The organism is Kitasatospora fiedleri (assembly GCF_948472415.1).
GTDB lineage: Bacteria > Actinomycetota > Actinomycetes > Streptomycetales > Streptomycetaceae > Kitasatospora > Kitasatospora fiedleri.
The window spans coordinates 2,217,992-3,140,737 of record NZ_OX419519.1; the positions used below are offsets into that span (position 1 = coordinate 2,217,992).

722 protein-coding genes, 16 tRNA genes, 6 rRNA genes, 2 other RNA genes, 44 pseudogenes and 2 riboswitches (2 of these 792 only partly in view) are annotated in these 922,746 nt (G+C 73.6%); of the genes and pseudogenes, 329 read left to right on the forward strand and 461 right to left on the reverse strand.

What is annotated here, in order from left to right:
- The 5 genes from QMQ26_RS10440 to QMQ26_RS10460 form a co-directional block, all read left to right on the forward strand.
- Positions 1-365, forward strand: partial view of a helix-turn-helix domain-containing protein gene (locus QMQ26_RS10440; RefSeq protein ID WP_282205511.1) — the 3' portion only. The gene continues 1,711 nt to the left of window position 1, outside the view; 365 of the gene's 2,076 nt are visible here — the last part of the coding sequence; the start codon falls outside the window, past its left edge; its stop codon occupies positions 363-365.
- Between the two features lie 23 nt (positions 366-388).
- Complete coding sequence (gene lipB / locus QMQ26_RS10445; RefSeq protein WP_404814166.1) at positions 389-1,162, forward strand: lipoyl(octanoyl) transferase LipB; 774 nt, start codon at positions 389-391, stop codon at positions 1,160-1,162.
- Between the two features lie 161 nt (positions 1,163-1,323).
- Positions 1,324-2,280 carry a lipoyl synthase gene (locus QMQ26_RS10450; RefSeq protein ID WP_033254401.1) on the forward strand — a complete coding sequence of 319 codons (957 nt, stop codon included), beginning with the start codon at positions 1,324-1,326 and terminating at the stop codon, positions 2,278-2,280.
- Positions 2,281-2,564: 284 nt separating this feature from the next.
- Entirely contained in the window at positions 2,565-2,717 is a 153-nt protein-coding gene (locus QMQ26_RS10455) for a hypothetical protein (RefSeq protein ID WP_199528046.1), read from the forward strand.
- Positions 2,718-2,838: 121 nt separating this feature from the next.
- Positions 2,839-3,525, forward strand: a complete 687-nt coding sequence (locus tag QMQ26_RS10460) for a DUF4191 domain-containing protein (protein WP_100835886.1) — start codon at positions 2,839-2,841, stop codon at positions 3,523-3,525.
- A gap of 108 nt (positions 3,526-3,633) precedes the next feature.
- On the opposite strand, the gene QMQ26_RS10465 is transcribed toward QMQ26_RS10460, so the two are convergent.
- On the reverse strand, positions 3,634-4,101 hold the full coding sequence (locus QMQ26_RS10465; RefSeq protein ID WP_100835887.1) for an RDD family protein: 468 nt from the start codon (positions 4,099-4,101) through the stop codon (positions 3,634-3,636).
- Between the two features lie 321 nt (positions 4,102-4,422).
- On the opposite strand from QMQ26_RS10465, the pseudogene glnA (QMQ26_RS10470) reads away from it, so the two are divergent.
- A pseudogene (gene glnA / locus QMQ26_RS10470) lies at positions 4,423-5,834 on the forward strand (type I glutamate--ammonia ligase).
- Positions 5,835-6,201: 367 nt separating this feature from the next.
- Here the strand turns inward: glnA (QMQ26_RS10470) and QMQ26_RS10475 are convergent.
- The 7 genes from QMQ26_RS10475 to QMQ26_RS10500 all read right to left on the reverse strand — a co-directional run bounded on the left by QMQ26_RS10475 (position 6,202) and on the right by QMQ26_RS10500 (position 12,254).
- Complete coding sequence (locus QMQ26_RS10475; protein ID WP_282205513.1) at positions 6,202-6,702, reverse strand: hypothetical protein; 501 nt, start codon at positions 6,700-6,702, stop codon at positions 6,202-6,204.
- Between the two features lie 468 nt (positions 6,703-7,170).
- The gene (locus tag QMQ26_RS10480; protein ID WP_282205514.1) at positions 7,171-8,001 is read right to left on the reverse strand and encodes a hypothetical protein; all 831 of its coding nucleotides are present in this window, start codon (positions 7,999-8,001) and stop codon (positions 7,171-7,173) included.
- Positions 8,002-8,112: 111 nt separating this feature from the next.
- On the reverse strand, positions 8,113-8,484 hold the full coding sequence (locus QMQ26_RS38715; RefSeq protein WP_449768978.1) for a DUF255 domain-containing protein: 372 nt from the start codon (positions 8,482-8,484) through the stop codon (positions 8,113-8,115).
- A gap of 183 nt (positions 8,485-8,667) precedes the next feature.
- Positions 8,668-10,404: a diadenylate cyclase gene (locus tag QMQ26_RS10490; protein WP_282205515.1), complete on the reverse strand. Its 1,737-nt coding sequence runs from the start codon at positions 10,402-10,404 to the stop codon at positions 8,668-8,670.
- 9 nt (positions 10,405-10,413) lie between these two features.
- A complete protein-coding gene (locus QMQ26_RS38265; RefSeq protein WP_404814108.1) occupies positions 10,414-11,106 on the reverse strand; it encodes a Cap15 family cyclic dinucleotide receptor domain-containing protein in 693 nt (230 codons plus the stop codon).
- Positions 11,088-12,038, reverse strand: coding sequence for a hypothetical protein (locus tag QMQ26_RS10495; RefSeq protein WP_282205516.1), 951 nt, complete (start codon positions 12,036-12,038; stop codon positions 11,088-11,090). Before QMQ26_RS10495 ends, QMQ26_RS38265 begins: the two co-directional genes overlap by 19 nt.
- A 51-nt stretch (positions 12,039-12,089) precedes the next feature.
- The gene (locus tag QMQ26_RS10500; RefSeq protein ID WP_282205517.1) at positions 12,090-12,254 is read right to left on the reverse strand and encodes a hypothetical protein; all 165 of its coding nucleotides are present in this window, start codon (positions 12,252-12,254) and stop codon (positions 12,090-12,092) included.
- Positions 12,255-12,763: 509 nt separating this feature from the next.
- Between QMQ26_RS10500 and QMQ26_RS10505 the strand changes: the two genes are divergently transcribed.
- The 3 genes and pseudogenes from QMQ26_RS10505 to QMQ26_RS10515 all read left to right on the forward strand — a co-directional run bounded on the left by QMQ26_RS10505 (position 12,764) and on the right by QMQ26_RS10515 (position 18,775).
- Complete coding sequence (locus QMQ26_RS10505; protein WP_282205518.1) at positions 12,764-14,830, forward strand: Shedu anti-phage system protein SduA domain-containing protein; 2,067 nt, start codon at positions 12,764-12,766, stop codon at positions 14,828-14,830.
- Between the two features lie 475 nt (positions 14,831-15,305).
- Positions 15,306-15,620, forward strand: a pseudogene (locus QMQ26_RS10510) (IS630 family transposase); the annotation flags it as partial.
- A gap of 536 nt (positions 15,621-16,156) precedes the next feature.
- The gene (locus tag QMQ26_RS10515) at positions 16,157-18,775 is read left to right on the forward strand and encodes a CBM35 domain-containing protein (RefSeq protein ID WP_282205520.1); all 2,619 of its coding nucleotides are present in this window, start codon (positions 16,157-16,159) and stop codon (positions 18,773-18,775) included.
- A 107-nt stretch (positions 18,776-18,882) separates the two neighbouring features.
- On the opposite strand, the gene QMQ26_RS10520 is transcribed toward QMQ26_RS10515, so the two are convergent.
- The gene (locus QMQ26_RS10520) at positions 18,883-20,163 is read right to left on the reverse strand and encodes a glycoside hydrolase family 6 protein (RefSeq protein WP_282205521.1); all 1,281 of its coding nucleotides are present in this window, start codon (positions 20,161-20,163) and stop codon (positions 18,883-18,885) included.
- 749 nt (positions 20,164-20,912) lie between these two features.
- Between QMQ26_RS10520 and QMQ26_RS10525 the strand changes: the two are divergent.
- The 8 genes and pseudogenes from QMQ26_RS10525 to bglS all read left to right on the forward strand — a co-directional run.
- Positions 20,913-21,919 (forward strand): annotated as a pseudogene (locus tag QMQ26_RS10525) (LacI family DNA-binding transcriptional regulator); the annotation flags it as partial.
- 927 nt (positions 21,920-22,846) lie between these two features.
- Positions 22,847-24,352, forward strand: coding sequence for a GH1 family beta-glucosidase (locus QMQ26_RS10530; RefSeq protein WP_282205522.1), 1,506 nt, complete (start codon positions 22,847-22,849; stop codon positions 24,350-24,352).
- 14 nt (positions 24,353-24,366) lie between these two features.
- Positions 24,367-25,353, forward strand: coding sequence for an ABC transporter permease (locus QMQ26_RS10535; protein WP_100835893.1), 987 nt, complete (start codon positions 24,367-24,369; stop codon positions 25,351-25,353).
- Between the two features lie 3 nt (positions 25,354-25,356).
- Positions 25,357-26,370: an ABC transporter permease gene (locus QMQ26_RS10540; RefSeq protein WP_282205523.1), complete on the forward strand. Its 1,014-nt coding sequence runs from the start codon at positions 25,357-25,359 to the stop codon at positions 26,368-26,370.
- On the forward strand, positions 26,367-27,404 hold the full coding sequence (locus QMQ26_RS10545) for an ABC transporter ATP-binding protein (RefSeq protein ID WP_282205524.1): 1,038 nt from the start codon (positions 26,367-26,369) through the stop codon (positions 27,402-27,404). The genes QMQ26_RS10540 and QMQ26_RS10545 overlap by 4 nt, the downstream gene beginning before the upstream one ends.
- Before the next feature lie 29 nt (positions 27,405-27,433).
- Positions 27,434-28,540, forward strand: coding sequence for an ABC transporter ATP-binding protein (locus QMQ26_RS10550; protein WP_282206488.1), 1,107 nt, complete (start codon positions 27,434-27,436; stop codon positions 28,538-28,540).
- Positions 28,537-30,231: an ABC transporter substrate-binding protein gene (locus tag QMQ26_RS10555; protein ID WP_282205525.1), complete on the forward strand. Its 1,695-nt coding sequence runs from the start codon at positions 28,537-28,539 to the stop codon at positions 30,229-30,231. Before QMQ26_RS10550 ends, QMQ26_RS10555 begins: the two co-directional genes overlap by 4 nt.
- 190 nt (positions 30,232-30,421) lie before the next feature.
- Entirely contained in the window at positions 30,422-31,207 is a 786-nt protein-coding gene (gene bglS, locus QMQ26_RS10560) for a beta-glucanase (RefSeq protein ID WP_100835897.1), read from the forward strand.
- Positions 31,208-31,383: 176 nt separating this feature from the next.
- Here bglS and QMQ26_RS10565 read toward each other — a convergent pair whose 3' ends face one another.
- Entirely contained in the window at positions 31,384-31,857 is a 474-nt protein-coding gene (locus QMQ26_RS10565) for a DoxX family protein (RefSeq protein ID WP_282205526.1), read from the reverse strand.
- Positions 31,858-32,161: 304 nt separating this feature from the next.
- Here QMQ26_RS10565 and QMQ26_RS10570 point away from each other — a divergent pair, with 304 nt between their 5' ends.
- Positions 32,162-32,668 (forward strand): FBP domain-containing protein, encoded by a 507-nt coding sequence (locus QMQ26_RS10570; RefSeq protein ID WP_282205527.1) that lies wholly within the window; start codon positions 32,162-32,164, stop codon positions 32,666-32,668.
- Positions 32,669-32,885: 217 nt separating this feature from the next.
- Here the strand turns inward: QMQ26_RS10570 and QMQ26_RS10575 are convergent, their stop codons facing one another.
- Positions 32,886-33,461, reverse strand: a complete 576-nt coding sequence (locus QMQ26_RS10575; protein ID WP_100835900.1) for a TetR/AcrR family transcriptional regulator — start codon at positions 33,459-33,461, stop codon at positions 32,886-32,888.
- A 236-nt stretch (positions 33,462-33,697) separates the two neighbouring features.
- Between QMQ26_RS10575 and dacB the strand changes: the two genes are divergently transcribed.
- From dacB to QMQ26_RS10620, 9 genes are all read left to right on the forward strand, one after another.
- Positions 33,698-35,311, forward strand: a complete 1,614-nt coding sequence (gene dacB, locus QMQ26_RS10580; RefSeq protein ID WP_282205528.1) for a D-alanyl-D-alanine carboxypeptidase/D-alanyl-D-alanine endopeptidase — start codon at positions 33,698-33,700, stop codon at positions 35,309-35,311.
- Positions 35,312-35,452: 141 nt separating this feature from the next.
- Entirely contained in the window at positions 35,453-36,070 is a 618-nt protein-coding gene (locus tag QMQ26_RS10585; RefSeq protein WP_282205529.1) for a TetR/AcrR family transcriptional regulator, read from the forward strand.
- The gene (locus QMQ26_RS10590; protein WP_282205530.1) at positions 36,067-37,425 is read left to right on the forward strand and encodes an MFS transporter; all 1,359 of its coding nucleotides are present in this window, start codon (positions 36,067-36,069) and stop codon (positions 37,423-37,425) included. Before QMQ26_RS10585 ends, QMQ26_RS10590 begins: the two co-directional genes overlap by 4 nt.
- Positions 37,422-38,888, forward strand: a complete 1,467-nt coding sequence (locus QMQ26_RS10595) for a pyridoxal phosphate-dependent decarboxylase family protein (RefSeq protein ID WP_282205531.1) — start codon at positions 37,422-37,424, stop codon at positions 38,886-38,888. Before QMQ26_RS10590 ends, QMQ26_RS10595 begins: the two co-directional genes overlap by 4 nt.
- A gap of 253 nt (positions 38,889-39,141) precedes the next feature.
- A complete protein-coding gene (locus QMQ26_RS10600) occupies positions 39,142-39,483 on the forward strand; it encodes a WXG100 family type VII secretion target (RefSeq protein ID WP_282205532.1) in 342 nt (113 codons plus the stop codon).
- A 2-nt stretch (positions 39,484-39,485) separates the two neighbouring features.
- Positions 39,486-41,249 carry an alpha/beta hydrolase gene (locus QMQ26_RS10605; RefSeq protein ID WP_100835907.1) on the forward strand — a complete coding sequence of 588 codons (1,764 nt, stop codon included), beginning with the start codon at positions 39,486-39,488 and terminating at the stop codon, positions 41,247-41,249.
- Positions 41,246-41,743: a hypothetical protein gene (locus tag QMQ26_RS10610; RefSeq protein ID WP_100835908.1), complete on the forward strand. Its 498-nt coding sequence runs from the start codon at positions 41,246-41,248 to the stop codon at positions 41,741-41,743. Before QMQ26_RS10605 ends, QMQ26_RS10610 begins: the two co-directional genes overlap by 4 nt.
- A gap of 98 nt (positions 41,744-41,841) precedes the next feature.
- On the forward strand, positions 41,842-42,414 hold the full coding sequence (locus QMQ26_RS10615; RefSeq protein WP_282205533.1) for a hypothetical protein: 573 nt from the start codon (positions 41,842-41,844) through the stop codon (positions 42,412-42,414).
- Positions 42,415-42,733: 319 nt separating this feature from the next.
- A complete protein-coding gene (locus QMQ26_RS10620; protein WP_282205534.1) occupies positions 42,734-43,648 on the forward strand; it encodes an ABC transporter substrate-binding protein in 915 nt (304 codons plus the stop codon).
- A 24-nt stretch (positions 43,649-43,672) separates the two neighbouring features.
- Here QMQ26_RS10620 and QMQ26_RS10625 read toward each other — a convergent pair whose 3' ends face one another.
- Entirely contained in the window at positions 43,673-44,965 is a 1,293-nt protein-coding gene (locus tag QMQ26_RS10625) for a PP2C family protein-serine/threonine phosphatase (RefSeq protein WP_282205535.1), read from the reverse strand.
- Positions 44,966-45,314: 349 nt separating this feature from the next.
- Here QMQ26_RS10625 and QMQ26_RS10630 point away from each other — a divergent pair, with 349 nt between their 5' ends.
- From QMQ26_RS10630 to QMQ26_RS10650, 5 genes are all read left to right on the forward strand, one after another.
- Positions 45,315-45,674, forward strand: coding sequence for an arsenate reductase family protein (locus QMQ26_RS10630; RefSeq protein ID WP_282205536.1), 360 nt, complete (start codon positions 45,315-45,317; stop codon positions 45,672-45,674).
- A gap of 222 nt (positions 45,675-45,896) precedes the next feature.
- Complete coding sequence (locus QMQ26_RS10635; protein WP_282205537.1) at positions 45,897-46,814, forward strand: siderophore-interacting protein; 918 nt, start codon at positions 45,897-45,899, stop codon at positions 46,812-46,814.
- A 77-nt stretch (positions 46,815-46,891) separates the two neighbouring features.
- Positions 46,892-47,854 (forward strand): DUF1152 domain-containing protein, encoded by a 963-nt coding sequence (locus tag QMQ26_RS10640; protein WP_282205538.1) that lies wholly within the window; start codon positions 46,892-46,894, stop codon positions 47,852-47,854.
- 168 nt (positions 47,855-48,022) lie between these two features.
- A complete protein-coding gene (locus QMQ26_RS10645) occupies positions 48,023-48,769 on the forward strand; it encodes an SDR family oxidoreductase (protein ID WP_282205539.1) in 747 nt (248 codons plus the stop codon).
- 101 nt (positions 48,770-48,870) lie between these two features.
- Positions 48,871-49,608: a TetR/AcrR family transcriptional regulator gene (locus QMQ26_RS10650; RefSeq protein WP_282205540.1), complete on the forward strand. Its 738-nt coding sequence runs from the start codon at positions 48,871-48,873 to the stop codon at positions 49,606-49,608.
- A 7-nt stretch (positions 49,609-49,615) separates the two neighbouring features.
- Here the strand turns inward: QMQ26_RS10650 and QMQ26_RS10655 are convergent, their stop codons facing one another.
- Complete coding sequence (locus tag QMQ26_RS10655; protein WP_282205541.1) at positions 49,616-50,014, reverse strand: VOC family protein; 399 nt, start codon at positions 50,012-50,014, stop codon at positions 49,616-49,618.
- A 205-nt stretch (positions 50,015-50,219) separates the two neighbouring features.
- On the opposite strand from QMQ26_RS10655, the gene QMQ26_RS10660 reads away from it, so the two are divergent.
- Positions 50,220-51,299, forward strand: a complete 1,080-nt coding sequence (locus QMQ26_RS10660) for a helix-turn-helix transcriptional regulator (protein ID WP_282205542.1) — start codon at positions 50,220-50,222, stop codon at positions 51,297-51,299.
- Positions 51,300-51,322: 23 nt separating this feature from the next.
- Here the strand turns inward: QMQ26_RS10660 and QMQ26_RS10665 are convergent, their stop codons facing one another.
- Positions 51,323-51,874 carry a DUF1697 domain-containing protein gene (locus QMQ26_RS10665; RefSeq protein ID WP_282205543.1) on the reverse strand — a complete coding sequence of 184 codons (552 nt, stop codon included), beginning with the start codon at positions 51,872-51,874 and terminating at the stop codon, positions 51,323-51,325.
- A gap of 70 nt (positions 51,875-51,944) precedes the next feature.
- Here QMQ26_RS10665 and QMQ26_RS10670 point away from each other — a divergent pair, with 70 nt between their 5' ends.
- Positions 51,945-52,418 (forward strand): pyridoxamine 5'-phosphate oxidase family protein, encoded by a 474-nt coding sequence (locus QMQ26_RS10670; RefSeq protein WP_100835920.1) that lies wholly within the window; start codon positions 51,945-51,947, stop codon positions 52,416-52,418.
- Between the two features lie 79 nt (positions 52,419-52,497).
- Here the strand turns inward: QMQ26_RS10670 and QMQ26_RS10675 are convergent, their stop codons facing one another.
- From QMQ26_RS10675 to QMQ26_RS10695, 5 genes are all read right to left on the reverse strand, one after another.
- On the reverse strand, positions 52,498-53,538 hold the full coding sequence (locus QMQ26_RS10675) for an NAD(P)-dependent alcohol dehydrogenase (RefSeq protein WP_100835921.1): 1,041 nt from the start codon (positions 53,536-53,538) through the stop codon (positions 52,498-52,500).
- Between the two features lie 89 nt (positions 53,539-53,627).
- Positions 53,628-54,383, reverse strand: a complete 756-nt coding sequence (locus QMQ26_RS10680; RefSeq protein ID WP_282205544.1) for an SDR family NAD(P)-dependent oxidoreductase — start codon at positions 54,381-54,383, stop codon at positions 53,628-53,630.
- Positions 54,384-54,528: 145 nt separating this feature from the next.
- Complete coding sequence (locus QMQ26_RS10685) at positions 54,529-55,278, reverse strand: acyl-CoA-like ligand-binding transcription factor (protein WP_282205545.1); 750 nt, start codon at positions 55,276-55,278, stop codon at positions 54,529-54,531.
- Positions 55,279-55,453: 175 nt separating this feature from the next.
- The gene (locus QMQ26_RS10690) at positions 55,454-56,197 is read right to left on the reverse strand and encodes a hemerythrin domain-containing protein (RefSeq protein ID WP_100835923.1); all 744 of its coding nucleotides are present in this window, start codon (positions 56,195-56,197) and stop codon (positions 55,454-55,456) included.
- A 209-nt stretch (positions 56,198-56,406) separates the two neighbouring features.
- Positions 56,407-57,441, reverse strand: coding sequence for an alpha/beta hydrolase (locus tag QMQ26_RS10695; protein ID WP_282205546.1), 1,035 nt, complete (start codon positions 57,439-57,441; stop codon positions 56,407-56,409).
- Between the two features lie 330 nt (positions 57,442-57,771).
- Between QMQ26_RS10695 and QMQ26_RS10700 the strand changes: the two genes are divergently transcribed.
- Entirely contained in the window at positions 57,772-58,560 is a 789-nt protein-coding gene (locus QMQ26_RS10700; RefSeq protein WP_282205547.1) for an SDR family oxidoreductase, read from the forward strand.
- 136 nt (positions 58,561-58,696) lie between these two features.
- Here the strand turns inward: QMQ26_RS10700 and QMQ26_RS10710 are convergent, their stop codons facing one another.
- The 6 genes from QMQ26_RS10710 to pulA all read right to left on the reverse strand — a co-directional run bounded on the left by QMQ26_RS10710 (position 58,697) and on the right by pulA (position 72,756).
- Positions 58,697-60,823: a carbohydrate binding domain-containing protein gene (locus tag QMQ26_RS10710; protein WP_404814109.1), complete on the reverse strand. Its 2,127-nt coding sequence runs from the start codon at positions 60,821-60,823 to the stop codon at positions 58,697-58,699.
- A 322-nt stretch (positions 60,824-61,145) separates the two neighbouring features.
- Positions 61,146-62,318 (reverse strand): macrolide family glycosyltransferase, encoded by a 1,173-nt coding sequence (locus QMQ26_RS10715; protein WP_282205548.1) that lies wholly within the window; start codon positions 62,316-62,318, stop codon positions 61,146-61,148.
- A 256-nt stretch (positions 62,319-62,574) separates the two neighbouring features.
- A complete protein-coding gene (locus QMQ26_RS10720) occupies positions 62,575-62,913 on the reverse strand; it encodes a P-II family nitrogen regulator (protein ID WP_014135467.1) in 339 nt (112 codons plus the stop codon).
- Positions 62,910-64,238 (reverse strand): ammonium transporter, encoded by a 1,329-nt coding sequence (locus tag QMQ26_RS10725; protein ID WP_282205549.1) that lies wholly within the window; start codon positions 64,236-64,238, stop codon positions 62,910-62,912. Before QMQ26_RS10725 ends, QMQ26_RS10720 begins: the two co-directional genes overlap by 4 nt.
- Positions 64,239-64,421: 183 nt before the next feature.
- Positions 64,422-66,776, reverse strand: a complete 2,355-nt coding sequence (locus QMQ26_RS10730) for a M4 family metallopeptidase (protein ID WP_282205550.1) — start codon at positions 66,774-66,776, stop codon at positions 64,422-64,424.
- 439 nt (positions 66,777-67,215) lie between these two features.
- Complete coding sequence (pulA, locus tag QMQ26_RS10735) at positions 67,216-72,756, reverse strand: pullulanase-type alpha-1,6-glucosidase (RefSeq protein ID WP_282205551.1); 5,541 nt, start codon at positions 72,754-72,756, stop codon at positions 67,216-67,218.
- Positions 72,757-73,099: 343 nt separating this feature from the next.
- On the opposite strand from pulA, the gene QMQ26_RS10740 reads away from it, so the two are divergent.
- On the forward strand, positions 73,100-74,050 hold the full coding sequence (locus QMQ26_RS10740; protein ID WP_282205552.1) for a phosphatase PAP2 family protein: 951 nt from the start codon (positions 73,100-73,102) through the stop codon (positions 74,048-74,050).
- Between the two features lie 83 nt (positions 74,051-74,133).
- Here QMQ26_RS10740 and QMQ26_RS10745 read toward each other — a convergent pair whose 3' ends face one another.
- Positions 74,134-77,196, reverse strand: a complete 3,063-nt coding sequence (locus tag QMQ26_RS10745) for a bifunctional [glutamine synthetase] adenylyltransferase/[glutamine synthetase]-adenylyl-L-tyrosine phosphorylase (RefSeq protein WP_282205553.1) — start codon at positions 77,194-77,196, stop codon at positions 74,134-74,136.
- 165 nt (positions 77,197-77,361) lie between these two features.
- Here QMQ26_RS10745 and QMQ26_RS10750 point away from each other — a divergent pair, with 165 nt between their 5' ends.
- Positions 77,362-78,579 (forward strand): acyltransferase family protein, encoded by a 1,218-nt coding sequence (locus tag QMQ26_RS10750; protein ID WP_282205554.1) that lies wholly within the window; start codon positions 77,362-77,364, stop codon positions 78,577-78,579.
- A gap of 124 nt (positions 78,580-78,703) precedes the next feature.
- On the opposite strand, the gene QMQ26_RS10755 is transcribed toward QMQ26_RS10750, so the two are convergent.
- The 3 genes and pseudogenes from QMQ26_RS10755 to QMQ26_RS10765 form a co-directional block, all read right to left on the reverse strand.
- Positions 78,704-78,904 carry a hypothetical protein gene (locus QMQ26_RS10755; RefSeq protein WP_282205555.1) on the reverse strand — a complete coding sequence of 67 codons (201 nt, stop codon included), beginning with the start codon at positions 78,902-78,904 and terminating at the stop codon, positions 78,704-78,706.
- Positions 78,904-79,125 (reverse strand): hypothetical protein, encoded by a 222-nt coding sequence (locus tag QMQ26_RS10760; RefSeq protein ID WP_282205556.1) that lies wholly within the window; start codon positions 79,123-79,125, stop codon positions 78,904-78,906. The genes QMQ26_RS10755 and QMQ26_RS10760 overlap by 1 nt, the downstream gene beginning before the upstream one ends.
- 148 nt (positions 79,126-79,273) lie before the next feature.
- Positions 79,274-79,357: pseudogene (locus QMQ26_RS10765) on the reverse strand (glutamine synthetase); the annotation flags it as partial.
- A gap of 693 nt (positions 79,358-80,050) precedes the next feature.
- Between QMQ26_RS10765 and QMQ26_RS10770 the strand changes: the two are divergent.
- Together QMQ26_RS10770 and QMQ26_RS10775 are read left to right on the forward strand one after the other, a co-directional pair.
- A complete protein-coding gene (locus QMQ26_RS10770; protein WP_282205558.1) occupies positions 80,051-81,154 on the forward strand; it encodes a DUF262 domain-containing protein in 1,104 nt (367 codons plus the stop codon).
- 15 nt (positions 81,155-81,169) lie between these two features.
- A complete protein-coding gene (locus tag QMQ26_RS10775; protein WP_282205559.1) occupies positions 81,170-81,811 on the forward strand; it encodes an MAE_28990/MAE_18760 family HEPN-like nuclease in 642 nt (213 codons plus the stop codon).
- Between the two features lie 481 nt (positions 81,812-82,292).
- On the opposite strand, the gene QMQ26_RS10780 is transcribed toward QMQ26_RS10775, so the two are convergent.
- Complete coding sequence (locus tag QMQ26_RS10780; RefSeq protein WP_282206489.1) at positions 82,293-82,775, reverse strand: NUDIX hydrolase; 483 nt, start codon at positions 82,773-82,775, stop codon at positions 82,293-82,295.
- Between the two features lie 17 nt (positions 82,776-82,792).
- Here QMQ26_RS10780 and QMQ26_RS10785 point away from each other — a divergent pair, with 17 nt between their 5' ends.
- The 12 genes and pseudogenes from QMQ26_RS10785 to QMQ26_RS10840 all read left to right on the forward strand — a co-directional run.
- Complete coding sequence (locus QMQ26_RS10785; RefSeq protein WP_282205560.1) at positions 82,793-83,575, forward strand: GntR family transcriptional regulator; 783 nt, start codon at positions 82,793-82,795, stop codon at positions 83,573-83,575.
- A 137-nt stretch (positions 83,576-83,712) separates the two neighbouring features.
- Positions 83,713-84,054 carry an SCO3933 family regulatory protein gene (locus QMQ26_RS10790; RefSeq protein ID WP_282205561.1) on the forward strand — a complete coding sequence of 114 codons (342 nt, stop codon included), beginning with the start codon at positions 83,713-83,715 and terminating at the stop codon, positions 84,052-84,054.
- Positions 84,055-84,058: 4 nt separating this feature from the next.
- Positions 84,059-85,446: pseudogene (locus QMQ26_RS10795) on the forward strand (FtsK/SpoIIIE domain-containing protein).
- 97 nt (positions 85,447-85,543) lie between these two features.
- Complete coding sequence (locus QMQ26_RS10800) at positions 85,544-86,230, forward strand: DUF2637 domain-containing protein (protein WP_282205562.1); 687 nt, start codon at positions 85,544-85,546, stop codon at positions 86,228-86,230.
- A gap of 10 nt (positions 86,231-86,240) precedes the next feature.
- Positions 86,241-86,432 (forward strand): mobile element transfer protein, encoded by a 192-nt coding sequence (locus tag QMQ26_RS10805; RefSeq protein WP_282205563.1) that lies wholly within the window; start codon positions 86,241-86,243, stop codon positions 86,430-86,432.
- A 13-nt stretch (positions 86,433-86,445) separates the two neighbouring features.
- Entirely contained in the window at positions 86,446-86,643 is a 198-nt protein-coding gene (locus QMQ26_RS10810) for a hypothetical protein (protein WP_030919755.1), read from the forward strand.
- Between the two features lie 13 nt (positions 86,644-86,656).
- Positions 86,657-87,193: a DUF6197 family protein gene (locus tag QMQ26_RS10815; RefSeq protein ID WP_282205564.1), complete on the forward strand. Its 537-nt coding sequence runs from the start codon at positions 86,657-86,659 to the stop codon at positions 87,191-87,193.
- A gap of 77 nt (positions 87,194-87,270) precedes the next feature.
- Positions 87,271-87,810, forward strand: a complete 540-nt coding sequence (locus QMQ26_RS10820; protein ID WP_282205565.1) for a GGDEF domain-containing protein — start codon at positions 87,271-87,273, stop codon at positions 87,808-87,810.
- A 101-nt stretch (positions 87,811-87,911) separates the two neighbouring features.
- Positions 87,912-88,094 carry a hypothetical protein gene (locus tag QMQ26_RS10825; protein WP_282205566.1) on the forward strand — a complete coding sequence of 61 codons (183 nt, stop codon included), beginning with the start codon at positions 87,912-87,914 and terminating at the stop codon, positions 88,092-88,094.
- 74 nt (positions 88,095-88,168) lie between these two features.
- Positions 88,169-89,581, forward strand: coding sequence for a replication initiator protein RepSA (gene repSA, locus QMQ26_RS10830; RefSeq protein WP_282205567.1), 1,413 nt, complete (start codon positions 88,169-88,171; stop codon positions 89,579-89,581).
- The gene (locus tag QMQ26_RS10835; RefSeq protein ID WP_282205568.1) at positions 89,572-89,775 is read left to right on the forward strand and encodes a helix-turn-helix transcriptional regulator; all 204 of its coding nucleotides are present in this window, start codon (positions 89,572-89,574) and stop codon (positions 89,773-89,775) included. The genes repSA and QMQ26_RS10835 overlap by 10 nt, the downstream gene beginning before the upstream one ends.
- Positions 89,775-90,992 (forward strand): annotated as a pseudogene (locus QMQ26_RS10840) (tyrosine-type recombinase/integrase); the annotation flags it as partial. The gene QMQ26_RS10835 and the pseudogene QMQ26_RS10840, both read left to right, overlap by 1 nt.
- A gap of 500 nt (positions 90,993-91,492) precedes the next feature.
- On the opposite strand, the gene glnA (QMQ26_RS10845) reads toward QMQ26_RS10840, so the two are convergent.
- Complete coding sequence (glnA, locus tag QMQ26_RS10845; RefSeq protein ID WP_100835956.1) at positions 91,493-92,854, reverse strand: type I glutamate--ammonia ligase; 1,362 nt, start codon at positions 92,852-92,854, stop codon at positions 91,493-91,495.
- Positions 92,855-93,072: 218 nt separating this feature from the next.
- Here glnA (QMQ26_RS10845) and QMQ26_RS10850 point away from each other — a divergent pair, with 218 nt between their 5' ends.
- The 7 genes from QMQ26_RS10850 to QMQ26_RS10875 all read left to right on the forward strand — a co-directional run bounded on the left by QMQ26_RS10850 (position 93,073) and on the right by QMQ26_RS10875 (position 102,166).
- Entirely contained in the window at positions 93,073-94,818 is a 1,746-nt protein-coding gene (locus tag QMQ26_RS10850; protein ID WP_282205569.1) for an NAD+ synthase, read from the forward strand.
- Between the two features lie 285 nt (positions 94,819-95,103).
- Positions 95,104-95,895 (forward strand): putative protein N(5)-glutamine methyltransferase, encoded by a 792-nt coding sequence (locus tag QMQ26_RS10855; RefSeq protein ID WP_282205570.1) that lies wholly within the window; start codon positions 95,104-95,106, stop codon positions 95,893-95,895.
- Between the two features lie 435 nt (positions 95,896-96,330).
- Positions 96,331-96,942, forward strand: a complete 612-nt coding sequence (locus QMQ26_RS37435; protein WP_318552229.1) for an NAD(P)-binding domain-containing protein — start codon at positions 96,331-96,333, stop codon at positions 96,940-96,942.
- Positions 96,930-97,631, forward strand: coding sequence for a nucleotide sugar dehydrogenase (locus tag QMQ26_RS37440; protein WP_318552230.1), 702 nt, complete (start codon positions 96,930-96,932; stop codon positions 97,629-97,631). Before QMQ26_RS37435 ends, QMQ26_RS37440 begins: the two co-directional genes overlap by 13 nt.
- 131 nt (positions 97,632-97,762) lie before the next feature.
- The gene (locus tag QMQ26_RS10865; protein WP_282206490.1) at positions 97,763-99,148 is read left to right on the forward strand and encodes a glycosyltransferase family 2 protein; all 1,386 of its coding nucleotides are present in this window, start codon (positions 97,763-97,765) and stop codon (positions 99,146-99,148) included.
- Between the two features lie 97 nt (positions 99,149-99,245).
- Entirely contained in the window at positions 99,246-101,369 is a 2,124-nt protein-coding gene (locus QMQ26_RS10870) for a polysaccharide deacetylase family protein (RefSeq protein WP_282205571.1), read from the forward strand.
- Positions 101,366-102,166 carry a hypothetical protein gene (locus QMQ26_RS10875; protein ID WP_282205572.1) on the forward strand — a complete coding sequence of 267 codons (801 nt, stop codon included), beginning with the start codon at positions 101,366-101,368 and terminating at the stop codon, positions 102,164-102,166. Before QMQ26_RS10870 ends, QMQ26_RS10875 begins: the two co-directional genes overlap by 4 nt.
- 32 nt (positions 102,167-102,198) lie before the next feature.
- Here QMQ26_RS10875 and QMQ26_RS10880 read toward each other — a convergent pair whose 3' ends face one another.
- The 3 genes from QMQ26_RS10880 to QMQ26_RS10890 all read right to left on the reverse strand — a co-directional run bounded on the left by QMQ26_RS10880 (position 102,199) and on the right by QMQ26_RS10890 (position 105,687).
- Entirely contained in the window at positions 102,199-103,200 is a 1,002-nt protein-coding gene (locus tag QMQ26_RS10880; protein ID WP_282205573.1) for an endonuclease/exonuclease/phosphatase family protein, read from the reverse strand.
- Positions 103,201-103,384: 184 nt separating this feature from the next.
- Positions 103,385-104,047 (reverse strand): TetR/AcrR family transcriptional regulator, encoded by a 663-nt coding sequence (locus tag QMQ26_RS10885; RefSeq protein ID WP_100835961.1) that lies wholly within the window; start codon positions 104,045-104,047, stop codon positions 103,385-103,387.
- Between the two features lie 23 nt (positions 104,048-104,070).
- Positions 104,071-105,687: an MFS transporter gene (locus tag QMQ26_RS10890; RefSeq protein ID WP_282205574.1), complete on the reverse strand. Its 1,617-nt coding sequence runs from the start codon at positions 105,685-105,687 to the stop codon at positions 104,071-104,073.
- A 213-nt stretch (positions 105,688-105,900) separates the two neighbouring features.
- Here QMQ26_RS10890 and panB point away from each other — a divergent pair, with 213 nt between their 5' ends.
- The 3 genes from panB (at position 105,901) to QMQ26_RS10905 (ending at position 108,677) form a co-directional block, all read left to right on the forward strand.
- Positions 105,901-106,776 (forward strand): 3-methyl-2-oxobutanoate hydroxymethyltransferase, encoded by an 876-nt coding sequence (gene panB, locus QMQ26_RS10895; RefSeq protein WP_282205575.1) that lies wholly within the window; start codon positions 105,901-105,903, stop codon positions 106,774-106,776.
- Positions 106,777-106,872: 96 nt separating this feature from the next.
- Positions 106,873-107,853: an ATP-binding cassette domain-containing protein gene (locus QMQ26_RS10900; protein ID WP_100835964.1), complete on the forward strand. Its 981-nt coding sequence runs from the start codon at positions 106,873-106,875 to the stop codon at positions 107,851-107,853.
- Positions 107,850-108,677, forward strand: coding sequence for an ABC transporter permease (locus QMQ26_RS10905; RefSeq protein ID WP_282205576.1), 828 nt, complete (start codon positions 107,850-107,852; stop codon positions 108,675-108,677). The genes QMQ26_RS10900 and QMQ26_RS10905 overlap by 4 nt, the downstream gene beginning before the upstream one ends.
- Positions 108,678-108,684: 7 nt before the next feature.
- Here QMQ26_RS10905 and QMQ26_RS10910 read toward each other — a convergent pair whose 3' ends face one another.
- Entirely contained in the window at positions 108,685-112,020 is a 3,336-nt protein-coding gene (locus tag QMQ26_RS10910) for an ATP-binding protein (RefSeq protein WP_282205577.1), read from the reverse strand.
- 294 nt (positions 112,021-112,314) lie between these two features.
- On the opposite strand from QMQ26_RS10910, the gene QMQ26_RS10915 reads away from it, so the two are divergent.
- Positions 112,315-113,127 carry a site-2 protease family protein gene (locus QMQ26_RS10915; protein WP_100835966.1) on the forward strand — a complete coding sequence of 271 codons (813 nt, stop codon included), beginning with the start codon at positions 112,315-112,317 and terminating at the stop codon, positions 113,125-113,127.
- A gap of 22 nt (positions 113,128-113,149) precedes the next feature.
- Here QMQ26_RS10915 and QMQ26_RS10920 read toward each other — a convergent pair whose 3' ends face one another.
- Both QMQ26_RS10920 and npdG read right to left on the reverse strand, forming a co-directional pair.
- Positions 113,150-113,344, reverse strand: coding sequence for a hypothetical protein (locus QMQ26_RS10920; protein WP_100835967.1), 195 nt, complete (start codon positions 113,342-113,344; stop codon positions 113,150-113,152).
- A gap of 128 nt (positions 113,345-113,472) precedes the next feature.
- Entirely contained in the window at positions 113,473-114,249 is a 777-nt protein-coding gene (gene npdG, locus QMQ26_RS10925; protein ID WP_282205578.1) for an NADPH-dependent F420 reductase, read from the reverse strand.
- A 47-nt stretch (positions 114,250-114,296) separates the two neighbouring features.
- Between npdG and QMQ26_RS10930 the strand changes: the two genes are divergently transcribed.
- Together QMQ26_RS10930 and QMQ26_RS10935 are read left to right on the forward strand one after the other, a co-directional pair.
- A complete protein-coding gene (locus QMQ26_RS10930; RefSeq protein ID WP_100838444.1) occupies positions 114,297-114,875 on the forward strand; it encodes a hypothetical protein in 579 nt (192 codons plus the stop codon).
- Between the two features lie 138 nt (positions 114,876-115,013).
- Positions 115,014-116,309: an MFS transporter gene (locus tag QMQ26_RS10935; RefSeq protein ID WP_100835968.1), complete on the forward strand. Its 1,296-nt coding sequence runs from the start codon at positions 115,014-115,016 to the stop codon at positions 116,307-116,309.
- Between the two features lie 7 nt (positions 116,310-116,316).
- On the opposite strand, the gene QMQ26_RS10940 is transcribed toward QMQ26_RS10935, so the two are convergent.
- Positions 116,317-116,661 (reverse strand): hypothetical protein, encoded by a 345-nt coding sequence (locus QMQ26_RS10940; protein ID WP_282206729.1) that lies wholly within the window; start codon positions 116,659-116,661, stop codon positions 116,317-116,319.
- On the opposite strand from QMQ26_RS10940, the gene map reads away from it, so the two are divergent.
- Positions 116,660-117,505 carry a type I methionyl aminopeptidase gene (gene map / locus QMQ26_RS10945; RefSeq protein WP_282205579.1) on the forward strand — a complete coding sequence of 282 codons (846 nt, stop codon included), beginning with the start codon at positions 116,660-116,662 and terminating at the stop codon, positions 117,503-117,505. The genes QMQ26_RS10940 and map overlap by 2 nt on opposite strands.
- Before the next feature lie 117 nt (positions 117,506-117,622).
- Here map and QMQ26_RS10950 read toward each other — a convergent pair whose 3' ends face one another.
- Entirely contained in the window at positions 117,623-118,318 is a 696-nt protein-coding gene (locus tag QMQ26_RS10950; protein WP_100835971.1) for a bifunctional DNA primase/polymerase, read from the reverse strand.
- A 417-nt stretch (positions 118,319-118,735) separates the two neighbouring features.
- On the opposite strand from QMQ26_RS10950, the gene QMQ26_RS10955 reads away from it, so the two are divergent.
- On the forward strand, positions 118,736-118,951 hold the full coding sequence (locus tag QMQ26_RS10955; RefSeq protein WP_100835972.1) for a hypothetical protein: 216 nt from the start codon (positions 118,736-118,738) through the stop codon (positions 118,949-118,951).
- A gap of 25 nt (positions 118,952-118,976) precedes the next feature.
- On the opposite strand, the gene QMQ26_RS10960 is transcribed toward QMQ26_RS10955, so the two are convergent.
- Positions 118,977-119,657 (reverse strand): PadR family transcriptional regulator, encoded by a 681-nt coding sequence (locus tag QMQ26_RS10960; protein ID WP_100838445.1) that lies wholly within the window; start codon positions 119,655-119,657, stop codon positions 118,977-118,979.
- Between the two features lie 191 nt (positions 119,658-119,848).
- Here QMQ26_RS10960 and QMQ26_RS10965 point away from each other — a divergent pair, with 191 nt between their 5' ends.
- The 5 genes and pseudogenes from QMQ26_RS10965 to QMQ26_RS10985 all read left to right on the forward strand — a co-directional run bounded on the left by QMQ26_RS10965 (position 119,849) and on the right by QMQ26_RS10985 (position 123,677).
- Entirely contained in the window at positions 119,849-120,490 is a 642-nt protein-coding gene (locus QMQ26_RS10965; RefSeq protein ID WP_282205581.1) for a DUF4265 domain-containing protein, read from the forward strand.
- 524 nt (positions 120,491-121,014) lie between these two features.
- Positions 121,015-121,331 (forward strand): annotated as a pseudogene (locus QMQ26_RS10970) (aminoglycoside phosphotransferase); the annotation flags it as partial.
- Positions 121,332-121,511: 180 nt separating this feature from the next.
- On the forward strand, positions 121,512-121,910 hold the full coding sequence (locus QMQ26_RS10975) for an ACT domain-containing protein (protein WP_100835974.1): 399 nt from the start codon (positions 121,512-121,514) through the stop codon (positions 121,908-121,910).
- A 97-nt stretch (positions 121,911-122,007) separates the two neighbouring features.
- Positions 122,008-123,051, forward strand: a complete 1,044-nt coding sequence (locus tag QMQ26_RS10980; protein ID WP_282205582.1) for a serine hydrolase domain-containing protein — start codon at positions 122,008-122,010, stop codon at positions 123,049-123,051.
- Between the two features lie 170 nt (positions 123,052-123,221).
- Complete coding sequence (locus QMQ26_RS10985) at positions 123,222-123,677, forward strand: DUF7144 family membrane protein (protein WP_282205583.1); 456 nt, start codon at positions 123,222-123,224, stop codon at positions 123,675-123,677.
- Between the two features lie 124 nt (positions 123,678-123,801).
- Here QMQ26_RS10985 and QMQ26_RS10990 read toward each other — a convergent pair whose 3' ends face one another.
- The gene (locus QMQ26_RS10990) at positions 123,802-124,359 is read right to left on the reverse strand and encodes a GlcG/HbpS family heme-binding protein (RefSeq protein WP_100835977.1); all 558 of its coding nucleotides are present in this window, start codon (positions 124,357-124,359) and stop codon (positions 123,802-123,804) included.
- Positions 124,360-124,751: 392 nt separating this feature from the next.
- Between QMQ26_RS10990 and QMQ26_RS10995 the strand changes: the two genes are divergently transcribed.
- The 5 genes from QMQ26_RS10995 to QMQ26_RS11015 all read left to right on the forward strand — a co-directional run bounded on the left by QMQ26_RS10995 (position 124,752) and on the right by QMQ26_RS11015 (position 130,462).
- Positions 124,752-126,026, forward strand: a complete 1,275-nt coding sequence (locus tag QMQ26_RS10995) for a sensor histidine kinase (protein ID WP_282205584.1) — start codon at positions 124,752-124,754, stop codon at positions 126,024-126,026.
- Between the two features lie 228 nt (positions 126,027-126,254).
- A complete protein-coding gene (locus tag QMQ26_RS11000) occupies positions 126,255-126,884 on the forward strand; it encodes a response regulator (RefSeq protein WP_100835979.1) in 630 nt (209 codons plus the stop codon).
- A gap of 579 nt (positions 126,885-127,463) precedes the next feature.
- A complete protein-coding gene (locus tag QMQ26_RS11005) occupies positions 127,464-128,078 on the forward strand; it encodes a carbohydrate ABC transporter permease (protein WP_282205585.1) in 615 nt (204 codons plus the stop codon).
- Entirely contained in the window at positions 128,075-128,968 is an 894-nt protein-coding gene (locus QMQ26_RS11010; RefSeq protein WP_282205586.1) for a carbohydrate ABC transporter permease, read from the forward strand. The genes QMQ26_RS11005 and QMQ26_RS11010 overlap by 4 nt, the downstream gene beginning before the upstream one ends.
- Positions 128,969-129,070: 102 nt before the next feature.
- Positions 129,071-130,462, forward strand: coding sequence for an ABC transporter substrate-binding protein (locus QMQ26_RS11015; protein WP_282205587.1), 1,392 nt, complete (start codon positions 129,071-129,073; stop codon positions 130,460-130,462).
- A gap of 70 nt (positions 130,463-130,532) precedes the next feature.
- On the opposite strand, the gene rnpB is transcribed toward QMQ26_RS11015, so the two are convergent.
- The 3 genes from rnpB to QMQ26_RS11030 form a co-directional block, all read right to left on the reverse strand.
- An RNA gene (rnpB, locus tag QMQ26_RS11020) (RNase P RNA component class A) lies at positions 130,533-130,933 on the reverse strand.
- Between the two features lie 142 nt (positions 130,934-131,075).
- Positions 131,076-132,539 carry an MFS transporter gene (locus tag QMQ26_RS11025; RefSeq protein WP_282205588.1) on the reverse strand — a complete coding sequence of 488 codons (1,464 nt, stop codon included), beginning with the start codon at positions 132,537-132,539 and terminating at the stop codon, positions 131,076-131,078.
- Positions 132,540-132,607: 68 nt separating this feature from the next.
- A complete protein-coding gene (locus QMQ26_RS11030; RefSeq protein ID WP_282205589.1) occupies positions 132,608-134,062 on the reverse strand; it encodes an RNB domain-containing ribonuclease in 1,455 nt (484 codons plus the stop codon).
- Between the two features lie 219 nt (positions 134,063-134,281).
- Between QMQ26_RS11030 and yaaA the strand changes: the two genes are divergently transcribed.
- A complete protein-coding gene (gene yaaA / locus QMQ26_RS11035; protein WP_282205590.1) occupies positions 134,282-135,079 on the forward strand; it encodes a peroxide stress protein YaaA in 798 nt (265 codons plus the stop codon).
- Between the two features lie 72 nt (positions 135,080-135,151).
- On the opposite strand, the pseudogene QMQ26_RS11040 reads toward yaaA, so the two are convergent.
- The 3 genes and pseudogenes from QMQ26_RS11040 to QMQ26_RS11050 form a co-directional block, all read right to left on the reverse strand.
- Positions 135,152-136,335 (reverse strand): annotated as a pseudogene (locus QMQ26_RS11040) (bifunctional RNase H/acid phosphatase).
- Between the two features lie 4 nt (positions 136,336-136,339).
- Entirely contained in the window at positions 136,340-137,083 is a 744-nt protein-coding gene (locus QMQ26_RS11045; RefSeq protein WP_282205591.1) for a zinc ribbon domain-containing protein, read from the reverse strand.
- A 37-nt stretch (positions 137,084-137,120) separates the two neighbouring features.
- Complete coding sequence (locus QMQ26_RS11050; RefSeq protein ID WP_100835987.1) at positions 137,121-137,957, reverse strand: Nif3-like dinuclear metal center hexameric protein; 837 nt, start codon at positions 137,955-137,957, stop codon at positions 137,121-137,123.
- Positions 137,958-139,343: 1,386 nt separating this feature from the next.
- Between QMQ26_RS11050 and QMQ26_RS11055 the strand changes: the two genes are divergently transcribed.
- The 3 genes from QMQ26_RS11055 (at position 139,344) to QMQ26_RS11065 (ending at position 141,734) form a co-directional block, all read left to right on the forward strand.
- On the forward strand, positions 139,344-139,736 hold the full coding sequence (locus QMQ26_RS11055; RefSeq protein ID WP_282205592.1) for a hypothetical protein: 393 nt from the start codon (positions 139,344-139,346) through the stop codon (positions 139,734-139,736).
- Positions 139,733-141,322 (forward strand): alpha/beta hydrolase family protein, encoded by a 1,590-nt coding sequence (locus QMQ26_RS11060; RefSeq protein WP_282205593.1) that lies wholly within the window; start codon positions 139,733-139,735, stop codon positions 141,320-141,322. The genes QMQ26_RS11055 and QMQ26_RS11060 overlap by 4 nt, the downstream gene beginning before the upstream one ends.
- Positions 141,323-141,581: 259 nt before the next feature.
- The gene (locus QMQ26_RS11065; RefSeq protein ID WP_282205594.1) at positions 141,582-141,734 is read left to right on the forward strand and encodes a hypothetical protein; all 153 of its coding nucleotides are present in this window, start codon (positions 141,582-141,584) and stop codon (positions 141,732-141,734) included.
- Positions 141,735-141,851: 117 nt separating this feature from the next.
- Here the strand turns inward: QMQ26_RS11065 and QMQ26_RS11070 are convergent, their stop codons facing one another.
- Entirely contained in the window at positions 141,852-142,931 is a 1,080-nt protein-coding gene (locus tag QMQ26_RS11070) for an alcohol dehydrogenase catalytic domain-containing protein (RefSeq protein WP_100835989.1), read from the reverse strand.
- A 155-nt stretch (positions 142,932-143,086) separates the two neighbouring features.
- Here QMQ26_RS11070 and QMQ26_RS11075 point away from each other — a divergent pair, with 155 nt between their 5' ends.
- Together QMQ26_RS11075 and QMQ26_RS11080 are read left to right on the forward strand one after the other, a co-directional pair.
- Positions 143,087-144,478, forward strand: a complete 1,392-nt coding sequence (locus QMQ26_RS11075; RefSeq protein ID WP_282205595.1) for a M48 family metallopeptidase — start codon at positions 143,087-143,089, stop codon at positions 144,476-144,478.
- 83 nt (positions 144,479-144,561) lie between these two features.
- Positions 144,562-145,220: pseudogene (locus QMQ26_RS11080) on the forward strand (class I SAM-dependent methyltransferase).
- Between the two features lie 929 nt (positions 145,221-146,149).
- On the opposite strand, the gene QMQ26_RS11085 reads toward QMQ26_RS11080, so the two are convergent.
- Entirely contained in the window at positions 146,150-146,569 is a 420-nt protein-coding gene (locus QMQ26_RS11085) for a hypothetical protein (RefSeq protein WP_282205596.1), read from the reverse strand.
- Between QMQ26_RS11085 and QMQ26_RS11090 the strand changes: the two genes are divergently transcribed.
- From QMQ26_RS11090 to QMQ26_RS11100, 3 genes are all read left to right on the forward strand, one after another.
- Positions 146,559-146,888 carry a hypothetical protein gene (locus QMQ26_RS11090; protein ID WP_282205597.1) on the forward strand — a complete coding sequence of 110 codons (330 nt, stop codon included), beginning with the start codon at positions 146,559-146,561 and terminating at the stop codon, positions 146,886-146,888. The genes QMQ26_RS11085 and QMQ26_RS11090 overlap by 11 nt on opposite strands.
- Positions 146,889-146,895: 7 nt before the next feature.
- Positions 146,896-147,954, forward strand: coding sequence for an N-acetylmuramoyl-L-alanine amidase (locus tag QMQ26_RS11095; protein ID WP_282205598.1), 1,059 nt, complete (start codon positions 146,896-146,898; stop codon positions 147,952-147,954).
- Between the two features lie 204 nt (positions 147,955-148,158).
- Positions 148,159-149,133 carry a hypothetical protein gene (locus QMQ26_RS11100; RefSeq protein ID WP_282205599.1) on the forward strand — a complete coding sequence of 325 codons (975 nt, stop codon included), beginning with the start codon at positions 148,159-148,161 and terminating at the stop codon, positions 149,131-149,133.
- A gap of 256 nt (positions 149,134-149,389) precedes the next feature.
- On the opposite strand, the gene QMQ26_RS11105 is transcribed toward QMQ26_RS11100, so the two are convergent.
- The 3 genes from QMQ26_RS11105 to QMQ26_RS11115 form a co-directional block, all read right to left on the reverse strand.
- Entirely contained in the window at positions 149,390-150,469 is a 1,080-nt protein-coding gene (locus QMQ26_RS11105) for a prenyltransferase/squalene oxidase repeat-containing protein (RefSeq protein WP_282205600.1), read from the reverse strand.
- Positions 150,466-151,206 carry a class I SAM-dependent methyltransferase gene (locus QMQ26_RS11110; protein ID WP_404814110.1) on the reverse strand — a complete coding sequence of 247 codons (741 nt, stop codon included), beginning with the start codon at positions 151,204-151,206 and terminating at the stop codon, positions 150,466-150,468. Before QMQ26_RS11110 ends, QMQ26_RS11105 begins: the two co-directional genes overlap by 4 nt.
- Positions 151,207-151,280: 74 nt before the next feature.
- Positions 151,281-152,600: a glycosyltransferase family 4 protein gene (locus QMQ26_RS11115; protein ID WP_100835996.1), complete on the reverse strand. Its 1,320-nt coding sequence runs from the start codon at positions 152,598-152,600 to the stop codon at positions 151,281-151,283.
- 220 nt (positions 152,601-152,820) lie between these two features.
- On the opposite strand from QMQ26_RS11115, the gene QMQ26_RS11120 reads away from it, so the two are divergent.
- From QMQ26_RS11120 to QMQ26_RS11145, 6 genes and pseudogenes are all read left to right on the forward strand, one after another.
- Complete coding sequence (locus QMQ26_RS11120) at positions 152,821-153,498, forward strand: TetR family transcriptional regulator (protein ID WP_282205601.1); 678 nt, start codon at positions 152,821-152,823, stop codon at positions 153,496-153,498.
- Positions 153,499-153,741: 243 nt separating this feature from the next.
- On the forward strand, positions 153,742-155,274 hold the full coding sequence (locus QMQ26_RS11125; RefSeq protein WP_282205602.1) for a prenyltransferase/squalene oxidase repeat-containing protein: 1,533 nt from the start codon (positions 153,742-153,744) through the stop codon (positions 155,272-155,274).
- Positions 155,271-155,945 carry an SCO2322 family protein gene (locus QMQ26_RS11130; protein WP_282205603.1) on the forward strand — a complete coding sequence of 225 codons (675 nt, stop codon included), beginning with the start codon at positions 155,271-155,273 and terminating at the stop codon, positions 155,943-155,945. The genes QMQ26_RS11125 and QMQ26_RS11130 overlap by 4 nt, the downstream gene beginning before the upstream one ends.
- Before the next feature lie 2 nt (positions 155,946-155,947).
- A pseudogene (locus QMQ26_RS38270) lies at positions 155,948-156,619 on the forward strand (energy-coupling factor transporter transmembrane protein EcfT); the annotation flags it as partial.
- A 699-nt stretch (positions 156,620-157,318) separates the two neighbouring features.
- Positions 157,319-158,935: an ABC transporter ATP-binding protein gene (locus tag QMQ26_RS11140; protein WP_282206492.1), complete on the forward strand. Its 1,617-nt coding sequence runs from the start codon at positions 157,319-157,321 to the stop codon at positions 158,933-158,935.
- Positions 158,932-159,801: an ECF transporter S component gene (locus QMQ26_RS11145; RefSeq protein WP_282205604.1), complete on the forward strand. Its 870-nt coding sequence runs from the start codon at positions 158,932-158,934 to the stop codon at positions 159,799-159,801. Before QMQ26_RS11140 ends, QMQ26_RS11145 begins: the two co-directional genes overlap by 4 nt.
- Before the next feature lie 52 nt (positions 159,802-159,853).
- Here the strand turns inward: QMQ26_RS11145 and QMQ26_RS11150 are convergent.
- Positions 159,854-160,170 (reverse strand): annotated as a pseudogene (locus tag QMQ26_RS11150) (antibiotic biosynthesis monooxygenase family protein).
- Positions 160,171-160,538: 368 nt separating this feature from the next.
- Here QMQ26_RS11150 and QMQ26_RS11155 point away from each other — a divergent pair.
- Entirely contained in the window at positions 160,539-161,978 is a 1,440-nt protein-coding gene (locus QMQ26_RS11155) for a hypothetical protein (RefSeq protein ID WP_282205605.1), read from the forward strand.
- Positions 161,979-162,021: 43 nt separating this feature from the next.
- Here the strand turns inward: QMQ26_RS11155 and QMQ26_RS11160 are convergent, their stop codons facing one another.
- The gene (locus QMQ26_RS11160) at positions 162,022-163,566 is read right to left on the reverse strand and encodes a dolichyl-phosphate-mannose--protein mannosyltransferase (RefSeq protein WP_282205606.1); all 1,545 of its coding nucleotides are present in this window, start codon (positions 163,564-163,566) and stop codon (positions 162,022-162,024) included.
- 168 nt (positions 163,567-163,734) lie between these two features.
- On the opposite strand from QMQ26_RS11160, the gene QMQ26_RS11165 reads away from it, so the two are divergent.
- Entirely contained in the window at positions 163,735-164,754 is a 1,020-nt protein-coding gene (locus tag QMQ26_RS11165; RefSeq protein WP_282205607.1) for a DNA polymerase III subunit beta family protein, read from the forward strand.
- A 279-nt stretch (positions 164,755-165,033) separates the two neighbouring features.
- On the opposite strand, the pseudogene QMQ26_RS38275 reads toward QMQ26_RS11165, so the two are convergent.
- Positions 165,034-166,089 (reverse strand): annotated as a pseudogene (locus tag QMQ26_RS38275) (MFS transporter); the annotation flags it as partial.
- 223 nt (positions 166,090-166,312) lie between these two features.
- On the opposite strand from QMQ26_RS38275, the gene QMQ26_RS11175 reads away from it, so the two are divergent.
- Positions 166,313-166,876 (forward strand): MarR family winged helix-turn-helix transcriptional regulator, encoded by a 564-nt coding sequence (locus QMQ26_RS11175; protein ID WP_100836005.1) that lies wholly within the window; start codon positions 166,313-166,315, stop codon positions 166,874-166,876.
- Positions 166,877-167,029: 153 nt separating this feature from the next.
- On the opposite strand, the gene QMQ26_RS11180 is transcribed toward QMQ26_RS11175, so the two are convergent.
- The 3 genes from QMQ26_RS11180 to QMQ26_RS11190 form a co-directional block, all read right to left on the reverse strand.
- Entirely contained in the window at positions 167,030-168,856 is a 1,827-nt protein-coding gene (locus QMQ26_RS11180) for a glycosyl hydrolase family 18 protein (RefSeq protein ID WP_282205609.1), read from the reverse strand.
- Positions 168,857-169,122: 266 nt separating this feature from the next.
- Positions 169,123-169,641 (reverse strand): hypothetical protein, encoded by a 519-nt coding sequence (locus QMQ26_RS11185; RefSeq protein ID WP_111553575.1) that lies wholly within the window; start codon positions 169,639-169,641, stop codon positions 169,123-169,125.
- A gap of 38 nt (positions 169,642-169,679) precedes the next feature.
- Complete coding sequence (locus tag QMQ26_RS11190) at positions 169,680-170,243, reverse strand: DoxX family protein (RefSeq protein ID WP_282205610.1); 564 nt, start codon at positions 170,241-170,243, stop codon at positions 169,680-169,682.
- Between the two features lie 114 nt (positions 170,244-170,357).
- Here QMQ26_RS11190 and QMQ26_RS11195 point away from each other — a divergent pair, with 114 nt between their 5' ends.
- Positions 170,358-170,675 carry a barstar family protein gene (locus QMQ26_RS11195; RefSeq protein ID WP_100836009.1) on the forward strand — a complete coding sequence of 106 codons (318 nt, stop codon included), beginning with the start codon at positions 170,358-170,360 and terminating at the stop codon, positions 170,673-170,675.
- Between the two features lie 17 nt (positions 170,676-170,692).
- Positions 170,693-171,331 carry a MarC family protein gene (locus QMQ26_RS11200; RefSeq protein WP_100836010.1) on the forward strand — a complete coding sequence of 213 codons (639 nt, stop codon included), beginning with the start codon at positions 170,693-170,695 and terminating at the stop codon, positions 171,329-171,331.
- A 164-nt stretch (positions 171,332-171,495) separates the two neighbouring features.
- Here QMQ26_RS11200 and QMQ26_RS11205 read toward each other — a convergent pair whose 3' ends face one another.
- A complete protein-coding gene (locus tag QMQ26_RS11205; protein WP_404814111.1) occupies positions 171,496-172,896 on the reverse strand; it encodes an MDR family MFS transporter in 1,401 nt (466 codons plus the stop codon).
- A 120-nt stretch (positions 172,897-173,016) separates the two neighbouring features.
- Here QMQ26_RS11205 and QMQ26_RS11210 point away from each other — a divergent pair, with 120 nt between their 5' ends.
- Positions 173,017-173,586, forward strand: coding sequence for a TetR/AcrR family transcriptional regulator (locus tag QMQ26_RS11210; RefSeq protein WP_282205611.1), 570 nt, complete (start codon positions 173,017-173,019; stop codon positions 173,584-173,586).
- Here QMQ26_RS11210 and QMQ26_RS11215 read toward each other — a convergent pair.
- The gene (locus QMQ26_RS11215; protein WP_199846969.1) at positions 173,570-174,007 is read right to left on the reverse strand and encodes an Lrp/AsnC family transcriptional regulator; all 438 of its coding nucleotides are present in this window, start codon (positions 174,005-174,007) and stop codon (positions 173,570-173,572) included. The genes QMQ26_RS11210 and QMQ26_RS11215 overlap by 17 nt on opposite strands.
- Positions 174,008-174,172: 165 nt before the next feature.
- Here QMQ26_RS11215 and QMQ26_RS11220 point away from each other — a divergent pair, with 165 nt between their 5' ends.
- Together QMQ26_RS11220 and kynU are read left to right on the forward strand one after the other, a co-directional pair.
- Positions 174,173-175,000 (forward strand): tryptophan 2,3-dioxygenase, encoded by an 828-nt coding sequence (locus tag QMQ26_RS11220; RefSeq protein ID WP_282205612.1) that lies wholly within the window; start codon positions 174,173-174,175, stop codon positions 174,998-175,000.
- 74 nt (positions 175,001-175,074) lie between these two features.
- Positions 175,075-176,304 carry a kynureninase gene (gene kynU, locus QMQ26_RS11225; RefSeq protein ID WP_282205613.1) on the forward strand — a complete coding sequence of 410 codons (1,230 nt, stop codon included), beginning with the start codon at positions 175,075-175,077 and terminating at the stop codon, positions 176,302-176,304.
- 66 nt (positions 176,305-176,370) lie between these two features.
- Here kynU and QMQ26_RS11230 read toward each other — a convergent pair whose 3' ends face one another.
- Positions 176,371-177,792: a choice-of-anchor A family protein gene (locus QMQ26_RS11230; RefSeq protein WP_282205614.1), complete on the reverse strand. Its 1,422-nt coding sequence runs from the start codon at positions 177,790-177,792 to the stop codon at positions 176,371-176,373.
- Between the two features lie 189 nt (positions 177,793-177,981).
- Here QMQ26_RS11230 and QMQ26_RS11235 point away from each other — a divergent pair.
- Together QMQ26_RS11235 and QMQ26_RS11240 are read left to right on the forward strand one after the other, a co-directional pair.
- Positions 177,982-178,434, forward strand: a pseudogene (locus tag QMQ26_RS11235) (4'-phosphopantetheinyl transferase family protein); the annotation flags it as partial.
- A 324-nt stretch (positions 178,435-178,758) separates the two neighbouring features.
- Positions 178,759-178,995: a DUF2277 domain-containing protein gene (locus tag QMQ26_RS11240; RefSeq protein ID WP_100836016.1), complete on the forward strand. Its 237-nt coding sequence runs from the start codon at positions 178,759-178,761 to the stop codon at positions 178,993-178,995.
- Here the strand turns inward: QMQ26_RS11240 and QMQ26_RS11245 are convergent.
- The gene (locus QMQ26_RS11245) at positions 178,964-179,449 is read right to left on the reverse strand and encodes a hypothetical protein (protein ID WP_282205615.1); all 486 of its coding nucleotides are present in this window, start codon (positions 179,447-179,449) and stop codon (positions 178,964-178,966) included. The genes QMQ26_RS11240 and QMQ26_RS11245 overlap by 32 nt on opposite strands.
- 284 nt (positions 179,450-179,733) lie before the next feature.
- On the opposite strand from QMQ26_RS11245, the gene QMQ26_RS11250 reads away from it, so the two are divergent.
- The 5 genes from QMQ26_RS11250 to QMQ26_RS11270 all read left to right on the forward strand — a co-directional run bounded on the left by QMQ26_RS11250 (position 179,734) and on the right by QMQ26_RS11270 (position 183,827).
- Positions 179,734-180,123 (forward strand): hypothetical protein, encoded by a 390-nt coding sequence (locus QMQ26_RS11250; protein ID WP_159073059.1) that lies wholly within the window; start codon positions 179,734-179,736, stop codon positions 180,121-180,123.
- 31 nt (positions 180,124-180,154) lie between these two features.
- Entirely contained in the window at positions 180,155-180,781 is a 627-nt protein-coding gene (locus QMQ26_RS11255) for a class F sortase (protein ID WP_282205616.1), read from the forward strand.
- A 219-nt stretch (positions 180,782-181,000) separates the two neighbouring features.
- Positions 181,001-181,873 (forward strand): hypothetical protein, encoded by an 873-nt coding sequence (locus QMQ26_RS11260; protein ID WP_159073061.1) that lies wholly within the window; start codon positions 181,001-181,003, stop codon positions 181,871-181,873.
- Entirely contained in the window at positions 181,870-182,616 is a 747-nt protein-coding gene (gene cseB, locus QMQ26_RS11265; RefSeq protein ID WP_282205617.1) for a two-component system response regulator CseB, read from the forward strand. The genes QMQ26_RS11260 and cseB overlap by 4 nt, the downstream gene beginning before the upstream one ends.
- The gene (locus tag QMQ26_RS11270; protein WP_282205618.1) at positions 182,613-183,827 is read left to right on the forward strand and encodes a sensor histidine kinase; all 1,215 of its coding nucleotides are present in this window, start codon (positions 182,613-182,615) and stop codon (positions 183,825-183,827) included. Before cseB ends, QMQ26_RS11270 begins: the two co-directional genes overlap by 4 nt.
- 28 nt (positions 183,828-183,855) lie before the next feature.
- Here the strand turns inward: QMQ26_RS11270 and QMQ26_RS11275 are convergent, their stop codons facing one another.
- The 4 genes from QMQ26_RS11275 to QMQ26_RS11290 form a co-directional block, all read right to left on the reverse strand.
- Positions 183,856-185,487 (reverse strand): acyl-CoA dehydrogenase family protein, encoded by a 1,632-nt coding sequence (locus QMQ26_RS11275; RefSeq protein WP_100836022.1) that lies wholly within the window; start codon positions 185,485-185,487, stop codon positions 183,856-183,858.
- The gene (locus tag QMQ26_RS11280) at positions 185,487-186,083 is read right to left on the reverse strand and encodes a TetR/AcrR family transcriptional regulator (RefSeq protein WP_100836023.1); all 597 of its coding nucleotides are present in this window, start codon (positions 186,081-186,083) and stop codon (positions 185,487-185,489) included. The genes QMQ26_RS11275 and QMQ26_RS11280 overlap by 1 nt, the downstream gene beginning before the upstream one ends.
- Positions 186,084-186,229: 146 nt before the next feature.
- The gene (locus tag QMQ26_RS11285; RefSeq protein ID WP_282205619.1) at positions 186,230-187,048 is read right to left on the reverse strand and encodes a S1 family peptidase; all 819 of its coding nucleotides are present in this window, start codon (positions 187,046-187,048) and stop codon (positions 186,230-186,232) included.
- 99 nt (positions 187,049-187,147) lie between these two features.
- The gene (locus QMQ26_RS11290; protein WP_282205620.1) at positions 187,148-187,774 is read right to left on the reverse strand and encodes a TetR family transcriptional regulator; all 627 of its coding nucleotides are present in this window, start codon (positions 187,772-187,774) and stop codon (positions 187,148-187,150) included.
- Between the two features lie 99 nt (positions 187,775-187,873).
- On the opposite strand from QMQ26_RS11290, the gene QMQ26_RS11295 reads away from it, so the two are divergent.
- Positions 187,874-188,026 (forward strand): hypothetical protein, encoded by a 153-nt coding sequence (locus QMQ26_RS11295; protein ID WP_158585394.1) that lies wholly within the window; start codon positions 187,874-187,876, stop codon positions 188,024-188,026.
- 60 nt (positions 188,027-188,086) lie between these two features.
- On the opposite strand, the gene gcl is transcribed toward QMQ26_RS11295, so the two are convergent.
- Complete coding sequence (gcl, locus tag QMQ26_RS11300) at positions 188,087-189,868, reverse strand: glyoxylate carboligase (protein ID WP_282205621.1); 1,782 nt, start codon at positions 189,866-189,868, stop codon at positions 188,087-188,089.
- A 324-nt stretch (positions 189,869-190,192) separates the two neighbouring features.
- Between gcl and QMQ26_RS11305 the strand changes: the two genes are divergently transcribed.
- Complete coding sequence (locus QMQ26_RS11305; RefSeq protein ID WP_100836027.1) at positions 190,193-190,843, forward strand: NAD(P)-dependent oxidoreductase; 651 nt, start codon at positions 190,193-190,195, stop codon at positions 190,841-190,843.
- A 140-nt stretch (positions 190,844-190,983) separates the two neighbouring features.
- Here the strand turns inward: QMQ26_RS11305 and QMQ26_RS11310 are convergent, their stop codons facing one another.
- Positions 190,984-192,543: an APC family permease gene (locus QMQ26_RS11310; RefSeq protein WP_100836028.1), complete on the reverse strand. Its 1,560-nt coding sequence runs from the start codon at positions 192,541-192,543 to the stop codon at positions 190,984-190,986.
- A gap of 316 nt (positions 192,544-192,859) precedes the next feature.
- Between QMQ26_RS11310 and QMQ26_RS11315 the strand changes: the two genes are divergently transcribed.
- The 3 genes from QMQ26_RS11315 (at position 192,860) to QMQ26_RS11325 (ending at position 195,611) form a co-directional block, all read left to right on the forward strand.
- Positions 192,860-194,206, forward strand: a complete 1,347-nt coding sequence (locus QMQ26_RS11315) for an acyltransferase (RefSeq protein ID WP_159073062.1) — start codon at positions 192,860-192,862, stop codon at positions 194,204-194,206.
- A gap of 133 nt (positions 194,207-194,339) precedes the next feature.
- The gene (locus QMQ26_RS11320; protein ID WP_282205622.1) at positions 194,340-194,693 is read left to right on the forward strand and encodes a hypothetical protein; all 354 of its coding nucleotides are present in this window, start codon (positions 194,340-194,342) and stop codon (positions 194,691-194,693) included.
- Positions 194,694-194,981: 288 nt separating this feature from the next.
- Positions 194,982-195,611 (forward strand): ricin-type beta-trefoil lectin domain protein, encoded by a 630-nt coding sequence (locus QMQ26_RS11325; protein WP_404814112.1) that lies wholly within the window; start codon positions 194,982-194,984, stop codon positions 195,609-195,611.
- A 63-nt stretch (positions 195,612-195,674) separates the two neighbouring features.
- Here the strand turns inward: QMQ26_RS11325 and QMQ26_RS11330 are convergent, their stop codons facing one another.
- The 4 genes from QMQ26_RS11330 to QMQ26_RS11345 form a co-directional block, all read right to left on the reverse strand.
- A complete protein-coding gene (locus QMQ26_RS11330) occupies positions 195,675-198,509 on the reverse strand; it encodes a GH92 family glycosyl hydrolase (protein ID WP_282205624.1) in 2,835 nt (944 codons plus the stop codon).
- 180 nt (positions 198,510-198,689) lie between these two features.
- Positions 198,690-202,205 (reverse strand): ricin-type beta-trefoil lectin domain protein, encoded by a 3,516-nt coding sequence (locus QMQ26_RS11335; protein ID WP_282205625.1) that lies wholly within the window; start codon positions 202,203-202,205, stop codon positions 198,690-198,692.
- A 283-nt stretch (positions 202,206-202,488) separates the two neighbouring features.
- Positions 202,489-202,725, reverse strand: coding sequence for a hypothetical protein (locus QMQ26_RS11340; RefSeq protein ID WP_282205626.1), 237 nt, complete (start codon positions 202,723-202,725; stop codon positions 202,489-202,491).
- A gap of 45 nt (positions 202,726-202,770) precedes the next feature.
- Positions 202,771-202,908 (reverse strand): hypothetical protein, encoded by a 138-nt coding sequence (locus QMQ26_RS11345; RefSeq protein ID WP_282205627.1) that lies wholly within the window; start codon positions 202,906-202,908, stop codon positions 202,771-202,773.
- A 59-nt stretch (positions 202,909-202,967) separates the two neighbouring features.
- On the opposite strand from QMQ26_RS11345, the gene QMQ26_RS11350 reads away from it, so the two are divergent.
- Positions 202,968-203,633, forward strand: a complete 666-nt coding sequence (locus QMQ26_RS11350) for an HAD family hydrolase (RefSeq protein WP_282205628.1) — start codon at positions 202,968-202,970, stop codon at positions 203,631-203,633.
- Here the strand turns inward: QMQ26_RS11350 and QMQ26_RS11355 are convergent.
- From QMQ26_RS11355 to QMQ26_RS11365, 3 genes are all read right to left on the reverse strand, one after another.
- Positions 203,614-204,870 (reverse strand): transcriptional regulator, encoded by a 1,257-nt coding sequence (locus tag QMQ26_RS11355; protein ID WP_282205629.1) that lies wholly within the window; start codon positions 204,868-204,870, stop codon positions 203,614-203,616. The genes QMQ26_RS11350 and QMQ26_RS11355 overlap by 20 nt on opposite strands.
- Before the next feature lie 330 nt (positions 204,871-205,200).
- On the reverse strand, positions 205,201-205,677 hold the full coding sequence (locus tag QMQ26_RS11360) for a helix-turn-helix domain-containing protein (RefSeq protein WP_282205630.1): 477 nt from the start codon (positions 205,675-205,677) through the stop codon (positions 205,201-205,203).
- A 331-nt stretch (positions 205,678-206,008) separates the two neighbouring features.
- Positions 206,009-206,080 (reverse strand) — tRNA-Val (locus QMQ26_RS11365).
- 183 nt (positions 206,081-206,263) lie between these two features.
- On the opposite strand from QMQ26_RS11365, the gene QMQ26_RS11370 reads away from it, so the two are divergent.
- Both QMQ26_RS11370 and QMQ26_RS11375 read left to right on the forward strand, forming a co-directional pair.
- Entirely contained in the window at positions 206,264-207,517 is a 1,254-nt protein-coding gene (locus QMQ26_RS11370; protein WP_100838454.1) for a hypothetical protein, read from the forward strand.
- A gap of 40 nt (positions 207,518-207,557) precedes the next feature.
- Positions 207,558-207,773, forward strand: coding sequence for an FmdB family zinc ribbon protein (locus tag QMQ26_RS11375; RefSeq protein ID WP_282205631.1), 216 nt, complete (start codon positions 207,558-207,560; stop codon positions 207,771-207,773).
- Between the two features lie 39 nt (positions 207,774-207,812).
- On the opposite strand, the gene QMQ26_RS11380 is transcribed toward QMQ26_RS11375, so the two are convergent.
- The 3 genes and pseudogenes from QMQ26_RS11380 to QMQ26_RS11390 form a co-directional block, all read right to left on the reverse strand.
- Complete coding sequence (locus QMQ26_RS11380; protein WP_282205632.1) at positions 207,813-208,631, reverse strand: HAD family hydrolase; 819 nt, start codon at positions 208,629-208,631, stop codon at positions 207,813-207,815.
- 30 nt (positions 208,632-208,661) lie between these two features.
- A pseudogene (locus QMQ26_RS11385) lies at positions 208,662-211,183 on the reverse strand (phosphoribosyltransferase).
- A 359-nt stretch (positions 211,184-211,542) separates the two neighbouring features.
- Positions 211,543-212,715 (reverse strand): HpcH/HpaI aldolase/citrate lyase family protein, encoded by a 1,173-nt coding sequence (locus tag QMQ26_RS11390; RefSeq protein WP_282205633.1) that lies wholly within the window; start codon positions 212,713-212,715, stop codon positions 211,543-211,545.
- Between the two features lie 357 nt (positions 212,716-213,072).
- Here QMQ26_RS11390 and QMQ26_RS11395 point away from each other — a divergent pair, with 357 nt between their 5' ends.
- A complete protein-coding gene (locus tag QMQ26_RS11395) occupies positions 213,073-214,164 on the forward strand; it encodes a TerD family protein (RefSeq protein ID WP_282205634.1) in 1,092 nt (363 codons plus the stop codon).
- Between the two features lie 79 nt (positions 214,165-214,243).
- On the opposite strand, the gene QMQ26_RS11400 is transcribed toward QMQ26_RS11395, so the two are convergent.
- Positions 214,244-214,987, reverse strand: coding sequence for a TerD family protein (locus QMQ26_RS11400; RefSeq protein WP_404814168.1), 744 nt, complete (start codon positions 214,985-214,987; stop codon positions 214,244-214,246).
- Positions 214,988-215,203: 216 nt separating this feature from the next.
- On the opposite strand from QMQ26_RS11400, the pseudogene QMQ26_RS11405 reads away from it, so the two are divergent.
- Positions 215,204-216,333: pseudogene (locus QMQ26_RS11405) on the forward strand (DUF2637 domain-containing protein).
- 130 nt (positions 216,334-216,463) lie between these two features.
- Here the strand turns inward: QMQ26_RS11405 and QMQ26_RS11415 are convergent.
- Together QMQ26_RS11415 and QMQ26_RS11420 are read right to left on the reverse strand one after the other, a co-directional pair.
- Positions 216,464-217,567 (reverse strand): DUF475 domain-containing protein, encoded by a 1,104-nt coding sequence (locus tag QMQ26_RS11415; RefSeq protein ID WP_100836036.1) that lies wholly within the window; start codon positions 217,565-217,567, stop codon positions 216,464-216,466.
- 67 nt (positions 217,568-217,634) lie between these two features.
- Positions 217,635-218,210, reverse strand: a complete 576-nt coding sequence (locus QMQ26_RS11420; RefSeq protein ID WP_100836037.1) for a TerD family protein — start codon at positions 218,208-218,210, stop codon at positions 217,635-217,637.
- 469 nt (positions 218,211-218,679) lie between these two features.
- On the opposite strand from QMQ26_RS11420, the gene QMQ26_RS11425 reads away from it, so the two are divergent.
- A complete protein-coding gene (locus tag QMQ26_RS11425; RefSeq protein WP_282205638.1) occupies positions 218,680-221,073 on the forward strand; it encodes a protein kinase domain-containing protein in 2,394 nt (797 codons plus the stop codon).
- Positions 221,074-221,130: 57 nt separating this feature from the next.
- On the opposite strand, the gene QMQ26_RS11430 is transcribed toward QMQ26_RS11425, so the two are convergent.
- The 3 genes from QMQ26_RS11430 to QMQ26_RS11440 all read right to left on the reverse strand — a co-directional run bounded on the left by QMQ26_RS11430 (position 221,131) and on the right by QMQ26_RS11440 (position 222,951).
- Complete coding sequence (locus QMQ26_RS11430) at positions 221,131-221,706, reverse strand: TerD family protein (RefSeq protein WP_100838456.1); 576 nt, start codon at positions 221,704-221,706, stop codon at positions 221,131-221,133.
- A 135-nt stretch (positions 221,707-221,841) separates the two neighbouring features.
- Positions 221,842-222,300, reverse strand: a complete 459-nt coding sequence (locus QMQ26_RS11435; protein ID WP_282205639.1) for a peroxiredoxin — start codon at positions 222,298-222,300, stop codon at positions 221,842-221,844.
- Between the two features lie 213 nt (positions 222,301-222,513).
- The gene (locus tag QMQ26_RS11440; RefSeq protein WP_100836040.1) at positions 222,514-222,951 is read right to left on the reverse strand and encodes a DUF3052 domain-containing protein; all 438 of its coding nucleotides are present in this window, start codon (positions 222,949-222,951) and stop codon (positions 222,514-222,516) included.
- 469 nt (positions 222,952-223,420) lie between these two features.
- Here QMQ26_RS11440 and aceE point away from each other — a divergent pair, with 469 nt between their 5' ends.
- Positions 223,421-226,171: a pyruvate dehydrogenase (acetyl-transferring), homodimeric type gene (gene aceE, locus QMQ26_RS11445; RefSeq protein ID WP_282205640.1), complete on the forward strand. Its 2,751-nt coding sequence runs from the start codon at positions 223,421-223,423 to the stop codon at positions 226,169-226,171.
- 152 nt (positions 226,172-226,323) lie between these two features.
- Here aceE and QMQ26_RS11450 read toward each other — a convergent pair whose 3' ends face one another.
- Positions 226,324-227,892 carry an MFS transporter gene (locus tag QMQ26_RS11450; protein ID WP_100836042.1) on the reverse strand — a complete coding sequence of 523 codons (1,569 nt, stop codon included), beginning with the start codon at positions 227,890-227,892 and terminating at the stop codon, positions 226,324-226,326.
- Between the two features lie 205 nt (positions 227,893-228,097).
- Between QMQ26_RS11450 and QMQ26_RS11455 the strand changes: the two genes are divergently transcribed.
- From QMQ26_RS11455 to QMQ26_RS11465, 3 genes are all read left to right on the forward strand, one after another.
- The gene (locus tag QMQ26_RS11455; protein ID WP_282205641.1) at positions 228,098-228,751 is read left to right on the forward strand and encodes a TetR/AcrR family transcriptional regulator; all 654 of its coding nucleotides are present in this window, start codon (positions 228,098-228,100) and stop codon (positions 228,749-228,751) included.
- 342 nt (positions 228,752-229,093) lie between these two features.
- Positions 229,094-229,438, forward strand: coding sequence for an MmcQ/YjbR family DNA-binding protein (locus tag QMQ26_RS11460; RefSeq protein WP_282205642.1), 345 nt, complete (start codon positions 229,094-229,096; stop codon positions 229,436-229,438).
- Positions 229,439-229,581: 143 nt separating this feature from the next.
- Positions 229,582-230,772, forward strand: a complete 1,191-nt coding sequence (locus tag QMQ26_RS11465; protein ID WP_100836045.1) for an alpha/beta hydrolase — start codon at positions 229,582-229,584, stop codon at positions 230,770-230,772.
- Between the two features lie 49 nt (positions 230,773-230,821).
- Here the strand turns inward: QMQ26_RS11465 and QMQ26_RS11470 are convergent, their stop codons facing one another.
- Both QMQ26_RS11470 and QMQ26_RS11475 read right to left on the reverse strand, forming a co-directional pair.
- Complete coding sequence (locus QMQ26_RS11470) at positions 230,822-231,835, reverse strand: aldo/keto reductase (protein WP_100836046.1); 1,014 nt, start codon at positions 231,833-231,835, stop codon at positions 230,822-230,824.
- Complete coding sequence (locus QMQ26_RS11475) at positions 231,832-232,332, reverse strand: MerR family transcriptional regulator (protein WP_282205643.1); 501 nt, start codon at positions 232,330-232,332, stop codon at positions 231,832-231,834. Before QMQ26_RS11475 ends, QMQ26_RS11470 begins: the two co-directional genes overlap by 4 nt.
- A 115-nt stretch (positions 232,333-232,447) precedes the next feature.
- Here QMQ26_RS11475 and QMQ26_RS11480 point away from each other — a divergent pair, with 115 nt between their 5' ends.
- Entirely contained in the window at positions 232,448-233,278 is an 831-nt protein-coding gene (locus QMQ26_RS11480) for a serine hydrolase domain-containing protein (RefSeq protein ID WP_282205644.1), read from the forward strand.
- Between the two features lie 277 nt (positions 233,279-233,555).
- On the opposite strand, the gene QMQ26_RS11485 is transcribed toward QMQ26_RS11480, so the two are convergent.
- Complete coding sequence (locus QMQ26_RS11485; RefSeq protein WP_282205645.1) at positions 233,556-234,374, reverse strand: pirin family protein; 819 nt, start codon at positions 234,372-234,374, stop codon at positions 233,556-233,558.
- A gap of 253 nt (positions 234,375-234,627) precedes the next feature.
- Between QMQ26_RS11485 and QMQ26_RS11490 the strand changes: the two genes are divergently transcribed.
- The 5 genes from QMQ26_RS11490 to fabF all read left to right on the forward strand — a co-directional run bounded on the left by QMQ26_RS11490 (position 234,628) and on the right by fabF (position 239,573).
- Positions 234,628-235,824 (forward strand): PucR family transcriptional regulator, encoded by a 1,197-nt coding sequence (locus QMQ26_RS11490; RefSeq protein WP_051055798.1) that lies wholly within the window; start codon positions 234,628-234,630, stop codon positions 235,822-235,824.
- Between the two features lie 90 nt (positions 235,825-235,914).
- Entirely contained in the window at positions 235,915-236,853 is a 939-nt protein-coding gene (locus QMQ26_RS11495; RefSeq protein WP_100836050.1) for an ACP S-malonyltransferase, read from the forward strand.
- Positions 236,850-237,878, forward strand: a complete 1,029-nt coding sequence (locus QMQ26_RS11500) for a beta-ketoacyl-ACP synthase III (RefSeq protein ID WP_100836051.1) — start codon at positions 236,850-236,852, stop codon at positions 237,876-237,878. The genes QMQ26_RS11495 and QMQ26_RS11500 overlap by 4 nt, the downstream gene beginning before the upstream one ends.
- Positions 237,879-237,959: 81 nt before the next feature.
- Positions 237,960-238,202, forward strand: a complete 243-nt coding sequence (locus tag QMQ26_RS11505) for an acyl carrier protein (protein ID WP_033222346.1) — start codon at positions 237,960-237,962, stop codon at positions 238,200-238,202.
- A 102-nt stretch (positions 238,203-238,304) separates the two neighbouring features.
- Positions 238,305-239,573 (forward strand): beta-ketoacyl-ACP synthase II, encoded by a 1,269-nt coding sequence (gene fabF / locus QMQ26_RS11510; RefSeq protein WP_282205646.1) that lies wholly within the window; start codon positions 238,305-238,307, stop codon positions 239,571-239,573.
- Positions 239,574-239,639: 66 nt separating this feature from the next.
- Here fabF and QMQ26_RS11515 read toward each other — a convergent pair whose 3' ends face one another.
- Positions 239,640-240,134 carry a DUF3145 domain-containing protein gene (locus QMQ26_RS11515; protein ID WP_100836053.1) on the reverse strand — a complete coding sequence of 165 codons (495 nt, stop codon included), beginning with the start codon at positions 240,132-240,134 and terminating at the stop codon, positions 239,640-239,642.
- Between the two features lie 276 nt (positions 240,135-240,410).
- Positions 240,411-241,439 (reverse strand): NADP-dependent oxidoreductase, encoded by a 1,029-nt coding sequence (locus tag QMQ26_RS11520; protein ID WP_282205647.1) that lies wholly within the window; start codon positions 241,437-241,439, stop codon positions 240,411-240,413.
- A gap of 91 nt (positions 241,440-241,530) precedes the next feature.
- Here QMQ26_RS11520 and QMQ26_RS11525 point away from each other — a divergent pair, with 91 nt between their 5' ends.
- Both QMQ26_RS11525 and QMQ26_RS11530 read left to right on the forward strand, forming a co-directional pair.
- Positions 241,531-242,058, forward strand: coding sequence for a MarR family winged helix-turn-helix transcriptional regulator (locus tag QMQ26_RS11525; protein ID WP_100836055.1), 528 nt, complete (start codon positions 241,531-241,533; stop codon positions 242,056-242,058).
- Between the two features lie 249 nt (positions 242,059-242,307).
- A complete protein-coding gene (locus QMQ26_RS11530) occupies positions 242,308-243,918 on the forward strand; it encodes an LCP family protein (RefSeq protein WP_282205648.1) in 1,611 nt (536 codons plus the stop codon).
- A gap of 122 nt (positions 243,919-244,040) precedes the next feature.
- On the opposite strand, the gene QMQ26_RS11535 is transcribed toward QMQ26_RS11530, so the two are convergent.
- The 4 genes from QMQ26_RS11535 to QMQ26_RS11550 all read right to left on the reverse strand — a co-directional run bounded on the left by QMQ26_RS11535 (position 244,041) and on the right by QMQ26_RS11550 (position 247,711).
- Entirely contained in the window at positions 244,041-244,934 is an 894-nt protein-coding gene (locus QMQ26_RS11535) for a 1-aminocyclopropane-1-carboxylate deaminase/D-cysteine desulfhydrase (protein ID WP_282205649.1), read from the reverse strand.
- A gap of 200 nt (positions 244,935-245,134) precedes the next feature.
- The gene (locus QMQ26_RS11540) at positions 245,135-246,367 is read right to left on the reverse strand and encodes a YncE family protein (protein ID WP_282205650.1); all 1,233 of its coding nucleotides are present in this window, start codon (positions 246,365-246,367) and stop codon (positions 245,135-245,137) included.
- Positions 246,367-247,044, reverse strand: coding sequence for an ankyrin repeat domain-containing protein (locus QMQ26_RS11545; protein ID WP_282206494.1), 678 nt, complete (start codon positions 247,042-247,044; stop codon positions 246,367-246,369). Before QMQ26_RS11545 ends, QMQ26_RS11540 begins: the two co-directional genes overlap by 1 nt.
- A 593-nt stretch (positions 247,045-247,637) precedes the next feature.
- Positions 247,638-247,711 (reverse strand) — tRNA-Ile (locus QMQ26_RS11550).
- 813 nt (positions 247,712-248,524) lie between these two features.
- Between QMQ26_RS11550 and QMQ26_RS11555 the strand changes: the two genes are divergently transcribed.
- Positions 248,525-249,370 carry a trypsin-like serine peptidase gene (locus QMQ26_RS11555; RefSeq protein WP_282205651.1) on the forward strand — a complete coding sequence of 282 codons (846 nt, stop codon included), beginning with the start codon at positions 248,525-248,527 and terminating at the stop codon, positions 249,368-249,370.
- A 128-nt stretch (positions 249,371-249,498) separates the two neighbouring features.
- Here QMQ26_RS11555 and QMQ26_RS11560 read toward each other — a convergent pair.
- Together QMQ26_RS11560 and QMQ26_RS11565 are read right to left on the reverse strand one after the other, a co-directional pair.
- Positions 249,499-249,571, reverse strand: a tRNA-Asn gene (locus QMQ26_RS11560).
- 5 nt (positions 249,572-249,576) lie between these two features.
- Positions 249,577-249,649: transfer RNA gene (locus QMQ26_RS11565), tRNA-Asn, on the reverse strand.
- 334 nt (positions 249,650-249,983) lie between these two features.
- Here QMQ26_RS11565 and QMQ26_RS11570 point away from each other — a divergent pair.
- The 3 genes and pseudogenes from QMQ26_RS11570 to QMQ26_RS11580 all read left to right on the forward strand — a co-directional run bounded on the left by QMQ26_RS11570 (position 249,984) and on the right by QMQ26_RS11580 (position 253,374).
- Complete coding sequence (locus tag QMQ26_RS11570; RefSeq protein WP_100836058.1) at positions 249,984-250,277, forward strand: hypothetical protein; 294 nt, start codon at positions 249,984-249,986, stop codon at positions 250,275-250,277.
- A gap of 138 nt (positions 250,278-250,415) precedes the next feature.
- A pseudogene (locus QMQ26_RS11575) lies at positions 250,416-251,854 on the forward strand (FGGY family carbohydrate kinase).
- Between the two features lie 113 nt (positions 251,855-251,967).
- A complete protein-coding gene (locus QMQ26_RS11580) occupies positions 251,968-253,374 on the forward strand; it encodes a glutamate decarboxylase (protein WP_100838460.1) in 1,407 nt (468 codons plus the stop codon).
- Positions 253,375-253,476: 102 nt separating this feature from the next.
- Here the strand turns inward: QMQ26_RS11580 and QMQ26_RS11585 are convergent, their stop codons facing one another.
- The 3 genes from QMQ26_RS11585 to QMQ26_RS11595 form a co-directional block, all read right to left on the reverse strand.
- A complete protein-coding gene (locus QMQ26_RS11585) occupies positions 253,477-254,655 on the reverse strand; it encodes an RNA polymerase sigma factor (protein WP_282205652.1) in 1,179 nt (392 codons plus the stop codon).
- Positions 254,656-254,800: 145 nt separating this feature from the next.
- Positions 254,801-256,717 carry a DNA primase gene (gene dnaG / locus QMQ26_RS11590; protein ID WP_282205653.1) on the reverse strand — a complete coding sequence of 639 codons (1,917 nt, stop codon included), beginning with the start codon at positions 256,715-256,717 and terminating at the stop codon, positions 254,801-254,803.
- 140 nt (positions 256,718-256,857) lie between these two features.
- A complete protein-coding gene (locus QMQ26_RS11595) occupies positions 256,858-258,141 on the reverse strand; it encodes a deoxyguanosinetriphosphate triphosphohydrolase (RefSeq protein ID WP_100836062.1) in 1,284 nt (427 codons plus the stop codon).
- A 187-nt stretch (positions 258,142-258,328) separates the two neighbouring features.
- On the opposite strand from QMQ26_RS11595, the gene QMQ26_RS11600 reads away from it, so the two are divergent.
- Positions 258,329-258,955, forward strand: coding sequence for a winged helix-turn-helix domain-containing protein (locus QMQ26_RS11600; protein WP_282205654.1), 627 nt, complete (start codon positions 258,329-258,331; stop codon positions 258,953-258,955).
- 173 nt (positions 258,956-259,128) lie between these two features.
- Complete coding sequence (locus tag QMQ26_RS11605; protein ID WP_282206495.1) at positions 259,129-260,496, forward strand: MFS transporter; 1,368 nt, start codon at positions 259,129-259,131, stop codon at positions 260,494-260,496.
- Positions 260,497-260,579: 83 nt separating this feature from the next.
- Here QMQ26_RS11605 and QMQ26_RS11610 read toward each other — a convergent pair whose 3' ends face one another.
- Both QMQ26_RS11610 and QMQ26_RS11615 read right to left on the reverse strand, forming a co-directional pair.
- Positions 260,580-261,332 carry a sirohydrochlorin chelatase gene (locus QMQ26_RS11610; RefSeq protein ID WP_282205655.1) on the reverse strand — a complete coding sequence of 251 codons (753 nt, stop codon included), beginning with the start codon at positions 261,330-261,332 and terminating at the stop codon, positions 260,580-260,582.
- Between the two features lie 251 nt (positions 261,333-261,583).
- Entirely contained in the window at positions 261,584-264,256 is a 2,673-nt protein-coding gene (locus tag QMQ26_RS11615; protein WP_282205656.1) for a hypothetical protein, read from the reverse strand.
- Positions 264,257-264,716: 460 nt separating this feature from the next.
- Between QMQ26_RS11615 and nirB the strand changes: the two are divergent.
- A pseudogene (nirB, locus tag QMQ26_RS11620) lies at positions 264,717-267,343 on the forward strand (nitrite reductase large subunit NirB).
- A complete protein-coding gene (gene nirD, locus QMQ26_RS11625) occupies positions 267,340-267,687 on the forward strand; it encodes a nitrite reductase small subunit NirD (protein ID WP_282205657.1) in 348 nt (115 codons plus the stop codon). The pseudogene nirB and the gene nirD overlap by 4 nt, the downstream one beginning before the upstream one ends.
- A gap of 148 nt (positions 267,688-267,835) precedes the next feature.
- Here nirD and QMQ26_RS11630 read toward each other — a convergent pair whose 3' ends face one another.
- The gene (locus tag QMQ26_RS11630) at positions 267,836-268,831 is read right to left on the reverse strand and encodes an SGNH/GDSL hydrolase family protein (RefSeq protein ID WP_282205658.1); all 996 of its coding nucleotides are present in this window, start codon (positions 268,829-268,831) and stop codon (positions 267,836-267,838) included.
- Positions 268,832-269,773: a PAC2 family protein gene (locus QMQ26_RS11635; RefSeq protein WP_282205659.1), complete on the reverse strand. Its 942-nt coding sequence runs from the start codon at positions 269,771-269,773 to the stop codon at positions 268,832-268,834. It lies immediately after the preceding gene.
- A gap of 652 nt (positions 269,774-270,425) precedes the next feature.
- Between QMQ26_RS11635 and QMQ26_RS11640 the strand changes: the two genes are divergently transcribed.
- A complete protein-coding gene (locus QMQ26_RS11640; protein ID WP_111553502.1) occupies positions 270,426-271,151 on the forward strand; it encodes a GNAT family N-acetyltransferase in 726 nt (241 codons plus the stop codon).
- 261 nt (positions 271,152-271,412) lie between these two features.
- Here the strand turns inward: QMQ26_RS11640 and QMQ26_RS11645 are convergent, their stop codons facing one another.
- The 8 genes from QMQ26_RS11645 to QMQ26_RS11680 all read right to left on the reverse strand — a co-directional run bounded on the left by QMQ26_RS11645 (position 271,413) and on the right by QMQ26_RS11680 (position 280,543).
- On the reverse strand, positions 271,413-271,763 hold the full coding sequence (locus QMQ26_RS11645; protein ID WP_282205660.1) for a transcriptional regulator: 351 nt from the start codon (positions 271,761-271,763) through the stop codon (positions 271,413-271,415).
- Complete coding sequence (locus QMQ26_RS11650) at positions 271,760-272,257, reverse strand: hypothetical protein (protein WP_282205661.1); 498 nt, start codon at positions 272,255-272,257, stop codon at positions 271,760-271,762. The genes QMQ26_RS11645 and QMQ26_RS11650 overlap by 4 nt, the downstream gene beginning before the upstream one ends.
- Before the next feature lie 118 nt (positions 272,258-272,375).
- Positions 272,376-272,909, reverse strand: a complete 534-nt coding sequence (locus QMQ26_RS11655; RefSeq protein ID WP_282205662.1) for a ribonuclease — start codon at positions 272,907-272,909, stop codon at positions 272,376-272,378.
- 219 nt (positions 272,910-273,128) lie between these two features.
- Positions 273,129-275,837 (reverse strand): pyruvate, phosphate dikinase, encoded by a 2,709-nt coding sequence (gene ppdK / locus QMQ26_RS11660; protein WP_100836074.1) that lies wholly within the window; start codon positions 275,835-275,837, stop codon positions 273,129-273,131.
- A gap of 566 nt (positions 275,838-276,403) precedes the next feature.
- A complete protein-coding gene (gene dusB / locus QMQ26_RS11665; RefSeq protein ID WP_404814113.1) occupies positions 276,404-277,591 on the reverse strand; it encodes a tRNA dihydrouridine synthase DusB in 1,188 nt (395 codons plus the stop codon).
- 239 nt (positions 277,592-277,830) lie between these two features.
- Positions 277,831-278,718: a DUF4097 family beta strand repeat-containing protein gene (locus tag QMQ26_RS11670; protein WP_282205663.1), complete on the reverse strand. Its 888-nt coding sequence runs from the start codon at positions 278,716-278,718 to the stop codon at positions 277,831-277,833.
- On the reverse strand, positions 278,715-279,362 hold the full coding sequence (locus QMQ26_RS11675) for a response regulator (RefSeq protein WP_282205664.1): 648 nt from the start codon (positions 279,360-279,362) through the stop codon (positions 278,715-278,717). The genes QMQ26_RS11670 and QMQ26_RS11675 overlap by 4 nt, the downstream gene beginning before the upstream one ends.
- A complete protein-coding gene (locus QMQ26_RS11680; protein WP_282205665.1) occupies positions 279,350-280,543 on the reverse strand; it encodes a sensor histidine kinase in 1,194 nt (397 codons plus the stop codon). The genes QMQ26_RS11675 and QMQ26_RS11680 overlap by 13 nt, the downstream gene beginning before the upstream one ends.
- A gap of 2,182 nt (positions 280,544-282,725) precedes the next feature.
- On the opposite strand from QMQ26_RS11680, the gene QMQ26_RS11685 reads away from it, so the two are divergent.
- Together QMQ26_RS11685 and QMQ26_RS11690 are read left to right on the forward strand one after the other, a co-directional pair.
- Positions 282,726-283,304 carry an NADAR family protein gene (locus QMQ26_RS11685; RefSeq protein WP_282205666.1) on the forward strand — a complete coding sequence of 193 codons (579 nt, stop codon included), beginning with the start codon at positions 282,726-282,728 and terminating at the stop codon, positions 283,302-283,304.
- A 1,162-nt stretch (positions 283,305-284,466) separates the two neighbouring features.
- Entirely contained in the window at positions 284,467-285,228 is a 762-nt protein-coding gene (locus QMQ26_RS11690; protein ID WP_282205667.1) for a hypothetical protein, read from the forward strand.
- Between the two features lie 207 nt (positions 285,229-285,435).
- Here QMQ26_RS11690 and QMQ26_RS11695 read toward each other — a convergent pair whose 3' ends face one another.
- Positions 285,436-286,818, reverse strand: a complete 1,383-nt coding sequence (locus tag QMQ26_RS11695) for a glycine--tRNA ligase (RefSeq protein ID WP_100836081.1) — start codon at positions 286,816-286,818, stop codon at positions 285,436-285,438.
- A 331-nt stretch (positions 286,819-287,149) separates the two neighbouring features.
- On the opposite strand from QMQ26_RS11695, the gene QMQ26_RS11700 reads away from it, so the two are divergent.
- From QMQ26_RS11700 to QMQ26_RS11715, 4 genes are read left to right on the forward strand one after another with little or no spacing between them, the layout of a single operon-like run.
- Positions 287,150-288,118 carry a metal ABC transporter solute-binding protein, Zn/Mn family gene (locus QMQ26_RS11700; protein WP_282205668.1) on the forward strand — a complete coding sequence of 323 codons (969 nt, stop codon included), beginning with the start codon at positions 287,150-287,152 and terminating at the stop codon, positions 288,116-288,118.
- Positions 288,119-288,159: 41 nt separating this feature from the next.
- A complete protein-coding gene (locus tag QMQ26_RS11705) occupies positions 288,160-289,047 on the forward strand; it encodes a metal ABC transporter ATP-binding protein (RefSeq protein ID WP_282205669.1) in 888 nt (295 codons plus the stop codon).
- Positions 289,047-290,093: a metal ABC transporter permease gene (locus QMQ26_RS11710; RefSeq protein WP_404814169.1), complete on the forward strand. Its 1,047-nt coding sequence runs from the start codon at positions 289,047-289,049 to the stop codon at positions 290,091-290,093. The genes QMQ26_RS11705 and QMQ26_RS11710 overlap by 1 nt, the downstream gene beginning before the upstream one ends.
- A 35-nt stretch (positions 290,094-290,128) precedes the next feature.
- Positions 290,129-290,554: a Fur family transcriptional regulator gene (locus QMQ26_RS11715; protein WP_282205671.1), complete on the forward strand. Its 426-nt coding sequence runs from the start codon at positions 290,129-290,131 to the stop codon at positions 290,552-290,554.
- A 147-nt stretch (positions 290,555-290,701) separates the two neighbouring features.
- On the opposite strand, the gene QMQ26_RS11720 is transcribed toward QMQ26_RS11715, so the two are convergent.
- From QMQ26_RS11720 to leuA, 4 genes are all read right to left on the reverse strand, one after another.
- Positions 290,702-291,529, reverse strand: a complete 828-nt coding sequence (locus QMQ26_RS11720; protein WP_100836085.1) for an isoprenyl transferase — start codon at positions 291,527-291,529, stop codon at positions 290,702-290,704.
- Positions 291,530-291,531: 2 nt separating this feature from the next.
- Complete coding sequence (recO, locus tag QMQ26_RS11725; RefSeq protein ID WP_033250275.1) at positions 291,532-292,278, reverse strand: DNA repair protein RecO; 747 nt, start codon at positions 292,276-292,278, stop codon at positions 291,532-291,534.
- A gap of 239 nt (positions 292,279-292,517) precedes the next feature.
- Positions 292,518-293,063 carry a TerB family tellurite resistance protein gene (locus tag QMQ26_RS11730; RefSeq protein WP_318552233.1) on the reverse strand — a complete coding sequence of 182 codons (546 nt, stop codon included), beginning with the start codon at positions 293,061-293,063 and terminating at the stop codon, positions 292,518-292,520.
- A 487-nt stretch (positions 293,064-293,550) separates the two neighbouring features.
- Positions 293,551-295,335, reverse strand: coding sequence for a 2-isopropylmalate synthase (gene leuA / locus QMQ26_RS11735; RefSeq protein WP_282205673.1), 1,785 nt, complete (start codon positions 295,333-295,335; stop codon positions 293,551-293,553).
- A gap of 431 nt (positions 295,336-295,766) precedes the next feature.
- On the opposite strand from leuA, the gene QMQ26_RS11740 reads away from it, so the two are divergent.
- Complete coding sequence (locus tag QMQ26_RS11740; protein ID WP_030458622.1) at positions 295,767-296,033, forward strand: protealysin inhibitor emfourin; 267 nt, start codon at positions 295,767-295,769, stop codon at positions 296,031-296,033.
- 33 nt (positions 296,034-296,066) lie between these two features.
- Here QMQ26_RS11740 and QMQ26_RS11745 read toward each other — a convergent pair whose 3' ends face one another.
- From QMQ26_RS11745 to hrcA, 16 genes are all read right to left on the reverse strand, one after another.
- The gene (locus tag QMQ26_RS11745; RefSeq protein ID WP_282205674.1) at positions 296,067-296,780 is read right to left on the reverse strand and encodes an alpha/beta fold hydrolase; all 714 of its coding nucleotides are present in this window, start codon (positions 296,778-296,780) and stop codon (positions 296,067-296,069) included.
- A gap of 31 nt (positions 296,781-296,811) precedes the next feature.
- On the reverse strand, positions 296,812-297,741 hold the full coding sequence (gene era / locus QMQ26_RS11750; RefSeq protein WP_111553483.1) for a GTPase Era: 930 nt from the start codon (positions 297,739-297,741) through the stop codon (positions 296,812-296,814).
- Between the two features lie 47 nt (positions 297,742-297,788).
- A complete protein-coding gene (locus tag QMQ26_RS11755) occupies positions 297,789-297,944 on the reverse strand; it encodes a hypothetical protein (RefSeq protein WP_159073065.1) in 156 nt (51 codons plus the stop codon).
- 124 nt (positions 297,945-298,068) lie between these two features.
- On the reverse strand, positions 298,069-298,422 hold the full coding sequence (locus QMQ26_RS11760; RefSeq protein WP_100836089.1) for a cytidine/deoxycytidylate deaminase family protein: 354 nt from the start codon (positions 298,420-298,422) through the stop codon (positions 298,069-298,071).
- Positions 298,423-298,464: 42 nt separating this feature from the next.
- Positions 298,465-299,454 (reverse strand): aldo/keto reductase, encoded by a 990-nt coding sequence (locus QMQ26_RS11765; protein ID WP_282205675.1) that lies wholly within the window; start codon positions 299,452-299,454, stop codon positions 298,465-298,467.
- An 84-nt stretch (positions 299,455-299,538) separates the two neighbouring features.
- Positions 299,539-300,078: a DUF4383 domain-containing protein gene (locus QMQ26_RS11770; protein ID WP_100836091.1), complete on the reverse strand. Its 540-nt coding sequence runs from the start codon at positions 300,076-300,078 to the stop codon at positions 299,539-299,541.
- Positions 300,075-300,326 carry a hypothetical protein gene (locus tag QMQ26_RS11775; protein ID WP_100836092.1) on the reverse strand — a complete coding sequence of 84 codons (252 nt, stop codon included), beginning with the start codon at positions 300,324-300,326 and terminating at the stop codon, positions 300,075-300,077. The genes QMQ26_RS11770 and QMQ26_RS11775 overlap by 4 nt, the downstream gene beginning before the upstream one ends.
- Before the next feature lie 149 nt (positions 300,327-300,475).
- A complete protein-coding gene (locus tag QMQ26_RS11780; RefSeq protein WP_199846973.1) occupies positions 300,476-301,804 on the reverse strand; it encodes a hemolysin family protein in 1,329 nt (442 codons plus the stop codon).
- 13 nt (positions 301,805-301,817) lie between these two features.
- Positions 301,818-302,312 carry an rRNA maturation RNase YbeY gene (gene ybeY / locus QMQ26_RS11785; RefSeq protein WP_100836093.1) on the reverse strand — a complete coding sequence of 165 codons (495 nt, stop codon included), beginning with the start codon at positions 302,310-302,312 and terminating at the stop codon, positions 301,818-301,820.
- A gap of 14 nt (positions 302,313-302,326) precedes the next feature.
- Entirely contained in the window at positions 302,327-303,430 is a 1,104-nt protein-coding gene (locus QMQ26_RS11790) for a PhoH family protein (RefSeq protein ID WP_404814114.1), read from the reverse strand.
- A gap of 226 nt (positions 303,431-303,656) precedes the next feature.
- Entirely contained in the window at positions 303,657-304,574 is a 918-nt protein-coding gene (locus tag QMQ26_RS11795) for a ribonuclease Z (protein ID WP_282205676.1), read from the reverse strand.
- A gap of 3 nt (positions 304,575-304,577) precedes the next feature.
- The gene (locus QMQ26_RS11800) at positions 304,578-304,931 is read right to left on the reverse strand and encodes an HIT domain-containing protein (RefSeq protein WP_100836096.1); all 354 of its coding nucleotides are present in this window, start codon (positions 304,929-304,931) and stop codon (positions 304,578-304,580) included.
- 249 nt (positions 304,932-305,180) lie between these two features.
- Positions 305,181-308,378 carry a S41 family peptidase gene (locus QMQ26_RS11805; protein ID WP_282205677.1) on the reverse strand — a complete coding sequence of 1,066 codons (3,198 nt, stop codon included), beginning with the start codon at positions 308,376-308,378 and terminating at the stop codon, positions 305,181-305,183.
- Positions 308,379-308,489: 111 nt separating this feature from the next.
- A complete protein-coding gene (locus QMQ26_RS11810; protein ID WP_282205678.1) occupies positions 308,490-309,233 on the reverse strand; it encodes a 16S rRNA (uracil(1498)-N(3))-methyltransferase in 744 nt (247 codons plus the stop codon).
- Between the two features lie 116 nt (positions 309,234-309,349).
- Positions 309,350-310,489 (reverse strand): molecular chaperone DnaJ, encoded by a 1,140-nt coding sequence (dnaJ, locus tag QMQ26_RS11815; RefSeq protein ID WP_100836099.1) that lies wholly within the window; start codon positions 310,487-310,489, stop codon positions 309,350-309,352.
- An 81-nt stretch (positions 310,490-310,570) separates the two neighbouring features.
- Positions 310,571-311,644, reverse strand: coding sequence for a heat-inducible transcriptional repressor HrcA (hrcA, locus tag QMQ26_RS11820; protein ID WP_199846974.1), 1,074 nt, complete (start codon positions 311,642-311,644; stop codon positions 310,571-310,573).
- 302 nt (positions 311,645-311,946) lie between these two features.
- Between hrcA and htpX the strand changes: the two genes are divergently transcribed.
- Together htpX and pspAB are read left to right on the forward strand one after the other, a co-directional pair.
- On the forward strand, positions 311,947-312,867 hold the full coding sequence (gene htpX, locus QMQ26_RS11825; RefSeq protein WP_282205679.1) for a zinc metalloprotease HtpX: 921 nt from the start codon (positions 311,947-311,949) through the stop codon (positions 312,865-312,867).
- A gap of 100 nt (positions 312,868-312,967) precedes the next feature.
- Complete coding sequence (pspAB, locus tag QMQ26_RS11830) at positions 312,968-313,555, forward strand: PspA-associated protein PspAB (RefSeq protein ID WP_282205680.1); 588 nt, start codon at positions 312,968-312,970, stop codon at positions 313,553-313,555.
- A 6-nt stretch (positions 313,556-313,561) separates the two neighbouring features.
- Here the strand turns inward: pspAB and QMQ26_RS11835 are convergent, their stop codons facing one another.
- Complete coding sequence (locus tag QMQ26_RS11835; RefSeq protein ID WP_282205681.1) at positions 313,562-314,260, reverse strand: hypothetical protein; 699 nt, start codon at positions 314,258-314,260, stop codon at positions 313,562-313,564.
- A gap of 261 nt (positions 314,261-314,521) precedes the next feature.
- Here QMQ26_RS11835 and QMQ26_RS11840 point away from each other — a divergent pair, with 261 nt between their 5' ends.
- The gene (locus QMQ26_RS11840; protein WP_282205682.1) at positions 314,522-315,367 is read left to right on the forward strand and encodes a DUF3097 domain-containing protein; all 846 of its coding nucleotides are present in this window, start codon (positions 314,522-314,524) and stop codon (positions 315,365-315,367) included.
- A gap of 13 nt (positions 315,368-315,380) precedes the next feature.
- Here QMQ26_RS11840 and hemW read toward each other — a convergent pair.
- Positions 315,381-316,609, reverse strand: a pseudogene (gene hemW / locus QMQ26_RS11845) (radical SAM family heme chaperone HemW).
- Between the two features lie 69 nt (positions 316,610-316,678).
- A pseudogene (locus tag QMQ26_RS11850) lies at positions 316,679-318,443 on the reverse strand (AMP-dependent synthetase/ligase).
- Between the two features lie 152 nt (positions 318,444-318,595).
- Between QMQ26_RS11850 and QMQ26_RS11855 the strand changes: the two are divergent.
- The 5 genes and pseudogenes from QMQ26_RS11855 (at position 318,596) to QMQ26_RS11875 (ending at position 324,826) form a co-directional block, all read left to right on the forward strand.
- Positions 318,596-320,328, forward strand: a pseudogene (locus QMQ26_RS11855) (ABC transporter ATP-binding protein).
- A gap of 283 nt (positions 320,329-320,611) precedes the next feature.
- A complete protein-coding gene (locus tag QMQ26_RS11860; RefSeq protein ID WP_282206498.1) occupies positions 320,612-322,498 on the forward strand; it encodes an ABC transporter ATP-binding protein in 1,887 nt (628 codons plus the stop codon).
- A 130-nt stretch (positions 322,499-322,628) separates the two neighbouring features.
- Positions 322,629-323,042 carry a sigma factor gene (locus QMQ26_RS11865; RefSeq protein WP_282205683.1) on the forward strand — a complete coding sequence of 138 codons (414 nt, stop codon included), beginning with the start codon at positions 322,629-322,631 and terminating at the stop codon, positions 323,040-323,042.
- Positions 323,042-323,584: a sigma factor-like helix-turn-helix DNA-binding protein gene (locus QMQ26_RS11870; RefSeq protein WP_282205684.1), complete on the forward strand. Its 543-nt coding sequence runs from the start codon at positions 323,042-323,044 to the stop codon at positions 323,582-323,584. The genes QMQ26_RS11865 and QMQ26_RS11870 overlap by 1 nt, the downstream gene beginning before the upstream one ends.
- A gap of 171 nt (positions 323,585-323,755) precedes the next feature.
- Positions 323,756-324,826 carry an NAD(P)/FAD-dependent oxidoreductase gene (locus tag QMQ26_RS11875; RefSeq protein WP_282205685.1) on the forward strand — a complete coding sequence of 357 codons (1,071 nt, stop codon included), beginning with the start codon at positions 323,756-323,758 and terminating at the stop codon, positions 324,824-324,826.
- 141 nt (positions 324,827-324,967) lie between these two features.
- On the opposite strand, the gene lepA is transcribed toward QMQ26_RS11875, so the two are convergent.
- Positions 324,968-326,836 (reverse strand): translation elongation factor 4, encoded by a 1,869-nt coding sequence (gene lepA, locus QMQ26_RS11880; RefSeq protein WP_282205686.1) that lies wholly within the window; start codon positions 326,834-326,836, stop codon positions 324,968-324,970.
- Between the two features lie 104 nt (positions 326,837-326,940).
- Between lepA and QMQ26_RS11885 the strand changes: the two genes are divergently transcribed.
- Complete coding sequence (locus QMQ26_RS11885; RefSeq protein WP_100836108.1) at positions 326,941-327,246, forward strand: antibiotic biosynthesis monooxygenase family protein; 306 nt, start codon at positions 326,941-326,943, stop codon at positions 327,244-327,246.
- A 222-nt stretch (positions 327,247-327,468) separates the two neighbouring features.
- Positions 327,469-327,732 (forward strand): 30S ribosomal protein S20, encoded by a 264-nt coding sequence (gene rpsT, locus QMQ26_RS11890; protein ID WP_099899135.1) that lies wholly within the window; start codon positions 327,469-327,471, stop codon positions 327,730-327,732.
- Between the two features lie 414 nt (positions 327,733-328,146).
- On the opposite strand, the gene holA is transcribed toward rpsT, so the two are convergent.
- Positions 328,147-329,142 (reverse strand): DNA polymerase III subunit delta, encoded by a 996-nt coding sequence (gene holA / locus QMQ26_RS11895; protein ID WP_282205687.1) that lies wholly within the window; start codon positions 329,140-329,142, stop codon positions 328,147-328,149.
- A gap of 164 nt (positions 329,143-329,306) precedes the next feature.
- On the opposite strand from holA, the gene QMQ26_RS11900 reads away from it, so the two are divergent.
- Complete coding sequence (locus tag QMQ26_RS11900) at positions 329,307-329,570, forward strand: hypothetical protein (protein WP_100836110.1); 264 nt, start codon at positions 329,307-329,309, stop codon at positions 329,568-329,570.
- A 146-nt stretch (positions 329,571-329,716) separates the two neighbouring features.
- Here the strand turns inward: QMQ26_RS11900 and QMQ26_RS11905 are convergent, their stop codons facing one another.
- The 15 genes from QMQ26_RS11905 to QMQ26_RS11975 form a co-directional block, all read right to left on the reverse strand.
- On the reverse strand, positions 329,717-332,365 hold the full coding sequence (locus QMQ26_RS11905) for a ComEC/Rec2 family competence protein (protein ID WP_282205688.1): 2,649 nt from the start codon (positions 332,363-332,365) through the stop codon (positions 329,717-329,719).
- A gap of 721 nt (positions 332,366-333,086) precedes the next feature.
- Positions 333,087-334,196: a ComEA family DNA-binding protein gene (locus QMQ26_RS11910; protein WP_282205689.1), complete on the reverse strand. Its 1,110-nt coding sequence runs from the start codon at positions 334,194-334,196 to the stop codon at positions 333,087-333,089.
- A 112-nt stretch (positions 334,197-334,308) separates the two neighbouring features.
- Entirely contained in the window at positions 334,309-335,274 is a 966-nt protein-coding gene (locus QMQ26_RS11915) for a DegV family protein (RefSeq protein ID WP_282205690.1), read from the reverse strand.
- Positions 335,275-335,392: 118 nt separating this feature from the next.
- Positions 335,393-336,163 (reverse strand): hypothetical protein, encoded by a 771-nt coding sequence (locus QMQ26_RS11920; protein ID WP_282205691.1) that lies wholly within the window; start codon positions 336,161-336,163, stop codon positions 335,393-335,395.
- Between the two features lie 424 nt (positions 336,164-336,587).
- A complete protein-coding gene (leuS, locus tag QMQ26_RS11925) occupies positions 336,588-339,461 on the reverse strand; it encodes a leucine--tRNA ligase (RefSeq protein WP_282205692.1) in 2,874 nt (957 codons plus the stop codon).
- A gap of 282 nt (positions 339,462-339,743) precedes the next feature.
- Positions 339,744-341,036, reverse strand: coding sequence for a tetratricopeptide repeat protein (locus tag QMQ26_RS11930; RefSeq protein ID WP_282205693.1), 1,293 nt, complete (start codon positions 341,034-341,036; stop codon positions 339,744-339,746).
- Between the two features lie 92 nt (positions 341,037-341,128).
- Positions 341,129-341,201 (reverse strand) — tRNA-Ala (locus QMQ26_RS11935).
- Positions 341,202-341,485: 284 nt separating this feature from the next.
- A tRNA-Ala gene (locus QMQ26_RS11940) sits at positions 341,486-341,558 on the reverse strand.
- 38 nt (positions 341,559-341,596) lie between these two features.
- Positions 341,597-341,669: transfer RNA gene (locus QMQ26_RS11945), tRNA-Ala, on the reverse strand.
- Between the two features lie 108 nt (positions 341,670-341,777).
- Positions 341,778-342,425 (reverse strand): histidine phosphatase family protein, encoded by a 648-nt coding sequence (locus QMQ26_RS11950; RefSeq protein WP_282206499.1) that lies wholly within the window; start codon positions 342,423-342,425, stop codon positions 341,778-341,780.
- Entirely contained in the window at positions 342,422-342,859 is a 438-nt protein-coding gene (gene rsfS, locus QMQ26_RS11955; protein WP_100836116.1) for a ribosome silencing factor, read from the reverse strand. Before rsfS ends, QMQ26_RS11950 begins: the two co-directional genes overlap by 4 nt.
- 147 nt (positions 342,860-343,006) lie before the next feature.
- On the reverse strand, positions 343,007-345,175 hold the full coding sequence (locus QMQ26_RS11960) for a LytR C-terminal domain-containing protein (RefSeq protein WP_282205694.1): 2,169 nt from the start codon (positions 345,173-345,175) through the stop codon (positions 343,007-343,009).
- A gap of 19 nt (positions 345,176-345,194) precedes the next feature.
- Entirely contained in the window at positions 345,195-345,833 is a 639-nt protein-coding gene (gene nadD, locus QMQ26_RS11965) for a nicotinate-nucleotide adenylyltransferase (protein WP_404814170.1), read from the reverse strand.
- Positions 345,834-346,147: 314 nt separating this feature from the next.
- Positions 346,148-346,297 carry a hypothetical protein gene (locus QMQ26_RS11970; protein WP_162870004.1) on the reverse strand — a complete coding sequence of 50 codons (150 nt, stop codon included), beginning with the start codon at positions 346,295-346,297 and terminating at the stop codon, positions 346,148-346,150.
- Between the two features lie 379 nt (positions 346,298-346,676).
- Entirely contained in the window at positions 346,677-346,904 is a 228-nt protein-coding gene (locus QMQ26_RS11975; protein WP_100836119.1) for a hypothetical protein, read from the reverse strand.
- Positions 346,905-347,187: 283 nt separating this feature from the next.
- Between QMQ26_RS11975 and QMQ26_RS11980 the strand changes: the two genes are divergently transcribed.
- Entirely contained in the window at positions 347,188-348,267 is a 1,080-nt protein-coding gene (locus QMQ26_RS11980; RefSeq protein ID WP_282205696.1) for a M48 family metallopeptidase, read from the forward strand.
- A gap of 66 nt (positions 348,268-348,333) precedes the next feature.
- Here the strand turns inward: QMQ26_RS11980 and QMQ26_RS11985 are convergent, their stop codons facing one another.
- From QMQ26_RS11985 to folC, 20 genes are all read right to left on the reverse strand, one after another.
- A complete protein-coding gene (locus QMQ26_RS11985; protein WP_282205697.1) occupies positions 348,334-349,392 on the reverse strand; it encodes an SCO2583 family membrane protein in 1,059 nt (352 codons plus the stop codon).
- Between the two features lie 85 nt (positions 349,393-349,477).
- Positions 349,478-350,140 (reverse strand): SCO2584 family spore wall biosynthesis protein, encoded by a 663-nt coding sequence (locus QMQ26_RS11990; RefSeq protein WP_282205698.1) that lies wholly within the window; start codon positions 350,138-350,140, stop codon positions 349,478-349,480.
- Positions 350,141-350,258: 118 nt separating this feature from the next.
- Positions 350,259-351,566, reverse strand: coding sequence for a glutamate-5-semialdehyde dehydrogenase (locus QMQ26_RS11995; RefSeq protein WP_282205699.1), 1,308 nt, complete (start codon positions 351,564-351,566; stop codon positions 350,259-350,261).
- 160 nt (positions 351,567-351,726) lie between these two features.
- Positions 351,727-352,173 carry a hypothetical protein gene (locus QMQ26_RS12000; protein ID WP_404814115.1) on the reverse strand — a complete coding sequence of 149 codons (447 nt, stop codon included), beginning with the start codon at positions 352,171-352,173 and terminating at the stop codon, positions 351,727-351,729.
- 80 nt (positions 352,174-352,253) lie between these two features.
- The gene (proB, locus tag QMQ26_RS12005) at positions 352,254-353,390 is read right to left on the reverse strand and encodes a glutamate 5-kinase (RefSeq protein ID WP_100836125.1); all 1,137 of its coding nucleotides are present in this window, start codon (positions 353,388-353,390) and stop codon (positions 352,254-352,256) included.
- 178 nt (positions 353,391-353,568) lie between these two features.
- Entirely contained in the window at positions 353,569-355,029 is a 1,461-nt protein-coding gene (gene obgE, locus QMQ26_RS12010) for a GTPase ObgE (protein ID WP_100836126.1), read from the reverse strand.
- A 102-nt stretch (positions 355,030-355,131) separates the two neighbouring features.
- Positions 355,132-355,389, reverse strand: coding sequence for a 50S ribosomal protein L27 (gene rpmA, locus QMQ26_RS12015; RefSeq protein WP_030906548.1), 258 nt, complete (start codon positions 355,387-355,389; stop codon positions 355,132-355,134).
- A gap of 37 nt (positions 355,390-355,426) precedes the next feature.
- Entirely contained in the window at positions 355,427-355,744 is a 318-nt protein-coding gene (gene rplU / locus QMQ26_RS12020) for a 50S ribosomal protein L21 (protein ID WP_100836127.1), read from the reverse strand.
- Positions 355,745-355,888: 144 nt separating this feature from the next.
- Positions 355,889-359,662 (reverse strand): Rne/Rng family ribonuclease, encoded by a 3,774-nt coding sequence (locus QMQ26_RS12025; protein WP_449768972.1) that lies wholly within the window; start codon positions 359,660-359,662, stop codon positions 355,889-355,891.
- A gap of 363 nt (positions 359,663-360,025) precedes the next feature.
- A complete protein-coding gene (locus QMQ26_RS12030) occupies positions 360,026-360,799 on the reverse strand; it encodes a TIGR03936 family radical SAM-associated protein (protein ID WP_100836129.1) in 774 nt (257 codons plus the stop codon).
- A 133-nt stretch (positions 360,800-360,932) separates the two neighbouring features.
- Positions 360,933-361,577: a hypothetical protein gene (locus QMQ26_RS12035; RefSeq protein WP_282205700.1), complete on the reverse strand. Its 645-nt coding sequence runs from the start codon at positions 361,575-361,577 to the stop codon at positions 360,933-360,935.
- Positions 361,578-361,670: 93 nt separating this feature from the next.
- Entirely contained in the window at positions 361,671-363,599 is a 1,929-nt protein-coding gene (locus QMQ26_RS12040; RefSeq protein ID WP_282205701.1) for a TIGR03960 family B12-binding radical SAM protein, read from the reverse strand.
- A gap of 85 nt (positions 363,600-363,684) precedes the next feature.
- A complete protein-coding gene (gene rodA / locus QMQ26_RS12045; protein WP_282205702.1) occupies positions 363,685-364,884 on the reverse strand; it encodes a rod shape-determining protein RodA in 1,200 nt (399 codons plus the stop codon).
- Positions 364,881-367,115 (reverse strand): penicillin-binding protein 2, encoded by a 2,235-nt coding sequence (gene mrdA, locus QMQ26_RS12050; protein WP_282205703.1) that lies wholly within the window; start codon positions 367,113-367,115, stop codon positions 364,881-364,883. The genes rodA and mrdA overlap by 4 nt, the downstream gene beginning before the upstream one ends.
- A 21-nt stretch (positions 367,116-367,136) precedes the next feature.
- Complete coding sequence (mreD, locus tag QMQ26_RS12055) at positions 367,137-367,781, reverse strand: rod shape-determining protein MreD (protein WP_282205704.1); 645 nt, start codon at positions 367,779-367,781, stop codon at positions 367,137-367,139.
- Complete coding sequence (gene mreC / locus QMQ26_RS12060) at positions 367,781-368,716, reverse strand: rod shape-determining protein MreC (RefSeq protein WP_282205705.1); 936 nt, start codon at positions 368,714-368,716, stop codon at positions 367,781-367,783. Before mreC ends, mreD begins: the two co-directional genes overlap by 1 nt.
- Before the next feature lie 110 nt (positions 368,717-368,826).
- Positions 368,827-369,852 (reverse strand): rod shape-determining protein, encoded by a 1,026-nt coding sequence (locus QMQ26_RS12065; RefSeq protein WP_030458241.1) that lies wholly within the window; start codon positions 369,850-369,852, stop codon positions 368,827-368,829.
- A gap of 364 nt (positions 369,853-370,216) precedes the next feature.
- Entirely contained in the window at positions 370,217-370,630 is a 414-nt protein-coding gene (gene ndk, locus QMQ26_RS12070; protein WP_100836136.1) for a nucleoside-diphosphate kinase, read from the reverse strand.
- A gap of 96 nt (positions 370,631-370,726) precedes the next feature.
- Positions 370,727-371,104 carry a DUF4233 domain-containing protein gene (locus tag QMQ26_RS12075; RefSeq protein WP_282205706.1) on the reverse strand — a complete coding sequence of 126 codons (378 nt, stop codon included), beginning with the start codon at positions 371,102-371,104 and terminating at the stop codon, positions 370,727-370,729.
- A gap of 6 nt (positions 371,105-371,110) precedes the next feature.
- On the reverse strand, positions 371,111-372,502 hold the full coding sequence (gene folC / locus QMQ26_RS12080) for a bifunctional tetrahydrofolate synthase/dihydrofolate synthase (protein ID WP_282205707.1): 1,392 nt from the start codon (positions 372,500-372,502) through the stop codon (positions 371,111-371,113).
- Positions 372,503-372,671: 169 nt separating this feature from the next.
- Here folC and QMQ26_RS12085 point away from each other — a divergent pair, with 169 nt between their 5' ends.
- Positions 372,672-374,228 carry a chitinase gene (locus QMQ26_RS12085; protein WP_282205708.1) on the forward strand — a complete coding sequence of 519 codons (1,557 nt, stop codon included), beginning with the start codon at positions 372,672-372,674 and terminating at the stop codon, positions 374,226-374,228.
- Between the two features lie 63 nt (positions 374,229-374,291).
- Here the strand turns inward: QMQ26_RS12085 and QMQ26_RS12090 are convergent, their stop codons facing one another.
- Positions 374,292-374,822 carry a hypothetical protein gene (locus QMQ26_RS12090; RefSeq protein ID WP_282205709.1) on the reverse strand — a complete coding sequence of 177 codons (531 nt, stop codon included), beginning with the start codon at positions 374,820-374,822 and terminating at the stop codon, positions 374,292-374,294.
- Positions 374,823-375,095: 273 nt separating this feature from the next.
- Complete coding sequence (locus QMQ26_RS12095) at positions 375,096-377,735, reverse strand: valine--tRNA ligase (protein ID WP_100836141.1); 2,640 nt, start codon at positions 377,733-377,735, stop codon at positions 375,096-375,098.
- A gap of 162 nt (positions 377,736-377,897) precedes the next feature.
- Between QMQ26_RS12095 and QMQ26_RS12100 the strand changes: the two genes are divergently transcribed.
- The gene (locus tag QMQ26_RS12100; protein WP_282205710.1) at positions 377,898-378,848 is read left to right on the forward strand and encodes a hypothetical protein; all 951 of its coding nucleotides are present in this window, start codon (positions 377,898-377,900) and stop codon (positions 378,846-378,848) included.
- Positions 378,849-378,903: 55 nt separating this feature from the next.
- Positions 378,904-379,716 (forward strand): hypothetical protein, encoded by an 813-nt coding sequence (locus QMQ26_RS12105; protein WP_100836143.1) that lies wholly within the window; start codon positions 378,904-378,906, stop codon positions 379,714-379,716.
- Between the two features lie 139 nt (positions 379,717-379,855).
- On the opposite strand, the gene clpX is transcribed toward QMQ26_RS12105, so the two are convergent.
- The 5 genes from clpX to QMQ26_RS12130 all read right to left on the reverse strand — a co-directional run bounded on the left by clpX (position 379,856) and on the right by QMQ26_RS12130 (position 384,706).
- The gene (clpX, locus tag QMQ26_RS12110; protein ID WP_100836144.1) at positions 379,856-381,142 is read right to left on the reverse strand and encodes an ATP-dependent Clp protease ATP-binding subunit ClpX; all 1,287 of its coding nucleotides are present in this window, start codon (positions 381,140-381,142) and stop codon (positions 379,856-379,858) included.
- A 278-nt stretch (positions 381,143-381,420) separates the two neighbouring features.
- Positions 381,421-382,083 carry an ATP-dependent Clp protease proteolytic subunit gene (locus tag QMQ26_RS12115; RefSeq protein WP_100836145.1) on the reverse strand — a complete coding sequence of 221 codons (663 nt, stop codon included), beginning with the start codon at positions 382,081-382,083 and terminating at the stop codon, positions 381,421-381,423.
- A 44-nt stretch (positions 382,084-382,127) separates the two neighbouring features.
- Positions 382,128-382,757, reverse strand: coding sequence for an ATP-dependent Clp protease proteolytic subunit (locus QMQ26_RS12120; RefSeq protein ID WP_282206501.1), 630 nt, complete (start codon positions 382,755-382,757; stop codon positions 382,128-382,130).
- A 234-nt stretch (positions 382,758-382,991) separates the two neighbouring features.
- Positions 382,992-384,392, reverse strand: coding sequence for a trigger factor (tig, locus tag QMQ26_RS12125; protein ID WP_282205711.1), 1,401 nt, complete (start codon positions 384,390-384,392; stop codon positions 382,992-382,994).
- 240 nt (positions 384,393-384,632) lie between these two features.
- Positions 384,633-384,706 (reverse strand) — tRNA-Pro (locus tag QMQ26_RS12130).
- A 160-nt stretch (positions 384,707-384,866) separates the two neighbouring features.
- Here QMQ26_RS12130 and QMQ26_RS12135 point away from each other — a divergent pair.
- A tRNA-Gly gene (locus QMQ26_RS12135) sits at positions 384,867-384,940 on the forward strand.
- 146 nt (positions 384,941-385,086) lie between these two features.
- Here the strand turns inward: QMQ26_RS12135 and QMQ26_RS12140 are convergent.
- From QMQ26_RS12140 to QMQ26_RS12160, 5 genes are all read right to left on the reverse strand, one after another.
- Entirely contained in the window at positions 385,087-386,085 is a 999-nt protein-coding gene (locus QMQ26_RS12140; RefSeq protein WP_282205712.1) for a M23 family metallopeptidase, read from the reverse strand.
- Positions 386,086-386,090: 5 nt separating this feature from the next.
- Positions 386,091-386,208, reverse strand: a riboswitch (cyclic di-AMP (ydaO/yuaA leader).
- A gap of 405 nt (positions 386,209-386,613) precedes the next feature.
- Entirely contained in the window at positions 386,614-386,808 is a 195-nt protein-coding gene (locus QMQ26_RS12145; protein WP_100836148.1) for a hypothetical protein, read from the reverse strand.
- A 394-nt stretch (positions 386,809-387,202) separates the two neighbouring features.
- Positions 387,203-388,333: a PP2C family protein-serine/threonine phosphatase gene (locus QMQ26_RS12150; protein ID WP_100838471.1), complete on the reverse strand. Its 1,131-nt coding sequence runs from the start codon at positions 388,331-388,333 to the stop codon at positions 387,203-387,205.
- 323 nt (positions 388,334-388,656) lie between these two features.
- Positions 388,657-389,142: a ribose-5-phosphate isomerase gene (locus tag QMQ26_RS12155; RefSeq protein WP_100836149.1), complete on the reverse strand. Its 486-nt coding sequence runs from the start codon at positions 389,140-389,142 to the stop codon at positions 388,657-388,659.
- A gap of 71 nt (positions 389,143-389,213) precedes the next feature.
- On the reverse strand, positions 389,214-389,810 hold the full coding sequence (locus QMQ26_RS12160) for a biotin transporter BioY (protein WP_100836150.1): 597 nt from the start codon (positions 389,808-389,810) through the stop codon (positions 389,214-389,216).
- A gap of 276 nt (positions 389,811-390,086) precedes the next feature.
- Between QMQ26_RS12160 and QMQ26_RS12165 the strand changes: the two genes are divergently transcribed.
- Positions 390,087-391,574 (forward strand): amino acid permease, encoded by a 1,488-nt coding sequence (locus tag QMQ26_RS12165; protein ID WP_282205713.1) that lies wholly within the window; start codon positions 390,087-390,089, stop codon positions 391,572-391,574.
- Here the strand turns inward: QMQ26_RS12165 and QMQ26_RS12170 are convergent.
- Positions 391,529-392,098 (reverse strand): mycothiol-dependent nitroreductase Rv2466c family protein, encoded by a 570-nt coding sequence (locus QMQ26_RS12170; RefSeq protein WP_282206502.1) that lies wholly within the window; start codon positions 392,096-392,098, stop codon positions 391,529-391,531. The genes QMQ26_RS12165 and QMQ26_RS12170 overlap by 46 nt on opposite strands.
- A gap of 249 nt (positions 392,099-392,347) precedes the next feature.
- On the opposite strand from QMQ26_RS12170, the gene pepN reads away from it, so the two are divergent.
- Entirely contained in the window at positions 392,348-394,984 is a 2,637-nt protein-coding gene (gene pepN / locus QMQ26_RS12175) for an aminopeptidase N (RefSeq protein WP_282205714.1), read from the forward strand.
- Between the two features lie 97 nt (positions 394,985-395,081).
- Here pepN and QMQ26_RS12180 read toward each other — a convergent pair whose 3' ends face one another.
- The 5 genes from QMQ26_RS12180 to acnA form a co-directional block, all read right to left on the reverse strand.
- Positions 395,082-396,035, reverse strand: coding sequence for a carbohydrate ABC transporter permease (locus tag QMQ26_RS12180; protein ID WP_282205715.1), 954 nt, complete (start codon positions 396,033-396,035; stop codon positions 395,082-395,084).
- A 10-nt stretch (positions 396,036-396,045) separates the two neighbouring features.
- Positions 396,046-396,978 (reverse strand): carbohydrate ABC transporter permease, encoded by a 933-nt coding sequence (locus QMQ26_RS12185; protein WP_100836155.1) that lies wholly within the window; start codon positions 396,976-396,978, stop codon positions 396,046-396,048.
- Between the two features lie 127 nt (positions 396,979-397,105).
- Positions 397,106-398,503, reverse strand: a complete 1,398-nt coding sequence (gene ngcE / locus QMQ26_RS12190) for an N-acetylglucosamine/diacetylchitobiose ABC transporter substrate-binding protein (protein WP_100836156.1) — start codon at positions 398,501-398,503, stop codon at positions 397,106-397,108.
- A gap of 410 nt (positions 398,504-398,913) precedes the next feature.
- A complete protein-coding gene (locus QMQ26_RS12195) occupies positions 398,914-400,236 on the reverse strand; it encodes a glycoside hydrolase family 18 protein (RefSeq protein ID WP_282205716.1) in 1,323 nt (440 codons plus the stop codon).
- A gap of 136 nt (positions 400,237-400,372) precedes the next feature.
- Positions 400,373-403,033: an aconitate hydratase AcnA gene (gene acnA, locus QMQ26_RS12200; RefSeq protein WP_100836158.1), complete on the reverse strand. Its 2,661-nt coding sequence runs from the start codon at positions 403,031-403,033 to the stop codon at positions 400,373-400,375.
- A 319-nt stretch (positions 403,034-403,352) separates the two neighbouring features.
- On the opposite strand from acnA, the gene QMQ26_RS12205 reads away from it, so the two are divergent.
- Together QMQ26_RS12205 and QMQ26_RS12210 are read left to right on the forward strand one after the other, a co-directional pair.
- Complete coding sequence (locus tag QMQ26_RS12205) at positions 403,353-403,748, forward strand: type II toxin-antitoxin system VapC family toxin (RefSeq protein WP_282205717.1); 396 nt, start codon at positions 403,353-403,355, stop codon at positions 403,746-403,748.
- A gap of 156 nt (positions 403,749-403,904) precedes the next feature.
- Positions 403,905-404,504 (forward strand): superoxide dismutase, encoded by a 600-nt coding sequence (locus tag QMQ26_RS12210; RefSeq protein WP_282205718.1) that lies wholly within the window; start codon positions 403,905-403,907, stop codon positions 404,502-404,504.
- 40 nt (positions 404,505-404,544) lie between these two features.
- Here the strand turns inward: QMQ26_RS12210 and argF are convergent, their stop codons facing one another.
- From argF to QMQ26_RS12225, 3 genes are all read right to left on the reverse strand, one after another.
- A complete protein-coding gene (gene argF / locus QMQ26_RS12215; RefSeq protein WP_100836161.1) occupies positions 404,545-405,546 on the reverse strand; it encodes an ornithine carbamoyltransferase in 1,002 nt (333 codons plus the stop codon).
- Positions 405,547-405,782: 236 nt separating this feature from the next.
- On the reverse strand, positions 405,783-408,386 hold the full coding sequence (locus QMQ26_RS12220) for a polynucleotide kinase-phosphatase (protein ID WP_282205719.1): 2,604 nt from the start codon (positions 408,384-408,386) through the stop codon (positions 405,783-405,785).
- Positions 408,383-410,110 (reverse strand): 3' terminal RNA ribose 2'-O-methyltransferase Hen1, encoded by a 1,728-nt coding sequence (locus tag QMQ26_RS12225; protein ID WP_282205720.1) that lies wholly within the window; start codon positions 410,108-410,110, stop codon positions 408,383-408,385. The genes QMQ26_RS12220 and QMQ26_RS12225 overlap by 4 nt, the downstream gene beginning before the upstream one ends.
- A 101-nt stretch (positions 410,111-410,211) precedes the next feature.
- Between QMQ26_RS12225 and dapD the strand changes: the two genes are divergently transcribed.
- Complete coding sequence (gene dapD, locus QMQ26_RS12230) at positions 410,212-411,201, forward strand: 2,3,4,5-tetrahydropyridine-2,6-dicarboxylate N-succinyltransferase (protein WP_404814116.1); 990 nt, start codon at positions 410,212-410,214, stop codon at positions 411,199-411,201.
- Positions 411,202-411,479: 278 nt separating this feature from the next.
- On the opposite strand, the gene QMQ26_RS37445 is transcribed toward dapD, so the two are convergent.
- The 10 genes and pseudogenes from QMQ26_RS37445 to QMQ26_RS12285 all read right to left on the reverse strand — a co-directional run bounded on the left by QMQ26_RS37445 (position 411,480) and on the right by QMQ26_RS12285 (position 422,286).
- Positions 411,480-412,310, reverse strand: coding sequence for a DUF6099 family protein (locus QMQ26_RS37445; protein ID WP_318552234.1), 831 nt, complete (start codon positions 412,308-412,310; stop codon positions 411,480-411,482).
- 5 nt (positions 412,311-412,315) lie between these two features.
- Positions 412,316-412,390 (reverse strand): annotated as a pseudogene (locus tag QMQ26_RS12245) (hypothetical protein); the annotation flags it as partial.
- A gap of 182 nt (positions 412,391-412,572) precedes the next feature.
- Positions 412,573-412,887, reverse strand: coding sequence for a nucleotide pyrophosphohydrolase (locus QMQ26_RS12250; protein ID WP_282206503.1), 315 nt, complete (start codon positions 412,885-412,887; stop codon positions 412,573-412,575).
- Between the two features lie 149 nt (positions 412,888-413,036).
- The gene (locus tag QMQ26_RS12255) at positions 413,037-414,362 is read right to left on the reverse strand and encodes an AAA family ATPase (protein ID WP_282205722.1); all 1,326 of its coding nucleotides are present in this window, start codon (positions 414,360-414,362) and stop codon (positions 413,037-413,039) included.
- Positions 414,363-414,469: 107 nt separating this feature from the next.
- Positions 414,470-415,300: a putative RNA methyltransferase gene (locus QMQ26_RS12260; RefSeq protein WP_282205723.1), complete on the reverse strand. Its 831-nt coding sequence runs from the start codon at positions 415,298-415,300 to the stop codon at positions 414,470-414,472.
- Positions 415,301-415,476: 176 nt separating this feature from the next.
- Entirely contained in the window at positions 415,477-415,890 is a 414-nt protein-coding gene (locus tag QMQ26_RS12265; protein WP_030458279.1) for a hypothetical protein, read from the reverse strand.
- Positions 415,887-416,123 (reverse strand): toxin-antitoxin system HicB family antitoxin, encoded by a 237-nt coding sequence (locus QMQ26_RS12270; RefSeq protein ID WP_014135783.1) that lies wholly within the window; start codon positions 416,121-416,123, stop codon positions 415,887-415,889. Before QMQ26_RS12270 ends, QMQ26_RS12265 begins: the two co-directional genes overlap by 4 nt.
- A gap of 178 nt (positions 416,124-416,301) precedes the next feature.
- Complete coding sequence (locus QMQ26_RS12275; protein WP_282205724.1) at positions 416,302-418,164, reverse strand: TerD family protein; 1,863 nt, start codon at positions 418,162-418,164, stop codon at positions 416,302-416,304.
- A gap of 154 nt (positions 418,165-418,318) precedes the next feature.
- The gene (locus QMQ26_RS12280; protein ID WP_282206504.1) at positions 418,319-419,650 is read right to left on the reverse strand and encodes a class I SAM-dependent RNA methyltransferase; all 1,332 of its coding nucleotides are present in this window, start codon (positions 419,648-419,650) and stop codon (positions 418,319-418,321) included.
- Positions 419,651-420,048: 398 nt separating this feature from the next.
- Positions 420,049-422,286 (reverse strand): APC family permease, encoded by a 2,238-nt coding sequence (locus tag QMQ26_RS12285; protein ID WP_282205725.1) that lies wholly within the window; start codon positions 422,284-422,286, stop codon positions 420,049-420,051.
- 246 nt (positions 422,287-422,532) lie between these two features.
- On the opposite strand from QMQ26_RS12285, the gene QMQ26_RS12290 reads away from it, so the two are divergent.
- The gene (locus QMQ26_RS12290; protein ID WP_100836169.1) at positions 422,533-423,201 is read left to right on the forward strand and encodes a potassium channel family protein; all 669 of its coding nucleotides are present in this window, start codon (positions 422,533-422,535) and stop codon (positions 423,199-423,201) included.
- On the forward strand, positions 423,201-423,857 hold the full coding sequence (locus tag QMQ26_RS12295) for a potassium channel family protein (protein WP_100836170.1): 657 nt from the start codon (positions 423,201-423,203) through the stop codon (positions 423,855-423,857). The genes QMQ26_RS12290 and QMQ26_RS12295 overlap by 1 nt, the downstream gene beginning before the upstream one ends.
- A 50-nt stretch (positions 423,858-423,907) precedes the next feature.
- Here the strand turns inward: QMQ26_RS12295 and QMQ26_RS12300 are convergent, their stop codons facing one another.
- The 5 genes from QMQ26_RS12300 to QMQ26_RS12320 all read right to left on the reverse strand — a co-directional run bounded on the left by QMQ26_RS12300 (position 423,908) and on the right by QMQ26_RS12320 (position 428,467).
- Positions 423,908-424,078 carry a DUF3159 domain-containing protein gene (locus QMQ26_RS12300; protein ID WP_282205726.1) on the reverse strand — a complete coding sequence of 57 codons (171 nt, stop codon included), beginning with the start codon at positions 424,076-424,078 and terminating at the stop codon, positions 423,908-423,910.
- A gap of 5 nt (positions 424,079-424,083) precedes the next feature.
- Positions 424,084-424,677, reverse strand: a complete 594-nt coding sequence (locus tag QMQ26_RS12305; RefSeq protein WP_282205727.1) for a DUF3159 domain-containing protein — start codon at positions 424,675-424,677, stop codon at positions 424,084-424,086.
- Positions 424,674-425,084 carry an OB-fold nucleic acid binding domain-containing protein gene (locus QMQ26_RS12310; protein WP_282205728.1) on the reverse strand — a complete coding sequence of 137 codons (411 nt, stop codon included), beginning with the start codon at positions 425,082-425,084 and terminating at the stop codon, positions 424,674-424,676. The genes QMQ26_RS12305 and QMQ26_RS12310 overlap by 4 nt, the downstream gene beginning before the upstream one ends.
- A 63-nt stretch (positions 425,085-425,147) precedes the next feature.
- A complete protein-coding gene (locus QMQ26_RS12315; RefSeq protein WP_100836173.1) occupies positions 425,148-425,828 on the reverse strand; it encodes a response regulator in 681 nt (226 codons plus the stop codon).
- Positions 425,825-428,467 (reverse strand): sensor histidine kinase, encoded by a 2,643-nt coding sequence (locus QMQ26_RS12320; protein ID WP_282205729.1) that lies wholly within the window; start codon positions 428,465-428,467, stop codon positions 425,825-425,827. The genes QMQ26_RS12315 and QMQ26_RS12320 overlap by 4 nt, the downstream gene beginning before the upstream one ends.
- Before the next feature lie 138 nt (positions 428,468-428,605).
- On the opposite strand from QMQ26_RS12320, the gene QMQ26_RS12325 reads away from it, so the two are divergent.
- On the forward strand, positions 428,606-429,439 hold the full coding sequence (locus tag QMQ26_RS12325) for a patatin-like phospholipase family protein (RefSeq protein WP_282205730.1): 834 nt from the start codon (positions 428,606-428,608) through the stop codon (positions 429,437-429,439).
- Positions 429,440-429,476: 37 nt separating this feature from the next.
- Here QMQ26_RS12325 and QMQ26_RS12330 read toward each other — a convergent pair.
- The 10 genes and pseudogenes from QMQ26_RS12330 to trpS (QMQ26_RS12375) all read right to left on the reverse strand — a co-directional run bounded on the left by QMQ26_RS12330 (position 429,477) and on the right by trpS (QMQ26_RS12375) (position 441,250).
- Positions 429,477-430,159: pseudogene (locus QMQ26_RS12330) on the reverse strand (ABC transporter ATP-binding protein).
- Positions 430,156-430,581: a hypothetical protein gene (locus tag QMQ26_RS12335; protein ID WP_282205731.1), complete on the reverse strand. Its 426-nt coding sequence runs from the start codon at positions 430,579-430,581 to the stop codon at positions 430,156-430,158. Before QMQ26_RS12335 ends, QMQ26_RS12330 begins: the two are co-directional and overlap by 4 nt.
- 268 nt (positions 430,582-430,849) lie before the next feature.
- A complete protein-coding gene (locus QMQ26_RS12340; RefSeq protein WP_282205732.1) occupies positions 430,850-431,959 on the reverse strand; it encodes a hypothetical protein in 1,110 nt (369 codons plus the stop codon).
- Complete coding sequence (locus tag QMQ26_RS12345) at positions 431,952-432,644, reverse strand: SigE family RNA polymerase sigma factor (protein WP_282205733.1); 693 nt, start codon at positions 432,642-432,644, stop codon at positions 431,952-431,954. The genes QMQ26_RS12340 and QMQ26_RS12345 overlap by 8 nt, the downstream gene beginning before the upstream one ends.
- Before the next feature lie 131 nt (positions 432,645-432,775).
- A 5S ribosomal RNA gene (gene rrf / locus QMQ26_RS12350) occupies positions 432,776-432,892 on the reverse strand.
- Positions 432,893-432,972: 80 nt separating this feature from the next.
- Positions 432,973-436,081: ribosomal RNA gene (locus QMQ26_RS12355) — 23S ribosomal RNA — on the reverse strand.
- A gap of 280 nt (positions 436,082-436,361) precedes the next feature.
- Positions 436,362-437,878, reverse strand: a 16S ribosomal RNA gene (locus QMQ26_RS12360).
- Together the 16S, 23S and 5S rRNA genes form the textbook arrangement of a ribosomal RNA operon.
- A gap of 506 nt (positions 437,879-438,384) precedes the next feature.
- Complete coding sequence (locus QMQ26_RS12365) at positions 438,385-439,035, reverse strand: nucleoside/nucleotide kinase family protein (RefSeq protein WP_282205734.1); 651 nt, start codon at positions 439,033-439,035, stop codon at positions 438,385-438,387.
- Between the two features lie 69 nt (positions 439,036-439,104).
- Complete coding sequence (locus tag QMQ26_RS12370) at positions 439,105-440,034, reverse strand: S66 peptidase family protein (protein ID WP_282205735.1); 930 nt, start codon at positions 440,032-440,034, stop codon at positions 439,105-439,107.
- A gap of 169 nt (positions 440,035-440,203) precedes the next feature.
- Positions 440,204-441,250, reverse strand: a complete 1,047-nt coding sequence (trpS, locus tag QMQ26_RS12375) for a tryptophan--tRNA ligase (RefSeq protein ID WP_282205736.1) — start codon at positions 441,248-441,250, stop codon at positions 440,204-440,206.
- Between the two features lie 813 nt (positions 441,251-442,063).
- On the opposite strand from trpS (QMQ26_RS12375), the gene QMQ26_RS12380 reads away from it, so the two are divergent.
- A complete protein-coding gene (locus QMQ26_RS12380; RefSeq protein ID WP_282205737.1) occupies positions 442,064-442,312 on the forward strand; it encodes a hypothetical protein in 249 nt (82 codons plus the stop codon).
- A gap of 52 nt (positions 442,313-442,364) precedes the next feature.
- On the opposite strand, the gene QMQ26_RS12385 is transcribed toward QMQ26_RS12380, so the two are convergent.
- Positions 442,365-442,904 carry an NUDIX hydrolase gene (locus tag QMQ26_RS12385; RefSeq protein ID WP_100838192.1) on the reverse strand — a complete coding sequence of 180 codons (540 nt, stop codon included), beginning with the start codon at positions 442,902-442,904 and terminating at the stop codon, positions 442,365-442,367.
- 115 nt (positions 442,905-443,019) lie between these two features.
- On the opposite strand from QMQ26_RS12385, the gene QMQ26_RS12390 reads away from it, so the two are divergent.
- Complete coding sequence (locus QMQ26_RS12390) at positions 443,020-443,916, forward strand: ATP-grasp domain-containing protein (protein ID WP_282205738.1); 897 nt, start codon at positions 443,020-443,022, stop codon at positions 443,914-443,916.
- Between the two features lie 257 nt (positions 443,917-444,173).
- Here QMQ26_RS12390 and QMQ26_RS12395 read toward each other — a convergent pair.
- Together QMQ26_RS12395 and QMQ26_RS12400 are read right to left on the reverse strand one after the other, a co-directional pair.
- Positions 444,174-447,930 (reverse strand): annotated as a pseudogene (locus QMQ26_RS12395) (ABC transporter ATP-binding protein).
- Between the two features lie 453 nt (positions 447,931-448,383).
- Positions 448,384-448,842, reverse strand: a pseudogene (locus QMQ26_RS12400) (TetR/AcrR family transcriptional regulator); the annotation flags it as partial.
- A 225-nt stretch (positions 448,843-449,067) separates the two neighbouring features.
- On the opposite strand from QMQ26_RS12400, the gene QMQ26_RS12405 reads away from it, so the two are divergent.
- From QMQ26_RS12405 to QMQ26_RS12420, 4 genes are all read left to right on the forward strand, one after another.
- Positions 449,068-450,669, forward strand: a complete 1,602-nt coding sequence (locus tag QMQ26_RS12405) for a carboxyl transferase domain-containing protein (protein WP_282206505.1) — start codon at positions 449,068-449,070, stop codon at positions 450,667-450,669.
- 237 nt (positions 450,670-450,906) lie between these two features.
- Positions 450,907-453,087, forward strand: coding sequence for an ATP-binding protein (locus tag QMQ26_RS12410; RefSeq protein WP_282205739.1), 2,181 nt, complete (start codon positions 450,907-450,909; stop codon positions 453,085-453,087).
- Positions 453,084-454,118 carry a hydroxymethylglutaryl-CoA lyase gene (locus tag QMQ26_RS12415; protein WP_282205740.1) on the forward strand — a complete coding sequence of 345 codons (1,035 nt, stop codon included), beginning with the start codon at positions 453,084-453,086 and terminating at the stop codon, positions 454,116-454,118. Before QMQ26_RS12410 ends, QMQ26_RS12415 begins: the two co-directional genes overlap by 4 nt.
- Before the next feature lie 67 nt (positions 454,119-454,185).
- On the forward strand, positions 454,186-455,376 hold the full coding sequence (locus tag QMQ26_RS12420) for an acyl-CoA dehydrogenase family protein (RefSeq protein WP_282205741.1): 1,191 nt from the start codon (positions 454,186-454,188) through the stop codon (positions 455,374-455,376).
- A 10-nt stretch (positions 455,377-455,386) separates the two neighbouring features.
- Here the strand turns inward: QMQ26_RS12420 and QMQ26_RS12425 are convergent, their stop codons facing one another.
- From QMQ26_RS12425 to QMQ26_RS12435, 3 genes are all read right to left on the reverse strand, one after another.
- Positions 455,387-456,181 carry a bestrophin-like domain gene (locus QMQ26_RS12425; RefSeq protein ID WP_282205742.1) on the reverse strand — a complete coding sequence of 265 codons (795 nt, stop codon included), beginning with the start codon at positions 456,179-456,181 and terminating at the stop codon, positions 455,387-455,389.
- Between the two features lie 172 nt (positions 456,182-456,353).
- Positions 456,354-458,273 carry a hypothetical protein gene (locus QMQ26_RS12430; RefSeq protein WP_282205743.1) on the reverse strand — a complete coding sequence of 640 codons (1,920 nt, stop codon included), beginning with the start codon at positions 458,271-458,273 and terminating at the stop codon, positions 456,354-456,356.
- A 297-nt stretch (positions 458,274-458,570) separates the two neighbouring features.
- On the reverse strand, positions 458,571-459,080 hold the full coding sequence (locus tag QMQ26_RS12435) for a universal stress protein (protein WP_404814117.1): 510 nt from the start codon (positions 459,078-459,080) through the stop codon (positions 458,571-458,573).
- A gap of 1,157 nt (positions 459,081-460,237) precedes the next feature.
- Here QMQ26_RS12435 and QMQ26_RS12440 point away from each other — a divergent pair.
- The 5 genes and pseudogenes from QMQ26_RS12440 (at position 460,238) to QMQ26_RS12460 (ending at position 465,894) form a co-directional block, all read left to right on the forward strand.
- On the forward strand, positions 460,238-461,269 hold the full coding sequence (locus QMQ26_RS12440; RefSeq protein ID WP_282205744.1) for an HAD family hydrolase: 1,032 nt from the start codon (positions 460,238-460,240) through the stop codon (positions 461,267-461,269).
- Between the two features lie 1,404 nt (positions 461,270-462,673).
- Positions 462,674-463,893 (forward strand): annotated as a pseudogene (locus tag QMQ26_RS12445) (helix-turn-helix domain-containing protein); the annotation flags it as partial.
- 566 nt (positions 463,894-464,459) lie between these two features.
- Positions 464,460-465,062, forward strand: coding sequence for an oligoribonuclease (gene orn / locus QMQ26_RS12450; RefSeq protein WP_100838183.1), 603 nt, complete (start codon positions 464,460-464,462; stop codon positions 465,060-465,062).
- 114 nt (positions 465,063-465,176) lie between these two features.
- Positions 465,177-465,252: transfer RNA gene (locus QMQ26_RS12455), tRNA-His, on the forward strand.
- A gap of 195 nt (positions 465,253-465,447) precedes the next feature.
- The gene (locus QMQ26_RS12460) at positions 465,448-465,894 is read left to right on the forward strand and encodes a DUF4442 domain-containing protein (protein WP_100838182.1); all 447 of its coding nucleotides are present in this window, start codon (positions 465,448-465,450) and stop codon (positions 465,892-465,894) included.
- Positions 465,895-466,085: 191 nt separating this feature from the next.
- Here the strand turns inward: QMQ26_RS12460 and QMQ26_RS12465 are convergent, their stop codons facing one another.
- The gene (locus tag QMQ26_RS12465; protein ID WP_100838181.1) at positions 466,086-467,150 is read right to left on the reverse strand and encodes a LacI family DNA-binding transcriptional regulator; all 1,065 of its coding nucleotides are present in this window, start codon (positions 467,148-467,150) and stop codon (positions 466,086-466,088) included.
- Positions 467,151-467,609: 459 nt separating this feature from the next.
- Between QMQ26_RS12465 and QMQ26_RS12470 the strand changes: the two genes are divergently transcribed.
- The 5 genes and pseudogenes from QMQ26_RS12470 (at position 467,610) to QMQ26_RS12490 (ending at position 473,919) form a co-directional block, all read left to right on the forward strand.
- Positions 467,610-468,926: an ABC transporter substrate-binding protein gene (locus QMQ26_RS12470; protein WP_282205745.1), complete on the forward strand. Its 1,317-nt coding sequence runs from the start codon at positions 467,610-467,612 to the stop codon at positions 468,924-468,926.
- Between the two features lie 109 nt (positions 468,927-469,035).
- Positions 469,036-469,992, forward strand: coding sequence for a carbohydrate ABC transporter permease (locus QMQ26_RS12475; RefSeq protein WP_100838179.1), 957 nt, complete (start codon positions 469,036-469,038; stop codon positions 469,990-469,992).
- Position 469,993: 1 nt separating this feature from the next.
- Positions 469,994-470,908 (forward strand): carbohydrate ABC transporter permease, encoded by a 915-nt coding sequence (locus tag QMQ26_RS12480; protein WP_100838178.1) that lies wholly within the window; start codon positions 469,994-469,996, stop codon positions 470,906-470,908.
- 65 nt (positions 470,909-470,973) lie between these two features.
- Positions 470,974-472,424 (forward strand): annotated as a pseudogene (locus QMQ26_RS12485) (glycoside hydrolase family 1 protein).
- A 166-nt stretch (positions 472,425-472,590) separates the two neighbouring features.
- Positions 472,591-473,919, forward strand: a complete 1,329-nt coding sequence (locus QMQ26_RS12490) for a Uma2 family endonuclease (protein WP_282205746.1) — start codon at positions 472,591-472,593, stop codon at positions 473,917-473,919.
- 20 nt (positions 473,920-473,939) lie between these two features.
- On the opposite strand, the gene QMQ26_RS12495 is transcribed toward QMQ26_RS12490, so the two are convergent.
- Both QMQ26_RS12495 and QMQ26_RS12500 read right to left on the reverse strand, forming a co-directional pair.
- Positions 473,940-474,818 carry a spermidine synthase gene (locus tag QMQ26_RS12495; protein WP_282205747.1) on the reverse strand — a complete coding sequence of 293 codons (879 nt, stop codon included), beginning with the start codon at positions 474,816-474,818 and terminating at the stop codon, positions 473,940-473,942.
- Between the two features lie 226 nt (positions 474,819-475,044).
- Positions 475,045-475,476, reverse strand: coding sequence for a hypothetical protein (locus tag QMQ26_RS12500; protein WP_282205748.1), 432 nt, complete (start codon positions 475,474-475,476; stop codon positions 475,045-475,047).
- 336 nt (positions 475,477-475,812) lie between these two features.
- Here QMQ26_RS12500 and QMQ26_RS12505 point away from each other — a divergent pair, with 336 nt between their 5' ends.
- The gene (locus QMQ26_RS12505; protein ID WP_282205749.1) at positions 475,813-477,195 is read left to right on the forward strand and encodes a tetratricopeptide repeat protein; all 1,383 of its coding nucleotides are present in this window, start codon (positions 475,813-475,815) and stop codon (positions 477,193-477,195) included.
- A gap of 133 nt (positions 477,196-477,328) precedes the next feature.
- Here the strand turns inward: QMQ26_RS12505 and QMQ26_RS12510 are convergent, their stop codons facing one another.
- Entirely contained in the window at positions 477,329-477,979 is a 651-nt protein-coding gene (locus tag QMQ26_RS12510) for a histidine phosphatase family protein (protein WP_100838174.1), read from the reverse strand.
- Between the two features lie 138 nt (positions 477,980-478,117).
- Between QMQ26_RS12510 and QMQ26_RS12515 the strand changes: the two genes are divergently transcribed.
- From QMQ26_RS12515 to QMQ26_RS12545, 7 genes and pseudogenes are all read left to right on the forward strand, one after another.
- On the forward strand, positions 478,118-479,338 hold the full coding sequence (locus QMQ26_RS12515) for a hypothetical protein (protein ID WP_282205750.1): 1,221 nt from the start codon (positions 478,118-478,120) through the stop codon (positions 479,336-479,338).
- Complete coding sequence (locus QMQ26_RS12520) at positions 479,335-480,933, forward strand: hypothetical protein (RefSeq protein WP_282205751.1); 1,599 nt, start codon at positions 479,335-479,337, stop codon at positions 480,931-480,933. Before QMQ26_RS12515 ends, QMQ26_RS12520 begins: the two co-directional genes overlap by 4 nt.
- A 7-nt stretch (positions 480,934-480,940) precedes the next feature.
- A pseudogene (locus tag QMQ26_RS12525) lies at positions 480,941-482,334 on the forward strand (AAA family ATPase).
- A 204-nt stretch (positions 482,335-482,538) separates the two neighbouring features.
- Positions 482,539-482,937, forward strand: a complete 399-nt coding sequence (locus QMQ26_RS12530) for a hypothetical protein (RefSeq protein ID WP_282205752.1) — start codon at positions 482,539-482,541, stop codon at positions 482,935-482,937.
- A gap of 158 nt (positions 482,938-483,095) precedes the next feature.
- Positions 483,096-483,638 carry a bifunctional DNA primase/polymerase gene (locus QMQ26_RS12535; protein WP_282205753.1) on the forward strand — a complete coding sequence of 181 codons (543 nt, stop codon included), beginning with the start codon at positions 483,096-483,098 and terminating at the stop codon, positions 483,636-483,638.
- A 75-nt stretch (positions 483,639-483,713) separates the two neighbouring features.
- Positions 483,714-483,787 (forward strand) — tRNA-Lys (locus QMQ26_RS12540).
- An 89-nt stretch (positions 483,788-483,876) separates the two neighbouring features.
- On the forward strand, positions 483,877-484,119 hold the full coding sequence (locus tag QMQ26_RS12545; protein ID WP_100838169.1) for a hypothetical protein: 243 nt from the start codon (positions 483,877-483,879) through the stop codon (positions 484,117-484,119).
- Here QMQ26_RS12545 and QMQ26_RS12550 read toward each other — a convergent pair.
- From QMQ26_RS12550 to QMQ26_RS12560, 3 genes are read right to left on the reverse strand one after another with little or no spacing between them, the layout of a single operon-like run.
- The gene (locus QMQ26_RS12550; protein WP_282205754.1) at positions 484,116-484,808 is read right to left on the reverse strand and encodes a LutC/YkgG family protein; all 693 of its coding nucleotides are present in this window, start codon (positions 484,806-484,808) and stop codon (positions 484,116-484,118) included. The genes QMQ26_RS12545 and QMQ26_RS12550 overlap by 4 nt on opposite strands.
- A complete protein-coding gene (locus QMQ26_RS12555) occupies positions 484,805-486,394 on the reverse strand; it encodes a LutB/LldF family L-lactate oxidation iron-sulfur protein (RefSeq protein ID WP_282205755.1) in 1,590 nt (529 codons plus the stop codon). The genes QMQ26_RS12550 and QMQ26_RS12555 overlap by 4 nt, the downstream gene beginning before the upstream one ends.
- Positions 486,391-487,179 (reverse strand): (Fe-S)-binding protein, encoded by a 789-nt coding sequence (locus QMQ26_RS12560; RefSeq protein ID WP_282205756.1) that lies wholly within the window; start codon positions 487,177-487,179, stop codon positions 486,391-486,393. The genes QMQ26_RS12555 and QMQ26_RS12560 overlap by 4 nt, the downstream gene beginning before the upstream one ends.
- Before the next feature lie 179 nt (positions 487,180-487,358).
- Here QMQ26_RS12560 and QMQ26_RS38280 point away from each other — a divergent pair.
- Together QMQ26_RS38280 and QMQ26_RS12570 are read left to right on the forward strand one after the other, a co-directional pair.
- Positions 487,359-487,448, forward strand: a pseudogene (locus QMQ26_RS38280) (GntR family transcriptional regulator); the annotation flags it as partial.
- A 105-nt stretch (positions 487,449-487,553) separates the two neighbouring features.
- Positions 487,554-487,916 carry an FCD domain-containing protein gene (locus QMQ26_RS12570; protein WP_404814118.1) on the forward strand — a complete coding sequence of 121 codons (363 nt, stop codon included), beginning with the start codon at positions 487,554-487,556 and terminating at the stop codon, positions 487,914-487,916.
- Between the two features lie 97 nt (positions 487,917-488,013).
- On the opposite strand, the gene pgi is transcribed toward QMQ26_RS12570, so the two are convergent.
- Together pgi and QMQ26_RS12580 are read right to left on the reverse strand one after the other, a co-directional pair.
- Positions 488,014-489,678: a glucose-6-phosphate isomerase gene (gene pgi / locus QMQ26_RS12575; protein WP_282205757.1), complete on the reverse strand. Its 1,665-nt coding sequence runs from the start codon at positions 489,676-489,678 to the stop codon at positions 488,014-488,016.
- Positions 489,679-489,845: 167 nt separating this feature from the next.
- Positions 489,846-491,426: a Na+/H+ antiporter gene (locus QMQ26_RS12580; RefSeq protein ID WP_100838164.1), complete on the reverse strand. Its 1,581-nt coding sequence runs from the start codon at positions 491,424-491,426 to the stop codon at positions 489,846-489,848.
- A gap of 113 nt (positions 491,427-491,539) precedes the next feature.
- Between QMQ26_RS12580 and QMQ26_RS12585 the strand changes: the two genes are divergently transcribed.
- Positions 491,540-491,613 (forward strand) — tRNA-Lys (locus QMQ26_RS12585).
- A 53-nt stretch (positions 491,614-491,666) separates the two neighbouring features.
- Here the strand turns inward: QMQ26_RS12585 and QMQ26_RS12590 are convergent.
- Positions 491,667-492,047 (reverse strand): VOC family protein, encoded by a 381-nt coding sequence (locus QMQ26_RS12590; RefSeq protein WP_282205758.1) that lies wholly within the window; start codon positions 492,045-492,047, stop codon positions 491,667-491,669.
- Positions 492,048-492,503: 456 nt separating this feature from the next.
- On the reverse strand, positions 492,504-494,174 hold the full coding sequence (locus tag QMQ26_RS12595; protein WP_282205759.1) for a chitinase: 1,671 nt from the start codon (positions 494,172-494,174) through the stop codon (positions 492,504-492,506).
- A gap of 271 nt (positions 494,175-494,445) precedes the next feature.
- Here QMQ26_RS12595 and QMQ26_RS12600 point away from each other — a divergent pair, with 271 nt between their 5' ends.
- Complete coding sequence (locus QMQ26_RS12600; protein ID WP_282205760.1) at positions 494,446-497,667, forward strand: S41 family peptidase; 3,222 nt, start codon at positions 494,446-494,448, stop codon at positions 497,665-497,667.
- A gap of 39 nt (positions 497,668-497,706) precedes the next feature.
- Here the strand turns inward: QMQ26_RS12600 and QMQ26_RS12605 are convergent, their stop codons facing one another.
- On the reverse strand, positions 497,707-498,153 hold the full coding sequence (locus tag QMQ26_RS12605; protein WP_282205761.1) for an Lrp/AsnC family transcriptional regulator: 447 nt from the start codon (positions 498,151-498,153) through the stop codon (positions 497,707-497,709).
- A 93-nt stretch (positions 498,154-498,246) separates the two neighbouring features.
- Here QMQ26_RS12605 and QMQ26_RS12610 point away from each other — a divergent pair, with 93 nt between their 5' ends.
- Positions 498,247-499,071: an LLM class flavin-dependent oxidoreductase gene (locus tag QMQ26_RS12610; protein WP_282205762.1), complete on the forward strand. Its 825-nt coding sequence runs from the start codon at positions 498,247-498,249 to the stop codon at positions 499,069-499,071.
- Positions 499,068-499,508: a nucleoside deaminase gene (locus QMQ26_RS12615; protein ID WP_282205763.1), complete on the forward strand. Its 441-nt coding sequence runs from the start codon at positions 499,068-499,070 to the stop codon at positions 499,506-499,508. Before QMQ26_RS12610 ends, QMQ26_RS12615 begins: the two co-directional genes overlap by 4 nt.
- Positions 499,509-499,539: 31 nt before the next feature.
- Here QMQ26_RS12615 and QMQ26_RS12620 read toward each other — a convergent pair whose 3' ends face one another.
- The 3 genes from QMQ26_RS12620 to QMQ26_RS12630 form a co-directional block, all read right to left on the reverse strand.
- Positions 499,540-500,367: an LPXTG cell wall anchor domain-containing protein gene (locus QMQ26_RS12620; protein ID WP_282205764.1), complete on the reverse strand. Its 828-nt coding sequence runs from the start codon at positions 500,365-500,367 to the stop codon at positions 499,540-499,542.
- A gap of 282 nt (positions 500,368-500,649) precedes the next feature.
- Positions 500,650-500,862 carry a hypothetical protein gene (locus QMQ26_RS12625; RefSeq protein ID WP_282205765.1) on the reverse strand — a complete coding sequence of 71 codons (213 nt, stop codon included), beginning with the start codon at positions 500,860-500,862 and terminating at the stop codon, positions 500,650-500,652.
- An 86-nt stretch (positions 500,863-500,948) separates the two neighbouring features.
- A complete protein-coding gene (locus QMQ26_RS12630; protein WP_100838155.1) occupies positions 500,949-501,137 on the reverse strand; it encodes a hypothetical protein in 189 nt (62 codons plus the stop codon).
- A gap of 423 nt (positions 501,138-501,560) precedes the next feature.
- Here QMQ26_RS12630 and adhE point away from each other — a divergent pair.
- From adhE to pflA, 3 genes and pseudogenes are all read left to right on the forward strand, one after another.
- Positions 501,561-504,136 (forward strand): annotated as a pseudogene (gene adhE, locus QMQ26_RS12635) (bifunctional acetaldehyde-CoA/alcohol dehydrogenase).
- Positions 504,137-504,242: 106 nt separating this feature from the next.
- Positions 504,243-506,510, forward strand: a complete 2,268-nt coding sequence (pflB, locus tag QMQ26_RS12640; RefSeq protein ID WP_282205766.1) for a formate C-acetyltransferase — start codon at positions 504,243-504,245, stop codon at positions 506,508-506,510.
- Positions 506,511-506,545: 35 nt separating this feature from the next.
- Entirely contained in the window at positions 506,546-507,316 is a 771-nt protein-coding gene (gene pflA / locus QMQ26_RS12645; RefSeq protein ID WP_100838153.1) for a pyruvate formate-lyase-activating protein, read from the forward strand.
- A 40-nt stretch (positions 507,317-507,356) separates the two neighbouring features.
- Here the strand turns inward: pflA and QMQ26_RS12650 are convergent, their stop codons facing one another.
- The 3 genes from QMQ26_RS12650 to QMQ26_RS12660 all read right to left on the reverse strand — a co-directional run bounded on the left by QMQ26_RS12650 (position 507,357) and on the right by QMQ26_RS12660 (position 511,389).
- The gene (locus QMQ26_RS12650; RefSeq protein WP_282205767.1) at positions 507,357-509,408 is read right to left on the reverse strand and encodes a phosphocholine-specific phospholipase C; all 2,052 of its coding nucleotides are present in this window, start codon (positions 509,406-509,408) and stop codon (positions 507,357-507,359) included.
- Between the two features lie 175 nt (positions 509,409-509,583).
- Positions 509,584-510,219, reverse strand: coding sequence for a pentapeptide repeat-containing protein (locus tag QMQ26_RS12655; protein ID WP_282205768.1), 636 nt, complete (start codon positions 510,217-510,219; stop codon positions 509,584-509,586).
- Between the two features lie 3 nt (positions 510,220-510,222).
- The gene (locus tag QMQ26_RS12660; protein ID WP_282205769.1) at positions 510,223-511,389 is read right to left on the reverse strand and encodes a low temperature requirement protein A; all 1,167 of its coding nucleotides are present in this window, start codon (positions 511,387-511,389) and stop codon (positions 510,223-510,225) included.
- A gap of 529 nt (positions 511,390-511,918) precedes the next feature.
- On the opposite strand from QMQ26_RS12660, the gene QMQ26_RS12665 reads away from it, so the two are divergent.
- The 6 genes and pseudogenes from QMQ26_RS12665 (at position 511,919) to QMQ26_RS12690 (ending at position 517,131) form a co-directional block, all read left to right on the forward strand.
- The gene (locus tag QMQ26_RS12665; protein ID WP_282205770.1) at positions 511,919-512,275 is read left to right on the forward strand and encodes a nitrite reductase (NAD(P)H) small subunit; all 357 of its coding nucleotides are present in this window, start codon (positions 511,919-511,921) and stop codon (positions 512,273-512,275) included.
- 173 nt (positions 512,276-512,448) lie between these two features.
- Complete coding sequence (locus QMQ26_RS12670) at positions 512,449-513,207, forward strand: bestrophin-like domain (protein WP_282205771.1); 759 nt, start codon at positions 512,449-512,451, stop codon at positions 513,205-513,207.
- A gap of 73 nt (positions 513,208-513,280) precedes the next feature.
- Positions 513,281-513,354, forward strand: a tRNA-Lys gene (locus tag QMQ26_RS12675).
- Positions 513,355-513,484: 130 nt separating this feature from the next.
- Positions 513,485-513,558 (forward strand) — tRNA-Lys (locus QMQ26_RS12680).
- Between the two features lie 255 nt (positions 513,559-513,813).
- On the forward strand, positions 513,814-516,102 hold the full coding sequence (locus QMQ26_RS12685; protein WP_100838149.1) for a transglycosylase domain-containing protein: 2,289 nt from the start codon (positions 513,814-513,816) through the stop codon (positions 516,100-516,102).
- Between the two features lie 40 nt (positions 516,103-516,142).
- Positions 516,143-517,131 (forward strand): annotated as a pseudogene (locus QMQ26_RS12690) (EamA family transporter).
- A gap of 55 nt (positions 517,132-517,186) precedes the next feature.
- Here the strand turns inward: QMQ26_RS12690 and QMQ26_RS12695 are convergent.
- From QMQ26_RS12695 to QMQ26_RS12705, 3 genes are all read right to left on the reverse strand, one after another.
- Positions 517,187-517,486, reverse strand: coding sequence for a YciI family protein (locus QMQ26_RS12695; protein ID WP_100838147.1), 300 nt, complete (start codon positions 517,484-517,486; stop codon positions 517,187-517,189).
- Between the two features lie 94 nt (positions 517,487-517,580).
- A complete protein-coding gene (lepB, locus tag QMQ26_RS12700; RefSeq protein WP_159073198.1) occupies positions 517,581-518,267 on the reverse strand; it encodes a signal peptidase I in 687 nt (228 codons plus the stop codon).
- 104 nt (positions 518,268-518,371) lie between these two features.
- A complete protein-coding gene (locus QMQ26_RS12705) occupies positions 518,372-518,698 on the reverse strand; it encodes a chorismate mutase (RefSeq protein ID WP_100838145.1) in 327 nt (108 codons plus the stop codon).
- A 345-nt stretch (positions 518,699-519,043) separates the two neighbouring features.
- On the opposite strand from QMQ26_RS12705, the gene QMQ26_RS12710 reads away from it, so the two are divergent.
- The gene (locus QMQ26_RS12710; protein ID WP_282205772.1) at positions 519,044-519,469 is read left to right on the forward strand and encodes an OsmC family protein; all 426 of its coding nucleotides are present in this window, start codon (positions 519,044-519,046) and stop codon (positions 519,467-519,469) included.
- Between the two features lie 365 nt (positions 519,470-519,834).
- Positions 519,835-521,694 carry a putative bifunctional diguanylate cyclase/phosphodiesterase gene (locus QMQ26_RS12715; RefSeq protein ID WP_282205773.1) on the forward strand — a complete coding sequence of 620 codons (1,860 nt, stop codon included), beginning with the start codon at positions 519,835-519,837 and terminating at the stop codon, positions 521,692-521,694.
- A 67-nt stretch (positions 521,695-521,761) separates the two neighbouring features.
- Here the strand turns inward: QMQ26_RS12715 and QMQ26_RS12720 are convergent, their stop codons facing one another.
- Positions 521,762-522,892, reverse strand: coding sequence for an LLM class flavin-dependent oxidoreductase (locus QMQ26_RS12720; RefSeq protein ID WP_282205774.1), 1,131 nt, complete (start codon positions 522,890-522,892; stop codon positions 521,762-521,764).
- Between the two features lie 518 nt (positions 522,893-523,410).
- On the opposite strand from QMQ26_RS12720, the gene QMQ26_RS12725 reads away from it, so the two are divergent.
- Together QMQ26_RS12725 and QMQ26_RS12730 are read left to right on the forward strand one after the other, a co-directional pair.
- Positions 523,411-524,022, forward strand: a complete 612-nt coding sequence (locus tag QMQ26_RS12725; protein WP_100838141.1) for a hypothetical protein — start codon at positions 523,411-523,413, stop codon at positions 524,020-524,022.
- A gap of 266 nt (positions 524,023-524,288) precedes the next feature.
- Positions 524,289-525,548, forward strand: coding sequence for a polysaccharide deacetylase family protein (locus QMQ26_RS12730; RefSeq protein WP_282205775.1), 1,260 nt, complete (start codon positions 524,289-524,291; stop codon positions 525,546-525,548).
- 78 nt (positions 525,549-525,626) lie between these two features.
- Here the strand turns inward: QMQ26_RS12730 and QMQ26_RS12735 are convergent, their stop codons facing one another.
- The 6 genes and pseudogenes from QMQ26_RS12735 to QMQ26_RS12760 all read right to left on the reverse strand — a co-directional run bounded on the left by QMQ26_RS12735 (position 525,627) and on the right by QMQ26_RS12760 (position 531,137).
- Positions 525,627-526,481 (reverse strand): alpha/beta fold hydrolase, encoded by an 855-nt coding sequence (locus QMQ26_RS12735; protein ID WP_100838139.1) that lies wholly within the window; start codon positions 526,479-526,481, stop codon positions 525,627-525,629.
- On the reverse strand, positions 526,478-527,548 hold the full coding sequence (locus QMQ26_RS12740) for a branched-chain amino acid ABC transporter permease (protein WP_282205776.1): 1,071 nt from the start codon (positions 527,546-527,548) through the stop codon (positions 526,478-526,480). Before QMQ26_RS12740 ends, QMQ26_RS12735 begins: the two co-directional genes overlap by 4 nt.
- Positions 527,545-528,411: a branched-chain amino acid ABC transporter permease gene (locus tag QMQ26_RS12745; protein WP_100838138.1), complete on the reverse strand. Its 867-nt coding sequence runs from the start codon at positions 528,409-528,411 to the stop codon at positions 527,545-527,547. Before QMQ26_RS12745 ends, QMQ26_RS12740 begins: the two co-directional genes overlap by 4 nt.
- The gene (locus tag QMQ26_RS12750; protein WP_282205777.1) at positions 528,408-529,136 is read right to left on the reverse strand and encodes an ABC transporter ATP-binding protein; all 729 of its coding nucleotides are present in this window, start codon (positions 529,134-529,136) and stop codon (positions 528,408-528,410) included. The genes QMQ26_RS12745 and QMQ26_RS12750 overlap by 4 nt, the downstream gene beginning before the upstream one ends.
- Positions 529,133-529,891 carry an ABC transporter ATP-binding protein gene (locus QMQ26_RS12755; RefSeq protein ID WP_111553388.1) on the reverse strand — a complete coding sequence of 253 codons (759 nt, stop codon included), beginning with the start codon at positions 529,889-529,891 and terminating at the stop codon, positions 529,133-529,135. Before QMQ26_RS12755 ends, QMQ26_RS12750 begins: the two co-directional genes overlap by 4 nt.
- A gap of 5 nt (positions 529,892-529,896) precedes the next feature.
- A pseudogene (locus QMQ26_RS12760) lies at positions 529,897-531,137 on the reverse strand (substrate-binding domain-containing protein).
- A gap of 311 nt (positions 531,138-531,448) precedes the next feature.
- Here QMQ26_RS12760 and QMQ26_RS12765 point away from each other — a divergent pair.
- A complete protein-coding gene (locus tag QMQ26_RS12765; protein WP_100838134.1) occupies positions 531,449-532,222 on the forward strand; it encodes a CoA transferase subunit A in 774 nt (257 codons plus the stop codon).
- Positions 532,219-532,863: a 3-oxoacid CoA-transferase subunit B gene (locus tag QMQ26_RS12770; protein WP_282205778.1), complete on the forward strand. Its 645-nt coding sequence runs from the start codon at positions 532,219-532,221 to the stop codon at positions 532,861-532,863. The genes QMQ26_RS12765 and QMQ26_RS12770 overlap by 4 nt, the downstream gene beginning before the upstream one ends.
- 61 nt (positions 532,864-532,924) lie before the next feature.
- On the opposite strand, the gene QMQ26_RS12775 is transcribed toward QMQ26_RS12770, so the two are convergent.
- Positions 532,925-533,635 (reverse strand): uracil-DNA glycosylase, encoded by a 711-nt coding sequence (locus tag QMQ26_RS12775; RefSeq protein ID WP_199847038.1) that lies wholly within the window; start codon positions 533,633-533,635, stop codon positions 532,925-532,927.
- Positions 533,636-533,950: 315 nt separating this feature from the next.
- Here QMQ26_RS12775 and QMQ26_RS12780 point away from each other — a divergent pair, with 315 nt between their 5' ends.
- From QMQ26_RS12780 to yidC, 5 genes and pseudogenes are all read left to right on the forward strand, one after another.
- Positions 533,951-534,730, forward strand: coding sequence for an HAD-IIA family hydrolase (locus QMQ26_RS12780; RefSeq protein ID WP_100838132.1), 780 nt, complete (start codon positions 533,951-533,953; stop codon positions 534,728-534,730).
- A gap of 227 nt (positions 534,731-534,957) precedes the next feature.
- Positions 534,958-535,182, forward strand: a complete 225-nt coding sequence (locus QMQ26_RS12785; RefSeq protein WP_282205779.1) for a hypothetical protein — start codon at positions 534,958-534,960, stop codon at positions 535,180-535,182.
- 92 nt (positions 535,183-535,274) lie between these two features.
- Positions 535,275-536,347: pseudogene (locus tag QMQ26_RS12790) on the forward strand (Gfo/Idh/MocA family oxidoreductase).
- Between the two features lie 124 nt (positions 536,348-536,471).
- A complete protein-coding gene (locus tag QMQ26_RS12795) occupies positions 536,472-536,759 on the forward strand; it encodes a DUF6412 domain-containing protein (protein ID WP_282205780.1) in 288 nt (95 codons plus the stop codon).
- Between the two features lie 202 nt (positions 536,760-536,961).
- Complete coding sequence (yidC, locus tag QMQ26_RS12800; protein ID WP_282205781.1) at positions 536,962-537,600, forward strand: membrane protein insertase YidC; 639 nt, start codon at positions 536,962-536,964, stop codon at positions 537,598-537,600.
- A 69-nt stretch (positions 537,601-537,669) separates the two neighbouring features.
- On the opposite strand, the gene QMQ26_RS12805 is transcribed toward yidC, so the two are convergent.
- From QMQ26_RS12805 to QMQ26_RS12850, 10 genes are all read right to left on the reverse strand, one after another.
- Positions 537,670-540,450: a right-handed parallel beta-helix repeat-containing protein gene (locus tag QMQ26_RS12805; protein ID WP_282205782.1), complete on the reverse strand. Its 2,781-nt coding sequence runs from the start codon at positions 540,448-540,450 to the stop codon at positions 537,670-537,672.
- A 94-nt stretch (positions 540,451-540,544) separates the two neighbouring features.
- Positions 540,545-541,543, reverse strand: a complete 999-nt coding sequence (locus QMQ26_RS12810; protein ID WP_100838677.1) for an adenosine deaminase — start codon at positions 541,541-541,543, stop codon at positions 540,545-540,547.
- A 116-nt stretch (positions 541,544-541,659) separates the two neighbouring features.
- A complete protein-coding gene (locus QMQ26_RS12815) occupies positions 541,660-542,946 on the reverse strand; it encodes a DUF445 domain-containing protein (RefSeq protein ID WP_318552235.1) in 1,287 nt (428 codons plus the stop codon).
- Positions 542,947-543,031: 85 nt separating this feature from the next.
- The gene (locus tag QMQ26_RS12820; protein ID WP_282206507.1) at positions 543,032-544,321 is read right to left on the reverse strand and encodes a nucleotide sugar dehydrogenase; all 1,290 of its coding nucleotides are present in this window, start codon (positions 544,319-544,321) and stop codon (positions 543,032-543,034) included.
- Positions 544,322-544,463: 142 nt separating this feature from the next.
- Positions 544,464-545,681: a glycosyltransferase family 2 protein gene (locus tag QMQ26_RS12825; RefSeq protein ID WP_100838127.1), complete on the reverse strand. Its 1,218-nt coding sequence runs from the start codon at positions 545,679-545,681 to the stop codon at positions 544,464-544,466.
- Between the two features lie 61 nt (positions 545,682-545,742).
- Entirely contained in the window at positions 545,743-546,711 is a 969-nt protein-coding gene (locus tag QMQ26_RS12830; RefSeq protein WP_282205785.1) for an ABC transporter ATP-binding protein, read from the reverse strand.
- Positions 546,712-546,724: 13 nt separating this feature from the next.
- Positions 546,725-547,558 (reverse strand): ABC transporter permease, encoded by an 834-nt coding sequence (locus QMQ26_RS12835; RefSeq protein ID WP_282205786.1) that lies wholly within the window; start codon positions 547,556-547,558, stop codon positions 546,725-546,727.
- A complete protein-coding gene (locus tag QMQ26_RS12840; RefSeq protein ID WP_282205787.1) occupies positions 547,551-548,357 on the reverse strand; it encodes an ABC transporter permease in 807 nt (268 codons plus the stop codon). Before QMQ26_RS12840 ends, QMQ26_RS12835 begins: the two co-directional genes overlap by 8 nt.
- Positions 548,358-548,466: 109 nt before the next feature.
- Complete coding sequence (locus QMQ26_RS12845; protein ID WP_051732111.1) at positions 548,467-548,769, reverse strand: GroES family chaperonin; 303 nt, start codon at positions 548,767-548,769, stop codon at positions 548,467-548,469.
- Between the two features lie 174 nt (positions 548,770-548,943).
- Positions 548,944-549,285, reverse strand: a complete 342-nt coding sequence (locus QMQ26_RS12850; RefSeq protein WP_100838125.1) for a DUF3618 domain-containing protein — start codon at positions 549,283-549,285, stop codon at positions 548,944-548,946.
- A gap of 151 nt (positions 549,286-549,436) precedes the next feature.
- Between QMQ26_RS12850 and bcp the strand changes: the two genes are divergently transcribed.
- Entirely contained in the window at positions 549,437-549,910 is a 474-nt protein-coding gene (bcp, locus tag QMQ26_RS12855; protein WP_282205788.1) for a thioredoxin-dependent thiol peroxidase, read from the forward strand.
- Positions 549,911-549,990: 80 nt separating this feature from the next.
- Here the strand turns inward: bcp and QMQ26_RS12860 are convergent, their stop codons facing one another.
- Together QMQ26_RS12860 and QMQ26_RS12865 are read right to left on the reverse strand one after the other, a co-directional pair.
- A complete protein-coding gene (locus tag QMQ26_RS12860) occupies positions 549,991-552,384 on the reverse strand; it encodes a chitinase C-terminal domain-containing protein (protein WP_282206508.1) in 2,394 nt (797 codons plus the stop codon).
- A gap of 290 nt (positions 552,385-552,674) precedes the next feature.
- Complete coding sequence (locus tag QMQ26_RS12865; protein ID WP_282205789.1) at positions 552,675-555,011, reverse strand: glycosyl hydrolase family 18 protein; 2,337 nt, start codon at positions 555,009-555,011, stop codon at positions 552,675-552,677.
- Positions 555,012-555,264: 253 nt separating this feature from the next.
- Between QMQ26_RS12865 and QMQ26_RS12870 the strand changes: the two genes are divergently transcribed.
- Positions 555,265-555,348 (forward strand) — tRNA-Leu (locus QMQ26_RS12870).
- 69 nt (positions 555,349-555,417) lie between these two features.
- Here the strand turns inward: QMQ26_RS12870 and rdgB are convergent.
- From rdgB to QMQ26_RS12890, 4 genes are all read right to left on the reverse strand, one after another.
- Positions 555,418-556,023: an RdgB/HAM1 family non-canonical purine NTP pyrophosphatase gene (gene rdgB, locus QMQ26_RS12875; RefSeq protein WP_100838122.1), complete on the reverse strand. Its 606-nt coding sequence runs from the start codon at positions 556,021-556,023 to the stop codon at positions 555,418-555,420.
- Positions 556,024-556,051: 28 nt separating this feature from the next.
- Positions 556,052-556,480, reverse strand: coding sequence for a hypothetical protein (locus QMQ26_RS12880; RefSeq protein ID WP_282205790.1), 429 nt, complete (start codon positions 556,478-556,480; stop codon positions 556,052-556,054).
- A gap of 88 nt (positions 556,481-556,568) precedes the next feature.
- On the reverse strand, positions 556,569-557,294 hold the full coding sequence (gene rph, locus QMQ26_RS12885; protein WP_100838120.1) for a ribonuclease PH: 726 nt from the start codon (positions 557,292-557,294) through the stop codon (positions 556,569-556,571).
- 123 nt (positions 557,295-557,417) lie between these two features.
- On the reverse strand, positions 557,418-557,651 hold the full coding sequence (locus QMQ26_RS12890; protein ID WP_014135942.1) for a glucose PTS transporter subunit EIIB: 234 nt from the start codon (positions 557,649-557,651) through the stop codon (positions 557,418-557,420).
- Between the two features lie 370 nt (positions 557,652-558,021).
- On the opposite strand from QMQ26_RS12890, the gene QMQ26_RS12895 reads away from it, so the two are divergent.
- Together QMQ26_RS12895 and QMQ26_RS12900 are read left to right on the forward strand one after the other, a co-directional pair.
- Entirely contained in the window at positions 558,022-559,314 is a 1,293-nt protein-coding gene (locus QMQ26_RS12895) for a PTS transporter subunit EIIC (RefSeq protein ID WP_100838119.1), read from the forward strand.
- Positions 559,315-559,544: 230 nt separating this feature from the next.
- Positions 559,545-560,798 (forward strand): PTS transporter subunit EIIC, encoded by a 1,254-nt coding sequence (locus tag QMQ26_RS12900; RefSeq protein ID WP_100838118.1) that lies wholly within the window; start codon positions 559,545-559,547, stop codon positions 560,796-560,798.
- A 46-nt stretch (positions 560,799-560,844) separates the two neighbouring features.
- On the opposite strand, the gene QMQ26_RS12905 is transcribed toward QMQ26_RS12900, so the two are convergent.
- Entirely contained in the window at positions 560,845-561,792 is a 948-nt protein-coding gene (locus QMQ26_RS12905; RefSeq protein WP_100838117.1) for a helix-turn-helix transcriptional regulator, read from the reverse strand.
- A gap of 239 nt (positions 561,793-562,031) precedes the next feature.
- Between QMQ26_RS12905 and QMQ26_RS12910 the strand changes: the two genes are divergently transcribed.
- Positions 562,032-562,949 (forward strand): branched-chain amino acid transaminase, encoded by a 918-nt coding sequence (locus QMQ26_RS12910; RefSeq protein ID WP_100838116.1) that lies wholly within the window; start codon positions 562,032-562,034, stop codon positions 562,947-562,949.
- Here QMQ26_RS12910 and QMQ26_RS12915 read toward each other — a convergent pair.
- From QMQ26_RS12915 to clpS, 9 genes are all read right to left on the reverse strand, one after another.
- Positions 562,937-563,689 carry an MBL fold metallo-hydrolase gene (locus QMQ26_RS12915; protein WP_100838115.1) on the reverse strand — a complete coding sequence of 251 codons (753 nt, stop codon included), beginning with the start codon at positions 563,687-563,689 and terminating at the stop codon, positions 562,937-562,939. The genes QMQ26_RS12910 and QMQ26_RS12915 overlap by 13 nt on opposite strands.
- A 181-nt stretch (positions 563,690-563,870) precedes the next feature.
- Complete coding sequence (locus QMQ26_RS12920; RefSeq protein ID WP_100838114.1) at positions 563,871-564,059, reverse strand: MerR family transcriptional regulator; 189 nt, start codon at positions 564,057-564,059, stop codon at positions 563,871-563,873.
- Between the two features lie 216 nt (positions 564,060-564,275).
- Positions 564,276-565,244: a PLP-dependent cysteine synthase family protein gene (locus QMQ26_RS12925; RefSeq protein ID WP_100838113.1), complete on the reverse strand. Its 969-nt coding sequence runs from the start codon at positions 565,242-565,244 to the stop codon at positions 564,276-564,278.
- Positions 565,244-565,522, reverse strand: coding sequence for a MoaD/ThiS family protein (locus tag QMQ26_RS12930; protein WP_100838112.1), 279 nt, complete (start codon positions 565,520-565,522; stop codon positions 565,244-565,246). Before QMQ26_RS12930 ends, QMQ26_RS12925 begins: the two co-directional genes overlap by 1 nt.
- Positions 565,523-565,643: 121 nt before the next feature.
- Positions 565,644-565,757, reverse strand: a complete 114-nt coding sequence (locus QMQ26_RS37450; protein WP_318552237.1) for a putative leader peptide — start codon at positions 565,755-565,757, stop codon at positions 565,644-565,646.
- Between the two features lie 162 nt (positions 565,758-565,919).
- A complete protein-coding gene (locus QMQ26_RS12935; protein WP_030459885.1) occupies positions 565,920-566,351 on the reverse strand; it encodes a Mov34/MPN/PAD-1 family protein in 432 nt (143 codons plus the stop codon).
- A 20-nt stretch (positions 566,352-566,371) separates the two neighbouring features.
- Positions 566,372-567,814 (reverse strand): amino acid permease, encoded by a 1,443-nt coding sequence (locus tag QMQ26_RS12940; protein ID WP_282205791.1) that lies wholly within the window; start codon positions 567,812-567,814, stop codon positions 566,372-566,374.
- A 201-nt stretch (positions 567,815-568,015) separates the two neighbouring features.
- Positions 568,016-568,591, reverse strand: coding sequence for a DUF2017 domain-containing protein (locus QMQ26_RS12945; RefSeq protein WP_100838109.1), 576 nt, complete (start codon positions 568,589-568,591; stop codon positions 568,016-568,018).
- Between the two features lie 42 nt (positions 568,592-568,633).
- On the reverse strand, positions 568,634-568,927 hold the full coding sequence (clpS, locus tag QMQ26_RS12950; RefSeq protein WP_199528063.1) for an ATP-dependent Clp protease adapter ClpS: 294 nt from the start codon (positions 568,925-568,927) through the stop codon (positions 568,634-568,636).
- A 141-nt stretch (positions 568,928-569,068) separates the two neighbouring features.
- On the opposite strand from clpS, the gene QMQ26_RS12955 reads away from it, so the two are divergent.
- The gene (locus QMQ26_RS12955) at positions 569,069-570,382 is read left to right on the forward strand and encodes a nicotinate phosphoribosyltransferase (protein WP_100838107.1); all 1,314 of its coding nucleotides are present in this window, start codon (positions 569,069-569,071) and stop codon (positions 570,380-570,382) included.
- Between the two features lie 274 nt (positions 570,383-570,656).
- Positions 570,657-571,247 (forward strand): isochorismatase family protein, encoded by a 591-nt coding sequence (locus QMQ26_RS12960; RefSeq protein ID WP_282205792.1) that lies wholly within the window; start codon positions 570,657-570,659, stop codon positions 571,245-571,247.
- A 33-nt stretch (positions 571,248-571,280) separates the two neighbouring features.
- On the opposite strand, the gene QMQ26_RS12965 is transcribed toward QMQ26_RS12960, so the two are convergent.
- The gene (locus QMQ26_RS12965; RefSeq protein ID WP_282205793.1) at positions 571,281-572,312 is read right to left on the reverse strand and encodes a type IV toxin-antitoxin system AbiEi family antitoxin domain-containing protein; all 1,032 of its coding nucleotides are present in this window, start codon (positions 572,310-572,312) and stop codon (positions 571,281-571,283) included.
- Positions 572,313-572,629: 317 nt separating this feature from the next.
- Between QMQ26_RS12965 and QMQ26_RS12970 the strand changes: the two genes are divergently transcribed.
- Positions 572,630-573,253: a hypothetical protein gene (locus tag QMQ26_RS12970; RefSeq protein ID WP_282205794.1), complete on the forward strand. Its 624-nt coding sequence runs from the start codon at positions 572,630-572,632 to the stop codon at positions 573,251-573,253.
- Positions 573,254-573,488: 235 nt separating this feature from the next.
- On the opposite strand, the gene QMQ26_RS12975 is transcribed toward QMQ26_RS12970, so the two are convergent.
- The gene (locus QMQ26_RS12975) at positions 573,489-574,763 is read right to left on the reverse strand and encodes a cation diffusion facilitator family transporter (RefSeq protein ID WP_282205795.1); all 1,275 of its coding nucleotides are present in this window, start codon (positions 574,761-574,763) and stop codon (positions 573,489-573,491) included.
- A gap of 305 nt (positions 574,764-575,068) precedes the next feature.
- Here QMQ26_RS12975 and QMQ26_RS12980 point away from each other — a divergent pair, with 305 nt between their 5' ends.
- Positions 575,069-575,482: a hypothetical protein gene (locus QMQ26_RS12980; RefSeq protein WP_100838103.1), complete on the forward strand. Its 414-nt coding sequence runs from the start codon at positions 575,069-575,071 to the stop codon at positions 575,480-575,482.
- 374 nt (positions 575,483-575,856) lie between these two features.
- The gene (locus tag QMQ26_RS12985) at positions 575,857-576,993 is read left to right on the forward strand and encodes a DUF2332 domain-containing protein (RefSeq protein ID WP_282205796.1); all 1,137 of its coding nucleotides are present in this window, start codon (positions 575,857-575,859) and stop codon (positions 576,991-576,993) included.
- A 7-nt stretch (positions 576,994-577,000) separates the two neighbouring features.
- On the opposite strand, the gene QMQ26_RS12990 is transcribed toward QMQ26_RS12985, so the two are convergent.
- From QMQ26_RS12990 to QMQ26_RS13020, 7 genes are all read right to left on the reverse strand, one after another.
- Positions 577,001-577,561, reverse strand: coding sequence for a DinB family protein (locus tag QMQ26_RS12990; RefSeq protein ID WP_282205797.1), 561 nt, complete (start codon positions 577,559-577,561; stop codon positions 577,001-577,003).
- An 82-nt stretch (positions 577,562-577,643) separates the two neighbouring features.
- Entirely contained in the window at positions 577,644-578,042 is a 399-nt protein-coding gene (locus QMQ26_RS12995) for an HIT family protein (protein WP_282205798.1), read from the reverse strand.
- 70 nt (positions 578,043-578,112) lie between these two features.
- A complete protein-coding gene (locus QMQ26_RS13000) occupies positions 578,113-578,289 on the reverse strand; it encodes a hypothetical protein (protein WP_159073194.1) in 177 nt (58 codons plus the stop codon).
- Between the two features lie 206 nt (positions 578,290-578,495).
- Positions 578,496-579,950, reverse strand: coding sequence for a S8 family serine peptidase (locus QMQ26_RS13005; protein ID WP_282205799.1), 1,455 nt, complete (start codon positions 579,948-579,950; stop codon positions 578,496-578,498).
- 90 nt (positions 579,951-580,040) lie between these two features.
- Positions 580,041-581,564: a WXG100 family type VII secretion target gene (locus tag QMQ26_RS13010; RefSeq protein ID WP_282205800.1), complete on the reverse strand. Its 1,524-nt coding sequence runs from the start codon at positions 581,562-581,564 to the stop codon at positions 580,041-580,043.
- Between the two features lie 55 nt (positions 581,565-581,619).
- Entirely contained in the window at positions 581,620-582,048 is a 429-nt protein-coding gene (locus QMQ26_RS13015; protein WP_282205801.1) for a hypothetical protein, read from the reverse strand.
- A gap of 141 nt (positions 582,049-582,189) precedes the next feature.
- Positions 582,190-582,867, reverse strand: coding sequence for an endonuclease V (locus QMQ26_RS13020; protein WP_282205802.1), 678 nt, complete (start codon positions 582,865-582,867; stop codon positions 582,190-582,192).
- A 450-nt stretch (positions 582,868-583,317) separates the two neighbouring features.
- Here QMQ26_RS13020 and QMQ26_RS13025 point away from each other — a divergent pair, with 450 nt between their 5' ends.
- Positions 583,318-583,581, forward strand: coding sequence for a hypothetical protein (locus QMQ26_RS13025; protein ID WP_100838094.1), 264 nt, complete (start codon positions 583,318-583,320; stop codon positions 583,579-583,581).
- A 121-nt stretch (positions 583,582-583,702) separates the two neighbouring features.
- On the opposite strand, the gene QMQ26_RS13030 is transcribed toward QMQ26_RS13025, so the two are convergent.
- From QMQ26_RS13030 to QMQ26_RS13040, 3 genes are all read right to left on the reverse strand, one after another.
- Entirely contained in the window at positions 583,703-584,407 is a 705-nt protein-coding gene (locus QMQ26_RS13030; RefSeq protein WP_100838093.1) for an RDD family protein, read from the reverse strand.
- A 130-nt stretch (positions 584,408-584,537) separates the two neighbouring features.
- Entirely contained in the window at positions 584,538-584,990 is a 453-nt protein-coding gene (locus QMQ26_RS13035; protein WP_318552238.1) for an RDD family protein, read from the reverse strand.
- Positions 584,876-586,300: a DUF2510 domain-containing protein gene (locus QMQ26_RS13040; RefSeq protein ID WP_282205804.1), complete on the reverse strand. Its 1,425-nt coding sequence runs from the start codon at positions 586,298-586,300 to the stop codon at positions 584,876-584,878. Before QMQ26_RS13040 ends, QMQ26_RS13035 begins: the two co-directional genes overlap by 115 nt.
- Before the next feature lie 428 nt (positions 586,301-586,728).
- On the opposite strand from QMQ26_RS13040, the gene QMQ26_RS13045 reads away from it, so the two are divergent.
- Positions 586,729-587,148: an SsgA family sporulation/cell division regulator gene (locus QMQ26_RS13045; RefSeq protein ID WP_100838091.1), complete on the forward strand. Its 420-nt coding sequence runs from the start codon at positions 586,729-586,731 to the stop codon at positions 587,146-587,148.
- 214 nt (positions 587,149-587,362) lie between these two features.
- Here the strand turns inward: QMQ26_RS13045 and QMQ26_RS13050 are convergent, their stop codons facing one another.
- The 3 genes and pseudogenes from QMQ26_RS13050 to QMQ26_RS13060 form a co-directional block, all read right to left on the reverse strand.
- Positions 587,363-588,775: a glycosyltransferase 87 family protein gene (locus QMQ26_RS13050; protein ID WP_282205805.1), complete on the reverse strand. Its 1,413-nt coding sequence runs from the start codon at positions 588,773-588,775 to the stop codon at positions 587,363-587,365.
- Positions 588,776-589,064: 289 nt separating this feature from the next.
- A pseudogene (locus QMQ26_RS13055) lies at positions 589,065-590,452 on the reverse strand (ATP-binding protein).
- Between the two features lie 17 nt (positions 590,453-590,469).
- Positions 590,470-591,174, reverse strand: coding sequence for a response regulator transcription factor (locus QMQ26_RS13060; protein WP_100838089.1), 705 nt, complete (start codon positions 591,172-591,174; stop codon positions 590,470-590,472).
- 180 nt (positions 591,175-591,354) lie between these two features.
- On the opposite strand from QMQ26_RS13060, the gene QMQ26_RS13065 reads away from it, so the two are divergent.
- Together QMQ26_RS13065 and QMQ26_RS13070 are read left to right on the forward strand one after the other, a co-directional pair.
- On the forward strand, positions 591,355-591,906 hold the full coding sequence (locus QMQ26_RS13065) for a hypothetical protein (protein ID WP_282205806.1): 552 nt from the start codon (positions 591,355-591,357) through the stop codon (positions 591,904-591,906).
- A gap of 157 nt (positions 591,907-592,063) precedes the next feature.
- Positions 592,064-592,552 carry an Lrp/AsnC family transcriptional regulator gene (locus QMQ26_RS13070; protein WP_100838086.1) on the forward strand — a complete coding sequence of 163 codons (489 nt, stop codon included), beginning with the start codon at positions 592,064-592,066 and terminating at the stop codon, positions 592,550-592,552.
- Between the two features lie 46 nt (positions 592,553-592,598).
- Here QMQ26_RS13070 and QMQ26_RS13075 read toward each other — a convergent pair whose 3' ends face one another.
- From QMQ26_RS13075 to QMQ26_RS13090, 4 genes are all read right to left on the reverse strand, one after another.
- Positions 592,599-593,408 (reverse strand): hypothetical protein, encoded by an 810-nt coding sequence (locus QMQ26_RS13075; RefSeq protein WP_282205807.1) that lies wholly within the window; start codon positions 593,406-593,408, stop codon positions 592,599-592,601.
- 89 nt (positions 593,409-593,497) lie between these two features.
- Positions 593,498-594,148, reverse strand: coding sequence for an IclR family transcriptional regulator (locus tag QMQ26_RS13080; protein ID WP_014135981.1), 651 nt, complete (start codon positions 594,146-594,148; stop codon positions 593,498-593,500).
- Positions 594,149-594,820: 672 nt separating this feature from the next.
- Positions 594,821-596,644, reverse strand: coding sequence for a DEAD/DEAH box helicase (locus QMQ26_RS13085; protein ID WP_100838084.1), 1,824 nt, complete (start codon positions 596,642-596,644; stop codon positions 594,821-594,823).
- A gap of 249 nt (positions 596,645-596,893) precedes the next feature.
- The gene (locus QMQ26_RS13090) at positions 596,894-597,799 is read right to left on the reverse strand and encodes an RNA polymerase sigma factor (protein ID WP_282205808.1); all 906 of its coding nucleotides are present in this window, start codon (positions 597,797-597,799) and stop codon (positions 596,894-596,896) included.
- 261 nt (positions 597,800-598,060) lie between these two features.
- Between QMQ26_RS13090 and QMQ26_RS13095 the strand changes: the two genes are divergently transcribed.
- Positions 598,061-598,549, forward strand: coding sequence for an SsgA family sporulation/cell division regulator (locus QMQ26_RS13095; protein ID WP_282205809.1), 489 nt, complete (start codon positions 598,061-598,063; stop codon positions 598,547-598,549).
- A gap of 81 nt (positions 598,550-598,630) precedes the next feature.
- Here QMQ26_RS13095 and QMQ26_RS13100 read toward each other — a convergent pair whose 3' ends face one another.
- Together QMQ26_RS13100 and QMQ26_RS13110 are read right to left on the reverse strand one after the other, a co-directional pair.
- Entirely contained in the window at positions 598,631-599,251 is a 621-nt protein-coding gene (locus QMQ26_RS13100; RefSeq protein WP_100838081.1) for a class F sortase, read from the reverse strand.
- A gap of 118 nt (positions 599,252-599,369) precedes the next feature.
- Positions 599,370-601,897, reverse strand: a pseudogene (locus QMQ26_RS13110) (phosphatidylglycerol lysyltransferase domain-containing protein).
- A gap of 292 nt (positions 601,898-602,189) precedes the next feature.
- Between QMQ26_RS13110 and QMQ26_RS13115 the strand changes: the two are divergent.
- The gene (locus QMQ26_RS13115; protein ID WP_282205812.1) at positions 602,190-603,497 is read left to right on the forward strand and encodes a polysaccharide deacetylase family protein; all 1,308 of its coding nucleotides are present in this window, start codon (positions 602,190-602,192) and stop codon (positions 603,495-603,497) included.
- 95 nt (positions 603,498-603,592) lie between these two features.
- On the opposite strand, the gene QMQ26_RS13120 is transcribed toward QMQ26_RS13115, so the two are convergent.
- Together QMQ26_RS13120 and QMQ26_RS13125 are read right to left on the reverse strand one after the other, a co-directional pair.
- Entirely contained in the window at positions 603,593-605,041 is a 1,449-nt protein-coding gene (locus QMQ26_RS13120) for an MFS transporter (protein ID WP_404814119.1), read from the reverse strand.
- Between the two features lie 138 nt (positions 605,042-605,179).
- Positions 605,180-605,493: pseudogene (locus QMQ26_RS13125) on the reverse strand (DMT family transporter).
- 34 nt (positions 605,494-605,527) lie between these two features.
- Positions 605,528-605,595, reverse strand: a riboswitch (guanidine-III (ykkC-III) riboswitch).
- Between the two features lie 294 nt (positions 605,596-605,889).
- On the opposite strand from QMQ26_RS13125, the gene QMQ26_RS13130 reads away from it, so the two are divergent.
- Positions 605,890-605,964 (forward strand) — tRNA-Cys (locus QMQ26_RS13130).
- Positions 605,965-606,114: 150 nt separating this feature from the next.
- A complete protein-coding gene (locus tag QMQ26_RS13135) occupies positions 606,115-606,834 on the forward strand; it encodes a DUF427 domain-containing protein (protein WP_282205813.1) in 720 nt (239 codons plus the stop codon).
- 154 nt (positions 606,835-606,988) lie between these two features.
- Here QMQ26_RS13135 and QMQ26_RS13140 read toward each other — a convergent pair whose 3' ends face one another.
- The 3 genes from QMQ26_RS13140 to QMQ26_RS13150 form a co-directional block, all read right to left on the reverse strand.
- Positions 606,989-608,518 carry a WXG100 family type VII secretion target gene (locus QMQ26_RS13140; protein ID WP_282205814.1) on the reverse strand — a complete coding sequence of 510 codons (1,530 nt, stop codon included), beginning with the start codon at positions 608,516-608,518 and terminating at the stop codon, positions 606,989-606,991.
- Between the two features lie 7 nt (positions 608,519-608,525).
- Positions 608,526-608,849, reverse strand: a complete 324-nt coding sequence (locus QMQ26_RS13145; protein ID WP_282205815.1) for a hypothetical protein — start codon at positions 608,847-608,849, stop codon at positions 608,526-608,528.
- Positions 608,850-608,966: 117 nt separating this feature from the next.
- Positions 608,967-610,364 carry a S8 family serine peptidase gene (locus tag QMQ26_RS13150; protein ID WP_282205816.1) on the reverse strand — a complete coding sequence of 466 codons (1,398 nt, stop codon included), beginning with the start codon at positions 610,362-610,364 and terminating at the stop codon, positions 608,967-608,969.
- 493 nt (positions 610,365-610,857) lie between these two features.
- On the opposite strand from QMQ26_RS13150, the gene QMQ26_RS13155 reads away from it, so the two are divergent.
- Both QMQ26_RS13155 and QMQ26_RS13160 read left to right on the forward strand, forming a co-directional pair.
- Entirely contained in the window at positions 610,858-611,685 is an 828-nt protein-coding gene (locus tag QMQ26_RS13155) for a hypothetical protein (RefSeq protein ID WP_282205817.1), read from the forward strand.
- Positions 611,682-612,221 (forward strand): hypothetical protein, encoded by a 540-nt coding sequence (locus QMQ26_RS13160; RefSeq protein ID WP_282205818.1) that lies wholly within the window; start codon positions 611,682-611,684, stop codon positions 612,219-612,221. The genes QMQ26_RS13155 and QMQ26_RS13160 overlap by 4 nt, the downstream gene beginning before the upstream one ends.
- 7 nt (positions 612,222-612,228) lie before the next feature.
- Here the strand turns inward: QMQ26_RS13160 and QMQ26_RS13165 are convergent, their stop codons facing one another.
- The 6 genes and pseudogenes from QMQ26_RS13165 to QMQ26_RS13190 form a co-directional block, all read right to left on the reverse strand.
- Positions 612,229-614,550 (reverse strand): xanthine dehydrogenase family protein molybdopterin-binding subunit, encoded by a 2,322-nt coding sequence (locus tag QMQ26_RS13165; RefSeq protein WP_100838071.1) that lies wholly within the window; start codon positions 614,548-614,550, stop codon positions 612,229-612,231.
- 478 nt (positions 614,551-615,028) lie between these two features.
- A pseudogene (locus QMQ26_RS38720) lies at positions 615,029-615,485 on the reverse strand ((2Fe-2S)-binding protein); the annotation flags it as partial.
- A gap of 44 nt (positions 615,486-615,529) precedes the next feature.
- Positions 615,530-616,426: an FAD binding domain-containing protein gene (locus QMQ26_RS13175; RefSeq protein WP_282205819.1), complete on the reverse strand. Its 897-nt coding sequence runs from the start codon at positions 616,424-616,426 to the stop codon at positions 615,530-615,532.
- Between the two features lie 229 nt (positions 616,427-616,655).
- Positions 616,656-618,293, reverse strand: a complete 1,638-nt coding sequence (locus tag QMQ26_RS13180) for a beta-N-acetylhexosaminidase (protein ID WP_282205820.1) — start codon at positions 618,291-618,293, stop codon at positions 616,656-616,658.
- Positions 618,294-618,366: 73 nt separating this feature from the next.
- Positions 618,367-618,642 (reverse strand): DUF3039 domain-containing protein, encoded by a 276-nt coding sequence (locus QMQ26_RS13185; protein ID WP_030459614.1) that lies wholly within the window; start codon positions 618,640-618,642, stop codon positions 618,367-618,369.
- Positions 618,643-618,702: 60 nt separating this feature from the next.
- Entirely contained in the window at positions 618,703-619,272 is a 570-nt protein-coding gene (locus tag QMQ26_RS13190) for a YqgE/AlgH family protein (RefSeq protein WP_282205821.1), read from the reverse strand.
- Between the two features lie 226 nt (positions 619,273-619,498).
- On the opposite strand from QMQ26_RS13190, the gene murA reads away from it, so the two are divergent.
- On the forward strand, positions 619,499-620,854 hold the full coding sequence (gene murA / locus QMQ26_RS13195) for a UDP-N-acetylglucosamine 1-carboxyvinyltransferase (RefSeq protein ID WP_100838067.1): 1,356 nt from the start codon (positions 619,499-619,501) through the stop codon (positions 620,852-620,854).
- A 75-nt stretch (positions 620,855-620,929) separates the two neighbouring features.
- Here the strand turns inward: murA and QMQ26_RS13200 are convergent, their stop codons facing one another.
- From QMQ26_RS13200 to ftsE, 11 genes are all read right to left on the reverse strand, one after another.
- Positions 620,930-621,211: an HU family DNA-binding protein gene (locus QMQ26_RS13200; protein WP_030459611.1), complete on the reverse strand. Its 282-nt coding sequence runs from the start codon at positions 621,209-621,211 to the stop codon at positions 620,930-620,932.
- A 441-nt stretch (positions 621,212-621,652) separates the two neighbouring features.
- Positions 621,653-623,128, reverse strand: coding sequence for an NAD-dependent malic enzyme (locus tag QMQ26_RS13205; protein WP_100838066.1), 1,476 nt, complete (start codon positions 623,126-623,128; stop codon positions 621,653-621,655).
- A gap of 323 nt (positions 623,129-623,451) precedes the next feature.
- The gene (locus QMQ26_RS13210) at positions 623,452-625,746 is read right to left on the reverse strand and encodes a HelD family protein (protein ID WP_282205822.1); all 2,295 of its coding nucleotides are present in this window, start codon (positions 625,744-625,746) and stop codon (positions 623,452-623,454) included.
- 127 nt (positions 625,747-625,873) lie between these two features.
- Positions 625,874-627,037, reverse strand: coding sequence for a uroporphyrinogen-III synthase (locus tag QMQ26_RS13215; RefSeq protein ID WP_282205823.1), 1,164 nt, complete (start codon positions 627,035-627,037; stop codon positions 625,874-625,876).
- A 207-nt stretch (positions 627,038-627,244) separates the two neighbouring features.
- Positions 627,245-628,618, reverse strand: a complete 1,374-nt coding sequence (locus QMQ26_RS13220) for a nitrate/nitrite transporter (RefSeq protein WP_282205824.1) — start codon at positions 628,616-628,618, stop codon at positions 627,245-627,247.
- A 185-nt stretch (positions 628,619-628,803) separates the two neighbouring features.
- Positions 628,804-629,182: a transfer-messenger RNA gene (ssrA, locus tag QMQ26_RS13225) on the reverse strand.
- A gap of 148 nt (positions 629,183-629,330) precedes the next feature.
- On the reverse strand, positions 629,331-630,596 hold the full coding sequence (locus QMQ26_RS13230; RefSeq protein ID WP_282205825.1) for an alpha/beta hydrolase: 1,266 nt from the start codon (positions 630,594-630,596) through the stop codon (positions 629,331-629,333).
- Between the two features lie 67 nt (positions 630,597-630,663).
- Complete coding sequence (gene smpB / locus QMQ26_RS13235) at positions 630,664-631,146, reverse strand: SsrA-binding protein SmpB (RefSeq protein ID WP_123555373.1); 483 nt, start codon at positions 631,144-631,146, stop codon at positions 630,664-630,666.
- Positions 631,147-631,190: 44 nt separating this feature from the next.
- Positions 631,191-632,330 carry a S41 family peptidase gene (locus QMQ26_RS13240; protein WP_282205826.1) on the reverse strand — a complete coding sequence of 380 codons (1,140 nt, stop codon included), beginning with the start codon at positions 632,328-632,330 and terminating at the stop codon, positions 631,191-631,193.
- 54 nt (positions 632,331-632,384) lie between these two features.
- On the reverse strand, positions 632,385-633,290 hold the full coding sequence (gene ftsX, locus QMQ26_RS13245) for a permease-like cell division protein FtsX (RefSeq protein WP_100838059.1): 906 nt from the start codon (positions 633,288-633,290) through the stop codon (positions 632,385-632,387).
- A gap of 11 nt (positions 633,291-633,301) precedes the next feature.
- The gene (ftsE, locus tag QMQ26_RS13250) at positions 633,302-633,991 is read right to left on the reverse strand and encodes a cell division ATP-binding protein FtsE (protein WP_035863161.1); all 690 of its coding nucleotides are present in this window, start codon (positions 633,989-633,991) and stop codon (positions 633,302-633,304) included.
- 261 nt (positions 633,992-634,252) lie between these two features.
- On the opposite strand from ftsE, the gene QMQ26_RS13255 reads away from it, so the two are divergent.
- Positions 634,253-634,441, forward strand: a complete 189-nt coding sequence (locus QMQ26_RS13255) for a hypothetical protein (RefSeq protein WP_100838058.1) — start codon at positions 634,253-634,255, stop codon at positions 634,439-634,441.
- Between the two features lie 73 nt (positions 634,442-634,514).
- Here QMQ26_RS13255 and prfB read toward each other — a convergent pair whose 3' ends face one another.
- From prfB to QMQ26_RS13270, 3 genes are all read right to left on the reverse strand, one after another.
- Positions 634,515-635,618 (reverse strand): peptide chain release factor 2, encoded by a 1,104-nt coding sequence (gene prfB / locus QMQ26_RS13260; RefSeq protein WP_100838057.1) that lies wholly within the window; start codon positions 635,616-635,618, stop codon positions 634,515-634,517.
- 34 nt (positions 635,619-635,652) lie between these two features.
- Entirely contained in the window at positions 635,653-636,909 is a 1,257-nt protein-coding gene (locus QMQ26_RS13265; protein WP_100838056.1) for a serine/threonine-protein kinase, read from the reverse strand.
- Between the two features lie 140 nt (positions 636,910-637,049).
- On the reverse strand, positions 637,050-638,879 hold the full coding sequence (locus QMQ26_RS13270; RefSeq protein WP_282205827.1) for a serine/threonine-protein kinase: 1,830 nt from the start codon (positions 638,877-638,879) through the stop codon (positions 637,050-637,052).
- A gap of 341 nt (positions 638,880-639,220) precedes the next feature.
- Between QMQ26_RS13270 and QMQ26_RS13275 the strand changes: the two genes are divergently transcribed.
- Positions 639,221-641,938 (forward strand): FtsK/SpoIIIE domain-containing protein, encoded by a 2,718-nt coding sequence (locus QMQ26_RS13275; RefSeq protein ID WP_282205828.1) that lies wholly within the window; start codon positions 639,221-639,223, stop codon positions 641,936-641,938.
- A gap of 124 nt (positions 641,939-642,062) precedes the next feature.
- On the opposite strand, the gene QMQ26_RS13280 is transcribed toward QMQ26_RS13275, so the two are convergent.
- From QMQ26_RS13280 to sbnA, 7 genes are all read right to left on the reverse strand, one after another.
- Positions 642,063-647,000, reverse strand: a complete 4,938-nt coding sequence (locus tag QMQ26_RS13280; protein ID WP_282205829.1) for an NAD-glutamate dehydrogenase — start codon at positions 646,998-647,000, stop codon at positions 642,063-642,065.
- 293 nt (positions 647,001-647,293) lie between these two features.
- Positions 647,294-648,919, reverse strand: a complete 1,626-nt coding sequence (pruA, locus tag QMQ26_RS13285) for an L-glutamate gamma-semialdehyde dehydrogenase (protein ID WP_282206510.1) — start codon at positions 648,917-648,919, stop codon at positions 647,294-647,296.
- Positions 648,920-649,013: 94 nt separating this feature from the next.
- A complete protein-coding gene (locus QMQ26_RS13290) occupies positions 649,014-649,631 on the reverse strand; it encodes an HAD family hydrolase (protein ID WP_404814171.1) in 618 nt (205 codons plus the stop codon).
- A 67-nt stretch (positions 649,632-649,698) separates the two neighbouring features.
- Positions 649,699-650,523 (reverse strand): ABC transporter permease, encoded by an 825-nt coding sequence (locus QMQ26_RS13295; RefSeq protein ID WP_100838052.1) that lies wholly within the window; start codon positions 650,521-650,523, stop codon positions 649,699-649,701.
- Positions 650,520-657,770, reverse strand: a complete 7,251-nt coding sequence (locus QMQ26_RS13300; RefSeq protein ID WP_282205831.1) for a non-ribosomal peptide synthetase — start codon at positions 657,768-657,770, stop codon at positions 650,520-650,522. Before QMQ26_RS13300 ends, QMQ26_RS13295 begins: the two co-directional genes overlap by 4 nt.
- 11 nt (positions 657,771-657,781) lie before the next feature.
- Positions 657,782-665,737, reverse strand: a complete 7,956-nt coding sequence (locus QMQ26_RS13305) for a non-ribosomal peptide synthetase (RefSeq protein WP_282205832.1) — start codon at positions 665,735-665,737, stop codon at positions 657,782-657,784.
- 51 nt (positions 665,738-665,788) lie between these two features.
- Positions 665,789-666,769 (reverse strand): 2,3-diaminopropionate biosynthesis protein SbnA, encoded by a 981-nt coding sequence (sbnA, locus tag QMQ26_RS13310; RefSeq protein WP_100838049.1) that lies wholly within the window; start codon positions 666,767-666,769, stop codon positions 665,789-665,791.
- A gap of 263 nt (positions 666,770-667,032) precedes the next feature.
- On the opposite strand from sbnA, the gene QMQ26_RS13315 reads away from it, so the two are divergent.
- Positions 667,033-667,680 carry a response regulator transcription factor gene (locus QMQ26_RS13315; protein ID WP_100838048.1) on the forward strand — a complete coding sequence of 216 codons (648 nt, stop codon included), beginning with the start codon at positions 667,033-667,035 and terminating at the stop codon, positions 667,678-667,680.
- A 36-nt stretch (positions 667,681-667,716) separates the two neighbouring features.
- On the opposite strand, the gene QMQ26_RS13320 is transcribed toward QMQ26_RS13315, so the two are convergent.
- The 7 genes from QMQ26_RS13320 to QMQ26_RS13350 form a co-directional block, all read right to left on the reverse strand.
- Positions 667,717-668,868 (reverse strand): acyl-CoA dehydrogenase family protein, encoded by a 1,152-nt coding sequence (locus QMQ26_RS13320; protein ID WP_282205833.1) that lies wholly within the window; start codon positions 668,866-668,868, stop codon positions 667,717-667,719.
- Entirely contained in the window at positions 668,865-669,494 is a 630-nt protein-coding gene (locus QMQ26_RS13325; protein WP_282205834.1) for a hypothetical protein, read from the reverse strand. Before QMQ26_RS13325 ends, QMQ26_RS13320 begins: the two co-directional genes overlap by 4 nt.
- A complete protein-coding gene (locus QMQ26_RS13330; RefSeq protein ID WP_282205835.1) occupies positions 669,491-670,375 on the reverse strand; it encodes a hypothetical protein in 885 nt (294 codons plus the stop codon). The genes QMQ26_RS13325 and QMQ26_RS13330 overlap by 4 nt, the downstream gene beginning before the upstream one ends.
- Positions 670,376-670,377: 2 nt before the next feature.
- Positions 670,378-670,650: a phosphopantetheine-binding protein gene (locus QMQ26_RS13335; RefSeq protein ID WP_100838045.1), complete on the reverse strand. Its 273-nt coding sequence runs from the start codon at positions 670,648-670,650 to the stop codon at positions 670,378-670,380.
- Between the two features lie 108 nt (positions 670,651-670,758).
- Positions 670,759-672,027 carry a diaminopimelate decarboxylase gene (gene lysA / locus QMQ26_RS13340; protein ID WP_282205836.1) on the reverse strand — a complete coding sequence of 423 codons (1,269 nt, stop codon included), beginning with the start codon at positions 672,025-672,027 and terminating at the stop codon, positions 670,759-670,761.
- Positions 672,017-673,447, reverse strand: coding sequence for a preATP grasp domain-containing protein (locus QMQ26_RS13345; RefSeq protein WP_199847031.1), 1,431 nt, complete (start codon positions 673,445-673,447; stop codon positions 672,017-672,019). Before QMQ26_RS13345 ends, lysA begins: the two co-directional genes overlap by 11 nt.
- Before the next feature lie 26 nt (positions 673,448-673,473).
- Positions 673,474-674,403 carry a 3-oxoacyl-[acyl-carrier-protein] synthase III C-terminal domain-containing protein gene (locus QMQ26_RS13350; protein WP_282205837.1) on the reverse strand — a complete coding sequence of 310 codons (930 nt, stop codon included), beginning with the start codon at positions 674,401-674,403 and terminating at the stop codon, positions 673,474-673,476.
- A gap of 431 nt (positions 674,404-674,834) precedes the next feature.
- On the opposite strand from QMQ26_RS13350, the gene QMQ26_RS13355 reads away from it, so the two are divergent.
- Together QMQ26_RS13355 and QMQ26_RS13360 are read left to right on the forward strand one after the other, a co-directional pair.
- The gene (locus tag QMQ26_RS13355) at positions 674,835-675,878 is read left to right on the forward strand and encodes a hypothetical protein (protein ID WP_282205838.1); all 1,044 of its coding nucleotides are present in this window, start codon (positions 674,835-674,837) and stop codon (positions 675,876-675,878) included.
- Positions 675,879-676,492: 614 nt separating this feature from the next.
- The gene (locus QMQ26_RS13360) at positions 676,493-677,248 is read left to right on the forward strand and encodes an AfsR/SARP family transcriptional regulator (RefSeq protein ID WP_282205839.1); all 756 of its coding nucleotides are present in this window, start codon (positions 676,493-676,495) and stop codon (positions 677,246-677,248) included.
- 60 nt (positions 677,249-677,308) lie between these two features.
- Here the strand turns inward: QMQ26_RS13360 and QMQ26_RS13365 are convergent, their stop codons facing one another.
- The 8 genes from QMQ26_RS13365 to QMQ26_RS13400 form a co-directional block, all read right to left on the reverse strand.
- Positions 677,309-678,037: a 4'-phosphopantetheinyl transferase family protein gene (locus QMQ26_RS13365; protein ID WP_282205840.1), complete on the reverse strand. Its 729-nt coding sequence runs from the start codon at positions 678,035-678,037 to the stop codon at positions 677,309-677,311.
- A gap of 4 nt (positions 678,038-678,041) precedes the next feature.
- Positions 678,042-678,989, reverse strand: coding sequence for an ATP-binding cassette domain-containing protein (locus tag QMQ26_RS13370; protein WP_282205841.1), 948 nt, complete (start codon positions 678,987-678,989; stop codon positions 678,042-678,044).
- 3 nt (positions 678,990-678,992) lie between these two features.
- Positions 678,993-679,199 carry an MbtH family protein gene (locus QMQ26_RS13375; RefSeq protein WP_100838039.1) on the reverse strand — a complete coding sequence of 69 codons (207 nt, stop codon included), beginning with the start codon at positions 679,197-679,199 and terminating at the stop codon, positions 678,993-678,995.
- Positions 679,200-679,366: 167 nt separating this feature from the next.
- The gene (locus QMQ26_RS13380; protein ID WP_282205842.1) at positions 679,367-681,559 is read right to left on the reverse strand and encodes an MMPL family transporter; all 2,193 of its coding nucleotides are present in this window, start codon (positions 681,557-681,559) and stop codon (positions 679,367-679,369) included.
- Between the two features lie 255 nt (positions 681,560-681,814).
- Positions 681,815-683,137: a sensor histidine kinase gene (locus QMQ26_RS13385; RefSeq protein ID WP_282205843.1), complete on the reverse strand. Its 1,323-nt coding sequence runs from the start codon at positions 683,135-683,137 to the stop codon at positions 681,815-681,817.
- Between the two features lie 207 nt (positions 683,138-683,344).
- Complete coding sequence (locus QMQ26_RS13390) at positions 683,345-684,172, reverse strand: aldo/keto reductase (protein ID WP_100838036.1); 828 nt, start codon at positions 684,170-684,172, stop codon at positions 683,345-683,347.
- Positions 684,173-684,204: 32 nt separating this feature from the next.
- Entirely contained in the window at positions 684,205-685,389 is a 1,185-nt protein-coding gene (locus QMQ26_RS13395) for an MFS transporter (RefSeq protein WP_282205844.1), read from the reverse strand.
- 895 nt (positions 685,390-686,284) lie between these two features.
- Entirely contained in the window at positions 686,285-686,794 is a 510-nt protein-coding gene (locus QMQ26_RS13400; RefSeq protein ID WP_100838034.1) for a DUF6912 family protein, read from the reverse strand.
- Positions 686,795-687,128: 334 nt separating this feature from the next.
- Here QMQ26_RS13400 and QMQ26_RS13405 point away from each other — a divergent pair, with 334 nt between their 5' ends.
- A complete protein-coding gene (locus QMQ26_RS13405; RefSeq protein ID WP_282205845.1) occupies positions 687,129-687,719 on the forward strand; it encodes an Rv3235 family protein in 591 nt (196 codons plus the stop codon).
- Positions 687,720-687,790: 71 nt separating this feature from the next.
- On the opposite strand, the gene secA is transcribed toward QMQ26_RS13405, so the two are convergent.
- Positions 687,791-690,571, reverse strand: coding sequence for a preprotein translocase subunit SecA (gene secA, locus QMQ26_RS13410; RefSeq protein ID WP_100838032.1), 2,781 nt, complete (start codon positions 690,569-690,571; stop codon positions 687,791-687,793).
- Positions 690,572-690,790: 219 nt separating this feature from the next.
- On the opposite strand from secA, the gene QMQ26_RS13415 reads away from it, so the two are divergent.
- Positions 690,791-692,002, forward strand: a complete 1,212-nt coding sequence (locus QMQ26_RS13415) for a winged helix-turn-helix domain-containing protein (protein WP_282205846.1) — start codon at positions 690,791-690,793, stop codon at positions 692,000-692,002.
- 133 nt (positions 692,003-692,135) lie between these two features.
- Here the strand turns inward: QMQ26_RS13415 and QMQ26_RS13420 are convergent, their stop codons facing one another.
- A complete protein-coding gene (locus QMQ26_RS13420; RefSeq protein WP_100838030.1) occupies positions 692,136-692,861 on the reverse strand; it encodes a response regulator in 726 nt (241 codons plus the stop codon).
- 241 nt (positions 692,862-693,102) lie between these two features.
- A complete protein-coding gene (gene hpf / locus QMQ26_RS13425) occupies positions 693,103-693,795 on the reverse strand; it encodes a ribosome hibernation-promoting factor, HPF/YfiA family (RefSeq protein ID WP_100838029.1) in 693 nt (230 codons plus the stop codon).
- Positions 693,796-694,163: 368 nt separating this feature from the next.
- Here hpf and QMQ26_RS13430 point away from each other — a divergent pair, with 368 nt between their 5' ends.
- A complete protein-coding gene (locus QMQ26_RS13430) occupies positions 694,164-694,922 on the forward strand; it encodes a ComF family protein (RefSeq protein WP_282205847.1) in 759 nt (252 codons plus the stop codon).
- Here QMQ26_RS13430 and QMQ26_RS13435 read toward each other — a convergent pair.
- Genes QMQ26_RS13435 through mtrA form a run of 3 tightly spaced genes read right to left on the reverse strand, consistent with a single transcriptional unit; the run spans position 694,910 to position 699,547 of the window.
- Entirely contained in the window at positions 694,910-696,793 is a 1,884-nt protein-coding gene (locus tag QMQ26_RS13435; protein ID WP_282205848.1) for an LpqB family beta-propeller domain-containing protein, read from the reverse strand. The genes QMQ26_RS13430 and QMQ26_RS13435 overlap by 13 nt on opposite strands.
- Entirely contained in the window at positions 696,768-698,867 is a 2,100-nt protein-coding gene (gene mtrB, locus QMQ26_RS13440) for an MtrAB system histidine kinase MtrB (protein ID WP_100838026.1), read from the reverse strand. The genes QMQ26_RS13435 and mtrB overlap by 26 nt, the downstream gene beginning before the upstream one ends.
- A gap of 2 nt (positions 698,868-698,869) precedes the next feature.
- Positions 698,870-699,547 carry an MtrAB system response regulator MtrA gene (gene mtrA, locus QMQ26_RS13445; protein ID WP_030459579.1) on the reverse strand — a complete coding sequence of 226 codons (678 nt, stop codon included), beginning with the start codon at positions 699,545-699,547 and terminating at the stop codon, positions 698,870-698,872.
- A gap of 225 nt (positions 699,548-699,772) precedes the next feature.
- On the opposite strand from mtrA, the gene QMQ26_RS13450 reads away from it, so the two are divergent.
- The 6 genes from QMQ26_RS13450 to QMQ26_RS13475 all read left to right on the forward strand — a co-directional run bounded on the left by QMQ26_RS13450 (position 699,773) and on the right by QMQ26_RS13475 (position 706,015).
- Positions 699,773-700,837, forward strand: coding sequence for a glycerophosphoryl diester phosphodiesterase membrane domain-containing protein (locus QMQ26_RS13450; protein WP_282205849.1), 1,065 nt, complete (start codon positions 699,773-699,775; stop codon positions 700,835-700,837).
- Between the two features lie 4 nt (positions 700,838-700,841).
- Positions 700,842-701,519, forward strand: a complete 678-nt coding sequence (locus QMQ26_RS13455; protein ID WP_100838024.1) for a DUF4129 domain-containing protein — start codon at positions 700,842-700,844, stop codon at positions 701,517-701,519.
- Positions 701,516-702,757, forward strand: a complete 1,242-nt coding sequence (locus tag QMQ26_RS13460) for a DUF4350 domain-containing protein (RefSeq protein ID WP_282205850.1) — start codon at positions 701,516-701,518, stop codon at positions 702,755-702,757. The genes QMQ26_RS13455 and QMQ26_RS13460 overlap by 4 nt, the downstream gene beginning before the upstream one ends.
- Positions 702,736-703,752: an AAA family ATPase gene (locus tag QMQ26_RS13465; protein WP_282205851.1), complete on the forward strand. Its 1,017-nt coding sequence runs from the start codon at positions 702,736-702,738 to the stop codon at positions 703,750-703,752. Before QMQ26_RS13460 ends, QMQ26_RS13465 begins: the two co-directional genes overlap by 22 nt.
- Before the next feature lie 68 nt (positions 703,753-703,820).
- The gene (locus QMQ26_RS13470) at positions 703,821-705,134 is read left to right on the forward strand and encodes a DUF58 domain-containing protein (protein WP_282205852.1); all 1,314 of its coding nucleotides are present in this window, start codon (positions 703,821-703,823) and stop codon (positions 705,132-705,134) included.
- A 68-nt stretch (positions 705,135-705,202) separates the two neighbouring features.
- Positions 705,203-706,015, forward strand: a complete 813-nt coding sequence (locus QMQ26_RS13475; protein WP_282205853.1) for a nucleotidyltransferase domain-containing protein — start codon at positions 705,203-705,205, stop codon at positions 706,013-706,015.
- A 165-nt stretch (positions 706,016-706,180) separates the two neighbouring features.
- Here the strand turns inward: QMQ26_RS13475 and rrf (QMQ26_RS13480) are convergent.
- From rrf (QMQ26_RS13480) to QMQ26_RS13495, 4 genes are all read right to left on the reverse strand, one after another.
- Positions 706,181-706,297, reverse strand: a 5S ribosomal RNA gene (gene rrf, locus QMQ26_RS13480).
- Positions 706,298-706,373: 76 nt separating this feature from the next.
- Positions 706,374-709,483, reverse strand: a 23S ribosomal RNA gene (locus tag QMQ26_RS13485).
- A gap of 277 nt (positions 709,484-709,760) precedes the next feature.
- Positions 709,761-711,277: ribosomal RNA gene (locus QMQ26_RS13490) — 16S ribosomal RNA — on the reverse strand.
- Between the two features lie 547 nt (positions 711,278-711,824).
- On the reverse strand, positions 711,825-712,829 hold the full coding sequence (locus QMQ26_RS13495; protein WP_282205854.1) for a stage II sporulation protein M: 1,005 nt from the start codon (positions 712,827-712,829) through the stop codon (positions 711,825-711,827).
- Between the two features lie 239 nt (positions 712,830-713,068).
- Between QMQ26_RS13495 and QMQ26_RS13500 the strand changes: the two genes are divergently transcribed.
- Complete coding sequence (locus QMQ26_RS13500; protein ID WP_282205855.1) at positions 713,069-714,067, forward strand: RDD family protein; 999 nt, start codon at positions 713,069-713,071, stop codon at positions 714,065-714,067.
- 43 nt (positions 714,068-714,110) lie between these two features.
- On the opposite strand, the gene QMQ26_RS13505 is transcribed toward QMQ26_RS13500, so the two are convergent.
- Positions 714,111-714,743, reverse strand: a complete 633-nt coding sequence (locus QMQ26_RS13505; RefSeq protein ID WP_282205856.1) for a hypothetical protein — start codon at positions 714,741-714,743, stop codon at positions 714,111-714,113.
- A gap of 108 nt (positions 714,744-714,851) precedes the next feature.
- On the opposite strand from QMQ26_RS13505, the gene QMQ26_RS13510 reads away from it, so the two are divergent.
- A complete protein-coding gene (locus QMQ26_RS13510; protein WP_100838016.1) occupies positions 714,852-715,364 on the forward strand; it encodes a SigE family RNA polymerase sigma factor in 513 nt (170 codons plus the stop codon).
- Positions 715,361-716,485, forward strand: coding sequence for a hypothetical protein (locus QMQ26_RS13515; RefSeq protein ID WP_282205857.1), 1,125 nt, complete (start codon positions 715,361-715,363; stop codon positions 716,483-716,485). The genes QMQ26_RS13510 and QMQ26_RS13515 overlap by 4 nt, the downstream gene beginning before the upstream one ends.
- A 66-nt stretch (positions 716,486-716,551) precedes the next feature.
- Here QMQ26_RS13515 and ahcY read toward each other — a convergent pair whose 3' ends face one another.
- The 6 genes from ahcY to QMQ26_RS13545 all read right to left on the reverse strand — a co-directional run bounded on the left by ahcY (position 716,552) and on the right by QMQ26_RS13545 (position 722,714).
- The gene (ahcY, locus tag QMQ26_RS13520) at positions 716,552-718,000 is read right to left on the reverse strand and encodes an adenosylhomocysteinase (RefSeq protein ID WP_100838014.1); all 1,449 of its coding nucleotides are present in this window, start codon (positions 717,998-718,000) and stop codon (positions 716,552-716,554) included.
- A gap of 187 nt (positions 718,001-718,187) precedes the next feature.
- Positions 718,188-719,162, reverse strand: coding sequence for a cation diffusion facilitator family transporter (locus QMQ26_RS13525; RefSeq protein WP_100838013.1), 975 nt, complete (start codon positions 719,160-719,162; stop codon positions 718,188-718,190).
- Positions 719,163-719,229: 67 nt separating this feature from the next.
- Positions 719,230-720,396 carry an SIS domain-containing protein gene (locus QMQ26_RS13530; protein WP_100838012.1) on the reverse strand — a complete coding sequence of 389 codons (1,167 nt, stop codon included), beginning with the start codon at positions 720,394-720,396 and terminating at the stop codon, positions 719,230-719,232.
- Positions 720,397-720,430: 34 nt separating this feature from the next.
- Positions 720,431-720,613 (reverse strand): Trm112 family protein, encoded by a 183-nt coding sequence (locus QMQ26_RS13535; protein ID WP_030461914.1) that lies wholly within the window; start codon positions 720,611-720,613, stop codon positions 720,431-720,433.
- A 141-nt stretch (positions 720,614-720,754) separates the two neighbouring features.
- A complete protein-coding gene (locus tag QMQ26_RS13540; protein ID WP_100838011.1) occupies positions 720,755-722,143 on the reverse strand; it encodes a phosphomannomutase/phosphoglucomutase in 1,389 nt (462 codons plus the stop codon).
- Positions 722,144-722,255: 112 nt separating this feature from the next.
- Positions 722,256-722,714 carry a DUF3499 domain-containing protein gene (locus QMQ26_RS13545; RefSeq protein WP_100838010.1) on the reverse strand — a complete coding sequence of 153 codons (459 nt, stop codon included), beginning with the start codon at positions 722,712-722,714 and terminating at the stop codon, positions 722,256-722,258.
- Positions 722,715-722,748: 34 nt separating this feature from the next.
- Here QMQ26_RS13545 and QMQ26_RS13550 point away from each other — a divergent pair, with 34 nt between their 5' ends.
- Entirely contained in the window at positions 722,749-723,195 is a 447-nt protein-coding gene (locus QMQ26_RS13550) for a metallopeptidase family protein (protein ID WP_100838009.1), read from the forward strand.
- A gap of 27 nt (positions 723,196-723,222) precedes the next feature.
- On the opposite strand, the gene QMQ26_RS13555 is transcribed toward QMQ26_RS13550, so the two are convergent.
- From QMQ26_RS13555 to QMQ26_RS13565, 3 genes are all read right to left on the reverse strand, one after another.
- Positions 723,223-724,869, reverse strand: coding sequence for a DUF5719 family protein (locus tag QMQ26_RS13555; protein ID WP_282205858.1), 1,647 nt, complete (start codon positions 724,867-724,869; stop codon positions 723,223-723,225).
- 5 nt (positions 724,870-724,874) lie between these two features.
- Positions 724,875-728,717: a glycosyltransferase gene (locus QMQ26_RS13560; RefSeq protein ID WP_282205859.1), complete on the reverse strand. Its 3,843-nt coding sequence runs from the start codon at positions 728,715-728,717 to the stop codon at positions 724,875-724,877.
- Positions 728,718-728,942: 225 nt separating this feature from the next.
- Positions 728,943-729,215, reverse strand: coding sequence for a WhiB family transcriptional regulator (locus tag QMQ26_RS13565; protein WP_014136066.1), 273 nt, complete (start codon positions 729,213-729,215; stop codon positions 728,943-728,945).
- A gap of 562 nt (positions 729,216-729,777) precedes the next feature.
- Here QMQ26_RS13565 and QMQ26_RS13570 point away from each other — a divergent pair.
- Genes QMQ26_RS13570 through QMQ26_RS13580 form a run of 3 tightly spaced genes read left to right on the forward strand, consistent with a single transcriptional unit; the run spans position 729,778 to position 732,781 of the window.
- Entirely contained in the window at positions 729,778-730,461 is a 684-nt protein-coding gene (locus QMQ26_RS13570) for a cysteine dioxygenase (protein WP_404814121.1), read from the forward strand.
- A gap of 20 nt (positions 730,462-730,481) precedes the next feature.
- A complete protein-coding gene (gene cofD, locus QMQ26_RS13575; RefSeq protein WP_282205860.1) occupies positions 730,482-731,471 on the forward strand; it encodes a 2-phospho-L-lactate transferase in 990 nt (329 codons plus the stop codon).
- On the forward strand, positions 731,468-732,781 hold the full coding sequence (locus tag QMQ26_RS13580) for a coenzyme F420-0:L-glutamate ligase (protein ID WP_282205861.1): 1,314 nt from the start codon (positions 731,468-731,470) through the stop codon (positions 732,779-732,781). Before cofD ends, QMQ26_RS13580 begins: the two co-directional genes overlap by 4 nt.
- A 33-nt stretch (positions 732,782-732,814) precedes the next feature.
- On the opposite strand, the gene QMQ26_RS13585 is transcribed toward QMQ26_RS13580, so the two are convergent.
- The gene (locus tag QMQ26_RS13585; protein WP_100838002.1) at positions 732,815-733,729 is read right to left on the reverse strand and encodes a DNA-3-methyladenine glycosylase family protein; all 915 of its coding nucleotides are present in this window, start codon (positions 733,727-733,729) and stop codon (positions 732,815-732,817) included.
- Between the two features lie 115 nt (positions 733,730-733,844).
- Between QMQ26_RS13585 and QMQ26_RS13590 the strand changes: the two genes are divergently transcribed.
- From QMQ26_RS13590 to QMQ26_RS37460, 3 genes and pseudogenes are all read left to right on the forward strand, one after another.
- On the forward strand, positions 733,845-734,633 hold the full coding sequence (locus QMQ26_RS13590; protein ID WP_100838001.1) for a TIGR03089 family protein: 789 nt from the start codon (positions 733,845-733,847) through the stop codon (positions 734,631-734,633).
- Positions 734,634-734,814: 181 nt separating this feature from the next.
- Positions 734,815-735,693, forward strand: a pseudogene (locus QMQ26_RS37455) (LCP family protein); the annotation flags it as partial.
- Between the two features lie 89 nt (positions 735,694-735,782).
- On the forward strand, positions 735,783-736,463 hold the full coding sequence (locus tag QMQ26_RS37460; protein ID WP_318552275.1) for a LytR C-terminal domain-containing protein: 681 nt from the start codon (positions 735,783-735,785) through the stop codon (positions 736,461-736,463).
- A 180-nt stretch (positions 736,464-736,643) separates the two neighbouring features.
- Here the strand turns inward: QMQ26_RS37460 and QMQ26_RS13600 are convergent, their stop codons facing one another.
- Positions 736,644-737,249 (reverse strand): acyltransferase, encoded by a 606-nt coding sequence (locus QMQ26_RS13600; protein WP_100837999.1) that lies wholly within the window; start codon positions 737,247-737,249, stop codon positions 736,644-736,646.
- 65 nt (positions 737,250-737,314) lie between these two features.
- Positions 737,315-738,355: a glycosyltransferase family 2 protein gene (locus tag QMQ26_RS13605; protein ID WP_282205862.1), complete on the reverse strand. Its 1,041-nt coding sequence runs from the start codon at positions 738,353-738,355 to the stop codon at positions 737,315-737,317.
- A gap of 104 nt (positions 738,356-738,459) precedes the next feature.
- On the opposite strand from QMQ26_RS13605, the gene QMQ26_RS13610 reads away from it, so the two are divergent.
- Complete coding sequence (locus QMQ26_RS13610) at positions 738,460-740,025, forward strand: LCP family protein (RefSeq protein WP_282205863.1); 1,566 nt, start codon at positions 738,460-738,462, stop codon at positions 740,023-740,025.
- A 74-nt stretch (positions 740,026-740,099) separates the two neighbouring features.
- Here the strand turns inward: QMQ26_RS13610 and QMQ26_RS13615 are convergent, their stop codons facing one another.
- From QMQ26_RS13615 to ssuE, 3 genes are all read right to left on the reverse strand, one after another.
- Positions 740,100-742,658, reverse strand: a complete 2,559-nt coding sequence (locus QMQ26_RS13615) for an ABC transporter permease (protein ID WP_282205864.1) — start codon at positions 742,656-742,658, stop codon at positions 740,100-740,102.
- Between the two features lie 17 nt (positions 742,659-742,675).
- A complete protein-coding gene (locus QMQ26_RS13620) occupies positions 742,676-743,461 on the reverse strand; it encodes an ABC transporter ATP-binding protein (RefSeq protein WP_199847030.1) in 786 nt (261 codons plus the stop codon).
- 287 nt (positions 743,462-743,748) lie between these two features.
- Complete coding sequence (gene ssuE / locus QMQ26_RS13625) at positions 743,749-744,303, reverse strand: NADPH-dependent FMN reductase (RefSeq protein ID WP_100837995.1); 555 nt, start codon at positions 744,301-744,303, stop codon at positions 743,749-743,751.
- A gap of 344 nt (positions 744,304-744,647) precedes the next feature.
- On the opposite strand from ssuE, the gene QMQ26_RS13630 reads away from it, so the two are divergent.
- Positions 744,648-746,012, forward strand: a complete 1,365-nt coding sequence (locus tag QMQ26_RS13630; protein ID WP_282205865.1) for an LCP family protein — start codon at positions 744,648-744,650, stop codon at positions 746,010-746,012.
- A gap of 120 nt (positions 746,013-746,132) precedes the next feature.
- Positions 746,133-746,603, forward strand: a complete 471-nt coding sequence (locus QMQ26_RS13635) for a serine O-acetyltransferase (RefSeq protein ID WP_282205866.1) — start codon at positions 746,133-746,135, stop codon at positions 746,601-746,603.
- 33 nt (positions 746,604-746,636) lie between these two features.
- Here the strand turns inward: QMQ26_RS13635 and QMQ26_RS13640 are convergent.
- Both QMQ26_RS13640 and QMQ26_RS13645 read right to left on the reverse strand, forming a co-directional pair.
- Positions 746,637-747,798 (reverse strand): annotated as a pseudogene (locus tag QMQ26_RS13640) (acyl-CoA dehydrogenase family protein).
- Positions 747,799-747,895: 97 nt separating this feature from the next.
- A complete protein-coding gene (locus tag QMQ26_RS13645) occupies positions 747,896-749,071 on the reverse strand; it encodes an LCP family protein (RefSeq protein ID WP_282205867.1) in 1,176 nt (391 codons plus the stop codon).
- Between the two features lie 141 nt (positions 749,072-749,212).
- On the opposite strand from QMQ26_RS13645, the gene QMQ26_RS13650 reads away from it, so the two are divergent.
- Together QMQ26_RS13650 and QMQ26_RS13655 are read left to right on the forward strand one after the other, a co-directional pair.
- Positions 749,213-750,556: a UDP-glucose dehydrogenase family protein gene (locus tag QMQ26_RS13650; protein ID WP_282205868.1), complete on the forward strand. Its 1,344-nt coding sequence runs from the start codon at positions 749,213-749,215 to the stop codon at positions 750,554-750,556.
- Positions 750,557-750,619: 63 nt separating this feature from the next.
- Entirely contained in the window at positions 750,620-751,027 is a 408-nt protein-coding gene (locus QMQ26_RS13655; protein ID WP_282205869.1) for a CoA-binding protein, read from the forward strand.
- Between the two features lie 7 nt (positions 751,028-751,034).
- On the opposite strand, the gene QMQ26_RS13660 is transcribed toward QMQ26_RS13655, so the two are convergent.
- Together QMQ26_RS13660 and QMQ26_RS13665 are read right to left on the reverse strand one after the other, a co-directional pair.
- Entirely contained in the window at positions 751,035-751,910 is an 876-nt protein-coding gene (locus QMQ26_RS13660; protein ID WP_282205870.1) for a MerR family transcriptional regulator, read from the reverse strand.
- Complete coding sequence (locus QMQ26_RS13665; protein ID WP_282205871.1) at positions 751,907-753,100, reverse strand: dipeptidase; 1,194 nt, start codon at positions 753,098-753,100, stop codon at positions 751,907-751,909. The genes QMQ26_RS13660 and QMQ26_RS13665 overlap by 4 nt, the downstream gene beginning before the upstream one ends.
- A 248-nt stretch (positions 753,101-753,348) precedes the next feature.
- Between QMQ26_RS13665 and QMQ26_RS13670 the strand changes: the two genes are divergently transcribed.
- Both QMQ26_RS13670 and QMQ26_RS13675 read left to right on the forward strand, forming a co-directional pair.
- Complete coding sequence (locus QMQ26_RS13670; protein WP_282205872.1) at positions 753,349-754,179, forward strand: helix-turn-helix domain-containing protein; 831 nt, start codon at positions 753,349-753,351, stop codon at positions 754,177-754,179.
- A complete protein-coding gene (locus QMQ26_RS13675) occupies positions 754,169-754,384 on the forward strand; it encodes a DUF397 domain-containing protein (protein ID WP_282205873.1) in 216 nt (71 codons plus the stop codon). The genes QMQ26_RS13670 and QMQ26_RS13675 overlap by 11 nt, the downstream gene beginning before the upstream one ends.
- A 46-nt stretch (positions 754,385-754,430) precedes the next feature.
- Here the strand turns inward: QMQ26_RS13675 and purE are convergent, their stop codons facing one another.
- Positions 754,431-754,955 (reverse strand): 5-(carboxyamino)imidazole ribonucleotide mutase, encoded by a 525-nt coding sequence (gene purE / locus QMQ26_RS13680; protein ID WP_282205874.1) that lies wholly within the window; start codon positions 754,953-754,955, stop codon positions 754,431-754,433.
- Entirely contained in the window at positions 754,952-756,043 is a 1,092-nt protein-coding gene (locus QMQ26_RS13685) for a 5-(carboxyamino)imidazole ribonucleotide synthase (RefSeq protein WP_404814172.1), read from the reverse strand. The genes purE and QMQ26_RS13685 overlap by 4 nt, the downstream gene beginning before the upstream one ends.
- Before the next feature lie 294 nt (positions 756,044-756,337).
- On the opposite strand from QMQ26_RS13685, the gene QMQ26_RS13690 reads away from it, so the two are divergent.
- Positions 756,338-756,859, forward strand: a complete 522-nt coding sequence (locus QMQ26_RS13690) for a GtrA family protein (protein WP_282205875.1) — start codon at positions 756,338-756,340, stop codon at positions 756,857-756,859.
- Between the two features lie 24 nt (positions 756,860-756,883).
- On the opposite strand, the gene QMQ26_RS13695 is transcribed toward QMQ26_RS13690, so the two are convergent.
- Positions 756,884-758,122 (reverse strand): ATP-binding protein, encoded by a 1,239-nt coding sequence (locus QMQ26_RS13695; RefSeq protein ID WP_100837981.1) that lies wholly within the window; start codon positions 758,120-758,122, stop codon positions 756,884-756,886.
- Positions 758,123-758,171: 49 nt separating this feature from the next.
- Entirely contained in the window at positions 758,172-758,846 is a 675-nt protein-coding gene (locus QMQ26_RS13700; protein WP_014136090.1) for a response regulator transcription factor, read from the reverse strand.
- Between the two features lie 315 nt (positions 758,847-759,161).
- Here QMQ26_RS13700 and QMQ26_RS13705 point away from each other — a divergent pair, with 315 nt between their 5' ends.
- On the forward strand, positions 759,162-760,670 hold the full coding sequence (locus QMQ26_RS13705; protein WP_282205876.1) for a peptide MFS transporter: 1,509 nt from the start codon (positions 759,162-759,164) through the stop codon (positions 760,668-760,670).
- 6 nt (positions 760,671-760,676) lie between these two features.
- Here the strand turns inward: QMQ26_RS13705 and hutI are convergent, their stop codons facing one another.
- From hutI to hutH, 7 genes are all read right to left on the reverse strand, one after another.
- Positions 760,677-761,843, reverse strand: coding sequence for an imidazolonepropionase (gene hutI, locus QMQ26_RS13710; RefSeq protein ID WP_282205877.1), 1,167 nt, complete (start codon positions 761,841-761,843; stop codon positions 760,677-760,679).
- 43 nt (positions 761,844-761,886) lie between these two features.
- A complete protein-coding gene (locus QMQ26_RS13715) occupies positions 761,887-763,239 on the reverse strand; it encodes a formimidoylglutamate deiminase (RefSeq protein WP_282205878.1) in 1,353 nt (450 codons plus the stop codon).
- Entirely contained in the window at positions 763,224-764,411 is a 1,188-nt protein-coding gene (locus QMQ26_RS13720; protein ID WP_282206512.1) for an allantoate amidohydrolase, read from the reverse strand. The genes QMQ26_RS13715 and QMQ26_RS13720 overlap by 16 nt, the downstream gene beginning before the upstream one ends.
- Before the next feature lie 11 nt (positions 764,412-764,422).
- Positions 764,423-766,090 carry a urocanate hydratase gene (gene hutU, locus QMQ26_RS13725; RefSeq protein WP_282205879.1) on the reverse strand — a complete coding sequence of 556 codons (1,668 nt, stop codon included), beginning with the start codon at positions 766,088-766,090 and terminating at the stop codon, positions 764,423-764,425.
- Positions 766,091-766,250: 160 nt separating this feature from the next.
- The gene (locus QMQ26_RS13730) at positions 766,251-766,571 is read right to left on the reverse strand and encodes a hypothetical protein (RefSeq protein WP_282205880.1); all 321 of its coding nucleotides are present in this window, start codon (positions 766,569-766,571) and stop codon (positions 766,251-766,253) included.
- A gap of 125 nt (positions 766,572-766,696) precedes the next feature.
- The gene (locus tag QMQ26_RS13735) at positions 766,697-767,569 is read right to left on the reverse strand and encodes a MurR/RpiR family transcriptional regulator (protein WP_100837975.1); all 873 of its coding nucleotides are present in this window, start codon (positions 767,567-767,569) and stop codon (positions 766,697-766,699) included.
- A gap of 179 nt (positions 767,570-767,748) precedes the next feature.
- On the reverse strand, positions 767,749-769,311 hold the full coding sequence (hutH, locus tag QMQ26_RS13740; RefSeq protein WP_282205881.1) for a histidine ammonia-lyase: 1,563 nt from the start codon (positions 769,309-769,311) through the stop codon (positions 767,749-767,751).
- 104 nt (positions 769,312-769,415) lie between these two features.
- Here hutH and QMQ26_RS13745 point away from each other — a divergent pair, with 104 nt between their 5' ends.
- Entirely contained in the window at positions 769,416-769,811 is a 396-nt protein-coding gene (locus QMQ26_RS13745) for a hypothetical protein (RefSeq protein WP_282205882.1), read from the forward strand.
- A gap of 35 nt (positions 769,812-769,846) precedes the next feature.
- Positions 769,847-770,662: a formate dehydrogenase accessory sulfurtransferase FdhD gene (gene fdhD / locus QMQ26_RS13750; RefSeq protein ID WP_282205883.1), complete on the forward strand. Its 816-nt coding sequence runs from the start codon at positions 769,847-769,849 to the stop codon at positions 770,660-770,662.
- A 42-nt stretch (positions 770,663-770,704) separates the two neighbouring features.
- Here the strand turns inward: fdhD and QMQ26_RS13755 are convergent, their stop codons facing one another.
- The gene (locus QMQ26_RS13755) at positions 770,705-771,154 is read right to left on the reverse strand and encodes a DUF1772 domain-containing protein (protein ID WP_282205884.1); all 450 of its coding nucleotides are present in this window, start codon (positions 771,152-771,154) and stop codon (positions 770,705-770,707) included.
- 91 nt (positions 771,155-771,245) lie between these two features.
- Between QMQ26_RS13755 and QMQ26_RS13760 the strand changes: the two genes are divergently transcribed.
- Positions 771,246-771,836 carry a TetR/AcrR family transcriptional regulator gene (locus tag QMQ26_RS13760; protein ID WP_100837970.1) on the forward strand — a complete coding sequence of 197 codons (591 nt, stop codon included), beginning with the start codon at positions 771,246-771,248 and terminating at the stop codon, positions 771,834-771,836.
- 577 nt (positions 771,837-772,413) lie between these two features.
- Here QMQ26_RS13760 and QMQ26_RS13765 read toward each other — a convergent pair.
- From QMQ26_RS13765 to QMQ26_RS13775, 3 genes and pseudogenes are all read right to left on the reverse strand, one after another.
- A pseudogene (locus tag QMQ26_RS13765) lies at positions 772,414-773,634 on the reverse strand (diguanylate cyclase domain-containing protein); the annotation flags it as partial.
- Positions 773,635-773,727: 93 nt separating this feature from the next.
- Complete coding sequence (locus QMQ26_RS13770) at positions 773,728-774,792, reverse strand: adenylate/guanylate cyclase domain-containing protein (RefSeq protein ID WP_100837969.1); 1,065 nt, start codon at positions 774,790-774,792, stop codon at positions 773,728-773,730.
- 196 nt (positions 774,793-774,988) lie between these two features.
- Positions 774,989-775,845, reverse strand: a pseudogene (locus tag QMQ26_RS13775) (biotin--[acetyl-CoA-carboxylase] ligase).
- 241 nt (positions 775,846-776,086) lie between these two features.
- Here QMQ26_RS13775 and QMQ26_RS13780 point away from each other — a divergent pair.
- The 4 genes from QMQ26_RS13780 (at position 776,087) to QMQ26_RS13795 (ending at position 778,752) form a co-directional block, all read left to right on the forward strand.
- Positions 776,087-777,676, forward strand: coding sequence for an acyl-CoA carboxylase subunit beta (locus QMQ26_RS13780; RefSeq protein WP_100837967.1), 1,590 nt, complete (start codon positions 776,087-776,089; stop codon positions 777,674-777,676).
- A 22-nt stretch (positions 777,677-777,698) separates the two neighbouring features.
- Positions 777,699-777,899, forward strand: coding sequence for an acyl-CoA carboxylase subunit epsilon (locus QMQ26_RS13785; protein WP_282205885.1), 201 nt, complete (start codon positions 777,699-777,701; stop codon positions 777,897-777,899).
- Positions 777,900-777,974: 75 nt separating this feature from the next.
- Positions 777,975-778,100 carry a morphogenic membrane protein MmpB gene (mmpB, locus tag QMQ26_RS13790; protein WP_255410785.1) on the forward strand — a complete coding sequence of 42 codons (126 nt, stop codon included), beginning with the start codon at positions 777,975-777,977 and terminating at the stop codon, positions 778,098-778,100.
- Positions 778,101-778,140: 40 nt separating this feature from the next.
- The gene (locus QMQ26_RS13795; RefSeq protein WP_100837965.1) at positions 778,141-778,752 is read left to right on the forward strand and encodes a Maf family protein; all 612 of its coding nucleotides are present in this window, start codon (positions 778,141-778,143) and stop codon (positions 778,750-778,752) included.
- 31 nt (positions 778,753-778,783) lie between these two features.
- On the opposite strand, the gene QMQ26_RS13800 is transcribed toward QMQ26_RS13795, so the two are convergent.
- Complete coding sequence (locus QMQ26_RS13800) at positions 778,784-779,545, reverse strand: alpha/beta hydrolase family protein (RefSeq protein WP_282205886.1); 762 nt, start codon at positions 779,543-779,545, stop codon at positions 778,784-778,786.
- A gap of 245 nt (positions 779,546-779,790) precedes the next feature.
- Between QMQ26_RS13800 and QMQ26_RS13805 the strand changes: the two genes are divergently transcribed.
- Positions 779,791-780,543 (forward strand): hypothetical protein, encoded by a 753-nt coding sequence (locus tag QMQ26_RS13805; protein WP_100837963.1) that lies wholly within the window; start codon positions 779,791-779,793, stop codon positions 780,541-780,543.
- A 219-nt stretch (positions 780,544-780,762) separates the two neighbouring features.
- Positions 780,763-782,538, forward strand: coding sequence for an acetyl/propionyl/methylcrotonyl-CoA carboxylase subunit alpha (locus QMQ26_RS13810; RefSeq protein WP_100837962.1), 1,776 nt, complete (start codon positions 780,763-780,765; stop codon positions 782,536-782,538).
- Positions 782,539-782,674: 136 nt separating this feature from the next.
- On the opposite strand, the gene QMQ26_RS13815 is transcribed toward QMQ26_RS13810, so the two are convergent.
- From QMQ26_RS13815 to QMQ26_RS13825, 3 genes are all read right to left on the reverse strand, one after another.
- On the reverse strand, positions 782,675-784,027 hold the full coding sequence (locus tag QMQ26_RS13815; protein WP_282205887.1) for a condensation domain-containing protein: 1,353 nt from the start codon (positions 784,025-784,027) through the stop codon (positions 782,675-782,677).
- Between the two features lie 240 nt (positions 784,028-784,267).
- Complete coding sequence (locus QMQ26_RS13820; protein ID WP_404814173.1) at positions 784,268-785,185, reverse strand: DeoR/GlpR family DNA-binding transcription regulator; 918 nt, start codon at positions 785,183-785,185, stop codon at positions 784,268-784,270.
- A gap of 265 nt (positions 785,186-785,450) precedes the next feature.
- Positions 785,451-786,905, reverse strand: coding sequence for an NAD(P)H-quinone dehydrogenase (locus tag QMQ26_RS13825; RefSeq protein ID WP_282205889.1), 1,455 nt, complete (start codon positions 786,903-786,905; stop codon positions 785,451-785,453).
- A 231-nt stretch (positions 786,906-787,136) separates the two neighbouring features.
- On the opposite strand from QMQ26_RS13825, the gene QMQ26_RS13830 reads away from it, so the two are divergent.
- The 4 genes from QMQ26_RS13830 to QMQ26_RS13845 all read left to right on the forward strand — a co-directional run bounded on the left by QMQ26_RS13830 (position 787,137) and on the right by QMQ26_RS13845 (position 792,785).
- Complete coding sequence (locus QMQ26_RS13830) at positions 787,137-787,574, forward strand: gamma-glutamylcyclotransferase (RefSeq protein ID WP_014136114.1); 438 nt, start codon at positions 787,137-787,139, stop codon at positions 787,572-787,574.
- Between the two features lie 257 nt (positions 787,575-787,831).
- The gene (locus QMQ26_RS13835; RefSeq protein WP_111556946.1) at positions 787,832-788,662 is read left to right on the forward strand and encodes a purine-nucleoside phosphorylase; all 831 of its coding nucleotides are present in this window, start codon (positions 787,832-787,834) and stop codon (positions 788,660-788,662) included.
- Positions 788,663-788,888: 226 nt separating this feature from the next.
- Positions 788,889-790,586, forward strand: a complete 1,698-nt coding sequence (locus tag QMQ26_RS13840) for a phospho-sugar mutase (RefSeq protein WP_282205890.1) — start codon at positions 788,889-788,891, stop codon at positions 790,584-790,586.
- 156 nt (positions 790,587-790,742) lie between these two features.
- A complete protein-coding gene (locus tag QMQ26_RS13845) occupies positions 790,743-792,785 on the forward strand; it encodes a WD40 repeat domain-containing protein (RefSeq protein ID WP_282205891.1) in 2,043 nt (680 codons plus the stop codon).
- Between the two features lie 232 nt (positions 792,786-793,017).
- Here the strand turns inward: QMQ26_RS13845 and QMQ26_RS13850 are convergent, their stop codons facing one another.
- Both QMQ26_RS13850 and QMQ26_RS13855 read right to left on the reverse strand, forming a co-directional pair.
- A complete protein-coding gene (locus QMQ26_RS13850; protein WP_282205892.1) occupies positions 793,018-793,569 on the reverse strand; it encodes a DUF3710 domain-containing protein in 552 nt (183 codons plus the stop codon).
- Positions 793,570-793,814: 245 nt separating this feature from the next.
- Entirely contained in the window at positions 793,815-794,147 is a 333-nt protein-coding gene (locus QMQ26_RS13855) for an ArsR/SmtB family transcription factor (protein WP_282205893.1), read from the reverse strand.
- A 123-nt stretch (positions 794,148-794,270) separates the two neighbouring features.
- Here QMQ26_RS13855 and QMQ26_RS13860 point away from each other — a divergent pair, with 123 nt between their 5' ends.
- Entirely contained in the window at positions 794,271-795,242 is a 972-nt protein-coding gene (locus tag QMQ26_RS13860) for a quinone oxidoreductase family protein (protein WP_282205894.1), read from the forward strand.
- Between the two features lie 40 nt (positions 795,243-795,282).
- On the opposite strand, the gene QMQ26_RS13865 is transcribed toward QMQ26_RS13860, so the two are convergent.
- From QMQ26_RS13865 to QMQ26_RS13875, 3 genes are all read right to left on the reverse strand, one after another.
- Positions 795,283-795,948: a PH domain-containing protein gene (locus QMQ26_RS13865; protein WP_282205895.1), complete on the reverse strand. Its 666-nt coding sequence runs from the start codon at positions 795,946-795,948 to the stop codon at positions 795,283-795,285.
- 186 nt (positions 795,949-796,134) lie between these two features.
- Positions 796,135-796,878, reverse strand: coding sequence for an ABC transporter permease (locus QMQ26_RS13870; RefSeq protein ID WP_100837953.1), 744 nt, complete (start codon positions 796,876-796,878; stop codon positions 796,135-796,137).
- A complete protein-coding gene (locus QMQ26_RS13875) occupies positions 796,875-797,624 on the reverse strand; it encodes an ABC transporter ATP-binding protein (protein WP_282205896.1) in 750 nt (249 codons plus the stop codon). Before QMQ26_RS13875 ends, QMQ26_RS13870 begins: the two co-directional genes overlap by 4 nt.
- Before the next feature lie 341 nt (positions 797,625-797,965).
- On the opposite strand from QMQ26_RS13875, the gene metG reads away from it, so the two are divergent.
- Complete coding sequence (metG, locus tag QMQ26_RS13880; RefSeq protein WP_282205897.1) at positions 797,966-799,675, forward strand: methionine--tRNA ligase; 1,710 nt, start codon at positions 797,966-797,968, stop codon at positions 799,673-799,675.
- Between the two features lie 11 nt (positions 799,676-799,686).
- Here metG and QMQ26_RS13885 read toward each other — a convergent pair whose 3' ends face one another.
- Entirely contained in the window at positions 799,687-800,217 is a 531-nt protein-coding gene (locus tag QMQ26_RS13885; RefSeq protein WP_199847147.1) for a TetR/AcrR family transcriptional regulator, read from the reverse strand.
- A 192-nt stretch (positions 800,218-800,409) separates the two neighbouring features.
- Between QMQ26_RS13885 and deoC the strand changes: the two genes are divergently transcribed.
- From deoC to QMQ26_RS13905, 4 genes are all read left to right on the forward strand, one after another.
- A complete protein-coding gene (deoC, locus tag QMQ26_RS13890) occupies positions 800,410-801,396 on the forward strand; it encodes a deoxyribose-phosphate aldolase (RefSeq protein WP_199847028.1) in 987 nt (328 codons plus the stop codon).
- 5 nt (positions 801,397-801,401) lie between these two features.
- Positions 801,402-802,961, forward strand: coding sequence for an aldehyde dehydrogenase family protein (locus QMQ26_RS13895; RefSeq protein WP_282205898.1), 1,560 nt, complete (start codon positions 801,402-801,404; stop codon positions 802,959-802,961).
- Complete coding sequence (locus QMQ26_RS13900) at positions 802,954-803,856, forward strand: aldehyde dehydrogenase family protein (protein WP_282205899.1); 903 nt, start codon at positions 802,954-802,956, stop codon at positions 803,854-803,856. Before QMQ26_RS13895 ends, QMQ26_RS13900 begins: the two co-directional genes overlap by 8 nt.
- 193 nt (positions 803,857-804,049) lie before the next feature.
- Positions 804,050-804,685, forward strand: a complete 636-nt coding sequence (locus tag QMQ26_RS13905) for an ATP-binding protein (protein ID WP_100837947.1) — start codon at positions 804,050-804,052, stop codon at positions 804,683-804,685.
- Positions 804,686-804,930: 245 nt separating this feature from the next.
- Here QMQ26_RS13905 and QMQ26_RS13910 read toward each other — a convergent pair whose 3' ends face one another.
- Complete coding sequence (locus tag QMQ26_RS13910; protein ID WP_404814174.1) at positions 804,931-805,737, reverse strand: SigE family RNA polymerase sigma factor; 807 nt, start codon at positions 805,735-805,737, stop codon at positions 804,931-804,933.
- 282 nt (positions 805,738-806,019) lie between these two features.
- On the opposite strand from QMQ26_RS13910, the gene QMQ26_RS13915 reads away from it, so the two are divergent.
- From QMQ26_RS13915 to QMQ26_RS13925, 3 genes are read left to right on the forward strand one after another with little or no spacing between them, the layout of a single operon-like run.
- The gene (locus QMQ26_RS13915) at positions 806,020-806,730 is read left to right on the forward strand and encodes a response regulator transcription factor (protein WP_282205900.1); all 711 of its coding nucleotides are present in this window, start codon (positions 806,020-806,022) and stop codon (positions 806,728-806,730) included.
- The gene (locus tag QMQ26_RS13920; RefSeq protein ID WP_100837944.1) at positions 806,727-808,238 is read left to right on the forward strand and encodes a sensor histidine kinase; all 1,512 of its coding nucleotides are present in this window, start codon (positions 806,727-806,729) and stop codon (positions 808,236-808,238) included. Before QMQ26_RS13915 ends, QMQ26_RS13920 begins: the two co-directional genes overlap by 4 nt.
- Positions 808,235-808,546, forward strand: a complete 312-nt coding sequence (locus tag QMQ26_RS13925) for a hypothetical protein (RefSeq protein ID WP_282205901.1) — start codon at positions 808,235-808,237, stop codon at positions 808,544-808,546. The genes QMQ26_RS13920 and QMQ26_RS13925 overlap by 4 nt, the downstream gene beginning before the upstream one ends.
- A 142-nt stretch (positions 808,547-808,688) precedes the next feature.
- Here QMQ26_RS13925 and QMQ26_RS13930 read toward each other — a convergent pair whose 3' ends face one another.
- Positions 808,689-809,009 carry a hypothetical protein gene (locus QMQ26_RS13930; RefSeq protein WP_282205902.1) on the reverse strand — a complete coding sequence of 107 codons (321 nt, stop codon included), beginning with the start codon at positions 809,007-809,009 and terminating at the stop codon, positions 808,689-808,691.
- Positions 809,010-809,384: 375 nt separating this feature from the next.
- On the opposite strand from QMQ26_RS13930, the gene QMQ26_RS13935 reads away from it, so the two are divergent.
- Positions 809,385-810,587 carry an IS110 family RNA-guided transposase gene (locus QMQ26_RS13935; RefSeq protein WP_404814122.1) on the forward strand — a complete coding sequence of 401 codons (1,203 nt, stop codon included), beginning with the start codon at positions 809,385-809,387 and terminating at the stop codon, positions 810,585-810,587.
- 373 nt (positions 810,588-810,960) lie between these two features.
- Here QMQ26_RS13935 and QMQ26_RS13940 read toward each other — a convergent pair whose 3' ends face one another.
- The 4 genes from QMQ26_RS13940 to QMQ26_RS13955 all read right to left on the reverse strand — a co-directional run bounded on the left by QMQ26_RS13940 (position 810,961) and on the right by QMQ26_RS13955 (position 824,101).
- Complete coding sequence (locus tag QMQ26_RS13940; RefSeq protein ID WP_282205903.1) at positions 810,961-811,455, reverse strand: hypothetical protein; 495 nt, start codon at positions 811,453-811,455, stop codon at positions 810,961-810,963.
- A gap of 324 nt (positions 811,456-811,779) precedes the next feature.
- Positions 811,780-812,364 carry an Imm5 family immunity protein gene (locus tag QMQ26_RS13945; RefSeq protein ID WP_282205904.1) on the reverse strand — a complete coding sequence of 195 codons (585 nt, stop codon included), beginning with the start codon at positions 812,362-812,364 and terminating at the stop codon, positions 811,780-811,782.
- 9 nt (positions 812,365-812,373) lie between these two features.
- The gene (locus tag QMQ26_RS13950) at positions 812,374-823,449 is read right to left on the reverse strand and encodes a LamG-like jellyroll fold domain-containing protein (RefSeq protein ID WP_282205905.1); all 11,076 of its coding nucleotides are present in this window, start codon (positions 823,447-823,449) and stop codon (positions 812,374-812,376) included.
- Positions 823,450-823,615: 166 nt separating this feature from the next.
- Positions 823,616-824,101, reverse strand: coding sequence for a type 1 periplasmic-binding domain-containing protein (locus tag QMQ26_RS13955; protein WP_282205906.1), 486 nt, complete (start codon positions 824,099-824,101; stop codon positions 823,616-823,618).
- 205 nt (positions 824,102-824,306) lie between these two features.
- Between QMQ26_RS13955 and QMQ26_RS13960 the strand changes: the two genes are divergently transcribed.
- On the forward strand, positions 824,307-824,984 hold the full coding sequence (locus QMQ26_RS13960; protein WP_282205907.1) for a VanZ family protein: 678 nt from the start codon (positions 824,307-824,309) through the stop codon (positions 824,982-824,984).
- 13 nt (positions 824,985-824,997) lie between these two features.
- Here the strand turns inward: QMQ26_RS13960 and QMQ26_RS13965 are convergent, their stop codons facing one another.
- Complete coding sequence (locus QMQ26_RS13965; RefSeq protein WP_100837942.1) at positions 824,998-825,828, reverse strand: hypothetical protein; 831 nt, start codon at positions 825,826-825,828, stop codon at positions 824,998-825,000.
- A 309-nt stretch (positions 825,829-826,137) separates the two neighbouring features.
- On the opposite strand from QMQ26_RS13965, the gene QMQ26_RS13970 reads away from it, so the two are divergent.
- Entirely contained in the window at positions 826,138-826,320 is a 183-nt protein-coding gene (locus tag QMQ26_RS13970) for a PspC domain-containing protein (RefSeq protein WP_111556310.1), read from the forward strand.
- Positions 826,321-826,416: 96 nt separating this feature from the next.
- Here the strand turns inward: QMQ26_RS13970 and QMQ26_RS13975 are convergent, their stop codons facing one another.
- The 3 genes from QMQ26_RS13975 to QMQ26_RS13985 form a co-directional block, all read right to left on the reverse strand.
- The gene (locus QMQ26_RS13975) at positions 826,417-826,893 is read right to left on the reverse strand and encodes a hypothetical protein (protein ID WP_100837940.1); all 477 of its coding nucleotides are present in this window, start codon (positions 826,891-826,893) and stop codon (positions 826,417-826,419) included.
- Between the two features lie 213 nt (positions 826,894-827,106).
- A complete protein-coding gene (locus tag QMQ26_RS13980; protein WP_282205908.1) occupies positions 827,107-828,252 on the reverse strand; it encodes an adenosine deaminase in 1,146 nt (381 codons plus the stop codon).
- A 71-nt stretch (positions 828,253-828,323) separates the two neighbouring features.
- Positions 828,324-829,280 (reverse strand): LysR family transcriptional regulator, encoded by a 957-nt coding sequence (locus QMQ26_RS13985; RefSeq protein ID WP_282205909.1) that lies wholly within the window; start codon positions 829,278-829,280, stop codon positions 828,324-828,326.
- 195 nt (positions 829,281-829,475) lie between these two features.
- Between QMQ26_RS13985 and QMQ26_RS13990 the strand changes: the two genes are divergently transcribed.
- From QMQ26_RS13990 to QMQ26_RS14005, 4 genes are all read left to right on the forward strand, one after another.
- Complete coding sequence (locus QMQ26_RS13990) at positions 829,476-830,630, forward strand: MFS transporter (RefSeq protein ID WP_318552240.1); 1,155 nt, start codon at positions 829,476-829,478, stop codon at positions 830,628-830,630.
- On the forward strand, positions 830,627-831,184 hold the full coding sequence (locus tag QMQ26_RS13995; RefSeq protein WP_282205910.1) for a Uma2 family endonuclease: 558 nt from the start codon (positions 830,627-830,629) through the stop codon (positions 831,182-831,184). The genes QMQ26_RS13990 and QMQ26_RS13995 overlap by 4 nt, the downstream gene beginning before the upstream one ends.
- A 162-nt stretch (positions 831,185-831,346) precedes the next feature.
- Positions 831,347-833,173 carry a hypothetical protein gene (locus QMQ26_RS14000; RefSeq protein WP_282205911.1) on the forward strand — a complete coding sequence of 609 codons (1,827 nt, stop codon included), beginning with the start codon at positions 831,347-831,349 and terminating at the stop codon, positions 833,171-833,173.
- An 11-nt stretch (positions 833,174-833,184) separates the two neighbouring features.
- Complete coding sequence (locus QMQ26_RS14005; protein ID WP_282205912.1) at positions 833,185-834,081, forward strand: hypothetical protein; 897 nt, start codon at positions 833,185-833,187, stop codon at positions 834,079-834,081.
- Between the two features lie 73 nt (positions 834,082-834,154).
- Here the strand turns inward: QMQ26_RS14005 and QMQ26_RS14010 are convergent, their stop codons facing one another.
- The 7 genes from QMQ26_RS14010 to QMQ26_RS14040 all read right to left on the reverse strand — a co-directional run bounded on the left by QMQ26_RS14010 (position 834,155) and on the right by QMQ26_RS14040 (position 842,912).
- Positions 834,155-835,432, reverse strand: coding sequence for a thymidine phosphorylase (locus QMQ26_RS14010; protein ID WP_282205913.1), 1,278 nt, complete (start codon positions 835,430-835,432; stop codon positions 834,155-834,157).
- A gap of 93 nt (positions 835,433-835,525) precedes the next feature.
- Positions 835,526-835,864, reverse strand: a complete 339-nt coding sequence (locus QMQ26_RS14015) for a cytidine deaminase (protein WP_404814175.1) — start codon at positions 835,862-835,864, stop codon at positions 835,526-835,528.
- Between the two features lie 53 nt (positions 835,865-835,917).
- The gene (locus QMQ26_RS14020) at positions 835,918-837,183 is read right to left on the reverse strand and encodes an ABC transporter permease (RefSeq protein WP_100837931.1); all 1,266 of its coding nucleotides are present in this window, start codon (positions 837,181-837,183) and stop codon (positions 835,918-835,920) included.
- A complete protein-coding gene (locus tag QMQ26_RS14025) occupies positions 837,180-838,346 on the reverse strand; it encodes an ABC transporter permease (protein WP_100837930.1) in 1,167 nt (388 codons plus the stop codon). Before QMQ26_RS14025 ends, QMQ26_RS14020 begins: the two co-directional genes overlap by 4 nt.
- Before the next feature lie 4 nt (positions 838,347-838,350).
- Positions 838,351-839,970, reverse strand: coding sequence for an ABC transporter ATP-binding protein (locus QMQ26_RS14030; protein WP_282205914.1), 1,620 nt, complete (start codon positions 839,968-839,970; stop codon positions 838,351-838,353).
- A gap of 304 nt (positions 839,971-840,274) precedes the next feature.
- Complete coding sequence (locus tag QMQ26_RS14035) at positions 840,275-841,336, reverse strand: BMP family lipoprotein (RefSeq protein ID WP_282205915.1); 1,062 nt, start codon at positions 841,334-841,336, stop codon at positions 840,275-840,277.
- A 325-nt stretch (positions 841,337-841,661) separates the two neighbouring features.
- The gene (locus tag QMQ26_RS14040; protein ID WP_404814123.1) at positions 841,662-842,912 is read right to left on the reverse strand and encodes an amidohydrolase; all 1,251 of its coding nucleotides are present in this window, start codon (positions 842,910-842,912) and stop codon (positions 841,662-841,664) included.
- Positions 842,913-843,314: 402 nt separating this feature from the next.
- On the opposite strand from QMQ26_RS14040, the gene QMQ26_RS14045 reads away from it, so the two are divergent.
- Complete coding sequence (locus QMQ26_RS14045) at positions 843,315-845,375, forward strand: S53 family peptidase (RefSeq protein ID WP_282205916.1); 2,061 nt, start codon at positions 843,315-843,317, stop codon at positions 845,373-845,375.
- 90 nt (positions 845,376-845,465) lie between these two features.
- On the opposite strand, the gene QMQ26_RS14050 is transcribed toward QMQ26_RS14045, so the two are convergent.
- Positions 845,466-847,055, reverse strand: coding sequence for an acyl-CoA mutase large subunit family protein (locus tag QMQ26_RS14050; protein WP_100837927.1), 1,590 nt, complete (start codon positions 847,053-847,055; stop codon positions 845,466-845,468).
- A gap of 182 nt (positions 847,056-847,237) precedes the next feature.
- Here QMQ26_RS14050 and QMQ26_RS14055 point away from each other — a divergent pair, with 182 nt between their 5' ends.
- Together QMQ26_RS14055 and QMQ26_RS14060 are read left to right on the forward strand one after the other, a co-directional pair.
- The gene (locus QMQ26_RS14055) at positions 847,238-847,981 is read left to right on the forward strand and encodes an SDR family oxidoreductase (RefSeq protein WP_100837926.1); all 744 of its coding nucleotides are present in this window, start codon (positions 847,238-847,240) and stop codon (positions 847,979-847,981) included.
- Positions 847,982-848,246: 265 nt separating this feature from the next.
- Positions 848,247-848,744, forward strand: coding sequence for a 2-oxo-4-hydroxy-4-carboxy-5-ureidoimidazoline decarboxylase (locus QMQ26_RS14060; RefSeq protein ID WP_100837925.1), 498 nt, complete (start codon positions 848,247-848,249; stop codon positions 848,742-848,744).
- 82 nt (positions 848,745-848,826) lie between these two features.
- On the opposite strand, the gene QMQ26_RS14065 is transcribed toward QMQ26_RS14060, so the two are convergent.
- Positions 848,827-849,564, reverse strand: coding sequence for a hypothetical protein (locus QMQ26_RS14065; protein WP_282205917.1), 738 nt, complete (start codon positions 849,562-849,564; stop codon positions 848,827-848,829).
- Positions 849,565-849,802: 238 nt separating this feature from the next.
- On the opposite strand from QMQ26_RS14065, the gene sdhC reads away from it, so the two are divergent.
- From sdhC to QMQ26_RS14085, 4 genes are all read left to right on the forward strand, one after another.
- Positions 849,803-850,183 (forward strand): succinate dehydrogenase, cytochrome b556 subunit, encoded by a 381-nt coding sequence (sdhC, locus tag QMQ26_RS14070; RefSeq protein WP_100837923.1) that lies wholly within the window; start codon positions 849,803-849,805, stop codon positions 850,181-850,183.
- 65 nt (positions 850,184-850,248) lie between these two features.
- Positions 850,249-850,677: a succinate dehydrogenase, hydrophobic membrane anchor protein gene (gene sdhD / locus QMQ26_RS14075; RefSeq protein WP_282206516.1), complete on the forward strand. Its 429-nt coding sequence runs from the start codon at positions 850,249-850,251 to the stop codon at positions 850,675-850,677.
- Between the two features lie 26 nt (positions 850,678-850,703).
- Complete coding sequence (gene sdhA, locus QMQ26_RS14080) at positions 850,704-852,446, forward strand: succinate dehydrogenase flavoprotein subunit (RefSeq protein WP_282205918.1); 1,743 nt, start codon at positions 850,704-850,706, stop codon at positions 852,444-852,446.
- The gene (locus QMQ26_RS14085) at positions 852,446-853,219 is read left to right on the forward strand and encodes a succinate dehydrogenase iron-sulfur subunit (protein WP_282205919.1); all 774 of its coding nucleotides are present in this window, start codon (positions 852,446-852,448) and stop codon (positions 853,217-853,219) included. Before sdhA ends, QMQ26_RS14085 begins: the two co-directional genes overlap by 1 nt.
- A gap of 133 nt (positions 853,220-853,352) precedes the next feature.
- Here QMQ26_RS14085 and QMQ26_RS14090 read toward each other — a convergent pair whose 3' ends face one another.
- Complete coding sequence (locus QMQ26_RS14090; protein WP_282205920.1) at positions 853,353-854,696, reverse strand: hypothetical protein; 1,344 nt, start codon at positions 854,694-854,696, stop codon at positions 853,353-853,355.
- A gap of 175 nt (positions 854,697-854,871) precedes the next feature.
- On the reverse strand, positions 854,872-855,153 hold the full coding sequence (locus tag QMQ26_RS14095) for an SCO4848 family membrane protein (protein ID WP_282205921.1): 282 nt from the start codon (positions 855,151-855,153) through the stop codon (positions 854,872-854,874).
- A 139-nt stretch (positions 855,154-855,292) separates the two neighbouring features.
- Here QMQ26_RS14095 and QMQ26_RS14100 point away from each other — a divergent pair, with 139 nt between their 5' ends.
- Entirely contained in the window at positions 855,293-856,540 is a 1,248-nt protein-coding gene (locus tag QMQ26_RS14100) for a D-alanyl-D-alanine carboxypeptidase family protein (RefSeq protein WP_282205922.1), read from the forward strand.
- Positions 856,541-856,616: 76 nt separating this feature from the next.
- On the opposite strand, the gene QMQ26_RS14105 is transcribed toward QMQ26_RS14100, so the two are convergent.
- From QMQ26_RS14105 to QMQ26_RS14115, 3 genes are all read right to left on the reverse strand, one after another.
- Positions 856,617-857,507, reverse strand: a complete 891-nt coding sequence (locus QMQ26_RS14105; RefSeq protein ID WP_282205923.1) for a class I SAM-dependent methyltransferase — start codon at positions 857,505-857,507, stop codon at positions 856,617-856,619.
- 84 nt (positions 857,508-857,591) lie between these two features.
- Positions 857,592-858,536, reverse strand: a complete 945-nt coding sequence (locus QMQ26_RS14110) for a YihY/virulence factor BrkB family protein (protein ID WP_100837916.1) — start codon at positions 858,534-858,536, stop codon at positions 857,592-857,594.
- 151 nt (positions 858,537-858,687) lie between these two features.
- Complete coding sequence (locus QMQ26_RS14115; protein WP_100837915.1) at positions 858,688-859,686, reverse strand: glycosyltransferase family 2 protein; 999 nt, start codon at positions 859,684-859,686, stop codon at positions 858,688-858,690.
- Between the two features lie 140 nt (positions 859,687-859,826).
- On the opposite strand from QMQ26_RS14115, the gene QMQ26_RS14120 reads away from it, so the two are divergent.
- On the forward strand, positions 859,827-863,441 hold the full coding sequence (locus tag QMQ26_RS14120; protein WP_282205924.1) for a bifunctional glycosyltransferase/CDP-glycerol:glycerophosphate glycerophosphotransferase: 3,615 nt from the start codon (positions 859,827-859,829) through the stop codon (positions 863,439-863,441).
- Positions 863,442-863,527: 86 nt separating this feature from the next.
- Positions 863,528-865,872 (forward strand): annotated as a pseudogene (locus QMQ26_RS14125) (CDP-glycerol glycerophosphotransferase family protein); the annotation flags it as partial.
- Here QMQ26_RS14125 and QMQ26_RS14130 read toward each other — a convergent pair.
- Positions 865,825-867,144 carry a stealth family protein gene (locus QMQ26_RS14130; protein WP_318552241.1) on the reverse strand — a complete coding sequence of 440 codons (1,320 nt, stop codon included), beginning with the start codon at positions 867,142-867,144 and terminating at the stop codon, positions 865,825-865,827. The pseudogene QMQ26_RS14125 and the gene QMQ26_RS14130 overlap by 48 nt on opposite strands.
- Before the next feature lie 80 nt (positions 867,145-867,224).
- Between QMQ26_RS14130 and QMQ26_RS14135 the strand changes: the two genes are divergently transcribed.
- Positions 867,225-867,746 carry a hypothetical protein gene (locus QMQ26_RS14135; RefSeq protein WP_282205925.1) on the forward strand — a complete coding sequence of 174 codons (522 nt, stop codon included), beginning with the start codon at positions 867,225-867,227 and terminating at the stop codon, positions 867,744-867,746.
- 43 nt (positions 867,747-867,789) lie between these two features.
- Here QMQ26_RS14135 and QMQ26_RS14140 read toward each other — a convergent pair whose 3' ends face one another.
- The 6 genes from QMQ26_RS14140 to QMQ26_RS14165 all read right to left on the reverse strand — a co-directional run bounded on the left by QMQ26_RS14140 (position 867,790) and on the right by QMQ26_RS14165 (position 873,277).
- Entirely contained in the window at positions 867,790-868,347 is a 558-nt protein-coding gene (locus QMQ26_RS14140) for a 2'-5' RNA ligase family protein (RefSeq protein WP_100837911.1), read from the reverse strand.
- Entirely contained in the window at positions 868,347-869,384 is a 1,038-nt protein-coding gene (gene trpS, locus QMQ26_RS14145) for a tryptophan--tRNA ligase (RefSeq protein ID WP_111556281.1), read from the reverse strand. The genes QMQ26_RS14140 and trpS (QMQ26_RS14145) overlap by 1 nt, the downstream gene beginning before the upstream one ends.
- A gap of 29 nt (positions 869,385-869,413) precedes the next feature.
- Positions 869,414-870,727 (reverse strand): hemolysin family protein, encoded by a 1,314-nt coding sequence (locus QMQ26_RS14150; RefSeq protein WP_282205926.1) that lies wholly within the window; start codon positions 870,725-870,727, stop codon positions 869,414-869,416.
- A gap of 84 nt (positions 870,728-870,811) precedes the next feature.
- On the reverse strand, positions 870,812-871,804 hold the full coding sequence (locus tag QMQ26_RS14155) for a malate dehydrogenase (RefSeq protein ID WP_282205927.1): 993 nt from the start codon (positions 871,802-871,804) through the stop codon (positions 870,812-870,814).
- A 199-nt stretch (positions 871,805-872,003) separates the two neighbouring features.
- The gene (locus QMQ26_RS14160) at positions 872,004-872,417 is read right to left on the reverse strand and encodes a DUF3017 domain-containing protein (RefSeq protein WP_100837907.1); all 414 of its coding nucleotides are present in this window, start codon (positions 872,415-872,417) and stop codon (positions 872,004-872,006) included.
- A 5-nt stretch (positions 872,418-872,422) separates the two neighbouring features.
- A complete protein-coding gene (locus tag QMQ26_RS14165; protein ID WP_100837906.1) occupies positions 872,423-873,277 on the reverse strand; it encodes a bifunctional methylenetetrahydrofolate dehydrogenase/methenyltetrahydrofolate cyclohydrolase in 855 nt (284 codons plus the stop codon).
- 336 nt (positions 873,278-873,613) lie between these two features.
- Between QMQ26_RS14165 and QMQ26_RS14170 the strand changes: the two genes are divergently transcribed.
- Positions 873,614-874,105 carry a DUF2752 domain-containing protein gene (locus QMQ26_RS14170; protein ID WP_282205928.1) on the forward strand — a complete coding sequence of 164 codons (492 nt, stop codon included), beginning with the start codon at positions 873,614-873,616 and terminating at the stop codon, positions 874,103-874,105.
- A 137-nt stretch (positions 874,106-874,242) separates the two neighbouring features.
- On the forward strand, positions 874,243-875,004 hold the full coding sequence (locus tag QMQ26_RS14175; protein ID WP_282205929.1) for an RDD family protein: 762 nt from the start codon (positions 874,243-874,245) through the stop codon (positions 875,002-875,004).
- Positions 875,005-875,075: 71 nt separating this feature from the next.
- Here QMQ26_RS14175 and purH read toward each other — a convergent pair whose 3' ends face one another.
- Positions 875,076-876,683, reverse strand: a complete 1,608-nt coding sequence (gene purH / locus QMQ26_RS14180; protein ID WP_282205930.1) for a bifunctional phosphoribosylaminoimidazolecarboxamide formyltransferase/IMP cyclohydrolase — start codon at positions 876,681-876,683, stop codon at positions 875,076-875,078.
- A complete protein-coding gene (gene purN / locus QMQ26_RS14185) occupies positions 876,680-877,339 on the reverse strand; it encodes a phosphoribosylglycinamide formyltransferase (protein WP_233533699.1) in 660 nt (219 codons plus the stop codon). The genes purH and purN overlap by 4 nt, the downstream gene beginning before the upstream one ends.
- Before the next feature lie 628 nt (positions 877,340-877,967).
- On the opposite strand from purN, the gene QMQ26_RS14190 reads away from it, so the two are divergent.
- The gene (locus QMQ26_RS14190) at positions 877,968-878,297 is read left to right on the forward strand and encodes a hypothetical protein (protein ID WP_282205931.1); all 330 of its coding nucleotides are present in this window, start codon (positions 877,968-877,970) and stop codon (positions 878,295-878,297) included.
- 73 nt (positions 878,298-878,370) lie between these two features.
- Here the strand turns inward: QMQ26_RS14190 and QMQ26_RS14195 are convergent, their stop codons facing one another.
- Positions 878,371-879,417 (reverse strand): Scr1 family TA system antitoxin-like transcriptional regulator, encoded by a 1,047-nt coding sequence (locus tag QMQ26_RS14195; RefSeq protein ID WP_282205932.1) that lies wholly within the window; start codon positions 879,415-879,417, stop codon positions 878,371-878,373.
- A 106-nt stretch (positions 879,418-879,523) separates the two neighbouring features.
- Between QMQ26_RS14195 and QMQ26_RS14200 the strand changes: the two genes are divergently transcribed.
- The 3 genes from QMQ26_RS14200 to QMQ26_RS14210 are packed head-to-tail and all read left to right on the forward strand — an operon-like array spanning position 879,524 to position 880,509.
- On the forward strand, positions 879,524-879,805 hold the full coding sequence (locus tag QMQ26_RS14200; RefSeq protein WP_282205933.1) for a hypothetical protein: 282 nt from the start codon (positions 879,524-879,526) through the stop codon (positions 879,803-879,805).
- 21 nt (positions 879,806-879,826) lie between these two features.
- Positions 879,827-880,174, forward strand: coding sequence for a hypothetical protein (locus tag QMQ26_RS14205; protein ID WP_282205934.1), 348 nt, complete (start codon positions 879,827-879,829; stop codon positions 880,172-880,174).
- Positions 880,171-880,509: a hypothetical protein gene (locus QMQ26_RS14210; protein ID WP_282205935.1), complete on the forward strand. Its 339-nt coding sequence runs from the start codon at positions 880,171-880,173 to the stop codon at positions 880,507-880,509. Before QMQ26_RS14205 ends, QMQ26_RS14210 begins: the two co-directional genes overlap by 4 nt.
- Here the strand turns inward: QMQ26_RS14210 and QMQ26_RS14215 are convergent.
- The 4 genes from QMQ26_RS14215 to QMQ26_RS14230 form a co-directional block, all read right to left on the reverse strand.
- Positions 880,469-881,155, reverse strand: coding sequence for a response regulator transcription factor (locus QMQ26_RS14215; RefSeq protein ID WP_282205936.1), 687 nt, complete (start codon positions 881,153-881,155; stop codon positions 880,469-880,471). The genes QMQ26_RS14210 and QMQ26_RS14215 overlap by 41 nt on opposite strands.
- Positions 881,152-882,270, reverse strand: coding sequence for a sensor histidine kinase (locus QMQ26_RS14220; RefSeq protein WP_404814176.1), 1,119 nt, complete (start codon positions 882,268-882,270; stop codon positions 881,152-881,154). Before QMQ26_RS14220 ends, QMQ26_RS14215 begins: the two co-directional genes overlap by 4 nt.
- A 117-nt stretch (positions 882,271-882,387) precedes the next feature.
- Positions 882,388-882,918 carry an EF-hand domain-containing protein gene (locus tag QMQ26_RS14225; protein WP_282205938.1) on the reverse strand — a complete coding sequence of 177 codons (531 nt, stop codon included), beginning with the start codon at positions 882,916-882,918 and terminating at the stop codon, positions 882,388-882,390.
- Between the two features lie 261 nt (positions 882,919-883,179).
- Positions 883,180-883,986 (reverse strand): class I SAM-dependent methyltransferase, encoded by an 807-nt coding sequence (locus QMQ26_RS14230; RefSeq protein ID WP_318552276.1) that lies wholly within the window; start codon positions 883,984-883,986, stop codon positions 883,180-883,182.
- A 515-nt stretch (positions 883,987-884,501) separates the two neighbouring features.
- Between QMQ26_RS14230 and QMQ26_RS14235 the strand changes: the two genes are divergently transcribed.
- Positions 884,502-885,413 (forward strand): ATP-binding cassette domain-containing protein, encoded by a 912-nt coding sequence (locus QMQ26_RS14235; protein ID WP_282205939.1) that lies wholly within the window; start codon positions 884,502-884,504, stop codon positions 885,411-885,413.
- Entirely contained in the window at positions 885,410-886,150 is a 741-nt protein-coding gene (locus tag QMQ26_RS14240; RefSeq protein WP_282205940.1) for an ABC transporter permease, read from the forward strand. Before QMQ26_RS14235 ends, QMQ26_RS14240 begins: the two co-directional genes overlap by 4 nt.
- Positions 886,151-886,229: 79 nt before the next feature.
- Here QMQ26_RS14240 and QMQ26_RS14245 read toward each other — a convergent pair whose 3' ends face one another.
- Together QMQ26_RS14245 and QMQ26_RS14250 are read right to left on the reverse strand one after the other, a co-directional pair.
- Positions 886,230-886,457 carry a hypothetical protein gene (locus QMQ26_RS14245; RefSeq protein WP_282205941.1) on the reverse strand — a complete coding sequence of 76 codons (228 nt, stop codon included), beginning with the start codon at positions 886,455-886,457 and terminating at the stop codon, positions 886,230-886,232.
- Between the two features lie 39 nt (positions 886,458-886,496).
- Positions 886,497-887,797 (reverse strand): annotated as a pseudogene (locus tag QMQ26_RS14250) (cell division protein PerM).
- A 117-nt stretch (positions 887,798-887,914) separates the two neighbouring features.
- Here QMQ26_RS14250 and QMQ26_RS14255 point away from each other — a divergent pair.
- Positions 887,915-889,603, forward strand: a complete 1,689-nt coding sequence (locus QMQ26_RS14255; RefSeq protein ID WP_282205943.1) for a LuxR C-terminal-related transcriptional regulator — start codon at positions 887,915-887,917, stop codon at positions 889,601-889,603.
- Here the strand turns inward: QMQ26_RS14255 and sucD are convergent.
- From sucD to QMQ26_RS14285, 6 genes and pseudogenes are all read right to left on the reverse strand, one after another.
- Entirely contained in the window at positions 889,536-890,426 is an 891-nt protein-coding gene (sucD, locus tag QMQ26_RS14260; RefSeq protein WP_100837890.1) for a succinate--CoA ligase subunit alpha, read from the reverse strand. The two genes, QMQ26_RS14255 and sucD, sit on opposite strands and share 68 nt — an antisense overlap.
- A gap of 18 nt (positions 890,427-890,444) precedes the next feature.
- Positions 890,445-891,617 (reverse strand): ADP-forming succinate--CoA ligase subunit beta, encoded by a 1,173-nt coding sequence (gene sucC / locus QMQ26_RS14265; protein ID WP_100837889.1) that lies wholly within the window; start codon positions 891,615-891,617, stop codon positions 890,445-890,447.
- A gap of 344 nt (positions 891,618-891,961) precedes the next feature.
- On the reverse strand, positions 891,962-893,095 hold the full coding sequence (locus tag QMQ26_RS14270) for a VWA domain-containing protein (protein ID WP_282205944.1): 1,134 nt from the start codon (positions 893,093-893,095) through the stop codon (positions 891,962-891,964).
- Positions 893,096-893,248: 153 nt separating this feature from the next.
- Positions 893,249-895,686: pseudogene (locus QMQ26_RS14275) on the reverse strand (DUF5682 family protein).
- Positions 895,644-896,741 carry an ATP-binding protein gene (locus QMQ26_RS14280; RefSeq protein WP_100837886.1) on the reverse strand — a complete coding sequence of 366 codons (1,098 nt, stop codon included), beginning with the start codon at positions 896,739-896,741 and terminating at the stop codon, positions 895,644-895,646. Before QMQ26_RS14280 ends, QMQ26_RS14275 begins: the two are co-directional and overlap by 43 nt.
- 191 nt (positions 896,742-896,932) lie before the next feature.
- Positions 896,933-897,349: a hypothetical protein gene (locus QMQ26_RS14285; RefSeq protein WP_100837885.1), complete on the reverse strand. Its 417-nt coding sequence runs from the start codon at positions 897,347-897,349 to the stop codon at positions 896,933-896,935.
- A 102-nt stretch (positions 897,350-897,451) separates the two neighbouring features.
- Here QMQ26_RS14285 and QMQ26_RS14290 point away from each other — a divergent pair, with 102 nt between their 5' ends.
- The 4 genes from QMQ26_RS14290 to QMQ26_RS14305 all read left to right on the forward strand — a co-directional run bounded on the left by QMQ26_RS14290 (position 897,452) and on the right by QMQ26_RS14305 (position 901,233).
- On the forward strand, positions 897,452-897,805 hold the full coding sequence (locus QMQ26_RS14290; RefSeq protein ID WP_100837884.1) for a MerR family transcriptional regulator: 354 nt from the start codon (positions 897,452-897,454) through the stop codon (positions 897,803-897,805).
- A gap of 41 nt (positions 897,806-897,846) precedes the next feature.
- Positions 897,847-899,169 carry an SWIM zinc finger family protein gene (locus QMQ26_RS14295; RefSeq protein ID WP_282205945.1) on the forward strand — a complete coding sequence of 441 codons (1,323 nt, stop codon included), beginning with the start codon at positions 897,847-897,849 and terminating at the stop codon, positions 899,167-899,169.
- 370 nt (positions 899,170-899,539) lie between these two features.
- Complete coding sequence (locus tag QMQ26_RS14300; protein WP_255410744.1) at positions 899,540-899,674, forward strand: hypothetical protein; 135 nt, start codon at positions 899,540-899,542, stop codon at positions 899,672-899,674.
- Positions 899,671-901,233 (forward strand): DUF5691 domain-containing protein, encoded by a 1,563-nt coding sequence (locus QMQ26_RS14305; protein ID WP_282205946.1) that lies wholly within the window; start codon positions 899,671-899,673, stop codon positions 901,231-901,233. The genes QMQ26_RS14300 and QMQ26_RS14305 overlap by 4 nt, the downstream gene beginning before the upstream one ends.
- Positions 901,234-901,300: 67 nt before the next feature.
- Here the strand turns inward: QMQ26_RS14305 and QMQ26_RS14310 are convergent, their stop codons facing one another.
- The 3 genes from QMQ26_RS14310 to QMQ26_RS14320 form a co-directional block, all read right to left on the reverse strand.
- Positions 901,301-901,705: a cobalamin B12-binding domain-containing protein gene (locus QMQ26_RS14310; RefSeq protein WP_100837881.1), complete on the reverse strand. Its 405-nt coding sequence runs from the start codon at positions 901,703-901,705 to the stop codon at positions 901,301-901,303.
- Positions 901,706-901,872: 167 nt separating this feature from the next.
- Complete coding sequence (gene pcrA, locus QMQ26_RS14315; RefSeq protein ID WP_282205947.1) at positions 901,873-904,512, reverse strand: DNA helicase PcrA; 2,640 nt, start codon at positions 904,510-904,512, stop codon at positions 901,873-901,875.
- A gap of 122 nt (positions 904,513-904,634) precedes the next feature.
- Positions 904,635-905,852 carry a hypothetical protein gene (locus QMQ26_RS14320; protein ID WP_282205948.1) on the reverse strand — a complete coding sequence of 406 codons (1,218 nt, stop codon included), beginning with the start codon at positions 905,850-905,852 and terminating at the stop codon, positions 904,635-904,637.
- Between the two features lie 719 nt (positions 905,853-906,571).
- Here QMQ26_RS14320 and QMQ26_RS14325 point away from each other — a divergent pair.
- Entirely contained in the window at positions 906,572-907,066 is a 495-nt protein-coding gene (locus QMQ26_RS14325) for a hypothetical protein (RefSeq protein ID WP_282205949.1), read from the forward strand.
- Here QMQ26_RS14325 and QMQ26_RS38285 read toward each other — a convergent pair.
- The 3 genes and pseudogenes from QMQ26_RS38285 to QMQ26_RS14335 form a co-directional block, all read right to left on the reverse strand.
- Positions 906,961-907,680: pseudogene (locus QMQ26_RS38285) on the reverse strand (glycosyltransferase family 39 protein); the annotation flags it as partial. The gene QMQ26_RS14325 and the pseudogene QMQ26_RS38285 overlap by 106 nt on opposite strands.
- Positions 907,681-907,756: 76 nt before the next feature.
- On the reverse strand, positions 907,757-908,437 hold the full coding sequence (locus tag QMQ26_RS14330) for a LuxR C-terminal-related transcriptional regulator (protein ID WP_100837877.1): 681 nt from the start codon (positions 908,435-908,437) through the stop codon (positions 907,757-907,759).
- Positions 908,430-909,827: an ATP-binding protein gene (locus tag QMQ26_RS14335; RefSeq protein WP_100837876.1), complete on the reverse strand. Its 1,398-nt coding sequence runs from the start codon at positions 909,825-909,827 to the stop codon at positions 908,430-908,432. Before QMQ26_RS14335 ends, QMQ26_RS14330 begins: the two co-directional genes overlap by 8 nt.
- A gap of 229 nt (positions 909,828-910,056) precedes the next feature.
- Between QMQ26_RS14335 and QMQ26_RS14340 the strand changes: the two genes are divergently transcribed.
- A complete protein-coding gene (locus tag QMQ26_RS14340; RefSeq protein WP_404814124.1) occupies positions 910,057-911,505 on the forward strand; it encodes a PspC domain-containing protein in 1,449 nt (482 codons plus the stop codon).
- Complete coding sequence (locus QMQ26_RS14345) at positions 911,505-911,732, forward strand: hypothetical protein (RefSeq protein WP_100837874.1); 228 nt, start codon at positions 911,505-911,507, stop codon at positions 911,730-911,732. Before QMQ26_RS14340 ends, QMQ26_RS14345 begins: the two co-directional genes overlap by 1 nt.
- Position 911,733: 1 nt before the next feature.
- Here QMQ26_RS14345 and QMQ26_RS37465 read toward each other — a convergent pair whose 3' ends face one another.
- The 7 genes from QMQ26_RS37465 to QMQ26_RS14385 all read right to left on the reverse strand — a co-directional run.
- Positions 911,734-912,723 (reverse strand): Rieske 2Fe-2S domain-containing protein, encoded by a 990-nt coding sequence (locus tag QMQ26_RS37465; protein WP_159073180.1) that lies wholly within the window; start codon positions 912,721-912,723, stop codon positions 911,734-911,736.
- A gap of 139 nt (positions 912,724-912,862) precedes the next feature.
- Positions 912,863-914,449 carry a glutamine-hydrolyzing GMP synthase gene (gene guaA, locus QMQ26_RS14360; RefSeq protein WP_100837873.1) on the reverse strand — a complete coding sequence of 529 codons (1,587 nt, stop codon included), beginning with the start codon at positions 914,447-914,449 and terminating at the stop codon, positions 912,863-912,865.
- A gap of 804 nt (positions 914,450-915,253) precedes the next feature.
- A complete protein-coding gene (locus QMQ26_RS14365) occupies positions 915,254-916,855 on the reverse strand; it encodes a hypothetical protein (RefSeq protein WP_282205951.1) in 1,602 nt (533 codons plus the stop codon).
- 64 nt (positions 916,856-916,919) lie between these two features.
- The gene (locus QMQ26_RS14370; RefSeq protein WP_282205952.1) at positions 916,920-918,680 is read right to left on the reverse strand and encodes a GMC oxidoreductase; all 1,761 of its coding nucleotides are present in this window, start codon (positions 918,678-918,680) and stop codon (positions 916,920-916,922) included.
- 21 nt (positions 918,681-918,701) lie between these two features.
- The gene (locus QMQ26_RS14375; RefSeq protein WP_282205953.1) at positions 918,702-920,309 is read right to left on the reverse strand and encodes a succinic semialdehyde dehydrogenase; all 1,608 of its coding nucleotides are present in this window, start codon (positions 920,307-920,309) and stop codon (positions 918,702-918,704) included.
- Positions 920,310-920,383: 74 nt separating this feature from the next.
- Positions 920,384-922,024: a serine/threonine-protein kinase gene (locus QMQ26_RS14380; protein ID WP_282205954.1), complete on the reverse strand. Its 1,641-nt coding sequence runs from the start codon at positions 922,022-922,024 to the stop codon at positions 920,384-920,386.
- Between the two features lie 156 nt (positions 922,025-922,180).
- Positions 922,181-922,746, reverse strand: partial view of a protein kinase gene (locus QMQ26_RS14385; protein WP_282205955.1) — the 3' portion only. Its footprint extends 514 nt past the window's final position; only the last 566 of its 1,080 coding nucleotides appear in the window; its start codon lies off the right edge, out of view; the stop codon is at positions 922,181-922,183.

Below are 922,746 nucleotides of genomic sequence, written 5' to 3' on the forward strand. Positions count from 1 at the left end.
GCGCCTACTTCGACTGCGGCGGCGGCCTGACGAGGGCCAAGGACCTGCTGCACGTCCACGTGAACACGGTGGTGCAGCGGCTGGACCGGGTGGAGGTGCTGCTGGGCCGCGACTGGAACCAGCCGGAGCGGGCGCTGGAGCTCCAGCTGGCGCTGCGGCTGCAACTGCTCGCCGGGGCTGAGCGGGCCGGCCGGCAGGGGCGCCGGGCGTGCCCGGGCCGGGCGGGCAGCGGACCGGCCTGCGGCGAGCCGGGCGTGCCCGGGCCGGGCGGACAGCGGACGGGCCGGCAGGGGCGCCGGGCGTGCCCGGGCCGGGCGTACAGTGGCGAGGTTGGGCTGGTCGGCCGGCAGGGAGTGCTGTGGTGAGCGAGAACGTGCGGTTCGTGCGGATGGGGATAGGCGAGCGGACCGTCCCCTACCAGGAGGCGTGGGCGGAGCAGCAGCGGCTGCACGCGCTGCGGGTCGCGGACGAGATCCCGGACACCGTGCTGCTGCTGGAGCACGACCCGGTGTACACGATGGGCAAGCGCACCAACCCGGCCGACCTGCCGCTGGACGGGACGCCGGTGGTGGAGGTCAACCGCGGCGGGGAGATCACCTGGCACGGCCCCGGGCAGCTGGTCGGCTACCCGATCGTGAAGCTGCCGGACCCGATCGACGTGGTGGCGTACGTGCGGCGGCTGGAGGAGGCGCTGATCCGGGCCTGCGGCGGGTTCGGCGTGGAGACCACCCGGATCGAGGGCCGCAGCGGGGTGTGGAAGCTGGGCGCGGAGATCCCCGGCGCGGTGGTCGACCCCGCGCAGGTGGTGGAGATCGGCAAGCTGACCCTGCGGATGGGCCTGCCGCTGGGCATCGACCCGCGGCTGGCCGGACCCGAGTACGCGCCGTCCAACGCGGGCCAGCGCGGCGACGACCGCAAGCTGGCGGCGATCGGCGTGCGGGTGGCCCGCGGCGTGACCATGCACGGCTTCGCGCTGAACTGCGACCCGGACATGACGTACTTCGACAAGATCGTCCCGTGCGGCATCCGGGACGCCGGGGTGGCCTCGCTGAGCGGGGAGCTGGCCCGGCCGTTCGGGGTGTCCGACGCGGTGGGGGCGGTCGAGCGGAAGCTGGCCGAGGTGTTCGCCGAGCTGCCCGAGCCGGCGGCCGCCGTCCGGTAACGGCCCGCCAGCGGCCCGCCGGCGGGCTGGTGACCGTCCGGTAGCGGAATCGGCGCGGCGCGCCGAGCGTTGCCTTTCGAAGGCAAGCCCCCGGCCGGGTGCCGGCCGTTGAAGCGCAGGCGTACCCTGAGGGGTACCCCGTCTAGTTCTAGGAGTCGCACGTGTCCGCTGTCGCACCCGACGGCAGGAAGCTCCTCCGGCTGGAGGTCCGCAACAGCGAGACCCCCATCGAGCGGAAGCCCGAGTGGATCAAGACCAGGGCGAAGATGGGGCCGGAGTACAACGCCCTGCAGTCCCTGGTGAAGAAGGAGGGGCTGCACACGGTCTGCCAGGAGGCCGGCTGTCCCAACATCTTCGAGTGCTGGGAGGACCGCGAGGCGACCTTCCTGATCGGCGGCGACCAGTGCACCCGCCGCTGCGACTTCTGCCAGATCGACACCGGCAAGCCCGCCGAGTTCGACCGGGACGAGCCGCGCCGGGTCGCCGAGTCCATCGTCACGATGGACCTGAACTACGCCACCATCACCGGCGTCGCCCGCGACGACCTGGCGGACGGCGGCTCGTGGCTGTACGCCGAGACGGTCCGCCAGGTGCACGCGATGACCGCCGCCCGCGAGGCCGGCCGCACCGGCGTCGAACTGCTCATCCCGGACTTCAACGCCGTCCCCGAGCAGCTCGCCGAGGTCTTCTCCGCCCGCCCCGAGGTGCTGGCGCACAACGTCGAGACGGTGCCGCGGATCTTCAAGCGCATCCGCCCGGCCTTCCGCTACGAGCGCTCGCTGGACGTGATCACCCAGGCCCGGGCGGCCGGGCTGGTCACCAAGTCCAACCTGATCCTGGGCATGGGCGAGACCCGCGAGGAGGTCAGCGAGGCGCTGGCCGACCTGGTCGACGCCGGCTGCGAGCTGATCACCATCACCCAGTACCTGCGGCCCTCGCTGCGCCACCACCCGGTGGAGCGCTGGGTGAAGCCGCAGGAGTTCGTCGAGCTCCAGCAGGAGGCCGAGGAGCTGGGCTTCGCCGGGGTGATGTCCGGTCCGCTGGTGCGCTCCTCGTACCGGGCCGGGCGGCTGTACCGGCAGGCGCTGGAGCACCGGGAGCGGGCGGCGGCGGTCTGAGCCGCGCGCTGCGGTGCTTCTCGCTTCCGTCGGGTGCCGCGGTGCTTGGTCCGGGTGCCGCGGTGCCTGTCGGGTGCTGCCGTGCTTGGTCCGGGTGCCGCGGTGCCTGTCGGGTGCTGTGGTGCCGCGCCGTGCCGGTGAGGGGCGGGTCCGTTCGGGCCCGTCCCTCCGGCGCGTCCGGGCTAAGCGCCGATGTTTCACGTGGCATTGACGGGCGGGTCACCGTACGGTAACGGACGTCCGGGACGCTGGAGCGGTACCCGGGTCGAGGAGTTGGTGTGGTCATGCGTACCGGAATCCGGATCGCCCTCCGGCGGGCCGAGCAGATGCTGTTGATCCGCGGCGCGCGCCGCAACGCGTGGGCCGCGGTGTGCGAGAACCGGCGGCTGGCGGGCGAACGCGAGCAGTCCGGGCAGGTGTTCGGACGCGGTGCCTGAACCCCTGGTGGGGGCCGGGGCGGACGCCCGGCGGGAGTCGGGGCCGCTTCGGGGAAAGACCAGGGTCACGAACCGGCACCGCCTTGGATGATCGCGTGTGCCGCCACGTACCATGAGCGGTATGGCGAGGCAAAAATCCGATACTCCTGGGCGGCTCGCACAGATCCGCCAGGCATATGTCATGACCAAGCAGGTCGACACCAAGATCGGCCTGATCATCGCCGGCGTCGGCCTGCTGACCTTCGGCGTGTTCCTCGCCATCGGCTTCGCACTGGACCACCCGATCTACCTGGGCATCCTCGGTTTCGTGGTGGCGGTGCTGGCGGTCGCGATCGTGTTCGGCCGGCGGGCCGAGCGGGCCGCGTTCGGGCAGATGGAGGGCCAGCCGGGCGCGGTCGCGGCGGTGCTGGGCAACATCCGGCGCGGCTGGAGCGCGAACCAGACCCCGGTGGCGGTCACCCGCAGCCAGGACGCGGTCTACCGCGCGGTCGGCCGGGCCGGCATCGCGCTGATCGGCGAGGGCAACCCGAACCGGGTGCGGCCGCTGCTGGCGTCCGAGAAGAAGAAGATGGCCAGGGTCGTCGGCGACATCCCGGTGCACGACATCATGGTCGGCAACGACGAGGGCCAGATCCCGCTCAAGAAGCTGCAGGTCCACCTGATGCGCCTGCCCCGGTCGATCAGCGCCGCCCAGGTCACCGAGACCAACGACCGGCTGCGCGCCCTGGGCGACCTGCTCTCCAAGGCGCCGATCCCCAAGGGCCCGATGCCGAAGGGCGCCCGGATGCCCAAGGGCGGCATGCGCTAGGCGCGACTCCCCCGTTCCGCACCACGGCCCCGCCCGCGAGGTTCCCCTCCGCGAGCGGGGCCGTTCGATGTTCCGGTGCCCCTTCGGGGGTGCTTCCTCGGGGTCGGCTCAGATCCGGACCTCGACGGTGCCGACGGCCTTGTCGTGCAGGCCGCGGGTGTCGCGGTCCCAGACGGCGGCCGGGACGACCAGGCAGAGCAGCAGGGTGCGCAGCAGCACCTGCGGGATGGTGGCGCGGGTGCCGTCCAGCCGGACCACCCGCAGGCCGAACAGGCGCTTGCCGACGGTGGTGCCGGTGGTGGCCAGGAACAGCGCCGTCACCGCGTAGAAAAGCGGGGTGGTCCACAGGTTGGCGGTGCCCCGTTCGCCGCCCGCGAGCAGCCCGTACGCGACCAGGCTGACCAGCCAGCCGTCGACGAACAGCGCGCCGATCCGGCGGCCGGGGCCGGCCAGCGAACCGGGCCCGGTGCGCGGGAGGCCGAGGCGCTCGCCGCGGTAGCCGAATTCGGCGCCCATCTTCTCGGCGGCCGCCTTCGGGCCGTCGATCCACGATCCGAGTGCTTCTCTGGTGTCCACGAATCCACCCTAACCGGGCTTACGGCCGGGGCCGGTGGCGGCCCCGGGCGGCGGCGCGCCGCCGGGGTTTCCCGTCGGGGTGAACCCGGTGCGCCCGACTGCCACGAGTGGTCTGGACCAGTTGCGGATCTACGGCCCGGCAGGGCCGGGAATTTGCCCGGAACCGTACCGCTTTGCCGCCCGCCCGAATGGCCCGGTTAACATGTGGGAAACAAGCGAGTCACGAGCCGGAAACGGGCCGTTCCTATCGTGAGCCCCCTGCACCGGGGCTCCTGTCGCCCCTGACGGAGACTCAGACGTGCACGCCGAGGAGGAGTACGGATGTTCACCAACGCCGACGAGGTGAAGCAGTACATCGCGGACAACGACATCAAGTTCGTCGACGTGCGGTTCTGCGACCTGCCGGGCGTGCTGCAGCACTTCTCGGTCCCGGCCGCCACCTTCGACCCGTCCGAGACCCTGATGTTCGACGGCTCCTCGATCCGCGGCTTCCAGGCCATCCACGAGTCCGACATGGCCCTGGTGCCCGACCTGGCCACCGCCCGGCTGGACCCGTTCCGCGCCGAGAAGCACCTCAACATCAACTTCTTCATCCAGGACCCGATCACCGGCGAGGCGTACAGCCGCGACCCGCGCAACGTCGCCCGCAAGGCCGAGGCGTACCTGGCCTCCTCCGGCATCGCCGACACCGCCTACTTCGGGCCCGAGGCCGAGTTCTACGTCTTCGACTCGGTGCGGTTCGAGACCTCCGCCAACGCCTCCTACTACCACATCGACTCGGTCGCGGGCGCCTGGAACAGCGGCTCCGCCGAGGGCGACGCGCGCGGCTACAAGGTCAAGTACAAGGGCGGCTACTTCCCCGTCCCGCCGGTCGACCACTTCGCAGACCTGCGCGCCGAGATGTCCCTCGAACTCGCCAAGGCCGGGCTGGAGGTGGAGCGCCAGCACCACGAGGTCGGCACCGCCGGCCAGGCCGAGATCAACTACAAGTTCAACACCCTGCTGCACGCCGCCGACGACCTGATGCTGTTCAAGTACATCATCAAGAACGTCGCCTGGCGGGCCGGCAGGTCCGCCACCTTCATGCCCAAGCCGATCTTCGGCGACAACGGCTCCGGCATGCACGTCCACCAGTCGCTGTGGACCGGCGGCTCCCCGCTCTTCTACGACGAGCAGGGCTACGCGGGCCTGTCCGACACCGCCCGCTACTACATCGGCGGCATCCTCAAGCACGCCCCCTCGCTGCTCGCCTTCACCAACCCTCGGTGAACTCCTACCACCGCCTGGTGCCCGGCTTCGAGGCCCCGGTCAACCTGGTCTACTCGCAGCGCAACCGCTCCGCCGCGATCCGCATCCCGATCACCGGTTCCAACGCCAAGGCCAAGCGCATCGAGTTCCGCGCCCCCGACCCGTCCTCCAACCCCTACCTGGCCTTCTCCGCCATGCTGATGGCCGGCCTGGACGGCATCAAGAACAAGATCGAGCCGCTGGAGCCCGTCGACAAGGACCTCTACGAGCTCGCCCCCGACGAGCACGCCGCCGTCCCCCAGGTTCCCGCCTCCCTCGGCGCCGTCCTCGACGCCCTGGAGGCCGACCACGAGTACCTCCTCGCGGGCGGCGTCTTCACCACCGACCTGATCGAGACCTGGATCGACTACAAGCGCACCCACGAGATCGCCCCGATCGCGCTGCGGCCGCACCCGCACGAGTTCGAGCTGTACTACGACCTGTAGGACCCCCTCTGACCTGCGGAAACGCAGTTTGATCTCTCATCGTTTCCGCAGGTCAGGCAGGGTCCTGACTTGCGGAAACCTCTGAGAGGGATCGGCTCCAACGCCTCTCGGGCTTGCGATGTGAAATGAGTGTGAAATGAGCACGGGCAGATCGAACCCGCGATGATCACCTCATTGTCCTTGCCGCCCTTGCCAGCACTGGGCAGCACGCCATCCCGCTACTTTCAGTAGTCATTGCCCGCAGCTGCTGACTCAACGGATTCGATCTTTTACCCGCGCTCACCAAGTAGCGGAGCCTGCCGTCGTCGCCGCCTCGGGCCGCTCAGGTCCGGCAGGCGGCCGATGGGGCTTCCGGCCGGCTCGGAGGTCAGCAGCGCCGTCGAGAACGTTGCAGCGGTCGACTGGGCGAACCAGTCGACTGGGTGATGCGGGACAACAGCAAGGGGAACGTGACTGCGCCGGTAGCCGGGCTCGTGGCCATGCAGACGCGGCCCTCGCGGTCGTAGGTGCTGGTACGTGTGCGCAGTACCGCGCTGGCAGAGTCGGCCTCTGCGACCTGCATCGCGTTGCCGAGGCTGTCGTTCACCGTGCTGACGGACTCGCCCAGCCGCGCCGTGGTCTTGACGGGTCGTCCGAGGCCGTTCGTAGTGGTGTACTTCGCCGGGTCGGCGCCAGCCGCGTTGCCGTTGGGGCTGGTGGCGCTGACCACAAGCCCGCGCTGGTCATACGCGGTCGTCGTCACGGCGGTCGGGCCGCCGAGGCTGGAGGCGAGTTCGCTGCGGACCGGTCGGCCGACCTGGTCGTGGGTATCATTGCGTTGGCGTAGTCGGGTCCACGGGTCTGTCCACGGCCAGGACCCGGAGGTCATTGCTCCAGCTCTCGCAGCGGGCACTGCCTGATGGGAAGTGCAGCTCAAGCAGCACACGCCCTGTCACCGGCTCGCACTCCTGCCGGACGTCGAGCACAACCCCGCCGCGGTAGGCCGCGAACGGGGTCTCATCACTTACGGGCCGAACGTCGATCCGACCTCAGTTGCCCATGTCGAACCCGTCATCCGGCCCGGATGACTCAACCACGAGGCACCAGTCCGTGCCGCTAGCGATGTTGGTGGACCTGTCTCGATCGTTGATCATCCACACTTCGACCGAGCCGTCGCCGGGGTGCCCGTCCTGAATGTGCCACGACGCGAGCACCCCAACGAGCCGGCTGCCGACCAAGGACAAGGGGTCGATTCCGGGTCCGTGCGGTGGGCAGGCCACGTACAAGTGCCCCACCTGGGAACCGTACCGCGCCCGCCCGCACCGACTCTCCTGCCTAAACGGACAACCTTTAGGCGCTAGGCCGGAGCGAAGCGGTCGATCAGGTAACGCGCCGCGGCAGTGAGTGCCTGGAAGCGGAAGTGTGCCTCGCCTGCGGTGGAGGTGCCAGGGTGGGGCCCGTTGGTGTGGGTGATGGCCCAGAGGCCGTGGACGAACCAGCCTCCGTCCTTGTCCGCGAGGTGCCCCTGGGTCCGCAGGTAGTTGACGGCCGCTCCGCCGTCGCCCTGCTTGGTTGACGCGAAACCCGTGATGGTGGCGGTCTCCACGAGGGCGGCTTCGTACATGGCGCGGATGCCGCCGTTAGCATCTTCGTGGCGTCCCTCGGTGAGGGCCTTTGCAGCTCGCTGGTAGCAGTCCTTCGCGTCCGTCCACCCGAGGCGGTCGAAGTCGGCCTCCAGCGCGGTGATCTCCTGGCTAAGCGGTGCCGCCGGGTCGTCAAGAGGGAGAAGCCGAACTCCGGTACGGCGGGTTGTGGTGGCGCCCCATTCGTCGTCTGTCGTCTCGAAGTTGGCCCGGAGGTCGAGCCCGTCGGCGCGGGCGGCCTCACGTAGCTGCCAGAAGTACGTGCCGGGGCGAATGCCCTCAAGCGCAGCGGGTGCTACCTGCTCAGCGACCAGCCGCACGAAGTCGTGGAGCGCCTTGCGCTCGTCGTCCGCGCCGGACTCGGTGGCGGCGTACTTGGCGGTCATCACAGTCTTGGCCACCAGTTCGGCCTTGCCATAGTGCTTGGCTGGCGTGGCACTGTCCAGGTTGGCCTTCATGAACAGGAGCCGCAGCTTGCCTTCGGAGAAGGCTTCAACGGCGATCTCGGCGGCATGGCCGATCAGAGATGACGAGAGAAGTCGCACGCGTCCATCGTGGACCACCAGCGGGCTGGGCGTCCTCGAATTTCGGGCGCGTCGCTTCACGTCGGCAAGGCAAGCGAACTGCAAGGCGGACGTGGAGGACTGCGCAGTTCGTCATCCGGTGCTCCGGGGTGGCGTCCCACGGCCGGCTCGCACCGCCACGGCGCCAGCCCCGGGGACAGGAAGGGTGTGGATATGCCCCTCACCCTCGACCATGAGGCGCTGGACGCGGCGGGTGGCAGAGCCTTCGACCTTGGCGCCAAAGTCCACCATGCACCGATGCTGACAGATACTCAGCTGTCGAAGAGATTCGCGAAAATGGCGTCGAACTCGCAGCTCTCGGTGGGTGATCCATCGTTCAGTAGCGCCCGGACCGAGTCCCCGTCTGGATAAATGGCAGGATGCGTACCCCACCGAGAGGAGGATGGGTACGTCCCGCCTTGCCGCTTCTGACATCGGTCTCTCTCCCCATTCCCACCAGTCCACAGGATTGGTGGCGTGCCGCTGGAGATAGGGCGGCGTGAACCCCGGCAACAACGGCTCGGCAAGCTCCCAGAGACCATCAGGAACCAGCCGTTGCGACAGATCAACCCCTATGAGGGTCAATCATGCCGCAGGTCAGCTACCAGCCACATGAGACACACCTTGAGGGCGGGGCAGCGGGCACCTCTACAACCAATAAGCCGCATTCATTGCTGAATTTGGCTTCAGGGCAGGCTGCTCCATTCGAATGTCATTATTTTCCATTCGCCAGTCCTCTAGCCCATTAAGGGCATCATTCAGAGCATCGCATTGCGCCTGAGTGAGATAGAACTCGAATGACTTCACAATATCCCAGGCATTGTAAGCCTTTTCAAAGTTTGGCGGCCGACTGGTGGCTAGTGCAATAAAGGACTGCACCGCCTCAGTGACGTTAGCTTCACGTACTCGTGGCGACAAGCGAGGGAGGATATCAATTCCACCATCAGCGCTGTACACCACCACAATAGTTGGAGGTGGCTCGCTACCCAGATATCTCACGGCATTGTTGAGTCGACTACCTCGGGCTGGATCCCCTTCGCCACGGGCCGTACCATCGAGAATCACTCCAATTGCGTGGCATCGACCACTAGGGTCTACAAGCACAGCGCCATCCATGTCAGTGAGCTGTGTAATCAGCTCCGAAGCAAGGTGAGATGGCTCCACTGACCAAGATTGAGGAGAGAGACGCCGTGCCTCATTAGCGGCGTCAGCAGAGATCACCAACATAGCTCCATGTCTATGTTGACCGGCGGCCCGCGCTGCCGTCAGCAACGCCGGTTTGTCTAATTCAGGAAACAGTCGGTCGGCTAGGTCGATCAGATAATCCTCATCTAGCACATGTGTCGGCAGACTAGGGGTGCCGTCTTTGACGGCGAGGAGTACCACTCCCGCATGAGATAGCTCCCATACGCCACGAGATGTAAATGTCACGACGAAAATCGACTCAGTCTCTGGGTCGTAGTCGGAGCTAAGGAGTCCTAGGCCGTAGACCTTTTGCCCATCAGATAGAACATCCGCCCTCGGCCCGCTAGCTTCCAAAATTTTTCGCACGGCGAGCTTATTGCGCAGATGAACTGGACTTTGGAGTTTGACCGCAACATCGACTGCTGGATTGTCTGACTTAGCGAAAACCAAACGGCCTGAGCCTGCACGACCCTCATACGGCAACGCGGAAAGACTGTTCATCAACGAGTCGACATTACTGCCAGACCAGCACCCGGTACAGTACAGGATACCGCTCATTAGGGACTCTGTAGCCGTGCGGACCACTTCGCCAGAACCTGTGTCAAGGATTTCAAGACCAGTCCCTGGGTCAGGGAGATATAGGTGCCGAGTTGCGAGGTCAAGGATTCTCATCATGACGGCATGAAACAGGGAAGGCTGAATGGTGAGACGATCCCGAACGGTACTCTTGATCTGCGGTACAGCTGCGATGGCCAACTTTTCTACGCTGATGATTACGTGAACTTCGTAATCCCCAACTCGAACGGAGTTCGCGGCAAAGAACACCCTGCTCTCTTGGCCTGGTTTCGAGCCTAGCGTTTCCTCAAGTGCCTCAGCCCGCATGCGATTCAGCAGGCTTCTTTGGCGCATCTCATGAGTTCTTCGATCCGTGTTAAGGGCCTGGATTTCTGGATTGTCCCTGTACTTCTGTATGGCCAATTTTTTGACATCCGCTAGATCCGATGGCGCGAATAATTCATCCCCTTGTTCAATGCAAATGCTGAACTTATGCGGACCAGCTGCCTGAAAACCCACCAGTATAGTCTTCGGATTTCCCGTGAAGTCGATGGACTTGAGTACCAAATCGGACTCAATGTCCAGACCACTTCGAAAGATATCTTGAAATCCCCACATAAACTGCTCAATATATCGCTCAGCCATCGCCTGAACCTATTTTCCCTTCGCGTATGGTTGTGCGTCCTGGAATTCCCCACCCGCAAGTGCCGTGGCAGAACTGCCATACCGAACAGGCGACCACTCAGACAAATGCAGCGAACCTTGCGTGGGACGGTCTGTGAAGTAGGACCCCTGCAACCCCTCTCCAGTCTGCTGACCAATGGTGACTTCGGCAGCGCCCCTGTGCGGCTGACTCCTGTCTCGCACCTCAGGCCGTGGCGTATTGAGGTACTGCCAGCTAAGGCGCCAGCATCCGTCAGGATCCTTGATGAGTTTGGCGCGCTCGCTAACCGACTTCGATTCACCTGTAAAGAGAGTCACAGTGACATTAGAGGCGGTCTGAGAGATATATACGGCCGTTGGTATGGGAGGCAACTTCGTCTTGTCCGGCAAGACATACTGCGACACTGTCTCTCCGCGCCAAGTTCCTGCGATTAGCGGGACATCCGTGAAGTATCGAACGACCTTCCACTTCCAAATAAACCGCTCCCATAGTGCGAACACGAGGGTGGCTACTAGTCCGCCAATGGAGAAGATGCGGAAGGGGACTTGTGTCACGCCCTGACCGTCAAGAACTGCCAGCGCCAAACCCACGCCAGCGGCGATGGCGATGGATATACGAACTTTGAGGTTCATCGGTTGTCCGTCCTTGGGTGCGTTGAACGGGTTTAGCTGCCGGCATTCCATGCCTCGGAGTCAGCGTCGGAGTAGTTAATCGAATCTGGCGAACGCAATCGGGTCAGCTTTATAAAGAAGGGTGACGGTTGCTCGCCGGCTACTCGAACGATCTTGAAAATGGCCATGCTCACCAAAATCGGCGATATGCCACCACCAATGGGATGGCTATCGATGGCACCTGCATAGACGGCAAAGCCCTTGTCCTTGAGTTCGCCCAGGAGGCTAGTGATGCCTCGCTGGGCTTCTCGCATGGAAAATCGGGAGATCTCTATGTCTTCAGAAATCTCAAGGCAGTCCGTGAAGGTCTGGACTGCCGCATCGATGAGGTCTTCATCGTCCTCGGTGCAGCCATCCGGCTCGATCGTTGGCATCCAAGCATCAGAGATAGAGAGGATCGGCCAGAGGTCCCGACCTGTCTTCATGTGACTGAGTTGTACGACCTGTGGATTCTCCGGGGGCTTCGGCTTGGGCCCAGCAGGGGAGTTGACATCGATGATCTTGTCGATCTGCTTCTGGTTGAGCTTGCAGATCTCATCGGCGAGCGTCTTGAGCCCCCAGACCTCGATGGTGACGTCGAGGTACAGGGGGCGGAGGTCGTTGTCGATGTACTGGTCAACCTCGCCAGGCAGCGTGTCGTTGGTGAGGAAGCGCCATACCCTCACGTCACGGTGCTCTTTGAGGCAGCCCTCTAAGTCCCCACGGATCTTGGCCTTGGTCCTGTCGATCCGCTCCCCGCGCGTGGTGTGCGCTGCAAAGAACACCCGGGCCTTCGGGCAGTAGCCGTCGTTCTTGGTGTCGCCCTTCGGTCCGGCTGCCCGCACCGGCTGGTAGTCACCGGGGTACAGCTCCAGGCCGAGTCGGTCCATGCAGTCTTGGAAGGCGTTGCCTTCGAGGCGGAGGAGCTGGCCTTCAACGACCTTCCTCATCGAGTTGCGATCCACGGTAGCCATTACCTCATGCCAGGACATTGTGCGTCGTTGGATCGGAAGAATCTATCTCAGCGAGCCGAAACCGCGCTCGCGTGAGCCGTTCTGGCCCGGAGTGTGGACCCAGGTACGCACGTGCCGAAGTTCGGGGCGGGTGGCGATGAACGCCTCGAAGCGGAACGAGCGGAACGGTCCGCCGTTGTCGGTGACGATCGTGACCAGCGGCTGCACTGCGCCTTAGGTGTCGCGCGGAGCGAGGTCGACTGACCGGGAGCCGGCGAGCCGTTCGGCTTCGACGAGGGCGAGCTCGATGGCGGCGACGGCGTCGTGCTGGTTCGCGGTCGGGGCCGCGTGCCAACCGGGCTCGTACTTCGACCAGTAATCACGGCAGCCGGCCCGCCGCCAGGTGCCTCGGTCGGTGGTTTCGAACCCGGAGAAGCCAGTTGCCAGACTCGGTTCGGGCCGGTCGGCTCGGTAGCGAACACGGCCTTTCGACAGACTGCGAGCTGGCGCCGTTCCCGCTGGTAGTTCGCCTCCAGCAGCAGGCCCTCGTCCCGCAGCAGCCGCAGCATGGTCGCCTGGGGGACGCGGTGGCCGTCGTAGCGGCACATCGCCCTGGGCTGGCCCCAGCAGGACGCGGACCGACACTGGATGCACAGCCGCTGCGCCAGCTTGCAAGGAAGACCTCGAAGCCAGTTAATCTCCGGACGAGTTGGTGCGTGGGGGTCCATTCTGAACGCATGACCCCGCCCGATGCCTCTCCGGCCTCACCCACGACGAAGATCACCGCAGTGACGCGGCGTGACATCTTCGACTACCTGCGCGGCACCGACGCTCCGTGGTGGGGCCGGCTTGACGACGAGATCGCGTTCCTGGAACGGCTCTACAAGCTCGACCAGCTGCCGTCGACCGACAGCCGATTCGCCACTGCGCGCGGCGACATCCTCCAGCACCGGTTCAACAACGACGACTGGGACGACGACTGGATCTTCACAGATCCCCGCCTGGAACTCCGTTCCGGGCCGGACGAGGTGCTGCTCGCCTTCCTCGTGCAGACCCTGCACCCGGAGGTGCTCTCCGATGCCGACCAAGCCTCACAGCGCGTCGACCGACTGAACCGCCTTCTGGAACCGGACGGCTGGGCGCTTCGCGCCTTTCGGTTCCTGTCGGGTCGGCCGATCTACACACCGGTCCGGGTACAGGCCGTCGGCCCCCTGGTGTCGTTGCCCTTGAACGACGATGACGCGGGCAAGCTCGACCTCGTTCTCGGCCAGATCTACAGCCTCCTCGACTGCGACGGCCAGGAGGCCACCCGCGACCTCCTACGCAAGGCCACACTCACGTTGCGCCGTGACGGCGGCTTCTACCAACCCATGCCGGGCGACAACTGGACTGCCAGCACCTACGAGGCCGTCCTCACCGTCGACCGCCCGCTCCTCCCGGCGTTCACGCCAGTGGTGGTCGATGCAATCTGGCAGCAGCTGGGAGCGGTGCTCGCGCGGCTCGGACGCGAAGACGTGCAGTCGCTTGTGATCGAAGGCGACATGGGGCCGATGCCCTACATCCCGCACGACTGGAGAGGCCAGGCGGCCACACCGGTCTCCCCTGTGATCCGCGGCGCTCGCATTAACTTCGCCTCCACCGACTTCGACGTTGTGCGCCAGGACTTCTCAGACCTTGAGATCCGCTCCGCCGCGGACGGTGGCTTCCACTACTTCTACGACACTCGGGCGAACAGGCGGGTCACTGACTTCGTTCTCGACGACCGACCCCAGGTAGCGACCCTGTGCAACGTCACCATCATCAGGAAGGACGATACCTACTCCCCCCGCATCAAGCTGTGGAAGAAGGACAAGACCAAAGCCGAGAGGGCAGTGGCCATGGAGGTCATCCCCGGCACCGAGACCACCCAGATCATCAAGGCGGTGGTCGACACCAGTGACGCCCACGAAAACTTCTGGAAGGTCATCAACTTCCTCCAAGGGTGTACCGGGCTCCACACCCCTGGCAGTCGTGCCGGCCTCGCTGCCGGCGACGCTGATCAGCTCGCCGAGATGCTGAACGGCCAGGACCGGACCATGCTCCTGCACGCGCTCAAGACCGCAATCGGCGGCTCCCTCACCGAAGAAGACATCCGGCTCATCAGCAACCGCAAGGTCCAACTCCGACACTTCGACCAACTGCTGAACGACCCCGAGTACTTTCGGAAGGAAAAGGAGCGAACCACCAAGTCCAGCGAAGCGCTCTGGCAGGACTACTTCGAAGGAAACCCTTGGATCTTCGGCTACGGCCTCAACCTCGTCGCCTGCGAAGCCCTCGACGACGGCAAGCTGGAACGTATCACCACCGGAGCCAATATCTTCACCGGAGCCGGCAAGCGGATCGACGCGATCATGCGCTCCAAAGGCTTTATCAGCAGCATGCTGTTCTGCGAGATCAAGACCCATGAGACACCACTGCTCGCCAAGACCCTCTACCGCACCCCGGACATCTACCAGGTCTCGACGGAACTCGGAGGCGGAGTCGCCCAAGTCCAGAAGACCGTCCACAAAGCCCAACGGCTGATCTCCGAGGAACTGACCCGGCTCTACCAGGCCGACGGCACCCCGACCGGCACCGAACTCTCCACTACCAAGCCCCACCAGGTCCTCGTGATCGGCAGCCTGGCCGAATTCAAACACGACGGCGAGGTCAACCCGGAAAAGCTCAGCTCTTTCGAACTCTACCGATCCTCCGTCCAAGGCATCGAGGTCATTACGTTCGACGAACTCTACGACCGAGCATGCTTCATCGTGGCGGACCAGTAGGACTCTGTCGCCCACCTCACAGCCAGGGACGGGATCGTACTTCGGTAGCTCTCCGTAAGCCGCGCACCGAGCAGGCGGCGCGATCCCTCGGCATCGCCCGGCACTTTCCGGTGCCTCTCATCCGTTGAGGTCGCCGCGTGTGCACTGATTGTGAAATGATCTTCCTTGAGGGGCATGTTTCCGCAGGTCAGAGGCATGTTTGATCAGAACTACGACCTGTAGGACACCCTCTGACCTGCGGTAACGCGGTTCGATCTCTCGGCGTTTCCGCAGGTCGAGCAGGGCTCTGACCTGCTCGACCTGCGGGAACATCTGGAGAGGGATTGGCTGCAGCACGCCTTCTCGCTCCTTTCGGTACCGAACTTGATCGGGTGATGCCGGAGTCGTTCGCATGGCAGTGGTCGGCTGCCTTCGGCAGCTCTGTTGGCGTGAGGTACGCGCAAGGTGGGGGCTGACCGACGCCGAGGGGGCCGCGCGGGAGCGGATTCGGCTCGGCGGTCCGACCGTGCCGGTCCGGGACAACGTCTGCCCCCAGGTGGCCCCACCGTTACGGGAGTTCATCGAGGCGAGCCCCCGTTGGCTCACCGTGTTCCACCTGCACTCCCACGCGCCGGGCCTCAACTCGCAGGAGGGCATCTGGACGCTGGTCAAACGCGGCATGGGCAACCTCGCCGCCGCCGACCCGAGCCAGATCACCTGGGCCGTGAAGCACCGGCTCAAGCAGATCCAGCACCACCCCGACCTGGTCGGCGACTGCCTTGTCGGCACCGGCTTGATCATGAACGGCTGACCGACATCACCCGATCAAGTTCAGTATCGCCACGTAGAACAAGGTCTGAACGCGCGCCGACTCGCCGGCAGCGTGGCCGCCCCGGGACGCGCACGAGCTGGCCCTCAGTTCGGTTGAGGCCGCCGTATGTGCACCGGCCGTGAAGTGATCTTCCACGACACCCCCGCCTTCCCAGGTCAGAGGCATGGTGGAGCCGCACTGCCACCTCTGGGCCCCTCTCCGAGCTGCGGGGACGCAGGTCGGCCTCTCATCCGTTTCCGCAGGTCAGCACCCCGCCGGCCTGCGGAAACGGTGTTCTCGGGTGCGGCGACCGGGCGAGGGGCGTTCGTCCTGGTGACTGGAGTTGCGTGGTGATGATTGAAGCTGCTTGATACTGGCCAGTTTCATTGACATTCGAGCATCATGTTGCTGCTATTGCCGCACCGACCGCGTGGTGCGGCCCCGGCGATCGGCTCCGTCCGCGTCTCGGTGCGGGCCGGTTCGTGGCGGCGAGGGGCCTGGAGGTCGTTCCGTTCGTCCGTTGAAGGGGTACCGGCATGAAACGCTCTCTTCGGTTCCGGCCCGTCGCCGTGTGTGCGATCGTGCTGGCGGGCCTGGTGCTGGCCCCGCAGGCGGCGCGGGCCTCGTCCACGGCGACCAGTGCTTCGGGGAGTGCGCTGGCGGTCACTCCTCCGATGGGCTACAACAACTGGGCCCGGTTCGGGTGTTCGGCCGACAACCCGAACAGCGGTGACGTCGGGCCGTCCGAGGCGCTGATCCTGGGGCAGGCGGCGTCCCTGGTCGGTTCGGGGCTGGCCGCCAAGGGGTACCGGACCGTCACCATCGACGACTGCTGGATGACCCGCTCCCGCGACGCGAGCGGCAACCTGGTGGCGGACCCGGCCAGGTTCCCGAACGGGATGGCGTACCTCGGACAGCAACTGCACAGTCAGGGACTTGAGTTCGGCATCTACGAGGACATCGGCAACTCGACCTGCGGCGGCTACCCCGGCGACTACGGCCACTTCCAGCAGGACGCCGACCTGTTCGCGTCCTGGGGGGTGGACTACGTCAAGCTGGACGGCTGCAACATGCCCTCGGCCGACAACAACCTCGCCGGGTACACCAGGGACTACGCCGCCTTCGCCGCCGCGCTGAAGAAGAACGCCGGCCACCGCGACATGGTCTTCTCGAACTCGGCGCCCGCCTACTTCTCCATCGGCCCGACCGAACTGGGCAGTTGGTACTCGATCGTCGACGCCTCCGCCAGCAGCAGCCAGCTCTGGCGCAGCGGCTACGACGTGAAGATGGCGCACGCCGGCGGAAGCGCCTGGACCAAGCCGGGCAACCAGGCGGGCGTGCTGACCCAGTACGGCTACAACACCGAGCTGGCCCGCTACTCCGGTCCCGGGAACTGGAACGACCCGGACTTCCTGATCCCCGACCAGCTGACCGACGCCGAGACCCGCAGCCAGCTCGCGCTGTACGCGGTGACGTCGTCGCCGCTGATCCTGAGCACCGACGTCCCCCACCTGTCGGCGGCGGCGCTGGCCGCCCTGAACAACGCCGAGGTCATCGCCGTCGACCAGGACGCCCTGGGCGCCGGAGCCGTGCGGATGGGCGACGGGCCGGCCGGCTCCGGCAGCGGTGTCGAGCTCGTCGCCAAGCCGCTGTCCGACGGCAGCCTGGCCGCCGTCGTGCTGAACAAGGGCGCCGCCGTCCAGGCCGGCTACAGCCTGAGCCTGTCCGCGCTCGGCCTCGATCCGGCCGGCAGCGGCTGCGGCTACACCGTCAAGGACCTCTGGGGCAACCAGGGTTGGGCCGGGGACACCTCCGCCGCCTCCGCCGGATCGGTGGCGCTGGCGAACATCGGCAGCCACGACAACGCCATGCTGAGGATCACCCCGAACGCCGGCTGCGCCGGGTACACCCCCACCGGCCAGATATCGGCCAGTCCCCGCGGCATCAACAGCGCCCCGCTGTGCCTGGAGCGGTACGGGTCCGTCACCGCCGTGGACATCGCCACCTGCACCGGGGCGACCAGGCAGCAGTGGCAGCTGAGGGCCGACGGCACCGTCCGCCTGGTCGAGCCCGGAGCGGGCGGAACCGCCCAGTGCCTGACCGCGCCGTCCGGCACCACGGCCAGCGCCGTCAACGGCCAGTCCGGCCGGTGGCTGCGGGTCGACACCTGCGGCGCCGCCGCGGACGCCGGCTACCAGAACTGGTCCTACGGCCGCGACGGCAACCTGGTCCTGACCGGGTCTACCGCCGGCGCGGGCCTGTGCGCGGACGTCTACGGCGCGACCACCGGCACCTCCGGCACCCCGGTCGACCTCACCGCCTGCGCGGCGGCCCCGGACGCGCTGAAGGCGGCCCAGGTCTGGGCGGCGCCGGTCGGCGCCTCCACCTACCAGGCCGACCACGCCAGCACCCTCGGCGGCCAGGCGCAGGTCTCCGCCTGCGGCACCTGCCCCGACGGCAAGCTGGTCGGCTTCATCGGCGGCACCACCAACACCGGCACCCTGACCTTCGCCGACGTCGAGGTCGCCACCGCCGGCACCTACCAGCTGCAGATCGACTACATCAACGGCGACGCCGGCGCCCGCACCGGGAACATCACCGTCAACGGCGGCACCCCGACCCCCGTCGGTTTCCCCAGCAACGGCAACTGGACGACGGTCCAGTCGAAGCTGGTCACCGTCGGGCTGAAGGCCGGTGCCAACACCATCCGGTTCGGCAACCCGAACGGCTGGGCCGCCTCCATCGCCACCCTCAGCGTCCCCACCGTCCCCACCGGCCGGCTGTACTTCGCCGACACCGACGGCACCCTCGGCGGCCAGGCGCAGGTCACCGCCTGCCCGACCTGTCTCGACGGCAAGCTGGTCGGCTTCATCGGCGGCACCACCAACACCGGCACCCTGACCTTCACCGTCCCCGCCGAGACCGCCGGCACCTACCAGTTGCGGATCGACTACATCAACGGCGACGCCGGCGCCCGCACCGGGAACATCACCGTCAACGGCGGCACCCCGACCCCCGTCGACTTCCCCAGCAACGGCAGCTGGACCGTCCCGCAGGCCAGGACCGTCACCGTCACCCTCCGGGCCGGGGACAACACCATCCGGTTCGGCAACCCCGACGGGTGGGCCGCCTCCGTCTCCACCGTCACCCTCTGACGGCCGGGCCACCCGGAGCGGGCGGCACCGGGCCGCCGGATCGCCTCCCCCCGTGGGCGATCCGGCGGCCCGGTGGTCTTGTCGGCGGCGGGGGTCGAAGTCAGGTCCTAGCGGCCGAGGTTGAAGGTGAGGGCGGGGTTCGCGTTCCGGGCCAGGGTGTGGGCGAAGTCCGGCCACCAGGCGCCGGCGGCGGGGTCCTCGCTGCCGTACTCGGGGTCGGCGGGGCCCGCCGTGCCGCGGTGGCAGGTGCCGTCCGACTCGCCGATGGTCTTGACGTAGAGGTAGGCGTCGGCGAGGGGCCGGCCGGTGTCGGCGGTGGGGCGGACGCCGATGCCGCGGCCGGGGGCGTTGCACCAGGGTTCGGCGTCGGTGTACTTGCCCGCCGGGGGAATCCAGGCGCCCTGGCCGTTGCGGCTGTTGTCCAGGACGTAGTGCGTGAGGTCCTGGACGGGGGGCTTCCCGACGGTCCCGTCGAACCAGGCGTCGACCCACTTCCAGGTGGAGGGGTCGGAGAAGTCGACGGCGTTGCCGGGCTGCCCGTCGTTGGGGGCGGCGGGCGAGTAGTACTGGCTGGCGCAGGTGTCGGTCCGGCCGCGGGCCTCGGCCGGGCCCTCGGTGGCGTACCAGACGCAGGTGGAGACCCAGGTGGCGTACCGGTTGAGCTGGTCGGTGGGCTGGTAGTTGGAGACGTTCAGCGAGAAGCCCTGGGTCTTGGACAGGTTCGCCTTGATCAGCCGTCCGGCCAGCTCGCCGACCGGCTGCCAGTTGCTGCTGCCGCCGTCGAGGTAGACGGAGGTCTTCGGCTGGGCCTCCATGATGTCCGCCGCGGCGCGGATTTCGGCGTAGCGCTGCTCGGTGCGGGTGCCGTCCGGGTCGCCCTCCGGGCAGTCCTTAGGCAGCAGGGCCAGGCCGTCGGGTTCGACGATGACCGCGGCGCGGCCGGTGCCGATGCCGTCGGCGACGCCCTGGACCCAGGCCCGGTACGCCGCCGGGTCGGCAGCGCCGCCGGCCGAGTAGAAGCTGCAGTCCCGGCCGGTGACGTTGTAGAGGACGAAGACCGGGACGGTGCCGGTGGCCTTGGCCGCCAGCATGGTCTTCCGGACGACCTTCCCGATCTCGGCGGGGGTGCCGTAGTCGAGCCAGATCGCCTGCGGCCAGCTGGCCAACTGGGCCATCCGCAGGGCGTCCTGGACTTTGCCCGCCCTGAGGTCGGCGACCGCCTGCCGGGCCGCCCCGGCCTCGGGGTCGACGTAGAAGCGGGTGTTCGCGGGCAGGGTGTGGTCGACCGCCGGAGTACCGGACGCGGCAGCGGCCACTCCGCCGCCCAGGCCGCCGGAGGCGAGCGCCGCGCAGGCCACGGGGACGAGCAACCGTCGCACTCTGCTCATGGGGAAAGTCTCCTTCGTACGGGGGTGGCGGGGTGGGTGGGGGTGTGCCCGGCGGCGGGGTCCGGCGGATCGGCGGCACGCGGAGCCGGGCGGCGCGCCGTCGAGGGCGCGGGCCGGTGGTGCGGGCGGCCGTGCGTACGTGCGCGCGGACGGGCAGGTGGGCGGGCAGGCGGGAAGCACGGGGCGGGGCGGGGTGGTGCGGTCGGCAGTGCGCTGGAAGGCTAGCGGGGTGGAAGCGCTTCCAGTTTTGTCGTTGGCCCAGGCCGCCGTGGGCACTCATGGTGGGGGGTGCGCGACGGACGTGTCAATAGCCGTCCGGGCGGCCGGGCGGCGGGGGCATCGCCGTGAGCGGGCGGTCGGTGGTGCCCCGGGTGACGGCTGCCGGGTGCGGTCCGGAGGGGCCGTCGAGGGGCCTTCGAGAGGAGCCGGGGGTGGGGTGGGTCTTATTTTCGCAGCTCAGAGAGGGGTTAGGGCGGGTTGAGGCGGGTCCGGAGTGCCCGGGTGCCGCCCGTCGGGGCGTCGGGGCGTTGGGGCGGCCCGACGGTGGACGGCGGTGGACGGTGGTGGGTGGCGGCCGGGACGGTCGGCGCGTCCGGGGTGGGGCGGGCAGCGGGTCGGCGGCCGGAAGCGCTACCGGAAAAACCGGGCACGCGTGCGCGTCGGCTCCGGTGGGTCACGGTCCGGACGGCCGGGGGCGTGGGATCATCGCAGTGTCCGCCGCCACGTGAAGCCGAGGAGCAAGTGTTTCGATGGAGCCGTCGCCCAGGCGCATGCCGACCCTCGACGAAGTGGCGGAACGGGCCGGCGTCTCGCGTACCGCCGCCTCGCGCGTGATCAACAACGTGCCGCACGTCAGTCGGGCAAAGCGGGAGGCGGTGGAGCGGGCGGTCAAAGAGCTGGGCTACGTCCCCAACCCGACCGCGCGGGCCCTGGCCACCCGCAAGGTCGGCGCGGTCGTGCTGGCCGCCTCCAGCGACGAGGCCGGGCTGTTCGCCGATCCCTTCTTCGCCGAGGTCGTGGTGGGGGTGAGCGCCGCGCTGGAACAGTCCGACCTGGAGCTGATCCTGCTGCTGGCCAACACCCCGCGCGGCCGGGAGCGCCTGCGGCAGACGGTCCGCTCGCGGCGGGCGGACGGCATCATGCTGATGCCGCTGGACGGCGACGATCCGCTGGGCGGGCTGGGCGAACAACCCGGCGTCCCGGTGGTCTTCGGCGGCCTGCCGCTGACCGGCGAGCCGCGCTGGTACGTGGACGCCGACAACCGCGGCGGCGCCCGACTGGCGGCCGAGCACTTCGCCCGGACCGGTCGGCGGCGACCGGTGATGATCACCGGCCAGGCCGACCAGCGGGTCTCGTCGGTCCGCCAACAGGGCTTCACCGAGGGCCTGTTGCTGGCCGGGGTCCCCCTGCTGGACGCGGTCTCCGGCGACTTCCAGGAAGAGGGCGGCGTCCGGGCGATGGCCCGACTGCTGGACGCGCACCCGCAGTTGGACGCGGTCTTCGCCGCCTCGGACGGCATGGCGATCGGCGCGCTCCGGGAACTGCGCCGCCGCGGACGCCGGGTGCCGAGGACGTGGCGGTGATCGGGTTCGACGACCTGGCCAGCGCCCGGCTGACCAACCCGCCGCTGACCACGGTGCACCAGCCGGTGCGGGCCCTGGGCCACGAGATGGCCCGGATGCTGGTCGGCGCGATCGACGGCCAGGACCCGAGCCCGCTGATCCTCCCCACCCGACTGACCGTCCGCGAATCCGCCCCGTCCCCGCCCTCCCGGCCCCGACCGCCGCCCCGGCCGCGACCCGCGGGACCCACTGAGGGACGGGCGGGCGGCACCTGCGGGGACGGCCGGGAAGGAGCCCGTCGCCCGCCCCGGTGGCGGCGGACCGGTCGGGTGCGGCAGGCGTAGCAGGCAGGACTCCGGCAGACGGTGGGAGGCGGCGACAGGCGGACGGCGCTGACGTGTGCCGACGTGCGGCGGCGGCACGATCGACGGCCGGCCAGGACTCGAACCCGCCGAGAGCCGGACGGCACTCACAGGAGTGATCAGGAAAGGCCCACCGCCCCTGTGTCGCCAGGCAGTTCGGGGACGACGCGAACGCCGGGGCGGGGCTCGGCGAACGGCGCAGACGTACGGCGGCGGGCGGCGGGCGGCGGGCGGCGCGATCGACGGTCAGTCAGAGCTAGAACCCGCCGAGAGCCGGACGGCACTCACAGGAGTGATCAGGAAAGGCCCACCGCCTCTGTGTCGCCAGGCAGTTCGGGGACGACGCGAACGCCGGGACGGAGCTCGGCGAACGGCGCCGACGTGCGGCGACAGCCTGGGTCCGAACCTGCCGGGCCGGGTCGGGAGGAGCCCGTCACTCGCCCCGGCGGCGGTGATTCGTTCGGGTGCGGTGGGGGTGTCGGGGTGGTGCGCGGCAGGTGGCGAGGCAGGTGGTGTTGCGGTGGGACGTGGCGTGCGAGTACTGGAAGCGCTTCCAAATTGTTTCCGGTTCACCCGGGCAACACCCTTGACACCCCGACCTCACACGGCCGAAACTTCCGGCACGGCCGTGGAAGCGCTTCCAGTATCTCGCTTCCGGCTGAAGGACCGATGGAATCCCCCTCCGCATCAGCAGTCGTCCGGCCCGGCCGGCGACGCAGCGCAGCCTTGCGTCACGCCCACGAATGGGAGCGCTCCCACATGACTTCTGTCCAGGCCCGACCGGCCCCCACCCCTTCCACCGTCCGCGCGGACGCCGTGGACTCCGTGAACCCCCTGGAGGACGCGGAGGACGCGGAGGGCGCGGAGGACGTCCGCCGTTTCCCCGTCGGCTTCCTGTGGGGCAGCGCCACCTCCGCGTACCAGATCGAGGGCGCGGCGAACGAGGACGGGCGGGGCGCGTCGATCTGGGACACCTTCTGCCGCACGCCCGGCCGGGTGCACCGGGGCGACACCGGTGACGTGGCCGCCGACCACTACCACCGCTGGCGCGAGGACGTCGCGCTGATGAAGGAGCTGGGCCTCAACGCGTACCGGTTCTCGGTGTCCTGGCCGCGGGTGCAGCCGACCGGGCGGGGCCCGGCGGTGGAGCGCGGGCTGGACTTCTACCGGCGGCTGGTGGACGAACTGCTGGAGGCCGGCATCACGCCGGTCGCCACGCTCTACCACTGGGACCTGCCGCAGGAGTTGGAGGACACGGGCGGCTGGCCGCGGCGCGCCACCGCCGAGCGTTTCGCGGAGTACGCCCGGCTGGCGGGCGAGGCGCTGGGCGACCGGGTGCGGCACTGGACCACCCTGAACGAGCCCTGGTGCTCGGCCTTCCTGGGCTACGGCTCCGGGGTGCACGCCCCCGGCCGCACCGACGCCGGTGACGCGCTGCGCGCGGCGCACCACCTGAACCTGGCGCACGGCCTGGGTGCGGCGGCGCTGCGCTCCGTGCTGCCGCGCGGCGCCAAGCTCTCGGTGTCGCTCAACCTGCACCAGGTCCGGCCGCTCACCCAGAGCCCGGCGGACCTGGACGCCGCCCGGCGGATCGACGCGGTGGGCAACCGGGTCTTCCTCGGTCCGATGCTGCGCGGCGCCTACGACGAGGACCTGCTGGCGGACACCGCGCACCTGGTGGACTGGGACGGGCTGGTCCGGCCCGGCGACCTGGCCACCGCCGCCGCCCCGATCGACCAGCTGGGCCTGAACTACTACACCCCGGCGGTGGTCTCGGCGGGCGGCGGCGTCCGCAACGACGCGCACGGCCGCAGCGAGCACAGTCCGTGGTCGGGCGCCGAGGGGGTGGCGTTCCACCAGCCGCCCGGCGAGGTCAGCGCGATGAACTGGAGCATCGACCCGTCCGGTCTGCGCGACCTGCTGGACCGGGTGCACCGGGAGCGTCCGGGCCTGCCGATCGTGATCACCGAGAACGGGACGGCCTGCGAGGACTACGTCTCGCCCGAGGGCGTGGTGAACGACACCGAGCGGATCGCCTACCTGCACCAGCACCTGGGCGCGGTGCACGAGGCGATCGAGGCCGGGGTGCCGGTGGCCGGGTACTTCGCCTGGTCGCTGATGGACAACTTCGAGTGGGCGTACGGCTACGCGAAGCGCTTCGGCCTGGTCTACGTGGACTTCGCCTCGCAGCGGCGCACGCCGAAGAACAGCGCGCTCTGGTACGGCCGGACCAGCCGCCGCGGCGGCCTGACCCGGCGGCCCTGAAGGAGCGCCCGCAGATGCGAACGATCGTGCGCCGTCTCGGTTTCTACCTGCTGGCCGGCTTCGCGGCGGTGACCGCCAACTTCTTCCTGGCCCGGCTGCTGCCCGGCAGCGCGTTGCAGAACGTGCTGTCCAAGCTGCGCTCGGCCAACCTCGACCAGGAGGCGATCCGGGCCCTGGAGGCCCAGTACGGCGGGGGCCACGCGAGCCTGCTCTCGCAGTACCTCACGTACCTGGGCCACCTGCTCCGGGGCGACCTGGGCGTCTCCACCTCGCAGTCCTCGCCGGTGGCGACCATCCTGGGCGAGAGCCTGCCGTGGACGCTGGGCCTGGTGGGCACGGCGACCGTGCTGGCCTTCCTGGTCGGCACGGTGGGCGGGATCGTCATCGGCTGGCGCCGCAGCGGGCTGCTGGACGCCCTGCTGCCGGCCACCACCTTCTTCCAGGCGGTGCCGTACTTCATCCTGGCCTTCCTGGTGATGATGACGCTGGGCTTCTTCGGCGGCCTCTTCCCGTACCAGAACGGCTACGACATCGGCCGGGACGCCGACCTGACGCCGGGGTGGAACGGGCCGTTCGTGCTCAGCGTGGTCGGGCACGGCGCGCTGCCGGTGCTGACCGTGGTGCTGGCCTCGCTGGCCGGCTGGGTGGTCGGCATGCGCAACCTGATGGTCACCACGATGGACGAGGACTACGTCCTGGTCGCGGCGGCGAAGGGCCTGCCGGCGTGGAAGGTGGCGGCGGTGGCCGCGCGCAACGCGATCCTGCCGACCATCGCCAACTTCGCGCTGTCGATCAGCCTGGTGGTCACCGGCTCGCTGGTGACCGAGATCGTCTTCACCTACCCCGGCGTCGGCTGGCAGATCTACCAGGCGATCCTGACCGGCGACTTCCCGCTGCTCCAGGGAATCCTGCTGGTCGTCGTGTTCACCGTGCTGGCCGTGAACCTGATCGCGGACATCGCGTACGTCGCCCTCGACCCCCGCGCCCGCAAGGAGGCCTGAGCGATGCCCCGCGCGCTCCGTTCCCGCAAGGTGGCCACCGGCCTGGTGCTGCTGCTGGTCCTGTTGCTGCTGGCCCTGTTCGGGCCGCTGCTGGCCCCGCACGCGCCGGACTTCCAGGCCAACCGCAGCAGCGGCCTGCCGCTGGCGCCGTCCGCCGCGCACTGGCTGGGCACCGACCAGCAGCAGCACGACCTGTTCTCCCGGCTGCTGGCCGGCGGCCGCGACACCCTGCTGATCTCCTTCCTGGCCGGTGCGCTGGCCAACGTGCTCTCCGTCCTGGTCGGCGTCACCGCCGGGTACCTGGGCGGGTGGGCGGACGAGGTGCTGTCCGCGCTGACCAACATCTTCCTGGCGCTGCCCGGGCTGCTGATCCTGATGGTGATCATGAAGCCGCTGCCGCCGTCGGAGACCTCGAACCCGCTGCTGATCGGCACGGTGATCGCGGTCACCGCGTGGGCCTGGGGCGCCCGGGTGCTGCGGGCCCAGACCATGGCGCTGCGCGGACAGGACTACGTCGAGGCGTCCAAGGTCATCGGCGAGCGCACCTGGCGGATCATCGTCTTCGAGGTGGTGCCGAACCTGCTGCCGATCCTGGCCTCGGCGTTCATCTTCACGGTGATCTACGGCATCGGCACGTACACCGCGCTGGCCTGGCTGGGCGTGATCAGCCCGGCCTCGGTGACCTGGGGCACGGTGCTCAACGAGGCGCAGGCGTCCGGCGCGGCGATCAACGGCTACTGGTGGTGGTACCTGCCGCCGGCCCTGGCGGTGGCCCTGGTCGGCATCGCGCTGGCGCTGATCAACTTCGGCATCGACGAGATCACCAACCCGCGGCTCTCCTCGGCCCGCACCGGCCGGGCCGCGAAGGTCCGCTTCCGGCTGGGGCTGACCCCGGTGCTGCGGACGGCGGCGCCGACGCGGGACGAACCGCCTTCCCCGGAGGGCGAGTTCACGCCCACGGTGGTGCGCACCGCCGCGCGGAGCGAAGACCCGAAGACCCTGGAGGCCCAGCCGTGACCGGCGAACCGATCCTCGAAGTGCGCGACCTCTGCGTCGACTACGGCCTGGGCGACCGAGCGGTGCGCGCCATCACCGACGCCACCGTCACCCTGCACCGGGGCGAGGTGCTCGGCCTGGCCGGCGAGTCCGGCTCGGGCAAGTCCACCCTGGCGTACGCGGTCACCCGGCTGCTGCGCGCCCCCGGCGTGATCACCGGCGGCGAGGTCCGCTTCCACGGCCGGGACGGCTCGCTGGACCTGCTGGCGGCGGACGCCGCCGAGCTGCGCCGGGTGCGCTGGAACCAGATCTCGGTGGTCTTCCAGAGCGCGATGCACGCCCTGAACCCGGTGGCCCGGATCGACGCGCAGCTGACCGACGCGCTGCGGGCGCACCGCGCCGGGCTGACCGCCGCGCAGCGCACCGAGCGGGCGGTGGAGCTGCTGCGGCTGGTGGGCATCGGCGCGGACCGGCTGCGCAGCTACCCGCACGAGCTGTCGGGCGGCATGCGGCAGCGGGTGATGATCGCGATGGCGCTGGCGCTGGACCCGGAGATCGTCATCATGGACGAGCCGACCACCGCGCTGGACGTCGTCACCCAGCGCGAGTTCCTCGACGAACTGTTGCGGCTCAAGGACGAGTTGGGCTTCGCGATCGTCTTCATCACGCACGACCTGTCGCTGCTGGTCGAGCTGGCCGACACCATCGCGATCATGTACGCGGGGCGGCTGCTGGAGCGCGGCCCGGCCCGGGAGCTGTTCGAGGGCCCCGGGCACCCGTACACGGCGGGGCTGCTGGACTCCTTCCCCGCGCTGCACGGCGAGCGGGTGCGGATGGAGGGCATCCCCGGTGCGCCGCCGGCCCTGACCGCGCTGCCGACCGGCTGCGCGTTCCACCCGCGCTGCGCGTCCGCGCTGGAGCGCTGCGCGGTCGACGTCCCGCCCACCGTCCGGCTCGCGGGCGGCCGGGGCGAGCGGCTGGCCGCGTGCTGGCTGCACGAGGACGGCCGTGAACTGCCGGCGCCGCCGGCCCGATCCCTGGGGAGGAACCTGTGACCGGCACGGTCGACCCTGCCGCGCCGCGCGTGGTGCACGGCCCGAAGCGGCCGGGCGTCCCGGCCCTGGAGGCCCGCGGCCTGACCAAGCACTTCCCGGTGCACCGGGGCCTGGGCGGCCGCGCGGTGGTGCGCGCCGCCGAGGACGTCTCGCTGGCGCTGCCCGAGGCGACGGTGACCGCGGTGGTGGGCGAGTCGGGCTCGGGCAAGTCCACGCTGTCGCGGCTGCTGACCCGGCTGATCACCCCGACCTCGGGCGAACTGCTGCTGGACGGCAGGCCGGTGGGCACTTCGGCCCGGGAGCGCCGGGCGTACACCAGCCAGGTGCACCTGGTCCTCCAGGACCCGTTCTCCTCGCTGAACGGCGTGCACGGCGTCCGCTACCACCTGGAGCGTCCGCTGAAGCTGCACCGGAAGGCGCGCGGCGAGCAACTGGACGTGCTGGCCAAGGAGTTGCTGGAGCGGGTCAGCCTCACCCCGGCCGACCGCTACCTCGACGCGTTCCCGCACGAGCTGTCCGGCGGGCAGCGCCAGCGGGTCGCCATCGCGCGCGGCCTGGCGGTCCGGCCCCGGGTGCTGCTGGCGGACGAGCCGGTGTCGATGCTGGACGTGTCGATCCGGCTGGGCGTGCTCAACCTGCTGGACGAGCTGCGCGAGCGCGAGCGGCTGGCGATCCTCTACGTCACCCACGACATCGCCTCGGCCCGCTACCTGGCCGACACCGTGGTGGTGATGTACGCGGGGCAGGTGGTGGAGTCCGGCCCGGCGCGGCAGATCACCGACTCCCCCGCGCACCCGTACACCCGGCTGCTGCTGAGCGCGGCGCCGGACCCGCACCGGTCCGGGCCGGTGGTGCTGCACGGCCGCGGCGCCCCGCCGAGCCTGATCGACCCGCCGGGCGGCTGCCGCTTCCACCCGCGCTGCCCGTTCGCGATGCCGGTGTGCGCGCAGGCCGCGCCGCCGGCCCTGCCGGCCGGGCCCGAACAGGTGGCGTCCTGCTGGCTGTTGAGCCCGGACCGCGCGGCGGCGCCCACCGAGACCCACGCCGGCGCCCTCACCGAGACCCACGCCGACACCCCCACCGGCACCCAGGCCGGACCAGAGCAGTCGAACCACAGAAGGAGCACGTCGTCATGAGCCGTTCCACCGCTTGGAGAGCCGCCGCCCTGGTCGCGGCGATCGGTCTCGGTATCACCGCCTGTTCCGGCTCCGGCGCGGGCTCCGGCAAAGGCGCCAAGGACAGCACCCTGGTGGTGGAGTCCAACCCGGTGCCCTCCTTCACCGAGAACTACAACCCGTTCGACGGCAACTCCTTCGTGACCGTCGCCAACGCCCGCTCGCTGGTGTGGGAGCCGCTGTTCCAGTTCAACACCCTCACCGAGCAGGACCCGATCCCGTGGCTGGCCAAGGGCTACGAGTGGTCGAACGGGAACCGGACGCTGAAGCTGGCCCTGACCCCGGGCGTCAAGTGGAGCGACGGCCAGGCGTTCTCCTCGGCCGACGTCAAGTTCACCTTCGAGCTGCTGAAGGCCAACCCGGCGGCCAACGGCGGCGGCGCCCCGCTGCCGAGCGGCATCGAGACGCCCGACGCCGACACCGTGGTGATGACCTTCGACGGCCCGCAGAAGGCCAACTTCGTCGGCATCGCCAACCAGTTGATCGTGCCCGAGCACGTCTGGTCGGGGATCAAGGACCCGGCCACCGCCGTGGTCAAGGCCGACCAGCTGATCGGCACCGGCCCGTACCTGCTGGACAAGTTCACCAGCCAGAACGTCACCTTCAAGGTGAACCCGCTGTTCCGCGAGACCCCGAAGGTCAAGCGGATCTCCTTCCCCGCCTACGCCACCAACGACGCGGCCACCCTGGCGCTCAGCTCCGGCGAGATCGACCTCGCGGGCAACAACATCACCAACGTGCTGAGCACCTTCGTCGGGAAGGACCCGACCCACCACCACCTGTTCCAGCAGGACGCGCCGTACTTCCCGGCGTCCAACACCGTCTCGCTCTTCCTCAACACCAAGAGCGAGAGCGCCCCGGCGCTGGCCGACCCGGCGGTGCGGCGGGCGATCAGCGCCGGCATGAACCGCAAGGCGTACACCAGCCAGTGCGAGACCGACTACGCGCTGCCCGCCACCTCCTCCAGCGGCCTGCTGCTGCCCAACGACGCCAAGGCGCTGGACCCCGCGCTGAAGGACGACCTCAAGCCGGAGGCCGACACGGCCGCCGTGGACTCGCTGCTGAGCGGGGCCGGTTGGAGCCGGACCGGCGGCAAGTGGACCAAGGACGGCAGGACCATCAAGTTCACGATCATCGACCCCAACTCGTTCACCGACTACTGGTGCGCGGCGCAGGCGATGGCCAAGGACCTGAACGCGCTGGGCTTCGACGTCGACGCGAACGGCGCGTTCGACTTCAACAGCTGGAACACCGCGATCACCACCGGTAAGTACGATGCGGCGATCCACTGGGGCCAGGGCGGCACGCCGTACCAGCGCCTGCAGTACGTCCTGGACCCGCGGATGGGCGCGGAGACCGGCAAGGTCGCGGCGGGCGACTTCAGCAAGTACGACCCGGCGAAGTCGCTGGACGCGGTGAAGTCCTTCGAGGCGGCGGCCGACCCGGCGGCCGAGCAGGCCGCGCTGCACGGCCTGCAGCAGATCATGTCGCAGGACGTGCCCGCGGTGCCGGTCTTCTACGGCCCGGCCTGGTACGAGTACAACGACACCCACTTCACCGGCTGGCCGAACGCGGGCGACCCGTACATGAACCCGTCGCCGAACAGCCAGGCGTACGAGTACATCATCCTCAAGCTGACGCCGCGCGGCTGACGCACCCTCGGGCGGCGGAGCCGCACGCCCACGGGTGGAAGCGCTTCCGGACCCGCCGGACGGGAGCGCTTCCCCCACCACCCCAGAGTTCCGCGCACGCCGTGACAGCCCCCACCGTCGCCCGTGCGCGGCGCACCACCGGCACCACAAGGCACCACCCCCACCCATCCGTGCCCCGAGGAGGCCCACCATGCGACCCTCTGCACGCTCCCGTCGGTCCCGCGGCCGTCGCTGGCTGCTCGCTCCGCTCGCCGCGCTCGCGCTGACCGTCAGCCCGATCGCCAGCCCCGCCGCCAACGCCGCCATCGGCGGCAGCTTCACCGACAACTTCGACTCCTTCGACACCGGCCGCTGGCACAAGGCCGACGGCTGGACCAACGGCGGCATGTTCAACGCCGGTTGGCGCGCCGACCACGTCTGGTTCAACGGCGGCGTGATGGGCGAGAACCTCGACACCGCCACCTGCCCCAGTGGCTGCTCCGGCCGGCCCTACGCCTCCGGCGAGTTCCGCTCCAACGACCTGTTCTCGTACGGGCGTTTCGAGGCCCGGCTCCAGGCGGTGAAGAACCCGGGCACGGTCACCGGGTTCTTCACCTACACCGGGCCGAGCGACAACCAGCCCTGGGACGAGATCGACGTCGAGATCCTCGGCAAGAACCCGACCCAGCTCCAGACCAACTACTTCACCAACGGCGTCGGCGGCCACGAGACCGTCATCAACCTCGGCTTCGACGCCTCCGCCGGGTACCACGACTACGCCATCGAGTGGTGGAACCAGGGCACCGTCAACTGGTTCGTCGACGGCAAGCTCGTCCACCAGGAGAACGGCTCGCGCGGCGCCCTGCCCACCCACCCGATGCGGCTCATCGCCAACCTGTGGCCCGGCACCGGGGTCGACAGCTGGCTCAGCCCCTTCACCTACCCGGGCACGCCGCTCACCGCCCGCTACGACTGGATGAAGTACACCAAGTACTGAGCGCCGGTGCGGCATTGAAGCGGTAGGACGGTGAGCCGTCCGGCGCGGGGTCCCCCACCCCGCGCCGGACGGCGTTCGCGCGTTCGGGTGCCCGTGCGTCCGGGTGCCCGCGCGTTCGGGTGCCCGTGCGTCCGCGTGCCCGTGCGTCCGCGCGTTCGCGGCCGGGCGGGCCGGGGTCAGGCGGTGGCGGCGGCCGGGTCCGGGGCGGTGGCGGGCTCCGGGGTGCCGGTGCGGCGGCGGGTCGGGAGGAGGGCGTCGAGGGCGAGGGCGCCGGGGCCGGTGGCGGCGAGGAGCAGGAAGGCCCAGGCGAAGAGGGCGGCGCTCTCGCCGCCGTTCTGGATCGGGAGCAGGCCGTTCTCCTGGTGGACGGAGAAGTAGGCGTAGGCCATCGAGCCGGAGCAGACCACGGCGGCCGTCCGGGTGCCGAGGCCGAGCAGGACCAGGGTGCCGCCGACGAGTTGGATGACGGCCGCGTACCAGCCGGGCCAGGACAGCGCCTCCACCGTGCCGCCGCCCTTGGCGCCGCCCAGGACGCCGAACAGCGAGGCCGCGCCGTGGCAGGCGAAGAGCAGGCCGGTCACGGCGCGGGTCAGGCCGACGAGGTAGGGGCGGGCCGCTTCGACCGTGTGGTGGGGAGCGGACGGGGACATGGGGGCCTCCATGGGCGCATGCGACGCGTTCGGCGCGTTCACAACAGAAACTTAGGTTAGCCTCACCTATTTTTGATTGAAGGCGCAACCACCCTTGCGAATTCTCCACAAACGGACGGCCACGGGCCGCTCGCACACCGGAGCGGTCGGGCGGGGCCGACGGGCGCGCCGACGGGTGGGTGATGGGCGGGCGACGGACGGGCGACGGGGGGAATCGGCTTGGCGGGGCGGGCTCCCTAGGCTAACTTGGCTTCTGCCTAGGGCGTCTAGGCACGAGTGGGGGCGGGAGAGGGAGAGAGGCGTCATGAAAGCGCTGACCGAACCGGTGATCCGGGCGTCGTTCGTCAACTGCACCAAGGGCGAGGCGAGTCGGCTCGCGCTGCCCCGGGGCCTGGCCGAACTGCCTTGGGAGGAGCTGGACTTCCTGGGGTGGCGGGACCCCGGGGCCCCCGACCGGGGGTACCTGGTGGCCGAGTACGGCGGGCGACTGGTGGGCGTCACGCTGCGGCGGGCGCAGCGGGCGGGGGCCGGGGCCCGGCAGGGGGCCATGTGCTCGATCTGCCTGACGGTGCACGCGGCGTCCGGGGTGGCGCTGCTGACGGCGCGGAAGGCGGGGCGGCCGTCCGGGGAGGAGTACGCGTCGGCGGGCGAGTACTTCTGCGGCGACCTGGCGTGCTCGTTGTACGTGCGGGGGCGCCGGCGGGCGTCGGCGGGCGGGGCGCGGATGCGGGAGAGCCTGGGCACCGAGGAGCGGATCGCCCGGGTCCGGGTGAACCTGGCCGCGTTCCTGGCCCGGGTGGTGCGGCCGTGAGCGGCGGGGCGAGGGCGGGGGCGGAGGCGAGGGCGGGGACGGGCGCTCCGGCGGCGCGGACGCCCGTCGACGGCAGGTGGTGCGGCCTGCGCTGGTGCGGGCGGCGCTGGTGTTCGGGGTGGGGGCGCTCGCCCCGTTGATCGGCGCCGTGGCGGACGGTCCGGCGGCGAACGTCCGGGCGGAGGAAGGGAGTTGAGGCGGCGGCGGCGCGCAGGGGTCAGCGGGCCGGGGGCCAGTTCTCCAGGAGGTGGTGCAGGCCGGTGGTGATGCGCCGCCAGGAGTCGGCGGCGGCGCGCGGGTGGTTGAAGCCGCCGGCGCTCTCGATGCCGATGAAGCCGTGGAAGGTGCTGCGCAGGAGGCGGGCGGCGTCGGTCAGGTCGGGTTCGTCGAGGCGGTAGTGGCGCATCACCGCGTAGGTCAGTTCGATGCTCCGGGCGAACACTGCGGTATCGGTGAACTGCTCGGGATTCAGCGGCAGTTGGGTGGCGGCGTAGCGGCCGGGGTGGGCCAGCGCGTAGTGCCGGTAGGCGTCCGCGAAGGCGGTCAGCGCCTCGCCGCCGGAGCGGCCGGCGATGGCGGCGGCCAGGGCCTGGTTCAGCTCGTCGGAGGCCAGCAGGGCGACCCGGACCCGGATCTCCTGGAGGTTCTTGACGTGCGAGTAGAAGCTGGCGTCCTTCACCCCGAACCGGCGGGCCAGCGCGGAGACGGTGACCTTCTCGATGCCGACCTGGTCGGCGAGTTCGGCGGCGGCGCGGGTGATGCGTTCGACCGTCAGCCCAGCGTGCGCAGCCATGTTCCCCGTCCTGTGCGTGGCTCTTCGAGCGGGTGGCCAGTTTATCGGGATTCGGGTGCGACCTTTTCCGGCGCCGACGCGTCGGTACGGGGTGGGGACGTCGGCGCGGGCAGTACGGCCGGGGTTCCGCAGGGCCGGGGAGAGATCAACTGACGCCCCGGCAAATGGTAATGTTCATGCCAAAACGGGGGCGCGGGTGACGTGCGTCCCCGGCCGATCCGCACCCTGGAGCACCCTTGCCCGGACGCCCGCCCCGCCACCGCCGGTACCGCCGCGGCCTGCCGCTGGCCGCCGCGGTCCTCGCCGCCTCCCTGCTCGCCGGCTCCGCCCAGGCCGACGACCCGGCCCCGGCCGACGCCACCCTGACCGCCGACCTCGACGCCCTGCTGTCCGACTCCCGGCTGGCCAACGCCCAGACCGGCGTCGAGGTGCTGGACGCCGCCACCGGGCAGGTGCTGTACGCCCGGCAGCCGCAGGCGCTGCTCACCCCGGCGTCCACCCTGAAGACGGTGACCTCCACCGCCGCGCTCGACCTGCTCGGCGCGGACTACCGGTTCACCACCGAGGTGCGCACCACCGGCAGCCGGTACGGCTCCAAGGTGGTCGGCGACCTGGTGCTGCGCGGCGGCGGCGACCCCACCCTGCTGGTGCAGGACCTCGACGACCTGGCCACGCAGGTCGCGGCGTCCGGGATCACCACCGTCACCGGCCGGGTGCTGGCCGACGGCACCCGCTACGACAGCACGCCGCTCGGCCCCGGCTGGGCCTGGGACGACGAGCCGTACTCGTACAGCCCGCAGATATCCGGGCTGACGGTCGCCAACGACCCCGAGTACCTGATGGACACCGTGCAGGTGACGGTCGCGCCGGGCGCGGCCGCCGGGCAGGCGGCGAAGGTCACCCTGAACCCGGCCGAGGCGCCGATGGCGTTCGCCGGGTCGGTGGCCACCGGCGCGGCGGGCAGCGGCTCGTCCGTCGGGGTGGACCGCGGGCGCGGCAGCAACGAGCTGGCGCTGTCCGGCAGCATCGCGGCCGGGGCCGCGCCGGTCACCTCCTGGGTGACGGTCGAGGACCCGTCGACGTACGCGGGCCGGGTGTTCGCGGGCGCGCTGGCCCGGCACGGCGTGCGGGTGGCGCACGGCGGCGCGCAGGCGGCGACCGGGCAGGAGGGCTCGCAGCCGCTGGTCTCGCACCGGTCGCAGACCCTCGCCGAGCTGGTCGTCCCGATGCTGAAGGTCAGCAACAACGGCATGGCCGAGCACCTGACCAAGGAGATCGGCAAGGTCAAGGGCGGCCGCGGCGACTGGGCGACCGGCATCGCCCAGGTCCAGGCGTTCCTGAAGGCCAACGGGCTGGGCACCCCCGCCGGGCGGCAGGTCGACGGCTCCGGCCTGTCCCGCTACGACCTGATCACCCCGGCCAAGCTGGCCGACCTGCTCCGGCTGGTCCAGGACCGGCCCTGGTTCGGCGCCTGGTACGACGCCCTGCCGGTGGCCGGCAACCCGCAGCGGATGGTCGGCGGCACGCTGGCCACCCGGATGACCGGCACAAAGGCCGCGAACAACGTGCACGCCAAGAGCGGCTCGATGGGCGGCGTCGACAACCTGGTCGGCTACGCCACCGCCCCCGACGGCCGCCGCCTGGTCTTCGCCGTACTGATCAACGACTTCGCCGGCACCAGCCCCCGCCCGGTCCTGGACGCGATCGCCGTCCGCCTGGCCACCGGCCCCGCCACGACGCCCGCGGCCGGCGCCCCGCAGCAGAAGGCCAGGTCACTGAGCGCCCCGGCCACGGACGACGGCTACCCCGGCACCCGCTGGGAGGACTGCGAGGCCGTCGCCCACTGCTGAACCCCGCCGAGCCCTTCCCGCCCCGGACCCCGCCGCACCGCGCGGCGGGGTCCGGGGCGGTTTTCGGCGGCTGCGGATTTCATGCGACTGTCATCCATCAAACGGTTGATTGACGCAGGTGGCGCGCGTACGCTCCCCGCCATGACCGAGCCACCGGCGCCGAGCGCGCCGCAGAGCCAGGCCGACCTGAGTCGGGAGCGGATCGTCGCGGCGGCGACCGCGCTGTTCGCGGAGCGCGGGTACGACGGGACGACCACCCGGACGATCGCCGCCGCCGCCGGGTTGAACGTCGCCACCGTCGCGTACCACGTGGGCGGGAAGGGCGAGTTGTACCGCGAGGTGATGCGGCGGGCGCACGAGGCCGAGCGGGCGGCGGTGGCGGGGGCGCTGCGGGAGTTCGGGGCGCGGGCGGGGGCGGACCCGACGGGGGCGGCGGTCGCCTTCGCGGACCGGTACCTGGACTTCTGCCTGGAGCGGCCGGACGTGCCCGCGCTGTGGATGCGGCGCTGGCTGGCGGACGCCGCCGAGTTCGGCGGTCTGGAGGAGGAGTACACCCGGCCGCTGCTGGAGTCGGTGCGCGACGCGCTGGCCGCCGCGCTGCCCGGAGTGCCGCCGGAGCGCGCCGAGTTGGCGGTGTGGACGGTGCTGTGGACGGTGCACGGCTTCTGCCGGTCGATGATCCGCGGGCAGGTCCCCCGGTTCCGGGCCCACCTGCACGCGCTGGTGCTGCGCGAGCTGGGGATCGGGGGGACGCCGTGAGCGCCGGGGGCATAGGCCGGCGGGAGCTGGCCGGGTACGCGCTCGGCTCGGTCGGGACGGGCATCCACGCGACCGTCCCCGGCCTGCTGCTGCTCTACTTCATGACCGACGCGCTGGGCGTGCCCGCCGGGGTCGCGGGCCTGGTCGTCGCGCTGCCGAAGGCCTGGGACGCGCTGTTCAACCCGACCGTCGGCGCCGCCAGCGACCGGGAGGCGCTGCGCACCGGCCGCCGCGGCCGAATCCTGCTGGCCGGCGCGCTCGCGCTGCCCGTCGCCTTCGCCGCGATGTTCCTCTCCCCGCTGACCGGCGCCGGCGCCGCCGCCTGGGTGGCCGTCACCTTCGTGCTGGCCTCCAGCGCGTTCGCCCTGTTCCAGGTCCCGTACGTGGCGCTGCCCGCCGAGATGTCGGACCGCCCCGAGGTGCGCACCCGGATCACGGTGTGGCGGATCGTCTGCCTGACCGTCGGCATCCTGGTCGCGGGCGGCCTGGCCCCCGCCCTGGTGTCGCTGGCCGGGGGCGGGCGGCGCGGGTACGCGGCGATGGGCGCGGTGATCGCCGTCCTGCTGCTGGCGACGCTGCTGGTGCCCGCGCTGGGCGCCCGCCGGGTGGCCGCCCGGCCCGGCCCCGAGCCGCTCGGCCTGCGGGCCGCGCTGCGCACCGCGCGCGGCAACCGGGCGTTCTTCGCGCTGCTGGGCGCGTTCGTGCTGCAGGCCGCCGCGGTGGCGATCATGCTGGCCGCCGCCCCGTACACCGCCACCTACTGGCTGGGCGGCTACGGCCTGACCTCGGTGCTGTTCGTCTGCCTGGTCGCGCCGAGCGCCGTCGCCGTGCCGCTGTGGGGCCGGGCCGCGGCCCGCTGGGGCCGGCTGCGCTGCCTGGGCGCCGCGACCGCGCTGTTCGCGCTGGCCGCCGCCGCGCTGTGGCCCACCGCCGGGACGGGGGCGGCGCGGGTCACCGCCACCCTGGTGCTGTGCGCGCTGCTCGGCGTGGCGTACGCGGCGCTCCAGGTGCTGCCGCTGTCGCTGCTGCCGGACACCGTGCACGCGGACGCGGCGCGCACCGGGCGCCTGCAGTCCGGGGCGTTCACCGGCCTGTGGACGGCGGGCGAGACGGCCGGGCTGGCCGCCGGGCCCGGGCTGTTCTCGCTGGCGCTGGCCGCCGCCGGTTTCGCCTCCTCCACCACCGACCACCCCGTCGCGCAGACCGCCACCGCCCGGGCCGGCGTCCTGCTCGGCTTCAGCCTGGTCCCGGCCGTGCTGATGCTGGCCTCGTTGCCCGCCCTGCGGGCGTACGGGCGGCGGCGGGCCGCCTCCCCCGCCGTTGTCGTCGACTCGCCTGCTGGAGAACTCCCGTGACGGACCGTCAGAACGGGCTGCCGGCCGTCGGCCGCCCCGCCGAGGAGCTGCTCGCCGAGCTGCGCGCCCTCACCGCCGCCGACCTGCCCACCCGTGGCGGGCGCACCACCGCCTACACCTACGACGCCGGGCGGCCCGAGGTGCGGGCCGCCGCGGAGGGCGCGTACCTGGCCATGCTGGAGGTCAACGGCCTCGACCCGACCGCGTTCCCGAGCACCGTCGCCCTGGAGCGGCAGGTGGTCGGTGCGGTCGCCGCCCGGCTCGGCGGGGACGGGCGCACGCCCGGCATCTTCACCAGCGGCGGCACCGAGTCGATCCTGCTCGCCGTCAAGGCCGCCCGGGACGCCCGGCCCGAGGTCGCCGAGCCCGAGATCGTGGTGCCCGCGACGGCGCACGCCGCGTTCTTCAAGGCCGGGACGTACCTGCGGGTCAAGGTCGTCGCGGTACCGGTCGACCCGGCGACCTTCCGGGCGGTGCCGGAGGCGGTGGCGGCGGCCTGCACCGACCGGACGGTGCTGGTGGTCGCCTCCGCGCCCTCGTACGCGCACGGGGTGGTCGACCCGGTCGCCGCGATCGCCGCGGCGGCGGCCGAACGCGGCCTGCCCTGCCACGTGGACGCCTGCGTGGGCGGCTGGCTGCTGCCCTGGCTGGCCGAGGCCGGGGCCGAGGTCCCGCCGTTCGACCTGTCGGTGCCCGGCGTCACCTCGCTCTCCTGCGACCTGCACAAGTTCGGGTACGCGCCCAAGGGCGCCTCCGTGCTGCTCTTCCGCGACCAGGCGATGCGGCTGGCCGCGTACTTCGCCTGCGCGCAGTGGCCCGGCTACCCGGTGGTCAACTCCACCGTCCAGAGCAGCAAGGGGGCCGGACCGCTGGCCGGGGCCTGGGCCACCCTGCAGGCCCTCGGGGCGGACGGCTACCGGGAGTTGGGGCGTTCGGCGCTCGCCGCGACCCGGCGGCTGATCGCGGGCGTCGGGGAGATCGACGGGCTGCGGGTGCTCGGCTCGCCGGACGCCACGCTGGTCGCGATCGGCACCGAGGGCGAAGAGCCGCCGGACCTCTGGGAGTTGGCGGACGAGTCGCGCGAGCGCGGCTTCTTCCTGCAACCCCAGCTGAGCGTCGACGGCCTGCCCGCCAGCCTGCACCTCACCCTCACCGGCGTCAGCGGGGAGGGCGTCGAGGACCTGCTCGCGGCCCTGCGCGCGAGCGTCGCCGCCGTCCGGGCGCGCGGGCCGGTGGCACCGCCCACCGAGATCCTCGCCCTGCTCGACCAGCTCGACTTCACCACCCTGGACGACGCGACCTTCGCCGCCCTCCTCCCGGCCACCGGCCTCGACCTCTCCCCCGGCTCCACCACCCGGATGGCCGGCGTCAACCGCCTCCTCGACGGCCTCCCCCCGCACCTGCGCGACCGGCTCGCCACCCGGTTCCTCTCCGCGCTGTACAGCCCCTACCTGGACGCGTAGCGGTCGGGGCCCGGGCGCGCCAGGGGCAGGGGGCGGTGCACCGGACCGGGTGGTCGCGGCGGGGCGGTCGCGATTCGCCCGGTCCGGTACCCCGATCCGGCACCTCGATCCGGCAAAGGAAACCCCAAGGGGTGCCCAAGCGACGGATGGGCGAGCGGGGTGCGAATGTGGTGAACGCGTGCGGTTGCGGCGGGTCGGTTCGCTAGCATGGCGCGCTCAAGTGGTCGGACTGACACCGGTGGTGGGGGATGGCGTGCTGAGCGTGGGGCCGGACGGCAGCGGCGGCAGCGGCGGCAGCGGCGACGGGTTCCAGGTGGAGCCGGGCGAGTTGGACGGGGCGGGGCAGACCGCGGGGAGCGTCGCCGAGCAGGTGCCCGGCGGGACCTCGCGGGTGCTGGGGGCGTCGGACGACGCCGAGGCCGGGCTGCGCGGGTGGACGACCGGCGGGGAGCTGAACGCCTGCACCGACGAGTGGAAGCGGCTGCTGGACGGCCTCTCCGCCGAGATGGACCGGCAGGGCGGCAACCTGCGGCGGACCGCCGCCAACTACCGCCGGGCCGAGCAGGACGCGGCCGGCGGACTGACGGGGCGGTGAGCATGGACGTCCCCACGCTGCGCGACGCGGACCCGGACCGGCTGTTCACCGCCGCCGACGCGTACGCCTCGCTGGCCGCCGCGTTCGCCGGCCACACCGACACCTGGCGGGACGGGGTGGACGGCCGGGTGCGCGACTCCGGCTGGCGCGGCCGGGCCGCGGACGGCGCCCGGCAGTCGCTGGCCCGGACCACCGGCAAGCTGACCGCCGCGCACCTGGAGCTGGCCCGGATCGCGCCCGTGCTGCGGGAGGGCGCGGAGGCGTTCCTGCTGGCCCGCTCCAAGCTCCGGGCGGCGCTCGCCGAGGCGGACGCGGGCGGCTTCGCGGTCTCGGACGACGGCGGGGTCTCCTGGCCGCCGCCGAGCGCCGCCGAACGGCACGACCCCGACGCCCCCGACCGCTCCCGACGGGGCACCGAGCTGCGCGACCGGATCGCCGACGCGCTGTCCGAGGCCGCGCACGCCGACCAGGTCACCGCCCAGCGCCTGCGCCGGTACACCGACGACGCCCGGACCGGCGCCGGCCTGGACCCGGGCACCGCCGCGATGCGCCTGAACAGCGCGGTGCTGGGCGCGCTCAACCCGTTCGGCGGCCCCGAGGACCTGGTCCGCGCGGGCATGCCGGGCCAGGACGCCCCGCCGTCCGAGGTCAACGCCTGGTGGAAGTCGCTGCCGCCGGACGAGCAGCAGCGCCTGATCCGGGCGTACCCGGCCGAGCTCGGCAACCGCGACGGCCTGCCGACCCCGGCCCGCGACCAGGCCAACCGGATCACCCTGGACCGGATGGTCCAGGACCTGTCCTCCCGCACCGACCTGTCCGACGGGGACCGGAAGAAGCTGGAGGGCTTCCGGGCGATCCAGGACCGGCTCCGCGACGACACCGGCAAGCAGCCCCCCGCGTACCTGATGGTGATCGGCGACCAGGGCCAGGGCCGGGCGGCGATCGCCTACGGCAACCCGGACACCGCGGACGACGTGGTGGCGTACGTGCCGGGCCTGAACACCGAGGTCAAGAACATGGGCGGCGGCGACGCCAACCGGGCCCGCGACCTGTGGCAGTCCGCGCACGACCTCGACCCGAGCCGCTCCACCGCCTCGATCGCCTGGCTGGGGTACGACACCCCGCAGGTCAAGGGCCTCAGCCCGGACATGTTCGCGGTGGCCGGGAAGGAGCGCGCCGAACAGGGCGGCGCGGCCTACCAGGAGTTCCTGCAGGGCCTGCGCGCCTCGCACGAGGGGCAGCCCGCGCACCTGACCGCGCTCGGGCACAGCTACGGCTCGCTCACGGTCGGCCAGGCCGCGCAGCGCCCCGGCGGCATCCCCGCGGACGACATCATCCTGGTCGGCTCGCCCGGCACCGGCGCGCAGCAGGCCGGCCAGCTGGGCGTCGGCGCCGACCACGTCTGGGTGGGCGCGGCCGAGCACGACCCGGTCTCCCACCTGCCCAGCCACGACGACGCGAAGGGCATCGGCATCGGCGCGGGCATCGGCGGGGTGCTGGCCGGCCCGCTGGGCGCGGTGGCCGGCGGCTTCCTCGGCGACAAGATCGCCGGGCACGGCGACCCGCACGAGCTGTGGTTCGGCCAGGACCCGGCGAGCGGCGAGTTCGGGGCGCACCGCTTCGACGTCGCGGACGGCCCGCTGGGCTTCGAGTCGCACTCGGACTACTGGAACCAGGGCGACGGCCGGGACGGGCACTCGCTGCGCAACATGGGCTTGATCGTCTCCGGCCACGGCGACCGGGTGTCCGGACAGGAGTACCGATGAACGACGACCTGGCGCGCGACCTGCTCGCCGCACGGGCCGCGGTGGACGAACTGCTGGACTCCGCGCCCGCCGCGCTCACCCCGCCGGTGGTCTGGGCGGACGGCCCGTACGTCGCGGTCTCCCACGAGCACGCGTTCACCCGCGAGCCGGACGGCACCGCGCACCTGGAGAAGCGGCGCTACCTGCTGACCCGGGTGGCCGAACACCGCTACCCGGAGCTGCTCGCCCAGTTGGGCCGGGCCTGGCGGGAGCGCGGCTGGGCGGTGGACGGCGAGGACGACCCGGTGGTGCCGGTGCTGCGGGCGAAGTCCCCGTTCGGGACGGCCGAGTTCCGGATCGGCTTCGCGGGCAACGGGACGCTGCTGGCCCGGGTCGACGGGCTGGCCGCGCCGGACACCTCGTACCCGTTCGGCGGGGACAGCACGGTGCCGATCGGGCCGGACGGGTCGATGGACACCATGCCCCGGCGGCAGGACCCGTTCTGGTCGGTCTAGGGTCGGAAGCAGCGGCCGGCCGGGGGCGGTGCGGACGGGCGGGCGGTGCGGACGGGACCACCGGGCGGACCGGGAATCGGCGGGGAGCGGGAGGTCGGATGAGGCTGCGGGTGGCGGGCGCCGTCGCGGTGCTGGCGCTGGTGCTGGGCGCGGCGGGCTGCGGCCCGTCCGGGGACGACGGGACGGCGCGGCGCCCGGCGGTGGCGCTGGACGTCGCCCGGGGGCGGTTGCAGACGATGGTGGACGGCACCACCGGGGCGCTCACCCCGGCGGTGCGGTACGCCGACGACGCGTTCCGGGCCGTCCCGCACGAGAACGCGGCCCGCGACCCCGACGGCACCGCGCAGTTGACGCTCCGCCGGTACGTGCTGACCAGGATCTCCGCCGCCCACCAGCCGCGGCTGCTGGAGCAGCTCAGGACGTACTGGAAGGGCCTCGGCTACACCCTGCACGACACGGACTCCCCGTACGAGGCGAGCGCCGCCGCCCCCGACGGCACCGGCGTGACGGTCACCATCGGCGTCCCCGGCAACGTGACCGTGGTGGCCGACACCTGGATCGCCGACCCCGGCACCACCGCCCCGTTCGGCCCCGCCCCCAGCCCGCTGCCCACCGGCGCGGACGGCGGCCCCGACACCATGCCGACCTTCGACGACCCGGGCTGGTCCTGAGCCCGCGTCCGTCCGCGTCCGTCCGTGCCCGTTCGTGCCCGCACCGGGCGGGCCGGGGGCGGCGGCGGGGGCGGCGGCGGGACGAAACGGGACCGATGGGGGCTGATCGGGCGTCAACGCGGTTCTGACGGACGGTAGTTGGCGGGTGGCAGTGGGCTGTCGTGACCATGCTGGCTATCATCGGAACGATCTAGCCGGAACGGCGGCCGGCCGAGGGGTCTTCCTCGGTATCGCCATGCCGCGTTCCGCCGTCATGCCGCCGTGCCGTCCGTCGTCCCTGGGCTTGTCGTGTTCCGCGTCGACCACGGGGAGAGACGACATGGCTCAGTTGGACGGGCGGGGGCGCGCCGCGCTCGCCGCCGTGATGGGCGGGGTGCTGCTGTTGAGCGGCTGCGGCGTCCTCGGCATCGGCGGTGACTCGCGCCAGCCGACGGACCTGCGCGCGCTGCTGCCGGAACGGGTGCGCAAGTCCGGGGTGCTGACCGTCGGCGCCTCGTTCACCGCCGCGCCGGTGGTGTACCGCAACGACCGCAACGAACCGGACGGGCTGGACCCGCACCTGGCGCAGAAGCTGGGCTCGCTGCTCGGCATCCGGCTGGAGTTCCAGGACGCCGGGCCGTTCGCCAACGTGCTGCCCGGGCTGCTGGGGCGCAAGTACGACATCGCGATGTCCGGCATCACCGACACCCGGGAGCGCGAGCAGGGCGTCGACAAGGACGGCAAGCAGGTCAACGAGGGCGTGGACTTCGTCGACTACTTCATGGCGGGCATCGGCATCGCCGTCGACAAGGGCAACCCGCAGAACATCCACGAGATCGACGACCTGTGCGGGCACACCGTCACGGTCAAGAAGGGCACCACCCACGCCGACCTGGTGAGCCGGCAGAAGACGGTCTGCGACCACAACGGGAAGCCGCTGACCGTCATGGAGACCGACAGCGACAACGCCGCCATCGAGAACCTCAAGGGCCGCGCGGACGCCTACATGACCGACTACCCCAAGGCGACGTACGCCGTGCAGACCGTCGACAACGGCGGCACCCTGCAGATCGGCGGCCCGCAGCTCCAGCCCCGCCCGTTCGGCATCGCGCTGCGCAAGGACGACGAGCAGCTGCGCGACGTCCTGATGCGGGCGATGAACCGGCTGATCACCGACGGCACCTACGACCAGGTGCTGGCCGACCACCAGTTGCAGGTCGGCGCGATCCAGAACGCGGTCACCAACGGGCCGTGAGCCCGGCGCCCACGACACGCGGGCTCAGGCGGGGGTGAGGGCGAGCACCGCCACGTCGTCGGTCAGGGAGCCGGCGTGGCGGCGGACGTCCCGGTCGAGGAAGGCGACCACGGCGTCCGGGTCGGTGGCGGGCAGGGTGGCCAGGCGGGCGGCCAGCGGGTAGAACGCGCCGGTCCGGTCGCGGGCCTCGGTGACGCCGTCGGTGTGCAGCAGCAGGGTCCGGCCGGGCGGCAGCGGGACGGTGGCGGGCGGCTCGGGCGGACCGGCGGCGAGGTGGCCCAGGCCCAGCGGGAGGTCCTCCGCACAGCGGACGGTGCCGACGCTGCCCGGGGCCACCAGCAGCGGGGCGAGGTGGCCCCGGTTGACCAGGTCGATCTCGGCGGAGCCGGGACGGTGCTGGAGCAGCACCGCGGTGACGAACAGCTCGCGGTCGCCGCCCTGCTCGGCGTCGCGGCCGACCTGCCGGTCCAACTGGTCGGCCAGCTCGCCGAGTTCGGCGGTCTCGTGGGCGGCCACCCGGAACGCGCCGATCACGTCGGCGGCGGTGCGCACCGCGTCCAGCCCCTTGCCGCGGACGTCCCCGAGCAGGATTCGGGTCCCGTACCGGGTCTCGCACACCTCGTACAGGTCGCCGCCGATGCCGACGTCCGCCTGCGCGGGGTGGTAGAGCCCGGCGGTGCGCAGGCCCCCGGCGCGGGCCGGGACCGGGCGCAGCACGGCGTGCTGGAGGGTGTCGGTGACGACCTGCATCCGGACCAGGTCGCGGGCCTGGCGGCGGCGCTGCGCGGCGAGCCCGGCACCGATCGCGCCGGCCAGCACGGTGGCCAGGTAGGTCCACAGGTGGTGCTGCTCGGTCAGGTGCCCGGCCCGCAGGGCGAGCAGCGCCTGGAGGGCGACGGTGACGACGGCGGAACCGGCGACCAGCCCGGACCCGCCGCTGGACGCGACCACCACCGGGATCACCGTGAGCAGGAAGCCCGCCGCGACGGAACTGGGGATCGACCACTCCAGGACCAGGTCCGCGACCAGCAGCAGGACCGGCAGCAGCCGCACCCAGACGGGCACCCGCAGCGCCCGGGCCATCGCGGCCTCCCAGCGCGCCCCGGCCTGCCGGGGATCGCTCCCGCCACCGCTCCCGCCGCTGTCCTCGACGCCGTTCCCGGCCCCGCTCCCGGCGCCGTTCCGGATGCCGCTCCCGGCGCCGTCCTCGATGCCGCTCCCGAGACCGTGCCCGGCGGCGTTCTCCGGCGGCGGAGCGGCGGCCGGGCGCGGGATGGGGCCGGCGCTGCGGACTGCGGTGGCGGGCGACGCTGCCATGCTGACCTCCTGGACGACCGGTACGGGTGCGGACTTCCTTCCATCGTGGGGTGCGGCGGGTCCCGGCCACTGCCCGCCAAGGTCCCGACGGTTCGGGACCTTGGACCTGTTCCGGCCGGGCAGGGGGACGTGCTGTGAGCCGGTTCACCGGGAAAGCCGGTGGACACGGGAATGCGGGCCGGCCCCCGCAGCAGTCCGACGCGCTCCGGTCCGGCCCCGCCACGTGGCGGGGCCGCCACGTGGCGGGGCCGACGCCCACCCTGCCGGTGCATCGGCCGTGAGCGGCGGCGGTGGGTGTCGGTGGTGGGTGTCGGTGGCGGACGGGCCGGGCTCGGTAGGCTGGGCGGCCATGGAAATCTGGATCAACCCGCGGTGCGGCAAGTGCCGCACCGCCCTGGGCGAACTCGACGCGGCCGGGGCGGACTACACCGTGCGCCGCTACCTGGACGAGCCGCCGACGGCCGCCGAACTCACCGAGGTGCTGGGCCGGTTGGGCCTGGAGCCGTGGGACGTGGCCCGGCTGGACGAGGCCGTGGCCAAGGAACTGGGCCTGCGCTCCTGGGGCCGCGAGGACGCCGACCGGGCCCGCTGGACGGCGGCGATGGCCGCGCACCCGGCGCTGATCCAGCGCCCGATCATCACCGCGGACGACGGCTACACCGTGATCGGGCGCACCCCGGACGCGCTGAAGGACGTCCTCGCGCACTGACGCCCCTGCGGTGACGCCCGCACGCCGACGCCCGCACGCTGCCGCCCGCGCGCCGACGCCCCGCACGGCGACGCCCCGCACGGCGACGCCCGGCGCGCCGGAGTCCCGCGCGGGGCCCGCGGGCGGTCCCGTCCCGGGCGGTGACAGCGGGCTGACAGCGGTCTGTGAGCGGGCCCCGGCAGGCTGGGGCGGTCCATTCCCCGAGCCTGCCGGGAGCGCACCGTGTCCGACCTGCCGATCCGCCGTCTGACCGTCACCGGGGTGCACCGGCCCACGCCGCGGACCGCCCGGGTCACCTTCGCGCTGCCGCCCGGCGGGTTCGCCCTGGCCGGGCCCGACCAGCAGGTCAAGCTGTACTTCCCCCGCCCCGGCCAGGACGCCCCGGAACTCCCCGTCCCGGCCCCGGGCCAGGACCTGATGAGCTGGTACCACGCCTGCCACGCCGTCCCCGAGGACCGCCGCCCGTGGATGCGCTCCTTCACCCTGCGCGCCCACGACGCCGAACTCCACACCGTGGACGTCGACTTCGTCCTGCACGGCACGGCCGGGACGGCCGGAGCGCCCGGGACGGCCGGAGCGCCCGGGACGGCCGGAGCGCCCGGGGCGGGCGGACCGGCCGCCGCGTGGGCCGCGCAGGCCCGGCCCGGGCAGGTGCTGGCGATGTTCGGGCCCTCCCCCGAGTTCGCCCGCCCGTTCCCGCTGGGCGGCGGTCTGCCGCTGCTGTTCGCCTGCGACGAGTCCGCGCTGCCCGCCCTCGGCACCCTGGTCGAGGCCCTGCCGGCCGATGCCCGGGCCCATGCCTGGATCGAGGTGGCCAGCCCCGAGGAGGAGCAACCCCTGCTCGGCTTCGGCGAGTTGACCGCCCACTGGGTCCACCGCGGGGACGCCCCCCACGGCGCCCGCCTGCTCGCCGCCCTGCGCACCGCCGAGCTCCCGCCCGCCCCCGGTCCCGCCTGGCTGGCCGGCGAGGCCACCACCGTCCGCGCCCTGCGCCGCCACCTGATCGAGGACCGCCGCCTCCCCCGCCCCACCGTCCACTCCACCGGCTACTGGCGCACCCGCCTCACCCAGGACGACGCCCCCACCCCCGAGGACCTCGCCGACGCCCAGGAGACCCTCCGCCAGCTCCAGGGCAACTGAGCCCGGCCGCCCGCACCACCGTCACCCTCCTCCGCGCCCGCCCCTGGCGCGCACCGGCGGCTGCTACCTTCCCGCGGGTGACGAGTCTTCTCCAACCGCCGCTGCTCACCCGCCTGCTGACCGCCGAACGCGTCCTGATCGCCGGTGCCGGCGGCGGCCACGACGTGTACGCGGGGCTGCCGATCGCGCTCGCGCTGCGGGCCGCCGGGCGCGAGGTGCACCTGGCGAACCTGGCGTTCACCCACCACTACGGCCTGGACGGCGGGGCCTGGGTGGGCCCGCAACTGGCCCGGATCACGCCGGACACCCGTTCCGCCGAGCCGAAGTTCCCCGAGCGCTCGCTGGCCCGCTGGCTGCGCGCGCACCAACTGCCGGACACCGTCTGGGCGTTCGCCTCGGTCGGGGTGAAACCGCTGCGGGCGGCCTACCGCGCCCTGGTGCGGCGGCTCGGGATCGACGCGATCCTGCTGGTGGACGGCGGGACGGACATCCTGATGCGCGGCGACGAGGCCGGCCTCGGCACCCCGGAGGAGGACATGGCCTCGCTCGCCGCCGTCGCCGGGCTCCGGAACGTGCCGCAACGCCTGGTCGCCTGCCTCGGGTTCGGCATCGACGCCCACCACGGCGTCAGCCACGGCCTGGTGCTGGAGAACCTGGCCGCGCTGCAACGCGAGGGCGGCTACCTGGGCGCGTTCTCGGTCCCCGCCGACTCCCCCGAGGCCGCGCTCTACCTGGACGCCGTCGCCCACGCCCGCGACGAGTGCCCCGAACGCCCCAGCATCGTGCAGGGTTCGGTCGCCGCCGCGCTGCGCGGCGAGTTCGGCGACGCGGGGCCGGCCGAGCCCGTTCCCGGCAGCGAGCCGTTCGTCAACCCGCTGATGACGCTCTACTTCGGCGTCACGGTCGAGGCGCTCGCCGCCCGGAACCGCTACCTGGACCGGCTGGAGGGGACCACCACGACCCGGGAGATCGCCTCCGCGATCGCCGACTTCCGCGAGGAACTGCCCCGACTGCGCCCCGCCCGCGCCTTCCCGCACTGACCCGCCGCCGGGTCACCGCGGCGCCCCGCCCCTGCGGCACCGCGTGGCGGATCGGTGCTGCCACCACCTTCGTTTCATCGATAACAGCAGATCCGTAGCGTCGATACGAGTCCGTGTTATCGTTGACAACAGCAGAGCCAGATCATCGAAACGACGGAGGTTCGCGCCATGTCCAGCACCGAAGCACCGACCCGGGTCGCCCTGGTCACCGGCGGTTCCGGCGGCATCGGCCGGGCCGTGGTCCGGCGGCTGGCCGCCGCGGGGCACCCCGTCGCCGTCCACTACTCCGGGAACCGGGCCAAGGCCGAGGCGCTGGTCGCGGAGGTCGTCGGGGCCAGCGGGCGGGCGGTGGCGGTCGGCGGGGACGTCGCGGACGAGCACGCCATGGCCGCCGCGTTCGACCTGGTGGAGGCCGAGTTCGGCGGGCTGGACGTGGTCGTCCACACCGCGGGGGTGATGCGGCTGGCGCCGGTGGCCGAACTCGACCTGGCCGACTTCGACGAGGTGCAGCGGGTCAACGTCCGCGGCACCTTCGTGGTGGCCCAGCAGGCCGCCCGCCGGCTGCGCCGGGGCGGGGCACTGATCAACTTCTCCACCTCGGTGGTCGGGCTCCAGTTCCCCGCGTACGGCGCGTACGCGGCCAGCAAGGGCGCGGTCGAGGCGCTGACCCTGGTGCTCGCCCGCGAGCTGCGCGGCCGGGACATCACCGTGAACGCGGTCGCCCCCGGCCCCACCGCCACCCCGCTGTTCCTGGAGGGCAAGGACGAGGCCACCGTCGACCGGCTGGCCGCGCAGCCCCCGCTCGAACGGCTCGGCACCCCAGAGGACATCGCCGAACTGGCCGCCTTCCTGGCCGGCCCGGCCGGCCGCTGGGTCAACGGCCAGAACATCCGCAGCAACGGCGGGATCATCTGACCCGCCGCGCCGCCGCGCCCCGAGCCGCGCGGCAGCGGCCCCGGAGGGCCGCCGCGCCCTCCACTACGCTGGCCCGGCAGCGAGGAATCGAGGAACAGGCCATGCACGACGCCACCCGCACCGGCACCGCCCCCCGGGGGACCGGCGACCTCCGTTCCCGGATGCTCGAAGCCGCCGAGGACCTGCTCGACGAGTCCCCCGACAACGACGTGTCGACCCGCGCGGTGTGCGAGGCGGTCGGCGTCAAGCAGCCCGTCCTGTACCGCCTGTTCGGCGACAAGAACGGCCTGCTGACGGCACTGGTCGCGCACGGCTTCGAGCGCTACATCGACCGCAAGCGGGCCCTGGAGGTCACCGCCGACCCGGTCGCCGACCTGCGCGCGGGCTGGGACGACCACGTGGACTTCGCGCTCACCAACCGGGCGCTGTACCGGCTGATGTTCTCGCCCGTCCTGCCCGAGGTGCCCGAACCGGCCGCCCGGATCTTCGAGTTGCTCAAGCGGACCCTGGAGCGGTGCGCGGCGGCCGGCGCGCTGCGCGTCCCCGCCGAGCAGGCCGCGCAGGCCATCCTGGCGGCCAACGTCGGCGTCACCCTGAGCCTGCTCTCCCAGCCCGACCGCTTCCGCGACCCCGCGCTGTCCACCCGGGTCCGGGACGCGGTCTTCGCCTCCTGCCTGGACGAGTCGGCCGCCGCGCCCGCCCCCGAGGAGGACCAACTCGCCGCCGCCGCCCGCCGCCTGGAGGCCCAGTTGAAGCAGCGGACCGGCCCGCTGGGCGACGCGGAGACGGCCCTGCTGCTGGTGTGGCTGCGCACTCTCCAGCAGCCGCAGCTTCCCTGACGTCGCATCAGATCCACTGCCTGGAGCGGGCCTCCGCCGTCACCGGCGTGAAGAAGTTGACCAGCGTGCCGTCCGGGTCGCGGAGCAGCAGTGAGCGGTTGCCCCACGGCAGGGTGGTCGGCCCGCTGACGAACTCCGCTCCGCCGTCGGCCAGTCGGCGGTGCAGCAGGTCGACGTCCTCGACCAGGAACTCCACGATGGCGCTGCGGTTCGCGCCGGGCTCGGCCGAGCCCGGCGCGAACAGCGGCACGGTACGGGTGCTGCCGATCGCCAAAGTTCCGGCGGGCGTGCGGAGTTCGGCGAAGTCGGGGGTGGCCCGGACGGCGGTCAGGCCGGTGGCCCGCTCGTAGAACGCGACCAGGCGGTCGACGTCGGCGGTGATCAGTCGGACGGAGACGAGGTGCATGCGGGGGCTCCCGTGCGGTCGGTGCGGTGGTCCGGTGCGGCCGGTCCCGGTGCCGCTCCGCCCCGGGCCCGACAGGCGAGTAAGCGAGCAGGCGGGCGGAGCGGCGTCCGGGCCGGTGTTCCGGTGCGGTCGATACCGACGCTAACGGCAATACCGGACAGGAAACGCCCGGTATCGGGAAGGGATCGGGCGGAGAATCGTCGGCATGACCCGACCCGTGGCCCGCGTGCTCACCCTGCTGGAGCTGCTGCAGTCCGGCGGCATCCGCACCGTTGCCGAGCTGGCCGAACGCCTGGAGGTGGACGAGCGCACCGTCCGCCGGTACGTCGCGCACCTGGTCGACCTCGACCTGCCGGTGGAGTCGGTCCGCGGCCGGTACGGCGGCTACCGGCTCGCGCCCGGGCACCGGATGCCGCCGCTGATGCTGACCGACGAGGAGGCGCTGGCCGCCCTGTTCGGCCTGGTCGCCGCCGAGCGGGCGGGGCTGTCCGCCGCGTCCGCGACCGCGGGCGAGACGGCCGCCGCGAAGATCCGCCGGGTGCTGCCCCGCCCGCTCGCCCACCGGCTGGACGCCCTGCTGGAGGCGCTGGCCTTCACCCCCGCGCCCGCTCCCCCGGCCCCCGCAGCCACCACCGCCCCCGCCACCTCCGCCGCGCCCGATCCGGCGGCGCTGCTGACCGTCGCCGACGCGGTGCGCCACCGCCGTCCGCTGGCCTTCCGCTACACCGGCGCGGACGGCCGCACCGGCGAACGGGCCGTCGAGCCGCACGGGCTGGTGCTGCACGCGGGCCGCTGGTACCTGACCGGGCGGGACACCGGCGCCGACGCGGAGCGCCTGTTCCGTCTCGACCGGCTGGCCGCGCCCCGCCCGCTGCCGGGCACCTTCGACCCGCCCGCCGGGCCGGACCCGGCCGCGCGCGTCCTGCACGCACTGGCCACCGCCCCGCACCGGCACCGCGTCCGGCTGCGGATTCGGGCGGACGCCGACCGCATCCACCGGCACCTGCCGCCCGGCCTGGCCCTGATCGACGGGCCGGACCTCGACGGGCCGAACTCCGACGGGTCGGACCCAGGCGGGTCTGACCCGGGCGGGTCTGACCCGGGCGGACCGGGCGCCGAAGGCTGGTCGGACGTCGAACTGCGGGTCGCCGAACTCGACTGGCTCCCGGCCGCGTTGGCGGCCATCGACCGCCCGTTCACGATCGAGGAACCGGCCGAACTCCGCCGCCTGGTCGCCGCGTTGGCCGAACGGCTCGCCGCCGCGGCCCGGCCCCCCGGCGGCTGAATCGAACCGCTCCCCCGGGGCGCTCAGCCCTTGCGGGCCGCGGCGACGATCTTCGCGGTGGTGTGGAAGAACCGCGAAGTCGCCTGCCCGGCGTAGGACGCGGGGAAGGCGGTGGCCGGGTTGCCGTTCAGCCGGCCGTTGCGCACGTGCATCACCACGAACGCCGCGTCCGCCGTGGCGCCGATCAGCTCCCAGTCGCCCTTCGGCGAGGCGACCGGCAGCGCGGTCGCGACCTCGGGCGGCAGCGGCTCGGACAGGAACAGCACGCACAGCCGCTTGTCCTCGCCGGGCTCCACCCCGGCGAACGGGTCGAGCGCGAGCAGCGCCTCGACCTCCTCGACCGTCCGCAGCATCACCGGCACCGGGTACCCGAGCCCGGCCGCCAGGCCCGCCTCGATCCGGGCCGCCAGCGCCGCCCAGTCGGTCTCCGCGCTGCGGAAGAACACGTTCCCGCTCTGGATGTACGTCCGCACGCCCTCCAGGCCGAGCCCCGCGAACAGCTCCCGCAACCGGTCCATCTTCACGGTGCGTCCGCCGACGTTGACCGCCCGCAGGAAGGCGATGTAGGTCTCCATGCGGCCGAGTGTAGGCCGGGCCGCCGACACGTCCCGGGAACTGTCGGTCCCACCGCCTACACTGCGCGCCATGACGACCTGGCAGGAGTTCGAGCAGCAGGCCCCCGACCTCGCCCAGCGGGTCCGGGCCCGTTTCGAGGCGCACAAGCACCACGTCCTCGCCACCCTCACCCGGGACGGCTCGCCCCGGGTGAGCGGCACCGAGGTCGACTTCCAGGGGCCCGAGCTGTTCCTCGGCTCGATGGCCGGCGCGGTCAAGGCGGCCGACCTGCGCCGGGACGGCCGCTGCGCGCTGCACTCCAACCCCGGGCCCGGCACCGACATGGTCGGCGGCGACGCCAAACTCTCGCTGCGCGCCGTCGAGTTGACCGACCCGGCGGAGATCGCGGCGTACGAGGCGGCACTGCCCGGGCCGCCGCCCGGCCCGTACCACGCGTTCCGGCTGGAGCTCACCGGGGCGGTGCTGACCGAGGTCGCGGACGACCACCTGGTGATCAGCAGCTGGCGCCCGGGCGAGGCCGTCCGGGTCGTCGAACGCCGGTAGCGCACGGCGCGGCGGTGGCCCCCCGTCCAGGACGGGGGCCACCACCGCGGGACCGCGGGACCACGGGAGCACCCGGCCGTCAGCCGTTGGGGAGGATCACCGCCCGGCCGTTGATCTTGCCCGCGTGCAGCCGCTCGTAGGCGAGCGGCGCCTCGTCGATACCGTACGTCTCGACGTGCACGTCGACCGCGCCGGCCCGGGCCAGGTCGAGGACCTCGATCAGCTCGGCGCGGCTGCCCCAGTACGGGGAGGTGACGGAGACCTCGTACGGCAGCACGCCGAAGCCGACCGCCAGGCTGCCGCCGCCGATGCCCACCAGGGTGACGTCGCCCTCGACGGCGGCCAGCTGCCCGGCCAGGGCCGTGGTGGGCGGGGCGCCGACGAAGTCGAAGACGGCCTGCGCGCCCAGCCCGGCGGTGAGTTCGCGCACCTTGCCGGCCGCCGCGCCGTCCGAGAGCACCGCCTCGTGCGCGCCCACGGTGCGGGCCAGCGCGAGCTTCTCCTCGGTGACGTCGAGCGCGATCACCCGGGCCGCGGTCATCGCCCGCAGCAGCTGGATCGCCACGTGCCCGAGGCCGCCGGTGCCGATCACCACGGCCGTGGAGCCGGGCACCAGCTTCGGCAGCGAGCGCTTGATCGCGTGGTACGGCGTCAGCCCGGCGTCGGTGAGCGGGACGGTGCGGACCGGGTCGAGGTCGCCGAGCGGGACGAGGTGGCGCGGGTCGTCGACCACCAGGTACTCGGCCATCGCGCCGGGCGCGCCCAGCCCGGGCGGCCGGATGCCCAGTTCGGTGGCGCGCAGGCAGTAGTTCTCCTTGCCCTCCGCGCACTTGGCGCAGCTGCCGCAGCCCCACGGGCCGTACACGGCGACCGACTCGCCCTCGGTGAAGCCGGTGACGCCCGCGCCGAGCGCGGCGATCGTGCCGACGCCCTCGTGCCCGAGGGTCAGCGGCAGCGGGAACGGCAGCTGCTCGGCCGACCAGCTCATCACGGCGATGTCGGAGTGGCAGACCCCGGCGGCGGTGACCTTGAGCAGGACCTGCCCGGGGCCGGGCTCGGGATCGGGGACGGTGACCACCTCGGGGTGGCCGCCGACGGTGCGGTACTGGACTGCCTTCATGTTCGACGCTCCTCTGCGCGCGGACCCCCGGAACGGAACCCCCGTGGACGATCCCCCCGTGGACGATCGGACGATCCCCCGGCGGTGGCTCAGCGGGCGGCGTAACCGCCGTCGACCAGGTGGTAGCTGCCGGTGACGAAGGACGCCCGGTCGGACAGCAGGAAGGCGGTCAGCTCGGCGACCTCCTCGGCCCGGCCGAGGCGCCCGGCGGGGTGCAGCGAGATCAGCAGCTCGCGGCCCTCGGGGTCGGTGTCCTTGAGCAGCGGGGTGTCGATGAAGCCGGGGCCGACCGCGTTGACCCGCACGCCCTGCGGGGCGTACTCGATCGCGGCGGACTTGGTGAGGCCGACCACGCCGTGCTTGGCGGCGACGTACGCGGGCGAGCCGGCGAAGCCGTTGGTGCCGAGGATGGAGGCCATGTTGACGACCGAGCCGCCGCCGGCCGCCAGGATCTCCGGCAGTTCGTAGCGCAGCGAGTAGAAGACGCCGTCCAGGTTGGTGGCCAGCACCCGGCGCCACGCCTCGGGGTCGTACTCGCCGGTGGGGGCGACCGGGCCGCCGATGCCCGCGTTGTTGACGGCGAGGCTGAGCGGGCCGAGGCCGTCCACGGTGGCGCGGACGGCGGCCTCGACCGAGGCCGGGTCGGTGACGTCGAGCTGCACGGCCAGCGCCTTCGCGCCGGTGGCCTCCAGCGCGGTGACGGCCGCGCGGGCGCCGTCGAGGTTGTAGTCGGCGACGGCGACGTTGGCGCCGCGCTCGGCGAGCAGGGTGGCGGTGGCCAGGCCGATGCCGGAGGCGCCTCCGGTGACGAGGGCGGTGCGGCCGGCGAACTCCTGGGTGGTCATGGGTGGTTCCTCTCGTACGCCGCGCGCGGGTGGGCGCGGGTGGTGCTGTTCCCGTCCGGCGGGTGGTCGGCGGGTGGTCTGCGGGGGTCGGGCGGCCCGGGTCGGGCGGCCCGGGAGCGGCCCGGGGCGGCCGGTCCGGGGGCGGTCAGTCCGAGGGTTCGGCCGCGGCCAGGTCGAAGGCGCGGTCGAGCAGGGTGGGCAGGTCGCCCGCGGGGTCGCGCACCCAGGTGCGGGTGGCGGCGTGCAGGGCGGCCACCCCGAGGCCGACGGCGACGGCGGGCCGCAGGTCGGTCTCCGGGTGCAGGCCGAGCCGGGCGGCGACCAGCCGGATCGAGCGCTCCTCCTCGGCGACCGCGATCCGCCGGAACGCGGCGGTCAGGGCGGGCTCCTCGTCGATCAGGACGAACAGGTCGCGCATGCCGGGACGGCGGTGCCAGGCGGGGTGCTCGGGGTCGGGGTCGTGCAGCCAGGCGGCGACGGCGGCCCGGTAGGCGGTGACCGGCGGTTCGGCGGCGGGCCGGGCGGCGAGCGCCTCGTTGATCCGGGCGAAGTCGGCGCGCAGGCAGTCCAGGACGGCGTCCTCGCGGGAGCCGAAGTGGCGGCTGAAGGTGCGGCGGGAGACGTCGGCGGCGTCCGTGACGTCCTCCACAGCGAGGGCGGCGAAGCCGTGCGCCAGGGTGAGGCGCAGCGCGGCGGCGGCCATCGCCTCGCGGGTGCGGCGGGCCTTGCGGTCGCGCCGCCCGTGCTCCTCCCGGGACGGCCCCGCCCCGGACGGCCCCGCCCCGGGCGGGGCGGCGTCGTACGCAGCGGGTTCCTCGGTGCCGCGCGGCCCGGGGACGCCCACGGTGTCGGCGGGCGCGGACTCGGCGTGCGGCGCGGACCGGTCGGTGCTCATGGCCCCACCGTACTCCTGAAAATGTCCCGGCGGGACATCAGTCCCGCCGGGACATCACGGCTCGAACGACCGACCCGCGGCCCGGGCCCGGAGCCCGAAGGCAAGAGCCCGGAGCCCGGAGGCAAGAGCCCGGAGCCCGGAGGCAAGAGCCCGGAGGCCGGAGCCCGGAGGCCGGCTACTGCCCGGTCGGCCCCCACAGCCGGTCGGTGCAGCGGGCGTACGTGTCGCGCCAGTGCGGCCAGTGGCGGACCGTCTCGTCGTCGCAGTCGGCGAGCAGCCGGTCGACCTGCTCCGGGTGGACGCCCTCCAGCAGCCACACCAGGGCGTCGGACGCGGACGGGCCGTCGGCGATCCGCAGCAGGTCGAGCAGTTCGGGCAGGGTGCCGATCCGGGAGCCGGGCTGGAAGACGCCCGCCATCCGGGGCAGCAGCTGGCGCTCCTCGATCCGCAGGTGGGTCTCCACCCGGGCGGCCAGTTCCTCGACCGCGTAGGAGACCGGCCAGGCGCTGGCCGGGTCGCGGGTGGCGATGCCGACCAGGGTGGTGGTGCGGGTGAAGCACTGGTCGAGGTTGTGGTGGTCGGACTCCAGCCAGTTGAGCAGCAGCCGCAGCTCGGGCGCGAAGCGGCGCAGCACCGGCCAGAGCCGGGTGTCCTGCTGCTCGTGGTGGCAGGTGACCATGGCGGTGACGAAGTCCCAGTGCCGCTTGAGCGCGTCGGCCGACTCGCGGTCCTCGGGCTGGAGCAGGCGCAGCGCCTGCGGGATGCGGGCCAGGTCGCGCCGGACGGCGGCGTGCACCAGGCGCAGGCCGGCGAACGGGAGGGGCTCGACCACCCGGGCGGGTTCGACCGCCGCGGCGGGTGCCTGGTCCTGTCGGGCAGGGGCGGTCGCGGGGCCGACGGGCAGCAGGTGACGGGACATGGCGCTCTCTTCACGACGGTCTGGGGCTGGCCGGAGCGGGGGCCGCGGTGCGGCCGCCCCGGTCCAGTTCTCCGGTCCACGGCTCCAGGGTGACCACAGTCCATCAGGGTCGAATGAACGACCGATTGATGGGCAGGTCAGAGCGTTTTACGGGCCTCGGTGGACGGTTCTGACGGAGTGGCACCCCGTCCCTTCGTTCCGGCGGGCCGTCAGTCGGACTCCGGTCCGGCGGTGTTGGCGGTCAGCCACTCCAGCGTGGTGGGGATCATCTTCTTGAAGTCCGAGGTGAGGTGCTTGCCGCCGGGCTGCTCGTAGTACTCCACGGTGGTGGGGGCCTTGGCCTTGGCGACCCAGTTCTTCACCAGCTTGGTCTCGTACGGGTTGGCGCCGCCCGCGGTGGCCAGCATCCGCACGTCGGCGGCGCCGGCGGCGATCAGCTGGTCGGGGCTGTTGGCCAGGCGCTCCTGCTCGTGGCCCTTCCAGAGCGGCGAGTCGGGGTTCCAGTAGCCGTCGATCGGCACCGCGGCCTTGAACACGTCGGGGTGCTGGAGGGCGAGCTTCGCGCTGCAGAACGCGCCGGTGGAGGCGCCCATCACGGCCCAGCCGTCCCGGCCCTTGAGGGTGCGGAAGTTGGCGCGGACGAAGTCCGGGACGTCCTGGGACATCCAGGTGCCGATCTTCGGCTGGCCGGGGATGTCGGCGCACTCCAGCGCCTTGGCCTCGTCGGAGTCCAGGTTCTGCACCGGCATGATCATGATGAACGGGTGGGCCTTGCCCTGGGCGACCATCTCCTGGTCGACCTCCTGGATCGGCAGCTGGTTGTCGGTCCAGGTGTTGTACCCGGCGCTCTGCCCGCCGGCGTACAGGGTCAGCACCGGGAAGCCGGTCCTCGCGTACGCGGGGTCGTCGTACTGCGGCGGCAGCCAGACCCAGACCTTGCCGCTGACCCCGGACTTGGCGCCGGCCAGGGTGGTCATCAGGATCGGACCGGCCTTGGTGTCGCGGGCCGTGGAGAAGTGGGCGGCCGGACCGGTCGGCATCAGCACCTTGGTCGGCTTCGGCGGCGCGCTGCTGGGCGGCGCGGCGGCGGACGCGGCGGCGGAGTTCTGGCCGGTGGAGATCGCGGCCCGGGCGGAGTCGGCGCCGCTGCCGGAGCTGCCGCAGGCGGCGAGCGGGACGGCGAGGGCGAGCAGGGCGGCGGCCGCCAACGGGCGGCGGACGGCGGGGCGGGGCTGCGGCAGCACGGTGCTCTCTCCGGGCGGGGCCGGCCCGGCGGCCGGGTCCGGGCCCTGGTCAGTGAGGGTCGGGGACGGGCCGCGACGGTCACCGGCACACCCCGGGTACGGCCCCGGCCGCGCGTGCGGCGGCGGTCCGGGCCTCCCGTGATCCTATGACGTGCCGCTCTCGGGGCCGGTTGCGTCCGGGCCCACAATCCGCCGGTCGGCGGGGGTGGTTCCGGCCGGTCGGCGGGGGTGCGCGGGCCCGCCGGTCGGCGTGTCGCGGCGGTCGGCCGCGCCGGTCCGGGCCGGGCCTGGACGATCCTCCGGCTGACGCGGCGCCCCGGCCCGGCGATCATGGGGGTTCCGTGTCCCGGAACCGTCCCGAGGAGTGTGCGCGTGTCCCAGCAGGTTGCCGTGATCACCGGTGCGGGCAGCGGCGTCGGCCGCGCCGTGGCCCGCGAACTCGCCTCGGCCGGCTGGCGGGTGGTGCTGGCCGGCCGCCGGGCCGACCCGCTGACGGAGACCGCCGCCGGGCTCGGGCCGGACCGCGCGCTGGCGGTGCCCGCCGACGTCACCGACGAGCGGCAGGTGGAGGCGCTGTTCGACGCGGCGGCCGGGCACTTCGGCCGGATCGACCTGCTGTTCAACAACGCCGGGATGTTCGGCCCGTCCGCCCCGGTCGAGGAGGTCGCGGCGGCCGACTGGCGGGCCGTGGTCGACGTCAACCTGACCGGCGCGTTCCTCTGCGCGCAGGCCGCGTTCCGCCGGATGCGGGACCAGGACCCGCAGGGCGGCCGGATCGTCAACAACGGCTCGATCTCCGCCCACGTCCCCCGCCCGTACGCGATCGCCTACACCGCGACCAAGCACGCCGTCACCGGCCTGACCCGCGCCCTGTCGCTGGAGGGCCGCCCGTACCGGATCGCCTGCGGGCAGATCGACATCGGCAACGCGGCCACCGACATGACGGCGGGGATGGGCGCGGGGGTGCGGCAGGCGGACGGGCGGACCGCGCCGGAGCCGACCATGGACGTCGCGGACGTGGCCCGGACGGTGCGCCACATGGCGGAGCTGCCGCTGGAGGCGAACGTCCAGTTCGCCACGGTGATGGCCACCGCGATGCCGTACATCGGCCGCGGCTGAGCGGCGGGAGCGGCGCGCCGGGGCGGACTCGTTCGAGGTGTCCGTCCCAGCGGCCGCCGCGCAGTTCGACGTCCGGGACAGGGGTGGTGGTGCCCATCCGCCCGATGCTTCCAGCGGGTCGGGCGCCCGGCCCGGGTCAGCCGCGCCAGGTGTCGTTCAGCGTGATCCGGCCGGTGGCCGGGACGGTCGCGGTGCGGTTGGCGCCGCTCTCCCAGGTGACGTTCCCGGCGGCGTCCTTGCGGATGTACTTGTACTGGATCGCGGTGCCCGCGCCGAGCGCCACGTCCAGCTTCCACACCGGGTAGGCGGCGGCGGAGAGCGGCAGCGCCTTCGCGGTGTCCCAGCCGCCCAGCCCGGCCGCGTCGCCGACCAGGTAGACGTTCTGGCCGACCGCGGTGGTGGCGTTGACCGCGAAGGAGGCGCCGGAGCCGGTCGGCGGGGAGGCGGACGCCGAGGTCGACGGGGAGGCGGTGGCGGCGGCGCACGGGTCGCCGCTGCCGACCGCGCCGTCCTTGACGGTGATGCTGCCGGTGCCCAGGGCGTAGTTGCCGCCGCCGTTGTTGTCCCAGGTGCCGTTGCCGTTGTTGAAGGTGGTGGCGAGGCCGGTGGCACCGCCCAGGCCGACGGTCTTCTTCACCCAGCCGGTGCAGGCCGCGTCCATGGCCACGCCGGGGACGGTGGTCCAACTGCCGCCGTTGGGCGCGTAGTGCAGGTCGTAGGCCGACCAGTTCCGGTCCGTCGAGTAGAAGACGGTGGCGCTGTTGCCGCCGGTCGGCGAGGCCGACGCGGAGGCGGACGGCGAGGCGGAGGGGGTGGGGGCGGGCGTGGCGCCGTTGCCGCCGGCGCCGACGTACAGGGCGACCGCGTCGCCCGCGCCGACGGTGGCGGTGAACCTGCCGTCCGCGCCGACGGTGTAGGTCGGGCCGGTGCAGCCGCCGCCGTTCACCGGGTCGCCGTGCTGGACGTCGCAGTAGACGCCGGCCGGCAGCGAGGTCTGGAAGGTCCGGGTGAGCGCGCCGGACTCGCGGTTGATCGCCACGTAGCCCTTGTCGCCGCGGCCGAAGGCGATCGCGTTGTTGTCGTTGGACCACCAGTCGGTCATGCCGGTGCCGGAGACCGCGTTGCGGAAGCCGACCATGTTGGCGACCTGGCGCCAGGCGTGGGTGCAGTTCCAGCCGTCCTGGTAGCAGGCGTTGACGGTGCCGCCGTTGGGCGGGCCGTCGTCGTTGCCGCCGAAGGCGTAGCCGGAGTAGACGTTCGGCGAGCCGTAGGGGTCGGCCAGCAGGAAGACGTTGGCCAGCGTGTAGGCGGAGCCGTACGCGTAGGTCAGGGTCGAGCCGTTGCGCTCGGTGTCCCAGTTGTCGACGAAGGTGCGGGCCTGGGCGGAGCCGAGCAGGCCGCTGCCCCAGCTCTGCAGGTCGGAGATCCGCCCGCCGTTGAAGGCGCTCTTGAGCCAGGTCGCGGAGCGGAACTCGTCCACGTCGCCGTTGCCGGTGTACTCGCCGGGCTGGACGGCCTCGCCCGCGCCGTAGATGACCTCCTGCACCCAGTAGGCGTTCGGGTTGCTCACCTTGGACTTGATCGCGGCCAGGTCGCTCGCGGCGATGTGCTTGGCGGCGTCGATCCGGAAGCCGTCGACGCCCAGGGACAGCAGGTCGTTCAGGTAGTCGGCGATGGTCTGCTGAACGTAGCCGGAGCCGGTGTTCAGGTCGGCGAGGCCGACCAGCTCGCAGTTCTGCACGTTGGAGCGGTCGCCGTAGTTGCTGATCGACGTCCGGCAGGAGTGGAAGTCCTGGTCCTGGTAGTAGCCCGGGTAGGTGTACTTGCCGTACGCGGTGCCGCCGGTGCCGGTGCCGCTGCCCGCGCTCATGTGGTTGATCACCGCGTCGGCGATCACCTTGACGCCCGCGGCGTGGCAGGTGCCGACCATGCGCTGGAACGAGGCGCGGTCGCCGAGCCGGCCGGCGATCCGGTAGCTGACGGGCTGGTAGGAGGTCCACCACTGGGCGCCCTGGATGTGCTCCTCGGCCGGGGAGACCTCGACGGAGCCGTAGCCCTTGGGGCCGAGCGTGTCGGTGCACGCCTTGGCCACCGAGTCGAACTTCCACTCGAACAGGGTGGCGGTGACGTCCTTGCCGCCGGGCGGGGTGGCGGTGGCGGCGGGCGCGAGCGAGAGCCCGGCGCCGGCCGAGAGGCCGAGCGCCGCGAGCGCGGTGGCGGCGGCGGCGAGGCGCCGGCCGCCGAGGGGGGCGGAGAGGGGCAAGGGAGCACTCCTGGGGGAAGCCCGGGCCGCGGACGCGGGTCGCGGAACGGGGGGCGGCGGGGTGGGGGCCGCGACGGCGGGGGTGGTGCCGTCAGTGCGACGGGTGGAGGGTCGCTACTGCAAGTCCCTGCAAACTCGTTGAAACTTGCTGGAAATTTGCAGTGGCATGACCATAGGGTCCGCCCGGACGGCCGTCAAGGGAGGCTGCGGGCCCCTGCGGACGAGAAAGCCGGCGGGAGAACGGACGGGGAAAACGGATGCGTCGGTCCGCCGCTGACGGTTCGTCAGCGGCGGACCGGCGCGGGCCCGGAGCCCCGGGAGGTCAGCCCAGCTGCCGCTCGATCAGGTCACAGGCGCGGGCGGTGCCGCCCTCGGACTTCGCCCGCGCGCTCAGCTCGCGCGAGCGGGCCGCGACCGCCGGGTCCGCGACCAGCTCGGCCAGCGCCGAGCGGAGCGCCCGCGGCGTCGCGTCCGCGGTGTCGATCCGGCGGGCCACGCCGAGCTCGACCAGCCGGTCGGCGTTCATGAACTGCTCGGCGGCCTGCGGCACCGCGATCATCGGCACCCCGGCCAGCAGGCCCTCCCCGCAGCCGCCCATCCCGGCGTGCGTGACGAAGGCGTCGGCCTGCTCCAGCACCGCCCGCTGCGGCAGCCAGGGGTGCACCTCGACCCCGGCCGGGATCTCCCCCAGCTCCGCCGGGTCGGTGTGCCGGCCGATCTGCAGCACCAGGTGCCAGCCGGGCAGGTCGCCGAAGGCGGCCAGGCAGTTGCGGTAGAACTCCGGCTGCCGGGTGAACGCCGAGCCCAGCGACACCAGCAGCACCTTCTCGGCCCCGGCCGGGCGCTGCCAGCCGCCCTGCTCGGCCCGCAGGTCGAAGCACGGGCCGACGAAGTCCACCGCCTTCCGGTCGACCCGGTCGGCGTGCGGCTGCATCGCCTCGGTGATCATGGCGACGGCCCGGGCCGGGCGGCCGGAGAAGTCGTCCACGTCGGTCGTGGTGGCGCCGCTGCCGGCCAGCCACTCGGCGAAGCGGGCGAAGTAGGCGTCCGCCCCCGGGAGGCCGCGCAGGTGGGCGCCGACCTCCTCCCGGTACCCCTCCCAGCCGACCAGCGTCGGCGAGAGCTGGACGACCGGCCGGCCCTGCGCCTCGGCGAGCGCCCGGGCCGCGTAGGCGCCGATGTCGTACAGGTAGAGGTCGGCCGGGTCGGCGTCGTAGTGGGCGCGCAGCCGGGGCAGCACGGCGATCGCGTCCTCCAGGAAGACGCGCATGGCGCCGATCGCGTCCGCCGGCCAGTCGTGGTCGGCGACCGGGAGGGTGGAGGGGTAGGGGACGAGCTCGGCGCCGGTGGGGGCGATCAGCTCGGCGACGGCGGGGTCGTTGGCGTACGTCACCCGGTGGCCGCGGGCCACGAGTTCGCGGATCACTTCGAGGCTGGGGCGGACGTGGCTGACGGCCGGGATGCCGACCATGGCGATGTGGGCACGACGGCTCATGCGGAGAGCACCTGCTTCCGGTTCTACGGGGCGTGGACAGGACACCGCACCACCGGGGCGCCGCGGAGGGGCGCGCACGGGCGGGCGGGACGCGTGGGCTCGGGGCGCTGCCCCGGCCGCGTCAGCCGTAGATCTGGTGGAAGGAGGACATGCCGGGACACTAACCCGGAACCGGTCGGGCCGCACGCGAATTACCGCGCGCGCCCGACCTCGGGGCACCGCAACGCCCTTGAGAAGCAAGCGGATTGACCGATCGTCAGACCGCGTCCGGCCCGCGCTCGCCGGTGCGGACCCGGACGATGCCGTCCACCGGCACCACCCAGACCTTGCCGTCGCCGATCTTCCCGGTCCGGGCGGCGGCCACGATCGCGTCGGTGACCCGCTCGGCGTCCTCGTCCTCCACCACCACCTCGATCCGGACCTTCGGCACCAGGTCGATCCGGTACTCCGCGCCCCGGTACACCTCGGTGTGCCCGTGCTGCCGCCCGTAGCCGCTGGCCTCGGTGACGGTCAGCCCGTGCACGCCGAGCTCCTGCAACGCGGTCTTGACCTCGTCCAGCTTGAACGGCTTGACGACGGCGGTGATCAGCTTCATGCGGGGCGGGTCCTGTCGGAGGCGGGCGCACCGTGCGGGTGCATGCTGGCGTGGGCGGTGGCGGAGCCGTGGCCCAGGACGCCGTGATCGTACGCGGTCTCGGCGTGCACGGCGAGGTCCAGGCCGGTGAGTTCGTGCTCGGGCGCGGCCCGGAAGCCCATCAGCCGGTCGATCGCCCGGCCGATGCCGTACGTCATGCCGAAGGCGTACCCGGCGACCACCAGGACGGCGGTCAGCTGCTTGCCGAGCTGGCCGATCCCGCCGCCGTGCAGCAGTCCGGCGGGGCCGCCGGTCATGGTGGCGGTGGCGAACAGGCCGATCAGCAGGGTGCCGATGACGCCGGCCACGAAGTGCACGCCGACCACGTCCAGCGAGTCGTCGTAGTCGAGGCGGAACTTCCAGCTGACGGCGTAGCAGCAGACCAGCCCGGCGGCCAGGCCGACGACCAGCGCGCCGAGCAGGTCGACGCTGCCGCAGGAGGGGGTGATGGCGACCAGTCCGGCGACCGCGCCGGAGGCGGCGCCGAGGGTGGTGGCGTGGCCGTCGCGCTTCTTCTCCACCACCAGCCAGCCGAGCAGGCCCGCGCAGCCGGCCGCCTGGGTGTTGAGGACCGCGGCGGCGGCCAGGCCGTTGGCGCCCATCGCGGAGCCGCCGTTGAAGCCGAACCAGCCGAACCAGAGCAGGCCCGCGCCGAGCAGCACCAGCGGCAGGTTGTGCGGGCGCATGGCCTCCTTCTTGAAGCCCAGGCGCGGGCCGAGCAGCAGGGCCAGGGCCAGGCCGCTGGCGCCGCAGTTGACCTCGACGACGGTGCCGCCGGCGAAGTCGAGGGCGCCGAGGTCGCGCAGGACCCAGCCGTCGGGGGCGAACACCCAGTGCGCGACGGGCACGTAGACCAGCAGCGTCCACACCGCGGTGAAGGCCACCCAGGAGCCGAACTTGGCCCGGTCGGCGATGGCGCCGGAGATCAGCGCGGCGGTGATGATCGCGAAGGTCAGCTGGAAGGTGGCGAACAGCAGGGTGGGGACGTGCCCGGTGAGGCTGTCCGGGGTGATGCCGGCCATGCCGAGGTGGTCGAGGGAGCCGATCAGGCCCCAGCCGGCGTCCTTGCCGAAGGCCAGCGAGTAGCCGGCCAGCAGCCAGACCGCGGTGACCACGGCGATCGACACGAAGCTCATCATGATCATGTTGAGCACGCTCTTGGTGCGCACCATGCCGCCGTAGAACAGCGCCAGGGCCGGGGTCATCAGCAGCACGAGCGCGGTGCAGGCCAGCAGCCAGGCGGTGTCGCCGCTGTCCAGGGTGGGTGGGGAGTCAGCGAGGAGCATGCGGGGAGTGTCGCCGGGCCGGATTTCGGGCCGCCGTCACGGGTGTTTCGACGGTGTTTCGTGTTGCCCGGGGGTTTCCGGAATCTCACCGCCCGGACACCCGGCCGGGCCGCGCCGGGAGCGGGCGCGCCGGTGCCCGGCGGCCGCTGGTGCGGCCGCCGGGCAGCGGTGGGTGCGGGTGCGTCAGCTGGTCTGGATCGCGGTGTCGTCGATCACGAAGGAGGTCTGCAGCGAGGAGTCCTCGACCGCGTTGAACTTCACCGTGACGGTCTGGCCCGCGTAGGCCGACAGGTTGATGCTCTTCTGGGTGTAGCCGGTGGCCTTGTCGAGGTTGGAGTACGAGGCGACCGAGGTGCCGTTGACGGTGACGGTCAGCTTGTCGTACGCGGTGGAGGTGGTGGTCTCCGCGGTGTCGACGTGCAGCCAGTAGCTCAGCGTGGCGGAGCAGCCGGCCGGGATGGTGACGGTCTGGGTGATGCTGTCGGTGTGGGCGGAGCCGTAGCCGTCCAGCCAGGCCTTCCAGGAACCGCTGTGGGCGGCCTGCGAGGTGGAGTTGTTGACCACGCCGGAGGTGGCGGTCCAGGGGCTGGCGGTGCCGGTCTCGAAGCCGGGGTTGCCGAGCAGCTGGGCCGGGGTGCAGCCGGTGCCGCCGCCGGAGGTGACGGTCCAGGTGAAGGAGGCGGTGCCGGTCTTGTTGGCGGCGTCCTTGGCGGTGACGGTCACGTTGTAGGTGCCGGCCGCGGTGGCGGTGCCGGTGATCTTGCCGGTGGAGGCGTTGATCGACAGGCCGGTGGGCAGGCCGGTGGCCGAGTAGGTCAGCGGCGCGGTGCCGCCGGTGGCCGCGATCTGCAGGTTGACCGAGCCGTTCAGCGCGGTCGACTGGTTGCCGGGGCTGGTGACGGTCGGCCCGCCGGTGCTGGGCAGCGAGCCGACGTTGACGGCGGCCCAGGCGGTGGCGGTGGCGTTGTACTCGGCGGAGCCGGCGCCGTACAGGTCGGTGGCGGCGGAGAGCATGCCGGCCCGGGCGCTGGCGTAGTTGGTGGTGGAGGTCCAGTACGTGGTCAGTGCCCGGTACCAGATCGCCGCGGCCTTGTCCCGGCCGATGCCGGTGACGGTGATGCTGTTGACGGTGGGCGAGTTGTAGCTGACGCCGTTGATGGTCTTGGCGCCGCTGCCCTCGGCCAGCAGGTAGAAGGCGTGGTTGCCGACGCCGGACGAGTAGTGGACGTCCTTGTTGCCGACGGTGGAGGACCAGCTGTCGGCGGAGGAGCCGTCCTTGGAGGGCTTGTCCATGTAGCGCAGCGGCGTGCCGTCGCCGTTGATGTTGATCAGCTCGCCGATCAGGTAGTCCGGGTTGTCGGTGGGCAGGTTCGCGTAGAACTCGACCATCGTGCCGAACACGTCCGAGGTGGACTCGTTCAGGCCGCCGGACTCGCCCGAGTAGTTCAGGCCCGCGGTGTTGGAGGTGACGCCGTGCGTCATCTCGTGGCCCGCGACGTCGAGTTCGGTCAGCGGGTGGGTGTTGCCCGAGCCGTCGCCGTAGGTCATGCAGAAGCAGCTGTCGTCCCAGAACGCGTTGACGTAGTTGCTGCCGTAGTGGACCCGGCTGTACGCGCCGACGCCGTCGTTGCGGATGCCGTTGCGGCCGAAGGTGTTCTTGTAGTAGTCCCAGGTGGACGCGACGCCGTAGTGGGCGTCGACGGCCGCGGACTCCTTGTTGGAGACGGTGCCGTCGCCCCAGGTGTCGGTGGTCTTCGAGTACAGCGTGCCGGTGCCGCTGGTCCCGTTGTTCAGGTTGGTGGTGTACATGTTGCCGCGGGTCGGGTCCTTGAGCTGGTAGTTGGAGCCCGACTGCGAGGTGCCGAGGGTGACGTTGCCGACGAAGACGCCGTTGCCGGTGCCGGTCTCGATGCCCTCCCACTTCTGGATCACGTCGCCGGTGGTGGCGTCGGTGACCACGTGGAGCTTGCTCGGGGTGCCGTCCTCCTGGACGCCGGAGACCACGGTCTCCCAGGCCAGCCGCGGGCTGTTGTCGGCGGCCCAGACCACCAGGCGGGGCGCGGTCTCCAGGGCGGAGCCGGACTGGGCGGCCAGCGCGGTGGCCTGGCCCTTGGCGGCGGCGAGCTTGGGGGTGGTGGACAGGCCGGTCAGCGTGGCCGAGGAGGCCCGGTCGACGCTCTTGGTGGTGCCGTTGGCGGCCTGGTGGACGATCAGGTCGCCGCCGAGCACCGGGAGTCCGTTGTAGGTCCGCTCGTAGCGGAAGTGCTGGGTGCCGTCGGCGTCCTTGGACGCGTCCTTGACCACGAGCTTCTCGGCCGAGCCCAGGCCCAGGTCCTGGGCGAACGTCGCCGAGCGGCTGCTCGCGTCGGAGAGCAGCTGGGCGTGGCCGGCCACCGCCTGCTGGGAGGCGACCTGGCCGGTCTGGGAGGGGGCGGCGGGGGCGGCCTGGGCCACCGCCACCGGGATCGCGGTCACCAGTAGGGCGGTGGTGGCCGCGAGGGCGGCCATGCTCACGCGGGCATGCGTGCGGCGAGACATGCGGGACTCCTTTACCGACCGTCGCGGGGTCACGAGCGGTGGAGAGAATCTGGCCGCGGTTGCGGCGCAGCGGGGGCCCCTGCCGCCGGTTCGCGGCGCGGGGTGCGGTGCACGTACGCGGTACCGGGCACGTGGGGTACGCGTGCCGGGCTGCGGCCGCCGGAGTCCTGGGGAGGGTTCCACCGGCGGGGGTTGGGGCTACCTGTCGCTCCGCAGCCGGGGGAATCCTGGCAGCAAACACCTCGTGAATGACAGATGCATGCCACGGATTGACTGATTAATGACCGCGCCCCGGTCCGGTCAACGGCCGCCCATGGTCCGGTAGATGGGACGCATTCGAGAAGGTCCATGCCAAACATCGCCGTGCGGCGTCGATTTTCGGCCAACGCGGGACGGGGCCCCACCCGGAGGTGAGGCCCCTGTTACCGCTGGGAAACCATCAGTTCTGGACGAACACCGCCACCGTCCGGCCCGGCACCGTGAAGGTCCCCGAGGCCGGGTCGAAAGCTGCCCGCTTGACCACCGGGTCACTGCCCCCCGCCTGTACCCCGTGCAGCTGCTGCCGGCTGCCGCGCAGGCCCGCCACGGTCTGGGTCTGCGCGGTCGGGGTGGCGTTGAAGACCACCGTGAGGCCCTTCTCGGCGCCCTTCAGCCCGGTGCCGTCCAGGTGCATGGTGATCACGCCCGGGTTCTCCCCGGCGGTGCCGGACAGCGGGAAGGACAGCCGGCGCTGCACCTCCGCCGAGGTGGGCAGCGCGAACAGCGGCGAGGACCGGCGGATCTTCAGGAACTGCTGGTAGATCGCGGTGGAACCGGCCGTCGCGTTGCAGTCCGCCCGCAGCGCCGGATCGGCCAGCAGCTGCTTGGCGCGGTCCCACATCTCCTTGTTGTCGGCCGCCATCGGCAGGCCCCGGCCCCAGCCGTTGCCCTGCCGGCAGTCCCAGGAGATCGCGTTGAACCAGTCGCCGGAGTCGAAGGAGTTGGCGTCCAGCGACTTGGAGCGCAGCAGGTCGCTGCCGGCCTGGGCGAAGCCCGGGCCCTGGCTCAGCGCGGTCAGCGACAGGCCCAGCGCCTGCATCCGGGCCCGGTCGGCGGGCGAGGTGCCCTGCGGGAGCTTGAACGCCAGCGCGTCGTACAGGTCCGCGTTGTCGTGCGCGTCCAGGTACTCGACGGCCTCGCCGGGGTTGGCCGCGTAGCCGGTCGGCGCGCCGTTGTAGTCCACGCCGGCGCCGGTGACGGCCTTCCCGGCGGTGTCGGTGAACCGGTATCCGGCCAGGTTGCCGGTCAGGCCGACCTTGATCTGGTCCATCTGGTGCAGCAGCCGGGCCTGCTGCTCGGCCGGGGTGCCGTTGTCCGCCGAGCCGTTCGGGTCGGTGAACAGGCCGGAGGCGAAGCCCTGCTGCGCGGCCGAGGAGAGCTGGTAGTTGCCGCCGCGGCCGGCGTCCCGCATCCGGTCGTTGAAGGTGGCGATGCCGGTGCCGGCCATGTTGGCCTGGGTGGCCTGGACGAACCGGGCGTCGTTGGCGACGGTGCCGAAGTTCCAGCCCTCGCCGTACAGGAAGACGTTCTTCCCGTCGACGCCGTCCTTCTGCGGGGTCAGCCCGCGCAGCGCCGCCTGCACGTCCAGCATGGTCGACTTCGGGTCCAGGCCCATCAGGTCGAACCGGAAGCCGTCCACCCGGTACTGCTTGGCCCAGCCCACCACCGAGTCGACGACCAGCTTGTTCATCATGGCGTGCTCGGGCGCGGTGTCGGCGCAGCAGGAGTCGGTGGTGACCTTGCCGCTGTCGCTCAGCCGCTGGTAGTAGCCGGGGACGACCTTGTCCAGCACCGACCTGTCGTCCTGCCCGGCCGCCGCGGTGTGGTTGTAGACCACGTCCAGCACCACCCGCAGGCCCGCCTCGTGCATCGCCTGCACCATCTCGCGGAACTGCACGGTGCGCGCCGTCCCGTTCGGGTCGGTGGCGTAGGACCCCTCGGGCACGTTGTAGTGCAGCGGGTCGTAGCCCCAGTTGTAGGCGTCGTCGGCCTGCACCGCGGCCACGCACTCCTGCTGCTTGTCCGAGTCGGCGGGCAGCGCGGCCAGGTCGCAGGCCGGGAGCTTCTGCTCGGCCCGGTTCTCCCGGATGGTGGCGATGTCGAAGGTCGGCAGCAGGTGAACGGTCGTCACCCCGGCCGCGGCGAGCTCCTTCAGGTGCTGCATGCCCGCGGACGTCGACCGGGTGAACGCCAGGTAGGTGCCCCGCTCGTCGGCCGGCACGGTGGCGTCGGCGGCCGAGAAGTCCCGCACGTGCAGTTCCTGGATCTGCTGCTTCACCGCCGGGACGGGCTCCGGGCTGCGGTGCCGGTCCCAGCCCTCGGGCTTGGTGGCCGCCGAGGACAGGTCGGCGACCAGGCTGCGCTTCGAATCCGTCGACAGCGCGGTCGAGTACGGGTCGGTGACGGTGTTCACCACGTTCCGCCCGACGCTCGGCGCCCACACCTTCACCTGGTACAGGTAGTACGTGCCGTCCAGCTCGTCGGCGTCCCTGGTCAGCGACCAGACCCCCGACGCCGCGTCGCGCTTCAGCGGGACGGTCCTGGCCGTGCCGCCGGTGGCCTTGTCGAACAGCTGCACCGACACGTCGGTCGCGGTCGGCGCCCACAGCGAGAGCGTCACCTTGCGCTCGTCGCGGCCGAACCAGCCGTGGCCCTTCTGCACCGAGTACACCGGGCCGAGCTGGGCGGAGGCCGCCTTCGCCGCGTACAGGTCGTCCAGCACGCCGGGGGTCTGCACGCCGGTGGCGGCCAGCGCCGCGCCGTTCGGCAGGTGCTCGGTGAACAGCAGTTGGCCGCGCAGCGCGTCGGTGGTCCGGCCGGCGTCGCGCGGGTCGACGGTGAACGCCCGGTACCCGGCCAGGTGCGGGAACTTCGCCTTCTGGGCGTCGGTGAGGCCGGCGGCCGGGTTCAGCCTGATCCAGTGGCCGGGCCCGGAGAGCACGCCCCGGTCGACGCTCAGCCCGCCCGCCGGGTCGTAGACCAGCTGGGCGCTGGTGCCGCCCTTCAACTGGGCGTCCGCCGCACCGTAGTTCGCGGGCACCACCACGGTCCTCGCGTCGATCCACTGGGCCTTCGCCGAGCCCGGGTCGAGCTGCGAGGAGGTGCCGGCGCTCTGCGGCAGCAGGTGGCCCTCCTGCCCGCCGATGATCCAGACCTCCCGGCCGGAGGTGGCGAAGTCCAGCGACTGGTCCTGCGGCAGGTCCTTGTCGCCGCCGTTGTGGATGATGTAGCTGAGGCTGGTCGCGCCCTCGGCCAGCGGCACCTCGAAGACCGCGCCGAACGCGTCCTGCCGGGCCGGCACCAGCGGGCTGCCCCAGTCGGTCGGGGTGGCCGCGCCGGTCCAGTCGTGCAGGCCCCAGCCGGTGTAGTTCCCGTCGGCCCGCCGGTAGTGGATGACCGCCTTGCCCTCGGGCACCGGCTGCGCCCCGTCCGGGTTCGCGGTGCGGACGGTGGCGTCGCCCTGCTTGATCCACACCTCGCCGGTGGCGGAGACGTCGACGTGCCGGTCCTGGTCGACGTCCTTGGCGCCGTCCTTCTCCACCACGAACCCGACGTCGGACGCCCCGCCCTTGAGCTTCACGTACGCGAACGCCCCGTACGCGTCCCGCCCGACGAAGCCGTGCCCGGCCGGCCAGGTGGTCGCCTCGCCGTCGGCGAGGTCGCCCCAGGCGTACAGGTTCCAGCCGTCGTAGTCGCCGTCCTGGCGCTGGTAGTGCACCACCGCGTACTCGCGGGTCACCGCGCTGGGCACCGGCGCGGGCGGCTGCTGCCCGGTGGTGAACTGCCCGGTGGCGGAGGCCAGTCGGCCGGCCGAGTCCTGGACCACGGCCTTGAACCGGACCACGGTGCCGGGCGCGACGCCGGCCAGGTCCTGCGTCACCTTGTACACGCCGTTGTCGGCGGTGCCGAGCGTCTGCCAGGCACCGTTGCCGACCTGCGCGGCGAAGGTCACCCGGTCGAAACCGCCGCCGGGGACGCTCGCGCCCAGCGTGACGGTGCCGTACGCGCCGTCGGCCGGGGCGTTCACCGTGATCGACGGCCCGGCCGCCGGCCCGGCCAGCCTGTGCTTCGCCTTCAGCACCACCGAGGACATCGCCGGGACGGTGACCGTCACCCTGCGGTCCGCGCCGCTGGTGAGCTTCCCGCCGATGCCGTACAGGCCGGTGAAGTCCATGCCCGCCGAGAAGGTTTCCAGCGCGACGGTCTTCGGCTCGGCCGCGTTGTTCACCGCCGCCAGGTACTCGACCTGCTCCTTGGCGTCGATCCGGGAGAACGCGTACACGCCCGGCCCGTCCGCCGCGTACCGCTCGACCTGGGCGCCGTCCGCCAGCGCCGGGTTGTCCTTGCGCAGCTTCGCCAGGCCCGCGATGCCCCGGTAGAGCGCCCCGTCCTCGCCGTAGCGGTCCTTCGAGCCGGGGGCGCCGCCGATCACGGTGTCGGTGTTGTAGGAGGGGGTCTTCGAGGCGAACATGTCCTGCCGGGCGTCCTTGTCGCCGCCCGCGCCGGTGAAGCCCTGCTCGTCGCCGTAGTAGACCACCGGCTGGCCGCGGGTCAGGAACTGCAGCTCGTTGGCGAGCCGGTCCTTGGCCAGCAGCGCGTCGTTCGAGGCCCCGGGGTCGTCGCTCCGCAGGAAGGAGCCGAACCGGCCCATGTCGTGGTTGCCGAGGAAGGTCGGCAGTTCGTAGGCGTCGGTGTCGGCCGTGGTGTAGCGGTAGTCCTGCGCGTACAGCGCGCTGAGCGCCTTGGCCGAGCCGTTCTGCGAGACGTACGCGCGGGCCGCCTCCTGGAAGGCGAAGTCCAGGGTGGCCTGGAGCTTGCCCCGCGTGACGTACGGGGAGGTGACCGCCGGGTCGCCCGAGTACACCTCGCCGAACATGAAGAACTTCTTGTTGCCCTGCTTGGCCGCGAACTGCTTGAGCGCGGGCGCCCACTGCTCCCAGAACGCCAGGTTGACGTGCTTGACGGTGTCGATCCGGAAGCCGTCGACGCCGGTCTCGGCGACCCACTGCTGGTAGATCCTCTCCATCCCCGCGACGACCTTCGGGTTCTGGGTGTCCAGGTCGTCCAGGCCGGAGAAGTCGCCCTCGGTGGCGGACTCGCCGACGAAGGTCGAGTCGCCCCGGTTGTGGTAGAGCGAGGGGTCGTTCAGCCAGGACGGGGTCTTGGCGGTGGCGGCCGCCCCGGTCGGCAGCACCGGGGTGTAGGGGAAGGAGTCCTTGGTGGTGTTCGGCCACTGGGCCCGGGCGTCGGCGATCGCGGTCTCGTCGACCGGCCTGCCGTCCGCGTCGAGGGTCGGGTAGGCGCCCTCGGAGCGGTAGTCGTGGGTCTGCTCCGCGTAGTCGATGACGTCCGCGGTGTGGTTGGTGATGACGTCGAAGAAGACCTTGATGCCGCGCTTGTGCGCCTTGTCGATCAGCTCCTTGAGCTGGGCGTTGGTGCCGAAGTGCGGGTCGACCTGGGTGAAGTCGGTGATCCAGTAGCCGTGGTAGCCGGCCGAGGCGTCCGCGCCCTCGCCCTGCACCGGCCGGTTCTTGAAGATCGGCGCCATCCAGATCGCGGTGGTGCCCAGGTCCTGGATGTAGTCGAGCCGGTCGATCAGGCCCTTGAGGTCGCCGCCGTGGTAGAAGCCCTTGTCGGCGGGGTCGAGGCCGTTGTCCAGCCGGCCGCCGGTGATGCCGCCGGTGTCGTTGCCGGTGCTGCCGTTGGCGAAGCGGTCCGGCAGCACGAAGTAGAACTGCTCGCGGGTCAGGTTGTGCCGGGCGGCGGTGGCCGCCAGGTCCCGGTCGGACGGCGGGGCGGCGGGCTTGGCGGGCGCGGCCGCGGCCAGCGGGGCGGCGCCCAGGGTGGCGGCGATCAGCGAGGCCGCCAGCAGGACGGCGGTCCGGGCGGGGCGGCGGTGGGGGGTGGTGCGGCGCTGGGGGCGGTACGGGGCGTCGGCCACGGCAGGGCTCTCCCTCGGGGGCGCTCGGGCAAGGGGTGGGTGGCGTGGAACCTAGCGCCCTGCAAGATGTTTCAGCAAGATGCGAAAGCTGTTTCGTCCCGGAGTCGTACCGAGTCGTGACCTGAACCCCGCCCCCCGCCGCGCCCGGGCCGCACCGCCGCCCCCGGCTGCGTCCGTGCCCGAACCAGACCCCGGTTCGACCCCTCGTAACCCGCGCGTCACAATGGACGGCATGCGCCTCGACAACCGATCGACCCCTACCCCCGTAGGGGGACAGTCGGTGAAGAATCCCCGACCAGAGGATGAGCGAGCGGCTACAGCCGGTCTGGCAGACTTCTCGTCCATGGGGGAACCGACCGAGATCCACACAGCCGGCACCGAACGTGCCGACCGGACCACGCACGGCGGTTCCGACCCGGGCGCGGCCCACACCGCCCGTACGCCCGGCGGAGCCACCCGCGTCGCCCAGTCGCCGACCGCCGCCGTCCGCAACCGCCTGCGCGAGCAGCGCCGCACACCGCGCCGTCCGCGCCTGCTCTTCGAACTCGCCCTGATCGGCCTCAGTTACTGGCTGTACTCGCTGGTCCGCAACGCCGTCCCCGAGCAGGCCGAGATCGCCCAGAAGCACGCCACCTGGGTCTGGCACCTGGAGCACACCCTCGGCATCGCCGTCGAGCGCTCCGTCAACCACGGCGTGAACTCGGTGACCTGGCTCATCGTCGGGATGAACTACTACTACGCCACCCTGCACTTCATCGTCACCATCGGCGTGCTGGTCTGGCTCTACCGCTCCCACCCCGGCCGCTACGCGGCCTCCCGGACGGTGCTGTTCGTCACCACCGGCATCGCGCTGGTCGGCTTCTACTGCTTCCCGCTGGCCCCGCCCCGGCTGATGGCCGGCGGCGGCTTCGTCGACACCGTCAGCGTCCACCACACCTGGGGCTCGCTGGCCTCCGGCGCCGGGGCGACGGTCTCCAACCAGTTCGCCGCGATGCCCTCCATGCACATCGGCTGGTCCACCTGGTGCGGCCTGACCATCTTCTTCCTGGCCCGCCGCACCTGGGTCCGCGCCCTCGGCCTGGCCTACCCCGTGGTCACCCTCAGCGTGATCGTCTCCACCGCCAACCACTTCTGGCTGGACGCGGTCGGCGGCCTGGTCTGCCTGGCCGTCGGCTTCCTGGCGGCCCGCCTGGTCTACCACACCTGGGTCTACCGCCTCCCCCGCCGCACCGGCGGGCCGGCCGACCGGGAACTGACCGTCCCCGTCCAGTGGGACACCAAGGTCGACGCGTAGCACCGCGCCCCCGCCCGGGAGACCCGGGACCGGGGGCGCAGGCGCAGGCGCGGGCAACCGCGCGGGGCCCCGGACCGGGCGCCCTACTCCCCGCCGTAGAACAGCCGCTCCACCACCCGGCGGGCCCGCCGCGTCGTCCGCCGGTACTCGTCCACCAGCTCCCCCGAGTGCCCCACCCCGTAGCCGAGGTAGCGGGCCACGCCCGCCAGCTCCCGGGCGTCCCCGGGGAAGCTGTCCCCGGCCCGGCCGCGCACCAGCACGACCGCGGCCCGGACCCGGGAGGCCAGCACCCAGGCGGCGTCCAGCACCTGCGCGTCCTCCCGGTCGACCAGGCCCGCCCCGGCCGCGGCGGCAAGCGCCGCCCTAGTCCGGGTGGTGCGCAGCTCCGGCACCGCGTGGCCGTGCCGGAGCTGGAGCAGCTGCACCGTCCACTCGACGTCCGCCAGCCCGCCGCGGCCGATCTTGGTGTGGGTGGTGGGGTCGGCGCCGCGCGGCAGCCGCTCGGTCTCGATCCGGGCCTTGATCCGGCGGATCTCCACCACGTCCCGGTCCGGGACGCCCGCCGCGGGGTAGCGCAGCGGGTCGACCAGCTCCCGGAAGCGCTCGCCGAGCCCGGCGTCCCCGGCCATCGGCTCGGCCCGCAGCAGCGCCTGGCTCTCCCAGGCGTGCGACCAGCGCGCGTAGTACGCGGCGTAGGAGGCCAGGGTGCGGGTCAGCGGCCCGTTGCGGCCCTCGGGGCGCAGGTCGGCGTCGACCAGCAGCGGGGGTTCGACGGACGGGGCGGCCAGCAGGGTGCGCAGTTCGCCGATCACCTCGCGGGCGGCCCGGGCGGCCTCCTCGTCGCCGGCGCCGGCCCGTGGTTCGTGGACGAAGAGGACGTCCGCGTCCGAGCCGTAGCCGAGTTCGTGGCCGCCGAACCGGCCCATCGCGACGATCGCGATCCGGGTGGGCAGCTCGCCGTTGCGGGCCGCCCAGCCGTCGGCGGCGGCCCGCAGCGCGCCCTGGAGGGTGGCGGCGGTGATCGCGGTGAGCGCCTCGCCGGTGAGGTCCAGGGCGCGGGCCGGGTCCTCGTCGAGCCGGCCCAGCACGTCGGCGGCGGCGGTCCGGAACAGCTCGCGGCGCCGGACGGCCCGGACGGCGGAGACCGCGGCGGCCGGGGTCCCGGCCCGGCCGACGGCGGCCAGCACCTCCGCCTCCAGGGCGGCCCGGCCGCGCGGCAGCAGGCCGCCCGCGTCGCCCAGCATGGCGACCGCCTCGGGGGCGCGCAGCAGCAGGTCGGGGGCGAGCCGGCCGGCGGACAGCACCCGGGCGAGCTGTTCGGCGGCGGCGCCCTCGTCGCGCAGCAGCCGCAGGTACCAGGGGGTGCGGCCGAGCGCGTCGGAGACCTGGCGGAAGTTGAGCAGCCCGGCGTCGGGGTCGGCGGAGTCGGCGAACCAGCCGAGCAGCACCGGCAGCAGGGTGCGCTGGATGGCGGCCTTGCGGCTGACCCCGGAGGCCAGCGCGGAGATGTGCCGCAGCGCGGCGGCCGGGTCGGCGTAGCCCAGGGCGGCCAGCCGCTGCTTGGCGGCCTCGGTGCTGAGCCCGGCCGCGCCGGAGCCGGTGACCCGCAGTTCGGCCACCGGCAGCTCGGCGACGGCGTCCAGCAGCGGCCGGTAGAACAGCCGCTCGTGCAGCCGCCGCACCTCCACCGCGTGCCGCTTCCACTCCCGCTGGAGGGCGGCCACCGGGTCGCCCTTGGCGTCCCCGCCGAGCTGCGGGGCCATGGTGCGGGCCAGCCGGCGCAGGTCGGCCGGGTCGGTGGGCATCAGGTGGGTGCGGCGCAGCCGCTGCAACTGGATGCGGTGTTCGAGGGCGCGCAGGAAGCGGTAGGCGGCGTCCAGCGAGGCGGCGTCGGCCCGGCCGACGTAGCCGCCGTCGCTGAGCGCGGCCAGCGCCTCCAGGGTGTTGCCGCTGCGCAGCGACTCGTCGGTGCGGCCGTGCACGAGTTGCAGCAGCTGGACGGCGAACTCGACGTCGCGCAGGCCGCCGGGGCCGAGCTTCAGCTGCCGGTCGAGCTCGCCGGCCGGGATCGCGTCGACCACCCGGCGGCGCATCTGCTGCACGTCGGTGACGAAGTTCTCCCGGGCGGCGGCCTGCCACACCAGCGGGGCGACGGCCTCGGCGTAGGCCCGGCCGAGCTCGGCGTCGCCGGCGATCGGGCGGGCCTTCAGCAGGGCCTGGAACTCCCAGGTCTTGGCCCAGCGCTGGTAGTAGGCGAGGTGGCTGGCCAGGGTGCGCACCAGCGGGCCGTTGCGGCCCTCGGGGCGCAGGTTGGCGTCGACCGGCCAGATGGTGCCCTCGCCGGTGGTGTCGGAGCACAGCCGCATGGCGTGCGCGGCGAGCCGGGTGGCGGCCCGGGTCGCGGTCTGCTCCTCGACGCCCTCGCGGGCCTCGGCGACGAAGATCACGTCCACGTCGGAGACGTAGTTGAGTTCCCGGCCGCCGCACTTGCCCATGCCGATGACGGCGAGCCGGCAGGCGGCGGACGCGTCCGGGTCCTGCTCGGCGGCGAGGTCCAGGGCGGTCTGCAGGGTGGCGCCGGCCAGGTCGGCGAGTTCGGCGGCGGTCTGCGGCAGGTCGGTGGTGCCGGACAGGTCGCGGGCGGCGATCGCGAGCAGGCAGCGCCGGTAGGCGGCGCGCAGCGCGTCGGCCCGGTCGGCGTCCGGCTCGGAGCGGACCCGGCGGGTGAGCTCGCCGAGGAAGTCGCCGCGTCCGGGGTGGATGTCGCGCAGCTCGAAGGAGACCAGGGCGTGCCAGTCCCGGGGGTGCCGGGCCAGGTGGTCGGCGAGCGCGGTGGAGGCGCCCAGGACGCCGAGCAGCCGGTCGCGCAGCGGCTTGGAGGTGGTCAGGGTGTCGCGCAGGGTGTGCCGCTCGTGCGGGTCGAGCGCCTCCAGCAGCCGGGCCAGGCCGAACAGCGCCTGGTCCGGGTCGGCGGCGGCGCCCAGCGCGTCCAGCAGCACCGGGTCGGCGGCGAGGCCGTGCAGCGCCGGTTCGTCCAGCAGCCGCACCGCCTGGTCGGGGTCGGAGAACCCCCGCCGCACCAGTCGGGTCTCCAGCCGGCTGACCCGGCTCCCGGCCCGTTCCTCCACCGCGCTCCCGCCTCCCACGCCCGATCCCTGCCCGAAGGACCCGCACCCCGTCCGCGGGGCCCGCTCCCTGCCCGAAGGGTACGTTCCCACCCGCCCCGCACGCGCCCCGTGACGCACCGTCGGCCGGGCCCCGTCCCCTCGCCCGCCCGTGACACCCCCGCCACCCGGCTCGTTGGCCACGGGGTGACACCCTTCCTCCGCCCCTCCCCCGCTCCCTCCGCCCTCCCCTCCCTGCTCCCCTCCTCCTGCCCTTCCCCTCCCCCCTCCTCCTTCCCCACCCGGCTGCCCTCGCTCACCGGGCTGCGCTTCCTCGCCGCGCTGCTGGTGGTCTGCTACCACCTCTCCCGCCAGGTCGGCGCCCTCCCGGTGCTCAGCCCGCTGGCCTGGTACGGGCGTTCGGGCGTGACGTTCTTCTTCGTGCTCTCCGGTTTCGTGCTCGCCTGGACGTACGCCGACTCCCCCGTCCCCGCCCGCCGCTTCTACCGCCGCCGACTGGCCCGGATCTGGCCGCTGCACGCGCTCACCACCGGCGCCTCGCTGGCGGTCTTCGCCGCGGTCGGCGCGGCCGTGCCGGTGACCGCCGCCCTGTGGTCGCTCCCGCTGCTGCACCCGTGGGACCGCACCACCGTGATGGGCGGCAACCCGGCCGGCTGGTCACTCGGCGACGAGGGCTGGTTCTACCTGCTCCTCCCCCTCCTGCTGCGCCTGCGCCCCGGGCTGCGCACCGCCGCGCTGTGCTGCGCGAGCGGCCCACTGCTCTGGCTGGCCGGCTCCGCCGTCACCGACCCATCACTGCGCAGCTGGCTGCTGGACTACCTGCCGCTCAGCCGCACCCCGCAGTTCCTGCTCGGCGTCGCCCTCGCCCTGGCCCTGCGCCGCGGCCGCCTGCCCACCCTGCCGCTGCTCCCCGCCGCCCTCGCGGTCGCGGTTTTCCACCTCGCCCTGATCCCCTGGCACCACGCCGTCCCCGACCCGGCCTGGCACAGCCCCTACATCGCCTCCCAACTCCTCTCCGCCCCGCTGTTCGCCGCCCTGATCACCGCCGCCGCCCAAGCCGACCTCCGCCACCCCGGCGGCCCGCTCACCCGCCGCCCCTGGACCCTGCTCGGCGACTGGTCCTTCGCCTGGTACCTGATCCACGAAATCACCTTCCGCCCCTGGCTCCACCACTACGGCCACCCCGCCCCGGGCCTCCCCACCGCCACCACCTGGCTCCTCCTCCTCACCACCTCCCTCACCCTCGCGGCCGCCCTCCACCACTGGGTCGAACACCCCCTGGAACGCCTCCTCCGCGACCACCCGACCCCGCCCGCCTCCACCTACCTGCCGCACCCCCGCCCCACCGACGGATCGACCGGGCGTCAGGCCCCCGAAGCACCGTCCGCACCGCGACAGCGGTAGGCCGAGCCGTCGCGAGGCAACGCTCTTGTGCAGCACGGCAGTTCCGCAACCGCCACGACGTGACCGGCAGCGAAGTCCGCGGCCTTCCGGACAATGCGCTTCCGGCCACCGCCCGGGCTCCGCGCTACACCCGCCGCCACGGCTGCGCGAACACCGTGTAGAAGTACGGCAGGTTCTCCTCCGGCCCGTTGTCCATCCGCTTGAACACCTTCCCGATCGGGTTGCACACCTGCCCGCTCGGCAACTGCACCACCAGCGGGAACCCGAACATCGGCGCCTCCTCCCCGCCCACCTCCCGCCAGGCCGCCCCGCCCTGGCGGACCATCACCTCGCCGACGTAGCAGCCGAACGCGAACAGCGTCTCCCCGACCTGCCCGCTGCCGATGCCGCTCCCCGGAAGTCCTCGATGATCTCGTCGACCAGCGCGAGGCTCCCCACCGAGTAGTCCAACCGCACCCCGCTGACCTGCGCCGCCGACGCCACGATGTCCGCCGCGAACCGCCCGGCGTTCGCCGCCTCCGGCGCGTACCTCAGCCGCAGTTCCATCTGCCCTCCCACCTCTCGCCCACCGGTCCAGAGGACTGCTTTCCCCCCCCCCACCCCGTACACAACCCGGAACCGGCCGCCGGTGAAAAGCCGGGGCCCCGGCCGAGTACCCACCTCGGACCGGGGCCTGACGGAGCGTCAGTGGCTGCTACAGCACCTGGAGCACCTTGCGCAGCTCGAACGGCGTGACCTCCGAGCGGTACTCCTCCCACTCCTGGCGCTTGTTGCGCAGGTTCTGGCGATGCTCCATACCAAACTGCAGCTACACCTGGCCAACCTGCCCTGACCTGGCGGGGAGGCCGCGGCGCCTGTCGACGGTGGTCAGCCTCGGCCTACTTCGCACGGCCCACAGGCGGCCCGAGGCTGGACTCCTGCTTTACAAGGACAGGCGTTCGACACCCAGCGTGACCTGGGGAGCTCCCCGCCCTGCCGGCTCCCCGGCCCTCGCACCGCCAGCGCTCGCAACTGACCGCCACGTACCGCCCGTTCTGGCACGCCTGTGGCATGGTCGCAGCCACAGCACATTGGCGGACAATTACGATCAAGTTGCCGTGGGGACGACTCTGTTGTCGCCCCTGGGAGAGCGGGGCTTGTTGTCTTATATCCTCCGCCGCCTAGGCCGCTGGCCCACATCGGCCACCCGACTGAGCCATGGCCATCGGCGACTACGGGCCACCCAACGCAGCTTGGCCGCGGCAGAGCTTCAACAAGCTGCCGCCGAGCTGACTCAAGTGCTACTCAAGATGGCGCGTCCCGCATACAGCTTGTCAGGCGCCTGTCCATCAAACTGGTCAGACTGATTGCAACTCCTCCAATCCATACCAAGCAGCAGGCGACATGAGTACCTTTAGCCTGTACGGCATGGCATGACTGTCGAGCACGAGTCGATCAGCCAGGCCGCCCCAGGTGACCGAAGGGAAGACGCATGACCCTTGAGGATCAGATCAGCTCATATCGTCGACAGATCGCCACAGATTCTTACCCAATGTCGATCGGGGAAATTTCAAATCTGTATCGAGATGGCGAAATAGATATCCATCCTGAGTTTCAACGAATCTTTCGGTGGAGGGAAAGTCAGAAGAGCCGACTAATTGAAAGCATTTTGCTGGGAATCCCACTCCCCAGCGTATTTGTTGCTCAGAACGAAAATGGCGTATGGGATGTCGTTGATGGGGTTCAGCGCCTCTCGACCATCTTTCAGTTCATGGGGATTCTAAAGAACGAGGACGGAGGTCTTCACGAGCCATTGGTTTGCTCGGAGGCACCTTTCCTTACCCAGCTGGAGGGGTGCTCGTATTCACCGACACAAGGGGCACCCAGCTCACTTTCTCCGACTCAGCGCCTAGACTTCAAGAGGGCGCGAGTCGATATGAAAATTATCAAGCGGGAGAGCGACAACAGGGCGAAGTACGATCTATTCCAGCGACTGAACTCATTCGGCACAGTAGCCACCGAGCAAGAATTGCGCAACTGCTTGATTGTAAGCATGAGCAAGAAGCACTTTGAATGGCTTCTCGGAATTTCCGCAGACGAAAACTTCAAGAGTTCGATCGATCTAGCATCTCGGCTCATCGAAGAGCGCTACCACATGGAACTGGCACTCAGGTTTGTATTCTTGCGGACGATTGAACCCGAAGACCTGGCCTCTATTAGGAATATTGGCGACTTCCTGACCTCTCGACTGGTTGCCTTCGCAGATTTCTCCGATCAGCGACTCGAAGAGGAGAAAGAGGCGTTCACAAGGACATTTCAAGCCATCGCATCCGCAGGCGGCCCTGACATCCTGCGCAGGTGGAACCACACAAAGGCGAAGCCTGAAGGATCATTCTCGCTGACCGCCTTCGAGGCCATTGCGCTGGGAATTGGCCACCACTTCCCCGATCAATTTCCATCACCTTCTGAAATCACTACACGCCAGAGCGAACTCTGGTCCAACCCGCAATTCTCGGCTGGTCACGCTACCGGACTGCGCGGCGACCAGCGGATGAAGAAGGCCATCCCGTTTGGACGAATGCTCTTCTCGAAGTGAGGGTGGCCGGAAGCATTGGACCTCCAGGGCTTTACCGATAAGATCGACAAGGATCTCACCAGGCGAAAGCTAGAGCTTTCTCGACTTACCATTCTCGCCAAATCTCAGCATCCAGACACGGCCCAGGAGGCGCTCTCATTTCGGGCTTCAGTGGCATTTTCCTATGCTCACTGGGAAGGCTTCTCCAAGAACGCAAGTATGCTTTATGTGAAATTCATCAATAGCCAGAAGGTCCGAGTCACAGACCTGAAGCTGTGCCTCCAGGCCGCACATCTCCATTCTTCACTCAGGAGAGCTGGAGCTAGCCCGAAATTGGGATACCTCGGGGCAATCCTTGAGGAGCTAGACGTGAATAGGTCGGCGATATTCTCTGCGACTCCAGAGAAGTGCGTTGATACCGAGAGCAACCTTTCATCGGAAGTTTTTAAATCCCTAGTCCTGGGCCTTGGGCTGCCATATCTTGACGCCTACTCAACGCGACAAGCTTTCATCGATGAGAAGATAGTCCACAGCAGGAACCAGGTGGTCCACGGCGAGCTGATCCCATTCAGTCGCGACGAAGCGCTAGAACGCCTAGAGACCGTTCGCGAGCTAATCGATCTCTACGGGCAGCAACTTATAGATGCTGCAAGAGATCAGCTCTACCTCGCACCTTGATTCTGCGGCTCGAGATCTGTCAGCCAGCGGGTGGTGGAGCGGTTTTGGCCGGTGTCCTGCCCGGTCTGGGGTCGAGCATGATCGGGGGGCCGTAAGCTGTTGCGACTCGGTCAGGGCTTTTTGGGCCTGACCGCAATGTGGCCGAGTGGCCCCCCGTTCTTGCTCGACGCGGGGCCCGGTCCTGGCAGGTGGGTAAAACCGTGGAGCCGCCCGCCCCCAGCCCCGGCGGGTTTGGGGCCTCTGCCCTCGCTCTCGGACTTGCCGTGTGCGTGGCTGGGCCGCCGCCGGCGCGGGGCGAAGACAGGAGCGGAGGCGAGCGGCCAGGGCCGCGCGCTGGCGCGCTGTGCGCGCCTTGATGAAGTAGCGAAACTCGTAACACCCCCCATCCCTCCACCTCACTCACCCCGACGGAACTTGGCTCAGGGCATGGGCGTGCCGATGGGTGACCACCATTAGGTTCTAACGATGCCGGTGGGCCTGATCAGCTTGCTGCTGCATGCTCGGTGAGCCACTGTCGGCCGTCGTGGGTGCGGATGCTCGGGGCCACCTCGTCGTTGAGCGCGTCCAGGACGCGGACGGCGAACACCTCGGCCATGCGGTCGGAGACCTCGGCCGGGGTCAGCCACTCGATCGCGGTGGACTCGTCGGACAGCTGCTCGTTCCCGCCTTCGAGGTGGCACCGGAAGACCAGGGCGACCACGCCGCGGGTGACGTTCTTGTAGACGCCGGTGAGCCGTTCGACGCCGACCTTGAGGCCGGTCTCCTCGTAGATCTCGCGGCGCACGCCGTCCTCGACGGTCTCCGTCAGCTCCAGGACGCCGCCGGGGGGCTCCCAGGTGCCGTTGTCCGCGCGGCGGATCGCCAGCACCCGGCCGTCTTCGCGCACCACGGCTCCGGCAACGGACACGGAGTGGAGGGGCGTTGACTGCGGCTTCGGGGCGCTGTTACTCATGTACAGGAGAATAGGAGCCCTGAAGGACTATGGCGAGTAGTGAGCTGGCGGGGTCGGCGAAGGCGAAGAAGTACTTGCAGATCGCCGATGACCTGGCCGCAGAGATCAAGGCGGGCACCCTTCGTCCGGGTGACTCGGTGCCGAGTGAAGCCGACCTGATGGAGCGTTACGGGGTGGCCTCGGGCACCGTGCGCAACGCCATCGCCGAGCTGCGGACGGCGCAGCTCATCGAGACCCGGCACGGGAAGGGCTCCTTCGTCCGCTCCCGTCCCCCGGTGCAGCGCAAGTCGTCCGACCGCTTCCGGCGGGCCCACCGCAAGGCGGGCAAGGCGGCCTACATCGCCGAGACCGAGGCGTCCGGCAGCAAGCCCTCCGTCACGGTGCTGTTCATCGGGCCGACCGAAGCGCCGGCCGACATCGCCGAGCGGCTCCAGGTCCCCGCGGGCACCCAGGTCCTCGCCCGGCGGCGCCGGTACTTCCGGGACGGCGTGCCGACCGAGGAGGCGACCTCGTACCTGCCATGGGACGTGGCGAAGGACATCCCGGAGCTGTTCGCGGAGAACCCGGGCGGCGGTGGCATCTACCAGCGGCTGGAGGACCACGGCTTCACGCTTGCCGAGTACGGGGAGACCGTCCGGGCCCGGCTGGCGACCAAGGCTGAGGCGACCGCACTGGCACTGAGCCCTGGTGCGGCGGTGATCCACCTGGTGCGGGAGGCCGTCACCACCACCGGCCGCGTGGTGGAGGTCTGCGACACGCTCATGGCCGCTGACCAGTTCGTTCTGGACTACCGGTTCGCCGCCACCGACTGACGGAAGCTCAAGTTCCGTAACCCGTCGCGAGTTTCTTCTCGCGGCGGGTTTACTTATGTACAGGAGTCGGGCACTCTTCTACTCGTAACTCCTGTACATGAGTGCAGGAGGTCACCTCATATAGAGGAGATGCAGCCATGGCTGTGTTCAAGGTCGACACCTCCACCGCCTTCGTGTTCGTCGCCGTCCCGCCCGCCCCGAAGGTCGTGAACCGGCAGACCGGCGAGATCGCCGTCGACCGGGAGACCGGCGCGAAGATGATGACGGTCGGGCTGACCATCGCCGACGAGGGCGAGGCGAACCTCTACACCGTCTCGGTGCCGGAGGCCGGCCTGTCGGAGTCGCTGGCGGTCGGGATGCCAGTTGCCCTCACCGGTCTCAAGGCGCGGGACTGGGAGAACGAGTTCAACGGGCAGAAGCGGCACGGGATCTCGTTCCGCGCGGCGGCCGTCACCTCGCTCGTCCCGGTTCAGGGCTGACGTCGTGTCGGGAGCTCTGGCACTTGCTGAGGTGGGCGTCCCGCTCGCCGCTCTCGGGGCGGGGCCGCGTACGCCCGGGTCAAGGCTCCGGCGCTGTACTGGTCGGCCATCGGCCTCCCGATCGCCACGACGCGCTTCTCCGTGACGTACGGCAGCACCATGGACGCCTGTGGCCTGACCGTCGCCCCGTCCCCGCTGCGGATCGCCATCACCCGGGCGACCACCCGGCGGGAGATCCGGCCGGTGCCGCCCCGGATTCGCCGCATCCGGCCGACGACCACCGGTCTCAAGGTCAGGCTGCGGCTGGCTCCCGGCCAGGAACCGGCGGACCTGCTGGCTTCGGCCGAGCGGCTGCGGCACGCCTGGGGCGTCCACAGCGTTCACGTCGCGGTGGTCAAGCCCGGCGTCGTCGAACTGCGGATGACCGGGTACGACGTGCTCCGCAAGGTGCGGATGCCGCGCACCCCGCTGACCGGTGAGCTGGTCGTCCCCGTCGCCCTGCGCGAGGACGGCACGGCCTTCGTCCGCGACTACCGGGCGGTGCCGCACGCGCTGACGCTCGGGGCCACACTGTCCGGCAAGTCGATGTACCTGCGAAACCTGGTCGCCCAACTCGCCCGCACCGAAGCCGCGTTGGTCGGCATCGACTGCAAGCGCGGCGTCGAACAGGCCCCGTTCGCCTCCCGGCTGACGGCGCTGGCGACCGACCCAGTGCTGGCAAGTGACCTCCTGGACAACCTCGTTGAGCTGATGGAGCAGCGCTACGACCTGATCCGCGCCCATCAGAGCATCCCCTCTGCGATCCCGACCGAGGACATCACCTCGGACGTCTGGGGCCTGCCGGCCAAACTCCGGCCGGTACCGGTCGTCCTGCTGGTGGACGAGGTGGCCGAGCTGTTCCTGGTCGCCAGCCGCAAGGACGAGGAACGGCGGGACCGAATGGTCACCCAGCTGATCCGCCTCGCCCAGCTCGGCCGGGCCGCGCACATGTACGTCGAAGCCTGCGGCCAGCGCTTCGGGGCCGAGCTGGGCAAGGGGGCGACCATGCTCCGGGCCCAGCTCACCGGCCGGGTCGTGCACCGCGTCAACGACAAGGCCACCGCCGAGATGGGGCTCGGCGACGTCTCGCCGGACGCCGTCTTCGCCGCCACCCAGATCCCGCCGGACCTGCCCGGCGTCGCGGTGGCCGGTGACTCCTCCGGCGGCTGGTCTCGCATCCGGACCCCGCACCTGACGCTCGCCGAAGCAGCCGCCATCTGCCGGGCGAACGCCCACCGCGCACCCGTGATCGACCAGTTGGAACGGTTCCGCCCCTACGTTCCACCCACGGCTGTCGTCCCGCCGAAGCCGTCCTTCCCGCCGCGCTTCTCGGCTTCGCCGGTCACCGAGTAACACACCTGCATCCCACGGTCGGCGCGACCGCTCCGCGCCAGATCCCTACCCTCGCCATGCCCGAATCCGGGCCCAACTGCAAACGGAGGAAAGGACGATGCGTCTCCCGCGCCCGGACGCCGTACTCATCCAAGCCGCCATCGCCGGTGCGCTGTCCTTCGCCCATCTGCACGACGTCGCCGAAGCCGCCGGCCAGCACGACTGGAAGGCGTGGGCGTACCCCGTCTCCGTCGACCTGCTGCTGGTCGCGGCCTGGCGGCGGATGCGCCACCTCAAGTCCGCCGGGGAGCCGGTGGGTTCGGCCTGGACCTGGTTTGGGATCGCGCTCGCTGCCTCGCTCGGCGCGAACGTCGCCACCGCCGGACTGCTCGACCTCACCGACGTCCCGGCCTGGCTCCGCATCCTGGTCGCCGGTTGGCCCGCTCTCGCGTTCTTCGGCGGCACCCTGCTCGCCCACGGGAACAGCACGGCGACAGAGCCCGAACTCACCCCCGAAGAAGTCGACTTGCCGGTGTACGAGCCCGATCTGCCGACCGATCTTCCGGACGCCGAACCCGAGCCCGAAGCCGTCGAAGCACCTCCGGCCCCCGCCGCTCTGCCGGCCGCTCCCGCCCCGGCACCCACACCCGCCGTCGCCGTCCCGGCCGCGCTGGTCGACCACGCCCGCAAGGTCGCCGACGACCACCGGGCCCGGACCGGCGAGCCGATCGACACCGAGACCCTGCGCGTCCGGCTCGGCGTCCCACCGCACTTCGCCACCGCCATCGCCGCCCAGCTCACCTGAGAGGTCACCCATGCCCCGCCCGATCCGCCTGCGCAACGTGATGCGCATCGGCCCCGTCCAGGTCGGCACCTACTTCGACAACCGTGGCCGCGAGAAGCACACCGCCGCCTGCACCGCCCCGCGCTGCGGCTTCTCCGCCGACTACGACAGCCGCCCCGCCGCCGAGATCGCCGCCCGCACCCACCGCTGCACCGTCCGCTGACAGGAGAACCGCCATGAACGTCACCCTTCCGCTCGTGTTCGTCCTCGGCGTCGGTGCCTGGGCCGTCGTCCGCTTCCTCAACATCCGTATCTGGGTCGCCGTCGTGATCGGCCTGTTCGGCTTCTACCTGGCGAACACCTTCCTCGCTCCGGTCATCGACGGCACCACCCGCTCCGGCGTCGACGTCATCAACACCACCCAGCAGAAGTGACCGGGGGCCGACCGTGAACGCCACCCTCCTGCTGCCGGACTCGCTGTCGCTCACTCCCGAAGGCTCGGCCCTGGTCGCGGAGATTGAGGCGTACCTCGCCACGCTGCCTGTCCAGGCCCGCGCGGTCATGCCGTTGATCTGCAACTACGGCAGCACGGTCCAGCGGTGGAACGCGGGCTTCCCACAGCCGCGGCTGTCCGTACTGGACCGGCTCGCACACCGCCCGGCTCGCCCGGTCGCCGTCACCGTCGCGGACCACCTGCGGTTGACCTCCCGCTACCTCGCCGAAGTCGGCTGGGTACAGGGTGCCCTATGGGACTCCGCCGGCCGCGTCTGCCTCCTCGGCGCCCAAGCCGCCGTCCTGCTCAACGGCTACGGCACCCCGTACACCGTCCGCCGGGCCCGCACCCAGGTCATGGAAGTCCTGCACACCACCGGACGGCCCGTCGCCTCCCCGGACGCCTTCAACGACGCCTCCGGCACCCGCCAGGCCGACGTGCACCACCTGCTCGACCGGGCCTCCGCCCGCGCCCTCTCCCTCGGCATCTGAACCGGTCCCCGGGACGGCAGCAAGCCGCCAAGCATCCCGCCGCCCCGGAGACCTCGACCCGCTCCGGAAGGACCGCCATGGAACTCGCCCCGCTCCTCGCCGCCGGTGTGCCCCTGCTCGGCTGGACCACCCACAGCACCGTCCTCGCCCGCCGCCTGGCCACCGCCCGCCGCGACCCGCTGACCGGGCTACTCACCCGCGACGGCTTCACCACCCGCGCCGAACGCCTCATCCGCCGCCACCCCGAGCGCACCACCGTCCTGCTGATCGACCTGGACGACTTCAAGGCCGTCAACGACACCCACGGCCACGCCGCCGGAGACGCCGTACTCACCGCCACCGCCCACCGCCTCGCCACCTGGTGCGGCACCGACGGCATCGCCGCCCGCCTCGGCGGAGACGAGTTCGCCGCCGTCGTCCTGGATGCCGAACACCGCGTCCCCGACCTGCGCGGCCTGCTCCACCACCCGGTCCCGTACGGCACGCAGTTGCTGGCCGTCGGCGCGTCCGTCGGTACCTCGCACCCGGCCACGCTGCTGCTCACCGAAGCGCTCTCGGCGGCCGACCGCCAGATGTACGCCGCCAAGCCCGGCGCCCGTACCGCGCGCCGCCGCTGAAAACGAACCGGTCCCCGGCACGGCAGCAAGCCGCCAAGCATCCCGTCGTGCCGGGGACCTCAACCTTCCCCGAACCGAAGTCCGCGAAGGAGACCACCATCATGACCCAGCCCCGCCATGCCCAGGGCCGCATCTGCCCGAACTGCGACGGCTTCCCCCGCGTCGCCATCGCCACCGGCACCCGCCGCCCGGACGGCAGCCGCACCACCGCCCCGGTCACCTGCCCGGCCTGCCAGGGCAGCGGCACCGTCCGCCGCGCCGCGCTCACCGCCGTCCAGAGCTGACCAGCCCCACCGACCCGCGCCCGGGGCTGACACACTCCGCAGGCCCCGGGCCTTCCCCGTCAAGGGAGGTGCCCGTGAAGAACCAGCTCACCGAGCGACCCGACCTCGCTCTCCTCGACCTCGCCCGGCTCGCCGCCCGCGGCGACCTGCCCCGGCTCGAAGACCAGATCCGCCGGACCGGCGGGTGCGCCAACCCGATCCACCTCAAGGGCTTCCGCACCCTCCTGCACGCCCCCACGAAGGCGGTGTGGCACCGCTACTCGACCGACCAAGAGCCCGGCCACCGGCTCAAGGTCGCGTGCGGCAACCGCCGTGCCTCCCGCTGCCCCGCCTGCGCCCGCACCTACTCGGCCGACACCTACCACCTGATCCGCGCCGGGCTCGCGGGTGACGACACCAAGGGCGTCCCGGAGACGGTGCGCTCACACCCCCGCGTCTTCGCGACCCTCACCGCCCCCTCGTTCGGCCCCGTCCACAACCGGCCTGACCATGGTCACTGCCGCTGCGGCACCGCCCACCTGGCAAGCTCGCCCCTCCTCGGCAGCCCGCTCGACCCGGACACATACGACTACGCGCACGCCGTGCTCTGGAACAACCACGCCCCCGACCTGTGGCGGCGCTTCACCATCTACCTGCGCCGCGAAGTCGCCCGCCGCGCCGGCCTGACACTGCGTGAGTTCCGCGAGACGGCCAAGGTCTCGTTCGGAAAGGTTGCCGAGTACCAGCGCCGGGGCGCGGTCCACTTCCACGCCGTGATCCGCCTCGACGGGCCCGATGGCGCCGACACCGCCCCGCCCTCCTGGGCCACTGTCCCGCTGCTGGACGACGCCATCCGGGCCGCCGCCCGCCGCGTCGGCGTCCCCCTGGCCGCCGCCGGTGACCTGCCTGCCCGGGTGCTGCGCTGGGGCAAGCAACTCGACGTCCGGCCCATCGGCGCGTTCGGCTCCGGCGAGATCAGCGAACAGGCCGTCGCCTCGTACGTGGCCAAGTACGCCACCAAGAGCGCCGAGACCACCGAGACCATGGACCGCCGCGTCCTGGAGCGCCACGAACTCGACCGGCACGACCTGCCGGACCACACCCGCCGCCTGATCGAAGCCTGCTGGGACCTCGACTCGCTCTACCCGCAACGGCTGCTCGCGCACTGGTCGCACATGCTCGGCTTCCGCGGCCACTTCTCGTCCAAGTCGCCCGGCTACTCGACCACCCTCGGCGCGCTCCGCCAGGTCCGCGCAGACTTCCGCGCCGAGCAGGCCCGCGCCGACCTCCGCGCACGCCTCCTCGCCGCCGGCCTTCCGGACCTCGACGACCTGGCCGACGCCGAAACCCTGGTCGTCGCCCACTGGTCCTTCGCCGGAGCAGGCAACTCCCCCGGCGAATCCATGCTCGCCGCCTCGATCGCCGCCGAGCTGCACGAACGCCGCACCACCGACCGACAGGAACTGCACGCGCAACTCGCGTGGGAGGAGAACGACACATGGCTGTGAGGGGGGCACTGCCCGATCGCTACCTGACCCCCATCGACCTGGCCGGGCTTCTAGGCATTCCGGTGGAGACCGTCTACCAGTGGCGGCGCAAGCGCACCGGTCCGCCCGGCTTCCGCGTCGGCCGGCACCTGCGCTACGACCCGGCCAAGGTGCACGCCTGGATCGAGACCCTGAGCGAGGAGGTGGCTGCCTGATGGCCGGACACATCCAGGACCGCTGGTTCAAGACCGAGCCCGGCCCCGAGGGCAAGCCGCGGCGCGTCAAGTCCGATCGGCACGGCACCGGCCTGCGCTACCGGGCCCGCTACGTCGGCCCGGACGGCACCGAGAAGTCCAAGAGCTTCCCCGACCGCCAGAAGCGCAAGGCGGACGAGTGGCTGGTCCGGATCGAGGCGGACATGTCCCGGGGCCAGTACATCGACCCGAAGGCCGCCCGGACCACCTTCCGGCAGTACGCCGAGCGGTGGTTGGAGAACCAGCTCACCAGCGGCACCACGCAGGCGTCAGTGCGGAGCCAGATCAACCTGCACGCGATCCCGTACCTGGGCCCGCGGCCGATGGACTCCTTCCAGCCCTCGCACATCCGCGACTGGCTGTCCGCGCTGGAGAAGGCGGTGCCGGCGTCCTCCTACCGGCGCGTCATCTTCACCAGCGTCTCGGCCATCTTCACCGCCGCGGTCGAGGACCGGATTCTGACCACGAACCCGTGCCGCTCCCGTTCTGTCACCAAGCCCAGCGCGGCCCGGGGCAGGGTCCGCCCCTGGACGGAGGAGCGGGTGGGTGCGGTGCGCGCTGCCCTGCCCGGCCGGTACCAGGGGATGGTGGACGTGGGCGGCGGCTGCGGCCTGCGGCAGGGGGAGATCTTCGGCCTGCCGGTCGATGAGATTGACTTCGCCACCGGCTGGGTGCACGTCACCTGCCAGATCAAGGACATCGGCGGGCACCTGGTGTTCGCACCGCCAAAGCGGGAGAAGGAGCGGGACACCCCGATGGCACCGGCCACCGGCCGGGCCCTGCAGAGCCACCTGGCGGAGTACCCGCCCGTCGCGGTCACGCTGCCGTGGATGCGGCCCGACGGGCGCATGGTGACGAAGCTGCTGGCGTTCACCAAGGAGGACGGCTCGCCGGTCCGCCGCAGCGACTTCAACACCTACGCCTGGAAGCCCGCCCTGGTGGCCGCGGGCGTCATCCCCGCGCCCGAGCCCGGCAAGCGGGCGCAGGCGGCCCGGGAGCACGGCATGCACGCGCTGCGGCACTTCTTCGCGTCGGTGCTGCTGCACCGCGGCGAGAACCCGAAGGCGCTGAGCACCTACCTGGGCCACAGCGATCCGGGCTTCACCCTGCGCGTCTACACCCACCTGATCCAGGAGGCCGCGGACCGTTCACGCGACCGGCTGGACCAGGCGTTTCAGCCCGATCTGCTGGGCCTGTACGCGGGCCTGCTGCTCCAGCAGGTGGCGTCCACCACGCTCGACCTCCCGGAGCGGCTGTTCCGCGACGGGATCGCGGTGGTCCACCTGCACGGCGGCCGGTACGGCGACCGGTGGGTGGTGGGGGTTCAGGAGTCGGCCGGCGGACCGGTGCTCGGCCGGGTCGAGATCTCCCCCGCGCCCGACCAGCCCGGGGCGACGTGGTTCGCCCGGCAGTGGCTCACGATGCACTGCGAGCAGCAGGGCCTGGACGTGCTCAGCGTCGAGGACTTGAGCGACCGTTACGGCCCGGCCGAGCGTGAGCACTTCGTGCTGGGCCGGGTGGTGCTGGCGCGGCCGCAGCCCGAGCCGTGGGGAGCGCCCGCGCTGCCCCCGATCTGAGGAGCTGACGGCCCAGAAAGGGAGAGAGGCCCCGCCCTGGTGCGAATCCGCACTCGGGACGGGGCCTCTCTCATGTCCGCGTATGGGCCGCTGAGCAGGAACTACAGCACCTGGAGCACCTTGCGCAGCTCGAACGGCGTGACCTCGGAGCGGTACTCCTCCCACTCCTGGCGCTTGTTGCGCAGGAAGAAGTCGAAGACGTGCTCGCCCAGGGTCTCGGCGACGAGTTCGCTGCGCTGCATGAGGTCGATGGCCTCGCCGAGGTTCTGGGGCATGGGCTGGATGCCGAGGGCGCGGCGTTCGGCGTCGGTGAGGGCCCAGACGTCGTCGTCGGCGCCGGGGGGGAGTTCGAGGTTGTCCTCGATGCCCTTGAGGCCGGCGGCGAGGGTGACGGCGTAGGCGAGGTAGGGGTTGCAGCCGGTGTCGAGGGAGCGGACCTCGATGCGGGTGGAGCCCTGCTTGCCGGGCTTGTACATGGGGACGCGGATCAGGGCGGAGCGGTTGTTGTGGCCCCAGCAGATGTAGGAGGGGGCCTCGCCGCCGGCTCCGGCGGTGCGCTGGGAGCCGCCCCAGATGCGCTTGTAGGAGTTGACCCACTGGTTGGTGACGGCGGCGGTCTCGGCGGCGTACTTGAGCAGGCCGGCGATGAAGGAGCGGCCGACCTTGGAGAGCTGGTACTCGGCGCCGGACTCGTGGAAGGCGTTGCGGTCGCCCTCGAAGAGGGAGACGTGGGTGTGCATGCCGGAGCCGGGGTGGTGGGAGAACGGCTTGGGCATGAAGCTGGCGTGGACGCCCTGTTCGAGGGCGACCTCCTTCATGACCAGGCGGAAGGTCATGATGTTGTCGGCGGTGGAGAGCGCGTCGGCGTAGCGCAGGTCGATCTCCTGCTGGCCGGGGGCGCCCTCGTGGTGGCTGAACTCGACCGAGATGCCCATGGATTCGAGCATGGTGATGGCCTGGCGGCGGAAGTCGTGGCCGATGCCGCGCGGGGTGTGGTCGAAGTAGCCGGACTGGTCGGCGGGGGTCGGCGGGGTGCCGTCGCCGGGGAGGTCCTTGAGGAGGAAGAACTCGATCTCGGGGTGGGTGTAGAAGGTGAAGCCGAGGTTGGAGGCCTTCTCCAGGGTGCGCTTGAGGACGTAGCGCGGGTCGGCGTAGGAGGGGGAGCCGTCGGGCATCAGGATGTCGCAGAACATCCGGGCGGTGCCGGGGTTCTCGGAGCGCCACGGCAGTATCTGGAAGGTGGTCGGGTCCGGCTTGGCGATCATGTCGGACTCGTAGACCCGGGCGAAGCCCTCGATCGCCGAGCCGTCGAAGCCGATGCCCTCCTCGAAGGCCTGTTCCAGTTCCGCCGGGGCCACCGCCACCGACTTGAGGAACCCGAGCACGTCGGTGAACCACAGCCGGACGAACCGGATGTCACGCTCTTCGAGCGTGCGAAGCACGAACTCCTGCTGCTTGCCCATGGGGACAGTCTCACCTCTGCTCTTTACGCCCGTGTTACGCCGCCCGCACCGGCGGCCCGGACCGGCGAGGACCTCGCACGGACCGCGTCGCCCCCCATCATGGCGGATCTTCGCCGACTTGCCGACCCCGGGAGGGTCCGGAGGGGAACGGCGGCGTCCGCCGTGCCGGAGGGGGTCCCCCGCGACATAACGTCAGTTAGACGATTACACTCGGGGGCATGCCGAATCTGCGTCTCGCCCTGTGCCAGATCGACCCCTGGGTCGGTGACCTCGCCCGCAACAGCGAGGAGGTGCTGCGCTGGTCGAAGCGGGCCGCCGAGTCCGGCGCCGACCTGATCGCCTTCCCGGAGATGGTGCTGACCGGGTACCCGGTGGAGGACCTGGCCTTCCGGGGCTCCTTCGTCGAGGGCTCCCGCGCCGCCCTGGTGGACCTGGCCGAGAAGCTCCGGGCCGAGGGCCTGGGCGACACCCCGGTGGTGGTCGGCTACCTGGGCCGCGGCGAGCCGGGCACCCGGTACGCGGGCAAGCCGCAGAACTGCGCGGCGGTGCTGCGCGGCGGCGCGGTGGTGACCAGGTTCGCCAAGCACTTCCTGCCGAACTACGGCGTGTTCGACGAGTACCGGTACTTCGTGCCGGGCGACCAGCTGACGGTGCTGCGGCTGCACGGCGTGGACGTCGCGCTGGCGATCTGCGAGGACATCTGGCAGGAGGGCGGCCGGGTGGCGGCCACCGGCCAGGCCGGCGCGGGCCTGCTGCTGTCGATCAACGGCTCGCCGTACGAGCGCGACAAGGACGACGTCCGGCTGGAGCTGGTCCGGCGCCGGGCCGCCGAGGCGGGCTGCCCGCTGGTGTACCTGAACATGGTCGGCGCGCAGGACGAGCTGGTCTTCGACGGCGAGTCGATGGTCGTCACCGAGGGCGGCGAGCTGCTGGCCCGCGGCCCGCAGTTCGAGGAGGCGCTGCTGGTCGTCGACCTCGACCTGCCGGCCGCGACCGAGGACGGCCTGCCGGACGGCACGGTGCTGGCCGACGGCCTCCGGCTGACCAGGGTCGACCTGGGCGGCGCGCCGAAGGAGCGGCCCGCCGAGCCGGCCGCGCCGCGGGTCAGCGAGCGGCTGGACGACGAGGCCGAGGTGTACGCGGCCCTGGTCGAGGGCACCCGGGCGTACGTCCGCAAGAACGGCGCGCGCTCGGTGCTGATCGGCCTGTCCGGCGGCATCGACTCGGCGCTGGTGGCGGCGATCGCGGTGGACGCGATCGGCGCGGAGAACGTGTACGGCGTCTCGATGCCCTCGCGCTACTCCTCGCAGCACTCCCGGGACGACGCCGCCGAGCTGGCCCGCCGCACCGGCCTGCACTTCCGCACGGTCTCGATCGCGCCGATGTTCGACGCCTACCTGGGCGCCACCGAGCTGACCGGGCTGGCCGAGGAGAACCTGCAGTCCCGGCTGCGCGGCACGCTGCTGATGGCGATCTCCAACCAGGAGGGGCAGCTCGTCCTGGCCCCGGGCAACAAGAGCGAGCTGGCGGTCGGCTACTCGACGCTGTACGGCGACTCGGTGGGCGCGTACGGGCCGATCAAGGACGTGTACAAGACGCTGATCTTCCGGCTGGCGCGCTGGCGCAACGCGGCGGCCGAGGCGCGCGGCGAGGTGCCGCCGATCCCGGAGAACACCATCTCCAAGCCGCCGTCCGCCGAACTGCGCCCCGACCAGGTGGACACCGACTCGCTGCCCGACTACGACCTGCTGGACGCCGTCCTGACCCGGTACGTGGAGGGCGACGAGGGCCGGGACGCGATCGTCGCGGCCGGCTTCCCGGCCGAGGTGGTGGACCGGGTGGTGCGGCTGGTCGACACCGCCGAGTACAAGCGCCGGCAGTACCCGCCGGGCCCGAAGGTCTCGCCGAAGAACTTCGGCCGCGACCGCCGGCTGCCCATCACCAACCGCTGGCGGCAGGGCTGAGCGGGGCGGGGACCGGGCGGGGACCGGGCGGGGACCGGGCGGGGACCGGGCGGGGACCGGGCGGGGACCGGGCGGGGACCGGGCGGGGACCGGGCGGGCGGGAGCGAGCTGACAGCGGGGGCGCGAGGGGTTAGGGTGAGCGCCGCAGTGCGCGCCTGATCACGACCGGCGCGCCCGGACCGAGGAGGTGGGAGAGATCACCGTGCAGGTCATCGAGGTGCTCCCCCGCCGCCGGGTCGCGGCCTGACCGGACGGGGAGCCCGCCAGGCTCTTCGAGAGGTCCCCGTGTCACTCCCCCGCACCCTCGTCACCCACACCCTCGTCACCGACCGGCTGCGCGCGGCCGGGTGCGTCTTCGCCGAGGACGAGGCCCGGCTGCTGCTGGCCGCCGCCCCCGACCCCGGACAGCTCGACCGGATGCTCGAACTCCGGTGCGCCGGACACCCGTTGGAGCAGGTGGTGGGCTTCGCCGAGTTCGCCGGCCTGCGCGTGGCGCTCGCCCCCGGGGTGTTCGTGCCGCGCCGGCGCAGCGAGTTCCTGGTCGAGCGGGCCGCCGCGCTGGGCCGCCCCGGCGCGGTGCTGCTCGACCTGTGCTGCGGCTCCGGCGCGATCGGCGCGGCACTGGCCGCCCGGCTCGGCCCCGGCGTCGAACTGCACGCCGCGGACGTCGACCCGGCCGCGGTGGCCTGCGCCCGCCGCAACCTGGCCGCGTACGGCGGCCTGGTCCACCTGGGCGACCTGGACGAGCCGCTGCCGCCCGCCCTGCGCGGCCGGGTCGACCTGCTGCTGGCCAACGCCCCGTACGTGCCGACCGGCGAGATCCCGCTGCTGCCGCCCGAGGCCCGCGACCACGAGCCCGCGGTGGCGCTGGACGGCGGCGCCGACGGCCTGGCCGTCCAGCGCCGGGTCGCCGCGGCCGCGCCCCGCTGGCTGGCCCCCGGCGGCCGCCTGCTGATCGAGACCAGCGCCCGCCAGGCCCCGGCCACCGCCGCGCTGCTGGCCGCCCGGGGGCTGGCGGTCGACACCGCGCGGGACGCCGGGCGGGACGCCACCGTGGTGATCGGGAGCCGGCCCTGAGACCTCCTCCGGCCCCGGGCGCCGCCCTCAGCCGGCCCGGCGCGGCCCGACGCGGTTCGGCGCGGTTCGACGCGGTTCGGCGCGGTTCGACGCGGTTCGGCGCGGTTCGACGCGGTTCGGCGCGGTTCGGCGCGGTTCGGAGACGGAGGACTCTTGGCGTTCAAGGCGGCGCGGGGGTTGACGGCATTCGACGGGCCGACACAGTATGCACACGCCAACCATTTTCTCTGATCACTTTTCCGTCACACTTCCGCCGGATCTCCGGTCGGCACGGCTTCGCAGGCCGGGGAAAATCCCCACAAAAGCGGGCACTTCTCCGAACGGGTGAGCCATTTGTCGTCTGTTGAGCGATTTGCTGGCGCGGCCGAGTGAACTCCATTCTTCGGGGATTCCCCGGGTGCTAGTCGTTCTGGCCCACGAATCCTTGGAAGCGTCTTGTTCACAGCTGCACTGCCACGCCCGACTCACCCCACCCTGCCCACCGCCAGCGGAACCGTCGCCGTCGTCGGCCTCGGCTACGTCGGCCTGCCCACCGCCCTCGCCCTGCTCGCCGCCGGACGGCCGGTCATCGGCCTCGACGTCAGCTCCGCCCGCCTGGAGGCGATCCGCCGCCAGGACGTCGATCTGCTGCCGAGCGACCTGGCCCGGCTCGCCACCTCGGTCGAAGACCCCCGCTTCGTCCTCACCGACGACCCGTCGCTGCTCGCCGAGGCCGCCGCGGTCATCGTGTGCGTGCCGACCCCCGTCGACGCGCACCTCGTGCCGGACCTCGACGCGCTGGCCGCGGCCTGCGCCACCGCCGTGGCGCACGCCGTGCCGGGCCAGCTGCTGATGCTCACCTCCACCACCTACGTCGGGTGCACCCGCGACCTGGTGCTGAAGCCGCTGGCGGCCCGCGGCCTGACGGCGGGCGAGGACGTGCACGTCGCGTTCTCCCCCGAGCGGATCGACCCCGGCAACGCCCACCACGCTCAGGACACCACGCCCCGCGTGGTCGGCGGTGCGACCCCCGCTGCACCGAACTCGCCTCCGACGTGCTGCTGTTGACGGCCCCTTCGGTGCACCGCGTCAGCTCGCCCGAGACCGCCGAGATGAGCAAGCTCTACGAGAACACCTTCCGGGCGGTCAACATCGCCCTGGCCAACGAGTTCGCCGACAACTGCCGCGGCCTGGACCTCGACCCGCTGGAGGTCATCGAGGCGGCGGCCACCAAGCCCTACGGCTTCATGCCGTTCTACCCGGGCCCCGGCGTGGGCGGGCACTGCATCCCCTGCGACCCGCACTACCTGCTGTGGCAGCTGCGCCGCCTGCGGATCTCCTCCCCGCTGGTCGACACCGCGATGACCTCGATCGCCGCCCGCCCCCGCCAGGTGGTCCAGCGGGTGCGCGAGCTGCTGGGCGACCGGGGCCGGGCGCTGACCGGCGCCCGGGTGCTGCTGGTGGGCGTCAGCTACAAGCCGGGCGTCGCCGACCTGCGCGAGTCCCCGGCCCTGGAGGTCCTGGAGGAGCTCCACGACCTGGGCGCCTCGATCGCCTACCACGACCCGCTGGTGCCGACCGCCCGCCTGCACGGCACGACGGTGCACTCCGTCACCGACCCCGCCGCCCGGGCCTGGGACCTGGTGGTCGTCCACACCGTCCACCCCGGCAGCGACCTGGCCTGGCTGACCGACCAGGAGTGCGTCCTCGACGCCACCTACCGGCTCGGCGGCGTCCCCACGAAGGCGGTCCTGTGATCCTCGACCAGGCACCGCCCCTCCCGGACGCCGTCCCGGACACGTGGCCGCACGGCCCCGGGCGGGCCCTGCCCCCGCTGCCCGCCGGCGTCCGGGCCCCGGCCCGCCGCCCGGGCCCGCTCGGCCGCGCGATGGACAGGATGGACCCCGCGGTCCGCGCCGGGGTGCGCCGGGTGCTGACCCTGCTGTGCATCCTGCCGCTGCTGCTGATCCTCGCCCGCGAGGCACCGCGACTGCCGCAGAGCCCGCTCATCCTCGGCTACGGCTTCGTGGTGCTGGCCGGCACGATCGGGATGCTCTACATCGCCTACAGCAAGTACGACGACCCCGCCGTGCGCGAACTGCGCAAGCGCCCGCGCCGGCTGGACGACTTCCCGGCGCTGCCCGCCGTCCCGCGGGTCAGCTTCCTGCTCGCGGTCAAGGACGAGGAGGAGTGCATCGAGGCGTGCGTCCGCTCGATGGCCGCCTCCCGGTACCCGGACCTGCAGATCGTCGTCGTCGACGACCTCTCCGAGGACGGCACCCGGGACGTGCTGCGCCGCCTGGAGCGCGAACTCGGCATCACCGTGCTGTACCTGGAGAAGAACCTCGGCAAGAAGCACGCGCTGGTGCGGGCCTGCGAGATCGCCGACGGTGACGTCATCGCCTTCACCGACTCCGACTGCATCCTCGCCCCGGACGCCCTGCTGCGCTGCGTCGACGCCCTGGTGCACCACCCCGAGCTGGGCGCGGTCAGCGGGCACTGCCGGGCGCTGAACGCCCCCGTGAGCGTGTTCACCCGGGCCCAGGACGTCTGGTACGAGGGGCAGTTCCGGGTCGCCAAGGCCGCCGAGGCGGTCTTCGGCTCGGTGGCGTGCGTCTCCGGCCCGCTCGCGGTCTTCCGCCGCGACGCGATCTACAACTACCTGCCGGCCTGGGCCGGCGACCGGTTCATGGGCGCCCCGTTCCGCTTCGCCACCGACCGCCAGCTCACCGGCTACGTGCTCGGCCAGAAGTGGAAGGGCCGCGCCCTGAAGCGGCAGTACGCCGACTCGCCGTTCGTGACGGCCGAGGACTTCCCGGAGCGCAAGTGGCGCATCGGCTACGTGCAGTCCGCCCGGGTGTGGACCAACGTCCCGGCCCGGTTCCGGCCCTTCATGAAGCAGCAGATCCGCTGGAAGAAGAGCTTCATCCGCAACATGTGCTTCACCGGCACGTTCATGTGGCGCCGCGGCTTCGGCCCGGCCGCGCTCTACTACGGCCACGCCCTGTGGGTGGTCTCCGCCCCGTTCATGGCCTTCCGCCACCTGCTGTGGGCGCCGCTGCACGGCGCCGCGTTCCTGACCCTGCTCTACCTGAGCGGCGTGGTCCTCAAGGGCCTGGTGTGGGGGCTGGCGTTCAAGACCGACAACCCCGGGGACACCCGCTGGCGCTACCGCCCGGTGATGAGCCTGCTCTCCTCCGTGGTGCTGGCCTGGCTGCTGCCCTACTCGATCGCCACCATCCGCCGCGGCGTCTGGTCGAGGAGCGCGACGTGAGGGTCCTGCGCACCGCCGGGCGGCTCGTCGCCGCCGTCCTGTCCGCCGCCGTCGTCGTCGGCGTCTACGCCGTCGTGCTCTCCCGAGGGAGCCTGCTGTGACCGCCCGCCCCGCCGGCCGCCGCCGGGCCGCCCGCCGCGGCCCCCTGCACTGGGTCGCCCGGCTGTCCCTGGTCGTCATGGCGCTCTCGGTCCTGGCGCTGCCGTTCTACGCCAGCTGGAAGTACTACGTCTTCCGGCGCGACGTCACCCCGCAGAGCGCCGTCGGCCCGGTCCGCCTCGACCGGGCGACCCAGGCCGCCTGGCAGAGCGGCTCCGCCCAACTCCCGGACGCCGCGCCGCCGGTCGTCCTGACGTACCACGACATCAGCCCGACCAACCGCAGCGAGTACGTCGTCACGCCCGAGCGGTTCGACCAGCAGCTCACCGCGCTGGAGGCCGCCGGGTACCGGACGCTGACCACCGACGAGTTCGTCGACTACCTCAAGGGCGGGCCGGCCCCGCCGCGCTCGGTGTACATCACCTTCGACGACGGCACCAACGGCCTGTGGGTGTACGGCGACCGCATCCTCGCCAAGCACCACATGCACGCCGCCTCCTACCTGATCACCGGCAAGGTCGACCACAACCGGCCGTACTACCTCTCCTGGGCCGAGGTCTCCCGGATGGCCGCCTCCGGCCGGTGGGACTTCCAGGACCACACCCACGACCTGCACCAGCGGGGCCAGGTGGACGCCACCGGCACCCAGGCGTCGGCGCTGTCCAACCGGCTGTGGCTGGCCGCGCAGCAGCGGATCGAGACCGTGGAGGAGTACCAGACGCGCCTCGACACGGACATCGCGCAGAGCCTGGAGGACTTCCGCGCCCACGACCTGCCGCGCCCGCAGCTGTTCGCCTACCCGTTCTCGGAGATGAGCGAGCGGATCAACGTGCCGATCCCCGGCCCGTCGCTGCAGGGCATCCTGGAGCGGACGTTCACCGCCACCCTGACCGACCTGGCCCACCGGCCGCTGCCGGCCGGGCGCCGGGCGGCGGCCGCCAAGCAGGTCCAGCGGCTGGAGGTCTTCCAGACCACCACCGCCGAGGAGCTCCTCGGGCAGGTCAAGCAGTGGACGCTGGTGCCCCCGGCGCTCGACGCGCCGCTGCAGGACGCGGCGTCCTGGGTGCGCACCGACGCCAGCAACGCCAAGGACGTCGGCGCGCTGACCGGCGCGGGCCCCTACCCGGGGAAGACCGGCTACGTCTCGGCGGACCTGCTCCCGCTCGCCTCGGCCGACTGGACGGACTACACCGTCACCGCGGACGTCGCCGACCTCGCCGACAGCACCAACAACGTCAACCTGACCACCCGCAACGACAGCCTGGACCCGATCACCGTCGGCCTCAGCCGGTCCACCGTGACCCTGCTGCGCGGCAGCGGCGACAAGCGCGAGCAGATCGCCGCCAAGCCGCTGGTGGCCGCGGCCGCCCACCAGCTCCAGGTCACCGTGACCGGCAAGGTGGTCAAGGTGCTGGTCGACGGCCGCACCGAGCTCAGCACGGAGACCGCGCAGAGCGGCGGCAACGCCACCGGGGGCATCGGCCTGTCGGTGCGCAACGGCTCGGAGAAGACGCCCTGGCCGAAGTTCACCGCCCTGAAGGTCGCCCAGGCGCCGCCCGGCGCCGGGGTCGCCACCCCGACCACGCTGACCGTGGCCAAGGCGGTCCTGCTCGACCCCGGGGCCAGCTGGGTCACCGCGCCGGGCGTGCCGTCCGGCATGCGGGTCGGCGGCGACGGGCTGGCCCCCACCGGGCTGGCCCTGTCCGACTACGCCGCGTTCGAACCGGAGCGCACCGAGGGCTGGTCCCGCTACACGGTGCGCGGGACCGTCCGGCGCCTGAACACGCCGGGCGTCTCCGCGGCCGTCTGGGCCCGGGTCGGCAGCCCCTCCGCGGTCAGCGTCGAGGTGAGCCGCCGCGGCGTGCGCGTGCTGTCCGGTGCCGCCGACAGCCGCAAACTGGTCGCCAGCCGCGCCCTGCCCGACGCCGACCACCACGACGTGGCCATCACCGTCGGCACCGAGATGACCTGGGTCACCGTGGACGGCAACGTCAACTTCGCCCTGCCCGCCGCCCCCGGCGGCGGCACCGGCGGCGTCGCCTTCTCCGCCTACCGGGACGTCACCAAGAGCTCCTGGCCGACCGTGCGGCAGTTCAAGGTCTTCGAGGCGCAGGTCAAGTGAGCGGCCGTCCACCCCATCCGAGCCGCCGGGCGCTCCTGCTCGGCGGCACCGCCCTCGCCGCCCTCGGCACGGGCGCGCTGGCCTGGGAGCTGTGGCCGCACGGCGCCCCCGCCGGGACGGCCTTCCGGCCCGGCCTGGACGGCGAGGGGCTGCTGACCAACGAGTACGCCTTCCACAACGAGCAGGCTCCGGACGCCCGGACCAGCCCGGACTGGGTGGCGACCAGCGGTTCCCTGTTCGCCCACGGCGGCACCGGCTCGACCGGCGAACCGGACGGCGACTCCCCCGGCCCCGACTCCGCCCGGCACACCGGCTCGGCCGTCTTCCGCCTGGTCACCCGCCGCCGGGACTTCGCGGACTGCCGGGTCACCGCCGAGGTGTGCCTCCAGCCGCCGGTGACCACCGCGCGCACCCCGGCCCAGGACTGGGACGGCGCGCACCTGTGGCTGCGCTACCACAGCCCCCAGGAGCTGTACGCCCTCAGTTTCCGGCGCCGCGACGGGCACGTGGAGATCAAGCGCAAGACCCCCGGCCCGGACGGGGACGACGGCGACGGTGACTACCGGACCCTCGCCGAGGGACGGCACGCCCTCGGCTACGGGCAGTGGCACACCGTCTCCGGCACCGTGCGCGACACCGCCGGCGGAAAGGTGCACCTGGCCCTCGCCGTCGACGGCAGGACCGTCCTGGAGGCGGTGGACCCCGACCCGGGCCGGCTCTCGGGCCCGGGCGGGGCGGGACTGCGGGCCGACAACACCGCCCTGGAGTTCCGCGGGTTCGCCGTCGATCCGGTCTGAGGCCGGGGAGCGCCCGGCGGTCCGCCGGGCGCTCAGTACCGGTAGTCGGCGGCCACCGCGAGGTGGTCGCTGGCGTCGGCCGGGAGGGTGCGCGAGTCGGTGGGGACCAGGCCGCCCTTGCTGAGGATCTGGTCGATCCGGGCCAGCGGGAAGGCGGCCGGCCAGGAGAAGCCGAAGCCGTCGCCGGCCGCGCCCTGGGCGGAGCGCATCTGCGAGGTGATCGGGGCCAGGCTGCGGTCGTTCATGGTGCCGTTCAGGTCGCCGAGCAGCAGCACCTTGTCCAGCTGCTCGTGCTCGATCGCGTCCCCGAGGGCCTGGGCGCTGACGTCGCGCCGGCCGGCCGTGAAGCCGCTGTCGAACTTGACCCGCACCGAGGGCAGGTGGGCGACGTACACCGCGAGCGGGCCCTCGGGGGTGCTGACCCGGGCGCGGAAGGCCCTGGTCCAGCCCATCTTGATGTCGACCACGGCGACGCCGTCGATCGGGTAGCTGGACCACAGCCCGACGGTGCCCTCCACCACGTGGTAGGGGAAGGCCCCGGCCAGCCCGGCGGCGTAGACCGGGGCGGCGGAGGCGGACAGTTCCTCCAGCGCGACGATCTCGGCGCCGGAGCCGGTGAGCATCCGGATGGTGCCCTGCGGGTCGTCGTTGGCGGCGGCCACGTTGTGGGTGAGGACGGTGAAGTCGCCCGGCCCGCTGCTCTTGTCGACCAGCAGCGCGCCGAACAGGTTCAGCCACACCGCGCCGGGCAGCAGCGCGGCCACCAGCGCCACCCCGGCCCGCCGCCACAGCGCGAGCGCCAGCAGCACCGGGACGGCCAGCCCCAGCCAGGGCAGGAAGGTCTCCAGCAGGCTGCCCGTGTTGCCGACCGCGTTGGGCACCTGGGCGTGGCCCACCAGCAGCCCGGTGACCAGCAGGCCGAGCACGGTGAGCGGCCAGCCCCGGCGCCGGTCGAACCAGCGGCGCAGCCCCTCCCGCCGGGCCGCGCCCCGTTCGTCCCGCGCCGCCACCGCCGGGCCGTCCGCCCGCACCATCGTCCGCTCCTCGCCGCCGCACCCGGCCGGCTCTCCCGCCGACCCCGTCCCTGACCTGCTCCGATCCGATTCTCGGCTCAGCCTATGACGGGATGGACGCGGCGAAGCGCCCCGGGAGTTCCGAGGTGCGCCGAACAGAACGGAAGGGCCGGAGGAAGAACGGGCACGGGCGCGCCGGGACGGGTCAGTGCACGGGGGACGGGGCGGGCCGGGCGCCGATGCCCTGGAGGACGGCGTCGACCATCTGCCGGGGCAGGTCCGGGTCCTCCAGCGGGGCGTCGTCCCACAGGACGGTGCGCACCAGGATCGGGCCGATCAGCAGCTCGCAGAGCAGCTCGACGTCCAGGTCGGAGCGGAGTTCGCCCGCCTCGACGCCGCGCCGGACGATCTGCCGGACCAGCTCGCGCCGCGGCCGGACCACCCGTTCCTGGTAGGTGTGCTTGAGCTCCGGCCAGGTGTTCATCTGGCCGAGCGCGGACTTGACGATCCAGCGGGAGCGCTTGAGCAGGCCGCGCCGGCGCATGTAGTCGACGGCGTTGATCAGGTCGTCCCGGTAGGTCGGGCCGAGCAGCGGGGGCAGCGGCTCCTCCAGCCGGGCCACCACGTCCACCAGCAGGGCCTCCTTGTTGGGCCAGCGCCGGTAGATGGTGGCCTTGCCGACGCCCGCCTCGGCGGCGATCCGCTCGATGGACAGCTCGGCCAGGCCGGTGCCGTCCTCCATCAGCTTCTCGACGGCGCCGTAGATCGCCTGCTCGGCCGCCTCGCTGCGCGGGCGGCCCCGCCGGGGAGCGTCCTGCTCCCCGGCGGGGCCGTGGCACGGCTGGAGCGGAGTGTCGGCGCTCGTCATGGCCCTATTCTCCACCCTCGCGGTCACACCTTGGCGGTGCTCGCGCCGGAGCCGGTCCGGTCCTGCGGGCCGGCCGCCGGGGCGCCCGGGCCGCCGGGGCCGGCCACCTTGCCGGGCAGCAGGAGCAGGGCCAGCACCGCGCCCAGCACGGTGACGCCGGCCGAGACGCCGGAGACCACGTGCATGGCGTGGATGAAGGCGTCCTTCGCCGGGTCGACCAGGGCGGGCAGGTGGAGCCGCTCGGCCACCCCGAGGGTGGACTCGATCGACTCGCCGGCCCGGTCGCGGACCGGGGCCGGGACGGCGGACAGGTGGTCGTCCATGCCGTTGCGGTAGACCGTGGAGAGCAGCGCGCCGAGCACCGCGATGCCGAGCGAGCCGCCGACCTGGCGGAAGGTGTTGTTCAGCGCGGAGCCGGCGCCGGCCTTCTCGCGCGGCAGCGCGCCCATGATGGCGACCGTCACCGGCGGCATCACGTGCGCCATGCCGGCGCCCATCACGAAGCCGAGCACGATCAGCAGCCAGATCGGGCTGGTCGCGGTCAGGAAGGCGTAGCCGAGGAAGCCGAGGGTGACCAGCAGCATGCCGCCGGCGCAGGTCAGCCGGATGCCGAACCGGTCGACCACCAGCCGGGCCCGGGGCGCGAAGACCAGCTGGGCGACGGCCAGCGGCAGCATCAGCTCGCCGGCCTGCAGGGCGCTGTAGCCGCGCACGCTCTGGGTGTAGAAGACGCCGAAGAACGAGACGCCCATCAGCGCGAAGAACACGATGCCGACCACGGCGATCGAGGCCGAGAACACCTTGTTGCGGAACCAGGTGACGTCCAGCGCCGGGTGCCGGCTGTGCTTCTCGAACAGCACGAAGGCCACCAGGGCCAGCAGGCCGATCAGGGTCGGGACCCACGCCTTCGGGTCGGTGAAGTCGGCCAGCTCGCCGCCCTTGATGATGCCGTAGATCAGCGCCACCAGGCCGACGATGGAGAGCAGCACGCCGACCGGGTCGAGCTTGCCGGGGTTGGGGTCCTTGGAGTCCGGGACCAGCCAGCCCATCAGGCCGAGCGCCACGATCACGATCGGGACGTTCACCAGGAAGACCGAGCCCCACCAGAAGTGCTCGATCAGCAGGCCGCCGGTGATCGGGCCGATGGCGATGGCCAGGCCGACCGCGCCGGCCCAGATGCCGATCGCCTTGGGCTGCTCGTGCCGCTCGAAGACGTTCATGATGATGGCCAGCGTGGCGGGCATCACGAAGGCGCCGCCGAGGCCCATCACCGCGCGGTAGCCGATCAGTTCGCCCGGGCTGGCGGCCAGCGCGGAGAGCAGCGAGCCGAGGCCGAAGACCAGCATGCCGGCCAGCAGCGTCCACTTCCGGCCGAACCGGTCGCCGAGCAGGCCGGCGGTGAACAGCAGGCCCGCGAAGACCAGCGTGTAGGAGTTGATCGCCCATTCCAGGTCGCTCTGGCTCGCGCCGAGGCCCACCGGGGCGGGGGTGGCGATGGTCTTCATCGCCACGTTGAGGATCGAGTTGTCGAGGACGACGACGAGCAGGGCGAGCACCAGGGTGCCCAGGATCCACCAGCGTCGGCGGTGTATTGCTTCGGGCACCCGGGGTGCCTGGACAGCGGCGGTCGGCGAGGTCATACGAACAGCCTAGACGCCTTTTCAATACGAGACCGTCTCGTATCGAGGTTCCGGGGGCCAAGGAAAGGCAAAGACTTCCCCAAGGGCCCCCGGCCCCCCGCGCACGCCGGGGCCCCCCGACCCTTTGCGCACGGCCCGCGGCGTGCAAGCATGGAGCCAGATCCGGGGACGCCGTACGGCGCCACGAGACGACACACACCAGGAGTCTGTTCGATGAACGCTTCTCCGCTTCAGCCTGCCCAGACGCAGGACGCCCCCGCCGGCACCGCCCTCTACGGCGGCGTCACCAACCGCCGGGTGACCGTCCGGGACCTCGCCAGGGCCAAGCGCGACGGCGAACGCTGGGCGATGCTGACCGCCTACGACGCCCTCACCGCCGGGGTCTTCGACGAGGCCGGCATCCCGGTCCTGCTGGTCGGCGACTCGGCGGGCAACTGCCACCTCGGCTACGAGACCACCGTACCGGTGACCATGGACCAGATGGTGATGATGTCCGCCGCCGTGGTCCGCGGCACCAAGCGCGCCCTCATCGTCGCCGACCTGCCCTTCGGCTCCTACCAGGAGTCCCCGGCCCAGGCCCTGCACAACGCCGCCCGCCTGATGAAGGAGGCCGGCGTCCAGGCCGTCAAGCTGGAGGGCGGCGAGCGCAGCGCCCGCAGCATCGAGCTGCTCGTCGAGGCGGGCGTCCCGGTGATGGCCCACATCGGCCTCACCCCGCAGTCCGTGCACGCCTTCGGCGGCTACCCCGTCCAGGGCCGCGGCGACGAGGCGGCGCACCAGCTGCTGCGCGACGCGAAGGCCGTCCAGCAGGCCGGCGCCTTCGCCGTCGTCCTGGAGGCCGTCCCCGCGGAGCTCGCGGCGCAGGTCACCGAGCACTCCGCGATCCCCACCGTCGGCATCGGCGGCGGCCCCGGCACCGACGCGCAGGTCCTGGTCTGGACCGACTTCGCCGGCATGACGGCCGGCCGCGTCCCCAAGTTCGTCAAGCAGTACGCGAACCTCCGCGCGACGCTGGCCCAGGCCGCGACCGAGTTCGCCACCGACGTCCGCGAGGGCGCCTTCCCCGGCCCGGAGCACAGCTTCAGCTAGCCGGCCGGCACCCCGGCGCTCCCCGTCAGCCCGCTGTCAGCCCGCCTGACAGCGGGCTGACAGCGTCGTGACAGCCGGGCCCGGCACGGTGTTCCCATGACACGAATCGAGCGCAACGCCGTGGAGGTCCACGGCATCGTGAAGCACTACGGGGAGACGAAGGCCCTGGACGGGGTCGACCTGACGGTGCGCGAGGGGACGGTGCTGGGGCTGCTCGGGCCGAACGGGGCCGGGAAGACCACCCTGGTGCGGGTCCTGTCGACGCTGATCAAGCCGGACGCGGGCACCGCGTTCGTCGGCGGCTACGACGTGCTGCGCCAGCCCAAGCAGCTGCGCCGCACCATCGGCCTGACCGGCCAGTACGCCTCGGTGGACGAGCTGCTGTCGGGCTACGAGAACCTGTACCTGATCGGGCGCCTGCTGGACCTCTCCGCGAAGGACGCCAAGGCCCGCGCCGCCGAGCTGCTGGAGCGCTTCTCGCTCACCGAGGCGGCCAAGCGGCCCGCCAAGGGCTACTCGGGCGGCATGCGCCGCCGGCTGGACCTCGCGGCCTCGATGATCGGCCGCCCCCGGGTGCTGTACCTGGACGAGCCCACCACCGGCCTCGACCCGCGCACCCGCAACGAGGTCTGGGACGAGGTGCAGCGGATGGTCGGCGAGGGGTCGACGGTGCTGCTGACCACCCAGTACATGGAGGAGGCCGAGCAGCTCGCGCACGCCCTGACCGTGATCGACAAGGGCCGGGTGATCGCCAACGGCGGCGTCGAGGAGCTGAAGACGCAGGTCGGCGGGCAGAGCCTGCAGGTGCGGCCGGCCGACCCGGCGCAACTGCCGGAGATGGCCCGGGTGCTCCGGGAGGCCGGCGTCCCGGCCACCTTCTCGGCCGAGTCGGAGCTGCTGTCGGTGCACCTGACCGACGACCGGCAACTGACCACCGTGATCGGGGTGCTGGGCACCCGCGGCTACGGGGTGGCCGGCATCGACACCAAGCTGCCCAGCCTGGACGAGGTGTTCCTGTCCATCACCGGCAAGTCCGCCGTCCCCGCCCAGACCCGTGACAAGGAGCCCGTCGCATGAGCGCCGCCACCCTGAACCCCGCCCCGGCACCGGCCGCCGCCACCGAGGACGACACCCGGATCGGCCTGCGGGCCAACCTGCGCCACCTGGGCGCGCTGACCCGCCGGAACCTGATGCGGATCAAGGCCGACCCGGAGTCGATGCTGGACGCGCTGCTGGTCCCGGTCATCATGATCCTGCTGTTCGTCTACGTGTTCGGCGGCGCGATGGCCGGCGGACAGCACCAGTACATGCAGTACATGGTGCCCGGCCTGCTCGGCACCACCGGCCTCAACCTGGCGATGGCGCTGGGCACCGGCCTGAACACCGACTTCCAGACCGGTGTGATGGACCGCTTCCGCACCCTGCCGATCGGGCGCTCCGCGGTGCTGCTGTCGAAGATGATCGCGGAGACGCTGCGGGCGGTGGTCGCCTTCGCGGTGCTGATCGGCTTCGCGATGGCCCTCGGGATGGACATCGACGGCGGCCCGCTGAAGCTGCTGGCCGCGGTCGGCCTGTCGCTGGTGTTCGGCTCCTCGCTGATGTGGGTGTCGATGCTGCTGGGCATGTCGCTGCGCAGCGCCCAGGCGGTGCAGGGCATGTCGATGATCGTGATGATGCCGCTGCAGTTCGGCAGCTCGATCTTCGCCGACCCGACCACCATGCCGGGCTGGCTGCAGGCGTTCACCAAGCACAACCCGCTGTCCGCGCTGGCCGACGCCTGCCGCGCCCTGATCAACGACCAGCCGGTGGGGAACTCGGTGGTGACGGTGCTGCTCTGGGCGGCGGCGATCACCGTGGTGACCGCGCCGCTGGCGGTGGCCCGCTTCCGCAAGCGCACCTGACGGTGGGTCAGGAGGACCCGGCGCCGAACGGGCCGGGATCGTTCAACAGGGCGGACGCCTCACGCAGCGTGAGGCGTCCGCCCCGCTCGTACGCGGCCAGGTAGTCGTCCTCGCCCAGCAGTTCGCGGGCCGCGGCGACGCACCGGGCGTGCTCGCTGCGCTCCATGAACGAGCCGGGCATGCCGCTGATGCCGTCGTGGGCGCCGAGCAGTTCGGCGGCGCGGCGGGCGGCGGCGGGCTCGTCGAACGCGCGGGCGTACTCGACCAGGGCGCCCGCCACCGGGGTCATCAGCATCATCGCCATGTGCTCGACGAAGACGGTGGCGCCGGCCTCGACCTCGGTCATCGCGCGGCGCCCGGCCCGCATCAGCTCCAGCCCGGCCACCGGGTCGCCGGCCCGGGCCACCACCCAGCCGCGGATGCAGCCGACGATGCCGGTGAACACCGAGGGCACCGGGCCGCGCGCGCCGGGGTCGACCGGCAGTTCGTCGAGCACCGCGAGCGCCCCGGCGTAGTCGCCGCGCCGCGCGGACAGGTTGCACAGCACCAGCCGCCCGTACATCCGGGCGCCCTCGGCGTCGGTCCGGTCCTCGGACGCGGCGGCGACCGCCTCGCGGACCATCCGCTCGCCGGCCTCCGGGTCGCGCTCGGCCAGCACCTCGCCGAGCCGGGCCCGCAGCATCGGGACCTCCTGGTGCGCGCCGAGCTGGACGGAGAGCTCGATGGCCTGCCGGAAGGCCGCCTCGGCCTGGGCGACGTCGCCGTACTTGGTGGCGTTCTCGGCCTTGCCGGAGAGCGCGTCGGACATGCCCCAGCGGTCGCCCAGCGCGGTGTAGAGGGCGAGCGCCTCCTCGCTGTCGGCGATCGCCTGGTCCAGCGCGCCGGCCAGGTCGTTGAGCAGCCGGGCCCGCAGTTGCAGGGCGAAGGCCAGGTCGAGCGGGCCGCCGTGCACCCGGGCGCCGGCCACCGCGTCGTCCATCACCTCGCGGGTGCGCTCCATCTCGCCGGTGAGGAAGACGGTGAACACCCGGGCGAGCACCGGCTGCCGGTAGGACTGCGGCAGGTCGGGGGTGTAGGTGGCCAGGATGCGTTCGGCGGTGTCCAGCGCGCCCGAGCTGTCGAGCAGGCCCAGGTCGCCGGAGAACAGGCTGATCAGCCGGTGCAGGCCGAGCTGGCGGCGGGCCTCGTCGAGCAGTTCGGGCGGCATCGGCAGCGGCGCGTCCAGCGGCCCGACGGTGAGCGGGACGGCCGGCGGGGCGTCGTCGGCGTACGGGTCGGGGCCGAGCGCGGCGACCGCGTCGTACCAGGCGCGGGACTCGGCGCGGTAGTCGCGCAGCATCCAGTAGCCGGCCATCGACAGGACCAGGACGAGGCCCTCCTGCTCCCGGCCGGTGTCGACGGCGCGGCGCAGCGCGGCCCGGACGTTCTCCTGCTCGCGGTCGAGGCGGGCGAGTTCGTCGAGCTGACCGGGGCCGTGCAGGTTCAGGTAGGCGGTGCGGCTGAGTTCGCGGTAGTGGGCGGTGTGGCGGTGGCCGGTCCCGGGTTCGGCGGCCTCGGCGAGGCGTTCGGCGGCGTACTCGTGGATGGTCTCCAGCATCCAGTAGCGGGGCTGCTCGCCCAGCCCGGCCACCAGCAGGGACTTGTCGACCAGCGAGAGCAGCAGGTCGGCGACCTCCTCGCGGCGCACCAGCTCGCCGTCGGCGACGACCTGCTCGGCGGCCTCCAGGGTGCAGCCGCCGGCGAACACCGACAGCCGGCGCAGCGCGGCGCGCTCGCGGTCGCCGAGCAGGTCCCAGGACCAGTCGACGACGGCGCGCAGGGTCTGCTGCCGGGGCAGCAGGGTCCGGGAGCCCGCCGTGAGCAGGGCGAACCGGGAGTCGAGGCGGTCGGCGAGCTGGCGCGGGGTCATGCCGCGCAGCCGGGCGGCGGCCAGTTCGATGGCCAGCGGCAGGCCGTCCAGGCGGCGGCAGATCTCGGCGCAGGCGGCCGGGTCCTGGTCGGTGCGGAAGCCGGGGCGGGCGGCGGCGCCGCGCTCGGCGAGCAGGCGCAGCGCGGTCGGGTCCGGCAGCGGCTCGACCGGCAGCACGGACTCGCCGGGGACGCCGAGCGGTTCGCGGCTGGTGGCGAGCACGGTGACGCCGGGACAGTCGGCGAGCAGCCGGTCGGCGAGGTCGGCGGCGGCCTGGATGACGTGCTCGCAGTTGTCGAGCAGCAGCAGGACGCGGCGGCGGCCGAGGTGGTCGACCAGCCGGGAGACCGGGTCCTTGCGGCCGCCCTCGATGGCCTCGGCGACGGTGCCGCCGGTGTGCAGCACGGTCTCGCGCAGGCCGAGCGCGGAGGCGACGGCGTCGGGGACGGCGGCCGGGTCCTCCAGCGGGGCGAGTTCGACCTGCCAGACGCCGCCGGGCCAGCGGGCGGCGTCCTGCTCGCGGCGGCCGGCCTCGACCGACAGCCTGGTCTTGCCGGAACCGCCGGGGCCGGTCAGGGTGGTGAGCCGGCCGGCCGCCAGGGCGTCGGCCACGGTGGTGAGTTCGCCGTCCCGGCCGACGAAGCTGGTCCGGCCGGGGCGGAGGTTGCCGGCCGCCGGGGCGGTCGGCGGCGCGGCGGCGGGGGCCGGGGCGGGGGGCGCCTCGGCGCGCAGCAACTCCTGGTGCAGGGCGCGCAGTTCGGGGCCGGGGTCGGTGCCGAGCCGGTCGGCCAGGGTGCGCCGGACCTCCTCGTAGCGGTCGAGCGCCTCGGCGGTGCGGCCGGCGGCCCGCAGGGCGCGCAGCTGGAGGGCCTGGAGCTGCTCGTCGAAGGGGTGGTCACGGCAGAGTTCGGCGAGTTCGGCGGTGACCTCGGCGGTGCGGCCGAGGGCGAGCGCGGCGGTCAGCCGGTGCCGGCGGGCCTCCGCGCGCTGGTCCTCCAGGCGGGCGGCGGGGGCGGTGCGGTCGGGCAGGTCGGCCAGGGCCGGGCCGCGCCACAGCGCGAGCGCGGTGGTGAGCTGCTCGGCGGCGGCGGCCGGGTCGCCGTCCCGGAGGGCGCGGGCGCCGTCGGCGGCCCGGCGCTGGAACTCGGCGACGTCGGTGCGCGGGTCGGTCAGCCAGTACCCGGCGGGCCCGGAGCCGATCTCGGCCCGGCCCACCGTGCGGCGCAGCCGGCCGACCAGGGTCTGCAGCGCGGCGGCGGCGTCCTGCGGCGGCTCGTCGGCCCACACCTCGTCGGCGAGCAGCTCGGCGGGCACGGGACGGCCCTGGCGCAGGGCGAGCGCGGCCAGCAGGGCGCGCAGCCGGGCGCCGCCGAGCGCGACCGGGGTGCCGTCGTCGTGGTGGGCGGTGGTGGTGCCGAGGATGCCGTAGTGCACCCGCCCATTCTGGGGGACGCGCCGGGGGCCGGACGCACACCCGTACGGAACGCCCGTACCGAACGCCCGGCCGGGGGCCGGCCCGGGAGGCGGTCCGGGGGGCGGTCCGGGGGCGGTCCGGGAGCCTGTCCGGGGGCCCGGCCGGGTGGGACAGTCCGAGGTGGAACGTCCGTCCGCTCCCGTGCGTTCACCCGGGGCCGCTTGCCTGCCGCTTGCCTGCCGCTTGTCTGCCGCGCCCGGTCGGCGGCATGATCGGACGCCTGTCCCGCCCCCCATCCCCGGAGCCCTCTCGTCATGACCTACGCCAGCACCGGCCAGCGCAGCGCGGAGAGCCGGGTCAGCCCGATCTTCCTGGCGCTGGCCGGCACCTTCCTCGCCTCCGGCATCGCGCTGGCCTCGGGCTGGGGCAACGACCGGATGGGCGTGTTCCTGTTCGTGGTGGCGGGGTGGATGGTCTCGCTCTGCCTGCACGAGTACGCGCACGCCCGCACCGCGCTGGCCGGCGGCGACCTCACGGTCGGCACCAAGGGCTACCTGACCCTGAACCCGCTGAAGTACGGGCACGTGGTGCTGAGCTTCGTGCTGCCGGTGGTCTTCGTGATCATGGGCGGGATCGGCCTGCCCGGCGGCGCGGTGTACATCGAGCGGGACCGGATCTCCGGCCGGCTCAAGCACAGCCTGATCTCGGCGGCCGGGCCGCTGGTGAACGTGGCGTTCGGCGTGGTGACGCTGGTGCTGATCAGCCAGGGCTGGTTCGACAACCCGGACCTGCCGTCGAGCGCCGACGGCATCGAGTACCCGCTCTCGCCGCTGCCGGCCGCGCTGGGCTTCCTCGCCTACCTCCAGGTCACCGCGGCGATCCTGAACCTGCTGCCGGTGCCCGGCCTGGACGGCTACGGCATCGTCGAGCCCTGGCTGTCGTACCGGACCCGCCGGGCGATCGCGCCGTACGCGCCGTACGGCATGCTGCTGCTGTTCGCGCTGGTGTGGCAGAGCCAGGTCGGGCAGTGGCTCCAGGAGGGGACGCTGCACGTCTTCGACCTGTTCGGCGTCGACCCGGTCTACCCGGCGCTCGGCGACCACCTGTTCCGGTTCTGGCAGAACTAGCGGAATCAGCAGGGCCGGCGGCTCAGCCCCGGTCGGCGGCGGTCGCGGCGCGGCGCTCGGCGCGGTCCTTGCGGACGTGGTACCAGGCGATGTTGCTGGCCACGCCCGCCATCAGAATCCACACCACGCCCAGCCAGTTGCCCTTGACGAAGGAGACCACCGCGGCGGTCACCGCCAGGACGAGGACGATCGAGGCGTACAGGGCGTTGCGGGGCATGGCGGGGGCTCCTCGGAGTGGCGGTGTGCCCGGCCATTCTCGCCGACCGAACGGGTCCGCCGGGCCGGGGGGTGGGGCCCGGCGGGGCGCGCGCCGGGGCACGGGCGGGGCCGCGGCGCGCGCCGGGCTCACACGTCGGTGATCCGCAGGCCCGCGTGGGCCTTGTAGCGGCGGTTGACCGAGATCAGGTTGGCGACCAGCGACTCCACCTGGTGGGCGTTGCGCAGCCGCCCGGCGAAGACGCCGCGCATGCCGGGGATCCGGGAGGCCAGCGCCTGCACGGTGTCGGTGGCGGTCCGGTCCTCGCCGAGCACCATCACGTCGGTGTCGATCCGCTCCACGCTCTCGTCCTGGAGCAGCACCGCCGACAGGTGGTGGAAGGCGGCGGTGACGGTGGAGTCGGGCAGCAGCGCGGCGGCCTGCTGGGCGGCCGAGCCCTCGGGGACCTGGAGCGGGTAGGCGCCCTGCTTGTCGAAGCCCAGCGGGTTGACGCAGTCCACCACGATCTTCCCGGCGAGTTCGGCGCGCAGCGAGGTCAGCGTCTCGGCGTGGCCGTCCCACGGCACCGCGACGATCACCACGTCGCTGGCGGCGGCGCAGGCCGCGTTGTCGGCGCCGCGGATGCCCAGGCCCAGTTCGGCGGCGCAGGCCGCGGCGCGCTCGGCGCTGCGGGAGCCGACCACCACCTGCTGTCCGGCCCTGGCCAGCCGCAGGGCGAGGCCGCGGCCCTGGTCGCCGGTGCCGCCAATGACCCCCACCACGAGGTGGGAGACGTCGGGCAGGTTCCGGCCGGGTCCGGCCGTCGCGTTCGCGGCCGTCGCGCTCGCGGCCGTCTCGTCGGCCGCCGTCGCGTTCACTGCCGTCGCGTTCACTGCCGTCGCGTTCACTGAATCGGGTTGCGTCATGGCCAAGATCCTGCCAAACCGGGCGTCGGGGCAGCATGCTGTCGCGCATGGACGCGGTGAGAGTTTCCGCACTCCGGCAGTCGCTGGCCGGCACCGGCTGGCCCGAGCGGGCGGGCGCCTTCGCCTCCGCGCTGCGCGGCTCGGTGACCAGGCGCAGCGCGACCGGCCTGCTGCTGGTCGGCACCCCCCGCTACGAGCCGTGGCACCTGGCGGCGCACCTGAGCGACGAGGCCGCCTACGGGGGCCTGCCGGAGCTGGCCCCGACGCTGCTGCGGCACGCCGTCCCGACCGGCGCGCCGGAGCACCTGGCCTGCGGGCTGCCCCGGCTCGCGGAGGCGCGCGCCGGCGCGACGGTGCTGCTGGTGGCGCCCGGCCCCGCCGACGCGCCGCTGCTGGAGCGGCTGGACGACGCCCGCCGGGCCGGGGCGGTGCTGCTGGCCCTGGACGACGGCGACCCGGAGCTGACCGACCTGGCGCACGAGCGGCTCACCGTGCCGGAGGCCGCGCCGGAGCCGTTCGAGCTGGTCCAGCACCTGGTCAGCTCGGCCGCCGCGACCGCCCCGTCGCGCTTCCGGCTGTCCCGGCTGGCGGAGCGGCTGGCCGCCTCGCCGGTGCTGCGCTGGTAGCCGGGGCCGTCCGGGCCCGACCGGAGCCGCCCCGGCCGCGCCGCCACCGCCGCCACCGCTGCCACCGTCGCCCCGCGCCGCCGCAGCTCCGGAAAACCGGTTGCCCCGGCCCGTCCCGGTCGCGCACCATCTGGCCATGTGACACGTACCGCCCCGTTCCTCCGCAGGCTCCTCCCGGATCTCACGCCCTGGCGCGCCTCCCGGGACTTCCGGCTGCTCTGGGCGTCGGGGTGCGTGACCGGCTTCGGCAGTTTCCTGTCGTTCGTGGCGCTGCCGATCCAGCTCAAGCAGCTGACCGACTCGACCTTCGCGGTGGGCCTGGTCGGCGCGTTCGAGCTGGTGCCGCTGGTGGTGTTCGGCCTGTGGGGCGGTGCCCTGGCGGACGCGCTGGACCGGCGGCGCCTGGTGCTGCTCAGCGAGGCCGGGCTGGCCCTGCTGTCGGCGCTGCTGCTGGCCAACGCGCTGCTGCCGCACCCGCTGCTGTGGCCGATCTACCTGGTCGCGGCGCTGACGGCGGCGCTGGCCGGGCTGCAGCGCCCGGCGCTGGACTCGATGGTCCCCCGGGTGGTGGCGCACGACCAGCTGCCCGCCGCGTTCGCCCTCAACTCGCTGTACCGCAACGTCGCCTCGGTGGCCGGCCCGCCGCTGGCGGGCGTGGTGGTCGCGGTGGCCGGCGCCCGCAGCGCCTACGCGCTGGACGTGCTGACCTTCCTGCTCTCGCTGGCGCTGATCGTCCGGATGCGGCCGGTGCCGCCCGCCGAGAGCGCCGAGGCCCCCTCGCTGCGCACCATCGGCCAGGGCTTGGCGTACGCCTGGAGCCGCAAGGACCTGCTGGGCACGTACGCGATCGACCTGGTGGCGATGGTGTTCGCCTACCCGGTGGCGCTGTACCCGTTCCTGGCCGCGGAGCTGGACGCGGAGTGGGCGCTGGGCCTGCTGTACGGGGCGACGGCGGCCGGGGCGCTGGTGGTGGCGGCCACCGGCGGCTGGACGGCCCGGGTGCACCGGCACGGCCGGATGCTGCTGTTCGCGGCGCTCGGCTGGGGCGGGGCGGTGGCGCTGGCCGGGCTGGTCGGGAACATCTGGCTGGTGCTGCTGTTCCTGGCGCTGGCCGGCGGGGCCGACCAGGTCAGCGGGGTGGCCCGGTCGACGATCTGGAACCAGTCCATCCCCGACGGGCTGCGCGGGCGGCTCGCCGGGGTGGAGGTGCTCTCCTACTCGGTGGGCCCGCAGCTGGGCCAGGTGCGGGCCGGCGGGATGGCGGCGCTGGCCGGGGTGCGCGGCTCGATCTGGGCCGGTGGCGCGCTGTGCGTGCTGGGCGTGCTGGCGCTGACCGCGGCGATCCCGAGGCTGCTGGCCTGGGACTCGCGCACCGACCCGCACGCGCTGGCGGTGCGGGACCAGCACGAGCGCCAGGCCGCCGGCGTCTCCTGACGGTCCGTCAGCCCTTGGGCTCGTCGTCGTTCCAGCGCGGGTCGTCCCGCCACTCCTGGTTCCGCTCGGCGGCGGTCTCCAGGGCGTGCGCGGCCTCCTCCCGGCTCGCGTACGGGCCGAGCCGGTCCTTGGCCGGGCAGTCCGGGCCCTCCTCGACCTTGCCGTGCTTGATGCAGTAGAACCACTCCCCGGTTGCCCGGTGGGCTTGCGGCCGAACGCCATCGTCTGGTCTCCCGTCCTGGTGGGCGCCGCGGCGGGCGGGCCGCGGCGGTCGGTGGTGATCCTTTCCCGCCGCGGCGGCCCTACACGCGGCCGGGGGCGGGCGGGCGGCGGCCGATACACTCGCCGTCATGGCTCTGGTACCCGGCACGCTGTCCCCCACCCGCAAGGTCCCCGCGCACATCGCGCGTCCGGAGTACGTCGGCAAGCCCGCGCCGACGCCGTACACCGGCCCCGAGGTGCAGGACGCGGAGACGATCGAGAAGATGCGGATCGCCGGCCGGATCGCGGCGCGGGCGATGGCCGAGGCGGCGAAGCTGATCGCCCCCGGCGTCACCACCGACGAGCTGGACGCCGTCGCGCACGCCTACATGTGCGACCACGGCGCGTACCCGTCGGACCTCGGCTACCGGAGCTTCCCGAAGTCGATCTGCACCTCGATCAACGAGGTGATCTGCCACGGCATCCCGGACTCGACGGTGCTGCGGGACGGCGACATCGTGAACATCGACGCCACCGCGTTCATCCACGGCGTGCACGGCGACCTGAACGCCACCTACCTGTGCGGCGAGGTGGACGAGGAGTCCCGGCTGCTGGTCGAGCGCACCGAGGAGTCGCTGAACCGGGCGATCAAGGCGGTCAAGCCGGGCCGACAGGTCAACGTGATCGGCCGGGTGATCGAGTCGTACGCCAAGCGCTTCGGCTACGGGGTGGTGCGCGACTTCACCGGCCACGGCATCAACACCTCGTTCCACTCCGGCCTGATCATCCCGCACTACGACAGCGACCGGGCCACCCAGGTGATCAAGCCCGGGATGACCTTCACCATCGAGCCGATGCTCACCCTGGGCAGCTACGACTATGACATCTGGCCGGACGGCTGGACGGTGGTCACCAAGGACCGCAAGCGCACCGCCCAGTTCGAGCACACCCTGCTGGTCACCGCGGACGGCGCGGAGGTCCTCACCCTGCCCTGACGCCCGCCTCGCCGACCGCCCTGACGGCGCGTCACAGCGGCCCGCCACCCCGTGCGGTACGGGGTGGCGGGCCGCTGCCGTGCGCCGTCGTTCCTGCGGGCCGGCCGGGCGGCCGGTTCAGCCGATCAGCCACTGCTCCTGGGCCACCGCGCCGACCTCGGTGCACGCGTCGGTCAGCACGTCCAGCACCCGCAGCGGGTCCGGCAGGGGCTGCTCGGGGCCGCGCAGCCAGCGCACCTCGGAGCCGTCCGGCAGCGCGGCCGGTGGGACGAGGGTGTACGAGCCGCGGCAGTGCCAGCGCAGGCCGGGGTGCTCGGAGACGGTGTCGGGGGTGGAGTCCAGCGCGCTGGTCCACCACTCGTCCTCGTCCTGCGGGGTGCCGCGGGTCGCGGTGAAGAAGAGGTAGCGGTCGGCGCCGACCGCGGCGACCGGGCCGCCCACGCCGAGCGCGTCCAGCCGCCGCAGGGCGAGCACGCCCGCCTCGGCCGGCACGTCCAGCACGTCGTGCGCGCGGCCGGTGGCGGTGACGAAGTTCGCCTCCGGCTCCCGGTCGAGCCAGCGCGCCACCTGCTCGGCGTCGGTGGTGGCCTGGGACTGCCAGGCGAAGGAGAGCGGGTGCTGGGCCGGGGCCGGACAGCCGACCCGGTCGCACGAGCACCGGTGCCCGGCCGGGTGCGCCGCGGGCGCCACCGGGAAACCCGCCCCGGCCGCCCCCAGCAGCAGATCCAGCCTCGCGGCCGCGTCCCCTCCGGCACCGGGGCGGTCCCGCCGCTCCCGCCGCCACCAGGACGTCCACCTGCTGCTGGTTTCCATCTGGCCCCTTCCGCACGCACCTGTCCGAGTCGCCGTGCCAGGTACGGCACGGCCACCGACGCAACAACCGACGCCAACGCACGGAGCCGCTCGCTGCTTCCCGGAGGGGTGCACCGCGCGCGGGGGCGTCCTGCCGTCGACCGGGCCGGGGTCTCCGGGCGGCCGACGTCCGGGGTCGGGTACGGGGCGCGAGAGTCGCGCCCGGCGGGCGGACGCACCTCGGTGCGCCCCGCCCGACCCGTACGGGCCCGCGGACCCGGGTGAACCCCGGGGGCGTACGTAGCAGGATAAGGCTCCCGGAACCCTCCGGATGACCGGGAGCGGTGCCGCCCCCGTCACACCCGCCCCACACCCCCGGCCCGGAACGGACGTACCCGGGCGGTCCGCCTCCCCGGCGGCGCGCCTACCCTTGGTCGGGTGAAGAGCGCCGACACCGAGTTCACCGGGGGCCCGCTGGACGGCCGGGTCCTGCCGGTCCTGCTGGGCATGATGCACAGCGTCCCCAAGGTCTACCGGGTGCCCGTCCCCGCGCACGGGGACACCCCGGCGACCACCCTGGTCTACCGCCGCGCCAAGGAGCACGGCCCCAAGGGGCGCTACCGCTGGCGCTACGAGTACGACCCCGAGGGCTGACCCGGCCCCGCTCGCCCCCGTCGCCTCAGTCCTCCTCGGCCAGGATCAGGTAGAGCTTCTTCTTCGCCTCGGCCAGCACCGCGAGGCCCTTGGCCCGCTGCTCCTCGGTGCCGGTCGTCATGACCTGCCGCACCGCCTGGTCCACCGCCGCGAGCGCGATGCCGACCTCCTGCACGGCCTCCCAGTCGCCCTGCCGACCGGCCTCGTCCCACGGGGACTCACCGGCCCGCTCGGCCTCGGCCAGGCCCTGCTCGGTCAGTTCGAACAGCTTCTTGCCGGACTCCTCGTTGGCCTTGATCAGCCCCTCCTCCTCCAGCATCTGGAGCGTCGGGTACACCGAGCCCGGGCTGGGCCGCCAGACCCCGCCGGTGCGCTCACCGATCTCGGTGATCATCTCGTAGCCGTGCATCGGCCGCTCCCGCAGCAGCGCGAGCAGCGAGGCCCGCACGTCACCGCGCCTGGCCCGCCCACCGCGCCGACCACCTCCGTGCCCGCGCGGCCCGTGCCCGCCGAACCCCCGCCCGCGCGGCCCGAACCCGGGCCCGAACGGCGGCATCGGCCGCCCCGGCGCCCCGAACGGCCCGAACGCGGCCCGCCCCTCGAACTCGTCGACCCCCTCACCGGGCACCCCCGCACGCCCCGGCCGCCCCGGGCCCTCGGCCCAACGACGCCGGCCTTCTCCACCAAAACGCTTGTCGTAACGCATGACGAACACCTGTCTTTCCACAGTGCGGACGCTCCGACTACCGAAGCATCTCGATACCTCAACGATATATCGCTAACTATCGGATGGCAACCAGTTCCGACGCGCCCGTCTCCGACCTGCGGCAGCGGAGGTGGACGGTGTGTCATCGAAGTCGGACTGCTGCCGGGAATCGACCGAGGTGACATCGCCCCATGGCCCAGCCGATCTGGTCCTGCCTCTTCGGCCGGCGGTCGGCTCGCCGCTCTGCCGAGGTGACGGACAGCGAGCTGATCGTTGACCTGCGCGATCGGCAGATCGAGACTCGGGGCGTCTCCGAGGTGATCGACAGCCACGTCCGTTCCGCCTGCCGTCGTGGGACGATCACGCGTATGACGCCCACCCCGCAGTCACCCGCTGTCGTCCACATACGCCTGCTGGCCGGTCACGCATCCTCCGGGCGCCCGGTGTTCGAGGTGCTGCCCGCGCGGCCGCGGGAGTCGGGCTCGTTCGAACTGGCCGGCAGCCCGGGCCTGGTGCTCGGATGTGCGGCTGGCGACGTGCTCCGGGTCGGCGAGGAAGGGGAGTTCGAGGTCGTCGAGCGGGGCGGAAACCTGTGCGTTCAGGCCTATCGACAGGGCCGCTTCACCCCCGAGTCCTTCGCGGAGCTCAGGAGGGCGGTCGACGTCCTCGACGGCCTGGCCGAGGCACCACCGGACCTGCGCTTCGTCGTCGCCACCGTCAGCCGCTCGGTCGGCCTGCCCGTGATCGAGCAGCTCATGGACAGCTGGGCCGCGAGCGACCACGGCATCGAGTGGTGGATCGGAAACGGCGACCGGGAGAACGCCGCTCCCTGAACCCGGCGCCGAAGGGCGGGTGCCGGGTGGCCGTGAGCGGGCTCTCGCAGCTCCCGCCCGCACTCCGGGCCCGCCGCTCGGCGGGTCCTCCCCGGCGGCCTCGGGCAGTTGACGGCCGAGGTCGTCCCGGGCCAGGCCGCCGGGCGGAACCGGGACGTCTCGAACGCGTCGTTCGCAGCATCCCGGACGCGGCGGTGGTCATGCCGGTGAACTCGGCTCTGCCGACGGTCCCATGGCCGGGGCTGACCGTGGCGTCCGGGCGGCGCCCAGCCGGTCTGCGTCACCTCGCCCGGCGTGGAAACCGTCAGTTCTCCGGACCGGCATATGACCGCCGGGCCGATCGCGTGGGGGGGAACCACAGGCGGACACACCTCTACCGGACACGCGCGGGGGCTGCGGCTGAGGGTGCGTCACACTCCGGGCGGAGCGCGGGGGAGATCCGGTGGCGGCGGGCCGGTCGGGGGGGTGGCCCGGGTGTCGTGGTGGGTGCCCGGCCAGGGGTGCGGTGCACGACGGACAGCTCGATCGGCGAACCGGCCGACATCACCGCGGAGTTGGTGCGGGCCTGCTGCGCGAGCAGCATCCCGATCTGGCCGGGTTGCCGCTCGTGCTCGGTGCGCGGGGGTGGGACAACCAGCTTTGGTGGCTCGGTGACGGGCCGGCCGTGCGGCTGCCCTGGGCGACCGGGTCGGCGGACGCGCTGCTGTGCAAGGAGCACGCCTGGCTGCCCGGGCTCGCGCCGGAGCTGCCGCTGCCGGTGCCCGTGCCGCAGCGGTTGGGTGAGCCGTCCGCGCGGTTCCCGCGGCCCTGGATCGTCACCACCTGGCCGCCCAGCGCGCCCTGGTCCGCCTGCTGATCGGGCACGCCGGCGAGCACGGCCGCCCCGGCGGCAAAGCCGGTTGGGGTCCGCCCGCCCACGCCCCGCTGAACCGGCTGCTCGCCACCGCCGCGGGCTGACCCGCCGTCCGACACGGGCCCGTGCCACTCCCGCCGACCCGTTCGGACCCACTACCGTGACGCCATGGCAGCCGAACACGACCTCGACGCCCTGCTCTCCGGCCTGCGCCCCGTCCGCAACCCGGGCCGCTACGTCTACTGCACCCTCCCCGGGCGGGTGCCCGCCGGGCTGCGGCCGGTGGTGACGGTGGCCGAACCCGAGGGGGTGACCTTCGTGGTCGCCGAGGAGGAGGCCGACGCGCTCGGCCTGCCGTACACGTACGTCGCCGCCTGGCTGACCCTGCGGGTGCACTCCGCGCTGGAGGCGGTCGGGCTGACCGCCGCCGTCGCCACCGCGCTCGCCGACCGCGGGATCAGCTGCAACGTGGTGGCCGGTTTCCACCACGACCACCTGTTCGTGCCCGTCCACGAGGCCGACCGGGCCCTGGAGGCGCTCAACTCGCTCTCGGCGCCCCGCTCCTGACCCCTCGGACCGGCCGGGCCCCGGCACCCTGGCCCCGGCGGCCGGGGCGGGTGACAATCCGGGGGAAGGCCCCGCCGGTCCGGACGAGAGGGACGCCGTGTCAGCCGATCCGCAGCAGCCTGCCACCGACTGGACCGCCGCCACCGCCACCGCACTGGGGGCCCTGCTCGGAGCGGCGGTGGACGGCGGGCAGTTCCCGGGCGGGGTGCTGGTGGCCGGTCAGGCCGGGGCGGGCCGGACCGTGGTCAGCCGCGGGGTGGTCGCCCCCGAGTGCGGCGACGCCCGCCCCGACGAGCACACCCGCTACGACCTGGCCTCGCTGACCAAGGTGCTCGCCACCTGGCCGCTGGTCGGCACCGCCGTCCGCGCCGGGCTGCTCGACCTGGACGCCCCGCTGCGCGCCGCGCTGCCCCAGCTGCCTTCGCCGGGAAGCGAGTTGACGGTGCGCCAGCTGCTGAACCACACCTCGGGGCTGCTCCCGCAGACCGGCCTGGCCCGCTACCAGCACAGCGGGCGGCCGCTGATCGAGCATCTGTGCGCCGAACCGCTGGTCTCGGTGCCCGGCGCGCACCACCGGTACATCGACCGGGGCTTCATCCTGCTCGGCCTGCTGCTGCCCGAACTGCTGGGCCGACCACTGGCGGTGCTCGCCGACGCGCTGTGGCGCGGACTCGGCCTGGACGCCACCGCGTACGGCCCGCTGCCGCGCGACGCCCGGCTCGCGCCGACCGAGCAGCGGCTGCGCGGCGCGCCCCGGACCTGGGGCATCCCGCACGACCCGAGCGCGGCCCTGCTCGGCGGGGTGGCCGGGCACGCCGGGGTGTTCTCGTCCGCCGCCGACCTGGCCGCCTTCGCCGAGCACCTGCTCGCCCCGTCCGGCCCGCTGCCCGAGTGGTTCGCGCTGAGCCGCCGCCCGCTGGTCCCCGTCGAACCGGACCTGGCCCGGGGCCTGGCCTGGATCGTCACCGCGAAGGGCTCGGTCGCCTACCACCACGGCTTCACCGGCACCAGCCTCTACCTCGCCCCGCGCACCCGCCGCTTCGTGGTGCTCTGCACCAACGCCGTCTACCACGGCTGGGACCGCACCCGGCTGGCCGAGCTGCGCGCCCGCGCGCTGCGCTCCCTACTGCCCGGCGGCTGACCGCGCGGCACCCGGCGGCCGGGCGGGAAACGGGCGGGACCGGGCGGGGCCGGGCAAGAAACGGGCGGGGGCGGACGGGGGCGGGTTCACCCGGACGGAGTCGCCCGAATGCCCGGGGGCGGACGGGGGCGGAGGGTCGGGGCAAGACCTGCTTCGGCCTAGGAGGTTCCATGAGCTCGTCTGTCGGTCCGACCGCGACACCGCCCGCCGGTTCCCGCACCGGTGGTACCACCGGTGGTCCCCAGGGCCACCGGAACAAGGGCTGGGTCTCCGGGATGGTGCTGTTCGCGGGTGTGGTGATGCTGGTCAACGGCATCCTCGAGGTGTTCCGCGGGATCATGGCGATCGCCGAGGACGACGTCTTCGTCAGCACGCCGCGGTACGTCTTCCGGTTCGATCTGACCTCCTGGGGCTGGATCCACCTGGTGATCGGCGCGCTGGTCGCGCTGGCCGGCTTCTTCGTCATCCAGGGCGCGGCCTGGGCCAGGATCGTCGGTATCTTCCTGGCCGCGCTGAGCCTGATCGGCAGCTTCCTGGCGCTGCCGTACTACCCGCTGTGGTCGCTGGTGATCATCGCGCTGGACGTGTTCGTGATCTGGGCGCTGTGCGCCTACCGGGAGGACTGAGCCGCCGCCCGGACTGCCCTACGGGTACGCCGTGGGGGCCCGCGGGCCCGCTCCTCCGGGGGCGGGCCCGCGGGGTTGTGCGCCGCCGGGTGTGGGGGCGGCCGGCGGCGTCACCCGGGGCGGGTCACCTGTTGAGCACGGCCACACCCGCCTGGGCGAACTGCTCGTCCTGGTCCGCGCTCGGAGCACCGGCCACGCCGACGGCCGCGATCGGGGCGCCCTTGACCTGGACCGGGGCGCCGCCGCCCAGGAACAGGGTGCCGGGGATGTCCTTCAGGTTCGGGGCCTGGGCCAGGCGCTTGACCAGCTCGGAGGTCGGCGCGTTCCAGGACACCGCGGTGTACGCCTTGCGCTCGGCCGACTCGAAGGACTGCGGGCCCGAGCCGTCGCCGCGCAGCTCGACGATCACGCTGCCGTTGCGGTCGACGACGGCGACGGAGACCTTCTGACCGGCCTTGGCGGCGGCGTCCAGGCTGGCCTGGGCGGCCTTGGTGGCGGCCTCGACCGTCAGGTGGGTGGACTGGAAGGTGTTCTTGTTCTGCACGTCGGCGTGGACGGCGCCGGCCGGGGCCGCCTGCGGGGTCTCGGCGCTGGCGGAGACGGCACCGACGACGCCGGCACCGACCGCGACGACCGTGACGGCACCGGTGACGACGCGGGTGCGGGTGCTCAGCTTCTTCATTTTCGGCTCCTGTATCGGGTGTATCGGGCGCATCGGGGATCGGGAGGGGGTTCGTTCGGCGCCGGATCGCGGTGCGCTCCGGCCTCGCCATCCATGTTTCGCCCCGGCACCCCCTCCCCGGATCGGCGAACCGGCTCGCTCTGCGGCGCATGATGGACGACATCCGTGTCAACCGATCGGTGGATGTGCGGGCCGCCGTCCCGGTCCACCATCGCTATGACGGGCGTGACGCAGCGTGATGCTCCGCGAGCGGAGGTGACGCGCCGTGCGCCCGTCGGGAGGCCCGGGGCGTGCCGATGGCACGTCGGCGACACGTCGGCGGCACGTCGGCGACACGTCGGCGGCACGCAGGCAGCACGCCGCCGGGAACGACGAGGACGAAGGAGGCAGCCATGATGCGTCAACCCCTGTCCCGGGCCGTCGACCCAGACGCGGGCTGGCTCACGGTCGTCATGCGGCTGGCCTTCGTGCTGCTGCTCGGCACCTCGCTGGCGAGGTACCTGGCGCACCACCTGTACAGCCCGCTGACGCCGTGGGTGGTGGGCCTGAGCCTGGCGCTGGCCGTGGGCCACCTGTCCGGGCTGTCCGAGCGGCGGCAGCCCTGGCTGGCGGCGGTGCTGGCCAGCTGGGCGGTGCTGGTGCTGATGGCGCCGAGCTTCGCCTGGTGCGCCGTCCCGCTGGTGTACACGGTGCTCCGGGCGCTGCCGCCGCGGGCCGCGATCCCGCTGGTGACGGCGCTGACGGTGCTGGTGGTGGTCTCCGAGCTGCGGCTGCCCGGCGGCTTCGACCCGACGATGCTGCTGCTGCCCCCGGCCGTCGCCGCGCTGGCCACCGCGGTGTTCCTGTACATGCAGCGGCAGGGCGCCCGGCAGCGGAAGCTGATCATCGACCTGATCCGCACCCGGCGGGAGCTGGCCGCGGTGGAGCGCCGGCAGGGCGCGCTGGCCGAGCGGGAGCGACTGTCCGTCGAGATCCACGACACCCTCGCCCAGGGCCTGTCCAGCCAGCGGATGCTGCTCCAGGCCGCGGAGCGGACGTGGGAGCAGGACCCGGCGGCGGCCCGCGGCCACGTCCGGACGGCCGCCGCGATCGCCGCGCGGAACCTCGCGGAGGCCCGCCGCTTCGTCCACGACCTGGCCCCGGCCGACCTCGCGGAGCAGGGCACCCTGGAGGACGCGCTGGCCGCGCTGGCCGACCGGGAGGCCGCCGAGAGCGGCCTGGCCGTCCGCTTCCACCTGGACGGGGCCCCCGCGCCGATGCCGGTCGCCGCGCAGTCCGCGCTGCTGCGGATCGCGCAGGGCGCGCTGGCCAACACCAGGGAGCACGCCCGGGCCGAGCACGCCTCGATCACGCTGTCCTACCTGGGCGACCAGGCGGTGCTGGACGTCGCGGACGACGGCTGCGGCTTCACCCCGGGCCGGTCCGGGCGGGGCGAACGGCCCGGGCGGGACGGGCCCGGCGAACGCGGCGAGCCCGGCACGCCCGGCGGACGCGGCGCGCACGGCGCGCACGGCGGACGCGGCGAACGGTCGGTCGGCGGGAACCGGGGGCACGGGCTTCCGGCGATGCGGGCCCGGCTGCGCCAGCTCGGCGGCACGCTCACCGTCGAGTCCGCCCCGGGCGAGGGCACGGTGGTCTCCGCGGCCGTCCCGCTGGAGGGCCGCTGAGCAGCGACCCGGCGGCGGCGCTCGGCCGCGCCCGCGCAGGCAGTCCGGCGGTGGTCCGGCGTCAACCCGGCGTCAACCCGGCGTCGACCCGGCAGCGAGTCGGCAGCGAGTCGGCAACCGTCCCGGCGGCCACCCCGGCCGATAGCGTCGGTCGGCGGGAACGCCCGGCCGAGGGCGACCTCCGGGCCCGGGGCCCCACGGCGAGGACAACACGGAAGGAGCGGGTTCATGAACGACACCGTCCGGCTGGTCATCTGCGACGACCACGCCATGGTCCGGGCCGGGCTGCTGGCCCTGCTGTCCAGCGACCCGGCGATCGAGGTGGTCGGCGAGGCCAGCACCGGCGAGGAGGCGGTCTCGTTGGCCGCCGCCCTCCGGCCGGACGTGGTCCTGATGGACCTCCAGTTGGGCGGCGGCATCGACGGCGTGGAGGCCACCCGGCGGGTGCTCGCCGGGCCCGGGGAGAGCCACGTCCTGGTGCTGACCACCTTCGACACCGACACCGACGTCAGCCGGGCGATCAACGCGGGCGCCACCGGCTACCTGCTGAAGGCCGAGAAGCCGGAGGAGCTGTTCGCCGCGATCCGCGCCGCGGCGGCGGGCCGGCCCGCGCTCTCCCCGCCGATCGCCTCCCGGGTGATGGCCCAGATGCGCTCCCCGCTCCCCCAGCTCACCGACCGCGAGCAGGACATCCTGGACCAGCTCGGCCAGGGCCTGGGCAACAGGGAGATCGCCCGGGCGCTTTTCATCAGCGAGGCGACGGTCAAGACCCACCTCGGCCGGATCTACGCCAAGCTCGGCGTGGACACCCGCTCCGGCGCGGTGGCCATCGCCAAGGAGCGCCGTCTGCTGCGCTGAACTCCCGCCATCCGTCCGCTCCTTGACAACCGAACAGGCCGGCGAGGCACCAGCCGCGCCCCAACAGCCGCCCCAACAGCCGCCCCAGCCAAGGAAACTGACGATCCGGTGACAACTGGGAGGTGCAGAAGTCCCGGGAGAGGGGTAACCACACGGGGCCCGCCGGTGTGACGCGAACGCGTAAGGAACGCGCCACACCCCGCTCACCCTCCCCTCGCCGGCCTGTCGTCCGGGCGCGACACGGTGTGGCCGGAACCGACGTCACGAAAGGCGGACGCGCCCCATGCCGACCGCACCACCCCCGCAGGCGCCGCCGCGCCGCCTCGGGGAGCACGGCCTCGCCTGGGTGTTCCTGCTCCCCTCGGTCGCCGTCTTCGCCCTGTTCATCGGCTATCCGCTCGGGCGCACCCTCTACCTCAGCGCACACGCCAACGACCTGTTCGGCGCGCCCTCGCGCTACGTCGGCCTGCGGCACTACACCGACCTGCTGGCCTCGGCCGAGTTCCGCGACACCCTGCTCACCACCGCCCTGTTCGTACTGCTGACGGTGGTGCCCGGGGTGCTCGGGCGCTGCTGCTGGTGCTGCTGCTGGAGAGCCGGATACGTGGCGTCCGGCTGCTGCGCTCGGCCTTCGCGCTGCCGTTCGCCTTCTCGGTGGCCAGCGCCTCGGTGGTCTTCTCGGTCTTCTACAACCCGGCCAGCGGGGTGCTCAACGGGCTGCTGTCGCAGTTCCACCTGGGCCCGGTCGGCTGGCTGACCGACTCCCGGTACGCGCTGCTCTCGGTCGCCGCGTCCACGGTCTGGATGAACCTGGGCTACAACGTGCTGGTGCTCTCGGCGGGCATCGGCTCGATCCCCGCCGAGATCACCGAGGCCGCCCGGCTGGACGGCGCCGCCGGGCTGCGGCTGGCCCGTTCGGTGACGGTGCCGCTGCTCGGGCCCAGCCTGTTCTTCCTGGTCGTGGTCTCCACGGTGAACGCGCTGCAGAGCTTCGGCCAGATCCACATCCTCACCCGGGGCGGCCCGGACGGCTCGACCCGCACCCTGGTCTACTCCGTCTACCAGAAGGCGTTCGCCTACGGTTCCAGCGACTTCGGCACCGCCAGCGCCCAGGCCGTGGTGCTGCTGCTGGTCGTACTGGCCTGCACCGCCGTCCAGTTCGGCGTCCTGGAACGGAAGGTGCACTACGCATGACCACCACGCTCACCGAGACCGGGGCGCCCGCCGGGGCCGCCCCCGCCCGCCCCGCCCGGCGCCGCGCCCACCTGCGCGGGGTGCCGGCCAGGGCCGTGGTCCACCTGGTGCTGCTGGCCGCCGCGCTGACGGTGCTGTTCCCGGTCTACTACGTGTTCGCCGGCGCGCTGATGCGCCCGGACGAGATCGCCGGGTACCCGCCCGCGCTGGTGCCGCACGCGGTCACCGGGCGGAACTTCTCCGGCGCGGTGCACGCGGTGCCGCTGGTCCGCCAGTACGCCAACTCGGTGCTGGTGGCGGGCGTGATCACCGCGGCGCAGCTGTTCACCTCGGTCCTGGCCGCGTACGCCTTCGTGTTCCTGCCGCTGCGCGGCCGTGCGGTGGTGTTCGGGCTGTTCCTGGCCACCCTGATGGTGCCGTGGGAGGCCGTGGTCATCCCCAACTACCTGACGCTGTCGGGCTGGGGCCTGGGCAACACCTACTTCGGGCTGGTGCTGCCGTTCCTGGCCTCCGGCTTCGGGACGTTCCTGCTGCGGCAGTCGTTCCGGCAGTTCCCGGCCGAGCTGCGGGACGCCGCCCGGATCGACGGGGCGGGCCACTGGCGGTTCCTGTGGCGCATCCTGGTGCCGCTGAACCGGCCGGTGCTGGCGGCGCTCGCCGTCTACGTGTTCCTGTCCGCCTGGAACCAGTACTTCTGGCCGTTGATCATCACCCGCACCGCCGAGATGCAGACCCTGCAGATCGGCCTGTCCACGCTGCGCGACTCGGAGATGGCCGACCCGGGGCTGATCCTGGCCGGCGTGGTGCTGTCGCTGCTGCCCACGCTGGCGCTGGTGGTGTTCGGCCAGCGCTTCATCGTCCGCGGCCTGACCGCCGGAGCCGTCCGCTGACGCCCCGCCGGGCACCGCACCCGGGCTCACCCCCGTACCCGCATCCGTACCCGCATCCGCTCGACTCTCCCGGCATCCACCCTCGTAGAAGAGAGAAGCCCCGTGAAGAAGAGTGCCCGCGCGCTCGCCGCCCTGCTGGTGTCCGGCCTGGCCCTGACGGGCTGTAGCTCCGGCGGTTCCGGGGGCGGCGGTGCCTCCGGTGACGCCGCCGCGCCCGCCGCCTCCGCGCTCGACCAGGCGTCCGGGGTGACCACCGTCGAGTTCTGGCACTCGATGACGGGCAAGAACGCCGAGACGCTGACCTCGCTGGTGTCCGCGTTCAACTCCGCGCACCAGGGGAAGATCGAGGTGAAGCCGGTCTTCCAGGGCAGCTACGACGACCTGATCGCCAAGTACAAGGCGTCGGTGCAGCAGAAGGCCACCCCGGCGCTGGTGCAGGTCTACGACATCGGCACCCGCTTCATGATCGACTCCAGGCAGACCGTCCCGGCCCAGGCGTTCGCCGACCGGGACGGCTACCCGCTGGACGACCTCCAGCCCAACATCCGCAACTACTACTCGGTGGACGGCAAGCTCGCCTCGATGCCGTTCAACTCCTCGGTGCCGCTGCTCTACTTGAACGACGACGCCTTCAAGGAGGCCGGCCTCGACCCGGCCCAGCCGCCCACCACGCTGGCCGAACTGGGCGACCTCGCCAAGCGGTTGACCAAGAAGGACGGCAGCGGGCAGACCGTCCGGTACGGCTTCGGCGCGGCGGTCTACGGCTGGTTCGTCGAGGAGCTGCTGGCCGAGTCCGGCTCGCTGTACTGCGACAACGGCAACGGCCGCACCGGGAAGGCGGCCAAGGCCGGCTTCGACACCGCCAAGGGCGCCGAGATCGTCCAGTGGTGGGCCGACCTGATCAAGGGCGGCTACGCGGCCAACACCGGCCGGCAGACCACCGACGCGCAGGCCGCGTTCAAGGCCGGCACGGTGGCCATGCACCTGGAGTCCACCGGCGTGCTGCGCGGCTACACCGAGGCCGCCAAGTTCACCGTCGGCACCGCGCCGTTCCCGAAGACCGCCGCCGGCGACCAGGGCGGCCCGGTCATCGGCGGCGCCTCGCTCTGGGTCTCCGGCCCGGGCCACTCGGACGCGCAGCAGCGGGCGTCCTGGGAGTTCGAGAAGTTCCTCACCTCCCCCGAGCAGCAGGCCGCCTGGCACGTCGGCACCGGCTACTTCCCGGTCAACACCAAGTCGCTGGACGTCGCCGCCGACAAGCAGTGGGTGGCCCAGTACCCGCAGTTCCAGACCGCCATCGACCAGCTCGCCGCCACCAAGCCGACCCCGGCCACCGCGGGCTGCCTGCTCGGCGTGATGCCGCAGGCCCGCAAGGGCGTGGAGACCGCGATCGAGCAGACCGTCTCCGGCTCCAAGACCGCCCAGCAGGCGCTGGCCGACGCCGCCAAGGAGCTCCAGCCCGCCATCGACGGCTACAACTCCTCGGTCGGCTGACCCCGGGGGCCGGGACACGCCGAAGGGCCCGGCCGCGGGTGCGCGGTCGGGCCCTGGAGGCGGAGGGCGGCGGACGAGTCGGCCTGTACGCCGGGTTCTGTCTCCCAGGTCGCTCGCGCGGCCGGGGGAGGCGGCCATCCATCTAGGGCTGCCGTTGCCGACAGCCTCGTGCGGTCTACCCGCGAGCTCGGGCGAGCAGCCCTCGAACACTCGCGCACGGTGCCCGGGGGCACCGATCTTGACCTTGCTCCGAGTGGGGTTTACCGAGCCGGCCGAGTCACCTCGGTCGCTGGTGGTCTCTTACACCACCGTTTCACCCTTACCCGCCGCCGGAGCGGTGGGCGGTCTGCTTTCTGTGGCACTGTCCCGCGGGTCACCCCGGGTGGGCGTTACCCACCACCCTGCTCTGTGGAGCCCGGACGTTCCTCGGCGGGCCCCGAAGGGACCCGACGCGACCGCCCGGCCGGCTCGTCCGCCGTACTGGTCATCGTAGCCGCTCCGGGACGCTCCCCCGCACGGCACCCTCGCGCGGCACCCCTGCCCGGCGCCCCTGCCCGGCGCCCCTGCACGGCGGTCCCGTACGGCGGTCCCGCACGGCGGTCCCGCGCGCCGGTCAGCGGGCGGGGCCGGCGGCGTCCTGGCGGGGGCGGTCCGGCAGCCGGTCGAAGCGGGCGGCGACCCGGGCCGCGGTGCCGGCCGCCCAGGGGGTGGTGGTGACCAGGCCGAGGACCAGGACGGTCAGGCCCAGGCCGGTCACAATCCACCAGCCGGCGTGGGTGGCGGGGGCGAAGCCGCCGGCCGAGGCGACCGCGCTGGTCACCACGGTGCCGATCACCGCGACGCCCAGCGACTGGCCGATTTGCCGGCTGGTGGAGGCCACCGCGGCGGCCACCCCGGACTGGGAGAGCGGCATGCCGGAGACCGCCGAGTTGGTGATCGGGGCGTTCACCAGGCCGAAGCCGATGCCGAACAGCGCGTACGCGGGCAGCAGCAGGAGCGCCGGGGAGTCGGCGGCCAGCCGGGTCAGCAGCAGTCCGCTGGCGGTGATCGCGGCGCCGGCGCCGAGCAGCGGCAGGCGCGGGCCGCGCCCGGCCACGATCCGGCCGGAGAGCGGGGCGGCGAACAGGGTGAGCCCGGCCATCGGCAGCGTCCACAGGCCGGCCACCACCGGGCTGTAGTGGCGGACCTCCTGCAGGTACAGGGTGTTGAGGAACAGGAAGCCGCCGAGCGCGGCGAACGCGCACACCGCGGTGACGGTGGCGCCGGTGAACGGGGCGCTGCGGAAGAACCGCGGGTCGATCAGCGGTTCGGCGACCCGGAGCTCCCAGAGCGGGAAGGCGACCAGCGCGGCGACGGCGGTCACCGCGAGGGCCAGGATGCCGGGCGAGGTCCAGCCGTGCGCCGGGCCCTCGATGATCGCGGCGGTGCCGCAGCCGAGCAGCAGCAGCATCAGCAGCTGGCCGACCGGGTCCAGCCGGCGGGGCCGTGGCGCCCGGGACTCCGGCACGTAACGGAAGGTCAGCAGGCAGGCCGCCAGCCCGACCGGGACGTTGATCAGGAAGATCGACGGCCAGCCCGCGGTGTCCACCAGGAAGCCGCCGATCAGCGGGCCCAGCGCCATGCTGATGCCGACCACGCCGCCCCAGACGCCGATCGCCCGGGCCCGCTCCGCCCGGTCGGTGAAGGTGTTGGTGATGATCGACATCGCCACCGGGTTCATCATCGACCCGCCGACCGCCTGCACCGCCCGGAAGCCGATCAGCCAGCCGAGTCCGGGCGCCAGGCTGCACAGCAGCGAGCCGAGCACGAACAGCACCAGCCCGGTCATGAACACCCGCTTGCGGCCGATCCGGTCGGCCACCGAGCCGGAGAGCATCAGCAGCGAGGCCAGCACCAGCGTGTAGGCGTCGATCACCCACTGGAGGCCGGAGGCGGGCGCGTCCAGGTCGGTGCGGATGGCGGGCAGCGCGATGTTCACGACGGTGTTGTCCAGGCCGACGATGAACAGGCTGAGGCAGCAGATGGCCAGGATCAGCAGCCTGCGGCGGCGGTCCGGCACGGTACTCGGTCGACTCACCGTCCGATCATCCCACCATTTCATGAGCCGACGCTGGAACCGTCCTGCTCCCCCGCCCGGGCCCGGGGCTACCCGTCGGCCGCCAGCGCGAAGCGCACCGTGCGGGTGACCGGGTCGGCCAGGGTGAGCCGGACGGTGACCCGGTGGCCCAGCGGCAGTCGGTCGGCGGCGTCGCACTTGGCGACCACCGCCGGGTCGCGCAGCTGCACGGTGCCCACGGCGGGGTGCCGCTCGTCCACGTCGACCACCACCGCCTCGAACTCCTCGCCCTCCCGGCCGCGCAGCAGCTCGGCCTCCACCAGGTCCACGCAGGCCCGCTCCACCTCGTGGGCCCGCCGGTCGCCGCTCTCCATCAGCCCCGGCACCAGCGGCAGGGTGTCGCGCACCCAGCCGGGCACGTCGGTGCCGCCCGCCACCGCCAGGCAGACCTCCAGCGCGTACCGGTCGCCGAGCCGCCGCAGCGGCGCGGTGCAGTGGCTGTACGGGGCGGCCAGCGCGGCGTGGCCCGGGTCGGCGGGCGGGGCGGTGCCGCGGGCGGTGTCGAAGGCCCGGTAGCCGGCGCCGCGCAGCAGGCCGGTGCACTCGTTGAGGAAGGCGGCGTCGGTGGTGCGGGCCGGGTCGAGGGAGCGGATCAGCGCCGGGTAGGGCAGGTCCTCCGGCCAGTCGACGCCGAGCGCGGCGGCGGTGCGGCGCAGCCGGGCGTACGCGGACTCGGGGGCGGCGGGCAGGGTGCGCAGCAGGCCGATCCCGGCGTCCAGCATCAGCTCGGCGGCGGCCATGCCGGTGAGCAGCGAGATCTGGGCGTTCCAGCCGTCGGCGGGGCGGGGGGCGCGGTAGCCGAGCCGGTAGCCGCCGTTGTCGGCCGTCACCTCCTGCTCGGGCAGCGGCAGGCTGACGCCGCCGCGGTCCCGTTCCCGGGCCTCGCGCAGGGTGCCGATCTCGGCGAGCAGGAGGAGCTGCTCGTCGGCGGCCCCGGCGTCGATCCGGCCCTGGACGGTCGCGTAGTCGAGCCGGCGGCGGGAGCGGACCCGGGCCCGGCGCAGGTCGGCGAGGACCAGCTCGCCGTCGGCGTCCAGGTCGAGCTGCCAGAGCAGGGCGGGGCGCAGTTCGCCGGGCAGCAGGCTGGCCGCGCCCTCGGAGAGCCGGGCGGGGTGCAGCGGCACGTTGCCGTCCGGGAAGTACAGCGTCTGGACCCGGTGCGCGGCCTCGGTGTCGATCGCCCCGCCGGGGGTGACGTACGCGCCGACGTCGGCGATCGCGTAGTGCACCCGGTAGCCGCTGCCCCGGCGGGAGAGCCGCATGGCCTGGTCGAGGTCGCGGGAGTCCGGCGGGTCGAGGGTGAACAGGTCGAGGTCGGTGGCGTCGAACTCCGGCAGCCGGGGCAGCGAGGCCGCCCGGTCGGCCTCGACGAGCACCTCCGGGGGCCAGTCGGTGCGGATCTCCAGACGGGTCCTGAGGTCGGCGAGTTCGGTGTTGATCCTGGCGGTCTGGGCGGCTCGGACGTTGAGGTGTCGGCGCGGCATGGTCGCAGCGTAAGTCGTGGCGGCGCAAAAGTCGTACCGGAAACGGGTTGTGGCGCACGGGAATTGGCAGCGGGGACCGCGCGGGCGGGGTGGGGCGGGAGGCGGGGCGCGGGCAGGTACGGCGGCGTGCGGGCCGGTGGGGCGGGATGCGGGGAGCGGGCGGGCGGGTCGTTAGGGTGGTCGGGTTCGGGTGCCACAGCTTGTTGGAAGAGGATCGCCGTGCTGGTTCTGCTGCCGCCGTCGGAGGGGAAGACCGCGCCGGAGGCGGGTGCGCCGGTGGAGTGGGGCGGGCTGTCGCTGCCGGGGCTGACCGGGGCGCGGCAGCGGGTGCTCGGCGCGCTGGTGGAGCTGTGCGCGGGGGACGGTGAGCGGGCCGCCGAGGTGCTGGGGCTGAGCAAGGGGCTGCGCGGGGAGGTCGGCAAGAACGCGGGTCTGCTCACGGCGGGGGCCCGCCCGGCGGGCGAGGTGTACACGGGGGTGCTGTTCGACAACCTGGGGCTGGCCAAGCTGGACGAGGCCGCGTACGCCCGGGCCGAGCGTTCGCTGCTGGTGTTCTCCGGGCTGTGGGGGGCGGTGCGGATCGGCGACCGGATTCCGCCCTACCGCTGCTCGATGGGCGTCAAGCTGCCGCCGCTGGGCGCGCTCGGCCCGTACTGGAGGGGCGTGCTGGACGGGGTGCTGCCGGAGGTCGCGGACGGGCTGGTGCTGGACCTGCGCAGTTCGGCGTACGCGGCGGCGTGGAAGCCCGCCGGGGAACTGGCTGGCCGGACGGTGACCGTGCGGGTGCTGCAGGAGCGCGAGGTGGACGGGGTGCCGAGGCGCTCGGTGGTGTCGCACTTCAACAAGGCCACCAAGGGCCGGCTGGTGCGCGACCTGCTCGCGGCCGGCCACGAACCGGCCGCGCCCGGCGAACTGGTGGACGCGCTGGAGCAGTCGGGCTACCGGGTGGAGGTCTCGGCGCGCGGCACCGGGCGCAAGCCGTGGCAGCTGGACGTGGTGGTGACGGACGTCCACTGACGTCCCGGCCCGGCAGCGCCCGGGCACCGGCGGTCGGCGCAGGTGGTCAGCGCAGGTGGTCAGCGCACGCGGTCAGCGCAGGTGGGAGGTGTCGTTGAGCAGCCGCAGCGAGGCGTTGCCGTCGCCGTAGTACTGGACGGCGCAGAGCGAGGCCGGGGACAGTTCCATCCGGTGCACGGCGTCCGGCGGGGCGCCCAGGGCCAGCCGGACCAGGGTCTTGATCGGGCTGACGTGCGAGACCACCAGCACGGTCTGCCCGGGGTACCGGGCGGTGATCCGGTCGCGGGCCCGGGCGACCCGGTCGGCCAGCGCGGTGAGCGACTCGGCGCTGCCGGTGGGCGCGGCCTCGGCGAGCCCAGCCAGGTGGTGAGGTCGGCGGGGTGGCGTTCCATCACCTCGGCGAAGGTGAGCCCCTCCCAGTCGCCGAAGTCGAGTTCGCGCAGGTCCTCCTCGATCCGCACCTCCAGGCCGAGCCGGCGGGCGGTGGCCTCGGCGGTCTGCCGGGTGCGCAGCATCGGGGAGGCCACCACGGCCTGCACGGTGCCGCGCGCGGCCAGCGAGTCGGCGGCGCGCTCGGCCTGCCAGCGGCCCTTCTCGGACAGGCCCGGGTCGCTGCCGGTGCTGCCGGAGAAGCGCTTGAGCGGGGTGAGCGGGGTCTCGCCGTGCCGCAGCAGCACCAGGGTGGTGGGGGTGCCGAGGTCGGCGGGCCCGGCCCAGCCGGCCCGGGGGGCGGACGCGGCGGCGGGCGCGGCGGCGGACGCGTCAGGAGCGGACGCGGCGGGCCCGGGCGCGGGTTCGGCCACGGGCGCGGCGGCCCGGGGGGCGGGCTCCCACCGGCGGCCCTGCTTCCCGGCGTCCATCGCCTCGTTGGCGAGCCGGTCGGCGTCCTTGTTGCGCTCGCGCGGAATCCACTCGTACGTGACGTTCCCGGCCGGGAGGACGGCACGGGCCTCGGCGGCCAGCGGACGCATGTCGGGGTGCTTGACCTGCCAGCGCCCGGACATCTGCTCGACGACCAGCTTGGAGTCCATCCGGACCTCGACCCGGGCGTCCGGGTCGAGGTCGCGGGCGGCCCGCAGCCCGGCGATCAGGCCCCGGTACTCGGCGACGTTGTTGGTGGCGCGGCCGATGTACTCGGCGGCCTCGACCAGGATGCGCCCGGTGTCGGCGTCCCGGACCACCGCGCCGTAGCCGGCCGGCCCCGGGTTGCCCCGGGAGCCGCCGTCGGCCTCGACGACGTACCTGGCGCCCGCCACCGGGTCAGACGCCCGACTCGCCGGTGCGGACCAGGATGCGGCCGCAGTTCTCGCAGCGCAGCACCTTGTCGGCGGGCTCGGCCTTGATCGCGTTGAACTCGGTGATCGAGAACTCGGTGCGGCAGCCCTCGCAGCGGCGCTGGTAGAGGCGGGCCGCGCCGGTGCCGCCCTGCTGCTCGCGCAGGCGCAGGTAGAGCTTCATCAGGTCGGCGGGGATGACGTTGGCGATGGCCTCGCGGTCGCGGCGGACCTTGTCGGCCTCGGCGTCGATCTCGGCGAACTTGGCGTCCCGGCGGCCCTCGGCCTCGGCGACCACCACGGAGGAGTGCTCCAGGCGGGCGGTCAGCTCGGTGACCCGGGTCTGCGCGGACTCCAGGCGCTCCATCACCTCCAGGACGATGTCCTCCAGGTCGTCCTGGCGCTTGGCCAGCGAGACGTTCTCGTGCTGGAGGTTCTCCAGGTCCCGGGGGGAGGCGACCGCGCCGGAGTCCATCCGCTGCTGGTTGCGGGCGGCCCGGGAGCGGACCTGCTCGACGTCCGCCTCGGCCTTGGTCTGCTCGCGGGTGGTGTCGCCGAGCTGGGCCTGGGCGGCGACCACCAGGTCCTTGAGGGCGGTGTGGTCGGCGGCGGCCTTGTCGATCTCGGCGTGCTCGGGCAGGGTGCGGCGCCGGTGGGCCAGTTGGTCGAGGCGGGAGTCGATGGCCTGCAGGTCGAGCAGGCGGATCTGGTCGGCGGGCGCGGCGTTCACGCGGCGGGCTCCTGTTGAGTTGGTTCGGCGGGGAAGGTCAGGGGGCGTACGGCATCGGCGCGTGCGCCGTCCACGGGTCGGTGACCCGGGTGGAGACGCGGGTCTCCAGCGGCCAGCCGCGCCGGTCGGCGCGGTCGGTGAGCTCGCGGGCGGCCAGCGCGAGCCAGGGCCACTCGGTGGCCCAGTGCGCGGCGTCGACCAGCGCGACCGGGGCCGCCTCGACGGCCTCGGAGGCCGGGTGGTGCCGCAGGTCGGCGGTGACGTACGCGTCCACGCCGGCCCGGCGGGCCTCGGCCAGGAAGGAGTCGCCGGCGCCGCCGCAGACCGCGACCCGGCGGACCAGCCGCTCCGGGTCGCCGGCGGCGCGGACGCCCGCGGCGGTGGCGGGCAGGCCGGCGGCGACCTGCGCGGCGAACGCGGCCAGCGTCATCGGCTGCGGGAGCTCACCGATCCGGCCGCTGCCGCGGCGGCCCGCCGGGTCGGTCGGGTCGGCCACCAGCGGGCCGGTGACCTTCAGCCCGACGGCCTCGGCGAGGGCGTCGGAGACGCCGGGGGCGGCGTGGTCGGCGTTGGTGTGCGCGACGTGCAGGGCGACGTCGTGCTTGATCAGGGTGTGCACGGCCCGGCCCTTGGCGCCGGTCGCGGCGACCGTGGTGGTGCCGCGCAGGTAGAGGGGGTGGTGGGTGACCAGCAGGTCGGCGCCCCACTCGACGGCCTCGTCCACCACGGCCTGCGCGGGGTCGACGGCGAACAGCACCCGGCGGACCTCCGCCCCGGGATCGCCGCAGACCAGGCCCACCGCGTCCCAGGACTCCGCCCACTGCGGCGGGTAGACCTCTTCGAGCACGGCGATGACGTCGGACAGTTTCGGCACCTGTCGAGACTACCGCGTGCCGCGGCCCGGCCCGGCCCCGCTCCCGGATGCGGACCGGCCCCCGCCGTCGTACACCTGCGCGTCAACCGGGCGGCGGGGCGCTGCGGCGGGCGGCCCGTCGCCCCCGAACCGTTCGCCGCCCGCCGCTCCCCGGGCGCACCGGACCGGCCGGGCGCAGGCGAAAACCGCACCCGATCACCCTTACGGGTGAAGTGACCCGGGCGGTGTTGAGTCACACCCGCCCCGAAAGTACCTTCTAGTCCTGCGAACGGGAGTTGCTCGACCAGGGGGGTCGAAAAAGGCGACCGGCCGGAATTCCGCCCGGAATTCGGCGGGCGCCGCCGAGCCTCCCGTGACTTCCGCAGGCCGTTCGGTCGAGTCCACCGCGAAGGGGTGTGGAGCAGATGGGGGCGGACACACCGCTGCGCAGGACAGGGGGGCCGGGTCCGGTCGACGACGAGCCGGGTGTGGACGGCACGTCGGTGGAGGTGGCACGGGCGACCGCGACCGGCAGCAGGGCCCGGGGAGGCGGCGGCGACCGGACGGTCGCGGCCGGGGTCCCCTGCTGCACGGTCCGGCCGCCCGGCCGCGAGCCCCGGGGTCGGGCCCGGGACCGTGGTCGGGAGTGGGGTCCGGGTCGGGGTCGGGGGTGGGACGCCGGCGCGGCCTCCCCGGTGGCGGTCGAGGTGCTCTGCGCGGTCGCCTCGGCCGCCGCCGACCGGGGAATTCCGCGTGACGCGAATGCGCACGACGGCGCGCGGAAATCGTCCGGGGAATTCGGCACCGCCCGGATCGGCGACGGGGACGGGGACGGGGACGGCGAACAATTCCGGCGGATCGCTGTGGAAATCCGTCCGGCCACCACCGGAATTCCCGGACCGGCGATCCCCACCGACCGGGCAGCCGGGTGGGGCACCACTGCGGCGCGATGCTCGGCGGCGGCCCGGGCGAGCACCTGCCCGACTGCCGACCGCCCCGGGTGGCCGACCCCGTCGAGGGGGCGGGATCGACCACCGGCGGCAGACCGCTGCCACCCCCGGGCCCGGCACCCGGCACGGCGGCTGCTTCGAAAGCGTACGCGGTGTGGGTGACGGCGGCCGGAGACCTGCGCCCGGCCCGGTGGCGGCCTGCCGGAGGGCCACCGGGACAGGACGTCGAGGGTGGGGTGCGCCCCGGCAGCGACCGGGCCACCGCTGCCCCGGGGGCACACGTCGAGGCTGACCGGCACGGCGTCGCGCCGCGCACCCTCTCCCCCGGCCACGTGCGGACCGTTCCGCACGGCGGCCCGTCCCTGATCGGCCCCCGCCCGCACTCCCTCCCGGCAGGCCGAGGGTCCCGCCCGGGCCGACCGGCCACGCCGGACGGACCCCTGCCGAAAGGCCACCGATGAGCACGCAGACCACGCACCTCGCGCTGCGACGCTTCGGCTTCGCCTTCGCCGGTGACGGCTCGCACGCCGCGTGCCTCGCGGCCGGGGCCGACGGCGGCTGGTACGTGGAGAGTTGGCGGCTGCCCGACGACGGGCCCGCCGTGCCGACCGGGTTGCCGTTCGCCCAGGGGCTGCGTGCGCAGGTGGTGGCGCTGCCGGACGGCCGGGTGTTGGTGTGTCGGCCGGCCGGGGAGGGGCACGCGGTGGTGCTGCTGGCGGCCGGGGAGCCGGAGGAAGTGCCGCTGGCGGACGTCCGGTTGCCGGCGCTGCGGATGCTCGCGTTGCCGGGGGTGGCGGTGTCCGGGGCGGGGCCGGTCGCGGTGCTGGTGGGGACGGACGCCCGGCCGTGACCTCGGTGTGGCTGCTGGCCGCGGACGGGTCCGCGCCGCGGGCGGTCGCGGAGCTGCCGGGGGTGCACGGCGGCGGGGTGTGGCTGGACGCGGCGGGACGGCTGCTGGCCCTGGACCGGCTGGCCGGGGGCCGGTTGCGGACCGTGGTGCTGGATCTCGAACAGGGCGTCACCACCCCGCTGTTGGAGCTGGGCGAGGACAGCAACGACCGGCTGGTGCTGTTCGACCCGGCGACGGGTTTCGGGATGCTGCGCAGCGACGCCCCGGGCCGGGACCGGCTCGGCTGGGGGCTGATCGGCGGCGCGGAGCCGGTGCGCTTCCCGGACTGCCTGCACCGGCCGGATCGGCTGCTGCGGCCGGTGGCCGCGGCACCGGGGCGGCCGGGGCAGCCGGACGCGGAGCCGCAGGTGGTGCTCCAGGTGGACCACGGCGCGGCGTCCGCGCTGGTGCTGTGGCGGGCGGGCGAGAAGCGGCTGCGTCCGCTGCCGGTGCCGCCGGGACGGCTGGGCGGGGTCGGGCACTGGTCGGCGGCGGGCCTGCGGATGCCGTACTCGGCGCCGGACCGCCCCGCGGCGCTGGCCACCCTGGACGTGGCGGCGCTGCTGGCCGCCGAGCCGCGCGCGGGGAGCGCCCCGATGGCGCTGCCGCTGACGCTGGCCCCGCTCAACGGCGGTGCGCCGCAGGCGAGTCCGGGTCCGACGACAGCACCTGCGCCCCCGCCCGCGCCCGTGCCCGCGCCGACGGCGGCCGGGGCGGGCTGGCGGCTGGACGGGTCGGCCCCGCCCGGGGACGGCGGCCGGTGGCGGTCGGCGCAGTGCCTGGAGCTGGCGGGTCCGGCCGGTCCGATCGAGGCGGTGGTGTACGGCGGCGAGTCCTGGCTGTCCGCGCCCCGCCTGGTGCTGGCCCTGCACGGCGGCCCGGCGGACGCCTGGCGGCTGGAGTTCGACCCGGCGCTGCAACGGATGGCGGCGGACGGCCTGGCGGTGCTGGCCCCGAACCAGCGCGGCTCGACGGGGTACGGCCCGCAGTACGCGGCGGCGATCCACGGCGCGTGGGGCGGGCCGGACCTGGAGGACGTGCTGGCCCTGCTGGAGCGCGTCGCCGGACAGCGGGCGGCGCTGGGCCTGGAGCCTCCGGCCCTGTTCGGGGTGAGCTACGGCGCGTTCCTGGCGCTGCTGGCGGCGGCGCACGCCCCGGCGGGGTCGGTGGCCCGCTGCGCGGTGGTGGCCCCGTTCCTCTCCGGCCGCCACCTGCTGGCCGAGGCCGGCGCACCCGTCCGGGCGCTGACCGCCCGGCTCGGCGGCGACCTCGACGTCGAGGACGCCCGGGGTCCGCGCGACGTCCTGCGGGTGGCCCACCTGCTGCCCGCGCCGCTGCTGGTGGTGCACGGCGACCGGGACGAGGTGGTGCCGGTCGGGCAGTCCCGGCTGCTGCGCCGCGAACTGCTGCGGCTGGGGCGGCTGGAGGGCGCCGACTTCCGCTACGTGGAGGCGGCCGGGGCCGGGCACGAGCTGCTGGCCGAGGAGGGCTCGGCCGTCCTGCACGAGCTGCTGGCGGTCTTCCTGCGCACCGGCCGCCCGGCCTGACGCCGTCCCCCGCCGCGGTTCCCCGCCGCCCTCGCCCTCCCCGCCCGCCGTCCTCACTCCTCCGTCCCGGGTGCTTCGTTTTCGCGGTCCGTCGGAGGTTCTCCGCACGGCGGCGGGGTGTTTCGGTAGGCTCCCTATCCGATTCGGCCGTTGCCGTGGCCCCGGACGGGCCCGAGGGCGGCCGGTTGTCCGCTGCCCGGATTCCGTCGGCAGCGTCGAGACCGCAGACCGCGATCCCCGCACGGAGAAGACTGACCTGATGTCCGAGTCCTTCGACGACAGCACCGAGCACGACCACCGCGCACCGGGCGCCGACCAGACCGCCGACGGCGGGGCGCACGGTCGGCACCGGGGCGGCAGCGCCAGCGACGACACCCCGGAGGCGGCCCCGCACGGCCGCCACCGCCGCTGACGGTCGGCCGCAGGAGAGACCACACCGCACCGTCGACGCCCCCGGTTCCCGTCACCGTCCTGACCGGAACCGGGGCGTCGGCCGTTCGACGGCCGGACGGACGGGGAGCGCGGGCGGTCAGTCCGTCAGCAGGACGGTGCGCAGGGCCTCGCCGGCCCGCATCTGGGCGATCGCCTCGTTGACGCGGGCCAGCGGGAGGCGGTGGGTGATCATGCCGGCCAGGTCGAGCCGTCCGGCCCGCCAGAGGGTGACGGCCAGGTCGACGGTGCGGCGGACGTCGCCGCCGCCGTACAGCGAGGGCAGCAGGCGCTTCTCGTTGAAGAAGAGCTCGCCCATGCTGAACGAGACCTCGTCGTCCCGGGCACCGGCGCCGATCACCACGACCGCGCCGCCGCGGCGGGCCGCGTCGTACCCGGCCCGGACGGTGGCGGCGCGGCCGACCGCCTCGAAGACGTGGTCGTAGCCGCCGGCGGGCAGCGCGCGGGCGGCGGCCTTGAGCTCCTCGGGGGCGAGTGCCTCGGTGGCGCCGAAGCCGAGGGCCCTCTCGCGGCGGGAGGCGACCGGGTCGACCACGGTGATCCGGGCGGCCCCGCTGATCCGGGCGGCCTGGACGGCGGCGATGCCGACGCCGCCCGCGCCGATCACCGCGACCGTCGAACCGGCTTCCACCCGCGCGGTGTTGACGACCGCGCCGAGGCCGGTGGTGACGCCGCAGCCGATCAGGGCGGCGAGTTCGTACGGCAGGTCGGCGGGGACGGGGATCAGGCTGTCGGCGGCGACGACCAGCTCCTCGGCGAAGGCGCCGGTGCTGTAGAAGCCGTACGCGTCGGTGCCGCCGCCGATCCGGAAGCCCGGGGTGGAGAGCCGCCGGAGCGAGGTGACGCACAGGTGGCTGCGGCCGCCCCGGCAGGCGGGGCACCGGCCGCACGGGGGCATCCAGCAGAGCACCACCCGGTCGCCGGGGGCGAGGCCGCTGACGCCCTCGCCGACCTCGACCACCTCCCCGGCGCCCTCGTGGCCGGGCACGAACGGGGCGGGCTGCGGCAGGACACCGGCCATCGCGGACAGGTCGGAGTGGCAGAGGCTGGCGGCCCGGATGCGGACCCGGACCCGGCCGGGGCCGAAACCGACCGCTTCGACGTCGTCGCGGACGTCCAGGGTGTCCTGTCCGGTCTGCTGCAGGATCGCTGCGCGCACGGGCTGCTCCCGGGGGTCGGCCGCCGCGCGTCGGCGGCGCTTGGGTGGAACGCGTTCTGCCGCGGGCCGTCCCCTGTATAGCGCATCGGCCGCCGTCCGGGGCGGGCGGAGAGCGACTTCCTGCCGGTCAGCCGGGTGTGGCAAGATCCGCCGCCGTGTCCGTCATCGAACCCCCCGCCGCCGCACCCGTCCCCGTTTCCGTGCCCGTGCCCGCACCCGCACCCGCGCCCGCCGCCGAGCGGTGTCCCGAGTGCGGGGCGCCGGTGGCCGTGCACGAGCGCTTCCCCGCCTGGTGCCCGGCCTGCGAGTGGAACCTGCTGCCGCCCGTCCCGCCCACCGAGGCCCGGACGGGGCGGGCGCGGCGCCGCGCCGCCCGGGAGGCGCGCCGTGCGGAGCGGCGCCGCCAGGACATCAGGGTGCGGGCCGAGCAGGTGTTCCGGCTGGTCGCGGCGGGCGGCTCCGGCCTGCGGCACGGCGCGTCGGTGGGCGCGTTCCTGCTCGCGGGGGCGGTGCACCTGGTGTCGCTGGCGGTGCTGCTGACGGGGGTGGCGCTGCTGGCCGGGTGGCCGGTGGCGAGTTGGCCGCTGCGGGTGCTGGGCGTGGTCGCGCTGGCGGTGGCGGTCCTGCTGCGTCCGCGGCTGGGGCGGCCAGAGCGCGCCGGGGTGCTGGCGCGCGCGGACGCGCCGGTGCTGTACGAGCTGGTGGACCGGGTCTCGGCGGAGCTGGGCGCGCCGCGGGTGGACTCGATCGCGGTGACCGGCGAGTTCAACGCCGCCTTCGGCACGTACGGCCTGCGCCGGCACCGGCAGGTGCGGATCGGCCTGCCGCTGTGGACGGTGCTGGAGCGGCAGGAGCGGGTCGCGATGCTCGGGCACGAGATCGGGCACGGCGTCAACGGGGACACCCGGCGCGGGCTGTGGACGGGTTCCGCCCTCAACGCGCTGGTCGAGTGGTACCGGCTCACCGTTCCGTCGCGCGACCACGAGGTGAACTCCCACCCGCTGACGGCGATCGCCTCGGCCGCCGCCAAGCTGCTGCTGGGCGCGGTCAACCTGGGGGTCCGGGCACTGGCCGGGCTGATGCACCGGCTGCACCTGCGCAGCGGGCAGGCCGCGGAGTACCGGGCCGATCTGATGGGGGCGCGGCTCGCCTCGGCCCGGGACGCGCAGGGCGTGCTCACGGCGCTGTTCAACGCGCAGACGCTGGAGACGGTGCTGGTCCGGCAGCGCGCCCTGCCCCGGGCGGGCGGCCGGGCCGGTGGTCGGGCCGGGCGGTCGGCCGCCCCGGTGGCCGACCTGTGGACGGCGCTGGCGGAGGCGGCGCGGTCGGTCCCGGCCACCGAGGTGGAGCGCCGGGTCCGGCTGTCCGAGCGCGAGGTGTCGGCGACCGACTCCTCGCACCCGCCGACCTACCTGCGGCTGCGGATGCTGGCCACGGCCGCCCCGGCGGTCGACCGGCCGCCGCTGGTGCTGGACGCCGGGCGGGCCGCCGCGATCGAGGCCGAACTGGCCCCGAGCCGGGCCCGGGTCGCCGCCGAGCTGCTCTGACCGTCGTCTCCGACCGTCGCCGGGGCGGCCCCTACCATCCAGTAGGGTCCTGGTCAGCCACCCCCGTCCGGCAGGAGCCCCCGATGACCGACCCGACCCCCGCCGTCCCGTCCGCGCAGGTCCTGGCGGCGTTCCGGGCCGCCACCGGCTTCATGCCGGAGGACGAGGGGCTGGCGCTGTACGCGGCGGCGCTCGACGCGGCCGGGCGCACCGGGCTGCCGCTGCTGGAGATCGGCACGTACTGCGGGCGTTCGGCGATCCTGCTGGCGGACGCCGCACGCCGGGCCGGGACGGTCGCGCTGACCGTCGACCACCACCGCGGCTCGGAGGAGCAGCAGCCCGGCTGGGAGTACCACGACCCGTCGCTGGTCGACCCGGAGGTCGGCCTGATGGACACCCTGCCGCGCTTCCGCCGCACCCTGCACGCGGCCGGGCTGGAACAGCACGTGATCGCACTGGTCGGCCGGTCGCCGCAGGTCGCGGCGGTCTGGCGGGGTCCGCTGGGCCTGGTGTTCGTGGACGGCGGCCACACCGACGAACACGCCACCGGCGACTACGAGGGCTGGGTGCCGCACCTCGCCGCGGACGGCCTGCTGGTGGTGCACGACGTGTTCCCCGACCCGGCGGACGGCGGCCAGGCCCCTACCGGGTGTACCTGCGGGCGCTCGCGGAGGGCTTCGAGGAGCTGTCGGTGACGGGTTCGCTGCGGGTGCTGCGCCGCCCGGCCGCGACGGCCGGCTGAGACCGCCCCGCCGGGCGGGCCCGGCCCCGCGGCGGTCCCGCTCCGGCGCCGTCGCGGCTCGGTTCCCGCTCGGTTCCGGCGCCGTCGCGGCTCGATCGCGACGCCGTGGCGGCTCTGCTCCGGTCCGGGATTCCCGGCCCGGGGCGGGAACGATCGCCGCCGCTGCCGCGTCGTCCCCACCGCGACGCGTTGCCGATCCGCCGTGACCAGTCGCACCGACGGCCGGTACGGTGTCGGCGGCAGACGACGGACGGCCCGTTCGGGGAGCGGCCCGTTTCGGAGCACGGCACCGGCCACCGGTGCCGGACCGGTTCAGTGGGGGGCGAGGGCAGGGCATGACGGAACAGGGCGGTACCGCGAGGGCGGTCTGGGACCCGACCGCGAACAACGGCGCGGGCGGCTGGGTCCGCCGCCCGGTGGCGGACGCCCCGGCCGCGGCGGGCCCGCCCACCACCGCGATCCCGCTGCCGCCGATCCCGGACGGCCCGGGCGCCCCGGCCGCGCCCGTCCCCCGCCCGCCGCCCAGCAGCCGCCGCAGCAGCCGCCGGCCCAGCAGCCGCAGCCGTCGTTCCCGCAGGCCCGGACGCCCGCGGCCACACCGCAGCGGCCGCAGCCGCTCCCGCCGCAGCCGGGCTTCGGCGGCCGGCCCGGCTCCACCCCGCCCCCGCCGACGACCCGTCCCACGGCGGGAACCAGCCCTTCGGCGATCAGAGCTTCGGCGGCCAGCCCACCCAGCAGCTGCCCCCGCAGCAGCACCAACAGCAGCCGCCGTTCCCGCCGCAGCCGGGCTTCGGCGGCCGGCCGGGCTTCACCCCGCCGCCCACCGGCGGCCCGTCCTACGGCGGGAACCAGCCCTTCGGCGGCCAGCCCCCGCAGCAGTTCGGCACCGACCCGGGCGGCTACGGCGGCTACCAGCAGCCGGAGTTCGACTACGAGGAGGACCCGCGCCGCCGCCGCACCCCGCTGCTGGTCGGCGCGGCCGCGATGCTGGTGCTGCTGATCGGCGCGGCCGTGGTGTGGGCGGTGCAGAACAGCGACTCGTCCGGGAGCCCGTCCGCGGCGGACAGCAATTCGCCCGCCGTGCAGCCGAGTTCGGGCGGCACGGGGACGGGCGGCGGCCAGGGCGGCTCGCCCTCCGCGTCCGCCGAGGCGTCCGCGTCGGCGTCGGCGTCGGCGTCCGCCTCCGGTTCGCCGTCGGCGGGCCCGCAGGCGCAGGCCCAGGCGCAGGCGCTGGACGCGCTGCTGAGCGAGGGCGAGGAGGCGAAGGCCCCGATCGGCAACGCGGTGGCGAAGGTGCGCAGCTGCCCGGCGAAGGCGGAGGTCGACAGCGCCGCGAAGGTGTTCGACACCGGTGCCGAGCAGCGCGACGCGCTGCTGGCCAAACTGGCCGCCCTGAAGACCGACGGCCTGCCGGGGGGCGACGCGGCGGTGGCCTCGCTGAAGACCGCCTGGCAGACCTCGGCGGACATCGACCGGGCGTACGCGGCCTGGGCGCGCACCGTCTCCGACAAGGGCTGCGCCAACAACCAGGTGCCCAGCACCGCGGACCTGGCCCGCGCCAACGACCTCAACCCGAAAGCCACCCAGGCCAAGCAGGACTTCGCCGCGAAGTGGAAACCGATCGCCCAGGCGTACGGGCTGACCACCCGTACCGGGGACAGGATCTGAGGAACACGTGACTGGCCGTACCACCCCGCACCACGACGACCCCGGCGAGCAGGAGCCGTACGACCCGTACGGCGCGGGCTCCGCACCGGCGGGCCGCGCCGCCCGCTGGCGGCCGGCCGCGAAGGCGGCGGCCGTGGTGCTACCGGTCTGCCTGATCGGCTGGCTGGGCTGGCAGGCCGTGGCCAACAGCTCCCGGGACGTCTCCGCGTCCGCCTCCGCCGCGCACTCTCCGGACGGCCGGGCGGGCGGCGCGGCGAACGACCGGGCGGCGGCCGGACCGACCGACGGGGACGGCGGCGCGTCCGAGCGGCCCGCGGCGGCGGGCCGGACGGCCCCGGCGGACCCGTCCCCGGCCCCCTCCCCGTCCCCGGCGGCCTCCGCGAGCGGCCCGGACCGGCCGCTGACCGGCCGGACCGTGCTGCTCGACCCGGGGCACAACCCGGGCAACGCCGAGCACCCCACCGAGATCAACCGCAAGGTGGACATCGGCAACAGCCGCAAGGAGTGCGACACCACCGGCACCGAGACCGACGCCGGGTACCCGGAGGCGGAGTTCACCCTGGACGTGGTGCACCGGGCCCGGCAGATCCTGCAGGACCGTGGCGCGAAGGTAGTGCTCACCCAGGACGGCGAGCGCCCCTGGGGCCCGTGCGTCGACGAACGCGCCGGGATCGGCAACGAGGCGAAGGCGGACGCGGCGGTCTCGGTGCACGCGGACGGCGCGCCGGCCTCCGGCACCGGCTTCCACGTGATCCTGCCCGGCCGGGTGGTGGACGGGGCGGCCGACACCTCCCCGATCGTCGAGCCCTCGCACCGGCTGGGCGTGCTGCTGCGCGACGCCTTCCGGGCGGGCACCGGCGAGCCGTACTCGAACTACCTCGGCAAGCAGGGCCTGGACACCCGCACCGACCTCGGTGGACTCAACCTGTCGAAGGTACCGAAGGTCTTCATCGAGTGCGGCAACATGCGCAACTCCGGCGACGCCGGACGGATGACCGACCCGCAGTGGCGGCAGCTCGCCGCGCAGGCCCTCGCCGACGCCCTGACCAGCTATCTCACCGGGTGAGCCACCGCGCGCACCCCCCGCCCGACCCCCGCGCCAACCCGTTTTCCGGCGCCCCCGTTCCGTACCGATTCGGTGCGGATCCGGAGGGCGCTGTGCACGCGGCGTCGCGTTGGCTCTAGGCTTTTGCCCCGTCGTACCGTCCCGGTACCACGGGGGCCCGGTCAACCGCCGCCGACCACGACTACACCAATGAGGGGAACGTCAGTGAATCTGCGCGCTCTCACCAGGGGAGACGCCGCCGTCGCCGGTGCGGCCGTATTGCTCCTGATCTCGTCCTTCCTGAAGTACCGAGGCGTCGACTGCGACGGCGGTATCTACTGCGAGAAGAGCCAGTTCAACGCCTGGGACGCGTCCTTCTTCCCCGCGCTCCAGTCGGTCTTCCTGCTCGGCATCATCGGTGCCGTGCTGATCCTGCTCTTCCGCTTCCAGAAGGCGACGCTGGGCAACAAGGAGATCATCGGACTCCGCCTCGACCAGTGGGGCACCGCGGCGATCGTGATCGCCCTGTGGGGCATCCTGTGGTCCCTGATCGGCGGCCCGGACGGGCTGAAGAACGGCGCGGGCTCCTGGCTCGCCCTGATCGCGCTGCTCGTGATGGCCGGCGCCGTGATCGCCGCCCCGGCGCTGCCCGCCCTGCAGGCCCCGCTGGCCGGCCCGGCCGCGCCGGGCGCCGCCCAGCAGCAGCAGTTCCCGCCGTACGGCGGCGCCCAGCAGCAGGGCGCTCCCGGCGCCTACGGGTACCCGGGCGCCCAGCAGCAGCCGTTCCCCGGCCAGCCGCAGCCCGAGCAGGGCGGCGCCGGCCAGCAGCAGCAGCCGTTCGGCCAGGGCCAGCAGCAGCCGGCCCCGGGCGGCTACGGCTACCCGCAGGCCGCCCAGCAGCAGGCCCCGGCCCCGTCGGCCGCCGCGCAGGCCGTCGCCCCGCTGCCCACCGCGGTGCAGCCGGCCGTGCAGGACCACGTCCCGGCGCAGGCCGCCGCCCCGTTCGCCCCGTTCTGGTTCGCCGTCCCGGCGGTGCGCCAGCTCGGCAACAAGGACAACCCGGCCGCCCCGCCGGTCGGCGAACTCGTCCCCGGCACCTGGTACCTGGCCGTCGACCAGCGCGGCGCCGCCCTGGTCGCCCAGCTGCCGGACGGCACCCACGGCGTCCTGAACGACACCAGCGGCATCCAGCGCGGCTGACCACGAAGCACCACCACCGAAGGTCCGCCCCGGGAGGAAACCCCTCCCCGGGCGGACCTTCGCCGTCACCCCCCGCTCCCCCACCCACCAGGGGCGTGAGATACCCACCGAGGGCATGGAGAACACCCCAGGGGCGCGAGGAACCGCGCGAGGCGGAAGACACCAACGCCAAAGATCCGCCCGGCGAGAGAACCCCCTCCCCGGACGGACCCCCGCAGCACGCGCACCCGCCGAACGGCCCGACGCCGGATAGGGCCTAGCAGCAGTCGTTGACCGCCAGCCCCGCCGGCAGGCGCTCGCCGCCGAAGACGCTGACCGTCGCGTCGTCCCCGCCGAGGGCGGCGACGGCGAGCAGCAGGGCGCCGGCGGTCCAGGTGGTGCGTTCCTCGGGCCAGATCGCGCGGTCCTCGTAGACGTAGCCGGTCCAGTAGGAGCCGTCCTCGTGCCGCAGGTGCTGGATCCAGCGGAGGATGTCGACGGCCCGGTCGGACTGTCCGGCGGCCCACAGCGCGAGCGCGAGTTCGGCGCTCTCGCCGCCGGTGACCCAGGGCCGGTCGCTGACGCAGCGCACGCCGAGGCCGGGGACGACGAAGCGGTCCCAGTCGGCGGCCAGCCGCCGGGTGGCGTCCTCGCCGCGCAGGGCGGTGCCGAGGACGGGGTAGTACCAGTCCATCGAGTAGCGGTTCTTGTCGAGGAACCGCTCGGGGTGCCGGGCGATCGCGTGCCGGAGCTGTCCGGCGGCAAGTTCCCAGTCGGGCTGCGGCCGGTCGAGGTGGTCGGCGACGGCGAGTCCGCAGCGCAGGGCGTGCAGGATGGAGCAGGAGCCGGTGAGCAGCGCCTCGGTCGCGGCGGTGCCGTCTTCGTCCTGGCGCCAGGCGATGGCGCCGCCGGGGAGGCTGAGCCGGACGGTGTGGTCGAGGGCGCGGCTGACGGTGGGCCAGATCTGTTCCAGGAAGCGGTCGTCGCCGGTGGACAGGTGGTGGTGCCAGGCGCCGACGGCGACGTACGCGCAGAAGTTGGTCTCGCGGGCGAGGTCGGTGGCGGTGCCGTCGGGGACGCCGGGCTGTCCGTAGGCGTAGGCGGCGTACCAGGAGCCGTCGGGGTTCTGCCGGTCGGCGAGCCACCGGTAGGCGGCTTCGGCGGCGGCGTGTTCGCCGGCGGTGTCGAGGGCCATCGCGGCCTCGGTGTGGTCCCAGGGGTCGAGGTGGCCGCCGTGGAACCAGGGGAGGGCGCCGTCGGGCTGCTGGTGCGCGAGGATCGAACGGACGGTGTCGGCGGCCTGCGCGGCGTCCAGCACGCCGTCCAGCAGCAGGGCGGCGGGGACGGCGGCGGTCACGCGTCGGCCCCGGCCTCGCGGGGCTTGCTGGCGTAGACGACGAAGGACTTGCCGAGCAGCGGGTTGAGCGCCTTCTCGGCGGCCTTGGTGAGGGTGGAGATGACGGGGGTGCCGACGATGTCCCAGACCAGCAGCTGGTGGTAGGCGCGCACCGGCAGGGCCTTGTCGTTGTCGACGCCGACCGCGCACTTGATCCACCAGTACGGGGCGTGCAGGGCGTGCGCGTGGTGGCTGCCGTACGGGGTGAGGCCGGCCTCGCGGACCTTCTCGACCAGTTCGTCGCCCTTGTAGATCCGGATGTGGCCGCCCTCGACCTCGTGGTACTCGTCGGACAGCGCCCAGCAGATCTTCTCCGGCAGGTAGCGGGGCACGGTGACGGCGAGCAGGCCGCCGGGCTTGAGGACCCGGACCATCTCGGCGAGGACGCCCTTGTCGTCGGGGATGTGCTCCATCACCTCGGAGATGATGATCTTGTCGAAGGTGTCGTCGTCGAACGGCAGGTTCAGCGCGTCGCCCTCCATGGCGGTGGCGCTGGCCCCGGCGGGGGCCTCGCCGGCCTGCTCCATGGCGGCGAACCACGTGCGGACCTCGGCGATCTCCTCGGCGTTCCGGTCCAGCGCGACCACGTTGGCGCCGCGCCGGTAGCACTCGAACGCGTGCCGGCCGCCGCCGCAGCCCAGGTCGAGCACCCGGTCGCCGGGGGCGAGCGGGAAGCGGGAGAAGTCGACGGTCAGCACTGCGGGGCTCCCATTCACGAAGGGGGTGGTACCAGTGGTACCAGGAGATTGACGGCGCGTCAGCCGACGTGGCGTCAGCCGACGTAGCGCCAGCCGGGGCCGGAGCGGGCGGCGGCGCCGGCGCCGGTGGCGATCGCGGCCCGGTAGCGCTCGACGGTGAGTTCGGCGGCCCGGGCCCAGGTGAACCGGGTCAGCACCCGCTCGCGCCCGGCGGCACCGAGCCGTTCGCGCAGGGCGGGGTCGTCCAGCAGCCGGCCGAGCGCGGTGGCCAGCGCGCCCGCGTCGCCGGGCGGCACCGCCAGGCAGGTCTCGCCGTCGGGCCCGGCCACCTCGGGGATGGCGCCGCCGGTGGTGGCGACCAGCGGGGTGGCGGTGGCCATCGCCTCGGCGGCGGGCAGCGAGAAGCCCTCGTAGAGCGAGGGGACGCAGGCGGCCTCGGCGGAGCGGTACAGGTCGACCAGTTCGGCGTCGCTCAGGCCGGTGCGGAACTCGATGTGCCCCTCCAGCCCGAACCGGCGCACCGCCGCGGTGACCGGCCCGGCCTCCTTCTGCGGCTTGCCGACCACCACCAGGTGGGCGTCCCGCTCGGTGCGGACCTTGGCGAGCGCCTCGACCAGGTGCACCAGGCCCTTGAGCGGGACGTCGGCGCTGGAGGTGGCGACGATCCGGCCGGGCACCCGGGCGACCTCGGCGGACGGCGACCAGAGCCGGGTGTCGGCGCCGATCGGGACGACGGCCAGGGCGTCCGGGTCGGTGCCGAGCTGTTCGGCGATCTCGGCCTTCGAGCTCTCCGAGACGGTGATGACGTGCGCCAGCCGGGCGGCGACCCGGCGCTGCATCCGGGTGAAGGCGTACCAGCGGCGCTTGCCGAGCCGCTCCAGCCGGGTGCGGGCCGCGTCGATCTCCAGCCGCCGGTCCACGGTGACCGGGTGGTGCACCGTGGTGACCAGCGGGAAGCCGTACCGGGCCAGGCCGAGCAGGCCGTAGCCGAGGGTCTGGTTGTCGTGCACCACGTCGTAGCGGCCCCGGTGCCGGGCCAGGAAGGCGCGGGCGCGCAGCGAGAAGGTCAGCGGCTCGGGGAAGCCGCCGGTGCGCATCACCGCGTACTCCAGCAGGTCGACCGGGCCGCGGAACTCGCCGACCGCGGGGGTGCGGAACGGGTCGTCGGCGCGGTACAGGTCGAGGCTGGGCAGTTCGACCAGCCGGACGGTGCCGGGGCCCTCGACCCGGTCGAGCACCGGGTACGGCTGGGCGCCGATCACGTCGACGTGGTGGCCGAGCCGGGCCAGTTCCCGCGACAGGTGGCGCACGTACACGCCCTGGCCGCCGCAGAACGGGTCGCCGCGGTACGACAGCAGGGCGATCCGCAGCGGCGGCGGCGACACAGCGGTCATCCCCAGTCCCCTTCTTCGCTACTCACCGGGACCGGCGACGGAGAAGGCCGCCGACCGGTAAAGTAGATCACGTTTCACAGCGGTGCGGGCTCGTCGTTGGAGAAAGTGAACAACGAGGGACCTCGAAGATTACCGGCCCGTAGCTTGTCGTCAGGAGCCCCGGCGGGTGATTCGCACCACGCCGCGACCGCTCCCCACGACCGCCGTTCCTGGAGTCCACGTGACCGCCACCGCCGCCGCCGACGGGCCGCTGACGCCGCGCCAGGCCGAGCGGCGCCGGGGCATCCTGCGGGCGGCCACCGCGCTGGCCGCCCGGGGCGGCTACGAGGCGGTGCAGATGCGCGAGGTCGCGGAGGGCGCGCAGGTCGCGCTCGGCACCCTCTACCGGTACTTCCCGTCCAAGGTGCACCTGCTGGTCGCGGTGATGCGCGAGCAGCTGGAACTCCTGCGCGAGCAGGTGCGCCGCCACCCGCCGACCGGTCCGGACCCGGCCGCCCGGGTCGCCGAGGCGCTCACCGCCGCCTTCCGGGCGCTGCAGCGCGAACCCCGGCTGGCCGAGGCCATGGTGCGGGCGCTGTCCTTCGCGGACCGCTCGGTGGGCAGCGAGGTGGACGAGGTCGCCCAGGTGACCACCGCGATCGTGCTGGCGGCCGCCCGGCTGCCCGGACCGCCCACCGCCGAGCAGCAGGCGGCGCTGCGGGTGGTCGGCCACACCTGGCACGCCACCCTGCTGGGGTGGCTGTCCGGGCGGGCCTCGCTGGCCGAGGTGCGGGCCGACCTGCACACCGCCGCCCGGCTGCTGACCCCCGCCGGGCCGGGCCCCGGCACTCCGCCCGCCCCGGCGGAACTGCAACCCGTTCCACCACCTGCCGCCGGGGCGGCGCCGGTCGGCGGCTAGAGTCGTGCAGGCGCGGCCCGGCCCGACCGGACCGCCCGACAACTTCATCATCCGCCTCCGAGGCCGGGGGAAGCCGGTGCGATTCCGGTACTGACCCGCAACCGTGAGCCGCCCCCGCCGCCGGGGCGCGGCGCAGTCGGACTGCCCGGCCGGAGGCGAGCGGCCCTCCTCCGTCGTGGGTCCACGGGCGGGAACCGGGGCACCACCCGGCCCGCTGCGACCGCTCAGAAAGGCTCCACCCCCATGCTGACCGCTGCCCGCCTGGGCGCCGCCGCGCTGACCGGCGCCCTGCTCGCCGGCACCGCCGCCGCGCCCGCGCTCGCCGACACCGCCACGCCCGCGCCGTCCACCGCCGCGCCGTCCTCCGCCGCGACGGACGCCGCCGCCCCGGACGCCTCGGGCTCCGGCACCGCGTCGGGCTCCGCTACCGGCTCCGCGTCCGGTACCGGCTCCGCGTCCGGCTCGCCGTCCGCGTCCTCGGGCGTGCCCGCCGGGCTGTACGGCAAGGGCGACCCGCAGTACGACGGGGTGTGGCGGCAGTCGCTGGCGCTGATCGCGCTCCAGCAGGAGAAGGTCGAACCCGCCGACGCCGCCGTGCGCTGGCTGCTCGACCAGCAGTGTGAGGACGGCGGCTGGCCCTCGTACCGGGCCGGCGGCACCCCGTGCACCCCCGCCACCGAGGACACCAACGCCACCTCGCTGGCCGTCCAGGCGCTCACCGCGCTCGGCGGCCACCAGCAGCCCGTCGCCCGCGCCACCGACTGGCTGCGCGCGCACCAGAACCCGGACGGCAGCTGGGCGTACAACCCGGGCTCGCCCGGCGACGCCAACTCCACCGCCGTGGTGCTGAACGGCCTGCTCGCGGCCGGCCTCGACCCGGCCGGGGTCGCCGTCGGCGGCCGCTCCGGCTGGGACGGCCTGGCCTCCTTCCAGCTCGGCTGCGCGGACGCCGCCGACCAGCGCGGCGCGTTCCTGTACCAGCCCGCCGCGGGCGTCCCGGCCGCCGCCGACACCATCGCCTCCGCGCAGTCGCTGCTCGCCGCCGCGGGCGGCCACCTCCCGGTCACCGCCACCGACCGCCGGGACGGCCCGCCCAAGGCCCTGGCCTGCGACGGCGGCCAGGCCGCCGCCGGCCCGGTCGCGCACGCCGACTCCGCCGAGGCCGACGCCGCCTGGCTGACCGGCCGGCTCGCCGCGGGCGGCGGGCACCTGACGGCCACGACCCCCGGCGCGGACACCGCCACCCCTGACTACAACTCCACCGCCTGGACGGTGCTCGGCCTGGTCGCCGCCGGCCACCCCGCCGAGGCCGCCGACGCCGCCGACTGGCTGGCCGGCAACGCCTACCCGTGGGCTGCCCAGGGCAAGAACGGCATCGACCCGGCGGCCACCGCCACCCTGGTGCTGACCGCCCGCGCCGCCAAGCTCGACCCGTACAACTTCGGCGGCGCCAACCTGGTCCAGCTGCTGGCCGACTCCGGCCCCAAGCCGAAGTCCGCCCCCGCGGCCGGCGACCCGCAGGCCACCCGCGCGCCCGGCTCCGCGATCACCGAGCCCGACGAGAACAGCGGCTTCTCGGCCGGCTGGCTGATCGGCGTCGGCCTGCTGGTCGGCGTCGGCGCGGGCCTCCTGCTCAGCCTCAACCGCCGCCGCCACAAGCCCGCCGAGGCCGCCGAGGCCGCTGCCGCCGAGGGCCCGGCCGCCGAGAACGCGGGCTCCGAGGACACGGCCGCCGAGGAGCACCCGGAGCAGGACCGCCCGGAGCGGGACCGATGACCGGCCGGGCCCCCCGCGTCCGCTTCGCCGTCCTCCTCCTCACCCTCCTCCTCGCCGCGGGCGCGACGCTGCTCGGCCCGGCCGCCGGGCCCTCCGCCGCCGCCGACTACCGCTACTGGTCGTTCTGGAAGGGCGGCGCCGACGGCTGGGCGTACCAGCAGGTCGGACCGGCCGGGAACGTACCGGCGGACGGGGCGGTGGACGGCTGGCGGTTCGTGCTGAGCCCGGACGGCGGCCAGGACACGCCCAGGCCTGGCCCGGCCCCCGACTTCGCGGCGATCTGCCGGGGCACCGCGCCCGGCGGCGGCCACAAGCGGGTCGCCGTGGTGCTGGACTTCGGCACCGCGCAGGACGCCCCCGGCGGCGAACAGCCGCCCGCCGCCCGCTCCTCGTGCGCCTCGGTGCCGACGGCGGCGAACTCCGCCGAGGTGCTGGCCGCGGTCGCCGCGCCGCTGCGCTACGACTCCGGCGCGCTGCTGTGCGCGATCGCGGACTACCCGCGCGCGGGCTGCGGCGAGCCGGTCGCGGCGGGCTCGAACTCCGGTACCGGCGGCGGTGGTTCGGGCGGCGGGGACGGCGGTCCGGCGCTGGGCCTGGTCGCCGGCGCCGGTGCGGTGGTGCTGCTGGGCGCCGGGGCGGTCTGGCAGGCCCGTCGCCGCCGCACCCGCTGAGCATGTCCGTCCACCGTCTGCGCCGCCCGGCCGCCGACCCGGTCGCGGGGGGCGGCCGTCCGGCCGCCGCGCACAGCCGGGCGCTGCCCCGGCAGCTGCACCCGGGCGCGTGGTGGCTGTGGTCGCTGGGCCTGGCCGCGGCGGCCAGCCGGACCACCAACCCGCTGCTCCTGCTGCTGCTCCTGGCGGTGGCGGGCTACGTGGTGGCGGCCCGCCGGGGCGACGCGCCCTGGTCGCGCTCGTACGCGGCGTTCCTGCGCCTGGGCCTGCTGGTGCTGGCCGCCCGGGTGGTGTTCGCGGTGCTGCTGGGCTCCCCGGTCGGCGGCACCCACGTGCTCCTCACGCTGCCGCAACTCCCGTTGCCCGCCTGGGCGCAGGGCGTCCGGCTGGGCGGTGCGGTGACGCTGGAGGGGGTGCTGTTCGCGCTGTACGAGGGGCTGCGGCTGGCGGTCCTGCTGGCCTGCGTGGGCGCGGCGAACGCGCTGGCCTCGCCGTCACGGCTGCTGCGCTCGCTGCCGGGCGCGCTGTACGAGGCGGGGGTGGCGGCGGTGGTGGCGATGACCTTCGCGCCGAACCTGGTCGCGGACGTCCGGCGGCTGCGCGCGGCGCGCCGGCTGCGCGGGCGCTCCGACCGGGGGGTGCGGGCGGTGCTCTCGGTCGGACTGCCGGTGCTGGAGGGCGCGTTGGAGCGTTCGGTGGCGCTGGCGGCGGCGATGGACACCCGCGGCTTCGGCCGGACCGCCGACGTCCCGCAGCGGCTGGTGCGCGCCGCCGGGGCGCTCACCCTCGCGGGGCTGCTCGCGGTGTGCTCGGCGACGTACGGGCTGCTCGCCGCGGGCCGTCACCCGTGGGCGCTGCCGGTGCTGCTGGCGGGCGCCGCCGCGGCCGGCGGCGGCCTCGCGCTGGGCGGCCGGCGCTCCGTCCGGACCCGCTACCGGCCCGACCCGTGGGCGCTCCCGGAGTGGCTGACGGCCGCCTCGGGGGCGCTGGTCGCGGCCGTGCTGATCTGGTACGCGGGCCGCTGGCCGCTGGCGCTGTCCCGAGCGTCGTGCCGCCGGCCGCGCCCGCCCTGCCGCTGCTGCCCGCGCTGGCCGCGCTGGCCGGCCTGCTGCCCGCCTTCGTCACCCCCGAGCCGCCCCGGAGCACCCGGTGACCGCCTCCGACCGGACCGGCACGCGCCCCGGCGGCACCCGGCACCCCGGCCGCCGGTCCGCCGGCCCGCGCGCCGCCGCCGCACCGGCACCGGCATCGGCTCCGGCTCCGGCTCCGGCTCCGGCTCCGGCATCGTCCGGCCGCCGCCCGGGCGTCGCCGCGCGGCCGCCGTCCCCGTCGCCCGTCCCCGTCTCCTCCCCCGAGCCGCCCCGGAGCACCCGGTGATCACTTTCGAGCAGGTCGGCGTGCAGTACGCCGACGCCACCGCACCGGCCCTGAGCGGTGTCGAACTGACCGTCCCCGAGGGTGAGTTGTGCCTGCTGGTCGGGCCGTCCGGGTCCGGCAAGTCGACCCTGCTGGGCACCGTCTCCGGGCTGGTGCCGCACTTCACCGGCGGCACCCTGACCGGCCGGGTCACGGTGGCCGGGCGGGACACCCGGACGCACCGCCCGCGCGACCTCGCCGACGTGGTCGGCACCGTCGGGCAGGACCCGTCGGCGCACTTCGTCACCGACACCGTCGAGGAGGAACTCGCCTACGGCATGGAGTCGACGGGCCTGGCCCCGGCCGTGATGCGCCGCCGGGTCGAGGAGACGCTCGACCTGCTGGGCCTGGCCGACCTGCGCGGGCGCGCGCTGTCCTCGCTCTCCGGCGGGCAGCGCCAGCGGGTGGCGATCGGCTCGGTGCTGACCGTCCACCCGAAGGTGCTGGTGCTGGACGAGCCGACCTCCGCGCTCGACCCGGGCGCCGCCGAGGAGGTGCTGGCCGTCCTCCAGCGCCTGGTGCACGACCTGGGCACCACCGTGCTGCTCTCCGAGCACCGGCTGGAGCGGGTCGTCCAGTACGCCGACCAGGTCCTGCTGCTGCCGGGCCCCGGCGAGCCGCCGGTGCTCGGCGACCCGGCCGCGCTGATGGCCCGCTCCCCGGTCCGGCCGCCGGTGGTCGAACTCGGGCTGCTGGCGGGCTGGACGCCGCTGCCGCTCACCGTCCGCGACGCCCGCCGCCGGGCGGCCGCCCTGCGCGAACGGCTCGCCGCCGCCCCGCCGAAGGTGGCCGCCGCACCGGCCGCACCTGTCGAACCGGTCGTCACCGTCAGCCGCCTGGTGGTCTCCCGGGGCGCCGTCCCGGCCCTGCGCGGCGTCGAACTCACCCTCGCCGCAGGGCAGATCACCGCCCTGATGGGACGCAACGGCGCCGGCAAGTCCACCCTGCTCGGCACCCTGGTCGGCCTGCACGCCCCCGCCTCCGGCACCGTCCGGGTCGACGGCCGCACCCCGCACCGGACCCGCCCCAAGGACCTGATCCGCTCCGTCGGACTCGTCCCGCAGGACCCGCGCGACCTGCTGTACGCCGAGACAGTCGCCGAGGAGTGCGCCGCCGCCGACCAGGACGCCGGCGCCGAACCCGGCACCTGCCGCGCCCTGCTGGCCACCCTGCTGCCCGGCGTCGCCGACGACCGCCACCCCCGCGACCTCTCCGAGGGCCAGCGCCTCACCCTCGCCCTCGCCGTCGTGCTGACCGCCCGCCCCCCGGTCGTCCTGCTCGACGAACCCACCCGCGGCCTCGACTACGCCGCCAAGGCCCGCCTGGTCGCCGTCCTGCGCTCCCTCGCCGACCAGGGCCACGCCGTCCTGCTCGCCACCCACGACGTCGAACTCGCCGCCGAACTCGCCCACCGCACCGCCGTCCTGGCCGAGGGCGAGATCGTCGCCGACGGCCCCACCCCGGACGTCGTGCTCGCCTCCCCCACCTTCGCCCCGCAGACCGCGAAGATCCTCCCGCCCCACCTCACCGTCCACGACGTCGCCGCCGCCCTGGCCCCGGAACCGCCGCGATGAAGCCACCCGCCACCCGCACCGCACCCGCCCCCGCCCCCGGCCCCGTCGCCGCCCCCGGCCCGCTGCTCTCCCGTCCCGTCCCGCTCGGGCGGCGCTCGGTGCTCGTCCTCTCCCTGGTCTCCGCGATCGGCGCGGCGGCCTTCGGCTGGCCGCTGCTCGCCTCCCGCGCGTCCGACCTGGTCGGCCACTCCGCCGACGCGCCCTGGCTGTTCGCACTGCTGATGCCGCTGCTGCTGGCCGTGCTGGTCGCCCAGCTCTCCGAGGGCCGCGACGCCACCGGCGCGCCCGGCCTGGACGCCAAGGCCGTCGCCATGCTGGGCGTGCTGGCCGCGGCCGGTGCCGCGCTGCGGCCGCTCGGCGCGGGCACCGCCGGGCTGGAGCCGATGTTCTTCCTGATGGTGCTCTCCGGCCGGGCCCTCGGCCCCGGCTTCGGCTTCGTGCTGGGCGCCCTCACCATGTTCGCCTCCGCCCTGCTCACCGGCGGCGTCGGCCCCTGGCTGCCGTTCCAGATGCTCGCCATGGGCTGGGTCTGCCTCGGCGCCGGACTCCTCCCGGGCGCCGCCCGCCTGCGCGGGCGCCCCGAACTCCTGCTGCTCGCCGCCTACGGCACCGTCTCCGCGATCGGCTACGGCACCGTGATGAACCTCCAGGGCTGGCCCTACATCGGCGGCCTGGGCACCTCGATCTCCTTCGTCCCCGGCGACCCGCTCGCCGCCAACCTCACCCGCTTCGCCCTCTACTGCCTCACCACCTCCCTGGGCTGGGACCTCCCCCGCGCCGCCCTCACCGCCGTCCTCTGCCTCACCGTCGGCGGCCCCCTGCTGCGCACCCTCCGCCGCGCCACCCGCCGCGCCGCCTTCCGCTGAGAGGGGGCGGGGGGCCGGTCTCCCCCGGACCGGCCCACCGCCCCTCCCGCCGCTACGCCGTGGGCCCCGCCTGCTGCACGACCTCGAACGACCACACCTGCGACCCGCTCGCCGCCGGCCGCGGCCGCTCGCCCCCGCCCTGGTGCGCCTCCTTCATCGGCCCCTCCATCCACGCCCGGAACGACTCCTCGTCCCGCCACCGCGTGTACACCAGGTACTGGTCCGTCCCTCGACCGGCCGCAGCAGCTCGAACCACTCGAACCCGTCCGACCCCTCCACCGCCCCGGCCCGCGAGGCGAACCGCCGCTCCAGCACCTCCCGCTGCTCGGCGGGAACGGTCAGCACATTGATCTTCACGACGCTGCCCACAGGACACCCCTCAAGTTGTCCGTCCGACCAGGACGACGGCCGGACCTCGATCACGTACGAGCAGTCTCGTCCATCCGGCACCCGCACCGGCGCACCGGCCCGCGTTCGACGGCGGGCACGGCGGAGGAGGGTTCGGGAGCGGCGGCCGGCGAGGGTGCCGGGGGAGCCCGAGGGGCGGGCGACCGAGGCCCGCGCCGGGGCGGACGGCCGGGGTCGCGCCCCGGGCGGCTCCCGACAGTCGCTGACGATCCACCCAAAACCCGGCAATCCGGGCGGTATGCCGGTCCGGGCCCGGACCTGTCTGTCGTCCCGTGGAATGCTCCTGCATAATCACCCCCGTTCGATTCCGACCCGAGGAGGACCGGCCCATGCCGGCAGAGCGCTGCCCCCGCTGCGGTACCGCACGCACGGCCGGCAGTTGCGCGTGCAACGCCGTCTCCCCGGCGGAGGAGACCGCGGTCCTCCCGCACCTGGAGGGCCCGCCGCTGGTGCGGCCGTACGTGGCCGGAGCGGCCGTGGTGGAGCCCGGCGACCCGGCGGGCGACCCGTTCGCCACCCGGCCCCTGCCGCCCCCGGTGCAGCCGATCACCGCGGCCCCGGCCGCCGCGGCCCCGCCGCCGTCCGGCCCCCCGATCGCGGTGCCGCCCAGCGCGGCGCAGCCGCCCGCCGTGCAGCCGATCACCGGTCCGCCGCCGGGCGCCGCCCCGCCGCCGCCCCCGAACCGTCCCCCGCACGTCCCGCAGGCCGCCAGCCCGTTCGGCCCGCCGCAGCCCGCGCCCGCGCCCGTCCAGCCGCAGCCACAACCCCGGCCGGACGCCGACGCGACCCAGGTGCTGCCGCCCGTCCCGGCGCAGCAGCAGCCGCCCCGGGCGTCCGGCGCGCCGGGCCGCTTCGTGCCGATCCCGCCGCCGGGAGCGGCGTCCGGCCAGGGCGAGGTGCCCGCGGCCGAGCAGACCATGCCGCTCACCCTGGGCCCGGTCAAGGCGCCCCCGCAGCATCCCGCTGCGGGCCGGGGCGCCGGGCCGGACGAGACGACCCGGCTGACCCCGGTCGGCGGTCCGGGCGGTCCGAACGGCCCGAACGGCTCGAACGGCGACGAGCCGTGGCCCGCCGCGGCCGGTACCGACCTGGGCATGTTCACCTTCCGCGAGGACGGCGCGGACGGCCCGATCAGCCGGGCCGACCACCGTGAGCGGCGCCGGCAGAGCGCCGACCGCCGCCGGCTGGTGATCGCGGGCGGCGCGGTCGGGGTGACCGCGCTGGGCGCGAGCCTGGCGATGCTGCTGTCCTCGTCGCCGTCCCCCGTCGACAACGCGCTGCCCGCGCCGACGGCCCCGGCGGTGGTCTCCTCGGCCGACCCCGCCCCGGACCCGGCGCCGAGCGGGACCGCGTCCCCGGAACCGTCCGCGGGGAGCCCTTCGCCGACCCGCACCAAGGCCCGCCCGAGCCAGACGGCGACCAGCAAGGCCGCGGCGGCCCCGACCGCCGAGGCCCCGAGCGCGTCGAGCAGCCCGTCCCCGGACCGCACCTCGCAGTCGCCGTCCGCCGCCGCGACCCTGCGGCTCGACGACACCGGCCCGGACGTGACGCAGATGCAGCGCCTGCTGATGACGGTCAACTGCAACCGGATCGGCCAGCTGGACTCCGACCGGACCAGCGGCAACCAGCCCGGCTTCGGCTACTGGACGCAGAGCGTGCTCGCGGTCTTCCAGCACAAGGAGCGCAAGCTCAAGGGCGTCGCCCTGGGCGTCTACGACCCGCAGACCCGGTCGGCGTTGCAGGAGGCGGCGAAGGCCCCCGACTGCTGACGCCCCCGCCGCCGCCCACCCCGGTCCGCCACCGGGCGGGCCGTCAGACCCAGCTCTCGAACCACATCCGGGTGTGCCACTCGGACATCGGGATCAGCTCCCCGGTGTACAGCGGGTAGAAGAACGCGAAGCACCCGAAGACCGCCGCCACGATCAGCCCGGCCCCGGCCGCGCCCCACCGGCGGCGGACCGGCGTGCTGCCCTCCGGTCCGAGCATCGCGCCGAGCATCTGCGCGACGGCCAGGCACAGGAAGGGCACCAGCACCACCATGTAGAACGAGAAGACGGTGCGCTGCTGGTACTGGAACCAGGGCAGGTAGACGGCGGCGACGGCCGCCAGGATCGCGCCGGAGCGCCAGTCCCGCCGGAAGAACCAGCGGTAGAGCGCGTAGGCCAGCGCGAAGCAGGCCGTCCACCACAGGAACGGGGTGCCGAGCGCGAGGATCTGGCTGGCGCAGCCGTCGGGGGCGGTGCAGCCGCGCTCGCCGGGCTTCAGCTGCTCCCAGTACATGGACACCGGGCGGCCCTGGACCAGCCAGCTCCACGGGTTGGACTGGTAGGTGTGCGGGGAGGTCAGGTGGGTGTTGAAGTCCCAGATCTGCGCGTGGTAGTGCCACAGGCTGCGCAGCGGGCCGGGCACCCAGCTCCCGCCCCGGCCGTCGGCCCAGTGCCGGTCGTAGCCGCCGCCGGTGGCGAACCAGCCGGTCCAGGACAGCACGTACACCGCCAGGGCGCTGACCGGCAGGGAGAGCGCGGCGGGCCACAGGTCGCGGCGGAGCATCGAGCGCCGGGGGCGGTGGGCGCCGGCGGCGCGGCGGCCGGCCTGGTCCCAGAGCAGGACGAGGAGGGTGAAGACGGCGAGGACGGGCGCGCCGGTCCACTTGACGGAGCAGGCCGCGCCGAGCAGCAGTCCGGCGGCGAGCCGCCAGGGGCGCAGGCCGAACCGGACCTCGTCGGCGGCCGAGCCGCCCTCGGCGCGGGCGGCCCGCAGCAGGTCGCGGGTGCGGTCGCGGTCGATCAGCAGGGCGCCGAACGCGGCGAGCACGAAGAACGCGGAGACGCCGTCGAGCAGGCCGACCCGGCTGAGCACGAACTGGAGGCCGTCGACGGACAGCAGCAGTCCGGCGACGCAGCCGATCAGGGTGGAGCGGAACAGCCGGCGGCCGATCCGGGCGACCATCAGCACGCTGAGCGTGCCGAGCAGGGCGACCGCGATCCGCCAGCCGAAGGGGTTCAGGCCCCAGACGTACTCGCCCAGGCCGATGACCCACTTGCCGAGCGGCGGGTGCGCGATGAAGGTGCCGGCCCGGCCGAGCGGGACGATCTGCGGGTCGCCGAGGATCTGCTGGTTGGCGTTGTCCGGCCAGACCGACTCGTAGCCGTCGTGCCAGAGCGACCAGGCGTCCTTGGGGTAGTACGTCTCGTCGAAGACGAAGGCGTGCGGGGACTTCAGGTTCCACAGCCGCAGCACCCCGGCGAACACGGCCACCGCCAGCGGGCCCCACCACCGGTACCTGTCCTTCGCCCGCTCCGTCGGCGCGGCGTGCACCGCCTCCTGCTGCCGCCGCTCCATCACCGCCAGCGCCATGCCCTCCCCGTTCGACCGCAGTTGACGACTTGTCCGCAATGTCCGCATCCTAGCCTGCGGCCGCGGACGTCCGCGGGTGCTGCCCAGGGGTGCTCGCAGCATTCTCCACCCTGCCCCCCGCGCGGTTACGGTTGACCCTCTACCAGGTCGAGGGCGAGGGTCGGTCCCGTGGAGAGCACCATGCGCAGCATCGGCGAGCTGGCCAGGGCCAGCGGCCTCAGTCCCGGCACCCTGCGGTTCTACGACCGCGCGGGCGTCTTCGTCCCGGCCGCCGTGGACCCGCGCACCGGGTACCGCTGGTACGCGGACGAGCAGCTGCCGGACGCCCGGCTGCTGGCCCGGCTGCGCCGGGTCGGGCTGCCGCTGGCCGGGATCACCCGGGTGCTGACCGGCTCCCCGGCCGAGGCCCGGGCCGAGCTGGACGCGCACCTGCGCCGCCTGGAGGACGGTCTGACCGACGCCCGCCGGGAGCTCTCCACCGTCCGCGCCCTCCTCGACTCCCGGGAGTTCCCCGTGCCGCAGACCCGCCTGACCGTTCCCGCCCCCGCCCTGGCCGCCGCCCTGGACGCGGTGCGCTTCGCCGCCCCGGCCGACGCCGCGCTGCCCGCCGTCGCCGGGATCTTCCTGGACGCCGAGGACGGCGTCCTGCACCTGGTCGCCACCGACCGCTACCGGCTGGCGGTCGCCGACTGCCCGGCCGCGCTGGACGGCCCGCCGGCCTCCGCGCTGCTGCCGACCGCCCTCGCGGACGCCGCCCGGGCCCTGCTGGCCGACGCCGAGGAGGCCGAACTGTCCTTCGACGGCGGGCAGTTCACCGTCCGCGCGGCGGGCCGTTCGCTCTCCGGCGAGCGGGGCGGGGCGGACTTCCCGGACTACCGCCGCCTGCTGCGCCTGGAGCCCACCCACCGGGTCACCCTGACCGCCGCCCAGCTGCGCGCCCTGCCCGGGTCCACCGCCGAGGACACCGGCGCCCCGGTGGCCGCCCTGACCGCCACCGCCGCCGACGCCCTCCCGGGCGGGGGCTCCCCCGCCGACCTGCTGGTCCACGTCAACCGCGACTTCCTGCTGGAGGCCGCGGGCAGCGCCGAGCAGCTGGTCCTGGAACTGGGCGGCCCGATCGCCCCGCTCGCCATCCGCTTCCCCGCCCGCGCCGACACCTTCTCCCTGCTGATGCCGGTCGCCCGCTGAGCGGAGCGGCCGGAGCCTGCCGCCCGACGTCCGGTGCAACGACGGCGCCGCCCGTCCGGGGAGGAGTTCCTCCCCGGACGGGCGGCGCCGTATCCGCTCGGGCCGCCGTGTCCGCTCAGGCTGCGGTGTCCGCTCAGGCCGCGGTCGACAGCTCCCGCGCCTCCCGCTGCTCGCGCCGCGGGACGGACAGCACCCGGACGTTGTCCTGCGCGGCGTGAGGTGCTCGCGCAGCCGGACGGCGAGGGCGACGATCAGCAGCGTGCACAGCGCCATCGCGGCGAGGTACAGCGGCCAGGTGCCGGAGCCGACCAGCAGCACGCCGACGGCGGGGCCGACCGCGACGGCGATCTGCTTCACCAGGGCGTACCCGGCGTTGTAGGTGCCCAGCAGCCGGGCGGGCGCCAGGTCCGCGACGATCGGGCCCATGGTGGGGGCGAGCAGCGACTCGCCGACGCCGAACAGCGCGTAGACGGCGACGATCGCCACCGTCGCGGCCATCGCCTCGGTGCGGATCAGCCCGGCGACCACGGCCATGCCCCAGGCGGCCAGCCAGACCGCGCCGGCGGCGGCCATCGCGGTGGTGCGGCGGCGGCGCTCGGTGATCCGGACGACGAACATCTGCAGCAGCACGATGGTCAGCGCGTTGGCGCCGATGGCCAGGCCGAGGGTGGACGGCGCGGTGCCGACGGTGTCGGTGGCGAACGCGGCCACGCCGGACTCGAACTGCCCGTAGCAGGTGAAGAAGATCAGCCCGGCGAGCACGCACAGCCGCAGCATCGCCTTGTCGGCGACCATCGCCCGCAGCCCGCCGCCGCGCTTCGCCGCCGCGCCGGCCGGGGCCGGTTCGACCGCGACCGGGGGCATCTTCGCGGTGCCGGTGACGGCGGCCAGGCCGAGGAAGGTCAGCGCCTCGATGGTGAACAGCCTGGTCAGGCTGGCCGGGTCGGCGGTGTCGACGATCTGGCCGCCGACCAGGGCGCCGATGCCCATGCCGAGGTTGACCAGGGTGAACTGGAGCGCGAAGGCCCGGGAGCGCTCGGTGCGCCCGGTGCAGCGGACGATCATCGTGGCCAGCGCGGGCTGGCAGGTGGTGACGCCGGCGCCGAACAGGAAGGAGGAGAGCAGCAGCCCGGACGTGCTCGCGGCCTGCCCGAAGGCGAACGCGCCGACGGCGGCCATCGCGGTGCCGGCCAGCAGCACCGGGCGCGGCCCGTACCGGTCGATGCCGCGGCCGGTGAACGGCAGCACGGCCAGCGCGGCGAGCGCGAACACGGTGAACACCGCGCCCGCCGCCGCGGCCCCGAGGCCCCGCACCTGGTCCACGTACACGAACATGTACGGCAAGGTGAAGCCGCTGCCGAAAGCGCTGAGCGCGTTGCCGATCTGGACGCGGCGCAGTCGGCCGCCCCACTCCTTCACTGGGCACCCCTTTTCCACACGTCGGGCCGGGCTCCCCGCCACGGCTTTACTCCGTAAGATTACAGACCTAAAGTCTTACCAGAGAAAGCTTACGACAGCAAAGGCTTAACAGCTGCACCCTGCGTGGGACAATGACCGCATGAGCGCACGCAGAGCGGAGCCCCAGACCGCCGCCGAGCTCGGCATCGCCGAGCAGGTGGCCCTCTACCAGCGGGAGTTCCCGCTGGTGGACCCGCAGGTGGAGACCATCGTCTCCACCGTCTCCCGGCTCGCCCGCCGGATGAACGTGGCCTACGGCCGCCAGCTGGCCACCCTCGGCATCACCTCCGCCGAGTGGGAGGTGCTCAAGGCCCTGGTGTTCACCGGCGCCCCCTACCAGCTCGGCCCGGGCGAACTGGCCAAGCGGCTCGGCCTGACCCCGGCCGCGATGACCCACCGGATCGACCGGATGGTCGCCGAGGGCCTGGTCACCCGGGCGCGCGACGAGGCCAACCGGGTCCGGGTGATCATCGAGCTGACCGCCGAGGGCCGCGACAAGTGGCTGGAGCTGATGCGGATGGCCGCCGTCTTCGAGGCCGACCTGCTCCAGGACGTCCCCGGCGGGGCCCGCCCCGAGCTGGCCGCCACCCTGACCCGGATGCTGCGCCGGATCGAGGAGACCCAGCCGGACGCGCTCGGCCGCACCGACGACCTGACCTGCTGACCCGGCACCGGCCCCGGCCCCGGCTGACCCGGCACTGGCGGCCGGGACGACCGGGACGGCCGGAGCGGGAACGCGAACGAGGGGCGCGGGGAGATGACTCTCCTCGCGCCCCTCGCGGGGTTCAGCTCAGCGGATCAGCCGGCCGACCGGTGGTCAGCAGGCGCCGTTGTCGGCCCAGGCGCCCCACTGGCCGCTCAGGGACGGGTCCTCGTTGGTGGTCCACCACTTGTTGGTGTAGTAGTGGCCCTTCCAGGAGACCTTGGTGCCCGCGGTGGCGTAGACCGCCGAGGCGCTCCAGCTCGGGGCGCCGGAGCAGGTGCCGGTCGAGGCGGAGGCCGACGGGCTGGCCGACTGCGACGGCGAGGCCGAGGCGGACGGGCTGGCCGACTTCGACGGCGAGGCGGACGCGGACGGGCTGGCCGACTGCGAGGCGGAGGCCGAGGCCGACGGGGTGGCCGACTGGGTCGGGGCGGCCGGGCAGGACGCGGCGGAGCCGTTGGTGGCGCTCACGGTCTTGTCGAACAGCGCGGTCTGGGTGCCCAGGTCGTACATCGAGAACATGAACGAGCCGCCGAGGCCGTTGCAGTGCGCGTAGTCGAGCTTGGCCTGGACGGACTGGGCGTTCTCGCCGGACCAGAAGGTGGTGCCGTCGTAGAAGTACGCGGCCTTGGCGGTGTCGTCCCAGTAGGTGTACGCCGGGTTGTCGACGAAGCCGGTCAGCTCCTTGTACATCTTGATGCCGGCGACGCCGCCGGAGTAGGTGCCGCCGGGGGCCGGAGCGGACGCCTTCTGGAACAGGCCGTGGGTGGTGCCGGCGGAGACGCCGGTCCAGCCGCGGTAGTAGAACGGGACGCCGACGTTGATCTTCTTCGCCGGGAAGCCGCCGGGGATGCCGTACTGCGGGTCACCCACGGTGTAGGCCTTGACCGCCGCGTCCACCGAGTACTTGCCGTTGCCGCCCGGGACGGGGGTCATCGGGTCGTTCGGGTTGGTGTAGATCGGGGCCTGGTGGTTGGTCGGGCCCTGGGCCTCCCAACCGCCGTGCATGTCGTACGTCATGATGTCGAGGAACGTCAGGTACTGGCCGATCTTGTCGGTCTCGACGTTCTTGATCTTGTCCTGGCCGGCGCCGACCGCGGCCGCCAGGCCGTAGGTCTTGCCGTCCGCGGCGCCCTGGGTGTTGAGCTGGCTGCGGAACTCGGCGAGCAGCGAGGTGAAGTTCTGCTTGTCGGCCGGCGCGGCGTGGTTGCCGGTGTGGCCGCCGCCGCCCGGGTACTCCCAGTCGAGGTCGAAGCCGTCGAAGACGCCGGCGCCGGTGCCCGGGCCGCCGTAGCCGCCCTCGGAGGGCAGGTTGCCCTTGATGAACATGTCGATGCAGGAGGAGACCAGCTTCTTGCGGGAAGCGTCGGTCGCCGCGGCGTCGGAGAAGTACTTGGAGTACGTCCAGCCGCCGATCGAGAGCAGGACCTTGAGGTTCGGGTTCTTCGCCTTCAGCTTCTTGATCTGGTTGAAGTTGCCGACGATCGGCTGGTTCCAGGTGTCGGCCACGCCGTCGACCGAGATGTCGGCGCCGAAGCTCTTCTGGTAGTCGGCGAACGAGTCGCCCGCGCCGTCACCCGCGTTGGGGTCGTCCTCGTTCTGCGACGCGGCCTTGTTCGCCTCGAAACAGGAGAGGGTGGTCGGGTTGATGTTCGCGAAGTCGTAGATGATGTAGTCGAGCTTCCCGGCGGCGCCCGTGTCCTGCATCGTCTTGAGGTAGTACGCGTTCGAGTAGATCGACCACTGGTCGAAGTACGCGACCTTGATGCCGCCGCTGGTGGCCGGGGCGCCGGTCGAGTTGGTCGGCGCGGCCTGGGCGGTGCCGCCGGTCAGCGCCAGGGTGCCGCCGAGCAGCAGGGAGGCCGCGGTGCCGGCCGCGAGCGCGGCCCAGCTCTTCGGCCGCCGCCGCGAGGGCGACTGGGGGGAAACGGAACGAAGCATGGCTGCGTGACTCCTGGTTGTGGGGGTCCCGTCAGGACCAGGCACGCACCGCGCGAGGTGGGGTCGCACGACCTGGGCATGGCGGGGGAATCGAGCGGTGGCCTGCACGAACACCGGGTGCGGATAAGCCGAACCGGCGCCGGTGGTCTGAACCACCGACGCCGGCCCAGGGGCTCCCTGCACCTGCCAAGTAAAATGGACTAGACCAACTCGACCGTCAAGAGCAGGACCTGACGCTTACGCCACGCTTAAGGTTCGGTGGCCGGTCAGTACCGCAGCGCGTTCGCCACCACGGGCGTCACGCTGCCCTCCAGCGAACGGTTGCTCTCCGCCGTGGCCTGCGCGGACGCCCCGGCCGCCACCTCGGGCACGTTCACCACCACCGCGTCCAGCAGGTTCCCCGACCCGTCGTCGAAGTTGACCTGAATCGTGTACTTGCCGGACTGGGAACCGTGGTTGGTGACCGTCAGCGGGACGGAGAGCTTCCCGTCCGAGCCGGTGGCGGCCTTGCCGAGCGCCACGTCGTCCTTCGCGTCCAGCCCGCCCTTCACGCTCGCCAGCGCCGAGGAGGCGGCGGCCTGCGCGGAGGCGCCCAGCGAGGAGGCGGCCGAGCCGATCGCCGCCGTCGCCGAGGAGGCCGCCGAGGCCACCGCCGACTTGGCGCCCTCCAGCGCCGAGGACGTCGCGGGGGACGGCGAGCCGTCCGAGGAGCAGCCGGAGAGCGCCGCGGCGCCCAGCAGGGCGGCGGCCGTCCAGCCGGCGGCGGCCCGGGTCGATCGCTTCATCAGTGCGCATCCCTTCGGTCGTGAGCGTCCGGCGCGGTTCAGGAGAGCCCGGTCCCGTTCTCGCGGGCCGCCTCGTCCGCGGCCCGCGCCTCCCGCCGGCGCACCTCGTCCTGCCGGCGGGCCACCACCACGGCGGCCCCCAGCGCGCTCGCCGCGAACGCCAGCGCGCCGACCCACGGGCGGGCCAGCGCGTGCCCCAGCGCGGCGTCCACCGAGTAGCGGCCCGCGCCGGCCACGCCCAGCGCCACGCCGCAGGCGCCCAGCAGGGCCGGGTACTCGTAGCCGCCGCCCTGCGCGAAGAAGCCCGCCGGGGCGTGCACCGAGATCGCGCCCGCCATCGTCCCGGCGACGACCGCGCCGGCCGCGGGGGTGGCCAGGCCGAGCACGAGCAGCGCGCCGCCGCCCGCCTCGCCCAGGCCGGCCGCCCGCGCGTTGCGGTCGCCCGGCAGGAAGCCCATGTGCTCCATGGCCTGCGCGGTGCCCTCCGGTCCGGGGCCGCCGAACCAGCCGAACAGCTTCTGCGCCCCGTGCGCGAACAGGACACCCCCGACGGCGGTGCGCAGCGCCAGCAGGCCGAGATCCTTGCGGTGCAGACAGGTCATGTGTTGCCCCTGGGGTGGAAGAGAAGACTTGGGGCCCATCCCAACGCGCGCACCGGCCCCGTTCGACCCGGCGAACCCATCCGGGCGACGCGCACCGCCAGACAGGAGCACCCGATGCCCACCGCACCGAAGCCGTCCGCGTACGTCCTGCACGGCGAGCGGATCACCGACGAGCCCTCGCTCTGGGCCGAGCTCGGCCGCGCCGTGCAGGCCCCCGACGGCTACTACGGCCGCAACCTGGACGCGCTGGCCGACTGCCTGCGCGGCGGCTTCGGCCCCCGGCCGCCGTTCACCCTGGTCTGGGAGGGGTCGACGGCCTCCGCGCAGGCGCTGACCCGCCGGGTGACCGGCCCCGACGAGGAGGAGCGCTCCTACTTCGACGCGGTCCTCGACGTGCTGCGCCAGGGTGGCGTCGCCGTCCGGCTGCGCTGACGGCCCATCATGGGCACATGTCGGCGATCTCCCTGAGCACCGTCTTCGTCACGTTCTTCGCCGTGGTCGGCCCGCCCAAGGTGCTGCTCGCGTTCGCGCAGCTCAGCCAGACCCGGACCCCGGCCGAGCTGCGCAAGCTCACCCTGGCCTCCTCGCTGGTCGCGGCCCTGGTCGGCCTGGTGCTGGCGTACAGCGCGGACTTCATGGCCGCGCTGTTCCACATCTCCGACCAGTCGCTGCAGATCGCCGGCGGGGTGATCTTCTTCATCTACGCGGTGGCCCTGGTCCTGGGCATCCACCTGGGCGGCGGCAAGGACGGCGCGCACCTCGCCAACCCGCTCGCCGACGGCATCCGCGAACTGCTGCTGCCGTACGTGGCCAGCCCGCTGGCGATCACCGCCCTGCTGGTCGAGTCGCTGACCCGGGACACCCTGGGCTGGCACTCCACGGTCGCCGCCATGTACGTGGCGGTGATCGCGGTGGACTGCGCCTGCGTCCTGCTGCTCGGCCCCCTGCTGCGCGCCAGCCGGCGCACCTCCCTGGAGGTGGTGTCCCGCCTGCTCGGCCTCCTGCTGGCGGCGGTCGGCGTGGAGATGGTCCTCTACGGCCTGGAGAGCCTGGGCGTCCACCTCGCCGAACCGAAGAACGGCCACTGACCCCCGGACCCGGGACGACCCCCTTCGCCCACCCCCGGCGCCGGACACCAGCCACCAGCCCGTGACGCGTCGTCCTCCCCCACCCGCGCGCCGCCAGGCGCTCCCCGGGCCGCTCCCTCCCCCATCCTCCTCGCCCGCCGCCAGGCGCCCCCACCCGCGCGCCGTCAGGCGCTCCTCCCCCGGCGGGGCAGCAGCAGGCAGAGCGGGACGGCCAGGGCGGTGAGCGCGGCGGACCAGGTGAAGGCGGTGGTGAAGCCGTCGGCCGGGGTGCTCGTGGCGGTGGTGGCGTGCTGGAGGACGACGATCAGCAGGGCGGTGCCGGCCGAGCCGCCGATCTGCTGGGCGACCCGGGTGATGACGCTGGCGTCGGGGACCTGTCCGCGGTCCAGGCCCAGGTAGCCGGCGCTGCCGAGCGGGACCATCGCCGCGCCCAGGCCGACGCCGCGCAGCAGGAGGGCCGCGCCGAGCAGGAGTCCGCCGTCCGCGCCGAGGGCGAACGGCACGGTGGCCGCCGCGGTCAGGGCGAACCCGCCGAGGGCGACCGGGCGCGGGCCGAGCCGGTCGGTGAGCACGCCGGCCCGGGCGCGGGCCAGCAGGACGCCGACGCCCTGCGGGATCAGCGCCAGTCCGGCGCCCAGCGCGTCCTGGCCGCGCACCTGCTGCCAGTACAGCGGCAGCAGCACCATCGCCCCGTACAGCACGACCCCGCCGAGGAAGCCCAGCGCGGACGCCGAGGCCAGCGGGCGGTGGCGCAGCAGCCGCAGGTCGACCAGCGCGCCGGGGCGCCGCAGGGCGCGGACGGTGAACGCGGTGAGCAGGGCGGCGCCGGCGAGCAGCGGGAGGGTCGCGCCGCCGGTGCCGGTCCGGGACAGGCCGTAGAGCAGGGCGGCGGTGCCGGGCGGCAGGAGCAGCAGGCCGACGGTGTCGAGGCGGGGGCGCGGGGTGCCGGGGCCGGGGCGGTCGTCGGGGAGGTTGCGGTGGGCGAGCCAGGCGCCGGCGGCGCAGAACGGGAGGTTGACCAGGAAGAGCCAGCGCCAGTTGCCGAGGTGCAGGATCAGGCCGCCGAGGACGGGGCCGAGGATCGGGCCGAGCGCGGTGGGGAGGGTGACGGCGGCCATCACCCGGCCGAGGCCCCGGCCGCGGGCGGCCTGGATGACCAGGGTGGCCATCAGCGGCATCATGACGCCGCCGCCGACGCCCTGCACGACCCGGGCGCCGATCAGCGCGGGGGCGTTCGGGGCGAGGGCGCAGAGCAGCGAGCCGAGCAGGAAGACGCCGAGGGCGGCGGTCCACAGGCGTTTGCCGCCGAGCCGGGCCTGGGCCCAGCCGGCCAGCGGGATGGTGGTGAAGACGGCCAGCAGGTAGCCGGTGCCGACCCACTGGACGGTGGCGAGCGGGGCGCGCAGGTCGGCGGCGAGGTCGTTCAGGGCGACGCTGGTGATGGTGGTGTCGAAGACCACGGCGAGGGCGCCGACCACGACGGTGGCGGCCAGGCGCCGAACGGCGGGGTCGACGGGTTCGGGCGGGGCGGCGGCGGTGGCCGTCGCGCGGGCGTGCCGGATCACGGCAGGGCCCCCTTAAGATATAGAGTCCTATCTTGCGATCCCCACCGTAGGGCCCGCAAATAAGATAGGCAACTCTATCTAGAGGTACGACCGAGACCGAGCGAGACCGAGGAGGAGCGGATGGCCGAACGACGCCGCGGCGCGGCCCTGGAGGCGGCCCTGCTGGACGCGGCCTGGGCGGAACTCACCGAGACCGGCTACGCCGGCTTCACCGTGGACGCCGTGGTCAGGCGGGCCGGCACCAGCCCGCCCGTCCTCTACCGCCGCTGGCCGGACCGGGACGCGCTGGCCCGGGCCGCCATCGGGCACGTGCTGGAGCGCTCCCGGCTGGCGGTGCCCGACACCGGCGGCCTGCGCGGGGACGTGCTCACCCTGATGCGGGCCATCAACGCCACCCGCTCCGACCTGGTCGCGCTGATGAGCGTCCAACTGGCCGGCTACCACCGGGCGACCGGCACCCCGCCTGCCGAACTCCTCGACGCCACCGGGCCGGACGGCACCGAGGCGCTGTACGAGCGCGCCGTCGCCCGCGGCGAGGCCGACCCGGCGCGGCTCACCCCGCGGATCAGGGCGCTGCCCTTCGACCTGCTCCGGCAGGAGATGCTGACCAGCTCCGCCCCGGTGCCGGACCACGTGCTGGAGGAGATCGTCGACGACGTGCTGCTCCCGCTCGTCACGCCCCGGGGGTGAGCGGCCGCCACGGCACCGGGCTGGACAGGATCATCGAGCTGGTGGGCTGCCCGTAGCCGCCGAGCCGGTCGGTCAGCCGCGCGAAGGAGGGCATGTCCGGCACCCCGACCAGCAGCACGCAGCACGCCCCGCCGGTCACCCGGTGCAGCTGGAACACCTCCGGCCAGCCCGCCACCTCCGGGTCGCGCAGCAGGCAGCGCACCCCGTAGCACTCCACCGTGACCAGCGCCATCACCGCCGCCCCGGCCTTCGCCGGGGCCAGGTGCGCGTGGTAGCCGGTGATCACCCCGTCCGCCTCCAGCCGGCGCACCCGCTCCGCGACGGCCGGCGGGGAGAGGTTCACCCGGCGCGACAGCTCGTTGTACGACAGCCGCGCGTCGGCCTGGAGTTCGGCCAGCAGCAGGCGGTCCACCGCGTCCACGGCGGCTCCTTTGCGTTCGTCAGGCGATCGGGGGGCAGCGCCTTGCGAACGGCAGGCCGGTGCCCCCATCCGGGCTACGACGCCCATTCAAGAGCAGGCCGCCGCGCCGCACAATGGGGGGCGCCCGCCGCGACCCGAGCGGGCGGCACCGAGGAGGTAGCGGCCATGACCGGCCAGACCCACCAGCCCCACCTGCGGTTCGGCCCCGACCAGGAGCCCGGCCCGTCCACCCCCTACGCCCGGTACGTGCGCCTGGCCGAGCTGCACTCCCTCCAGCGGCCGCGCAGCGCCGAGCCCGCCGAGTACGCGTTCATCGTCACCACCCAGGTGATGGAGCTGCTGTTCGACCTGCTGGAGCGCGACTGGGCCGCCGCCCGCACCGCCCTGCACGCCGACGACCTGGACGGCGCGCTGGCCGCGCTGCGCCGCGGGCAGCACACCCAGGACGTGCTGACCGGCTCCTGGGACCTGCTGGCCACCATGACGCCCGCCGAGTTCAGCTCCTTCCGCCCGGTCCTCGGCGAGGCGTCCGGCTTCCAGTCCTCGGCCTTCCTGCGGCTGGAGTTCCTGCTCGGCAACCGCAGCGAGGGCCTGCTGGAGATGTACCGGGACTCCCCCGCCGAGTACGACGCGCTGTTCGCCGCGCTGCGCACCCCCAGCCTGTACGACGAGGCGCTGGCCGTGCTGGCCCGGCGCGGCCTGGCGATACCCGCCCGGCCGGTCACCGCCCGGCACCGGCGCGACGAGGCGGTCGAGGCCGCCTGGCGGGCCGTCTACACCGACCCGGCGCTGGCCGACCTGGTCCGGCTCGGCGAGGCCCTGCTGGACACCGCCGAACGCGTCACCCGCTGGCGCCAGCGCCACTACTCCGCCGTCAAGCGCACCATGGGCGGCAAGCCCGGCAGCGGCGGCTCCAGCGGCCTCAGCTGGCTCAAGCACGCCGCCGACCAGGACGTCTTCCCCGAACTGTGGGCCGTCCGCAACGATCTCTGAACGCACCCCCGAACGCACCCTCCGAGCGCGACCCCCGATGGACGCGCCCTCCGAGCACCCCCGGGAGCAACGCCGTGACCCCCACCCGTGAGCAGTGCGCCGCCCGCGACGCCGCCGACCCGCTGCACGCCCTGCGCGCCGAGTTCGCGCTGCCCGACGGGGTGCTCTACCTCGACGGCAACTCGCTCGGCGCGCTGCCCCGCCGCACCCCCGGCCACCTGGCGAAGGTCGTCGAGGGCGAGTGGGGCGGCGGGCTGATCCGGTCCTGGAACGACGCCGGCTGGTTCCACCAGCCCCGGCGGCTCGGCGACCGGCTCGGCGCGCACCTGCTCGGCGCCGCCCCCGGGCAGGTGGTGGTCTGCGACTCCACCTCGGTCAACCTGTTCAAGGTGCTCGGCGCGGCCCTGCGGCTGCGCCCCGACCGCCCGGCGCTGCTCGCCGAGCGGCACGCCTTCCCCACCGACCTGTACATCGCCGACGGCCTGGGCGCGCTGCACCCCGGCACCCGGCCGGTGCTGCTGGACTCCGCCGCCCACCTGGACGCCGCCCTCGACCAGGACGCCGCCGTGGTGCTGCTCTCGCACGCCGACTACCGCACCGGCGAACTGCTCGACCTGGCGGCCGTCACCGAGCGGATTCACGCCGCCGGGGCGCTCGCCGTCTGGGACCTGTGCCACACCGCGGGCGCGCTGCCGATCGAACTCGACGCGGCGGGCGTCGACTTCGCCGTCGGCTGCGGCTACAAGTACCTCAACGGCGGCCCCGGCGCGCCCGCCTTCCTGTACGCCGCGGCCCGCCACCAGGAGGCCGCCCGGCAGCCGCTGACCGGCTGGTTCGGGCACGCCCGGCAGTTCGACTTCGAGCCCGGCTACCGGCCCGCCGCGGGCGTCACCCGCTTCCTCACCGGCACCCCGCCGATCCTCGGCCTGGCCGCGCTGGAGGCGGCGCTGGAGGTCTGGGAGCTGGCCGACCCGGCCGCCGTCCGCGCCAAGAGCCTCGAACTGACCGACCTGTTCCTGGAGTTGACCGCCGACCTGGACGTCGAACCGGTCACCCCGCGGGAGCCCGCCCGGCGCGGCAGCCAGGTCGCGCTGCGGCACCCCGACGGCTACGCGGTCGTCCAGGCGCTGATCGCCCGCGGCGTGATCGGCGACTTCCGCGCCCCCGACCTGATGCGCTTCGGCTTCACCCCGCTCTACCTCTCCCGCGCCGACGTGCACGACGCCGCGACGGCGCTGCGCGAGGTGCTGGCCGGCGGCGAGTGGCGCGCGGAGCGCTTCGCCCGCCGCGGCGACGTCACCTGACCCCCGCGCCCGCACGGCGGACGGCCGGGGCCCACGGGCCCCGGCCGTCCTGGTGCGGCAGGCGCGTCAGCTGTGGCGGCCCCGGGCGCGGCGGGCCAGCGCGATCACGCCGCCGCCCAGGCCCAGCAGCACCGCGGCGGCTCCCGCCGCCGGGCCGACCAGGTCACCGCCACCGGTGTCCGGCAGCGGCGGCCCCACCGGGGTGGAGGCCGACCCGGTCGGCACCGGCGTGCTCCCGCTCGGCGACGGCGCCGGGCTGGTGCTGGTGCTCGGCGACGGGCTGGGGCTCGGGCTCTCGCTGTCCGACGGGGACGGCGACGGCGTCGGGCTGGTCGAGTCGCTCGGCGACGGGCTCGGGCTCGGACTGGTGCTGTCCGTGGGCGACGGGGACGGGCTGGGGCTCTCGCCGCAGACCGGCAGGTCGCCGTCGAACGGGTAGTTGTGGATCTCGGTGCCGGCGCTGCCCTGCTGGAGCAGGTTGCCCGCCAGGTAGACCCGGCCGTTGGTGCCGGGGTTGGAGAGCGTGGTGGTGCTCGCCGGGTTGCCCGCCATGATCGAGCCCTGCCACTGGGCGTCGCCGGTGACCGTCACGCTGGTGGCGGTCGGGAAGTTCCACATCAGGTTCGGCCGCAGGACCGTCAGCGGGTCGTCGGCCGCGCCGGTGCCGCTGTTGGTGTTGACCGTCACGTCGCTGCCGGTCATGTTGACGATCACCGTCGCGCCGGCCGGGATGCCCGCGAACACGAGGGAGCGGCGCCCGCCGTCGGTGCCGATGTTCTGGCCGTAGTCGAACACCTGGCGGGCGCTGGTGCCGTCGCCGGTGAAGGTGACGGTGGCCCCGTCGTCCACCACCGTGCCGGTGGCGGTCTGCCGGGCCATGCAGGCGGAGTGGTCCTCGATGACCGGCGTCAGGCCGCGGAACTCGTCGATCGCCGCCGGGTCCCGGATCGCCTGGCCGTCCGGGGTGATGTCGTAGGCGCCGGTCAGCGTGGTGCCGTACTTGAGGTTGCCCCACAGCGCCTTCGGCGGCTGGACGAAGAAGTCGGTGCCGCCGATGAACAGCCGGCTGGGGTTCGCCTGCGAGGCGTCCATGGCGACCGAGCCGCCCACCGTCACGTGGTCCGTGGCGTTCGGCGGGGTGACCATCGAACCGACGCCCACCACGCCCATGTTGAAGGCGCCGCCCATCGCCTTGTTGATGTCGAGGTTGCCGACCACCGCGATCTTGCCCTCGGCCTCGGCCGCGTTCTGCCGCACCAGGTAGTTGCCGCCCACGTAGATGTTGAGCGAGGCGTCCGCCCCGTTGAACGGCCCGGTGTGCGGCGGGCCCCAGGTGCTCGGGCAGTCCGGACCCGAACACGGCCCCAGCGGCGGGGCCAGTTGGTCGGCCTGGCCGACCGAGGCCAGGGTGAGCAGCGGAGCGGCGGCGAGCGCCGTCACCACGGCGAAGCGGAGCAGCGGGTTCTTGCCGCGGACACCGTGTCGCACGGGCACCCCTCTCGTTGACGGATGGGTCAGCAGACAGCAGACACCGGCCAGCAAAGAGGAACCGGCACACCGCTCCCGGACGGATCGGCCCGGACGCGCCGGACAATCATTCGAACGGACTACTTTGATGTTCCGTCAGTGAAGGTGCCAGCCCGGAAAGGGAGAACCGTGCCGAACCCGCCGTTCGCCATGCTCGCCACCACCGTCGAGGTCCTCGCCCGGCCGGACGCCGACGAGCGGCTGCTCACCGCGTTCGAACGCGAGCGGCTGGGGCGGTTCCGGCGCCCCGCCGACCGCGACGACTACCTGGCCGCGCACCTGCTCGTCCGGTACTGCGCCGCCGCCCAGCTCGGCACCGAGCCCGCCGCGATCGCCTTCGGCCAGCGGTGCCCCGGCTGCGGCAGCACCGAGCACGGCCGCCCCCACCTCACCGACCGCCCCGACACCCACCTGAGCCTCTCCCACACCAGCGGCATCATCGCCGCCGCGGCCGGACCCGTCCCGATCGGCGTCGACGTCGAGCACCTCGGCGCCCGCGGCACCGACCCGGCCACCCTCCGGCACGTCCTCACCGCGGCCGAGAGCGCCCTGGTCCGGAGCCGGCCGGACCCGACCGGGGCCTTCCTGCGCCTGTGGGTCCGCAAGGAGGCGCTGATCAAGCTCGGCCGCGCCTCCCTGGACACCCTCGGCAGCCTCGACCTGTCCCACCTCCCCCTCGACCCGCCGCTCCAGCACCGGGACCAGGACCTCCACTACCTCGAACTGACCACCCCGACGCCCTGTTCACCGCCGCCGCGACCCTCCCGATCCAGTTGGTGGAGCCGGCCGGGCCCGTCGGCGCGCCCTGACGGCGGCGGCCCGGCGGCGGCCCGGCGGCGGCCCGCCGGGGGCGGGGGCGGTCGGCGCGGTCCCGGCGGCTTCCCCGAACCCCGGCGGGGAGTCGGCCGGGCGCGGCAGACTGGAGGCATGTGCCGAAGCATCAAGACGCTCCGCCCGCCGATGACGTCCGACGCCACCCCCGAGGACGTGCACGCGGCGGCGCTCCAGTACGTCCGCAAGGTCTCCGGGTTCCGGGCGCCGGCCGCGCACAACCGGGAGGCGTTCGACGCGGCGGTGGCCGCCGTCGCGGCGGCCACCGCCCAGTTGCTCGCCTCGATCGAGGTCCGCGGGGTCACGCCCCGTTCGTCGACCCCGGCCGGATGACCATCAGCACCAGGACCACCGCCCAGAGCAGGTTGAACACGCCCGCCGTCATCGGCAGCGTCCGCAACTTGCCGGTGGCGCGGGCCGTTTCGGCGTCCCTGTCCTCGGTCGCGTCCAGCGCGTCCACGGTCGCCTGCTGACCGGGCAGCACCACCAGCAGCAGCACGCCCGCCGCGACGGCCGTCAGCACGATCGACGTGATCAGCCAGGCGTTGCCCAGCACCCCCATCACCTGCGCGGTGCCGATGCCCAGCACCGGGATGCCGAGCCCGATCAGCGCGTACACGTTGCTGATCCGGTGCAGCAGCCGCACCGAGACCTGCGCGCCCGGCTGCTCCGGGCCCGCCGCGAGCGCGGCCTTCGCCTTCCGCGGGAACATGCTCACCGCCACCGCCACCGGACCGATGCACAGCGCCACGACCAGCAGGTGCAGACTCAGCAGGAACTTGGCCATCGCGGGCGCAACCCTTCAACCACGACACGGGGGACGGAACTCCGGTCACGCTAGCAGCGCTTATCCGCCCGCCCGACGGCGGAAAGCCCGCCGGGCGGACGGCCCCGGCGGCGGCGCGGCGGCGCTACGGCGGCGGCGCGGCGGCGCTACGGCGGCGGACTGTTACAGAGCCGGGCGGTGGCCGTTACGCGGTCGGCGGCCGGCCGAGGGGCGGGCTTCCTAGCGTGAGCGTCGTCGACCCGCGGCCGTCCGGCGGCGGGGGACGCGCAAGGGGAGGTTCCCGCATGTCAGGTACCACGTCCATCCGCCGCGCGGTGCGGTTCGCGCTGGCTCCGGCCGTCGCCGTCGGTGTGCTCGCACTGCCGGGCGCCGTCGCGTTCGCCGACTCCGCCAGCCCGGTTCCCGCCACCCCGGCTCCCGCCGTCTCGGCCGCGCCGTCCGCCCGGCCGGAGGCCGCCGCCACCCCCGTGCCGAGCCCGGCGCCCACCCGGGCCGCGGCCGCGCCCGCCGACGGGGGGAGCCGCGTCCTGCCCAAGGGCGGGGCGCAGACCGGTGAAGGGGCGGGCGGCGGCGGTTCGGCGACCGGGCTCGTGCTCGGGGCCGGGCTGGCGGCGGCCGGTGCGGCGGGGATCGGCCTGCTCGTCGTCCGGCGCCGTGCCGGCGCCCGGGTCTGACGAGGACCGCCGGGGCCGGCGCCACTGGTGGGTGCCGGCCCTGGCGGTCGGGCTGCTGATCGGCGGCGGGGCGACGCTGGTGGCCGCCCGCGGGGCCGACCCCGCGCCGGTGCGGATCGCCGTGGGCGGCCCGGCCGGGACGGCCGCCGTCGCCGCGCCGCCGTCCGGGACGGCCACGGCCCCCGCGCCCGTCCGGGTCGCGTTCTCGCCGCCGGTGCGGGTGCTGGTGCCCCGGATCGGGGTGGACGCGCCGGTGGAGGGGGTCGGGCTCGATCCGGACGGCGCCGTGCAGGTGCCGCCGCTGGACCGGCCGGGGCAGGTCGGCTGGTACCGCAGCGGCCCGGTGCCCGGGCCGGACGAGCCGACCGTGCTGCTCGGGCACTACGACACCCGCAAGGGCCCGGCGGTGTTCCACGGCCTGCCGGGGCTGCGGCCGGGCGACCGGGTCGACGTCCGGCGGGCGGACGGGAGCACGCTCTCCTACCGGGTGCGCGAGCTGCACCAGTACCCCAAGGACGCGTTCCCGACCGAGCTGGTCTACGGCGACGCCCCGGGCCCGCAGCTGCGGCTGGTCACCTGCGGCGGCACGCTCGGCGGCAACGGCCACTACTCCGACAACATCGTGGTCTTCGCCGACCCGCTGCCGCCGTCCCCGTGACCGTGGCCGTGGCGCCGCCGTGGCCGTGACGCCGCCGTGGCCGTGGCGTCGCCGTGGCCGTGGCGTCGCCGTGGCCGTGGCGTCGCCGTGGCCGTGACGGTGACGGTGGCGCCGCCGTGACCGCCCGCCGGAGCGGGCCACCCCCGCCCCGGGGAGCGGCCCGCTCCGGTGGTGCAGACTGACAGCCCCCCGACCGACCTCCGAAAGGCGCCGTTCGACGTGAGGACCCGGCCCCCCGGCACCGGCCTGTCCAGGTGCCTCCTGCTCGTCCTGCTGGCCGTCGTCGCGGCCGCCGGCTGCCGGGCGCCCGGCGCGCTGGCGGACGCCGGGGCGGCCCGGCCGGTCCGGGCCCACCCGAGCCCGCAGCCGCTGTGGCCGGACGTCGCGGCCGGCCCGGCGCCCACCCGGCCCGCCGCGGTGGAGCAGCAGAAGCCCGCCCCGCTGCCCGGGCTGGCGCTCGACGCGCTCACCGGGACCGACGCCCGCACCCCGCTCGCCGCGGACCCGGCCCTCAGCCCGCCGGAGCGGACCGCCCTGGCCGCCGGGTGCGCGCACTGCGCGGTGCGCCCCGCCCAGTACCGCGACCTCGACGGGGACGGCCGCCCCGAGCTGCTGACCGCCGTGCTGTTCGACGCGGGCCCCGACTCCCCGCGGGCCGTGCTGCACGTCTACGCGCTGCGCGGCCGCGAGGTGCTGCCGGTGCTGGCCGTGCCGGCGGCGCCGGACTTCACCGCCGAGACGGTCGGCGCGGACCTGGTGGTGCACGAGCCCACCGCCCCGTTCGCCGAGACCAGCAGCACCTACCGCTGGAACACCGACCGGATGGTCCTCGTCGACCGGCGGATCAAGGTCCTCGGGCCGGGCGTGGACGTCTCCGGCTGCCTGCTGGCGGACGCCTGCGGGCCGCTGGTGGTGCTCGCCCCGACCCCGGCGCCGACGCCCGTCCCCTCCGCGGGCCCCGCCCCGGCCGCCGGCCGGACCGCCGCCCCCGCGCAGGACGGCCCCGCGCAGGACGGCCCGGCCCGGGCCACCCCGGTGCCGGACGGCCCGGCCCGCGACACCGCCCGACCCGCCCCGACGAGGACCCGATGACCACTCCCGTGCCCGGCGCCCCGCGCATCCTGCTGGTCGAGGACGACGAGGTGATCCGCGAGACCACCCAACTCGCCCTGGAGCGCTACGGCTTCCCGGTGGAGACCGCGGCCGACGGCCTGGAGGGCCTGGAGCGCTTCCGGGCCGACCCGCCGGACCTGCTGCTGCTCGACGTGATGCTGCCGCTGCTGGACGGGGTCGGGCTGTGCCGGCGGGTCCGCGAGGAGAGCCGGCTGCCGATCCTGATGATGTCGGCCCGCACCGAGCCGATCGACGTGATCTCCGGCCTGGAGGCGGGCGCCGACGACTACGTGGTCAAGCCGTTCGAGACCGCCGTCCTGGTCGCCCGGATTCGCAGCGTGCTGCGGCGCACCTCCTTCGACCCGGTCGCCCCCGCCGGCACGACGGCCGCTGCCGCCGCTGCCGCTGCCGCTGCCGCCGACCCGGCGCACCCGGTGCGGGTGATCGACGACCTGGAGGTGGACACCGGCGCGATGGAGGTCAAGGTGGCCGGGCGCCCGGTGCCGCTCACCCCGACCGAGCTGCGGCTGCTGCTGGAGTTCACCGCCGCGCCGGGCGTGGTGATGGAGCGCCAGACCCTGCTGGAGCGGGTCTGGGACTACTCCTGGGGCGCCGACAGCCGGGTGGTCGACGTGCACGTCCAGCGGCTCCGGGCGAAGATCGGCGCCGCCCGGATCGAGACCGTCCGGGGCTTCGGCTACAAGCTGCGGCGGACGCCGTGACGCTGCGGCGGCAGATCGCCGCCGTGATCGCGCTGGTCTCCTGCCTGGTCGCGCTCGCGGTGGGGGTCCTGGTCCACCAGGCGTCGGTGCGCCAGCACACCGACCAGGCCCGCACGTCCGCGCTGACCGCGCTCGACTCGGTGCTCACCGGCTACGACGCGACCGGCGAGCTGGTCGCGGGCTGGCACGCCGCCGCCGACGACCCGGCGCTGCCCGCGGACCTGCGTCGGCTGGCCGAACGCGGCCGGCGGGGTTCGGTGCTCGGCCCCGGCCCGAACGGCCCGGCGATGTGGGCCGCCGCCGGCGCCGACGGGCGGGTGCTGTCGGTGCGGATGGACTACGCCGGGGACGCCCGGGCGATCGCCGACCTGGACCGCGCCGTGGCGGTCGGCGCCGCGCTGTCCGTGCTGGTCACCGTGCTCGCCGGGGTGCTGGCCGCCGACCGGATCAGCAGCCGGCTGCGCACCGCCGCCCGCACCGCCCGCACCATCGCCGGGGGCGACCCGGACGCCCGGATCGGGCCGCTCGGCCGGCCCCGCGACGAGGTGGCCGAGCTGGCCGCCGCGGTCGACTCGATGTCCGCCGCGCTGCGCGGCCGGCTGGCCGGCGAGCAGCGCTTCACCGCCGACGTGGCGCACGAGCTGCGCACCCCGCTGACCGGCCTGCTGACCGCGTCCGAGCTGCTGCCGCCGGGCCGGCCGACCGAGCTGGTCCGCGACCGGGTGCGGGCGCTGCGCGACCTGACCGAGGACCTGCTGGAGGTCTCCCGGCTGGACTCCGGGGCCGACGCCCCGGAGCTGGCCGACCTGCCGCTCGGGCCGCTGCTGGCCCGGGTGGTGGCCGCCGCCGGCACCGGGGCCGAGCTGCGGATCGCCGGCGACGCGGTGGTCAGCACCGATCCGCGCCGCCTCGACCGGGTCCTCGCCAACCTGCTGGCCAACGCCCACCGGCACGGCCGCGCCCCGGTCCTGGTCACCGTCGAGGGCGGTGTCGTGACCGTCCGCGACCACGGCCCCGGCTACCCGGAGGAGGTGCTGCGCGAGGGGCCCCGCCGCTTCCGCACCGGGGCCCGCGAGCGCGGCGGCGGCCACGGCCTGGGCCTCACCATCGCCCAGGGCCACGCCGAGGCGATCGGCGCCCGGCTGCGGCTGGCCAACCACCCCGACGGGGGCGCGCTGGCCCGCCTGGTGCTGCCCGGGCCGGGCCGCTGACCGGCCGTCCGACCGGGCCGTCGGCCGGTCAGGGCAGGTCGGGGACGCGGCCGAGGATCGCGGTGGTGTCCAGGCCGGTCGGCAGGGTGCCGTAGGCGAGGCCGGAGCGGCCGCCGAGGCGGGTGGCGGTGAAGGCTTCGGCGACGGCGGGGTGGCCGTGGCGCAGCAGGAGGGACGCCTGGAGGGTGAGGGCGAGCCGTTCGACCAGGTGGCGGGTGCGGTACTCCAGGTGCTCGGGGTCGGCGAGGTCCTTGCGGAGGGCGGCGAGGGCGCCGTCGTAGTGGGCGTCGAGCCCGCTCGCGGTGTCGAGTTCGGCGAACACGGCCGCCAGGCTCTCCGGTTGGCGGGCCATCGCGCGCAGCGCGTCGAGCGCGGCGACGTTGCCGGAGCCCTCCCAGATGGAGACCAGCGGGGCCTCCCGGTAGAGCCGGGGCATGCCGGACTCCTCGACGTAGCCGTTGCCGCCGAGGCATTCGAGCGCTTCGGCGGCGTGGCCGGGGCCGCGCTTGCAGACCCAGTACTTGGCGACGGCCAGGCCGAGCCGCCGGAAGCGCGCCTCCTGCTCGTCCCCGGCCAGTGCCCGGTCGGTGGCCTCGGCCAGCCGCATGGCGATCGCCGTGGCGGCCTCGGACTCGACGACCAGGTCGGCGAGGACGTTGCGCATCAGCGGCTGGTCGACCAGGTCCTTGCCGAAGGCCCGCCGGTGGCCGGCGTGGTGCAGGGCGCGCAGGGCGCCGTGGCGCATCGCGGAGGCGGCGCCGGTGGTGCAGTCGAGGCGGGTCATGTTGACCATCTCGATGATGGTGCGCACGCCGCGGCCCTCCTCGCCGACCAGCCAGCCCACCGCGTCCTCGTACTCGATCTCCGCGGAGGCGTTGGACTTGTTGCCGAGCTTGTCCTTGAGGCGTTGCAGGCGCAGCGCGTTGCGGGTGCCGTCGGGCAGGACGCGGGGCAGCAGGAAGCAGGAGAGGCCGCCGGGGGCCTGGGCGAGGGTGAGGAAGACGTCCGACATCGGGGCGGAGGTGAACCACTTGTGGCCGGTGAGGCGGTGGGTGCCGTCGCCCGCGGGGACGGCGCGGGTGGTGTTGGTGCGGACGTCGGAGCCGCCCTGCTTCTCGGTCATCGACATGCCGGCGATCAGTCCGCGCTTGCCGTGCGGTGCGCGCAGGCCGAAGTCGTACTCCCGGGCGGTGAGCAGCGGTTCGTAGGCGGCGGCGAGGTCGGGGGTGGTGCGCAGGGCGGGGACGGCGGCGTAGGTCATCGAGACCGGGCAGGTGTGTCCGGCCTCGACCTGGCCCCAGACGTGGAACTTGGCGGCGCGGGCGGTGTGCGCGCCGGGGCGGTCGTCGCGCCAGGGGGCGGCGTGCAGGCCGTGTTCGACCGCGGTGCGCATCAGCTCGTGCCAGTACGGGTGGAACTCGACCTCGTCGATGCGGTGGCCGTAGCGGTCGTGGGTGCGCAGGACGGGCGGGTTGTCGTTGGCCAGGCGGGCCCAGTCGGCGGCCTGTTCGGTGCCGGCCAGGCGGCCGAGGGCGTGCAGTTCCTCGACGGCCCAGTCGGCGCCGGCCCGGTGCAGGGCGTCCAGCAGGGTGGGGTCGGCGGCGACGTCGTGGCCGTACGGGGCGGGCACCTGGTTGGTGACCTCGTGGGTGGTTGCCATCAGTGGCCTCCGAGGGCGCGCAGGGTGAAGGTGACGATCTCGGGCAGGACGGTCTCGGGCGGGCGGCCGTCGGTGAGCGGTCCGACCAGGGCTTCGGCGACCGCGCCGACGATCGCGGCGGCGGTGAGTTCGGCGTTCTGGGCGGGGAGGCGGCCGAGCGCGGCGGCCCGGTCGATCCGGGTGGCGATCAGGTCGCGGAAGGCGCGGCGGAAGACCAGGCGTTCGGCCTCGACGTCCTGGTCGGCGGGTTCGGCGAGCAGCGCGTAGGCGAGGCGGGGGGCCTGGAGGGCGCGGGCCGCGAAGGTGGCGACCAGGGCGGCGATGCCGTCGAGCGGGTCGGCGGCGCGTTCGGCGGCCTCGGTGACGGCGGTGATCTCGCGTCCGCAGACGGTGCGGAACAGGGTGACGGCGAGGTCGGCCTTGCCGTCGAAGTGCTGGTAGACGCTGCCGGTGGCGATGCCGGCGCGTTCGGCGACGGCGGACACCGAGCAGCCGGCGTAGCCGCGTTCGGCGAGCAGGGCGGTGGCGGCCCGCAGGACGGTCTCGCGGCGGTCGTCCAGCCGGGCCTGGACGGCGGCGGTGCGTCGGTAGGCCATGGAAAGAATTGAAGCACTGATTCAGTGCTTCACGGAAGGGCCCGGCCGGGTCCGGTCGGTGCCCTCGGGGCCGTCCGGCCGCGGAACGCGCGCAGCCACCCGCGGAGGGGAGCGCGGGTGGCTGCGGGCGGGGTGCGGCTGCGGGCCTACGGGCGGGGCAGCACGCAGCCGGACCTGGTCAGGTCGAGCACGTTGCCCGGGGCGAAGCAGTTGGGGATGGTGTAGGTCTCCTGGGCGTAGCCGATGCCCTGGTGGATGGTCACGGTGCCGTTCTGGTCGACCTCGCAGGGGTTGTCCAGGGTGCAGCGCTCGCCGCTCTCGTTGATCGTGTTGTTCACGGCGACGACCTGGCCGCTGCCGGCGTCGACCACCGGGGAGCCGGAGGTGCCGCCGATGATGTTGCAGCCGGAGGTGTAGCGGACCGAGTCCTTGAAGGTCCAGCTGGACTCCTTGAGCCGGTACGCGAAGCCGTCCACGCTGCAGGAGTAGATCTTCTTCCAGTAGCCGGAGACCACCTTGATCGCGCTGCCGGCCACCGGGTGGGTGGTGGCCATGGTCAGCGGGGATATCCCGTAGGTGTTCCTGATCGTGGCGTAGCTGCTGCTCAGCCGGTAGAGGGTGACGTCGGTGTCGGTCATCGTCGAGTAGAGGACCCGGTTGGCCTTGACGGTGCCGAGGTTGCCGCCGCTGGAGCTGAGCAGGGTGAAGCTGCGGCTGGACGACTGGTTGGTGATCACCTGGCCGGCCGCGGGCATGCCGCTCTCCAGGCAGTGCCCGTTGGTGAGGATCAGCCCGGGGTCGCTGTCCACCGAGTTGGGCATCCGCACCAGCGAGCCGGAGCAGTTGCTGAGCGCGACCGTCCCGGCGAAGTTGACGGTGGCGGCGGAGGCGGGGGCGGCGTTGACCAGGGCGGTGGCCCCGGCGAGCAGGAGGGTGCAGAGCGCGCCGGTGAGCGGCTTCTTCATGAGGGTGCCTCTCAGGGGGTGTGGGGGTACCACTGGGGGTTCCCCTAAATTGGCGCGCCCATGACACGGTGTCAAGAGTGCACCGCCCCTGACGGATCGTCAGTCCGCCGTCCAGTGGCGGCTTCCCAGGTTGATCAGCCGCAGCTGGGTGCGCACCGTCCGCGCGATCGCCGCCCGCTCCTCCGGCCCCGCCTCGACCAGGGCCAGCGCGGTGGACACCATCCGGTCCACGTACAGCTCCGCCAGCATCCGGCGGTCCCGCGCCGACCAGTCGGCGGTGTCCGGCTGGACGGCCAGCAGGGCCGCCAACTCCTCGGCGAACCGGTCCAGTTCGGCCGCGACGGCATCCCGCACGGGCTTCACCCCGCCGTGCCGCTCGCGGGCCAGGAACCGGATGTAGGCGGGGTGCGCCGCCACGTGCGCGGCGATCACCTCGACCGAGCGGTCGATCAGCAGCTCGGCCTCGCCGCGGCCCGCGAACACCGCCCGGATCATCCCGTGCAGGTTGGCCAGCGACTCCTCCACCAGCACCACGCCGAGCTCCGCGAGGTCCGCGAAGTGCCGGTAGAAGCCGGCCGGCGAGAGGCCGGCGGCCCGGGTCACCTCGCGCACCCCCAGGCCGCTCAGGTTCTGCTCCGCCAGCAGGCCGAGGGCGGCGTCCAGCAGGGCGCGGCGGCTGGCCTGCTTCTGAGCCTGGCGGACACCTGGGGCGGAGTGCGTCGTCACGGCGTTCAGTAAACAGTCGTTTGCCGAATTTGGCCAGCCCCCGTAGAGTACGGAACGGCAATCAGCGAACACTCGTTCACCGAAAGCGGAGGTGCCGTCATGCTGCTCGTCGCCCTGATCGCGCTGGCCCTGATCGCCTGGGCCATCACCCACCTCTCCGTCCCGGTCCTGCTGGCCGCCCTCGCCGCGGGCGCCGCGTGGGCCCTGTTCGGCAAGCACCACCGCGGCACCGGGCGGCCGACCCGCCGGTGAGGGGGCCGACCCGCCGGTGAGGACTCGGGCCGCCGGCGAGGGGGCGGGCCCGGCCCGGGGTCACACCGCCAGCGGCCTGATCGCGGTCGGGGCGTCGCCCGGCGCGGTGGCCAGCTCCTCCCACTCCATGACCTTGTCGATGTCCGCGGCGGCCATCGAGATGTTGGTGACCCGCTCCAGGATCGCCTCGACCACCACCGGGACGCGGAACTCCGCGGCCAGCTTCTTCGCCCGCTCGAACGCGGGCAGCAACTCCTCGGGTCGGGTGACCCGGAGCGCCTTGCAGCCCAGGCCCTCGACCACCCGGACGTGGTCGACGCCGTAGACGCCCAGCTCGGGGGCGTTGATGTTCTCGAACTCCAGCTTGACCTGGAAGTCGATGTCGAAGGTGCGCTGCGCCTGCCGGATCAGCCCGAGGTAGGCGTTGTTGACCAGCACGTGGACGTACGGGATGCGGTGCTGCGCGCCGACCGCCAACTCCTCGATCATGAACTGGAAGTCGTAGTCGCCGGAGAGCGCGACCACCTGCCCCTCCGGGTCGGCGGTGGCGACGCCGAGGGCGGCCGGGACGGTCCAGCCGAGCGGCCCGGCCTGGCCGCAGTTGATCCAGTGCCGGGGCCGGTAGACGTGCAGCAACTGCGCGCCGGCGATCTGCGAGAGCCCGATGGTGGTGACGTACCGGGTCTCGGGGCCGAAGGCCCGGTTCATCTCCTCGTAGACCCGCTGCGGCTTGAGCGGCACGTCGTCGAAGTGGGTCCTGCGCTGGAGTTCGGCCCGCCGCCGCTGGGTGCTCGCGGCCCACTCCCGGCGGTCCTTCAGCTCCCCGGCGGCGGCCAGTTCGCGGGCAACCTCCAGCAGCAGCACCAGCGCGGCCCGCGCGTCGGAGGCGATGCCCAGCTCGGGCGGGAAGATCCGGCCGAGCTGGGTGGGCTCGACGTCGATGTGGACGAACTTCCGGCCCGCGGTGTAGACGTCCAGGCCGCCGGTGTGGCGGTTGGCCCAGCGGTTGCCGATGCCGAGCACGAAGTCGGAGGCGAGGAAGTTCTCGTTGCCGTAGCGGTGCGAGGTCTGCAGGCCGACCATGCCCGCGTTGAGCTCGTGGTCGTCCGGGACGACGCCCCAGCCCATCAGCGTGGGCACCACCGGGACGCCGGTCAACTCGGCGAACTCCCGCAGCAGTTCGGCCGCGTCGGCGTTGACGACGCCGCCGCCGGCCACGATCAGCGGCCGCTCGGACTCCTGGAGCAGCGCGATCGCCTTCTCGATCTGGGTCCGGTTGGCGGCGGGCTTGTAGACCGGCAGCGGCTGGTACGCCTCGGGGTCGAACTCGATCTCGGTGAGCTGGACGTCGATCGGCAGGTCGATCAGGACCGGCCCGGGCCGCCCGGAGCGCATCAGGTGGAACGCCTGCTGGAACACCCCGGGGACCTGCGCGGCCTCCAGCACGGTGGTGGCGGCCTTGGTGACCGGCTTGGCGATCGAGGCGATGTCGACGGCCTGGAAGTCCTCCTTGTGCAGCCGGGCGACCGGCGCCTGGCCGGTGACGCACAGGATCGGGATCGAGTCGGCGGTGGCCGAGTACAGGCCGGTGATCATGTCGGTGCCGGCCGGGCCGGACGTCCCGACGCAGACGCCGATGTTGCCCGCCTTCGCCCGGGTGTAGCCCTCGGCCATGTGGGAGGCGCCCTCGACGTGCCGGGCCAGGGTGTGCCGGATGCCACCGGCCGCCTCGAGCGCGGCGTAGAAGGGGTTGATCGCGGCGCCGGGCACACCGAACGCCACCTCGACGCCTTCGAGCTTGAGGATCTCCACGGCCGCGCGGGCGGCTGTCATGCGGGGCATCGGCTACTCCTGCCGTCGACGCTTCTTCCGCGATGCGGAAGAATAGTTTTGGGATGCGAAAGCAAGCTAAGACGGCCGCGCCGGGGCCGTCAAGGTGCGTTTCAACAAAACGTTGCAGAGCCGCGCCCCGGGGCCGCTCCCCCGCCGCCACCGGCTGTCCGTTTTTCACCAGGACCTGTCGGCCCGGCACCTCGCCCACCTGTCCGGAACGCCCGTACGGTCGTGCTGTCGACGGAAAACGCCAAGCGGCGGGCCCACTGCGGCCCCGGCGGACCCGGCGACCTGGCGACCCGCAGCAGACCCACCAGAGGAGACACCCCCGCGATGAGCACCATCACCCTGTACGGCGCCACCGGCACCATCGGCTCCCGCGTGCTGGACGAGGCACTGCGCCGCGGCCACACCGTGACCGCCGTGGTCCGCGACCCCGCCAAGCTGACCGCCACCCACCCGGCGCTGACCGTGGCGGTCGGCGACGTGCTCGACCCGGCCTCGGTGGCCGAGCACGCCAAGGGCGCCGACGTGGTGGTCAGCGCGGTCGGCGGCGGCGACGGGCCGGGCCACCAGGCGCTGATCGAGCCGTCCTTCGAGTCGCTGGTGGCGGGGCTGCGCACGCTGGGCGCCGACGCGCCGCGGCTGGTCACGGTGGGCGGCGCGGGCTCGCTGCGCACCCCCGACGGCAAGCGGGTCTGGGACGCCGAGGGCCTGCCGGAGTTCCTGCTGCAGATCATGCACGCCCACGGCGACGCGCTCGACTACCTGCGCACCGTCACCGACCTGCGCTGGACCAACCTCTCCCCGGCCGGCACCATCGCCCCCGGCGAGCGCACCGGCAGCTACCGCGAGGGCCTGGAGGACCTGCTGATCGGCGCGGACGGCGAGAGCCGGATCTCCGCGGAGGACTACGCGGTGGCGCTGCTGGACGAGGTCGAGCACCCGAAGCACCTCGGCGAGCGCTTCACCGTCGCGTACTGACCGGGCGCGCCGCGCACCACGCACCACGCACCACGCACCACGGACCGCGCGCCGGATCGGGCGCGACGCACCGCGTACCGGATTCGGGTACGGCGAAGGGCCCCGGAACGCGTCCCGGGGCCCTTCGCGCGCTCCCCGGCTCAGTCGGGGATGACCAGGGCGGGGGTGTCCCGGGTGAGCACCTCGCCGCGGAAGAACGCCGGACTGCGGCGCATCATGACGGCCATCACCACCAGCCCGAGGGCCAGCAGCCCGGCCCCGACCACGAAGACCGAGCCGACGCCGAACACCGAACTGCCGCTGCCGTACGAGGGGTCGGCCATGTCGACCAGCGACTTGGCGAAGATCGCGGCCAGGGTGAGCCCGCCGATCAGCGGGAGGACGCACTTGAGCAGCGCGTCGCGGACCGAGGCCCGCAGGTCGCGGCGGAAGTACCAGGCGCAGGCGAACGCGGTCAGCGAGTAGTAGAAGCAGATCATCAGGGTCAGCGCGGCGATGGTGTCGGCCAGCACGTGCGAGCTGACCAGGGTCATCACGGTGTAGAACGCGCCGGTGCCGACGCCCGCGGTGACGATCGCCCGGCCGGGGGTCTTGTAGCGCTCGTTGACGGTGGTGAAGGAGGCGGGCAGCGCCTCGTACACGCTCATCGCCAGCACGGTGCGGCTGACCGGGATGAAGGTGGTCTGCAGGCTCGCGGAGGCGGAGGCCAGCACCGCGACGAACAGCAGCACGCCCAGGCCGGTGCCCATCACCGGGCCGGCCAGCACGGCGAGCACGTTGGAGGAGGTCTCCGGGTTGCCCAGGCCGGTGCCGGTGGTGCCGGTGCCCGCGTACATCTGCACCGCGACGGCGGTGAACAGGTAGGAGCCGACCAGCACCGCCATGGCGAGCATCGCGGCCCGGCCGGGGGTCTTCTCGCTGCCGCCGGTCTCCTCGTTGGCGCTCAGGCAGGCGTCCCAGCCCCAGTACATGAAGAGCGAGAGCGACAGGCCCGCCACGAAGGAGGTGAACGAGCCGGCCTGGAACGGGTCGAGCCAGCTCCAGGAGAAGTCCAGCGAGCCGGCCGCGCCGTGGCCGGTGGCCTTGGCGATCGCCATCACGCCGAACAGGGCGAGGACCGCCAGTTGGAGCCCGACCAGGGCGTACTGGACGCCCTTGGTGGCGGTCATGCCGCGGTAGCTGATCAGGGTGGCGACCGCGATCAGGGCCAGGCAGGTGACCACGTGGATCAGCTTGTCGTCGTTGAGCGCGGCCACCGAGTCGCTGCGGGTGATCTCGCCCAGCAGCAGGTACAGGTACTCGGTGGCGACGCCCGCCAGGTTGGACAGCACGATGATGGTGGCGATCACCAGGCCCCAGCCGCACATCCAGCCGACCTTGGGGCCGAACGCCTTGACCGTCCAGGTGAACGAGGTGCCGCTGTCCGGGATCGCCTTGTTCAGCTCCCGGTAGGCGAAGGCCACCAGCATCATCGGCAGGAAGCCGGCCAGGAAGAGGGCCGGCATCTGGAGGCCGACGGCGGCCACGGTGGTGCCCAGGGTGGTGGTCAGGCAGTACACCGGGGCCACGGTGGACACGCCGATCACCGCGTTGCCGAGCAGGCCCACCGAGTTGCTGTCGAGGCCCTTGGAGCGGACGCCCCCGGGGGCACTGGCGGCGGCGTCGGCGCCAGGGCTCGGGCGGTTGTGGAGCTGAACCATGCCGGAACCGTAACCCCCACTGTTTCCGCAGCGAGCCGAGGCGGAAGCCAGGTGATCGCCTTGGTTTCATCGCAATGATAGGGTTCATTTCCATTGATTACATGATCTTTCGCTGCCGATCGCCTTTGTTTCAGCCCTCCGAGCCGGTGCTCGACCGGGGACGAAAACCGCACCCCACCCCGTTTCCGCCTTTTCGGTCATGAGTATGAGAAACGCCACATACCCGTGCGAAGCGGAACCGACCGTTCGGGCACCTCTGGTTTCCGCCGCCCGCGGGCCCCTATCGTTCCCCCGTCACTCCAGGGAGGGGACCGGCATGACCGGCACGCTGACGTCCGACACCGAGATCCGCACCGTCCGGGCCGGCCGCCCCGGCCCCGGGCCCGTCCGCTGCTCCGTCGGCGACCTGCTGCTCGCCGACCTGCCGGTCTCCGTGGTCTTCTTCCACGACCGGCCGCTCGACCCCGACGCCCTCGCCGACGGCCTCGCCCGCGCCCTCGGCCACCTCCCCGAGTTCGCTGGCCGGCTGCGCACCGACGACGGCGGCGGCCTCTGGATCGACCCCGACGACTCCGGCGTCCCCTTCACCGTCGCCGACGCCCCCTACACCCTCACCGAGGCCCTCGACCGGATGGCCCTGCCCGCCAACGGCCTGGTCGACCACGTCCGGGCCGGCCAGGCCCGCCGCGAACCGCTGCCGCTGCTCACCGTCCGCCTCAACCGGCTCGCCGACGGCACCGCCGCGCTCGGCGTCTCCTGGCACCACGCCGTCGGCGACATGCAGACCTTCGCCCTGCTGATGCGCACCTGGTCCGCGTGCACCGAGGGCACCGCCCTCCCCGAGGTCCTCCGCGCCGCCGACCGGGACCTCCAGCTCGACGCCCACCTCCCCGCCGAGGACTGCGGCACCCCCGCCCTGCGGCTGCCCGACCCCGCCGAGGCCGCCGAACTGCGCCGCGCCATCGCCGGCGCCTCGCTCGCCAACCGCACCGTGCAGGTCTGGTTCTCCCCCGCCGAGACCGACCGCCTGCGCACCGCGTACAGCACCGAGGCCGGCCGCCGCCTCTCCGCCAACGACGCGCTCTGCGCCCACCTGCTGCACGTCCTGCGCGAGCTCGACGGTGCGGGCGACGAGGAGCAGACACTCACCATGCCGGTCAACCTCCGCCGCGTCCTCGGCCTGCCCGACGGCACCCTCGGCAACCTGCTCGGCGAGATCCGACTGCCCTACCGCCCCGGCACCGCACCCGCCCGGTACGCCGCCGAACTGCGCACCGCGGTCGAGGAGTTCACCGAGAAGCACCTCAGCGTCCGGAGCAACCTTCGCTTCCTCGACACGATCGGCCGCGACCGCGTCACCGACTGCGTCCCGGCCGGCTTCGACCCCGCCCGCCGCACCCTCACCATCTCCAGCTGGTGCCGCCTCGGCCTCCAGGACCTTCCCCTGGCCGGCCAGCGCCCGATCGCCTTCAGCCCCGCCGCGACCCTCCAACTCCCCTGGACCTCCTGGCTCGTCGAGGGCCCCCGCGGCGAGGGCCACCTCTACACCCTGGTCCTCCCCACCCGCACCGCCGCCCGGCTCCGCACCGCCGCCCCCCTCCTCCACCCGCACCGCCACCCCGACGACCCCGCCCCGGCGGTCGCCCCGCGCCGACTCCTCTGACCCGCGCCCGCCGCCCTCCACCCGGTGGACGGCCCCGGCCCGAAACCCGGTGGCCGGAGGGCTCGTGACACCGGTAGCGTCCGGTCTCCCCCGAGCCGCACCGGCGGCCCGGCCGAGTGCGGAGAGCAGCCCCATGACCAGCGAGCGTCCGACGACGACCCTGTGGCGACCCACCGGCCCCAGGGAACTGGAGCTGGTCCGCGAGCTGGGCTGGCGCGCCTGGCCGCCCCGCCTGCCCGAGCAGCCGATCTTCTACCCGGTCCTCAACGAGGACTACGCGATCCGGATCGCACGGGACTGGAACGTCAGGCACGACGGCGCCGGGTTCGTGACCCGCTTCGAGGTCGAGTCGGAGTTCCTGCGCCGGTACCCCGTCCGGCAGGCGGGCGGCGAAACCATCCTCGAACTCTGGGTCCCCGCCGAGGAACTGGACGAGTTCAACACCCACCTCGTCGGCGCGATCCAGCTGGTGCACGAGTTCCGGTAGCCGCCTGCGCAGTCGCTCGTCCTCAGCGGTGACCCCGCCGGCTTCACCCTGACCGCCGGCCAGAGCGTCCCGATCGAGGTCGACTACTACGACCGGAGCGGCGGGAGCCGGCTCAGCCTGTCGTAGACGCCGGCAAACTACACGGACAGCGACCTCGCCGCGGCCGTCGACACCGGCACGTACGGCGTCCTGGTCGGCGACACCTCGCACGGCCCGCAGCTCACCGGCAGCCTGAACGTGACCTCCACGGCCACCGGCAATACGGTCACCGTAGACGACCCGGCGGGCATGAGCAGCCCAGTCGGCGTACCGGCCGCCCTGACCGTGCACGCCTCGGACAGCGCCGCCGGCCAGAGCCTGGCGTACGCGGCCACCGGGCTGCCCGCGGGGCTGTCGGTCGACGCCTCCACCGGGGTGGGCTCCGGCACCGCCACCTCGGCCGGCACCAGCACCGTCACCGCCACCGACGGCACCGGCGCGAAGGGGAGCACCACCTTCGTCTGGACCACCGCCGCCGCCGGCGGACCGACCAGGACCGGCCCGGTCGTCGCGGGCGTGTCGTCCTCGCTCTGCCTGGACGACCGGGCGGCGGACACCGCGGACGGCAACCCGGTCACGATCTACGGCTGCAACGGCACCGCGGCGCAGCAGTGGACGGTGGCGTCCGGCGGAACCCTCCAGGCGCTCGGCAAGTGCCTGGACGTCGCGAGCGCCGGCACCGCGGACAAGACGCCCGTGCAGCTGTGGACCTGCAACGGCACCGGGGCCCAGGTCTGGCAGCCCCGGGCCGACGGCTCGCTGCTGAACCCCGGCTCCGGGCGCTGCCTGGACGTCCCGGCCGGGACCATCACGCCCGGGACGCAGCTGCAGATCTACGCCTGCAACGGCTCGGCCGCCCAGAAGTGGACCCTGCCCTGATCGACGGCCCGGGCCGCCGCGCGGACACTGCTCCGCGCGGCGGCCCGGGTCACGGCCGCGGGATCAGCCGTACACCTCGAACTCGTAGATGCGGGCGGCGCCGCCGCCACCCTGCTCGGGGGTCAGGACGTTGAGCTTCAGGTAGCGGGCCGTGGCGTTCACCGCATGGGTGGTGACGTTGGCGGTGTTGCCCCGGGCCTGGACCAGGGTGGTCCAGGCGGTGCCGTCGTCGGACGCCTGGATGTCGTAGTCGCGGGTGTTCCAGGCGGTGCTCTCCCCGCCCGCGCCCGCGTGCCGGACAGTGACGGTGCGGACCGGGGTCGGGCCGCCCAGGTCCACCCGCCACCACTTGGTGCCGCCGAGCGAGCACCACTTGTCGCCGCTGCCGCCCGAGACGCTGCCGTTGACCGCCTTGGCCGGGCCCTCGTCGGTGTTGCAGGAGGAGTCGGCGGTGGCGGGCCTGTTCAGGGCCAGGTCGGCGGAGGTCGGGCCGGTGTCGAAGGACGGCGGGGCGTCGGCGGCGGCGGTGCCCCAGGAGGTGTTGGCGGTGCCGCTCAGGGTGAGGTCGACGGTGCCGCCGTCGGTGACCAGCGACTCCGGCAGCCAGGGGCGGGTCGAGGTCGTGCCGTTGACCCGCAGGCTCTGGACGTAGGGGGCGTTGGTGCCGGCTCCGGTGGCGTTCAGGGTGAGGGTCGCGCCGTTGCCGCGGTGCACCACGACCTGGCTGAACAGCGGGCTGGCGAGCAGGAGTTCGGCCCGGCCCGGCGCGAGGGGGTAGATGCCCGCGGCCGCGAAGACGTACCAGGAGGACATCGCCCCGAGGTCGTCCTGGCCGGGAATCCCGCCCGGGCCGGCGGACCACAGCGTGTTGACGGCCTGGCGGACGGTCTGCTGCGTCTTGTAGGGCTGCCCGGCGAAGTCGTACAGCCAGGGGGTGCCGATCGAGGGCTCGTTGCTGACGTCGGAGTGGGTGCCGTCGGAGCCGGACAGCGCCCAGCTGTTGTCGGGGTTGTGGAAGAACCGGTCCAGTCGGCCCGCGGCCGTCGCCGCGCCGCCCATCGCGGTGAACAGGCCCTTGACGTTGAAGGGGACCATCCAGGTGTACTGGGCGGCGCTGCCCTCGGCGAAGCCGTCGTCACTGGCCGGGTCGAAGGACTGCCAGGCCCCGGCGGAGTCGCGCTGCTGGATGTAGCCGGTGGCCGGGTTGAAGACGTTCCTCCAGTTCTGCGCCCGGGCCAGGAACCGGCTGCCGTCGCCGGTGTCGTTCAGGCGCTGGGCCAGCTGGGAGATGCCGAAGTCGGCGGAGACGTCCTCGAGCGTCTCGCCCGCCCCGCCCCAGGCGTTCCCGTCGGAGGGCACGTACCCGATCGACAGGTACTGGTCCAGGGAGGGCCGCTCGCCGGTCACCATGACGTTCCAGCCGTCGCGGCCGCGGTCCTCGGCGGTGACGGTAGTGGCGGCGTGCACCATCGAGGCGAGCGCCCCGGCGGCGTCGAACGAGGTGCCGCCGAAGGCGTAGATGCTGGCCACCGCGGCGTGTCCGGGGTCGCCGGTCATCACGTGGGTGCCGCCCTGGTTGTGGGTCCAGCGGTCCCACACGCCGTTGTTCTGGTTGGCCTGGTTGTAGAGCGACTGGGCGATGTCCGCGCCGATGTCGGGCCGCAGCAGGGTCACCAGTTGGACCTGGTCGCGGTAGACGTCCCAGCCGGAGAAGTTGGCGTATTGGGCGTGCTGCCCGGTCGAGAGGGCGTGCGTCTTCTGGTCCATGCCGACGTACTGGCCGTTGGTGTCGCTGAACACGTTGGGGTGCAGCAGCGAGTGGTACAGCGCGGTGTAGAACGTCGACTGCTGGGCGGTGGTGCCGCCGGTGATCGAGATCCGGTTCAGTTCGGTGTTCCAGGCGTCGTGGGCGCGCTGCTTGACGGTGTCGAAGGCGGTGCCGGCCGGGTTCTCGGCGTCGAGGTTGGCCCTGGCGTTGGCGGCGCTGACGTAGGAGACGCCGACCCGCACCCCGACCGACTGGCCCTGGGCCGGGTCGAACGTCACGTAGCCGCCGGAGCCCTTGCCGGCCGCCGGCCAGCCGTCGGTGCCGTAGGTCGTCCCGCCGCTGGAGCTGGTGCTGCCCGCGGACAGGGTGCCGTCCTGCCAGGTCCCGGTGCCGGCGAACGGCCGGTCGAAGGCGGCGTAGAAGTACAGCGTGTAGTAGCTGCGCCGGTCGACGGTGTTGATGTAGCCGCAGAAGTTGCCGCTGGTCACCGATCCGCTGATCGCCCGGTTGGCGGTGTCGATGGTGGTCTGCGCCGCGCTGCTGCCGACCTCGGAGTTGGAGGTGCGCACCAGCAGCGACAGCGGCTTGCCCGTCGGGTAGGTGAAGCGGCCGGCCCCGGTGCGGGTGGTCGCGGACAGTTCGACGTTGACGCCGGAGTCCAGGCCGACCCGGTAGGAGCCGGCGGTGCCGGTCTCGTTGGCGTGCGAGAAGCCGGCGGCGTAGGTGGCGTCCGTGCGGTCGGCGCTCGGGGAGGAGGTGACCGTGGCCGCGTACGGCAGGAAGGGCACGTCACCCGCGCCGCCCGCGCAGCCGGTGCCCGACAGGTGGGTGAGGCTGAAGCCGCGGATCCGGGTGGCGTCGTAGTCGTAGCCGCCGGGCTGCGGGGTGCGGGTCTGGTTGCCCCGGGTGTTCTCCGGGCTCCACTGCACCATGCCGAAGGGGGTGTCGGCGCCGGGGAACGTCTCGCCGCTGTTGCTGGAGCCGATCAGGGTGTTGACCGTGGCGGCGGGGTCGCTGACGGCGGCGTCCGCGGTCGGTGGGGCGGCGAACTGTGCCAGCCCCAGGCCGGCGAGCAGTCCGAACGTGGAGAACGCGGACAGCAGGCGTCTGCGCAACGGGGGACGGGTCATGGGGCCTCTCCGTTTCGGGGTGGGGAACTCGTCGATGACATCGTTGTCATCGAATGGCCTGGCGCTGGTGCGCCGGCGGCTTCCGAGCGGGGACGGGCGGGGACGGGCGGGGACGGGCCGCAGGCGGGCCCGAGGGGTGGCGGCTCCGTGGTCGGAGCCGCCACCCCTCGGGGAGCGGCCTCAGCCGAGGGTGAAGCGTTGGGCGGTGGTGCCGTTGCAGTCCCAGATCTGCAGCGCGTCGCCGGACTGCTGCTTGTTCCCGGCGTCGTCCAGGCACCGGCCGGACTGCGGATTGAACAGAGTGCCGTCGGCGCGGGTGACCCAGGTCTGGGCGCCGGTGCCGTTGCAGTCCCACAGCTGGACGGGGGTGCCGTTGGCGGTGGCGCCGGCCGCCGCGTCCAGGCACTTGCCCAGGACGTGCAGGGTGCGGTCCCCGGGGGCGGAGAAGCGCTGGGCGTCGGTGCCGTTGCAGCCGGAGAGCTGGGCGGGGGTGGGGGTGGCCGGGTCGGCGTTGGCGATGTCGGCGCACAGTCCGCCGGGGCCGGTCAGCGGGGCCGGCGGCAGCTTCCACACCTGCGCGGCCGAGGCGTTGCAGTCGTAGAGCCGGAGTGCCGCGGCGCCGGGCGTGGTCGTCCCGTCGGGCACGTCGAGGCAGCGGCCCGAGCCGGTGTTGACCAGGGCGCCGTCGGTGCGGTGCGTCCAGGTCTGGGAGGGTCCGCCGGAGCATCCGGCCAGGCTGACCGGCGTGCCGTTCCCGGTGGCGCCGCCGGCGGCGGTGACGCACCTGCCCAGAACCCGCAGGGTGCCGTCGGCCGGGTGCGCGAAGGTCTGGGCCGCGGTGTGGTTGCAGCCCCACAGCTGCAGGCCCGTGCCGTCGGCGGAGCCGCCGCCCTTGACGTCCAGGCACTGCCCGCCGGCCCCGAGGACCTCGCCGGCGGTCGGGTTGGCGTTCGCGCTGCCGTTCAGCGTGACGGTGTGCGCCGCGCCGAGCGGCAGCGGGTCGGTGGTGACGGTCACGGTGCGCCGGTTGACGTTCCACGACCAGGCGGTCTCCGGCACCTGGACGCCGTCGACCAGGACGGCGGTGGGGGCCGCGGAGTTCGACAGCCGCAGCGTGTAGGCGCGGGAGGTCGGGGCGCCGGCGTAGCCGCCGCTCTGCGCGCCGACGGTCAGGGTGCGGGCGGCGTCGTTCCAGGACAGCGGTGCGGAGGTGGACTTGCCGGCCTTGTGGTCGTTGCCCTCGCCCGCGTCGGAGTAGAGCGAGAAGGCGCCGTCGGCGCCGGCCGCGACGTTGACGGTGAGGGCGGTCAGCGCGGCGCCCTGGTGGTCGACGTAGTCGGTCCGGGTGGGCAGGATGCCGCCGGCCTTGACGAGCACGGGCAGCTGCGACAGCGGGTCGGTGACGGTGACCGTGGCCGGGCCGGTGTAGGTGCGGCCGGTGAAGTAGTCGGTCCAACTGCCCGGCGGCACCCACACCGGGGCCGAGCCGTTGCCGTTCGCGTCGTTCGGCGTGGTGATCGGCGCGACCAGGACGTCGGGCCCGTACAGGTACTCGCCGGTGGCGGCGTACGCGGCGTCCTGGGTCGGGTAGTCGAGGTACATCGGCCGGACGATCGGCACGCCGGTGGCGTTCGCCTGCTGGGCGAGCGTGTAGGTGTACGGCACCAGGGCCTCGCGCAGCCGCAGCGACGCCTCGGCGCTGGCCGCCGCGGCGCCGGTGTAGTTCCAGGGCAGCCGGTCGCCGTGGTCGGAGTGCATCCGGTCGATCGGCTGGAACACCCCGAACTGCATCCACCGCGCGTACAGGTCGTCGGCGAGGTGGCCGCCGTGGAAGCTGCCGATGTCGTGGCTGACGTTGCTCAGGCCGGCGGCGGCCTCGTCGGCGGTGAAGCGGGTCTCGTAGGCGAGCATGTCCCAGGTGGCGGGGGTGTCGCCGGTGAACTGGAGGGTGTTGCGGCGCTCGGACCAGGGGCCGACGGGGTGGTTGCCGGCGTAGCCGTCGGGGGTGGCGGCGCCGATCCGGGCGAAGGAGAAGCCGCGCAGACCCTTGGCGGTGGCGTCGTCGGCGTAGGCCTGGTTGATCAGGTTGTCGGCGGCGACGTGCGGGTCGGAGGCGCCGGAGGAGTCGCAGCAGGCGTCGAGCCACCAGGTGCGGGTGCCCTGCCGCTCGAACGGCTGGTGCAGGGCGAGGTAGGCGGCGAGCTGCTTCGGGTCGGACCAGTCGAACTTGTACGTGCTCCCGCCGTCGGAGGCCAGCCCGCCGGCGGCGCTGTCGGTGGCGGCGAACTTCGGGTCCGCCCGGTCGATCGTCGGGTGGATGTTCATCGCCACCGACAGGCCCTGCTGCTTGGTCCAGTCGAGGAAGCCCTGCGGGTCGGGGAACAGTCCGGTGTTCCAGTTCCAGCCGTTCCAGCCGCCCGGGGCCTTCCAGTCGGTGTCCACCACCAGCCAGTCGACGGGCGTGTTCGTGCTGCGGAACTTCGGCAGCAGCGCGTTCTCGTAGTCCGTGGCGGAGTAGGCGTAGTAGCGGGAGTACCACACGCCGTAGGCGGACTGCGGCAGCAGGGCGGTTCCCCCGGTCAGCGCGTTGAGGTCGCCGAGCCCCCGCTTGTAGTCCTGGCCGTAGCCGAAGAAGTAGCCGTCCTGGTAGGGCCGACTGCCGTGCGAGGGCCGGTCGGTGACGGTGTGGTCGGCGCCGAGCAGGGCGGTGCGGGTGTCGTCCAGCAGGTACCAGCCGCCGCGGTTCAGGATGCCGGGGTGCTCGGCCACCGGCAGCGACGCCGGGTTGTCCAGCGAGCGGTACCAGCCGCCGAGGGTGCTGGTCGGTCCGGCGCCGTAGCCGGTGGTGGTGAGCGCGGTCGACGCCGCCGGGTACGCCGTGGTGGCGACCGGGGTGACGGCCAGCGAGTCGAGGTTGACCCGGCCGGTGTCGCCGGCGTTCTGCACCAGGGACAGCGCGTCGGTCCCCGCGCCGAGGGTGACCGTCGCGGACGCGGTGGACCAGGCGTCCCACGAGGAGGTGGCCGGCAGGCTGAGCCTGGGGCCGGGGGCGCCGTTGACGGTGGTGGACAGGCTCCCCGTGCCGCCGGTGGCGTTGGAGTACCGCACCTGGAGCCGGTAGGTGCCCGCGGCGGGGACGCCCGAGACGTCCTGGCCGAGCGCGGCACCGGCCTGCTCGAAGCCGGCGACGAAGCCCGAGCCGGTGTGGCCGGCGTGGTCGTACGCGGCCGCGGCCCGGCCGGTGAACAGGGCGTTCTCCGCCTCACAGGCGGTTCCCGGCGCGCAGTACGAGGGGAAGGCCGGCTTGGCGGTCGCCCCGGTGCCCGCCAGCGTGACGGACAGGTTGGCGGCGGTGAACGGCCCGCTGCCCTGCTTGTAACGCAGTGTCAGCGCGCTGGTCCTGATCTCGCGGTACCCGTCGGACGTCACGTTCGTGGTGTAGGCGGCGGCGGGGAAGTCCCGGCCGACCGCGTTGAACGTCGTACCGTCCTGGAACACGCCGTCGTCGGCGTACTCCAGCCGCACCAGGGTCGGGGTGAGCACCTGGAAACGGGCACCGCCCTCGATGACCGCGGACGTGGTGGCACCGGCCGCGGGCCCGGCGACGGCACCCGAGCCGACCAGTGCGGCGAGCAGGGCGAGGACGGCGACGGTGGTCGGTCCTCGCCCGGACCGGTGGAGCCGAAAGAGCCGCATGGACAACCCTCCGTGATGACAACGTTGTCAAAAGTGCCCGTGCAAGGAAAAGCGCCCGCGCGATGAACGGTCGAGGAGCGCGAAAGGGGGTGCGGAGCTCTCCCGAACGTAGGCACTTGGCGGGTCTCCGTCAATACCGTGGACCCTTGCCGTCCACGGGCCGACGGGCCGACGGACGGGCCATCGGACGGGCCATCGGACGGACGCTCAAGGTACTTGCGGACGAAGGCCGTATCCGCTCACCACAGGGCGCCCGCCGGACGGTTGCGGCTGCTCGCCAAGTTCAACGCCAGCGCTGCAGCGAGCTGAGGGTGGCGGGCCAGGAGTAGAGGCGGTCGTCCACGGCCCGGACGGCCACCGTGTCCTCCCACTCCGTCAGCAGCCCGCGCGCCTCGCGCACCCGCTCCATGCCGGTCTCGTACCAGGTGATCCGCAGCTGCTCCAGCGCGGCCAGCAGGTGGCGGCACGCGTCCTCGGGGCGCCGGGCCCGGGCTTCGACGGTGGCAAGATCAGCGAGCACGACGACGGTCTGGAGGCGCTCGTCCTCCGCCTGCCCCTCCGGACTTCACGTACGCCGCGCCACCACGCCGTCCGGATGTTCGGCGCGGCGCCGGGTCTCCGCCGAGAGCACATGCGTCGTACGCTCCTCCCCGCCCGTGGTCCGGACGCGCTGCAGGTCGATCAACTCTTCGGGGATGTCCACCCCGGCAGCGCAGGCCGCGGCCCTGACCGCGCCGGGCAGGCCCGGCTACGCTGACCTGCGTGATCAGAGCAGTGGTGTTCGATGTCGGCGAGTGCCTGGTGGACGAGACGCGGGAGTACGGCACCTGGGCGGACTGGCTGGGGGTGCCCCGGCACACCTTCGTCGCCCAGTTCGGCGCCGTCATCGCCGAGGGACGCGACTACCGGGAGACCTTCCAGGTGTTCCAGCCGGGCTTCGACCTGTACGCCGCGCGGGAGCGCCGCGCAGAGGCCGGCCAGCCGGAGCACTTCGGCGAGGAAGACCTGTACCCGGACGTGCGCCCGGCGCTCGCCGAGCTGCGAGCCGCCGGCCTGCACCTGACGATCGCCGGCAACCAGACCGTCCGGGCCGGCAGGATCCTGCGCGCGCTGTTCACTGCGGACGTCGACCTGATCGGCACCTCGGACGACTGGGGCGCCTCCAAGCCGGACCCCGGCTTCTTCGAGAAGGTCGCCGAAGTGGTCCCGGCCGAGCCCGGCGAGATCCTGTACGTGGGCGACCGCCTCGACAACGACGTGCTGCCCGCCCTCTCGGCCGGGATGCGCACCGCGCTGATCCGCCGCGGCCCGTGGGGCTGGATCCAGCAGCACGACGCGGCCGCCGACCGGTCGACGTTCCGGATCGACTCGCTGCTGGAACTGCCGGAGCTGATCGCCAAGTTCAACGCTAGCGCTGCAGCGAGCTGAGGGTGGCGGGCCAGGAGTAGAGGCGGTCGTCCACGGCCTGGACTGCCGCCGTGTCCTCCCACTCTGTCAGCAGCCCGCGCGCCTCGCGCACCCGCTCCATGCCGGTCTCGTACCAGGTGATCCGCAGCTGCTCCAGCGCGGCCAGCAGGTGGCGGCACGCGTCCTCGGGGCGCCGGGCCCGGGCTTCGACGGTGGCGAGGTCGGCGAGCACGACGACAGCCTGTTTGCCGTCCGAGTCGCCGAGCCCGTCCAGCGCGCGGGCCAGACTCTCGCGGGCCTGGGGCAGGTGGCCGGCGATCAGCTCGGTGTTCCCCCTGAACGCAGTCAGCCGGGTGGGGTTGAACCAGGTGAACCACTCCGGCAGCACCGCGGGCTCGGCGCCGGCCAGGAGATCGCTGGCGCGATTGAGGACGGACAGGGCACCGCGGACGTCCTGGCAGCGGGTGAGGCACTCGGCCTCGACGGCGTCCAGCCAAGCGTGTACCTCGGCGGGCGCACCCCCTCGGCGGGCATACGCGCGGGCACCGCGCATCCGGTCGGCCATCTCCTCGCGCCGCCCGGCCCAGCCGGGGACGAACGCAGCGTGTCCGAGGACTGCGGCACCGAGCAGTGCGTCGTCAGCGGTGCCGGCGGCTTGCAGCGCGCGCACGAACGTCCCGTCGGCGGCGGCGACCTGGCGCAGGTCGAAGAACTCGATCCGGCCGAGCAGCAGTGCGCTCTCGGCGAGCGCCGCGGCCAGCACGCGGCGGGCGACGCCGGACGTCTGCCCGAGTAGCGCCTCACCTAGCGCGGCATGCTCGGCGACGGAGCGGTGCAGGGTGGCGGGGGCGACGGACCAGTACATGTGCCGGTGGGCTGCGGTGATGGCCGCGTAGGCGCTGCCGATGGTGTCTGGCTGGATGCCGTCGGCCTGGGCCGGGTGCGGCACGGCGGAACGGGTGGCGGGCGGGATGACTGGGGTCGGCCCGGGACCGGCGGGCTGTTGGGCGCCGCCGAAGCCGAGCTGGGAGAGGGGCATGCGCAGCAGCTCCACGAGCGCGCGCTGGTGGTCGTCGCGGGGTCGTGGAGGATTGGGGGCGAGCCAGCGGGCGATCTGGCGGGCGCTGACACTGTACTGCGGGATGCTGAGGGTGCGGCCGGCGCGTTCCAGCGCTTCTCGCAGTGCGCGGTTGCTGCCGATCCCGGCGGCCAGCATGGCCGCTCGCAAAGCGGTGTTGCCGTCGGTGGTGCGTGCCACCCGGCCCTCCTGGTGAGTTCGTGTTGGACCCCAACGGTACTGTGAAGAGGGTCGTTTGAGCGACTGTCATTCGATGAGATGGCAACGAAAGTCAATAAAGAGGCACTGAAGAGGCATCATTAAGACATACATGTGCCGCTCCGAATGGCCGACTCTGATCCTGCACCGCCTGGTGCCGCCCCCGGCGATCAGAGGAGTACCCATGCCGACGCCCCGACGCATCCCGCGGCCGCTGGACCCCGACGCGTACCGGAAGTGCGGGACGTGCGACCGCTGCCGGACAGGCGTCGGCCGCGACAAGAACCCGGACGCCTCCGACTGTTGGGACGTCTACCTCGATGCCGCCACCGTCCGGCGGTCGGCGTGAACGGCCAGCAGCAGTCGGCCGACGGAGACCACGTCGAACCGGAGGGCCTGACACTCGGGTACTGCCTCCAGTGCGGCGGCTACGGGCGTGGCGAGTACATCGCGACGATCAACTCGCACTCCGACGCGATCCGCAACCACCGCGATTGCCCCGGGCCTCCGCCAGCCGGGACCCGGCCGTAGCCACTCGGCCTCGTGCCCGTCGCGAAACAGCCGCCACGGGGGGATCTCCAGGGCGTCGGCGACGACGAGGTAGGCGTCGATGGGCAGGTGGCCCTGCGTGCTGGTCTCCATTCGGACGATGGCGTTTCGGCTGACGCCGGCGCGGTTGGCGAGCCCGGTCTGGCTCCAGCCAGAGGCTGAGCGGAGCTGTTTGACGCGGTCGCCGATCAGCTGCCGGCCCATCAGCAGGTGCGGCAACATGTGGATCTTGAGCGACACCCACCCAAGAGTGTCGCGGTCCGGGCGAAATGTCCGTACCCAGCCAAGTGCATCCGCGCTGGCTCCAGGGCAGGAAGACCGACCCACCTCCTCCGCCAGAAGCGCGAAGTGCCCCCAGTCGCAGGTGTCGACCGGGGGCACTTCGCGCTTCTGGCGGGCGCGACCTGCGAAAACACCATGATCGCTTAGGGGGAATTCAGGAGGACCGCCCGCGCAGCCGGACCGTGGACCTTGCGCGAGTAAGCGCAGAGAAGGCGTGGTCCACGAGAAAGGCCCGGCCCGGAGTTGCACTCTGAGCTGGGCCTTTGCCGCATCTTCCCTGCTAGCGAGGTGGGCGCAGACGGTTTCGAACCGCCGACATCCGCCTTGTAAGGGCGGCGCTCTACCGCTGAGCTATGCGCCCTCGCCGAAGTGGACCGGCGCGGCCGGTCACACGACGAGTGGACAGACTACCCGGTCCGGAGGGTGCTCCGCCGCCCCCTGTCCGGCGGGGGAGACGGACGGGGGGTGCCGGACGGGGCGGGTGATCGGCAAGAATGGCGGGGAAGCGGCGGGACGGATACGGAGCAGGGAGCACGTGGTGAGGGTGGCCGGCGGCGGTGGCGGGGGTCGGGGCGGCTGGTGGGGCGGTGGCCGGCGGGACGGCGTGCGTGCGGACGCCCGGGCGGCGCGGGAGGCCGCCCAGGAGTCGTTCTACGAGCTGGACTCGGCCCAGCGGGACGCGCTGCTCGCGGTGGAGACCGTGAAGTCCGCGGGCGAGCCCGCCACCGCACGCCGGGTGGAGCAGGACTTCGCCGACCTGACCGCCCGGATCGACCAGGTCACCGTCGCCTACCTGGGCGCGCTGGACGCGGTCGACCTGGAGTCCTCCGAGACCGACCCGGGCGCGGTCTCCCGGGCCAAGCAGCAGTTGGAGCAGGCCAAGCGCGAGCTGGACGCCAAGCGGACCGAGCTGGGCACCTTCGTCAGCCGCCTGCAGCCGGTCCTCGACCACGCCGAGGCCCAGCTGATCCGGGTCACGCCCGCGGTCGAGCGGGCCAAGCAGGCGCTGCTCGCCGCGACCACCGCCCTGGAGCAGGTCCGCGGCGCGGGCCTGCGCGCGGACGACCTGGCGGCCCGGCTGGCCGAGCTCGCGCCCGAGCTGACCCGGCTCAACCAGGGCGTCTCGCAGCACGGCGTGCCCGCCACCCTGCAGCGGGCCGAGGACGTGGCCCGGCGGGCCGAGGCCGTCCGGACCGAGGCCGCGCAGTTGCCGGAGCGGGCTGCCGAGATCGACCGCCGGGTGGCCTCGCTGCGGACCCGGATCGACGCGCTGGAGAACCGGGCCCACACCGTCGACCCGGCGCTCAGCGAGCTGCGCCGCCGGTTCTCGACGGCCTGCTGGCAGGACCTCCAGCAGGTGCCCGCGCAGACCGCCGACGCCGTCCGCACCGCCCGCGCCAGGCTGACCGAGGCGGGCCGGGCCCGCGACGAGCAGCGCTGGGCGGACGCGACGGCCGCGATCGGCACCGTGCGCGCCCTGCTCGACACCGCCGGGGGCGCGGTCGACGCGGTCAACGACCGGTTGCAGCAGCTCAACGAAGTCCAGCACGACCCGCACCGCGAGATCGAGCGGGCCCGGTTCGCGCTGCGCGACGCCCAGCGCCTCGCGATGGCCGGCCGCCAGGCCCCGGACCCGCGCCACGCGGGCCCGCTGGACGCCGCGGTGGGCCGGCTCGACCGGGCCGTCGCCACCCTGGAGGAGGCCGGCCGGCACCCCGACTACTGGCGTTTCCTGACCGAGCTGGCCGCCGTCCGGGAGACCGCGGCCGAGGTGGTCTCGATGATCCGCGGGCACTGAACCCCGGTCGGGCGCCCGGCCGCTGGGTACCCTGCTCGGTATGCCTCGCTACGACTTCCGCTGCCGCTCCTGCGGCGCCACTTTCGAGCTCAACCGTCCGATGGCCCGGGCGAACGACCCGGCCACCTGCCCGGAGGGCCACCCCGACACCGTCAAGCTGCTCTCCACCGTCGCCGTGACCGGTGCGGCGGCCTCCGCCCCGGCCCCCGGTGGCGGCGGCGGTGGCGGGTGCTGCGGCGGGGGCTGCTGCGGGTAGCGCGCGCGGGGAGGACGAGGGCGCGGGGGCGCGGGGGCCTCAGCCGAGGTGCTTGAGCATCTGCCGGAGGATCTCCTCCCCCGCGCCCACCCCGGTCTCGGTGAGGGCGGTGACGCCCTCCGCCGTCCACCCGGTCTCGGCGAGTTCGCCGTGGCCGGGGCGCCAGGCGAGGTCCGCGGCGAGCAGGAGTTCGGCGTCGAGCAGGGAGTCGCCGGCCGCCAGGACGGTCTCGGCCCCGGTGCGGCGGCGCACCTCGGCGAGGGCCGCGCTCTTGGAGAGCGGGACGGGGACGGCGTAGACCTTGCGGCCCTGGAGGGAGACCTTCCAGCCGCGTTCGGCGCACCAGGCGCTGAGTTCGGCGATCCAGCCGGGCGGGAGTTCGGCCCGTTCGACGACCAGGTAGGCGAAGAGCTCGTCGGCGACCCGCCGCTTGTGGGTCCACTCCGGGTCGGCGGCGATGGCGAGGTGTTCGACGACCTGGGCCAGCGGCGCGCTCTCGGCGTCGAGGCGGGCGCGGATCGCGCGCTGCCAGTCCTGGTCGGGGACGCCGTCGACGAGCAGGTGGCCGCCGTTGGCGCAGACCGCGTACGGCGGGGTCCAGTCGGCGGTGGGGCCGGGGAGGTTGATCCGCTCGTACTGGGTGCGGGTGCGGGTGGTGATGGGGACGACCGGGGCGAGGACCGCGATCTCGGCGAGCAGCGCGGCGGCCTGTTCGGTCATGAAGGAGAGCGCCTTGCCGTCGTGCACTTCCACCGACAGCAGCCGTGGGGCGAGCCGGTCTGGCACGTCCAGGGCGAGGGCGCGGTTGGAGTAGACGAGGGTGCGGTCGAGGTCGCTGGCGACCAGGAACTGCGGCACGGGCGGGGTCTCCTTCGTTCGGGGGCGGGGTCAGGTCTGGACGGCGGTGCCGTCCGCGCCGGTGGCGCCGCGGGTGTAGCGCGGGTGGATGAGGCCGACGCAGGTGTACGGCAGGTCGTCGGTCTCCTCGACGGGGACGCCGCGCTGGGCGGCGAGCAGCCGGACGTGGTCGAGGTCGGCCCCGGCACCGCGGCGGGCCAGGATGCGCCAGGGGACGCGGCGCAGCAGCACCCGGGTGGTCTCGCCGACGCCCGGCTTGACCAGGTTGACGCTGTCGATGCCGTACTCGGTGCTGATCCGCTCGACGGCGGCCCAGCCCTCCCAGGTGGGGGTGCGGTCGGCGGCGGCGAGCCGGGCGGCCTCGGCGGCGACGGCGTCGGCGACGGCCGGGAAGGCGGCGGCGACGGTGTCGACGAACTGGCGGGAGACGTCGCCCCCGGCCAGCTCGCGGTAGAACTTGGCGCCGTGGAACTCGTCCGGCCCGATCAGGTCGGCGCGCAGCACGGTGCGGGAGACCAGGCCGGAGACGGTGGAGTTGAGGCAGGCGGAGGGGATCAGGAAGTCGTCGCGGGTGCCGTAGGTGCGCACGCAGGCGCCGGGGTCGGCGAGGACGGCGAGCTCGGGGTCGAAGCCGGTGCCGGCCAGGGCCTGTTCGAGCTCGCGGGTGATGGCGCCCTTGCCCGTCCAGCCGTCGACGAAGACCACGTCGGCGGGGCGGTGGTGGGCGGCGAGGTGGCGCAGGGCGACCTGGTCGATGCCGCGGCCGCGGACGATGGAGACGGTGTAGTGCGGCACGTCGAGGCCGTGCGCGTGGGCGAGCCAGCGGCGGATCAGGACGCCGACGGGGGTGCCGGCCCGGGCGAGCGAGGCGAGCACCAGGTGCGGGCCGCGCTCGCGCAGCAGCGTCTCGGCGACGGCGCCGACGGCGGTGGCCAGCCGGGTGGTGGAGGCGGCCAGCGCGGTGTGGAAGAGCTGCTGGTACTCGGGGCTGGGCTGGTACTCGACGGGCAGCGACTCGGCGTAGTGGGCGCCGCCGGACTGCACGGCCTCCTCGCGTTCCTCGGTGGGCGCTTCGAGGTGGACGTCGGAGAGGTCCTTGAGCAGCCAGGTGACGTCGGCGGCCGGGTAGCTGGAGAAGTCCGGGCCGTGCAGCGGGCGGGCGGTGGGCGGGGACGGGACGGTGTGTGCGGTCATGCTGTGCCTTCGACGAGTAAGGGACATGCTCGGGCAGCGGGGCGTCAGGCGGGTGTCGCGGGGCGGTACGACGGGAGAACGGCGAGCACCACCCGGTCGGTGGCGGTGCGCAGGGCGGGCAGCAGGGCGGCCGGGCCGTGGTGCAGGGCGGGGGTGTCGGCAGGGTCGTCGACGACCAGGACGACGGTGTCGAAGCGGCGGGCGGGGTCGGCGCCGGGGGCGACGTTGTAGGCGTAGCGCTCGGTGGAGCGGTCGGCCGGGTCGTCGTGCGCGGCGAAGGCGAGGCGGGTGCGGATGGCGTAGCCGGGGTCGTCGAGGGCGAACACCGGGGAGCGGGTGGTGGTGGAGAAGCGCACCTCGGCGTCGGGCCGGGCCTGCTGGAGGGCTCCGGCGAGCCGCAGCGGGGCGTACATCAGCTCCTCGCAGCCGAGCACCAGGACCCGGCCGGGGCGGGGGCCGACGGCCTCGGCGAGGGCGGTGCCGAGGGCGGGCAGGGCGGCGTCGAGGCGGCGGCGGTGGGCGGGGGTGAAGCCGTGCCGGCCGCCGTCGGGCAGGTCGGCGGGCCAGGGCAGGTCGGCCCTGGTCAGTTCGCCGAGCGGGCCGGTGGGCGGCGGGGGCGCGGGGGCGGCGGCGATCAGCTCGCGGGCCCGGTCCAGCACGTCCGTCGGCAGGTCGACGCCGCCGGCGGCGGTGGCGACCAGGTCGAGGCGGGCGCCGAGCTCGGCCGCGGCGGCGTGCAGCCGGGCCCGGTCGGCGGGGGTGCGCAGGTCGACCAGGGCGACGGCGACGTACCGCTCGCGCGGGTGCGCGGCGTGCAGGGCGCGGATGGTGTTGATGACGGTGGTGCCGGTGGAGAACTCGTCGTCGACCAGCACCAGCGGGCCGTCGCCGGCCAGCAGCCCCGGGTCCTCGGGGAGCAGCAGGTGGCTGGTGGCGTGCGAGTGCTCCTCCTCGAAGCCGCCGAGCGGGGCGACGCCGGGGACGGGCCGCCGGGTGGAGTGCAGGTAGGGGGCGTCGAGCCCGTCGGCGACGCTGTGGCCGAGGGCGGTGGCGGTCTCGGCGTAGCCGAGCACGACGGCGCGCGCGGCGTCCGCCGGGCCGAGCAGGTCGGCGACCCGACGGCCGAGGTCGAGCCCGGCGCCGTGCACCGCCGCGGGCCGCTGCGGGACGTGCTTGCCCAGCACCCGGGAGACCAGCAGGTGGGCCCGCCGGGGGTTGACCCGCAGGGCGAGGCCGATCAGCCCGGTCAGCTCCGGCCCGCCGGTGAGGCGCAGGCCGAGCCGGTCGGTGACCCACTGGCCGGGCCAGGGCTCGGCCCCGACCGGCCCGGGGGCGGTGGTGTCGGTGTCGGCGGTCATCGGGGCTCCTCTCGACGGGCAGGCAGGTACGGGCGGTGCGGGTGGGTCGGTGCGGGTGGGTCAAGCGGTGTGCGGGTGGGGCGAGCGGTACGGGTGGGTCAAGCAGTACGGGTGGTGTCAGTGGGACGGACGCGGGCGCACGGCTGTGCGGTTCGGGTTCGAGCCTACGGGGCGCGCCACCGCCCCCGGATCGTCCGACCGGCCACCGTCCACGCACCGACCGGCCACTCCCGGCGCGCCGAACGGCCGACCCGGCCATCGACCGATCGGCTGACACACCGTCAAGGGGCGCGCCCGTCAAGGGCCCTGCCCGCCGAGGACCCGCCCGCCGAGGACCCGCCCGCCGAGGACCCCGCCCGTCAGGGCACGCAGGCCGACAGCAGCTCCGCGAAGGTGACCTCGGGCCGGGCCACGCCGAACACCTCGGCCCGCAGCAGCACCCGCTCCGCCCAGGCCCGGTGCGGCTTGGCCTCGTTCATCTTGTTGGTGTACGCGGAGCGGCTGACCCCGCCGCCGCCGCGGTGCTGCTGCAGGATGTCCCGGGCGTCGCACAGCTCCTCGTGGGTGACCACGGACAGCGCGTGCACGGCGGCGACGTGGCTGGGGTGGATGCAGGTCTTGCCGAGCAGGCCGTTGGCCCGGTCGAGTTCGATCTCCCGGATCAGTCCGTCCAGGTCGTGCTCGATCAGCCGCTGGCGGACCCGGTCGGCGGGCGGGGTGGCCTCGGTGAACGGGGTGCGGCGCAGCTGCGGCTTGAACATCCGCTCGTGCAGCGGGAAGTACTCCCAGACCGGCCCGGTGACGGTGTACCCGGTGCCGTCGGCCCGGCCGAGCACGTTGACCACGTCGCCGATCACGCCGGCCACCAGGGCCACGTCGTAGGCGGTCAGGTCGGGCGAGCGGCGCAGCCCGTACACGGAGCACAGGTCAGTGACGCCGAGCCGGACGGCGAGGACCCGCGGGCGGTGCTTGTCGAGCAGCCGGGCGATGCCGTGCAGCTGGTCGCGGCGGCTCTCCAGGTGGGCGAGTTCGGGCGATTCGAGCACCGGCATGACGAACAGCCGCTGCCCGGTGCGCTCCTCGGCGTCGGTCAGCGCCTCCAGGAAGGGCAGGCCGCTGTCCTCGGTGAACTTGGGCACCACGAAGCCGCTGAGCAGGCGCAGCGCGGGGCCGAGGCGGCCGGCCAGGTCGGTGATCTGCTCGGCGGCCCGGACCCGGACGAACAGCAGCGGTAGTTCGGCGTCGGCGCCCTGCTCGGCCAGTGCGGTGAGCTGGGCGACCAGGTTCTGCTCGGCGTCGTCGACCTCGTGGTCGGCGATCGCGTCCTCCAGGCAGAGCACCATCGAGACCACCCCGCGGGCGGCCTGCTTCCGGATGTCGCGGGCCAGGGTGGGCCGGGTGGCGGGGCTGTAGAGCGTGGCGCCGAGCGCGGTGGCGAGGACGGACGCCTCGCTGTCGCGGTCGAAAGCGGCGGGCTGCTCGTGAAAGAGCCGGGTGCGGACGTCGTCCGCGAGATGCCCGAAGTGGCGCAAAGTGCTCTCCCGCTGTGGTCTGGTGGGGCCCGCCGACGGCGGGAACGGCTGACGCCTCTCCCTCCATGGGACGGTCGGCGCGGCCGGAAAGTTCGCCGGAACGCCGACACCGTCGCGGGGTGCGGAGCGCCGGGGCCGTCGGCGGTTCATCGTACGGGCGGATGACCTCCGCGAAAGAGTTCGAAACATCGAATTCTCGCAAGTTTGTCCGCGCTGTCATCAGCACCGCCGCCGCCCGGCCGCCGCCCGGCCCCCGGAGCGCCCGGAAGGGGGCCGCCGACGGGGCTCGCCGATGCCGCGCCCCGCGTTGTCCCGGGCCCCCGGCAGACGGCAGGATGGTGCGCTATGACGCACGTGATGGCGAAGGGCGCAAACATCCCGCTGACGGCCGACGCCGTCCGTGCCGTCCTGCGGTGGACGGACACCCCGGGCATCCCGGACGTGGACGCCTCGGCGCTGCTGGTGACCGACCGGGGCAAGGTCCGCGACGACACCGACTTCGTGTTCTACAACCAGCCGCGGCACCCGTCGGGCCTGGTCCGGCACCTGCCCAAGCAGGCCGCGGACGGGACGGTGCGGGACGCGCTGGAGATCGACCTGGCCCAGCTGCCGCCCGAGATCGACCGGGTGGTGCTGGCCGGTTCGGCGGAGGGCGGCGCCTTCCCCGCGGTGCCCGGGCTGCGGGTGCTGCTGTTCGACGCGGCGGCGCCCGAGGGGGCGCCCGCGCTGGCCGAGTTCGCGATCGACGAGCACGAGCAGGTGACCGCGCTGGTCGCCGCCGAGCTGTACCGCCGGGCCGGCGGCTGGAAGTTCCGCGCGGTCGGCCAGGGCTACCTGGACGGACTGGTCGCGCTGGCCACCGACTTCGGCATCGCCGTCGAGGACGAGGACGCCGCCCCGGGCGGCTCCGCGGTCGACCTGACCGACCACAGCGGCGACGTCCGCGTCCCCGGCCCGACCGCCGAGCCGCGGCCCGCGCCGCTGCCGGTCGACGAGGACGACTGGACGATCGCCCCGGCGACGCCCGCCGCGGGCTCCCGGCCGGTCCCGGACCCGGCCCCGGCCGCGCCGGTCACCGCCCCGCCGCCGCCCGCGCTGCCGCCGACCGTCCACCACGTCCAGCAGCCGTCCCAGCCGCCGCAGCAGCCGCAGCCCGCCGGGTACGGCTACCCCCCGCAGCAGCCGGGCTACGGCTACCCGCAACCCCAGCCCCCGCAGCCCCCGGCCCAGCCCGGCGGCTACGGCTACCCGCAGCCGGCCGCCGCCCAGGGGTACGGCTACCCCCCGCCGCAGCCCCAGCCGCAGGGCTACGGCTACCCCCAGCAGCAACCCCAGCCGCCCCAGCACCAGCCCCACCAGCCCCAGCAGCCCCAAGCCCAGCCCCCGCAGCAGCAGTCGGGCGCCCCGTTCGCCCTGCCGCCGCAGGGCCCGCAGTTCCAGCCGCGCTGAGCGCCCCGCGCCGGGCCGACCACCGGGCCGACCGCCGCACCCCGGCGGCACCCGCTCCAGGGTTGCCCCGGCGCGGCCGTCAGTTCCCGGGCTCGGACGGCGTCTTGTAGCCGCGCTCCCACTGCATGCCGAAGCCGTACAGCCGGTCCAGGTCGGACTGGAACCCGTGCACGTACCGCACCTCGCGCCGGATCGTCAGTTCACCGTCCCCGTCGTTCTCGATCAGCACCACCGCGCACGAACGGGCCGCCGGGGCGCGCTCGTCGAGCTGGATCTCGATCCGCGGGCCGCTCTGCGGGACGATGGTGAGCACGGCCTGGGTGCGGTCGAAGGCCGGGGTGTCGTCGTAGATGTAGACGAAGATCAGCAGCCGCTTGAACTGGTCCTTCTTCTCCAGGTTGATGTGCATGGTCTCGCCGGAGGGCGCGCCCGACACGTCGTCGCCGGAGAGCTTGATGTACGGCGGCCGGTTCAGGTCGCCGAACAGCCGGCCGAGCGGCTGCACCACGCCCCGGGTGCCGTCGGCGAGTTCGTACATGCAGGCCAGGTCGAGGTCGACGCTGACCGGCGCGACCCCGGCGGTGGCGGGTGCCAGCGGGCGCAGGATGCGCGGGTCGAAGAAGCGGCGCAGGGCGCCGCTCCCGCCCTGGCCCTCGGCGCTGCGGGTCGACCAGTGCAGGTTGATGTACAGGTAGCCGGTGGTGGCCGCGGTACCGGTGATGGCGTGGTGCGGCCGGGACTTGGTCAGTGTGACCTTGAACTGCCCTCCGGTGTCGAAGGTGTTGCTGCGGTCCCCTTTCAGGAACTCCCACACCGAGACCATCGTGTCCTCCCCCAGCACCGGTACCTTCCTCGCCCTCTCCATACCCACCCGGAGGGCCCTGAGTCAACGTCAACGCCCCGGCGAGCCCTGCTGGCAGAGGGTTCGTCACTCCCGTACGATGCCCGCTCCCCGGACGCGATATCGTCTCTCCGCACAGGTGTACCGTGCGTCACCTCTCTTCCCCCTGCCCTGCGGAAAGCCGAGGCCCTCCCCGCGATGAACCTCTCCTCCATACAGCTGGTCTGGGCCGTGGTAGGCGGTGCAGCCCTGCTGTTCACCGCCATCCTGGTGGCCTTCCTACGCTTCAAGAACAACAAGCCCGACGAGTCCTCCGGCGACTCGTGGGAGCGGAGCGAGGAGCGCCGGCGCCGCAAGGAGGCCATCTACGGCGGCGCCTCCTACGTGCTGCTGTTCTGCTGCGCCGGCGTGGCCGCCGCGCTGTCGTTCCACGGTCTGGTCGGTTTCGGCCAGCAGAACCTGAACCTGTCCGGCGGCTGGGAGTACCTGGTCCCGTTCGGCCTGGACGGCGCGGCCATGTTCTGCTCGGTGCTCGCCGTCCGCGAGGCCAGCCACGGCGACGCCGCGCTCGGCTCCCGGATGCTGGTGTGGCTGTTCGCCATCGCCTCCGCCTGGTTCAACTGGGTGCACGCCCCGCGCGGCGGCGCGCACGACGGCGCCCCGCAGTTCTTCGCCGGCATGTCGATCTCGGCGGCCGTGCTGTTCGACCGGGCGCTCAAGCAGACCCGCCGGGCCGCGCTGCGCGAGCAGGGCCTGGTGCCCCGCCCGCTGCCGCAGATCCGGGTGGTCCGCTGGCTGCGCGCCCCGCGCGAGACCTACGCGGCCTGGTCGCTGATGCTGCTGGAGAACGTCCGCAGCCTGGACGAGGCCGTCGAGGAGGTGCGCGAGGAGCGCCAGGCCAAGATGGACGCCAAGCTCCGCGCCCGCAGCGCCGACCGCCGCGAGCGGGCCGAGCTGAAGGCGATCGCCCGTCAGGGCGGCGTGCTGGCCCGGGCCCGGCACGCCCGCCAGGTCCCGGCCCTGGCCGCGGCCGGTGGCGACACCCCGTCCGCAACGGAGCCTGCCCTAGCCGCCGAGGAGACCACCCTCGACCGGGTCAGCGCCTCCGCCCTGGAGCCCGCCGCCCTGAACGCCGGCCGCCGCCCCGCGCGGCCGTCGAGTCCACCACCGGCAGCAGCTCGTCGTCGTCCCCCTACGCGTCGAGCAGCAGCAGCTCCTCCTCGTACTCGTCGAGCATCGACCTGACGATGGACGAGGACACCCTGTCGATGCCGAAGCTGGACTCGCTGGAGCGCAAGCTCCGGGCGATCGAGCAGCAGCTCGGCTGAGCCAGCCGCGCCGCCCGCACCGCACGCGCCGCACGCACGAAGAGCCGCGCCCACCGGGATCGTTACCCCGGTGGGCGCGGCTCTCGTCGTCGGCGGGCCGACGCGGGCGACGGTCGTCGGCGGAAGGTCGCTAGCCCTCCGCGCCCGTTCCCGCCCCCGCTCCCGCGTCCTCCAGCGCCTGCTGGCGCTTGTTGCGGACCATCGAGGAGGCCAGCGCCGCGCCGATGAAGGCGACGCCGATCAGGCCGGTGACGATCTCCGGGATGTGGTACTTGATCGAGGCGAGCAGGATCAGCGACAGCGCGCCGATCGCGTAGTGCGCGCCGTGCTCCAGGTACACGTAGTCGTCCAGGGTGCCCTTGCGGACCAGGAAGACGGTCAGCGACCGGATGTACATGGCGCCGATGCCCAGGCCCAGGGTGATCTGGAAGATGTCCTGGGAGATGGCGAACGCGCCGACCACGCCGTCGAAGGAGAACGACGCGTCGAGGACCTCCAGGTAGATGAAGAGGAAGAACGCGGCCTTGCCGCCGACCTTGACGATCGACTTGCCGCTGCGCTCGGCCTGCTCCTCGGCCTCCTGCTGCTCCTCCAGGCCGGATTCGAAGACCTCGGAGAGGCCGTTGACGGCGAGGTAGGTGGCGAGGCCGCAGAGACCGGCCAGCAGCACCGTCTCGGCGCGGTCACCGGCGAAGAAGCGGGAGGACAGGGCGAGCACCACCAGGGCGACGACCGAGGAGAGCGCGTCCAGCCGGCCGATCTTCTCCAGCGGCTTCTCCAGCCAGCGCAGCCAGTTGAAGTCCTTCTCCTCGAAGACGAAGTCGAGGAAGATCATCAGCAGGAAGACGCCGCCGAAGGCCGCGATGGCCGGGTTGGCCAGGTCGAGGTACTCGGCGTAGGTGTGGCCGTCGTGGGTCTTGCCGGAGTCGAGCGCCAGCTCGATGACGGTGCCGGGGCTGAGGTGCGCGGTGAGGCCGACGACCAGCAGCGGGAAGACCAGCCGCATGCCGAAGACCGCGATCAGCACGCCGACCGTCAGGAACAGCTTCTGCCAGAAGGCGTTCATCCGCTTCAGGACGGTGGCGTTGACGACGGCGTTGTCGAAGGACAGGGAGATCTCGAGGATCGAGAGGATCAGGACGACGCCGAATCCTTCGGCCCCCCAGATCAGGCCGGCGGCGATCAGGCCGGCGATCGTGATGGCGAAGGACCATCCGAACGTACGGAGGAACACGGGGTCGGTTACCTTTCTGGCTGCCGGAATTGACCGATTCCGGACTGAACTGCTGCGGTGGACCGGATTACTGGACGTTGACGCCGAAGTCGAGCGCGATGCCGCGCAGACCCGAGGCGTAGCCCTGGCCGACGGCCCGGAACTTCCACTCGCCCTGGTAGCGGTAGAGCTCGCCGAAGATCATCGCGGTCTCGCTGGACGCGTCCTCGGAGAGGTCGTAGCGGGCGATCTCGGCGCCGTCCGCCAGGTTGACCACCCGGATGTAGGCGTTGGAGACCTGGCCGAAGCTCTGCAGCCGGGCGTCGGCGTCGTAGATGGAGACGGCGAACACGACCTTGTCGATCTGCACGGGCACCAGGTCGAGGTGCACCTGCACCACCTCGTCGTCGCCGTCGCCGTCACCGGTGAGGTTGTCGCCCTGGTGCTCGACCGAGCCCTCGGGGCTGCGCAGGTTGTTGTAGAACACGAAGTACTCGTCGCCGAGGACGCGGCCGCCGGAGCACAGCAGCGCGCTGGCGTCCAGGTCGAAGGGCGCGCCGGTGGTGGACCGGGCGTCCCAGCCGAGGCCGATCTGCACCTGCGTCAGGTTCGGCGCGGCCTTGGTGAGCGAGACGTTCCCGCCCTTGGCGAGGGTGACGGACATCGGACTTCCTCCCAGCTCCCGTCTCCGGGGCTCCCGGGGTGTGCGCGCGGTGGACCGCCGCCGTCCCGCCCGGGAGGGCCGGTCCGGCGGGCGCGTCCGGCGGACGCACCCCAAGAGGTCTACGCCCCCGAGCGGCCGTGCAGTGCTGCACACCCGACTGAACTTCCTGAACTCCGCGCGGCCGCCGACCCGGTCGCCCCGCCCGGCGGCCTCGGACCGCCCCGCGCGCGCCCCGGTCGGGGTGCGGATCGCCGCCGAATCTATCAAGCCCCGCCGTCCCGCCCGGCGGCCTCGCCCACCGCCCGCCGCCCCGGCCCGGCGCCCCGGCGGGGACCCCGGCGAAGACCCCGCGGGAGTCCGCCGGAGACCGCCCGGAGGCCGCTGCGGGCCCGGCCGGTACGCTGCCGGGACCGCCGGGCCGAGCACCACGCGGCACGACACACGGACGAACAGAGGGAGCACCGGAGCGATGCCGTTCGAACCGCTGGACCGCACCGACCCCGAGTCGGTCGGCCCCTACCGCCTGCTGGCCAGACTCGGCGCCGGCGGCATGGGCCGGGTGTACCTGGCCCGTTCCGCCGGCGGCCGGACGGTCGCGGTCAAGGTGGTCCGCGCCGACCTGGCCGGGGACGCCGACTTCCGCGAGCGGTTCCGGCGCGAGGTGTCCGCCGCGCAGTCCGTGGGCGGCACCTTCACCGCCCCGGTGGTGGACGCCGACCGGGACGGCCCGTCGCCCTGGCTGGCCACCGCGTACGTGCTCGGCCCGGCGCTGGACGAGGCGGTGCGCGCCCACGGGCCGCTCCCGGTGGAGACGGTGCGCACCCTGGGCGTGGGCCTGGCCCAGGCGCTGGCCGCGATCCACGCCGCCGGGCTGGTGCACCGCGACCTCAAGCCGTCCAACGTGCTGCTGGCCGCCGACGGGCCGCGGGTGATCGACTTCGGCATCGCCCGGGCGCTGGACGGCGACCGGATGACGTCCACCGGCGTGGTGGTCGGCTCGCCCGGGTTCATGAGCCCCGAGCAGGCCGCCGGGCGCCGGCTGGGGCCGGCCGGCGACGTGTTCTCGCTGGGCTCGGTGCTGGTCTTCGCCGCCACCGGCCACGGCCCGTTCGACCACGCCGAGGACGGCGCGGCGCCGTCCGCGGCCTCGCTGCTGTACCGGGTGGTGCACGACGAGCCCGAGCTGTCCGGGCTGCCCGAGGCGCTGCGTCCGGCGGTCGCCGCCTGCCTGTCCAAGGACCCGGCGGGCCGCCCGACGCCCGCCGAACTCGGCGGGCTGCTGGGCGAGGCGGTCGTCCCGGCCCGCTCCGGCTGGCTGCCGGCCGCGCTGGCCTCGGACATCGCCACCCACGCCGCCGAGGTGATGGACCTGGAGGCGCCGGTCCGCCCCCGCGACCCCCGGTCGGGCTCCGCCGCCCCGGCCGTCCGCACCCCGACCGAGCGGTCCGCCCCCGCCGACCCGGGCACCGTCCGCCTGCGCCCCGGCGTCCCGGCCCCGGCCGACGCGGCCACCGGCGCCGCCGCGCCGGCCGGGCACCCCACCGGGCCGATCGGGCCCGCCCCGGCCGCCGGCGGCCCCCGCCCGTCCCGCCGGGCGCTGCTGTTCGGCGGCGGCGCGGCGGTGCTGGCCGGCGCGGGCGGCCTGACCGCCTGGGCGCTGGGCGGCGGTTCGCGGCCCGGCCCGGGCCCGGACCCGGCCCCGCCGACCGGCTCCCCGGCCGTCCCGGCCGCCGCGTCGAGCGCCGCCCCGTCCCGGGCCCCCGGCATGCCGCCGGCCCCGCTGTGGACGTACCGGACCGAGGCGAGCAACGTCGGCAGCCTCGGGATGGCCTTCTCCCCCGGCCTGCTGCACCTCGGCAACGCCGACCTGGTCGCGGTGGGCCTGGCCGACGGGAAGGAGCGGTGGATCGTCAAGGACGCGATGGCCTACCACCTGGCCTGCGCGGGCGGCACGGTCAGCTACGGCACCGTCTCCGACCTGATCACGGTGGACGCCGCCACCGGCACCGTGCTGTGGAAGTACCGCTCCGAGCGCGGGAAGCCGAACGGCACCCAGATCGCCTCGGACACGGTGCTGAACGCCGACGACCGGGCGGTGTACGCGATGTGCTCCTACCTCCAGCTGGACGCCCAGGCGCTGCCCGACGCGGGGGCCAGGACCGGCAAGGGGATCATGGCGCTGTCCCGCAAGGACGGCTCGATGCTGTGGAACCAGCACCGCCAGCAGACCGCCGACTACACGGTCAGCTCCGACCTGACCGCCGACACCCTGCTCTACACCGACAGCAAGGAGAACCTGGTCGCCCGGTCGCTGGCCGACGGCACCCAGACCTGGTTCGCCGCCACCAACTCGCGCTCGGAGTACCGGCCGGTGCTCCAGGACGGCCTGGTGTTCTGCTCGGCCGACCCGAACGGCATCCAGGGCGTGCGGATCTCCGACGGCAAGCAGGTCTGGGCGAAGACCTCGGACCGCTCGACCCGGATGTGGTACTCGCCGCCCGCGGCGGGCGGGCACGTCGTGTACTCGGTGCTCGGCGGCATGACGCTCACCTACCAGGGCACCACCTACACCCCGACCGCCCCGACCCGGGTGGTGGCCTTCAACGCCGCCGACGGCGCCGAGCTGTGGCACCTGGAGCTGCCCACCGAGGTGTCGATGGACACCAATCCGGTGCTGGTCCGGAACACCCTGTTCGTGTCCACCGAGGACCGCGGCATCTACGCCGTCGACGTGGTGAACCACAAGGTCCGCTGGGTCTTCCAGACCAACGCGGGCGCCGAGCTGCCCTGGCACCTGGCCGGCGGCGACGACCTGCTGATCGCCGTCCAGGGCAACCAGGTGATGGCGCTGCCGCCGGAGTAGCGGCGTGGCGGGCCGGGACCGTGAACGGCCCCGGCCCGCACCGGTCCTGACGCCCGGTCAGACGTTGACGCCGAAGTCCTGCGCGATGCCGCGCAGGCCGGAGGCGTAGCCCTGGCCGATGGCGCGGAACTTCCACTCGGCGCCGTTGCGGTAGAGCTCGCCGAAGACCATCGCCGTCTCGGTCGAGGCGTCCTCGGAGAGGTCGTAGCGGGCGATCTCGGCGCCGCCGGCCTGGTTCAGCACCCGGATGAAGGCGTTGCGGACCTGGCCGAAGCTCTGCTGCCGGTTCTCCGCGTCGTAGATCGACACCGGGAAGACGATCTTGGCGATGTCGGCCGGGACGCCGGCCAGGTTCACCTTGATCTGCTCGTCGTCGCCCTCGCCCTCGCCGGTGAGGTTGTCGCCGGTGTGCTCGACCGAGCCGTCGGCGCTCTTCAGGTTGTTGAAGAAGATGAAGTCGGCGTCGGACCGGACCCGGCCCTGCTCGGTGCAGAGCAGCGCGCTGGCGTCCAGGTCGAAGTCCGTGCCGGTGGTGGTGCGCACGTCCCACCCGAGGCCGACGACCACGGCGGTCAGGCCGGGCGCCTCCTTGGTGAGCGAGACATTTCCGCCCTTGCTCAGGCTGACACCCACGTGGTCCTCCAAGAAGTCGGGTTCCCGTTCCGTCAACGGCCCGATCGTAGTGCCGGGTTCCCGGGCCGCGGCGGCGACTCGACCCGGCGCCCGGCGGAAGTTCCGCCGGGCGCCGGGCCGGGCGGCGGCGGGGGCTCAGAGCGCGCCGAGGGCGGCCAGGTACTCCTGGGTGTCCCGGGCGTCCGGCAGGCCGTTGACGACGCTCCAGCGGACCACGCCCTCCTTGTCGATGACGAAGGTGCCGCGCACCGCGCAGCCCTTCTCCTCGTTGAAGACGCCGTAGGCCCGGGAGACCTCGCCGTGCGGCCAGAAGTCCGACAGCAGCGGGTACTCCAGGCCCTGCTGGTCGCCGAAGACCCGCAGCGAGAACGGCGAGTCGTTGGAGACCGCGAGCACCTGCACCCCGTCGTTCTGCAGGCGCGGCAGCTCCTTCTGGATCTCGCAGACCTCGCCGGTGCAGACCCCGGTGAAGGCGAACGGGTAGAAGACCAGGACGACGTTCTTCTCGCCGCGGAAGTCGGAGAGCTTCACCGACTCGCCGTGCTGGTTCTTCAGCTCGAAGTCCGGGGCCTGGGCGCCGATCTCGATGGTCATGGGGGGACCTTCCTGCCTGGACGGTGGTGCGGGCAGGACGATCCTCCCACCCGCCGCGCCGGGTTCGGCCGTCCGGGTGAGCCGGGCGGGCCCGTCCGGGGGAGGCGTTCGCTGCGGGTGAACAGGCCCGGGCCGGGCGGGTCGCGGCCGGACGCCGACGGGCCCCGCCGGCGAGGTCGCCGGCGGGGCCCGTCGTGGCTCCTGGTCCGAAGGTCAGCGCTTGCCGGTCTTCGTGGCCTTCGGGGTGGCCAGGCGGGTGCCCGCCCAGTCCTTGGCGATCGCCACCGAGCTGGTCTGCGAGAGACCGGCGGTCTTCGCGGCGTCGGCGATCTCGTGCGCCTCGACGTGTCCGTCGCGGCCGGTCTTCGGGGTGAGCAGCCAGATCAGGCCGCCCTCTGCCAGGTACTCCAGGGCGTCGACCAGGGCGTCGGTGAGATCCCCGTCCTCGTCGCGGTGCCACAGCAGGACGCCGTCGGCGACGTCGTCGTAGTCCTCGTCGACGAGTTCGGAGCCAGTGATGTCCTCGATCCCCTCGCGGAGCTCCTGGTCACTGTCTTCGTCGTACCCGAGCTCCTGGATGATCTGGCCCTGTTCGAAGCCCAGACGAAGCGCCGGGTTGGACTTGTCCGCGGGGTCCGCGGTCGCGCTCACGGGAATAACCTCCAGTATTCGGCCCGGCGTCCATGCCGGGGCTGTGGCCGTAGTCCACACGGGAGCGGCGGTTCGCGCAAGTACCCGACCCCCGATCCCACCCAAAGGTTGACGTGTCGCCCGGCGACACGCCGCCCACTGTGGTGGTGAACACACCCGTATGTCCCTGTCCGTACCGACAAGGATGCTTCGTCTCGTACCCGCCCGCAGCCCGTTCATCCCCCGCACGCCTGCCCGAGATGCGAACGGCATTCGGGTCGGGGCAGGGTGCGGGCGTAAAGTCTCCTGTTGGCCCTCATCCCGACCGGCCGCCATCGTCCGGCCGGGGTCCCAGGTCGGACCACCTCCTGACCGTACCGCCCCAACCGGCGGAACGGTTACCGATCGGTAGAGATGACGGATCTCCGAACGCGGTAGCACGATGGAGGCGGCGCGACAACTCAGCTTCGACCGACAGTGAAGGAACAGCGTGGCTTCCGGATCCGATCGCAACCCGATCATCATTGGCGGCCTCCCGAGCCAGGTCCCGGACTTCGATCCCGAGGAGACCGCGGAATGGCTGGAGTCGCTTGACGCCGCCATCGACGAGCGCGGGCGCGAGCGCGCCCGCTACCTGATGCTCCGGCTGATCGAGCGCGCCCGTGAAAAGCGTGTCGCCGTGCCCGAGATGCGCAGCACGGACTACGTCAACACCATCGCGACCAAGGACGAGCCGTTCTTCCCCGGCAACGAGGAGATCGAGCGCAAGATCCTGAACGCGACGCGCTGGAACGCGGCCGTCATGGTCTCCCGCGCCCAGCGTCCCGGCATCGGCGTCGGCGGCCACATCGCCACCTTCGCCTCCTCCGCGTCGCTGTACGACGTGGGCTTCAACTACTTCTTCCGCGGCAAGGACGCCGACGGCGAGTCCGGCGACCAGGTCTTCTTCCAGGGCCACGCCTCGCCGGGCATCTACGCCCGCGCCTTCCTGCTGGACCGGCTGACCGAGCAGCAGCTCGACGCGTTCCGGCAGGAGAAGTCCAAGGCGCCGTTCGGCCTCTCCAGCTACCCGCACCCGCGGCTGATGCCGGACTTCTGGGAGTTCCCGACCGTCTCGATGGGCCTCGGCCCGCTCGGCGCGATCTACCAGGCCCGGATGAACCGCTACCTGGAGCACCGGGGCATCAAGGACACCTCCGACTCGCAGGTGTACGCCTTCCTCGGCGACGGCGAGATGGACGAGCCCGAGTCGCTGGGCCAGCTCTCGCTGGCCGCCCGCGAGGGCCTGGACAACCTGACCTTCGTGGTCAACTGCAACCTGCAGCGCCTGGACGGCCCGGTCCGCGGCAACGGCAAGATCATCCAGGAGCTGGAGTCGCAGTTCCGCGGCGCCGGCTGGAACGTCATCAAGCTGATCTGGGACCGCTCCTGGGACCCGCTGCTGGCCCAGGACCGCGACGGCGTCCTGGTCAACAAGCTGAACACCACCCCGGACGGCCAGTTCCAGACCTACGCCACCGAGTCCGGCGCGTACATCCGCGACCACTTCTTCGGCGGCGACCTGCGGCTGCGCTCGATGGTCGAGAACATGTCCGACCACCAGATCCAGCACCTGGGCCGCGGCGGCCACGACCACCGCAAGGTCTACGCCGCGTTCAAGGCCGCCCGCGAGCACCAGGGCCAGCCGACCGTCATCCTGGCGCAGACCGTCAAGGGCTGGACGCTGGGCCCCAACTTCGAGGGCCGCAACGCCACCCACCAGATGAAGAAGCTGACGGTCGAGGACCTCAAGCGCTTCCGCGACCGGCTGCACCTGCCGATCACCGACAAGCAGCTCGACGAGGGCTACCCGCCCTACTACCACCCGGGCCGCAACTCGGAAGAGATCCAGTACATGCACGACCGCCGCGAGGAGCTCGGCGGCTACGTGCCCACCCGCAAGGTGCGCCCGCGCAAGCTCGAACTCCCGGGCGACGACGCGTACAAGGCGGTCAAGAAGGGCTCCGGCAACCAGACCATCGCTACCACCATGGCGTTCGTCCGGGTGCTCAAGGACCTGATGCGCGACAAGGGCATCGGCAACCGCTTCGTGCCGATCGCGCCCGACGAGTACCGCACCTTCGGCATGGACTCGCTGTTCCCGTCCGCCAAGATCTACAACCCGCTCGGCCAGACCTACGAGTCGGTCGACCGCGAGCTGCTGCTGGCGTACAAGGAGTCCCCGAGCGGCCAGATGCTGCACGACGGCATCTCCGAGGCCGGCTGCACCGCCTCGCTGATCGCGGCCGGCTCCTCGTACGCGACGCACGGCGAGCCGCTGATCCCGGTGTACGTCTTCTACTCGATGTTCGGGTTCCAGCGCACCGGCGACCAGTTCTGGCAGATGTCCGACCAGCTGGCCCGCGGCTTCGTGATCGGCGCCACCGCCGGCCGCACCACCCTCACCGGCGAGGGCCTGCAGCACGCCGACGGCCACTCGCACCTGCTGGCCTCCACCAACCCCGGCGTGGTCGCCTACGACCCGGCCTACGGGTACGAGATCGCCCACATCATGCAGGACGGCATCCGCCGGATGTACGGCTCCTCCGCCGAGCACCCGCACGGCGAGGACGTCTTCTACTACATCACCGTCTACAACGAGCCCATCAAGATGCCGGCCGAGCCGGAGGGCGTGGACGTCGAGGGCATCCTCAAGGGCCTCTACAAGCTCAAGGACGGCGAGGGCGGCCAGATCCCCGCGCAGCTCCTCGCCTCCGGCGTGGCGGTGCCGTGGGCCCTGGAGGCCCAGCGCATCCTCGCCGAGGAGTGGAACGTCAAGGCGGACGTCTGGTCGGCGACCTCCTGGAACGAGCTGCGCCGCGACGCGGTCGAGGCGGAGGAGTTCAACCTGCTGCACCCCGAGGAGCCGCAGCGCGTCCCGTACGTGACCACCAAGCTCTCCGGGGCCGAGGGTCCGTTCGTGGCCGTCTCCGACTGGATGCGCGCCGTCCCGGACCAGATCTCCCGCTGGGTCCCCGGCCAGTACCAGTCGCTGGGCGCCGACGGCTTCGGCTTCGCCGACACCCGCGGCGCGGCCCGTCGCTTCTTCCACATCGACGCGCAGTCGATCGTCCTGGGCACGCTCACCGAGCTGGCCAAGCAGGGCAGGATCGACCGCTCGCTGCTGAAGGCCGCGATCGACCGCTACCAGCTGCTCGACGTGGCGGCGGCGGACCCGGGTGCCGCCGGCGGCGACGCGTAGGCACCTGACGCGAAGGTCCGCCCGGGGAGGGGCTTCCCCTCCCCGGGCGGACCTTTCCGTCTCCGCCTCCCGCTCCGCGCAGCTCCCGGAGAACAGCGAGGTCCGCCCGAGGAGGGGAGCTCCCTCCTCGGGCGGACCTCTGCGCAGCGGGTTCAGATGTGGACCGCGGGCCCCGTCTCGTTCACGCCGCGGCGGGTGAGCAGGCCCAGCCCGGCCGCCGCCAGGGCGACGACCGCGGCGACCACGAAGGCCACGCCCATGCCGCTGACGAAGGAGGAGTGGACGGCGTCGGCGACGCCCTGCGGGACGTTGGGCGGGGCGATGCCGAGCTGGGCGGCCTGCTTGAGCTGCTCGCCGTCCGGGCCGGCGGGCAGCGGCTGGCCGGTCGCGGCCTGCCACTTGCCGGGCAGCGCGCTGGTGACCTTGGAGGCCATCACGGCGCCGAGGACGGCGGTGCCGAGGCTGCCGCCGACCTGCATCGCGGCCTGCTGGAGGCCGCCGGCCACGCCGGACAGCTCCATCGGGGCGTTGCCGACGATGACCTCGGTGGCGCCGACCATGACCGGGCTGAGGCCCAGGCCCATCAGGACGAACCAGAGGGCCATCGCGCCGTTGCCGGAGTGGATGTCGAGGGTGGACATGCCGAGCATCGCGGCGGTGGTGAAGAGCATGCCGCCGACGATCGGGATGCGCGGTCCGACCTTGCCGATCAGGTAGCCGGCCAGCGGCGCGCCGACGATCATCATGCCGGTCATCGGGAGCAGGTGGACGCCGGCGTCGACCGGGGCCATCCCGTGCACGTTCTGCAGGTAGAAGGTGACGAAGAAGATGCCGCCGAAGAAGGCGAAGGCCATCAGCACCATCAGCAGGGTGCCGGCCGAGAGCGGCACCGAGCGGAACAGCGAGAGCGGGACCAGCGGCTCCTTGGCGTACTTCTGCCAGACCGCGAAGGCCACCAGGGCGAGCACCGCGCCGCCCAGGAAGAGCAGGGTGGCCGGGTCGCCCCAGCCCCAGCTCGGGGCCTTGATGATGCCCCAGACCAGCATGAACATCGCGCCGGAGAGGAGCACGATGCCGGGGACGTCGAAGGACTTGGCGGCGTTCTCGGCCCGGACGTCCTTGAGCACCAGCAGGCCGAGGACCAGCGCGACGATGCCGACCGGGATGTTGATGTAGAACACCGACTCCCAGTTGACGTGCTCGACCAGCAGGCCGCCGACGATCGGGCCGGCCGCGGTGGAGGCGCCGATGACGCCGCCCCAGATGCCGATCGCCATGTTGAGCTTCTCGGCGGGGAAGGCCCCGCGCAGCAGGCCGAGCGCGGCGGGCTGGAGCAGGGCGCCGAACAGGCCCTGGAGCACCCGGAACAGGATCACCTGCTGGATCGAGCCGGCGAAGCCGATGGCGGCGGAGGTGGCGGCGAAGCCGACCGCGCCGACCAGGAAGGTGGTCTTGTGGCCGAACCGGTCGCCGATCTTGCCGGCGGTGATCAGGAAGACCGCGAGGGCCAGCAGGTAGCCGGAGGTGACCCACTGGATGTCGGCGGGCGAGGCGTTCAGGTCGTGCTGGATGGCCGGGTTGGCGATGGCGACGACGGTGCCGTCGAGGGCGACCATCATGACGCCGACGGCGACGGTGAGCAGCGTCAGCCAGGGGTGTCCCCGCAGCCGGCCGCCGGCGGACGGAGCCGCTTCCTTGTCGAGTACTACGGACTGGCTCATGTCTCGGGACTTCCCCGTTCGTGTGGTGTGCAGGAGACCGCGCTGGGCACGAGAAGGGCGGTGCCCGGCCCTCACGCCCGTCCCCACGAGCTCCACGACGAACGGACACCGCCATCGGGAACATTATGTCAGCCACTGACATTCGACAAACGGTGACTCCTGTCACTTGGTGCCATCTCCTGGTCGCGGCGCTATCGTGGAGGCCATGGCCACCCCCACCACCGCCGCCGACCCGCAGCCCGTCGGCCTGCGGGAACGCAAGAAGCGGCGCACCCGGGACGCCCTGGTCGACGCCGCGCACCGGCTCTTCCTCTGCCACGGCTACGGGCGCACCACGGTGGACGAGATCGCCTCCGAGGTGGAGGTCTCCCAGCGCACCTTCTTCCGGTACTTCGCCAACAAGGAGGAGGTCGCCCTCGCGGTGCTGGCCGAGGCCGAGGAGGCGTTCCTGGAGTTCCTGCGGGCCCGCCCGGCCGGGGAGAACCCGCTGGAGGCGATGCGCGGCGCGGTCCGCGAGGTCTGGCAGGCCGTCGACCGGGGGCAGGACAGCGGTCCGGCCGCCCTGGAGCTGTTCGAGCTGATCGAGTCCACCCCGACGCTGCTCGCCGCCCACCTGCGGCACGCCATCCAGCAGGAGGTCGAGGTGGCCCGAATCCTCGCCGACCGCGAGGGCCTCGACCCGGCCGTCGACCTGCGACCGCGCCTGCTGGCCGCCGTGTTCGGCACCGTGGTGCGGATCTCGCACCTCGCCTACGCCGCCGCCCCGGACGCCGGGAGCCACTCGATGGACGGCATGCTGGAGCTGATCGAGCGCCACTTCGACCAGCTGGGCCCGGCCCTGGCCGGCTCCTGGCGCTGACAGCGGCCGACCCCGTCCCCGGGTACCGCCCCGGACCGGCTACCGGAGGAGGAGGACAGCGCCCCGCCCCCGCCCTCCCCTCGGGCCCGGTGACCCTGCGGAAAGAGTTCCTCCGCGGCCTCACCGAGTCCCTCGGCGACCACCGGCCGCCGCCGGCGACGGCCCGCGTGCTGACCGCGCCGACCCCGCTGTGCGTCAGGTCCGGTGCGTGGAGCCGGGGTCGGGGCGCGGCGGTGCTGCCGACGGTCGGCGGTTGGCGGGGCGGCGCTTGTTCGCGGCGTGCGCGCCGGGCGCGGTCTGAGCGGGCGTCAGCTGTCGGCGGCGGCCCGTACGCTGGCGGCCATGGCGACCTTCGACGAGCTGACCGAGCTGGCCCTGTCCCTGCCGCAGGCCCACCAGGAGGAGACCTGGGAGCAGGTGACGCTGCGGGTGGGGCGGAAGATCTTCGCGATGGGCCACCCGGAGTCGGGGGAGGTGACGGTGAAGGCCACCCCGGCGGAGCAGGCCGAGCTGATCGCCGCCGCGCCCGGGGTGTACTCGGTGGCGCCGTACACCGGCCGGTTCGGCTGGGTGCGGGTCCGGCTGGCCGGGATCGGCCCCGAGGAGCTGCGCGAACTGCTCACCGACGCCTGGCGGTCGGTCGCACCGAAACGGGTGGTCGCCGAGCACGGGGGGCACGGGGAGTAGCGTACGGGCGAATGTGACGGGGAACACTGTTTACTCCCTGCCCCCGGGGTCGGTCGCCCTCTACGCTGGCTGACTAGTAGTCGGAAGTCACAGCACCGTCGGGCCCGTCCCGCCGCGATGTACGGCCCGAGGGAGTGGACGCCATGCACCGCAGGCGGGTGAAGCGAATCCTGATCGGCGTGTTCGCGGGCTGTGCCGCCCTGGTGGACGCCGGCGCGGCGGCCGCGCAGGCCGCCGCCTCCAACGAGCAGTTGGCCATCACCACCCCGCCCGCGGGCAGCTCCGCCTGGGTCGCCGACCGCTCCCTCGGCCGCGAGCTGCCGGACCCGGCCACCGCCGCCCCGGCCGCCGTCGCCGCGTTCTTCGCCTCGCTGGAGCCCGCCGAGCTGGACCGGCTGGTCGCCGAGTACCCGCTGGTGGTCGGCAACCTGGACGGCGCCCCGCCGGCCGTCCGCTACCGCGCCAACCGGGTGGCGATCACCGCCGAACGGGACCGCTCCCGGCAGCGCGCCGCGGACACCGGCCTGGACCCCACCACCCGCGCGCTGGCCCTCTCCCGCGCCAACGACTCGGAGCGGCTGCTCGGCGCGGACCGGCAGGTCCTCGCCTTCGACCCGCGCGGCCGCGGCCTGGTCACCGAGGTCTGGGGCGACCTCGCCACCGCCCAGCGGATCGCCGTCCTGGTGCCCGGCTCGGACGCCGATCTCGGCCACTTCGACCAGAGCGCCGACCCGCTGCGCTCCCCCGCCGGGATGGCCCGCGCGCTGTACGCCGAGGAGCACGCCCAGTCGCCCGGCACCCACACCGCGGTGATCGCCTGGACCGGGTACGTCACCCCGCAGGGCCTGGGCCCGGACGCGGTCACCTCCCGGCTGGCGGAGGCCGCCGCGCCCCGGCTGCACCGGCTGCTCGGCGGCCTGGAGCAGACCACCCACCCGGAGGCGCCGCCCGCGCTGCTGTGCCACTCGTACGGCTCGGTGGTGTGCGGCACCACCGCGCCGACCCTGCACGCCGCGCAGCCCACCGACGTGGTGGCGTTCGGCAGCCCCGGGATGGGCGTCGACTCGGCGGCCGAGCTGGGCACCGGCGTCCAGGTGTGGGCGGCCCGCAACCCCGGCGACTGGATCGGCAACGTCCCCTACCTGGAGGTCGGCGGCCTGGGCCACGGCGCCGACCCGACCACCCACGCCTTCGGCGCGGTGTCGGTCTCCTCGCTGGGCGCCACCGGCCACACCGGCTACCTGGCCGAGGGCACCGCGAGCCGGCACAACTTCGCCGCCATCGCGCTCGGCCACTACGGGGACGTCAGCGGCCCGTCCGAGACCCAGGGCTGACGGACCGCCACCGGAGACCACCGGCCGCGGTCCGCCGCCCGGCCGGCGGTCACACCTCGCGGGCGTCCGCCGTGGCGCTCATGTCGGCGTACCGGCCGCCGGCCACCTGCCCGGCGATCGGCTCCAGCTCGGCCAGCTCCTCCTTGCTCAGCACCAGCCGGGTCGCGCCCAGGTTCTCCTCCAACCGGCTGCGCTTGCGGGTGCCCGGGATCGGCACCACCGCGGTCAGGCCGTGCACCTCGGCCCGCTGCTGCAGCCAGGCCAGCGCGACCTGCGCGGCCGTCGCCCCGCGCTGCTCGGCGATCCGCCGGATCGGGGCGATCAGTTCGGCGTTCCCGGCCGCGTTCTCACCGGTGAACTGCGGCAGGTGGCGCCGGAAGTCGTCGGCGGCCAGCTGCCCGGCGTCGGGGAGCGCGCCGGTCAGGAAGCCCCGGCCCAGCGGCGAGTACGGCACCAGCGCCACACCCAGCTCGGCCGCCGCCGGGACGGCGCTGCGCTCCAGGCCCCGGGCGAAGATCGACCACTCGGACTGCAGGGCCGCGATCGGGTGCACCGCGTGCGCCTCCCGCAGCTCCGGGCCGGTCACCTCGGACAGGCCCAGGTAGCGGACCTTCCCGGCCGCGACCAGCTCGGCCATCGCGCCCACCGACTCGGCCAGCGGCACCTGCGGGTCGCGGCGGTGCATGTAGTAGAGGTCGATCACGTCCACGCCGAGGCGGCGCAGCGAGCCGTCCACCGCCCGGCGGATGTACGCCGGGTCGTTGTTGACGCCGCGGAACTTGGCGTCGTCGGCGCGCCGCTCGATGGCGAACTTGGTGGCCAGCACGACCTGCTCGCGGTGCGCCCGGACGAACGGGCCGATCAGCTCCTCGTTGGCGCCCGAGCCGTAGACGTCGGCGGTGTCGAACAGGGTCACGCCCAGTTCCAGCGCCCGCTCCAGGGTGGCCAGCGCCTCGTCGGTGTCGGTCGGGCCGTAGAACTCGCTCATGCCCATGCAGCCCAGTCCCTGCACGCCCACGATCGGGCCGCCGGTGCCGAGGCGGGTGGTGTCGATGCCGCTCATGCGCTCTTCCTGTCCTGTCCTGAGTGGTTCGCTGTCTCCTCGTCGCCGCCGAACGGGACGCCGGGATCGCCGTAGTGGTCGATCTTCCGGTCGATCACGGCGAGCGTGGCGTGCAGGTCGGCCAGCCGCCGGCGCACTTCCGCGCGGTGCGCGACCAGCAGCTCCCGGCGCTCGTCCCGGGTGCCGTCCCCGGCCCGGGTCAGCTCGACGTACCGCACCATGTCGGCCACCGGCATGCCGGTCAGCCGGAGCTTGGTCAGGAACGCCAGCCGGGCCAGGTCCGCGTCGGTGTACCGGCGCTGCCCGGCGTGCGAGCGGTCCACCGGCTCCAGCAGGCCGATCCGCTCGTACCAGCGCAGCGTGTGCGCGGTCAGGCCGCTGATCGCGGCCACCTCGCTGATCGCGTGGCGCGGCGTCCGGTCCGGTGCGGAGCGCGGGCGGCGGAACGCCTCCTCGCACGCCGACTCCCGGACCGGCCACTGCTCGGACCCTGCCATTGCTACGACCCCCGTCCTCGGCGACGACACCGACGCTACTGAGTTGGAGCGCACTCCAAGCAAGCCTGACACACACCGGCCCGCGGCCCGCCACCGGTCGTTTAGAGTTCCGCCCATGCAGAGCTTGCGGATGATCGAGGACTGGCCGGTACCCCACGCCGCGGCGGCGGTGGTCCGCGGGAGCGACGGCGCGCTGCTGGGCGCGCACGGCCCGCAGGAGCACCTGTTCCCGCTCGCCTCGGTGACCAAGCTGCTCAGCGCGTACGCCGTGCTGGTCGCCGTCGAGGAGGGCGTCTTCGAACTCGACGACCCGGCCGGGCCGGACGGTTCCACCGTCCGCCACCTGCTGGCGCACACCTCCGGCCTGGCGTTCGACGAGCACCGGGTGATGGCCGGGCCCGGCAACCGCCGCCTCTACTCCAACGCCGGGTTCGACGTGCTGGCCGCCGCCCTGGAGGGCGCCTCCGGCATCCCGTTCGCCCAGTACGCGGCCGAGGCGGTCTTCCAGCCGCTCGGCATGCACGCCACCCTGATCAACACCGCCCATCGCGCCCCGGCCGGCGCGGGCGGCCTGTCCACCGCCGCGGACCTGGTCCGCTTCGCCGCCGAGCTGCAGTCCCCCAAGCTGCTCGACCCGGCCACCGTGCGCGCGGCCACCCGCGAGGTCGCCTTCCCCGGCACCAGCGGCGTCCTGCCCGGCTTCGGCCACCGCCGCCCCAACGACTGGGGCCTCGGCTTCGAGATCCGCGACCACAAGGCCCCGCACTGGACGGGCACCGCCAACTCCCCCGCGACCTTCGGCCACTTCGGCCAGTCCGGCACCTTCCTCTGGGTCGACCCCGACGCCGACCTCGCCTGCCTCGCCCTCACCGACCGCGACTTCGGCCCCTGGGCGGCGGAGGTCTGGCCGCAACTCAGCGACGCGGTCCTCGCCGAAGCGCGCTAACACGCCCCCGACGACGCGGAACGAACCACCGCCCCGGACACCGCCGCACCAGACGCCGCTGCGCCAGGCGCCGCTGCGCCAGGCGTTGCTGTGCCAGACGTTGCGAAGCCAGGGGCGCGGGGAACTGCGCGAGCAACCCCGCACCCGCCGCAAGATCGCGGGCAGACATCAACTCACCGCCCTCCTCGCGACCTCGCGGACGCTCACCTGCCGCCGCGCGCAGTTCCCCGCGCCCCTGTCCGCACCGTCCCGCCGTCCCGCTGTCCCTGCCGTCCCGCTAACCGTACTTGACCGGGCTGTGCATCTCCCAGAGCAGCAGTTCGACGCCGTCCCCGCCCGCCGTCGGGTCGGCGAACGCGTCGCCCGTGATCCGGACGGAGTCGCCGGGCCCGGCCGAGCGGCCGCCGCCCTGCGGGCCCGGGACGGTGCGGTAGCCGACCGAGCCGGCGACCACGTGGACGTAGCGGAAGGGCGCGGCGGGGAGTTCGGGCAGCGGCATCCAGGCCGGGGCCCGGACCAGCCAGAGCGCGGCGTCGCCGCGCCGCAGCCGCAGCGCCCGGTCGCCGTCCCGCCCGGAGGCGAGCAGGGTCAGTCCGTCCCCGTCGGGGACGGTGGCGAGTCCGAAGCCGGGCGGGGCGCCGTACGCGTCGGGCTGGAGCCACATCTGGACGAAGGTGACCGGTTCGACGGCCCCGCCGAGGTTGCGTTCGGTGTGGCTGATGCCCGTGCCGGTGGACTGCACCTGGACGGTGCCGGGCCGCACCACGCCGGCGTGGCCCGCGTCGTCGCGGTGAGCGAGGGCGCCGGAGACCACCCAGGTGACGATCTCGGTCTCGCTGTGCCGGTGGGCCGCGTACCCGGCGCCGGGGGCGAGCGTCTCCTCGTTGCAGGCGAGCAGCGCGCCGAAGGAGGTGTTCCTCGGGTCGTAGTGGCCGGCGAACGAGAAGGCGTGCCGGGTGGTGACGCCTTCGGCGGGTTCCGACAGGTAGCGCTCGGCAGTGCGCCGCAGATCGGCCCGGCCGCGCTCCTTCCGGACGGACCCGGACACCGGTTCGACGGGTTCGAATGCCTGCCCGCCCTGGGGCGAAGAATCCACGCTCACGGGCACCACGGTAGCCGGTGTGACGGGTGCCACCGGCCGACATCGGGCCCGGCGTGCACGAGCACCCGTCAGGGTGAGGCAGGCTAGTGCCGTGCCGTCCGCTTCAGCGAAACCCGACAAGCCCTCCGACCGGTCGTCCGGCGAACGCTCCTCCCCGGAGCGGTCCGCCGAACGGGCCCCGGAGAAGAAGCCCGCCAAGCGCGCCGCCGCGCCCGGGCGCCCCGCCGCCGTACCGGGCCGGGGGCGGATGACGGCCGAGGAGCGCCGGCTGGCCGCCGAGCGGGCGGAGTTGCGGGCGGCGACGCTGAAGCGGCTGGAGAAGTCGGCGGGCAAGCTGGCGTCCGCGGCGATCGCCCGGATGGACGACCAGCTGGCCTGGTACCGGCGGATGCCGCCGGAGCACCGCTCGTGGATCGGCCTGGTCGCGCAGGCGGGCATCGCGGCGTTCACCGAGTGGTACCGGCACCCGGAGGCGCCGCAGGCGATCTCCACGGACGTGTTCGGCACCGCCCCGCGGGAGTTGACCCGGGCCATCACGCTGCGGCAGACCGTGGAGCTGATCCGCACCACCATCGAGGTGATGGAGGAGGCCATCGAGGAGGTGGCCGCGCCCGGCGACGAGGCCGGGATGCGCGAGTCGGTGCTGGTCTACGCCCGGGAGATCGCGTTCGCCACCGCCCAGGTGTACGCGCAGGCCGCCGAGGCGCGCGGCGCGTGGGACGCCCGGTTGGAGGCGCTGGTGGTGAACTCGCTGCTGTCCGGCGACGCCGACGAGGGCGTGCTGTCGCGGGCGGCGGCGCTCGGCTGGGGGCAGCCCAGCCAGGTGCGGGTGGTGATGGGCAGCGCCCCGGACGGGGACAGCGAGCTGGTGGTGGAGGCGATCCGGCGGGCCGCCCGGTACGCCAAACTGCACGTGCTGACGGGCGTGCTGGGCCGCCGCCTGGTGGTGGTGGTCGGCGGCGACAAGGAGCCGGTGCACGCGGCCCGGGCGCTGATCGGCCAGTTCGCGCCGGGCCCGGTGGTGGTCGGCCCGACGGTCGGCGACCTGCTCTCGGCGACCCGCTCGGCGCACGCCGCCGCGCAGGGCCTGAAGGCGTGCGCGGCCTGGCCGGACGCGCCGCGCCCGGTGCTGGCCGACGACCTGCTGCCGGAACGGGCGCTGGCGGGCGACGAAGTGGCGCGCCGTCAGTTGGTGGAGGAGATCTACACACCCCTGGAGGAGGCCGGTTCGGCACTCCTGGAGACGCTGAGTGTCTACCTGGAGCAGGCGTCCTCCCTGGAGGGCGCGGCCCGGATGCTCTTCGTCCACCCGAACACCGTGCGCTACCGGCTGCGTCGTGTGACAGACGTCACCGGCTATGCTCCGTCAGACGTACGTTCGGCGTTCACCCTGCGCATCGCCCTTGCTCTGGGGCGTCTCGGTTCCGGATCGGACCAGGGCTGAACGGACTGTAGGGAACCCACAAGCCGACGTGCTTTTCTTCGTCATCGTCGCCTACCCGCCCCCGGGCGTCCGGCGAGAGAGGGTTGAACCGTGCTCGTTATCGTCGCCCCTGGACAGGGTGCCCAGACTCCCGGCTTCCTCAACCCCTGGCTCGAACTGGACGGCGCCGCCGACCGGCTGCGCCGGTGGTCGGCGACGGCCGGGCTCGACCTGGTGCACGCCGGAACCGCGGCCTCCGAGGAGGAGATCAAGGACACCGCCGTCGCCCAGCCGCTGCTGGTGGCCGCCGGACTGGTGACCGCCGCGGCGCTGTTCCCCGAGGGCGTGGCCGGGACGGTCGGCGCGGTGGCGGGCCACAGCGTCGGCGAGATCACCGCCGCGGCGCTGGCCGGGGTGCTCTCCGAGGAGGACGCGCTGGGCTTCGTCCGCGAGCGCAGCCTGGGCATGGCCGAGGCCGCCGCGGCGACCGCGACCGGCATGACCGCGGTGCTCGGCGGCGACCCGGAGGAGGTCGCCGCGAAGCTCGCCGAGCACGGCGTGACCCCGGCGAACAACAACGGCGGCGGCCAGATCGTCGCGGCCGGCACGCTGGAGCAGTTGGCCGCACTGAAGGCGGACCCGCCGGCCGGCGCGCGGCTGATCCCGCTGAAGGTCGCGGGCGCGTTCCACACCGCGCACATGGCCCCGGGCGTGGCGCGGCTGGAGAAGCTGGCGCCGACCCTGACCGCCGCGGACCCGGCCCTCGCGTACGTCTCGAACCGGGACGGCGAGGTGGTCGGCTCCGGCGCCGAGGTGCTGGCCCGCCTGGTCGCACAGGTCTCCCACCCGGTCCGCTGGGACCTGTGCATGGAGACCCTGCAGCAGCTCGGCGCGACCGCCGTGATCGAGCTGTCCCCCGCCGGGACGCTCACCAACCTGGTCAAGCGCAACGTCAAGGGTGTCGCCACGCTGGCCCTGAAGACCCCCGCCGATCTCGACAAGGCCCGCGCCCTCGTGGCCGAGCACGGCGGCCAGGAGGAGAGCGCATGAGCGCGACCATCAAGCCGGCCACCGGCGCCCAGTACTCCCGCATCCACGGCGTGGGCGGCTACCGGCCGACCCGGGTGATCCCCAACTCCGAGGTGCTGAACTGGATCGACTCCTCGGACGAGTGGATCCGCACCCGCTCCGGGATCGCCGAGCGCCGCTGGGCCGGGCCGGAGGAGAGCGTCGCCGAGATGTCGGTGCAGGCGGCCGGCAAGGCCGTCGCGATGGCCGGCATCCGCCCGGAGCAGATCGGCGGCGTCATCGTCGCCACCGTCTCGCACCTGAAGCAGACCCCGGCGATCGCCACCGAGATCGCCCAGCGGCTCGGCTGCGGCACCGCCCCGGCGTTCGACATCTCGGCCGCCTGCGCGGGCTTCGGCTACGGCCTGAGCCTGGCCGACGGCATGGTGCGCGGCGGCAGCGCCGAGTACGTGCTGGTGATCGGCGTGGAGCGGCTGTCCGACCTGACCGACGTGACCGACCGGTCGACCGCGTTCATCTTCGGCGACGGCGCGGGCGCCGCGATCGTCGGCCCCTCCGACACCCCCGGCATCGGCCGGGTGATCTGGGGCTCGGACGGCTCGCAGGCCGACGTGATCTCGCAGACCCAGGCCTGGGACACCGCGTTCGCCAAGCCGGACGCGGTCAACGGGCCCGGCGAGGAGGCGAAGTGGCCGGCCCTGCGGATGGAGGGCCAGACGGTCTTCCGCTGGGCCGTGTACGACATGGCGAAGGTCGCCGAGCAGGCCCTGGAGGCCGCCGGGATCACCGCCGACCAGCTCGGCGCGTTCATCCCGCACCAGGCCAACATGCGGATCATCGACGCCATGGTCAAGAAGCTGGACCTGCCCCCGAGCGTCCCGGTGGCCCGCGACATCGCGGAGACCGGCAACACCTCCGCCGCCTCCATTCCGCTCGCCATGGAGCGGATGCTGGAGCGCGGCGAGGCCAAGAGCGGCGACCTGGCGCTGATCATCGGCTTCGGGGCCGGTCTGGTCTACGCCGCCGCAGTCGTTACGCTCCCCTAGGCGTTCTTCCCCCGCCCCCCCTGGAAACCCGCGTCGGTCCGCCGGACCGCACGCTGTCAACACCGAGAAGGAGCAGCCGATATGGCTACCCGCGAAGAGGTTCTCGAAGGTCTCGCCGAGATCGTGAACGAGATCGCCGGCATCCCGGTCGAGGACGTCGCGCTCGACAAGTCCTTCACCGACGACCTGGACGTCGACTCGCTGTCCATGGTCGAGGTCGTCGTCGCCGCCGAGGAGCGCTTCGGCGCGAAGATCCCGGACGACGAGGTCAAGAACCTCAAGACCGTCGGCGACGCGGTGGACTTCATCGTCGCCAACGTCTGACCTGCCGTCAGGCTCCCGGTCGGGGCGCGCCGGCCGCGCCCCGACCGGTCCCCCTCCCACCGGCCTCCCGGCCTCCCCCAGATGTGAGAGAAGAAGAAACCAGTGACTGCTGAAAACCGCACCGTGGTCGTCACGGGTATCGGCGCCTTCACGCCGCTGGGCGGCGACGCCGCCACTTTCTGGGAGGGGCTGCTGGCCGGCAAGTCCGGGGTCCGCGCCCTCACCGAGGACTGGGCGGCCGAGCTGCCGGTGCGGATCGCCGCCCGGGTGGCCGTCGAGCCCGGTGAGATCCTGCCCCGTCCGCTGGCCCGCAAGCTGGACCGCTCGGCCCAGTTCGCGCTGATCGCCGCCCGCGAGGCGTGGAAGGACGCGGGCTACCAGGCCCCGGCCACCGACGACGCCAACCCGCTGGCCCCCGAGCGCCTGGGCGCGGTCATCGCCTCCGGCATCGGCGGCGTCACCACCCTGCTCGACCAGTACGACGTGCTCAAGGAGCAGGGCGTCCGCAAGGTCTCCCCGCACACCGTCCCGATGCTGATGCCCAACTCCCCGGCGGCCAACGTCGGCCTGGAGGTCGGCGCCCGCGCGGGCGTGCACACCCCCGTCTCCGCCTGCGCCTCCGGTGCCGAGGCGATCGGCTACGCGATCGAGATGATCCGCACCGGCCGCGCCGACGTGGTCGTGGCCGGCGGCACCGAGGCCGCGGTGCACCCGCTGCCGATCGTCGCCTTCTCCAACATGATGGCGATGTCCAAGAACAACGACGACCCGCAGCACGCCTCCCGTCCGTACGACAAGGCCCGCGACGGCTTCGTGCTCGGCGAGGGCGCGGGCGTGATCGTGCTGGAGTCCGCGGAGCACGCCGCCGCCCGCGGCGCCCGGGTCTACTGCGAGGCCGTCGGCCAGGGCCTGTCCTCGGACGCCCACCACATCGCCCAGCCCGAGCCGACCGGCGCCGGCGTGGCCCGCGCCATCGACGACCTGTTCGCCCGCAACGAGCTGGACAAGTCCGAGGTGGTGCACGTCAACGCGCACGCCACCTCGACCCCGCAGGGCGACACCGCCGAGATCAAGGCGCTGCGCCGCACCCTGGGCGAGCACCTCGACCACGTGGCGATCTCCGCCACCAAGTCGATGACCGGCCACCTACTGGGCGGCGCCGGCGGCATCGAGACCGTCGCCACCGTGCTGGCCCTGTACCACCGGATCGCGCCGCCGACCGTGAACGTGGTCGACCTGGACGACGACATCGACGCCGACATCGTCCGCGACGAGGCCCGCAAGCTGCCGGTCGAGGGCCGGATCGCCGCCCTCAACAACTCCTTCGGCTTCGGCGGCCACAACGTGGTGCTGGCCTTCCGCACCGTCTGACGACGGTACGTCGCACTGCCCGCGAGGGGGGTGCGGGGGTTCACTCCCCCGCACCCCCTCGACGCGTCACACCACCTGGTGCAGCCAGCGCACGGGCGCGCCCTCGCCCGCGTACCGGAACGGCTCCAGTTCGTCGTCCCAGGGCTTGCCGAGCAGCTTGGCGATCTCCGCCTCCAGGTCGCCGCCCTCGCTGCGGGCGCGCAGCAGCACGGCGCGCAGCCGGTCCTCGGGGATCAGGATGTCGCCGTGGAGGCCCGTGACGGCGTGGAAGATGCCGAGCGCGGGCGTGGAGGAGTACCGCTCGCCCTCCGCCGTGGCGCAGGGCTCGCTGGTCACCTCGTAGCGCATCAGCTGCCAGCCGCGCAGCGCGGAGGCGAGCTTGGAGGCGGTGCCGGGCTCTCCCTGCCAGGAGAGTTCGGACCGCCAGTGGCCGGCCGCGGCGGGCTGCCTGATCCAGTCGAGGTTGACCCGCACGCCGAGCACGCCCGCGACCGCCCACTCGACGTGCGGGCACAGCGCGCGGGGCGCGGAGTGGATGTAGAGCACACCACGTGTCGTCACCGGGACCTCCTGGCTGTGGACGAGGGTCGCCTTCCCCAGCTGCCTCGCTCCGTCACCGGCGGGTCCTGCATCAGTGGCTACCCCGGGGAGCTCAACTTATTCGACATTAGGTCATCAAATCGAGCAAAACGGACAAGCTTTCACCCCATGCTAGTCGGTCCGCCCGGGAGGTCTACCCCCGCAGCGCCCAGCTCCCCGAACGGCCGCACGCGCACGCCCCCGCCGGGGATCGCGCTCCGGCGGGGGCGTGCTGACGGTGCGGCAGCCGACGCGGCGTCAGGCGCCGACCTTGACCACCATCTTTCCGGTGTTGGCGCCGCGCAGCATGCCGAGGAAGGCGTCGACGGCGTTCTCCACGCCCTCGACCACGGTCTCGTCGGAGCGCAGCGCGCCCTCCCGCAGCCAGCCGCCGACCTCGGCGAGGAACTGCCCGCGCAGCGCGGCGTGGTCGCCGACGATCATGCCCTGCAGGCGCAGCCGCTTGCCGATGGCGAGCGCCAGGTTGCGCGGGCCGGCGGGGGCGGCGGTGTCGTTGTACTGGGCGATGGCGCCGCACAGGGTGACCCGGCCGTGCAGGTTGAGCGCGCCGATCGCGGCCTCCAGGTGCTCGCCGCCGACGTTGTCGAAGTACACGTCGATGCCCTCGGGGGCGGCCGCGGCCAGCTGCTCGGCGACCGGGCCGGCCTTGTAGTCGAAGGCCGCGTCGAAGCCGTAGTGCTCGACCAGGGCGGCGACCTTCGCGGGCGAGCCGGCCGAGCCGACGACCCGCTCGGCGCCCTTGAGCCGGGCGATCTGCCCGACCAGCGAGCCGACCGCGCCGGCCGCGCCGGAGACGAACACGGTGTCGCCCTCCTTGAACGAGGCGACCTCCAGCAGCCCGGCGTACGCGGTCAGGCCCGGCATGCCCAGGACGCCCAGGTAGGCGGAGAGCGGGGCGAGCTCCGGGTCCACCTTGACGGCGTGCGCGGCGTCCAGCGTCGCGTACTCGCGCCAGCCGAGCCCGTGCAGCACCGCGTCGCCGACCGCGAAGCCCTCGGCTTCCGAGGCGACCACGTACCCGACCGCGCCGCCGTCCATCGGCGCGCCGAGCGCGTACGGCGGGACGTAGGACTTCACGTCGTTCATCCGGCCGCGCATGTAAGGGTCGACCGAGAGGTAGGCGTTGCGCACCGTGATCCGGCCGGGTTCGGGCCGCCGGACCGGGGCCTCGACCAGGGCGAAGTCGCCGGGCACGGGCCAGCCCTGCGGGCGGGCGGCCAGGTGCCACTCGCGGCCGGTGGCGGGGAGGGCGTCCTGCTCCGTCATCATTTACTCCTCAGGGTGAAATATTCACTGGCTAAAGCAATCGTGAGGATGAAAGGTTCACGTTGTCAAATGTTCAGCTAGACTCGGAAGCATGGAGCAGCAGCAGGAGGAGCAGGCCATGACGGCGGAGCGGACCCCGGCCGCCGACCCGATCACGCTGGAGGTCGTCGACCTGATGGCACGCCTGGTCGGGCTCTTCCACCGCGAGTACGAGGAGGCCGCGGCCGCCCGCTCGCTCACCGGCGCCCAGGCCAAGGTGCTGGCCCTGCTCCGGCGCGGGCCGATGCCGATGCGGCACATCGCCCAGACCCTCTCCTGCGAGCCGTCCAACATCACCGGAATCGTCGACCGGCTGGAGGGCCGCGGCTTCGTCACCCGCGAGTCCGACCCGCAGGACCGCCGGGTCAAGCTGGTGGTCGCCACCGAGGCCGGCCGCTCCGCCTCCACCGAACTGCGCGAGTCGCTGAACTTCGCCCGCGAGCCGCTGGCCGCCCTCGACGGCGACGAGCGCGCGCAACTGCGCGACCTGCTGCGGCGGATGCTCGACTCCACGTCCGGCACCGCCCCCGGCCCGGCCTCCGCGCCCGGCCCCGCCTCCCCCGGCGGCCGGGCGGGCTGAGCCCGCCGGGGGTCGCCGGACCCTCCTGCCGATGCTCCCCCTGCCGTTCCTCCCCGCGCCCGGACGACACCGCTGACCTGGCCGGTTCCGGCGGATCGAAGAAATTCTCGAAAAAGATGGTTCGCGTGTAACCATTCCGTTCGCCGAACCGTCCAAGTAGTGACGAGTGCCGATCCGCAGTGCGGCGGATCAGCCGAGTGCCTTCCCTCGGGTACCAGTTGCCGCTGCGCGCAGAGAGACCGCCGACCGATGACCGACGCCACGCCGAAGGCCGCCCCGACCCGTTCCCGCGGCCGCCGAATAGCCCGGGGGCTCGGCGCCACCGCTGCCGCGCTCGTCGTCGCCGCGGCCGGTGCCGGTGCCTGGTACTACCAGCGGCTGGACCGCAACATCACGACCTTCGCGCCCGAGGGCATCGCCTCCAGCCGCCCCCCGGTCGCCACGCCCGCGCCCACCGGCGGACGCCCGGTCAACATCCTGCTGCTCGGTTCCGACACCCGCGAGGACGGCAACAGCTCGCTGGGCGGCGGCGACGAGGGCGTGGGCCACTCCGACACCGCGATCCTGCTGCACGTGTACGCCGATCACAAGCACGCCGTCGGTGTGTCGATACCGCGCGACACCCTGGTCACCGTCCCGCCCTGCCTGCTGCCGGACGGCAAGTGGAGCCCGCAGCGGACCAACCAGATGTTCAACTCGGCCTTCACCATCGGCGAGTTCAAGGCCGGCAACCCGGCCTGCACGCAGAACACCGTCGAGGCACTGACCGGCCTGCGGGTCGACCACACCCTGGTGGTCGACTTCAAGGGCTTCGCCGCCATCACCAGCGCCGTCGGCGGCGTGGACGTCTGCGTCCCCAACGACGTGGACTCGTACGGCATCCACCTCACCAAGGGCCGGCAGACCGTCTCCGGGCAGCAGGCCGTGGACTACGTCCGGGCCCGGCACGGCCTCGGCGACAGCTCCGACATCGGCCGGATGCTCCGCCAACAGGCCTTCATGTCCTCGCTGATCAAGAAGGTGCAGGGCGAGGGCTTCGACCTGACCACCCTGCTGCCGCTGGCCGACGCCGCCACCAAGTCGCTGACCGTCGACCCCGAACTCGGCTCCCCCTACAAGCTCGCCGAGTTCGCCCAGTCCCTCCAGGACATCCAGCTCTCCGACATCCAGTTCGTCACCCTCCCCTGGCGCTTCCAGGGCGCCCGCGTCGCCGTGGTCGAACCCGACGCGAGCATCCTGTGGGGCCTGCTGCGCCAGGACCGCACCCTCGACGGCCACCCCACCGGCGGGGCCGGCGCGAGCGCGAGCCCCGGCACGGGGGTGGGGGTGAGCGCGAGCCCCGGCGCGAGCGGCGAGCCGAGCCCTGGCGCGTCCCCCTCCGCCACTGCGACGGCCACCGGTGGCGTGGCGCTGAACGTGCCCGTCACCGTGCACAACGCCGCCAAGACGGCCGGGCTGGCCGGCCGCACCGCGCTCTCGCTGCGCGGCAGCGGCTACACCGACATCACCATCGGCGCCAATACCCCGACCCGCCGCACCACCCTGATCGAGTACGCCCCCTCCCTGCGGTCCGCCGCCGAACAGCTCGCCCGGCTCTACCCCGGCGCCGAACTGCGCAGCAGCCCCGTCGACGGCATCGTCCTCACCCTGGGCCAGGACCGCGCCGACACCCTCGGCGGGCCCGACGCCGCCGACCCGGACGGCAGCGCCGGCACCGGCGGCATCGGCGGTACCGGTGGCACCGGCGGTACCGGCAGCAGCGCCTCGCCCAGCGCCCTGCCCACCGCCATCCCGTCCGGCATCACCGACAACACCCGCCCCGCCGACACCGACCTCTGCAGCGACCTTAACTTCGGCTGACCGGCCGCCTGCTCGCCCGTCCGCTGCCCGTCCGCTGCCCGTCCGTTCCCGAGGCCCGATCCGGGGACTGGGCGGGCGGGCCCTGATCGTGTCACCCCGCTGCCCTACCCCGCCGCACGCCCTCACGGCGCCGGGTCGGGAACCCCCGTCACCACCACCGTCACCCGGCGCCCCCGCAACTCGCCCGCCCGCAGCAGTCCGTACGCCGCCCACAGCGCCTTCGCCACGTACCGGCGCTCCACCGGCACCCCGTACGCGGCCTCGAACCAGCCGGCGAATCGTTCCAGCTCCGGGGGCACCCGCCCGTAGCCGCCGCCGTGCCAGCCGTGGACCAGCCGCCAGTTGGCGAACTCCCGCCCGTAGCCGGACCGGTGCAGCGCCGTCACCTCGTCCTCCAGGTAGCCCTCCCCGCGCAGCACCGCCACCCCGAGCGCCTGCGGCCCCGCCGGCAGCCCCGCCGCGATCCCGGCCAGCGTGCCACCGGTGCCGACCGCGCAGCACACCACATCCCGCGAGCCGAAGTCCGTTAGCTGGTCGGTGAGTTCACCGGCGATCACCGCGGCACCGCGCACGGCAAGGCCGTTGGAGCCGCCCTCGGGCAGCACGTAGTACCCCGCCCGCCGCTCAGCCCGACCGCCCGCCACCGCCCGGTAGACGGAACGCTCGACGAACTCCAGCACCATCCCGTCCCGTTCGGCCCGCGCCAGCGACCAGTTGCGCGGCTGCCCGGCGAGTTCCGCCCCGCGGATCACCCCGACACTGGCCAACCCGAGCCCGCCCGCAGCCGCCGCCACCGCCCGCACGTGCGTGGAGTACGCCCCGCCGTAGGTGAGCAGCCCCCGGGCTCCCTCCGCGACCGCCCGCTCCAGGTTCGGCGCGAGCTTGCGCCACTTGTTGCCGGGCACCGTCGGATGCGCCAGGTCGTCCCGCTTGAGCCACAACTCCGCGCCCGCGGCGGTGAACTCCGGATCGTCGATCGGCATCAACGGCGTGGGCAGGACAGCGGCGGAAAGCATCCGCCCACCCTAGAGCCTGCCTCCCGGCAGCCCACCGGAGCGCCGCCCGGCGGTCCGGCACCGCCCGGCACCCTTCGCCGTCCGGCGGCCGGACCTCATCCGCCCTCCACCGCTCCACCTCTCTCCCGCCGGGTACCGCTCGACCGCTCGATCCTGTCCCGCTCTCCCTCCGCTGCTCCCCCTCGCCGACTGCCGGACCGTCAGAGCACCGCCACCCCCAGTGGTCGGTGGCCGGCCTGCACCCGGTGGGTGGCGCCGCTGTCGAGGTCGACCAGGGTGATTCCGTCCCAGGAGCCGTCCCGGGTGAAGCCCCCGGTGACGTAGGCCGTGCGTCCGTCCGCCGAGAGCGCCACGTTCTCGTGCGGGATGCCGAGTGGGTAGATCCGTTCGCTGCCGTCGGGGTTGCGGACCGTCAGGCTGGGGCCCCGGTCGTCCTTGGTGATCGGGCCGGAGCCGACCACCAGCAGGCGTCCGTCCGGAGCGATGGTGACGCCGTGCTGATGGGTGTCGGCGGTCATCGGCTCGATGGCGACCCGGCCGGTGGCCGGGTCGACCACGGCGAGGCGCTCGCCCTCGAAGGGGAGCAGCAGTCTGCCGTCGCCCGGCCGGACCGCCGCGTAGTGCGGTTTCAGCCAGGAGCCGAGCCCGCCCTCGGTGCCGTAGGGCGCGACCTGGACCCGGCGGGTGGCCAGGCCGTCCGCCGCGACCACCGTCACGTCGAAGGAGTCGTGGCCGGTCGCGTAGACCTCCCTCCCGTCCGGCGAGACGTCGACGTCGAAGGGGCGCCGACCGATCGGGGCCACGCCGGTGACCTCGCCCTTCGCGGTGTCGATGACCTCCAGCACGCCGTCGCCTCCCGGTATGTTCACGCCGACGTACAGCCGGGTGCCGTCGGGCGACAGGGCCAGACCCATGCCACCGCCCCGGTACTCGCCCGTACCCGCGGGCCCGGCCCAGCTGCGATACGGGATGCTCCGGAGCAGCGTGCGCGCCCGGGTGTCGATCTCGGCGACGCCCTCCGCGGTGCTCACCCAGGCCCGCCCGTCCGGCCCGACCGCCACCGCGTACGGCGCCGTGCCGATCCGCACCGAGCCGACCGCTCCGCGCGCCGGGTCGACGAAGGTCGCGGTGTCGGCCCCGAAGTCGGCCACCAGCAGCGTCCCGGCCGGGGTCGGCGCCGCGTCGGCCGATCGCGCGGCGGCGGCGGGGGCGGGCGCGGCGTGGGCTCCGGCCGCACCGTCGCCGTCCGGGTCGGCGCAGCCGGCCAGCAGGAGGGCCAGGACCGGCACGGCCGCCAGCAGCAGCCGCAGCAGTGGGCCGGTGCGACCGGTACCGCCGGTACCGCCGGTACCGCAGGTGCGGCAGGTGCGGCAGGTGCGGCAGGTGCGGCAGGTGCGAACGGTACGGCAGGTGCGCCTGCGGCGGGTGGTCATCATCCGGTTCCTCCGTTCTCCCGTTCGTTCCGGGCTCCGGCCCGGGTCCCGGCCCGAGTTTCGGCTCCGGGCCCGGCCTCGGCCTCGGCCTTCCGGAGCAGTTCGGCGAGGACGCCGAAACCGCGCCGTTCGGCGTGCCGCAGCGGGGTCACGCCGTCGGTGTCAGCGAGCCCCGGGTCCGCGCCCGCGGCGAGCAGCAGCCGGACGACCTCGGCATGCGCGCTGCCGCCGTCGCCGAGGATCACGGCCTCCAGCAGGGCCGTCCAGCCCAGTCGGTTGACGTGGTCGACGTCGATGTCGGTCTCCGCCAGCACGGCCCGCACGTAGGCGACGTGGCCGCGCTCGGCGGCGGGTATCAGGCTCACCCCGCCGAACCGGTTGGTCAGCCCGAAGTCCGGCCCGGCGGGCAGCAGGGCGCGCATCATCGGCACGCTGCCGGTGACGCCGGTGACCAGCCAGGGGCTGTCCTCCCGCTCGTCCTGCGCGTCCGGGTCCGCCCCGGCGGCGACCAGCAGTTCGGCGACGGGTACCCGGCCGGCGAGCGCCGCCAGCAGCAGCGGCGTCCGCCCGTGCGAATCGCGGGCCTCCGGGTCGGCGCCCGCCGCGAGGGCGGCCCGGGCGGCGTCGAGATCGCCGGTGTGCGCGGCGGTGAGCAGGCGTTGGTCGTGGGCGGTGATCACGGTCCTCCTCCTGAGGAGCGGCAGGTACGGCACGGAGCGCCTCAACAGATGCGGGGCGGCGGGTGGGGGCGGGGCAGTCGACGTCCTGACTCCATATTTGCCCCGCCCCCGGCCCCACTTCGTCGGCGAACCGGCTCGACCCGGCGAGCGTTCCGGTGGACCCCCGCATCATCCGATCGGTCGATGCGCAGCCGCGTCCGTCCACATCGCCGCAGCTCAGCGCCTCGGAGCCCGCCGGAGGAGCCCGTGGCCGGTCGAGCCACCCGACACCCGGTCAGGGAGTCTCCCCGCGCGGCCCGGACGGCTTCCGGACCCGGGCCCGCGGGATACCCAGGGAATGGCGAGTCCCTTCCGCTCGGAGTCCGGCCCACGGCCCCGGGCGCTGGTCGGCGGGGGCCGGAAACGGCGAGGCCCGCGGGTCCCAGAGGGCCGCGGGCCTCGTCAGCGTTTCGCCGGTTGTCTCACTAGCGGGTGAACTTCGGCGCGGAAGAGGCCGCGCAGCGGGTCGATGCTCTAAAGTTTGCGTGGCACGTCAGGCGTTTCGCCTGGTCAGGGGACCCCACCGGCTGACTGTCCGTCAGCGGCCGAGGTAGGGCGGGTGGGACTCGAACCCACGACCAAGGGATTATGAGTCCCCTGCTCTAACCGGCTGAGCTACCGCCCCCCGACTCGACCCGCCGGGGCCGACGATGCGGTCCTGGCAGCAGCAGACGGCCCCTCAGGGCCGCCCCCGGCAGCATAGCCGGTCGATCACCCGTGGTGCGCGCCGGGGGCGCATCCGAGTAGGGCCGGTCCGCCACCCCTCCACGCCGCCGGACCTGCCCCGGCAGCGGGCCACGCCCGCCCGGCCCGGTGCCCCGGGCCACCCCGTCGACACCCGGCGCAGCGGAGCTGCCCGGGGCTGCGGACGGCGCCGGCGGAACGGCGATGACGGACCGTCCGGTGGCAGGTGATGCTCGACCGTCGGATCGGCCCGAGCACGAGCACGAGCGGGAACGGGAACGGCGCGGGCGGCGGCCCCGACCCCGGCCGCCACCGGGTACGGCCTATCCGCGATCGCCCGGCTGCCGCGTCCTCCCCTCGTCCTGGCGACGCGGCGGCGGCCAGGACCTGGACGCGGTCTTCGCCACCACCCGGCCGCAGGACGGATGGCAGGTGCGGGAGTGAGGGAAGCGCCGGGCGGCAACCGGCCCGGCACCGACCGGGGCTGCACCTCGGCGGTGAGGGCCACCCGACACCCGGACAGAGCCCCGCCCGGCCGTGGATCGCCCGAAGTCCCACGCCGGTGCCGTGGTCGGCGCGACCAGCGCGATCAGCGGCTACCGGGGGGCGGCAACACCGCCGACACCTCCTGCCGCAACTGCTGCGGTGGCCGGGGCCGAACGCTCCACCAGCAGGCGGCCGACGGCTCGTGACGCCGCGTCGGGCCCCGCCCGGGTGCCGGGAGGACGGCCGCCGGGCCTCGGTTGCCCGGTCCGTGCGGCCCCTGGTAGATCTTGCTGGGACCACCCGCCCGGCATCCCGGGCGGGCCGCCGAGCGGAAGGGAGCGACGGTGTCGCGCACCTCCCCGGACCCGGCGCGTTCCCGGCCGCGGCCGTCGGCGCGCTGGCGCTGCTGCTGGCCGCGACCGCGGCCGGTTGCGGCTCCGCCGAGCAGGCCGGCGACGGGCAGCAGGGGCAGGCCGTCGCCCGTCCCGCCGCCGCCGGTCCGGCCGCCGACCGGGTCGGCGCGCTGTTCGTCGGCGGCCCCGACGGCGCCCGCGCCTGCACCGCCGGGGTGGTGCACAGCCCAGGCCGGAACCTGCTGGTCACCGCCGCCCACTGCGCGGCCCCCGGCGGCGTCCGGACCGACGGCCTGGTGTTCGTCCCCGGCTACCGGGACGGCCGGGCCCCGCACGGGACGTGGCCGGTCACCGAGGTGACCGTCGACCCGGCCTGGGAGGCCGGGCAGGACGAGGACCACGATGTCGCCTTCCTGGCCGTCGGGGCGCTCGACGGCGAGCAGGTCGAGGACGCGGTGGGCGCCGACGCGCTCGCCGTCGGCCTCGGCTCCGGGCTGGACGTCACCGTCACCGGCTACCCCAACGAGGACGAGGCCCCGATCACCTGCCGGGCCCGCACCTCCTCGTACGGCGCCACCCAGCAGCGCTTCGACTGCGCCGGGTTCACCAACGGCACCAGCGGCAGCCCGTGGGTCACCGACGCGGGCCAGGTGGTCGGGGTGATAGGGGGCCACCAGGAGGGCGGGATCAGCCCGGACACCTCGTACAGCGTGGCCTTCGACGCGCACGTCACCGACCTGTACCGCCGGGCCTCCGGCTGAGCCGGGGCGGGCTCCGGGAGTCCGCTCCGGCGACGGCCGGACCGGACTCCCGGCCGGGAAACACAAGGGCCCCTCGGCATCGCCGAAGGGCCCTCGCTCTGTACCGATCACCGCGACTTCCGGTGAAGCTCCCCCAATTGGACTCGAACCAATAACCTGCCGATTAACAGTCGGCTGCTCTGCCAATTGAGCTATGGGGGACCGCGCTCCTCCAATTGGACTCGAACCAATAACCTGCCGATTAACAGTCGGCTGCTCTGCCAATTGAGCTATGGAGGATCGTGCTTCCGCCTCGCCCACCCCGGTCTCCGGATCGCTCCGGGGCCCACGGTGCTCGCTGCGGGACATACATTAGCGCACTCAGGGGGGTGTTCCGCCAATCGCTTTGCCCGGCCCGCCCGCCCGCCCCGGGGCCGCCCGCTCCCCCGCCCCGGGGCCGCCCGCGCCCCGCCCGGTCCGGCGCGCCCCGCGCGCGCCCCGCGGTGCGGACGGGGATGCTGGTGCACGGCGGCTCCGGCCGACCCGGACCCGCCACCGGAAGGGTGGTTCACGGCCCGGCCGGACGGGTAGACGCGGCACACAATCGCGCGGCGACGAAGGGTGGAACCAGGGCATGTGGAAGGTGTCGTTGTTGGTGGGTCTCGGGATCGGGTACGTCCTCGGCACCCGGGCCGGGCGCGAGCGCTACGAACAGCTGGCCGGCGCGGCCCGGCACGTGCGGGACAACCCGCGGGTGCAGGACGCGGCGGAGAAGGCCAAGCAGCAGGCCGGCGCGGTGGCCGGGAAGGCCGCCGGGGCGGTCGCCGACAAGGTCGGCGAGAAGCTGCCGAACGCGCTGACCGAGCGCGTGCCGTACTTCGCCAAGCAGCACGGCGAGGACGACGGCTGGGGCACCGTACGCCCCTGAGCCGGGGAGCCCCACTGAGCCGGGGAGCCCCGCTGAGCTGGGGCGGACGGTCGCCGGACGGGGTGGTTCCGGTACCGACTGGGCAACACTTGCGGCAGTCGGTCCCGCCCCGGCCGTCGACTGCGGCATGATCTCGGCATGGCCATCGTCGCGGGCATCGACAGCTCCACCACTCGCACCCGGATCGTCGCGTGCGACGCCGACACCGGCGCCGTGCTGCGGCAGGGCCGGGCTCCGCACCCGCTGCCGGAGGGCGAGGACGCCAGAAGCACCGAGGTCGACCCGCAGAACTGGCTGCACTCGCTGGGCGACGCCGCCGCCGGGGCCTGCTGGAGGGGGTCCGGGCGATCGGGGTCTCCGCCCAGCAGCACGGGCTGATCGGGCTGGACGCGGGCGGCGTGCTGGTGCGCCCGGCCCTGCTGTGGAACGACCCCCGCTCGGCGGGTTCGGCGGCCGCGCTGCTGGACGCGCTGGGCGGCCCGCAGCCCTGGGTGGAGGCGATCGGCGCGGTGCCGGGCCCCACGTACACCATCGCCAAGCTGCGCTGGTTGGCCGAGTTCGAACCGGTGTCGGCGCAGCGGATCGCCGAGGTGCTGCTGCCGCACGACTGGCTGGTCTCCCAGCTGCTGGGCGGGGCCCGGCGGCGCACCACGGACCGCGGCGACGCCTCCGGCACCGGCTACTGGTCGCCGATCACCGGCGAGTACCGGCAGGACCTGGTCAAGCTGGCGCTCGGCCACGAGCTGAACCTCCCGGACGTGCTCGGCCCGGCCGAGCCCGCCGGGCACACCCCCGAGGGGCTGCTGATCTCGGCCGGCACCGGGGAGAACATGGCCGCTTCGCTGGGCCTCGGGCTGGGCCCGGGCGACGCGGTGGTGTCGCTGGGCGGCAACGGCACGATCTTCGCGGTGCACGACCGGGCGGTGGTCGACCCGTCCGGCCTGGTCTCCTCGTTCGCGGACGCCACCGGCCGGCACCTGCCGATGGTGGCCACCCTGAACGCCGCGCAGGTGCTGCGCTCCACCGCCGCGATGCTCGGCACCGACCCGGCGGGCCTGTCCGAACTGGCCCTGCAGTCCTCGCCCGGCGCGTACGGGATGGTCTTCCTGCCCTACCTGGACGGCGAGCGGACCCCGAAGCTGCCGCACGCGGCGGGCACCCTGACCGGGCTGCGGGCCGAGTCGATGGCGCCGCAGCACGTGGCGCGGGCCGCCGTCGAGGGCATGCTGTGCAACCTGGCGGAGGCGCTGGACGTGCTGCGCGGGCACGGGGTGGCGGTGAACCGGGTGTTCCTGCTGGGGACGGCCGGGCGGCTGCCCGCCGTGCAGCAGATCGCGCCGCAGCTGTTCGGCCTGCCCGTGGTGGTGCCCCCGCCGGGCGGCGACCACGCGGCGCGCGGAGCGGCCCGGCAGGCCGCCTGGGCGCTCGCCGGGACGCCCGAGCCCCCGCACTGGGAGCTGCCCGACCTCACCGTGCTCGCCCCCGACCAGGAGCACGACCTGGCGGTCGGCGGCGCGGTGCGCCAGCAGTTCGCGGCGGTGCGCGAGCAGTACCACCCGGAGACCGCCGCCTCCTGACCCGCCCCGGCCGCGCTTCGACCCCGCCGCGGGCGGGACGTGCGCGGGCGGACGTGCGCGGGTGGCGGGCCGGTGCCACCGTGGAGGTTCCACGAGTGGAGGGACGGTTCGCCATGGCGCTGCACAAGGGACAGGGCGAGGACGACCGCACACTGCCGGTCAGCCCGCTGCACGCGCTGACCGACCCGCTGGGCGCGATGCAGCTGGCACCGGCGCTGCACCAACTGCCCCGGGTGCCGATCCCGCCGGACGTCGCCTACCAGTTGATCCACGACGAGCTGATGCTGGACGGCAACGCCAAGCTCAACCTGGCGACCTTCGTCACCACCCAGATGGACGAGCACGCGGACCGGCTGATGGCCGAGTGCTCCGACAAGAACATGATCGACAAGGACGAGTACCCGCAGACCGCCGAACTGGAGCGGCGCTGCGTGGCGATCCTCGCCGACCTGTGGCACGCGCCCGACCCGTCGGCCGCGGTGGGCTGCTCGACCACCGGCTCCAGCGAGGCGTGCATGCTCGCCGGGATGGCGCTCAAGCGGCGCTGGACGACCCGCCACGCCGACCGGTACGCCGCCGGGGCCCGGCCGAACCTGGTGATGGGCGTCAACGTGCAGGTCTGCTGGGAGAAGTTCTGCAACTTCTGGGAGGTCGAGGCGCGACTCGTCCCGATGGCGGGCGACCGCTTCCACCTGAGCGCCGAGGAGGCGGTGGCGCACTGCGACGAGAACACCATCGGCGTGGTCGGCATCCTCGGCTCCACCTTCGACGGCTCGTACGAGCCGATCGCCGAGATCTGCGCCGCCCTGGACGCGTTCCAGCAGCGCACTGGGCTGGACGTGCCGGTGCACGTGGACGGGGCGTCGGGCGGCATGGTGGCGCCGTTCCTGGACCCGGAGCTGGTCTGGGACTTCCGGCTGCCCCGGGTGGCCTCGATCAACACCAGCGGGCACAAGTACGGGCTGGTGTACCCGGGGGTCGGCTGGGCGCTGTGGCGGGACGGGGCGGCGCTGCCCGAGGAGCTGGTGTTCAAGGTCAACTACCTGGGCGGCGAGATGCCGACCTTCGCGCTCAACTTCTCCCGGCCGGGCGCCGAGGTGGTCGCCCAGTACTACGCGTTCCTGCGGCTCGGGTTCGGCGGGTACCACGCGATCCAGCAGGCCTGCCGGGACGTCGCCGGGTACCTGGCCGAGGAGATCGCCGGGCTCGGGCCGTTCCGGATGATCACCAGGGGCGACCAGCTGCCGGTGTTCGCGTTCACCACCGTCGACGACTGCCCGTTCGACGTGTTCGACGTCTCGCGGCGGCTGCGCGAACGCGGCTGGCAGGTGCCCGCGTACACCTTCCCGGAGGGGCGGACCGACCTGGCGGTGCTGCGGGTGGTGTGCCGCAACGGGTTCACCCGGGACCTGGCGGACCTGCTGCTGGCCGACCTGCGGCGGCTGCTGCCCGAGCTGGAGCGCCAGCCCGCGCCGCTCAGCGCGCTGGGAATGCCGCCGCGCAGCGGGTTCCACCACTGAGACCCGCGGCCCGGCCCGGTCCTGCTCGAAGCGGGGTGCGGGTGCGGGTGCGCGTCCGCTCGACGGCTCGTCGGCGCTGTGGCGCGGCCGGGCCGTCGGGCGTCAGTCGAGGTAGCCGCGGAGCTGGTCGGCGAAGGCGTGGTCGCGGAGCTTGCCGAGCGTCTTCGCCTCGATCTGGCGGATTCGCTCCCGGGTCACCCCGAACAGGTGGCCGATCTCCTCCAGGGTGCGGGGGCGGCCGTCGTCGAGGCCGTAGCGGAGCTGGACCACCTGGCGCTCGCGCTCGCCGAGGGTGGCCAGCACCGCCTCCAGGTGCTCGCGCAGCAGCAGGAAGGCGGCGCTCTCCGCCGGGGAGGCGGCGTCGGCGTCCTCGATCAGGTCGCCGAGGGCGATGTCGTCCTCCGCGCCGACCGGGGTGTGCAGGGAGACCGGCTCCTGGGCCAGCCGGCGGATCTCCCGGACCCGCTCCGGCGACAGTTGCAGCGCCGCCCCGACCTCGGCGGCGGTCGGCTCCACGCCGTGCTCCTGCAGCATCGAGCGCTGCACCCGCAGCACCCGGTTGATCAGCTCCACGACGTGCACCGGCACCCGGATGGTGCGGGCCTGGTCGGCGAGGGCGCGGCTCATCGCCTGGCGGATCCACCAGGTGGCGTAGGTGGAGAACTTGTAGCCGCGCGCGTAGTCGAACTTCTCCACCGCCCGGATCAGGCCCAGGTTCCCCTCCTGGACCAGGTCGAGCAGGGTCAGGCCGCGACCGACGTGGCGCTTGGCGACCGAGACGACCAGCCGCAGGTTGGCCTCGATCAGGCGGCGCTTGGCGATCCGGCCCAGCACCACCAGCCGGTCCAGGTCGCCGAGCAGGCGCTCGTCGGCGTCCGGGACGCGGTTCAGCGCCTCCTCCGCGAACAGGCCGGCCTCGATGGCGCGGGCCAGCTCCACCTCCTCGACGGCGGTGAGCAGCCTGATCCGGCCGATCTCGCGCAGGTACTGGCGCAGCAGGTCGGCGGCCGGGCCGGTGCCCTCGTCCAGCGCGGGTTCCGGCGGCTCGTCGGCGAGTTCCTCGACGGCGGGCTCCTCGAGGGCGGGCTCACCGGCGGCGGGCTCCTCGGGGAGGAGGCCGTCAGCGGTCGGGGTGGGTTCCTCGTCGGTGGAGCCGGTGTCCGGGTCGGGGGCGGGCACGATGGTGAGCTCGGGGCCGGGCGGGCCGGGCTGGGGCGGGATCGCGGCGTCCCGGGCTGGGGCGGTCTGGGCCGGGCGGGCAACGGAAAGCTCCACGGGCATCCCTCCAGGGGCCGCGCGCGGCATGGGGGTTGCCGCGCCACACCCGAGGGGATACCCAGCGCGGCGGGCCCGGGCACCTGCGAGCGGCCGCGAGGTGGCCGAACGGCACCCGTCGGACCTGCGGGTGCCGCGAGTCGACGCCGGGTCAGAGCGCGGCGGCGCCGCGGGAACGGAGCTGCTGGCTGTACTGCTGCAGGGCCCACAGCTCGCTCTGCACCGGGTGCTGCTCCTCGGCGGTGGCCCGGTCGCCGAGCCGGCGCAGGTGGGCGCGGACCTCGTCGATCCGGCGGTCCACGGCCTGCAGCCGCAGCTTGACCAGGAACTCCCCCGCGTACAGCTGGTCGGCCTTGCGGCGGGAGCGGATCGGCTCGACGGTCAGTTCGGTGACCAGGCCGCGCACCTGGTCGTCCGGACTGGCCTCGCGGACGGCGGCGGTGAAGTCGGGCAGGCTCGCGCCGTACGCGGTGCCGCCGACCTGGCCGATCGCGCGGCGGACGGCCCGATAGGGCGGGGTGGGGAACTCGTCCTCGCCGTACTGGTCGAAGGCCGGGCTGACCAGGTCGGGGTGCTGGAGGGCGAGCTTGAGCAGTTCGCGTTCGACGAACTGGGCCGGGTCGCGCGGGTTGAGCCGGAAGACCGGCCGCTCCGGGCGGACAGGCTGCGGGGCGGCGTCGGGGCGGCGCAGCGTGCGCTGCGGGCCGCTCTGCTGGTTCTCGCGCTGCCAGCGGGCCAGCTGGGCGATCCGGTTGACCACGAAGCGCTCGTCCAGGATGCCGACCATGCCGGCCAGTTGGACGGCGTACTCGTGCTGGATCGAGCGGTCCTTGATCTTGACGATGATCCCGGCGGCCTCCTCCAGGGCGGCGGCCCGGCCCTCCGCGGTGTCCACCCGGTGCCGGGCGACGGCGGAGCGGAGCGCGAACTCGAACAGTGGGACGGGGTTGTCCACCAGGGCGCGGACCGCCTCGTCGCCCTGGGCCAGGCGCAGTTCGCACGGGTCCATGCCGCCCGGGGTGATGGCGATGGAGGTGCGGGCGGCGAACTTCTGGTCGTCCTCGAAGGCGCGCAGGGCGGCCTTCTGACCGGCCGCGTCGCCGTCGAAGGTGAAGACCGTCTCGCCGCGGTAGCCCGCGGTGGAGGTGGTGTCCATCAGCAGCCGACGGATGATCTTGATGTGGTCCTCGCCGAAGGCGGTGCCGCAGGTGGCCACCGCCGTGGTGACGCCCGCCAGGTGGCAGGCCATCACGTCGGTGTAGCCCTCGACCACCACCGCCCGGCCGGACTTGGCGATCTCCTTGCGGGCCAGGTCGATGCCGTACAGGACGTTCGACTTCTTGTAGAGCGGCGTCTCGGGGGTGTTCAGGTACTTCGGGCCGTTGTCGTCCTCGCGCAGCCGGCGCGCGCCGAAGCCGACGACGTCGCCCGAGCTGTCCCGGATCGGCCAGACCAGGCGGCCCCGGAAGCGGTCAATCAGGCCGCCGCGCTGGCCCTGCGAGGCCAGGCCGCCGACCGAGATCTCCTTGTCGGTGAAGCCGCGACCGCGCAGGAAGCGCACCAGGTGCTCCCAGCCGACCGGGGCGTAGCCCACCCCGAAGTGCTTGGCGGCGGCCTCGTCGAAGCCCCGCTCGGCCAGGAAGCGACGGCCGATCTCCGCCTCGGGCGTGGCCAGTTGCTCCTGGAACCAGGCGGCGGCCACCTTGTGCGCCTCGACCAGCCTGGTCCGCTCGCCCTGCTGGTGGCGCGGGCTGTAGCCGCCCTCCTCGTAGCGCAGGGTGACGCCCGCCTGGGCGGCCATCCGCTCGACCGCCTCCGCGAACGAGCAGTGCTCGATCTTCATCAGGAAGGTGATCGTGTCGCCGGACTCGCCGCAGCCGAAGCAGTGGAAGACGCCCTTGCCCGGGTGCACGTAGAAGGACGCCGACTTCTCGTCGTGGAACGGGCAGACGCCCTTCAGCTGCGCGCCGCCACCGGCCGCCAGCTGCACGTAGTCGCCGACCACGGCGTCGATCGGCAGGGCGGCGCGCACCGCCTGCACATCCTCGTCCCTGATCCGACCGGCCACCCGGGAAGTCTACGGGAGCGGGACTGACACTCCGGGGCTCCCGTCCCGGGGCCGCCGGCCGGTCCCGGGCCTCCGGTCGGGGCCGGGCAGGGACTCCGGTCGGCGCGGGGCTCTCGGTCGGCTGAGGGCTTGCGGGCGGCTCAGGACTGCCGGGCGACCAGCTTCGCGTGCAGGGCGAGCGCGGAGGCGTCGGTGAGGGTGGCGATCTGGTCGATCACGCTGCGCAGCGCGGCCCGGTCGTCCTCGGCCTCCGCGTACTGGGCGGCGAACACCGGGTCCAGTCGGTGCGGGGCGTCGACCATCAGGGCGTCGGCCAGCTCGGCGATCACCACCCGCTGGCGGGAGCGGAGTTGGGCCTGCTCGGCGCGCTGCATCACGTACCGGACGGCGACCGCCTTGAGCACCGCGCACTCCAGCCGGACGCCGTACGGGACGACCAGCTCGGCGGCGTACCGGGTGAGCGGGCCGGGGCCGTAGCGGGCGCGGGTGGCCTGCTCGGCGGCCAGGCAGAAGCGGCCGATCAGCTGGCTGGTGAGGTCCTTCAGGCCGGCCCGGGCCCGGGCGGTGCCGTCGTAGTCGGCCGGCCACCAGTCCTCGGCCTGCAGGCGGTCGAGCGCCTCGCCGAACTCCTCCGGGCCGGCTCCGGGGACGAACCGCTCAGCGGTCTTGAACAGCTCGGCGCGCTCCTCCGGGGAGCGCAGCGCGGCCGGGTCGATGTGGCCGGCCTGCAGGCCGTCCTCCACGTCGTGGGTGGAGTACGCGACGTCGTCGGACCAGTCCATCACGGTGGCCTCGAAGCACTTGCGGCCGTCGGGCGCGCCGGTGCGCAGCCAGCGGAACACCGGCAGGTCGTCCCCGTACACGCCGTACTTGGTGGACCCGGGGTCGGCCGGGTGCTGCCCGCGCGGCCACGGGTACTTGGTCGCGGCGTCCAGCGCGGCGCGGGTCAGGTTCAGGCCGACGCTGCGGCCGGGCCACGGGGAGAGCCGGACCTCGGGCTCGTCCAGCGGGGCGAAGCGCTTGGGCTCCAGCCTGGTCAGGATGCGCAGCGACTGCGCGTTGCCCTCGAAGCCGCCGCAGGCCCGGGCGGCCTGGTCGAGCGCCTCCTCGCCGGTGTGGCCGAACGGCGGATGGCCGATGTCGTGGGCCAGGCAGGCGGTCTCCACCAAGTCCGGGTCGCAGCCGAGCGCGGCGCCCAGCTCGCGGCCGACCTGGGCGCACTCCAGCGAGTGCGTCAGCCGGGTGCGCGGGAAGTCGCTGCGCATCGGCGCCACCACCTGGGTCGTCCCGGCCAGCCGGCGCAGCGCGGCGGAGTGCAGCACCCGGGCGCGGTCCCGTTGGAAGGCGGTGCGGCCGGGCCGCTTGTCGGGCTCGGGCACCCAGCGCGCCTCGGACTGCGGATCGTACGGAGCGGTGTTCTTCATATACCAGTCACCGTACGCCGAATGACGGACATTCGGTCCTGCGCCGCGCGAACGGGAGCGCGAACGGGAAGTGGCGGGTGGCAGTACGGGCGGGCGGCGGTGTGGGCGGGCGGGCCGGTCGAAGTTTGCAGAGACTTCTCTGCAAAGGGGTCTATGCAGAGGCTTCTCTGCAACCTACTCTTGGCCCATGAACGAGCACCGCCCCGAAGACCCGTCCGCCGACCGCGCTCCCAGCCCCGCCGACGCACCGCGCCGGAAGCTGGACGCGGGTTCGCTGCGCGGGCTCGCCCACCCGCTGCGGATGCGGCTGCTGGACGAGCTGCGGATGAACGGGCCCGCCACCTCCGCCCGGCTGTCCGAGCGCACCGGCGAGTCCACCGGCACCATCAGCTGGCACCTGCGGCACCTCGCCGAGCACGGCTTCATCGAGGAGGAGTCCGGCCGCGGCACCAAGCGGGAGCGCTGGTGGCGCGCCGTGCCCGGCGCCATCGTGCTGGCCGCCACCGACTTCGACCAGGACCCGGGCTCGCGGGCCGCGCTCTCGGTGTACCAGGCCGAGAACCTCCGCCGTCAGTACCGGCGGGCCGCCGACTCGATGGCCGCCGAGTGGGAGGGCGAGTGGCGGGGCACCGGCACCGTCTCCGACTGGAGCAACCTCCGCCTGACGCCCGCCCAGCTCCAGGCACTCATCGACGACCTGGCCACCGTGGTCACCCGCCACACCCCCGACCCGGACGCCGCCCCCGATCCGGCGGCGCGACCGGTGATCGTCCAGATCCAGGCCCTGCCCCGAAAGGAATCCGACCGGTCATGAGCGCACCCGCCCCGGACGACCGCCCCACCGGCCGCCCCACCGGCCGCCCCACCGATCGATCCGCCGATCGATCCGCCGATCGACCCGCCGGCCTGTCCGTGCTCGACCCCGGTGTCGGCGACCGCACCGGTGGCGCGCCGGCCGGGCTGCTGCGGCGGCACCGCGACTTCCGGATGCTGTGGATCGGCGAGACCGCCAACAAGTACGGCTCCGCGGTCACCGGGCTGGCCCTGCCGCTGATCGCCGTCAGCACCCTGCACGCGAGCACCCTCCAGGTCAGCCTGCTCGGCGCCGCCGGCTGGCTGCCCTGGCTGCTGATCGGCCTGCCCGCCGGGGTGTGGGTGGACCGGCTGCGCTGCCGCCCGATCATGCTCGTCTCGACCGCGGCCTCGCTGCTGCTGTACGCCACCGTCCCGCTGGCCGCGCTCGCCGGGGCGCTGACGCTCTGGCACCTGCTGGCCGTCGCGCTGCTCGCCGGGGCCGCCGGGGTGTTCTTCCAGACCGCGTACACCGCGTACCTGCCGCAGCTGCTCGAACCCGCCGACCAGTCCGAGGGCAACGCCAAGCTGCACGGCAGCGCCTCGGCCGCGGGCATCGCCGGACTGGGCAGCGGCGGCCTGATCGCCCAGCTGGCCGGGCCGGTCAACGGGCTGCTGGCCAACACCGCGACGTTCCTGCTCTCGCTCTGGTGCACCCTCCGGATCGGCCACCGCGAGCCCCGCCGCGCCGAACGGCCCCGCCGGGCGCTGCGCCAGGAGATCGGCGAGGGGCTGCGGCTGCTCGCCTCCGACGTCTGGTTCCGCACCTTCGCGCTGTTCGGCGCCGCCTCCAACCTGGTGCTGACGGGCTACCAGTCGCTGCTGGTGGTCTTCCTGATCCGCGAGGTCGGCGTCAGCGAGGGCACCGTCGGCCTGCTGGTCGCGGTGGCCTCCACCGGCGGCATCGTCGGCGCGGCCGTCGCCCGCCGGATCGCGGCCCGGATCGGCACCTCGCGGGCCGTGCTGGTGCTGGAGCTCGTCCTGCCCGCGCTGACCGTCCTGATCCCGCTGACCGGCCGCGACACCGGGCTGGCCTGGTACCTGGTCGGCGGGTTCGGCGCCTCCTGCGGGGTCGTCGCCGGGAACGTCATCAAGGCCACCTTCCAACAGCGCTACTGCCCGCCGGAGCTGCTCGGCCGGCTCTCCGCCAGCAGCGCGGTGCTCAACTTCGGCTCCATCCCGCTCGGCGCGCTGCTGGCCGGCGTCCTGGGCACCCAGCTCGGCGTGCGGCCCGCGATGTGGCTGATGACCGTCGGCGTGCCGCTGGCCGCGCTGATCCTCTGGTGCTCGCCGATGCGCCGCGTCCGCGACCTGCCCACCGAGCGCCGCGCGCCGGTCGGCGGGAGCGGGAGCGGGAGCGAGATGACGCCGGTGCCTCCGGTGCCTCCGGCGGCGACGCGGGCCGGGCAGGTGCGGAAGGGCCGGGGGGCCGCAGGCGCAGCGGAGGCTCCTGCGCCGGGTGGCGCTGCGGGCGGCGCGGCGTGCGCGCTCGACGCGGGCTGAGGGTGACGGGCCGCAGGTGACCGGCCGGGGGCGACGGGCCCGGACGCGGTGGGCCGGCGGTGGCGGGCCGGCGGTGGCGGGGCTCAGCCGACCAGACGGAGGGGGCGGCTGACGCAGGACTGGTAGCGCTCCAGGACAAGCCGGGCCAGGGCCGGGTGGTCGCCGAGCGGAGCGGAGGTCAGGGCGCCGCCGGCCGCGGCGGCCAGTCGGGCGAAGTCTCCCGGTGCGGTGAAGTAGGAGGCGACGGCGACCCGCGGGTGGCCCTCGGCGGTGAGTTCGGCGACGCGGGCGGCCACGCTGGGGCCGCCCGCCGCCACGTACCCGGGCCGGACGGTGACGCCCAGGTGGTCCGAGAGCAGCCCGGCCTGGGTCTCGGTGTCCCGGGCGGCGTCCTGGTCGCGGGAGCCGGAGGCGGCGAGGACCACGGGCTCCCCGCGCCACCCGGCCGACGCCAGGCGGTCGGCCAGGGCCGCGGTGAGCAGCGGGTCCGGGCCGAGCGGCGGGGCGCACTCCCCCGCCAGGTGCGGTGCGGCGGACAGCACCCGGGGGATGTCCGCCTTGCTGTGGTAGCCGCGGCTGAGCAGCAGCGGCACCAGGACCACCCGGCCGCTCAGCTCGTCCAGCACCTCGGGCAGCAGCGGGTCGTTCAGGCCGAGGTGGCCGAGCCGGATGTCCAGCTCCGGTCGGGCCCGTCGCAGCCGGGCGTGCAGCCGGCCGAGTTCGGCGGACGCGGCCGGGTCGTGCGAGCCGTGCGCCACCAGCACCAGGGCCGGGCGGCGGGCCGCGTGCAGCACCCGCAGCGGGGCGGTGCGGCCGGAGAGTGGAGTGGTGGTCATACCACCACCTTGCCGGACCCCTGTTTCGCTCGGGTTGCCCACCTGTCACGGGTGCTTTCCCCTGCGCTCACCCGGCCGGTCCGCGCGGGTGAGCGCGGGTGAGCGCGGCCCGACCGCCGGTGGCCGGTAGCCGTGGGTCCGCACGGATCAGCGCCGCCCGGATGGGACTCGACGGCCCGGGCCCCGGACGCTGCGGCCGGGCGGGGAGGGCAACCGGCGGTCGGCGACGGTGCGGCAGGAGCCGCGTCCGGTCACCGGCCGTCGTCGCCTGGTTCACCCGCCGTGGCGGGTGCGCCGGTCCCGACGGACGGGCGGGCCGCTTCGCCGTACTCCTGGAGGAGCATCAGCGCCTCCCGGTGGGCCAGCGGGTCGCCCGCCTCGGCGGCCCGGCGGTACCACTCCGCGGCGGGCTGCGGCCGACGGCGCTCGGCGAGCATCCGGGCCGCCGCGAGCAGGGCGTCCCGGTCGCCCTCGTCCGCCGCCCGCCCGTACCAGGCGAGCGCGTCGTCGACCCGGCCCCGGCTCTCCAGCATCTCGGCGGCCTCCCGGACGGCCGGGCGGTCGCCGTCGTCGGCGAACCGCTGCACCCAGGCGATGGCCCGGTCGCCGCAGGTCGCGCCGGACAGCATCCGGGCCGCCTCGCGCAGCCGCTCCGGCTCCGGGCGGTCGGTGGAGCGCAGCAGCAGGCTCGCCTCGAAGAACCGGCCGGCCTCCTTGAGCAGTTCCACCGCCTCGTCCAGCGTTGCCGGGCCGGGCCGGACGGCGGGGGCGTCCACCGGGACGTCCCCGGGAGTGCCCGGTCCCGGTCCGGACGGGCTCGCACCGCGGGCGGCCGGTACCCGGGGCGGAGCCGGGTCGGCGGGCGCCTGCGGCTGCGGCGGCTCGAACCGTCCGAGGCCGGGTGCGAGCGGGGCCGCGGCGGTGGGAGCGGGCAGGACGGGGCGGCCGCCCGCCGCGAGCGCGGACCGGTACCAGCCGGCGGACTCCCGGAGACGGCCCAGTTCGCCCAGCAGCCGGGCGAGTTCGCGCATCGCGTAGACGTCGCCGCGGGCGGCGGCGCGTTCGTACCAGCGGACGGCGCGGGTGCGGTCGCCGTGCCGCTCCAGCAGATCGGCGCCCTGGAAGAGGGCGGTCTCGCTGCCCGCTTCGGCCGCCTTCCGGTACCAGTCGAGCGCGCCGTCCGGGTCGCCGGCCCGCTCGCACCGCTCGGCGCGTTCGCGCAGCGCCTGCGGGTCGCCGATGTGCGCGTACCAGGGGAGGTTGCCGTACTGGCCGTGCCGGGCGAGCAGGGCCGCGGCCTCGTGCCAGGCGGTCTCGTCGCCGGACGCCGCCGCGCGCTCGTACCAGGCGGCGGCTTCGTCGATCCGGCCGGCGGCCTCCAGCGTGCGGGCCGCCTCGTGCACGCCGGCGGCCGTTCCCAGGGCCCAGGCGCGTTCCCACCAGGCGACCGCCCGGTCGATCCGGTCGGCGGCGGCGCAGAGCCTGGCGCCGTCGGCGGCCGCCTCGGGGTGCCCGTCGGCCGCCGCCCGTTCGAACCACTCCAACGCCTCGTCGGTGCGGCCGAGTTCGGCGAGCAGGCGGCCGGCCCGGTGGCGGGCGGTGGGGTGACCGGCCCGGGCAGCCGCCTCGAAGCGGTGCAGCGCCGGTGCGATCTCGCCGTGCCGACCGAGCAGTTCGGCGCCGCGGCAGTGGGCGTCGACGTCCCCGTGCTGGGCGGCCCGGTCGTACCAGTCGACGGCCTGGGCGAACCGGCCGTCCCGCTCCAGCAGTTCCGCCGCCCGGACGGCGGCTTCCGGCACTCCCCGGTCGGCGGCGGCGCCGTACCAGTCGGCCGCTTCGGCGGTGCGGCCCGCCTCGGCGAGCAGGGCGGCGCCGATCGAGAGCGCGGTCGGGTCCCCCGATTCGGCGGCCGAGGCGCAGAGGCCGACCGCGATCCGGGTGAGGCCCCGGGTCGCCGCCGAGCGCGCGAGGGCGGACCGGTCGGCGGGGTGGGCGTACCTGGCCAGGCCCTCCCACAGCCCGGCCGGGACGGTGCGCCCCTCCCGTTCGGGCCGCAGCTGCCGCACCAGTGCCTCGGCGATCCGCACCTCGTGGCCGCCCGCAGTCCGGAGCGCCTCCGCCGCGCGGGCCGCCGCGGCGCCGTACGGTGCCCGACCGGCGGCGGGTCGACCGTCACCGGTGCGGCTGCCCGCGGGTCGGCCGGCGGTCAGCAGGGCGCCCGTCCCGGGGACCGCCTTGCGCAGGTAGGCCAGCCCGTCGGCCACCCAGCCGGGACGCAGGGCGCTGAGCTCGCGGGACGTCAGGTAGTGCGGGGCGGACGCGGCCAGCAGCGCCGCCGGGAGGACCGGGCGGTGGCCGAGGCGCACCGCGTCCAGCGCCGCGTCGACGACGGCCCGGGCGGCGGGCGGGGCCGAGCGGTAGCGGTTCACCAGCCGCGCCCCGGCCGGTACGGGGCCGCTACTCACGGCCCGGCGGGCGCCGCTGCCGACTGTGACGGCCGCCGTGGACCGGACGCGGCGGCCCGCGACCTCGGCGCCCCGGACGGTCACCGACCGCCGGACGGACGGGCACGGCGCGCCGACGGCCGGCTCGGGCGGCTGGCGGTCGTTGCGCTGCCGGGGGAGTTGGGCGTGGAGGCGGTCGGCCTCCAGCAGGGCGGACCAGTGGCGGACCGACCGCACCGGCCGACCCGCGGCGCGGGCCAACTCCCCGGCCACCGCGGCGAGTCGGTCCGCCTCGCGGGGCACCGAGCGTCCGGACAGCCAGCCGCGCAGGGTGGAGGGGCTGATCCCGCCGGTGCGGGCGAGCCGTTCCTGGGTGATCGTCCGGCCGCCGGTCCGGCGGGCCTCGTCCCAGAGCGGCAGGAGTTCGCGCAGCACCGCGGAGCGGGTCGCCCGGCCCCTCACCTGCACGTCTGTTGTCATGCCAGCTCCCGGCCGGACTCGGACCGGATCTTCGAATCCGTTCCCCTGCGTGCAGGGTACGCACTCCCCCACCCCCTCGTACCGACTTCTCCTCGAATCACGTTCCGGATCGGCGGTCCCGCCCCGCGCGGGCCCGCCGCCTGGTAGAGGGCGCCCGGCCGGGCCCGGTGCCGGGCGGGACCGGACCGGGACCGGGCGCTCTCACAGTCGGCGCCCGGTGCCGCTGAGGGCGAAGTTCCGGCGGTGAAACAGCGCGGCACCGGTCGGGAAACACCCTCCGCACATGCTCGGTGGCACGACAGCGACCGGGCTCCGGGCCACCGGCGGCCCGCCCGGTCGGGGCCTCCGGCGGGACCGGAGGCGTGCCGCGCCCCGGACCGACGGCGGTCCGGTCGGCGCCCGGTCGGCCCGCCAGCTCCGGCTCCCACCGTCCGGAGCGCGACCTCGGAGGGACTTCCCGATGACCACCACCAAGCCCACACTGCTCCTGGTCGGCTACGGCATGGTCGGCCACCGCTTCCTGGAAGCCCTGGCCGACACCGGGGCGGCCGCCCGCTACCGGGTCGTCGTCCTCGCCGAGGAGCCCCGGCCCGCCTACGACCGGGTCGGCCTGACCTCGTACTTCTCCGGCCGGAGCGCGGACGACCTGCTGCTCGCCGAGGAGGGCTTCACCGATCGGCACGGGTTCGAGGTGCACCTCTCCTCCCCCGCCGTCTCACTCGACCCGGCGGCCCGGACCGTCACCACGGCCGCCGGGCGCACCCTCCCGTACGACACCCTGGTGTTGGCCACCGGCTCCTACCCCTTCGTCCCCCCGGTGGACGGCCGGGACGCCGAGGGGTGCTTCGTCTACCGCACCATCGAGGACCTGCAGGCGATCGAGTCCTACGCGGCCGGGGCCCGGGTCGGCGCGGTGGTCGGCGGCGGGCTGCTCGGGCTGGAGGCCGCCGGGGCGCTGCGAGGCCTCGGCCTGGAGACCCACGTGGTGGAGTTCGCGCCGCGCCTGATGCCCGTCCAGGTCGACGAGGCGGGCGGCGCGGCGCTGCGCCGGACCATCGAGTCGATGGGCGTGGTGGTGCACACCGGCATCGGCACCAAGGCGATCACCGTCGCCGAGGGGCGCGCGGTCGGCATGTCCTTCACCGACGACTCCGAGCTGGCGACCGACCTGGTGGTGTTCTCCGCCGGTGTCCGCCCCCGCGACCAGCTGGCCCGCGAGGCCGGGCTGACGGTCGGTGAGCGCGGCGGCATCGCGATCGACGAGCACTGCCGCACCTCCGACCCGCACGTCTTCGCGATCGGCGAGTGCGCCCTCGCGGTGGACGGCCGGGTGTACGGCCTGGTCGCCCCCGGCTACGAGATGGCCGTCGCAATGGCCCGACAGCTCGCCGAGCAGGCCCCGCAGCCGTTCACCGGCGCGGACCTCTCCACCAAGCTCAAGCTGCTCGGCGTCGACGTGGCCAGCTTCGGCGACGCCTTCGGCCGCACGCCCGGCTCGCTCGACGTGGTCTACTCCGACTCCCGCTCCGGCGTCTACAAGAAGCTGGTGGTGACCGGCGAGGGGGCGCTGCTCGGCGGCATCCTGGTCGGTGACGCCTCGGCCTACGCCACGCTCCGCCCGCTGGCGGGTACCGGACGTCCGCTGCCCGTCCCCGCCGAGTCGCTGGTGCTGCCGGCCGGCGCGGACACCGCGGTCTCGCTGGGCGGCTCCGCGCTGCCCGACGACGCGGTGGTCTGCAGCTGCAACAACGTCACCAAGGGCACGATCCGGGCCGCCGTCACGGACCACCGGTGCACCACCGTCCCCGAGGTGAAGAAATGCACCCGGGCGGGCACCAACTGCGGCTCCTGCGTGAAGCTGCTCGGCACGATCGTCGCGGACGAGCTGGCGGCGAGCGGCGTCGAGGTCGACCGGGGCCTGTGCCCGTGCTTCGCCCACACCCGTGCCGAGCTCTACGAGATCGTCCGGGTCAAGCGGATCGCCACGCACCGCCGGCTGCTCGCCGAGCACGGCCGGGTGCCGGAGGGCGCGGAGGGCTGCGAGGTCTGCAAGCCGACGGTGGCCTCGATCATCGCCTCGCTGGCGCCGGAGCTGGATGCCTCCGGGCACATCCTGGACGGCGAGCAGGGCGCTCTGCAGGACACCAACGACCACTTCCTGGCGAACCTGCAGAAGAACGGCTCCTACTCGGTGGTGCCGCGCATCCCCGGCGGCGAGATCACCCCCGACCGGCTGATCGTGATCGGCGAGGTGGCCAAGGAGTTCGGCCTCTACACCAAGATCACCGGTGGTCAGCGGATCGACCTGTTCGGCGCCAGCGTGGACCAGCTGCCGATGATCTGGAGCCGACTGGTCGCGGCGGGCTTCGAGTCCGGCCACGCGTACGGGAAGTCGCTGCGCACCGTGAAGTCCTGCGTCGGCTCCACCTGGTGCCGCTACGGCGTGCAGGACTCGGTCGCCATGGCGATCCGGCTGGAGCTGCGCTACCGGGGCTGCGCTCGCCGCACAAGCTCAAGTCCGCGGTCTCAGGCTGCGCCCGCGAGTGCGCGGAGGCCCGCGGCAAGGACTTCGGCGTCATCGCCACCACCAACGGCTGGAACCTGTACGTCGGCGGCAACGGCGGCGCCACGCCCCGGCACGCCGACCTGCTCGCCCAGGACCTGGACGACGAGCAGTTGGTCCGCCTGATCGACCGGTTCCTGATGTTCTACATCCGCACCGCCGACCGGCTGGAGCGCACCTCCACCTGGCTGGAGCGGATCGAGGGCGGCCTGGAGCACGTCCGCGAGGTGGTGGTCGAGGACTCGCTGGGCATCGCCGACGAGTTGGAGGCGCTGATGGCCCGGCACATCGGCGACTACCAGGACGAGTGGGCGGCGACCCTGGCCGACCCCGACCGGATGCGCCGGTTCGTCTCCTTCGTCAACGCCCCCGGGGTACCCGACCCGAGCATCCGCTTCGTCCCCGAGCGCGACCAGGTCAAGCCCGACCTGGCGCTGCTGGCCACCGAGGAGCAGCTGCTCGCCGCCCTCGACCGCGACCGCGCTCCGTTCCCGTCCGCCCGCATCCTGGAGGAAGCCCGATGACCGCCACCGCCTCTGCCACCCGGGTCGAACTGCGGTCCGCCGCGGGTTGGTCGCCGGTCTGCGACCGGGATCTGCTGGTCCCCGGCCGCGGCGTCGCCGTCCTGCTGCCGGACGGCCACCAGGCCGCCGTGTTCCGCGACGGCAGCGACCGGCTCTACGCCGTCGACAACCGCGACCCGTTCACCGGCGCGTACGTCCTCTCCCGGGGTCTGCTGGGCTCCACCGCGGACGGCCGGGTCTACGTGGCCTCGCCGCTGCTCAAGCAACGCTTCGACCTGCTGACCGGGGAGTGCCTGGACGACGAGGGCGTCCGGGTCGCCGTCCACGCCGTCCGCTCCGCCTGACCCGGCGGCGCGCACCCGGCCGGCGGGCCGTCCCGGCTGCCGCCGCACTGTCCGCGGCCGCCCGCGCCGCCCGGCTGGCCCCTCCCGGACCGGACCGACCCCTCCCGACCGGCCCCGGCCCCCGTCGTCCCGCCGACGGGGGCCGGGGTCAGTGCTGCTGCCGGAGCGCCGCCAGGACGGCGGCGGCCATGCCCTGCTGCCCCTGGGCGTTCGGATGGACCGGTGCCAGGCCCCGGTCGGCGGCGAGGGGCTCGATCCAGCGGGTGCCCGCGGCCTCGCACATGTCGTGGCCGGCGGAGGAGGCGTAGGTGTCGACGAAGCCCACCCCGGCGGCCTCGGCCCGCTGCCGGAGCATGCCGTTCAACTCCTGCTCCTGCTCGGTGACGAAGCCGAGGTCGGCGCCCGCGATGCCGCTGCCCAGGGTCTCGGCGCAGCGGGCCGGGTCCTGCGGCAGCAGGGCCGGGTACCCGACGAGCAGCACCTCGGCCTGCGGGGCCCGCCGCTTGATCTCGCCGAGGGCCGCGGTGAGCCGCTCGCCGGTGGCGGTCATCTTCCGCTGGACCTCGCCCCGCCCGGTGCCGGTCGTGTAGTACGCCCGGCACGGCGCGGCGTCGCCCTGCCCTGTCAGGCTGTGCCGGACGTTCTCGACCGCGCAGCGGCCCAGGACGTCGAGGAAGCCGGCGTCGTTGCCGCCGATCCCGAGCGTGACCAGTCGGGTGGCCGCGCTGAGCGCGTCCAGTTGCGGCGGGTTGGTGCCGTCGTCGGTCCGCTGGACGGCCGTCAGGTCTCCGGTGCGGGCTCCGCTGCAGCTGACGTCGGTGAAGTCCGCGATGCCGAGCTGCCGGGCCACCAGCGAGGGGTAGTTGGCGCCCGAGCGGCCGCAGCCCTGCGGGGACCCGCCCTGGGGCGGGATTCGCAGGCCGGAGGTGTAGGAGTCCCCGAGGGCCGCGTACGGCCCGGTGACGGGGGTGGCGGAGGGAGTCGGGGACGAGGAGGTCGGGGCCGCGGGGGTCGCCGAGGCCCGGTCGGGCCCGGGGGTCGGGAGGGCCGCCCCGGCACCGCACCCGGCCGTGCCGAGCAGGACGGCACCGATCAGGGCAGCACGGACCGGGGCCGCCGCGGCGGCCGTCCTCCGGCGGCGCACCTACTCGGCGCCGCGCTCGTGCTCGGCCAGGAACTCCTCGAACCTCCGGCCGAGTTCGTCCGCCGAGGGGAGGTCGCTGGCCTCGGCGAGCAGGCTCTCCCGACCGACGGCGCCGGAGACCGCGTCGTACTGGCCCTCCATGCCCTGGATCGCCGAGCGCAGTTCGCCGTCGCCCTGGGAGAGCTGGTCCTCGATCTCGGCGTAGACCTCGTTGACCCGGGCGCGCAGCTCGCTGCCGGGCAGGACCAGGCCGGTGGCGGACTGGACGGCCTCCAGGATCGTCACCGCGGCGGCCGGGTAGGTCGAGCGGGCGATGTAGTGCGGGACGTGGGCCGCGAGGCCCAGCACGTCGTGCCCGGCCTGGGTGAGCCGGTACTCGACCAGCGCCTGGGCGCTGCCGGGCACCTGGGCCTGGTCGAACCACTTGGGGTGGCCGGCCGCCAGGTCGACCCGGTTGCCGTGCGGGGTGAGGCCGACCGGGCGGGTGTGCGGGACGCCCATCGGGATGCCGTGGAAGGAGAGGGCGAGGCGGATCTCGAACCGCTCCACCAGGTCGCCGACGGCGGCCGCGAACAGCTCCCACTCGGTGTCCGGTTCGGGGCCGGAGAGCACCAGGAAGGGCGCGCCCACCGAGTCCCGCGCCAGCTGGAGCAGGATCTCCGGCGGGTCGTAGTCCGTCCAGCTCTCGCGGTCGAAGGTCATCGCGGGGCGGCGGGCCCGGTAGTCGACCAGCCGGTCGTGGTCGAACCTGGCCACCACCTGCGGGGATCCCTGCTCCAGCAGGTGCGCCACGACCTGGCCGCCCGCCTCGCCGGCGTCCATGAAGCCCTCGAAGTGGTACAGCAGCACCAGGCCGGTGCCGGCCTCCGCGGCGGCGCGGGCCGCGGCCAGGGCCGTCACGCCCTGCGGCTCCAGCTCGTACAGCTCCTTGGGATCACGCACGGCGCATCCATCCCCGTTCCGTCTCGTCGTCTCGGAATGCTTTCGGACCTGATCTGTCCAGCGTGCGACGGCTCGTCCGCATTCCCGCCCCCGCACGAGTCTTCACGTCGTCTCTCGAATCCTCTCACCTCCCGGCAAAGCGCCTGGTCGCGGGCGTGGCAGGCGGTCCGCCAGGCGGGACGGCGGGACGTCCCGGCGTGCCGGGAGGACCCGTGCGCCCCTGTTGGCGCGCCGCGAAGTGACGCACCGCCTCCGGGCAGGTATCGTCCTCTCGCTGCCTCGCATCGTCGCGTCGTCGCGCCACGCCGTCTGTCACGTCGTGGGCCACGCCCCGGTCCGTTGCGCTGCCAGCCCTCCCATGCGCACCTTGCCTTCACTTGGCCGCCTGCTTCGCTTCGTGATCTCGTTTCTCTCTCGGCCATCTCGCGGACGCACACTGTCCCGTCGCTCATCCCGCCGGATCGGTCCGTCGACCCGTGTCCGTACCGGCACCGCGCTGCCCGCCTCCGGGCTGCCGTCCCGCCGCACGCCCGAGCCTCTGGCGTAGCGCCCCCGGGCGGCCGCTCTCCGGGGCCGGGGCGATACGACCACAGCCCTCGCGCCGCGAACCCGGCACGCGGGCCCCGACGACCGCCGAAGGACCGAAGGATCCGTGCCCGTACCCGTCACCCTCTACGGCCGCACCGTGCGGCTGGAGCCCCTCGCCGAGCACCACGCCGCGGCCCTCGCCGCGGCCGGCTCCGAGGACCGTACGACCTACGCCTTCACTCCCGTCCCGCACGGCCTGGAAGCCGCCCGGGAGTACATCGCGCGCGCCCTCGCCGATCGGGCAGCGGGCCGGTCGATGCCGTTCGCCACGGTGAGCACCGCGGACAACCGGGTCGTGGGCTCGACCCGGTTCCTGGAACTCGACTACTGGCAGGGCCCGCTGGTCTGGCCGCCCGCCCCGGGCGTCCCGCACGGCGACCCGCTGGAGGCGGTGCCGGACGCCGCGGAGATCGGGAACACCTGGCTGTCCCCGCGGGCGCAGGGCACCGGCATCAACACGGAGGCGAAGCTGCTGATGCTGCGGCACGCCTTCGAGGTGTGGCGGGTGCAGCGGATCTCGTTGCGGGCCGATGCCCGCAACGCCCGTTCCCGGATCGCCATCGAGCGGCTGGGCGCGACCTCCGAGGGCGTCCGCCGGGCGCACTCGCGCGGTCTGGACGGGGTGGTCCGGTCCACCGCCTTCTACTCGATCCTGGACGAGGAGTGGCCTGCCGTCCGGGACATCATCGAGCTGCGGATCGCCGCCGCGACCTCGCCCAGCGCGCCGGACCCGGCGCCGCTCAACCAGGAGTGCCTTAGACACGGCGGCTCCCTGATGCCGGCCGCCTGAGCCGACCGGACGGGCCCCGGGGCGATCCGGGGTGGAGAGATCCGGGGCCGGGAGATCCGGGCCGGGAGATCCGGGGCGGGGCGGATGTGCGGTGTCGGCGATGCCGTACGGCCGCCCCGGCCGCCGGGTCTCCCCTGCGGGGTTTCTCGGCACTCTGTCGAGTTGTCAAGGAGCGGGGAGAACACGGGCTTCGGCCCACCTCCGTTCCTGGGGTCTGATCCTGCTGACACTCCGTCGGCCCGTCCCGCACTCCGCCCCGGCTCAGCCCTCGGCCCCGTCCGGGCCGGAGCCGGGCTCGGGCCCTGGCTCGGCCGCGGAACCGGCCGCCTCCGCGGCGGCGGCCATGTGCTGTAGTCCCGCGAGGTGCGCCGCCAGCGCGGCGCGGCCCGGCGACGTCGCGGAGAGCCAGGTGCGGGGCCGCTTGCCCACGTAGCCCTTGCGGGCCCGCAGGTAGCCGACCGTCTCCAGGCTCGCCGCGGTCTTGCTGAGCACCGAGTCCGAGACCTGGCAGTAGTCCCGGACGACGGAGAACTCGGCTTCCTGGCATCCGCTGAGGAAGGCCAGGACGGTGAGCCTGGTGGGCTGGTGGAGTATCGGGTCGAGTCCGTTCACCGCTCGCTGCTCATGCTCTGCTCCTTGACCTCTCGATTGGCCATCGTGATGACACCCCAGACGGCCAGGCCGCCGACCACGCCCGCGGCGGCCATGGCCCACCCCTGGTCGTCGGTGGCCAGCCAGGTGCCGAGCCAGGCCAGCACCGCGGCCAGGATCGTCAGGCCGAGCGCCCCCAGGACGTTCGGCGGGATCTTCACCTTCTCCAGCCGCGCGGCGACGCCGCTGGAGCGCATGGCCACCCGCACTATCGCCGCCAGCACCGCCGCCAGGCCGGCCGCGCACAGCGGTATCAGCCAGTGCGCCTGCCGCTGGAAGCTCTGCCCGATCGCCGCGCAGTAGACCGCGAGGGAGGCGCCCACCCCGGGGCCGTACCACCAGGGCATCGGTGCGGGCCGCCGGGCGGCGGCCCGCGCGCGCTCGGCGAGCGCCAGTGCCTCCGCGGGCGTGAGCCCCTCGGACTGCTCGTGCGCGTGCTGCTTGTCGTCAACCATCGGATCCCCCGAGCGGACATGCCGTCGGATCCGGCCTGCTGCCGGATCAAGTGCTACCACTCTGGCACATACTTTCCGGAGGAGAAAGTAATTTTCCGACGGACCGTCAACGGGCTCCTCAGCAGCGCGGGTCGATCTCCTGGAAGGTGGCGTAGTGGTCGGCCGTCCAGTACTGCTCGCCGACACCGCCGGTGACGATCCGCCGGGTCCCGCGGTCGTCCGACCCGGGCGTGACCACGGTGAACTCGTGGTAGTAGCCGCTGCCCTGACGGGGCAGCCGGCTCTCCCGGTTCTCGAAGACGACACCGTCCGAGCGGTACGGGTAGGGGCCGCCCCGGGCGATCAGGCCGAGGGTGTCGAGGGCCTGCGCGGGCAGCTTGCTGCGGCAGACGTCGGCCAGCGCCGAACTGGTGGGCACCCAGCCGCCCTGGGCGGTGGGCGACTTGGCCGGGGCCGAGGGCTTGGGCGCGCTCGCGGCACCGCTGCGGGTGGCGGTGGCGCCGGTGCCGGCGGTGACGGACGCGGTGGCCGGGGACTTCGCGCTGCCCGCGCCGTCCGAGCCGTTCCCGCCGTTCAGCAGGGCGGCGACTCCGGCCGCGATCCCGAGGAGGACCACGGCGAGGAGGCTGATCAGGCGGTTTCGACTGTTCATGGCCCCAGCCTGCCGCACCGGCTCACCCGGACGGCGCACGGCACGCGCCCGGCCCGACCCGACCCGGCCCGGACCCTGGAAACGCCGCCGGGGTGGGAACGGACGCCGTTGTCCGTTCCCACCCCGGCTGCTTCCCGTACGGCGGCTCTCCTGCGCCGAGCTCCGCCGTACGCCCCTCCCCTTCGGAGGGGTGCGGTCAGTGAACCGCGCTGCTTCGTGTCAGCGCGAGTCGCTGCCCGCCGTCTCGATGGCGGCGCGGCCTGCCTCCAGGCGCGCCACCGGAATCCGGAAGGGAGAGCATGATACGTAGTCCAGCCCCACCTCGTGGAAGAAGTGCACCGAATCGGGGTCGCCGCCGTGCTCGCCGCAGACGCCGAGCTTGAGGTCGGGACGGGTGGCCCGACCGGCCTCGGCGGCGTTCCTGACCAGGGCGCCGACGCCGTCGCGGTCGATGGTCTCGAACGGGCTGACCCCGAAGATGCCCTTCTCCAGGTACGCGGTGAAGAAGGAGGCCTCGACGTCGTCACGGGAGAAGCCCCACACGGTCTGGGTCAGGTCGTTGGTGCCGAAGGAGAAGAAGTCGGCGGCCTCGGCGATCTGACCGGCGGTCACGGCGGCGCGCGGCAGTTCGATCATGGTGCCGAGCTTGATGTCCAGGGTGACGCCGGTGGAGGCGGCGACCTCGGCGAGCACCCGCTCGCACTCGTCGCGGACCAGCTCCAGCTCCTGGACGGTGCCGACCAGCGGGATCATCACCTCGGGGCGCGGGTCGCCGCCGGCCAGCTTGCGCTCGGCCGCGGCCTCGGCGATCGCCCGGACCTGCATGCCGAACAGGCCGGGGATCACCAGGCCGAGCCGGACGCCGCGCAGGCCGAGCATCGGGTTGGCCTCGTGCAGCCGGTGCACGGCCTGGAGCAGGCGCAGGTCGTTCTCGTTCGGGTCCTTGCGGGCCTCGGCGAGGGCGACGCGCACCGACAGCTCGGTGATGTCGGGCAGGAACTCGTGCAGCGGCGGGTCGAGCAGCCGGACCGTCACCGGGAGGCCGTCCATCGACTGGAACAGCTCCAGGAAGTCGCCCTTCTGCAGCGGCAGCAGGCTGGACAGCGCGGTCTCGCGGTCCTTGTCGTTGTCCGCCAGGATCAGGTGCTCGACCTCCTTGCGGCGCTCCTCGCCGAGGAACATGTGCTCGGTGCGGCACAGGCCGATGCCCTGGGCGCCGTACCGGCGGGCGCGGTTCGCGTCCTCGGCGTTGTCGGCGTTGGCGCGCACCGCGAGGCGGCGGCGGCCGTCGGCGTGCGACATCAGCCGGTGCACGGCCTGGACCAGCCCGCCCTGGACGTCGGCACCGGCGTGCAGGGTGCCCTCGAAGTACTCGACCACCGGGGACGGCAGCACCGGGACCTCGCCCAGGTACACCTTGCCGTTGGCACCGTCGATGGAGACCACGTCGCCCTCGTGGACGACCTGGCCGTCGGCGGTGGTGAACTTGCGGTTCTTGGTGTCGACCTCCAGCTCCTCGGCGCCGCAGACACAGGTCTTGCCCATGCCGCGGGCGACCACGGCCGCGTGCGAGGTCTTGCCGCCGCGCGAGGTGAGGATGCCCTCGGCGGCGATCATGCCTTCCAGGTCGTCCGGGTTGGTCTCGCGGCGGACCAGGATGACCTGTTCGCCGGAGCGCGACCACTTCACCGCGGTGTACGAGTCGAAGACCACCTTGCCGACCGCCGCGCCGGGCGAGGCCGCGATGCCGTACGCGACCGGCCTGGTCTCGGAGGTGGGCGCGAAGCGCGGGAACATCAGCTGGGCGAGCTGGCCGCCGGTGACCCGGTGCAGCGCCTCGTCCAGGTCGATCAGGCCCTGGTCGACCAGTTGGACGGCGATCCGGAACGCGGCGGCGGCGGTGCGCTTGCCGACCCGGGTCTGCAGCATCCAGAGCTTGCCGCGCTCGATGGTGAACTCGATGTCGCACAGGTCCCGGTAGTGGTTCTCCAGGGTGTGCATGATGGACATCAGCTCGTCGTACGACTTCTTGTCGAGCTGCTCCAGGTCGGCCAGTTGGAGGGTGTTGCGGATGCCCGCCACCACGTCCTCGCCCTGGGCGTTCTGCAGGTAGTCGCCGTAGACGCCCTGGGTGCCGGTGGAGGGGTCGCGGGTGAAGGCGACACCGGTGCCCGAGTCCTCGCCGAGGTTGCCGAAGACCATGGTGCAGACGTTGACGGCGGTGCCCAGGTCGTTCGGGATGCGCTCCTGCCGGCGGTACAGCCGGGCCCGGTCGCCGTTCCAGGAGTGGAAGACCGCGTGGATCGCCAGGTCCAGCTGCTCGCGCGGGTCCTGCGGGAACTCCCGGCCGGTCTCCCGGAGCACGATCGCCTTAAAGGTGGCGACCAGCGTCCGCAGGTCCTCGGCGGTGAGGTCGAGGTCGTTGGCGGTGCCCTTGGCGTGCTTGGCCTCCTCCAGCGCCTCCTCGAAGAGCTCGCCGTCGACGCCCAGCACGGTCTTGCCGAACATCTGCACCAGGCGGCGGTACGAGTCCCAGGCGAAGCGCTCGTTGCCGGACTGGGCGGCGAGCCCGGTCACCGAGGCGTCGGAGAGGCCGATGTTCAGGACGGTGTCCATCATTCCGGGCATCGAGAACTTCGCGCCGGAGCGCACCGAGACCAGCAGCGGGTTGTCGGCCTGGCCGAGCTGCTTGCCCATCCGCTGTTCGAGGGCGGCCAGGTGGCCGGTGATCTCCTCGTTCAGCGAGCCCGGTTCGGTGCCGGTCTCCAGGAAGACCTTGCAGGCGTCGGTGGTGATGGTGAACCCCGGAGGGACGGGGAGACCCAGGTTGGTCATCTCGGCGAGGTTCGCACCCTTGCCGCCGAGAAGATCCTTGAGGTCCTTGTTTCCTTCGGTGAAGGAGTAAACAAACTTCTGCTGCGCCGTCACGGGTCGCTCTCCTCGCACACGGTTGCCCTGACGCCGGAGAACATACCCATTTCGAAGGCCGTCTAGGGGCGTGGATAGCTCGTACGAGCCGCGAAGCCGGAGGTTGGCCAGCGGATCTAATGCCCGGACGGGCGTTTGCCTGCGTTGCTGAAATCGTCCGGGTGACGCTAGCCCTTGTTCAAGAATTGAACGCACCGATACATCGGGCTCACCCGAACCGGACACACGGTGACGGCATTCGCTCCGCCACGTTTCCCCGGCTTGATTTCCTGCAGCCAGCTGCGGCGATCCGCCGGAAGGTCCGTTCGGGAAGCGATCCGGACTTGTACACCTTGGCGAAGTCCACTGACTGGCCGTCACTCGCCACGATATGTGGCCAGCATCACGAGCGCATCTCAGCTGTCAGGCCGACGACTCCTACGCCGAACGTCGCTTTCCGTTGATGAATCAGTCGCTCTACGTTGCCCGAATTCGCCTTCAAGGAGCCCTGTTGTCCACCTTGGACAGTCCGGCCGGGACGCCACGGCCAGGCTCGGAACGGAGCCGAACCTGCCGTACCGTACAGATCATCCGCCAGAGGTATCCGATTCGGCGTCTTCGGCCAGTCGAGCACACTCGTACGGATCGTCCAACCAGCCCTCGGGCAGGACCACCCGGTTGTTGCCGCTGGTCCGGCCACGCGGGCCGTCGGCACCGATCGGCCAGCTCTGCTCCTGGTCGATCAGGGCGAGCGTCTCGGTCAGCTCGGCCAGTGAGCTGGAACCGGCGAGCTTCACCCGCAGCTCGGAGCCGACCGAGAAGCCCTTGGTGTACCAGGCGACGTGCTTGCGGAAGTCGATGACGCCCCGGGCCTCGTCGCCGAGCCACTCCCCCAGCAACTGGGCGTGCCGCACCATGGCGCGGGCCACGTAACCGAAGGTGGGGCGGGCGTAGTCGGCGTCGCCCTCGAAGATCGATACCAGGTCCTTGAACAGCCAGGGCCGCCCCAGGCAGCCGCGGCCGACGACCACGCCGTCGCAGCCGGTCTCGCGCATCATCCGCACCGCGTCGTCGGCGGACCAGATGTCCCCGTTGCCGAGCACCGGGATGTCGGCCGGGACGGACTCGCGCAGGCGGGCGATGGCCGACCAGTCCGCGGTGCCGCCATAGTGCTGGGCAGCGGTGCGGCCGTGCAGGGCGATCGCGGAGACGCCCTCCTCCGCGCCGATCCGCCCGGCGTCGAGGTAGGTGAGGTGGTCGTCGTCGATGCCCTTGCGCATCTTCATGGTGACGGGCAGGCCGTCCGCGTTGGCGACCACCTGGCGCAGGATGTCGCGCAGCAGGTTGCGCTTGTACGGCAGCGCGGAGCCGCCGCCCTTGCGGGTCACCTTGGGGACGGGGCAGCCGAAGTTGAGGTCGATGTGGTCGGCGAGCCCCTCCGCGGAGATCATCCGGGCCGCCTTGCCGACCGTCTCCGGGTCCACCCCGTACAGCTGGATCGAGCGCGGCTTCTCGCTCGGGTCGAACTTGATCAACTGCATGGTCTTGGCGTTGCGCTCGACCAGGGCGCGGGTGGTGATCATCTCGGAGACGTACAGGCCCCGACCGCCGCTCTGCTCCCGGCACAGGGTGCGGAAGGGGGCGTTGGTGATGCCGGCCATCGGCGCCAGCACCACCGGCGGCCAGACCTGCATCGGCCCGATGTTCAACGGGGCGAACTCCGGTGCGCCGGGTGCTGCCGGGGTGGCCTGGGCGGTGTCGGGCGTGGTGGTCATGCGCGGCGGATCCTCATACGGGTAGGGTCCCAATGTCGGGCTTCCGGACTCTCCATTCTCTCCCACCCGCCGGACCGCCCGGGCCGGGGCCGGGTGCAAGCTCCGCCAGGGGCTGTGGCGGGTGGGGACGGCCGGTGCGTACGGGTGGGTGGACTGCGGTGGGTGAGCTGCGGTCGGTGGGCTGGGGTGGGGCGCTGGGCTGGGGTCGGTGAGCTGGGTGGTGGCGGCCCCGGGTGCGGTCAGGGCTTCCCGGTGCGGCCGATGGTGACGGTGCCGGAGGCGGAGGTGATGTCGAGCAGCCGCGAGGAGTCGGCGTCCTGGAGGGACGGGTCGACCGTCTGGCCGCCGTCGTCGCTGCTGAGGTCGATCCGGTACCGGCTGCGGTCGTCGGGCAGGTCCAGGACCAGGTTTCCCGAGGCGAGGCGGGTGGTGACCGATTCCGGCGGGCGGTCGTACTGGAGGGTGACCTGCCCGGAGGAGGCGGACAGCTGGGTCCTGGACGCGCCCAGCCCCGTACCGATGATCTGACCGGAGCCGCTCTTGGCCCAGATCGGGCCGCTGACCCTGGTCAGCTGGACCTGGCCGCTGCCGGTCTCCGCCGAGACAGTGCCGGTCACGTCCACGATCTCCGTGCGCCCGGAGCCGTTGCGGGCGTGGACCTCGGTCGACGGCGGCACCTGTATGTCCAGGACGACCGGGCAGCCGCGCAGGAGCCGGGCCTCCGGGCAGTCGACGGAGACCGTCATCCGGCCCGCGTCGATCCGCGTGTCGACCGTCGGCCTGCGCAGGGCCCAGCCCAGCTGTTCGGCCACCACCACCCGGTCGGTGTCACCGGACCGGACGGTGACCCGGGCCGGGCCGGAGTCGATGTCGAGCTGCCCGATCGCCTCGAAGTACGTCCGCTCCCGGGCGGTCTCCCGCTGGACGAGGGCCGCCCCCGTGACGACGGTGCCCGTCAGGAGCGCGCAGACGAGCGCCAGCACGCCGACGATCCGCCAGGCCCGGCGCTCGCCGGGGCCCGGCACGGCGGGCGGGCCCGTCGGCCCCGAGGCCGGCAGCCAGCGGGCGAGCCGGCCCGGCGCGGGGGCGGGCCTTGGCTGCGGCTGCGGCGGGGCGGGCCGGGTCATTGGCTGACCTCCAGGAAGCGGAGCACTGCGAGCACCCGGCGGTGGGTGTCCTCGGCGGGCGGCAGGTCGAGCTTGGTGAGGATGGAGTTGATGTGCTTGGCGACGGCGCTGTCGCTGACCACCAGGGATTCGGCGATCGCGGCGTTCGAACGGCCCTCGGCCATCAGCGTCAGCACGTCCCGCTCGCGGGGCGTCAGCCGGTGCAGCGGATCGCGGTCGCGGCGCAGCAGCAGTTGGGCGACGACTTCGGGGTCGAGCGCGGTGCCGCCTGCGGCCACCCGCTGCAGCGCCTCCACGAACTCGTCGACGTTCGCCACCCGCTGCTTGAGCAGGTAGCCGACGCCGCTGGTGTTCTTGGCCAGCAAGTCCGCCGCGTAGCGCTCCTCGACGTACTGGGAGAGCAGCAGGACCGCGGTGCCGGGCCACTGCCGGCGGATCATCAGCGCGGCCCGGACGCCCTCGTCGGCGAAGCCCGGGGGCATCCGGACGTCCGCCACGACGATCTGCGGGCGGTGCTCCTCGACGGCGGCGAGCAGCGTCTCGGCGTCCCCCACGGCGGCGGCGACCTCGTAGCCCTCGCTCTCCAGCACCTTGACGATGCCGATCCTCAGGAGGACCGAGTCCTCGGCGATCACAGCTCGCACGGCAGCTCCATGGTGATGGTGGTCGGGCCCCCGCGGGGGCTGGTGATGGTGAATGACCCGTCGACCGAGGCGGCGCGTTTGCGCAGGCCGGTGAGGCCGGTGCCGCGGTCGGCGTCCGCCCCGCCGATGCCGTCGTCGGTGATGGTGATGCGCAGCCGGTCGGCCGCCCGGTGCAGGGCGAGGTCGACCCGGGAGGCTCGGGAGTGCTTGGCCGCGTTGGCCAACGCTTCGGAGACCGTGAAGTAGGCGACCGCCTCCACGGTGGGCGCTATCCGGCCCGGCAGGTCGACCGTGAGGTGCACGGGGACGGGGCTGCGGGCGGCGATGCCGGAGAGCGCCGCGTCGAGCCCGCGGTCCTCCAGCACCGCCGGGTGCAGGCCGCGCACCAGGTCGTGCAGCTCCTTGATGGCGGCCTGGGCCTCCTCGTGCGCGGCGGCGATGACCTCCAGGGCTTCGGGCGGGAGGTGCTTGAGGGTGCGCCGGGCGAGGCCCAGGTTCATCGCCAGCGAGACCAGGCGCTGCTGGGCACCGTCGTGCAAGTCCCGCTCGATGCGTCGCCGTTCGGCGTCGGCGGCGTCCACCACGTCCACCCGGCTGCGGGCCAGGTGCTCGACGCGGCGCTCCAGCAGCTCCGCCCGGTTGGGGCCGAGCAGGACCCGGACCGTCCACAGGTCGACGGCGGCGAGCAGGGCGACCAGCCAGGGCGTGACGGCGAGCAGGAGCAGGCCGCCGACGGTCACGGCGGCACCCTCGGTCGTCCAACCCTGCGCCGCCCTCAGGGGGTTGCCGGGCGGCAGCAGCCACACCCAGCCGAAGAAGCCGAGCAGGACGATCGACGCGCCCCAGAGGCCGAGCACCGAGGCGGCGCACAGGGCCTGCACCGGGGCCACCAGCAGGTGGTGCGCGGCCTGCCGCCACGTCAGCCCCGCGCGCAGCCGGACCAGCCAGGCCGCGCCCGGTGGGACCCGGCCCGGGACCTCCAGCCCGCGCAGGGCGCGGACCCGGCTGCGCTGGGCGACGGTCAGCAGGTCGAAGAGGACCACGAGCAGGGCGAGCCCAGGCAGCAGGGCTTCGCTCGGGAGGACGAGGAGGATCAGGCAGGGCAGGCCGAACGGGAGACCGGCGGCCAGGAAGAGCGAGTCCCGCCGAGTGGCCGCGGACCACGGCGTGCGCGCGGCCACGGCGGCACGGACCGCAGTGGCCCGAGCCGTGACCGCATGGGCCGCAGTGGCCGGGGCCGCCCGGCGCGGGAGCGCGTCGATCTTCGACTGGAACATGCGGATCAGCGTAGGGGCCGCCTGATCTCGGCTTCCATGGCGCAGGCTTCCGTCTTTGGGGTGAAGCTGGCTACACCCCAAAGACGGAAGCGCACGCTACCGACAAGATCCTTGCGCCGAAGGATTCTTGACGGCATGACGAATACGAACCTGATGCGTTGTAGCCGTGGTCCGCTCTCTCCTGCTCGGGCGGCAGCCCCGGAGTTCGCTGAGCGTGGCCACGAACTCAACTGTGCAGGCGATGAGTTGGGCGCGTTCGCCGCGGTCGGCCCGTGGTCGGTGCATCTGCGGGCGGGCCGTCGACCGGCCATGGAGGTGTACGAGTACGGCGAACTGCTCGATGTCGTGGTCGAGTCCTCGCTCGGTGCGGCCGGATTGCGCGGGGCTCGGCGCGGTCCGGCCGGAAGACCGGGGCCGGGGGCGGTCGTGTGCGCCTGGGGCCGACTGCCACCCTGCGGGGCTCCCCCGCCGGTGCGCTTCCTCACCGGCGGGTTGCGGCGGCGGGCGGCGGGCGCCGTGGCCGTACGGACGGCGGGCCGGTTCTGGTTCGCCTCCGCGGCCGGGAGGTTCCGTTGGGCGCAGGTGTCGGCGGCGTCCTGCTGCGCCGAGCACGCGGAGCCGGGGAGGGCGGCATGAGCACGTTGGCTCCCGGGCTTTCCCGAGCCGGCGGCGTCGTCCCGGCGGGGTGGCCGGCTGGTGCGCTCCGACGGGTCAGGTGGTTGCGGCCGGAGGTGCTGTTCCCGGGGTGCGGGCTGGTCCTGCTGCCTTGGTCGGCACTGCTGGCCGTGCTGCCCGGTGGCCGCCCCTGGGCGGTGCTCGATGTGGCCGAGTCGGCGGCCCTGTCGGTTGCCGCCGCGTGCCTGCGGCGGGGCCGGAGCCCGTTCTGGCCGGCCGGGCTGGCCGGTGTCCTGCTGGTCACGGACGCCGGGTGCGACCTCGCGACGGCCGCCGACGGGCCCGGGCTGCTGGTCGCCCTGCTGATGGCGGTGTGCGCGGAGTTGCCACTGGCCGCCGTGTGCTGGTCGGTGGGGTTCCGCAAGGGGACCGTCCGCGCGGGCGGCGGTCCGGCTCCGGCGGCCGGGCGGTGGCCACGGCTCTGGATGTTCCAGGGGTCCGGGGTGCTCCGGGGTCGTGCCGTGGCACCGGTTCCGGCGGGCGACCCGCCCATCGGGTTCCTCACGAAAGGAGTATCAGTGCAGATCATCCAGCTGACGGCGCGATCCACTGCGGGGATCGTGTCCGGGTCTCCGGCGAGCCGGTTGTACGCCGCGATGTCGAGCCGGTTGCGGGTCACCGCGGCCGGGAGCGTGCGGGGCTGCCCGGCGACCGCCGCGACGGGGCGTTCCGCCGCTCCCCGGGGCACGGCGGCCTCGGAGGCGCACCGGGGCCACCGTCCGGCGGGCCCGACCGACCGGGCACCGACCGCCGGGGCCCACGCCCGGGCCGAGCCCCGGGCGGCCCGCCCGGCCCGGGCCGGGCGCACCGCGCGCCGTCCGCCGTGACGAGAGCGGCAGCCGCCTCGTCGCGGCGCAGGCCCGTGCTGCGGCGGCCCGCCGTGGAGCGGCCGACCTGCTTCCGGGAGCTGCGTTCCCGCAAGCTCCGCCAGGGCGCGGTCGGCCCGCGCCGCCCTTCCCCCGCGGGAGGTTGACCACCCGCCCGAGCAGCCCCACGTCGGAAGGGGCTGACCACCCTCCCCGTACGGGGCGTGTTCGAACGGCCGCCCGGTCCGGAGCTGAAAGGAGCCGCCTGACCCTGCCTACGACCTGACAGCCCGCGCTGTCACCGACCTGAACGCGTTCCTCCCCACCGGCGTCTTCCGTTCCTTGACCACTGCATAGTGCGATACGCCCTGCCGCCCACCGACCACGCGCCGGCCGTCGACCCCCGCCCCGGGTGTCGCGCCGGCCGGTGCGGGGTGTGGTCGGCAGGCCCTGCCGCGGACGAGCGGACGAGAACGGGGCCACCGTACGGGCGGACGGCGAGGGCGGGAACGGCGGCCGCGCCCTCGGCCAGGGGCGGGTATCGGCGCAGGTGGCCGCAGGAAAATGGAGGGCCCGGCAGGCGGGGCCGGTGCGAGGATGGCGCCATGACGACGAACCCGACCCCCTCCCTCAGCGAAGTACGCACCTGCGAGCAGCTGACGGCCGCGGTCGCGTCCGGGGCGCGCCCGAAGTACCTGCATTTCTGGGGCCACCAGCCGCAGCGGGACGGGCAGATCGGGCCCGGCGCGCTCAGCCAGTGGTGGCCCTCCCCGTTCACCGTCGACGGGGTCGAGTACCGCACCGCCGAGCACTGGATGATGGCCGGGAAGGCCCGGCTGTTCGGGGACGAGGAGATCGTCCCGAGTATCCTCCGGGCGCGGACGCCTGCGGAGGCGAAGAAGTTGGGGCGCCAGGTCCGGGGGTTCGACGACGAGCGCTGGGTCGCGCAGCGTTTCGAACTGGTGGCGGCCGGCAGCACCGAGAAGTTCAGGCAGGACGAGCAGCTCCGCACGTACCTGCTCCGCACCGGCGAGCGCGTTCTGGTGGAGGCCAGCCCGCTCGACCGGATCTGGGGCATCGGGCTCGCCGCCGACGACGAAAGGGCCGCGAACCCCGCCCAGTGGCGGGGGCTGAACCTGCTCGGCTTCGCCCTGATGGAGGCACGGGCGCGTCTCGCGGGCTGAACCCGACCAACTGGCCGGTGCAGGGCGGCAGTTGCCCAGCATCTCGCACAAGTGGGTTGATTCGGGCGGAAGTCGGTCGCGACCCGTGAACGCCGCCGTCCTCCCGGGTCGCACCGGCCACTCGTATCGTCGTCCCGAAAAGGTTAAGACTTGCTCCCGTAACGTGGCCGCCGCATGGCAGCGCCAGGATGGCCACCAGATTGTTGTGTTCGGAGGCCGGTCGGGCGGTCTCCTGGAGAGGTCGGGGCGGGGCGCGATGACCGTACGCAATTCGGGGCCGGATTCGGCCGATGTCCAGACGCTCAGGGCGGAGTTGGACGAACTCCTGAGGGCGCGGCAGTTCGCCGCACAGCGCGAGCGCAGGCTCGCCGAGGCCGTCCGGGCCGGCTACGAACCCGATCACTCGCCCGCTTACGGTCGCCCGCCCCGGCAGCCCGATCCCGAACTGGTGCGACAGCTCGCCCAGGTACAGAACCTCCGTGAAGGACTCGGCGCCCGCTGTCTCGAACTGAGCGACCGCCTCCTGGCAGCCGAGGACCGACAGTTGGCGGGGCGGTTGGCCGACCGTTCCGCACCCGTCCCCGGCATCGACCCGAGCACCCGATCCCAGGGCCCCTGGGCACACCGACCGGACGAACCGGCCGTTCCTCCGATGCCCCCGGCGCGCTCGTTCCCGACCGGAGCCCGCTTCGGCGGAGACCGCAGATCGGGCCCCGCCCACGAACCGGCCACCACGCCCGACAGACCGGCGGACCTGACCGGCAGCGCCGACCTGGCCGCGGCCCTGCCAGCCGGAGGGCCGCCCCCGCGCGGCGCCCGCTTCGGGGCCAGCCGCCCCCGCCGCGCCGGCCGGAAGAACGACGACCGCACCACCACCGCCGCATCCCGGCCCACCGCCGACGCGCCCGACGCGGTTTCCCGGAGCGGCGGAACGGATGCCCGGCCGGAAGAGCCCGCCGGCACCTCCTGGGCCAGAACAGGCACCCACGGCAACGGAATCGACTCCCACCGGGCCGACAGCACCACCCGCCCGGGCACGGAGCGCAACAGCACCGGACCCACCAGGCCGGGCACCGCCCCCGGCAGTAACGGCACCCGCAGTAACAGCACCGGACTCGCGGGCCTCGGGAACCAGGCAGAGGCCGCCGCGCCGGAAGGCGGCATGCGGGCGCGGACGGGTGCCGAACTGGTCGCCCTCACCCAGCGGATCACCGACCTGCACCGGCAGGGCGCGGTGCACGAATCCGCGGGCCTCGTGAGCCAGGCGGCCCTGATGACCACGCCGAGCGATCTGGTCGGGCTGGCCGCGCTGCTGCGCGCCGAGGGACCGACCGGCTCCTCCACCTACCTGGCCCGGTCGGTGGCCCTCGGCTCCCCGGCGCACGCGGCGGCCACCCTGGCGGAACTGCGCCAGGGCGGGCTGGTGGACGAGGCGGCCGACCTGTTCCACGCCCTGTGGTCGGTGAGCACGCAGACCCTCCCGGCGCTGCTCGCCGCCCTGGAGCGGTCGGGCCAGTCGGCCGACGGACAGACCCTGCTGTGGGAGCGGGCCTCCGCCCCGGCCCGTGAACTCGCCGAGCTGTCAAAGGAGTTGCGGGTCACAGGGCGCTCCGAGGACGTCCGCCACCTGCTGCGCCAGGCGGCGGGCCGACCGATCAAGGAGGTCGCGACGATCGCCGCGGCACTGGACGAGGAATCCGCGGTCGAACTGATCGGCGAGCTGGTGCGGCTGCGGTCGGCGAGCGACGTCGGGCAGTTCGCGGCCGCGATTCAGGAATCGGTGGAGCTGTACGGCACGCTGCTGTTCGCCGCCGACGGCTTGGAGGAGAGCCGGGCCCGCAGCGTGTTCGCGGCGCTGCGCACCGCGGGGCTGCCGACCGAACCGGCTCCCCGCTCGCGGCCGAAGTCCCGCCAGCGCCGCTGAGCGGCGCCCCGCGAGAGGCCCGTCACCGCGGTAGCTCCACCCCGCGTCACGTCCTGCGGACCGGCCCGCTCCGTGCGGAAGCCGCCCGCACCGGCACCCGAACGCCGAACGCCGAACGCCGAACGGCCGGCGGGTCGCCCCCGGGAAGGGGACGGCCCACCGGCCGGACGAAGGACTGCGGACCGCGGTCCGCCGCGGCGCTCGGTGTCAGCAGCCGATCAGGCGGGTGGCCAGGTAGGACTTCACCTGGTCGAGCGACACGCGCTCCTGCGCCATGGTGTCGCGGTCGCGGACGGTCACCGCGTTGTCCTCAAGGGTGTCGAAGTCGACGGTGACGCAGAACGGGGTGCCGATCTCGTCCTGGCGACGGTAGCGCTTGCCGATCGCCCCGGCGTCGTCGAACTCGACGTTCCAGGCCGAGCGCAGGTCGGCGGCGAGGCCGCGGGCCTTCGGCGAGAGGTCGGCGTTGCGGGACAGCGGGAGCACCGCGACCTTGACCGGGGCCAGCCGCGGATCGAGCCGCATGCCGACGCGCTTCTCCATGACGCCCTTGGCGTTCGGCGCCTCGTCCTCGAAGTAGGCGTCGAGCAGGAAGGCCAGCATGGCGCGGTTGAGGCCGGCCGCGGGCTCGATGACGTACGGGAAGTACCGCTCGTTCGCGTCCTGGTCGAAGTACTTGAGGTCCTGGCCGGAGTGCTCACTGTGCACCGTCAGGTCGTAGTCGGTGCGGTTGGCCACGCCCTCCAGCTCGGAGAACTCGCTGCCGCCGAAGTTGAAGCGGTACTCGATGTCCACCGTGCGCTTGGCGTAGTGGGACAGCTTCTCCTTGGGGTGCTCGAAGAAGCGCATGTTCTCGGTCCGCAGGCCGAGGTCGACGTACCAGTTCCAGCGCTGCTCGAGCCAGTACTCGTGCCAGGTCTCGTCCTCGCCCGGCTTGACGAAGAACTCCATCTCCATCTGCTCGAACTCGCGGGTGCGGAAGATGAAGTTGCCGGGGGTGATCTCGTTGCGGAAGCTCTTGCCGACCTGGGCGATGCCGAACGGCGGCTTCTTGCGCGTGGTGGTCTGGACGGCCCGGAAGTTGGTGAAGATGCCCTGCGCGGTCTCGGGGCGCAGGTAGGCCAGGCCGGCGGCGTCCTCGGTGACGCCGAGGTGCGTCTTCAGCATGCCCGAGAACTCCTTGGGCTCCGTGAAGGCGCCCTTGTTGCCGCAGTTCGGGCAGTTGATGTCGGCCAGGCCGTTGGCCGGGAGCTTGCCGTGCTTGGCCTCGTAGGCCTCTTCCAGGTGGTCGGCACGGAAGCGCTTGTGACAGGAGAGGCATTCGGTCAGCGGGTCGTTGAAGGTCGCGACGTGGCCGGACGCCTCCCAGACCTCGCGGGCCAAGATCACCGAGGAGTCGATGCCGACGACGTCCTCCCGAGCGGTGACCATCGCGCGCCACCACTGGCGCTTGATGTTCTCCTTGAGCTCGACTCCCAGCGGACCGTAGTCCCAGGCGGCACGCGTACCGCCGTAGATCTCGCTGCAAGGGTAGACGAAGCCACGGCGCTTGCTCAGGCTGACGATCGTGTCGATCTTGTCGGCGGCCACAGTGCTCTCTTCAGTACGACGGCACGGTCAGGGCGCGGCTGGTTGCGCGCGCCCGAATAACTCAGGGTACCGGGGATGCGGGGGCGGGGTTCAACTCGATAGTGGCACGGGCGGCTCGCCGGGTGGCTGTACCGGGAGTGAACAGCCGTGCGTTCTCCGGCGTGTTGGAGGTCGCGGGGTGAAGGCGCGGTGCCCGGCCGACACGGCCGACACGGCCGACACGGACGGCGCGGACGGCGCGGACGGCGCGGTGAGGGGCCGCGGCACGCGGTGCGGGAGGACCCCTACCGCAAGTTGACAATCATTTCCAGATAAGATGAGAATGGTTGTCATGAAGATCCGCCACCCCTCTCCCTCGATAGCCCTGGCCGCCGCCGCCCTCGCCGGTTCCCTGCTGCTCTCCGGCTGCGGCGGCGTCAGCAGCGCGGCGGGGAAGGACGGCGGGAAGCTGGACGTGGTGGCCTCCTTCTACCCGATGGAGTTCCTGGCTCGGCAGATAGGCGGGGAGCACGTCAGGATCACCGATCTGACAGCCCCGGGCGTGGAGCCGCACGACCTGGAGCTGACGGCCAAGCAGGTCGCGGCCGTCCAGCGGGCCGACGCGGTGGTCTACCTGAAGGGCCTGCAGCCGACCGTGGACAAGGCCGTCGAGCAGGGCCACCTCAAGCACGTGGTGGACGCGACCGCCGCCTCCCCGCTGGTGGACCACCACCTCGACGAGGGCGGCGAGGACGAGGCCGAGGCGCACGACGGCGAGAGCGGGCACGAGCACAGCGGCACGGCCGGCGACCCGCACATCTGGCTGGACCCGGCCCGGTACGCGACGGTGGCCCGCAGCGTGGGCGCCGAACTCGCGGAGGTCGACCCCGCCAACGCCGACGACTACCGGCACAACGCCGACGACCTGGTGGCCCGGTTGACCTCCCTGGACCAGGAGTTCAAGGACGGCCTGGCGAACGCCACCACCCGGACCTTCGTCACCAGCCACGCCGCGTTCGGCTACCTGGCCGACCACTACGGGCTGGAGCAGGTCGCCATCAACGGGGTCGACCCGGAGGCCGAGCCCACCCCGTCCCGGATGGCCGCGATCCAGCGCGCCGCCAAGGAGAACGGCGCGACCACCGTCTTCTTCGAGGCCCTGGTCAGCCCCAAGCTGGCCGAGACAGTGGCCGCCGACCTGGGGCTCAAGACCGCCGTGCTCGACCCCTTGGAGGGGATCAAGGAGCCGGACCGGAACGACTACTTCTCCGTCATGCGGCAGAACCTGACCAACCTGCGGGCCGCGCTCGGCGCCAGCTGAGCGGACCTGGGCGAGCGGCGAGAGCAGAGCGAGGAACCACCATGAGCGCTGTCATCCCCACGACGGACTCCGACCACGACACCGACCGCAGCACCGGCCACGACACCGACCGGGACACCAGCGGGCGCACCGCCGGGGAGGTCCGCGAGGAGGCCGGCGGCGAGACCGGGCCGGCGGTCGTCGAGCTGCGGGGAGCGGTCGCCACCGTCGGGGGGCGGCCGGTGCTGCGCGGCGTCGACCTCACCGTCCGGCCGGGCGAGGTGGTCGCCCTGCTGGGTGCCAACGGGTCCGGCAAGTCCACCACCGTGAAGAGCGTGATCGGCTCGGTACCGCTGGACCGGGGCAGCCTGGAGCTGTTCGGCCGGCCGTACCGCAGGTTCCGGGACTGGCACCGGATCGGGTACGTCCCGCAGCGCACCACCGCAGCCGGCGGGGTGCCGGCCACGGTCCGCGAGGTGGTCTCCACCGGGCGGCTGCCGCAGCACGGGCTGCTGCCGTTCCGGCGCAAGGACCGGGCCGCGGTGGACCGGGCGCTGACCGCCGTCGGCATGCTGGACCGGGCCGCCGACGGGGTGGCCCACCTGTCCGGCGGCCAGCACCAGCGGGTGCTGATCGCCCGCGCCCTGGTCGGCCGGCCCGACCTGCTGATCATGGACGAGCCGATGGCCGGGGTCGACGTGGACAGCCAGCAGGTGCTCGCCGACATCCTCCGCAGCGAGGTGGAGCGCGGCTGCGCGGTCCTGCTGGTGCTGCACGAGCTCGGGCCGCTGGAGCCGCTGATCGACCGCGCCGTGGTGCTCCACGACGGCTGCGTGGCGCACGACGGACCGCCGCCCCGGGGCGTCGGCCAGCACGCGCTGCCCGGCCACGACCACGTCCACCCGCACGCTGACGACCACCACCGCACCACCCAGGGGCTACTGGCATGATCGAGATGTTCCAACCCGACTTCATGCAGCGGGCGTTCCTCGCCGCCGTGCTGGTCGGCATCACCGCACCCTCGATCGGCATCTACCTGGTGCAGCGCCGACAGGCGCTGATGGGCGACGGCATCGGGCACGTCGCGCTCACCGGCGTCGGCCTGGGCTTCCTGTTCCAGGCCAACCCGATGTGGACGGCGGTGCTGGTCTGCGTGCTCGGCGCCGTCGTGATGGAGCTGGTCCGGGCCCGCGGCAACCAGCGCGGCGACATCGCGCTGGCGATGCTCTTCTACGGCGGCATGGCCGGCGGCAAGCTGCTGGTCTCGATGAGCAGCCAGTCCGGCGCGGGCAGCCTGGAGAGCTACCTGTGGGGCTCCATCCTGTTCGTCTCCCCCGGCGACCTGGTGGTGATCGCCGTGCTCGCGGCGGTGGTCGTCGCGGTCACCGTGGGCCTGCGCCGCCAGCTGTTCGCGGTCTGCCAGGACGAGGAGTTCGCCCGGGTCACCGGCCTGCCGGTGCGGGTGCTGAACCTGCTGCTCGCGGTGATGGCCGCGGTCACCGTGACCGTCGCCATGCGGGTGGTCGGCCTGCTGCTGGTGAGTGCGCTGATGGTGGTCCCGGTGGCGGCCGCCCAGCAGCTGACCCGCTCCTTCGCGGCCACCCAGGCCGCCGCGATCGGCGTGGGCGTACTGACCGCCCTGTTCGGCGTCGGCACCTCCTACCAGGCCGACCTGCCGTCCGGCCCGACCATCGTGTTCCTGGCCATCCTCGTCTTCGCCCTGTTCAGCGCGGTCGCCGCGCCGCTGGCCAGGCGACGGCACCGGGCGTCCGCCGAACACGGCCCGGCGGTGTGCGACGTGGCCCTGCCCGGCCCCGCTGCGGAGGGTTCCGCCGTGGGAGACCCCACAGCGGGGAGTTCCGCCGCCGGTCCGGGAACCGCGGCGGGCGGGGGCGCAGTCCTGGAGGGAACGGGGCCGGTCCGGGCACCGGCAGGGGCGACGGTCGATGCGGCGCCGCCGGGGGAGTCGCTGTCAAGTCGGGGGCTGGCACAATGATGTGCGAAACCACCCGATCAGCAGGAGGACCCACGGTGACCACCGCAGGCCCGTCGCCGCGCGCGCGATCGACTCGGCAGCGCACCGCCGTCTCGGCGGTCCTGGACGAGATTGAGGACTTCCGCAGCGCGCAGGAACTGCACGACATGCTCAAGCACCGGGGCGACTCGGTGGGTCTGACCACCGTCTACCGCACGCTGCAGTCCCTGGCCGAGGCCGGTGAGGTGGACGTGCTGCGCACCGCCGAGGGCGAAGCGGTCTACCGGCGGTGCAGCAGCGGGCACCACCACCACCTGGTGTGCCGGCACTGCGGGGCGACCGTCGAGGTCGAGGGCCCCGCGGTCGAACGCTGGGCCAACGCGGTCGCCGCCGAACACGGGTTCAGCGACATCGCGCACACCCTGGAGATCTTCGGCACCTGCGGCGACTGCGCCGCCAAGCAGCAGCAGCAGGAGGAGTAGGCACCACCGCGGTCCGGCGGCGGACGCCGCCGCCCGGCCCGGGCAACGGGTGAGGGCCCGGATCGGAACAGTCCGATCCGGGCCCTCGCCCGTACTCCCCGCACCCCCGCGTCTCCTGCGGTTCCCCCGTCCGTCTCCCGCAGCCGGTCAGCGCTGCGGCGGGACCTCGGCGCCGACCTCGTTGGGGAGGGCGCCGCCGAAGCGGCGGTCGCGGCGGGCGTACTGCTCGCAGGCGCGCCACAGGTCGCGGCGGTCGAAGTCCGGCCAGAGCACGTCCTGGAAGACCAGCTCCGCGTAGGCGGACTGCCAGGCGAGGAAGTTGGAGGTGCGCTGCTCGCCGCTGGGGCGCAGGAACAGGTCGACGTCCGGCATGTCCGGGTAGTAGAGGTACTTGGCGAACAGCTTCTCGTTGACCTTCTCCGGGTTGAGCTTCCCGGCGGCGACGTCGCGGGCGATGGCCAGCGCGGCGTCGGCGATCTCGGCCCGGCCGCCGTAGTTGACGCAGAAGTACAGCGTCATGGCGTCGTTGTTCTTGGTCTGCTCCTGGGCGACCTGGAGCTCCTGGACCACGCTCTTCCACATCTTCGGCATCCGGCCGACCCAGCGGATCCGGATGCCCATGGCGTCCATCTCGTCGCGACGGCGGCGGATCACGTCCCGGTTGAAGTTCATCAGGAACTTCACCTCCTCCGGGGAGCGCTTCCAGTTCTCGGTGGAGAACGCGTACAGCGAGAGGTTCTTGACGCCGATCTCCAGGCAGCCGCGCAGCACGTCGAGGACGACGCCCTCACCGACCCGGTGTCCCTCGGTCCGGGGCAGGCCGCGCTCCTTGGCCCAGCGGCCGTTGCCGTCCATGACCACCGCGACGTGTTCGGGAACCAGCTCGCCGGGGATCTTCGGCGGCCTGGCGCCGCTCGGGTGCGGGGCCGGAGTCTCGTACGTCCGCTTGCTGCCGAACAGCCGTCGCGCGACCATGCTCACTTCTCCACGTATCTCATCGAGCGGATGCCCCGCTCCAGGTGCCACTGCAGGTAGGCGGCCACCAGCCCGCTGCCCTCGCGCCAGTACCGCGGCTCGCAGCCGTCGGCGGTCTGCCAGTCTCCGGAGAGCAGCGCGCCGAGCAGTACCAGTGTCTCAGGGGAGGGTACGGCACTTCCGGGCACCCGGCAGTCGCCGCACAGCACGCCACCGGCCTGGAGGGAGAAGAAGCGGTTGGGGCCGGGCAGCCCGCAGCGGGCGCAGTCGGTGAAACTCGCCCCGTAGCCGTTGACGGCGAGCGAGCGCAGCAGGAAGGCGTCCAGCACCAGGTGCGACTGGTGGGTGCCGGCCGCCAGCGTGCGAAGGGCGCCGACCAGCAGCAGGTACTGCTGGACGGCGGGCTGGCCCTCGTTCTCGGCGAAGCGCTCGGCGGTCTCCAGCATCGCGGTGCCGGCGGTGTAGCGGGCGTAGTCGTCGACGATCCGGGCGCCGTAGGGGGCGATGGTCTCCACCTGGGTGCACAACGGCAGGGTGCGGCCGACCAGTTCGCTGCCGCGGCTGAAGAACTGGATGTCGACGTGTGAGAACGGTTCGAGGCGGGCGCCGAACTTCGACTTGGTCCGGCGCACTCCGCGGGCCACCGCCCGGACCTGGCCGTGCTGGCGGGTCAGGAAGGTGATGATCCGGTCGGCCTCGCCGAGCTTCTGGGTGCGCAGCACGATGCCGTCGTCGCGGAAGAGACTCATGGTGGAACCCATTGTCCCGCACCCCGCCGACAGCCCGGCCCCGAAAGCCCGGGCCCCGGGCCCCGACGGCCCGGGCCCCGGCGGCCCGCCGGGGACGGGCCCGAGGGCGGCGCAGCCGTGAACCCGCACCGGGGTTGTGGGGCTTTCGCCCGTGCGGTGCGGGACACGGCGGGCCCGGGAGGGGGGTGTACGGGCCCGGCTCATGGATGGGGCGGAGAGAAGAAGTCGCGGGAAGGGGGTCAGTGCGGGGTGCGGGTGGCCGCCTCCAGCAGCCGGTCCACCTGCGGGGCGGTGAGGCGCAGGCAGCGGCCGACCACGGCGAGCGCGGCCCGCTCCTGCGGGAGGTAGCGGCCGTCGGCGAGGGCGATCACGGCGCCGAGGGTGAGCAGGCGCTCGCGGCCCTGGACGGCCAGGTGCGGGGCGAGCGGTTCGAGCGCGGCGTGCAGTTCGACGGCGAGTCCGCCGCCCTCGACGTCCACGTCCAGCGGGTCGCCGCCGCCGTGCCCGGAGAGCGCGGCGAGCGCGGCCAGCACCTGGGCCTCGCCGCAGTCGTCGAACCCGGCTTCCTTGATCACCGCGCAGGCGGCCTCCCGCCCACCGCGCCCGGCGGTGCCGCCGGCGGCGAGCGCGGCCAGCGCGACGGTGTACTGGGCGTCGCGGAGCATCGCGCCGAGCCGGACCGAGGTCAACTGCTCCAGGGCGTCGACCCCGTAGCGGCCGCGGCAGGAGGTGCACTGGACGCTGCGGGCCACGCCGCCGAGCGGCAGCACCGGCGTCCCGAGCAACCGCAGCCACCGCCGGCCGTGTTGCCGGCGGTAGTTGCGGTCTCCGCCGCAGCCCGGGCAGAAGAATTCACCGAGGACATCCGTCCGCCACCGAGGGCGAACACCCCACAACCCTGTCACGGCGCCACTCCCCAGACATGGCAGGCGGCCTGCACATCAGTGGGCAGGTCACGCGACCGGACGCCGGAGTCGTCCCACCGACCCCGGTTCCGGTCCGACGATGTTGCCACGGTTACCGGCTCGTGTCAGCACCCTGAACGGGTGCCGAGGGGAAAATTTGTGACCGGGGACACATGTGATCGACGACACGGCCCGAGCACCCGCGGGGCGGGCCGGACGCTTCCTGACGATTGGTCAACTACCGCGAGGGAAAGGCCGGATGGGCCGCCGGAGGAGGACGGGCGGGCCGGAAACCCCCGAGGGGCCCGCCGGTGGCGGGCCCCTCGGTGCGGGCGCGGGCGCCGGAGCGGCGGGCGCCCGGACGGCGTCAGTCGCGCTGGGCCGACCGGTTGACGGCGCTGATCAGGGCCTTCAGCGAGGCCAGCACGGTGTTGGAGTCGATGCCCACGCCCCACAGCACCTTGTCGCCGACGGCGCACTCGACGTACGCGGCGGCCTGGGCGTCGCCGCCCTCGCTCAGCGCGTGCTCGGCGTAGTCCAGGACGCGGACGTCCACGCCGATCGAGGCCAGCGCGTTGACGAACGCGGAGACCGGGCCGTTGCCGCTGCCGGTCAGGGTGACCGGGGTGCCGTCGACGACGGCCTCGGTGCTCAGCGCGTCGCGGCCGTCCTCGGTGGTCAGGCTGCGGGAGCCGCTCAGCGAGATCCGGCCCCACGGGTTGGCCGGGGTCGGCAGGTACTCGTCCTGGAAGACCGCCCAGATGTCGGCGGGGGTGACCTCGCCGCCCTCGGCGTCGGTCTTGGCCTGGATGATCTTCGAGAACTCGATCTGCATCCGGCGCGGCAGGTCCAACTTGTGGTCGTTCTTCAGCACGTAGGCGATGCCGCCCTTGCCGGACTGCGAGTTGACCCGGATGACCGCTTCGTAGCTGCGGCCGACGTCCTTCGGGTCGATCGGCAGGTAGGGCACGCCCCAGGTGTACTCGGAGACCGGGACGCCGGCGGCGGCCGCGTCGGCCTCCAGGGCGTCGAAGCCCTTCTTGATCGCGTCCTGGTGCGAGCCGGAGAAGGAGGTGAAGACCAGGTCGCCCGCGTAGGGGTGGCGCTCGGCCACCGGCATCTGGTTGCAGTACTCGGCGGTGCGGCGGATCTCGTCGATGTCGGAGAAGTCGATCATCGGGTCGACGCCCTGGGAGAACAGGTTCATCCCGACGTTGACCAGGTCCAGGTTGCCGGTGCGCTCGCCCTGCCCGAACAGGCAGCCCTCGACGCGGTCGGCGCCGGCCATCACGGCCAGCTCGGCGGAGGCGACGCCGGTGCCCCGGTCGTTGTGCGGGTGGGTGGACAGGCAGACGAACTCGCGGCGCGACAGGTTCCGCGACATCCACTCGATCTTGTCGGCGTAGACGTTCGGGGTGGAGCGCTCGACGGTGGTCGGCAGGTTCAGGATGATCTCGCGGCCCTCGCCGGGCTGCCAGACGTCCATCACCGCCTCGCAGACCTCCAGCGCGTAGTCCAGCTCGGTGTCGATGAAGATCTCCGGCGAGTACTCGTAGCCGAAGACGGTCTCGTCGCCCAGGACCTTCTCGGCGTACTCCATCACCAGGCGGGTGCCGTCCACCGCGATGGCCTTGATCTCTTCCTTGCCGGCCCGGAACACCACCCGGCGGAACAGCGGCGAGGTCGCGTTGTACAGGTGGACGGTGGCCCGCGGGGCGCCCTTCAGCGACTCGACGGTGCGCTCGATCAGGTCCTCGCGGGCCTGGGTCAGCACCGAGATGGTGACGTCCTCCGGGATCGCGCCCTCTTCGATCAGCGAGCGGACGAAGTTGAAGTCGGTGGCGCCGGACGACGGGAAACCGACCTCGATCTCCTTGTAGCCCATCTTCACCAGCAGGTCGAACATCTTGCGCTTGCGGACCGGCGACATCGGGTCGATCAGCGCCTGGTTGCCGTCCCGCAGGTCGGTGGAGAGCCAGCGCGGGGCCCGGGTGATGACCTTGGACGGCCAGGTGCGGTCCGGCAGGTCGACGGTGCCGAAGGGTACGTACCGCTGGAAGGGCATCCCCGAGGGCTTCTGCTGCACGGTGGTGGCGGTGATCGGGGTCGGACGGTCGACGAACGCGCGGGCGACGGAGGACTGTTCGGTCATGGGTGAGGCTCTCGGCTTCCCTTGTCGAAGGCGGTCTGCGGTCGGGGGCAGGAACACCCGACTCGGCCGACTGAATGCGCCGCGAAGATCACGCTGGACGCAACACGACTCCCCGCGGCGAGGGGGCCGGCCTTCACTGGACTACAGGCCCTCGCCGCGGCAGCTAAGAAGGAGCAGCCGGATGCGCATGATGCCGCCACTGTAACAAGAGCGGACGGGCCGACGCAGTGAGCCCCGCCACGATCCCACCCACTGAGACGGCCCCGGAGAGCCTCCCGACGGCCCCGGCGGCACCCGCCACCCCGCTGGCAGGCGGGCCGGGCTCCGGCCCGGAGCCGGGCCGCGCAGACCTGCGGAGAGCCGGGAAGGACCCGCGAGGAGTTGGTGAAAAGCCTCGGCAAATTCCTCCGGTGCGTAGCACACTGACAACCATGCGTATCCAGGTCACCCGCACCGGCGGGTTCGCCGGTCTGCTCCGGTATGCCGAGATGGACACCACGGAGCGCCCGGACGCCCCGCACGTGCACGCCCTGGCCCGCGAGGCGGTGGCCGGCGGGCTGCGCGCGCCCGCGTACGGCGTGCCCGACGGCTTCCACTACGAGATCACCGTCGACGGCCGCACCGTCCACTGCGCCGACCCGAAACTCACCGACTCCCAGCGCGAACTGGTGAGCCTGGTGCTCCGCGAAGGCGCCTGACGGTTCGTCAACCAGCACCCGGAGAAGGGGAGTTCAGATCCACCCGTCCAACGAGGCGAGGAAGCCCGCCGGGTCGTCGCGGTGGATGCTGTGCCCGGCGCCCGGCACGGTGCGCACCTCGAAGCCGCGGCGGCGCAGCTCGGCGGCCTCCTCGTCCGACACCAGCCCGCTGGGGTCGGCGAGCTGGACGAGCGAGGGGACGGCCGGGGCGTCCGGCAGCGCGGACAGCTCGGGGTGCGCCCACAGGCCGAGCGCGGTGTCGGTGTCCCAGAGCGCGAGCGCGGCGAGCTCGGCGTCCACGTCCTCGACCGGCCAGCCGGGGTGCATGCTGGTGATGAACTGCCTGGTCCCGAAGCGCTTGAAGCCGACGAACGGCTCCGGACCGAGCCCAGGGCGGTCGTAGACGAACGCGGGGTCGCTGTAGACCGCCCGGGCGGGCTTCAGCCGCTCGACGGCCCGCCAGAGCGCCAGCGCGCCCATCGAGTGGCCGATCGCCACGTCCGCCCCGGCGGGTAGGGTGTCGACCAGGTCATCGGCGAACTGCTCGGGCCCGTACCGCTCGCGCGGGCTCTCCCCGGTGCCGCGCGGGGAGACGCCGTGGCCGCGCAGGTCGACGGCGATCACCCGGTAGCCGCGCGCGGCGAGTTCGGGGCCGATCAGCCGCCAGGTCCGGTGGTCGGCCTGGATGCCGTGGATCAGCAGGGCGGTGCGTTCTCCCCCGCCCCACTCGTGGGTGTGCAGTTCCATCCCGACCGGCCCCTCCCCTTACGACGCTCCGTCAGAAGCCGAGCTTACGCAGCTGCTTGGGGTCGCGCTGCCAGTCCTTGGCCACCTTGACGTGCAGGTCCAGGTAGACCGGGGTGCCCAGGAGCGCCTCGATCTGCTTGCGGGCGGTGGTGCCGACGTGCTTGAGCCGGGAGCCCTTGGCGCCGATCACGATGGCCTTCTGGCTCTGCCGCTCGATGTACACGTTGGCGTGGATGTCCAGCAGCGGGCGGTCGGCGGGCCGGCCCTCGCGCGGGATCATCTCCTCGACCACAACGGCCAGCGAGTGCGGCAGCTCGTCGCGGACGCCCTCCAGCGCGGCCTCCCGGATCAGCTCGGCGACCATGGTCTGCTCGGGCTCGTCGGTGAGGTCGCCGTCCGGGTACAGCGGCACGCCCTCGGGCAGCAGCTTGGTCAGCAGCTCGCCCACCAGCTCGACCTGCTGGTCGCCGACGGCGGAGACCGGGATGATCTCGGCCCACTCGATGCCGAGCTCGGCGCCCAGCTGGTGGACGGCGATCAGCTGCTCGGCGAGCCGCTTGGAGTCGACCAGGTCGGTCTTGGTGACGATCGCGACCTTCGGCGTCTTGCGGATCTCGGCGAGCTCCTTGGCGATGAACTTGTCGCCGGGGCCGAGCTTCTGGTCGGCGGGCACGCAGAAGCCGATCACGTCGACCTCCGCCCAGGTGGTGCGGACCAGGTCGTTGAGTCGCTCGCCGAGCAGGGTGCGGGGCTTGTGCAGCCCGGGCGTGTCCACCAGGACGAGCTGGGAGTCGGGGCGGTGCACGATGCCGCGCACGGTGTGCCGGGTGGTCTGCGGACGGTCGGAGGTGATCGCGACCTTCGTCCCGACCAGGGCGTTGGTCAGGGTCGACTTGCCCGCGTTGGGACGGCCGACAAAACACGCGAACCCGGAGCGGTACGGGGAGGAAGGGGCATTCATGACACCCATTGTCGCCGATCCCCGGAGCCGACCCGGTCATCGGGCGTTCAGTCGGCCTTCTTGCCACCGGTGATCGCGCCGACCAGGACGAAGGCCAGCAGGGTCAGGGTGCCGGCCAGCCACCACGGGGACCCGGTCTCGTGCCAGCGCCCGAAACCCATGACGCAGAGCAGCAGTCCGCAGAAGAACGCCGCGACGCCCATGTCCCGTCCCCTCCCTCGCCGGGACGAGATCCCAGCCGGTGCGATTATCGCACCCAGCGGGAGTCGCAGGGAGGGCCGACGGTGCCCCGGACACCCCTGCCCGGGGCACTTCCCGCCCGCGGGCTCACTCGGCCGCCGCGGCCACCTTCAGCGCCCCGTCCGGCCCGGCCAGCAGCACCGGCGTCCCGGCCCCGCCCAGGTCCCGCACCGCGGCCAGGTCGCCCGCGGCCGGCGCGTCCGCCTCGGACACCACCGCGGCCGCCTCCAGGCCCTTCGCCCCGCTGGCCACCGCCATCGCCACCGCGGTCTGCAGCGCGCTCAGCTTCAGCGACTCCAGCGCCACCGTGCCGGCCACGTACGTCCGCCCGGTCTCGTCCCGGACCGCCGCCCCCTCGGCCACGCCGTTGCGGGCCCGGGCCGAGCGGGCCAGCGTGATGATCTTCTTGTCCTCGGGGTCCAGCTCGGAAATCTCGGTCATGGCCCGAGCATAGGCCGTGCCGGACCGACCGACCGGCGCCGCTCAGCCCTTGAGCAGTGCCCCTTCCCCGGCCGGTACGAACGCCGCGAGGGCCGCGTCGATCCGGCCCAGCACCGCGGCGTCCAGGGCCAGCTCCGCCGCGGCCTGGTTCTCCCGGATGTGCGCGGGGGTGCGGCTGCCCGGGATCGGCACCACGTGGTCGTCCTGGTGCAGCAGCCAGGCCAGCGCCAGCTGGCCGGGGGTGACGCCGAGTTCCGCGGCGATCGCGCGCAGCGGGGCGTACCGGTCGTTGTTCGCGGCCAGGTTCTCGGCGGAGAACCTGGCGTGGTTGCGCCGGAAGTCGTCCTCGGCGACCTGCCGCACGGTGCCGGTCAGGAAGCCGCCGCCGAGCGGGCTCCAGGCCACCACGCCGACGCCCAGCTCGCGGGCGGCGGCCAGCAGTTCCGGGTCGATCGGCTGCCACATCGACCACTGGGTCTGCACCGCCGCGACGGGGTGCACCGCGTGCGCGGCCCGCAGCTGCGCGGCCGTCACGTTGGAGACGCCCAGGTGCCGTACCAGCCCGTCGGCGATCAGCTCGGCGACCGCGCCGACGGTGTCCTCGAACGGCACCTGCGGGTCCGGGAAGTGCGGGTAGTACAGGTCGATCACCTCGGTGCCGAGGTTGCGCAGCGACTGCTCCGCGTAGCCGCGCACGTGCGCGGGCTCGCAGTTGACCGCCAGCTCGCCGAACGCGAAGTGCACCGGGAAGCGGTGCGGCTCGGCGCCCGCCGGCACCCGGAAGCCGAACTTGGTGGCCAGCAGCACCTCGTCCCGGCGCCCCCGCACGGCCCGGCCGACCAGCTGTTCGTTGTGCCCGTCGGCGCCGTAGCCGTCCGCGGTGTCGATCAGCCGGGCCCCGGCGTCGATCGCGGCCCGCAGCGCGTCCTGCCCGCGCCGCTCGTCGGTCTCGCCGTACACGCCGGGCGAGAGCACCATCGCCCCGAACCCGATCGGCGGGCCGGCCAGCGCTCCCAGTGTGCGTTCCGTCATCACGGTTCCCCCTCCGGACGGACTGCGGCCCGACGGACCTGACGGTCCGTCGGGCCTTGGCGGTCCCACTCTACGACGGGGCGGTCAGTGCCCGGTCGGTTTCGGCGGGCCCGGGCGGAGCACCTTCACCAGCGCGGGCGGGCCGTCCGGGAGGGCGTCGTCGTCGGAGTGGCGCTCCTTCCAGTACGGGTTGTCCTGCGGCAGGTGGCTGCCGACCCGGCCGTACATGCCGAAGGTCAGGACCACGAAGCCGAACACGAAGCTGAAGATGACGTTGGAGATGTGGAAGGCGAGCCGGTTGGCGCTGGAGTCCAGCACCGTCAGGCCGACGAAGCCGGCCAGCACGAACAGCACGCCCACGATCATGTTGATGTTCGAGGCGGTGTTGCCGCCGATCACCGCGCCCAGGATCAGGATGCCGCCGGCCACCAGCGACAGCACGCTCAGCGCCCCGTTGCTGGACAGGCCGATCACCTCCTTGCCCGAGGTGTTCAGGAAGCCCGGGTGGGCCCCGGTCAGTCCGAGGATGCCGAACACGATCAGGAACAGTCCGCAGAGGCCCGCGCCGTAGCGGTAGACCCTGCCGAGCCGGTGGTCGACCGGGAGTTCGTCGTGCAGTCTCATCGGGTCCTCCCCGCGTGGTCGGAGTGGTCGGAGCGGAGGAACGGCACTTCGTGGAGGTAGAGCGACCCGCACTGCTGGCAGCAGTGCAGCCCGGTGCCCCAGGCCTCCTCCGGCCTGCTCTCGGCGTCCGAGGCGATCTCGGCGCCGCACATGCCGTGCGAGGGGTCGGCGGCACGGACCACGTGCCACCTGGCCACCCCGCCGGCCGGCCCGCTCGGGCCGTACTCCGCGCGCAGTAGATGTGCCATGCCTTCCACGGTGCGCACACCCCGGGCGGCACCGCAAACGGGCCCCGGGACGAACCGTCCCAACCGGTCGCACCGATGGGGACGGCCCGTCCAAGGGCCTGTCCGGGAGCCTGGGTGCCGCGTCAGGCAACCTTCGCCCCGTCGCGGCGCTAGGAGGCGGCCTCCTCGGCCCGCTCCTCGCTCTCCTCGGCGACCCGCACCGGGGTGGCCACCACGGTGCCGATCCGGTTGCGGCGCCCGGCCGAGCTCTCCGCGGTCAGGCCGATCGCGGCCAGCCCGCTGCCCTCCGGCACCGGCACCTCGCACGAGGAGCCCGGGATCGGCACCCGGCCCAGGCACTTGGCCAGCAGCCCGCCGACGGTCTCCACGTCCTCGTCGTCCAGCTCGATGCCGAACAGCTCGCCGAGGTCCTCCACGGTGAGCCGGGCGGTGATCCGGTACGAGCCGTCGCCGAGGTCCTCGACCGGGGCGATCTCCCGGTCGTACTCGTCGGTGATCTCGCCGACGATCTCCTCCAGGATGTCCTCGATGGTGACCAGCCCGGCGGTGCCGCCGTACTCGTCGATCACGATCGCCACGTGCGAGCGCATCTGCTGCATCTCGCGCAGCAGGTCGGCGGCCGGCTTGGAGTCGGGGACGAAGACCGCCGGGCGCATCACCGAGTCGACCTGCTCGGACTCGGCGTCCCGGTTGATGTGGGTGCGGCGCACCAGGTCCTTGAGGTAGACGATGCCGACCACGTCGTCCTCGTTGTCGCCGACCACCGGAATCCGCGAGAAGCCGGAGCGCAGCGCCAGGGTCAGGGTCTGCCGGACGGTCTTGTGCCGCTCGATCATCACCAGGTCGGTGCGCGGCACCATCACCTCGCGCACGATGGTGTCGCCCAGCTCGAAGACCGAGTGCACCATCCGGCGCTCCTCGTCCTCGATCAGGTCGTCCTTCTCGGCCAGGTCGACCAGGGCCCGCAGCTCGGCCTCGGAGGCGAACGGGCCCTCCTTGTAGCCCTTGCCGGGGGTCAGCGCGTTGCCCAGCAGGATCAGCAGCCGCGGGATCGGCCCGAGGATCCTGGCCAGCGGCAGCAGCACCCAGGAGGCCGCGGTGACGGTGCTCAGCGGGTGCTGGCGGCCGATCGTGCGCGGGGAGACCCCGACCGCCACGAAGGACACCAGCACCATCACGCCGAACGCCACCAGCACGGCCTGCCAGGTCTGCTGGAAGCCGCGCACGCAGACCACGGTGACCAGCACCGCGGCGGCCATCTCGCAGGCCACCCGGATCAGCGTCGCCAGGTTCAGGTAGCGGATGCTGTCCGAGGCCAGGGTCAGCAGCCGGCCGGAGCCGCGCCGCCCGGAGCGGACCGCCTCCTCGGCGCGGAACCGGGAGATCCGGGAGATCCCCGCCTCGGCGCACGCGGCCAGCCAGCCGAGCACCACCAGCAGCAGGGCCCCGATCAGGAAGCTCGTACTCTCACCACTCACAGCGGGCCGGCCCTCAGTGGACGGTCGGCGCGGGCGACAGGCCGGACAGGCCGCGGCCGGCCCGCCAGTCGTCCAGGATGCGCTTCTGCAGCGCGAACATCTCGCGCTCCTCGTCGGGCTCCTCGTGGTCGTAGCCGAGCACGTGCAGCACCCCGTGGACGGTGAGCAGCTGCAGCTCCTCGTCCATCGAGTGCTTGGTGGGGGCGGCCAGGCCCTGCTCCTTCGCCACCTCGGGGCAGAGCACGATGTCGCCGAGCAGGCCCTCCGGCAGGTCCTCGCCCTCCTTGCCCGGACGCAGCTCGTCCATCGGGAAGGACATCACGTCGGTCGGTCCTGGCAGGTCCATCCACTGGACGTGCAGCTCCGCCATCGACTCGCTGTCGTAGAGGATCACGGAGAGCTCGGACTGCGGATGGATCCGCATCTGGTCGAGGGCGTAGCGGGCGACGTCGAGGATGGACTCCTCGTCGACGTCCCACCCGGACTCGTTGGCGATGTCGATCGACATGGAGGGCTCAGTACTCAGCTTTCGGTGCGATGGGACTGGCGGGGTGCCCGGGCACCCCGCCGCGGGGCGGGTTTGCGGTCGCCGGACTCCTCGGCCTCCTGCCGGGCGTCCCAGCGTTCGTACGCATCCACGATGCGGCCGACCAGCTTGTGCCGCACCACGTCGGTGCTGGTCAGCACCGAGAAGTGGATGTCGGGCACGTCGGCGAGGATCTCCTGGACGACCTTGAGGCCGGAGCGGGTGCCGCCCGGCAGGTCGATCTGGCTGGTGTCGCCGGTCACGACCACCCGGGAGTTGAAGCCCAGGCGGGTCAGGAACATCTTCATCTGCTCGGGCGAGGTGTTCTGCGCCTCGTCGAGGATGATGAAGGCGTCGTTCAGGGTGCGTCCGCGCATGTACGCCAGCGGGGCCACCTCGATGGTGCCGGCCGCCATCAGCCGGGGGATCGAGTCCGGGTCCATCATGTCGTGCAGCGCGTCGTACAGCGGGCGCAGGTACGGGTCGATCTTCTCGTAGAGGGTGCCGGGCAGGAAGCCCAGCCGCTCCCCCGCCTCGACGGCCGGCCGGGTCAGGATGATCCGGTTGACCTCCTTGGCCTGCAGCGCCTGGACGGCCTTGGCCATCGCCAGGTAGGTCTTGCCGGTGCCGGCCGGGCCGAGGCCGAAGACGATGGTGTGCTTGTCGATCGCCTCGACGTAGCGCTGCTGGTTGACCGTCTTGGGGCGGATGGTGCGGCCCCGGTTGGACAGGATGTTCGCCGTGAACACCTCGGACGGGGCCGGGCTGGCCGGGTCCTCGGCGGCACTCCTGAGCATGGTGATGGAGCGCTCCACGGCGTCCTCCGTCAGGGGTTGGCCGGTGCGCAGCACCAGCATCATCTCGGTGAAGAGCTGCTTGACGAGCGCGACCTCGGCGGGCGAGCCGGTGGCCGTCACCTCGTTTCCGCGGACGTGGATGTCGGCACCCGGGAAGCCCTGCTCGATCACCCGCAGGAGCGAGTCGGCGGCACCCAGCAGGGTGACCATCGGGTGCTTCTCCGGAATGACGATCCGGGTGCTGGTGGACGCCTCGTCGGGGCGCCGCTGTCCGTCGGTTCGGGTCTGCGGTGTGTCAGTCATGGGTCGGCGCTGCGGCCTGCCTCATCCCAATCCGTCGTGTCGTGTGGCTCGGGCTCTCCGGGTCACCAGGGTACGCCGCGCGGGTGTTCGCCGGAGCGGCGCGGCGGCTTCGATGGTGGGGTCTTTCGCCCCGATGTGCGAACGGTTTTCCGCGCCTCGGGGGCCGGGGGCGGCCGACCGCGGTCGGCCGGGGCCGGGCGGCGGCCGACGGTCGACGGCGCGGCGGTCAACGGCGCGGCGGGACGGGGACCCGGGCCAGGTCCTCGGCGACCACGATCTCGCCGTCGAAGTGCCGGGCGGCCTCGGCGAGGTGCCCGGCCAGGTCGGGGTAGCGCTGCGAGAAGTGGGTGAGCACCAGTCGCCGCACCCCGGCCGCGGCGGCCACCCGGGCGGCCTGGGCGGCGGTCAGGTGGCCGTGCTCCTCGGCGAGCGCGGCGTCCTGGTCGAGGAAGGTCGACTCGATCACCAACAGGTCGGCGCCCTCGGCGAGTTCGGCCACGCCGTCGCAGAGCCGGGTGTCCATCACGAACGCGAACCGCTGTCCGGGCCGGACCTCGCCGACCTGCTCCACGGTCACCGTCCGCCCGTCCACCTCGACCCGGCCCTCGCGCTGGAGCACGCCCACCGCGGGGCCCCGCAGGCCGAGTTCGCGCAGCCGCTCGGGCCGCAGCCGGAGGCCGTCCGGCTCGGTCAGCCGGTAGCCGAACGACTCCACGGGGTGCGAGAGCCGCACCGCCTCCAGCGCGAACGGCGCGCCCGGCGCGGGGAGCGGGCCTGAGCCGGCGATCGGGTGCTCGCGGATCTCGGCCGTCGGGTGGTAGGCGCTGGCGTGCCGCAGCCGCTCGAAGAACACCTGCCCGGACGCCGGGTAGTACGCGTCCACCGGGTGCGGCACCCGGTCCAGGTTGATCCGCTGCACCACCCCGGGCAGGCCCAGGCAGTGGTCGCCGTGGAAGTGCGAGACCGCGATCCGGGTGATCCCGGTGGCGCTCGCCCCGGCCAGCAGCATCTGCCGCTGGGTGCCCTCCCCCGGGTCGAACAGCAGCCCCTCGCCGTCCCACCGCAGCAGGTACCCGTTGTGGTTGCGGTGCCGGGTCGGCACCTGGCTGGCGGTGCCCAGGACGACGAGCTCACGCTGCGACAACGCTCAGACCAGTCCCTCGGTGAGCGGCTTCCCGCCCAGCACGTGCACGTGCGCGTGGAAGACCGTCTGCCCGGCCTCCGCACCGGTGTTGAAGATCAGCCGGTACGACTCCAGGCCCTCGCCGCGCGCCGCCTCGCCCGCCTCGGTGAGCAGCTCGGCCGCGATCAGCGGCTCGGCGGCGGCGAGTTCGGCCGCGTTCGAGTGGTGCACCCGCGGGATCACCAGCAGGTGCGTGGGCGCCTGCGGGCTGATGTCCCGGAACGTCAGCGTCCGTTCGGTCCTGCGCACCACGGTCGCCGGGATGTCCCCCGACGCGATCTTGCAGAACACACAGCCCGCCTGCGGTTCGCCGGCCATCTCCCGCGCTCCTCACCTGGATTCGTCACTGGTGCCACGACCTTACAGCGGTCGGCGCACCACGATCCGGTAGGTCCGGTGTTCGCGGTGGTCCTCGTCGAAGTCCCCGCAGGAGCTCCGGCAGTCGTCGACCGTCAGCTCGGTGCCGGAAGGGCGTCCCGGGGGACCGGCCGCCGGGCGGGCGGCCGGTCGTTCGCCGACGGAACGCCCCCCGGGGCCGGTCAGTCCGGGCCGGTCAGTCCGGGCCGGTCAGTCCAGGCCGGGCGCGGTCTTGGCGGGAGTGCGGGCCAGCGACTCCAGGGCGAGCCGGACGGCGGTCTCCAACTGGGGGTCGCGGCCGGCCGCCCAGTCGTGCGGGGCGATCGGCACCTCGACGTCGGGGGTGACCCCGCGGTTCTCCAGTTGCCAGCCGTAACCCTCCAGCCAGAAGGCGTACTTGGGCTGGGTGACCAGCGTCCCGTCGACCAGCGTGTACCGGCTGTCGATGCCGATCACGCCGCCCCAGGTGCGGGTGCCGACCACCGGGCCGATGCCGAGCGCCTGGATCGCCGCGTTGACGATGTCGCCGTCGGAGCCGGAGAACTCGTCGGCCAGCGCCACCACCGGGCCGCGCGGGGCGTCGCCGGGGTAGGGGTCGGGGCGGGCCAGGTCGCGGCCGTGGTTCCAGCCGACGATCCGGCGGGCCAGCTTCTCCACGATCAGCTGGGAGGTGTGTCCGCCGCGGTTCTCCCGCAGGTCCAGCACCACGCCGTCCAGGGACATCTCGAAGCGCAGGTCGCGGTGGAGCTGCGCCCAGCCCGCGCTCTGCATGTCGGGGACGTGCAGGTAGCCGAGCCGCCCGCCGGACAGTTCGCGGACGGCGGCCCGCCGCCCGGCCACCCAGTCGTGGTAGCGCAGCGCCTCCTCGTCGTCGAGCGGCACCACGACGGGGTGCCGCTCGCCGCCGTCCCGGCCGCTGACGGTGAGCTCGACGGGGTGGTCGGCGGTGCCGGCCAGCAGCGGGGCGGGGCCGGTGACGGGGTCGACCGGGCGGCCGTTGACGGCCAGGATCGCGTCGCCGGGGCGGATCGCCGCGCCGGGGGCGGCCAGCGGGGAGCGGGCCCGCGGGTCGGAGGACTCGCCGGGCAGCACCCGGGCGACCCGCCACACCTCGCCGTCGCGCACCAGGTCCGCGCCGAGCCGGCCCTGCTGCCGGGCCGGTTCGGTGCCGCGGCCGGGCGGCAGCACGTACGCGTGCGAGGTGCCGAGCTCGCCGACCGTCTCCCACAGCAGGTCGACCAGGTCGGAGCGGCTGCCGACCCGCTCGACCAGCGGCCGGTAGCGGTCCAGGACGCCCGCCCAGTCGACGCCGGAGAGGTCGGCGCGCCAGAAGTTGTCGCGCATCAGGCGGCCGTTCTCGTCGAACATCTGCCGCCACTCGGCGGCCGGGTCGACGGTGACCCGGACCCGGTCGAGGTCGACCTCGGTCTCCTCGTCCTCCGCGGCCTTCTGGTCGGCGGGCACGATCCGCAGCGCGCCGTCCTCCAACACGGCCAGCCGGGTGCCGTCGCCGCTGACGCCGAAGGTGTCGACGCCGCTGAGCAGTTCCTCCGCCCGGCGCCTGCGCAGGTCGAACCGCTCCAGCGCGGTCCGGGCCGGCTCCTCGTCCAGGGAGGCGGCGCTGTCGCCGAGTTCACCGCTGAACGGGTACCTGGTCCAGAGCACCGCGTCCTTCGCGGCGCGCAGCACCCCGAACCGGCCCGCCTCCACCGGGAACGGCACGATCCGGTCGGCCAGGCCCTCCAGGTCGACCCGGGTGCTCGGCGCGGCCTCCTTCTCCCCGTCCTTGGCGTCCTCCTCCTCGCCGCCGGCCGGCCGCCCGCCGCGCCGCGGGCCGAACGGCGACGGGGTGTCGGCGGCCAGCGTCAGCAGGTACGGGCGGGTGCCGCCGGGGAAGGACAGGTCGAAGGCGTGCTGGTCGTACACCGGGTCGAAGGCGCGCACCGAGAGGAACGCCAGGTGCTTGCCGTCCGCGGTGAAGGCCGGCGAGTAGTCGTGGAAGCGCTGCGGGGTGGCCTCGCTGACGGTGCGCGAGGTCAGGTCGGCGAGCATGACCTGCCGCAGCGACCACGGGCCGAGCACCGGCTGCGACCAGGCCAGCCACCCCGAGTCGGGGCTGAACACCAGGCCGGAGACCTCGCCGTCGCCGCTGCGCGCCAGCTCGTTGACCGCGCCGTCGCTGAGCGCCACCAGCAGCACCCGGCCGTCGTGCGAGGCCACCGCGAGCTGCCGGCCGTCCGGCGAGACCGCCAGGCCGCGGACCCGGCCGAGCCGCCCGGCCGCCAGCCGCCGGCGCTCCGCGCCCAGCACCGCCGGGGCGTACTCCAGCGCGTCCTCGCCCTCCGCGTCGGTGACCCACACCGCGCCCTGCGCGCCGTCCTCGCCGGGAACGGCCCGGGCCAGCCGGGCCCGCGCCCCCGGCGTCTCGTCCAGCACCCGGGCCGGGCCCTCCCGGTGGGTCACCCAGTGCACGGTGCCGCGCACCACCACGGCCGCGGCCCGGCCGGTGCGGTCCGGGGCGGCGCTCTCCACCTGCCCGGCGGCGGGCGTCGGGTGCGGCTGCCGCCGGGTGCGCGGCCCGGCCGTCCGGACGTCCAGCCGGCGCGCCCCGGCGCCCTCCAGGTCGTCCAGCAGCCACAGCTCGCCGGCGCTCTGCCAGATCACCCGGGTGCCGTCGGTGGACGCCTGCCGGGCGTAGAACCCGTGGTCCGCCGGGCCGTGCGCCCGCAGGTCGGAGCCGTCCGGGAGGCTGGAGTAGAGCCGTCCGACGCCCTCGTGGTCGGAGAGGAACGCGACCCGGTCGCCGACCCACATCGGGCACTCCAGCTGCCCGTCCAGCTCGGCGTGCAGGCGCTCGAACCGCGCGCCGCCGATCCACAGCTTCCCGGCCCGGCCGCCCCGGTAGCGCTTCCAGTGCGCGGCCTCCCGGTTGTGCGTGCCCAGCAGCACCCGCCCGCCGGCGGCGCCCTCCGGCACCGGTTCGAACGCCAGCGAGCCGATCGGCCCGTACGGCAGCCGGGTCGGCTCCCCGCCGTCCAGCGGCACCGCGAACGCCCAGGTCCGCCGGACGGTCTCCTGCCCCGCGGTGGTGATCGCGATCGGCCGCCCGTCCGCGCTCCACCCCACCAGCGCGGTGGACGGGCTCCCCCAGTACGTCAACCGCCGGGCCGCGCCGCCCTCCACCGGTGCCACGTGCACCTCCGGCGCGCCGTCCCGGGTCGAGGTCCAGGCCAGTGACCGCCCGTCCGGGGCGAACCGCACCGCCCCCGAGGGCGCCTGGTCCGCCGTCAACCGCCAGGCCCGCCCGCCGTCGGCGGGCGCCAGCCAGACGTCGTCCTCGGCGACGAAGGCCACGGCGTCGCCGTGCAGGTGGGGGTGGCGCAGGTAGCCGCGCGTCGATTCCGTCATCCTGCCACCCTAGGCGGCGCGGCTCACGGATCGTCAGAGGTTGCGGGAGCCCGCGACCGGCGGCCGGGGCGGCGCGTCCCGGCTCCCGGCGCCGGGTCCGAGGGAACGGGTCTACCCCCAGCGGCCGGTGCGGCCGAGCAGCAGGGAGCCGGCGGCGACGCCCGCCGTGGAGGTGCGCAGCACGGAGGGGCCCAGCCGGTACGGCGCGGCGCCGGCCTCGGCGAAGGCGGCGAGCTCGTCCGGGGAGACGCCCCCCTCGGGTCCGACCACCAGGACGATCTCGCCCCCGGCCGGGAGCTGCGCGGTGGCGAGCGGCAGCGCGCCCTCCTCGTGCAGGACGGCCGCGAAGTCCGCGGCGGCGAGCAGCGGCAGCAGCTGCCGGGTGGTCACCGGGTCGCCGACCTCGGGGAAGCGCAGCCGGCGCGACTGCTTGCCGGCCTCGCGGGCGGTGGCCCGCCACTTGGCGAGCGCCTTGGCGCCGCGCTCGCCCTTCCACTGGGTGATGCAGCGGGCGGCGGCCCAGGGCACGACCGCGTCGACGCCGGCCTCGGTCATGGTCTCGACGGCGAGCTCGCCGCGGTCGCCCTTGGGCAGCGCCTGGACGACGGTGATCCGGGGCGCGGGGGCGGGCTCGTCGCGGACGGCGGTGACCAGGACGTCGAGGGCGTCCTTGCCGTGCAGCGCGGCGACGGTGCCGTCCGCGCCGCGGCCGCGCCCGTCGGCGAGGGTGAGCACCTCGCCGGGCTCCAGGCGCTTGACGGCGACGGCGTGCCGGCCCTCGGGGCCGTCCAGCCGGACGGTGGCGCCGGGGGCGGCCCCGGTCAGGTCGTCGACGACGAACACCGGTGCGGTCATCGGTACAGCAGCCCTCTCAGCAGTGGGTCGTCCGGCGGAACGGGCCGGGAGCGGCGAGGTCCTCGACCTCGCCGCTCCCGGCCCGGGAGGCCCCTCCGGTGCGGGAGGGGCGGGTCTCACCGGCCGTTGAAGGCGTCCTTCAACCGGGAGAACAGGCCCTGCTGGCCGGGCGCGAACTGCCCGGACGGACGCTCCTCGCCGCGCAGCAGGGCGAGCCGCCGCAGCAGGTCCTCCTGCTCCGGGTCGAGCTTGGTGGGCGTCTGCACCTCGACGTGCACTATCAGGTCACCCCGGCCGCCGCCGCGCAGGTGGGTGATGCCGCGGCCGTGCAGCGGGATCGACTGGCCGGACTGGGTGCCGGGCCGGATGTCGACCTCCTCCAGGCCGTCCAGGGTCTGCAGCGGCACCTGGGTGCCGAGCGACGCGGCGGTCATCGGGATGGTGACGGTGCAGTGCAGGTCGTCGCCGCGCCGCTGGAAGGTCGGGTGGCTGGTCTCGGCGATCTCCACGTACAGGTCGCCGGCGGGGCCGCCGCCGGGGCCGACCTCGCCCTCCCCGGCCAGCTGGATGCGGGTGCCGTTGTCGACACCGGCCGGGATCTTGACCGTGAGGGTGCGGCGGGCGCGGACCCGGCCGTCGCCGGCGCACTCGGGGCACGGGGTGGGGACGACGGTGCCGAAGCCCTGGCACTGCGGGCAGGGGCGGGAGGTCATGACCTGGCCCAGGAAGGACCGGGTGACCTGGGAGACCTCGCCCTTGCCGCGGCACATGTCGCAGGTCTGCGCGGAGGTGCCGGGCGCGGCGCCCTCGCCGTTGCAGGTGGTGCAGGTGACGGCGGTGTCGACCTGGAGTTCCTTGGTGGTGCCGAACGCGGCCTCCTCCAGGGTGATCTCCAGCCGGATCATGGCGTCCTGGCCGCGGCGGGTGCGCGAACGGGGGCCGCGCTGGCCGGTCGCGGCGCCGAAGAAGGCGTCCATGATGTCGGAGAAGCCGAACCCGGCCGCGCCCGCGCCGAAGCCGCCCGCGCCGCCGCCGTTCGGCGACAGCGGGTCGCCGCCGAGGTCGTAGACCTGACGCTTCTGCGGGTCGGAGAGCACCTCGTAGGCGGCGTTGATCTCCTTGAACCGCTCCTGCGTCTTCGGGTCCGGGTTGACGTCCGGGTGCAGTTCACGGGCGAGGCGCCGGAACGCCTTCTTGATCTCGTCCTGCCCCGCGTCGCGTCGGACGCCGAGTACCGCGTAGTAGTCCGTGGCCACCAAATGCTCCGGTTTGTTCCGCCTCTAGAAGTGCCTGCGACAGCACGCTGCTTGTTGCGCCGTTCCGCTGCGGCCGCGCCGTTACGACTCCGCCAGGATCTGGCCGACGTACCGTGCCACCGCGCGCACCGCCCCCATTGTGCCCGGGTAATCCATCCGGGTCGGACCGATCACTCCCAGCTTTGCCACGCTCTGGTCGCCCGAACCGTAACCGACCGAGACCACCGACGTGGAATTGAGCCCCTCGTGCGCGATCTCGTGGCCGATCCGGACCGTCATCGCCGAGTCCGCCGTCTCGCCCAGCAGGCGCAACAGCACCACCTGCTCCTCCAGCGCCTCCAGGACCGGCCGGATGGTGAGCGGGAAGTCATGGCCGAAACGCGTCAGGTTGGCGGTGCCCGCCAGCATGATCCGTTCCTCGTTCTGTTCGGCCAGCGCCTCGAACAGGACCGTCAGCACGGTGCTGACGGCGGGCCGGTCGGCGGGCTCGAAGCTCGCCGGCAGGTCCTCCAGGACGGTCGGCACCTCGGGCAGCCGGCAGCCGCCCGCCATGCCGTTGAGCCTGGCCCGCAGGTCGCCGAGCAGGGCCTCGCCGACCGGGGCCGGGCAGTCGGCCATGCGCTGTTCGACCCGGCCGGTGTTGGTGATCAGCACCAGCATCAGCTTGGTCGGGGTGAGCGACACCAGTTCGATGTGCCGCACGGTGGAGCGGGTCAGCGACGGGTACTGGACCACCGCGACCTGCCGGGTGAGCTGGGCGAGCAGCCGCACCGTCCGGGCCACCACGTCGTCCAGGTCGACCGCGCCCTCCAGGAAGTGCCGGATCGCCCGGCGCTCGGGGGCGGTCATCGGCTTGACCTCGGCGAGCCGGTCGACGAAGAGCCGGTAGCCCTTGTCGGTGGGGATCCGGCCCGCGCTGGTGTGCGGCTGGTGGATGTACCCGTCGTCCTCCAGCGCGGACATGTCGTTGCGGACCGTGGCCGGGGAGACGCCGAGGTTGTGCCGCTCCACCAGGGCCTTGGAGCCGACCGGCTCCTCGGTGCCCACGTAGTCCTGGACGATCGCCCGGAGCACCGCGAGGCGCCGCTCGTCGAGCGGACGGGCGGTCGGGCGCGTGTCGATCAGTCGGCCGTCGGGCTTGCCGTCGTCCGGCATGGGGCACGCACCTCCGTCGTCGTCCGTTGACCCGGTGTCTGACCCGGCTTGGCACTCCACTGGTCAGAGTGCCAGGACCGTACCTGCCAGTGTACGGCCCGGGCCTGACGGCAGGAACGGTCCGCCCCCGTGATCCTCGACCGAAGGACCGGCGACGCGCCCGGGACGTGTCGCTTTCCCACCGAATTCCCATCGTTTCGGATGGTGCCCGCGGGGCCGCCCGGTGGCAGCATCGAAGGCGAGCGGGGCGGACGGCGCGGCAGCGCGGTCCGGCACCGCGCGAGGCACGAGGAGGAGCAGCGATGTCGGTGCCACAGCACTCCAGGTTCACCCCCGACCGCGGGCTGACCGGCCGGATGGTCACCACCATGTTCCTGATCGGGCTGGTCTACGTCGGCTTCACCGGCCTGCTGATCGTGCTGCTGCGCGGCGCCTGGCCGCTGGTGGTGCTGATCTCCGGCGGCCTGTTCGTCGCGCAGTTCTGGTTCTCCGACAAGATCACCGAACGGGCGATGGGCGCCCACCAGGTCACCCCCGAGCAGTACCCGCAGCTGCACGGCGCGGTCGACCGGCTGTGCGCGCTGGCCGACATGCCCAAGCCGCGGGTCGCGGTCGCCGACAACGACATGCCCAACGCCTTCGCCACCGGCCGCAACCCGCAGAACGCGGTGATCTGCGTGACCACCGGCCTGCTGCGCCGGCTGGAGCCGGAGGAACTGGAGGGCGTACTGGCCCACGAGCTGTCGCACGTCGCGCACCGGGACGTCGCGGTGATGACGGTGGCCGGGTTCCTCGGCGTGCTGGCCGGCGCGATGACCAGGATCGCCCTGTACGGCGGCATGATGGGCGGCGGCAACCGCAACAGCAACGACCAGAACGCGGCGATCGCCATGGTGCTGATCCCGCTGGCCTCGATGGTGGTCTACGCGATCAGCTTCCTGCTCACCAGGCTGCTGTCCCGCTACCGCGAGCTGGCCGCCGACCGGGCCGCCGCCCAGCTGACCGGCCGGCCCGCCGCGCTGGCCTCGGCGCTGACCAAGGTGACCGGGCAGATCGGCGCCATCCCGACCAAGGACCTGCGCAAGGCCCAGCCGTACAACGCCTTCTACTTCGCCCCGGCGCTGAGCGCCAGGGAGACCGCCTCCCAGCTGCTCTCCACCCACCCCTCGCTGGAGCAGCGCCTCGCCCAGCTGCGGAAGGTCTCCGACGAGCTCGGGCACTGAGCCCGCCCCCGCCGGAGCCACCCACCTCGGCCACCGCAGTCACGGAAATCACCGAAGTCACTCGAAGTCACTCCAAGTCACCGAAGAAGGAGCTCGCGGCGTGGGATTCCTGGACGCCCTGTTCGGCCGGACCAAGCCGGTGAAGCCCGACCTCGACCAGCTGTTCGGCATCCCGTCGGCGGCGCTGACCCTGCAGGCCGCCAAGGGGTTCCTCCCGACCGGCCTGGGCTCGGTCTGCTTCGCCGCGGTCGAGGGCGCGGCCTTCACCGAGGTGCAGCAGCAGGTGCGGGCGCTGCTGGACGCGGACACCGGGCGCGGCGGCGTCCCCGTCGAGGCGTCCCGGGACGGGTACGGGTACTCCTGGCTGCTCTCCCGGCACACCCCCGAGGAGCTGCCCGACCTGGTCAACGACCTGCACGCGGTCAACAGCGAGCTGGAGGCCAACGGCTTCGGGCCGCAGCTGCTCTGCTCGCTGGTCGCCTTCCGGGACGCCGAGGGCCGCTCGCTGGCCCTGGTGTACCTGTACAAGCGCGGCACCTTCTACCCGATGTGCAAGGTCGCCGGGCAGGAGAAGCGGGACAACCCGCTGGAGATCGAGGTCTCCCACCTGCTCCGCGACGACCTGCGGATCGAGCCGGACCTCTCCCGCTGGTTCCCGGTCTGGGGCGCGCCGGGCCTGGCGGACTGACCCCCGTCAGTGCGCCCGGGCCCGGTACGCCTGCACGGCGGCGTCCAGAACGGTCTGCAGGTCGTCGGTCGGCCGGTCGGTGCCGGCCTGCTGCACCGTCAGGACCACGTCGCCGAACCGGACGAACGCGGTCTCGTCGACCCACGGGTGGACGCCGTCGGGCGGCGGCATCGAGGTGATCCGCACCCGCAGGCTGTCGCCGACCTGGATCGCGGTCGCGCTCTCCTGCAACACCGAGCCGTCCACCAGCACCGTGCTGAAGTCCGCGCAGCGTCCGACCGCCGCACGAACCGCGTCCAGGGCGGCGGCCGCCCGTCCGAACGGGTAGCGGTCGAGCACCTCCTGCCCGCCCCAGCCGAAGTCGTCGTCGCCGACGGGTTGGCGCTCCAGGCCCACCGCGACGTCCTCCAACGGCTTGGCGTGCGTGGTCAGGAAGGACGTGATGCCCAGCTCGGAGCAGGGCATCGACTCCAGCGGCTCGGTGTTCGGCACGTAGGTGGAGGCGGCGCGCGGCGCGCGGGTGGTGGTCGACTCCACCTCCGAGGTGTTCAGGGTGAAGCCCTTCGGCAGCAGGTCCGCCGTCAGCAGGCCCGCGCGCAGCGACGGCGGCGCCGGATCAGCCTTCTTCGAGCCGTCGGCCGTACAGGCCGTCCCGCCCAGCAGCAGCACTGCGGCGACCGCCGCCACCGGCCGGCGCCCGTTCATCGTTCCGCCCCCGCTCCTGCGTGATCATCGGAGTGTGATCGTCGGGCAATATCCCACACCGGTGGCGGCCTCCCGCTCCCTGGGTGGCACCCGTGACCGACCGGACCGCGCCGGTTCCACCTCGGCGACACCACGGCCGCCCACCTCGACGGCGCCGGGGGCCGGGCCCGCACCTTCGCCCGCCGACGTCCTCGCCACCGCCGCCCCCGCACCCGTGCTGACGCGACGTCGGGCCGACCGGCGTTTCGTAGACTGCGATCCATGCGGAGCAGGGAGTACGGGCCGGATCTGACCCCGCCGTGGAAGCGGCAGCAGCCCGCGCCGGAGGTGGCGGCGGAGCGGGACCTGGTGGTGGAGGAGGCGGCGACCGGGTTCTGCGGGGCGGTAGTGCGCTGCGAGCGGACGGCCGAGGGGTTCACCGTCACGCTGGAGGACCGGTTCGGCAAGCACCGGGTGTTCCCGCTGGTGCCGCGCGGGTTCCTGCTGGAGGGGCGGGTGGTGACGCTGGTGCGGCCCGCCGCGGCGGCGCCGGCCGCGCCGCGCGGTCCGGGGCGCACGGCGTCCGGTTCGGTCGCGGTGCCGGGGGCGCGGGCCCGGGTGGCCCGCGAGTCGCGGATCTACGTCGAGGGCCGGCACGACGCCGAGCTGGTCGAACGGGTCTGGGGCGACGACCTGCGGGTCGAGGGCGTGGTGGTGGAGTACCTGGAGGGCGTGGACGACCTGCCCGCCGTCGTCGAGGCGTTCGCGCCCAGCCCGGGCCGGCGGCTGGGCGTGCTGGTCGACCACCTGCTGCCCGGCACCAAGGAGCACCGGATCGCCGCCCGGGTGACCGGCGAGCACGTCCTGGTGGTCGGCCACCCCTACGTCGACATCTGGCAGGCCGTGAAACCCGCCGGGCTGGGCTTCGCGGCCTGGCCGGAGGTGCCGCGCGGCGAGGTGTGGAAGGAGGGCGTCTGCCGCCGGCTGGGCTGGCCGGTGGACACCCCCGCCGCCTGGAAACGCATCCTCGCCTCGGTCGACGGCTGGAAGGACCTGGAGCCGGAACTGCTCGGCCGGGTCGAGGAGTTGATCGACTTCGTCACGCTGCCGGGCAGCGCCGGGGCCTGAGCCCCGGACCGGGTCAGTCGACCAGGTCGCGGACCACCCCGTCCGCCAACAGCCGCCCGCGCAGGGTCAGCGCGGCCCGGCCCGCCGCGTACGGGGCGGGCTCCAGCAGGCCGTCGGCGAGGGCCCGGTCGGCGGCGGCCCGGCCGTCGGGGGTGAGCAGGTCGAGCGGGCAGCCCTCGGCGAGGCGCAGTTCGAGCAGGATGCGCTCGACCCGGCGGTCCTCGTCGGCCAGCACCTCGCGGCCGAGGGCGGGGGTGCGCCCTCGGCGAGGGCCTGGGCGTACGCGGCGGGGTGCTTGGCGTTCCACCAGCGGACGCCGCCGACGTGGCTGTGCGCGCCGGGGCCGGCGCCCCACCAGTCGGCGCCGGTCCAGTACAGCTCGTTGTGGCGGCAGCGGCCCTCGGGGTGGTGGCCCAGTTGGAGACCTCGTACCAGGCGTACCCGGCGGCGGTCAGCGCCCGGTCGGCCATCAGGTAGCGGTCGGCGTGCACGTCGTCGTCGATCATCGACAGTTCGCCGCGCTTGACCCGGGCGGCGAGGCGGGTGCCGTCCTCGACGATCAGCGAGTACGCGGAGACGTGGTCCGGGCCGGCGCCGATCGCCGCGTCCAGCGAGGCCTGCCAGTCCCGGTCGGACTCGCCGGGGGTGCCGTAGATCAGGTCCAGGTTGACGTGGTCGAAGCCGGCCGCGCGGGCCTCGGCGACGCAGGCCTCGGGGCGGCCGCGGGGTGTGGTGGCGGTCGAGCAGGGCGAGCACGTGCGGGCGGGCGCTCTGCATGCCGAAGGAGATCCGGTTGTAGCCGCCCGCGCGCAGTTCGGCCAGGTAGGCCGGGTCGACGGACTCCGGGTTGGCCTCGGTGGTGACCTCCGCGCCGGGGGCGAGGCCGAACTCCTCGCGCAGCGCGGCCAGCATCCGCACCAGGTCGCGGGCGGGCAGCAGGGTCGGGGTGCCGCCGCCGAGGAAGACCGTCTCGACCGGCAGCTCGGTGTCGCCGAGGACCCGGCGGGCCTGCCGGATCTCGGCGATCACGTTGTCCGCGTAGGTCTCCTGCGAGGCGACCGCGCCGGAGGAGCGCAGTTCGGTGGCGGTGTAGGTGTTGAAGTCGCAGTAGCCGCAGCGGCTGGCGCAGTACGGCACGTGCAGGTAGAAGCCGAACGGCCGCTCGCCGAGTCCGTGCAGGGCGTGGGCGGGCAGCGAGCCGTCGGACGGCACCGGTTCGCCGTCGGGGAGTGCGGAGGGCATGCGTCCATTGTCCGGTAGCGGCCGGCGAAACCCGAAAAGGGTCCGCCGGCCGTACCGGACGGGCGGGGCTCAGGCCTCGTTGGTGCCCGCGTACATCGCGCTGACCTCGTCGGCGTACGTCCGCTCGACCACCGGGCGCTTGATCTTCAGGCTCGGGGTGAGCTCGCCGTGCTCGATGTCCAGGTCGCGCGGGAGCAGCGCGAACTTCTTGATCGTCTGCCAGCGCTGGAGCTCGCCGTTGAGGCGCTTGACGAAGCCGTCGATCAGCTCGACGGTGGCCGGGTCGGCGACCACCTCGGCGTACGGCTTGCCGGCCAGGCCGTGCTCGGCGGCCCACGGCATGATCACCGTCTCGTCCAGGCCGATCAGCGCGGTGCAGTAGTTGCGGCCGTTGCCGATCACCAGGATGTTGCTGACGAACGGGCAGATCGCCTTGAACTTGCCCTCGACCTCGCTGGGCGCGACGTACTTGCCGCCGGAGGTCTTGAACATGTCCTTCTTGCGGTCGGTGATCCGCAGGTAGCCGCCCTCGCCGAGCTCGCCGATGTCGCCGGTGTGGAACCAGCCGTCCGGCTCCAGCACCTCGGCGGTCTGCTCGGGCATCCGGTGGTAGCCGCGCATGACGCCCGGGCCGCGCAGCAGGATCTCGCCGTCCTCGGCGATCCGCACCTCGGTGCCGGGCAGCGGCAGGCCGACGGTGCCGACCCGGAAGTCCTCGGCCCGGTTGACCGTGGAGCCGGCCGAGGTCTCGGTCAGGCCGTAGCCCTCCAGCACCGGGACGCCCGCGCCCTTGAAGAAGTAGCCGATCTCCGGCGCCAGGGCCGCGCTGCCCGACACCGCGCCGCGCAGCCGGCCGCCGAACGCGGCCCGGATCTTGGTGTACACCAGCCGGTCGGCCAGCGAGTGCCGCAGCCGCAGGCCCAGCGGGGCGCTCTCCCGCCCGGTGGCGACCTGGGCGGCCTGGACGGTCTGCGCGTACTCGCGGGCCGTCCCGGCCGCCCACAGGAAGATCTTGTACTTGGCGCCGCCCTCGGCCCGGGCCCGGCCCGCGATGCCGTTGTAGACCTTCTCGAAGATCCGCGGCGCGGAGGCCATCAGGGTCGGGCGGATCACCGGCAGGTTGTGGATGATCCGGTCCACCCGGCCGTCCACCGCCATCACGTGGCCGGTGGCGATCTGGCCGGAGATCAGCGTCTTGCCGAACACGTGCGACAGCGGCAGCCACATGAACTGCACGTCGTCCGCGCGCAGCAGCCCGCTCTCCTCCTGCGCCACGCCCTCGTAGGCCCAGCAGTCGTGCACCAGGCGCACGCCCTTGGGGCGGCCGGTGGTGCCGGAGGTGTAGATCAGGGTGGCGAGCTGCTCCTTGTCGAGCGAGTCGACGGCCTTCTCCACCGCGTCGGGGTGCTCGGCCAGGTAGGCGGTGCCGCGCTCCTCCAGCTCGGCGAGGGTGAGCACGGTCAGACCCTCGGCCTGCGGGACGCCGTCGGCGGGGGCCTCGAACAGGACCACCCACTCCAGCTCGGGCAGCGCGTCCTTCTGCTCGGCGGCCTTGCGCAGCTGGCCCTCGTCCTCGGCGAACAGCGCGCGGCTGCCGGAGTCGGCCAGGATGAACGCGGTCTCGTCGGAGTTGGTGCTCGGGTAGACGGTGGTGGTGGCCGCGCCGGCGCACATGTTGCCGAGGTCGGCGAGGATCCACTCGATCCTGGTCGCCGAGGCGATCGCCACCCGGTCCTCGCGCGGTGCCCAGCGCCATCAGGCCGGCCGCGACCGCGGTGACCGCGGGCGCCCGCCCGGTCAGCGAACCCACTTCGGCAGTAACAAAGGGCACCAGCAGCCTAGGGGGTGGAAAGCCGATCCGTAAGGGGGTGACGTGAGCTGGCACACTCCCAGGTCGGCAGTGCAGCAGCTGCCCGAACGTGAAGCTTTCTCCCCAGTACCCGAAATCGGGATGCGCCCATCCCCTCCGCAGACGAGAGTGTCACGGTGCTTTTCAGACTCCTACGCGCCCATCTGGGCCCCTACTCCCGGGACATCACCCTGCTGGTGCTGCTCCAGCTGGTGTCCACCATCGGCATGCTCTACCTGCCGACGCTGAACGCGGACATCATCGACAGCGGCGTGCTCAAGGGCGACACCGGCTACATCCTGCGGGTCGGCGCGGTCATGGTCGGCGTGTCGCTGGCCCAGGCCGCCTGCTCGATCGGCGCGGTCTACTACGGCGCGCGCACCGCCATGTCCGTCGGCCGGGACGTCCGCGCCGCGGTGTTCTCCCGGGTGCAGGACTTCTCCGCCCGCGAGCTCAACCAGTTCGGCGCGCCCTCGCTGATCACCCGCACCACCAACGACGTCCAGCAGGTGCAGATGTTGGCGCTGATGACCTTCACCCTGATGGTCGCCGCGCCGATCATGTGCGTCGGCGGCGTGGTCATGGCGCTGAACCAGGACGTGCCGCTGTCCGGCCTGCTGCTCGCCGTGGTCCCGCTGCTCGGCGCGGTGGTCACGGTGCTGGTCGGCAAGATGCGGCCGCAGTTCCGCGGCATGCAGACCCGGATCGACGCGGTCAACCGGATCATGCGCGAGCAGATCACCGGCATCCGGGTCATCCGGGCCTTCGTCAAGGACGACCACGAGCGGGCCCGCTTCAGCGGCGCCAACGGCGAACTCGCCGACTACTCGCTGCGGGTCGGCCGGCTGATGTCGCTGATGTTCCCGATCGTGATGGGCGTGGTGAACGTCTCCAGCGTCGCCGTCTTCTGGTTCGGCGCGCACCGCATCCAGAGCGGCGGCATGCAGATCGGCGCGCTCACCGCGTTCCTCTCCTACCTGATGCAGATCCTGATGAGCGTCATGATGGCCACCTTCATGTTCATGATGGTGCCGCGCGCCGAGGTCTGCGCCGAGCGCATCCAGGAGGTGCTGGACACCGAGTCCAGCGTCGTCCCGCCGCTGCGGCCGGTCACCGAGCTGCACGCCCGCGGCACCCTGGAGCTGCGCGGCGTCGACTTCCGCTACCCGGGCGCCGAGGTCCCGGTGCTGCGCGGCATCGACCTGACCGCCCGGGCCGGCGAGACCACCGCCGTCATCGGCTCCACCGGCTCCGGCAAGACCACCCTGCTCGGACTCGTCCCCCGGCTGTTCGACGCCACCGGCGGCACCGTCCTGATCGACGGTGTGGACGTGCGCGAGCTCGACCGCGGAAGCTGTCCGAGATCATCGGCCTCGTCCCGCAGAAGCCGTACCTGTTCTCCGGCACCGTCGCCTCCAACCTGCGCTACGGCAAGCCCGAGGCCACCGATGAGGAGCTCTGGCAGGCGCTGGAGACCGCGCAGGCCGCGGACTTCGTCCGGAAGCTCCCCGAGGGCCTGGACGCCCCGATCGCCCAGGGCGGCACCAACGTCTCCGGCGGCCAGCGCCAGCGCCTGGCGATCGCCCGCGCGCTGGTCCGCAGGCCCGAGGTCTACCTGTTCGACGACTCCTTCTCGGCCCTCGACTACGCCACCGACGCCCGGCTGCGCGCCGCGCTCGCCCGGGAGACCGGGGACGCCACCGTGGTGATCGTCGCCCAGCGGGTCTCCACCATCCGCGACGCCGACCGGATCGTCGTCCTCGACGAGGGCGCCGTCGTCGGCACCGGCACCCACCAGGAGCTGATGGCCGACAACCCGACGTACCGGGAGATCGTGCTCTCCCAGCTCACCGAGCAGGAGGCGGCGTGACCAGCCCCGAGAACCACGGGAACTCCTGGAACCCCGAGAACCCCGAGAACGGCGGGAACCCGGGAACCCCGGAGACGCCGGTAGGCCCGGAGACCCCCGCGCGTCAGGGCCGGGGCACCCCGGAGGCCGCGCGGGCTTCCGGCGGGCCGGACCTGACCAAGACCGGGACGGCCGGGACCTCGGCGGCGTCCGAGACGTCCGAGGCGTCCGGGGCCCCGCCGAGGTGCCCTCCGGTTCGCAGGAGGCGGCGGCCCGGCGCGGCAGCGGCGGACCCGGCCGGTTCATGGGCGCGCAGGGCACCGAGAAGTCGAAGGACTTCGGCGGCTCCGCGAAGCGCCTGCTCGCCCTGCTCGGCCCCCAGCGCAAGCTGCTGTTCACCGTGCTCGGCCTGGGCGTGCTCTCCATCGGCTGCCAGGTGGTCGGCCCCCGGGTGCTCGGCAAGGCGACCGACCTGATCGTGGCCGGGGCCACCGGGCCGCGCTTCGCCGGCGCGCCGGACAAGCAGGCCGTCCTGGACGGACTGCGCGCCCGGGGCGAGGGCAACGTCGCCGACCTGCTCGCCACCGTCGACTTCACGCCCGGCCGGGGCATGGACTTCGACACCATCGGCACCGTCCTGCTCTGGGTGCTGGGCATCTACCTGGCCGCCGTCCTGTTCGTGCTCGGCCGGCTCCAGGGCCGGCTGGCCGCGCTCGGCACGGTGCGCGAGGAGGTCGAGGCGAAGCTGTCCCGGCTGCCGCTCAGCTACTTCGACCGGCAGTCGCGCGGCGAGGTGCTCAGCCGGGTCACCAACGACATCGACAACATCAACCAGTCCATGCAGCAGACCATGGGCCAGGTGGTGAACTCGCTGCTGACCATCGTCGGCGTGCTGGCGATGATGTTCTGGATCTCGCCGCTGCTGGCGGTGATCGCGCTGGTCTCGGTGCCGGTCTCGGTGGTCGTCGCCACCAAGGTCGGCAAGCGCGCCCAGCCGCAGTTCATCAAGCAGTGGGGCTCCACCGGCAAGCTCAACGCGCACATCGAGGAGATGTTCACCGGGCACAGCCTGGTGAAGGTCTTCGGCCGCCAGAAGGAGGCCGCGGAGCTCTTCGACCGGGAGAACCGGGCGCTCTACGAGGCGTCCTTCCGGGCGCAGTTCATCTCGGGGATCATCCAGCCCGCGATGATGCTGGTCGGCAACATCAACTACGTGCTGGTCGCGGTGGTCGGCGGTCTGCGGGTGGCGAGCGGCGCGCTGTCGATCGGCGACGTGCAGGCGTTCATCCAGTACTCCCGCCAGTTCAGCCAGCCGCTCAGCCAGGTCGCCTCGATGGCCAACCTGGTGCAGTCCGGCGTCGCCTCCGCCGAGCGGGTCTTCGAACTGCTGGACGCCGAGGAGCAGTCCCCCGAGCCCCGGCACCCCGAGCGCCCCGCCGAGGTGCACGGCCGGGTCGCGTTCGAGGACGTCTCCTTCCGCTACGACCCCGACAAGCCGCTCATCGAGGGCCTGTCCCTGAAGGTCGAGCCCGGCCACACGGTGGCCATCGTCGGCCCGACCGGCGCGGGCAAGACCACCATGGTCAACCTGCTGATGCGGTTCTACGAGGTCAGCGGCGGACGGATCACCCTGGACGGGGTGGACATCGCCGCGATGTCCCGCGAGGAGCTGCGCTCCGGCATCGGCATGGTCCTCCAGGACACCTGGCTGTTCGGCGGCACCATCGCCGAGAACATCGCCTACGGCGCCGAGAGCGCCACCCGCGAACAGGTGGTCGCGGCCGCGCGGGCCGCGCACGTGGACCGCTTCGTACGGACCCTGCCCGAGGGCTACGACACCGTCCTGGACGACGAGGGCGCCGGCGTCAGCGCGGGCGAGAAGCAGCTGATCACCATCGCCCGGGCCTTCCTCGCCCAGCCCTCGATCCTGGTCCTCGACGAGGCCACGAGCTCCGTCGACACCCGCACCGAGGTGCTGATCCAGCGCGCCATGGCCGAACTGCGCACCGGCCGCACCAGTTTCGTGATCGCCCACCGGCTCTCCACCATCCGGGACGCCGACGTGATCCTGGTGATGGAGAACGGCTCGATCGTCGAACAGGGCACCCACGACGAGCTGATCGCCGCCGACGGCGCCTACGCGCGCCTCTACCAGGCCCAGTTCGCCCAGGCGGTGGCCGAGGTCGACTGACCCCGCACCACCCGCCGTGCCGGGGGGAGGTCCGCACCGCGCGGGCCTCCCCCCGGCGCGTCCGCGCGCCCCTGACGGGGGGTCAGCACCGGGCCGCGGCGGCCGCCGTCGGGCGCGCTACCGTGGTCGGGTGTCCGAACCGACCGCCGCGCACCCGACCGCCGACACCCCCGCCGCCTCCGCCGCCTCTCCCGCCTCCGCCGCCGGGCCGTCCCCGGCCGGTCCGGTGGATGCCTTCCAGGCCGAGCGCCGCTACCTGGGCGCGGTGGCCTACCGGCTGCTGGGCTCGGTCACCGACGCCGAGGACGTGCTCCAGGACGCCTGGCTGCGCTGGCAGTCCGCCGACCGGTCGGACGTCGCGGACCCGCGCGCGTACCTGACCACCGTGGTGACCCGGCTCTGCTACGACCAGCTGGGCTCGGCCCGGGCCCGCCGGGAGGCGTACGTCGGCGAGTGGCTGCCGGAGCCGGTGCTGACCGCGGCGGACTCCCCGCCGAACGGGCCGAGCTGGGCGAGGCGGTGTCGGTGGCGATGCTCGCGGTGATGGAGCAGCTGTCCCCGGCCGAGCGGGCGGCGTTCGTGCTGCACGACGTGTTCGCGGTCGGCTTCGACGAGATCGCCCCGGCCCTCGACCGCTCCCCCGAGGCCGCCCGGCAGCTCGCCTCCCGGGCCCGCCGCCGGGTCCGGGACGGCGGCCGGCGCGGCCCGGTCGACCCGGCCGAGCACCACCGGGTGGTGACGGCGTTCACCGCCGCGGCCACCGGCGGCGACCTGGCCGCGCTGGTGGCGCTGCTCGACCCGGAGGTCGTCTGGCACGCCGACGGCGGCGGCGTCGTCCACGCGGTGCGCCGCCCGGTCCTCGGCGCGCTCCACGTCTCCCGGCTGCTGCGCAAGCTCACCACCCGCTGGATCGGCCCGGAGCAGCCGCTGGTCCCGGCCGTGGTCAACGGCGAGGCGGGCGCGGTCTGGTACGCGGCGCCCGGCACGGTCGGCGGCGTGATGGCGTTCACCGTCGAGAACGGCCTGATCACGGCCGCGTACGTGATGGTCAACCCGGAGAAGCTCGGGCACCTCGCGGCGGAATGAGCGGAGCGGACCGAGTCGGCGGGGCGGGCCGGGCAGACCGGGCCGACGGAGCGGGCCGGGCGGGCTTGGCCGGTGGAACGGGTGGAGTGACCGGGATCACGGTCACACCCGCCCGGGCCGCTCCGTCCCCCTTCCAGCACCGCCACCGGCGGGGTTCCGAAGGAGGACGAGATGACGGGCAAGCACATCGTGGTGATCGGCGCGGGCTACGCGGGGCTGTCCGCCGCCGCCGGGATCGGCCGAGGACCGGACCGGGTCACCCTGGTCGCCCCCGAGCAGCGCTTCCACCACCGCGTCCGGCAGCACGAGATCGCGGCGGGCCGCCGGGTCGCCCGCCCCGAGATCGCCCACGTGCTGCGCGGCCGCGGGGTCATCCACCGGGCCACCCGGGCCGTCGCGATCGACCTGGCCGCCCGCGAGGTGCGCACCGAGGACGGCGGGCGGCTGGCCTACGACACCCTGGTGTACGCGCTCGGCAGCCGCACCGCCTGGGGCGGGGTGCCGGGCGCCGCCGAGCACGCGTACTCGGCGGAACGCGCCGAGGAGCTGTGCCACCGGCTCTCCGGAGCCGCCGCGCCCGGCACCGTCGCGGTGGTCGGCGGCGGCCCGACCGGCATCGAACTGGCCACCGAGCTGGCCGAGGCGTACCCGGCCTGGCAGGTCCGGCTGGTCGCGGCCGACCGGGTCGGCGGCTGGCTGTCGGAGCGCGGCCGGGCGCACGTCCTGGCGGTGCTCGGCCGCCTCGGGGTCCGGGTCGACGAGCAGCACCGGGTCACCGCCGTCACCGCGGCCGGGCTGAGCTGCGGGGACGACGACCTCCCTGCGGACGTGGTGGTGTGGGCCGCCTCGATGGAGCCGCACCCGCTGGCCGCCGACGCCGGCCTGGCCGTCAACGCCCGCGGCCGCGCCCTGGTGGACGACCACCTGCGCTCGCTCTCGCACCCCGAGGTGCACGTGATCGGCGACGCCGCCGCCGTCGACCTGCCCGGCACCGGCGAACTGCGGATGGCCTGCGCCACCGCGATGCCGCAGGGCCGCTACCTGGCCAAGCTGCTCACCGGCCGCACCGGCAAGCCGTTCTCGTACCGCTACGTCACCCAGTGCCTGAGCCTGGGCCGCGGCGAGGCGCTGGTGCAGCTGATCCACGGCGACGACTCGATGCGGCCCCGGGTGCTGACCGGCCCGGCCGGCCGGCTGGTCAAGGCGGGCATCGTCAAGGGCCTGCCGCTGTCGCTGCGCTGACCCCGGGCGCCGACGACGGCCGTAGGCCCACGGCGGCGGGCCCACGGCGGCGGGTCCACGGCGGGCGGCGGGAACGGCGGCGGGCCGGTACCCCCTCGTGCGAGGGAGCACCGGCCCGCCGTCATCGGCCCGCTTCCGGAGCTACTTCTTCTCCTTCGGGGCCTCCGCGTCCGTCGACAGCGCGGCGATGAAGGCCTCCTGCGGGACCTCCACCCGGCCGACCATCTTCATCCGCTTCTTGCCTTCCTTCTGCTTCTCCAGCAGCTTGCGCTTGCGCGAGATGTCACCGCCGTAGCACTTGGCGAGGACGTCCTTGCGGATCGCCCGGACCGTCTCGCGGGCGATCACCCTGGAGCCGATCGCGGCCTGGATCGGCACCTCGAACTGCTGGCGCGGGATGAGCTTCTGCAGCTTGCCGGCCATCATCACGCCGTAGTTGTAGGCCTTGTCCTTGTGCACGATCGCGGAGAACGCGTCCACCGCGTCGCCGTGCAGCAGGATGTCGACCTTGACCAGCTGGGCGGTCTGCTCGCCGATGGGCTCGTAGTCGAGCGAGGCGTAGCCGCGGGTCTTGGACTTCAGCTGGTCGAAGAAGTCGAAGACGATCTCGGCGAGCGGCAGCGTGTAGCGGAGCTCGACGCGGTCCTCGGAGAGGTAGTCCATGCCCTGGAGGGTGCCGCGGCGGGCCTGGCAGAGCTCCATGATCGCGCCGACGAACTCGTTGGGCGCCAGGATGGTGCCGCGCACCACCGGCTCGTACACCTCGGCGATCTTGCCGGTGGGGAACTCGCTCGGGTTGGTGACGGTGTGCTCGGTGCCGTCCTCCATGATCACCCGGTAGACCACGTTCGGGGCGGTGGAGATCAGGTCGAGGTTGAACTCGCGCTCCAGCCGCTCCCGGATGATCTCCAGGTGCAGCAGGCCGAGGAAGCCGCAGCGGTAGCCGAAGCCGAGCGCCACCGAGGTCTCCGGCTCGTAGGCCAGCGCGGCGTCGTTCAGGCGCAGCTTGTCCAGGGCGTCGCGGAGCAGCGGGTAGTCCGAGCCGTCCAGCGGGTAGAGGCCGGAGAACACCATCGGGCGCGGGTCCTTGTAGCCGCCCAGCGCCTCGGTCGCACCCTTGTGCATCGAGGTGATGGTGTCACCGACCTTGGACTGCCGGACGTCCTTCACACCGGTGATGATGTAGCCGACCTCGCCGACGCCGAGGCCGTCGGCGACCTTCGGCTCGGGCGAGATGACGCCGATCTCCAGCAGCTCGTGGGTGGCGCCGGTGGACATCATGGCGATCCGCTCACGCTTGGTGAGCTGGCCGTCCACGACTCGCACGTAGGTGACGACGCCGCGGTAGGAGTCGTACACCGAGTCGAAGATCATCGCGCGGGCCGGGGCGTCCTTGACGCCGACCGGGGCGGGGATCTTCTCGACCACGTGGTCGAGCAGCTCCTCCACGCCGAGACCGGTCTTCGCGGAGACCTTCAGCACGTCCTCCGGGTCGCAGCCGATGATGTGCGCGATCTCGGCGGCGTACTTCTCCGGCTGGGCGGCCGGCAGGTCGATCTTGTTGAGCACGGGGATGATCGTGAGGTCGTTCTCCAGCGCCAGGTACAGGTTGGCGAGGGTCTGCGCCTCGATGCCCTGGGCGGCGTCGACGACCAGGATGGTGCCCTCGCAGGCCGCGAGGGAGCGGGACACCTCGTACGTGAAGTCCACGTGGCCGGGGGTGTCGATCATGTTGAGGATGTGCGTCGTACCCGCGTTCTCACCGGACCGCGGCGCCCACGGGAGGCGGACGGCCTGGGACTTGATGGTGATGCCGCGCTCGCGCTCGATGTCCATCCGGTCGAGGTACTGGGCGCGCATCTGCCGGGGGTCCACCACGCCGGTGATCTGCAGCATCCGGTCGGCGAGCGTCGACTTGCCGTGGTCGATGTGGGCGATGATGCAGAAGTTGCGGATCACCGCCGGGTCAGTACGGCTGGGCTCTGGCACGTTGCTGGGGGTCGCGGGCACCTTGGTCCGATTTCTGATCCGATCAATATGGTTCTGTCCATCCTCCCATGCCGAACGGCCCTCGGGTCCTTCCCGGCCGAGCGGGTGTGCGGGACGATCACCCCATGATCTTGGAAAGCGCCCTGCTCGACGTCCTCCCCGGCCGGGAGGAGGAGTTCCTCGCCGCCTTCGCCGAGGCCCGCCCGCTGATCTCCGTCCAACCCGGCTTCCGCTCCCTGGAACTGCGCCGCTGCCTGGACGCGGGGCGCACCTCGCGCTTCCTGCTCCAGGTCGGCTGGGACACCCTGGAGGACCACACCGAGGGCTTCCGCCGCTCCCCCGAGTACGCGCGCTGGCGCGAACTGCTGCACCGCTTCTACGACCCGTTCCCGACCGTCGAGCACTACGGCGAGCCGCTGCTCACCGCCTGACCGCCTGATCCCTCGCCCGCGGGCCGCGGCCCGCGGGCGAGGGAACTGCACGGGAACGGCCGGGGAGGGCGGCTGGGGCGGCGGTCCGGTTTGGGCGGGCCGGGGCGGCCCTGGTAGCGTGGGGCGCTGCACTCCGCCCTCGGCATGCCCTCTCAGCTGCCCGAGCGGCACCAGGAGTGCCACCCGTCGTAGCAACGATTCACAACAGACTGAGGCTCTTTCGTGGCGAACATCAAGTCCCAGATCAAGCGCAACAAGACCAACGAGAAGGCGCGCCTGCGCAACAAGGCCGTCAAGTCCTCGCTGAAGACCGCTCTGCGCAAGGCCCGCGAGGCCGCTGCCGCCGGCGAGACCGAGAAGGCCGTCGTGCTGGCCCGCGCCGCCTCCAAGGCCCTCGACAAGGCCGTGAGCAAGGGCGTCATCCACAAGAACCAGGCCGCCAACAAGAAGTCGGCGATCACCAAGCGCGTCAACGTCGCCGCCTGATCCAGTTCTTCCGTACGGCCCCGCCGTACACCCGGTGCCACCAGGCACCACTCCGGTCGGCGTGAACCCGCGGCCCTCTACCCGCCACCGCCGACCACCCGCTCCCGGAAACCCCGGCCCTCTACCCGGAGTTCCGACGAGCCGTACGTCCCGTACCGCACGCGGCCTGCGTTCGCCACGCGGGTGCGGTACACAGCTTCACAGTGCGAGCGCCCGTCCACGGGCCTCCACTCCCTGCCCGCCCGGGCCTCCCGGGCGGGCAGTCGGCGTTTCCGGCACTCTTCCGACCGGGTCGCTTCCCTCTCCCGAACGCACCGGCGAGGCACCCGGACCCGCCCGGCCCGGAACGCCCCACCGACACCGGCCGGCCGGCAAACTCCCAGCCCCGGCAGGTGTACGCGGGTCCCCTGGTGCCTAGTAGGGGCGGGAACCGGCCCGGGAGGCGCGGGCGACGGCGACGACGGCGCGTTCCAACGCGTACGCGGGGTCGTCGGAGCCGCCCTTCACAGCGGCATCGGCCTGGGCGACGGCGGTCAGCGCGGCGGCCACCCCGTCGCCGGTCCAACCGCGCATCTGCTGGCGCACCCGGTCCACCTTCCACGGCGGCATGCCCAACTCGCGCGCCAGGTCGGCGGGCCGCATATTGCGGCCGGCCGAGGCGAGCCGGCCGATGCTGCGGACACCGGAGGCGAGGGCATAGGTAATGCCGGTCGGCGGCTGGCCGACCGCCAGCGCCCAGCGCAGCCGTTCCAGCGCCTCGGCGGCCCGGCCGGTCACCGCAAGGTCGGCCACCTCGAAGCCGGTCGCCTCGGCGCGACCGCTGTAGTACTTGGCGACCGCCGCCTCGTCGATCGGGCCTTCGATGTCGGCGGTCAACTGGCTGCACGCGGCCGACAGTTCCCGCAGATCGCTGCCCAGCGAGTCCAGTAGCGCCTGGCAGGCCTCGGGGTTGGCGGCCCTCCCCAGGGTGCGGAACTCGTTGCGGATGAAGGCCAGTTTCTCGCTCGCCTTGGTGAGCTTCGCGCAGGCGACCTCCCGGGCGCCCGCCTTCTTCGCCGCGTCCAGCAGCCCCTTGCCCTTGGCACCGCCCGCGTGCACCAGCACCATGATCACTTCTTCGGCGGGCGACTCCAGGTAGGCCTTGACCTCCTTGACCGAGTCCACCGAGAGGTCCTGCGCGGCCCGGACCACGATGACCTTCCGCTCCGCGAAGAGCGAGGGTGTGGTGAGCTCCGCCAACTGCCCGGGCTGCAGCGCCCCCTGCGCGAGGTCCCGGACGTCCGTGTCCGGGTCCGCCGCCCGGGCCGCCGCCACCACCTCGGCAACCGCGCGGTCCAGCAGCAGCTCCTCCTGGCCGACCGCAACGGTCAGCGGGGCGAGCAGGTCGTCGGGTGCACTCTTCCTGGCCATCGCCTACCAGGATCGCACGCCATACGGACAGCCCTCCGCGCCACGTCCTCTTCCCGTACCGCACCGGGTGCCTCCCTTCCCTGCCTCCTGGCACCTCCGCACGCCGCCCGCCGGGGAAGCGGGGCCGGTGCCGTACCGGCTGCGGGGCCGAGGACAATAACGACGTGATCGAGAACAATGACCGTCAGTTGCTCGTCCTCCCCGACCGCGATGCGGCGGAGGAGGTCGCTGAGGAGTTGAGCGCGCGCTGGCCCGAACTGGGCGACGTCGAGGTGGTCCGGGATTCCCTCGCCGGGGAGGACGACGCCGAGGACGCCCAGTGGCTGGTGGTGGTGGAGGCCCCCGAGGAGGACGGCTGGACCACCCGCCTGCTGAGCGAACTCGACCAGCTCGTCGCCGAACAGGACGGGTGGCGGGAGCAGGGCTGACGTCCCGCCCCGTTCGCCACTCCCCTCGTCACCGCCTGGCCCCGCCCGAGCGAGGTACACCACCCGCTCGGGCGGGCGCTTCGGCTCCGGACCGTCCCCCGGCCCGGCCCCGCCTCGGGCCGGGCCCAACCCCGGGTCGGGACCGCTCAACCGTGAACCGGGTGCGGGTGCGTCGCCACGGCCAGGTCCCTCGAGTCGCCCAGAACCGCGATGTCCCCGGAACTGTCGGTCCGGACCACCGTCGCCCCCAGCGCCTTCAGTCCCGCCACGGTCTGGGACGCCGGATGCCCGTACGGGTTACCCACGCCGCAGGAGATCAGGGCCAACCGCGGACGGAGCGCGGCCATCAACGACCAGTCCTGGTTCGCCGACCCGTGGTGCGCCACCTTCAGGACATCCACCCGTCCCACCCCGGGCGGCCCCGGACCGCTTCGAATCGTGCCCAGGCCGGCACCCGCACCCCCTCCCGCAGGGACTTCACCTTCAATCACCGTACTTTCCAGTGGATTTGACGCTCCACCTCCTGGTTCGAGCAGCGAAGACGAAGACTTGGCCATCGGCGAGAGTGGCGGCACGCCGAGTGCCAGCAGGGCGGACTGGGCCGGAGGTTCCAGGTCTCCGAGCAGGGCGACCCGCAACGGGGCCGTGGGCGGGCCGAGCACGGCGAGGATCGCGATGCTGGAGTTGTTCGGCCCCTCGGCGTCGGACGCCGGGGGCGAGGTGGGCCACAGGACCTCCCAGGTGAGTTCGGCCCCGGCACTGCGCCGTTCGCCGCGCCGCGCGTGCACCACCGGGATGCCGCCGCCCGCCGCCCAGCGGAGCACCCGGGAGCGTTCGCCGTCCGACTCGTCCGAGGTGGTCACCTCGATCGCCCCGACCGACCGGCCGCGCAGTACGCCGGGGATGCCTTCCGCATGGTCGGCGTGGAAGTGGGTGAGGAGCAGGAGGGGAATCCTGGTCACCCCGAGGCCCCGTAGGCAGGCGTCGGCCGTTTTGGGGTCGGGTCCGGCGTCCACCACCACGGCAGTGCCCGGCCCGACGGGCAGGACCGTCATGTCGCCCTGCCCGATGTCGCACATCGCCAGCCGCCAGCCCGACGCGGGCCACCCGGTCGCCAACCGGACGACGGAGGGCGGGCGCAGCAGCACCAGCGGCAGCAACAGGGCGACCACGAGCGCCACCAACACCCTCGTCCGCCGATGTCGGCTCTGGCGGCCGGCCAGCAGTGGTGGCACCGCCCAGGCCAGCGACACGATCACCACCACCAGCAGGGCCGCACCGAACGTCCCGGCGGGCCAGGCAAGTTCGGCCCCCGGAAGTTCCGCCCCGCGCCTCGCGACAGCGGCCAACCAGCCGACCGGCAGTGCCGCGAGGTCCGTCAGGAACTCCGCGGTTCCCTTGGAGAAGGGTGCGACCGTGAGCGCGCCGAATCCGAGCAGGGTGGCCGGGGCGACCGCGATCTCGGCCAGCAGGTTGCACGGCACCCCGACCAGGCTGACCCGGGGCGCGAGCAACACGGTGACCGGCGAGCAGAACGCCTGCGCCGCCGCGGTGGCACCGACCGCCGCCGCCAGGTGGTGCGGCCAGCGGCGCGCCCGGAGCGCCGCCGTCCACCGCGGGCCGAGCACCAACAGTCCGGCCGTGGCCAGCACGGAGAGCAGGAACCCGTACGAGCGGGCCAGGTACGGGTCCACCAGGATCAGGATCAGTACCGCGCCGGCCAGCGCGGGGACGCCTCTCCGCGGTCGGCCGGTGGCCAGCGCGAGCAGACCGATCAGCCCGGTGGCCCCGGCTCTGAGCACGCTCGGGTCGGGCCGGCAGACGGTGACGAACGCCAGCGTCAGCGCGGTTCCGAGCAGCGCCGTGGTGCGGAACGAGAGGCCCAGCAGCCCGGCCAGGCCACCGCGTCCTGGGGCGTCGGGTTCACTGGGCGTGCCACCGACCAGGACGGCCAGGACGATCGCCAGGTTGGCGCCGCTCACCGCGACCAGGTGACCCAGGTCGGTGGCCCGGAACGCGTCCGCCAGATCGTCGGGCAGCCGCGACACGTCACCCACCACCAGTCCGGGGAGCAGCCCGCGCGTGTCCGGCGGAAGGTGGTCGCAGGCGTCCCGAAGTCCTTTGCGGAGGTGGGCCGCGAGGCGCTGCGGGAGGTTCGGCGGAGCGATGACACGCGGCTGCCCCTGAGGGACGAGCAGCGCCGCGCTGTCGCTCCGGGACCTCCCTCCCGCCGCACCGGCCGTCGGTGGCCGCTCCGGCAGCACCTCCGCCCGCAGTTCCAGTTCGGTGGATGGGGTCAACTGCCTCCAGGGGTAGTCGTCTTGGGAGCGGACCAGCAGAGTGACAGGTGTGCGGGTCGCGATGGGCGGCGGCGGAGAGCCGCCGCGGGGGCGCGGAGCGGCACGGACTCGGGTGACGAGTGCGGAGATGGTGAGCGTCGGTCTGGACAGGGAGCTGCCCTGGGTGTGCGAGCCGTGCTGTTTCGGATCGCCCGTGACGGTCAGCTCGACGGTGATCTCGGGATGGGCAGGTTTCTCGTCCACGGGCTGCTCCGCAGCGCCCTGCCCGTCACCGTTGACCCGCTGCCCGACCGCAGCGGGCGGTGCGGCGGGACGGGCCAGTGCGGGCAGTGGGCCGCGGTGCAGGTCTGCGGTGTGCAGGACGGTGGTGGTGGCCGCTGCGGCGGCGGTCAGCAGGACCGCCGCGGTCAGACGGTGAATCGATCGACGAGGTCCTTTCGTGGCGAGCAGGACGAGGGAGGCCGGCGCAGCCACCAGGGCGGCCAGCAGCAGCAAAGGGTGTCGGTCCGAATCCAGAGCGGGGACAGCGGCGGTCACTGCCCATGCGGTGCAAGCCGGGAGGAGCAGTCGGTAGTCGGTCCGGTGGTGAACGAGAGGCGGCGCGGCCGGCATCGAAGCTCCTCCTTTCGGCGGGGCAGCGGGCGGCGGTGAACGGCGGGTGGTCCACAAGGCAGCGGTGGTTTCTTCCCGTGCACGACCTCCTTGGCGGGAAAGCTGGTTGATGCTCTCGATTCGTCTGGGAGCTTGGGTAGGCGCAGGCTCGGGCCAATGCGGCGGTTGGCCAACAAGCCTTCTGTAAAGCCGACTTGGCGACTGTTTCGGTAAAGCCGTGCGGACTCACCGGTTTTCGGGGCTGTACTCGGCGTGAGGTCTGCTCACCTCACGCCGAGCAGCGAGAGCTGAGCAGGGGCAGCCTCCCGACAGCGATGCAGCAGCGTTTGTCGCGGTGGCCTCACCACAGGGGGTGGGCCCGGTCAGAGCTCGGGCGGAGCGGTCAGAGCCGTCCGACCGCAGGGGCGAAGTACGTGGTCGAACAGAGCGGCGAAGGTGGTAATTCGAGTCTCACCCCCTGTCTCCTGGTCGGCAGGCGGCGGGGTCCCCGGCCAGGACCCGCAGTGGCAGTACAAGACGTGGCGTGCAGCAGGAGCGAGCTGAGACCTCCTCGTACGTTCTCAGGCCGGACGATGGCCCGGCCGAACCTGGCGGGAGCGACCGGTCAGAGGGTCAGGAGCGGTTTGAGGTCTTCGTACTTCCGCGGGCCGATGCCGGGGACTTGGCGGAGTTGGTCGACGGATTGGAAGGGACCGTGGGCGAGGCGGTACTGGAGGATGCGTTGGGCCAGTGCGGGCCCCACGCCGGGGAGTGTGTCGAGTTGGTCCGCGCCGGCGCGGTTGAGGCTCACGGGGCCTGCTGGGGCTTCGCCCGTGGCCGCGCTACCGGGGAGGGGGTCGGTGCCTACGAGGATCTGCTCTCCATCGGTCAGTGGGCGGGCGAGGTTGAGGAGGCTGGTGTCGGTGTCGGGGAGCGGGCCGCCGGCGGCGGCCAGGGCATCGGCGACCCTTGAACCCGCGGGGAGGGTTCGCAGGCCGGGGTGTTGGACTTTCCCGGCGATGTCGATGACGAGGGGCGGTCCGGTCGGCTGGAGTACTGCCGCTCCTTCCGTGGTCCGGTCGGAGACGGATTCGGCTGTCGCGACAGCGGGGACGGAAACGGGGTGCGGTCGGCCGAGCCAGAAGTGCTGGACGGCATAGCCCGTGGCGAGGACGAGCAGAACGGTCAGACCGAGTACGGCCCGGCGGTCGAGGGCGAGCGCGCCCGGGAGGCGGAACCGCAGGGGCAGTTTCGGCGGGGTGGTGTGGGACACGGCGGCGGGGTTCGGGGTCGGTGGAGCTTCGGGTGGCGGCAGGTCCAGGTCCGACGGAGTGTCGGCCCAGTTGTCGTCGAACGGATCGGAGTCGGCGGGCCACTCCGGAGAGGAAGCGCCTTCCAGCGGGTCGACGCCGTCCCGAATCGACGCTCCGCCGCCGGGAGGATCTCGCTCCGGCGGCGAATCGGCTCTCGATGCCACGGGCGCTTCCGCCCGCACCGGAGCAAGGGGTTCAGCTGTCGCGATCTCTTCGGGTCGGCGTTCCGAGAACGCCGCCGAATCGGACTCCGCGTCGTGCGCCGACCACAGCGGCAGACCGTCTGCGGCAGCTGAAGGCGGTTCGAGTGCGAGGAGGTCGGAGTCGGCAGGCAGGTCTGCCGGGAGGATTCGGTCGAGACGGACCCGGGCGGTTGCGATGGCCAGACGGCGACGGGCTTGGGGGGTGGTGATGGTCCTCATGCCGAGGACAGTAGAACGGTGCTGACGACCCGTCGGAGAATTCGCCCACCCCTGTGGATAACTCCGGCTTGTGGATAACTCTTGTCGCTCGAACGAGTGATTCCAGCGGGGTTCAGTCCGACGATGCGACGATCGGAGAGACCACTACGGCCAGCAATCCGGGGCCGACGTGCGCACCGATCACAGCGCCGACCTCGCTGACGTAGAGCTCTTTCAGCCCGGGCACCCGTTCCCGCAGCCGTTCCGCCAGTGGTTCGGCCCGGTTTTCGGCGGCCAGGTGGTGGACGGTGATGTCCACCGGCCGCTGACCCGCGCGTTCGACGGCGATCTCTTCCAGCCGGGCGATCGCCCGGGAGGCGGTGCGGACCTTCTCCAGCGGCTCGATCCGCCCTCCGGCCAGGTGCAGCAGTGGTTTCACCGCCAGTGCGGAGCCGACCAGTGCCTGAGCGGTTCCGATCCGGCCCCCGCGCCGCAGGTGCTCCAGGGTGTCGACGTAGAAGAAGCTTGCGGTGCCGGCGGCCCGGTCTTCGGCGGCGGCGACCACCCGGTCGAGGTCCACCTCGACGGCGTCGGCATCGGCGTCGACAGCTGCGCCCTGGCCGCCGTCAGTTCCGTCTCCGCCTCCGCCTCCGCCGCCGGACGCCGAACCGGCCCGGGCCGCGTCCAGCGCCTGGGCCGATTCGGCTGCGGCCAGGACGCAGCTGCCCAGGGCCATACCGACCAGTCGGCTGTCGACCACCCGGACTGGGATCGAAACCTCGGCGGCGGCCAGTTGGGCGGCCTCCGCGGTGCCGGAGAGCTCGGCCGACAGGTGGATGGAGACGATGCCGCGTGCACCGGCTTCGGCGGCCGCCCGGTAGGCGGCGGCGAAGGTCTCGGGGCTGGGGCGGGAAGTCGTCACCCGCTGCTTGGAGCGCAGGGCCTCCGCGACGTCCTTCGGGGAAATCTCGACGCCTTCCGCGAAGACCTCGTCACCCACCGCGACGCTGAGCGGGACCACCCTGATGCGGTGCCGGTCCACTGCCTGCTGGGGCAGATACGCGGTGGAATCCGTGACAAGTGCGAGGTGGCCGGGCATGTGCCGGAGGTTACCCGCCACGGGGCCGAGAAGACAGCGCTCGTTATTCGGTGGTTTGCTCCTCAGGGGGTGGGGTAATTTCTCCGCACACGGAAAGCGACCGTCTCGTGACGCGGGGTCAGGGGCGGTTGGGTCCTGCCGGGTTCGGCTTGCGGAGGCGGTCGGCGAGGCGGGAGAGCGGCTCGGCGGCCAACCCCAGCAGTTCCTCGGCACTGGTCGGGCGGCCGGAGCCGAGTCCCTTGCGGCGGTCGACGGGCTCCTCCGCAGAGGCGGCGGTGCCCGGGGAGTCCGTTCCGTCGGCGGGGGCCGAGGCGGTGCCGAGGCCGTCAGCGGCAGTGGGCTCGGCGGGGGTCCAGTGGCGCAGAGCACCGGCCTCGTCCTGGCACTCCTTGCCGAGGCGGGCGAGCTCGTCGTCGGCGAAGCGGCGCATCCGGTCCTGGGCGGCCCAGCGCAGGGAGTCCGCGGAGTGGGTGATCCGCTCAGTGCGCTCGCGCAGTTCGGGGAGTTTGGCGGCGACCCGGCTGTTCTGCGGCTCGCGCTCCAGCATGCGGAGTTCGGAGTCGAGTTCCGCGGCGTGCGAGTCGAGGCGGGCGAGCAGTTGGAGCGCGTCGCCGAGTTGGCCGTCCTGCGGGAGGCCGGACTCCAGGACCTGGCGGGTGGAGTCCAGGGCGGTGCGCAGGGACAGCCGGAGCGCAGCGATCCGGCCCTGCTCCCCCGGCCTGGTGATGCTCTTCGCCTTCAGGGCCGCGTTCTCCACCGCCCGCTGGGCGTTGGCGCTGTGTCGGTCGACCTTGGCCGCCACCGCCTTCGCCGCCTTCACCGTTCCGACCACGGCCATCACCAGCAGCGCCACCCCGAACAGCGCGACCACTACACCGAGCGCTTCCATCAGGAGCCCACCTTCCGCCCGTGACCGGCCCTGGACCGCCCGGTGCGGTCCGCGCGTCCGCCGGAACCTCCACCGTAGCCCGGAGCGGCGACCGACAGCAGGTCGCGGGCATGCCTCAGGCCCGAGATCAGGGACAGCTCAGGGATGTCCCCAAGCGATCTCCCTTACTCCCGGACGGTGTCCGCACCCTGCGGCCCAGGTCGGACCCGTTGCCCGGCCTGCATTCGAAGGCCACATCCGAAGGCCACCCACGAGGGCCGCATCCGAAGAGCACGCACGAAAACCACGCACGAAGAACGGAGCCACCTTGTTCGCACTTCTCCGACTGCCGGCCCGCCCGTACCCGTGGACGGTAAAGGGCCGGCCACCCCGCGGCGGGAGTGACCGGCCCGATCCGGCCGACAGCGGGTCGGCCCGGGTCTCGTCAGGCAGTGACGATGTTCACCAGCTTCGGCGCACGGGCGATGACCTTGCGCACCTCCGCGCCGCCGACGGCCGCGACCACGGCCGGGTCGGCCAGGGCCAGCGCCTCCAGCTCGGCGTCCGAGATCGACGGCGAGACCTCCAGGCGGGCCTTGACCTTGCCCTTGATCTGCACGACGCAGGTCACCGTCTCGTCGACCACGTACGCCGGGTCCGCGACCGGGTAGTCCGCGAAGGCCAGCGACTCCTCGTGGCCCAGGCGGCGCCACAGCTCCTCGGCGATGTGCGGCGCCAGCGGGGCGACCAGCAGGACGATCCGCTCGGCGACCGAACGCGGCGTGGAGCCGCGCTTCACCAGGAAGTTGTTCAGCTCGATGGCCTTGGCCACGGCGGTGTTGAACCGCATGCCGGCCATGTCGCCGCGGATGCCGTCGATCGCCTTGTGCAGCGCGCGCAGCGTCGCCTCGTCCGGCTCCTCCTCGGTCACCACCAGCTCGCCGGTGACCTCCGAGACGATGTTGCGCCACAGCCGCTGCAGGAAGCGGTAGGAGCCGATCACGGCCCGGGCGTCCCAGGGGCGGGAGACGTCCAGCGGGCCCATCGACATCTCGTACAGGCGCAGCGTGTCCGCGCCGTACTCGTCGGCGAACTCGTCCGGGGCGATCGCGTTCTTCAGCGACTTGCCCATCTTGCCCGCCTCGCGGCGGACCTGCTCGCCGTTCCAGAAGAACTCGTCGCCGATCTCCTCGACCTCGGCCGCGGGCACCGGGAAGCCACGGTCGTCGCGGTAGACGTCGGCGGTGATCATGCCCTGGTTGAACAGCTTGTGGAACGGCTCGACCGAGGAGACGTAGCCCAGGTCGTGCAGCACCTTGTGCCAGAACCGGGCGTACAGCAGGTGCAGCACCGCGTGCTCGGCGCCGCCGACGTACAGGTCGACGCCACCGGCCGGCTTCTCGGCGGTCGGGCCCATCCAGTAGGACTCGTTGGCCGGGTCGACCACTGCGGAGGAGTTGACCGGGTCGATGTAGCGCAGCTCGTACCAGCACGAACCTGCCCAGTTGGGCATGGTGTTGGTCTCGCGGCGGTAGGTCTTGACGCCGTCGCCCAGGTCCAGTTCGACGTTGACCCAGTCCTCGTTGCGGGACAGCGGGGTCTTCGGCGAGGAGGTGGCGTCGTCGGGGTCGTAGGTGTGCGGCGAGTAGTCGTCCACCTGGGGAACCTCGACCGGCAGCATCGACTCGGGCAGCGCGTGCATCGCGCCGGTCTCGTCGTAGACGATCGGGAAGGGCTCGCCCCAGTACCGCTGGCGGCTGAACAGCCAGTCGCGCAGGCGGTAGTTGACGGTGCCTTCGCCGATGCCCCGCTCGCCCAGCCAGGCGGTGACGCGGGCCTTGGCGTCGACCACGGACAGGCCGTTCAGCGACAGGCCGTCGCGCTCGGAGTTGACCAGCACCGAGTCGTAGGTGTCGAAGGCGTCGTCCCAGGTGTGCGGGTCCTCGCCGCGGCCGTCGGTCGGCCGCACGACGCAGCGCATCGGCAGGTTGAACGCCTGCGCGAAGGCGAAGTCGCGGCTGTCGTGCGCCGGGACGGCCATGATCGCGCCGGTGCCGTAGCCCATCAGCACGTAGTCGGCGATGAACACCGGGATCTGCTCGCCGCTGACGGGGTTGACCGCGAAGGCGCCGGTGAACACGCCGGTCTTCACCTTGGCGTCGGCCTGGCGCTCCACGTCGGACTTGGCCGCGGCCGCGGCCCGGTAGGCGGCGACGGCGTCGGCCGGGCCGACGGCGCCGCCGGTCCACTCGTCGCGGGTGCCGGCCGGCCACTCGGCGGGGACGATCGTGTCGACCAGGGCGTGTTCGGGGGCCAGCACCATGTAGGTGGCGCCGAACAGGGTGTCGGGGCGGGTGGTGAAGACGGTGACGGTGTCGCCGCCGACCGCGAAGTCCACCCGGGCGCCCTCGGAGCGGCCGATCCAGTTGCGCTGCTGCAGCTTGATCGCCTCGGGCCAGTCCAGCAGGTCCAGGTCGTTGATCAGGCGGTCCGCGTAGGCGGTGATGCGCATCATCCACTGGCGCAGGTTCGACTTGAACACCGGGAAGTTGCCGCGCTCGGAGCGGCCGTCCGCGGTGACCTCCTCGTTGGCCAGCACGGTGCCCAGGCCGGGGCACCAGTTGACCGGCACCTCCTTGGAGTAGGCCAGCCGGTACTCGCCCAGCACCTCGTCGCGCTCGACGCCGGACAGTTCGGCCCAGGCGCGGCCACCGGGCACCTCACGCTCGCCGGACTCGAACTCGGCGACCAGCTCGGCGATCGGACGGGCCTTGCCGGCGGCCTCGTCGTACCAGGAGTTGAAAATCTGCAGGAAGATCCACTGGGTCCAGCGGTAGTACTCGGGGTCGATCGTGGAGATCGACCGGCGCGAGTCGTGGCCCAGGCCCAGCCGGCGCAGCTGCTGGCGCATGTTGGCGATGTTGTCCTCGGTGGACACCCGCGGGTGCACGCCGTGCTGCACCGCGTACTGCTCGGCGGGCAGGCCGAAGGCGTCGTAGCCCAGGGTGTGCAGGACGTTGTGCCCGTTCATCCGCTGGAAGCGGGCGTAGACGTCGGTGGCGATGTAGCCCAGCGGGTGTCCGACGTGCAGGCCCGAGCCCGACGGGTACGGGAACATGTCCATGATGAAGCTGTGGGGCTTCGCGGCGACGGGCGAGCCGTCGGCCAGCGGGCCGGTCGGGTTGGGGGCGTTGAACGTCCCCTCCTTCTCCCACAGGTCCTGCCAGCGGGACTCGATCTCGGCGGCCAGCGCGGCGCCGTAGCGGAAAGGCTCGGTGGCGGCTTCGGCCGCGCCGGAAGCGGGGGTCGTCTCGCTCATGGTCCTTCAGGCTCCATCGTCATCAGTCAGCGAACAGGCCGTAGAAAGCAGAAAACCCCTCCGCAGGAGGGGACGCCACGCCGACTCCGGCCGTCAAGCCGGTCCTGGTCAGCGCGGCCGGCTAAGAAGCAGGCGCACAGTTCGCATGGGCTCAGGGTACCGCACCCCTTCAACCCGCTTTCGCGCCACCGCGTCAATCCCCCGGCCACACAACCTGGCCCGCCGCGTCCCCACCGGCCGCACGCCCCGGCCCCGCGGCCCGGAGCCCCGAGCCGATCGCGGCTACGCCTCCGCGCGCATCGCGGTGTCGAAGTCCCGCAGGGCCCGGGCCACCCGCGCCGACTGCATGCCGGCCGCGAGCAGCCGCGCCCGCTCCGCGGTCCGCTCCGCCTCCGCCCGCTCCCCGGTGCGGCGATAGGAGTCGGCGAGGCGCACCATCAGCAGCGCCTTGGCCCGGGCCCGCTCCACCGAGAGCGAGCCGATCGCGGTGAGCAGCAGGCTGCGCGCCTGCTCGTGCTCGCCGAGCAGCAGGTACCCCTCGCCGACCATCCCCTCCAGGTCGGCCCGTTCCTGCACGTGCCCCGTCGCGTCCGCCAGCACCCGGAACGCCAGCTCGGCGACCGCCTCCGCGCTGATCTGCTCCCCCTTGCGGCCGTGCGCCCGGGAGATCCGCCCCAGTTGCAGGGCGCGTTCCCGGGGCGTCAGCACGCCGTCGGCGGCGCGCAGCGCGGTGGAGAGCATCGCCACCGGGTCCAGCCCCCGCCCGCCGGAGTTGTACGTCGCCTGGACGGCGAGGCAGCCGACCACGCCGACGCCGAGCCGCGGGTCACCGGAGACGTGCGCGGCCCGCAGCGCGGCGACGAAGGCCCGCTGCGCGGCGGCGTCGTTGCCCATGTCGTAGTTGGCCCAGCCCACCAGCCGGGCCAGCCGGCTGGCCGCCCCGTAGAGTTCGCGGCCGAGCGCCTCGTCGTAGCTGCCGAGCTCCAACAGCTTTCCCAGCATGGCGAGTTCGGCCTTGGCGAGGTCGAGGATCAGGCCGCCGCCGTAGGTGCGCTCCAGCCGCTGCTTGGATTCGTAGGACAGCCGCAGGTCGGCCAGCTGCTCCGGGGCGATCCGCAGCGCCCCCTCCCCGCCGGTGACCGGCGGCGGCGGGGAGGCCCAGTGCCGGGCCGCCTGTTCCAGTTCGTCGCCGCGGAACAGGTCGGTCAGGCGCACCGGGGCGCCGTCGGCGCCCGCCTCGCGGAGTGCGGTCTGGGCGGTGTCGGCGGTCCACGGGTCGGTCAGCAGCCGGGGCGAGAGCATCTTGGCGCCCCGGTGGGAGCCCATCTGCCCCCAGAGCTGCTCGTAGGTGACGGCGATGCCGACGCTGCGGCCCAGCACCTCGCAGACGGTCTGGTCGTGCGGCGAGCGCGGCACCATGCCCCGGTCCCGCCACTTGTACGGCGCGGTGGAGCTGATCGCCAGGCCGGCCGGGAGCACCGCGTTCACCTCGCGGGCCAGCCGCTCCGGGCTCCAACCGAGCTGGTGGAGTATCCGGGCGAGCTCGTCGTTCCGTTTTCGCACCAGGTCGGCCATGCCACGACGGTAGCGGCCCCGCGCACCGCCCGGCAGGGGAGTCCCGTGAACGACCGAAGGCCGCCCCTCTCGGGACGGCCTCCGGACTGCTGTGGAGCTAAGGAGAATCGAACTCCTGACCTATTGCATGCCATGCAATCGCTCTACCAACTGAGCTATAGCCCCATGCTGTTACTGCTACTACCACCGTCACCTGCGGTTTCCCTCGGCGACATCGATAACTCTACACGGTCGGCGCCCCCGGCCCTAATCCGTTCCGACGCCCCCGCGACGGCCCCGGCCGCCCCCTCCCCCACCCCCCTCCTCGCCTCCCGCCCCGACCCCGGCCCGCCCTCCGGACCCAGCTCCGGACCCAGCTCCAGGCCCGGCCCCGCCCTAAGCTCCAGGCCGAGTCCAAGAAACACCGAAGGCCGCCACCCTGTTCGGGCAGCGGCCTCGCGGAACTGCTGTGGAGCTAAGGAGAATCGAACTCCTGACCTATTGCATGCCATGCAATCGCTCTACCAACTGAGCTATAGCCCCGCGACACTGACGACCACTCACGGACCACCGGTGCGGAGTGGAGCTAAGGAGAATCGAACTCCTGACCTATTGCATGCCATGCAATCGCTCTACCAACTGAGCTATAGCCCCGCAGTTCCGCGACTCCCGCCCCCGGTTTCCCGTCTGCGTTCCTCGCTGCGAACGAGGAAGACTCTAGCTGGTCAGAGCCGGAACTGTGAAATCCGGGTCGGGCGGCCGTCAGGTCTCGTCGCCGATGACCGGCTGCGGCAGCGTTCCCGCGTTGTGCTCCAGCAGCCGCCAGCCGCGCGTGTCCTGGCCGAGCACCGACCAGCAGCAGTTGGAGAGGCCGCCGAAGCGCTCCCACAGCCGCGGCTCCAGGCCCAGCATCCGGCCGATCATGGTGCGGATGGTGCCGCCGTGGCTGACCACCACCAGGGTGCCGCCCTCCGGCAGCTTGTCCACCGCGTCGAGCACCACCGGGACGGCCCGGTCGGCCACCTCGGTGGCCAGCTCGCCGCCGCCGCGGCGCACCTGCTCGCCGTTCGCCCACGCCTCGTACTGCTCCGGGTACCGGGCCCGGATCTCGGCGTTGGTGAGCCCCTGCCACTCCCCCGCGTAGGTCTCCCGCAGGCCCTCGTGGTGGTGCACCTCGAGGCCGGTGAGCCCGGCGAGCTCAGCGGCGGTGCGCCGGGCCCGTTGCAGGTCGGAGGAGATCAGCAGGTCGGGCCGGAGCCCGGCGAGCAGCCGGGCCGCCCGCTGGGCCTGGAAGACGCCCTGGTCGGTGAGCTCGATGTCCGTCGTCCCTTGGAACCGCGATTCGAGGTTCCAGGAGGTCTGGCCGTGCCGCCAGAAGACGATGCGCGGCCAGACCGCCGGGCGGCTCAGAGGTCGCCCCCGGAGACGGCGTTGCCGGCGGCGTCGGTGACGGCGTTCTCCGGCCGGTTGCGGGTGGCCAGCGCGTCCTCGGGGAGCGGCAGCTCGGGGCAGTCCTTCCACAGGCGGTCGAGCGAGTAGAAGGAGCGCTCCTCGGAGTGCTGGACGTGCACCACGATGTCCAGGTAGTCGAGCAGGATCCAGCGGCCCTCGCGCTCGCCCTCCCGGCGCACCGGCTTGATGTCGAGCTTCTCGCGCAGCTGGTCCTCGATCTCCTCGGCGATCGACCGCACCTGGCGGTCGTTGGCGGCGGAGGCGATCAGGAAGGCGTCGGTGATCGACAGCACCTCGCTGACGTCGAAGGCGATGATGTCGTGCGCCAGCTTGTCGGCCGCCGCCTGTGCGGCGACGGTGATCAGTTCCTGGCTTCGGTCGGTGACGGTCACGTTGCTCTTCCGGCTCGGCTGTGGGGATACCCTCCCAGGATCTCACGAACACGACGGAGCCCCCGAGCGTTTTCCGCCCGGGGGCTCCGTCCCCGCCTCAACGGCGCCTCGACGGCACCCCGGCCGCCCCCGCGCAGCCGCCTCCGCTCACTGCGTCTTCTGGGACGGCGGCTGGTAGTCCTTGCCGACCACCAGCACCAGGTCCGCGTTCTGCGCGTCGGTGACCTTCTTCACCGCGGAGTCCGGCAGGCCCATGCTGGTGGCCAGGGTGAGGGCCGCCGACTGCTTGGCGTCGTCGGTGTAGCGGATCTCGGAGGTCGCCTGCTCGGTCGCCTTGGCGCTGGACGGCAGCGCGTCCATGCCCGCGTTGATCACCGCGACCTGCGCGGCGGCCACCGAGGTCTCGCTGCCGGAGGCGTTGACCACGGTGACGCGAGTGGAACCGCCGGTGCCCTTGGCGCTGCCGATGGCCCCGCCGAGGATCTCCTTCACCTGCTTGCCCGCGGTGGCGTCGTCCAGGGTGCCGTCGGGCTTGGTGGTGAGCACGGCGGTGGACAGGTGGCCGGCCTTCGCCTGCTTGGCCAGGTTGACCAGCACGCCGGCCAGCGCGCTCTCGGGGAGCGACGGGTCGGGGACCATGTTCATCCGGTGCACGTCGTCGGTGGCCTCCGCCATGGTGGTCGGCATGGCGTTGATCACCCCGGCCATCACCTGGCCGAACCGGGCGAGTTGGGCGTCCGGGGCCTCACCGGGCGCCTGCAGGGTCGCGTAGGCGACGGCGGCGTGCCCGCTCAGCAGGACGTCCTTGCCCGCCGGGGCGAGCACCTTGCCGTCCGCCTTGTTCCCCTCGCGCACCTCGGCGTTGGTGTCCACCTTGACGCCGCCGAGCTGGGTGACCAGCAGCAGCAGGTAGGGGGTGTCCAACCGCCAGGTGCCGGCCACCTTGGCGCCGAGCACCGCGGAGAGGCCGTCACGGGTGGCGGAGGCGCCGAGCTCCGACGGGGCCTTGCTCATCGTCGTGGTGGCGGAATCGCCGTTGCTGGGCAGTTGCAGGGCGTCCGGCAGCAGCAGCACGGTCGCCTTCCTGCCCCCCTCGTCGTCGACCAGCAGGGCGGTGGTGATCTTGCCCTGCGGGTCGTACAGGTGCACCACGTTGACGTACCGGCCGCCGACCGCCGCGGCCGCGTCGTCCCCGCCGCCGAGCTTCCCGCTCCACCACAGGTAGCCCACCGTGCCGGACGCCAGCACCGCCACGACCACCAGCAGCGCGACCAGCCGGTTGCGCAGCCGCCGCCGGCGCTCGGCCCGCACCTCGCTGCGCGACTCGGCGAACTTCAGCCAGTCGATCGCGTCCTCGGACTCCTCCGTCTGCTCGTCGACGAAGCTGAACTCGCCCGTGGTGTACGAGTCCCCGCCCTTGGCCTGCGCCCGGGCCGCCGCCGCCCGGCCACCGACCAGCTCGGACGGCTCCTCCGCCGACGCAGCCGTTCCGGTCGGCCCGACCGACCCGGCCGACCCGGCCGAGCCCGCCGCCCCCGGACGCGTCCGCGGCGGTACCACCCCGGCGGCCGCCCCCGCCACCGGGCTCCCCGGCGGCACCCCGCGCCCGGCCGCCCGGCCGGGCGCCCGCTCGGACCCGGGCCCGGAAGCCTGTCCGGGCACCTGCCCGGGGGCCTGCGTCGCGGTCGACTGCGGGTAGCGCCCCGACTCGGGCTGCTGCTGCCCGTAGGAGGGGTCGTAGGGCTGCTGCTGCCCGTACGCGTCCCCGCCCTGCTGACCGCCGCCCTGCCCCGGGTCGTCGAACTGCCCCTGGTAGCCGCCCTGTTCGAACCCCTGCGGCTCGTATCCACCCTGCCCGTAACCGGCGGACTGCTCGTAGCCCTGCCCGGGGTACCCGGACTGCCCGTAGCCGCCCTGCCCGTACCCGGACTGCTCGTACCCGGACTGCTCGTAGCCCTGCGCCGGGTACCCGGGAGCGCCGGCCTGCTGCCCGCCGTCGCCGTATTCGCCGTACGCGGCCTGCGGGTACCCCCCGGGCTGCTGGTACTGGCTGCCGCCGTACTGGTCGTACTGACCGCCCTGCCCGTACGGCTGTTGCTGCGACGGCTGCTGCGCCTGCTGCCCGTACGGCTGCTGCTCGTAGCCCTCGTACCCCTGCTGTTCGTAGTCCTGCTGCTCGTACCCCTGCTGTTCGTACCCCTGCTGCGGGTAGTACCCGGGCTGCTGCTGTTGCGGCGACGGCTGCTGCTGGGGGTGGGGCGGGCGGGGCTGGGGGTGCTGGCCGAACCAGTTCTGGTCGTCGGACGTTCCGGTCACGTCGTCCCTCCCGGGGGCATCAAGGCCGGGCCGACGCGTACAGCGCCCGCTTGTGGATGTATCGGACCACGCCGTCCGGCACCAGGTACCAGATGGGTTCGCCCTTGGCGACGCGCACCCGGCAGTCGGTGGAGGAGATGGCGAGTGCGGGCACCTCGACCAGCGAGACGCCGCCGACCGGCAGGCCGGTGTCGGAGAGAGTATGGCCCGGCCTGGTGCAGCCGATGAAGTGCGCGAGGTCGAAGAGTTCCTCGGAGGAGCGCCAGGAGATGATCTGGGCGAGGGCGTCGGCGCCGGTGATGAAGAAGAGCTCGGCGTCGGGGTGGAGGCCGCGCAGCTCGCGCAGGGTGTCGACGGTGTAGGTGGGGCCGTTGCGGTCGATGTCGATCCGGCTGACCGAGAACTGGGGGTTCTCGGCGGTGGCGATCACCGTCATCAGGTAGCGGTCCTCGGCCGGCGAGACCTGCCGGTCGGACTTCTGCCAGGGCTTCCCGGTGGGGACGAAGATCACCTCGTCCAGCTGGAAGGCGCTCGCCACCTCGCTGGCGGCGACCAGGTGGCCGTGGTGGATGGGGTCGAAGGTGCCGCCCATCACGCCCAGTCGCCGCCTGCGCGGAGCGTCTCCCGGCACCCGTGCGTCCACGGCCGGTGCGCCCACGGGCGACGTGTCCACGGACGACGTGTCCACGGCCAGGGTGCCCGCAGCCGGTGTGCCCACGGCCGGTGTGCCCACGGCCGGAGCGTTCGTCGCGGGAGCGTCCACCGCCGGAGCGTCAGCTGCCGGGGTGCCTGGCGCGGAGGTGCCCGGCGCCACGTTCGTCCCGGAGGTCTCGACCTGCTCTCTCATGGCGCCACACCTTACGCGACCCGGATGTCCCGGCGATTCCGCCCGTCGACGGGCCCCCGCAGCACCGCGCTCCGCCACCCCGGGGCCGCGGACGCGCGGCGGACGGGGCGGCGGTGCGACCGGGGTCAGCGGTCGCGGTTGAAGCGGGTGGTGATGAACAGCAGGAGCAGCAGGATGAACAGCGCCGCGCCACCCGTCAGCAGGGGGTTGAGGCTGTCGTGGTTACCGCCCTCCTCGGCGAGGTGGACGATGGCGGGCAGGGCAGCAGGGCTCATGATCGGCGGGACCTTCTCGGCTCGGTGTGAGGACCAGGCGGTCACGGACCGTACGGCCCGCGCGCTCATCGTACGGGGGCCCGACACGCAACCGCGCGGCGGCCCACCGCGTCTGACCACCCGTGAACCGTCGTCCGGTCGGCGGCGCGCCGACCGCGCCGGGAACGGGCGTCCGGAAGGCCCGGCGCCCACGGCCCGCCCGGCGCCCACGGCCCGCCCGGCGCTCCGACCAGCCTTGCGGCCGGTCTCCCGACAGCCCCGACAACCCGGGCGGCCCGACGACCCGGGCCCGAACCCGGCGCCGGGGCAGTCCGGTCAGCCCAAGGCCAGGTCGACCCAAGGCCAGGTCAGTCCAAGGTCAGGCCGGCCCAAGGTCAGCTCAGCTCAGGTCGTCGGCCGTGCGCCCGGTCGCCCCGGTCCGCTCGGCCTCGCCGGCGGACTCCCGGGCCGCGTCGCGCTTCGCGCCGTCGCGGTTCGCCCGGGCCAGCGCCCACACCATCAGGCCGACTCCGACGAAGGAGGCGATCAGGATGAACCGCAGGAACAGACCGGGGCCGTTCTCGGTGGAGATCGGTCCGGCGAGCTGGACCAGGTCGGCAGAGGTCATCACGGGGCTCCTTGTTCGGTACGGCAGAGCCAGCGTAGTCCCGTTTACCGCCGCCCCGGCCCGGCACCCCCGGAGTGTCCCCGAGCGGACGGGCAGTGGACGGGCAGTGGACGGGCAACAGCCCGGAAGCGGCCGGGAAGGCCCGTCCCCGCCCTCCCCGGCCGCGACGCGGGCGGCGTAGCGTGACCGCGGGGACGAGTACGGACACACCGACGTTGAAGTGGAAAGCAGCGGGGGCCGGCCACAGGTGCCGGTGCCGGCGTCGATCCAGGAGAGGTACTCAATGACCGACATGACCAAGGGTTCCGCGCCGAGCCGCCGCCGCCAGCGCTTCCCGGACATCTCCACCCGGGCCTGGGAGCACCCGGCGGACCGCTCGGGGCTGGTGGCGCTGCGCAAGCTCTCCGGTTTCGACGACGTCCTGAAGAAGCTGGCCGGCCTGGTGTCGGAGCGCAGCGTGCGCCTGCTGTTCCTGGCCACCGCGGTCAAGACGTCGGAGCGTCAGTTCCCGGAGCTGTACGACATGGTCCGCGACGCCGCGTACGTGCTGGACCTGGAGAAGGTCCCGGAGCTGTACGTCTCCCAGGACCCGAAGGTCAACGCGTACTGCATCGGCATGGAGACCCCGGTGATCGTGGTCACCACCGGGCTGGTCGAGCTGATGGACGAGGAGGAGCTGCGGGCGGTGATCGGCCACGAGGTCGGCCACGCGATGTCCGGGCACGCCGTCTACCGGACGATGCTGATGATCCTCACCAACCTGGCGGCCCGGATCGGCTGGATACCGCTGGGCAACCTGGCGATCACCGCGCTGATCACCGCGCTCAAGGAGTGGTTCCGCAAGGCGGAGCTGTCCAGCGACCGGGCCGGCCTGCTGGCCGGTCAGGACCTGCAGGCGTCGATGCGGTCGCTGATGAAGCTGGCCGGCGGCGCGCACCTGGCGGAGATGAACGTGGACGCGTTCCTGGAGCAGGCCGCGGAGTACGACAAGGCCGGTGACCTGCGCGACAGCGTGCTGAAGCTGCTCCAGGTGCTGCCGCAGTCCCACCCCTTCGCGGTGACCCGGGTGGCCCAGCTGAAGAAGTGGGCGGAGAGCGAGGAGTACCGCTCGATCCTGGCCGGGGCGTACCCGCGCCGCGGTGACGACCCGGAGACCTCGGTCGGCGCGCAGTGGAAGGCCGCCGCCGAGTCGTACTCGCAGTCGGTGAAGGAGAGCAAGGACCCGCTGATGGGCCTGCTGCGCGACCTGGGCAACGGCGTCGGCACGGTCGGCGGCAAGCTCCGCGACACCTTCGCGGGCGCCGGCCGCGGCAACGGCGGCGGCAACGGCGGCGGTACCAAGGACGGCGAGCCGCAGGACTGACCGGACTGATCCGACGACTGCCCGGCCAGCCGACTGAACCCTCGTGCACCGGCCGGTTCAGCAGGTTCAGCCGGTGATCGGCCCGAGCACCCCGCAGGACTGCCAGGCCGGCCGCCCGTGGTCGGTCGGGTCGACGACCGGCGGGGTGCTCGGGCGGACGCCCGCCGCGGTGGCCAGGATCGGCTGCAGGTAGTCGCTCTGCCCGGCCGTGCAGGAGCTGGGCCCGGCCTGCACGGCGGCGTCGACCACCCGCAGCCGGCCGATGTCCAGGTCGGCCCGGTCGATGTCGATGCGCACCGCCCGGCGCACCGCGTACAGGGTGACCGACGGGTCGCTGGTGGTGCCGGCCGGGCGCAGCGCGTACACCAGGGTGTGGTCGGTGGTGACCTGCAGGGTGTCGCCGTCGAGTTCGCCGATGTGGATGCTGCCGGCGGCCTTGACGGTGTCGGTGGCCAGCGCGACCTGCCCGGGGTCGAAGCGGACCATCCAGCCGGTGGCGTCGTGGTGCTGGTCGTCCCGGGGCGAGTTCGTGCTGTCGTCGTACTGGGCGAGTTCGCCGGCCGTGAGCAGGTTGCGGACCTGCGCGGTTTCGTTGGCGGTCAGGGTGGCCGGGTTCAGCTCGGAGGCCACCAGGTAGTGCTGGACGGAGTCCAGGGCCCGCTGCACCTGGGAGCCGGTGAAGTGGGCGGTGGCGGTGGCGGTCGGCAGCCCGAGCCCGGCCGGACCGTCGGCGTACCCGGCGGGCAGTCCGGCGAACGGGTCGGCGTGGTCGGCGGCCGCGGTGACCGCCCCGGCCGGGGCGAGCGGGGTGAGGCTGACGCTCAGCTGGGTGCCGCTGGGCGGGGCGACCTCCCCGTGCGGGGAGCTGATCCCGAAGTAGACGGCCGCGGCGAACGCCAGCGCGACGACCAGCAGCAGGGCGATGGCCTGCCGGGGCACGGCGAGCCAACCCCAGCCGCGCGGCCGGGTGGCCCGGCCCGGGGCGCCCGACAGCCGCTCCTGCGCGGACAGCTCCTGGATCCGGGCAGCCCGGACGAACGATTCGTCGAAGACGACGGACCGGAACTCGTCATCGTTGGAACCACCCTCGGGCGTGCCCCCAGGAGGCTCGCGCGGGTCACCCATGACACCAGGGTAGACTCGCGGGCCGCTCGCGACGAGGGGGCGCGGGCAACGAGCGCGCGACGGTGCGTGATGCCCCCGAGGGGCGTCAGCCCACCGGGACGGCGGCCACCGCGGACGGCTGCACCGGCACCGCGGACGGAGCGCCCCCGGACGAGCCGGTCCCGGACGGGGCGGTCCCGGACGGGGCGCCGCTGTCCTTGGGCTGGCTGCTGCTGCCGCTGGTCGGCCGGGCCGGCGAGTCCTGCCCGGCCCCGCCGACGCCCCGGTACACCGCGGCGACCGACAGCGCGACCAGGCCGACGCCCATCACCAGGGCCAGCACCCAGGCCACCGGCCGGTGCCAGCGCTGCTGGGCGACCGTCCCGCCGCGCAGCGGGTCGAAGGCGCGGACCCGGGAGCGGCGGGTGCGCCGTTCCTGCCGGTCGCACCCGGACCACGGATCGGGGTAGAAGCGGTCCTCGTCGAGTCCGCCGGGCAGCGGGCGCAGCTCCAGCGGCAGCGCCTCGCTCCCACCGGCGAACTCGGCGAACTCGGCGGATTCGGTGAACTCGTAGCTCCGGGCCGCACCGGCCTGTTCCGGTTCGAGCCGGGCCTCGGCTGCGGCGAGCTGCCGCTCCCGGGCGCTCGGCTCGTGCACGGCGGCGGAGCGGACGAAGCTCTCGTCGAAGACCACGGTGGCGAACTCGTCGTCCGCACCACCGTGGTCGGCGCCGTCGGAGTACGGCGAGCCCCCCACATCCTCAGCCACGGATTCAATGTATTACCGGCCGGGGCTTTTGTCTGTGGGTCCCGCCGATCGGGTCCGGACGGGCTACGGCATTCGGCCGCGCGGGCCCCCACCGCCCCGCACGCCCCCTGCCGCGGGTTCAGCCGCCGACGGTCTGCCGGGCCTCGCCGCGCACGTGCCCGTCGCCGGTGACGATGTACTTGGTGCTGGTCAGCTCCGGCAGGCCCATCGGGCCGCGGGCGTGCAGCTTCTGGGTGGAGATGCCGATCTCCGCGCCGAAGCCGAACTCGCCGCCGTCGGTGAACCGGGTCGAGGCGTTGACGGCCACCGTGGTGGAGTCGACGAGCTGGGTGAAACGGCGGGCGGCCGGCTGCGAGCCGGTGACGATCGCCTCGGTGTGGCCCGAGGAGTAGCGGCGGATGTGCTCCACCGCGGCCTCCAGCGAGGGCACCACGGCGGCGGCCAGGTCGAGCGACAGGTACTCGGTCCCCCAGTCCTCCTCGGTCGCCGGGACGGCCGTCACCCCGGTGCCCTCGGCGGCCTTGAGCACCGCGTCGTCGCCGTGCACGGTGACGCCGGCCCCGGCCAGCGCGGCCAGCGCGAGCGGCAGGAAGGCGTCCGCGACGTCCTGGTGCACCAGCAGGGTCTCGGCCGAGTTGCAGACGCTGACCCGCTGCGCCTTGGAGTTCAGCAGCACGCCGACGGCCATCGCCAGGTCGGCCTGGGCGTCCACGTACACGTGGCAGTTGCCGGTGCCGGTCTCGATCACCGGGACGGTCGAGCCCTCGACCACGGTGCGGATCAGCGAGGCGCCGCCGCGCGGGATCAGCACGTCGACCAGGCCGCGGGCGCGCATCAGCTCCTGCACCGACTCGCGGCTCTCGCCCGGCACCAGCTGGATCACGTCGGCCGGCAGGCCCGCGCCGGCCACTGCCGCGCGCAGCACCTCCACCAGCGCGGTGTTGGAGCGGTACGCGGAGCCCGAGCCGCGCAGCAGCACCGCGTTGCCGGACTTCAGGCAGAGCGCGGCGGCGTCCACCGTGACGTTCGGCCGGGCCTCGTAGATGATGCCGACCACGCCCAGCGGGACGCGGACCTGGCGCACGTCGAGGCCGTTGGGCAGGGTGTAGCCGCGGACCACCTCGCCCACCGGGTCGGGCAGGCCGACCACGCTGCGGACGTCGGCGGCGATCGCGGCGATCCGCTCCCCGGTCAGCGTCAGGCGGTCGATCACCGACTCGGCGGTGCCGGCCGCGCGGGCCCGCTCGACGTCCTCCGCGTTGGCGGCGGTGATCTCGTCGGCCCGCTCGACCAGCGCGTCCGCGATCGCCAGCAGCGCGGCGTCCTTCACCGAGCGCGGCACTGGCGCCAGGGCGGCGGCCGCCGCCCGGGCACGGCGCGCGGCGGCGAGGACGGGGCTGTCGGCGGTGGCGGTGAGATCGCTCATGCCGCAAAGCCTAGCGAGCCGACCGCCCCGTTCCGGCGCGCATTTCGCCCGCTGAGACGCCCGGCCCGGGAGCACGCCCCCGGTCGACCGCCCGGAAGCACGGCCCGGACCACGGCCCGGACCACGACCGGGGAGCCCGACCGGGAGCCGTCCGCCGGGGTCAGTACGGGTGCACCCCGCCGAGCTGCGGCGGCGGGGACCCGAAGCCCTCCGCGACCCGCTTGTGGTACGTCGGGCGGTCCACCACCTCCAGGCCGACGATCTCCCAGGCCGGGAGCTTCGCGCTGGCCTTGTGCTCGCCCCACAGCCGCAGCGCGATCGCCGCCGCGTCGTGCAGGTCCCGCGCCTCCTCCCAGTAGCGGACCTCGGCGTGGTCCGCGGCGTACCGGGCGGTCAGGAAGAACGAGTGGTCGTGCGCCAGTTTCTCCAGTGCCGTCCGCAGTTCCGGCAGCGGTGTCGCCGCGCCCGCCACGCTCAGCACCACGTGCCACATCCGGGCCTGCTCGCGCGGGGCCTCCCGCTGCTCGACGTCCCGGCCGCCCTCGATGCTGGTGAGCCGCCGCTCGGGCCTCTGCCCCGGCAGCGCTTCCTCCCGCCTGCGAACCACCGGCGGCCTCCCATTCAGCGTGTCGCGCGGACCCCCCGGCCCGCTGCTCCCACCCCCCGTACCGGCCCCGCCGCCCGCGCTCAGCCGCGCAGCACGACCAGGTCGTCGCGGTGGACGACCTCGCGTTCGTACGCGGCACCGAGCTCCTGGGCCAGTTCTCGGGTGGACCGGCCGAGCAGACGGGGCAACTCCCTCGCATCAAAGTTGACCAGTCCGCGGGCGACGATGTGACCGTTTTCGCCAAGAAGGTCGACCGGATCACCCGCGGCGAACTCGCCCTCCACCCGGGTCACCCCGGCCGGCAGCAGGGACTTCCCGCCGTGCACGACGGCCGCCACCGCCCCGTCGTCCAGGGTCAGCGAGCCGCGCGGGGAGGAGGCGTGCTCCAGCCAGAGCAGCCGGTCGGCGGAGCGGCTGCCCGTGCGCCGGAACAGCGTGCCGGTGGGCCGGCCGGCCAGCGCGTCGGCCGCCTGGCTGGCCGCCGTCAGCACCACCGGGATGCCCGCGCCGGTGGCGATCCGGGCCGCCTCGACCTTGGTGACCATGCCGCCGGTGCCGACGCCCGCCTTACCGGCGCTGCCGACCTCGACGCCCGCCAGGTCCTCGGGGCCGCGCACCAGCTCGATCCGGCTGGTGCCGGGCTTGGCCGGGTCGCCGTCGTACAGGCCGTCCACGTCGGAGAGCAGCACCAGCAGGTCGGCCCGGACCAGGTGGGCCACCAGCGCGGCCAGCCGGTCGTTGTCGCCGAACCTGATCTCGGCGGTGGCCACCGTGTCGTTCTCGTTGACGACCGGCACCGCGCCCATCGTCAGCAGCTGCTCCAGCGTCCGGTAGGCGTTGCGGTAGTGGGCCCGGCGGCTGGCGTCCTCGGCGGTCAGCAGCACCTGCCCGACCCGCACCCCGTAACGCGCGAAGGAGGCCGTGTACCGGGCCACCAGCAGCCCCTGGCCGACGCTGGCCGCGGCCTGCTGCCGGGCCAGGTCCTTGGGGCGCTTCTCCAGGCCGAGCGGGGCCAGGCCGGCCGCGATCGCGCCGGAGGAGACCAGCACCAGCTCCGGCGCGTCCGGGCGGCGGCGCAGCTTGGCCAGCGCGTCGACCAGGGCGTCCACCCGGTCCGCGTCGAGTCCGCCGGCGGCGGTGGTCAGCGAGGAGGAGCCGACCTTCACCACGATCCGCCGCGCCGAAACGACCTCCTCGCGGAGCAGCTGATCCACCATCAGTCCGACCTTTCCGACGCGCCCTGTGTACGTCCGCAATCTAGCGAGCCGGATTGCGGGTCACGAAATCGCGACGAGGCGTGAGACGTCCGGGCCCGGCCCCGCGCGGGGCCGGGCCCGGAAAGCGCGGACGGGGGCGCGGGCGGTCCGCCCGCGCCCCCGTCGTGCGGGTACGCCCCTACTCGTCGAGCTGCTCGCGACCGGAGGAGAGCGCCTCGAACTCCAGGTACTCCTGCTCCGCCGAGTCCCGGCCGCGCTGCCGCTCGCGGCGGCGGTCGACGGCGGGGCGCTGGGTCTCCATCCGGTGGTCCTCGCCGCGCCGGCCGAGCATCTCGGCGCCGGCCGCCATGGTGGGCTCCCAGTCGAAGACGACCGCGTTCTCCTCGGGGCCGATGATGACGGTGTCGCCCTCCTGGGCGCCGATCTTCCACAGCTGCTGCTCGACGCCGAGCCGGGCCAGCCGGTCGGCGAGGTAGCCGACCGCCTCGTCGTTGGCGAAGTCGGTCTGCCGGACCCAGCGTTCGGGCTTGCCGCCGCGGATGCGGTAGGCGCCGTCCTCCTCCTCGATGGTGAAGCCGGCGTCGTCGACGGCGGTGGGCCGGATGACGATCCGGGTGTTCTCCTGGACCGGCTTGGCGGCGCGCGCGGCGGCGACGATCTCGGCCAGCGCGAAGGAGAGTTCGCGCAGGCCCTTGTGGGCGAGCGCGGAGACCTCGAACACCCGGTAGCCGCGCTCCTCCAGCGAAGCGCGGGTCAGGTCGGCGATGTCCTGGCCGTCCGGGACGTCGACCTTGTTGAGCGCGACCAGCCGCGGCCGGTCCTCCAGGCCGCCGTACTGGGCGAGTTCGTCCTCGATGGTCTCCAGGTCGGTGAGCGGGTCGCGGCCCGGCTCCAGGGTGGCGCAGTCCAGGACGTGCACCAGCACCTCGCAGCGCTCGACGTGCCGCAGGAACTCCAGGCCCAGGCCCTTGCCCTGGCTGGCGCCGGGGATCAGGCCGGGCACGTCGGCGATCGTGTAGACGGTCTCGCCGGCGGTCACCACGCCGAGGTTGGGGACGAGGGTGGTGAACGGGTAGTCGGCGATCTTCGGCTTGGCGGCGGAGAGCACCGAGATCAGCGAGGACTTGCCGGCGCTCGGGTAGCCGACCAGCGCGACGTCGGCGACGGACTTCAGCTCCATCACGATGTCGCGGGCCTCGCCGGGCTCGCCGAGCAGCGCGAAGCCGGGGGCCTTGCGGCGGGCGGAGGCCAGCGCCGCGTTGCCCAGGCCGCCGCGACCGCCCTGGGCGGCGACGAAGCTGGTGCCGGGGCCGACCAGGTCGGCCAGCACGTTCCCCTTGCGGTCGAGCACGACGGTGCCGTCCGGGACGGGCAGCACGATGTCCGGGCCGACCGCGCCGGTGCGGTGACCGCCCGCGCCGGGCTTGCCGTTGGTGGCCTTGCGCTTGGGCGAGTGGTGGTACTCGAGGAGCGTGGTGACCTGCGGGTCCACGACCAGGATGACCGAGCCACCCTCGCCGCCGTTGCCCCCGTCGGGGCCGCCCAGCGGCTTGAACTTCTCCCGGTGCACGGAGGCGCAGCCGTGGCCCCCGTTACCCGCGGCGACATGCAGTTCGACGCGGTCCACGAAGGTGGTCATGAGGTGTGCCTCCCGGGCGAAAAGAAAAGGGTGTCCTGCGGTAAAGCAGAAGGGTGGGCCCGGATCATCCCGGCCCACCCTTCACAGCGAGTCTGTACGGACTCAGGCCTCGACGGCCACGATGTTGACGACCTTGCGGCCGCGACGGTTGCCGAACTCCACGGCACCGGCGGTCAGCGCGAACAGCGTGTCGTCGCCGCCACGGCCGACGTTGGCGCCCGGGTGGAAGTGGGTGCCGCGCTGGCGGACGATGATCTCGCCGGCGGAGACGACCTGACCGCCGAAGCGCTTCACGCCGAGGCGCTGGGCGTTCGAGTCACGACCGTTGCGAGTGGAACTCGCACCCTTCTTGTGTGCCATCTGGCTATCCCCTTTCTAGGAAGACCGCAGGAAGTGGTTACTTGCTGACCGAGTCGATGCTGGTGATGCGCACCGCGGTGTGCTTCTGGCGGTGGCCCTGACGACGGCGGTAGCCGGTCTTGTTCTTGTAGCGCAGGATGACGATCTTGTCGCCCTTGGTGTGGTCGACGACCTCGGCGTGCGCCTTCACGCCACCGAGCACCCACGGGTCGGAGGTGATGGACTCACCGTCGACGACGAGGATGGTCGAGAGCTCGACCGAGTCACCCGGCTTGGCGTCGATACGGTCGATCTCCAGCACGTCGCCCACGGCGACCTTGTGCTGGCGGCCGCCGGCGCGAACGATCGCGTACATGCGGTACCTGCTTTCCTAACTCGGTCGGAACTCCGGATGCCAGCCGCCTGGGTATGGACACAAGCGGCCTCCCCCGGAAACGCCGGAAGCGGCGTCCACCCGGGAGGTGAGGTGCTCTGGAGCGCGGCGTCAACACGCCGATGGTCAAGGATACGGACCGGCCCATCCGAAGACAAACCGGGACGTGCGGAGGGGCCGGGAGCGGCGCGTCGGCGCTGCTCCCGGCCCCCGTGGACTCACTCCGCGGCCGGGCTCACTCCGCGGCGCCGTCGCCCTCGGCGGCCGCGGCCTTCTTGGCCGCCGTGGTCCGCTTGGTGGCGGTCTTGCGGGCGGTCGTCTTCTTGGCGGCCGTGGCGGTGGTCTTCTTCGCCGCGGCCTTCTTGGCCGTCGCGGTCTTCTTGGCGGCGGTCGCGGTCTTGGCGGCGGTCGCGGTCTTGGCCGCGGTCTTCCGGGGGCCCGCTTCTTCGGCGCGGCCTCCTCGGCCGGGTCCTCGACGGGCTGCTCGGTGTCGACCTCGACGGTGACCTCGGCCCCGGGCTCCACCGCGGCGACGGCCTCGGCCGCCACCTCCGCGGCCGTCCCGGCGACCTCGACGGCCGACTGCTGCTCGGCGGCCGACTTCTCGGCGGCGCTCAGCGCGGCCTCCATCGCGGCCTCGGCGCGGGCCTGCAGGACCACGATCTCGGCCTCGCCGGACGCCCCGGCCGGAGCGGTGGCCTTGCGCACCGCGCGGCGCCGGGTGCGCCCGCCCGCCGCGGGGGCGGCCGGCGGGATCTCCACCAGGCCGGGCTTCTCCTCGACGACGGCCTGAGCGGCCTCGGCGGCCCGCACTGGCTCGGTGTCGGCGGCACCGGTCTCGACGATCTCGGTGTCGGCGAACACGTCGACCGGCTCCAGCTCCTCGACCACGTCCAGGACGGTCTCCGCGGCCTCGACCGCCTCGGCGACCTCGGCGGACTCGACCGACCCGAGACCCTCGACCGCGTCGGTCTCCGCGCCGCCGGCCCCGCCGCGGCCCCGGCGGCGGCGCTTGCCGCCGCCCTCGCCGGTGCCGGAGGCGGCGGCGGCGTGCGAGCCCTGGTGGCCGTGGCCGGGCTGGTCCATGTGGACGATCACGCCGCGGCCGTTGCAGTGCACGCAGGGCTCGGAGAAGGACTCCAGCAGGCCCTGGCCGACCCGCTTGCGGGTCATCTGGACCAGGCCGAGCGAGGTGACCTCGGCGACCTGGTGCTTGGTGCGGTCCCGGCCCAGGCACTCCAGCAGGCGGCGCAGCACCAGGTCCCGGTTGGACTCCAGCACCATGTCGATGAAGTCGATCACGATGATGCCGCCGAGGTCGCGCAGCCGCAGCTGGCGGACGATCTCCTCGGCCGCCTCGATGTTGTTGCGGGTGACGGTCTCCTCAAGGTTGCCGCCCTGGCCGACGAACTTGCCGGTGTTGACGTCGATGACGATCATCGCCTCGGTCCGGTCGATCACCAGCGAGCCGCCGGAGGGCAGCCAGACCTTGCGGTCCAGCGCCTTCATCAACTGCTCGTCGATCCGGTAGGTGGCGAACACGTCGACGTCCGAGGTCCAGCGCTGCAGGCGCTCGGTGAGGTCGGGGGCGACGTTGGTGACGTAGTCGTGGATGGTGTTCCAGGCTTCGGAGCCGCTGACGATGACCTTGGTGAAGTCCTCGTTGAAGATGTCGCGGACCACCCGGACGGTCATGTCGGGCTCGCCGTACAGCAGCGCCGGGGCGTTGCCGGTGGCGGCCTTCTTCTGGATCTCCTCCCACTGCTGCTGGAGGCGCTGGACGTCGCGGGTGAGCTCCTCCTCGGAGGCGCCCTCGGCGGCGGTGCGCACGATCACGCCCGCGTCGTCCGGGACGATCTTCTTGAGGATCTGCTTGAGGCGGGCCCGCTCGTTCTCCGGCAGCTTGCGGGAGATGCCGGTCATCGAGCCCTCGGGCACGTACACCAGGTAGCGGCCGGGCAGCGAGATCTGGCTGGTCAGCCGGGCGCCCTTGTGGCCGATCGGGTCCTTGGAGACCTGCACCAGCACGGACTGGCCGGACTTCAGCACCGACTCGATCCGGCGCGGGCCGCCGTGGCCGCCGAGCGCGCCGAAGTTGACCTCGCCCGCGTACAGCACGGCGTTGCGGCCCTTGCCGATGTCGACGAACGCGGCCTCCATGGACGGCAGCACGTTCTGCACCTTGCCCAGGTACACGTTGCCGACGTAACTGGTGGCCTGCTCCTTGTTGACGTAGTGCTCGACCAGCACGCCGTCCTCGAGCACGCCGATCTGGGTGCGGGCGCCGTTCTGGCGGACCACCATGACCCGCTCGACGGACTCCCGGCGGGCCAGGAACTCGGCCTCGGTGATGATCGGGACGCGGCGGCGGCCCAGCTCGCGGCCCTCGCGGCGGCGCTGCTTCTTGGCCTCCAGGCGGGTGGAGCCCTTGATGGACTGCACCTCGTCCGGGTCGAACGCGGGCTCCGCGGAGCGGCGACGCGGCTCGCGCACCTTCACCACGGTGCGCACGCCGTCCTCGCCGGCCTCCGGCTGGTCGGCGCCCTCACCGCTGCGGCGGCGACGGCGACGGCGGCGGCGCGAGGAGGACAGGCCGGCGGCCAGGTCGTCCTCCTGGTCGTCCTCGGCCTCGTCGTGGTCGTCGCCCGCGTCGGCGCCCTGGTGGGCGGCGTCCTCGGTCTCGGCGCTCTCGGCCTCGACCGACTCGGGCGCGTCCTCGGCGTCACCGCGACGGCGGCGACGGCCACCGCGACGGCGGCGGCGGGACGGGCGGTCGTCCTCCCACTCCGCGTCCTGCTCGGGGCCGGCGGCGGGCGCCTCGACCTCGGCGGGGGCCTCGACCAGGGCGGCGGGGGCGGCCGGAGCAGCCGGAGCGGCGGCCTTGGCGGGCTGCTGGGCGGCCTTCGCGGGCTTGGCCGACTGCTGGACGCGCACCGCGGTGCGGACCCGGCGGCGGCGGCCGACGCCGCTGTACTCGAACTCCTCCTCGGACGCCCGCTCCTCCTCGACCGCGGCGGCCGGAGCCGGCTCGGCGGCCTTGGCGGCGGTGGTCTTGGCGGCGGTGCTCTTGGCCGCGGCGGCCTTGGCGGCGGGCGCGGGGGCGGTGAAGGGCTCGGGCTCCTGGAACACCGGCGCCTGGAAGATCGCGGTGGACGGGCGGACGGCCCGGCGGCGGGCGCGCGGCGGCTCGGCCTCGACGACCGGCTCGGGCTCCGCGACTGCCTCGACCGGGGCCTCCACCTCGGCCTCCGGCTCCTCCTCGGCGACCGGCTCGGCCTCGGGCGCGGGCTCGACGGCCGGCTCCTCGACCGCCACCGGCGACTGCACCGGCGCGGAGGCGCGCTTGCGGGTGCGGCGGGCGCGGACCGGCTTCTCCTCCGCCACCGGCTCGGCGGCGGGAGCCTCGGCGGCCGGGGCCTCGGCGGGCACCTCGGGCGCGGCCTCAACCGCGGCAGGGGCCTCCGGCGCACCGGCCGGAGCCTCGGCACGCTTACGGGTACGGCGGGCGCGGACCGGCTTCTCCTCCGCCACCGGCTCAGCGGCGGGAGCCTCGGCCTCGGCGGCGGCCGGGGCCTCGGCGGGCACCTCGGGCGCGGCCTCAACCGCGGCAGGGGCCTCCGGCGCACCGGCCGGAGCCTCGGCACGCTTACGGGTGCGCCGGGCGCGGACCGGCTTCTCCTCCGCCACCGGCTCGGCGGCCGGGGCCTCGGCCTCGGCCGCCGGGGCGGCGGGGGCCGCCACCACGGTCCCGGCGCCCTCGCTCGCGGCACCCTGCGGGGAGCCGGCCGGGCGGGACACCGCTCGGCGGCGGCGGCGCGGCGGTGCCGCGGCGGTGCCGTCGGCCCCGTTGTCGTTGTTGTTGTCGGCCGCAGCGGGCTGCGGTTCGGTGTTTTCGAGCATGCGGGTGTGTCTCCCGTCAGGCCCCCGGGCTCCGCGTCCTGGCACGACGCTCCACCGCGTTCACCAGCCGGACGCCGCTTCGGGCGGTCCGGCTCCCACGGTGCCGTCGTGCGGACGTGAGACCGCACAGGGGCTCGTAGTCTCGCTCAACCCCCCGCGGGACGCGGGGGGTCGAAAAGTCTTCTGGTCTGACCAGTTCTTCTCAGTTTTCAAGGGCCGGGCCGAAAGGATGGCCGGGCCTGCGCGCGACGACGCTCGCTCCCCTGGGGAGCCGCGGGGGCCGGGGAGCCACAGGCCCGGAGTTCTCTCCGTGCCTGCGCTCCCGCCCACTCGGCGGACGGCGGTTGCGCGCGGCGGGGCGGCCTACCGGCCGACCTCGGCCGCGGCGCGGTCGAGCGCCAGCGGGTCGGTCACCGTGCCGGTCTGCTCGTCGAGCGGCCCCTGCGCCAGCCTGGTCACCTCTACGGGGACCGGCGGCGCGAGGTCGGCCGTCGAACGGAGACCGGACAATACGTCGTCGGGTCGTACGGCGGGTGTGGCGTGTCGTACTACCAGCCGCAGTATCGCACAGGGAGCGCCCGCGCGAACATCGTCCGCACCGTCCGTGGCCGTGTTGTCACCGATCCCGACCAGGGGGGAGCCCTCGGGGACGGTTTCGATCGCGGCGACGGCGGCGCGCGCGTCGAAGGTGCGCAGGCCGTTCTTGGTCATCCGCTGGACCTCGACCGCCTCGGCGGCCAGAAACACGGCGGCGGCCTTCTCGGCCTCGGCGGGCTCCACGCCGGGCAGGCGCAGCAGCCACTCGGAGGCTTCCAGGCGCTCCACGAAGTTGCCGGTGGCGACCTCGACGGCGTCGGTGACGTCCAGGCCGGGCGGCAGCGACTCGTCCAGTTGGCGGCGGAGCGCCTCCGGGTCGCGGTGCTCGGCGAGGCCGATCTCCAGGTACTCGGCCTCGCTGGCGGTGCCGGTCGGGGCGGCGTTGGCGTAGGAGACCTTGGGGTGCGGGGTGAAGCCCGCGGAGTAGGCCATCGGGACGGCCGAGCGGCGGAGCGCGCGCTCGAACGCCCGCTGGAAGTCCCGGTGGCTGGTGAAGCGCAGACGGCCGCGCTTGGTGTAGCGGAGACGGATGCGCTGCACCGTCGGCGCGGGCGGCGGACCGTCGGGCGTGCGGCGTGCCAGGGGGCTCAGTCCTTCGTCAGTTGTCCCCGTCCGGCCTCGCACCGCGTGCGGCTCCGGCCGGACCTTGTCCCCACCAAGGGTACGCGGTGCGTCAGCCGAGCAGCGTCCGCCGTACCTCCCGGGCCACCCGGCGGACCTCCGCCCTGACGGGCCACCAGACGTCGCGGCGCACCCAGCGGCAGGGGGCGACCACGGTGAAGCGCCAGATCCGGCCGCCGAGCCGCCAGGCCCGGCGGAACGCCAGCCAGAGCGCGCGCAGCACCGGGAACAGCACCGGCCGCCACAGCCAGTCCCGGAACGCCCTGCCGAGCGGCACCAGCACCCACCGCCACAGCGCCCGGACCGGCACCGCGACCAGGTGGTACGCCGACCAGGCGACCACCCGGCCGAACCCGACCGCCAGGTACGCCGTCCCGCGCCCGATCGGGGCCAGCACGTAGTTCCACAGCGCCGCCAGGACCGGCCGCACCACCCACCGCCACAGCCAGGTCAGCGGCACCACCACCACCCACCGCCACAGCCGGCCGACCGGGACGACCACCAGCCGGTACAGCAGCGGCCCCAGCACCCCCCGCCAGAGCAGGCGCAGCGGCCATAGCAACACCCTGTCGACCAGCCATCCGGCCCCGCGGGCGACCAGCGCCACGAGTTCCCACAGCAGCCGCAGCGGCACCACCACCGCCACCACCACCAGCCGCACCAACGCGACCAGGCAGCCCCCGCCCTGCTGAGCCATCGTCACTCCCCCGTCGCCCGATCAGCCGATGGTCATACCCGGGCAAAGGGCCCCCGCCACGGGGTCGTGGCGGGGGCCGGGGGTGAGGCCGCGTCAGCTGTTGACGACCGTCAGCGGCAGCAGCTTCTTGCCGGTGGGGCCGACCTGGATGTGGGTGTCCATCTGCGGGCAGACTCCGCAGTCGAAGCACGGGGTCCAGCGGCAGTCCTCGACCTCGACCTCCTCCAGCGCGTCCTGCCAGTCCTCCCAGAGCCAGTCCTTGTCGAGGCCGCTGTCCAGGTGGTCCCAGGGCAGCACCTCCTCGTAGCCGCGCTCGCGGGTGGTGTACCAGTCCACGTCGACGCCGGTGCCGGCCAGGCCCTTCTCGGCGGAGGCGATCCAGCGGTCGTAGGAGAAGTGCTCGCGCCAGCCGTCGAAGCGGCCGCCGTCCTCGTAGACGGCCCGGATGACGGCGCCGATCCGGCGGTCGCCGCGGGAGAGCAGGCCCTCGATGATGCCGGGCTTGCCGTCGTGGTAGCGGAAGCCGATGTTCTTGCCGAACTTGCGGTCGCCGCGGATCGAGTCGCGCAGCTTGGTCAGCCGCGCGTCGGTGGCCTCGGCGGACAGCTGCGGGGCCCACTGGAACGGGGTGTGCGGCTTGGGGACGAAGCCGCCGATCGAGACGGTGCAGCGGATGTCGTTGGTGCCGGTGACCTCGCGGCCCTTGGCGATGACGTTCTTCGCCATCTCGCCGATCTGCAGCACGTCCTCGTCGGTCTCGGTGGGCAGGCCGCACATGAAGTACAGCTTCACCTGGCGCCAGCCGTTGCCGTACGCGGTGGCCACCGTGTTGATGAGGTCCTCCTCGGACACCATCTTGTTGATGACCTTGCGGATGCGCTCGGAGCCGCCCTCGGGGGCGAAAGTGAGGCCGGAGCGGCGGCCGTTGCGGGAGAGCTCGTTGGCCAGGTCGATGTTGAAGGCGTCGACCCGGGTGGAGGGCAGCGAGAGGCCGATCTTGTCCTCGGCGTAGCGGTCGGCCAGGCCCTTGGTGACGTCGGCGATCTCGGAGTGGTCCGCGGAGGAGAGCGAGAGCAGGCCGACCTCCTCGAAGCCGGTGGCCTTCAGCCCGCGCTCGACCATCTCGCCGATGCCGGTGATGCTTCGCTCCCGCACGGGGCGCGTGATCATGCCGGCCTGGCAGAAGCGGCAGCCGCGGGTGCAGCCGCGGAAGATCTCCACCGACATCCGCTCGTGCACGGTCTCGGCGAGCGGGACGAGCGGCTGCTTGGGGTAGGGCCACTCGTCGAGGTCCATCACGGTGTGCTTGGAGACCCGCCACGGCACGCCGGGGCGGTTCGGGACGACGCGGGCGATCCGGCCGTCGGGCAGGTACTCGACGTCGTAGAACCGCGGGATGTACACCCCACCGGTCTTCGCCAGGCGCAGCAGCAGCTCGTCCCGACCGCCGGGGCGGCCCTCGGCCTTCCAGGCCCGGACGATGTCCGTGATGTCGAGCACGGCCTGCTCGCCGTCGCCGATCACGGCCGCGTCGATGAACTCGGCGATCGGCTCGGGGTTGAACGCGGCGTGGCCGCCCGCGAGCACGACCGGGTCGTCCATCGTGCGGTCGGCGGCGTTCAGCGGGATGCCGGCCAGGTCGAGCGCGGTCAGCATGTTGGTGTAGCCGAGCTCGGTGGAGAACGACAGGCCGAACACGTCGAACGCCTTGATCGGGCGGTGCGCGTCGACCGTGAACTGCGGGACGCCGTGCTCGCGCATCAGCGCTTCCAGGTCCGGCCAGACGCTGTAGCTGCGCTCGGCGAGGACGCCCTCGCGCTCGTTCAGCACCTCGTAGAGGATCATGGTGCCCTGGTTGGGCAGGCCGACCTCGTAGGCGTCGGGGTACATCAGCGCCCAGCGGACGTCGCAGGCGTCCCAGTCCTTGACGGTCGAGTTGAGCTCGCCACCGACGTACTGGATCGGCTTCTGGACGTGCGGGAGGAGGGCCTCCAGGCGTGGGAAGACCGATTCGACAGTCATGCGCAAGGACCTTTACGGCAGAAAAAGCAGTGACCCTTCAGGGTAGCCGAGCCCCGGGGGTCACTGTTTCCACGCGGTGGAGGGGTCAGACCCCTATCGGCCGCTGGGAGCGCACCGACTGCAGCAGTCCGATCGCGATCCAGACCGCGAACATCGAGGAGCCGCCGTAGGAGACGAACGGCAGCGGGATGCCCGCGACCGGCATGATGCCGAGGTTCATGCCGATGTTCTCGAACGCCTGGAAGGCGAACCAGGTGACCGCGCCGGCCGCCAGGATCGTCCCGTACAGGTCGCTGGCGTGGCGCGCTATCCGGCAGGCGCGCCACAGGATGACGCCGAGCAGGCCGAGCATCAGCAGGCCGCCGGCGAAGCCGAGTTCCTCGCCGGCCACGCTGAACACGAAGTCGGTCTGCTGCTCGGGGACGAACTGCCCTATGGTCTGGGTGCCGTGGAACAGGCCCATGCCGGTCGGGCCGCCGGAGCCGATCGCGATCCTGGCCTGCGCGGTGTTGTAGCCGACGCCGGCCGGGTCGAGCGCCGGGTTGGCGAAGGCCGCGAAGCGGTCGATCTGGTACTGGCTGAGGATGCCGAGCTTCCAGATCGCCAGCGCCCCGGCGGTGCCGCCGGCCAGCAGGCCGACCACCCAGCGGTTGGCGGCGCCGGAGGCCAGCAGCACGCCGAGCATGGTGACCACCATCACCATCACCGAGCCGAGGTCCGGCATCAGCATGACCACGGCCATCGGGAAGCCGGCCACCGCCAGCGACTGCAGCACGCTGCGGGTGGGCGGGAACTCCCGCTCGCCGCTGTCGACCCGGGAGGAGAGCACCACGGCCATGCCCAGCACGATCGCCAGTTTGGCGAACTCGGCGGGCTGGATGGAGAAGCCGCCGCCGAACTGGATCCAGGAGTGCGCGCCGTTGATGGTCGAGCCGAGCGGGCTGAGCACCGCGAACAGCATCAGCACCACGGCCAGGTAGATGAACGGCGCCGCGGTGCGCAGCCGGCGGGTGCCGAGCAGGATCACCGCCACGCACAGGCCGATGCCGATCGCCAGGTTGGTCAGGTGCCGGTACAGGAAGTACTGCGGGTCGCCGTGGGTGAGCTGGTCGCGGCCGCGGGTGGCGGACCAGACCAGCAGCGAGCCGATCACGGAGAGCGCCAGCGCCGCCAGGATCATGATCCAGTCGAGCCGCCGCAGCGGGGAGTCCTTGGCCAGCGCCCGGCCCAGCGAGGAGCGCCGGGGCGAGAGCCGGACCGTCCGGTAGGAGTCGTACGAGGTCATGCCCGGCCCCTTCCGTACCCGCCGCCGCGGGTGGGTTCGACGGCGGCGAGCAGCACGCCGGACACCTGGCCGGCCCGGGCCGGCGGGGCCGGGTCCAGGAAGGTGGCGCCGGGTTCGTAGCTGAAGGCGGTGGGGACGATCGCGGTGCCGTCCGGGTTGAACTTGGGCAGTTCGGCCTGCGGCTTGGGCAGCAGCGCCTTGGAGTTGTCGATGGCGCCCTTGTCGTCGACGCCGTACAGCGCCTGGTAGATCCGGCGCACCGAGTCGCCGGAGCCGCCGGAGCCGGTGCCGCCCTGACTGATCGTCATGACCACCGCGTAGTCGTTGCTGTAGGTGGTCAGCCAGGAGGTGGTCTGCTTGCCGGCGACCTCGGCGGTGCCGGTCTTGGCGTGCAGCTCGATCTTGCCCTGCGGCCAGCCGGAGCCGGTGAACTTCCAGGCGGCGGTGCCGGAGGTGACGACGCCGGCGGTGGCCTGGTCGATGTACTCCAGCAGCTTGCCCTGGGCCGGGATCTTGCCGTCCTCGTGCGGGGCGATGTCGCGCACGAGGGTGCCGTCGGGGCTGACCACGGCCTTGCCGATGGTGGGCCGGTACAGGGTGCCGCCGTTGGCGAGCGCCGAGTAGATCCGGGCCATCTGGAGCGGGGTGACCAGGGTGTCGCCCTGGCCGATGGCGAAGTTGACCATGTCACCGGCGCGCATCTGGTTGCCGTCGGCGCAGTTCTCGCGGGCGATCTCGTCGGCGTACTCGTGGCCGCCCTTGGCCGCCTGCTGGCACCAGGAGTCCTTCATCGCGTCGTAGTAGGACTGCTTCCACTGCCGGTCGGGGACCCGGCCGGCCACCTCGCCGGGCAGGTCGACGCCGGTCTTGGCGCCGAGGCCGAACTCGTGGGCGGTCTTGAAGAACCAGTCCTGGGCGTCCTTCTTGGGCTTGAGGCCGCCGTCCTTCATCCACTGGTCGTAGGCCAGGCCGTAGAAGACGGTGTCGCAGGAGACCTCCAGGGCCTTCTCCAGCGAGATGTCGCCGAAGCTCTCGCTCTCGAAGTTCTTGAACTCGCGGCCGCCGATGGTCAGCGACTTCGGGCACGGGTAGTGCCCGTTGAGGTCGTAGCCGGCCTGCGCGGCGGCGGTGGTGGAGACCACCTTGAAGGTGGAGCCGGGCGCGGACTGGCCCTGGATGGCCCGGTTGATCAGCGGGTAGTTGGAGTCCTTGCTGTTCAGCGTCTCGTAGTCCTTGGCGGAGATGCCGCCGACCCAGAGGTTGGGGTCGTAGGTGGGGGCGCTGGCCATCGCCACGATCCGGCCGGTGTGCACGTCCATCACGACGGCCGCGCCGGAGTCGGCGATGTAGTTGCGGCTGGTCTCCTTGTCGTACACCTTGCGGGCCTCGGCCATGGCCTGGGCCAGCTGGTCCTCGACCACCTTCTGCACCCGGGCGTCGATCGAGGTGACCAGGTTGTTGCCGGACTGCGCGGGGGTGGTGCCGGCGCTGCCGATCACCCGGCCGAGGTTGTCGACCTCCAGCCGGTCGACGCCGGTGGTGCCGCGCAGGTCGTCGTCGTACACCGACTCCAGGCCGGCCCGGCCGATCTGGTCGGAGGGCAGGCGGCGCTCCCGGCCGGTCTTGTCGGCGGTCTTGGTGACCTCGTCGTCGGTGACCGGCGAGAGGTAGCCGAGGATCTGGGCGGCGCTGGCGCCCTCCGCGTTGGTGTAGCGGCGCAGCGCGGTGGGCTGGGCGGTGACGCCGGGGAAGTCCTCGCGGCGCTCCATTATCTGCATCGCCTGCTGGGTGGTGGCCTGCTGGGTGACCGGGATCGGCTGGTACGGGGAGCCGTTCCAGCAGGGCTGCGGCGTCTTGGCGTCGCACAGCCGGACCTTGTTCTGCACGTCCGCGGCCGGGACGCCCAGGACGTCGGCGAGCCGGGAGAGCACCGCCTTGCCGCGGTCCTTCTGCTGGAGCAGCGCGGTGCGGGAGACCGACACCACCAGCTTGGTCTCGTTGCCGGCCAGAATCCGCCCGGAGGCGTCCAGGATCTCGCCGCGGACGGCGGGCTCCACCACCTCGCGGACGTGGTTGCCCTGGGCCTTCTCGGTGAACTCCTTGCCGTTGCGGATCTGCAGGTACCACAGCCGGCCGCCGAGGGTGGCCAGTAGCGACAGGACCAGCACCTGGAGGACGACCAGCCGGATCGTCACCCGGCGGGTCCGGCCGGTCTCGGGGATGTTGCTCACGTGCGCGGTCTCCGTCCCGGCTCAGGGGCGCTTGGCGAGGCCGAGCGCGCGCTTCTTCTTGTAGGGGGTGGCGGAGGGCTGGCGGGTGGTCCGGTAGCGGGCCAGCGCGCCGAGGCCGGAGCCGCCGTCCGCGCCGCGCTCGGTCTCGTTGACCACCCGGTCGCCGTCGAAGCGGCGGGCCAGCAGCATCACCAGCGGCACCGTGAACGGGGCCAGCAGTACGTCGTACAGCAGGGCGCTGAAGACCAGGCCGGTCAGTCCGACGTGCCGGGCCGCGGTGTCGCCGACCAGCGCGCCCACCGTCGCGTACAGCAGGGTGGAGACCACCGCGGCGACCGCGACCACGCCCAGCGCGGAGAGAGCCGAGCGCTGCCGGCCGCCCTCCGGCTTGAGCAGGCCGGCGCCGTAGCCGACCAGGCACAGCACCAGCGCGTACCGGCCGACCGCGTGGTCGGACGGCGGGGCGAGGTCGGCCAGCAGGCCGGCGCAGAAGCCGACCAGGCAGCCGCCGGTCGGCCCGTACACCAGGGCCAGGCCGACCACCACCAGCATCAGCAGGTCCGGGGTGGCGCCGGGCAGTTGGAGCCGGCCGAGGACGCTGACCTGGATGACCAGGGCCAGTACCAGCAGCACGGCGGACAGCAGAATCCGGTTCACACGCGGCATCAGTTCCCCCCGGTGGTCGGCGGTGCGGCGGCGATCGGGGCCTGCGGGTTGCCCGCGGCGCCGGCGGAGGCGGCGGGCACCGGCGGCAGCACGGCGTCCCGCGGGTCGGTGCGCGGCGGGACGACCACCACGCCGACCAGGTCGAGCCGGGTGAACTGCACGTACGGCTCGACCAGGATGGTCTTGGTCAGCTGGCCCGGCGTGGCCTGCACCTCCTTGACGGTGCCGACCGGCACGCCGGGCACGAACGGGCGGCCGCTCTGCGAGCCGAAGGTGACCAGCCGGTCGCCGGGCTTGACCTGGGCCCGGCCGTTCAGCAGCTCGATCCGCATCGGCGAGGCGCCCTGCCCGGCCGCGAAGCCGATCTCGCCGCCGCCCTCCAGCCGGACGCCGGCGGTGAAGCCGGGGTCGGAGGCGAGCAGCACGGTCGCGGTGGTCGGGGCGACGGTGGTGATCCGGCCGACCAGGCCCTGGCCGTCGATCACGGTCATGTCGCGGGTCAGGCCGTCGTCGCTGCCGGCGTCGATGGTGATGGTCCAGGAGAAGCCCTGGGCCGCGCCGATCGCGATGACCTGGGCGGCCTTGACGGTGTAGCCGCCGGAGCCGGCCGTGTGCAGCAGGTCGTCGAGCTGCTTGGTGCGGCCGGCCGCGGCGTCCGAGGAGGCCAGTCTCTGGCGCAGCTCGGTGTTCTCCCGGGTGATCTGGTCGAGCCGCTGCTGGTGGGTGCCGGCGTCGCGGATCGCCCGGATGTAGCCGGCGACCGGGTCGACCGCGCCGGCCGCGGCGTTCTCCGCCGGGCCGAGCGCGGAGGCCGCGGCCCGGCGGGCGCCGCCGAGCGGCGAGTCCTGGCCGCCCTTGATGTCCACGGTGATCAGGGCGAAGGCCACCACCACCAGCAGGACCAGCAGTAGTCGGCTCTCTCGGGTGTCCCTCACGGTGCTGCCGCCGCCCCTTCGTGCTGCATGCTCATCGGCTCAGCTCGGTGTGTAGTTCGGATTGCCTTGCTCAACGACGCTCGGTGGCGCTCAACGACGCCCGACGACGCTCAACGGCGCGGTTGGGCGTCCAGGACCTGCTGCAGTGCCTCGAACTCCTCGACGCACTTGCCCGCCCCCAGCGCCACCGAGTCCAGCGGGTTCTCCGCGATGTGCACCGGCATGCCGGTCTCCCGGCGCAGCCGCTCGTCCAGGCCGCGCAGCAGGGCGCCGCCGCCGGTGAGCACGATGCCGCGGTCCATCACGTCGCCCGCGAGCTCCGGCGGGCACTGGTCCAGCGTGGTCTTCACCGAGTCGATGATCGAGTTCACCGGCTCGTCGATGGCCTCGCGGACCTCGGCGGCCGAGATGACCACGGTCTTCGGCAGGCCGGAGACCAGGTCGCGGCCGCGGATCTCGGCGTGCTCGTCCTTCTCGCCCTCCAGGCCGAACGCGGAGCCGATCGACATCTTGATCTGCTCGGCGGAGCGCTCGCCCAGCAGCAGGCTGTACTCCTTCTTGATGTGCTGGACGATGGCGCTGTCCAGCTCGTCGCCGGCGACCCGCAGCGACTGCGCGGTGACGATCCCGCCGAGCGAGATCACCGCGACCTCGGTGGTGCCGCCGCCGATGTCGACCACCATGTTGCCGGTCGGCTCGTGCACGGGCAGGCCGGAGCCGATCGCCGCGGCCATCGGCTCCTCGATGATGTGCACCTGGCGGGCGCCGGCCTGCATGCTGGCCTCGACCACGGCGCGGCGCTCGACGCCGGTGATGCCGGAGGGGACGCAGACCACGACCCGCGGGCGGACCAGGTAGCGGCGGCGGTGGATCTTCATGATGAAGTACCGCAGCATCCGCTCGGTGATCTCGAAGTCGGCGATCACGCCGTCCTTGAGCGGGCGGATCGCGACGATGTTGCCGGGGGTCCGGCCGATCATCTTCTTCGCCTCGGCCCCGACCGCGAGGATTCCGCCGGTGTTGGTGTTCACGGCCACCACCGACGGCTCGTTCAGCACGATGCCCTTGCCCCGGACGTACACCAGCGTGTTCGCGGTGCCTAGGTCGATCGCCAGGTCCCGGCCGAGAAACGACAGGTTGTTCGCCATGGGATGTCGAGTGCCTTCCCGAGTTCGGATCAAGGGCGGGGAGCGGGCCGGCCGTGCGGGCCCGCGAGAGGGCTGACGGCGGCTGAGCAGCCGCTCCGTGCCCGTGAGTTGGGTCCATCGTAGTCACGCCGGTCAGCGCGGGCGGCGGGTACGGCGTGCCGCCCATTCTCCGGGGGCGAATCAGCTTCTCCTGGCATTGGGACGCCGTGTCGGAGGGTAGGGTTCCGTGATTTGAGGATTAACGCCCAGAGGGAGCAACCCGATCCGCCGTCCGGCCCCTGAGCTGCTCGTTCCCGGTGGGCGGCGCTCCATGCCCGGCGGGGGCACGGAGCACCGGATCGCTACCGGATCCTCACGCGTGCGCGGGGAAGAAGATCTTGATCTCGCGCTCGGCCGACTCCGGGGAGTCCGAGGCGTGGATCAGGTTCTCCCGGGTGATGGTCGCGTAGTCGCCGCGGATGGTGCCCGCGCCGGCCGCCAGCGGGTCGGTCGCGCCGGCCAGCGCCCGGATGCCGGGGACGACGTTCTCGCCCTCGACGATCAGCGCGATCGACGGGCCGGAGGTCATGAAGCCCAGCAGCGGCTCGTAGAAGTCGCGGCCGACGTGCTCGGCGTAGTGCTGCTCCAGGGTGGCGCGGTCGAAGGTGCGAAGCTCCATCGCAGCGAACCGCCAGCCGGCCTTGCGCTCGATCCGGCTGATGATCTCGCCGGCCAGGCCGCGCTGCACGGCGTCGGGCTTGAGCAGGACGAGAGTGCGCTGGGACACGGTACGGCTCCTGAGGTGTTCGGTCGTGCCTGACTGTGCCCCCGACACTACCCCGGCCGGGTCGGCACCCCGTCGCCCAGTCCCACGTCAGGCCGGTCAGGCCGGAGCCGCGGCCCCGTCGACGGCGGACTCGGCGGCGGCCGACTCGGCGGCGGCCCGCCGGGCCTTGAACTCGTCGATCTTGCGGCCGTAGTGGACCGAGCACCACCACAGGCCGCCGAAGACCACGCCGAAGACGTACATGGTCGGCAGCACCAGCCCGCCGGCCAGCACGGCCAGTTGCAGCGCCCAGCCGACGTACACCGCGCCGGGGCGGGTGATCACGCCGCACAGCAGCACGCACAGCGCGATCGCCACCGCGCTGACCGCCCAGATGGTGCCGGTGCCGACGTCGGTGAGCTTCATCGCCACCAGGCCGGCGAACATGATCAGCAGGGCCTCGCCGATCAGGGTGGAGGAGCACAGGGTGCGCATCGGCGGCTACTTCCTTCCGAACAGCAGGCGCGCCTCGCCCACCGTGATGACGGAGCCGGTGACCAGGACGCCGGCGCCGCCGAGGTCCTCCTCCTCGGCGAGGGTGACGGCGGCGTCGATCGCGTCGTCCAGGCGCGGCTCGACCTGCACCCGGTCCTCGCCGAAGACCTCGACGGCGAGGGCGGCCAGCCGGTCGACCGGCATCGCGCGGTGGGTGGAGTTCTGGGTGACCACGACCTCGGCGAGGATCGGCTCGAAGACCTCCAGCAGGCCGGTGACGTCCTTGTCCCCGCTGGTGGCGATGACGCCGACCAGCTTGGTGAAGCCGAACGCCTCGCCGATCGCGCCGGCCGCGGCCTGCGCGCCGTGCGGGTTGTGCGCGGCGTCCAGGATGACGGTGGGGCTGCGCCGGACCACCTCCAGCCGGCCCGGGGAGGAGACGCCGAACAGCGCCTGCCGGACCTTCTCCTCGTCCAGGTGCTCGGCGCCGCCCTGGCCGATGCCGAAGAACGCCTCGACCGCGGCGAGCGCCAGCGCGGCGTTCTGCGCCTGGTGGTCGCCGTGCAGCGGGAGGAAGAGCTCCGGGTACTCGTGGCCGCCGATGCCGCGCAGGGTCACCAGCTGGCCGCCGACCGCGACCTCGCGGCGCAGCACGCCGAACTCCAGGCCCTCGCGGGCCACCGTGGCGTCCACCTCGACGGCGCGGCGCAGGATCGTCTCGGCCGCGTCCAGCTGCTGCTGGGCGACCACGGCGAGCGCGCCGGGCTTGATGATCCCGGACTTCTCGACCGCGATCTCGCCGGTGGTCTCCCCCAGCTTGTCGGTGTGGTCCAGGCCGATCGGGGTGATCACCGCGACCTGGGCGTCGATCACGTTGGTGGCGTCCCAGGAGCCGCCCATGCCGACCTCGACCACCGCGACGTCCACCGGCGCGTCGGCGAAGGCGGCGTAGGCCATGCCGGTGAGCACCTCGAAGAAGGACATCGCGACCGGCTGGGCGGCGTCGACCATCCGCACGTAGGGCTCGACGTCCCGGTAGGTCTCGACGAACTTCTCCGGGCTGATCGGCGCGCCGTCCAGGCTGATCCGCTCGGTGACGGACTCCACGTGCGGGGAGGTGTAGCGGCCGGTGCGCAGCTCGAAGGCGCCCAGCAACTGCTCGACCATCCGGGCGGTGGAGGTCTTGCCGTTGGTCCCGGTGATGTGGATCGAGGGGTAGGAGCGCTGCGGCTGGCCGAGGATGTCCATCAGCGCCTCGATCCGGTCGAGCGAGGGCTCCAGCTTGTTCTCCGGCCAGCGGGTGGCCAGCTCGGCCTCGACGGCGCGCAGTTCGGGGTCGGTGCCGCCGGCGTCGGCGGGACGGACGGTGTAGGGGTTGGGCTCGGCCTTGTCGCTCACCCCGCCAGTCTAAGGACTCCGTACGCCGCGGCCGGACGGGCACCCCGGCGCGCAGGCCCCCTTGACACCGGAATTGGTCTACTCCACCGTGTGAGTCGCTCCCACCCGCTCCCCGCACCGAGCTCCCCGCACCGCACCCCCCATCGACACTCCCCCACATGGAGATGGCATGCGTGCACCACAGCCCCGTCCCCGCCCGCGCGCCGGGCGGGCACTGCTCGCCGGACTGCTGGCGGCCTCCACCGGCCTGGTCGGCCTGGTCCTGGCCGGTACCGGCACGGCCACCGCCGCCGCGCCCAACGTGAACGTGGTCGTCAACGGCGACTTCTCGGCCGGCGACCACCTCAGCCCGTGGACCTGCGGCCCGACCGTCACCGCGGTGAACAACGCCGCCACCGGCTGGGACCTCCAGGGCTCCCCGGCCGGCAACGACTACGCCAACTGCAGCCAGACCGTCGCCGTGCTGCCCAACTCGACGTACACCCTGAGCACCGTGGTGCAGGGCGGCTACGTGTTCGCGGGCGCCACCGGCACCGGTGGCACCGACCCGTCCACCTGGAGCTCCAACGCCGGGTGGAACACCCTGACCTCCACCTTCACCACCGGCGCGGCCACCACCTCGGTGTCGGTCTGGTTCCACGGCTGGTACGGGCAGACCCCGTTCCTGGTCGACAAGGTCTCGCTGGTCGGGCCGGGCACCGGCACCAGCCCGTCGCCCTCGCCCTCCGCGTCCACCAGCACCTCGCCGACCCCGTCGCCGTCCCCCTCGACCAGCGCCTCGCCCTCGTCCTCGCCGTCCCCGTCGACGTCGGGCAGCCCGACCGCGCCGCCGCCCCGCAAGCACCTGCTGACCGGCTACTGGCAGGACTTCTACAACGGCGCGACACCGCAGCGGATCAGCGACGTCCCGGCCGCGTACGACATCATCGCGGTGGCCTTCGCGGACGCCACCAGCACCCAGGGCGCGATCTCCTTCACCCTGGACCCGACGCTCTCCGGCAAGCTCGGCGGCTACACCGAGGCCCAGTTCAAGGCCGACATCGCGGCCAAGCGGGCGGCCGGCAAGAAGGTGATCATCTCGGTCGGCGGGCAGAACGGCACCGTCTCGGTGGCCAACTCCACCGCCGCGGCCAACTTCGCGAACTCGGCGTACGCCCTGATCCAGCAGTACGGCTTCGACGGGATCGACATCGACCTGGAGAACGGCGTCAACTCCACCTACATGGCGCAGGCGCTGCACACCCTGGCGGCCAAGGTCGGGTCCGGCTTCGTGCTGACCATGGCCCCGGAGACCATCGGCATGCAGTCCACCGGCGGGGAGTACTTCAAGCTGGCGCTGGCCACCAAGGACATCCTGACCATCGTCAACATGCAGTACTACAACAGCGGCGCGATGCTCGGCTGCGACGGCGGGGTCTACTCGCAGGGCACCGAGAACTTCCTCACCGGCCTGGCCTGCATCCAGCTCCAGGGCGGCCTGCGGCCCGACCAGGTCGGCCTGGGCGTCCCGGCCTCCACCAGCGCGGCGGGCGGCGGCTTCGTCAGTCCGTCGGTGGTGAACAACGCGCTGGACTGCCTGGCCGCCGGCACCAACTGCGGCAGCTTCGTCCCGCCGACCAAGTGGCCGACCATCGGCGGCGCGATGACCTGGTCCACCAACTGGGACGCCACCGCCGGCAACCAGATCGCCACCACCGTGGGGGCGCACCTGCACGCGATGCCGTGACCCGTCGTCCGGCCGCGTCCCGGTGCGGGAACCGCCCGGGCCGGGACGCGCAGTGACGATCCGTCAGTACGTCGCGCGGGGCGTCGGCAGCCGCCCCGCGTGCCGGCGGCGCAGTTCGGCGGCGATCTCCTCGGCCTCGCCCTCCGGCAGCAGCGGCAGCATCATCGCCACCGCCTGCACCAGGCCGCCGAGCAGGTAGGTGGTGTCGGGGGTGCCGGCCACCAGGGCGCGCACCTGGGCGACGTCGCCCGCGGCGACGGCCTCCAGCAGCAGGGCGGCGCCGGCCGCCTCCTCGTCCACCGGCACCTGCGAGGCGTCGTGCGGGGCGCGCCGGGCCAGGCCGCGCAGCACCCGGTCGGCGACCTCGGGGGCGTACGCCTTGCGGACCGCCTCGGCGGCGATCCACACCAGCAGGGTGGCCACTTCGCGTTCGACGTGCTCGGCGAGCAGCCGGTCCAGCTCGGTGTCGAAGGCGATCTGGTTTCCGTGCCGGAATGCCAGCAGCAGCGTCGCCGCCCGGGCCTTGGCCGCCTCCACCTCTTCCCTCGGAAGTTCGTCCGGAAGTTCGTCGGCCAACTCCCCGGTCGCCATCATGTGCGTGCCCTCCGTTCGTGCCCCGCCCGAATGGGAACTTCCGCCCACCGTACACATCCGGTGTGCAAAGGTCGCTGAACGCGCGGGGGTGGGCGACGCAATGCATTCCAAATGGCGCGGCGGGTCAATTGCCGCACAATGACGCCGAATAGGGGGTGCTCCGCCGATACCGCGACGCGCGGGCAAGGGAATTGACAAACCGTCGGGAACAACCCGGGAAAAGGCGGAGGGCCGCCGCCCCCGAGGGGAGCGGCGGCCCTGGCCGGCCTGCGGTCAGCCCTGCGGCAGCGCCGCGAGTTGGGCGGTGATCCGCTCGATGTCGGCCTCGGCGGCCGTCAGCCGGACCCGGATCTTGGCGACCACCTCGTCCGGCGCCTTGGCCAGGAAGGCCTCGTTGCCGAGCTTTCCGGTGGTCTGCGCCTTCTCCTTCTCGGCGGCGGCCAAGTCCTTCTGCAGGCGCTTGCGTTCGGCCGCCACGTCGATGGTGCCGGACAGGTCGAGCGCGACGGTGGTGCCGGCCACCGGCAGCGCGGCGGTGGCGTGGAAGCCCTCCTCGGGCAGCGTCAGCCGCAGCAGCGCGCGGATCGCGGCCTCGTGCACCTCCAGCCGGTGGCCGGCCAGCTCCAGCCGGGCCGGGACCTTCTGGGTGTCGCGCAGGCCCTGGTCGTTGCGGAACCGGCGGACCTCGGTGACCACCTGCCGCAGCAGGGCGATCTCCGACTCGGCGTCGGCGTCCCGGTAGCCGGAGTCCGTCGGCCACTCGGCGACGACCACCGACTCGGCGCCGGTCAGCGCCGTCCACAGCGCGTCGGTGACGAACGGGACGATCGGGTGCAGCAGGCGCAGCGTCACGTCCAGCACCTCGCCGAGCACCCGGCGGGCGTGGTCGGCCCGCGGGCCGCCGCCGTTCAGGGTGGTCTTGGAGAGCTCGACGTACCAGTCGAAGACCTCGTCCCAGGCGAAGTGGAACAGCGCGTCGGAGACCTTCGCGAACTCGAAGTCCTCGTAGAGCGCGTCGACCTCGGCCACCGTGGCGTTCAGCCGGGAGAGGATCCAGCGGTCCGCGGCGGTGAGCTCCTCCGGCGCGGGCAGCGGCCCCTGGACGGTGGCGCCGTTCATCAGCGCGAACCGGGTGGCGTTCCAGATCTTGTTGCAGAAGTTCCGCGAGCCCTTGACCCAGTCCTCGCCGATCGGCACGTCGGCGCCGGGGTTGGCGCCGCGGGCCAGCGTGAAGCGGACGGCGTCGGCGCCGTAGGCGTCCATCCAGTCCAGCGGGTCGACGGCGGTGCCGGAGGACTTCGACATCTTCTTGCCGAACTCGTCGCGGACCAGGCCGGTCAGCGCCACCGTCTTGAACGGGGCCTCGCCGTCCATCGCGTACAGGCCGAACATCATCATCCGGGCGACCCAGAAGAAGATGATGTCGTGGCCGGTCAGCAGGACGTCGGTCGGGTAGAACTTCTCCAGGTCGGCGGTGCGCTCCGGCCAGCCCAGGGTGGAGAACGGCCACAGGCCGGAGGAGAACCAGGTGTCCAGCACGTCCGGGTCCTGGACCCAGCCCTCGCCGGCGGGCGGCTGCTCGTCCGGGCCGACGCAGACGACCTCGCCGTCCGGGCCGTACCAGACCGGGATGCGGTGGCCCCACCAGAGCTGGCGCGAGATGCACCAGTCGTACATGTTGTCGACCCAGTCGAAGTAGCGGCGCTCCAGCTCCTTCGGGTGGATCTCGACCCGGCCGTCGCGGACCGCGTCGCCCGCGGCCTTCGCCAGCGGCTCGACCTTGACCCACCACTGCAGCGACAGCCGCGGCTCGACCACGGTGTGGCAGCGCGAGCAGTGGCCGACCGCGTGCTCGTAGGGGCGCTTCTCGGCGACGATCCGGCCCTGCTCGCGCAGCGCGCCGACCACGGCGGAGCGGGCCTCCAGCCGGTCCAGGCCGAGGAACGGGCCGTGCACCGTGATGATGCCGCGGTCGTCCATCACCGTCAGGTTGGGCAGGCCGTGCCGCTGGCCGATGGCGAAGTCGTTCGGGTCGTGCGCGGGCGTCACCTTGACGGCGCCGGTGCCGAACTCCGGGTCGACGTGCTCGTCGGCGACGACCGGGATCTCACGGTCCGTCAGCGGCAGCTTGACGGTCCGGCCGACCAGGTGCGCGTAGCGCTCGTCGGACGGGTGGACGGCCACCGCGGTGTCGCCCAGCAGGGTCTCGGCGCGGGTGGTGGCGACCACGATCGCGTCCGCGCCGTCGCCGTAGCGGATCGAGACCAGCTCGCCGGGCACGTTCTCGTGCTCGACCTCGATGTCGGAGAGCGCGGTCAGGCAGCGCGGGCACCAGTTGATGATGCGCTCGGCGCGGTAGATCAGGCCGTCGTCGAAGAGCTTCTTGAAGATGGTCTGGACGGCCTGCGACAGGCCCTCGTCCATGGTGAAGCGCTCGCGCGACCAGTCCACGCCGTCGCCGAGCCGGCGCATCTGGCCGAGAATCCGGCCGCCGTAGTTCTCCTTCCACTCCCAGACCTTGTCGACGAAGGCCTCCCGGCCCAGGTCGTGCCGGGACAGGCCGGCCTCGGCGAGCTGCTGCTCCACCTTGTTCTGGGTGGCGATACCCGCGTGGTCCATGCCCGGGAGCCACAGCGCCTCGAAGCCGAGCATCCGCTTGCGGCGGGTCAGCGCGTCCATCAGCGTGTGCTGGAAGGCGTGGCCCAGGTGGAGCGCGCCGGTGACGTTCGGGGGCGGGATGACGATGGTGTACGGGGGCTTCTCGCTCTTCGCGTCGGCCGTGAAGTAACCGCGCTCCACCCAGCGCTCGTACAGCTCGCCCTCTACCTCGGCCGGGGCGTAGGTCGTCGGGAGGGTGGCTGCGTCGTCCCCGGGGTGCGAGTTCGCGGGGCGCTGGTTCGTCGTGTCGGTCACGACGAACAGTTTACGGAAGTACGGACCTCGGTTACGAACCGATGGTGTCCGGACCGCTCGGGCGCGGTGGGGGGACCGTACGATAGCGTGCCGCATGCTCGACCACTCGACCGACCACAACAGGGCCGCGGAACGCGCAAGCGGCGGGGGAGACTGACGACGATGTACGGCCAGGGGCAGGGACCGCAGCAGTATCCGCAGGGGCAGCCGCAGCAGCCGTACGGCGCTCCCCCTCCGCAGCCCGGCTACGGTCAGCCGCCGGCCTACGGCGCCCCCCAGCCGCCCGCGTACGGCGAGCCCCAACCGCCCGCGTACGGCGCGCCCCAGCAGCAGCCCCCCGGCTACGGCTACCCGCAGCAGCCCCCGGCCCCGCAGCCCGGCTACGGCCAGCCGCCGCAGCCCCCGCAGCAGTGGGGCGCGCCCCAGCAGCAGCCCGGGTACGGCGGGTACCCGCCGCCGCCCGCGCCGGCCAGGAAGGGCCGGGGCGGGATCATCGCCCTGGTGGTCGTGCTCGGCGTGGCCGTGGTCGGCGGCGGCCTGTGGTGGGGGCTGAAGGGCGGCTCCGGCTCGGACACGGCGGGCAAGTACAAGCTCATGGTGCAGGACAGCGTGGCGGGCTACACCAAGAAGTCGTCCAACGAGAAGGGCGAGTTGAAGGGCCTGGAGGCCGTCGGCACCTTCGAGGGCTCGCTCAGCGTGACCTACCAGAAGAACACCACCGACCTGGCCAGCTTCGGCGGCAGCTGGGGCACCGTCAAGGACCCGGACAAGGCGATCGACGCCCTGGTCGCCAAGCTGGACGAGGCGATGAACAGCTCGGACGACTCCGACGGCTCGACGGACGGCGGCAAGGCGGTCTGGAAGCAGAAGCTGTCCGACGTGGACGCCAAGGACCCGAAGGACTCCGGCAGCCGGCTGCGCTGCGGCACCATCGGCGCCGAGGGCGGCGCCTCCGCCGCCGCCCCGAGCGTGCCGGTGTGCGTGTTCGCCACCCACTCCACGATCGGCTCGGTGACGACCAACAGCCTCGACCCCAAGGGCAAGCAGCTGACCGTCGACCAGGTCGCCGCGCTGGCCCGCCAGCTCCGGGACGCCTCCACCGTCGCCAAGTAGCACCCGACCCCCGCCAGTACCAGCACCACCTCCACGTGTGAACGGAGCCCCAGCCGTGTCCGACAACCAGTTCGGCCCGCCGCAGCCCGGCTTCGGGCCGCCGCAGCCCCCCGGCGCCCCGATACCCCCGCAGGGCGCGCCCGCCCCGCAGCCCGGATACGGCTACCCCGGTCAGCAGCCGCCGCCGCAGCAGCAGTCCTGGGGCGGCGCCCCGCTGCCGCAGCAGGGCTACCCGGCCGGCGCCCCCGGCGGCTTCCCGCCCGGCTACCCGGCCCCGCCGAAGAAGTCCCGCAAGGGCCTGTGGGTCACGCTGTCCATCGTGTCCGCGGTGATCCTGGCCGGCGCCGGCGTGGTCGGCTACCTCGCCTACGACACCGTCTCGAAGTCCGGCAAGTACAAGGTCGTCATGCCCCCGACCTTCCAGGGCATGAGCAGCGAGGCCGGTGCGGACACCGCCCAGCAGATGGCCGAGCAGATGAAGCAGGACTCGGCCTCCGACCCCGACTCGCTCCAGCCGGACGAGACGGTCGCCGCCGTCTACGGCTCGGAGGACGGCAGCCGGGTGCTGATCGCGGCCGGCGGCTACGGCAAGGTGACCCGGCCGTCCTACCAGGTCGACCAGCAGTTCAAGGACATGGAGAAGGAGGGTGACACCGTCACCCAGAAGAAGTCGGTGGACGCCGGTCCGCTCGGCGGCTCGATGTCCTGCGGCATCGTCACCAGCGGCGACACCCCCGACCTCGCGGTCTGCGTCTGGGCCGACTACTCCGCCGTGGTGCTGGTGATGGAGAAGGCCGACGGCATCGACCTCGACAAGGTCGCCGCCGACACCCGCGAGCTGCGCCAGGTCTCCGAGGTCGCCAAGTAGCCCTCCGGGCCCCGCGAGTGGACCTCCGGGCCGGCGAACGGCCCCGCGCCGCAAGGCGGTCGGACCAATGGGAAGGGCCCCGCACCGGTGAACCGGTGCGGGGCCCTTCCGGGTCGGGCCGGGCGGCGGCGGCCTGGGCTCAGGCGCTCTTCTCCCGGCGCTCGCGCTTGATCATGTCGCGCGGGACCAGGGTCGGGATGGCGTGCTTGGAGACGACGTCCCCGGTGACCACCACGCGGGCGACGTCCTGCCGGGACGGCACCTCGTACATCACGGACATCAGCACCTCCTCCATGATGGCCCGCAGACCGCGCGCGCCGGTGCCGCGCAGGATCGCCTGGTCGGCGATCGCCTCCAGCGCGTCCCGGGTGAACTCCAGCTCCACGCCGTCCAGTTCGAACAGCTTGCGGTACTGCTTCACCAACGCGTTCTTCGGCTCGGTGAGGATCTGCAGCAGCGCCTCGCGGTCCAGGTTGTGCACGCTGGTGATGACGGGCAGGCGGCCGATGAACTCGGGGATCATCCCGAACTTCACCAGGTCCTCCGGCATCACCTGGCGGAAGTGGTCCGCCGAGTCGACCTCGCGCTTGGAGCGGATGGTGGCGCCGAAGCCGATGCCCTTGGCGCCGGCCCGGCCGTCGATGATCCGCTCCAGGCCCGCGAACGCGCCGCCCACGATGAACAGCACGTTGGTGGTGTCGATCTGGATGAACTCCTGGTGCGGGTGCTTGCGCCCGCCCTGCGGCGGCACCGAGGCGGTGGTGCCCTCCAGGATCTTCAGCAGCGCCTGCTGCACGCCCTCGCCGGAGACGTCCCGGGTGATCGACGGGTTCTCGCTCTTGCGGGCGACCTTGTCGATCTCGTCGATGTAGATGATCCCGGTCTCGGCCTTCTTGACGTCGTAGTCGGCCGCCTGGATCAGCTTCAGCAGGATGTTCTCGACGTCCTCGCCGACGTAGCCGGCCTCGGTCAGCGCCGTGGCGTCCGCGATCGCGAACGGCACGTTCAGCATCCGGGCCAGGGTCTGCGCCAGCAGCGTCTTGCCGGAGCCGGTCGGGCCCAGCAGCAGGATGTTGGACTTGGCCAGCTCGATCGCGTCGTCCCGGCCGGAGCCGGAGCGCCCGGCCTCGCCGGCCTGGACCCGCTTGTAGTGGTTGTAGACCGCGACCGACAGCGCCTTCTTGGCGAGGTCCTGCCCGACCACGTACTGGTCCAGGAACTCGTAGATCTCGCGGGGCTTCGGCAGTTCCTCGAAGCGCACCTCGGAGCTCTCGGCGAGCTCCTCCTCGATGATCTCGTTGCACAGGTCGATGCACTCGTCGCAGATGTACACGCCTGGCCCGGCGATCAGCTTCTTCACCTGCTTCTGCGACTTGCCGCAGAACGAGCACTTGAGCAGGTCGCCACCGTCTCCGATGCGTGCCACGAGGTGCTTCCCCTTCGCCAGGGGCCCCGCGGGGGTCGGGGCCTGGTGCTGTGAGACCGGCTGCGCCGTCGGCGGTCGGTCTGGTATCCGACGGTACTCTGCCGAGCCGTCGTTTCCGCCGACTTCGACCGGTCTGCCCTACGCCCTGGGCGAATTGATACCGAACAGATGCCGTCGCGGGCGCATGACCCGACTGCCATTGTGCGGGACGGACGCCAGGACCGGAACGCCCCGGGGCGGGGCGTACGTCACGTACGCACCGCCCCGGGGCGGGAAGGTCAGTCGGTGTACGAGTTCTTCCGGGTCGAGACGATCTGGTCGATCAGCCCGTACTCCAGCGACTCCTCGGCGGTGAGGATCTTGTCGCGCTCGATGTCCTCGCGGACCTGCTCGACGTCCTTGCTGGAGTGCTTGGCCAGCATGTTCTCCAGCTGCTCGCGCATCCGGAAGATCTCCTTGGCCTGGATCTCCAGGTCCGACACCTGGCCGCGGCCGGTCTCGGTGTACGGCTGGTGGATCAGGATGCGGGCGTTCGGCAGCGCGAGGCGCTTGCCGGGGGTGCCGGCGGCCAGGATCACCGCGGCGGCCGAGGCCGCCTGGCCCATGCAGACCGTCTGGATGTCCGGCTTCACGAACTGCATGGTGTCGTAGATCGCGGTCAGCGCGGTGAACGAGCCGCCGGGCGAGTTGATGTAGAGCGAGATGTCCCGGTCCGGGTCCATCGACTCCAGGCAGATCAGCTGCGCCATGATGTCGTTCGCCGAGACGTCGTCCACCTGCGAGCCGAGGAAGATGATGCGCTCCTCGAACAGCTTGGCGTACGGGTCGTACTCGCGGATGCCCTGCGAGGTGCGCTCGACGAACCGCGGGACGATGTAGCGGCCCTCGGCGCGCATGTCCTCCAGGCGGGCCTTGGCACCGGACAGGCTGGGGATGTTCATGGTTTCTGGTCCTCCGAAGCGTGCGGTCAGGGTTCCGATGCCGGTCAGCCGGCCAGGCCGGCGCCGGTGCCGCCGCCGCCCGGGACGTCCGCGGCGCTGTGCATGATCTCGTCGATCAGGCCGTACGCCTTGGCCTCCTCCGGCGTGAACCAGCGGTCGCGGTCGGAGTCCAGGGTGATCTGCTCGAAGGACTGGCCGCTGTGGAAGGCGATCAGCTCCGACATCCGCTTCTTGGTGCGCAGCAGCTGCTCGGCCTGGATCCGGATGTCGGTGGCGGAGCCGCCGAGGCCCGCGGAGGGCTGGTGCATCAGGATGTTGGCGTTCGGCAGCGAGAAGCGCTTGCCCTTGGCGCCCGCGGTCAGCAGGAACTGGCCCATCGACGCCGCCATGCCCATCGCGATGGTGACCACGTCGTTCTTGATGTACTGCATGGTGTCGTAGATCGCCATGCCGGCCGAGATGGATCCACCCGGGGAGTTGATGTAGAGGTAGATGTCCTTCTCGGGGTCCGCCGCGAGCAGCAGCAGCTGGGCGGTGATCTTGTTGGCGATGTCGTCGTCGACCTGCTGGCCGAGGAAGATGATGCGCTCGTTGAGCAGCCGGTTGTAGACCTGGTCGCCCAGGCCGCCACCCACGTCGCCGCCGGCGGCGTGCGGTGCCATCGGGCCAGGCATCTGCATCTGCGGGAACGTCACTTAGCCACCTGCTCAGTCGATCTGCGTGTGTGTCGCTGTCCACCGACCCTAACGCGCAGGCCCCGCCGCTGAATCCCCCACGCAGAACTGTTCGCTGTGAGCGCAGGGTGAGCGGGCCGGACCCGTGGGGCACGCGAACGGGCCCGGACGCCGTGCGGCGTCCGGGCCCGTTCCCGGTCTGACTTCACCGTCGGTGGCCGACGGTCACGGGGCTCAGGCCCCGGCGGACTCCTCGGAGGTCTCCTCCGCGGCGGCCTCGGTGGACTCGGCGGCCTCGGTGGTCTCCTCCTCCTCGTCCTCGAAGGAGACGGTCTCGCCGTTGGTGTCGGTCACCTTGGCGGCCTCGACCACCAGGGCCAGCGCCTTGCCGCGGGCGACCTCGCCGACCAGCAGCTGCACCTGGCCGCCCTGGACGACCTGCTGGGCGAACTGGTCCGGGGTGAGGCCGGAACCGGCGGCGCGGCGGACGAGGTGCTCGGTGAGCTCCTCCTGGTTGACGCCCAGCTCCTCGTTCTTGACGATCTGGTCCAGCACGAACTGGGTCTTGATGCCCTTCTTCGCCTGCTCCTCGGTCTCCTTCTCGTAGTCCTCGCGGGACTTGTCCTGGGAGGCGAGGTAGGTGTCGAGGGTCAGGCCCATCGGCTCCAGCTGGTGGTGCTCCAGGTTGTGCTTGCGGGTGCCGATCTCGTCCGCGAGCAGCTTCTCCGGGTAGTCCATCTCGACCCGCGAGAGCAGCTCGTCGAGGACCTTCTCCTGGGCCTGGGTGGCCTGGTCGAACTCCTTCATCCGCTCAAGGCGCTTGACGGAGTCGGCGCGGAGCTCCTCGAGGGTGTCGAACTCGCTCGCCAGCTGCGCGAACTCGTCGTCCAGGGCCGGGAGTTCCTTCTCCTGGACGGTGGTCACGGTGACGGTGACCTCGGAGTCCTTGCCGACCTGGGTGCCGCCCTTGAGGGTGGTGGTGAAGGTCTTGGACTCACCGGCGGACAGGCCGACCACGGCCTCGTCGATGCCGTCCAGCAGGCGGCCGGAGCCGATCTCGTAGCTCACGCCGGTGGCGGTGCCGTCCTCCGGCACCTCACCGTCGACCTTGGCCTCCAGGTCGATCACCACGATGTCGTTCTCGCCGGCGGCGCGCTCGACGTCCTTGACGGAGGCGAAGCGCTCGCGCAGCTGCTCCAGCGACTTCTCGACGTCCTCGTCGCCGACCTCGATCGGGTCGACCACGACGGCGATCTCGGAGAAGTCGGGCAGGGTGACCTCGGGGCGCACGTCGACCTCGGCGGTGAACTTGAGGTCCCCGCCGTCCGCCAGGTTCTCGACACCCTCGATCTCGGTGATGTCGGGCTGGCCCAGAACGTCGATCTGGCCCTCGTCGACTGCCTGCGTGTAGAAGCGCGGAAGCGCGTCGTTGACGGCCTCCTCCAGCACCGCGCCACGACCGAAGCGCTGGTCGATCACCTTGTTCGGGATCTTGCCCTTGCGGAAGCCCGGAACGGTGACCTGCTGGTTGATCTTCTTGTACGCCGCGTCGAGGCTGGGCTTGAGCTCCTCGAAGGGCACCTCGACGGTGAGTCGAACCCGGGTGGGGTTCAGAGTCTCGACGGCGCTCTTCACGGTTGGGTCTCCTAGGGGGCTTGCGGTCAGGGCGATAGGCGGTTGGGGCTGCATTGCTGTCCGTACTACCGCCAGCGATCCATCCTACCGGTACCACGAAAGCGGCTGTGCCCGGCACCGGGGGCTGGGAGCCCGGGGGCCCGGAACCACGGCGGCGGAACCACGGCGGCGGGCCGCGGCGACGACGGGGCCGCAACGACAACAGGGCCCCGCCCGCCGACGAGACCCTGCCGCACACGGTCGGGGTGACCGGATTCGAACCGACGGCCTTCCGCTCCCAAAGCGGACGCGCTACCAACCTGCGCCACACCCCGTGGTGCCGAGCAGAAGAGTACACGTCGACCCGCCCCCGACCGGGGCGATATCGACGAGCCGAGGACGAGCCGACAACGGGAAGGAGCGTGCAATCCACCGACCCGACCAGGTACGCTGGGCCAGTCCTCACCACCGCACGGTGGCGGAGGGCGCTTCCCTGCGGGTGTAGCTCAATGGTAGAGCCCCAGTCTTCCAAACTGGTCACGCGAGTTCGATTCTCGTCACCCGCTCCACGAGGCCGACGGCCCCGACCGCCCAGCGGTCGGGGCCGTCGCCGTTCCCCCTCCGGCGCACCGGTCCCGCGCGCTCCCGCCCCGCGGACGGCCCGGAGGCCCCGCGCGGTAGGTCGCGCGGGGCCTCCGGGGGGTGGTGCCGGGGATCAGACGTTGACGCCGTGGGCCGCCAGGTAGGCGACCGGGTCGATGTCGGAGCCGTAGTCCGGGGTGGTGCGGATCTCGAAGTGCAGGTGCGGGCCGGTGACGTTGCCGGTGGCGCCGGACAGGCCGATCTGCTGCCCCGCCGTCACGGACTGGCCGGCCGAGACGGAGATCGAGGAGAGGTGCGCGTACTGGGCGTACTTGCCGTCGGCGAGCTTGATGACGACCTGGTTGCCGTAGGCGCCGCCGTTGCCGGCCGAGACCACGGTGCCGTTGGCGATCGCCTTCAGGCTGGTGCCGGTGGAGACCGGGAAGTCGATGCCGGTGTGGTAGCCGCTGGACCAGCTGGAGCCCGCCACCTTGTAACCGGTGGTGACGCTGCCCGGCGCGGGGGCGACGTAGCCGGAGGAGGAGCTCGCGGCGGAGCCGGCGCTGCTCGAACCGGTGGAGGCGGTGGCGGTCGACGACTTCGCCGCGGACGACTTCTCGGTCTTGGCCTCGGTCTTGGTCTTGACCTCGGTCTTGGCCGGAGCCGGGGCCTCGGTCTTGGCCTGCGCCTTCGGGGCGGCGGCGGTGGCCGCGGCGTCCGAGGAGGTGGTGGCCGAAGTCGCCGGGGCGGCCTGGCCGTTGACGGCCAGCTGCTGGCCGGGGTAGATCAGGTTCGGGTTGCCGCCGATGACCGCGCGGTTGTCCTGGTAGAGCTTCTCCCAGCCGCCGTCCACGTTCTTCGCGGTGGCGATCTTCGAGAGGGTGTCGCCGGCGGCGACCTTGTAGGTCTGCGCGGCGGCGTCACCGGCGGGGTGGCCGGTGGTGTCGGCGACGGGGGTGGCGTCGACCGAGACGTTGGCCCACTGGCGGCCGCCGTCCTGGTGGTCGGCGGTGCCGTGCGCGGAGGCGGCGGAGACCGGGAGGCCGACCGCGGCACCCACCACGCCGGCGGCGATGGCGATGCGGGCGATGGTGGTCAGGCGCGGCTTGCGGTGCTTGCCCTGGACGGACATGAAGCTGTTCCTCTCCGACGCCTACGAGGTGAGCTGTCGGGTTCGGGCGAGAGTTGCCCGGCCGCGTCTCCGCGGCTTCACCCCGAGCCGTCCCGTGCGTTCCGGGCCCGGCGTACTACCTGTGGTTCCCCCGCTCCTGCCGTGGCGTGGTGTCTGGTCGGCACCGAACGGCGGCAGGACTAGGCGTTCCGCTCGATGGCCAGCCCGGCCGATGTCCGGGCTGCGGAGGAAGCAAAACCCACGGCTCGCGGAGCTGGCAAGCGCCGAAGAGCCCCGTTCCCGTGCTCGGGAGGGGGCTGACGGTACGCCAGGTCACGCTCCGCCGACGACGGGCTGCGGTGCGCGTACGGGATCATGACGGTGCGCCCACGAACCGCACACAGCGGGCGACGTCGGCCACTGCGTGCACCTGGGCGCTGACCTGGCGTGACGGGTCGGGTGAGCCTGGTCACCCGCGGGCAGCGACGCGGTCCGGAACGGGGGTGCCTCCGCCCGTCGGAACGTGCTCCCCGAGGCCGGACGGGGTGGTCAGCCCGCGATGCCGGAGATGGCCTTGGAGATCGAGTTGAGGAACTGCTGGATCGGCCCGGCCATGGTCGACTGGCTGAGCATGAATCCGAACAGCGCGGCGATGATGGCGTGTCCGCCCTTCAGCTGCTTGTTGCGGATGAAGATGAAGACGATGACGCCGAACAGGACAAGGGCGGAGACGGAGAAGGCCACCGGGACTCACTTCCTCGATTCATGGCGGGGGTTCAGGTCGGAACCGGCGACGGCTCCAGGCGGAAACCGGCCCCTGCCCCCCGTGTCCCCACCACTCCATCCGGACTCAGTGTGGTCGCTCGTGCGGACTGCGTAAAGGACTTGCCCCGTCACCGGGGGCCCCAACCCGGGTGGTGGGACTGATTTTCGCCGACCGCGACGATAGCGGACGGGTCCTGACGGGGCGTCGGCGGGAGGCGGTTCGCGGCGGCCGCCGCGGCAAACCGGCAGGCAGGCCGGGTCGGTGCCCACCGGCCGGGTATGCCAGGGGAATTGGCCGAAGATCAACGTCGGGGTTTGACACTCCGTGGGCGCTCCGTGCTCACCGCGCCCGCCGCGTCCGCGCCCGGCGGGGTCAGCGGCGCCAGACCAGCAGCACCGCGCGGTCGTCGTTGACGTGCTTGGCCACGCTGTCGATCAGCCGGACCGCGGCCCCGGGGCGCCCGGCCGCCGGGATGGTGGCGACCAGCCGGTCGGCCTCGCCCATCAGCCGGTCCATGCCCTCGCCCAAGTCCCGGCCGGGGATCTCCACCATGCCGTCGGTGCACAGCATCAGCACGTCGCCGGGGCCCAAAGTACCGCGCACGCCCTCGAACTTGGCGCCGTCGTAGACGCCGAGCAGCGGGCCCTCGGCCTCCTTGACCTCCCAGTGGCCGGCCCCGGCCAGCCGGTGCATGCCGGGCAGGTGCCCGGCGGAGAGGAGTTCGTACTCGCCGGTGTCCAGGTCGAGGACCAGGTGGACGGCGGTGGCGAAGCCCTCCTCCCAGTCCTGGCGCAGCAGGTAGCCGTTGGCGGCGGGCAGGAAGTCGTGGGCGGGCAGCGAGCCGAGCAGCCCGCCGAAGGCTCCGGAGAGCAGCAGGGCGCGGCTGCCGGCGTCCATGCCCTTGCCGGAGACGTCGGCGAGGACGACTTCGAGCACCGGGCCGGTGCGGGCGGCGACCATGAAGTCGCCGGAGAAGGACTGGCCGCCGGCCGGGCGGAGCGCGGTGTCGGTGTGCCAGCCGTCGGGCAGCTGCGGGACGCGGCCCTGGACCCTGATCCGTTCGCGCAGGTCGAAGAGCATGGTGGAGCCGCCGCGCCAGGGCACGCCGATCCGGCGGCGGAACTGGGCGACCAGCAGCCCGGCGACGCCGACCGCGCCGACCACCAGGGCGGCGCCCGGGGTGACGCCGTGGGCGTACGCCTCGGGCTGCGGGCTGGCCACCCGCTCGCCGGTGTGCACCAGGGACTCGGTGATCAGCCCGGCGGCCGCGGCGGCGTACAGCAGCACCAGGGTGCCGGGGCGCAGCAGCAGCGCGCCGGCCAGCACCGGCAGGACCAGGGCGGTGGGCGGGGCCCAGTCCGGGACGAGGATGTTGAGCAGCACCAGCAGCGGGACGGCCAGGGCGAGCGCGGCGAACGCCCACCAGTCGGCGCCGTCGCCGCGGAAGTAGTCGACCCCGGTGCGGCGCAGCCTGCGCCGGGCCCGGTACAGCGCGGTGCGCAGCCGGGCCGTCACGGGTTCGCGGGACGGTCCGCCGTCCCGGCCCGTCGCACTGGGACGCGCGCTGCCGGCCATGGGGACCGACCTTATCCACCGCCGGTGCCCGCGTCGACGGGGTGGGTGGCACCGGGTGCAGCGCGGGGCGGCGGGCCCGGCGGGTTTCGGCCGCCCGGGACGCGTCCGGGGGCGGGGGTCCTCGGCGGGCGGACCGACGGCGCGGCCGAACCGGGGTCGGACGCCCGCGAGTTGGGCGCGGTGCGCCCGGACCGGGCTCGCCGCGGTACGAGGTGCGGCGGGGGACGCCCGGGCGGGCGTCCCCCGTCGGCTCAGCCCTGCGGGTGGTGGGCCGGGATCGGCGGGAGCTCGCCGGTGGTCTCGTACTCGGACAGCATGTCGATCCGGCGGGTGTGCCTCGGCTCGCCGCTGTACGGGGTGTTGAGGAAGACCTCGACGAACGCGGTGGCCTCGTCCAGGGTGTGCATCCGGCCGCCGACCGAGATGACGTTGGCGTTGTTGTGCTCGCGGCCGAGGGCCGCGGTCTGCTCGCTCCAGGCGAGGGCGGCCCGGACGCCCTTGACCTTGTTGGCGGCGATCGCCTCGCCGTTGCCGGAGCCGCCGATCACCACGCCCAGCGCCTCGGGGTCGGCGGCGGTGCGCTCGGCCGCCCGGAGGCAGAACGGCGGGTAGTCGTCCTCGGCGTCGTAGACGTGCGGGCCGCAGTCGACCGGCTCGTGTCCGGCCCCCTTCAGCCACTCGACGAGGTGGTTCTTCAGTTCGTATCCGGCGTGGTCGGAGCCCAGGTAGACGCGCATGCCCACGAGTGTGACATGCCGCCGGGCCCGCTCCCCGGCAGGGGCGCGGACCCGGCGGCGGTGACGCGGCGTCAGCGGCGGCCGAGCAGTTTCCAGGTGAGCGGGAGGGCGCCCATCGCGAGCACCACCTTGAGCGCGTCGCCGACCAGGTACGGGTACAGACCGAGGTGGGCGGCCCGGGCCAGCGGGACGTCCAGGGCGAAGGCCAGGTAGGGCACGCCGACGGCGTAGATGGCCAGGCTGCCGAGCACCATCGCGCCCGCGGTGCGCAGCGGGCCGCGGTCGGCGCCGCGGCGGGCCAGCGCGCCGGTCAGCGCGGCGGCGACCACGAAGCCGATCACGTAGCCGAGGGTGGCCAGGCCCGCGCCGGAGGTGCCCTGGGCGAACCACGGCAGGCCGGCCGCGCCGGCCAGCAGGTAGAGGCCGAGGGCGGCGGCGCCGCGGCGGGCGCCGAGCGCGGTGCCGACCAGCAGGGCGGCGAAGGTCTGCCCGGTCACCGGGACCGGCGAGCCGGGGACGGGCACCGACAGCTGCGCGGCCAGGCCGGTCAGCGCGGCGCCGCCGGCCACCAGGGCCAGGTCGCGGGCGCGCGCACCGAGCCGGGTGGACGCCTGCGGCAGCAGGTCGGCGAGGACGGCGGTGGAGGGTGTCGGCGCGGCGATGGCCATGGCTGCTCCCGGGGGTCCGATGCGGGTGATCACCTGTGAACCTACGCGCTGTCCGGCGCCCGCCGCCGCGTCGGCCGTGACAAAAGCCGACCGTCCCGGCTTGTCGGGTCCGGCCTGTGACCGAGCCCTCATCCGCACCGTGGGTGCGGGTGCGGTCACCGTCCGTCGGGCGGCCGTCCGGATGGCGGTCCCGCCTGGGAGGCCCCCGCAGGATGCCGAATAGTGGACGGATCTCCGCGAAAGCGTCCGTTGGCCGAACAGTCTGGAACCCTCCGCATGTCCCGCACCCCCACCCCCGAGACCGCGCCCGCCCGGGAGCCGGCCGCCGAGGACGCGGGCCTGGCCCACGGGCTCAAGCAGCGCCACCTGTCGATGATCGCGCTCGGCGGGGTGATCGGCGCCGGGCTGTTCGTCGGCTCGGGCGCCGGGATCGCCGCGGCCGGGCCGGCCGTGGTGCTGGCCTTCGCCGCCTCCGGGCTGCTGGTCATGCTGGTGATGCGGATGCTCGGCGAGATGTCCGCCGCCCGCCCGGCCTCCGGCTCCTTCTCGGTGCACGCGGACCGGGAGATCGGCGGCTGGGCCGGGTTCACCGTCGGCTGGCTGTTCTGGGTGCTGCTGTGCGTCGGTGTCGCGGTGGAGGCGATCGGCGCGGCCGGCATCGTCTCCGGCTGGCTGCCCGCCGTGCCGTCCTGGGCCTGGGTGGCGGTCTTCATGGCCTTCTTCTGCCTGACCAACCTGGCGGCGGTGCGCAACTTCGGCGAGTTCGAGTTCTGGTTCGCCGCGGTCAAGGTGCTGGCCATCACCGCCTTCCTGGTGATCGGCGTGCTGGCGGTCTGCGGCCTGCTGCCCGGCACCGCCGCCCCGGGGGCGGCCAACCTCACCGGCCGCGGCGGCTTCCTGCCGCACGGGACGAGCGGCCTGATCACCGGCCTGCTCGCCTCGGTCTTCGCGTACGGCGGCCTGGAGACCGTCACCATCGCCGCCGCCGAGTCGGAGAATCCGCGGCGCAGCGTGGCGATCGCGGTGCGCACCGCGATGTGGCGGATCGCGCTGTTCTACGTCGGCTCGATGGCGGTGATCGTCACGCTGGTGCCGTGGGACGACCCGGCGGTGGTGCGGCCCGGCCCGTACGTCGCGGTGCTGGACGTGCTGGGCATCCCCGGCGCGGCCCAGCTGATGAACGCGGTGGTGCTGATCGCGCTGCTGTCCGCGATGAACGCCAACATCTACGGCTCGTCCCGGATGGCGCACTCGCTGATCGCCCGCGGCCACGGCCCGCGCGCGCTGTCCCGGCTCTCCGGCGGCGTGCCGCGCCGGGCGGTGCTGGCCTCCTGCGGGTTCGGCTTCCTCGCGGTGCTGCTGTCCTACTGGTGGCCGGAGACCGTCTTCTCCTGGCTGCTGAACATGGTGGGCGCGGCGGTCCTGGTGGTCTGGGCGTTCATCTGCGTCGCCCAGCTGCGGATGCGCCGCCGCCTGTCGGCGGCCGAACTCCCGGTCCGGATGTGGGCGTTCCCGTACCTGACGTACCTGGCGCTGGCCGCGATCCTGGCGGTGCTGGTGCTGATGACGCTGGACCCCGCCAACCGCGTGCAGCTCTACTTCACGGCCGGGCTGACGCTGGTGCTGGCGGCGGCGGGCGCGCTGCGCGGCCGGGGGCCCGGACGGCGGGGACCCCGCGCCCCTGACGGGACGCGGGGTCCGACTCCGCTCTGCGGGGCCTACTCGAAGGACGGGCCCGCGGTGCGGGTGCGCTTGATCTCGTAGAAGCCGGGAGTGGCGGCGACCAGGACCGTGCCGTCCCAGAGCCGGGCGGCGGCCTCGCCGCGCGGGGTCGGGGTGACGACCGGGCCGAAGAAGGCGACCCGGTCGCCGTCCGGGCCGTCGACGGCGATCACCGGGGTGCCGACGTCCTCGCCGACCAGGCCGATGCCCTCGGCGTGCGAGGCGCGCAGCGCGTCGTCGTACGCGTCGGTGTCGGCGGCGTCGGCCAGCTCCTCGGGCAGGCCGGCGGCGCGCAGCGCGGCGACGACGGTCTCCCGGGTGTTGGGCAGGCCCTGGTTGTGGAAGCGGGTGCCGAGCTCGGTGTAGAGCGGGCCGAGCACCTTCTCGCCGTGCGCCTGGGCGGCGGCGATCAGGACCCGGACCGGGCCCCAGCCGGCGGCCAGCAGCGTGCGGTACTGCTCGGGCAGGTCGTCCCGGTTCTCGTTGAGGACGGACAGGCTCATCACGTGCCAACGGGTGTCCACCGGGCGGAGCTTCTCGACCTCCAGCATCCAGCGGGAGGTCATCCAGGCCCAGGGGCAGATCGGGTCGAACCAGAAGTCGGCGGTCTTGCGGGAGGCTGCGGTCGTCACGGACGGCGTCCTTCGGAGTCGGCGGGCAGGAGTGGTCGGGGTGTCCCCCGGAATGCAACCGCCGGGCGCCCGCGATGATTCCGCGCCAGTGCAATGGCACAGGTCGGACGGCGTGAAAGGATGCCCCCGAAGGAGCGCCATGAACGTTCCGCGACCGCGTGTTCCGTACAGAGGAGTACCGACGTGCCCGGCAAGAACCTGAGCCGCGAGGAGGCCCGAGACCGGGCCGCGATCATCCGGGTGGAGAGCTACCGCGTCCACCTGGACGTCAGCGCGGCGGCCGACCCCGGCCGGTCCACCTTCCGTTCCACCACCCGGATCTCGTTCGACTGCGCCGAGCCGGGCACGAGCAGCTTCGCCGACCTGCTGGCCCCCGAGGTGGTCTCGGTCGAGCTGAACGGCCTGCCGCTGGACCCGGCCGAGGTGTTCGACGGCACCCGGGTGGCGCTGCCGGTGCTGGCCGCGCACAACCGGCTGACCGTGGTCGCCGAGTGCGCGTACAGCCGCACCGGCGAGGGGCTGCACCGCTTCGTCGACCCGGCGGACGGCGAGACCTACCTGTACACCCACTACGAGCCGGCCGACGCCCGGCGGGTCTTCGCCAACTTCGAACAGCCGGACCTGAAGGCCCCGTTCACCTTCACGGTGACCGCCCCCGCCGCCTGGGACGTGTACGCCAACGCGGTGGCCGAGCGCGTTGTCGACGAGGGCCCCGCCCGCACCTGGGAGTTCGCGCCGACCCAGCCGATCTCCACCTACCTGACCGCCGTGGTGGCCGGCCCGTACCACGTGGTGCGCGACCACTACACCCGCGAACTGCCGGACGGCGGCCGGCTGGAGATCCCGCTGGCCGCCACCTGCCGGCGCTCGCTGGCCCCGTACTTCGACGCCGACGAGATCCTCACCGTCACCAAGCAGGGCCTGGACTTCTTCCACCAGGAGTTCGACTACCCGTACCCGTTCGGCAAGTACGACCAGTGCTTCGTCCCCGAGTACAACATCGGCGCGATGGAGAACCCCGGCTGCGTGACCTTCCGCGAGGAGTTCGTCTTCCGCTCGAAGGTCACCGAGGCCGCGTACGAGTCCCGGGCCAACGTGATCCTGCACGAGATGGCGCACATGTGGTTCGGCGACCTGGTCACCATGAAGTGGTGGGACGACCTGTGGCTGAAGGAGTCGTTCGCCGACTTCATGGGCTCCTACGCGCAGATCGGCGCCGGCACGAGGTACCGCTCCGCCTGGATCACCTTCGCCAACCGCCGCAAGGCGTGGGCCTACCGGCAGGACCAGTTCCCCACCACCCACCCGATCACCGCGGACATCCGCGACCTGGAGGACGCCAAGCTCAACTTCGACGGCATCACCTACGCCAAGGGCGCCGCCGTCCTCAAGCAGCTGGTCGCCTACGTCGGCCGGGACGCCTTCTTCGAGGGCGCCCGCACCTACTTCAGGAAGCACGCCTTCGGCAACACGGTGCTGGACGACCTGCTGGACGCCCTGGAGGAGACCAGCGGCCGCGACCTGCGCGCCTGGTCCGCCGCCTGGCTGCAGACCTCCGGCGTCAACACCCTGACCCCCGAGCTGGCGCACGACGCCGAGGGCCGGATCACCGAGCTGGCGATCCGCCAGGACGGCACGCCGCCGCGCCCGCACCGGATCGCGGTCGGCCTGTACGACCGGGCCGAGGACGGCGCGCTGCGCCGCACCGACCGCTACGAGCTGGACGTGGCCGGGGAGCGCACCGTGGTCGCCGCGGCCGCCGGGCGTCCGGTGCCCGCGCTGGTGCTGGTCAACGACGACGACCTGACGTACGGCAAGGTCCGCTTCGACGAGCGCTCGCTGGAGACCCTGCGCACCGGCCTCGGCGACCTCGCCGACACCCCGTCCGACGGCCCCGGCGCCGCCGCCACCGGCGCGGACGCGGACGCGGACGCGGACGCGGACGCGCCCAGCCTGGCCCGGGCGCTGGCCTGGTCCGCGGTGTGGAACCTGACCCGGGACGGCCTGATGCCCACCCGGGACTACCTCGACCTGGTGCTGCGCTTCGCCGGCCGGGAGTCCGACGTCGGCGTCCTGCAGTCCCTGCACCAGCAGGCCGGCGTCGCGCTGGCGGTGTACGCCGACCCGGCCTGCCGCGCCGAGTACGGCACCGCGCTGGCCGAGTGCGCGCTGCGCGAGCTGGAGCGGGCCGCCCCCGGCAGCGACCACCAGCTGGCCTGGGCCCGGTTCCTGGCCGACACCGCCGAGCGCGCCGACCACCTGCGGCTGCTGCGCGGCCTGCTCGACGGGACCGGCCGGATCGACGGCCTGACGGTCGACCAGGAGCTGCGCTGGAACTTCTGGCTGGCGCTCGCCGCGCACGGGCGGGCCTCCGCCGAGGAGCTGGCCGCCGAGCTGGCCCGCGACAACACCGCCGGCGGCCGCCGCCGGCAGACCCAGTGCCTGGCCGCGCTGCCCACCCCGGAGGCCAAGGCCGAGGCCTGGTCCTCGGTGGTCGACTCCGACGAGCTGCCCAACGCCCTGGTCGAGGCCCGGATCGCGGGCTTCGACCAGCCCGGGCAGCGGGAGTTGACGGCCCCCTACGCCGAGCGGTACTTCGCCGCGCTGGAGTCGGTCTGGGCGGAGCGCTCGATCGAGATCGCGATGCGGATCGTCGGCGGCTTCTTCCCCCGGCACCAGACCACCCCGCAGACCCTGGCGGCCACCGACGCCTGGCTGTCCGCCCGCCCGGACGCCGCCCCGGCGCTGCGCCGGCTGGTGCTGGAGTGCCGGGACGACCTGGCCCGGGCGCTGCGGGCCCAGGAGTGCGACGCCCGGTAGCGCGGGCCGGTCGGACGGGCCGGTGACGCGGAGCGGGGCGGCTCCCTCCTCTGGAGAGGGAGCCGCCCCACGGGCGAGGGTGGTGCGGCGGGTGCGGCTACTTCAGGGTGGCCGAGGTCAGACCGGCCTGGACCTGGCGCTGGAAGGACAGGTACACCACCAGCACCGGCAGCATCGCGATCGTCATGCCGGCGAACAGACCGGGGAAGTCGCTGGCGTAGCCGGACTGCTGGGCCAGGTTCATCAGGCCCTGGGCGAGCATCGAGCGGTCCGGGTCGGTGCCGCTCTGCTGCTGCATCAGGGTCAGCGGCAGCAGGTACTGGTTCCACTGGCCGAGCACGTTGAAGATGAACACGCTGATCAGGCCGGACTTCGCCATCGGCACCATGACCTGGAAGAACGCCCGGCTGTGCGAGCAGCCGTCGATCATCGCGGCCTCGTGGACGGCGCTGGGCAGCGACCGGAAGAACGAGTGCAGGAAGAACACGGTGAACGGCAGCGAGTAGGCCGTGTAGACCAGGATCAGGCCGACGTACTGGTTCAGGCCGAGCCAGGGGATGACCGTGCCGAGGTTCTTCACCATGAAGAACAGCGGGACGAGCGCCAGGTACACCGGGAACATCGCGCCGGCGACGAAGAAGTAGTAGATGGTCCGGTTGCCGCGGAACTCGTACCGGGCCAGCACGTAGGCGGCCATCGAGCCGAGCAGCATGGTCAGGGTGAGCGAGCCCGCCAGCACGATCACGGTGCTGAGGAAGAAGTCGCCGATGCCCTTGTCCCAGGCGCGGGTGAAGGCGTCGAAGCTCCAGTGCGAGGGCCAGCTCCAGGCGCTGTCGCCGATCTCGGTGTTGTTCTTGAACGAGCCGAGGACGATCCAGACCAGCGGGACGATGATCAGCACCGCCCACAGGGCCAGGAAGCCGTGCGAGAAGACGTTGAGGACCCCCCCGCCGTCGGCGAAGCGCTGGTCCTTGCCGGGCTTGCCCGGCCGGTCGTTCCCGCCGCTGCGCTGGGCCGGGACGGCGGTGGTCGCGTCGGTGTTGGTGCTCATGCCGGGAACCTCAGAACTCGATCTTCTCGCGCCGGGTGACCCGGAGCGAGACGACGGACAGGACCAGGGTGATGAAGAAGATCACCACACCCATGGCACAGGCGTAACCGGCCTTGCCGAAGATCAGGAAGTTGCGCATCAGCAAGGTCGCCATGATCTCGCTGTGGTGGTCCGGGCCGCCGCCGTAGTAGGCGCCGGGCGTCATGGTGGAGACCAGCGCGAAGGCGTCCATGGCGGCGATCGCCAGGTAGACCCAGGCGGTCTGGATGCTCTCCCAGAGCAGCGGCAGCGTGATCTTGAAGAAGGTGGTGCCGCGCTTGGCGCCGTCCAGCAGGGCGGCCTCGTAGATGTCCTTCGGGATGCTCTGCATGGCGGCCGAGAACAGCACCAGGTAGAAGCCGACGCCGGACCAGATCAGCACGCCCATGACGCACCACAGGCCGAAGGTCGGGTTGGACGCGAAGTCCCAGGGGTGGGCCTTGTCGACGATGCCGAGCCCGATCAGGACGCCGTTGAGCAGACCGCCCTTGTCGGTCCGGTACACGCCCTGGAACAGCACCGACAGGATGGCGACCGACAGCACCTGCGGGAAGAAGAAGACGATCTTGTAGAAGGCCGAGCCGCGCACGCCCTGCACGCCGCCGGTGCCGCTCTTGCCGCCCACGTTGAGCATGAAGGCGAAGAACAGCGCCAGCAGGATGGTGGTGATCGGCAGCACGATCAGCAGCAGCAGGTTGTGCTGGAGCGCGCCGAGGAAGGCGCTGTCCTTGAAGAGCGCGGTGTAGTTGTCCAGCCCGATGAAGTTCATGTCGGGCGAGGCGCCGGACCAGTCGGTCAGCGAGTAGCCGAAGGTCTGCAGGTAGGGCCAGATGACCAGGGCGATGTACAGCACGACGGGAACCACGAGGAACCCGAAGATGAAGGGTGTTTTACGGTGTCGCATGGGAGCTGCTCCTGTCCGCCGACAGCCTGTGGTCAGACAGGCCTGGAACTGCGGTAGCGCGTGGAACGGCCGGGGCCCGCGAGCGGGCCCCGGCCTTGCGGTGACAAGCCGTCGGCCTGCTGGGGTGTCAGATCTTCTTGGAGGTCGCGGCCTTGCCGCGGGCGACCCACTCCTGCGGGGTGATGCGCTTGTTGACCAGCTCGTTGGTGGCGTTCTCGATCTCGGTGTCGAACGCGGTCTGCAGGTCCTGGAAGCTGAAGTTGAAGGTGACGTCGCCGGCCGCCTTGACCGCGTCGGCGGAGGACTTGGTGCCCGGCTTGAGGGCGACGTCGGGGTTGACGCCGTCCTTCAGCACGGTCAGCGAGTTCGCGGTGGCCACGAACTTCGAGGAGCCGTCCTTGGTCAGCATCATGCGCAGGAACTCGAGGCCGCCGGCCTTGTTCTTGGCCTTGCTCGGGACCATGAACGGCTCGCCGGCGCCAGCCCAGAGCGCGGTGCCGGGCAGCTTGTCGCCGGGCAGCGACGGGATCGGCAGGAAGGCCATGTCGAAGTCGGCCGGGGTGGAGGCCAGCATCTCGTTCTCCAGCCAGGAGCCGGACGGGATGAAGGCGGCCTTGCCCTGGCACCAGGCGGTCTGCGACTCGGTGTGGGTCATGCCGTTGGTGCCGGGGAGGAGGAAGTCGCCCTCCATGATCTTGTTGAACGCGCTGACGCCGGCCAGCACCGCCGGGTCGTCCCAGGCCGCCGTGTCACAGGCGTTGATCTTCTTGACCAGGTCCTGGCCGCCCTGCTTGGCGATCAGGCTGAAGATCACGTAGTTCGCGTAGTAGGGGTACTTGCCCTGGTGCGCGAAGGGGGCGATGCCGGCGGCCTTGATGGTGCCGCAGAGGGTGATGAACTCGTCCCAGGTCTTCGGCGGGGTCCAGCCCTTGTCCTTGAAGAGCTTGGCCGAGTACCAGAGGCCGAACACGGTGTAGACGTAGTTCAGCGAGTACATCTTGCCGCCGATGGTGCCCTGCTCGACGGTGCCGGGCAGCAGGACGTCCTTGATCTTCTTCGTCGGGTCGTCCAGGTACGGGGCCTCCAGCAGCACCGACAGGTCGGTGAGCTGGCCGGCGCTGACCAGGACGTCCGCCTTCATCGCCTGGGCGCCGGAGTTGTCGAAGACGTCCGGCGGGGTGTTGGCGTTGAAGCGCGGCTGCAGCTTGCCGCTGATCTCCTGGGTGCCCAGGTGCGAGACGGTCGCGCCCGCGTACGCCTTCTTGTAGGCGTCTTCGAACACCTTGGCGTAGTCGTCGCCGTAGCCGCCCTTGAAGATCACGACGTCCAGCGGGTCGCTGTCCTTGACCCCGAACGGGTTCTTGCTGTCGCCGCCGAGCGTCGGAGCGGCGCTGGACTTGCTGTCACCGCTGCCGGAACCGCCGGCGCAGGCGGCGAGCAGCGAAGTGCCGCCCGCGGCGAGGACGGTGATCGCGGCCGCGCGCTTGAACAGGTCGCGACGGTTGTACTCAGTTGCAGAGCCCATGAGTGCCCTAACCCCTCAGTTCCAGAAGAAGTGGACCGGAGCTGACGTCACGTCAACTCCCGCGGCCCGAAAGGTGCCCAGCGGCGAAGGTGCCGGTCAGAGGCGGTGTGATGATGCTGCAAAGGTATAGTCCACTGTTCACCCAGCGGCAATAGTCAGCAGGTCGGATAACAAACCTGACGACTGAACCGTTGTCCGCGATGCAGCATGTGCAATGTGCAGGGACCCTGCGAATTACGTGTCCGCGCCAGGCATGAAGGGGAATCTAGCGCGTTGTTGCTCGAAAGAACATAGAAACGCGCAGCTCTGCGCATCACAGTGCTCTAACTGTGATGCGCGAAGCTGCGCGTCGGCCGCCCCGGCGGGGTCAGCGGGGGTCGGCGGGAGGCCCGCCGGGGTCCAGCCCAGGATCAGTCGTCCCGGAGTCCCTTGTCCAGGGCGGAGACCAGGCTGCCCCGGGCGTCGTCGTTGTCCAGCGACCAGGCCATCACGCCGCCCAGGTCGTTCTCCTCGACGTAGCGCGCCTTGCGGGTCAGCAGGTCCGGGGTGTCGTACGTCCAGAACTCGGTGCCGTCGTACTTCCAGGTCGCCCCGTGCGCGCGGTCGGTGAAGACCGTGCCCGGCAGGTCCTTGATCTGGTTGTAGGGCAGGTTCCCGCCCCGGGACAGGCCGGTGGCGGACTGGTACAGGCCGTTCTTCTTCGGGCCGGCCGGCACGCCCGTCCAGCCGTAGCCGTAGAACGGGACGCCCACCACGGCCTTCTTCGCGGGCAGGCCGCGGTCCAGGTAGGTCCGCACCACCCGGTCGACGCTGAGCTGCTGCCCGGAGGCGTCGGCCCGGTCGGTGTACAGGTTGGCGTCGTGGTTGGTCGGGCCCTGGGCCTCCCACGGACCGTGCAGGTCGTAGGTCATCAGGTTCAGCCAGTCCACCGACTTGGCGACCTTCCCGACCTCCAGCTGGTCGATCTTCGACTCGCCGGCCGGGACCGCCGCGGTGAGCAGGTAGTGCGGGCCCTTCCGGCCGGACAGCGCGTCCAGCTGGCGGCGGAACTCCTGCATCAGCAGGGTGTAGTTCCGCTTGTCCTCCGGGCGCACCACGTTGCCCGCGTCACCGCCGCCGCCCGGGTACTCCCAGTCGATGTCGATGCCGTCGAACACCCCGGCGCCCGCGCCCGCGCCGCCCTCGACCGAGCCCAGCTGCGGCAGGTCGCCCTTGAGGTACAGGTCGATGCAGGAGGAGACGAACTTCTTCCGGGAGGCGTCGGTGAGCGCCGCGTCCGAGAAGTACTTGGACCAGCTCCAGCCGCCCAGCGAGACCACCGCGCGCAGTTGCGGGTTGCGCGCCTTGAGCTTGCGGAGCTGGTTGAAGTTGCCCTTGAGCGGCTGCTCCGCGGTGTCGGCCACGCCGTCCACCGACTCCTCGGCGCCCACCGGGCGCTGGTAGTCGGCCCAGGCGTCGCCCAGGCCGGCCCCGTTGGCCTCGAAGCAGGTGCCGTCGGCGGAGACGTTGCCGAAGGCGTAGTTGATCACGGTCAGCTTGCCGGCCTGGCCGCTGGCCTGGACGCTCTTGGCCGTGAAGCCGCTGTAGATGCCCCACTGGGTGAAGTAGCCGACCCGCTGGCCCTCCAGCCGGTGGTTGCTGCCGTGGTCGTCGTTCCCGTGGGCCTGGGCCGGGGTGGCGGCGAAGGAAGCGATCAGGACGGCCGCGAGGACCGCAGATGTGCGTCTGGTCATTCCGTGAATCTCTCCGATTCAGCGTCAATTGGTATGGACCATGTGCTGAGGGAGAGGTTTAGTCCATCGACACCGGAACGCACAAGGGGCCGGACCGCTCGATGCGGTCCGGCCCCTCGGCCCAGCGGCTGTCGGATCAGCCGATGAGGCTGCGCAGCACGTACTGCAGGATGCCGCCGTTGCGGTAGTAGTCCGCCTCACCGGGGGTGTCGATGCGCACCACGGCGTCGAACTCGACGGTGCCGCCCGCCGGGCCGACCGCCTTGACCTTGACGGTCTTCGGGGTGCGGCCCTCGTTCAGCTCGGTGACCCCGGTGAACTCGAAGGTCTCCTCGCCGGTCAGGCCCAGCGAGTCGGCGTTCTCGCCGGCCGGGAACTGCAGCGGCAGGACGCCCATGCCGATCAGGTTCGAGCGGTGGATGCGCTCGTAGGACTCGGCGATGACGGCCTTGACGCCGAGCAGCGCGGTGCCCTTGGCCGCCCAGTCGCGGGACGAGCCGGAGCCGTACTCCTTGCCCGCCAGGACCACCAGCGGGACGCCCGCGGCCTGGTAGTTCTGCGAGGCGTCGTAGATGAACGACACCGGGCCGTCGGCCTGGGTGAAGTCGCGGGTGTAGCCGCCCTCGGTGCCCGGCGCGATCTGGTTGCGCAGGCGGATGTTGGCGAAGGTGCCGCGGATCATCACCTCGTGGTTGCCGCGGCGCGAGCCGTAGGAGTTGAAGTCGCGCTTCTCCACGCCGTTGGCGGTCAGGTACTGCGCCGCCGGGGTGCCGGGCTTGATGTTGCCGGCCGGGGAGATGTGGTCGGTGGTGACCGAGTCGCCCAGCTTGGCCAGCACTCGGGCGCCGGAGATGTCGGTCACCGGGCTCGGGGTCTTGGCCATGCCCTCGAAGTACGGGGGCTTGCGGACGTAGGTGGACTCGGCGTCCCACTCGAAGGTGTTGCCGGTCGGGACGGGCAGCGACTGCCAGCGGTGGTCGCCGGCGAAGACGTCCGCGTAGTCCTTGGTGAACATGTCCTGGTCGATGGAGCCGGCGACCACCTGGGCCACCTCCTGCTCCGACGGCCAGATGTCGGCGAGGAAGACGTCGTTGCCGTCGGCGTCCTGGCCCAGCGCGTCCTTGGTGATGTCGACGTTCATGTTGCCCGCGAGGGCGTAGGCGACCACCAGCGGCGGGGAGGCCAGGTAGTTCATCTTGACGTCGGGGTTGATCCGGCCCTCGAAGTTGCGGTTGCCGGAGAGCACCGAGACGACCGCGAGGTCGGCCTCGTTCACCGCGGCGGAGACCTCCTCGGGCAGCGGGCCCGAGTTGCCGATGCAGGTGACGCAGCCGTAGCCGACCAGGTTGAAGCCCAGCTTCTCCATGTACGGGAGCAGGCCGGCCTTCTCGTAGTAGTCCATGACGACCTTGGAGCCGGGCGCCAGGGTGGTCTTGACCCACGGCTTGACCGAGAGGCCCTTCTCCACGGCCTTCTTCGCCAGCAGGGCGGCGCCCAGCATGACGGAGGGGTTGGAGGTGTTGGTGCAGGAGGTGATCGAGGCGATCACGACCGCGCCGTTGTCGATCTCGTAGCTGCTGCCGTCGGGGGCGGTGACGGCGGTCGGCTTCGAGGCCTCGGCGGAGTAGGCCGGCAGCGCCTCGGCGAACTTCGCGGCGGCCTCGGCCAGGACCACCCGGTCCTGCGGGCGCTTCGGGCCGGAGATCGACGGGACGACGGTGGAGACGTCCAGCTCCAGGTACTCGGAGTAGACCGGCTCGACCGACGGGTCGTGCCAGAGGCCCTGCTCCTTGGCGTACGCCTCGACCAGGGCGAGCTGCTGCTCGTCGCGGCCGGTGAGCTTGAGGTAGCTGATGGTCTCGGCGTCGATCGGGAAGATCGCGCAGGTCGAGCCGAACTCCGGCGACATGTTGCCGATGGTGGCGCGGTTCGCCAGCGGGATCGAGGTGACGCCCTCGCCGTAGAACTCGACGAACTTGCCGACCACACCGTGCTTGCGCAGCATCTCGGTGATGGTGAGCACCAGGTCGGTGGCGGTGGTGCCGGCCGGGAGCTGGCCGTTCAGCTTGAAGCCGACCACGCGCGGGATGAGCATCGAGACCGGCTGGCCGAGCATCGCGGCCTCGGCCTCGATGCCGCCGACGCCCCAGCCCAGCACGCCCAGGCCGTTGACCATGGTGGTGTGCGAGTCGGTGCCGACGCAGGTGTCGGGGTACGCCTGGCCGTTGCGGACCATGACGGTGCGGGCCAGGTGCTCGATGTTGACCTGGTGGACGATGCCGGTGCCGGGCGGGACGACCTTGAACTCGTCGAACGCGGTCTGGCCCCAGCGCAGGAACTGGTAGCGCTCCTTGTTGCGGCCGTACTCGATCTCGACGTTCTGGACGAAGGCGTCCGGGGTGCCGAACTTGTCGGCGATGACGGAGTGGTCGATGACCAGCTCGGCCGGCGCCAGCGGGTTGATCTTGGACGGGTCGCCGCCCAGCTCCTTCACGGCCTCGCGCATGGTGGCCAGGTCGACCACGCAGGGCACGCCGGTGAAGTCCTGCATGATCACGCGCGCCGGGGTGAACTGGATCTCCTCGGACGGCTCGGCCGTCGGGTCCCAGCCGCCGAGGGCGCGGATGTGGTCGGCGGTGATGTTGGCGCCGTCCTCGGTGCGGAGCAGGTTCTCCAGCAGGACCTTGAGGCTGTACGGCAGCCGCTCGGAACCCTCGACGGCGGAGAGCTTGAAGATCTCGTACGACTCGTCGCCCACCTGCAGCGAGCTGCGGGCGTCGAAGCTGTTCGCGGACACGACTGACTCCTTTTTGGTCCACCCGGTGGTAAGGTAAGCCTTGGCTAACCTGCCTGCCGCCGCCTACCGAGCCGATGATGGAAGGCCTGCGCCTCTCGGTAAGTATCTTGACGTCAAGATAAAGCGTAGCGCGGAATGTATCTCGATGTCGAGATAAACCATAGTGCATGGGCTCCGGCCGCACTCCACCGGCTCACCCCGCCATGCCGCGGGAGCGCCGACACCCACAGCCTCCCACCACGGGGCCCCGCTTCGCCCCTCGGGCACCCCTGCGGCGGGGCGGCGGGGCGGGCGGACTAGCGTGTGCGGGGTGATCGTGGTGGACGCTTCCGCAGTGGTGCTGTCGCTCTCCGACCGGGGGCCCCGGGGCGACGCGGCCCGGGCCGCGCTGGCCGCCGACCCGGAGTGGGTGGCGCCCGAGCACGTGGTGATCGAGGTGATGCAGTCGCTGCGCGGCCTGTACCTCGCCAAGGAGTTGACCGCCGAGGAGGTCGCCGGGATCACCCGCCGGCTGCCCGGCCTGGCCATCCGCACGGTGGAGGTGGCCCCGCTGCTCGGCCGGATCTGGGAGCTCAAGGACAACCTGACCCCGGACGACGCCGCCTACGTCGCGGTCGCCGAACTCCACGGCGCCCCGCTGGTCACCGCCGACCTGCGGCTGATGCGCGCCAGCGGGCCGCGCTGCGAGATCCGCGGGATCACCGCGGCGGGCTGACCGGGCGACCGGCCCCGCCGCACCGGTGCTGCTGTTCGAACGCCGCTTCCCGTACGGGTGACGGCGGGCGGCGGTGCGGCACGGCGGCGTGCGCGGCGCGGCGGGGACGGCCACCGTGGCGGGTGTCGTCCCCGCACGCCCGTCGGAAGGTCCGCGATGCCCCTGTCCCCCGCTGCCGGTGCGCTGCTGGTGCCGCTCGCCCTGCTGCCGATCGGCCCGACCACCGCCCAGGGCCCGGCCGGTCCCCCCGGTCAGGCCGGCTCCTCCGCGCCAGCCGGCTCCTCCGCCCCGGCCGGACCGGCCGGGGCCGGGGTCGACCGGGTGGTGGACGCCCGGTTCGACCGGGCGGACGGTTTCGTCCCGGCCCGGGCGATCACCCACGCGCCCGACCTGGTGCCGTACGGCTCGCGGGTGCGGGTCACCGTCGACCGGGCGGCCGGGCGCACCTCCGTCACGGTGCGGCTCGTCGGGGTGGCCGGGGCGCACGAGTTCCCCGCGCACGTGCACACCGGGTACTGCGGCGCCGACCCGGCGTCCTCCGGGCCGCACTACCAGCAGGTGGCCGGGTCGGACGCCGTCGACAACGAGGTGCGGATGACCGTGCGCACCGACCCGGGCGGGACGGGCACCGCCTCGGCGACCGTCCCGTGGGGGTTCCGGCCCGACGAGGCGCACTCGCTGGTGCTGCACGCGGGCACCCCCGTCGGGCCGTACGCCGCGACCGACCGGGCGGCCTGCGTGGACGTCGGCTTCTGAGTCACCCGCGGGAGCGCGGACGCGGGCCGGGCGCCCCGGCTCAGGAGCCGAGGGTCGCCACCATCACGGCCTTGATGGTGTGCAGGCGGTTCTCGGCCTGGTCGAAGACCACGGAGTGCGCGGACTCGAACAGCTCGTCGGTGCACTCCAGCTCCGTCATGCCGGTGAGCTCGTACATCTGCCGGCCGATCTCGGTGCCGAGGTCGTGGAACGCGGGCAGGCAGTGCAGGAACTTGACCGCCGGGTTGCCGGTGGCGCGCACCGTGTCCATCGAGACCTGGTAGGGCTTGAGCAGCGCGATCCGATCGGCCCAGACCTCCTTGGGCTCGCCCATCGACACCCAGACGTCGGTGTAGAGGAAGTCCGCCCCCGCCACCCCGGCCGGGACGTCCTCGGTCAGGGTGATCCGGGCGCCGCTGGTCTCGGCCAGCGTCTCGGCCGCCTTGCGGATCTCCTCGGCGGGCCAGAGCGAGGACGGCGCGACGATCCGGATGTCCATGCCCAGCAGCGCCCCGGTGACCAGCAGCGAGTTGCCCATGTTGAAGCGGGCGTCGCCGAGGTAGACCAGGGTGGTCTCGTTCAGCGGCTTGGTGGAGTGCTCCTGGATGGTGAGCACGTCGGCCAGCAGCTGGGTCGGGTGCCACTCGTCGGTCAGGCCGTTCCAGACCGGGACGCCCGCGTACGCGGCCAGCTCCTCGACGATCGCCTGCCCGTCGCCGCGGTACTCGATGCCGTCGTACATCCGGCCCAGCACCCGCGCGGTGTCCTTGATCGACTCCTTGTGCCCCATCTGCGATCCGGCCGGGTCCAGGTAGGTGGTGGTCGCGCCCTGGTCGTGGGCGGCCACCTCGAAGGCGCAGCGGGTGCGGGTGGAGGTCTTGGCGAAGATCAGCGCGATGTTCTTGCCGCGCAGCCGGGGCTGCTCAGTACCCGCGTACTTGGCGGCCTTCAACTGGGCCGCCAGGTCGATCAGGTGACGGAACTCCTGGGGAGTGAAGTCGAGCTCCTTGAGGAAGTGCCTGTTCCGGAGGTTGAACGCCATACCGGTCTCCTGGGTCGATCAGCGGACTGAGACGGGAAGTGTATACGAGGAGTCGAATATTCATGCAACACTTCGATGGCCGACGCGTTACCGGGCCCGGAGAACGCACGGACCGCGTACGGACCGCGTACGGACCGCGTACGGACGGACACGGACGGGGCCCCGAGGGTGCTCCCGTCCGTGTGCCGTACCGGTCCCGATCCGTGCCGCCCGGGTGCGTCAATACCGCCCGGGTGTCAGAGCCGGGGGTCGACCGGCTCGGACTCCAGGGCCAGCACCGCGAACACCGCCTCGTGCACCCGCCACAGCGGCTCGCCGGCCGCCAGCCGGTCCAGCGACTCCAGGCCGAGCGCGTACTCGCGCAGGGCGAGCGAGCGCTTGTGGCCGAGCGAGCGCTGGCGCAGCCGGTCCAGGTGCCGGGTGTAGTCCGGGCCGTAGATGATCCGCAGGTACTCCCGGCCGCGGACCTTCAGCCCGGGCTGGACCAGCCGCCCGGAGCCGTCCCGGTGCAGCGGGTCGACCGGCTTGACCACCATGCCCTCGCCACCGGCGCCGGTCAGCTCCTCCCACCAGGCGACGGCGGCGGCGACCGAGGACTCGTCCCCGGTGTCGACCAGCAGCCGCCCGGTGCGGTGCAGCACCGGCTGCGCGGCGGCCGGGTCGGCGGCCGTCCGGTCGGCTTCCACCAGCCGGTCGATCAGGGCGAGGTGTTCGGTGTGCGGGCGCAGGGCCAGGTTGGCACCCTCGGCGGCGAGCAGCTGGAACGGGGCCAGCCGGATGCCGTCGAGACCCTCGGTGGGCCAGCAGTAGCGCCGGTACGCCTCGGTGAAGGCCAGGGCGTCGGCGGCGCGCTCCCGCTGGCGGTCCGCCAGCTCCGCCACGTCCAGCCCGCGGTCGGCGGCCCGGGCGAGGGCGTCGAGCGCGGCGGGCAGCGCGGCTCCGGCGGCCGCGCCGACGGCGGCGTACTGGCGGCGCAGCAGCTCGACCGCCTTGAGCGACCAGGGCAGCAGCTCGGCGTCCAGCAGCAGCCAGCCGGTGTCGAGTTCGTCGAACAGTCCGGCGTCCTCGGCGGCGGCCCGGAGCCGGTCGAGGATCGCGCCGGTGAGCCGCTCGTCGCTGAGGAAGGCGCGGCCGGTCCTGGTCCAGATCGCGCCCGGGCCGGGCAGGCCGAAGCGCTTCTCCAGGGCGGCGTCGTCCCGGGCGACCAGGACGACGGCCCGCGAGCCCATGTGCTTCTCCTCGCAGACCACCTGCCGCACCCCGTCGTGCCGGTAGGCGAAGAACGCCTCCTCGGGGTGCTCCAGGAGACCCTCGCGCCGGGAGGTCGGCGAGGGGGCCATGGTGGGCGGCAGGTAGGCGAGCAGCCGCGGGTCGAGCGCGAAGCGGCTCATCACCTCCAGCGCGGCGGCGGCGTTCTCCTCCCGGACGGCGACGTTGCCGAGCCGGGCGGTCTCCACCACCCGGCGGCCGGCCACGTCCGCCAGGTCGAGCGGGCGGCCCTCCCGGCCGCCGGGCGCGTCGGTGTGCATGGGGCGGACCGGCTCGTACCACTCCTGCTCGGCCGGGACGGCGACGATCTCCCGCTCCGGGTAGCGCAGCGCGGTCAGGCTGCCGCCGAACACGCAGCCGGTGTCCAGGCAGATGGTGTTGTTGAGGAAGCTCGCCACCGGCACCGGGGTGTGGCCGTAGACCACCAGGGCGCGGCCGCGGTACTCCTCGGCCCACGGGTAGCGCACCGGCAGGCCGTACTCGTCGGTCTCGCCGGTGGTGTCGCCGTACAGCGCGTGCGAGCGGACCCGGCCGGAGGCGCGGCCGTGGTACTTCTCCGGCAGACCGGCGTGGCAGACCACCAGCGCGCCGCCGTCCAGCAGGTAGTGGCTGACCAGGCCGCGCATGAACTCCCGCACCCGGGCCCGGAACTCGTCGCTCTCGGCGGACAGCTGGTCGATCGACTCCTGGAGGCCGTGCGAGACGGTGACCTTGCGGCCGCCCATCCAGCGGCCGAGCTTGTTCTCGTGGTTGCCGGGGACGCAGAGGGCGTGGCCGGCCTCGACCATGCCCATCACCAGGCGCAGTACGCCCGGGGTGTCCGGGCCGCGGTCGACCAGGTCGCCGACGAAGACCGCGGTGCGGCCCTCGGGGTGCGCGGCGTCCACGGCGCGGCCCCGCTCGTCGCGGGTGAGCGCGTAGCCGAGCCGCTCCAGTAGCGTCTCCAGCTCGGAGCGGCAGCCGTGGATGTCGCCGACGATGTCGAACGGGCCGGTCAGGTGCCGCAGGTCGTTGTACCGCTTCTCCGGGACGATCTCGGCGCGCTCCACCTCCTCGACCCCGCGCAGCACGTGCACCTTGCGGAAGCCCTCGCGCTCCAGCCCGCGCAGCGAGCGGCGCAGCTCGCGCTGGTGGCGGGGGATCACGTGGGCCGGCAGCTGCCGGTCCGGCCGGGCCCGGTTGCGCTCGGCGCACACCTCGGCCGGGACGTCCAGCACGATCGCGATCGGCAGCACGTGGTGCTCCCGGGCGAGGGCGACCAGCTGGCGGCGGGCCTCCTGCTGGACGTTGGTGGCGTCGACCACGGTGAGCCGGCCCGCCGCGAGCCGCTTGCCGACGATGTAGTGCAGCACGTCGAAGGCGTCGGCGGAGGCGGACTGGTCGTTCTCGTCGTCGGCGACCAGCCCCCGGCAGAAGTCGGAGGAGACCACCTCGGTGGGCTTGAAGTGCTTGCGGGCGAAGCTGGACTTGCCGGAGCCGGTGCTGCCGATCAGCACCACCAGCGAGACGTCGGTGACGGGCAGTCGGCGGCCCGCCCGGGCGGGGGTCGTCTCCGGGGTTTCGGTGCTCATCGGTGGGCGCTCCCTTCCGGGGCGGAGTCGTACGACGGGGTGCCGGCGGCGCCGGTCGCGGTGGTGTCGGAGGTGTGAGTGGTGCCGGTGGTGCCGGTGGTGCCGGTCGCGGTGGTGCTGTCGGCCGGGTCGGGATCGACGATGCGGAAGTGCGCGAGCTGGGTGGGCGCGCCGACCTCGGGGTCGACCGGGCCGACCGGCTCCAGCTCGACGCGGTAGCCGTAGGCGGCGGCGACCTGCTCCGTCCAGGCCGCGAACTCGGCGCGGCTCCACTCGAAGCGGTGGTCGTCGTGCCGCCGGTGCCCGGCGGGCAGGCTCTCCCAGCGGGCGTTGTACTCGACGTTCGGGGTGGTGACCACGACCGAGGCGGGCCGGGCCGCACCGAACACGGCGTACTCCAGCGCGGGCAGCCGGGGCAGGTCGAGGTGCTCGATGACCTCGCACAGCACCGCCGCGTCGTAGCCCTTCAGCCGGGCGTCGGTGTACGTCAGCGCACCCTGGACCAGCCTGACCCGGCGGGCCTGCCGCTCCGGCAGCCGGTCCAGGCGGAGCCGGCGGGCGGCGATCGACAGCGCGCGGGAGGAGACGTCCACGCCGAGCACCTCGGTCACCCGCGGCTCCTTGAGCAGCGCGCCCACCAACTCGCCCTGCCCGCAGCCCAGGTCGAGCACCCGGGCCGCGCCGGTGCGGTCCAGCGCCGCCAGGATCGCCGTCCGCCGCTGCACGGCGAGCGGCCCCCCGCGCTCCCGGCCGCCCTCCGCGTCACCGGCGCGCTCGGCGTCGGTGGAGGTGCCGGTGGCGGTGCGGGTGCCGGTGGCCGGAACCCGGTCGGTCAGGTCGGTCAGGTCGGTCGATCCGGTGGCGTCCACCTCCTCGGCGGTATCCGTGGTGTCCGTGGCATCCGGGGTGTCCGGAACGGCGTTGTCGATCTCCTCGGCCTCGCGGTCGTCGGCCTCGGCCAGGCGGGCCAGGGCCAGGCGTTCCATGGCGATCTTGGTGAGCGACCAGCGGCGGGCCAGGTAGCGGCGGGTGATCAGGGCCCGTTCGGGGTGCTCGGCCAGCCAGCCCTGACCGGCCGCGAGCAGCTTGTCGACCTCGTCGGGGGCGACCCAGTAGTGCTTGGCCCCGTCGAGGACCGGCAGCAGCACGTAGAGGTGCTGCAACGCGTCGGCGAGCCGCAGGGTGCCGGTCAGTTCGAGCCGCACGTACCGGGAGTCGCCCCACTCCGGGAAGGACTCGTCCAGCGGGACGGACCGCACGTCCACCTGCCAGCCCAGCGGGGCGAACAGCCGCTCCACCAGCGCGGGGCCCTCGCCGCCGGCCACCGGGACGGCGGGCAGGGCGATCCGCAGCGGCATCGCCCGGCCGGGCAGTTCGGGCCGGTGGGCGCACTCCCCCTTCATCGCGGACCGGTAGACCGTGCGGAGCGCCACCGCGAGCAGCGAGGAGGCGGCGTACGGGCGGTCGTTGACGTACTGGGCGAGCGCGAGGTCGGGCGAGCCGGACCGGCCCTGGCCGCGCCCCTGGCGGAGCAGCGCCGCGGGGTCGACCTCCAGCAGCAGCGCGGCGGTGCACACTTGCTCCCCGGCCTCGGGGTAGAAGACGTGCGCCGTGCCGTGCGTGGTGGTGAACCGCTGCACCTTGTCGGGGTGCTTGTGCAGCAGGAAGCCGAGGTCGGAGGCGGGATTCTCGGCAGTGCCGGTGGTGGAGATGGATACGAACACCCGACCGAGTATGACCTGCGGGTCTGTGCGGGAGCACCAGGTTTTGTCCGTCCGGTGAGCGTGTTGGTCAGCCCTCGGCCTGATTCGTTACGGTGCGGGATGTGACTGCTGAAACCTCCACCCCCGCAAGTGGCGCGGTGGCCGCCGGCCTCGCGACCATCGCCGCCGACGGCACCGTGCTCGACACCTGGTTCCCGGCACCCGAGCTGGCCGCCGCCCCCGGCCCGTCCGGCACCGTCCGACTGAGCGCCGAGGAGGCCGAACTGGCCCTCGGCCCGGGCGCCGCCGAGGCGCTCCGCACCGACGCCCGGCGCGGCGTCGAGGTGGTGGCGGTGCGCACCACGATCTCCTCCCTGGACGAGAAGCCGCTGGACGCGTACGACGTCTACCTGCGGCTGCACCTGCTCTCCTCCCGCCTGGTGAAGCCGCACGGCCAGAACCTGGACGGCATCTTCGGCCTGCTGGCCAACGTCGCCTGGACCTCGATCGGCCCGACCCCGGTCGCCAACGTGGAGCAGGCCCGGCTGGCGGTGCGCGCCCAGGGCGGGCAGCTCGCCCTGTACGGCATCGACAAGTTCCCCCGGATGACCGACTACGTCGCGCCGTCCGGCGTCCGGATCGCGCACGCCGACCGGGTGCGCCTGGGCGCGCACCTGGCCGAGGGCACCACGGTGATGCACGAGGGCTTCGTCAACTTCAACGCGGGCACCCTGGGCACCTCGATGGTCGAGGGCCGGATCAGCGCCGGCGTGGTGGTCGGCGACCACAGCGACATCGGCGGCGGCTCCTCGATCATGGGCACCCTGTCCGGTGGCGGCAAGCAGGTCGTCTCGGTGGGCGAGCGCTGCCTGCTGGGCGCCAACGCGGGCATCGGCATCTCGCTGGGCAACGACTGCGTGGTCGAGGCCGGCCTGTACGTGACGGCCGGCACCCGGGTCACCACGCCGGACGGCTCGGTGGCCAAGGCGGTGGAGCTGTCCGGCCAGGACAACCTGCTGTTCCGCCGCAACTCGCAGTCCGGCGCGATCGAGGTGATCGCCCGCTCCGGCTCGTGGGGCGGTCTGAACACGGATCTGCACGCGCACAACTGACCTCCTGTCAGGTGGTTTCCGCCGGGCGGCCGGCCCGCTGCTCCCCAGCAGCCCGGCCGCCCGGCCCGTCCTGCGGACCCGGTGCACTCGGTGTGCCCGGCAGGCCCGGCGGGCCGACGGGCGCCGTGGCCCGGCGCCGTAGCCGAGCGGGGGCGGGCCCCGCAAACCCGGCTCACTCCTGCGGCTGACCGGGACCGCCGGTTGGACCTCAACGGGTGGTCCGGGGTGACCGCGCGCGGCGGGGGCTCGTTGGATCGGCGGTGCCGACACCCGGCGCTTCACACCGCACCACCGAGCTGAAGGGGCCCCCTCATGTCCGAGCCCTGGACCGACCCGCCCACTGCGGACACCGCCGCGGACGGCGTGCCCGCCACCCCGAAGTCGCTGTTGGAGCAGATGCAGGAACTGCTCGCCTCGATCAACACCGACCTGGCCGGATTCGACTCCGACCTGCGTTCCTCCCCCGTCCGCCGCGCGCAGGACACCCCGCCGGACGACTCGCCCCGCACCTGAGCGCCGCCCGCCACCGGGACCGGCGGGCCCAGCGGGATCACGAGCCTGGGCTCCTCCCGCCGGGCCGCGCCCGGGGCTCCCGGGTCGGCCGGCTCCGCCCACTCCCCTTCTCGCGACTCCCGCGACTCCCACGCCTCCGGCTCCCGCCGCCCCGGCTGCCCCGGCTCCTCGTCGGGGGCCCGCGCGTCCGTCGAACTCCGCTGCTCGCGCAGGAGTTCGGCCACCAGGTCGCGGCACTCGGAGCCGGCGTCCAGCCCGTCGATGCAGCTCCAGTACAGGCTCTCGGTCTCCGCCCCGCAGGCGAGCACCACCAGGCTCTCGCTCATCTCAGCCAGCAGCAGGGCGAGTTCGGCCAGCACCGGCTCCAGCTCGCCGAGCGCGCCGAACCGCTCGACCAGCGTCGGCCCGGACCACTCCGGGTACACGCCGACCGGGCCGCCGGGCAGGTCGTCCAGGCCGGGTTCGGGCGGTTGGCACAGGCAGCTCGCGGTGTGCGCGCCGGCCTCGCAGAGCAGCTGCCCGAGGGTGGCGAACGACTCCCGTCGTGGTCGGCGATCCGGGCCCCCACCGCCTCGGTGAGCAGCCCGGACTGCCATGCCTCGTGCAGGATGTCGCCGGTCGTCCGGGCCTCGGCCAGGGCGTGCCGAATGGTCTTGATCAGTCGCAGCGCCTCCATGGTGCGCTCCCCTCGTCCACCGCCGCCGTCCTTCGGCGGTCGGTCACGGGGATCAGCGTGCCGCCGGTCGCGGGATGCTCCCAGCGGGTTCGGCGCACCTGTGGAAAACCCGGCCCTGTGGACAACCCGGGTCCCCCGCCCGGGTGAATTCCGGATGATTTCCGGGCCCGCCGGGAATTCGGCTAGGGCACGGGGAACCGGCTCTCGTTGCGTTCGATCTTCTCCGCCAGCGCCCGCAGCGGGTCCATCTCCAGCACGGTGCACAGCTGCAACAGGTAGGCCAGCACGTCGGCCACCTCGTCGCGGACCCGGTGCGCCGACCCCGCGTCCGCCATCACGTCGGCGGCCTGCTCGGGCGTCAACCACTGGAAGACCTCCAGCAGTTCGCCCGCCTCGACGGTCAGCGCCGAGGCCAGGTTCTTCGGGGTGTGGTACTGCTGCCAGTCCCGGGCGGCTGCGAACTCGGCCAGCCGCCGCTGCAGTTCGGGCACCGTCAGCCCGGCCGCCCCGCCGCCGGCCCCCGTTCCGCCCGCCCCCGGCTCAGCCGCCCCTGTCCCGCCCGCCGGCGCCCCGCCCGCCGTCCCGGACACCACCGTCCCGCCCGCCGCCGTCTCCGCGTCCGGCCCCGCCGGTTCTGCTTCGTCGCTCATTCCCCCAGGTCTACCACCACGCCCTCGCCGCGCGCCGCCCCCTGCACCGGCACCCGGGCGGCGGGTTCGGTGCGGCGCAGCAGGCTGTGGCCGGTGGCCGGATCGCGTCGGCACTCGACCAGTTCGACGCCGTCCAGGCCGAGCGCCGGGCCGGGGTCCTGGAGGGTGGCGAGCAGCCGGATGTCGCCCTTGCCGGTGACCTCGCGGGCCAGCCGGAGCAGGGCGGTGATCTGGTCGGCCGCCAGGCCCGCGCCCATGTCCTCGGCGAGCAGCACCAACTGCCGGTGCGCGTCCGGCACTTCGATGGCGGGGTCGACGTCCAGGACGGCCGCGCCGGTGAGCAGGACGGCGGCGAAGGCGAGCAGTCGCAGCATGCCGTCGGCGGCCTGGTCGGCGCCGGTGCGGCCGAGCACGCCCTCGTCGAAGACGGCGATCAGGCGCTGCCGTTCGGCCTCGCCGCGGCGGGCGACGCCGAGGCCGAGCAGCGGGTGCGGGGCGGCGGCCTGGACGGCGCGCAGCAGGCGGGCCCAGCGGCGCGGGCACTCGTGCTCCAGCCGGTGGAGCACGGCGGAGATGTTGGCGGCGGTGCCGCGCAGCCGGGCCTGGGGTTCGGGCCGTCCCCAGCCGCGCATCGCGGCCGGCACGGGGTGCAGCGCGAACATCTCGCGCAGTGCGGTGAGCAGGTGCTCGGCGGCGGCCAGCACCTTGCGCTCGCCCTTGGAGGACCCGGCGACCCGCAGCGGGAGTTGGGCGGTGATCAGGCTGTCGCTGGGCAGCGGGGCGCGGATGTCGCCCTGCCGGGAGTCGTTGTGCCAGGTGACGTTGACCCGGCCGCGGGCGAGGTCCTGCTCGCCGGTCGACATCAGGGGGTGGCCGTCCAGGGTGAGGCGTTCGCGGGCGATCCGGATCCGTTCGTCGGTGCGCACCACCACTTCGAGCCGGACCGCCCCGACGCCGGAGCGCACGGTGCAGCCCAGGATGATCGCGTTGCGCCCGTGCGGCACGCAGCCGACCAGCCCGCCGCGCACCGGGGCGGCGAGCGGGCCGCGCGGACCGCCGACGCCGTCCAGCGAGGGCCTGATCTCCTCCCCGAGGGCGAGCCGGGAGAGCACGGTCAGGGCGTCCAGCGCGTTGGACTTGCCCGCTCCGGACGGCCCGTGCAGCGCGGTCAGCGGCGACAGCGGCAGGACGGCCCGGCGGTAGGACTTGAAGGAGGTCAGCCGCAGTTCCTCGATGGTGGGGCGCTTCACCGTCGGAACGGGTGCCTGCCGCACCTCGCGGGTGGCGGCCGGGGGTGGGGCCAAGGGGGCTTCGCTGGTCACCCGGAGCACTTTAAGTCCGCCCTGAGGTGCAGAAACGTCGCTCCTGACACCCTTTCACCCCTTCGAGTCCCCCGTCGGCCCCGCCGGCCCCGCCGCCGCGCCCGGTGTCACTCGTACGCGGTGACCAGCACCGATCCGGTGACCTCGACCGGTTCGGGCAGCGCCGCCAGCGCGGCGGCCAGCGCGGCCCGGTCGGTGTGCCAGGCGCTCGGGCCCATCCCGACCACGGCGGCGGCGTCCGCCCGGGACAGCCGCAGCGCGAACTCCACCTCGGTGCGCTCCACCGGCGTGAACCACGGGCCGAGCTTCTCGCCGATCCGCCGGTCCTTGTCCTCGTCCACCGACAGCAGGCCCAGCGCGCCCACCAGTTCGCGCAGGTGGCGGGAGGTCGGGGCGGCCACCAGCAGCCGGCCGCCCGGGCGCAGCACCCGCCGCATCTCGAGGCCGTTGCGCGGCGCGAACACGTTCAGCAGCACGTCCGCGGCGCCGTCCCGCAGCGGCAGCGGGCGCCAGGCGTCGCACACCACCGCGCCGATCCGCGGGTGCGCCTTCGCGGCGCGCCGCAGCGCGTACTTGGACAGGTCGAGCGCCGCGCCGACCGCGTCCGGCCGGGCCTCCAGCACCCGGGCCAGATAGTGGCCGGTGCCCGCGCCGAGGTCCGCGACCAGCCCGCCGAGCGCCGGGACGCCGGCCGCGGCCCGGGCCAGCGCCCGCTCCAGCGGCGCGTAGTGGCGGGCCGCCAGGAAGTCGGCGCGGGCCGCGACCATCTCGGCGGTGTCGGCGGTGCCGGCCTTGGCGTCCCCCGCCAGCAGGCTCACGTAGCCCTGCCGGGCCTGGTCGAAGCTGTGGCCGTCCGCGCAGCGCAGGGTGCGGCCGTCCAGGGCCAGCGGGCGGGCGCAGTGCGGGCAGACCAGGTAGGGCTCGATGTCCTGCAGCAACTCGCTCGCATCCTCGCGGAGGTCGTCTCCTCGCGGAGATCGTCGGCGGCCCTGGCGGGAGCCGTCGGAAGGGGGCCGAGGACCGTCAGGGGCCGGGGGAACGTCGAGGGTATCCCGCCCAAGGGTGCCTCGTCGCTCTCCCGGCCCCTGACGCCCCGCCCGTACGGCGCGGCGCCTCACTCCTCGCCGTCGTCGCCGACCTCTTCCTCCTCCGACTCGTCGACCACCCACATCGCCAACCGCTCCGCGACGCCGGTGATGCCGAGCTTGCCCTCCCGGATCGCCCGGGCCAGGCTGCGCACCTCCCGCGCGGTGGTCGCCACCCGGCAGCCGCTGGCCACCAGGTACGCGTAGGCGACGGCGGTGGCGAACAGCTCGTTGTTGCGCTCCAGCGCGGGGACCCGGATCAGCTGGTGCATCAGCGCCGCCGCCCGGTCCTGCGGCTCGGGGTAGACCGCGATGTCGAAGACCTCGGCCTGGTGCCTGGTGATCGCCGCGAGCAGCGATCCGTAGTCGGTGACCTGCGGGTCACCGGGCGTGTACTGCTCGGCCGTCATGAGCAGCCACGAGAGGTCGACCTCAAGTTTCAACGGCGCACGTCCTGGAGCTCGCTGGGCGAGCCGAACTCGGCGAGGAACACCGCCTCGTGCTCCTTCATGAACTGCGCCGCGGCGTCCACGAAGTTGCGTCCGGCCTCGCCCATGTCCTGCTGCACCAACCGTTCGATGTACTGGTTCATGCTGATCCCCTGCTGCTCCGCCCGTTCGCGGGCCATCTCGGCGGTGGTCGCGTCCACCCTGACGTTCAGCTGCTTCTTGGCCATCCTTCAAAGCTAGCGCCGAGGTGCTAGCACAACAAGGGCGCAAACCGGCCGCTCCCCCGCTCCCCCACCATGTCCGCCCGCGCCCCCGCGAAAACCGGCCACCCGTCCCGATCCGCCGACAACCTCGCCCACCAAGCGGATCACCCCCTGATCCGCCACGCCGCCCTGCCCGCCGGGGCTACTCCACCTCGACGCCGTAGCCGCGCACCAGCGTTTCCAGGTCGTGGTCGTAGCCCTGGCCGACGGCGCGGAAGCGCCACCTCGGGCCCCGGCGGTAGATCTCGGCCAGGAGCAGGGTGCGCTCGCTGGTGGCGGCGTCCAGCGTGGCCTGGGCGACGGCCGGGGCGTCGACGCCCGGGGCGAGCACCACCTGGACCGCCCCGGCGCTCCCGAAGGTCTCGGCCCCGTCGATGGCCGCGGCGACCGCGATCCGGTGGGCGGCGGGCGGCAGCGCCGCGAGATCCACGGCGATGCTCTGCTCGGTGGGACCGTCACAGCGGAGCCGGACAGATCCGTCGGGGCTCTCCGGCGCACCGTAGAAGACGAAGTCCTCGTCGCAGGAGACCTGTTCGTCCTCGTCGAGCACGAAGGCGACGACGTCGATCTCGCAGTCCGCCAGCTGCGCCCAGGAGGCGGCCACGTGCCACTGCCCCGCGGTCGGCAGGTCGATGACTCCGCCACGCGACAGGACCTCGGCCACCGCACCGTTCTCGGCCGGGGCCTCCGTCGGCTCCGCCACGGGCGTTCCGAGCCAGTCCTGCGGATGCACCGGGAGTCCCAGCGCGGTGACGCGGGCCATCCGGCGGTCGGACTCTCCGCCCGGGAGGAGGACGACGTCGGTGACACCGGCCGAGAGGTTGATCGCCGCCGCCCCGCCCAGCTCGACGACCCGGGCCCGCACGACGGACGCCTCCTCGTGGGTGCCGCCCAGGACCAGGACCCGCCGCCGGCCGAACGGCCTGGCCGTGTACGAGGCGGCGGGCCGTCGCCGCGCGGGCGCCTCGGCGGGGGCGGGAACGGGCACCTCGGTGGGGGCCGGCGCGGGCAGTGCGATGACTGTGCTCGGCGCGGCGGGAACGGCGGGGCTCTCCGCCACAGGCGGCTTCCCCCTCGTCGGCACCTCGTGCGGCGTTCCCGGTCGCACGTCCGCCAGCAGCTTGAGGAACGTGCGCTCGTCGACGATCGTGACGCCCTCCGCAACCGCCCTCCGCGCCTTCGCCGAACCCGACGCCGAGTCGTTGGTGACCAGGACACCGGTGTGCCGACTGACCGACGACATGATGTTCAGACCAGCGTCGACGGCTCGGGCCACCAGCTCCGCCCGGGAGGTGGCGGTCTCACCCGTGATCGCGATCTTCATCCCCTGCACCAGCGACTCCCCCGGTGCCGGACGTCCCGGGTTCCGGTAGGCGCACGGGGTCCTCGGCGGCTTCGGCGCGAACTGCGCGTTCTGTCGGGGCGGACAGGCCACCAGCGGCAGCGGAACGCCCAGCCGGGCGGCCTCGGCCAGGGAAGAACGGAAGATCCCCGCGAGGACGCGCGTGTCGTCCAACGCGTCGTGCGCACTGGTCTGCGGCACGCCGTAGTACTCGGCGAGGGCAGCCAGACTGAAGCCCGCGACGGGTGGTTCCACCCGGCGGTTCAGGGCCAGGGTGCACAGGCGCTGCGCGACGGGGAGGTAGAGCCGGGCGCGGGCGAACTCGTGGGCCAGGAAGTCGTAGTCGAACTGGGCGTTGTGGGCCACCATGACGCGGTCCTGGAGCAGCGCCCCGATCCGACCCGCCACTTGTTCGAAGGTCGGGGCACCGCTCAGCCGCTCAGCCGTCAGACCATGGATGTGCACCGGCCCCGGGTCGCAGCCCGGATTGAGCAGGGTGGCGTACTCGCCGGTCTGGACGCCGTCCGGCCCGAAGGTCAGCACCGCGATCGAGAGGACCCGGTCGCGCCGGGCGACCAGGCCCGACGTCTCGACATCGACCAGGGCCCAATCGTGCGCGTAGTCGGACAGGTGTGGCACATCGGGCGGGGAAGCGATCGGCATGGCTGCAAGGATGGGCCGGGCCCGATCACCGCTTCAAGCCGAACGCCGATTTTCCCCGGCCCGGTCCCGCACCGGCCCCGGGAACGCCGTACGGGCGCGGGAAGGCATCCCGCGCCCGTACGGCGTGCAACGTGCTCCGTGCTCCGGCCCGCCGTCAGCCGGTCGGCTCCAGGATGGCGACGCACTCGAAGTGCTGGGTCATCGGGAACAGGTCGAACGCCCGCAGCGAGACCGGGCGGTAGCCGCCCTCGCGGAAGAAGGCGAGGTCGCGGGCGAGGGCGGCGGGGTCGCAGGCGACGTAGGCGATCCGGCGGGCCTCCAGGGAGCTGAGGTGGGCGACGGTGTCGCGGCCGGCGCCGGCCCGCGGGGGGTCGAGGACGATCAGGTCGGTGGAGGTGATGCCGGTGCGGGGCAGCAGGGTCTCGACCTTGTCGCACTCGATCCGGACGTTCTCCAGCGCGGCCAGGTTGTGCCGGGCGTCGGCGACCGCCTGCTTGCCGGACTCGATGCCGAGCACCGCGCCGTCCTCGCCGACCCGCTCGGCGAGCGCGCCCGCGAACAGGCCGACGCCGCAGTACAGGTCGAGCGCGCTCTCGCCCCACTGCGGGTCGAGCCCGGTGAGGACGGCGTCGACCAGGGTGTCGGGGGCCTCGGGGTGGATCTGCCAGAAGCCGCCGTTGGAGACCCGCCAGGTGCGCCCGGCGGCGCGCTCGCGGACGAAGGCGCGGCCGTGGACGCGGTGGAACAGGTCCTGCTCGTCGATCCGAGCGATGGACGTCTCGCGGTCCAGCTCGACCAGCGGCAGCTGCTCGCCGGGCCGCGGCCGCAGGATCACCTGCCGGTCCGAGGAGCCGGAGGCGGCGACCGCCTCGACCGAGGCCACCCCGGTCCAGTCCCGCGATTCGACGCCGAGCTCGGTGACGCCGGGCGCGGCGATCAGGCAGCGGTCGATCGGCTGGACGTCGTGCGAGCGGTGCTTGCGCAGGCCGATCACGCCCTCCTCGTCGACCGCGTACTGCACCCGGGTGCGCCAGGCCGGGACCTCGCCCGCCGGGAGCTTGCCGCCGACCGGCTCGACCGAGCCGTCCCAGTGAGCCTCCTCGGGGGTGAGGCTGGCCAGCTTGGCGAGCTGCTCGGTGAGGACGGCGGCCTTGAGCTTGCGCTGCCCGCCGGGGGTGACGTGCTGCCAGTCGCAGCCGCCGCACCGGCCGGGGCCGGAGAACGGGCAGGGCGCCTCGATCCGGTCCTTGGCGGCCTCCAGCACCTCCACCGCGTCGGCCCGCAGGAAGCGCGAGGTGGTGGTGCCGTCGGTGACCTGCGCGACCACCCGCTCGCCGGGCAGCGCGTGCCGGACGAACAGCACCCGCCCCTCGTGCCGGGCCACGCAGTGCCCGCCGTGCGCGACCGGCCCGACCTCGACCTCGTAGCGCTCGCCGACCAGCGGGTCCCCGGAGGGCTGCCGCAGCACCGGCTGGGCGGGCCGCAGCACCTTGGGCGGGCGCACCGCTCCGGGCTTGCGCCCCTGCCGGGCGGGCTTCCGCCCGCCACCGCCCTCGCCCTTCGACGCCCGCTCCTTCGGCGCCCGATCCTTCGCTGCCTCGCCCTTCGACGCCCGCTCCTCGGGCGCGCCCTTCGGCGCCTGGCCCTTGGGCGCCCGGTCCTTCGCTGCCTCGCCCGGCACCGGCGGCAGGCTGCGGGCGGTGTTGCCCTCCCGGTCGGTGGCCTCGGGCCGGGCGGGCCGGCTGCTCCAGCGCGGGTGCGCGACCTGCCCCGGCTTGGCGCCGGACGTGCGGCCGGGCCGGCCTTGGCGACCGGAGGAGCGGGGCGGGTTGTTGCGGGTCACGGGGGTCGCTTCCTTACGGGAGACAGCGGTGCGGGGACGGATCACGAGCGGGGTGGGGCGGGTGGGACGCGGACACGGACGGAAAAGCGGACGGACGCACGGACGGAGCGCGGCGCCGTGCGGCAGACACGGCGGCCCGCGACGGACCGGGAACGGTCCGCCACGGGCCCATTGAAGGCCATCGGGAGGCCGGACGGGCCGCGCGGGCGCTCAGTCGCGCGGCGCGGCGTCCGACCCGCCCGGGCCCCGCCGGCCGCGCCGGCGCCCGGCTCGGCGGGCGGGGCCGGCCGCCGCCGCAGCTCGCCGCGGCGGACCGCGCCGGGCGCGGACCACGCCTTGGGCGCCTTGCGGCGTTCCGAGGACTCCAACTGCCAGGGTACGGAGGTCACCATCACGCCGGGCTTGAACAGCAGCCGCCCCTTGAGCCGCAGCGCGCTCTGGTTGTGCAGCAGGTGCTCGTACCAGTGGCCGACCACGTACTCGGGGATGTAGACCGCGACCACGTCGCGCGGGCTGGAGCGGCGCAGGTTCTTGACGTACTCCAGCACCGGCCCGGTGATCTCGCGGTACGGCGAGTCGAGGACCTTCAGCGGCACGTCGAGGCCGCGCTCGTCCCACTCCTCGCGGAGCGCCGCGGTGTCCGCCGGGTCGACGTTGACGGTGACGGCCTCCAGGGTCTGGGCCCGGGCCAGCCGGGCGTACGCGAGGGCGCGCAGCGCGGGCTTGTGCAGCTTGGAGACCAGCACGATGGCGTGCACCCGGGTCGGCGGGGTGAAGTCCTCGGGCTCCTCGGCGGCCTTGAGCTCGGCGCTGACCCGGTCGTAGTGGCGGCGGATCGCCTTCATCATCACGAACAGCACGACCATCAGGGCGATCGCGACCCAGGCGTGGCCGATCTTGGTGGCGAGGACCACGATCAGCACGGCCATGGTCATCACCAGGCCGAAGGCGTTGATCGCCCGGCTGCGCTGCATGTGGGCGCGCTTCTTCGGGTCGGTCTCGGTGCGCAGCAGCCTGGTCCAGTGCCGGATCATGCCGGACTGGCTCATGTTGAACGCCACGAAGACGCCGACGATGTACAGCTGGATCAGCCGGTTCGGGTCGGCGTCGAACGCCACGATGAACAGGATCGCCGCACCGGCCAGCAGCACGATGCCGTTGGAGTACGCCAGCCGGTCGCCGCGGGTGTGCAGCTGCCGGGGCAGGTAGCGGTCCTGGGCGAGGATCGCGCCGAGCACCGGGAAGCCGTTGAACGCGGTGTTGGCGGCCAGCACCAGGATCAGGCCGGTGGTCGCCGCGACGAAGTAGAAGCCGGGCGTGAAGTTGGAGAACACCGCCTCGGAGATCTGCGCCAGCACGGTCTTCTGGTGGTACCCGGCCGGCGCGCCGACCAGCTGCTCCGCCGGGTTCTCGGCCATCTGCGTGCCGGTCAGGTGGGCCAGGTAGATGATGCCCATGAACATCGTCACGGCGATGGTGGCCATCATCAGCAGCGTGGTCGCCGCGTTCTTGCTCTTCGGCTTGCGGAACGCGGGCACGCCGTTGGAGATCGCCTCCACGCCGGTCAGCGCCGCACAGCCCGAGGAGAACGCCTTGAGCAGCAGGAACACCAGCGCGAACCCGGCCAGCGAGCCGTTGCCGGGCGTCGCCTCCAGGTGGTACGCGGAGCTCTCGGCGGGCAGCTCCGTGCCGAACCCGAAGTGCCGCACCAGGCCGTAGACCACCATGCCGATGACACCGACCATGAACGCGTACGTCGGCACGGCGAACGCCGAACCGGACTCGCGCACGCCGCGCAGGTTCATCCCCATCAGCACGACGACCAGGAACACCGACAGCCCCAGCTCGTGCCCGCGCAGCGCGGGCACCGCCGACACCACGTTGGCCACGCCCGAGGTGGTCGACACCGCCACGGTGAGGATGTAGTCGACCATCAGCGCGCTCGCCACCACCAGGCCGGAGTTCGGCCCGTGGTTGACGGTGGCGACCTCGTAGTCGCCGCCGCCGCTCGGGTAGGCGTGCACGTTCTGCCGGTACGAGGCGACCACCGCGAGCATCACGACGGCGACCACGACGCCGATCTGCCAGGAGAAGTGGATCGCCGAGGCGCCGGCCAGCGACAGCGTCAGCAGGATCTCCTCCGGCGCGTAGGCGACGGAGGAGAGCGCGTCCGAGGCGAACACCGGCAGGGCGAGCCGCTTGGGGAGCAGCGTCTCCCCCAGCTTGTCGCTGCGCAGCGCACGCCCGATCAGGATGCGTTTCGGTAGGTCAGCAGGCATAGGCACAGCAAGGAATCGTAAGGGCTCCGGGTGGCACCCGATGCCGCGCGGGGCCACCTTGCTCGCGACTGTGTTCGGCGGACCGGCTAGCGTGTCGACAGAAGGGTTTGCGGGCAACACCGGGTTGCCCCCTCGCGTCGGATCACAGGCGCGGCCGACAAGTGGCTCCCCCAATCGGGGGCACGGAAGGACGATGAGCGGTGTTTACGCAGGTCATGACCCCAACGAATCGGGTGAGGTAGGCGCGTGCACATCGTCATCATGGGCTGCGGGCGCGTGGGCTCCGCCCTCGCCAGAGCGCTCGAGAAACAGGGCCACTCGATCGCGATCATCGACCAGGACCCGACCGCCTTCCGTCGGCTCGGCGCGGGCTTCAACGGCCGCCGGGTCACCGGCGTCGGCTTCGACCAGGACACCCTGAAGGAGGCCGGCATCGAGGAGGCGGGCGCCTTCGCCGCCGTCTCCAGCGGTGACAACTCGAACATCATCGCGGCCCGGGTGGCCCGCGAGAACTTCGGCGTCGAGCACGTCGCGGCCCGCATCTACGACCCGCGCCGCGCCGAGGTCTACCAGCGCCTGGGCATCCCGACCGTCGCCACCGTGCGCTGGACCGCCGACCAGATGCTGCGCCGGCTGCTGCCCAGCGGCGCCGAGCCGGTCTGGCAGGACCCGTCGGGCTCCGTGCAGCTCGCCGAGGTCGCGTTCACCCCGGACTGGATCGGCCACCGGCTCGCCGACCTGGAGGCCGCCGCCGGCGTCCGGGTGGCGTTCGTCACCCGGGTCGGCGAGGGCGTGCTGCCCACCCCGCAGATGGTGGTGCAGGAGGGCGACCTGATCCACGTGATGCTGCGCCGCAACGAACTGACCGCGGTCGAGGCGGCGTTCGCCAAGGGCCCCGAGGAGGCTGGTCACTGATGCGCGTCGCCATCGCCGGAGCCGGAGCCGTCGGCCGTTCGATCGCCGGGGAGCTGCTGGAGAACGGCCACGAGGTCCTGCTGATCGACAAGAACCCGAACTCCATCTCGGTGGAGCGCGTCCCGCTCGCCGAGTGGCTGCTCGCCGACGCCTGCGAGATCACCTCGCTGGACGAGGCCGCGCTGCAGCGCTGCCACGTGGTGATCGCCGCCACCGGTGACGACAAGGTCAACCTGGTGGTGTCGCTGCTCGCCAAGACCGAGTACGGCGTGCCGCGGGTGGTCGCCCGGGTGAACAACCCGCGGAACGAGTGGCTGTACAACGAGTCCTGGGGCGTGGACGTCGCGGTCTCCACCCCGCGCCTGATGTCGGCGCTGGTCGAGGAGGCGGTGAGCGTCGGCGACCTGGTCCGCCTGATGCGCTTCTCCCAGGGCAACGCCAACCTGGTCGAGCTGACCCTGGCCGCCGACACCGAACTGGTCGGCACCCGGGTCGGCGACGTGGCCTGGCCGGTGGACACCGCGCTGGTCACCATCATCCGCGAGGGCCGGGTGCTGGTGCCCGGCGGCAGCGACACCCTGGAGGCCGGTGACGAGCTGCTGTTCGTCGCCGCCCAGGAGCGCGAGGAGGAGCTGGAGACGCTGCTGGCCGGCTGACCCGCTCCCGTGACGACGGAGGGCCCCGCGCGGTGCGCGGGGCCCTCCGGTCACTTCTCCGGCTCTTCCTCGTCCGGCTCCGCCTTGATCGGCGGCGGCGCGGTCAGCAGGATTCGCCAGGTCACGTACATCGCCAGCAGCAACGGCGGGATGCCGAGCGCGACCTTCAGCCAGCCCAGCAGGTTGATGTTGTGGGCCAAGTACAGCGGGAAGAGGATCACCGGCTTCAGGCCATGATCAGCACCCAGGCCCAGGTCGCCTTGGTGTAGGCGGCCAGCCGGCCCGGGTTCTGCTTGCGCCAGGTGAACATCTCGCCGGTGATCGGGCCGAGCATCAGGCCGATCATCGGCCAGCGCACCAGGGCGGAGACCGCCAGCGCCAGGCAGTAGCCGACGTTCCACAGCAGGCCCGGCAGGTAGAAGTCCTCGGCCTTGCCGGTCTTCATCGAGATCCAGGCGCCGATCGCCACGCCGAACACGCCGGAGAAGGCGTGCTGGATGGTCTCCCGGCGGGCCAGCCGGACCACCACGAACACCGCGCAGAGCGCGAGCGCCGACCAGGCGGCCACCGGCACCTTGTGGGTGATGTTGAACGCGACGATGTACACCAGGCCCGGCAGCGTCATGTCGATCATGCCGCGGATGCCGCCGAACGCCTTGAGCACCGTCTCGGCGGCCTCCTTGGAGGCGTCGCGCTCCGGCTCGGCACCGGCCGGCCCGGGCCCGTCCGGCTGCCCGTACCCGCCGGCCGGGCCGTACCCGCCGGGCCGCTCCTCGTCCTGCGGACCGTGCGCGGTCACCCTGGTCGCCTCATTGCTCACGCGGACTCGTTCCCGTGTCCCACCGGACGCAGCTCGTAGCGGGGATTGAAGAGCACGCGGCGCCCGCGTGCGTGGCTGATCCGGCCGCTGGCGATCAGGCGGCGGCCCGGCTCTATGCCCACGATCGAGCGGCGGCCCAGCCACACCACGTCCAGCGCCTCCGTGCCGTCGAACAGCTCGGCCTCCAGCGCGGGCACTCCCGCGCGCGGGCGGAGCGTGACGGTGCGCAGGGTGCCGGCGACGGTGACGACCTCGCGGTCACCGCAGGCGGCGATCGGGGTGCAGCCCGCCTCCGCGGTGTCCTGCCGCAGCTCCTCGGCCTCCAGCTCCTCGGAGGAGGAGGTCAACCGGCTCAGCATGCGGCGGAAACGGCCTTGCAACTGGTCGCCGATGTTGTCACCACTCATGCCGGAAGGGTACCGGTTCGCCGGTGCCGGGCGGCAGGGCCGCGGGTCCGACCCGCGGCCGGGTCACGGCTCGAAGCGGTAGCCCATGCCCGGTTCGGTGATGAAGTGCCGGGGGTGCGAGGGGTCCGCCTCCAGCTTGCGGCGCAGCTGCGCCAGGTAGACCCGCAGGTAGTTGGTCTCCTTGCGGTAGGCCGGTCCCCAGACCTCCTGGAGCAGCTGGGTCTGGCTGACCAGCCGCCCTGAGTTGCGCACCAGCACCTCCAGCAGGTGCCACTCGGTGGGGGTGAGCCGGACGTCGGCCCCCTGGCGGTTGACCTTCTTCGCGGCCAGGTCGACGGTGAAGCCCTCGGTGGCGATCACCGGCTCGCCCCCGGCGGCGACCGGTTCGGCCCGGCGGACGGCGGCCCGCATCCGGGCCAGCAGTTCGTCCATGCCGAACGGCTTGGTGACGTAGTCGTCGGCGCCGGCGTCCAGCGCCTCGACCTTCTCGTCGGAGGCGTGCCGGGCGGACAGCACGATGATCGGCACCCTGGTCCAGCCGCGCAGGCCGCGGATCACCTCGACGCCGTCCATGTCGGGCAGGCCCAGGTCGAGGACCACCACGTCGGGGTGGCGGGCGGCGGCCAGCTCCAGCGCGCTCGCGCCGTCGTGCGCGGAGTCCACCTCGTACTTGCGGGCCCTGAGGTTGATCACCAGGGCGCGGACGATCTGCGGCTCGTCGTCCACCACGAGGACCCGGGTCATGCGGGACCGGCCTTTCGCTTGTCGGGGGAGCCCCCGTCGGGACTCCGGGGGGCGCGGTCGGGCGGTTCGGCGACGGGCGGCTCGACGGCCGGGGGTCCGGCGGCGGGGAGCTCGACGGCCGGGAGCGAGACCACCATGGTCAGTCCGCCGCCGGGGGTGTCCTCGGCGGTGACGGTGCCGCCCATCGCCTCGGCGAAGCCGCGCGCCACCGCCAGGCCGAGGCCGACCCCGGCGCCGCGCGGGGCGTCGCCGTAGCGCTGGAACGGGGCGAAGATCCGCTCCCGGGCCTCCTCGGGGACGCCCGGGCCGCGGTCGACCACCCGCAGCTCGACCCGGCCGTCCCGCTCCAGCAGGTCCGCCTTCACCAGGACGGGTGATTGCGACGGCCCGTACTTGACGGCGTTCTCCACCAGGTTGGCCAGCACCCGCTCCAGCAGCCCGGCGTCGGCCCGCACCATCGGCAGCGACTCCGCCACGTCCAGGCGCACGCTGCCGGGCGGCACGCCGCCGAGCGCGAACGGCACCACCTCGTCCAGGTCGGTGGGCTGCAGCAGCGGGGTGACGGTGCCGGTCTGCAGGCGGCTCATGTCCAGCAGGTTGTTGATCAGGTGGTCGAGGCGGTCCGCGCCGGACTCGATCCCGGCCAGCAGCTCGGCCTCGTCCTCCGGGTCCCACTCGACGTCCTCGGCGCGCAGCGAGGAGACCGCGGCCTTGATCCCGGCCAGCGGGGTGCGCAGGTCGTGCGAGACGGCGGCCAGCAGCGCGGTGCGGATACGGTTGCCCTCGGCCTCCCGGCGGGCCGCCGCGGCCTCCCCCGCCAGCCGGCGGCGCTCCAGCAGGACGGCCGCCTGGTTGGCGAACGCCCCGAGCATCCGCCGGTCCTCGGCGGGCAGCACCCGGCCGCGCAGCACCAGCGCGAGCCGGTCGCCGACCGGGACGTCCACGTCGCCCTGCTCCGGCCCGGCGGGCGGCCGCGGCCCGACCGCGGCGGCGGCCTGCCACCGGCCGTGCGGACCGGGCGGGTCGGTGCGCTCCAGCAGTGCCACCGCCTCCTGCTGGAAGGTCTCCCGGACCTGCTCCAGCAGCGCCGTCAGCACCCCCTCGCCGGTGGGCGCGCCGCGCAGCACCGTGCCGGCCAGCGCGGACAGCGTCTGCGCCTCGGCCTGGGCCCGGGCCGCGAGGTGGCTGCGCCGGGCGGCCAGGTCGACCACGGTGGCGACCGCGATGCCGACCGCGGCGAAGATCACCACCGCGGCGATGTTCTCCGGCTGGGCGATGGTGAAGGTGTGCACGGGGGGCGCGAAGTAGTAGTTGAGCGCCGAGGAGGAGACCAGTGCGGAGGCGATCGCCGGGAACAGCCCGCCCACCAGCGCCGCGCCCACCGTCAGCGACAGGAACAGCAGCATCTCGGTGGACAGCCCCGGCCCGCCGGTGCGGGTCAGCGCCAGCGCCAGCAGCGGCGGTCCGGCCACCCCGATCACCCAGCCCGCGACCGTCCTGGTCCGGCCCAGGTCGGTCACCCGGCGGATCGGGAGCCGGCCCCGGCCGCGCGCCGCGTGCTCGTGGTTGACCATGTGGACGTCGATGTCCCCGGAGTCCCGGGTCACCGTGTAGCCCACGCCCGGCCCGTACACGTACTGCCAGACCTTGCGGCGGCTGGTGCCGATCACGATCTGGGTGGCGTTGACGCCGCGCGCGAAGTCCAGCAGCCCGGCCGCCGGGTCGTCGCCGAGCACCGGGTGGAAGCTGCCGCCGAGGCTCTCCACCAGCGCCCGCTGCTCGATCAGCGCCCGCGGGGAGGAGCCGGACAGCCCGTCGGAGCGCGAGATGTGCACCGCCAGCAGCTCGCCCGCGCTGTTGCGGGCCGCGATCCGGGCCGCCCGGCGGATCAGCGTGGCGCCCTCCGGGCCGCCGGTCAGGCCGACCACGATCCGCTCCCGGGCCTGCCAGGTGCCCTGGATGCCCTGCTCGGCCCGGTAGCGCTGGAGGTACTCGTCGACCCGGTCGGCCGTCCACAGCAGCGCCAGCTCGCGCAGCGCGGTCAGGTTCCCGGGCCGGAAGTAGTGCGCGAGCGCCGCGTCCACCTTCTCCGGCGCGTACACGTTGCCGTGCGCCAGCCGGCGGCGCAGCGCCTGCGGGGACATGTCGACCAGCTCGATCTGCTCGGCCCGGCGCACCACCTCGTCCGGGACGGTCTCCCGCTGCCGGACGCCGGTGATGCCCTCGACCACGTCCCCCAGCGACTCCAGGTGCTGGATGTTGACGGTGGAGACCACGTCGATCCCGGCCGCCAGCAGTTCCTCGACGTCCTGCCAGCGCTTGGCGTTGCGCGAGCCCGGGACGTTGGTGTGCGCGAGCTCGTCGACCAGCGCGACCGCCGGGTCGCGGGCCAGCACCGCGTCCAGGTCCAGCTCGGTGAACTCGGCGCCGCGGTGGGTCGCCGTCCGGCGCGGGACGGTCTCCAGCCCGTCCAGCAGCGCGGCGGTGCGGGCCCGGCCGTGGGTCTCCACGAAGCCGACCACCACGTCCGCGCCGCGGCCGGTCCGGCGGTGCGCCTCGGCCAGCATGGCGTAGGTCTTGCCGACGCCCGGGGCCGCCCCGAGGTAGATCCGCAGCCTGCCGCGGGCCGTGTGCACCATGCTCCGAGCCTACGGTCCGCGATCGCAATATCCGCTGATCAGACGGGCCCGGGCGGAGAATTGACGACTTCTTGACGCCCGCCGCCGCCGATTGGGTCACAATGCCGGGGTCAGCGAACGACCCGAGGGGGAACCACCATGCGCGGACTCGTACTCGGCGGCGGCGGCCTCGCCGGCATCTCCTGGGAGACCGGCCTGCTGCACGGCCTCGCCGAAGCCGGACTCGACCTCCCCGCCACCACCGACCACGTCCTCGGCACCTCGGCCGGCGCCACCGTCGCCGGACAGCTCGCCTCCGGCCTCCCGCTCGCCGAGCTCTACCGCCGCCAGACCGACCCGGCCGCCCAGAACCACGAGCTCGTCCCGCCCGCCGAGACCGTCGGCGCGCTCTTCGAGACCTTCCACCAGCTGGTCACCGAGATCACCGACCCCGCCGAACTCCGCCGCCGCGTCGGCGAGTTCGCCCTCGCCGCCGAGACCGTACCGGCCGCCGACCGGCGCGCCGTCATCGCCGGCCGCCTCCCCGGCCACGACTGGCCCGCCTGGCCGCTCACCCTCACCGCCGTCGACGCCGGCACCGGCGAACCCCGCACCTTCGACCGGCACAGCGGCGTCCCCCTGGTCGACGCGGTCGCCGCCAGCTGCGCCGTCCCCGGCATCTGGCCCACCGTCGAGATCGGCGGCCGCCCCTACATGGACGGCGGCGTCCGCAGCTCGAACAACGCCGACCTGATGACCGGCGAGCGGACCGTCCTGGTCCTCGCCCCGATCGTCGACCTGTTCCTCGCCGCCGAACTCGCCCGCCTCGAAGCCGCCGGGCAGCGCGTCCTCGCCGTCTCCCCCGACGAGGACTCCCTCGCCGCGGCCGGCCCCAACCCGCTCGACACCGCCGTCCGCACCCCCTCCGCCGAAGCCGGCCGGGCCCAGGGCCGCCGGATCGCCGACCAGGTCCGCGCCCTCTGGACCAGCTGAGCCGACGGCCCGGAGGGGGTGTTCCGCCCCTCCGGGCCTACGGCTCCACGATCCGGCCGTCCCGCAGCTCCAGGACCCGGTCGGCCAGCTCCATCAACTGCGGATCGTGCGTCGCCACCAGCGCCGTCACCCCTCGCTGCGCACCACCGCGCGCAGCAACTGCATGATCGCCAGACCGGTCTCCGAGTCCAACTGCCCGGTCGGCTCGTCCGCGATCAGCAGCGCCGGCTCGTTCGCCAGCGCCCGCGCCACCGCCACCCGCTGCTGCTGACCGCCCGACATCTCGGTCGGCCGCTGCTCCGCGTGCTCCGCCAGCCCCACCATCGCCAGCAGCGTCCGGACCCGCTCCTCGCGCTCCCGCACCGCCACCCTGCGCAGCCGCATCGGCACCCCGACGTTCTCCGCCGCCGTCAGCACCGAGATCAGGCCGAACGACTGGAACACGAAGCCGATCCGGTCCCGTCGCAGCTCCAACCGGCCCGCCTCGTCCAGCCCCGCCAGGTCCGTCCCGGCGATGCTGATCCTCCCCGCGGACGGCGTGTCCAGCCCGCCCACCAGGTTCAGCAGCGTCGTCTTGCCCGAACCCGACCGCCCGCGCAGCGCCGTCAACTCCCCGGCCCGCGCCGTGAACGACACCCCGCGCACCGCGTGCACCGCCCGGTCGCCCTCCCCGAACGTCCGGTGCACGTCTTCCACGACCACCATCGCGCCACCACTCATCCGTGCACCTCTTCCTCGGCCCGCCACACCGCGATGTGGTCCTCTTCCCACGCCAACCGCACCCGGCGGCTGAGCCGCAACGCCTCCGCGGAGTCCGCCGGCAGCGGCAACCGGCCCACCCGGTCCAGTACCGCGTACGCCACGCCCGGCTCGCCCCGCTCGGGACGCAGCACCTCCGTCGGCTCGTCCGCCGGCAGCAGCGCCGGGGAGTTCGCGTTCGCCGGCGCGATCAACTCGCCGTCCTCGACCACCGGGTGCAGCCCCGGCAGGGCCTGCACCTCGACCCCCTCGGAACGGCGGACGCGCACCAGGTTCTCGCACACCACCATCCCCGCCCCGGGCGGCGGCCCGGGCTCGACCGCCCGACCGCGCAGCTCCGTGACATCCGGCCCGGCCGCCACGCCCACCGCCTCGACCCCCACGCCGCTCCCCTCCGACCTCGGACCGGGAGCCCCACGGCTCGGCACGGCCTCGTCCCGCCGGGCCGGCGCCGAACCGGACGGGCGGGGCGGTCCCCTGTTCCGCCCCGGCCGTCCGGTCCAGCGCCCCCGGCGACCGCCACCCGCACGGCGACGGTCCCACCACTCCAACGCCGCCCGCAGCAGGGGGGTTGCACGGGGTCCCGAACTTTTTTCGAAACCTCCCATCCTCTCCCCGCTGTCCGTCCGGCGCCGCCACCGCTGTTGTCGCTCAGCCGACCGGCACGATCGTCGTCTCCGTCCCCGCCACCGGCTCGCCCAAGGACAGGAACTCCGCCGCCGAGGCCCGGAACGCCTGCGACAACCCCACCTCCGGCACCACCCCGCGCCCGCCCCGACACACCGTCAGCACCGCCACCATCGACCCCCGGACGTGCACCGCGACCTCCTCCGCGACCACCGAGGGCTGCCGCAGCCCCAACGCCGCCACCCCGATCGACCGCTCCTCCACCGCCCAGCCCGCGCCCGACCCCACGCACTCCCCACCCGCCAACAGCCGGGCCCCGGCGACCTCCGCATCCGCCACCGTCCGGAAACCCAACACGTACTGGTGCGCCGACGCCTCCAGGTCCCCACCGTCCGTGTACGCCTCCCCCCACACCCGCACCGCCCCCGCCGACGCCACCAGGCCTGACACACACCCCGTCCCGAACCCCGCCCCCCACTGCGCGGACGCCGACGCCGAGGCGGATGCGGATGCCGGTGCCGAGCGCGACGGCCCGGAAACGGACACGGGGGTGGACACGGAGGCGTAGGTGGACGCGGAGGCTGGCGCGGACCAGGAGGGCGACGACGCACCGGCGGCACTCGCCGACGGGGACACCGCCGTCCACGGGCCGTACCCGCCCAGCACGCTCGGCATCCGCGTCGCCCCCAGCGCCAACGCCCGTACCTCCGACTCCGCCGACGCCAGCGGCAGCAACTCCCAGGCCGGAGCCGACGCCCCCGCACCCGTGCTCCCGCTCCCGCTCGCCGACGGCAGCGGCGGCAACGGCAGCGCCAACGTCACCGTCTCCTTCGGACGCGGCAACGCCGACTGCTCCACCGGCACCCCCGCCGCCCCGTGCCCACCCTGCAACGGCGCCACCGCCACCGCCGTCCACAGCACCGCGGCACCCAGCACCCCCGCCCCGGCCACCGCACCCATCCGCCGCCGGTGCTTGCGCCGCGCGCCCCGCCGGGCCACCTCCGTGCTCTCCGGCACCGGGACCCCCAGCACCACCTCACGCCGCAGCCCGTCGAACATCGCCTCCAACCGGGCAGCCCCGATCGCCGGACGGTCCTCCGCCTCGTCCACCTCCGGTACCTCGGACCTAGACATGCGACCCGCAGTCCTCCGCCACCCGCGCCCGTCCCTCCGTCAACTCCACCGCGACCGACTCCCCTTCGGCACGGCCGGCCCCCGCCACCCGCTGCTCCCGCTCACCCGCGGCAGCCGCCCGAACCGGCCGCAGCGGCGCGACCACCGGCTCCTCGACGACCGCCGCCGGCTCTTCCCCCAACAACCCCGCCAACGCCTGCCGCCCCCGATGCAGACGCGCCTTCACCGTCCCCACCGGCACCCCCTCGTCCGCGGCGATCTCCGCCACCGAACGACCCCCCATGTGGTGCCACACCAACGCCGACCGCTGCGCCTCCGGCAACCGCCGCAACGCCTCCACCAACGCCACCGTCTCCGGCCCGGGCCCCGGAACCGGCGACTGCCCGTCCCCGTGCCGAATCCAGCTCTGCAACGCCGTCCGGGCCCGCCGCCACCGGCTGATCGCGATCCGCTGCCCCGTCAACCGCACCCAGGCCACCGGATTCTCGTGCGACACCAGCCGCCCCCAGTGGTTCCAGGCCCGGACGAACGCCTCCTGGGCCGCGTCCTGCGCTTCCCCCAGATCACCCGTCAGCGCGTACAGATGCGCCACCAGTTGCCCGTACGCCGCCTCGTAGAACGCCCGAAAGTCGTCGTCGCCCCGCCCGGCTCTGCCACCGGCCCCCTCGCCCTGCTCCACGACCATGACGCCACAGTGTGCCGTGCACCGCCCCACCCGGCAATACTCCGCCGCCGCCGGCCTATTCCGTCCCGTCCCGTTCCGGAAATGCAGAAAGGGCCCCAGCCGTCAGGCTGGAGCCCTTTCCTTGAAAGATTGTTCGGCGGCGTCCTACTCTCCCACAGGGTCCCCCCTGCAGTACCATCGGCGCTGTGAGGCTTAGCTTCCGGGTTCGGAATGTAACCGGGCGTTTCCCTCACGCTATGACCACCGAAACACGGTGAAACGTGTCGCCACCCACCCGTGGCAGGGTGGGGGTCGTTGTTTCAGAACAACACAGTGGACGCGAGCAACTGAGGACAAGCCCTCGGCCTATTAGTACCGGTCAACTCCACCCCTCACAGGGCTTCCATATCCGGCCTATCAACCCAGTCGTCTACTGGGAGCCTTACCCTCTCAAGGAGGTGGGAGTGCTCATCTCGAAGCAGGCTTCCCGCTTAGATGCTTTCAGCGGTTATCCCTCCCGAACGTAGCCAACCAGCCATGCCCTTGGCAGGACAACTGGCACACCAGAGGTTCGTCCGTCCCGGTCCTCTCGTACTAGGGACAGCCCTTCTCAACACTCCTACGCGCACAGCGGATAGGGACCGAACTGTCTCACGACGTTCTAAACCCAGCTCGCGTACCGCTTTAATGGGCGAACAGCCCAACCCTTGGGACCTACTCCAGCCCCAGGATGCGACGAGCCGACATCGAGGTGCCAAACCATCCCGTCGATATGGACTCTTGGGGAAGATCAGCCTGTTATCCCCGGGGTACCTTTTATCCGTTGAGCGACGGCGCTTCCACAAGCCACCGCCGGATCACTAGTCCCTACTTTCGTACCTGCTCGACCCGTCAGTCTCACAGTCAAGCTCCCTTGTGCACTTACACTCAACACCTGATTGCCAACCAGGCTGAGGGAACCTTTGGGCGCCTCCGTTACCCTTTAGGAGGCAACCGCCCCAGTTAAACTACCCACCAGACACTGTCCCTGATCCGGATCACGGACCCAGGTTAGACATCCAGCACGACCAGAGTGGTATTTCAACGGCGACTCCACCCGAACTGGCGTCCGAGTTTCACAGTCTCCCACCTATCCTACACAAGCCGAACCGAACACCAATATCAAGCTATAGTAAAGGTCCCGGGGTCTTTCCGTCCTGCTGCGCGAAACGAGCATCTTTACTCGTAATGCAATTTCACCGGGCCTGTGGTTGAGACAGTCGAGAAGTCGTTACGCCATTCGTGCAGGTCGGAACTTACCCGACAAGGAATTTCGCTACCTTAGGATGGTTATAGTTACCACCGCCGTTTACTGGCGCTTAAGTTCTCAGCTTCGCCCGACCGAAATCGGACTAACCGGTCCCCTTAACGTTCCAGCACCGGGCAGGCGTCAGTCCGTATACATCGCCTTACGGCTTCGCACGGACCTGTGTTTTTAGTAAACAGTCGCTTCTCGCTGGTCTCTGCGGCCACCACCAGCTCAGGGAGCACGTCCCGTCACCAGCAATGGCCCCCCTTCTCCCGAAGTTACGGGGGCATTTTGCCGAGTTCCTTAACCACAGTTCACCCGAACGCCTCGGTATTCTCTACCAGACCACCTGAGTCGGTTTAGGGTACGGGCCGCCATGAAACTCGCTAGAGGCTTTTCTCGACAGCATAGGATCATCCACTTCACCACAATCGGCTCGGCATCAGGTCTCAGACGCATGTTGCGCGGATTTGCCTACGCAACGTCCTACACCCTTACCCCGGGACAACCACCGCCCGGGCTGGACTACCTTCCTGCGTCACCCCATCGCTCACCTACTACCCCGTTGGGTCACCGGCTCCACCACGTCCCTTTGTCCGAAGACTCCGGGCCGGCTTCACGGGCTTAGCATCAAGAGGTTCGACGTTGGCGCTTCAAAGCGGGTACGGGAATATCAACCCGTTGTCCATCGACTACGCCTGTCGGCCTCGCCTTAGGTCCCGACTTACCCTGGGCAGATCAGCTTGACCCAGGAACCCTTGGTCAATCGGCGCAAGAGTTTCCCACTCTTGTATCGCTACTCATGCCTGCATTCTCACTCGTGAACCGTCCACAACTCGATTCCTCGGCTGCTTCACCCGGCACACGACGCTCCCCTACCCATCACAGCCTCCGTTGGGAGTATTGCTGCAATGACACGACTTCGGTGATGTGCTTGAGCCCCGCTACATTGTCGGCGCGGAATCACTTGACCAGTGAGCTATTACGCACTCTTTCAAGGGTGGCTGCTTCTAAGCCAACCTCCTGGTTGTCTCTGCGACTCCACATCCTTTCCCACTTAGCACACGCTTAGGGACCTTAGTCGGTGTTCTGGGCTGTTTCCCTCTCGACCATGGAGCTTATCCCCCACAGTCTCACTGCCGCGCTCTCACTTACCGGCATTCGGAGTTTGGCTAAGGTCAGTAACCCGGTAAGGCCCATCGCCTATCCAGTGCTCTACCTCCGGCAAGAAACACGCGACGCTGCACCTAAATGCATTTCGGGGAGAACCAGCTATCACGGAGTTTGATTGGCCTTTCACCCCTAACCACAGGTCATCCCCCAGGTTTTCAACCCTGGTGGGTTCGGTCCTCCACACGGTCTTACCCGCGCTTCAACCTGCCCATGGCTAGATCACTCCGCTTCGGGTCTTGGGCATGCAACTATGGGCGCCCTATTCGGACTCGCTTTCGCTACGGCTACCCCACACGGGTTAACCTCGCTACACACCGCAAACTCGCAGGCTCATTCTTCAAAAGGCACGCAGTCACAGCCCCAAAAGGACTGCCCCCACGGCTTGTAGGCACACGGTTTCAGGTACTATTTCACTCCGCTCCCGCGGTACTTTTCACCATTCCCTCACGGTACTATCCGCTATCGGTCACCAGGGAATATTTAGGCTTAGCGGGTGGTCCCGCCAGATTCACACGGGATTTCTCGGGCCCCGTGCTACTTGGGAGAAGCTCAAGCGAGCCGTACAGATTTCGTCTACGGGGGTCTTACCCTCTACGCCGGACCTTTCGCATGTCCTTCGACTACCCATACGGTTTCTGACTCGCCCAGCCGCCGGCAGACGACTGAAGAACTTTCCCACAACCCCGCTCTGGCAACCCCTGCCGGGTCTCACACCACAACGGTTTGGCCTCATCCGGTTTCGCTCGCCACTACTCCCGGAATCACGGTTGTTTTCTCTTCCTGCGGGTACTGAGATGTTTCACTTCCCCGCGTTCCCTCCACATACCCTATGTGTTCAGGTATGGGTGACAGCCCATGACGACTGCCGGGTTTCCCCATTCGGACACCCCCGGATCAAAGCTCGGTTGACAGCTCCCCGGGGCCTATCGCGGCCTCCCACGTCCTTCATCGGTTCCTGGTGCCAAGGCATCCACCGTGCGCCCTTAAAAACTTGGCCACAGATGCTCGCGTCCACTGTGCAGTTCTCAAACAACGACCAGACACCCACACCAGACCACCCTCACAGGTGGCCTCGCCTGAGGCCGGCATCCATGAGACAACGGCAAGCCGTTCCCTCAGGACCCAACAACGTGCCCGACACACCCGCTCCAGGAGCCGCGTTCCACACCCCGGAGGGCAGTACTGGCGGTCCATCACCGTGTGTGCCGAATAGTCAACGTTCCACCCATGAGCAACCGTGCGAGACATGCGCTCGCAAGCGGCTATGTGCTCCTTAGAAAGGAGGTGATCCAGCCGCACCTTCCGGTACGGCTACCTTGTTACGACTTCGTCCCAATCGCTGGTCCCACCTTCGACGGCTCCTCCCCTGACGGGTTAGGCCACCGGCTTCGGGTGTTACCGACTTTCGTGACGTGACGGGCGGTGTGTACAAGGCCCGGGAACGTATTCACCGCAGCATGCTGATCTGCGATTACTAGCAACTCCAACTTCATGGGGTCGAGTTGCAGACCCCAATCCGAACTGAGACCGGCTTTTTGGGATTCGCTCCGCCTCGCGGCATCGCAGCCCTTTGTACCGGCCATTGTAGCACGTGTGCAGCCCAAGACATAAGGGGCATGATGATTTGACGTCGTCCCCACCTTCCTCCGAGTTGACCCCGGCAGTCTCCTGTGAGTCCCCGACATTACTCGCTGGCAACACAGAACAAGGGTTGCGCTCGTTGCGGGACTTAACCCAACATCTCACGACACGAGCTGACGACAACCATGCACCACCTGTACACCGACCACAAGGGGGCGCCCATCTCTGGACGTTTCCGGTGTATGTCAAGCCTTGGTAAGGTTCTTCGCGTTGCGTCGAATTAAGCCACATGCTCCGCTGCTTGTGCGGGCCCCCGTCAATTCCTTTGAGTTTTAGCCTTGCGGCCGTACTCCCCAGGCGGGGAACTTAATGCGTTAGCTGCGGCACCGACGACGTGGAATGTCGCCAACACCTAGTTCCCAACGTTTACGGCGTGGACTACCAGGGTATCTAATCCTGTTCGCTCCCCACGCTTTCGCTCCTCAGCGTCAGTAATGGCCCAGAGATCCGCCTTCGCCACCGGTGTTCCTCCTGATATCTGCGCATTTCACCGCTACACCAGGAATTCCGATCTCCCCTACCACACTCCAGCCTGCCCGTATCGTATGCAGACCCGGGGTTAAGCCCCGGGCTTTCACATCCGACGCGACAGGCCGCCTACGAGCTCTTTACGCCCAATAATTCCGGACAACGCTCGCACCCTACGTATTACCGCGGCTGCTGGCACGTAGTTAGCCGGTGCTTCTTCTGCAGGTACCGTCACTTGCGCTTCTTCCCTGCTGAAAGAGGTTTACAACCCGAAGGCCGTCATCCCTCACGCGGCGTCGCTGCATCAGGCTTCCGCCCATTGTGCAATATTCCCCACTGCTGCCTCCCGTAGGAGTCTGGGCCGTGTCTCAGTCCCAGTGTGGCCGGTCGCCCTCTCAGGCCGGCTACCCGTCGTCGCCTTGGTAGGCCATTACCCCACCAACAAGCTGATAGGCCGCGGGATCATCCTGAACCGCCGGAGCTTTCCACCAACCCCCATGCAGGAGAAGGTCGTATCCGGTATTAGACCTCGTTTCCAAGGCTTGTCCCAGAGTTCAGGGCAGATTCCCCACGTGTTACTCACCCGTTCGCCACTGATCCACCCCGAAGGGCTTCACCGTTCGACTTGCATGTGTTAAGCACGCCGCCAGCGTTCGTCCTGAGCCAGGATCAAACTCTCCGTGAATGCTTCCACGAAAGAGCGGCACGGCGACCACCGGAATAGGGCGGCCCCGCGCACTGCGTCCTCGCTAGTATTTTACTTCAAAAGGAATCTCCAACCCCGAACAGAGTCGAGGCCGGGGATGTCAACATATCTGGCGTTGACTTTTGGCACGCTGTTGAGTTCTCAAGGAACGGACGCTTCCTTCGACCGGCCTTCCGACCGCATCTCCGGGCGCTTCGTTCTTTCGTGTTCCCAGCTTATCAGATCCGAGCTCGTGCTCTTTCCCGACTCGCTTTCGTCTTCCGCGACCTGACGGCCCTTCCGACGTTTCAAACTCTAGCCGATCCCCGCTCCGAAAAGCGAATCGGCCACAATCTCCGAAAAAGCGCACGACGAATACGAACGGGGACGCGAAAGACACGCGACCCGCCACGGATCAGCCGAACCGGTTTCTCAAGGGATTGGCCGCCCCGGGACCGTCCACGCAGACACGTGTCCGGTGCTCCCTGCCGAGCGACTAGTCGACACTACGCCGACTGATGGACAGATGCAAACTCGCCCGGACGGACCACCCAGTCGCAGGCCGCGCGGGTGGTCGCCACGTACGCGGCGTTGGGTCCGTCGTTGCTGTCGACGCGGCGGCGGGCGGCCGTCCGGTCCTGGCCGCCGGCGGTGTGGCGGGCGAGCAGGCGGGCGTCGCGGGTCTTCTCGTCCGCGTCGACGTACCAGAGTTCGCGCAGCAAGGCTCGGGCGTCCGTCCACGGGGTGGTGGGGGCCGCGAGGTAGTTGCCCTCGGTGACGACGAGTCGGGTGTGGGGGTGGATGAGGTGGCGGGCGGCGACCGGTTCGTCGAGGGTGCGGTCGAAGTCGGGGGCGTAGACCTCGTGGAAGCGGTCGGTGGCGACGCGCTGGAGGAGGGCGAGGTAGCCGCGGGCGTCGAAGGTCTCGGGGGCGCCCTTGCGGGGGCGCAGGTCGAGGCGGTCGAGTTGGGCGTTGGAGAGGTGGAAGCCGTCCAGGGGGAGGTAGGCGGCGGTGTCGGGGCCCTCGCGGTGGTTGACCTCGTCGATCAGGAGGCGGGCGAGGGCGGACTTGCCGGCGGCGGGCGGTCCGGCCAGGCCGAGGATGGTCCGTCCGGTGCCGCTGCCGGGGCCGCGCAGCAGGCCGAGGGCGCGGGCCACTGCCTGCTCCGCGGTGGCGGCGGGTCGGGGGCGGTGCTGGGGGTGCCTTCGACGTGCATGGATCGCACCCTACGCGCCGGTAGGGGTGCCGAGGACGGGTGCGTCGAGGGTGAGTGTGGCGGCGTCGGCGTCCAGGGTGGCGGGGACGCCGAGCGGGACGGTGATCGAGGACGGGCAGTGGCCGAAGCCGAGTTCCCACAGGACGGGGACGCCGAGGTCGCCGAAGTGGTCGAGCATCACGGCGCGCACGCCGTCGAGCGGGCCGCAGCCCTCCCAGGAGCCGAGGACCACGCCGGCCAGGCCCTCCAGGGCTCCGCTGCGGCGGAGTTGGGTGAGGATGCGGTCGAGCTGGTAGGGCTGCTCGTTGACGTCCTCCAGGATGAGCAGGCGGCCGGCGAAGGACGGGCGCGCGCCGGGGGTGCCGCGGTCGGCGGAGAGCAGGGAGGCGCAGCCGCCCATCAGGACGCCGTGCGCGCGTCCGGGGACGAGGGCGGTGGCGTCGGGGCCGGTGAGGACGGTGGTGGTGGCGGGTTCGAAGAGGGTGCGGCGCAGGTGTTCGGCGGTGGCGGGGTCGGTGCTGAACACGGTGGTGCCGGGCATCGGGCCGTAGAGGGTGGGGACGCCGAGCCGCTGGGCGACGGCTTCGTGCAGGACGGTGATGTCGCTGAAGCCGACCAGGGGTTTCGGCGGTACCGCCCGCATCGCGTCCCAGTCGAGGAGGTCGACCATCCGGTGCGCCCCGAAGCCGCCGCGGACGCAGAGGACGGCGGCGATGTCGGGGTCGAGCCAGGCGGACTGCAGGTCGGTGGCGCGGTGGGCGTCGGTTCCGGCCAGGTGCGGCAGCGTGGGGTGGGTGTCGTGCAGGTGCGGGAGGACGACCGGGTCCAGGCCCCAGGAGCGGACGATGTCGGTGCCGAGGTCGAGTCGGGCGGGGTCGATCGCGCCGCTGGGAGCGGCGAGGGCGACCCGGTCGCCGGGGCGGAGCGGGCGCAGGGACATCCGGTACTCCTTCGGGGAGCGCGAACGGGGACGCGTCGGGGCGGGCGGCGAGGGGGTCGGGAGACGGGCGGCCGTTGTTCCGCCCGCTGACGGTATCCCCCGTTCGGTGACGGCCCATCCCGGCGGTGCCGCTGCCGCCCTGCCGGGACGGGGTGCGGGCGGTCGGGGGTCAGCAGGTGCCCATCGCGGTGCGCACCTCGTCGAGGGTGCGGTCGGCGACGGCGTTGGCGCGGGCGTTTCCGGCGTGCAGGACCTCGCGCAGGACGGTGCGGTCGGCGGCGAGTTCGGCGCGGCGGGCCCGCAGGGGGCGGAAGTACTCGTTGACCGCCTCGGTGACGGTGCGCTTGAGCAGGGCGGCTCCGCCGCTGCCGATCTCCTCGGCGACGGCGTGCGGGTCCCGGTCCTGGCAGAGGGCGGTGAGCAACAGGAGGTTGGAGACGCCGGGGCGGTTCTCCGGGTCGTAGGCGATGTGGCGGTCGGGGTCGGTGACGGCGCCGCGGAGCAGCCGGGCGGTCTCGTCCTCGTGGGCGCCGAGGGCGATGGCGTTGCCCCGGCTCTTGCTCATCTTGCCGGCGTCGGTGCCGAGCAGCAGGGGTGCGCGGGAGAGCAGGGCCTGCGGTGGGGGGAAGAGGGGGGCGTAGCGGTCGTTGAAGCGGCGGGCGATGGTGCGGGTGACTTCCAGGTGCGGCAGTTGGTCCTGGCCGACCGGGACGAGGTCGGCCTTGCAGAACAGGATGTCGGCGGCCTGGTGGACGGGGTAGGTGAACATCAGCCCGCTGACGGCGGACTGCCGGGAGTGGGCGATCTCGTCCTTGACGGTGGGGTTGCGGGAGAGTTCGGCGACGCTGACCAGGCTGAGGAAGGGCAGCATCAGCTGGTTGAGCGCGGGAACGGAGCTGTGGGTGAAGATCGTGGCGCGCTCCGGGTCGACGCCGGCGGCCAGGTAGTCGAGGACCAGGTTCTCCGCGTGTTCGGCGGGGCGGTCGGCGCGGTCCCGGTCGGTGATCACCTGGTAGTCGGGAATGACGATCATCAACTCGAGCCCCTGCGCCTGGAGTTCGACCCGGTTCCGGAGCGTCCCGAAGTAGTGGCCGAGGTGCAGCGGCCCGGTGGGGCGGTCGCCGGTCAGGATGCGGTGGTGCCCTGCGGCGGTGGCCGCGACCAGCGGGTTAGGGGTGGCGGCGGTGGCAGAGGGGACGTCGGTGGCGGTGGTCATGGCGGGAGGTGCTCCTCGGTTGCGGTCGGTGGCCGCCCGCCGGGGTGGGCCCTGGTCCGTCCGAGGTGCTCGCGCCGGGGCCGCCCTTGCGGACGGCCCTGGAGTCATGCGTGGGGGACGGCCGTCCTAGGACGGCCACCAGCGCAGGCATGACGTGAGAGACATGCCTCCCACCATAACGCTGCGTCCCTGGCCCGCAACGGGTTTGGCGCCTCGGTGCGGAACCATCGAGTGTGTGCGTACGTCCCTTGGCCCGATGCGCACCGGTGGTGCAGGATCGGGCGAGCTCAGAATCCGGAGGGGCAGCAGCCATGACCTCGCGCGAACAGAACGCGTCGGACCGGCCGTACGCGGACGCCAACCGGCCTGCGGCGACGGGCGGTTCGGTGCCGGTCGGCCCGGTGCCGGACGGTCGCGGGACGGCGGGCGCGGCGGACCGGGCTGAGCGGGAGCGCGTCGCGTCGGACCGGGGCGGGGACGTGCTCGGGGGACGGGTGACGGGGGGCGGGTGCTGGGTGCGGGTGCTCCCGGGGTGGTCGGGTGGTCGCCGGGGGCCTGGGGCGTCGGCGGGCCGGTGGGTCGGGCGCGTCCGCAGCGGCGGCCCGCGCCTTCGCGGCGGCTGAGCCAGGTGCGGGCGGCGCCGACGGCGCCGGACGGGTTTCCCGATCCGGCGGAGGACGTCGCCGTCGGGGCCGCCGGTGCGTCGGTGGACCCGGTCGGGGTGCCGATGGGGGTGCTGATCGGTGGGTCGCCGGGGCCGGTCGAGGGGCCGGGCCGGGCGGGCGGGGGCCGGACCGCCGGGTGGCGGCGCGGTTGCTGCGGTTCGGGTCCGGCACCTGTCAGGTGGTGCTGCCGGAGTGGCGGCCGGCCATCGCGGTGTCGGTGCCCACCGAGCAGTTGCAGCGTTCGACCGGGCTGGGCCCGGAGGAGCTCCGTTCCGCCCTGCTGTCGGTGGTGATCAATCCGGAGGCGGTGCACGACCGGGAGCTCGGACTGCGTGACTGGCAGGCCGAGGTACCGGCGGCCCGTGGACGCCGGAGGGGTCGGCGCCCGATCCGCTGAACCGGTTCGGTCGCGGCTCGGACCGCGCGGCCGTCCGGGAGTCGGGCGGCTGTCAGCCGTCTCCCTCCGGGGCGGGGTTGGGCACGTAGCCGAGGTGGACGGGTTCGATCGGGTCGGGTGCCGCGTCGCGGACCGCGGTGAGCAGGCTGGACAGGTTCGGCGGCCAGAGCGGGTCGGCGTCCGGCGCGGCGAGTTCGGCCGGCGTCCACCAGTGCCAGCCGAGGATGCCGTCGACCCGGTGGACCGCTGCCACGTCTCCCGGCTCGCGCCGCGGGCCGTGGGTCAGGAAGATGTGCTCGTGCTGGCGGACCGGGGTGCCGTGCCAGGTGAAGTCGTGCTCCCAGGTGCAGATGAGTGCGCCGGGCCGGAGGTCGGTCCAGCCGGTCTCCTCGTGCAGCTCCCGGAGGGCGCCTTCGATCGGGGACTCGCCCGGCTCCAGGCCGCCGCCCGGGGCGTTCCAGTGCAGCCCGACCTCGGAGTTGTCGGACCGGAACAGGAGCACCTCGCCCTCCGGCGAGAGCACCACCGTCCGCGCCGCCTGCCGGGGCACCCGCCCGCCGCCGGGTTTCCGGCGCCCTGTGATCCATCGCATGCGAGCACCCTGGCAGAGGGCGGAACGGGGTGTCGATCGGGTTTTGGGGCGGAAATGCGGGAGGGGCCAAGGGATTTCCGGCTCTCCACCGATCGGTGGACCTAATCTGAGCCGCATGGTAGAGCCCGCCGTCATCCTTCCGTCAGACCCGCTCCTCCCCCGCCGGGTGGACCCGCATTTCGCCTGGGAGGCCGGGGCGGTCCGGGCGGTGGGCGGCAGTCCTCTCCTGCTCGACCACGACGCGCTGCTCGCCGGGGACGTCGGGGCCGCCGTCCGCCGCGTCCCGGCCGGTCCGGGACCGCTCTGGTACCGGGGCTGGATGATCCCCACCGCCCGGTACGCCGAACTCGCCGAGGCCCTGGCCGCCCTCGGCCGACCGCTGCTGACCGGCCCGGACGCGTACGCGACCGCCCATGAACTGCCCGGCTGGTACGGGACGTTCGAGTCGCTGACCCCGGCCAGCAGCTGGCTGCCCGGCCCGGACTGGGACCGGACCGCGCTGGCCGCGGCGGCCGCCGCCCTGGGCGGGCGGGGGCCCGCGGTGGTCAAGGATTACGTGAAGTCCCGCAAGCACGAGTGGGCCGAAGCCTGCTACGTGCCCGAGCTGGCCGACCTCGACGCGCTGGAGCGGGTGGCGTCGCGCTTCACCGAGTTGCAGGGCGAGTTCCTGGCGGGCGGGCTGGTGGTGCGCCGCTTCGAGCGGTTCGTCCGGGCCGCGGACGGGCGGGCCGAGGAGGCCCGAGTCTGGTGGCTGGACGGCGAACCGGTGCTGGTCGGACCGCACCCCGACAGCCCGGCGAACCGGGTGGAGCCCGACCTGTCCGCCGTCCGCCCACTGGTCCGCCGGCTGGGGTGCCGGTTCGTCACCACCGACCTGGCCCGCCGCGCCGACGGGGAGCCTGCGGACGGGGCCGGTCGGTGGTGGGTGGTGGAGGTCGGGGACGGTCAGGTCAGCGAACTGCCCTCCGGGGTGGACGTCGAGGCGCTGTTCCGGGCGCTGCTGAAGGCGTAGCCCGGGCAGGGGCCCGGCGGTTCCGGCGGTTCCGGCGGTTCCGGCGGGGCGGTCCGTACCGGGTGGTGGCCCGGTCACGACCGCCGAGCGGCCCGGTCGTGCCCCGCCCGGGACGGCTCCGGGACCGAACGGCCGTGGCCCCGACCACCTCCGACTACCCCCGAGGTCGACGGCCGTTCCGCACCCGCCGGTTCAAGGGCGGGCGCGGGCGCCGTCGGCCTCGGCGGTCCGGCTCCGCAGCCGTGTGGCGCCGTGGCTCAGCCGAGGGCCGTGGCGGGGGCCGGTGCCGGGTGCCCCTCCGCGGTGAAGGCGTTCCACAGCTTGGCGTAGGTGCCGTCGCGGTCGAGCAGTTCGGTGTGGGTGCCGTCCTCCACCACGCGGCCGTGGTCCAGGACGACGACCCGGTCGGCGCGTTCGGCGGTGGTGAGCCGGTGGGCGATGACCAGGGTGGTGCGTCCGCCGCTGAGCCGGTCGGCGGCGTGGTTGACGGCTGCTTCGCTGGCGAGGTCGAGTGCGGCGGTGGCCTCGTCGAGGAGCAGGATGTCGGGGTCGACCAGTTCGGCCCGGGCGAGGGCGATGAGCTGGCGCTGGCCCGCGGAGAGGTTGCGGCCGCGGGGCGCGACCTGGTGGTGGTAGCCGCCGGCCAGCCGGGTGATCGTGTCGTGCGCGCCGACCGCCTTGGCCGCCGCTTCGACCTCGGCGTCGCTCGCGTCGGGGCGGCCGTAGGCGATGGCGTCGCGGACCGTCCCGGCGAAGAGGTAGGCCTCCTGCGGGACGACGCCGAGCCGGTGCCGGTACTCGTCCAGGTCGTAGCTGGTGAGGTCGGTGCCGTCCACCCGTAGGGTGCCGCCGGTGGCGTCGTAGAACCGGGCGACCAGTTTGACCAGGGTGGACTTGCCCGCGCCGGTCTCGCCGACCAGGGCGACGGTCTGGCCGGGCGGGATGTGCAGGTCGATGCCGGAGAGCACCTCGGGGTTGCCCTCGCCGCCGCCGTTGTAGGCGAAGCTGACGTTCCGGAAGTCGATGTCGCCGCGCAGCGCGCCGACCGGGACGGGGTGCTCGGCCTGGGGGGTGCTGGTGGGGGTGCGCATCAGGTCGCGGATTCGGCCGAGGCCGACGGCGGCCTGCTGGTAGCCGTCGAAGATCTGCGAGAGCTGGTTGACGGGCGCGAAGAACAGGTCGATGTAGAGCAGGTAGGCGACCAGGGCGCCGATGGTGAGGGTGCCGTCGTCGACCCGGGAGGCTCCGGCGATCAGCACCAGTGCGGAGGCGACGCTGGAGAGGAACTGCACGAACGGGAAGTACAGCGAGATGTAGAACTGGGCCTTGGCCCGGGCCTGCCGGTAGGCGAGGCCCCGCTCGACGAACCGCTCGGTGTTGGCGTCCTGGCGGCGGAACGCCTGGACGATCCGCATGCCGGCGACGTTCTCCTGCAGGTCCGCGTTGACGTTGCTGATCAAGTCCCGGGAGACCTGGTACTGCTGGGCGGACTTCTTGCGGAACACCAGCGTGGCGACGACCAGCGGCGGGAGCACCGCGAAGACCACCAGGGCGAGGCCGGGGTCGATCACGATCAGGGCGGCGAAGATGCCGAAGAAGGTGAGGACGCTGACCACGGCGGTGACCACGCCGGTCTGCAGGAAGGAGGAGATGGAGTCGACGTCGGTGGTCATCCGCGTCATGATCCGGCCGGTCAGTTCCCGCTCGTAGTAGTCGAGGCCGAGCCGGTTGAGGTGCGCGAAGATCTTCAGCCGCAGGGTGTAGAGGACGCGTTCGCCGGTGCGGCCGGAGATCCGGCTCTCGGTGGCCTGCACCAGCCAGTCGAGCAGGACGACGGCGAGGGCCAGCAGGGAGGCGACCGCGACGCCGCCGAGCGCGGCCTTGCTGACGCCGTCGTCGATGCCGTGCCGGATCAGGACCGGCAGGGTGAGCCCGGCGGCGGTGTCCAGCGCGACCAGGAACAGGGCGAGCAGCAGGGGGCGGCGGAAGGGGGCGAGCAGCCGGGCGAGGCTGAACCGGGGGTCGGCGGCCTCGGCCCGTTCGACCGGGATGTCGGGGGTGTCGGTCGCGGGCGGCAGGGCGGCGACCTTGGCGAGCAGTTCGGCGTCCGCGCCGGACTTCTCGGCCGCGGCGGCGGGTGCGGCAGGGGCGGTGCGTGCTGCGGGCGCGGCGGTTTCGGCTCCGGTGGCCCGCTCGGGCTCGGCTCCGCGGGTGGGGGCGGGGGCGGCCAGCGCGTCCGGGTCGGTGATCAGCGACCGGTAGCGCGGACATCGGGCGGTGAGCTCCTCGTGCGTGCCGAGGTCGATCAGCCGGCCGGCATCCAGGACGGCGATCCGGTCGGCGAGCTGGAGGGTGGAGCGGCGGTGGGCGATCAGCAGGGTGGTGCGGCCGGCCATCACGCTGTGCAGCGCGTCGTGGATCTCCGCCTCGATCTGCGGGTCGACCGCGGAGGTGGCGTCGTCGAGCAGCAGGAGGCGCGGGTCGGTGAGGACGGCGCGGGCGAGCGCGATGCGCTGGCGCTGGCCGCCGGAGAGGGTGAGGCCCTGCTCGCCGACCTTGGTGTCGTAGCCGTCGGGGAGCTCCCGGATGAAGGCGTCGGCCTGGGCGATCCGGGCGGCGGCCTCGATCTGCTCCTCGGTGGCCTCGGGGTGCCCGTAGGAGATGTTCGTCCGGACGCTCTCGGAGAACAGGAAGCTCTCCTCGGGCACGATGCCGATGGTGGCGCGCACCGAGTCGAGGGTGAGCTCCCGGACGTCCTGCCCGAACAGCCGGACCGTGCCGGACGTGGGTCGTAGAAGCGGGGCACCAGCTGGGCGACGGTGGACTTGCCGGACCCGGACGCGCCGACCAGGGCCAGCGTCTCCCCCTGGGCGAGCCGCAGGCTGAGTCCCTCCAGCACCGGGGTGCCGTCGGGGACGCTGCCCGGCTCGGGGTGCTCCTCGGCGCGGTAGTGGAAGTCGACCCGGTCGAGCTCCAGCGCGGGGGTGCCGGGCGGCGCTGCGGCCGGGTCGAGCGGGTGGGCGCCGACGGCGTCGGCGACCAGCGGGCGCTGGTCGATCAGCTGCAGGACGCGCTCCACTCCGGCGCGGGCCTGCTGGCCGACGGTGATCACCATGGCGAGCATCCGGACCGGGCCGGTCATCTGCGCCAGGTAGGTGGAGAAGGCGACGAAGGTGCCGAGCGTGACGCTGCCCCGGACCGCCAGCCAGCCGCCGACGGCGAGCACCGCGACCTGCCCGAGCGCGGGGACGGCCTGCATGGCCGGGGTGTAGCGGGCGTTCAGCCTGATCGACCGGAGCCGGGCGGCGAACAGCTCGCGCGAGGCGCGCTCCAGCTTGCCGCGTTCCTGGGCCTCCTGGCCGAAGCCCTTGACCACCCGGACGCCGCCGATCGCGGCGTCCACCACGCCCGCGACCTCGGCGGCCTGCTGCTGGGCGGCCCAGGTGGCGGGGAACAGGCGCTTGCGGCTGAACGTGGCCATCCACCACAGGACCGGGCCCATCACCAGGGCGATCAGGGTGAGCGGCGGGGACAGCCAGAGCATGACCACCAGCGACATGCCGAACATCAGGGCGTAGCCCGTCATCATCGGCATCATCGACAGCAGGCCGTTGACCAGTTGCAGGTCGGAGGTGGCCCGGCCGACCACCTGGCCGGTGTCCAGCCGGTCCTGCCGGTGGCCGTCGAGGCCGGTCAGTGAGCGGAACAGGTCGGCGCGCAGGTCGTGCTGGACGTCCAGCGCGAGCTGTCCGCCGTAGTAGCGCCGGATCTGGGTGCAGAGGAACACCACCGCCGCCGCGACCAGCAGCAGTACGCCCACGGGGTGAGCGGACGGCTGTGCGTGGTGATCACGTCATCGATGATCAGCTTGGTGATGAGCGGGACGATCGCCGTGATCGCCATGCCCACCAGGGAAGCCCCGAAGGACAGCAGCAGGTTGCGACGGTAGCGCCAGCAGTAGCCACCGAGCCGGCGGAGCCAAGTTCGCTCTGGGAAACCATGAGTCTCGGGCATATTTAGTGATGCTAACCATTCGGCCGGTCGAGCGTCCATCGGGTTCGAGGGGCGCATGGGAGGCTGAACGACCTGGGGCCGAGCTTCCTTCCCGTCTACAGGTTGCCCGCGCTGTGCGGTGGTGCGCCTCAGGCGATCGGCTAGACCTGGGTCAGCCGATCGTCCTAGGCGAGGGGTGGAGACAGCTCCACCCCATCGACCGCGGGGTACCGGTACCGGCAGGTCAGGCGGTCGGCCGGTCCTGTCCGACCTCGGCGGCGGCCGCCACGAACGCCCCTGGGCGAGCGCGCGCAACAGGGCCGCCATGCTGTCGCGGGCCAGCCCGGACCGCTCGGGGACCGGCTCGGCCTGGGCCCCCTGGGTGCCCTGGGGCGGCTGCGGCGCGGCGCTGTGCGGGGTGGAGTTGAGCAGGCCGAACACCGCGTGCACGGCGGCGCGGGCGAGCGGCTCCGCCTCGGGCGCGGCCAGGGGCGGGAACGCCTCGCGCACCACCGTGACCCAGAGTTCGACGTAGCCGCGCTGGAGCCGGCGCACCCGGCGGCGGTCGTCCTCCTTGAGGTGGAGCAGCTCGCGGTCGTGGAGGGTGATCAAGTCCCGGTCGTCCAGGGCGAAGTCGATGTGCCCGTCGATCAGGGAGTCCAGCGCGGCCCGCGGCCCGGCGGCCTCGCCCTCGCGCCGCCGCCCCTCGTCCAGCAGGCGCTCGCTGATGCCGACCAGGAGGTCGGCGAGCATGGCGTCCTTGCCCGCGAAGTGCCGGTACAGCCCGGGTCCGCTGATGCCGACCGCCTTGCCGATCTCGTCGACGCCGACTCCGAGGAAACCGCGGGCGGCGAACAGCCTGGCGGCCTCTTTCCGGATCTGGTCACGGCGTGGGAGCGCGGGGGCGGCGGGGCGGTTGGGCATGCTGCCCATCGTAGACAGTCGGGTTATCCATGGTTAACCTGGCCGCAGAGTTAACGCTCATTAACACGGGCTGGCCGGTTCGCCCTTCGGCCTGCCCGGATCCGATCCGAGGGGCAAGGGAGCTCTTGGGATGGTCCTCTCTTCGGCACAGAGCCTTCCGTGGTCCGCCGCCTCCGCGCGGGGCACGGTGCCGGCCGCCCCGCCGTTCGCCGCCGCCGACGCACCGGCCCCCGGCTGGAGGGCGCGGTCGACCCGTCCGCCCCGGCCGGGCTGGCCAACGCGCAGGCGCACCGGGAACTGGTCGCCGAGCTGCGCGGCAAGCTCGCGGCGGCGGCGCTCGGTGGCGGCGAGAAGGCGCGCGCCAAGCACGTCGCCCGCGGCAAACTCCTGCCCCGGGAGCGGGTGGACACCCTGCTCGACCCCGGCTCGCCGTTCCTCGAACTGGCCCCGCTCGCCGCCGACGGGCTGTACGACGGGGCCGCCCCGGCAGCGGGGGTGATCGCCGGGATCGGCCGGGTCGCCGGACGCGAGGTCCTGGTGGTGGCGAACGACGCCACGGTCAAGGGCGGCACGTACTACCCGATGACGGTCAAGAAGCACCTGCGCGCGCAGGAGGTGGCGCTGGAGAACCGGCTGCCCTGCGTCTACCTGGTGGACTCCGGCGGGGCGTTCCTGCCGATGCAGGACGAGGTGTTCCCGGACCGCGACCACTTCGGGCGGATCTTCTACAACCAGGCGCGGCTGTCCGCCGCCGGAATCCCGCAGATCGCGGCGGTGCTGGGCTCCTGCACCGCGGGCGGCGCGTACGTGCCCGCGATGAGCGACGAGGCGGTGATCGTCCGAAACCAGGGCACCATCTTCCTGGGCGGGCCCCCGCTGGTGAAGGCCGCGACCGGCGAGGTGGTGACCGCCGAGGAACTGGGCGGCGGCGACCTCCACTCCCGCACCTCGGGCGTGACCGACCACCTGGCGGAGGACGACGCGCACGCGCTCTCCATCGTCCGCACCATCGTGGCCGGGCTCGGCCCGCGCGCCGCCAAGCCGTGGCCGCTCGCCCCGGTCGAGCCGCCCGCGGTCGACCCGGCCGGGTTGTACGGCGTGGTGCCGGTGGACCCGCGCACCCCCTACGACGTGCGCGAGGTGATCGCCCGGCTGGTGGACGGCAGCCGGTTCGCCGAGTTCAAGGCCGAGTACGGCACCACCCTGGTGACCGGGTTCGCCCGGATTCACGGCCACCCGGTCGGCATCGTCGCCAACAACGGCGTCCTGTTCGCCGAGTCCGCGCTCAAGGGCGCGCACTTCATCGAGCTGTGCGACCAGCGCGGCATCCCCCTCCTCTTCCTGCAGAACATCACCGGATTCATGGTGGGCCGCCAGTACGAGGCCGGCGGCATCGCCAAGCACGGCGCCAAGATGGTCACCGCGGTGGCCTGCACCCGGGTGCCCAAGCTGACGGTGGTGATCGGCGGCTCGTACGGGGCGGGCAACTACTCGATGTGCGGCCGGGCCTACTCACCCCGCTTCCTGTGGATGTGGCCGAACGCGAAGATCTCCGTGATGGGCGGCGAGCAGGCGGCGTCGGTGCTGGCCACCGTCCGCCGCGACCAGGTGGAGGCCCGCGGCGAGGACTGGTCCACCGAGGACGAGGACGAGTTCAAGCGCCCCGTCCGCGAGCAGTACGAGCGCCAGGGCAACGCCTACTACGCCACCGCCCGGCTGTGGGACGACGGTGTGATCGACCCGCTGCAGACCCGTACCGTGCTCGGCCTGGCGCTCACTGCCTGCGCCAACGCTCCGCTCGCCGAACCGCGCCCGTTCGGGGTCTTCCGCATGTGACGCCCCGCCGCCCGACCGGCCGCGCCGCTCCTCCCGGAGCCGGCCGGCCGGACCGCCGCCACCGACCGGCCCGGGCAGATCCGGCCCGGGCAGATCCGGCCCAGGACAGAACCGGCCCGGCACAGAACAAGCCCGGGTCAGGACCGGCCCGACGGCCCGCACCGGCCGCCGGGGCCAGCACTAGTGCTATTTCGCCAACTCGCCCACCGTTCCCTTCCTGACGGAGGAACACCTCTCATGTTCGACACCGTGCTCGTCGCCAACCGCGGCGAGATCGCGCTGCGAGTGATCCGCACCCTGCGGAGGCTGGGCGTGCGGTCGGTCGCCGTGCACAGCGACGCGGACGCCGACGCCCCGCACGTCCGGGCCGCCGACCTCGCGGTCCGGCTCGGGCCCGCCGACCGCAGCGACAGCTCGGCCGCCGGGACGTACCTGCGCGCCGACCTGATCCTGGACGCCGTCCGCCGGACCGGCGCGCAGGCCGTCCACCCCGGCTACGGGTTCCTTGCCGAGAACTCCGCGTTCGCCGAAGCCTGCACCCGGGCCGGGCTGGTCTTCATTGGCCCGCCGCCGGCCGCGGTGGAACTGATGGGCGACAAGATCAACGCCAAGGAGGCCGTCCGGACCGCCGGGGTGCCCGTCGTGCCCGGCAGCGAGGACGGCTCGCCCAGCGACGAGCAGCTGATCGAGGCGGCGACCCGGATCGGCTACCCGGTGCTGCTCAAGCCCTCGGCCGGCGGCGGCGGCAAGGGCATGCGGCTGGTCCGCGACCCGGCCGAGCTGCCCGCCGAGCTCGCCGCGGCCCGCCGGGTGGCCCGTACCGCGTTCGGTGACGACACCCTGTTGTTGGAGCGCTGGGTCGACCAGCCCCGGCACATCGAGGTCCAGGTCCTGGCCGACACCCACGGCCGGACCGTCCACCTCGGCGAGCGCGAGTGCAGTCTGCAGCGCCGCCATCAGAAGCTCATCGAAGAGGCCCCTTCCGTCCTGTTGAACCCTCGGACCCGCGCCGCGATGGGCGCGGCCGCGGTGCGCGCCGCCGAAGCCTGCGGCTACACCGGCGCCGGCACGGTCGAGTTCATCGTCCCCGGCGGCGATCCTGCGGGACCGGGAGCGGACGACGTCCTCGACTTCTTCTTCATGGAGATGAACACCCGCCTCCAGGTGGAACACCCCGTCACCGAACTGGCCGTCGCCGTGGCCGGGCCCGACGGCCCGCAACGGCTCGACCTGGTCGAGTGGCAGCTGCGCGTCGCCGCGGGCGAGGCACTGCCGTTCGCCCAGTCGGACATCTCCTTCCTGGGCCACGCGATCGAGGCCCGGATCTGCGCCGAGGACCCGGAACGGGACTTCCTGCCCACCGGCGGCGAGGTACTGCTGCTGGACGAGCCCTCCGGGGAGGGCGTCCGGGTGGACTCCGGAATCGCACCCGGTGACCGGATCGGCAGCCTGTACGACCCGATGCTCGCCAAGGTGATCGCGTACGGGCCCGACCGCCCGACCGCGATCCGTCGGCTGCGGGCCGCACTCGCCGAGACCCGCATCCTGGGCGTCACCACCAACACCGGCTACCTGCGCCGGCTGCTGGCGCAGCCCGAGGTGACGGCAGGGCGGCTCGACACCGGACTGGTGGAACGCAGTGCCCAGCAGGACGCCTCCCTGCTGAGCTCCCCGTACACCCGTCCCGAGTCGATCGACCTGCTCCACTTCGCCGCCGCACTGCTGCGGCAGCTCGAACTCGGCCGCGCCGGCGCCTCCGACGGCTGGACCGATCCCTTCTCCCTCCCTTCCGGCTGGCGGCTCGGTGGCGAGGCCGCGTGGACCACGCACCGGCTCCGGCTGCCCGGCCGCGAACCGGTCACCGTGAGCTGTCGAATGATTACCAGTGGCGAAATCGAGAGCGCTATCGGTTTTTCCGCGACGTCTTCCCCCGAGTGGGAGGTGCGGCTGGGTGACGCGCCGGCCCGGCGGGCCCGCGCGAGTCTCGACGGAGACCTGCTGCGCCTTGCGGTGGACGGGTTGCAGGCCACTTTCACGGTCGCCTCGGAGCGCACCCCGGAGGGCGCCGTCCACTGGCTGGGCGTCGACGGCGACGCCTGGCCCGTTCACCCGTTCGACGTAACCGCCGAGCGCGCCGCGGCCGGCGCCGCCCACCAGGGCACCCTCACCGCGCCGATGCCCGGCACCGTCACGGTGGTGAAGGTCGAGCCCGGCGAGCGGGTGAACCGGGGGCAGGCCCTGCTGGTCCTGGAGGCGATGAAGATGGAGCACGTCATCTCTGCGCCGCACGACGGCACCGTCGAGGACCTGCGGGTCGCCGCCGGCGCGACGGTGGCCATGGACGCCCCCCTGGTGACGGTCACGGCGGCCGAGGAGCCGTCCGCCCCCGCCGCGCCCCTCCCGGAGGCGGCCCGATGACCGCCACGCCGTCCGGGCCGACCGCCCCCGCGTCCACGCCCACCACCACGCCCTCCGCCGCAGCCGAACCGACCGTGCTGGAGCTCGGCCTCCCGCAGCCGGTGCGCGATCCCGGGCTGCCCGCCCGGGTCCGCATCCACGAGGTCGGCGCGCGCGACGGGCTGCAGAACGAGGCGGCCCGCGTCCCCGTCGAGGTGAAGGCCGAGTTCATCGCCCGGCTCGCCGCCGCCGGGCTGCGCACCGTCGAGGCGACCAGCTTCGTCCACCCCAAGTGGGTGCCGCAGCTGGCGGACGCCGAGGAGCTGATGCCCCGGCTGGCCGACCTGCCCGCGCGGTACCCGGGCCTGCGGCTGCCCGTGCTGGTGCCCAACGAGCGCGGGCTGGACCGGGCGCTGGCGCACCACGCCGCCGAGGTCGCGGTGTTCGCCAGCGCCACCGAGACCTTCGCCCGGCGCAACCTCAACCGCTCGGCGGACGAGGCGATGGCGATGTTCCGTCCGGTGGTCGGGCGTGCCGCGGACGCCGGGATCGCGGTGCGCGGCTACCTGTCGATGTGCTTCGGCGACCCGTGGGAGGGCCCGGTGCCGGTCGAACAGGTGGTCCGCCACGGCCTGGCGCTGCTGGAGATGGGCTGCGCCGAGCTGAGCCTCGGCGACACCATCGGCGTCGCCACCCCCGGCCACGTCAACGCGCTGCTCGACGCGTTCACCCGTTCCGGCGTACCGGTCGAACGGCTGGCCGTGCACTTCCACGACACCTACGGGCAGGCGCTCGCCAACACGCTGGCGGCGCTGCGCTCCGGCGTGACCGTGGTGGACGCGTCGGCCGGCGGACTCGGCGGCTGCCCGTACGCCAAGAGCGCAACCGGCAACCTCGCCACCGAGGACCTCGTCTGGATGCTGCACGGCCTGGGCATCGAGACCGGCGTGGACCTCGCGGCACTCGCCGCGACCAGCGGTTGGATGGCCCGTCACCTCGGTCGCCCCAGCCCGTCGAGGACGGTCAACGCCCTACTCGGGCCGACGTCCTGATCCCCGACACCCTCCGACTCCCCACCCTCACCAGGCCCACCAGGCCGCGATCCCGGGAGGATCAGCCGTGCTCGACCACCGCCTGAGCAGTGAGTACGAGGAACTCCGCCGCACCGTCGAGGAGTTCGCCAACGATGTGATTGCGCCGAAGATCGGCGAATACTACGAGCAGAATGAATTCCCGTACGAAATCGTCCGGGAAATGGGGCGGATGGGCCTGTTCGGACTGCCGTTCCCCGAGGAGTACGGCGGCATGGGCGGCGACTACTTCGCGCTCTGCCTGGTCCTGGAGGAGCTGGCCCGGGTCGACTCCTCGGTGGCGATCACCCTGGAGGCCGCGGTCTCGCTCGGCGCGATGCCGATCCACCTCTTCGGCACCGAGGAGCAGAAGCGCGAGTGGCTGCCGAAGCTGACCTCCGGCGAGCTGCTCGGCGCCTTCGGCCTGACCGAGCCCGAGGGCGGCACGGACGCCGGGGCGACCCGGACTACCGCGCGCTACGACGAGGCCACCGACGAGTGGGTGATCAACGGCAGCAAGTGCTTCATCACCAACTCCGGCACCGACGTCACCGGGCTCGTCACCGTCACCGCACTGACCGAACCGATCACACATTCGAGTGATGGATCGTCAAATCACTCGCCCACCAGGGAAATCTCCTCCATCATCGTTCCCACTGGGACTCCCGGGTTCCAGGTGTCGAAGAAGTATTCGAAGGTCGGGTGGAACGCCTCGGACACCCGCGAACTGTCCTTCACCGACTGCCGCGTACCCGCCGCCAACCTGCTCGGACGCCGAGGCCGCGGTTACGCCCAGTTCCTGCGCATCCTCGACGAGGGCCGCATCGCCATCGCGGCCCTGGCCACCGGCCTGGCCCAGGGGTGCGTCGACCAGTCCCTCTCGTACGCCGCCGCCCGCCGCGCCTTCGGCCGGCCGATCGGCGCCAACCAGGTCATCCAGTTCAAGCTCGCCGACATGGAGACGCGCGCGCACACCTCCCGCCTGGCCTGGCGGGACGCCGCCTCCCGGCTGCTGCACTCCGAGCCCTTCAAGAAGGAGGCAGCCATCGCCAAGCTGTACGCGTCCGAGGCCGCGGTCGACAACGCCCGCGAGGCGACCCAGATCCACGGCGGCTACGGCTTCATGAACGAGTACCCGGTCGCCCGCATGTGGCGCGACTGCAAGATCCTGGAGATCGGCGAGGGAACTTCGGAGGTCCAGCGGATGCTCATCGCCCGTGAACTCGGCATGACGTCCTGAACCGCACCGGTCAGGACGGGAACGGGGGCAGGGCCGAGGCCCCGGCGTTGCGGTCGATCTGGTCGTAGCGCTCCAACGCCAGTTGGAACGCCGTCGGCTGGACGCGCGCCGCGCCGGAGAACGGCCCGCTCATCACCGCCACCATGCTCACCCCGAACGCCACGGAGGCGCCCACGAAACACATCAGCACCAGGTTCCGCGGGTTGGAGGTCAGCCCGATCACCGAGGGGGTGGCCAGCACGAACACGGCCCCCACCAGCAGACCACCGATCGCCAGCGCGGGCACGGACGCACGGAGATCACCCAGCCGCGCGTTCCGCTTGGCGTTGACGTCGGACAGGCTCCGCAGCACATCGGTCCGGGCACTCGCCTCGGCCTGGCTGTGCACGGCGGCTCGGTCGACGGCGGCCCGCACCTGGTCGACCGCCCGCCAGGCGGCCTGACTCCCGGTGCCGTGCCGCATGGTGGCCCACTCGTCGTCGATCACCACCCCGGTGTAGGTCCGCAGCCTGTCCCGCACGGCGGGGCGGTCGGCCTCGGGCAGGCCACCGGCGGTCCAGTAAGCCTCCGTGAGGGCCCGCGACTCCTCATAGGTGTGCTGGCGCGCCGAGTTCAGCTGCTGCCAGGTGCCCGCGATGCTGAACCCCAGGAAGAGCGCGAAGAAGCCGAGGATCGCCGCCCCGGCAAAGGACATCGCCTGCGGTGTCGTCGCCCCTTCCCGGGCCCGCTTGGTCCGCCCCAGCAGCAGGCCGATCACCAGCGCCAACGCCGCACCCGACACCGCGGCGAGGGCGACGGTCAGCATCGCGGCCCGACCGTGTCGGCGGCTGCGCCTGCCCTGCCGCCGGCCTCAGGAGCGTGCTCCGAACCGTTCCTTGACTCGACAAGAATGCCAACAGGGCTGCTGGGGCGGGGACGCCGTGTGCTCCGCCGCGGTGTCACCGCCACCGCTGCCCGCGCCGTCGCTGTCACCGTGGTCACGGCCGTCCTCGCCGACCGCGGTTCCGTGTGGTGAAGGCCGCCGCCAGCACGCACAGCACCGGCAGGAGGATCGCCAGCAGGAGCATCATCACCTCGGCGCCGTCCCAGGTGTCGTCCTCATCTCCCCGGGGCCGCTCCTCCTCCGCGAACTGGCTCTGCGCCTGCACGCCCGGGGACCGGCCCGTGGCGGGCGCCGACGGCTGCCGGCCCACCGCGGTGCCGGAGGCCCGGTCGGTCTCCCGGCTCGGGCCGGAGGCAGGGGTGGAGACGAGGGCGGAGGAAGACGCGAGGGCGGAGGCGATCCGGCTGTCCGTCGTGCGCGCCGCCGGGTTTCCGGAGAAGGGGTTCGCCGCACCGGACCGTCCCGGCGCGGCGAAGGGTGAGGCGGGCCGGGCGAAGGCGGTCCCGCCCGGCAGCAGCACCGGCGCCTGGCCGGGGAGGAACGGTACGAGCAGCTGCCCTGCCAGGGCCGGGGCTCCCGCCGCGAGCTGCGCCTGCCCTGCGACGCCGGGCTGCTGCCCGACCGCGGCAGCCTCCGGTCGGGTGCCGGGCGGGACGGAGACCGGGAACAGCCCGGGCGGGACGGTGTCGTTCGAGAGCGTCGGAGCCGTGCCCGTAGCTGCGGTGCCACTGCTGCCCGTCGCGCCGGGAGTAGCAGGCCCGGCAGCGGTAACCGCCCCGCCACCCTGCCCCTGGCCCGATCCCGCTCCGGGTCCTGCTCCTGCTCCCGGTCCGGTGGCGGGACCCGAGCCGGGGGTGGTGCCCGGCCCGGTCGCGGTTCCGGAGCTTTCACCGGAACCCCCGCCGGGCCCCGAGCCGGAACCGACTCCCTGGCCGACGGGGACGGGCTCGGTCGGCTCCGGGTTGGACGGGGTCGGTCGCAGCCCGTCGTAGGCCCCGTCCGCCTCGGCGGAGACCTGGCGGGATGCTTGGCGGTTGCCGTCCGGGCCGACGGTCGCGTCGTCCGCCAGGCCGACCGCCCGGGCCGTACCGGTCTGGCGTCCCGGGCGGGCGGTTCCCGTTGCCCGGCAGTCGACGGGCTGCCCGGGGGAAAGGGTGTGCCCACCGTCCGGGCCCGCACAGTCCACCGTGCCCAGGCCGGGTAGTCCCTCGGTGACCGAGGCCGCGGTGATCGGGACGTCACCGAACGCCTCCAGGCGGTACTGGAGTTCAACGGTGCCGCTGACACCGGTCACCGCCCTGGTCGCAGGCCGGGTGGCCGCACCGGTCGTGGGCCCGGAGGCGGTTTCGGTCGCGGTTCCGGTCGCGGATTCGATCGCGGATTCGATCGCGGATCCCGGGACGGATGCGCGAGTGGATTCGAGGATGGATCGGCGGAGGTCGCTCGGGGGCGTTCGAGGTGCGGACCGGCGGGACAGGCCCGTGCCGCCGGGCGTGCCCACCCGGGTGAGCCGGATGCCTGCGGCGATGCCTAGGTAGCCGGTGGGTGCTTCGGCGTGCGCCTGCGGCAGGTGGTCGGGCGCATCGGCGACTGCCGCGACCTGCGCGGTCTGCGGACCGGCCGCGACGGTGAAGGTGGCGGTGCAGTCGAGGGTGCCGCCGGACGGGATGCTCCGGTCGGCGCCGCACGAGAGCAGCCCGCCGGGGAGTTGGGGGTCGCTCAGCACCACGCTGCCGAGCGGGTACTCGGCGTGGTTGCTCAGGTGGTACGTGCGGGTGGCGGGCTCCCCCGCACGGAGCCGCACGCCGGGGTCGGTGCCGGCGTTGGTGCTGACGCTCAGCCTCAACTCGTTGTGCACCTCGCCACCGCGGGTGGTGCCCGCCTCCGACGTCCAGGTGCCGAGGACAGCCGGAGCCAGCAGCGCGATCCCGAGCACGGTGGGCACGGGGCGGCGTGGTGCGGCTGCGGCGAGGCGCCATCCAGCAGTCAGTACGTCGATATGACGATTGGTCACTTTGGCATGATCGGCCAAGAGGGCGATCTTCCCTTGGCGCGGCGCACCGGTGTGGTGGGGAACGACTCGATCGGCCGATACCGCCAGGTCACGCGGTGGCAGCCCCCGTCCTGGCGGTGGGGCTGCCGGAGGGCGGGACGGGGGCGGAGGCGGGCGCGGGGTAGGGACGGCTGCGTATGGCTCGCTCGCCCGCCCACCGGTCGGCCTGCGCGCTCCCGCAGGAGGGCGCGGTCGGCTGTACCGCGGCCACAGGTCAGTGCGGGGCGGTGCGAGCCCGAGCGGGTCGGTGCGGGGCGGTCAGGGGATGACGATCACCGGACGGTTGGCGCGGCGGGCGAGTCGGCTGGAGACGGAGCCGAAGAGCTTGCCGAGCAGGCCGTGGGTGCTGCCGACCACGATGGCGTCCGCGGCGTACTCGCGGCCGACCTCCTCGATCTCGTGACAGATGTCCCCGCCGCGTTCGATCAGGATCCAGGGGACGCCGGAGAGGAAGTCGGCGCAGGCGAGTTCGAGGCCGAGGATCTCGGTGCGCTGGTCCGGGAGGTCCACGAAGACGGGCGGTTCGCAGCCGGCCCAGACGGTGGTGGGGAGCCGGTTGGCGACGTGGACGATCACCAGACCGCAGCGGGAGCGACGGGCCATGCCGACGGCGTAGGCCAGGGCGCGCTCGCTGGAGAGCGAGCCGTCGAAGCCGACCACCACGCCGTGCTGGAACTGCGGGTCGCAGGCGCGCGAACCGTGTTCCTGGAGCTGGGGTTCGTCTTCGCCGTCGCGGCGGCCGACGGTGGGACGGGATCGGTCGGTCATCGCGTCCTCCGCAGTACCGGGTCGTGGTCCGACGACGGCGTCCGCCGCGGGTCCGGGGGTGTCGCTTCCTGGGATGTCACGTTCAGGGGTGCCACACTCCGGGCCGCGCCGCGACCGACCGGGAGCAGGGTCCGGGTCGGGGGCGCGCTCAACGGCACGGTCTGGCCCAAGGGCAGGGGCAGGAGCAGGGCCGGGGTCGGAGTCGGAGTCGGCGTTGCGGCGGTGGTCGGCGCGGCCGAGCGGGCTGGCGCGGCCGAACAGCCCGGTCCAACCTGCCCGACTCGCCCGGCCGGAGCGGGCGGCGGGCACGGGGGGACGGGCGGGCGGCGGAGGCGGGGCGAGCGCGTCCGCAGGGGCTGCGGGAGCGGCGTCGGGGAGGTGCGGGCTGTCCTCATGGTCCGGGTCGGGACGGGGTGACTTGTGGCCAGAGCCGACGCCGAGGCTGAGACCGGGTCCGGTTGCAGGGTCGGGGTCAGGTTCAAGGGCGGAGCCGGCAGGCCGGGCGTCGGGGTGGCGTGGCTGATCGGCGAGCGGCGGGACGCCGGGATTCTCGACAGCGGACCTGCTGTCGTGCGGGCTGCCGTGGGCAGAAGCGGAGGGCTCTTCACCGGCCATGGCTCAAAACTCTTCAACTGAAACGGGCCTACGCAGGGGGACGCGGCGGGGGACCGCCAGGCCCCGGTGGCAGGAACGGCAGCGGTGGCGATGCGTCCGGGAACGACTGGCACCGTTGGCGACCTCTGCCTTTCAGAGTACGGCTCGGAACGGGCCCCGCCCAGCGACGGCACCCTCGTGCGATGAGGTTCCCGCGTGTGGGGGAAACACGCGCTCTGGCGTGCGCCCCCTCGCGGCGGGTTCCCAGGAGCTTGACCGACGGGACGCGATGCGCGCAACAGTGCGACGACACAACGTGACCCGACTGTCATCGCTCCTGCCGATGGGCGGCGCACGGTAGTTGCCCATCGGTCGCACTCCACCCGGCGTCCTCCGGCACCCGGTTGTCCCGGTCGGGGCCGTCCGGCCGGGTGCCGGAGCGGGTGCGGCGGTTCGGCCGGGAGTTCCGGTCCGTGCGAGGTTCCTTTTGGGATCATGGTCCGGGTTGCACGCGTACCAACCGGATTCGGCCAATTCGCGGAAATTCCAATCGCCTTTGGCAATTGCCACGTGCATACGTGCTGGCCGCTGGCAGCATGCTCGACATGCCGCTGCTCCTGCTCGACCTCGACAACACCCTGCTGCCCAGGGACGCCGCGTTCAGAGCGTGGGCGGAGGGCTTCCTCGCCGAGAACGGCCTGCCCGCCGGGGACCTCGACTGGCTGGTCATGCTCGACGGCAGCGGCTACGTACCGCGCAGCACCGTACTGGGTGCGGCGAAGCGCCGCTACGGCATCGACCGGTCGGTCGACTCGTTGCTCGCGCACTACCGGAGTGGCATCAACTCCCACATCCAGTGCCCGGATTCACACGTCGCGGCGCTCCGGGAGGCGCGCGAGGCGGGATGGACGCTGGGGATCGTCAGCAACGGCGGAACGCTGCCCCAGCTGGAGAAGATCCGGCTGACCGGGCTCGCCTCTCTGGTGGACGGGTGGGTGATCTCGGAGGAGGCCCGCTGCCTGAAGCCGGACCCGTTGATCTTCGAGGTCGCGGCGCGGCGGTGCGGCTTCCGGCCGGCCGGGGACTGGAAGGCGCAGACCTGGATGGTCGGCGACTACGGTCCGGCCGACATCGCGGGGGCGGAGGCGACGGGGCTGCGCAGCGCGTGGCTGCACCACGGTCGGCCGTGGGCGGAGCGGGCCTACCGTCCGACGGTCAGCGCGCCGAGCCTGCCGGAGGCGGTGCGGGTGATCCTCTCCGCAGGTGAACACCCCCTCGCCGGACGGGGATTCGCTGCGGGCACGACCGCCCGACCCCAGCGGTCGCGCGGCCAACTTGCCATCCAGGCATCCCGGTTGACGCCGCACGGTCCGAGCGCCCCGAACATTCCGAGTGTCCCGAACGCTCCGGCCGCGTCGAAGTCACCGCTCATCCCGGTCACTCCACTCGCCCCGGCAGCCTCGGGCGCACCGCTCGCCCAGCCGGTCCTGCGGACGAAGACCGTACCGCTCATGCCGATCGAGTCCGCTCCGGTCCCGGCCTCGGCCGCCGTCGCCCAGGTCCGCTGGAGCGACACCGCGACCGCCGCGAGCTGACCGGACGTCGAACCCGGGGCGCGGGCACCGCTCCCGCCACGACGCGCACACACCGATTGGATGCGTGCGCCCTCATTCCTTTCCGGTAAAAGGATTTGACTGAGCGTCACTGAAAGGGCGCTCCGGTGGAAAGGTGCCCCGCCGTTGCCGGACCGCCCTTGTACTCCCTCGCGCCGCCCCGCACCCTCCCGGCCCGCCGGCCCGAATGGGGCCACGTGGAGTCGGCGCGCCGGTTCGATGGCCCGGGGGGCTCCGGGGCGGGCCGGAGCGGCGTCGATGCCGGCCTGTGGGCGCGGGAGTCCGGCGAGCGGCGCGAAGGGGCGACTCGGCGGCGGCAACGGGGGCTGGGCGAGGTGGTGGTGGGGTTCCGTCGGGGCGTGGCTGTGCGGCGCGTGGGGCCGCCCCGGGAGGGATTGGATTCGGACGAATGTGCGGTGCCTGGGTCGACGGGCCGGGGAGTTCGAGGCGGTGACGAAGCGACGGGGCGGCCGGGACAGGTGGGGGTCGTGGTGCCAGTGGGACGGAATCGGAACGGAGGGGTTCAAGTGACGGAGTGTGAGGTGGGAGGCGTTCAGGAGTGGCCGGTTCGGGTTGGGCCGGGGGGCTGGCGGGGCGCGGGGATCATGGCTCAGGTGTGCGCTGTGGCGCGTGGAAGGCGGTTTCACGCCCCCGATTTGAACCGTACGTTTTCGGCCAACTTGCCTCGCCTCCCTGCCGTTCGGGCAAATCCGCAGCACACAGCGGGCGGTGGGTCCACCGTCGACGGGTGAATCGTCGACAGGTCGTGCGACAACCGGCCACGGTTGTTCGCGCCCCCTTCACAGCGGGGTCGACGGGTGCCACGCTTCGTGATCGAATGCTTCACGCCAAATTGCCATGTCGACATAGCGTCGGATGGTGAACTTGTCACAACGGCAACGGTCCACCAAGTAGATTCGATCTTGGCTCGCAGAGCGGCAGCCGAGACCACCACACCACCGAGGGGGCTGGAGCGCCTTGAGCAGGGTGAGCAGGAGCGACGCGGGTCCTGAAAGCGACCGCCAGCCGTCGTCCTATCCCGGTGGCACGGCGAGACTCGGCAAGTTCGGTGGCGCGTCGGCCGGTTCGCTGGGCGGCAACCCCGGCGGTGGCCACGGCTCCGGAACCGGCCCTGGAACCGGCAGCGGCAGCGGTACCGGCGGCGGCCCGAACAGCGGCCAGCTCCAAGGTGGTCCGGGAGCGGTGACGGGCGCTCAGCACGCCGCGGCCCAGTCCCCCGTGCAGGCGTCCCCCGGCCACGGCGGTCTCACCCCGGGCGGCCACGCCGCCCCCAACTCCCCCGGTGGCGCCCACAACTCTCACGGCGGTCACGGCGGTGCGGCCACCGCGACGGCGGGCGGCGCGGGCGCGGGCGGTGCGCCGGACGTGCTCGCCGGCCCTGGCCTGCTCTCCTCCCCGCGCAAGCTGGCCGGGCGGCGGCGGCGCGAGACGGTGGCGGTGCTGCTGTTCAGCGGGGCGCCGATCTTCGAGAGCTCGATCCCGCTGTCGGTCTTCGGCGTGGACCGGCAGGACGCCGGCGTTCCCCGCTACCGCCTGCTGGTGTGCGCCGGCGAGGAGGGCCCGCTGACCACCACCGGCGGCCTGACGCTGACCGCCCCGTACGGGCTGGAGGCGCTGTCCCGGGCGGGCACCATCGTGGTCCCGGCCTGGCGGTCGATCTCGCAGCCGCCGCCGGTCGAGGCGATCGCCGCGCTGCGCAAGGCCCACCACGAGGGCGCCCGGATCATCGGTCTGTGCACCGGCGCCTTCGTGCTGGCCGCCGCCGGGCTGCTGGACGGCCGCCCGGCGACCACCCACTGGATGTACGCGCCGACGCTGGCGAAGCGCTACCCGCGGGTCCACGTCGACCCGCGCGAGCTGTTCGTGGACGACGGCGACGTCCTCACCTCCGCGGGCACCGCGGCCGGCATCGACCTCTGTCTGCACGTGGTCCGCAGCGACCACGGCGCCGAGGCCGCCAACGCGCTGGCCCGCCGGCTGGTGGTGCCGAACCGCCGCGGCGGCGGAGGTCAGGCCCAGTACATCGATCAGTCTTTACCTGAGGAGATCGGCAACGACCCGCTGGCCGAGGTGGTCACCTGGGCGTTGGAGAACCTCAACCAGCAGTTCGACGTCGAGGTGCTGGCGGCCCGCGCGTACATGTCGCGGCGCACCTTCGACCGCCGCTTCCGCACCCTGACCGGCAGCGCGCCGCTGCAGTGGCTGATCACCCAGCGGGTGCTGCAGGCGCAGCGGCTGCTGGAGACCTCGGACCTGTCGGTGGACGACGTCGCCCGCCGCTGCGGCTTCCGCTCGCCGGTGGCGCTGCGCGGGCACTTCCGGCGGCAGCTCGGGGTCTCCCCGGCCGCGTACCGGACCACCTTCCGGGCCCGCCGCCCGGCCGCCGGCGGTCAGGTGGCCCCGGTGGTCCCGAACAACGCCCTGGCCGAGCGCGGCCCGGGCCAGAACGGGCACGCCCCGGCGTCCCACGGACCCGCCGTCCACGGCGCACACGGTGCTCCGGCGCACGGGCCGGTGACGCACGGTCAGCCGACTCCGGCCGGTGCCGGGCCGACGGGCGGCCCGCTGGGCCGGCCGACCGGTCCGGGCGGGGGTGCGGCGGGGCAGCAGCGTCCGCGTCCGCTGGTGCCGCCGCAGGCCGGTCCGCCTCCGAGCGCCTTCGGTGCGCGCTCGGCGGAGCGTCCGGGCGACCCCCGGTACGCGGGCCGCGGCACCGGCCCGGCGGCGCACGGCGGTCAGTCCGGTCAGTCGGGTTACGGCGGTCAGTCCGGTCACAGCGGTCAGGCGGGCCACGGCGGCCAGCCCGGCCACGGCGGCAGCCAGCCCGGTCAGGCCGGAGGTCCGTACCCGGGTGCCCAACAGGGGTCGTCGCCCGCGCACGCGCACGCGCAGCCCTCTCCCGGGCAGCCGGTGCGGCCGAGCGCGGCGTACCCGGGCGGGCGCGGGTCGGGTCCGGCGGAGCGTCCGGACCGTCCGGTGGAGCACGCCATCGCGGAGGACGCGACCGGTGAGCAGCCGAGCGCCCGGGGCCGACAGGCGGCGCACCGCCCGGAGGCCGAGCCGGAGCGCGGGGCGCGCGACACGGCGGACTTCGCCCCGGACGGGGCGCGTGCGGTGTCGGGGGCGCGCGATCGCGCCGTAGGGTGAAGGCGTGAATGACCGTCTGGTATGGATCGACTGTGAGATGACCGGCCTCGACCTCGATCGGGACGCCCTGATCGAGGTCGCCGCCCTGGTGACCGACTCCGAGCTGAACGTGCTCGGCGAAGGCGTGGATGTGATCATCCGCCCGCCCGCCGAGGCGTTGGCGAGCATGCCCGAGGTGGTACGGCAGATGCACACCTCCTCGGGCCTGCTCGACGAGCTCGCGGACGGCCTGACCATGGCCGAGGCCCAGGAGCAGGTGCTGGCGTACGTCCGCGCGCACGTCCCGGAGGCCGGCAAGACCCCGCTGTGCGGGAACTCGGTGGCCACCGACCGCGGCTTCCTGGCCCGGGACATGCCCGAGTTGGAGGGGCACCTGCACTACCGGATCGTGGACGTCTCCTCGATCAAGGAGCTGGCCCGCCGCTGGTACCCGCGCGCCTACTACAACAGCCCGCAGAAGGGCGGCAGCCACCGCGCGCTGGCCGACATCCGCGAGTCGATCGCCGAACTCCGCTACTACCGCGAGGCGGTGTTCGTCCCGCAGCCCGGCCCGGACAGCGACACCGCGCGGGAGATCGCCGCCCGCCACCAGGTGCCCACCACCTGACCAGCGAACCGGTCCGATCGGTCGGGGAAATCCTGGCGCGAGCACCCCTCCGCATCCTGTAGAGTTCTTCCTGTCGGAGCGGGAACGCGAGAGCGGGAAAGCACCTGACAGATGGTGGGTGTAGCTCAGTTGGTAGAGCACCTGGTTGTGGTCCAGGTGGCCGCGGGTTCGAGTCCCGTCACTCACCCCATCGCACGAAGGCCCCGGTCGAGAAATCGACCGGGGCCTTCGTCGTTCCCACCCGGAACGGCCGCGACGACCGCGACGGCGGCGACGGCGGCGATTCGGGACGGATGCGCACCGGCTGGAGCGGTCGGCCCGCGCGGCGGGAGGGGGCCTCCGACCGGGCATGGACGGCCAATCTACCCGCTAGTAACATCGCGGCATGACCACTACTGCGATCGGCGAGCTGCTCACGTCCACCGTCCCGATGGTGAAGACCCTGCAGCTGGAGTACCTGGAGACCACCCCGGAGCGGGCCGTGCTGCGGCTGCCCGACCTGCCGGAGTACCGCAACCACGTGGGCGGGCCGCACGCGGGGGCGATGTTCACGCTGGCCGAGTCCGCCAGCGGGGCGATCGTGCTGGCGGCGTTCGGCGACCAGTTGGGGCGTGCGGTGCCGCTGCCGACGGTCGGCGAGATCTCGTTCAAGAAGCTCGCCCGCGGCGTGGTGACCGCCACCGCGACGCTCGGCCGGCCGGTCGCCGAGGTGATCGCCGAGCTGGACGAGGGCCGGCGCCCCGAGTTCCCGATCACCGTGGAGATCACCCGCGAGGACGGCGCCGTCACCGGCGTGCTGGAGATCGTCTGGACCCTGCGCCCCAACTCCTGAGCACCCGGCGGGCCGACCGGGCCGGGGCGACCGCACACCCCGACCCGGGCGGCACCCGGGAGACGGTGCCCCCACGCCCACACCCACCCCCGGAGCGCCCGCGCCCCACGCCCGCCCGCGCCCCACGCCCACCCCCGCCCCTAGCGCCCACGTCCACCCCCGGAGCACCAGCGCCCCACCCCTCCCCGCCGTCAGGCGGAGTCGCGGACGATCAGCTCGGTCGCCAGCACCACCTGCCGCCGGGCCCGGCCGCGTTCGTGGATCTCGTCGAGCAGCAGGCGGGCCATGGTGCGGCCCATCTCCTCGATCGGCTGGCGGACGCTGGTCATCGGCGGGTCGGTGTGCCGGGCCACGATCGAGTCGTCGAAGCCGATCACCGCGACGTCGTCGGGGATCCGTCGCCCGGCGGCCCGCAGCACCTGCATCGCGCCGGCCGCCATCACGTCGGAGGCGCAGAACACGCCGTCCAACTCGGGCCTGCGGTCCAGGAGTTCGCGCATCGCGACCCGGCCGCCCTCCTCGGTGAAGTCGGCCAGGCCGACCAGTTCCTCGTCGTAGGCGTGGCCGGCCTCCTCCAGGGCCCGGCGGTAGCCGCCGAGGCGGGCCTGGGCGACCTCCATGTCGAGCGGGCCGGTGAGGGTGGCCACCCGGGTGCAGCCGCGCCGGAGCAGGTGGCGCACGGCCATCCGGGCGCCGCCGGCGTTGTCGGCGTGGACGTAGCTGAGCGGTTCGAGGTCGCTGCGGCGGCCGGCCAGCACGGAGGGGATCTCCAGGCTCTCCAGCAGCCCGGGCAGCGGGTCGTCGCGGTGCACCGAGACGACCAGGACGCCGTCGACGCGCTGGGCGGTCAGGTAGGCCGAGAGCCGGTCCCGCTCGCGCTGGTTGCGGACCAGGATCAGCAGCAGCTGCATGTCCGTCTCGGCGAGTTCGGCCGAGACGCCGCTGATGATGTCGGAGAAGTACGGCTCGGAGAACAGCCTGGTCTCGGCCTCGGGCACGACCAGCGCGATCGAGTCGGTGCGCGAGGTGACCAGGGTGCGGGCGGCCCGGTTGGGCACGTAGCCGAGTTCGGCGATGGCGGTCTGGACGGCTTCGCGGGCCTTGGCGCTGACCCGGGGGGAGCCGTTGATCACTCGGGAGACGGTGCCGCGGCCGACGCCGGCCAGCGCGGCCACCTCCTCCAGGGTGGGGCGCGCGGTGGCTCTGCCGCCGGCGCCCGGGTGGAGCGCGTCGGGGCGCTGTGCGGTCGGGCTCATCGCTACACCTCTCGGTCTCTGGGACGGACGGGACGGACGGGACGGACCCGGTGGACCCGCCCGGGCCCGTACGGACTGTTCATTGTGGCCGGTCCCGCCGCGTTTCCGACCATCCGGGGCGGTCCGGAGCGGTCCGGGGCCGACCCGGGCGGGAGCCCGGGAGCACCGGCGGCGGCGGTGACGGAGGTGGAAACGCTCCGGCAACGTTTATGTCACCACGTCTTGACACTCACCCCCGCGACACAGCAACCTTCCGGCATGCCAGCTGTGGGAGCGCTCCCACACTGTAGCCAAGATTCAGCGCACCAAGAACACCCACGAAGCTCTCGTTTCCCGCCCGGTCAGACCCGCGTCACACCCGCGCCAGACCAGCTCCAGACCCGCGTCACACCCGCTCCAGACCCGCGTCACACCCACGCCACACCCACGGAAGACACCCGGACAAAGGAGTTCGCCCCCATGCGCACCACCTCCCGCCCCCGCAGAGCAGCCGTCGCCGCCACCGCCGTGCTCGCCGCGTCCACCCTGCTGCTCACGGCCTGCTCGTCGAGCTCGGACAAGGGCGGCTCCACCGACGCCAACGGGAAGATCACCCTCAACGTCGGCGACTTCGGCACCTTCGGCTACGTGGAGGCCGGCCTGTACGACGAGTACATGGCCGCGCACCCGAACATCACCATCAAGTACGACACGGTCCAGGACGGCCAGAAGTACTGGGACGCGCTGACCACCCACCTGGCCTCGGGCAGCGGCCTGGCCGACATCCAGGCGGTCGAGGTCGGCTACATCGCGCAGGCCACCAACACGCTGGGCGACAAGTTCGTCGACCTCGGCAAGGCCGAGGGCGTCAACCCGGCCAACTGGCTGGACTGGAAGTCGAAGCAGGCCACCACCGCGTCCGGCTCGCTGATCGGCCTGGGCACCGACATCGGCCCGATGGCGATCTGCTACCGCACCGACCTGTTCCAGCAGGCCGGCCTGCCGACCGACCGCGCGGAGGTCGCGAAGCTGTGGGCGGGCGACTGGTCCAAGTTCGTCGAGGCGGGCAAGACGTACCAGGCCAAGGCCCCGGCCGGCACCTTCTTCACCGACTCCGCCTCGGGCCTGTTCAACGCCGCGCTGTCGGCCCAGCCCGAGCAGTACTCGGACGCCTCCGGCAAGCTCGTCTACAAGACCAGCGCCGGCGTGAAGACCGCCTGGGACCTCGCGGTCGCCGCCTCGCAGGCGAAGATCAGCGCCGGTCTGCGCCAGTTCCAGGACCCGTGGAACGCCGCGTTCGCCAACGCCAAGTTCGCCACCGTGGTCTGCCCGTCCTGGATGACCGGCATCATCAGCAAGTACTCCGGCGACTCCGGCAAGGGCAAGTGGGACGTCGCCGCCCCGCCGGTCGCCTCCAACTGGGGCGGCGCGTTCCTGACCGTCCCGAAGGCCGGCAAGCACACCAAGGAGGCCGCGGCGCTCGCCGCCTGGCTGACCGCGCCGGAGCAGCAGGCCAAGGTCTTCACCAAGGTCGGCAACCTGCCCTCGACCGTCGGCGGCCTGCAGCAGCCCGCCGTCCAGGGCGCCAAGCAGGAGTACTTCAACAACGCGCCGACCGGCCAGATCTTCGCCGCCGCCGCGCAGTCCATCAAGCCGGCGCCGATCGGCGAGCAGGACGGCAACGTGAAGACGATCATCACCGACAACGGCGTCCTCGACATCGAGGAGCACGGCACCGACCCGGCCAAGGCCTGGGCGAACGTGTCCAAGCTGATCGACGACAAGACCAGCAACTGATCCGGGCCGGCCGCGCGCCGGTAGCCGGTCCCTACTGCCCGGCCGGGTCCGCCCACCCGGCCGGGCGCCGTTCCGCCGCCCCTCGCCACCTCCGGGAAGGAAACCCCAAGTGGCCACCCACGTCCGCGCCGAGGCCCCGCCCGCGCGCCCCGCCTGGCGCTCCCGCCTGTACCGGTTCGACCTGAAGGCCTCCCCGTACGCCTTCATCGCCCCGTTCTTCCTCTGCTTCGCCGCCTTCGGCCTCTTCCCGCTGATCTGGACGGGCTGGCTGTCGCTGCACTACGTCGACCTGCTCAAGCCGGACGTGATGGAGTGGCGGGGCTTCGGCAACTACACCCGCCTGTGGTCGAACGACCAGTTCTGGACGGCGCTGCGCAACACCTTCACCATCGGCGTCATCTCGACCGTCCCGCAGCTGCTGACGGCGCTCGGGCTGGCCCACCTGCTCAACTACCGGATGCGCGGCCGGGGCTTCTTCCGGGTCGCGATCCTCGCCCCGTACGCCACCTCGATCGCCGCCGCGACCCTGGTGTTCGTCCAGCTGTTCAACCCGGACTACGGGTTCGTCAACTGGATGCTGGGCGCGGTCGGGCTCCACCCGAACTGGTACTCCGAGACCTGGCCCTCGCAGATCGCCATCTCCACCATCGTCACCTGGCGCTGGACCGGCTACAACGCGCTGATCTACCTGGCCGCGATGCAGGCGGTGCCGAAGGACCTGTACGAGGCGGCCAGCCTGGACGGGGCCAACCGCTGGCAGCAGTTCACCCGGATCACCGTCCCCTCGATCCGCCCGACGATCATGTTCACCATCATCGTCTCCACCATCGGCGCCACCCAGCTGTTCGGCGAGCCGATGCTGTTCGGCGGCGGCGTCGGCGTGTCCGGCGGCTCCGCGCACCAGTTCCAGACGCTCAGCCTCTACCTGTACGAACTGGGCTGGCCGTCGCGCCAGCTGGGCCGCGCCTCGGCGGTGGCCTGGACGATGCTGCTGCTCCTGCTGCTGCTCGGCCTGGCGCAGTACCTGATCACCCGTTACCGCAAGCGCCACGAGCTGGGAGGCTGACATGGCCGCCACCCTGTCCACCCCTTCCGCCCGCGGGGCGGTGCCCGCCGAGCAGGACCGCCCGCGCGGCCTGTTCCGCCGCGGGGCGGGCGACCACGACAAGGCGGGCCCGGTCGCCTACCTGCTGCTCGGGATCGCCGCCCTGGTCTCGCTGTTCCCGCTCTACTGGACCTTCGTCGCGGCCTCCAGCACCGGCGAGCGGGTCGCCCAGTCGCCGCCGCCGATGGTGCCCGGCGGCGAGCTGTGGACGAACATCACCACCGCCTGGGACCAGGCGGACATGGGCACCGCGCTGCTGAACTCCACCGTCGTGGCGGGCTGCGTGTCGCTGTCCACGGTGCTGTTCTCCACGCTGGCCGGCTTCGCCTTCGCCAAGCTGCGCTTCCGGGGCCGCAACGCGCTGCTGACCCTGGTGGTCGCCACCATGACCATCCCGCCGCAGCTCAGCGTCATCCCGCTGTACCGGATCGTCACGAAGCTGGACTGGGGCAACCACCTGCAGTCGGTGATCCTGCCCTCGCTGGTGGCCGCGTTCGGCGTGTTCTTCATGCGCCAGTTCCTGACCGAGGCGCTGCCGTTCGAGCTGATCGAGGCGGCCCGGGTGGACGGCGCGAACAGCCTGCGGATCATCTGGCACGTGGTGTTCCCGATCGCCCGGCCCGCGATGGCGGTGCTCGGCATGCTGGTGTTCGTGCAGTCCTGGAACGACTTCTTCTGGCCGTTCGTGGTGCTCACCCAGCAGAACCCGACCGTGCAGGTCGCGCTCTCCGCGATCGGCGGCGGCTCCGGCCACGACATCAACCAGGCCGTGATCATGACCGGTGCGCTCGTCGGCACCCTGCCGCTGCTGTTGATCTTCGCCGTTCTGGGGAAGCACATCGTGGGCGGCATCACCTCCGGCGCCGTCAAGAGCTGACCCGCCGGAAGACCGGATACACCGCCCTGTCCACCCTCGAACCATGGGAGCGCTCCCGTATGACCATGACCGATCGGCCCACAGCCGCCCACACCTCCGTGGCGGCCCCCCGGGTGGCCTTCCCGCCCGGCTTCGCCTGGGGCGCCGCCACCGCCGCCTACCAGATCGAGGGCGCCGCCGCCGAGGACGGCCGCACCCCCTCCATCTGGGACGCCTTCGCCAGGACCCCCGGCAAGGTGCTGAACGGCGACACCGGCGACGTCGCGGTGGACCACTACCACCGCTTCCGCGAGGACGTCCGCCTGATGGCCGACCTCGGCCTCACCTCGTACCGCTTCTCGCTCTCCTGGCCGCGGATCCAGCCGACCGGCCGCGGCCCGGCCGTCGAGCGCGGCCTCGACTTCTACCGGGCCCTGGTCGACACCCTGCTCGACCACGGCATCTCCCCGGTCGCCACGCTCTACCACTGGGACCTCCCGCAGGACCTGGAGGAGGCCGGCGGCTGGCCGGTCCGGGAGACCGCCCACCGCTTCGCCGAGTACGCGGCGCTGGCCGCCGGCGCGCTCGGCGACCGCGTCCCGGTCTGGACCACCCTCAACGAGCCCTGGTGCAGCGCCTTCCTCGGCTACGGCTCCGGCGTCCACGCCCCCGGCCGCACCAACCCGGCGGACGCGCTCAAGGCCGCCCACCACCTCAACCTCGGCCACGGCCTGGCCGTCGGCGCGCTGCGCGAGGTGCTGCCCGCCTCGGCGAAGGTCTCGGTCTCGCTCAACCTGCACCTGGTCCGCCCGCTCACCGACACCCCGGAGGACCGCGAGGCGGCCCGCCGGATCGAGGCGGTCGGCAACCGGGTCTGGACCGGCCCGATGTTCAAGGGCGGCTACCCCGAGGACCTCAAGGCCGACACCGCCCACCTGGTCGACTGGGACGAGCTGGTGCGCCCCGGCGACGAGGCGGAGATCGGCCGTCCGATCGACCTGCTCTGCCTCAACTACTACAACCCGACCGTCGTCTCGGCCCGCGCGCCGAGGCCGCGGGGAGCGCCGAGGCCGCCCGCAACGACGGCCACGGCGACAGCGAGTTCAGCTGCTGGCCGGGCTCCGAGGACGTGGTCTTCCACCTCGCCAACGACGACGTCACCGCGATGGGCTGGCCGATCGACGCCTCCGGCCTGACCGACTCGCTGGTCGGCATGCACCGCGACTTCGGCCTGCCGCTGATGGTCACCGAGAACGGCGCCGCCTTCGACGACGCGGTCGGCCCGGACGGCGAGGTCCACGACCCGGAGCGGGTCCGCTACGTCGAACTGCACCTGGCGGCCGTGGCCGAGGCGATCGCGGCGGGCGCCGACGTCCGGGGCTACTACCTCTGGTCGCTCCTGGACAACTTCGAATGGGCGTACGGCTACAGCAAGCGCTTCGGCATCGTCCACGTCGACTACGAGACCCAGCGGCGCACCCCCAAGACCAGCGCCCGCTGGTACGCGGAGGTGATCCGGCGCGGGGGGCTCGCCTGAACTCCCGCACGCCCGCCCGGTGTGACGGGGTGTGAGCGACGGGCGTGACCGCGGGGAGTCCCGCTCGTTCTCCCCTGGTGTGCGGACCAACCACGCGAAGCGACCGCGACGTTCGGACACCACCCGGCAGCGGTGGGGACGGCCCGGGGCACTGGCGGCGGGCGGCATGCTCGCCGCCCAGGTGCTGGGCCTCGGCCTCGGGGCGGCCGACGCCCGCGCCGCCGACACCGGGCACCCGCCGCACCACCCCGGCCGCGCCCTCGGCACCGCCGTCCGCCCCGGCTCGGACGATGGCGGACCGCTCGACGGGCCGGTCGACGAGGCGGTCGGTGCCGCCGGTACGGTCGGTGCCGTCGGCGCGGCCGGTGCCGTGGACGCCCTCGACCCGGTCGGCACCGCGAGCGGCGCGGGCGGTACGCTCCCCCTCGGCGCGGTCGGCGCCCGGCCGGTCCAGGGCCTCGGCGACACCCTCGGCCACCACCTCGGCACCGGCGAACTCCCGCTCCCCGGCCACCACGCCGACGCCTTCTCGCTCGCCGCCGGCCTGCTCTCCGGCGTCCCCCGCAGCCCCGCCCCGAGAACGGCCCCCGCGCCTCCCGCTCCGGCCCCGCGAACGGCCGCGACCCCGACGGGAGCACCGCCCCCGACGCCCCCGCGCCCACCGTCCCGGCCCAGCGCACCTCCGCCGACACCCCCGCCACCACCACCGCCGCGGCCCCGGCCACCGCCGCCCCCACCGAGCCCCGCACCCCGGCCCCCCGCCCCGCCCCGCCGCTCGGCACCCCGGCCCCGCACCCGCGCCCCCCACCCCCGACCGCGTCGCCCTCACCGCCGCCCCCACCCGCCCCGCCGGCGAGGGCACCGTCGCCGTCCTCCTCCCCATCGCGGCCGGCCTGCTGCTCACCGCCGCCGCCATGTACAAGCACCGCGGCCTCCCGGGCGGCGGCCACTGAACCCGGACGCCCACCCCGGCCCCTGGACCGTCGCCGACCTGCTCGCCCGGCCCGAGGACACCCGCCACCGCGTCGAACTCCTGGGCGGCTGCCTGCTGCTGAGCCCCCGCGAATCCGTCCCCCACCAGCGGGCCGCCGGCCGCCTCGCCGCCCTGCTGAGCGCCGCCGCGCCCGCCCGGTTCGAGGTGCTGACGGCCGTCAACGTGCTCGTCCCCGACGGCCTGTTGATCCCCGACCTGGTGATCGCCGACGCGGCCGCCGCCGGGGCGGGGGCCACCCTGCCCGCCGACGACGTGGTGGTCGCCGTCGAGATCGCCTCGCCGTCCACCAGGGTCATCGACCGCCGCACCGAGCCCGGCCTGTACGCCGCCGCCGGCATCCCGCACTACTGGCGGCTCGACCTCGACCCGCTGCCCGGCCTCCACCTCGGCCGGCTCGACCGGGACGGCGGCTACCTCGACCGCACCGTCCGGCCCGGCGAATCCACCGCCCTCACCGACCCGTTCCCGCTCGACCTCGATCCGGCCGCGCTGCGCCGCTGACCGCTGACCGGCGGGGGCCGTCAGTCGAAGGCCCTCGGCGGCGGGGCCGGGGACGGGACGGCGGTGCCGTCGGTGGCCGGGGCGGTGCCGGCCGTGAAGTCGGTGAGGTCGCGGCCGTGCAGCAGGCGGGCCTGGGCGGGGTCGGTGGCCAGGCGGCGGGTGAGTTCGGCGAGCGGGAGGGGGGTGTGGGCGGCCAGCAGGACGAGGTTGCCGAAGCGCTTGCCGCGCAGGACGGCGGGGTCGGCGATCAGGCAGAGTTCGGGGAAGACGGCCGCCAGGGTGGCGGCCTGGGCGCGGGCGAAGGCGAGCGGGCCGCCGTCGGTGATGTTGGCGGCGTAGTGGCCGCCGCCGGTGAGGGCGCGGGCGGCGTGGCGGGCGAACTCGACGGTGGCGCAGTGCGCGGGGACCCGGGCGCCGGCGAAGACGTCGGCGATGACCAGGTCGGTGGAGTCGTCGGGGGTGCGTTCCAGGACGGCGCGGGCGTCGCCGCCGCGGACCTTGATCTGCCAGCCCCGGTCGAGCGGCAGTTCGGCGCGGACCAGCTCGGTGAGCCCGGTGTCGATCTCGGCGACCTGCTGGCGGGAGCGCGGCCGGGTGGCGGCGGTGTAGCGGGCCAGGGTGAGCGCGCCGCCGCCGAGGTGCAGGGCGGTGAGCGGCTGCCGGGCGGGGGCGGCCAGGTCGATCAGGTGGCCGATCCGGCGCTGGTAGGCGAAGCCGAGGTGGCCGGGGTCGGCGAGGTCGACCAGGGACTGCGGCGCGCCGTCGAGGAGCAGCTGCCAGGCGTGCGGCCGGTCGCGGTCGGGGCGGAGCTCGGCGGTGCCGGAGGCGACGGCCGCGGTGAGCGGGCCCTGGCTGTGCGCGCGGCCGGGGACGGCGGGGGTGGTGCGTGGACGGCCCATGGCCCCATTATCCGGTGCCCGCCCCGGAGCGGCCGCCGGTCGGGGTCGCGCGCCGTCGCACCGCGGGCAGGGCGGCGGAGGGCCCACCGGCGAGGGGGTGCGACGGTGGGTGACGGGCGCTGCCCGCTGCGGGGTCGGGCGTTCCGCCCGCTGAGACGACGGTTGCATGCCAACTGCCGTTTCGGGCAGGTTCTCTGATGAGGCGTCAGGCAGCGCCCGGACGCGCTCAGAGCGGGCCGAGACCGCCCGCGGTGAGGGTGGTGGCGGCTTCGCAGAGCGCGGAGCGCAGCACCCAGGCGTCGGTGGGGCGCGGGTACGGCTGGGAGCCGGAGGGCGGGATGATCCAGCGCGGGTCGGTGGGCGGGAGCAGCTCGGCCCCCGGGGTACAGGCGGAGCCGGACAGGTGCCAGCGCAGCGCGGTGCCGGCCGGGACCAGGAAGGCGATCGCGCTGCCGGAGGCGGTCTGCTGGACGGCCCCGCAGGCGCGCCGCAGCCGGAGGATGTCGACCGCCTCCAGGCCGTGCCGGACCTGGACGGTGACGGTGTCGTACTGGACGACGCGGGCGGCCGAGCTCACGGGCGCGGGGGCCGGCGGCGCGGGGCTCGGCGGCGCGGCGGGGACGGCCGGCCGTCGGTACTGGGGAACTCCGGTGGCCATGGGGGACCTCCTGTCGCCTCGGGTCGCGCGGAAACCGGATGGTGCTCCGCCACCCGGTCGTGCGACGGGGGCCCGGTGCGGGAGGGGGCCCGCACCGCCGGTGTCCATGTACCAGGACAACGCGGGACCGGGCGTCCAGGCCACGGCCTCCGATACAGCAAGCCATGGCATTTCATGGCACAACGCGGCAACTAGGTCCGTATTGTCCGCAATTGACCCACCTACTCCTCGCAACTCGCCGTGTTCGCGCGGTGACTGCCGGTACTGTCGTGGCGACGCGGCGGCCCTCCCCCCAGGGGCCGGCGCGACCACCCCGGCACGACCTCGGAGTGCAGCATGGCAGCCACGCGAACCGGCGGGCCCCGTCCGGTGCCCGTCCCCAACCAGGCGATGCGCGAGCTGCGCGGCGCCCTCTCGCCGGGGGAGTTCGCCACCCTGGTCCGCCGGGCCGCCCGGGAGATCGGCGAGCACGTGTCCTGCGACGCGCGCTACGTCGGACGGGTCGAGTCCGGCGAGATCCGCTGCCCCAACTACGCGTACGAGCGGGTGTTCCGGCACTTGTGGCCGGAGAAGTCGCTGGCGGAGCTCGGGTTCGCCCCGCGCACGGCGGTCCGCCGCCGGGCGCCGGCCACCGAACCGTCCGTCCCGGCGCACCCGCCGGACGCCCCGCTCCGGTCTGACGAGGAGAACGACGACGTGCTTCGCCGTACGTTCCTGAACGGCGGTCCCACCGCCCTGGCGGCCGTGCTCGGCCTGGACCAGGCCCCGCCCTCCGCCGCCGCCCCGCTGCCCGCGGCCCCGCCCCGGGCGGAGCGCCGCCGGATCGGCGCGGCCGAGGTGGAGGGCGTCGAGCAGGCGGTCCGCGACATCCGGCTGCTGGACGACGCGCACGGCGCGGACACCCTGTTCGAGCTGGCCGGGCAGTCGCTGCGCAGCGCCTACGTGCTGCTCAACGACGGCGAGTACAACGCCGCGACCGAGCGCCGGTTGCAGGGCGGGGCGGGCGAACTCGCCATCTCGGTGGGCTGGTTGGCCCACGACTCGAACCGGCTGACGGACGCCAGGTCGTTCTACTCGGAGGCGCTGGCCACCGCCCGGATGGCCCGCGACCCGCACCTGGAGGCGCACGTGTTCAGCAACAGCGCCTTCCTGGCCCGGGACGCCGGACGCCCCCGGGAGGCGCTGCGGGCCGCCCAGGCCGGGCAGGCCGCGGCGGACGGGCTGGGCTCGGACCGGCTGCTGTCGCTGCTGGCGCTGCGCGAGGCGGGCGGTTGGGCGCTGCTCGGCGACCGGTCGGCCTGCGAGCGGGCGCTGGCCCGGGCGTACGCGCTGTTCGACCGGGGCGGGCGGCCGGACGACCCGGAGTGGATGTCCTTCTTCGGCGAGGCCGAACTGGCCGGGCAGGAGGCGCAGTGCTGGTCGGCGCTGGGCGAGTGGGACCGGGCCAGCGTCCGGGCCGAGCGGGCGATCGGCCTCCAGGAGCCGCACTTCGTGCGCAACCGGGTGCTGTACACCGCCGAGTTGGCGCACGACCGGCTGGGCCGGGGCGACCTGGCGGGCGCGGCCGAGCACGGCGCGGCGGCGGTGGCGCTGCTCGACCGGGTCCGGTCCGCGCGGGTCCGCGGCATGCTGGCGCGGACCGCGGACCGGTTGCGCGGCCACGCCGCCGTGCCGGAGGTCCGGGACTTCCTGGACGGCTACGACGCGGCGGCGGCCTGAGCGGGCGTCAGCACCCGGGCGGACGTCAACGCCCGGGCGGACGCGAACACCCGGGCGGGAGTCCGCGCTTGGGCAGGCGTCCGCGCTTGGGTGGACGTCAGCGCCCGCGCGGAGGCGGACACCCGGCCGGGCGTCAGTGCCCCAGCCGCTCCAGGTGGCTGTGGTCGTTCCAGATCTCGACGGCGGGCAGCCCGTACTCCCAGGACAGCACGCAGAGCGCGGCGGTGCCGAGCTTGAGGCGCTGGGCGTACTCGGCGGGCAGGCCGAGCCAGCGGGCGGCCAGGATGCGCAGCAGGTGGCCGTGGGCGAACAGGACGACGTCGCGGTCCGCGCAGTGCATCGTGGTGGTGTCGGGGTCGGGCGTGCCGTGCTCCGCGTTGAGTTCGGCGAGGAAGCCGTCGACCCGGCCGGAGACCTGGGCCAGCGTCTCGCCGCCGGGCACGCCGTCGCGCCAGATCAGCCAGCCGGGCTGGTCGGTCTCGCGGATCTCGGTGCCGGTGCGGCCCTCGTACTGCCCGTAGTCCCACTCCAGGAGTTCGGGGCGGACGGTGGCGCGGTCGCCGAAGCCGGCGAGTTCGGCGGTCTCCCGGGCCCGGGAGAGCGGGCTGGTGTAGACGGTCGCGTCGGGCAGGCCGTTCCACGGGGCGCGGGCGAGTCGTTCGCCGAGGGCGCGGGCCATGGCGCGGCCCTCGTCGGTGAGCGGGACGTCGGTGCGGCCGGTGTGGCGGCCGGTGGCCGACCAGGAGGTCTCGCCGTGGCGGACCAGCACGATGCGGGCGGGCATGCGGGGTACCTCGTTCGGAAGGGTGCGGTTCACTGGCCCCGCCGTCGAGGGCCACCGCCCCATGATCCCCCACCCGACCCACCGGACCGACCTCCGGGCTCCGCGTTGTCGGCTGCGGATGCGAGACTGGGCCGCACCATGAACGTCTCGCACCTGGGGCAGGCCACCCCGCCGCTGCGGCGGCTCTCCGAGCTGCGCGGCCCGGCGCCGCAGCGCAGCCTCGACGCCCGGGCCCTCGCCGCCCTCGCCGCCAATCCGGGGTGCCGCCGCCGCGCCCTGCTGGACGCCGCCGGCGTCGACAAGCCCGCGCTCGCCCGGCAGTTGGGGCGTCCCGCGCCGTTCGGCCAGTCGCCGTTCGCGATCCGCCGCGGCCTGCAGTTCGAGTCCCGGTTGAAGCGGGACGGCTACGCGGTGCTGCTCGATCCGCTGCGCCGCCGGCTGGGCGTGGCGGCGGACGAGGCGTCCTCGCCCGCCGTGCCGGACCTGCTGCCCGCGGCGGCCCCGGCGGTCCGCGCGGAGCGGACGCTGGCGGCGCTCGCCGAGGCCGCGGCCGATCCGGCGGCCTGGACGCTGCTGGACCACCCGATGCTGCGGCTGGACGTGGCGGGCAGCCCGGCCTACCTGGAGCCGGACGCGCTGGTGGTGCACGCCGGGCGGTGCACCGTGGTGGAGATCAAGTCCTTCCCGGTGCTGGACGGTTCGGCCGATCCGGCGCACGTCGGCGCGGCGGCCCGGCAGGCCGCGGTGTACGTGCTGGCGCTGCAGGAGGCGGCGGCCCGGCTGGCCGGCCGGCCGCTGTCCAGCGATCCGTACGCCGTCCAGGAGCTGCCGGGGGCACCGGAGTTGACGGTGCTGCTGGTCTGCCCGAAGGACTTCTCCGCGCAGCCGGTCGCCGTCCCGGTCGACGTGCGGCGCGAACTGGCGACCACCCGGCGGCAGTTGTCCCGGATGACCAGGATCGAGCAGCTGCTGGCGGCGCTGCCCGAGGGGGTGACCTTCGACCTGGCCCGGGACGACACGGGCGCGCCGACCCGGCCGGTCGGGGAGCTGACGGAGGCGGTCGACGCGGTGCCCGCCGCGTACGCCCCGGAGTGCATCTCCACCTGCGAACTGGGCTTCCACTGCCGGGCGCAGGCGCGCTGCGCGGGCGCGGTGGAGCAGTTGGGCCGCGGGGTGCGCGGCGAGCTGGGCGCGCTGCGCACCGTCGAGGAGGCGCTGGCGGCGGCGGAGTCCGGGGCTGCGGCGGGCCCGGAGCCGGAGCCGGCGGCCGAGTCGGGCCTGGACGAGGCGTCCGAGCGGCTGGCGTACGCGGCCCGGCTGCGGGCCGAGGCGCTGGCGTCGGCGGGGGGCGCGCGGTGAGCCTGCTGTCCACGCTGGCCCGGTTGGAGGCGGTGCGGGCGCAGCGGGCGCAGCCGTTGGCGACGGTGCGGCACCGGCACCTGTCGGAGCGTCCGATGGTGCTGGTGCCGTTGGCGGCCGCGGGCGAGGCGGGGGCCCCGCTGGCGGTGCTGCTGGGCACCGACCGGGAGGCGCCCCGGCTGCACTTCGTGCCGCAGCCGCTGAACCGCACCCAGCGTTCGGAGTTCCTGGCCGCGGTGGCCCGGGACGTGGTGCCGTACCTGGAGTCGTTCGGGGACGAGGTGGAGCTGCTGGAGGGCTCCGAGAAGGACCCGGTGAGCGGCGAGAAGGTGCCGGTGGTGCGGGAGTTGTGCGCGGACGCGCCGCAGCTGGTCGTGCCGAACGCGGGGGGCGTCGCGCACCTGGCGCTGCTGGGCCGCTCCACCCGGTTCCGCCGCACGGCGCAGGACCCGGACCCGGGCGAGTACCCGGCGCCGACCGAAGTCCCTCTGCTGGGGCGCTGGTTGACGCACCTGACGGACCGGGCGCAGGTGCCGGGCTCCTCGATGCTGCTGACCGTGACCGGTCTGCTGGCGCGGCACTGGGCGACCGGGCAGAGCAACCTGGAGGACCAGCACCTGGCGGCCCGGCTGGCCTGGCACCTGCCGCCGTCCGGGCTGGAGCCGGCCGCCACCGGGGCGGCGGCGGCCGAGTGGGTGGAGTCGGCGCGGGACGGCGACGGCCTGCTGCTGCACCCGCCGGCCGGTCCGACCACCGATCCGAAGTTCGACGAGCGGGTGCTGGCCCCGGCGATCCTGCGGCACGACGCGGCGGTCGCGGTGCGCGAGCGGGCCGAGGCCGCCCGGGACGGCGCGGAGTCCCGCCGGGCGGCGGTCCTGGTCGAGCAGGCGCGGGCCGAGCTGGCCCGGGTGCTGCGCGCGGCGACGCTGCCGACCTGGCACGACGTCTGGCGCGGCCTCGACCTGCTGCGGGCGCTGCCGGCGGCCGGGCACCTGCCGGAGCGCTGGGAGGGCGACCGCTGGTCGTTCACCATGCACCGGGACCGGGTGGCGGCGGGCGAGCCCCCGCAGCCGCGCCGGGACGACGCGGTGACGGCGGCCCGCAAGCTGGCCCAGCGCGAGCGCGAGCAGGCGAGGTTGGAGATCCAGGAGTCGCTGGACGACCCGCTGGCGATGGCGGAGCGCCGGCTGTCCGGCGAGGCGTTCGCCGGCGAGGTGGTGGACGTCGTCCCGGAGTGGTCGGCGGGCCGCTCCCCCAAGCCGCGCCCGCTGCTGATGGTGCGCACCGACGACCGTCCGCACGCCGATCCGGGCCGCGAGCTGCACCGGGCGCACGCGGAGCCCGCCCAGCGGGCCGAGGTGGTCTCGGCCGCGCCGGGCGAGGTGGTGGTGCGGCTGCTGTCCGGGATGGGGCGTCGCCGGGAGCCGGAGCCGGGCAGCGTGCCGGAGCCGGGCACGGCCGTGGTGTTCACCCTGTTCGAGTTGGCGCCCCGGCAGTCCGCGCCGCTGCCGGACCCGGCGGACACGCCGTGGACGCACGGCGGCCCCCCGGTGGCCGTCGAGGAGGTGTCGGCCGGTGCGGACGAGTGGGAATGATCAGCGCATGGACCTTTCCGGAGCGCCGGTGACCGGCCGTCAGACCTCCTCCCCCGCCGCCGGGCCGGCCCCGGGCGAGGCCGCCGACCGGGCCGTCGCGGGCATCCTGGACGCCGTGGTGCGTCCGGCGCCGGGCGCGCCGCGCGGCGTGGTGGTGGACTCCCCGCCGGGCGCAGGCAAGTCGACGCTGGTGGTGCGGGCGGCCCGCGAGCTGGTCGGCGCGGGCGAGCGGCTGATGATCGTGGCCCAGACCAACAGCCAGGTCGACGACCTGGTCGACCGGTTGGCGGCCAAGGCCCCCGGGATCACCGTCGGCCGGCTGCACGCGAGCGACGCGCGGCCCGCGCCGGAGGCGCTGCGGCACCCGAACGTCACCGCGAAGGACAAGGTCGCCGACCTGCTGGAGCAGGACGTGGTGATCTCCACCGCGGCGAAGTGGCAGTGGGTGCGGACCGAGCAGCCCTGGCGGCAGGCCATCGTGGACGAGGCGTACCAGATGCGTTCGGACGCGCTGCTGGCCGTCGCCCGGCTCTTCGAACGGGCGCTGTTCGTCGGCGACCCGGGCCAGCTCGACCCGTTCACCGTGGTCGGCACCGACCAGTGGGCGGGGCTGTCCTACGACCCGTCCTCCTCCGCGGTGGTCACCCTGCTGGCCCACAACCCGGCGATCCGGCCGCACCGCCTGCCGGTCTCCTGGCGGCTGCCCGCCTCGGCGGCGCCGCTGGTGTCCGCCGCGTTCTACCCGTACACGCCGTTCCGCTCCGGCACCGGCCCGGGCGACCGCACCCTGCGGCCGGGGCTGCGCGGGACGGTTCGGCGGTGGACGCGGCGATCGACGAGGCGGCGAGCAGCGGCTGGGCGCTGCTGGAGCTGCCCGCCCGGCACACCGTCCGCACCGACGCCCAGGCGGTCGCCGCCGTCGCGGCCACCGTCCGCCGCCTGCTGGAGCGCGAGCTGACCGCGCACTCCGAGCAGGGCAGCGCCCCGCTCACCGCGGGCCGGGTCGCGGTCGGCACCGCGCACCGGGACCAGGCCGCCGCGGTGCGCGCCGAACTGGCCCGGCTCGGCGTCCCGGTCGACCCGGCGGCGGGCGAGGCGGTGACGGTCGACACGGCGAACCGGCTGCAGGGCCGCGAGTACGACGTGACGGTCGTGCTGCACCCGCTCTCCGGCCGCCCCGACGCCACCGCGTTCCACCTGGAGACCGGTCGGCTCTGCGTCCTGGCCTCCCGCCACCGGCACGCCTGCATCGTGGTCGCCCGGGCCGGCATCCCCGAGCTGCTCGACGACCACCCGGCCACCGAGCCGGTCCAGCTCGGCGTCGCCGTCAAGTTCCCGGACGGCTGGGAGGCCAACCACGCGGTCCTCGCCCACCTCGCCCACCACCGCGTCCGGCTCTAGCCGCCGAACGCCGCCGAATGCCGCCGAATGCCGCCAAACGCCGCCAAACGCCGCCGAGCCGAATGCCGCCGGGGGCGTGCGGAGCCACCCGTACGCCCCCGGCGGGGAATAGCGCTCGTGGGCGCACCGTTCCGGTTCTGGCGGTCCGCGCGCGACAATGGACGGCGGCCGTCTTTCCCCTGTCACCCCCGGAGGTGCCCCGTCATGCCCGACTCGCATCCGCAGGCGTCCGACCAGGGCGGTTCGCCGACTCCGGCGGTCGTCCCGCCGGTGCCGGGGCCGGCCCGGCGGTTCCGTCCGGCTCAGCTGATCTTCGAACCGGAGGGCGCAGCGCCCGAGCCGGAACGGTTCTTCGACCTGGAGTCGATCGACGACCCGTCCGAACTGCTGTCGCGTTCCACCGAGTTGGCCCTGGCGTTCCGGGCCGCGGCGGAGCGGGCGACGGACTTCCAGGCGCTGGCCGCCGCCCAGCTCGCCGATCCGCGCCGGTTCGACGCGCTCTCCGCGGAGCAGATCGCCGAGCGGGCGGACTGGACGCCGGACTACGCGGTGAAGATGGTCGAGTACGGCCGGTCGCTGCAGCGCCGCGGCCCGGAGGAGTAGGGCCCGTCGAGGAATGGGGCCCGTCTTCGAACCCCCGCCGCCGGCTCCGCCAGGCCACTGGCATATGCGGCGGGCGATGGTACGCCCGGACCCCCGCCGCTGTCCGGCGAACGCCGTTTTCGGCGCGCCCGGCCGCGCCGCCGGGCCACCCTGGCCGGGTGGACATCTGGACCTATCAATCGGTGGAGTACGTCAGCGTCGCCGGGGAGGCGTGGCTCGCCTCCGCCAGCGAGTACCCGAGCAGCATGCGCGCGCTGTGGGAGGCCCGCCCGTGGGCGCCCGCGGTCCTGCCGTGCGGCCGGGTCTTCGACGTGATCAGCCTGCCGGCGGTGTTCGGCCGCCGGGTGCTGGACGAGCTGTGGACCTCGGGCCCGGGCTGCGGCCCGGTGGCGACGTACCGGGGCCGGACGCTGCTGTTCGTGCAGCCGGGGACGGCGGCCCGGCTGCGGACCCTGCTGGCCTGGGAGGAGTGGGCCCGGGACGTGCCGCCGCTGCTGTGCCACGGCCCGGGGGACGCGATCACGGTGCCGCCGGTGCAGCGGGCGATCGACGAGCCGGAGTCCTCGTCCGGCCGGTGGATCGTCGCGCCGGACACCGGCGAGCCCTGGCTGCCGGGCGCCTCGGTGGTGCTGTGGGCGTGCGTCCGGGCGGCGCGCGGCCGCACCCGGGAGGCGGGCGACCCGGGGTCGAACGCGCGCTGAACGGGGGGTGCCGTCCGGGCCGGAATCGATTTGAGCCCCGGCCCCGGCCGCTGCTAGAGTCTTCCACGTCAGCAGGCGCCGCTAGCTCAGTTGGTTAGAGCAGCTGACTCTTAATCAGCGGGTCCGGGGTTCGAGTCCCTGGCGGCGCACCGACAGCGAAAGGCCCCCTTCACCGGGGGGCCTTTCGCGTTGCGCCGCGCACCCGGAGGGTGTGTAAAGGGCTGCTAATGTCCGGGTCATGGGGTCCGACGATCTTCACTCCGACTGGGCCGCCTGGCTCGACGCGGAGCTCGCCGAGGCCGAGGCGGCCGCCCTGCGCGCGCACCGGCGGGAGCGGCGCAGACGGGGTCTGGGCCGCGCGCTGGCCTGGACGGGCGCGGTGACGCTGGCGGCCGGCCTCGGCTTCGGGCTGGTGTACACGGCGCAGCACGGCCCGGCCCCGCGCCCGGCGGTCTCCGCCTCGCCCAGCCCGGCGGGCTAGTCCACCTCGTCCGGCCGGTCCGCCCCATCGGCCCCGTCGGCCCCGTCGGCCTCGTCCGCCCGGTCCAGCAGGACGACCACCAGCCGGCGGGGCCCGTGGACGCCCTTGACCCGGATCATCTCGATGTCGGCGGTGGCGGACGGCCCGCTGACGAAGGTGAGCGGCCGGGCCGGGTCGAGCCGGGCGAGCGCGCCGGGCAGCGCGGAGCGCACCTGTTCGGCCCGGACCACGCACACGTGCAGGTCGGGCAGCAGGGTGGCGGCGCGGCGCCCCTGGGCGGGTCCGCCGTCGAGGACCAGGGTGCCGGAGTCGGCGACGGCGACCGCGCAGGCCGTCAGGACGGCGTCGGTGGCGTCGAGTTCGGCCTTCCCGAGCGGCGGCCGGTCGGCGCGCACCTCGCCGTCCCACCCGGCGGGCAGCCACCCGGCGGGCAGCCCGTCCGGGACGACGAGGCTGCGGGCGCCCTCGTCCGCGAGCGCCCGGGCGACGGCGGGGCCGGGGTCCGCGGCGCGCAGCACGGTGGCGCCGTACTCGGCGAGCCGTTCGGCGAACAGCGCGAGCACGGCGGGCCGGTCGTCGGGGTCGAGGCCGGGGGCGTGCCGGAGGTAGTCGCGGGGCGGTTCGGGGGCGAGCGGGACTGCGGCGGCGCGGATGCGGCGCAGGATCTCGTCCCGGGCGGTGCCGGTCATGCGTGTTCTCCTCGGTTGCGTGCGGCCTGCCGTCCGTCGGGTTCGTCCCGTCCGCCGGGTCCGCCCCGACTACCACGCTCGTCCCGGCCGCCGGACCCGCCCCGACCGCCGCGCTCGTCCCGTCGTCCGGCGCGCTCGTCCCGTCCGCCGGACCCGTCCCGTCCGGCGCGCTCGTTCCGCTTCCACCAGCCGCGGAAGGACTCCCCCGGGATCTCGGGCAGCGCCCGGTTGTCGGTCCAGCCGCCGAGCGGGCCGGGCAGTGCGGCGCGCCGGGGCAGCAGCGGTCCGACCAGTCCGGCGCCCTTCACGGCGGCCTTCCACACCGCGGGGCGCGCCATCACCGCGCCGACGGTGTTCAGCGCGGCCCGTTCCACCGGGTGCCGTCCGCCGTCGGCGACCTGGGCGCGCAGGTCGAGCAGCACGTCGGTGAACCGGATCCGCACCGGACAGACCTCGTTGCAGGCGCCGCACAGCGTGGAGGCGTACGGCAGGGAGGCGGTCTGCGCGTCGTCGAGGCCCTTGAGCAGCGGGTTGAGGATCGCGCCGATCGGCCCGGGGTAGACGGAGCCGTAGGCGTGGCCGCCGGTGCGCTCGTAGACGGGGCAGGTGTTCATGCAGGCGCCGCAGCGGATGCAGCGCAGGGCCTGTCGGCCGACCGGGTCGGCGAGGGCGCGGGTGCGGCCGTTGTCGACCAGGACGAGGTGGACGTCGCGCGGTCCGTCGCCGTCCGTGGTGCCGGTCCAGGTGCTGGTGTAGGGGGCCATCCGCTCGCCGGTGGCGTTGCGGGCCAGCAGTTGCAGGAAGACTTCGAGGTCCTGCCAGTCGGGGACGGTCTTCTCCAGGCCGACGACGGAGATCAGGGTGTCGGCGAGGGTGAGGCACATCCGGCCGTTGCCCTCGGACTCGACGACCACCAGGGTGCCGGTCTCGGCGACCACGAAGTTGGCGCCGGAGACGGCGACCTTGGCGCCGAGGAACTTCTCCCGCAGGTGCAGCCGGGCGGCTTCGGCGAGTTCGGCGGGGTCGTCGGTGAGCCCGTCGGGGGCGGGGCGGCCGTGCCGGCCCATCTCGCGGGCGAAGATGTCGCGGATCTCGCTGCGGTTGCGGTGCAGCGCGGGGACGACCACGTGCGAGGGCAGGTCGTCGCCGAGTTGGACGATGGTGGCGGCGAGGTCGGTCTCCCGGGCGTTGATCCCGGCGGCCTCCAGGGCCGCGTCGAGGCCGATCTCCTCGGTCAGCATCGACTTGACCTTGACGATCTCGCGCTCGCCGGTGGCCCTGACCAGGTCGGTGACGATCCGGTTGGCCTCGGCGGCGTCGCGGGCCCAGTGCACGGTGCCGCCGGCCGCGGTGACCTTCTCCTCGACCTGGAGCAGGTACCGCTCCAGGTCGGCCAGCACCCGGTCCTTGATCGCGGCGGCGCTGTCGCGCAGTTGCTCCCAGTCGGGGCGTTCGGCGGCCAGGACGGCCCGCTTGCCCCGGATGGTGTGGGTGGCGCGGCGGACGTTCTCCCGCAACTGCCGGTTGTCGACCTCGCGTTCGGCGGCCTCCGGGAACGCGGGCCAGCCCAGGAACGACCTCGTCATCGCACGGCCTCCACCACCGGGACGCCGGGCAGCGGCCCGTCCTGGGCGGTGCGGGCCAGGATCTCCACCAGGTGCAGGGTGCGCACCCGGTGGCCGTCCTTGGTGAGCCGGCCGCCGATGTTCATCAGGCAGGAGTTGTCGACGGCGGCCAGCACGGGTGCCCCGGTCTCCAGGACGTGCCGGGCCTTGTCGCCGTTCATCGCGCCGGAGACCGCCGGGTTCTTCACCGAGAAGGTGCCGCCGAAGCCGCAGCACTCCTCCTGCGCGGGCAGTTCGACGAAGTCGATGCCGTCGACGGCGCGCAGCAGCCGGTAGGGCCGGTCGCCCAGCCGGGTGGCCCGCAGGCTGTGGCAGGTGGGGTGGTAGGTGACCCGGTGCGGGAAGTGCGCGCCGACGTCCTCGACGCCCAGCCGGTCGGTCAGGTACTCGGTCAACTCGACTACCCTGGGGGCGAGTTCGGCCACCTCCCGGGCCAGTCCGGGGTCGCCGACGGCGGCCAGGGGGTACGCCTCGGCGGGCATCCCGGCGCAGGAGGCGGAGGGGACGACGATCTCCTCGTAGCCGCCGAAGGTGTCCACGAAGTACCGGGCGAGCCGGGCGGTCTCCCGGCGGTAGCCGGTGTTGAAGTGCATCTGTCCGCAGCAGCTCTGGCCGGGCGGGAAGTCCACCTCCACGCCCAGCCGGCGCAGCAGGGTGACGGCGGCGCGGCCGGTGCCGGGGAAGAGGGTGTCGTTCAGGCAGGTCACGAACAGGGCGGTCCGGGAGCGGGGGGCGTTCGGAGGCATGCCCGCATCATAGATGCAAGCTTAGATGCAAGCTAGCAGGCGTGGCAGAATGACGGCGTGAGCGACCCCGCCCTCCCCACCGCCGATCACGCCCTCGCCGGCGCCGACCCCGGCCGGCCCACCGCCGACGCCGCCCTCCCACCGCCGACCGGGCCTACCGGCACGTCCGCACCCGCCTGCTGGACGGCAGCTGGCCCGGCGGCACGCTGCTCTCCGAGGGCGTCGTCGCCACCGAGCTCGGGCTCTCCCGCACCCCCGTCCGCGAGGCGTTCCTGCGCCTGCAGTCCGAGGGCTTCCTGCGCCTGTACCCCAAGCGCGGCGCCCAGGTCGTCCCGATCGCCCCGGGCGAGGCCCGCGACGTCCTCGCCGCCCGGGTGCTGTTCGAGCACGCCGCCGTCGACACCCTGGCGGCCCGCGGCCCCGCCGCGCTGGCGGCCGCCGCCGCGGAGCTGCTGGCCGCCTGCGAGCACCGCGACCCGCACCCCGTCGAGGCCGGCCGGCACTTCCACCTCACCCTGCTGCGCGCCGCCGGGAACCCCGTCCTGACCTCCCTCTACGAGACGCTCTGGGACCGGCAGGTGCGGATCTCCGCCACCGCGACGGCCTCCCCCGCGCACGCGGAGCGGGACCACGCCGAGCACCTGGCGCTGGCCCGCGCCCTGGCCGTCCCCGACCCGGCGCTGGCCCGCGAGCTGGTCACCGCGCACGCCGACTCCCTGCTGGCCCGGGTCACCTGAGGCACCCGGAGCACGCGAAGCCCGGGCACGCGAAGGGGACGGCCGGAGCCACCGGCCGTCCCCACGCTCTCTCTCCTGCCGAGCACCGGCAGGGGCCCTACTCCCGGCCGCGCAGCTCGCGGTAGCGGCCGACCAGGTGGGCGGTGGAGGCGTCCAGCGCCTCGGTGCCCTCGCCGGTGAGCAGCACGGGCTCGATCTTCTTGGCCAGCACCTTGCCGAGTTCGACGCCCCACTGGTCGAAGGAGTCGATGTCCCACACCGCGCCCTGGACGAACACCTTGTGCTCGTAGAGGGCGATCAGCTGGCCGAGGACGTGCGGGGTCAGCTCGGGGGCCAGGATGGTGGTGGTCGGGTGGTTGCCGCGGAAGGTCTTGTGCGGCACGAGTTCGGCGGGCACGCCCTCCGCGGCGACCTCCTCCGCGGTCTTGCCGAAGGCCAGCGCCTGGGTCTGGGCGAAGAAGTTGGCCATCAGCAGGTCGTGCTGGGCGACCAGGCCGGGCTGGAGGTCGGCGACCGGCCGGGCGAAGCCGAGGAAGTCGGCGGGGATGACCTTGGTGCCCTGGTGCAGCAGCTGGTAGTACGCGTGCTGGCCGTTGGTGCCGGGGGTGCCCCAGACCACCGGGCCGGTCTGCCAGGAGACCGGGTTGCCCTCGCGGTCCACGGACTTGCCGTTGGACTCCATGTCGAGCTGCTGGAGGTACGCGGTGAACTTCGACAGGTAGTGCGAGTACGGGAGCACGGCGTGCGACTGGGCGTCGAAGAACGCGCCGTACCAGACGCCGAGCAGGCCCAGCAGCAGCGGGACGTTCTCCTCCGCGGGGGCGGTGCGGAAGTGCTCGTCGACCAGGTGGAAGCCGGCCAGCATCTCGCCGAACCGCTCCGCGCCGATGGCGATCATCAGCGAGAGGCCGATCGCGGAGTCGAAGGAGTAGCGGCCGCCCACCCAGTCCCAGAACTCGAACATGTTGGCGGTGTCGATGCCGAAGTCGGCGACGCCCCGGGCGTTGGTGGAGAGCGCCACGAAGTGCTTGGCGACGGCCTCCTCGCCGGCGCCGAGCCCCTCCAGCAGCCAGTCGCGGGCGGCGACCGCGTTGGTGACCGTCTCGATGGTGGTGAAGGTCTTGGAGGCGACGATGAACAGCGTCTCGGCGGGGTCCAGGTCGCGGACCGCCTCGTGCAGGTCGGCGCCGTCGACGTTGGAGACGAAACGGACCGTCAGGTCGCGGTCGGTGTAGGACCGCAGCACCTCGTAGGCCATCGCGGGGCCGAGGTCGGAGCCGCCGATGCCGATGTTGACGACGTTGCGGATGCGCTTGCCGGTGTGGCCGGTCCACTCGCCGGAGCGCACCCGGCCGGAGAAGGCCGCCATCTTGTCGAGGACGGCGTGCACGGCGGGCACCACGTTCTCGCCGTCGACCTCGACGACGGCGCCGCGCGGGGCGCGCAGCGCGGTGTGCAGGACGGCGCGGTGCTCGGTGGTGTTGATCTTCTCGCCGCGGAACATCGCGTCGCGCAGCTCGGCGACGCCGGTGGCGGCGGCCAGTTCGCGCAGCAGGTCCAGGGTGCGGTCGGTGACCAGGTGCTTCGAGTAGTCGACGAAGAGGTCGCCGACCTGCAGGGTGTAGCGCGTGCCGCGGTCGGGGTCGGCGGCGAACAGCTCGCGCAGGTGCTGTTCGCCCAGCTCTGCCCGGTGCTTCCCCAGCGCGGCCCACTGCGGGGTGCGGTCCAACGGGGTCCGGCCGTTGGCGGGGGTGTCCGACATCGGTTGCTCCTAGCGTCGTCGGGTGCAGATACCGGCTGGTTCCGGCGGGAGGGTGGCGCCGGGCCCGGCGGGTACGGGTGCCGGCGCCGTCGACGGCCTCGCCCGCCTCCAACCCTATGCCCTGGATGCGGCCGGGCAGTGCTGCACCGCGAGCGGTCGACGGGACGTCACTTCCGGGCCGACTGGAGGTCGAGCGCGCGCAGCACCCGGTCGGCGACCTCGGGGTCGGCGCCGGCCTCGCCGCGGGCGACCAGCACCTCGCGGCGGGAGGCGGCGATCATCTCCTGCTCGATCGCGAACGCCTGCCGCCACTGCTTGCCGCGGCGCTTGGCCTCCAGCGCCTCCTCCTCCTCGTACTTCTCCGGGCAGAGCCGGGCGAGGCGGTCGTGCTGGCGCTCGCGCAGGCGCTCGGTGATCTCGGGCGGGAGCTGGTCCTCGTCCTCCAGCTCGGCGAGCCGGTGCAGTCCGGCCTTGGCGGCGCGCCACCACAGCTCCCGGACGGCCCGCTCGTGCTCGTCGCCGGTGTCGTCGATGCGCAGCAGCTTGACCACGTACGGCAGGGTGAGGCCCTGCACCACCAGGGTGAACAGGACGACGCTGAACGCGATGAAGACGATCTCGCTGCGGGCCGGGAAGTCCAGCCCGTTGTGCAGGGTGAGCGGGATGCCGAGGGCGAGGGCGACGGTGGCCACCCCGCGCATACCGGACCACCACAGGACGACGGTCTCCCGCCAGCTGATCGGGGTGTCCTCCTCGCCGTGGGTGACCCGGCGGGAGAGCCAGGCGGCGGGCAGCAGCCAGAGCAGGCGCAGCACCACGACGACGGCGATGACGGTCGCGGTGTCGCCGATCATGGTGTGCCAGGTGTCCCGGACGTCCTGGAGGACGGTGGACAGCTCCAGGCCGATCAGGCCGAACGCGACGCCGGTGATCAGGGTCTCGACGATCTCCCAGAACGCGTTGCCGACCAGCCGGTAGGAGACCTCGTCGGCGTCGGAGGCCCGGTCGGCGAGGTAGAGCGCGCAGACCACCACGGCCAGCACGCCGGAGCCGTGCGCCTCCTCGGCCAGGGTGTACGCGGCGAACGGGACGAGCAGGTTGAGCGCGACCTGCTGGGTCGGGTCCTCCAGGAACCCGGCGATCTTGGCGTTCAGCCAGCCGAGCCCGATGCCGACGGCCACCGCGACCACGGCGGACAGCAGGAAGCGCTCCGCGGCCCGGCCCACCGAGAGGTCGCCGTCGACCACGGCCTCGACGGCCAGCGAGTAGATCACGATCGCGGTGACGTCGTTGAACAGGCCCTCGCTCTCCAGCACCGCCGTCAGCCGGCGCGGCAGCCCGACCTCGCCGGCCACCGCGACGGCCGCGACCGGGTCGGGCGGCGAGACCAGCGCGCCCAGCGCGACCGCGGCGGCCAGCGGCGCGGCGGGCACCAGCCAGCTGAACACCCCGGCCACCGCGGTGGTGGTCACCACCACCAGGGCGACGGCCAGCAGCAGGATCGAGCGGATGTTCGCCTTGAAGTACCGCACCGAGGAGCGCCGGGCGACCGCGAAGATCAGCGGCGGCAGCACCAGCGGCAGGATGAACTCGGGGTTGATCTGGATGTTGGGGATCTGCGGGATCAGCGCGAAGGCCAGGCCGACCAGCGTCATCAGCACCGGCTGCGGAATCCTGGTCCGGCGCGCCAGCGGCATCGTCACCACCGAGGCGAGCAGCACCAGGAAGAGCAGGGTCAGCTGGCCCACGGTGGTTCCTCTCGGCAGGTGCGGGGTGCGCCGGCCTCAGCATACGTCGGCGCCCCGGCCGGGCCGATTGTGTGTTTCGGGCGCTGACCAGGTAGTGTTCTCTCCGTCAGCACGCGCCGCTAGCTCAGTTGGTTAGAGCAGCTGACTCTTAATCAGCGGGTCCGGGGTTCGAGTCCCTGGCGGCGCACCGACAGCGCGAAGACCTCCCTCCGGGGAGGTCTTCGGCGTTTCCGGCCCGACTCACTCCGCGGGCAGTTCGTTGACGCACAGCACGTTGCCGTCCGGGTCCTTGAACCAGGCGGCCCGCATCCCGTCGGCCTCGGCCACCCCGTCGAGGGTCTTCAGCCCGGGCTGGTCGTACTCCTCGAACACCACGCCTCGGCCGCGCAGTTCGGCCATCTCGGCGTCCAGGTCGGCGACCTTCCAGCTGGCCAGGGTGTGGCCGGCCTGTCCGCCGTACGGCGTCTCGTACATCCCGAACTCGGTGCTTCCGCTGCGGAAGGCCACCTCTCCGGTGCCCTCCCGGGACAGGGTGAGCCCGAGCGTGTCGCGGTAGTACCGCTTGGCCCGTTCGAGGTCGGTCACCGGGATCACCGCGAGCAGGGGCGCGTCTGCCAGCATCGCCACCACCTCCTTCCCCTCCAGGCTAGGCGCGCCACCCCGGCCGGTCGACCAGCGGCGGTCCGGCCCGAAGAACGGCCGGAGCCACCCGCCCCGCTTCCCGCAGCCCGGCGCCAGCCGCCCGCCCCGCCTCCCCCACAACAGCCGGAGCCGGCCACCCCCCGCGAGGGGCAACCGGCTCCGCATCCCACTACTGCCGACCGGGCTCAGACCCCTCTCTCCCCCGCAGCCCGGCACCAGCCGCCCACCCACCCCACCTCCCCCCGCAACAGCCGAAGCCGGCCACCCCCGCGAGGGGCAACCGGCTCCGCGTCCCGCTACTGCCAGCCGGGCTCAGACCCCTCTCTCCCCCGCAGCCCGGCGCCAGCCGCCCGCCCCGCCTCCCCCACAACAGCCGGAGCCGGCCACCCCCCGCGAGGGGCGACCGGCTCCGCGTCCCGCTACTGCCAGCCGGGCTCAGCCGAAGTAGTTGTGGAAGTTCTTCGAGAACTCGTTCCCGTTGTAGTTGTCCCAGTTGATCGACCAGGTCATCAGCCCGCGCAGGTTCGGCTGCTTGCCGGCCCGCGGGGTGTAGGAGCCGCAGCTGGTGCCCTTGGTGAGGCAGTCCAGCGCCTGGTTGACCACGGCCGGGGCGACGTAGCCGTTGCCGGCGTAGCTGTTGGCGGGCATGCCGATCGCGACCTGCGAGGGCTTGAGCGCCGGGAACACGTTGTTGGTGTTGCCGGCCACCGGGAAGCCGGTGAGCAGCATGTCGGTCATCGCGATGTGGAAGTCCGCGCTGCCCATGTTGTGGTACTGGTTGTCGAGGCCCATGATCGAGCCCGAGTTGTAGTCCTGGACGTGCAGCAGCGTGAGGTCGTCGCGCAGGCCGTAGATGACCGGCAGGAAGGCGCCGGCCCGCGGGTCCTGGCCGCCCCAGGGGCCCGAGCCGTAGTACTGGTAGCCGAGCTGGACGAAGAAGGTCTCCGGCGCCATGGTGAGCTGGAACTTCGCGCCGTACTTGGCCTTGAGCGTCTTGACCGCGGAGATCAGGTTGGTGATCACCGGGGTGGTCGGGTTCTTGAAGTCGGTGTCGCCGGTGTTGAGCGACAGCGAGTGGCCCTCGAAGTCGATGTCGAGGCCGTCCAGGCCCCACTTGTCGATGATCGCGGAGACCGAGTTGACGAAGTTGTCGCGGGCGGCGGTGGTGGTGAGCTGCACCTCGCCGTTCTGGCCGCCGATCGACAGCAGGACCTTCTTGCCCTTGGCCTGCTTGGCGGCGATGGCCGCCTTGAAGTCGGCGTCGGACTCGACGCCGGGGCACTCGGTGGCCGGGCAGCGGTTGAAGTGGATGGTGCCGCCGGTGATGGAGTCCGGCTCGCCGAAGGCCAGGTCGATGATGTCCCAGCTGTCGGGGACGTCGGCCATCTTCAGGTAGCCGGCGCCGTTGGCGAAGCTGGCGTGCAGGTAGCCGACCAGGGCGTGGCCGCCGGGCGGCGGCGGGGTGGTCGGCGAGCTGGAGGTGGACGGGCTGCTGGAGGGTGACGCCGAGGCGGAGGGGCTGCCGGACGGCGAGGCGGAGGCCGAGGGCGAGGGCGAGGCCGACTTCGAGGGGCTCGCGCTGGCGGAGGGCGAGGCGGGCGCGCCGGGGCCGTCCAGCGAGACGTCGTCCGCGTAGTAGGTGCCCTGGCCGTACCAGCCGTGGGTGAAGACGGTGGCGGAGGTCTGGGTGGCGGTGGTGGTGAAGCTGACCGAGAGCTTCTGGTAGCCGCCGCCGGTGCTCGGCGTCCAGGTCGAGGCACCGCCGTTGACGCCGAGGTAGACGTAGGCGCCGTTGACGTACGCGCTGAGCGTGTACGTGGTGTTGGGGGCGACCGCGACGGTCTGGACGCACTGGGCGGTGTCGGACGCGGACGCGGCGCCCGCGAGCGCGTAGCTGCCGGTGCGGGCGTGGCCGGTGACCACGGAGCCGGTCGAGCCGGTACAGGTCCAGGGGTTCAGTGCGTTGGTCTCGAAACCGCCGTTGACCAGGAATTCTCCGGCCGATGCCGACCCGGCCAGGCCGAAGCTGAGCGCGACGGCGCCGGCGGCGGCCACCGCCCAGGCGGTTCCGGCGGCGAGCAGCCGCTTCCTTCGGGGAGTACGCATGTGGGGATGCTCCTGCCTCTGTGTGGGGGACGCCCTCCTCCGTCCGCCAGGTTGTGGGGTTCCCGGCCGGGTCGTGCCGCCGCACCGGCACCCACCCAGGGAGTTGGACTAGACCACTGAACCGGCTGTGACTCCTCTCTGTCAATGGACGGGAGAACACGGTTCACTGACCCGCCGTCAACCGCTCCGGACTTCCTGCCGCCGCCCGCCCGGCCGCCCGCCCGGCCCGGCCGCGTTTGCGGGCCCCGGCCGCCGATCGAACCATGGAAGGGTGTCCGGATACCTGCGGTACCCCCATGTACGCGGCGGTCTGCTCGCCTTCACCGCCGAGGACGACGTCTGGGTCGCGCCGCTCGCCGCGGACGGCGGGGTGGGGCGGGCCTGGCGGGTGAGCGCGGACCGGACCAGGGTGAGCCACCCGCGGCTGTCGCCGGACGGGGAGGTGCTGGCGTGGACCAGCTGGTTCGCGCTGACGCCGGAGGTGTTCACGGCGCCGGTGGGGGGCGGTCCGGCGGTGCGGCTGACGTACTGGGGCAGCCAGGACACCCGGGTGCGCGGCTGGCTGCCGAACGGCGAGGTGCTGGCGGTGACCTCCTACCACGAGCCGTTCGCGCACTACGCCTGGGCGTGGGAGCTGCCGCCGGACGGCGCGCCCGGGCGGCGGATGCCGTGGGGGCCGGTCGCGGACGCGCAGGTCGGCGAGGGGCACACGGTGCTGCTGACCGACGCGGCACCGCACGAGCCCGCGTTCTGGAAGCGCTACCGGGGCGGCGCGACCGGCCGGCTCTGGGTGGACCACGACCTGCTGCTGCCCGGCCTGCCCGGGCACCTGGCCTCGCCGATGCCGGTGGCCTGCGCCGGGGGCACCCGGATCGCGTTCCTCTCCGACCACGAGGGCGTCGGCAACCTGTACTCGGTCCGCCCGGACGGTACCGGCCTGCGCCGGCACACCGACCACGCCTCGTACTACGCTCGGGAGGCCGCCACCGACGGCGTCCGGGTGGTCTACCAGCACGCCGGGGACGTCTGGCTGCTCGACTCGCTGGACGCCCCGGCGCCGCGCCGCCTGGAGGTGCCGCTGGGCGGCGCCCGGGCCGGGCGGCGGCCGTACCAGGTGAGCGCGGCCCACAACGTCAAGGACCTGGCCTGCGACGCCACCGGCCGGGCCGGGGTGCTGAACGTGCGCGGCTCGCTGTACTGGCTGACCCACCGCGACGGCCCGGCCCGGGTGCTGGCCGACACCCCGGGCGTGCGCTGCCGGCTGCCGCTGGTGCTCGGCTACGGCAACCAGGCCGCCTGGGTGACGGACGCGGACGGCGCGGACGCGATCGAGCTCGCCGCCCTGCCGGGCCGGGACGGCGCGGCGGACGAGCGCCCCGCGGACCGGCGGATCGCGGGCGGCCGGATCGGCCGGGTGCAGGAGCTGGCGGCCACCCCGGACGGCGGGCGGCTGGCGGTGGCCTGCTCGGACGGGCGGCTGCTGCTGGTGGACACCGCGGACGGCGCGGTCACCGAGGTCGCCGCGTCCCGGTTCGGCCCGGTCTCCAGCCCCTCGTTCTCCCCGGACTCGCGCTGGCTGGCCTGGTCCGAGCCGGTCGCGGGCCGCTCGCTGCGGGCGATCCGGCTGGCCCGCACCGACCGGCCCGAGGAGCGGGTGCACGTCACCGGCGGCCGGTTCGAGGACGAGCACCCGGTGTTCACCCGGGACGGCCGCTTCCTGGTGTTCCTGTCCTGGCGCGGCTTCGACCCGGTGCACGACGTGCACACCGGCGACCTGTCCTTCCCGCTCGGCTGCCGCCCGTACCTGGTGCCGCTGGCGGCCGGCACCCCGTCGCCGTTCGCCTCGCCCGCCGAGGGCCGCCCGCCGGTCGGCCTGGACCCGGAGGAGGCCACCGGCGACGGCACCGTGCACGTCGACCCGGAGGGGCTGAGCAAGCGGCTGGTGCCGTTCCCGGTGATCGCCTCCAAGTACTCGGCGACGGCCGCGGTGCGCGGCGGCGTGGTGTGGCTGCGCTGGCCGATCTCCGGCGCGCTCGGCCAGACCTTCGCCAACCCGGAGGACACCTCGGGCCGCCCCGCCCTGGAGTACTTCGACCTGGCCCGGGGCCGCCGCACCACCCTGGTCGAGCAGTTGGACGGCTTCGCGGTCTCGGCGGACGGCTCGGCCCTCTCGGTGTTCTCGGCCGGCGCGCTCAAGCTGTACCCGCTGGCCGCGCCGACCGCCCCCGTCCCGGTCGACCTGCGCCGGATCACCCACACCGTGCACCCGGCCGCCGAGTGGCGGCAGTCGTACCTCGAGGCGGCCCGGATCGTCGCCGACCAGTTCTGGGACCCGGACATGTGCGGCCTGGACTGGCCCGCGCTCACCGAGCAGTACGCCCCGCTGCTGGAGCGGATCGCCTCCCCCGACGACTTCGCCGACCTGCTGCGCGAACTGCTCGGCGAACTCGGCACCTCGCACGCCTACGTCACCCCGGCCCGGCGCGGCGAGGGCCCGGCCATCGCCCAGCAGCCGCTGGGCCTGCTCGGCGCCAACGCGCACCGCGCCCCGGACGGCCGCTGGCTGGTCGACCGCATCCTGCCCGGCGAGTCCTCCGACCCGAAGGCCCGCGCCCCGCTGGCCGGCCACGGCCTGCACGACGGCGACGAACTGCTCGCGGTGGACGGCCGCCCGCCCGACCCGGTGCGCGGCCCGACCCCGCTGCTGGCCGGGACGGGCGGCAGCACCGTCGAGCTCACCCTCCGCCACGACGGCCGGGTCCGGCGGATCGCGGTCACCCCGCTCACCGACGAGCGCCCGATCCGCTACCAGGACTGGGTGGCCAGACGGCGGCACCTGGTCCGGGAGTTCAGCGACGGCCTCTGCGGCTACCTGCACATCCCGGACCTCGGCGGCTCCGGCTGGGCCCAGTTCAACCGGGACCTGCGCTCCGAGCTGGCCCGCCCCGTGCTGGTGCTGGACGTCCGGGGCAACGCCGGCGGCAACGTCTCCGAACTGGTCCTGGAGAAGCTCCACCGCCGCGTCCTGGCCTGGGACTTCACCCGCGGCCGGCAGCCCGTCCGGTGGCCCCGGGACGCGCCGCGCGGCCCGGTGGTCGCGCTCGCCGACCACGCCACCAGCTCCGACGGCGACGTCATCATCACCGCGATCAAGGCGCTCGCCCTGGGCCCGGTGGTCGGCACCCGCACCTGGGGCGGGGTGGTCGGCATGACCGGGCGGCACGCGCTGGGCGACGGCACCCAGATCTCGGTGCCGAAGAACGCCAGCTGGTTCACCGGCGGGATCGGCTTCTCGGTCGAGAACCGGGGCGTCGACCCGGACGTCGAGGTGGTCCGCACCCCGCGCGACTGGGCCCGCGGCGCGCACACCGACCTGTCCGCCGCCGTCGACCTCGCCCTCACCCTGCTCGCCGCGACCCCCGCCGCCGCGCCCCCGCCCACCGGCACCCCCCGCCCCGACCTGCGCCGCCCGCCGCTGCCGCCCCGGCCCTGAGACCCGCGCCCGGACACCGGGGCCGGGCCGCGACCGGTCTCAGGGCCGGGCCGGGCCGCGGTAGGGCAGGGTCTGGCGGTAGACCACGCTGGTGGTGGTGGAGCCGAAGGCGCAGAGCTCGTCGACCAGGGTCTCCAGGTGCGCCATGGAGGTGGCGGCGAGCTTGAGGGTGTAGCAGTCGTCCCCGGTGGTGCGCAGGCACTCCAGGATCTCCCGCCGTTCGGCGAGCAACCGGTGCAGGGGCTGGTGGCGGCTGCCGGCGTACTTCAGCCGGACCACGGCGAGCACCGGGTAGCCGACCCGGCCGAGGTCGACCACGGCGTGGTAGCCGGTGACCACGCCCCTGGCCTCCAGGGCGCGCACCCGCTCGGCGGTGGCCGACGGGCCGAGGTTCACCCGCCGCCCCAGCTCGCTGAGCGACAGGCGGGCGTCCGCCTGGAGCTGCCCGATGATCGCCCAGTCGATGTCGTCGAGATCCCCGGTCATCCGGCGATCCTACCGGGGAATCCCCGGCGGAAGGGGCCCGACGCCGGGGATCGGCCATTCACCGGCCGGCCTTCGCCGGGATAGCCTCGCCCCATGCAACTGGGCGTCAACGTACCGAACTTCGGCCCCGGCGCCGACCCCGGCGTGCTGCGCGGATGGGCGCGCACCGTCGAGGAGCTGGGGTACGACCTGCTCATGGTCTCCGACCACGTGGCGATCACCCCGGACGTGGCCGAGCGCTACCCGGAGCCCTTCCACGAGCCGTTCACCACGCTGTCCTGGCTGGCCGGCCTGACCACCCGGGTGCGGCTGGGCACCACGGTGCTGATCCTGCCGTACCGGGACCCGCTGCTGACCGCCCGGATGGCCGTGGGCCTCGACCGGCTGAGCGGCGGCCGGCTGGTGCTCGGCGTGGGCACCGGCTGGGCCCGGCAGGAGTTCGCGGCGCTCGGGGTGCCGTTCGCCGACCGCGGGCGGCTGACCGACGCCTGCCTGGAGGTGCTGCGCGGGAACGGGCCCGCCGGGTCCGGCGCGCCCCCCGGCGCCGACCGGATACCGGTCTGGGTCGGCGGGCACAGTCCGGCGGCGCTGCGCCGGGCCGCCCGGTTCGGCGACGCCTGGCACCCGCTGCGCCTGACCCTGCCCGCGATGCGGGCCGTGCTCGCCGCGCACCCGCTGCCGGGCTTCGCCCCGCGGATCGCGTTCCGGCTGACCCCGGCCCCGGTCACCGACGCCGACCGGCCCGCCGGGACCGGCACCCTGGAGCAAGTGCTGGACGACCTACGGCAGTTGCGCGCCCTGGGCGCGCAGGCCGTGGTCCTCGACCCCTACCACGGCGACCCCGGGCGGACCGGCCGGCCGGAAACGGCCTGGCAGGACCTGGCCGCCGTGGCCGCCCATCGAGAGGACACCGTGTGATCACCCCCGCCGACGAACCACTGCTGCGCCGCGCCATCGCCCTGGCCGCCCGGGCCGTCGAATCGGGGGACGCCCCGTACGGCTCGCTGCTGGCCGCCCCCGACGGCACCGTCCTCGCCGAGGCACACAACACCGTGCGGCGGGACGCCGACATCACGGCCCACCCGGAACTGAAACTGGCCCGCTGGGCGGCCCGCGAACTCGACCCGGCCGAGGCCGCCCGCACCACCCTGTACACCAGCTGCCAGCCGTGCGGGATGTGCGCGGGCGCCCTGGTCCGCTCCGGCCTGGGCCGGGTGGTGTTCGCGCTGGCCACCGAGCAGCTGGTGGCGCTCGATCCGGCCTCCGGCGACCGGCCCGTCCTGGTCCAGGACGGGCCCGCGCTCTTCGACGAGGCCCGCGCCCCGATCGAGTCCTACCACCGCCCGACCGCGTAGCCACCGCCCGCGCGGCCCCGGCGGCGGCGGGTCAGCCGGTGTGCCGGGCGCGGCGGCGCAGGACGTACAGGACCGCGCCGCCCGCGGCGAGCAGGACGGCCGCGGCGGCGGCCAGGACGCCGGTGCCGGTGCCGCCGCCGGTGGAGGCCAGCCGGGCGGACGCGGCGGCGGCGACCGGCGCCGGGGTGGTGGTGGTGGCGGCGGTGGCCGTCACGGCGGGCGTGGCCGGGGCGGTCGGAGTCGGGGCGGCCGACGTGGCGGGGGCCTTGGTGGGCTGCTTCGTCGGTTCCTCGGTGGGCTCGACGGCCGGGGCCGCGGCGGGCAGGTCGAGGACGTTGCCGCTCAGGCCGCGGTCGCCGTCCGCCGCGCCGACCGCCGACACCGAGAGCGACTTGATCTGCCGCGCCACCGCGGCGGAGGTGGTGATCTCCAGGTCCACGGTGGTGGTCGCGCCGTCCGCCAGCGGGAGGTTCAGGGCGTCGGTGGCGACCCAGATCGACGGGTCGCAGCCCATCCGGGTGGGCAGCTCGACCCGGCTGCCGCCGTGCACCCGGGTCACCGTGGTGTTGCCGGTGTTCATGACGCCGAGCTGGGTGAACAGCACCGGCACCACCGAGACGTTCCGGTAGGCGGCCCCGGTCCGGTTGGTCTCGGTGATCCGCACCCGGTAGGTCGCCCGGTCGCCGTGGACGGTCGGCTTCGCGTCGCCGCTCAGCCGGAGCGCCACCGTCCCCTGGTGGGCGGGGCCGTCCTCGACCGGCGTCTCGCCCGGGAGCTTCACCGCTCCGTCGGCGCACGGGACGACCGGCTTGTCGTCCGCCCACGCGGTGCCACCGGCCGCGGTGGTGGCGGCGAGCATCAGCGCGGCGACGGCGGCGGCCTTCGTCGCGGAGGCGGTGAGCGGCGCGGTCCGGCGGGTGTTCGCGGTGTTCCCCCAAGGGATACGGGTGGTGCGGCTGGATGCGGGAGGCGCGTCCCGGCGGCCGGTTCCCCCTCGGCCCGCTCGGTCGCGCAGGGAAGACACTTCCAGCTCGACGCCCCTGGGACGTACACCTCCTGTCACCGCCGTGTCACAGCGTCCGGCGGGGTGCCGGGCCGGGGCCGGGGCCCGTGTCCGGCCCCGGCCCGGGGCGGGTGCGGATCAGCCCCAGGGGTCGCCCTCGGAGATCATCCGCTCGGCGGCGGCGCGGTCCTCGCGCTCCTGCCAGATTCGGCGCTCCGCGTCGTCGCGGGCCCGTTCGACCGGGTCGGCGAAGGCGTCGGCGGCCTCGTCGCGGGCGAGGGCGGCGCGTTCGGGCGGTTCGGTGGCCGGCGGGTCGGCCTCCTGCGGTCGGGACCTGTCGAAGATGCCCATGACTCCTCCTCGGGTGGGCGCTCCCCCTTGCCACCGTACGCCGGAGGGACGGGCCCGGCGGGCCCGTCCCTCGTGCGTGCGGACGGTCAGGAGGACTCGCCCTCCTGGTGCTGCTGGTCGTCCGCGGACTCCTGGCCGCCCGGCATCACGCCCTCGGCCTGTTCGCGGGCCTTCTGCTCGGCGTCCTCGGCCTTGGAGCCGTGGTCGCCGATCGCCGACTTCGCCTGGTCGGCGAGGTCCTTGGCCTTGTCCTTGAACTGGTCACTCAGGCCCATGTCTCCTCCTGGGGGTGTCGCGGACAACGGGCTGGTCCCACCCTGCCACCGGCTCCGGGCGGTCGCACCCGGACGATCCCGCGCTCACCCGTCCGGCGCAGGCCCGCCCCCGTCCGGGGCCCGGGGCGAACTGCCGTGCCGGGCACCGGAGAAGGCCGTTGGTCCCGGGTGGGCAGCGGCCAACGGCCGTAGCGGTGCGACGCCGCGCCGACAGAGGGTGGAGGCGTCAGGCCGCGTCCCGGCAGCGCCGCCGGGGCGATCCCGCAGCCGCACCCCCCAAGAGGTGAGCGCGCCATGTCCCGCGACCAGTCCCCCGCTGCCGAGCAGACCACCGAGAACACCGCCGAGGACGCCCCCGAGAACACCGACGGGAGCACCGAGAACACCGCCGGGAGCACCGCCGAGGCGGCCGCCGCCGTCGACGTGCTGGTGCGCAACGGCCGCAGGGCCCTGCAGGAGTACTCCGGTCTCACCCAGGAGAAGGTGGACCGGATCGTGAAGAAGGCCTCGCTGGCCGCGCTGGCCGCGCACACCCGGCTGGCGGCGCTGGCGGTCGAGGAGACCGGGCGCGGGGTGTTCGAGGACAAGGCGGTGAAGAACGTCTTCGCCTGCGAGAACGTGGCGCACTCGATGGCGGGGATGAGGACCGTCGGCGTGATCTCCCGGGACGAGATCGACGGGATCACCGAGATCGCCGAACCGGTGGGCGTGGTCGCGGGCGTCACGCCGGTGACCAACCCGACCTCGACCACCATCTTCAAGGCGCTGATCGCGCTGAAGACCCGCAACCCGATCGTCTTCGGCTTCCACCCGGCGGCGCAGCGCTGTTCGGCGGAGGCGGCCCGGATCGTCCGGGACGCGGCGGTCGCGGCGGGCGCCCCGGCGCACTGCGTGCAGTGGATCGAGCGGCCGTCGACGGCGGCGACCGGCGCGCTGATGCGGCACGAGGACGTGGCGACGATCCTGGCCACCGGCGGCAACTCGATGGTGCGGGCGGCGTACTCGTGCGGGAAGCCGGCGCTGGGCGTGGGCGCGGGCAACGTGCCGGCGTACGTGGAGAAGAGCGCGGACCTGGCCCGCGCGGTGAACGACATCGTGCTGTCGAAGTCCTTCGACAACGGGATGGTCTGCGCCTCCGAGCAGGCGGTGATCCTGGACGCGGAGGTGTACGACGCGGCACTGGCGGAGTTCGGCCGGTTGAAGGCGCACCTGGCGACGCCGGAGCAGAAGGCGCTGCTGGAGGAGTACGTGTTCGGGGTCGGCGCGGGCGCGGACTGCGCGGGCGCGCGGCTGAACGCGGCGGTGGTGGGGCGGTCGGCGCCGGAGATCGCCGCGGCGGCGGGCTTCGAGGTGCCGGAGGAGACCTCGGTGATCCTGGTGGAGGTCGGCGAGGTCGGCGAGGCGGAGCCGCTGACCAGGGAGAAGCTGTGCCCGGTGCTGGCGGTGCTGCGGGCGGAGAGCCGGGTGCAGGGACTGAAGCTGGCGACGCGGATGGTGGAGTTCAACGGGCTGGGGCACTCGGCGGCGGTGCACACCGAGGACGCGGCGTTCGTCGAGGAGTTCGGCACCGCGGTGAAGGCGTGCCGGATCATCTGGAACGCGCCGAGTTCGCAGGGCGGCATCGGCGACGTGTACAACGCGTTCCTGCCCTCGCTGACCCTGGGCTGCGGCAGTTACGGCCACAACTCGGTGGCGGGCAACGTCTCGGCGCTGAACCTGATCAACGTCAAGCGGATCGGGCGGCGCAACACCAACATGCAGTGGTTCAAGGTGCCGCCGAAGATCTTCTTCGAGCGCAACTCGATCACGTACCTGGCCGACATGCGCGGGGCCCGCCGGGTCGTCGTGGTGACGGACCGGACGATGGTGGAGATCGGGCACCTGGACCGGGTCCGGAACGTGCTGGGGCGGCGCACCGAGCCGGTGGAGGTGCGGGTGGTGGACTTCGTGGAGCCCGAGCCGAGCATCGCGACCGTGGAGCGGGGCGCGGAGCTGATGCGGGACTTCCGGCCGGACACCATCGTGGCGCTGGGCGGCGGTTCGCCGATGGACGCGGCGAAGGTGATGTGGCTGCTGTACGAGCACCCGGAGGTCGAGTTCGCGGACCTGAAGGAGAAGTTCTTCGACATCCGCAAGCGCGCCTTCGCCTTCCCGGACCTGGGCGAGCGGGCCAAGCTGGTGTGCGTCCCGACCACCTCGGGCACCGGCAGCGAGGTCACCCCGTTCGCGGTGATCACCGACCCGGAGACCGGCCAGAAGTACCCGCTGGCGGACTACGCGCTGACCCCGACGGTGGCGATCGTCGACCCGGCGCTGACCACGGACCTGCCGCCGGCGGTGACCGCGGACTCCGGCTTCGACGCGCTGACGCACTGCATCGAGACGTACGTGTCGGTGTACGCCAACGACTTCACCGACGGGCTGGCGCTGCAGGGCGTCCGGCTGGTGTTCGAGAACCTGCGGGCGGCGGTCGAGGACGGCCCGAACGACCCGGTGGCGCGGGAACGGATGCACAACGCGGGGACGATCGCGGGCATGGCGTTCGGCTCGTCCTTCCTGGGCGTGGTGCACGCGATGGCGCACACCCTGGGCGCGACCTTCCACGTGGCGCACGGGCGCACCAACGCGCTGCTGCTGCCGCACGTGATCCGCTGGAACGGGTCGGCCCCGTCGAAGGTGACCGGCTGGCCGAAGTACCGCAGCTACGCGGCGCCGGAGCGCTACCGGCAGATCGCCCGGACGCTGGGCCTGCCGGCGGACACCCCGAGCAGGGCGTGGAGTCGCTGGCGGCGGCGGTGGAGGAGCTGCGCGAACGGGTGGGCATCCCGCGGTCGTTCAAGGAGGCCGGGGTGGACGAGGCGGCCTTCCTGGCGGCGCTGCCGCAGCAGGCGATGAACGCCTACGAGGACCAGTGCGCGCCGGCCAACCCGCGGATGCCGATGCTGCGGGACATGCGGCGGCTGATGACCCAGGCGTACTACGGCGAGCGGGCGGTGTGACGGAAAGGGACCAAGGTCCCCCGGATCGAGGACCTTCCGAGCCCGCGCGACTTCGTGAAAACATTCACGATGGTGCTCGTAGGCGAGGACGGCGGGAGCGGGAGCAATGAGCACTCAGCACGCGGAACACACCCTGAGCGGTGCGTGGGACGGCTTCAAGGGCGGCCTGTGGCGGGACGCCGTCGACGTCCGGGACTTCATCCAGCAGAACTACACCCCCTACGAGGGCGACGGCGCCTTCCTGGCCGGCCCGACCGGGCGGACCACCCGGATCTGGGAGCGGATCACCGCGCTGTTCCCCGAGGAGCGCGCCAAGGGCGTCCTGGACGTCTCGTACGACACGCCCTCGACCATCACGGCGCACGCGCCCGGCTACATCGACCGGGAGGACGAGCTGATCGTCGGCCTGCAGACCGACGCCCCGCTGAAGCGGGCGATCATGCCCAACGGCGGCTGGCGGATGGTCGCGGGGGCACTGGAGACGTACGGCTACCCGGTCGACCCGGAGCTGGAGAAGGTCTTCACCCGGTACCGCAAGACCCACAACGCGGGCGTCTTCGACGCCTACACCCCCGAGATCCGGGCCGCCCGCAAGGCGGGCGTCGTCACCGGCCTGCCGGACGCCTACGGGCGCGGCCGGATCATCGGCGACTACCGGCGGGTCGCGCTGTACGGCGTGGACCGGCTGATCGCCGCCAAGCACGAGGAGAAGGCGTCGCTGGACGCCGCGCCCGGCGACCCGCGGGCGCTGGAGGAGACCATCCGGGAGCGCGAGGAGCTGGCCGAGCAGATCCGCGCCCTGGGCGAGCTGAAGGAGATGGCGGCGGCCTACGGCCACGACGTCTCCGGCCCGGCGGCCGACGCCCGGCAGGCGGTCCAGTGGCTGTACTTCGCCTACCTGGCGGCGGTGAAGGAGCAGAACGGCGCGGCCATGTCGCTCGGCCGCACCTCCACCTTCCTGGACGTCTACCTCGAACGGGACCTCGCCGCGGGCCGGCTGACCGAGGAGCGGGCCCAGGAGCTGGTCGACGACTTCATCGTCAAGCTGCGGATCGTCCGCTTCCTGCGCACCCCCGAGTACGACGAGCTGTTCTCCGGCGACCCGACCTGGGTCACCGAGTCGATCGGCGGGATCGGCGCCGACGGCCGCCCGCTGGTCACCCGCACCTCGTTCCGCTACCTCCAGACCCTGTACAACCTGGGCCCGGCGCCGGAGCCGAACATGACGGTCCTCTGGTCGCCGAAACTCCCGCAGGGCTTCAAGGAGTTCTGCGCCCGGGTGTCGATCGACACCTCCAGCGTGCAGTACGAGTCGGACGAGCTGATGCGCCCGCGCTCCGGCGACGACACCGCGATCGCCTGCTGCGTCTCCGCGATGGAGGTCGGCCGGCAGATGCAGTTCTTCGGCGCCCGGGTCAACCTCGCCAAGACGCTGCTGTACGCGATCAACGGCGGCCGGGACGAGAAGTCCGGCGCCCAGGTCGGCCCGGCCACCGGGGCGATCGAGTCCGAGGTGCTGGACTACGACGAGGTGCTGGAGCGCTTCGACCGGCAGCTGGAGTGGCTGGCCGAGACGTACGTGCACGCGCTGAACGTCATCCACTACATGCACGACAAGTACGCCTACGAGCGCCTGGAGATGGCCCTGCACGACCGGGCGGTGCGCCGCACCATGGCCTGCGGCATCGCCGGGCTGTCGGTGGCCGCGGACTCGCTCTCCGCGATCCGGTACGCGAAGGTGCGCCCGGTGCGCGACGGGAGCGGCCTCGCGGTCGACTACCGGGTCGAGGGCGACTACCCGGCGTACGGCAACAACGACGACCGGGCCGACGGGCTCGCGGTGTGGCTGGTCGAGGAGTTCATGCGCAAGGTGCGCAAGCACCCCACCTACCGGGGCGCCGAGCACACCCAGTCGGTGCTGACCATCACCTCCAACGTGGTGTACGGCAGGAAGACCGGCGCCACCCCGGACGGCCGGCGGGCCGGCGAGCCGTTCTCGCCCGGCGCCAACCCGATGAACGGGCGCGACACCCACGGCTACGTGGCCAGCTCGCTGTCGGTGGCGAAACTCCCGTACGACGCGGCCGAGGACGGCATCTCGCTGACCAACACCGTCACGCCCGACGCGCTGGGCCGCACCCCCGAGGAGCGGGTCCGCAACCTGGCCGGCGTGCTGGACGGGTACACGGCCGTCGGCGGGTTCCACATGAACGTCAACGTGCTGGACCGGGAGACCCTGCTCGACGCGATGGAGCACCCCGAGCGGTACCCGCAGCTGACCATCCGGGTCAGCGGCTACGCGGTCAACTTCGTCCGGCTGACCAGGGAGCAGCAGCTCGACGTGCTGAACCGCACCTTCCACGGCTCGCTCTGAGCCCGCCCCGCCGACCGCTCCCAGGAGGCACCGCCATGACCGTCCTGCTCCCCGCCGACCTGCCGGTCGGCCCGGCCGCCGGCGGGTCGGTGCACTCCTGGGACGTGTCGACCGGCGTCGACGGCCCCGGCACCCGGTTCACGGTCTTCCTGGCCGGGTGCCCGCTGAACTGCCTGTACTGCCACAACCCCGACACCCTGCGGATGGCCGACGGGCGGCGCACCGGCGCGGACGAGGTGGTCGCGGAGGCCGCCAAGTACACCGCCTTCATCCGCGCGGCGGGCGGCGGCGCCACCGTCAGCGGCGGCGAGCCGCTGCTCCAGCCCCGCTTCACCGGCGAGCTGTTCCACCGCTTCAAGCACGAACTGGGCCTGCACACCGCGCTGGACACCTCCGGCTTCCTCGGCGCCCGGGCGGACGACGCCCTGCTCGCCGACGTCGACCTGGTCCTGCTGGACGTCAAGTCCTGGGACCGGGAGCTGTACCGGCGGGTGACCGGGCAGCCGCTGGAGCCGACGCTGGACTTCGCCCGCCGGCTGGCCGACCTCGGCAAGGAGGTGTGGGTGCGCTTCGTGCTGGTGCCCGGCCTGACCGACCCGGCGGAGAACGTCGCCGGGGTGGCCGCCTTCGCCGCCTCGCTGGGCAACGTCTCCCGGGTCGACGTGCTGCCCTTCCACCAGCTCGGCCGGGCCAAGTGGGCGGCGCTGGGCCGGGAGTTCACCCTCGCGGACACCCCCGTGCCCGACGCCGGGCAGGTGCGGGCCGCGCGCGGGGTGTTCGCCGCGCACGGCCTGCACGCCGTCTGAGCCGCCCGCCCGGGCGGTGCGCCCGGGCCGCTCCGGCCGTTCAGCCGGAGATCGAGGGCGCGCCGGTCTCCAGGTGGCCGGTGAACCGCTGCGACCAGCTCGCGTCGCCGCTGACCGTCACCGTGAAGTCGTACCAGCCGTTGGTGTAGGCGACCGCGTTGAAGTGGTCGCTGGTGCGCGCCCCGGCCGCGACGGTGTACGTCCACGGGCCGTCCGAGCGGTAGGCGTTGGAGGTGACGGTGAAGGTCACCGCGGCGGTGCCGGTGTTGGCCAGCTCGAACCAGAGCGCGAGCTTGCCGGTGTCCGGCGCGGGCGCGTACGTGGCGGTGACGGCCGCGTTCTTGCCGGCGGCGGTGGCGTCGCCGGTGAAGCGGCGCAGGAAGCGGTTGGGGCCGACCACCGTCAGGTCGTACTTGCCCGCGCCGTAGCCGCTGCCGCAGTTGAAGAAGTCGCTGGTCGACCCGGCCGGGTCGACGGTGTACTGCCAGGGGCCGCCGGAGCGGTAGGCGTTGGCGTACGCGGCGAAGTGGCTGCCCGCGGTGCCCTGGTTGGCCATCGCGATCCACACCTTGATCACCCCGCCGGAGCCGAACTCCAGGCGGTCCAGGTTGGCCACCGGCTGGTACGGCAGCGCGCGGGCCGGGCGGGTGCCCGCCTCCTGCACCGGCAGCCGGTTGTCGACCGGCGCCGGGTTGGGCAGCGGGCCGCAGGCGGCCAGGCCGATGGTCTGCGAGGTGTCGGGCAGCGCGGGCATCCCGTACACCGGGTGGGCGAAGTCGAACATGCCGGTCAGGTCGCCGGTGACCTTGCGCCGCCAGGCCGAGATGTTCGGGCAGGTCGCGGGCTTGCCGAGGGCGGCCGTCCACTTCTCCAGGAAGCGCAGCACCGAGGTGTGGTCGGAGGTCTCCGAGGAGACCCAGCCGCCGCGGCTCCACGGCGAGACCGCGATCATCGGGACGCGGAAGCCCAGGCCGATGTTGACGCCGTTGTAGAACTCGCCGGCCGTGCCGGCCGGGGCGGCCGGCGGCGGGACGTGGTCGAAGAAGCCGTCGTTCTCGTCGTAGTTGAGGAACAGGATCGTGGAGTCGAACACGGCCGGGTCGGCGTTCAGCGCGTCCAGCACGTTGTGCACGAAGTGCGCGCCGTCGGCCGGGGTCGCGTACGGGTGCTCGGAGGACGCCTGGTCCGGCACGATCCAGGACACCTGCGGCAGGGTGCCGCCCAGCACGTCGGCCCGGATCGCGGCGACGATGTCGTCCGGGGTCCTCCCGGTGGTCTTCGGGACCGAGCCCATGCCCTTGACCGCGAGCGCGCTGCCCGCCGGGGCGCCGGAGAACGCGGTGAAGTACGCGAGCGCGTTGTCGCCGTAGTTGTCGGCGGCGTTCTGGTAGACCTTCCAGCTGACGCCCGCGTGCTCCAGCGCCTCCGCGTAGGTCTGCCACTTCAGGCCGGACTCGTCGCCGCCGTCGTACGCCGGGCCGCCCGCCGTGCCCGCCGGGTCGATCTGGCCGGACCAGTGGTAGGTGCGGTTGGGGCCGGTCGCCGAGAGCACCGAGCAGTGGTAGGCGTCGTTGACCGTCCAGTTGTCGGCCAGCGCGTAGTGGAACGGGATGTCGGCCCGGGTCAGGTAGCCCAGCGTCCGGACGTTGCCCTTGGCGGCCACCCAGGAGTCCAGCTTGCCGCTGTTCCACGCCTTGTGCTGGTCGCTCCAGCCGTGCGCGAGGTCGCCGTTGCACTGGGCCAGGCGCTCCGGGTCGGCGCCGCCGGCCGGCTTGGTGGCGGAGAACTGCCAGGGGTACTGGCGGCCGAGCAGGTTCGGCTGGTTGAAGACGCCGTAGCCGCCGGACAGTTGGATCGTCGCCCGGTCCGCGAAGCCGCGGACGCCCTTCAGCATGCCGAAGTAGTGGTCGAAGCTGCGGTTCTCCTGCATCAGGATCACGATGTGCCTGGCGTCCGCGAGGGTGCCGGTGGCCCCCGCCGCGGCGGCCGCGGCGGGTGTCGCCCCGGCCCCGGCCGCGGTGCCGGCGACCGCCGCCCCGGCCGCCGCGCTCGCCGACAACGCCATGAACTTCCTACGGCTCAGCTCTGCCATGGTGCCCCGCCCGTCCCGTCCGCTGGTGGTGTTGTCCAGACACCTTCGTGCCGAACGCCGAGCATCCTCGTCCAGGACGGGCCGCCGGACCATGGGGCCGGAGGAAGGTTTGACGGATTGTTCACCACCGGCCGCAACAGCGGCCGGGAGGTGAACGACCGGGGGAGGGCCGCCGTCAGTCCTTCACCGCGATGCCCAGGGCCTGGGCGAACTGCGGTGCGAGGTCCAGGAGTTGGGTGGTCGAGATGACGGCGCCGCGCAGGCCCAGGTGGCCGTCGGGCAGGCCGAGGCGGACGGCGGTGCGCAGGTCGGTGTTCTTCAGCGCCGCGCCGCGCAGCCGCACCTCCTCCAGCGTGCTGCCGGGGAAGGAGACGCCGGTGAGCCTGGCGTCGGCGAGGTCGACGTCCCGCAGCAGGCAGTCCTCGAACACCACGTCGCGCAGCACCGCGCCGCGCAGGTTGACCGCCTCCAGCTTGCACTGGCGGAACACCGTGCGCCGCACCGCCGAGCTGTACGCGGAGACGCCCGCCAGCACGGTGGACTCGACCTCGGTGTCCTGCCACTCGCTCTCCGCGAGGTCGACGCCCACCAGCCGCCCGCCGTGCACCCACACCTCGTTGAACCCGGCCCGGCGCAGCCTCGACTCCTCGATCCGCACCCCGGTGAAGGCGCACTCCAGGAAGTGCGCGCCGCCGAACTGCCCGGTCAGCGCGAGGCCGTCGAAGTGCGCGGTGTCGTACCGGGCGTCGGGGCGCAGCGGGCCGGTGTGGCGGCGCAGCAGGTGGGCGTACGGGAGGTCTTCGAGGCGCACGGGTCAGCTCCGTTTCGCGGACAGGGTGAGGCCGACGGCGACGGCGAGCGCCACCAGGAGCCCGGCGACCAGCACGCCGGACTCCCCCGCCAGCGTCGCAGCCAGCACCGACAGCGCGGCCACCGGCAGGACCGCCTGGGCGGCGCCCCGCTTGTGGTGGCGGGCGTGCAGCGCCCAGACGGTGAACAGGAACAGCGCGGTGGGGACGGTCACGGCGGCGGTCGCGGCCCGCTCCGAGACGTGCGCGGCGCCCACCGCGTGCTCGACCGCGACCTCCAGGCCCGCGCCGACCGCGGCGGCCGAGGCGAAGATCAGGTAGTGGCCGTAGCCCCAGGGCAGCGCCTGCCGGTTGTCGCGCAGGTGGTCGTGGCTGTCGTCGGCGAAGTAGATCCACCAGGCGCCGAAGCAGATCAGCAGGCCGCCGGCCGCGATCGGCAGCAGTTCGGCGATCGCCTCGTGCTCGTCCAGGGCGGTCTGGATGGCGACGGTGGCGGCGGCGACCGTCTCGCCGAGCACGATGATGGTGAACAGGCCGTAGCGCTCCACGATGTGGTGCCGGTGCCAGGGCGTCTGCCGGTCCTTCTCGGCCCAGACCGGGACGGCGAGTTCGACCAGCACGCCGAGCGGGAACAGCGGGCCCTGGACGCCGTGCGGCAGGAACAGCAGCACCACCCAGAACACCTGGACGAGGGTGATCCCGGCCGCGTAGCGCAGCGCGCAGGTGCGGGCCGGCCCGCTCTCGCCGCGGGCGGCGCGCAGCCACTGGGTGACCATGGCCAGCCGCATCAGCACGTACCCGGCCACGCCGAGCGTCAGGTCCCGGTCCTCGAAGATCCGCGGGACGCCGGCCGCGAGCACCAGCACGCCGGTGATCTGCACCAGGGTGGTGAGCCGGTAGGGCACGTCGTCGACGTCGTACGCGGAGGCGAACCAGGTGAAGTTCATCCAGGCCCACCAGACCGCGAAGAAGGACATGGTGAACCCGGTGAGTGCGGTGCCGAGGTGGCCCCCGGCCAGGGCGTGGGCGAGTTCGCGGCCGGCCTGGGCGATGGCGACCACGAAGCACAGGTCGAAGAACAACTCGAGCGGGGTGGAGGCCCGGTGGGACTCGCCCCGGTCGCGGGCCAGCATCCGGCGGACCGGGCGGTAGGGGTCGGGGGCGGAGCTCATGGCGCTGCCTTCGCGGTGGGCCGCGCGGCAGGGGGCGGGCGCGGCAGGGGAGTTGGACACCGGCGATCCTGGCAGCCCGGGCCGGGCGGCGCACGCACCGTGCGCGGCACGCGGATTGTCGGGATTCCATCCGATCCGACGAGTCGTCACGCGGAGTTGACGCCGCAGTGCGCGATCCGAGTGACAGCTTGGCCCATTTCAGCGCGTGTTGCGCCGATTGCCCCTTCTGTCCGAATTAGACCGATAGATTCCTCTGCGGATGGACGGACGACGAGGGCGCTTCGCGGGCAACGCGGAAGGTCAAGGACGAGGGTGGAACGCGGGACCGGCTCCCGCGCTCCGCAGGACCCGAACTCCTCGTGATCACCGCGCTGCCCGACAGCGCCGCCCGCCGCACCGCACCGCCCCGCACTGGACCACGGGACCAACGTCCCGCCGGACCGGGCCCTTCCCCTCCCGCCCCCGGCCCGCCCCCGACGTAGCGTTCGAGGAGGAGAACCCACCCGCCCACGCAGAGGGGAGCGCCGCCATGCACCGCACCGACCCGCCCCGCGCCGTCGAACTGGCCACCCCGGACGGCGACTGGATCGCCGTCTGCGACGCTCGCGAACTGGAGCCCGACTCCGGCACCGCCGTCCTGCTGCCCGGCGGCGACCAGGCCGCCGTCTTCCGCACCCCGGCCGGCGAACTGCTGGCGGTCGGCAACCGCGACCCGTTCGCCGACTCCTGGTCCATCGCCGACGGCATCACCGGCAGCGTCGACGGCACCCCCACCGTCTCCACCCCCCTCCACCAACGCCTGTTCGACCTGCGCACCGGCACCTGCCTGGACGACCCCTCCCGCGCCCTCCCCGTCTGGCCGGCCCGCCTGCGCCCCACCACCTGACCACCGGCCGGGCCCGACCGGCGCCGCACCCGGCGCCCCGGAGGCCCGGGAGGGGTTCCGGCCGTGCGGCATTCCGTGCGGCATTGGGCCTAGCTCCGTTGGCCCGGGGGCGGGTGGGCGCGGTGTGATGACCGCATGCGCACAGTCGGGCACCGAGGGCAGCGGGGGGCGTCGTGAACTGGGTCGATGTGGTGATCATGGTCGGCACGCTGGTGGGGACCGCGGCGGGGATGCTGCTGGTGCAGAGGTACGCGCCCGTTCCGGCGCGGGAGAACTGCAACGACGTGGCGGGGTTCATCTTCGCCGCGGTCGGCGCGTTCTACGCGGTGCTGGTGGCGTTCGTGGTGATCGTGGTGTGGGAGAACGCCTCGACCGCGAAGGCGACCACCTTCGACGAGGCGGACGAGTTGGCCGGGGTGTACTGGATGTCCCGGCAGATGCCGCTGCCCGAGGGCGCGGTGCTGGAGGGCCTGACGCTCAGCTACGCGCACGCGGTGGTGGACACCGAGTGGCGCGAGATGAACGAGCACCACAGCGACCCGGCGGCGACCGCGCTGATGTACCGGATTCGCGACACCGCGCTGTCCTTCGAGCCGAACGGGGACCAGCAGACGGTGATCTACGAGAACCTGGTGCAGCACGTGGACGGCCTGGCCAGCAAGCGCCGGGCGCGGCTGAACCTGATCGCGGACTGCGTGCCGCCGCTGCTGTGGGCGGCGCTGATCGCGGGCGCGGTGGTCACCATCGCCTTCACCTTCCTGTTCGGCCTCTCCAACACCTGGGCGCACCTGGTGATGGTGCTCAGCCTGGCCGGGCTGATCGCGCTGTCGCTGGTGGCGATCAAGGAGATGAACTACCCGTTCGACGGGGCGAACGCGGTGAAGCCGACCGCCTTCCAGGTGTTCCTGAACCGGCTGCCGCCGCCGCGCTGAGCGACGCCGGGTGACCGCGCCGTCACGATTTCGGCGGGCGGCCCGGGGCGTGTAGTGTTCTCGGGGTCAGCAGGCGCCGCTAGCTCAGTTGGTTAGAGCAGCTGACTCTTAATCAGCGGGTCCGGGGTTCGAGTCCCTGGCGGCGCACCGACGGTCGAGAGCCTCCCTCCGGGGAGGCTCTCGGCGTTCCGGGGCCCGGTCGGCCCGGGTCCGCCCGGCCCGGGAAGCCGGTTTTCGCCGCAGGTCGGGGAGCGTGTAGTGTTCTCCACGTCAGCACGCGCCGCTAGCTCAGTTGGTTAGAGCAGCTGACTCTTAATCAGCGGGTCCGGGGTTCGAGTCCCTGGCGGCGCACCGACGGTCCGAAGGCCCCTCGCGAGAGCGAGGGGCCTTCGGCGTTTTTCCGGCCGCTCCCGCCGCGTCCCATGTCCCCGGCCCGACGCGCTCGTTGAGAAGGGGGAGAAGAGGAAGCTAAGGGGTATTTAAAGATCGTCTTAGGAGAAATGGGACATAGGTCCCTAACATCTGACAAGTCGATCAGTCAGGCTGGCGAGGTTCACGCCGTCGCCCGAGCGAGCAGCCCGTCCGGGGCCTGCGGGAAGGTCTCCGTTGCCTCGAAAGCCCCGTGAGCGCAGTGAGCGGAAGAAGCGCACCGGCTGGCGCCGCCTGATACCCACCTGGCGGATCACCCTGCTCGGGCTGGCCGCGTCCGTGCTGCTGGGGGTCGGGCTGTTCGCCCTGGGCGTCGCCCTGGTGAAGGTGCCGGACGCGCACGCGGCCGCCACCGCCCAGTCCAACACCTGGCTGTACGCGGACGGCTCGGTGCTGGCCCGCACCGGCCAGACCAACCGGCAGAACGTCTCGCTGGACAAGGTCTCCCCCGAGGCGCAGCACGCCGCGCTGGCCGCCGAGGACCGCAACTTCTACGCGGAGGGCGCGGTCAACTTCAAGGGCATGGCCCGGGCCGCGTTCAACACCGCCTCCGGCGGCGCCACCCAGGGCGGCTCGACGATCACCCAGCAGTACGTGAAGAACGCCTACCTGAACCAGAAGCAGACCGTCAGCCGCAAGGTGAAGGAGGTGTTCATCGCGATCAAGGTGGACGCCACCCAGAGCAAGGACGAGATCCTCTCCTCCTACCTGAACACCTCGTACTACGGGCGCGGCGCGTACGGCGTCCAGGCCGCCGCGCAGGCGTACTTCGGGGTGGACGCGAGCCGGCTGACCGCCGCGCAGGGCGCCTACCTGGCGACGCTGCTGAACGCGCCGAGCGCCTTCGACGTCTCCTCGGCCAGCGAGGCCGGCAAGGAGAAGGCCATGGCGCGCTGGAACTACGTGCTGGACGGCATGGTGGCGAAGAAGTGGCTGGGCGCCGAGGAGCGGCAGCACACCGCGTTCCCGGAGGTGCTGGCCCCCAAGTCGGCGCCGGGCCTGTCCGGGCAGGCGGGCTACCTGGTGGCCGCCGCCACCTCGTACCTCACCGACCGCGGCATCGTCTCGGACGCGCAGCTCGCCCAGGGCGGGTACACCATCACGCTGACCGTCGACCCGAAGAAGCAGCAGCAGCTGCAGGACTCGGTGCAGAGCCAGCTGACCGACAACCTCAAGCCGGACAGCCGCAAGGTGGACGCGGCGGCCCAGGCGGGCGCGGTCTCGGTCGACCCGGCGACCGGCCAGGTGCTGGCGCTGTACGGCGGCGCGGACGCCACCAAGCACTGGATCGACAACGCCACCCGCACCGACTACCAGGCGGGCTCGACCTTCAAGGCGATCGCGCTGGCCGCCGCCCTGGACTCCGGGGCGCGCACCCAGTCCGGCGAGCGGATCACCGCCGACACCGTGTACGACGGCACCAACCGACGGGCGGTGCGCGGCGCCAAGGGCACCCCGTACGCGCCGCCGAACGAGGGCGAGCACTCGTACGGGCAGATCTCGCTCCAGCAGGCCACCGACTGGTCGGTGAACTCGGTGTTCGCGCAGCTCGCCCAGGACACCGGGCTGGAGAAGGTCCGCGCCACCGCGGTGGCGCTCGGCCTGCCCGCCGACACGCCGGGCCTCAAGGCCGTCCCGTCGATCCCGCTGGGCGCGGCCACCCCGAGCGTGCTGGAGCTGGCCGGGGTGTACGCCGCCCTGGACAACGACGGGCAGCAGATCACCCCGTGGTTGGTGAAGGGCCTGGAGCTGGGCGGCGGGCAGATCGCGCTGCCCGCGCACGACGCCACCCGGGCGATCTCCAAGGACGCCGCCCGGGCCACCACCGCGATCCTCCGGGGCGTCATCGAGGACCAGGGCGGCACCGGCTACCGGGCCGCCGCGCTGAACCGCCCGGCGGCCGGCAAGACCGGCACCACCGACGACTCGAAGTCGGTCTGGTTCGCCGGGTACACCCCGGAGCTGGTCACCGTGGTCGGCCTGTTCGGGCAGGAGCCGGGCACCGGCAAGCAGGTCAGCCTGGACGGCGTCGGCGGCACCGGCAGCGCGGCGGGCGGCAAGTACCCGGCGCAGGTCTGGACGGCGTACATGAAGGCGGCGCTGGCCGGCCAGCCGGTCGGCGACTTCGCCGGGCCGACCCGCTCCCCGGCCGCGAGCGCCCCCACCTCGGGCCCGACCGGCTCGGCCTCCCCCAGCCAGAGCCCGACCGCGCCGGAGGACGGCGCCGGCGGCACGCCCTCGCCGTCCGCCGGGGACGACCGGCCGACCCGCTCCCCGTCCGCCCGCCCCAGCGGCAGCGCCAGCACCGGCGCGGGCGCGGGCACCGGCGGGGAGGGCGGGCGGCCGACCCGCTCGCCGTCCGCCCGGCCCAGCGGCGGGGCCGACCGCAGCCCGTCCGCGAGCACCGCGCCGGGGCTCGGCGGGGCCGGGGGCCTGCTCGGCGATCAGGACCAACCGGCGGAGTAACGCCTTACGGCGGAGGGGTCCGGGCTGGCAGAATGCGGCGATGCGCAGCAGCTCGGACCCCTCCGCCGTTCCCGTCGACACCCCGGCGGCCCCCGCCCGGACCCTGGCAGCCCCGACCCCGACCCCGGCGCGGCGGGCGGCTTCGCTGGGGCTGGGGCTCGCGCTGGTGTCGGCGTTCGCGTTCGGCGGGTCGGGGACGGCGGCCAAGCCGCTGATCGAGGCCGGGCTCTCCCCGCGCACACCGTCTGGCTGCGGGTGGCCGGGGCGGCGCTAGTGCTGCTGCCGGTGGCCTGGCGGCACCGGGAGGCGGTGCTGCGGCGGCCCGGGGTGCTGCTCGGGTTCGGGCTGCTGGCCGTCGCGGGGGTGCAGGCGTGCTACTTCGCGGCGATCTCGCGGATTCCGGTGGGCGTGGCGCTGCTGATCGAGTACCTGGGGCCGCCGCTGCTGATCGCCTACGTCCGGCTGGTGCAGCGGCGGCCGGTCTCGCGGCGGGCGACGGCCGGGGCGGGCGTCGCGGTGGCGGGGCTGGCCTGCGTGGTGGAGGTGTGGAACGGCCTCTCCTTCGACCCGCTGGGCGTGCTGTTCGCGCTCGGCGCGGCCTGCTGCCAGGTCGGCTACTTCGTGCTCGCCGACGCCGGGCGGCGCGGGGAGCGCCCGATCGACCCGCTGGCGGTCTCGGCGCACGGGCTGCTGATCGGTGCCGTGCTGCTGACCGCCCTCACCCGGCCCTGGGAGGCGGACTGGTCGCTGCTGGGCCACTCGGTGGCCATGAACGGGCACCGGCTGCCCGCGCTCGTCCCGGCCCTGTGGATGGTGCTGGTGGCCACCGTCCTGGCGTACCTGACCGGGGTGGTCTCCGTGCAGCACCTCTCCCCGCCGGTCGCGGGCGTGGTCGCCAACCTGGAGGCGGTGGTGGCCACCGTGCTGGCCTGGGTGCTGCTCGGCGAGCACCTCGGTGCCCCGCAGCTCGCGGGCGGCGCCCTCGTCCTGGCGGGCGCGTTCGCCGCGCAGTCGGCGAGCCGGGGCTGAGGCGGCGTCAGGCGCCGGGCGTCGGGCGTCAGGCTTCGGGGCAGGAAGCCCGGCGTCAGGCCGGCAGGGTCTGGCGGTGGGCGGCCAGGGCGGGGGCGGTGGTGGTGGCGAGGAACTCGGTGATCCGGTACTCGGCGACCCCGGCGGGGACGAACGGGTCGGTGGCGGCGATCGCCTCGACCGCGGCGCGGTCGGGGGCGACGGCCAGGATGACGCCGCCGTCGCGCGGGACCTTGCGGCCGGAGGCGAGGAAGGCGCCGTCCGCGTAGTGCCGCTCCAGCCAGGCGACGTGGGCGGGCAGCAGGGCGTCGACGCGCTCCAGCGGGGCGGTGTAGGTCAGTTCGAGGATGAACACGTGATCATCGTACGCCGGGCCCGGGCGGGCCGGGCCGGATGCGCGGGCGTCGGCGCGCAGTGGGGCCCGGCGGCCCTCGGCTCGACGGCCGGGCTCAGCGGCCGGTCCAGCCGAACCAGGTGAAGTGGCCGAGCGGCCAGACCACCGCGCTGGTGGGGCCGACCAGGTCCGCGACGGGGACGGCGCCGCCGTCCGGTCCGTCGCGGTGGTAGCGGGAGTCGGCGGAGTCGCTGCGGTGGTCGCCCTCGACCCAGACGTGGTCGGCGGGGACGGTCACCGGGCCGAAGTCGAGGCCGGAGCAGGAGTCGTCGCCGGGGTGCAGGTAGGGCTCGGTGACGGTCTTCCCGTCGACGGTGAGGGTGCTGCCCTGGCAGGAGACGGTCTGGCCGCCGGTGGCGATGACCCGCTTGACCAGGTAGTCGTCGCCGGGCGGGAGCAGGCCGACGGTGCTGAGGCCGGAGTGCACGGCGCGGGTGAAGGCGTTGCCGCTCGCGGGGACGGGCGGCAGCCAGCCGCCCGGGTCCTTGAACACCACGGGCTCGCCGGGCTCGGGCTTCCACCCGGTGAGGGTGGCGAACTTGTTGACGGCGACCCGGTCGCCGACCTGGAGGGTGTTCTCCATCGAGCCGGACGGGATGGAGAACATCTGGAACAGGCAGGTCTTGATCAGCACGGCGACGACCAGGCCGATCACGATCATCACGGGCAGTTCCACGTACCAGGGCCGCCGCCTGCGCGGACTCCGTTCCTGGGTGGGCCCCTCGGTCACCGCCACCGACACCGACACCGCCTCCTTGGCAAGGACAGCACGCTAACCCGAGCCGGGGGCAGGGCGAAATCCGGCCCTTACCCCGAGCCGACACCCCGCCCCGGCGCGACGGCGGCTCAGGACTCGTTGGCGATGGCCTCGTGGTGGCGGATCACCTCGGCGATGATGAAGGTGAGGAACTTCTCGGCGAACACCGGGTCGAGGTTGGCGCTGAGGGCGAGTTCGCGCAGCCGCTTGATCTGGCGGCGCTCGCGGGCCGGGTCGGCGGGCGGCAGCTGGTGCTCGGCCTTGAGGCGGCCGACCTGCTGGGTGGCCTTGAAGCGCTCGGCCAGCATGTGGACGACGGCGGCGTCGATGTTGTCGATGGACTCGCGCAGGCGGGTCAGCTCGGCCCGCACGGCGTCGTCGATCCCCGCCGGGGAGGGGGTGGGCTGGTCCGTCATGTGGGGTGGCTCCGATGCGGGATTACGGGTGGGCGCTCGGGCGCGGCGAACGGCCAATCTAACAGGGCGGGCCGGGCCGGTCCGCCCGGATGTCCTGCGCGTTCCGGCATGTGGGACGGCATGTGGGACGGCGTGCGGGACGGCGTGCGGGACGGTGTGGAGGACGGCCGGCGGGGCGGTGCCGGAGCGGTGGCGCGGCGGCGCTCGGACCGGGTGGCCGACTCCGCGCGGCGTTCGCCCGCCGAGGGGCGGTGCGGGCCGTAGGCTGGGCGGGCCCCGGCCGGAAGTCCGGTCGCGGGCGCAGCAGTTCGACCGCTGTCCTGATCTCATGGGAGGTACCTGATCGTGGCGACGACCCGCACCGCGCACACCGAGTGGGAGGGCAACCTGCTCGACGGCAAGGGCCTGGTGACCTTCGACTCCTCCGGCGTCGGCGAGTTCCCGGTGTCCTGGCCGTCCCGGGCCGAGGGCGCGAACGGGAAGACCAGCCCGGAGGAGCTGATCGCGGGCGCGCACTCGGCGTGCTTCTCGATGGCGCTCTCGCACGGCCTGACCGGCGCCGGCACCCCGCCCACCAGGCTGGAGACCAAGGCGGACGTGACCTTCCAGCCGGGCACCGGCATCACCGGCATCCACCTGACCGTGGTGGGCACCGTCCCGGGCCTGGACGAGGCGGGCTTCGTGAAGGCCGCCGAGGACGCGAAGGCCAACTGCCCGGTGAGCCAGGCCCTGTCCGGCACCACCATCACGCTCTCCGCGAGCCTGGGCTGACCCCGGGGCGGGCCCGCCGGCCCGCCCCCCGCCCGTGCTCGCGCCCCGCACACGGCGCGTGAGCGCGGGCGCACTCCCCGCAATCCGTCCTCGCCGCGGCGGTGCCGGGCCCGGCGCGCTCCGGCCGGGGCCCGGGTGGCTCGTACAGAATGTAACGGGCATGTGCGGACAACCGTCACCAATCACCCTGGCGGCGGTCGCGGACAGTGACGCCTGCGGCCTATGATCGGCAGACGTGGCCCGAGGCCGCCGACTGCTCCCCGGTCACCGGCCGGGGTCCGCGAGCGGGCACGGGCCGCCCGGCCGGTGGCCGTCCGCGAGGAGCAGCCGGCGCGACCAGTGGCAGCAGCGGACGGGAGCGTGCCGTGCCGGGCCGGAACGTCGGGACCGACGCACACCATCGGGGTGGGCGGCCCGAGACGCCGCGCCCGGGAACCGGGCCCTGCGCCGCCTGCGGCACCCCGCCGGACACCGAGGCCGAGCGGCTGGCAGCCGCCCTGCGGGCCAGCGAGTCGCGGTTCCGGGCCGCGTTCGCCGACGCCGGGATCGGCATGGCGCTGATCGACTCCGAGGACCTCGTGATCGAGGGCAACCCGGTGTTCGCCGCGATGCTGGGCCGCGAGGTGGCCGAGCTCCCCGGCATGCACATCCACCAGATCATCGAGCCGGAGGAGCCGTCCCGCAGCCGCTACCGCGAGCTGGTGCGCGGCGAGCGCGACCGGATGCGCGCCGAGAAGCGGCTCAAGCACCGCGGCGGGCGGGAGGTCTGGGGCCGGGTCACCGTCTCGCTGATCCGGGACGGCGCGGGCGAGCCGTACTACACGATGGTGATGGTCGAGGACGTCACCGAGCGCCGCCAGTTGGGCGACCGGCTCGCCTACCAGGCGCTGCACGACCCGCTGACCAGGCTGCCCAACCGGACGCTGTTCTACGAGCGGCTGGAGAGCGCGTTCAAGCCGGACGGCCGGGACGGTCCGGGCACCGGCGGCGAGGCCCGGATCGGGCTCTGCTGCGTCGACCTGGACGGCTTCGCGACGATCAACGAGACGCTCGGCCACCACGTCGGCGACCAGCTGCTGGTGGCCGTCGCCGCCCGGCTGGAGCACGGCTTCGCCCGGGACGGACGGCAGTTGGTGGCCCGGCTGGGCGGCGACGAGTTCGCCGTGCTGGTCACCGGCAGCGCCGGCCACCAGCAGCTGACCCGGCTGGCCGCCGACCTGATGGAGACCCTGGAGCGGCCCTTCGAGGTGGCCGGGCACCGGCTGACCGTCACCGCGTCGATCGGCGTGGTGGAGCGCCCGGTGCGCGGCTCCACGCCCGCCGACCTGGTCCGGGACGCCGACTCCACCCTGTACTGGTCGAAGTCCGACGGCCGCGCCCGCTGGACGCTGTACGACCGCGACCGGGGCGCCGACCAGCTCACCCGGCACCTGCTGGCGACCGAGCTGCGCCCGGCCGTGGAGCGCGGCGAGTTCACCGTCGTCTACCAGCCGCTGGTGGGCCTGGCGGACGGCGCGGTGCACGGCGCCGAGGCGCTGGTGCGCTGGAACCACCCGCGGTACGGGCTGCTGTCGCCGGACCGGTTCATCCCGCTCGCCGAGGAGTCCGGGGCGATCGTGGCGCTGGGCAAGTGGGTGCTGGAGGAGTCCTGTCGGCAGGCCCGGCGCTGGCTGGAGGAGTTCCCCGGGCAGCCGGTGCTGGTCAGCGTCAACCTGGCGCCCCGCCAGATCTGGGACTCCGACGTGGTCGCGGACGTCGCCGACGTGCTGGAGCGCACCGGGCTGCCCGCCCGCCTGCTCCAGCTGGAGATCACCGAGAGCGCGCTGCTGGGCCCGGGCGGCCGGCCGTTGCAGGCGTTGCAGGCGCTGGCCGACATGGGCGTGCGGATCGCCATCGACGACTTCGGGACCGGCTACTCCAACCTCGCCTACCTGTCCCGGCTGCCGGTGCACGCCCTCAAGCTGGACGCCACCTTCATCGAGGCGTTCCGCGAGTCCGCGCCCGGCGCGGACGGCCGCCGCCGGGCCGCCGACGAGCAGATCGTCGGCGCGATGGTGCAGCTCGCGCACGCCCTGGGCCTGACCGTCACCGCCGAGGGCATCGAGCACGCCGCCCAGGCCGAGCGGCTGCGCGAGACCGGCTGCGACACCGCCCAGGGCTGGTACTACGCCCGCCCCGGCGGTCCCGAGGTGGTCGCCGCGATCCTCCGGGACCGGCCGCGGTAGCGACCGCGGCCTTCCGGTGCGGAGGGGAGCAGGGCGGCGGGACGTGCGGACGCGGTGCCGGACGGGCTCAGTCCGCGGCGGCGGTGAGCCCGTACGCCTCGGCGATCAGGCCGTAGGACGCCAGCCGGTTTTGGTGCCCGTGGATGTGCGAGGTGACCATCAGCTCGTCGGCCCCGGTGCGCCGTCGCAGCGCCTCCAGGCCCTCGGCGACCTCCGCCGGGGTGCCGAGCACCACGTTCGCCAGCCAGGACTCCAGGAAGTCCTCCTCGGCGAGGGTGTAGGGGTGCGCGGCGGCCTCCTCCGGCGTCGGGATCGGCCCCGGCCGGCCCTGCCGCAGCCGCAGCATGCCCAGGCCCGCCGAGCGGGCCAGCCACAGCGCCCGCTCCCGGCTCTCCGCGGCCACCGCGCTCACCCCGATCAGCGCGTACGGCTCCTCCAGCACCTCGGACGGGGTGAAGCCCTCCCGGTACAGGTCGAGCGCGGGGACGGTGTTGGCCGCGCTGAAGTGGTGCGCGAACGCGAACGGGTAGCCGAGCCGGGCGGAGAGCTGGGCGCTGAACCCGGAGGAGCCGAGCAGCCAGACCGGCGGCCGGGACGCCGAGCGCGGCACCGCCTCCAGCCGGGCGTACGGGTGGCCGGCCGGGAAGTCGCCGTCCAGGAAGTGGGTCAGCTCGGCGAGTTGGCGCGGGAAGTCCTCCGCGCCGTCGGCCAGGCCCCGGCGCAGTGCCCGGGCGGTGCCCTGGTCGGTGCCGGGGGCGCGGCCCAGGCCCAGGTCGATCCGGCCCGGGTGCAGGGCCTCCAGCAGGCCGAACTGCTCGGCGATCGCCAGCGGGGCGTGGTTGGGGAGCATCACGCCGCCGGAGCCCAGGCGCAGCGTGCCGGTGTGCGCGCCGAGGTGGGCGAGCAGCACGGCGGGCACCGAGGAGGCCACGCCGGGCATGCCGTGGTGCTCGGCCACCCAGAACCGGTGGTAGCCCCAGCCCTCGGCGGCCCGGGCCAGCTCGGTGGTCGCGGCGAGCGCCTCGCCCGCGGTGTGGCCGGAGCCGACGGTGGCCAGGTCCAGGATGGAGAGCGGGGCGGGCGCGCGGCCCGCGGCCCGGCCGCGGATTCGGTCGGCGGCGGTGGCGGGGCCTGCGGCGGCGGCCCGGTCGGGGGCGGTGGCGGCCCCGGGGGCGGTCGGCTCCGGTGCGGTGCTCATGCGGTGCGTCCTCCTGGTGCCCCGGCCGGGTGCCCGGGCGTTCGTCGGAGCACAACCCGCCCGGCGGCCGGGCTGTTCCCGCCCCGGCACCGGCCTTCCGGCCGCCGCTCCCGGCCCCCGCCCACCGCTTCTTCCACCGCCCCGCCCACCGCTTCTTCCGCCGCCCCGCCCGCCGTCCCGTCTGACGCCTCGACAGGAGGCCACGCTGCGTGGCGACTTCACGCCACAGCGAGAAGTCGCCAGGTCCGGCGGCCCGATCGGGACCGCGGATGGGGCAGTCTGGAGATCGGCGCGGATCACGTACCGGTTCCGCGCGCCAGCGACAGATCGACGGGCTCGACCAGCGTCGTTCGATCCCACGAGCCCCCGGAGCGGCACCCCGCCCGGGGGCTCTCGCCGTTCCCCGGGCCCGTGTGCGGTATGCCACACGGGGGTGCTTCATGCCATGAAATTTGCCCGCGCTAGCGTTGTCCCCCGTTGCAGCTGCTCCCCCCGGGCGTGCTGGAGGGAGAGACACCGTGGACCCGAACGCCGTCATCGGCCCCGCCTGGTACTGCGCACTGGCGCTGGCCGCCGTCCTCGGTGACGCCTTCCTGCCGTTCCTGCCCAGCGGGACGCTGGTGATCCTCGCGGTGCTGAAGACCGCGCACGTGGACGGTTCGCCGCTGCTGCTGGGCGCGGGCGTGGCGCTCGCCTCCTTCCTCGGCGACCTGCTGCTGCTCAACCTGGCCCGGCGCGGCGCGCCCGCGGTGCACCGCCGGCTGGCCCGTCGGCCCCGGCTGGCCGCGAGCGTGGAGCGGGTGCAGCTGGCGCTGACCGGCCGCACCACCAGCCGGGCCGCGGCGGCCATCGTGATCGTCGCGCGCTTCGTCCCGGCCGGGCGGACCGTGCTGGACCTGGCGGTGGGCCACTCCGCGAACCGGCCCTGGACCTTCCTGCGCTGGTCGGCGGTGGCCGCGGTGGTGTGGGCGGCGTACATCGTCAGCCTCGGCTGGTTGAACCTGCACTGGTTCGACACCGCCTGGCTGAGCTTCGTGATCTCCTGCGCGGCGGCCACCGCGATCAGCTCGGCGGTGGTGCAACTCGTCCGGCGGCGGCGCCGGCTGGCCGCCCTGGTCGAGAGCGAGTAGGCCGCTGCCGCGGGGCCCGGACGGGTCCGCGACCTCGCGTTCCGTGTCTCAGGACGGCAACAAGGCGGCCGGTCCGGGAGCCGGGCGGAACCCCTCCGCGTGATGACCTGGTGAGGGTGGGCGGCATTGGACCGTCCGTCCCGGGCATGCCATCCTTGGGTGGCAATACCGTCAAATTGTCCGATTTTGCCAGAAGTTGACCCCGGGAGCCGCGTGTCGGCGCCCGGGTCTTCGTTCCGGCCGGGCCCACCGTGGCAGGGGAGACCATGAGCAGCATCTCGCGCAGGACAGTGCTGACCGCCACAGCGGCCACGGCGGCCCTCGGCGCCGTCGCGGCCTGTTCCAGCGGAGGCGGCACGGCGAACCGCCCCGGCTCCGACGCCGACCCCGGCGGCACCGGCAGCGCCTCCGCCGGCACCAGTCCGTCCGCCGTCAAGGGCACCCCGCTCGGCGACGGCTCCACCGCCGACACCGGCACCCAGCCCCGCCAGCCCACGCCCGAGAAGCTGAAGCCGGGCGAGACCCCGCCGCAGTTCGTGGTCTTCTCCTGGGACGGCGCCGGGGCCACCGACGACGGCCAGTTCGCCCGCTTCCTCAAGCTCGCCGAGGAGCACAAGGCGGCGATGACCTTCTTCCTCTCCGGCATCTACACCCTGCCGAAGGAGAAGTCCTCGCTCTACCACCCGCCGCAGCACCCCGTCGGCGCCTCCGACATCCCGTTCCTGTCCGACAACGCCGTCCGCAACACCATCAAGCTGATCACCCAGGCCTGGCAGGCCGGCCACGAGATCGGCACCCACTTCAACGGGCACTTCTGCTCCACCCGCTCCGACCACAACGGCGTCAACAAGTGGACCCCGGAGGACTGGGAGAGCGAGATCCAGCAGGCGGTGTCCTTCGTCACCCAGTGGCGGACCAACACCGGGTTCACCGACGTCGACCCGTTCCCCTTCGACTACAAGAAGGAGCTGATCGGCGGCCGCACCCCCTGCCTGGAGGGCCAGAAGGCGCTGCTGCCGACCGCCGCCAAGCTCGGCTGGAAGTACGACGCCAGCTCCCCCGGCGGCCTGCAGATCTGGCCGCAGAAGGTCCAGGACGGCAAGATCTGGGACTTCCCGCTCCAGGGCATCCCGTTCCCCGGCCACAACTTCCAGGTGCTGTCCATGGACTACAACATCCTGGCCAACCAGTCCGGCGGCTCCACCAAGGGCGACCCGGCGAAGTACGGCCAGTGGCGCGACCAGGCCCGCGACGCGTACCTGGCGGGCTTCGAGCGCGCCTACACCACCAACCGGGCCCCGTTCTTCGTCGGCAACCACTTCGAGCAGTGGAACGGCGGCATCTACATGGACGCGGTCGAGGAGGCCCTCCGGCAGATCGCCGGCAAGCCCGACGTCCGCCTGGTCTCGTTCAAGCAGCTCGTCGACTGGCTGGAGGTCCAGGACCAGTCCACCCTCCGCAAGCTGCGCACCCTCAACGTCGGCCAGGCCCCGACCGGCGGCTGGCAGACCTTCCTGGGCGCGTAGCGGGCCGGACGGCGAGGGGCCCGGGGAGCGGCGGCGCTCCCCGGGCCCCGGCCGTGTCGCCGTGCCGCCGTGCCGCCGTCAGACCAGCAGCTCCACCAGGCGCGCGGAGCGGATGATCGAGTAGTGGTTGGTGTCCGCGACCGGCTCGGTCGGGACGGTGACCTTCGCGGCCTCCAGCCGGGCGGGGTCGTAGAGCGCCTGCGGCTCGTCCATCAGGCCGCGTTCGGCGTAGAGCAGGCGGGCGGGGACGGTCAGGCGGTGGACCGCCCCGGCGGCCTCCGGGTCGAGCAGGACCTGGGCGCCGTCGGTGGTGACCGCCTCGTGGACGCAGGAGGAGACCAGCGCGGGGGCCTCGCCGACCAGGTCGCGCTGGGTGTAGGCGTCGAGTTCCTCGGTCCACGGGTCGAACGCGGGGTGGGCCTGCCAGAACGCCCGGTAGGCCGCGCGGTCGGGGAAGGTCATCGAGAGCCGGGCCAGCGCCGGGCCGAGGACCGCGGCGAGGGCGTCCCGCTCGCTGACGCCGGGCGGCAGCGGGAAGGTCACCGCGCCGTCCACCAGGGTGAGTTCGGCGACCAGTTCCGGGTGCCGGGTCGCGGTGAGGGCCGAGACCCAGGCGCCCATCGAGTGGCCGACCAGCCGGACCGGGCCCGCGTCCAGGGCGGTGACCAGCGCGGCGACGTCCTCGGCGTGCCGGGCCAGGCCCCAGGGCCCGGGCAGGTCGCGGCTGGCGGCCCGGCCGCGCAGGTCCGGGGCGTACAGCGCGGCCCGGCCGTCGAGCAGCCGGGCCAGCGGGGCCCAGGCCAGCGCGTTGGCGGTGATGCCGTGGACGGCGACCACCACGGGCGCGCCGGGGACGGTCGCGGGCCAGTGCAGTACGGCGAGGTCGCCGCCCTCGACGGGGACGGTCAGGGCGACGGGCTGGGGGCTGGTCATGCGGCGCCTTCCGGGACGGCGGTGACGGGGGCCGCGGCCCCGGCGGTACGGCCGCCGCGCAGCCGGGCGGGGAGCTTGGCGAGGCCGCCCGGCAGCAGGTAGACCACGGCGACGAAGAGCGTACCGAGCAGGAACAGCGGCTGGGAGAGCGGAACCCGCAGCACGGACGGCAGTTCGGCGACCGAGTCGGAGTTGGCGAGGTCGCCGAGCCGGTGCGCGGCCCAGGTGTAGAGGACGCCGCCGAGCAGCGGGCCCCAGCGGGTGCCGGAGCCGCCCAGCACCACCATCACCAGCAGCGCGAGCGTGGCGTCCGAGCCGGCCGCCTGCGGGGTGGCGCCGCCGGTGAGCAGCAGGTAGACCACGCCGCCCGCGCCGGCCAGCGCGCCGGAGACGGTGAACGCGACCAGTTTGAAGCCGTACGGGCGCAGGCCCAGCACCTCGACCCGGCGCTCGTTCTCCCGGATGCCGGACCAGACCCGGCCGGTGGGCGAGGAGACCGTCCGGTGCACGACGGCGAGCGTGACGACCAGGTAGGCCAGCGCGATCCAGTACAGGTGGGCGGTGTTCTGGATGCCGATCAGCGCGTCGGGCAGGTGCGCGGCGGGCACGGAGCGGCCCTCCTCGCCGCCGGTGAGGCCGCCGGGGTTGCGCTGCACCAGGATCGAGCCGGCCTGGGCGAAGGCCAGGGTGACCATGGAGAAGCCGATGCCGGTGACCCGGAGCGAGACCGCGCCGAGCGCCAGCGCGAGGACCACCGAGCAGGCCACGCCGAAGAGCGCGGCGGGCCAGAGGCCGAGGCCGAGTTCGAGCATGGCCAGGTCGGTGGCGTACAGGCCGGTGGCGAAGTACAGCGCGTGCCCGAAGGAGAGCAGCCCGGTCCGGCCCAGCAGCAGGTCGTAGCCGGTGGCCAGGCCCCCGTACAGCAGGCAGAGCGCGATCAGTTGCAGGCTGCCGGGGCTGCCGAGCGGCCCGTCGAGCAGGCCGGGCAGCGGCAGGGTGCTGTAGGGCGCGGCGAACAGGACGAGCAGCAGGGCCAGCGGCCACCAGCGCTTGAGGTGGGTGGTCACGCGAGTCTCCCGGTGAGTCCGCGGGGCTTGACGAGCAGGAGGACGGCGAGCAGGACGACCACCGAGAGGTCGCCGAGGCCCGCCGCGGTGTAGTAGTTGGCGAACTGCTGGACGAGGCCGACGCCGACCGAGGCGACGGCGGCGCCGGTGACCGAGCCCAGGCCGCCCATCACCACCACGACGAAGGCGAAGATCAGCAGCCCGGTGCCCTGGGCGGGGTTGATCGAGCCGAAGTAGAGGCCGGCCAGCGCCCCGCCGAGCGAGGCGGCGGCGCCGCCGATCGCGAAGACCAGGGTGAACGCCTTGCGGACGTCGATGCCCAGGGCGGTGACCATCGCGCGGTCCTCGACGCCGGCCCGGACGATCAGCCCGTAGCGGGTCCGGGCCAGGAACAGCCGGAGCAGGACCAGCACCACCAGCGCGGCGGCCATCAGCACGAAGCGGTTGACCGGGACGGTCGCGCCGAGCAGGCCGACCGTGCCGGAGAGCGCGGCGGGCTGCGGGAAGGGGCGGGCGTCCGAGCCCCAGACGCCCATCAGCAGGGCGGGCAGGGCGAGTCCGACGCCGACGGTGGCCAGGATCTGGTCCCGGGGGCGGGCGTACAGCGGGCGGATCAGGGCGAGTTCGAGCAGCACCGAGGCGGCGGTGCCGACCAGGGTGCCGAACGGGACGGCCAGCCAGAAGCCCATCCCGCCGTCGGTGGCGGCCCACCAGGCGGCGTAGGCGCCGACCGAGAGCAGCGCGCCGTGGGCGAAGTTGAGCACGTCCATCAGGCCGAAGATCAGTGAGAGGCCGGAGGCGACCAGGAAGTACAGCGCGCCGAGCCCGAGTCCGGTGCAGGCGAGCAGGACGACGGTGTTCATCGGGGCGTCACCTCGGGTGCGGGGGCGGGGCGGTGGCCGCCGACGCCGAGCAGGCGGCGGGCGGCGTCCTCGTCGGCGAGCAGGGCGCGGGCGTCGCCCTGGTGGGCGGTGCGGCCGTCGGCGAGGACGGCGCAGTGGCCGGCCACCCGGCGGACCAGGGCGAGGTTCTGTTCGACCAGCAGGACGGGGACGGTCTCGGCGGCCCGGGCGAGCACGTCGGCGACCTCGGTGACGATCTTCGGGGCGAGTCCCTTGGTGGGCTCGTCAGCGATGATCAGCCGGTTCCCGTTGAGCAGGGTGCGGGCGATGGCGACCATCTGCTGCTGCCCGCCGGAGAGCGTCCCGGCGGGCTGCCGGTGGCGCTGCTTGAGCTCCGGGAACAGCTCGAAGACCAGGTCGTAGGCGGGGGCGGTGTCGCGTTCGGCGAGCCGGAGGTTCTCGGCGACGCTGAGGCCGGCGAAGATCCCGCGGTCCTCGGGGGCGTAGCCGATGCCGCGGCGGACCACCAGGTGGGTGGGGAGCCGGCCGATGTCGACGCCGTCGAAGGTGAGGGCGCCGGTGCGCGGGACGAGGCCCATGACCGCCTTGACGGTGGTGGTCTTGCCGGCGCCGTTGCGCCCGAGCAGGGCGGTGACGCCGGTGGCGGCGACGTCCAGGTCCACCCCGTGCAGGATGTGCAGGCCGTCGATCACCACCCGCAGGTCACGGACCGTCAGCAGGCTCACAGCGCCTCCCCGAGGTAGGCCCCCTGGACGGTGGCGTCGGCCATCACGGCATCGGGGGTGTCGAGCGCGAGCAGGGTGCCGTGGTGCATCACGGCGAGCCGGTCGGCCAGGCCCAGCAGCACGTCCATGTGGTGCTCGACCATCAGGACGGTGCGGCCCTGCTCCTGGTGGACGGAGCGGATCAGCTCGACCAGCGCGGGCACCTCCTCGGCGCTGACGCCGGCCATCGGCTCGTCCAGCAGGATCAGCCGCGGCTCGCCGACCAGCAGCACCGCGAGTTCGAGCTTGCGCTTGCCGCCGTGCGAGAGCGAGCCGGCCGGGTCGTCGGCGCGGTCGGCCAGGCCGGTGCGCTCCAGGGTCTCCTCGACCTGCTGCCGGTGGCGTCCGGCCCGCCGCCAGATCCGGTAGGAGGCGGCGGGTCCGGCGGCGGCCTGGGCGGCGAGGCGCAGGTGCTCGGCGACGGTGAGGCCGGGCCAGAGCGAGGAGGTCTGGAAGGTCCGGCCCAGGCCCCGCCGGGCCCGGGCGGGCACCGGCAGGGCGGTGATGTCGGCGCCGTCCAGGTGGAGGGTGCCGCGGGTGGCGGGGTGGATGCCGGTGATCAGGTTGAACAGGGAGGTCTTGCCCGCCCCGTTCGGGCCGATGAAGGCGACGAACTCGCCCTCGGCGACGTCGAGGCTGACGTCCTGCACGATCGGGACGCCGCGCACGGACCAGCCGAGTCCGTCCAGCCGCAGGACCGGGGCGGGGGTGCTCATCGGGCTCAGCCCGCCATCGGGGCGACCGGCGGGGCGACCTGGTCGGCGTCCAGGGTCCTGACCGCGGTGGGCTTGGCGTCGGCGCCGCTGCCGACCAGCTTGACCTGGAACATCGGCTGGAGCAGCGCGTGGTCCTCGGCCCGGACGGTGAGCTTCCCCTTGACGCCGTCGAAGCTCCAGCCCTCCAGGGCCTTGACCAGCGCGTCGGTGTCGGCGTCGGAGCCCCGGTTGGCCTCCAGCGCGTGCACCACCATCTGGGCGGCGGTGAAGCCGTCGGGGGTGAACAGGTCGGGCTTGGAGCCGGCCGCGGTGACCGCGTCGGTCATCGCCTTCTCGGCCGCGGTGCCGGCGGCGCCGCCGAAGTAGTGGTTCAGGAAGTCGATCTTCTCGGCGGCCGGGCCGAACAGCGGGTACGAGGCGGCCACGTCGAGGCCGGTGACGACCTTGGTCGCGGAGAACACGTCCTGCTGGTTGAGCGAGGTCCACAGCGCGGACGCGGTGTCGCCGGCCCAGGCGACGTACAGCAGGTCGGGCCCGGCGTCCTTGGCCTGGGTGGCGAACGGGGTCAGGTCGGTGGCGGACGGCGGGGCCAGCACGGCGTCCACGGTGGCGCCCTCGGCGCCCAGCACGGCCTTGACGGCGGCCACGTTGGCCTGGCCGAAGGCGTTGTCCTGGGCCAGCACGGTGACCTTCTTCCCCTTGGCGTCGCCGATGAACGAGGCGGCGGCCCGGGTGTCCTGGTACGACTGGCGGCCGGAGCGGAAGGTGTACCTGTTCAGGCCGGTGACCTTGTCGGCGGCGGCCGGGCCGGAGATGAACAGCACCTTGTTCTGCGCGGCGATCGGGCCGACCTGGAGCGCCACGCCGGAGGCGGTGGAGCCCGCCAGGATCTTGTAGTTCTTGCCGATCAGGTCCTTGGCGGCGGAGACCGCCTTCGCCGGGTCGCCCGCGTCGTCCTGCTCGGCGACCTCCACCGGGTGGCCGTCCACGGCGCCGGTGCCCTTGGTGGCGTACGCGAGGCCCGCCTTGAAGCCCTCCAGGTACTGCTTGCCGTAGGCGGCCAGCGGGCCGGTCTTCGAGTACACCAGGCCGACCTTGACCGGGCTGCTGTCGCCCCGCCGCTCCCGGCCCCGGTCGAGGTGCCCGCGGTGCCGGCCTTCGCGCAGCCCGCGGCGAGCAGCACGCAGGCGGCCAGTGCGGCGAGCTTCCGGACGGGGCGTCTGTGGGTGGCGTCCGTGACTGGCATGGTGGGGGGCTCCTGACGTACCGGTGCTGGTGGGATGCCGGAACCGTAGGGGCGCGCCCGGTGGGACGACATGTGACGGAACCACACAGCGGCCGCCCGCACTGCGTGGCCCGCCGCCATGTCGCGGCGGCGGGCGGCCGGAGGTGTGCGGCGGGCACATGGCGGGCGCCCGCGCCATGGGGCCGTCCGCCATGGAAAGCCCCGGGGCCTGCGGGGAGGGTGGTGCGCCAGTCGGTCCCTCCCCTGCACCCCCTCTCCCCTGCACCCCCTCTCCTGCACCCCCTGCCCTCTCCTGGTAAAGGCGGCCCCCCTTGGACAAGGTCCTGGACTCCCCGGCCCGCGCGGTCGGGGACATTCCCGACGGCGCCCTGCTCGCGGTCGGCGGCTTCGGCCTGTGCGGCATCCCGTCCACCCTGATCGGCGCCCTGGTCGACGCCGGCACCACCGGCCTGCGGGTCGTCTCCAACAACTGCGGGGTGGACGACTGGGGCCTGGGCCTGCTGCTGCGGGCCGGCCGGATCGCCCGGATGACCTCCTCCTACGTCGGCGAGAACAAGGAGTTCGCCCGCCGGTACCTGAACGGCGAGCTGGAGGTCGAACTCACCCCGCAGGGCACCCTGGCCGAACGCCTGCGGGCCGGCGGCGCGGGCATCCCCGCCTTCTACACCCCGGCCGGGGCCGGCACCCAGGTCGAGGAGGGCGGCCTGCCCTGGCGCTACGCCCCCGGCGGCGGCGCGGTCGCGCTGGCCTCCCCGCCCAAGGAGGTCCGCGAGTTCGGCGGCCGCCGCCACCTGCTGGAGGAGGCGATCCACGCCGACTTCGCGCTGGTGCGCGCCGAGGTCGCCGACCGGCACGGCAACTGCGTCTTCCACGCCGCCGCCCGCAACTTCAACCCGCTGTGCGCCACCGCCGGCCGGGTCACCGTGGTCGAGGCCGACCGGATCGTCGAGCCCGGCGAGATCCCGCCGGACGCCGTCCACCTGCCCGGCGTGTACGTCGACCGGATCGTCGCCGCCGACCCCGCCGACCGCCGCGTCGAGCGGCGCACCGTCCGCCGCCCCGCCGCCCCGGAGGAGTCCCGATGACCACCGCCGCCCCCTCGGACCCGCGCGCGGCGCTCGCCGCCCGGGCCGCCCGCGAACTGCGCGACGGCCAGTACGTCAACCTCGGCATCGGCCTGCCCACCCTGATCCCGGACCACCTGCCGCCGGGCGTGCACGTCGTCCTGCACTCCGAGAACGGCATCCTCGGCACCGGCCCCTACCCGGCGGACGCCGACGTCCACCCCGACCTGGTCAACGCCGGCAAGGAGACGGTCACCGTCAACCCCGGTGCGGCGTACTTCGATTCGGCGTTCTCCTTCGGCATGGTGCGCGCCGGGCGGATCGACGTCTCGGTGCTCGGCGCGATGCAGGTCTCCGCGGGCGGCGACCTCGCCAACTGGATGATCCCCGGCAAGATGGTCAAGGGCATGGGCGGCGCGATGGACCTGGTCCACGGGGCCCGCCGGCTGATCGTGGTGATGGAGCACACCGCGAAGGACGGCACCCCCAAGATCGTGGACGAGCTCTCCCTGCCCGCCACCGGCCGGGCCGTCGTCCACCGGATCGTCACCGACCTGGCCACCCTCGACGTCACCCCCGAGGGCCTGCGGCTGGTCGAACTCGCGGACGGCGTCACCCTCGACCGGCTGCGCGCCGCCACCGAACCGCCGGTCCTCGCCTGAGCCGAGCACGGCCGGGGCCCGGGGGAGGCACTCCCCCGGGCCCCGGCCCCGGCTCGTGCCGCTACTTGTTCAGGTTCGGGATCTGCCAGTCGATCGGCTTCCGGCCGAAGCCCTCCAGGGCCTCGTTGATCTGCGAGAACGGCTTGCTGCCGAGGAACAGCTTCGCGGACAGCGGCGACGGGTGCGCGCCCTGGACGACCACGTGGCGGCCGGTGTCGATCAGCGGGAGCTTCTTCTTCGCGTAGCCGCCCCAGAGCACGAACACGCAGGGCTCCTCGCGGGCGCTGACCGCCTTGATCACCGCGTCGGTGAACTTCTCCCAGCCCTTGTTCTTGTGCGAGTTGGCCTCGTGCGCCCGCACGGTGAGCACCGCGTTGAGCAGCAGCACGCCCTGCTCGGCCCACGGCATCAGGTACCCGTTGTCGGGCACCGCCAGGCCGAGGTCGGTGTGCAGCTCCTTGTAGATGTTGCGCAGCGACGGCGGGGTCCGGACGCCCGGCAGCACGGAGAAGCTCATGCCGTGCGCCTGGCCGTTGTCGTGGTACGGGTCCTGACCGAGGATCAGCACCCGGACGTCCTGGTACGCGGTCGCGGCGAGCGCCGAGAACTCCTGCCCGGCGGGCGGGAACACCTCGTGCTCGGCGCGCTCGGCGGCCAGGAACTCGGTCAGCTGCGCGTAGTAGGGCTTGCCGGTCTCCTCGGCGAGCACCCCCCGCCAGGACTCGGGCAGTTCCGGCGCGCCGTTCGCGGACGTCTGGGCCAGCTCCGTCACGTTGTACCTCCCACCGGCCGCGCCGCACGGCGGCCGCTCTCACTCGTGCGTTCCGCGGGCCCGTCCCGGACCCGCCGCGGTGAACGCTACACAGTCGCGCCGACAGCCCGCTCCGCCCGCCGCGGCCCGGGGCCCGCGGGTGTTCTCGCGGATGTCGGCGGGCGCCGGCGGGCGCGGACGCCCCTGTGGCCGGCCGACCGGGACGACTAGGCTGATCGGCGTTGGGGCAGCCTGTGGCGCCCGGCCGGCCAGTGGTGTCCGGTCGGAGCGATCACGAAGATCGTTCGACCTGTGCAAGACCAAGGAGACACCCACGTGGCAGACCGCAAGCCCATCGAGACCTGGCTGACCGACATGGACGGAGTCCTCATCCACGAGGGCGTGCCGATCCCGGGGGCCGATGCCTTCCTCCAGCGGCTGCGTGAGTCCGGAAAGCCCTTCCTGGTGCTCACCAACAACTCGATCTACACCCAGCGCGACCTGCACGCCCGACTGGCCCGGATGGGCCTGGACGTGCCCGCCGAGCACATCTGGACCTCCGCCCTGGCCACCGCCAAGTTCCTGGACGACCAGCGCCCGGGCGGCACCGCGTACGTGATCGGCGAGGCGGGCCTGACCACCGCGCTGCACGACATCGGCTACGTGCTGACCGACACCGCCCCGGACTTCGTCGTGCTGGGCGAGACCCGGACGTACTCCTTCGAGGCGATGACCAAGGCCGTCCGGCTGATCAACGACGGCGCCCGGTTCATCGCCACCAACCCGGACGAGACCGGCCCGTCCGCCGAGGGCGCGCTGCCCGCGACCGGCGCGGTGGCCGCGCTGATCACCAAGGCGACCGGCGTGGAGCCGTACTTCGTCGGCAAGCCGAACCCGCTGATGATGCGGGCCGGCCTGAACGCGATCGGCGCGCACTCGGAGCACAGCGCGATGATCGGCGACCGGATGGACACCGACATCGTCTCCGGCATGGAGGCGGGCATGTCGACCTTCCTGGTCCTCACCGGCCTGACCCAGGCGTCCGAGGTCGAGCGCTTCCCGTACCGGCCGACCGAGGTGGTCCGCTCGATCGCCGACCTGGTCGAGCTGATCTGACGCCCCCGCGCCCGCTCGGACCGGACCGGACCGGGCCCCGGCGCACGGCCGGGGGCCCGGTCCGGGAACGGCGGGTGACCGGCCGGCCCCGGACCGTCGACCCCGGTGCGGGGCGTCTCAACACCGCCTTAAGCCGCCCGTAACTACCCTGACGTACCGTCAGTTACCGTACTGAGAACGGTTAGCGTCCCGGACACGCCCGCTCCGCCCGACGCAAGGGAGCCCCGATGGCCTCCGTCCACCGCACCGCCACCGCCCGCACCGCCACCGTTCGCGCCGCCGTGCTGCTGGCCGTCGCCGCCCTGCTGGCCGGGCCGGCCGTGCGGCTCGCCGGGTCCGGGGAGGGCGCCGCGGTGCTCAACGGCGTGCTGCTGTCGGTGGGCTCGGTGCTGCTGCTGACCGGCGCCGCGTTCGCCGTGCGGCACCGGTGCCGCCCCCCGTCCGAGCGCTGACCGGCCCCTCCCCCGGCCCGCCCCGCCGGCGGGGCGGGCCGGACCGGGCGGCCTCCGCCGCCGCGGCGGGCCGGGGTGGTTGAGTGGAGGGCATGAGCAGCACGCCCTCCGCCCCGTTCCGCGTCGGCCTGATCGGCTACGGCCTGGCCGGTTCCGCCTTCCACGCCCCGCTGATCGCCGGCACGCCCGGACTCCGGCTGGACGCGGTGGTCACCGCCAACCCCGACCGCCGCGCCCGGTTGCACCGCGACCACCCGGGCGCCCGCGCCCTCGACACCCCGAGCAGCTGTTCGAGGACGCCGACCGGTTCGACCTGGTGGTGATCGCCTCCCCCAACCGCACCCACGTCCCGCTCGCCCGCACCGCCCTGCTGGCGGGCCTGGCCACCGTGGTCGACAAGCCGCTGGCCGCGACCAGCGACCAGGCCCGCGACCTGTGCGAGTTCGCCGAGAAGTCCGGCCTGCTGCTGTCGGTGTTCCAGAACCGCCGCTGGGACGGCGACTTCCTGACCGCGGCCCGCCTGATCGCGGAGGGGCGCCTCGGCCGGGTGCACCGCTTCGAGTCCCGCTTCGAGCGCTTCCGCCCCAAGCCGAAGGCGGGCTGGCGCGAGCTGGCCGACCCGGCCGAGGTCGGCGGCACCCTGTACGACCTGGGCAGCCACCTGGTCGACCAGGCGCTCACCCTGTTCGGGCCGGTCGAGACGGTGTACGCGGAGATCGACGTGCGCCGCGACGGCGCGGTGGTCGACGACGACGCCTTCCTGGCCCTCACCCACACCGGCGGCGTCCGCTCCCAGCTGTGGACCAGCGCCCTCGCCCCGCTCGCCGGGCCCCGGCTGCGCGTCCTCGGCGACAGCGCCGGCTACGTCAAGTTCGGCATGGACCCGCAGGAGGCCGCGCTGCGGGCGGGCCGCCGCCCGGGCGCGCCGGACGGGCCCTGGGGCGACGACGACCCGGCCGCGTACGGCCTGCTCGGCAACGACGGCGACGCCGAGTCCGTCACCACCGACCCCGGCGACTACCCGGCCTACTACGCGGGCATCGCCGCCTCGCTCGCCGACCGCACCCCGCCGCCCGTCGACCCGCGCGACGCCGTCGCCACCCTCGCCGTCCTGGAGGCCGCCCGCGCCTCCGCCGCGACGGCCTCGGTGGTCCGCCTGCCCTGACCACCGCGTCGACGGCGGGGTCGGGAACCACGGACCGCCACCCCGCCGTTGACGTACCGTCGGACCCGAACCCGGGCCCCGGCCCCGACCCCGACCCCGACCCCGACCCCAGGAGGTGCGCACCGTGTCGGCCACGCCGCTGCTGCTCGCGCTGCTCCGGGTCCTCACCGGCGACCTGCCCGCCGGTCCGGGCGCGCTGACCGCGGCCGCCGCGCTGCTCCTGCTCGCCGCCGTCGCCACCGGCGCCGCCCTCGCCGCGGCCCGCGTCCCCGGTGCCCGCACCCCGGCCGCCGTCCACGCGGGCGCCCTGCGCCGCCGGGCCTACCGCACCGCCTACCTCGCGCCGCGCGACCCGGACGCCCCGGGCCGCGCCCGCCCCCGCGCCCCGGGACAGCCGCCCGCGGCCGCCTGAGGGGCCCGTTCCTGCTCCGCGCCTCCTCGAAACTCCCGTGCCCCCCACCGGGGCCGGGAGTGCACCCGGGGAAGCGCGCGAGCGACCACGCACCCTCCCCGACCCCAGCCGCGCGCGCCCGCGTGCCCGGCGCCGTCGGTCCCCTCCGCGCGTCCGCCCTCCGAGCACCGTCGCCAGTCCCGCCGACTCCCGGAGAGCCACCGTGTCCGTCCTGAGCGTCCTCGACCCCGCCGTCCACCTCGCCCACTTCGCCGTCGCGACCCTCGCCACCGCCGTCCCCACCGCGGCCGCGATCGTCCTGTTCACCCTGGCGGTCCGCGCCGCCCTGCACCCGCTGGCCCGTTCCGCGGCCCGCGCCGAACGGGCCCGCACCCGGATCGCGCCCCGGGTCGCCCGGCTGCGCGAACGGCACGCCAAGGACCCCGCCCGGCTGAACCGCGAACTGCTCGCCCTGCACCGCGCCGAGGGCACCGGCCCGCTCGCGGGCCTGCTCCCGGTACTGCTACAAGCCCCGTTCTTCTCGGTGATGTACCGCCTGTTCACCACCGCCCCGGGCCACCTGCTGGACGCGACACTCGCGGGCGTCCCGCTCGGCACCCGCCCCGCGACCGCCCACACCCCGGCCCAGTTCGCGCTGTTCGCCGCCCTGGAGGCGGCCCTGCTCGCCCTGGCCTGGTACAACGCCCGCCGCGCCGCGCACTCCCCCACGACGGCCGGCCCGACCCGCTGGCTGGCCTTCGGCACCCCGCTGTTCGCCCTGCTGCTGCCCGCGGCGGGCGCGCTCTACCTGCTGACCAGCACCGCCTGGACGACGGCCGAGCGCCGGTACCTGCACCGCTGAGCGCGGCCGGGAACGCCGCGTCCCCGGGGCGGCGGGCGCTCCGGGGACGCGGCGTGGGCCGAGCGGGTGTCAGGCGTTCTGGTAGTAGCCGAAGATGTCGACGATCAGGTTGATGTCGCCGTCGCTCTCGTTGAAGAAGTCGATGACGCCCCGTCCCGACGCGACCTGCACCAGGTTCGGCACGGTGTCGCCCCGCTTCCAGTTCAGCGAGGAAGTGGTCGGCGGGTAGACCGGGGAGGTGTTGTTGTTCTTGTAGTTGTCCAGGGTGTTCGGGTCCGAGGCGACGGACAGGTGGCCGTTGTCCCGGGTGTCGGTGACGGTGGCGTTGAAGACGAACGCCGGGATGTCGCCGCGCGTGGTCATCGGCAGGTAGGCGTAGTAGCGGCCGTGCAGCGGCAGCGCGCCCTTCCACAGCGCGGGGTCGCGGGTGTCGAGCAGCCGCTCCGGGTCGACCGGCATGAACGCGCCCCTCTCGTTGGCGCCGTAGTAGCCGACCACGTCGACGATCACGTCGGTGCCGGCCCAGGCGCCGTTGAACACCCGGATCCTGCCGTCCGCGCCGACCGGCACGACCACCGAGTTGGCGACGGTCTGTCCGGCGGTGAAGTTGAGGTTCGACGCGGTGGGCACGGCCTGCCCGCTCGGGTAGACGATCAGGTGGCCGTCCTCGCGCGGGTTGGTGACGGTGACGTTCAGCGCGACGGCGGTGATGCCGCCGCCGGGCAGGCCCGGGGCCGCACCGGCGACCTGCACCGGGACGGAGTTGCGTCCGGCGATCTGGGCGCGCGGAGCACCGGTGCCGTCCCGGGTGTCGACCAGGCGGGTCGGGCCGACGGCCGCGTAGCCGGCGGCCGGGGACGGGGTGAAGTAGCCGGTGATGTCGGCGACCAGGTCGGTCGCGCCCCAGCCGCCGTTGTACAGGTCGACGTATCCGTCGACGCCGATCGGCACCATCACCAGGTTCGGCACGCTCTGCCCGGTCCGGTAGTTGACGTTCGAGGTGTTCGGCCGCTGGCCGCCCTCCGGGTACGCCGTGACGTGGCCGTCGGCGGCCGGGTTGGTCACCGTCACGTTCAGCACCGCGGCGGTCGCGTCCGCCGGGATGCCGTTCGCGCCGCCGACCTTGAGCCTGACCGTCCCGTACGGGGCGATCCGGCCCTTGGCCGGGACACCGGTGCCGTCCCGGCTGTCGAGCAGCCGCTTCGGGCCGTACGCGGTGTACTGCGAGCCGAGCGTGGAGACCTTCACCGTGTTGCGGACGGTGTTGCCGGTCTTCTCGTAGTCGGTGACGGTGACGGTGTAGTCGCCGAGCTTCTGGTAGACGTGCTGCGCCGTGGTCTTCACCGGCTTGTCGCCGTAGAAGTTGAGGACGTCGGTGGTGCCGTCGCCCCACTGCAGGTAGATGTCCTGGGCGACCGGCAGGGTGGTCACGTCGATGTCCATCGTGATGCCGAACGCGCTGGTGCTCCTCGCGTCGAGCGCCACCGCGAAGCCGGGGTTGTTGCTCTGGTGCCTGACCGCGCCGCGGTCGGCCAGCGGGCCGTGGCCGAAGTAGTCGGTGGCCGGGACGCCGGGCGCGGACGGGTTGGCGGTGCCGATCGCGGCGGAGCCGGTCTGCAGGGCGTAGGCGACGCCGCTCTCCCAGCCGGTGTTGACGTACTGCGGCGCGACCGTCTCGACGGTGTCGTGCGCGCCCTGGGCGGGCACGGCGGCCCGGAAGGCGGCGACGGTCGGGTACCCGGTGCCGGCCCAGCGGTAAGGTCCGGCGCCGGTGGACGTCTCGGCGTAGAAGTCGTTGTAGTCGGCGGTGGTCGCCGGGGCCGCCTCGGCCGCGACCGCCACGGCGGGTTGGCCGGAGTCGCAGGCGGCCGCGGCGGCCGACTCGACCACCAGGTTGTTCTGGACCGACACGGCGGTCGAGGCGCCGTCCACGGCGACGGCGGGCAGGCAGCCGCGCTGGACGGTGTTGTTGGTGACGTTCAGCCCCTGCACGCCGGTGGCTGAGATGCCGACGGACGGCTGGTAGTTCCAGGAATTGTCGAGGGCGACGGCGTTGACCAGGTTGCCGGCCAGGGTGACGTCCTTCGCCCCCTCGGCCACCGCGATCGCCGCGGTGCCGGGGGCCGTGCCGGACATCGTGGTGTACGTCCTGGCCACGGTGACCGCGCTGGACGCGCCGTCGACGGTCAAGGCGCCGGCGGCGCCCCCGTAGAGGTGGAGGGAGTCGAGGGTGACCCGTGCGGAGCCCTTGACGGCCACGCCCGGTCCGCCGCCGCCGCCGAAGAAGGTGAGTCCGCTGACCGTCACGTCGCTGACCCCGTCCAGGGTCAGGCCGGGCTTTCCGACCGTGTAGTCCTGCGCCATGATCCGCGGGGCGTTGGTGCCGCCGGTGATGGTCAGGCCGGAGGTGCGGACGACCACGGTCTCCGTGTCGCTGGGCGGGAGAGCCCCCTCGTCCCTGCCGTCGACCCGGATCGCGTCGCCGGGCACGGCGGCGTCCACCGCCCGCTGTACGGTGCAGAACGGCGCGGCCTGGGTGCCCGTGCCCCGGTCCGTGGTGCAGCCGACCCGGGTGAGGACGTAGACGGTCCGGCCGGTGGACGGCACGGCGGCGGCCCGGGCGCCAGCGGCGGCCGGCTTCGCGGTGGCGGTACCGGGTGACTCCTCCTGGAGCCGGAACGACTTGTCGGCCGGGCTGGTGAACGTCCTGGCGCCGGCCGGCTCCCACCCCCGGGGGGTGGCGGCCTGGCCGGCGTTCGGGGCCGGGTCGGCGGCGTGCGCCGCTCCCGGCAGGAAGGCGACCGAGGCAGCGAGAGCCGCGGCGGACGCGATGAGACGGCGGTGGAGCACCGACCCCCCAGGTCTGGAAAAGTCTGAAGATCGCCTGATGGCGGCGTCAGACTACCGACCCGTACGCGGCCGAACAACTCCCTTTCCGGAACGCTCAGGCGGTGGGCCAGGCCGCCAGGTAGGTGTCGATCTCGCCGGTCAGCCGGCGCTTCGCGGCCTGGTCGAGGAAGGACGCCTCGACCGCGTTGCGGGCGAGCGCCGCGACGCCGGACTCGTCCAGGCCGAGGAGCTTCGCGGCGACCGCGTACTCGGTGTTCAGGTCGGTGCCGAACATCGGCGGGTCGTCGCTGTTGATGGTGACCAGCAGGCCGGCGTCGACCATCTGCCGGACGGGGTGGTCCTCGATCCGCTCGACCACCCGGGTCGCCAGGTTGGAGGTCGGGCAGACCTCCAGCGGGATGCGGTGCTCGCCCAGGTAGTCGACCAGCGCCGGGTCCTTCACCGACTGGGTGCCGTGCCCGATCCGCTCCGCTCCGAGCAGCCGGATCGCGTCCCACACCGTCTCGGGGCCGGTCGACTCGCCCGCGTGCGGCACGCTGTGCAGGCCGGCCGCCCGGGCCCGGTCGAAGTACGGCTTGAACTGCGGGCGCGGCACGCCGATCTCGGGGCCGCCGAGCCCGAACGAGACCAGCCCGTCGGGGGCCAGGTCGAGGGCGAGGCGGGCGGTCTCCTCGGCGGAGGCCAGCCCGGCCTCGCCGGGGATGTCGAAGCACCAGCGCAGCACGATGCCGAGGTCCTGCTCGGCGGACCGCCGGGCGTCCTCGATCGCCTCCATGAAGGCGGTGTCGGGGATGCCGCGGTTGACCGACGAGTAGGGGGTGACGGTCAGTTCGGCGTACCGGATGTTCTGCCGGGCCATGTCCTGGGCGACGCCGTACGTCAGCGCCCGGACGTCCTCGGCGTCCCGGATCAGGTCGACGACGCTCAGGTACACCTCGATGAAGTGCGCGAAGTCGGTGAAGGTGAAGTACTCGGCGAGCGCCTGCGGGTCGGCCGGCACCCGGCTGCGTCCGGCGTGCCGGGCCGCCAGCTCGGCCACCACCCGCGGCGAGGCCGAGCCCACGTGGTGGACGTGCAGCTCCGCCTTCGGCATTCCGGCGATGAACGCCTCGATCCCCTGGACACCCTCGGCCACGGCACGCTCCCGTTCTGCTCTCACCCGGACCCGGACAGACCTCGCATGCTAACCCGCGGCGGCCCGCCGCACCGTCAGCCCCCCAGCGCGGTGCTGACGGTGTGGATGAGCAGGCCGGCCAGCGCGCCGACCACCGTGCCGTTGATCCGGATGAACTGGAGGTCGCGGCCGACGTTGGCCTCGATCTTGCGGGAGGCGTCGGCGGCGTCCCAGCCGGCCACCGTCTCGGAGATCAGCGAGGTGATCTGCTCCCGGTAGTTGGTGACCACGTAGTCGACGGCGTTCAGCAGCCAGCTGTCGGTCTTCGCCTGGAGCCGGCCGTCGGTGGCGAGCCGGCGGCCCAGCGTGCGCAGCGCCTCGGTGAGGCGGCGGCGCAGCTCGCTGTCCTCGTCCTCGGCGGCGTTGAGCACCAGGGCGCGGACGGCCGCCCACGAGGAGGCGATCAGGTCCTGCACCTCGGGGCGGGCCAGCAGCTCGGACTTGGCGCGCTCCACCCGCTCGATGGTGGCGGGGTCGTGCTGGAGCTCGCGCGCGAAGTCGGCGAGGAAGTTGTCGAGCGCGCCGCGCGCGGGGTGGACCGGGTCGTCGCGGACGTCGCCGACGAAGCGCAGCAGCTCCTTGTAGACCCGCTCCCCCACCTGCTGGTCGAGGAACTTCGGCGTCCAGCCCGGGGTCTTGGCGGTGACCCGGGCGACCACCTCGCCGTGGTGCGCGACCAGCCAGTCGTGGGCGCGCGCCACCACCAGGTCGACCACGCCCTTGTGGCCGTCGTCGGCGACGATCCGGCCGAGCAGCCGCCCGGCGGGTTCGGCGACCGAGGTGGCGGCGGCCCGCCGGGTGACCGCCTCGGCGACCACGGCCTGCACGTCCTCGTCGCGGAGCACCTCCAGCAGGCCGCGCAGCGCGGCGGCGGCCTCGCGGGTGACGCGCTCGGGGTTGCCGGGCGCGCGGAGCCACTCGCCGAGCAGCCGGGACACCCCGATCCGGCCGAGCCGGGCCCGGACCACCGGCCCGGACAGGAAGTTGTCGCCGACGAAGTCGCCGAGCGAGCGCCCGAAGGCGTCCTTCTTGGTCGGGATGATCGCGGTGTGCGGGATCGGCAGCCCGAACGGCCGGCGGAACAGCGCGGTGACGGCGAACCAGTCGGCGAGCGCGCCGACCATGCCCGCCTCGGCGGCGGCCGCGACGTACCCGGCCCAGGCGCCCGCGCCGGACGCCTTCGCCCAGGTGGCGAGGGCGAACACCAGCGTGGCCAGGGCGAGCAGCCCGGTCGCGACGGTCTTCATCTTCCGCACACCGCGCCGCTTCTCCTCGTCGGCGGCGGTGAAGCTGACCCCTGGGGCCGTCTGGTCCGTGCTCACCCCGCCAGCCTGGCACACCGCGCGCCGGAAAAGGCAGCCGCCCCGCACATCCGTCCGTCCGGGGCCGGGGCCGCGGCGTCCCCGCTCAGCCGCCCCCGCCGAGCACGATCCGCCGCACGCCCTCCCACCGTTCGGGGTCGGTGACCCGGCGGCCGTCGAGCAGCACCCGCACGCCCGGGAAGTCGATCGCGCCGAGGTCCCGGTACTCGGGGTGGTCGGCCTGCACGACCAGCGCGGCGGCGGGCTTGCCCTGGTCGGGCGGCAGGCCGAGGGCGGCCAGTTCCTCCGGCCGGTAGAGCGGGTCGCTGACGCCGACCTCCGCCCCGGCCGCCCGGAGCGCGGCGACCAGCGGGAAGACCCCGGAGTACGCGGTCTCCTTGACCCCGCCCCGGTAGGACGCGCCGAGCACCGTCACCGCGACGCCCGCCAGCGGGCCGATCGCGCCCTCCAGCAGGCCGACCGCGTACGCCGGGACCTGCTCGTTGGCCTCGCGGGCGGCCCGCACCACGCCGGCCCCCGGGTCGTTCCACAGGTACAGCCGGGGGTAGACCGGGATGCAGTGGCCGCCGACCGCGATGCCGGGGCGGTGCAGGTGGCTGTAGGGCTGCGAGTTGCAGGCGTCGATGACCTCGGCGAGGTCGACGCCGACCCGGTCCGCGTACCGGGCGAACTGGTTGACCAGCGCGATGTTGACGTCCCGGTAGGTGGTCTCGGCGAGCTTGGCGAACTCGGCGGCCTCCGTCCCGGACAGCGCCCAGACGCCGTTGCCGCGCGGCAGGTCGGGGCGCGGGTCGAAGTCGAGCACCGCCCGGTAGAAGGCGACGCCGCGCCGGGTGGACTCCTCGTCGATGCCGCCGACCAGCTTGGGGTAGCGCCGCAGGTCGGCGAAGACCCGCCCGGTGCGGACCCGTTCGGGGCTGAACACCAGCGCGAAGTCCCGTCCGGCGGCCAGCCCGGAGCCGGTCTCCAGCCGCCGGGCGAAGCGGCCGCGGACGGTGCCCACCGGCAGGGTGGTCTCGTAGCTGACCAGGGTGCCGGGGCGCAGTCCGGCGGCGACGGCGTCGGTGGCGGCGTCCAGCAGCGCGAAGTCGGGGTTGCCGTCGGGGTCGGTGACCAGCGGGACGACGATCACCACGGCGTCGGCCCCGGCGGTGGCGGCGGCGGTGTCGGTGGTGGCGCGCAGCCGGCCGGCCGCGACGGCCTCGGCGAGCCGCTCGTCGAGGTGCGCCTCGCGCGGGAAGGGGGGCCGGCCGGCGGTGACGGCGGCGACCACCTCGGGGGCGATGTCGGCGCCGGTCACCAGGTGGCCCTTGCCAGCGTACTGGACGGCCAGCGGCAGGCCGATCTTGCCCAGGCCGACCACGCAGACGTCCAGCACCGCGTTCTGCTGCGGGGCCTGGCCCGCCGCGTCCGGCTCGGGGCCGGGCCCGCCGGGTCCCCCGCACCCGTCGCGTCCTGTTCCAGGAGCGCGTCCCGCACCGGAGCGCCGTGCGCCGCGTCCCGCTCCGGCACCCCGTTCACCGGGCACCCCGCAGCAGCCCGGCCAGGCCGTCCCGGCGGGCCCTGCGCAGCGCGCGCTTGACGGCCCACCGGGCGCGGCGCAGCGGCGCGGGGACGAGGCGGCGCCAGCCGGCCGGTCCGGGGGCGCGGCCGAGTTCGAACAGGGCGTCGGGCAGGCCGAGGCGCTTGTCGCGGAACATCGGGTGGTCAGCGTAGAGCCGGGAGCCGCGGCGGACGGCGGGCGGCTCGCCGTGGTCCTGCTCCCAGGTGATCAGGTCGCACAGGGCGAGCAGTTCGCCGCGCCGGGCCAGGGCCAGCCGGAGCCGGGCGGGGACGGGCAGGGTGCGGAACACGGCGGGCGAGCAGTGCCGGTCGGTGAACCGGCCGATCTCCTGGACGATCCGGCGCTGTACGGCGGGCGGTTCGGCGAGGAACGGCGCCTGGAGCAGCTGCGGGACGTCCCAGCTGAAGTAGCGGGCCCGCACGGCGTCCCGGTCGGGCCCGGGCAGGGTGCTGCGGTCGAGCACCTCGTGGGCGGCGGTGAAGCCGCGCAGCCGGTCCATCGGCCCGGCCCGGTGGGTGACGTTGGAGCGGTCCCGGCGCAGCACCAGGTGGTAGTAGTCGTAGTCGGCGAGGACGGAGACCTTGCGGGCGTGCAGCAGCGCGCCGAGGGTGAAGGGCTGGTCGGAGTGGATGACCAGGTCCTCGCGGCGGCGCAGCCCGTGGGCGGTGACGAGTTCGCGGCGGAACAGCTTGGTGTCGCCGAGCGCCCAGGCGAGCGCGGAGTCGGTGAAGCCGACCTGTTCGGCGGTGCGGTCGAAGATGCCCTGCGGGACGACCCGGCCGTGTTCGCCGACCTGCTTGGGGATCAGCACGTCGGACTGCCAGCGGTCGGCGGCCTCGACCATCCGCTCCAGCGCCTCGGGGCCGAGCCAGTCGTCGGCGCCGAGGTACAGCAGGTAGCGGCCGCGGGCGAGTTCGGTGCCGCGGTTGGTGGGTCTGGCGGGGCCGCCGGAGGCGGGCTGCCGGACGGTGCGGAACAGTCCGGGGTGGGCGGCCGCGTAGCGGGCGAGTTCCTCGGTGCTGCCGTCGCTGGAGCCGTCGTCGACGGCGACCACCTCCATCCGGTGCGGCTCGATGCTCTGGCCCACCAGCGAGTCCAGGCAGGCGGTCAGGTAGGGCATGGTGTCGTGGACGGCGATCACCACGCTGACGTCCGGTCCTTGCTCGGTCACGAGGTGTCAACTCCCGTACCGGCCGACTGGTCACCTTCGCCACCCGAACGGGTGAGGGGGGTCAGGCCACCGGCGCGGCGGCGCTCCCGGCGTAGATCCGGGCGATCACGTCCTCGATCGCGGGCTCCCGCAGCGACAGGTCGACCAGCGGGTAGCGCTCGGCGACGGCGGCGACGATCGGGGCGGCGCTCTGCCGGGCCGGGAAGGCCAGCCACTGGCGCGGGCCCTCGGCCTTGACCACCCGGACGCCGGGCAGCTCGATCGGCGGGTGCGCCCCGGCCAGGTCGACCACCAGGGTCCGTTCGCTGCCGCCGATCTCGTGCAGCCGCTCCAGCGGGCCGTCCAGGACGAGGCGGCCGTGGTCGATCACCATCACCCGGCCGCACAGCTGCTCGATGTCGGTCAGGTCGTGGGTGGTGAGCAGCACGGTGGTGCGCCGCTCCCGGTTGGTCTCGCGCAGGAACTCGCGGACCTTGGCCTTGCTGACCACGTCGAGCCCGATGGTGGGCTCGTCGAGGTAGAGCACGCCGGGGTCGTGCAGCAGGGCGGCGGCGAGGTCGCCGCGCATCCGCTGGCCGAGCGAGAGCTGCCGGACGGGGGTGTCCAGCAGGGCGGCCAGGTCGAGCAGTTCGACGCAGCGGTCGAGGTTGGCGCGGTACCTGGCGTCGGGGATGCGGTAGATCCGCCGGGCCAGTTCGTAGCTGTCGCGCAGCGGCAGGTCCCACCACAGGGTGGTGCGCTGCCCGAACACCACGCCGATCCGGCGGGCGAGTTCGGAGCGGCGGGCGGCCGGGTCGACGCCGGCCACCCGCAGCCGTCCGCCGGTGGGCACCAGGATGCCGGTGAGCATCTTGACGGTGGTGGACTTCCCGGCGCCGTTCGGGCCGATGTAGCCGACGCACTCGCCCTCGGCGACGCTGAACGTCAGCCCGTCGACGGCCCGCACCTCGCGCCTGCCGCGGCGCCAGCGCCCTTCGCCGGTGCGGACGGTGAAGCTCCGCCGGACGTCCTCGACCTCGATCATCGCCATGGTTCCCCTTCCGTCAGCTTCCGGTGGAGCGGTAGGCGCGCAGCCCGGCCCGCCAGGCCAGGCCGGCCGCCAGCAGGCAGAGCGCGGCGGCCAGCGGCGCGGCGAACCGGAAGCCGACCGGCAGGCCGAGCGGGTCGGGCCGGCCCAGGACGTGCAGGGCGGGCAGCCAGTTGACGAAGGCCAGCGGGACGCCGAACACGGTGCCCGCGACGACCTCCCGGGCGAACACGGTGGGCGGGTACTGGAGCAGGGTGGCCCCGCCGTACGTCACCGAGTTCTGCAGTTCGGCGGCCTCGCCCCACCAGAACTGCACGCAGGAGCAGCCGACGAACAGCGCGCAGAAGATCAGCGTGCCGCAGAGCAGCAGCGCGGGCACCATCAGCACCCGGTCCCAGGTCCAGTGCACGTCCAGCGCGGTGAGCGACCAGCCGAGCACGGCGAGGGCCTGGAGCAGCCGGCCCAGGCGGCGCAGCGAGAAGCGCTCGGCGGCGAGTTGGGCCAGCGCGGGGGCGGGCCGGATCAGCATGGTGTCCAGGCTGCCGGCCCGCACCCGCTCGCCCAGCCCGCTGACCGAGCCGACCAGGACGTTGGCCGCGCCGAGCGCGATCGAGGAGGTGGCGTACAGGAAGGCGGTCTCCGGCAGCGTCCACCCGGCCAGTTGCCGGGTGTGGCCGAACATCAGCAGCAGGACGGTGAAGTCCAGGAAGGTGATCAGGGTGTTGGCGACCAGGCTGAGCACGAACGAGGCCCGGTAGGCCATGGTGGAGCGGATCCACATCCCGGCGATCAGCCACCAGGAGCGCACCGCCCAGCCGGCCCGGGCCGCCGGGCCCTCCGGCTCAACCACCCTGCACCACCACCCGGCGCACCGCCAGCGCCTGCCCGGCCCGGCCGAGGGCCAGCAGCGCGGCGGCCCAGGCCAGTTGGAACCCGTACAGGCTCAGCAGGCCGGTGCCGGTGCGCCGCCGCAGCAGCACGTCGGCGGGCAGCTGCACCATCGCCGAGAACGGCAGCACCCGGGCCAACTCGCCGAGCAGGCCCGGGAAGAGGGCCAGCGGGAGCAGCATCCCGGAGAAGAACATCGACACCACGGTCATCGCGGCCCGCACCCCCTCGGACTCGTGCAGCCAGAACCCGGTCAGCGAGGCCAGGAAGCGCAGCCCGAAGCTGACCAGCACCGCCAGCGCCACCGCCAGCAGGAACTCGGCCCACACCAGCGGGCTGCGCGGCAGCGCCAGGTCGAACAGCGCGGCGCCCACCAGCACCGGCAGCGCGCCCCTGGTGACCAGGTGGAACGCGGCCCGCCCCAGGTCGGTGGCCAGCCACCAGCCCTGGAAGTCCACCGGCCGGTAGAGGTCGACCGCGATGTCGCCGCTGCGGAAGCGCGCCTGGAGGTCGTCCTGGAAGCCGCCGCCCCAGACCGCGACCGTCGCCAGCAGGGCCTGGCTGATCCAGATGTAGGTGACCGCCTGCGCGGCGTCGTAGCCGCCCAGCCCGGGCCGGGCCCGCCAGAGCGCGAGCATGGTGTACGCCAGGATGATCCCGAACACGCTGTTGGTGACCGTCCCGGCGACCGTGGCCGCCCGGTACGTGGAGTAGCGCCGGAACGCGCCCCGGGCCACCGACCAGTAGAGCGCGCCGACCACGTTGCCCCCTCGCCGACGATCCCGGTACCCGGACGGCCCACCAAGCTACGCCCGGCACCGCCCGTCCCGCACCCCGTTTGTTCCGGGTCCGGCCCTGTCGGCGCGGCTGCTACAGGTACAGCCCGGTCGAGCCCTCCAGGTCGCCGAACCGCCCGGCCGCCACCGCGTGCAGGTCGCGCTCGCGCAGCAGCACGTACGTCGCCCCGCGGACCTCGACCTCCAGCTTGTCCTCCGGGTCGTACAGCACCCGGTCGCCGGGCTCGACGGACCGGACGCTCTGGCCGACGGCCACCGCCTCGGCCCACGCGCAGCGCCGCGACAGTTCGGCGGTCGCCGGGATCAGGATGCCGCCGGTGGAGCGGCGCTCGCCCTCGCCGGTCTCGGTCCGCACCAGCACCCGGTCGTGCAGCATCCGGATCGGCAGCTTCTCGCCGAGCCGGTCGTGCCGCCCGTGCCGGTCGTGCGGTTCGTCCCGGTCGGCCGCGGCCGTGTTCTGCGTGTCGTTCTCGCTCACGCCCCGACCGTACCGGACCGCGGAAACGGCGGGGCCCCGGGCACCGGCCCGGGGCCCCGCGGCGGGCTGCGGTCAGCCCTTGCGCCGCCGCCGCGCCGAGGCGATCAGCAGCACCACGCCGACGCCGACCAGCGCGGCCGGCACCACCCGCTCCGTCCGCAGCCGCCCGTCCTCGTCGACGAACTTCGACTTCACCTGCTCGACGGCGCCGCTCGCGGCCACGTACGCCTGCCCGGCCTTCTGCTCGACCGAGGCCCGGACCTTGGCCTTGGCCTGCGCGGCGACGGTGGCCGGGTGGACGCGCATGGCGAGTTCGTCGAGGGTCACGGCGAGCCGGTCCCTCGTCCCGGCGATGTCCGCCTCGATCTGGGCCGTCGTACGCGGTGCCGACGTGTCCTTGCCGCTCGCTGCCACTGGGGCCACCCCATCTCTGTTACCGCTAGGCACTTCTTCTCCGTCGACAGTCTGTCAGCTCACCGCCGCACGCGCGCAGCGCCACCCACCAACGGGAGTAGGTTGATCCCGCAGCACGACCACCCGTCCACTCCCGAGGAGAGCCCCGACCGTGAGCGAGCGCCTGCAGCCCGGCGACACCGCCCCCGCCTTCACCCTGCCCGACGCCGACGGGAAGGAGGTGTCGCTGGCCGACCACCTGGGCCGGAAGGTGATCGTCTACTTCTACCCCGCCGCTCTTACCCCGGGCTGCACCAAGCAGGCCTGCGACTTCACCGACAACCTGGAGGTGTTCGCGGGCGCCGGCTACGACGTGATCGGCGTCTCGCCGGACAAGCCGGAGAAGCTCGGGAAGTTCCGCGAGACCGAGCAGCTGAAGGTGACCCTGCTGTCCGACCCGGAGCACCGGGTGCTGGAGGCGTACGGCGCGTACGGCGAGAAGGTGAACTACGGCCGCACCTACCAGGGCGTGATCCGCTCCACGGTCGTGGTGGACGAGGAGGGCAGGGTGGAGCGGGCGCTGTACAACGTCCGGGCCACCGGCCACGTCGCCAAGCTGCTCAAGGACCTGAAGGTCGGCCGGTGAGCTCCTGAACGGCGCAGCGGTGGCGGCCGACCCCCCGACCGGGTCGACCGCCACCGCCGTTCATGGGCCCGGGGCCGGGCTCAGCAGGCCCCGAGGTCCGTCCAGACGCCCCAGGCGCCGCTCAGCGAGGGGTCCTCGTTCGTGGTCCACCACTTGTTCTGGTAGTAGTGGCCCTTCCACGACACCTTGGTGACGGTGGCGTAGACGGCGCCCGCGCTCCAGCTCGGCGCGCCCGCGCAGGTCCCGGTGCTGGCCGACGCGGAGGCGCTGGCCGACGGCGAGGCCGACTTCGAGGGCGAGGCGGAGGCGCTGGCCGACGGGGACGCCGACTGCGAGGGCGAGGCGCTGGCCGACGCGGACGGCGAGGCCGACTTCGAGGGCGACGCGGACGCGGAGGTCGACGGGGACGGCGAGGCGGTGCCCGCGGTGGTGCCGCGGGTGAAGTCGCCGGTGATGCCGTACAGCGTGCCGCCGACGTTCACGGTCCAGTTGGCGGGGGTGGAGACCGGCAGGTAGTAGACGAAGGCGACGTCCACCGAGGCGCCGGGCGCCAGGGTCTGCCAGGTCGGCAGCTTCAGCGAGACCCGGTTGTAGGTGCCCTTCAGACCGCCGACGTTGCTGCCGGTGTGGTCGGCCCGGATCACCTTGGAGCCGAAGCCGGACTGGTCGGCGGCGTTGGCGGGTGCGGAGACCGAGTAGTCGAACTGGAACTCGGTGCCGCCCGGCAGGGTGGTGGTCGAGTTGTTGACGATGTGGATCTTCGGGTTGATCGGGTAGTTGTTGTCGCCCAGCGCGAAGTCGGTGAAGGACACGTCGATCGGCAGGGTCTGCTGCGGCAGCGCGATGGTGGAGCGGGTCGCGCCGTACGCCGAGGCCGACTTGAACTTGTCGTACAGCAGCGAGGTCAGCGTGGAGCCCTGGACGTACTCGCCCTTGCCGCCGTTGGCGGTGGCGTCCCACTTGTAGTCGCCGGCCAGCTCCCAGATCATCGCGCCGCCGACGCCCTGGTTGACCACGTAGTCGGCCTTGGCGCCGATCGACTGGTCGTCCTCGGTGGAGAGGAAGACCTTCTTGTCGGCGTTCCACAGCCACGGGGCGACCAGCGACGAGCTGTAGTTGCGGGCGTAGGTGCCCTTGAGCGAGGTGTCGCTCACGCCGTACTTGGCGAGGTAGTCCGGCAGGACGCCGGCCTCCAGGTTCTTGGCGTGCCACATCGGGTTGGAGCCGGCGGGCGACTCCTTGCCGTTGTCGTCCAGGTCGTGCCAGATGTTGTCGATGCCGACCGCGCCGTCACCGCAGGTGGTCAGGCCGGAGCCGGCCGGGCAGGTGGTGGTGGAGGAGGTGCCCCACAGGCCGTTGGTGCCGCCCTGCACGTTCTGGAAGCCGCGGGTGTAGTACGGCACGCCGAGGTTGATCCGGCCGGCCGGCATCGCGCCGCGGAAGTAGTGCACGGCCCAGTCGGTGTTCAGGTAGCCGATGCCGCCGTACTGCGAGGTGCCGTACACGTTGGCGGCCGCCAGCTCGGCGTCCTTGCCGTCGTCGTACAGCGCGGCGTTCGGGCCGACGTACTTGTTCCAGGCGCCGTGCAGGTCGTACGACATGATGTTGACGTAGTCCAGGTACTGGGTGACCTGGAAGGTCTCCATGCCGCGCAGCAGGTAGCCCGAGGACGGGGCGGCGACCGACAGCAGGTAGTACTTGCCGTCGGCGGCGGAGGCCCGGTCGAGCTTCTCGCGCATGGTCTTCAGCAGCGCCGCGTAGCCCTTCATCAGGGAGGCGCGCTTGGCGTTGGAGAGCGAGTAGTCGAGCGGGTTGCCCGCGTCCTTCATCGAGGTCGGGTACTCGTAGTCGAGGTCGACGCCGTTGAAGCCGTACTTCTTGATGAAGCCGACGGCCGAGTCCGCGAAGGTGTTGATGCCGGCCTGGTTGACCGACCCGTCCGCGTTGGTGGTCATCGAGTAGAAGCCGCCGGAGTTGACCCGCTGGCCCGAGTCGTCGAAGTAGCCGCCGGTCTCGGCCCAACCGCCCACCGAGATCATGGTCTTGACGTTCGGGTACTGCTTCTTGAACTTGCTGAGCAGGTTGAAGTGGCCCTTGTACGCGTACGCCGGGTCCATCTCCGCGCCCGCCACGCCGGGGAAGGTGATCCCGGTGGAGGCGTTGTTCGCGTTGTCCGTGCCGACCGACAGCGTGTTGTCGGACGCCACGTGCGCGAACGCGTAGTTGAGGTGGGTGACCTTGTCCCAGGGGATGTTGTTCACCAGGTAGGCGGGCGTGCCGTCCTTGCCGGTGCGCCAGCTGGTGAAGTAGCCGATGACGCGGCGCTGGTGGTCGGCGCCCATCTGCTCGCGCCCGCCGGTGTCGTAGACGTTGCAGTAGGGGACGTCGACCCCGGGCGTGGTGTACATGCCGTCGGGACGACACGCCTGGTTGTCGACGGCGGCGGCGGACGGGGCCACGCCGAGCGTGCTCATCAGCAGGCCCGCCAGGCCGGCGGCCGCGGTGGTGGCGAAGGCCGTCCTGCGGCCCTTGGAGTGGCGGCCGGCAGCGGTGGGACGCTGCTCCACCTTGTTTCGGATCAACACTCGGTCCTCCTGGAGAGAGTGTCGTGCGCGCGGCCGAGGGAAGCCGCACACCTGTGGGGGAAGTTCCGCCGAACCTAAAAGGTCTGGACCATCCCCGTCAACAGGTCTGTACCAACTTGATATGAAGGGCCGGACCGTCCGCGCTCGGACGATCCGGCCCTCACCAGGGGGAACTGACGCTACTTCATGCTTCCGGTCATCGCGTTGACGAGGGTTCCGGCGCTGTCGTCGGCCTCCAGCGAGTAGGCGAAGATGCCGCCGAGGCCCTTGGACGCGGCGTACGAGCCGCGCGCCGCGATCGCCTGCGGGGTGTCACCGGTCCACAGGCTGGTGCCGTCGTAGATCCACGAGCTCTGCGTGGTCGGGTCCCAGTGCACCGCCGATCCGCCGGTCTTGCCGGCCGCCGCCAGCTCCTTCCAGAACGCCACGCCCGCGGTCTGGCTGGTGCCCTGCGCCGCCGACGGGCCGGTCGCGCCCTGGTACAGGCCGTAGTTCGAGCCGGCCTGGACGCCGGTCCAGCCGCGGAAGTAGAACGGCACGCCCAGCACCAGCTTCTTCGCCGGGAACCCGCCCTTGATGCCGTACGCCGGGGCGCCGTTCAGGTAGGCGTTCACCGCGTTGTCCACGGTGTACTTCTGGGTGCCCGGGGCGACCGGGTTGCTCGGGTCGTTCGGGCTGTCGTACAGCGGGTCCTGGAGGTTGGTCGGGCCGGTCGCGTCCCAGCCGCCGTGCATGTCGTAGGACATCACGTTGCCGTAGTCCAGGTACTTCCCGATCTGGTCGGTCTGCAGCAGCGCGATCTTGTCCTGGCCGGACGGCAGGGCCGCGGTGAGCAGGTACTTCTTGCCGACGGTCTGCCCGTACGCGTCCAGCTGGTTGCGGAACTCGGCCAGCAGCGCGGTGAAGTCGGCGGTGTCGGCGGCCGAGGAGTGGTTGCCGGTGTGGCCGCCCGCGGAGGCCGGGTACTCCCAGTCGATGTCGATGCCGTCGAAGATCCCCATCGCCGCGGCGGCCCCGCCGGTGGCGTCGCCCTGGATCGAGGGCAGGTTGCCCTTGATGAACATGTCGATGCAGGAGGAGACCAGCTTCTTGCGCGAGGCGTCGGTGGCCGCCGCGTCCGAGAAGTACTTGGAGTACGTCCAGCCGCCCAACGACATGGTGATCTTCAGGTTCGGGTACTTCGCCTTGAGCTCGCGCAGCTGGTTGAAGTTGCCCTTCAACGGCTGGGTCCAGGCGTCGGTGGTGCCGTCCACCGCGATGTCGGCGGTGTAGCCCTTCTGGTAGTCCGCGAACGCGTCGCCCGCGCCGTCGCCGGCGTTCGGGTTGTTGTCGTTGGTGTCGGCGGCCTTGATGGTCTCGAAGCAGCTCAGCGTGGACGGGTCGATGTTGGCGAACGCGTAGGTCATCGTGTTCAGCCCGCTCGCCGCGCCGGTGGCGGCCATCGTCGACGGGTAGTACTTGTTCCCGTAGATGCCCCACTGCGCGAAGTACGCCGACTTCAGCGCGCCGCTCGGGGCCGCCCCGGTGGTGACGGTCACCGGCGCGGAGTACCCGCTGCTGTGGCCGTCCTTGTCGTAGCCCTGCACGGTGAAGGTGTACGAGGTGTTCGGCAGCAGCGAGGAGACGGTCACCGAGGTGCCCATCGAGGTCGCGGTCTGGGTCGTGGTGCCGCCGGTGAAGATCCGGTAGACCGCGCTGTTGCCGTTCTGCGCGTTGTCGGTGGAGGCGTTCCACTTCAACGTCACCGCGGTGCCCGCCACGCTCGCGCTCAGCCCGGTCGGCGTGGTCACCACCCCGTCCCCGCCCGGCGCCCCGCTCTGCGAGGCCGAGGCCGAGGGCGAAGCGCTCCGCGAGGCGGAGGCCGAGGGCGAAGCGGAGGAGGACGGACTGGCGGAGGTGCCGGCCGAGGGCGAGGCGCTCCGGCTCGGGCTGCTGCTCGCCGACGGGCCGGCGGAGCCCGACCCGCCCGGCCCGGTGAGCACCAGGTCGTCCGCGTCGTAGGTGCCCTGGCCGTACCAGCCGTGGGTGTAGACCGTCACCGAGGTGGTCGAGGCGCCGGTGGTGAAGGTGGTGCTGCGGTTGGCCCAGTCCGCGCTGGAGCCCCAGGCGTTGGTGTCGGTGGTGCCGGTGCCGGTGACGCCCAGGTAGGTGTAGTTGCCCTTCAGCCAGCCGCTCAGGCTGTACGTGGTGCCCGGGCTGACCGCGACGGTCTGCGAGCACTGGGCGGTGTCCGAGGCGGAGGCCGCCGCCTGCAGCGCCTTGGCGCCGCCGTGCGGGGCGGTGGCGGTGACCGAGCCGAGGCCGGCCGAGCAGTTCCAGCCGGTCAGCGTGCCGCTCTCGAAGTCGCCGTTGACGAGCAGGTTGACGGTGGCGGCCGAGGAGGTGCCGCCGATCGCGGTGACCAGTCCGGCGGCGCCGGCCACCAGGGCGGTCGCGGTCACCAGTGCGGCGTGGGCCTTCAGCGGGCGCCGCCCGGTCCGGGCGGCGGAGCGCGCGGCTGTGGCGCGTTCGGGCATGGGTCGCTCCAATGCTCGCGCCCGGCGTGGGGGGCCGGACGCCGTGGGGGAGGAAGACGTGCCTGGGCCCGGCCGTTGCGCACCGCCCGGGACCCGGATTTCCGCGGATCGGCGCGAACGTACGTGGTCTGGACCACAAGGGTCAATAGGTCTGTACCAATTCTTGAACAAGTCCGGACACCCCGCACCGCCGTCCGAAAGGGTGGTGCACGCCCGTGCAACGGGCCAGTAGCATGGCGGACATCAGGTATCGGCGGTCTTGGCGGAATTGGCAGACGCCCGGGTTTTAGGTGCCCGTGAGAGCAATCTCGTGAGGGTTCGAGTCCCTCAGGCCGCACCGGCGTTGAGCACGCCGAGAGGCCCGCCCCGGAGAGCCGGGGCGGGCCTCTTCGCGCGTCCGCCGTCCTCAGCCGAGCAGTTCGGCGACCACCGGCGCCAGCGAGCGGAACGCCTGCCCGCGGTGGCTGATCGCGTTCTTCTCCTCGGCGCTCAGCTCGGCGCACGTCCGGCTCTCGCCGAGCGGCTGGAGGACCGGGTCGTAGCCGAAGCCGCCCGCCCCGGCCGGCTCGGTGCGCAGGGTGCCGTGCAGCCGGCCCTCGACCACCCGCTCGGTGCCGTCCGGCAGCGCGAGCGCGGCGGCGCAGGCGAAGGAGGCGGCCCGGTGCTCCGCGGCGATGTCGCCGAGCTGGGCCAGCAGCAGGTCCAGGTTGGCCTTGTCGTCGCCGTGCCGCCCGGCCCAGCGCGCGGAGAAGATCCCGGGTGCCCCGCCCAGCACGTCCACGCACAGCCCGGAGTCGTCCGCGACGGCCGGCAGCCCGGTCGCCTTCGCCAGCGCGTGCGCCTTGAGCAGCGCGTTCTCGGCGAAGGTCACCCCGGTCTCGCGCACGTCCGGCACCTCGGGGAAGGCGTCGGCCCCGACCAGCTCGACCTCCAGCCCGGCCGCGCCGAGGATGTCGCGCAGTTCGGCGAGCTTGTGCTGGTTGCGGGTGGCGAGAACGAGTCGCTTGGTCATGGGTCCCAGCCTAGTGCGCCCCCGCCGCTCAGCCGGTGCACACCATGCTGACCCGCCCGGCCGCGCTGCCCAGCGGCCCGAGGTCGGGCGTCCGGTTGTTGTCGAGCGCCTTCTGCACGTTGTCGATCTGGGTCTGCAGGTCGGTGACCGCCCGGCCCAGGTCGGCGTCGTTGGAGTTGCGCCCGAGCTTGTCCACGTCGCCCTTGAGGTTCTGCAGCGCCTGCCCGGCGGCGGCCGGGTCCTGGTCGGCGTTGTCGAACGCCGCGCCGAGCTGGGCGACGTGCGTGGTGACCTGCACCGCGGTGTTGGCGCAGCTGAGCGCCTTCTCCGCGGCGGAGCAGCTCACCGCGCTCAGCGGCAGGACCAGCACCAGGGCGGCGACGGCGAGCGCGGTGGTGCGGTTGATGCTCAGCGGCTGCTGCATCGGCGAGTCCTCCAGGAGGGTGTGCGGGCTCACCCCGAACGGTAAGGCCGGGCCCGCGTGCCTGTACAGCACTCCCGGGCCCGCCCACCCTCTCTGACGGCCGTTCAGCCCCTGCGGTTCCTCAGGCTTCCAGCGCCTTGCGCTGGATCTCGTCCAGCTCGGCGCAGCCCAGGCTGCCGAGGTCGAGCAGCTGGTTGAGCAGGTCGCGGTCGAACGGGGCGCCCTCGGCGGTGCCCTGGACCTCGACGAAGCGGCCGTCGGAGGTGCAGACGACGTTCATGTCGGTGCCGGCCCGGACGTCCTCCTCGTACCGCAGGTCGAGCATCGGGACGCCGTCGATGATGCCGACGCTGACCGCGCTGACGCCGCCGGTGATCGGCTGGCCCTTCGCGCGCAGCAGCTTCTTCTCCCGGGCCCAGGAGACCGCGTCGACCAGGGCCACGTAGGCGCCGGTGATCGCTGCGGTGCGGGTGCCGCCGTCGGCCTGGAGGACGTCGCAGTCGAGCACGATGGTGTTCTCGGCGAGCGCGCGGTGGTCGACCACGGCGCGCAGCGAACGGCCGATCAGCCGGCTGATCTCGTGGGTGCGGCCGCCGATCTTGCCGCGGACGGACTCGCGGTCGCCGCGGGTGTTGGTGGCCCGGGGCAGCATGGCGTACTCGGCGGTGACCCAGCCCTCGCCGCTGCCCTTGCGCCAGCGCGGGACGCCCTCGGTGACGCTGGCGGTGCACAGCACCTTGGTGTCGCCGTAGGAGACCAGGACGGAGCCTTCGGCGTGCTTGCTCCAGTTCCGTTCGATGGTGACGGGGCGGAGCTGGTCGGGGGTGCGGCCGTCGATGCGAGACATGGGCACGAGCGTATCGGGTCGGCGCCCCGGCCCCGGCGGGGGCGCACGCGCGAGGGCCCGCCGGCCGGTGGTCTCCGGCGGGCGGGCCCTCGCGGGTGGAGCGGGCCTGCGGGGAGGCTCAGCTCACATCATGTCCTCGATCTCGGCGGCGATCGGGTCGGCGTCGGTGCCGATGACGACCTGGATGGCCGTGCCCATCTTCACCACACCGTGCGCGCCGGCCGCCTTGAGCGCCGCCTCGTCGACCTTGGAGGCGTCGTGGACCTCGGTGCGCAGCCGGGTGATGCAGCCCTCGACCTCGTCGATGTTCTCGATTCCGCCGAGACCGGCGACGATCTTCTCAGCCTTGCTGGCCATGGTCTTTCTCCCTCTGTCTCGGCGCTTCGGCGGTCGGTCGCCGGGTGCCGTACTGCGTGTGCGGTGGTGCCGGCCGGAGGTGACCCGGGATCAGTCTGCCGCGCCTTCCGACGGCGCGACCAGCATCACCCGATTCCGACCGATATGCCACGTTAGTCCACTTTCGGACTACCTCCGCGCGCGGTCGCCCCCCGGGCCGCCGGAGGATGGCGATCATCGGGCTCTCGAAACCCGCGGACCGCCACTGCCCCATAAATGGTCTACACCAATTCTAGGTGTACTCGGGACAACGCCGGGCGGTCCGCAGGTGTTCCTGGCCCCACGCACGGATGAACCCAGAGGCAGCGGGAACGGCAGCGGAGGGCCGACGATGAGTTCGACAGGCGCCACAGCGAACCAGTCCACCTGGTGGCACACCTTCTACGGGGGCCTGCAGAAGATGGGCCGCAGCCTCCAGCTGCCGGTGGCCGTCCTGCCCGCCGCCGGCCTGCTGACCCGGCTCGGCCAGGACGACATCTTCGGCAAGGACGGCCTCGGCTGGAACAAGGTCTCCGCCGCGATCGGCGCCGCCGGCGGCGCGCTGCTCAACCCGGCGCTCGGCCTGCCGCTGCTGTTCTGCATCGGCGTGGCGATCGGCATGGCCAAGAAGGCCGACGGCTCCACCGCGCTGGCCGCGGTGGCCGGCTTCCTGGTCTACTACGCCGTCCTGCACGCCTTCCCCAAGGACTGCCCGACCGGCTCGACGCTCGACGGCACGATCTGCGTCAACTACACCGACAAGACGGTGGTGTCGGCCGACTTCCAGAACCCCGGCGTGCTCGGCGGCATCCTGATGGGCCTCTTCTCGGCCTGGCTCTGGGTGCGCTACCACCGGGTCAGGCTGGTCGACTGGCTGGGCTTCTTCAACGGCCGCCGCCTGGTGCCGATGATCACCGCCCTGGTCGGCCTGCTGCTCGGCTCGCTGATGGTGTGGATCTGGCAGCCGATCGGCTCCGGGCTGGAGGACTTCTCCAAGTGGCTCTCCGACCTGGACGCCGTCGGCTCCGGCATCTTCGGCGTCGCCAACCGCGCCCTGCTGCTGATCGGCATGCACCAGCTGCTGAACACCTTCGTCTGGTTCCAGTTCGGCTCCTACACCAACCCGGACACCGGCAAGTCCGGCACCGGCGACATCGGCCGCTTCCTGGCCGGCGACCCGGACGCCGGCCAGTTCCTCTCCGGCTTCTTCCCGATCATGATGTTCGCGCTCCCGGCCGCCGCGATGGCCATCGCGGCCTGCGCCAAGCCGCACCGGCGCAAGGAGATCTACGGCCTGATGACCTCGGTCGCGCTGACCTCCTTCGTCACCGGCGTCACCGAGCCCATCGAGTACTCCTTCGCCTACGTGGCCCCGCTGCTGTACGGCATCCACGCGGTGCTCACCGGCGTCTCGATGGCCGTCACCTGGGCGCTCGGCGTCCACGACGGCTTCAGCTTCTCGGCCGGACTGATCGACTACCTGCTCAACTGGAACCTGGCCACCAAACCCTGGCTGATCATCCCGATCGGCCTGTGCTTCGCGGTGGTCTACTACGCGGTCTTCCGGTTCGTCATCGTCAGGTTCGACCTCAAGACCCCGGGTCGCGAGGACGACGACGAGATCGACGACGTGACCAAGGCCTGACCTCCGGTCGGCGCACGGCGCCCCCGGCGGGAGACCCCTCCCGGCCGGGGGCGCCGTGCTGCCCGGACGTAGGCTGACCCGGCGTCAACCGTTCGAAGGTTTCGATTCAGCGGCGCTTGTCCCCGGCGAACCTTAAGAGGGTTCCGGTCGCTGTTCGGCGCGTGCTAGAAAGCTGGAGGAGGCCACAAGTGGTCTAGACCAGGATCGCGCTGCCGTGAGGAACCGCCGCTATGAGTACCACCGCGCAGAACCCCCTGCCCGCGGCGGCGTCCGGCGGCCGGGAGCTGCGCTCCCGGGTCTTCGCGGCGCTCCAGAAGATCGGCCGCAGCCTCCAGCTCCCGATCGCCGTGCTGCCCGCCGCCGGCATCCTGCTGCGGCTCGGCCAGGAGGACGTCTTCGGCGACCAGGGCCTGGGCTGGACCAGGGTCGCCGAGGTGTTCTCCGCCTCCGGCCACGCCGTCTTCGACTGGATGCCACTGCTGTTCTGCGTGGGCATCGCCATCGGCTACGCCCGGAAGGCCGACGGCTCCACCGCGCTGGCCGCCCTGGTCGGCTTCCTGACGTACCACCAGGTGCTCACCGCCTTCCCCAAGACCGCCTACCAGGTGCTGCCCGGCCGGGACGTCGCCGCCACCTACCAGGACCCCGGCGTGCTCGGCGGCGTGGTGGTCGGCCTGCTCTCCGCGATCCTCTGGCAGCGGCTGCACCGCACCCGCCTGGTCGACTGGCTGGGCTTCTTCAACGGCCGCCGCCTGGTCCCGATCGTGATGGCCTTCGTCGGCACCGCCCTGGGCGTCTTCTTCGGCCTGTGCTGGGGCCCGATCGGCGCCGTCGTCGACCGCTTCAGCACCTGGGCGATCGGCCTCGGCGCGCTCGGCGCCGGCCTGTTCGGCCTGATCAACCGGGCCCTGCTGCCGTTCGGCCTGCACCAGTTGGCCAACACCTTCTTCTGGCAGCAGGCCGGGCGCTACACCGTCGGCACCCAGGAGTTCCACGGCGACCAGACCCGCTTCTTCCAGCACGACCCGGCGGCCGGCCAGTTCATGTCGGGCTTCTTCCCGATCATGATGTTCGGCCTGCCCGCCGCCGCCCTCGCCATCGCCCACTGCGCCCGCCCCGAACGCCGCCGCGCCGTGCTGGGCATGATGTTCTCGCTGGCCCTCACCTCCTTCGCCACCGGCATCACCGAGCCGATCGAGTTCGCCTTCCTGTTCATCGCCCCCGCCCTGTACGTCCTGCACGCCGTGCTCACCGGCCTGTCCATGGCGCTCACCTGGGGCCTGGGCGTGCACCACGGCTTCACCTTCTCCGCGGGCGTCATCGACTACGTCCTGAACTGGAACCTGGCCACCGAACCCTGGCTGATCATCCCGATCGGCCTGTGCTTCGCGGTGGTCTACTACGCCCTCTTCCGGTTCGTCATCCTGCGCTTCGACCTGAAGACCCCGGGACGCGAGGACGACGACGGCTTCGAGGACGGGTAGCCGGGGCGCGGGCGGGCGCGGGTGGGGCCCGGCCCGGGCGGTCCCGTCAGATCCACCCCAGCCGCGCCGCGTGCACGCCCGCCTGGAAGCGCGACTGCGCGCCCAGCGCCGCGGTGAGGTCGGCGACCAGGCGGCGCACCGTGCGGTCGGACACCTCCAGCTTGCGGCCGATCGCCTGGTCGGTGAGCCCGGCCGCGAGCAGCCGCAGCACCTCGCGGTGGCGGTCGTCCGGGGTGGTGCGGCCGAGCAGCTCCGGCGGGACCCAGCTGGCCGCCCAGAAGTGCTCGAACAGCTCGCGCACCACGCTGACCACCGCCGGGTCGCGGACCACCACCGCGGCGCTGCCCGGCGGCTCCCCCGGCGCGGGCAGCACGGCGAGGCCCGCGTCGACCACGATCAGCCACAGCGGCAGGGTGTGCGCGACCCGGATCAGCGCGCCGGCCGCGGTCAGCGCCTGGACGTGGGCGAGGACCGCACCCTGGTGCAGCGCGGCGGCCGGGTAGATGGTGCGCAGCGCGACCCGGTGGGCCAGCGCGATCCGCTCGCGGGCGAGCTTCTCGGCCAGGCCGCTCTCCGACTGGTCCTGGCCGGGCCGCAGCGACAGCGCCTCGGTGCGGGCGGCCCGGGCGGCGTCCTCCAGCAGCGCGGCCACCCGGTCGGTGCCGCGGACCAGCTCGTGGGCGGTGCCGGTGTGCAGCGGCAGGTAGCGGGCGTGCAGGTGCTCGACCCGCTCGCGGGTGCGGCGGGCCTCGCCGAGCAGCGCGGTGAAGCGGCGGTCGGAGTCGGCCAGCAGCTGACGGACGGCGGTGTCGATCGAGACGGCGGCCATCCCGCTGGTGGTCGCCGACGTCCGCTGGAGCAGCCCGAGGCCGCGCAGCTCACCCAGCGCCTGCTCGAACTCGCTTTCCTCGCAGCCGAGTTCCTCGCGCAGGGAGTCCAGCGGCAGGCCGGGGTCGGCGAGCAGGCGGGCGTACAGGGCGGTGCTGGTCTCCACCCTCCGGGAGCCTAGGGCCGCGGGCCGGGGGCGGAGCGCGGTTTTCAGCATGCGAGACGGCCCCGGCGGGCGGGCGGCGGCGGGGCGGCCGGAGGACGCGGAGGCGGGGCGGCCGGGAGCGGGTCCGCGTCCGGGAGGCGGTCCCGGCATCCGAGACGGGCGCTCCGGTGGCGGCCATGGCCTGATCCGGCGCGGCCGGGGTCTTCGCCGGGCGGGCCGGGGTCTCCAGGATGGGCGGCATGGCGATTCCCGAGTCTTCCGTGATCTGGTTCGACGGCGCGCTGGTGCCCTGGCAGGAGGCCCGCGTCCACGTCCTGACCCACGCCCTGCACTACGGCACCGGGGTGCTGGAGGGCACCCGGGTGTTCGAGACGGCCGACGGGCCCGCGGTGTTCCGGCTGGCCGAGCACCTGGCCCGGCTGGAGCGCAGCGCGCACATGCTGCGCATCGAACTCCCCTACAGCCGGGAGGAGTTGGCGGCGGCAACGGTGGCGCTGGTGGCGGCCAACGGCCACCGCTCCTGCTACCTGCGGCACCTGGCCTTCCTGGGCTACGGGTCGATGGGCCTGGACATGCGGCACTCCCCCACCAGCGTGTCGATCGCCTCCTGGGAGTGGCCCGCCTACCTGGCGGCGGGGCGCGGACTGCGGCTGATGACCAGCAGCTGGCGGCGCACCGACCCCAACGCCGTCCCCCCGGCGGCGAAGGCCACCGGCCCGTACCTGAACTCGGCGCTGGCCCGGCGGGAGGCCACCGACGCGGGCTTCGACGAGGCGCTGCTGCTGGCCCCGGACGGCACGGTCAGCGAGTGCAGCTCGGAGAACGTCTTCGCGGTCCGCGGCGGCGTCCTGCGCACCACCCCCGCCAGCGCGGGCGCCCTGGAGGGCATCACCCAGGACACCCTGCTGACCCTGGCCCGGGACCTGGGCGTAGAGGTCCGGGTGGAGAACCTGCTGCGCTCGGACCTGTACGCGGCCGACGAGGTCTTCCTCTCCGGCACGGCGGCCGGCGTCGTCCCGGTGGCCTCCCTGGACAACCGCGAACTACCTTCCTCCGAAGGCGAGTTGACCAAGCGGCTGGCCGAGGCGTACCGGGGTGCGGTGAGCGGCGCGGACCCCCGCTACCGGCACTGGCTGACGCCGGTTCACAGCTCGTAGACGGCTCCGGCGCGGGCGAGTTCGACCGGGCCGGGGAAGGCGGCGGCGGCGTCGCGGCGGTTGCGTTCGGCGTCGGTCCACGGCGGGATGTGGGTGAGGACCAGGCGGGCGGCGGCGGCCTCGGCGGCGTGCTCGCCGGCCTGGGTGCCGTTGAGGTGGATGGAGTCGAAGGTCTCCTTGCCGTCCGTGTAGGCCGCCTCGCACAGGAACAGGTCGGCGCCGCGGGCGAGTTCGACCAGGGCGGGGCAGACGCCGGTGTCGCCGGAGTAGACCAGGCTGCGGCCGCCGGCCTCGATCCGGAAGCCGTACGCCTCGCAGTCGAGGTGGTTGACCCGGGCGGCGGTGACGGTGAACGGGCCGAGGGCCAGCCGGGCGCCGTCGGCGAGGTCGCGGAAGTCGAAGACCTCGGTCATGCCGGGCTTCTCCGGCATGTCGTAGGCGCGGGCCAGGCGTTCGGCGGTGCCGGCCGGGCCGTGCACGGGCAGCGGGTCGGGGCAGCCCTCGACCCGGTAGTTGCGGGCGACCCAGTAGGCGCACAGGTCGATGCAGTGGTCGGCGTGCAGGTGGCTGAGCAGGACGGCGTCCACGTCGTAGAGGCCGGCGTACTTCTGCAGGGCGCCGAGCGCGCCGTTGCCGAGGTCGACGACGAGGCGGTAGCCGTCGTGCTCCACCAGGTAGCTGGAGCACGGGGAGTCCACGGACGGGAAGCTCCCCGAGCACCCCACCACGGTCAGTTTCATGCCGAGCCCTTCCCGCCCCGTCGGGCCATCGTCCGCGGCCGTCCGCGCCGCCGGTCGGGCGGGGCGGGGTTCTTCGACTCCGTCGGTGCTTTGACTGTCGAGGGTAAGGGCCGGGCGGCACTTTGCCCCCTCTCCCGTGCCGGGCTGTGGGCGGAATCACCAGGACGGGGCGGGGCCCGGTTCAGCGGCGTCCCGGGCGGGCCAGCGCCCAGCCGCGGATGGTCTCCGGGTACCAGCGGGGGTGGCCCGCGGCGTCGACCCGGTCGGGTTCGGGCAGCAGTCCGTGCCGCTTGTAGTTGCGGACTGTCTCGACCCGCACGTTGATGTGCCGGGCGATCTCGACGTAGGACCAGAGCTCTCGGCCGGGCATCGCGCCCACCTCCGGGTGACGGCGTACCAGTGGTGCGCCGCCAGCCTGGCGCGGCGGGGTCCGGTGACCGGGGCGCGACCGGCGTGGTGACCGTTCCGTGACGGAGCGGTCACCCGGAACGGACAAATACCGGGATTTCACAGCGGGCCGATGATCGGACGAGCGGACGGCGCGGCCCCCTGGGCGGGGTGCCGCGCCGTGATCCTGCCGCGGGGCTCAGGCCCAGAGCTGGCCCTGCAGCGCCTCGACCGCCGCCTCCGTGGTCTCGGCGGTGTAGATGCCGGTGGACAGGTACTTCCAGCCGCCGTCGGCGACCACGAACACCACGTCGGCCCGCTCGCCGGCCTTGGCGGCCTTGCGGGCCACGCCGATCGCGGCGTGCGCGACCGCGCCGGTGGAGACGCCCGCGAAGATGCCCTCCTGCTGGAGCAGTTCGCGGGTGCCGGTGACGGCGTCGGCCGAGCCGACGGAGAAGCGGGTGGTGAGGACCGCGGCGTCGTACAGCTCGGGGACGAAGCCCTCGTCCAGGTTGCGCAGGCCGTAGACCAGGTCGTCGTAGCGCGGCTCGGCGGCGACGATCTGCACGCCCGGGACCTTCTCGCGCAGGTAGCGGCCGACGCCCATCAGGGTGCCGGTGGTGCCCAGGCCCGCCACGAAGTGGGTGACGGTGGGCAGGTCGGCGAGGATCTCCGGGCCGGTGGTGGCGTAGTGCGCGCCGGCGTTGTCCGGGTTGCCGTACTGGTAGAGCATCACCCAGTCGGGGTGTTCGGCGGCAATCTCCTTGGCGATCCGCACCGCGGTGTTGGAGCCGCCGGCGGCGGGCGAGGAGATGATCTCCGCGCCCCACATCCGGAGCAGCTCGCGGCGCTCCTCGCTGGTGTTCTCCGGCATCACGCAGACCATCCGGTAGCCCTTGAGCCTGGCCGCCATGGCGAGCGAGATGCCGGTGTTGCCGCTGGTGGGCTCCAGGACGGTGCAGCCGGGGGTGAGCCGGCCCTCGGCCTCGGCCCGCTCGATCATGCGCAGCGCCGGGCGGTCCTTGATGGAGCCGGTCGGGTTGCGGTCCTCCAGCTTGGCCCAGAGCGTGACCCGGCCGTCCTCGTTCCCGGGGATTCCGGCCGAGAGCCGCGGCAACCGCACCAGTGGCGTGTTGCCGATGGCCTCGATCGGGCTGTCGTAGCGCATTACTTCATACCGCCGGCCACGGCCGGGAGGATGGTGACGCTGTCGCCGTCGGCGACGGCGGTGGCGATGCCGTCCAGGAAGCGGACGTCCTCGTCGTTCAGGTAGACGTTGACGAAGCGGCGCAGCTCGCCGCCGTCCAGCAGCCGGGCGGCGATGCCGGGGTGGCGGGAGTCGAGGTCGGTGAAGAGCTCCCCGAGGTTGGCGCCGTTGCCGTCGACGGCCTTGGCGCCGTCGGTGTAGGTGCGGAGGATGGTCGGGATGCGGACCTCGATGGCCATGGCTGCGCTCCTGTGGAGTGTGAGTTCGGGTTGCCGGGCCGGGCGGGGCGCGGCAGGGGAGGGGGCCCCGGCGCGCGGGGCGGGTGCTGTCCGGGGGGCTCGCCGGTCGCGGTGCCGCCGGTCAGTGCGCGGCGGTGCCGGGACAGATCGCGCTGGCGAGCCGGCACAGGTCGACGTGCAGGCGCGCCACGAGGCGGGTGCCTGGGGCCTGGTTGCTCACATCGACGGAACGCATGGACTCATCGTATAGATTCCCGCCCCCGCTTTGACATGCTTGTCTCGGCATCCGGTCGGCGGCGTTCCGAGGGGTGGGAAAGCGGGCCGGCCCGCCGCGCGCGGGCGGTGCGGGTCGGCCCGCTCCCGGGCCGTTCCCGGCCTGGGCCGGGTCGGGGGTCGCTCAGCCCTGGTGGGCCTCGACCACCTCGACGTCTTCCTCCGTGATCACACCGTCCACGATGCGGAACGAGCGGAACTGGTAGGGGTCCTGCTCGCCGGCGCCCTCGGCGGTGGAGACCAGCACGTAGTGGGCGAACGGCTCGGAGGCGTAGCTCACGTCGGTGCGGGAGGGGTACGCCTCGGTGGCGGTGTGCGAGTGGTAGATCACCACCGGCTCCTCGTCGAGGTCGTCCATCTCGCGGTAGAGCTTGAGCAGGTCGCCGGAGTCGAACTCGTAGAAGGTGGGCGAGCGGGCCGCGTTGAGCATCGGGATGAACCGCTCGGGACGCCCGGTGCCGGCCGGTCCGGCGATCACGCCGCACGCCTCGTCCGGGTGGTCGGCGCGGGCGTGGGCGACGATCCGGTCGCGCAGTTCTCGGGTGATGGTCAGCATGCCGCCAGGATAGCGACGCGTCAGTCGCCGCCCCCGGCCCGGAGGTGGGCGTGCGGGTCGGCGTGCAGGGCGGCCGGGTCGCGGCGGCGCAGCACCGCGTAGCCGACCGCCAGGCAGATCGCCCAGCCGGGGAAGACGTACAGCGAGATCCGGGCGTCGGGGTCGAAGGCGATCAGGACGGCGACCAGGACCAGGAAGGCCAGCGACAGCCAGCGGCTCCAGTTGCCGCCGGGGGCGCGGAAGGTCGGGGCGGGCAGCCGGCCGGCCTTCCAGGCGGTGCGGTAGCGGATCTGGCTGGCCAGGATGACGCCCCAGGTCCACAGGCCGCAGACGGTGGCGATCGAGGTGATGTACTGGAACGCCCGTTCCGGGACGAGGTAGTTGAGCACCACGCCGACCCCCATCAGCAGGCAGGAGACGGTGATCGCGGCGGCGGGGGTGCGGTGGCCGTTGAGCCGGGTGAGCCGCCCGGGGGCCTGCCGGCGCAGGGCCAGGTCGCGCAGCATCCGGCCGGTGGAGTACATCCCGGAGTTGCAGGAGGACAGCGCGGCGGTGAGCACCACGAAGTTGATGATCCCGGCCGCCGCCGGGATGCCGATCTTGCCGAAGGCGGCGACGAACGGGCTGACGCCGGGCTGGAACTCGGTCCACGGCACCAGCGACAGGATGACCAGCAGCGCGCCGATGTAGAACAGCGCGATCCGCAGCGGCAGGGTGTTGATGGCCCGCGGCAGGGTCTTCTCCGGGTTCTCGCTCTCGCCCGCGGTGACGCCGACCAGTTCCACGCCCAGGTAGGCGAACATGACGATCTGCAGGGTCATCACGGTGGCGCCGACGCCCTTGGGGAAGAAGCCGCCGTCCTGCCACAGGTGGGTGACCGAGGCGGTGTCGCCGGCGTCCGAGAAGCCGAGGGTGAGCACGCCGACGCCGATCAGGATCATCCCGAGGATCGCGGTGACCTTGACCATCGAGAACCAGAACTCGATCTCGCCGAACAGCTTCACCGAGATCAGGTTGGCGGCGTACAGCACCAGCAGGAAGGCCAGTGCGGTGGTCCACTGCGGGATGTCGGGCGCCCAGAAGCGGACGTAGACGGCGGCGGCGGTGGTCTCGGCCATGCCGGTGACCACCCAGAACAGCCAGTACGTCCAGCCGGTGACGAAGCCCGCGAACGGGCCGAGGAACTCCCGGGCGTACTCGGCGAAGCTGCCGGCCACCGGGCGGTAGGTGAGCAGTTCGCCGAGCGCCCGCATGATCACGAAGATCACCACGCCGGCCACCGCGTAGCTCAGCAGCAGGCTGGGCCCGGCCTTGGAGATCGCGGTGCCGGCGCCGAGGAACAGGCCGGTGCCGATCGCGCCGCCGATGGCGATCATCTGGATCTGCCGGGTGCCCAGCCCCCGCTGGTAGCCCTCCTCGTCGGGGGCGGACCCGGCCGCCTCGTCCGTCACCTGCTGCGTCATCCGCCCGCCTCGCCTCCCGGTCCGCGCCGGCCGGCCGGCCGACGGGCCCCGGCTGTCCCGGGGAGGCAGCAGTGAACCACGGTGAGGCCCCGGAACGCCTCATATCTGAGCTTTACCTGAGCAATCGGACAATATGAACGAAAGGAGGGGGCCGAATGGGGGGCGCGGGCGGAGGCGCGGGCAGGGGTCGGGCGGGCCCCGTCAGCCCGTCATCGCCTCCAGCAGGCTCTCCTGCATCGCGCCCAGCCACAGGTAGGCGATCACCAGCGGCTTGCGCGGGTCGGAGTCGGGCAGCCGGTACAGGCCCTCGTCCTCCTCCTCGGAGACCTCCAGCCGGGCGCCCAGGGTCAGCCGCAGGTCGTTCAGCGCGCCCAGCCAGCGCGGGAAGTCGTCCGGCTCGACCTCCAGCACCCCGCCCGCGCCGCCCAGCCCGTCCAGCGCCCGGACCACCGCCAGCGCGTCCTCGCGCTTGCGGGCCCGCAGGTCCAGCTCGGTGTAGCGGCGGAACTCGGCGGCCCGCTCGGCGGTCCGCGGGTCCTCCGGCGCGCCCGGCCCGCCGTACCCGTCGGGGAACAGCCGCAGCAGCGCCGGGTCCTCGGGGGCCTCGCTGGGGCCCTCCGCGAACAGCGCGGCCAGCGGGTCGTCGCTGCCGCCGCCGGGCGGCGGCCCGATCAGCTCCAGCATCTGCACTTCCAGCGAACGCAGGATGGACGCCTCGAACTCGTCCAGCGCGATCGCCGCGCCGCCGTCGCCCGCACTCTCGAACAAACCGGCCATGTGTGTCGAATCAGTCCCTCGTGGATGGTGGGTGACGGGCCGTCAGTCGTGCTGCAGGGTGGCCCACAGGCCGTAGCCGTGCATCGCCTGCACGTCGCGTTCCATCTCCTCGCGGGTGCCGCTGGAGACCACCGCCCGCCCCTTGTGGTGCACGTCCATCATGAGCTGGTGGGCCTTGTCCTTCGGGTAGCCGAAGTAGCTCTGGAAGACGTACTGGACGTAGCTCATCAGGTTGACCGGGTCGTTGTGGACGATGGTCACCCAGGGCGTGTCCGGCTCCGTGACCGGAACCCCCTCCGTCTCCGGGCGCTCGACCTCCACCGGCGCGACACTCACAGTCCGTCTCTCCTCGTCGACCTCGGCTTCCCCCGTCCCATGCTTCCATCCGAGGGACCCGGGAGCGAATCAGGGTGGCCCGACACGGGGACCGGAAGAGAAATCGTCACTCTGACGCTAAGTGGTAGTAGCATCATCCCCATGGACGCCATCACCGCGCACCGCAGCTCCGCGCTGCTCACCGACCGCTACGAACTGACCATGCTGCAGGCCGCGCTGCGCAGCGGTGCCGCCCACCGCCGCTCGGTCTTCGAGGTCTTCACCCGCCGCCTCCCGTCCGGCCGCCGCTACGGCGTGCTGGCCGGCACCGGCCGGGTGCTGGACGCCATCGAGGACTTCCGCTTCACCGCCCCGCAGCTCGACTGGCTGGCCGACCAGCGGGTCGTCGACGAGGAGACCCTGCGCTTCCTCGCCGACTACCGCTTCACCGGCAGCGTGCACGGCTACCCCGAGGGCGAGGCGTACTTCCCCGGCTCGCCGCTGCTCACGGTCGAGGGCAGCTTCGCCGAGGCGGTGATCCTGGAGACGGTGATCCTGTCGATCCTCAACCACGACTCGGCGATCGCCGCCGCCGCCTCCCGGATGACCGCCGCCGCGGGCGACCGCCCGGTGATCGAGATGGGCGCCCGGCGGGCCCACGAGCAGTCCGCGGTGGCCGCCGCCCGGGCCGCCTACCTGGCGGGCTTCGCCGCCACCTCCGACCTGGAGGCGGGCTTCACCTACGGCATCCCGACCACCGGCACCGCCGCGCACGCCTTCACCCTGCTGCACGACAGCGAGCGGGACGCCTTCACCGCGCAGATCGACTCGATGGGCCGCGACACCACCCTGCTGGTGGACACCTACGACCTCGGCGAGGCGGTCCGCACCGCCGTCGAGGTGGCGGGCCCGCAGCTGGGCGCCGTCCGGATCGACTCCGGCGACCTGACCCTGCTCGCCCACCGGGTGCGCCGCCAGCTCGACGAGCTCGGCGCCACCGCCACGAAGATCATCGTCACCTCCGACCTGGACGAGTACGCCATCGCCGCGCTCGCCGCCGCCCCGGTCGACGGCTACGGCGTCGGCACCAGCCTGGTCACCGGCAGCGGCCACCCGACCTGCGCGATGGTCTACAAGCTGGTCGCTCGCGAGTCGGTGCCCGGCGGCGAACTCGTCCCGGTCGCCAAGCGCTCGGCCGGCGGCAAGACCAGCGTCGGCGGCCGCAAGTGGGCCGCCCGCCGCCCCGACCGGGACGGCTTCGCCGAGGCCGAGGTGGTCGGCACCGGCCCCGTCCCGGCCGAGCTGGAGCCGCACCTGCTGCACGTCCCGCTGATCACCGACGGCGAGGTGGTCGGCCGCGAGCCGCTGGACGCCGCCCGCGACCGCCACCGCCGGGCCCGCGCCGCGCTGCCGCTGTCGGCGACCCAGCTCTCCCGCGGCGAGCCGGTGATCAACACCGAGCGGCAGGCCAACTGAACCGCCGGACGCGGACCCGGGCGGGGCGGGCGGGGGCGCCGGGCGGGCACGGACGCCGGGCGGGGCGGGCGCGGACGTGGCTTTGCCCGGCTTTGCCCCGCGGCGATCCCCCGGCGGCGCCCCGGCACTTTCGCGCCCGCCCCGCACTGCCTAGAGTGCCAACCGCTGTACCGTCCGGGCCCCGCCCGGACCACCCCGACGCCACCGCGGCCGAGACCCCCGGGCTCCGGGCCGCATCCCAGCTCCCCACGAGCCAACGAGAGAAGAGCCAGCCATGCACCGGGCCCTGATCGTCGTCGACGTGCAGAACGACTTCTGCGAGGGCGGCAGCCTTCCCGTCGCCGGCGGGGCCGAGGTCGCGGCCGCGATCACCGACCTGATCGCCGAGTCCGCCCCCGGCTACGCCCACATCGTCGCCACCCGCGACCACCACATCGACCCAGGCCCGCACTTCGCCGCCGAGCCCGACTACGTCCGCTCCTGGCCGGTGCACTGCGTGGCCGGCACCGAGGGCGTGGGCTTCCACCCCAACTTCGCCCCTTCGGTGACCTCGGGCGCGGTCGAGGCGGTCTTCTCCAAGGGCGCGCACGCCGCCGCGTACAGCGGCTTCGAGGGCTTCGACGAGCACGGCGGCACCCTCACCGACTGGCTGAACGAGCGCGGCGTCACCGACGTCGACGTGGTCGGCATCGCCACCGACCACTGCGTCCGCGCCACCGCCCTGGACGCCGCCCGCGAAGGCTTCGCCACCCGCGTCCTGCTCGACCTGACGGCCGGCGTCGCCCCCGCCACCACCGCCGAGGCGCTGGCGGAACTGCGGTCCGCCGGGGTCGAGCTGGCCGGCACACCGGTCGTCCGCGCCTGACCGGACGTCAATCTACTTGCCTTCAAGGTGTTTTCAGCGCTCGGTGACCACCAGCTCCACCACGTCCTCGCCGCCGATCCCGTACGCCTGCGCCAACTCGTCGCCGACCGCGTCCCGTTCGGCGGCGAGGCGGGCGGAGCCGACGTACACCACCCGCACGCCCAGGTACTCCATCCGGTGCTGGCCGCCGCGCACCCAGGCCGCCTCGCCCTCGCTGACGCAGCGCAGCTCGGAGTCGACCTCCACCGCCACTGCGGCCTCGGGCCAGTACAGGTCCGGCACCGCGACGTAGGTGCCGCCGCGCATCCGCAGCTCGGGGCCGGGCAGCGGCAGCGGCAGGCCGCGCTCCACCGTCAGGGCCACCAGCTCGGTGAACGCGGCCTCCCGGCGCGCCGCCAGCAGTTCGTCCACCGCCGCCCGCACCCGAGGCACCTCCAGCAGCCGCGCCTCGGCCAGTTCGGCCAGCAGCTCCGCCACCGTGCAGCCGCCGCCGTGCGCCAGCAACGCCTCGCGCAGCAGCGCCCGCAGCAGCCCCGGGCCGACCCGGCCGGACTCGAACGCGCCCTGCTCGGCCCACTCGCTGATCGCGTCCGCCACTGCCCGGGCCACCGGGGCGACCGCCAGCCCGTGCACCGAACGGGCCTCCAGCTCCCGCCCGGTGCGCCGGATGCGCACCTGCCCGGCGTCCCGCAGCCGGCGCTGCCGGGGCACCAGCACCTCCACCCCGAGCACCGCGGGCAGCCGCGGCACCGACACGAACCCGTACAGCGCCAGCGCCGCCGCGCCGGTGATCACCGCGCCCTCGCGGGTGCCGTCCCCGGCCGGGCCGTTCTGCGCCGCGTACAGCAGCGCCGCCCACATCCGCTGCTCGGGCGTCGGCGCGCCGTCCTGCAGCAGGTAGACCCGCGGCAGCAGCCGCTGCCACGGCCCGCCGCTGCGGCAGTGCTCGCTCACCATGCGGGCCGGGACGCCGCGGGCGCGGAGCTGACTGGCCGTCACCACGTTCTGCTGGCGCCGGGCGAGTTCTTCGAGGGAGACGGGCTGCTGCGGAATCCGGTAGCTCATGCCGTCCACGTTCCCCCTCGCCTCCGACACCCGACGCCTGACCTGACGACCTGTTACGCAACCGTCGTCAAACCGGGACTGCTCCGCACTAAAGTCCCCATACCCTCACCCATTCGGCGTATCGGGTGTTCACTCCGTTGCCGTAATAGATCGGACTTGTTTTCTACTATCCGATTTTCATCGGATCGACACAGCATTGCGATCCGATCGAGTCCGCGCCGCCGACCTGCGCGATCTGACCGGAAGTGATCGACCCCACACACAACGTCACACCCGCTGGCGTCGGTGGCCGTCACGAATTGCCTACCATCGGGCACATGCCCCGCGACGAGTCATCAGCCCAGCGCGCCGCCCGACTACGCCTCGGCCGCCTGCCCGGCTACGTCCGCCAACCCGACCCCGCCAGACGCGGCGGAGAGGACGGCCGTACGTACAAGAAGGGTTGGGAAGTCCGTTTCACGGCGCGCAGCGAAGAGGAGATAACCGAGATCCGCGAGCTGGTGACCGCCGCCGGATTCGCCCCCGCCCGGCCCTTCTTCAAGGGCCACCAGCTCATCCAGCCGGTCTACGGCATCGCCGCCGTGCAGGCCTACCTGGCCGCCCGGGAGAGCGTCGAGGCCGCCGAGACCACCGCCCGGACCGACCGCCGCACCGCCGGCATCCCCGAGCAGATCCGCCGCGAGCCCGACAGCGTGGCCGCCGCGGTGCGGGCCGCCGAGAGCGCCGCGGCCGAGGCCGCCGCCGGAGCGGCGGCGCGGGCGGGCGGGAGCGCGGGCGGGGCCGGTGGAGGAGACGGCGGGGCCGCGGGCGGGGCCGCCGCCGGAGCGGGCGAGGCCGCCGGGCGGACGGGCAGCGAAGCGGCGGCGCGGACCGCCGGGAGTGCGGGCGCCACCGTCCGGTTCGGCGGGGCCTCCGCCACCCGGTCGGCGCGCGAGAGCTGAGCCCCGGGCCGGACCAGGGAACGTGACGGTCCGGCCCGCGGACGCGAAGGACCGGCCCGCAGACGCGAAGGCCGTGAAGGGCCCGCGAGCGGGCCCGGGCAACCCCTGAGGCCCTCGGGGTTGCCGAAGCCCTCCACGGGCCCTACTGTCCCCACTGGAAGGCTTTCTGACGGCACGTCAGCTACGACGCCCGGCTTCCGGCTTCCTGCTTCCTGCTTCCGGCGCCCGGACGCGGTCAGAGCGCCCCGGCCGGGACGTGGTCGACGTGCACGGTCACGGCCAGCAGCCGGGGGACGGCCCGGATCAGGGCCCGTTCGGCGTCCTCCGCCACCCGGTGGCCGGCCACCACCGTCAGCGCGCCGTCGACCACCACCTCCGCCTCGGCGCGCAGCGCGTGCCCGACCCAGCGCATCCGCACCGCGCCGACCCCGCGCACCCCGTCCACGCCCGCGAGTTCGCGCTCCGCCGCGTCCAGCAGCGCCGGGTCGACGGCGTCCATCAGCCGCCGGCCCACCTCGCGCACCGTACCGCGCAGCACGCCCAGGATCGCCACCGTGATCAGCAGCCCCACCACCGGGTCCGCGTACCGCCAGCCCAGTGCGCTGCCCCCGGCGCCCAGCAGCACCGCCAGCGAGGTCAGCCCGTCGGTGCGGGCGTGCAGGCCGTCCGCGACCAGCGCCGCCGAACCGATCCGGCGGCCGGTGGCGATCCGGTAGCGGGCCACCCACTCGTTGCCGACGCACCCCGCGAGGGCCGCGGCGGCCACCGCCCACAGGTGCCCGACCGGCTCCGGGTGCAACAGCCGCTCCACCGCCGTCCACCCCGCCACCAGCGAGGACGCCGCCACCGCCAGCACCACCGCGACGCCCGCCAGGTCCTCGGCCCGCCCGTACCCGTACGTGTAGCTGCGGTTCGCCGCCCGCCGCCCCAGCAGGAACGCCACGCCCAGCGGGACGGCGGTCAGCGCGTCCGCGACGTTGTGCACGGTGTCGCCGAGCAGCGCCACCGAACCCGACAGCGCCGCGATCACCGCCTGCGCGGCGGCCGTCGCGCCCAGCACCAGCAGCGAGACCCAGAGCGTGCGCAGGCCCTCGGCGGAGGACTCCATCGCCGCGTCGACCCGGTCGGCGGCGTCGTGCGAGTGCGGGCGCAGCAGGTGGGCCAGGCGGTGCCGCAGGCGGGCGCGGGCGTGGCCGTGGCCGTGCTGGTGGCTGCGGTCGTGACCGTGGCAGTGATCGTGATCCTGGCCGTGATCGTGATCGTGATCGCGCTGATCGTGCGGGTGAGGGGGGTGGCGCTCGGCGTGATCGTGGGGCGCGTGGCCGTGGGACGCGCTCCGGTGGGTCGGGGGGATTTCCGGGCCCCGGGCGGTGCCGCCGTGCGGGTGATGGTGGTCGTGGGGCTCGTGACCGGGGCGGTCCGGCCGGTCCGGTGTGTGATGGTGGTCATGCCCGTGACTCGGGATTCGCCCGTGAAGGTGAGGCCGGTCACCGATTTCGCGTTCACCCATAGGGCCTACGGTGGCACACCAACTGGCTTGCAGCCACTGCCGATGTACCACCTCTGACCAGGTGCGACGCCCTCGCAACTGCACCGGGCGGGCGGTGTCTGCTGACGGGCCGTCACACAACGACCCGAATCCGACCCGGCCCCGGGCATCTCAGCAGACTTGTCACCCACAGCACCCGCCCGAGGGCCTAGAGTGAGCGCTGACGCTCCCGTCCGGACCCAGATCGAGAGGCAGCTGATGTGACTGAACGTCATGTCCCGGCCGCAGACTCGGCATCTGCTGATCGGTCCGCCGAACTTCCGTACGTGTCCGTCGAGTTCGCTGCCTTCTGCGAGCTGCACGAGCCGCGCTACCAGAGCTACGCCCGGGTCTGGTTCCAGGAGCCCGGCGCCGCCCACCGGGTGGTCCGACTGGCCCTGCACGCGATCGCCGCGGTGTGGCCGACCGTCCTGGAGAGCCCCAACCCGGCCGCCGCGGCCTGGCAGATCCTCCGCGAGACAGTCACCGAGCAGCACGGCACCGCCGTGGCGGCCGGAGCCGCCGGGATCGCCGGGACTGCCGGGCTGCGGCCCGACGTGGAGGGCGACGAGGACCTGGCGATCCTGCACTACGTGGTCGGCCTGGCCACGCCCGAGATCGCGGACGTGATGGGCGGCGACACCGCCAGCATCACCAGCCAGCTCCGCCAGACCCACCGCCGGCGCACCACCGACTGGTGATCCCGCGGGGCCGATGAGCAGTTGAGCAGCCGAGCCATCGAGTCCGTCCGGCGTCCCGGCCTCCCGGCTCCGCGCACCCCTCGTCGACGGTGCCGACAGGGCGTGCGGGGCGGCACGCACGCCCCCGGGCCGTCCCGCCCCCCCGTGGCGTACCCCCGCGAACCGGGCCCGCCGGCCCGGGCCGATCGCGCCCGATCGCACCCGGAGGACCGGTGATCGACATCACGGCCGGTCGCACTACCCCCGCGGATCGGGTCGGCGAAGGATGGGGCCGTTCGATCACGCCCGGCGCCCGCGCTCGACACCCGCACCCGCACCCGACCCACGTGCCCGGCACCCCGTGCGCGGCGCCCCGGACCCAGACGGAGACCCGGATGTCCCTCGACCACGCCGTGGCCATGTTCTGCCACCAGGCGGACTCCTGCGCCGAGTTGGGCTCCCCGCTGTCCGCCGCGCTGCTGCACCGGGCCGCCGGTGACCTGGCCGCCGGCGGGCCGTGCGCGGAGGCGATCGCCGGGCACGAGGACGCCCCCGGCCCGAACGCCATCGCCCTGCGGCTGCTCGGCGCCGTCCACGCCCTGGTGCTGTCCGGCCGGGCCCCCGACCTCACCGCGCACTACCCCGACGCGGGCGGCCACTTCGACCCCGCCGACCCGGACGCCCCCTGGCCGGCCTTCCGCGCCGCCGTCGCCGCCCACCTGCCGTTCGTCCGCGAGTGGCTCACCCGCCCGCCGCAGACCAACGAGGTCGGCCGGTCCAACCTGCTGCTCACCGGCCTCGCCTGGGCCCAGCGACAGCTCGCCGACGCCACCGGTGCCACCACGACCCCGTTCCCGCTCCCCGTCCGGCTGTACGAGCTGGGCTCCAGCGCGGGCCTCAACCTCCTTGCCGAGCAGTTCCGTTGCGTCTCCGAGGGCTTCTCGTACGGGCCGCCGGACTCCCCCGTCGTCCTCGCCGACGCCTGGCGCGGCGAGCCGCCCACCTGGCTGCGCGACGCCCCGCTCCAGCGGGTGACGGAGCGGCGCGGCTGCGACCCGACGCCGATCGACCCGCGCTCCGCCGACGGCGCCCTGGCCCTGCGCTCCTACCTGTGGGCCGACCAACTCCCGCGCGTACAGCGGCTGAACGGCGCACTCGCCCTCGCCGCCCGGACGCCTGCTCCGGTCGAGACGGTCGGCGCGGCCGTGTTCCTGCGCGGCCTCGAAACGGCGCCGGGCGCGCTGACCGTGGTCTGGCACTCGGTCATGCGGCAGTACGTGCCCGCCGACGAATGGCGTTCCGTGGAAGGTGAGTTGGCGCGACTGGCGGCCGCCTCGACCTCGTCCGCGCCCTTCCTCCACCTGGCCTTCGAGCCCCGCCGGGTCGGCGCCGGACACCGTTTCCTGCTCACCGCCCGGCTCAGCTCCGGCCCCGGCTCCACGATCACCACGACGCTCGCCGAGTCCGTACCGCACGGCCTGCCCGCGTGGACGCCGGCGCCGGACGACCCGGCCCTCGGGCAGCCCGGCTGATCGGCCGTCAGCTTCCCTGCTGCTCGCCGGTGACGTCGTACCGGTGGTGGTCCACGTCGTGGAAGACGTAGCGGCCGAGGGACGCCACGGTGAACCGGGCACCGTCGCTGCGCTCGCCGGTGCGCTCCCGGCCGGCGTCCGGCACCCCCTCGTAGGCGTGCGCCAGCCGCTCGGCCGCCGCCCCGACCTCGGTGGCCACCGCGGCCGGGTCCTGCTCCCGGTAGCGGTCCTCGACGGCGGTGGCGTCCTGGTCCCAGTTGGGGAACACCGGGTCGTCCTCGGCCAGCATCAGCCGCAGCCGCCCCTCGACCGTCCGGAACACGTCCCGCACGTGGCAGGCGTACTCGAGCGGCGACCACACCTCCGGCGCCGGCCGCTCCCGCAGCCCCTTCCCGTCCCCGCCCTCGCCGTTGGCCTCGCCCTCGGCCAGCAGTTCGGCCCAGAACCGTCCGTTGCCCCGGATCAGGCCGGGTACCGCCTCGAAGGGGATCGCCGAAGTGTCCAACCCGCATTCGGCGCAAGGACGTTCGAGGACCCAGGTCCAGTCCTTGGTGTCAGGAGTGATCATGTCCCCAGGATGGCCGCCCGGACGACCACCCGACCAGCAGCAGGAATGCCACCGCCCATCGAGATCCCGCCAAACCCGCCGCTCAGCCCCCCAGCACCTCGGCCAGCCGCCCGGCGAGCTCGTCCATCCGCTCCGCGGGCACCGCCCGGTCACCGGCCCCCAGCAGCCCGAACACCCGCGGCCCCCGCCACTCCGCCGGCAGCCCCTCCGCCCGCGGCACCACGTGGAAGTGCACGTGCGCGAACCCCTCCGCCTCCCCGAACTGCGCCACGTACGCCTTCCGGCACCCCGTCACCACCTTCAGCGCCCGGGCCAGCCGCACCTGCCACACCCCCAGCGACGCCGCCTCCGCCCCGGTCAGCTCCGCCATCGACTCCAGGTGCCGTCGGGGCAGCAGCACCAGCCACCCCGGCAGCGCGCAATCCACCGCGTGCACCACCCGCCAGTGCTCGTCCACCGCGATCCGCTGGTACCGCGGCAACCGCTCGAACTCAGCCTCCCGCGCGCACGCGTAACACTCCCCACCCCTCACCCGGCCGCCCCCCTTCCGCTCAGCCCTGCCCCGCCACGTTGACCCGGCAGACCGAGGACGTCGGCACCAATCCCGGCAGCAGCCCGTCCAGCAACCGCGAACACACCTCCTGCTGCTGCTCGTCCCGCACCCCCTCGGCCCCCGCCGTCCCCGAAGCCCCCACCACTCCCGCCACCGCCACGACCAACCCCGCCACCGCGCACTTCCACCGCACCACAACAACCACCTCCGAACATCCGACGACACAGTCCCCTCTCCCTACCCACCCGCCCCCACCCCCCACGCCCCCCTTCCCCCATCCGTGGGCGTGTCGCCCCCGCCCACGCCAACGGCCCCCGCCGGCCACCGGGCACCCGCCCCGTGGCCCCCGCGAGGGGCCGTTCTTCCTGCACTCCCACCCACTCAACTCCGGTACGGATTACCCCCGGCCGGCGGCTGCTGCGGATACCCCGGCTGCCCGGCCTGCTGCTGCGGCGGATACACCGGCTGCCCCGACTGCTGCTGCGGCGGATACCCGTACCCGGCCGGCTGCTGCTGCGGCGCCTGCTGCTGATACCCGTACCCCGGACCACCGGGGCCGCCGGGCGCACCCGGACCGCCCGGGCCCCCGGGGCCACCACCGTTGCCGCCGTTGTTCTTCGAACGACGCACGAGCGCCACGATCACCACGATCACGATCACGATCACGGCGAGCACACCGCCACCGACCGCGACCAGCATCCCCGTGTTGCTCTTCTTGTCACCCGCGTCACCGCTCGCCTGCGGAGTCGCCGAATTCCCGGCACCGGCCGAAGGCGCCTTCGAAGCCGGAGACGACGGCGCGGACGAGTTACCGGCCGACCCGCTGTAGTCCGGCTCCGCCCGGCCCAGCAGCGGGTTCTCCTTCGGCCCGTTGTCCACCGCCGGGTTCGCCGCCAGCGCCCCGGACGGGGACGCGATGCCGTACCCGTACTTGTCGTTCGGGAACGAGCCCTGGCCGTCGGGCTTGAAGGCACCCTTGGTGATCCGGTTGATGACCTGACCCGCCGACAGGTTCGGGTACTTCGACCGCACCAGCGCCGCGATCCCCGACACGATGGCCGCGGATTCGGACGTACCGGAAGCCGTCGCGTACCCCTGCTTGAGGTCGGCCCGGTGGATGCCGTCGGCCGGAGCCGCCAGGGTCACCTGCGGGCCGGTGGTCGACTTCGGCCAGATGCTTCCGTCCTCTGCCACGCCCGACACCACCACCACGCCCGGGAAGCCCGCAGGGTAGTCGATCGGCAAGCCGGCGTGGTTCCCGGAGGCCGATACGAGAACGACGTCCTTCTGAATGGCGTACTCGATGGCCCCCCGGTATCCGCTGTCGCTCGGATTCCCGCCGTAGAAAGACATGTTGATGACCTTGGCACCGTGGTCGACGGCGAATCGGATCCCCGCGCCGAAGTCCACGTTGTCGACCGAGCTGCCCAGGTCATCGCTGAAGTCGAACTTCACCGGGAGGATCTTCGCCTTGGGCGCGATGCCCATGACGCCGGCGTTGTCACCGTGCCCGTGCGCGGCGATGTCGGAGGCCATCGCCGTACCGTGGCCGTCGCTGTCGGTCCGGCCGTCCCCGCCCTTGCCGGTGAGGTCGAGACCGGGGAGGACCTGCCCGGCCAGGTCCGGGTGACTGGCGTCGACGCCGCTGTCGATGACCGCGACGATGACCTGGTCGCCCTGGCTGACCGGCCAGACGTCTCTGGCCATGCCGTACTTGTCCAGCACCCACTGCTGCTGGCGGTCCTGGTCCGCCGCCGCCGGGCCGGCGCTCACGCCCCACAGGAGGGCTCCCGCAGCGAGCGCGGCCAGACCGCGCACGGTTCGGCTGGTCGTCAAGCCTCGTCACCCCTCGTTGAGCGGCCGCCCCGCAGACCCTTGAGTCTGCAGGGCGGCCAGGTAATGTCCGACTGTTCTACTGACCGAACGTCATTCCACCACGTTCGGATTGGCGTTTCCGCCGGAGGCCCAGGTCTCCTCGTCCTCCACCAGGTAGTCCGGGCGTTCCGAGGTGCCCTTCTTGGCGCGCTTGCTCGACTGGCCGTGACCGGCCATGCCGGCGCCGTGCCCGGCCGCGCCGCCCTGTCCCGTGCCACCGGCGTGACCGGCACCGGCGGCTCCGGCGCCCTGGCCGAGGCGGCTGCGGCCGATGCCCGACCCGCCCTCGGAGAAGGCCCGTCCACCGGCGCCGCCGTGCGCCGCCTCGCCGACCATGCCGCCGGCCCGACCCGCCAGGCTGCCGCCGGAACGGCCGCCCCGGAGGCCCGCGCCGCCACCGGCACCGCCCGCTCCGGCGCCACCGCCGAGACCGCCGCTGCCCGTGCCACCGGCCCGGCCGCCGGCACCGGCCGCACCGCCCGCTGCGGAGCCGCCCGGACCCGTGCCACCGCCGCCCAGGCCGTTGGAACCGAACGTTCCGGCCTTGGACACGCTGTTGCCGCTGAACCCGGCACGGGCACCGATGCCGGTGCCACCGGCCAGGGTCCCGCCGCCACCGCCGATCAGCCCGCCGGCGGCACCACCGCCGCCGAGGCCGCCACCGCCGCCACCTGCCCCGGGCGCACCGCCGGACACGGTGGGGCCGCCGATCGTCGTGGTGCCGCCGCCGCGGACGCCGCCGGTACCGCCTTGGATGCCGTCGATACCCGTGCCCGGGCCCTTCGGCTGCGGAAGGGCGTTGGCCGTTCCACCGGAGATGCCCGCGTCCGTCGGACGGACCACCGCGGGCTTGACCTGCGGTGCCTGCGGTGCCCGGCTGCTCGACGTGCTCTTGAGCGAGGTCTGCGATCCGGAGGAGGAGGAGCCGCTCACTCGGCCGGTGCTCTGGGAGATACCGGCTCCGACACCGGCGATCGCCGCGATGAATCCCGATGCGCCGCCGTCACTCGGAGGGGCTACCTGATTGTCCTTCGAGTTGTCGTCGAGTCCGGTCCTGAGGTTGCCCAGTCGGCTGCTGGCCGTGCTGTACTTGGCCGCCAGCACCTGCATCACGCCGACCGCCTCCTCCTTGCGGGTATCGGCGATGCCCTGCCGGGCGTCGGCGTCGTCGACCCCGACGGACTGCTTGGCGGCGTCGCTGATCCCGTCGCCCACCTTGTCCCAGAAGCCCGGCTCCTCGGGCATCGCGGCCTTGGCCTCGTCGATCGACGCGGACAGCGTCTGCAGCGCGGTGGCGGTGTAGTTCACGTGCTCGGCCGTGGCGCTGACCTTCGCGGCGAGCTCGGTCATGTGCGCGTGGAAGGCGTCGCTGGTGCTGCCCTGCCAGGTGCTGGTGGCGTCACCGGTGGCGGTGGTCAGCGCCGAGTGGATCTGGGTCAGCGTCTCGTGGGCCCGCCGCCACGGATCGGCCGCGGCCATGACCGAACCGGAGTCCAACGAGTGGACCATGGAGATCAGTTCGGCATGGCTGTGAACGGAGAAGTCGGTGCTCCCCGAGCCACCGCCCTGGTCCATCATCCTCACTGTGCACCCTCCAGCCCGTTGTCCGTGTCCTTGGTCTTCAGCACCGTCACCACTGTGGCTTCACCGTGTTCGTCGACTGGGCCGACGTAATGGTCCCAGCCTTCCTCGCGTCCAGTTCGGACTGGCTCCAGGTCGTGGTCCACCCGTCCTTCGACAGGGTCATGTTCTTGCGGGTGTCCTGCTCGTGTTCCTCGTAGTTCGTCGCCGTGTGGTCCGCGTTCCGCTGGGCCAGGTCGATGGCATCCTGGATATCGGCCAGGAGGGTGCTCAACCGAAGGCGCAACGCGTCGTACTGCGTGTACAGGCCCTGTGCCTCGGCGAAACTCCCGAACGCCGCCGACCCGACACCACTCGGGCCGTACACCGCACTGGTACCCGCACCACTCTCGAACTCACTCAGCAAGCCGCGCACTTGGGCCGCGAACGCCCGCAGGCTGTCGACCTCGACCTCGAAGCCCTTACCGCTGGTGCTCATGTGTCTCGTACCTCCCCCGTACCTGCTGCCCCGCGCGACTGCCGCTCGACCGCCTGGGGCCTGAAAGAAAGTTGGCTCCAACCTCTATGTCTAACACATGGAACGGGCCGTCAACACGCCCCCTGGTGGGTGCGGGTGGGGTCAGGTCGCGGCGAGGGCCCGGCGGCAGAGGGAGTCGGCTCGGCGGGTGGTTTCGGGGAGGCGGTAGGAGGGGGTGAGGGCGAGGGTGACGGCGGTGGCTTCGTCGAGGCCGATGCGGTGGCCGACGGAGAGGAAGACGGGTTTGACGCCCTGGCGGGTGCGCAGGGCGCGGCCGACGGTTTCGGGGCCGTCGAGGAGGGGGGTCCAGGCGCCGCGGTGGTCGTCGGGGGGCCGGTGGGTGAAGGTGAAGGGGTTCTTGGCGATGCCGAGGGTGGGGAGGCCGGTGTGGACGCCGAGGTGGCTGGCGAGGCCGAGGCGGCGGGGGTGGGCCAGGCCGTAGCCGTCGCAGACGACGAGGGCGGGGGTGCGGGTGAGGCGGGAGAGGGCGTCGAGGACGGCGGGGAGTTCGCGGAAGGCGAGCAGGCCGGGGAGGTAGGGGAAGGCGACCCGGCCGACGGCGGTGGCCTCCTCGACGACGTCGAGGGTGGTGTAGTCGAGCAGGACGGCCGCGGCGGCGACGACGTCGCGTTCGTCGTCGTAGGCGACGTCCACGCCGGCGATCAACGTGCCCGGGCGGCGCGGGGGTTCGGGCCCTTCGGGGACGACCAGAGGGCGCAGGCGTTCCTGTTCGGCGCGGGCGGCCTCAGCGGTGGTGGGCCAGTCGGCGGGGACGGTCATGGCGGCTCCGGGGGGCGGGGTCGGGGTCGGGAACGGGAACGGGCGCGGCAGGCGGTGACGGTCGGCTTCCGGCGTGCTCCGCGGTGCTCGGCGCGGCCCCGCCCGCACGTGATCTCCGTACGCGATTTCCGTACGTGATTTCCGTACGCACGTTATCGGGCGGCCCCGGGGAGCCGTCCGGCCGGTACGGCGGCGCGCTGCCGGCGTGTGAGTCCGTGCGCCCCCCGTGCCCCGGGGCAGGTCAACTTCCGGCGGTTAGCCTGTACTTACTGTTCCCGCTCCGCCCGTTCCCGTCGAGCCGGGTCCCCGCCCGCCGCTCACCCGCTGTTCCCCGTCGCTCTCCCCGCTCCGCGCGAAGGGTCGTCCGCCATGCCGCGCCCCGCCGTTCCGTCCCGTGCCGTCACCGCGTCCCGGGCTGCCGGGCTCGTGTCCGGGAGCCGTTTCAGTGCCGTGCAGTTGGGGGTCGGCGCGCTGATCGCGGTGGTCGCCGCGGTGGCGCTGCTGGCCGTGTCCGGGGAGACGGGGGTGTGGCGGATCGCGGTGCTGATCGGCTTCGCCGTCGCGCTCGGGACGCTCTCGGCCGTCCTGCTCTCCCCCGTCGCCCGCCGCCGCCCACCGCAGGCGTCCGTGGCCGGGAGGGCCGCGTCGGCCGCCGAACAGCCCGCCGCGGTCACCGCCGCCCGGCAGCCGGTGTACGCGCACCAGTCCCGCTGAACCCCCACCGTGCCGGTCCACCGGAGGCGTCCGGAGCAGGGCGGGCACGCGAAGACTCCCGGGCCAGCGGCAGGTGAACGACTGCCGCAGGCCCGGGGCCCAGGGGACGCCCGTCCGGTCGTCAGGCGGTCGAGACCACCACGGTCTTGGCCGCCTTGTCGTGGACGCACTGGCGGTAGGGCTTGTCGAAGACGCCGAACAGGCCGTCGATCGCCCACCAGAGGCCGCCGCAGCAGATCAGCGCGGGGACGATGAAGGTCGCGGCGCGGGTCCAGGCGGCCGCCGAGGTGGGGGCGGAGCCGTCGGCGAGCATCGCGACCCGGACCTTCATCAGCTTCTTGCCGAGGGTCTGGCCGTCCCGGCTGAGCATCAGGCCCTCGTAGACCAGGTACAGCGCGCAGCTGAACCAGAACGAGCCGATCCAGCCGCTCTGCTTGTTGAAGTGGAGGAACGGCAGCAGCACCGCCACCGCGATGACCTGCACCATGACGTAGTCGACCAGCCGGGCCAGGATGCGCGCGCCCCAGCCGCCGAGCGCGGGCATCCCGGGGACGGGCCCCGGACCGGGGCCGGGTCCGCCGTGGGGCGAACCGTACGGGTCACCGGGGCCGCCGGGTCCGCCCGGGCTGCCGGGAGCACCGGGCGGGGGGCCGTAGCCGGGGGGCTGGTCGCGGTCGTAGGGGGAGCCCGAGCCGGCCGGCGCACCGTACTGGCCGCCGTAGCCGGGCGGGCTGTCGTACGGGCTGCCCGAGGGCGGGGGCTGCTTGTCGAAGGAAGGCCGTCCGCCCTCCTCCGGCTCGGTTCCGGAGGGGTCGCTGGTGCTCATGGCACGAGTAGACCACCGCGAATACTACGATGTTGGGATATTTGATCCGTTTCCGCCTGTTTCGCTGCGTTCGAGCGCGTTCCGGTCGGGCGGGCGGACAGGTGGCGGACCACGGGCGGCTGACGGCGGGTCAGCCGCGCTCCACCCGCACCACCCGGGTCCGGGCCGCCCGGTCGTGCCAGCCGCGCCGGGCGGTGCGGTCCAGCAGCGCGGCGGCGGGGCCGAGCAGGACGGCGGTGCCCAGGCCGCGCACCAGCCAGCGGACCAGCGAGCGGCCGAACCCCGGCGCACCGGCCCCGCCCGCGGCGACCACCCGGACCCGGGCCAGCCGCTTGCCGAAGGTCTGCCCGGTCCGGGCGATCGGCAGCACCTGGTAGAGCAGCCCGAACACCAGCAGCACCCCGAGCAGCACGCCCACCCGGCCCAGCACCGTCCCGTCCAGCAGCCACACCTGGTGCTGACGTCCCGTCATGCGCGCGGCCAACTCCGCCTGGTCGATCTTCTGCTGGACGTGCGCGCGCACCGTCCCGGCCAGCGGCACCGCGACGGCCGCGCCGACCACCGCCGTGACCGCGCCGTCCACCAACCAGCCGAACGCCCGCGCCCCCACCCCCGCCGGTACGGGCACTGGGGCCGCCGGACGCCGCTTCCCGACCCGGCGGCCGGAGCGGGACGGCGGGCGGACGTCCCGGTCCGGGCCGCCACGGGCTCCGCGGCCCGACGCGGCGGACGGACCCGCTCACTGACGACGTGCGCCGTCCGCGGCTCCCGCCCGGGCTGCTGGGCCTCGGCGGCGGTCGGAGTCCGTACGGGCTCGGGCTCCGGCGCGGGCTGAGGCGTGGACGCAGGCTCCGGTGCGGGTGCGGGCTCGGACGCGGATTCCCGCTCGACGCCCCAGGACACCCAGCGCGGCGCCCCGCCGGTCTCCATCAGCCCGCGCTGTGCCTGCGGATCGGCCCGCCAGCCCGAAGCGGGGTCGGCCGAGGACGGCTCCGGCTCCGGCTCCGGCTCCGGCAGCGCTTCCGTCAACTGCTGTGGCGTCGGCACCGGTTCGAACAGCGCCTCGGGCCCGGCGGACAGGCCCACCGAACCGTCGCCACCGCCACCACCGGCCCCGTGCCAGGGCGTACCGCCGAGCGGCTGCGCGGCCCGCGGTTCCGGCTCCTCCGCCACGGGCCCGGGCAACTCCAGCGGCCGGACGGCGGGCTCCACCTCGCACACCTCCCGCCCGTCCCGCCCGTCCCGCCCGTCCCGCGGCGCGACGACGGCACCGGCCGGGGCGCCCGGCACCGCACCGGTGCCCGCGCCGAGGTTCAGCGCGGCGGCGGTGGCCCAGGACTCGGCGGTGACCGGTTGCAGTCCGTTCCCGGCGACCGCCCACGGGGCCGCCTCGACCGGGCGCAGCGGCTCCACCGCGTTCCGGGGGCGGACCTCCAGCTCCCCCGGCCCGACGGTCGCCGCGGACTCCCCCGCGTCATAGCCAGTACCGGTGCCAGTGCCGGAGCCGGAGCCCGCGCCAGGTCCGCCGCCGGGCTCGGTCGGCACCGGCCCGGTCGGCTCCGGGTGGATCGGCACGGCGAAGACGGCCTGGGCGGTGGTCTCGTCGAAGTAGATCGGGCCGGTCTCGACCAGCGGGCCGGTGGGCACGGCGGGGACGAGGCCGGGCGGGGGGTTGTAGGGGGGTGCGGTGAGGTAGCGGGCGACGAAGCGCGGCGGGTCGAGCGGTTCGCCGGGGGCGGGGGCGGGGCGGCTGGTGCCGGGGACCCAGGCGTGGCCGGCCCAGTAGCGGAGGAACCCGGGGACCGAGGGGTCGGGGTAGTAGCCGGGCGCTCCGGCCTCCCCGGCCAGGGTCGCGCCGAGAGTCGAGCCTGCAGTGGAGGGCCGGTCCGTCATTGCGTCGCGTCTTCCTTCGTACCGGCACCGCGGCGTGCGGGTCTGCGGACGTGGGTGGGGGGAGCCGCGGGCGGAGAGTCGCCGGGCAGTCACAAAGGGTAGTACCTGGAGCGACCTCGTCCCCCTGGTTCACCGGAACTCGTGAAACGAGCGGAGACACGTGGTACCGCAGGTGCCCCCGGTGGTGGTGGGGGGCGGCCCGGGGCGGTGGCGGGCGGTGACGAGCGGTGACGAGCGGTGGTCGGCGCGGTCTCCGGTTCCGGTGTTCCCGTCCGGAACAACCGGGGCGGGGCGGAAAAGGTTCTGGAGGTTCGGCGGGAAAAAAGTTCGCCGGAAAGTCGCGGAACCCGTGTAAGAGTCCGCGGCGGCCCCGCTCTCGGCTGGTGCGGGGCCGAACGGCGGCCCCGGGTGGCGGAGAGGTGAGGGCGATGGCCGGACAGTCGACCGGAGTGGTGGAGCAGGAGCTGGAGCTGAGCCTGGTGCTGTCGCCGGAGCGCAGCGTCCCGGTGGCGGCGCGGTTGTCGTACGGGAGCCACGACCCGTTCGCGGTGCACGTGACCTTCCACCTGGACAGCGGGACGCCGGTGACCTGGGTGTTCGCCCGGGAGCTGCTGGTGGAGGGGACGTTCCGGCCGTGCGGTCAGGGCGACGTGCGGATCTGGCCGACCCGGTCGGGGCGGCACAGCCTGCTGTGCATGGCGCTCAGCTCGCCGGCCGGCGACGCGCTGCTGGAGGCGCCGCTGCCGACGGTGGCGGCCTGGCTGGAGCGGGCGCACCGGCTGGTGCCGCCGGGGGCGGAGCTGGAGGCGATGGACCTGGACGGTTCGCTGGCGGAGCTGCTGGCGTGAGGGGGCGTGCGGGCCGGCCCCGGGCGCTGGCGGCGGCGCGCGCACGACCGGCCCACGGACGACCGGCCCACGGACCAGCGGCGGGCCCGACCCGTCCGCCAGGCCGTCCGCCGGAACGCCCGCCCTCGGGGCGTCCGGGGCGAGCCGAGGTGCCGGGACGGGCCGAGGGAGCAGGACGGGCGGAGGAAGCAGGACGGACGGTCGGCGCCGGGGTTCAGCGGGCCGCGGGGGCCTTCTGCGTACCGGCGCTGCCGAGCCCGTCCACGCCGGTGCGCGGGGCGGGGACGCGCACCAGCGGGGCGCCGGCCGCGCGTCGCCGGGAGCGGACCCGCAGGGCGGCGACGGCCAGGAAGCAGAGGCCCATCAGCGGGTAGGCGCCCGCCGGGAACTGCTCGGGCGGCGTCAGGTGCAGGTCCAGGTCGCCCTTGTGCGGGACGAGCCACATCGCGAAGGAGAGGAAGCCGAGCAGCGTCAGGCCGAAGATGACCCGCCAGCGCCGGTGCCGGACGGCGGCGGGGCGGGAGCGCTCGTGCGCGGCCTCGGCGGCGAGCAGCACGAGCACGGGGACGCACCACACCCAGTGGTGGGTCCAGCTGATCGGGGAGACCAGCACGGCGGTGACCAGGGCGGTGCACACGCTCCACGCTTCGGCGCGCGGCGACCAGTGGACGCTGCGGTGCGCCCAGACGGCGACGGCGAGGCCGGCGGCGGCGACCAGCACGCCGAGCAGGGTGGCGGCGGCGCCCGGGGTTTCGAGGTGGGTCAGCCGGGCGACCAGGCCGCGCAGCGACTGGTTGTCGACGATGACGGTCTTGCCGACCCGGCTGGAGTCGAACATGTACTCCGTCCAGAAGCCGCGGGTGGCGTCGGGGAGGAACAGCGCGCCGATCAGGAAGGTGCCGACGAAGGTGGCGCCGGCCACGAACGCGGCCCGGACCCGGCCGGTGATCAGCAGGTAGACGGCGAACAGGCCGGGGGTGAGCTTGATCCCGGCGGCGATGCCGATGGCGACGCCCTTGCTGCGGACCCGGTCGGGGCGGGTGAGGTCCCAGAGGATCAGGCAGGCCAGCGCGAGGTTGATCTGGCCGTAGCGCAGGGTGGTGAAGACCGGTTCCAGCCAGACACCCAGTCCGGTGACCAGCAGGATGCCGATCGGCCGCAGGTCGCGGCGCGGCCAGCCGACCAGTTTGAAGGACAGGTGGGCGAGGGCGGCGAGCAGCAGCACGTTCCCGGCGGTGACGGCGACGCGCAGGAACGGCAGGCCGAACCAGGTGGTCGGCACGAACAGCATCGCGGCGAACGGCGGGTAGGTGGCGGGCAGGCTCCACTCGGTGACCCGCAGCGCGTACAGGTCGTGGCCGTCGGCGACGGCGGCGCCCTCGGCCCGGTAGACCACCATGTCGACCATCGAGGTGCCGACGAAGTGCCGCACCGTTGCGTAGGCGAGCAGCGAGACCAGGGCGACCGCGCCGGCCAGCAGCAGCGGGCGCCGGGGGGCGGCGCGCAGGGCCTCGACGGCGGCGGTGAGCTGTCGGCCGGGGGCGGTCAGGGCGCGCTGCCAGGCCGGGACGGGCGGCCGGTCGGGGCTGCCGGGGGGCGTGCCGCGTTCCGCTTGCACCGTGCTCACTGTCTTGCTCCGTCCGCCGTCGACCTCAGCTGGGCCAGCAGCCGACACTACCCGAACGGCCGTCGGCCGCCACCGGTCGCGGTCGCCCCGGGTTCTCCTCCCGGGCCGCCGGGCGCCTTCGTCCGGGCCGGGGCGCCATGAGGAAGCATTGGCCGGCGCTTAGGACGTATTTAAGGGAGGGGAGCGACACGAGCTGTCGCCCCCGCGGTAACAGCTGCTGCATCGGCGCCGGTGGTCTCGGCCTCCGGCCCCCGGTCCTCGCTGAGAACCTCGGTCCTCGCGGAGTGCCTCAGTCCTTGCGGATCAGCCGGCCGGTGCGGCGGCGCTGCTGCCGGGGCAGTTCGACCGTGGTGCGGGTGTTGAGCCGCACCGCGATCTCGGCGCCGCCGAGGACGGCGGAGCGGCCGAGGACGATGTCGCCGCCGGTGCCCTCGGCGAGCTTGCGGACGATGTCCAGGCCGAGGCCGGTGGAGCCCTCGCCGCCGTGTCCGGCACCGCGGCGGATCGCGGTGTCGGGGTCGGTGAAGCCGGGCCCGCCGTCGCCGACCAGGAGGGTGACCGCATCCTCGGCGGTGACCACGTCGACGGCGAAGGGGGTGCCGACGGCGGTGTGCCGGAAGACGTTGCCGAGCAGCGCGTCGACGGCGGCGGCCAGGTCGCCGCGCTGCACCAGGACGGGCGCGGGGTCCTCGTCGCCGGCCAGCTGCCAGGGGCGTCCCTCGTCCTCGGCGAGCGCGGACCAGAACGCGACCCGGTCCCGGACCACCTCGACGGCGTCGCAGCCGAGCACGACGGGCGGTGCGTCCACCGGGTCGCGGCGGGCGGAGCGGATGATCTGGTCGACCTCGCGTTCGAGTTGGGAGACGGCGTGCCGGGTGGCGTCGGCGGCGTCGCCCCCGCCGAGCGCGGCGGCGTTGAGCCGGAGCACGGTGAGCGGGGTGCGCAGCCGGTGCGACAGGTCGGCGGCGAGTTCCCGTTCGGCGGCGAGCAGGTGGACCACCCGGTCGGCCATGGCGTTGAACGCGTAGGCGGCCTCGCGGAGTTCTTCGGGCGCGCCGGCCGCCTCGCGCCCTCCACCGGGATGCGGACGGTGAGGTTGCCGGAGCCCAGCGAGCGGGCGGCGGTGGCCAGTCGGCGGGCGGAGCGGATGATCCGGGTGCCCATCCGGTCGGCGACCGCGACGGAGACCGCGACCAGGGCGAGCGCGACGCCGGAGAGCACCAGCCAGGCGGTGCCGACGCCGCGCGACAGATCGGAGTCCGGGACGAACACCTCGACCATGGCGACCCGGCCGTCGTCGACGGCGACCGGCTGGAGCAGCGCGTAGCCGCCCTCGACCCGGACGGTGCCGGCCCGGACGGTGCGGGTCCAGCCCTGGTTGTCGGCGCTGGGCAGCTGGTCGTTGTCGGTCCGGGCGCTGCCGACCGTCGCGCCGCCGGGCAGGTGGACGGCGATCCGCTCCCGGGCGCCGGAGTCGGTGGAGGCCATGGCCTTGGCGATGGCCTCCTGGTCGGTGGTGATGGCCAGCGCCGGGCCGAGGGCAGCGGCCTGCCGTTCGGCGGCGGTGAACGCCCGGTCGCGGGCGGTCTGCTGGACCATCAGGCCGAGCGGGATGAGGAAGGCGAGCGCGACCATGACGGTCCCGGCGATGGCCGCCTTGACCATCGCCCAGCGCAGCGAGCGGAGGACGCGTTTCACGTCGCGCCCCCGACCGGCCCGGCGGGGGCCTCCAGCCGGACGCCGACGCCGCGCACGGTGTGCAGGTAGCGCGGGCTGGAGGCGGTCTCGCCGAGCTTGCGGCGCAGCCAGGACAGGTGGACGTCGATGGTCTGGTCGCCGCCGTAGGTCTGCCGCCACACCTCGGCCAGGATCTCCTTGCGCGGGACGACCACGCCGGGGCGGGCGGCGAGGAAGGCCAACAGGTCGAACTCGCGGCGGGTGAGGTCGAGCCGCTGTCCGTCGAGCAGGGCCTCGCGGCGCTGCGGATCGATGGCGAGGCCGCCGACCCGGAGGATCTGGGGGGCCGTCAGGGCGCCGCCGCCCAGTCTGCGCAGGACGGCGGCCATCCGGGCGGTCAGGTGTTCCCCGGAGAAGGGTTTCACCAGGTAGTCGTCGGCGCCGTCGTTCAGCAGCCGGACGATCTCCGCCTCGTCGTCCCGCGCGGTGGAGATGATCACCGGGACGTTGGTCAGTCCGCGGATCATCTTGAGCGCCTCGCTGCCGTCCAGGTCGGGCAGGCCCAGATCGAGGACCACCAGGTCGCAGCCGACCTGGGCGACCTCGCGCAGGGCTTCCAGCGCGGTGCCGACGGAGCGCACGGCGTGGCCGGTGTCGGCCAGATGGCGGATCAGGGCGGAACGCACAAAGGGGTCGTCCTCGACCACAAGCACTGTTGCCATGGGGCTGCACGGTACGGCATGGCAGCCTACTGGTCTGTACCTCGGGGGGCCGGTGAGCGGCCCGGTCCGGGGCCCGGCTTGAGCTTCTCTGAAGCCGGCCGCGCTTTTTCCACAAGGTTTCTGCGAATTGTCCGGCCCACTGACCTGCCCGTGACCTTCGTACGGCAGGATGGGCCCGCGATGCGGAGCGGACTGGTTCAACTGGGCGCCTGGACGGCGGCCACCGGAGCAGCGGTGGCGTTGTCCTGGCTCGGCGTGCACGCGGTGCTCGTCGACACGGTGTTCGAGCAGCCGGTGGCGGTTCAGCTGCCCTCGGTGGCCTCCTCGACCCCGGCGGTGACGACCCCTCCGCCCGCCCCCGGCAGCGCTGCGCCGCCGTCCGCGGCGGCGCCGAGCCCGAGTCCGGACCCGGACCGGGCGCCGGGGACGACCGCGCCGGCCCGGTCGACGGCGTCCGCGACCGCGACCGCGACCGCGGCGGCCCGGAAGAGCGCCAGCCCGCCGAGCACGGTGCACAGCTACCCGATGCTGGGCGGCCGGGTGGCGCTCGACGTGCGGCCCACCGAGGCCCGGCTGGTGTCGGCGGTGCCGGAGGCCGGCTGGTCGATGCAGGTCTGGCACGGCGACCAGTGGCTCCAGGTCAACTTCTCCCAGGACGACCGGGTCTCCACCCTCATGGTGTCCTGGAACGGGACCGAGCCCAACGTGCAGACCTTCGTCGTGGGCAACTGACCGGTCCCCCGGACCGGACGCTCCGGACCGGACCGGACCGGCCGCTCCGTCCCGGGCCGGACGCCCGCCGGGGCTGACGCCCGATCCGGGACGGCCGCACAATGTCGCTCGACGCCCGTACCGTCCGCCCCGCCCGCACCGCCCCTGGAGCCGCCCCGTGCCCCCGCAGCCCGACGCCATCGACGCGCTGGACGGAAAGCTGATCCGGCTGCTCGCCGAGGAGCCGCGGATCGGCGTGCTGGAGTGCTCGCGCCGTCTGCAGGTGGCGCGCGGCACGGTGCAGGCCCGGCTGGACCGGCTGCAGGCGCGCGGGGTGATCGGCGGCTTCGGCCCGCAGGTGGACCCGGCGGCGCTCGGCTACCCGGTGACGGCCTTCGCCACCCTGGAGATCTCGCAGGGGCAGGGCGCGGACGTCCGGGCGCACCTGGCGGCGGTGCCGGAGGTGCTGGAGCTGCACACCATCACCGGCCACGGGGACATGCTGGTGCGGATCGTGGCCCGGTCGAACGCGGACCTGCAGCGGGTGATCGACCGGGTGGTGGGGTTCGACGGGATCGTCCGGGCGTCCACCGCGATCGCGCTGGAGAACCCGGTGCCGTTCCGGATCCTGCCGCTGGTGGAGCAGGCGGCCGGGAACGGGTCCTGACCGGAGCCGCGCCCGCGCCGTGACGCCTTCCTGATGCAACGTCCCGTCAGCAGTGCGGGACGGCGGTGCCGCTGTTCAGCGCCTGGAGCGCGGCGATCGAGTCGGCGAGGGTGTCCACCGGCACCAGCTGGAGGCCGTCGGGGGTGTTGACCTTGCCCTGCGCGCACTCGCTGCGCGGCAGCAGGAACACCGTGGCCCCGGCCGCGCGCGCCGCCTGGGTCTTGAGCGGGATGCCGCCGACCTGGCCGACCCGTCCGTCCGGGTCGACCGTGCCGGTGCCGGCCACGTCCCGTCCGCCGGTCAGGTCGCCGCCCCTGCCGTCGCCGGCGATCTTGTCGACGATGCCCAGCGCCAGCATCTGGCCGCCGCTCGGGCCGCCGATCCGGCCCAGGTCGATGTCGACCTTCACCTGGTCCGGCGACAGGTGCAGGTAGGTGAGCGCGGCCAGGGTGGCGCTGTCCTGCGACTGCGTCATCTGCTGCTGGGTCGCCTCGTCGGCCTCGCCGCTGTCGCTCTCCGGGTAGACCTCCTCGGTGGGCACCACGGCCTGCTTCGGGTCCGCCCAGGCGGTCAGCGAGTTCCAGAGGGTGTTGCGCTGCCCCGGGTTGGTGGCCTCGACGGTGACCACCCGCAGCTGCCCGGTGGTCGGGCGCTGCGGCGTCCCGCTGATCCGGATCACCGGGTTGTCCCCGTTGTACGCGCCCAGGGTGTCGGCGGTGTCGCCGGGCGACTCCAGGGTGTAGGGCAGCGGTACGAACGCGGCCACCGCGAGCAGCGCGAGCACCGGCAGCGCGCAGAGCGCGAGCGCGCGGGTGCGCGGGGCGGTCAGGGCCGGGGGCAGGTTCTGGGAAGGCACACCCCGCATCCAAACACACCGGGCGGCCCGGTACGGACGGCCGCGCGGATCGGCCCCGATCACGCGGCCGGGGCCCGGGCCCGACGGGTTCAGCGCAGTGCGTCGGCGACCTCGGTGGCGGCCTCGATCACCCGCGGGCCGACCCGCTCCGGGACGAGGCCGTTGAGCATCACCACGCCGACGCTGCCCTCGATGCCGCTGAGGCCGATCAGCGCGGCGGCGGCCCCGCTGGCCCCGGACTGCTCCTCGGCCCGGGTGATCACGCAGCCCTGCTCGGGGCGGCGCTGGCCGGGGAAGCTGCGGGCCTCCAGGATGGCCCGGCCGGCCGCGCTCTCGGAGAGCGGGTGGCGCAGGCCGGTGCGGTAGGCGACGTGGAAGTCCGTCCAGGTCGGTTCGACCACGGCGACGGCCAGCGCCTCGTTGCCGTCGACCAGGGTGAGGTGGGCGGTGGCGCCCAGGTCCTCGGCGAGCGAGCGCAGCGCGGGCAGCGCGGCCTCGCGCAGCAGCGGGTGGACCCGGTGGGCGAGCCGGAGCACGCCGAGACCGACCCGGGCCCGGCCGCCGATGTCCCGGCGGACCAGTCCGTGCTGTTCCAGGGTGGCGAGCAGGCGGTAGACCACCGTCCGGTTGACGGCCAGCCGGGCGGCCAGCTCGGTCACCGTCAGCCCGCGCTCGGAGTCGGCGAGCAGTTTCAGTACCCGGACACCCCTGTCCAGGGTTTGGGAAGTCTCAGCAGTCACGAGGCGCCAGGTCCTTTCCGCGGCAAGTCCGACCCTACGACACAACTGCCGTGGGCCGCACCGGAATTGGTCGCGCGCAGGAAGGGTGTCCGGCGCGGGAGTCCGACCTCGGCGACGTCGACGGGGCGCGGGGCTCCGCGGTACCCGTCCGAACCGGTGGGTGGGGTCCGGACGAGTGTGGGGAGACGCTAATGAACGGGGACGCCCGGTGGAAGTGGTTGTCCAAAATTCGGGCAGCATCGATGGAAAGTCGTGATGAAAAATCGGATAAGGCGCCCATAACTCGCGCCGCAAGCGCTCAAGCGTCCGCTATCTGTGCGCCGCCGGGTCGAGCGCACCGCCGGCCGGGCCGTTCGACCGGGCGCCCCGACCCGGACGGCCCGGAGCGCTCGGAGCGCTCGGAGCAGGTTGCGGCCGGCCGGCCGGTTCGGTGGGCGCGTCAGGGCCGCCGCAGGTGAGCAGCCGGGCGGGGTTCGCCACGGTGGTGCTCCTCGGGGGAAGGCGCGGGCCGGCCCGCCGCGTGGGCGGCGGCGTCGGCAGGCGTGACCGCACGCCGGGGCGTCCCCGTGCGCGGCGTCCCCCCGGCGCCGGCATGCGGAAGATCGGCGGATCATGTGATCACGCGTCTCCACACTTTCCCCGCCGAGCGTTGAAGGTGTGGCTGACGCCCCGTCAAGCCTGGTTGGCCCACTCCCGGATGCGGCCGATCCGCGCCTTGAGCTGGTTGGCGGTGGCCTGCGCGGTGAGCGGGCCGCCGCACTGGCGGCGCAGCTCGTTGTGGATGGAGCCGTGCGGCTGGTCGGTGCGGTGGTGCCAGGCGGCGACCAGCGCGTTCAGCTCCTTGCGCAGTTCGCGCAGCTCCTGGTGGGTGACCACGGGCCGTTCGTCGGCGGGGAGTTCCAGCAGGTCGGCCTCCTCGGCGGGCTTGGTCTTGGAGCGCTGGATCTGCCGGTGCTGGCGCTTCTGCAGCAGCATCTGCACCTGGTCGGGTTCGAGCAGGCCCGGGATGCCGAGGTAGTCCTCCTCCTCCTCGCTGCCGGGGTGCGCCTGCATGCCGAACTCCATGGCGTTGTACAGCACCCGGTCGAAGACCGCGTCGCTGCCCAGCGCCTCGTAGGAGAACTCCTCCGTCCCGGTGTCCGCCCCGTCGTTGGCCTTCTCGGCCTCGGCGAGCAGCCGGTCCTCCTCGTCGAACAGGCCCTCGCCCTCCTTCTTCGGGCGGTCCAGGACGTGGTCGCGCTGCAGCTCCATCTCGTTGGCGAAGCCGAGCAGCATCGGGATGGTCGGCAGGAAGACCGAGGCGGTCTCGCCGCGCTTGCGGGCGCGCACGAAGCGGCCGACGGCCTGGGCGAAGAACAGCGGGGTGGAGATCGAGGTGGCGTACACGCCGACGCACAGCCGGGGCACGTCGACGCCCTCGGAGACCATCCGGACCGCGACCATCCAGCGCGAGGTGCCCTCGGCGTAGTCGGAGATCCGCTGGGACGCCTCGGCCTCGTCGGAGAGCACCAGGGCGACCTTCTCGCCGGTGATCTCGCGCAGCAGCTTGGCGTACGCGCGGGCCACCGTCTGGTCGGTGGCGATCACCAGGCCGCCGGCGTCCGGGATGCCCTTGCGGACCTCGGTCAGCCGCCGGTCGGCGGCCTGGAGCACGGCCGGGATCCACTCGCCCTGCGGGGAGAGCGCGGTGCGCCAGGCCTGGGCGATCAGGTCCTTGGTCATCGGCTCGCCGAGCCGGGCCTCCAGTTCGTCGCCGGCCTTGGTGCGCCAGCGCATGTTGCCGGAGTAGCTGAGGAAGATCACCGGCCGGACCACGTGGTCGGCCAGCGCGTGCCCGTAGCCGTAGGTGTAGTCGGCGACCGACTTGCGCAGGCCGTCGCTGCCGGCCTCGTACTGGACGAACGGGATCGGGTTGGTGTCGGAGCGGAACGGGGTGCCGGTGAGGGCGAGCCGCCGGGTGGCCGGTTCGAACGCCTCGAAGCAGGCCTCGCCCCAGGACTTGGAGTCGCCGGCGTGGTGGATCTCGTCCATGATCACCAGCGTCTTGCGGGCCTCGGTCCGGTTGCGGTGCAGCATCGGGTTCACCCCGACGCCCGCGTACGTGATCACGATGCCCTGGTAGTCCTTGGACAGCGGGCCCGAGGAGTACGCCGGGTCGAGCCGGATTCCTATCCGGGCAGCGGCCTCGGCCCACTGCTTCTTCAGGTGCTCGGTGGGCGCGACCACGGTGACCTGCTGCACCAGGTGGTTGTGCAGCAGGTAGGACGCCAGGGTCAGGGCGAAGGTGGTCTTGCCGGCGCCCGGGGTGGCGACCGCCAGGAAGTCCCGGGGCTGCTTCTCGATGTACGAGTCCAGCGCGCCCTGCTGCCAGGCCCGCAGGCGGCCGGCGGTGCCCCAGGGGGCGCGGCCCGGGAAGGCCGGGGAGAGGTGCGCGGCGGCGGCGGTGCCGCTCGGGCGGGGGTGAGCGCTGTCGGCGTGCGAGAACAGCGGGGACATCGCGGAGGAGGCGGCGGTAGTCACGGTCTCCGAACGGGGTCGTCGCAGGTCAGGGCCCAGGTGCGGCCCTTCCCCGCGGGCGGCGGGCGGTCGTGGAACCTGCCCAGCCTAGCCCCTCCCGACACCCGGACGGCCGCCGCGGCACGCCCCGGTGGCGCGCGTCCCGTGATGATCGTCGGCTTGTCACCGGACCTTCACCGGGCCGGGCCGACCGCCCGGGCGGTCGGCTCCCCCGCTCCCGCGCGCCCCTCACGGCCGCCCGTCGGCGGGCGGCGGCCGGTCCGGCGCCCAGCCGGGGGCCGGTCGGCCGGAGGCGTCGCGCGGCACGGTCCGGACGGTGAACCGGACGTCCTTCTGGCCGGCGACCCGCTGGCGCACCTCGCAGGCCGCCGCGGCGGCCACCGCCTCCGCCCGCCGCTCCGTGCCGTCGAACGGGGCGAGCAGCAGTCCGGCCAGCAGCGCCACCGCGCTGCCCGCCAGCGCGGCCAGCCGCAGGTTGACCCGGCGCAGCAGCGCCAGCCGGCCCCGGCAGTCGGCGCAGCCCGCCAGGTGCCGCTGGACCCTCCGCCCGGCCCGGCCGCGGGCCTGGCCGGCCAGCGCCGCCCAGTGCCCGGCGCAGCCGGGGTCGCGCGGGTCGCCGGGGTAGGCCCGCAGGTAGGCGAGCCGCAGCCCCTCGCGGGCCCGGTGCAGCAGGACGGCGGCGGCGCCGCGGCCCACCCCGAGCCGGGCGCCGACCTCGCCGGGCGGCAGGCCCTCGACCTCGGCGAGCCACAGCGCGCGGGCCCAGCGTTCGGGCAGTTGGGCGAGCAGTCCGCGCATCCGGTCGGTCTCGGCCACCCGGGGCGCCGGGTCGGCGGACGCCGCGCCGGCCGGTTCGGGCAGCACGCCGACGGCCCGCTCGCGCACCGGCGCGGCCGCCAGGTGCCGGACGGTGGCGGCCAGGTAGGCCCGCGGGTCCTCGATCCGGTGCCCGGCGGCGATCCGCCGCCACACCCGCAGGTGCGCCTCGGCCACCAGGTCCTCGGCCCGCCAGCGGTCGCCCCCGGTCAGGCCGCCGGCGTACCGCAGCAGGCCGGGGTGGTGGCGCCGGTACAGCTCGGTGTACGCGGCGAGCGGGGCACGCTCGGCCGTCCGTGCGCGTTCCTCGATGGTCACGGCCCTCCCCTGAGGTCGCCGGACGGGGTTCGTGGGGGGCCCGCGCGGCTCCCGCGATCCTGCCCGGGCGTCCCGCCCCCTGCCCATGGGGTGGCCGCGCCGTTGACCCGGAATGCCCGGATTGGTCCGCCGTGGTGTGACGCAGATCACTTCGGGGAAGTGGGAAACCGGTGTAATCCCCGCCGCCCTTCCTGACTCTTCACCACCAGGGGGCGGCACCGGTCGCACCCGCACCAGCACGCACCCTCGGGAGGAACCGCCGTGTCCGCAGCGCCCGCACCGGTCGAGCAGACCACGCACGCCCGGCTGATCGTCAGCACCCACCGCTCCGCGCTGCTGCGGGTCACCCTGCGCTACCGGGCCGAGGACCCGCTGGCGGTCCGGATGGTCTTCCCCACCGAGTACGCCCTGGACCCGGACGACCCGGACGGCGCCCCGCTGGACCTGCCCGCGCTGCCGGTCGGGCTGCCCACGGCGGCCGGGCCCGCCGAGGGGGTCGAGTGGGTGTTCGCCCGCCAGCTGCTCGCCTCCGGGATCGACCTGCCCAGCGGCGAGGGCGACGTCCACGTCCGCCCGGCGCTCGGCGCCCGCACCGTGGTCGAGCTGCGCTCCCCCGAGGGCGTCGCGCTGCTCCAGTTCGACCGCGTCGAGCTGCGCCGCTTCCTGTGGCACAGCTACCTCGCGGTGCCCGAGGGCCAGGAGCTGAACCACCTGGACTGCGACCGGGCGCTCGCCGAGCTGCTGGGCTGACCGGCGGCGCCGGGACGGCCGCCGGGACGGTGGGCGAGCCGCCGGGACGGCGGGCGGTCAAGCCCCCGCCCGGGCCCGCGCTCAGGCCCGCCGGGTGCGGACCAGGTGCGCGTACACCACCACGTTCCCGTCGTAGCCGCCCGCCCGGGTGAAGCCGCCGCCGCAGGTGATCAGCCGCAGCTGGGCGTCCGGGGTGGCCGCGTACACCTTGCGGTCGGGGAAGTCGCTCTTCGGGTAGACCTCCACCCCGTCGACCTGGAACCAGGCGCCGGCCCCGTCCGCCCGGGCCACCTCCAGCTGGTCGCCCTTGTGCAGCGAGCCCAGCCGGTAGAACACCGCCGGGCCGTGCGCGTTGTCGACGTGCCCGGCCAGCACCGCCGTCCCGCTCGACCCGGGCGCGGCGCCGTCCCGGTACCAGCCGGCCAGGTTGCGGTCCTCCTCCGGCGGCGGCTGCAGCCGGCCCTCGCCGTCCAGCCCGAGCCGGGCCACCGGCGCGTCCACCCCGAGCACCGGAATCCGGACCCGCACCGGCGGCGAGGGCGGCAGCGCGGGGACGGCCGGGCCGACCGGGGTGCCGTCGTACGCCTGCGCGGCGACCGGGGCCGGCGGCAACGTGCCGGTCAGGCCGCCGTTCAGCAGCCACGCGCCCGCGAGGACGGCCACCGAGGCCGCCACCGCGCCCGTCCACGTCCGCTCGCCCACCGCACGCCCTCCGTCCTCCAGCGACTCCGTCCCGGCCCCGACCTCGACCCCGACCCGCCCAGTTCACCCGGCGGCCCGGGCCCGGGCACCCGGGGGGTTCTGTCCGGGTGACCCGCCGTCAGCGGGTGCGGTCGCCCCGCCGCAGCCGTGGCCTGGTCAGGAAGCCCTCCGCCAGCGCGTTGGCCAGGCCGATCGCGGGCAGCTCGGAGGGCTTCTCGTACAGCACGTAGCGCGGCTCCCAGGCCGGCCGGTAGCGCGCGTTCGCCCGGTACAGCGACTCCAGCTGCCACCAGCGGGACAGGAAGCGCAGCACCCCGCGCCACAGCCGCAACACCGGCCCGGCGCCCATCCGCGGCTCGAACGCCTCGCGGAACATGGCGAAGTTCAGCGACACCCTGGCCACCCCGAACTCCCCGCGCGGCGCAGCAGTTCGGCGACGGTGTACTCGACCAGGCCGTTGTCGGACTCCCGGTCGCGGCGCATCAGGTCGAGCGCGAGCCCGTCCGCGCCCCAGGGGACGAAGGACAGCAGCGCGGCCGTCCGCCCGGCCTCGTCGCGGCACTCGGCGAGCAGGCAGTCGCCGTCCGCGGGGTCGCCGAGCCGGCCCAGCGCCATCGAGAAGCCGCGTTCGGTGCGGCCGTGCCGCCAGGCGTCGGCGAGCCGGACCAGGCCGGCGAACTCCTCGGGCGGGACGTCCCGGTGCCGGCGGACCACCACGGTGTACCCGGACCGGGCCAGTCGGCGGCAGGTCTGCCGCAGGCCGCGCATCTCCCGGCCGTCCAGGGTGAAGCCGGCCGCGGCGACCACCGCCTCGTCGCCCAGGTGCAGCGCGCGCAGCCCGGCCGTCCGGACGTACACCGTGCCGGCGCGCTCGTCGGCGCCGGTGACGGCGGGAATCCAGGCGTGCGCGCGGGCCCGGCGCAGCCACTCCTCGATCGCCTGCGGCCAGGCCTCCGGGTCGCCGACCGGGTCGCCGGAGGCCAGCGCCACCCCGTTGACCACCCGGTAGGCGACGGCGGCCTTGCCGCTGGGCGAGAAGCACACCGCCTTGTCGCGGCGCAGCGCGAAGTAGCCGAGCGAGTCGCGCCCGCCGTGCCGCTCCAGCAGGTCGCGCAGCGCCCGTTCGTCCTCCGGGCCCCGCCCCTCGGCGCCGCGCGGGGAGCGCAGCAGCATCCGCAGGGTGAGCAGCAGCAGCGCGGTGGCCAGCAGGTTGAGGCCGAGGTCGAGCCAGCCCGGCACGTCCACGTCGGTGACCTCGACCACGCCGGAGACGGTGACCAGCCGCAGCACCGCGTACCGGGCCGCCGCGCCCCAGCCGGGCACCGCGCCGGTGTGCGCCAGCCGGACGGCGACCGCGCCCAGGCCGGTCAGCAGCGCCCCGCCGAGCAGCAGCACGGCGGCGGCCAGCGACAGGTTGCCCCGCCCGCCGCGCACCCGGAACACCGGCCGGGCCGCCAGCAGGGCCAGCAGCAGCGCCAGGGTGAGCGCGGTGGAGATCCGGTTGAACGGGTGGGCGCGGTACTCGGGGAAGGCCAGCGCCACCGCGTAGACGGCGGCGTGCCCGGCGGTGAGCGCCAGCGCGGCGATCCAGGCGGCCCGCTTGCGGCGGCGCAGCATGACCGCGAGCAGCCCGGCCAGCAGCGCGGTGGTGAAGCCGGAGGTGACCAGCACGGGGGTGAAGTACTCGCCCCGGTCGGCCCGCTCGACCTGGGCCCGGAACGGGGCGATCACCGCGCCGAGCAGGTTCAGCAGGGTGGCGATCCGCAGGTACCAGCGGGCCGCCGCGGCGCAGCGCAGCCGCCAGGGCGCGGGCGGGCGCTCGACAGGCGGCTCGGCCGGCCGGCCGACCGGCTGCCCGACCGGCTCCGGAGCGGTCGGGGCTGCCGGGGCTGCCGGGCTCTCCGGGTCGGCGTCGGGGGTGCCGGCCACCAGGTCGTACGCGGCGGTCTTGGCGGCGACCAGGCGGCGGTGGAACCGGTCCTCGCGGCGCTCGGCGCGGGCCAGCCGGCGGGGTCGGGAGCGGTAGCGCCAGCGGGCCCACGGGCTGGCGGGGCGGGCCAGCCGGACGGCGCCGACCAGGGCCAGCGGCCAGAGCATGATGCCCAGCAGCCCGGTCCAGGTCTTGCCCTTGAGCAGGGTGACCACGACCAGCGCGAGCAGCACGGACGCCCCGGCCAGGGTCGGCCCGTCGGGGTGCCGGGCGAAGCCGCCGAGCGGGAGCTCGCCGAGCAGCAGCAGCCCGATCGTCACGACGGCCAGCACCACGGCGTCCACCGAGGTGCGGCCCTGGGTGGACCAGTAGACGTCCTTGAGGTGCAGGACCAGCGCGAACTCGTCCAGCACCAGGCCCGCGCCGACGCCGAACCCGAAGCCGAGCAGGTTCCACCAGGCGCCGCCGTCCCCGCGCACCGCGAACGCGGCCACCCCGCACACCAGCAGCAGGGTCTGGCCGAACACCACGTGGTGGATGTGCAGCCCGCCCGGGGCGACGTTGCCCGGCCACCAGCGGACCCGGGCCCGGATCAGCCGGGTGCTGAGCCGGATGAACAGGAACGACAGCACCAGGCCGAGCAGCAGCAGGAACAGCGGCTCCCGTCCGGTGTCGACGATCCGGTCGCGGTAGGCGTCGATCAGCGACTGCCACATCGGCGGGTGGGACCTCCGTGTCTGCGGGGCGGGCGGTGCCGTCCTCGGCTGCTCCTGACGTCCAGTCAACTCTCCGGCGGCGCCGCGGCCCCGGCCCGGTGCTCCGAACAGGTGAGCGCCCCGGCGTGGCGTCCCCCGGTCATCCGTACCCGGGGCGTGCTTACCGGCGCGATGTGCGAACGCGTGCCATGCTGAGCCCGACTCCCCCGGACGACACATATCGTCATTTCATCTGATGATCCGTTACTCCGGTCGGTGCCTCCCCTTACTCCCTGGTGAACGGATGTGAGACATGGACGCCCTCTCCCGCAGGACGCTGCTGGCCGCCGGTGCGGCGACCGCCGCCACCCTCGCCGCCGGCTGCGCGAGCTCCTCCGGGAACGGGGGCGCCGCCCCGCCGGCGCAGGCCGACGGCCTCGCCGCGAACGGCAGCCCCAGCGCCGTCCCCAAGCCCCCCGCCACCCTGATCGGCGACGGCTCCACCTCCGACACCGGGCCGCAGCCCCACCAGCCCCAGGCCGTCCCGCTGGAGCCCGGGCAGCGGCCCCCGCAGTTCGTGGTCTTCTCCTGGGACGGCGCCGGCGAACTCGACAACCAGCTGTTCAGCCGGTTCCGGAAGCTCGCCAAGGAACACGACGCCACCATGACCTTCTTCCTCAGCGGCATCTACACCCTGCCCGAGTCGAAGAAGACGCTCTACCACCCCCCGCAGCACTCGATCGGCGCCTCCGACATCGGCTACCTCAGCGACCAGCACATCCGCGCCACCATCGAGCAGGTCAGCGCGGCCTGGCTGGAGGGCCACGAGATCGGCACCCACTTCAACGGCCACTTCTGCGGTGCCAACGGCGGCGGGAAGTGGTCCCCCGAGGAGTGGGACAGCGAGATCCAGCAGGCCATGGACTTCGTCATGAACTGGCGCACCAACACCGGCAACACCGACCTGCCCGCGCTGCCCTTCGACTACCGCAAGGAGCTGATCGGCGGCCGCACCCCCTGTCTGGAGGGCCAGCGCGGCCTGCTCCCCACCGCCGTCAAGCGCGGCTGGAAGTACGACAGCTCCGGCCCCGGCGGCCTCCAGATGTGGCCGCAGAAGTTCGCCGGCGGCGCGCTGTGGGACATGCCGCTGCAGTCCATCCCGTTCCCCGGGCACAGCTTCCAGGTGCTCTCGATGGACTACAACATCATGTACAACCAGTCCGGCGACAACACCAAGGGCGACCCCGGCAAGCAGGCGTTCTGGCAGAACCAGGCCCGCGACTCGTACCTGGCCGGCTTCGACCGCGCCTACAACGGCAACCGGGCGCCGTTCATCATCGGCAACCACTTCGAGCAGTGGAACGGCGGCATCTACATGAACGCCGTCGAGGAGACGCTCAAGCAGATCGCCGACAAGCCGGAGGTCCGGATGGTCTCCTTCCGGCAGCTCGTCGAATGGCTGGAGGTCCAGGACCCGGCGGTGCTCAAGAAGCTCCAGGCCCTCGCCCCCGGCCAGGCCCCGGCCGGCGGCTGGAACGCCTACCTCGGCGGCTCCGGGTCCGGCGGCCCGGCGGGCGGCGCGGCGTCCCCGTCCGTCCCGGCGGTGGCGGGCGGCAAGTAGGCCCCCGGCCCCGCGTTCCCCTCCGGCCGGACCCCGGTGCTCCTCGACCGGGGCCCGGCCGGAGCGCGGTCCGGCGGCGCCCCCTCGACTCCCCGTCAGGACGTCCCGGCCGCCGTCGCCCGCCCCGAGAGCGCCGCGCCGACCAGGGCCACCACCGGCATGGTCAGGAACACCGCGGCGAACGCCCCCGCCGGCAGCGACGCCCCGCCGTGGGCCGCCGCGCCGACCGCGCCGCCGCCCAGGGCCGCGAAGAGCACCCCGGCCAGGCCGGTCAGCAGGACGTTGCCCAGCGCGTCGCTGAGTTGCAGGGCGGCCGAGTTGCCGCCGGTCTCCTCCGGCCTGGACAGCTTCATCATCAACACGCTGATGCTGGCGATCGCCAGGCCCATCCCGGCGCCGCCGACCGCCCAGAACGCGGCCGTCACCCAGACCGGCACCGCCGGGAACAGCACCAGCGCCGCCCCGCCGACCGCCACCGCCGTCGACACGAAGCCGATCCGGATCAGCGCCGCCCGGTGCCGGTCCGCGCCCGGCCGGCCCTGCAACCAGGAGCCGAACGCCCAGGACAGCCCGCCGGGCGCCAGCGTCAGGCCCGCCAGCGTCACCGACAGCCCGCGCTGGGTCTGCATCATCAGCGGGATGAACAGCTCGGAGGCGAAGAACGCGCCCGCCGCGACCCCGCGCAGCAGGATCACCGTCGGCAGCCCGCGCGCCGCCAGCAGCGTGCCGCGCGGCAGCAGCCGCAGCACCGCCGGGCCCATCAGCGCGACCCCGGCCGCGGCCGGCAGCACGGCCCACCCGTCCAGCCGCTGGCCCGCGTACTGCAGCAGCGCCGCGCCGAGCGCGACCATCGCCGCGTCCCCGGTCCGCCGCCAGTCGTACGGGGCGGGCCGGCGCGGCGGCCGGGACCGCTCCGAGCGGCGCAGCGCCGGGCCCATCACGGCGAGCGGCGGCAGCACCAGCACCGGCACGGCGAGGAACACCCAGCGCCAGCCGAGGTGCTGGGTGACCGCGCCGGAGATCACCGGGCCGAGGATCGAGGGCAGCACCCAGGCCGCCGAGAAGGCCGCGAACACGGCTGGCCGCAGCCGCTCCGGGAACGCCCGGCCGACCACCACGTACAGCGCGACGATCACCAGCCCGCCGCCCAGGCCCTGGACCGCCCGGCCCGCGACGAACATCCACATGTTCACCGCCGTGCCGGCCGTGACCAGCCCGGCGGCGAACACCGCGATGCCGCTGAACAGCGGGACGATCGGGCCGCCGCGGTCGCACCACTGCCCGGAGACCACCAGGGCCAGCAGCGTGGTGGTGAAGTACGCGGAGAACGCGAAGGCGTACAGGCCGATGCCGTCGAGCTGCTGGGCGGCGGTCGGCATCGCGGTGTTCACCGCCGTGGCCTCGAAGGCCAGCAGCAGCACCACCGACACGATGCCGAGGGTCAGCGCCCGCCAGGGGCCGCTGAGCACCCCGCCGGTGCCGTCGTCGTCGGGGTGGAGGGGGTGCGCGGGCGCTGCCGTCTCGGCCTGGGAGGTGCTGGTCACCTCGACATGGTAAGTGCCGTCGCCGCGTTTCGATCCTGACCTGCGGGCGGAACGGGGCCTCCGTCCGGCGGCCTGAGACCACCCCTCGGACCTGTCAGGGCCGACCTGTCAGTGCCGATCCGTCAGTGCCGGTATCCGTCAGTGCAGCGCCTTGAGTCCGACCACGCCGGACAGGATCAGCACCAGGCAGGTGATCCGGGCCGCGCTCACCGCGTCCCCAGCGCCACCATCCCGTACACCGCGGTGCCCACCGCGCCGATGCCCACCCAGACCGCGTACCCCGTCCCCAGCGGGATGCTCCGCATCGCGTACGCCAACCCGCCCATCGACAGCGCCAGCGCCACCACGAACACCGTGCCCGGCACCAGACGGGAGAACCCCTTGGACGCCTCCAGTGCCACCGCCCACACGGTCTCCAGCACTCCGGCGACGATCAGAACGACCCAGGCCATGACGACAGACTCCTCCGCAGTAGTCGAACCACCTACCGCGCCGTCTTGTCGTGCCGGGTACGACGCACCTCGTCCGGGACGCGCCGCGAACGGCCGCCTCACCATCGACGGTAGCACGGCGGCGACACACGGAATTCATGAACCGATATTGACTCCGCCCCGCTTCCGCCCGCTATAGTGAATTCACCGGAGCGAAGGAACGAGCCGGTGCGAACCCGCTGGACGACAGGAGATGGCGATGAACAGGAAGACGGTGGCCCTCGCAGCGCCCCGCACCTGTGCCCCCTGTCCGGGTCGCACGCGTTCCTGTCGTCGCGGCCGTTGTTGCGCCTGATGCGCAACCTCCCTGTCCCGCGGGCTCGTTGACGCCCGCGTGCGCCCACCCGCCCCACCCCTGACCATGTGCCCGAGTGGCTGAGGGAACCGCCTGCAAAGCGGTTTACACGGGTTCGATTCCCGTCATGGTCTCCACGCACTCCGTCCGCGATTCACCGGTCGCCCGCCGTTCCCGCGCGGGCGGCCGGTGAATTCCGCGCCGTTTTCCGGCTTTCCCCTTCCCCTCTTCCTTTTCATTTTCGACCGCCCGGAAATTCTCCCGCCGGCCCGGCCGTTGTACCGGTCATGCCCTCCAGTGACCGCACCGTGCCGCGGGTCGAGCCCTGCGGCAAACGCATCCGCACCTACCTCGGCGGGCTGGCGGTGGCCGACACCACCCGCGCCCTGCTGGTCTGGGAACGCCCGCAGTACCCCGTCCACTACGTCCCGGCCGCCGACGTCCGCACCGACCTGCTGACCCCGGCCGACCGGGCCGCCGACCGTTCCGCACTCGGCGACGCGCTGGTCTTCGACCTCGCCGCGAACGGCCGCACCGCCGCCCGCGCCGTCCGCCAGTACCCCGACTCCCCCGCCGAGGCGCTCCGCGACCACCTGCGCTTCGACTGGGCGGCGATGGACGCCTGGTACGAGGAGGACGAGCAGGTCTTCACCCACGCCCGCTCCCCGTACACCCGGATCGACATCCTGGCCTCCTCCCGCACCGTCCGGGTCGAACTCGACGGCACCCTGCTGGCGCTCTCCCGCTCCCCGCGGCTGCTCTTCGAGACCGGCCTGCCCACCCGCTACTACCTCGCCCCCACCGACCTGGTCCTCCCGCTCTTCGAACCGGGCACCCGCACCACCCACTGCCCCTACAAGGGTGCCGCCGACCACCTGTCCGTCCGGATCGGCGGCACCCTCCACCCGGACGTCGCCTGGACGTACCCCACCCCGTTCGCCGAATCGCAGAAGATCGCCGGCCTGGTCGCCTTCTACGACAACCGGGTCACCCTGCACGTCGACTGAACGCCCCCGCGAGCACGACGGCGGCGGCTACGACGACGGCGGCGGCTACGACGACGGCGGCTACGACGACGGCGGGCGCCGTCCGTGGTCCTCCTGGACCACGGACGGCGCCCGCCGCACATCCCTGCCGACTCCGGTCGAGCCGAGCCGACCGCTACTCGATGACGCCGGGGTTGGCCTCGCCACCGCGCCAGGTGTCCTCGTCCTCGACCAGGTAGTCGGGACGGTGCCCCTGGTTCTTCTTCTTGCTGCCGCCGCTGCCCGAGCCGCCGTGCATCCCGGCCGCGCCCGCCTGCCCGGCACGCCCCTTCCCGATGCCCGACCCGCCCTCGGTGAACGCCCGTCCACCGGCACCGGCCGCCTTCGCACCGCCGACCGTGCCACCGGCCTTGCGCACCAAGCCGCCGGCAGCGCTCTTGCCACCGGCCGCACCGCCCCGCGCACCACCGGCGCCACCGCCGTGCATGCCGCCCATCCCGCCGGCGCCCGCGGCACCGCGGGCCCCCGCGGCACCCGAACCCGAGCCACCGGCCCCGGAGCCGGCGGCCCCACCAGCGGTACCCCGGCCGGCCCCGCCCGCGGTACCCGAGCCACCGGCCCGACCACCACCGGCGCCACCGGCCCCGGACAACCCACCGGTCGACACCCGGCCACCACCGCCGAGCCCGCCACCGGGCAGGTACCCACCGCCCAACCCTCCGGGCACGTACCCGCCACCACCGGTCCCACCACCAGCGGACCCACCACCGGGCAACGTCCCCACCCCACCGGGCAGCCCACCGGCCGACCCCGGAGGCGTCAACCCCACGGACGGCGGGTCGACCCCCAGGATTCCCGTGGACGGCGGCACCGGAGTCGGCGTGAACGTCGGCGGAGTGAACGGCGGCAGATCCCCACCGGGCGGCACCGACCCCACCGGCGGCACCACCGGCACCACCGGATGCCCGGGCTGCGTCGGCTGCGGCACCGAGGGCAGGCCCGGCGAGACGTTCGGCGGGGTCGTCTGCTGCGGCGGCACCCCACCCGGGTACTTCGGGTTGGGCATGCTCGGCGGCGTGTGGCCGGGAGGCACGACCGCGACGGGCGGGTCCGGCGGGAACTTCTGCCCCGGCTCCGAAATGCTGGGCTGACCACCGTCCATGTACGCCGCGGCCTGGGTGTACTGCGGGCCCAGGTGCTCCATCACGCCGATCGCGTACTGGTGCGCGACCTCGGTGGCGGACAGGTCGTGCGCGTTCTTGTTGACCGCGTCGATCCGGTTCATGCCCGACGCGAGGTCGCGCTTGAACCCCTCGTCCGAGCTGGCGAAACCGTCGCTCAAGGTCTTGCCGACCCGGTCCATGAAGCTCGGGACCTTGATCTGGTCCATGGTCGACTTGGTCTGCTCGAGCGCGCTCGCCGCGTAGGTCATCGCGACGGACGTGTTCTGCGCGTGCGCGGCGGTGTTGACCATGCCTTCCTGGATCTGCGAGCCCTTCGTGGCGAAGCCCTGCGAGGCCGCCCCGGTCCAGTTCGCGGTGGCGTGTTCGATCGCCGCCCTCAGGTCCGTGGCGGCCTGGGTCAGCTCCTCGTGCACGTTCTGCCAGTGCTGCCCGACTTCCTTGATCCGCTCGGGACTCGAGCCGGAAACCATGTTCTTGAGCGGGATCAGGGCGTAGCTGTCGAATGGAGTCGTCTCGGCCATCTCTGACTCACCCTGCCTGAATCTGGTTCATGGTTGACTGGCCGTCGTCCTCACGCCCCACGTAACGGTCGTGGACGAGCTGGGTCTTGTCGCCGTACTCGGTGATGAGCGCGTCGATGGACGAGATCGTCTGGGTCAGGAACGCCTGCATGTTCCCATGCGCGCTGTACAGCGCCTGGGCCTCGGCGAAGTTGCCGCCGAAGGCATCCTGAGTGATGTCGGTCTTGTACTTGGTGTTGGTCCCGCAGGTGCTGATGTTCTGCTGGAGGGTCCGCAGTCGCTTGACGACTGCCTCCAGCTCTGCAGGGTTGACGCTGTATCCGTCGGACACGAGGCCCTCTCCCCCTGGAGTGTCGAAACTTCCCCGTGGTAGCAATCCAGCTGATGAGTTGTCTGTCCAGCCAGAGCATTCGATCGTATCGCGCTTGGACAGCTTACTGATACACCGTCAACGCGATTGGTTTCCGTCCTGGTACGGGTTACCGCCGTAGGGCGGCTGCTGCTGCGGATAGCCGTACGGCGGCGGTGGCTGCTGACCCGGCTGACCGTACGGCTGCTGACCCGGCTGGCCATACGAGTGCTGGGCCGGAGGCCACCCCGGTGCGGCGCCGTACGGGGCCCCGGCCTGGGCTTGGAGCCCCTGCGCACGGCGCCGCTTCCGGCTGCTCGCCACCGCAACCGCGATGACCACGATGAGCAGCACGACCAGAGCACCGCAGATGCCCAGGACCAGCGGCAGAGACGATCCCGACGACGACTGGTGGATACCCGATACGGCCTCCGGGGACTTGATTCCACCGGCGCCCGTACCGTCGCTGTCCGAACCCGCCGACGCCTCTGGGCCAGCGGACGGGGCAGCAGCACCTGCGGCCAGCGGCCCCTGTGCGGACCCGGCAGGAATGTTCTTGGTCAGTGCCGCGTACGGCTGGACGACTCCGTATCCGTAGTGTGCGTCCGGCAGTTGAGAGGCACCGGCGGGAGCCGCAGCCGTCTTCACCAGCCGGTTGGCCACCTGGCCCGGAGTGAGGTCGGGGTACTTGGCGAAGACCAGGGCCGCCGCGGCGGAGACATAGGCGGTGGAGTCCGAAGTACCGTCGGCCTTGCAGTACTGGCCCTGGCAGGAACCGAGTCCCTCGACGCCTGCCATCACCATGTCGGCGCCCGGTGCCGTGAGCATGACCTCAGGACCGTAGTTCGACTTCGCCCAGACCTTCTGGTTCTTGTCCACCGCGCCGACCGCCAACACCCCGGGCACGTTCGCCGGGGTGCGGACCGGACCGGCATCGTTACCGGAGCCGGCCACGATCAGCACCTTGTGCTGGAGGGCGTAGGCCACCGCTTCGGCGAAGCCGTCCTCCACTCCTCTGGGTGTGACCTGGGAGATGTTGATGACCTTGGCGCCGTGGTCGACCGCCCACTTGATGCCTTGCGGCATGGCATCACTGGTGGTCGTCGTCGTCCCCCGATAGATCGGCAGGATCTTGGCCCCGGGCGCGAGACCGAGTACGCCCTCACCGTTGCCGTGACCGTGGCCGGCGATCAGGCTCGCCATACCGGTTCCGTGTTCCTCGGTCGGCTTGGCCTCCCAGCCATGACCGCTCGGGTCGTATCCCGGCAGCACCGACCCCGCCAAGTCCGGATGGTTCGCGTCGACGCCGCTGTCGATCACCGCGACGATCACGCCGTCACCCTTGCTGACCGACCACACCTTGTCCAGGTCGAAGTACGCGTTCGCCCACTGCGCGTCCCGCACCTGGTCCGCCGACGCCGCCGGCGCGCCGGCGAACAGCATGCCCGCTGTCAAAGCGGTCGCGCCGAGCGCGCCCGTCAGTCTGGCCAGCCCCATCAAACACCCCGTCAGTAGACAGCCCGTTCGCTCTCGCAGCGCCCCCGGAACACAGGACGGTTCGATCGTATCGTCCGTCACCCGCCCTGGCACCGGCCTCTCGTGGCAGGGCCACTACGTTTCACCGCCCCGCGGCGACTGCGGACGGCCGGGCGGCGTTTCCGACCGCGCGCCACCGCGGCACCGGCGAGACGGGGCGGGGTCGGACGAGGGCCGCTGGACGCCCACCGCCGGGGCGCCGGTCTCGTTCGTGCACCGCCGGTGGGGGAAAGGGCTGGTGGGGGTGGTCGGGGGCTGTGCTATGAATGGCGCGTCGTTCGTCCTTGGGGGAACTCTTGACGCATCCGCCGCAGTCCGGCGCGCCCGTGCCGGGGCAGCAGTCGTACCCGAGGTTCCCGCCCCCGCCGTACCGGGGCCAGGGCCAGGACTGGCAGCCCGCGTCCCCGTACGCGTACCCGCCGCAGCCGCCGGGGCGGGGGTCGCGGGTGCTGGGGTGCTGGGGATCGCGCTGGTGGTGCTGGTGGTGGTGGCCGCGGTGGGGGGGACGGCGTACCTGCAGGTGGGGCGGAAGGGGGCGACGACGCCCGCGTACGTGGTGGAGCGGGAGAACTGGCGGCGGGTCGCGGACGGGTTGACGCGGGCGCTGGCGGCGGGGGACGAGGAGGGGTTCGTCCGGCCGTTCGCGGCGGGGGAGGTGAAGGAGCGGCAGCGACTGGTGTTCCGGAACCTGCTGAAGGTGCCGTGGGAGACGGCGCGCTGGGAGGTGTCGGACTCGCCGTTGAACGGGCGGCTGCGGGTGGACTTCGTGCACCAGGTGAAGGACGTGGACAACCTGCCGATCGCCGAGGAGTACGGGTGGCAGGTGCTGCCGGTGGAGTCGGGCACCGAGGTGATAACCGGGGTCGGGGCGGTGCGGGACCACCAGGGCAAGAGCCTGGACGCCGGCTACTACCCGGCCCCGTGGGACGTGTACGACGACCTGTCGGTGCGGGTGCGCGACCACCTGGTGGCGATGGCGGACAAGGGCCAGGAGGCCGAACTGGACCGGGACGTCGACGTGCTGGCCCGGGCGGCGGGGGACGACCTGGCGGCCTGGCAGCAGTACGCGCCGGTGCCGGCCGACGGCCGGCGGGGGGCGCGGGGGTTCTTCGTGGTGCTGGAGAAGAACCGGGAGGTCTACAACAAGCTGTACCAGGGCGACGGGAAGCAGGACGACAGCCTGGAGGCCGGCGTCAACATGCCGGTGGTGGCGGCCGAGGGGCGGCCCGGGGCACGGCGGGCGGCGGCACGGCGGGCGGCGGCACGGCGGGCGGCGGGATGACGGTCGGCGGCAGCCGGATCGTGATGGACACCACCGACAGCCGGTTCACCGGCTCGCGCTGGCAGGACGGCGTGACGGACATCGGCCGGCACGAGATGGCGCACGCGATCGTCGCGACGCTGCTGTCCGAGTGGCCCTCGCCCACCGGCAAGGGGCAGCCGCACGACTGGGTGGCGGAGGGCTTCGCCGAGTTCATGGCGCTGCGCGGCGAGGACGCGGCGGCCCGCGACGAGCTGGTCGGCGACCTGCGCGAGGTGCGCTTCGACGGCGGACTGCCGGGCGAGCAGGGCGAGTTCTACGCGGACACCGCCGGGGCCAGGTCCGCGAACTACGCGCTGAGCGGCGACGCCGTGCGCTACCTGGCGGCGACCTACGGGGAGGCCCGGGCGTTCGCCTTCGTCGCCGCGCACTACGCCAGGCCGAGCGAGTACGCCCGGCAGCTGGCCGAGGCGACCGGCGGGAGCGCCGACGCGTTCCGGGCGGCCTGGGCGGAGCACGTCCGCACCACCACCACGGCGGCCGGCCGGAAGAAGTGACGGCCCGTCAGGCGGGCAGCGTGGCGTCCTCCGGCAGGATCGGCAGCCGCCCGACCGGCAGCCCGGTCGCGGCGCGGACGGCGGCGGCGACCGCCGCGGGGGCGACCACGGCGGGCACCGCGCTGACGGCCTTGGCGCCGAACGGGGCGACCACGTCGCGCTCCTCCAGCAGGGCGGCGATCCGGACGTCGGGGGTGTCCAGGGCGGTGGGGAGCCGGTAGCCGGTGAGCGAGGCGTTGACGGGGACGCCGCCCTCGGTGCGCAGGTTCTCCAGCAGGGCGAGTCCGACGCCCTGGGCGACGGCGCCCTCGATCCGGTCCTCGATCTGCCGGGGGTTCAGCGCCCGGCCGACCTCCTGGGCGACGGTGACGTCGACGACCCGGACGGCGCCGAGTTCGATGTCGACGTCGACCACGGCGCGCATCGCGCAGAACGCGATGGAGACGAAGGCGTCGCCCTGCCCGGTCTCGGGGTCGAGCGGCTCGGTGGGGTGCGGCCGGCACTGGGCGGTGGCCCAGAGCTCGCGGCCCTCCAGGGCCTCGCTGACCGGCATGCCGAGCACGCCGTCGTACGAGGTGATCTTCCCGTCGGTGATGGTGAGCAGTTCGACGGACATCCCGAAGTCGGCGGCGATCGGCTGCAGCATCTGGTGGCGGACCATCAGCGCGGCCCGCTCGACGGCGCCGCCGGAGACCCAGGTGTGCCGGCCGCGGGAGGCGGGTCCGGCCGCGGACTGGTCGGAGTCGACGGGCGCGATGTACACCTCGCTGACGCCGAGCACCGACTGGACGATCTGCCGGGCCAGGGTGGCGAAGCCCTGGCCGGAGTCGACGGCCGCGCAGATCACGGTGGCGTGGTCGCCGGAGACCCGGACGGTCGCGGTGGAGACCTCGTCCTCGCCCTCGGCGCCGAGCATGTGCACCATGCCGACCGCGTAGCCGATGCCGCGGCGCACCGCGGCGGGGTCGCCCGCGCCGCCGGGGCCGCCGGGCAGCAGCCAGTCGGCCTCCGGGTCGTCCAGCGGGAGGGCGGGCAGCGGGGAGGCGTCGAGCGCGTCGAGCAGGGCCTCGACCGGGGCGGGGCAGGTGACGGCCTGGCCGGTGGGCAGCGGGTCGCCGGTGGTCATGGCGTTGCGGCGGCGGATCTCGACCGGGTCGATGCCGAGCTGCCTGGCGAGCTGGTCGAGCTGCGACTCGTACGCGAAGCAGGTCTGCAGGGCGCCCTCGCCGCGCATCCGGCCGGCCGGCGGGTTGTTGGTGCGCACCGCCCAGGCGTCGACGAAGACGTTGGGGCAGGTGTAGGGGCCGACCGAGAAGGCGACGGCGGCGGCCAGCGCCTCGGCGGAGACGTCGGCGTAGGCGCCGCCGTCGAGCAGGATCTGCGCCTCGACCTTGACCAGCCGGCCCTCGGCGTCGGCGTGGTGGCGGTAGCGCAGCAGGGCGGGGTGCCGGGTGGGGTGGGACTGGAAGGACTCGGCGCGGGTGAGGGTCATCTTGACCGGTCGGCCGCTGCGCAGCGCGAGCAGGGCGAGGGTGACCTGGAAGGAGAGGTCCTCGCGGTCGCTGGTGGCGCCGGGGACGCCGGTGACGACCAGGCGGACCCGGTCGGGGTCGAGGCCGAGGCAGGCGGCGGTGCGGTCGCGGTCGCCGTGCGGGTCGGTGGAGGACAGGTGCAGTTCGACGCCGCCGTCGGGGCGGGGGACGGCGAGTCCGGCCTCGGCGCCGATCGGGGCCGGGTCCTGGCGGCCGACCTGGTAGAGGCCCTCGACGACGATCGCGCCGACCGCGTCGGGGTCGCCGGTGCGCAGCGGCAGGTGGCGCAGCAGGTTGCCGTCGGGGTGCAGCGGGGGGGCGTGGAAGGCGGCCTCGGGGTCGGTGACGGGCTCCAGCGGCTCGTACGCGACCAGGATCGCGGCGGCGGCGAGCCGGGCGGTGTCGGGGTGGTCGGCGGCGACCGCGGCGACGGGTTCGCCGTGGTGGCGCACCACGCCGGCGGCGAGGACCGGGCGGTCGGCGGTGATCGACCCGGCGGAGCCGCCGTCGGGGGTGCCGTCGGGGCCGGCCGGGAGGTCGGCGGCGGTGACCACGGCGTGCACGCCGGGGATGGCGAGCGCGGGGGCGGTGTCCACCGAGACGATCCGGGCGTGCGGGTGCGGGGAGCGCAGCACGGCGCCCCAGAGCAGCCCTTCGGCCCACAGGTCGGCGGCGTAGGGGTAGATGCCCAGGGCCTTGGGGAGGGCGTCGGTGCGCAGCGGGGAGGTGCCGAGGCCGGTGGTGCCGGTCTCGTGGTCCGCGGAGGCGGCCGCCGGGAGCTCGGTGGCGGAGGTCATGCGTTCTCGTCCTCGTGGAGGCGGATGCCGTGGGCGGGGGTGGCGTCGTAGCCGGTGGCGTCGTGGCCGGGGTACTGGCCGTAGCCGTCGGTGGCGTAGACGGTGCCGTCGTAGGGGCCCGCGTCCTGGTAGGCCGTGGGGCCGAACGGGTCGGCAGCGCCGGGGGCGCCGGGGGTGCCGGTCCAGTCGGCCGGGACGGGGGTGCCGTGCGGCGGGGTGGGCGGGTAGGCGTAGCCGCCGGTGCGCAGGGTGCCGTCGTCCTGCCCGGCGGGGGGCGGGGGCGGGGCCAGCTGGTCGGCCTCGTGCCAGAGCTCGGAGTCGGCGTACAGCGGGAGTTCGCCGCCCTGGTCGGGGTAGGACGGCGGCCCGGCGGCGGGAGCGGGCGGGCCGGCGGTGGGAGCGCCGGCCGGGGGCGCCTGTCCGGCGGCCTGCTCGGCGGCCTCCAGTTCGGCTTCGAGGGCGGCCTCGCGGGCGTCGGCGACGGCCTGGACGGCGGCCAGCGCGCCCCGGTAGCCGGTGCAGCGGCACAGGTTGCCGCACAGCGCCTGGCGGGCCTCGACCTCGCCGGGCCGGTGGTTGCGCTGGAGCAGGTCGTGGACGGCCATCGCCATGCCGGGCGTGCAGTAGCCGCACTGGACGGCGCCGGAGTCGGCGAGCGCCTGCTGGACGTCGCTGGCGCCGCCCGCGCCGGACAGTCCCTCGACGGTGTTGATCTCGCTGTCGGCGGCGAGCGCGGCGGGCACCAGGCAGCCGTTGACCAGCTGTCCGTCGACCTGGATCGAGCAGGCCCCGCACTCGCCCTGCTCGCAGCCGTCCTTGGCGCCGGCCAGGCCGAGCCGCTCGCGCAGCACGTACAGCAGGCTCTCGCCGATCCAGGCGTCGGTGACGGGCCGGTCCACGCCGTTGACCCGCAGCGTGTACGAGGCGGTGGGGCGCACGTCGGCGGTGAGCGCCCCGGGGTGGTTCAGCAGTTCGTCCGTCACTTGAGCGCCCTTCCCAGTGCCCGGCGGGCCAGCACCGCCACGGTACGCCGCAGGCGGGCCGCAGCCGCGCCCGCCCCCTCTCCGTGCGCCCCGTTCTCGGGGACGCACGCGCCCGCCACGTACTCGCCGAACGCGGCGAGCGCGGCGGGGTCGATCAGCACCGCGCCCTCGGCGCCGCGGGCGTCCCAGTCGATGCAGCCGGCCACCCAGCTCTCGGCCTCCAGCGGCCGCAGCGGGACGGGGGCGACGGCGCCGACGGCGCAGCGCACGCCGCGCCGGGCGGGGTCGAGGACCAGGGCGACGGAGGCGGTGGCGCGGGCCGGGCCGCTGCGGCCGGTGGACTTGAGGAAGACCTGGGGGGCGTGCAGCAGCGGGACCCGCACCCAGGTGAGCAGTTCGCCGGGGCGCAGCGGGTCGAGGCCGGTGAGCAGGTGGCTGATCGGCACGTCGCGGACGGCGCCGGCCCGGGCGAGGGTGGCGGTGGCCTCCAGGGCGGCGAGCACCGGCAGGGTGTCGCCGGCCGGGTCGCCGGCGGCGACGTTGCCGCCGAGGGTGCCGACGTTGCGCACCTGCGGGGGGCCGGCGGTGCGGGCGGCGTCGGCGAGGGCGGGGATGAGCGCGGCGAAGTCGGGGCGGTCCATCCGGGCGTGGGTGAGTCCGGCGCCGAGGACGGCGGTGCCGCCGTCCTCGTAGCGCCAGCCGCGCAGTTCGGTGATCCGGCCGAGTCCGATCAGGGCGGCGGGCCGCAGCCGCCCGGCGTTGACGGCCTCCATCAGGTCGGTGGCGCCCGCCACCGGCACCGCCCCCGGGGTGGCGGCCAGCGCTTCGACCGCCTCGTCCACCGAGGCCGGCAACATGATCGTCCGGTTCACCAGGTTCCCACCGTGCTCCATTTGCAGTGCGGACTGCCGCCCGTAGGGTACGGGCGATCGGTGCGGGTTGGGCAACTCTGGCACACAAAGACCGCTGATCATTTCCCGGGTGGCGGACAGGTCCGAACAACTCGGGACAACTCCGGGCGCGACCGCGATCAGGTCGTGGCCGGGGTGATCGGTTGTTCACCCGGTCATGACGAGCGGTCCTCGCCCGGAGTTCCCTACCGCTGACGCTCCGTCACCGGCGTCAGGGGGCGGTGTGCTCGCCGGACGGTCCGGGCGGGCCGTCCAGCGGGCGGCCGACGATGCCGGGCTTGCGCTGCCAGGGGAGCGGGCCGCCGGGGCGGCGGTACTCGATGCCGAGCGCGTCCAGCCGGGGGTAGTGGCCGGCCATCCGGCGCTCGAAGTCCGCGAAGTCGCGGGCGGCCGGGTCGCGCGGCAGGTCGGACCAGGCGACCTCGGCGAACGCGGCCAGCCGCGGGAACGCCTTGTAGTCGACGTCCCGGCCGTCGTTCATGAACTCGGTCCAGAGGTTCGCCTGGGTGCCGATGACGTGCGCGGCGGCGGCCGCGTCGAGCTGCGGCGGGACGGGCTCGAAGCGGTAGACGTCCTCCAGCGTGCGCACCCAGCCGACCGGGACGGGCTCGTCCGCGCCTTCGGCCTGCCGGTGGTCGAGGTAGACGTGCTGCTCGGGGCACATCACCACGTCGTGCCCGGCGTTCGCGGCGGCGATCCCGCCCTCGTAGCCGCGCCACGACGACACGGCCGCGCCGGGGGCCAGGCCGCCCTCCAGGATCTCGTCCCAGCCGATCAGCCGGCGGCCGCGCTCGGCCAGCCAGCGGTCGAAGTGCCGGATGACGTGGCTCTGCAGCTCGAACTCGTCCTTCAGGCCGAGTTCGGCGATCCGGGCCTGGGCGGCGTCGGACTGCTTCCACTGGTCCTTGGGGCACTCGTCGCCGCCGAGGTGGACGAAGGTGGAGGGGAAGATCTCCAGCACCTCCTCCAGCACGTGCTCGTAGAAGCGCAGGGTGGCCTCGGAGGCGTTGAGGATGTTCGCGCTGACGCCCCAGTCGGTCCAGGTGCCGAGCGCGGCGGTGTCGACCACGTCGGTGTTGCCGAGCGCGGGGTAGGCGGCGATGGCGGCCTGGTTGTGGCCGGGCAGGTCGACCTCGGGGACGACGGTGATGTGCCGGGCGGCGGCGTAGGCGACGATCTCGCGCAGGTCGTCCTGGGTGTAGTAGCCGCCGTGCGGCTGGTCGTCGTGCCGGCCGCCGGCCCGGTAGCCGACCATCGAGCGCTCGCGCCAGGCGCCCGCCTCGGTGAGCTTCGGGTAGCGCCGGATCTCGATCCGCCAGCCCTGGTCGTCGGTCAGGTGGAAGTGGAAGACGTTGAGCTTGTGGGCGGCGAGCTGGTCGATGAAGCGCAGCACCCCGGCCTTGGGCATGAAGTGCCGGGAGACGTCCAGCAGGGCGCCGCGCCAGCCGAACCGGGGCGCGTCGCGGATCTCCACCGCGGGGACCGTCCAGTCCGCGCCGGGCAGCGGGGCGCTGCGGTACGCGGCGGGGCCGAGCAGCTGGCGCAGGGTCTGCGCGGCGTGCGCCAGGCCCGCGGCGCTGCCGCCGGTGAGCCGGACGGCGGCGGCGTCGGCGCTCAGCCGGTACTCCTCGGCGCCGAGCTCCGGGTCGAGCGCCAGCCGCAGGTCGCCGTCCTGCCCGGCCGGGGCCGGGTCCAGGTCGAAGCCGGTGGCGGCGGACAGCTCGGCGCGCAGCCGACGGGCGGGGGCCTCGGTGCCGGGGGCGGCGGCGATCCGGGAGCCGGCGTGCAGGACGAAGGGCGGGGCGTCGCTGCGGGCCTGGACGTGCGACGGGGCGGGGATGAGGTCCATGCGCCTCATCCTGCCCCGGACCACCCCGATTGGCATAGACCACTCGGGAGGTGTTCGCGCAGGTCGTGCGCCGTCAGTCCTTCTTGTCGTCCCCGCCGGGGTTGTTCAGCCCGTCGAAGATCTCCTTGCACATCGGGCAGACCGGGTACTTCTTCGGGTCGCGCCCGGGCACCCAGACCTTGCCGCACAGCGCCACCACGGGGGACCCGGAGAGCGCGCTCTCCATGATCTTGTCCTTCTGGACGTAGTGGGCGAAGCGCTCGTGGTCGCCGTCCCCGTGCGACGTCTGCGGGACGGGCTCGACCAGGGTGCCGGTGCCGAGACCGCGCTCGGGCTCAAGAGTGCTCATGGGTGCCAAGTCTATGGGGGCCGCCCGGGACCGGGCCACCGCGCGGGAGGGGCTCCTCGGTCAGTTCAGCAGCGGGTCGTCGGGATAGGTGGCGAGCATCGCCAGCGGCCCGCGCTGGCGGCGCAGCACCTCGCGCCACAGCCGGTCCGGCTCGGCGCAGGAGACGTCCCCCGCCTCACAGTCCACCAGGTGCCAGGCGCCCTCGGCGAGCTCCTCCTCCAGCTGCCCGGGCGACCAGCCCGAGTAGCCGGCGAACACCCGCATCCCGCCGAGCACCCCGGCCAGCACCTCGGGCGGCGCCTCCAGGTCGACCAGGCCGATCGCGCCGTGCACCCGGCGCCAGCCGAGCGGCGCGGCGCCGCTCTCCTCGCCGGGGACGACGGCCACCGCCAGCGCGGAGTCCAGGGCCACCGGCCCGCCCTGGAAGAGCACCGGCGGGTCGCCCGCCAGCGGCGCCCAGCCGTCCAGCACGGCGGCCACGTCCACCGGCGTGGGGCGGTTGAGCACCACCCCGAGCGCGCCCTGGGCGTCGTGGTCGAGCAGCAGGACCACCGACCTGGTGAAGTTCGGGTCGGTCAGCACGGGCGTCGCCACGAGCAGTCGCCCGGTGAGCGAGGGGGCCGCTTCCATGTCTGACATCATGCCCCGTACCGGCCCTCCCCGGACACCCGGCGGACCACTCCGCGGGCCACCCGTCCGGCCCAGTGGCGATGCCGCGGAGCCCTCCGCACAGCATGATCACCATGAGGACACACCGGAACCAATCGCCCACCCCCTACCATCTAGGGGTGGTGAAGGGCCCTTCCCCCAACTCCGCAGCCGAAAACCTCCCCTGCGCACCCGGATTGCGAGAACGATGACCGACGACGTCCTGCTGGTCCACGGCGGAAACCCGCTCGAAGGCGAGATCCAGATCCGCGGCGCCAAGAACCTGGTCCCCAAGGCCATGGTCGCCGCGCTGCTCGGCCAGGGCCCCAGCAGACTGCGCAACGTCCCGGACATCCGGGACGTCAAGGTCGTCCGCGGCCTGCTGCAGCTGCACGGGGTCACCGTCCGCACCGGCGACGAGGACGGCGAGCTGATCCTCGACCCCTCGCACGTGGAGTCCGCCAACGTCGCGGACATCGACGCGCACGCCGGCTCCTCGCGCATCCCGATCCTGTTCTGCGGCCCGCTGCTGCACCGGCTCGGGCACGCCTTCATCCCGGGCCTGGGCGGCTGCGACATCGGCGGCCGGCCGGTCGACTTCCACTTCGAGGTGCTGCGCCAGTTCGGCGCGACCATCGAGAAGCACCCGCAGGGCACCTACCTGGTCGCCGCCCAGCGACTGCGCGGCACCAAGATCGAGCTGCCCTACCCGTCGGTCGGCGCGACCGAGCAGGTGCTGCTGACCGCGGTGCTCGCCGAGGGCGTCACCGAGCTGCGCAACGCCGCGATCGAGCCGGAGATCGTCGACCTGATCTGCGTGCTGCAGAAGATGGGCGCGATCATCTCGCTGGGCACCGACCGCACCATCCTGGTCACCGGCGTGGACGAGCTGGACGGCTACACCCACCGGGCGCTGCCGGACCGCCTGGAGGCGGCCTCCTGGGCGTGCGCGGCGCTGGCCACCAAGGGCGACATCTACGTCCGGGGCGCCGAGCAGATCCCGATGATGACCTTCCTGAACACCTTCCGGAAGGTCGGCGGCGCCTACGAGATCGACGACGCGGGCATCCGGTTCTGGCACCCGGGCGGCGAGCTCAAGGCGATCGCCCTGGAGACCGACGTGCACCCGGGCTTCCAGACCGACTGGCAGCAGCCGCTGGTGGTGGCGCTGACCCAGGCCACCGGCCTGTCGATCGTGCACGAGACGGTGTACGAGTCGCGGCTGGGCTTCACCGGGGCGCTGAACCAGATGGGCGCGCACATCCAGCTCTACAGCGAGTGCCTGGGCGGCACCCCGTGCCGGTTCGGGGCGCGCAACTTCATGCACTCCGCGGTGGTCTCCGGCCCGTCCAAGCTGATGGGCGGCGAGCTGGTCATCCCGGACCTGCGGGGCGGCTTCTCGTACCTGATCGCGGCGCTGGCCGCCGAGGGCACCTCCACGGTGCACGGCATCGACCTGATCAACCGCGGCTACGAGAACTTCATGGACAAGCTGCGCGACCTGGGCGCGCACATCGAGCTGCCCTCGGAGGCCGAGGCGCCCGAGGTCCGGCTGACCGCCTGAGCGCGGCGGGCCGGAAAGCCGGTGGCCGGCCTCCCCGGGGGGAGGCCGGCCACCGGTGCGTTCAGCGGCGGGGGGTCACTTGCCCTTCGCGGCTTCCTTCAGCTTCGAGCCGGCGCTCACCTTGACGCTGTAGCCCTCGGCGATCTGGATGGGCTCGCCGGTCTGCGGGTTGCGGGCGGTGCGGGCGGCGCGCAGGGTGCGCTCGAAGGTCAGGAAACCGGGGATGGTGACCTTCTCGTCGCCCTTGGCGACGACCTCGCCGGTGATCTCGGCGAAGGCGGCCAGCACGGCGTCGGCGTCCTTGCGGGTCACCTCGGCGCGCTCGGCCAGCGCGGCCACCAGCTCACTGCGGTTCATGTGTACTCCTGTGGTCTGTTGCTCTGCCGTGCGCGGAGGCATGGCCGGTCCGCGCGACGGTGCTCGTTCAGGCGAGGGGTTGGTCAGGGGCCGGGCTCGCACCTCGAAGCGCCGCAAACTGCCCGCCCGGGTACGAATCCTGCCTTGACCGGCACTGAGAAAGCCAATCGGGAACCGGCGTGGTTGACCCGAACAGCGCCCGCCGGACGGAGGTGTGACGCTCCGTCGGCTCCGGGGTGGCCGGAGCGGGCGGCGGCCGGGACGACACGCCGTGGCGCAACTGGGGACGTACCGTACTTGTCGGACACGCCACCCCGTCGCAGGGCTACCGTACGCCCTGGCACCGACAAGCCCAAACACACCCCTTGCCCTTGTGTCGCAAGGGCTCCGCGCGGTTCGCCGCGAGCGGGGCCCGGCGGGCGGACCGGGCCCCCTCCGGGCTCAGAACCGAACGGCCGGGAAAGTGCCGGTGTCGAGCGTCCCGACGATGCCCGCGGTGGGCCTCTCCGGGGCGGCCTCCGCGTCGCCCCGGGCGGCCACCGCGGCGTCCCGGACGGCCGCCGCGACGGTCTTGGCCACCCCCGGGTGGAAGACGCTGGGGATGATGTAGTTGGGGTTCAGCTCCTCGTCGGTGACGGTGGTGGCCAGCGCCCGGGCGGCGGCCAGCATCATCTCGGTGTCCACGCTGGCGCTCTGCGCGTCCAGCAGGCCGCGGAAGACGCCCGGGAAGACCAGCACGTTGTTGATCTGGTTCGGGAAGTCGCTGCGGCCGGTGGCGACCACCGCGGCGGTCTGCCGGGCCACCGCCGGGTCGACCTCCGGGTCGGGGTTGGCCAGCGCGAAGACGACCGCGTCCTTGGCCATGGTGGCCAGGTCGTCGCCGTCCAGCACGTTCGGGGCGGAGACGCCGATGAACACGTCGGCGTCGGCCACCGCCTCCTTGAGGGTGCCGGTGCGGCCGGAGCGGTTGGTGTTCTCGGCGATCCAGCGCAGGCTGTCGTTCAGGTCGTCGCGGCCGCGGTGGACCACGCCGCGGACGTCCGCCACGGTGGCGTGCTCGACGCCCGCGGCCATCAGCAGCTTGAGGATCGCGGTGCCCGCGGCGCCGGCGCCGCTCATCACCACCCGGATCTCGCCGATCTCCTTGCCGACCACCTTCAGCGCGTTGGTCAGCGCGGCCAGCACCACGATCGCGGTGCCGTGCTGGTCGTCGTGGAAGACCGGGATGTCCAGCGCCTCGCGCAGCCGGGCCTCGATCTCGAAGCAGCGCGGCGCCGAGATGTCCTCCAGGTTGATGCCGGCGAAGCCCGGCGCGATCGCCTTGACGATCGCCACGATCTCGTCGGCGTCCTGGGTGTCCAGGCAGAGCGGCCACGCGTCGATGCCCGCGAACCGCTTGAACAGCGCCGCCTTGCCCTCCATCACCGGCAGCGCGGCCTTCGGGCCGATGTTGCCCAGGCCCAGCACGGCCGAGCCGTCGGTGACCACCGCGACGCTGTTGCGCTTGATGGTCAGCCGGCGGGCGTCCTCCGGGTTCTCCGCGATCGCCATGCAGACCCGGGCCACGCCGGGGGTGTAGATCATGCTCAGGTCGTCGCGGTTGCGGATCGGCAGCTTCGAGGACATCTCGATCTTGCCGCCGAGGTGCATCAGGAAGGTGCGGTCGGAGACCTTGCCGATGCTCACGCCGTCGATGGTGCGGAGCTTCTCGACGATCTCCTGGCCGTGCGCGACCGAGGAGGCCGCCACCGTGACGTCGATCCGCAGCGCCTCCAGGCCGGAGGCCGTGACGTCGAGACCGGTGACCGAACCGCCGGAGGACTCCACCGCGGTGGTGATCGAGCTCACCGCGTTGCCGGTGGCCGGGACCTCCAACCGGACCGTGATCGAGTTCGAGACACTGGGCACCGTCGCCATCGACGTCCTTCTTCCTGAATCAACAAACTGTTGAAGTTCCATGCCGCTCGGCATGCTAGACCTCGATGGTCGCACCGACCAAGGGTCCGCCAGAAATAACGTGCGCGGAGTGTGCGGACCCGACAAACCGGCCGGAGCGGGACGCGGCCTCCTTGCCCGTCGGCACGGATGCGTTACATTGGAACGGCACCGGCTCGATCCAAGCCCCCGGGCCCAACCTTCGTCCCTTCGAGGGACCACTTGCCGCGAGGCGAGCATGGCGGGCCGGTGTTCAACGTGGCGGAGGCCCCCACCCGACGGGTGGGGGCCTCCGTGCTGCCCGGCTACTTCAGCAGCGCGGGGACGCCCGCGGCGTCCGGCAGGTCGTCCGGGCCGGACAGCACGGTCAGCCGCTGGGTGGCCCGGGTCAGCGCCACGTACAGCACCCGCAGGCCCGCCTCCGACTCGCCCGCGATGCCGGTCGGGTCGGCCACCACCGTGGCGTCGTACTCCAGGCCCTTGGCCTCCAGGCTGCCCAGCGCCACCACCCGCCCGCCCAGGCCCTCGGCCCAGCCCGCCGCCTCGGCCCGGCGGTCCATCGGGACCACCACCGCGACGGTGCCGTCCACCTCGGCCAGCAGCCGCTCCAGCTCCGCCCGGGCCGCCGCGCCGAACGCCGCCGGGTCCGGCTCGCGGACCGCCGCGAACCGCGGGTGCGCGCCGGTGGCCCGCACCGCGCTCGGCGACGGGGTCCCCGGAGCGGCCAGCTCCAGCACCTTCGCCGCCACCTCGGCGATCTCCGCCGGGTTGCGGTAGTTCACCGTCAGCGTGTGCCGGCGGCGCGGCTTGCCCGCCAGCACCTCGTCCATCGCCGCCTGCGCCTCCTGCGGGAACGGCCAGGACGACTGCGCCGGGTCGCCGACGATCGTCCAGGTCGCCATCCGGGAGCGGCGCCCGACCATCCGCCACTGCATCGGCGTCAGGTCCTGCGCCTCGTCGACGATCACGTGCGCGTACTCCCGGCGCTCCTCCGGGACGCGCTCGCGCCGGCGGTACGTCCGCTCGCCGTACGTGGTGACCTCGTCCAGGCCGGTGAGCGCGTCCACCGCGTCCACCTCGCGGACCTTCGGGCGGGCCGGCTCGCCGAGCAGCACCTGGAGCTCGTCCACCAGCGCCACGTCGTGCGCCGACAGGGCGCCCGCGCCGCGCTCGTCCAGGTGCCGCCAGGACGCCGCGAGCAGCCGGGCCTCCTCCGGGGTGACCGCGCGGCGGGCGATCCGGTTGGTGTGCCGGTGCTGCCGGAGGGTGGCCAGCACCCGGCGCGGGGTGACGGCGGGCCACCAGGCGTCCAGGAAGTCCAGGAACACCGCCTCGTCGGAGACGTACTCGTCGAAGGACTCGCGCTCCTCCTGGCGCTGCTCGCGCTCGGCGTACGTGTTCGGCTTCGGCAGGTCGCGCACCGCCTCCGACCAGAGCGCGTCCAGCAGCAGGCGGCGGGCCCGCGGGCGCAGCAGGTTCAGCGGCGTGCCGCCGCCGCCCACCACGTTGCCGCGCACCGCCTTCAGCTGGCCCGCGTCCAGCCGCAGCGCCCGGCCCCGGGCGAAGACCCGCAGCTCGGCGGGAGCGCCCAGCTCCAGGGCCCCCCGGGCGGCCCGGCGCAGCAGCTGCACCATCCGCGCCGAGCCCTTGATCCGGGCCACCTCCGGGCTGTCGTACCGGGACGCCTCGATCCCGTCGACCAGGCTGCCGACCGCGCGGATCGCCACCTGGCCCTCCTCGCCCAGCGAGGGCAGCACGCCCTCGGTGTACGAGACCAGCAGCGGGGTGGGGCTGACCACCAGGATGCCGCCCGCGTACCGGCGGCGGTCCTGGTAGAGCAGGAACGCGGCCCGGTGCAGGGCGACGGCGGTCTTGCCGGTGCCGGGGCCGCCGGTGACCAGGGTCGCGCCCGCGGCGGGCGCCCGGATCACCTCGTCCTGCTCCTTCTGGATCGAGGAGACGATGTCGCGCATCGAGTGGCCGCGGGCCCGGCCCAGCGTCGCCATCAGCGCGCCGTCGCCGACCACGGCGAGCTCCTCGCCGTCCAGCGTCGGCGCCAGGTCGGGACGGAGCAGGTCGTCCTCGACGCCGATCACCTTCCGGCCCTTGGACCGGATCACCCGGCGCCGGACCACCCGGCCGGGCTCCAGCGGCGTCGCCCGGTAGAACGGCGCGGCGGCCGGGGCCCGCCAGTCGATCACCAGCGGGCCGTACTCGGCGTCCAGGACGCCCAGGCGGCCGATGTGCAGGCTCTCGGCGACGGCCGGGTCGGCCGGGTCCAGCGGAGTCTGGGACGGGATTCCGTGCTCCTCCGGCGCGTCGGCCTGCTGGAGGTCGATCCGGCCGAACAGGAAGTCCTCGAACTCGTTGTTCAACCGCTGCAGGTGGGCACCGGCCCGGTACACCTGCGCGTCGCGCTCGGCGAGCGCGCCGGGGGTGCCGACCTGCACCCGCTTGGCGGCGTCCTCCAGGATGTACTCGGCCTCGGCCAGCTTCTCCTCCAACCGCCGGTAGACGGTGTCGAGATGCCGCTGCTCCCCGGCGATCTCGCGGTCGCGGACAGTGTCGGATCGGTGCTCGGTAGAACCGTGCGCGCCCAAGGAGCCCCCAAAGGTGCGGAGAAAAAGGCGGACGGAAGATCCTACAGGGAACCGGGTGCCGCTCCGAACGGCGGGGCGGGGCGGGCGGGGAGCGGGCGGGGAGCGGGCGGGGGCGGGGGCCCGGGCCTCAGTGGTCGAGGGTCAGCCGGTACCCCCGCTTGACGACGGTGGTGATCAGCCGGGGCGCGCCGAGCGCCTGGCGCAGGCGCGCCATCGCGGTCTCCACGGCGTGCTCGTCGCCGCCGCTGCCGGGCAGGGCGCGGAGCAGGTCGGCCCGGGGGACGACCCAGCCGGGGTGGCGGGCCAGGGTGCGCAGCAGGGCCATGCCGGCCGGGGGGACGGGGCGCAGCCGACCGTCGACCAGGGCGGCCTGGCCGCGCAGTTCGAGCAGGTGGCCGGCCACCCGGAGCGGGCGGGCCCGGCCGGGCAGCGCCGCGGTGAGGGTCTGCACCATCGCGCCCAGGCGCATCCGCTCGGGCCAGACGGTCGGGACGTCGAGCGCGTCGAGCGGGGCGGAGGTGACCGGGCCGACGCAGACCGCGAGGACGTCGCGGCGCAGGGCGTGCAGCAGTTCCTCGGTGCGGCCGCGCTGGGCGGCCCGCTCCAGCAGGCTGATCGCGGCGGGGGCGGAGGTGAAGGTGACGGCGTCGAGCGCGCCGGCGCAGGTCGCGTCGAGCAGGCGGTCGAGCGGGCCGAGGTCGACGGGCGGGAGCCAGCGGTAGACCGGGACCTCGACGACCTCGGCCCCGGCGGCGCGCAGCGACTCGACGAAGCCGGGCAGCGGGGCGCCGTGCAGCTGGACGGCGATCCGGCGGCCGTCGACGCCCTGGTCGAGCAGGTGGGAGAGCACCTCGGCGGAGGACTCGGTGGCCGCGGAGAAGGACTCGCGCAGCCCGGCGGCCCGGATCGCGCCCTTGGCCTTGGGGCCGCGGGCGAGCACCGCGGCGTGGCCGAGCGCCTCGCGCAGCTCGTCGCCCAGGTCCCAGCCCTCGGCGGCCTCCAGCCAGCCGCGGAAGCCGATGCCGGTGGTGGCGACCGCCAGGTCGGGCGGGTCGGCGATCAGCGCCCGGGTGGCGGTGTGCAGTTCGGTGTCGTCGGCGAGCGGGACGATCCGCAGGGCGGGGGCGCGCAGCACGCTGGCGCCGCGGCGCTGGAGGAGGGCGGCGAGTTCGTCGGCGCGGCGGGCGGCGGTGATGCCGACGGTCCAGCCCGCGAGCGGGCCGGCCTCGGTGCTCTCGGCGGTCCCGGCGGTCCCGGGTCCGTCCGGCTGGCGTCGGTTCGGGTCGGCCATGCGGTGTCGTCCTTAGCTGCGCGGCCCGGGTGTCCTGGCTGGGGACGGGCCGCGGTCGGGTGGGTGATCAATCGTGTCCGGTCGCGGTGTCACCCCCGGGTCGCTCCGATTACCGGCGTGTTTCGCCGCTGGTCGGAGCGGCCCCGGGGCGGGGCGGCCCCGGGGCGGGGGTGGCCCCGGGGCGGGGGTGGCCCCGGGGGCCGGGGGTCAGACCCGCGCGAGGGCGGCGGCGTCGCCGGCGGCGGCGGGGGTGCCGGCGGGGCGGCGGAGGTACACCGTCCAGGTGAGGGCGGAGCAGACCGCGTAGGCGGCCAGGAAGGAGGCGAAGGCCGGGGTGCCGGACCCGGCGACCAGGAAGGACTGCCGGAAGGCCAGGTTGATGAACAGCCCGCCGAGGGCGCCGACCGCGCCGATCACGCCGATCGCGGAGCCGGACATCCGCCGGGACCAGGCGGCGGCCTCCTCGGCGGTGGCCCCGGCGGCGATCCGGTCCTGGGCCTTGGCGTCGAAGATGCCGGGGATCATCTTGTAGGTGGAGCCGTTGCCCAGCCCGGCGAGGGCGAACAGGGCGACGAACCCGGCCAGGAAGACCGGCAGCGAGCGGATCGACGAGGCGTAGGTGACCACGCTCGCGGCGGCGGCCATCGCGGCGAAGTTCCACAGCGTGATCCGGGCGCCGCCGAACCGGTCGGCGAGCTTCCCGCCGAGCGGGCGGACCACCGAGCCCAGCAGCGGGCCGAGGAAGGTCAGCTGGGCGGCCTGGAGCGGGGTGCGGCCGAACTGGTTCTGCAACACCAGGCCGAAGGCGAAGGAGAAGCCGATGAAGGAGCCGAAGGTGCCGACGTACAGCACCGACATCAGCCAGGTGTGCCGCTCCCGGACGACCGCGGCCAGCGAGCGGGTGTCGGACCGCACCGGGGCCAGGTTGTCCATGAACAGGGCAGCGCACAGCGCGGCGAGCACGATCAGCGGCAGGTAGACGCCGAGGACGATCCGCGGGTGCCCGGCCCCGGCCCAGGCGATCACGCCGAGCGCGACCAGTTGGATGACGGGCACCCCGATGTTGCCGCCGCCCGCGTTGAGGCCCAGCGCCCAGCCCTTGTGCCGGGCCGGGTAGAAGGCGTTGATGTTGGTCATCGAGGAGGCGAAGTTGCCGCCGCCGAACCCGGTGAGCGCCGCGACCAGCATGAACGCGGTGTACGAGGTGCCGGGGTGCATCACGTACCCGGCGGCCAGGGTGGGCAGCAGGAGCAGCAGCGCGGAGACCACCGTCCAGTTCCGGCCGCCGAACCGGGCGACCGCGACGGTGTAGGGGATTCGGACGAAGGAGCCGACCAGGGTGGGCATCGCGACCAGGAAGAACTTCCCGGCCGGGTCGATGCCGTACTCCTTGCCCATGAAGAGCACCATCACCGACCACAGGCTCCAGATCGAGAAGCCGACGTGCTCGGAGAGCACCGAGAAGGCGAGGTTGCGGCGGGCGGTGCGGCGGCCGGTGGCCTCCCAGAACGCGGTGTCCTCCGGGTCCCAGCGCTGGATCCAGCGGCCGCCCGTCCTGCCGCGCGTGGTGGTGCCGTCCATGGGCTGCTCCTTCGCGTTCCGTTGCCCTGTGCCACTGACGCTAGGAGTCCACGATTTCGGAACCGTTGTGCGGTGTGAAGGGTGCGGAACCGTCCTCTCACCCGGGGCGGGGCGGGGGTGTGAGGGGCCCGGAACGCACGAGAGCCGCCCTCCGGGCGGAGGGCGGCTCTGCGGTGCACATGGGGCGGTGGAGATGCCGGGAATCGAACCCGGGTCCAGTGAAGTGGATTCAGGACTTCTCCGAGCGCAGTCCGCTGTGATTTTCTCGGCCCTGGCAGTCACGCGGACAAGCCGCCAACAGGCCCAGCCACTGTTTGGTTTCCCCGCCACCCCCGTGGCCCGGGTGGCGGGTTGAGTTCCCTAGATTATGCCAGGATCCGGGTCGGGAACGCCCCGGGCTGACACCCATTCACTTTCGCAGATCAGGCTGCGAGAGCGAACTGCTGGGAATCGCGCTTAGAGTTGGCGATTATTTTTTTGCGACAGGTGGTTAACGAGATCATTGCCGCGTTCCTCGGCTCGCTTCTCCTGTTTCGACTGTCACTGTCGAAACCGATCATCCCCATGTTGTGTTGAGAAACAGCGCCGGCGGGCGGGCCTGCCGGGTGGTGCGCTGCCATAGTACTCAACCCGCGCGTCAAGGGTCCAGCGCATTAACGGTCGGCGCGTGTTCGGCGCGGGACCGGCGTGGGTCCGCGCCGGTCCGCGCCGGTCAGTTCGCGCCGGGCAGGCCGGTCCGCTGGGCCAGCCAGGGCAGCGCCAGCCTGAAGCCCGCGGCGCCGAACTGCCAGTCGTGCTTGCCGGGGTGCACCTCCACCTTGGTGGCCAGGCCGGCCTGCCGGGCGGCCCGGTCCAGGGCCTGGGCGTTCTCCAGGTGCTTGCCGCCCTCGTCGGCGCCGACCAGGAAGTAGCCGCCGGAGCCGCGGTAGGTGTCCTTCCCGGCCCGGCCGAGGACGGTCAGCGGGTCGTGCGCCTCCCAGGCGGCGGCGTCCCCGCCGTACAGGCCGTCGACGGTGGCCTGCCGGCCGCCGAGGTTGGGGCCGAGGTCGCCGGAGATGTCGACGAAGTGGCCGAACACCTCGGGGTGCACCACGCCCAGGTCGACCGCGCAGGTGCCGCCCATCGACCAGCCGACCACGGCCCAGGAGCGCGGGTCGGTGGCGGTGCCGAAGGTCCGGGCGACGTACGGCGGGACGTCCTTGACCAGGTGGTCCTCGGCGTTGCCGTGCTTGCCGTTGACGCACTCGGTGTCGGTCTTGAAGTCCCCGGTGGCGTCCGCCATCACCAGCACCGGGGCGTAGCCGTTGTGGGCGGCGGCGTACGCGTCGGCGGTCTCGACCGCCGCGCCGGCCCGGATCCAGTTGTCGGGGGCGGCGAACTGGCCGCCGATCATCTCGACCACCGGCAGCTTGGGCCGGGCCTTGCTGCGGAACCAGGCCGGCGGCAGGTAGACCAGTTCGCGGCGGTGCTTGAAGCCGCTCGGCTCGGCGGGGACGTCCACCGCGACCACCCGGCCCTCGGTGGCCCGGCCGACGGTGGCCAGGGCCTCCTCCAGGGTCATCTGCTGCGGCACCGGGGCGTCGGACAGGTCGCCGACCGCCGCCTCCACGTCCGGGTAGTAGCCGGTGGAGATGTTGATCGAGTTGGCCGCGCACAGCAGGGACATCGCCACCGCCACCGGGACGGCGGCCAGGTTCCACCAGCGGGAGCGGCGCACCCCGGCGGCCAGCCCGCCCAGGCCCAGCAGGGCGCAGCACACCCAGAGCCAGAGGCCGGGCGGCAGCGGGTCCTGGATGTCGCCGAACGCCAGCACCAGCAGCGCGGCCAGCCCGGTGCCGGCGGCGGCCCCGCCGACCACCCAGGGCAGCCGGCGGCGGACCCAGAACGGGCTGACTCTGAACAGCGCCGCCGCGACCGCCACCACGGCCAGTATGCGGAAGGTCCACGGCAGCCAGCCACTCAACAGCGAGATGTCCACCCGGAGATGATACGGAGACGCTCCATCACGCCGGTTGGCCGGGCCCCGTCAGGCGCTTGACGGCGGATCAGCCCTGGCCGGAGCGGCGGCGGGCGGCCGCCACCGCGCGGTCCGACTCGCGGCGGTCCTGGCGCTCGCGCAGGGTCTGCCGCTTGTCGTAGAGCTTCTTGCCGACGGCGAGGGCGAGTTCGAGCTTGGCGCGGCCGTCCTTGAAGTACAGCGACAGCGGGACGAGCGTGTGGCCGCTCTCCTTCGCCTTGGACTCGATCTTGCGGATCTCCATCTTGTGCAGCAGCAGCTTGCGCTTGCGCCGCGCCGAGTGGTTGGTCCAGGTGCCCTGGGCGTACTCGGGGATGAAGACGTTGTCGATCCAGGCCTCGCCGCCCTGGATGTACGCGTAGCCGTCGACCAGGTTGGCCCGGCCCTCGCGCAGCGACTTGACCTCGGTACCGGTGAGCACCATGCCGCACTCGTAGGTGTCGAGAATGGTGTACTCGTGCCGCGCCTTCTTGTTCTGCGCGACCAGCTTCTTGCCCGTTTCCTTTGCCATAGCCCGGCCATTCTCGCACTTCGGCGGCGGACGCGGCAGCCCCTTTACGGCGCGGCGGGCGCGGGCGGCGCGGAAGGCGCCTCGTCGGGGGCGGAGCCGCGCAGCCCGGCGAGCACCTTGAGGGCGAGCGCCTGCGGGTCCTCGCCGGCGGCCGGCACGTCGGGCTGGACGCCGGTGCCGTCCGGGGAGCGGCCGGCCGGGGTCTGGTAGCGGCCGACGGTGAGCTCCAGCACGGAGCCGTCGGCGAGCCGGCTGGGCTGCTGGACGGTGCCCTTGCCGAAGGTGCGGCTGCCGACCAGGACGGCCCGGCCGCGGTCCTGGAACGCGCCGGCCAGCAGTTCGGCGGCGCTCATGGTGCCGCCGTCGACCAGCACCACCAGCGGGACGGCGGTGTCGCCGCCCGGGGCGGAGGTCAGTTCGCGGTGCTCGCCGTGCACCTGGTAGCTGGCCACCGGCCCGCCGTCGAGGAACACCGAGGCGGTGCCGACGGCCTCGCCGACCAGTCCGCCGGAGTTGCCGCGCAGGTCGAGCACCACGCCCCGGGAGCCGGCCGCGGCGGCCCGCACCTGGTCGGCGACGCCCTCGGTGAAGGCGTGCACGGCGATCCGGACCACCCCGGGCGCCGGGTGCGCGACCTCGACCTCGCGGGTGGACAGCTCGGCCCGGGTCAGGGTGAGTTGGCGCACCGGCCCGGCCGCGTCCCGGACGCCCACCGCGACCGCGCTGCCGGCCGGGCCGCCGCGCAGCCGGGAGACCAGTTCGGTGACCGGCAGCTGCTCGGCGGCGGCGCCGTCCACGGTGACCAGCAGCTCGCCGGGCGCGATGCCGGCCCGGGCGGCGGGCGAGCCGGGCGCCACCTCGGCGACCAGGGTGGGCCCGCCGGCCTCCCGGTCCACGCTCAGCCCGACGCCCGCGTACCGGCCGCCGGTGAGGTCGGCGTACTGCTGCGGGCTCAGGTAGGCCGCCCAGCGGTCGCCGCTGGCGCCGACCAACTGCCTGGCCTGCTGCGGGGTGAGGTCCGCCCCCGCCAGGTCGGCGGCGGGCGGCAGTCCCTCGGACGACGAGGGGGCCCGGAGCGAGCCGTCCGGCTCCCCCCAGGCCCCCGAGGCGGCTCCGGCGAACAGCACCGCGCCGAACACCAGGCCGAGCGTCATCCCCTGGCGTACCCGCGGTGCAGTCGGCATGGGCCCGATTCTAGTGCCGCGGCGGGCGGTTGGGCCTGTGACGCCGACGACCCGTCAGACCTTCAGGTACTTGCGCAGGGTGAAGAACGCGGCCACGCCCGCCATCGCCATGCCGACCACGACCAGCAGCGGGATCACCGCCAACACCGAGGACAGGCCGATGAAGTGGATGAACGCCACCTTCTTGGCCAGCCACTCCTGGACGAAGAAGTGGCCGCCCAGCAGCAGCGCCGAGGCCAGCGCCGAGCCGAGCAGCGCGGCGAACGCGGCCTCCGCGATGAACGGCATCTGCACGTAGAAGTTGGACGCGCCGACCAGCCGCATGATGCCGGTCTCGCGGCGGCGGCTGAACGCGGACACCCGGACGGTGTTGACGATCAGCAGCAGCGCGACGAACAGCATCAGCACCATGATCACGAACGCCGCGGTCTGCAGGCCGCGCAGCAGGCCGAACAGGTTCTCCAGGATCTTCCGCTGGTCCTCGACCGACTTCACGCCCGGCTTGCCGGCGAAGGCGCTCTGGATCACGTCGAACCGGGTCGGGTCGTTCAGCTTGACCCGCCAGGACTGCGGCATGGAGTCCGGACCGACCGCCGCCAGCAGCGGGTTGTCCGGGTTGCTGTCCTTGAAGTGCTTGAACGCTTCCTGCGAGTTCTCGAAGGTGTAGCTCTGCACCAGCGGCATCTTCGCCAGGCCGTCCTTGACCGCCTGGATCTGGTCCTGGGTCGCCTCGCCGTCCGCGCACTGCGGCGAGTTGTGCTCCGCCTTGGTGCAGAAGTAGATGCTGACCTCGACCTTGTCGTACCAGTAGTCCTTCATGGAGTTGACCTGGTCGCGGACCAGCAGCGAGGCACCGGCGAGGGCGAGCGACAGCGCGACACTGACCACGACGGCGATGGTCATGGTCAGGTTGCGGCGGAGACCGACGCCGATCTCCGACAGAACGAACTGGGCGCGCATGCTTCTCTCTTCTAGCTCTGGTAGCCGTAGACGCCGCGGGCCTGGTCACGGACCAGCAGGCCCTTGTCGAGCTCGATGACGCGCTTGCGCATCTGGTCGACGATGGCCTGGTCGTGGGTCGCCATCAGCACGGTGGTGCCGGTCCGGTTGATGCGGTCGAGCAGCTTCATGATGCCGACCGAGTTCTGCGGGTCGAGGTTGCCGGTGGGCTCGTCGGCGATCAGCAGCATCGGGCGGTTCACGAACGCCCGGGCGATCGCCACGCGCTGCTGCTCACCACCGGACAGCTCGCCGGGCATCCGGTCCTCCTTGCCGCCGAGGCCGACCAGGTCGAGCACCTCGGGCACCACCTTGTTGATGGCGCTCTTCGGCTTGCCGATGACCTCCAGGGCGAACGCCACGTTCTGCCCCACCGTCTTGTTCGGCAGCAGGCGGAAGTCCTGGAAGACCGTGCCCAGTTGGCGCCGCATGTGCGGCACCTTCCAGTTCGAGAGCTTGCCCAGGTCCTTGCCCAGCACGTGCACCGCACCGGTGGACGGGCGCTCCTCGCGCAGGCACAGGCGCAGGAACGTCGACTTGCCCGAACCCGACGAGCCCACCAGGAAGACGAACTCGCCCTTCTCGATCTCCAGCGAGACGTTGTCCAGGGCCGGACGGTTCTGCTTGGGATAGGTCTTGGAGACGTTGTCGAATCTGATCACGGCTGCATCACGGGGGCCATCCTAGGTGGATCGGAGCCAGTGACCTTACGCGATGCCCAACCGCACCCGCAGTCGCGGGGCGCGTACTGAACGTGGTTTCGTCAGGTGTTGTTCGGGTTCGCCCCGGAAATTGCGAGGTACGTCACAGATCGATAACCCTTCTCCTCCGGGAGCCGAGGGGTACGGAACCTGGCAGAGTGGTAAGCAGTCGGAACCGAATCCGCCTCCGGCGCGTTGGCTATGCAGCAAGGAGGAGATCGCATGACCTGCGACCAACTGGTGTGCGCCAACTGCAACGGCCGCGTGATCGACGGCCGCTGCCCGGTGTGCCGCGCCAACCGGGCCCGGCTCCAGCAGGAGCCGCACGGGCCGTTCGCGACGCTCAATCCCGCGGTGCTGCTGGGCCTGCTGTTCGTCGCGGTGCTCATGCTGGCCCTGCTGCTGCGCTGACCCCGAACGCCGAGCAAGAAGGGAGGGGCCCCACCGCCACGGCGGTGGGGCCCCTCCCGTTACTCGGACGTGCTCAGCTCTCGCGCTGCTTGCGCCACCGGATGCCGGCTTCGATGAAGCCGTCGATGTCCCCGTCCAGCACGCCCTGCGGGTTGCCGACCTCGTACTCGGTGCGCAGGTCCTTGACCATCTGGTACGGGTGCAGGACGTAGGAGCGCATCTGGTTGCCCCAGGACGAGCCGCCGTCCTTGAGCGCGTCCATCGCGGCGCGCTCCTCCTGGCGGCGGCGCTCCAGCAGCTTGGCCTGGAGGACGTTCATCGCCGAGGCCTTGTTCTGGATCTGGGAGCGCTCGTTCTGGCAGGAGACCACGATGCCGGTCGGCAGGTGGGTGATCCGGACCGCGGAGTCGGTGGTGTTGACGCCCTGGCCGCCGGGGCCGGAGGCGCGGTAGACGTCGATCCGCAGGTCGCCCTCGTCGATGTCGACGTGGTCGGAGGTCTCGACGACGGGGAGCACCTCGACGCCGGCGAAGGAGGTCTGGCGGCGGCCCTGGTTGTCGAACGGGGAGATCCGCACCAGGCGGTGGGTGCCCTGCTCGACCGAGAGGGTGCCGTAGGCGTAGGGGGCCTTGACGGTGAAGGTCGCGGACTTGATGCCGGCCTCTTCGGCGTACGAGGTGTCGTAGACCTCGGTCGGGTACCCGTGCCGCTCGGACCAGCGCAGGTACATCCGCATCAGCTGCTCGGCGAAGTCGGCGGCGTCGACGCCGCCGGCCTCGGCGCGGATGTTGACCAGGGCCTCGCGGGCGTCGTACTCGCCGGAGAGCAGGGTGCGCACCTCCAGCTCCTCGACGGCCTTCTTGACCGACACCAGCTCGGCCTCGGCCTCGACGCGGGTGTCCGCATCGTCCTCGGCCTCGGCCAGTTCGAACAGGACGCCCAGGTCCTCGACCCGGCCGCGCAGGGTCTCGAACTTGCGCAGTTCGCCCTGGAGGAAGGAGAGCCGGCTGGTGACCTTCTGTGCGTTCGCGACGTCGTCCCACAGGGTGGGGGCGGCTGCCTCCTCCTCCAGGGTCGCGATGTCGGCCCGGATCTTGTCCAGGTCGAGGACGGCCTCGATCGACGCCATGGTCGAGTCGAGGTTCTTGAGCTCTTCGGAAGGATCGACGGCTGCCACGCCTCAAGGGTAATGGTTCCGCGGGGGGGCTCGGCTACAACCGGGGGTACCAGGTGGTGCGCACCGCCGCGGAGGGGCCCGCGGGGGGCTCGGCGGCGAAGGCCGTCCACGCGGCGGCGGCGCCCGCCAGCAGCAGGACGACGGCGATCAGCACGGCCAGGGTGCGGCGGCGGCGGATCATCTGGGCCCGGGTGCGGCGGTGCGGGCCGGAGCCGGGGCGGTCGCGCTGGGCCCGGGACTCCTCGGCGTAGGAGGCCAGCTCCCGGGCGGAGGGGCGGCGCAGGCTGGTGTGGGTGTCCCGGGTGGAGTCGGGCTGCGGGCCGGGCACCAGCGGGACGGCGGGGCCGCGGCGGCGGCGGTGGGCGCCGCCGCCGGCGAGGGCGTCGCTCTCGGCGTAGACCGCCTCGCCGGGGGTGGGCACCTCCTCGGCGGCGGCGCGCTGGGCGGGCACCGCGAGCGGGCCGAGGCCGGCCAGCTCGGGGAGCAGGGCGCGCAGCCGGGCGGCCAGCTCGGCGGCGCGCAGCCGGGCGGCGGGGGCCTTGGCCAGGCACTCGGAGATGATCCGCCACAGGCCGTCCGGCATGCCCTCGACCGGGGGGACGTTCTCGGTGACGTGCCGGCGCAGCACCGCGCCGGTGTGGCCGCCGCCGAACGGGGTGGCGCCGGTGAGCAGCTCGTACAGCACGGTGGCGGTGGCGTAGATGTCGACGGCGGCGCGCGGCTCCAGGCCCTCGATGATCTCGGGGGCGAGGTAGTCGGGGGTGCCGATGATCCGGGTGGCCCGGGTGCGGCGGGGGGCGTCGACCAGGCGGGCGATGCCGAAGTCGGTGAGCTTGGCGCGCGGGGCGCCGCCGGGGCCGGGCGGGGCGGCGAGGTCGAGCAGGACGTTCTCCGGCTTGACGTCGCGGTGCACGATGCCGGCCGCGTGCGCGGCGGCCAGGCCGTCGGCGACGTCGGCGATCACCGAGGCGGCGACCAGCGGGCTGAGCACGCCGTCGCGCTCCAGCCGGGTGCGCAGGTCGCTGCCCTGGACCAGGTCCATCACCAGGGCGAGGTCACTGCCGTCGACCACCATGTCGTGGACGCCGACCACGTGCGGGTGGTCGAGGCCGGTGAGGGCGGCGCGTTCCTGGACGAAGCGGCCGACCAGCACCTGGTCGGCCGCGAGGTCCTCGCGCAGCAGTTTCACCGCGACCGGGCCGTCCGGGCCCTCGCCGAGCCACACGGTGCCGGCCGAGCCGCGGCCGATCACCTGGTGGACGGTGTACCGGCTGCCGATCTTGCGTGCCAATGCTGCTCCGTGGGCTCGTGAGGTCGGTGCTCGCCGAACAACCTACGCGCCCGCGGCGGTCGCGGGGCCGCGGAGGGCCCCGACGAGGTACCGATCCGGTGGAATTTCGCGGGATTGTCGACAAAGCGTCAATTACCCGGTCAGGTGTGGCTGGTGACCCAGTTCCGGGCCGTGTCGTACCAGCCGACCACGTTGTCCCAGTAGTGCGGCAGCGGCGTGAAGTTCCACAGCGCCAGGCAGCCCACGGCCAGCACCACCAGCACCAGCAGGCAGCCCTTCAGGCAGCCCAGGCCGGGGATGCGCATCCGGTTGGGGCTGCGCCGCCGCGGCTCGCGCTCGCGCTCGCGTTCGCGCTCCCGCTCGCGGGGCGGCTCCGGCTCCGGGCGGCGCTGCGGCACCGGCGGCTCGGAGCGGCGCTGCGGGGCGCCGTAGCCCTGCGGCTGCCCGCTGTAGGCGGCCGGCGGCTGCTGCTGGGCCTGGTACGGCGGCGGGGCGACCGGCGGACGGCCGCCGGAGCCCTGCGGGGAGCGCCGGCCGCCCTGCGGCGGGCGCGGCTGCTGGGCCTGGTACGGATCCTGCTGCGGGGCGTAGCGGCCGTCCTGCGGGGCGTAGCGGCCGTCCTGCGGGGGCCGCTGGTAGGGCTGCGGGGCGGCCGGCGGGCGGCCGCCGGGGCCCGACTGCGGGTACTGGCCGCCGTGCTGCGGGTGCTGACCGGCCTGGTACGGGCGCGGGGCGACCTGCGGCTCGCCGGAGCCGTCCGGCTCGAACCAGCCGACCTGGGTCTGCGCGTTGCGGTCCCGGGCGGCGCGCAGCTGGGTCTGCCAGGGGTGCGGGCCGTCCGGCTGGGCGGGGGCCTGCTCGGGGGCGGGCGGCACCGCGGGCATCACCCGGGTGCGCTCCGCGGCCGGGGCGGCGGGCGGCGGGCTGATCAGCTGGGTGCGGTCCTCGGCGCCGGGCACGGGCGGCCGGTGCGCCATGACCTGGGTGGCGGCGGCCGGGTCGTACCCGACCCCGGGCAGGGTGGCGTCGTGCGGGGAGACCGCGGGGGCGGCCGGCGCCGGGTCGGGCACCAGCAGGTCGCCGACGGCCAGCGCGGCCTCCACCGCGGCCGGGGCGGAGTGCACGCCGACGCCGGCCGCGACCACCCGCAGCGCCTCGGCCAGCGCGACGGCGGTGGGGCGCTGGGCCGGGTCCTTGCGCAGGCAGCGCTCGACCACCGTCCACAGCGGCTCGGGCATGGTGCGGGGGCGCTGCGGCTCCTGCGCGAGGTGCGCCTGGAGGATCGCCAGCGGGTTGTCGCCCTGGAACGGCGGGCGGCCGGTGACCAGCTCGTACAGCATGATGCCGGCGCCGTAGACGTCCACCGCGGCGGTCTGCGGGCGGCCGCCGGCGGACTCGGGGGCGACGTAGGCGGGGGTGCCGACGAACTCGTGGGTGCGGGTGATGCCCGGGGAGTCGGCGAGCCGGGCGATGCCGAAGTCGGTGAGCATCGGGTGCATCCGCTCGTCGCCGTCCACCGCGAGGGTGGCCAGCAGCACGTTGGCGGGCTTGAGGTCCCGGTGCACGACGCCGTCGGCGTGGCTGGCGGCCAGCGCGTCGGCGATCTGGGCCATCAGCAGCGCGCCGGCGATCGGCGACAGCGGGCCGGACTCGCGCAGGTAGCGGTACAGGTCGGGGCCGTCGACCAGGTCCATCACCAGGGCGAGCAGCTCGCCCTCGACCACCAGGTCGCGGGTGCGGACGATGTTGGGGTGGGTCAGCCGGAGCAGGACGGAGCGCTCGCGCAGGAAGCGCATCACCACGTCCGGGTCGGCGGCCAGCTCCTCGCGCAGCACCTTGACCGCGACCGCCTGGCCGGGCACCAGGCCCGGCACGGCGGCGTCCTCGCGCACCCGGCCGCGCCAGACCGTGCCGGTCGCTCCGCGCCCGAGGCTCTCCTCCAACAAGTACTTGCTGCCGACAGGCCGCACCTGTGCACTCCGTTCGGTCACCCGGCGCCCGCTGCCGGGGCCGCGTTCCGGCACTCCCCCGTTCCCGTGAACGGCGCCGGGGCCTGGGGAGTCCGCCCGGGCGGACGGGCTCCCGCATGTTCGGCAACTCTAACGGTGCCCGAGCGGGTTTCCGAGGTGTTGCCCGGCCGGGGCGCGCGCGGTCGGCCGGCGGGGCGCCCGGGGCGCCTTGACCTGACTCCCCGTCGGATTCACCATGGCGATGATCGCAAGATCGTCAAATCCGGTACCGTGCGCGGACTGTCCGTCCCGAGTGGCAGGATGGCACGCACCACACGTGTGCAGAAGGGACCCCGGGCGAGATGCAGATCCGGCTCACCGTCCTTCGACCGCGCAGCGGGCCGGCCGCCCCCGGCAGCGCCGGCAGCTCCGGCAGCTCCGCCGACGTACTGGTCACCGCGCCGGCCGGGACCGCGCTCGGTGCCGTCGCCGCCGCGCTGGCCGGCGCGGTCGGCGTCCGCGGTCCCCGCTCCGCCACGCACGTCCACCTCTACGACGGGGAACGGCGCCTGGACGAGCAGACCCCGCTCGGCCACCCCCCGCTGGTGGACGGCGCGGTGCTCGCCCTCGGCGAGCCCGACCCGGACGCCGAGGGCGCCGACGGGCGCCCCGCCGCCGAGCTGCGGGTGGTCGGCGGCCCCGACGCGGGCGGCGTCCACCGCCTGCACGGCGAGCGGGTCCGGATCGGCCGCTCCGCCGAGGCCGACGTCCCGCTCGACGACCCCGACGTCTCCCGGCTGCACCTCGCCCTGCACCTGGCCGCCGACGGCCGCGCCACCGTCCAGGACCTCGGCTCCACCAACGGCACCCGGCTCGACGAGCACTGGCTGCGCGAGGAGGGCGTCGACGTCGCCCCCGGCGCCCTGCTGCGGATCGGCGAGTCCACCCTCCAGCTCGCCCGCACCGAGGACATGGCGGCCCGGCCCACCGCACCCGACGGCGAGGGCCGCCTCCGGCTCGCCCCGCGCACCGGCGCCCGCACCGCCCCCGGCCGCCCGGCCGCGCCCGCCGGGCCGCCCGAGCCCGCCCCGGCCCCCGCCGCCGGGCGGGGCGGCCGCTGGCTGCGCCGCGGCCGCCACGAGCCGCCCGCCGCCGACACCGACCGCCAGCACGACGCCGCCCGGCTGCGCCAGGCCGCCCAGCAGCGCGAGCGCTGGCCCGACCCGGCCGCCCTGCTGCTCACCGCGCTCGGCACCGGCCCCCGGCTGTGGGAGCGCGGCCCCGACCACCCCGACGCGCTCACCCTCCGGCTCGGCACCGCCGACCTGCCCGGCACCGCCCCCGGCAGCCTGCTGCCCGCCGTCCCCGTCACCGTCGACCTGCAGACCGCCGGCAGCCTCGGCCTGGCCGGCCCGCGCCACCGCCTCACCGGCCTGGCCCGGGCCGCCCTCGCCCAGCTCGCCGCCCTGCACCCGCCCAGCGGCCTCGCCCTGGTCGTGGTCGCCGCCGAGCGGCCCGCCGAGGACTGGGCCTGGGCCCAGTGGCTCCCGCACCTGCGGCCCGCCCACGGCCAGTCCTGCCGCCTGCTGTACGGGCTCGGCCCCGAGCAGGCCGAGGCCCGCCTCACCGAACTCGCCGCCGCCACCGCCGGCCCGCCCGCCACCGTCGTCCTGGTCGACGGCGACCCGGGCACCGAGGCCGCCCGGCACGCCCTCGGGCTGCTGCTGCGCCAGGGCCCCGCGGCCGGCGTCTTCGCCCTCTGCCTGGCCGAGACCCCCGAGGAGCTCCCCACCGGCCTCGGCGCGCTGGGCACCGTCACCGGCGAGGTCTCCACCCGCCTCACCCTCGACCGACCGGCCGCCGGCGCCCGCGAGCGCCTCACCGACATCGCCCTCGACGCGGTCTCCCCCGCCTGGGCCGAGCGCCTCGCCCGCACCCTCGCCCCGCTCACCGAGGCCGACACCGGGGCCTCGCCGCGCGGCCCGCTCCCCGAGGCGCTGCGCCTGCTCGACCTGCTCCGCTCCGAGTCGCTCTCCCCGGCCCGGCTCGCCGAGAGCTGGCAGGCCCTGCCCGCCGGGGCCGGCGGCGCCGCCGCCCTGCTCGGCACCGCCCGCGGCGCCGGCGGCGAGGAGAACTGCGCCGTCGACCTCGCCGAGGACGGCGACCACCTGCTGATCGGCGGCGGCCCCGGCTCCGGCAAGTCCGAGCTGCTGCGCAGCCTGGCCGCCTCCCTCGCCGTCTCCGAACGCCCGGACCGGCTCGCCCTGCTGATGGTCGACGGGGACCGCGCCGAGGACGGCGGCCTGGCCGCCTGCACCGACCTCCCGCACGTCACCGGCCACGTCAACGCCGCCGAGGACCCGCGCGGCGCGCTGCTCGCCGCCGAGCGGATCAGCGACGAACTCGCCCACCGCGAAGCCCTGTTCGACGGCCTGACCTTCACCGACTGGCACACCAGGCGGGCCCTCGCCCTGGCCCGGACCCCGGCGCTGGTCGGCGGCCCGGCCGACCCGGCCGCGCCGCTCCGGGTGGTCGAACCGCGCCGCTCCCCCGACGCGCCCCCGGCCGACGCGGCACCGCCCCGGCTGGTCGTCCTGGTCGACGACTACGACGCGCTGCTCGGCCCGGCCTCCCCCGGCGGCCGTCCGCTCGCCCGCGCCCTCGCCGCCGTCGCGGTGCACGGCGCCCGGCTCGGCGTGCACGTGGTCGCCGCGACCGGTGCGCCCGAGAGCACCGCCGGCACCGAGCTGGACGAGGCCGCGCAGCTGCGGATCGCGCTGCGCACCGAGCAGGCCGGCGACTCCGACCTGCTGATCCACCTGCCGGACGCCGCCGCGCTCCCCGGGGCGACGCCCGGCCGCGGCTACCTGCGCCGCCCGGACGGGGCGGTCACCGCCTTCCAGGGCGCCCGGGTCAGCGGCCGCATCCCCCGCACCGCGACCCTGCGGCCCACCGTCGTCGCCCAGCGCCTGGAGGACCACGGCGCCGCGCCCTCGCCCCGCCCGGTGCGCGAACTCGGCAACGGGCCCACCGACTTGGCCCTGCTGGCCTCCGCCCTGCGCCGGGCGACGGAGAGCTGACGGAGAGCTGAGGGGCGGGCCGCTCGGGGTGCCCGGCGGCCCGGGGAGCCGCCGGGCACAACGGCCGGGGGCCGGGGGCGGTCTCCCGCCCCCGGCCCCCGGCCGACTCCGAACCGTCCGCGCCTCAGCGGCCGTTGCGCAGCAGGGTGCGGATCACCCGCATGGCGACGGAGAGGCTGGACAGCTCGTAGGTGCCCGAACCCCTTATGTCGTCGAGGGTGGTGCGGGCCCGGCTGAGCAGGGTGCTGTTGAGGTCGGCCCAGGCGGTGTAGCGCTCGTCGGTGCCGGAGCCGGCGGGCCCGGCGGCGAGCACGTCGGCGGTGAGGGCGGCGTGCGCGGCGAACAGGTCCTCGCGGATCGCGGCGCGGGCCATCGAGGACCACCGGTCGGTGCGCGGCAGGTCGATGATCCGGTCGAGCAGGTGGCTGATCTGGAGCCGGTCGCCGAGGTCGTAGTACAGCTCGGCGACCTCCATCACGTCGGCCTCCGAGCGGTCCGCGACGCCGACGATGTCGAGGGTCGGGAACGCGGAGGACAGGCCGGCGATCCGGGTGGCCAGCTCGTCGGGGACGCCGGCCTCGGACAGCTCGCGGTGGACGGACTCGAACCAGGCCAGGTCCTCGCCGGCCAGCGGCTTGGGCAGCGCGTCCCAGACCTGGTTGACCCGGTCGTGGAAGAACGCGATGGTGTCAGCGATGTCCAGCGGCTGGCGGTTGTTGAGCATCCACCGGGTGGCGCGCTCGACCAGGCGGCGGGCGTGCAGGCGCATCCTGGTCTGGACCCGGGCGGCGACCTGGTTGTCGAGCCGCTCGACCTGGTCCCAGATCTGCTCCAGGCCGAAGACCGCGCGGGCGGCGGCGTGGGTGCGGGCGATCTCCTCCATGGTCGCGCCGGTCTCCTCGCGGAGCCGGAACGCGAAGGTGCAGCCGCCGCGGTTGATCGTGTCGTTGACGATCAGGGTGGTGATGATCTCGCGGCGCAGCGGGTGGTGGTCGATCTGCTCGGCGAACCGGGCCCGCAGCGCGCTGGGGAAGTACTGGTGCAGCACGTCCCGGAAGTACGGGTCGTCGGGGAGGTCGGTGGCGAGCAGCTCGTCGGCCAGGGTGATCTTGGTGTAGGCGAGCAGCACCGACAGCTCGGGCTGGGACAGGCCGCGGCCGGCCTGCTGGCGGTCGCGGATCTGCTTCTCGGTGGGCAGGTACTCCAGGGCCCGGTCGAGCTGTCCGTTGGCCTCCAGCCGGTTGATCATGCGGGAGTGCACGTTGACCATGCTGGCGGCCTGGGCGACGGCGTTGGCGAGCACCACGTTCTGCGCGTAGTTGTTGCGCAGCACAAGGTGGCCGACCTCGTCGGTCATCTCGGCGAGCAGGGCGTTGCGCTGCTTGACCGTCATGTCGCCGTCGGCGACGACCTGGTTGAGCAGGATCTTGATGTTCACCTCGTGGTCGGAGGTGTCCACGCCGGCCGAGTTGTCGATGGCGTCGGTGTCGATCCAGCCGCCCTCGCCGCGCGGGCCACCGGTGGAGGCGAACTCGATCCGGCCGAGCTGGGTGCAGCCGAGGTTGCCGCCCTCGCCGATCACCCGGGCCCGGACGTCGCCGCCGTTGACCCGGATCGCGTCGTTGGCCTTGTCGCCGACCTCGGCGTTGGTCTCGGTGGCGGCCTTGACGTAGGTGCCGATGCCGCCGTTCCAGAACAGGTCGACGGGGGCCTGCAGGACGGCCTTCATCAGCTCGGCGGGGGTGAGCTTGGCGGTCTCGATGCCGAGCCGCTCGCGGACCTGCGCGGAGAGCTGGATGGACTTGGCGGAGCGCGGGTAGACGCCGCCGCCGGCCGAGATCAGCGACCTGTCGTAGTCGTCCCAGGAGCTGCGCGGCAGGTCGAACAGCCGGCGGCGCTCGGCGAAGGAGGCCGCGGCGTCCGGGTTCGGGTCGAGGAAGATGTGCCGGTGGTCGAAGGCGGCGACCAGCCGGATGTGCTCGGAGAGCAGCATGCCGTTGCCGAACACGTCGCCGGACATGTCGCCGATGCCGATGACGGTGAAGTCCTCGGTCTGGGTGTCGACGCCGAGTTCGCGGAAGTTGCGCTTGACGGACTCCCAGGCGCCGCGGGCGGTGATGCCCATGCCCTTGTGGTCGTAGCCCGCGGAGCCGCCGGAGGCGAACGCGTCGCCGAGCCAGAAGCCGTACTGCCCGGCGACGCCGTTGGCGATGTCGGAGAAGGTCGCGGTGCCCTTGTCGGCGGCGACCACCAGGTAGGTGTCGTCCTCGTCGTGGCGCACCACGTCCACCGGGTGGACGACGTCGCCGGCCACCAGGTTGTCGGTGATGTCGAGCAGCGCGGAGATGAAGGTCTTGTAGGAGGCGACGCCCTCGGCGAGCCAGGCGTCCCGGTCGACCGCCGGGTCGGGCAGCTGCTTGGCGACGAAGCCGCCCTTGGCGCCGACCGGCACGATGACGGTGTTCTTGACCATCTGGGCCTTGACCAGGCCGAGGATCTCGGTGCGGAAGTCCTCGCGCCGGTCGGACCAGCGCAGGCCGCCGCGGGCGACCTTGCCGAAGCGCAGGTGGACGCCCTCGACCCGGGGCGAGTACACCCAGATCTCGAAGGCGGGGCGCGGCGCGGGCAGGTCGGGAATGGCCTTGGGGTCGAACTTCATCGACACGTACGAGTGCCAGTGGCCCTCGCTGTCGTGCTGGAAGAAGTTGGTCCGCAGGGTGGCCTTGATCAGGTGCAGGAAGGAGCGCAGGATGCGGTCCTCGTCCAGCGAGACGACCTCGTCGAGGGCGCCGGTGAGCTCCTCCAGGATGCCCTCGGTGAGTTCGCCGCTGCCGGACTGGTGGCTGGGCGAGAGCCGGGCCTCGAACAGGTTGACCAGCAGCCGGGTGGTGTGGGTGTTGTTGCGGAGCGCGTCCTCCATGTAGTCCTGGGAGAACGTGGAGCCCGCCTGCCGCAGGTACTTGGCGTAGGCGCGCAGCACCACGGCCTGGCGCCAGGTCAGCTTGGCGGTGAGGACGAGCTCGTTGAAGGCGTCGTTCTCGGCCTCGCCGCGCCAGGTGGCGGCGAAGGTGTCCTGGAAGCGCTCGCGGTCCTCCTCATTGAGGTCGGTGCCCTCGCGCAGCCGGAGGCCGAAGTCGACCACCCAGGCGGTGCTGCCGTCGGTGCGGCGCAGCGCGTACGGGTGCTCGTCGAGGACTTCGACGCCCAGGCGCTGGAGGACGGGGAGCACCTCGGTGAGCGAGATCGGGCCGCCGACCCGGTAGATCTTGAAGCGGCGCTCGTCGTCGCCGGCGCCGACCGGCTGGTACAGGTTGAGCCGGAAGTCGCCCTCGCCGGTGAGGGATTCGATCTGCTTGAGGTCGGCGACGGCGGTGCGCGGCGGGAAGTCGGCGCGGTAGCCGTCGGGGAAGGCGGTGGCGTACTTGTGGGACAGCTCGGCGGCCCGCTCCTCGCCGAACTCGCTCTGCAGCTGGTCGTTGAAGCCGTCCATCCAGAACCGGGCGGCCTCGGCGAGCCGGTTCTCGATCCGCTCGATGTCGGCGTCGGACAGCTGCGGCAGCTCGGTGCCGGGGGCGACCCGGATCACGAAGTGCAGGCGGGTGAGCACCGACTCGGTGGCGTACACCGTGTAGTCGACGGTGTCGCCGTTCAGCTCGCTCTTGAGGATGTCGGTGAGGGCGAGCCGGATCCGGGTGGTGTAGCGGTCGCGCGGCAGGTAGACGTACGCCGAGTAGTAGCGGCCGTACTCGTCCTGGCGCAGGAACAGCCGCAGCCGGCGGCGCTCCTGGAGGTAGAGGACGCTGGTGGCGATCGACTGGAGCTCGGCGGCGGCGGTCTGGAACATCTCGTCGCGCGGGAAGGTCTCCATGATCTGGAGCAGGTCGCGCCCGTCGTGGCTGTCGCCGGAGAAGCCGGCCCCGTTCATCACCTCCTGCACCTTGCGGCGCACCACCGGAATCCGGGTGACGGACTCGGTGTAGGCGGCGGAGGAGAACAGGCCGAGGAAGCGGCGCTCGCCGATCGGCTCGCCGGAGGCGTCGAACTTCTTCACGCCGACGTAGTCGAGGTAGGCGGTGCGGTGCACGGTGGAGCGGCTGTTGGCCTTGGTGAGGACCAGCAGCTTCTTCTCGTGCGCCTTGGCCCGGACCGGGGCGGAGAGCCGGCCGAACGCCCCGGAGACCGGGTGGTGGTCGCTGTCGTGGTTGAGCGGGTCGGACCGCAGCACGCCGAGGCCGGTGCCGGCGACGGCGCGCAGCACGTCCTCGCCCTCGTGCTCGACCAGGTCGTACTCGCGGTAGCCGAGGAAGGTGAAGTGGTCGTCGGCGAGCCAGCGCATCAGCTCCCAGGCCTCGCCGACCTCCTGCTCGGGCAGGTGCGCGGGGGGCTGCTCGGCGAGTTCGTCGGCCAGCCGGAGCGCGGAGTCGCGCATCTTCGACCAGTCCTCGACCACCTCGCGGACGTCGCCCAGCACCCGGCGCAGGCCCGCCTCCAGGGTGCGCAGGTCCTCGCGGTCGGTCTCGCGGTCGATCTCGATGTGCATCCAGGACTCGACCACGGCGTCGGCGGGCCACTCGGTGCCGGCGGCCTGCGCGCGGTTGCACGCGTCGGTGTCGAGGATCTCCAGCAGCTTGCCGGTGATGTCGCGGCGCACCGCGAGCTGCGGGTGCACGACCAGGTGGATGGCGCGGTCCAGGCGGGTCAGCTCGTTGGTGACCGAGTCGACCAGGAACGGCATGTCGTCGGTGACGACCTCGACCACGGTGTGGCCGCAGGACCAGCCGTTCTCCTCGACGCTCGGGGTGTGCACCCGGACCTCGGCGGTGCCCTGCGGGCGCTTGAGGCCCAGCCGGTAGTGCGAGGCGGCGGCCCCGTACACGTCCACCGGGTCCCGGTTGACCACGTCCTCGGGGGCGGTGTGGAGGTAGTAGTGGTGCAGGTAGGCGGCCAGAGCACCGTTGCTCAGGCCCTCCCCCGGCGCCGCTCCCCCCACCTGGCTGTTCTCAGCGGCTGCTGCTGCTTTCCTGAGCAGGTCGGCCTTGGCTGCGTCCAGCTTGGTCTGCATGGCTGTTTCGGCTCCCGTCGCGCGCCGTTGCGTGACTCGGTGATGACTGTGGGTGCACCGCCGGGCCCCGTCGGCAATCCTCCCGTACGCGAGGGGTGAAAAGCGCTCACGGCACGCATGAGTCGCGTTCCGCCCGGGTACGACAGTACGTTTGGCCTGCCTGACCGATAACCGGCGACGTCGTCAGCCTAGCCTGACGAAACGAAGGTGTCAGGGGACACTGAGGAGCAAACCCGCAGGAAGATCAAGCCTTCCTGGACACCTTGTCCAACGCATGCCCACTCGGCTGTCCGTCATTCGGGTGACCACTCCATGTGCGGGTGGACGTAGTCGGTCGGCGGGGTGAACGTCTCCCGGATCGAGCGGGTGGAGGTCCAGCGCAGCAGGTGCTCGGCGGTGCCCGTCCCGGCCGCGGCGGACCGGCCGCCGGACGGCCACCGGCCCGCCGGGCCGGCCGGCTCGTCGTTGACGTGGAAGTCGCCCGCGGCGAACCGCAGCCGCTCCACCGCCCGGGCGATCGCCCGCCGGTCCCGGGCGACCACCGAGCCGCTCAGGCCGTGCGGCGCGCCCCGGCCGATCCGCTCCAGCGCCTCCTCCCAGCGGAGGTCGTCGTAGACCTGCACGGCCAGCAGCGGGCCGCCGTACGCGGTGGAGAAGATCTCGCCGTCGCGGTCGCCGCCGAGCAGCACGGTGGGCCGCACGAACCAGCCGATCGCGTCGTCGTACTGACCGCCCGCCAGCAGTTCCACCCGCGGGTCCGCCTTGGCCCGTTCGATCGCGCCGGTGACCCTGGCGAACGCCCGGGCGTCGATCAGCGCGCCCATGAAGTTGCCCGGGTCGGTGGCGTCGCCCACCGCGAGCGCGTCCACCTCGCCGAGCAGGTCGTCCTTGATCCGCCGCCACAGGCTCCGCGGCAGGTACGCCCGGGACAGCGCCGAGCAGCGCTGGCCCTGGTACTCGAAGGCGCCGCGGATCAGCGCGGTGCGCAGCACCGCCGGGTCGGCCGAGGGGTGGGCGACCAGGAAGTCCTTGCCGCCGGTGGTGCCGACGATCCGCGGGTAGGTCCGGTAGCGGGCGATGTTCACCCCGATCTCCCGCCACAGCCGCTGGAGGACCTCGGGGGAGCCGGCGAAGTGCAGCCCGGCCAGCGCCGGGTCGCGCAGCGCCACCTCGGTGAGGGCCTGCCCGTCGCCGGTGACCAGGTTGACCACGCCGGGCGGCAGCCCGGCCTCCTCCAGCAGCAGCACCAGCAGGTGCGCGGTCAGGGTCTGGGCGGGCGCGGGCTTCCACACCACGGTGTTGCCCATCAGGGCGGGCGCGGTGGCCAGGTGCCCGGCGACCGCGGTGGAGTTGAACGGGGTGACCGCGCAGACGAAGCCCTCCAGCGGGCGGTGGTCGGCCCGGTTCCAGCCCCCGGGCGGGGAGGGCGGCTGCTCGGCCAGCAGCCGGCGGGCGCGGTGCGCGTCGAACCGCCAGGAGTCGGCGAGTTCGCACACCGCGTCGGCCTCGGCCTGCCACACCGGCTGGGACTGGCCCAGCACGGCGGCGGCCACCAGGGTCTCCCGCCAGGGCCCGGCCAGCAGGTCCGCGGCCCGCAGGAACACCGCGGCCCGGTCGTCGAACGGGAGTTGCCGCCAGTCCTCGGCCGCCGCCAGCGCCGCGTCCACCGCGGCCCGCACGTCGGCGGCCGTCGCATTGCCCAGCACGCCGAGCCGCGCCGCGTGGTGGTGCGGCTGCACCAGCTCGGTGCGCTCGCCGCCGCCGAGCCGGCGCTCGCCGCCGATCACCATCGGCAGCGAGGTGTGCCGCCCGGCCAGTTCGTCCGTCCTGCGCTCCAGCCGGGCCCGTTCGGCGCTGCCCGCCGCGTACCCGCGCGGCGGCTCGGGGACGGGCGGGGGGACGTTGGTGACCGCGTCGATCGGCATGGTGCTGAGGTGCTCCGTAAGGGTGCTGGTACCTGCTGGGACTTCCCCAGCCTGGACGCGCCTGCCCCCGCCGCGCGCCGTGACACGCCTACCCGTCGTACTCGGCGAGTTCCTCCGCCACCGCGACGGCCTCGGCGAGCGAGTCCACCACCGGCACGCCCAGGTGCGTCAGCTTCTCCCGGGTGTGCGAACCCCCGGTGTACAGCACCGACTTGATGCCCGCCGCGAGGGCCGCCTCGGCGTCGTCCGCGGCGTCCCCGATCAGCACCGTCCGCCCGCGGTCGATCCCGTCGCCCAGCGCGTCCAGGTGCACCGCCAGGTGACCGGCCTTGCGGCCGCCGGACTCGCCGCGCCGGCCGTCCACCCGGGTGAAGTGCGAGGTCAGGCCGAACGCGTCCACCGCCGGCACCAGCTGCTCGTGCGCGTACATCGACAGCAGCGACTGGCTGCGCCCGTCCGCCGCCCACCGCGCCAGCAGCGCCTCGACGCCCGGCGTCAGCCCGCACCCCGGGAACAGCTCGGTGTACTTGACGTGGAACGCGTCGTCCAGCGCCAGCCACTCCGCCGGGCTGGGCGCCCGCCCCAGCAGCCGCTCGTAGAACCGCGGGATCGGGATCTCGTACTGCGCCCGGTACTCCTCCAGCGTCAACGGCGGCAGCCCGACCGTCGCGAACGCGGCGTTGCTGGCCCCGACCACGGCCGCCATGTCGGACAGCAGGGTGCCGTTCCAGTCCCAGACTATGTGTGTGCGCACCCGGCAAGGGTACGCGGGGCTAGTGGGCCGCCCGGCGGAAGGTGCGCAGGCTGAGCCAGGCGGTGCCGGTCAGCAGGGCGGCCAGCCAGAGGGCCGCCACCAGGTGGGGGTGCTGGCCGGGGAAGCCGCCGTCCGGGACGTAGGGGTTGCCCCAGAGGCGGCGGCAGGAGTCGGAGACCGCGCTGATCGGGTTCCACTGGACCACCGGGTGCAGCCAGGCCGGCATCGCCTCGGCCGGGAAGACCGCGTTCGACAGGAAGGTGCAGACCACCAGGACCAGCGCGCCGATCGAGTCGATCGACTCGACGTTGCGCACCACCAGGCCGAGGGTGATGCCGACCCAGACCATCGCCAGCACGAACCCGGCTGCCACCGCGAAGCCGGCCAGCACCGACAGCGGGCTGCCGTGGGTGCGCCAGCCGACGGCCAGGCCGGCCGCGCAGACCACGGCCAGCACGGCGAGGCTGACCAGGAAGTCGCCGATCGCGTGCGCCACCAGCACCGAGGCGCGCGCGATCGGCAGCGAGCGGAACCGGTCCATCAGGCCGGCCTTGAGGTCGAGGGCGACGCTGATCGCGGTCGGGCCGATGCTGGCCAGGCCGACCTGCATCGCGATGCCCGCCATCAGGTACTCCTGGTAGCTGCCCCCGGCCGGGGCCTTGATCGCGTTCTTGAACAGGTAGCCGACGGCCAGCAGCATGACCATCGGGTTGAGCACCACGCCGATCAGCCGGCCGGGGGCCCGGCGCAGGTGGCGCAGCCGGCGTCCGGCCAGGGCGAGTGTCTCGACGGCGGAGCCGCCGATCGGGGCCGCGGCGAGCGGTCCTGCGGCGAGAGTGCTCATGAGGTCCTTTCCGAGCGGGGGTTGCGGGCCAGCCGGCGCAGCCGGGCGTCGACGAGGGCGCCGATCTCGGCCTGCGGGGCGGGGTGCATCAGGTACTCGTGGGCGTGGTCGATCCCGTGGACCACCACGCCGCCCGCCACGTGCGGGGCCCAGCGCCGGGCGGCGTCGGCGACCTCGCGGGCGGTGCGGCCGGCCGTCGCCACGAACAGCGTCATCTCGCCGTCGAAGCGGCCCGGGGTGAAGCGTTCGGCGAGTTCCACGTGGTGGCGCATGACCGCGACCAGCCGTTCCACGTCGGCCTCGGTGAGGGTGGCGAACGGTCCGCCGTGCCGGGACAGCACCCGGGCGACGGCGGCCGGGTCGACCGCGTCCGCGGCGGCCGCGGCCTGCTCCTCGCCGAGGTACTCCAGGAAGCTCGTCAGCAGCCCGTCGCGGCCCGGCATCTCGCCGTCGAGCGCGCGGTCGTACGGGAAGGCGTCCAGGTTGGCCAGGTAGGCCACCCGCTCGCCCGCGGCCCGCAGCCGCACCGCCACCTGGTGGGCCAGCAGCCCGCCGAAGGACCAGCCGAGCAGGTGGTAGGGACCGTGCGGCTGGATCGCCCGAATCCGGGCCAGGTACGCGTCGGCCTGCTCCTCGACGCTCGCCGACGGCCCGCCCGCGCCGCTGACCTGCGGCGCCTGCAGGCCGATCACCGGCCGCCGCTCGTCGAGGTACCCGGCCAGGCCCAGGTAGGGCAGGCTGGTGCCGAGCCCGCCGTGCACGCAGAACAGCGGCGGCAGTTCGCCGGTCGGGCGGATCGGCAGCACCGGGCCGAACGGGTCCGGGTCGTCGGCCAGGCCGCTCGCGCGCAGCTGGCCGGCCAGGTGGGCGGCGCCGTTGGGCCGCTCGCCCCGGTGGTCGAGCAGCGCGCCGAGCGCGGCGGGGGTGCGCTGGGTGAAGACCTCCGTCACGGCCAGCCGCAGGCCGCTCTTGGCGGCCCGGGCGACCAGTTGGACGCTGCCGATGCTGTTGCCGCCCAGGGCGAAGAAGTCGTCCTCGGCGCCGACCGACGCGCGGCCGAGCACCTCGGCGAAGGCGGCGGCCAGCGCCCGCTCGGTCGCGGTGGCCGGGGCGCGCCCGGGGCCGGCCGTCCGGTCGGGGGCGGGCAGGGCGTCCCGGTCGAGCTTGCCGTTCACCGTCACGGGCAGTTCCGGCAGCGTGATCAGCACCGGCGGCACCATGTAGTCGGGCAGCCGCCGGGCCAGCCGGCTGCGCACCTCGGCGGGGTCGACCGCCGCCCCCGGGGCGGGCACCAGGTAGCCGGCCAGGGTCTGCAGGCCCGGGTGGTCCTCCCGGGCGACCACCACGGCCTGGTCGATCAGCGGGTGCTCCAGCAGCACGCTCTCGATCTCGCCGGGCTCGATCCGGAAGCCGCGCACCTTGACCTGGTGGTCGGTCCGCCCGAGGTAGTCGACCGTGCCGTCGGGCCGCCAGCGGACCAGGTCCCCGGTGCGGTACATCCGGGCGCCGGGCGGCCCGTACGGGTCGGCGACGAAGCGTTCGGCGCTCAGCGCGGGCCGGTTCAGGTAGCCGCGGGCCAGGCCGGTGCCGCCGAGGTAGAGCTCGCCGGTGACGCCGACCGGCACCGGGGCCAGGGCGGCGTCCAGCACGTACGCGCGGTGGCCGGCCAGCGGGCGGCCGATCGGCGGGCGGCCCGCGGTGACCCGGTCGCTGACCAGGCAGACCGCGGTGGTCTCGGTCGGGCCGTAGATGTCGTGCAGCCGCACCGACGGGCCCCAGCGCTCGACCAGTTCGGCGGTGACCGCCGCGCCGCCGACCGTCATCACCAGGTCCGCCGGGAGTTCGGCGTCGGCGGGGAAGGCGGCCACCACCACCGGCGGCAGCAGGCAGAGGTCGATCCGCTGCCCGGTCATGAAGTCGGCCAGCGGCCGGCCGGCCCGCAGCTCGTCGGGGACCTGCACCAGGGTGGCGCCGGCCAGCAGCGAGCAGCACAGCTCCCAGACCGCCGCGTCGAAGCTGAAGGTGGCGAACTGCAGCACCCGGGTGTCGGGGCCGATCGCGAACCGCCGCCGGTGGTCGGCCGTCAGCTCGGCCACCGTGCGGTGCACGACCAGCACGCCCTTGGGCTGGCCGGTGGAGCCGGAGGTGTAGATCACGTAGGCGGGGTGGTGGTCGCGCAGCGGGCCGCGGCGCTCCCGGTCGGTGAGCGGCGCCGGGGAGCGCCCGGCCACCCGGGCGGCGGTGGCCGGGTCGTCCAGCAGCAGCACGGCGGCGGCGGCCCGGTCGGCGGCCCCGGCGGGCAGCGCGTCGGCGGGCAGCGCGCCGGCGGGCAGCGCGCCGGCGGGCAGCGCGCCGGCGGGCAGCGCGCCGGCAGCGAGCGTCCCGGTCGAGGTGAGCAGCAGCCGGGCGTCCGCGTCGGCGAGCATGTGGGTGATCCGGTCGGCCGGGTAGGCCGGGTCGACCGGCAGGTAGGCGGCGCCGGACTTGAGCACGGCCAGCAGGGCGACCAGCAGCTCCTCGGAGCGGGGCAGCATCAGGGCGACGATCGCCCCGGGGCCGGCGCCCCGGTCGGCGAGTTCGCGGGCCAGCCGGTTGGCCCGGGCGTCCAGTTCCCGGTAGGAGAGGGTGCCGCGGGCGGAGACGAAGGCGGGGTGCTCACCGCGGCGGGCCGCCCAGCCCTCGAACAGCTCGGGCAGGGTGGCGCCGGTCGGCGCGGCCGGGGGGAGGGCCGGGACGGCCCAGTCGTCCAGGATCTGCCGCCGCTCGGCCTCGTCGAGCACCGGCAGGCCGCTCAGCGGCGTCCCGGGCGCGTCGACGGCCGCCGCCAGCAGCCGCAGGAAGCGGGCCGCCGTCCGCTCGGCGGTCGCGCGCCCGTACAGCTCGGTGGCGAACTCCAGCCGGCCGGCCAGTCCCTCGCCGGGGCCCTGCTCGGTGAACTCGAAGACCAGGTCGAACTTGGCCGCGGTGCTGCCGGTCTCCCGGAAGGAGGAGCGCAGGCCGGGCAGGTCGAACCGGGGGGCCTCGGTGTTCTGGAAGGCCAGCATCACCTGGAACAGCGACTGCCGGGCGAGCGAGCGGACCGGGGCGAGCGCGTCCACCAGCCGTTCGAACGGCAGGTCCTGGTGCTGGAAGGCGGCCAGGTCGGTGTCGCGGACCCGGTGCAGCAGCTGCTGGAAGGTGGGGTCGCCGCCGAGGTCGGTGCGCAGCACCAGGGTGTTGACGAAGAAGCCGACCATCGGGTGCAGCGCCTCGTCGGCGCGGCCCGCGACCGGCACGCCGATCGGGATGTCGGCGCCCGCGCCGAGCCGGCCCAGCGTGGCGGCCAGCGCGGCCTGGACCACCATGAACGGGCTCACCCCGGACGAGCGGGCCAGCCGCACCAGCCGCCCGTGCAGGTCGGCGGGGACGGCGAAGCGCACCACGTCGCCCCGGTAGCCGGCGATCGGCGGGCGCGGGTGGTCCAGCGGCAGGCCGAGTTCCTCCGGGATGCCGCGCAACGCCTCGGTCCAGTAGGCCAGTTGGGTGTTCTGCAGGCTGTCGGGGTCGTCCTCGGCGCCCAGCATCCGGCGCTGCCAGAGCGCGAAGTCGGCGTACTGGAGCGGCAGCGGCTCCCAGTCGGGGAGGGTGCCGGCGGTGCGGGCCCGGTAGGCGAGGGCGAGGTCCGCGGCGAGCACCGGGGTCGACCAGCCGTCGAAGGCGATGTGGTGGACGACCAGCAGCAGCACGTGCTCCTGCGGGCCGAGCGCGAACAGCCGCACCCGCAGCGGCAGGTCGCGGGCCAGGTCGAAGGTCCGGTCGGCCTCCTCGGTCAGCCGCCGCTCCAGGTCGGCGCCGGCCACCGGCTCCGGCTCGGGCGCGGGGCGGGCCTGCTCGGCGGCGAGCACCACCTGGCCCGGCTCGTCCCCGAGGTCGGGGAAGACGGTGCGCAGGATCTCGTGCCGGTCGGTCAGGTCGCCCAGGGCGGCGCGCAGCGCGACGAGGTCCAGGGCGCCGTCCAGGTGGACGGCCAGCGGGACGTGGTAGCCGCCGGCCTCCGGGTCGAGCCGGTTGACGAACCAGAGCCGGCGCTGGGTGTGCGACAGCGGCAGGAAGTCCGGCCGGTCGGCGGCCCGCAGCGGCGGGCGCGGGGCCGCCGGGGCGGTGTCCAGCCGGGCCGCCAGCGCGGCGGGCGTGGGGTGCTCGAACAGGGTGCGCACCGACACCTCGGCGCCGAGCGCGCCGCGCACCCGGCCGGCCAGCCGGGTGGCCAGCAGGGAGTGGCCGCCGAGTTCGAAGAAGTCGTCCTCGGCGCCCACTGCGGCCAGGCCCAGGACGTCGGCGAACAGCCCGCAGAGGATCTCCTCGACCGGGTCGGCGGCCTCCCGGCCGGGGGCCGCCGCCGGGTCGGGGGCGGGTAGCCGGGCGCGGTCCACCTTGCCGCTCGGGTTGAGCGGGAAGGCGTCCAGCCAGACGAACGCGGAGGGGACCATGTACCCGGGCAGCGTGCCGCGGACGCCCTCGCGCACCGCCGCGGTGTCCGGTGCGGCGCCGGGCGCGGCCACCAGGTGGGCGACCAGCCGGGTGTCGCCGGGGGCGAACTCGCGGGCCGTCACGACGGCCCGTTCGACCTCGGGCCGGGAGGCCAGCGCGCTCTCGATCTCGCCGAGTTCGATCCGGTAGCCGCGCACCTTGACCTGGTGGTCGGTCCGGCCGAGGTAGTCCAGCGCGCCGTCGGGGCGCCAGCGGACCAGGTCGCCGGTGCGGTACATCCGGGTGCCGGGCGGCCCGTACGGGTCGGCGACGAAGCGTTCGGCGCTCAGCGCGGGCCGGTTCAGGTAGCCGTGGGCCAGGCCGGCGCCGGCGATGTGGAGTTCGCCGACCGCGCCGACCGGCACCGGGCGCAGCGCGCGGTCGAGCACGTACACCCGGGTGTTGGCGATCGGGCGGCCGATCGGCGGGGCGCCGGCCGGGGTGTCGTCCAGCCGCTCGGCGGTCGACCAGATGCAGGTCTCGGTGGGCCCGTAGACGTTGAACACGGTGCCGGCGCGGCGGCGCAGTTCGGCCGCCAGGGGTTCGGGCAGCGCCTCGCCGCCGACCAGCACCCGCAGCCCGGCCAGGCTCTCGGGGGCGGTGGCGACCAGCGCCTGCCAGTGGCTCGGGGTGGCCTGCATCAGGGTGGCCCGGCCGGTGGTGACGGCCGCCGCCAGCGCGGCCGGGTCGACCGCGGTGGCCCGGTCGGCCAGCAGCAGCCGGGCGCCGGCCAGTTGCGGGACGAACAGCTCCAGCATCGCGATGTCGAAGCCGAAGGTGGTCACCGCGAGGAAGCGGTCGTCCTCGGTGACCTGGAGCCGGCGGCACATGTCGTCGACCAGGTTGGCGAACGCGCCGTGCGGGACGACGACGCCCTTGGGCCGGCCGGTGGAGCCGGAGGTGTAGATGACGTAGGCGGGCAGCGCGGCGCTGAGCGCGGCGCCCCGTTCGGCGTCGGTGAGTTCGCCGTCGGGGAGCAGGGCGCGCTCGGCCTCGGCCACCGGGTCGTCCAGCAGCAGCGCGGTGCCCGTCCAGCCCAGTCCGGCGAGGGCGGGCGCGGTGCTCAGCAGGACGGCGGGGGCGGCGTCGGCGAGCATGTGGGCGATCCGGTCGGCCGGGTGCTCGGGGTCGACGGCGAGGTAGGCGGCGCCGGTCTTGAGCACCGCGAGGGCGGCCACCACCAGGTCGGCGGAGCGCGCCAGGGCCAGTCCGACCACGCTGCCGACCCGGGTGCCGCGGTCGATCAGCTGGCGGGCCAGCCGGTTGGCCCGGGCGTGCAGTTCGCCGGCGGTCAGTTGTTCGTCGCCGCACTGCACCGCGACGGCGTCGGGCCGGGCGGCGGCCCGGTCGGCGAGCAGCCGGGGCAGCAGCGCGGCGGGCGCGGGCGCCTCGGTGCGGTTGCGGGCGTGCAGCAGCTCGTCGCGTTCGGCGGGCTCCAGCAGGTCCAGCCGGGCGAGCGGGAGGTCGGCCGCCGCGGCGATCCGTCCGAGCAGGGCGGCCAGCCGGTGGGCGAGCCGGTCGGCCTCGGCGTCCGCGAACAGGTCCGGGCGGTACTGGACCCGCAGTTCCAGTTCCCGGCCGGGCAGGGCGACCAGGCTCAGCGGGAACTCGGTGGCGTTGCGGATCTCGGAGCCGTGCAGGGTCAGGCCGGTCAGCTCGGCGAAGGCCGTCGCCGCGGGCATCGGGTAGTTCTGGAACATCACCGCGGTGTCGAACAGGCCGCCGAGGCCGGTGAGTTCCTGGATCTCGGCGAGGCCCAGGTGGCGGTGCGGGAGCAGCTCGGCCTGCTGCTCCTGGAAGTCGGCGAGCAGCTGCGCCACCGTCCGGGCCGGGTCCAGCCGCAGCCGGGTGGGCAGCGTGTTGGCGAACATGCCGACCATCGACTCGACGCCGGGCAGGTCGGCGGGGCGGCCGGAGTCGACCACGCCGAAGAGCACGTCGGAGCGGCCGGTCAGCTGGCCGACCAGCAGGCCCCAGCAGCCCTGCACCACGGTCCCGAGGGTGAGTTGGCGGGTACGGGCCCACTCGACCAGCCGGGCGGTGTCCCGCGGTGCCAGCGCGGCGACCGCCGTCCGGGGCAGCAGCGCGGCCCGGGCGGCGTCCGGCAGGACGGTGTGGGTGGGCTCCTCGACGCCGGCCAGCGCCGCGCGCCAGGCCGCCCGGGCCGCCGCACGGTCCTGCCGGTCCAGCCAGGCCAGGTGCTCCCGGGGGTGCGGGACGGGCGCGGTCGGCGCCGGGCCGCCCGCGTACCGGGTGAAGAGCTCCTCCAGCAGGATCGGCATCGACCAGCCGTCCAGCACGATGTGGTGGACGGTCAGCAGCAGGCGCAGCCGGCCGCCGCCGAGCCGCACCAGGGTGGCGCGCAGCAGCGGGGGGCGGGTCAGGTCGAACGGCTCGACCCGGTCGGCCTCGGTCAGCCGCTCCAGCGCGGCGGCCCGCTCGTCCCCGGCCGTCCCGGACAGGTCGTGCTCCCGCCAGGGCGGTTCGACGGCGGCGGGCACCACCTGCACCGGCTCGCCGGAGCGGCGGGCGCGGAAGCAGGCCCGCAGCCCGGCGTGCCGCTCCAGCAGGCCGGACAGCGCCGCCCGCAGCCGCCCGGCGTCCAGGTCCCCGGCGAGGTCGGCGACCAGTTGCAGCACGTGGACGTCGACGCCCTGCTCCACGAAGTCGGCGTGGAACACGAAGCCCTGCTGCAGCGGTGAGAGCGGCAGGAACTCGCTCGTGCGCCCACGTCCCACGGTGCGTCCCATCATGACTCCAGCTCGATGTCGAGTTCGTCCATCTCGTCCTCGCTCAGCTCCAGCAGCGGGGACGGCGCGGCGGCGCGGGCCGCTTCGGCCGGCGCGGCGGCGGCCACCGCCGCGAGGGCGGCGGGGGTGCGGTGCCCGAAGACGTCCCGGGGGGTGATCCCGAGGCCGCGGGCCCTGGCCTGGGCGGCCACCCGGATCGAGCTGATCGAGTCGCCGCCCAGGGTGAAGAAGTTGTCGTCGACGCCGACCTCGGCCAGGCCGAGCACCTCGGCGAACACCTCGCACAGCACCCGCTGCGCCTCGGTGCCCGGCCGCCGGCCGGCGGTCGGCGCGGCCCGGTCGGGCGCGGGCAGCGCCTTGCGGTCGACCTTGCCGTGCGCGGTCAGCGGCAGGGCGGGCAGCGGCACCCAGGCGGTGGGCACCAGGTGGTCGGGCAGCACCCGGGCCAGCTCCTCCCGCACCTCGGCCGGGTCGCCGCCGCCCACCACGTACCCGACCAGCCGGGTGGCCCCCGACCGGTCCCCGACCGCGGTGACCGCGGTGACCGCGGCGTCGGTGACCCCGGGCAGGGCGCGCAGCGCGGCCTCGACCTCGCCGAGCTCGATCCGGTGGCCGCGCACCTTGACCTGGTGGTCGCGCCGCTCGACGAACTCCAACTGCCCGTCGGGGCGCCACCGGACGTGGTCGCCGGTGCGGTACATCCGGGCGCCTGGCTCGTCCGGGTCGGCGACGAACGAGGCGGCGGTCCTGACCGGGTCGTGCAGGTAGCCGCGCCCGACGCCCGCGCCGCCCACGTACAGCTCGCCGACCGTGCCCAGCGGCACCGGCCGCAGGTCGTCGCCGAGCACGTACAGGCGGGTGTTGCGCACCGGCGCGCCGATCGGCACCCGGACGTCCACGCCGTCGCCCGGCCGCAGCACGGCGTGCGTGACGTCGTCCGAGCACTCGGTCGGTCCGTACGCGTTGACCAGCGGAATCTCCGGGTAACGCGCCCACCAGCGGTGGCAGAGGTCCGGCGGCATGGCCTCGCCGGTCACCACCAGCCGCCGCAGCCGGCCGGCGGCGGGGGCCGTACCGGCCGCGTCCCAGGCGTCCAGGGCGGCCCGCAGCAGCGAGGGCACCACCTCCAGCACCGCCGCCCGGTCGGCCTCGGCCACCGCGAACAGCGCGTCCGGGTCGGCGGCCGTCGCCCGGTCGACCACCCGGACGGTGCCGCCGACCAGCAGCGGGGCGAGCATCTGCCAGACCGACACGTCGAAGGTGACCGGCGCGTTCTGCACCACGGTGTCGCCTGCGGCCAGGTCCAGGTCCTCGACCTTGGCGAGCAGGTGGTTGGCCATTCCGGCGCGGTGCACCATCGCGCCCTTGGGCTTGCCGGTGGAGCCGGAGGTGAAGATCACGTAGGCGAGGTCGTCCGGTCCGCCCAGCGGCTCGGCGGGCCGGTCGAGCGGGACGGCGCCGGTGCTGAACTCCCCGTCCAGCGAACGGATGTGTGGCGCGGGGTCGTCAGCCGAGGCGGTCAGCTCGGCGGCCAGGTCCTGCTGTCCGGGGCCGACCAGCAGGTGCTCGACGCCCGCGTCGGCGAGCAGCCCGGCGGTCCGGGCCGGCGGCGCGTGCACGTCCAGCGGCACGTAGGCGGCGCCGGCGGTGAGCACCGCCAGCACCGCGCCGACGAAGGCGGTCCCGGGCTCGGCCAGGACGCCGACCAGGGTGTCCGGGCCGACCCCGTCGGCCGCCAGCGCGGCGGCCAGCTCGTCGGCCCAGCCGACCAGCGAGGAGTAGGAGGCGGCCGTGCGCCCGTCGCTCACCGCGAGCGCCGCCGGGGTGCGCAGCGCGAACTCCCGCACCTGCTCGACCACTCCGGCGCGGATCGCCCCGGTGGCCGGGCGGGCGGTGTCGTTCCACTTGCGCAGCAGGCCGGCCTCGTCCTCGGTCAGGACATCCAGCTGCCCCAGCCGTGCGGCGGTTCCGGCCGCCAGGTCGAGCAGCAGCCGGCGGAACCGGTCGGCGATCACCGCGACCTGGTCCTCGGTCAGCAGGTCGGGGGCGTAGTCGAAGCGCACCTCCAGCCGCCGGCCCGGCAGGACCACCAGGCTGAGCGGGTAGTGCCGGGCGTCGCGGGCGGAGACCTCCTCGATCCGCAGGCCGGTGCCGGCCGCGGCGTCGGCGGCCCCGTCCATCGGGAAGTTCTCGAACACCATAGCGGTGTCGAAGGGTTCGCCGAGGCCGGCCAGCGCGGGGTTGCCGTCGAGCATCTCGGCGAGCCCCAGGTGGTCGTGGTCGCGCAGCGCGGCCTGCGCGTCCTGGATGCGCCGGAGGTGGGCCTCGACCGGGTCGGCGGGGTCGAGCACGGCCCGGACCGGCAGGGTGTTCAGGAACGGGCCGACGATCTCCTCCACCCCGGGCAGCGCGGCCGGGCGGGTGGAGACGACGGAGCCGAACAGCACGTCCGAGCGGCCGGTCAGCCGGCCCAGCAGGATCGCCCAGCCGCCCTGGAAGACGGTGTTGACGGTCAGGCCGCGGCGGGCGGCGAAGCCGGTGACCGCGGCGGTCTCCTCCTCGCTCAGCAGCAGCGGCAGGCGGGCGGGCGGGGCCGGGCGCCGGTCGGGGGCGGCGGGGCGGAGCAGGGTGGGCTCGGCCAGTCCGGCCAGCGCGGCGCGCCAGGCGGCGCGGGCCCGCCCGCGGTCCTGGCCGGCCAGGTGCGCCAGGTAGCCGCGGAACGGGACGGCGGGGGGCAGCGCGTCGGCCGCGCCGCCGTGCCGGTAGCAGGTGAGCAGGTCGCGGACGAGCAGCGGCATCGACCAGCCGTCCACCAGGATGTGGTGGAGGGTCCAGATCAGCCGGTGCCGGTCCTCGCCCAGGCGCACCAGCGTCCAGCGCATCAGCGGCGGGCGGGACAGGTCGAAGCCGCGGTCGCGCTCCCGGTCGGCCAGTCGGTCCAGCGCGGCCGCCCGCTCGGCCGGGTCGAGCGCGGAGAGGTCGTCGGCGGCCAGCGGCACCCGGACGCCCGCGCGCAGCACCGCCACCGGGTCGCCGGCGGGCCGGTGGTGGAAGGCCGCGCCCAGGTGGGGGTGGCGTTCCAGCAGGGCGGCCAGCGAGTCCTCCAGCGCCGTCCGGTCCACCGCGCCGACCAGGTCGGCGGTGACCTGGAGGGTGTACGGGTCGGTGCCGTCCGGGTCGAACTCGGCCTGGAAGAGCAGGCCCCGCTGGAGCGCCGTCAGCGGCAGCACGTCGGTGACCGGGCCGCCCGCGCCCCGTTCGATCTGCTCGATCTCGGGCTGGCCGAGCGCCACCAGCGGCAGGTCGGAGGGGGTGCGGCCGCCCGCGCCGGGCGTCGCGGCGTGGTCGGTCAGGGCGCGCAGCACGGCGAACCAGGTCTCGGCGAGGTCCCGGACCTCGGCCTCGGTCAGCACGCCGTCCGCCCAGAGCCAGTCGGCCACCAGGTGCGGGCCGTCGGCGCGGTCCTCGGTGACGGGGGTCACCGCGAGGGGGTGGCGCAGCGGCATGTCGGGGTGCACGCCGGTGCCGACCACCGCGCTGCCGCCGTCCAGCGTCCACGGGCCGGTGCCGCCGTCGACCCGGAACCGGCCCAGGTAGTTGAAGCCGAGCGCGGGCGCGGGGGCGGCCGCCAGCAGGCGGGCGGTCTGCGGGTTGAGGTGGCGCAGCAGCCCGAAGCCGATGCCGCGGTCCGGGACGGCGCGCAGCTGCTCCTTGACCCGCTTGACCGCGGCGCCGAGCGCCGGGCCGCCGGCCAGGACCTCGGCGCGGTCGTGGCGGCCGGGGTCCAGCCGGACCGGGAAGACGGTGGTGAACCAGCCGACCGTGCGGGCCAGGTCCGCCTCCTCGGCGATCTGCTCGCGGCCGTGGCCCTCCAGCTCGATCAGCACCGGCGCGCCGCCGTCGGCCCCGTGCCGGGCGCGCCAGTCGGTGACGGCCAGGGCGAGCGCGCCGAGCAGCACGTCGTTGATCTCGCCGTGGAAGGCGGCGGGCACCGCGGTGAGCAGCGCCGCCGTCCGGTCGGCGGGCAGTTCCAGGCGCAGCCGGCCGGCCGTGCCGTAGGTGTCCCGGGCCGGGTCGGGGGCGCGCCGCCCGACGGTCGGCTGGTCGTCAGTCAACTGCTCGCGCCAGTACGGGAGTTCGGCGATCCGGGCGCTGCTGCGGGCCTGTTCGCCCAGGAGCGCGGCCCAGCGCCGGTAGGAGGTCGGGACGGGCTCCAGGACGGGCGGGCGGCCGGCGGCGAGGGCGGTCCAGGCCCGTTCCAGGTCCGCGACCAGGATGCGCCAGGAGACCCCGTCGACCACGGTGTGGTGGGCGAGCAGCAGCAGCCGGCCGTCCCTCGCGGGGCCGCCGTCCAGCAGCACCGCCCGCAGCGTCCCGGCCTCGGCCGGGGCGAGCCGGGCGCGGGCGGACCGGACCTGCTCGGCGACCAGCGCGTCGAGCGCGGCCGGGTCGCCGAGCGCCCCGCCGGCGTCGACCGCGTCGACCAGCCGGGCGGCGTCGACGGCGCCGGCCGGCCGGGTGCGCAGCGTCCAGACGCCGGGCGCGGTCGCGGTGACGGCCATCCGGAGCGCGTCGTGGCGGGCGAGCAGCGCCGCCAGCAGCTCGGTGAGCCGTTCGACGGTCAGCCCGGGCGGTGTCCTGACCACCACGTACTGGCTGAACTCGCTCGCCGGGCCCGCGAGTTCGCCGAGGTCCTCGGTGAGCTGGGCGATGATCGGGGTCGGCTCGACCTCGCCGACGCCGTCCTCGGCGTCGGGGCGGACGGCCCGCCCGGCGGTGGGGCCGGCGGCGGTCGCGGCCAGCGCGGCGGGGGTCTTGAGGGCGAAGACGTCCCGCGGCAGGAGCACGACGCCCCGGGTCCGGGCCCGGCTGACCACCTGGATGGAGCTGATCGAGTCGCCGCCCAGGGTGAAGAAGTTGTCGTCGGCGCCGACCTCGGCCAGGCCGAGCACCTCGGCGAACACCTCGCACAGCACCCGCTGCGCCTCGGTGCCCGGTCGGCGGCCGGCGGTGGGCGCGGCGGCGGCGCCCCGGCCGGGGTCGGCGGCGGGGGCGGGGGTGCCGGGGGCGGTCAGCGCCTTGCGGTCGACCTTGCCGTGCGCGGTCAGCGGCAGCGCGGGCAGCGGCACCCAGGCGGTGGGCACCAGGTGGTCGGGCAGCACCCGGGCCAGCTCCTCCCGCACGGCGGCCGGGTCGGCGCCCGGCGCGACCAGGTGGGCGACCAGCCGGGCCCGGCCCGCGGCGTCCTTCGGCGCGGTGACCGCGGCGTCGGTGACCCCGGGCAGGGCGCGCAGCGCGGCCTCGACCTCGCCCAGCTCGATCCGGTGGCCGCGCACCTTGACCTGGTGGTCGCGCCGCTCCAGGAACTCCAACTGCCCGTCCGGGCGCCAGCCGACGCGGTCGCCGGTGCGGTACATCCGGGCGCCGGGCGGCCCGTACGGGTCGGCGAGGAAGGCGCCGGCGGTCTTGACCGGGTCGTGCAGGTAGCCGCGCCCGACGCCCGCGCCGCCCACGTACAGCTCGCCCGCGCCGCCCGGCGGCACCGGCCGCAGGTCGTCGCCGAGCACGTACAGGCGGGTGTTGCGCACCGGCGCGCCGATCGGCACCCGCGGGCCCACCTCGTCGCCGGCGCACAGCAGCGCGTGGGTGACGTCGTCCGAGCACTCGGTGGGTCCGTACGCGTTGACCAGCGGGATCGCCGGGTAGCGCTGCCACCAGCGGTGGCACAGGTCAGGCGGCATGGCCTCGCCGGTCACCATCAGCCGCCGCAGCCGGCCGGTGGCGGGGGTGGCGTCGAGCGCGTCCCAGGCGTCCAGGGCGGCCCGCAGCAGCGAGGGGACCACCTCCAGGACGGTGATCTGCTCGGTGGCGGTGACGGCGAACAGGGCGTCCGGGTCGGCGGCCGTCGCCCGGTCGACCACCCGGACGGTGCCGCCGACCAGCAGCGGCGCGAGCATCTGCCAGACCGACACGTCGAAGGTGACCGGCGCGTTCTGCACCACCCGGTCGCCCGCGGCCAGGCCGAGGTCGTCGATCTTGGCGTCGAGGTGGTTGCGCAGGCCGTCGCGGTGCACCATCGCGCCCTTGGGCCTACCGGTGGAGCCGGAGGTGAAGATCACGTAGGCGAGGTCCTGGCCGGCGGCCCGCGGCGGCAGCGGGTCGAAGAGCGGGACGGGGTGCGCGGTGAGCCCGGGCGGCAGCGGGTGGAGCCGCGTCCCGGCCGGGGTGGTGGGCTCGGCGGTCAGCTCGGCGGCCAGGTCCTGCTGCCCGGGGCCGACCAGCAGGTGCTCGACGCCCGCGTCGGCGAGCAGCCCGGCGGTCCGGGCCGGCGGCGCGTGCACGTCCAGCGGCACGTAGGCGGCGCCGGCGGTGAGCACCGCCAGTACCGCGCCGACGAAGGCGGTCCCGGGCTCGGCCAGGACGCCGACCAGGGTGTCCGGGCCGACCCCGTCGGCCGCCAGCGCGGCGGCCAGCTCGTCGGCCCAGCCGACCAGCGAGGAGTAGGAGGCGGCCGTGCGCCCGTCGCTCACCGCGAGCGCCGCCGGGGTGCGCAGCGCGAACTCCCGCACCCGTTGCGGCACCGAGCCGCCCGGTGCGCCGGCCGGTCCGGTGCCGGCCCGCGCCAGGCGGGCGCGTTCGGCGTCGGTGGTCAGGTCCAGGCGGCCCAGCGGGGTGTCCGGGTCGGCGTCGGCCAGGCGGCGCAGGAAGGCGCCGAAGCGGTGCAGGTGGTCGGTGACCTCCTGGGCGCCGTAGAGCGCGGGGTTGCCGTTGAGGTGCAGTTCGACGCCGTCGTCGGGGCCGTCCAGGACGGTGATCATCAGGTCGTCGACGATCCCGGTGGAGAGGTTGTTCAGCCGGGCCTCGCACGGGCCGAGCCGGAACTGCGGGGTCTGCGGGAGCACGTTGACGAACGGGCCGAACGGCCGCCGGTCGTCGGCCCGCAGGCCGATCGCGCGGCGGATGCGGTCGGCCGGGTAGCGCTGGTGGCGCAGCGAGCGGGCCAGCGTCCGGGAGGTGTCGCGGAGCAGTCCGCCCACCGTGGTGGCGGGGCCGACCCGGGCCGGCAGCGGCAGGTAGTTGGCCACCATGCCGGGCACCGAGCGGGCGGTGGCGGTCAGCCGGGCGGTCATCGGCAGGGTGAGCAGCACGTCCGCCAGGCCGGCGGCCTTGCCGGTGTACGCGGCGGCGGCGGCGATCGCGAAGGTCGGCCAGGTCACCTCGGCGGCGCGGGCCGCCGCGCGCAGCGCCCGGGCGGTGGGCGCGTCGAGCGCGAGGCTGCCGCGCAGGAACGCGGTGCCGGGCACCGGTGCGCCCGCGGCCAGGCTGGTGGGCCCGGCCGGGCCGCTCAGGTGGCCCTCCCAGAACGCGCGGTCGCGCTCCACCGCGGCCGACCCCAGGTAGTCGGCCTCCTCGCGCAGCAGCAGTTCCAGTCCGGGCAGCGCGCCGTCCGCGACCGGCTCCCCCGCGGCCGACGCCCCGTAGACCTCGCTGAGCCTGCGGTAGACCGCGAGGCGGCTGTAGCCGTCGGAGAGCAGGTGGTGCATGGCCAGGTAGAGCAGGGAGCGGTCGGCGGCCACCCGGAACAGGACGGCCCGGAACAGCAGGCCGCCGAGCAGGTCGAAGGGCCGGTGCAGGTCCTCGTCCATCAGCCGCAGCGCCTCGCCCACCGGGTCCTGGTGGCCCGTCAGGTCGACGGTGCGCAGCGGGAGTCCGTCCAGCGGTTCGATCCGCTGGACCGGCAGGCCGTCCGCCTCGGAGAACCTCGCCCGGGTGCACTCGGCCTCGTCCGTCACCCGGGTGAGGGCTCCGACGAGCAGCCGGTCGTCCAGCGGGCCCCTGATGTCCAGGTAGTCCGCCATGGTGTAGGCGAGGCGTCCGCTGGCGAGCTGCTCGTCGAACCAGATGCCGGTCTGGGCGCCGGTCAGCGGGAGGGTCGAACGGGTGGGCGAGGTCATGACGTCTCCATCGGGGTACTGCGGGCTGGTGAGGACGGTCCGGACCGGGTGTCAGCGGGCCTCGGCCCGGAGCGTGTCCTGGAGCACGTCGGGGCCGTACAGGTCCGTCACCCACGTGTCCTGGTAGACGGTGTCCAGGTAGCGGTCGCCCAGGTCGGGGGCGATGGCGACGGCCGACTCGCCGCCGTCCAGCGGGTGTTCGGCCAGGAAGGCGACCGCCCCGCTCACCACCGTCCCGGTCGACCCGCCGAACAGGAAGCCGTGGCGGGCCAGCCGGCGGCAGGCCCGGATGGTGTCGGGCTCCGCCACCATCACCACGTCGTCCACCACGGACTCGTCGAGCAGCGCCGGGCGCACGCCGGTGCCGAGGCCCGGGATGTGCCGCGGCTCGGGCGGGCCGCCGAAGGTGACCGAGCCGACCGCGTCGACCGCCACGATCCGCACCGACGGCTTCTGTTCGCGCAGGTAGCGGGCGCAGCCCATCAGCGTGCCGGTGGTGCCCGCGCCGACGAACAGCACCCCGAGGTCGGGGAAGGCCTTGAGGATCTCCGGGCCGGTCAGCCGGTAGTGCGCCTGCCAGTTGTTCGGGTTGGCGTACTGGTTGAGCCAGAGGAAGCCCTCGTTGTCCGCGCAGAGCCGGCGCACGTGCCGGATGCGCGCCCCCAGCAGCCCGTCGACCCGGTCCGGCTTGGTGATGACGTGCACCTCGCTGCCGAACACCTCCATCAACTGGCGGGCGCCGAGGGTGCAGCGGGAGTCGGTGACGCAGATGAACCGGTAGCCGCGGCTGGCGGCGACCAGGCTCAGCGCCACGCCCAGGTTCCCCGAGGAGCTCTCCACCAGGGTCGACCCGGGCCGCAGCCGGCCCGACCGCTCGGCGGCGCTCACCATCGCGTGCGCGGCCTTGAGTTTGATGGAACCGGCGAAATTGAAGCCCTCGCACTTGAGCATCAGGCGTTGTCCGACGACCGTTTCGAGATTGACGAAAACGTCCTCGGCATTGAATTCGTACGGAGCGGAGATGACTTGAATGGGACACCGTCCACGTCGATATCGCCGGCGGGATGATTTTCGGGCCGGCTCGGTTACAGCGGTGGATGCCTTCGTCGGTCACGCGTCGTGGAATCCCTTGCAGCGCCTGACCTCACGATCATTTCAAACGGCGCTGACAGGCAGTTGACCAGGCGCTGACCGATTGCGGCTTGCTTGCTTGGCCATGGGGGCATTGCTAGCTTGTGGCCGGAGAGTTTCCGGCCCGGCGGCCGGGACTGACGGGGAGACACGGGGGACCGATCATGCGCCTGGTACTCGCGGAAGACCAGTTCCTGCTCCGTGAGGGCCTGTCCCGGCTGCTCGAACTGAACGGTTTCGACATCGTCGCCGCGGTCGGGTCGGGGCCGGAGCTGACCAGGGCGCTGGCCGAGCACGAGCCCGACGTCGCGCTGGTCGACATCCGGATGCCGCCCACCCACACCGACGAGGGGCTGCGCGCCGTCCTGGAGGGCCGCCGACTGCGGCCCGGACAGCCTTCGTTGCTCCTCTCCCAGTACGTCGACCAGCTCTACGCGCAGGAGTTGCTGGCCGACGGCGACGGCGGGGTCGGCTACCTGCTCAAGGACCGGGTCTTCAACAGCGACCAGTTCATCTCGGCCCTGCACCAGGTCGCCGCGGGCGGCACCGTGATGGACCCGAACGTCGTCTCCAGGATGCTCAGCCACAGCTCGCAGGACCAGCAGATCGCCCGGCTCACCGAGCGCGAGCGCGAGGTGCTCGGCTACATGGCCGAGGGCCGGTCCAACGCCGCCATCGCCGCGGCCCTGGTGATCACCGAGAAGGCCGTCGCCAAGCACATCAACAGCCTGCTCGCCAAGCTCGACCTGCCGCCGTCCAGGGACGACAACCGGCGGGTGATGGCCGTGCTCGCCTACCTCAACCGGGTCTGACCGGGCGGGGTGCGCGCCGCCGCCCGCGGGGCCGGCTCACCCGTCCACCCGGCCCGACAGCAGGCCCTGGAACAGGTTCAGGTGCTGGATGTTGCGGGTGCCCTCCATGAACTCCACCCCGCGCGCGTCGCGCACCAGCTTGTCCAGCAGCGGGTGGGTGGCCCGGGCGGCGGGCGCCAGCAGCTCGCCGGCCTCCAGCGTCACCTCCTCGGCCAGCCGGCAGGCCCGGGCCTTCGCCGCCGAGGCGAGGTACCCGTCGCCGGTGGCGTCCACGGCGGCCGCGGCCCGGTGGACGAGGGCCCGGGTGGCCCCGATCCGCCGGCCGATCCGCTCGATCCGCTCCCGGGCGGCGCCCCGGGCCGCGGCCCGGTGCTCCAGCAGCAGGTCGTGCGCCGCGCCGGCGACGCCCAGCGCGAGGGCCGCCACCGAGGGCCGCAGCCGGTTGAACACCTGGACGGAGGCCCAGATCCCGCGCCGGGTCGGCGACAGGTGCCGGCCCAGCACCCGCTCCGGGTCGACCCGCACCCGGTCCAGCGTGACGGCGCAGATCCGGGCGCCGCGGACGCCGAGCGAGTCGAGCGGTTCGGCCCGGTAGCCCGGGTCGCCGGTGTCCACCAGGACCGCCGTGACGCCGAGCGGTCCCGGCCGGGTGCGGGCGAAGACCGCGGCGACCTGGGCCCGCGAGGCGTTGCCCACGTACCGCTTGGCGCCGGTCAGTTCGAGCGCGCCGTCCCCGGCCGGGCGCAGCGCGGTGTCCAGGGCCGAGGCGTCGGAGCCCCGGTCGGGTTCGGTCAGGGCGAAGCAGGTCCAGGTGGGCTCCGCGAGCACCCGCCCGTAGAACCACTCCCGCTGGGCCCGGTCGCCGAGCTGTTCGACCAGGACGCCGGACATCGAGGGGCCGGGCGCGGCCAGCGTCATGCCGATGTCGCCGCGGGCCAGTTCCTCCAGCACGACCGCGCGTTCCAGCGCGGTGGTGCCCTCGAACCGGTGCGGTCCGATCCGCAGCGGCGGCCGGCCGAACTCGGCGGGGACGCCGAAGGTGCTCATGAAGCGGACGCCGGGCAGGTCGAGGTGGTCCGCGATCCGGTCGGGGTCGCGGTCCAGGTCGAGCGCGGCCGCCGCGAACCCGGCGCCCCACTCGCGGGCCAGGCCGCGCAGCGCGACCAGGCGGCCGTCCGGCGCGGTCACCGGTCCTCCTCCGCGGGCAGGTGGACGTCGGCCAGCAGCTCCGAGACGTGCGCGGTGGCGCCGGGCCCGTCGGCCAGGTAGCCGTGCGCGCCCAGCAGCCGCAGCAGGGCCCGGCCGGTGTCGGTGAGCTGGCGGTGCAGGTCCCGCAGCGCGGGGCCGGTCAGGTCCGGCGGCGCGGTGGCGTCCAGCAGCGCGGCGAGCTCCAGCTGGTGCCCGAGCGCCTCGGCCAGCTGGCCCTTGACCAGCTGCTGCATCAGGACGGTGCTCCCGCCGCTGGCCCGTCCGGCCAGGTGCGCCAGGCAGGCGTCGCGCAGGCCCTGGACCAGGCCGAGCCGCAGCCGCAGCAGCGCCGTCCGGTCGACGGCCGCCGCCCCGGCGCGGGCCGCCCGCGGGTCGTGGACCAGCACGACCGCGCCGCCGGGCAGCGGGTAGCGGCGCACCGGGTCCGGGCCGGCGTCCGGCTCGGGCAGCAGCGTGTGGCCGGTCGGCCCGAACGGCGGGGTGCCGCCGTGCGCCTCCAGCAGCAGGCGCAGCGCGGGGAGCAGCCCCTCGGTCCGCGCGACCCGCTGGAGCTCGGTGGCCGGTACGGGGGCGTGCGCCGCCGGGGCGTGCGCCGTGGCGGTCACGGGGCCGGAGCGGGGTCGACGCGGCACACCGACAGGTCGCCCAGAGCGGGGTCGTACTCGGCCAGCAGGACGGGCGCCCCGGTGGGCAGTTCCTCGGCGAGCAGGCTCAGCGGGGCGGTGCACGGGTAGCCGGCCGGCGCCCGCCGGGCGACGGGCCGGCCGGGGTCGCTTTCGGGGCCCGCGTCGAGGCCGGGTCCGGCCAGCAGCGCCGCGGTGCCCCGCGGGTCCAGTTCGGCGGCCAGCTCGCGCAGCGCCCGGCCGGCCTGCCGCGGGTCCAGTCCGCCGGCCTGGCGCACCTGGTAGCCGTCCGGTCGACCGGCGTCGACGGCCTCCAGGACCAGGGCGGCCGCGCTGTCGCCGGCCAGGTGCAGCGGTCCGTCGGCCGGGAGCCGGTAGGGCAGCAGCGTCTGGTCGAAGGCCAGCACCAGGGCCCGCCGGAAGCCGTGCCGGTGGGCGTAGCTCTGGGCCAGTGCGAGGGCGCTGAACGGCGCGGAGCGGCCCTGGTCGGTGACCGCGAGCAGCAGCGGGCGGCCGGGGAGCCGTTCGGCGAGGGTGGGCGCGGTCAGGGTGGTGGGCAGCAGGTCCGGGGTGGCGTAGGCCAGGACCATCAGGTCGGTCGCGGGCTGGGGGCCGAGCCGGTCGAGCAGGTCGGCGCCCATGTCCTGGAACCGGTTGCCGGTGGCGCCTTCGAGCACCGCCCGGTCCAGGGCGAGGCCGGCGTGGCCGGTCTGGTCGAGGAGGTACTTCCGGTCGACGGGGCTGTCGAGCCGGGCGGTGCCGGTCGGGAAGAACCGGTGCGCCGCCGCGGTCACCGCGAGGCCCGGGTGCCGGGCCGGGCCGCGCGCGGCGGCACCGGCCCGCTCCGGTGCTGAGACGGACATCCTCAGGCGTCCAGCTCGGCGGTGATGAAGTCGGCCAGCGACCGGACGGTGGCGAAGTGGCTCATCTCCAGCTCGTCGGTGTCGAACTCGCCGTCCAGCAGCTCCTCCAGGCGCAGCAGCAGGTCGAGCACGCCGGTGGAGTCCAGGCCCAGGGTGTCGAAGAGCTTGGTGTCGGGTGCCAGGTCGCCCAGGTCGCGCTGGAGCACGGCGCCGAGCGCCTCGGTGATGGCGGCGACCACTCTGGTGCGGTCGGTGGTCTCGATGGTGTCGGTCATGTGGATCGCGCCCTTTCGTGGCGTGGTGGCGTGGTGGCGTCGCGGTGGAGCGTCGTCGCGGTGCGGTGGCGTCGCGGTGGAGCGTCGTCCCGGTGCGGTGCCGGGCGGTCAGTCCTGCTCGACCAGGCGCTGCTTGCGCAGCAGGTCCTCGGCGCTGTCGGCCTCGCGGACCAGGTGGGCCCGGCCGTCCTGGACGAGCACCTCGGCGGGGTGGCCGTGGCTGAGGAAGAGCACCGGCGAGGCGCTGGGCCCGTAGGCCCCGGAGCGCTCCACCCCGAGCAGGTCGCCGGCCCGCAGGTGCGGCAGGCGGACCTTCTTGCCCAGGGTGTCGTTGGGGGTGCAGAGCGGGCCGGTGACGTTCCAGACCTCGTCGGCCGGCTCGTCGTAGCGGTTGAGCAGCCGGATCGGGAAGTTGCGCTTGACGAAGGAGCCGATGCCGACGGCCGCCATGTGGTGGTTGGTGCCGCCGTCCGCGACCGCGAAGTTCTCGCCCATCGAGGTCTTCGTGTAGCGGACCCGGACCACGTACGTGCCGCTCTCCGCGGTCAGGTAGCGCCCGAGCTCCATGATCATCCGGGTCCGGGGGTGCGCCTCGGCGAACTCCGCCAGCACCGGGTTGACCTCGCGGGCCAGCAGGGCCAGGTCCAGGTCCCGCTCGCCCTCGAAGTAGGAGACGCCGAGGCCGCCGCCGATGTCGACCATGTCGAGTGCGAACTCGTGGTGCGCGGCGATCCGCCGGGCCAGGTCCAGGATGCGGACGGTGTTCTGCACCACCGCGTCCTCGTTCAGGATCCGGGTGCCCATGTAGACCTGGACGCCCATCAGCCGCACGTGCTCGTACTGCTTGCCGAACGGGGCGCCCTCCAGCAGCCGGGCCTCGTCGATGCCGAACTGGCGCGGCTTGCCGCCCATGGTCAGGCCGGAGCCCTTGACAGCGAAGCTCGGGTTGACCCGCAGGGCCACCGGGGCGACCAGGCCGAGCCCGGCGGCCAGTTCCTCGATCAGCTCCAGTTCGGGCAGCGACTCGCAGATGACCGCGTAGACGCCCTGGGTCAGGCACTCGGTCAGCTCGGCGCGGCTCTTGCCGGGCCCGAGGAAGACGATGTCCTGCGGCGCGACGCCGGCCCGGCGGGCGGTCAGCAGTTCGGCGAGCGAGGAGACCTCGGCCCGGGCGCCGTGGCGGTGCAGCAGCGCGCAGACCGCGATGTTGGGGTTGGACTTCATCGAGAAGAACACCTCCAACCGCGGGTGCAGCAGCGTGCGCAGGTCGGTGATCCGGCGGCGCAGCGCCTCGCCGTCGTACACGTACAGCGGGGTGCCGAACTCCTCGGCGAGGGCGGTGGCGTCCAGGCCCTGGACCTGGAATTCAGCGCTCATGCTGGTCCCTTTCGACTGCGGCCGGGGGCGGGCCCTGGGGCCGGGCGGGGGTGGGGGCGGCGGCCGCGGCGCGGCCGAGCCGCTCGGTGACGGCGGCGTCCAGCGCGGCGAGCTCCTGCGCGGAGCCGCCCATCAGGAGGCCGTAGAGCCGGCCGTTGAAGGGCGTGCCCGCGGCGGCGCCGGCGTTGACGGTGGCGAAGTTGTTGACCACCAGGCCGGTCCCGCCGGGTTCCCGGAGCAGCAGCCCGTCCAGCAGGTCGCGGACCGCGCCGAACGGCAGCGGCTCGGTGAGCGTCAGCGGGTAGTGCCGGGCCAGCGCGGTGCGGCCCGGGCCGAGCAGCTGCTCCTGGAGCCGGACCTGGTAGGTGGACATGTTGTTGCGCGCGTTGATCTCGATGACCGGGTAGAGGCCGCCGTCCGGGTCGGTCATCGCGTCCACGCCGACCACGCCGTGGAAGCCGTCGGCGGCGAGCCGGGAGCCGAGCAGTTCGGCGGCGCGGCCGAGTTCGGCGAGCTGTTCGGGGCTGAGGTCCGGCGGGAAGCGGTGGCCGAGGTGGACGCCGTTGGCGGTGATGGCCTCCTTGACGAAGTCCAGGTGGACCGAGCCGTCGCGGCCGATGGTGAACTGGTAGTTGAGGTCGGCGGCCTTGGCCACCCGCTCCTCGATCACGAAGGCGATCCGGTCGGTGCCGGCGGCCTTCGCGGCGTCGGCCACCATCCGCCGGGTGCGCTCCAGCCGCCGGGCGCTCTCGATCACCGCGATGCCCTTGCCGGAGACCCCGAGCGCCTCCTTGAACAGCAGCACGGCGCCCTCGTCCAGCAGGGCCGCGGCGGCGGCGGCCGCCTCGTCCAGCTCGGCCGTCGTCGCGCAGGCCCAGCCGCGCGGCTGGCGCAGGCCCAGCTCGTCGGCGATCCGCCGGCTGTGGACCTTGCTGTTGACGGCCTTGCACAGGGCGGCGGGCGGCCCGGCGATCCCGATGCCCGCCTTGGCGGCCAGGTCCTCCTCCAGTTCGGAGACCCCGTGCGGGAGCAGCAGCGCGCCCTGTTCGCCGAGCCGGGCCAGCACGGCGAGCAGCCCGGGGTCGGCCAGCGCGTCCCGGGTGACGGTGTTGCCCGGCAGCTGGTCGGCCACCACGTGGACGGTGGGCAGGCGCAGGCCCAGTTCGCGCAGGTAGTGGAGGTACTCCCGGTCGGGGGCGGTCTTCAGCACCACGTGGTCGTCGGCGCCGCCGAGCAGCAGCGCGAACTCGTCCATCCGGTTGACCACCGCGGTGTTGCCGGCCGAGGTGAGCCGGGGCAGTCCGATCTCGCCGCGCGCCCACTGCTCCTCGACCTCGAAGTTGCCCAGGAACACCAGGGCGGCGCGGTCGTCCTCGGCCACCGCGGCCTTCAGCCGCTGGTTGAATCCCGGTTCGGTCATGCCCTGTTCTCCCGTCGCGTTCACGTTCAGTGCTCCACGACCATCGCGGCGAAGCTCGCGCCGACCCCGACCGAGACCATCAGGTAGCGGTCGCCGGGCCGGAGCCGGCCGAGGGCCTGGGCGCTGGCGTAGTTGATGAAGGGGTCCGCGCCGAAGCAGTGGCCGGTCTGCGGGATGTTGTCCAGGAAGATCCGGTCCACCTCGACGCCGAGGCGGTCGCTGAAGCGCACCCAGGCGATCCGGTTGACGTTGTGCGGCAGGACCAGGGCGAGGTCGGCGGTGGTCAGGCCGGCGTCGGCCAGCGCCTCGTCGATGACGCCCATCAACATGTCGGGGTAGATGTCGCGGAAGGTGGCGAAGCCCTCGTCGGTCATCACCAGGTTGGGGTCGCCGACCGAGACGGTGCGGGTGGCGAAGCCGAGCACCCGGTCGCGGGTGGCCGCGGCGGAGACCAGCACGGCCGCCGTGCCCTCGCCGGTGATGCCCATGCCGGCCAGCACCTGGGCCACCTGGGTGTACGCCTTCTCGCCGACCAGCACCAGGGCCAGCGCCTCCGGGTCGGGGTCTTCCGCCAGCAGCATGCCGGCCACGTCGACGGCCACCAGGCCGGAGGCGCAGGCCTGTTCGGTCAGGGCGAAGGTCTTCGCGTGCCGCAGCCCGGCCTCCCGGCGCACCTCGTGCAGCGGGCTGAGCGGGTACGGCGAGAGGAAGCGCTGGGTCCGCGGCCGGAGCACGTAGCGGACCTTGTCCTCCCGGCCGCGCAGCGCGGTCAGCTTGCCGACGGCGGCCAGCAGGCTCTCGGTCTCGCTCTCGGTCTCGTCCCAGCAGACCTCGGACAGGCCGAACCCCCGTCCGTAGCGCCGCAGTTCGGTGTCTGTCAGGCCCAGCGCCCGCTGGCGGTCCGCGATGGACACCTGGGTGGGCCAGTGGGTGGATACCTCGATCAGTGAGGTCACGGCTAGCCGGCTCCTCTCAGCCGCAGTCGACGGTTCGGCGTGGTGATCCGGGGCGGACACCGTCGTGGGTGCCGGGCGGTCGCCTGGACCGACACCGGCCGGGTGCCGTGCCCCTGCACGGCTGGTCCCCCGGGCGGTACGCCCAGGGGGACGGGGATCAAGCTAGTGGACCGAATTGACAAACGACTGACCGAATACTGACCACGCGACGATCGAGGATGACCACTGTGCCGACCGCCCGCCGGGCCGCCGGGGCGAGCTAACGCACCATCAACTCGCTTGCCTGCCAAGGAAGATGATCAGCTAAGCTGCGATGGCTCATCGGACGAGGCAGGCCGGAGCCGCTCGCCGGCGCACGCGCGCCCCCGACCCGGCCACCGCCCGGACGCCGCCGCGGAGCACCCCACACCCCCTTCGAACCGAGGAACGCCATGTCCCAAGAGAGCCTGCTCTTCCTCAACCGACCGGCCGTGCTCGCCTGCCTGGAGAAGCTCGACCCGGTCGAGGTGGTGGCGGAGGTCCTGCGCGACCAGGCCTCCGGGCGGACCGAGATCCCCGCCGAGGGCTACCTGCCGTGGCACAACAGCAACGGCGCCTACAGCCGGGCCATCGCGATGCTGGGCGCCCTGCATCGCGAGGAGGGCTCGGTCTACGGCATGAAGCTGATCAACGCGGCCGTCGACAACCCGTCCCGGGGCATCGAGCGGGCCGGCGGCCTGAGCTTCGCCTTCGACCCGGAGACCGCCCGGCCCGGGCTGATCGCCGAGGCCGGCTACCTGAGCGCGATCCGGACGGCCGCGTACACCATGGTCAGCCTGCGCGAACTCGGCCCCGAGCGGTGGGACGGCCTCACCCTGCTCGGCACCGGCGCGCTGGCCCGGGCCCACCTGGACCTGCTGGTCCGCTCCTTCCCCGAGGTCCGCCGGGTGACGGTGTTCGACCTGGCCGCCGAACGCTCGGCGCAGCTGGTCGCCTGGGCCGCCGAGCGGCACCCGGGGCTGGCCGTCGCGGTGGCCGCCACGGCGGCCGAGGCGGTCGCCGCTTCCCCGGTCACCGTCACCCTGACCACCAGCGACGACCCGTACGTGCCGGCCTCCTGGGTCCGGCCGGGCAGCTTCCTCGCGCACGTCTCGCTGGGCGACCTGACGGAGGAGGTCTTCCTCGGCGCCGAGGCCGTGTACGGGGACGACCTCGACCTGATCGAGGAGAACCCGCGCCGCATCCTCGGCCGGCTGCTCCAGGAGGGGAGGGTGACCCGGCCGGGCACCGCGTCCGCGCCCGGCACCGGCCCGGGGCGGCCGATCGACGGCACCCTGGGCCAGGTGCTGCTCGGGCGGGTCCCGGCCGTCCGGCCCGGCGCCGGCTACGTGGTCAGCAACCCGTTCGGGATGTCCATCCTGGACGTCGGCATGATCGACGCCGTCCGGCGCACGGCGCTCGAACTCGGCGTCGGACAGCGGCTCGACCTGCTCTGACGGTACGCCGACACTCCAGCACCCCCGCGTGACACTGCCTGACGGGGCATCAGGTAGCGTCCGCGGGGCGGGTGTTGGAGGTTTACCGGAGCCCCGGAATCGGCAAGGAATTCGACTGATCGTGTTAGGTTGATCCGGGCCGCATTGCCGACTGCGGTCGGCGCCGGCGGTCGGCCCGCGCCTGCTCACCCAGGAAATACTCGGTACACGTCCGCCCCCTCAGGAAGGGCGCGGGCGATTCGGACGGACACGACGGGGGAATTCGATGATCGACCACTCGGCCCTTTCTCCACCCGGGCGCCCGGGCCGCCCGGTCCCGCTACCGGGGCAGTGTCACCTTCTGCCGTAGCGCTGCGCCACGAAAGCACGCTACGGGCGGGCCATTGGCCCGCCCGTCGGCCTTAGGCCGCATCCCACCGCACACCACCCCATTGACCGGTTGTAGGGATCAGCGCCGCCCAGTGGAGACAGGCCGGGCGACGCATGCGCAGACGTGTCCTTATTGCGGTCAGAGCCTCGGAATCGGGTCGCAGAGAATGAGATATTACCACCCAGTAGAAAGCCGGTTCGACGCCAGGAACCGGGTATCCATCGAAATCCTCGGATCGCTGCGGGTGTCGATCGAGGACCGGCACGACGGCATCGGCGCGAACCGGGTGCGGACCCTGCTCGCGGTGCTGAGCTTCAGCCCGGGCGAGGTCGTCTCGATGGACGTCCTGATCGAGGAGCTCTTCTCCGACCAGGCCTCGAAGAACCCCAAGAACGCCCTCCAGGCGAACATGCGCCGGCTGCGCACCTCCCTGGAGGCGGTCACCGGCGTCCCCGGGAACCTGCTGGTGCCCACCTCCGCCAACGGCTACCTGCTCGACCTGCCCCCGGAGGCGGTCGACGCCCGAAGATTCGACGCGCTGGCCGCCCGCGGCGCCGCCCTGCTGCGCGACCAGCCGTACGAGGCGGCGCAGCGGCTGGAGGAGGCGCTGCGGCTCTGGCGCGGACCGGCCCTGCTCGACGTCTCCGGCGGGCTGCGCTGCCACAGCCAGGTCAACCGGCTCAACAGCCGCCGGCTGGACGCCCTGGAGGACCTCTACGAGGCCCGCCTGAGCGTGGGCGCCGAGGGCAACGCGGTCAACGAGCTCGAACAGCTGGCCTGCGAGCATCCGGAACGGGAGCGGATGTCCGAGTTACTGATGCTCGCGCTCTACCGGGCCGGCCGCCAGGGCGAGGCGCTGGCGACCTTCCAGCGGGTCCGTTCCTGGCTGAACAACGAACTCGGACTGGAACCCCGGAAGAAGATGCGCGGTCTCCAGCAGGCCATCCTGGCCCAGGACCCGTCGATCGACGCCGGCCTGGTCTGGGCCGACGCGCGATGACCGGCTGAGTCCCCCCTTCCGTTCGGCGGGCCCCTCCGGCTGTTCCGGCAGCCGGAGTGCTCACGGCACGTCCAGCGGGCCGTCGAGGTCCCACTCGGCCAGTTCGATCCGCCCCGGGGTCTCGACGGCCAGGGCCGCCGCGTACCCGGGGCCCGGATGCAGGTCGGCCATCGCGATGGCCGGCGGGCCCGCTCCCCCGGCCCCGGGGACGCCGCTCCAGGACAGCAGCGCCGCGCGCTGCCCGGGCGCGGCCAGGGTGAGGCCGCGCAGCGGCACGGAGAGCCCGCGGCCGACCGCCTTGAGGACCGCCTCCTTCCTGGTCCAGTAGACGTGGTAGGCCGCCGGCCGGTCCTCCGGGCGGATCTCCCGGAAGTCCGCCAGCTCCCGTTCGGAGAGCACCCGGGGCGCCAGCCGGTCCACCTCGCGCGCGGCGACCCGCTCCACGTCCACCCCGGGCTCGGCGTGCTCGGTGACGGCCAGCACCACCCGCCCGCCGGAGTGCGACAGCGAGAACCGCGCGGCGGCGCCGGGCACCCGCGGTTTGCCGTGCGGGCCGCCGCAGTGCCCGCACCGGCGGCTGAACGCCACCGCCCTCGGCGCCACCCCGGTGGCCCGGCCCAGCGCGGTGCGGACCAGGGCCCGGGCGGTGGCGTACCGGGCCCGGTCCTCGCGCGCGGCCAACTGCCCGTACCGGGCCCGTTCCTCGTCGGACATCAGGGCGCGCACCCGGGGGCGGTCGACCACCGGCGACCAGAGCACCCGGCAGCTGACCGCGTTCGGCTGTGCCATCGCGCTACGCGGCCTGGTGGCCGGTGAGTTCCAGGAACACGTCGTCCAGCGAGGGGCGGCGCTGGGCGAGGCCGCTGACCTGGATGCCGGCCGCGTGCAGCGCCGCGGCGGCGGCCGAGACCCCGGCCAGCCCGTCGTTCAACTGCACGCCCAGCACGCCCCTGCGGTCGTCCCGGGTCAGCTCGCCGACCATCAGCGGGTTCAGCGCGGACAGCGCCGCCGGCAGGTCGGCCAGATCGGCCACGGTGACTTCCAGCCGCTCCTGGCCGACCTTGCGCTTGAGCTCGTCGGCGGTGCCCTCGGCGGCCACCACGCCCTTGTCGATCACCACGATCCGGTCGGCCAGCTCGTCGGCCTCCTCCAGGTACTGGGTGGTCAGCAGGACGGTCACGCCGTCGGCCACCAAGTCCCGCACCACGGACCACAGGACCAGCCGGCTGGACGGATCGAGCCCGGTGGTCGGCTCGTCCAGGAAGATCACCTCGGGGCCGCCGACCAGCGTGCTCGCCAGGTCCAGCCGGCGCCGCATGCCGCCCGAGTAGGCCCGCAGCGGCTTGTCGCCGGTGTCCGCGAGGTCGAACCGCGCCAGCAGCTCGTCCGCCCTGGCCCGGGCCTCGGACCGGCCCAGGTGCAGTAGCCGGCCGAGCAGGACCAGGTTCTCGCGGCCCGTCAACTCCTCGTCCACCGCGGCGTACTGGCCGGACAGCCCGATCCGGCGGCGCACCTCGCGCGGCGCGGCGGCGACGTCGAACCCGGCCACCGCGGCCCGGCCGCCGTCCGGTCCGAGCAGGGTGCTGAGGATGCGGACCGTCGTGGTCTTGCCCGCCCCGTTGGGGCCGAGCAGCCCGAGCACGGTGCCCGCCGGGACGTGCAGGTCGATCCCCTTGAGGACCTGCTGGTCCCGGTAGTTCTTGCGGAGGCCCTCCGCCTCGATCGCCGCCTGGGCCGCCACCGCTCAGGCCCCGCGCTCGATCAGGCTGAGCGGCCGCAGGTCGGTCCAGTTCTCGTCGACGAAGCGCACCGCCTCCTCCCGGGGCACCGAGCTGAGCGCCTCGCGCCAGCCCGCCGGGACCTCGGCGAAGGCGGGCCACAGGCTGTGCTGGTTCTCGCCGTTCACCAGTACGTGGAACGTGCCGTCGGGATCGTCGAAGGGGTTGCTCATCGGGGTTCCGTCCTGTCCGTCTTCCAGGGTCAACTCCGTTGACCACTATGCTCCATGGCTGCTGACGCGGAACTGACGAACGGCTGATCGCCGCCGTCCGCCGGGGTCGCGCCGGGGCCGGGGCGGGGCCTTCGCGGCCCCGCCCCCTCCGACGACCGCCGGGCCGGTCAGACGTCCACCGGCTCCTGGTGCGCGCCGTCGCTGCGCCGCGGCAGGTCCGCGGTGACCGCCCGGCCGGTGCGCGAGGGCCACCAGTTGGCCCGGCCCAGCAGGGTCATCGCGGCCGGCAGGACGAAGATCCGGATCACCGTGGCGTCCAGCACGATGGCCACCGCCAGCCCGACGCCGATCTGCTTCAACTCGATGAAGGTCAGCGTCCCGAAGGTGGCGAACACCGCCACCATGACCGCGGCCGCGCCGGTCACCACGCCGGCGGTCCTGGTGATGCCGTCCAGCACCGCGTTGCGGGTGGTCATGCCGGCCACCACGCCCTCCCGGATCCGGCTGACCACGAAGACGTGGTAGTCCAGCGACAGGCCCGACAGGATCACGAAGAGCAGCACCGGCACCCAGGAGACCACGTGCCCGGTCGAGTGGTAGTCGAGCAGCCCGTCCGCCCAGGTGTGCTGGAAGACCAGGCACAGGAAGCCGAACGAGGCGGCGACCGAGAGCAGGTTGAGCACCACGGTGGTCAGCGCCACCACCACCGAGCGGAACGCCAGCACGATGATCAGGAAGGTCAGGGCGAACACCACGCCCATCACCATCGGCAGCCGGTCCTTCAGGTTGGCGGTGTAGTCCATGTCGTCCGCCTGGTCGCCGCCGACCGCGTACTCCACGCCCGGCAGGTCCTTCAGCGCCGCCGGGACCAGCACGTCCCGCAGCCGGTCGACCGAGTCCCGGGCCGGGGAGGTGCCCGGCGGCGTCGGCGTGCCCGCCTCCAGGACGGCGCCGCGCCCGTCCGCCGAGACCCGGACCGCCGGCGGGATGTCCTTGGCGAACAGCGGCTCCTGCCCGAGCTGTTCGGCCAGCCGCTCCAGCCGCCCGCGGACCGCCTCCTGCTGCCCGGCCGGCGTCTTCACCGCCACCACGTCGGTGTTGGCGTTCGAGGGGAACTCGGCGAGCAGCCGGTCGTAGCTCTGCATCGTGGCCAGGGTGCGCGGGTAGTCCGCGATCTGGGTGGCCTTCAGGTCCATCCCCAGCGCGGGCAGCGCCAGCGCCACCAGCGCGCCGACCGCGAGCACCAGCGAGACCAGCGGGTGCCTGGTGGCCGGGCGCAGCAGGAAGTTCCAGGCCCGCGGGTTGCTCCGGCTTCGGGTGAGGCGCCACACCAACGGGATTCGCGGCCGGTCGACCGCCCGGCCCAGCTTGACCAGCAGGGCCGGCAGCACGGTGACCGCCGAGAGCATCGCCACCGCGACCACGATGATCGCGCCGGTGGCCATCGAGGCCAGCATCAGGTCGCCGGCCAGGTAGAGCCCGGCCATCGAGACCAGCACCGCGACGCCGGAGACCACCACCGAGTGGCCGGAGGTCGCCGCGGCGATCTCCACCGCCGAGGTCGCGCCGTAGCCCTTGGCCGTCTCCTCGCGGAAGCGGCGCAGGTAGAAGAGGCAGTAGTCGACGCCGACCGCCAGGCCCATCAGCACGATGACGTCCGTCACCGTGCCCGGGTCGGGCACCACCTGGGAGGCCAGCGCCCACAGGCCCAGGGTGGAGGCCACCGCGGTCAGGCCCAGCAGCACCGGCACGCCGGCCATCACCACGGCGCCGAAGATCAGCGCCAGGATGACCAGGGTGACCGGCACGCTGATGGTGGTCGCCTTCTGCAGGTCCTTGCCCAGCCAGTCCTGGAAGTCGCTCTTGATCGAGGCTTCGCCGACCTCCTCGACCCGCAGGTCGGGGTGGGCCTGCTGGACCGCCCGGGTGGCCGCCAGCAGCGGCGCGACCCGGTCGTTCGCGGTGTCGGGGTCGCCCTTGACGGCGACCTGCAGCAGCAGGACCCGCTGGTCGGCCGAGGGGATCGGGTCGGACACCGAGGCGACCCCGTCGAGCGCGCCGAGCTGCTGCTTGAGCTCGGCGGCGGCCGCGGCGGACGCGTCGTCCAGCCGGCCGTCGAGCGGGCCGACCAGCACGTTCTCGGTGGCCGGGCCGCGCAGGCCGTTCTCGTTGACGATCCGGTCGGCGGTGGCCGCCTGCCCGACCAGGAGTTCCTGGTTGGTGGCCTCCCGGCCCTTCACCACCGTGCCGATGGAGAAGGCGACCACGGTCAGCAGCAGCCAGACGAGGACGGCCCACCACGGATGGTTGGCGCTCCACCGGCCCATCCGCGAGGCGAAGTGGCGTTTCTTGCCCGTCATGTCGATCGGTCCTTCGTTCAGGAGCGGAAGAGGAGTCGTGTCTTCGGCGGGCGGGGACCGCCCGGCGGGCCGGGAGGAACGGGTACGGGCCGCTTCCGGGCATGCCGGGGGAAGGGCCGTCGGGCACGCCGGAGGAGGAGCCGCCAGGCACGCCGGAGGAGCTGTCGGCAGGCATGCCGGAGGAGGGGCCGTCGCGGGGCCCGCGGCCGGGGAGGGGCGCCGCCGGCCCGCGGCGCCCCCGTGGCCGGTGGCGGGCTAGTCGCCCTGGGTGGTGCCGGTGGTGCCGGTCGTGCCGGGCAGCAGGTCGCAGCCGATGGAGAAGGCCGCCAGGGTCGGGCCGCCGGCGGGGCTGTTGATCGCGAGCAGGCCGTCGAAGGCGGCCAGCCGCCGCTCGACCCCGCGCAGCCCGCTGCCGCGCCCGGCGTCGGCCCCGCCGACGCCGTTGTCGTGCACGGAGACCCGCAGTTCGCGGTCGACGTAGTGGATGTCGACCGTCACCTCGGTGGCCTTGCCGTGCTTGGTCACGTTGTTGAGCAGTTCGGCGATCGCGAAGTAGGCCGCCGACTCCACCGGGGCGGGCAGCCGGCCCGGCACCGAGCCGGTCAGCTGGACCCGCTGCGGCAGTTCCAGCGTCAGCGTGCGCACGGCGTCCACCAGGCCGCGGTCGGCCAGCAGCGGCGGGTGCACGCCGTGCACCAGGTCGCGCAGTTCGTTGAGGGCCTTGGCCGAGTTGTCCTTGGCCTCGGCGAGCAGCGCGCGCACCGCCGCCGGGTTCTGCTCGATCAGCGACTCGGCGGCCGACAGCGTCAGCCCGAGGGCGACCAGCCGGACCTGGGCGCCGTCGTGCAGGTCGCGCTCGATCCGGCGCAGCTCGTTGGCCTGCATGTCCATCGCGTCCGAGCGGGAGTTGGCCAGGTGCTCGACCCGGTTGGTCAGGTCGGCCCGGGTGGAGCCCAGGACCAGCCGCACCCAGCGGCCGTGCAGCCCGAGCATCAGCCTCGGCAGCAGCAGCACGCCCACGGCGAGCTCCACCGCGCCCAGGACGGCGGCCAGGATCGCGGTGCCCTGGCTCCGGACCGGGACGAAGGTGAACCAGATGCCGTCCCAGGACTCGCTGAGGCCCCTCCACACGAACGGCAGCGCCAGGCCCCAGAGGCCGCCCAGGATCGCGACGGCCGGCAGCAGCGCCAGCACCGGCCCGACCACCGGGTTGACCAGCGTCCAGAGCAGGTCCCGCCAGGTCGCGCGCTCACCGAGCATCCGGTGGGCCCGCCGCAGGCGGGTCCGGGCCGGGCCGTCGGCGGGCTCCGGCGGGTAGGCCGCGTCCACCCGGACACCGGACCAGCGCAGCGCCAGCCGGCGCTGCAGGCGGGCGTCCGACCGGATCGCGTCCAGCGCGCCGGGCAGCAGCAGCAGGCCGACGCCGACGAAGCTGAGGCACACCACGAGGCAGAACCAGAGCAGCAGCAGCGCCTCCCCGAGGGCGATCCCGGTCAGGGACACCCCGCGGAGCACCAGCGCGGCCGCTCCGCCGAGCTCCGGTCGGGTCTTCTCCGTTCCTTCCACACGTGCACTCATGTCCTGGCCCCATTTCGCCTTCACCGAATCACTGTGCTTCCAGCATGACGGCCCGTCAGGCGGATTTCGGGGGTGCTAGTACCCCTCTTGCCCGGGGTACCACCACCCCCGGCGGGAGTACGGCACGGTGCCCCGGACGCCTGGGCGTCCGGGGCACCGTGCCGTACTCGCGGAGGGAACGGGGAGGGCGGGCGAGAGCCGCCGGGGTCAGTTGAAGGTGTCCGGGTCCGGTCCGGTGCGCAGGCCCCGGTCGGTGGCCGCGATCGCCGCCAGGTCGTCCTCGGTGAGGGCGAAGTCGAAGACGTCCAGGTTCTGCCGGATTCGGGCCGGGGTGACCGACTTGGGGATCACCAGGTTGCCGAGCTGCAGGTGCCAGCGCAGCACCACCTGGGCGGGGGACTTGCCGGTGCGCCCGGCGATCGCGGTGATCGCCGGGTCGTCCAGCACGGCGCCCTGGGCGAGCGGGCTCCACGCCTCGGTGGCGATGCCGTGCGCGGCGTGGAAGGCCCGCAGTTCGGCCTGCTGGAGGCCGGGGTGCAGCTCGACCTGGTTGACGGCCGGGACGGGGCCGCCGGCCTCGATCAGCCGGGTCAGGTGCGCGGGCTGGAAGTTGGAGACGCCGGCGGCGCGGATGCGGCCCGCGGCGGCGAGCTCCCCGATCGCCCGCCAGGAGTCGGTGTACCGGTCCCGGGCCGGGGTGGGCCAGTGGATCAGGTACAGGTCGACGTACTCCAAGCCAAGCCGGTCGAGGCTGGCGTCGAAGGCCCGCAGCGTCTCGTCGTGGCCCTGGTCGGCGTTCCACAGCTTGGTGGTGACGAACAGCTCCTCGCGCGGCAGCCCGGACGCGGCCAGCGCCTTCCCGACGCCGTGCTCGTTGCCGTAGACCGCGGCGGTGTCGATGCTGCGGTAGCCGGCCTCCAGGGCGGCGGCGACGGCCGCGGTGGTCTCCTCGTCCGGGACCTGGAAGACGCCGAAGCCGAGCTGCGGCATCTCGACGCCGTTGTTGAGTGTCACGTGGGGGACGGTGGTGCTCATGTTCCTTCTCCAGTCGGGGAGTTCGAGGGTTCTCAGTGGTTCAGGACCGGGACGCGGGCGGCGCCGGGGGCCGGTGCGCGGCGCTCCAGCACCGCCGAGGCCACGGCCAGCAGCAGCGCGGAGCCGGCCAGCAGCGCGCCCACCCAGTTCGGGGCGGTGTAGCCGAACCCGGCGGTGATCACCGCCCCGCCGAGCCAGGCGGCCAGCGCGTTGCCCAGGTTGAATGCTCCGATGTTGACGGCCGAGGCCAGCGTCGGCGCGCCGTGCGCCTGGTCCAGGACCCGCTTCTGCAGCGGCGGCACGGTGGCGAAGCCCAGCGCGCCGATCAGCAGCAGGGTGACGGCGGCGGTGACCCGGTGGTGCGCGGTGACGGTGAACAGGGCGAGCACGACGGTCAGGGCGCCCAGGGTGGTGAACAGCATCGGCATCAGCCGGCGGTCGGCGAACCGCCCGCCCAGCAGGTTGCCCAGGAACATGCCGACCCCGAGCAGCACCAGCAGCCAGGTCACCCCGCCCTCGGAGAACCCGGCGACCTCGGTCATCATCGGCTTGACGTAGGTGATCGCGGCGAACACCCCGCCGAAGCCGAGTACCGTCATGCCCATCGCCAGCACCACCTGGACGTTCCGGAACGCCGCCAGCTCCCGCCGCAGGTGCGCCCCCTCGGGCCGGGGCAGCTCCGGCACCAGCCGGGCGATGCCGAGCAGCCCGACCACGCCGAGCACGGCGACGGCGGCGAAGGTGACCCGCCAGCCGACCTGCTGGCCGACGAAGGTGCCCAGCGGCACGCCGACCACGTTGGCCACCGTCAGCCCGGTGAACATGGTCGCGATCGCCCCGGCCTTCCGCTCCGGCGCGACCAGCTCGGCGGCGACCACCGACCCGATCCCGAAGAACGCGCCGTGCGCGAGCGAGGCGACGATCCGCCCGGCGAGCATCGCCCCGAACCCGGGCGCCAGCGCGGACAGCAGGTTGCCCGCGGTGAACAGCACCATCAGCAGCATCAGCATCCGCTTGCGACTGATCCGGGTCCCGAGCACGGTCATCAATGGAGCCCCGACCACCACGCCGAACGCGTAGCCGGTGACCAGCAGACCGGCGGTCGGAATGCCCACCCCGAAGTCGGCGGCGACCTCGGGCAGCAACCCCATGATCACGAACTCGGTGGTGCCGATCCCGAACGCCCCGATGGCCAGGGCGAGAAGCGCGAGGGGCATGACGCGAACCTCCATACAATTGCCAGTGCGCCTTACAAGCTTCGACAATAATTGCACACGCACACACTTGCAAGCGCAACGAACTCCCGAACAGGGCCCCGCCCCGGGAACGCCGAAGGCCCACCCGCTCCGCCCCCGCGAAACCGCCTGCGGCGAGCCGACAGCGGCACCACGGACATCCGCCGACAGAAACCCACCCGCGCCCGTCGAGCCCCCGAGCGCCCGCGACAAGGCTCACCCCGGACAACCCGGCGGCGGAGACCGCCCGCGCTCGCCCAGCACCTGCCGCAAGGCCCTCTGCCCCGCGAAGCCACCTGCGGCCGAGCCCGCCGGGCACCCGCCGACAGACCCCCCACGCCCGGGAGACCACCGCCCGCCCCCGAAGCACCGGCCCCCTCACCCTCAACGCCCACGCCGAGGCCCACTCCCGACAGCACGGGCATCCAGCGGCAGCAACCGCCCGTACGTGTCCCGACACCTGCGAAGCCCGCTCCGGGCCCCCGGGCCCCCGGCGGCGGAGACCGCCCGCGCTCGCCCAACACCTGCCGCAAGGCCCTCTGCCCCCGCGAAGCCGCCGGCGGCCGAGCCCACGGGACACCCGTCCGGAAGGCCGCCCACCAACCCCGAGGAGCACCGGCTCCCACCCTCGACGCCCACGCCTGCGGCAAGGTCCACCCTCAGCACCGCCGGCAACCGCCCGCGCCCGGGGTCGCCGAAGGCCCCACGCCCCGGCGCACCCCGCTGCACCACTGTCCCGCTGCCCCGGTGGCGAGCCCGCCGGGCGGCGCCGAACCCCTCCCCTGGAGCGCCGCAGGCCCGTCCCGTCCCGCAACGCGGAGACCCCGCCCCGGCCGGGGGCCGTGGCGGGGTCTTCGGGCGGTGCGGGGTCGGGCGGTCAGGCGATCAGGCCGGGGATCTCCTGGATCGCGAACCAGAGCAGTTCGTGGTCCTCCGCGCCGTCGACGGTGAACTGCGCGTCCTGGTCGCCGCCGTCCGCGGCAGTCACCGCGCCGGCGGCGGCCGTCACGTCGGCCAGGACGTCCGGGTCGGTGTCGTCGGCGTGGACTGCGGCGGCCTTGGCGAGGCGGATCGGGCCGGCCAGGACGACCCGGCCGAGCGAGGCCTGGTCCTGGTACTCGTCGCCGGGGAACGGCGTCACCGCCGAGTCGGCGACCTCGACGGCCAGCACCACCCGGCGGCGCGGGGCGTCCGGGTCGGCGGCCAGCAGCCGGACCGAGGAGAGCGCCGCCCGGTTGAGGGCCGCGTACTCCAGCTCCTCCAGGTCGTCGCTGACGTACCACTCGCGCAGCGCGGGCGTCACGGCGTAGGCGACGCTCTGCTCCAGGACGCCCTCGGGGTGCGCCACCGCCAGGTCCTTCAACGTGGTCGGCACGTACACGCGCATCGGGGCACCCTTCTGACGGTCTCACTGTGCGACGGGTCAAGAATACGCAGCCCGCCGGGCGGCCCGCGATGGCCCTCCGGCGCCCGGCCCCTGCGCCGATCAGGTCACCGCCGACGTCCCCCTACGGGCCGTTCCGCGGCCCGAGCCGCCGTCAACTCCGCGCTCCGGCACCGGCCGCACCACCGTTGCGGCCGACGGGCCGCCACCCGTACGGGTGGATTTCCGGGCATCGCCGCAGCCGCCGGAAACCCCTTGGCCCGCCCTCCGCCCGCCCGGTAGCAAAGGCCCCGGCAGCATCACTGCCACTGACACTCCCGCCACCGAGAGGGCCACGATGACCGAGCAGATGACCGAGCAGCAGCTCACCCGGACGTCCGGCCCCCGGATCCGTCCACTGGTCCGCCCCGCCCCCGCCACCCGCCGACCGGTCCGCCACCCCCACCCGATCCCGGCCCCAACACCGACCCCGGCCGCGCACCCCCACCCGCACCCGCACCCCCACCCGCCCGGCGACGGCCCGCGCCCGGTCCGCAGCCCGCGCGCGGCCTGCGACGGGCCCCGCCCGCCGTACCGCCCCCGGACGGCCGCGCCCGGCAGCAGCGGGCACGCCGAGCTCGCGGGGCGGTTCGCGCACCGGCTGGTGGAGGTGCTGTGCGGGGCCCGCCCGGTGCACCAGTTGCAGCGGCACACCACCCTGCCGGGCTTCCACCAGCTCGCGGCGCTGGTCCGGACCGGCCCGCTGCGCCCGCGCGGCCGCACCCAGCGCCCGCGGCTGGGCCGGGTGCACGACTGCGCGCCGGGCCCGGGCGCGGTGGAGGCGTGCGTGCGGGTGGAGCTCGGCCCCCGGCACCACCTGCTGGCCTTCCGGCTGGAGCGGCACACCCGCACCGGCCAGTGGCAGTGCGCCGCCGTGGAGACCGGATGAGGCCCGGGAACGCGGCGGGGCGCCGCCCCCCGGAGGAAGCGGCGCCCCGTTCAACGCAAGCGGGTCCGGGCTCAGGCCTTGCGGCGCCGGCCGCCCTTCGCCGCCTTGGCGGCCTTGCGGCGCTCGGCGCGGGTCAGGCCGTCGCCCTCGTCGAGCGGGCCGTCCTCCTCGAAGTCGCCCTCGATCACGCCGCCGCCGACCTGGTCGGACGGGGCGATGTAGTGGAGCTTCTTGCGCTCGGGGGCCTCCAGGCCCTTGGCGCGGATCTCCGGGCGGGCGGCCGGGACGGCGGCGTCCTTCTCCAGCTTGTCGAGCAGCACCTGCTCGTCGTCCGGGACCGGGACCTCCTCGACCTGCTGCTCGACCTGGACCTCCAGGTTGAACAGGTAGCCGACGGACTCCTCCTTGATGCCCTCCATCATCGCGGAGAACAGGTCGAAGCCCTCGCGCTGGTACTCGACCAGCGGGTCGCGCTGGGCGTAGGCGCGCAGCGCGATGCCCTCCTGGAGGTAGTCCATCTCGTAGAGGTGCTCGCGCCAGCGGCGGTCGAGCACCGAGAGGACGACCCGGCGCTCCAGCTCGCGCATGATCTGCTCGCCGAGCTGGTCCTCGCGGCGGCCGTACGCGGCGGCGATGTCCTCCTGGATGACCTTGGTGAGGTACTCGGGGGTGAGACCGCCCTGGTCCGCGGCCTCCTCCTCCAGCTCGTCCAGGTCGAGCGAGACCGGGTAGAGCTGCTTGAGCGCGGTCCACAGCTTGTCGAGGTCCCAGTCGTCCTCGAAGCCCTCGCCGGTGGCGGCGTTGACGTACGCGGCGACGGTGTCGTCCATGAAGTGGCCGACCTGCTCCTGCAGGTCCTCGCCCTCCAGGACGCGGCGACGCTCGCCGTAGATGACCTCGCGCTGGCGGTTGAGGACCTCGTCGTACTTGAGGACGTTCTTGCGGATCTCGAAGTTCTGCTGCTCGACCTGGGTCTGCGCGGAGGCGATGGCGCGGGTGACCATCTTCGACTCGATCGGCACGTCCTCCGGGACGTTCGCCATCGACAGCACGCGCTCGACCATGCCGGCCTTGAACAGGCGCATCAGGTCGTCGCCCAGCGACAGGTAGAACCGGGACTCGCCCGGGTCGCCCTGGCGGCCGGAGCGGCCGCGCAGCTGGTTGTCGATCCGGCGGGACTCGTGCCGCTCGGTGCCCAGGACGTACAGGCCGCCGATCTCCTGCACCTCCTCCTGCTCCGCCTTGACCGCGGCCTTGGCCTTCTCCATCGCGGCCGGCAGCGCGGCCTCGTACTCCTCCGGGGTCTCCTCCGGGGTGATGCCGCGCTGGGCCAGCTCGGCGGCGGCCAGGTGCTCGGGGTTGCCGCCGAGCATGATGTCGGTGCCGCGGCCGGCCATGTTGGTGGCGACGGTGACGGCGCCCTTGCGGCCGGCCTGGGCGACGATCTGCGCCTCGCGCTCGTGGTGCTTGGCGTTCAGCACCTCGTGCGGGATGCCGCGCTTGCGCAGCTCCTGCGACAGGTACTCGGACTTCTCGACCGAGACGGTGCCGACCAGGACCGGCTGGCCCTTCTCGTGGCGGTCGGCGATGTCCTCGACCACGGCGGCGAACTTGGCCGGCTCGGACTTGTAGATCAGGTCGGGCTGGTCGATCCGCTTGGGGTTCTTGTTGGTCGGGATCGGGACCACGCCGAGCTTGTAGATCTGGTGGAACTCGGCCGCCTCGGTGGTGCCGGTACCGGTCATGCCGGACAGCTTGTCGTACAGGCGGAAGAAGTTCTGCAGGGTGATGGTGGCCAGCGTCTGGTTCTCGTTCTGGACCTCGACGCCTTCCTTGGCCTCGATCGCCTGGTGCATGCCCTCGTTGTAGCGGCGGCCGGCCAGGATGCGGCCGGTGTGCTCGTCGACGATCATCACCTCGCCGTTGATGACGACGTAGTCCTTGTCGACCTTGTAGAGCTCCTTGGCCTTGATGGCGTTGTTCAGGAAGCCGACCAGCGGGGTGTTCACCGACTCGTAGAGGTTGTCGATGCCCAGGTAGTCCTCGACCCGGGAGACGCCCTCCTCCAGGATGCCGACGGTGCGCTTCTTCTCGTCGACCTCGTAGTCGCGGTCGATCTTGAGGCGCTGCACCAGCTTGGCGAAGTCGTTGTACCACTTGGTGGCCTGGTCCGCCGGGCCCGAGATGATCAGCGGGGTGCGGGCCTCGTCGATCAGGATCGAGTCGACCTCGTCGACGATCGCGAAGTTGTGGCCGCGCTGCACCAGTTCGTCCTGCGACCACGCCATGTTGTCGCGCAGGTAGTCGAAGCCGAACTCGTTGTTGGTGCCGTACGTGATGTCCATCCCGTACTGGCGCTTGCGCTCGGCCGGCGACATGTTCGCCAGGATCACGCCGACCTCCAGGCCCAGGAAGCGGTGCACCCGACCCATCCACTCCGAGTCGCGCTCGGCGAGGTAGTCGTTGACGGTGATCAGGTGCACGCCCTTGCCGGTCAGCGCGTTCAGGTACGCGGGCAGGGTGCCGACCAGGGTCTTGCCCTCGCCGGTGCGCATCTCCGCGACGTGCCCGTAGTGCAGGGCGGCGCCGCCCATGATCTGCACGTCGTAGTGGCGCTGCCCCAGGACGCGCTTGGCGGCCTCGCGGACGGTCGCGAACGCCTCGGGGAGGATGTCGTCGAGGCTCTCGCCGTCGGCCAGGCGGGTCTTGTACTCGTCGGTCAGCGCGCGCAGCTCTTCGTCGGTGAGGTTGACGAAGTCCTCTTCGATCGAGTTGACCTGGGCGGCAATCCGCTGCAGTTTGCGGAGGATCTTGCCCTCGCCTGCGCGCAGGATCTTGTCGAAGACGGACACGTGAGCGGGCTCCTTGCCTCATTCGGCTCTGGATGACTGCCGGTGGGGAGTCCACCCCACCGTACGGGCCATCGTATGCGAGGAGTCCGAGCGGCCGGGAGGTCCGTCAGCACGGTATTCCTGTGTCACCCCTGGGAGCACATCGTCCGATGCCGGGTCCAAACGGTCAAAGCGGTTCGCCGACGGCCGGTTGTCAGTGCCCGCGCCTAGCCTCGCCCCATGGCCGAGACCTTTGCCGAGACGTTCTCCGAAACCTCCGCCGCGGCCGCCGCGACGCCCGCGCCCGCCGTCCGGATCACCGCCGACCACGCCCGCCGGCTCGCGCTGCGCGCCCAGGGCCTGCTCGGCTCCCCCGACCGCCGCTCCGGCCCGCAGGGCGTGCTGCGGCAGCTCGGCGCCGTCCAGCTGGACACCATCTCGGTGCTGGCCCGCTCGCACGAGCTGGTGCCGTACGCCCGGCTCGGCGCGGTCGGCCGCCGCCCGGTCGAGCAGGCGTACTGGGGTCGGGGCACCGCCTTCGAGTACTGGTCGCACGCGGCCTGCGTGCTGCCGATCGAGGAGTGGCCGCTGTTCGCGTTCCGCCGCCGCGCCTACCGGGACAAGGGCCGGGTCTGGGGCCACCGGGTCTCGCCGGAGGCGTACGCCCGGGTGATCGACCAGCTGCGCGCCGAGGGCCCGCTGACCTCGACCGCGCTCGGCGGCGCCAAGCGGACCTCGGAGTGGTGGGACTGGTCCGACACCAAGATCGCCGTGGAGCGGGCGCTGGCCTTCGGTGACGTGGTGGTCACCGAGCGGCGCGGCTGGAAGCGGGTCTACGACCTGGCCGAACGGGCCGTCCCGGCCGAGCTGTTCGAGCAGGACCCGACCGACGCCGAGTGCCTGGTGCGGCTGGTGGCGCAGGCCGGGGCCGCGCTGGGCGTGGCCACCCGGGCCGACCTGATGGACTACCACCGCCTCAAGGGCGCCCAACTGGCCGCCGCGCTCCCGGAGTCGGGCCTGGTCCCGGTCGAGGTGGAGGGCTGGGGCGCCCCCGCCTGGGCCGACCCGACGGCGCTGGCCGCGGAGCCGCGCGGGCGCCACCGCACCACCCTGCTCTCCCCGTTCGACTCGCTGGTCTGGGACCGCCCGCGCACCGAGCGGATCTTCGGCATGAGCCACCGCCTGGAGGCGTACACCCCCAAGCACAAGCGGGTGCACGGCTACTTCGCGATGCCGCTACTGGCCGCCGGCCGGCTGGTCGGCCGGGTCGACCCGGCCCGCGAGGGCAGCGTCCTGGTGGCCCGTCAGGTCTCGCTGGACGCGCCGAAGTTCGTCCCCGCGCTGGCCGAGGCGCTGCGCGAGGCCGCCGACTGGGTGGGCTGCTCGGACGTCCGGGTGGAGCGGCTGGCGGACGAGTCGCTGCGGCCGGAGCTGGAGCGGCTGCTGGGCTGAGCCGTTGCCGGGCCGGGCCAAGCCGGGCCGAGCCGCCGCCCGGCCGAACGGACGCCGGGCCGAAGGGCTGCGGGGGCCGAACGGCGACGGCCGCCGGGCCCGGTCGGGTCCGGCGGCCGTTCCCGGCTCGCGCTCAGCCTATTTCGAGGATCTTCTCACGCATCGCGTACACCACCGCCTCCATCCTGGAGTGCAGTTGGAGCTTCTCCAGGATGTTGCGCACGTGGTTCTTGACGGTGTTCTCGCTGATGAACAGCTCCTTGGCGATCTCCCGGTTGTTCATCCCGGTGGCCACCAGCTTGAGCACCTCCAGCTCCCGGTCGGTGAGCCGGGGCGCAGGCAGCAGCTCCCGGTCGTCCGAGCGGCGCTGGATCATCGACTTGAACTCGGTCAGCAGCTTGGCCGCCATCGACGGGCTGATCTGCGACTGCCCGTCGGCCACCGCGCGGATCGCGGTGGCCACCTCGTCGGTGGAGATCTCCTTCAGCAGGTAGCCGGTGGCCCCCGCCTTGATCGCCTCGTAGAGGTCGGCCTCCTCGTCGCTGATCGTCAGCATGATGATCTTGGCGCTGGGCACCACGTCCTTGATCGCGGTGCACGCCTCGATGCCGCTGCGCCGGGGCATCCGGACGTCCATCAGGATGATGTCCGGCAGCAGGTCGGCGGCCTTCAGCACGGCTTCCGCGCCGTCCCCGGCCTCGCCGATCACCCGGATGTCCGGCTCCTCGGCGAGCACGATCTCCAGGCCGCGGCGGAACAGCGCGTGGTCGTCCACCACCAGCACCCGGATCGGCTCCTCCCGGCGCGGCGGGAAGCCGGCGTCCTCGGGCCCCAGCCCCTCGCGCGAAAGCTCCGCCATCCGCTCCTCCCCCGCCCTCCGGTCACGTCCGACGCGCCCATCATTCCACGGCCCGGACCCGCCGCGATCACCCTGCGCCGTCGAACCGCCCGGCTGGGTGACCCCGCCCGCCCCGGCCGCCCCGCCCGCCCCGGCGGTCACACCGGCGGCCCCCGCACGCGCCGGTGGCCCCGGCGGCCGGGAGGGCCGCCGGGGCCACCGTGGTGCTCCGGCCGCGGGCGGGGCCCGCCGTCAGTCCCGCCTACTCCTCGTCGGGCCCGTTGATCGCGCCGCCCGCCCCCGCGACGTCCGCGGCGGCGGCCTGGTCCTCCTTGAGGTGGATCACGCCGTAGTGGTAGCCGTGCCGGCGGTAGACCACGCTCGGCAGGCCGCTGTCCTTCTCCTGGAAGAGGTAGAAGTCGTGGCCCACCAGCTCCATCGCGTACAGCGCCTGGTCCAGCGACATCGGCGCCGCGGCGTGGGTCTTCTCGCGGACCACCAGCGGCCCGTCGCCCTCCACCTCCAGGCTGCCCGCCACGGTCCGGCGGGCCGCGCCGTCGACCTCCGGGGCCGCCTCGGCGGCGGGCAGGTCGGCCAGCGCGGCGGTCGCCGCGGCGACGCTGAGCGGCGTCCGCCCGTTGACCCCGCCCTTGTGCACCCGGCGGCGGTCGGCGGACTTGCGCAGCTGCGCCTCCAGCTTCGCGGAGGCGAGGTCCAGCGCCGCCCACGGGTCGCTGGCGGACGCCTCGGCCCGGATCACCGGGCCCCGGCTGCGGAGGGTGATCTCCACCCGGTCGGCGCGGTCGGCCTGGCGCGGGTTGGGCTCCTTGGACACCTCGACATCCAGGCTGATCGCCTTGGTGTCGAACTTCTGGACCTTCTCCAGCTTCTCGGCCACGTGCTCGCGGAACCTCTTGGGCACCTCGGTCTTGCGGCCCTTGACGACGATGTCCACGCAGAACTCCGATCCCTCGTGCTGACCGGCTCGGAGTGCGTCCCGAACCGGCGTGAGACCCAGCCGGACCAGTCGGTCACCGCCCGCCCCCAGGACACCGCCCGGGGAACCCGCGAGGACCACCGGCCCTTACCTCACTTCCTCCCCACCAGGAGAATTCGAAACCCCTGGAAACCTCATGCAACACCTGACGCGGGGATCTCGCCTCCCCAGTCGGACGACCGTAACGAGGTCCGGCCGGCGGCCCGGCTGTTCCCCCCTGTCTACCCACCTACGGGTGAAACATCGGCGAACGGCTGGACAACACGCCCGGCACCGCCCACCGTATGGCTGATGCCGCCGCCCGGCGGGCGTTCCGGAGGGGTTCCGTGACCAGCCGCAGTACCGCCCACCAGCCCGAATCCGGTCCGGCCCCGGTCCTCGCCGCCCTGCTCGACCTGCTGCTCCCCGCCCGCTGCGCCGGCTGCGGAAGCGGCCTCACCGGCCTGTGCCCGCCCTGCCGCGCGCTGCTGCACGGCGCCGCCGCCGGGCCGGCCGGGCCGCACCGGCCGCCGCCCGGGCTGCCGCCGGTGCACGCCGCCGCCCGCTACGCCGGGCCGGTGCGCCAACTGCTGCTCGCCCACAAGGAACGCGGCGCGCTCCGGCTGGCCGCCCCGCTGGGCACCGCGCTGGCCGCCGCCGTGCGCTCCGCGACCGGCGCGGGCGCCGCCCCGCTGCTGCTGGTGCCGGTGCCCTCGGTCCGGGCCGCCACCCGGGCCCGCGGCCACGACCCGACGCTGCGGCTGGCCCGGGCCGCGGCCCGCGAACTGCGCCGCGGCGGCGTCGCCACCCTGGTCGCGCCGGTGCTGCGGCACAGCCGCCCGGTGGCCGACCAGGCGGGCCTGGGCGCCGCCGAGCGCCACCGCAACCTGGACGGGGCGCTGGCCGTGCCGGCCCGGGACGCCCGGCGGCTGGCCGGGCACCGGCTGGTGCTGGTGGACGACCTGGTGACCACCGGGGCGAGCCTGGCCGAGGCGGCCCGGGCGCTGCGCGCGGCGGGCTGCCCGCCGCGGGCGGCCGCCACCGTCGCGGCCGCCGCCCGGCGGGACCGGGGAGGCCGGGGCCGCGGGCGGGCTCAGCCCGGGTAGACGAACGCGGTGGCGGCCTTCCCCTTGGTGGGCACCTCGTGCCACTGGTTGTCCTTGAGCAGCGACAGGCCCCGCTCCGAGGAGGCGAGCACCGCCGAACCGGCCGGGCCGCCCGAGCCCGCCGGCCCGCCGGGTCCGGCCGGCAGCCGGGCCTCGGTCGCGGACAGCGCGGTCATCGACTCGCCGCCCTGGAGCGGGGAGTCGGTGGACTGCGAGCCGTCGGTGCCCAGGAAGTGCAGCTGCTGGAGCCGGTCGGCCTCCTTGCCGAGCACCACCAGCTGGTCGGTGTCGCCCCAGGAGACGGCGGCGACCTCGGTCAACTGCGGCGCGATGTCGCGCAGCGCGGTGATCCGGGCGGTCGGCTGCTGCGCGGTGCCGCCGTGCTGGACCAGGCCGAGCAGCAGGGTGGTCGGGCCGTCGCCGCGGCGGACCAGCAGGGCGATCCGGGTGCCGTCGGAGGAGATCCGCAGCGACTGCACGCTCTGCCCGCCCAGCCCGTCGACCTGCACCGGGACGACGGTGCGGCCGCGCACCATCAGCACCTTGGGCGCGGCCGGGTCGCGGTCGACCAGCCACAGGTCCTGCCGCCCGTCCCAGCTGGGCGAGGCCAGGCCCTGACCGGGCTGGGGGGCGAGGCTGTGCACGAGCGGCTCGCCGTACTTGGCGCCGTCGCCAAGCTCGGCCTCGACCAGGTCGCGGCCGTCGGCGCCGACCACCGCGGCGGCGCCGCCGTCCCGGCGGACCGCGACGGCGCCGTTGCCGGGCCGGAACTGGCCGGGCTGCGGGGCCTGCCCGAGCACCCCGGGGACGGGGACCGGGTCGAGGCCGGTGTCCTGGTAGCGGGTGAGCCGGCCGTCGTCCAGCTGGATGTACGCGGCGACGCCGTTGTCGGTGCCGGCCAGCACGCCGGGGGCGACCAGCGCGGCCTCGGCGCTGCCGAGCGAGCAGCCGCCGCCGGTCATCGACAGGTCGAGCCGGTCCAGTTTGCTCTGCTGGTCGGCCAGGGTCTGGAAGAGCTGCTGGGCCATCTGCTTGCAGGCGGCCGGGTCGCCGCCCTCCAGCCGGACGGTGGCCGTCCGGTTCTCGCCGACCGAGGCGCCGAGCACCCGGACGCCGTCGAGCCTGGAGGTCACCACCGGGCCGAGCCAGCGCGAGGGCCCGTCGGCGGTGGCCTGGGCGGCCTCGGTGAGCGGGTCTATTCGGCGGCGCAGGTAGATCGGGTCGGGCACCAGCACCGGGGAGGTCTGCGGGTGCGCGGCGGAGGGGTCGGCCTGGGCGAAGAAGTAGCGGTGGACCGGCTTGTAGGTGTTCTTGAAGTTGGTCTGGTCGACGATCAGGCCGTCGGGCAGGTCGCTGATCCGCCACTCGCCCTTGTTCGGGCCGTCGGACTCCTTCACGAAGACGAAGGTCTGCTCGTACGGGTCGTTGGAGTGGGCCTGGTAGCTGTGCTTGGCGTCGAGCGCGGCGACCTGCTTGCCCCTGACCTGCAGTTCGGTGGTGGTGGCGTCCTCCCCGAGGGCCGGGCCGAGGGGCGAGTTCGGGGCGCCGGCCAGCACCACCACGCCCGCGTCGGGCTTCCAGTTCTGGGCCGCGACGGCGGTCAGGTACTGCTTGGCGGTGTCGTAGTCGGCCTGGTCGGCGTTGGAGGAGTCCAGGAAGCCGGCCAGCAGGTCCCGGGGGGTCTCGCCCTTGTGCGGGGCGACGGGGTAGACGTGCACCTGGAGGGCGTCGGCGGCGTTCTGCGAGACCTCCAGGCGCTGCGGGGCGCCGCCGGAGGGCATCGAGACGCAGCCGGTGGCGGCGGTCGCCAGCAGCACCGCCCAGCCCACCGCGAGGGCCCGCCGGTCAGCCGTCCTGTCGGTCCTGCGCACCGGCGGTCCCCTCCTGGTCGGTGGCGGCGCCGTCCGGTGCGGGCGGGGCCGACTGGGTCGGCCGGGCCCGGTCGACCACGATCTGCGCGCCGGTGGCGCCGTAGCCCGTGACGTCCGACGGGTCGGAGACCGGGGCGGCGGCGGGCCGGCCCAGGCCGGGGCCGATGCTGAGCACGCCGCCGAGGCCGGAGCCGAAGGCGTGCCGGTCGGTGTCCGGGGTCTCCGGGACGGCGGTGGACTCGCCGCCGGACAGCGCGGCCGTGCCGCGCGCGGTGCGCCGGTAGGGGGCGCCGGCCGAGGACATCCCGCGGTTGTAGCGGGAGTCCTCCGGCTCCAGCCGGAACGGGGCCCGGGAGATCTCGCCGCCGCGGGTGCGCGGCAGGGTCAGCCGGAAGTGCGAGCCGCCGCCGGGCTCGCCCCAGGCCTGGAGCCAGCCGCCGTGCAGGTGGGCGTCCTCGACCGCGATGGACAGGCCCAGGCCGGTGCCGCCGGTGGTCCGCACCCGGGACGGGTCGGCCCGCCAGAAGCGGTGGAACACCCGGGACGCCTCGCCCGGCTTGAGGCCGATGCCGTAGTCGCGCACGCCGACGGCGACCGCGCCCTCGGCGGAGCCGAGCCGGATCACCACGTCCCGGCCCTCGCCGTGCTCCAGCGCGTTGACCACCAGGTTGCGCAGGATGCGCTCGATCCGGCGGCCGTCGACCTCGGCGAGCACCGGGTTCTCGGCGCCGCGGATCAGCACCGCGCTGCCCTTGGCCCGGGCCAGCGGGTCGGCGGCCTCCACCACCCGGGTCACGATGTCCCGCAGGTCGACCGGTTCGGCGTCCAGGATCGCCGCGCCCGCGTCGAACCGGCTGATCTCCAGCAGGTCGGCGAGCAGCGACTCGAAGCGGTCCAGCTGGTCCTGGAGCAGCTCGGCGGAGCGGGCCGCCATCGGGTCCAGGTCCTCGCGGCTGTCGTAGATCAGGTCGGCGGCCATCCGGACGGTGGTCAGCGGGGTGCGCAGCTCGTGCGAGACGTCCGAGACGAACCGGCGCTGCACCCGGGACAGCTCCTCCAGCTTGCGGATCTGCGCCTGCAGGCCGTTGGCCATCCGGTTGAACGATTCGCCGAGGCGGGCGATGTCGTCGGTGCCGGTGACCTTCATCCGCTCGTCGAAGTGCCCGGCGGCGAGCCGCTCGGAGATCCCGGCGGCCATCCGCACCGGCGTGACGACCTGGCGGACCACCACCCAGGCGATGCAGCCGAGCAGGATGACCAGGAACAGTCCGGCGGTGGCCAGGGTGCCGATCACCAGGTTGAGGGTGGAGGTCTCCTGGTAGAAGGAGAAGACGTAGTAGAGCTGGTACGGGTTGCCGTCCGGGCCGGTGAACTGCTTGCCGATCGCCAGGCCCTTGTCGTCGTCGGGCTTGGCCTGGCTGTCCGGGGCGCGGTGCAGCCTGACCTGCTGCTCCTGCGGGTTGGCCTGGTCGGCGGCGACCTGGGCGCGCAGCGCGGGGGTGATCGAGTCGGGGAGGATCGAGCCGGAGTAGCGGGCGCCGCGCAGGTCGGCGCTGGAGGCGCTGGCCTGCTGGCCGCCGGGGGCGAGCGCGATCACCGAGTAGACGCCGGCGCCGCCGGAGGCCAGGTCGGAGACCTGCTTGGTCAGCCAGGCGTTGATCTGGTCGCGGGTCGGGTCGGCGGTGGCGCCGGCCTTGTTCTGCAGGTTGATCGCTTCGTTGATCTTGTCCTGCTCGATCTGGAAGCCGCCGAGGGCCTGCCCGTGGGCGGACTTCTGCTTGGTCTCCAGCAGGCCGGTGCGCACCTGGGCGACCACCACCACGCCGAGCACCAGTACCACCACGAAGGACAGCAGCAGTGTCGTCGCGACCACCCGCAGCTGGATCGAGCGGCGGTACAGCGCCAGCAGCCGGCCCACCGGGTGCCGGAACGGGCGGACCACCGGCGCGAACAGCGCCGCCCACCACCGCCGGCGCGGCCGGCCGGTGGTGGAACTCAGCACGTCGCCGCGCACCGCGTGCTCCCCGTCGGAGTGCTCCTCCGACGGGGAGTCGTCAGCCCTCGCCTCGCTCATCCTCAGCTGGGCCCGGCCTTGTACCCGACGCCGCGCACGGTGACCACGATCTCCGGACGCTCCGGGTCCTTCTCGATCTTGGAGCGCAGGCGCTGCACGTGGACGTTGACCAGCCGGGTGTCGGCCGCGTGCCGGTAGCCCCAGACCTGCTCCAGCAGCACCTCGCGGGTGAACACCTGCCAGGGCTTGCGGGCCAGCGCGACCAGCAGGTCGAACTCCAGCGGGGTCAGCGGGATGCCGCGGCCCTCGCGCTTGACGGAGTGCCCGGCGACGTCGATCACCAGGTCCCCGATGGTCAGCTGCTCCGGGGTGGGCTCCTCGGCCCGGCGCAGCCGGGCCCGCACCCGGGCGACCAGTTCCTTGGGCTTGAACGGCTTGGTCACGTAGTCGTCCGCGCCCGACTCCAGGCCGACCACGATGTCGACCGTGTCGGTCTTCGCGGTCAGCATGACGATCGGAATGCCCGACTCGGCCCGGATCTGCCGGCAGACGTCGATGCCGTCCCGTCCGGGCAGCATCAGGTCCAGCAGTACGAGGTCCGGCTTGGTCTCCCGGAAGGCGGCCAGCGCCTTGTCCCCGTCAGCGACGAAAAACGGCTCAAAACCTTCACCCCGCAGCACGATGCCGAGCATCTCGGCCAGTGCGGTGTCGTCATCGACGACGAGGACGCGTCCCTTCATGTCTCCATCTTCTCATCACCTGAATGTGACCTGCGCCGCACGGCCCTGCCGTCCCGCGTCCCGGCCCCCACCGAAGCAGTCATACCATCGCAAAGGTTGTGACCCGGGGCCCTCGGCCGGACCGTTGTGGATCAGCAACGGGACACCCCTGGGGTGCGCGTGCGCACCATGGCACGATAAGCACCCCGAAGCACCCGAGCCAGGGTGCCCCGACGAGGAGCCTCGATGACCGAGACCCCGGGCTGGACCTCACCCGGTTCTCCTGAGCCACCGCCCGGCACCGCGGGAACCGGCCACCCGGCCCCCGCCGCCCTCGCTCCCGGCGCCCCCGCGACCCCCGCCCCGGCGACGGCCGCCCCCGCCCTCCCGGGCACCCCGCTGATCCCGCTGATCCCGCTGCGTCCGCTCGGCTTCGGCGAGCTGATGGACGGCGCGTTCGCGCTGGTCCGCCGCAACTGGCGGGCCGCGTTCGGGCTCGGCCTGGGCCTCGGCGTGGTCGTCGAACTCGTCCAGGCCGGCGTCGACTGGTGGATCCACCTCAACGGCACCGACGTCGAAGCGGCGTTCTCCTCGTTCTTCACCCGCCCGGTCGCCGCGCTGGTCAGCATCCTGGCCGCCGGACTGCTCGCCCCCGTCGTCGGCAACGCCCTGACCGGCCGGGACACCACGCTCCGGGCGGCCTGGGCCCAGGTCCGCCCCCGGCTCGGCCGGCTGCTCGGCCTGTACCTGCTGGTGGCCGCCGTCCTGATCGGCGCGCTCGCCGTCCCGGTCGGCCTGCTGGCCCTGCTGGCCGCCGCCACCGACCAGCCCGGCTGGCTGGTCCTGCTGGTCCTCGCCCCGCTGCCCGCGGTCTGGCTCTCGGTGCGGCTGCTGCTCGCCCTGCCCGCGCTGATGCTGGAGAAGCAGTCCGTCGGCCACGCCCTCAAGCGCTCCTGGCGGCTGGTCCGCGGCGCCTGGTGGCGGGTCTTCGCCCTGCTGCTGGTGTTCTCGATCTGCCTGTACTTCCTCACCGAGGTGCTGCTCATCCCCGGCCGGCTGGTCGCCGACCTGGTCGTCGGCCTCTCCGACGGCTTCGGCAGCGACGACACCGACGCCACCGTCGGCATCGCCGTCACCGCGGTCGGCGGCACCCTCGCCCACACCGTCACCGTCCCGCTGGCTGGCGCCCTGTTCGCCCTGGTCTACGCCGACCGGCGAATCCGCCGCGAGGCGCTCGACCTGGAACTCACCGGCACCGCCGGCCGACCCGACCCCGACCGGGCCGCCGCGCCCGCCCCCTCGGGGGTCTGACCGGATGGGGACCAGGGGGGAGGGGGCGCTGCTCGCGAACGGCGCCCCCGTCGACGTACCGCGCGACGCGGCTCGCGACGCCGCGCACGAGGAGCTCCGCAAGGCCGTCTACCACCAGCACGACCCCGGCGTCGTCGAACGCGTCACGGACTGGATCGGCAACCGGATCGGCCGGGCCTTCGACGGCTTCGCCGCACCGCTCGGCGGTGGCGGCGACGCCGCGCTCGTCGTGCTGCTGGTCGTCCTGCTGGCCCTGGCCGGCCTGGCCTGGTGGCGCTACGGCGCGCCCCGCCGGGCGGCCCGCTCCACCGGCACCCTGTTCGCCGGCGCCGAAGGACCGCGCAGCGCCGCCCGGTACCGCGCCGACGCCGCCGCGCACGCCGCCGCCGGCGCCTGGGCGGACGCCGTCCGCGACCAGATGCGCGCCCTGGTCCGCGGGCTGGAGGAACGCACCGTCCTCTCCCCCCGGCCCGGCCGCACCGCCGACGAGGCCGCCGCCGAAGCAGGCCGCGCCCTGCCCCGGCACGCCACCGAACTCGCCTCCGCGGCACGGCTGTTCGACGACATCGCGTTCGGCGACCACCCCGCCGACGAACGCGCCTACCGGCTGCTCGCCGACCTCGACCACGCCCTCGGGCGCACCCGCCCCACGCCCGTCCCGGCCGGCGGAGGAACCGCATGACCACCACCGCCCCGCCGCCCGCCACCGCCGAGCCCGCCGACGACCCCGCCGACCCGGCGTCCGCCGGACCCGCCCGGCCGGCACCCCGCACCCGCCTGCACGCCCTGTGGCGGCGCTCCCGCTGGTGGCTGCCGGCCGCCCTGGTCCTGGCCCTGGTCGGCACCCTGGTCGCCGGCATCCCCGGCAGCTCCGCCTACGACCCGCTCGACCCGCGCTCCGGCGACCCCGACGGCGCCCGCGCCGCCGACCAGCTGCTGCGGCAGCACGGCATCGACTCCCGCACCGCCGCCGGCCCCGCCGAACTCGCCGCCGCCCTGCGCGCCGACGACACCACCCTCGTCCTCACCCGCCCCGGCGAACTCGCCTACCGCGACCTCGCCGCCCTCGCCGCGCTCACCCCCGGCCGCCGCAGCCGGCTCGTCCTGATCGCCCCCGACCAGCCGGCCCTGAACGCCTTCGCCCCCGGCGTCGACGCGCTCTCCGGCAGCGGCGCCACCCTCCCCGTCGCCCCGTCCTGCCCGCTGCCCGAGGCCGCCCGGGCCGGCACCGCCACCCTCGGCGGCCAGAGCTACCAGGGACGCCCCGGCGACACCGGCTGCTACCCCGCGGCCGGACACCACCTGCTGGTCAGCCGCACCCTCGGCGACCAGCAGGTGATCGCCCTGGGCACCGGCGCCCCGCTCACCAACGGACTGCTCGACCACGAGGGGAACGCCGCACTCGCCCTCGGCCTGCTCGGCGCCGACCCGCACCTGGTCTGGCAGACCCTCGGCCCGAACGACTACGCCGCCCCCGAACAGCCCGAGTCCCTGGGCGACTTCATCCCCGCCGGCTGGTACTGGGGCACCCTGCAACTCGCCGTGGCCGGTCTGCTCGCCGCCCTCTGGCGCGGCCGCCGCCTCGGCCCCGTGCTCACCGAACGGCTGCCCGCCGTGGTCCGCGCCTCCGAGACCACCGAGGGCCGCGCCCGGCTCTACCACCGGGCGAACGCCCGCGGCCACGCCGCCGAGACGCTGCGCCGCGCCGCCCGCCGCCGGGCCGCCACCGCCCTCGGCCTCCCGCACACCACCGGGGACCCGGACCCGGCCGCCCTCAGCGAGGCCGCCGCCGCCCGGCTCGGACGCCCCACCGCCGACCTCCAGCACCTGCTGTACGGCCCGGCCCCCACCGACGACGCCGCGCTGCTGCGGCTCGCCGACGACCTCGACGACATGGAATGGCAGGTACGACAGCCGTGACCGAAGCCGTGACCGACCAGCTGCTCAAGACCGTCCCGGACCGGTCCGGCGACGCCCGCGCCGCCCTCACCGGCCTGCGCGAGGAGATCGCCAAGGCCGTGGTCGGCCAGGACGCCGCCGTCACCGGCATCGTCGTGGCCCTGCTCTGCGGCGGCCACGTCCTGCTGGAGGGCGTCCCCGGCGTCGCCAAGACCCTGCTGGTCCGCACCCTGGCCACCGCCCTGGACGTGGGCACCAAGCGCATCCAGTTCACCCCCGACCTGATGCCCGGCGACGTCACCGGCTCCCTGGTCTACGACACCCGCACCGCCGAGTTCTCCTTCCAGCCTGGCCCGGTCTTCACCAACCTGCTGCTCGCCGACGAGATCAACCGCACCCCGCCCAAGACCCAGGCGTCCCTGCTGGAGGCCATGGAGGAGCGCCAGGTCACCGTCGACGGCGAACCACGCAGGCTCCCCGAGCCGTTCCTGGTCGCCGCCACCCAGAACCCGGTCGAGTACGAGGGCACCTACCCGCTGCCCGAGGCCCAGCTCGACCGCTTCCTGCTCAAGCTGATCCTCCCGCTGCCCACCCGCGACCAGGAGTTCCAGGTCCTGTCCCGGCACGCCAACGGCTTCGACCCGCGCGACCTCGCCGCGGCCGGCGTCCGCCCCGTCGCCACCGCCGCGCACCTGGCCGCCGCCCGCGCCGAGATCGCCGGGCTGACCGTCTCCCCCGAGGTCCTCGCCTACATCGTCGACCTGGTCCGGGCCACCCGGCAGTCACCCTCGCTCGCCATGGGCGTCTCCCCGCGCGGCGCCACCGCCCTGCTCAACACCTCCCGCGCCTGGGCCTGGCTGGCCGGCCGCGACTACGTCACCCCCGACGACGTCAAGGCACTCGCCCTGCCCACCCTGCGCCACCGCGTCCACCTGCGCGCCGAGGCCGAGATGGAGGGCACCACCGCCGACAGCGTCATCCAGGCCGTCCTCGCCCAGACGCCCGCCCCCCGGTAGCCCGCCCGGGCCGGGGCCCCGCCCCGGCCCACCACCGCCCCCACCCCCAGAAAGCGAGCCAGCACCCCATGGCCCTGACCGGCCGAACGGCCCTCATCGCCGCCCTCGGCGCCCTCCTGGTGGGGCTGGTCCTGCCCTCCTGGACGGGCATCGGCGCGGTCGTGCTGCCCCTGCTCGCCGCCGTCGCCGCCGACCTGCTGCTCGCCGCCCCCGTCCGCCGCCTGCGCCTGGAACGCTCCGGCAACTCCACCGTCCGCCTCGGCGAACCCACCACCGTCGACCTGCTCGTCACCAACCCCTCCGGCCGCCCGCTGCGCGCCCTGGTCCGCGACGCCTGGTACCCCTCCGCCTGGGCCCCCGGCACCGCGTACGCCGCCTCCCGGCACACCGTCACCGTCCCCGCCGGCGAACGCCGCCGCCTCACCACCCCGCTCGCCCCCACCCGGCGCGGCGACCACCACGCCGGCAAGGTCACCGTCCGCTCGCTCGGCCCGCTCGGCCTGGCCGGCCGCCAGGCCACCCTGGACGCCCCCTGCCGCGTCCGCGCCCTGCCGCCCTTCACCAGCCGCAAGCACCTCCCCTCCCGCCTCGCCCGGCTGCGCGAACTCGACGGCCGCACCTCCGTCCTGACCCGCGGCCAAGGCACCGAGTTCGACTCCCTGCGCGAGTACCTCCCCGGCGACGACGTCCGCTCCATCGACTGGCGCGCCAGCGCCCGCCGCAGCACCGTCGCCGTCCGCACCTGGCGCCCCGAACGCGACCGGCACGTCCTGATCGTCCTCGACACCGGCCGCACCTCCGCCGGCCGGGTCGGCGACGCCCCCCGCCTGGACGCCGCCCTGGACGCCGCCCTGCTGCTCACCGCCCTCGCCACCAAGGCCGGCGACCGGGTCGACCTGCTCGCCCACGACCGTCACCGCCGCGCCGCCGTCGCCGGACGCTCCCCCGCCGAGGTGCTCCCCGCCTTCACCGACGCGATGGCCCTGCTCGAACCCGCCCTGATCGAGACCGACCTGCGCGCCCTCACCTCCACCGCCCTGCGGATGGCCCCGCAGCGCTCCCTGATCGTCCTGCTCACCGGCCTCGACGCGCACCAGATCGAGGAGAGCCTGCTCCCCCAACTCCCGCTCCTCACCAAGCGCCACGAGGTCGTCCTCGCCTCCGTCGCCGACCCCCGCCTGGACGAACTCGCCCGCGCCCCCCGCACCACCGTCCGCGACGTCTACGGCGCCGCCGCCGCCGAACAGACCCGCGCCGACCGCCGCCGCACCGCCGACCTGCTCACCCGCCGCGGCGTCACCGTCCTGGACGCCCCGCCCGAGACCGTCGCCCCCGCCCTCGCCGACGCCTACCTCGCCCTCAAGGCCGCCGGCCGCCTCTGACGACCCCGTCCACCGGCGCCGCCGGCAACCGCGTTGCCACCCCCGACCGCGGTTGCTTGGATGACCGGATGCTGTACCAAGAAGAGCTGATCGCCCGCGTCCGCACCATCTGCGAAGCCGACCGGGGCCTGGACGCCGCCCTGATGTACGGCTCGTTCGCCGCCGGCGAGGCGGACGCCCACAGCGACATCGAGTTCTGGCTGTTCTTCACCCCGCACCGCCGCGCCGAGATCGACCCGGCCGCGTGGTGCGCCGCCATCGCGCCCACCAGCCACGTCCTGCTCAACGAGTTCGGCTCCCACGTGGCCTTCTTCCCCGGCCTGGTCCGCGGCGAGTTCCACTTCGCCACCGCCGACGACATCCCCACCGTCGCCACCTGGCCCGCCCGCGGCGCCGCCGTCGACCGCATGCTCCTGGTCGACCGCAGCAACGCCCTGGCCCCCGTCCTGGCCGCCCTCCCCCGGCACCGCGCCCCCGCCCCCGACGACCCCGACGTCCTCACCCGCCACTGCGACCCGCTCGTCAACTGGCTGGTCCTCGCCCACCACCTGACCGCCCGCGGCGAACACCTCCGCGCCTGGGACGCCCTCGGCCACGCCCACCGCCACCTCCTCTGGATGGCCCGCCTCGCCGAGAACTCCACCACCCACTGGCTGACCCCGTCCCGCGCCGCCGAACACGAACTCTCCCCCACCACCACAGCCGACCTCCGCGCCACCACCGCCCCCGCCGACGCCCACTCCCTCACCACCGCCCTACGCGCCGCCAGCACCCTCGGCCAACGCCTCTGGGCCACCCTCGCCACCCGCCACGGCCAGTCCCTCCCCACCGCCCTCTTCGCCGAACTCGACGCCGCCCTCGACACCCTCCCCACCCGGTGAACCACCTCACCTTTGGCTCCGACTCCCCGCCGGCGAAGGCGGACGGGAGGACTTCACCTTCGACTCGATGTCCTACTCGGAATCGATCCCGAAGTCCTCGTCCCGCGCCCCGGAAATGCAGAAAGGGCCCCAGCCGTCAGGCTGGAGCCCTTTCTTTGAAAGATTGTTCGGCGGCGTCCTACTCTCCCACAGGGTCCCCCCTGCAGTACCATCGGCGCTGTGAGGCTTAGCTTCCGGGTTCGGAATGTAACCGGGCGTTTCCCTCACGCTATGACCACCGAAACACTATGAAACTGTGCACCGCCCGCCATCATGCGGGGGTCGTTGTTTCAGAACAACACAGTGGACGCGAGCAACTGAGGACAAGCCCTCGGCCTATTAGTACCGGTCAACTCCACCCCTCACAGGGCTTCCATATCCGGCCTATCAACCCAGTCGTCTACTGGGAGCCTTACCCTCTCAAGGAGGTGGGAGTGCTCATCTCGAAGCAGGCTTCCCGCTTAGATGCTTTCAGCGGTTATCCCTCCCGAACGTAGCCAACCAGCCATGCCCTTGGCAGGACAACTGGCACACCAGAGGTTCGTCCGTCCCGGTCCTCTCGTACTAGGGACAGCCCTTCTCAACACTCCTACGCGCACAGCGGATAGGGACCGAACTGTCTCACGACGTTCTAAACCCAGCTCGCGTACCGCTTTAATGGGCGAACAGCCCAACCCTTGGGACCTACTCCAGCCCCAGGATGCGACGAGCCGACATCGAGGTGCCAAACCATCCCGTCGATATGGACTCTTGGGGAAGATCAGCCTGTTATCCCCGGGGTACCTTTTATCCGTTGAGCGACGGCGCTTCCACAAGCCACCGCCGGATCACTAGTCCCTACTTTCGTACCTGCTCGACCCGTCAGTCTCACAGTCAAGCTCCCTTGTGCACTTACACTCAACACCTGATTGCCAACCAGGCTGAGGGAACCTTTGGGCGCCTCCGTTACCCTTTAGGAGGCAACCGCCCCAGTTAAACTACCCACCAGACACTGTCCCTGATCCGGATCACGGACCCAGGTTAGACATCCAGCACGACCAGAGTGGTATTTCAACGGCGACTCCACCCGAACTGGCGTCCGAGTCTCACAGTCTCCCACCTATCCTACACAAGCCGAACCGAACACCAATATCAAGCTATAGTAAAGGTCCCGGGGTCTTTCCGTCCTGCTGCGCGAAACGAGCATCTTTACTCGTAATGCAATTTCACCGGGCCTGTGGTTGAGACAGTCGAGAAGTCGTTACGCCATTCGTGCAGGTCGGAACTTACCCGACAAGGAATTTCGCTACCTTAGGATGGTTATAGTTACCACCGCCGTTTACTGGCGCTTAAGTTCTCAGCTTCGCCCGACCGAAATCGGACTAACCGGTCCCCTTAACGTTCCAGCACCGGGCAGGCGTCAGTCCGTATACATCGCCTTACGGCTTCGCACGGACCTGTGTTTTTAGTAAACAGTCGCTTCTCGCTGGTCTCTGCGGCCACCACCAGCTCAGGGAGCAAAGTCCCGTCACCAGCAATGGCCCCCCTTCTCCCGAAGTTACGGGGGCATTTTGCCGAGTTCCTTAACCACAGTTCACCCGAACGCCTCGGTATTCTCTACCAGACCACCTGAGTCGGTTTAGGGTACGGGCCGCCATGAAACTCGCTAGAGGCTTTTCTCGACAGCATAGGATCATCCACTTCACCACAATCGGCTCGGCATCAGGTCTCAGACTTCGTGTCGCGCGGATTTGCCTACGCAACGTCCTACACCCTTACCCCGGGACAACCACCGCCCGGGCTGGACTACCTTCCTGCGTCACCCCATCGCTCACCTACTACAGGCTTGGGCCGGCGGCTCCACCACGTCCCATTGTCCGAAGACTCCGGGCCGGCTTCACGGCCTTAGCATCACCTGGTTCGACGTTGGCGCTTCAAAGCGGGTACGGGAATATCAACCCGTTGTCCATCGACTACGCCTGTCGGCCTCGCCTTAGGTCCCGACTTACCCTGGGCAGATCAGCTTGACCCAGGAACCCTTGGTCAATCGGCGCAAGAGTTTCCCACTCTTGTATCGCTACTCATGCCTGCATTCTCACTCGTGAACCGTCCACAACTCGATTCCTCGGCTGCTTCACCCGGCACACGACGCTCCCCTACCCATCACAGCCTCCGTTGGGAGTATTGCTGCAATGACACGACTTCGGTGATGTGCTTGAGCCCCGCTACATTGTCGGCGCGGAATCACTTGACCAGTGAGCTATTACGCACTCTTTCAAGGGTGGCTGCTTCTAAGCCAACCTCCTGGTTGTCTCTGCGACTCCACATCCTTTCCCACTTAGCACACGCTTAGGGACCTTAGTCGGTGTTCTGGGCTGTTTCCCTCTCGACCATGGAGCTTATCCCCCACAGTCTCACTGCCGCGCTCTCACTTACCGGCATTCGGAGTTTGGCTAAGGTCAGTAACCCGGTAAGGCCCATCGCCTATCCAGTGCTCTACCTCCGGCAAGAAACACGCGACGCTGCACCTAAATGCATTTCGGGGAGAACCAGCTATCACGGAGTTTGATTGGCCTTTCACCCCTAACCACAGGTCATCCCCCAGGTTTTCAACCCTGGTGGGTTCGGTCCTCCACACGGTCTTACCCGCGCTTCAACCTGCCCATGGCTAGATCACTCCGCTTCGGGTCTTGGGCATGCAACTCGAACGCCCTATTCGGACTCGCTTTCGCTACGGCTACCCCACACGGGTTAACCTCGCTACACACCGCAAACTCGCAGGCTCATTCTTCAAAAGGCACGCAGTCACAGCCCCAAAAGGACTGCCCCCACGGCTTGTAGGCACACGGTTTCAGGTACTATTTCACTCCGCTCCCGCGGTACTTTTCACCATTCCCTCACGGTACTATCCGCTATCGGTCACCAGGGAATATTTAGGCTTAGCGGGTGGTCCCGCCAGATTCACACGGGATTTCTCGGGCCCCGTGCTACTTGGGAGAAGCTCAAGCGAGCCGTACAGATTTCGTCTACGGGGGTCTTACCCTCTACGCCGGACCTTTCGCATGTCCTTCGACTACCCATACGGTTTCTGACTCGCCCAGCCGCCGGCAGACGACTGAAGAACTTTCCCACAACCCCACTATGGCAACCCCTGCCGGGTCTCACACCACAACGGTTTAGCCTCATCCGGTTTCGCTCGCCACTACTCCCGGAATCACGGTTGTTTTCTCTTCCTGCGGGTACTGAGATGTTTCACTTCCCCGCGTTCCCTCCACATACCCTATGTGTTCAGGTATGGGTGACAGCCCATGACGACTGCCGGGTTTCCCCATTCGGACACCCCCGGATCAAAGCTCGGTTGACAGCTCCCCGGGGCCTATCGCGGCCTCCCACGTCCTTCATCGGTTCCTGGTGCCAAGGCATCCACCGTGCGCCCTTAAAAACTTGGCCACAGATGCTCGCGTCCACTGTGCAGTTCTCAAACAACGACCAGACACCCACACCAGACCACCCTCACAGGTGGCCTCGCCTGAGGCCGGCATCCATGAGACAACGGCAAGCCGTTCCCTCAGGACCCAACAACGTGCCCGACACGATGACCTGACGATGCGTTTTCCACGCCGAAGCAGTACTACCGCTCGTCTCGTCCATCGTGCCGAATAGTCAACGTTCCACCCATGAGCAACCGTGCGAGACATGCGCTCGCAAGCGGCTATGTGCTCCTTAGAAAGGAGGTGATCCAGCCGCACCTTCCGGTACGGCTACCTTGTTACGACTTCGTCCCAATCGCTGGTCCCACCTTCGACGGCTCCTCCCCTTGCGGGTTAGGCCACCGGCTTCGGGTGTTACCGACTTTCGTGACGTGACGGGCGGTGTGTACAAGGCCCGGGAACGTATTCACCGCAGCATGCTGATCTGCGATTACTAGCAACTCCAACTTCATGGGGTCGAGTTGCAGACCCCAATCCGAACTGAGACCGGCTTTTTGGGATTCGCTCCGCCTCGCGGCATCGCAGCCCTTTGTACCGGCCATTGTAGCACGTGTGCAGCCCAAGACATAAGGGGCATGATGATTTGACGTCGTCCCCACCTTCCTCCGAGTTGACCCCGGCAGTCTCCTGTGAGTCCCCGACATTACTCGCTGGCAACACAGAACAAGGGTTGCGCTCGTTGCGGGACTTAACCCAACATCTCACGACACGAGCTGACGACAACCATGCACCACCTGTACACCGACCACAAGGGGGCGCCCATCTCTGGACGTTTCCGGTGTATGTCAAGCCTTGGTAAGGTTCTTCGCGTTGCGTCGAATTAAGCCACATGCTCCGCTGCTTGTGCGGGCCCCCGTCAATTCCTTTGAGTTTTAGCCTTGCGGCCGTACTCCCCAGGCGGGGAACTTAATGCGTTAGCTGCGGCACCGACGACGTGGAATGTCGCCAACACCTAGTTCCCAACGTTTACGGCGTGGACTACCAGGGTATCTAATCCTGTTCGCTCCCCACGCTTTCGCTCCTCAGCGTCAGTAATGGCCCAGAGATCCGCCTTCGCCACCGGTGTTCCTCCTGATATCTGCGCATTTCACCGCTACACCAGGAATTCCGATCTCCCCTACCACACTCCAGCCTGCCCGTATCGAATGCAGACCCGGGGTTAAGCCCCGGGCTTTCACATCCGACGCGACAGGCCGCCTACGAGCTCTTTACGCCCAATAATTCCGGACAACGCTCGCACCCTACGTATTACCGCGGCTGCTGGCACGTAGTTAGCCGGTGCTTCTTCTGCAGGTACCGTCACTTGCGCTTCTTCCCTGCTGAAAGAGGTTTACAACCCGAAGGCCGTCATCCCTCACGCGGCGTCGCTGCATCAGGCTTCCGCCCATTGTGCAATATTCCCCACTGCTGCCTCCCGTAGGAGTCTGGGCCGTGTCTCAGTCCCAGTGTGGCCGGTCGCCCTCTCAGGCCGGCTACCCGTCGTCGCCTTGGTAGGCCATTACCCCACCAACAAGCTGATAGGCCGCGGGATCATCCTGAACCGCCGGAGCTTTCCACCAACCCCCATGCAGGAGAAGGTCGTATCCGGTATTAGACCTCGTTTCCAAGGCTTGTCCCAGAGTTCAGGGCAGATTCCCCACGTGTTACTCACCCGTTCGCCACTGATCCACCCCGAAGGGCTTCACCGTTCGACTTGCATGTGTTAAGCACGCCGCCAGCGTTCGTCCTGAGCCAGGATCAAACTCTCCGTGAATGCTTCCACGAAAGAGCGGCACGGCAACCACCGGAATAGGGCGGCCCCGCGCACTGCGTCCTCGCTAGTGTTTTACTTCAAAAGGAATCTCCAACCCCGAACAGAGTCGAGGCCGGGGATGTCAACATATCTGGCGTTGACTTTTGGCACGCTGTTGAGTTCTCAAGGAACGAACGCTTCCTTCGAGCCGCATTCCTGCGGACCCTCCGGGCGCTTCGTTCTTTCGTGTTTCCAGCTTACCAGAGGTTTTTCGCTCTGATTTCCATTCCCGCTGGAGTGGGAATTCCTTCGACTTCGCTGCAGACCTTATCAAAAGCTCTGCACTGCTCAGCTTCGGGGTTTTGCCGGAACCGGGCCAGCATCCTCGCGGACGCGCTGCCTCGCTTCGGCCGTGTCATAGACACTACGCTCGGGCGGACTGTATGTCCAGTCCCTCCCAACCGTTCAAACCTACTAGCCCATGGGGATCACGTCAATGGTCCCGCCGGGTTGATCATCAGGCTACCAGGTTTGGCTGGACGTCCGTGACCACGCCACGCCGTGGCGGTCAGCCGACCATCGGCTGGTGGTCGGCGCGGTCGGCGGCTTCGACGTCGCCGGTCTCGCCGGCCAGGGCGGCGCGCTTGCCGAGGACCAGGGCGTAGACGAGGAAGAGCGCTTCGACGGCGAGGCCGATCCCGATGCGGAGCCAGCTGGGGAGGGCGGAGCCGGTGACGAAGCCCTCGATGAAGCCGGTCACCATGAGGACGGCGGCGAGGCCGATGACGGAGCCGATGACCGCGCGGCCCTCTTCGGCGAGGGCCACGGTGCGGGTGCGGGGGCCGGGGTCGATGACGGTCCAGCCGAGGCGGAGGCTGAGGGCGCCGGCGACGAAGATGGCGGTGATTTCGAGCAGCCCGTGCGGGATGAGCAGGCCGAGGAAGAGCTGGAGGTGGTCGGCGGAGGCCATGGTGCCGATGCCGGTGCCGAGGTTGAGGACGTTGACCAGCAGGATGTACAGGACCGGGAGGCCGAGCAGGACGGCCGAGATCAGGCACTGGGCGGCGACCCAGGCGTTGTTGGTCCACACCTGGGCGGCGAAGTTCGCCGAGGGGTGCTCGGTGTAGTAGGTCTCGAACTCGCCGCCGGGCTTGGTGAGCTGCTCGTACTGCTCGGGGGTCAGCAGGGACTTGATGATCTCGGGGTGGGTGCCGGTCCACCAGGCGATCACCGCGCTCAGCAGGAAGGAGACCGCCGCGACGGTGAGCCACCAGCGGCGGGCGCGGTAGAGGATAGAGGGGAAGCCGGCGGTGAAGTAGTGGGCGGCGTCGCGCCAGGAGGAGGCGCGGGCGCCGGCGACGGCGTTGCGGCCGCGGACGACCAGGGTGGTGAGCCGGCCCTCGATGCCGGGGTGCGGGGCGGCGGCCTGGACCTGGGCGAGGTGGCTGGTGGCGCGCTGGTAGAGGGTGATCAGCTCGTCGGACTCCTCGCCGGTGAGCCGGCGGCGACCGCTGAGGACCTCCAGCCGGTGCCATTCCGCCTGGTGGGCGGCGACGAAGACGTCCAGGTCCATGGCGGCTTTCTCCGGGGGCGCGGTGGGGCGGACGGCGGGCACTGGTGGGTGTGCGGCCGGGCTGGTTGCGGGGCTTAGCTTGCCAGAGCGGGCGGGCGGTGTGGCGGGGCGTCCCGGAAGCGTCGGCCCGGGGTTACCTGTGGGGGGCGGGCGGCCTTATGTTTGCCGCTGTTGATCGAGGGGGTCGGATCGCGCGACGCGGGTCGCCGGCGGGCCGTGGAGCGGAGCGGGTGGATGGCGTGAGCGAACTGGTGACCGGCGAGGCGGTCGTCCTGGGGCTGCGGACGGCGCAGCTGCCGTCGCGGGCCCTGGCCCGGCTGCTGGACTGGGTCCTGTACGTCATGGCGTACTTCGTCCTGAGCGTGGGCCTGATGCTGGGGCTCTCCGACCTGGAGACGGCCGCCGCGGTGGCGTTCCAGATCTCGCTGCTCGTGTTCTGCACGGTGCTGCTGCCGGTGCTGGTCGAGACGCTGTCGCACGGGCGGTCGCTGGGGAAGGTCACGCTGGGGCTGCGGGTGGTGCGGACGGACGGCGGACCGATCCGGTTCCGGCACGCGCTGGTGCGGGGGCTGGTCGGGGTGATCGACTTCGGGCTGTTCGCGCTGCCCGCGGTGCTGTCCGCGCTGATCTCGGTGCAGGGGCGCCGGCTCGGCGACATCTTCGGCGGGACGATGGTGGTCCGCGAGCGGCTGCCGCAGAGCGCCCGGGACCAGGGCTCGGTGCCGCCGGTGCCGCCGCAGGTGATGCACGCGCTGGGCGCGGACCTGGTGGCGCTGGACCTGTCGGCGGTGCCGGACCGGCTGTGGCTGTCGTCGCGTCAGGTGCTGGGCCGGATGCACGAGTTGGACCAGCCGGTGGCGGCCGGGCTGGGCGACCGGCTGGCCGCGGAGATGGCGCAGCGGACGGGGTGGCCGGTGCCGGCGGGGCTGCCGTCGCTGGTGTACCTGGGCGCGGTGTCGATGGAGCGGCAGCGCCGGGAGTGGGAGCGGGCGTCGGCCGCGGCGTTCGCGGCCTACCCGGCGCAGGTCGGTCACCCGGTGCCGACGGGGTACGGGGCCGCACCGGTGCAGCCGGCGCCGCCGGTGGAGTTCGGGAAGCCCGCGCCCGTCCCGCCCACCGCGCCCGTCACACCTGCCGCGCCCGTCCCGTCTACCGCACCCGCCGCGCCGGCCGCTCCGCCCGCACCCGCCGCGCCGGCCGAGCCCGCTCCGGGCACCGGGTTCGCGCCCCCGGCCTGAGCTCGTACCCGGCCTGAGCTCGTACCCGACCGCCCCGGTGGGCTCAGGCCCCGAGCGGGCGGCGCGGGTTGGGTGGGGAGTCGAGTTCTTCGAGCTCGATGCCGGGGGCGCCGAGCAGGACGTCCCCGGTGAGGTGGAGGTCGCGGATCTCGCCGGTGTCGAGGTCGGTGACCCGGTAGTGCTCGACGGGGAGCGGCCCGCTGTCGGTGGGGTGGTCCTGGACGGAGTGGAGCTGCCAGCCCTGGTCGAAGGTGCGGGGGGCGAGGGCGTCGCCGGTGAAGGAGACCAGGCGGATGCGGGCGCTGCCGCCGGGGTCGAGGGCGAGCAGCCGGGCGGTGGCGACCAGGAAGGCTGGGGAGTCGCCGGTGAAGGCGTGCGCCCGGTCCTCGCCCTCGACGGCCTCGCCGGGGGCGGTGCCGGAGGCGGCGGCGCGGACCCAGTGCACGCCGTCCAGCGCGCCGCCGCGGACCTGCCAGCCGCCGGAGCGGAGTTCGAGCCGGATCGGGCGGTGCCGGGCGTCCAGGGTGAGGTCGGTGGTGCCCTGGACGGTGCCGTCGGGGCGGTAGCGCTTGGCGACGTAGCGCCAGCCGGCCGGGCCGGGGGCGCACTGGAAGCGTTCCTCGCCGAGCGGGGTTCCGTCGTGCGGGTCGTGGAGGGAGTAGCGGCCGTTCGGCATGGGGGGAAGCCTACGTAATCCGGTGTGCAACCTTTGCCGGGGCGGGCCGCATCAGGGGGGGCGGTGGCGCGGCCGTGTCACCGGTCATGGGGAGGAGGGGCTGCCGGGATGGCGGAGCTGGCGCGGGACGAGGAGTTCACCGCGTTCGTGGCGTCCAGGGCGGTCTGGCTGCGGAAGGTCGCGTACCTGCTGTGCGCGGACTGGCACCGTGCGGACGACCTGGTGCAGGAGAGCATCACCAAGCTGTACACCCACTGGGGCCGGGCGAGCCGGGCGGAGAACCGGGACGGCTACGCGCGGACGGTGCTGGTGAACACCTTCCTGGCGGAGCAGCGGACGGCGTGGTGGCGGCGGACCAGGACGGCGGCGCGGCTGCCGGAGGGGGCGCCGTCGCCGGGCCCCGACCTGGCGGTGTCGCTGGACCTGCGGGAGGCGTTGGCGGCGCTGCCGCCGCGGCAGCGGGCGACGGTGGTGCTGCGCTACTACTGCGATCTCACGGTCGAGCAGACCGCGGCCGAGCTGGGGTGTTCCAGCGGCAACGTGAAGAGTCAGAGTTCGCGGGCGCTGGAGTCGCTGCGGCGTTCCGCGGTGCTGCGTCCGGTGGGGAGGTCCGAGGCATGAGCGGGGACGGGGAGGAACTGTCCGCGCGGATGGCGCGGTACGTGACGGTGGAGGAGCGGTCGGCGCCGCCGTCGCGGGTGGACCCGGCGCTGGCGGTGCTGCGGGGTCGGGCGGTGCGTCGGCGGCGGACCTGGACGGCGGTGGCGGCGGCCGCGGCGGTGCTGCTGTCGGTGGGGTCGTTCGCGGTGCTGGGGAGCGGGAGCGGGCCCGGTCCGGCCGGAATCCCGACCGTCCTGCCGACGGAGTCGCCCGCCTCGACCGACCGTCCGGTCGCCCCGCTGCCGTCCGGCGTGGGCTCGGCGGCGCCGGTGACGGGGCGGACCGTGCTGACGGTGCCGGCCAGGTTCGGCTGGCTGCCGGACGCGGTGACGGCGGTGGAGTACCGCTCGGGGCCGGGGGGTTCGGACGTGGTCGCCGTGATCGGCTCGGCGACGGGCGGCGGCAGCTGGGGCCAGTTCCTGCTGACGGCGTTCCCGGAGGGGGTGACGCCGGACGTGGACCCGCTGATCGGGTCGGGGGACGGGTTGCGGATCGCGGCACCGGCGGTGAACGGGCAGGAGGCGTACTGGGTGTCGTCGAGCGACCCGGCCTTCGCTGCGGCGATGGACGTGCTGCGCTTCCGCGGCGCGGACGGGATCTGGTACCAGCTGGAGAGCGCGGGCCTGTCGGAGGCGGACCGGCAGTCGGTGCCGCTGCGGATCGCGACGGGGGTGGTGGTGGGGCGGTACGCGCCGCCGATGCCGCTGGCGCTGTCCACGCTGCCGACCGACACGGTGGTCACCCGTGCGTCGCTGCACCGGTCGACGCACGACGGTGCGGCGTGGCGGGCCGAGGTGGGCTTCCAGCAGAACGGCTCGCACTACGTCACGGTGTCGGTGGAGGCGGGCGAGGGGAGCTCGTACGCGCCACCGGGGTCACAGTCCTCCGGCGAGCCGGTGCCGGACGGGTCCGAGGTGCCGATGCCGGACCCGGCGGCGTGCTCGCCCGGCGGCGGGGTGCGCCGGTGCGTGCAGGAGGTACAGCCGGGGTCGGGCCCGGAGGCCGCGTTGCCGGTCTGGCTGGCCCGGGTGGTGTCGCGGGGCACCGACGAGGGCACCTGGTCGGTGGACGTGCTGCCGTAGCGGCCCGGAACGCGCCGGTGCCCGGCACCCCGGGGTGGGGGTGCCGGGCACCGGCGCGTGGTGGTGTCAGTAGCGGTACTGCTCGGACTTGTACGGGCCCTCGACCGGGACGCCGATGTAGTCGGCCTGGTCCTGGCTCAGGGTGGTCAGCTTGACGCCGAGGGCGTCGAGGTGGAGACGGGCGACCTTCTCGTCCAGGTGCTTGGGCAGCACGTACACGCCGACCGGGTACTGCTCGGGCTTGGTGAACAGCTCGATCTGCGCGATGGTCTGGTTCGCGAAGGAGTTGGACATCACGAACGACGGGTGGCCGGTCGCGTTGCCGAGGTTGAGCAGGCGGCCCTCGGAGAGCACGATGATCGTCTTGCCGTCGGCCTTGCGCCACTCGTGGACCTGCGGCTTCACCTCGGTCTTGACCACGCCGGGGAGCTTGGCCAGGCCGGCCATGTCGATCTCGTTGTCGAAGTGGCCGATGTTGCCGACGATGGCCTGGTGCTTCATCCGCTCCATGTGCGAAGCCATGATGATGTCCTTGTTGCCCGTCGTGGTGACGAAGATGTCCGCGATCCCCACCACGTCGTCCAGGGTGGTGACCTGGTAGCCGTCCATCGCCGCCTGGAGCGCGCAGATCGGGTCGATCTCGGTGACGATGACGCGGGCGCCCTGGCCGCGCAGCGACTCGGCGCAGCCCTTGCCGACGTCGCCGTAGCCGCAGACGACGGCGACCTTGCCGCCGATCAGGACGTCGGTGGCGCGGTTGATGCCGTCGATCAGCGAGTGCCGGCAGCCGTACTTGTTGTCGAACTTCGACTTGGTGACGGAGTCGTTGACGTTGATCGCCGGGAACAGCAGCTTGCCGTCCCGGTGCATCTCGTACAGGCGGTGCACGCCGGTGGTGGTCTCCTCGGTGACGCCCTTGATCGTGGCGGCGACCTCGGTCCACTTCTGCGGGGACTCGACCAGGGTGCGGTTCAGCAGCTCCAGGATGATCCGGAACTCGTCGTTGTCCGCGGTGTCGGGCGACGGCGCGGCGCCCGCCTTCTCGAACTCGACGCCCTTGTGGATCAGGAGGGTGGCGTCACCGCCGTCGTCCAGGATCATGTTCGGGGTCTGCCCGTCCGGCCAGGTCAGCGCCTGCTCGGTGCACCACCAGTACTCCTCCAGGGTCTCGCCCTTCCACGCGAACACCGGGACGCCCTTCGGGTCCTCGGGGGTGCCCTCGGGGCCGACCGCGATCGCGGCGGCGGCGTGGTCCTGGGTGGAGAAGATGTTGCACGAGCACCAGCGCACCTCGGCGCCCAGCGCGGTCAGGGTCTCGATCAGCACCGCGGTCTGCACCGTCATGTGCAGCGAGCCGGTGATCCGGGCCCCGGCGAGCGGCTGCGAGGCGGCGTACTCGGCGCGGATCGACATCAGACCCGGCATCTCGTGCTCGGCGAGCTGGATCTCCTTGCGACCGAACGGCGCCAGGGAGAGATCGGCGACCTTGAAGTCGCCGGTGGGCTGGTTCGACATGCGAACTCCTCGTGGGGTGGGCCTGGTTACGGGTGTGCTGAGCGGCAGAGGGCGCGCGGGAGCGACCCTCTGCTGCGGCACAATCCGTCGGAGGACCTCTCTCCCTCGACCGGAGCCCCGCTCCGATCGACCGCCATCAGCAGCGACGTTTGGCACTGCTGACGAATCTACACCGATCGGGCGCGGCTCAGTGGGCGTTCGGGCCCGGTCCGCCCGGAGTCGCGTCAGCGTCGGGGCCCGCCAGGGCCTTCTCCTCGGAGTAGATGTCGGGCTCCAGGTAGATCGCGCGGGCGATCGGGACGGCCCTGCGGACCCGGGCCTCGGCGTGGTCGATCGCCTCGGCGACCACCGCGGCGCTGTCCTCGGCGTTGACGCCGATCTTGGCGGCGACCAGCAGTTCCTCGGGGCCGACGTGCAGGGTGCGCATGTGGATCACCGAGGTGACGGTGTCGTGGTCGACCAGCGCCGCGCGGATCTGGGTGACCACCTCGGCGGCCGCGGACTCGCCGATCAGCAGCGACTTGGTCTCCAGCGCCAGCACCAGCGCGATGACCACCAGCAGCAGGCCGATGCACAGGGTGCCGATGCCGTCCCAGACCGCGTCCCCGGTGAGGGTGGTCAGGCCGACGCCGAGCAGCGCCAGCACCAGGCCGACCAGCGCGCCGGAGTCCTCCAGCAGGACGACCGGCAGCTCGGGGGCCTTGGCCCGGCGGATGTAGGCGGACCAGCCGTGGCTGCCCTTGTCCTTCGACGCCTCCCGGTAGGCGGTGAGGAAGGAGTAGCCCTCCAGCAGGATGGCGAAGACCAGCACGCCGACCGGCCAGTACCAGTTCTCCAGCTCGTGCGGGTGGGCGATCTTCTCGTAGCCCTCGTAGATCGCGAACATGCCGCCGAGGCTGAACAGCACGATCGAGACCAGGAAGCCGTACACGTACCGCTCGCGGCCGTAGCCGAAGGGGTGCTCCTCGGTGGCGGCCCGCCGGGAGCGCTTGCCGCCGATCAGCAGCAGCACCTGGTTGCCGGAGTCGGCGACCGAGTGCACGCCCTCGGCGAGCATCGAGGACGAACCGGAGAACGCGAACGCCACGAACTTGCTGACCGCGATCCCCAGGTTCGCGGCCAGTGCCGCGACCAGTGCCTTGGTGCCGCCTTCGGTGCTCAACCCGTACATCCCTCCGCGAGGGCCCGGGGCTTTGCCGGGCCTTGACTGACGAAGGGACGATACCGTGTCAGCCCCGGGTGGCCAGGCCCAGGTAGACCGCGGCGAAGTCGGTCAGGCCGATCAGTTCGGCCAGCGCCTGCACCGGGTCCTCCAGGCTGGAGGCGTGCTCGGTGCACCGCACCTCGTGGGCGGCGGCCAGGCGGCGGGCCCGGGCCACCGGCCAGCCGGGCTGCTCCAGTTCGGCCACGCCGGGGGTGTGGCGGAGCATCAGCACCTGGAGCTGGAGCGGCACCGGCTCGTCGACCCGGTCGCGGAAGAAGTCGTCCGGGTCGGCCCCGGCGCCGAGCCGGCCGGTGAACATGCCGCGGTGGGCGGTCAGCGCCTGCGGGAGGCGGGCGGCCAGCGCGGGGAGTCCGGCCCGGTCGGCCAGGGCCGCCGCGAACCGCTCCCCCGCGGCGGCGGCCGGGGCGCCCTCGGACCACAGCAGCGGGACGGTCTCGGCGAGCCGGGCGGCCAGGGACTTCGCCGGGTTGTCGTACGACTGGGCGTCGGGGCGGCAGCGCACCGCGACCTCGTCGAGGCGGTCGGCGGCGGCCTCCAGCGAGCCGGGGGCGAGCTGGGCGGCGCCGATCCGGTCGGCCAGGGTGAGCAGCGGGGCCAGGAAGGCCCAGAGCGCGGCCGGGTCCTCGGCCGGGAGGTCGGGTTCGGCGTCGGTGCCGTCCGGCTCCACCGCGCTGGGCTCGAACGGCAGCGGCAGGGCGCGCACCTGGAGCGCCGCCTCGAACAGTTCGGAGCCCTCGGGGGCGATCACCGCGATCGCGCAGCCGCGGGCGTACGCCTGCTCGGCCAGGTTGATCAGGCCGCCCTCGCGGCCGCCCGCGCTGGCCACCACGATCAGATCCAACGCGTTGGCCCAGCCCGGGAGTTGCCAGGTCTCGCCGTCGGTGAAGGCGTACCCGCCGGGGCGGGCGTCGGCGGGCGGCAGCGGCCACACCTGGCAGCTGGGCAGGGCCAGCGCCGCGAGCACGCCGGCCGCGGTCAGCACCCCGCCGTGCCCGGCGACCAGCACCGCGCGGGGCCGTCCGTCCGGGTTCAGCGTGTTCACGCCGGCGGCGTCGGCCCGGCGCAGGGCGATCCTTATCCGGGCGCCCGCCCCGGCCAGGGCCAGCAGTTCGCGTCGGCGGTCGGCGCGCTGCACGGCGGCCGGGTCGTCCAGCAGGGAGTCGTCGAACATGGCGGCTGGCCTCCAACGGCTGGCGGGGCAGGGGTCAGGACGGGCGGCGGGCCTCGTCCACCAGCAGGACCGGGATGCCGTCGCGCACCGGGTAGACCAGGCCGCAGCCCTCGCCGGTGCAGCGCAGCTCGTGCACCTCGCCCTCGGTCTCCTCGTCGAGCGGGGAGCGGCACTCCGGGCAGACCAGGATCTCCAGCAGGAAGGACGGCAGGCTCATGGCGGTCGGACTCCGGGGCTCGGGAAGGACGGCGGTACGGGAAGCCGGTGACACAGCAGTACCCCGGCCGGTGGCAACCCTACCGGCCGGGGCACCCGAAAAGTCAGCGGCGGGCTGACGGGGGGCGGGGACCGCCCCGGGTCAGCCGCGGACGATGGCCAGCACGCCGTCGCGCAGTTCGGCCATCTTCGCCGGGTCCTCGGCCTCGGCGTTCAGGCGCAGCAGCGGCTCGGTGTTGGAGGCGCGCAGGTTGAACCACCAGTCCGGGCCGGCCACGGTCAGGCCGTCCAGTTCGTCGGTGGTGACGCCCGGCAGGCCGGCGTAGGCGGCGCGCACCTTGGCGGTGACGGCGGCCTGGTCGGCGACGGTGGAGTTGATCTCGCCGGAGGCGGCGTACCGCTCGTACTGGGCGGTGAGCGCGGAGAGCGGGCCGTCCTGCCCGCCGAGCGCGGCCAGCACGTGCAGGGCGGCCAGCATGCCGGTGTCGGCGCGCCAGAAGTCGCGGAAGTAGTAGTGCGCGGAGTGCTCGCCGCCGAAGACGGCGTCGGTGACGGCCATCTCCTGCTTGATGAAGGAGTGGCCGACCCGGGTGCGGACCGGGACGCCGCCCAGGTCGCGGACCACCTCGGGCACCGTCCAGGAGGTGATCAGGTTGTGGATGACGGTCGGGTGGGCCTCGCCGCCGGCCTGGGCGCGGGCGATCTCGCGCTCGGCGACCAGGGCGGTGATCGCGGACGGGGAGACCGGGTCGCCGTTCTCGTCGATGACGAAGCAGCGGTCGGCGTCGCCGTCGAAGGCCAGGCCGAGGTCGGCGCCGACCTCGCGGACCTTGGCCTGGAGGTCGACCAGGTTGGCCGGGTCGAGCGGGTTGGCCTCGTGGTTCGGGAAGGTGCCGTCCAGCTCGAAGTACATCGGGACGACCTCCAGCGGCAGGCCGTCGAGGACGGTGGGCACGGTGTGGCCGCCCATGCCGTTGCCGGCGTCCACCGCGACCTTGAGCGGGCGGATCGCGGTCAGGTCGACCAGCTTGCGCAGGTGCTCGGCGTAGCCGCCCAGGGTCTCCCGGGCGGACAGCGCGCCGACGGCGGCGTCGGAGGCCGGGACGTGCACCTTGCCGTCCTCGTCCAGCCAGGACTCGACCAGCTCGCGGATCTCCGACAGGCCGGTGTCCTGGCCGACCGGGGCGGCGCCCGCGCGGCACAGCTTGATGCCGTTGTACCGGGCCGGGTTGTGCGAGGCGGTGAACATCGCGCCGGGCAGGTCCAGGCTGCCGCTGGCGTAGTACAGCTGGTCGGTGGAGCAGAGCCCGATCTCCACCACGTCGGCGCCGCGGGAGGCCGCGCCCTCGGCGAACGCCCGGGACAGCGCGGGCGAGGACGGCCGCATGTCGTGGCCCACGACCACCGCGCTGCCGCCGACCACCTCGACGAAGGCGGCGCCGAAGGCGTGCGCCAGCGACTCGTCCCACTGGTCCGGCACGACGCCCCGGACGTCGTACGCCTTCACAAGCTGCTTGAGGTCCCGCACCAGAATGCTCCCGTGTGTGTGCCGCGTCGTGCTGCGGACGGCACCGGCGCCAGCCTGTCCGAGCCGCAGAGGGGCAGCGTACCGGGCCCCGGTGGAGCCGCCGCGACGCGCCGGGTCAGCTCTCCGGGGAGCGCAGCACCCGCAGGTGGCCGCGGCGGCCCGACTCGCCCTCGGGGGGCGGTCCCTGACGCGGCGTGCGCTCCTGCGGGCGGGCCGCCTCGCGGACCGCGTTGGCCAGCGCCTCCAGGTCGTCGCTGCTGCGCCGCAGCGGGCCGGTGTCGCCGGCCAGGCGAACCACGTCCCAGCCGCGGGGGGCGGTCAGGCGCTCGGCGTGCTCGGCGCACAGGTCGTAGCAGTGCGGTTCCGCGTAGGTCGCCAGCGGGCCGAGCACCGCGGTGGAGTCCGCGTAGACGTACGTCAGCGTCGCCACGGCCGGACGGCCGCACGCGGTGCGCGAACAACGACGTACAGAGCTCACGAGGGTGGACGGTACCGCAAGTGGGACCGGCCCGCGAAGACCCGCCCCCGGCTCGCGTGTCCGCTCGCCGTTACGCGCCGTGCTGGAGTGGTCCACTTCCGGGCATCCAGGGACTACGCTCGACACTGCTATGGACAGCTCGACGCCCCCGTCCCCGCCCGGTTCCGGCCGCCGCAAGCACCGCGACCGGCACGGCCGCGGCATGCGCGGGCCGCTGGCCCCGCCGCAGGTGCCCATCTCGCTGACCCGCTCCGAGCTCTTCGACGACTACGTCCGGGAGTCGATGGAGCGCCTGGTGCGGCGCTGGCCCCAGCTGGAGGACGTGGAGTTCGCCGTGCTGGAGGTCCCGCTGCCCGCCAAGGGCGAGCCGGAGCCCGACACCGTGCCGCTGGGCCGGGCGGTTCCGGGCGCGGCGGGGCGGCGCAGCCGGATCATGGTCTACCGGCGGCCGGTGGAGATCCGGGCCAAGTCCAAGGAGGACCGGGCGGCGCTGGTCCACGAGATCCTGATCGAGCAGGTCGCGGAGCTGCTCGGGCTCTCCCCCGACGCGATCGATCCGCGCTACGGCGAGGAGTAGGGCCCCCGGGCGGGGGCCCCACCCGGCTCACCGCCCGAGCACGACCCCGGGGTCGGCGGCCACCTGCGGGACCTGCACGGTGGCGTGGTCGTCGCGGAACTGCTGGGTGGTGAAGGCGGGCACGTCCTTGGCCGGGATGGTGATCTGGCGGGCGGCGAGGACCGGGCCGCCGCCGAGGGTCTGCAGGGTCAGCGCGTAGGGGCCGTTCGCGCCGGCCGGGTCGATGCCGTCGACGCTGACCGTGGTGCCGGCGGGGACGTCGACGTCCTTGCCGGCGGGGGTGCCGCCGCTCGCGCCGGCCGAGCTGGTGACCTTGACCTTGGCGTCGGCGTCGGTGGCGGTGAGGAACAGCTTGGTCTGGCCGGCCCGGTTGTCGGCGATGGAGGCGCGGGCGCCGATCGGGTTGCCGCCGGCCAGCCAGGCGGCCTCGGTCTTGCCCTTGTTCTCGCGGTCGACGCGCAGGCCGGCCACGATCGGGGTGGGGTGGCTGTCGCTGGTGGGGGTGAGCCGGACGGCGCTGGCGCCCTCGCGGGTCTGCTCGGTGAACTGGAAGTCGAGGGCGGCGGTCATGCCGGCCTTGACGTGCACGGTCTCGTTGCCCGCGGGCGTGAACCAGCCGTTCTTGCCGGAGAGCTGGACCTTGAGGTCGGCGTCGTCGGCGGAGTCGGTGGCGATCACCAGGTGGGCGGCGGTGACGTCGTCGGGGATGCCGGGGATGACGACGCTCGCGGCGGGGTCGGCGGAGGGTTCGAGCCAGTCGCTGCCCTTGCCGGTGTCGATGGCGTGGACGCCGGCGGCGACCCGGCCGCTGCGGGTGACCACGTGCAGGGCGAGGTTGTCGACGGGGCCCTTGGTGAGGCTGGCGAGGCTCATCGTCTCGGTCTTGCCGGGGGCGATCGAGATGCCGGTGGCGAGTTCGTTGTCGATCGGGCCCTTGTCGCCGTACATCCGCAGGTCGACGACGGCGGGGAGGCTGTCGGCGTTGACCAGGGTGACGTAGTCGACCCGGTTGCCCGTGGTGCTGGCGCCGGAGAACCAGAAGCTGGTGCCGGAGGGCAGGCAGTCGGCGCCGGACAGGCCGGCGCCGCCCTGCTCGGAGCTGGTGAGCTGGGTGGCGGTGAAGCCGGGGGCGAGGTTGCCGGTGGCGATCGCGAAGCTGCCGGGGGCGGTGTCGCCGTTGGCGGCGGGGCCGGTGGCCGGGAGGCCGGGCTTGGCCAGCGAGATCCGGGCGTCGACGGCGGCGGCCGGGCTGCCGGAGGGCTGCCCGGCCGGGGTCGCGGCGGAGGCGGCGTCCGACGGGGCGGCCGAGGCGGACGGGGCGGGCTGCGCGGGGTTCTGCGCGGCGAGCACGTTGTCGGCGGTGGCGTCGGCGAGCAGGCCGGTGCCGGTGCTGCCGGTGCCGCCCTCGGGGCTGAACAGGGTGAGCGTGGTGGAGCCGGTGACGCCCTGCATCGGCGGCGGGCAGACCAGCGCGGCGCGCTCGACCTGGGCGGTGGTGCGCTTGCCGCCGCCGGTGGCGGCGGAGGTGGCCGGGGAGCGCAGTTCGGCGATGCCGAACACCAGGCCGAGCACGGCCACGCCGGCCAGCAGGGACTGGCCGGTGCGGCTGCCGCCGGTCACGGAGCTCAGGTCGGGTGCCTTGAGCTTGGGCGCCTTCAGGGTGGGCTTCTTCATCGCGGTCAGCTCCCCGCCCCGGGCTGCCGCGGTGGGCCGCCGTAGGGGTCGTTGGGGTCGTAGTAGGTGGTGGGCTGCTGCTGTTCGGGCAGCCAGGGCTGCTGCTGCTCGTCCTGCTGCGGGTAGCCGGCGGCGTACGGGTCGGTCCAGCCCTGGGCGGGCGGGGTGTCGTAGCCGTACGCCTGCTGCTGGCCGTACTGGTCGTGGCCGTCGCCCTGCGGGGGCGCGCCGACGGGCTGGTGCCGGGTGTAGTCGTAGCCGTAGCCGTCGGACGGGTAGCCCTGCTGCTGGTACGGGTCCGCCTGGTACGGGTCGGCCTGGTAGGGATCGGCCTGGTACGGGTCGGCGAACGGCTCGGGTTCGGGCCGGTAGGGCTCCGGGTCGGCTTCGGCGGTCTGCTGGGCCGGGACGCCGGGGGCGTAGACGCCGGGCTCGGCCTGCGGGTCCTCGCCCTCGCCGCGTTCGGCGAGGCGGCGGGCCCGGCGGCTGCCGGGGGCGGGCGCCTGGGCCTGGACCTGGGCGGCCAGCGCCTGGGCGGCGACGACCTCCTCGGGGATGTCGTCGTCGTTGGTGTTGCGGCGTCCGGGCAGGGCGAGGATCAGGACGACCGCGCCGAGCGCGAGCCGGCCCCAGGCCCAGGCGGTGTGGGCGGCGGCGCCGGCGCGGGTGACGTCGAGCCGGCCGCCCTCGGCGGGGAGGGCGAAGCCCTGGGCCCAGCCGTCGACGGTGACGGCCTTGAGCGGCTTGCCGTTCAGGGTGGCTTGCCAGCCGCCGTCGGCCTGTTCGGCCAGCCGGAGCTGCCGGCCGGCCGGTCCGGCCGGGACGGTGGTCCAGATGTCGTGCGCGCCGGCCGGGACGACCACCGGGACGGTGCCGGGGCTGGTGATCTGCGCCCGGGTACCGGGGACGCTGGTGAGCTGCCACAGGCCGACGCCGTTGTCGAGGCTGAGCCGGGTGACGCCGGGGGTGGTGTCCAGCACGTCGCGGACCTTGGCGATCACCGGGTCCTTCACCTCGACGTAGCTGATGCCGTACCCGGCCAGGGTGCGGGCCAGGTCGCCGCCGGAGCCGGCCAGCAGCTTGGCGGTGAGCGGGGAGAGCTGTCCGTCGGCGGCGCTGTCCACGGTGCCCTCGGCCTGGCCGGTGGTCAGGCCGGCGCCGCGCACCAGCGCGTACCGGACGGCGGTGCCCTCGGCGTCGCCGGTGACGATCAGGGTGCGGGAGCGGTCGGTGGTGGTGCCGGACTCGGCGATGAACGCCGGGACCTGGGCGTCGCTGCCGCGCCGCAGCGGGCCGTCGGCGCCGGTGACGGCCCACCAGACGGCGGTGCCGACCGGGGCGAGCACGGCGGCGGCGAGCACCAGGGCGGCGACCGGCTGGCGCCAGCCGAAGGCGATGCCGGAGACCCGGGTGTTGGCGCCGTCGGCGCCGATCGCGGCGGCGGCGAGCAGCGCGACCCCGGCCAGCAGGGTGGCGGGGCCGGCCCAGGCGGCGGTCTGCGGGCCGCCGGAGGCGGGGGTGACGGCGGTGCCGGCCACCGCGACCGAGAACAGCAGCCCGGCGGCGGCGGCGCCCCAGGCGGCCAGCACGGCGCGGCGGCGGTCGGCGCGCAGCAGCGCGGCGAGGGCGGCGAGCACCACGCCGGCGGACAGCCAGACCGGGGGCGTGCCGGCGCCGCCGGGGTTGACCAGGACCAGGCCGAGCGGGTCGGCGGCGGGGCCGTTGAAGCCGGGGACGCCGGCCTCCAGCAGCAGCCGGGAGGGGTGGGCGAGGACCTGCAGCGACCAGGGGGCGAGCACCAGCAGCGGCACGCCGAGGATCACCGCGACGCGCAGGCCGAGCAGCCGCACCGCCTGCGCGCCGGAGCCGAACGCGCCGCCGCGGAGCACCGCGTGCAGCAGCGCGGCCAGGCAGAGCGGGACGGCGATGGCCCAGGTGAGCGGGACGAAGGCGGTGCTGACGGTGAGCATCAGCACCGTCATCCAGGCGGACCGCCAGCCGGGGCGGGCGCCCTTGGCGGCGGTCTCCTTGCGGATGCCGAGGCCGGCGGTGATGGCGGCGGCGCGGGCCAGCGGGGGCAGCAGCACGGCGAGCACCGCGGTGCCGATCCGGCCCTGGGCGAGCGCGCCGGTGGCGGCGGGCAGCACCGCGTAGGTGGCGCTGGCCCAGGCGCGGACGGCCTTGGAGGCGATCAGCGGGCGGGAGACCAGGTAGGCGCTGACCGCGGCGAGCGGGACCGAGAGCACCACGAGCAGGGTGAGCGCGAGGTCGGCGTGGTCGAACAGCGCCCAGGAGAGGATCGCGAGCACCGCGAGGTAGGGCGGGCCGTCGGCGGTGGAGCCGGTGCCGATGCCGTGCCAGGGCGCGGCGTACATGCCCCACAGGCCGGCCGCGCCGTCCGAGGCGGGCAGCAGGGCGCCGCCCTGGAGGAGGCCGGAGCCGATCAGGTTGCGGCAGGCGGCGAGCGCGAACAGCAGCAGGGCGGCGAACAGCACCGGGGCCGGGCGCCGCACCAGCTTCTTGAGCAGGGCGAACTGTTCGACCACCAGGTCGTCGGTGTCGTCGTCGCCGGGGCCGGACTCGACCGAGCCGTGCCGGCCGGCGCCGGCCTCGTCGGGGCCGCCGATGCCGAGCGAGCCGACGACGTTCTCGACGGCGAGCCGGACGGTGGCGCCGGGGGCGGGGAACAGCGTGCGGTCGTCCAGCGAGTCCACCGAGCGGGTCCGGCGGCGGCGCGCCCGGGCGGCCATCAGCCGTGGCAGGCGCAGCAGTTCGTGGCCGAGGCCGGCGATCTCGTCGTAGGCCTGCCGGGGGTCCTTGCCGACCAGGTTGACGACCACCCGGAGCAGGGTGCCGAGGACCAGCCGGAGCAGGACGTACGGGAAGAGCAGGCCCTTGGAGTTGGCGAGCAGGGTGTAGACGGCGCCGGACTTGTCGACCCGGTGCGGGTGGGCGGAGGCGCAGTCGATGGCGCGGCGTTCGCGGCTGGCGGCCTCGGCGTGCCGGAGCACCGCGTCGGGGGCGACCACCACCCGGTGGCCGGCCGCGTTGACCCGCCAGCAGAAGTCGGTGTCGTCCCGCATCAGCGGCAACGCCCGGTCGAATCCGCCGAGTTCCTCGAACACGTCGCGGCGGACCAGCATGCCGGCGGTGGAGACGGCGAGCACCGGGCGGACCTGGTCGTGCTGGCCCTGGTCCTGCTCGCGGCGGTCGAGGCCGGTCCAGCGCCGCCCGGAGCGGGCGATGGTGACGCCGACCTCCAGCAGCTGCCTGCGGTCGTACCAGGAGCGGAGCTTGGGGCCGACCACGGCGGCGGTCGGGGTGGAGTCGGCGACCTGGAGCAGGCGGCGCAGGGCGTCGGTCTGCGGTTCGCAGTCGTCGTGCAGCAGCCAGAGCCACTCGACCGGCTGGGTCTCGCGCGGTCCGCCGCGGCCGAGGTCGTCCTCGCCGCCGAGCGGGTCGCCGAAGTCGTCCCAGCCGCCGGTGACGGGGTCGTAGCCGGACGGGTCGAGGCTGTAGGAGAGGTCCTCGGGGCGCAGCGGGTGGCTGCCGGCGACGGCTTCGCCGACGGCGCGGCCGAAGCCGACCCGGCGGCCGAGGATCTGCGGGCCGCTCCCGGGGAGCCAGTCGCCGAGGGTGTCGGCGAGCAGCTGGGGCGAGTTGTCGGTGGAGCCGGTGTCCACCGCGAGGATTCGCTGGACCTGCCGGTCCTGGCCGAGCAGTCCGGCGAGCGCCTGCGGCAGCCAGCGGGCGCCGTCGTGCGAGACGATCACGGCGGTGACCAAGTGGCGCGGGTAGGCGGGCGGCCTGGCAGCGGAGAAGCCGCTCTGGTGGCTGTAGACAGTCATCGGGTGCGCGGACCACCGGTTCGGGTTTGACGGCAGATGACGCACCACACTAACGGCTCCGGGTGGCGCGATCCTCCCCGGCGGGTGTGAAGAGACGGTGCAGCGGGTATCGCGTCCGGTCGCCGTGGGGGCCCGGGAACGCGGAAGCGCCCCACCTGAGCGGTGAGGCGCCGACACGGGCCGGGACGGGCCCGGGTGTCCGGATGCCCGGACGTGCTGCGGGAGTCAGACCGCGCTCTTCTTGAGGCGGCGGCGCTCGCGCTCGGAGAGGCCCCCCCAGATGCCGAACCGCTCGTCGTTGGCGAGGGCGTACTCCAGGCACTCGGCCCGGACCTCGCACGCCAGGCAGACCTTCTTGGCCTCCCGGGTGGAGCCGCCCTTCTCGGGGAAGAAGGACTCCGGGTCGGTCTGGGCGCACAACGCGCGCTCCTGCCAGCCGAGTTCCTCTTCGTCTTCCTCGATGCCCTCACCGATCAACAGCTCAAAGAGCTCGCTCATTCTGGCGCGCCTCCTCTGCCCCTCTTGGCGTCCCCGTGGTGTTGCCGTTGCCGGTGCGGCGGAACGACACGAGAGAAATTACAGTTGCGTCACTCTGGCCCAGTCAAGCCGAGCTCTGGTATTGGGCCGAGGATTCACTCCCCGGAACCAAGCCACTACGAATAGTGTACATATCCGGACAACCCGGACATCACGCCTGGTTCCTGACCAGCCATCAGGCCGCACGCCGCTCCCGACCGGGACGGTCCGGGGCGATCTCAGGGCGTCCCTTCCCGGAGTCTTTAGCTTCGAAACCTTAATGGGCGCTTATCACCCCATCCGGTGGTTCAGAGCCGATGTGACCCGAATGTCCGTCAGTCCGCCTTGACACTGGAGGGTCGCTTGCGGTGTGCTTGCCCGCATGTCAGAGTTCCCGGCCACCTCCACCGACCGGCGCCGCCAGGCGCTCCTCGGTGCTGCCGCGAACTCCTCGTGTTGTCGCCGCTGTCTCCGCTGTATCTAGGCGCTCGCGTCCCACCGCGCGCCGCCCCGGAACAGAGGCCGACCGCGCGACAGTCCCCCCTTGAACGTCCTCGCGGCCCCGGCTGATCCCAAGTCCGCAGCCGAACCCGAGGACGTCACCGTGCGAATGCCCCGACTCCGCAAGCGCAACCGCGACCGCAGGCGTTTTCCCGCGCCCGCCGCTCCCGCCCCCCTCTCCCCCGCCGCGCCCCGCTGGGCCGACGGCCTGAGCGACGTGTCCATCGCGGGCGACCCGCTGGCCTTCCCGCACCTGGCCCGCACCGACCTGCCCGCGCACCCCACCACGCTCGGCGGCTACGCCCGGCTGGTGCGCGAGATCGCCGCCGACCGGGCCCGCTGGGAGCCGCTGGTCCGCTACGACGCGCTGACCCGCTGGTACGCCCGGCTGGAGACCGGCCCCGGCTACGAGGTGTGGCTGCTCAGCTGGCTGCCCGGCCAGTCCAGCGGCTTCCACGACCACGGCCGCTCCTCCGGCGTGATGACCGTCGTCCAGGGCGAACTCTCCGAGCGCTCGCTGACGGCCGGCGGCGAGGGCTCGCGCGCCCTGGCCCCCGGCGGCCTGCGGGTGTTCTCCACCGGCTACCTGCACGAGATGGTCAACGCCTCGCTGGAACCCGCCGTCTCCGTCCACCTCTACACGCCCGGCCTGGTCGAGATGAACCAGTACCCGGCCGCCGCCGCGGAGCAGGCCGCCGCGCACCCGGAGCGTCACCGGGTGCACTGACGCGCTGGCAGGATGAGGCCATGCGAATCACTGCGTTGGCGGGTGGGATCGGCGGGGCCAGGTTCCTGCGCGGACTGCGGGCGGCCCTGACCCCCGAGGACCGGATCACCGTGATCGGGAACACCGGGGACGACATCCACCTCTACGGCCTGAAGGTCTGCCCCGACCTGGACACCGTGATGTACACCCTCGGCGGCGGCATCCACGAGGAACAGGGCTGGGGCCGCACCGACGAGACCTGGTCGATCAAGGAGGAGATGAAGGCGTACGGCGTCGGGCCCGAGTGGTTCGGGCTCGGCGACCGGGACTTCGCCACCCACATCGTCCGGACCCAGATGCTGGCCGCCGGGTACCCGCTGTCCGCCGTCACCGAGGCGCTGTGCGACCGCTGGCAGCCCGGCGTGCGGCTGCTGCCGATGAGCGACGACCGGGTCGAGACCCACGTCCGGATCACCGACGCGGACGGGCCGCGGGTGGTGCACTTCCAGGAGTACTGGGTCCGGTTGCACGCCGCCGTCGCCGCCGAGGCGATCGTCCCGGTCGGCGCCGAGAGCGCGAAGCCCGCGCCCGGCGTGCTGGAGGCGATCGCCGAGGCCGACCTGGTGCTGCTGCCGCCGTCCAACCCGGTGGTCTCGATCGGCACCATCCTGGCCGTCCCCGGCATCCGCGAGGCGGTCGCCGGCGCGAGCGCCCCCGTGGTCGGCCTCTCCCCCATCATCGGCGGCGCGCCGGTGCGCGGCATGGCCGACAAGGTGCTCGCCGCCGTCGGCGTGCAGACCACCGCGGCGGCCGTCGCCCGACACTACGGCGCGCGCCGCGACGGCGGGCTGCTGGACGGCTGGCTGGTGGACACCTCCGACGCCGCCGCCGTGGACGAGGTGGCGACCGCCGGGATCGCCTGCCGGGCCGTGCCGCTGCTGATGAGCTCGGTCGAGGCCACCGCCGAGATGGCGCGCGCCGCGCTGGCACTGGCCGCCGAGGTCGCCGGGGCCGCCGGGGCCGCCGAATGAGCGGGGGCGTCGGCGGCGGGGGGCTGCGGGTGCTGCCGGTCGCCGGGCTGCCGGAGATCGCGGCCGGCGACGACCTCGCCGAACTGATCGCCAAGGCGGGCCGGTTCGAGGACGGCGACGTCGTGGTGGTCACCTCCAAGGTGGTCTCCAAGGCCGAGGGCCGGCTGCTGCGCGCCGACGACCGGGAGGCCGCGATCGACGCCGAGACCGTCCGGGTGGTGGCCCGGCGCGGCCCGGCCCGGATCGTCGAGAACCGCAACGGCCTGGTGATGGCCGCGGCCGGTGTCGACGCGTCCAACACCGCGCCCGGGACGGTCCTGCTGCTGCCGGTCGACCCGGACGGCTCGGCCCGCCGACTGCGCGCCCGGCTCCAGGAGCTGACCGGGCGGCGGCTGGCCGTGCTGGTCACCGACACCTTCGGCCGGCCCTGGCGCAACGGGCTCACCGACGTCGCGATCGGCGCCGCCGGGCTGCCCGTGCTGGAGGACCACCGCGGCCGGGTCGACAGCCACGGCAACGAGCTGCGGTTGACCGTCACCGCCACCGCCGACGAACTCGCCGCCGCCGCCGACCTGGTCAAGGGCAAGGCCACCGGCACCCCGGTGGCGATCGTCCGCGGCCTGGACGGCCTGGTCACCGCGGCGGACGGGGAGGGCACCCGCCCGCTGATCCGCCCCGCCGAGCAGGACATGTTCCGCCTCGGCACCTCGGAGGCCGTCCGCGCGGCGGTCACCCTCCGGCGGACGGTGCGCGCCTTCACCGACGAGCCGGTCGACGGCGGCGCGGTGCGCCGGGCCGTCGCCGCCGCGATCACCGCCCCCGCCCCGCACCACACCACGCCCTGGCGGTTCGTCCTGCTCGAAACGGCGGACGCCCGCACCCGGCTGCTGGACGCCATGCTCGGCGCCTGGCAGCGCGACCTGCGGGAGCTCGACGGCTGGAGCGAGGAGCGCGTCGCGCGGCGCACCGCGCGCGGCGAAGTGCTGCGCGGCGCACCGTACGTGATCGTCCCGTGCCTGGTGACGGACGGCTCCCACGACTACCCGGACGAGCGGCGGGCCGCCGCCGAGCGGGAGATGTTCGTGGTGGCGGCCGGGGCGGCCGTCCAGAACCTGCTGGTCGCCCTGGCCGGCGAGGGGTACGGCTCGGCCTGGGTGTCCTCCACGATGTTCTGCCGCGACACCGTCCGCGGCGCGCTCGACCTCCCGCCGAGCTGGGACCCGATGGGCGCGGTCGCGGTCGGCCGGGCGGCGGAGGCCCCGAGGGAGCGTCAGGCGCGGGACGCGGAGGCGTTCCTGACCGTGCGCTAGCCGGGCTCCGGCCACCTCCCCCGAACAGCCGCCCTACCGGCCGCGGTGGTCGTTGGGGGCCAGCCGGGGGCCGTACTTCGGGGGGCGGGCGCCGGTGAGCGGGAGGATGCGGCACAGGCGGTGGCGGTGCGGGCGGTAGGGCTCCAGCAGGGCGAGCATCTGGGCGTCGTCGCTGCGGGGGCGGCCGGCCAGCGCCCAGCCGACGGTGTGCGGGAGGTGGAAGTCGCCGACCGAGACCGCGTCGGCGTCGCCGTTGCTGCGCTGGAGCGTCTCGGCGGCGGTCCACGGGCCGACGCCGGGGACGGCGGTGAGCCGGGCGAAGGCGTCCGCCGGGGGCATCGCCGCGGCCTGTTCGAGGCGGGCGGCGAGGCGGGCGGCGCGCAGCACGGTGGCCGAGCGCTTGGGGTCGACCCCGGCCCGGTGCCAGGCCCAGCTGGGGACGAGGGTCCAGTCGCGGGCCGAGGGGGCGGTCCGCATGCCGAGGTCGGCGGCGGGGCCGGGGGCCGGGGTGCCGTGGTCGTGGAGCAGGGTGCGCCAGGCGCGGTAGGCCTCCATGGTGGTGACCTTCTGCTCCAGGATCGCCGGGACGAGGGACTCCATGACCAGGCCGGTGCGGGTCAACCGGAGCCCGGGGCAGGCGCGTTGGGCCTCGCGCAGCGGCCCGGGCGGGAGGGCGAGCCCGGCCGGGTCGTCCTCGGCGCCGAGCAGGGCGGGGAGCTGTTCGAGCAGCCAGCCGCCGCCGGGGCCCCAGCCGGTGGCGTCGACGCCGTCGGCGCGCTGGAGGACGCGCAGGGTGCCGGGCCCGTCCGGGGTGCGGGAGGCGCGCCAGACGGCGCCGTCGGGGGTGCGCCGGAAGGCCGGGTCGCCGGTGCCGCGCTGGAGCGGGAAGAGGGTGCGGCCGAGGTCGAGGGGGTAGCCGGGCCGCCACTGCCGGGTCTGGGCGGGCATCGGTACGTCCTCGGGGTCGGGTGCGGGGCAGGGGCGAGCGTAACGCGACGCGGCGGTCCGACGGGCCGGACACCCTCCCCTCCGGCGGGGGGCAGGACGTAGGCTGGGGTGCACCATGACTGCGCCTTTCGCTGCCGACGCCCGCACCCCCGCCGAGCTGCTGCAGGCCTTCCTGCGCCCGGGGTCCGCTGCCGACCCGTCCCGCCCGTTGGTGACCTTCTACGACGACTCGACCGGGGAACGGGTGGAGCTGTCGGCGAAGACCTTCGACAACTGGGTGGCGAAGACGGCCAACCTGTTGCAGGACGAGTTGAACGCCTCGCCGGACGACCGGGCGGCGCTGCTGCTGCCGGCGCACTGGCAGAGCGCGGTGTGGCTGCTGGCGTGCTGGTCGGTGGGCGTGGTGGCGGTGCCGCAGGGCGAGCCGAAGGACGCCGAGCTGGTGGTCTCCGGGCCGGACGGGCTGGCGGCGGCGCAGGAGTGCTCGGGCGAGCGGGTGGCGCTGGCGCTGCGCCCGCTGGGCGGGCGGTTCCCGCAGCGGCCGGACGGGTTCCTGGACTACGCGGCGGAGGTGCCCGGGCAGGGCGACCGGTTCGCCCCGTACTCGCCGGTGGACCCGCAGGCGGTGGCGCTGGAGACGGTGGTGGACGGGCTGCCGCTGAAGCTGACCGGCGAGCAGGCCGTGGCGCTGGCCCGGGAGGGCGCGGCCCGGCTGGGCCTGGACAGCGGCAGCCGGGTGCTGTCCACGCTGTCGTTCGACGACTGGACGGGCCTGGAGGCGGGCCTGCTGGCGCCGCTGGCGGCGGGCGCGTCGGTCGTCCTGTGCCGCAACTCCGAGCAGTTGACGGAGGACCAGTGGCGGAGCCGGGTCGAATCCGAACGGGTGACTCTGCGCCTCGGGTGAGGTCCACGGCCCGCCGGGGCGGGTAGTCCTGGGGCGATGGCAGTGGAGTGCGGCGACGGCGCGCTCCGCCCGGCGGAACCGGCCGGACGGGGCGCGCCGCCGCCGTTTTCCACCCTTTCGCCGGGTGACGGGTATCACATCGCGGACGGTTCGGCGGCCGGGCTCGTCTAGGGTGTCCGGGATGAACAGCGGACACCGGAACCGGGGCGACTCGGCGGACTCGACCCCGACCGGCGTCGACCCCGCCGACCAGTGGGTGCTCGACCCGGCGACCGGCGAGTTCCGGCTCGACCTGGACGCGGGCCGGCCGGCGGGCGGCGGCGCGGCAGCAAAGGGCGGCGCGGCGGCCCGCGGCGCGACGGCGGTGCCCGGCGGGCGGGCGGCCCGGCGCAAGGGCCGCTCCTCGCGCGGGCGGCGGGTCCTGAAGTGGACCGCGGGCACGCTGGGCCTGGTGCTGGTCGCGGGCTGCGGCGGCGCGTACTACGTCTACCAGCACTTCAACAGCAACATCTCCTCGGTGAAGGTCCAGGTCGGCGAGGAGTCGGAGCGCCCGCAGGCGACCGACGCGCTGAACATCCTGGTGATCGGCACCGACAGCCGGGTCGGCCTCGGCCGGGAGTACGGCGACGAGGGCTCGGCCGGGCACGCGGACACCACGCTGCTGTTCCACATCTCCAAGGACCGCTCGAACGCGACGGTGCTGTCCATCCCGCGCGACCTGATGGTCTCCGTCCCGGACTGCAAGGCGGGCGACAAGAGCATCCCCGGCGAGGCCCGGGCGATGTTCAACACCAGCCTGGGCCAGGACGGCCGCGACCCCGGCTGCACCTGGAAGACCGTCGAGAAGCTGACCGGCGTCCGGATCAACCACTTCATGATGGTCAACTTCGAGGCGGTGAAGACGCTTTCGACCGCCGTCGGCGGCGTCGAGGTGTGCGCCTCGACCGACATCGACGACCCGTACTCGCACCTGAAGATGACCGCGGGCCGGCACGTGGTGCAGGGCGAGGAGGCGCTGGCCTTCGTCCGCACCCGGCACGCGGTGGGCCTGGGCGGCGACCTGACCCGGATTCCGCTGCAGCAGCAGTTCATCTCCTCGATGATCCGCAAGATGAAGAGCAGCGACACCCTGACCAACCCCGGCAAGCTGTGGGACCTGGCCGACGCCGCCACCAAGGCGCTGACCGTCGACGACGGGATCGGCAGCGTCAACAAGCTGAAGGACCTGGCGCTCGACATCTCCCGGGTCGACACCAAGAACATCACCTTCACCACGGCGCCGGTGCTCGACGACCCGACGGACAGCAACCGGCTGGTCCTCAAGCCGAACGACGCCCAGCAGCTGTTCGCCATGATCGCCGCGGACCGCTCGCTGACCGACGTCCCGCAGCAGAGCGCCGCCCCGAGCCCGCCGCCCCGGCCTCCTCCGCCCCCGCCGCGCCACAGGTCGACGCGGCGGACGTCAAGGTCACGGTCCGCAACGGCAGCGGGACCGCCGGCCAGGCGAGCAAGGCCGCCACCGCCCTCCAGGCCGGGGGCTTCGAGCTGGCCGTCGCGGGCAGCAACGCGGACGCGGCGGCGAGCAGCGCGGTCACCTACCCGGCCGGGCACGAGGACGAGGCCCGGGCGGTGGCCGCGGCCCTCGGACTGCCCGCGACGGCGGTGCAGGCCGGCAGCAGGCTCGGCGCGAAGGACGGCGTCGTCGTGGTGCTCGGCAAGGACTTCACCGGCGCGGGCAGCACGGCGTCGGCGGCGCCGACCGAGGCACCCAAGGACATCCAGCGGGTGCAGGCGGACGACACCAACGTCTGCGCCGCGAAGGCGAAGTGACGCGGGGTCGGGAAGAACGGCGGGCCCGGGGCCGCCGCGGGTGCCGGGGCCGGGGCGTTCCGCTGCCGCGGGTCCCCGTTCGCACCGGCCCTCGGCGGCCCGGGCCCTCCGGTGGCATCCGGCGCGCGGCGGCACCGACCCGCCGTTCCCCGGGCCCCTGCGGAGCCGGGTGGCGGGGCGCTACGCGTCCGGGGCGAGGGTGTCGGGGGCGGTCTCGGTGTAGGTCTCGCCGGTGCGCGGGCAGCGCCAGCGGCCGGGGGCGGTGGGGGTGAGCGGTTCGCCGGCCCGGCCGACCCACTTGATGCGGCGGGCGGGGACGCCGGCCACCAGGGCGAAGTCGGGGACGTCGCGGTGGACCACGGCTCCGGCGGCGACCAGGGCCCAGCGGCCGACGGTGACGCCGGCGACCAGGACGGCGCGCCCGCCGATCGAGCAGCCCTCGCGGAGGGTGACGCCGCGGGCGTGCCAGTCGTCGCCGCGCTTGAGCCGGCCGTCGGGGTCGACGGAGCGCGGGTAGAGGTCGTTGGTGAGGACGGCGGCGGGGCCGACGAAGACGCCGTCCTCCAGCACCGCGGGCTCGTACACCAGGGCGTGGTTCTGCAGTTTGACCCGGTCGCCGAGCTTCACGCCGGGGCCGACGTACGCGCCGCGGCCGATGATGCACTCGGCGCCGATCTCGGCGTCCTCGCGGACCTGGGCGAGGTGCCAGACGGTGCTGCCGGGGCCGATCACGGCGCGCGGGTCGACGTCGGCGGTGGCCTCGATCCGGGGGGCGCTGCTCGTCATGGCGCGACCCTAGCGCGGGCGGACGGCCCCCGTCCGGCGTTCCGGGGACCGTCCGGCGCGGGGCGTCACGGGCCCGGGGTGGTGACCGGGTCGATCGGGGCGGGCGGGGTGGAGGCGATCACCCGGCGGGCCAGCTTGCGCGGGGAGGTGAGGAAGCCGTAGCCCCAGCTCATGTGCATGGTGGCGAGGGCGAACGGGTGCAGCAGGCGGGCCTTGAGCGGCATCCGGGGGCCGCGCAGGCAGCCGTAGGCGATCACCGCGAGGTAGCCGACCGGGAGGACCAGGAACGCCGGGTGCAGCGCGACGCCGAGCAGCAGGCCGGCCAGCACGCCGAGCAGGGCGGCCGGCGGGGCCAGGTAGCGCAGGTTGACCGAGCCCCGGTGGTAGCGGGTGACCACCCGGCGCCAGCGGCCGTAGTCCCGGTACTGCTTGGCCAGGGCGCGCATGGTCGGCCGGGGCCGGTAGGTGACCCGGAGCTGGGGGGTGAACCAGACCAGGCCGCCGGACTGCCGGATGCGGTAGTTGAGCTCCCAGTCCTGGGCGCGGACGAACTCCTCGTTGTAGCCGCCCTGCCGCTCCAGCACCGAGCGGCGGAACACCCCGAGGTAGACGGTGTCGGCCGGGCCGGCCAGGCCGCCGGTGTGGAAGGCCGCGTTGCCGACGCCGACCTTGGAGGTCATCGCGGCGGCGACGGCGTGCTCCCAGTCGGTCTCGCCCTCGGCGTGCATGACGCCGCCGACGTTGGCGGCGTCCATCTCGTCGAGCAGCCGGACGGCGGTGGCGATGTAACCCGGCGTCAGCAGGCCGTGGCCGTCCACCCGGACGACCACCGGGTGGCGGCTGGCCCGGATCGCCGCGTTCAGGCCCGCCGGGGTGCGGCCGGTGGGGTTGGGGACGGTGCGCACCCGCGGGTCGGCCGCGGCGAGTTCGGCGGCGATCTCGTCGGTCCGGTCCCCGGACGGGCCCAGCGCGATCACCACCTCCAGCTCACCGCCGTACTCCTGTTCCAGGATGCGGCGGACGGCGGTGCGCAGGTGACGTTCCTCGTTGAGCACCGGCATGATCACGGAGACCGCCGGCAGCTCCTCAGCAGCCTTGGTGTTCATCGTGCCCGAGCGTACCGGCGCGGCCCCGTGCCTGTCAGACGGGGTCCTCCCCCGTCCGGCGCGCCGTCCGGGCGCACCCGTCCGACCCGCCTAGCATGCGGAAGATGCCCCACCAGCACCCGCCCGTCCGTCTGCCCGCACCGACGCGGCGGTCCGGGCGCCGGAGACGGGGGCGCTGGGCGGCGGGCGCCCTCTCCTTCGCGGTGCTGGCCACCTCGTGCGGCGGGTGGGCGGTGCTGAACGGCGTCGGCTCCTCGCTGGACCGGGTGGACGCGATCGGCGGCGGCCCGGACCGGCCCGCCGACGACGGCGCCGCGACCTTCCTGGTGGTGGGCACCGACGAGCGCGCGGGCATCCCGGAGTCCACCCTCAAGGACGTGCTGCACGCGGGCGGCGAGTCCTGCCACTGCACCGACACCATGATGGTGGTGCAGCTGTCCGCGGACGGCGGCCGGGCCACCGTGGTCTCCGTCCCGCGCGACTCCTACGTGGACATCCCGGCGCACCAGGACCCCGCCACCGGCCGGCAGGTGGCCGCCTCCAAGGGCAAGATCAACGCGGCGTACGGGATGGGCGGGGCGCCGCTGGCGGTGCGCACCGTCGAGCAGAACACCGGGCTGCGGATCGACCACTACGTCGAGGTGAACTTCCTCGCCTTCGTCTCCACCGTGGACGCCCTGGGCGGCGTCGAGGTGTGCACCGCCAAGCCGCTGCGGGACGACTACTCGGGGCTGGACCTGCCGGCCGGCACCACCCGGCTGGACGGCGCGGGGGCGCTGCGCTACGTCCGGGCCCGGCACGTGGACGGCTCCGCCGACCTGGGGCGGATGCGCCGCCAGCAGGAGTTCCTGGCGCAGTTGCTGCACCGGGCCGCCGGGGGCGCCCTGCTCGACCCGGCGAAGCTCTCCGGGGTGCTGGACACCGTGCTGCGCTCGGTGAAGGTCGACAAGGGCCTGGGCAACGCCGAACTGCTGGACTTCGCGGGCCGGTTGAAGGACCTGTCGGCCTCGAACGCGGACTTCGCCACGGTGCCGCTGTCCGAGGTGGACCACCAGGTGCCGGGCTGGGGCTCCACCGTGCTGTGGGACGAGAAGGGCGCGGCGGCGCTGTTCGAGGCGGTCCGGGCCGGGCGGCCGCTGACCGGGGCCGCCGCCTCCGCCGCCCCGGCCGCCGCGCCCGCCGCCGTCCCGCCGCCGGTGACGGCGGCGGGTGCGCCGCCGGTTGCCGGAACGATTCCGCCGGAGCAGGTCCGGGTGCAGGTGCTCAACGGGACGGGCGTCCAGGGCCTGGGCTTCCGGGTCGACGCCGAGCTGCGCGGGGCGGGCTTCGCCACCACCGGCACGCCGTCCAACGCCCCCGGCGGCGGGTCGGCCGCGACCCGGACGGTGATCCGCTACGACCCGCGCTGGGACGAGTCGGTGAAGACCCTGGCCGCCGCGCTGCCCGACGCCGAACTCGTCCCCGTCCCGAACCTGGGGCCGACCTTCCAGGTGGTCGCGGGCAGCGCGTACCGCGCCCCGGCGGACCCGGCCACCTCCGCCGCCGCCGCGTCCTCCGCCGCCGGGCAGCCCGGCCCCACGGCGGCGGCTGCGACGACGACGGCTGCGACGACGACGGCTGCGGCGGTGGCCGGGGCGGCGAACGGCAGCGCGATCAGCTGCCCGTCCTGAGCCGGCCGACCGGCCGGAGCGCGCCGCCGCCCGCCCCCGGGGAGCCGGGGACGGGCGGCGGCGGCGGGCCGGGGTCAGTCCGAGGCGATGGCGGCCAGCACGTTCATCCGGGCGGCGCGGAAGGCCGGGACGAGGGCGGCGACCAGGCCGATGACCACCGAGCCGACCAGGACGAAGGCCACGGTGCCGACCGGGACCGTCAGGGTGGTCAGGCCCTGGTCGGCCAGGACGGAGCGGGCGGTGACGCCCCAGGAGAGGCCGAGCGCGGTGCCGAGGACGGCGCCGAACAGGGCGATGACCACGGATTCGAGCCGGACCACCCGGCGCAGCTGGCGGCGGGAGAGGCCGATGGCGCGCAGCAGGCCGATCTCCCGGGTCCGCTCGATCACGGACAGGGCCAGGGTGTTGACCACGCCGAGCACGGCGACCACGATCGTCAGGCCGAGCAGGCCGTAGACCATGTACAGCAGTTGGTCGACCTGGGACCTGATCATGTCCTTGTAGCCGGCTTGGTCCTTGACCGTCAGCTGCGGGTAGGACTCCAGCGACTTCTGCAGGCCGGCGAGCACCGCGCCCTTGTCGGCGCCGGCCTTGGCCCCGGCGAACACCGCGGAGTCCGCGGGCAGTCGGCCGTCCAGCGCGGCGGAGACGGTGGGGATGCCGGTGAAGAAGTTCCCGTCGAAGAGCTGGTTGCCGGTCTTCAGGACGGCGGCGACCGGGAGGGTTTGGGTGCGGCCCCCGCCGTAGTCGACGGTGATCGTGTCGCCCGCGCTCAGGTGGTGCGCGTCGGCGAACTTCTGGTCGACCGAGAGGCCGCCGCTGAAGACGCCCTCGGCGCTGCCGGAGGCGAGCGGCATCCGGAAGTCCCGGGTGAAGCTCGGGTCGGCGGCGATCAGGACCGTCTCGGTGCGGGTGCCGTCGGGGGTGGTGAGGTCCGCCGGGACGGCCTTCTGCCGGGTGACGTGGTCGACGCCCGCGGTGTGGCCGACCGCGTCGACCATGGCCGGGGTGAGGCCGGAGCGGCCGCCGTCCACGATGTAGTCGGCGCCGACGGACCTGTCGATCTGGGCGGTGGCCGAGCTGACCATGGAGGAGGTGACCACGGAGGCGCCGATCACCACGGCCAGGCCGATCATCAGGGCGGCGGCGGTGGAGCCGGTGCGCCGCGGGTTGCGCATCACGTTCCGCTGGGCGAGGCGGCCGGCCGGGCCGAACAGGGCGGGCAGCGCGCCGCCGAGCAGCCGGAGCAGGCCGGAGACCAGCAGCGGGCCGAGCACCACGGCGCCGATCAGGGTGGCGAGCACGCCGAGGCCGATCAGCAGCCCGCCGGTGGCGCCGGTGGCGGCGGCGGCGCCGACCAGGGCGGCGGCACCGAGCAGCGTGACCAGGGCGCCGACCGCGATCCGGACCCGGGCGGCCCGGGGCTCGGCCGGGGCGGCGTGGTCGAGCAGCGCGGCCATCGGGGTGATCCGGGAGGCGCGGCGGGCCGGGACGAACGCCGCGAACAGCGTGACCAGCACGCCGACCGCGTAGGACACGGCGGGCACCGTCCAGGTGACCTCCAGCGCGCCGGCGTCCAGGTTCATCCCGGCGGCCTTCATCAGCTGGATCAGGCCGAGCGCCAGGCCGAGGCCGGCGCCGATGCCGAGGGTGGAGCCGAGCACGCCGAGGATCAGGCCCTCGGTCAGCACCGAGCGGTTGACCTGGGAGCGGCTGCCGCCGATGGCGCGCAGCAGGCCGATCTCCCGGGTCCGCTGGGTGACCAGCATGGAGAAGGTGTTGACGATCAGGAAGCCGCCGACGCCGGCCGCCAGGACGGCGAAGCCGAGCATCGCGTACTTCATGAAGTCGAGGAAGGAGCCGACGTCCGCCGCGTTCTCCGCCCGCTGCTCGGCGGCGGTCCTGGCCTGGAAGCCGCCGCCGAGGTCGGCCAGCGCGGCGGCCTTCAGCTGGTCGTCGCTGCGGCTGCCGTCGCCGAACACCTCGACGGAGGTGTACGCCTCGGTGCCGAGCAGGACCTGCTGGGCGGTGGGGGTGTCCAGGAAGGCGAGGGCGGCGCCGGGGTTGGTGGTGCGGAAGGTGGCGATGCCGGAGATGGTGAAGTCGTGGTCGCCGCGGTCGGAGACGATCCGCAGCCGGGAGCCGAGGCCGAGGCCGGACTTCCGGGCGGTGTCGGCGTCCAGCACGATCTGGTCGGGGCCCTGCGGGACGTGGCCCGAGGTGACGTCGACCGAGTTGCGCGGGGTGTCCGTCCAGTTGCCGGTGAGGGTGGGGGCGCCGGTGGTCGGGCCGACGACCTTGTGGGTGGACGGGTCGACCAGGGTGGCGGTGGAGGTCATGACCTGGCCGAGGGCGGCCTTGACGCCGGGCTCGGCGGCGATCTTCGCCCGGGTCTCGACCGGGACGGTGGGGAGCGCGGCGGGGCCGCCGCGCTCGGCCATCCTGTCCTCCGCCCGGGAGACCGAGAGGTCGGAGGCGGTGGAGGCAAACAGCCGGTCGAAGGTGCCGGTGGCGGTGTGGTAGAAGACCAGGGTGCCGGCCACGAAGGCGACCGAGAGCACCACGGCGAGCAGGGAGAGCACCAGGCGCCACTTGTGGGCGAAGAAGCTCCGCAGCGAGGTCTTGAGCAGCATGTCGTCCGGGCCCCGTCTCAGCTGGTCCGCTTGCCGTCGAAACGGCGCATGCGGGTCAGGACGGTGTCGGCGGTGGGGTTGTGCATCTCGTCGACGATCCGGCCGTCGGCGAGGAACAGCACCCGGTCCGCGTGGCCGGCGGCGACCGGGTCGTGCGTCACCATCACGATGGTCTGGCCGAGTTCGTCGACCGAGCGGCGCAGGAAGCCGAGCACCTCGGCGCCGGAGCGGGAGTCCAGGTTGCCCGTGGGCTCGTCGCCGAAGATGATCTCGGGGCGGGCGGCCAGCGCGCGGGCCACCGCGACGCGCTGCTGCTGACCGCCGGAGAGCTGGCCGGGGCGGTGCTTGAGCCGGCCGGACAGGCCGACGGTGTCGATCACCTGCTCCAGCCAGGCCCGGTCGGGCTTGCGGCCCGCGATGTCCATCGGCAGCGTGATGTTCTCCACCGCGTTCAGCGTGGGGAGCAGGTTGAACGCCTGGAAGACGAAGCCGATCTTGTCCCGGCGGAGCTTGGTCAGCTGCTTGTCCTTCAGCCCGGTGATCTCGGTGTCGCCGATCCAGATCCGCCCCTCGGAGACGGTGTCCAGCCCGGCCAGGCAGTGCATCAGCGTCGACTTGCCGGACCCTGAGGGGCCCATGATCGCGGTGAAGCGAGCGCGCTGGATGTCCACGTCGACCGCGTCCAGCGCCGTCACCCGGGTCTCCCCCGCGCCGTACGCCTTGGTGACCTGCCGGGCCCGGGCGGCCGTGGCGGCCTGCTCCGGCAGGTGTGAGAGATGAGCGGCGTTCGCTGCCGTGGTCACTGAATGCTCCTCGTTCTGGGGTCCACCCGTCGTCCCCCAGCCTTCCGGTCGCCGCACCGGTCGCGGAATCCAGCAGGCATCCGTCTTCGGGGTGGGGCCAGCCCTACCGCGGAGGTGGGGCTGGGGGGTGGGTCCACGCTAGGAGCCGGGGGCGGGGCCGGTCGTCCTCCACCGGGCTGAGCCCCGTCCCGGGAAAGCGTCCGGGGCCCGGGCCCTCTCCCCTAGGGGGTGCCGCGGTGCGGTCTGAGGGTCCGGGCCCCGGACGGGGGCCGTGCGTTGACGGGGGGTCAGCCGGCGGCGGCGAACTCCACCCGGGGGGCGAGCGCGGCGGAGAAGGCGTCCACCACCGGGGTCAGCAGCGTCTCGGTCTCGCGCTCCAGCTCGGTGCCGCCGTCCTCGCGCACCCCGATGTGCCGGTCCAGCACGAACCAGCCCTGGGTGATGTGCCCGGCGCCCATCGAGTTCAGCACCGGCCGCAGCGCGTAGTCCACCGCCAGCACGTGCGCGGTGGAGCCGCCGGTGGCCAGCGGCAGCACCGTCTTGCCGCGCAGCGCGTACTGCGGCAGCAGGTCGAGCAGGGCCTTCAGCAGGCCCGAGTAGGCGGCCTTGTAGACCGGGGTGCCGACCACCACGCCGTCGGCCTGCTCGAACAGCTCGACGGCCCGGGCTATCGCCGGGTCCGAGGTGTCCGCGGCGAGCAGCGCGGCGGCGGGCAGCGAGCGGACGTCCAGGGCGCGCACCCGGTGGCCGTGCGAGGTGAGCCGGCGGTCGACGTGGCGCAGCAGCCGGGTGGTGCGGGAGGTCGCGGACGGGGAACCGGAGACGGACAGGATCACGGCCATGGAGTCACCTCGGGGCGTACGGCTGCGGGCAGGGCGCGGCCGGAGAAAGGGGGGAAGAGGGGCGGCGGGGGCGCGGGTCGCCTGGGGTGAGTGCGCGCGGCGGGAGCGTCAGCCGCGACACAGCGAGCAGGACACCCGGCCGTGGTCGACGTGCCGCCGACGGGTGAGGACCTGAAGCTGCTCCATGCCGTCATGCAAACACGCCCGGTTTCGGCGGGTCAAGGCCGTGCCCGCCTGGTGAACACGGCCCGGAACGGTCCGCGCCCTGCATCAAAACGGCCACAACGGGGCCCGCGGGGGCTCCTCGACCACTGCGCGGCCCCCGGTTCGGGCATCCTTCCCCCATGAACACGTGGCAGGAGCGCCCGGGGGGCGGCGCACACGGGCAGGGCGACGCGGCGCGGGGCCGGAGCGGACCGGCGGCCGAGCCGCCGCTGCCGCCGGAGCTGAATCCGCGCGGCGCGGGCGTCCCGCTCTCCCGTCCCGCCCAGCAGGACCGTCCGAGCACCGGCCGCCCGCCGGGCCCGGACCGCTACTCCGCCGAGGGGCAGCAGCCGTACGGCGGGCAGCAGCCCTACGGCGGGCAGCCCCCGTACGGCGGTGACCAGCCCCCGTACGGGCAGCAGCCGCCCGGGCAGCAGCCGCCCGGCCCCGGCACGAACCGGCCCGGCGGGAACCGGCCCGGCGGGGCCGCGCCCGCGTCCGGGGCCCGGCCGCGCCGCTCGCGCAAGAAGGTCGTCGGCTACTCGGTGCTCGGCCTGGTCCTGGCCCTGCTGGTCACCATGATCGGCACCTACTTCTGGGCGGACGGCAAGCTGCACCACGAGAACGTGCTGGCCGACTACCCGGGTCGGCCGGCGGCCGGCAAGGGCACCAACTGGCTGATCGTCGGCTCGGACAGCCGGGCCGGCCTGACCGACGCCGACGAGCAGGACCTGCACACCGGCTCCGCCGAGGGCAAGCGCAGCGACTCGATGATGATCCTGCACATCGGGGACAACGGGAACACCCTGATGTCGATCCCGCGCGACTCCTGGGTGCAGATCCCGGCCCACCAGGACACCTCCGGCAGCGGCAAGTCCGTCCCGGCCGCCACCCGCAAGATCAACGCGGCCTTCGCGGCGGGCGGCGGGCGGCTGCTGGTGCAGACCGTCGAGACCAGCACGGACCTGCGGATCGACCACTACGCGGAGATCGGCTTCGCCGGGTTCGTCGGCCTGGTGGACGCCGTCGGCGGCGTGGAGATGACCATCGACCAGCCGGTCAAGGACAAGGACTCCGGCCTCGACCTCCAGGCCGGCACCCAGACCCTGAACGGCAAGCAGGCCCTGGCCTTCGTCCGGCAGCGCCACCAGATGGCCGACCAGGACCTCGGCCGGATGCGCAACCAGCAGAAGTTCCTCGGCGCCCTCGCCAAGCAGGCCGCCTCGCCGACCACCCTGCTCAACCCGTTCACCTTCTACCCGCTGGTCTCGGCCGGGCTGGACACCGTGATCGTGGACGACGACGCCGGGCTGAGCGACCTCGGCTCGATGTTCCTCGCCATGAAGGGCGTCACCGGCGGCGAGGGCAGGACCATCACCGTCCCGATCGGCAACGCCGACTACCGCACCCCCACCGGCGAGTCCGCGGTGAAGTGGGACGCGGCGAAGTCCAAGGCGGTCTTCGACGCGATGAGGAACGACACCCCCGTCCCCGACACCAAGTGACCGCCCGCTGAGCGGGAGCGCCCCGGGGCGGCGTCCGGAATTCGCACGGCGAATCCGAACTGCCGCCGCGGGGCGCGTCGTTGGCGGCGCGTCGGGTCGGTCGGCAGGACAATGTCCGCCATGTCGCTGGTGACCTCCCTCATCTACCGCCGCCGCAGCCGGCTGTTCGGCCGCCTGGTCCAGGAGGGCCTGGCCCTCTACGGGGTGGAGGTCCCGGCCGCCGCCGAGATCGGCCCCGGCCTGGTGGTCTTCCACCGCGGCTTCGGCACCGTCCTGCACCCGTACACCACCCTGGGCGCGAACGTCACGCTCTACAACGGCGTCACCATCGGCCGGGCCGACCCGTGGGTCCCGCAGGAGCTCTCCGCGATGCGGCGGGTGGTGCTGGAAGACGGCGTGGTGGTCTGCGCCGGCGCGAAGATCGTCTGCAAGAGCGGCACCCTGACCGTCGGGGCCGACACCGTCGTCGGCGCCAACGCCGTCCTGACCCGCTCGACCGGGCCCGGGGAGATCTGGGCCGGCGCCCCGGCCCGGAAGGTCGGCGAGCGGCAGCGGGTGCACGAGCAGGCCGGCGCGGACCCGCGGTCGTGAGGCCGCGGGGCCGCGCCGGGTCGTTCCCCGCCGCTAGGGGAGGTTGCGGGCCATCACGATGCGCTGGACCTGGTTGGTGCCCTCGTAGATCTGGGTGATCTTCGCGTCCCGCATCATCCGCTCCACCGGGTAGTCCCGGGTGTACCCGTAGCCGCCGAGCAGCTGCACCGCGTCCACCGTGATCTCCATCGCCGCGTCCGACGCGTAGCACTTGGCCGCCGCCCCGAAGAACGTCAGGTCCCCGTCCGAGCGCTGCGACTTCGCCGCCGCCGCGTAGGTGAGCTGCCGGGCCGCCTCCAGCTTCATCGCCATGTCCGCCAGCATGAACTGCACGCCCTGGAAGTCCCCGATCGGCTTGCCGAACTGCCGCCGCTCCCGCACGTACCCCTTGGCGTAGTCCAGCGCACCCTGCGCGATGCCCAGCGCCTGCGCCGCGATCGTCACCCGGGTGTGGTCCAGCGTGCGCATCGCGGTGGCGAAACCCGTGCCCTCCGCGCCGATCATCCGCTCCGCCGGGACGCGCACGTCGTCGAAGTACACCTCACGCGTCGGCGAGCCCTTGATCCCCAGCTTCTTCTCCGGTGCCCCGAACGAGACCCCCGCGTCGCCCTTCTCCACCACGAACGCCGAGATCCCCTTGGAGCGCTTGTCCGGGTCGGTCACCGCCATCACCGTGTAGAACTCCGACACCCCCGCGTTGGTGATCCACCGCTTCACCCCGTTCAGCACCCAGAAGTCCCCGTCCCGCACCGCCCGCGTCCGCATCCCCGCCGCGTCCGACCCCGCCTCCGGCTCCGAGAGGCAGTACGAGAACATCCCCTCCCCCGCGCCAACGCCCCCAGGTACTTCGCCTTCAACTCCTCCGACCCGACAACTGCACCGGCAACGACCCCAGCTTGTTCACCGCCGGAATCAACGACGACGACGCACACACCCGCGCCACCTCCTCGATCACCAGCACCGTCGCCAGCGCGTCCGCCCCCGCACCCCCGTACTCCTCCGGCACGTGCACCGCATGCAGATCCGCCGCCCGCAACGCGTCCAACGCCTCCTGCGGGAAACGCCCCTCCTCGTCCACCGCCGCCGCGAACGGAGCGATCTTCGCCTCCGCCAGCGCACGCACCGACTCCCGGAGCATCACGTGCTCCTCGCCGAGCCGGTAGAGGTCGAAGTCCGCCCCGGAGTTGCCCGCCATGTTGCTCGCCCCTCGCGTTAATTACCGTTAAGTAGTGCTCATCCTAGGGTCGCCGCCGCCGGGGCGGCAGGTGACCGGGGCAACAGGGGCGACCGGGTCAGCTGACGTCCTCGCCGAGGGTGTCGGCGCTGGTGCGGTGCTGGGCGAGGTAGTCGTCCATCCGGTCGGTGCGCATGGCGTTCCACAGCACGCCCGCGGCGCCGTCGTCCATCAGGACCACCGCCTGGCCGTCGATGGTGTCGAAGCCGCCGAAGGGGGCGTTCATGAAGTGGACGCCGTCGGGGCGGACGTCGCGCAGGCTCCAGGCCAGGTCGTAGAGGTCGGTGTTGCTGAGGCGGTCGTCGACGCTGGCGACGTCGCCGATGGTGCCGAGCAGGCCGGTGAGCTTGGCCGGGCTGGAGAGGGTGCCGGAGTCCATGGTCCGGAGCATCAGGGCGCGCAGGAAGTTCTGCTGGCGCTTGGTGCGGTCGAGGTCGCCGTTGGGCAGGCCGTGGCGCTCGCGGACGTAGAGCAGCGCCTCGGCGCCGTCCATGTGGTGGGTGCCGGCCAGCCACTCGCGGGCGTCGCCCTTGGCCTCGATGGTGCGCGGGACGGTGATGTCGACGCCGCCGACCGCGTCGGTGAGGGCCCGGAAGCCGTTCCAGTCGATCACCGCGAGGTGGTCGATCTTGATCTTGGTGAGGTCCTGGACGGTCTGGACCGTCAGCGCCGGGCCGCCCCAGGAGTAGGCGGCGTTGATCTTCGCCTTGCCGTGGCCGGGGACGGGCACCCAGGTGTCGCGCGGGATGGAGACCAGCGAGACCGACTTCCGGTCCGCCGAGATGTGCATCAGCATCATGGTGTCGCTGCGCTGGGCCCCCTCCTGCCAGGCCGGGGCCTTGGCGTCCTTGCCGGTGGTCGGCTGGTCGGAGCGGGCGTCCAGGCCGACCAGCAGGAAGGTCTGGCCGGTGTGCGGGACGGCCGGGGGCTGCTCGGCGGCCGGTACGGTCGGGAAGGCGTCCGGGATGCGCCGCACCGAGGAGGCGTAGTGGTCGGCCGCCCACAGCAGCCCGCCGAACGCCCCGCCCGCCAGCACCAGCAGCACCGCCAGCGTCCACACCAGCAGCCGCCGCCCCCGCCGCCGCCGGTGCTGCCCGGCCGCCGCGGCGCCGGACTCCCCGCCGTCGTGGTTCCCGTCACCGTCGTCGCCGCCGCCCCCGTGCTCGTCGCGGCCGAAGATGCTCAGCGGACCGGGGTCCTCGTCCGGCCCGCCGCCCCGCCCCTTGGAAGTCATGGCGGCATTGTGAACCTTCCGTACAGACCTTCGAGCGAAAACCGTGAAACCGGGGCATCCGCGGCGCCCGGCGGTGCGGCTACCATCAGTGGCTGCGGCCGTCGCTCACCCCTGGTACGGCCCGGATCGAAGGGAACGCGCGTGGCTCCCCGCATCACGGTGATCGGCACCGGCTACCTGGGCGCGACGCATGCCGCGTGCATGGCGGAGCTCGGGTTCGAGGTCCTGGGGCTCGACGTCGACCGGGACAAGCTCACGGCGCTGGCCGCGGGCCGGGTGCCGATGTACGAGCCGGGGCTGTCCGAGCTGCTGCTCAAGCACGTGGCGGGCCACGAGGGTTCCAGCGGCCGGCTGCGGTTCACCGACTCCTGGGAGGAGGTCGCGGCCTTCGGCGACGTGCACTTCCTCTGCGTGAACACCCCGCAGCGCAAGGGCGAGTTCGCGGCCGACATGAGCTACGTGGACTCCGCGCTGGAGTCGCTGGCCCCGCTGCTGGAGCGGCCGGTGCTGGTGGTCGGCAAGTCGACCGTGCCGGTGGGCTCGGCGAACCGGCTGGCGGCCCGGCTGGCCGAGCTGGCCCCGGTCGGGGCGGGGGCCGAGCTGGCCTGGAACCCGGAGTTCCTCCGCGAGGGCTTCGCGGTCGGCGACACCCTGCACCCGGACCGGCTGGTGGTCGGCGTGCGCAGCGAGCACGCCGAGCGGGTGCTGCGCGAGGTGTACGCGGGGCCGATCTCGGACGGGGTGCCGTTCGTGGTGACCGACTTCCCGACCGCCGAGCTGGTGAAGGCCGCCGCGAACTCCTTCCTGGCCACCAAGATCTCGTTCATCAACGCGATGGCGGAGGTCTGCGAGAGCGCCGGCGCCGACGTGGTGCAGCTGTCCAAGGCGCTGTCGTACGACGACCGGATCGGCCGGAAGTTCCTGAACGCGGGCCTGGGCTTCGGCGGCGGCTGCCTGCCCAAGGACATCCGGGCGTTCATGGCGCGGGCCGGGGAGCTGGGCGCGGACCAGGCGCTGACCTTCCTGCGCGAGGTCGACTCGATCAACATGCGGCGCCGCTCCCGGATGGTGGAGCTGGCCCGCGAGCAGTGCGGCGGCGGCTTCCTGGGCCGCCGGGTCGCGGTGCTGGGCGCGGCGTTCAAGCCGAACTCGGACGACATCCGGGACTCGCCCGCGCTGAACGTGGCCGGGCAGATCCAGCTCCAGGGCGCCCAGGTCACGGTCTACGACCCGAAGGCGATGGACAACGCCCGCAAGATGTTCCCCGGCCTGTCCTACGCGGCCACCCCGCTGGAGGCCGCCGAGGGCGCGCACGTGGTGCTGCACCTGACGGAGTGGCAGGAGTTCCGCGAGCTGGACCCGGCGGAGGTCGGCGCGGTGGTCGCCGAGCGCCACCTGGTGGACGGCCGCAACGTGCTGGACGGCGAGGCCTGGCGGGCCGCCGGCTGGACGTACCGGGCGATGGGCCGCCCGCCCGTGGAGTAGCCCCCGACGCACCCGGACGGCCGGGCCCGGAATGCCCGGGCCCGGCCGTCCGTTCTCAGCGGCATGAGCTACGGAGACGACGCCACCGTCCGGAAGATCCTCAACTCCTCCGGCGACACCTGGGCCGTGGTCGGCCTGTCGAACAACACCGCGCGCGCCGCGTACGGCGTGGCCCGGGTGCTCCAGCGGGCCGGGAAGCGGATCGTGCCGGTGCACCCGAAGGCCGAGACGGTGCTCGGCGAGCCGGGCTACGCCTCGCTCGCCGAGGTCCCGTTCCCGGTCGACGTGGTGGACGTGTTCGTCAACTCCGCGCTGGCCGGCCCGGTCGCCGACCAGGCGGTGGCGAAGGGCGCGAAGGCCGTCTGGTTCCAGCTCGGGGTCATTGACGAGGCGGCCTTCGCCCGCACCCGCGCGGCCGGGCTGGACATGGTGATGGACCGCTGCCCGGCGATCGAGCTGCCGAGGCTCTGACGCCGGCTCAGCCCCCGATCGGGAAGGCGATGTCGCAGACCGGGTCGGACGGCGCGGCGCCCGCCCAGTCGGTGAAGTAGACCTCGCGGCCGGGGCCGGTGCGCGGGCTGCCGTTCCGTTCCATCCAGGCGCAGACGGCGTCGTACGCGCTGAGGATCTGCGGGTACTCGACCTGCGCCTTGGTGAGCGTGGTGTACGCCTCCCGGTGCGCGGGTTCGACGCGGTGCGCGGCGGTCAGGCCCGCGGCGCGGGCCGGGTCGACCGGGACGCAGACCTCGACCGGGCCGTCGGCGTCCTCGTTGACGTCCCCGTGGTAGATCACGAACGGGGCGGCCGCCACGCCGCCGTGGGCCGCCGCGACGGCCTCCAGCCGGGCGGTGGCCTCCGGGATGAAGCGGGGCAGTTCCTCCGGCCTGGCGCGACGCCGCTCGGTGAGCACCAGCTGCTCGGGCACGTCCCGCTGTTCGATCCGGTACATCTCGTCGATCCCTTCGAGTCCGCTCAGTTGGACGCGGAGGTGGTCGGCCAGCGTCCGCTGCGAGGCGGTCCGCCGTTCGACGGCGGCCCAGTACGCGGCGATCCGCTCCGCCGCCGCGGGGCCCGGCAGGGCGAGCACCTCGGCGACGGTGGCCAGCGGCATGTCCAGGCCGCGCAGCCGGACGATCAGCCGCGCGGTGGTCAGCCGCTCCGGCCGGTAGTAGCGGTAGCCGCTGTCCGGGTCGATCCGGTCCGGCGGCAGCAGCCCCTGCCGGTCGTACAGCCGCAGCGCCTTCGGCGACAGCAGGCCGCGACGGGCGAACTCACCGGTGGTGAGCAGCCGTTCCTCCTCCACACCGGCCACGTTCGGGCCTGCCCCAGGGGCGGGGTCAAGTCCGTCGCTCATGCGCCGTCCAGCTGCTCCCGGGTGGCGATCGAGGGGCGGCGCTCGGCCCGCAGCCGGCGGGCGGCCGTCTCGGCGCCGCGCAGCACCCGGACGGCGTTGTGCCAGGTGAGCTTGGCGAGGTCGGCCTCGGACCAGCCGCGGCGCAGCAGTTCGGCGACCAGCACCGGGTAGCCGGAGACGTCCTCCAGGTCGGCCGGGGTGAACGCGGTGCCGTCGTAGTCGCCGCCGAGGCCGACGTGGTCGATGCCGGCCACCTCCCGCAGGTGGTCGAGGTGGTCGGCGACGGTCGCGGCGGTGGCGGTCGGGCGGGGGTGCTCGGCCTCGTAGGCGCGCTGGACGGCCATCGCCTCGGGGGTGGTCTCCAGCGGGTGCAGGCCCTTGGCGCGCATGTTGGCGTCGGCGGCGAGCGTCCACTCGATGGCGGCGGGCAGCACGAACTTGGGGACGAAGGTGGCCATCACGACGCCGCCGTTGGCGGCCAGCGCGGTCAGCACGTCGTCCGGGACGTTGCGCGGGTGGTCGCAGACGGCGCGGGCGGAGGAGTGCGAGAAGACCACCGGGGCCTCGGAGACCCGCAGCGCGTCGCGCATGGTGTCGGCCGAGACGTGCGAGAGGTCGACCAGCATGCCGAGCCGGTTCATCTCCCGCACCACCTCCTCGCCGAACGCGGTGAGCCCGCCGTGCGCGGGCTCGTCGGTGGCGGAGTCGGCCCAGGGCACGTTGGAGTTGTGGGTGAGCGTCAGGTAGCGCACGCCCAGCTCGTACAGCGCGCGCAGGGTGGCCAGCGAGGAGTTGATGGAGTGGCCGCCCTCGGCGCCCATCAGCGAGGCGATCCGGCCCTCGGCGCGGGCGGTCTCCAGGTCGTCGGCGGTCAGCGCGAGCCGCAGGTGCTCGGGGTACCGCTCGGTCATCGCCCGGACGAAGTCGACCTGCTCCAGCGTCGCGCTGACCGCGCCGTCGCCCGCCAGCTCGGCGGGCACGTACACCGACCAGAACTGCGCGCCGACCCCGCCCGCCCGCAGGCGGCCGAAGTCGGTGTGCAGCCGGTGGCTCTGGTCGGCCGTCAGGTCGACGGCGTCGAGGTCGTACCCGGCCTGGGCGCGCATCGCCCACGGCAGGTCGTTGTGGCCGTCCACCACCGGCGTGGTGCGCAGGACGGCCCGGGCGCGGTCGAGCAGTTCGGGGGTCATGCCCCCGTTCTACCGCCGAGCCGGGGGAAAGGTCATCCCCGGCGCGTCGACCGGCCGGGGCGCCGGGGCCCGTGCGGTCCGACCCTCGCTCAGCGGGGTTTCCCACCAAGGGAATTGCCACGTTCCGTACTCGTCGCGTCACGCTTCGCCGCTAAGCTGAACGGCGCAGACGCCCGGTGGACGGGACGCCGGACGGCGGGTTCCCGGGGGCCGTGGCGTGCGGATCGCCCAACAGGGAGGGGAAGGCCATGAGCTTCCCGGAGCGAGAAGTCGACCCGTCTCGGAGTGCGCGGCACTTCTACGGGGCCGAGATCCGACGGCGACGGGCGGAACTCGGCTGGTCCCTCGTCAAGCTCGCCGAGGGGGTGCACTTCTCCGTCAGCACGCTGTCCCGGGTCGAGAACGGGGACGTCAGGGTGCCCCGGGGGCTGTCGGAGATGCTGGACCAGGTCTTCCGGACCGACGGCCTCTTCGTCCGGCTGCTCCCGCTGGCGCTGCGGGAGGACCACCCGGCGAAGTACCAGGAGATCCTGGCCATGGCGGACCAGGCGCTCACCGACGAGTCCTACAGCCCCATCGTGCACGGCCTGCTCCAGACCGAGGCGTTCGCACGGCACATGCTGCGCACGGGTCTCCCCTACGCGGCGGAGGAGGAGGTGGAGGAGCGGGTCCGGGCCCGGATGGGCCGACAGCTCCGGCTGCGCAACTCGGAGTGCCGGTACTGGTTCATCCTGGACGAAGGCGCGTTCCACCGTTTCTACGGCGGCCCGGCGGTGATGGCCGAGCAGCTGCGGGCGATCCTCGACGTGGCCAGGCTGCCCAACGTGGTCGTGCAGGTGCTCCCGTTCAAGTCCGGCGGGCACTCCGAGACCTCCTCGCTGTGGCTGCTCTCGCTGCCGGGCGGCGACCGGCTCGCGTACGAGGAGAGCAGCCGGGCGGGGACGATCTTCGAGAAACCATCGGACATCGCGGAGCGGCAGTGGCTCTACGATCTACTACGGGCTCAGGCACTGCCCCCGCAGGACTCCGAGCTCACGATCAGCTCGATGCTGGAAGGACTGGCTTCTGATGCACCCTGACCTCAACGCCCCCGCCGAGGCGCGCCGTTGGCGCAAGAGCAGTTACAGCAACACTGACGGCGGCGGGTGCATCGAGGTGGACGACGCCCACCCCGGCCACGTCCGCGACTCCAAGGACCCCGACGGCCCCGTCCTGCACTTCCCCGCCGCCGCCTGGCACACCTTCGTCACCGCAGTCACCGCCGGAGAGTTCGGCACCGTCTGACCGGCCCGGCCCCCTCCCGCGGGAGGGGGCCGGGAAGGCCGCCTGCCTACTTGCCGAAGCCGAAGGAGTCGTTGCCCGCCACCTTGGCGCGCAGCTTGCGGCCCTTCTCGGTGGCCTGGTTGTTCAGCTCGGCCTGGAACTCGACCATCTTCTCGGCGAGTTCGGCGTCGAACGCGGCCAGCATCCGCACCGCGAGCAGGCCCGCGTTGCGCGCGCCCGCCACCGAGACCGTCGCCACCGGCACCCCGGCCGGCATCTGGACGATCGACAGCAGGCTGTCCATCCCGTCCAGGTAGCGCAGCGGCACCGGCACGCCGATCACCGGCAGCGGCGTCACCGAGGCCAGCATCCCCGGCAGGTGCGCGGCCCCGCCCGCCCCGGCGATGATCGCCTTCAGCCCGCGCCCGTGCGCCCGCTCGCCGTAGGCGACCATCTCGCGCGGCATCCGGTGCGCGGAGACCACGTCGACCTCGTACGGGATCTCGAACTCGTCGAGCGCCTGCGCGGCGGCCTCCATCACGGGCCAGTCGGAGTCGGAGCCCATCACGATGCCGACAAGGGGGGAGGTCATTCTGTGATCGTTCCTCGCAGGTAGGCGGCCGCGTGGCGGGCGCGCTCGCGGACGTCTTCGAGGTCGTCCCCGAAGACGTTGACGTGGCCGACCTTGCGGCCGGGCTTCACGTCCTTTCCGTACATGTGGATCTTGAGGCCGGGGTCGCGGGCCATGCAGTGCAGGAACGCCCGGTACATGTCGGGGTAGTCGCCGCCGAGGACGTTGACCATGACGGTCCACCTGGCGCGGGGGCGCGGGTCGCCGAGCGGGAGGTCGAGGACGGCCCGCAGGTGGTTCTCGAACTGGGAGGTGACGGCGCCGTCCTGGGACCAGTGGCCGGAGTTGTGCGGGCGCATGGCGAGTTCGTTGACCAGGATGCGGCCGTCGCGGGTCTGGAACAGCTCGACGGCGAGGTGACCGGTGATGTCGAGTTCGCCGGCGATCCGCAGGGCGAGCTGCTGGGCCTCGTCGGACAGGGCCGGGTCGAGGTCGGGCGCGGGGGCGGTGACCTCGGCGCAGATGCCGTTCTCCTGGACGGACTCGACCACCGGGTAGGCGACGGCCTGGCCGCTGGGCGAGCGCACCACGTTGGCGGCGAGTTCGCGCAGGAAGTCGACCTTCTCCTCGGCCAGCACGGGGACGCCGGCCAGGAAGGGGGCGGCGGCCTCGGTCTCGTCGGCGACGACCCAGACGCCCTTGCCGTCGTAGCCGCCGCGGACGGTCTTCAGGACGACGGGGTAGCCCTCGCCCTCCTCCGCGAAGGCGGTGACGTCGGCCGGGTCGGCGACCAGCCGGTGCCGGGGGCAGGGGACGCCGATGGAGTCGAGCCTGGCCCGCATGACGCCCTTGTCCTGGGCGTTGACCAGCGCGTCCGGGCCGGGGCGGACGGCGACGCCCTCGGCCTGGAGGGTGCGCAGGTGCTCGGTGGGCACGTGCTCGTGGTCGAAGGTGATCACGTCGCAGTCGGCGGCGAAGGCCCGCAGCGTGTCGAGGTCGCGGTAGTCGCCGAGCACGGTGGTACCGACCACCTGCGCGGCCGACTCCTGGGGGGTGTCGGCGAGGAGTTTGAAGCGGATGCCCAGCGGGATGCCCGCCTGGTGCATCATGCGGGCGAGCTGCCCGCCGCCGATGACTCCGACCACTGGAAAGTTCGCATTGCCCGCTACAGTCACGCGCTCCAGGATATCCGGGCCGGTCGGAGGGCTCGGCACCGGCGGGCGCCGGAGCGCGCCGGGGGTGCCCCGGCGGGCGGCGGAGGGGGTGCGGCGGCGTGCGCCGGAGCGCGGCGGACGGGGTGCTCCGGGGGCGGGGGCGTGCTCCCGGGGATTGCCGGTAGCCTGGTGGGCCGGATCGTAGAACACCACTTATCCGATCATGTGAAGCATACGGAGACAGCCCGGATGACGAGCAGCACAGCGACGCGGCCCCCGTTCACCCAGCGGATGCGCGGCCTGTCCCTGGAGGCGATCGGCTTCGCCGTGATCGGCGCCACCGGCGTGGTGGTCAACTTCGGGCTGTTCTGGGTCCTCACCAACGGCTTCGGCCTGGCCTCGCTGCGCTCCAACATCGCCGCGACGCTGGTGGCGATCGCCACCAACTACCTGGGCTACCGGTACTGGCTGTACCGGGACCGCGACGCCGCCTCCCGCAAGCGGGAGATCACCCTCTTCCTGGTGTTCAGCGGCATCGGCATGCTGATCGAGACCGGCACCCTGGGCTTCACCCAGTACGTGCTGGGCCTGGACACCCCGTTCGAGAAGCTGGGCGGCAAGCTGCTGGGCCTGGTGGTGGCCACCGTGTTCCGCTTCGTCTCCTACCGCACCTGGGTGTTCAAGGCGATGCCGGAGCTGGAGGAGCCCGCCGTGGTGCAGGAGGCCGAGCTGCTGCTGGCCGCCCCGCCGAGCCCCACCCTGGCGAACTGAGCCGCCCGCCCGCGTCCCTCGCCCTCACTCGCCCCCGTGGGCGAGGAACAGCGCGAACACCGGCGGCCGCAGCGACAGCAGTTCGAGGCGGCCGCCGTCGGCCTCGGCGAGGTCCCGGGCGACGGCCAGCCCGATGCCGGTGGAGTTGCGGCCGCTGACCGCCCGCTCGAAGACCCGGTTGCCCAGTTCGCGCGGGACGCCCGCGCCCTCGTCCTGGACCTCGGCGACCACCGAGCTGCCGGAGCGGCGCACCCGCAGGGTGATGGTGCCGGCGCCGTGCATCAGCGAGTTCTCGATCAGGGTGGCGAGCACCTGCGCGACGGTGCCGGGGGTGCCGATCACCCGGGCGTCGCGCAGGCCCTCGATGACCAGCCGCCGCCCGCCGTCGCGCAGGGTGGGCCCCCACTCCTCGACCTGCTGCTTGATCACCTCGTCGAGCCCGAAGGTCACCGCGGTGGGGCTGTTGGGGTCGCGCTGGTTGGTGAGCAGCCGCTGCACCACGTCGGTGAGCCGCTCGACCTGCTGGAGGCCGATCGCGGCCTCCTCCCGGACGGTGCCGGGGTCCTCGGCGAGCGCGGTGATCTCCTCCAGCCGCATCGAGAGCGCGGTGAGGGGGGTGCGCAGCTGGTGCGAGGCGTCGGCGGCGAGGCGGCGCTCGGCGGTGAGCATCCGGGCGATCCGCTCGGCGCTGGTGTCCAGCACCTCGGCGATCCGGTCGAGTTCGGGCACGCCGTAGCGGCGGCCCTGCGGGCGGGGGTCGCCGGAGCCCAGCCGCTCGGCGGTCTCGGCGAGCTCGGTGAGCGGGCGGGCCAGCCGCTTGGCCTGCCAGACGGCGAGCGCCACGGCGGCCTGCACGGCGAGCAGCGCGACCACGCCGAGCAGCAGCAGCATGTTGCCGATCTCGTGGTCGAGCGCGGTGCGGGACTGCGCGGCGGTGACGGTCTCCCCGCTGCCGCCGGTCTCGGTGGCGGTCAGCGCGTCGCCCTCGACGGGACGGCCGAGGGCGATCTGCCGCTGTCCCGGGATGTCCACGGTGACGTAGTACTCGTCGGTGACGACGGCGGCGAACTTCTCGCCGCTGACCGGCTCGCCCGCGGCGAGCCGGCTCTCGACCAGCCCGAGCACCCGGACCGCCACCGCGTCCACCCGGTCGTTGGCGGCGTTGACGATCGACTGCTTCTCGATCAGGGCCAGCGGCACGCAGAACACCGCGACCACCACCAGGACCACGCCCAGCAGCGAGTTGATCATCCTGCGCTTCACGCCGGGCGGTCCTTCGGTCGGGTTCGTGTGATCGGTTCTTCTCCGGCGGTCAGTTCTTCTCGAAGCGGAAGCCCACGCCCCGCACGGTGGCGATGTAGCGCGGGTTCGCGGCGTCGTCGCCGAGCTTCTTGCGCAGCCAGGAGATGTGCATGTCCAGGGTCTTGGTGGAGGTCCACCAGGTGGTGTCCCAGACCTGGCGCATGATCTCCTCGCGGGTGACGACCCGTCCGGCGTCCCGCACCAGCACCCGCAGCAGCTCGAACTCCTTGGCGGAGAGCGTGAGTTCCTCCTCGCCGAGCCAGGCGCGGTGCGACTCGATGTCGATCTTCACGCCGTGCGCGCCGGTGGTCAGCTGGTCCACGTTGCCGCGCCGGAGCAGGGCCCGGACCCGGGCCAGCAGCTCGGCCAGCCGGAACGGCTTGGTGACGTAGTCGTCGGCGCCGGCGTCCAGGCCGACCACGGTGTCCACCTCGTCGGCGCGGGCGGTGAGCACCAGGACCGGGAAGCTCTTGCCGTCGGCGCGCAGCCGCCGGCACACCTCCAGGCCGTCCATCTCGGGGAGCCCGAGGTCGAGCACGATCAGGTCGACGTCCTCGCTGAGGCCGGCGCCCAGCGCGGCCGGTCCGTCCTCGCGGACGAGCACCTCGTAGCCCTCGCGGCGCAGGGCGCGGGCCAGCGGTTCGGAGATTGCCGGGTCGTCCTCGGCCAGCAGCACACAGGTCATAGGGGGATGGTAGACCGCGCGGAGGCCGCCGATCAGAGGGTCTCCGGCCGCCCCGGCACGCCCGGGCCGGGCGCTGTGAACACTGTCACAGCCGGTGATCACCGCCGTTCCGCGGGCCCCTTCGGCGACAACTGCGCTTTAACGGACATTCTTCGCACGACCCTTGGGATCACAGGCGATTCTCCGCCCAGGGCGTCAAAATGCACGGTCCAGGGCCGCCAGACTTTACCTTCCGCATACCATTCACGCTCCGCAGTCACCCGAACTCGCGACTTACTGTGGTGGGGAACCCGAGAAAACAGGCAAGGAATCAGCATGGCTTCGACCACCCTGGAGACCGAGGTACGGCCCTCTCCCCCCTCGGGCCGGACCTTCCTCGGCCACCCCCGCGGCCTGGCCACCCTCTTCATGACCGAGACCTGGGAGCGCTTCAGCTTCTACGGCATGCGCGCGCTGCTGGTGGTCTACATGTCCACCGAGGCGGCCAAGGGCGGCCTCGGCGTGCCGGTGGCCACCGCCGCCGCCGTCTACTCGGTCTACAACGCCATGGTCTACCTGCTCGCGCTGCCCGGCGGCTGGATCGCCGACCGGCTGCTCGGCGCCCGGCGCACCGTCGCCCTCGGCGGGCTGATCATCATGGTCGGGCACTTCATGCTCGCCGTGCCCGACAAGGTGTTCTTCTTCGCGGGCCTGGTCCCGATCGCGATCGGTTCCGGCCTGCTCAAGGCCAACATCTCCACGATGGTCGGCCAGCTCTACGCCAAGGACGACGACGCGCGCCGCGACGGCGGCTTCACCGTCTTCTACATGGGCATCAACCTCGGCGCCTTCCTGGCGCCGCTGGTGATCGGCACCGTCGGCCAGCAGGTGAACTGGCACCTGGGCTTCGCGCTGGCGGGCGTCGGCATGGCGCTCGGCCTGATCCAGTACCTGCTGGGCACCCGGCACCTGAGCCCGGAGTCGAACGTCGTCGCCTCGCCGCTCACCCGGGCCGAGGGCCGCGCGGTGCTGCGCAAGGCCGGGCTCTGGCTGGCCGCCGCCGCGGTGTTCTACGGCGTGGTGGTCGGCACCGGGCACTTCACCGTCTCCTGGGCGATCTGGCCGCTCTCGCTGGCCGGCATCGCGGTGCCCGCCCTGGTGTTCGCCCGGATTCGCCGCGACTCCGCGCTGACCGGCGAGGAGCGCTCCCGGATGGGCGGCTACCTGTGGTTCTTCCTGGCCGCCGCGGTGTTCTGGATGATCTACGACCAGTCCGGTTCCACCCTGAGCGTGTTCGCCGACCGGAACACCGCCGGGAGCCTGTTCGGCTTCTCCTTCCCCTCCAGCTGGTTCCAGTCGCTGAACCCGCTGTACATCATGGCGCTGGCCCCGGTCTTCGCCTGGCTGTGGAACGCCGCCGCCCGGCGCGGGCGCAACCCCTCCACCACCGCGAAGTTCTCCTTCGGCCTGCTGATGATCGGCGCGTCCTTCCTGGTGATGATGCTGGCCATGGCCGCGGCCTCCGGCGGCGTCAAGGTCTCCCCGCTCTGGCTGGCCGTGGTCTACCTGGTCCAGACCGTCGGCGAGCTGACCCTCTCCCCGGTCGGCCTGTCCGTCACCACCAAGCTGGCGCCCGCCAAGTACGCCAGCCAGATGATGGGCGTCTGGTTCCTCGCCGTCACGGCGGGCGACTGCGTGGCCGCCATCGCCCAGCTGCTGCTGGGTGACGACGTGGTCGGCTCGACCTGGTACTTCGCCGTCCAGGGCCTGCTGGCGATCGCGGCGGGCGTCGGCCTGTTCGCCGCCCGCCGTCGGATCGGCGCGCTGCTGGGGGACGACCGCTGACCGGCGTCAGACCTTCCTGACCCCGCCCTGCCACACCGCGGCGGTCAGCGGGACGCCCGGCCGGTACGCCAGGTGGACGTGCGAGGGCGCGTCCAGCAGGTGCAGGTCGGCCCGGGCGCCGGGGGCGATCCGGCCCACGTCGGGGCGGCGCAGCGCGAGCGCGCCGCCCGCGGTGGCGGCGTGCACCGCCTCGTCGGGGGTCAGGCCCATCTCGCGGACGGCGACGGCCACGCAGAACGGCATCGAGCTGGTGAAGCTGGAGCCCGGGTTGCAGTCGGTGGACAGCGCGACGGCGGCGCCCGCGTCCAGCAGCCGCCGGGCGTCCGGGTAGGGCGCCCGGGTGGAGAACTCGGCGCCCGGCAGCAGCGTGGCGACCGTCTCGCTCCCGGCCAGCGCGGCGACGTCCGCGTCGGTCAGGTGGGTGCAGTGGTCGGCGGAGGCGGCGCCCAGCTCCACCGCCAGCTGCACGCCGGGGCCGTGGCCCAGCTGGTTGGCGTGCACCCTGGGCCGCAGGCCCCGCGCCATCCCGGCGGTCAGCACCGCCCGGGCCTGGTCGCCGTCGAACGCGCCGCGCTCGCAGAACACGTCGACCCAGCGGGCGTACGGCGCGCAGGCGGCCAGCATCTCGCCGGTCACCAGCTCGACGTACCCGGCCGGGTCGTCGGCGTACTCGGGGGCCACCACGTGCGCCCCCAGGTAGGTGGTCTCGGCGGTGTGCCCGGCGGCGATCCGCAGGGCCCGCGCCTCGTCCTCGGTGCTCAGCCCGTAGCCGGACTTCACCTCGACGGTGGTGGTGCCCTGGCGCAGCATCTCCGCCAGGTAGCGGGTCAGGTTGGCGTTCAGCTCGGCGTCCGAGGCGGCCCGGGTCGCGGCGACGGTGGTCCGGATGCCGCCCGCGCCGTACGGCCGGCCCGACATCCGGGCGCTGAACTCGGCGGTGCGGTCGCCCGCGAACAGCAGGTGCGCGTGGCTGTCCACGAACCCGGGCAGCAGCGCCCGCCCGCCCGCGTCGGTGTGCTCGTCGGCGGCGGGCGCGTCCGCGCCCGGGCCCACCCAGGCGACGCGGTCGCCGTCCACCACCACGGCGGCGTCGGCCAGCAGTCCGAGCGGGCCCGCGCCGAGGGCGGGGTCGTTGGTGACCAGCGAACCGATGTTGCTGATGAGCAGGCTCATGAGGGTCCGTTCCTTGATCGGTCGTGCTTCCGGGGGCGGGCCGTCACCGCAGGGCGCCGACGGCCGCCGCGAGGGCGCGCCCGGTCTCCGGGACGAGCTGGTGCACCCCGTCCCTGACCACGTGCCGGCCGCCGACCACCAGGTGGCGGACGTCGGCCGCGCCCGCCGCGAAGACCGCGGTCTCGGCGCCGAGCAGGGGCGGCGGCCCGGCGGTGCGGACCGAGTCGAGGGCGATCACGCAGAAGTCGGCGAGCGCGCCGGGCTCCAGGCGCCCGGCCTCGGGCCAGCCGAGCGAGGCGTGGCCGTCCGCGCCGCCCGCCCGGAGCAGGTCGGCCGCCGTCCAGTGGCCGCGGGTGCGGGTGCGCAGGCGCTCGTCCAGCTCCAGGGCGCGGGCCTCCTCGAACGGGTCGATCACGGCGTGGCTGTCGGAGCCGAGCGTGATCGGGCAGCCGGCCGAGGCGAGCCGCCGGGCGGGGCCGATGCCGTCGGCGAGGTCCCGTTCGGTGGTGGGGCACATGCAGATCGCGGTGCCGGAGTCGGCGAGCAGCCGGACGTCCTCGTCGGTGAGGTGGGTGGCGTGCACGGCGGAGGTGCGCGGGCCGAGGACGCCGTGGTCGGCGAGCAGCCGGGTGGGGGTGACGCCGTGGGCGGCCAGGCAGGCGTCGTTCTCGGCGGTCTGCTCGGAGAGGTGGACGTGCAGCGGGGCGCCGCGGGTCGCGGCCCACTGCGCGACGGTGCCCAACTGCTCGGCGGGCACCGCCCGGACGCTGTGCACGGCGGCGCCGATCCGGACGTGCCCGGCGTTCGCCAGCGCGTCGGCGCGCGCGGCCCAGGCGTCGGCGTCCCCGTCGGAGAAGCGCAGTTGGGGCTCGGTCGGCGCGGCGCCGAAGCCGGACGACAGGTAGCAGGTGTCGAGCAGGGTGATCCGGATGCCGGCCCGGGCGGCGGCCTCGACCAGCGCCGCGCCCATCGCGTTCGGGTCGGCGTAGCGGGCGCCGCCGGGCGCGTGGTGCAGGTAGTGGAACTCGCCGACGGCGGTGATCCCGGCGAGCGCCATCTCGGCGTACACGGCGGTGGCCAGCGCCAGGTAGCGGTCGGGGTCGAGCGCGGCGGCGACCTTGTACATGGTGTCGCGCCAGGTCCAGAACGTCCCGGAGCCGACCTGGACGGCGCCGCGCAGCGCCCGGTGGAAGGCGTGCGAGTGGGCGTTGGCCTGCCCGGGCAGCGCGAGCCCGGCCAGCCGGACCGCCCCGGCCGGGCAGGGGCCGCTGCCGTGGACGACCTCGGCGATCCGGCCGTCCGCGCCGACGGTGATCAGCGCCTCCGGCTGGACGGCCGGGCCGCCGGGGTGCGGCAGCCAGGCGTGCTCGGCCCAGTACGTCACGACGGCCGGCATGCGAGGTCCTCCAGTACGTCGGCCAGGGCGGCGACCCCGGTGTGGCAGTCGGCGCGCTCGGCGTGCTCGGCCGGGGAGTGCGAGACGCCGCTGGGGTTGCGCACGAACAGCATGGCGGTCGGGACGGCGGACGCCAGGATTCCGGCGTCGTGTCCCGCGCCGGTCGGCAGCACCGGGGCGTCCAGGCGGGCGGCGAGGCGGTCGCGCAGCGGGGCGTCGAAGTCCACCACGGGGGTGTACGACTCGCGGGTCAGCTCGACCCGGACGCCGTCGCGGGCGCCGCGCTCGGCGGCGGCCTGCTCGATCGCCCCGACCACCTGGTGCAGGGTGCGCTCGTCGGGGGCCCGGGAGTCCAGCCAGCCGCGGACCAGCGAGGCGATCGCGTTGGTGCCGTTGGGTTCGACGGCGACCTTGCCGAAGGTGGCGAGCGCCCCGGCGAGCCGGGCCTTCTTGCGGGCGGCGAGCACGGTGGTGGCGTAGGTGAGCATCGGGTCGCGGCGGTCGGCGAGCAGGGTGGTGCCGGCGTGGTTGGCCTCGCCGTGGAAGTCGAACCGCCACCGCCCGTGCGGCCAGATCGCCCCGGCCACCCCGACCGGCCGCCGCTCGGTCAGGCAGCGGCCCTGCTCGACGTGGAGTTCGACGAACGCGCCGATCCGGCCCAGCAGTTCGGGGTCGGGGCCGATCAGCGCCGGGTCGTGCCCGGCCCGCTCCATGGCGTCGGGCAGCCGCACCCCGTCGGCGTCGCGCAGCGCGTACGCGGCCTCCCGGTCGAGCAGGCCGGTGGCCAGCCGGGAGCCGACGCAGGCGACGCCGAACCGGGCGCCCTCCTCGTCCGCGAAGTTGGCGATGCCCAGCGGGCGGGTCAACTCCCGTCCGTTCTCGACCAGTCGGTCGAACGCGGCGAAGGCGGAGACCACCCCGAGCGGGCCGTCGTAGGCGCCGCCGTCGGGGACGGAGTCCAGGTGCGAGCCGGTGACCACGGCGTTCCCGGCGGCCGGGTCGCCGTGCCAGGCCCACTGGTTGCCGTTGCGGTCGGCCTGGTACGCCAGGCCGCGCGAGCGGGCCTGCTGCTCGAACCAGGCCCGGCACTCGGCGTCGGCGGAGTTCCAGGCGTGCCGCCGGTAGCCGCCGGTGGCGGCGGAGCGGCCCACCGGGAGCAGCTCCGCCCACATCGCGTCGAAGCTCACAGCTCGTTCATGGGGACGCGCACCCCGCGCTCCGCCGCGACCTCGTCCGCCCGGTCGTAGCCCGCGTCGACGTGCCGGATGACGCCCATGCCGGGGTCGTTGGTCAGCACCCGGCGGATCTTCTCGCCGGCCAGCGCGGTGCCGTCGGCGACGGTGACCTGCCCGGCGTGGATCGAGCGGCCGATGCCGACGCCGCCGCCGTGGTGGATCGAGACCCAGGAGGCGCCGGAGGCGACGTTGACCATGGCGTTGAGCAGCGGCCAGTCGGCGATCGCGTCCGAGCCGTCGAGCATCGCCTCGGTCTCCCGGTAGGGGGAGGCCACCGAGCCGCAGTCCAGGTGGTCGCGGCCGATCACGATCGGGGCGGACAGCTCGCCGGAGGCCACCATGTCGTTGAACCGCTCGCCGGCCTTGTCGCGCTCGCCGTAGCCGAGCCAGCAGATCCGCGCGGGCAGGCCCTGGAAGTGCACCTTCTCCTGGGCCATCCTGATCCAGCGGTGCAGCGACTCGTTCTCCGGGAACAGGTCGAGGACGGCCCGGTCGGTCTTGTGGATGTCCTGCGGGTCACCGGAGAGCGCGGCCCAGCGGAACGGGCCCTTCCCCTCGCAGAACAGCGGCCGGATGTACGCGGGGACGAAGCCGGGGAAGGCGAACGCCCGCTCGTACCCGGCGAGTTGCGCCTCGCCGCGGATCGAGTTGCCGTAGTCGAAGACCTCCGCGCCGCGGTCCTGGAAGCCGACCATCGCCTCCACGTGCCGGGCCATCGACTCCCGGGCCCGGGTGGTGAACTCGGCGGGCTTCTCGGCCGCGTAGGCCGCCATGTCCTCGAAGGCGACGCCGGTGGGCAGGTAGGCGAGCGGGTCGTGGGCGCTGGTCTGGTCGGTGACGATGTCGATCGGGGCGTCCGCGGCGAGCAGCTGCGGCAGCAGGTCGGCGGCGTTGCCGAGCAGGCCGATCGAGAGCGGCTGCCGCCTGTCGCGGGCCTCGACGGCCAGCTGGAGCGCGTGGTCGACGCCGGTCGCCTCGACGTCGAGGTAGCGGTGCTCGATCCGGCGGGCGATCCGGGACGGGTCGCAGTCGACGCAGATCGCCACGCCGCCGTTCATGGTGACGGCCAGCGGCTGGGCGCCGCCCATGCCGCCGAGCCCGGCGGTGAGCGTGACGGTGCCCGCCAGGGTGCCGCCGAAGCGCTTGTTCGCCACCGCGGCGAAGGTCTCGTAGGTGCCCTGGAGGATGCCCTGGGTGCCGATGTAGATCCACGAACCGGCGGTCATCTGGCCGTACATGGTGAGGCCGAGCGACTCCAGGCGGCGGAACTCCTCCCAGTTCGCCCAGTCCCCGACCAGGTTGGAGTTGGCGATCAGCACCCGCGGCGCCCACTCGTGGGTCTGCATCACGCCGACCGGGCGGCCGGACTGCACCAGCATGGTCTCGTCCTGCTTGAGGTCCCGCAGGGTCCGCACCATCGCGTCGAAGGAGCGCCAGTCCCGGGCCGCCTTGCCGGTGCCGCCGTAGACCACCAGCTTGGACGGGTGCTCGGCGACCTCCGGGTCCAGGTTGTTCATCAGCATCCGCAGGGCGGCCTCCTGCTGCCAGCCCCGCGCGCTCAGCCCGGTGCCCCGCGCCGCGCGGACCTCGCGCGGGCCGTTCGCCTGCTCTGCCATGGACCAGCCTCCTTGCCGGATGGAATTCATTCACGATGAACTCGACTGAATATATCCAAACAGCACCGGCCCGACCAGAGTCCCGCGCCCGCGCCGACGCGAACCGCCTGGGCGGCGCGGGCGGTGCGGACGGTCGTGAAGCGGTCAGGCCGGACGGCCGTCAGGCGGCCTCGTCGCCGTCCCAGTCGATGCCGATCTCGGCCAGCCAGCGGCGGTCGGCCGCGTCGGGTTCGGGGTTCGGTTGGCCGGGGCGGGTCGGGGGGCGCGGGATGTGCTGGACCGGGCCGACGCCGTAGCGGGCGGCGGCGGCCTCGGCGGCGGGGTCACCGGGTTCCAGGACGCCGATGTGGACGGCCTCCTCGTCGCCGGGGTCGAGGACGGTCAGTTCGGGGTGCGGCGGGCGGCGCAGGGCGATGCGGCGGCCGCAGAGCGGGCAGGACCATTCGTCGGCCCCGGAACCGAGCCGTCCGGTGAGTCTCATCTGGTGGATCGGCGGTGGCATGGGACTTCCCCCGTCCGAGCTGTCTTTCTCCCTGTCCAGAGAGATGCCCGCCCACCACCCGTCGTCAACCCGACGAGAAGGTGTCATTCGGCAAACAAAGGGTGTCAGTCCAGGAAGAGTTGACGGGCCGTCGCGGACTGCTCGATGGCCTCCAGCCGGGCTTCGGCGCCCGGCAGTTCGTCGCACATGGCCTGGAGCAGGACCCGGCCGAGCATCATCGGCGCGCACGCGGTGTCGAAGACCAGGCCGGTGCCGACGGCAGCGGGCAGCAGCGCGTCGGAGAGCTTGGCGACCGGCGCGAACGCCGAGTCGGCGACGGTGAGCACGGTCAGGCCGCACTCCCGGGCCACCGCGAGGGCGTCCATCAGCTCGCGCGGGTAGCGCGGCAGGGCGAAGCAGAGCAGCGCGGTGGCCCCGGCGGCGGCGGCCTGCTCCAGCCGGTCGGCGAGCATCGAGCCGCCCTCGTCGAGCAGCCGGACGTCGGGGTGCACCTTGCCGGCGAAGTACGCGAAGCCGCGGGCCTGCGCGGAGGCGGCCCGCAGGCCGAGCACCGGCAGCGGGCGGGAGGCGGCCAGCACCCGGGCGGCCCGGACGATCGGGGCCGGGTCGGCGAGCAGTTCGGCGAGGTGGCGCAGGTGCTCGATCTCGGCCAGCACGGCCTGCTGGTGCTCGTTGCGCACCACGTCGTGGTGGCTCTCGGGGGTGCCCGGTTCGCCGACGCCGAGTTCGCGCAGCTGCTTGCGCAGCGCCGGGTAGCCGTCGTAGCCGAGCGCGACCGCGAACCTGGTCACCGACGGCTGGCTGACCCCGGCGAGTTCGGCGACCTCGACGCTGGACAGGAACGGCGCCTCGGCGGCGTGCCGGACCAGCGAGTGCGCGATCCGGCGCTGGGTGGGGGTCAGCCGGTGGCCCTCGAAGAGGTGGAGCAGCCGGGCGGAGGGGCCGGTGGCGGTGCCGGTCTCGTCCAGGGCGGTCATGTGCGGTACCTCCACGCTCGGTCGGGCGGTCGCCGGTGGCTTCGACGGTGGGACGACTGTGGCGCAGTCCCGGCAGGTGGGCAATCGCGTTTCGACTGGCGGGACGGGCGGGTCCGGAGGCCGGTGGGCCGGTTCCGGTGGGTGCGCCCGCCCGTCCCGCCAGGGGTCGGGGGCAGGGGTCAGGCGAGCGGTCCGGTGACCTGTTCGACCGCCGCCAGCAGCGCGCCGGAGGCGACCAGTTCGGCGGCGGCCTCCAGGTCCGGCGAGAGGAAGCGGTCCCGGCCCGGGCCGCCGACCCCGGCCGCGCGGGCGGCGGCGACCGCGGCGGCGGTCGCCGGGGCGAGCGCGCCCGACTGCTCGGCGGCCTGCTCCCGGATCTCCAACGCCCGCGCGGCGGCGACGAGTTCCACCGCCAGGACGCGGCCGAGGTTGGCCACCGAATGGCGCAGCTTGCGGGCCGCGGACCAGCCCATCGAGACGTGGTCCTCCTGCATCGCCGAGGACGGGATGGAGTCCACCGAGGCGGGCACCGCGAGCCGCTTGTTCTCGCTGACCAGCGCGGCCTGGGTGTACTGGGCGATCATCAGGCCGGAGTCGACGCCGGGGTCGTCGGCCAGGAAGGCGGGCAGGCCGTGCGAGCGGGCCTTGTCCAGCAGCCGGTCGGTGCGCCGCTCGGCGATCGAGGCCAGGTCGGCGGCGGCGATCGCCAGGAAGTCGAGCACGTAGCCGACCGGCGCGCCGTGGAAGTTGCCGTTCGACTCGACCCGGCCGTCCGGGAGCACCACCGGGTTGTCCACCGAGGCGGCCAGCTCCCGTTCGGCGACCAGCGCGGCGTGCGCCAGGGTGTCCCGGCCGGCGCCGGCCACCTGGGGGGCGCAGCGGATCGAGTACGCGTCCTGGACCCGCGGCGCGTCGTCCTGGTGGTGGCCGGTCAGCCCGGAGCCGCGCAGCACCGCCAGCATGTTGGCGGCGGAGGCGGCCTGCCCGGGGTGCGGGCGGATCGGGGCGTGCAGCTCGGGGGCGAGCACCTTGTCGGTGCCCAGCAGCGCCTCCAGCGACATGGCGGCGGTGACGTCGGCGGTGGTGTAGAGGCGGCGCAGGTCGGCCAGCGCCATCACCAGCATGCCGAGCATGCCGTCGGTGCCGTTGATGAGGGCCAGGCCCTCCTTCTCCAGCAGCTCGACGGGGGCGATCCCGGCGGCGGCCAGCAGCTCGGCGGCGGGCCGCTCCACCCCGTCCGGGCCGAACGCGGTGCCCTCGCCCATCAGCACCAGCGCGCAGTGCGAGAGCGGCGCGAGGTCGCCGGAGCAGCCCAGCGAGCCGAACTCGCGCACCGCCGGGGTGATGCCCGCGTTCAGCAGCGCGGCCATCGTCTCGGCGACCAGTGGGCGCACGCCCGTCCGGCCGGAGGCCAGCGTCTTCATCCGCAGGAACACCAGCGCCCGGACCACCTCGGGCTCCACCACCGGCCCCATGCCCGCCGCGTGCGAGCGCACCAGCGAACGCTGCAACTGGGCCCGCAGCTCGGGGCTGATGTGCCGCACCGCCAGCGCGCCGAAGCCGGTCGAGACCCCGTACACCGGACGCGGCTCGGCGGCCAGCGCGTCGATCCGGGCCCGGGCCGCGGCCATCTCGGCGAGCGCGTCCGGCCCGATCTCCACCCGGGCCCCGCCGCGGGCGACGGCGAGGACGTCCTCGGCGCTGACGTCGGCCTTGCCGACCCGGACGACGACACTGTGCATATCCATATGCACAATCTCATCAGGTGAATGGAGATGTGACAAGCAGTGTCGCGAACCGCCTCGCTATCCTTCGCACACACGGGCGACCGGAGGGGCGGGCGGTGATGGGTACCGAGAACGGCAGGTTGATGGTCAAGGCGCCGAAGCAGGGCCGCGGGAAGTTCCGGGTCTACACCGGCCGCACCGTCCTCGACTGGGCCCGGCCGGGCGGTAACACCCCGTTCGTGCTGCCGCCCGGCCCCCACCGCGTCCAGGTCCGGCGGGGGCTCGACCGCTCCAACACCGTGACCGTGGACGTCCCGGCCGCCGGGAGGGTGCAGGTGGAGGTCCACGGCACCTGGGCCGGACCGGCCCTCCTGCCGGCGGGAGCGGCGGCCCTGCTGCTCACGAGCCGCCTCGGGTTCGACGGTTCGCCCTGGTCGCTGCTCGCGTGGCTCCCGCTGCTCCTCGTCCCCCTCCTCCCCGGCACCGGACTCAGGCTGCGCGTCGTCGAACCCTGAGGGGTGGTTGACTGGCCCGCGGAGGTGGGAGACGGATGGCACGGGCGACGGAACGGCGGCGGGTGATGCGGCTGCGCGGGGACGAGCGCTCCGCGCGGCCGGACAGTCTGGCGGCGGAGGAGCCGTTGGAGATCCGGATCGGCGGCGAGGCGCTCACCGTCACGATGCGCACCCCGGGGCACGACTTCGACCTGGTCGCCGGGTTCCTGGTCGGCGAGGGCCTGGTCGGGGCCGTCGAGGAGCTGGCCGCCCTGCGCTACTGCGCCGGGACGGACGCGGACGGGGCCAACACGTACAACGTCGTCGACGCCACCGTCCGCGGCGCCCGCCCCGCGCTCTCCGCCCACCGCAACCTGCTCACCACCAGCGCCTGCGGCCTGTGCGGCCGGGACACCGTGGACGCCGTCCGGACCCGCTCGCGCTGGGACGTCTCCACCGACCCGCTCCGGGTGCCCGCGGCGCTGCTCTACGAGCTGCCCGAGCGGCTGCGCGCCGCCCAGCGGGCCTTCGACAGCACCGGCGGGCTGCACGCCGCGGGCCTGTTCGCCCCGGACGGGACGCTGCTGTGCGTGCGCGAGGACGTCGGCCGGCACAACGCCGTGGACAAGGTGGTCGGCTGGGCGCTGCGCGAGGGGCGGCTCCCGCTGACCGGCCACCTGCTGCTGGTCTCCGGCCGGGCCTCCTTCGAGCTGACCCAGAAGGCCGCGCTGGCCGGCCTCCCGCTGCTGGCCGCCGTCTCGGCCCCCTCCTCGCTCGCCGTCGACCTGGCCGAGGAGCTCGGCCTCACCCTGGTCGGCTTCCTGCGCGAGCGCACCGCGAACGTCTACACCCGCCCCGACCGGATCGGGTAGCGGGCGCCCGCCGGCGCGGCGCGCCCGCCGGGCCGGGGCCGCTCACCGGGTCAGGGCGGTGACCAGCAGGGTGAGGCCGGCGATCAGGACCGCGACCCGGGCGTAGTGGTAGCGGTCCCAGCGGTCGCTCTGCTCCCGCCAGTCCGCGGGGCGGTTCTCCGGGGTCCAGCCCTTGCTCCGGTTGTTGATCGGGACGAGCAGCAGGATCGACATGACCACGCTCAGGGCCAGCAGGGCGGCACCGGTGACGACCATCCCGGTGCCGGGGTGGTGCCGCCCGGCGACGGCCCATCCGACCGCGAGGGCGAGCGAGCCGATGTACCAGAACGGCATCAGGGCCCCGAGCATCCGGCCGCCGTGGGCGCGGCCGAGCTGGTAGCTGTCCTCGGGCAGCGCGCCGAGGATGCGGTTGACCACGAAGGCGACCGAGAACTCCACCCCCACCAACAGGCCGACGACCACGACGGTGAAGACCTCGAGTGCGTTGAGCATGATGACCCCTCCTGGGATCTAGCGCCGCTAGATGATGAAGTGATGCTAGTACTGCTGCCGCTTGGTTGTCTAGCAGTGCTAGAATCGGGTCATGTCGGTACAGGAACGCAAGGAACGCGAACGGGCCGGGCGCGAGCGCCTCATCGTGGCCACCGCCCGCGAACTCGCCGAGCAGCAGGGCTGGGACGCCGTCACCACCCGCCGGCTCGCCGAACGCATCGAGTACAGCCAGCCCGTCCTCTACAGCCACTTCCGCGGCAAGCGCGAGATCATCGGCGCCGTCGCTCTCCAGGGCTCCACCGAGCTGGCCGCCGCGCTACGGGCCGCCACCGCCGCCGCGGACGGCCCCCGGGCCCGGGTGCGCGCCCTGGCCCGCGCCTACCTGGGCTTCGCCGCGGACAACCCGGCGGTCTACGACGCCATCTTCCAGCTCGACGGCGGCCTCGCCTACGCGCGGGAGGACACCCCGGCGCCGCTCAAGGACGCCTTCGCCGCCCTGGTGGAGACACTCGCCGAGGTCGCCGGGGAGGGCGTCCACCCGGGGCTGTTCACCGAGACCTTCTGGGCCGCCCTGCACGGGCTGGCCACCCTCTCCCGGGCCGGCCGGCTCCCCGCGCCGGACGCCGAGCAGCGGCTGGAGCTGCTGGTGGACCGGCTGGCCGTGCTCCCGGCGGGCGGCTAGCGGGACGCTCGGCGGGCAGCTACGCGGGCGGCGGCGAGCAGGGCCCGGCGAGGGCCACGGCGACCAGGGCCCGCAGGGCGGGGGCGGTCTGGGTGAGCGGGAGGGTCGACTCGTCCGCGAAGAGTTCGAGCAGCCAGCCGCCGGCCGGGTTGCTGCCGCCGGCGGCGGCCATCGCCCGGTAGCCGGAGACCACCATGACCGCCTCCTCGGCGGCGTCGTTGCCGGGCGTGCCGACCCGCAGGGTGAAGGAGCCGCCGGTGACGGCGCGCGAGGTGAGGGGGTAGTGGCGGAGGTCGAAGACCGCGTCGGGGGCCTCGATCTGGGCCCGCTGGGTCTGGGCCCGGGCGGAGGCCGGGCCGCCGGTCATCCGGTAGACCGCGTGCCGGGCGGTGCGCATCAGGCAGGAGCCGGGCGGGACGTAGGAGATCCACCAGCCGACGGCGTTGAGCAGCCGGGAGGCGGTCTCGGCGACCAGCGCGAGCCGCCCGAGGGTGTCGGCGGGGTGCGTCGCGCCGCCCTGGTCGAGCGAGCCGAGGACGGCGGCGAGCAGCTGCCCGGGGTCGGCGCTGTGCGCGGCGCCGCGGAAGCGGCGGCGCTCCCCGCCCGGCCGCCCGGCGGGGGCCTTGCGCTGCTGCTGCGGGTCGGCGGCGTCGGCGAGCAGCACCGTCGGGTCGGGGGCGTACGCGGGGCCGTGGCTGCGGCCGGCCACCACGGGGTGGGCGGCCCGCCCGGCCTTGGCCCGGTACTGGGCGGCGTCGGCGAGCCGGAACAGCCGGTCGGGGGTGGTGACCGGGCCGATCGAGTCGCCGGTGGAGGCGATGCCGCAGGCGACGCCCTCGCCGTCGGTCAACTCCAGGGCGCGGACGCAGAGTTCCTCGGCGACGGCGACCACCTCGTCGGCCGACTGGCCCTCGGCGAGCAGGCAGAACTCGTCGCCGCCGAGCCGGGCGGCCAGGCTGCCGGGGAGCTTCGCGGCGGACAGCGAGAGCTGCTGGGCGAAGCGTTCGAGCAGGCGGTCGCCCATCTCGTGGCCGAGCTGGTCGTTGACCCGCTTGAGCCCGTTGACGTCGCAGACCACCAGGGAGACCACCGCGCCGTCCCGGGTGTGGGCCCTGAGCGCCTCGTCGAGGCGGGCGTCGACGGCGCGGCGGTTGGCCAGGCCGGTGAGGGCGTCGGTGAAGGCGAGGCGGCGCAGGTCGGCGACGCGTTCGGTCTGGGCCAGACCGGCCGAGACCTGGGCGGCCAGCAGGGTGGCGTACTCGGCGTCGGCGTCGGTGAAGACCGGCATGCCGGTGCCGCGGGCCAGGTAGAGCTCGCCCCAGGCCCGGCCGTGCAGGACGATCGGCGCGACCAGGCAGCAGCCGCGCCCGCGCCGCCGCAGTCCGGCCGCGCGCTGGCGGCAGAAGGCGCCGGAGCCGGGGGGCCGGTGGCCGGTGTGCGGGCCGACGTCCTCGGCGGTCTGGACCCAGGCCCGGAGCAGCCGGCCGGTGCTCCAGTGCTCCTCCAGGTAGGTGACGATCTCCGGGAAGTCGGCGACGGGGTACGACTCGTCCTCGGGCAACTCCTCCTCGCCGGGGGCGAGTTCGCCGTGGTTGACCAGCACCCGCAGCTGCCCGGACTCGCGGTCCCAGACCGAGACGGCGGCCATCGTGGCGCCGAGCGCGGAGACGGCCCGGGCGGCGGCGGCCCGGACCGCCTCCAGCGGGGTCAGCGCGCCCGCCATGTCCTGGGCGAGTTCCACCACGGCCTGCAGCCGCAGGTCGGGGGCCGCCGCCTCGAACGAGGCCTGCTCGTCCATGGTCGCCTCGCTCACCGTTGACCTCTCCCTACCCGTGGGGCACTTCTACCCAGACTAGGGCGGTACGCACCGTTTGTGCCCGAGGCTCGAACCTCAGTCGGCGGCGGGCACCCGGGTGAGCAGCCAGGGCTCGACCAGGCCGAGGCCGCGGACCGGGCGGCGCCACATCGGCTGGAGGTGGAAGCGGTGGCCGGGGCCGGGCGCGGTCTCGGGCAGGTGCGCGGTGCCGTTCTGTTCGAGCGCGGCGGCGAGTTCGCCGTCGACCAGGACGGCGTCCTTGGGGGCGATCGAGGTGAGCCGGGAGGCCAGGTTGACGGTGGTGCCGAAGACGTCGCCCATCCGCGAGGTGACGGTGCCGAAGGCCATGCCGACCCGCAGCGCGGGCATGTTGTCCTCCTTGGCGAGCGTCTCGACCAGGGAGAGGGCGATCTCGGCGACGGTGGCCGGGTCCTCGGAGACGAACAGGATCTCGTCGCCGAGCGTCTTGACCACCCGGCCGCCCTGCCCGGCGATCAGGTCGGAGCAGGTGTTCTCGAAGCCCTCGACGAGTTCGCCGAGCTCCTCCTCCTCCAGCCGGCGGGAGAGCCGGGTGAAGCCGACCAGGTCGGCGAAGGCGACGGCGAGCCGCCCGGAGGTGACCTCGTGGTCCTCGGCGGCGGCGACCACCCGGCCGGTGACGGCGGCGAGCTGCCGGCGCCAGACGTACACCAGGAACTGCTCCAGCTCGGGCAGCAGCAGCTCGACCAGCGGGTAGGCGACGTCGGAGCGGGTCATCCCGGGCTCGACGGGCTGGGTGAGGTTGTCCAGGAAGGTGTCCATCTGCCAGCCGGCCAGCCGGGAGGTGGTCTGGCCGGTGGAGCGGGCGACCTGGATCGCCATCGGTTCGCTGAGCAGCCCGGACTCGATCAGGCCGGCCAGCCGGCGCAGCGCGATCACGTCGTTGTCGGTGAGGGCGCGGGACTGGCCGATGTCGGGGAAGCCCATGGCGCGCCAGAACCGGGTGGCGAGGTCCATCGGGACCTCCGCGGCGCGGGCGGCCTGGTACGGGGTGTACTTGCGCGGCGCGTCGAGGATCAGCCGCTCCAGGTCGGTGGCGACGGTGGTCTCGTCCGTCGCGCCGTTGCCGGAGCCCGTCGTGGCGCCGCCGTTGTCTGTCACCGGTCCGTCCCCGTGCGGCCAGCCGCACTTGTGTCTTGCCGTCCTGGAGGTGCGGGCACGCGACCACCGCGGGGGTAGTGGCGAGCCTCACACCGCTGCCAGGTGGAATGTTCGCACGGAATCGCGTAATCCGGAGCATCCGCCCGGCAGCCGGGCGGACGGTCCCGCAGGGTGAGACCGCCGCGCCCGGCCCGGCTCAACCCTGCGGGCGCACGTGCACCACGTCCCCGGCGGCCACCGGGTGCCGGGCCCCGTCGGGGGTGCGGACCACCAGGCGGCCGTCGCCGTCCACCGCGACGGCCTCGCCGAGCAGTTCGCGCTCCCCGGGCAGCTGGACCCGCACCGGCCGGTTCAGCGTGGTGCAGCGGGCGGTGTACGCGGGCAGCAGGCCGCTGGCGTGCGGGTCGCCGGCGGCGGCCGTCCACTCGCCGTACAGCTCGGCGAACTCGCGCAGCACGCCGCGCAGCAGGGTCGACCGGTCGGTGGTGCCGGCTCCGGCCAGCGCCAGCGAGGTCGCGGTGGGGACGGGCAGCTCGTCCGCGCGCAGCGAGACGTTCAGGCCGATCCCGGCCACCACCGCGCCGCCGGACAGCTCGGTGAGGATGCCGCCGAGCTTGCGCTCCCGCCCGTCGACGACGGTCTGGAGGTCGTTGGGCCACTTCAGGCCGGTGCGCAGGTCGGCGATCCGGTCGAGGGTGGCGGAGACGGCGGTGCCGACCAGGATCGGCAGCCAGCCGTAGCGCTCCACCGGCACCCCCGCGGGCGCAGCAGCACCGACAGGAACAGCCCGGAGCGCGCCGGGGCGGTCCAGCGGCGGTCCAGCCGGCCGCGGCCGGCGTGCTGCGACTCGGCGACCAGGACGGCGCCCTCGGGCGCGCCCGCCGCGGCCCGGGCGGCGAGGTCGGCGTTGGTGGAGCCGGTCTCGCTCACCACATCGAGTGAGGTCCACAGCGCCCCGGGCCGCACCAGGTCGAGCCGCAGGGCCCGCTCGTCCAGCGGCGGACGCTCCAGGTCGGTCCACGGGGAGGGGCCGTCGTGGCCGAAGCCGCGCAGGCCGGAGCGGCGGGGGCGGGGGCGGTCGGGAGTGGTCACCGGGTCAGCCTAGATCGGTTCCGGGACGGCGCACGCCGCATCATCGTCCCGCAGAACGGGCAGGGGGAGCGATGTGTCGATGGCCATAACCCCGCGCCCGCCCGCGCTGGTTACGCTACTGCACGGTAGACCGCAGCGCCGCCCTGCCCGCAACCCTCACGCGCCGGGCCGGCGGCCGAGGACGCAGGGAGAGCCACCGGACATGACCCAGGCACCGCAGGACCCGCACACCACCGCCGGGAAACTCGCCGACCTGCGCCGGCGGATCGACGAGGCGGTGCACTCCGGCTCGGCCGCGGCCGTGGAGAAGCAGCACGCCAAGGGCAAGCTGACGGCCCGTGAGCGGATCGCGGAGCTGCTGGACGAGGACTCCTTCGTGGAGTTCGACGAGTTCGCCCGGCACCGCTCCACCAACTTCGGCCAGGAGAGGAACCGCCCGTACGGCGACGGCGTGGTGACCGGCTACGGCACCGTGGACGGCCGCCAGGTCGCGGTGTTCGCCCAGGACTTCACGGTCTTCGGCGGCTCGCTCGGCGAGGTGTTCGGCGAGAAGATCGTCAAGGTGATGGACTTCGCGCTGAAGACCGGCTGCCCGATGATCGGGATCAACGACTCCGGCGGCGCCCGCATCCAGGAGGGCGTGGTCTCGCTCGGCCTGTACGGCGAGATCTTCCGGCGCAACGTGCACGCCTCCGGCGTGATCCCGCAGATCTCGCTGATCATGGGCCCGTGCGCGGGCGGCGCGGTCTACTCCCCCGCCGTGACCGACTTCGTGGTGATGGCCGACCAGACCTCGCACATGTTCATCACCGGGCCGGACGTGATCAGGACCGTCACCGGCGAGAGCGTCGACATGGAGGAGCTGGGCGGCGCCCGCACCCACAACACCAAGTCCGGCAACGCGCACTACCTGGCCGCCGACGAGAAGGAGGCCGTCGAGTACGTCAAGAGCCTGCTCTCGTACCTGCCCTCCAACAACCTCTCCGACCCGCCGGCCTACCCCGAGCGGGCCGACCTGGAGATCACCGCGGCGGACCTCGAACTCGACGCCATCGTCCCGGACTCGGCGAACCAGCCGTACGACATCCGCCGGGTGATCGAGCACGTCCTGGACGACGGCGACTTCCTGGAGGTCCAGCCGCTGTACGCGGGCAACATCGTGATCGGCTTCGGCCGGGTCGAGGGCCACCCGGTCGGCGTGGTCGGCAACCAGCCGATGGACCTGGCCGGCTGCCTGGACATCGCCGCCAGCGAGAAGGCCGCCCGCTTCGTGCGCACCTGCGACGCCTTCAACATCCCGGTGCTGACCTTCGTCGACGTGCCCGGCTTCCTGCCCGGCACCGGCCAGGAGTGGGACGGCATCATCCGGCGCGGCGCCAAGCTGATCTTCGCCTACGCGGAGGCCACCGTGCCGCTGATCACCGTCATCACCCGCAAGGCGTTCGGCGGCGCGTACGACGTGATGGGCTCCAAGCACCTGGGCGCCGACATCAACCTGGCCTGGCCGACCGCCCAGATCGCCGTGATGGGCGCGCAGGGCGCGGTCAACATCCTGCACCGCCGCGAGATCGCCGCCGCCGAGGCCGAGGGCCTCGGCGAGGAGCGCCGCGCCGAACTCCTCGCCTCCTACGAGGACACCCTGCTCAACCCGTACCTGGCCGCCGAGCGCGGCTACGTCGACGCCGTCATCGCCCCCAGCGAGACCCGGCGGCACATCGTCCGCGGCCTGCGGGCGCTGCGCGGCAAGCGGGAGTCGCTGCCGCCCAAGAAGCACGGCAACATCCCGCTCTGACCACCGAAGGGAAACCCGCGCGATGAGCCCCATTCAGGTGCTGCACGGCCAGCCGACCCCCGAGGAGCTGGCCACCGTCCTGGCGGTGGTCCAATCCCGGGCCGCGACCGGGGCCGCCGCCGCCCCGGCCGCCGGCCCGGCCACCGCCTGGACCACCCGCACCCCCCGCACCCTGCCCGCCCCGGGCCCGCACGCCTGGCGCACCAGCCTCTGGCCCCGGTGAACCGGGACGCCGGGCGCGGCGGAGTGAGTACGGATACTCAGGCCCCGCGCCCGGCGCGCGTTGCAGGGTGGTGGGGTGCTCTGGTCAGACCCCCGCGACGAGCCGTCGCAAGAGGCCCGCGAGGTGCTGTGCCGGCTGCGGCGGACGGCGCTGGTGCTCGCGCTGCTGGCGCTCGCGGGGGCGGCCCTGGTGCTGCTGTAGGCGGGCCGGTGCCGTGGCGGGGCGGTACTAGGCTGGGGCCATGACCGCTCGCCGCCCGCTGGTTCTCGCGTCCGCCTCCCCCGCCCGGCTGGGCCTGCTGCGGCAGGCGGGCCTCGATCCGCTGGTGCGGGTGAGCGGGGTGGACGAGGACGCGCTGAGCGCCGCGACGCCGGGCGAGCTGGCGCTGGTGCTGGCGGTGGCCAAGGCGGAGAAGGTCGCGGGCGAGCTGGCCGCCGAGCCGGGCGAGCCGCCGCTGGTGGTCGGGTGCGACTCGGTGCTGGAGCTGGACGGCGTCGCGCTGGGCAAGCCGGCCGACCCGGCGGAGGCGCTGGCGCGCTGGCGGTCGATGCGCGGGCGCGCGGGCGTGCTGCGCACCGGCCACTGCGTGATCGACACCGCGACCGGGCGGCGGGCGGCCGAGACCGCCTCCACCACCGTCCGGTTCGGGACGCCGGACGACGCCGAGGTCGCCGCGTACGTCGCCTCCGGCGAACCGCTGCACGTGGCCGGGGCGTTCACCCTGGACGGCCGGTCGGCACCGTTCGTGGAGGGGATCGACGGCGACCCCGGCAACGTGATCGGCCTGTCGCTGCCGCTGCTGCGCCGCCTGCTCGCCGAGCTGGACGTGCGCATCACCGACCTCTGGGCCTGAGCGGCCGCCGGCCCGCCGGCCCGCCGCCGCGTCAGCCCGTCGCGGGGGCGTGCCGGCCCAGGTAGGCGAGCACGTCGGGCAGCGCGCCGTCCTGGAGCAGCAGGGCGCCGTGGCGGGAGCCCGGGTAGAGCTTGAGCTGCTTGTCCTCCCCGGCGGAGGCGTCGTAGAGGGTCTGCGCGCTGGTGTTGAACGGGGAGTCGCCCTGTTCGGCGGCGAAGTAGGTCGGGGCCTTGACCGCCTTGACCGCGAGCGCCGCGTTGAACAGCGGGTACACCTCGGGCGAGCTGAGCGAGACCACGGCCCGCACCGGCAGCGGGTTGTCGTCGAGCCGGGCGGCGACCAGCGAGGCGGCGGCGCCCTTGGAGGCGCCGACCAGGGCGACCGCGCCGACGCCCTGGTCCCGGTAGTACCGTTCGGCGGCCTTGATGCCCTCGGTGACGTCACCCGTGCAGGTGAAGGCGAAGACCGCGTAGCCGGCCCCGGTGAACGCGTCGAGGGCCGGCACCCACTCGCAGAGCGAGCCGTCGGCCTGGTGCGAGAAGACCACGCCGACCCGGGCGTGTCCGGCGTCGGAGTCCCGGTAGTAGGCGTCCAGGTCGGTGCCGCCGGCGGTGCCGGCGTCGAGGGTGAGGGCGCCCTTCGCGGCCTGGTCCGGGGTGAGGCAACCGTAGGTGCGGGCGGTGGCGCCGGGCGCCGGGGCGGCCTTCCCGCCCCCGTCGCCGCCGGGGCCGGAGCAGGCGGTGAGCAGCAGCGCGGTCGCGGCCAGCGCGGTGGACAGCATGGGACGCTTCACGTTTCCCCCGTGAATCGTGCGAGTGGTGCGTGGTCGCTGCGACGGTAGGGAGCGGCCCGATCCGGGTCAATGGTCTGAACCATTCCGTTATCCCGGGGCCGGAACCGGAGCACTCCGGTCCGCTTGCCGGGTGCGGAATCGGACAGAACCGGGCCCGTACATCTGTTGCAGAGTTCCACCCCTCCCCCGCCGGGCGCCGTTAGGCTGACGCAGCCGGACCGGAAAGGGGCGACGAGGAGCGGAAGATGACCGATGGGATGCTCAACGTCGTTCTGGGACTGGTCGCTTCGGCGATCAGTGCCGGGCTGGGCTGGCTGGCCCAGTCGCTGCGCCGGCGGCGCCGGCTGGAACGGCAGCGGGCGTTCTTCGGCCTGCCGGCCGGCGGCGAGGCGCTACTGGTGGTCAACCGCCAGGCGTCGGCGCCGGACCCGATGAGCGTGGCGCGCGACGACGCGTACGCCCTGATGGAGCTGGCCGCGCTGGTGCGCGAGTGCGGGGCCCGCGCCACCCTGGCCGGGCACGACGAGGTCCGGCAGGGGCTGGGCGACAAGGCCGAGTTCTGCGTGGGCGGGCCGGCCGGCAACCGGCGGACCGCGGCCCACCTGGCGTCCTGGCTGCCGGGCGTGTCGTTCGCCGAACCGCCCGCCGGGGCCGGGCACCCGGTGCACACCCTGCGGGTCGGCCCGCGGGAGTTCCGGTTCCTGACCTCCACCGAGCAGCCCGGCCAGCGGGCGTACGCGCTGCTGGCCCGGGTGCACCTGCGCGAGGGCGGCCGGCCGGTGTTCGTGATAGCCGGGCAGACCGCGGTCTCCAACCGGGCCGCGGTCCGCTACCTGGCCGCGCACCACCGCGCGCTGGCCCGCGAGCACGGCCGGGACGGCGCGTTCGCGGTGGTGCTCCGGGTGGTGAACGCCCGGGCCTACGGGCCGGACGTGGTGGAATTCGAGGCGGACGTGACGGGCGCGGCGGCCACCCGCCCGGAACCGGCGGCGGCCTGATCCGAGCCCCGGTGTGGCGAAGACCACCCCGGCCCGCCGGGTGCCCCGGCCCTCCGGCGCACCACCGCCCCGGGCCCGCCGCCTGCGGCGCGCCGCCAACGGCCGCCGCCCGTACGGGAGTACGGCAACCGAGCGTGTGAGCACGCTCACCACCAGGGACTACTCGCCGGTAGCACCCTCCAATCCATAGACTCGACGAGGTTCGAGAAGGGAGCCACAGTGCGCAAGGTGCTCATCGCCAACCGCGGAGAAATCGCCGTCCGCGTCGCCCGGGCCTGCCGGGACGCGGGTATCGCCAGCGTCGCCGTGTACGCGGAGCCTGACCGGGACGCGCTGCACGTCCGGGCCGCCGACGAGGCGTACGCGCTGGGCGGCGACACCCCCGCCACCAGCTACCTCGACATCGCCAAGGTGCTCAAGGCCGCCGCCGACTCGGGTGCGGACGCGATCCACCCCGGGTACGGCTTCCTGTCGGAGAACGCCGAGTTCGCGCAGGCCGTCCTCGACGCCGGCCTGACCTGGATCGGCCCGCCGCCGCAGGCCATCCGCGACCTGGGCGACAAGGTCACCGCCCGGCACGTCGCCCAGCGCGCCGGCGCCCCGCTGGTGGCCGGCACCGCCGACCCGGTCTCCGGTGCCGACGAGGTCGTCGCGTTCGCCACCGAGCACGGCCTGCCGGTCGCCATCAAGGCGGCGTTCGGCGGCGGCGGCCGCGGCCTGAAGGTCGCCCGCACGCTGGAGGAGATCCCCGAGCTGTACGACTCGGCGGTCCGCGAGGCGGTCGCCGCGTTCGGCCGCGGCGAGTGCTTCGTCGAGCAGTACCTCGACAAGCCGCGGCACGTCGAGACCCAGTGCCTGGCCGACCAGCACGGCAACGTCGTGGTGGTCTCCACCCGCGACTGCTCGCTCCAGCGCCGGCACCAGAAGCTGGTCGAGGAGGCCCCCGCGCCGTTCCTCACCCCCGAGCAGAACGCCGAGCTGTACCGCGCCTCCAAGGCGATCCTGCGCGAGGCGGGCTACGTCGGCGCCGGCACCTGCGAGTTCCTGGTCTCCCAGGACGGCCTGATCTCCTTCCTGGAGGTCAACACCCGCCTCCAGGTCGAGCACCCGGTCTCCGAGGAGGTCACCGGCCTCGACCTGGTCCGCGAGATGTTCCGGATCGCCGACGGCGAGGAGCTCGGCTACGACGACCCCGAGGTCCGCGGCCACTCCTTCGAGTTCCGGATCAACGGCGAGGACCCGGGCCGCGGCTTCCTGCCCGCCCCCGGCACCGTCACGCTGTTCGCCCCGCCGTCCGGACCGGGCGTCCGGCTCGACGCCGGCGTCGAGTCCGGCTCGGTGATCGGCCCCGCCTGGGACTCCCTGCTGGCCAAGCTGATCGTCTCGGGCGCCGACCGCAAGCAGGCCCTCCAGCGCGCCAAGCGCGCCCTGGAGGAGTTCAAGGTCGAGGGCATGGCCACCGCCATCCCGTTCCACCAGGTCGTGGTGACCGACCCGGCGTTCGCCCCCGAGGTGCACGGCTCGGACGGCCCGTTCACGGTCTTCACCCGGTGGATCGAGACCGAGTTCGACAACACCATCGCGCCGTTCGTCGGCGCGGGTCCCGACGGCGAGGAGCCCGAGGGCCGCGAGACCGTGGTGGTCGAGGTCGGCGGCAAGCGGATCGAGGTCTCGCTGCCTTCCTCGCTCGGCGTCGCCGCGGCCCCGGCCGCCGGTGCGGGCGCGGCCAAGGCCAAGCGCCGGGTCGGCGCCAAGAAGGCCGCCGCGGCGGTCTCCGGCGACACCCTGGCCTCGCCGATGCAGGGCACCATCGTCAAGGTCGCCGTCGAGGAGGGCCAGGTGGTCGCCGCGGGCGAGCTGATCGTGGTCCTGGAGGCCATGAAGATGGAGCAGCCGCTGAACGCCCACAAGGCGGGCACGATCGTCGGCCTCAAGGCCGAGGTCGGCGGCTCGGTCTCCAGCGGCGCCGCGCTCTGCGAGATCAAGGACGTCTGACCCGCCGACAGCACCGGCGGCACCCCGGAGGGGGCGGGAGTCCTGGGACTCCCGCCCCCTCCGGGCTGTCCGGCTCGCTCCTCTGGGCCGCCCCCTCCGGGCTGTCCGGCTCCTCCGGGCCGCCCGCCCCTCCGGGCTACCCGCCCGCGCCGAGCACCAGTTCCTCGACGCCGCACAGGAAGCCCGCCATCTGCGCGCGGCTCAGCAGCGCGCCGTCCGCCACCATCCGCAGCTCGACCGCGCCGGGCACCGCCACCACGTCCACCGCGACGGACACCCCCGGGCGGGCCGGGAACTCGTCCGGGAAGCTCAACTCCCGCTCCCCCGAACCCCCCTGGCCCGGCGCGTCGGCCATCAGCGCGGCCAGCGGGTCCCGGGTGTCGTTCCAGAACACCGAGTGGTCGGCCAACTCGACGCCCGCCGCCCGCAGCCCGTCCAGGTCGGCGTCCAACCGCGGCTTGTCGTAGCCGGAGTGCCGGTAGGCGGTGAGCGCCGGGCCGTGGGCGCGGCGGACCGTCTCGGCGAAGTCCGCGGCGATCTCCGGCAGGTGGAACAGGCCCTCCTGGGCGAGCGTGGTGACGGCCTCGGCGGCCTGCTCGGTGAACCGGTTGCCGACCACCACCTGGCACAGGAACTCGCGCTGCCCGCCCAGCCGACCCAGCTCGGTCGCGGCGGCGGCCAGCAGCACCGTGGCGTCGCCGGTGCGCAGCCGGGCGGCGGCCTCCGGGAGGGCGGCGGCCAGCGCCGGGGAGCGCAGCACCGCGTACGGGAAGGTCCGCTCCGGGTCGGGCGCGGCGGCCGGGCGGGGCAGCAGGGCGCGCGGGCCGGCGGTCAGCTTCTCCCGCCAGTGCCGGCGGGCGGCGGCGTCCCGGCGGCGGCCGCGCGCGGTGGCCTGCTCGGCGGCCTCCTCCAGCGGCTGGGCGAACTCCCGCTCGGCGCGCAGGTCCCGGGCGCTGCGCCCGGCGGCCAGCAGCATCAGGTCGCGGACGGTGCGGCGCATCCCCCAGCCGTCCGAGGCGGTGTGCGAGAGCACCAGGACGGTCTGCCGGACCAGGCCGTCGACCAGCACCAGGCCGATCCGCACCGGCCACTCGCGGGCCGGGTCGAACGGGCGCCGGGCGTACCCGGCGAGCAGTTCCCCGGCCGCGGCGGCGGCCCGCTCGGGCGTGTCCCGGTGCAGCAGCGCCACCGGGAGGGTGCCGTCGGCGTCCACCAGCTGGACCAGGTCGCCGTCCTCCTCGACCAGCCGGGTGCGCAACGCGTCGTGCAGGTGCAGCAGTTCGGTGTAGGCGCGGAGCACCACGGCCGGCTCCGCGCCGGGCTCGACGGGGGCGGCCAGCCGCAGGTTGTAGCGGGGCGCGTCGGTGCCGAGCCGGACCAGGGCGGAGTGGATGGCGCGCTGCCCCCAGGTCGCGGGGCCGCGTCCGCCGCGCGCCCCACGCACCGTCAGTTCTGTTGTGCGGTCGAGTGTTTCGCTCGCTGCGTCCATGGGCGCAGACGCTACAAGCGGGTCGGCCGCGGCGGCCAGGGATCGGCCGCGGGCGGGCCGGAACCGGTCAGTGCGGCCGTCCGCGGCGGGGGCGGCGCCCCGTCCCGACGGCGGGGCCGGTGGTCCGTGCGGCGGGGCCGGTGATCCGTGCGACGGCGGGGCCGGTGCTCCGTGCGGCGGGGCCGGTGGTCCGCGCGGCGCGGGGCCGGCGCTCCGTGCGGCGGGGCCGGTGCGCCCCGCTCAGCGGATTCGTTCGGCCAGCCGGGTGGGCGGCAGGGCGCCGCCGTGCGGCGCTCCACCGTGCGGGGCGGGGCGGCGCTGGCCGGGCAGCGGGCTGCCGGGGGCCAGGCCGGGCTGCGGCGGGACCGGGCGGCGGGCGGGCTGCTGGTGCCCGGCGGTCTCGGCGGTCAGGCCGAGCGAGGCCACCGAGACCTGCACCCCGCAGTCGGCGAGCGCGTGCTGCTCGCGGGAGGTGAGGTCCTCCAGCAGGGTGCGCTCGTCGGTGACCAGCCGGGTGATCGCCTCGGTGGCGACGGTCTGGAACATGCTGTCCGCGCCGAGCTTGGTGTGGTCGGCCAGCACGATCACCTCGTTGGCGGCCTGCACCAGCGCCCGGTCCACCGAGGCGGAGAGCATGTTGGCGGTGGACAGGCCGCGTTCGGCGGTCAGGCCGCTGCCGGAGATGAAGGCCTTGGTGACCCGCAGCCCGGCCAGCGACTGCTCGGCGCCGCTGCCCACCAGGGCGTAGTTGGAGCCGCGCAGGGTGCCGCCGGTCATCACCACCTCCACCCGGTTGGCGTGCGCCAGCGCCTGGGCGACCAGCAGCGAGTTGGTGACCACCGTCAGCCCGGGCACCCGGGCCAGCCGGCGGGCCAGCTCCTGGGTGGTCGTCCCGGCGCCGACCACGATGGCGTCGCCCTCCTCGACCAGGTCCGCGGCGAGGTCGGCGATGGCGCTCTTCTCGGCGGTGGCGAGGTGGGTCTTCTGCGGGTAGCCCGGGTCCCGGCTGAACCCGCCGGGCAGCACCGCGCCGCCGTGTCGGCGGTCGAGCAGCCCTTCGGACTCCAGCGCCCGGACGTCCCGGCGCACGGTGACTTCGGAGGTCTGGACGACGCGGGCCAGCTCACGGAGCGACACGGCTCCGTTGGCGCGCACCATCTCTAGGATCAACTGGCGACGTTCTGCTGCAAACACAGGACCGACGGTAACCCGAGTGACCGTCTGCTTTCAGGCGTTTGCACCTGGTAACGGGATTTGCTCACCTCGGAACGGCGCACGACCGTACAATGCGCGCTCCTCCGCCCGGGTGAGCCGGACGGTGCGCGCCCGGCTCACTTCCGCAGCCCCCCGCGCCCCTGGCCGCCCGGGCCGGCCAAGGCCCGCGGGCGGCCCGCGGACGTCACCGCGGACGTCGCCGCGGACGTCAGGAGCCAGCGACCTCGCGCTTGCGGATGTGCAGCTGACGGGCCGCCTCGGCGGTCGAACCGGACAGCGACGGGTACACCGTGAAGGCGCTCGCGACCTGCTCCACCGTCAGGTTGTTGTCCACCGCCAGCGAGATCGAGTGGATCAGCTCGGAGGCGCGCGGGGCGACCACCACGCCGCCGACCACGATGCCGGTGCCGGGGCGGGCGAACAGCTTCACGAAGCCGTCCCGGATGCCCTGCATCTTGGCCCGCGGGTTGCCCCGCAGCGGGAGCTTGACCTCGACGGCGTCCATCTTCCCGCAGGACACGTCGGCGTGGGTGTAGCCGACGGTGGCGATCTCCGGGTCGGTGAACACGTTGGACGCGACGGTCTTCAGGTTCAGCGGCTGCACCGCGTCGCCGAGCGCGTGGTACATCGCGATCCGGCCCTGCATGGCGGCCACCGAGGCCAGCATGAAGACGCCGGTGCAGTCACCGGCCGCGTACACGCCGGGGGCGGAGGTGCGGGAGACCCGGTCCACCTTGATCTGGCCCCAGTCGTTGACCGCGACGCCGGCCTCCTCCAGGCCCAGGTCCGCGGTGTTGGGGATCGAGCCGACCGCCATCAGGCAGTGCGTGCCGGTGATCACCTTGCCGTCGGCGAGGGTCACCTCGACCCGGTCGCCCAACCGCTTGGCGCTCTCCGCCCGGGAGCGGCTCATCACGTTCATGCCGCGGCGGCGGAACACGTCCTCCAGCACCTCGGCCGCGTCCGGGTCCTCGCCCGGGAGCACCCGGTCGCGCGAGGAGACCAGCGTGACGTTCGAGCCGAGCGCCTGGTACGCGCCGGCGAACTCGGCGCCGGTGACGCCGGAGCCGACCACGATCAGCTCGCGCGGCAGCTCCTCCAGGTCGTACACCTGCGTCCAGGCCAGGATGCGCTCGCCGTCCGGCTGCGCGTCGGGCAGCTCGCGCGGGCGGACGCCGGTGGCGATCAGCACCGCGTCGGCACGCACCGACTCGGTGCCGCCGTCGGCCAGTTCGACCAGCACCTCGCGGGAGCCGTCGATCGCCTGGCCGCCGCCGCCCAGCCGGCCGCGACCGCGCAGCACGGTGACCCCGGCCCGGGTGACCGCCTGGGTGATGTCGTGCGACTGGGCGATCGCCAGCCGCTTGACGCGCCGGTTGACCTTGCCGAGGTCGACGCCGACCACCCGGGCCGGGTCGGCCGGGTCCGCCGTGCCGTCCGCGACCAGGATGCCCAGTTCCTCGTAGGAGCTGTCGAAGCTGGTCATCACCTCGGCGGTGGCGATCAGCGTCTTGGACGGCACGCAGTCCGTCAGCACCGCCGATCCGCCCAGACCGTCGCGGTCGACGACGGTCACCTCCGCGCCGAGCTGGGCGGCCACGAGGGCCGCCTCGTATCCGCCTGGTCCGCCACCGATGATCACGATCCGAGTCACGTGCCCCATTCTCCCGCATGCCGGAACCGATTCCACGCCGGGGCCGTTGTTGTTCCCCTCTCACTCGCCTCCCGGCCGCCTTCCGGCCGTCTCCCGCCCTCCCTCCCGCCCCCTGCGCCTCTCCTCCCCCGCCCGCCCCACGGGGTCGGCCGGTCCGCCCGCGGGATGGGACCTCCCTCCACCACGGGCCCGCCCCGGCGCGCAGCCCGGCGGGACGCCCGGCTCCCGTAGGCTGGCGCCATGTCGCTCTACGCCGCCTACGCCACCAACCTCGACGCCCGGCAGATGTCCCGCCGTGCCCCGCACTCCCCGCTGCGCGGCACCGGCTGGCTGCCCGGCTGGCGGCTGACCTTCGGCGGTGAACAGCTCGGCTGGGAGGGCTCGCTGGCCACCGTGGTGGAGGACGAGAAGGAGCAGGTCTTCGTCTCGCTCTACGACGTCGCCCCGATGGACGAGGAGGGCCTGGACCGCTGGGAGGGCGTGCAGCTCGGCATCTACCGCAAGGTCAAGCTGCGGGCCCAGACCCTGGACGGCGAGGTCGCGGTCTGGACGTACGTGCTCAACGACTACGAGGGCGGACTGCCCGCCGCCCGCTACCTGGGCCTGATCGCGGACGCGGCGGAGAGCGCCGGCGCCCCCGACGACTACGTCCTGGACCTGCGCCGCCGACCCTGCTGAGGCCGTCGACCTCCCGCACCGCCGCTTTCCCCGTTCCCGCCCTCCCCTTGCCCCGCGCTTTCCCCTTGCCCCGCGCTTTCCTCCGCTGTCCCCCGCTTTCTCCCGGGTGCTCCCCCTCCCCCGCTCCGTACTTTCCTCCCGGTCGACGCCCCCGGCCGGGGAGGAATCCTGTCGTTCCACGCAATCCGGGTAACGATCCGGCATGCCCTGGGCGTGCTGTCTACGCGCGTAGGCAGATGTGACCTATCCTCGACCGTGTGAACGCATCTCCTCAGACGGTCGTCTCCGCCGACCCCTACGCCGCTGCCCGGGCCGCCGCCGACCGGCTGCGCGAACTCACCGGCGCCGAGCGCCACGACGTCGCCCTGGTGATGGGCTCCGGCTGGGTGCCGGCCGCCGACGCCCTGGGCGAGACACTCGCGGAATTCCCGGTCACCGACCTGCCCGGCTTCCCCGCCCCCGCGGTGGCCGGCCACGCCGGCACCATCCGCTCGGTGCGGATTCCCGGCGGCGGCGAGCGCCGCGCACTGGTCTTCCTCGGCCGCAACCACTACTACGAGGGCCACGGCGTGGCCACCGTGGTGCACGGCGTGCGCACCGCCGCCGCGGCCGGCTGCCGCACCGTCGTGCTCACCAACGGCTGCGGCGGCCTGCGCCAGGGCTGGGTCCCCGGGCAGCCCGTGCTGATCAGCGACCACATCAACCTGACCGCGGACTCCCCGATCGTCGGCGCCAACTTCGTCGACCTCACCGACCTGTACTCCAAGCGCCTGCGCGCCCTGTGCCGCGAGGTCGACCCGACCCTCGACGAGGCCGTGTACGTGCAGTTCCGCGGCCCGCACTACGAGACCCCGGCCGAGGTCAACATGGCCCGGGTGATCGGCGGCGAGCTGGTCGGCATGTCCACCACCCTGGAGGCCATCGCCGCCCGCGAGGCCGGCGCCGAGGTGCTCGGCATCTCGCTGGTCACCAACCTGGCCGCGGGCATCACCGGCGAACCCCTCAACCACGCCGAGGTGCTGGAGGCCGGCCGGGCCTCCGCCGAGCGGATGGGCACCCTGCTGGCGAAGGTCCTGGAGCGGATCTGACACCCCGGCGGGAGCCCTACTCCCGCCCCGCACGGCAGTTCTGACGGAGAATCGGGAACCGTGACGGCGAGCAGCACACGACGGCGGACCGGCCCCGACCAGACGGGACCGGTCCGCCGTCGCGGCTCCGGCACCCGCCCCCGTCCCCTCCTCTCCCCACTTTTCCCTCCTCCTCGCACCTCTCCTCCTCACACCCCTCGTCCTCCACACCCAGGGAGCGGGCCGCATGCCGAAGGCACCCACCACCGACCTCTTCGACCGGGCCCGCGCCTGGCTGGCCGAGGACCCCGACCCGCAGACCCGCGCGGAGCTGACCGCGCTGCTGGCCGCCGCCGAGGGGCCGGAGGCCGAGTCCGAGGAGCGGATCGCCTGGTCCCGGCTGGCCGAACGCTTCGCCGGGCGCCTGCAGTTCGGCACCGCCGGGCTGCGCGGTGAGCTGGGCGCCGGGCCGATGCGGATGAACCGCGCCGTGGTGATCCGGGCCGCCGCCGGCCTGGCCGCGTACCTCCGGAAGAACCCGGCGCTCGGCGACCTGGTGGTGATCGGCTACGACGCCCGCCACAAGTCGTACGACTTCGCGCTCGACACCGCCGCCGTGGTGGTGGGCGCCGGGCTGCGCGCCGCGCTGCTGCCCCGCGCGCTGCCGACGCCCGTCCTGGCGTTCGCGATCCGGCACCTGGGCGCGGCGGCCGGCGTGGTGGTCACCGCCAGCCACAACCCGCCGCAGGACAACGGCTACAAGGTGTACCTGGGCGACGGTTCGCAGATCGTCCCGCCCGCGGACGCCGAGATCGCCGCCGAGATCGACGCGCTGGGCGCGCTCGCCGACGTCCCGCGCGCCGAGGGCGGCTGGGAGGTGCTCGGCGACGACGTCCTCGCCGCCTACCTCGCCCGCGCCGCCGCCGTCCTCGACCCGGCCGGGCCGCGCGACCTGGCCACCGTCTACACCCCGCTGCACGGCGTGGGCCGCGACGTGCTGCTCGCCGCGTTCGCCACCGCCGGGTTCCCGGCGCCGGTCCTGGTCGCCGAACAGGCCGAGCCGGACCCGGACTTCCCCACCGTCGCGTTCCCCAACCCGGAGGAGCCGGGCGCGATGGACCTCGCCTTCGCCACCGCCCGCGCGGCCCGCCCGGACCTGGTGATCGCCAACGACCCGGACGCCGACCGCTGCGCCGTCGCCGTCCCCACCCCGGACGGCGACTGGCGGATGCTGCGCGGCGACGAGGTCGGCGCCCTGCTCGGCGCGGCCCTCGCCGCCAAGACCACCGACGGCGTGTTCGCCACCACCATCGTCTCCTCCACCCTGCTCGGCAGGATCGCCGCCGCGGCCGGGCTGGGCTACGCCGAGACGCTCACCGGCTTCAAGTGGATCGCCCGCACCGAGGACATCCGCTACGGCTACGAGGAGGCCCTCGGCTACTGCGTCGACCCGGACGGCGTCCGCGACAAGGACGGCATCACCGCCGCCCTCCAGATCGCCGAACTCGCCGCCGGCCTCAAGCGCGACGGCCGCACCCTCACCGACCTGCTCGACGACCTCGCCCTGGCCCACGGCCTGCACGCCACCGACCAGCTCTCCGTCCGGGTCGACGACCTCACCGTCATCACCGACGCGATGTCCACCCTCCGCGACAAGCCCCCGGTCGAACTCGCCGGCCTCACCGTCACCCGCGCCGACGACCTCACCACCGGCACCCCCGACCTCCCCCCCACCGACGGCCTCCGCTACCACCTCGACGGCCCCACCATCACCTCGGCCCGCATCGTGGTCCGCCCCTCCGGCACCGAGCCCAAGCTCAAGTGCTACCTCGAAGCCGTCCTCCCCGTCCCCACCCCGGCCGACCTCCCGGCCGCCCGCCGCCGCGCCCATTCCCTCCTCGACGCCCTCAAGCAGGACTTCGCCGCCGCGGCGGGGCTCGCCTGACCACACCTCAACTCCCCCGAGGGGCCCGGACGGTGTTGTCCGGGCCCCTCCGGCGTTCCACCCGACCGCCGGCACTACGATCGGTCCGCACCCGCACGGCCCGCCGCCCCGGAGCGTGGCCGCGAAGCCGCGGGGCCACGGAGAAGGGGAACGCCGATGGAACCGCTCTTCGCCGACGAACCAGAGCCGGACGACATCGACCGGCGACAGTCCGCGCTCCTCGACGCCGTCCGCCGCAGCGGGACCGTCAGCACCCCGGACGCCGACCTGTGGCGGGTCGACTGGGCGACCGGCGTCGACCTGGACCCCCGGATGGTGTGGCAACTCCGGGTCGGCCCCGTGGTGGCCACCGCCTGGGGCGAGGTCGACGGCCGACCGCTGCTCGCCACCGCCGTCGAGATCGAGGAACGGCCACCGGCCGACCCGAAGCAGCGGCGGCACCGGCTGGAGGTCCGGGACGTGCTGTCCGGCCGGGTCCGTACGGTGGACTGCGAAGTACCCGTCCGCGTCCTGGCATTCGCGCCCGACGTGTCGGAACCACTGCTGATCTCCGGACACGAGGACGACAGGGTGCGGATCTGGGAGCTCCCGGACCTCACGCACCGGCGGACGCTCGACGTCGAAGGACAGCCACACGCCCTGAAAGTCCTCGGCTCCGGTCGCGGCATCCATCTGCTGATCCGCAGTGGTCAGGGCCACCTCGGGCAGTGGGACCTGTCGACCGGCGCACCACTCCTCCTCCCACACCTGCCGCCCGTCTACGGGATCGGTGTCGGCACCCTCGCGGACGGAACGGTCGTGCTGCCCACCGAGAAGGCGGCCCTGCTGTGGAACCCGGATGACAACCGCGTACGGGAGCTCCCGGTTCCCGGCGAACTGCGACCGGTCCGAGGCGGAACCTCGTGGCGATCGGCAGGTCGGGACATGCTGACCGTCATCGACACGTATGCCACCCTCGCCAGCATCGACCTGACGTCCGGTCAGCACACGCTGCTCACGGCCCACTCGGACACCTTGGCAGACGGGCTGATGGCGGCCGTGGGACGGCCTGGCCCGTTCAGCAACCCGACCGTGACGGGGTCCACCCTCGCGGTACCGGTGAGGTGGCAGGTCCACCTCTGGGACGCACACACCATGCGCCCGCTCGGGGCACCTCTCACCGGCCCCGTCGCGCAGGCAGCCGCAGAGGCCGTCCGCTGGCAGGGGCGCGACCTCCTGCTGACCTCCTCCCAGCAGGACGGCGTGGTCGCGCTCTGGGACCTCGCCGTCCCGGTTGACCGCGAACCCGGCCACCGCCAGCGGCTGGCGGCCGTCACCGTCACCGAGCCGGACGGAGTGGTGGTCAGCGCCGACGAGGGCGGAACCCTGGTGGCGCGCCACGCGGCCGACGGCACCCTGCTCGCACCGCCCCTCGCCACGGACGTCAAGATCACCAAGGCCCTGGCCACCTGGACCGACGGCAGCCACCTGCACGCCGCGACCGGTTCCGGGCGCCTCCGCGCCGGCGATCCGCTCCTGTACCGCTGGAATCTGACTGCGGGCGGCCCCTCAGGTGCGCCAGTCCGGACCGACAACTCCTTCATCCACTGGATCGCTCATCAGCGCCTACGCATCGGCGATGCGCTGATCGTCCATGGGTACGAGGACATCTCGCTCGTGAACCCTTCCGACGGAGCGATCCTGGCCACCATCAACGACGCCACCGGACGGCTCTCCACCGGATTCGCCGTCGGCGCGGTCGATGGACGCGCGACCGCCGCGCTGTCGCCCCACCAGGAGCCGATCCGGCTTTACGACCTGGACGACCCGTCATCCGAACCGACGGTCCTACGAGGCACCGAGGGTCACCCGGCACTGGCACTCCTCGACGGCCGGCTCGTCACCGTCCGCACCGAACGTCCGACCCCTGACGGTGCCACCACCCTCCGCACCTGGCACCCCAGCGGCAGACCCGCGGGCCCGGAGATCGACGGCCCGGCCCCCGTCACCGCCGTGGCAGGCCGCACCTGGCCCCAGCTGTACGTGGCCCGCGCCGACCGCACCCTCACCGTCGTCGACCTGCGCACCGGCGAGCCCTCGGCCCGGCCCCTGCTGCTGCCCGGCCCCGCCACGTGCCTCGCAGCCACCTCCGACGGCGTGCTGGTCGGATTCGGCCAGGACCTCGCGCTCGTGCGTCCACCGGTCCGGGAAGGCAACTGAGAAGGCCGGGGCCGTTGTCGGCCATCGCGATCACGCCGTTCGCATTCACGTCGAACTGTCCTGCCAAGCAGGCAGGTTGGTTGTCGGAGAGTGGGGCGTGACCGGCGCACCCCTCGATCCGGGACGCCACTCGGTCGGACATGGCACGGCATGCCGCCGACACGCCTGCACCGCCCTGGGGCGGCGCCTCGAACGGAGCCGCTGCCCCAGGGGCGTCACACGCCGGTTTCCGTCAGTCCGGCAGCCGGAGCAGGATCGGCTTGCCGTCCAGATCCGTTTGCAGGGAACCGAACCCGGTCGGTGAGGCAGACACGAGGGGTCGGCCTTTCGAAGGGGCCACCACCACTCGCCCGAGATAGAAGGAGAACCACTCCGCCGGGGGTTCGTCGAAGGCGATCGCGCCGCTGAGTACCCCTCTCAGGAGCCAGCCCGGCCCTTCGCACCCGAGGAAGCAGACGGCGGTCATCTCTCGACGGCCCCATGCGGTCTCCGCCTCGATCTCGCACCGCAGTTCCGCACCGAAGCGTCCGTCCCGTTCCAGGAACCTGTTCTTCGGGTTGGATGTGTTCGACAGCAGCTTCGTACGGGCCCGGTCCCACGCGCCGGACCGCATCGCGTGGAACGCTTGCAACTGCAGGCCGCAGGAATCCCGCAGCACGGTGACCGACACGAGGTCGGAAGACGCTCTCGTGGCACCGAGCTGAACCTCGATGCCGTCCTCGTCGGGAATCAGCAATCCACCGAGATCGATGAGTCGTGTCGACTGCCAACCGTTCTCACGCACGTCCCAGGGCCCGGTGTCGACCCCCCTCACCATCGGACGGTGCGGATCACCGGTCCGACGGGGTTCTCCGGGAATTTCCTCGACAGAACTAGGGGTGTCACCCATTCCATCCCTTTCTGACGATCATCCGCAGCCGTTCCCGCGCGGTCGGCGCTGAATGCTTCCTGTACTTACTCGGACTTGGCGAATTGGCGACTTGACGATGCGTTCGACGTCGAGTCCGGACGGACCCGGGCGTGCCCGCGCTACCGGTCCGCCCGGTACGCCGCCACCACGGTGGGCAGGAGGCCCGGGAAGCGCTGTTCCAGGTCGGCCGCGCGGAGGGTGGTGAGGCGGCGGTTGGCCTCCTCGCGGTGGCGGATCACGCCCGCTTCGCGGAGGACCTTGAAGTGGTGGCTGAGGGTGGAGGGGGCGACGTCGACCGGGAAGGTGCCGCAGGCGCGTTCGGGTTCGTCGCTGAGGGTCTCCACGATGGTCATCCGGGTCGGGTCGGAGAGGGCGTGCAGGACGTCCAGCAGGTCGATGTCGGCGGTGGCGGGGTAGTGGGGCGCCTCGCGGCGGCGGGCGGCACGAGGCACGGGGTCTCCTCCGGCGATGTTCGACAGGTGTCGAAGTTTCGTGGTACCAGTGGTAGTAATTCGACGTTCGTAGAACATCGTAACCGCGACCGCTCCAGGGGGACCACCATGCGCGCACTCGTCATGACCGAAGCCGGCGGCGCCGAGCACAGCCACGTCCGCGAGCTCGAAGCGCCGCAGCCCGGCCCCGGACAGGTCGCAATCGGGGTCGCCTACGCCGGGCTCAACTTCGTGGACGTGATGGCCCGCCGCGGCGACGCCGGCTACGCCGCCGCCTGGCCCCACCACCCCGGCCGGGAGGTGGCCGGCACCGTGCTGGCCCTCGGCGAGGGCGTCACCAAGCCCGCCGTCGGCACCCCCGTGGTGGCCGCCACCCGCGGCGGCGGCCTCGCCGAGGTCGTGGTCGCCGACGCGGAGCTCACCGTCCCCGTCCCGGACGGCGTGCCGCTGGACGTCGCCGCCACCGCGCCCCTCGGCCTGGCCACCGCGCTGCTGCTGCTCACCGACGCCGGACGCTTCGTCCCCGGCGAGAGCGTCCTGGTCCACTCGGCGGGCGGCGGCATCGGCACCGCCGTCGCCCGTCTGCTGCCGCTGCTCGGCGGCGGGCGCCTGCTGGGCACCGTCGGCCGCCCGGAGAAGGCCGCGGGCGCCCGGCGGCACGGCTACGACGCGGTGCACGTCCGGGGCGCGGGCCTCGCCGAGGAGGTGCGGGCGGCGAACGGCGGGCGCGGCGTCGACCTCGTCCTCGATCCGCTGGGGGCCACCGCGCTCGACCTCGACCTCGATCTGCTCGCGCCGGGCGGCCGGATCGTCCTGTTCGGCAACGCGAGCGGGGCGGGCCCCGCGCCGCTGCCGCCGCTCCCCCGGCTGCTGGGGGCCAACGCCACGCTCACCGGGTTCAGCCACGGCGGGCTGCTCGTCCAGGCCCCCGCGAAGGTCGCCGACGCCGTCCGCCGCGCCCTCGACCTGCTGGCCACCGGGGCGCTCACCACCCCGGTGACGGTCCTCCCGGACCTCGTCGACGTCCCCGCCGCCCACGACCTGCTGGCCGCCGGGCGCGGCGAGGGCAAGTACGTCGTCGCGCTGAATCCCTGACCGGAGAGCCCCGGAGAGCCCGGCCTCGGACCCTTCGCGATCAGGTCGCCGCGATCACCGTGACCAGCGCGACCAGGCCCGCCAGGGTCGGGGCGATGACCCACCAGCACCAGGTGGTCCGCAGTTCGCCGGCCGCCGAGGGCTTGTGGGCGTTGCGCTCGGCCTGCTCCTGGAGGGTGGTGACCACGGCGTCGGACCAGGCGCGGGTGGGGTCGAGCCGGTCCGGGCGGGCGGTCTTGCCGGCCGGCCGGGCCGGGAGGTGCGGGTCGCCCGCGGCGGCGGCGCGGCCGGCCCGGCGGGTGGCCTTCTTGCGCTGGCGGATCGAGACCGGGATCGCCCAGACCTGGAACTTGCGTCCGGCGGCGAAGAGTTCGACCGAGTAGCCGGCCTTGAGCCCCTCGACCGTGGCCCAGGGCGCGACGATCGTGCGCAGCGGGTTGCGGACGAGCAGCCGACGGTCGTTGGCCCGCACCACCGGCCGCAGGGTGTAGGCGATCACCGGGAAGGCGAAGACGGGCGCGGCGGCGAGGGCGACCCACGGGGTCGAGCCGGTGCCGGACACCACGGCGTCGATGATCAGCCAGGCGGCGACGGCGAGCATCATGACGCCCGCGATGACGCTGGGGACGGAGCGGTACACGCGGTCGGCGTACACGGGCTCGTCGGCGGCGGAACCCTGGTGGGGTGTCCGGTCGGATTCGGTCATGCCGTCGATTCTGCCCCAGGCCCGCGGCCGTCCCCAATGGCGACCCGGGCACGGGACGGTCACGAATGACCGCCCCGCGAAAGCCCCGCGACGGCCCCGCAGCCGTCCCGCAGCCGTCCCGCCGCCGCCCGGCAACAGCACCGCGACGGCCCCGCCACGGCCCCGACGGCCCCGCCGCCGCCCGCGTCAGCCGGTGCGCCGCCGCAGGGTGGCGGCGGCGAGGCCGAGCGCGAGCAGCGCGCTGCCCGCCACCACCGCGAGGTCGGCCAGGACGCGCCCGCTCACGCCGCCGTGCGCCGCGGTGCGGCCCATCGCGTCGACGGCGTAGGAGAGCGGCAGCACGTCGGAGACCCAGCGCAGCACGGGCGCCATCCCGGCGCGGGGCACGAACAGCCCGCAGAGCAGGAGTTGGGGCAGCAGGACGGCGGGCAGGAACTGGACGGCCTGGAACTCGGTGGCGGCGAACGCGGAGACCAGCAGGCCGAGCGCCGTGCCGAGCAGCCCGTCGGCGACCGCGACGGCGAACAGCATCCAGGTCGGCCCGGCGACGTCGAGGCCGAGCACGCCGAGGGTGAGGGCGGAGGCGAGCGCGGCCTGGACCAGGGCGACGGCGCCGAAGGCGAGCGCGTAGCCGAGCAGCAGGTCGGGCTTGCCGAGCGGCATGGTGAGCAGGCGCTCCAGGGTGCCGCCGGTGCGTTCGCGGAGCATCGCGACCGAGGTGACCAGGAACATCACCAGCAGCGGGAAGACGCCGAGCAGCTCGGGGCCGATCCGGTCGAAGGTGCCGGGCTGCCCGTCGTACATGTACCTGAGCAGGACGAGCAGCAGGCAGGGCACCAGCAGCAGCATGGCCGCGGTGCGCGGGTCGTGCCGCAGTTGGGCCAGCACGCGGCCGGCGGTGGCGAGGGTGCGGCGGGCGGCGGGGTTCACCGGGGGTCCTCCGGTCCGGTCCGGACGAGGGTGAGGAAGGCGTTCTCGACGTCGGCCGCGCCGGTGGCGGCGAGCAGCGCGGCGGGGGTGTCGTGGGCGAGCAGGCGGCCCTCGCGCATCAGCAGCAGGCGGTCGCAGCGGGTGGCCTCGTCCATGACGTGGCTGGAGACCAGCAGGGTGGCGCCGTCCGCGGCGAGGCCCCGGAACAGCTCCCACAGCTCCTGCCGCAGGACGGGGTCGAGGCCGACGGTGGGTTCGTCCAGGACCAGCAGTTCGGGGTGGCCGAGCAGCGCGGCGGCGAGCGAGACCCGGGCGCGCTGGCCGCCGGAGAGCCGGGCGGCGGGGGTGCGGCGGTGGGCGTCCAGGCCGACCTGGGCGATCACCCGGGCCGGGTCGCCGGGCGGGGCGCCGAGGACGGCGGCGAAGTAGTCGAGGTTCTCCCCGACCGTCAGGTCGCCGTACACGGACGGGGCCTGGGTGACGTACCCGACCCGGTCCCGCAGCGCGGCGGACCCGGCCGGGCGGCCGAGCACCGTGACCGTCCCGGCCGCGGTGCGCTGCACGCCGACGACGCTGCGCAGCAGGGTGGTCTTCCCGCAGCCGCTGGGCCCGAGCAGCCCGGTGACGCTGCCGCGGGCGACCTCCAGGTCCAGCCCCGGCAGCACGGTGGTCGCGCCGCGGCGCACCACCAGCCCCTCGACCCTGATCGCGGGGCCGTCGACCGGCCCCGCCGAAGAATTCATCATGTGATGAGTTTCCTGTCGCGCACCATCCCCGTCAAGCCCCCGTCAAGCCCCTGCGGAGGCCCCGCCCACCGGCCCCGCTCGGAGCCCGGCGAAGGCCCCGCCCGGCCCCCGGCGGACGGCCGCTCCCCGACCCCGCCCGGCCCGACGGCGACCCGGAACGGACCGCGTGCTCCCCCCTTGACAGCCCGCCGATAAGCGGTACGGCCGGGACACCCCGGTTCGGTACGATTGCGTCGGCCGGACGGCAGCCGAAACGCCCCGCACCGGCCCCTCTGAACCCGTTGAACCCGTCCGCGGCCGCCTCCCGGGGTGCCCGCCGGAGAGCATGGGAGTTCCCCAGGATGACTCGGCAGTTGATCACCAGCGCGCTTCCCTACATCAACGGGATCAAGCACCTGGGCAACATGGTCGGGTCGATGCTCCCGGCGGACGTCTACTCCCGGTACCTGCGCCAGCGCGGCCACGAGGTGCTGTACATCTGCGCGACCGACGAGCACGGCACCCCCGCCGAGCTGGCCGCCCAGGAGGCCGGGCTGCCGGTGGCCGAGTTCTGCGCCCGGGCGCACGACCAGCAGAAGGCGATCTACGACGGCTTCCAGCTGTCCTTCGACTACTTCGGCCGCTCCTCCTCGCCGCAGAACCGCGAGATCACCCAGGAGATCGCCCGCGAGCTGCACGCCAACGGCTTCATCGAGGAGCGGGCGATCCGCCAGGTGTACTCGGTGGCCGACGGCCGCTTCCTGCCGGACCGCTACATCGTCGGCACCTGCCCGCACTGCGGCTACGACAAGGCCCGCGGCGACCAGTGCGAGAACTGCACCCGCGTGCTGGACCCGACCGACCTGCTGGAGCCGCGCTCGGCGATCAGCGGCAGCTCCGAGCTGGAGGTGCGCGAGACCAAGCACCTGTTCCTGCTCCAGTCGAAGCTGACCGACGAGGTGGAGTCCTGGATCGCCGCCAACGGCGACAACTGGCCGGTGCTGGCCTCCTCGATCGCCCGCAAGTGGCTGACCGAGGGCCTCCAGGACCGCGCGATCACCCGCGACCTGGAGTGGGGCGTCCCCGTCCCGGCCGACACCTGGCCCGAACTGGCCGCCGAGGGCAAGGTGTTCTACGTCTGGTTCGACGCCCCGATCGAGTACATCGGCGCCACCAAGGAGTGGGCGGACGCCACCGGCGGCGACTGGCGCTCCTGGTGGTACGAGGCGGACGACACCGTCCGGTACACCGAGTTCATGGCCAAGGACAACGTCCCGTTCCACACCGTGATGTTCCCGGCCACCATCCTCGGCTCGCGCAAGCCGTGGAAGAAGGTCGACTACGTCAAGGCGTTCAACTGGCTGACGTACTACGGCGGGAAGTTCTCCACCAGCCAGAAGCTCGGCATCTTCACCGACGTCGCGCTCGAACTGCTGCCGGCCGACTACTGGCGCTACTACCTGATGGCGAACGCCCCGGAGTCCGACGACTCCAGCTTCACCTGGGACCTGTTCGCGGCCACCGTCAACAAGGACCTCGCCGACACCCTGGGCAACTTCGTCAACCGGGTGCTCTCCTTCAGCCGCAAGCGCTTCGGCGACGAGGTCCCGGCCGGCGCGGCGAACGGCGCGGCGGAGGAGCAGTTGGGCGGGCAGATCGCCGAGCTGCTGGCCGAGTACGAGACCCAGCTCGACGCGCTGAACTTCCGCAAGGCCGCGCAGGCGCTGCGCGCGCTCTGGTCGGCGGGCAACGCGTACCTGGACGTCACGGCGCCCTGGACGGAGATCAAGACCGACCCGGAGGCGGCCGCCCGCACCCTGCGCACCGCGATCAACCTGATCCACCTGTACGCGGTGGTCTCCGAGCCGTTCATCCCGGCCGCGGCCAAGGCGATCCGCGAGTCCTTCGCGCTGGAGGGCGACACCCGCACCTGGGTGACCGCGGACGAGGCCCGCGCGCTGTCGTCCGTCCCGGCCGGGACGGGCTTCACCGTCCCGCCGGTGCTGTTCGCCAAGATCACCGACGAGGACCTGGCCGCCTGGACCGAGCGCTTCGGCGGCGGCCAGGGCTGACCAGCCCCTCCTCAGCCCGTCAGGTACCCCTGGACGGTGCGGCCCAGCAGCGGGGCCAGCACCTCCGGGGGTGCCGAGGCGAGCGGCTCGACCGCGATCACGTACCGGGCCATCGCCAGCCCGACGACCTGCGACATCACCAGCTCGACCCGCAGCTCCGGCTCCGGCACGTCGAGCCGGTCCGCGACCCGGGCGACCAGCTCGGTCACCATGAAGCCGCGCATCAGCGCCGCGACCTCCTCGCTGGCGGCGGCCGTCCGCACCAGCGCCAGCAGCCGCTCCCGCACGGCGGGCTGCTCCCAGAGCGCCAGCACGAAGCCCGCCACCCGCTCGCCGACCGTCGCCGGGTCGCCCGCGAACACCTGCTCCACCACCGTGCGCGGGTCGAACGGGAACTCCAGCGCCGCCGCGAACAGCCGGTCCTTGCTGCCGAAGTAGTGGTGCAGCAGCGCCGGGTCCACCCCCGCGGCCCGGGCGATCGCCCGCATGCTGGCCTTCTGGTAGCCGCGCGCCGCGAACTCCGTCCGGGCCGCCGCCAGCACCGCCCCCGGGTGTCCTCGCCCCCGGGCCGCCGCCCCCGCGCCTTCGTGCCGCCGTCCATCCCGCCATTGTCCCCGGGGCGGCGCGGGGCCGGGGACGCCGCCCGCGCCGGGAGCGGGCACATTTCGGTCAGGACTCGAAACCGACCCGCCCTACCGCCTGCCTACGCGCGTAGATATGCTGCTCTGGTGACTATGTCCACTCTTGCAGCCAACGCCCCCGGCGCCGCGGGCGGCGGTCTCGCGGACGTCGCGGCGTCCGAGGCCACCTTGCGCCGTTTCCTGCACGGCCTGCCCGGGGTCGATCAGGTCGGTCTGGAGTCGCGGGCGGCGGGCCTCGGCACGCGGTCGATCAAGACCACCGCCAAGGCCTTCGCCATCGACCTCGCCATCTCGATGATCGACCTGACCACCCTGGAGGGCGCGGACACCGTCGGCAAGGTCCGCTCGCTGTGCGCGAAGGGCCTCAGCCCGGACCCGTCCGACCGCTCCACCCCGCGGGTCGCGGCGATCTGCGTGTACCCGGACATGGTGGCCACCGCGAAGGAGGCGCTGCGCGGCAGCGGCGTCCAGGTCGCCTCGGTGGCCACCGCCTTCCCGTCCGGCCGGGCCGGCCTGCCGGTGAAGCTGGCGGACACCGCGGAGGCGGTCGCCGCCGGCGCGGACGAGATCGACATGGTGATCGACCGGGGCGCCTTCCTCTCCGGCCGCTACCTGGAGGTCTTCGAGACGATCCGCGCGGTCAAGGCGGCCTGCGCGCGCCCGGACGGCAGCGCGGCCCACCTCAAGGTGATCTTCGAGACCGGCGAGCTGCAGACGTACGACAACGTCCGCCGGGCGTCCTGGCTGGCGATGATCGCCGGCGCGGACTTCATCAAGACCTCCACCGGCAAGGTCGCGGTGAACGCGACCCCGCCGGTGACGCTGCTGATGCTGGAGGCGGTGCGGGACTTCCGCGCGGCGACCGGCGTGCAGATCGGCGTGAAGCCGGCCGGTGGCATCCGCACCACCAAGGACGCGATGAAGTACCTGGTGATGGTGAACGAGACGCTCGGCGACGACTGGCTGAGCCCGCACTGGTTCCGGTTCGGCGCCTCCAGCCTGCTGAACGACCTGCTGATGCAGCGCCAGAAGCTGAGCACCGGCCGGTACTCCGGTCCCGACTACGTGACGGTGGACTGAGGACGATGTCGAAGACCAAGAAGACCCGGCCCGAGACCGGAACCCCGACCCCGGCGGCCTCGAACCCGGCGGCCTCGAACCCGGCGACCGCAGCCGCGACCCCGGCCGAGCAGCCGCCCGCCCGCCGCTCCGGCCTGTTCGCGTACGCCCCGGCCCCCGAGTCCCCGGCCGCCGCGGGTGAGATCGCCACCGGCTACGGCCACTTCATCGGCGGCGAGTTCGTCGACTCCTCCGGCTCGGAGGCGCTGAAGACCGTCAACCCGGCGACCGAGCAGGTGCTGGCCGAGTTCGCCCAGGGCACCCCGGAGGACGTGGACCGCGCGGTCGCGGCGGCCCGGAAGGCGTTCGCCGACTGGTCGGCGCTGCCGGGCAGCGAGCGCGCCAAGTACCTGTTCCGGATCGCCCGGATCATCCAGGAGCGCAGCCGCGAACTGGCGGTGCTGGAGACGATCGACAACGGCAAGCCGATCCGCGAGACCCGCGACGTCGACCTGCCGCTGGTCGCCGCGCACTTCTTCTACTACGCGGGCTGGGCCGACAAGCTCGACCACGCGGGCTGGGGCCGCAACCCGCGCCCGCTGGGCGTGGCCGCGCAGGTCATCCCGTGGAACTTCCCGCTGCTGATGCTGGCCTGGAAGGTCGCCCCGGCGCTGGCCACCGGCAACACGGTGGTGCTCAAGCCCGCCGAGACCACCCCGCTGACCGCGCTGCGCTTCGCCGAGATCTGCCGCCAGGCGGGCCTGCCGAAGGGCGTGGTGAACATCGTCACCGGCGACGGCCGCACCGGCGCCGCGCTGACCGCGCACGAGGGCGTCGACAAGGTCGCCTTCACCGGTTCCACCCCGGTGGGCCGGGCGATCGCCAAGCAGGTCGCGGGCACCCGCAAGAAGCTCTCGCTGGAGCTCGGCGGCAAGGCCGCCAACATCGTGTTCGACGACGCGCCGCTGGACCAGGCGGTCGAGGGCATCGTCGACGGCATCTTCTTCAACCAGGGCCACGTGTGCTGCGCGGGCAGCCGCCTGCTGGTGCAGGAGTCGGTGCAGGACGAGCTGCTGGACGCGCTCAAGCGCCGGATGGGCACCCTGCGGGTCGGCGACCCGCTGGACAAGAACACCGACGTCGGCGCGATCAACTCGGCCGAGCAGCTGGCCCGGATCACCGAGCTGGCCGCGGCGGGCGAGCAGGAGGGCGCCGAGCGCTGGGCCCCGGAGTGCGAACTCCCGGGCGCGGGCTACTGGTTCCGCCCGACCCTGTTCACCGGCGTCTCGCAGGCCCACCGGATCGCCCGCGAGGAGGTCTTCGGCCCGGTGCTGTCGGTGCTGACCTTCCGCACCCCCGCGGAGGCGGTGGAGAAGGCCAACAACACCCCGTACGGCCTGTCCGCCGGCATCTGGACGGAGAAGGGCTCGCGCATCCTGTGGATGGCGAACCGGCTCCGGGCGGGCGTGGTGTGGGCGAACACCTTCAACAAGTTCGACCCGACCTCGCCGTTCGGCGGGTACAAGGAGTCCGGTTACGGCCGCGAGGGCGGCCGCCACGGTCTGGAGGCGTACCTCGATGTCTGAGCAGACTGTCCGACTGGACATCTTCAAGACCTACAAGCTGTACGTCGGCGGGAAGTTCCCGCGCTCGGAGAGCGGGCGGGTGTACGAGGTGACGGACACGGAGGACGCCTGGCTGGCGAACGCGCCGCTGGGCACCCGCAAGGACGCCCGGGACGCCGTGCTGGCGGCCCGCGCGGCGGTGAAGGGCTGGTCGGGCACCACCGCGTACAACCGCGGGCAGGTGCTGTACCGGGTGGCCGAGATGCTGGAGGGCCGCCGGGAGCAGTTCGCCGCCGAGGTGGCGGCGGCCGAGGGCGTGAGCGCCGGGCGGGCGGCGGCGCTGGTGGGCGCGGCGGTCGACCGCTGGGTCTGGTACGCGGGCTGGACCGACAAGGTCGCGCAGGTCGCGGGCGGCGCCAACCCGGTGGCCGGGCCGTTCTTCAACCTGTCCACCCCGGAGCCGACCGGCGTGGTCGGCGTCCTGGCGCCGCAGGCCGGTACCGGCTTCTCGCTGCTGGGCCTGGTCTCGGTGATCGCCCCGGCGATCGCCACCGGCAACACCGTGGTGGTCGCGGCGGCCGAGCGGGCCCCGCTGCCGGCGCTGTCGCTGGGCGAGGTGCTGGCCACCTCGGACGTGCCGGGCGGCGTGGTCAACCTGCTCTCCGGCCGCACCGCGGACCTCGCCCCGACGCTGGCCTCCCACCAGGACGTCAACGCGCTCGACCTGGCCGGGGCGATCGCCCCGGACGGGCCCGGCGCGGCGGCGGCGCTGGAGGAGTCGGCGGCGGATACATTGAAGCGAGTGGTCCGACCGGCCGCCGACCCGTCCGCCGAGGACTGGACGGCCGAGCCCGGCACCGGGCGGCTGCTCTCCTTCCTGGAGACGAAGACGGTCTGGCACCCGATGGGCATCTAGCCCCCGGCCGACCGGCCAACTCCACACAGACCGGCCGTCCTCAGTGCCCTACCCCCCCCGGGGCCCGGGCGGCCGTGACGGGCCCGCACTTCTCCCCCCCCTGGTGCGGGCCCGTCCCCATGCCCGCACGCTGCGTGACGGGGCCGACCGGCGGGTTCCGAGCTGCCCCTCCGATGCCTCAGACTGGTTTCCCGTGAGTGACACCCCGCTGAACCGCCGCCCGATATCCCGCGTCATCCTGCTGTCGGGCCCCTCGGGGTCGGGGAAGTCCTCGCTGGCCGAGCGCAGCGGGCTCCCGGTCCTGCAACTGGACGACTTCTACAAGGACGGCGACGACCCGACGCTGCCGCAGCTGCCGGACGGCGGCGGGACGGACTGGGACTCGCCGCTGTCCTGGCACGCGGAGCAGGCGCTGGCGGCGATCCGGGCGCTGGTCTTCGAGGGCCGGGCCGAGGTGCCGGTGTACTCGATCCCGGACAACGGCCGGGCGGGCAGCCGCCTGCTGGAGCTGGACGGCGCGGCGGGCTTCGTCGCGGAGGGGATCTTCGCCGCCGAGCTGGTGCGCCGGTGCGCGGCCGAGGGCCTGCTGGGCGACGCGCTGTGCCTGCGCAACAAGCCGGCCACGACGGCCTGGCGGCGGTTCCGGCGGGACGTCCGGGAGGGCCGCAAGTCGGTGCCGTACCTGGTGCGCCGGGGCCTGCGGCTGATGCGGGCCGAGCGCGGCATCGTGGCCCGGCAGGTGGAGCTGGGCTCGTACGCCTGCTCGGGCCTGGAGGCGGGCCGGCGGATCGCCGCGGTGGCCCGGCAGCTGCCCGCCGAACTGGTCTGAGCGGCCCCCGGCAGTAGGACGACGGGAGCGGGCGGGGCCCCGGTGCCGTTTCCCCCGCACCGGGGCCCCGCCCGTTCCGTCCGGGTCCGGGACTTCCCCCCGCGGCCGTCTCCCCCGAGTCGGCCGCCGCGTCCCGTGCCCTTCCCCCCTGTTCCCCCTCTTTCCCCCCGCTGCCCGTCCCCCGACGGGAGTCCTGTGCGCCGTGCGCGGCTCAGCGGCCGGCGCGGCTCAGCGGCCGGCGCGGCTCAGGCGACCAGCTCGCCGAAGGCGTGCACGGTGTCGCCGGAGCGGTTGAGCTGCTCGTCCTCGCGCATCCGGCGCAGCGCGCGCCAGATGGAGCTCTTCACGGTGCCGACGCTGATGCCGAGGATGTCGGCGATCTCCGGGTCGGTGCGGCCCTCGTAGTAGCGCAGCACGAGCATGGTGCGCTGGTTCTCGGGCAGCTTGGCGAGCGCCTGCCAGAGCACGGCGCGCAGCTCGGTGCCGCCCATCGCGTCGGTGTCGCCGGCGTGCTCGGGGAGTTCCTCGGTCGGGTACTCGTTGACCTTGCGGCGGCGCCAGGCGGAGATGTGCAGGTTGGTCATGGTGCGGCGGAGGTACCCGCCGACGGCGGCCTTGTCGGTGATCCGGCCCCAGGCGCGGTAGGTGGAGAAGAGCGCGCTCTGCAGCAGGTCCTCGGCCTCGTAGCGGTCGCCGGTGAGGTGGTAGGCGGTGGCGTACAGGGAGGCGCGGCGCTCGCGGACGTACGCGGTGAACTCGGCGATGTCGCGCGCCTCGTCCGCCTCGGCGGCCGGGTGCTCCCCCTGCGCGCCCCCCTGGTCGGCCTGCTCACCCCGGAAGGTCTGCGGCGCGAGCCGCAGCGTCCGGCCCGCCACCGGGTTCCCGGTCCGGTGGTGGACGGTGTCCCCGCTCCTGGTCCCCACGACCGGGCGACGGGTCCCGGCGTTGTGCGCGCACCCCCGGACGAGCACGGTGCCGGCGTTCTCCTCCTCGTGCCGCGGCCGGTTGGCGCCGAGGACGGCGGAACGCGGCCCGGCGTTTCGGGTCGTCAGCGTTGCGGTCATCGGGCACCCCCATGGTCGGTACGAGCGGATCTGCGCCGCCGCGGCTCCGGGCGTCGGCCCGGCGCCGTTCTGCGGCGACGAGGAAAATCCTGCCGTCCGCGCGTCATGGCGGTGTCCGCCGACTGTCACAGGGCTGTCACAAGGAGGGCGGTCCGTGACGGTCGGGCGCCCCGCGAATCCGGACGCCGGAGCCGCGCGGTCCGGTTCCCGGTGCGCCGGGGGTCACCCGGGTGGGTGCTTCCGGAGGCGGGGTGGGACACAATGACCCCCGTGTCTTTCCTGCTTCTGATCGAGGACGACGACGCCATTCGCACCGGCCTCGAACTCGCCCTCACCCGCCAGGGTCACCGGGTGGCCGCCGCCGCGTCCGGCGAGGACGGCCTGCGCCTGTTCAAGGAGCAGCGCCCGGACCTGATCGTGCTCGACGTGATGCTGCCCGGCATCGACGGCTTCGAGGTGTGCCGGCGCATCCGCCGCACCGACCAGCTGCCGATCATCCTGCTGACCGCGCGCTCCGACGACATCGACGTGGTGGTCGGCCTGGAGTCCGGCGCCGACGACTACGTGGTGAAGCCGGTGCAGCCCCGGGTGCTGGACGCCCGGATTCGCGCGGTGCTGCGCCGCGGCGAGCGGGAGAACTCGGACTCGGCGGCGTACGGCGGCCTGGTGATCGACCGTTCGGCGATGACCGTCACCAAGGACGGCCAGGACCTCCAGCTGACCCCGACCGAGCTGCGGCTGCTGCTGGAGCTGAGCCGCCGCCCCGGGCAGGCGCTCTCCCGCCAGCAGCTGCTGCGGCTGGTGTGGGAGCACGACTACCTGGGCGACTCCCGGCTGGTGGACGCCTGCGTGCAGCGGCTGCGGGCGAAGGTCGAGGACGTGCCCTCCGCGCCGACCCTGATCCGGACCGTCCGCGGCGTCGGCTACCGGCTCGACCCCCCGCGCGTGACACTTCCCCTCCGACTGGTGAGCCCTTCGTGACCGACCATCAGACCGCGCCGCGCCGGGCCCGTTCGGCGTCCTGGCGGCGGCTCAGTTCGCTGCGGGTCCGGCTGATCGCGGTGTTCGCCGCGGTCGCGCTGGTCACCGCCGTCTCCGCGTCCGGCATCGCCTACTGGCTGAACCGCGACGCGGTGCTCAAGCGCGCCCAGGACACCGCGCTGAACGACTTCCGCGGTTCGCTGACCCGGAACGTCTCGCAGCTGCCGCTGCACCCGTCCTGCGCGGACCTGCGGGCGCTGGCGGTGCAGGTGGCCAGCTCCGGGCTGGCGTACGACGTGGTGGTGGTGGACGACTCGGTGCCGGACTGCACCGCGTCCTCCGACCCGATCGCGTTCGGCCTGCGCCAGGTGCCGGCCGCGCTGCTCACCGCGGTGAACAAGCCGCGCGAGACCGGCCCCGGCAACCCGTACCAGTACCACCTGTACTGGCAGCGGGTGAACCTGGCCGGGCCGTACGTGGTCGGCGGGACGAAGGTGGTGCCGGGCGGGCCGACCGCCTACATGTTCAAGTCGCTGCAGAACGAGCGGGCCGACCTGAACACCCTGGGCGTCTCGTTGGCGATCGCCACCCTGCTGGCCCTGGTCGGCTCGGCGCTGCTCGCCCAGGCCGCCTCGGCGACCGTGCTGCGGCCGGTGCGCCGGCTCGGGGACGCCGCCCGGCGGCTCGGCGAGGGCGAGCTGGACACCCGGCTCGACGTCGAGGGAAACGACGAACTCGCCGACCTGGCACGGACGTTCAACCGCACTGCGGAGTCGCTGTCGGAGCAGGTCGCGGAGCTGAGCGCGCGCGAGGCGCAGTCCCGCCGGTTCGTCGCCGACATGTCGCACGAGCTGCGCACCCCGCTGACCGCGATGACCGCCGTCACCGACATCCTGGAGGACGAGGCCGACGTCCTCGACCCGATGATCGAGCCGGCCGTGCGGATCGTGGTCTCCGAGACCCGCCGGCTCTCCGGCCTGGTGGAGAACCTGATGGAGGTGACCCGGTTCGACGCGGGCACCGCCAAGCTGGTCGCCGACGAGGTCGACATGGCCGACCTGATCATGTCCTGCATCGACGGCCGGGCCTGGTACGACGCGGTCGAACTGGACGCGCCGCGCGGCATCCTGGCCGTGGTCGACCCGCGCCGCCTGGACGTGGTGTTCGCCAACCTGATCGGCAACGCGCTCAAGCACGGCGGCTCCCCGGTGAAGGTGAAGGTCCGCCAGGACGACGAGGCGCACACCGTGGTGGTGTCGGTCTCCGACGGCGGCCCCGGCATCCCGGAGGACGTGCTGCCGCACGTCTTCGACCGCTTCTACAAGGCCGACAAGGGCCGGGCCCGCTCCGAGGGCAGCGGCCTGGGCCTGTCCATCGCCGAGGCCAACGCCCGCATCCACGGCGGCGACATCACCGCCGCCAACAACCCGGACGGCCCCGGCGCGGTCTTCACCCTCACCCTGCCGCTCACCCAGCCGCCCGCACCCGGGCCGGAGGACCTGCGATGACCGCCCGCCGACTCCCGCTGCTGGCGCTCGGCGCCCTGCTCGCCACCGCCCTGCTGACCGGGTGCGGCATCCGCCCCACCGCCGTCCCGGTCGACGCCGGGGCCCCGGCCAGCCGCACCGCCTGCCCGAACGAGGTCACCGTCCCCCTCGCCCCGGACAGCGCCTCCCCCATCCCCTCCCCGTCCAGTCCCCCGAAACCGAGCCCCACCCCGACGACCGCTGCCACCACGTCCCCCTCCGCCCTGGCCCCGGCCTCGCCCACGACGGGCGGGGTGTTCGGCGCGCCATCCCCCAATCACTGCCCCTGACCGCCCGGCCGGAGAACGACCTCACCGGACTGGCCGCCTCGGCCCACGACCCGCCGAGGCCGACCGGGGCGACGGCTCCGGTCGCCGGGGACCACCGCCCTCAGAAGGCTTTTTCACGATCGCGTCACGAGATTCCAGGATGTCAGGGAATATAACCTGGATGCCAATCCAGACTCTCCACTGCAGCCAATTCACTGCACTCAAGGAAGGCCATCAATCGAACCATTTCCGACGGTGAATCGTAGGAAATATGACGTGACTCCACGTGGCCGTCTTCCAGGTATTCGAAAATCAGCGCCCCACTCTGGAACGCCGAGATAGACCGTGAATCTTCGTCTTCACAAATGGAGACATTTGGATGTTCGACGTCGATCGGAATATCCAACTCTCCCACAAGGAGAGCAATGACTGATTCACTCCCCTTTTCCATTTTTCCACCTTTTTGGGTGACGGTGGAAGTCATCAGCACCTCGTCTCAGTTTGGCGGTGCGCCATTGAGGATCGCCCACTCCGCATACCCTCCCGGACCCGCCAGGATGGAGCAAGCTCTACCAGACGGAGCCAGGCCGGCGTTGAGGCTCGGTGGCCAGCCCCCCCCCCGTTACCGTCTTCGTGGCTCCGCAATGGGGTCACCGGCCTTCGGGTCCGGCATGACTTCCCCCCCTTGTTGTCCATGATCCGAGGGGTGGTGTCACCGCGCCCGAAGGCATCGACGGACCGCTGATGAGGGGCTTGAGCACCGGCTTCACCCCGGGCCGGAAGAGCTCTCCGTAACGTGGATGTGGCAGCTCGGTGCCCAGGCAAGGCCGGACGAGAAGTGTGACGGAGGGGCCTGCACGTGATCGACACCGGCGACATCGACGTCTTCCTCGGCCTGGACGTCGGCAAGGGCGAACACCACGCCACAGCCGTCACCCCGGCCGGGAAGAAGGCGTTCGACAAGCGTCTGCCCAACACCGAGCCCAAGCTCCGCGAGCTGTTCGCCAAGCTGCAGGCCAAGCACGGGACGGTGCTGGTCGTGGTCGACCAGCCGGCCTCGATCGGCGCTCTGCCGCTTGCGGTCGCGCGGGCCATGGGCTGCCCGGTCGCCTACCTGCCGGGGCTGACGATGCGGCGGATCGCCGATCTCTATCCGGGCGAGGCGAAGACCGACGCGAGAGACGCGTTCATCATCGCGGACGCGGCCCGGGCGATGCCGCACACGCTGCGGGCCATCGACGGCGAGGACGAGACGATCGCCGAACTGGAGATGATCGTCGGGTTCGACGACGATTTGGCCGGCGAGGCGACCAGGGTCGCAAACCGGCTCCACGGCCTGCTGACCCAGATCCACCCGTCGCTGGAACGGGTGCTGGGGCCGCAGTTGCAGCACCCGGCCGTCCTAGCCCTGCTGGAGCGGTCCGGCTCACCGGCACAGATACACAAGGCGGGCCGTCGGCGGCTGGTCACGCTGCTGCGGCCGAAGGCGCCGAGGATGGCCGAGCGGCTGGTCGAGGAGATCTTCGCCGCGCTGGACGAGCAGACGGTCGTCGTTCCGGGGACCGAGGCGGCCGCGCTGATCGTCCCGAGCCTGGCCGGATCCCTGGCTGCCGTCCTCGACCAGCGCAAACTGCTGGCCGAGCGGATCGAGGAACTCCTGGAGGACCACCCCCTGTCGAAGGTCCTGACCTCGATGCCGGGAGTCGGCGTCAGGACCGGAGCCCGGATCCTGATCGAGGTCGGCGACGGCAGCACGTTCCCGACCGCCGGCCACCTCGCCGCCTACGCAGGCCTCGCCCCGGCGACCCGGAGCTCGGGGTCCTCGATCCGCGGCGAACAGCCCTCCAGGAGAGGGAACAAGCAGCTCAAACGGGCCTTCTTCCTCTCCGCGTTCGCGGCCCTGGGCGACCCGGCATCGCGGGCCTACTACGACAAGAAGATCACCCAGGGCAAGCACCACACCCAGGCCCTGCTCTGTCTCGCCAGACGCCGGGCCGACGTCCTCTTCGCCATGCTCCGCGACGGAACCTTCTACGAACCCCGGCCCACCGCCACGGTCTGAGTCACCGAGATCCCGAATCCCCACAGACCGGACAGTCGTACTCGTCGACCGAGTCCAGGGCGACCGGGTGGCCGCAGAAGTCACACGGCCGCAAGCCCTCATCAGCGGACACCCGGACAATCGACTCGTCTTCCATGCCCGTCACAGTGCCAGGCGCTCCCTCGAACCCATCACCGACCCCCTTGACCAAACACATAGGGGCACCCCCCCCGAAATCCGCCTGTATCACCGGTAAGTTCATGCTGCCACGTCCGGCTCCGCCTGCACCGGGACCTGATTCGAGGACTTGAACCGGCACGTCCACAGCCCACCGGACAACGATCAGCATCAATCGACCAACTATGATCGCGATCCACGGCCGGAGCATTGGAGTTCAGCGGTCGATTACAGAGTCCAACCGGTCCTGAAATTCGTCCGCCGTGACCGATATTTTTCGATCACGACCGGAAATTCTCCACTGGTCGGACCACTCGATCCTGCAGTTTTCACTCCGCTGGTCCCGCAGCTTCAGATACGCGTCCGGAACACCCCCCATTTCGCGTAACTCGTGCGCCAGACGGTCGGAGGAAACAAAAAGCGGAAGGTCACCGATGGTCCCGGCATCGGACTTCGGGCTGTCGAAGCCGGAAAGCACATAAGGGCTGGCCGATCGATCCAGATCCGCTGCCCTGAGTATCCGCTTGTAGCGCTCCGCTGTCTGATCCGCGGTCTCCACGCCGGAGATCTCCTCAGAATAAGCCGAGGAAGTCACGAAAACCGCGTTGTGAAATTCGGCGCCCTCCGCATGGAAGCGATGCGCCTGCGGCCTGACGCGCCCTACCGCGTCGAAGCCCCACCCCTCCGACGAGAAGCCACTCAGCACGATCATCGGATTCGGCCGATCGAGGAACTCGACCTCCTATTCCCGCGCAAATTCCAGGACATCGCGGAAGAAGTGAGGATGATAGGTTTCCTTGCTGTTTATGCGGAACGCATATCGCCGGTCCGAGTACAGCCAGGTCGGCTGGATGAGGCCGGGAGCAGGAAACCACTCCTAGGCATCGGAGACGCCAAGGAGTGGCCTCACATCAAGGGCTCGATTTCTATTTGGCTCCGCCGACCAACCCCCTGCGACTCTGTCTTCGTCCGTAAAGTTGGTCATCCTATGCCCGCGTGCGGGTGTCCAGTGCGGTGCCTCGACATCTGACGGGGGTCACTGCCCGGAGTAGAACCGGGGAACGGCATCACTTAGATACCAGAACCAGAAATTCCGCCGCGCCTCAGAGTCGCCGGATTCCTCCCAGACGGCACCACCACCGATCGCAATGGCAGCGTAGAGCGACGGGTCCCAGGCTTCCGGGTCGATGTCGAGGTCACCAGCATCAGGGTCGACCGAGAAGCCCCCCTCGATGACATCCCGGTTAACTGCCCAACAAGCGAATCCAGCCGAGATCGCCGGAAAGTAATCCGCTCCCAATTGGAACTTATTGTCGAGGAAGGTGTTGAGTCGACCCAGCTCTTGCGGCTCCGAAGTCAAGTCCAGCTCCGGCCGCTCCGGAATCGCCCCCCCTATCGGAGAGGCGACTGGAAGCCCGGTAGGAAATCGGCTCTCCCAAATCGGCCATGCCTTCACTGCAGAGGCCGCAGAGAGGCGCAGGTAAGAACCCCAATGATCCAACCTAGTGGATTCCTGGATCTCGTCATGGAGTCTACGCCTAAAAGCGTGGTCGAACTCACCCTCTTCGGAAACAAGATCGAGGTACGGACGGCAGATTTCGACCACTCCCGCATCAAACATCAATTCATCCTATGATTGCGTCCAATTTCCATTGACATCAAAGTGGTTGATACCGCTTGGATCAGTCACTTTTTGAGGAACACCTCGATGTTGAGCCAATTTTTTGAACCAGTCAATGCAGTCGTCACACATATCGCGATCGACCTCAATCGGCTCGTTCGGTCGGCCGACTGCCGCTTGCCGCTCTGCATGGGAAGCAAAGTACTGACCGTCAACACCATGATCCCGGAAACCCGCCGGCGTCCTCTCTGCCCCCATGTCATCGGTCAGCTGGAGAACCTCCGACGGATGAACTCGTGTGTATGCAGAATCTGGCTTCGGCTTGGACGCCCATCCGCTGAGGAAACTGGCATCATCTGCATGTGCAGCAGTCTTCCCCGAAGGAACGGCGGGCCGCGGACAGACGCCGGGAGGAACTGGCAGGTTGTTGTTGTGGACCAGTACCGGGGTGCGGCCAGCCTGCACATAGTACGTGTGGAGGCCGCCGATGGTGAGGTCGTAGGTAGTGGTGTTCGCCTGGTAGAGGCGGACGTCCGTGACGACGGCGTGACCGGTCGGGGTCTGGAGCAGGTCGCCCTTGACGAGGTCCTTGGCTTCGATGAAGGCGTGCTGGGTCTCGTCGTAGAACGGGTGGTGGTAGGTGGTGGTGAGCTCGGACGAGGTGGCGACCGCGGCAGGCTGCTCGGCTGCTTGGGCCGGCTGGGCGGGGGCGGTGGCCGCGAGACCGAGGGCTGCGACGCCGGCGGCCAGGCCGAGGAGGGCCCGGGTGGCCAACTTCGGGGCGGTGGCGGTCTCCTTCTTCGTGAGGGCGCCGACCGGCTCCTTGGCTGTGCTCGCGCCGTCCGCAGCACCGGTGACCGAGGCGATCTTCAGGTCGACGAAGTCGTGGTCGGTGGTGGTGACGATGACGTCGGTGACGGTGTGGGTCTCGGTGCCGTCCTTACCCGGGACGGCGTTGGTGATCTGGTCGCCCACCTTGATCTCGCCGATGGGTTTGGTGGTCCGGTCGGCCATCAGGACAGGCGTTGCGGCGGTGAAGCTGTGCGGGGCGCCCCCACAGCCCTTCCTACCGCCCCCGCCCAGTGCCCCGCCGATCGCCCCGTCGACCGCCCCGTTGACGCCGGCGCCGGCCGCGCCGGACCAGGAGCAGTCGTTGCCGCAGGTGAGGCCGTAGCCGGCGGCACCAGTGACGGCTCCGGTGGCGCCGCCGATGGCGGCGCCCTCGATGGCGTTGGTGGCGAAGGCGGGGAGGAGGTCGCCGACCGCGGAGGAGGCGAGCTTGCCGCCGAAGGCTCCGCCGAGGGCTCCGCCGACCGCGCCGCCGATGCCGCCGATGGCGATGGCGGTGCCGAAGGCGGAGAGCGAGCAGGCGCCCGGCTCGCCCTTCTGGCACTTGAAGGTCTGGTCGACAGCCGCGCCTGCGGCGCCGGCCAGGGCTCCGCAGCCAGCGGCACCGGCGACGGCGCCGACTCCGGCGGTGAAGACGCCGAGGGCGGCTTCGCAACCGAGGAAGACTCCGCCGGAGACCAGGCCGGAGACCGCGCTGGCGGCGTTCTCCTTGGCGAACTTCACCGCGGCCTTGGCGCCCTGCGCGACCGCGTGCCCGGTGGCCTTGGCCGCATGGACGACGGCCTTGCCGACGGTGTGGGCGACGTGCGTGGTGGCCTTGGCGGCGGCGTGGTACGCGGTGCGGACCGCGTGGACGGCGGTCTTGACGACGCGTCGGACGGTTCTCGCCGCGTTGCGGTAGACGCGTCTCGCCGTTCGGTAGACCCGCCGGCTGACGTCGGCGACCTGGTGGACGACGGTGGTGACGGCGCGCTGGACGGTCTGGACGACCTCCTGGGCGACCTGGGCGACGTAGTGGTACGCCCGCTCGGCCCGCTCCTCCATCCAGTCGGAGGCGGAGGAGACCCAGGAGCTGGCGCCGTTCCAGGCGCTGGAGACGGTGGAGGCGACCGCGGAGGCGGCCTTCTTGGTGCCGCAGACGACGTCGTACCAGGAGCAGTGGCCGTCGGGGTCGTTGCCGCCGAGCGGGTTGTCGTTGACGTAGGCGAAGGGGTTGGCGGAGACCGAGGTGGGGGCCGCGTTGAGCTCGACGCTGTCCTTGTTGAGGAACTGGCCGTTGCCGGGGTTGTACCAGCGCGAGCCCATGTCGACCTTGCTGGTGGCGCTGTCGGTCCAGCTGGACTGGAAGCCGAGGCTGCCGATCATTCCGCTGGCCGCGGTCTGTGAGCCGAGCGGGTCGTAGGTCCGGGAGCCGGTCAGGACGGTGGAGCCGGTGGCGAACTGGCCGACCACGTCGTCGTGCTGGTCGGTGACCACCAACCGGGCGGTGGTCGCGGTGCCGCCGACGGCGTTGACGGCGACGAGTCCGCCCTCCGCGTCCCAGGTGTAGGTGTAGGACCCGTCGGAGGCGACGGTGTCGCCGCCGCCGGAGTACTGGAAGGTGCGGGCGCCGACGCCGGTGGACGTGATGAGGCGTCCGGAGGCGTCCAGGGTGTAGGTCTGGGTGCCAGCCACGATCTGCTGCCCGTAGGCGTCGGTGGCGTAGGTGGAGCTCTGGCCGGAGGCGGTGTCCTTGGTCAGGGTGCCGCGGGCCGAGTACTGGTAGGTGTGCTGGCCGTCGGAGGTCAGCTGGTCGCGCTGGTCGTAGGTGTAGACGTTGGAGCCGACCTGGATGCGGTTGCCGGAGGCGTCGTAGGCGTACGCCGTGGTGGCGGTGCCGTTGTTCCAGGAGGTGAGGCGGTTGGCCCAGTCGTAGGTATAGGTGTTGGCGGCGGCGCCGGCCACGCCGGTGGTGGTCTTGGACGTCAGGTTGGAGTTGACGTCGTAGCCGTAGCCGATCGAGGTGAGGGTGGAGGCGCCCTTGGTGAGGGTGTCGGTCTTGAGGCGGTGCCGGTTGTCGTACCCGAAGGTCCGGGTCTGGCCGGAGGCGCCGTAGGTGATCGAGGTCGGCTGGGAGAGCGTGTTGTAGCCGAGGGTGAGGGTGTTGCCGGTGGCCGGGTCGGCGACGGTGGCGAGCCGGCCGGCGTTGTCGTAGGTGTAGCCGGTGGTTCCGGCAGCGTCGGTGCGGGAGCTCAGCAGGCCGTCGTTGGTGTAGGCGAAGCTGCTGGTTCCGGCGGAGCCGCCGGCGGTGAGCAGGTCGCCGCGGTCGTCGTAGCCGAAGCTCTCGCTGGTGGCCTGCTGGTAACCGGTCTGGCCGACGGTGCCGGCCGCCGAGGTGGCGGCGGTCTTAACCTGGCCGAGCGCGTCGTAGGTGAACGTGCGGGTGGCGGTGGCGGCGTCGGCACCGGCGCCGGCCTGGGTGAGCAGGTTGCCGGCGTCGTCGTAGGTCATGGTCTGGGTGACGCCGCCGGGTTGGGTGACCTGGGTGAGCTGGCCGAGCTGGTCGTAGCCGTAGGTGGTGGTGCTGTCGGCGGCGCTGGAGTACTGGGAGGTGGCCGGGGCGGTGGCGGTCTCCCGCTTGCCCCAGGAGTTGTAGCCGTACTTCCAGGTGTTGCCGCGGCCGTCGGTGAAGCGGGTGCGGTGGCCGGCCGCGTCGTAGCCGAAGGAGGTGGTGATCGAGGTGGTGGCCGTGGCCGGCTGGACCTCGCCGACCATCCGGCCGTTGGTGTCGTAGGTGAAGGTGGAGGTGCGGCCGGCCGCGTCGGTGACGGACAGCGGGTTGCCGACCGGGTCGTAGACGGTGGAGGTGGTCGCCTGCAGGGTGCCGGCGGTGTCGTACTCCCGGTGGTAGGTCGGCAGGCTCCGCACGTTGTAGCCGGTCTCGGTGCGGCTGCCGTCGGGGGCGATGGTCTTCGCGAGGTCACCCGCGAAGTTGTAGCCGTACTGGGTGGTGTTGCCGGCCGGGTCGGTGGTCGAGGTCAGCTCACCGATCCGGTTGTGGTTGTAGTTGGTGGTGCGGTTGTCGGGGGACGTCTGCGCGGAGACGAACGCGCCGTAGGGGTTGCCGAGGGTGGTCGCGTACGAGGTGGTGCTGGTGAGGGTCCGCGCGGTGGGGTAGCGCTCCAGGGTGGTGGCGGTGACCTGGCGGCCCATCCAGTCGTAGGTGGCCTGCCGGACGGCGCCGGAGGCGTCGGTGACGGACAGGCGCTCGCCGTTATCGTCGTAGCCGTAACCGGTCTGCCGGCCGTCGGGGGTGGTCTCCCGGACGAGGCGGCCGCGCTGGTCGAAGACGAAGGAGCTGTACTTGCCGTCGGGTCTGGTCGCCTTGACGACCTGTCCGCCGGCGTCATAGGTCTGCGTGGTGGTGACGGTGATCGGGGTGGCGGAGCCCGGCGGGGTATACGTCGGGTCGGTGGTGGAGGTCTCCTCGCCGTTGGCGTCGTAGGTGTGCTTGACGACGTAGCCGTTCGGGTCGAGCTCCTCGGCCTCCTCGCCGAAGGTGTTGTAGCCGCTCACGGCGGTCGGCGAGGCCTGGACTGCGTTGCCGCCGACGCGCTCCACGCTGGTGGTGGGGGCGGAGTCGACGGTGCGGTTGCCGGCCTCGTCGTACTCGTAGTCGTAGGACTCTCCGTTCGGGTCCTGCAGGTGAGTGACCAGGCCGCGTTGGTCGTAGTCGTACCAGGTGGTGGCACCGCTGTTGGAGCCGACCGTGCCGCCGGTGCGGCCGTCCGCGTAGAGGGCGGAGACCTCGTCGGGGGGCAGCGCCCGCTGGTAGGCCTGGACGTTGCGGACCTGGCCGGGCAGGTAGTCGGTGGGGTTGCCCAGCCACAGGGCGCGGCCGATGGTGAACTGGCCGGTGGCCTGCCAGGGCGTGGTGTTGGTGCCACTGGCGGCGAGGGTGCCGTTGACGTACAGCTTGAGGCTGCCGTTGGTCGGGTCGTAGACGCCGACCAGGTGGGTCCAGGTGTTGGCGCTCGCCGCGGTGGGCGCGTCGACGTAGACGAAACCGGTGCTGGTGGTGTCGTTGGTCTCGTTCCAGACGCCCCAGGTGCCGGTGGTGCCGTTGGTGTGGTACCCGAGGAACAGTTCGCTGTTCTTCGTGCCGGACTGGGCGACCACGGCGGCGTTGTGGTTGGGCAGCGAGGAGAGGTTGACCCAGGCGGAGACGGTGTAGGCGGCGGTGGTGTTGAGCACCGGACCGTTGGTGGCGATCTGCTGGCCGGCGGTGCCGGCGAACTGGGCGCTGGTGACGCCGCCGCCGTCGGTGGCCCAGGTGACGCCACTGGCCGCGGCGGTGTAGCCGGTGCCGGAGTTGTCGGGGACGGTGGTGCCCGAGGTCTGGCTCAGCTTCCACCAGGCGTTCGGGTGGCCGGAGGAGTCGCCGTAGACGGTACGGCTGCGCGCGCGGCCGGCGGTGTCGTAGGTGGTGGCGGTGGTGCGGTCGTACCCGCTGGAGTCGGTCTCGCTGACCGTGGCGACCAGGTCGTCGGGGGTGAACGAGACGGTGGTGGTGCGGTTGACGCCGGTCGGGTCGAGGGTGGTGGCGGTGGTCCGGGAGGCCGCGTCCACCTGGTACTTCTCCACCGTGGCACCGTTGTTGCTGGTGCGCTGGACCAGGTTGCCGGCCCCGTCGTACTGGTTGGACTGCAGCACGTAGGAGTTGGCGCGGGTTGGGTCGCTGCGGGTGACGGTGGCGGTGAGGCCGTCGTCGGTGTAGGTGTACGCGGTGATGTCACCCATCGCGTCGCTGATCCAGTCGAGCCGGCCCGCCGGGTCGTAGTGGCGGACGGACAGCGGCAGGTCGCGGGCGGGGGACGGGTTGGTCGGGTCGCCGGTCCAGCCGACCAGGGTCTGGGTCAGCAGCTTGCCGCCGGAGTCGTAGCCGAAGGTGTGGACGGTGCCGTCGCCGTCGATCTGCTTGACCAGGTTGCCGCTGGTGTCGTACTCCATCCACTCGGTGGCGCCGTTGCCGTAGCCGGCGTTGCCGTTGGCGTCGGTGCGGCTCTCGATCTCGTCGTACGCGTTGTAGGTGGTGGTGCGGGTGCGCGGGGCGTCGCCGCCGGTGCTGTCGGAGACGGTCTGCGAGGTCGGGTTGCCGTCGACGTCGAAAACGGTGGTGGAGACGGCGGTGTGGACCGCGCCGGTGACCTGGTCGGTGGTGGAGGGGCTGGTCTCCTTCACCACCTGGCCCATGCCGTCGTACTCGTACCGGGTCGTCAGGCCGGCCGGGTAGGTGTCGGAGACGATGGTCTTGGCGGTGGGTCGGCCGAGTCCGTCGTAGGTGTAGGTGGTCTTCAGACCGGAGGCCATGGTGGTGGACGCGATGTCGCCGTTGTGCAGGTAGGCGATGGTGGAGACCGCGCCGCCCGGCGAGCTGACCTTGACGGGCAGGCCGGCCGGGACGTTGCCGGTGTCGGCGGCCGGGTAGGCCGTGGTGCCGTCGCTGTAGGTGGTCGTGGTGGTGCGGCCGTTCGGGAAGCCGGCCACCACGGGGGTGGTGACGGTGGTTCGGTTGCCCTTGGCGTCGTAGCCGTAGCCGGTCAGGTAGGTGGGGTCGGTCGCGGAGGCGGAGCGCCCGTCGCGGGAGGTCAGCAGGACGTCGTTGCGCGGGTCGGCGGTGGTGAGCTGCGCAGTGGTGGCGTCCGGGTAGTACTCGAAGTACCGGGTGGAGCACAGGCCGGCGGCCTGGTTCTGGCAGGCCGTCACCGAGACGGTGTTGCCGCGCACGTCGTGGCCGGTGGTGGTGACGTTGCCGTTCGGGTCGGTGACGGTCCGCATGAAGCCGCCGGTGTCGTAGCCGTACGAGGTGCGGTTGCCCTCGCCGTCCACGTCGGCGACGGCCCGGTAGCCGTTGGTGACGTCGTACTCGTGGCTGAGCGTCTTGCCGGTCGGTTCGACCACCTGGACGGTCTGCAGCGGCAGCAGGCCGGTGGAGTTCCTCGCGGCCTGGAAGTGCGCGGTGACCTCGGCGGCGGAGAGCTCGGACTTGTAGAACGCCACCTCGGCGATCGAGCCGGGGAAGTAGCCGAGCTCGTTGCCGGGGGCGTTCGGCCAGTTGTAGCTCTCGCCGGCACCGATGTACACGTAGCTCGAGGCCGAGGTGGTGCGGGTGCCGGTCGTGTTGCCGATCATGACGCCGTCGACGTACAGCGTCTGCTTGCCGCTATTCGCCGCGAGCACCACGTGGTGCCAGTTGCCGTCGTTGACGGTCTTCGGCGTGACGACCTGCCAGGCGGTCGCGTACTGGTCCCAGAACTTGCTGTGCAGCTTGCCGTCGGTGCCGACGTACAACGCCGGGACCCAGCTGCTGCCGCGGGGCGCGCCGCCGTTCAGCGCGGCACCGGCGTAGTCGAAGAGCACGCCGCCGGCCGTGTTGCCCGCCGGCACGTTGAACCACATCTCGACCGAGTTGTCGGCGGTGCCGACCGTGGTCGTGGCCGGCAGCCGGACGAAGGAGGAACTGCCGTCGAACTTGGCGGCCTTGGCGTCGGTGAACGGGCCGTCGGCGCCGAGGGTCACGTTGTTGTACGCGGCGCGGCCGTAGTTGACCTCGTCGAGCGCGGTGGACGCGCCGGCGGTGTCGCCGAGCCGCCAGTAGCCAGCCGGCGCGGAGCCGAGCACCGCCGAGCGGTAGACCTTGCTGGAGCCGGTGATCTGCGGCCGGCCGAGCTTCCAGACGCCGCCGTTCTCGTCGGTGACCTGGGTGACCAGCGCGGCGTTGGTGTCGTACTGGATGCCGGCGAACTGCTTGCCGGACGGGCGGGTGATGCCGGTGAGCAGGCTGCCGGTCTGCTTGCCGGCCTGGTACTGCTGGGCGACCTGGGCGGCGGTGAGGCCGCGCGTGAAGGTGGCGACCTGGCCGATGGTGCCGTTGAAGTAGCTCGCGTAGCCGGTGTTGTCGCTGGTCGAGTAGTGCGGCTGGTTGGGCCACTTGCCGCCGAGGAAGCCAGCGCCGACGTAGGTGTGGGTCTGCAGCGCGCTGGTGTAGCCGGAGCTGCGGGAGATCATGCCGGTGGCGGAGCCGATCTGCGTGCCGTCCAGGTACAGCTTCTGGCTGGAACCGGCACCGGCCAGCACGACCTGGTGCCAGTTGCCGTCGTTGACGGCGCTCGGGCTGACCATCGGCGCGGGGCCGCCGGTGTACCAGAACTCGCCGGCCAGGCGGCCGTTGGAGTCGACGTACAGCGAGGGGGTGTACTGGGCGAGGCTGGTGCCCTTGTCGATCGGTAGGACCGAGTAGGAGAACAGCACTCCGTTGACGGCGGTGGTCCTGAACCACATCGAGACGGTGTACTGGCTGGAGCTGCCGGCCAGGCTGCGCGGGATCTCGACGTAGGAGTTGCTGCCGTTGAAGCCGGCGGCGGTGGCGGTGCTCGCGGTGAGCGGGCCGGGCTGGCCGAGGGTGACGTTGGTGTAGGTCGCCCGGTCGGCGTTCTCGTTGCTGAGCACCGCGCTGGCGGCGCCGGAGCCGGGGGTCGACTCGGACAGCGGCCATAGGTTGCTCGCGCCGGCGTCCAGCACCTGGGTTTGGAACTGGGAGCCGTTGGTGTAGCCGTACTGGCTGCAGTGCACCGCGTCGGTGGGCTGGCAGACCGAGGCGAGCCGGTCGCCGGCGTAGTTGTACGTCCAGGTCAGCGCGGTGCTCTGGTCGGTGCCGGTGACCGGGTCGGTGACGACGGTGGCCACGTGGGCGCTGCCCGCGCCGGACGGGGTGGCCCAGGTGAGGCGGAGCTGGCGGCCGGAGACGCCGGAGGACATCGTGGAGATCTTCCCGGACGTCCAGGTGAAGGTGATGGCGCGGCCGTTGGCGTCGGTGACGGAGCTGATGCCGTAGCCGCCGCTGCCGAGGTCCTGGCCGAAGCTGTACACGGAGGCGTTCTTGTCGGTCAGCGTGTAGCCGCCGGCGACCTTCCGCAGGGTGGCGAACCGGCCGGACGGCGGGGAGAAGCTGCCGTCCGCGTTCTTGCCGAAGCCGACCTGGGAGCCGTCGGGGTAGCTGACGACCACGCCGGTCATCGCGCCGGTGGCGTCGTACCGCTCGGTGGCGCGGGAGTCGAGGACGCTGGACCAGCCCGCGCCGAAGGCACCGGTGGTGCGGTAGTCGCGGGAATTGTAGTCGCGGCTGACCTCCAGGGCGGGCCCGGCGCCGGTGAGGTCGGCGTCGGTGACCGACTTGGTGAAGTTGCCGATCGCCGGGTTGAAGCCGCGGGCGTCGCCGTTCTGCGACAGCGAAGAGGTCAGTGCAGGCTGCGGCACCTGGACGCTGAGCGAGGACCAGGGGGCGGCGCCGGAGTACACGGAGCCGTCGTACGCCTGGACGGTCCAGTAGTAGCTGGTGCCCCAGGTGAGCTTGCCGGCCGGGACGGTCCAGTTGCCGGAGCCGGTCAGGCCGGAGTCGACGACCAGGGTGCCCGCGGTGTCGTAGAGGTAGAAACGGTACTGGAGCGAGGTGGTGGTGTCGTCGTCGCCGAACGCCTGTAGCTCGGGGGTGAGGGTGTCGACGGCGTTGCCGCTCTCCGGGAAGGTCGCGTCGACCTGCGGCGGCACGTTGCCGGTGTAGTCGTAGACGATCTTCGGTTCGATACCGGGGTTGGCCATCGAGCCGAACTGCTTCCAGTGCAGGTTGTCGTTGGTGGGCGCGTAGACCGCCAGGCCGTAGTCGGCGGTGGTGCCGTTGGCCCAGTTCTGCACGGCCGCGTTGTCCAGGGTGACGATCACCCAGTCGCCGCCGGTGTAGCTGCCGCCGGTGTTCTTGCAGGCGTTGTTGACGGTCGGGGTGACGGTGCCGATCTGCGCGCCGCGGCTCGGGCCGGGGTAGCTGACGGTGGTGCTGGGCGACCAGGCGGTGGTGACCTGGGCGACGGACAGCGACTGGGGGGTGCAGGTGGAGGCCCAGATGTCGTAGAGCCACAGGTGGGCGGAGACCAACGAGACGCCGGAGCCGTCGAAGGCGTCGTACCAGTCCTGGACGAAGGAGTTCGCGGAGTGCGTGCCGCTGTCGTAGGAGCCGACCTTGATGGTGGGCTCCATCGAGTGGTCGGCCTGCGGGATGTCCGCGCCGGTCTCCACGTAGGTGGAGTTGGGCCGATCCCAGATCGACGGGTCGACAGTGACCGGGAACACCCGGGCCGGGTCGTGCAGCCAGGCCGCGTCCAGGGTCGTGCGCAGCGCTGGCTTGCCGCCGTCGGTGACCAGCTCGTAGCGGACCGCGTGGGTGCTGGGGTGCTCGCCGGAGACCGGGTCGGTCTTCGCGTCGAAGGCGTAGCCGGCCGGGATGCTCTGGACGGTCTTGCCCGCGGCGTCCTTCAGGTCCACGCCGCCGGCGGTGTTCAGCTCGGGGGTGAGGCCCCTCAGGTCGAGCGGGAAGGTCCAGCTGTTGCCGGCATCCGCCGAGCGCAGCACCACGGACTCCTTGATGCCGGTCGGCATCGGCGCGAGCTGCAGGTCGGTGTCGGGCAGGGCGCCCTGGTAGGTGACGGTCGATCCGGTGGCGGTGCCCTGGACCGGGGCGGCACCCTTGAGGCCGTACGAGAGCTGGTGGCCGGCGTCGGTGCCGAGGGTGGCCAGCGCCCCGTCGGACGCCTTCGCGGCGAACTCCACGCTCAGCGAGTTGGCACTCTGGCGCCAGCGGCCGTCGGGGTCCTTCACCACCGTGGTGTCGATGGGCTGCCAGTCCCCCTTCGCGTCACGGTAGTTGGTGACACCCTGGGTGACGCTTCGGCTGAAGGTGCCGTCCGTGTTCTGGTAGAAGTCCGAGTTCGCGGTGGAGCGTCCGGCCAGCCGCTTGCTGGTCGCCGGGTCGTAGCCGTGCTGCCCCTGCTTCGCGCTCGACCCGGTGGTGAACTTCCGCCCGGCCGGGGTCGCCTCGTTCAGCTCGCCGCGGCCCTTGCCCGGCGCGCGTCCGGTGCCGCCGCCGGCCCGGGTGTCGTGCACGAACCCGTCGTGTTGGTGCGCGGTGCCGGACCGCTGGCTGGGCACCCCGCTCCAGGCGGGGTCGTCGCCGGTGACCCGGGCGTACAGGTCGCGCAGCGGGGCCAGCGCGACCGAGAGCGGTGGCAGGGTCGCGCCCTGGGCCATCGCCTGTTCCGTCGTCAGCATCAGCGCGAACGAGGTCAGGAGGGCCAGCGCCACCGAGCGCAGCACGCGGCGGCGCAGTCGGCGGAGGCGACGGGACGGGCGGGAGGGCCGCGCGGGCATGGGTGTCCCCAGTCAGATCACAGGTGGCGGTGCCCGCGCATCCCATCGGATCCGTCTGCATGTCGACAAGGCGTCAAGAAGGAATCTTTACTTCCCTTGGGATGGTCTTTACCACTCCGACCTGGGCATATGTGGGTCATGTAAAGATATAAGCTGTCATATCGGACTAACCGGCCAAGAGTTCGTCCACCTGTTCCTGCACATCCGTGGCGGAATCGAGGACGACCAGGTTCCCGCTGGACCCGCCCTGGCCGACGATCGCGAACCGCACCGCGGGGTTGGCCGGCGCGATCGTCCGCAGCGCCGCCGACTCGACGTCCCCGGCCCCCAGGACAGTCGAGCACTTCTGCTGCACCAGCGTGTTGGCGACGATCTCGGCCCGACCCTGCGATCCGTCACCGGTCACCTTCAGCGACGAGATCTGGGCGTGGGTGCGCGCCGAGGCGGCCTGCATCCCGGCCCACACCGGCGCCGCCGCGGCGCCCGTGACCCCCTCCCGGTCGACCAGCAGGCAGATCCGGGTGTCGGTGTATTCCCGGGCCCGCACCGGCAGCCGCTCCGGCTCCTGCGCCGTCGGCCACAGCACCACCGCCAGCACCGCCAGCACCGCTCCACCCACCGCCGCGCCCCACCACACCCTGCGCCGATCCATCCGACCGCTCCTCGCCCTCCGCGACCGGCACCTGCGCCGCCCGCACGGAGCGGTGAGCATAGACGTGGTGCCGGCCCGGCCGGTCGGCGGGGTGGACAGCGGCCCCGGAGGCGCGGCCGAACGGGGGACGGCCGGGCCGCGGGGAACCGGGCCGGACGGAACCTGCGTCTTCCGCAGTGTGCCCACCACCGCACCGAGCGACCGCGTGACCGCCGACGACCGCCCGACCCGCCGACCGACGAGCGGCCGGGCCGGTACCGGACCGGCGGCGCCGTACCGGTCGCGGACGGCGGCCCGGCTGCTGCTGGGCCTGCACCTGCTGCTGCTCGGGTGGCTCTGCCTGCGGCCGGTCCCGGGCGACTGGACCAGCCCGCCCAACCTCAGCCCGTTCGCCTCGGTGCACCAGGCGCTCTCCCTCGGCGCGCCCGCCGCCGCCCGCCGGCTCGGCTCCGGGGTGCTGCCGCTGGCCCCGGTCGGGGTGCTGCTGCCGCTGGCGGTGGGCTCGCCGCTGCGCTCCCGGCTGCTGTCCTTCCTGCGCACCGCGGGCGCCGCCGCGCTGCTCGGCACCGCCCTGGAGATCCTGGGGGGCTGGGCGCCCGGCCACGTCCTGGACGTGGACGACGTGCTGCTCGGCACCGCGGGCGCGGCGCTGGCCCACCTGCTGCTGATGCCGCCGCTGCGCGCCCTGGACCGCCGTCAGCGCGCCGGGACGTGGATCGAGGCCCCGGCGGACGGGGACGCCCCGCACCCGGCGACGACCACCGACCCGACGGCGACGACGACGGCCTCCGGACGCGCGGCGGGCCGGGACCGGACGCGTCCGCGCCCCGCCCCGGCCCCCGGGCTGCCGGTGCTCCGCTCCCCGGCCGCGCCGCGGGGCTGAGCCGCCGGCGGGATCAGCCCGCCGCGGTCTTGAGCGCGTCCAGGTCGATGATCTGGTCGGCCGCCGGGACGGCCGCCTGCACCGGCTTGTCGAAGTCGCTGAACTGCATGCTGCCGGTCTCGCCGCTGACCATGGACAGCAGGTGGGCCTCGCCCTCGTTGGCGATGGCGACCTCCAGCGGGTCGCCGCTCTCCTTGCTCTTCACCCGGAGGACGACCGCCTCGACGCCGCCGACCTGCTTGGTGCCGGCCTTGGTGCCGTCGTTCTCCGGCGTGCCGTCGTCGTTCAGGGCGGCCTTCTTGAGCAGTTGCAGGGACATGTCGCAGAACTCGCCGAAGCCGTCGGCCAGGTCGCCGGTCTTGCTGGAGGTCAGCCACTTGCCGGCGATCAGGTTGGTGACCGAGGTGTTGGCGCCGGGGACGACCACCTTGATGAAGTCGGCGTCCGGCTTGAGCCACACCTTGCCGCCGGTGCGCAGGATCTGCGCCTTGCCCTTGTCCTTGATGGCGATGGTGCCGGCGCAGTTCCCCGCGGAGTCGGAGGCGACGTCACCGCTGATGTCGCCGTCCGAGTCCTGCACCTGGAAGTCGGCCTTGACGCTCTTGAGCTTCGCGTTCGCGGCCCGCATCCGGTCCAGGATCTGCTCCACCGACAGCGCCTCCAGGCCGCCGCCCGCCGCCGACTTCGAGGCCGCGGCGGAGGCGGTCGCACTGGTGGCGGTCGCAGTGGTGGCGGCGGTGGGCGCGGCGTCGCCCTTCTTGGTCCCGTCGGAACCGCAGGCCGTCAGGCCGGTGACACCGAGGGCGGAGAGGACGGTGACGGCCAGCAGCCGGTTCGCACGCATCAGAGCTTTTTTCCTGTTTCCTGGTTTCCTACGACGATCGGAGGCGTGAGTCTTCCAGCGGCCCGGGGCGCTCCCGACACCGCCTCCATCATCTTTACCTCTCCTTTACTGACCATTTCCCGGAAAAATCCGACGGGCAAACTCAGGGAGGACCCGGAGCCGACCCCGAGTCCGACCTCCTCCCGGACGGGGGCCGCGCCAGGGTCCGGATCGCCTTCCCGGTGGACGCGAAAGCGCAGGTCACGGCGGCAGGATGGAGGCATCGCCCCGGCCGGACGGACCGGTCGGGCCCACTCCTCGGAGGAGACGATGAGCAGCCTCGCCCGTCCCCGTCACCACCGCGTCATCGCCGGCGTCTGCGCCGGGCTGGCCCAGCGCTTCGGGCTGACCCCGTGGACGGTCCGGATCATCTTCCTGGTGTCCTGCCTGCTGCCCGGCCCGCAGTTCCTGGTCTACCTGGCCCTGTGGCTGCTGCTCCCCCAGGAGCCGTGAGCCGCCCGCGGCGCGGGGAGCCCGCGCCCGGCACGCACGGAACGGAGGGGCCGCCCCCAGCGGGGCGGCCCCTCCGTTCCGTGCGTGCTGCGGGTGTCAGCCGCCCAGGCCCGGCAGGCCGGGCAGGCCGGGGGCGCCGCCGCCGGTCGGGGACAGGCTGGTCAGGGTGCCGACCACGCCGCCGACCGGGGTCTTGGCCAGGCCCTGGCCGCCGGGGACGGAGTCCAGGCCGCCGACCCGGTTGGCCGCCACCGGGGCGCCCTGCTCCTGGTCGACGCCGCCCGGGCCGGTCTGCTCGGCGACCGGCGGGGCCTGCTCCTCGACGGGGGCGGCGGCCGGGGCGCCGGCGGCCGGGTTGAGGGTGCCGGTCACCGTGCCGAGCTGGTCGCCGCCGGGGAGCTTGCTCACCGCGCCGGTGGCCGCGCCGGTCACGCCGGGGTTGGTGAGCGCGCTGGTCGGCAGTCCGAGGCCGCCGGGGGCGACCGGCGCGGCGGCGGCGGAGCCCGCGGCGGCGGCGGCGAAGGCGACGCCGAGCGCGGCGGCGCCGGCGGCCTTGAGAGTGGCCTGCTTCATGTGTGCGTCCTCAGTCCTGGTCGGGCCGGTGCGCGGCGGTCACCCGGGAGTTGGGGACGTCGCCGTCACACCGAGTCAGCAGTGACCGGCCCACCGTAGTGAGAAGGCCGCCCCAGCCAAAGCCCGTCCACTCCGGAGAGTGATAAGTCGGACCATCCCTCCGGAGCGCGGCACCGCGGGTCGGCCGAAGCTCAGCCGCGGATCGGCCGCGGATCAGCCGCGCGGACCGAACAGCCACTCCGCCTTCAGCCCCGCGTAACCGGGCTTGATCACGTCGTTGATCATCGCCAGCCGCTCGTCGAACGGCAGGAACGCCGACTTCATCGCGTTGACGGTGAACCACTCCAGGTCCGCCAGGGTGTACCCGAACGCGTCCACCAGGTGCGCGAACTCGCGGCTCATCGAGGTGCCGCTCATCAGCCGGTTGTCGGTGTTGACGGTGACTCGGAACTTCAGCCGGGTCAGCAGCCCGATCGGGTGCTCCGCGTACGAGGCCGCCGCGCCGGTCTGCAGGTTCGAGGTCGGGCACATCTCCAGCGGGACCCGCTTGTCCCGGACGTACGCGGCCAGCCGGCCCAGCCGCACCCGGCCGTCCTCGCCGACCGTGATGTCGTCCACGATCCGCACGCCGTGGCCGAGCCGGTCCGCGCCGCAGCACTGGAGCGCCTCCCAGATCGACGGCAGGCCGAACGCCTCGCCCGCGTGGATGGTGAAGTGGTTGTTCTCGCCCTTGAGGTAGTCGAACGCCGCCTGGTGCCGGGTCGGCGGGTGGCCCGCCTCGGCGCCCGCGATGTCGAACCCGACCACGCCCCGGTCCCGGTGGCGGTTGGCCAGCTCGGCGATCTCCTGCGAGCGGGCGGCGTGCCGCATCGCGGTCAGCAGCGTCCCGACCCGAATCCGGCGCCCGCGGGCCCGGGCGTTCGCCTCGCCGATCCGGAAGCCCTCGTTGACGGCCTCCACCACCTCGTCCAGGCTCAGCCCGGCCTCCAGGTGCTGCTCCGGCGCGTACCGCACCTCGGCGTACACCACGCCGTCCGCGGCCAGGTCCTCCGCGCAGTCCGCCGCCACCCGGACCAGCGCCGCCCGGGTCTGCATCACCGCACAGGTGTGCGCGAAGGTCTCCAGGTACCGCTCCAGCGACCCCGAGTCGGCGGCCTCCCGGAACCACGTCCCGAGCTCCTTCGGGTCGGTGGTCGGCAGCCCCCGGTAGCCGCAGTCGGCGGCCAGTTCGACGATCGTCTCCGGCCGCAGCCCACCGTCCAGGTGGTCGTGCAGCAGCACCTTCGGCGCCCGGACGATCTGCTCGGACGTGGGGACGCGCGGGGCCGTGCCCGCGAACGCGGTGATCTGCTTCTCCATCGCAGGAGCATACCTCCTACGCGCGTAGATTGCCTACCGCAACGCCTCCGGGGCGTCCGTCCGCCGCGGCACTAGTCGTGCGCCAGGATGCTCCCACGGCGCGAGAGCACGAAGTCGCGGAAGGCCGCCGCCGGCGGGGTGAGCGGGCGGGCCGCGAGCCAGGCCAGGCCGATGGCGCGGCGGGTGCGGGGGGCGGTGACCTCCAGTTCGACGACGCCGGGGCGGGGGACCAGCGCGGGCGGCAGCAGGGCGACGCCGAGGCCCGCGGCGACCAGGCCGCGCAGGGTCTCCACCTCCTCGCCCTCGAAGGCGATCCGCGGGGCGAACCCGGCCTCGGCGCAGAAGCCCTCCATGATGTGGCGCAGCCCGTACCCCTCCTCGACCGTCACCCAGGGCTCGTCCGCGACCTCGGCCAGCCGAATCCGGCGGCGGGCGGCGAGGCGGTGGTCGGCCGGGACGGTCAGGAACAGCCGCTGCTCGTCCAGCGGGCGGGCCACCAGGTCGGGGTCGTCCGGGAGCGGGGAGACCAGGCAGAGGTCCAGCTCGCCCGCCCGCAGGCGCTCCAGCATCGCGGCGACGTAGTCCTGCACCAGCTGGAAGCGCACCCGCGGGTGCCCGGCCCGGAAGCCGCGCAGCAGGGCGGGGACGGCGTCCGTCCCCATGGTGTGCAGGAAGCCGAAGGCGACCCGTCCGGCCGCCGGGTCGGCCTCCGCGCGGGCCGCCTCCACGCCGCGCTCGACCTCGACGAGGGCCCGCTCGACGGCGTCCAGCAGGATGCGGCCGGAGCGGGTGAGCCGGACGGCGCGGCCCTGCCGGGCGAGCAGGTCGACGCCGAGGTCGGCCTCCAGCCGGGCGACGGCCCGCGACAGGGTGGGCTGCGGCATGCCGAGCAGCTGGGCGGCCCGGGTGACGTGCTCCAGCCGGGCGATCGCCGCGAACTCCGCCAACTGCGGTGCGAGCAGCGTCACATCGGCGTCGGGGCCGAGTTCGGCGGGACGGACCGGCCCGGAGCTGCTCTGATGCGCCATGGCATCGATCATCGCGCATTGATGCATTGGACGCATCAACCGGCCCGGACCTAGCGTCGACGCCATGCAGCCCGCCAGTACCGAGGCGTCCGCGCCCGCCCCGCCAGCGCCCCCACCAGCACCCCCGCCGATCTGCGCCTGCGCCCCGGCAGCCGGGACTTCCGCCGCGCCAACCTCGCCCTGTTCGCGGCGGGCGTGGCCACCTTCGTCCTGCTGTACTCCACCCAGGGCCTGCTGCCGATCCTCTCCGCCGACCTCGGCCTGACCCCCGGTCAGGCCAGCTGGACGGCCTCCGCCTCCACCCTCGGACTCGCCCTCGCCCTGCTCCCGGCCAGCGCGCTGTCCGACCGGTACGGGCGCACCGCCGTGATGACGGCCTCCACCCTGGCCGCCGCGCTGCTCGCCGTGGCCCTGCCGTTCGCCCCGGACCTCACCACGCTGGTGGTGCTGCGCGCCGTCCAGGGCGCGGCGCTGGCCGGGCTGCCCGCCACCGCGATGGCCTACCTCGCGGAGGAGGTGCACCCGGCGGCGCTGGCCTCCGCGATGGGGCTGTACGTGGCGGGCAACTCGATCGGCGGGATGGGCGGCCGGCTGGTCTCCGGCTGGGCCGCGGCCGCCTGGGGCTGGCGCTGGGGGCTGGCCGTCTCGGCCGTCCTGGCGCTGCTCGCGGTGCTGGCCTTCCGCGCGCTGATCCCGCGGGCCCGGCACTTCCGCCGGGCGCCGGTGGACGCCCGGGCGCTGGCCGCGACCGTCGCCGGGCACCTGCGCGACCCGCTGCTGCTGCGGCTGTACGCGCTCGGCATGCTGTTCATGGCGGTCTTCGGCGCGGTCTACAACACGGTCGGGTACCGGCTCACCGCCGCGCCCTTCCACCTCCCGCAGTCGGTGGCCGCCTCGATCTTCGTGGTCTACCTGGTCGGCACCGCGTCCTCCGCCTCGGCCGGCCGCCTGACCGCCCGCTGCGGCCGCCGCGGCACCCTCTACCTGGCGATCTCCACCACCACGGCGGGCCTGCTGCTCTCCCTCGCGGACTCGCTGCCCTGCGCGGTCCTCGGCCTGGTCCTGATCACCGCCGGCTTCTTCGCCGGCCACGCCACCGCCTCCTCCGCCGTCGGCCGCACCGCCACCACCGGCCGCGCCCAGGCCTCCGCGCTCTACCTGATCGCCTACTACCTGGGCAACAGCCTCGGCGGCACCCTCGGCGCCGACGCCTACCACTCCACCGGCTGGCCGGGCACCGCCACCGTCGCCCTCACCGCCATGGCCTGCGCGGCCGGCGTCACCCTCTACGCCACCCGTCGCGCCGTCACCGCCCGCCGGGCGGGAGCCGTCACTACACTTCGGGCATGAGCACCGACCCCGCCGTGTTCGCCAAGCTCCGGGAGATCGCCGCCCGGCTGCCGGAGGTGCCGGGGATAGGAAAGATCGAGATCGCGGACGGCACCATCGTGATGACGACGTCTCCGGTGAAGCGGCACGAGCTCGCGGTGGTCCGCATCGTCCGCCAGCTCAACGAGCAGCTTCCGCGCACCCACCCCGGCCACGTCGCCCACGGCGGCGCCGACGTGGTGGACCCCGTCCGCGGTCGGCTCCGCAACCCGGACGTCATGGTCTTCCCGGAGGAGGCCCTCGACAGCGAGGAAGCCGCGCTCCTCCCCCACCAGGTCCTGTTGGTGGTCGAGATCGTCTCGGCGGCCGACCCGCAGAACGACTACCGGGCCAAGGTCGCCGACTACGCCGCCATGGGCATCCCGCTCTACCTGCTGGTCGACCCGCGCAAGGGCACCGGCATCGTGTACGACGAACCGGGCTACACCCGCCGCACCGACTTCGCCTTCGGCGACGTGATCACCGTCGGCCCCTGGACGCTCGACACCGGCGTCCTGCGCATGTACGCCGGGTAGCCGGGCCGGGCCGGTGGACGCGGGGGTTGCCGGGGGCGGTGGGCGGCGTGACGCTGGAGGCGGCCTGAAGTTTCGCGCGCGTCCGGTCGGCCGCGGGTCCGCGTGCCGCGCCGCCGGTCGGCCGCAGGACGCCCGCCCGACAGTGGGATGTGGGTGACCCCCATGATCGATGCCAGAACCCATGCCGCCGCGCTGGCCGAGCACCGGGAGGGCCTGGCCGCCGCGCAGGTCGACCCCGCGCTGCGCCCCGCCCTGGACGAACTGCTCGCCGAGGTGGCCGACCACCCCGCGGACGCCGCCCTGGGCAGTCTGCTGGACCACCTGCTCCAGCACGCCCAGTCGGACGGCCTGGAACTCGACCTGCTCGCCGAGGCCGCCGCGATGTGGACCGAGGGGGTGGACCTCTACACGGAGATCGGCGCGGTGCGCGCCGACATCGAGGCCGCCCTCGCCGACCCGGCGCACCCGGACGCGGCGGCGAAGTACTGCGGGGCCACGGTGCGCCTGCGGAAGCTGGGCGAGCGGGTGCACGGCAAGCACCTGGAGATCCAGGACCTGGGCCGGCGGCTCGCCGAGATGCGGCACGTCCCGGAGCACCCGCGGCAGGGCGACCTCCCGCTGGACGCCTGGGGCTGGGGCGACGTCCTCCTGGCCCGGCGCACCGACGCCTTCGTCCGCGCCGCCTTCGCCACGGCGGACACCCCCGCCACCCGGGCGACGGCCTTCGGCGCCCTGTCCGGCCACGCGGCGAACGCCGCCGGCTCGGCCTACCTGGGCAAGGTCGTCGGCGGGCCCCGGCGCAGCCACCGGTTCCGGGACCGGATCGCCCGCAACACCGTCGGCTGCTACCTGGCCCAACTGCGGCCGGAGGCCGGGGACTTCCGGCGGCTCGCGGCCACCCTCCGGTACGACGCGGCCCCCGGGGCCGGGCTCCCGGACGAGGCGGCGGCGTTCCTGACCGAGGTGCTCGAACAGACCTACGACCTGGGCGCGACGGCGCCACTGCCGGACCTCCGGCTCGGGTACCGGCGCCTGGTGCGGCAGTTGGAGCTGCTCGGCACGTTCCGGCAGCCGCCCCGGCCGAAGCTCCCCGCCCCGGTGTTCGTCCGGCGGCTGTGGGCCGACCCGGCGGACCCGCCGGCCCAGACGGTCACGACCGAGACGGCCACCCCGCCCGCCGTCGCCGACTCCGGGCTCGGGCCGGCCACGTACTCGGGGCCGGCGGTGCCCCCGTACCAGCGCCCGCCGTCCGCGACGGACAGCACCCGGGACAGCGACAACCAGTGCGGCAGCTTCTGGCTGGGCGTGCTGGGGTTCATCGCCTTCGTCGGGACGCTGGGCGGCGTGTGCTGGGAGCAGTGGGGGAACGGCACCTCGTGCACCTTCTGGGACAAGCACGTGTCGGACAACTTCCGGCACGCGTTCGAGAGCAGCCTCAGCCCGGAGGAGCAGGCCGCCCTCGCCTCGCAGTACCAGCCGCTCACCTCGGAGGAGTTCGCCCGGGGGGCCGACCTGCCCCAGCTCACCCAGTTGGTGGGGCTGCTGTTCGACTTCCAGGCCCGGCTGTGGGAGGGCCTGCGGAAGGCGGGCGGCTACCTGGCCGGGTGCGGGGTGGCGGCGCCGGACGGGCGGCTGCGCTACCCGCTGTACCGGCAGTTCCTCGCGGTGCCGTCGAGCGGTGACAACATCACCCCGCGCCGTCCGGAGGCCGATCCGGTGGCGGTGTTCTACCGCTACCCGCTGACCCCGCTGGAGGAGCCGTCCGACGGCGGCGGCGGGCTGCCGGTCGGCACCGACCCCGGCTGGCTGCTGCGGGAGTCCACCGCCGCGGTGACCGCGCTGTGGACCGGGATCGCCGAGGGCGCGTCCGGCGAGGCCAACCCGGACCTGGACGCCGACCGGTTCCGCCGCTACGACTGCTGGGCGGCCGGCGGGTCGATCGACGACGACCCGGTGGACGTCCGGGTCCTCGACTACGACGAGACGTGAGGAGGCCGGCCATGCCCGCGCGAAACGACGGCCGCGACCCGGAGGGGACCACCGACGACCGGCCGTACCTGTTCGTCCACAGCTACCCGCCGCCGGTCCTGCCGGCCGGGTCCTTCCCGGTCGACAACGGCGTGCGGCCGGTGCCGCCGGAGGTCTGCTGGTACCTGTGCTCCGGCATCCAGCCGCTCACCGCCTTCCAGCCCGGGGAGGACCTGACCGTGCAGGTGACGGTCGGGAACTGGCAGGGCGGCAACAGCGAGTCGATCGCCTACCTGGGGCTGTGGTGGTCGCCCCCGGTCAGCGGCCCGCTCGTCCCGGACGCCGACAAGTTCCTCGGCCTCACCACCGTGGTGGTGCCGCCGCACGGCGGGCAGGTGGTCTCCGACCCGCTGACCGGCCGCATTCCCGCGGACGCCGGCGACCACGTCTGCCTGCTGGCCCAGGTCCGGCACCCGCTGGACCCGCCGGGCACGAACGTGGCCGACCCGGTCAACGACCGGCACTGGGCGCAGCACAACCTGGTCGTGCTGCCGTCCGGCGGCGCCGGGACCCTCTCGTTCCTGGCGTCCAACCCGCTGGCGGAGGAGGCCGAGTACCTGATCGGCGTGGGGCCCGTCCCGCCGGTGCGGTGGCCGGGCTTCCGGCTGGACGGGGACCCGGAGCCGGTGGGGGCGGAGGCCGGGCTGATCGTGCTCACCGGCCCGGACGGGCAGGAACTGGCGCGCGACGAGGGCGAGTTGTCCTGCGCCCTCGCCCTGGACGGCGGGGAGCGGCGGCGGCTGGAGGTCACGGTCGAACCGGCCGGGGCGGTGGCGGCCGGGACGTTCGCGCCGTTCGAGGTCGTCCAGTACCGGATCGGCGCGGAGGTCCCGGCCGGCGGGATCGGCCTCGCGTTCACCGGCGGCTGAGCGGCCGGGCCCCCGGCCCCAGGCCCCGGCCCCCGGCCCCGGCCGCGACGGTCGGCCGATCCGGTCCGGGACGTCAGCCGATCCGGTCCAGGACGATCGGGGCCGGGGTGAACGCGGTGCCGGCCGGGGCGACGGTGACGGCGTCGGCCAGGGCCTCCAGGGCGTACGGGAAGCGCTCGGGGGTGTCGGTGTGCAGGGTGAGCAGGGGCTGGCCGGCGGTGACGGGGTCGCCGGGCTTGGCGTGGAGTTCGACGCCGGCCCCGGCCTGGACCGGGTCCTCCTTGCGGGCGCGGCCCGCGCCGAGGCGCCAGGCGGCGACGCCGACGGCGTAGGCGTCGAGGGCGGTGAGGACGCCGGTGGCGGGGGCGGGGACGACGTGGGTCTCGCGGGCCACCGGGAGGGCGGCGTCGGGGTCGCCGCCCTGGGCGGTGATCATGCGGCGCCAGTGGTCCATGGCGGAGCCGTCGCGCAGGGCGTCGGCCGGGTCCTTGCCGTGGACGCCGGCGGCGGTGAGCATCTCGCGGGCCAGGGCGAGGGTGAGTTCGACGACGTCGGCGGGGCCGCCGCCGGCCAGCACCTCGACGGACTCACGGACTTCGAGCGCGTTGCCCGCGGTGAGGCCGAGCGGGGTGGACATGTCGGTGAGCAGGGCGACGGTGGCGACGCCGGCCGAGCGGCCGAGGCCGACCATGGTGCGGGCGAGCTCGCGGGCGTCGTCGAGGTTCTTCATGAACGCGCCGGAGCCGACCTTGACGTCCAGGACGAGGGCGCCGGTGCCTTCGGCGATCTTCTTGGACATGATCGAGGAGGCGATCAGCGGGATCGCCTCGACGGTGCCGGTGACGTCGCGCAGGGCGTAGAGCTTCTTGTCGGCGGGGGCCAGCCCGTCGCCGGCGGCGCAGATCACGGCGCCGCAGCCGCGCAGCACGTCGAGCATCTCCTCGTTGGAGAGCAGGGCCCGCCAGCCGGGGATGGACTCCAGCTTGTCGAGGGTGCCGCCGGTGTGGCCGAGGCCGCGGCCGGAGAGCTGCGGGACGGCGGCGCCGCAGGCGGCGACCAGCGGGGCGAGCGGGAGGGTGATCTTGTCGCCGACGCCGCCGGTGGAGTGCTTGTCGGCGGTGGGGACGCCGAGCGAGGAGAAGTCCATCCGCTCGCCGGAGCGGATCATCGCGTCGGTCCAGCGGCTGATCTCGCGGGCCGTCATGCCGTTCAGCAGGATGGCCATGGCCAGGGCGGACATCTGCTCGTCGGCGACCTCGCCGCGGGTGTAGGCGTCGATGACCCAGTCGATCTGGGGGTCGGTCAGCTCGCCCCGGTCGCGCTTGGCCCGGATGACGGAGATGGCGTCCATGCAGGTGCTCCAGAAGATCCAGAAGAGGTGAAATGCGTAGAGTGCCGCGGGATGTCCTCCCGCGACACTCTACGCGCGTAACAAGGTGGGCGGCTACAGCCGCTCCGGTCCGAACGCGTCCGGCAGCACCTCGCTCATCGGGCGGATGCCGGAGGGCAGTTCGACCAGCAGGTCGGGCCCGCCGTGCTCGTACAGCAGCTGGCGGCAGCGCCCGCACGGCATCAGCAGCTCGCCGCCGCCGTCCACGCAGGTGAAGGCCACCAGCCGGCCGCCGCCGGAGGCGTGCAGCGCGGAGACCAGCCCGCACTCGGCGCACAGGCCGAGGCCGTACGAGGCGTTCTCCACGTTGCAGCCGACCACCGTGCGGCCGTCCTCGACCAGGGCCGCGGCCCCGACCGGGTACTTGCTGTAGGGCGCGTACGCGTGCCGCATCGCCGCCCGGGCGGCCTCGCGCAGCGCCGCCCAGTCGACCTCCGGTGCCGCCGTCACTTGGCCTGGCCCTTGCGGTAGACCAGGCCGTCCGCCTTCGGCATCCGCAGCCGCTGCGAGGCCAGCGCGAGCACCACCAGGGTGATCACGTACGGGGTGGCCACGATCAGCGGGCGCTGCACCTCGTCGGTGCAGGCGTACCAGGCGGCGACGCCGCCCGCGACGACGATGCTGATCGCACCGGCGGTGAGCTTGCGGCGGTAGAACTGCCAGAGCGCGAGCAGCGCCATCGCGACGGCGACCACCAGCAGCAGCACGTGCACCGAGTCGGCGTCGCGCAGCTGGAGGCTGTCGGTGAAGCCGAACAGGCCCGCGCCGGCGGCCAGGCCGCCCGGCATCCAGTTGCCGAAGATCATCGCGGCCAGGCCGATGAAGCCGCGGCCCTGGGTCTGCCCGTCCCGGTAGAAGTGCGCGGCGACCAGCGAGAGGTACGCGCCGCCGAGGCCCGCGAAGGCGCCGGAGGCGGTCACCGCGAGGTACTTGTACTTGTAGACGTTGACGCCCAGCGACTCGGCGGCGGACGGGTTCTCGCCGCAGGAGCGCAGCCGCAGGCCGAACACGGTGCGCCAGAGCAGGAAGTAGCTGGCGACCAGGAACACGGCGGCGATCAGGGTGACCACCGACAGCTCGGTGACCAGGCCGCGGACGATGCCGGCCACGTCGGAGACCAGGAACCAGTGGTGCTTCTCGACGCCGTCCAGCCAGCCGGACAGGCCGGGGAAGGTGAAGGTGGGCAGCGAGTCGGAGGGCGGCGACTGGTTGGCGCCGGCGCCGTCGGCCACGTAGTCCTTGTAGTAGATCCGGTTGACGTAGGCGCAGATGCCGGGGATCAGCAGGTTGATGCCGACGCCGGAGACGATGTGGTCGACGCCGAAGGTGACGGTGACCAGCGCGTGCAGCAGGCCGCCGAGCGCGCCGCCCGCCATGCCGGCCAGCAGGCCGACCCACGGGTTGACCAGGAAGCCGCCCCAGGCGCCGCAGAAGGTGCCGGCCACCATCATGCCCTCCAGGCCGATGTTGACCACGCCCGCGCGCTCCGACCAGAGGCCGCCGAGGCCGGCCATCGCGATCGGCACGGCCGAGGAGAGCGCGGCGGCGATCTGGCCGGAGGAGGTCAGGCCGTGGTTGCCGGTGGCCGCGCCGACCGCGGCGAACAGCACCAGGGCGAGCGCGATCAGCAGCAGCACCACCGGCCAGGTGAGCTTGGTCCGCTTCGCGGACGCGACCGGCGACTTGGGCTTGCCGGCGACTGCGGTGCTCATGCCGCGACCTCCTTCTGGGCGGCCGCGGCAGCCTGCGCGGCGAGCTCGGCGCCGACCTTCTGCTGCTGGCGCTTGAGGCCGTAGCGGCGCACCAGCTCGTAGGCCACGACGACACAGATGACGATGGTGCCCTGGATCACCGGGATGATCTCGGACGGGTAGTCGCCCCGGGTGGGCAGCTGGGCGCCGGAGGCGTCCAGGAAGGCGAACAGCAGCGCGGAGAACGCGATGCCGATCGGGGTGTTGCGGCCGAGCAGCGCCACCGAGATGCCGATGAAGCCGAGGCCGGTCTGCACGTTCTGCCCGAAGTACGGGGTGTTCTGCATGAGTTCGGGCAAGCCGACCAGACCGGCCAGCGCGCCGGAGACCACGATCGAGGTGATCACCATGCGCTTGACGTTGACGCCGGAGGCGCTCGCGGCGGTCTCCGAGCGGCCGGTGGCCCGCAGGTCGAAGCCGAACCGGGTGCGGTTCAGGGTGAACTGGAAGACCACGCCGACCAGCACCGCGATCACGATGAAGCCCCACAGGGTGCCGCCCTGGGTCTCGATCGAGAAGAAGTGGCTGGACTCGGAGATCTTGCCGGTCTGGATCGAGTTGGTGGTGCCGCTGGTCTTCGGCGCGAAGATGCCGGGCACCAGCAGCACGCCGATCACGGCGGTGGCGATGGCGTTCAGCATGATGGTCGAGATGACCTCGCTGACGCCCCGGTAGACCTTCAGCAGGCCGGCGATCGACGCCCACAGGCCGCCGACGCACATCGCGACGACCAGCAGCAGCGGGATCTGCAGGAAGGCCGGCAGGTCGACCTGGCTGCCGACGAACGCGGCGAACATCATGGCCAGCTTGTACTGGCCCTCGATGCCGATGTTGAACAGGTTCATCCGGAACCCGAACGCGGCGGCGGCCGCGGCCAGATAGTACACGGTGGCCTTGTTCAGGACGGCGACCTGCCCGTCGGACGCGGTGCCGTAGTTCCACATGATGGAGAAGGCGTCGAACGGGTCGCGGCCGGAGACCGCCAGCAGGGCGCCGGCGATGATCAGCGACAGCAGCACCGCCAGCACGGGGGCGGCCAGGGCGAGCCCGATCCGCTCCAGGTCGACGCGCTCGCGCAGCGACCGCTTGGCCGCGGGTGCGGCCGGGGGGTTGGGACTGGTCATGTGGCTACTCCCCCGCCTGCTCGTCGTCGGCGGTGTCGGTGGACGGGGTGTCGGTGGGCGCGGCGGCGTCGGGCGCGGTGCCGGTGGACGGCGCGGCGGTCCCGGTGCCCTCGGCGGCGGCCTGCGCCCCGGCGACGGCGTCCGGGGCGGACTCGATGTGGCCGCTGGCGGCGCCGGTCATCGCGCTGCCCAGGTCCTCGGCGGTGACGGTGGCCGGGTCGGCGTCGGCGACCAGGCGGCCGCGGTAGATCACCCGGATGGTGTCGGACAGGCCGATCAGCTCGTCCAGGTCGGCGGAGATCAGCAGCACCGCCAGGCCGTCGCGCTGGGCGGTGCGGATCTGCTCCCAGATCTGGGCCTGCGCGCCGACGTCCACGCCGCGGGTCGGGTGGGCGGCGATCAGCAGCTTCGGGGCGTGGCTCATCTCCCGGCCGATGATCAGCTTCTGCTGGTTGCCGCCGGACAGCGAGGCCGCGGTGACCTCGATGCCGGGGGTGCGGACGTCGTACTCCTCGACGATCCGCTGGGTGTCGGCCCGGGCGCCGGCCGGGTCGAGCAGCACGCCCTTGGAGTTGGGCCGCTCGGTGACGTGGCCGAGGATGCGGTTCTCCCACAGCGGGGCTTCCAGCAGCAGGCCGTGCCGGTGCCGGTCCTCGGGGATGTAGCCGATGCCGGCCTCGCGGCGGGCCCGGGTCAGGGTGCCGGTCAGGTCGGCGCCGTCCAGCGTGACGGTGCCGGCGTCCAGCGGCAGCATGCCCATGACGGCCTCGACCAGTTCGGCCTGGCCGTTGCCCTCGACGCCGGCGATGCCGAGGATCTCGCCCTTGCGGATGCGCAGCGACACGTCGTCCAGGACGACGCGCTCGACGCCCTCGGCGTCCGGCTTGGCGATCCGCAGGCCCTCGACCCGGAGCATCTCGGTGTCGGTGACGGTCGACTCGCGGCTCTCCGGGGAGGGCAGTTCGGCGCCGACCATCAGCTCGGCGAGCTGGCGGGCGGTGACCCGGCGCGGGTCGGCGTCGCCGACGGTGGTGCCGCGGCGGATCACGCTGATCGCGTCGGCCACCGAGAGCACCTCGTGCAGCTTGTGCGAGATGAAGATGACGGTGACGCCCTCGGCCTTGAGCTCGCGCAGGTTGTCGAAGAGCGCGTCGACCTCCTGCGGCACGAGCACCGCGGTCGGCTCGTCCAGGATCAGGATTCGGGCGCCGCGGTAGAGCACCTTGAGGATCTCCACCCGCTGCCGGTCGGCCACGCCCAGGTCCTCGACCAGGGCGTCCGGCCGGACGCCCAGGCCGTACTGGTCGGACAGCTCGCGGATGCGGGCCTTGGCCTTGGCGCCGATGCCGTACAGGCTCTCGCCGCCCAGGACGATGTTCTCCCAGACGGTGAAGTTGTCGGCCAGCATGAAGTGCTGGTGGACCATCCCGATGCCGCGCGCGATGGCGTCCGCGGGGGTGACGAACTCCACCTGCTCGCCGTCGATGGCGATGGTGCCCTCGTCCGGCTTCTGCATCCCGTAGAGGATCTTCATCAGGGTGGACTTGCCCGCGCCGTTCTCGCCCATCAGCGCGTGGACGGTGCCCCGCCGCACGGTGATGTCGATGTCGTGGTTGGCCACCACACCGGGGAAGCGCTTGGTGATGCCGCGCAGTTCGACGGCAGGTGTCGCCGTCCCCGCGCGGGGGGTGCCGTCCGTCGGGACGGAGTCGGAGGGGGTGATGGCGATCTCCTGCTGGTCGTCGGGCGCTTCGTCGCGCTGAGGGCTCAGTGGGGAAACCCGGGGGGAGCCGTGCCGCGGGGCCGGGGGGCGGTGCGGCGGTGTGCCGTGGGTGGAACCGGCAGGGGCCCGGGCGGGCGCGCCTGGGCGCGCCCGCCCGGGCCCCTGCCGTGCGATCGGGTCGGACCGGCGGTGGGCCGGACCGGCCTTACGGGGCGGTCGGGACGGTGGTCTGGCCGCTGGTGATCTGCTGGGTGGCGGCGTCGATCTTGGCCTTGATGTCGTCGATGTAGCCACCGGTGGTGGCCAGCGACACGCCGCCCGCCTTCAGGTCGAAGTTCTGCACGCCGCCCTGGGTGCTGTTGTCCTTCGCCGACTTGATGTAGGTGAAGACGGCCTTGTCCACGTTCTTCACCATCGAGGTGAGGATGTGGTCCTTGTACTTGTCCAGGGCGGGCTGCTTGGCCTGGTCGGAGTCGACGCCGATGGCCCACTTGCCGGCGGCGGAGACGGCCTCGATCGCGCCGGTGCCGGAGGAGCCGGCGGCCGAGTAGATGACGTCCGCGCCCTTGTCGAGCTGGCCCTGGGCGGCCTGCTTGCCCTTGCCCGGGTCGGCGAAGCCGGTGAAGTCCGGCGGGGTGGTCAGGTAGGTCACGTCGACCTGGATGTTCGGGTCGACGGACTTGGCGCCCGCGGTGTAGCCGGCCTCGAACTTCTTGATCAGCTCGGACTGCACGCCGCCGATGAAGCCGACGTGCTTGGCCTTCGACTTGTTGGCGGCGGCCACGCCCGCCAGGAAGGAGCCCTGCTCCTCGGAGAAGGTCAGCGAGGTGACGTTCTTCGGCTGGTCGGCCGAGGAGGAGTCGATGATCGCGAACTTCACGTTCGGGTTCTCGGCGGCGACCTTGTTCACCGCGTCCTGGTAGACGAAGCCCACCGCGATGATCGGGTTGAAGCCGCCGGTGACCAGGGACTTCAGGCGCTGCTCCTTGTCGCCCTCCGACTCGCCCGACTTGGCCTCGGCCTCGGTGATGGTGGCGCCCAGGTCGGTCTTGGCCTGGTCCAGGCCGCGCGCGGCGGAGTCGTTGAAGGACTGGTCGCCGCGGCCGCCGATGTCGTAGGCCATGCCGACCTTGAAGCTGGAGCTGCCCGCACCGGCCGAGGAGGAGGTGGAGTTGTTGTCGGTGCTCTTTGCGCCGCAGGCGGCGAGCGAGGCGATGCCCAGGGAACCCGAGAGCACTGCCGCGGCGAGCTTGAGTGAACGGCGCAAGGGAGTTTCTCCTTCTCACACACCCGGTTGGCGTGGTCGTGCGCCACCGTAACGCGCGTAGAACACGGTTGTGTTACGGCCTGCGGGGGCGTCCGGGTTGTTATCAAAATGTGGTCGTACGCCCAGGCAAATCCGGACATAGCCGCACACATGGCCAACCCTGCGTTCCTTACCGGCTGGTATCGGTCCACCACGCTACGCCCCCCGCCCGGAGGCCGAGAAGGCGCCTCGCCGCTACGCCCCCGCCCGGGGGGCGGGAAGGCGCCGCGCCGAAACCGCGGGGAGCCCGGGGCGGCGGCCCCGGGCTCCCCGCGCTCGTGCCCGGTCAGGTCCGGGCGTGCTCCAGCGCCAGCGCGGCGAACAACTCGACGCCGATCCCGATCGCCCGCTCGTCCGCGTCGAAGTCGCCCTGGTGGAGGTCCCGGGCGCCCTTCTCGTGCGGGCCGCGGACGCCGAGCCGGGCCAGCGCGCCCGGGGCGTGCTCCAGGTACCAGGAGAAGTCCTCGCCGCCCAGGCTCTGCTCGGTGGGCTCGACCACCGGGCCGCGCCCCTCGGCGAACCGGGCGTTCATCGCCGCCTCCAGCTGGTCGATCGAGGCGGCCTCGTTGACCACCGGCGGCACGCCCCGGTGGTAGTCGAGGCTCCACTTGGCGCGGTGGGTCTCGGCCAGGTGCGCGACCAGCTCCTCCAGCACCTCCGGCGCCTCCCGCCAGCCGGCCAGCTCCAGGCAGCGGACGGTGCCCTCCAGCTCGGCGTGCTGCGGGATCACGTTCGGCGCGGAGCCGGCCGCGATCCGCCCCCACACCAGCGAGACGCCCCAGCGCGGGTCCATCCGGCGGGAGAGCCCGGCGGGCAGCTCGGCGGCCAGCTTGGCCACCGCGGTGACCAGGTCGGTGGTCAGGTGCGGGCGGGCGGTGTGCCCGCCCGGGCCGTCCAGCGAGATCCGCACCTTGTCGCAGGCCGAGGTGATCGCCCCGGCCTTCAGCCCGATCCGGCCGACCGGCACCTTGGGGTCGCAGTGGACGGCGAAGATCCGGCCGACCCCCTCCATCCCGCCGGCCGCGATCACGTCCAGCGCGCCGCCGGGCATCATCTCCTCGGCGGGCTGGAAGATCAGCCGCACCGGGCGGGACAGCTCCCCCGCGGCCAGCGCCTGGGCCAGTACCAGGCCGGTGCCGAGCACCACCGCGGTGTGCACGTCGTGCCCGCAGGCGTGCGCCCGGCCGGGGAGCGTGGAGCGGTAGGGCACGTCCTGCTTGGCGTCGTCGATCGGCAGCGCGTCGATGTCGGCCCGGAACGCGAGCAGCGGGGTGCCCGGCGCGGTGCCCGGCGGGACGAGGTCCACCAGCAGCCCGGTGCCGCCGGGCAGCACCCGCGGCTCCAGCCCGGCGGCGACCAGCCGCTCGCGCAGCAGCCGGGTGGTGCGGAACTCCTGGCGACCGAGCTCGGGGTGCCGGTGGAGGTCACGGCGCAGCTCGATCAACTCGGCCCGGTACGACGCCACCCGGGCGCGCAGGTCGGCGGGCGGACGGGCGGCGGTGACGGTGGCGGCGGCTGCCGGCTGGGGAGCGTTCACCTTGTCAAGGGTAGGCCGGTCGTGCGGTTTTGGCCCGGGTTCCGGAGAACTGATCACCGGATGGGTGCATGGCGGCCGCCGGGATGGGTAGGACACTTCGTTTCAGCCCGCCCTTCGTTCCGGTCCCCCCGGCCCTGTGCAACGAATCGCACCGGCCATCGGACACGGCGGCTGCTCCGTGCGGGCCCCGGAGCGCGGGGGCCAAACGTTTCCCCCCGATCGGGTCATGCCGGGGTAAAGCTTTCGGACGTGCTCTTGAGTGGCGTACATCAGTCCGCATAGACAGCTTTCGCACAGTCAACTCCGGTGCCGCGGTGGGGGGTCTTCCGCTCGCGGCGCGCCCCGTCACGCCCTCACGAGGGGCAGTTGACGCTCCATCGAACCGAGAAGGGGGGACCCGACGTGCCCATCGCGCGCAACAAGCTCGCCCAGAGCATCGCTCCGGCCACCGTCGCCGCCGCACTGATCCTCACCACCCTCGGCGCGGCCGTTCCGGCCTCCGCCGCCACCCCGGCCGGCGACAGCGCCCAGGCCCTGCCCGGCACCCACCCCGAGTGGGCCACCCCGCAGGCCGACGCCGGCGCCGCCGACGCGGCCGCCCCGGCCACCGCCCGGATCTACCTGGCCGGCCGTGACGCCAACGGCCTGGCCGCGCTCGCCAAGGCGGTCTCCGACCCGAACTCCGCGGCCTACGGCCAGTACCTGTCCTCCGACCAGGTCCAGGCGAAGTTCGGCGCCACCCCGCAGCAGGTCAAGGCCGTCACCGACTGGGTGACCGGCGCGGGCCTGACCGTCTCCGCCGGCACGAACCACTACGTGCAGGTGGCCGGCTCCACCGCCGCGATGGCCAAGGCCTTCGGCACCGGTTTCCACAACTACCGCACCGCGGACGGCACCCACCGCGCGCCCGCCTCGGACGCCAAGGTCCCCGCCGCGGTGGCCGGCTCGGTGCTGGCCGTCTCCGGCCTGGCCGACGCGATCCACAAGAACAGCTCGAACGCCACCTCGGTGCGCGAGGCCGAGCAGCGCGCGAACGCCGCCTCCCGGCTCGCCGCCCCCGACAAGAAGGCCCCGGCCACCCTGCCGGACGTGCCGACCTGCTCCGAGGACGGCTACGGCTCCAAGACCGCCAAGGGCGCCCCGGACGGCTACGAGAAGAACGAGCCCTTCGCCCCCTGCTCGTACGTCCCGTCCCAGCTGCGCAAGGCGTACGGCGTCAGCGACGCCAAGGTCACCGGCAAGGGCGCCCGGGTCGCGATCATCGACGCCTACGGCCTGTCCACCATGGAGCAGGACGCGAACCACTTCTCCTCGCTGCACGGCGACCAGCCGTTCAAGTCGGGCCAGTACACCGAGTACGTCACCCCGGACCAGTGGACCCACGAGGACGAGTGTGGCGGCGCCGAGGGCTGGGCCGGCGAGGAGGCGCTCGACGTCGAGATGGTGCACGGCCTGGCGCCCGACGCCCAGGTCGTCTACGTCGGCGGCAACTCCTGCTACGACGAGGACCTGTACGACGCGATGGCCAAGGTCGTCGACGGGCACCTGGCCGACGTGGTCTCCAACTCCTGGGGCGAGATCATGCACGGCACCACCGGCGACATCGACCCGGCCGTGGTCGCCGCCGACAACCAGATATTCCAGCTCGGCGCGGTGACCGGCATCGGCTTCACCTTCTCCTCCGGCGACTGCGGCGACGACTCCCCGGGCGCCGCCGCCACCGGCGTCAACTGCCAGGCCGACACCAACCAGGCCCAGGCCCAGTGGCCGTCCTCCTCCCCGTGGGTCACCTCGGTCGGCGGCACCGCGCTCCAGCTCGACAACAAGGCCGGCAAGTACGCCGCCGAGGTCTCGATGGGCGACCTGCGCTCGGTGCTCTCCGCCGACCAGAAGTCCTGGGTCCCGGCCCTCCCCGGCACCTTCTACTTCGGCGGCGGCGGCGGTGTCTCCAAGGACTTCGCCCAGCCGTGGTACCAGCAGGGCGTGGTCCCGGACCAGATCGCCAAGACCGCGGCCGACGGCACCAAGTCCAAGACGCCGCTGCGCGCCACCCCCGACATCGCGATGAGCGGTGACCTGGTGGCCGCCACCCTGGTCGGCTACACCGACGCCGGCGCCTACAGCGAGGGCGGCTACGGCGGCACCTCGGTCTCCGCCCCGGAGACCGCCGCGATGTTCGCCAACGCGATCCAGGCCCGCGGCGGCCGCGCCCTCGGCTTCGCCAACCCGGCGCTCTACGACCGGGCCGGCAGCAAGGCGTTCAACGACGTCAACGACAGCGCCGTCCACACCAAGCGCGGCAACGTCGTCGACCTCGGCGTGGTGAGCGGCTCGCTCAGGGTCCGCCTCTACAAGATCGGCGCGGACTACGGCCTGTCGGCCTCGAAGGGCTACGACACCGCCACCGGCCTGGGCTCCCCGGGCAAGGACTTCTTCAAGTCCTTCACCATCAAGAAGAAGTAACCGGCGACACGCCGGAGGGGCTGTCGGGGACCTCCCCGACAGCCCCTCCCGCTTTCCCGCCGCGACCGCGCGCCCCGTCGGGGGCGCCGCTCAGAAACGGTCGACCGGCACGTACGTCCCCCACACCCCGCGCAGCGCGTCGCAGACCTCGCCCACGGTGGCCCGGGCCGCCAGCGCCTCCTTCATCGGGTACAGCACGTTGTCGGTGCCCTCCGCCGCCTTGCGCAGCTGCGACAGCGCCCGGTCCACCGCCGAGGAGTCCCGGTCGGCGCGCAGGCGCCCGAGCCGCTCGGCCTGCTGCGCCTCGATCGCCGGGTCGACCCGCAGCGGCTCGTAGGGCTCCTCCTCGGCGAGCTGGAAGCGGTTGACGCCGACCACGGTCCGCTCGCCGGAGTCCTGCTCCTGCTGGATGCGGTACGCGGTGCGCTCGATCTCGCCCTTCTGGTAGCCCTGCTCGATCGCCGCGACGGCGCCGCCCATGTCCTCCACCTTGGCCATCAGCTCCAGGGCGGCGGCCTCCAGCTCGTCCGTCATCGCCTCGACCACGTAGGAGCCGGCGAACGGGTCGACGGTGGCGGTGACGTCGGTCTCGAAGGCGAGCACCTGCTGGGTGCGCAGCGCGAGCCGGGCGGACTTCTCGGTCGGCAGGGCGATCGCCTCGTCGAAGGAGTTGGTGTGCAGCGACTGGGTGCCGCCCAGGACGGCGGCCAGCGCCTGCACCGAGACGCGCACCAGGTTGACCTCGGGCTGCTGCGCGGTGAGCTGCACGCCGGCGGTCTGGGTGTGGAAGCGCAGCATCTGCGACTTGGGGTTCTTCGCGCCGAACTCCTCCTTCATGACGCGGGCCCAGATCCGGCGCGCGGCGCGGAACTTGGCGACCTCCTCCAGCAGCGTGGTGCGGGAGACGAAGAAGAAGGAGAGCCGGGGCGCGAAGTCGTCGACGTCCATCCCGGCGGCGACCGCGGTGCGGACGTACTCGATGCCGTTGGCGAGCGTGAAGGCGATCTCCTGCGCGGGGTTCGCCCCGGCCTCGGCCATGTGGTAGCCGGAGATGGAGATGGTGTTCCACTTGGGGATCTCGGCCCGGCAGTACTGGAACACGTCCGCGATCAGCCGCAGGCTGGGCTTGGGCGGGAAGATGTACGTGCCGCGGGCGATGTACTCCTTGAGCACGTCGTTCTGGATGGTGCCGGTCAGCCGGCCCGAGGGCACGCCCTGGGCCTCGCCGACCAGTTGGTAGAGCAGCAGCAGCAGCGAGCCGGGCGCGTTGATGGTCATCGAGGTGGAGACCTCGCCGAGCGGGATGCCGCCGAACAGCACGTTCATGTCCTCGACGCTGTCGACCGCCACGCCGACCTTGCCGACCTCGCCGGAGGAGATCGCCGCGTCCGAGTCGTAGCCCATCTGGGTCGGCAGGTCGAAGGCCACCGACAGGCCCATGGTGCCGTTGGCGATCAGCTGCTTGTAGCGGGCGTTGGACTCGGCGGCGGTGCCGAAGCCGGCGTACTGGCGCATCGTCCACGGCTTGCCGGTGTACATGGTCGGGTACACGCCGCGGGTGAACGGGTACCGGCCGGGGGTGCCGAGCCGGCTCGCGGCGTCGAATCCGGCCAGGGTCTCGGGGCCGTACACCGGCTCGATCGGCAGTCCCGACTCGGTGCGGCGTGGCTCGGCTGCCATGGGGGTTCCTCCGCGGGGGGTGGGTGAGGGTTAGCGCTGATTAACGGGTCAGCTGGATACGCAATGTAGCCGTGCCCCGTCGGCAGCAGACAGATGCCACGGCTGGGAGCTTGCTCACAACACCCGCGGGCCGTCCCTTGGGATGATCGGTCCACCGACCGGACGGACGAGGAGTGGACGACATGAGCGAGCAGAAGGTGGCCGTGGTCACCGGCGCCAGCAGCGGCATCGGGGCGGCGACCGCCCGCCGACTGGCCGCGGACGGCTTCGAGGTGGTGCTGACCGCCCGGCGCACCGAGCGGATCGAGGCGCTGGCGAAGGAGATCGGCGGACGTGCCCGCACCCTGGACGTCACCGACCGGGCGGCGGTGGACGCCTTCGCGGCCGAGGTGGGCCGGGTCGACGTCCTGGTGAACAACGCGGGCGGCGCACTGGGCGCGGACAGCGTCGAGGCGGGCGACCCGGCGGACTGGCGCACCATGTACGAGGTCAACGTGCTCGGCGTGCTGCACCTGACCCAGGCCCTGCTGCCCGCGCTGCGCGCCACCGGCGAGGGCACCGTGCTGATCATGTCCTCGACCGCGGCGCTGGCCGCGTACGAGGGCGGCGGCGGGTACGTGGCCGCCAAGCACGCCGTCCACTCGCTGGCCCAGACCCTGCGCCTCGAACTGGTGGCCGAGCCGATCCGGGTGATCGAGATCGCGCCCGGCATGGTGAAGTCCGAGGGCTTCGCGCTGACCCGCTTCCGCGGCGACCGGGACAAGGCCGACGCGGTCTACGCGGGCGTCGCCGAGCCGCTGACCTCGGAGGACGTCGCCGACACCGTCTCCTGGGCGGTCACCCGGCCCGCCCACGTCAACATCGACCTGCTGGTGGTCCGGCCCCGCGCCCAGGCCGCCAACCACAAGGTGCACCGGGTCAGTTGATCCGTCCCGCGTGAACGAAAAGGGCGGCGGGTCACAACTTGATAGCTCGATAGAGTGAAATCGGCCCGCCGCCTCCCCAACTGATGAGCCCTCAACTACCGTGGAGGCGCTGCCCCGCCGAGCTGTGCCAGCCCCGAGCGGCGGCATCGCCGCACCCCGCGACACCCCTGTCCTCCCAGGTCCACCCCGTCTCTGGAGCATTCCGCCTTCCCGCCCTTACGAGGAGGATCCGCTGGCCAGCGACATCCCGCCGCAGCGTCTCGACGTGCGGACGGAGCCGTCCCTGCTGGGGCTCCACCGGTTCAACGAAGCCGACTCCGGCGCCGTGGAGGAAGCACTGCTCGCCTGCTGCGGCAGCCACCGCTGGGCCCTCCGCCTCACCGCCCACCGCCCCTACCCCGACATCGAGTCCCTGCTGGCCGCGGCCAGCGAGGCCAGCTACGACCTGCGCCCGGCCGACCTGGCGGAGGCCCTCGCCGACGAGAGCTGGATGCCCCAGCCCCTGCTCGGCATGCGCGCCCCCGGCAGCCAGGCCGCCCGCACCGCGCTGCGCGCCGCCCACGCCGCCTACGAGGCCCGCTTCGGGTACGTCTTCGTGGTCTGCCTGGACGGCGTCGTCCCCGAGGAGATGCTGGACGCCGTCCTCACCTCCATCCGCACCCGCCTGGCCAACGACCCCGACGAGGAACGCCTGGTCTCCGCCGAGGAGTTGCGCCGTATCGCGCTCAGCCGCCTGGAGCACCTGGTCGCGGTGAAGAGCTGAACCGGGCGCCGGGAACGGCGCCGGACCGACCGATCCGCCCGCAGGGCCCCGCCGGGGGCCCTGCTCCGTCTCCCGGCGGTCCTCATCTCCCGGTGATCTTCGCCAGCTGCGCCCGCACCACCGCCGGGTCCGGTTCCGGGGCCGGGCGGCCGGTCGCGTCCAGGGTGGTGAAGACGGCGAGGACGTCCCCGGCCCGGGCGACCAGGGCGCGCTGGGCGATGACGGCCCCGCCGGTTTCATTCGTGAGGGTGAAGGCGCTGGCGGCGTCGGCTCCTTCGGGGGTGAGCGTGTCGAGCCGGGTGAGCAGGTGGCGGCCGGCGGTGGAGGTGAACGCCCGGCAGTGGTCGAGGACCTGGTCGAGCCCGGAGCGGACGGCGGCGGCCCGGCCGGGCCGGAAGGCCAGCACCGCGGTGTAGAGCGAGGCGGCGGCGTCGCCCGCGCGGGCGATGTCCAGGTCGGCCTCGGCCAGCGGCCCGGCCCCGCCCTTGGAGGGGGTCAGCGCGTCGAGGACGGGCTGGCAGGCCGGGACGTCGGCGGTCTGCGGGGGGCTGGAGATGTCGTTCTGGCCGGGCTGCATGAGGGTGACGTGCCAGCCGGGGCCGAGGTCGGCGTCGGTGACGGCGAGGGCGCGCACCGCGGCGGCGTCGTACTCGGGCCGCGCGGAGGACGGCGCGGCCGGCGGCCGGGCGAAGGGCCCCGCGGCGGCCCCGGCGGCGGCGCCGTCGGCGGCGGGGGCGGACGGCGCGGCGGCGCAACCGGCCGCGGCGGGGGCGAGCGCGGCGAGCGAGGCGAGGGCGGCGAGCGCGGGCAGGGGTCGCACGGCGGGTCTCTCTGCTGGGCGGCGGGAGGAGGCGTACCGTAGCGCAGTCGGTCCGTGACGCAGGGTCACGGTTCCCGGCGCGATTAGGCCGTGCGTGCCTGATTGATCACACCAGGGGCCCCCGGCGGCGGTTGCCGACGGCGCGTCGATAGGATGCTCGCGGCCGGTGGACCGTATCCGGCCGGGCTGACCGACACCGAAGCCGGCCGAGCCCCCAATCGCTTCCGGAGGGTTTTCCGTGCCGGCTGGAACGCTGTACCGCGGCCGGGAAGGCATGTGGAGCTGGGTGGCTCACCGAGTCACCGGCGTCCTGATCTTCTTCTTCCTGTTCGCCCATGTCCTTGACACCGCTCTGGTACGGGTGTCGCCCGAGGCGTACGACTCGGTGATCGCCACGTACAAGTTCTGGCTGGTGAACCTGATGGAGTACGGCCTGGTGGCCGCCATCCTGTTCCACGCCCTGAACGGCCTGCGGGTCGTCGCGGTGGACTTCTGGGCCAAGGGCCCGAAGTACCAGAAGCAGATGCTCTGGACCGTCGTGGGCGTGTGGGTCGTCCTGATGGCCGGCTCCTTCTACCCCGTCCTCGAGCACACCCTTCGCACCTGGTTCGGGGGCTGATCCGCGTGTCCACTGAGACCAACGACCTGGTGGTGCCCTCGGCGCACGCCCACACCGGCAAGGGACTGGGCACCGGCAACCCGGCCGACGCCTTCGTGGTCGAGCCGGCCCGGGCGCGCAGCAAGCGGACCCCGCGCCGCACCCGCACCAACTTCGAGATGCTCGCCTGGCTGTTCATGCGCCTGTCGGGCGTCGTGCTGGTGGTGCTGGTCCTCGGCCACCTGCTGATCAACCTGATGCTGGACGGCGGCGTCTCCAAGGTCAGCTTCGCCTTCGTGGCGGGCAAGTGGGCCTCGCCGTTCTGGCAGGTCTGGGACCTGCTGATGCTGTGGCTGGCCATGCTGCACGGCTCGAACGGCATGCGCACCGTCATCAACGACTACGCGGAGAAGGACGCCACTCGTCTGTGGCTGAAGGGTCTCCTGGGCGTCGCGACCGTGTTCACGGTCGTCCTCGGCACCCTGGTGATCTTCACCTTCGACCCGAACATCTGACGAGCCACCAGAGGCGACTGACCCCCATGCAGATTCACCAGTACGACACCGTCATCGTCGGCGCCGGCGGCGCCGGCATGCGCGCGGCCATCGAGTCGACGCAGCGCAGCCGCACCGCCGTCCTGACCAAGCTCTACCCGACCCGGTCGCACACCGGCGCGGCGCAGGGCGGCATGTGTGCCGCGCTCGCCAACGTCGAGGAGGACAACTGGGAGTGGCACACCTTCGACACGGTCAAGGGCGGTGACTACCTGGTCGACCAGGACGCCGCCGAGATCATGTGCAAGGAGGCCATCGACGCGGTCCTCGACCTCGAGAAGATGGGCCTGCCCTTCTCCCGCACCGACCAGGGCCGGATCGACCAGCGCCGCTTCGGCGGCCACTCCCGCAACCACGGCGAGGCCCCGGTCCGCCGGTCCTGCTACGCCGCGGACCGCACCGGCCACATGATCCTGCAGACGCTGTTCCAGAACTGCGTCAAGCACGGCGTCGAGTTCTTCAACGAGTTCTACGTCCTCGACCTGCTGATCAACGAGGGCCGGACCGCCGGCGTGGTGGCCTACGAGCTGGCCACCGGCGAGATCCACGTCTTCCAGGCCAAGGCCGTGGTGTTCGCCTCGGGCGGCACCGGCAAGATGTTCAAGGTCACCTCGAACGCGCACACCCTGACCGGTGACGGCCAGGCCGTGGCGTACCGCCGTGGCCTGCCGCTGGAGGACATGGAGTTCTTCCAGTTCCACCCGACCGGCATCTGGCGGATGGGCATCCTGCTCACCGAGGGCGCCCGCGGTGAGGGTGGCATCCTGCGCAACAAGGACGGCGAGCGCTTCATGGAGCGCTACGCCCCCGTCATGAAGGACCTCGCGTCCCGTGACGTGTGCTCCCGCGCGATCTACTCGGAGATCCGGGCCGGCCGCGGCTGCGGCCCCGACGGCGACCACGTCTACCTGGACCTGACGCACCTGCCGCCGGAGCAGCTGGACGCCAAGCTGCCGGACATCACCGAGTTCGCGCGCACCTACCTCGGCATCGAGCCCTACACGGACCCGATCCCGATCCAGCCCACCGCGCACTACGCGATGGGCGGCATCCCGACCAACGTCGAGGGCGAGGTGCTGCGCAACAACACCGACGTCGTCCCGGGCCTGTACGCCGCGGGCGAGGTCGCGTGCGTGTCGGTGCACGGCGCCAACCGCCTGGGCACCAACTCGCTGCTGGACATCAACGTGTTCGGCCGCCGGGCGGGCATCGCCGCCGCCGAGTACGCCGAGAAGCACGACTACGTCGAGCTGCCGGAGAACCCGGGCGCGCTGGTCGAGGCGCTGGTGGAGGGCCTGCGGGAGTCCACCGGCACCGAGTCGGTCGCGAAGATCCGCCTGGAGCTGCAGGAGTCGATGGACGCCAACGCGTCCGTCTACCGCACCGGCAAGACCCTGCAGCAGGCGGTCGAGGACGTGGCGGCGCTCAAGGAGCGCTTCAAGAACGTCTCGATCGCGGACAAGGGCTCGCGCTACAACACCGACCTGCTGGAGGCCGTCGAGCTGGGCAACCTGCTCGACCTGGCCGAGGTGCTGGTCGTGTCCGCGCTGGCGCGCGAGGAGTCCCGCGGCGGTCACTACCGCGAGGACTTCCCGACCCGCGACGACGTGAAGTTCATGCAGCACACCATGGCGTACCGCGAGGTGGCCGAGGACGGTTCCACCTCCATCCGCCTCGACTACAAGCCGGTCGTGCAGACCCGCTACCAGCCGATGGAGCGTAAGTACTGATGTCCACTTCGACCGTCGAGACGCACTCGACCGCGCTGGACGCGGCCGAGTCGGGCAGCGTGCAGCTGATCAACGTCACCTTCCGGATCCGCCGGTTCAACCCGGAGGAGCACCCGGACCCGGTGTGGGTGGACTACCAGCTCCTGATGGACCCGAAGGAGCGCGTCCTGGACGCGCTCAACAAGATCAAGTGGGAGCAGGACGGCACCCTCACGTACCGCCGCTCCTGCGCGCACGGCATCTGCGGCTCGGACGCCATGCGGATCAACGGCCGCAACCGGCTGGCGTGCAAGACCCTGATCAAGGACGTCAACCCGGAGAAGCCGATCACGATCGAGGCCATCAAGGGCCTCGCGGTCCTCAAGGACCTGATCGTGGACATGGACCCGTTCTTCCAGGCGTACAAGGACGTCATGCCGTTCCTGATCACCAACGGGAACGAGCCGACCCGCGAGCGCCTGCAGTCGCAGGCCGACCGCGAGCGCTTCGACGACACCACCAAGTGCATCCTGTGCGCCGCGTGCACCTCCTCGTGCCCGGTGTTCTGGAACGACGGCCAGTACTTCGGCCCGGCGGCGATCGTCAACGCGCACCGCTTCATCTTCGACTCGCGCGACGAGGGTGCCGAGCAGCGCCTGGAGATCCTCAACGACCGTGAGGGCGTGTGGCGCTGCCGCACCACCTTCAACTGCTCGGAGGCCTGCCCGCGCGGCATCGAGGTCACCAAGGCGATCCAGGAGGTGAAGCGCGCGCTCGTCACGCGCCGCTTCTAGTCCGTCCGTTCGAGGGGCCCGTCCGGAGTGCGCTCCGGGCGGGCCCTTCGGCGTCCGGCGGGGGCCCCGGACTCCTGGGCCCCCGGGGTCCTGTGCTCCTGTGCTCCCGGGGTCCTGTGCTCCCGGCGGGCCGTCAGTCGGTGCGGCGGGTGCGGACGGTGGCCAGGGTGAGCAGCAGCGGGCCTAGGAACAGGGCGGCGCCCATCGTCCGGTAGTCCTGGTCGGCGGCGGCGGCGGTGAGCGCCAGCTGGGTGCCCAGGACGGCCGCGCCCGCCACCGGGACCAGGGTGCCGATCCGGTGCCGCCAGGCGTGCAGCGCGGCGGCGGCCAGGCCCAGGTAGGCCCAGAGCGCGCCGCGCCACAGCAGCCAGTCCAGTTGCGGGGCGCGCAGCAGGGTGCGGCTCCAGGTCGCGGCGGCGTGCAGCGGGTGCCACAGGCCGCGCGAGCCGGCCGCCGGGCCGGGCACCCCGGTGGCGGCGTGCGGGCCGCCGTCGCCCGCCCGGACGGCCCAGGCGATCCGGCCCCGGCAGAGCCGGGCGTCCAGCACCCGGTCCGGGTGGTCGCGTAGCAACTGCCGCCAGGTGGAGGCGAGTTCGTCTTCGGCGCGGCGGGCGGTGGCGGTGTTCCAGCGGTCGGTGAGGGCCGCGGTGGCGGAGCAGTCGGCGCCCGCGGCGTCCCAGTCGGCGGGCGGGGCGACGGCGGTCAGGACGGGGCCGAGCGGGGCGGCGGCCCGGTGCTGGGCCAGCGCCAGGTCGGCGGCCCGCAGCGGGTGCAGGTCGCCGCTCGGGGACGCGGGGTGCCCGAGCAGCGCCAGCGCGATCGGCACGGCCAGCGCGGCCGCGGTCAGCAGCGCGATCCGGGTCCGGGCCCGGGGCAGGCAGAGCAGCAGCACCGCGGCGGCGGCCAGCGCGGTGCCGGCGCCCCGGGTGCCGGTCAGGGCGAGCGCGCAGACGGCCGCGAACAGGACGGCCAGATCCAGCCGTTGGGCCGGGCCGCCCCGCTCCAGGGCGCCCTCGGTCCGCCGGGCGAGCAGCCGCAGCCCGGCCCCGGTGAGCAGCAGCGCGGCGAGGGTGGTGACCGCGGCCGGGGCGGCCGAGACCACCAGCGCGGCGGTCGGCGGCAGGGCGGCCAGCGCCACCGCGACCGGCCCGCTGTGCCGTCCCCGCACCCCGAACCGGGCCAGCGCGGCCACCAGGTACCCCAGGGCGAAGGCCGCCGCCGCGGTCTGCGCCAGCACCGCCGGGCCGGTGTGCACGGCCCGCACCGCCGCCGCGTACAGCGGCGCGCCGGGCTCGGGGGCGTCCCCGGTGAACGCCGGGTACACCGCCGCCCACCACAGCAGCAGCACCGCCCAGCACGCCGCGGCCACCGCGAACGGCAGCCGCAGCCGCGACTTCGCCCGCCGGTGCCGCCGTTCCCGCTCCTGCCGCCGCGCCCACTCCGGGCGGGTCTCACCGAGGGTGGAACTGATGCTCACGCCGAGCCTCCCCGAAGTTCGTGCCGGGCAGGCTAGCAGCGGGATTCGGCCACTTGAAGGGGGCGGACGCCGGGGGTCCGGGACGCGGCCCGCGGATCGTCCGCCTTCGTCTGGCTTCGCCTGGCTTCGTCCGCCGGGCGGCTCGGGGGGTGTTCGGTGGGGCGGCTCGGCGGGACTACTCGGCGGGGCGCTCGCCGACCGGGGCGGCGGTGGTGGCGGCGCGCAGGGCGCGCAGGCCGCGGACGCCGATCCAGCCGATCGCGAGGCCGAGCAGCAGGGAGGTGACGGCGAGCAGGAGGTGGACCCAGAAGAAGGCGGTGGGCTGCCCGTGGTCGCCGTTCACGAAGGCCTGGCCGCCGGAGTCCTTCCAGAGGTTCTTGACGAAGGTGGTCCAGATGAAGACCGACCAGACGCCGAAGGCGGTGAGGAACCAGGAGACCGGGCGGCTGAGCTTCATGGTGGCGGGGTCCTTCGCGGCAGACGGGGTGCCCGTCCAGTATGCGGGGCCCGCCGATCGGAGCAGCGGGCGGTACTCGTTCGTGGCGTCGGACGACGGCGGGAGCGGGTCCGGAGCGGGTGCGGGTTATTTTTCCGGAATGCTGATAATCCGCCGGATTCTTCACGGTTCGTCCGCCGCCGCCCTGCTGCTGGTGCCCGCGCTGCCGGCGTCCGCCGCCGCGTCCGGGGACGCCCCGCCGCCCGGCGTGGTGGGCGGGGAGCGGCTGGGTGCGGCGGGGGTCCAGGTGGCGCCGGGGCCGGGGGCGCCGCCGCTGCCGAAGGACCTGACCGGGAAGTCCTGGCTGGTCGCGGACGCGGGCACCGGGCAGGTGCTGGCGGCGTTCAACGCGCACGCGCAGCTGCCGCCGGCCTCGACCCTGAAGATGCTGTTCGCGGACACCGTGCTGCCGCGCTTCCCGGCCTCCGAGGTGCACAAGGTGGCCTGGGCGGAGCTGCAGGGGATGGGGGCGGGCAGCAGCCTGGTCGGCATCAAGGAGGACCTGGAGTACAAGGTCGAGGACCTGTGGCGCGGGGTGTTCCTCTCCTCCGGCAACGACGCGGTGCACGTGCTGGCGAACATGAACGGCGGGGTGGCGAAGACCGTCGCCGACATGCAGGCCCGGGCGGATCAGCTGCAGGCCCGGGACACCCACGTGGTCAGCCCGGACGGCTACGACATGGACGGGCAGGTCACCTCGGCGTACGACCTGACCCTGTTCGCCCGGGCGGGCCTGCGCAATCCGGAGTTCCGGGGCTACTGCGCGACCCGCTGGGCGCAGTTCCCGGGCGCGGTGGACCAGAAGACCGGGCAGCGCGGGAGCTTCGGCATCGCCAACACCGACCGGCTGCTGGGCAGCTACCCGGGCCTGATCGGGGTGAAGAACGGCTACACCACCAACGCGGGCGCCACCTACACGGGCGCGGCCGAACGCGACGGGCGGACGCTGCTGGTGACGGTGATGCACCCGGCGGACAGCCCGAAGGTCTACACCGAGGCGGCGGCGCTGCTGGACTGGGGCTTCGCCGCGGCCGGGAAGGTCACCCCGGTGGGGGCGCTGGCCGAGGACGGCGCCCCGGAGCAGGCCCCGTCGGCGGCGGCCCGGCCGGTGGCCGACGCCCCGGCCGGGTCGGCCGGTTCGACCGCGCCGGGCGCCCCGGCGGCCCCGCCGGTCCCGTCGGCCCCGGACGGCGGGCTGGCGGCGCACGCGGCGGCGGGCGGGCCGGGGCCGGCGACCTGGTCGGCGGTCGGGCTGTGCGCGGCGGTCGCGGCGGCGGGGCTGCTGCGGCTGCGGACCCTGCGCCGCCGGGCCGCCCGCGCGGAGGGCCGGCCGGGCCGGCCGGACTGACCGGGGCGGCCGACGGTCCGGGGGGTCAGGCGGTGCGGGGCGTCAGGCGGTGCGGGGCGTCCGGCGGTGTGGGGCGTCAGGCGGTGCGGCGGGTGGCCCGCAGGGCGCGGCGCACCGAGCGGGTGGCGATGGGCGGCAGGACGTCGAGGGCGATCCGGCGGGGCAGCGAGCGCCGCGGCCGGGCGGGGGCCGGGGCCGGCTCGGGCGCCGGGGGCTCGTCCCAGGCGAGGCGGTGGCAGCGCTGCCCGGCCAGGTGCTCCTCGTCGAGCCGGAAGCCCTCGCCGCGCCAGTCCCGGTCGAGCAGGTCGGCGCGGACCGCCTCGGGGTCGCCCCAGGTGCCGTAGAACTTCTCGGGGGTGAGCAGCACCGGCCGCAGGCCGAGGGTGAAGACGGCCTCCCAGACGGCGGCGGCCACGCCGGGGGTGTGCGGGGCCCGGTAGTCGTCGAGGGCGACCACGCCGTCCTTGGCGAGTGCCTCCCGGGCGACCAGGATGTCGCCGGCCACGTGCTCGTACAGGTGGGAGGCGTCGATGTGGACGAAGCGGCAGCTGCCCGCGGGAATCCGGCCGTCGGCGAGGACCGAGGTCGGGGCCTGGACGATCGTCGGCAGCTCGGGGTGGAAGGCCAGGTAGTTGGCCTCGAAGGCGCGCCGGGTCAGGGTGTCGCGGTAGGACATGTCCATCTCGGCGGAGTTCTGGTCGTCCGGGGCCTCCAGGTCGAACAGGTCGCAGACGGTGAAGGTCTCCCCGGCGCGCAGGTGGTAGCCCAGCAGGATCGCCGAGCGGCCCAGGTAGGCGCCCATCTCCAGCAGGTCGCCGGTGGTCCCGGCCTCGCTCTGCCGGTCGAGCAGGTGGGCGAAGACCTCCTGGTCGGCCCGGAAGAACCAGCCCGGGACGTCGTCCGGGGCGGCCGGGACGGGGACGCCCTCGGGGGCGGCGGGAGCGGCGGCGGTGCCTGGTGCGGACACGCGGTCTCCTGGGGAGCTGGCCGGGGCCGGGGGCACGGCGGTGTGCGGTCGGCGGGAACCGGACTGGTGTGACCGGGATCATAGTCACTCGTCCGAACGCCGCACAGCGGGCGGGGCGGATGTTTCCCCGGCGGCTTCGAGCGCGTCCTCGGCCTGCCGGACGGCGCGCAGCCGGGCCCGTTCCGGGTCGGCGAGCGCGGTCCAGGCCGCGCAGTACATCAGCAGCCGGGTGACGAAGTCGATCCACAGCAGCAGCGCCACCGGCACGCCGAACGCCCCGTACAGGCTGCGGCCGGCCACCGAGCCCAGGTAGGAGGAGAGCAGCAGTTTCAGCAGTTCGAAGCCGACCGCGCCGATCAGCGCGCCCTCCAGCAGGGCGCGGCGGCGCTGGCCGGTGATCCGCGGGAACGGGCCGAGCAGGTAGGCGAAGAGCAGCAGGTCGGCGCAGACCGCGATCAGGAAGCCCAGTCCGGACAGCAGCCAGCGGGCGGCCCCGCCGTCCAGGCCCAGGGCGTCGGAGAGCCGGTGGACCAGGGTGGTGGCGAGCGCGGAGGCGGCCAGCGAGGCCAGGCAGACCAGGCCGAGGCCGAGCAGCACCACGCAGTCGCGGGCCTTGACCAGGACCGGGTTGCCGCCGTCGTCCGGCAGCCGCCACACGGTGCGCACCGCGCCGCGCATGGTGTCCACCCAGCCGAGGCCGGAGATCAGCAGCAGCAGGCCGGAGACCAGGCCGACGGTGCCGGCGTTGGCCACCATGGCGTTCAGGTCGAGCGAGTCGGCGAGGCCCGGCAGCTGCTCGGTGATCTTGTCCTGGAGCTGGTGCACCCGGGAGTCGGAGAGGGTGGCCAGGGCGATCGCCAGGGCCACCGTGAGCAGCGGGAACAGCGCCAGGAAGCCGAAGAAGGTGACCGCCCCGGCCAGCCGGTTGCCCTGGACGTCGTCGAACAGCAGGTACACCCGGTAGGGCCGGCTGCGCAGCAGTCGGGCGGCGAGCGGGCCGATCACGGGCAGCTTGGTGAGGAAGTCCACGCATGGCTGTATACCGGCGTCCGGGCCCCCGCTGCGGGAGCGGGGCCGGGCCCGGCGCGGCGCGGGCCGTCCGGGGCCGTCCGGGGCGCGTCACGGGCCTTCCGGGGGCTGCGGGTGAGCCTCCGTCAGCCCGCCCCCGCCGCGCGGGGGTTCAGCGGCGGACGGCGCGGCGGGCCCGGGCCAGGGCCCGCAGGCCCTGGAAGCCGAGGTAGTTGCCGCGGCCGAGCAGTTCGCCGCGCAGCCCCTCGCGGCCGGGCGGCGGCCGGTAGCCGGCCGGGCGGTGCCGGGCGCAGTGCTCGGCGGCGCGGCGGAAGAACTCGCGGCGGTCGCCGGGCGGGACCCGGCCGGGCTTGGAGACCACGGTGGCGAGGTGGCCGAGCATCATCCGGTAGATGACCGGGCGCCAGCGGTCCAGGTCGGGGCGGGCGTCGAGGAAGGCGAACACCCGGTCGTACTGCGCGAAGACGTCGAAGTGCTTGCGGGAGGCGGTGGCCAGGATGTTGCCGCCCTCGCGGCGCTGCCGGTAGTGCACGCCGACCCGGTCGAGCAGGGTGATCCGCTCGGCGGCGAGCAGCGCCGGGTAGGTGAACGGGGTGTCCTCGTAGTAGCCGGGCGGGAAGGACAGGTCGTGCCGGAGCAGGAACTCGCGGCGGTACGCCTTGTTCCAGGCGACCTGGAGCAGGTCGAGCAGGTCCCGGCGCTCGTCCAGGGTGAACACCTCGGCGCCGGGGCGGGCGAAGACCGGGGCGGAGGCGGAGCGGGTGACCCGGCCGTCCCAGTAGCTGCGGGCGTAGTCGAACACCAGCAGGTCGGGGTCGCCGGTGGCGCGCAGCCGGGCGTCGGTGTCGGCGAGCAGGCCGGGGGTGAGGGTGTCGTCGCTGTCCAGGAAGACCAGGTAGTCGCCGGTGGCGAGGGCGGCGCCGGCGTTGCGAGCCGGGCCGAGGCCGACGTTCTCGGGCAGGTGCCGGACGGTCACCCGGGGGTCGCGGGCGGCCGCCGCGTCCAGGATCGCGCCGCAGCCGTCGGGCGAGCGGTCGTCCACCGCGATCAGCTCGAAGTCCGTGAAGGACTGCGCCAGGACCGACTCCAGGCATTCGGGCAGGTACTCCTCGACGGCGTGCACCGGCACGACGACACTGAACCGCGGCATCTCTTCACTCTCCTGACCTGGCCTGGCCTGGCGCAGACTAGCAAGCCCGGAGAGGTAGGATCGCGGCCGGTGCCGGTCCGCTTTCGCACGTTTCTCGGGCCCGCCGGCCGCACTCCCTGAGGAAAGGCTCTGCGCTACCGATGGCCCCCCGTCTGTCCGTCGTCGTCCCGATCTACAACGTCGAGCGCTACCTCGAGGAGTGCCTGGACTCCATCGCCGCGCAGACCTTCGCCGACTTCGAGTGCGTCATGGTCGACGACGGCTCCAAGGACTCCAGCGCCGCGATCGCCGAGGCGTACGCCGCGAAGGACTCCCGCTTCCGGCTGGTCAAGCAGGTGAACAAGGGCCTGGGCGCGGCGCGCAACACCGGTTACCGGCACATCTCCGAGGGCACCGAGTTCCTGGCGTTCGTCGACAGCGACGACACCATGCCGCCGTCCGCCTACGAGCTGATGATCGGCACCCTGGACGAGACCGGCTCGGACTTCTGCACCGGCAACGTGCTGCGCTTCCGGGCGGTGGGCCACTACCAGTCCGGCGGCCACCGCAAGCCGTTCGCCGAGACCCGGCTGCGCACCCACATCACCGAGATCCCGGCGCTGATCACCGACCGCACCGCCTGGAACAAGGTCTACCGCCGCGCCTTCTTCGACCAGGCGGGCGTGCTGTACCCCGAGGGCATCCTGTACGAGGACGCCCCGGTCAGCGTGCCGCACCACTTCCTGGCCCGCCGAGTCGACGTGCTCGCCGAGCCGATCTACCACTGGCGCGAGCGGGAGGTCGGCGAGATGTCGATCACCCAGATGAAGACCAACCCGAAGGGCGTCATCGACCGGGTCAAGTCGATGGAGCTGGTCCGGGAGTGGCTGTCGGCGCAGAGCGACCCGAAGTTCCGCAAGTACCTGCGCACCTACGACGAGAACAACCTCGTCGAGGAGATCCCGATGTTCTTCGGCTCGGTGCTGGAGAACGACCCGGTGTACAACGCGGCCTACCTGGAGTCGGCCGGCCGGCTGCTGCGCGCGATCGGCCCCGAGCAGGTCCGCAAGCTGCGCGCCCCGCTGCGGCTCAAGTACCACCTGACCCTGCAGGGCCGGCTGGACGAGCTGATCGAGCAGCTCCGCTTCGAGAAGGACAGCAACGGCGCGGCCCCGGCCCGCGGCCTGCTGCGCCCGTACGCCGACTACCCGTTCCTGCGCGGCGGCCGCAAGAGCGTGCCCGCGGACGTGCTGCGGCTGAAGAACGCCCTGGTGATGCGCTCGCGGCTGTACGAGGCCCGCTGGGAGGGCGGCCGGCTGCGGCTCACCGGCCACGCCTTCCCCGAGCACCTGGGTGCCGAGCACAAGCACGACATGGTCAAGGCGCTGGTGCTGCGCGAGGCCAAGGGCCGCGGCGTGGTGGCCGTGCAGACCAAGGCGCAGTACAGCCCGGAGGCGACCGCCAGCTCCCCGCACGACCTGTACAGCTGCGACTGGGCGGGCTTCGCCGCGTCCATCGACCCGCAGCGGCTCAAGCAGCGCGGCGGCTGGAAGGACGGCTCCTGGCGGGTGCTGGTGGCCGGCGCCGGCAAGGGCGGCGTGTACAAGGGCCGGGTGTCGGTCGGCTGGCACGACCGCAGCGAGTACCCGCCGGCGCACTGGGTCGAGGACGACGTCCGGATCGTGCCGTGGTCCCGGGACGGCCACCTGCTGCTGCGGGTGGAGCGGGTGCGCGCCCGCGCGGTGGCCGCCACCGCGCAGGACGGCACCGTGGAGCTGCGCGGCCTGGTCCGCTCCGGCCCCGACCTGGCCGGTGCGGAGCTGCGGCTCAAGCACGTCGAGTCCGACCGCGACCTGTTCGCCGAGTTGGAGCTGGGCACCCCGGCCGGCCGCGACCTGCCGTTCACCGCGCGGTTCCGGGTGGCCGACCTGACCGCCGTCCGGAAGTCCTGGGACGCCCTGGACCCGGCCGCGGAGGAGCGCACCCGGGACCGCTGGGACCTGGAGCTCAAGCTGTCCGACGGCAGCGCGCTGCCGCTGGTGCTGGACGACCGCACCGCCGCGGTGGAACTGCACCTGCCGCTGGCCGGCGGCGCCCGCGCGCTGTACGCCAAGCCCTCCCCGTCCGGCTACCTGCAGCTGTGCGACCAGGTGCTCCAGCCGGTGATCGAGGAGGTGTCCCGGGCCACCGACGGCGAGGGCTTCGTGCTCAGCGGCTCCTTCCCGCTGCCCGGCGCCCACCGCTACGAGCTGGTGATCCGGCACGTGAAGCGGCAGGAGGAGCACGCCTACCCGGTGGAGATCGCCGACGGGCGCTTCCGGGCCGCGCTGCCCGCCGTGCCGACCGCGTCCTTCGCCGGCCGGGTGCCGCTGCACAAGGGCACCTGGACGGTGCTGTTCCGCCCGGTCGGCGCCCCGGTCGACAGCCTGTGGCCGGCCGCCGTGCTGGACTCCCGGACCTTCGACGCGCTGCCGCTGGAGGTCGAGGCCCGCGGCAAGCGGGTCGCCCTGGAGCGCCGCGGCTTCGACACCCTCTCGCTGGAGTCGCACGACCCGCTGACGCCCGACGAGCGCAGCGGCTACCGGCAGCGCACCCTGCGGCACGCCTACGTCGAGCAGCCGGCCGGTCCGCTGACCGACACGGTGCTCTACCACACCGTCCGGGAGGACTGGTGGGCCGCCGACGGCGGCGTGTACGGCGACTCGCCGCGCGCGGTGCACGAGGAGCTGGTCCGCCGCGGCCTGCCGCTGCGCCACCTGTGGACCTCGGTGGACCTGCAGGCCGAGCTGCCGCAGACCGCCGAGGCCGTCCGGCACCGCTCCCCCGAGTGGTTCCGGGCGCTGTCCACCGCGAAGTACATCGTCACCTCCACCCACCTGCCCACGTACTTCCGCCGCCGTCCCGGCCAGGTCGTCCTGCAGACCTGGCAGGGCGTGCCGCTGAAGCGGATCGGCGCCGACTTCGAGAAGGTCTGGTTCACCGACTCCGGGTACCTGGAGCACCTCAGGGAGGAGGTGCCGCAGTGGAGCCTGCTGACGGCCGGCAACCGCTGGTCGGTGCCGGTGCTGCGGCGCGCCTTCGGGTACACGGGCAAGGTGCTGGAGAGCGGCTCGCCGCGCAACGACCTGCTGTTCGCCGCCGACCGGGAGAAGACCGCCGAGCGGGTGCGCGAGCAGCTCGGCCTGCCCGAGGGCAAGAAGGTCGTGCTGTACGCGCCGACCTTCCGGGAGGACCGCCGGCTGCCCGACGGCGGCTACCAGTTCAACCTTCAGCTCGACCTGGACGCGGCCCGCGCCGCGCTGGGCGACGACCAGGTGCTGCTGGTGCGCAGCCACGAGGTGGTGCGCGGGCAGATCGCCGAGGCCGGCAACGGCTACGTCTGGGACGTCAGCACCTACCCCGACACGGCCGAGCTGCTGCTGGTCGCCGACGCCCTGGTGACCGACTACTCGGCCTCGGTGTTCGACTTCATGAACACCGGCCGCCCGGTGCTGTTCTTCGCCTACGACCTGGAGCACTACCGCGACAACCTGCGCGGTTTCAGCTTCGACTTCGAGGCCCAGGCCCCCGGCCCGCTGCTGCGCACCTCCGCCGAGGTGGTCGGCGCGCTCGCCGACCTGCCCGGGGTGGCCGCCGAGTACGCCGACAAGTACGCGGCGTTCCGCGAGGCGTACGGGGACCTGGACGACGGCCGGGCCGCGGCCCGGGTGGTGGACGCGCTGCTGGCCGAGGGCGCGGCGGATTCCGGATCGCATTCCGGAGCGTCGGCCAAGTAATTCCGATAAACACATGTCAATTCCCTCCGCTTTTCGAAAGCGGAGGGAATTGACATTTTCCCGGTTTCTGCGCTGGGATGTCGTGAATGGCCCACCTGGTACGGCACCGCACCCCGACCGGCCACGCCCCGCGGACCGCGGCGCCCGCCGCCCCCACCGCGTACGCCGCGCTGCGCCACGCCGTCTGGGACGGCGACGCCCTGGTGCTGCACGGCGAGGGCCGGCTGGACGGCCGCCCCGGGGAACGGCCGGGCCAGACCCGGGTCGTCCTCGAACTGCGGCCGCTCGGCGGCTCCCGGCGCGCCGTCCGGCTGCGCACCGTGCCCCGCTACCTGCCCGAGGCCACCGACGACAGCGCGCAGACCCGGCACGGGCTCGACTGGACCGGCTTCACCGCCCGCCTCGACCCCGCCGTGCTGCGTCCCCGGGCCGGCCGGCCCGCCGCCACCTGGCGGGTCGAGGCCGCCGTCGCCTCCGGCCGGCTGCTGGCCCGCGCCCCGCTCGCCCCGCACTGGTGCGGCGGCGGCGAGTACCCGCCGGCCGGCTGGAGCGGCCCCGGCATCCACCTGGCGCCGTTCACCGCCGACGGCACCCTGCACCTGACGGTGGGCCGCCCGCCCGTCCGGGTCGACTCCTGCCGGGCCCGCCCCGACGGCTTCGAGCTGCGCGGCACCGCCGACGGCCCCGGCGGCGGGCCGCTGGTCCTGCGGCACCGCGACACCGGTGAGCTGATCCAGACCCAGGTGTACTGGCAGGACGGCGAGTTCACCGCCGTGGTGGGCACCGTCCCGCGCCCGGCGCCCGGGCACTGGGACCCGGCCCTGGCCCTGCCCGACGGGCCCGCCCCGCTGCTGCTGCGCCACCCGCCGCACGGGCCCGGCCAACTCCCGCTGCCCGGTGGCGGATCCGTCCTGCAGGCCAAGCAGCTCGCCGACGGCCGGGTGCAGTTCTGCGTCCGCCCGGCCGAACCGCGGGTCGACCGGATCTCCCCCGCCGATGGGGCCTTCGAGCTGGCCGGCGAGTTCCCCGGCCCGGCGGACCGTCCGCTCGAACTGGTCCTGCGGCACACCGGGGACGGCCGCGAGCGCCGCGCCCCGGTCCGCCCCGCCCCGGACGGGCGCTTCACCGCCCGGCTGCCGCTCGCCCCGGACGGCCCGGACGGCGCGCCCCGCCCGCTCGGCAAGGGCGTGTGGGAGGTCCTGCTGCGCCCGGCCGGGCCGGACGGCGGCCACGGGGACCCGGTGCGGCTGCACCCCGCGGTGCTGCCGCTGCTGCCCGCCCGGGCCCGGGCGGGCGACAAGTCCTTCCTGCTCCAGCGCCGTTGGCACGACACCCTGGTCGTGGACAGCCTCCCGGCGCTCTCCGCCGTCGAGCGCAGCGCCCACCGCCAGCACCGCCTGCGCACCGACGCCTACCCGGCCGCCCGGCGCCGCCCGCTGCGCGACGCGGTGCTGTACGACGTGTTCGGCGGCCGCGGCTACGCCTGCAACCCGCGCGCCGTGCACGCCGAACTCGCCCGCTCCGGCCCCGCCCTGGAGCATCTGTGGGTGGTCGAGGACGGGCAGGAGCGGCCCCCCGAGGGCGTCCGCGCGGTGCGCCAGTGGAGCCCCGAGTGGTACGAGGCCCTGGCCACCTGCCGCTACCTGGTGGGCAACACGCACTTCCCGGAGTTCCTGCGCCGCCGCGAGGGCCAGGTGGTGGTCCAGCTGTGGCACGGCACCCCCCTCAAGCGGATCGCGCACCGGATGCCACCGGGCTGGGCCGCCGCCGACGGCTACCTGGAGCGGCTGGGGCACGAGGTGCGGCAGTGGAGCCTGCTGCTGTCCCGAGCCCGTTCGCCACCCCGGAGCTGCGCGCCTCCTTCCGCTACGGGGGCGAGGTGCTGGAGGCCGGCTACCCGCGCAACGACCGGCTGGCCCGCCCGGACCAAGCCGAGGCCGCCGGGATCCGCCGCCGGCTGCGCCTGCCGCCCGGCCGCCGGGTGGTGCTGTACGCCCCGACCTGGCGCGACGACCGGCCCGGCCCGGGCGGCCGGCACGCCCTCGACCTGCGCCTCGACCTGGCCGCCGCGCGGGCCGCGCTGGGCCGCGACCACGTGCTGCTGCTGCGCCCGCACGTGCACGTCGGCGGGGCGCTGCCCGACGACGACTTCGTCCGCGACGTGGCCGACTACCCGGACGTGCAGGACCTGCTGCTGATCGCGGACGTCCTGGTCACCGACTACTCCTCGGTGATGTTCGACTTCGCGGTGACCGGCCGTCCGATGCTGTTCTTCACCTACGACCTCGCCCACTACCGGGACGCGCTGCGCGGGTTCACCTTCGACTTCGAGCGCTGGGCGCCGGGCCCGCTGCTGTCCCGCTCGGAGCAGGTGGTGGCGGCGCTACGGGACTTCGACCCGGCGCGGCACCGGGATGCCTATCGCCGGTTCCGGGCCCGGTTCTGCCCCCTCGACGACGGTGCGGCCGCCGCCCGGGTGGCCGCCCGGATGCTGGCCCTCGGCGCCGGGGGCTGACCCCGGCAGCTCGAACGGCCCGGGCACCGGGAAGTAGGCGGCCAGGAAGGCGGACAGGGCCCGGCCCTGCTCCTCCGCCGGTGTGCCGTCGCCGGTCCCGTCGGCCAGGCAGAACGCGTCCACGTCGCGCTCCGCCAGCAGCCGGGCCAGCCGCTCCCGGTCCTCGACGCAGTCGACCGCCCGGTACTCGTGGACCAGTCGGCCGTCGACGGCGCGGCCGCCGAGCTGGGCGTGGAAGAGCGCCAGGGTGACGGGGGCGACGTCGTCGGCGGCCCGGAAGGCCGAGCGGCCGGTGGCGGCCAGTTCGACCGGCCAGCGCCGTTCGGCGTCCTCCAGCAGGCTGCGCCGCAGCGGGTACGGGACGTGCGCGAGCACCCGGGTGTAGATCCGGCCGTGCTCGGCCTCCAGCAGTGCGCTGGTGTTCTGCTGGCCCGCGACGTACACGTCGGGGTCGGTGGTGCCGGTGGACGGCGGGACGATCCGGGTGTCCCGGAAGACCTTGGGCAGGCCGTTGCCGAGGAAGAAGTCCTCGGGGCGGACCGGGCGGCCCAGGAACATGTCGTCGTTGAAGTACAGGAAGTGTTCGGCCAGACCGGGGATGCGGTGCAGGCCGGTCTCGATCGCGCACGAATTGAACACCGGCCCGCCGGGCAGCAGGTCCCGGTGCGGGACGACGGTCAGCCCGGGTACCTCGGTGTCCAGCCAGGACGGCACCTGGTCGGCGGTGACCAGGAAGATCCGCCGGATCCACGGGGCGTACATGGCCAGGGAGCGCAGGCTGTAGCGCAGCTCGTCGTGGTTGCGGTAGCGGTGGTCGCCGTCGTCGTGGGCGGTGTCCACCAGCTCGGGGGACGTTCCGCCGAACAGTTCGGCGCGGACCGCGGCGCGGCGGCGCTGCCAGGCCGGGTCGGCGTCGTCGACCCAGGTGAACACGGCGTCCACCGGGAAGCGGACGGCCTCCGGCAGGTCGTGCAGGAACGCCTCGGCGACGGGGTAGTCGCGCTCGCCGATCCGGATGCTCCCGGCCGCCTCCAGCGAGGGCAGCCACCACCCGTACGGGGTCTCGTCGATCGAGGCGACTCCCCCGGCCCGGGTGTCGGCGGCGTCCCAGAACTCCAGGTCGCAGCCGTGCTGCTCGCCGTAGTGGAGGGTGCGGCCGCTGGTGACCACCGGCCGGTACAGGCGCACGCCCTTGACCGGCTCCGGGGGCTCCGGCGGCGGGGGCGGCTGCTCGCCCCGGGCGCCTCGGGCACCGGCGGGAGCGCCTCGTGCGCGGCGACGGCGGCCGGCAGCTCCTCGGCGAGGACGGTGCCGTGCACCCGGCCGTGGCCGAGCAGCGCGGCGTACACGGGGGCGCCGCGGAACGCCTCGGCGACGGCGGCCAGCGCGGCCGGGCGCGAGCCGGGCAGCACGCCCAGGCGGTGGCGGGGGCCGCCGTCGGGGATCAGCAGGTAGCGGACGCCGGCCGCGTCCAGGGCCTCGGCGGCGTCGACCAGGTTGGCCTGCCGGCCCTGCGGGTCGAGCAGGTCGTCGCGGACCTCGGCCAGCCGGCCGCGGTGCCGCACCAGCCCGGGGCGGGCGGCGGCCAGCTCGTCCTCGCGCACCCGCCGCGGGTCGACCGGTGGTGGCGGCGGCGGAGGTACCGGAGGCAGCAGCCCGCACCTGCGCAGGGCACGGCCGACGGCTCTCCGGACCGTCCGCGGAACTGCTTGCCTGGTCGTCATGTCACTCCCGTGCGCGCCAAAACCCTGGTGACGCTAACAACGGCGCAACGGCGCACAAAGCAATGAAAAACAATTCACAGAGAACTGCCAGAAGGCACGTACCCGGCGGTCAGGCAGCGCCGAATCCGAATGCCAACCAGGGACGCCACACAGAATCCGCCCCGAACCGGGAGAGGACGAACTCACCGACCTCGAAGACCGCCCGGAAGCCCCGGGCGTCCTCGTAGGCGGTGTCCAGGACCGGTTCGGGGAGGCCGTGGGCGACGGTGACGTGCGGGTGGTAGGGGAAGGCCAGTTCGCGGGCGAGCGGGCCGGAGCGGACCTCGGCCTCCAGTTCGCGGCACTCCTGGGCGCCCTCCTCGACCCGGATGAACACCACCGGGGAGACCGGGCGGAAGGTGCCGCTGCCCTGGAGCAGCATCCGGAACGGGCGGCGCGCGGCGGCCACCGTCCGCAGGTGGTGTTCGATCGCGGGCAGCAGGGCGGTGCGGGTCTCGGTCGGCGGGAGCAGGGTGACGTGGGTCGGTATCGACCTGGCCTGCGGGTCGCCGTGGCCGGCCCGGGCGTCCTGCACCCGGCTGCCGTAGGGCTCCGGGACGTGTATGGACACGCCGATGGTGACGGCCTCGTCGAGGCCGGCACCGTCGGGGGCGGCAGCCGTCGGCATCAGCGCTTGGGCGCCAGGAAGCCGACCCGGTCGTAGACCTCGGCGAGCGTCTCGGCGGCCACCGCGCGGGCCTTCTCGGCGCCCAGCGCCAGCACCCGGTCCAGCTCGGCCGGGTCGTCCAGGTACTGCTGGGTGCGGGCCTGGAACGGGGTGACCCACTCGGTGAACAGCTCGGCCAGCTCGGTCTTCAGGGCGCCGTACATCTTGCCCTCGAAGTGCGCGACCAGTTCGTCGACCGACCGCCCGCTGAGCGCGGAGTGGATGCGCAGCAGGTTGGAGACGCCGGGCTTGGCGGCCTCGTCGTACGTGACGACGGTGTCGGTGTCGGTGACGGCGCTCTTGAACTTCTTGGCGCTGGTCCTCGCCGGGTCGAGCAGGTTGACCAGGCCCTTGTCGGTGGCCGCGGACTTGCTCATCTTCGCGGCCGGGTCCTGGAGGTCCTGGATCTTCGCGGTGGCCTTGAGGATGTACGGCTCGGGCACCGTGAAGGTCCGGCCGTAGCGGGTGTTGAAGCGGTCCGCGAGGTCCCGGGTGAGCTCCAGGTGCTGGCGCTGGTCCTCGCCGACCGGCACCGCGTCGGCCTGGTAGAGCAGCACGTCGGCGACCATCAGCACCGGGTAGGTGAACAGGCCGACCGTGGTGCGGTCGCTGCCCTGCTTGGCCGACTTGTCCTTGAACTGGGTCATCCGGGAGGCCTCGCCGAAGCCGGTGAGGCAGTTCATCACCCAGGCGAGCTGGGCGTGCTCGGGCACCTGGGACTGCACGAACAGGGTGCAGCGCTCCGGGTCGAGGCCGGCGCCGAGGAGCTGCGCGGCGGAGATCCGGGTGTTCTGCCGCAGCACCGCCGGGTCCTGCTCGACGGTGATGGCGTGCAGGTCGACCACCATGTAGAAGGCGTCGTTGGCCTCCTGGAGGTCGACCCACTGGCGCACCGCGCCGAGGTAGTTGCCCAGGTGGAAGGAGCCCGAGGTGGGCTGGATGCCGGAGAGCACCCGGGGACGGTCCTTCACGGGACCGGTGACCGCTGCGTTGACCATGCGGCCATTGTTCCAGTTCCCCGGGCCGGTCAGGAAACCTCCGGGGCCGCCGGTTCGGCCGGTGTGACGGTGCTCACCCGCAGCCGCTCGATCCGCCGCCCGTCCAGCCGGGCGACGGTCAGCCGGGCCCCGGTGTCGGTGACCACCTGGTCGCCCTTGCGGGGCAGCCGGCCCAGTTCGCGCACCACGAAGCCGGCGACCGTCTCGTACGGGCCCTCGGGCAGGGTCAGGCCGGTCTCCTGGGTGAAGTCGGAGAGGTTGAGCAGCCCGTCGATCTCGACGCCGCCGCCGGCCAGCCGGCGGGTCGCGGTGGTGTCCTGGGCATCGTACTCGTCGCGGATCTCGCCGATCACCTCCTCGACCAGGTCCTCCAGGGTGACGATGCCCGCGGTGCCGCCGTACTCGTCGACCACGATCGCCAGGTGGTGGCCCTCGCGGCGCATCTCGCCCATCGCCTCCAGCACCCGCTTGGTGGCCGGCAGCAGTTTGACCGGGCGGGCCAGCTCGCGCACCCGGACGGCCTGCTCGCCGCGCGCGCCGTACAGGTCGCGGACGTGCACGAAGCCGGTCACCGCGTCGTAGGAGCCCTCGACCACCGGGTAGCGGGAGTGCGGGGCGGAGTCGGTCTCGGCCCGGACCTCGCCGACCGGCCGGTCGCCGTCCAGGAAGGTCACCTCGGTGCGCGGCACCATCACCTCGCGCAGCTGGCGCTCCCCCGCCGCGAACACCTCGTTGATCAACGCGCGTTCGTCCGAGCCGAGTTCGGTGTTGGCGGCGACCAGGCCGCGCAGTTCCTCGGGGCTCATCACGCCGCGTCCGGCGCTCGGGTCGCCGCCCAGCAGGCGGACCATCAGGTTGGTCGAGTGGCCGAGCAGCCAGATCGCCGGCCGCAGCACCACCGACATCACGTCGACCACCGGCGCGGCCAGCAGCGCGATCGACTCGGCCCGTTGCAGGCCGATCCGCTTGGGCGTCAACTCGCCCAGCACCAGCGAGGCGTACGAGATGACCAGGGTCAGGCCGACCAGCGCGACCGCGTCCGCGACGCCCTCCGACAGCCCGGCCCGGACGAACACCGGCGCCAGCTTCCCGGCCAGCGTGTCCGCGCCGAACGCCGCCGACAGGAAGCCCATGCAGGTCACCCCGACCTGCACCGCCGCCAGGAACCGGTTCGGGTCGGCCGCCAGGTGCGCGGCCCGCCCGGCCCGCCGCGTCCCCACCGCCTCCAGGGCGCGGATCTGCCCCTCGCGCAGCGAGATCAGCGCGATCTCGGCGACGTTGAACAGCCCGCCCAACATGATGAACACCAGGACGAGCGCGGCGTCCTGCAGGGTTTCGCTCACGGGGCGAGTGTAGGGCGGCCGGCCCCAGGGGAACGGCCGGGCACCCCGTGGGTGCCCGGCCGTTCAGCCGTGGTGGGGCGGCGCTCAGATGAGGCCGAGCTCCTGGACGGCGTCGCGCTCCTCGGCGAGCTCGCCGACCGAGGCGTCGATCCGCTTGCGGTCGAACTCGGAGAGGTCCAGGCCCTGGACGATCTCGAACGTGCCGTTCGAGGTGGTGACCGGGAAGGAGGAGATCAGGCCCTCCGGCACGCCGTAGGAGCCGTCGGAGACGATGCCCATCGAGGTCCAGTCGCCGGCCGGGGTGCCATTGACCCAGGTGTGGACGTGGTCGATGGCGGCGTTCGCGGCCGAGGCGGCCGAGGAGGCGCCGCGGACCTCGATGATCTCGGCGCCGCGCTTGGCGACCTTCGGGATGAAGAAGTTCTCGACCCACTCCTGGTCGGCGCCGACGGCGTCGAAGGCGGCCTTGCCGGAGATCTCGGCGTGGAACAGGTCCGGGTACTGGGTGGCCGAGTGGTTGCCCCAGATGGTGACCTTCTTGACGTCCTCGACGGTGACGCCGGCCTTCTTCGCCAGCTGGGCGACGGCGCGGTTGTGGTCCAGGCGGGTCATCGCGGTGAAGCGCTCGGCCGGGACGTCCGGGGCGTTGCGCTGGGCGATCAGGGCGTTGGTGTTGGCCGGGTTGCCGACCACCAGGACCTTGATGTCGTCCGCGGCGTTGTCGTTGATGGCCTTGCCCTGCGGGCCGAAGATGCCGCCGTTGGCCGAGAGCAGGTCGCCGCGCTCCATGCCCGCGGTGCGCGGACGGGCGCCGACCAGCAGGGCGATGTTGGCGCCGTCGAACGCGACGTTCGCCTGGTCGGTGATGGTGATGTCGCGCAGCAGCGGGAAGGCGCAGTCGTCCAGCTCCATGGCGACGCCCTCCGCCGCCTTCACGCCCTGCGGGATCTCCAGCAGCCGCAGGTTCACCGGGACGTCGGCACCCAGCAGGTGACCGGAGGCGATGCGGAAGAGCAGCGCGTAGCCGATCTGGCCGGCGGCTCCGGTGACGGTGACGTTGACGGGGGTGCGAGTCATTTCAGCCTTCTCCTGCGATCGCCAGGTGCCCCAGGCACACCGGCGCGCTGGGGCCGAGGATGATCTCTCGATATCGAGAGACCTGGGCAAGGCTATCGCAAGGCCGCTGACGGCACCGACCGGGGCGCGGTGTCGGCCGGTGCGCCGGTGCGGGACCGGGGCCGCCGGACCGCTCCGCGCCCCCGGTCCCGCGCGGCGGTCACCGCAGCGGGTGCCCGATCAGCCGTCCGATGTTCTCCAGCACCGGCACCCGCAGCCACGGGTCGGGCTGGGCGACCAGCGTGAGCAGGACGATCGCGCCGCCGAACAGGAACATCAGGGTGACGTCGGTGAACCGGCTGCGGACGGCGAGCATGCCGACGTCGGGGAGCCCGAGCCGGAGCAGCGCGCCGAGCAGCGGCGCCGCGCCGACCAGGAGCAGTCCGAGCCGGAAGTGGCCGGCCCAGGTGGTGAGCAGGCCGAGGGCCGCCACGGCGAGCAGCAGCGTGATCGGCCACTGCCGCAGCGGGAGGGTGTGGCGGCGGTCGAGCGCGGTCGCGGAGCCCTCCGGGGGCAGGGTGCCCTCGGTGGTGACGGGGGGACGGCGGCGGCCTCGCCGCGTGGCGCCGGGCACCGGTGTCAGACGCCGGCGCGGCGCTCGGCCGCCTCGACGATGTTGTTGAGGAGCATGGCGCGGGTCATCGGGCCGACGCCGCCGGGGTTGGGGGAGATCCAGCCGGCCACCTCGGCGGCACCGGGGTGCACGTCGCCGACGATCTTGCCCTCGCTGCGGGAGACGCCGACGTCGAGGATCGCGGCGCCGGGCTTGACGTCCTCGGGCTTGACCAGGTGCGGGACGCCGGCCGCGGCGACGATGACGTCGGCGTTCCTGAGGTGCGCGGCGAGGTCGCGGGTGCCGGTGTGGCAGAGCGTCACGGTGGCGTTCTCGCTGCGGCGGGTGAGCAGCAGGCCGATGGAGCGGCCGACGGTGATGCCGCGGCCGACCACGACGACCTCGGCGCCGTCGAGGGCCACGCCGTGGCGGCGGAGCAGTTCGACGATGCCGAGCGGGGTGCAGGGCAGCGGGCCGTCGATGCCGAGGACGAGGCGGCCGAGCGAGGTCGGGTGCAGGCCGTCGGCGTCCTTGTCGGGGTCCATGAGTTCGAGCACGCGGTTCTGGTCCAGGCCCTTGGGGAGCGGCAGTTGGACGATGTAGCCGGTGCAGGTCGGGTCGGCGTTGAGCTCTCGGACGACGTTCTCGACGTCCTCCTGGGTGGCGGTGGCGGGCAGTTCGCGCTGGATGGAGGCGATGCCGATCTCCGCGCAGTCCCGGTGCTTGCCGTTGACGTACCACCGGCTGCCCGGGTCGTCGCCGACCAGGACGGTGCCGAGGCCGGGGACGATGCCCCGCTCCTTGAGGGCCGCCACGCGGACGGCGAGTTCGGACTTGATCGCGGCCGCGGTGGCCTTGCCATCGAGAATCTGGGCAGTCATGCCCCCATTCTCGCGGATCGGCGGCGGCGGGCGTGCCGCCGGACCGGCGGTGCCCGCGCCCGCCACCGAGCGTCCCCGCGGCGGCCACGGAGCGTACCGGCCCCGTTGCGGTTGTGCCACGGTCCGGTCCGGGTTCCGGCTGGTGGCTGGACAGCGCGGCGCGGTACGGACGACGATGGCCGGGCATGCCTGCCGCGTCGGGTCCCGGTGACGGGCCGTCGCCGGCGGGGGACGAGAAGTCGGGGGAAGAACGACAGTGAGCGAACCGTACTTGCCGGGGCCGTGCGGCGTCCGCGGCACGGCTGCCGCCCTGCCCGTTCGCGCCCCCGTGCGGCCGTGAGCGCCCCCGGGGCGCCGGCCCCGGTCCACCCGGTGCCGCCCGGCCCGGCCCCGTACGGCCCGGCCCCGGCCGCGCCGACTCCGGGCGCCCCGGCCCCGCGCCGCCGGGCGGCCGGTACCGGCACGGGCGCGGCGCTGCGGGTGCTGCTGCGGGCGGCGGCGGTCGCCGGGGCGGCGGTCGCGGTGGCCGTGGCGCACGACGCGCACGACCCGGGGGTGCTGTGCCCGCTGCGCCTGCTGACCGGCGTGCCGTGCCCGCTGTGCGGCAGCACCACGGTGTTCGTCGAGGCGGGCCACGGCCGTTGGGGCGCCGCGCTGCTGGCGAACCCGGTGACGGCGCTGGCCGCCGTGCTGCTGGTGGCCTGGCCGCTGGGCCCGGGCCGGTGGTGGCGCGGGTTGTCGTACGCGGGCCGCAACCTGCTGCTGGCCGGCGCCCTGTTACCGGCCTGGGCCTGGGAGTTGGTCCGGCTCGGCCCGTTCCGGCTCTGAACGGACGGGCCGTCGATGCCAGTTGCCCGGTGTCCTGTCCGAACGCTCCGCTACGCTGCCCGGCGGTCGGTGTCCCTGCCCGCCCGTCCCCCGGTTTTCCCTGTTCCGTCCACACCCCTTCCTGCCCGGAGGCACCGTTGAGTTACCCGCCCGACCCGAACAACCCGTACGGCCAGCAGCCCCCGCCGCCGCCCGGCTACGGCTACCCGCAGGCGCCGCAGGCCCCGCAGCAGCAGCCCGGCTACGGCTACCCGCAGGGGCAGCCGCAGCAGCCGTACGGCTACCCGCAGCAGGTCCCGCCGCAGGCGAGCTACGGCTACCCGCCGCAGCCCGGCACGATCCAGGCCAACAACGGCTACATCAACATCGCGAACCTGGGCACGGTGAAGCTCGCCACCATGGGCCAGCGCTTCCTGGCCCGCCTGCTGGACGGCCTGGTCACCGGTGTGATCGTCAGCATCGCGATGTTCGCGGGCGTGGCCGGGATGGTCGGCCTGGCCGACAAGACCACCAAGGACTGCTCCGGCTACGAGTACCCCAGCACCGACTGGACCGACTGCGTGAACAGCAACTCGCAGGCCGGCACCAACGTCGTCGTGGCGATGTTCGGCCTGATCGCCGTCATCGCCGTGTTCGGCCTGCTGTACGAGTGGCTGCTGGTCGGCCTGGCGGGCGCCACCATCGGCAAGATGGCGCTGGGCCTGCGGGTGGTCCGGGAGAACGACGGCCAGCACCCCGGCGTGGGCGGCGGCTTCATCCGCTTCATCATCCCGATGGTGGGCGCCCTGGTCTGCTACATCGGCGCGCTGCTGGTCTTCCTGTCGCCGTTCTTCGACAACTCCGGGAAGCTGCAGGGCTGGCACGACCGTGCGGCCGGCACCCTGGTGATCAAGAAGTAACCGCACCGCGCGAAGCCCGAGGGCCCCGTACTCCGAGTCCGGAGTACGGGGCCCTCGGCGTCAGCCGCGGCTCAGTGGAAGAAGTGCCGGGTGCCGGTGAGGTACATGGTCACGCCGGCCTTCTCGGCGGCGGCGACCACCTCCTCGTCGCGGATCGAACCGCCGGGCTGCACCACGGCCTTGACGCCCGCGGCGAGCAGGATCTCCAGGCCGTCGGCGAACGGGAAGAACGCGTCGGAGGCGGCGTACGCGCCCGCGGCCCGCTCGCCGGCCCGCTCGACGGCGAGCTTGCAGGAGTCGACCCGGTTGACCTGGCCCATGCCGACGCCGACCGAGGCGCCGTCCTTGGCGAGCAGGATCGCGTTGGACTTGACGGCCCGGCAGGCCCGCCAGGCGAAGGACAGCTCGGCCAGCTCCTCGGCGGACAGCGCCTCGCCGGTGGCCAGCGTCCAGGTCGCCGGGTCGTCGCCGGCCGCGTCGACCCGGTCGACCTGCTGGAGCAGCAGGCCGCCGGAGATCCGGCGGGACTCCAGGGCGTCGGCGGGGGCGTCGGGGGCGCGCAGCACCCGGAGGTTCTTCTTCTTGGTCAGCACCTCCAGGGCGCCGTCCTCGTAGCCGGGCGCGACGACGACCTCGGTGAAGATCGGGGCGATCTGCTCGGCCAGCTCGACCGAGACCGGGCGGTTGACGGCGATCACGCCGCCGTACGCGGAGACCGGGTCGCAGGCGTGCGCCTTGCGGTGCGCCTCGGCGACGTCCGCGCCGGTGCCGATGCCGCACGGGTTGGCGTGCTTGATGATGGCGACGGCCGGGCCCTGGTGGTCGTACGCGGCGCGGCGGGCCGCGTCGGTGTCCACGTAGTTGTTGTAGGACATCGCCTTGCCGTGCAGCTGCTCGGCGCCCGCGAGGCCGCCGCCCGCGGCGGAGCCGCCGATGGACGACGTGTCGGTGTAGAGCGCGGCCTGCTGGTGCGGGTTCTCGCCGTAGCGCAGGACGTCGCCCAGCTCCCAGGTGCTGCCGAGGAAGGCCGGGAACGCGGCCTCGGACTCGGTGTAGCCCGACTCCTCGAACCAGCCCGCCACGGCGACGTCGTACGCGGCGGTGTGCGCGAACGCGGCGGCGGCCAGGCGCTTGCGGGTCAGCAGGTCGAAGCCGCCCCCCTGCACGGCGGTCAGCACGTCCGGGTAGCGGGCCGGGTCGACCACGACGGCCACCGAGGGGTGGTTCTTCGCGGCGGCGCGGACCATGGACGGGCCGCCGATGTCGATCTGCTCGACGCACTCGTCGGGGGTGGCGCCGGAGGCGACGGTGGCGGTGAACGGGTACAGGTTCACCACGACCAGGTCGAACGGCTCGACGCCCAGCTCGGCGAGCTGCGCGCGGTGCGACTCCAGGCGCAGGTCGGCCAGCACGCCGGCGTGCACCCGCGGGTGCAGGGTCTTGACCCGGCCGTCCAGGCACTCGGGGAAGCCGGTCAGCTCGGAGACCTCGGTGACCGGGACGCTCGCGGCGGCGATCCGCCCGGCGGTGGAGCCGGTGGAGACGATGGCGACCCCGGCGGCGTGCAGGCCCCGGGCCAGCTCCTCCAGCCCGGTCTTGTCGTAGACGCTGATCAGCGCGCGCCGGATCGGGCGCACGTTCTCGGAGACGGGCGTGGGGGCGGAGGAAGCGGCGCTCATGCCGGAATCCATACCTTTCGGTCCTCGATGCGGTGTCCTTCGCGGGCCAGCCGGCCCACGACCTCGACGAGCAGCTTGCGCTCGACAGTCTTGATGCGCTCGTGCAGCGCCTCGCCGCCGTCGGCGTGGTCGGCGTCCTCGACCTCCACCACGCCCTGGGCGATGATCGGCCCGGTGTCCACCCCGGCGTCCACCAAGTGCACGGTGCAGCCGGTGACCTTGACCCCGTACGCCAGCGCGTCGGGGACGCCGTGCGCGCCCGGGAAGGCGGGCAGCAGCGCGGGGTGGGTGTTGACGGTGCGCCCGGCGAAGGCGGCGACGAACGCGGGGCCGAGGATCTTCATGAACCCGGCGGTGACCACCAGGTCGGGGGCGTACGAGGCGACGGCGGCGGTCAGCGCGGCGTCCCAGGCGGCCCGGTCGGCGTGGTCCTTGATCCGCTCGGTGAAGACCGGGATGCCGGCCCTCCCGGCCCGCTCGGTGCCCGCGATGCCGTCCCGGTCGGCGCCCACCGCGACGATCTCGGCGCCGTACGCGGGGTCGGCGGCGGCGTCGATCAGCGCCTGGAGGTTGGTGCCGGAGCCGGAGACCAGCACCACCAGCCGGGCCGGTCCGGGGGTACGGGGCGGGAACACTTGGGCGTCAGCGGCAGCCACGGCGCGATTCTCCGTACGTGTCGGGTGCCGCCCGCTGGTACGTCCACCCTCGGTGGGGCCACTACGGGCGGCGGCAGGTCGGGAGCCGGCGGCGGACCACCGGGGGCCGCGGCGCTGCGGGTGCCCGAGGAACCTTGGGAAGCTGCCGACCGTCACCACGATAACGGCTGGTGGGAGGCCACCTGTCACCGCCCGGCAACGCTACGCGCGTAGTTGAGACGGGGATCTCCCACCCGCCCGGACCCCGACCCGGCAGGGTGCCGTACGGCCGGGAACCGGCTGGGGGATCATTGACCGACCGCCCACTCCCCCACCGACGGGCGGCCACCCGACGAGCAGAAACGGCCGACACCATGAGCAGCGGCGAGGACAGCGGCGAGCGCAACCCCTTCGCGCCCCTCCGCCCGGCGCGCCCGACCAGCCCTGGCGTCCCCGCACCCCGCGGCCGCCCGCGTCCGGGCAGCAACCCGACGGACGGCCCGACGAGGACCGCCCCCAGCCCCCGCCGTGGGGCCAACGCCCCGACCCCGGCCAGCAGCAGCCCGCCCCGCCGAAGCTCGACCCGGCCGACCCCACGCACCGCGCCGCCCGCAACGCGCTGCTGTCGGGCTTCGCCGCGCTGCTCACCGTGCTGTTCGGCCTGTACTGGGTGGGCTTCCCGCTCTCCCTGCTGGCCGTCTGGTACGCCGTCACCGTCCTGCGCACCCCCGCCGAACCGGTCAGCGACCCGTTCGCCCCGCGCCCGGTCCGCCCGCAGGTCCCCGCCGCGCTCGGCGCCCTGCTCACCGGCGGCCTCGCCCTGCTGGTCTCGCTGGGCGCGTTCACCATCCAGTTCACCTACCACGACTACCTGGACTGCCGGGCCGACTCCGCCACCCAGGAGGCCGCGCGCAGCTGCGCCCAGGAGTACGACGTCCCGACCTGGCTGAGCAACCTGTCCGAAGTCTCCGACCAGTAGCCCCGACCCGCCCCGCCCCGCACACAGCAGAGCCCCCGACACCACGCCGAGGGCTCACCTGTCTGCCGACCGCTCAGACCGCGCCGAAGACGCCGCGACCGGCCGCCCCGGCGAAGGCGCCCCAGGCGGTGGCGGGGAGAGTGAGGTACGAACCGTCACGGTCCTTGCTGTCACGGACCAGCACCACGCCGTGGGACTGCGCGTAGGCCGTGCTGATCTCGACGCACGCACCGCCACCGCCCGAGTAACTGGACTTGAACCAACTGACTTTGGCCGGGTCAACAGGGAGCATGGTGCAGAGATCCTTCCGAGCCTTGCTGATCAACACGCGGGAGTCAGCCGGGGAAAGTGCTTCAACCTGTAGGCGATGATACTCGTCCACCCAACCCAGCACGGTTTCGCTTTCGCGTTCGACATAGCCCCGCTGATGCGTCTCGGTGTAGCCCGTCAATGAACCATCGGCCATCGTCAGCAAAATGGTCATATGCATGAAAGGGCGCCGTGCCCCGCTGGTGAACGGCATGACCTGGAGAACGACGTTGGGGCGCAGGGACAACTCCTCCAACCAAGCGAGTTGTCGTGCCGACACTCCGGGAGATCCGACCACCGTACGGATACAGCTCTCGTCGAGCACCATGTGCAACTCCGGCGGGTCCGGCAGGTGCAGAGGAGCCTGCCGACCGAGCAGCACGCCGACTCGCTCTGCGGCTTGCTCGGGCGTCACCGACCCTCGTTCCACATAACCGGCCTCAAGCGCTCGCGCGAACTCCTCGGTCTGCGCGATGCCCGGCGGAATTCCGATCTCCCATACTCGAATGCGGCGGGCTGCGGCCTCAAGGCCCACGTACTCCGGAAACCCACCGTGAAAAGCGGTGTGGCCGAGCATCCACCACGCGCCCTCCAGCGCCCCCGCCGCTCCCAGTGCCCGGTCCACCGCGCGGACGAACTCAACGGGCGGGCGGCGCTTTCCGTTCTCGATCAGTGAGACGTAGGCGCCCGTGTAGCCGACCAGCGCCCCCAGGCCCTCCTGGGTGAGCCGTTCTCGTCGTCGCCGTTCACGGAGTTGCCAGCCGAACGCCGCCAGGGGCGATGACGACGGGTCAAGTTCGTTGATCCGCACTGGCGTTCCCCCAGTTCAACTCAGTCAAGTGTTGATTAGAAACACTTCCGATCGTAGCCACCGCTGCCGATGCTGGTGACGGAACGGCGAATGATCGGAGCACAGAGTGAGCGAACACAGCGAACCCCGAGGGCCCGAGACGTGGTCGCTCGCCGAGTTGCTGCCGCCGGACGCCGCCCCCGCCCCACCGGTCGAGCCCTACCGCCCTTCTTCGGTCGGGGAGTTGGTGCTGGACCGGAAGTCCGGGGAGGTCGTCCGCTACATGGGCGAGTGGTGCGGCCTCCTGTGGGTGCGGCCGATCGGCGGCGGGACGGAGGTGCCCGTCCACCCGGACGGTCTCGGTCCCGTTCCGGCCGGGGATTCCTTGCTCGGGCCGACCGGGCCCTGACTCGAAGGGAGAGGAATGGCCTTGCCACGACAAGCCGACCCGTCGGACGTGGGCGGACCGCCCGCCACCTCCGACGCGCGGCCCGCACCGGCGGGCGGCAGCGCCGAGCGGGCGCGCTGGATCGGCGGCGCGCTGCACCGGCTGACCGGACGTCAACCGCTGGTCCGGCGCACCGGCGACGGGGGCTTCCGGATCACCACCCGGATCACCGATCCCCCCGACTCGGCCCTGGTGGCGGAGGTCCTCGGGGTGCTCGGCGCGGGCGACCGGTTCGGGCACAGCAAGAACGAGCGGTGGGAGCACCTGTGGGCCGAGGTAGACCCGCAGCCACAGCCACAGTCACAAGCACAGGCGGGGGAGGCGGGATGATGCACCCGGTGGAGTACTACCCGGACGGTCACCCCGGGCTGGACTGGCACGCGGTCAGCGACGACCTGGACGGGGTGGTGCTGGCGGAGTCCCCCCGCGGGGTGGCCCTGGCCCGGGCCACCGACCGGCGCAGGGTGCTGTTCTTCAGCCCCGACGAGTGGGCCGATCTGCGCCACGCCATCAAGCAGGGCCGCTGCGACCACCTGCTCGGGGACCGCCTGCTGTGCGCCGACCCGACGCCGCTGCCGCTACCGCTGCCGCCCGATCCGCCGGCCTCCCGGTGCCCCGGGCCGGTCAGTTCCGGCCGGTCGGCTCCTCCTCCGTCGCCGGAGTGACGAAGCCCGACTCGTAGGCGGCGATCACCGCCTGGGTACGGTCCCGGGCGCCGAGCTTGCCGAGCACGCCGCTGACGTGCGTCTTGACGGTCTGCACGCCTAGGTGCAGCCGCGCGCCGATCTCGGCGTTGGACAGGCCGCGGGCCATCAGCCGCAGCACCTCGCCCTCGCGTCCGGTCAGCCCGGCCCGGGCCACCGCGCCGCCGTCCGCGCCCTCCCGTCCGGCCCGGGCGGCGGCGAGCCGCCGGATCGACGCCGGGAACAGCAGCGACTCCCCCGCCGCGACCAGGCGCACCGCCTGCACCACCTCGGCCGGGCGGGAGCGTTTGAGCAGGAAGCCGTCGGCACCCGCGCGCAGCGCCTCGTACACGTAGTCGTCGGCCTCGAAGGTGGTCACCACCAGGATCTTCGGCGGGCGGTCGGCGCCGCGCAGGATGGCCCGGGTCGCGGCCAGGCCGTCCAGGCCGGGCATCCGCACGTCCATCAGCACCACGTCCGGGCGCAGGGTGCGGACCAGGGCGAACGCCTCGGCGCCGTCGGCGGCCTCGCCGACCACCTCCAGGTCCGGTTGGGCGTCCAGGACGGCGCGCAGGCCGAGCCGGATCAGCTCCTCGTCGTCGACCAGCAGCACCTTGATCACCGTCACCGGCCCAACCGTAGCGGCAGCCGCACCCGCAGCAGCCAGCCCGCCCGGTCCGGGTCGGCCTGGTCGGCCTGGTCGGCCTCCGCAGGGTCGGTGCCCTCCGGTCCGGCCTCGCACTCGCCGCCGAGCAGCACCGCCCGTTCCCGCACCCCGCGCAGGCCCTTGCCGCCGCCCCGGCGCGAACTGCCCTTCCCGGTCAGGGCGTTGCGGCAGGACAGTTCCAGCACCCCGCCCGCCACCGCGCCGCGCACCCGGATCGGCGCGCCCGGGGCGTGCCGCAGCGCGTTGGTGACGCCCTCCTGGACGATCCGGTACGCCTCCCGGGACAGCACCCCGGGCAACTCGGCCGCCCGGAGGTCGAGTTCGGCGTCGACGGGGCTGCCGGCCGCCCGGGCGGCGGCGAACAGCTCGGGGACGCGGTCCAGGCCCGGCTGTTCGGCGACCACCGCGTCCGGGGTCTCGCGCAGCAGCACCAGCATCCGCTCCAGGTCGTCCAGCGCCCGCCGCCCGGTGGTCTCGATCGCCTCCAACGCCCGTTCCCGGAACGCCGGATCGGCCACCTCGCGGGCAGCGCCCGCCTGCACCACCGTCACCGTCAGCGCGTGCCCGATCGAGTCGTGCAGTTCCCGGGCCAGCCGGTTGCGCTCCAGCAGCCGCTCCGCCCGGGCCTCGGCCGCCGCCAGCCGCTCCGCCCCCGACGGGCCCAGCAGCCTTACCGCGAACGCGAGTTGCAGCCGTCCGGCGAACACCACCAGCCAGAGCAGGGCGAACCCCGCCGGCAGCGCCAGCAGCGGCTCGCGCGCCGCCACCCGGACCGCCGCCACCGTCACCGCCCCGACCGCCGCCCCCAGCCCCACCCGGGCCACCAGCCAGAGCGCCGTCCGCCCCCGGTCCGCCCATCCCGCCGACGGCGCGACCCCGATCTCCTCCTCCCGCGCGGGCCCCAGCAGCAGCCGCGCCTGCACCCCCTCCCCGCGCCGCATCCCCGGCACCAGCGCGGCCAGGCACAGCAGCGGCACGTCCAGCGCCACTCCCCACAGCACCGCCCGCCCGGTCGACACCCCCTCCGTCCCCGGGTACACCAGCAGCACCACCCCGGCGAACACCGCCCCGATCATCAGGTGCAGCCAACGGGTGTAGGTCACGGAGCGCAGCAGCGGAGCGAACACCGGGCCATCCTGCCCCGCCGCGCCCGCCCGACCCCTCGGCGGGGCCGGGCGGAGCGGGGCGGCAGGTCAGGCCGGGACGGCGACCAGGTGGTCCCCGGGGATGCCGGCCAGACTCGGGGTGTAGTAGTCGCGGATGCCGTCGGCCCAGGCGGTCACGGTGATCCGGTCCGCGACGTCCGGGCCGAACGCCTCGAACAGCGAGTGGATGTTCGGCAGTTCGAAGCCCCAGGCGGTCATCAGGTCGACGAAGCGGGACCGCTCGATCAGGCCGTCGCCGTCCGGGTCGCCGAGCCCGGCGAGCGCCTCGGCGAAGTCGTGCGCGGTCGCGCCGAACAGCTCGGGGGAGAGCACGGACGCCTCGAACTCCTCGGGGCTGATCACGCCGTCCCCGTTGGCGTCCAGCCCGTCCTCCAGCACCTTCCACCAGCGGCGCATGCTGGCGGTCAGCGCCTCCCTGGCCTCCGGCCGCGAGTCGGTGGCGACGGCCAGGACCCGTTCGGTGAGCAGCTCGAAGTCCTGGGGGTCGAGGACTCCGTTCCCGTTCGCGTCGAACAGCTTGAAGATCAGCGCAGCACGCCGGATGGCTTCGTCCCGCATGGTTCTCTCCTTCACAGGGGATCGGGCCGGGGAATTCCCCGGCCCGGTCGGCATTCCGGGAATGGCTTCTCCCGAGTTCGGAACCGATTCTCGGTCCGGTCCGTCCGGAATCCGGCCGGATCGCCGGTTTTCCATGCGCAGGAGTGAAATCGTGGGATGAGCGGAAAATGGGGCGGCATCCTCCCCGGCGGCCCCGGCGGCTTCTCCGGCGGCCCCGGCGGATTCCCCGGCGGGACGGGACGCGGGCGGTGGTCCGGCCCGCTACGGGGCGGCCGGGGCGCGGCCCCAGCAGGTGGCCATGGCGAAGAACAGCTCCCGGGCCGACGGGTCCGCCAGGTGCCGGAGCGCCTCCCGGTGGACGTCCGCGGGCAGCCCGGCCGCCAGCAGCCGGTCCCGGCTCTGCCCCAGCGACAGGGTCAGGAAGCGGGTGAACCCGGAGTGGTGGCCGGCCAGCGGCGCGTGCAGGCGCAGGCCGACGTCCCGCAGGCCGAGCTCCGCCAGCATTCGGGGGTACTGCGCGGCGCAGTGCCGGTCGCTGCCGATCGTCTCGGCGAGCATCCGCCAGTAGGCGGCGACCGTGCGCCGGTACGCCTCGTGCGGCGAGGTCTCGCCGCCGACCGCGAGGGAGTCGGAGACCACCAGCAGTCCGCCGGGCTTGAGCCAGGAGGCCAGGCGGCGCAGTACCTCCTTCCGGTCCCTGAGGTGCATCAGCAGGAACCGGGCGTGCACGAGGTCGAACCGGCCCGGGTCGAAGGCCGGATCGCTCAGGTCGGCCCGGACGACCCGCACCCCGGCATCCGCGAGGTGGTCGAGGAAGCGGGTGTCGCGGTCGACGGCCGTGACCTGCCGGGCGGACCCGGCGACGGACGCCAGCCAGCCGCTCAGGGTGCCCGCGCCCGCTCCGGCGTCCAGGCAGGTCCACCGGGCGTCGAGCCCCAGCGCGAGCAGGTCCTGCCGACTGGCCGGGTCGAAGGCGTCGGCCAGCCCTTCCAGCCGTTCGCGCTCGTCGCTGCGGGAGGCCGCGAAGAGGTCGTCCCCGTAGCGTTCGGCGTCGCGCGTGGTCGTGATGGCGGGCTCCCTTCAGAGGGGCCGCGGATTCCGGCGCGGCCCCCGGGAGGTCCTCCCGGGCATTCCGGCGGGACCGGCGGCCGTGCGTCGGTGGCGGATCGGTGGCGGATCGGTCGCGAGTCGGTCGCGATTCGGCCGGAAGCAGGCTGCGGGTCAGCCGGGAACCAGCCGCGGGTCGGCCGTCGAAAGCGTTGCCGTTTCGGTTTTCGATGGAGCTGTCCGGGCGCGGAAACTGCCGGAACGCCTTTCCCGACGCCGCACGGACCGCATTCCACGAAGAGCGCGGACCGGCCCGCCCGGCGGAATCGTATCGGCGGAAATCCGCCCGGAGCGGAAACGTTTCCTCCTTTCACCCGAACGAGACCCTTTCGCGCACGCGTCCGAAACGCCCCGGGCGCCGCGGTCCCCGGCGGTGCCCTCCCCCGCGGGAGGGAGGACGACCACTCGCGGGCGGGATTCGGTGGCCCCGGGCCGGGCGGTTGACTCGGACCAGCAGCCGGACGAAGGGAGTTGCCGTGATCGAGATCCGCGACCTGACCAAGGCGTACGACGGGCGGCGGGTGGTCGACGGCCTCGCGTTCCGGGTCGAGCCGGGGCGGGTGACCGGGTTCCTGGGGCCGAACGGGGCGGGCAAGTCGACCACGCTGCGAATGGTGCTGGGGCTGGACCGGCCGACCGCCGGGGCCGCGCTGGTGGACGGACGGCCGTACGCCGCGCTGGAGCGTCCGCTGTGCCGGGTGGGGGCGCTGCTGGACGCGCAGGCTCTGCACCCGGGCCGCACCGCCGCCGGGCACCTGCGGTGGATCGCCGCCTCGCACGCGCTGCCGGCCCGGCGGGTCGGCGAGGTGCTGGCCCTGGTGGGCCTGGCCGAGGTCGCCGACCGCCGCATCCGGACCTTCTCGCTGGGCATGCGCCAGCGCCTGGGCGTCGCGGCGGCCCTGCTCGGCGACCCGGCGGCGCTGCTGCTGGACGAGCCGGTGAACGGCCTCGACGCGGAGGGCGTCCGGTGGATTCGGGAGCTGCTGCGCCGGCTCGCGGGCGAGGGCCGGGCAGTGCTGGTCTCCTCGCACCTGATGGCCGAGATGGCGGTGACCGCAGACCACCTGGTGGTGATCGGCCGGGGTCGGCTGCTCGCGGACACCTCCACCGCCGGGTTCCTGGAGCGCCACGGCCGCCGCCGGGTCCGGGTCCGGGCCGTCGACCCGGCCGCCCTGGCCGCGCTGCTGGCCGCCACCCACCCGGACGCGGTGCCGGTGCCCGGCGGCGGGGCGTTCGACGTCCCCGACGCCGACCCCGGGCGGCTGGGCGCGCTGGCCGCCGAGCACCGGGTGGCCCTGATCGAACTGACCGCCACCCACGACTCCCTGGAGGAGGCTTTCCTGCGGATGACCGCGGACGCCGTCGAGTACCGGGCGGTGACGGCATGAGCACCCGCACGTACCCGCTGCGCGCCGAATGGGCGAAGTTCGCCACCCTGCGCTCGCTGTGGGCGGCCCCGCTCCTCGCGGTGGCGCTCGGCACCGGGATCACCGCGGCCGTCCAGGCCGCGTACGGGCACTCCGACGGCTCGCTGCGGGACGACCCGATGGAGGGCCTGTACTACGGGCTGAACTTCGGCCAGGTCGCGGTCGCCTGCCTGGGCGTCCTGCTGATCGGCCAGGAGTACGCCTCCGGGACGCTCTCCACCTCGCTCGCCGCCGTCCCGGACCGACTGCGGCTCTACCGCGCCAAGCTGCTGCTCGGCACCGGCCTGGGCCTGGCCGTCGGCCTGGCCACCGTCGGCGGACAACTGGCCGCCACCGCCGCCACCGTGGGCCTGGACCTCTCCGTCCCCGGCACCGCCCGGGCCCTCGCCGCAGGGGTGCTCTACCACCCGCTGCTGCTCGTCCTGTGCCTGGCCCTCACCACCGTGCTGCGCAACCAGACCGCGGCCCTCGGCCTGCTCACCCCCGCGGTCTTCCTCGGCACCACCGCCCTGGCCGCCGTCCCGGGCCTCCGCGACGCCGCCCGGTTCCTCCCCGACCGAGCCGGCCAGTACGCCCTCCGCCTCGCCGACACCCCCGGCGTCCCCTACGGCCACACCACCGGCCTGCTCCTGATGGCCGCCTGGACCGCCGCAGCGGCCCTGGGCGGGCTGCGCACCCTGCGGCGCAAGGACGCGTGAGCGGGCGGGCGGGCAAGCAGACGAGCGTCCGGGCAGGTGTGCCGCCTCGTCGTGCGGACGGCAGCGGTCGCCCGTCCGTTCACGCCGCCAGGCGGCACGCGCCGAGCCACCAGCGCCACAGCAGCGCTCCCGGAAGGGTGACGGCGGGCAGCCAGCCGGTCCGGGCGAAGGCGAACTGCCACGCCACCGGGCCGAGTTCGAACATTCGATCGGGGCCGAGCGCGCCGCCGCCGAGGTGGGCGGCAAGCAGGCGAGCAGGCGAGCTAGCGAGCGATCGGGCCCAGCGGGCGAGCAGGCACGCAGGCAAGCCCTCTCGTCGTGCGGACGGCAGCGGTCGCCCGTCCGTTCACGCCGCCAGGCGGCACACCAGGCGGTACGCGCCGACCCGGGCCCGGACTACCGGCCCCACGCCGTCGCCGCCGTCGCCGCCACGGTCGCGGTCGCGGGCGAGCCACCAGCGCCACAGCAGCGCTCCCGGGAGGGTGACGGCGAGCAGCCAGCCGGTCTGGGCGAGGGCGAACTGCCAGGGCACCGGGCCGAGTTCGGACATCCGGCCGGGGCCGAGCGCGCCGCCGCCGAGGTGGGCGGCGAGCAGGCCGGGCGGGGTGGCGGCGAGGGCGGTCGCGGTGGCGGCGGTCGCGGTCTGGGTGAGGGTCCAGCGAGTGGCGGCGCGGCCGAGCAGCAGGGCGGCGGTGGTCGCGGCGGCGAGGGGGGCGAGGCCGACGAGCAGGTGCCAGTCGGGGCCGCGGTCGGTGGGGAGCAGGGTGAGCAGCGGGAAGTCGGGGTGGGGCCGAGCCGGGTGCCGAACGGTCCGGCGTGACTGCCGGTGCCGACCGCGAACCCGACCCCGAGGGCGTAACTCGCGCACCAGATCAGCCCGTTGGGGACCAGCAGCAGGCAGGCCAGCAGCAGGCCGAGCCAGTCGGCCGCCCCGCCGCCGAGCCGCTGCGCGTCCGGTCCGGCGGAGCCGAGCAGGACGGCGACGGCGAACAGGACCCCGCCCCCGGCGGTGAGCGCGAGCAGCCAGCCGGCCAACGCCCGTCCGACGGCCGCCCCGGCGCCGTCCGGCCAGAGCGCGGGCGGCAGCGGGAGCCGGGGCAGCGCGGCAGGTCGGCCCAACCCGGACCACAGGCCGTGGCCGAGCGCGGCGGCGGCGAGCAGGGCGACGGCGGCGAGGTCGGCGACCGCCCGGGAGCGCAGCAGGGCCTGCGGGTCGGCGCACTGGGCGACGGCGAAGGCCGCGACCAGCAGGTACCCGGCGTACACCGCGAGCGGGGAGCGCCAGCGGGCCCATCCGCGCCCCCGGGTGCGCCGGGCCTGGCGGCGTCCGGCCCGGGAGAGCAGCACCGCGGTGACGACGGTGAGCAGCAGCGGTGCGACGGTCACCGGGACGGCCCGGGGGCCGCGGCCGAGGGGCGCGCCGTGGCCGAGCAGCCAGAGTCCGCACGCGGCCCGGCCCGCGTCCTGCGCCGTGTCGTCGCCGTACGGGGCCAGCACCCACAGCCCGAACACCGGGACGGCGACCACGGAGAGGGTGAGCAGCGCGGTGCGGATGCCGGTGAGCAGGTCGGTGAGGGTGGAGCGGCTGTTCAAGTCGCTCGGCAGGCCCAGGATCGGACGGCCCATCAGCTGCGTCATGGCCCTCATGCTGCCAAGACCACCCGTTGAGGGGTGTCAACGAGCGAACCTTCGCCGTGTCCCGGATTATCAGTACATGTGCCTTTTTCCGGCACGGCCCTGCCCCGGATGCCACGGAGGAGACCGGTGACCTCGCCCTCGACCGCCGAGCCCGAGCCGACCACCGGAACCTCGCCCCGGGCCCGCGAGGACGTCGAACTCCTGCTGCGCCGCCTCGCTCCGCGCGAGGCGCAGGCCCTGGCCCGGCTGACCGCCGGCGACGACCTGCGCACGATGGCCCGGCACCTGGGCGTCGCCCCCGCCACCGCCCGCCACCACCTCAACCGGGCGATCCGCAAGCTCGGCGTCCGCGACCGCGAGGAGGCCCTCGCCCTGCTCGCCACCCTGACCCCGCAGGCACCGCAGGCACCAGCACCGGACCCGGCTCCGGCCCCGGCCGATCCCGCACCCGCGCCCGCGCCCGTACCCGCCGAGTTCGTCGGCCCCCCACAGCCGGAGGCCCCCGCCCCCGCCCCCGCCGCCGCCGCCGAAGACGCCCGCCCGGCCTCCTTCGAGGAGTTCGCCGCCCTGGTCCACACCCGGCTGGTCCAGCAGACCTTCCTGCTGACCGGCCACCGCCACCGCGCCGTGCACTGCGCGCACCTGGCGCTGGGCGCGGCCGCCCGCCGGTGGGCGGAGGTGGCGGCGGAACCGGACCCGGAGGGGTGGGTGCGCGGGGCGGCGTTCGACCTGGCGCTGTCGCCGTGGCACCGGGGCGGCCCGCGGCGGGCGCACCTGCTGCGGTGGCCGCGGCGGCGGATCGCGGTCGACGGGACGGACGGCGGGGCGGAGCCGCCCGAGCCGCCGCAGAAGCTGACCCCCCGTGACCGGGCGCTGGTGAAGGCGCTGCTGCGGCTGTCGCGTCCGCGGCGGCGGGCGCTGGTGCTGCACGACGCGCTGGGCCTGCCGGTGGAGCGGGTCGCGGTGGAGGTGGAGTCGAGCACGGCGGCGGCCGCGGGCCGGGTCCGTTCGGCGCAGGCCGCGCTGGCCCGGGAGGTGCCGGCGCTGGTCGGCGCGGACCCGGAGGACCCGGAGTTCGCGGAGCGGCTGGCCGAGCTGCTGCACCGGGCGGCGGTGCACGGCTGCCCGGGCCCGCGACTGCCGTCCACCGCGCTGCTGGTGGCGGACAGTCGGCTGCACACCGGCCTGGTGACGGGGGCGGCGGCGGCGCTGGCGGTCGCGGTGGGCGCGACGATGGTGGCGACCCTGCTGGGGGTGGGCCCGTCGGAGCTGGCGCGCCCGGAGCCGCCGCGGGAGACGGCCTGCACCTCGGCCGGTTCGGGCAGCGCCGGTCCGGCGGCCCCGGACCGCGCGCCGGGCCTGCGGACGCCGTGGTGCGGGCCGACGCCGGGAGTGCCGGCCCGCCTGGTGGGCCCGGCGGGTGCGCTGCCGCCGCCGCTGGCCCCGGCCGGCGCGGACCTGCCGGCCCGGACGCGCTGCCGTCCGGCCCGTTCGCGGCCCAGCGCCCGCTGTTCGCCCCGCCCGCGCCGGAGCACCACCCGCTGCCGCCACCGCTGGCGAACGCGTGCGGCGGCCCGGCGGGGCACTGCGTCCCGCACCCGGCCTGATCCGCCGCCCCACCCCGCGAACCCCGCGCACCCCGTGAACGCCGCGCACCCCGTGAACGCCACAGGCGCCGCCCACCGTCGGAACGGTGCGCGGCGCCTGCGGCGTACTGGCGGTACGGCCTGCGGCCTGCTGCCTGCTGCTACTGCGCGGCGGCGATCAGCTCGCGGGCCAGGCGGGCGGTCTCGGACGGCGTCTTGCCGACCTTGACGCCGGCGGCCTCCAGGGCCTCCTTCTTCGCCTGGGCGGTGCCGGAGGAGCCGGAGACGATGGCGCCGGCGTGGCCCATGGTCTTGCCCTCGGGCGCGGTGAAGCCCGCGACGTAGCCGACGACCGGCTTGGTGACGTGCTCGGCGATGTAGGCCGCGGCCCGCTCCTCGGCGTCGCCGCCGATCTCGCCGATCATGACGATGAGCTCGGTCTCCGGGTCCTCCTGGAACGCCTTGAGGGCGTCGATGTGGGTGGTGCCGATGACCGGGTCGCCACCGATGCCCACCGCGGAGGAGAAGCCGATGTCACGGAGCTCGTACATCAGCTGGTAGGTCAGGGTGCCGGACTTCGACACCAGACCGATCTTGCCCGGGCCGGTGATGTCGGCCGGGATGATGCCCGCGTTGGACTGTCCGGGGCTGATCAGGCCGGGGCAGTTCGGGCCGATGATGCGGGTCTTGTTGCCCTTGGCGCCGGCGTGGGCCCAGAACGAGGCGGTGTCGTGCACCGGCACGCCCTCGGTGATGACCACGGCGAGCGGGATCTCGGCGTCGATCGCCTCGACCACGGCGGACTTGGTGAACGCCGGCGGGACGAAGATGACGGTGACGTCGGCACCGGTCTTCTCGATCGCCTCGGCCACGGTGCCGAACACCGGCACCTCGGTGCCGTCCACGTCCACGGTGGTGCCGGCCTTGCGCGGGTTCACGCCGCCGACGATCTGGGTGCCGGAGGCGAGCATGCGGCGGGTGTGCTTCATGCCCTCGGAGCCGGTCATACCCTGGACGATGACCTTGCTGTCCTTGGTAAGGAAGATAGCCATGGTGTGAAGTCCCCTTCCTTACTTGTTGGCCAGCTCGGCGGCGCGGTCAGCGGCGCCGTCCATGGTGTCCACCTGCTGCACCAGCGGGTGGTTGGCGTCGGTCAGGATCTGGCGGCCGAGCTCCGCGTTGTTGCCGTCCAGGCGGACGACGAGCGGCTTGGTGACGGCCTCGCCCTTGCTCTCCAGGAGCGCGAGGGCCTGCACGATGCCGTTGGCGACCGCGTCGCACGCGGTGATGCCGCCGAAGACGTTGACGAAGACCGACTTGACGTCGGGGTCGCCCAGGATGATCTCCAGGCCGTTCGCCATCACCTCGGCGGAGGCGCCGCCGCCGATGTCGAGGAAGTTGGCCGGCTTCACGCCGCCGTGGTTCTCGCCGGCGTACGCGACGACGTCCAGGGTGCTCATGACGAGACCCGCGCCGTTGCCGATGATGCCGACCTGGCCGTCGAGCTTGACGTAGTTCAGGCCCTTGGCCTTCGCCGCCGCCTCGAGCGGGTTGGCGGCGGCCTTGTCCTCCAGCGCCTCGTGCTCGGGCTGGCGGAACTCGGCGTTCTCGTCCAGGGAGACCTTGCCGTCCAGGGCGATGATCTTGCCCTCGCCGGACTTGATCAGCGGGTTGACCTCGACCAGGAGGGCGTCCTCCTTGATGAAGACGACCCAGAGCTTCTGCAGGACGTCGGCGACCTGGTCGGCGATCTCGGCCGGGAACTTCGCCGCGGCGACGATCTCGGCGGCCTTCTCCGCGGTCACGCCCTCGTTCGCGTCGACCGGGATCTTGGCCAGCGCGTCGGGGTTCTCCTCGGCGACGACCTCGATCTCCACGCCGCCCTCGACGCTGGCCATGGCCAGGAAGGTGCGGTTGGTGCGGTCGAGCAGGAAGGAGACGTAGTACTCCTCCTTGATGTCCGCGGTCTGGGCCAGCATCACCTTGTGGACGGTGTGGCCCTTGATGTCCATGCCGAGGATCGCCTCGGCCTTGGCAACGGCGTCCTGCGGGTCGGACGCGAGCTTCACGCCACCGGCCTTGCCTCGGCCGCCCACCTTCACCTGAGCCTTGACGACGGCTCGGCCGCCGAAGCGCTCCGCGATGGCGGCAGCGTCTGCGGCGGTCTCGATGACATCGCCGTCAAGCACGGGTACACCGTGCTTGGCGAAGAGGTCCCTCGCCTGGTACTCGAACAGGTCCACGTGTTTGTCCTTGTTCGTGGTCGCGGAATGTGTCTCTACGAGCGTGCCACGGCAGGATCTTCGCTGCGGGTCGTCGACACTGAGCGGGTACGCAGATGTACGGCCTTGCGGCCCACGCAGTTGCCGGGCGCATCGTCAATCAACACGCGCGTCACGTCCGCATGGCAGGTTATCCCCGGACGACCGGCCTGTTTCGCCCGGGGCCGGGTCCGCCTTGGTGAGAACCGTCACAACAGGCCCGGACCGGGCCGCTCACCGGCGGGGGCGCGCCATGGCGGGGTCCACCACCGCTTCACCCGGACGGGTGGGCGCCGCACCCCTGGACCGGCCCGCCGGGGCACCGCTCACCCCCGGTCGGGCACCGGCAGCGGACGCTTCTCGATCGCCGCCGCCATGATGTCCGGGAACGCGTCCGGCGTGCAGGCGAACGCCGGGGCGCCCAGCTCGGCCAGCGCCTGCGCGTGCGCGTGGTCGTAGGCCGGGGCGCCCTCGTCGGACAGCGCCAGCAGCGCGATGAACTGCACCCCCGACGCCTTCATCGCGGCGACCCGCTTCAGCATCTCGTCCCGGATGCCGCCCTCGTACAGGTCGCTGATCAGCACCACGACCGTCTCCGACGGCCGGCTGATCTTCGACTGGCAGTAGGCCAGCGCCCGGTTGATGTCGGTGCCGCCGCCCAGCTGGGTCGCGAACAGCACGTCCACCGGGTCGCTCAGCTGCTCGGTCAGGTCGACCACCGAGGTGTCGAACACCACCAGCCGGGTGTCCAGGCTCGGCATCGACGCCAGCACCGCGCCGAACACCGCCGAGTGCACCACCGACGGCGCCATCGAACCGGACTGGTCGATGCAGAGGATCACGTCCTTCTTCACCGCCCGCTGCGCCCGCGCGTAGCCGACCAGCCGCTCCGGGACGATCGTGCGGTACTCCGGCAGGTACTTCGACAGGTTCGCCCGGATGGTGCGGTCCCAGTCGATGTCCCGGTGCCGGGGGCGGTTCACCCGGGCGCTGCGGTCCAGCGCGCCGCCGACCGTCGAGCGCGTCTTGTCGGCGAGCCGGCGCTCCAGCTCGGCGACCACCTTGCCGACCACCATCCGGGCGGTCTCCCGGGTGGTCTCCGGCAGCGCGTGCTTGAGCGAGAGCAGCGTCCCCACCAGGTGCACGTCCGGCTCGACGGCGGCCAGCATCTCCGGCTCCAGCAGCAGCCGGTCCAGGCCGAGGCGGGAGATCGCGTCCTGCTGCATCAGCCGCACCACGCTGGTCGGGAAGTACTCCCGGATGTCGCCCAGCCAGCGCGCCACCTTCGGCGCCGACCCGCCGAGCCCCGCCGACCGCTTCCCGTCCTCCCGGTAGAGCGCCCCCAGCGCCCCGTCCATCGCCGCGTCCCGCCCGGTCAGCCGCACCCCGGTGCCGTCCGCGTCGCCGCCCAGCACCAGCCGCCAGCGCCGCATCCGCTCGTCGTCCTGACGGGCAGTCATGTGAATTCACTCCTTAACCCCGCGCCCCGTCAGGGGCGCGGGGAACTGCGCGAAGCGGAAGGGGAAGGGGAAGGGGAAGGGGGAAGAGGGAGGGGGAGGGGCCGGGGCAGCACCGCAGCGCGTCCTGCGGGCCGCCCCGGCCCGGAGGGCGTCTCACCCCGCGCGGCGGTCCACCTGCCGGGGAATCCGCGGCGGCGGCACGCGCACGCCCAGCAGCAGCGCCAGCACCTCCGTGACCGCCTCGGCGCGCTCCTCGTCGAGCGGGGCGTCCGGGGCGGAGCCCGCCGCGGGAGCCGTGAGCGGGCCGGCCGCGACCCGGGAGCCGATGGTGTGGCGGACGCCCGTCTCCAGCGAGGAGAAGGTGCGGCGCAGCACCGGCAGCAGGTCGGTGAAGGCGTCCGGGGAGACCCCGCACAGCCAGGTGTCGAGCAGGCCGAGCAGTGTCGGGTCGTGCAGCAGCAGCGCGCCGCCGCCGGAGACGAAGCCCTCGACCCAGCCGCCGGCGTCGGCCGGGTCGGAGGCGGTGGAGAGCACCAGGCCGAGCCGCCGCCCGGCCTCCTCCGCGTCGAGCCGGCCGTCGTCCAGCAGCAGCCGCACCGCGCGGCCGCGCAGCAGGCCGGGGACGCCGGTGGCGGGGCCGCCGTGCGGTTCGCGGGCGGCGAGCGCGGCCAGGGTGGCGGCCCAGCGCTCGGCGGTGTCGCCGCCGAGGAGGGAGATCGCCTGGTGGACGGCGTCGAGTTCGGCGCGGCGGGCGTTGGCGCCGTCCGCGTCGAGGCCGGTGCAGGCGGCGGGCAGGGCGAGGCCGAGCCGTTCGGCGAGGCCGTGGGCGACGGCGGTGAGGGCGCTGGTGTCGGTGGCGCGGACGTCGCCGTAGCGCAGGGTGCGCACCAGGGCGGGGAGCGCGGCGGCGAGGTGCCCGGCGTCGGTGTCGAGCGCGGCGCGGTCGGCGAGCAGCCGCATCACCTCGGGCAGCGCGTCGGGCAGGTCGGCCAGCAGGCACTGTTCGGCGAGCGCGGTGAGGGCGGTGAGCTCGGCCGTCGCGGCGTCGGCGACGGCCCGGTGGGTGGCGGCGGAGCGCACGGTGGTGCCCCACTGGCCGGCCTCGACCAGGCGGACCGAGAACTCGGGCTCCCAGCACAGCTGCCAGGTCTCCCGGAAGGTGCCGGTCGAGTGGACGCTGTCGCGGGACGGGCGGCCCCAGTGCAGGCCGAGCAGCCGCAGCCGGTGCAGCAGCCGGGAGCGCTCGACGTCGAGGTCCTTGCGCAGGTCGAGGACGAGTTCGCGGGCGGCGGCCTCGGGCTTGAGCCGCAGGGTGCGCTGGAGACGGGTCAGGTCGCGCTGGAGCGGGACGGCGGGCACCCCGTCGGGGACCTCGCCGAGCGCGTCGCCGACCACCAGGCGCTCGCGGACCAGGGCGAGCGCGACGTCCGAGCCGTCGCACATCACGGCGCGCACCGCGTCCAGGGTCTCGGTGAGGCCGGGCAGCGGGCGGCCGCGCACCGCGGCGAGCGTCTCGGCGAGCCGGATCGCCTCGATGACGTGCGCGGAGGAGACCGGGTGGTCCTCGGCCCGGAGCAGTTCGGCGACCCTGGTCATCCAGCGGGCGACCGGCTGCTCGGGGCGGTGAACAGGTGGTGGTACCAGCCGGGCGAGTCGATGCCCGCGCCGTAGCCGGTGTGCTGGGACAGCCGGCGGTGCGTCCACGGCACCCAGGTCAGTTCGGTCCTGAGCTTCTTGGGGAGTTCGGCGAGCAGCGCCCGGTCGTGCGCGACGGTCGGCAGCGTGGCGAGCGCGGGGACGTGCCAGGCGCCGCAGACCACCGCGATGCGCTGGTGCCCGGCCCGGCGGGCGGCCCGGAGCTGCTGGCGCATGGCGGCCTCGCGGACCAGGTCGCGCCGCTCGGCCGGGTGGTGCTCGCGCAGGGCGGCCATCGCCTCGGCGAGGGCGGCGAACGGGGCCAGCGGGTCGCCGTCGGGGGCGCGGTGCTCGACCACGTCCTCCCACCAGGACTCCGGGTCGGGGTGGCCGGCGGCGGCGGCGAGTTCGGCGATCGGGTCGACGGGCGCGGGCCGGGAAGTGCCCCCCGGCACTCCCGACCCCTCCCCCTCCTCTGACGCGCCGTCACCGCCGGAGGTGTCGCCGTTCCCGGTAACGGTTTCGTCGCCGTCGCTGACGCCGTCGCTGTCGCCGAACGGGCCCGCCGCCTCGCCGTCGGCGCCGCGCGGGCCGAGCGCGAGGCTCTGCGCGGCGGGCAGGTCGATGAACCGGACCGGCACCCCGGCGTCCAGCGCGTGCCGCAGCGCCACCCACTCGGGCGAGAACGCGGCGAACGGCCAGAACGCGGCCCGCGCCGGGTCGTCGGCGACGTGGGCGAGCAGCGCGACCGGCGGCACCATCTCCTTCTCGGCGGCGGCCGCGACCAGCTCGTCGGCCTCCGGCGGGCCCTCGATCAGCACCGCGTCGGGCCGCAGGGCGGCCAGCGCGGCGGCCACCGCGCGGGCCGAGCCGGGGCCGTGGTGGCGCACCCCGAGCAGCGTCACCTGGGCGTTCACGCCGAGACCTCCCGGGCGGCCCGGTAGAAGTCCTTCCAACCGTCGCGGTCGCGGACCACGCCCTCCACGTACTCGCGCCACACCTGCCGGTCGGCGACCGGGTCGCGGACCACCGCGCCGACGATGCCGTCCGCGACGTCGCCCGCGCGCAGCACGCCGTCGCCGAAGTGGACGGCCAGCGCGAGGCCGTTGGTGACCACCGAGATCGCCTCGGCGGTGGAGAGCGTGCCGCTGGGGGTCTTCACCTTCGTCCGGCCGTCGGCCGTCAGGCCGGAGCGCAGCTCGCGGAAGACGGTGACCACCCGGCGGATCTCCGCCGCGCCGCCCGGCAGTTCGGGCAGGTCGAGCGAGCGGCCGAGCTGGCCGACCCGGCGGGTGACGATCTCCACCTCCTCCTCCAGGGTGGCGGGCAGCGGCAGCACCACGGTGTTGAAGCGGCGGCGCAGCGCGGAGGACAGCTCGTTGACGCCGCGGTCGCGGTCGTTGGCGGTGGCGATCACGTTGAAGCCGCGCACCGCCTGCACCTCGGAGCCCAACTCCGGTACGGGGAGGGTCTTCTCGGACAGGATGGTGATCAGGCTGTCCTGCACGTCGGCCGGGATGCGGGTCAGCTCCTCGACCCGGGCGATCCGCCCGTCGCGCATCGCGCGCATCAGCGGGGACGGGACGAGCGCGTCCTCGCTCGGGCCGTGGGCGAGGAGCTGGGCGTAGTTCCAGCCGTAGCGGACGGCCTCCTCGGGGGTGCCGGCGGTGCCCTGGACGAGCAGCGTGGAGTCGCCGGAGATCGCGGCGGCGAGGTGCTCGGAGACCCAGGTCTTGGCGGTGCCGGGCACGCCGAGCAGCAGCAGCGCCCGGTCGGTGGCCAGCGTCGTCACGGCGACCTCGACCACCCGGCGCGGGCCGATGTACTTCGGCGTGATCACCGTGCCGTCGGCGAGCTCGCCGCCCAGCAGGTAGGTGGCGACCGCCCACGGCGAGAGCCGCCAGCGCTCCGGCCTGGTCCGGTCGTCGTGCCGGGCGAGGGCGGCCAGCTCCTCGGCGAACGCGTCCTCGGCGTGCTGCCGCAGGACCTCGCTGGTCGTCTCGGTGGTCATCGACTGCTCCGATCTCACGGGACGTCAGGACACTGCGCGGGAAGGGCGCGGGGAATCAACCGCACGGCGCTGACCTGGGCGGAAGAACTCCCGTTCGCCCCGTGCGAGTTCCACTCTGCCCCCCGCCACTGACAACCGGACCGCCCTCGACCGGACCGCCCTCGACCGACCCGCCGCCGACCGGACCGCCCTCACTCGGCCGGCAGCGCGCCCCGGTAGGCCGCCCGCCGCCAGGGCCACAGCTGGGCCGCGCCGAACGCCGCCTCCACCACCAGGAAGCCCCACAGCAGCCCGGTCGCGCCCTGCCCCAGCGCCCAGCCCTGCCAGCAGGCGAACAGCACCCGGGCCGCGCCGTCGAACAGCCCGTGCTCCGGCCGCGGGCGCAGCAGCCGCAGCAGCGCCCAGACCAGCACCACCGACCCCATCAGGTTGGCGAACAGCGTCTGCACCGGCTCCGGCGGCGGCAGTCGGCCCAGCCCCAGCGCGCCGCCCGCCGCGGACAGCGCCCGGTGCGCGAGGGCGTACGTCCAGGGGGTGGCGAACGGGGCGGTGACCAGCAGGTCGTACCAGGCGCTGGCGCGGACCAGGCGGGCGTAGCGGTGCGTCATGTCGGGCTCCTGTGCCGTCTCGTGTGCCGTCCCGTACGGGGACGGGCCCATGCTGGACGGTGGAGTACTGTCCAGGGTCAAGTCGCCGACGGGAGCGGGGTCATGCGGATCGGGGAACTCGCCGAACGGTCCGGGCTGAGCCGGGACGCCCTGCGCTTCTACGAGCGCACCGGGCTGCTGGTCGCCCGCCGCCTGCCCAACGGCTACCGCGACTTCCCGCCCGAGTCGGTGCCCTGGCTGCGCTACGTCCGCACCGCGCAGGCGCTGGGCTTCTCGCTGGCCGAGATCGCCCGCACCGGCGCCGAGTTGAGCGCCGCGCCGGACGCCGCCGAGCGGCTGTCCGAGCTGTTCCGGGAGAAGATCGCGCTGATCGACGCCCGCACCGCGGAGCTCGCGGCGCTGCGCGCCGACCTCGCCGAGCGGGTCGGCACCGGCTGCCCGCTGGCCCCGGCCTGACGGCCCCTCGACTGTCAGTGCCGCCTCCTAGCGTCATCGGCATGGAGGAACGCTGGAGCACCGAACACGTCCTTTCGCTGGCGCCCGACCCGGCCTCCCTGAAGGCCGCGGGCAAGCTCTCCGGGCCCGCCCCGTGGTCGGCCACCGGCACCGGGCGGGGCGCGCTGTGGGGCCTGTGCAAGGGCAGCGGCAGCACGCCCTACCGGACGGCGGTGGAGCTCGGGACGCCCGCGTACACGTGCAGTTGCCCGAGCCGGAAGTTCCCGTGCAAGCACGCCCTCGGGCTGCTCCTGCTCTGGGCCGCCGGCCCGGAGGCGGTCGCCGACGGGGCCGCCCCGCCGGACTGGGTCGAGGAGTGGCTGAACGGCCGCGGCCAGGCCGCCGCCGACCGGGCCGCCAAGCAGCAGGCCAAGGCCGCCAAGGTCGCCGAAGCGGACCCGGAGGCCGCCCGCCGCCGGGCCGAGAAGCGGTCGGCCCGGGTCGCGGGCGGCGCCCGCGAGCTGCGGCTGCGGCTGGCCGACGGCGTCCGCCGCGGCCTGGCCGACCCGCCGCCGGCCGGCGCCTGGGAGGAGGTCGCCGCGCGGATGGTCGACGCCCAGGCGCCCGGACTGGCGTCCAGGGTCCGGACGCTGGCCGAGGCCCCGTCGGACGAACTGCTGGAGGAGTACGCGATGCTGCACCTGCTGGCCGGCGCCTACGGCCGGATCGACACCCTGCCGGAGCCGCTCGCGGCGACCGTCCGGGCCCGGGTCGGCTTCACCACCGACACCGCCGAGCTGCTCGCCGGGCCGACCGTCCGGGACCGCTGGCACGTCCTGGGCAGCCGGGACACCGCCGACGACCGCCTGACCACCCGCCGGGTGTGGCTGCGCGGCGCGAAGACCGGCCGGCCCGCCCTGCTGCTCGCCTTCGGCCGCCCCGGCCAGGCCCCCGACCTGGCGCTGCCCACCGGCCGGGTGCTGGAGGCCGACCTGGCCTACCACCCGGGCGCCCGCCCGCTGCGGGCCGTCCTCGGCACCCGCTACGGCGGCCCCGAGCCCGCCCCGGCCGCCGCGCCCGCCGGGCTCCCCCTCGCCGGGGCGCTCGCCGAGTACGGCGCGGCCGTCGCCGAGGACCCGTGGCTGGACAGCTGGCCGGCCGTCCTGACCGACGTGGTCCCGGTCCGCACCCCGGACGGCTGGCAGCTCACCGACGGCGTCCACACCCTGCCGGTGCGCCGCGGCGCCCTGCCCGAACCGGCCCTGTGGCGGCTGGCCGCGGTCTCCGCCGGCCACCCCGTCACCCTGTTCGGCGAGTGCGGCCACCGCGGCTTCGCCCCGGTCACCGCCTGGGACGCCGACCACCGGCCGGTCCCGCTCGGCTGACCGGCGCCGCTCGGCCGGCCTGCGCCGCGGCCCGGCCCCCGCCGGGTCCGCCCGCGCCCTCGATCCGCCCGCGCACCGCCGCGCCGTTTCCCGCTCCGCCGTCCGCCCGCGCGCGGTCCGCCCGCGCACCGCCCCGTACCCGCCACCGGACCGGCCGCCCCCGGGGCACCGCCGACCGGGACGCCCGGCACCCCGCTCCCGGCCGCACACCGCCGCCCGCCGCCCGCCGGACCACCCGGCCCCTGCCCGCCACCGCACCGTCCCTCGCACCAGACCGCACCGCACCAGACCGCCGCCCCGCCCCTCGCACCACCAGACGGAACGGGACGCTCCCCGGCGCCCCCTGACGCACCGTCGACCGGAGGAAACCATGACCCGCATCCGGCAGCGCACCGCCGTCCGACGCATCGCCCTGCACCACGCCGCCCGCCGCGCCGCCCTCGCCAGCGGCTGGGGCCGCCGCCACCGCACCACCACCCGCCGGCCGAACGGAGACCGGGCATGACCGCGTCCGCCCCCGCCACCACCGACGACTGGGCCGAGCTGGAGAGCGCCGCCCTGCTCGGCACCGACCGCCGCCCGCTGCCCGAGCCCCGCACCCCGCTGGCCGCCGCCGTGGACCGCGCCGACCCGGCGGGCGCGCTGCTCGACCTGGCCGCCGTCGCCGCCGTCCGCCGCCGGGCCGGCGCGCTGCCCGCCCCCGCCGTCGACCTCCCCGCGCCCGCCCCGGCCGACCCCCGGCCCGCGCTGCCCGAGGCCGCCGCCCGCCGGCTGGCCGTCCTGCTCGGCACCCGCAGCGGCCACGGCACCACCGCCAACCTCGCCGAACTCCTCCCGCAGTGGCTGGCCGCCGCCCGCGCCCGCGGCCACCGGCTGCCGCCCGCCCTCGTCCCGGCCCTGCTGGACACCGCCCGGGCCCGCTCCGAACTCCGCTCCGACGCCGTCACGCTGGCCGGCCCGCTCGGCCGCTGGCTCGCCCCGCACAACCCCGACTGGAAGTACGTCACCCGCACCGCCGGCGACCAGGACGCCCTCGACCAGCCCGGCGAACTCCTCTGGCAGGAAGGGCTGTTCGCGGAGCGCGTCGCCCACCTCACCCGGCTGCGCCGCACCGACCCGGCCGCCGGGCTCGCCCTGCTCGCCTCCACCTGGGGCACCGAGCGCGCCGAGGACCGGGTGCTCTTCCTGGACGCCCTCCAGGACGGCCTGTCCGCCGCCGACGAGGAGTTCCTGGAGGCCGCGCTCTCCGACCGCTCCAAGAACGTCCGGGCCACCGCCGCGGAGTTGCTCTCCACCCTCCCCGGCTCCGCGCTGGCCGCCCGGATGGCCGCCCGGGCCCGGGCCGCGGTCCGCGACGACGGCGACCGGCTGCACGTCACCCCGCCCGCCGCCTGCGACGCCGCCATGCAGCGCGACGGCATACCCGTGAAGTCCCCGACCGGGCGCGGCGAGCGCGCCTGGTGGTTCGGCGAGGTCGTCGCGGGGGCGCCGCTGGCCCTGTGGACGGACGGGACCGGCCGCTCCCCCGAGCAGCTGCTCGCCCTGCCCACCGTCGACTCCCCCGACGGCGGCGGCGCCGAGTGGGCCGAGGACCTGCGCGAGGCGTGGGCCCGGGCCGCCGTCCGCCAGCAGGACGCCGCCTGGGCCCGCGCCCTGCTCGGCGCCCCGCCCCGCCCCGGCCGCGACACCCGCGCGCCGGGCGCCCCCGCCAAGCTGCTGGCCGTCCTCCCGCCCGCCGAACGCGCCGCCTGGACGGCCGCGTTCGTCCAGACCCACGGGCTCGGCGACGCCTTCCAGCTCCTCGGCGCCTGCGCCACCCCGTGGACGCCCCCGCTCTCCACCGCCGTCGTCGCCGCGCTCAAGCGGGCCGCCGAACTCGGCTCCTACCCGTGGAGCCACAGCGGCGTCCTGGGCATGACCGAGCGCGCCCTCGCCCCCGAGACCGCCCCCGCCGTCGAGGCGCTGGTCGCCGACACCTCCCCCGACACCGCCTGGGCCGACACCTTCACCCGGCTCGCCGGCACCCTGCGCTTCCGCCAGGCCATGCTGGCCGAGCTGGAGTAGGCCCGGGAGCGACGCACCGGGGGCCGGGAGCGCGTACCGCTCCCGGCCCCCGGTGTGCCCGCTCCGGCTACGCGGAGCGCAGGTTGGACTCCACCCAGCTGACCACGTCCTGGGTGGGGGTGCCCGGGGTGAAGATGTCGGCGACGCCGAGCGCCTTGAGCTCGGTGATGTCCGCGTCGGGGATGATCCCGCCGCAGAAGACCTTGATGTCGGCGGCGTCGCGCTCCTTGAGCAGGGCGATCACCTTGGCGCAGAGGGTCATGTGCGCGCCGGAGAGGATGGACAGGCCGATGCCGTCCGCGTCCTCCTGGATCGCCGTGTCGACGATCTGCTCGGGGGTCTGGTGGAGGCCGGTGTAGATGACCTCCATGCCGGCGTCGCGCAGGGCCCGCGCGATGACCTTGGCTCCCCGGTCGTGCCCGTCGAGCCCGGGCTTGGCCACCACGACTCGGATCGGCCCCGACACCACCATGACTGCCTCCTGGACCACGTTGTCCACCACCCGGCCGGCCTGGTCGCGGGCTCGGTGTTAACCACTTCTAACAGATTCTGAGGGGAGGGTAGCGGCCCGGCGGGGCCGCCGTCCTTCCCTGCCTGCCGAGAGGAGGGCAAAATCACAGCGTGCGGGGCCGACCCCGCTCAGAGCTTCTCGACGGGGGCGTAACGCAGGAGCAGTTCCTTGCGCCCGGCGGAGCCGAAGTCGACCGTGGCGCGGGCCTTGTCGCCGACGCCCTGGGTGGCGACGACGGTGCCCAGGCCGAAGCTGTCGTGGCTGACCCGGTCGCCGACGGCGAGCGCCACCACCTCCCGGTCGGTGACCGTCCGGGCGGACCTGCCCCAGCCGGCCTTCGGCGAGGCGGCGGCCGAGGAGCCGGAACCCCGCGAGGAGCCCGCGCCCGAGGAGCCCGTGGAGTAGCCGCGCGAGGGCGGCACCGCGGCCGCGCCGGTGCGCTTCCACTGGATCAGCTTCTCCGGGATCTCCTCCAGGAAGCGCGAGGCCGGGTTGTAGGAGGGCTGCCCCCAGGCGCTGCGCAGCACCGAGCGGGTCAGGTAGAGCCGCTGCCGGGCCCGGGTGAGGCCGACGTAGGCGAGGCGGCGCTCCTCCTCCAGCTCCTTGACCTGGTTGAGGGCCCGCATGTGCGGGAAGATCCCGTCCTCCATGCCGGTGAGGAAGACGACGGGGAACTCCAGGCCCTTGGCGGTGTGCAGGGTCATCATCGTGATGACGCCCGCGCCGTCCTCCTCGTCCGGGATCTGGTCGGAGTCGGCGACCAGCGCGACCCGCTCCAGGAAGTCGGCGAGCGAGCCGACCGGCGGCCCCTCGTCGCCCTCGGGGCGCTCCCCCGGGTCCTTCTCGTACTCGAGGGCGACCGCGGCGAGCTCCTGGAGGTTCTCCACCCGGGTCTCGTCCTGCGGGTCGGTGGAGGACTGGAGTTCGGCGAGGTACCCGGTCTCCTCCAGGACGGCCTCCAGCACGGCGGCCGGCCCGGCCCCGGACTCGACCACCTGGCGCAGGCCGGCCAGCAGCTCGTTGAACTTCTTCACCGCGTTGGCGGAGCGCGCCGCCATGCCGTACGCCTCGTCGACCCGGCGCAGCGCGGCGGCGAAGGAGATCCGCTCCCGGGAGGCGAGCGCGTCGATCATCGCCTCGGCGCGCTCGCCGATGCCGCGCTTGGGGACGTTGAGGATGCGGCGCAGCGGGACGGTGTCCTCGGGGTTGGAGAGCACCCGCAGGTAGGCCAGGACGTCCTTGACCTCCTTGCGCTCGTAGAAGCGCACGCCGCCGACCACCTTGTAGGGCAGGCCGACCCGGATGAACACCTCCTCGAAGACCCGGGACTGGGCGTTGGTGCGGTAGAAGATCGCCACGTCGCCGGGGCGGGCGTCGCCGGCGTCGGTGAGGCGGTCGATCTCCTCGGCGATGAACTGGGCCTCGCCGTGCTCGTCGTCGGCGACGTAGCCGACGACCTGCTCGCCCTGGTCGCCGGCCGTCCAGAGGTTCTTCTTGCGGCGGTTGGTGTTGCGTTCGATGACCGAGTTGGCGGCGGTGAGGATGGTCTGGGTGGAGCGGTAGTTCTGCTCCAGCAGGATCGTCGTCGCGTTCGGGTAGTCCTCCTCGAACTGGAGGATGTTGCGGATGGTCGCGCCGCGGAAGGCGTAGATCGACTGGTCGGCGTCGCCGACGACGCACAGCTCGGCGGGCGGGACCTGGGCGAGGTGGGCCTCGGCCGGGTTGACGAAGTCGCCGTCCGCGGTCATCCGGGGGGCGTGGGTGGCGGAGCCGCCGGAGAGCTCGCGCACCAGCGTGTACTGGGCGTGGTTGGTGTCCTGGTACTCGTCGACCAGGATGTGCCGGAACCGGCGCCGGTAGTGCTCGGCGACGTCGGGGAACGCCTGGAGCAGGTGCACGGTGGTCATGATGATGTCGTCGAAGTCGAGGGCGTTGGCCTCGCGCAGCCGCCGCTGGTAGAGGAAGTACGCCTCGGCGAGCTTCTTCTCCATCGGGTTGGCCGCCTGGTCGGCGTACGTCTCCTCGTCGATCAGCTCGTTCTTGAGGTTGCTGACCTTGGCGGTGAAGGACTTCGGCGGGAACTGCTTGGGGTCGAGGTCGAGGTCCCGGCAGACCAGGGACATCAGGCGCTGGGAGTCCGCCGAGTCGTAGATCGAGAAGCTGGAGTTCATGCCCAGCTGCTTGGCCTCGCGGCGCAGGATGCGCACGCACGCGCTGTGGAAGGTGGAGACCCACATCGCCTTGGCGCGCGGGCCGACCAGCGCCTCGACCCGCTCGCGCATCTCGCCGGCGGCCTTGTTGGTGAAGGTGATCGCCAGGATCTCGCCGGGCTGCACGCCGCGCGCGGCCAGCAGGTGGGCGATCCGGTGGGTGAGCACCCGGGTCTTGCCGGAGCCGGCGCCGGCCACGATCAGCAGCGGCGAACCGGCGTGCAGCACGGCCTCGCGCTGCGGGTCGTTCATGCCCTCCAGTAGCTGCGCCGGGTCGACGACGGTGCGGGCGGCGCCGTTGCGGTGCCAGGCGTCGCGCTCGGCCTCGGCGGCGTGGTCGGTGGCGAACAGCCCGTCCGGGATGTCCTCCTCGGGGGGGCCGCCCTCGCCGTAGCCGGGGTCGTACGGGACGTCGTCGTACGGGATGTCGTCGTACGGTTCGTCGGCGGGCGGCGGGGCCTCCTCCTCCGACCACTGCGGGGCTGCGGGGCGGGGGCTCGACCCGACGGCGGGACGCTCGAAGCCGGGGAGCGGGAGGTCATCGAAGAGGCTACTCATGGCCCTTCGAGTCTATGGCCCGCCGCCGACATCCCCGCCCGCTCCCGCCGCGCGGGCCCGAACGCCCGCACCGGCGCGGCGGGTTGGGGCCGCCCGGGGCACCACGGAAGCGGCCAGGGGCGCTACGGGGCGTCCGGGTAGACGAAGACCGCGTAGCCCCCGTACGCCGCGGAGACCAGCGCCGCCGCGCCGAGCAGCACGGCCGGCACCGCCCGGCCGCGGGTGCGGGCCAGCGCGGTGGCGAGCGGGAGCAGCAGCCCGAAGGCGGGCAGCAGGAAGCGCGCCCGGGAGGTGAAGTAGGCGGCGTCGCCGAGCGCCAGGGCCAGCACCGCCGCGCTGTACAGCAGCAGCACCGGCGGCTGGCGGCGCAGCGCCGAGAGCACCAGCAGCACCGCGGCCGCCAGCAGGGTGCCGGCGGCGACCACGTCGGCCAGCCAGACCGGCTCGGGGGCGGCCAGCAGGCGGCGGAGCGAGACCAGGGTGGAGCGGCCGAAGTCGAACCGGGTCTGCCAGGCGTCCTGGACCCGGAAGTAGCCGTCCCAGCGGCCCTTGCGCCACCCGACCCAGGCGATGAAGCCCACGCAGCCCAGCGGCGCCAGCAGCGCCCCGGCCAGCGCCCGCGGATCGACCCGGCGGACCGGCACCGCGCCGGACGGGCCCGCCCCCGGCCCGCCCGGACCGGCCCGGCGCGGCACCAGCTCCAGCAGCGCGGCGGCGCCGACCGCCAGGGCGAGCGCCAGCCCGGTGGGGCGGGTCAGCCCGGCGGCGGCGCACAGCAGCCCGGCCGCCACCCAGCGGCGGCACAGCGCCGCGTGCACGGCCCAGGCGGCGAAGGCGGTGAACAGCGCCTCCGAGTACGCGGCGCCCTCCACCACCGCGGACGGCAGGACGCCCCACAGCACGGCGGCGACCACCCCGGCCCGGTCCCCGTACAGCCGGGCGGCGACCGCGAAGATCCCCCAGGCCGCGGCCAGCGACGCCGCCCAGGCCACCGCGAGCGCCGCCGCGCCGAGCGGCAGCAGCAGCGCGGCGGCCCGCACCAGCAGCGGGTAGGCGGGGAAGAACGCGTACGGCTCGTAGAGGCCGTGCGGGCCGTGGACGGGCGCGGTGCCCGCGTAGCCGTGCAGGGCGATCTGCCGGTACCAGCGGGCGTCCCACAGGCCGCTCAGCCGGTGCGCGGCCCCGGCGGCGCCGCCCTGGTGGACCAGCAGCAGCAGGCCGACCGCCCGGACGGCGAGGTAGCCGAGCAGGGCGGCCCGGGCGGCGGGCCGGGGGGCCGGTCGGCGCGGCCGGGCCCGGACGGGCGCGTCGGGGGCGGCCCGGGTCAGGACGCGGGCCACGGCCCGTCCCCTCCGGCGGGCGCCGGGCGGGCGCGGTCTCGGGGGGCGGCTGGCACGGCGCCCACGCTATGCAGCGGGGTGCGGCGGGCCGCGCAGGCTCGCCGGGGCGGGGCCCCGGGCGGGCGGCGGGGTCAGCGCTCCAGCAGGGTGACCAGCACGCCGTGCCGGTGGGTGACGGTGCTCTTCGGGAAGGCCGCCCGCAGCGCCTCGGCCTGGCCGGGGTCGAAGCCCTCGAACGGGTCGTCGTGCACGACGGGGTGCCGTCGGGGGCGAGTGCGCGGTCGTTGACCACGGTGACCACCCAGACCCGCCGGACGTCCCCGAGGCAGGCCGCCGGGTCGCCGCACAGCTGCGGGTAGAGCTCGCCCAGCTCGACCGCGCTCCTCGCGACGAAGACGTCGTCGAGCCGGACCCGCTCCGGCAGATAGAGCTCCAGCGCGGTGGGCACGGCCGTGAAGACCGCGTTCCCGTAGCGCTGCGGCGCGACGGCGTCGCCGGGCCGGTAGCCGTCGGCGATGACCTTCGCGGCGGCCGCGGCGTCCCAGCCGGTGTGCGAGTAGCGCTGGCGCACCACCCGCTGGTCGTGCGCGCCCAGCACCAGGACGGCCGCCAGGCCGGCCGCGACGAGCACCCGGGGGCGCAGCGCGGCCAGGCCCGCGCCGGCCAGCACGGCCCAGGCGGGCAGCGTGAAGAGCAGGTAGCGGTCGAGGAAGTACGAGGTGTGCCCCTGCGAGGCGAACCAGAGCAGCGGGATCGGCAGCGCCGCGACCAGGCCGATCTCCACCGCCGGGCGGCGGCCGCGCGGCCAGGCCAGCGGCAGGGCCGCGCAGGCCAGCACCAGCAGGCTGACCCAGGCCGAGCCGTACAGGCCGCGCCACATGGTCTGGGCGACGTACGGGATGGTGGGCTTGGCCAGCCAGCTGAGCTGCCGGTCCACCTGGTGCCGGCCGAGGGCGATCAGCGGGAGCAGCGGCAGCACCGCGCCGAACGCGGCGAGCGGGAAGCCGACCAGCACGCCGCGCGCCCGCCCGGTCCACCAGCGTCCGGCCGCGACCAGGGCGTGCGGGACGATCAGGACCAGCGCGACGACGTGGAACAGCCCGGCACCGGCCAGCGCGAGCGCGTACGGCGCCCAGCGCAGGGCGGACGGCCGGTCCAGGGCGCGCAGCAGCAGCAGGGTGGCCAGCGCGGCGAAGAAGACCACGAAGGCGTAGCCGCGGACCTCCTGCCCGTACCGGGACACCGAGGGGACCAGCGCGAACAGGGTGCCCGCGACCAGTCCGGCGGCGGGCGTGAAGAGCTTGCGGCCGATCAGGGTGACGAAGGCGGCGGCACCGGCCATCGCCAGCGCGGAGGGCGTCCGGAGCGCGACGACCGAGTGCCCGGCCAGCTCGGTCCAGAAGTGGATCAGGAGGTAGTAGGCGCCGATCACGGCGTCCAGGTGGTCCAGCAGGTGGAAGATCTCGTGCGGCGAGCGGCTCGCCGCGTTCCAGGTGGCCAGCTCGTCGTCCCAGAGCAGCGGGCCGCCGGCCCCGTACAGGCAGGCCACCAGGGTCAGCGCGGCGGGCCACACCCACAGCAGGCGGCGGGTCCAGGCCGGTGCGCTCCACCCGGTGCCCCACCGGGCGTTCCACCGGGTGGGCCGCGGCGGGGCCTGCGGGGCCTCGACGGTGTCCGGGCCGGACGCGGGGCCGGGGACCGCTCCGACGCTCATGCGGCGCGGCCGGGGCGGTGTCCGGCCGGGCGGGCCGGGGAGGTGGCGGGACGCGGTCGTCGCACCCGGGGGCGACACGAGCGGAGGGTCGGCACGGGTTCTATCCAAACACATCGTCACCTGCCCGGGCACGGCGGCACCACCGCTCCGGCGGGCGGCCCGGCCGCGGGGGCGGGCCGCCCGGGCGGGGTCAGACCAGGCGGCGCGCCGTGGCCCAGCGGGTCAGTTCGTGCCGGTTGGAGAGCTGGAGCTTGCGCAGCACCGCGGAGACGTGGCTCTCCACCGTCTTGACCGAGATGAACAGCTGCTTGGCGATCTCCTTGTACGCGTAGCCGCGGGCGATCAGCCGCAGCACCTCGCGCTCGCGCTGGGTGAGCCGGTCGAGGTCCTCGTCGACCGGCGGGGTGTCGGTGGCGGCGAACGCGTCGAGCACGAAGCCGGCCAGCCGGGGCGAGAACACCGCGTCGCCGTCGGCGATCCGGAAGACCGCGTTGACCAGGTCGGTGCCGGTGATGGTCTTGGTGACGTAGCCGCGGGCGCCGCCGCGGATCACCCCGATCACGTCCTCGGCGGCGTCCGAGACGGACAGCGCGAGGAAGCGCACCCCCTCGACGCCGGCCGAGCGGCGCAGCACCTCGACGCCGCCGCCGCCGGGCAGGTGGACGTCCAGCAGCACCACGTCGGGCCGGGTCTCGGCGACCACCCGGACCGCGGACTCCACGTCGTCGGCCTCGCCGACCACGTCGATGCCGGTCTCGTCGGTGCGCCCGATCTCGGCGCGCACCCCGGTGCGGAACATCCGGTGGTCGTCGACCAGGACCACCCGGGCCCGCCTCCCGGCCGCCGCCGCCCCTGACGCTGCGTCAGTCATCTGCCGCCCTCTCCATCTCCAGCTCGACCTCGGTCCCGCCGTCCGGCGCGGGCCGCACCCGCGCGGTGCCCCCGTTGCGCCGCATCCGGCCGATGATCGATTCGCGTACGCCCATGCGGTCCTCGGGGAGGTCGTCGGGGTCGAAGCCGGGGCCGTGGTCGCGGACGAACACCGACACCGCCCTCCCCTCCACCTCCGCGTAGACCTGGACCGGTCCACCGCCACCGTACTTGGCGGCGTTCACCATGGCTTCCCTGGCGGCCTGCATCTGCGAGGCGATCCGCTCGTCCATCGGGCAGTCGCCGACGCAGACCAGCTCCAGGGGGACGCCGTGCCGGTCCTCGACCTCGGCGACGATCTCGCGCAGGTGCTCGGCCAGGGTGTCGGGGGCGGCCTCGGCGGCGGCCTCCGGGCGGTACAGCCACAGGCGCAGTTCGCGCTCCTGGGCGCGGGCCAGGCGCAGCACCTCCTTGGGGTCCTCGGCCCGGCGCTGGATCAGGGTCAGGGTGTGCAGCACCGAGTCGTGGACGTGCGCGGCGATCTCGGCCCGCTCCTGGGCCCGGATGCGGGCGGTGCGCTCGGCGCCGAGGTCCTGCCACATCCGCAGCATGGACGGGCCGCCGAGCACCAGCACGCCGGCCACCACGGCCAGCGAGGACTCGACGACCAGGGCGACCGGCGAGTCCACGCCCTGGGTGACGAAGTAGCCGATGATGCCGGCCACCACCAGCAGCACCCCGGCCAGCACCCGCAGGTAGGCGCCCTTGCGGCTGCCCGGCTCCAGGCCGAACCAGCTCTGCCAGCGCGAGTCGTCGGCCTGCCGCCACACCAGGGCGACGCCGATGCCGACCGCGAGCAGCGGCCACACGTACGGCTTGGCGGTCTGGACGCCGAGCGCGGACAGCAGCGCCATCACGCCGATCACCAGGGCGACCAGCGCGAACAGCTGGCCCAGGCTGCCGGCCCGGCCGCGGCCCCCGACGGCGGACCCCGCGGCGTCCGCCGGGTCCGCGGCGGCGTCCGTGCCGTGCAGGTCGTCGCCGTGGAAGGTGCGCTCCAGCAGTTCGCGCAGCCGGCCCAGGCGGCCGGGGGCGCCGTCGCCGGGGCGGCGGGCCGGGCGGTCGGCGCCGGGGGCGGCCTGGTTGATGCCCAGCGGCACCACCACCCAGAACGCGGCGTACAGCAGGGCGCCGATGCCCTCGGAGAAGAACAGCACGATGAACGCCAGCCGCACCCAGGTGACGGGCACGCCGAGGTGGACCGCCAGGCCCTGGCAGACGCCGCCGAGGATCCGGCCGTGCGGGCTGCGGTACAGCCGCCGGTAGGGCGGCGGGCCGGCCGGCGGATCGGTCGGCGCGGGCTCGGGGCTTCTGGTCTCGGGTACGGCCACGGCACCGATGGTGGCAGGTGCCGGTGCGGCGGCGCATCAGGGTCCGGCCCCTAGGCGGCCCTCAGGGACAGTTCAGGGTCGGCCCCGGGCCCCGGACGGTTGGGCGGGGCCCGGCGGCCCGGGAGGATGGGGACATGACGGACGACCAGATCCCGGAGGAACCGCCGGCCGCCCCGCCGAGGGCCGGCCGGCACTCACCCGCTCCTCCCGGCACCGGGTGGTGGCGGGGGTGTGCGGCGGCCTCGGCCGCTACCTGGACATCGACCCGGTGGTGTTCCGGGTGGTGATCGCGGTGCTCGGCCTGACCGGCGGGCTCGGGCTGTTCCTGTACGGCCTGGCCTGGCTGGTGGTGCCGCGGGAGGCCGCGGACGGCGAGGGCGGCCGCACCGAGCTGCAGCGGGTGCTGACCGGCCGGGTCGACGGCCAGTCGGTGGGCGCGGTGCTGGTGACGGTGATCGGCACCGGGGTGTTCTTCTCCTCGATGGGCGACGGCGGCCAGCTCTTCCCGCTGCTGCTGCTCGCCGCGCTGGTCTTCCTGGCGCTGCGCTACGACCCGGAGCGGCGGCGGCGCTTCGAGGGCGGCGGCGACGGCCCGGCCCCGGCCGGGAGCACCGGCCCGCGGGACCGGCTGGAGGACTCCGGCCCGTTCGCCGACTGGAAGACCTGGAGCGAGTCGGTCGGCCGGGACCTGCGGGCCGAGTGGAAGGTCCGCGGCGCGGAGCTCCAGGAGCGGCTCCGGGCCCGGCACGCGGAGCACCACGGGGCGGGCGGCGCGGAGTACGGGGACACCCCGCCGGTCGGCCCGTCCGGCTACCTGTGGGACCCGCGGCACCCGGAGCGCGACCCGTACGGCGGGGCCACCCCGCCGTACGGGACGCCCGCCCGGCCGTGGTGGCAGCGCACCGACCTGCCGGAGGGCGACCCGCTGCGCAAGGAGCCGCGCGAGGACGCGCACCGGGACCGGACGGACCGCCGGACGGCCGACTTCCAGGAGCGGGCCGACCGGCGCCACGAGGCGCACCGGCAGGCGAGGGAGCGGCACCGGGCGCACCGCGAGTGGCGGGCCCGCCGCCGGGCCGAGCGCGGCACCCCGGTGCTGGGGGCGTCGGCGGTGCTGGTGGCGGTCGGCGCGTCCTGGGCGGTGGCGGCCGACGACCACGGCGCGCACCGCTGGTCGACGGTGCTGGCGGTGGCGCTGCTGCCGCTGGGCCTGGCCATGCTGCTCAGCGCCCGCTGGGGGCGCACCCGCGGGCTGACCTTCCTGTCGCTGCTGCTGACCGCGGGCCTGGTCCTGGCGGCCGGCACCTCGGCGACGGTCGCGGACTCCACCGGCGACCGCGCCTGGACGGCCACCGCGGCCGACCTGCCCGCGCGCTACACGCTGGGGGCCGGCCACGCCCGGCTCGACCTGTCGGCGCTCGACCCCCGGGGCGGCACCCTCGCCACCGAGCTGCGGGTCGGCGCGGGCAGCGCCCGGGTGACCGTGCCCGCCGGGGTGGAGCTGCGGCTGAAGCTGCGCGACGGCGTGGGGGACGTCCGGCTGCCGGACGGGCAGGGCTTCGGCGGCCCGTTCACCCACGAGGACGTGGTGATCGAGGTCCCGGACGGGCAGCCGTCCAAGGGGGCACTGGAGCTGACGGTGACGGTGGGCGCCGGCGACATCGAGGTGGTGCGGTGATGAGGAAGCACCGGTTCGACCTGTACGCGCTGGTCGCGGGCGGGCTGTTCACCGCGCTGGCGGTGCTCTACCTGGTGGCCTCGCTGAACGGGCGCGAGGTGAACGGCCGCTTCGTGCTGCCGCTGGCGTGCATCGTGCTCGGCGCGGGCGGCCTGGCCGGCGCCCTGGTGGCCGCCTCCCGGCACGGCCGGGGCGGCGCCCGCGACGACGACCACACCCTGGACTAGGTCAGGACTGCTGCGGGCCCAGCTCCAGCTGGTCGCCGTTCCTGGTGACGGTGTACCCGGGCAGCGGCTTCACGGCCGGGCCGGTGATCACCGCGCCGGTGGCGGCGTCGAAGGTGGAGCCGTGGCAGGGGCAGTACAGCTTGCCGTCCTTGGGCGGGTTGACCGTGCAGCCGGAGTGGGTGCACACCGAGGACAGGCCGGCGTACCGCCCGGCGGCGGGCTGGACGACGTAGACGGCGTCGCCGCTGGCCGGGTCCTTGACGGTGGCGGAGCCGCCGACCGGGACCTGCGCGGCGGGCACCGCGGGCCCGGCCTGCGGGACGGGGCTGGTGGCGCCGGCGCTCGCCGCGGCGGGGGTCTCGTCCCGGCCGAAGCCGGCGGTGAGCGAGCCGGAGAGCAGCCCGGCGCCGCCGAGCGCGACGGCCGCGATGCCGCCGTCCAGCAGGGCGCGGCGGCGCACCGCGTCCTCGGCGAGGCCGCGGGCCCGGTCGCGGGCGGCCCGGTCGGCCAGGTAGCCGTCGACCGACAGGTAGGGGGTGCCGGCCAGCAGCAGCGGCGTCCAGGCCAGCAGGTAGGCCAGGTCGTTGCCCAGGTAGTAGGGGGTGGTGTGGAAGCTGACGGTCAGCCAGAGCGTGGCGGACAGCAGCGCGCCGCCGAGCGCGGCGACCCGGCCCCACAGGCCGAACAGGGTGCCCAGGCCGACGGCCAGCTCACCGAAGGCGATCAGCAGGCCGAACAGGGTCGGCGCGTGCAGTGCGGGGCCCAGCGCCCAGCCGATCGGGCTGCTCCCCTCCGCGGCCCGGGTCTGGGCGTAGAAGGAGGCCGGGTCGCCGGCGCCGGCCAGGTAGTGCGCGTCGGAGAGCTTGTCGAAGGCCGCGTAGACGAAGGTCACCCCCAGGAACAGCCGCAGCGGCAGCAGCGCGAAGCGCGAGCCCCGCGCCTTCCACTCGGTGATCCTGGTGCCCGCCGTGCCGCCCGTCCCGGTCGCCATCGCCGTCGCCCTCTCGCTCGCCGCCTGCCGTCCGCCGACAGGATCGGGTCCGATTGTGCCCGCTGCCCCCCGTACATGGCCGCGCCGCCACTCCCCTGGCGCGGGGAGCGGCGGCGCGGTCACACGGTTGCCGGTGGGATCACTCCCACTCGATGGTGCCCGGCGGCTTGGAGGTGACGTCCAGGACGACCCGGTTCACGTCCTTGACCTCGTTGGTGATCCGGGTGGAGATCTTCGCCAGCACCTCGTAGGGCAGGCGCGACCAGTCCGCGGTCATGGCGTCCTCGGAGGAGACCGGGCGCAGCACGATCGGGTGGCCGTAGGTGCGGCCGTCGCCCTGCACGCCGACCGAGCGGACGTCGGCCAGCAGGACGACCGGGCACTGCCAGATCCGGGCGTCCAGGCCGGCCAGGGTGAGCTCCTCGCGGGCGATGGCGTCGGCGTCGCGGAGCAGGTCCAGGCGCTCCCTGGTGACCTCGCCGACGATCCGGATGCCCAGGCCCGGGCCGGGGAACGGCTGGCGCTGGACGATCTCGGCGGGCAGGCCGAGCTCCTGGCCGACCATCCGGACCTCGTCCTTGAACAGCTTGCGCAGCGGCTCGACGAGCTGGAACTCGAGGTCCTCGGGGAGGCCGCCGACGTTGTGGTGGGACTTGATGTTGGCGGTGCCGGTGCCGCCGCCGGACTCCACCACGTCCGGGTACAGGGTGCCCTGGACCAGGAACTCCACGGCCGGGCCCTCGTCGGCGACGATGTCGGCCTGGGCCTGCTCGAAGACCCGGATGAACTCGCGGCCGATGATCTTGCGCTTCTGCTCGGGGTCGGAGACGCCCGCCAGCGCGGTCAGGAAGCGCTCCTCGGCGTCGACCACGACCAGCTTGACGCCGGTGGCCGCGACGAAGTCCTTCTCGACCTGCTCGGTCTCGCCCTTGCGCATCAGGCCGTGGTCGACGTACACGCAGGTCAGCCGGTCGCCGATGGCGCGCTGCACCAGGGCGGCGGCGACCGCGGAGTCCACGCCGCCGGACAGGCCGCAGATGGCGCGCCGGTCGCCGACCTGCTCGCGGATCAGCGCGACCTGCTCCTCGACCACGTTGGTGGTGGTCCAGTTCGGGGCGATGCCCGCGCCGCGGTACAGGAAGTGCTCCAGCACCTGCTGGCCGTGCTCGGAGTGCATCACCTCGGGGTGGTACTGCACGCCGTACAGCTTGAGGTCGTCGTTCTCGAAGGCGGCGACCGGCACCACGTCGGTGGAGGCGGTGACGGTGAAGCCCTCGGGCGCGGCCGAGCAGGCGTCGCCGTGCGACATCCACACCGACTGCTGCGCGGGGGTGCCCTCGAACAGCGTGGAGCCGGGGCGGGAGACGGTCAGCGGGGTGCGGCCGTACTCGCGGGCGCCGCTGTTGTCGACGGTGCCGCCGAGCGTCTTGGCCATCAGCTGGAAGCCGTAGCACATGCCGAAGACCGGCACCCCGGCCTCGAAGAGCGCGCGGTCGAGCTGGGGGGCGCCCTCCTCGTAGACCGACGACGGACCGCCGGAGAGGATGATCGCCTTCGGGTTCCTGGCGAGCATCTCGGCGACCGGCATGGTGCTCGGCACGATCTCGCTGTAGACCCGCGCCTCACGCACCCGACGGGCGATGAGCTGGGCGTACTGGGCACCGAAGTCGACGACCAGGACGGTGTCGTTCTCGGGTGCGGACTGGACGGGGGAATCAGCGGACACAGACGGCCTTCCGGCGGCGGTACAAGGGGGTGTCACCACCGAGTCTACCGGGACGCTTTCACCCGACTGCCCGCGCCGCCGCCCGTGACCGGGCGGGCGGGCGAATCGTTGCACCGGGAGACCGCACGAGACGTCGGCGCCCTCCAGGTGCGGGCGGCACCGTGCGGCGGAACCACGCGTGGATCATCTCCGGTCCACCGGGTGCGCGTGGCGGGCACGGGCCCGCCGTGGGACCGCGCCCCGGTGCCGCGGTCGGGTCAGCAGGGGACAGCGAACCCGTCCGCGACCGGGCGGACCCGGGGTGTGGCGGCCGGTACCGGTGCCGACCGCCACACCCCAGTCAGCCGCCCGCCCCGGCGTACGCCCCGGTACGCCCCGCAAGCGCTCCTCACGCACAGTGATCACTCCGGACGGTCGGGCCCGGCGCCGCCGCGCGCCGTGTCCTGTTCCGTCCACCCCGCCAGTTACGTCGAATCGGTTGCACGGCAAGGCACTCGTCCACGACGATTGCTGGGAGGCGGGGGCTCACCGTACACCCCCGGCCGTGGAGAGCCCGTCCCCCGGACGGCTCCCCTCTCACGCTCCGTGAGGCCCATCCGGCCCCGGCGCGTGTCCGTGACCATCCTTCCGAGACGGCGCTCCTCCCCGGGCGCCGTCGACCCAGCACCGGCGCGGCCCTGACGCCGAGTGCTGCGACAAAGGGCCCCGTTCCCCCGCGGGGCCCTTTGGCCTGTCCGGAGCCGGACGCGGGCCCGGTCCCGGTCTCCGGTCTCCGGTCTCCCGCCTCGGCCTCGGCCTCGGTTCTCAGCGGGCGGTGTCCGGGCGCCGGTACGCGGCGTGCGGGTCGGCGTGCGGGTCGGACCCGGCGGCGGTGGGTGCGGGGACGGGCGCGGCGGGGGCCGGCAGCTCGTCGGACACCAGCTCGACCGACCCGTGCGGCACCGCGCCGAACCGGTCGGCGCCCGCCTGCGCGGGCAGCACCGGGAGCACCGGCGGCCCGGCGGGCACCGGCGGCACGGCCGGCCCGGCCGCCGGGTGCGGCGGGGCCGGGACGAGCGGCGCGGGGGTGCGGCGCGCCGCGTCGAGCACCGCGGGCACCAGCAGCGCGCCGGCCGCGCCCCAGGCCAGGGCGGAGACCAGCACCGAGAGCAGCGACCAGCCGAGGGTGTCCCGGCTGTCGAGGACGATCCCGGCGACCTCGTCGCGCTTGCCGCCCAGGGTGCTCCAGATCGAGGTGCCGAGCAGCAGCGCGCCGGTGAGCACCGCGTACAGGCCCGCCAGCACGGCCCGGTCGCGCTGGGCCAGCCGGCCCCGGTGCGCGGACCAGCCGAGCGCCAGCGCGGCGGCCAGCGGCAGGAGCACCGCGAACCACCAGCCGCCGCCGTGGCCGTCCAGGTCGAACAGCGACATCGCCCGGTGGCCGAGCCCGAAGGAGTCGGCCGTCAGCAGGGTCGCGCCGCCGCCGACGCCGAACAGCAGCAGGCCGTTGTTGGTGACCAGCCCCAGCGAGGCGCTGTCCGGGAACACGTCGTCGGAGACCAGCTGCGCCACCAGGGCGACCGCGGTGAGCAGCGCCAGCAGGCCGCCCAGCACCCGGAAGGCGTGCTGCCAGGCGAGCAGCAGGCTGCCCAGCCAACCGCGCCGGGCGGCCTCGGCCCGCAGCGCGGCCGCGCCGTCCACGGCCAGCACCAGGACGGCCGCGGCCAGGCCCGCGGACGCGGTGAGCGGCAGCAGCTCCGGCCCGGTCTCGATCCGCAGCGACGGGGTGGCGGCGGCGTCCGTGTCGTACCCGGCCAGCCAGCCCAGCAGCAGCGCGACGAGCGCGGACAGCACGCCGGTGCGCAGCGCCTGGAGCCCGGCGGCGGGACCGGTCGGCTCGGTGGCGCCGTCCCGGCGGCGGGCCCGGGCGGAGACCCGCAGGCCGAGCCAGAGCGCCAGCAGCCACCCCAGCGTGACCAGGTACATCACCAGGTGGCTGGAGCTGGACAGGCCGGACGCCGGGCCGTCGGCCCGCGGGCCGGTGGCGGTCATGACCAGCCGCACCGGCGCGCCGAACGCGGTGAGGACCAGGGCCAGCCAGGCCTGGAAGCCCTCGGCCGACCAGGAGCTCTCGAACAGCGGCGAGCCGTCGCCGTCCCCGCTGCCCGCGCCGATCACGGCGGCCAGCACCAGCAGCCCGGTCGGCGCGAGCAGCACCCGGCCGGCGGTGAGCCAGCCGCGGGAGGGCAGCGGCAGGTCCCGGCCGTGGTGCACCCGGCCGGCGCCCCACGGGGAGGGACCGGCCGGGCCGGTGCCGGTGTCCTCGACGACCTCGCCGATCGCGGGCGCGGCGAGCTGCCCCCCGCAGTTGGCGCAGGTCGCCGCGGCGCCGACCGAGGCCGCGCCGCAGGACAGGCAGATGGGCATGGTGGGTCCCCCCGGGCGGTTCGTACGTCGAGGGCCCGTTTATCCCACCGCGGGTAAAGGGATGTCAATCTCCTTCCGGGGCCCGGGCGGGCACCTTCGGGACGGGCAGCAGCGGCAGGCGCAGCGCGCCGAACGCCCCGGCCGGGACGGCGGGTCGGCGCGGTTCGACCGGCGGGACGGGGCGGTAGGCGGCGCCCGGTTCGGGGCGCGGGTCGGCCTCGCCGCGGTTGGGCCACATCGACATGGCGCGCTCGGCCTGCGCGGTGATGGTCAGCGAGGGGTTGACGCCCAGGTTGGCGGAGACCGCGGAGCCGTCGACCACGCTGATCCCGGGGTGCCCGTACAGCCGGTGGTAGGGGTCGACGACGCCGGTGTCGGCGCTGTCGCCGATCGGGCAGCCGCCGAGGAAGTGCGCGGTCAGCGGGATGTCGAAGATCTCGCCGGCGGTGGAGCCGGCGAAGCCGTTGATGGAGGCGGCCAGGGCCCGGGCGCCCTCCTCGGCGGCCGGGATCCAGCTCGGGTTGGGGGCGCCGTGGCCCTGCCGGGAGGTGAGCTTGCCGTTCTTCAGGGAGACCGTCAGCGAGTTGTCCAGGGACTGCATGACCAGGCCGATGATGGTCTTCTCCGACCAGCGGTGCTGGTTCATCGACTGGGCGAAGATCCACGGGTGCCGGGCGGCGGCGCCGAGGTAGCGCAGCCAGCGCGGGCCGCGCCCGGCGCCGCTGACCTGCTGGATGGAGAGCGCGCCCATCGCGTTGGAGCCCCGCCCGTAGCGGACCGGCTCGATGTGGGTGTTGGCGTCGGGGTGCACCGAGGAGGTGATGGCCACGCCGCGGGTGAAGTCGGGGCGCTCCCCGTAGCGCCGGGTGGAGGTCTGCGCGCCCACCAGGGCCTCGGAGTTGGTGCGGGTGAGGTGGCCGAGCCGGGCGGAGATCCGGGGCAGCAGGCCGCTCTCGCGCATCCGGTGCAGCAGGGTCTGGGTGCCGTAGGTGCCGGCCGCGACCACGACCCGCTCGGCGGTGATCGTGCGCGCCCCGGCCGTCCGGGCCCGCCGGGTGCGGGCGTCGGTGGGCAGCACGTCGACCGCGTAGCCCTCGCCGTGCGGGCGCAGCCGCCGGACGGTGGTCATCGGCAGGATCTCGGCGCCGGCCCGTTCGGCCAGGTACAGGTAGTTCTCGGTGAGGGTGTTCTTGGCGCCGTGCCGGCAGCCGGTCATGCACTCCCCGCACTCGGTGCACGCCCTGCGCCGGGGTCCGGCGCCGCCGAAGTACGGGTCGTCGACCTCGCCGCCGGGGGCGGCCTTGGCCTCGCCGGTGCCGTCCCGCCCGTCGCCGAAGAACACCCCGACCGGCGCCAGGTGGAAGGTGTCGCCGCAGCCCATCGCCTCGGCGGCGGCCTTCAGGTGCACGTCGGAGGGGGTCATCGTCGGGTTGAGCCGGACGCCGAGCATCCGCTGCGCCTGGTCGTAGAACGGGGCGAGCTCGGCCTGCCAGTCGGTGATGTGCCGCCACTGCCGGTCCTCGAAGAACGGCTTCGGCGGGACGTACAGGGTGTTGGCGTAGTTCAGCGAGCCGCCGCCGACGCCCGCCCCGGCCAGGATCAGCACGTTGCGCAGCAGGTGGATGCGCTGGATGCCGTAGCGGCCGAGGGCGGGTGCCCACAGGTAGTCGCGCAGGTTCCAGGAGGTGCTGGGCAGCTCCTCGCGGCGGAACCTGCGCCCGGCCTCCAGGACGGCGACCTTGTAGCCCTTCTCGGTCAGCCGCAGTGCCGCGACCGAACCGCCGAAGCCCGAACCGACCACCACGACGTCGTAGTCGTACGACACTGCTGCCTCCTCCTCGGATTGCTACTTCAGCCGGAGGGCCTTCATGACCTTCAGGCCGGTGGTGAAGAACTCGGCGAACTTCCGGTCGTCCATGCCGAGCGACGGGCCGATCGGCAGCAGCCGCTGCACGGCGACGGTCTGCGCCTCGGTGTAGCGCAGGATGCCCTCGGCGCCGTGCCGCCGGCCCAGCCCGGAGTCGCCCATGCCGCCCATCGGCGAGGCCACCGAGCCGTACGCGGCGGCGTACGCCTCGTTGACGTTGACGGTGCCGGTGCGCAGCCGGGCGGCGACCCGGCGGCCGCGGCCGGTGTCCCTGGTCCAGACGCTGGAGTTGAGGCCGTAGGGGGTGGCGTTGGCGGCGGCGACGGCCTCGTCCTCGGTGTCGAAGCGGTAGACCGAGACGACCGGGCCGAAGGTCTCCTCGGCGCAGACCGCCATGTCGGGGGTGACGCCGTCCAGGATGGTGGGCTCGTAGAACAGCGGGCCCAGGTCGGGCCGGGCCTGCCCGCCGGCCAGCACCTCCGCGCCGGCCTTGACGGCCTCCTCGACGTGCCGGGTGACGGTCTCCAGCTGGCGGGCGGAGACCAGCGAGCCCATGTCGGCGCCGTAGGCGAGGCCGCCGCCCAACCGCAGCGCGGCGGTCCGCTCGGCGAACTTCGCCAGGAAGGCGTCGGCGACCGAGCGGTGCACGAAGAGCCGTTCGATGGAGATGCACAGCTGTCCGGCCGAGGAGAAGCAGGCCCGGACGGCGCCGGCGGCGGCCCGGTCCAGGTCGGCGTCGGCGAGCACCAGCATGGCGTTCTTGCCGCCGAGTTCCAGCGAGGCGCCGACCAGCCGTTCGGCGGCCCGCCGGGCGACGTCGCGGCCGGTGCGGGTGGAGCCGGTGAAGGCGACGTAGTCGGCGCGCTCGACCACCTGCGGGCCGACCACCGGGCCGTCCCCGAGCACGATCTGCCAGACCTGCGGGGGCAGTCCGGCCTCGACGAACAGCTCGCGGGCCCACAGGGCGGTCAGCGCGGTCTGGGTGTCCGGCTTGTTGACCACCGCGTTGCCGGCGACCAGGGCGGGCAGCGCGTCGCCGACCGACAGCTCCAGCGGGTAGTTCCACGGCGAGATCTGGCCGACCACGCCCTTGGGGCGGCGGGCCTCCACGGCGCTGGTCAGGCCGGGCACGGCACCGCCGCGGCGGCGGTCGCGCAGGTAGGAGTGGGCGGCGCGGCCGTAGTGCCGGGCCGCCGAGGCGACGGCCATCACCTCCTCGAAGGCGTGCAGCCGGGCCTTGCCGGTCTCCGCCTGGACGAGGTCCAGCACCTCGTCCTGCCGCTTGAGCAGCAGGTCGTGGAAGCGGAGCAGGACGCCCGCCCGGTGCCGCACCGACAGCGCGGCCCAGGCGGGCTGGGCCCGCCTGGCCTGGTCGAACGCCCGCTCGACGTCCGCCTCCGAGGAGACCGGCAGCGCGGCCAGCGCCTCGCCGGTCAGCGGCGCGAGCGTCTCGGCGGTCTGCCCGCCGGACGCCGTCACGCCCTTGGCCAGCCGCGCCACCAGCGCGGCCGGCACCGCCGATGCGACGCCGCGCGCCGCACCCTTCGCCGCGGGGTTGCGCCGGCCCTGGATCGTGCTCTCCGTCATGCGGGCAGCCTAGGCCCTGGAACCTGTCTTGTGTACCCGCCGGTAACACCAAAAGGCGGCGTGTCGGATTCCGGTCAGATGGTCGGCGTGAAGTTGTTCAGCACGGTGGTGAACTGCCGCAGGCTGTCGCGCCAGTCCTTCTCCGGCCCCGACACGTACACCATGAACGCCGTCCCGTCCGCGCGCCGGAACTCGACCTCCTTGGCGTGCCGGCGGGCGTCCTTCGCGCCGAAGGCGAACTCCCACACCGCGGCCTCCTGGCCCTTGATCTTGACGGTGTCGAGGGTGGTGCGCTGGTAGTCCTTGAGGCTCTTGGCGAGCGAGCCCTCCATCTCCAGGAAGTGGTCCTTCGGGGCGAGGGCCTGGCCGACCGACACCGCGAACAGCAGGAAGTGCTCCTGGTTGTCGGGCGTGTAGTAGATCTGCCCGCCGTCGTGCTCGCTGCGCTCCCAGGTCCCGTTGGTGGGCAGCAGGAAGCGGAACCCGGCCGGGTCGTCCTTCCAGACGTACCCGGGGGGCGCGGGCGCGCCGCTGGGCAGCGGGCTCTCGCCGGTCAGCGGGTTGTCGCCGGACGGGGTCGGGTCGGGCGCCGCGACCGTCCCCTGCCGGTGCTGGTGGACGTAGTACGCGCCGCCGCCGACCCCGGCCAGCAGCAGCACGCCGACCAGCGTCCACAGCAGCGCCCGCCCGCGCCGCCGGGGCGCCGGGGCGGGGGCCTGGGCGGTGGCGGGCGGCCGGGCCGCGGTCCGGCCCGGCTCGGTGCCCTCCTCGGACGCCCCGTCCGCCGGGTCGGGGGCGGCCTGCGCGGTCCGGTCGACGACCGGCACCACCTGGGTGGGCAGCCGCGACGCCCCGGGCTGGTCGGGGACCCGGAGGCTGACGGTGTGCCCGTCGGCGACCTCGCGCAGCATCCGGCCGATCTCGTCGGCGCCGGGCCGCTCGGCCGGGTCCTTGGCCATCAGCGCGGCCAGCACCGGCCCGAGCCCGCCGGCCCGGCGCGGTTCGGGCAGCGGCTCGTCGACCACCGCGGTGAGCGTGCTGAGCGGGTTGTCCCGGCGGAACGGCGACTCGCCCTCCACCGCGTGGTACAGCGTCGCGCCCAGCGCCCACAGGTCGGAGGCCGGGCCGGGGCGCTGGCCCTGGGCGCGCTCCGGGGCCAGGTAGTCGGGCGAGCCGACCAGGTCGCCCGGGCGGGTGATGTCCATCGCGCCCTCGAACTTGGCGATGCCGAAGTCGAGCAGCACGGCCCGCCCGGTGCCGTGCTCCAGCAGCACGTTGGCGGGCTTGACGTCGCGGTGCAGCACCCCCAGCTGGTGGCCGCGGTGCAGGGCGGCCAGCACCTGGAGGCCGACGGTGGCGGCCTCCCGGGGCGTCAGGGCGCCGTCCTGGCTGATCACGTCGGACAGCGCGCGGCCGTCCACCAGCTCCATGACGATCCACGGCCGGCCGTCCTGCTCCAGCACGTCGTGGATGGTGATCACGCCCGGGTGCTTGATCCGGGCGGCGGCCCGGGCCTCGCGCTTCATCCGGGACTGGAGGATCTCCAGGTCCTCCTCCGAGAGGTGGCTGACCGTCAGCTCCTTGACGGCCACCTCCCGGTCCAGCATCTCGTCCCTGGCGCGCCAGACGGTCCCCATCCCGCCGCGCCCCAGACGCTCGCCGAGCGCGTAACGCCCGGCCAGCAGACGGCCCGTCGACTGGTCCTGTGCGCCCATGACCGTCCCCCCTTCGATTCCCCCCACCGCCGGTCGGACGGGGTCCTGGCAGACCGTGTGCCGGCTCGCACCGGCGGTTCGAAGGCAAGCCTAGGCTGCCCGGCGCGCCCCGGGAATCGCGACCCGGGCTCGGAACCGCACGGTGACCGCCCGCTCTCAGCCCGCGACCGCGACGATCACCGCGACCGCCGCGCACAGCAGCACCAGCACGCCGCCCAGCACCAGCGGCCCGAGCAGCTTCGGCGGCACCCGCGGCGGACGCGCCGGACCCTGACGGTCCGTCGCCCGCGCCGGGCGCCGCCCGCGCGGGTGCGGCACCAGCGGACCGGCCTCCGGCCGGGGCACCGGCAGCAGCGGGTCGGGCGGGCCGTCCCGGTCCGGTTCGGGCGCGAACGACAGCAGCTCGCGCAACTCCCGCTGCACGGCGACCGCGTCCGGCCGGGCCGCGGCGTCCGGCCGCAGCAGCCGCTCGACCAGTGGCCGCAGCGGCCCGCAGCCGTCCGCCGGGTGGTGCCGCCCGTCCCGGACGGCCGCCAGCAGCGTCGGCAGGTCGTCCTCCGGGTACGGGCCGTGGCCGGTCAGCAGCCGGTACAGCAGCACGCCCAGCGCCCAGGTGTCGGCGGGGGCGCCCGCGTCGATCGCCCAGCGCTCGGCGAGCGGTCCGAGCATCAGCGCCCGGGTCTCGTACACCCGGCGCGGCACCTCGCCGCCCAGCGCCGCGC

Coding starts and splice junctions, on each gene's coding strand:
- QMQ26_RS10665 (WP_282205543.1), bottom strand. CDS start 51,874: ATGGAGACCTACATCGCCTTCCTGCGGGCGGTCAACGTCGGCGGACGC.
- QMQ26_RS37465 (WP_159073180.1), bottom strand. CDS start 912,723: ATGGCGACCGGGACGGGCGGCACGGCGGGCACCAGGATCACCGAGTGG.
- QMQ26_RS12900 (WP_100838118.1), top strand. CDS start 559,545: ATGAGTACCACCGCGCAGAACCCCCTGCCCGCGGCGGCGTCCGGCGGC.
- QMQ26_RS13730 (WP_282205880.1), bottom strand. CDS start 766,571: ATGAGACTCACCGGACGGCTCGGTTCCGGGGCCGACGAATGGTCCTGC.
- QMQ26_RS11180 (WP_282205609.1), bottom strand. CDS start 168,856: ATGCTTCGTTCCGTTTCCCCCCAGTCGCCCTCGCGGCGGCGGCCGAAG.
- QMQ26_RS12310 (WP_282205728.1), bottom strand. CDS start 425,084: ATGAGTGGTGACAACATCGGCGACCAGTTGCAAGGCCGTTTCCGCCGC.
- QMQ26_RS14270 (WP_282205944.1), bottom strand. CDS start 893,095: ATGACTGCCCGTCAGGACGACGAGCGGATGCGGCGCTGGCGGCTGGTG.
- QMQ26_RS13215 (WP_282205823.1), bottom strand. CDS start 627,037: ATGGCCGACCCGAACCGACGCCAGCCGGACGGACCCGGGACCGCCGGG.
- QMQ26_RS11490 (WP_051055798.1), top strand. CDS start 234,628: ATGACGGCCGAGGAGCGCCGGCTGGCCGCCGAGCGGGCGGAGTTGCGG.
- QMQ26_RS10990 (WP_100835977.1), bottom strand. CDS start 124,359: ATGAAGAAGCTGAGCACCCGCACCCGCGTCGTCACCGGTGCCGTCACG.
- QMQ26_RS11760 (WP_100836089.1), bottom strand. CDS start 298,422: ATGACCGAGATTTCCGAGCTGGACCCCGAGGACAAGAAGATCATCACG.
- QMQ26_RS13290 (WP_404814171.1), bottom strand. CDS start 649,631: ATGGCGGCCGTGGTCGGGGCCAGCAACGCCGCGTTCGCGACGGTCGGG.
- QMQ26_RS12630 (WP_100838155.1), bottom strand. CDS start 501,137: ATGGGCCTGAGTGACCAGTTCAAGGACAAGGCCAAGGACCTCGCCGAC.
- ngcE (WP_100836156.1), bottom strand. CDS start 398,503: ATGGGCTCTGCAACTGAGTACAACCGTCGCGACCTGTTCAAGCGCGCG.
- QMQ26_RS13550 (WP_100838009.1), top strand. CDS start 722,749: ATGGACAGCTCGACGCCCCCGTCCCCGCCCGGTTCCGGCCGCCGCAAG.
- QMQ26_RS12720 (WP_282205774.1), bottom strand. CDS start 522,892: ATGAGCACCGCACCGGAGCCGACCGCCCCCGGGGCCGCCACCGCCCCC.
- QMQ26_RS12345 (WP_282205733.1), bottom strand. CDS start 432,644: ATGGTCGTGGAGCAGGGCGAGGGGGCCGGTGGCAGAGCCGGGCGGGGC.
- QMQ26_RS11480 (WP_282205644.1), top strand. CDS start 232,448: ATGCAGAGCTTGCGGATGATCGAGGACTGGCCGGTACCCCACGCCGCG.
- QMQ26_RS11460 (WP_282205642.1), top strand. CDS start 229,094: ATGGCGACCTTCGACGAGCTGACCGAGCTGGCCCTGTCCCTGCCGCAG.
- QMQ26_RS11320 (WP_282205622.1), top strand. CDS start 194,340: ATGACCAGCGAGCGTCCGACGACGACCCTGTGGCGACCCACCGGCCCC.
- QMQ26_RS10950 (WP_100835971.1), bottom strand. CDS start 118,318: ATGGAAACCAGCAGCAGGTGGACGTCCTGGTGGCGGCGGGAGCGGCGG.
- QMQ26_RS12660 (WP_282205769.1), bottom strand. CDS start 511,389: ATGAGCTCCGCCCCCGACCCCTACCGCCCGGTCCGCCGGATGCTGGCC.
- purE (WP_282205874.1), bottom strand. CDS start 754,955: ATGACCTCCCCCCTTGTCGGCATCGTGATGGGCTCCGACTCCGACTGG.
- QMQ26_RS12210 (WP_282205718.1), top strand. CDS start 403,905: ATGCCCCTGTCCCCCGCTGCCGGTGCGCTGCTGGTGCCGCTCGCCCTG.
- QMQ26_RS11175 (WP_100836005.1), top strand. CDS start 166,313: ATGAGCGCACGCAGAGCGGAGCCCCAGACCGCCGCCGAGCTCGGCATC.
- hutI (WP_282205877.1), bottom strand. CDS start 761,843: ATGAGCCTGCTCATCAGCAACATCGGTTCGCTGGTCACCAACGACCCC.
- QMQ26_RS12500 (WP_282205748.1), bottom strand. CDS start 475,476: ATGGCCACCGGAGTTCCCCAGTACCGACGGCCGGCCGTCCCCGCCGCG.
- QMQ26_RS10865 (WP_282206490.1), top strand. CDS start 97,763: ATGGACAGGATGGACCCCGCGGTCCGCGCCGGGGTGCGCCGGGTGCTG.
- QMQ26_RS11610 (WP_282205655.1), bottom strand. CDS start 261,332: ATGACCACCACTCCACTCTCCGGCCGCACCGCCCCGCTGCGGGTGCTG.
- QMQ26_RS14155 (WP_282205927.1), bottom strand. CDS start 871,804: ATGACTCGCACCCCCGTCAACGTCACCGTCACCGGAGCCGCCGGCCAG.
- QMQ26_RS38265 (WP_404814108.1), bottom strand. CDS start 11,106: ATGGAATGCCGGCAGCTAAACCCGTTCAACGCACCCAAGGACGGACAA.
- QMQ26_RS12990 (WP_282205797.1), bottom strand. CDS start 577,561: ATGATCACTCCTGACACCAAGGACTGGACCTGGGTCCTCGAACGTCCT.
- QMQ26_RS12810 (WP_100838677.1), bottom strand. CDS start 541,543: ATGCCGAAGGCGGAGCTGCACGTCCACCACGTGGGCTCGGCCTCGCCG.
- QMQ26_RS10920 (WP_100835967.1), bottom strand. CDS start 113,344: ATGCCCCGCAACGCCCTGTACGCCTCGATCGTCCTCGTCCTGGCGGTG.
- QMQ26_RS13655 (WP_282205869.1), top strand. CDS start 750,620: ATGAGCTACGGAGACGACGCCACCGTCCGGAAGATCCTCAACTCCTCC.
- QMQ26_RS12270 (WP_014135783.1), bottom strand. CDS start 416,123: ATGGCCAAGAAGCAGCTGAACGTCAGGGTGGACGCGACCACCGCCGAG.
- QMQ26_RS14020 (WP_100837931.1), bottom strand. CDS start 837,183: ATGAGCACCGCAGTCGCCGGCAAGCCCAAGTCGCCGGTCGCGTCCGCG.
- QMQ26_RS12155 (WP_100836149.1), bottom strand. CDS start 389,142: ATGCGCGTCTACCTGGGCTCCGACCACGCCGGATACGAACTGAAGAAC.
- QMQ26_RS12935 (WP_030459885.1), bottom strand. CDS start 566,351: ATGCTGACCATCACCCGAGAACTGCGCGACCGGATCGTCGCCCACGCC.
- QMQ26_RS13395 (WP_282205844.1), bottom strand. CDS start 685,389: ATGCCCCTCGCGCTTCTCGCCCTGGCCATCGGGGCGTTCGGGATCGGC.
- QMQ26_RS13970 (WP_111556310.1), top strand. CDS start 826,138: ATGAGCAGCCTCGCCCGTCCCCGTCACCACCGCGTCATCGCCGGCGTC.
- QMQ26_RS13560 (WP_282205859.1), bottom strand. CDS start 728,717: ATGACTGTCTACAGCCACCAGAGCGGCTTCTCCGCTGCCAGGCCGCCC.
- QMQ26_RS10770 (WP_282205558.1), top strand. CDS start 80,051: ATGACCCTTGAGGATCAGATCAGCTCATATCGTCGACAGATCGCCACA.
- QMQ26_RS13805 (WP_100837963.1), top strand. CDS start 779,791: ATGACCGATGGGATGCTCAACGTCGTTCTGGGACTGGTCGCTTCGGCG.
- QMQ26_RS14345 (WP_100837874.1), top strand. CDS start 911,505: ATGAGGAAGCACCGGTTCGACCTGTACGCGCTGGTCGCGGGCGGGCTG.
- QMQ26_RS14365 (WP_282205951.1), bottom strand. CDS start 916,855: ATGCCCATCTGCCTGTCCTGCGGCGCGGCCTCGGTCGGCGCCGCGGCG.
- QMQ26_RS11450 (WP_100836042.1), bottom strand. CDS start 227,892: ATGAGCCAGTCCGTAGTACTCGACAAGGAAGCGGCTCCGTCCGCCGGC.
- QMQ26_RS14210 (WP_282205935.1), top strand. CDS start 880,171: ATGATGCACCCGGTGGAGTACTACCCGGACGGTCACCCCGGGCTGGAC.
- QMQ26_RS12220 (WP_282205719.1), bottom strand. CDS start 408,386: ATGAGCACCGAAACCCCGGAGACGACCCCCGCCCGGGCGGGCCGCCGA.
- QMQ26_RS12915 (WP_100838115.1), bottom strand. CDS start 563,689: ATGAAACTGACCGTGGTGGGGTGCTCGGGGAGCTTCCCGTCCGTGGAC.
- QMQ26_RS11535 (WP_282205649.1), bottom strand. CDS start 244,934: ATGCTTTCCGCCGCTGTCCTGCCCACGCCGTTGATGCCGATCGACGAT.
- QMQ26_RS11245 (WP_282205615.1), bottom strand. CDS start 179,449: ATGGCCAAGTTCCTGCTGAGTCTGCACCTGCTGGTCGTGGCGCTGTGC.
- QMQ26_RS13670 (WP_282205872.1), top strand. CDS start 753,349: ATGAGCTTCCCGGAGCGAGAAGTCGACCCGTCTCGGAGTGCGCGGCAC.
- QMQ26_RS14010 (WP_282205913.1), bottom strand. CDS start 835,432: ATGGACGCCATCTCCGTCATCCGGGCCAAGCGCGACCGGGGCGAGCTG.
- QMQ26_RS13940 (WP_282205903.1), bottom strand. CDS start 811,455: ATGATCGTGCTGAGTGGCTTCTCGTCGGAGGGGTGGGGCTTCGACGCG.
- QMQ26_RS11605 (WP_282206495.1), top strand. CDS start 259,129: ATGCTGTGGATCGGCGAGACCGCCAACAAGTACGGCTCCGCGGTCACC.
- QMQ26_RS10555 (WP_282205525.1), top strand. CDS start 28,537: ATGAGCCGTTCCACCGCTTGGAGAGCCGCCGCCCTGGTCGCGGCGATC.
- QMQ26_RS12605 (WP_282205761.1), bottom strand. CDS start 498,153: ATGACCGGGGATCTCGACGACATCGACTGGGCGATCATCGGGCAGCTC.
- QMQ26_RS11745 (WP_282205674.1), bottom strand. CDS start 296,780: ATGGAACTGCACACCCACGAGTGGGGCGGGGGAGAACGCACCGCCCTG.
- QMQ26_RS10740 (WP_282205552.1), top strand. CDS start 73,100: ATGGGGGAACCGACCGAGATCCACACAGCCGGCACCGAACGTGCCGAC.
- QMQ26_RS10930 (WP_100838444.1), top strand. CDS start 114,297: ATGGACGCGGTGAGAGTTTCCGCACTCCGGCAGTCGCTGGCCGGCACC.
- QMQ26_RS10730 (WP_282205550.1), bottom strand. CDS start 66,776: ATGTCTCGCCGCACGCATGCCCGCGTGAGCATGGCCGCCCTCGCGGCC.
- QMQ26_RS12195 (WP_282205716.1), bottom strand. CDS start 400,236: ATGACCAGACGCACATCTGCGGTCCTCGCGGCCGTCCTGATCGCTTCC.
- QMQ26_RS12170 (WP_282206502.1), bottom strand. CDS start 392,098: ATGACCTCCCGCTGGATGCTGGAGGTCGAGAAGCTCCGCCCGGTGGAC.
- QMQ26_RS10670 (WP_100835920.1), top strand. CDS start 51,945: ATGACGACCTGGCAGGAGTTCGAGCAGCAGGCCCCCGACCTCGCCCAG.
- QMQ26_RS13060 (WP_100838089.1), bottom strand. CDS start 591,174: ATGGCAACAGTGCTTGTGGTCGAGGACGACCCCTTTGTGCGTTCCGCC.
- QMQ26_RS12385 (WP_100838192.1), bottom strand. CDS start 442,904: ATGCGATGGATCACAGGGCGCCGGAAACCCGGCGGCGGGCGGGTGCCC.
- QMQ26_RS10610 (WP_100835908.1), top strand. CDS start 41,246: ATGAACGACGACCTGGCGCGCGACCTGCTCGCCGCACGGGCCGCGGTG.
- npdG (WP_282205578.1), bottom strand. CDS start 114,249: ATGACGCAACCCGATTCAGTGAACGCGACGGCAGTGAACGCGACGGCA.
- QMQ26_RS11875 (WP_282205685.1), top strand. CDS start 323,756: ATGACGGGCAAGCACATCGTGGTGATCGGCGCGGGCTACGCGGGGCTG.
- QMQ26_RS14055 (WP_100837926.1), top strand. CDS start 847,238: ATGAGCGAGCAGAAGGTGGCCGTGGTCACCGGCGCCAGCAGCGGCATC.
- QMQ26_RS10915 (WP_100835966.1), top strand. CDS start 112,315: ATGACCTACGCCAGCACCGGCCAGCGCAGCGCGGAGAGCCGGGTCAGC.
- proB (WP_100836125.1), bottom strand. CDS start 353,390: ATGGTGGATCAGCTGCTCCGCGAGGAGGTCGTTTCGGCGCGGCGGATC.
- QMQ26_RS12735 (WP_100838139.1), bottom strand. CDS start 526,481: ATGACCAGCCCCCAGCCCGTCGCCCTGACCGTCCCCGTCGAGGGCGGC.
- QMQ26_RS11240 (WP_100836016.1), top strand. CDS start 178,759: ATGTGCCGAAGCATCAAGACGCTCCGCCCGCCGATGACGTCCGACGCC.
- QMQ26_RS12970 (WP_282205794.1), top strand. CDS start 572,630: ATGCCCCGCGACGAGTCATCAGCCCAGCGCGCCGCCCGACTACGCCTC.
- QMQ26_RS13720 (WP_282206512.1), bottom strand. CDS start 764,411: ATGTGGGCGGAGCTGCTCCCGGTGGGCCGCTCCGCCGCCACCGGCGGC.
- QMQ26_RS10965 (WP_282205581.1), top strand. CDS start 119,849: ATGGCCCAGCCGATCTGGTCCTGCCTCTTCGGCCGGCGGTCGGCTCGC.
- QMQ26_RS12560 (WP_282205756.1), bottom strand. CDS start 487,179: ATGCCTCCGAACGCCCCCCGCTCCCGGACCGCCCTGTTCGTGACCTGC.
- QMQ26_RS12085 (WP_282205708.1), top strand. CDS start 372,672: ATGCGTGCACCACAGCCCCGTCCCCGCCCGCGCGCCGGGCGGGCACTG.
- QMQ26_RS12515 (WP_282205750.1), top strand. CDS start 478,118: ATGAACGTCTCGCACCTGGGGCAGGCCACCCCGCCGCTGCGGCGGCTC.
- QMQ26_RS13760 (WP_100837970.1), top strand. CDS start 771,246: ATGTCGGTACAGGAACGCAAGGAACGCGAACGGGCCGGGCGCGAGCGC.
- QMQ26_RS14240 (WP_282205940.1), top strand. CDS start 885,410: ATGAGCACCCGCACGTACCCGCTGCGCGCCGAATGGGCGAAGTTCGCC.
- QMQ26_RS12945 (WP_100838109.1), bottom strand. CDS start 568,591: ATGGCCGGTTTGTTCGAGAGTGCGGGCGACGGCGGCGCGGCGATCGCG.
- QMQ26_RS13030 (WP_100838093.1), bottom strand. CDS start 584,407: ATGAGCACCAGCGACCCCTCCGGAACCGAGCCGGAGGAGGGCGGACGG.
- QMQ26_RS11065 (WP_282205594.1), top strand. CDS start 141,582: ATGTCCGAGTCCTTCGACGACAGCACCGAGCACGACCACCGCGCACCG.
- QMQ26_RS12490 (WP_282205746.1), top strand. CDS start 472,591: ATGCTCGCCGCCCAGGTGCTGGGCCTCGGCCTCGGGGCGGCCGACGCC.
- QMQ26_RS13580 (WP_282205861.1), top strand. CDS start 731,468: ATGAGCGGGGGCGTCGGCGGCGGGGGGCTGCGGGTGCTGCCGGTCGCC.
- QMQ26_RS11615 (WP_282205656.1), bottom strand. CDS start 264,256: ATGACAACAGACGTGCAGGTGAGGGGCCGGGCGACCCGCTCCGCGGTG.
- pcrA (WP_282205947.1), bottom strand. CDS start 904,512: ATGAGTAGCCTCTTCGATGACCTCCCGCTCCCCGGCTTCGAGCGTCCC.
- QMQ26_RS11455 (WP_282205641.1), top strand. CDS start 228,098: ATGGCCACCCCCACCACCGCCGCCGACCCGCAGCCCGTCGGCCTGCGG.
- QMQ26_RS13200 (WP_030459611.1), bottom strand. CDS start 621,211: ATGAACCGCAGTGAGCTGGTGGCCGCGCTGGCCGAGCGCGCCGAGGTG.
- QMQ26_RS13995 (WP_282205910.1), top strand. CDS start 830,627: ATGAGCACCGACCCCGCCGTGTTCGCCAAGCTCCGGGAGATCGCCGCC.
- QMQ26_RS11920 (WP_282205691.1), bottom strand. CDS start 336,163: ATGGAAGCGCTCGGTGTAGTGGTCGCGCTGTTCGGGGTGGCGCTGCTG.
- QMQ26_RS13955 (WP_282205906.1), bottom strand. CDS start 824,101: ATGGATCGGCGCAGGGTGTGGTGGGGCGCGGCGGTGGGTGGAGCGGTG.
- QMQ26_RS11030 (WP_282205589.1), bottom strand. CDS start 134,062: ATGCCGCGCCGACACCTCAACGTCCGAGCCGCCCAGACCGCCAGGATC.
- QMQ26_RS13455 (WP_100838024.1), top strand. CDS start 700,842: ATGGGGACCAGGGGGGAGGGGGCGCTGCTCGCGAACGGCGCCCCCGTC.
- QMQ26_RS10645 (WP_282205539.1), top strand. CDS start 48,023: ATGTCCAGCACCGAAGCACCGACCCGGGTCGCCCTGGTCACCGGCGGT.
- dusB (WP_404814113.1), bottom strand. CDS start 277,591: ATGACCACCACGCCCGACACCGCCCAGGCCACCCCGGCAGCACCCGGC.
- QMQ26_RS14025 (WP_100837930.1), bottom strand. CDS start 838,346: ATGACCAGTCCCAACCCCCCGGCCGCACCCGCGGCCAAGCGGTCGCTG.
- QMQ26_RS14285 (WP_100837885.1), bottom strand. CDS start 897,349: ATGACGCACCGCTACGCCCGCCTGGTCCGCGCCAGCGCCTGGTACGAC.
- rpmA (WP_030906548.1), bottom strand. CDS start 355,389: ATGGCACACAAGAAGGGTGCGAGTTCCACTCGCAACGGTCGTGACTCG.
- QMQ26_RS10985 (WP_282205583.1), top strand. CDS start 123,222: ATGAGCTCGTCTGTCGGTCCGACCGCGACACCGCCCGCCGGTTCCCGC.
- QMQ26_RS11600 (WP_282205654.1), top strand. CDS start 258,329: ATGAACGAGCACCGCCCCGAAGACCCGTCCGCCGACCGCGCTCCCAGC.
- QMQ26_RS11975 (WP_100836119.1), bottom strand. CDS start 346,904: ATGACCTCTGCCGACCTGGTCCAGCTCGCCGGACCGATCTCCACCGAG.
- QMQ26_RS13975 (WP_100837940.1), bottom strand. CDS start 826,893: ATGAAGCAGGCCACTCTCAAGGCCGCCGGCGCCGCCGCGCTCGGCGTC.
- QMQ26_RS13795 (WP_100837965.1), top strand. CDS start 778,141: ATGACCGCTCGCCGCCCGCTGGTTCTCGCGTCCGCCTCCCCCGCCCGG.
- QMQ26_RS13605 (WP_282205862.1), bottom strand. CDS start 738,355: ATGAACACCAAGGCTGCTGAGGAGCTGCCGGCGGTCTCCGTGATCATG.
- QMQ26_RS12470 (WP_282205745.1), top strand. CDS start 467,610: ATGCGCACCACCTCCCGCCCCCGCAGAGCAGCCGTCGCCGCCACCGCC.
- QMQ26_RS11525 (WP_100836055.1), top strand. CDS start 241,531: ATGGAGCAGCAGCAGGAGGAGCAGGCCATGACGGCGGAGCGGACCCCG.
- QMQ26_RS13665 (WP_282205871.1), bottom strand. CDS start 753,100: ATGACCCCCGAACTGCTCGACCGCGCCCGGGCCGTCCTGCGCACCACG.
- QMQ26_RS10620 (WP_282205534.1), top strand. CDS start 42,734: ATGGCTCAGTTGGACGGGCGGGGGCGCGCCGCGCTCGCCGCCGTGATG.
- QMQ26_RS11055 (WP_282205592.1), top strand. CDS start 139,344: ATGAGCACGCAGACCACGCACCTCGCGCTGCGACGCTTCGGCTTCGCC.
- QMQ26_RS13345 (WP_199847031.1), bottom strand. CDS start 673,447: ATGACCGAACCGGGATTCAACCAGCGGCTGAAGGCCGCGGTGGCCGAG.
- purH (WP_282205930.1), bottom strand. CDS start 876,683: ATGAGCGCCGCTTCCTCCGCCCCCACGCCCGTCTCCGAGAACGTGCGC.
- QMQ26_RS13220 (WP_282205824.1), bottom strand. CDS start 628,618: ATGGACGGCACCACCACGCGCGGCAGGACGGGCGGCCGCTGGATCCAG.
- QMQ26_RS11375 (WP_282205631.1), top strand. CDS start 207,558: ATGCCTCGCTACGACTTCCGCTGCCGCTCCTGCGGCGCCACTTTCGAG.
- QMQ26_RS13685 (WP_404814172.1), bottom strand. CDS start 756,043: ATGATGCACCAGGCGGGCATCCCGCTGGGCATCCGCTTCAAACTCCTC.
- QMQ26_RS10680 (WP_282205544.1), bottom strand. CDS start 54,383: ATGACCACCCAGGAGTTCGCCGGCCGCACCGCCCTCGTCACCGGAGGC.
- leuS (WP_282205692.1), bottom strand. CDS start 339,461: ATGAGCGAGACGACCCCCGCTTCCGGCGCGGCCGAAGCCGCCACCGAG.
- QMQ26_RS11195 (WP_100836009.1), top strand. CDS start 170,358: ATGCCCACCGCACCGAAGCCGTCCGCGTACGTCCTGCACGGCGAGCGG.
- QMQ26_RS11765 (WP_282205675.1), bottom strand. CDS start 299,454: ATGACGGAACGCACACTGGGAGCGCTGGCCGGCCCGCCGATCGGGTTC.
- QMQ26_RS10605 (WP_100835907.1), top strand. CDS start 39,486: ATGGACGTCCCCACGCTGCGCGACGCGGACCCGGACCGGCTGTTCACC.
- QMQ26_RS14140 (WP_100837911.1), bottom strand. CDS start 868,347: ATGCCGACGGCTGCCGCCCCCGACGGTGCCGGCCTCGACGAGGCCGTC.
- QMQ26_RS11790 (WP_404814114.1), bottom strand. CDS start 303,430: ATGACTGACACACCGCAGACCCGAACCGACGGACAGCGGCGCCCCGAC.
- QMQ26_RS11685 (WP_282205666.1), top strand. CDS start 282,726: ATGACGACGAACCCGACCCCCTCCCTCAGCGAAGTACGCACCTGCGAG.
- QMQ26_RS11305 (WP_100836027.1), top strand. CDS start 190,193: ATGAGCACCATCACCCTGTACGGCGCCACCGGCACCATCGGCTCCCGC.
- QMQ26_RS12745 (WP_100838138.1), bottom strand. CDS start 528,411: ATGAACACCGTCGTCCTGCTCGCCTGCACCGGACTCGGGCTCGGCGCG.
- QMQ26_RS12910 (WP_100838116.1), top strand. CDS start 562,032: ATGGCGATTCCCGAGTCTTCCGTGATCTGGTTCGACGGCGCGCTGGTG.
- QMQ26_RS13825 (WP_282205889.1), bottom strand. CDS start 786,905: ATGGGGCACGTGACTCGGATCGTGATCATCGGTGGCGGACCAGGCGGA.
- QMQ26_RS13135 (WP_282205813.1), top strand. CDS start 606,115: ATGCCCTCCAGTGACCGCACCGTGCCGCGGGTCGAGCCCTGCGGCAAA.
- QMQ26_RS13600 (WP_100837999.1), bottom strand. CDS start 737,249: ATGACGAGCAGCGCCCCCCGGATCGAGGCCACCGCCGACGTCGACCCG.
- obgE (WP_100836126.1), bottom strand. CDS start 355,029: ATGACCACCTTCGTGGACCGCGTCGAACTGCATGTCGCCGCGGGTAAC.
- QMQ26_RS12930 (WP_100838112.1), bottom strand. CDS start 565,522: ATGGCCATCGAGGTCCGCATCCCGACCATCCTCCGCACCTACACCGAC.
- QMQ26_RS12185 (WP_100836155.1), bottom strand. CDS start 396,978: ATGCGACACCGTAAAACACCCTTCATCTTCGGGTTCCTCGTGGTTCCC.
- QMQ26_RS11400 (WP_404814168.1), bottom strand. CDS start 214,987: ATGGTCTCGGTGTGGGAGTTCCTGAAAGGGGACCGCAGCAACACCTTC.
- QMQ26_RS13645 (WP_282205867.1), bottom strand. CDS start 749,071: ATGACTTCCAAGGGGCGGGGCGGCGGGCCGGACGAGGACCCCGGTCCG.
- nirD (WP_282205657.1), top strand. CDS start 267,340: ATGACCGCCACCGCCTCTGCCACCCGGGTCGAACTGCGGTCCGCCGCG.
- QMQ26_RS13590 (WP_100838001.1), top strand. CDS start 733,845: ATGACTGCGCCTTTCGCTGCCGACGCCCGCACCCCCGCCGAGCTGCTG.
- QMQ26_RS14330 (WP_100837877.1), bottom strand. CDS start 908,437: ATGACTGACGCAGCGTCAGGGGCGGCGGCGGCCGGGAGGCGGGCCCGG.
- QMQ26_RS13380 (WP_282205842.1), bottom strand. CDS start 681,559: ATGACGGGCAAGAAACGCCACTTCGCCTCGCGGATGGGCCGGTGGAGC.
- QMQ26_RS10575 (WP_100835900.1), bottom strand. CDS start 33,461: ATGGCTGCGCACGCTGGGCTGACGGTCGAACGCATCACCCGCGCCGCC.
- QMQ26_RS10810 (WP_030919755.1), top strand. CDS start 86,446: ATGAACGTCACCCTTCCGCTCGTGTTCGTCCTCGGCGTCGGTGCCTGG.
- QMQ26_RS12180 (WP_282205715.1), bottom strand. CDS start 396,035: ATGAGCACCAACACCGACGCGACCACCGCCGTCCCGGCCCAGCGCAGC.
- QMQ26_RS11930 (WP_282205693.1), bottom strand. CDS start 341,036: ATGGCCGACCTGGTGCGAAAACGGAACGACGAGCTCGCCCGGATACTC.
- QMQ26_RS12650 (WP_282205767.1), bottom strand. CDS start 509,408: ATGGCAGAGCTGAGCCGTAGGAAGTTCATGGCGTTGTCGGCGAGCGCG.
- QMQ26_RS10615 (WP_282205533.1), top strand. CDS start 41,842: ATGAGGCTGCGGGTGGCGGGCGCCGTCGCGGTGCTGGCGCTGGTGCTG.
- QMQ26_RS12510 (WP_100838174.1), bottom strand. CDS start 477,979: ATGCCCGCCCGCATCGTGCTGGTCCGCCACGGCGAGACCTCCTGGTCG.
- QMQ26_RS10940 (WP_282206729.1), bottom strand. CDS start 116,661: ATGACGGCGAGTGTATCGGCCGCCGCCCGCCCGCCCCCGGCCGCGTGT.
- QMQ26_RS14115 (WP_100837915.1), bottom strand. CDS start 859,686: ATGCCGCGGTTCAGTGTCGTCGTGCCGGTGCACGCCGTCGAGGAGTAC.
- QMQ26_RS12895 (WP_100838119.1), top strand. CDS start 558,022: ATGAGTTCGACAGGCGCCACAGCGAACCAGTCCACCTGGTGGCACACC.
- QMQ26_RS10585 (WP_282205529.1), top strand. CDS start 35,453: ATGACCGAGCCACCGGCGCCGAGCGCGCCGCAGAGCCAGGCCGACCTG.
- QMQ26_RS12370 (WP_282205735.1), bottom strand. CDS start 440,034: ATGTCCCTGCGCCCGCTCCGCCCCGGCGACCGGGTCGCCCTCGCCGCT.
- QMQ26_RS13745 (WP_282205882.1), top strand. CDS start 769,416: ATGGGTACCGAGAACGGCAGGTTGATGGTCAAGGCGCCGAAGCAGGGC.
- rplU (WP_100836127.1), bottom strand. CDS start 355,744: ATGTACGCGATCGTTCGCGCCGGCGGCCGCCAGCACAAGGTCGCCGTG.
- QMQ26_RS12285 (WP_282205725.1), bottom strand. CDS start 422,286: ATGCCTGCTGACCTACCGAAACGCATCCTGATCGGGCGTGCGCTGCGC.
- QMQ26_RS13900 (WP_282205899.1), top strand. CDS start 802,954: ATGTCTGAGCAGACTGTCCGACTGGACATCTTCAAGACCTACAAGCTG.
- QMQ26_RS11435 (WP_282205639.1), bottom strand. CDS start 222,300: ATGACCATCGAGATCGGCGCCCAGGCCCCGGACTTCGAGCTGAAGAAC.
- mreD (WP_282205704.1), bottom strand. CDS start 367,781: ATGCCGCGTGTGAACCGGATTCTGCTGTCCGCCGTGCTGCTGGTACTG.
- QMQ26_RS12610 (WP_282205762.1), top strand. CDS start 498,247: ATGCAACTGGGCGTCAACGTACCGAACTTCGGCCCCGGCGCCGACCCC.
- QMQ26_RS11985 (WP_282205697.1), bottom strand. CDS start 349,392: ATGGGTGACCCGCGCGAGCCTCCTGGGGGCACGCCCGAGGGTGGTTCC.
- QMQ26_RS11280 (WP_100836023.1), bottom strand. CDS start 186,083: ATGGCCTACCGACGCACCGCCGCCGTCCAGGCCCGGCTGGACGACCGC.
- QMQ26_RS13845 (WP_282205891.1), top strand. CDS start 790,743: ATGGAACCGCTCTTCGCCGACGAACCAGAGCCGGACGACATCGACCGG.
- QMQ26_RS14165 (WP_100837906.1), bottom strand. CDS start 873,277: ATGACTGCCCAGATTCTCGATGGCAAGGCCACCGCGGCCGCGATCAAG.
- QMQ26_RS12595 (WP_282205759.1), bottom strand. CDS start 494,174: ATGCGTACTCCCCGAAGGAAGCGGCTGCTCGCCGCCGGAACCGCCTGG.
- QMQ26_RS13840 (WP_282205890.1), top strand. CDS start 788,889: ATGCCGAAGGCACCCACCACCGACCTCTTCGACCGGGCCCGCGCCTGG.
- QMQ26_RS13820 (WP_404814173.1), bottom strand. CDS start 785,185: ATGGTGCGCGCCAACGGAGCCGTGTCGCTCCGTGAGCTGGCCCGCGTC.
- QMQ26_RS11200 (WP_100836010.1), top strand. CDS start 170,693: ATGTCGGCGATCTCCCTGAGCACCGTCTTCGTCACGTTCTTCGCCGTG.
- argF (WP_100836161.1), bottom strand. CDS start 405,546: ATGGCGTTCAACCTCCGGAACAGGCACTTCCTCAAGGAGCTCGACTTC.
- QMQ26_RS10975 (WP_100835974.1), top strand. CDS start 121,512: ATGGCAGCCGAACACGACCTCGACGCCCTGCTCTCCGGCCTGCGCCCC.
- QMQ26_RS13510 (WP_100838016.1), top strand. CDS start 714,852: ATGGCGGAGCTGGCGCGGGACGAGGAGTTCACCGCGTTCGTGGCGTCC.
- QMQ26_RS10530 (WP_282205522.1), top strand. CDS start 22,847: ATGACTTCTGTCCAGGCCCGACCGGCCCCCACCCCTTCCACCGTCCGC.
- QMQ26_RS11425 (WP_282205638.1), top strand. CDS start 218,680: ATGCCGTTCGAACCGCTGGACCGCACCGACCCCGAGTCGGTCGGCCCC.
- QMQ26_RS13780 (WP_100837967.1), top strand. CDS start 776,087: ATGACCCAGGCACCGCAGGACCCGCACACCACCGCCGGGAAACTCGCC.
- QMQ26_RS13715 (WP_282205878.1), bottom strand. CDS start 763,239: ATGCCGGCCGTCGTGACGTACTGGGCCGAGCACGCCTGGCTGCCGCAC.
- hutH (WP_282205881.1), bottom strand. CDS start 769,311: ATGCACAGTGTCGTCGTCCGGGTCGGCAAGGCCGACGTCAGCGCCGAG.
- QMQ26_RS13565 (WP_014136066.1), bottom strand. CDS start 729,215: ATGAGCGAGCTCTTTGAGCTGTTGATCGGTGAGGGCATCGAGGAAGAC.
- QMQ26_RS12465 (WP_100838181.1), bottom strand. CDS start 467,150: ATGAGCCCGACCGCACAGCGCCCCGACGCGCTCCACCCGGGCGCCGGC.
- QMQ26_RS13705 (WP_282205876.1), top strand. CDS start 759,162: ATGGCTTCGACCACCCTGGAGACCGAGGTACGGCCCTCTCCCCCCTCG.
- QMQ26_RS11870 (WP_282205684.1), top strand. CDS start 323,042: ATGGAGCAGCTGTCCCCGGCCGAGCGGGCGGCGTTCGTGCTGCACGAC.
- QMQ26_RS12550 (WP_282205754.1), bottom strand. CDS start 484,808: ATGACCGGCACCGCCCGGGACGAGATCCTGCGCCGCATCCGCGCCGCC.
- QMQ26_RS10490 (WP_282205515.1), bottom strand. CDS start 10,404: ATGGCTGAGCGATATATTGAGCAGTTTATGTGGGGATTTCAAGATATC.
- QMQ26_RS12165 (WP_282205713.1), top strand. CDS start 390,087: ATGTCCCGCACCCCCACCCCCGAGACCGCGCCCGCCCGGGAGCCGGCC.
- QMQ26_RS11915 (WP_282205690.1), bottom strand. CDS start 335,274: ATGCCCGGCCACCTCGCACTTGTCACGGATTCCACCGCGTATCTGCCC.
- QMQ26_RS13335 (WP_100838045.1), bottom strand. CDS start 670,650: ATGACCGACACCATCGAGACCACCGACCGCACCAGAGTGGTCGCCGCC.
- QMQ26_RS13585 (WP_100838002.1), bottom strand. CDS start 733,729: ATGCCCGCCCAGACCCGGCAGTGGCGGCCCGGCTACCCCCTCGACCTC.
- QMQ26_RS12460 (WP_100838182.1), top strand. CDS start 465,448: ATGACCACTACTGCGATCGGCGAGCTGCTCACGTCCACCGTCCCGATG.
- QMQ26_RS12625 (WP_282205765.1), bottom strand. CDS start 500,862: ATGGGCATCTTCGACAGGTCCCGACCGCAGGAGGCCGACCCGCCGGCC.
- QMQ26_RS13255 (WP_100838058.1), top strand. CDS start 634,253: ATGACCTGCGACCAACTGGTGTGCGCCAACTGCAACGGCCGCGTGATC.
- rph (WP_100838120.1), bottom strand. CDS start 557,294: ATGTCTCGCATCGACGGCCGCACCCCCGACCAGCTCCGCCCCGTCACC.
- leuA (WP_282205673.1), bottom strand. CDS start 295,335: ATGACCGAACAGTCCTCCGTCGCCCGCGCGTTCGTCGACCGTCCGACC.
- QMQ26_RS12860 (WP_282206508.1), bottom strand. CDS start 552,384: ATGAGCACGCTCGGCGTGGCCCCGTCCGCCGCCGCCGTCGACAACCAG.
- QMQ26_RS13660 (WP_282205870.1), bottom strand. CDS start 751,910: ATGAGCGACGGACTTGACCCCGCCCCTGGGGCAGGCCCGAACGTGGCC.
- QMQ26_RS13085 (WP_100838084.1), bottom strand. CDS start 596,644: ATGTCCCCGCTGTTCTCGCACGCCGACAGCGCTCACCCCCGCCCGAGC.
- QMQ26_RS13675 (WP_282205873.1), top strand. CDS start 754,169: ATGCACCCTGACCTCAACGCCCCCGCCGAGGCGCGCCGTTGGCGCAAG.
- QMQ26_RS10700 (WP_282205547.1), top strand. CDS start 57,772: ATGGGGGTTCCGTGTCCCGGAACCGTCCCGAGGAGTGTGCGCGTGTCC.
- QMQ26_RS12555 (WP_282205755.1), bottom strand. CDS start 486,394: ATGACGAGGTCGTTCCTGGGCTGGCCCGCGTTCCCGGAGGCCGCCGAA.
- QMQ26_RS12920 (WP_100838114.1), bottom strand. CDS start 564,059: ATGCCCGGCCGAGAGCTCTGGTCCTACGTCGAGATCGCCCGGCACATC.
- QMQ26_RS11755 (WP_159073065.1), bottom strand. CDS start 297,944: ATGGGCGTCGCGGCGTTCTTCTGCGGACTGCTGCTCTGCGTCATGGGT.
- QMQ26_RS10540 (WP_282205523.1), top strand. CDS start 25,357: ATGCCCCGCGCGCTCCGTTCCCGCAAGGTGGCCACCGGCCTGGTGCTG.
- ssuE (WP_100837995.1), bottom strand. CDS start 744,303: ATGGCCGTGATCCTGTCCGTCTCCGGTTCCCCGTCCGCGACCTCCCGC.
- QMQ26_RS11650 (WP_282205661.1), bottom strand. CDS start 272,257: ATGGTTGACGACAAGCAGCACGCGCACGAGCAGTCCGAGGGGCTCACG.
- QMQ26_RS11995 (WP_282205699.1), bottom strand. CDS start 351,566: ATGAGCGATCTCACCGCCACCGCCGACAGCCCCGTCCTCGCCGCCGCG.
- glnA (WP_100835956.1), bottom strand. CDS start 92,854: ATGGGCAAGCAGCAGGAGTTCGTGCTTCGCACGCTCGAAGAGCGTGAC.
- QMQ26_RS13045 (WP_100838091.1), top strand. CDS start 586,729: ATGGCCGGACAGTCGACCGGAGTGGTGGAGCAGGAGCTGGAGCTGAGC.
- QMQ26_RS13830 (WP_014136114.1), top strand. CDS start 787,137: ATGTCGCTCTACGCCGCCTACGCCACCAACCTCGACGCCCGGCAGATG.
- QMQ26_RS10835 (WP_282205568.1), top strand. CDS start 89,572: ATGGCTGTGAGGGGGGCACTGCCCGATCGCTACCTGACCCCCATCGAC.
- trpS (WP_111556281.1), bottom strand. CDS start 869,384: ATGGTCAACGCAGCGGTCACCGGTCCCGTGAAGGACCGTCCCCGGGTG.
- QMQ26_RS12865 (WP_282205789.1), bottom strand. CDS start 555,011: ATGCCCGAACGCGCCACAGCCGCGCGCTCCGCCGCCCGGACCGGGCGG.
- QMQ26_RS10800 (WP_282205562.1), top strand. CDS start 85,544: ATGCGTCTCCCGCGCCCGGACGCCGTACTCATCCAAGCCGCCATCGCC.
- map (WP_282205579.1), top strand. CDS start 116,660: ATGGCTCTGGTACCCGGCACGCTGTCCCCCACCCGCAAGGTCCCCGCG.
- QMQ26_RS11475 (WP_282205643.1), bottom strand. CDS start 232,332: ATGGCAGGGTCCGAGCAGTGGCCGGTCCGGGAGTCGGCGTGCGAGGAG.
- bglS (WP_100835897.1), top strand. CDS start 30,422: ATGCGACCCTCTGCACGCTCCCGTCGGTCCCGCGGCCGTCGCTGGCTG.
- QMQ26_RS14295 (WP_282205945.1), top strand. CDS start 897,847: ATGGAGGAACGCTGGAGCACCGAACACGTCCTTTCGCTGGCGCCCGAC.
- hrcA (WP_199846974.1), bottom strand. CDS start 311,644: ATGCCGGACGACGGCAAGCCCGACGGCCGACTGATCGACACGCGCCCG.
- QMQ26_RS10570 (WP_282205527.1), top strand. CDS start 32,162: ATGAAAGCGCTGACCGAACCGGTGATCCGGGCGTCGTTCGTCAACTGC.
- QMQ26_RS10505 (WP_282205518.1), top strand. CDS start 12,764: ATGACCCCGCCCGATGCCTCTCCGGCCTCACCCACGACGAAGATCACC.
- QMQ26_RS14120 (WP_282205924.1), top strand. CDS start 859,827: ATGGCCCCCCGTCTGTCCGTCGTCGTCCCGATCTACAACGTCGAGCGC.
- QMQ26_RS11330 (WP_282205624.1), bottom strand. CDS start 198,509: ATGACCCGTCCCCCGTTGCGCAGACGCCTGCTGTCCGCGTTCTCCACG.
- QMQ26_RS13475 (WP_282205853.1), top strand. CDS start 705,203: ATGCTGTACCAAGAAGAGCTGATCGCCCGCGTCCGCACCATCTGCGAA.
- QMQ26_RS13460 (WP_282205850.1), top strand. CDS start 701,516: ATGACCACCACCGCCCCGCCGCCCGCCACCGCCGAGCCCGCCGACGAC.
- QMQ26_RS13610 (WP_282205863.1), top strand. CDS start 738,460: ATGCCCCACCAGCACCCGCCCGTCCGTCTGCCCGCACCGACGCGGCGG.
- QMQ26_RS13150 (WP_282205816.1), bottom strand. CDS start 610,364: ATGGGGCTGGCCAGACTGACGGGCGCGCTCGGCGCGACCGCTTTGACA.
- QMQ26_RS13470 (WP_282205852.1), top strand. CDS start 703,821: ATGGCCCTGACCGGCCGAACGGCCCTCATCGCCGCCCTCGGCGCCCTC.
- QMQ26_RS10805 (WP_282205563.1), top strand. CDS start 86,241: ATGCCCCGCCCGATCCGCCTGCGCAACGTGATGCGCATCGGCCCCGTC.
- cseB (WP_282205617.1), top strand. CDS start 181,870: ATGACCACTCCCGTGCCCGGCGCCCCGCGCATCCTGCTGGTCGAGGAC.
- QMQ26_RS11520 (WP_282205647.1), bottom strand. CDS start 241,439: ATGACGGAGCAGGACGCCCTCCCCGCCACCGGCCGCGAGTGGCACCTG.
- QMQ26_RS13385 (WP_282205843.1), bottom strand. CDS start 683,137: ATGAGTGCACGTGTGGAAGGAACGGAGAAGACCCGACCGGAGCTCGGC.
- QMQ26_RS13010 (WP_282205800.1), bottom strand. CDS start 581,564: ATGGACCAGGGCGGTGGCTCGGGGAGCACCGACTTCTCCGTTCACAGC.
- QMQ26_RS13115 (WP_282205812.1), top strand. CDS start 602,190: ATGGACGCCCTCTCCCGCAGGACGCTGCTGGCCGCCGGTGCGGCGACC.
- QMQ26_RS12325 (WP_282205730.1), top strand. CDS start 428,606: ATGCGCGGACTCGTACTCGGCGGCGGCGGCCTCGCCGGCATCTCCTGG.
- QMQ26_RS12925 (WP_100838113.1), bottom strand. CDS start 565,244: ATGCGCTACGACAGCCCGATCGAGGCCATCGGCAACACGCCACTGGTG.
- QMQ26_RS10660 (WP_282205542.1), top strand. CDS start 50,220: ATGACCCGACCCGTGGCCCGCGTGCTCACCCTGCTGGAGCTGCTGCAG.
- QMQ26_RS12425 (WP_282205742.1), bottom strand. CDS start 456,181: ATGCTGACCGTCGCCCTCGCCGCGGTGTCGGGTGCGGCGTTGGCGCTG.
- QMQ26_RS12495 (WP_282205747.1), bottom strand. CDS start 474,818: ATGGGCCGTCCACGCACCACCCCCGCCGTCCCCGGCCGCGCGCACAGC.
- QMQ26_RS11275 (WP_100836022.1), bottom strand. CDS start 185,487: ATGGCAACCACCCACGAGGTCACCAACCAGGTGCCCGCCCCGTACGGC.
- QMQ26_RS11010 (WP_282205586.1), top strand. CDS start 128,075: ATGACCACCACGCTCACCGAGACCGGGGCGCCCGCCGGGGCCGCCCCC.
- QMQ26_RS14280 (WP_100837886.1), bottom strand. CDS start 896,741: ATGACCACCGAGACGACCAGCGAGGTCCTGCGGCAGCACGCCGAGGAC.
- hutU (WP_282205879.1), bottom strand. CDS start 766,090: ATGGCAGAGCAGGCGAACGGCCCGCGCGAGGTCCGCGCGGCGCGGGGC.
- QMQ26_RS11325 (WP_404814112.1), top strand. CDS start 194,982: ATGAGCAGCCCAGTCGGCGTACCGGCCGCCCTGACCGTGCACGCCTCG.
- QMQ26_RS13020 (WP_282205802.1), bottom strand. CDS start 582,867: ATGACCGTCCCCGCCGACTGGCCCACCACCGCTGAGGCCGCCCGCGCC.
- QMQ26_RS10900 (WP_100835964.1), top strand. CDS start 106,873: ATGACACGAATCGAGCGCAACGCCGTGGAGGTCCACGGCATCGTGAAG.
- htpX (WP_282205679.1), top strand. CDS start 311,947: ATGTCGGTGCCACAGCACTCCAGGTTCACCCCCGACCGCGGGCTGACC.
- QMQ26_RS11580 (WP_100838460.1), top strand. CDS start 251,968: ATGGCGCTGCACAAGGGACAGGGCGAGGACGACCGCACACTGCCGGTC.
- QMQ26_RS12955 (WP_100838107.1), top strand. CDS start 569,069: ATGGACGCCATCACCGCGCACCGCAGCTCCGCGCTGCTCACCGACCGC.
- sucD (WP_100837890.1), bottom strand. CDS start 890,426: ATGGCTATCTTCCTTACCAAGGACAGCAAGGTCATCGTCCAGGGTATG.
- QMQ26_RS11505 (WP_033222346.1), top strand. CDS start 237,960: ATGGCTACCCGCGAAGAGGTTCTCGAAGGTCTCGCCGAGATCGTGAAC.
- QMQ26_RS10515 (WP_282205520.1), top strand. CDS start 16,157: ATGAAACGCTCTCTTCGGTTCCGGCCCGTCGCCGTGTGTGCGATCGTG.
- mtrA (WP_030459579.1), bottom strand. CDS start 699,547: ATGAAGGGACGCGTCCTCGTCGTCGATGACGACACCGCACTGGCCGAG.
- murA (WP_100838067.1), top strand. CDS start 619,499: ATGACCGACGACGTCCTGCTGGTCCACGGCGGAAACCCGCTCGAAGGC.
- QMQ26_RS12665 (WP_282205770.1), top strand. CDS start 511,919: ATGCACCGCACCGACCCGCCCCGCGCCGTCGAACTGGCCACCCCGGAC.
- QMQ26_RS11530 (WP_282205648.1), top strand. CDS start 242,308: ATGACCGACGCCACGCCGAAGGCCGCCCCGACCCGTTCCCGCGGCCGC.
- lipB (WP_404814166.1), top strand. CDS start 389: ATGGGGATAGGCGAGCGGACCGTCCCCTACCAGGAGGCGTGGGCGGAG.
- QMQ26_RS11860 (WP_282206498.1), top strand. CDS start 320,612: ATGGGCGCGCAGGGCACCGAGAAGTCGAAGGACTTCGGCGGCTCCGCG.
- QMQ26_RS13390 (WP_100838036.1), bottom strand. CDS start 684,172: ATGAGCACCACCGTCCCCCACGTGACACTCAACAACGGCGTCGAGATG.
- QMQ26_RS13420 (WP_100838030.1), bottom strand. CDS start 692,861: ATGGCGGAGCTTTCGCGCGAGGGGCTGGGGCCCGAGGACGCCGGCTTC.
- QMQ26_RS13635 (WP_282205866.1), top strand. CDS start 746,133: ATGTCGCTGGTGACCTCCCTCATCTACCGCCGCCGCAGCCGGCTGTTC.
- pgi (WP_282205757.1), bottom strand. CDS start 489,678: ATGTCGGACACCCCCGCCAACGGCCGGACCCCGTTGGACCGCACCCCG.
- QMQ26_RS11740 (WP_030458622.1), top strand. CDS start 295,767: ATGCGTATCCAGGTCACCCGCACCGGCGGGTTCGCCGGTCTGCTCCGG.
- QMQ26_RS13895 (WP_282205898.1), top strand. CDS start 801,402: ATGTCGAAGACCAAGAAGACCCGGCCCGAGACCGGAACCCCGACCCCG.
- QMQ26_RS10630 (WP_282205536.1), top strand. CDS start 45,315: ATGGAAATCTGGATCAACCCGCGGTGCGGCAAGTGCCGCACCGCCCTG.
- QMQ26_RS12160 (WP_100836150.1), bottom strand. CDS start 389,810: ATGGCCATCGCCGCGCCGACACCCTCCACCGCCGTCCTCGCCGACCTG.
- QMQ26_RS13755 (WP_282205884.1), bottom strand. CDS start 771,154: ATGCTCAACGCACTCGAGGTCTTCACCGTCGTGGTCGTCGGCCTGTTG.
- QMQ26_RS10715 (WP_282205548.1), bottom strand. CDS start 62,318: ATGAGCCGTCGTGCCCACATCGCCATGGTCGGCATCCCGGCCGTCAGC.
- QMQ26_RS10755 (WP_282205555.1), bottom strand. CDS start 78,904: ATGGTCCGCCAGGGCGGGGCGGCCTGGCGGGAGGTGGGCGGGGAGGAG.
- QMQ26_RS12480 (WP_100838178.1), top strand. CDS start 469,994: ATGGCCGCCACCCTGTCCACCCCTTCCGCCCGCGGGGCGGTGCCCGCC.
- recO (WP_033250275.1), bottom strand. CDS start 292,278: ATGAGTCTCTTCCGCGACGACGGCATCGTGCTGCGCACCCAGAAGCTC.
- QMQ26_RS11250 (WP_159073059.1), top strand. CDS start 179,734: ATGTCAGGTACCACGTCCATCCGCCGCGCGGTGCGGTTCGCGCTGGCT.
- QMQ26_RS13535 (WP_030461914.1), bottom strand. CDS start 720,613: ATGAGCCTGCCGTCCTTCCTGCTGGAGATCCTGGTCTGCCCGGAGTGC.
- QMQ26_RS12435 (WP_404814117.1), bottom strand. CDS start 459,080: ATGACCGACCGATCCCGTCCCACCGTCGGCCGCCGCGACGGCGAAGAC.
- QMQ26_RS10535 (WP_100835893.1), top strand. CDS start 24,367: ATGCGAACGATCGTGCGCCGTCTCGGTTTCTACCTGCTGGCCGGCTTC.
- QMQ26_RS13930 (WP_282205902.1), bottom strand. CDS start 809,009: ATGACTTCCACCGTCACCCAAAAAGGTGGAAAAATGGAAAAGGGGAGT.
- QMQ26_RS10905 (WP_282205576.1), top strand. CDS start 107,850: ATGAGCGCCGCCACCCTGAACCCCGCCCCGGCACCGGCCGCCGCCACC.
- QMQ26_RS13140 (WP_282205814.1), bottom strand. CDS start 608,518: ATGGCCGAGACGACTCCATTCGACAGCTACGCCCTGATCCCGCTCAAG.
- QMQ26_RS11000 (WP_100835979.1), top strand. CDS start 126,255: ATGAACGACACCGTCCGGCTGGTCATCTGCGACGACCACGCCATGGTC.
- holA (WP_282205687.1), bottom strand. CDS start 329,142: ATGGCCAGGAAGAGTGCACCCGACGACCTGCTCGCCCCGCTGACCGTT.
- QMQ26_RS12590 (WP_282205758.1), bottom strand. CDS start 492,047: ATGCTGGCAGACGCGCCCCTGCTCGCGGTGATCCCGGTGACCGACCTC.
- QMQ26_RS10675 (WP_100835921.1), bottom strand. CDS start 53,538: ATGAAGGCAGTCCAGTACCGCACCGTCGGCGGCCACCCCGAGGTGGTC.
- QMQ26_RS13065 (WP_282205806.1), top strand. CDS start 591,355: ATGCGGAGCGGACTGGTTCAACTGGGCGCCTGGACGGCGGCCACCGGA.
- QMQ26_RS10655 (WP_282205541.1), bottom strand. CDS start 50,014: ATGCACCTCGTCTCCGTCCGACTGATCACCGCCGACGTCGACCGCCTG.
- QMQ26_RS10785 (WP_282205560.1), top strand. CDS start 82,793: ATGGCGAGTAGTGAGCTGGCGGGGTCGGCGAAGGCGAAGAAGTACTTG.
- QMQ26_RS11210 (WP_282205611.1), top strand. CDS start 173,017: ATGGCCGAACGACGCCGCGGCGCGGCCCTGGAGGCGGCCCTGCTGGAC.
- QMQ26_RS11670 (WP_282205663.1), bottom strand. CDS start 278,718: ATGACCCGGCCCGCCCCGCCGCAGCCGCAGCCAAGGCCCGCCCCCGCG.
- QMQ26_RS12985 (WP_282205796.1), top strand. CDS start 575,857: ATGTCCCTCGACCACGCCGTGGCCATGTTCTGCCACCAGGCGGACTCC.
- QMQ26_RS11775 (WP_100836092.1), bottom strand. CDS start 300,326: ATGGCACATCTACTGCGCGCGGAGTACGGCCCGAGCGGGCCGGCCGGC.
- QMQ26_RS12785 (WP_282205779.1), top strand. CDS start 534,958: ATGGCCTCCGTCCACCGCACCGCCACCGCCCGCACCGCCACCGTTCGC.
- QMQ26_RS13295 (WP_100838052.1), bottom strand. CDS start 650,523: ATGAGCACTCTCGCCGCAGGACCGCTCGCCGCGGCCCCGATCGGCGGC.
- QMQ26_RS13160 (WP_282205818.1), top strand. CDS start 611,682: ATGACGGTCGGCGGCAGCCGGATCGTGATGGACACCACCGACAGCCGG.
- QMQ26_RS37450 (WP_318552237.1), bottom strand. CDS start 565,757: ATGCGTTCCGTCGATGTGAGCAACCAGGCCCCAGGCACCCGCCTCGTG.
- QMQ26_RS11315 (WP_159073062.1), top strand. CDS start 192,860: ATGACCGGCACGCTGACGTCCGACACCGAGATCCGCACCGTCCGGGCC.
- QMQ26_RS13860 (WP_282205894.1), top strand. CDS start 794,271: ATGACCGAAGCCGGCGGCGCCGAGCACAGCCACGTCCGCGAGCTCGAA.
- QMQ26_RS10825 (WP_282205566.1), top strand. CDS start 87,912: ATGACCCAGCCCCGCCATGCCCAGGGCCGCATCTGCCCGAACTGCGAC.
- QMQ26_RS13375 (WP_100838039.1), bottom strand. CDS start 679,199: ATGAGCAACCCCTTCGACGATCCCGACGGCACGTTCCACGTACTGGTG.
- QMQ26_RS13965 (WP_100837942.1), bottom strand. CDS start 825,828: ATGCGTGCGAACCGGCTGCTGGCCGTCACCGTCCTCTCCGCCCTCGGT.
- QMQ26_RS11465 (WP_100836045.1), top strand. CDS start 229,582: ATGCACCGCAGGCGGGTGAAGCGAATCCTGATCGGCGTGTTCGCGGGC.
- QMQ26_RS13735 (WP_100837975.1), bottom strand. CDS start 767,569: ATGACCGCCCTGGACGAGACCGGCACCGCCACCGGCCCCTCCGCCCGG.
- QMQ26_RS11655 (WP_282205662.1), bottom strand. CDS start 272,909: ATGAACAGTCGAAACCGCCTGATCAGCCTCCTCGCCGTGGTCCTCCTC.
- QMQ26_RS13415 (WP_282205846.1), top strand. CDS start 690,791: ATGGCCGAGACCTTTGCCGAGACGTTCTCCGAAACCTCCGCCGCGGCC.
- mtrB (WP_100838026.1), bottom strand. CDS start 698,867: ATGAGCGAGGCGAGGGCTGACGACTCCCCGTCGGAGGAGCACTCCGAC.
- QMQ26_RS12965 (WP_282205793.1), bottom strand. CDS start 572,312: ATGAGCTACCGGATTCCGCAGCAGCCCGTCTCCCTCGAAGAACTCGCC.
- QMQ26_RS10460 (WP_100835886.1), top strand. CDS start 2,839: ATGGCGAGGCAAAAATCCGATACTCCTGGGCGGCTCGCACAGATCCGC.
- QMQ26_RS11160 (WP_282205606.1), bottom strand. CDS start 163,566: ATGGCGCTGGCGGTGATGGAGCGGCGGCAGCAGGAGGCGGTGCACGCC.
- QMQ26_RS10760 (WP_282205556.1), bottom strand. CDS start 79,125: ATGGAACTGCGGCTGAGGTACGCGCCGGAGGCGGCGAACGCCGGGCGG.
- QMQ26_RS11570 (WP_100836058.1), top strand. CDS start 249,984: ATGTGGAAGGTGTCGTTGTTGGTGGGTCTCGGGATCGGGTACGTCCTC.
- QMQ26_RS13530 (WP_100838012.1), bottom strand. CDS start 720,396: ATGTTCGACGACTCCCTGCTGGACGACCCGGCCGCCGTGCAGCGCGCC.
- QMQ26_RS10565 (WP_282205526.1), bottom strand. CDS start 31,857: ATGTCCCCGTCCGCTCCCCACCACACGGTCGAAGCGGCCCGCCCCTAC.
- panB (WP_282205575.1), top strand. CDS start 105,901: ATGAACGCTTCTCCGCTTCAGCCTGCCCAGACGCAGGACGCCCCCGCC.
- QMQ26_RS11420 (WP_100836037.1), bottom strand. CDS start 218,210: ATGTCCGTCACCCTCGCCAAGGGCGGGAACGTCTCGCTCACCAAGGCC.
- QMQ26_RS12415 (WP_282205740.1), top strand. CDS start 453,084: ATGACCGCCACGCCGTCCGGGCCGACCGCCCCCGCGTCCACGCCCACC.
- QMQ26_RS12755 (WP_111553388.1), bottom strand. CDS start 529,891: ATGAGCACCCCCGCCCCGGTCCTGCGGCTGGACGGACTCGGCTGGTCC.
- pflB (WP_282205766.1), top strand. CDS start 504,243: ATGAGCACTCAGCACGCGGAACACACCCTGAGCGGTGCGTGGGACGGC.
- QMQ26_RS14305 (WP_282205946.1), top strand. CDS start 899,671: ATGACCGCGTCCGCCCCCGCCACCACCGACGACTGGGCCGAGCTGGAG.
- QMQ26_RS13450 (WP_282205849.1), top strand. CDS start 699,773: ATGACCGAGACCCCGGGCTGGACCTCACCCGGTTCTCCTGAGCCACCG.
- QMQ26_RS10885 (WP_100835961.1), bottom strand. CDS start 104,047: ATGACGAGCGCCGACACTCCGCTCCAGCCGTGCCACGGCCCCGCCGGG.
- QMQ26_RS12295 (WP_100836170.1), top strand. CDS start 423,201: ATGCGCGTCGCCATCGCCGGAGCCGGAGCCGTCGGCCGTTCGATCGCC.
- QMQ26_RS11335 (WP_282205625.1), bottom strand. CDS start 202,205: ATGCGGCTCTTTCGGCTCCACCGGTCCGGGCGAGGACCGACCACCGTC.
- QMQ26_RS14220 (WP_404814176.1), bottom strand. CDS start 882,270: ATGATCGGGGCGGTGTTCGCCGGGGTGGTGCTGCTGGTGTACCCGGGG.
- QMQ26_RS10725 (WP_282205549.1), bottom strand. CDS start 64,238: ATGCTCCTCGCTGACTCCCCACCCACCCTGGACAGCGGCGACACCGCC.
- QMQ26_RS14100 (WP_282205922.1), top strand. CDS start 855,293: ATGCTGATAATCCGCCGGATTCTTCACGGTTCGTCCGCCGCCGCCCTG.
- QMQ26_RS13175 (WP_282205819.1), bottom strand. CDS start 616,426: ATGGAGCACGGTGGGAACCTGGTGAACCGGACGATCATGTTGCCGGCC.
- QMQ26_RS12940 (WP_282205791.1), bottom strand. CDS start 567,814: ATGACGCAGCAGGTGACGGACGAGGCGGCCGGGTCCGCCCCCGACGAG.
- rdgB (WP_100838122.1), bottom strand. CDS start 556,023: ATGACCAAGCGACTCGTTCTCGCCACCCGCAACCAGCACAAGCTCGCC.
- QMQ26_RS12830 (WP_282205785.1), bottom strand. CDS start 546,711: ATGGCGATGATCGAGGTCGAGGACGTCCGGCGGAGCTTCACCGTCCGC.
- QMQ26_RS12975 (WP_282205795.1), bottom strand. CDS start 574,763: ATGGGTGAACGCGAAATCGGTGACCGGCCTCACCTTCACGGGCGAATC.
- QMQ26_RS11500 (WP_100836051.1), top strand. CDS start 236,850: ATGAGCGCGACCATCAAGCCGGCCACCGGCGCCCAGTACTCCCGCATC.
- QMQ26_RS11115 (WP_100835996.1), bottom strand. CDS start 152,600: ATGACCGCTGTGTCGCCGCCGCCGCTGCGGATCGCCCTGCTGTCGTAC.
- QMQ26_RS14310 (WP_100837881.1), bottom strand. CDS start 901,705: ATGGTGGTGTCGGGGCCGATCCGAGTCGTGGTGGCCAAGCCCGGGCTC.
- QMQ26_RS12035 (WP_282205700.1), bottom strand. CDS start 361,577: ATGGCTCAGCAGGGCGGGGGCTGCCTGGTCGCGTTGGTGCGGCTGGTG.
- QMQ26_RS12320 (WP_282205729.1), bottom strand. CDS start 428,467: ATGGTGCACACGGCCCGCGGCAGGCTGCGGATCTACCTCGGGGCGGCC.
- QMQ26_RS13040 (WP_282205804.1), bottom strand. CDS start 586,300: ATGACGGACCGGCCCTCCACTGCAGGCTCGACTCTCGGCGCGACCCTG.
- QMQ26_RS13615 (WP_282205864.1), bottom strand. CDS start 742,658: ATGCTGCTCAAGACCTCGCTGCGGAGCTTCTTCGCCCACAAGTGGCGC.
- QMQ26_RS13465 (WP_282205851.1), top strand. CDS start 702,736: ATGGCAGGTACGACAGCCGTGACCGAAGCCGTGACCGACCAGCTGCTC.
- cofD (WP_282205860.1), top strand. CDS start 730,482: ATGCGAATCACTGCGTTGGCGGGTGGGATCGGCGGGGCCAGGTTCCTG.
- QMQ26_RS11805 (WP_282205677.1), bottom strand. CDS start 308,378: ATGACGGAATCGACGCGCGGCTACCTGCGCCACCCCCACCTGCACGGC.
- gcl (WP_282205621.1), bottom strand. CDS start 189,868: ATGCCCCGCATGACAGCCGCCCGCGCGGCCGTGGAGATCCTCAAGCTC.
- QMQ26_RS11910 (WP_282205689.1), bottom strand. CDS start 334,196: ATGAGGACCATCACCACCCCCCAAGCCCGTCGCCGTCTGGCCATCGCA.
- QMQ26_RS11980 (WP_282205696.1), top strand. CDS start 347,188: ATGACCGACATGACCAAGGGTTCCGCGCCGAGCCGCCGCCGCCAGCGC.
- QMQ26_RS11700 (WP_282205668.1), top strand. CDS start 287,150: ATGAAGATCCGCCACCCCTCTCCCTCGATAGCCCTGGCCGCCGCCGCC.
- QMQ26_RS12705 (WP_100838145.1), bottom strand. CDS start 518,698: ATGACGGACCAGCCCACCCCCTCCCCGGCGGGGATCGACGACGCCGTG.
- QMQ26_RS12115 (WP_100836145.1), bottom strand. CDS start 382,083: ATGAACATCCCCAGCCTGTCCGGTGCCAAGGCCCGCCTGGAGGACATG.
- QMQ26_RS10455 (WP_199528046.1), top strand. CDS start 2,565: ATGCGTACCGGAATCCGGATCGCCCTCCGGCGGGCCGAGCAGATGCTG.
- QMQ26_RS13275 (WP_282205828.1), top strand. CDS start 639,221: ATGCAGATCCGGCTCACCGTCCTTCGACCGCGCAGCGGGCCGGCCGCC.
- QMQ26_RS13185 (WP_030459614.1), bottom strand. CDS start 618,642: ATGAGCACTCTTGAGCCCGAGCGCGGTCTCGGCACCGGCACCCTGGTC.
- QMQ26_RS14050 (WP_100837927.1), bottom strand. CDS start 847,055: ATGGCAGCCGAGCCACGCCGCACCGAGTCGGGACTGCCGATCGAGCCG.
- QMQ26_RS11705 (WP_282205669.1), top strand. CDS start 288,160: ATGAGCGCTGTCATCCCCACGACGGACTCCGACCACGACACCGACCGC.
- QMQ26_RS13305 (WP_282205832.1), bottom strand. CDS start 665,737: ATGACCTCGCCCACCCGTTCGACCCTCCCGCTGACCGGCGCCCAGACC.
- metG (WP_282205897.1), top strand. CDS start 797,966: ATGACTCGGCAGTTGATCACCAGCGCGCTTCCCTACATCAACGGGATC.
- QMQ26_RS14000 (WP_282205911.1), top strand. CDS start 831,347: ATGATCGATGCCAGAACCCATGCCGCCGCGCTGGCCGAGCACCGGGAG.
- QMQ26_RS12140 (WP_282205712.1), bottom strand. CDS start 386,085: ATGTCCGTCCAGGGCAAGCACCGCAAGCCGCGCCTGACCACCATCGCC.
- QMQ26_RS13505 (WP_282205856.1), bottom strand. CDS start 714,743: ATGCCGAACGGCCGCTACTCCCTCCACGACCCGCACGACGGAACCCCG.
- QMQ26_RS14015 (WP_404814175.1), bottom strand. CDS start 835,864: ATGCGGCACGCGTACGCGCCCTACAGCAAGTACCCGGTCGGGGCCGCG.
- QMQ26_RS10850 (WP_282205569.1), top strand. CDS start 93,073: ATGCCGAATCTGCGTCTCGCCCTGTGCCAGATCGACCCCTGGGTCGGT.
- QMQ26_RS12845 (WP_051732111.1), bottom strand. CDS start 548,769: ATGCTGCACGACCGGGTGCTGGTGCGGACCGAGACCGGCGAGGGCGAG.
- lysA (WP_282205836.1), bottom strand. CDS start 672,027: ATGAGCGCTGAATTCCAGGTCCAGGGCCTGGACGCCACCGCCCTCGCC.
- QMQ26_RS13875 (WP_282205896.1), bottom strand. CDS start 797,624: ATGATGAATTCTTCGGCGGGGCCGGTCGACGGCCCCGCGATCAGGGTC.
- ybeY (WP_100836093.1), bottom strand. CDS start 302,312: ATGTCGATCGACATCGCCAACGAGTCCGGGTGGGACGTCGACGAGGAG.
- sdhA (WP_282205918.1), top strand. CDS start 850,704: ATGCAGATTCACCAGTACGACACCGTCATCGTCGGCGCCGGCGGCGCC.
- pflA (WP_100838153.1), top strand. CDS start 506,546: ATGACCGTCCTGCTCCCCGCCGACCTGCCGGTCGGCCCGGCCGCCGGC.
- QMQ26_RS11295 (WP_158585394.1), top strand. CDS start 187,874: ATGCTGCTCGTCGCCCTGATCGCGCTGGCCCTGATCGCCTGGGCCATC.
- QMQ26_RS13240 (WP_282205826.1), bottom strand. CDS start 632,330: ATGCCGACTGCACCGCGGGTACGCCAGGGGATGACGCTCGGCCTGGTG.
- QMQ26_RS11285 (WP_282205619.1), bottom strand. CDS start 187,048: ATGAAGAAGCCGCTCACCGGCGCGCTCTGCACCCTCCTGCTCGCCGGG.
- QMQ26_RS13405 (WP_282205845.1), top strand. CDS start 687,129: ATGACCGAGCAGATGACCGAGCAGCAGCTCACCCGGACGTCCGGCCCC.
- QMQ26_RS10650 (WP_282205540.1), top strand. CDS start 48,871: ATGCACGACGCCACCCGCACCGGCACCGCCCCCCGGGGGACCGGCGAC.
- QMQ26_RS11155 (WP_282205605.1), top strand. CDS start 160,539: ATGCCGGCAGAGCGCTGCCCCCGCTGCGGTACCGCACGCACGGCCGGC.
- QMQ26_RS11585 (WP_282205652.1), bottom strand. CDS start 254,655: ATGCCCGTGGAGCTTTCCGTTGCCCGCCCGGCCCAGACCGCCCCAGCC.
- QMQ26_RS11540 (WP_282205650.1), bottom strand. CDS start 246,367: ATGACCACCCGCCGCAGGCGCACCTGCCGTACCGTTCGCACCTGCCGC.
- QMQ26_RS13690 (WP_282205875.1), top strand. CDS start 756,338: ATGACGAGCAGCACAGCGACGCGGCCCCCGTTCACCCAGCGGATGCGC.
- QMQ26_RS12090 (WP_282205709.1), bottom strand. CDS start 374,822: ATGATGGCGACCGGGGAGTTGGCCGACGAACTTCCGGACGAACTTCCG.
- QMQ26_RS13180 (WP_282205820.1), bottom strand. CDS start 618,293: ATGGACCTCATCCCCGCCCCGTCGCACGTCCAGGCCCGCAGCGACGCC.
- QMQ26_RS10520 (WP_282205521.1), bottom strand. CDS start 20,163: ATGAGCAGAGTGCGACGGTTGCTCGTCCCCGTGGCCTGCGCGGCGCTC.
- QMQ26_RS11190 (WP_282205610.1), bottom strand. CDS start 170,243: ATGACCTGTCTGCACCGCAAGGATCTCGGCCTGCTGGCGCTGCGCACC.
- QMQ26_RS13980 (WP_282205908.1), bottom strand. CDS start 828,252: ATGGAGAAGCAGATCACCGCGTTCGCGGGCACGGCCCCGCGCGTCCCC.
- QMQ26_RS12960 (WP_282205792.1), top strand. CDS start 570,657: ATGCACCGGGCCCTGATCGTCGTCGACGTGCAGAACGACTTCTGCGAG.
- QMQ26_RS12390 (WP_282205738.1), top strand. CDS start 443,020: ATGGTAGAGCCCGCCGTCATCCTTCCGTCAGACCCGCTCCTCCCCCGC.
- QMQ26_RS11770 (WP_100836091.1), bottom strand. CDS start 300,078: ATGAGACTGCACGACGAACTCCCGGTCGACCACCGGCTCGGCAGGGTC.
- QMQ26_RS14380 (WP_282205954.1), bottom strand. CDS start 922,024: ATGGGCGCACAGGACCAGTCGACGGGCCGTCTGCTGGCCGGGCGTTAC.
- QMQ26_RS13785 (WP_282205885.1), top strand. CDS start 777,699: ATGAGCCCCATTCAGGTGCTGCACGGCCAGCCGACCCCCGAGGAGCTG.
- QMQ26_RS10720 (WP_014135467.1), bottom strand. CDS start 62,913: ATGAAGCTGATCACCGCCGTCGTCAAGCCGTTCAAGCTGGACGAGGTC.
- QMQ26_RS11835 (WP_282205681.1), bottom strand. CDS start 314,260: ATGAACGGGCGCCGGCCGGTGGCGGCGGTCGCCGCAGTGCTGCTGCTG.
- QMQ26_RS14225 (WP_282205938.1), bottom strand. CDS start 882,918: ATGCGGGACGAAGCCATCCGGCGTGCTGCGCTGATCTTCAAGCTGTTC.
- QMQ26_RS13355 (WP_282205838.1), top strand. CDS start 674,835: ATGTCCCAAGAGAGCCTGCTCTTCCTCAACCGACCGGCCGTGCTCGCC.
- smpB (WP_123555373.1), bottom strand. CDS start 631,146: ATGGCAAAGGAAACGGGCAAGAAGCTGGTCGCGCAGAACAAGAAGGCG.
- QMQ26_RS14005 (WP_282205912.1), top strand. CDS start 833,185: ATGCCCGCGCGAAACGACGGCCGCGACCCGGAGGGGACCACCGACGAC.
- QMQ26_RS12770 (WP_282205778.1), top strand. CDS start 532,219: ATGACCACCGCCGCCCCCTCGGACCCGCGCGCGGCGCTCGCCGCCCGG.
- QMQ26_RS11130 (WP_282205603.1), top strand. CDS start 155,271: ATGACCGGCCGGGCCCCCCGCGTCCGCTTCGCCGTCCTCCTCCTCACC.
- QMQ26_RS12040 (WP_282205701.1), bottom strand. CDS start 363,599: ATGACTGTCGAATCGGTCTTCCCACGCCTGGAGGCCCTCCTCCCGCAC.
- QMQ26_RS11690 (WP_282205667.1), top strand. CDS start 284,467: ATGCGGGCGCGGACGGGTGCCGAACTGGTCGCCCTCACCCAGCGGATC.
- QMQ26_RS13950 (WP_282205905.1), bottom strand. CDS start 823,449: ATGCCCGCGCGGCCCTCCCGCCCGTCCCGTCGCCTCCGCCGACTGCGC.
- QMQ26_RS13945 (WP_282205904.1), bottom strand. CDS start 812,364: ATGTTTGATGCGGGAGTGGTCGAAATCTGCCGTCCGTACCTCGATCTT.
- QMQ26_RS13365 (WP_282205840.1), bottom strand. CDS start 678,037: ATGGCACAGCCGAACGCGGTCAGCTGCCGGGTGCTCTGGTCGCCGGTG.
- QMQ26_RS10790 (WP_282205561.1), top strand. CDS start 83,713: ATGGCTGTGTTCAAGGTCGACACCTCCACCGCCTTCGTGTTCGTCGCC.
- QMQ26_RS10890 (WP_282205574.1), bottom strand. CDS start 105,687: ATGACCTCGCCGACCGCCGCTGTCCAGGCACCCCGGGTGCCCGAAGCA.
- QMQ26_RS11185 (WP_111553575.1), bottom strand. CDS start 169,641: ATGAAGCGATCGACCCGGGCCGCCGCCGGCTGGACGGCCGCCGCCCTG.
- ahcY (WP_100838014.1), bottom strand. CDS start 718,000: ATGTCGAACCAGCCCACCGGCGACTTCAAGGTCGCCGATCTCTCCCTG.
- QMQ26_RS12410 (WP_282205739.1), top strand. CDS start 450,907: ATGTTCGACACCGTGCTCGTCGCCAACCGCGGCGAGATCGCGCTGCGA.
- QMQ26_RS11885 (WP_100836108.1), top strand. CDS start 326,941: ATGATCTTGGAAAGCGCCCTGCTCGACGTCCTCCCCGGCCGGGAGGAG.
- QMQ26_RS13400 (WP_100838034.1), bottom strand. CDS start 686,794: ATGCGCGTGTACGTGCCGACCACGTTGAAGGACCTGGCGGTGGCGCAC.
- QMQ26_RS13330 (WP_282205835.1), bottom strand. CDS start 670,375: ATGTCCGTCTCAGCACCGGAGCGGGCCGGTGCCGCCGCGCGCGGCCCG.
- QMQ26_RS12545 (WP_100838169.1), top strand. CDS start 483,877: ATGGGGTCCGACGATCTTCACTCCGACTGGGCCGCCTGGCTCGACGCG.
- QMQ26_RS12340 (WP_282205732.1), bottom strand. CDS start 431,959: ATGTCTAGGTCCGAGGTACCGGAGGTGGACGAGGCGGAGGACCGTCCG.
- QMQ26_RS12025 (WP_449768972.1), bottom strand. CDS start 359,662: ATGCTCGAAAACACCGAACCGCAGCCCGCTGCGGCCGACAACAACAAC.
- QMQ26_RS11810 (WP_282205678.1), bottom strand. CDS start 309,233: ATGACCGCACCGGTGTTCGTCGTCGACGACCTGACCGGGGCCGCCCCC.
- QMQ26_RS10995 (WP_282205584.1), top strand. CDS start 124,752: ATGATGCGTCAACCCCTGTCCCGGGCCGTCGACCCAGACGCGGGCTGG.
- QMQ26_RS11840 (WP_282205682.1), top strand. CDS start 314,522: ATGCGGAGCAGGGAGTACGGGCCGGATCTGACCCCGCCGTGGAAGCGG.
- QMQ26_RS13985 (WP_282205909.1), bottom strand. CDS start 829,280: ATGGCGCATCAGAGCAGCTCCGGGCCGGTCCGTCCCGCCGAACTCGGC.
- QMQ26_RS13515 (WP_282205857.1), top strand. CDS start 715,361: ATGAGCGGGGACGGGGAGGAACTGTCCGCGCGGATGGCGCGGTACGTG.
- QMQ26_RS12315 (WP_100836173.1), bottom strand. CDS start 425,828: ATGACCCGGGTCCTCGTGGTGGACGACGAGCCGCAGATCGTCCGCGCC.
- QMQ26_RS14085 (WP_282205919.1), top strand. CDS start 852,446: ATGTCCACTTCGACCGTCGAGACGCACTCGACCGCGCTGGACGCGGCC.
- QMQ26_RS11395 (WP_282205634.1), top strand. CDS start 213,073: ATGGCGAAGGGCGCAAACATCCCGCTGACGGCCGACGCCGTCCGTGCC.
- era (WP_111553483.1), bottom strand. CDS start 297,741: ATGAATGCCCCTTCCTCCCCGTACCGCTCCGGGTTCGCGTGTTTTGTC.
- QMQ26_RS13280 (WP_282205829.1), bottom strand. CDS start 647,000: ATGCAGACCAAGCTGGACGCAGCCAAGGCCGACCTGCTCAGGAAAGCA.
- QMQ26_RS12100 (WP_282205710.1), top strand. CDS start 377,898: ATGTACGGCCAGGGGCAGGGACCGCAGCAGTATCCGCAGGGGCAGCCG.
- QMQ26_RS13630 (WP_282205865.1), top strand. CDS start 744,648: ATGAACACGTGGCAGGAGCGCCCGGGGGGCGGCGCACACGGGCAGGGC.
- deoC (WP_199847028.1), top strand. CDS start 800,410: ATGTCCACTCTTGCAGCCAACGCCCCCGGCGCCGCGGGCGGCGGTCTC.
- QMQ26_RS11595 (WP_100836062.1), bottom strand. CDS start 258,141: ATGAAGAACACCGCTCCGTACGATCCGCAGTCCGAGGCGCGCTGGGTG.
- QMQ26_RS11310 (WP_100836028.1), bottom strand. CDS start 192,543: ATGGTTCAGCTCCACAACCGCCCGAGCCCTGGCGCCGACGCCGCCGCC.
- ftsX (WP_100838059.1), bottom strand. CDS start 633,290: ATGCGCGCCCAGTTCGTTCTGTCGGAGATCGGCGTCGGTCTCCGCCGC.
- QMQ26_RS11970 (WP_162870004.1), bottom strand. CDS start 346,297: ATGAGCCCTGCTGCCCTGCCCGCCATCGTCCACCTCGCCGAGGAGGGC.
- QMQ26_RS13315 (WP_100838048.1), top strand. CDS start 667,033: ATGCGCCTGGTACTCGCGGAAGACCAGTTCCTGCTCCGTGAGGGCCTG.
- QMQ26_RS11220 (WP_282205612.1), top strand. CDS start 174,173: ATGACCGGCCAGACCCACCAGCCCCACCTGCGGTTCGGCCCCGACCAG.
- rodA (WP_282205702.1), bottom strand. CDS start 364,884: ATGACCTCGTACGACTCCTACCGGACGGTCCGGCTCTCGCCCCGGCGC.
- QMQ26_RS13555 (WP_282205858.1), bottom strand. CDS start 724,869: ATGAAGAAGCCCACCCTGAAGGCGCCCAAGCTCAAGGCACCCGACCTG.
- QMQ26_RS12120 (WP_282206501.1), bottom strand. CDS start 382,757: ATGCCTGGCCCGATGGCACCGCACGCCGCCGGCGGCGACGTGGGTGGC.
- QMQ26_RS14290 (WP_100837884.1), top strand. CDS start 897,452: ATGCGGATCGGGGAACTCGCCGAACGGTCCGGGCTGAGCCGGGACGCC.
- QMQ26_RS11470 (WP_100836046.1), bottom strand. CDS start 231,835: ATGAGCGGCATCGACACCACCCGCCTCGGCACCGGCGGCCCGATCGTG.
- QMQ26_RS10960 (WP_100838445.1), bottom strand. CDS start 119,657: ATGCGTTACGACAAGCGTTTTGGTGGAGAAGGCCGGCGTCGTTGGGCC.
- QMQ26_RS13865 (WP_282205895.1), bottom strand. CDS start 795,948: ATGACCGAATCCGACCGGACACCCCACCAGGGTTCCGCCGCCGACGAG.
- QMQ26_RS13015 (WP_282205801.1), bottom strand. CDS start 582,048: ATGAGCACCAGCGGTAAGGGCTTCGAGGTCGAGGTCGACAGCCTGCGG.
- QMQ26_RS12275 (WP_282205724.1), bottom strand. CDS start 418,164: ATGCCGATCGCTTCCCCGCCCGATGTGCCACACCTGTCCGACTACGCG.
- QMQ26_RS13700 (WP_014136090.1), bottom strand. CDS start 758,846: ATGACCTGTGTGCTGCTGGCCGAGGACGACCCGGCAATCTCCGAACCG.
- fdhD (WP_282205883.1), top strand. CDS start 769,847: ATGGCACGGGCGACGGAACGGCGGCGGGTGATGCGGCTGCGCGGGGAC.
- QMQ26_RS13190 (WP_282205821.1), bottom strand. CDS start 619,272: ATGGAAGCGGCCCCCTCGCTCACCGGGCGACTGCTCGTGGCGACGCCC.
- QMQ26_RS11720 (WP_100836085.1), bottom strand. CDS start 291,529: ATGGTCGCGCGACGGCTGTTCGGCAGCAAGCGGACGTACGAGACTCCG.
- QMQ26_RS13925 (WP_282205901.1), top strand. CDS start 808,235: ATGACCGCCCGCCGACTCCCGCTGCTGGCGCTCGGCGCCCTGCTCGCC.
- QMQ26_RS12505 (WP_282205749.1), top strand. CDS start 475,813: ATGGCAGCCACGCGAACCGGCGGGCCCCGTCCGGTGCCCGTCCCCAAC.
- QMQ26_RS13165 (WP_100838071.1), bottom strand. CDS start 614,550: ATGACCTCCGCCACCGAGCTCCCGGCGGCCGCCTCCGCGGACCACGAG.
- QMQ26_RS10625 (WP_282205535.1), bottom strand. CDS start 44,965: ATGGCAGCGTCGCCCGCCACCGCAGTCCGCAGCGCCGGCCCCATCCCG.
- QMQ26_RS14300 (WP_255410744.1), top strand. CDS start 899,540: ATGACCCGCATCCGGCAGCGCACCGCCGTCCGACGCATCGCCCTGCAC.
- QMQ26_RS14095 (WP_282205921.1), bottom strand. CDS start 855,153: ATGAAGCTCAGCCGCCCGGTCTCCTGGTTCCTCACCGCCTTCGGCGTC.
- QMQ26_RS12890 (WP_014135942.1), bottom strand. CDS start 557,651: ATGGCCAGCAAGGCTGAGAAGATCGTCGCCGGTCTCGGCGGAATCGAG.
- QMQ26_RS10820 (WP_282205565.1), top strand. CDS start 87,271: ATGGAACTCGCCCCGCTCCTCGCCGCCGGTGTGCCCCTGCTCGGCTGG.
- QMQ26_RS37445 (WP_318552234.1), bottom strand. CDS start 412,310: ATGGCAGTCCGGGCTGCTCACCGAGGCGGTGGGGGCCCGGATCGCCGA.
- QMQ26_RS10880 (WP_282205573.1), bottom strand. CDS start 103,200: ATGGTGCGGGCGGACGGCCCGGCGGTGGCGGCGCGGGACGAACGGGGC.
- QMQ26_RS11125 (WP_282205602.1), top strand. CDS start 153,742: ATGCTGACCGCTGCCCGCCTGGGCGCCGCCGCGCTGACCGGCGCCCTG.
- QMQ26_RS12075 (WP_282205706.1), bottom strand. CDS start 371,104: ATGCGCACCCTGTGCTCCTCCACCCTGATCGGCGAGGCCCTGCTGATC.
- QMQ26_RS10690 (WP_100835923.1), bottom strand. CDS start 56,197: ATGTCCCGTCACCTGCTGCCCGTCGGCCCCGCGACCGCCCCTGCCCGA.
- QMQ26_RS13815 (WP_282205887.1), bottom strand. CDS start 784,027: ATGGACGCAGCGAGCGAAACACTCGACCGCACAACAGAACTGACGGTG.
- QMQ26_RS12530 (WP_282205752.1), top strand. CDS start 482,539: ATGCCCGACTCGCATCCGCAGGCGTCCGACCAGGGCGGTTCGCCGACT.
- QMQ26_RS13205 (WP_100838066.1), bottom strand. CDS start 623,128: ATGGCGACGGTGCCCAGTGTCTCGAACTCGATCACGGTCCGGTTGGAG.
- QMQ26_RS11145 (WP_282205604.1), top strand. CDS start 158,932: ATGAAGCCACCCGCCACCCGCACCGCACCCGCCCCCGCCCCCGGCCCC.
- QMQ26_RS13495 (WP_282205854.1), bottom strand. CDS start 712,829: ATGGACCTGGACGTCTTCGTCGCCGCCCACCAGGCGGAATGGCACCGG.
- QMQ26_RS12620 (WP_282205764.1), bottom strand. CDS start 500,367: ATGCTCGCCGCCACCACCGCGGCCGGTGGCACCGCGTGGGCGGACGAC.
- QMQ26_RS14375 (WP_282205953.1), bottom strand. CDS start 920,309: ATGACGGAGAGCACGATCCAGGGCCGGCGCAACCCCGCGGCGAAGGGT.
- QMQ26_RS10685 (WP_282205545.1), bottom strand. CDS start 55,278: ATGAGCACCGACCGGTCCGCGCCGCACGCCGAGTCCGCGCCCGCCGAC.
- trpS (WP_282205736.1), bottom strand. CDS start 441,250: ATGACCACCGCCACCGACGTCCCCTCTGCCACCGCCGCCACCCCTAAC.
- QMQ26_RS12730 (WP_282205775.1), top strand. CDS start 524,289: ATGAGCAGCATCTCGCGCAGGACAGTGCTGACCGCCACAGCGGCCACG.
- QMQ26_RS11800 (WP_100836096.1), bottom strand. CDS start 304,931: ATGGCCGGCGAACCGCAGGCGGGCTGTGTGTTCTGCAAGATCGCGTCG.
- QMQ26_RS10475 (WP_282205513.1), bottom strand. CDS start 6,702: ATGACCTCCGGGTCCTGGCCGTGGACAGACCCGTGGACCCGACTACGC.